This window comes from Rhizorhabdus wittichii, assembly GCF_017607425.1.
Taxonomy (GTDB): domain Bacteria; phylum Pseudomonadota; class Alphaproteobacteria; order Sphingomonadales; family Sphingomonadaceae; genus Rhizorhabdus; species Rhizorhabdus wittichii.
Genome location: NZ_CP059319.1, coordinates 1,740,879 through 2,644,072, shown reverse-complemented (window position 1 = coordinate 2,644,072; position 903,194 = coordinate 1,740,879). Strand labels below are relative to the sequence as shown.

Genomic DNA, 903,194 nt, shown 5'->3' with positions numbered 1-903,194 from the left:
CGTCCCGGCCGAGAAGGCGACCGCCGCCGGCTTGGGATCGAGCAGATAGCCGCGCATGACGTCGGGGACGGGCACCGGCTTCTCGGTGACGCCGTTGATCGAATAGGCGGCGCTGTCGACCAGGATCAGGCGATCGACCCGGCGCGGATGGGCGACAGCGAAGTTCCAGGCGACGAGCCCGCCGAAGCTGTTGCCGGCGATCGTCGCATGGGCGACGCCCAGCCGGTCGAGCAGCTTGCCGAGCTGCCGCACCCGCGCCGCCGTGCCGTACCGGCCGCGTGGGTCGGGGGTGCTCAGTCCATGGCCGGCGAGGTCGAAGCGGATCACGCGATGGTCGCGGGCGAGGTCGGCGGCCCAGCCGTCCCAGCTTTCCAGGCTGAAGGTGAAGCCGTGGATCAGGACGATCGGCGGCGCGCTGCGCGGGCCTTCCTCGCGCACCCGGAAGCGGATGCCCTCGACCATGACGAAACGGTCCGCCGCCGCGGGGGATCGGGACGCGGCGGCGGGGGCCTCGACCGATGCCATCGCGGGGAAGGCGGGCATCGTCGCGGCAAGCAGCAGGGTCGATATCAGGCGATGGCGAACCATCAGGCGTTCCGCTCCCAATCGTGCCGCGCTCCGGCGCGGCTTCCGTCAGTCTCAAGGATAGGGAGGCGGCTTTCGCTGTCGATGACGGTTCGGATCAGATTCGGTGGGACAAATTCGCTCAGTCGGTGCTGCGGCGATAGTCCCCCGGCGCGACGCCGTTCCACTGGCGGAAGGCGCGCGCGAAGCTGCGTCCGTCCGAGAAGCCGAGGGTTTCGGCGATGTCGGCGATGCTGCCGCCGTCCTCCAGCGCCGCCCGCGCGATGCTGTTCAGATAGCGCGCGCGCAGGTCGCGGAAGGCGAGCCCGGCCTCGGCGAGCCGGCGGCGGAGCGAGGCGACGCTCATCCCCAGCGCCGACGCGACTTCGGCCTGGTCGAGCCGCCCGCGCGCCAGCTCGCGCTCGACCCGGCCGATGACGTCGGGCGCGTCCGCCGCGACCGGCCCGATCCGGTCGAGCATGTCGGCGACCCCGCCATAGATGGTGCGCGCCGACAGCACCGGGCTCTGCGCCGGGGCGACGCCGACGCCTTCGAGCGCCGCGTCATAGTCGAGCCCGAACAGGCCGGCCGAGGCCTTCACCGGCACGCCGAGGAAGGCGAGGTGGCTGCGGCCGGCGGCGGGGCCGCGGGTGCGGACCGAACGGAGCGGGATCGGCCCGGCGCCCGGCGCGAGCGACAGCAGCAGGACATGGACGTAGACGAGCAGGCATTCGAGCGAGAGGATGACGAAGGCGTCGTCCGGGTCGAACGCATAGGGGAAGTCGGCGTCGTCGATCGCGTAGCTGATCAACGGCCCGCGCCGCTGGACCTGGTTGTAGCGATGGCCGTGGATGATGTTGTAGCTGTTGGCCAGCACCTCCATCACTTCCGCCATCGTCGTGCAGCCGCGCAGCCGGGCCTGGACCAGCTCGGACGTGCCGACCATCAGCGGCCGCAGCGAGACATGGCAGCTCTCGTCGCCGCCGAGCAGCGCCATCTGTTCGCAGATGCGGAAATAGTCGGACAGGCGCAGCGCGCCGTTTCCCGGCCCCGCGAACAGGTCGGTCGGGAGGCCCGCGCGCCGCAGGACATGTGCCGGGGCGAGTCCGGCCGCTTCCATGACGCCGAGCAGAGGGCGGACCGCGTCGACGGTCAGCGATGGAAAGGGAGCGGGGGGACTCACGGGCGCGACTCTGTCGCCGCGACGGCCGGCAATCAAGGTCGCGTATCTACGGGGGAAGGGGAGGCCGCCGTCAGGCGACCATTGCCGACTGGAGCGCCTGGACCAGCGTGTTGGGCGAGAAGGGCTTGCGCAGCACGATCGCGCGGTCGCCCAGAACCGCGTCGATCGCGTCGGACTGGGCGAAGCCGGTGGCGAAGACGATCCTGAGGTCGGGCCACCGCTGGAGCGCGGCGCGCGCCACCTCCGCCCCGTTCATGCCGGGCATGGCGAAGTCGAGCAGGATCGCCGTCGGTATCTCGCGCTCGATCATCGCCAGCGCGCGTTCGCCATTCTCGGCGGTCCGCACCGTGCAGCCGAGGTCGACGAGCATGTCGGCGACGACCTCGCGCACGATCGGCTCGTCGTCGACGACGAGGACGTTGAGGCCGGCGATCGTCTCGGCGGCGTCGGACGCCGCGCTGCGCGGCGCGGCCTCGTCCTCGGCGACCTCCTCGACGGCGCGCAGGAAGATCGTCACCGTGCTGCCCCGGCCGGGCCGCGAGTCGATCGCGACGGTGCCGCCGCTCTGGCGCGCCATGCCGAACACCATGCTCAGCCCCAGCCCCGATCCGCGGCCGACCGGCTTGGTGGTGAAGAAAGGCTCGAACACGCGGGCCAGCACCTCGGGCGTCATCCCGCTTCCGGTGTCGGCAACGGTGATGCCGACATAGTCGCCGTCGGGCACGTCGTCGCGGCCTTCCAGCCGCTGCCGGTCGAGCGCGATCGTCAGCCGCCCGCCGTCGGGCATCGCGTCGCGCGCGTTGATCGCCAGGTTGAGCAGGGCGAGCTCGAGCTGGACCGGATCGGCCATCACCGCCTCGGGGACGTCTTCGACGTCGAAGTCGAGCAGGATCGCGGGCTCGATCGTCCGCGACAGCAATTCGCGCAACCCGGCCAATATATCGGCGATCCGGGTCGGCCGCAGCTCGATGCGCTGGATGCGCGAGAAGGACAGGAGCTGGCTGGTCAGGCGGCGGCCCCGTTCGATCGCCGAGATCGCCGCGCCGCAGAGATGCTGGATGCGCTCGTCGCCGCCCGCCCGGTTGTTGATCAGGTCGAGGCTGCCCGACACGACCTGCAAAAGATTGTTGAAATCGTGCGCGATGCCGCCGGTGAGCTGGCCCATCGCCTCCATCTTGCGGGCCTGGACCAGCGCGGCCTCGGTCCGCTCGCGTTCGGCGATCTCGGCGCGCAGCGCCTTGTTGGCCTCACGCAGGCGGGCGGGCGAGGGCAGCGCGATCGCCTTGGGCAGCAGCGGCCACAGCACGATCGCGGTCAGCACCGAGGCGGCGGCGGTGATCAGCTTGAGCACCGCCTCCAGCGCATAGGCGCCGTTCCACAGGTTCCACAGCCCCACTAGATGGGTCAGTCCGCAGGCGGTGATGAACAGCGCGAACAGCCAGAAGACGCCGCCGAACGCGACGTCGCGGCGCTTGCGGACGAAGGTGACGAGCACGATCGGAATCGACAGATAGGCGAGCGCGATCAACGCGTCGGCGACCGCCATCGTCCATACCAGCCAGGGATCCCACAGCAGGCAATAGCCATGCGGGGCATAGCTGCCGCTGATGAATTCCCGGACGGTTTCGAACATCGGCGGCGGCCCCCCTCGTCGAGTGCTGTCCGCTAGTAGACGATGCGCCGACCGGTCGGAAGCGGGAACGGGTTCGTTCTGAATTTACACGGATTTCAACGCTGACATATCCGGTCAGAAATACCGGCTATGAGCCAGATCCAACATGATTCGATCAGGGGATTCGTCGGTGCGTGCGAAGGGGTTGTCCGAAACCGGACTGGTTGCGATTCTGGTTGCGCTGTGCCTGGGGACGCCGGTCGCCGCGCAGAGCCGGACGGGCGACGAGCAACTTCAGGACGAAGCCGACTATGAGGATCCGAATTCGATCCTGGTGACCGGGCAGAGCCAGCGGCAGCGCGGCGCCGCGGTCGGCGACATCCCGCCGATCCAGCAATATAATAGCGGCGACATCCGCGCCCTCGGCGTCAACTCGGTCGCCGAGCTGCTCGAGGAGCTGGCGCCGCAGACGCGCAGCGGCCAGGGGCGGGGCGGCGAGCAGCCGGTCACGCTGCTCAACGGCCGGCGCATCTCGGGCTTCCGCGAGATCCGCGACATACCGGCCGAGGCGATCGAGCGGGTCGACATCCTGCCCGAGGAGGTCGCGCTCAAATATGGCTACAGCGCCGACCAGCGGGTCGTGAACATCGTCCTGCGTCGCCGCTTCCACGCGATCACGGGCGAGCTCGAAGGCGGGATGGCGACGCGCGGCGGCGGCGAGAGCGGCCAGGCCGAGCTGAACTTCCTGCGCATCCGGCGCGACCAGCGGGTCAACCTCAACATCGAATATCAGGGCGCCGCCGCGATCACCGAGGCCGAGCGCAACCTGATCTCGCGCGGCGGCGGCCGGGCGTTCGACACTGCCGGCAACATCACCGGCATCCCGACGGGCGCCGAGATCGATCCGGCGCTGAGCGCGCTGGCGGGCGCCCCGGTGACGATCGCCGGCGTCCCCGCATCGGCCGCGAGCGGCACGCCCGCGCTCGCCGATTTCCTCGACACCGCGAACCGCGCCAACAGCACCGATGTCGGCCGCTACCGCACGATCCAGCCGAGGAGCCGGACGCTCGACGTCAACGGCGTCTATGCGCGCAACATCCTGGGCAATGTCGCGGCGACGCTCAACGCGACCCTCAACGCCACCGACAGCGATTCGCTGCGCGGCCTGCCGGGGGCCAGCCTGCGCCTGCCGGCGGGCAATCCCTACTCGCCCTTCGGGGAGGACGCGACGCTGCTGCGCTATCTGGGCACCAGCCCGCTGACCCAGGGCACCAACGGCGTGACCGGCCATCTCGGCTTCACGCTCGACAAGGACCTGGCGAAATGGCGGCTGTCGCTGACCGGCAATTACGACCATTCGCTCACGAAGACGCGGACGGTGCGCGGCTATGACGTCGGCGATCTCCAGGCGGCGCTCGACGCCGGGGACCTGTCGGTCAATCCGTTCGGGACGATCCCGGCGACGCTGCTCGACCAGCGGCTGGTCGATCGCGCGCGGGCGAAGTCGGACAGCGGCGACGTCCAGCTCGTCGCCAACGGCCCGATCGCCGAGCTGCCCGCCGGGCCGCTCAGCGCCAGCTTCAAGGCGGGGTTCAGCGCGCTCGGCCTCGACGCGACCTCGACGCGGTCGGGCGTCGCGACGTCGAGCGACCTGTCGCGCACCGACCTCAACGGCCGGGCCAGCTTCGACCTGCCCCTGACCAGCCGCAAGAACGACATCCTCGCCGCGATCGGCGACCTGTCGCTCAACGTCAATGCGGCGGTCGACCGCTATTCGGACTTCGGCACGCTGGGCAGCTACGGCTATGGCGCCAACTGGAAGCCGCGCGACGGCATCGGCCTGATCGTCTCGATGACCCAGGATCGCAACCCGCCCTCGGTCCAGCAGCTCGGCAATCCCGCCGTGCTGACCCCCGACGTCCGCACCTTCGACTATGTGCGCGGCGTCACCGTCGACATCCCCCAGCTCGGCGGCGGCAATCCCGATCTCGCCGCCGACCGGCGCCGGGTGCTGAAGATCGGCCTCACCCTGAAGCCGTTCAAGGAGGACGTCACCCTCACCGCCAATTATGTGAACAGCCGCATCCGCAACGCGATCGCGACCTTCCCCGAGGCGACGGCGGCGATCGAGGCCGCCTTCCCCGACCGCTTCACCCGCGACGCCGACGGCAACCTGCTGCGGATCGATGCCCGCCCGATCAACTTCGCGCGGCAGGACAGCAGCGAGCTGCGCTGGGGCTTCACCTTCACCAGGCGCCTCAAGACCTCCGAACGGGTGATCGAGGCGATGCGCAACAGCGCCTTCGCCCGGCGCATGGCCGAGCAGCGCGCCGCCGCGACCGCCGCGCGCGCGAGGCGGCGGGCATGCGCGGGCGGAGGCGACGGGGGGCGGGGCGCGGTCCGGGAGGAGCAGGTGGTCTGGTGGCCCCGGTGGCCCAGGCGGTTTCCGGGGCCCCGGCGGCGGCGGGCAGGGCGGGCGGCTCCAGCTTTCGGTCTTCCACACCTGGCATATCAAGGACGAGGTGCTGATCCGCCGCGGCCTGCCGGTGCTCGACCTGCTCAATGGCGATGTGATCGGATCGGGTGGCGGCACCTCGCGCCACGAGCTGGAGGCGCAGCTCACCTATGCGAACAACGGCCTCGGCGCGCGGATCACCGGCACCTGGCAGAGCGGGACGACCGTCGACGGCGGCGCCGGAGCGCCGACCGGGGACCTCCGCTTCTCGCCGGTCGCGAAGGCCAATGCGCGGCTGTTCGTGAACCTGTCGCAGATTCCCGCGCTGGTCGACAGCGGCTGGGCGCGCGGCGCGCGCATCTCGCTGAAGATCGACAATATCTTCGACACGCGGCCGCGGGTGCGCGACGCGACCGGGGCGACGCCGCTGCGCTACCAGGCCGGCTATCTCGATCCGCTCGGCCGGGTGATCAGGATCGAGTTCCGCAAGCTGATCTTCTGATCAGGCCGTTCCGGAATATTAACCATTTAACGCCATGGCTCGTGGACGAATTTCTGCCGTCTCATGAGGTCGGACCGTGCACGAGCCTTCGCCCATCACCCCGCTTGCCTTCGTCGACGAGGGCGACGCCGTCGCCGCCGCGCTGGACCTGATCGGACGGGGCGGGATCGAGGCGATTGGCGTGGCCTTCGCGGCGCTTCGCCGGGCCGGCGTCGACCCGGCCGGCGCGGAAGGCCAGCCCGTCCTGATCGAGGCGGTCTTTCATCTGCTCGAACGGCTCGAACAGGACCCGGCCGCGCCGCTCGTGCCGTCGATCGTCCTCCGGCTCGATCCGGCCGTGGCCGGTGCGGCGGCTGACCTGCTGCTCATCGCCAACTTCCCCGAAGGGTCGGGCGATCTCGCCGATCTGGGCGACGGCACCGTCCTGCTGTTCGCGGCGCTGAGGGCGGCGGCCGGCGCGCGCGGGGCAGGGCGCGAACTGCTGCGCGAGGCACAGGCCGCCCGCCCGACCGCGCGGTTCCAGGCGGCGGCGATCCAGCTCCGCTTCCTGCTCCAGGACGATGTCGACGCGGTCGTGCAGTTGCTGTTCGAGCAGATCCTCGACGGCCTCGACCATCCCGAGATCTGGTCGGCGTTGCCCGTGCTGATCGATCATTTCCCGGCGCTGGCCGACCGGATCGCCGCGCTGACCGGGGACGAGCTGGGCTTCTATACCGCGCTGTGGGGCGTGCTCGACGCGCTCTGCGTCGCGGCGGGCGGCGATATCGAGGGCGGCCTCGCGCTGCTCGAGCCGATCGCGACGGCGCACAGCCAGTCGACGATGGTCCAGGGCGCGATGTTCCACCTCCAGGCGCTGCTCGATCCGGCCAATCCGGCCTATGACCTGAGCACCCGCTTCTGCGAGACGCCGTTCGAGGTGCTCGACGTCCTCGACGGCAAGAGCCATCTCTGCTGCGCGAGCTGGCTGCCCGAATCGGTCGGCGACCTCGCCGGCCAGCCGTGGCAGGAGGTGTGGAACTCCGACAGCGCGCAGAGCATCCGCGCCAGCATCCTCGACGGCAGCTTCCGCTTCTGCAACAAGACGGCCTGCCCGAAGATCGTCGACGACCGCCTGCCGACCAAGGCGCGTCTCGCGTCCGAATCCGATCGCTGGCGCGACGTGATCGACAATTTCCGTACCCGCCTTCCCGAAGGGCCGAAGCGGGTCAACCTCGCCTATGACCAGACCTGCAACCTGTCCTGCCCGAGCTGCCGGACCGGCAAGGTCGCGGCGGATTCGGCGACGCGCGCCCGGTTCGACCGGCTGCAGGAGGAGCAGATCCTCCCGCTGCTGCGTCAGGTGAAGCTGGTCCTGGTCACCGGCTCGGGCGATCCCTTCGCCAGCAAGAATTTCCGCACCCTGCTCGAACGGCTGGGGCCGGACGACTATCCCGAGCTGCGCTTCCTGCTGATGACCAACGGCATGCTGCTGACCCCGCGCGAATGGGAGCGCTTCCCGGCGCTGCACGGGCGGACCACCTATTTGCGGATCAGCCTCGACGCCGCGACCGGGCCGACCCACGAGCTGCTGCGGCGCGGCGCGCGCTGGCCGGTGATGGAGCGCAACCTCGCCTTCGCCGGCGAGCTGCGGGCGCAGGGGATGGTCGAACGGCTCGAATTCTCGTTCACCGTCCAGGTCGACAATTATCGCGAGATGGGCGAGGCGGTCGACCTGGCGCATCGCCATGGCGCCGACAGCGTCGCCTTCACCCGGATGACCAACTGGGGCACGTTCAGCGCCGAGGACTATGCCACCAAGGCGGTGTTCATGCCGTCGCACCCGCTGCACGGCGACTTCATCGAGCGGATGCAGGACCCGCGGCTGCGCGATCCGGTCGCCGCGCTCAACGATATGAGCCCGTTCGTCCGGATCGCCTAGCTTGGCGCCTTAGCGCGCCGGCAGCACCACCGCGCGGCATTCGCCGAAGCCGATCGGCACATGGCCGTCGGCCCGCGCGGTCGCGGAGAGCAGGATCTCGTCGCCGTCCTGGAGGAAGCTGCGCTCCTCGCCGCTCGGCAGCGTCACCGGCCGGGTGCCGCCGCGCGAAATCTCCATCAGGCTGCCGCAACCGTCGTCGGTCGGGGCCGAGATGGTGCCGGTGCCCAGCAGGTCGCCCGGCTGGAGGTTGCAGCCGTTGGAGGCGTGGTGGGCGACGATCTGCGCCACCGTCCAGTACATGTTGGACGCGGGCCCCTTGCTGAGCCGGTGCGGCGGCAGGCCCTGCTCGCGCATCTTCGCGGTCAGCAGCTGGACCTCCAGTTCGATGCCCAGCGCGCCCGCTGCCTGGTCGTCCTCGTCCCACAGATAGGGGAGCGGCTTCGGATCGCCCTCGGGCCGCGCCGGCTGGGCGATGCGGAACGGCGCGAGCGCCTCGGCCGTCACCACCCAGGGGGAGATGGTCGTCTGGAAATTCTTGGCGAGGAACGGCCCGAGCGGCTGATATTCCCAGGCCTGGAAATCGCGCGCCGACCAGTCGTTGAGCAGGCAGAAGCCGGCGATGTGATCGGCCGCCTCGGCGATCGGGATCGGCTCGCCCAGCTCGTTGCCGCGGCCGATCCAGACGCCGAGCTCGAGCTCATAGTCGAGCCGCGCCGACGGGCCGACCACGGGCGCGTCGGCCTCGGGCGGCTTGCGCTGGCCCTTGGGGCGCACCAGCGGCACGCCCGAGGGGCGGATCGACGAGGCACGGCCATGATAGCCGATCGGCACATATTTATAGTTGGGGAGCAGCGGATTGTCGGGCCGGAACTGGCGGCCGATATTGTTGGCATGATGGATGCCGACATAGAAGTCGGTATAGTCGCCGATCGCCGCCGGCAGGTGCATCGTCACCGCCGAACGGTCGTGCAGATGCGGCTCCAGCGCGGGGCGATGATTCCCGTTCGAGAGCAGTTCCGACAGCTTGTGGCGCAGCGCCAGCCGCCGCTCGGCGGGCAGCGCGAACAGCGCGTTCAGCGTCGACCCGCGCAGCTCGACCGGCAGCAGCCCGGAGATCGCCGACAGGTCGAGCAGCTTGTCGCCGATCGCCACCGCCGGCCGCTTCTCGCCGTCCGCGCCGAGCGAGAAGATGCCGTAGGGCAGGTTCTGGATGGGGAAATCGGGATGGCCGTCGGCCCCCGGCACCCAGCTTTTGAGGGCCGGGTCGTGCGTTGCGTCGATCATGATCATCTGGGAAGCTTTGCCTTGGTGAAGCCCGACCAGCAATCGTCATAATCGAGCTGGGCGAGCGGGCTTTCGAGCGCGAACCGGGTCGGGCGGAGCACCGAGCGGCTTTCGAACATGAAGGCCATGGTGGCGTCGATCTTGTGCGGCTTGAGGTCGGCGGCGATCGCCGTCTCGTAGCTCGCGCGGTCGGGGCCGTGGCCCGACATGCGGTTGTGGAGCGATCCGCCGCCGGGCATGAAGCCGCCCGCCTTGGCGTCATAGGCGCCGGTGATCAGGCCCATATATTCGCTCATCACGTTGCGGTGGAACCAGGGCGGCCGGAACGTGTCCTCGGCGACCATCCAGCGCGGGGGGAAGATCACGAAGTCGCAATTGGCGGTGCCCGCCACTTCCGACGGCGAGGTCAGCACCGTGAAGATCGACGGATCGGGATGGTCGTAGCTGACCGTGCCGATCGTGTTGAAGCGGCGCAGGTCGTAGCGATAGGGTGCCAGATTGCCGTGCCAGGCGACCACGTCGAGCGGCGAATGGTCGATCGTCGTCGACCACAGCGCGCCTTCGAACTTCTGGACCAGCTCGGTCGGCTCGTCGATATCCTCGAACCAGGCGGCCGGCGTCTCGAAATCGCGCGGATTGGCGAGGCCGTTCGATCCGATCGGGCCGAGGTCGGGCAGGCGGAAGGGCGCGCCGTAATTCTCGCAGACATAGCCGCGCGCCGCGTCGCCGGTCAGCTCGACCCGGAAGCGGACGCCGCGCGGGATCACCGCGATATGGAGCGGCTCGACCTCGACCAGGCCGAGCTCGGTGGCGATCCGCAGGCCGCCCTGTTCGGGAACGATCAGCAGCTCGCCGTCGGCATTGAAGAAGACGCGGCGCTCCATCGAGCGGTTGGCGGCATAGAGATGGACGCCGATCCCGCCATTGCCGGCGATGCTGACCAGCCCGTCGATGAAGTCGGTCGGCTCGGACGGCAGCGGCAGCGGGTCCCAGCGCAGCCGGTTGGGATCGGCCGGCGCCTCGTCGAACGGACGATGGCGCAGGCCGGTCGGCCGGGTGTAGGCCTTGAACGGCGGATGGTTGGCGGCCGGACGCATCCGGTAGAGCCAGCTCCGCTTGTTCTCGGCGCGGGGCGCGGTGAAGGCGCTGCCCGAGAGCTGCTCGGCATAGAGGCCGTAGGGCACGCGCTGCGGCGAGTTGCGCCCCACCGGCAGCGCGCCGGCAACCGCTTCGGTCGCGACATGGTTGCCGAAGCCGGGAATGTAGGAACCGGTCATCATGTCCTCCGGCCTTGCGGCGGTGGAGCCGCGAGCGGGGTCGACGTCAGCCATCGACCTTCACCACGCCGCGGCGGATCTGGTCGCGCTCGATCGACTCGAACAGCGCCTTGAAATTGCCTTCGCCGAAGCCGTCATTGCCCTTGCGCTGGATGATCTCGAAGAAGATCGGGCCGACCATGTTCTCGGTGAAGATCTGCAGCAGGATGCCGCCGCCGGTCTCGGGCGCGCCGTCGATCAGGATGCCGCGCTTCTGCATCTCGGCGATGTCGTGGCCATGGCCGGGCAGGCGGGCGTCGATCCCCTCATAATAGGTGGCGGGGGTCGACTGGAAACGGATGCCGTTGGCGCGGAGCCGGTCGACCGTCTCGAAGATGTTGTCGGTCGACAGCGCCAGGTGCTGGATGCCCTCGCCCTTATATTCGCGCAGGAATTCCTCGATCTGGCTGTTCTCGTCCTGGCTCTCGTTGAGTGGGATGCGGATCTTGTCGTCGGGCGCGGTCATCGCGCGGCTGAGCAGCGCGGTCGCCTGGCCCTCGATGTCGAAATAGCGGATCTCGCGGAAGTTGAAGACCTTCTCGTAGAAGCCGGCCCAGTGATTCATGCGGCCGCGCATGACGTTGTGGGTCAGGTGGTCGAGCGTGTGCAGGCCGACCGACCGCTGGTCGCGCGCCATGCCCGCCACCGGGCGGAAATCGACGTCGTAGATCTCCTGCGCGCCATAGCGGTCGACCAAATAGAGGTTGGAGCCGCCGATCCCCTCGATCGCGGGGATGTGCAGCTCCATCGGGCCGACCGGTCCTTCGACCGGGGTCGCGCCGCGCGCGACCGCCTTTTCGAGCGCCTTGGCGGCGTCATGGACGCGGAACGCCATGGCGTTGGCGGAGGGGCCGTGCGCGGCGCGGAAGTCGGCGGCCTGGCCGCCCTTGTCCATGTTGAGGATGAAGTTGACGTCGCCCTGCTGGTAGCGGCGGACGTTCTTCGACCGGTGGTCGCCGAGATGGGTGAAGCCCATCGCCTCGAACAGCGCGGCGAGCGCCAGAGGATCGGGGCCGGTGAACTCGACGAACTCGAAACCGTCGAGGCCCAGCGGGTTGTGATGCGGTTCGATGGCGGTGTCGGTCATGGCAGCCTCTTGAGATAGTATCATTGGATACCAATACGGGTTTGAACCGATTCGTGTCAAATGATACCAACGCGCCATGTCGCAAAAGGGCCTCATCCTCGACCGCTTCATTCCCTATCGCCTGTCGGTGACGTCGAACGTCGTCAGCGACGTGATCTCGACCGCCTATGAGGCGCTGTTCGGCCTCTCGATCCCCGAATGGCGGATCGTCGCGGTGGTGGCGGAGCAGGACGGCATCACCCAGCAGGGCGTCTGCATCGCGACCCGGATGGACAAGGTGACGGTGAGCCGCGCGACGATCGCGCTGGTCGATCGCGGGCTGATCACCCGCGCGCCCAACCGGGCCGACCGGCGCTCGCGGCTGCTGGCGCTGTCGGAGGCGGGGCGGCGGCTCTACGCCGACGTCGCCCCCAAGGCGATCGAGTTCGAGGAGCGCATCTTCTCGATCTTCCCGGCCGGGGAGCTCGACCGCTTCATGGCGATGCTGCGCGCGATCGAGGAGCGGGCGCTGGAGGTCGGTACGCTCTGAGAGCGTTGCGCCTTGGATATGACCCGCTCAGCCCTCCTCAGGGTGAGCGGATAAGGTGATCCCGATTTAAGGCGCGATGCTCCAGATGCGAGTAGGGCCCGATGGCGGTGCCACCGGGCCCTTTTCGGCCACTCTCCTGCCGAACCTTCTGTCAGAAGAAGAAGGAGTAGATGATGTCGATGATCTCGCCGGTATCGGTGTCGACCAGCACCGCGTCGTCATAATAGCGGACCCAGCGATAGTCGCCATAGGCCGGCGGCAGGCGATAATACCAGGGATCGGAGATCCAGTAGCTCGAGCCGTAGAACCAGGGATCCCAGCGATAGCCGGGATACCAGCGCTGATAGCTGTAGCCCCAGCGCGGCGCGACATAGCGCGGCAGGCGATAGATGGAGCGGTTATGGTTGCGGTAGTCGCGCCAGTCGTAGCGACGATCGGTGCGCCAGTTGCGGTCCCAGCGATCATTGCCGCGCCGGTCGCGATTGGCCCAGTCGCGACGATCGCGGTCGTTCCGGTTCCAGTTGCGGTCCCGATTGCCGTCGTTGCGATCCCAGGTCCGGCCGTCGCGGTTCGAGCCCTCACGGTTCCAGTCGCGGCGGTCGCTGCTCCAGCGCTGGTCGCGGTTGGTGTCGCGGTCGCGCGTCCAGTTGCGGTCGCCCCGGTCCGGCCGGTTGGTCTGGTCGGCCCGATCGTTCCGGCCGTCGCGGTTCCAGACGCGCCGGCGATCGTCGGTGGTGGCGCCGCCGGCGGTGTCGCGATTGTCGCGGCCCCAGTTGCGCTGGCGATCGACGGATGGGGTGGCGCCCGGGTTCGTGTCGCGCGGGCGGACCGCGTCGCCGCCGCGGTTGTCGCCGCCGCGATTCCATCCGCGGTCGCCCGCCGAAGTTGCGCTGCGGCACCTGGGCGGGGCGACGCGCTGGGGGCGACGGGGGCGGGGCGTTCGACGGGGGCGGGCGCTCGACCGCGCGATTCGCTCGCGCCTGGCGGAGGCTTCGCGGCAGGGCGTCGCCGTTGATCATGGCGCCGCGGTCGCGGCCGCGCTCCTGGGCCTGAGCGACGGTCGGAAGGATGATCGCCGCCCCCAGCGCCAGTCCGATCATGGTCCTCGAAAGGTTACGCATCGGAAATACTCTCCACGCGGGCGGCATGATGCCACCCTTGTCCCCCTAATGCGCCCCGTCGACTGAGCGAAGGCTGAACCCCGCTGTCAGCAAGCAGAAAGAATCGCCCGGCTCAGCCGCCCGGCCTGGCGCCGAGCGCCGGCACCGCGCGGGCGGCGTCGGCCGGGTCGATTCCGGGCGGCGGCGCGGCGGCGATCGTCTCGCTGCCGGCCAGCACCCGGCCGGCGCGCCGGATCGCGCGGCGGACGCGCGGATAGGTGCCGCAGCGGCAGATGTTGGTCATCGCCGCGTCGATCTCCTCGTCGCTGGGATCGCGATTCTTGTCGAGCAGAGCGGCCGCCGCCATGATCATGCCCGACTGGCAATAGCCGCACTGGGGCAGGTTCTCGGCCACCCAGGCCTGCTGGACGGGGTGGCCGCGGTCGCGCGACAGCGCCTCGATCGTGGTGACGAAGCTGCCCTCGATCGATCCGATCGGGACCTGGCAGGATCGCACCGGCTGGCCGTCGATATGGACGGTGCAGGCACCGCACAGCCCGGCGCCGCAGCCATATTTGGTGCCGGTGAGATTGGAAGCGTCGCGCAGCGCCCACAGCAGCGGGGTCGCGGGATCCATCCGGTAATGCACCGGCTGGCCGTTGACGGTGAACCTTGTCATGCCTCGTCATACCGCGAAGGCGGAACGGGTGCAGCGGAAAAAATTCCTCTAATGCTTGAAGAATCGCGGCCGCGTTGGTAGGGGCGGCACTTCACGGCGCGGAAAGGGTTTTCGCGACGACACGCTTTTTTGCGTTGTAGCTGGAGACACCGTCGGATCGGCGGCGTGGATGGCTCGCTCCGCAAATGATTGGAGAATTGGTTTTTTTATGCAGATCATCGTTCGCGACAACAATGTCGATCAGGCCCTCCGCGCGCTCAAGAAGAAGCTGCAGCGCGAAGGCGTGTATCGCGAGATGAAGCTGCGTCGCCACTATGAGAAGCCGTCGGAGAAGCGCGCCCGCGAGCGCGCCGCCGCGATCCGCCGCGCCCGCAAGCTGGAGCGCAAGCGGATGGAGCGTGACGGCGTCCGTTAAGGCGTACCGGCGTATTCGCGGCCCGGTTCCGCCGGGCCACCGCAGTTTCATCATGGCCTGAGAAAGCGACACGCCCATGTCCGAGGTAACCGCCGTCCCCCTTCGTCCGATCACGAAGGGTTCGCTGACCAAGCTCTGGCTGGGCATTGCGGCGGTGGTCGTCATCGGCATCGGCGCCGCCTATGTCGGCACCTCGCGGCAGGTGGCGATGGCTATGACGCCCGACGAGTTCCTCGCCGCGAACAAGGGCGGCGACGTCGTCGAGACGCCCTCGGGCCTGCAATATGAAGTGCTGCGCGAAGGCAGCGGCCCCAAGGCGACGGCGAGCGACATCGTCCTCGTCGAATATGAGGGCCGCCTCGCCAATGGCGAGGTGTTCGATTCGAGCGCGCGCCACGGCGGCCCGCAGCCGATGCCGCTCCAGGGCATGATCCCGGGCTGGACCGAAGGGCTCCAGCTGATGAACGCGGGCTCCAAATATCGTTTCTGGATGAAGCCGGACCTCGGCTTCGGTCCGGTCGGCGTCCCCGGCAAGATTCCGGGCGACGCGCTGGTGATCTTCGATGTCACGGTCAAGGAGGTCCTGCCGCCGCAGGGCTTCGGCATGGGCGGCGGCGGCATGCCCCCCGGCCATGGCGGCATGTAGCCGCGCCGGCATCACCGCATAGGAGAGGAAGGGGTCGCAGCGATGCGGCCCCTTTCTTTTTGGAGGCCATATCCTCCATCGTCATGCTGAACTTGTTTCAGCATCCACCGGGAGGTCGGGTCCTTTCGCTTCGGTTCCTGCATCGGCGGGCCGGGACTGTCTCCCGACCAGCCCAAGCGGCCCGGTGGATGCTGAAACAAGTTCAGCATGACGGCGGGGAGTGGGGAGGGCGCCTTTCTTCCAGGCAACGAAAAACCGCGCGGCGATCGACTCGCCGCGCGGTCTTTCATCGTCCGGGGGTGTGGTTCAGCGGCTTTCCTGCGGGTGGAGGCTGGTGCCCGCCCGGCCGCCGCGCAGCGCGGTGAACCAGGTCAGCGGGTTCCACAGCTTGGTTGTGCCGTCGAGCGAGAAGGTGATGAACTCGGCGCGGCCGCCGATATTCTCGAACGGCACCGGGCCGTCGAGCCCGTTGCGATAGGCGGGAACGCGGCTGTCGGCCGACTGGTCGCGGTTGTCGCCCATCACGAAGATATGATCGGCCGGGATGGTGATCGCCGGATAATCGTCGATCTCGGGCATGTAGCCCAGGTCGATCGTGTCGTAGCTGCGGCCGTTGGGCAGCGTCTCGCGGAAGCGCGGCAGCGCGCAGTAGAGCTTGCCGTCGGGGCCGGTCACGCGGAACTGGGCCACCTCGGGCTGGTTGCACGGCACATTGGCGTCGACCGCGATCATCGCCGGGCTCTCGGGCGTGCGCTTCACCGGCACGCCGTTGATCACCACCACGCCGCCGCGCACCTCGAGCCGGTCGCCCGGCAGGCCGATGACGCGCTTGATGAAGTCGGTGTCGGCCTGCGGCGGCTTGAGGATGACGATGTCGCCCCGCTCGGGCAGGCGCCCGAACAGCCGGCCGTGGATGAACGGCAGGACGTGGAAGCTGGGCGATACATAGGACCAGCCATAGGGATATTTGGTGACCACCAGCCGGTCGCCGGTGATCAGCGTCGGCATCATCGATTCGGACGGGATGTAGAAGGGCTTGGCGATGAAGCTGTGGAAGCCGAGCACCGCCAGGATCAGCCAGAAGATGCCGCGCGCCTCCGCCCACCAGTCGGTGGCCGGCTTGGGGGCCTTCGCCGCCGGTTCGGCCGGCGCGGCAGGCGCGTCACTCGCATTGTCCATATCGTCACTCGGCCGATCGCTCACGCGATCCCCTCCTCACAGCGGGCGCGCATACAGGATCACGAACGCCTGCGCCCAGGGATGATCGTCCGTCATCGTCAAATGTACATCCACCGCGTGGCCCGGCGGCGTGAGCGCGTCAAGCCTTGCCTTGGCCCCGCCGGTCAAAACCAGGGTAGGGGCGCCGCTCGGCAGGTTGGCGACGCCGATGTCCTTCATGAACACGCCGGCCCTGAAGCCGGTGCCCACCGCCTTGGAGAAGGCCTCCTTCGCCGCGAATCGCTTCGCATAGGTGGCGGCGCGGGTCAGCGCCCGGCGCTCCGCCTTGGCGCGCTCGACATCGGTGAACACCCGGACGACGAAGCGCTCGCCGAACCGGTCGAGCGATTTCTGGATCCGCTCGATGTTGCAGAGGTCGGAGCCGATGCCGATGATCACGACGGTTCCCCGCTGCTCACCGCGCCTCGTCCATGAGCTGGCGCATGCGGCGGACCACCGGGGCGAGCCCGTCGAAGATCGCCTCGCCGATCAGGAAATGGCCGATGTTGAGCTCGGCGATCTGCGGGATGGCGGCGATTGGGACGACATTGTCGAAGGTCAGGCCATGGCCGGCATGCGGCTCGATGCCGTTCTTTGCGGCGAGCGCGGCGGCGTCGGCGATGCGGCGAAGCTCGGTCGCGCGCTCCTCGCCCTCGGCATGGGCGTAGCGGCCGGTGTGGAACTCGACCACCGGCGCGCGCAGCGACACCGCCGCCTCGATCTGGCGGGGGGTCGGCTCGATGAACAGGCTGACCCGGATGCCGGCGTCGCTCAGCTTCGCGATCAGCGGCTTGAGGTGGTTGTGCTGGCCGGCGGCGTCGAGGCCGCCCTCGGTCGTCACCTCCTCGCGCCGCTCGGGAACGATGCAGGCGGCGTGCGGGCGGTGGCGCAGCGCGATCGCCAGCATCTCCTCGGTCGCGGCCATCTCCAGGTTGATCGGCAGCGCGATGCCGCCGATCAGCCGGCCGATATCGTCGTCCATGATGTGGCGGCGATCCTCGCGCAGATGCGCGGTGATGCCGTCGGCGCCGGCCTCGCTCGCGATCTCGGCGGCGCGGATCGGATCGGGATGGAGGCCGCCCCGGGCGTTCCGGATGGTGGCGACATGGTCGATGTTGACCCCGAGGCGCAGCCTGCTCACGCCGCGACGGCCGCCCGGCTGCCGGGCTTCACCGCCGGGATCGCCGCCAGCTCGGGGGGCAGGGACTCGGGCTGGTAGGTCGGCACGTCGAGTCGGATCAGCGGATAGAAGGGGACGCCCAGATCGGCGGTGCCGTTCGACCGGTCGACCAGCGCGGCGGCGGCGATCACCTGGCCGCCGGCCTCCTCCACCGCCTTGATCGCCTCGCGCGACGACAGGCCGGTGGTGACGACGTCCTCCATCAGCAGCACCTTCTGCCCCGGCTCGAGCCGGAAGCCGCGGCGCAGGTGGAAGACGCCGTCGGGCCGCTCGACGAACATCGCGTCGAGGCCGAGCGCGCGGCCCATCTCATGTCCCGCGATCACCCCGCCCATCGCCGGGGAGACGACCGCGCCGAGCTGGATCTTCAGCTTGTCGGGGATTTTGAAGGCCAGCGCCTCGGCCAGACGCGCCGCGCGCGCAGGGTTCATCAGGACGCGGGCGCACTGGAGATATCGCGAACTGCGCAGCCCCGAGGAGAGGATGAAATGCCCCTCCAGCAGCGCTTCCGCTGCCCGAAATTCGGCGAGTACCTGTTCGTCCGTCATCATCTGGATCCCGATTCACGCTGCCGCTGCGCAGCATCCGCCCAGATAGAGAGAGTATATATTCGCTTCAACCGCTTGCATTCAGCGCCAAGCGGTGCTTGAGGCACAGGCGAGCCGCGCCTATAAGGCGCTCGAATTCGTAGGGCCCGATAACAGGCAGGCGTGGAATCACCGCGCTTCACGGGGGTAAGATGAAGACGTTGAAGACTATCATGATGGCGCTTTCGCTGGCGGCCATTCCGGTGGCGGTCCAGGCTCAGGAAGCCGCTCCGGCTCCCGCAGCGCCCGCCGCGGCGGCCCCGGCAGCCGAGGCCGCGCCGGCCGCTCCCGCCTTCCAGCATCGCGCTCCCGAAGCCGATATCGGCCAGCCGATCCCCGGCGGCATCAAGCCCCAGCCGCAGGTGACCAAGGTCGGCCAGGACGCCGAGTGGCTGCACAACAGCCTGCTGATGCCGATCATCACGGTCATCTCGATCTTCGTCCTGATCCTCATCGGCTATGTGGTGATTCGGTTCCGCGCCAAGGCCAACCCGGTCCCGTCGAAGACCTCGCACAACACGCTGATCGAGATCGTCTGGACGCTCGTCCCGGTCCTGATCCTGCTGGTGATCGCGGTCCCGTCGATCCGGCTGCTCGCGCATCAATATGCGCAGCCCAAGCCGGACCTGACGATCAAGGTGATCGGCAACCAGTGGTACTGGACCTATCAATATCCGGACAACGGCGATTTCGAGCTGGTCTCGAACATGCTGCCCGACGCCGAAGCCAAGAAGCGCGGCGAGCCCCGCATGCTGGCGGTCGACGAGCGGGTCGTGGTTCCGGTCGACGCCGTGGTCAAGGTCATCGTCACCTCGAACGACGTGATCCATAGCTGGGCGGTTCCCGCCTTCTGGACCAAGATGGACGCCGTCCCCGGCCGCCTGAACGAGACTTGGTTCAAGGCCGAGCGCGAAGGCCTCTATTACGGCCAGTGCTCGGAACTGTGCGGCGCGCGCCACGGCTTCATGCCGATCGCGGTCGAGGTCGTCTCGAAGGACAAGTTCGCCGAGTGGGTGCACTCGAAGGGCGGCAAGATGCCGGGCGAGGAAGCCGCCGCTGCACCGTCCGCCGCGCCCGAGGCTGCGACTCCCGCTCCGGCGGCCGACGCGGCCGCGCCCGGCACCGCCGCGCCCGCCACGTCCCAGCCTGCGACCGCGCAGAACTAAGGCCCGAGATCATGAGTGACATCACCGCAACCGCTTCGCACTTCCAGGCGCATGAGGACCATGGCCATCATGATGCCGACCACAAGCCGGCATTCTTCCAGCGCTGGTTCATGTCGACGAACCACAAGGACATCGGCACCCTCTACCTGATCTTCGCGATCGTCGCCGGCATCATCGGCGGCGCGATCTCGGGCCTGATGCGCGCCGAGCTCGCGGAGCCGGGCATCCAGTATCTGCAGGTCTGGACGAAGCTGATGGGCGGCGCGCCCGATTTCGACTCCGCGCTGCACATGTGGAACGTGCTCATCACCGCGCACGGCCTGATCATGGTGTTCTTCATGGTCATGCCCGCGATCATCGGCGGTTTCGGCAACTGGTTCGTCCCGATCATGATCGGCGCGCCCGACATGGCCTTCCCGCGGATGAACAACATCAGCTTCTGGCTGCTCATCCCGGCCTTCTCGCTGCTGCTCGGCTCGTCCTTCTTCTCGGGCGGCACCGGCCACGGCGCCGGCACCGGCTGGACCGTCTACGCCCCGCTGTCGACCAGCGGCTCGGCGGGCGCGTCGGTCGACATGGCGATCCTGTCGCTCCACCTCGCGGGCGCCTCGTCGATCCTCGGCGCGGTCAACTTCATCACGACCATCTTCAACATGCGCGCGCCGGGCATGACCCTGCACAAGATGCCGCTGTTCGTCTGGTCGGTCCTCGTCACCGCCTTCCTGCTGCTGCTCGCGCTGCCGGTCCTCGCCGCCGCGATCACCATGCTGCTCACCGACCGCAACTTCGGCACGACCTTCTATGATGCGTCGGGCGGCGGCGATCCGGTGCTCTACCAGCACCTCTTCTGGTTCTTCGGCCACCCCGAAGTGTACATCATGATCCTGCCGGGCTTCGGCATCATCAGCCAGATCGTCTCGACCTTCTCGAAGAAGCCGGTGTTCGGCTATCTCGGCATGGCCTACGCCATGGTCGCGATCGGCGTCGTCGGCTTCGTCGTGTGGGCGCACCACATGTTCACCACCGGCATGTCGGTCGACACCAAGATGTACTTCACCGCCGCGACGATGGTGATCGCGGTTCCGACCGGCATCAAGATCTTCTCGTGGATCGCGACGATGTGGGGCGGCTCGATCACCTTCAAGACGCCGATGCTCTGGGCGATCGGCTTCATCTTCCTGTTCACGGTCGGCGGCGTCACCGGCGTCGTGCTCGCCAATGGCGGCGTCGACAACTACATGCACGACACCTACTATGTCGTCGCGCACTTCCACTATGTGCTCTCGCTGGGCGCGGTGTTCTCGCTGTTCGCCGCCTTCTATTACTGGTTCGGCAAGATGACCGGCCGGATGTACAACGAGTTCCTGGGCCAGGTGCACTTCTGGCTGTTCTTCATCGGCGTGAACGTCCTGTTCTTCCCGATGCACTTCCTGGGCCTCGACGGCATGCCCCGCCGTATCCCGGACTATCCGGACGCCTTCCAGCACTGGAACTCGGTTGCCACGCACGGCTACGAGCTCATGGCCTTCTCGATGATCTTCTTCTTCATCAACGTCTTCTGGTCGATGTTCGCGGGCAAGAAGGCGGAGGGCAACTACTGGGGCGAAGGCGCGACGACGCTCGAATGGACCCTGTCGAGCCCGCCGCCGTACCACCAGTTCGAGCAGCTCCCGCATATCGGTGACGACCACAGTCACTGATCCAAGTCAGTAGGATGAAATGAGCCGCCGCTTCGACGACTCGTCAGAGCGGCGGTTTCATTAGGAACGTGAATCGATTGTCATGGCGAGCAAGGCTCATCCCGTCGCAACGACCGCCGCGGCCGACTGGCGCGATTTCCTCGCGCTGACCAAGCCGCGCGTGCTGACCCTGGTGGTGTTCACCGGGTTGTGCGGACTGCTGGCGGCGCCCCAGTCGATCCATCCCGTGCTGGGCTTCACCGCCGTGCTGTGCATCGCGCTCGGCGCGGGGGCGGCCGGCGCGCTCAACCAGTGGTATGAGGCCGATCTCGACGCGATGATGGCGCGGACGGCGAACCGGCCGCTGCCCGCCGGGCGGATGGACCGGCAGTCGGCGCTCCACTTCGGCGTCGGCCTCGGCATCTTCTCGGTGCTGCTGATGGGCCTCGCGCTCAACGTGCTGGCGGCCGCGATCCTCGCCGTCTCGATCCTCTTCTACGTGGTCGTCTACACGATCTGGCTGAAGCGCCGGACGCCGCAGAACATCGTCATCGGCGGCGCCGCCGGCGCCTTCCCGGCGCTGATCGGCTGGGCCGCCGCGACCGGGCGGGTCGAAACCCTGCCGGTGCTGCTGTTCGCGCTCGTCTTCCTGTGGACGCCGCCGCATTTCTGGGCGCTCGCCCTGTTCATCAACTCCGACTATGCCCGCGCGGGCGTGCCGATGCTGCCCGCCGTGGCCGGCCAGCGCGCCACCCGCATCCAGATCATGCTCTACACCGTCCCGATGGTCGTCGCCGCGGTGGCGCCCTGGGCGATGGGGCTGACCGGCGCGATCTACGGCATCGGCGCGAGCCTGCTGTCGGCGCTGTTCCTGCTGCTCGCGGCGCAGGTCGGCTTCAGCCGCGAGGCCGATCCCGCGAGGATGAAGGCCGAACGCCGCCTGTTCGGCTTCTCGATCCTCTATCTGTTCCTCATTTTCGGCCTGGTCGTCGCCGACAAGGTGCTGGCATGAACTATACCCCCGACGAGCAGAACGAGATCCGCCGCCGCCAGAAGTCGCGCGCGCTCGTCACCGCGCTGATCCTCGGCGCCTTCGTCGTCCTGTTCTACGCGATCTCGATCGCGAAGATGCTATGAGCCACGCGCTTCCTCCGCAGCAGGACCGCAACCTGCGGGTCGGGTTGATCGCCGCGGCGGTCGCCCTTGCCATGCTGGGCCTCGGCTATGCCGCCGTGCCGCTCTACCGCATGTTCTGCCAGGTGACCGGCTTCGGCGGCACGACGATGCGCAGCGAGACCGGGATCGCGCCGGGCGCGGTGATCGGCAAGCTGATCAACGTGCGGTTCGACGCCAACGTCGCCCCGTCGCTGCCGTGGAGCTTCGCGCCCGAGAAGCGGGTGGCCCGCATCGCGATCGGCGCGCGCAACATGGCCTTCTTCACCGCGACCAACCTGAGCGACCATCCGATCACCGGCACGGCGAGCTTCAACGTCACGCCCGAGCTGGCCGGCGCCTATTTCACCAAGATCCAGTGCTTCTGCTTCACCAGCCAGACGCTGAAGCCCGGCGAGACGATTCGCATGCCGGTGATCTATTATGTCGACCCCGCGATCCTGAAGGATAAGGAAGCGGGCAAGTTCAACGAAATCACTCTGTCCTACACCTTCTTCCCCGACAAATCCGCTGTGGATTCCGAACGGGCGGGCGGTTAAGGGACTTCCCATCAGATTATCAGGGGCACGGAAAATGGCCGGAGCTAAGAGCCACGATTATCATATCCTACCGCCGAGCATCTGGCCGTTCATCGGCTCGATGTCGGCGCTGGCGATGGCGTCGGGTGGCATCATGTGGATGCACAAGGCCGCTTTCGGCGGCTATGTGTTCTTCGCCGGCCTGCTCGGCGTCCTGTTCACCATGTTCTCCTGGTGGTCGGACGTGATCCGCGAGGCGCATGCCGGCGATCATACCCCGGTCGTGCAGCTCCACCTGCGCTACGGCATGATCCTGTTCATCGCCTCCGAAGTCATGTTCTTCGTCGGCTGGTTCTGGGCGTGGTTCGACTTCTCGCTCTTCCCGGTCGCGCTCGAGCTGAAGGACGGCGCCACCTCGATCATCGAGGGCCCGAACAGCATCAGCCATGCGGCCGGCATCTGGCCGCCCAAGGGGCTGGAGGTGATCGACGCCTTCCACCTGCCGCTGCTCAACACGCTGCTGCTGCTCTGCTCGGGCACCACGGTCACCTGGGCGCACCATGCGCTGCTGCACGGCGACCGCGACGGCCTGAAGAAGGGCCTGTGGCTGACGATCATCCTCGGCATGGTGTTCACCAGCGTCCAGGCCTATGAGTATATGCATGCGCCGTTCCCCTTTAAGGGCATCAACTATGGCGCGGCCTTCTTCATGGCGACCGGCTTCCACGGCTTCCACGTTCTGATCGGCACGATCTTCCTGATCGTCTGCCTGATCCGCGCCTATCGCGGCGACTTCACCCCGCAGCAGCATTTCGGCTTCGAAGCCGCCGCGTGGTACTGGCACTTCGTCGACGTCGTGTGGCTGTTCCTGTTCGTCGTCGTCTACGTCTGGGGTGGCTGGGGCGCTCCCGTCCACGGCGGCTGACGCCGACGGCCATGACCGCATAGGGGCGCGGCGGCGGGGGAGACCTGCCGCCGCGCCTTTTTCTTTTCCAACCGGGAGGATCGTCGATGCCTGAACCGTCCGCGCCGCCCCCGCCGGCCCCCCTCGACGCAGCGCTGCGTGGCCTTTGCCCGCGATGCGGCGCGCCGGGCCTGTTCGCCAGCTTCCTGCGCTTCGCCGACCGCTGCGCCGGCTGCGGCCTCGATTACCGCGCCTTCAACGTCGGCGACGGTGCCGCCGCCTTCCTCATCCTGATCGTCGGCGGGCTCGTCAGCCTGCTTGCGATCATCGTCGAGCTCAAATGGTCGCCGCCGCTGATCGTCCACCTGCTGCTCTGGCTGCCGCTCACCATCGGGTTGACCGTGCTGCTGCTGCGCCTCGCCAAGGGATTGCTCCTCGCGCTCGAATATAAGAATGCCGCGCGCGAAGGCCGGTTCGTGAAGCGCGACTGATGCGGCGGATACCCGTGCTGCCGACGCTGGTCGTTGCGCTCGCCATCGCCGCGATGGTGGCGCTCGGCATCTGGCAGATCCGCCGCGCGCATTGGAAGGAAGGGCTGCTCGCCAGCTATCGCGCGTCGCGCAACGCGGCCGATCTCTACGGCGTGCCGGCCGGCGCCGGTCCCGACGCGATAGCCTTCCGCCACGCCCATATACTGTGCCGGGTGACCACGAAGGAGACGCTGCTCGGCGGAACCGACGCCTCGGGCCGCACCGGTTTCCGCGCCATCGTCGGCTGCGCGCTGATCGACGGCCGGGTGATCATGGCCGATCTCGGTTGGCGGGCGATCGACGCCCGGCCGGCGCTGCCGGTGGTCGGCGCGCGGATCGAGGGCAGGGGGCTGCTCATCCCCGACGAGGTGCTCGCCCGCCGGGTGCTGGGCAAGACGGCCGACGCGGTGCCGTTGCTGCTGGTGCTCGACCGCGGCGTCCAGGGCCTGTCGCCGAGCGTCCCGCCGTCGATCGAGACGATCCCCAACAACCATATCAGCTATGCGGTGCAGTGGTTCCTGTTCGCGGGCGTCGCGCTGATCATCTACGCGCTGGCGCTCTATCGCCGATCGGCGACGACCCGCCCGCGCTGATCGGCGCGGCCGCAGGACAGGACGAAGGGACGGTCGGCCTGCCCGGCCTGGAAGGCGGCCTTCGAGTCCCAGCCGTGCCAGCCGATCGCCAGCAGCGACTGGATCACCGCGCCGCCCAGCGTCTCGCCGGGGCCGAGGACGATCAGGCAGTCGGGCGCGAACTCGCGCATCGCGACCCGGATCGCGCCGGTGAAGTCGTAGCTCCGCGTCACCTGATAGCCGAACGTATAGTCCCACAGCGCGTCGAGGTCGCTGGCATGCGGCCGCCAGACATGGCCGCGCCCGTCGATCAGCGGCACCGCCGGCGACCGGAACCAGTCGACCGGCAGGCTTTGCCGCGCTTCCCGGGCGATCGGTTCGAGCAGCGGCGTGTGGAAGGCGGCGTGGTTCTGCAGCCGCATCGGGAAGCTTCCGGGCCCGGCGGGGAGGCGGTCGCCCAGCGTCCGCAACGCCGCATCGCTGCCGGCGAAGACGATCATCCCGCCCAGCTCGATCGAGACATGGAGGTCGGGGATCGTGTCGACCAGGTCGAGGAACTGCTCGCGCCGGCCCGGGATCGGCCGCCACTCCTCGTCGAGCAGGGTGTGGACGACCTGCCCGCCGATGCCTTCCGCATGCATGCGGGTGCCCATCGCGTTGACGACCTCGAAGCCGTGCGCGGCGTCGAGCGCCCCGCCGCAGGCAAGCGTCGTGTACCAGCCCATCGAATTGCCGGTGACCGCGACGATGTCGAAGCGGTCGCGGTCGATCGCCAGATAATCGGCATAGGAGCAGGCGAAGATCAGCCCCGAGGCATTGTCGCCGCGGCCATGGACGGCCGCCGAATGGCTCGCCGCGCCGTCGAGTTCGGACAGGGTCGGTTGCCCCAGCTCGGCGCGGCGGCGGTCGAACCCTTCGATCAGCGCGTGCTGCCCCGCATGGAAGCGGTGGAGATAGCCGAGCTCGCCCTTGTTGTAGGTGCCCCGGCCGGGGCAGACGACGACCGCCTTCGCTTTCCTTTGATCGGCCGTTATTTCCGAGTCGGCGGATGATTCCATCCGCCTTGAAATCACTCTAGTCACGGACGGCCTCCAGCGCGGCGGCGAGGATCGAATCGCGGCTCGGCAGGGTCAGGGTGGCGGCGCGGGCGAGCGGGATGAAGCTGTCCTCGGCGGCGATCCGGCTGACCGGCAGGCCGGGCGCCTTCTCCATGAACATCGCCATCAGCGCCTCGCTCTGCGATCCGGTGATCCGGCATTCGTCGACGATCAGCACGCGGCGGGCGTCGCCGACCGCGCGCAAGACGGCGTCGGGATCGAGCGGGGCGAGCCAGCGCAGGTCGATCACCCGCGCATCGACGCCATGCTCGTCGGCCAGCAGCTTCTGGGCCTGGCGCGACAGATAATAGCCATTGGCATAGCTGACGATGGCGAGGTCGGTGCCGTCGCCATGGCGGCCGACCTCGCCGATGCGGACCGGCCTATCGCTGCCCGGTGCCTCGTAGACGCTGGTCCACAGGCCGTCGCCCTCGGCATGGAGGTCGCGGGTCATGTAGAGCGCGATCGGCTCGACGAAGACGACGACCCGCCGTTCCTCGATCGCCAGCCGCACGCATTCGCGCAGCATCGCCACCGCGTCGCGCCCGTTGGACGGGCAGGCGAGGACGATGCCGGGAATGTCGCGGAAGACCGCCAGGCTGTTGTCGTTGTGGAAATGGCCGCCGAAGCCCTTCTGGTAGCCGAGCCCGGCGATCCGCACGATCATCGGGTTGGCATATTGGCCGTCCGAGAAGAAGGGCAGCGTCGCCGCCTCGCCGCGCAGCTGGTCCTCGGCATTGTGGACATAGGCGAGGAACTGGATCTCGGTGATCGCCAGCAGGTCGTTGTGGGCGAAACCGATGCCGAGGCCGAGGATGCTCTGCTCGTCGAGCAGCGTGTTGATCACCCGCGCCGGGCCGAAGCGCTGGTGGAGCTTCGCGGTGACGTTGTAGACGCCGCCCTTGGGGCCGACATCCTCGCCCGCGACGACGATCTGCGGCCATTGCAGCATCGCGTCGGCCAGCGCCCAGCTCAGCAGCCGCGCCATGTGCTGCGGCTTGTCCATCTGCGCCGCGTCGCCGCCGAAGGTCTCGGCGCGCTGCTCGGGCGAGGGCAGGTTGGTCGCGGCGACGGCGCGGCGGGGCGGCAGCAGGCTCGCCATCACCTGCGCCGGGGTGGTCAGCTTGGGGCGGCGGATCGCCTCCTCGGCCGCGCGCGCGATCGTCTCCTCGGCCTCCTCGTAGAGATCGAGGATCTGGTCGGGTCGCAGGATGCCGAGGTCGGCGAGCAGCGCCGCGCCGTGGAGCAGCGGATCGCGCGCGTCGCTCTCGGCGATCTCGGTGCGCGACAGATAGGTCGACTGCACGTCCGATCCGGCATGGCCGTAGAGCCGGGTGCAGCCCATGTGGAGGAACACCGGCTTGCGCCGCTCGCGGGCGATCGCCGCCGCCTCGCGCGCCGTGCACAGCGCGTCGAGCAGGTCGAGCCCGTCGCAGGCGAGATAGGCGAGCGCGGGGCGGTTGCGGAACGAGGCGGCGATCCAGCCGGACGGCGTGCGGGTGGAGATGCCGATGCCATTGTCCTCGCAGGCGAAGATGATCGGCATGGGGATGCCCTGATAGGCGGCCCAGCCGGCGGTGTTGATCGCCCCCTGCGCGGTCGAATGGTTCGCCGAGGCGTCGCCGAAGCTGCACAATATGATCGAGTCGGGGGCGAGCGGCCGGTCCGCCAGCCCGATCCGGGCGGCGACGCCGATGCTGAACGCCGCGCCCACCGCCTTGGGCAGGTGCGAGGCGATCGTGCTGGTCTGCGGCGGGATGGCGAGCGCCTTCGATCCGAGCACCTTGTGCCGCCCGCCCGAGATCGGGTCGTCCGCCGATGCGGCGAAGCTCAGCAGCATGTCCCAGACCGGAGTCTGGCCGGGGACCTGCTTCGATCGGTGGATCTGGAAGGCGGCGTCGCGATAGTGGAGGAAGGCCATGTCGCCGGCCCGCAGCGCGGCGGCGAGCGCGGCATTGCCCTCATGACCCGAGCTGCCGATCGTGTAGAAGCCCTCGCCCCGCGCCTGCAGCTTGCGCGAGATGCGGTCGAGCTGGCGACTCACCACCTGCGAGTGGAACAGGTCGACCAGCGCGGGCGCGGCGATGCCGGCGTCGGCGAGCCCCAGCCGGGATCGCCGCGCGGGCAGGGTGCCCGATCGCAGCGCGGCGCGGAAATTCTCGTGGATCGTCTCAGCCGCGTCCATGGCGGCACTCCCGTGCGACCGACGCGAGGTCGGCGTCTTGCTGGCTCATGCGGGTCTTCGCTCTCTTCGTGGCCCGCGACGAGGCGGGGCCTTATCGTTTCACTGGCGCCTTCATGGCACAAATATCGGCGGCTGGCGAAGCCCGTCCGAGGCCCGTCGCTATCGATGCCTCGGCCGCATTCCGCCGCAGCGGGCGCATAGTCGCGGCAGTTGGCGCATATCGCCGCCTTCGCTGCCGGCGATAGCCTCCTTCCCGATATCACGAGGGGAATGGGGTAGGATGATCCGATCGATCGGCATCGTTGGCTGTGGGCTCGCCGGTCTCGTCACGGCCAAGACGCTGAAGCAGTTCGGCTTCGACGTCCTTCTCTTCGAAAAGGAAGCCGATATCGGCGGGGTGTGGTCGGCGTCGCGCCGCTATCCGGGCCTGACGACGCAGAATCCACGCGAAACCTATGCGTTCGCCGACTTCCCGATGCCGGCATCCTATCCGGAATGGCCGACCGGCGCGCAGGTGCAGGCCTATCTCGAAACCTATGTCGATCATTTCGGATTGCGCGACGCGATCCGGCTGAACACCGAAGTGCTGTCCGCCAGGCCCCTCGCGGACGGGTGGACGCTCGCCACCCGCGACGCCGCATCCGGAACGACGGCGGAGCATCGCGTCGATTATCTGATCGTCTGCAACGGCATCTTCTCGATACCCGCCATTCCGCCGTTCGAGGGCGCGGATGCGTTCGTCGAGGCGGGCGGGCATATCCTGCACACCAGCCAGTTCACCGACGTCGGGCTGGCGCGCGGCCGGAACGTGATCGTGGTCGGCTATGGCAAGTCCTCCTGCGATGCCGCCGTCGCCATCTCGGGCGTCGCCGCCTCGACCACGGTCGTCGCGCGCCACCTGATCTGGAAGATCCCGAAGAAGCTGGCGAAGCTGGTCAACTTCAAGCACCTGTTCCTCAACAGGCTGGGCGAGGGGCTGTTCCCCTACATCCGAATCAGGGGGTTCGAGAAATTCCTGCATGGGCCGGGCAGGCCGCTGCGGAACCTGATGATGGGAACGGTGCAGTTCGTCATCAGCCGCCAGCTCGGATTGAAGAAGATCGGCCTCGAGCCGTCCGGCAAGCTCGAGACGATCGCGCGATCGACCGTCAGCCTGGTCACCGACGGCTTCTACGAGAAGATCGCGGCGGGCGAGATCGGCTTCCACAAGGCCGAGATCGCTTCGTTGCGCCCCGGCGAAGCCCGCCTCACCGACGGGACGACCGTTCCCGCGGGCGTCATCGTCTGCGGGACGGGATGGCATCAGCGCTGCGATTTCCTCGCGCCCGACGTGCTGGAGAAGGTCACCGACGGGCGGGGCAATTTCCGCCTCTATCGCTCGATGCTGCCGGTCGGCGTCCCCCGGCTCGCCTTCAACGGCTATAATTCCTCCTTCTTCAGCCAGTTGAACGCGGAGATCGGCGCCTTCTGGATCGCGGACATGCTCCGCGGCGGCGTGACGCTGCCCAGCGATGCGGCGCAGAACGCCTATGTCGACGAGCGGCTGGCGTGGATGGAAGCGCGCACCGACGGCAAGCATTCGAAGGGGACCAACATCATCCCCTTCTCGGTCCACCATATCGACGAGCTGCTGCGGGAAATCGATCTGGAGCTGCCGGTCATGACCCGGATCAAGCATTGGTTCGTCGCGATCGATGCGGCCGACTATGCCGGATTGCTGCCGCGTCTGTTGAAGCGCCATGGCTTTTCCGGCGCATCGTCCACCATGGCCCGAGGGAGGAAATATGGCTCGGCTTGACGGAAAAGTCGCGATCGTCACGGGAGGCGCCGCTTCGATTGGCGCGGCGATCGTGCGCAAGCTGCACGCGGAAGGCGCGCGGGTGGCGATCGCCGCGCGCAGCGCCGGCAAGGGGGACGCGCTGGCCGCGGAACTGGGCGACGGCGCGCTGTTCGTCTCCACCGACATCACCGACGACGCGGCGCTCGCAAGGCTCGTCGCGCGAACGGTCGACGTCTTCGGCCGGCTCGACATCGTCGTCAACAATGCCTGCTCCTATGGCGACGATGGCGCGGCCACGGCGCGCGGCACATGGCTCGACACGCTCAACGTCAATGCCGTGTCGGCCGCCATCCTCGGCGAGATCGCCCGTCCCCATCTGAAGGCGGCGCGCGGCACCATCGTCAACATCGGCTCGATCTCGGGCCGGTTCGCGCATGTCGGCCGCTGGGCCTATCCGGTGTCCAAGGCGGCGCTCGCCCATCTGACGCGCGCGCAGGCGATGGACTATGCGGCGGACGGCATCCGGGTGAACATGGTTACGCTGGGGCATATCTGGTCCGACCCGTTCGACGGCCTGACCGGCGGCGATCGGGCGCATGCCGACGACGTCGCGCGCGACCTCAACCTGATCGGTCGCGTTGCCGATGCGGGCGAAGTGGCGAACGTCGTCGCCTTCGTCGCCTCCGACGCGGCGAGCTACATGACCGGCAGCGAGACGTCGGTCGACGGCGGCTACGGCATGATGGGGCCGGAGCGCCGCGTGCCGTTGATGCCGCTGCTGTCGGGCCAGGCCTGATGTGCGCCGGGAAGGTTGAGCGCGAGTGCGCGATGGCATAGCCTCCCCCGTCTCGCGGGCTGCTCGCGCCGCTCCTCCGGGTGCCGGTCACGGCATCGGAGCCGGGCGGCGCGGCCGAAGCGGGCGCGCGGAGAATGCTATGCAACTGGCAGGGGAACTGAGTCGGCATTCGATCCTGAGCACCACGGATCTCGATCATGCCCGTCACGCCGTCGGCAGGATTTTCTGCCCCCATCGCCTTACGCCGGGCTCCGAGCTGGGAGAGGGCGTGGTCCGCTTCCACCATGCGCCGGTTCGCGCGCTCTCCGTTAACTGGGTCGACTATGGCCGGGACGTCGTGATCGACCCGGTGCCTTTCGAGAAATTCTACCTGTTGCAGATCCTCCGCTCGGGCAGTGCGGAGATCGGCTGCAACGGCCGGCGCTTCGCCCTGGCGGCCGGCGAGGCCAGCCTGCTCAATCCCGACGACGAGGTCAGCATGCGCTGGTCGGGGCATTGCCATAAGCTGATCGTCAGGATCGAGCGCGCCGCGCTCGAGCGTTTTGCCGAGGACTGGTTCGGCTTCTATCTTCCCGGTCCGCTGAATTTCGAGAATCGCCCGGGCTGGGAAATGCCCGAACTCGCGGTCGCGCGCGGCCTGGTCGAGCTGATCGTGCAGGACTTCGAGAGCGGCGTCGCGACGCTCAGCCATGCGAAGGCCCAGCGGCATTTCGAGGAGGCGCTGTTCACCGCCTTGCTGATGAGCCGCCGGCATTCGCTGTCGGGCCACATGCAGGCTGGCGCGTCGGTGGTGCCGCGCGCGGTCAAGCGGGCCGAGGACTATATCGCCGCGCATGCGGGCGAGGACATCGGCATCGCCGACCTCGTCGCCGCGAGCGAAGTGTCGAATCGGACCCTGTTCGAGAGCTTCCGGCGCTTCCGCGGCGTCACGCCGATGCAGTATCTTCGCCGCTACCGGCTCGATCGCGTGCGCGAGGAACTGCTCGATCCCGGTTCCGATGTCTCGGTGACGGACGTGGCGATGCGCTGGAACTTCGATCAGCTCGGACGCTTCTCGTCCTATTATGCCTCGGTCTTCGGGGAAAAGCCGTCGCAGACGTTGAGGCGCGGGCGCTCGTCCTAGAGGATCGTGCTTGTGTGGTGATAGCAAAAATCCTATATTGATATCATCGCTATCGGTTCATGGATTTGCTATCAATGCCTGCCGTCACCATCCGCAATCTCTCCGAAGAGGCGCATCGCGCGCTCAAGATTCGGGCCGCCCACCATGGCCGCAGCACCGAGGCGGAGATGCGCGATATCCTGGAAGGCGCGGTTCGCCCGGCGAATCGCGTTCGTATCGGCAGCGCGCTGTCCCGGTTGAGCCGCGATGCCGGGCTGACCAATGCCGATTTCGAGGCTCTCGATCAGGCTCGCGACCGCAAGCCCGCCGAACCGCTGGGCTTCGAATGATCGTCCTCGACACCAATGTCGTCTCCGAGGCGATGAAGCCTGAACCGAACCCGGACGTGTGCGCCTGGCTCGATGAGCAGGCGGCGGAGACGCTCTATCTTTCGAGCGTGACGATCGCGGAACTGCTGTTCGGTATCGGCGCGCTTCCCGACGGCCGGCGCAAGGACAGGCTGGCCGTGGCCTTGGACGGGCTGCTCGAGCTGTTCGACGGGCGGATCCTGCCCTTCGACATGGCGGCCGCCCGTCATTATGCCGATCGCGCGGTCAGGGCGCGCAGTGCCGGTAAGGGATTTCCAACGCCGGACGGATATATCGCCGCCATCGCGGTCTCCCGCAGCTTCGTCGTGGCGACCCGGGATGCCAGCGCATTCGACGCCGCCGGAATCGCCGTCATCGATCCCTGGAAGGCCGATCGGCGGCAATAGCGCGCAATGGAAAGGAAATGGCGGAGAGGGTGGGATTCGAACCCACGGTACGGTTGCCCGCACAACGGTTTTCGAGACCGCCCCGATCGACCACTCCGGCACCTCTCCGCAGAGGTGGAACGAACGGCCGTGGAGCCATCCGTCAGTCGATAGGGGCGGGGCCTTAGCGGACGGATTCGCGTTTGCCAAGCGTTGGCTTGCATGTGACGGCGACTTCCCTACATTAGTTGCGTGATTGAGAAGAGCGTTTCCATTCCGGCGGCGGCCGGCGCCCTGCATCAGGGAATCATCTCGCCCAGCATTTCCCATGCCCGTTTCTCGATCGGGGATGTCGTGCGCCATCGGATGTTCGAGTTCCGCGGCGTCGTGTTCGACGTCGATCCGGTCTTCGCGAACAGCGAGGAATGGTATCAGGCGATTCCCGAGGACATGCGCCCGGCGAAGGAGCAGCCCTTCTACCACCTGTTCGCCGAGAACAGCGACAGCAGCTATATCGCCTATGTCAGCCAGCAGAATCTGGTGCACGACGAAAGCGATGAGCTGGTCGACCATCCGGCGATCGCGGGCCTGTTCGACAGCTACGCCGACGGGCGCTACCAGCTGCGCCGCGAGCATCGCCAGTAGGCGATGAGGCGATTCGCCGTCCGGCCCGTTTCCGCCGGCGGATGATTCGCTCCGGGGCCGATATTTTCGGGCGCGAGCCCGGTCCATAAAGGTTGACTTTCCGGCGTCGTGCCTTTAGCGAGCCGCTTTCCCGCGTGGGGCTGACGGCCACGAGCCGTCGCGTTTGCGCTAACAGTTTGAAGAAGTGATGAGGGCCATGTTCGCTATCGTGCGCACGGGCGGCAAGCAGTATCGCGTTGCCGCGGGAGACAAGATCGTCGTCGAGAAGCTTCCGGGTGAAGCCGGCTCGACCGTGTCGCTGGGCGACGTCCTGCTGGCCGGCGAAGGCGCCGAGCTGAAGGACGTGAAGGGCCTGACCGTTTCGGCCGAGATCATCGCGCAGGCGAAGGGCGAGAAGGTCATCGTCTTCAAGAAGCGCCGCCGCCACAATTATCGTCGCCGGAACGGCCATCGCCAGCAGCACACGATCCTCAAGATCCTGTCGATCGGCGGCGAAGCCAAGGCGAAGAAGGCCCCGGCAAAGGCCAAGGCGGATGCGCCTGCGGCCGCCGAAGCCTGATCGAAGAGCCAACGGAGTAGTTTGAGATGGCACATAAGAAAGCAGGCGGCTCTTCGCGCAACGGTCGCGATTCGGCCGGCCGCCGCCTCGGTGTGAAGAAGTTCGGTGGCGAGCTCGTCATCGGCGGCAACATCATCATCCGCCAGCGCGGCACCAAGGTCTATCCGGGCCGCAATGTCGGCATCGGCAAGGATCACACGCTGTTCGCGCTGACCGACGGCCGCGTCGCGTTCCACAGCGGCAAGCTCGGCCGCAAATATGTCAGCGTCGACACGCTGGCCGAAGCCGCCGAGTAACATCGGGCGAGCCCATATTCGGGTCGCCCAGAGGGCGACCCGAAGGTCCGGCACGCCGGACCGATGAGGGAGAGGGTCGCAACCTCTCCCTTTTTCGTGTCTCCCTCCGAAAATTGTCGCTGCCCTGTAACCTTATCAGTTCACAGGCGTTTTCGGGGCGGCGGAGAGGAGATATCTGCATGTTCGCGCGTACCCAGCGGCTTTTGTTGCGTCCCGGCTGGAAGGAAGATGCGCCCGCGCTCGCCGCGGCGATCAATGATTTTTCGGTGGTCGGCAAGCTCGCCCGCGCCCCCTGGCCCTATCGCCAGGAGGATGCCGAGGCGTTCCTGGCGGCCGATCGCGGCCCGCTGCCCGATTTCCTGATGTTCGCCCGCACCCATGGCGCGCCGCGCCTGGTCGGCGGCATCGGCCTGTCCGAATGCGACGATGGCGTCGAGCTCGGCTATTGGATCGCCCGGCCCTATTGGGGCCTGGGCTTCGCGACCGAGGCCGGCCGCGCGGTCGTCGACCTGGCCGACCGCGGGCTACGGCTGCCGCGGCTGATCGCGGGGCATTTCGCCGACAATCCCTCCTCGGCGCGGGTGCTCCAGAAGCTCGGCTTCGCCGCCGCCGGCACGGTCAGCAACCGGGCTTGCCGCGCGCGCAACTCGGTCGAGCGCTGCATCGACTATGTCCGGCCGGCCTTCGCCCGGTCCCGTCCGGCCCCGGCGCACGGGATCGGCTATGACCGCGAGGATGCGATCGCCGCATAACGGCGCCCGTCGTCCCCTTTGCGGTCGCGGACAAGTGATGCTATCGCCGCGCCGAACGGGTCGGGGGACGGGTTGCCGTGCGGTTGCGCCGGCCCCCGGTTCGGCCATCGATGGTCAGGACCTCCAGATGCCGCATTCACGTCCGCGCCTGTCGACCGATGAGATGCGCCGGCTCGCGCTCGAAGCGGCGCGCAGCATCCTGATCGAGGAAGGCCCGCAGGCCGTCACGCTGATGGCGGTCGCCAAGCGGATCAACCGCACCCACGCCAATATCCTCCACCATTTCGGTTCCGCTGGCGAACTGCGCCGCGCGATGGCGGAGATGATGGTCGGCCGGGTCGCGGCCGAGATCGGCGCGAAGGTCGTCCGCGTCCGCGAGACCGAAGGCGACCTGCGCGAGATCGTCGACATCACCTTCGACGTCTTCGAGAAGCAGGGCATGGCGGCGCTGATGTCGTGGATGATCCTGTCCGGCGAGCATGACGGGATCGCCCCGATCCTCGACGCGGTCCACAATCTGGTCGAGGAACTGGGCGAGTATCGCGGCGCGCCGCTGCGGCAGATCACTCAGATCCTCGTGCTCACCGCGCTGGGCGAGGGGATGATCGGCGGCCCGATCGCCGAGGCGCTCGAAGTCCCGCGCGAAACCGCTCGCGCGACCCTGGCGGCCCAGCTCCGGATCATGCGCGGCTGGTGATCGCGCAACCTGGGAGGGTTCTTTTCGCCGCCATTTCGTATAAAGGCGCGCGATGCATTTTCTCGATCAGGCCAAGATATTCATACGCTCGGGCGCGGGCGGACCGGGAGCCGTCAGCTTCCGGCGGGAGAAATTCATCGAATATGGCGGCCCCGACGGCGGCCATGGCGGCAAGGGCGGCGACATCATCTTCGAAGCGGTGCCCGGCCTCAACACGCTGATCGACTTCCGCTACACCCAGCATTTCAAGGCGCAGCGCGGCCATGGCGGCGCCGGATCGAACCGCACCGGCGCGGGCGGCGAGGACCTGCTGATCAAGGTGCCGGTCGGAACCCAGATCCTGTCCGAGGACAGAGAGCAGGTGCTCGCCGACTTCACCGTGCCGGGCCAGCGCCAGGTCTTCCTGCGCGGCGGCGACGGCGGGCGCGGCAATGCCAGCTACAAGACCTCGACCAACCGGGCGCCGCGCCAGCACGGCACCGGCTGGCCGGCCGAGGAGATGTGGGTGTGGCTGCGGCTCAAGCTGCTCGCCGATTGCGGGCTGGTGGGGCTGCCCAATGCCGGCAAGTCGACCTTCATCAACGCCGTCTCCAACGCCAAGGCGAAGGTCGGCGCCTATCCCTTCACGACGATCCGGCCGCAGCTCGGCGTGGCGACCCACAAGGGGCGCGAGTTCGTCGTCGCCGACATCCCCGGCCTGATCGAGGGCGCGGCCGAAGGGGCCGGCATCGGCGATCGCTTCCTGGGGCATATCGAACGCTGCCGGGTGCTGCTGCACCTGGTCGACGCGAGCGGCGACGATCCGATCGGCGCCTATGAGATCGTCCGGGGCGAGCTCGATGCCTATGGCGCCGGGCTGGCCGACAAGCCGCAGGTGCTGGCGCTCAACAAGATCGACGCGGTCGACGCCAAGACGCTCGACAAGCTGGCGAAGAAGCTCGCCAAGCTGGGCGGCGGCGAGGTGATGCGCCTGTCGGGGGCGAGCGGCGAGGGGTTGCCCGCGGTGCTCGACAAGATCATCGAGATATTGGGCCCGGCGCCCGAAACGACCGCGGCCAACGAGAATGACGAGCCATGGTCGCCGATCTGACCCCGGCCGCTTCCCGCTTCACCCCCGCCGCCTGTCCCCGCCTGGTCGTCAAGATCGGGTCGGCGCTGCTCGTCGATCCCGACGGCAGGGTCCGGCGCGACTGGCTGCAGGGCGTCGTCGCCGACATCGCCGAGCGGCACCGCGCGGGGCAGCGGATCGCGGTCGTCTCCTCGGGCGCGATCGCGCTCGGCGCGCGGCGGCTGGCGCTGCCCAAGGGCGGACGCGCCAGCCTGGAGGATGCGCAGGCCGCCGCCGCGACCGGGCAGATCGCGCTGTCGCACTGCTGGGCCGAGCTGCTCCATGCCGAAGGGCTCACCGCCGCGCAGATCCTCGTCACGCTCGACGACCTCGAGGATCGCCGCCGCTACCTGAACGCCGCGTCGACGCTCCACCGGCTGCTCGGTCTCGGCGTGGTGCCGGTGATCAACGAGAATGATTCGGTCGCCACGGCGGAGATCCGCTTCGGCGACAACGACCGGCTCGCCGCGCGGATCGGCCAGGCCGCCGACGCGGGCGGGGTGATCCTGCTGTCCGACATCGACGGGCTCTACACCGCCAATCCGCATCGCGACCCGACCGCGCGGCTGGTGCCCGAGGTGGCGCGGATCGACGCGCGCATCCGCGCGATGGCCGATGCCGATTCGGCCTCCGGCATGGGATCGGGCGGGATGATCTCGAAGCTGGAGGCGGCGCGCATCGCGCAACGCTCGGGCGCGCATCTCGCGATCATCACCGGCAAGCGCGATCACCCGCTGGCGGCGTTCGACGCCGACCATCGCGGCACCGTCTTCCTCGGGGAGAAGATCGGCACCGCGCGCAAGGCCTGGCTCGCCGGACGGCTGACCGCCAAAGGGCGGATCGTCGTCGATGCCGGCGCGGTCGGCGCGCTGGCGCAGGGGCGCAGCCTGCTCGCCGCCGGGGCGGTCCGGGTCGAGGGGCGCTTCGCGCGCGGCGACGTGGTCGACATCGTCGCGCCGGACGGCCAGGCGATCGCGCGCGGCCTGATCGAATATGACGCGGTCGACGCCGCCAAGATCGTCGGCCGGCGCAGCAACGCCCACGAACAGATCCTCGGCTATGCGCCGCGCTCGGCGCTGGTCCACCGCGATCATATGGTCCTGCTGTGATCCTGGCCGTCACCGGCGGCACCGGCTTCCTCGGCGGTCATGTCCTGCGCATCGCCGCCGAGCGCGGGCATGTCGTCCGGGCGCTGGCCCGCCGGCCGCAGCTGCCGCGTCCCCATGTCGAATGGGTCGCCGGAACGCTCGACGACCATCGCGGGCTGGCCGACCTGTGCGAGGGAGCGGACGCCGTCATCCATATCGCCGGCGCGATCAACGCGCCGGACCTGGCGGGCTTCGTCGCCGCCAACGTCACCGGCACCGCGTCGCTGCTGACCGCCGCCGAGGCGGCCGGGGTCGCGCGCTTCATCCATGTCTCGTCGCTGTCGGCGCGCGAGCCCGACCTGTCGAACTATGGCTGGTCGAAGGCCGCGGCGGAGGCGCTCGTCGTCCCGTCGCCGCTCGACTGGACGATCGTCCGCCCGCCCGCCATCTACGGTCCCGGCGACCGCGAGATGCTGGAGCTGTTCCGGATCGCCAGGGCGAAGGGCGTGCTGCCGCTGCCGCCGAAGGGGCGGCTCTCGCTGATCGAGGCCGGCGACCTGGCCCGGCTGCTGCTCGACCTGGTCGGGGCGCCCGCGGCGGTCGGACAGACCTATGAGCCGGACGACGGGGTCGAAGGGGGCTATGGCCATCGCGAATTCGGCAAGCTGATCGGCGCCGCGGTCGGGCGGCCCGGCGTGCTGACGCTGCCGGTGCCCGGCTTCGCGCTGCGGCTGGCCGCGACGGCGGAGCGTTTCCGCCTTGGCGACAAGGCCAAGCTGACGCCCGATCGCGTCCGCTATTTCTGCCACCCCGACTGGGTGGTCTCGAAGCGGCCGCCGACGTCGATCTGGCGTCCGCTGGTCGGCGCCGCCGAGGGGCTGAAGGCCACCGCCGACTGGTATCGCGCGCAGGGCTGGCTGTAGGGCGAAAGGCGGCTCAGCCGATTCCCATCGTGAAGTGCAGTATGAAGGCGATGAAGCTGAGCACCAGCCCCGTCACCATCACCCGATAGGCATAGCCGAGCAGCCGATACTTCTTGCGGGCCAGCACCCGGCCATTCTGGTAGATATCGTGGGCGAAGGCCTCGAACACCGCCTCGTGGGTCTGCACCGTCTTCAGCATCATCGCGACGAATTCCTCCTCGGTCAGCTGGCTGAACGAGCCGAAGAAGAGCAGGTTCGCGGGCCCCTCGGGGCGGGGCGCGGCCTTGGTCGACGGCAGCACCGCCATCACCGCGAGCAGCGCCGCGAGGAAGGCCGCGGCCCCCAGGATCAGCAGCGCGACCGCGGGCCCGGTTCCGGCCTTGGCCTGGCCGATCGTCACCGTGAAGATGACGAAGGTCGTGCCCATCAGCAGGTTGGCCTTCTGGTCGGCCATCTGGCTGAGCTGATACTGGATCTGTTGCGTGGTGCGGAGCAGGTGAATGAAATCCGGCGAATAAACGCGCGGACCGTTGGGATTGACGGGATCTGTCGACACAAAGCCCCCTGGAGCGACATCCGATCGTCGCGTTTATGCATCGCGAACCGGCGCCTGCCAAGCACCGCCGTTTGCTTGCCGCGATGCCGCCGCAATCGCTTGTCATGCGCGGCCCAACGACCTTAAGGACATGGCATGAGCAGCAGAGAAGACATCTTCACCCGCGTCGCCGAGCAGATCGAGCCGTTCAACAAGAAGGGCATCGACCTGGCCGAGACGACGAGCTTCGCCGGCGACCTCGAATGGGACAGCCTGACGGTCATGGATTTCGTCGCGGCGGTGGAGGACGAGTTCGACATCATCATCACGATGAACATGCAGGCCGAGATCGAGACCGTCGGCCAGCTCGTCGATGCCGTCGCCAAGCTGCGGGGCTGACCCGGTGGCGGACCTCCTCTCCAAGTTCGACCCGCTGATCGCCGAGCGCGAGGCGCTGCTCGCCACCGGCGTGCGCGATCCCTACGCGATCGTCATGGACAAGGTGCTGTCGCCGACCGAGGCGATGATCAACGGCAGGAAGACGATCCTGCTCGGCACCTATAATTACATGGGCATGACCTTCGACCCGGACGTCATCGCCGCCGGCAAGCAGGCGCTCGACGAATTCGGCTCGGGCACCACCGGCAGCCGGGTGCTCAACGGCACCTATCAGGGTCACAAGGCGTGCGAGGACGCGCTCAAGGAATTCTACGGGACCGAGCATGCCATCGTCTTCTCGACCGGCTACCAGGCCAATCTCGGGATGATCTCCACCCTGGCTGGCAAGGGCGACTACATCATCCTCGACGCCGACAGCCACGCCTCGATCTATGACGGCTGCTGGCTCGGCGACGCGGAGATCGTCCGCTTCCGCCACAATTCGGTCGAGGACCTCGACAAGCGGCTCGGCCGCCTGCCGGCCGAGGCGGGCAAGCTCGTCGTCCTCGAAGGCGTCTATTCGATGATGGGCGACATCGCCCCGCTCCAGGAGATGGTCGCCGTCTCGAAGAAGCACGGCGCGATGATCCTCGTCGACGAGGCGCATGGCATGGGCTTCTTCGGCGAGCACGGCCGCGGCGTGTTCGAGGAGGCCGGGGTCGAGGCCGACGTCGACTTCGTCGTCGGCACCTTCTCCAAGTCGGTCGGCACGGTCGGCGGCTTCTGCGTCTCCAACCATCCGAAGTTCGAGGTGCTGCGCCTCGTCTGCCGGCCCTATGTCTTCACCGCCTCGCTGCCGCCGTCGGTGGTCGCGACCGCCGCGACCTCGATCCGCAAGCTGATGCATGCGGGCGACAAGCGCGCGCACCTCTGGAAGAATTCGCGCCGCCTGCACCAGGGCCTGCGCGACATGGGCTACAAGCTCGGCACCGAGACCGCCCAGTCGGCGATCATCGCGGTGATCCTGACCGACATGGCCCAGGCGGTCGCGCTGTGGCAGGGCCTGCTCGAGGCGGGGCTCTATGTGAACACCGCCCGCCCGCCCGCGACGCCGGCCGGCATGTTCCTGCTGCGCTGCTCGCTGTGCGCCGAACATAGCGACGAACAGGTCGAGCAGATCCTGGGCATGTTCGAGAGCGCGGGGCGCGCCACGGGAGTAATCCCCTGACCTTTCCAACGCTTCGTCGGATTGGCGGCTTTGCCCATCGCTGCGGCTGCGGTACAATGCGATCATGGCGACGTTCTCTCCCGACGCCTTGAAGCGGGGTCTGTCCCCGGCGACGCAGCGTGCGCTCGCGGCAGCGGTCCTCGCCCTCACGGCGCTGGGGCTGCTCGTCGCCGTCGTCATGATGGTCGCGCAATCGAACGCCGCGCGCGACGATGCGCTGCGGCGGGAGCAGCACAGCTACGACATCATGGTGCTGACCCGTTCGCTCGATGCGTCGCTCGCGCGCTCGGAAGCCGCGCTCGGCCGCTATGTGGTGAACGGCGACCGCAAGGTCGGCACCATCTATTATGACGAATGGCGCCGGGCGATGAGCCAGCTCCGCCAGCTCGACAGGCTGGTCGGCGAGCAGCCCGACCAGGTGAAGCTGGTCCGCAAACTCGAAGGGCTGGCGAGCCAACGCGACAAGGAACTGACCGACGCGGCGTCCTTCGCCAATGTCGGCAAGGGCTGGTACGCGATCGGCATGTTCAACAAGGCCGGCGAATCCCCCAATGTCGCCGCCATATCCGCGACCCTCGAACAGATCGCCGCGAACGAGCGGACCCGCCTCGGCGTCCGGTCCGAGGCGACCTTCTTCTCGGCCGAGCGGGCCAACGGCTTCGCGACGCTGCTGTCGGTCCTCGGCCTCGTCCTGATGGGGCTCGCCATCCTGCTCGGCTGGCTGGTCGCGGCCGCCGCCGCGCAGCGCGCCCATGCCGCCGAACAGGCCGAGGCCGAGGCCGACCGCGCCTCGCAGCTCGAGGCCGCCGTCGCCGAACGGACGCGCGAGCTGCGCGAGGCCAACGACCGGCTGCGCGAGGAGAGCGAGACGCGCGTCCGCGCCGAGGCGCAGCTCGCCCAGGCGCAGAAGATGGAGGCTGTCGGGCAGCTCACCGGCGGCATCGCGCACGACTTCAACAATATGCTGGCCGTGGTGGTCGGTGGGCTCGACCTCGCCCGGCGCAAGATCGCCCAGCGCCCGGCCGAGGCGGGAGTCCATCTCGACGGCGCGATGGAAGGGGCCGACCGCGCGGCGGCGCTCACCCGCCGGCTGCTGTCCTTCGCCCGCGCCGAGCCCTTGCTGCCCGATGCGGTGCTGCCGGCCAAGCTGGTCGCAGGCATGAACGTCCTGCTCGACCGGACCCTCGGCGAACGCGTCACCGTCCAGGTCGACACGGCGGGCGCGCATTGGCCGATCTGGGCCGATGCGCACCAGCTCGAAAATGCGATCCTCAACCTCGCGGTCAACGCCCGCGACGCGATGGAGGGGGCGGGGCGGCTCGACATCTCGGTCGCCGACGTCGCGGTCGCCGCGGGCGATTCAGCCGACGTCAAGCCGGGCGACTATGTCCGGATCAGCGTCGCCGACACTGGCTGCGGCATGTCCCCGCAGGTGCTGGCCCGCGCCTTCGAGCCCTTCTTCACGACCAAGCCGGTCGGCAAGGGCACCGGCCTCGGCCTCAGCCAGATCTTCGGCTTCGTGCGGCAGTCGCACGGCGACGTCCGCGTCGATTCGGAAGTGGGCAAGGGCACGACCATCTCGCTCTACCTGCCGCGCTATCATGGCGTGGCGGCGGAACGGAGCGCCGACGCCGCCGACCGGACCGCGCGGCCCAAGGTCGGGTCGCTCTCGATCCTGCTGGTCGAGGACGATCCCCGCGTCCAGGCATCGACCCGCGCCGGGCTGACCGAGCTCGGCCACATCGTCCGCGCCTGCGCCTCGGGCGAGGAGGCGCTGGCGATGCTGGCGGAGGATGGCGGCGTCGACCTCGTCCTGACCGACGTGATGATGCCGGGGATGACCGGGCCCGAGCTGATCGCCGCGATCAGTCGCGACTATCCCGAGATCGCCGCGCTGTTCGTCACCGGCTATGTCGGCGAAGCCGGCCAGAGCGACGATTTCGCGGGCTATGAGGTGCTCCGCAAGCCCTTCACCATCGCCGCGCTCGGCAACGCCGTCGCCCGCGCGATCGATCGCCGCGGCAAGCCGCCGACCTCCCAAGCCGCCTGATCCACGTGACGTCACCCCAGCGAAGGCTGGGGTCCATGTCTGTGTTCTTCTCAGATGCCATCTGGCTGATGAGAGACATGGACCCCAGCCTTCGCTGGGGTGACGCTGAACGGGACGAGCGGGAGACCCTCTACTTCACCGCCCCCTTCGCCAGCAGGCGGGGGAGGAGGGCGATGGCGCCGAGGATCGGCCAGCGGCGCTGCCACGGCTTGATCTCGATCGCGGCGCCGGCGTGGCGGTTGATCTTCCAGGCGAGGTAGTCGATCCCGCCCGCATAGGTGGTGGTCGCCTTGGCCAGCCGGGCGAGGGTCAGCGCCTTGCCCTCGCGCCGCCGCCGTGCCCAGAGCTTCTTTCCCGCACGGCGCTCGGCGGCCGTGAGCGGGCGGGCGAAGACGATCTCGCTCCCTTCGACCGCCGCATCGATCCCGGCGGCGGCAAGCGCGGGGGCGGTGAAGCGGCGATAGCGATCGGGGTCGGCATCGACCACCGAGCCGGCACGGCCCTTGCGCTCGGCGCGCAGCTCGGCGCCATAGGTCAGGGCGAAGGCCTCGCCCCATAGCCGGTCGATGGCGATGCGGTCGGCGATCATCGGGCGGGCGGCGGCGAGCAGGGCGGGGGCGGCGAGGCTCACCGCGGCGATGCCCGCCTCGCGCGCCGCCGCATCGGCGGTCCAGACGAGCCGCGACGGCTGGGCGAAGCGCGCCCAGACCGACACGTTGCGCGTCGCCGAGGAGGCGAGGCGGGCGAAGTCGGCCTCGCTCAGCACCGCATATTTGGCGACCAGCCCGTCATGCTCGAACGGGAAGACGTTGGGCGGCAGCAGGCGGTTGGCGAAGGCGAACCAACCCTTGCCGAAGGCGTCGGCATAGTCCGAGACGATCAGGTAGAAATCGAGCATCAGCCCGTCGAGATTCGCCTCGCGCAGGCACGAGCCGTAGAACAGGACGGCGCGCGCGGCGGCCGGATGGCGCGCGGCGATCGCCCCGGCCATCGCCGCGACGCGCGGGTCCACGGGTTCGGCCAGCTCCGCCGCCACCAGCGCTTCGAGGGTCATGCCGCCGCCCGGTTCAGGCGGCGAGGCGCAGGAAGGGCACCGGCGGCGTGGTCTTCAGGATGATCGGCTTGCCGGCGTCGGCCTGGAAGATCTCGCCGTCGAGGATCACGCTGGAGCGCTCGCCCTCGATCTTGATCTCGTCGCCGCGCTCGAAATGGACGCCGTCCATATTGCCGCGCCCGACCCGGCCGAAGATGCCGGCGAACAGGGCGCGCAGCAGCGGCATCGGACGCTGCTCCACCACCATCATCTGCAACGACCCCGAGGTCGAGCTGTTGCCCGTGCTGCTGCCCAGCAGCAGCTTGTGCAGGGTGGTGACGATCAGCAGCGAGAAGCGGCCCTGCAACTGGCCGTGCCGCATCATCGACACCTTCATCGGGCGGGCGGCGGGCGGCAGGAAGGCGGTGCGGATGCCGAGGATCAGCGTCACCAGCACCGCGATCGCGGTCAGGAAATGGCTGATCCCGTTGGGCAGGCCGAGCGGATAGATCTTGTTGCGGCAATAGAGGATCGTGTCGGCGAGCCCGGCGCCGCCGAGGAACATGCCCAGCACCGGGCGGGTGCCGTCGGCGCCGTCGGACAGGGCGATCAGCTCGCGCACCACGACATGGTCGTCGATGCCGCCGCGGGCGATCTCCATCACCCGCTCGAGCGCGGCGATCGGGTCGCCGACCGCGCCCAGGTCGAGCGCGATCAGGTTGGTCTTGCCGTTGGGCAGCACCGCCACCGGCGGCGGCGACCCGTCGAAATGATCGCCCAGATAGAGTTCGGTCAGCGCCGCCTGCACCGTGCCGTCGCCGCCGTTGACCACCAGCACCTTGGGATTGACCCGGGCGATGGTACGCAGCGCCTCGCCGATCTGCTCGACCGACTCGACCTCATAATGGAAGATGTCGCTGTGCGAGGCGCAGAAGCTCCGCATCCGCGGCAGCATCGACAGATTGCCCGTCGAGCGCGGATTGGACAGGAGCGCGACCGCCGCCATCGTCAGCGCGCCGCCATCGCGAGCGGGCCGAAGGAGCCGCCCTGGACATAGTTGAGGACGACCGGCACCCGGGTGACGCCATGGACGGTCACCTGCACCTTGTCGGGATTCGGCTTGCGCCGGAAGATCACGTCCATCAGCGACAGCTTCGGATTGCCCGACATGCCGCCGCCGTCGTTCATGCCGGTCTTGCCCGATCCGTCGACGTCGTGGCGGACCGAGACGGCATAATTGCCGTTGGCCGGAACGGGGACGCAGATGTCGGCCGCGCCCGAGGCGGGCACCGGCACGTCGACCCGGCGCAGCCAGCTGCCCTTTTCGAAATAGCGGGTCGGATTGCCGCCATAGGATTGGACGCGGAGCATGCCGGTGCGCTTCTTGAAGCCTTCGACATGGACCAGCATCGCGGGGCCGCTGCCCTCGCAGGCGGTCGCGTCGGGGCCGAGCATAGCTGCCCCTGCCGCGGCGGGCAGTGCCGCCACGAGCGAGAGTCCAACCATCCCAGCCACAAGTTTCGACATGACCTCACTACTCCTGGAAGCTATAGCCATCCGCGAACGCATGGCCGGCACCTCGCCCCCATGAGTCGGAAGGTGGGCTGCGATTGCGGCCAGAACATGGTCACGGGGCGTCGAAAAATTGAGATTTGACACGCTGACCGACCGCTATGTCGCCCGACTGATCGCCACGCCGCTGCTCGCGACGCTGGTGATCGCCGCGATGTTGCTGACCCTCGACAAGATGCTGCGGCTGTTCGACTTCGTCGTGTCGGAGGGCGGGCCGGTCAGCGTCGTCTGGCGGATGCTCGCCAATCTGATCCCGGAATATATGTCGCTCGGCATCCCGATCGGGCTGATGCTCGGCTGCCTGCTCGCCTTCCGCAAGCTGGCGCTGTCGTCCGAACTCGACGTGTTCCGGGCGGTGGGGATGAGCTACGGCCGGCTGCTCCGGGTGCCCTATTATTATGCGGTCGCGCTCGCCCTCCTCAATCTCGCCATAGTCGGCTTCATCCAGCCTTATTCGCGCTACGCCTATGAAGGGCTGCGGTTCGAGCTGCGCTCGGGCGCGCTCGGCGCCTCGATCAAGGTCGGCGAGTTCACCAAGCTCGGCAAGCGGATGACGATCCGGGTCGAAAGCAGCCGCGAGGGCGGCCGCGAGCTGTCGGGCATCTTCGTGATGACCGAATCGAAGGACGGCAAGAGCCTGGCGGTGACCGCCGAGCATGGCCAGTTCCTGGCCACCGACGATCCCGACACGATCATCCTGCGGCTCCAGAAGGGCGTGCTCGTCCATGATGCGCCGCAGTTCAAGGAGCCGCGTGTGCTCCAGTTCGTCGGCCACGACCTGCCGATCGACCTGCCGAAGATGGAGGCGTTCCGCCAGCGCGGCGGCCGCGACCTCGAAATGACGATGCCGGAGCTGGTGGTGACGGCGCACCAGGCGACCACGCCCGCCAAGCAGCGCGCCCAGTTCCGATCCGAATTCCACTTCCGGCTGGTCGAGGTGGCGACGATGTTCCTGCTGCCGATGCTGGCGCTGGCGCTGGCGGTGCCGCCCAAGCGATCCTCGTCGGCGCTCGGCGTGTTCCTGTCGATCGTGATGATCGTCACCCAGCACAAGATCAACGAATATGCCGCCTCGGTCGCGGCGCTCGGCCGGATCGATCCGCTGATCGCGCTGTGGGTGCCGTTCCTCGCCTTCGCCGCGCTGGTGTGGTGGATGTACCGCACGATCGCCCATGTGCCGGGCGGCCAGCCGATCGGCGCGCTCGAACGCGGCGCCGACAAGGCGGTCAAGTCGGTGCTGCGCTGGATCCGCCTGGGCCGGAAGGAGGCCGCATGAACATCTCCTTCTTCGCGTCGCGGACCATGACCCTCTACATGGCCCGGATGTTCCTGGTGCGCTTCGCGGCGGTGCTGGCGGCGCTGGTGATCGTGCTGATGGCGCTCGACCTGCTCGGGGAATCGGGCGACATCCTTGCCTATCCGGGCAATGGCGACGCGCAGCTCTGGCTCTACGTCACGCTGCGCACGCCGCAGATCATCGCCCGCTTCCTGCCCTTCGCGGCGCTGCTCGCGACGCTGATCACCTTCGTCACGCTGAACCAGAACAGCGAGATCATCTCGATGAAGGCGGCGGGCATCTCCGCCCACCAGATCCTGGCGCCGCTGGTGGTGGCCAGCCTGGGCGTCGGCATCGTCTCCTTCACCTTCAACGAGCGGGTGGTGGCGCGCGCGACCGCGACGCTGACCGCCTGGCAGGACGCCGATTACGGCCCGATCCCGCGCGACCGCGGCATCGTCCCCAATATCTGGGTGCGCGACGGCGACGACCTGATCCACGCCACCGCGGTGCGCGGGCGAGGCGCGCAGGCGCGGCTCGACAGCGTCACCATCTACGACCGCGACGGCGGCCGGCTGATCTCGATCATCAAGGGCGAGCGCGCCGTCCAGGCCGCCGGCGGCTGGCGGATCACCGGCGCCAGCCGGTTCGACGTGGCCAAGGGCGTGACCCTCCGGCTCGCCGGCTTCGATTTCGCGAAGGGGGTGACGGCGGACCGCTTCACCCTGGCAAATGTCGATCCGGCGTCGAAGTCGATCGTCCAGCTCCGCACCGCGATCGCCGATCTCGACGCAGCCGGCCGGCCGACCGGGCCGCTGCGCGCGGGGCTGTGGCACAAGCTGTCGGGGCCGCTGTCGGCGGTGCTGATGCCGCTGCTGGCTGCGGTCGCCGCCTTCGGCCTCGCCCGGTCGGGCCATCTGTTCATCCGCGCGGTGATCGGCATGGCGCTCGGCTTCGCCTATTTCGTCGCCGATAATTTCGCGCTCGCGATGGGCAATCTCGGCGCCTATCCGCCCTTCCTCGCGGCCTGGGCGCCGTTCCTGCTGTTCCTGCTGATCGGCGAGACGGTGCTGATCCGGACCGAGGAATAGCTTTTTCGACGCCATGCGGTCGCAAAAGCGCCGCATTGCCAATTCAGACCGCGATCCCATATGGGCCCCGGGTCGGGGCGGTTTTCGAATTCGAGGTTTGCGTGAAGCTGTCGGCCATCAAGCCCGCCTTCTGGGCGAAGGATCATCATCTCGACCGCATGACGCTGCGGGAGCTGTGGATCGCCTATTTCCAATATCCGGCGATCATCGGCTATCTGCTGTGCGCCGCGATCGCGATCGGGCTGTTCTTCCGCTATCCGGCGCCGGTGCTGCCGACGGCGGTGGCGATCGCCGTCTCGGTCTTCGTCTATCCGCTGGTCTGGTACTGCCTGCACCGTTGGGTGCTGCACAGCCGCTGGATGTTCAAGGTGCCCTTCCTGGCGGCGACCTGGAAGCGCATCCATTATGATCATCACCAGGACCCGAACCGGCTCGAGATCCTGTTCGGCGCGCTCCACACCACGCTGCCGACGATCGCCCTCGCGACCGCCCCGATCGGCTATCTGATCGGTGGCCCCGGCGCCGCGCTGGCGGCCTTCGCGACGGGCCTGATCACGACCTGCGTCTACGAATTCTTCCACTGCATCCAGCACCTCGCCTACAAGCCGAAGCGCAAGTGGGTGATGGAGATGAAGGCGCGCCACATGGCCCATCATTTCCATGACGAGCGCGGCAATTACGGCATCACCAACTATTTCTGGGACAAGCTCTTCCGCACCTATTACGAGCGGATCGACAAGGACAAGAAGAGCGAGACGGTGTTCAACCTCGGCTATACGCCCGAGGTGGCGGAGCGCTATCCCTGGGTGGCGCGCCTGTCGGGCGGGGTCGCCGTCGGCCATCCGAGCCAGCGCATCCCGCACTGATGTCGCTCGTCATCCGTCCCATTGCCGGAAAGGCGGACCGCAAGCGCTTCGTCGAGCTGGCCTATGCCCTCAACGCGAAGGACCCGAACTGGGTGCCGCCGCTCCGGGTCGAGGCGCTCGAGCTGATCACGCCGGGCAAGAACCCCTTCTACGAACATGCCGAGCAGCAGCTCTTCCTGGCCGAGCGCGGCGGCAAGCCGGTGGGGCGGATCTCGGCGCATTTCGACCGGCTGTGGCATGCGATGCCGGCCGAGCAGGGCGGCGGCCCCGGCATCGGCAATTGGGGCCTGCTCGAGGCGGCCGACCAGGAGGTCGCGACCGCGCTGATCGCCCAGGCGGAGCAATGGCTGCGCGACAAGGGCATGACCAGCGTCATGGCGCCGCTGAGCTGCTCGATCTGGGAGGAGCCGGGCCTGCTCGTCCAGGGGCACGACCATCCGCCGACGGTGATGATGGGGCACGACAACCCCGTCTATCAGGGCTGGATCGAGCCGCTCGGCTACAAGGGGATCAAGGATCTCCTGACCTATGATCTCGACATCATCCAGGATTTCCCGCCGCTCGTTCAGCGGATCGTCAGCTCGGGCGAGCGCAACGCGCGCATCCGCATCCGCAAGGTCGACAAGAGCCGCTTCGACGAGGAAGCCCAGCTGATCCTGTCGATCCTCAACGATGCCTGGTCGGACAATTGGGGCTTCGTGCCGATTACCCCGGCCGAGATTGCCTATACCGGCAAGAAGCTGAAGCCGATCGTGTTCGAGGACCTGATCCGCGTCGCGGAGGTCGACGGCGAGCCGGTCGCCTTCATGATGACCTGGCCCGACCTCAACGAGCTGATGGCCGATCTCGACGGGCGTCTCTTCCCCTTCAACTGGGCCAGGCTGCTGTGGCGGTTGCGCAAGCCGCAGGTGAAGACGATGCGCGTGCCGCTGATGGGCGTCGTCAAGAAGCTGCAGGCGACCCGCCTCGCCAGCCAGCTCGCCTTCATGATGATCGAATATATCCGCCGCGATTCGGTCGCCAACTATGGCGCGACCCGCGGCGAGATCGGCTGGATCCTCGAGGACAACCAGGGGATGCGCTCGATCGCGGAGACGATCGACAGCCGGGTCAACAAGACCTATCGGATCTACTCCAAGGATCTTTGAGGGCCGCCATCCGGGCGCGGCCGTCATCCACGCGAACCGGATCGGAGGGACCGTGCCTCTTCACAGCTGGTGGCTTTTCGTCTGCGCGACCTTCGTGATCTCGGCGATACCGGGTCCGAACATGCTCCATGTGATGACGCAGAGCATGCGCCACGGCTTCCGCCGGGCGTTCTTCACCATGGCGGGCTGCCTGCTCGCGCTGCTCGGCCTGTTCGGCCTGTCGGCGATGGGGATGAGCGCGCTGATCGCGGCGGTGCCGCAGCTCCTGACCGTGATCAAGGTGGTCGGCGCGGCCTATCTGATCTGGATTGGCATCAAGGCCTGGCGCGACGACAGCCCGCCGATCGACATCGATGCCGGCGCCGCGGAGCTGCACGGCCGGACGGCGGGCGAGCTGTTCCGCGCGGGCATGCTGATCAGCCTCAGCAACCCCAAGGCGCTGATCTTCGCCGCCGCCTTCTTCCCCCAGTTCGTCAGCCCGGCGCTGCCGAAGGCGCCGCAGTTCGCGGTCCTGCTCGCCACCTTCGTGGTGATCGAGGGCGGCTGGTATCTGACCTATGCGACCGGCGGCCGGACGCTGGCGCGCTATCTGCGCCGCGCCGAATGGCAGCGCCAGGTCGGCCGGGTAAGCGGCGCGCTGTTCGTCCTGTTCGGTCTGTCGCTGCTGGCGTGGCGCGAGCGATAAGGAGAATGAGATGACCATCGACGACATCGACGACAAACATGCCGCCGCGGCCTTCCGCCGGCTGGTCCGCCATCTCCAGCATCGCGATGACGCGCAGAATGTCGACCTGATGGGGCTGGCCGGCTTCTGCCGCAACTGCCTGTCCGACTGGCTGGCCGAGGCGGCGGGCGGCGCGATCGACAAGGACGCGGCGCGCGAGGCGGTCTACGCCATGCCCTATTCGCAATGGAAGGCGAAGCAGCCGCCCGCCACCGCCGAGCAGCTCGCCCGGATGGACGCGAGCGTGGCGAAGAACAAGGCGGGCTGAGTCAGCGCAGCGTGATCCAGGTCGGCGCGTGGTCGCTGGCCTTCTCCAGCGCGCGGGTGTCCTTGTCGACCCCGGCGCCGGTCAGCCGGTCGGCGGCGGCCGGGCTCAGCATCAGATGGTCGATGCGGAAGCCGGCGTCGCGTTGCCAGGCGCCGGCCTGATAGTCCCAGAAGGTGTAGACCGGCCCGTGCGGATGGATCGTCCGCACCGCGTCGGTCCAGCCCGCGTTGCACAGCCGGCGGAAGGCGGCGCGGCTCTCGGGCTGGGTCAGCGCGTCGCTCGCCATCGCCCGTTCGGAGAAGACGTCGTCGGTCGACGTCGTCGGGATGACGTTATAGTCGCCGGCCAGCACCACCGGCATCTCGCCCGCCCACAACTCCGCGGCATGGTCGATCAGCCGGTCGAACCATGCGAGCTTGTAATCGAACTTCGGGCCCGGCGCCGGATTGCCGTTGGGCAGGTAGATCGAGGCGACGACCACGCCGTTCACCTCCGCCTCGATATAGCGGCTGTGGCTGGGATCGGGATCGTCGGGCAGGCCCTTGCGCCGCTCGACCGGTTGCGCCCCCTTGGCGAGGATCGCGACGCCGTTGAAGCCCTTCTGCCCGTGCCAGATCGCCCCATAGCCGGCGGCCTCGATCTCGGCGATCGGGAAGGTCTCGTCGGAGGTCTTGATCTCCTGCAGGCAGGCGACGTCGGGCGCCTTCTGCTCGAGCCATTCGACGAGGCGGGGGAGACGGGCCTTGATCCCGTTGATGTTGAAGGTCGCGATCTTCATGCGGCGGGGATAGCGTGCCCGGAGGCGTCCGTCATCCATCTTGGGTCATCCCGGCGGAGGCCGGGATCTCGGGAGAGAGGAGAAGAGGTCGAGGCAGGAGCCTCCCGAGATTCCGGCGTCCGCCGGAATGACGGTCGCCGTCAGACCGAGAAGCTCGAACCGCAGCCGCAGCCCGAGGCGGCGTTGGGGTTGGTGACGCGGAACGCCGCGCCGCCCAGCGATTCGACATAGTCGACCGCCCCGCCGCGCACGAGGTCGAGGCTCATCGGGTCGACCACCAGCGTCACGCCGTCGCGGGTCGCGACGGTGTCGTCTTCGGCCGGGGCATCGGCGAGTTCGAATTTGTACTGGAAACCGGCGCAGCCGCCGCCGTCGATCGCGAGCCGCAAGATGGCGGGCTTGCCGGTCTTGCCGGCGATCAGGGCGACCCGCGCCGCGGCGGAGGGGGTCAGGTCGATGTCGGGCGTCGCGTCCATGACATCAAGATAGGGAGGAAAGCGGCCACCGACAATCGCCGGCGGTCGATTCTCTTGTTCCCGAGGGGGAGATCAGTTCTCGGGACCGCCCTGGGCGATGTCCGAATTCTGCTCATTGACGGCCATGATGTAGTTGGCCGACTGCAGGAACGGCACCGGGTTGACGGCGCGGCCGTCGATGCGGACCTCATAATGGAGGTGGTTGCCGGTCGAACGGCCGGTCGAGCCGACATAGCCGATCAGGTCGCCGCGCTTGATCCGCTGGCCCGGATGGGCGGCGATGCGCGACATGTGGCCGTAGCGGGTCGAGATGCCCTTGCCATGCTCGATCTCGACCATGTTGCCATAGCCGCCGAACCATTCGGCGCGATCGACCATGCCGTCGGCGGTCGCGTAGATCGGGGTGCCGCTGGGCGAGGCGAGGTCGATGCCGGCATGCATCGCGGCCGACCCGGCGAACGGATCGGAGCGGACGCCGAAGGCGCTCGAGAAGGTGAACTTGGCGATCGGCAGGATCGACGGGATCGAGATCGCGCCGGTGCTCGCGACGTTGACGGTGTCCAGCTTCTTCCACGACTGGAAGATCGCCTGGAACTGCGCGGCGGCCTGGGCGTTGGGGGTGGGATCGCCGTCCTGGGCCAGGGCGGGCGCGGCCGACGCCGTCAGCAGCAGCGCTGCGGCGAATGCCTTCGCATTGCCCTTTGCGGGCATGCGGGCAAACAGGCGCCGAAGCGTCGGAAGAACAGTGGCAAGGAAGAGCATAATTCCCCCGACATCGGAACATTTGCCCGAACCGGATCGCCCGGTCGGACCCTGTTGCGCCGACGTCAGGAATGGCCCCCCCTCACGCGACTGGGGCGGTTGTGAGAAAGATCACAGGGGGCGGCAACCCCGGCCATCATCTCTTTCGTTAAACCGGCTCTGTCGCGCGCCGAGTCGTTGAACGGAGGCTTAACCGCTCCGCGGAAGTGTAACCTGACCATCGATTGCCAGCTCTGGGCGCAGTCGATTCGCGCTGCGTCGCACAAGAATCGGAACCAGCCGACCCCCGCCGCGACATGGTCGACCTCGTCGTCGGCGATGCGGCGCATGACGCGGGCCGATCGCTCGTCGCCGGCAGCTTCGAAACGGCTTATCAATGAAGGGGTTACGTCCAGCCCTCGGGCTTCGAGCACCATCGGTACCACGGCCAGCCGGGCGAGCGGATCGTGCGCCGTCTCGGCCGCCGCTTCCCACAGCCCGTCATGCGCGGGGAGGTCGCCATAGCGTGCGCCATAGCTGTTCAGCCGCCGTTCGATCAGGGCGAAGTGCATCGCCTCCTCGGCGCCGACCGCGATCCATTCGTCGACGAAGCGTTGCGGGAAATGCCCCCCGAACCGGCCCACCAGATCGAAGGCCAGGTCGATCGCGACATATTCGATATGGGCGAGCGCATGGAGCATCGCGATCCGCGCGCGGGGCGATCCGGCGCGCCCGCGCTTGGGCATGCGCGACGGCGGCAGCAGCGGCGGTCGGTCGGTGCGGGCGGGGCGATCGGGCATCGCCGTGGCGAAGCCCCACGGGGTCCGGCCGAGCCGCCAGTCGCGCGCGGCGCGCCGCGCCGCCTTCACCTTGGCGAGCGGCCGGGGTTCGTCGAGGACGGCCCGGCAGGCGGCCGAAATGTCGGGAAGCATCAGAGCGAATCCAATAGGGCGGCGGTGCCTGTTCCGGCCGGCGCGCCAGCGTCGTGAAAGGCCTCGTACAGCGCGAGGATCGATCCGACGTGCCGCCGCGCCACGGCGAGGCGGTCGTCGCCATAGCCGCCGCCGAGCACGCTGGCCAGCGGGATGCCGCGCCGCCGCGCCTGCCGCATCACGAAGCGGTCGCGGTCGGCCAGCCCCTCGTCGCTGAGCGCGAGCCGGCCGAGCTTGTCCTCCCGATGCGGGTCGACCCCGGCCTGGTAGAGGATCAGGTCTGGCGCGAAGGCGTCGATCGCGGCGGGCAGGTGCCCCGCCAGCGCCGCGAGATAATCGGCGTCGTCGGTGTCGTCGGGCAGCCCCAGGTCGAAAGAGGACCGGGCCTTGCGCGCGGGGAAGTTGCGCTCGCTGTGGATCGAGAAGGTGAAGACGTCGGGCCGGCCGGCGGTCAGCACCGCCGTCCCGTCGCCCTGGTGGACGTCGAGGTCGACGATCATGATCCGCGCGGCGTCGCGCTCGACGATCAGCCGGTTGGCGGCGATGGCGAGGTCGTTGAACACGCAATAGCCGGCGCCGCTGTCGGCCATCGCATGGTGGCTGCCGCCCGCGCCGTTGGCGGCATAGCCGTGCCGCAGCGCCAGCTTCGCCGCCAGCCAGGTGCCGCCGGGGGCGAGGAAGGCGCGCCGCGCCACCCGCTCGGTGACCGGGAAGCCGATTCGCCGCGCCTTGACGGGCGGCACCCGGCAGGCGGCGACCTCGTCCACATAGTCGGGATCGTGGACCGCCTCGATCCATGCGCGCGGCATCGGGTCGGGCTGGTGGAGAAGGGGATCGGCGCCGCTTTCGGCCAGCGCCTGCATCACCAGCCCATATTTGTCGAAGCTGAAGCTGCTTCCCGGCGCGGCCGGCGAGACATAATGAGGATGGTGAACGACATGCAGCATCTTGCCTCATTATCCGATTTTGCCGATGGAAAGCCATGAACGAGGAATTTGTCCGCCCCGACGTCCGCGCCTTTCTGGACGACATCAACAATCGCGCCGGTCCCAAGACCTATGAGGTCGATCCGCCGGCCGCGCGCGAGATGTCGGCCCGATTGCGGGTCTTCGCCGATGTCGAGAGTCCGCCGATCGCGACGCGCGAGGACCTGTTCATCACGACCCATGACGGCCGATCGATCCCCGCGCGCTTCTACGATCCGCGCCCGGAGCGGGGGGAGGGGCCGCTGGTCGTCTTCTTCCACGGCGGCGGCTTCGTGCTCGGCGACCTCGAACTGTACGACGCGGCGGCCGCCGACATCGCGATCGGGCTCGACCTGCCGGTGCTGTCGATCGACTATCGGCTCGCGCCCGAGCATCCCTGGCCCGCCGGCCCCGACGATTGCGAGGACGCGACCCGCTGGGCCGCCGAGCAGGGCCTGTTGTTCGGCCGCCGCTTCAACGCGCTCGCGCTATGCGGCGACAGCGGCGGCGGCACGCTGTCGATCGTCACCGCGATGGCGCTGCGCAACCATCCCGCGGCGCTGCCGGTGATCGCGATCTGGCCGCTCTATCCGGCGGTCGACCTGCGCAAGCGCTATCCGTCGACCGAGCGGCTGGGCGAGGGCTACATGCTCAACCTCGACACGCTGCGCTGGTTCAACGGCCATTATGCGCCCGACTTCAACCATTGGCGCGCCTCGCCCCGGCTGGGCGACCAGCGCGGCATGCCGCCGGCGCTGGTGGTGACGTCGACGCTCGATCCGCTGCTCGACCAGGGGCGGGCCTATGCGGTGGCCTGCATCGAGGCGGGCGTGCCGGTGGCCTATCGCGAGGCGAAGGGCAATATCCACGGCTGGCTGACGCTCCGCCGCGCCATCCCCTCGTCGGAGGACGACCTGCGCGGCTGTCTCGCCGCCTTCCGGACGATGATCGAGGAATATCGGCCGTGAAGAAGACGCTTCCCTATCGCCCGGCGGCGGCGATCATGCTGCTCAATGCCGAGGACAAGGTGTTCGTGGCGCAGCGGATCGACAGCGCGCTCGAGGCCTGGCAGATGCCGCAGGGCGGGCTCGACCCCGACGAGGCGCCCGAGGCCGGCGCGCTGCGCGAGTTGGAGGAGGAGACGGGCATCGGCCCCGGCCTCGTCGAGATCCTGGCCAAGGCGCCCGACATCCTGCTCTACGACCTGCCGCCGGAATTGCAGGGCAAGATCTGGGGCGGCCGCTATCGCGGGCAGGCGCAGCACTGGTTCGTCGCGCGCTTCCTGGGCACCGACGCCGATGTCGACCTCGACACGCCCGAGCCCGAATTCCGTGCCTGGAAATGGGTCGACGCCGGCGAGCTGGTCGACCTGATAGTGCCGTTCAAGCGCGAGCTCTACACGCGGGTGATCGAGGTGTTCCGCGATCATCTGCCGCGCTGATCCACCTCTCACGGCGGTTCGCTACTGATAATCACTTGCAAGAGTGGGCGATAGGGATTAGCGGCTCCCCCAATCAGAAGGGGGAAAGATGATCCGTCCGTTCCGTATCGCCGCATCCGTCTCGGCACTCGCCATCGCCATGCCCGCCCTGGCCCAGGTCTCGCCTGACGCCGCTACCGAAACGGCGAAGGACGACATCGTCGTCACCGCCGCGCGCAGCATCCTGCCGGCCAATGCCCTGCCGCTGACCATCGACATCGTCGGCAAGTCCGAGCTCGACCAGCAGATGTCGATCTCCGGATCGGTGATCGATTCGATCGCGACGCTGACGCCGTCCTTCTCGCCGACCCGGCAGAAGATGTCGGGCGCGGGCGAGACGCTGCGCGGCCGCTCGCCGCTCTATGCGATCAACGGCATCCCGCAGACCACCCCGCTGCGCGACGGCAGCCGCGACGGCTTCACCATCGACGGTTTCTTCATCGACCGGGTCGAGGTGATCTACGGCTCGAACGCGCTGCAGGGCGTCGGCGGCACCGGCGGTATCGTCAACCAGGTCACGGTCGCGCCGCCGACCGCCGAGGGGTTCGGCGGCCGGGTGCTGCTGCAGGGCAATGCCGACAATGATTTCCACAAGGACGGCCTGGGCGGGAAGGCCGCCGGCCTGGTCCAGTATCGCAAGGACCGCTTCGACGCGACGGTCGGCGCGGCCTATGAGAAGCGGGCGGTCTTCTACGACGGCGACGGCCGCCGGGTCGGCGTCAACCTGACCCAGGGCGAGACGCAGGATTCGAAGACCCTCTCGCTGTTCGGCCGGTTCGGCTACCAGCTCGGCGATACCGGCCGGATCGACCTGATCGCCAGCCGCTACGAGATGAAGGTCGACGGCGACTATATCGCCGTGGCGGGCGACAAGACGGCCGGCCTGCCGACCAGCGCCACGCGCGGCAACCCGCCGCTCAAGCCCGCCGAGAGCCGCACCGAAAGCGTCGCGCTTTCGGTCACCGACACCGATCTCGGCGGCGGCAACTTCGTCAGCCAGCTCTTCTTCAACCGGACCCGCGACACCTTCGGCGGCGAGCCGGTCACGCAGGCGACCTTCCAGGACCCGACGATCGCGCCGGTCGGCACGCTGTTCGACCAGTCGCAGAACCGGTCGCGCAAGCTCGGCTTCAAGATCAGCTATGAGCGCGCGGTTCCCGGTTTCGAGGCGTTGACCGGCACGCTCGGCTTCGACGCGCTGTTCGACAAGACCGAGCAGCGGCTGATCGCCACCAACCGCGTCTGGGTGCCGCCGAGCGATTTCCGCAGCCTCGCGCCCTTTGCCCAGCTCAACCTGGCGCTGTTCGACGAGAAGCTCCGCCTGGCGGGCGGCGCGCGCTGGGAGAATGTCCAGATCAGGATCGACGACTTCCAGACGCTCGCCTCGACCACGGTGACGACGGCCAATCCGAACGCTTATGGCGGCGTCATGGTCGGCGGCGGCAAGCCGAAGTTCGACGACGTGCTGCTCAACGGCGGCATCATCTTCGAGCCGTGGAAGGGCATCCGCGCCTATGCCAGCTATGCCGAGGGCTTCACCGTCGCCGACATCGGGCGCATCACCCGGGCGATCGGCAAGCCCGGCATCGACCTCGACAATTATCTCGACATCAGCCCGGTCATCTCGAACAACCGCGAGATCGGCGTCGAGGTGAAGCGCGGGCCGCTCGATACCAGCGTCACCTATTTCTGGTCGTCGAGCAACAAGGGCCAGGTGCTGGTCAATGGCGGCGCCGGCATCTTCAACGTGATCCGCCAGCGGGTCGAGATCGAGGGGCTGGAGGTCAACGCCGGGGTCCGCATGCCGATCGACGGGCTCAGGCTGTCGGTGGGCTATGCCCATATCAAGGGCCGCTACGATGCCAGCGCGACGCCCGACGGCACGGCGGGGACCGACCTCGACGGCGCCAACATCTCGCCCGATCGCCTGAACCTGGCGGCCAGCTTCAACCGGGGCGCGGTCTCGGCGCGGGTGCAGACCAACTTCTATCTGAGTCGGACCTTCCGCAGCAGCGAGATCGTGCTCGATCCACGCAACAGGTTCGGCGGTTATGACCTGACCGATGCGAGCATCCGCTACCAGACCGGCCTGGGCGGGTTCACCTTCTCGGTCCAGAATCTTTTCGACAAGCAATATATCGACTACGCGTCCGCCACGCAGCGCCCGACCGACAATTTCTTCAACTTCGCCGGGCGCGGCCGCAACTTCACGCTTAGCTGGGACTATCGCTTCTGAGCCTGCTCGACACCCTGCACCGCTGGACCGGCGGGCTGATCGGGCTGGTGCTCGCCCTGTTGGGGCTGACCGGCGCGATCCTCGTCCATCGCGACGCCTGGATCGACCTGCCGCACGCATCGGACGCCCGGGTGGCCGACGGGGCGGCGCTCGCCGCCGCGACCGCGCGGCTGATGGCCGATCCGGCGGCGCGGCCGCAGAGCATCCTCTATGCCAGCGACGGCTTCGGCCTGCTGCGCCTCTCCTATGCCAAGGGGGCGGGCGCCTATGCCGATCAGGCGGGCGACATCGTCAGCCGCTGGGACAGCCAGTGGGAACGGCCCGAGCTGTGGCTGTTCGATCTCCACCACCATCTCTTCGCCGGCGACGCGGGCGAGGTGGTGATCGGCATCGCCGCGCTGTGCGGGCTGTTCTTCGTGATCTCGGGCGTGGTCCTGTGGTGGCGGACCCGCAGGACCTTCGAATGGCGGCTATGGCCGCGCCGGATGAGCCGCCCGGCGATCGTCCGCCACCATCGCGACCTCGGCATCGTCATGGCGCCGCTGCTGGCGCTGTCGCTCTACACCGGCGCGGTGATGATCTTCCGGCCGGTCGCCGTCGTGGCGCTCGGCCCCGGCACGTCCGCCGCGGTCGAACGGGCGATGAAGCCGCCGAAGCCGATCGGCGTGCCGCTGTCCGACGCCATCGACTGGGCCGCGATCATCCGCGCCGCGCATGCCCGCTTCCCCGATGCCGAGCTGCGGCTGCTCAGCCTGCCGCGCAAGGACAGCGGGCTGATCGCGGTGCGGATGCGCCAGCCCGAGGAATGGCTGCCCAACGGCCGGACGATGCTGTGGTTCGCGGCCGACAGCGGACGGCTGGTCGCCGCGCGCGATGCCCGCGGCTTCGACCGGCAGGCGCGCGGCTACAACATGATCTATCCGATCCACGCGGCGAAGGTCGGCGGCCTCGGCTGGCGGATCGTCATCACCCTGTCGGGGCTGGCGCTCGCGCTGCTCGGCAGCCTCGCGGTGTGGAGCTTCTGGTTCCGGCGGCCGAAGCGTCGCCTATAGCGTCTTCGCGACCGCCAGCACGTCCTCGGCGTGGCCCTTGACCTTCACCTTGCGCCAGATGCGCGCGATGGTGCCGTCCTTGCCGATCAGGAAGGTCGCCCGGTCGATGCCCATATATTGGCGGCCATAGAGCGACTTCTCGATCCAGGTGCCGAACGCCTCGCAGACGCTGCCGTCGCCATCGGAGGCGAGGCGGATCTTGAGGCCATATTTGTCGATGAACTTCTGGTGTCGCGCGGCGCTGTCCTTCGACACGCCGATGATCGTCGCGCCCGCCTTGGCGAAATCGTCGGCCAGCGCGGTGAACCCCTGCGCCTCGGTCGTGCAGCCCGGCGTATCGTCCTTCGGATAGAAATAAAGGACGAGGATCTTGCCCGCCTGTTCGGCGACGCTCGTCTTGCTGCCGTCGGGCAGGTCGAGCGTCATATCGGGGGCCTTGTCGCCTTCCTTGAGCATCTTGTGTCTCCTGAGTCAGGCGATCCTTAGGACGAGGCGGAGGGGGACTTCAACCGTTCGTCGCCATCGTCCGCGCGACGGCCGCCTGGCGGCTTTCCTGCACGATTACCCGCGCCGCGCCGTAATCGGCCTCCAGCCCGTCCCAATGGTCATGGCCGCACAAGCGGGCGATGGTCGGCCGCTGCTCGGGTGCGGGCTCCCCGCCGTCCGGCGCCAGCAGGTCGAGCGCCACCAGCAGCCGGACCAGCGTCGCATGCGCGCCGGCCGCCGCCGGATCGAGCAGCCCCGCCCGAACCTGCGCGCCGATCGCCGTGCGCAGGTTCGGATCGATGTCGGCAAGGCCGGCGATCTGGTTGAGCCGGACCGCGAGGTCGAGCTCGGCCAGTCCGCCACGCACCCGTTCGACGTCATAGGGACCGGCCGCCGGCCTGCGGCGCGCGATGTCGAGCGGTTCGCCCAGCCCGCGCCGCATGGCCGCCGCCGCCGCCCGGCGGGCCGTGTCCGGACCGTAGACGAACCGTGCGCGCGCCAGCGCGACGGGGTCCAGCGAGCGCGCTTCGAAATGCTCGACCGAGCAGAGCGGTCCCATGGCGGCGCTGATCCGTTCCGCCACCCGGTCATAATAGGCCTCGGCGGCGATCGGCGCGCGGCCGTCGCTCGACGCCTGGCGGTCGCCGGTGAACAGATAGGCGAGGTCCAGCGCGTCCCGGCTGGTCAGCGCGCCGCCACCGAACCGGCCGAGCGCGAGGATGGCGAGGTCCGATCCCGGCACGACGCCATGATCCTCGCGCATCCGCGCGAGCGCGTCGTCGGCGATCGCGCGCAGCGCCGCCTCGGCGAGGCGGGCATGGGCTGCGGCGATGTCGAGCGGATCGGCCGTCCGCTCGATCAGCCGCAGCCCCAGATCGAAGCGATGCGCCTCGATCGCCCGGGCGATCCGCGGGGGTCCCGCCTGCCGGTCGTCGAGACCGATCAAATGGCCGAACTCGGCATCGAGATCGGCAGGCGGGGGCAGCGGCGCGGAGGCGCTGCCGTCGATCAGCCGGCGGATCAGCGCCGGCTGGGCGATCAGGGAAGACGACAGGCCCGGCGCATCGCCGAGCAGCTCGACCAGCGAGCGGAGCGACGCGGAGAGGGCGATGTCGGCGGGTCGCCGGGCGACGATCGTGTCGAGCGTCGCCAGCATCCCATCGGGGTCCCGGGATCGGCCGAGCATCGCGACCAGGCCGGGCAGCAGCACGTCGAGCGCGTCGCGGTCGGCCGGATCGGCGCGCCAGCCGCGCAGACGCCGCGCCGCGCCGGGCGGATCGACGCAGCCCGCATCGGCCAGTTGCGCCTCGATCGGATCGGCTATCCCCGGATGGAGCAGGGCACGGACCTCGCGCGACAGCGTGGCGAGGAGGCGATCGGCATCGGTGCGGAGCGGCGCCAGCAGCGCCATCAGCGCGGTGGCGGCCAGCATCTCGTCGCTGAAGCGGGCGGCCGCGATGCCGAGCCGCGCCGGAAGCGCCAGCAATCTTTCGATCTCGTCGAAGGCCTTGCCCAGGTCGGCATGGGCCTGACGGAAGGCGCGGCGGAGCGGTGGCTGCGGGCCGGCGGGACAAGAGAGGTCGTCGACCAGCGCGGCGGCGCGGATCGCGAAGTCGTCGAACCGCGCGAACAGCGGGTCGATACGGGCTGCGCCGGGCCGGGTCCGCAGGTCGAGGCAATGCCGCTCGAGGTCCGCCAGCAGGCGGGCGGAGCCGGGGCCAGAGCCGGCATCGGGGAGGGCCGGAACCCGGAGGGCGGGCTCGTGCCTCATGGCCGCACCGGGCGGAGGGAAAGGGGGCGCCCCGATACGCTGGGGCGCCCGTCGATGAATACGACCATCGATGATCTCACGCTACGCAACACGCACTTCAATGATGATCGGGATAGCAGCGAGTCTTTAAGCTCGGGTGCGCGAGACTGGTTAAAATCGGGACACCATATTTTCCCGGTCGCTCGAGTCGGCGCCGGAAGAAGCCCATGTTTCGGGGCTTTTCTGTCTCAGCTTGCGGAGGAAACCCGCTTCCATTCGCCGCCGATCAGCGCGCGGGCGGTTTCATAGGCCTTAACCAGCGACGGCCAGTCGGCCTCTCCGCAGGTCCGCGCCACCAGCGTCTGCGACGCTTCGGGCGGCTCGGTCGAGGCGGGGGAGACGAGCCGCAGGGTGACGAGCATCCGGGTCAGCAGCTCATGCGCGGGGATCACCGCCGGATCGAGCAGTCCCTGCTCGGCGAGCAGCCGCATCGCGGTGCGCAGCCGCGGATCGAAGCCGGTGCGATGGCGGAGCTGGAGCAGGTGGACGGTGAACTCGGCATCGACCAGCCCGCCGTCGATCAGCTTGACGTCGAACGGGCTCGACGGCGGCTTGTGGCGGGCGATCTCGCCGCGCATCTTGACGACGTCTGCGAGCAGCACGGCGGGATCGCGCTCGCGGCCCAGCGCCTCGGCGATGATCGCGTCGACCCGCGCGCGCGCCGCCGCCGATCCGAAGATCGTCCGCGCCCGGGTCAGCGCCATATGTTCCCAGGTCCAGGCGCTCTCGCGCTGATACTGCGCGAAGCTGTCGATCGACACGGCCAGCGGCCCCTGCGTGCCCGACGGGCGCAGCCTCGTGTCGACCTCGTAGAGCGGGCCGGCTGCGGTCGGAACCGACATCGCCGCCGAGACGCGCTGCGCCAGCCGGTTGAAATAGGTGGTGGCGCCGAGCGGCTTGGCACCGTCCGATTCGGCCATGAAGTCGCCGCTGAACAGATAGACGATGTCGAGGTCGGAGGCGTTGGTCAGCGCGCCGCCGCCGAGCCGGCCGAGCGCCACGATCAGCAGCTCGCCGCCCGGAATCCGGCCGTGGTTCGCCTCGAACTCGGCGACGGTCGCGCTCGCCAGCACGGTCAGCGCGGCCTCCGCCACCCGGGCATAGCCCTGCGCCACGTCGAGCGGATCGGACACCGCCTCGATCAGCTGGACGCCGAGCGCGAAGCGCCGCTCGCCGACCCGCTGGCGGACGCTGTCGAGCAGCAGCTCATAATTGTCGCTGCCCTCGCTATCGTCGAACTCGGCGACCAGCTCCTCCTGCGGCGGGGGCGGCGCCAGCGCGGTCGCGTCGATCAGCCCGTCGAGCAGCGCGGGGCGGCGGCCCAGCGCCTGCGACAGCGCCGGGGCATGGCTCAGCACGTCGATCAGCGCGCGGGCGAGGGCGGGGCGGGCCTGGAGCAGCCGGAACAGGTTGATCGCGCTCGGCAGCCCGGCGACCAGGTCCTCGAAGCGGTTGAGCGCGTCCTGTGGCGACGGCGCCTTGCCGAGCGCCGCGATCAGCGTCGGCAACATCGCCTCGAGCGCGTCCTGCGCCACCGGCGTCCGCAGCGAGCGGCTCTTGCCGTCGCGCATCCCCTCGATCCGCAGCCGCGCGGCCGGCGGATCGGCGAAGCCGGCCTCCTCCAGCGCCGCTTCGAGCTGGTCGGGCTGCACCGGCAGGCGCGCCTCGCCGTCATTGTCGAGCCCGTCATAGACGGTTCCGACCCGGTCGACATGCGGGCGCAGCAACTCGACCAGCGCCGCCCCGTCGTCGAGCCCGTGGAGCCGCGCGACATTGTCGAGCGCCTCGGCCTGCTTGGGGAGCTGGTGGGTCTGGTGGTCGTCGACCATCTGGAGCCGGTGCTCGATGGTGCGGAACAGGCGATAGGCCTCGGCCAGGTCGGCCGCCGAGTCCGCATCGATCCGCCCCGCCTCGCTCAGCGCGCGCAGCGCGTCGAGCGTCGCGGGCGCGCGGAGCTGCGGCTCGCGCCCGCCATGGATGAGCTGGTGGATCTGCGCGAAGAACTCGACCTCGCGGATGCCGCCGCGCCCGCGCTTCAGGTCGTAGCCGGGGCCGAGCACCTGTCCCCGCGAATAATGGTCGCGGATGCGGCGCGAAATCTGCCGGATCTCGCGCACCGCGCCGAAATCGAGCGAGCGGCGCCAGACGAAGGGGCGGATCGCTTCGAGGAAACCCTGTCCCAGCGCGATGTCGCCGGCGGCGGCGCGGGCGCGGATGAAGGCGGCGCGCTCCCAGGGCAGCGCCGCCGATTCATAATAGCTGAGCGCGGCGTCGACCGGCAGGGCGAGCGGCGACACCTCGGGCGAGGGGCGCAGCCGCAGGTCGACCCGGAAGACATAGCCGTGCTCGTCGCGGCTCTGGAGCAGCTCGACGATCCGCCGCGCGATGCGGACGGCGGCTTCGACCGGCTCCTCGCGCGGCCGGTGCGGCAGCGTCGCGGGATCGAAGATCAGGATCGGATCGATGTCCGAGGAATAGTTGAGCTCGCCGCTGCCATGCTTGCCGAGCGCCAGCACCGCGAAGCCGCCCGGCTCGGCATCGGGGGTGCGCTCGGCGATGGCGGCGCGGATCGCGGTGTCGAGCGCATGATCGGCGAAGGCCGACAGATGGCCGACGACCTGTTCCAGCGTCGCCATGCCGGCAAGATCGGCGAGCGCGACGGCGAGCGACACGACCTGGCGCTGCCGGCGCAGCATCCTGCCGACGTCGTCCGATTCCTCCCTCGCGAGGCCGTCGCGGATCGCCTGGTCGAGCCCCTGGTCGCGCACCGCCGCGACGACCTCGGGATGGCGGCTCGCGAGGCCGGACAGGAAAGGCGAAAAGTCACCTATCCGTGCCAAGGCGTTGGAAAGGATGTGCTTGTCGACGCGCCCGGTCATCCTGTCATCGCATAGGCGATTCGAACGGGAGTGCAACATTGGGAAACAAGGTCGGCTTATTGCGTTATGTTAGTCATGGAAAAGCCGACGCCCTCCCATTTGTCCATGCAGGCCCGAATTTCACCGATGCGGACGATTCAGGCGCCGCAAGGTCATGAAGGCATCGGCAATGCGCTGCGGGCGGCGTTCGATCCGGGCAGCTACGGCCTGCCCGACGATCTGGCGCGGCTGCTGTCGAAGCTCGACCGCAAATAGGGCGGAAGCCCGCCGCGACGGCGGCAGGGCCTCCGCCGGTCGTCCCTATTCCTTGCTGAGGTGATCGACGTCGGCCATGATCTGCTGGAGCGTCGTGGTCGACGGATCGGTCTTGTGCTCGCGGCGCGACGGCAGCTGGCCATGGTCGAGGAGCTGTTCGAGCGCGGCGCGCCCGCGGGCCACCCGGCTCTTAATCGTTCCCACCGCGCAGCCGCAGATTTCGGCGGCTTCCTCATAGGCGAAGCCGCCGGCCCCGACGAGGATCAGCGCCTCGCGCTGCGGCTGCGGCAGGTGCATCAGCGCGCGCTGCATGTCGGCCAGCTCGATGTGGCGGTCCTGCGAAGCAGGCGCGGCCAGCAACTTGTTGGCGGTATGCTCGTCCCATTCGCCGCGGAAGCGGGCGCGCCGCATCTGCGACAGGAACAGGTTGCGCAGGATGATGAAGGTCCAGGCCCGCATGTTGGTGCCCGCCTGGAAGCGCTTGCGCGCCGCCCAGGCTTTCATCAGCGTCTCCTGGACGAGATCGTCGGCGAGGTCGCGATTGCCCGACAGCGAGCGGCCGAAGGCGCGGAGATGGGGGATCACCCGCGCGAGCTCGTCCTTGAACTCGTCGTCGGACAAGGCGACCAGCTCGCCGCGCGGCGTCTCGACGCCGTCGACGTCCTGATCCTCGTCATCCATATGATCTGCTACCCCAGCTGAAGCGTTCGCCGCCATCGCGGTGCGGGCCTGTCCTGCCATCCGATCCCCATTGTCCCGGCGGGACGACTCGTGTCGTCCATTCTACCGGCTCAACGATCGTCCGCAGGGCGGGTTCCAATGCAATCGCGACCGAAACGATATCGCTCAGGCCTCGATCGTGGCCGCGTTGAAGAACAGCGCCTGGCTGATCGCGGCCTTCACCGTCGACCGCTGGAAGGGCTTGGTGATCAGGAAGGTCGGTTCGGGCCGCTCGCCGGTCAGCAGCCGTTCGGGGAAGGCGGTGATGAAGATCACCGGTACGCTGAACTCGGCCAATATGTCCTTGACCGCGTCGATGCCGGAGCTGTCGTCGGCGAGCTGGATGTCGGCGAGGACGAGGCCGGGTCGATGGGCGTGCGCCTGCGCCACCGCCTCGTCGCGGGTCACGGCGACGCCGCTGACGCTGTGGCCGAGATCGCGGACGATGGTCTCGAGGTCCATCGCGATGATCGGCTCGTCCTCGATGATCAGCACGTCGGTCCGGGTCTGGCGATCGATTTCGGCGATCGCGTCGGCGACCAGCGATTCGACCTCCTCGGGGCTGGCCTCGATCAGATAGGCGGTGTCGGCCACGGTGAAGCCCTCCATCGCGGTCAGCAGCAGGGCCTGGCGCGACAGCGGCGTGATCGCGTTGAGCCGCGCCTGGGCGATCGCCTCGCGCTCGGCGTCGGCGGTCGGGGTTTCGATCTCGTCATAATTGGCCGAGCTCCAGATCGCCTGGAAGGTGCGGTAGAGGCCGACCCGGACGTCGACCCCGCCGGGGAAGCCGTCGGGGGAGGCGACGATCGCCTCCAGCGTGGCCCGCACATAATTGTCGCCATGGCTCTGGCTGCCGGTGAGCGCCCGGGCGTAACGACGCAGGAAGGGCAGGTGGGGGGCGAGTTTCTGGCCGAGCGACATGGGTATCAACACTCCCTGGATTCATCGACGCGGGTGTCCGCCGCTACACGGGCAAGAGCGATAACAGCCCAGCCGGTGTCGCGGAAGCCGCCCGGGGCTTCCAATGACGAATGTGCAAAAAGAGACATTCCCGTCATGGAACCAACGGACAAGTTTTTTGTTTCATGCATGATGCGCGTTTTACCATGGCGTGTAAAATGGTACGCATCCGGATCGATCCAAGAGGGGCGGTGTCCAAAAGCCGTTGCATTGGAGAGTGTTGGACAACGAGATGCAGGTCAGGGGCGTGGGCCGGTTGGCTAATCAGGAACAGTCGGACGAGCCGGCAAACGACACCGGCGGAGGCAAGGCGGCCCGGAAGCGGAAGAGCGACCCCGTGCGCGACGCGTCCGTCGGCGCTGCGTTGCGTTCCGTCTATTCCCAGACGGTCGATGAAGCCATTCCCGCGGAATTCCTGGATCTGTTGAACAAGCTGGATTGATCATGTTCCCGGCAGCCGCCCTTCCGATCGGACGGGCCAGCGGGGCGGGTCGCCCCAGCGGATGAAGCAGCCCGCCAAACTGGCCTTCGCCCGCCTGTCCACCGGCACCAAGATGCTGCTGATCCTGTCGGCGGCGATGCTGCCGCTGGGTTTCATCGCGCTGCTGACCTCGCTCGACATGGCCCGCTCGGCCTCGGCCGAGCAGCGCATGGCGGTGCGGACGGCGATGGCCTTCCACGCCACCCGCGTCGAAATGGTCATCGACCGGGGGCTCGATGCGGTGCGATCGCCCCAGGCCAGCCTCGAGCCCGCCTCCGCCCTCTGCGCGGCGATCGCGCGGCAGGCGCGTCGCGACCGCAGCGGGCGGCCGCCGGTCGCGATCTTCGACGGCGGCCGGCGCCGGATCTGCCAGTCGCACGGCGCGCCGATCGAGCGGATCGCACCGGTCGATCAGGGCGTCGACCATGTCTGGCTCGACCTCCAGCGCCACAGCTTCCGCTTCACCGCGGCTCGCCGCGACGGCCTGCTGTTCGAAGCGGACATCCCGCTCGACGATATCCGTCTCGCCGTCTCCTCGGGTGGCGGGCTGCCGCTCAACCGGATGATCCTGCGGCAGGGCTCCGTCGACGTCGTGCTGGTCGATCATGGCGAGACCGCCGAAAACGACCTGTTGCGTCTCTCGCAGCCGCTGGCCGGGGGGCAGCTCGCGCTGATCGCCGAATATCGGCTGGCGCCGTCGCGGGCCCGGACGATGCTCGTCGTCCTGCTGCCGCTGCTGATGTGGGCCGCCGCCGCGTTCACCGGATGGCTGATCGTCAACCGCCTGCTGCTGCGCCCGCTCAGCCAGCTCAAGCAGTCGATCGACAATTGGAAGGGCGGCCACAGCTCGCTGCACCTGCCCCGACTCACCACGCCCAGCCAGGAGATACGCGACCTGGCCGAGAGCTTCGCCGCGGTCGCGGCGCGCATCCACGACCATGAGCTGGAGCTGGAGGAGGGCCTCGCCCGCCAGACCCGCCTGACCCGGGAGGTGCACCACCGGGTGAAGAACAATCTTCAGGTCGTCTCCAGCCTGATCAACCTGCACGCGCGCGGGGCCGAAGGCGCCGTCGCCGACGCCTATGGCGCGATCCAGCGCCGGGTCGACGCGCTCGCCGTCGTCCACCGCAACCATTATGCGGAGCTGGAGGAGAATGAAGGCGTCTCGGTGCGGGCGCTGGCCGGCGAGCTGGCGACGTCGCTCCGGGCGTCGGCCCCCGCGGCCGCCACCGGCATGCCGATCGCGCTCAACCTGATCGACGCGCATGTGACGCAGGACATCGCGGTGCCGACCGCCTTTTTCATCACCGAGGTCGTCGAGCTGCTGATGCATTGCAACCCGCAGGGCTCGGTGCTGATCTCGCTCGAGGCGACCGACCGGCCCGGGCGCGCCAATCTGCGGATCGAGACGGTCGGCATGGCCGAAGGCGCGCTCGACGACTATCCTGGGATCGGCCGTTTCGAACGGGTCGTCACCGGCATCGCGCGCCAGTTCCGCGCGCCGCTTTCGCAGGATCTGCAGACCGGTCGCTTCGAGGTCGAGATCGGCGTCCAGCCCTGAAACGACCCGCGTCGCGGGGACCAAAAAATTTCCATGCGGGCGGGGAACAAGGCCGGGGCCGGCTCGTTCTGCTGTTCGGATAGCGATGCTTTGCCCCCCCGCTCCCGCTATCCGCTCGACAAAGGGCCCGGTCGCATTACCCCCCCGTAAATGCGTCCGGGCCCAACTTTTTTGGGCAAGTTCCTGGAATCGAAGGCGGATTTGCACGGGTCGGGATGGATCGGGAACCAAGCCCGACAGCGAGCATTGATCCGATGCAGCTTCCGTCGCGGAAGCCTCAGAGCATCCAGGAAAGGTTTGCCATGTTCAAACGCACCATCGCCGTCGCCTTCGTCAGCCTTTCGCTGCTCGCGGTCACCGCGTGCAATACGGTCGAAGGCGCGGGCAAGGACGTATCCTCGGCCGGCCGCGCGGTCTCCGACGCCGCCGACGATTCGAAATAAGCCATCGACGAGGGCGCCCGCCTTCATTGCGGGCGTGACACGGGATGAAGCCCGGGACGGTCAGGCCGTCTCGGGCTTTTCCTCATCCCCGGTCTTGCGCCGCCGCTCGGTGAACCAGATGCCGATCAGCGCCAGTTCGTAGAGGATGATGAGCGGGACCGCGAGCAGGAGCTGCGAGCCCACGTCGGGCGGGGTCAGCACCGCCGCGATGGCGAAGGCGCCGACGATCGCGTAGCGCCGCGCGCCGACGAGCTGCTTGCGGGTGACGATCCCGGCGCGTTCGAGCAGCATCAGCAGCACCGGCAGCAGGAAGGACAGGCCGAAGCCGAACAGGAACTGCATCACGAAGGACAGGTAGTTGCCGACCGCCGGCAGGGCTTCCTGCTGGACGCCGCCCAGATTGCCCTGGAAGCCGAGCAGGAAATGGAGCGCGACGGGGATCGCGACATAATAAGCGAGCGCCGCCCCCGACAGGAACAGGATCGGCGTCGCGAAGATGAAGGGCAGGAGGGCGCGCTTCTCGTTCTTGTAGAGTCCCGGCGCGACGAACTGCCAGATCTGGTTGGCGATGACGGGAAAGGCCAGCATCATCGCGGCGAAGAAGGCGACCTTGATCTCGACGAAGAAGGCTTCGAAGATCTGGGTGTAGATTAGCTTGCCCTGGCCCGCGCGCAGCAGCGGCTGGACGAGGAAGGCGAAGATCGGGCGGGCGAAATAGAGGCAGATGCCGAACGCGACCGCGAGCGCCGCGAACGCCATCAGCAGGCGGCGGCGCAGTTCCAGGAGATGGTCGAGCAGCGGCGCGCGGCTGTCGTCGATGTCGTTCATGGCTGTTGCGACGTGGCGGGGCGATCGGGCGGGGTGCCCTCGGCTGCGGCTTGCGTCGTCGATTCCGGCGAAGTCATCTCCGCGCCGCCGCCATCCTGCGGCGCGCCGAGCGGCAGCATCTCGCCATCGGCCGGCTGCGGCTGCGGCGGATGCTCGCGCATGATGCGCTCATTCTCCGCCTTCCACTTCTTTTCCATCTCCTCGAGCTCCGCCTGGCGGATCATCTCGTCGATGCCGGAGCGGAAATGGCGGGCGACACCGCGCGCGCGGGCCACCCACTGGCCGACGAACCGCATCGCGCGCGGCAGGTCCTTCGGCCCGATGACCACGAGCGCGACGAGCGCCACGAGCAGCAGTTCGGTGGGGGCGACGTCCAGCATCGCTTATGGCGCCGAGGGCCTCGAAAGGGTCAGTGCTGCGGCCGATCGTCCTGCATCGGCTGGAGCTTCGGATCGGCGTTCGGCTCGATCGGGGGCTGCTGCTGCAGGCGCGGGGTCGGGCGGGGCTCGGCCGGCTGGGTCGGCTCGTCCTCTTCGGACATGCCCTTCTTGAAGCTTTTGATGCCCTTGGCGACGTCGCCCATCATGTCCGAAAAGCGGCCCTTGCCGAACAACAGCAGCACGAGGACGCCGACGACGAGCCAATGCCAGATGCTCATACTACCCATGGGGAATCTCCTTGATTGGGGTCATTTAGGGCCTGCCCACGGTATCCGCAACGTTCGTTGCGGGCGAAGCGAAGAGGGAGGACGCGGACGGCGTCCCATGGAGCCTGGCCGTGACGGGACGGTGACGGCCGATCGCCGCGCTGCCGGGCCGTCACTCCTCGTCGTCCGGCGCGCCGCCGGTCTCCATCTGGAGCTGTTCGAAGGCGAGGTCGACCGGATCGAGCAGGCCCGCCGCCTTGAGGTCGGCGATCCCGGGCAGGTCCTTGCGGCTCGACAGGCCGAAATGGGTCAGGAAGCTCGGCGTGGTCGCATAGAGCAGCGGCCGGCCGGGCGCCTCGCGCCGTCCGGCGGGGCGGATCCATCCCGCCTCCAGCAGCACGTCGAGCGTGCCCTTCGATATCTGCACGCCGCGGATCGCCTCGATCTCGGCGCGGCTGACCGGCTCGTGATAGGCGATGATCGCCAGCGTCTCGATCCCGGCGCGGCTCAGCTTGCGCGGCTCCTCGCGGGTCCGGCGCAGGATATGGGCCATGTCGGCGGCGGTCTGGAAATGCCAGCGGCCGCCGCGCTCGACCAGCTCGATGCCGCGGCCGGCATAGAGCGCGGCGAGCCGGGGCAGGGCGTCGCCCAGCGCGTCGATGCCGATCACCGTCGACAGCTCGGCCGGGCTCATCGGCTCCTCCGCCGCGAACAGCGCGGCTTCGAGGGCACGGAGCAGATTGTCGGGTTCCTCGATCATGCCGCCGCGCTCCGCAGCATGAGCGGCGCGAAGGCTTCTTCCTGTTGCAGCGCGACCCGGCCCTGCCGGGCGAGCTCGAGCGCGGCGAGGAAGCTCGACGCGAGCGCCGAGCGGCGATAGTCGCCCGACGCGCCGGGGGGCAGGAAGGCCTCCAGGCTGGTCCAGTCGATCACCGCGCCCACCATCATCGACACCCGCTCGATCGCCTGGTCGAGCGTCATCACCGGCCGCCGCTGGACGACATGGACCGCCTCCTCGCCGCGCGCGCGGACCGCGCCATAGGCGGAGATCAGGTCGAACAGGCTGGCGTCCCAGGCCGCCTTGCGGACGACCTTCAGCCCCTCGGGCGTGCCGCGCGCGAACACGTCGCGGCCGAGCCGGTCGCGTCCCATCAGCCGCGCGCCCGCCTCGCGCATCGCCTGCAACCGTTGCAGGCGAAGTTGCAGGCGCAGCGCCAGTTCCTCGGGGCTCGGCTCGACCTCGGGGTCCTTGGGCAGCAGCAGGCAGGATTTGAGATAGGCGAGCCACGCCGCCATCACCAGATAGTCGGCGGCGATCTCCAGCTTGAGCGCCTTGGCGTTGTCGATGAAGGACAGATATTGCTCGGTCAGCGCGAGGATCGATATCCTGGCGAGATCGACCTTCTGGGCGCGGGCGAGGCTCAGCAGCAGGTCGAGCGGTCCCTCCCAGCCGTCGATGTCGAGCGTCAGCACCTCGTCGGAACGAGCCTCCGCCAGCGGCAGGTCGAAATTGTCCTCCTCGTCCCCCATCGGGCGAGTTAATCAGGATTCGGACGCGTTGGAAACCGTGATCCGTCAGGCCGGCAAGATAGCCAGCAGCGCGTCGCGCTTCGCGATCAGCTCCTCGGCCGGGCTGCCGTCGCGGCGGCCGGCGACGGTCGCCATCGCGCGGTCGAGCCGCGCGTGGGCCTGGTCGCCGATCGGCCCCACCGCGCCCGCGATCGCCTCCATCTCGGTCATGTCGCCCGAACAGTGCAGGGCGATGTCGCACCCCGCCGCCAGCACGCCCGCCGCCCGGTCGCCGAAGCCGCCGGTCAGCGCGTGCATGCCCAGGTCGTCGGACATCAGCAGCCCGTCGAAGCCGATCCGCCCGCGGATGATCCCGCCGATCACGCTGGCCGACAGGCTGGCGCATTCGGCCGCGTCCCACGCCGGGTAGACGACATGCGCGGTCATCGCCATCGGCGCGTCGTTGAGGGCGACGAACGGGGCGAGGTCGGTTTCCAGCGCCGCGGCATCGGCATCGACGACGGGCAGCTCGACATGGCTGTCGGCCATCGCCCGGCCATGTCCGGGCACATGCTTGACGACGCCGACCACGCCGCCGGCGCGCAGGCCCTCGATCACCGCGCGGCCCATCGCCGCGACGCGCAGCGGCTCGGCCCCCAGCGCGCGGTCGCCGATGATGTCGTGCGCGCCCGGCTGGCGGACGTCGAGCAGCGGCAGGCAGTCGACGGTGATGCCGACCTCGGCGAGCGTCGCCGCGATCGCCTGGGCGTTGTGGCGGGCTGCCTCGATCGCGGTCATCGGCGCGATGTCGTAGAGCCGGTCGAACAGCTCGGCCTTGGGGAAGGCCGGCCATTCGGGCGGCTGCATCCGCGCCACCCGCCCGCCTTCCTGGTCGATCAGGATCGGCAGGTCGTCGCGGCCGGCAATGGCGCGCAGCGCGTCGGTCAGCGCGCGAAGCTGGGCGCGATCGGCGACGTTGCGCTTGAACAGGATGTAGCCGGCCGGATCGAGATCGCGGAAGAAGCTGCGCTCGGCGTCGGAAAGCTCGGTCCCGGCCATGCCGAGGAACAAGGGCGTCATGGTCGTCATCCCCCAACAACGTCGTCCCGGCGGAGGCCGGGATCTCAGGAGGCTCACGCGCTGCGCTGCTCCCGAGACCCCGGCCTCCGCCGGGGTGACGGATTCATCCTATCCGATCACCGAGCAGCTCTCGCCCGCGGTCTTGAGCCGGCGGCAGATGTCGCCCGCATTGCCGCCATTGGCGCGCAGCCGGTAGAGTGTCTTGTCGCCCGACTGCACCGGCACCACCGACTGGGTGAGGCTCGACAGGAAGGAGAAGCGGCCCGACAGCGTCTTCCACGCCGCATTGGCCTTGGCCTGGCTGGAGAAGGCGCCGAGCTGCACCATCGATCCGCCCGATGCCGGCGCGGGGGCGGGGGCCGCCGCCGCTGCTGCCGGCTTGGGCGCGGGCTTCGCCTCGGCGGGCTTGGCCCCCTGCCGGGCGAGTGCCTGGTCGACGGTCGGGGTCGGCTTGGCGCCGCCGGTTTCGCCGGGGCGGGGCCGGCGAAGCGGCGGGGGCGGAGCTGGACGGCGGGATGGCGGCGGTCCGCACCGGCGCCTCGGGGTGCGGGCGATCGATGTTGACCGGCGTCTCGGCCGCGCCGCTGGTGTCGATCACGCTCTCGACCTCATTGCCCTTGCTGGCGCTGTAGACGATCTCGTCCTCGCCGACCGGGGCGGTGGTCTCGCCGGGGCGCTCCTTGTAATAGGCGTCGGGCGCCTTGATCAGCGCGCCTTCGCCCGAGGTCGCCTTGTCGTTGCCGCGCAGCCAGAAATAGCCGCCGACGACCAGCGCCAGCAGCATCAGCGCCGCGACCAGCCAGACGATCAGCCGGCCGGTGCCGACGCCGCTCTCCTCATATTCCTCCTCGACCGGTTCGAGCCACGGCAGGCGGTCCTCGTCCTGGGGACCGAGCCTGTCGCGCGAATAATCGGTCATTACTGCATCTCCTCCGCAGCGGTGACGCCCATGACGCCGAGACCATTGCGGATAATCTGCCCGATCGCATCGCTGAGCGCCAGACGGGCGCGCGTGATTTCGGGCTTGTCGGAGAGCAGGAAGCGACGGGCCGGGTCGTCGTTGCCCCGGTTCCACAGCGCATGGAACATCGCTGCCAGGTCATAGAGGTAGAAGGCGATGCGATGCGGCTCGTGCGCCTGCGCCGCGCCCTCGACGATCCGGGGGAATTGCGCGGCGAGCTTGACCAGCGCCAGCTCCTCGGCGTCGAGCAGGGAAAGGTCCGCCGCCGGGGCCAGGTCGATCCCCGCCTCGGCCGCGCGCCGGTGCAGCGAGCGGCCCCGCGCATGGGCGTACTGGACGTAGAACACAGGATTGTCCTTCGACGCCTCGACCACCTTGGCGAAGTCGAAGTCCATCTGCGCGTCGGCCTTGCGGGTCAGCATGGTGAAGCGGACGACGTCCTTGCCCACCTCGCGCACCACGTCGGCGAGCGTCACGAAGCTGCCCGAGCGCTTCGACATCTTCACCGGCTCGCCGCCGCGCAGCAGGCGGACCATCTGGACCAGCTTGACGTCGAACGCGACCTTGCCGCCGGTCAGCGCCTGGACGGCGGCCTTGATCCGCTTGACGGTGCCGGCATGGTCGGCGCCCCAGATGTCGATCAGCATGTCGGCCGTCTCGGCCTTCTGCGCATGATAGGCGAGGTCGGTGCCGAAATAGGTCAGCCCGCCGTCCGACTTGCGCACCGGCCGGTCGCTGTCGTCGCCGAAGGCGGTCGCCTTGAACAGCGTCATCTCGGTCGGTTCCCAGTCGTCGGGAAGCTCGCCCTTGGGCGGTTCGAGCGTGCCTTCGTAGACCAGCCCCTCGCCGCGCAGCCGATCGAGCGCGACGTCGACCTTGCCGGCCTTCTGGACGGCGGCCTCGGACGCGAAGACCTCATGCTCGATGCCGAGCAGCGCCAGGTCGGCGCGGATCATGTCCATCATCGCCGCGACCGTCTTCTCGCGGAACAGGTCGAGCCACGCGCTCTCGGGCTTGCCGACATAGGCGTCGCCGAACTCGGCGGCGAGCGCCTGGCCGATCGGGATCAGATAGTCGCCCGGATAGAAGCCCTCGGGAATCTCGATCGTCTCGCCCAGCGCCTCGCGGTAGCGCAGGTGCGCCGAGCGGGCGAGCGTCTGCACCTGCGCGCCGGCGTCGTTGACATAATATTCGCGGGTGACGGCATAGCCGGCGAACTCCAGCAGCGCGGCGAGCGCGTCGCCGACGACGGCGCCGCGGCAATGGCCCATGTGCATCGGTCCGGTCGGGTTGGCCGAGACATATTCGACGTTGACCCGCATGCCCCGGCCGGTGGCGGTGCGGCCATAGTCGCCGCCCGAGGAGAGGATGCCGGCCAGCTCGTCGCGCCAGCTCTGCTCGGTCAGGCGGACGTTGATGAAGCCGGGGCCGGCCACCTCGGCGCTGGCGATCTCGGGCAGCGCGGCGAGCTTCGGCACGATCAGCTCGGCCAGCGCGCGCGGATTGGTGCCGGCGGGCTTGGCCAGCACCATCGCCGCGTTGGTGGCGAGGTCGCCATGCGCGGGATCGCGCGGCGGCTCGACCGCGACATTCCGTCGATCGAGGCCGGCGGGCAGCGCGCCGCTGGCCTGAAGGTCGTCGAGGATGGCGCCGATCCGGTCGGCGAAGCTGGCATAGAGCGTGGTCAAGGCGAAATCCGCTGGAATGGAAGGAATGGTGCGTCGCCATAAAGCGATTTCGATGCGGGTGGAACCCGCAGGCTCGGAAATCGCGTCAAGCGACCATGGATAGGAAGAGAAAGGTCAGCCCTTCGTCTTCTTGCCGCCTTCGGCCTGGCTGTAGACCGCGACCGAGGGGGCGATCGGATCGAGCCGGACCCAGAGCGTGATCGCCAGCGCGGCCGCCAGCGCGGCGGCCGGTATCCAGCGCGGCGTCCGCTCGGGCAGCAGCGGCAGGAGCAAGGGCAGCGCCGCGAACAGCAGGACGATCATCACCGCCGGCAACTCGGCGCCGATGCCGAGGAAGATGAAGTGCGCCTGGGTCAGCAGATGGCCGACGCCTGCCGCCGCGCAGGTCGCGGTCAGCGCCAGCGCCGCGCCCCGTGGCAGCCAGGCCCGGCCGGCCAGCGCGACCGCGCCGAGTAGCAGCGGCCATTGCAGCAGCGGGCCCGCGGTCGGCTGGGTCGCCTGGACGGCCGTCGCCGCAAGCAGCAGCAGCAGGATCGCGGCGGTCGGCGCCTCGCCGTCGTCGGCGGGCAGGAAGAAGGCGGCGGCCATGGCGAGCAGCGCGAGCGGGATCACCGCGACGATCGCGCCGCCGGTCAGCAGCCCGACCCACATCAGCGCCATGGCGGGCCCGATCGCGACCATGCGCGGGTCGGTCCGGCGGAAGAGCGGCAGCAGCAGGAGCAGCGCCGCGACGAGCAGCCCGGCGACCGTCTCCAGCCGGGGCAGGGCGGCGAGCCGGTCGTAATAATTGGCGTCGCCGCTGCCCGACACGGCGTTGTAGACGGTCAGCAGCAGCGCGCCGTGGAGCAGGATCGCGGCGACCAGCACCGCCGCGCCGCCGACCGTTCGAAGCGCCGGCCGCCGGCGCCACCAGGCCGCGCCGACCAGTGCGGCCGAGACGATCAGCAGGCCCCAGCCCGCCGCCGCCGGATAGACGATCGTCACCCGGCCGAGCAGGTCGGCGAAGGCGGCGTTGTCGGACCGGGCGGGCAGTTCCGGCGCGAAGGCCAGCGCGGCGGCGAGCGCCAGCGCCTGGTCGCCCATGTCCTGCACCGATCCGGGATCGACCACCGCCGGGGTCGCCAGCGGCGAATGATAGGCGAAGGCGCAATCGAGCGTCGCGAGGTTGAAGCCGGGGATGCCTTTGCGCTTGGCGACCGTATAATCGGTGTAGTTGGGCATCAGGTCGTAGATCAGCACCGCCAGCGAATTGGTCGCGGGGCGGGTGACCCGTTCGGCATAGAGGCGCATCATCTCGCCATTGCCGGACCCGGTCTCGAACATGTTGGCGCGGCCGGCGGCGCCGCGCGCCTCCATGTTGACGATCGCGCCGACATGGGCGGCCAGGGGATGCGGCGGCGCGCCATCGCCGAAAAAGGCCTTTGCGCCGTTGAGGCCCAGTTCCTCGCTGTCGGTGAACAGCAGGATGACGTCGCGCTCGGTCCGGCCCTGGACGCGCAGGGCGCGGGCGACCTCCAGTGCGGCGGCGACGCCCATCGCATCGTCGGCGGCGCCCGGCGATCCCCAGACGCTGTCGTGATGCGCCATCAGCAGCAGCGCGGGCTTGCTGCCGTCGCGGCCCGGGAACAGGCCGATCAGGTTGCGGCCGGTCACCGCCGTCTCGGTCCGCCCGCTCCATTTGCCGAGCCGGTCGAGCGTCTTGCGGTCGAGCGGGACGGGCTGCTCCGAAACCTCGGCGCCCAATGTCCGCAGCCGCGCCGACAGATAGGCGATGCCGCGCGCATGGCCGTCCGACCCGATCGGGCGCGGCGTCCGGCTCAGCGCCTCGATATCGGCGAAGGCGCGGGCGGCGGAGAAGGCGACGGCCGGCGCATCGGCCCCGCGCGGCGTCGGGGGGACCGCCGCGACGATCGCCCAGATGAGGGCGGCGGCGAGGGCGGCGACGAGCGCGATCGTGCGATGCATCAGAAACCCTCGATCGATATGGGCCCCACCAGCTCCTCGTAGCGGGACAGCGCGTAGCGATCGGTCATCCCGGCGATGAAGTCGCCGATGTGCCGGGTGAGGGCGGGCTCGGCGGCGGGCAGGCTCTCCCGCCATTTGTCCGGCATCAGGGCGGGATCGGCCTTGTAGACCGCCGCCAGCCCCGCGATCACCTCGGCCATGCGCGCGGCGATGTCGATCTGCTGCGGATGGTGGTAGAGATTGGCGTACATGAAGCGGGTCAGCGCCTTCTCGCGCGCCGCCATCACCTCGGAGAAGCCGATCAGCGGCCGGCCCGCCGCGCGGACCGCCTCGACCGACCGGGGCGCGGCCTCGTCGAGCCGGCGGCGGCTCTCGTCGAGCAGGTCGTTGACCATGCAGCCGATCTGCTCGCGCACCAGCTCGCCGACCAGCCGCTCGGTCGGAACGTCGGGATAGCGGGCGCGGACCCTGTCCCAGTTCGACCGGATCAGCGGTTCCTCCAGCACATGCTCCAGCGTCAGTAGTCCGGCGCGGACGCCGTCGTCGATGTCGTGATTGTCATAGGCGATGTCGTCGGCGAGCGCCGCGACCTGCGCCTCGGCCCCCGCCCAGCTGTCGAGGTCGAGCGGCCATTGGTCGTCGATCTCGGCCATCGCCCAGGTCCGCCGCCGCACCGGGCCGTTATGCTTGGCGAGTCCTTCGAGCGTCTCCCAGCTCAGGTTGAGTCCCTCATGGGAAGGGTAGGGGGAATCGAGCCGGGTCAGCATCCGCAGCGTATGGGCGTTGTGATCGAAGCCGCCGGTATCGGCCATCGCCGCCTGCAGCGCTTCCTCGCCGGCATGGCCGAAGGGCGGGTGGCCGATGTCGTGGCCCAGGCACAGCGCCTCGGTCAGGTCCTCGTTGAGGCCGAGCGCGCGGGCGATGGTGCGGCCGATCTGCGCGACCTCCAGGCTGTGGGTCAGCCGGACGCGATAATGGTCGCCGTCGGGGGCGACGAACACCTGCGTCTTGTGGCGCAGGCGGCGGAAGCTGATCGAATGGATGATGCGGTCGCGATCGCGCTGGAAGGCGTCGCGCGGGCCGCGCGTCTCGCCCCCGCCCTGCTGGTGGAAGCGGCCACGGCTGCGGACGGGATCGGAGGCATAGGGAGCGAGCGTCGACATCGGTCCCGTGATGGCCGACCGCGCCGGCCAAGTCGACTATCTTGTCTCGAGCCCCGTCGCGGCGGGCGGCGTATCGGCGGCGCCGGCGGTCCGGGCGCGCGCGGCCTGCTCGACGTTCATCAGCATGATCGGCAGCAGCCCGCGCCAGCCCTCTCCCTCGATCTCCATCTCGGGATAGAGGCGCGCGACCGGCGGCGCCTTTTCCGCCGGCAGCACCGGCCGGCCTCGCACCGCGAACGCGGGTTGGGCGGCGAGCAACAGCAGGGCGGCAACGGGCAGGCGGGTCATGGCGTCTCCGATTCGGTGACGCTGATGCGGCATGGCTGTTACGTGCGTATGACAGTTGGGTTGCGGGGACGGATCAGCCCGCCGGTGTTCGAGCCCCGATCGTCATTCCCGCGAAAGCGGGAATCCACGGTCACGGAGCACGTCGTCTCTTGCGGGCCGCCATCCATGGATTCCCGCTTTCGCGGGAATGACGGAAAGATGGGGAAATCGGCCCGCTTCGATCAATCCCATCCAGCTCTAATCGACCCGTTCCACCTTCTGCCCGGCCGAGGTGGTGACCGGGAAGCTGCTCAGCCCGGCGGCGCGCGCGTCGTTCACATAGTCCTGCGCGGCGCCCTTGCTGGGGAAGGGACCGATCAGCAGCCGGTTGGTCGCCTTGAAGGGCGTGGTCCACGGCGTCTTGCCCGCGAGCAGCTTGCCATGGGCCTTCTTCTGCTTGTCCCATTCCTTGTCGAGATCGGGCTTGTAGGCGCCGCTCGCGATCTGGACCCAATAACGTTCGGGGTTGGACTTGCGCGCCTTGGCCTCCTCCTGCGCCTTCGCCTTCTTCTCGGCGGCGGCTTTCTCGGCGGCGGCCTTGCGCTGGGCGGCGCGGCGATCCTCGGCCAGGCTGCGCTCGTCGGCGGCCTTCTGTTCGGCGGCCTGCCGCGCGGGCGAGGGTTCGGCCGAGGCCGTCGACGTCGTCGGCGCGGCGGCGTCGGGCTTCATCACCAGCCGGCCGCTGCTGTCGAAGCGCGGGCGGGTCGCGGGCGCGGAGGAGTAGGATGGGGACGGCTGGGGCGCCGCCGCGACCGGCATGCCCTTGGACGCCGGAACCGGGCTGACCTGCGCCATCTCCATCGGGACCTTGTCCTCGGGAAAATGGCCGAAATGGACGGCGGCGGCCTTTTCGGCGGCCTTGAGCGTGGGCAGGCGCGACAGGAAAGGCCGGAGCGCGTCGGCCTGGTAGCGCGGCAGCACCGCATAGGCGGCGGATTCCGCGCCCGCCGTGTCGCCGGTCATCGCCAGCACGAAGGCGCGCGCGCGCCAGGCGGCGATGTCGCGCTTCTGCAGCAGCGGATCGAGGGTGGCGAGCGCGCCGACCTTGTCGCCGCTCATCGCCAGCGACAGCGCCAGCCGGCGGGTCGCCTCGGCGTCGGGGCGGGCGCGGAGCAGCAGATTATATTCGGCCTGCGCCTTCCTGGTCTCGCCGCGCAGGTCGTAGGCGAGGCCGCGGTCGAGCGCGACGTCGACCGGCGGCACGCCCAGGTCGGTCGCATTGTCGAACAGGCGCAGGGCGGCGCGGGGCTGCTCCTTCTGGACCAGCGCGGAGCCGAGGCCCGCCTTGACCCGGCCGTCGCGCGGCGAGATCTTCTCGGCCCGGACGAAGAAGTTGATCGCGGCATCGGCGTCGCCGACCGCGAGCGCCGCCGATCCGGCGCCCGACAGGGCGTCGAGGTCGCCGGGGTCGCGCGCCAGCACGCGCAGATAGCGGGACAGTGCCTCGGCGGGATCGCCGCGCGCCATCGCGTCGCGGGCCTGGGCCATCGGATCGGTGATCACCGGCTCATCGCCGGCCGTGGCCGAATCCATCTGCGCGACGGCGGGGGGGATGATCAGGAAGGCGGAAGCCAGCGCGAGAAGGCTGACGAAGCTGTTTCTTTTCATGGGCACATCGCTTTCGGACATCCGCCTTGTCGTCCGCAAGAGGTGAACCCCGGCAGAACGCCGAAACGAGATACGCCCGCGCCGACCGGCGCGGGCGTAATGAACATGGGCGATTACTGGTTGCTCTGGCGGTTCAGGAAACGCGGGATGTCGGCGTCGTCACCGCCGCGATCGTCGTCGACCTGCGCCTTGGCGGCGCCGCGCGCGATGTTCGACATCCGCTCGAACAGGGTCGATCCGGCGCCCGACGGGCGGCGGGCCGGCTCGGCGTCGGTCACCCAGCGGCGATTGCCCTGCGATGCGGCGTCCTCGTCGGCGGGCGCTTCCGGCGCCGGGGTCGGCATCGCCGATTCCGGCTGGAGCAGCAGCTCGTCGTTGAACAGGTTGGTCAGCTCCAGCGGCTCGGCGGCAGCGGCCTGCTCGGGCGCTTCGAGGACGATCTTCTCCTCGGCCGGGGCTTCGGCGGCGGCCGGCGTAGCGGGCGCCTCGGGCTGGGCGGCCTGCGACTGCGCGGCGGGGGCTTCGGCCTGCGGCGCGGGGGCCGGGGTCTGCGGCACCACGACCGGCTTGTCGTCGCGGATCGGGGTGCGCGGCGGGAAGCTGAAGCTCTTCGACGGCTCGGGCATCGTCGCGGCGTCGACCTCTATGCCGGTCGCGACCACCGAGACGCGGATGCGGCCCTCGAGCTCGTTGTTGAACGCCGAGCCCCAGATGATGTTCGCGTCGGGATCGACGAGCTGGCGGATGTGGTTGGCGGCTTCGTCGACCTCCAGCAGGCGCATGTCGTCGCCGCCGGTGATCGACACGATCACGCCCTTGGCGCCGTTCAGGCTGACGCCGTCGAGCAGCGGATTGGCGATCGCCTTCTCGGCGGCCTCGATCGCGCGGTTGTCGCCGCTCGCCTCGCCGGTGCCCATCATCGCCTTGCCCATCTCGCTCATCACCGAGCGGACGTCGGCGAAGTCGAGGTTGATCAGGCCGGGCATGACCATCAGGTCGGTGATGCCGCGCACGCCCTGCTGCAGCACCTGGTCGGCCATCTGGAACGCTTCCTTGAAGGTCGTGTTCGGGTTGGCGATCAGGAACAGGTTCTGGTTCGGGATGACGATCAGCGTGTCGACGTGCTTCTGCAGCTCCTCGATGCCGGCGTCGGCCGAGCGCATGCGGCGATTGCCCTCGAAGCTGAACGGCTTGGTGACGACGCCGACGGTCAGGATGCCGCGGTCGCGCGCCGCCTTGGCGATGACCGGGGCGGCGCCGGTGCCGGTGCCGCCGCCCATGCCGGCGGCGATGAAGCACATGTGCGATCCTTCGAGCGCCTTCTCGACCTGCTCGAGGGTTTCCTCGGCGGCCGCCCGTCCTATTTCGGGACGGCTGCCGGCGCCCAGGCCCTGGGTGATCTTGAGACCAAGCTGGATGCGGCGCTCCGCCGACGAGGCGTTGAGCGCCTGCGCGTCGGTGTTGGCGACGATGAAGTCGACGCCCTGCACGTCCGCGCCGATCATGTTGGCGACCGCGTTTCCGCCCGCCCCGCCAACGCCGATCACGCTGATCCGGGGTTTCAGCTCATCGACCTGCGGGCGCATGAACTCGATCGTCATAGATTTTCTCCCTGGCGGCCATGCCGGCCCAAGCAACACGTGGATCGAATCTTGCCAGACGCGATTCGCCGAATCACGCGAAAAGTTGTCCTATCCACAGTTTTCGAGGTTAACCGATGCGGGACGCGCGCCCACATGATCAATAACCCGACTTCACCGCTGCGATGAGCCGCCCGACCAGGCCCATGGGCTGTGTCCGGTGGACGGTCTGCTCGGCGGCGAAGGGGCGCAGCTCGGCCGGGTTGGTCGCCGCGACCTGGGCGAGGCCGACCAGCGTCGCGAAGCCCGGCCCGCTGTGCGCGTCGGGCAGGCCGGACAGGGTGCGCGGCCGGCCGACCCGGACGCTGCGGCCGAGCACGCCCTGCGCATAGTCGGCGATGCCGCGCAGCTCGGCGCCGCCGCCGGTCAGCACCACCTGCCGCCCGACCGGGCCGACATAGCCGAGGTCGGTCAGCGCCTTGGCGACCGCGTCCATCCAGTGGTCGAGCCGCTGGCGGATCACCTGGATGAGCTGGGCGCGGCTGATGCGCGGCGGCTCGGCGCCGTCGGCGACCTCCTCGGGCGATCCGATCTCCAGCATCTCGTGATTGTCGCGCGGCGAATTCTGCGCCGATCCATGGACGCATTTCAGCCGCTCCGCCTGGGCGCGGCGGATGTTGAACGCGGAGGCGATGTCGTCGGTGATGTCGGCGCAGCCCATCGGCAGCGACGCGAGGCCGACCAGCAGCCCGCCCGCGAACAGCGAGACGTTGGTGACGCCGGCGCCCATCTCGACCAGCGCGATGCCCATCTCGCGGTCCTCCTCGGTCAGGCAGGAGGCGCCGGTCGCGATCGGCGAGGCGACGATCGAGCGGACGCCGAGATGCGCCGAGCGGACGCACAAAGCGAGGTTGCGGACCGGCGAGGGCTCGGCCGCGATGACGTGGATTTCGACGCCGAGCTTGTCGGCGTGGAGGCCGAGCGGGTTCTTCACCCCGTTCAGCCCGTCGAGCGTGTAGAGCGTCGGCTGGGCATGGAGGACCATGCGCCCCTCGGGGTTGAGCGAGCGGCGGCCCTGGTGGAGCAAGTCGTCGATGTCCTGCTGCTCGATCTGCACGCCGCCCAGGTCGACCTCGACCTGCGCCACGTCGCTGACCAGCCCGCCGGCCGAGAAGCTGACCCAGACATGGTCGATATTGGTGCGGGCGATCGTCTCCGCCTGCTCGACCGCCTCGCGGATCGCGCCCTCGGTCGCCTCCATGTCGGCGATATAGCCGCGGCGCACGCCCCGGCTCTCGCGCTGGCCGGTGCCCAGCACCTCCAGCTCGCCCTGGTCGTCGGCGCGCGCGATCAGCGCCGAGATCTTCGACGACCCGATGTCGATCGCGGTGATCAGCCCGTCATTGCGTGCCTGCGACATCGCTATCCCCTTTCCCAAAATCGCCATGCCCGCCTCACGTCACCGACTTCGCGCTGAGCGGCGGGGCCGGGGCCTCGATCCGGCTGCCCGGCTCGCGCGACATGCGCGCCACCATCCGGCTCGGATCGCGCAGATCGATCGACACCAGGCCCTTGCCCAGCATCCCCGCGCGCCGGTCCTCCTGCGCGAAGAAGGCCAGCGCCTTGGCGGCCTCCTGTTCCCCCTCGGGGAGCATCAGCTTCTCGCCCGACTGGAAGATGATGTCCCAGCGGCGGTCGCCCTGCCAGCTCGCCGCCGTGATCAGCGGCTTGAGCGAGGGCGCGGCCGTCATCAGCTGGGCAAGCTGGGTCGCGCGGCGGTTCGCGCCGGGGCCGACGACGACCGGCAGGTCGGGCATCGCCCGGTCGTCGACCGGGCCGATCACCACGCCGTCCTTGTCGATCAGCGCCAGCCGGTGCTGATATTGCCAGATCGCGGCCGGCACCCGCTCGACGATGTCGACGACCAGCGTGTCGGGCAGGCGGCGGGAGACCCGCGCGTCGGCGATCCAGCCCATCTTCATCAGCTCGGCGCGCGTGCCTTCGAGGTCGACGAGCGGCATCGGCCGCGCCTGCTGCCGCATCGCGATGTCGTAGACATAGCCGCTGTCGACCTGCTGCCGGTTGAGGATCTCGACGTTGCGGACCTTGAAGCCGGCGTCGCCGATCCCGTCGGCGATCATCAGCCCGATCATCTGCGGCAGGCCCATCGCCACCAGCCCGGCGACGATCGCGCCGCCGATGCCGATGCCGAGCGTCCAGTTGCCGGCGGTGCGCAGCGTGTCGCGGGAGACGGGAAGCTGCTCGATCGCGCGGGCGACGATCGACGGCTTGCGGCGCGCGGGCGCGCGCTTCGCCGGGGCCGCGGCGCGCGGCCTCCGGTCGACGGGGCGTGCCCGCGCCGCCTTCATCGCGCGGCCTTCCCGGCCAGCGCCTCGTCGACGATCGCCTGGACCAGGTCGGCATAGGTCAGGCCGACATGGCGCGCCTGTTCGGGGACCAGGCTCAGCGGGGTCATGCCCGGCTGGGTGTTGACCTCGAGCAGGTAGAGGCCGGCCTCGCCCCGTTCGTCGTCCCAGCGGAAGTCGGAGCGCGACGTGCCCTTGCAGCCGAGCAGCCGGTGCGCGTCGAGCGCCATCCGCATCGCCGCCTCGGCGATGTCGGCGGGGACGTCGGCGGGGCAGATATGGGTGGTCAGCCCGTCGGTATATTTGGCTTCATAGTCATAGAAGCCGCTGCTGGGGACCAGCTCGGTCACGCCCAGGGCGCGATCGCCGAGCACCGCGACGGTCAGCTCGCGCCCCCGGATGAAGGGCTCTGCCAGCAGGGTCGCGAAGGTCTGCCACGGGCCATGCGAGTCACGATGAATCGGCACGCCGTGATTGTCACGTTCTTTTATGATCGCGACGCCGACCGACGATCCCTCGTTGACGGGCTTGAGCACATAGGGGCGCGGCATCGGATCGCCGGCATGGAGGCTCTCGCTCTCGACGATGATGCCCTCCGGCATGCGGATGCCGTGGGGGACGAGCTGCTGCTTGGTCAGCTCCTTGTCGATGGCGATGACCGAGGTGGTCAGCCCCGAATGGGTGTAGGTCAGCCCCATCAGGTCCATCATGCCCTGGACGGTACCGTCCTCGCCCGGCGTCCCGTGCAGCGCGTTGAACACCACGTCGGGCTTCGCCTCGGCCAGGCGCAGGGCGACGTCGCGGTCCATGTCGATCCGCGTCACCTTGTGGCCCAGGCTCTCGAGCGCGTCGGCGACGCCGTTGCCCGAGGTCAGCGACACCTCGCGCTCCGACGACCAGCCGCCCATCAGCACCGCGATGTGGAGGGGATGGGTCACGCGAAAATCCTCCCTGTCCGAAGGACGGGGAGGGGGACCGCGCGAAGCGTGGTGGAGGGGACGGCGGCGGAGCCGCCGCTGGCGCGGCGCCCCTCCACCAGCCTGCGGCTGGTCCCCCTCCCCATGCTGCACATGGGGAGGATCATGGATTCACCCCCACGCGCTGGATTTCCCATTCCAGGGTCACGCCCGAATTCGCCTTCACGCGTTCACGCACCTCTTCGCCCAGCCCCTCAATATCGGCCGAGCTGGCCGTGCCGAGGTTGAGCAGGAAATTGCAATGCTTCTCGCTGACCTGCGCGTCGCCGCGGGTCAGGCCGCGGCAGCCGGCGGTGTCGACGAGCTGCCAGGCCTTGTGGCCCTGCGGGTTCTTGAAGGTCGACCCGCCGGTGCGGCTGCGCAGCGGCTGGCTCGCCTCGCGCTCGGCGGCGATGCGGTCCATCTCCGCCTGGACGACGGCCGGCGCCTCGGCATGGCCCCGGAAGGTCGCGGCCACGACGATCGCGCCCTCGGGCAGCGCGCTGTGGCGATAGGTGTAGCCCAGCTCGGCCAGGCTCAGCACCCTGCGCTCGCCCGATCGCAGCACGACCTCGGCCTCGACCAGCACGTCCTTGACCTCGCGGCCATAGGCGCCGCCATTCATGCGGACGAAGCCGCCGACCGTGCCGGGGATCGAGCGCAGGAACTCGACCCCGCCGATCCCGGCGTCGCGCGCCGTCGAGGAGACGAGGATGCCGCTCGCCCCGCCGCCGCAGCGCAGCGTCGTCGCGTCGAGGCGCTCGACCCGCGCGAACGGCTTGCCGAGGCGGACCACGACGCCGGGGACGCCGCCGTCGCGGACGATCAGGTTGGAGCCGAGGCCGAGCCCCATCACCGGCACCGCCGGATCGAGCGCGGCCAGGAAATCGCCCAGGTCGTCGACGTCGGCGGGCTCGAACAGCCATTCGGCCGCGCCGCCGCTCTTGAACCAGACCAGCGGCGCCAGCGGCGCACCCGCCGTCAGCCGGCCGCGCACGGGCGGCAGGGTCGACGGACGGGTTGCGCTGCTGGCGGCCGGGCTCACTTCTTGTCGACGCCCCACATCGCCATCCAGCGTTCCCACGCCTGGACCTGCATGTCGGCGAGGTCCTTGGCGGCCTTCGCCGCATTGTCGAACTGCGCGCCGCTGCCCATCGCCTTGAACGCCGCGTCGACCGCGGTCCTGTGCATATGCATCGCCTGGTCCTGGAGCATCTTCCAGGGTCCGAAATAATCGGTCATCGCGCCGTCTCCTTGGCTATCGCCTCCGAAAGCCCCGCCGCCCACTTGGTGATATCACCGGCGCCCAGGCAGATCACCATGTCGTCGGCCGCGATGGTCGCCGCCAGCGTCGCGGCGAGCGCCTCGGGCCCGGCGATGACCTGCGCCGACCGATGGCCGCGCTGCTTGAGCCCGGCGACCAGCGCGGCGGCGTCGACACCCTCGATCGGCGCCTCGCCGGCCGCGTAGACCGGGGCTACATAGACGGTGTCGGCATCGTTGAACGCGGTCTGGAACTCGGTCATCAGGTCGCGCAGCCGGGTGAAGCGGTGCGGCTGGACGACCGCGATCACCTTCGCCCGGGCGCCCTCGCGCGCGGCGGCCAGCACCGCGCGGATCTCGACCGGGTGATGGCCGTAATCGTCGATCACGGTCGCGACGCCGTCGCCGACCGGAACCTCGCCGACCTTGGTGAAGCGCCGCTTCACCCCGCCGAACTTGGCGAAGCCGGTGGCGATGATCTCGTCGGAGATGTTCATCTCCAGCGCGACGCCGATCGCGGCCAGCGCGTTCTGGACGTTGTGGCGGCCCGGCATCGGCAGGGTGACGCCCTCGATCCGGCGGGTGTCGCCGTCGCGGTTGCGGACCACCACGTCGAAGCGGTTGCCGCCGGGGATCGGGGTGACGTTGTCGCCGCGCACGTCGGCCTGGGCGGAGAAGCCGTAGGTCACGACCTTGCGGTCGCGGACGCGCGGGATGATCGCCTGCACCTCGGGGTGGTCGATGCAGAGCAGCGCCGCGCCGTAGAAGGGGACGTTCTCGACGAACTCGACGAAGCAGTCCTTGACCTTGTCGAACGAGCCATAATGGTCGAGATGCTCGGGATCGATGTTGGTGACGACCGCGATCGTCCCGTCGAGGCGCAGGAAGCTGCCGTCGCTCTCGTCGGCCTCGACCACCATCCAGTCGGACGCGCCGAGCCGGGCGTTGGAGCCGTAGCTGTTGATGATGCCGCCGTTGATCACGGTCGGGTCGACCCCGCCCGCGTCGAGCAGCGCCGCGACCATCGAGGTCGTCGTCGTCTTGCCGTGGGTGCCGGCGATCGCGACGGTCGACTTGAGCCGCATCAGCTCGGCCAGCATCTCGGCGCGGCGGACGACGGGGACGCGCTTCTCCAGCGCCAGCTCGACCTCGGGATTGCCGCGCTTGATCGCGGTCGAGGTGACGACGACGGCGGCGTCGCCCAGATTCTCGGCCTTGTGGCCGATCATCACGGCGATGCCGCGCTTGCGCAGGCCCTCGACGACATAGCTCTCGGCGACGTCGCTGCCCTGCACCTTGTAGCCCAGATTGTGCATCACCTCGGCGATGCCGGACATGCCGATGCCGCCGATGCCGATGAAATGGATGGTGCCGATGTCGGTTGCGACACCCTTCATGCGAAAGCGCCTTTCAAGGGACGGAGTTCCAGTTTTTCGACGGGGATGGGTTCGACGATCGGATCGGGGCCGATCCGCTCGACGAGATCGGCCAGCTCGGCGGCGGCGTCGGGGCGGCCGACGCTGCGCGCGCGCCTGGCGGCGTTGATCAGCGCCTGGGGATCGAGCGCCAGCTTCTGCATCTGCTTGGCGAGTTCCTGCGGCGTGAAATTCTCCTGCCGGATCGCGCGCGCGCCGCCGACCTGCGCCAGCTCGCGCGCATTGGCGGTCTGGTGGTCGTCGGCGGCGGAAGGCAGCGGGATCAGGATGGCGGGGCGGCCCGCGACGCTGATGTCGGCGATCGTCGAGGCGCCGGCGCGCGCGATCACCAGATGCGCCCAGGCCAGCCGCTCGGGCAGGTCGGTGAAATAGGTGCCGAGATCGGCGGGGATGCCGAGCACCTTATATTTGCTGCGCACCGTCTCGATGTCCTCGGGGCGGCACTGCTGGGTGACCTGCAGCCGGCGGCGGAAGCCCTGCGGCAGCAGCGCGAGCCCGTCGGGCACCACGTCGGACAGGATCGACGCGCCCTGGCTGCCGCCGGTCACCAGCACCCGGAAGATGCTGTCGGGGCCGAGATCGGGGAAGGGCTGGTCGCGGATGTCGCGGACGATGTCGCGCACCGGATTGCCGACCAGTACGGCCTTGTCCTCGAACTTCGGCTTGAGCCGCTCGACCACCGGATAGGCGGTGGCGATCGCGTCGACCCGGCCGGCGACCAGCCGGTTGACGCGGCCGAGCACGGCGTTCTGCTCGTGGATCACGGTGGGGATGCGCCGCTTGAAGCCGGCCCGCAGCGCCGGCAACGCCGGATAGCCGCCGAAGCCGATCACCGCGGAAGGATCGAAGGTCGAATAGAGCTGGAGCGCCATCGCCGTGCCGGCGCGGATGTCGCGGAACGCCTTCAGCCATTCGCGCGGTCCGCCGCCCAGCCGGCCGGCCGGGATGACGTGGGTCTGGACGCCGTCGAACAGGCCGGGGATGCGCGCGCCCCGCTCATCGGTGACCAGCGCGACGCGGTGGCCGCGCCGCATCAGCTCGGCCGCCAAAGCATGCGCGGGGACCATATGGCCCCCGGTACCGCCCGCCGCCAGGACGAAATGCCGCGTCACCGTCATCTGCCGTTCCACCGCACCGTGTAGGTCGCTTCCTTCAGATGGGGATTCTCGCGGGTGAAGGCCAGCAGCAGGCCCATGCCGATCGACAGCGCGATCATCGACGAGCCGCCATAGCTGATGAACGGCAGGGTCATGCCCTTGGACGGCGCGAGGCCGACATTGACCATCATGTTGATCAGCGCCTGGAGGCCGAACTGGGAGACGAGGCCGGCCGATGCGAGCAGCAGGAAATCATCCTCCTCGCGCAGCAGGCGCAGGCTGACCCGCAGGACGATGGCGAGGTAGAGGCAGGCGATGGCGATGCAGGCGATCAGCCCGAATTCCTCGCCGATCACCGAGAAGATATAGTCCGTGTGCGGCTCGGGCAGGGTGAACTTCTCGGTCCCCGCGCCGGGGCCGGTGCCGAGCAGCCCGCCGTTGGTCAGCGTCGCATGGGCGCGGTCGACCTGATAGGTGTCGCCCTGCTTGAACAGGAACTTGTTGATGCGCTCGGTCGCCACCGAATAGAAGAGATAGGCCGAGACGATCGCGGTGAGGCCGCCCGCGCCGAGCATGCCGAGCAGCTTCAGCGACGCGCCCGACAGCATCAGCAGCACGATCCAGACCGACGCGAAGATCACCGTCTGGCCGAAGTCGGGCTGCTTCATCAGCAGCGCCGCGATCAGCGCCATCGGCACCACCGATATCAGCGCGAAGGGCAGGCCGGGATTGCGCGCCCGCAGCGAGAACAGCCAGGCCATGGCGATCGCGAACATCGGCTTCAGGAATTCGGACGGCTGGAGCTTGGCCGGGCCGATCGAGATCCAGCGGGTGGCGCCGTTGGCGGCGCTGCCGACCACCGGCACCAGCGCGAGCAGCGCGAGGAAGACCAGGCCGCCGATCAGCGCGGCGCGCCGCGCAATCTGCACCGGCAGCGCCGAGACCGCGAGCATGATCGGCACCGCGATCACCGTCCAGCCGAGCTGCATCCAGAAATAATGGCGCGCCGCGACGGTGACGCCCGCGCCCGAATAGCGGACCCCGGCGGCGGGCGAGGCGGCGGCGACGGCGATCAGCCCGACGCCGATCAGGATCGTCACCAGCAGCAGCAGGACCCGGTCGATCTCCCAGAACCAGCGCGCGATAGGGGTGCGCTTGCCGCGTCCGAAACGCGAGCGCTTGAAGGGGGATTGCGGGGTGGGCACCGAGGACTCGAAGGACACTGCGACGTTCATAGCGGAAGCCCCTCCACCGCGCGACGGAAAGCGTCGCCACGTGCCTCATAGTCGCTGAACTGGTCGAACGAGGCGCAGGCCGGCGACAGCATCACCACCTCGCCCGGCCGCGCCGCCGCGGCGGCATCGGTCACCGCCTGGTCGAGCGTGTCGCTCTCGGTCACCGGCTTGCCCGCTTCGCGCAGGATGCGGGCGAACATCGGGCCCGCCTGGCCGATCGTGTAGCCGGCGACGACATGGCCGAAATACGGCGCGCAATCGTCGAGATCGTCGGTCTTGGGCAGCCCGCCGAGGATCCAGTGGATCTTCGGATAGGCGCCGAGCGCCGGCGCGGTCGCGGTCGCGTTGGTCGCCTTGCTGTCGTTGACGAACAGCACGCCGCGCTTCTCGGCGACCCGTTGCATCCGATGCGGCAGGCCGGGATAGCTGCGCAGGCCGTTCTCGATCGCCGGATCGGCGATGCCGAGCGCGCGGGCCACCCGGATGGCGATCACCGCATTCTGGGCGTTGTGCGGACCTTGCAGCGCCGGCCAGGCCTCCTGGCCCTCGACGTCGGAAGAGCGCACGGCGATCGTGCCGGGATGGCGGGCCGCGATCGCGCGGCTCGGCTCGTCCTCGACCGCGATGATCGCGACATGGCCGGCCGACTGCATGTCGAACAGCCGCTCCTTCGACGCGGCATAGCCGGCGAAGCCGTCATAGCGGTCGAGATGGTCGGGGGTGATGTTGGTCAGCACCGCGACGTCGCAGTCGAGGCTCTGGGTGATGTCGATCTGGTAGCTCGACAGCTCGAGCACATAGGCCCCGCCCGCCGGCAGCGGATCGCGGCCAAGGATCGGCAGGCCGATATTGCCGCCCATCAGCGTGGGAACGCCCGCCGTCTCCAGGATATGGGCGATCAGCGCGGTGGTGGTCGACTTGCCGTTGGTGCCGGTGATGCCGACGACCTTGTGCGCGGGCAGCGAAGCGCGCGCCTGGGCGAACAGCTCGATGTCGCTGATCACCGGTACGCCGAAGCTGGCGGCATGGCCGGCGATCGGATGCCGGTTGAGCGGCACGCCGGGCGACACGACGACCCCGGCATAGCCGGTCAGGTCGATCTCGATCGGGTCGGCCAATACCAAATCCTCCCCGCGCGCAGCGGGGGGAGGGGGACCATCCGCAGGATGGTGGAGGGGTAGGCGCGCAGCGCCAGCTTCGCTGTCGCCCCCTCCACCGGCTTCGCCGGTCCCCCTCCCCATGCTGCGCATAGGGAGGATTTTTTGGCGCGCCGCCTCGTTCGAGTCCCACGCCGTCACCTTCGCGCCGCTGGCGAGCAACGCCTCGACCGTCGCCAGCCCCGACCGGGCGAGGCCGAGGACGGCATAGTGCTTTCCGGCGAAGGCGGGGCTCGTGATCACCGCAGCTTCAGCGTGGCGAGGCCGGCGAGGGCGAGGACGAAGGAGATGATCCAGAAGCGGATCACCACGGTCGGCTCGCTCCAGCCGAGCTGTTCGAAATGATGGTGGATCGGCGCCATGCGGAAGATGCGCTTGCCGGTCCGCTTGTAGAAGAAGACCTGCAGGATGACCGAGATCGTCTCCATCACGAACAGGCCGCCGACGATCGCCAGCACGATCTCGTGATGCGCGACGACCGAGATGACGCCGAGCGCGCCGCCGAGGGCGAGGCTGCCGGTGTCGCCCATGAACACGGCGGCGGGCGGCGCGTTGAACCACAGGAAGGCGAGGCCGCCGCCGATGATCGCTGCGGTCAGGATCGTCAGGTCGCCCGCGCCGGGCACGTGCGGAATGCCCAGATACTGGGCGAATTTCGCGTTGCCGACGAGATAGGCGATGACGAAGAAGGCGAGGCTGGCGATCACCACCGGCATGATCGCGAGCCCGTCGAGCCCGTCGGTCAGGTTCACCGCATTGCCGAAGGCGACGATCACGAACGCCGCGAACACGACGTAGAAGGGGCCGAGGTCGATCACCGGGCCGTTGTAGAAGGGCACGTAGAGCTGGGTGCCGTTGCCCGAGACGATCAGCCAGCTCGCGAGGCCGGCGATCAGGAACTCGCCCAGCAGGCGGGCCTTGCCCGAGACGCCCTTGGTGCTGCGCTTCTTGACCTTGTCGTAATCGTCCATGAAGCCGATCAGGCCGAAGCCCAGCGTCACGCCGATGCAGGCCCAGACATAGCGGTTGCCCAGGTCCATCCACAGCAGCAGCGACAGCATCACCGAGATCAGGATCATCAGCCCGCCCATCGTCGGCGTGCCGACCTTGGACAGGTGGGTCTGCGGGCCGTCGGCGCGGATCGGCTGACCCTTGCCCTGGCGGATGCGCAGCCAGCCGATGAAGCGCGGGCCGATGATCAGGCCGATGAACAGCGCGGTCAGCGCCGCCGCCCCCGCGCGGAAGGTGATGTAGCGGATGAGATTGAGCACGCCCGGGAACCCGAGCTGCTCGGCTATCAGGTAGAGCATGTCGTCCTTTCGCCGGCCACCGCCTTCGTGCGCAGATGCGCGACGAGACGCGACAGGCCGATCGCGTTGGATCCCTTGATCAATATGGCGTCGCCGGGCGCGATCTTCGCTTCGATCGACTCGATCGCCGCGTCGGCGTCGGGCACATGCTCGAATTCGATGCGTCCCTCAAGGGCGTTCGCGAGCGCGGCCATCTCGGATCCGACGAGCAGAGCGAAATCGACCCCGGCGTCGCGCAGCGGCCCGGCGAGATCGGCGTGATAGCCGGCCGATCCGGCGCCCAGCTCGCGCATCTCGCCGAGCACGGCGATCCGCCGGTCGGCGCGCTCGCGGCCCAGCATCTTGATCGTCGCGGCCATCGAGGCGGGGTTGGCGTTGTAGCTCTCGTCGATCAGCAGCGCCTCCCCCGATCCCACTGCGCCCGATCCGACCGCAATCGTGCTGCGCTGGCCGCGGCCGGGCAGCCCCTCCATCTCGGCGAAGGCGAGGCCGGCGGCGGCGAGGTCGCCGCCCACCGCCCAGACGGCGGCGATCACCGCCATCGCGTTCGACACCCAATGCTCGCCCGGCGGGGCGATGGTGAAGGTCAGCTCGGCATCGGGCAGGACCAGCGACAGCAGCGTGCCCCGGTCGAGCGGGATCACGTCCTGCGCATGGACGTCGGCGGCGCGGTCCATGCCGAAGGTCAGGATGCGCGCGGCATGGGGTTTCGCCGCGGCGATCAGCCGGTCGCGATGCGGGCTGTCATAGGGGATGATCGCGACGCCGCCGGGCTGCAGTCCCTGGAATATCTCGCCCTTGGCGTCGGCGATGTCCGCCTCGCTGGCGAAGAAGGCGCTGTGCGCGGGGGCGATCGCGGTGACGATGGCGACGTGCGGGCGGACCAGCCGGGTCAGCGCCGCCAGCTCGCCGCTATGGTTCATCCCCATCTCGAACACGCCGATCCGGGTGTCGGCGGGCATGCGGGCGAGGCTCAGCGGGACGCCGGTATGGTTGTTGTAGCTCTTGACCGAGCGATGGACCCGGCCAGGCAGGGCCCGATCGAGGCAGGCGTAGAGCGCTTCCTTGGTGCCGGTCTTGCCGACCGATCCGGTGACGCCGATCACCCGGCCGTGCATCCGATCGCGCGCCGCGGCGCCGAGCGCGTCGAGCGCCGTCATCGTGTCGGCGACGCGGACGTGCGGTCCGTCGCAGGCGTCGGAGACGATCGCGCCCGCCGCGCCGGCCGCGAACGCCCTGTCGAGGAAGCGGTGGCCGTCGGTCGTCTCGCCCTTCAGCGCGATGAACAGGTCGCCGGGGCCGACCTCACGCGAGTCGAAGGTGACGCCGTCGGTGCGGAAATCGCCATAGACCTCGCCGTCCACGGCGGCGGCGATGTCGAAGGCCGTCCAGAGGGGAGCGGTCATGACGGTTCCCCTCTGCCGTCATTCCCGCGAAAGCGGGAATCCACGGACGCGAAGGTCAGGAGAATGGGCGTGCCGCCGTCCATGGATTCCCGCTTTCGCGGGAATGACGAAAGGGATGGGGCGGGACTCATGCCGCGCATTCCCGCGCGACGGTGACGTCGTCGAAGGGCAGGACGCGCATCTGGTCGCCGGCGCCGACGATCTGCCCCTGTTCATGGCCCTTGCCGGCGATCAGGACGATGTCGCCGGCCTGCGCTTCGGCGATGGCGGCAGCGATCGCCTCGCGCCGGCCGCCGATCTCGATCGCGCCGGTTGCCCCGGCCATCACGTCGCGGCGGATCGCGGCGGGGTCTTCGCTGCGCGGATTGTCGTCGGTGACGATGGTGCGGTCGGACAGCCGGGCCGATACCTCGCCCATCAGCGGCCGCTTGCCGGTGTCGCGGTCGCCGCCCGCGCCGAACACGGTGATCAGCCGGCCCTCGGTGTGCGGGCGCAGCGCCTCGATCGCCGCCTCCAGCCCGTCGGGCGTATGCGCATAATCGACATAGATCGGCGCGCCGGTCCGGCTGATCGCGGCGCGTTCGAGCCGGCCGCGCACCGGGGCGACCCGCTGGAGATTGGCGAGGGTCAGGCCGATCTCGCCGCCGGTGGCGACGACCAGCCCGGCCGCGACCAGCGCGTTGGCGGCCTGGTAGGCGCCGATCAGCGGCAGCTTCACCTCGCGCGCCTTGCCCTCGATCTCGAGCTTGAGCGTCTGGCCGAGTGCGGTCGGCGTGCGCTCGACCAGGCGGATCGTCTCCCCGGCCGCGCCGACGCTGAGCAGGCGGACGCCGCGCGCCCGCACCGCCGCGATCACCTCGGCCGATCGCGGATCGTCGGCCCAGACCACGGCCGCGCCGTCCGGGTCCACCACCTCGGTGAACAGGCGCAGCTTGGCCGCGAAATAGGCCTCCATCGTGCCGTGATAGTCGAGATGGTCGCGGCTCAGATTGGTGAAGGCCGCCGCGCGCACCGGCAGCCCCTCCGTCCGATATTGCGACAGGCCGTGGCTCGACGCCTCGAAGGCGGCGTGGGTGACGCCTTCCTTGCGGAGCCCCGCCATGTTCGACAGGAAGGTGACGATGTCGGGGGTGGTCAGCCCGGTCGACACCTGCTCGTCGGCGGTGGTGACGCCGAGCGTGCCGATCGAGGCGGCGTGGAAACCTGCCATCCGCCACAGCTGGCGGGTCAGCTCGACCGTCGAGGTCTTGCCGTTGGTGCCGGTGACGGCGACCGTGGTGTCGGGGAAGGGCGCGAAGAAGCGCGCGGCGAGCCGGGCGAACAGCCGGCGCGGCTCGTCGTCGACGATGTGGACCGCACCCCCGATTGCGCTGCCCACGGCGACGCCGGGCGCGGAGACGATCGCCGCCGCGCCGTCGGCGACGGCCTGGGCGATGAAGTCCTCGCCGTTGAAGCGGCTGCCCCTGAAGGCGCCGAACACCGTGCCCGGCGCGACCTTGCGATGGTCGATCGCGAAGCCGGTGATCCGCGCGTCGCCGGCGTTCGCGCCGGTCGTGGCCGGAAACCCGGCCAGGAGGTCAGTCAATCGCATGGACCCCCGTGTCCTTCTTTTCCGGCTTGTAGACGAAGGGCATCAGGTCGGAGACGTCGATGTCCTTGCTGGGATCGGGAATGACGCCGAGCAGCGGGCCGATCCGGGCGATGACGTTCTTGACCGCCGGCAGCGCGTTCCACGCGGCGGTGCGGAAGCCGTAGGTCTCGGGAATGCCCTTCGGCTCGTCCATCGTCACCACGACGACGTAGCGCGGCGCGTCCATCGGGAAGGCGGCGGCGAAGGTGGTGACGAGGCTGCTGTGGATGTAGCGGCCGTTGAGGTTCTTCTCGGCGGTGCCGGTCTTGCCGCCGACGCGCAGGCCCGGGATATTGGCGCCGCGCCCGGTGCCTTCCTCGACGACGAGGCGCATGAGCTGGCGGATGCGGAAGCTGGTCTGCTCGGAGACGATGCGCTTGCCCTGCGGCGCCTGGCCGGCGGGCAGCTTGAGCATCGTCGCAGGCCGCAGGATGCCGCCGTTGACCAGTGCCGCATAGGCGTTGGCGAGGTGCATCTGGCTGACCGCGATGCCATGGCCATAGGCGACCGTCATCACCGTGGTGCGCGCCCAGTAGCCCGGCCACAGCGGCTTGCCGCGCGCGCCGAGTTCGAGGTCGACCGGCCGGTCGAAGCCGAGCTGGCGGAAGAAGGCCTGGGTGCGTTCCGGGCCGATCTCCTCGGAGATCCGGGCGGTGCCGATGTTGGACGAATGGATCAGGATGTCGGGCACCGACATCCAGCGATTCTCGGGATGGTCGTCCTTGATGCGGAAGGCGCCGACCTGGAGCGGCGCGGTCGCGTCGTAGCGCTTGCCGAAGTCGGTGATCACGCCATGCTCGATGGCGTTGGCCATCGTCACCACCTTGAAGGTCGAGCCCAGCTCATAGACCGAGCTGACCGCGCGGTTGTAGCGGGCGTCGGGGCGCAGCGGATCGTTGCCGACGGGGACGAGGCCCGGCGCGTTCGAGTTGAACACCGGCAGCGACGCCATGGCGAGCACCTCGCCGGTGTGGACGTCGAGGACGACGCCGGCGCCGCCGACCGCGAGATATTTCTCGGCCGACGTCCGGATCGCGCTTTCGAGCGCGGCCTGCACGCGGCTGTCGATCGACAGCGCGACCGGCTGGCCGCCATTGGCGGCACTGGTCAGCCGCTTGTCGAGGAAAGCCTCCATCCCGCTGACCGGCACGCCGCCGATGTCCATATAGCCGATCACCTGCGCGGCCATCGTGCCCTGCGGGTAGAAGCGCTTGGGTTCGGGAACCTCCTCGATCGCCGGCTCGCCGAGCAGGCGGACGGCGTGGATCTTGGCGGGGGTGGCGCCGCGCTCCAGATAGACGAACTTGCGCCGTCCGTGCAGGATGCGGCGATAGTCGTCGACGCTGCGGCCGGGGAAGAGGCGGGCGAGCTCGACCGCCAGCCTGTCCTTGTCGCCGATCACGCGGGGCGGGCGGATCGCCAGGCTGATGCCCTTGATCGTCGCGGCCAGCACCACGCCGTTGCGGTCGGTGATGTCGGCGCGCGGACCGATCGCCGACACGACCGGCGAGCGGTCGGGCGCGTCGAACACCGCCAGGTAGAGCAGCCGCAGCGCGATCACGCCGACCATCAGCGCGAACAGCAGCATCAATATCATCAGCCGGTAATGGGCGACGTGGACGCTGTCGTTGGTCTTGACGAGGGCGCGGTCGCGCGGCGGGGCTAGCCCGGCGGCGGTCGCGTTCATTGCTTCCCCTTGCGCGCGCGGCCCGGCGCCTCCTCGGCGAGACCGTCCAGGAAGTCGTCGTCGAGCCGGACGGCGCGGACCAGCTTGCGTTCGGCCACCTCGCGCACCGGCGAGGCCTGCGGCGCCAGCGCCGACGGCGTCGGCTGCACGTAATTGGCCTGGCGCAGCGCGGGCTGCTGCGGCGGGGCGGGGGCGCCACCGGCGCGGGGTGGTCGTGCGGGCCCGCGGCGCCGCCATGCCGCCGTCCTCGATCCGGTCGTAGCTGACCTTGTCGAGCGCGCCATGGCTGGCGACAATCGCCGGGTCGAGCGGCAGGCGTTGCGGCTGGGTCAGCGCGACCAGCCGGACCGAACTGGTCACGAACTGCTCGGGGCCAGGGGCCTGCAGGCCGTAGACGCTCTGGTTCCACCGCTCGATCTGGGCGAGGCCGCCGCGCGTGTCGATCTCGGTCCGCAGGCGGCGGATCTCCTGGTTGGTCGCGGCGATCTTGCGCTCGACGCCGGTCAGCTCGGCGCGCTTCGCGGCGACGGTCTGCGAGATCATGTAGAAGGAGAGGGCCGCGACACAGATACCGCCCGTCCAGACCACCTCCTTGAAGCGGGTCGTGATCATCCCTGACGTCCTTCCTTTTTGGGCGCCGTGCCCCATGGCGCTGCTGCGGTCCGCCGGGCGACGCGCAGCGTCGCCGAACGGGACCGGGGGTTGCGGGCGAGTTCCGCCTCGCCCGCGCGAACGGGTTTGGCGACGGCCTCGAAGCTGGGACGCGGCCCCCCGGCGCGCGCATCTGGAAGGTGGCGGGAACCGGCCGGCGTGGCGCCGCTGCGATCGCGCAGGAAGCGCTTCACGATCCGGTCCTCGATCGAATGGAAGGAGACGACCGCCAGCCGGCCGCCCGGGCGCAGCACGCGCTCGGCGGCGGCCAGCCCCTGCTCGAGCTCGTCGAGCTCGGCATTGAGGTGGATGCGGATCGCCTGGAAGGTGCGGGTCGCGGGGTCCTTCTTCTCGTGCGGCTTGTGGCCGAGCGCGCGGCGCACGACCTCGGCCAGTTCGGAGGTCCGCGTGATCGGCCGGGCCTGGACGATGGCGCGGGCGACGCGCCGCGCGCGCGGCTCCTCGCCCAGATCGTGCAGGACGTCGGCGATCTCGGCCTCGTCGGCGGTGTTGACGAAGTCGGCGGCGCTCATGCCGCTCTTCTCCATCCGCATGTCGAGCGGGCCGTCCGCCTGGAAGGAGAAGCCGCGGTCGGCGCGGTCGAGCTGCATCGACGACACGCCGATGTCGAGCGTCACGCCGTCGACCTGGTCGATGCCGCGCTCGTTCAGCGCTTCGGCCATGCGGGAGAAGCGTTCGGGGACCAGGATCAGCCGGCCGTCCTGCCCGTCTTCCAGCGCGCGGCCCTCGGCGATCGCGTCGGGATCGCGATCGAACGCATAGACGCGCGCGCCCGCCTGCAGCAGCGCGCGGGTATAGCCGCCGGCGCCGAAGGTGCCGTCGACATGGGTCTCGCCGGTCGCGGGTTCGAGGCCGGCGATCACTTCGTCGATCAGGACGGGGACGTGGGGCGCGGTCGTGGTCATCCGCGCTCCTTCCGCTTGGCGAGGAGGTCTTCCATCTCCTCGAGCACGTCGCCGGATTCGCCGCCGGCGACCGCGCGCAGCACCTCGGGACTCCAGATGCGGAAACGCCGGCCACGGCCGACGAAGAAGGCGTCATTGCCGATCTGCGCCTTGGCGCGCAGCCGGTCGGGCAGGACCATTCGGCCCGCCGTGTCGAAGTTGACGTCCTTCATCAGCGGATAGGTCTCGGCCTCCAGCCGGTCGAGCACGTCGCCCACCAGCTCGCCGGTCTGCTCGGAGACGCGGACGGCGTGGGCGTTCATCTGCTCCTCGGTCTCGGCGATCTGCAGGCCGTCGCTGACCTCGATGCACTTGAGCGCGGCGTTGAAGGTCATGCGCAGGGTGCGGCCGAGGCCCGAGGCGACCTTGGGCGAGCCCGAGCGGATGTCGATCGTCTGACGGAAGGCAGCAGGGAGCGAAACGCGCCCCTTAAGGTCCACGCCGTTCAAATGAACGTCATTGAAGACCGCACCACCCGCCGCCACCGACGCATACCCCAGCCAGATCGAGGGAAGCACCGCCGGGACCGCGCCGCCCTTTCGGGCCGGCGGGAGGCGTCAATGCGCCAAGCGATACTCCCCACCCCATTTCACCATTGTGGTGTACTTGGGTCGGCCCCCCATTTCAAAGGATTTTTATACCATTTTATGGTTTTCCATGGATTCAGCTGTGGATTCCAGGGAAGACATGGGTCGCCATGGACCGACCGGAAACGCACGGAAGCGCAGAAATCCGGGCAGGGAAGCGCGCTCGCTCCCTGTGGATAAGTCTGTCGAAAAGCTATGGGCCGAGTCTGGGCGGAATCGCCGCCGGCCGAACCCGTTGGGCCTGGACGGAGCCGAAACGAGTTGGATTTTAGGGGTTTATCGCGGCCGCCGAGTCGGCGGATCGGCGGATTCGCCCGCCCGCACGGCGAACGCCGTCACTGTTGCGGAGGGGTGCCCTGGGTCGTGCCGCTTTCGCCCGACGTGCCGCCCGGGGCGACGCCCAGTTCGGCGAGCGGATCGGCGGGGGGCTTGGCGCTGTTCTCGCTCTCGGCGGTCATGTTCGCCTCGCCGCTCCGCTCCTTCGAGCGAAAGCCGACGATCGCCGCCGCCAGCAGGACGACGAGGAAAACGACGGCCAGGCCGGTGATACCGATCCGCACGCGCTGCATCAGGCGATGATCCCCATGCCGCCAATGTCCGCCAGCCTCGGGCGGAGGTCAATCGTCAATATCGTCGCCGAGGGGCGACGGCCGTCCGGGATCAGCGGCGCAGCAGCGCCGGGACCGGCAGGCCCTTGGCCTCCAGCCAGGCCGGATTGAACAGCGACGACAGGTAGCGCATCCCGGAATCGCACAGGATCGTGACGATCGTCTTGCCCGGCCCCAACTCCTTCGCCAGCGCGATCGCGCCGGCGACGTTGATGCCCGACGACAGGCCGACGCACAGCCCCTCGCTGCCGAGCAGGGCGATCACCTGTTCGAGGCCCTCCTCGTCGGAGACGCGGAACTGGGTGTCGACCGGCGCGCCGTCGAGATTGGCGGTGATGCGGCTCTGGCCGATGCCCTCGGCGACGCTCGACCCCTCGGCCTTGAGCTCGCCATGCGCGAAATAGTTGAAGAGCGCGGCGCCGTATGGGTCGGTCAGCCCGATCACGACGTCCTCGCTGAACGCCTTCAGGCCCAGGCCGACGCCGGCCAGCGTGCCGCCGGTGCCGACCGCGCAGGTGAAGCCGTCGATCCGGCCGCCGGTCTGCGCCCAGATCTCGGGCGCGGTGGTGCGGATATGGGCGAGGCGGTTGGCGGTGTTGTCGAACTGGTTGGCCCAGAGCGCCCCCGGCGTCTCCTCGGCGATCCGGCGCGAGGTGTGGACGTAATGGGCGGGGTTCGAATAGGCGGTCGGCGGCACCAGCACCAGCTCGGCGCCCAGCGCGCGCAGCGTGTCCTGCTTCTCCTGGCTCTGGGTGTCGGTCATGACGATGATCGTGCGGTAGCCGCGCGCATTGCCGACCAGCGCCAGGCCGATGCCGGTGTTGCCGGCGGTGCCCTCGACGATGATCCCGCCCGGCGCGATCAGGCCGCGTTCCTCGGCATCGGTGATGATCGCCAGCGCGGCGCGGTCCTTCACCGAACCGCCGGGATTCATGAACTCGCATTTGGCGAGGATCTCGCAGCCGGTGGCTTCGCTGGGGCCCTTCAGTCGAACGAGGGGGGTGTTGCCGATCAGGGCGAGCGCATCGGGCGCTATCATGTCATGTGCCATGCCGCCGAGCCTAGCCGAGCGACGCCGGGCTTGCCAACATAGCTTCTCTTGGGTCCGCGTCTTTGCTGCTTGGCAGCGTCGGCAAATCCCACCATCTCCGGGCCATGACCGATCTTCCCCCGCGCAAGGCCAGCTTCCCCCCGGTGGTCTCCGCCGACACCCGCCTGCTGCTGCTCGGCAGCCTGCCGGGCGAGGCGTCGCTGCGCGCCGCGCGCTATTATGCCCATCCGCAGAACCAGTTCTGGCGACTGACCGGCGCGGTGATCGGCGACGAGGGGCTGGCCCTGCTCGACTATCCGGCGCGGCTCGACCGGCTGCGCGCGGCCGGGGTCGGCCTGTGGGACGTCGTCGCCGACGCGCTGCGCGACGGCAGCCTCGACGGGGCGATCCGCGATCATCGGCCGAACGATCTTGCGGCGCTCGTCGCGACGCTGCCGGCGCTCCGCGCGATCGGCTTCAACGGCGGCACGGCGGCGCGACTCGGGCGGCGGATGATCGGGGCGCCGGCGGGACTCGCGCTGGTCGACCTGCCGTCGAGCAGCCCCGCCTTCACCCGGCCGATCGCCGAGAAGCGGGAAAAATGGCTCCATTTGCGCGAATTCCTCGGTCCGATAGCCGGATTCCGCCGCGATTGACCGAAATTCGCATGTTCATGGGCCCTTCATCGGCACGCTGTACTTGACGCACTGCACACAAGGACTCAAAGACACCGCTCGTTATGCAGAACCACCACCGCTTCACCGCCGCCGCCCTTCTCGGCACCGCCCTCCTGCTCACCGCTTGCGGCAAGCCCGAAACCGTCACCGCCGGAAACGACGATCCCGATTCGGCCACGCTGAACGCCGCCGCGCCGGTCGAGCTGCCGCCGATGGTGACCGCCAGCCGCACCTATCGTTGCAAGGATGGCAGCCTGGTCTATGTCGATTTCTTCAGCAACAACACGGCGGCCTACAAGACCAAGAAGGAAGAGGTCGGCGTTCCGCTGACCGCTCCCGAGGCCGGCAAGCCCTATGTCGCCGAAGGCTATTCGATCAGCGGCGACGGCCCGCAGGTCGACATCGCCGCCCCGGGCAAGCCTTCGCAGAGCTGCAAGGCCTGATCCACCCTTCCCTGATCATCGAAAGGCCGGCTGGAGCGATGCTCCTCCGGCCTTTTTTGATGCGCCGCATCAGAGTCGGTCTGGAAATGATCCTGCGGATCATTTCAGGCGGCACCGGCCCGATCCCCCACCCGACCTCCCATCAAGGATACACTGAGTGGGAGGTCGGGTGGGGGATCGGGCCGGTGCCGCAAAATGCGGTGAAACCGCATTTTCCAAACAGACTCAGGCTGGCGGCTGGCAGACGTCGATCCATGTCGCGCCGGTCAGCGCGACGAGCCGGTCGGGGGTGAGCCGCACCGATGCGGTCCGCGAACCGGCGGCCGGATAGACCACATCGAAATCCTTCAGCGAGAGGTCGCAATAGATCGGCAGCGGGCTGGCCAGCCCGAACGGGCAGACGCCGCCCACCGGATGGCCGGTCAGCGCCTCGACCTCTTCCGCGCCCAGCATGCGGGGCCGGCCGCCGAGCGCGTCCTTGGTCTTGCGGTTGTCGAGCCGGGCGTCGCCGCGCGCGACGACCAGCATCACCGTCTCGCCGACGCGGATCGACAGCGTCTTGGCGATCTGTCCCGGCAGCACGCCGAGCGTCTCGGCGGCTTCGAGGACGGTGGCGGTGCTGGCGCCCTGGTCGATGATCGCGATGTCGGGGGCATGCGCCGCCAGGAAGGCGCGGACCGATTCGAGGCTCATCCCGTCAGTCCTTGCGGGCGATCAGGGCGAAGGGGACGCTGGCGCGCGGGCCGATGTCGGCGAAATGGAGCTGCGCGACCGAGAAGCCGCGCGCGATCAGCATGACCGCGAGCCGCTCGACCTCCGGCCGGGGAAGCCCGGCCGCGCCGGCGGCCGTCGCCAGGTCGAACAGGTGGACGGCATAGCCGCCGGGACGCAGCACGCTCATCAGCTCGGCGAGCAGGTTGACGGTGCTGCCGGCGGCATGGCCCTGTTCGGCCATGCCGATCGACCAGAGGAAATCGAAGCCGCGCTGGTCGGCGGACTGCGCGACCAGCGAGACCAGCTGGCCGGGCAGCGCGCCGTCGGGCCCCGGAACGGCGTCGAGCGCCGAGCAGGCGAAGGCGTTCCAGGCGATCGACAGGCTGGCGGGATCGGCGGGCGGGGTGGCCAGCGCCGCATCGCACCCGGCCGCGGCGAAGATCGGCGCCAGCGCCCGGCTCTCCTCGCCCCAGCCGACGCCACGGGCGCCGGGGCGGAGCATGCCGTAGCGGTCGAACGCCTGCGCGATGATCGCGAGCCGCCACTGCGCCTCGGGCGTGGCGGGGCGCGGCGACAGGCGCGACGCCCAATGGTCGAAGGCCGGCTCGCCGAGCTGGGCCTCGGTCAGCGGCTGCGATGCCGGGTCGACGAAGCACGGGGCGTCGTCGCCGACCAGCCGGGGCGGCGTCTGCAGGTCGATCCCGGTGAAATGGGTCGGCAGCAGCGGCTGCTGCCCGGCCTCGTCGTTCGCTTCGAGCTGCTCGGCGTGGATCGAGATGCCGGCGGCCTGCGCGTCGGTGCCCTCCGCGCAAAAGCCGAAGGCGGCATAGGTCGCGCCGGCGACGCTGAGGAAGGGGATGGACAGGCCGCGCGCGACGGCGCTGGCGTCGCCGAGCTGGAGCCGGACCGAGGTGACGAAGATCGCGTCGCGGCCGCTGCCCGGGATGAAGGCGTTGATGTTGACCCGCAGCTCGCCGAAGCTGGCCTTGAGCTTGTCGAAATGGATCGTGAACAGTACGCGGCCGGGCCGGAACTCGACATAGGGCGTGTGGAAGACGTAGCGCGGATCGGGGCTGCGCTCGTCGCCGCCGAGCGGGCGGATCGCGCTGGCATGCCCGATCATGAAGCCGAACGGATCGAGATCGCGGGCGGTGTCCTGGGCGTGCGCTTCCATCGTCGCCCCCTTAGGATCGAACGTGATGGGCCGCAATGGCCGAGCTATTCATCGCCGGGCCGCTTGCGCCCGGCCTTGGCCCAGGGCTGGCCGATCCAGCGGCGATAGATGTCGTGGGTCAGCCACAGCAGCGAGACGCGGCGCTCGGCGATGCCGGGCAGGCTCCACGGGTCGAGCCCCGCCAGCGGCAGGAAGGGGTTGCGGCGGCTATAGGCGAACAGCTCGATCCGGGTGGTCGGCCGGTCGCTGATGGTGCGGGCGTGGAAGCCGTAGGTGTCGGCGACGACCAGCGTGTTGGCGGGGACGGCGAAGGCCTTGGCCGGCGGCAGGCCGAGGCCCGCCAGCTCTGCCTCGTCGACCCGGAAGGAGCCGCGCGCCGACAGATAGTCCTGCTCGCGGCCGACGGTCAGGCTGCGCTTCTCCTCCCAGGCGAGCCGCTCGGGGGTCAGCCGGTGCGATCCGGGGACATAGGAGAACGGGCCGTCGGCGGGGCCGACGTCCTGGAGGAACAGCCAGGCCTTCATCGTCGGGTGGAAGGTGTCGGCGTGGAGCCGGGTCTGCGGGTCGGGCGGCGCGTCGTGGCGCCGGCTGAGGATCGACTGGACGTAGAGCAGCGGCTCGACGTCGAAGCTCGCGACGTAGCGCGCCAGTCCCTGCCAGCGCGGATCGCGCAGCAGGGCCTTCATCGCCGGCACCGCGCGGATCAGCTCGGGGTCGACCGCGTAGCGGCGGGTGATCGTGTCGCCCTGCACCATCTCGCGCGCGGGACCGGACCAGCCGAGCAGCCCGTCGCGCAGCGCGACGAAGCTATCGGGCGGCAGGAAGTCGCGCTTGATGACGAAACCGTCGCGCTCGAACGCCTCGCGGTCCTCGGCGGCGACCTGTCCGGCGAGCGCGGCGCGGCGGCGCTCGGCGAGCCGGCGCGCCGTCGCCACCCGCCAGCGATGGAGCCCGCGCCGGTTGAGCGCCTCCGACCCGATCAGCGGATTGTCGAGGAAGGACTTGGCGCCGGTCAGCAGTTGCGCGGCCCACCAGGGCGCGAGGAGCGAACGCAGAATCGAACCGGCCATGGTTCCTCTTAGGCGATGCCGCGCGCTTTGAGGATGGCTTCGATCGGGGCGACGTCGGTCGGGTTGTTGAGCTCGATCGCGTCCCATTCGATCGGATCGAACGGCACCACCCCGACGGCGATGCCGCCCGCCAGGAAGCGGAGCTGTTCGAGCCCCTCGAGCAGTTCGAGTTCCGATACGCCCATCGCGACGTAGCGGCGCAGCGCGTCGGGCCGATAGGCATAGACGCCGAGGTGGAGGTGGACCGGCGGGAAGGCCATCGTCGCGGCTTCGGGCGGCAGATGCGGGATCACCCGCTTCGAGAAATAGAGCGCGCGGCGGTCGGCGCCGAACACCACCGTGGTGCCGCCGACCCGGCCCTGCGCCTGGTCCTCGACCAGATGGGCATAGGTGCTCCGCGCGCAGCGGATCGCCGGGGTGGTCATCGCGACATCGGGCGTCGCGCGCAGCGCGTCGACCAGCGCGGCGACGACATGACCGGGCGTCAGCGGGGCGTCGCCCTGCAGGTTGACGACGATCTCGGGCGCGATGCCGAGCCGCGCGATCGCGTCGGCGCAACGCTCGGTGCCGTTGGCGCAGCTCTCGGCGGTCATCACCACCTGCCCGCCGAAGCCGCGCACCGCATCGGCGATGCGATCGTCGTCGGTCGCGATCCAGATCGAGGCGGGATCGACGATCGCGGCCGCGCATTCCCAGCTTCGCCGGATCAGCGGCTTGGGCGTGCCGGTCGCGCCGACCAGCGGCGCCAGCGGCTTGGCCGGATAGCGCGACGACTGGTAGCGCGCGGGAATGATGACCGCGACGTCGGCCATGCCGGGCGGCGGGATCAGCTCAGGCCGTAGCGGACGAAATCGTGGATATGGACGATGCCGGCCGGCGTGTCGGGCCGCTCGTCCTCCATCACGAAGACGGTGGTGATCTTGCAGTCGTTCATGATCATCAGCGCGTCCTCGGCGAGGGTGCCGAGCGGCACCGTCTTGGGATTGCGCGTCATCACGGCGGCGGCGACGCCGTCGCCCAGGTCGCCGACATGGCGGCGAAGGTCGCCGTCGGTGATCACCCCGACCAGGCGGCCGTCGTCATCGACCACGCCGGCGGCGCCGAAGCCCATCGACGTCATCGTCATGATCACCTCGCGCATCGGCGTGTCGCGGCGCACCAGCGGCAGGCTGGCGCCGCCGTGCATCATCTCGCTCACCGCCATCAGGCGCAGGCCGATCGCCCCGCCCGGATGCAGCTTCTTGATATTGTCGCGGGCGACGCCGCGCAGGTCCATCAGCGCCATGCCGAGCGCATCGCCGAGCGCGAGCATCATCGTCGTCGAGCTGGTCGGCGCGATGTTGCTGGGGCAGGCTTCGCGCACCTGCGGCAGCAGCAGGCGGACGTCGGAGGCCTGCATCACCGGCGAATCGAGCCGCGAGGCGATGCCGATGATGCGGATGCGCATGCTGCGGCAATGCTGCATGATCGGGGTCAGCTCGGGCGTCGAGCCCGAATTGGACAGGACGATCAGCGTGTCGCCCTGCTGCACCATGCCGAGGTCGCCATGCGCCGCTTCGGCCGGGTGGATGAAGATCGCGGGCGAGCCGGTCGCCGCGAAGGTGGCGGCCATCTTGCGGGCGATATGCCCCGACTTGCCCATGCCGGTGACAACGATGCGGCCCTGGGTCGCGTCGAGCATCCGCACGGCGCCGGCGAAATTGTCGTCGAGATAGGCTTCGAGCTGGAGGAGGGCGTCGATCTCGGCCCTCAGCACCTGGCGGCCGCGTTCCAATAGCTGTTTCGCGGTCGCTTCGGACCGGATGTCGTGTGTTATCACGCTCGTCTCCCTGGCCCCACCGCGCGCCGTGAAAATATACAGGCATGCATTTGTTGCAATAACAAATTGCGGCATTGCACCAAAACGGATCATGGGGCTGCGTAGTAACGACGGAGCCGTTTCGGGGTTGCCTTGATACTCAGCTCTTTTTTCGGACGATCATCCCGAAGGAGGTCGAAACCCAGCGCAGCAACTGCAATTTCAGGTGCGGATCGCTGGAATAGGGCGGGAGGTCTATGAAACGGTCGAGATCGGTGTCGCCGCTGTCGAAGGTGATCGGCATCACCTCATGCCCCTGGGCCAGCAGCCGCTCGGCGAGCGTCTCGAAGTCGCGGCGGCGGAAGATCACGGTGCCGCCCTTGTCGAGGGTCGAGCTGTTCGAGCTGAGGTTGAGCTCGGTCGTGTGCACCGCGATGCCGCCGGGGGCCAGGCACTTCAGCGAATTCTCGAAGAAGGTCAGGCCGGCCTCGATCGAGCCGAGATGCTCATAGGCGCAGGACGACCAGGTGAAGTTGAAGTCGACGAGGTCGGCCGGGATCGCGTTCATGTCGACCGGGCGATAGCTGACGCGCTCGAAGAAGGCGGCCTCGTCGCAGAGCTGCGGATTGTGGATCTGCCGCAGGTTGGAGCCGAGCTGATAGGTGTCGTTCCACACCTGCGCCCGGTCGTCGTCGGCGGCGAGGTCGGTCGCGACCACCTCGCATCCCGCCGCGGCGAAGATCGACGAGAGCGGCTCGATCCCCACCCCGAAGCCCAGGCCGCGCGCTCCCGGTTGCAGCGCGCCGTAATATTCGAGCGCGCGCAGGATGAACACGAACTCCCACTGCTTGCGGTGGCGGGTGGGCGCGTTGTCCATGCGGCGGCACCATTCCGCATAGATGGGCTCGGCCATCTGCGAAGCGGTGCACATCTGCGAGATCGGATGGGCGAGGGTCGCGCGGCGGCGCACGACGGTCTTCCCGAGCGCCCCGGTGCCCGGCGCCGCCAGGAATTCGCGCCGCGCCGCCTCCAGCCGGGCGCGCAGCGCGTCGCTGCTGTCGCCGCCCTTCAGGCTGATCTCGACCCGCTCGGCGCGGGCGTCGGCATCCTCGCTCAGCGTGCCCATGATCGCATAGCTGTGGCCGGGCAATCCGAACTTGGTCACCTCGAAGTCGCCGCCGTCGGCGACCAGCTTGTCGATCGGCAGGGCCAGCACCTTGGGCGGCACCGACTCGCCGGCCTCGGTGAGCCCGTTGATGTTGATGATGAGCTGGCCGCGGGTACCGGTCAGGCCGGGCAGGTGGACCCGGTAGCGCATCCGGCCGCCGGTCGACGGCACATAATCGGTGTGGAAGGCATAGCCCGGCACCAGGCTGGGGTCGGTGCCGCCCTCGCCGGACAGCGCGCTCGTCTGTCCCGCCCAGAAGGAGAAGGGCCGGAGCAGGACCGCCACCTCGTCGCGCCGCCCGCCGGTGCGCAGGTCATGCCACCAGCGAAATGCCCTGGTCGCGATGAGGCGAAGCAGCGACCGATCCGGAAGCGAGGCGGGACGGGACTGAATGGGTGCGTTTACGGTCATGATCGATCGGCTGCTCTATGGCCGCACAAGAACATGGTTTCAACCGTGTAGATGACGAACGGCCTTGTGGGACGGTCAGCATGACGTAGCCGGCTTAACCCAACCTTGCCGTTTCGGCCGCTCGCATTGCCAATCCGGCGGCCCGTCGCCATATTCGCGGTGGTGGAGATGTTGCTTTGAACCAGCCAGGAACCGACCAGGGCGGAGACCGCGGATGGCGGCAGCGGATGAACACGCTGACCGCGCGGCGGGCCGATGCCCATCGTCCGCAGGTGCCGGCGGGGCAGCGCGTCTATGCGGTCGGCGACGTCCATGGCCGGCTCGATCTGCTGCTGCCGCTGCTCGCCCATATCCGCGACGACATCGCCGCCCGGGCGGAGGCCGACAACCATGTCGTGCTGCTCGGAGACCTCGTCGATCGCGGGCCATATTCGGCGGAAACCGTGGAATATGCGATCAGCGGCCTGCCCGCTTTCGCGACCTTCCACATCCTCATGGGCAACCATGAGGAGGCGATGCTGCGCGCGCTCGATCCCATGGACGACCAGAGCCAGAACCTCTGGCTGAAGTTCGGCGGATACGAGACGCTGGCCAGCTACGGGGTCCCGGTCGCGACGCTGGGGGAGGAACTGCCGCCGGCCGAGACGCTGCGCCGCTATATTCCCGAGCGCCATCGCCAGTTCCTCGACGGCCTGCCCGATGCGATCCGCTTCGGCGACTATGTGCTGGTCCATGCCGGGGTCCGCCCCGGCGTCCCGCTCGAGGAGCAGGACCCGAAGGACATGCGCTGGATCCGGCAGGAGTTCCTCGATCACAAGGGCGATCATGGCGCCTTCATCGTCCATGGCCACTCGATCTCGACCGAGCCCGACATCCAGGCGAATCGGATGGGCATCGACACCGGCGCCTATCGCAGCGGCACGCTGACCGCGCTCGGCCTCGAGGGCGACCGCCGCTGGCTGCTCCGCGCCAGCGTGGTCGACGGCGAAGTTCAAACGAAATTAAGCAGCCTGGGATAGACCTCGACTCGACGGGCGCGGGGGTGGGTCTCCGCGGTCCGTGCGGGATCGAGGGAGAAGCGCCGGATGCGGCGGGTACGCGGAAGATCGGCCTTCGCGATCGAAGGGCGCGGTGACGGCGAGGATGGCGCCGATGCGGGGCGCCTGCGCTTCCTGCGCGGCCTTTTCCCGCGCGGCGACGCGCACGACCGGCAATCGGTCGCCAACCGCGTGCGCATGGCGCTCGACGCCCTGCCGCTGCTGCTGCTCGCCGACCTGATCGTCGCCGCCGGCCTCTGGCTGCTGGGCCGCCCTGCTTTGGGCGGCGCCGGCTTCTGGATGATCGCCGCGCCGCTGCTGGCGATGCTCGTGGCGGGCGGGGCGATCCGGCTGGTCGCGCGGCGCGGGAAGGGGGCCACCGCCCCCGAACGGATGCACGGCTTCGTCGCGCTGCTCGGGCTGGTCCAGGGGTTCGGCTGGTCGGTCTGGCTGCTTGCCTCGGCGACCGGCCTCGCGCCGTCGCGCTGGGCGCTCGCGGCGGTCGCGCATGGCGGGCTGCTGGTCGTCACCACGCTGGTCTTCGCGCCGGTGCCGACCGCCGTGCTGGCGCTGTGGCTCTGCCTGGCGATCGCGGCCACCGTCGCGCTCGGCCCCTGGGCGGTGCTGGCCCTGCTGGTCCCGCTGCTCGCCGTCGCGGTCGTCATGCTCGGCGGCATATCGGAGCGCAGCTATGTCGCGTCGCGCCGCTGGCTGGCCCGCGCCGCCGTGGCGCTGAAGGCGTCGCTGCTGCTCGGCGAGTTCGAGGAGAGCGGGCGCGGCTGGTTCTGGGAAACCGACGATCGCGGCCTGATCAGCTATATATCGCCGCAGATCGCGGCGGCGCTCGGCCTCGCCGCCGATCGGCTGCTCGGCACGCCGATGACCGGGCTGGTGCTGCACGAGGCGGGCGACGGCGCCGGTTCGGGCGCGGGCGAGCGGACGCTGGGCTTCCACCTCGCGACCCGGCTCGCCTTCTCCGAGATCGCGGTGCGCGCGGCGGGCGACGACGACGTGCGCTGGTGGTCGCTGTCCGGCCGCCCGGCCTTCGACGAATATGGCAATTTCCTGGGCTTTCGCGGCAGCGGCACCGACCTGACCGAGATGCGCCGGTCCGAGGCGGAGGTGAAGCGCCTCGCCAGCTATGATTCGCTGACCGGCCTGCCCAACCGTATCCTGATGCGCCGCACCCTCGACGAATCGCTGCGCGACATCGCCGGCCGGCCCAAGCGCGCGGCGCTGTTCATGCTCGACCTCGACCGCTTCAAGATGGTCAACGACACGCTCGGCCATCCGGTCGGCGACGCCCTGCTGCGTCAGGTCGCCGTGCGGCTTCAGCGCGTCGTCCAGCAGGACGGGCAGGTCGGGCGGCTCGGCGGCGACGAGTTCAACGTCGTCCTGCCCGGCATCGTCGAACGGAACCGCCTCGCCACGCTCGCCTCGGCGATCATCCAGCAGCTGTCCCAGCCCTATCTGATCGACGGGGCGCACGTCTCGATCGGCGCCTCGGTCGGCATCGCCATCGCGCCCGACGACGGTGCCACCGCCGACGCGCTGGTCCGCAACGCCGATCTCGCCCTCTACGCGGCCAAGGCCGACGGCAAGGGCGTCCACCGCTTCTACGAGCCGGAGATGCACGCCAGCGCCAAGGACCGGCGCCTGCTCGAAATGGACCTGCGCGGGGTGATGAGCGAGAGCGGGCTCCACCTCGTCTACCAGCCGGTCGTCGATGCCGGGAGCGAGGCGATCGTCTGCTTCGAGGCGCTGGTCCGCTGGGACCATCCGACGCGGGGCGCCGTCTCTCCTTCGGATTTCATCCCGGTGGCCGAGGAGATCGGCCTGATCCCGCAGATCGGCGAATGGGTGCTGCGCACCGCCTGCCTGGAGGCGGCGAACTGGCCCGATCCGGTGCGGGTCGCCGTCAACATCTCGCCGATCCAGTTCGCCAATCCGTCGCTGCCCGGGATCGTCCTGTCGGCGCTCGCGGCCGCGCAGCTGCCGCCGCACCGGCTGGAGCTGGAGATCACCGAGGGCGTGTTCCTCAACGACGATGCCGCGACCGATGCGATGTTCGCCCGGCTCAAGGCGATCGGCGTCCGCTTCGCGCTCGACGATTTCGGCACCGGCTATTCGTCGCTCGGCTATCTGAAGAAGGCGCCGTTCAACAAGATCAAGATCGACCAGAGCTTCGTGCGCGGCGCGGCGGTTCCCGGCAACCGCAACGCGGCGATCATCCGTGCGATCGTGGCGCTCGCCGAGAGCCTGGAGATGGAGACGACCGCCGAGGGGGCGGAGACGCCCGACGAACTGGCGCTGATCCGCTCGCTCGGCTGCAGCCACATCCAGGGCTATATCTTCGGCCGGCCGATGCTGTCCGACGAGGCGCGCGCGCGGGTCGCCGGATCGGGCAAGCTCGCCATGCCGGGCCTGCTCGTGACCCGCGATCCCCGGGTCGCGGTGCTGCGCTCGGCGACGGTGCGCAGCGCGCGCGGCGTCGAGCCGGCCCGCATCCGCAACCTGTCGCGATCGGGGGCGATGATCGAATGCGCCATCCCGTTCCGCCCCGGCGAGGCGGTCACCCTCGACCTCGGCAATGGCGGGCCGGTCGACGGCGTGATCCGCTGGGCCGACGAGGACCGCATCGGCGTCGCCTTCGACGAGCCGATCGAGGCCGACCAGATGGCCCCGCAAAGGATGGTCCGTAGCGCGGCGGGCTAAGCAAATCCTCCCCATGCTGTGCATGGGGAGGGGGACCACCCGTAGGGTGGTGGAGGGGTCATCCGCGCTCCAGACAGATGCGACGGATCGCATCCGCCACCGCCGCCACGTCCCGCAACACCTCCGCCGCCGGAACGCTGACGATATCGATCCACTGCTCCGCCAGCCACGCTCGGCGCGCTTTGTCGCGCTCCGGCCGGTCGCCCATGTCATGCCCGATCCCGTCGACCTCGACGGCGAGCCGAAGCTCGGGGCAGTAGAAATCGAGAATATAGGGACCCACAGGATGCTGCCGCCGGAAGCGGAAACCGACGCCCTTGTTTCGCAGCAACCGCCAGAGGAGGACCTCGGGCAGGCTCATCTCGCGGCGAAGCTGGCGGGCTCTGGCGCGGGTCGTCGGGCTTGGCAGCGTCGGATACCCCTCCACCATGCTGCGCATGGTCCCCCTTCCCAAGCTCCGCTTGGGGAGGATTTTTTCGTCAGCCCATCAAGGTCGGGAAGAAGCCTTCATGCGCGTCGCGCAGCTTGTGCAGGGGGACGCCAGCGAGGGTCTCGCCGCCGGTGGTGCCGAGGCGGCGGGCGGTGACGCCGGCGGTCAGCGCGGCGGCCAGGATCGCGTCCGAATTGGCGGTGGTCACGACGTAGCGCGCCTGGTCCTCGCCGAAGGCGCGGCCATGGTCGAGATCGTCGACATGCGCGCCGATGCCGCCGGCCAGCGCCATCTCGGCGAGCGCGACCAGCAGGCCGCCGTCCGAGACGTCGTGGACCGCCGTGACCCGCCCGGCCAGGATCAGCTCGCGGACGAAGTCGCCGTTGCGCTTCTCCAGTTCCAGGTCGACCGGCGGCGGGGGGCCGTCTTCGCGGCCGGCGACGTGGCGCAGCCACAGCGACTGGCCGAGATGCGCGCCGTCCTCGCCGATCAGCAGGATGTGCTCGTCGGCCGCCTTGAAGGCGATCGTCGCCATCGCATCGATGTCGGCGAGCAGGCCGATGCCGCCGATCGCCGGGGTCGGCAGGATCGCGCTGCCCGACCCGTCGTCGTTCTTGGTCTCGTTGTAGAGGCTGACATTGCCCGACACGATCGGGAAGTCGAGCGCCGCGCAGGCCTTGGCCATGCCCTCGATCGCGCCGACGAACTGGCCCATGATCTCGGGCCGCTGCGGGTTGCCGAAGTTCATGCAGTCGGTGGTCGCGAGCGGCTTGGCGCCGACCGCGGTGATGTTGCGCCAGCATTCGGCGATCGCCTGCGCGCCGCCCTCGACCGGATCGGCGAAGACGTAGCGCGGGGTGCAGTCGGTGCTGATCGCGATGCCCTTCTTCGTCCCGTGGACGCGGACCACCGCGGCGTCGCCGCCGGGGCGCTGGACGGTGTCGGCGCCGACCATGTGGTCATATTGCTCCCAGATCCAGCGGCGGCTGGCGAGGTCGGGCGAGGCCATCAGCGCGACCAGGTTGTCGCCGATCGATCCCTTGGCCGCGACCGCGCCGAGCGGCTCGCGCGGGGCGGTCGGCACCCAGGGGCGGTCGTAGAGCGGCGCCTCGTCGGCGAGCGGGCCGAGCGGGATGTCGCACACCGTCTCGCCGTCGAAGCGCAGCACCATGCGGCCGGTGTCGGTGACCCTGCCGATCACGGCGAAGTCGAGTTCCCACTTGCGGAAGATCGCCTCGGCCTCGGCCTCGCGGCCCGGCTTGAGGACCATCAGCATACGCTCCTGCGATTCCGACAGCATCATCTCATAGGGCGTCATGCCGGTCTCGCGGCAGGGGACGGCGTTCATGTCCAGCTCGATGCCGACGCCGCCCTTCGACGCCATCTCGACCGAGGAGGAGGTGAGGCCGGCCGCGCCCATGTCCTGGATCGCGACGATGACATCGGTCGCCATCAGCTCGAGGCAGGCCTCGATCAGCAGCTTCTCGGTGAACGGGTCGCCGACCTGCACGGTCGGGCGCTTCTCCTCCGAATCCTCGGAGAAGTCGGCCGAGGCCATGGTCGCGCCGTGGATGCCGTCGCGGCCGGTCTTCGAGCCTACATAGACGATCGGGTTGCCGACGCCCGAGGCGGCCGAATAGAAGATCTTGTTGGTTTCGGCGACGCCCACCGTCATCGCGTTGACGAGGATGTTGCCGTCATAGGCGGCGTGGAAATTGACCTCGCCGCCGACCGTCGGGACGCCGACGCAATTGCCGTAGCCGCCGATGCCGTGGACGACGCCGGCGATCAGGTGGCGCATCTTGGGATGGTCGGGCCGGCCGAAGCGCAGCGCGTTCATGTTCGCCACCGGCCGCGCGCCCATGGTGAAGACGTCGCGCAGGATGCCGCCGACGCCGGTCGCCGCGCCCTGATAGGGCTCGATATAGGACGGGTGGTTGTGGCTCTCCATCTTGAAGATGGCGGCCTGGCCGTCGCCGATGTCGACGACGCCGGCATTCTCGCCCGGGCCGCAGATCACCTGCGGGCCGGTGGTCGGCAGCTTCTTCAGGTGGATGCGGCTCGACTTGTAGCTGCAATGCTCGGACCACATCACCGAGAAGATGCCGAGCTCGGTCAGGTTCGGCGTCCGGCCGAGCGCACGCAGGATGCGCTCATATTCCTCGGGCGACAGGCCGTGCTCGGCGACGATTTCGGGCGTGATCTCGGTGGGCTGGGTCATGCGCCGCCGATAGCGGGCGAATCGCCGGGCGGCTAGACCCTATCCGGAGCCTTCGGCCTCCGGCCGCGTTGATATGGGGGAGACCGAGGGGAGGATGATGAAGCCTGAAACGATAGGCCGGGCGATCGGCGCGGCGAGCCTGGCGTTCGGCATCGCCGACATCGCGCTGGGGCGGCGCCTCGGCCACGGCATCGGCGCCGGGGCGGAGATGGGCGGGCGGCTGTTCCGGATCGCCGGCGCGCGCGAGGTGGCGACCGGCGTCGCCGGCCTGCTCGCGCCGGGGAGCGCGGCGCCGGTGCGGTGGCGGCTGGCGGGCGACGCCTTCGACCTGGCGGCGCTCGCCTATATCGCCGCGCCCGCCAATCCGCGCCGCAAGATGGCGCTGCTCGCGCTCGGCGTCGTGGCCGGCGTCGCCCTCGCCGATTTCCTCGGCTCCCGCGCGCTCGACAAGGGCCCCGACAAAGGGTTGGAATAATCCCCCCGCCGGCTCGTATCTGGGGCATGAGCGGATGGAGCAGCCATGAGATCGAGCGCGAATTGCCGCGATTGCGCGGCTATGCGCGCGCGTTGACCAGGGACGCGGTCGCGGCCGACGACCTCGTCCAGGAAGCGTTGCTGCGCGCCTATGAACGGGCGTCGACCTATCGGCCCGATCGGGCGCTGCGGTCCTGGCTGCTGTCGATCCTCCACAATCTGTTCATCGACCAGAAGCGGCGCGAGGGCAGCGAGCAGCGGCGCAACGCCAGGCTCAGCCAGCTCAGCGAGGGGCTGGTCGCGCATGGCGGGCAGGAGCAGGCGGTGTTCCTGCGCGAGATCGCGGCGCGCTTCGAGGCGCTGCCCGAGGAGCACCGCGCCGTCATCAGCCTGATCAGCGTCCAGGGGCTGAGCTATCACGAGGCCGCGACGACCCTCGGCGTGCCGGTCGGCACGGTCATGTCGCGGCTGCACCGCGCGCGCGCCGCGTTGCGCGAACCCCAGGCCGCCGAAGCGACCCGCCTGCATATCGTTGGAGGCAAGGATGCATCCTGAACCCGTCACCGAAGCCGAGATCCAGGCCTATCTGGACGGCGAGCTCGATCTTGGCCGCCGGCTCGAGGTGGAGAGCCATCTCGCCGCCGATCCGGAGGCCGCCCATGTCTTCATGGAGGATTTGCGCCTTCGAACCTCGCTGCGCCTGCTGGCGACCGACCTCGGCGACGCGCCGCCGGAGATGCTGTCCGCCGCCGCCCGGCTGTCGGCCCGGCTGGGCGACGGGGCGCCGCGCAGCTTCCGCAACCTGTGGGGCGGCCGGGCGATGCAGGGGCTTGCGGCGGCGGCGCTGATCGCGATCGTGGTGCTGCCTGGGCGCGACGTCCAGGCCGGTCCGCCCGCTTATGTCGGCGACGCCGTCGCGGCCTATCGCACCGGCCTGCTGCGCGAGGCGATGGTCTCGCAGGTCGAGACGCCGCGCTTCGACGCGGGCGAGGTCCAGCGCAACACCCAGATCCGCGTGCCGCGGCTGCCGGCCCAGTGGGTCGTGACCGACGCGCAGATATTCCCGTCGAAGGAGGGGCCGGCGTTGCAGCTCATGGTGCGGACGCCCAATGCCAAGAAGCTGTCGCTGTTCGCCGTCCGGGCCCCGAGCGACGCGCCCATGGCGCCGACCGCCGTGCGGCACGAGGGCGCATCGGTCGCCTATTGGCGCGAGGGCGAGATGTCCTACGCGATCACCGGCCCCGAGGAGCCCGAGACGATCGACACGGTGGCCGAGAATTTCGTCGACGAAGCGGTCTGATCGGAACCCGCCCGCACGATGACCGGATTTCTGATGCCGGGGGACCCGGCGCCCTGGTTCGCTGCGCCGACGCTCGACCGGCCCCGCTTCCAGTTCGACAGCATCGCCGGCCGCCATGTCGTGCTGCTGTTCCTCGGCAGCGCGGGCACGGCGCAGGCCCAGGCGGCGCTTGCCGCGCTGGCGGCGCAGCGTGACCTGTTCGACGACCGGAGCGCCTGCTTCTTCGGGATAAGCGACGATCCCGACGATGCGGCCCAGGGCCGCATCGCCCATCGGATGCCCGGCATCCGCTGGTTCCTCGACCATGACCGGTCGATCGCGCGGCGGTTCCGGGCGGTCGATCCCGACGGGCGGACGCGGCCGCACTGGCTGCTCTGCGATCCGATGCTGCGCGTCCTCGGCCGCGCCGGCATCGGCGCCGGACCGAAGCTGCTCGACAGCTTGCGCGCCCTGCTGGCCGGGCCCGCGCCGGACCTGCCCGCGCCGGTGCTGGTCGCGCCGAACATCTTCGATCCGGCCTTCTGCCGCCGCCTGATCGACCTCTACGAGCGGCACGGCGGCAGTCCCTCGGGCTTCATGCGCGAGGTCGACGGCCGGACGGTGGGGGTGATGGATTCGTCGGTCAAGCGGCGGAGCGACTATTATCTCGACGACGACGACGTCCTGCGCGAGCAGGTCAGGGCCCGGCTCTCCCGCTTCCTGGTGCCGCAGATCGAGCGCGTCTTCCAGTTCCGCGCCAGCCGCATCGAGCGGTACATGATCGCCTGCTACGACAGCGGCGACAGCGGCTTCTTCCAGGCGCATCGCGACAACACCACGGGCGGCACCGCCCATCGCCGCTTCGCCTGCACGATCAACCTCAATGCCGGCGACTATGAGGGCGGCGACCTGATCTTCCCCGAATTCGGCCAGCGCCGCTACCGCGCTCCGACCGGCGGCGCGGTGGTCTTCTCCTGCTCGCTGCTGCACGAGGCGACGCCGGTCACGCGCGGCAAGCGCTACGCCTATCTGCCCTTCCTCTATGACGAGGCCGCCGCCCGCCAGCGCGAGGAGAACGCCCGTTCGGGCAAGGTCGGCGCCGACCTCGCCACCTATCGCGCGGAGGCGTAAATCCATCCGTCATCCTGGCGAAAGCCAGGATGACGGATGGGGGGAGGATGCCTCTCAGCTCGGGCAATAGGTGCCCGAATCCGCCCAGGCCTTGAACAGCGCCCCGAACTCGGCCTGGGTGCCGCCGGGCGCGGGGGTGCGCTTGCCGCCGGGATGCCAGCCCCAGCCGACCAGTTCGTCCTCGGCCATGTGGTGGACGAGTTCGGCCATGCTGCGGCCGCCGTTGCGGTTGCTGTCCTTGATCTGCGCGCAGATCGCCCCGAGCGACTTGCCGGCCCAGGCCATCTCCTCCGGCGCGAGCTGCCATTTCGGGTTGCCGGGCACGCCCGCCGGCTCGAAATTCTCGCCATGATGGCAGGTCATGCAGCGCATGCCGGCCGCGCCCATGCCGCCGTCGCCGCGCACGACCAGCGGCATGTGCGGCCGCATCGCGTCGGTCTGGGTCGGCCGCTGGCCGGCCGGGTGGCAGTTGGTGCAGCGCGGATGCTGGATCACCTTGCCGACCTCGGCGAACAGCGCGAGCGAGCGGGCCTTGCGGTCCTTGATCCCGGCGAAGTCGGACAGCGGGCGCAGGCTGGTCGCCATCGGCGTCGCTGCTTCCTTGCCGGCGGCGATCCCCGCCCCGGCGACGGCCAGCGCGGCGAGGGCCGCGACGATCGACAGCCGGGCGATCATGCCCGCACCATCGGCAGGCGGGCCGGACGCTTGCCGCCGAGCGCGGCGAGCGCGTTGGCGACGGCGGGGGCGAGCGGGGGAACCCCCGGCTCGCCGATCCCGGTGGGGGGCTCGGCCGACGGGACGACGACGACCTCGATTTCGGGCATCTCGTTGATCCTCAGCGATCGATAGTCGTTGAAGTTGGAGACGGCGGGAACGCCCTCGACCAGCGGCACCTCGGCATAGAGGGCGTGGCCCAGCGCATAGCCGATCCCGCCCTCGACCTGGGCGCGGATGATGTCGGGGTTCACCGCGATGCCGCAGTCGACCGCGGCCCACACCTTGTGGACGCGCGGCTCGCCGTCGGCGCCGACCGAGACCTCGGCGATCTGCGCGACGAACGTGTTGAAGCTCTCGACCACCGCGACGCCGCGGGCGCGGCCGTTCGCCGCCTGCGGCCCCTTCCACTGCGCCAGCTCGGCGACCGCCTTGAGCGCGCCCGCGGCGCGCGGCGCCTTGCCCATCATCGCCAGCCGCCCGGCGACCGGGTCCTGCCCCGCCACCTTCAGGAGCTGGTCGACGAAGCATTCGACGGCATAGCCGGTATGGGTGTGGCCGACCGACCGCCACCACAATGTCGGCACCGGCGACTGGGCGACATGGACGTCGCAGCGGAAGTCGGCGATGTCGTAGAGCAGCTCGGCGGCGCCCTCGCTCATGATCGAATCGATGCCGTCCTTGACGGCGAAGGATTCGAACGGCGATCCGATCATGAACGACTGGCCCATCATCGTGTTCGACCAGGCGGTGATCCGGCCGTCCTTCACCGCGCCGCGGAAGCGGTGGACGAACAGCGGGCGGTAATAGCCGCCGTGGATGTCGTCCTCGCGCGTCCACACCAGCTTGACCGGGGTGCCGACCGGCATCGCCTTGGCGACTTCGGCCAGCTCGGCGGCGAGGTGCGCGGTCGCCTGGGCGCGGCGGCCGAAGCTGCCGCCGGCGAGCAGCGTCTCGATCTCGACCTTCTCCATCGGGATGCCGAACACCCTGGCGATCGCGCCCTGGTCGATCGTCTGTCCCTGCGATCCGAAGCGCGCGCGGGCGGTGGTGCCGTCCCAGACCATGAAGCCGTCGAGCGGCTCCATCGGCGCATGGGCGAGATAGGGGAAGGCATAGTCCGCCTCGATCACCTCGCCGCCGGCGGCCAGCGCCTTGTCGACGTCGCCGCTCGCGCGGTGGACGCGGCCGGGTTTCCGCGTCTGCTCGAGATAGGCGGCGATCATCTCGTCGGTGCCGCGCATCTCGGCCTTGCTGTCGTCCCAGGCGACCTTGAGCGCCTTGCGGCCCTTGATCGCGGGCCACATGCCGCGCGCATAGACGGCGACCCCGCTCGATATCTGGCGGACGGCGACGACGCCCTTGACCTTCAGCGTCTCGGCGGCGTCGAAGCTCTTCACCGTCCCGCCGAAGCGCGGGCTGCGCGCGACCAGGACGGTCAGCATGTCCGGCGCGGTCATGTCGATGGTGAACTTGGCGCGGCCGGTCGACTTGTCGGCGCTGTCGACGCGGCGGCCCGACTGGTCCTTGCCGATCAGGGTGAAGGCCGACGGGTCCTTGAGCCTGACCTGCTTCGGGGCCGGCAGCTTGGCCGCCGCCGCGGCGAATTTGCCGAAGCCGGCCGAACGGCCGCTCGCCTTGTGGCTGATGACGCCCTTGTCCACCGCGATGTCGGCGGCCGGCACCTTCCATTCGGCGGCGGCGGCCTGGACCAGCATCGCCCGCGCCATCGCGCCGGCGCGGCGGAGCTGGTCGAAGCTGTTGGCGATCGCGGTCGAGCCGCCGGTGAGCTGCGCGCCGAGCAGGGTGTTGGCGTAGATCGCGACGTTGGCGGGGGCGCTCTGGACCCGCATCTGCGCCCAGTCGGCGTCGAGCTCCTCGGCGGCGATGGTGGCGAGGCCGGTATAGGGGCCCTGGCCCATCTCGGTATGCTTGACGATCACCGTCACGACGTCGTCCGCGCCGATGCGGATGAAGGCGTTGGGATCGACCGGGGCCGGGCCCTTGGCCTGCGCCAGCGCCTTGCCCGCTCCGAACGGCAGGCTCAGGCCGATGACGAGCGCGCCCGCGCCCTTGAGCGCGTCACGGCGGGAGAGGGGCTGGCGGGAGAGGGTGGTGTGCTGCGCGCCCATGGTCATGCCGCCGCCAGGGTCTTGGCCGCGGAATGGATCGCGGTGCGGATGCGGACATAGGTGGCGCAGCGGCAGAGATTGCCGTTCATCGCCAGGTCGATGTCGTTGTCGCTGGGCTTCGGATTCTCGCGGAGCAGGGCGACCGCGCTCATCACCTGGCCCGACTGGCAATAGCCGCACTGGGGCACGTCGTGCGCCACCCAGGCGTCCTGCACCGCCTTGGCCTCGGCTCCCTCGACCGCCTCGATCGTGGTGATCTCGCCGGTCACGCCGGAGACCGGCATCGCGCAGGAGCGCAGCGGCTGGCCGTCCATGTGGACCGTGCAGGCGCCGCACATCGCGACGCCGCAGCCGAACTTGGTTCCGGTGAGGCCGAGATCGTCGCGGATCACCCAGAGCAGCGGGGTGTCCTCGTCGACGTCGACGCTGCGATCGGTGCCGTTGACTTTGATGGAGTAGGCCATGGAGTCGACCTCAGGATGTTACGATGGGTAACATCATAGCGTCTCCGATCGCCATGTCACCAAAAACGGGCTATATACGGGCGTTTACAGCACTTTCGCAGTGGTCGACGGAACTGGCGGCGGCGCCTATCGTCTCTTTCGTCATGGCCGCTCGCTGGATCGAAGCATCGCCCAAGGGCATCTATGTGCGTCCCGCCGATGCGTGGATCGATCCCTCGGTCCCGGTCGAACGCGCGCTGGTCACCCACGGCCATGCCGATCATGCGCGCGGCGGCCACGGCACGAGCTGGGCGACGCCCGAGACGCTGGCGATCATGGCGCTGCGCTATGGCGACATCGCGGGCATCCCCGTCGCCTATGGCGAGACCGTCTCGCTGGGCCCGGTGAACATCAGCTATGTCCCTGCCGGCCATGTGCTGGGATCGGCGCAGATCCTGCTCGAACATGCTGGCGAGCGGGTGGTGGTGACGGGCGACTACAAGCGCCGCGACGATCCGACCTGCGCGCCGTTCGAGCCGGTGCCGTGCGACGTCCTCGTCACCGAGGCGACCTTCGGCCTGCCGGTGTTCCGCCATCCGCCGATCGGGCAGGAGATCGACCGGCTGCTCGGCGCGCTCCATGCCGCGCCGGAGCGCTGCGTGCTGGTCGGCGCCTATGCGCTGGGCAAGGCGCAGCGGGTGATCGCCGAGCTGCGCGCGCACGGCCATGCCGATCCGATCTACATCCACGGCGCGCTCGAACGGATGTGCGACCTCTATCGCGACTTCGGGGTCGAGCTGGGCGAGCTCGTCCCGGCGACGGCGGCCTCGGCCGAGCAGCTGCGCGGCAAGGTGGTGCTGTGCCCGCCGTCGGCGCTCAACGACCGCTGGTCGCGGCGGCTGCCCGATCCGATCACGGCGATGGCCTCGGGCTGGATGCGCGTGCGCCAGCGCGCGCGGCAGAAGAATGTCGAGCTGCCGCTCGTCATCTCCGACCATGCCGACTGGGACGAGCTGACCGCGACGATCCGCGAGGTCGCCCCGTCGGAGATCTGGGTGACGCATGGGCGGGAGGAAGCGCTGGTCCACTGGTGCGGCCTCCACCAGATGCAGGCCCGCGCCCTCGCGCTGGTCGGCTATGAGGATGAGGACGAGGGGTGATGGCGGGGTGTCGTCATCACCCCTTCCTCGAAGGGAGGGAAAAGACCTAGTCGATGCACGCCTTCTCCCAGCTCCTCGACGGCCTCGTCTACACCCGCTCGCGCAATGCGAAGCTGGCGCTGATCGCCGATTATCTGCGCAGGGCGCCCGATCCCGACCGGGGCTGGGCGCTGGCGGCGCTGACCGGCGATCTCGACCTGCCGGCGGTCAAGGCCTCGGCGATCCAGGCGATCGTCGCCGAACGGGTCGATCCGCTGCTGTTCCTGATGAGCCGCGACTATGTCGGGGACCTCGCCGAGACGGTCGCGCTGATCTGGCCCAAGCGGATCGACCAGCCCGCCGAGATCGACGACGGCTCGCTCGGTCTCGCGGCGGTGGTCGATCGGCTGATGCGGCTCGGCCGGGCCGAGGCGCCGGCCGCGCTGGGCGAGATGCTCGACCATCTCGACGCGAGCGGCCGCTTCGCCCTGCTCAAGCTCGCGACCGGGGGCTTGCGGGTCGGCATCTCGGCGCGGCTCGCCAAGACCGGTTTCGCCCAGGCCTTCGGCCTCGACGTCGACGCGGTCGAGGAGGTGTGGCACGCGCTGCGGCCCCCCTATGCCGAGCTGTTCGCCTGGGGGCTGGGCGGCGAACGGCCCGATCCGCGCGGCACGCCCTTCTTCCGGCCGTTCATGCTCGCCCATCCGCTGGAGGCGGAGACGCTCGACCTCGCCGACTATGCCGCCGAATGGAAATGGGACGGCATCCGCGTCCAGATCGTCGGCACCGGCCAGGCGGTGCGGCTGTACAGCCGCGCGGGCGACGACATCACCGCGACCTTTCCCGACATCGCCGCGGCCGCGGACGGGATCGACGCGGTGCTCGACGGCGAGATGCTGGTGCGCGGCGAGGCGCAGGGCGCGGCCGAGCATGGCGGGTCGGCCGCCTCGTTCAACGCCTTGCAGCAGCGGCTCGGGCGCAAGAACGTCTCTTCGAGGATGCTCGCCGACTATCCCGCCTTCGTCCGCCTCTACGATCTGCTGATCGACGGCGACGACGATCTGCGCGCGCTGCCGTGGGAGGCGCGGCGCGCGCGGCTCGAAGCCTTTGCCGCGCGGCTCGATCCGACGCGCTTCGACCTGTCGGCGGTGATCGCCGCGCGCGACTTCGACGAGCTCGCCGAGACGCGCGCCGGCGCCCGCGACGCGGCGATCGAGGGGGTGATGCTCAAGCGCCGCGACAGCCCCTATGTCGCCGGCCGCCGCACCGGCCTCTGGTACAAGTGGAAGCGCGACCCGCTGACCGTCGATTGCGTGATGATGTACGCCCAGCGCGGCCATGGGAAGCGGTCGAGCTTCTATTCGGACTATACCTTCGGCTGCTGGTCGGAGGAGGGCGAGCTGCTGCCCGTCGCCAAGGCTTATTCGGGCTTCACCGACGAGGAGCTGAAATGGCTCGACGGCTTCGTCCGCAACCACACGGTCAACCGTTTCGGCCCGGTGCGCGAGGTGGAGAAGACCTTGGTGGTCGAGCTGGCCTTCGACAGCGTCCACGACAGCCGGCGCCACAAGTCGGGCGTGGCGATGCGCTTCCCGAGGATCGCCCGCATCCGCCGCGACAAGCCCCCCGAGGAGGCCGATACGATCGAAGCGTTGAGGAAGCTGATCGTGTGAGGGGAAGGAGATGAGGTCGAGCCAGAAGCCTCCCGAGACCCCGGCCTCCGCCGGGGTGACGTAAAGAGGAAGAGCAAAAACGGAGCGCTAAAAACGGAGGCCGTCAGGGCTCCGCAAGCGCGAACGCGCGCCCGAGCTTATGCGAGGATAGCCAAGGTCGCGGATGCGACCGCTGGCGCCAGAGGCTAATCCAAATACGCGAATTCCAGATTGCCCCAGCGGCGGCCCTTCACATGGAGGGGCAGGCAGATGCTCTTGACCGGCCGATAGCGTCCGCCGCCCAGGTCCTGGCGATAGGTCTCGACGATGAAGGGCGCGTCGCTCTTCAGGTTGAGCGCGGTCTGCTCGTCCATGAAGAAGCGGCGGTTGCGGCAATGCTCGGCGTTCCACAGCGGATCGGGGCCCTGTGGCAGCGATCGGCTGCCGATATGGGTCGGCAGGAAGCCGTTGGCGTCGACGATCGCGGTGGCGAGGACGCGGCTGTCGCCCTCGACGATGCGGTCGAGCAGCGGCCGGACATGGGCGTCGGCGAAGGCGACGAAGCGGGTCATGAACTGCTCGGGGTCGCTGCCTGCGACGGGCACATAATCGCGGTCGAACACGTCGTCGATCGCCAGTCGGCCCTCGTCGATCGCCGCCTCGGTGATCCGCCTTATGTCGAGCATCAGCCGCCGCGCGGTCTCGATGAACGGCGTGTCGGCGGTGGGGACCCCGGCGTTCGACACCAGGTTGAGCAGGCCGTTGGAGATGCGCTCCAGATTGCCCAGCCGGTCCCGGGCCTCGCTCAGCGCCTGGCTGTTGGCCTGGGCCTCGTTCGACAGGCTGGTCAGCCCCAGTTCGAAATCCTGGACGTTGCGGCGGATCGCGAGCGACCCCTCGGCGATGTTGCCCGACCGGGTGTCGAGCGCGTCGACGAAGGCCAGCGTCTCGCCCAGCACATGGGCGAGCTCGGCGGTCTTCGCGCGCGCCTCGCCGCCGTTCGCGACGCCGGCCTCGATCTCGCCGCCGATGCCGCGCGCTTCCTCGTTGAGCCGCTCGATCGTGCGGGCGATCCGCTCGGTCGCGCTGCGGGTGTCCGAGGCGAGCTTCTTCACCTCGCCCGCGACGACCGCGAAGCCGCGCCCCGCCTCGCCGGCGCGGGCGGCCTCCAGCGTGGCGTTGAGCGCGAGCAGGTTGGTCTGCCGGCCGATGCTGTCGATCGACTGGGCGACGGTCCGCACCTGGCGCAGCGCCTCCTCCAGATTGTCCATCCGCTGGCCGAGGCGCAGCACCAGTTCGGTGAGGCCGGCGAAGGTTTCGATCGCGCCGTCGACGACGGGCTTGGACGCTTCGAGATGGCCGCGCGCCTGGGTGGCGAATTCGCGCGCTTCGGCGGCGGCCTCGGTGACTTGCTCCTGCTCGGCGCGCAGCCCGGTCGCCGCCTCGCGAAGCTGGTCGAGCAGGTCGGCCTGGGCGACGATCTTGTCGCCGACCTCGACGACGTTGCCGCCGACGTCGCTGCATTCGATGGCGAAGCGTCCGCAGCCGCGCGCGATCTCGCCGATCGCGGTTTCGAGCTTGAGCGCGTCCTTGCCTATCGGAGCCATCTCCATTCGGACCGTTATAGGGCGACATGGTAAACAGAATCTTGTCGCCGCCGCCGACAAGGAACGTTCGCCGCGCTGGGGGTTTGAATCGGTCACACCGTTGCGCAGGAGGAATCATCATGGCCGCGCGCGCCTATTGGCAGGGACAGATCCGCCTCGCGCTCGTCTCGATCCCGGTCGAGATCTATCCCGCGACCGGCAGCGGGGCGCAGGTCGCCTTCCACCAGATCCACGAACCGTCGGGCAAGCGGATCAAATATGAGAAGGTGGTGCCCGGTATCGGGCCGGTCGATACCGACGACATCGTCAAGGGCTATGAGGTGTCGAAGGGCAATTACGTCCTGCTCGAACAGGACGAGATCGACGCGGTCAAGCTGGAGAGCAAGCGTACGCTGGAACTGGTCCAGTTCGTCGATTCGCACGAGATCGACGTGCTCTACTTCGACAAGCCCTATTATGTCGTCCCCGCCGACGAGCTGGCCGAGGAGGCGTTCATCGTGCTGCGCGAGGCGCTGCGCCGCACCCGCAAGGTCGGGCTGGGGCAGCTCGCGATGCGCGGGCGCGAATATGTCGTCAGCCTGAAGCCCTGCGGGCGCGGCATGGTTCTGGAGACGCTCCGCTACGCCGACGAGGTGCGCAAGGCGCAGGGCTATTTCCGCGACATCCCCGACAGCAAGCCCGATGCCGACCTGCTCGACCTGGCCGAAACGCTGATCGACAAGAAGAGCGCCAGCTTCGATGCGAGCGAGTTCCACGACCGCTATGTCGATGCCCTCAAGGCGCTGATCGAGAAGAAGCGCAAGGGGAAGGGCAGGAAGGTCATCGAGGAGGTCGAGGAGGCTCCGGCGCGCAAGGGCAACGTCATCGACCTGATGGCCGCGCTCAAGAGGTCGGTCGAGGGCGGGAGCGCCGCGAAGGCGGCGCCCGCGCGGAAGGCGGTCCCGCCGCGCAAGGCGCCCGCCCGCAAGCGGGCCTGATCCATGGCCCGGCTCGACGAATATAACCGCAAGCGCGACTTCGCGAAGACGCGCGAGCCGGCCGGCACCCTGGAGACGCGCGGACGCCACCGCTTCATCGTCCAGAAGCACGACGCGACCCGGCTGCACTATGACTTCCGGCTGGAGATGGACGGCGTGCTAAAGAGCTGGGCGGTGACGCGCGGCCCCAGCCTCGACCCCGACGACAAGCGGCTGGCGGTCCGCACCGAGGACCATCCGGTGTCCTATGGCGGTTTCGAGGGGACCATTCCCGAAGGCGAATATGGCGGCGGCACGGTGATGCTGTGGGACGAGGGCAGCTGGGCGCCGATCGCGGGCAAGAGCGAGCGGGACCTCGACAAGGGCCATCTCCACTTCACCCTCGACGGCCATCGGATGAAGGGCGAATGGCTGCTCGTCCGGATCAAGGGCCGCCCGGGCGAGAAGCGCGAGAACTGGCTGCTCCGCAAGATCGACGACGCCGAGGCGGGCGGCAGCGACGACCTCGTCGCGCATGCGCTGACCAGCGTGAAGACCGGGCGGACCATGGCCCAGATCGCCGCCGACAAGGCAGGCGAATCGAGCCTGAAGGGCAAGCGCGGCAAGGCGTTCGACGCGATCATGGCGAAGTCGGAGGCGCATAATGCCCGGGTGGCGCGGCGCCCGGCCAAGGAGAGGCCCTCGACCACGCGGCCGCCGGCCTTCCGCAAGCCGCAGCTCGCGACGCTGGTCGATCATGTCCCCACCGGCAGCGCCTGGATCCACGAGATCAAGTTCGACGGCTATCGCGCCCTGGTCGCGGTCGCCGGGGGCGCGGTGAAGATCTTCACCCGCACCGGCCTCGACTGGACCGACCGGTTCGCGCCGGTGGCGGAGGCGGTCGCCGCGCTCGGCCTGCCGCCGGCGCTGATCGACGGGGAGATCGTCAGCCTCGACAGCGCCGGCAATCCCAGCTTCTCCGCGCTGCAAAAGGCGATCAAGGGCGAAGATGAGGGCGGGGGCGGGCGGGGGCTTCGAGCTGTTCGCCTCGACCTGCCTCGCTCGACGGCGACGACCTCACCGGGCTCGGCACGGTCGAGCGCAAGGCGCGGCTCGCCGGGCTGCTGCCCCGCAGCCACCCGATGATCCACTATGCCGACCATGTCGTCGGCGCGGGCGAGAAGCTGTTCGACGCGATGTGCCGCGCCGGGCAGGAGGGGATCATCTCGAAGCGCGCCGACGCGCGCTACCGCGCCGGGCGGACGACCAACTGGCTGAAGACCAAATGCACCCGGCGGCAGGAGTTCGTCATCATCGGCTGGAGCCGGAGCGACTCCGCCGCGCGTCCCTTCCGCGCGCTGCTCCTCGCGCAGCAGGGCGAGGACGGGCTGGTCTATGCGGGCAAGGTCGGCACCGGCTTCGATCGCGCGACGATGGAGATGCTGGCGGAGAAATTCGTCGCCCGCGCCCGCAAGACCCCGCCCGCCGACGTCCCCCGCGCCGAGGCGCGCGGCGCGTCGTGGGTCCGGCCCGACCTGGTCGCCGAGATCGGCTTTGCCGAGTTCACGGATGAGGGGATATTGCGGCAGGCGAGCTTCATCGGGCTGCGATCCGACAAGGAGGCCGCCGAGGTGACAGCGGAGAAGCCCATGCCCGTCGAGGAAGCCGCCCGGCCCGAGGAAGCGCCGGTGAAGATCAGCAACCCCGACCGGGTGATCTTCCCCGAGGCGAAGGCGACCAAGGGCGATCTCGCCCGCTATTATCAGGCGGTCGGTCCGATCATCCTGCCCTGGCTGGGCCACCGCCCGGTCAGCCTGGTGCGCTGTCCGCAGGGGCGGGCGAAGCAATGCTTCTTCCAGAAGCATGATTCGGGCAGCTTCGGCGAGCATGTCCACCACGTCCCGATCCGGGAGAAGGACGGCAAGACCGAGGATTATCTCTATGTCGACGACGTCGCCGGCATCCTCGCCTGCGTCCAGATGGGGACGATCGAGTTCCATGGCTGGGGCTCGCGGGTCGAGCGGATCGAGATGCCCGACCGGATGATCTTCGATCTCGATCCCGATGTCGGCCTCGACTTCGCCGACGTTCGCACGGCGGCGAAGGACATTCGCCGGCTGCTGTCCGACATCGGCCTGACCAGCTTCGCGATGCTGTCGGGCGGCAAGGGCGTGCACGTCGTCGTGCCGCTGCGGCCCGAGGCGGAGTGGCCGGCGGTCAAGGACTTCGCCCATCGCTTCGCCGAGGCGATGGCGCAGGCCGAGCCCGACCGCTTCGTCGCGACCATGGCCAAGGCGAAGCGGGTCGGCCGCATCTTCATCGACTATCTGCGCAACCAGCGCGGCGCGACCGCGGTGGTCCCCTATGGCGCGCGGGCGCGCGAGAACGCGCCCGTGGCGGCGCCGGTGGCCTGGAACGAGCTCGACGATTTCGACAAGGCGGGCGCCTTCACGATCAAGGATGCCGACCGGCTGCTCAAGCGGGCGTCGTCGAAGGCGCTCAAGGGCTGGGGCGTGGCGGACCAGGTGCTGCCGGACCTGTGAATAATTTATAGCGGATGCTATAAAATGCGGGCGCGGGAGAGGAGAAGCCGATGTTCGTCGCGGTCTATTGGTGGCGGGTGCATCCGGGCAAGGAGGAGCAGTTCATCCGGGCCTGGACGCGGGGGACCGAGCTGATCCGCGACATCTACGGCAGCTACGGGTCGCGCCTGCACCGTGACGCCGACGGCCGCTTCGTCGGCTATGCCGAATGGCCCGACGAGGCGACCTGGCGCTACGCCTTCGACCGCAAGATGACCTATGAGGACCCCGAGACCCGCGCCGCCTTCGTCGATGCGGTGTGCGAGGTGCCGCCCGACGCCGATCCGATCTTCACGATGACGGTGGTGAGCGATCGGCTGACGACCCGGAAGTCGCTGTAAAACAAGGGCTTGGAATGGCCGATCTGATGCCGTTGGAGCGTGGGCCGGTCCAGGCTGGCGGCGAATGACCGGATGGCTTCCAGGCACAAAAAATGGGCGCCCCGAGGGGCGCCCATCTCGTTCGGTAATCGTGGCCCCTTGCGGAGCCGGCGATTACTTCGAATCCTTGACGGCGTCGGCCGCGTTGGCAGCCGCGTCGGCGGCGTTCTCGAGCGTGCTCTCGGTCGCCTCATTGGTGGCGGCGTCGGCAGCGTTCTCGAGCGCGTCGGCCTGGTTGTCCAGGGCGGCAGCGGCGTTGTCGGCGGCGTTCTCAGCCGGGGTTTGCTTGTTGCAGGCGGCCAGAGCCATCAGGCCGGCAGCAACGAAAACGAGGCTCAGCTTCTTCATTCGAGCAGCTCCCAAAGCATATTATCGGCCCGGCTCGAACGCCGTTCCTTTGGCTGACATAACGTTGATCAGGGGTGGGTCAACGGAAAATCGACATGAATCGAAGGCTTAAGCGCGCATCCGCAACGGCTTGCCGCAACCGTTCAGCGCGGGTTCACGGGCGCGGGAGCGGCGAGAAACCGGGATCGTTGCGGAGTCGGACCCCGGCGGGCGGAGGCTATAGCGGAATCGATTCCGCCAGCGACAACTGGTCGAGAATTTTCGCCGTTTCGTCGCGGACCGAGAGCATCACGCCGCGCAGCCGGCACTCGGTTTCGTCGATGCAATGATCGCACGGCGTATAGGCGAGCCGGGCCGCGCACGGCACCAGCGCCAGCGACCCCCGCGTGGCGCGGACGATGTCGCCATAGGTGATCTCGGTCGGCGCGCGCGACAGCCAGTAGCCGCCTTCCTTGCCGCGCATCGTCTCGACGAAGCCGGCGCGCTTCATCTCCGACAGGATGACGGTCAGGAATTTGGCGGGAATATTCTGCCGCTCCGCGATCTCGGCGAGCTGGATCGGCCCTTCGCCGTGATGATCCGCGAGATGGAGCAGGGCGCGGATCGCATATCGGGTTCGTTGGGACAGCACGGGACGGCCTTTAAGGAGCTTTCACCGATGTAGGCAAACCTTATAAAAATGGAAGAGTAGAGTTAGCCCGATCATGTCCGCTTGCGTCGCAACGGCGCTTTCCCTATGGAGCGCCATCTCGGCGCCCGCTGGCGCCCGTGGCGATCGTAGCTCAATTGGTTAGAGCGCCGGTTTGTGGTACCGGAGGTTGCGGGTTCAATCCCCGTCGATCGCCCCACCTTTTCAATGACCTACCTGGTCATCAGACTGGCGGCGCTCCGTTCGATTGAACAGGTGCGCGGTAGTCGTCCGTCCAGCTCGTACGGCGCCTGCGCCGCGCGCTCACAGCCCAGCCTTCTCGATCAGCTTTTCCACCGTTTCGGGAGCGGCCTGGATCAAGGACAGCAGAACGCGCGCCGGAGCGTCCGGCTGGCGGCGATGCTGCTCCCAATCGCGGACGGTCCCGATCGGAAGGTGGAAGGTGCTCGCGAAAGCCGCCTGCGTCTTGTTGGTCGCTTCGCGGATCGCCTTTACGTCGAGAGGGGCGGCGACGCGGCCCCGGCCGGCGTCGCCTTCGGCGAAGGCAATCGCATCTTCCAGCCCGGCCGCGATTTTATCAAATGCACTCTTGGTCATAAAAGCCTCTACAATGTGTCCCGCAACCTTTTCGTCAGCCCCGCCAGCGCGTTGCGTTCGCCTTTGGTCAGATTCGCCTTTTCGTTCTTGCCGAACACGGTCAGGAGAAAAACCGGTACATCCTCGCCAGCGAAATAGGTGATTACGCGATAGCCGCCCGACTTGCCCTTGCCGGGCTTGGCAACGCGCAGCTTCCGAGCCCCGCCGCAACCCGGCATCACGTCACCCGCTTCCGGGTTGGCCGCGATCAGATCAACAACCGCAGCCTGTTCGGCGGCGTCCATGCCCGCGTCCTTGGCGGCGGCCAGATAGGCGGCGGTTTCGATCACGGTGTGCATGTTTTTTTGTACGGTAATGCCGTACAAGGTGCAAGTAGATAATACGGCATTGCCGTATAAATATTTAGCCGTGCGCGCGGTGATTTGACGGGCGCCGCCGCCGTGTCGGTTGCGGAGATCGGCCATGGTGGCGACCCTGGCTTTGAGGCGCAGATACTCCGCGCCATTTCCGACTCGCCTTGACGGGGGAATAATATTATTACTAGAATAAGTAATTAAATTACGCGCAATTATACGAGGGCCTGATGACCGCTCCCTGGACCTATCCCGATTTCGACGAGCATGAAGGCGTCCACCTGTTCCGCGACGCCGCGTCCGGCCTCACGGCGGTGGTCGCGATCCACTCGACCCATCTCGGGCCGGCGGCGGGCGGCACCCGTTTCTGGCATTATGCCGACCCGGCGGAAGCGATCACCGACGCGCTCCGCCTGTCGCGCGGCATGAGCTTCAAGAACGCGATGGCGGGGCTGCCGATGGGCGGCGGCAAGGCGGTGATCGTCGCCGATTCGCTGCGCACCAAGACGCCGGAGATGCTGGCCGCCTTCGGCCGCGCCGTCGATTCGCTCGGCGGCCGCTACATCACCGCCGAGGATGTCGGGATGAGCGACGCCGACATGGTCGCGATCTCGAAGGAGACGCGGCACGTATCGGGCCTGCCCGTGGCGGCCGGCCATGCCGGCGGCGATCCGGGGCCGACCACCGCGAAGGGCGTCTATCTGGGCGTCCGCGCGGCGATCGCGCGCGGGCTGGGCAAGGCCGACCCGGCCGGCGTCCATGTCGCGGTGCAGGGCGTCGGCAGCGTCGGCGGCGGGCTCGCCCGACTGCTGGCGAAGGACGGCGTCAGGCTGACCCTGGCCGACGTCGACGCCCGCCGCGCCCAGGCGCTGGCCGACGAGCTGGGCGCGACCGCGGTGGCGTCGAACGAGATCATGACGATCGAGGCCGACGTGCTCAGCCCCTGCGCGCTCGGCGCGGTGCTCGACGAGCGCTCGATCGCGGCGCTGCGGGTCGGCGTCGTCGCGGGCGGCGCCAACAACCAGCTCGCCACCCCGGCGGACGCCGACCGCATCCATGCGCGCGGCATCCTCTATGCGCCCGACTATGTGATCAACGCGGGCGGCATCATCAACGTCGCGCTCGAATATCTCGGCCAGGGCGACCGCGCCGAGGTCGAGGCGCGGGTCGCCCTCATCCCCGAGCGGCTCGAGCAGATCTGGGCGGAGAGTGCGTCGACCGGCGTGCCGTCGGCGGTCGTCGCCGATCGCATGGCGATGCGGCTGATCGGCCGGGGCTGACCTTCCCTTCGCGGCGTCGCCCGATCGAACTATTCGATCGGCGGCGTCGCCGCGACGATGTCCTTGTGCAGCCGGTGCTCGCGCCAGGCGGTGGCGAGTCCGCTGGCGATGATCAGCGCCGCGCCGATCGCGGTGTTGAGGCCGGGCAGGGTCGACCAGATCAGCCAGCCGAGCAGCGCCGCCCAGATGATCTGGGTATAGTCGAACGGCGCGACGACCGACACCGGCGCGACCTGCAGCGCGCGGGTCAGCAGCAATTGCGCCGCCGCCCCGGTCACGCCGCCGAACAGCAGCAGCGCCCAGGTGAAGGGCGGATGCGGCGCGCTGTGGAAGAGCATTCCGACGCCGCTGACCAAAGTCGTCGAGAGGAAGAACCAGAAGACGATCGATCCGTGCGTCTCGACCCGGCTCATCTCGCGGATCGTCACCGTCGCGGCGGCCGAGGCGGCGGCGCCCAATAATGTATAGACGATACCGGCGAGCGGCAGCGCGCTGCCCGACGGCCGGGCGACGATGAACACGCCGAGGAAGCCGATCGCGACGGCGGCCCAGCGGTGCGGACCGACCTTCTCGTGCAGGACCAGCACCGACAGCAGCGTCGCGAAGGCGGGCGCCGAGAAGCCGATCGTCACCGCGTCGGCGATCGGCAGCAGCATCAGCCCCTGGTAGAGCATCGTCAGCGAGACCATGCCAATCATCGAGCGGAGCAGGTGGGCGCCAGGGCGCTTCGTCCGCACCGCGCCGATGCCCGGCCCCAATGCGAGCCAGGCGAGCGTCACCGGCAGGCCGACCGCCGAGCGGAAGAAGACCAGCTCGACCAGGCTCGCGCCGCCCTCGCTCGCCCATTTCATCGCCGCGCTCATCAGCGCGAAGAAGACGACCGCGATCGAGCGCAGCAGGATGCCTTGCAGGGCGTGGGAGGAACGGGGCTGGGAACCGGCCATGCGGGTATGGGCCATGGGGCCGATCGGCGGGGCGCGCAAGCCATGTTCCGGGGCTGGCCATCGCGGCCATTGCGAACCGCGCGGGGACCCCTTATTCCCCGTCGCGCCGTGCATATCTTCGCCAACCCCGCCCGCTTCCTCTCGATCGCGCGACCGCTGACCCCCTGGCTGGGCTGGCCGGGACTGCTGCTGATCGCGGCCGGGCTCGTTTCGGGGCTGTTCCTGACGCCGCCCGACTATCTGCAAGGCGAAAGCGTGCGGATCATGTACGCCCATGTCCCCGCCGCCTGGCTCGGCATGGCGGGGTGGAGCGGGATCGCGGTGGCCAGCCTGATGCAGCTCATCTGGCGGCACCCGCTGGCGGCGGTCGCGGCGCGCGCGATCGCGGTGCCGGGCGCGCTGTTCGCGGCGATCTGCCTGCTCACCGGCTCGATCTGGGGGCGCCCGACCTGGGGCACCTGGTGGGAATGGGACGGGCGGCTGACCTCGATGCTCGTCCTCTTCTTCCTCTACATCGCCTATATCGCGCTGTCCTCGGCGGGGGCGGAGCGCGGCAGCAACGACCGCGTCTCGGCGATCTTCGGCGTGGTCGGCGCGGCGAACATCCCGATCATCCATTACTCGGTCGAATGGTGGCGCACGCTCCACCAGGGGCAGAGCATCGGCCTTGCCGGATCGAAGATCGACGGCGCGATCCTGTGGCCGCTGCCGCTCACCACGCTCGGCTTCACCCTGTTGTTCGCGGCGATCGTGCTGATGCGGATGCGGGCGATGCTGGCCGAGGCGAAGGTCGAGGCGCGGCTCAAGCGGATGGCGTCCGAATGAACCACTGGCCCTTCATCATCGCGGCCTATGCGATCACCATCGTCGGCACGCTCGCCGTGCTCGGCGCCAGCTTCGTGCGGATGCGCCGCGCCGAGCGGCGGGCCGACGCCCTGACGAGACGAGGCTGATGGCGTTGAAGGCGAAGAACCAGCGGCTGATCCTGGCCCTGCTCGCGGTCGTGGCGATCGTCGGCGCGGCGCTGCTCGCCATGTCGGCGCTCAAGGACCAGGCGGCCTATTTCTACACGCCCGCCGACGCGAAGAAGGACCATGTCGAGGTCGGCCGCGCGGTCCGGCTCGGCGGCATGGTGCAGAAGGGGTCGATCGAGCGCGAGGCGGACGGCGTGACGATCCGCTTCGTCGTCACCGACAATGTCGAGACCGTGCCGGTGCGCTTCACCGGCATCGTCCCCGACCTGTTCAAGGAAGATTCGGGCGTCGTCGCCGAGGGCAGCTTCCAGCCCGACGGCAGCTTCGTCGCCACCAACATCCTCGCCAAGCATGACGAGCGCTACATGCCGCCGCAGGTCGCCGGCGAGATGCACAAGACGGAGAGTCTGGACGCCGACGGCGCCCAGCAGAAGGGGACGAAGTGATCGCCGAGGCAGGATTGGCCGCCCTCTGGCTGGCGGCGGCGCTCGCCGCGCTCCAGCTCGCCATGGGCTGGATGGGGGTGTCGAGCCAGCGGACCGATCTGCTCGCCGCGGTGCGGCCGATCGCGATCATCCAGGCGGGCCTGACCGGGATCGCCTTCCTGGTGCTGATCTACCTGTTCGTGACGGTCGACCTGTCGGTCGCGCTGGTCGCGGCCAACGACGCCTCGACCAAGCCGCTGCTCTACAAATTCGCCGGCACCTGGGGGAACCACGAAGGCTCGATGCTGATGTGGGTCACCATCCTCGCGGTGGCGGGCGGCGCGGTCGCGATCTTCGAGCGGCGGCTCGACGAGCGCACGCTGATCGCGACGCTGGCGGCGCAGGCGGCGATCGGGCTCGGCTTCTACGCCTTCCTGCTGTTCGCCTCGAACCCCTTCGCCCGGCTCGATCCGGCGCCGGCCGAGGGGCAGGGGCTCAACCCGCTGCTCCAGGACCCCGGCCTCGCCTTCCATCCGCCGACGCTCTATCTCGGCTATGTCGGCCTGTCGGTCGCCTTCTCCTTCGCGGTCGGCGCGCTGGTGACCCGCGACGTCGGCACCGCCTTCGCGCGGGCGATGCGGCCCTGGGTGCTCGGCGCCTGGATATTGCTGACGATCGGCATCACCGCCGGCAGCTACTGGGCCTATTATGAGCTCGGCTGGGGCGGCTGGTGGTTCTGGGACCCGGTCGAGAACGCCTCGCTGATGCCTTGGCTCGCCGCGACCGCGCTGCTCCATTCGGTAACCGTGCTCGCGACCCGCGAGGGGCTGCGCGCCTGGACGGTGATGCTCGCCGTCGTCGCCTTCTCGATGTCGATGGTCGGCACCTTCCTGGTCCGCTCGGGCATCCTGACCTCGGTCCACGCCTTCGCGGTCGATCCCGAGCGCGGCACCTTCATCCTCGCGCTGCTCGCCATCTACATCGGCGGCGCGCTCGCCCTGTTCGGCCTGCGCGTCGGCACGGTGCGCGAGGGATCGCGCTTCGACGCGGTCAGCCGCGAGGGATCGCTGGTCATCAACAACCTGCTGCTGTCGGCGATCCTCGGCATCGTCCTGGTCGGCACGCTCTATCCGCTGATCGCCGAATCGATCACCGGAGAGAAGCTGTCGGTCGGCCCGCCCTATTTCAACAGCGCCGCCGGCCCGCTGGCGCTGATCCTCGTCATGGTGATGGCGGCCGGGCCGATCATGCGCTGGCGCCGCGACGACCTGAAGGCGACGCTGACCCGGCTGGCGATCCCGCTGCTGCTCTCGGCGCTGGTGCTGCTGCTCGTCATCCTGCTGGCGCCCGGCATCCGCATCCTGCCGCTGCTCGGCCTGGTCGCCGCCGCCGGGGTCGGCCTCGCCAGCCTCGCACCGCTCTGGGGCCGCAACCTGCGCCGCACCCCGCTCTACATCTGGGGCATGGTGATCGCGCATCTCGGCATCGCGGTCAGCATGGCCGGCATGGCCTCCGAGAGCGCCTTCACCAAGGAGACGCTGGTCGCCGCGCGGATCGGCGAGCCGCACCGCGTCGGTCCCTACAGCGTGCGGCTCGACGACGTGCAGCCGGTCGCCGGGCCCAACTATACCGCGATCGAGGGCACCGTCATCGCGCAGCGCGGCGACGGCAAGCCGTTCACGCTCCACCCGCAGACGCGCAACTTCCCCTCGCCGCAGACCGAGACCAACGAGGCGGCGATCACCACCGTCCCCGACGGCCAGCTCTACGTCGTCGTCGGCCGCGCCGACGAGCAGGGCCGCTGGCAGCTCCGCCTGTGGTGGAAGCCGTTCGTCACCCTGATCTGGGCCGGCGGCGGGCTGGTCGCGCTCGGCGGCTTCCTGTCGCTGATCGGCCGCGTCCGGCGCGAGATGCGGCATGCGCCGCCGCGGGAGTTCCTATGAGGAAGCTGCTCATCTGGCTGCCGCTGGCGCTGTTCCTGGTCTTCCTCGGCGTGTTCGCCAGCGGGCTGATCAGCCCCGAGAGCAAGACCATCCCGTCCAAGCTGGTCGGCAAGCCGATGCCGGGCTTCGCGCTGGCCCCGGGGGTTCCCGGCAAGCCCGGCCTGACCAGCGCCGAGCTGACCAACGGCCGGCCGCACCTCGTCAACGTCTTCGCGAGCTGGTGCGTCCCCTGCATCGCCGAGGCGCCGCAGCTCCGCCAGCTCGCCGAGGCCGGGGTGCCGGTCTACGGCATCGCCATCCGCGACCGGCCGGAGGACCTCGCCCGCTTCCTCGAACGCAACGGCGACCCGTTCCGCGCGATCGGCGGCGATCCCAACAGCAGCGTCCAGATCGCGCTCGGATCGTCGGGCGTGCCCGAGACCTTCATCGTCGACGGCAAGGGCATCATCCGCCGCCAGCATATCGGCGCGATCAACCCGGAGGACGTCCCCGGCATCATGTCCGCGCTGGGAGACGCGCGATGAAGGGCTTGCCTGAAATCCTCCCCGCGCGCAGCGGGGGGAGGGGGACCATCCGCAGGATGGTGGAGGGGTGGCGCCGCAGGCGCCTTCTTCCGAAGGCGCACCCCTCCCCCCGCTTCGCGCGGGGAGGATTTTTGGCTGCGGCGCTGCTGCTCGCCGTCTCCGCCCCCGTCTTCGCCGACTCGCTGATGCCGGCGGCGAAATATGCCGACGAGCAGCTCGCCGATCCGGGCAAGGAGAAGCAGGCCAAGGCGCTGATGGAGACGATCCGCTGCCTCGTCTGCCAGGGCCAGTCGATCGCCGATTCGAACGCGGAGATGGCCGGCGACATGCGCGCGCTGATCCGCACCCGGATCGAGGCGGGCGAGAAGCCCGAGGCGATCCGCGCCTGGCTGATCGAGCGCTATGGCGACTGGGTGAGCTTCAAGCCGCCGCTCGACGGGCTGACCTGGCCGCTCTACGTGGTGCCGGTCCTGTTCCTCGGCCTCGGCCTCTGGATCGTGAGTGGGCGCCTCAAGCGCCGGAGGAAAGGCTGATGACCGGCTGGTTGATCTTCGTCGGTCTCGCGCTGATCGTCGCGGGCTTGTTGTGGCGCTTCGGCCGGTTGCCGAAGGGCGGGATCGAACTGGTCGCCGCCACGCTGTTCCTGGCCGTCGCCGGCTATGCCTGGCAGGGCAGCCCCGGGCTTTCGGGCAAGCCGACCCCGGCGCCCGAGACCGCCAAGGTGCCCGACAGCGCCTTCGCCATCGAACGCGACAAGCTGCTGGCGCAGGTCGGCAGCGATGCCGACGTGCTGAGCGCGGCCGACGCCTTCCATCGCCAGGGGCTCAACCTCTACGCGGTCGGCATCATCAAGGGCGCGCTCGAGAAGCGGCCGAACAGCGCCGACCTGTGGGTCGGCCTCGGCAATGCGATGGTGGTGCATGGCGGCGGGCTGATGTCGCCGGCGGCCGAGCTCGCCTTCCAGCGCGCCGCCGCGATCGCGCCCGATCATCCGGGCCCGCCCTTCTTCATGGGCCTCGCTTATGCCCAGGCCGGCCAGCTCGACCGCGCCGAGGCGGTGTGGCGCGACCTGCTCGATCGCGCGCCGGCCAACGCCTCCTGGCGGCCCGAGCTCGAACAGCGGCTGATCGAGATCGAGCGGCTCAAGACCCAGATGGCGCAATAGGGACGGGGACCCATGGCCGGGCCCCGCATGACCGCGCACCAGCTCCAGGCGCTGCTGGTCAACCGGCTCCTCCGCGCGCATGGCGGCGACGGCCGCGCCTGGCGCCGCGCGATCGGCCCGGTGCGCGTCTACGACGTCGCGACCCATCCGCATTGCAACTGGGCGGTGATGCCGTCGGGCTCGATCCGCGAGAATGCCGCGATCGAACGGCTGTGCGACGGGGTGCGCGCCGAGCATCCGATCGTCGCCGGTTGAGGCATGAAGCGCGGTGCCAATCACCGCTGGAAATCGGCCGGCGGGGCCCCTATAGCCTCGATCCTCGACGATGGTCCGACACGCGGGTGTGGCGGAATTGGTAGACGCAGCGGATTCAAAATCCGCCTCTGGCAACAGAATGTCGGTTCGAGTCCGACCACCCGTACCATCCCGGATCAAAGCGGAACCCCGGAGCTTCGGCAAGGGCCGGCCTGACGGACCGGCGCTTTCGTCAATAGCCGCCTGGCGCGAGCCGCTGGGAAAGCCACCAGATGTTTCCCGATGGATCGCCGAGGCCCCCCTGGCGTTCGCCATAGGGCCGGAAGGCGACCGGGCTGACCTCCGTCCCGCCGGCGGCGATCGCGCCTGCCATGGCGGCGTCCGCATCGGCGACATAGAGATAGAAGGTCGCTTGCGTTGCGGGCTGCCCGTTGCGGGCCTCGCTCACCATGATCGTCGTATCGCCGAAGCGGACATGGGCGTTCAGGACGATGTCGTCCGGGGCGGTGTGGATGTCGATGAGCTCACCGCCCAGAGCCTCCTCCAGGAAAGCCAGATAATCCCGCGCATTCTCCGCGAAGATATATGGGAACAGGCGTGTGAAGCCGGGCGGGATATGAAGCCCGGGTTCCGATGCCTTTTTGGTCGGGTCGTTCATTGCAGCCTCTCCGGGGCCGGGTTCGCCGGCCGGCATGCCGGGCCAGCCGGCCAGGTCCTGGCGCCGTGCCAAGCCCAGCTTGAGCAGGATGTTCGCGATGTGGAACTTGACCGCCTCGACGCCGATCCCGTGGCGTTCGGCGATCTGGCGGTTGGTCATTCCGTAGCGGGCCGCCTTTGCCACCCGCCATTCGCCCGGCGTCAATATATCGGGATGGGCGGGGCGCCCTCGTTTTCGGCTGCCGGTCATCCCGATTCCCTATCGGATGGCGCCTCGATTTTCACTCCCCGCCGGAAAAGACCGGCAGGACGGGCAGGGGGTAGGGAAAATGGCGCCTTCCCGCGCTATGCCTGATGCATGGCACATTCGGGCGAACCGACAACGGGCAGGCGGACGGGCAAACGGGGGCGTCCGCGTCATCCGGACATATTGACGCCGGCCGAATGGCGGGTCGCCGATGCAATCCGCCATGGCATGAGCGGGCCGGAGATCGCGAGGCGCCGCGGCATCAGCATCAATGCCGTCAAATATCATGTCGCCAACATCCTCGCGAAGGTCGGTCTCCGTCGTCGGGCCGAACTGCGCGCCTGGACGGGCATATCCGGCGACAGCGCCCTCAATGCACGGGAGGTCGGGATGGAAACGCCGTTGCTCGGGCCGATTGGCCAGATATCACGCCAGGTCAAGGACATCGCCGCCGCGCGTTCCTGGTATGGTGAGGTGCTGGGCCTGGAACATCTCTATTCCTTCGGCGACATCGCCTTCTTCGATTGCGGCGGCATCAGGCTGTTCCTGACCGAGGAGAGGGATGGGGCGGAGGGGGAGTCCGTCCTCTATTTCCAGGTGAGCGACATCCGGCTGACCCATCTCGCGCTGGAATCGGCGGGAGTCGAATTCATCGCCGCGCCGCATCTGATCCACCGCCACGAAGATGGCACGGAGGAGTGGATGGCCTTTTTCAAGGACAATGAGGGGCGCACATTGGCGCTCATGACGCGGGTGAAGGCCGATTCGCCCGATATCGCCTGATCCCTCCATGGGGCATGGCGGCGCGCGCGGGTGAAACCGGTCGCTTCCATCGGTGGTCGAGTCGTTTGCCCAATCCGTGCTTCCACCGGAAACGGACTGTCGCCTTCTCGTGGCGTCCTGTATATTTCTATTGCGATTCCATGGGCTTGACGGAAGCCTGCGGATCAGATGAAAGTTTGTTCCCTTCTGCGCTTTCGGCTTGCTTTGTCGGGCCGATGGGCTAAACCAGATACGTCATTAGTCAGAATCCTCCAGCGAATAACCCGGCCCCCAAAGCCGGGTTATTCACTTTCTGGCGCAGGGCATCCTTCCCGCCGACGCCATCGCCCCGGCCGGTCGCGCATCCCGACGATTCCCTCCTGCCGCGATTGTCGTTAAGGCCTGGTTGATGGCCTTGTTCATTTTCTGGCGGAATCGTGCGGCGAAGGGGCGCCCCGCCGAGCAACTCCATCCGCTGTTGCGGGCGGAGGCGCATCTGCTGCCCGACCATGTGGCCACCGGCCACCAGCCCGATGCGGCCGGCGGCTGGCACTTTGCCGCTTATGCGACCCGCACCCATTTCTATGCGCCCGAGGCGCAGCTCTGGCAGCAGGCCGGGCAGGGCGCCTGCGCCATCCACGGCCTGATCTGGCGGAGCGTCGACGGTCGCCCGGTGCTGCTCGACGCGGCGGCGGTCGCGGCGCTGCTCGACCGGCCGGGCGCCGAGCTGCCGGCCGACGTCATGGGCGAATATGCCGTCGCGCGCCTCCATCCGGACGGCACGCTCGACGCCTTCTCCGATCGCGCCGGCCTGCACCAGCTGTTCCACGGCGCGCAGGGGCAGGCGGTGCTCGCCAACCGCGCCGGGCTGGTCGCGACGCTGCTCGACGACTGGACGAGCGATCCGGCCGGGCTGCGCTGGCTGCCGGCGATCGGCTACCGGGTCGGCACCGCGACCGCCTATCGCGCGGTCGCCCAGCTCGGGCAGGAGCGACGGATCGGCATCGGGCCGGCGGGCACGGCGATCACGACCATGGCCGATCCGGTCATCCGCTTCGACGGCCCGCGCGGTTTTTCGGCGGCGCTCGATCCGCTGCTCGACGAGGGGATCGTCCAGGCGCAGGCGGCGATCCGGCTCGGCATCCCGGCCGACGGCGCGATCGACCTGCCGATCACCGGCGGCAAGGACAGCCGCGTCGTCCTCGCGCTCTGTCTCGCCGCCGGGCTGCGCGACCGGCTGCGCCTGTTCACGCGCGGCTATGAAGGCCATCCCGACGTCGTCGCGGGCGCCGGTGTCGCCGCCGCGCTCGGCCTGCCGCACCGGCGCGAGCCGCCGCACGGCAGCGACGAGCCGGCGCATTGGAGCCGCGAGCGCTTCTTCGACAAGCTGATGGCGCAGACCTGGCAGAGCGACGGCATGGTCGGCGGCTGGGACCTGATCCTGGGCGAGCGGCTCGGCACGGGCACGCTGATCACCGGCCATATGGGCGAGGTGCTCAAGGCCTATTCGAAGAAGCCGCTGCCGCCCGGGCCGCTCGATCCGGTCGCGATGGTGCGGCTGCAGGCGCCGTTCGATCCGATGGGGCTGCTGCGGTCCGATGCGCGCGCCGCGATGGAGGCGCAGCTTCGCGCGCAGATGGAGGCGGCGCGCTCGGCGGGCGCGGCCGAGGCCGACCTTCCCGACATCTTCTACTATCGCAACCGCCTGCCCAACTGGCTGGGGGCGATCCGTGCGATCAAGTCGTTCGAACGCCAGCCGGTCGTCCCGCTCGGCGCCCCCGCGCTGCTCCGCCTCGCCTTCCGCCTGACCCCCGAGGAGCGCAAGCGCGAGCTGCTCCACCATGCGATCGTCCGGCGCTGCGCGCCCGAACTGCTCGCGCCGCCCTTCGCGATGCAGGGGTGGGACCCGGCGCTGGGCGAGGAGGTGCCGCGCTCGCCGCCGATCCTGCCAGGCGCGGGGGCGCCGCCGACCTTCGGCAACTGGCAATTCTCGATCAACCACAATCCCGGCATCCGTGCCGCGCTCGCCGCCGAGGCGATGGCGCGCGACGACCTGACCCTGTGGGAGACGATCGATCGCGCCGCCCTGATCGACCGGCTCCGGCATCGGCGGCTGGATTATTTCGACGGCATCGGCATGCTGGGTCTCGTGGTGGCGATGTTCCAGGAGCGCGCGATGATCCGGCCGGTGCGGCTCGGTGCCCCCGAGCCGGCGGTGGTGCCCGGCCGTCCCGCGCCCACCCTGCCGACGCCCGTCGATCCGCCGGCGGTCGAGGGGCATCTCGACGCGGTGCGTCCTGTCGACGGGGCGGTGATGTTCGACGGCTGGGCGCATGCGCGCGACTGGCCGGCGGTGCAGATCGCGATCGAGGCGCGTGCCGGGGAACGGTCGCTGGCGATTGCCGTCGCGGCGAACGAGCGGCCCGACCTCGTCCCGCACGGCTTCGGCGACGGCCGCCACGGCTTCTCGCTCGCGGTGCCGGCCGAGCGGCTGGGGGACGGCGCGATCGAGGTGACGGTCGGCCCGTTCGACGGCGGCGCGGCGATCGCCCGGACCGTGGTGACGCGATGAGCCGCGCGATCCTGGTCATCGGGCAGAGCCATGTCGCGGCGATGCGCGCAGCGGCCAAGGCGCGGCGCGAGGCCGATCCCGATCGTCCGCGCACCCGCGTCATCCACACGATCGAACCGCAATATGCGCCCGAGGTCGAAGGCGAGGGCGACGGTGCGCGCTTCGCCCCCGCGCTGGCCGACGCGATCCGCGAGCAGATCGATCGCCACGCGCCGCTCGTCGCCTCGGCCAGCGGCGGCAATGTCCATAATGGTTTCGCGCTGATCCGCCATCCGCGCCCCTATGACTTCCTGCTGTCGGACGAGGACGGTCCGCCGCTCGACCCGGACGCCGAGCCGGTCACCGAGGCGCTGGTGCGCGCCGCGCTCGAGGCGGGGCTGGAGCGCGACCGCGTCCGGCTGCGCGAGATCCGGCGGATCGCGGGCGAAGGCGTGATCCAGCTCGAATCGCCGCCGCCGCTCGCCGACGGCACGATCATCGCTGCGCAGGCCGACGCCTATTTCCGCAACCGGGGCATCGCCGAGCTGGGCGTGGCGCCGGCCGGGCTGCGCTACAAGATCTGGCGGCTCCATTCGCGCATCGTCGCGGGCTATTGCGCCGATCTCGGCCTCCGCTTCCTGCCGGCGCCGGCCGGGACGCGGGACGCGCGGGGCTTCCTCCGCCCCGAATTCGCCGGGGATGCCACCCATGGCAACCAGGATTATGGTGAGGCGGTGATCCGCGCGTTGGAGGCCCTGTGAGCGACCATCCCTATCGCAGCCTGCCCGACGGCGCCTATTGGCGCCGCGCGGTGGCGGGGCGGGGGCCGGCGATCGATCCGCTCGGCGGCGGCTTCCTCACGCTCGGGCGGGAGGAGAAGGTCGCGACGGCGGGGAGCTGCTTCGCCCAGCACATCGCCCGCTACCTCAAGCGCAGCGGCTTCGCCTTCCTCGTCACCGAGACGGCGCATCCGATCGTCCCGGCCGACGCGGCGGAGCGGCATGGCTACGGCCTGTTCAGCGCCCGCTACGGCAATATCTACACCGCGCGCCAGCTCCTCCAGCTGTTCGACCGGGCCTATGGCGCCTTCGCCCCGGCCGAGGATGTCTGGGACGCGGCCGAGGGGGGCGGGCGCGTGGTCGATCCCTTCCGCCCGACGATCGAGCCGCGGGGCTATGCCAGCGAAGCCGAGCTGCGCGCCGACCGCGCGCATCACTTGGCGAAGGTGCGCGAGATGTTCGAAGCGCTCGACATCTTCGTCTTCACCCTCGGCCTGACAGAGGGGTGGGAATCGACCGGCGACGGCGCGGTCTTCCCGGTCTGCCCCGGCGTGTCGGGCGGGCGCTTCGATCCGGCGCGGCATCGCTTCCGCAACTTCCGCGTGGGGGAGGTGACCGCCGACATGGCCGCCTTCGTCGCGCGGCTGCGCGGGGTCAATCCGCGCGCGCGGATCATCCTGACCGTCTCGCCGGTGCCGCTGGTCGCGACGGCGAGCGGCAACCATGTGCTGGCGGCCACGACCTATTCCAAGTCGGTGCTGCGCGCCGCCGCGCAGGAGATTGCCGAGGATCATGACGGCGTCTTCTACTTCCCCTCCTATGAGATGATCACGGGCGCCCCCGCCGCAGCGCGCTATTTCGCCGAGGACCTGCGTAACGTGACGGAGGAGGGCGTCGCCCATGTCATGTCGGTGTTCCTGCGCCACGCCGCCGGCATCGACCTCCCCGCGCCGCTGGCGGCGCCCGCTTCCGAAACGCCCGACGCGACCCTCGCCGCCGCGCGCGAATGGGTGCAAGTGATGTGCGACGAGGCGCTGCTCGACCCCGAAGGGGAATAGCGCCTACAGCTTGCGCGCGATCAGCGTGTTGCCGGCGGCGAACATGGCGCGGGCCGGTTCGGGCGTCGCCGCCAGCACCCGTTGCCAGAAGGGCCCGCCGGGCGGCTGGGCGATCAGCTCGCCGACGCTCATCGCCTTCAGCTCGTCGCGCAGCGCGTCGTCGGTCAGTGCCTCGGCCAGCCCGCCGAGCTGCCAGTGGAGCGCATGGTCGGGGGTCTGGTTACCCTCGGTCGCCAGCTTGACCCGCTCGAACCCCGCGTCGAACAGCCGCGCCAGCCCCTCGCGGGTCGCGTTGTAATAATGGGAGGGATAGCCGTGGACCGGCACCAGGAAGGGATAGTCGATGAACACCATCCCGCCGGGCTTGAGCATCCGGGCGAATTCGGCGGCGGCGACCCAGGGCTCGGCCATATGCTCCATCACCGCGAAGCAGCCGATCCCGTCGAGCGAGGCGTCGGCGATCGGGTAGCGGCAGGCGGGCGCGATGACCAGGTCGGCGCTGACCGAGGGATAGACCTCCAGATAGAGGCAATTGTCGAAGGTCCGCGAGCGGCGGCCGCAGCCGACGTCGAGATAGAGCTTGTCCGGGTTGGCGCGCACCGTCTCGACGAAGTCGCTCAAGCCGGGATTGGCCGATTCGCCGTCATAGTCGCCCAGGTCGTGCGCGGCCGCGCCATAGCCGACCGGGAAGCTGTCCGCCGCGCCGAGGAAGCGGAAATCGCCGCCCGCGCCGCGTCCTGCGTCGAGCAGAGGCGCGAAGCGAGCATATTTGGCCTCGGCGCGGGTGCCGGGCAGGCCGGCGGCGGCGCGGGTGAGCTGCCGGCGGCCCTCCTTGCGGCCGTGGCGCTCGAAATGCTTCCAGGCGTCGCCGCCCGCCGCGACGTGGCGCGCGACGTCGGGATTGGCGGCAAGGTAGAGCTGCTCGACGAAATTCTCGTCGGTGGCCGGCTCGAAACGCGAGGGGTCCTGCATCGCGCTTGCCTATCGCGAGATGGCGGCGAGGGCCAGCGGACTCCGTGGGCGACGGCCCTCACCGATTCAGCGCGATCAGCCGCCGGAGCGTTTCGCCCAGGAAGATATTGTCCTCCTCGGCCTCGAAATGGATGCCGGCCACCGGCGACGGGGTGTGCAGATAGGCGAGGCGGTGCCGCCCGCGCTGCTCCCAAAGCTCCAGTCCCCGCGGCGCTCGCCGTTCCGGGGAGATGAGGACGAGCAGCTCGATTGCGGGATAGGAATCGAGCGCGGCGCAGAGTCGGTCGAACCCGAACCATCCGCCCTGATACCGCTCGGCGATGGCGAGCAGCAGATGGGGCCGGCCCGATGCCAGGGCGGCCCGGAAACGGGCAACGCACCGTTCGAGATAGGCGTAGCCCTCCGCCGAGACGGGATCATAATGGTTGAACATCGTGTTCAGCCCGTAGCGGCGGCGATAATGGTCGTGATCGGCGAAACAGCTGTCTGCCGTGTGGCGTTGCTCGACGGGCACGGGCTTCAGATGCCGGCGGTCGAGGAAGACGGCGAAATCATCCTCGATGCAGTCGCTCACCATGCGGAGGTTGGAGAATATCCAGTCGAAGGGCGCCGAATAGCGTTTCAGGCCGGCGGCCTTGAGCATCGTGCTGGTCAGGCATTGCGCGCCGATCGACAGCACCGAGTCATAGCTTCGCGGAGCGTCCCAACGGGCTTCGGCTGACATGAATGACAAGAACCCCACCGCGCGGCAAAGCCATATTGTGCGCAGTGGGCGCGTGGCGATCAAGGTCGGATCGGCCTATGGGCTTTTTCCGATCAAGCCGCTAACCGTTCGCGCGACCGTGAAGGAGACGAGATTGGGGCGGCCCGACACCCGACAAGCGCGCATCGCGATCCTCGTGCTGGGCATGCACCGCAGCGGGACGTCGGCGCTCACCCGGCTGATCGGGCATCTCGGCGCGGCGCTGCCTGCCGACGCGATCGAGGCGCATGCCGACAATGCGCGCGGCTATTGGGAATCGGCCGCGATCGTCAAGGCCGGCGACCAGCTCTTGCGCGTCGCGCGGTCGAGCTGGTTCGATCCGCGCCCGCTCGACCTGTCCCGGCTCGACCCCTCGGCGCTGCGGTCGCGCAAGGACCGTCTGTGGGAGGCGGTCGGCGCCGCCTTCGGCGATGCGCCACTGATCGCGATCAAGGACCCGCGCCAGTGCCGCTTCGTACCGACCGTCGTCGAGACGCTGGCCGAGCATGGCGTGGCGAGCCGCGCGGTGCTGATGCTGCGCGATCCCGACGCGATCGCCCGCTCGGTCGCGAAGCGCGACGGCACCACCCCGGCCTATGCCCAGCTCCTGTGGCTGCGGCACATGATCGACGCCGAGCGCGCGACGCGCGGATTGAACCGCGCCGTGGTCGACTATGACGCGATGCTGGCCGACTGGCGCGACGCCGCCGCGCGGCTGCTGCCGCTGACCGGCGGGACGATGCCCGACGGCGAGGCGGCCGAAGCGATCGACGCTTTCCTCGACCCGTCGCTGCGCCACCATGGCGGCGGCGGAGCATCGGCGATCGAGGCGCCGCTCGGACCGATCGTCGCCGCCGTGCGCGACGGGATGGTGGCGCTCGCGGTCCGCGACGACGCTGCCGCGCGGGCGGCGCTCGACGAGGCCTATGCCGGGCTGGAGGCGCTGCCCTGGCTTGCCGACGACATCATCCATGACGAGCTGCGCCATCGCCGTACCGGCGAGAGCGACGCCGCGCCGGCGCCCGCCGCGCCGCTCCCGGCGGTCGAGGTCCCGCGCGCGTCGATGCCGGCGCCGACCCCCGAACGGGCCGAGGCTGTGGCGATGATCCGCGACAGCGGGCTGTTCGACGAGGCCTGGTATCGCGCCACCTATCCCGACGCGGCCGCCAGCGGGCTCGACCCGATCGAGCATTATCTGACGATCGGCGCGCCGAAGGGGCATGATCCCAACCCGCTGTTCGACACCGGCTTCTACGCGCGGCAGATGGCGCGCCGCATCGCGGCGGAGGGCGGCCGGTGAAGGCGGCGCTGGTCCTCCACCTCTTCTACCCCGAGGTCGCGGTCGAGCTGATCGACCAGGTGGCGGCGATCGGCGCATCGGTCGATATCTTCGTGACGCACAGCGTCGCGCTCGACGAGACCGTCCTCGCCGCGCTCGATCGCCTGCCGCGCAAGGCCGAGGTCGTGACCGTCGCCAATCGCGGCTGGGACATCGGCCCGCTGTTCGAACTGCTGCCGCAGCTCGCCGAACGCGGCTACGACCTGATCGGCAAGCTCCACAGCAAGAAGGGCGGATCGGGCTATGCGCCCGAATGGCGCCGGCTCGCCTATGACGGGATGATCGCATCGCCCGCGCTGGTCGCCGACATCGTCGCGGCGTTCGACGCGCACCCCGATCTGTCGCTGCTGGGGGCGAAGCCGCTCTACAAGTCGGTCGCCAGCCATCTGTTCCGCAATGCCGAGCTGCTCTCCGACCTCGCCCCGCGCCTGACCGCGCCGGCTTATCCACCGGCCGACTGGGGTTTCTTCGCCGGCACCTTCTTCTGGGCGCGGCGGACGCTGCTGGAGAAGGTAGCGGCGCTCGCCGACTTCCGCGACGCGGCCCCCAACCAGGATCGCGACGGCGCGCTCGGCCATGCGGTCGAGCGGCTGTTCGGCCTCGCCCCGATCGGGCTGAGCGGCAAGATCGGACTGGTCGAGGATGGCCGGATCGAGCTGATCCGGGCGCCGGGCGCGCCGTCGCACGAGCCGGTGATCCAGACGCTGGTCGACGCGGCGGGGCTCGGCGTCGGGTCGGTCGACGAGCAGTTGGCGGCGCTGATCGCGACGCACAACCCGTTGATCGACTATATCCGCCATGGCCGCGAGGCCGATGCGCTCGATCCCAATCTTTATTTCTCGTCCGCCTGGTATAATTCGATCCACGCCGACGTGCATGCGGCGGGGATGCTGCCGCTTCACCATTATATCCACCATGGCGCGGCCGAGGGACGGTCGACCGGGCCGCTGTTCGACGGCCTCTTCTACCGCAAGAGCCATGACGACGTGACCGGCGATCCGCTGCGCCACTTCCTCGAGGTCGGGGCCGCCGAGGGGCGGGTGGCGATCCCGGTCAGCCGGCCGCGCTACGAAACCGGCGACGAACGGCCGCGCCGCTTCTACCGCCATTTCGACATCGCCCGCGAGGAGGCCTTCCTGCGCGCGATGGCGGAGCTGCCCGACGATGTCCGCCGCCGGGCCGACGAGACGCTGGTCAGCGTCGTCATGCCCGCCTGGAACCGGGCGGACCGGATCGCCGGGGCGATACGATCGGTGCTGGCGCAGAGCCACCGGCGCTTCGAGCTGCTGGTCGTTGACGACGGATCGACCGACGGCACCGCCGAGATCGCCGCGGCCTTCGCCAGCGACCCGCGCGTCCGCCTGATCCGCGGCGGGCATGGCGGGGTCAGCGCCGCGCGCAACCTGGGGCTGGAGGCGGCGACCGGCGAGATCGTCGCCTATCTCGACAGCGACAATGTCTGGAAGAGCTGGTTCCTCGACGTGATGGCGCTGTTCATGACCGCCGAGGGGCTCGACGCCGCCTATTCGGGGATCGCGCTGCGCGACGAGCTCAACCAGCTCACCGGCTATCGCGGCGACGATTTCGACTGGGACGCCTGCCTCGCCGAGAATTATGTCGACCTCAACGCCTTCTGCCACCGCCGCGCGCTGGTCGCCGGGCTTGGCGGGTTCGACACCAACCTCCGCCGGATGGTCGATTGGGACCTGATCCTGCGCTACGCCAAGGGGCGCCCGGTCGGCTATGCGCCCTTCGTCGGCTGCGAATATCATGACGCGAAGGGCGACCAGGGGCGGATCACGGTCACCCAGCCGGCCGCCTTCCAGGCGCTGGTGCGGACCAAGAACCGGCTCGGCCTGCCGACCGGCGCCAGCGCGCATGAGCTGGCGGCGGCGCTCAAGCTCACCATCGCGATCAAGATCGCCGCGCCCGAGGAGGAGAAGGCCGCCTGGGGCGACTATCACTTCGCCGAGAGCCTCGCCGCCGCGATCGGCCGGCTGGGCCATGCCGTCCGGATCGACTTTCGTGGCCAGTGGCACGGCCATGCGATCGCCAGCGAGGATCTGGTGATCGTGCTGCGCGGCCTGATCCCCTATGAGCCGCGTCCCGGCCAGATGGCCTTCCTCTGGAACATCAGCCATCCCGACCAGGTCGGCTTCGACGAATATGACCGCTATACGCGCGTCTATGCCGCCTCGGGATCGCATGCCGCGCTGCTCGGGCATATCGTCCGCCCGCCGGTCGTGCCGATGCTGCAGGCGACCGACCCGGAGCGCTTCCACCCGATCGATCCGCCGCCGTCTGCGCCCGACATCGTCTTCGTCGGCAATTCGCGCGGTGTCGACCGGGAGATCGTCTCCTGGGCGATCGAGGCCGGGCATCCGCCCGCCATCTACGGCGACGGCTGGGACGGTCGCGTGCCGGCCGATCTGGTCAGGGCCCGCAACGTCGACAACCGCGCGGTCGGCGCGCTCTATGCCGGCGCGGGCGTCGTCCTCAACGACCACTGGCCGTCGATGCGCGCCTTCGGCCTGCTGTCGAACCGGCTGTTCGACATCGTCGGCAGCGGGGGGAGGGCGCTGTCCGATCCGGTGCCGTCGATGGCGTCGGTGTTCGGCAATGCGGTGGCGCAGGTCTCGGGCCCGGCCGAGCTGGAGGCGGCGGCGGACGAGCTGCTCGCCCGGCCGCGCAACGATCCGGCGGCGCGGCTGGCCGCCGACTATGTCCATGCCGAGCACAGCTTCGACGCGCGGGCGCGGACCTTCATCGCCGACGCCTTCGCGGTGCTCGGCCTGCCGTCGCCGGTTCCGGCCGAGGCCCCCGATTTCGACGATCGCCTCGCCGTCCACGTCATCGCCAGGCACAGTGCGATCGGCCCGCAAAGCTCGGCCTATATCCGGCTGGTCGCGCCGCTGACCGACGAGAGCGTCGCGGGGCGGCTGCGGCTGACGCTCGGCGCGCCCGACGATGCCGTGCCCGACTGCGACGTCTGCATCGTCCAGCGCACCGCGCTGCCGACCGTCGAGGCGGTCGACGCGTTGGTCCGGCGGCTGGGGGAGATGGGCGCGGCGCTGGTCGTCGACGTCGACGACGCCTTCACCCTGATCGGGCCCGATCATCCCGAACATGATCTCTATCGCCCGCTCAACGCCGCGCTCGACCGGGCGGTGGCGGCGGCGGCCGAGACCTGGTTCTCGACCGCCGAGCTCGCCGATGCCTATGCGCCGATCGGCGCGCGCGGCGTGGTCGCGCCCAACGCGATCGATCCCCGGCTGTGGCGCGACTGGCGCACGGCGCGGCCTACGCCCTTCGCCGGGGACAAGGTGCGGATGCTCTACATGGGCACCCACACCCATGGGCCCGATCTCGCCCTGATCCGCCCGGCGCTCGAGCGGCTCCATGCCGAGCGTGGCGACGCCTTCGACCTGACCGTGATCGGGGTCGACCCCGATCTCGCGCCCGCGCCCTGGCTGCACCGGCTGGCGCCGCCGGCCGAGGCGGTCAGCTATCCGCGCTTCGTCCGCTGGCTGCGCGGGCAGGGGCCGTTCGACCTCGGCCTGGCTCCGCTCGCCGATAATCCGTTCAACCGCTGCAAGTCGGACATTAAGGCTCTCGACTATGCGGCGCTCGGCATCCTCCCGCTGGTCAGCGACGGACCCGCCTATCGGGCCGATCCGGTGCTCGGACGCCACATGCCGTTCGCGGAGGCGGATGGCTGGCTCGACGCGTTGCGGGCGGTGCTCGACGATCGCGGCGATGCGGCGCGGCGGGCGGCGGCGGTCGAGGCGCATGTCTGGGATCGCCGCGTGGTCGCGCGGAGCGGCCCGATGCTCGTCGACCGGCTCGAGGCCTATCGGCGATAGGAGGAACGGATGAGACTGCTCTGGCTGCTTCCGCTGGCGGCGCTGCCGCTCCTGCTGGCGGCGGGCAGCGCGCCGAAGCTGGGCCTGCCGATCGCCTGTGAACTCGGCCGGAACTGCGCGATCCAGAATTATGTCGATCTCGATCCGTCGCCGGCCGCCAGCGACTATCGCTGCGGCAGCCGGACCTACGACAAGCATAGCGGGGTCGATTTTCGGCTGACCAGCATGGCCGAGCAGCGCAAGGGCGTCGCCGTGCTCGCCGCCGCCGCCGGCACGGTGCTGCGGGTCCGCGACGGGGTGGCCGATGTCTCGGTGCGCGAGGCGGGCAAGGCGGCGATCGCCGACAGGGAATGCGGCAACGGGCTGGTGATCGCCCATGCCGGCGGGCTCGAAACCCAATATTGCCACATGGCCAGGGGCAGCATCGCCGTGAAGCCGGGCCAGCAGGTGAGCGCCGGCACGCCGATCGGCAAGGTCGGCCTGTCGGGCAACACCGAATATCCGCATCTGCACTTCACCGTCCGGCTGGACGGCAAGGTGGTCGAGCCCTTCGCCGCCGGCGCCAAGGCGGGCCAGTGCGGCGGCGGGGAGAGCCTCTGGTCGCCGGCGGCGGGGCTGGCCGGGGCTTACAAGGCGGGCGAGGTGCTCAACGCGGGCTTCGCCACCGGCCCGGTGACGATGGCGGCGGTGCAGGAGAACGGCGTGGACCAGCCGCCGCGCCCGAGCCGCGCGTCGCCCGCGCTCGTCGCCTTCGTCCAGGCGATCGGGCTGAAGGGCGGCGACGTCCAGCGCATCACAATCACCGCGCCCGACGGGTCGGTGCTCGTCGACAGCAGCGCCAAGCCGCTCGATCGCGACAAGGCGCAGTGGCTATCGTTCGCGGGCAAGAAGCGGCCGGCGGCGGGATGGCCCGCCGGTCGTTATAGCGCGCGTTATGTAGTGCTGCGCGGGGGCAAGGCCGTGATCGACCGGCGGTTCGAGATGCTGTTGAAGTAGCTGCTCCTGCTCTCTATGCGAAGGGGCTCGTTGCAGAGAGGCGCGCCGTGAAAGACGTTCTCCACGTTGGTTGTGGCAGCGCCACGATTAAGAAGATGACGCCCGGCTTCCAGCAAGGCTGGAGGGAGATTCGTTTCGATATCAATCCCGATGTCCGGCCCGATATCGTCGGCACCACCACGGACATGAAAGCGGTGGCGGACGGCAGCGTCGACGCGGTCTATTCGTCGCATAATATCGAGCATGTCTATGCGCACCAGGTGGAACAGGTCCTTTGCGAGTTCCGGCGCGTGCTCAAGCCGGACGGCTTCCTGGTCGTGACATGCCCGAATATCCAGCCGGTGGCAGAGTTCGTCGCCAAGGGGAGGCTGACCGAACCGCTCTACACGTCGCCGGCGGGGCCGATCAGTGCGCTCGACATCCTCTATGGCCATGGCAAGGCGATCAGGAATGGCGAAGAGTATATGGCGCATCGCACGGCTTTCACGGCAGACACGTTGGGCACGGCGATGCGCGCGGCGGGTTTCGGCACGACCGGCATACGCAAGAGGGGCCTGGACCTGTGGGCGATCGGTGTCGCCGCCGCTTCGGCCAAGGATGTCGTCATCCGGCTGATGGCGGATTATCTCCCGTCGACCCAGCGTGCCAAAGCGCAATGAGGCGCATCTGATGCGCAAGCGCATATTGTTCGTTCATCAGAACTTCCCCGGCCAGTTCCCGCATATAGCCGATGGCTTGATCGCGCGTGGGGACGAGGTGGTGGCGATCGGCGGGCCGACCGCGAAGGAGCGCCCCGGCGTCGCCCTCATCCGCTGGAACAACAAGCGGGGAACGGCGGCCGGCATCCTTCCCGTCGCGATCCGGGCCGAGGCCGACCTGATCCGGGCGGAGGCGGCCGCGATGGCGGCGGTCGAGTTGGCGCGGCGCGGGTTCAAGCCCGACCTGATCATCGCCCATCCGGGTTGGGGCGAGACGGTTCATCTCAAGGACCTGTTCCCCCATGCGAAGCTGATCCTGTTCGGGGAATTCTACTATCGCCACCTCGGCGGCGACATGAATTTCGATCGCGAGTTCGAGACGCCGACCCTGGCCGGCGCGATGCGCACCAATGGCAAGAATGTCGTCCAGACGCAGGCTTTCACGCAGGCCGACCTGATCGTGTCGCCGACCGCGTTCCAGGCATCGACCTTTCCGGAGATATTCCGCCCGCGCATCCGCGTGTTGCACGAGGGCGTCGACCTGTCGCGCGCGCGGTGCAATCCCGATGCGCGCCTGACCCTCGCCGACGGGCGCGTGCTCGACCGCTCGACGCCGGTGATCACCTTCATCAACCGCAACTTCGAACGGCTGCGCGGTTTCCACATCTTCATGCGGGCGCTGCCGCGCTTGATGGAGGCGGTTCCGGAGGCGCAGGTCGTCGCGATCGGCGCGGACGGCGCCGGCTATGGCGGCGATCGCCCCGACAAGAAGCAATGGCGCCACGCCATGCTCGACGAGATGGGCGGGCGGATCGACCGGTCGCGGCTGCACTTCGTCGGCCGGGTCGAGCATGACCGGATGATCGACATCCTGTCGATCGGGGCGGCGCATGTCTATTACACCTACCCCTTCGTCCTCTCCTGGTCGCTGGTGGAGGCGATGGCGTGCGAATGCCTCGTCCTCGGATCGGACACCGCGCCGGTGCGCGATGCGATCACCGACGGGCAGGACGGCGTGCTCAACGATTTCTTCGATGTGGAGGCGCTGTCCGCGGCGATGATCCGCGCGATCCGCGAACCCGGGGCATTCCAGGCGATGCGCGCCCAGGCACGCCGCACCGCGCTCGCCCGCTTCGACCGCGCCACAGTGGGCGTTCCCGGCTGGCTGGCGCTGATCGACGAGGCGATGGGCGGCTGAGGGGGGCTGGCGAAGGACCGGTCGGGAAACCGAAGGACCGGCCAGGCACTTCTTGTCGCTCCCTTTCTCACGCCATCATTCCCGCGAAAGCGGGAATCCATGGACGGCGGTACTCCGCGTCAAAAAATGTCCCGTAGCCGTGGATTTCCGGTTTCGCGGGAAATGACGCTCGATTGGGGCGAGCCAAACAGTGATCGGTTGAAGAAGAGCGCTGTGATCGAGTGAGGGCAAAACAATTCGGCGCACCGCTCGATCATTCACCAAAAGAAAAGGGGCCGGCTTTCGCCGGCCCCTTCGCTTTACCTTGGTCGCGCTGTTAGGCGACAGCGGTGGTGAAGTCGTCGACCGTAAGGTCGGCAGCCGTCACACCCTTGAGCAGGATGAACTGATCGGCATCACCCGCAGCCGCATAGGTGCCATCGGTACCGTTGTAGAACAGGTAGGTGTCGGCACCGACCTGGATCGCCGCGACCGAACCCGCAACAGCGTCATGCGCAAGCAGGTTCTGAGCGTAGGTGTTCGCGTCAGCGAAGGTGGTGAAGGTGGCGCCGCTACCCTGCAGGATAACGCCATCATCCTCATCGAGCGCGAAATCGAGCTGGATCTTGTCGGTACCAGCCGTGAAGTCGGTGATCGTGTCGTAATAGGTCTTCGACGAAATCGTGACCGGGTCGGCATCGCCAGCAGCGAAGACGAACACGTCTTCACCGTCGCCACCGGTCAGCAGGTCGGCACCGACGCCGCCGATGATGGTGTCATCACCGAGGTCACCCGAAATGATGTCGTCGCCATCGCCACCCGAGATGACATCGTCACCAGCACCGCCATTGAGGCTGTCGTTGCCGGCGTCACCAAAGATCGTGTCGTCGCCCTTGTTGCCGTTGATGCTGTCGTTGCCAGCATCGCCGTGGATGGTGTCGTCATCGGCACCACCGCGAATACGGTCCGATCCCTCGCCACCGTTCAGCGTGTCGTCACCGGCATTGCCCTGGATATAGTCGTTGCCCAGGCCGCCCGAGATGGAGTCGGCACCATCATCCGCACCGCCAGCAGCCGAGTGGCCATAGAGGTGATCGGCACCTGCGCCGCCGGTGATCGTGTCAGCGCCGTCGCCACCCAGAATGATCTGGGCCTTGGTAGCGGCCGTAGCGTTGAGCGTATCGTTGCCGCCATCGCCGGCAATGGTGTTGGTGCCGGCACCGGTGATGGTGACGGTGTCGTCGCCGCCGCCGCCGGAGACAATGTTGCTGCCCGAGGCCGAGACGGTGATCGTGTCGACACCGTTGAAGCCATAGGCAGCGCTGCCCGCATTGGTGACGTCGAAAGTATTGGCAGCGGCGCTGCCGAGGAACAGTTCGGCGCTGCCACCGGGAATGAACTCGACGTTCGTACCGGTGAAGGCGCTGGCATCGAAGGTCAGCGTCTGTTCGCCGTAGGTCAGCGTGACAGTCGCAACCTGAAGGCCGGCGGCAGGCGTGTAGACAACGGCGAGGTCGGTCGGCACGGCCTGCTTGAAATACAGGGTATCGCTCGAGGTGAACGCTTCCGCCTGAGCCTGAGTGCCCTCTTCGAAGATGAAATTGTTAATAGTCGTAGCCATTAGAAACCTCCAGTTGAACCTTACCCGGGCAAGCAGTGCGCAACCTCCCGTTTGCACGAGCGGGAGGCACCCCTTGCCGCCCGCGAACCGATCCCCCACGGCATGGTTCGACGGGCAAGCCCAGAACGTTGCTTAGCCAAGCTTTCTCAACCGTGCAACAGACAAAAGCGCACCGCAACATGGGCGATTGCACTATCTTATCTGCGAGTTAGCCCGTTCGAGTCGGCTTGAGCCGTTCACGCGCCAGCAATAATATCGAAAAAAGCGAGGAAACGAAGCCCTTTTTAGTGGCTTCGCAAGCTCCCGTCGAACAGATTCAGTAAATCACGCCGAAGCTAGGGAGACTTCGCAACAAACACGGTGATCTGGCGAGGTGCTGTTCGTCGTTCTATGGTCAGTTTCGGGTCCAGGCGGCGGCGGGCAGGCCGGATAGCGTCTCGAATCGGGCGAGGTCCTTGTGGTAGAGTTCCACGAGTAGCGCTCGATCTTTCGCTTCTAAGAGCCTGATTCAAAATTATCGGGCGTAATTTCCTAGCTTTGCGATTCTTCGTGTGAAGAGCTGGATTGAAGCGATGAAGAGCCATGCGGTTGCGGAAGCGATGGTTTGTTCGAAGTCCTTGGCGAGGCGCCGGTTTCGATTGAGCCAAGCCAGCGTTCGCTCGACGACCCAGCGCCTGGGCAGCACGACGAAGCCTTTTGCCGTATCCGATCGCTTGACGATCTCGACGGTCCATTTGCCGATGCGGCGCAGGGCATCCCTGAGCTTTTCGCCCGCATAGCCACCGTCGGCAAAGACATGGCGCAGCCACGGGAAGCGACGGACGATCTCGGCCAGCACCAACGGCGCGCCATCGCGATCCTGGATATCGGCAGTATGGATCACGGCATGGACCAGATTGCCGTCGGTGTCGGTCAGGATGTGGCGCTTGCGCCCCTTGATCCTCTTCCCCGCGTCATAGCCGCGAGGCCCGCCGCTTTCCGAGGTCTTCACACTCTGGCTGTCGATCACCCCGGCGCTCGGCGAAGCCTCGCGGCCTACAGCTTCCCGCCCGATCAACAGCAGGGCATGATTGAGCGACAGCCACAGGCCGTTGTCGCGCCACAGATAAAACCAGCGCCGCACCGTCGAGACGGGCGGAAAGCACGGCGGCAGCATCCGCCACGGCAGCCCGCCGCGCAGCAAATACAAAATCGCCTCGATAATGCGCCTGAGCGGCCACTTGCGCGGACGTCCCACCGACGAGGGCGGCGGAAAGAAGGGCTCCAGCACCGCCCATTCGGCATCGGTCAAATCGCTTGGCAAAGCCAGTTCTGTACGGGCATATTGCGCCCGAGTGGTATCGGTCCACATCGTCGATCTCCGGAAGTTTGTTGCAAAACCCCTGAATCAACGACTGGCGCTAGCGTCAAGCTAACTTGCTGATACCACTCAACTTAATTTCGGATCAGGCTCTAATTGTGAGGGATAGGCGATCTCGCGCGCCGCATGGACGGTCCGCGGCGTGGTCGATGCGGGAGGCTCCACGCCCAGGAATCGGCAGACCGTGTTGAGGGTGCTCTCCGGGTCGTGCTGCAGGTCCTCGGACCGCAGCAACAGGCATTGCTCACGCGGGAAGAGGGCGAACAGCCGTTCGACCTGCGCCCCATAGAAACCCCGCTCGACATAGCTGAACACGCGATGGTGACCCGGCGCCGTTGGATCGCCCGCCGCCACCCGCGCGCGGCCCTCGCGGATGCACCAGGCGAAGGGCTCGGTCTCCTTCCGCTTGGCATATTCCATCTTCCAGTGGGACCAGGCCCGTTCGACCGGATCGCGGAACAGCAGGATGATCTTGATCGCGGGATGGTAGCGGGCGATGCGTTCGAGCGCGTTGGGCCAATAGAGATAGATCGGGGTCGCCTCGCCGCGCAGCCGGTCGTCCGCCGCGAACAGGGCATGATAGGCAGAATAGTCCGGATTGGACCAATCTACCGCCTGCTCCTCGTCGAAGAAATGCGCCTCCTTGACCGCCGGCATCTGGATGTCGGGCAGCTCGCGGAGATAATCGAACAGGGCGCTGGTGCCCCCTTTCTGCACCCCCGCGACCAGGAAATCGACCTTGCGGTCGCCGCTCATCTCTCCCTCATCGCCGTCCGCATGGAGTCGGTGAACGGCTCGAGCAGATAGTCGAGGATCGAGCGCTCGCCGGTGACGATCGCCACGCTGGCCTGCATGCCGGGGGTCAGGTGAACATTGGGTCCCGCCTTGGCGAGATTGGCAGCCGGCACCGTGATCTCGGCGAGGAAATGGCTGGCGCCGGTCTTCTCGTTGACCCGCGCGTCGGCCGACACCAGCGAGACGGTGCCGTCGACCGGGGAGACGAGCCGCGGGTTGAAGCCCAGCAGCGTCACCCGCGCCGGCATGCCTGGACGGACGTCGGAGATGTCACGCGGGGCAACCTCGGCCGCGATGACCAGCTCGGTGTTGGTCGGGACGATCTGCATCAGCGTCTGCCCGGCCCCGGCGACACCGCCCTCGGTGAACTGGGTCAGGTTGAACACATAGCCGGCGACCGGCGCGCGGACCTCGGACTGGTCGCGCAGCACCTGCGAGGCGCGCAGCTTCGGCACCGCGTCGGCGAGCTTTTCCTGTGCGGCACGGATGCCGTCGGCGACCTCGGTCTGGTGACGGTCCTCGAGCTGGGCGATTTGCAGGCGGATCTGGCCGATCGACTGCCGGACGCGGGCGATGTCGGACATCACCGAGCCCTTCTGGCCGCGGACCTGGACCGCGTTCCGCTCGAGCGCCAGCAGCCGGCTGTTCGGGGCATAGCCCTGGCGCGCCAGTTCGCGGACGCCGTCCAGTTCCTCGCGGATGAGCTTGCTCTGGTCGTCGATCGCCTGGGCCTGGATGTTCAGGCCGTTGATCTGCGTTTCGAGTTGCTGGGCCTGCGAGCCGAGCACGAGCGCCTGGCTGCGGTAGAGCGTCGTCCGGGTCTGGAACAGGGCATCCTGGCCCTGGATCAGTGCGGCGACGCGCGGGTCGTTCATCCGGCTGCGCAGCTCGGGTGGGTAGGTGACGGTGGCGGCATCGGCGGCCTCCGCCTGGAACCGCGCGATCTGGGCGTTCGAGCTGTCGACGATGCTCTGATAGATATCGACCGAGGCGCCCGACTGGCTGTCGTCGAAGCGGATCAGCAACTGCCCCCTGGCGACCTTCTGCCCCTCCCGGACGAAGATCTGGCGGACCACGCCGCTTTCGAGGCGGCTGAGATTCTTGCTGTTGTTCTCGACCTTCACGACGCCGGTGGCCATCGCCGCGCCGGAGATCTTGAAGATCGCAGCCCAGACCAGCAGGGCGAAGACGAGGACGAGGACGACGATTCCGCCGGTCCGCATCGGCCGGCGCAGGTCGCGCTCCAGCTCGGGGTCGCTCTGGGCGGGGGCGAGGCTGAACGCGACGAGGTCGGTCGGGGCGGCGTCCGTTTCCTCGTCTGGTGCAGGCTCGGCGCGGGTCAGCATGCGGCGGAGATCGGGGAGGAATTTCACGACTTGACCTCCTCGAGCGCCGGCGCCGGCTTCTTCTGAGGCGTGAGCGAGCGCATCACCTCCTCGCGCGGGCCGAAGCGTTCGATCCGGCCGCCGCGCACCATCATCAGCTTGTCGGCGTGGGCCAGCACGCTCGGCTTGTGCGACACCATGACCACGGTGGTTCCGCGCTCCTTCAGCCCCCTGATCGCTTCGGCGAGCGCGGCTTCGCCCTCCGCGTCGAGATTGGCGTTGGGCTCGTCGAGCACGGCGACCTTCGGATCACCGTAGAGGGTGCGGGCGAGGCCGACGCGCTGCCGCTGTCCAGCCGAGAGAACGGAGCCGCCTTCGCCGAGTTCGGTCTCATAGCCCTTGGGCAGGCGCAGGATCAACTCGTGCGCACCCGCTGCCTGGGCGGCCCTGATGATGTCGGCATCCTGGGCGTTGGGGAGGAAGCGGCAGATATTGCTGCGCACGGTTCCCGCGAACAATTCGGTGTCCTGTGGCTGATAGGCGACATGCTTGCCGAAATCGCCGCGCTCCCAGCTATAGACGTCCGCGCCGTCGAGGCGGACCGTGCCCGCCGTCGGCTTCCAGATACCGACCATCAGGCGGAGCAGCGTCGACTTGCCCGCGCCTGACGGGCCGATGATGCCGATCATCTCGCCGGGCTGGATCAGGAAGCCGGCACCGCTCAGGATCGGCGTGGGCGAAACGGCGGTCGAGAAGCTGACCCCCTCGAACGTGATCCGTCCCTGCGGAGCGGGCAGCTGGGTCGCGGGCACCGGCGGCTCATACTCGCCGAGCACCTTCTCCAGCCGGCGATAGGATTGTGACGCCTCGAACAGGATCTTCCAGGATCCGACGATCCGGTCGATCGGCGCCAGCGCGCGCGATGCGAGAATCATGTTGGCGAACAGCAGGCCGGACGCGATGTCGCCGTTGATCACCAGATAGGCGCCGACCGCGATGGTCGCGATCTGGATTCCCATGCGGACGAAGCGGATCGCGCTGGAGTAGAAGCTGCCCCGGCTGTTCGCCACGATCGTCATCCGCTGCGCCATCTGGCGATAGCCGGCCCAGGCGCTGCCGAGCGTCGGCAGCATGCCCAGCGCGCGCACGACCTCCGAATTGCGCAGCGCGGCGTCGGTGAACGAATAGCTCTTGATCGACGCGGCGCTCGCCTGCTTGAGCGCCGAATGGGTGGCGCGGTCCTGGAGCATCGCCAGGATCAGCAGGATGATGCCGCCGACCAGCGTGACGACGCCGATCCACGGATCGATGATGAACAGCAGGCCCATGAAGATCGGCATCCAGGGCAGGTCGAACAGGACGCTGACCGCGGCTCCGCTGATCGCGCCGCGGATCGCGTCGAGATCGCGCAGCGCCTGGGCGTGCGACCCGCCCATCCGCCGGACGACGAGGTCGAACAGCGCCGCGAAGGTCGGGCTCGCGAGTTGGCGGTCGAACGCCACCGAGAAATTGGTCAGCACCTGCGTGCGATAATGGTCGAGCACGCCCGAGACCATGAACACCACCAGCGCGCCGCCGGTCAGGACGAGCAGCGTCGAGCCGCTGTGGCTGTTGAGCACCCGCGAATAGATCTGGTTGGTGTAGATCGGCAGCGCCAGGTAGAGCAGGTTGCTCGCGAGGCTGAACAGCGCCGCGCAGATGAAGGAGTTCTTCCCCTTCTTCAGCGCATCGGTGATCATGTTCTTCTCGAACAGGACGGATATCATCGCGCAGTCGTTCCTGGTTGCGGCATCCGCCGGCAAGGCCGCCGGGAGCGGCTCATTACCATCGTGGCCGGTGCTCGGCTAAGGCTTTTCATCGAGGATCGTCGGGGAGCGGCGGCGGGTCGCCATAGTCGCCGACGATCGACGGAATCTCGGCGGCGGTCACGACCCGGCTCTTGCTGATCGGGGTGAGTGGCTCTTCCACCGAATCCTTGGGCGGCGGCGGCGGCATCGTCGTCGCGCCGGTCGGCTTCGGCTGGTTGGCGCCGCGCAGCTCGACCTTGGGCCGCGCATGCGGGCTGGCCGAACCGATCCGGTCGAGCAGCATCGCCGCCGGTTCGGTCGGCGAGATGCCGCGCCAGCGGACGCGCTTGAACTCGGCATCGAGGTCGCGTGCCGGGATCGCCGAATTGACCGTGCGCGCGTCGAGCCGGCCCATCGCCAGCAGCAGCGAGGCGCGCGCGACATATTCGCTGTAGCGGCTCGACAGCAGCGTCAGCTGCGCCGATGCCAGCTCCTGCTCGGCATTGAGCACGTCGGTCGTGCTGCGCAGCCCATATTGCTCCTCGCGCTGCATGCCGGCGAAGGTGATCTGGGCGGCTTCGACTTGGCGGCGGCCGGCCACCACCGCGACACGCGCGGCGGAGAGCTGGCTCCAGGCCAGGACGACGTCCTGGAGCGCCTGCCGCCGTTCGCCGTCGAGCGCGGCCTGCGCGGCGTTGTTCTGGTCCTGCGCCTGGCGGATGCGCGAGCTGATCGTGCCGGCCTGGAAGATCGGCTGGGTGATCGTGATCTGCGCGGTGACTTCGGTGGTCAGATTATGCCGGTCATAGGGCGACAGCGGGCCGAGCTTGCCGGCGCTGGCGCTGATCGACGCCTGCGGACGCTTGTTGCCGCGCTGCTCCGCGATGTTGGCGCGGCTCGCCTCCTCGGAGAAGCGCGCGGCGGTGAGGTTGGCATTCTCCTGGTCGGCGACGGCAAAGGCCTCGTCGATCGTCTCGGGCAGGCCCGGCAGCTCGGGCATCGGCTGCAGCGCGCCCGGCTCATGGCCGACGATCCGCAGATAGTCGCCGCGGCTGATCGCGAGCTGGGCCTCGGCCGAAGCGAGCTGGCTTTCGCCCGCCGCGAGTCGGGCGTCCGACTGGGCGACGTCGGTGATCGTCGCGTCGCGCACCTTGCGTCGCGCCTTGCGCTCGGCAAGCTGTTCACGCAGCGCCGCGACATTCTCGCGCGATACCTCCAGCCGCTGCTGGTCGCGCAGCACCGCGCCATAGGCCTGGATGACGAGGCGGACGACCTCGCCCTCGACGCGGCGGAGCTGTTCCTGGCTGCCGCGGACGTTGGCGCGGGCCTCGGCGAGGGCGCCGCGCAGGCGGCCGCCGCTATAGACCGGCTGGCGTACGCTGACGCTCAGTTCGCCGTCGTAGCTGTCGCCCGATCGCTGGCGGAGCTTCTCATAGGTGTAGGTCGCCTGGCCGGTGACCGAGACGCTTGGGCCATATTGGCCGCGCGTCTGGACGTAGGTCTCGTTGGTGCTCTTCTGGCGATAGCGCTGTTCGACCAGCGTCGGGTTGGTCGCATAGGCCGACTCGACCGCGTCCATCAGCGTTTCGGCATGGGCGGGGAGCGACGGAAGGCAGGCTAGCAGGACCGAACCCAGCATCAGCCGCCGGGCGCGGGCACGAAGATGTGCCGGTCGATGATCGGTACGCTGCTTCTCGAAGATCATCCGAATTCGCCGCCAGTTCGCGGACGGCTCCACCCTCGGCATGCCTGTCATGCCGGGGCGCCCCCATAGCTGCCTGTGCGCGGCTGTCAATTGGCATCGCTCGCTTGCTGCAGCCTTAACGGCTTGCCTTAAAAGCGCTCTTGTTCCTAAGGAGCCCTTTTCCCGGGCCGTCCTTCCCGCCGGTCTTCAAGAGTTTTCCCGGATGGCTCGTGGCTATTTCTCCGTCCTGTTCCGCATGTTAACCGATAACGCATGACGGGGGGATTTCTACGGAGGCGCGCGGCCCGGCGCGCATTTGTGCAAGCTGGCGTCGAGCGCGACGGCGGGCGATGGGCGGGTGCCGCCGTCCATTATCGCCGCTATCTCCGCTACCGTCCCGACGATTTCGCGATCTGGGTGCAGCTTGGCCACATGTTGGGCGAGAGCGGCGATCCGGCGGGGGCCGACCAGGCCTATCGAACCGCGCATGCGCTGAACCCGGACGATGCCGACCTCGCCCTGTGCCGCGGGCACCTCGCCCGGCGCGGCGGCGATGTCGAGGCGGCGATCGTCTTCTACCGCCGCAGCTTCGAGATCGACGGCAATGAGCGCGCGGTGAACATGCTGGCGGAGCTCGATGCCGAGACCGGCGGCGGGTCGGAGACCGAACAGGCGCCGGTCCATGGCGGGCGGCTCGACGGCTGGTTCGAGCGATCGGTCTCCGGCGTCCTGTCGGAAGACGGCGTCGACGATCCCTGGGTCGTGTTCCGCGCCGGCGACCGGCTGGTGGGACAGGCGCGGCCGGGCCGCAACGACGACGGCGCGCTCGAATTCCGCGCCACGCTCGATGTCGAGCTGGGCGAGAATGGCGAGGGGGTCGAGGTGATCGCCCGGCGCATGCCCGACGGCGCCATGCTCGAACCCGGCCCGTTCTTCCTGTTCCCGCCGTCGCGCCACCCGGCCGACCATGCGGCCGCCTGGTCGGTCCCGGCCGAGATCGTCAAGCCCTACGACCTGCCGGCTGGGCGCGAGGTCGCGCTGTTCGTGACCCATTCGCGTTCGGGCAAGATCAAGCCCAACGTCCTGCCCTATGTTCGCGCGCTCAGGCAGGCGGGGCTCGCCGTCTTCCTGGTCGCGACCGTCGACCGGCCCGTCGACCTGCCGGCCGAGCTGCTCGACAGCGTCGACGCGGCGATGGTCCGCCGCAACGCGGGCTACGACTTCGCCGCCTGGGCGCATGCGCTGAAGCTCCATCCCCGGCTGTACGGGGCGGCGACCCTCTATCTCGTCAACGACAGCGTCGTGCCGGCGGCCGACGACGCGCGGATCGCCGCGATCGTCGACCGGGTCCGCCGCAGCGGCGCCGACCTGATCGGGCTGACCGAGAGCCACGAGTGGCGCTGGCACGTCCAGAGCTATTTCCTGGCGATCAAGCCGGGCCTGCTCGCGTCGCGCTCGTTCCACGGCTTCATGGACGACGTCCGGCTGCTGACCCGCAAGGATCACGTCATCCGCGCCTATGAGGTGCGGCTGGCCGAGATCGCCGAGGAGGCCGGGCGCTCGGTCGAGATCCTCTTCCCCAGCGCGACCGCGATCAACCCGACGCTGTTCGGATGGCGCGGGCTGCTCGGGCAGGGCATGCCCTTCGTCAAGGTGCTGCTGCTGCGCGGCAGCTTCGACGCGATCGACACCGACGGCTGGCGCGACGTGCTCGCCGGTGCGGGCTTCGACGTCGCGCTCGCCGAGGCGACGGTCGCGGCGGGGGCGGAGGAGGGGCCGGTCGACGATGGCGGCCGGCTGCTGGCCCGTCGCCTGCCGGCCGGGCTGCGCGCCGACCGGCCGCTCAAGGTCGCCTTCTTCGGGCCCTGGAACTACGACAACGGCCTCGGCCATGCCAGCCGCGGGATCATCGCGGCGATCCGGCGCACCGGCGTCCTGCTCAACCTCCATCCGGTCAAGCGGCCCTTCCATATCCACAAGCCGCTGGTCCCGCCCACCGACATCCTCGACTTCGAAGGTCCGGCCGACGTCGCGATCGTCCATCTCAATCCCGACAGCTGGCACCTGCTGACCGACGACCAGCGCGAGACGATCGCCCGGGCGAAGCGCCGCATCGGCTATTGGGTCTGGGAGATGGGCCATATCCCGCCGGCCTGGCGCCGCAACTTCGGCGCGGTCGACCGGATCTGGGCGCCGAGCCGCTATTGCGCCGAGCTGTTCGCCGCGCAGGGCGGCGTGCCGGTCGACGTGGTCCCGCACGCCGTGCCGGTGGGCGAGCCGGCGACGGTCGACCGGGCCGGCGCGCTCGCCCGGCTCGGCCTGCCCGCCGATCGCCGTGTCATCCTCTATGTGTTCGACGGGTCGAGCTATCTGGTCCGCAAGAACCCGGCCGCGCTGGTCCGCGCCTTCTCGGCATCCGGCCTCGCCGCGCGCGGCTGGTCGCTGCTGCTCAAGACCAAGCATCTCCAGGACCGGCCCGAGGAAGGCGAGGCGTTCCGCGCCCTCGCCGAGGGGACCGAGGGCGTGGTGCTGGTCGACCGGGCGATGGCGGCGGAGGAACTGGCCGAGCTGACGGCGCTCGCCGACCTCTACGCCTCGCCGCATTGCTCCGAGGGGTTCGGCCTGACGATCGCCGAGGCGATGGCGGCGGGCAAGCCGGTGGTCGCGACCGACTTCGGCGGCAGTCGCGACTTCCTCGACGCATCGGTCGGCTGGCCGGTCAAGGCGCATCCCTGGCGGCTCGAGCAGGATTTCGGCCATTATACCGAAGGCGGCGACTGGGCGCGGATCGACGAGCCGGCGCTCGCCGCCACGCTGGCGCGCGCGGCCGACGCGATCGAAGCCGGCGGCGACGGCAAGGGCGCCGCCGCGCGCGCGCGGGTCGCCGCGCAACTCTCTTACGACGCGGTGGGCGAACGGGTCGCGGCCAGCCTCGCGGCGCTGCGCGAGATGCCGGCCGGCGGCGGTGGCGTCCATGTCGAGCCCAATCTCCTGGCCGGCATGCCGGTCGAGCAGGCGATCCTCGGCCCGGGGCTGAGCCTTGTCGCCCTGGCCCCCGATGGCGCGCTCGATACGCCGCTGCCCGAGGACCTGCCGACCGACCGCGCCGCGTGGGTCATCCTCGCCCCGCGCGGCGCCATCCTCGCGCCGATGATCGAGCGCGACTGGCGCCAGGCGGCCGAGGCCCGTCCCGATGTCGGCATCTTCTACGGCGACGATTTCGCGGCAGGGGCCGAGCGCGGGATCGACCAACTCCGGCTGAAGCCGGCCTTCGACCTGACCCTGCTCGCCGCGCAGGACTATATCGGCGCGCCGCTGATCGTCCGCGCCTCGGTGCTTGCCGACCTCGGTCTGCGCGCGGGGATGGGCACGGCGCTGCTCGACGATCTGCTGCTGCGCGCGCACCATGCCGGCGTCTCGATCGAGCGGATCGCCAGGGTGCTGCTGCTCCATCCGGGGCCGCGCCCGCAGGCCGACCCGGTGGTGCGACAGGCGATGCTCGCGGCGCAGCCACGTTTCGCCCACCATCGCTTCCGCCCCGGCCGCGCGCCGGGCACGCTGGTGCAGGAACGGCGGTTCGGTCGCGACCATCCACCGGTGTCGCTGCTCATCCCGACCCGGCGGAGCAAGCTGCCGGGCGGGCGCACCGCCTATGTCGAGCGGCTGCTCAAGGCGCTCGTCGCCACCGACTGGCCGATGGACCGGCTGACCGTGATCGTCGGCGACGACGTCGCGGGCGAGCCGGCCTGGGCGAAGCGCGCCTGGCCCTTCGCGCTGCGCCGGATCGAGACGCCGCGCGGCGACGACGAGCCGTTCAACTATGCCGCGAAGATGAACCGGCTGTGGCGCGCCGCCGGGAGCGAGCAGATCGTGATGATGAACGACGATCTGCTTCCCACCGAACCCGGCTGGCTCGAGGCGCTGGTCGGCTTCGCGATGGACGAGGGCGTCGGCGGCGCCAGCGGGCGCCTGCTCTACGAGGACGGCCGGCTCCAGCATGCCGGCATCGGCCCGCTGTTCGGCGCGATCGCCCATGTCTGGGCGGGCCGGGAGACGGTCGCGGGCAGCTATCAGGACTGGGCGCTGGTCCAGCGCGAATGGTCGGCGGTGACGGGCGCGCTGTTCGCGACGCGGCGCTCGCTGATGGAGGAGGTCGGCGGCTTCGACGAGCAGTTCACGCTCGAATATAACGACATCGACCTCTGCCTGCGGCTGCGGGCGCTGGGCTATCGGATCGTCTGCACGCCGGAGGCGGAGATGGTCCATGCCGAGCGCGCCTCGCGCGGCGACATGCCCGCGGGCGGGGACCAATATGCGGCCTTCCACCAGCGCTGGAGCCGCTGGCTCGACGACGATCCCTCCTGGCATCCCGGCCTCAGCCGCGACAGTTTCGAGCTGATGCCGATCGACGATCCCCGCGCCTGGTATCGGTGAGCGCGGGGCGTCCGTCGACAAAAGCCTAGGCTCGGACGGATCGAGCCGCTAACCGCTTGCCATGGCCACGCAGACGCCCTTCACCGACGATCCGGCCGTAGCCGTAGCCGACCTGCCGCCCGCCTTCGACGCCGACTATTATCTGTCGGCCAATCCCGACTTGGCGATCGCTGCCGATGCCGCAGCCGACCATTATGCCGCGACCGGCCGGGCCGAGGGGCGGATCGCCTCGCCGCTGGCGCTGCGCGAGAATCTGATCGGGCTGATCGCCGACGGGCGCTCGGTGCTGGAGATCGGGCCGTTTTGCCGGCCCCTGCTGCGCGGGCCCAACATCGCCTATCTCGACGTGCTCGATGCCGCGCAGTTGCGCGCGCGGGCGGTGGAGGTCGGCGCCGATCCGGCCGGATGCCCCGCGCATATCGACTATGTCGGCGGGCTCGAGCAGGTACGGCGGCGCTTCGACGCGGTGATCAGCAGCCATGCGATCGAGCATCAGCCCGACCTGATCCACCATCTCCAGCAGATCGAGCGGATATTGCGGGCCGACGGCCTGTTCTGCCTGATCGTGCCCGACAAGCGCTATTGCTTCGACCATCATATCGCCGAAAGCACGATCGCCGACGTGATCGAGGCGCATCGCGAGCAGCGGCGGCGGCATAGCCTGGCGAGCGTGATCGAGCATCACGCGCTGACCACCCATAATGATCCGCGCCTCCACTGGGCCGGGGACCATGGCCCCGCCGTCCGGGCCGACCGCGTGGCGCAGGTGGAAAAGGCGATGCGCAGCCATGACTTCAATCCCGGCCGCTATATCGACGTCCACGCCTGGTATTTCACGCCCGACAGCTTCCGCACGACGATCGAGACGTTGACGGAACTTGGGCTGATCGGCCTTGAGCTGGCCGGGGTCTACGATACCGCGCACGGCCGGAACGAGTTCTGCGCGGTGCTGCGCCTCGGCGCTGCGGCCCGGGCGCGGGTGCGCGAGGCGCGCGACGAGGGCGGGGTGCTGTTCCTCCAGACCGCCGATGCCGAGCATTATGCGCCGATGCTGGCGATCACCGCCGCCGGCGTCCGCGAATATTGCCGTCGGCACGGCTTCGGCTATGAGAGCTTCCTGGGCGTCAAGCGCGGCTTCCACCCCTGGCAGGCGACCTTCAACCGCATCCCGATGCTGGAGGAACTGGTCGCGCGGGGCTTCACCGGCTGGGCGGTCTATCTCGACGCCGACGCCTATATCCAGGATCTCGATTTCGACCTGGCCGCCTATCTGGCCGACAAGGGGGATCGCGCCGCGATCTTCGCGACCTCGGGGGTGACGGGCGAGCATTGGGACGTCAATGCCGGCGTCGCGCTGATCAACCTCGGCCATCCGCTCGGCCGCGAACTGGTCGCGCGATGGAGCGCCGCCTTCGCCGCGCACAGCGACGAAACGCTGCGAGGCGCCGTGGAATGGATGGGCGCCGGCAACGACCAGGATTTGCTGCATAAGATATTGGAGCGGGACGAGGCGATCGCCCGGGCCGTTCTGGTCGAGCCGATGAGCCTGCTCAACGGACCGGACGCCCGCTTCATCCGCCAGCAGTTGCGCACGCTGGGACCGACGCTGGAGGCGCGGACGGACGCCCTGGCAGAGGCGGTGTCGCTCGCCCTGCGTCGCGGCGGAAACATGCGGTCCGCCCTCATGACCGACGCGGATCAGCGCTGGGCGGCGCGCTTCGCGCATCCCGAGGGACGCATTCCGGAACTGGTCGAGGCGCCGGTGCCCGATCCGCTGCCGGCGGTCGCGGCCGGGATCGCCGCGGCGTGGTCGGCCGCGGGGGGAGGCGATGCGGGATGGCCCGCTTATCAGCAGGTCCTGGCCGACGGCCTTCGCGCCAACGACGCCGCGACGGTGGCGGCGGAACTGGCCGGCCTGGGCCGGTCGCAGGCCGCGCAGGGCTTTCTCGGCGGCGCGCGCCAGCATGCGCGCGCGCGCGATCGCGGCTTCGCCAGGCGGCTGGCGGGCTGGACCTATGACAAGCTCGTCTCGCTGGCGGAGGCGGTGGGCGTGCTGCCGCTCGAAAATCCGGAGAATGGCCGCTGGGGCGAGAATGCGCTGACCGACCCGGCCGAGCTGTTCGCCGGGGTCGAGGCGGCGCTGGGAGTCGATCTCGCCCCGCCGGCCTCGGTCGGCGGCCATCTCGGCATCGCCGTGGGGCGGGGCATCGTCCTCCACATGCGGATGCTCGACGCGATCCACGCGGCCTGGCGGCTCCGCCAGCTCGCCGACACGGCCGGCCTGGGCAATGATGCGCGAATCGCCGAGATCGACGGCGGGGCCGGGCTGACGGCCTATTATGCGCTGCGCCTGGGCCTGACCCGATACCGGCTGTTCGACACGCCGACGATGAACGCGATCCAGGCCTATCTGCTCGCCGGGGCAGGGCCGTTGCAGCCGGAGCCGCTCGCCGACTTCGCCGCGCAGCCGCCGGGATCGATCGACATATTGTTCAACGCCGACACGCTGCCGGGAATGAAGCAGGCGGCGGCGGTCGCCCATCTCCGCGACGCGGCGCGGATCGGCATCCGGCACGTCTTCAGCATCAACCACGAGGCGGCCGCGCCCGGCCAGGCCCCCGTATCCGACCTGCTCCGCGAGGCCGGCGGCTATCGCCTCGCCGCCCGCCACCGCCACTGGCTGCGGGCGGGCTATGTCGAGGAGCATTATCTGCTGGTCTGACCGGGAATGTGGAAGCGCGCCGGAATTGGTCCGGTTCGGATAATCCTGCGGCGGCAAAGGCTTGCCATGGGCAGGTTCGTCAATGCACTAGTCGAAGGGGGGACGGGAAGTGTCGTCCCGCTGCCTTTTCCCACCATATACGGACGATCGGACGGAATATGAGCGTTTCCCGCGAGGAAGTCATCTGGGCCTACCGCATGTTGCTGGGCCGCGAGCCCGAGAGCGAGGCTGTCATCGAGCTCCAGATGGGGGCATCCGATCGAAACCATCTGCGCCAGGCCTTTCTCGGCAGCCCCGAGTTCCAGCGCCGTTTCGCCGGTCCATATGCGCCGTTGCCCGTCGGACGCTTCTTCGACGTCGATCGGACCGATATCGACATCGCCTGTTCCGATGAGCAGCTCCAGGCGATGTTCGACCGGATCGGGGAGGCGTGGAAGACGTTCGGGGAAACCGAGCCGCACTGGTCGGTCCTCACCAGCGACTCCTTTCGCCAGGAAAACCTCGCCGCCAACATCGATGCCTTCTACGCCAGCGGGCGCAACGACGTCGATCTGCATCTCCATTTCCTGCGGCGCGCCGGCTTGCCCGTCAGGTTCGGCAAGGCGCTCGATTTCGGTTGCGGCGTCGGGCGGCTGACGCTTGGCCTGGCGGCCCATGCCGATCAGGTCGTGGGGGTCGACATCTCACCGCCGCATCTGCGGCTGGCGACCGAGCGGGCGCGGGAGAGCGCCGTCGCCAACATATCGTTCGAGAGCATCGCGGCGCCCGACGATCTCGATCGCTATCGCGATTTCGATCTGGTGATCAGCCTGATCGTCCTCCAGCACAATCCGCCGCCGGTGATGGCCAGCCTCTATCGCAACCTGCTGCGGGCGCTGGCGCCGGGCGGCGTGGCGATCATCCAGATGCCCACCTTCATGCAGGGACAATCCTTCACGGCGGCGCACTATCTGGCGAACGAGCAGCCGTCGATGGAGATGAACGCGCTTCCCCAGAAGCTGATCTTCGAGATCATCGAGGAGATGGGCTGCCGGGCGCTCGAAATCCGCGAGAATGGCGTCGCCGGCGAAAGCGGGCTGAGCCATGTCGTCGCGGCGCAACGCGTCCGATAACGGTCGCTGGTTCGGGAGAGGGCGGCGGAGCGATCAGCCCCGCTGCCGGAACTCGTAGACCTGCGCCCAATGGGAATTGGGGTCGCGATGCTCTGCACATTCGAACCCCGCCCGCGCGAACTCGCCGATCAGGAAATTCTTCTGGAAGCCGAGTTCGAGCCAGCCGCGAATCCGCATCACGGCGACATTCTCCCAGTCGAGCCGGAATCCCCATAGATAGGGCAGGTCGGAACAGAGCGCGTCGAAGATGGGTTCCCCGGCGAGGATGACCTTGCCGGTCGGGGTCAGGAGATCCCGCAGGCGTGGGAGCAGCGGCGCGAAATCCAGCGCGTGGTGGAAACTCTCGTAGAAGAAGATCAGGTCGTAGGCATTGGGAATGCCGGCCGGGTTGAAGCCGAACTCTCCGACGTGCGGCGTCAGGTCGACCTGGTAGCGATCCGCTGCGGTCTGCACGGCCCGGCAGAAGGCGGGATTGATGTCGACCGTGTCCACCTTCGCGCCGAGCCTGCCGAAGGAGAGGGCGGTCAGGCCGAAACCGGCGCCATATTCGAGCACCCGCTGCCCGGCGGCGATGTCGCTGCGCATCAGGATATGGCCCATCGCCATGAGCTGGCCGCCCGCGAACCTTGTATCGCCCGACGCATAGAAGGCGGGACGGAAGGTCGCGTCCAGATCGGCGATCTCGGGCGTATCCTCGTTGCTGGCCGGCTGGTAGCCCGACCGGTTGGTGATCGCCTCCCACAGCTTCAGCATCTGGTCCCGATAGGCGGCTCCCCAGGGATCGAGGGTCGGGTCGAACCAATCGGGCAGGCTCAGCGAATGGCCTCGCCAGCGGTCGTGATTGCCCTTCTCGAAGTCGAGCGCCACCTCGTCCAGCATGTCGAGGGTGATCGCCTTTTCCGACGTGAAGCGTGTCCGGAACCCGCCCCGGAATTCGTCCGATTGGAGTAGTGCCGCAAAAAGGTCGGTCCGTGTCTCGAAATGCCGGTGATGGTCGATCACCAGGTCGTTTTCCGGTTCCCGGCCCAATATCTCGCGATAGCCGTCGATCACGTCATCCCGACTGATCATCTCAGCCGTCTTGCTTCCCAGGAGCTTCCGTGTCGCGGAGAGCAAGCTCCGCGCCGATTCTCGTCCGATATTCAGGGCTGTCGAGTAACAGGCCGACGACTTCCGGAATGCCATGTTCCAGTCCTTTCGCGGCAATGAGATGGGAATAGCTGGCGCTGCCCGGATCGGGCTCCCGTTTCAGGATGAGGCGGTACAGGGCGGCGGTCACGCTGCTGGCCGGGCTTCCGTCGCCGGCATCGCCGAGGACCCGGGCGACCGCCGTCGCGATCGTGTCCGTCCTTCGCTCGATGTCGGTGTCCAGCGAATGGAGGAACTGCCGGATGAAGTGCGCCTCGTGGTGATTGAAGATCATCGGATCCTCGAACAGCACGGGGTCGCGCAGCGCCACATTCTGGTCGAGCGACTGGTAGAGCATCGTCTGGTCATTGTCATAGTCCCAGACGGAGGTGAGGGTGCGCAGCCTTTCCTCGGGAATGGCCATGAAGCGCCGCTTCCATTCCGCGATCAGGTCGGCGCTCGACGGGTGGGCGAGGTTGAAGAACAGCACCCCCGCGTTGATGTGCCAGGGCACCGTCTCGCCCGGGATGGTCGTCATGATCGCCGAGTGCCGCTGCTTGTCGGCGAGATAGGCGCGGAGATCGAAGGCCAGATCGTAGATATAGGCGTCGGCGTCCATGTAGAGCGCCCAGCCGCGATAGCCGCGCTCGATCAGCTCGGTCAGCATGAACATGCGGTTGAACGTCGCGTGCGCGCCATGGAAGCCGCGCTTGATGCCGACGAAGCTTTCATAGGCGAAGCCGTGCCGCCGGCAATATTCGATCGCGGTGCGCGACGTGGCCCGCAGCATGCGGCTATATTTGAACGCATCCGAAGTCTGGAGGATCGTCAGCTCCAAACCGGTACTCCCCTGCTGTCCCGTGGCCGCTTCATCCCGCGAATATACGCGGGATGGCGGCCATCCATTCCCCAACTTTTCCGAAACGTCCCTACAGCGAATGCTCGCGCACGCCGGCGGCCAGCAGCCAGCCGATGCCATAGGCGATCAGCAGCGACAGGAAGACTGTCAGAAGCATCTTGCCGCGTTCGGGGAATTCGGACTTCACCGGCACGTTCGGGTCGACCACGCGGACGATGTAGAGCTGCTGCTTCGTCGCCGTGTCGCGCGCCTTCTCCAGGTTGGCGGCGGCGACCTCGTAGCGCTTCGCCGCGAATTCCTGGCGGATCTGGAGGTCCTGGTAATTGCCCAGCCGCGCCGCGGTCGATCCGCCGCCGGCGGTGAGCTTGCCGGCCTGGCCGGCGACCTGTGCCTCGAGCGCGCGGACCCGCGCCGCGACGGCGACATATTGCGGGCTGGTCGGGGCGATGATCCCCTGCATCGCGTTGAGCTGCGCGCGGGCGCTGGTGAGCTGTCCCTGCAGCGTCGCGATCAGGCTCAGCTGGGTCTTGCCCGAAACCTCGGGGTCGAGGTCGCCGCGCTGCTGGCGGAAGGCGGTCAGCTGGCGCTGGATGTCGAACAGGCCCTGTTCGGCCTCGCCGAGCTGGCGGTGCGCATTCTTGAGCGCGTCCGCCTGGCTGCGGCGGTTGAGCATGTTGACCCGTTCCTCGCCCATCCCCAGCAACTGGTTGATGATCGCGTAGGAATCGTCGGGCCGGAAGGATCGGACGCGCAGCGTGGTGATCCCCGTCTCCTGGTTGAACCGCACGTCGACCTGCTTGCGATAGTAGCGCATCAGCATTTCGGGGGTCGGCTGCGCGAACCACAGCCGGGTGGCGATGTCGGCCTCCGGGCGGCGGAAGCGCTCGACCAGGTTCGCGCGCTGGTTGAGCAGGACCACGGCCTGCTGCGAATCGAGATAGTCGTTGACGCTCATCGCCTCGCTGCGCGACTGCGACGCGCCGCCGCCCAGGCCGAGGAGCTGGCTGAAGCCCATCGACGGCATCGGCGAGCTGTCCGCGGTGCGGACGATGAAATGCGCCTCCGACTGATATTGGTCGGACGCGAACAGATAATAATAGGCGGCGACGAGCAGGGTCGGCGCCAACACCACCAGCACGAACCATTTGTTGCGATGGGCCCAGCCGCGCAAGGCGTCCGGCCAGCGTTGCTCGGCGGCTTCCTGGCTGGCGTGGGGCTTGATGATTCCGTGCATCGATTATCCGAATGAAACTGGCTGAACGGTGTTTAGTGCAGGTGGATGCGATTGCGAACCCGCCGAATGCCGATCAGTCCGGTATAGGTGTAAATGGCGCAGTTGGCGATGAGGTAGCCGGGGAACAGATGCTTGTCCGACGCGGCCTCGAACATGCCGTAGCGGGTGATCTCGAAGATGTTGACCAGCGGGAACCAGTTGGCCGCGTTCTGGATCGAGACCGGCATCCATTCCACCGCGAAGAAGGCGCCCGACAGCGGCATCATGAAATAGGATATCGGGTGGACCAGCCGCTGCAGCGTCGGCTTCTCGAAGGTGATCGCGGTGACGTTGAGGCCCCAGGCGAAGGATATCCAGATCATCCCGGCGACGCCGCCGATCGCCCAGAGCGGGCGGGCGGGCGGTTCGGCGAAGCCGAGCAGGATGATGATCGTGTAGAGCAGCACGAAGGTGGTGACGCACCCCGCCGCCTCGACCACGACGCGGGCCAGCGACAGGTTCAGCACCGATATCATCCGGTGGTACATCAGCGGCAGGCTGCTCTCCAGGATGCTCTCGGCCCGGTTGAAGATGCCGCGGAAGATGATGAAGACGCAGTAGCCGACCAGCGAGAAGGCGACCGGCGGCATCGTCGATCCGATATGGCCCGGCTGGAAGGCGTGCAGCGCGCCGATCACGGTGGCCAGCATCAGCGGCTCGCCGACCATCCACAGATAGCCGATATTGTTGCGGCCGAAGCGGGTGTGCAGCTCGCGCAGCACCAGCGCCCCGATCACGTCGAGCTGCAGGGTAAGGTCCCGGTAGAAGGAGGAGCGGGTCGCCGTCACGCGCCGCCGCTCCCGCCGGAATCGAGTTCGCGAACCAGGTCAAGCACGGTGGCGATATGCCCGCGCCACCCCGGCGGTGTCCAGCCCCGCAGCCGCTCCATCTGTCGATCGCGCCGTTCCGAGCGGTCGGCGGCATAGTCGAGGATCATGTCGGCCCAGGCGGGGCCGTCGAGTGGATCGAGGAATTCGGGCACCGCGCCGCCGGCCTCGCGCAACGCCGGCAGGTCGCTGCAGATCGCCGGCGTCCCCGCCATCAGCGCCTCCGTGACCGGCATGCCGAATCCTTCGGCGAAGGACGGCAGCAGCAGCGCGCGGGCGTTGCGGAGCAGCGCGGCGACCCCGCGGTCGGACAGGCCCGCCAGCTCGTGGACATGGCCGCGGATCGCCTCGCACCGCTCGAGCATGTCGAGGACGTTCTCATTCTCCCAGCCGCGCCGGCCGACGATCGCCAGGTGCGGCGTCCGCTCGGGGCCCAGCGTCTCCGCCATCCGCCGCCAGACGTGGAGCAGCAGCAGGTGGTTCTTGCGCGGCTCGATCGTGCTCAGCACGACGAAATAGGGGGCGGGGATGGGCAGCGGACCGTCGTCGCCCTCGGGCAGCGGGTCGCAGCCGAGATGGGCGACCCGGATCGGCGGCGGCGTGGTGCCGGTCAGGAAGCGGGCCATCGAATCCGCGGTCGCCTGGCTGTTGGCGATCAGCCCGTCGGCCAGCGCCGCCATGGTGCCGATCCGCAGCCGATGGGTCGCCGCGCCGTTGGGGCGCGCATATTCGGGGAATTCGATCGGGATCAGGTCGTGGACCAGGCAGATGAAGCGGGCCTGCTCGGCGCGCAGCTTGGCGCGGACCCGCTCGGGGCGGTGCAGGTGATGCGGCGACGCCTGGACATAATAGCGGCGGACGCCCGGCGCGGGCCGGGGCACCGGGCGGGGGGCGAGCCGGGCCAGCGTGCGCGCGGCGGCGAGCGTCATCGCGCGCCGGCCCGGCGCCGCGCGCTCCGCCCAGCGAGCCTCGGTCTCGTCGAGGAAGCGCAGCACCGCCGCATGGGGCAGCCGTCCGTAGATACCGAACGGATTGACCGCCGCGAAGCGCAGCCGGTCCGGCACCAGGTCGAGAAGCTGGCGCGCATAGACCAGCTCGACCCGGTCGATGCCGGTCGGCATCGCATGGAGCGTCCGCGACAGCAGGCGCGACAGGTCGAGGATGATCTCGACCCCGGCGGGCAGCAGCGGCGACGAAGCGGCATCCCGCGGAGCGGCCAAGGTCGACATGGCGGCTGCTTTATCGCGTCGGGCGCGCGCCGTCATCCTCCCCGAAGGCATTGAGCGAATCGAGCCGGTTGAGCGTGATCGCCTCCAGGAAATCCTGGCGCGCGCTCACGTCGTCGGTCGCGTGCAGGAAGAAGCCGACCAGGAAGAAGGTGACGACCGTGCCGTCGCCGGCCGCGAGCGGCCTGATCCGGATCGGCACGTCATGGGGCCCGTCCGCCGCCGCGATCTCGACGGCGATCCACTTGCTCTCGTCCGGGTGCAGGTCGCCGGTCAGCGCGGTCGATCCGGATTCGAGCGACCAGAAGGCCTGGACATGATCGTCGCCGGTGAGGTGGAACAGCGCGCGCAGCGGCGGGTGCGGGCCGTCGAGATGGAGCAGCAGCGCGCCGCCTTCGCGCCGGACGCGGCAGCCGCGATTCTCGGGCCAGTGCCAGCCGAGGTCGGCGCGGAAGCCCTCGCCGGTGCGCATCCCCGTCCAGATGCGGATCGATTCGTTGCGGCTCAGCGGATGCCAGCGGCCGACGCGCGCGGTCAGCGGCGGCGGCACGACGATGCCCTTGCCGGCGTCGCGCCCGGCGAAGCGGTCGAGCTCGTCGCCGATCTGGCCGGCGAGGTCGCTCCACGCGCGCGGGCGGAAGCCGGCGGCGATCTTCGCCTCGGCGGCGGCGCGATGGTCGGCGTCGAGGATCAGCGTCTCGGCGGCGTCGGTCAGCGCCGCGACCGATCCCGCCTCGACATAGACGGCGAAGGGGCCGCCCGCCTCGGGCAGCGACGCGGCGTCGGAGACCAGCGGCACCTTGCCGTAGCAGAGCGATTCGGTGACCGGCAGGCCCCAGCCCTCGTAGAGGCTCGGATAGACGGTGAAGAGCGCGCTGCGATAGAGCAGCGCCAGTTCCTCGTCCGACAGGCGCGACAGCATCGACACCTTGCTCGCCAGCACCTCGTCCTCGGCGAGCCGCGCATAGATGCGGTCGTTGAGCCAGCCGCGATTGCCGACGCAGACGAGCTGCGGCACCGCGTCGGCGCCGTGGCGGCGGATCAGCTCGGCCCAGGTCTCGAACGCGACCATGTGGCCCTTGCGCGATTCCACCGTCGACACGAACAGCACGAAGCCGCCCGGCTTGAGCTTCCACGGGTCGAGCGCCTGGGCGGGCAGCTCCGCCAGCGCGGGCTTGCGGAAATCGGTGTCGAGCGGGACTACCGCGACGTCGTCGGGATCGAGCGGGTGGCCGAGCGTCGCGGCGACGCTGAGCAGGTCGCGCCGCGTCGCCTGCGAATTGACCAGGAAATGGTCGGCATGGTCGAACACGCCGATCACCCAGCTTATGAAGTCCTGGGTCAGCCCGCGCGTGCAATGCTCCGGCGCCATGATCGGGATCATGTCGTGGACGAACGGGATGTAGCGGATGCCCCGCGTCGCCTTGGCATGGCGGACGTAGAGGAAATAATTCTGCAGCCACCAGCTCGTGCCGAGGTTGATCAGCGACGCGCCCTGCGGGAACTCGAACGGATCGGTCAGCGACAGGAACAGCTTCAGCCCGGCGACCGCCTCCAGCCAGGCGGGGTCGAAGCGATCGCCGCCCGAGGTGCTGAGCCGCGCGATCGCGCGCATCCGCTCGACCGGCAGCTCGAGCCAGTCGTCGCGCCCGTCGATGAAGCAGCACAGCCTTATGTCGCGATCGCCGCCGCGCGCCAGCGCGCCCTCGATCGTCTCGATCTGGACGCGCTGGATGCCGGTCGGCAGCCGGGCATTGCCGTAATAGCTGATCAGGTCGGAGATATCGAAGACCAGCGCCGGTTGCGGGCCGCTCGGCGCCGGCTGGCTCGCCGGGGCCATGTCCTCGGTGATCACGCCGCGGATCTGCCCGAGCAGCGGCGCCTCGCCGGCGCGCGGCGGGAGCTGCGTGAACATGGCGCGGAGCTGTTCGATCAGCGCGCCGCGATCCTTGTGCGTGCGCGCCGCCAGCAGCCGCAGCAGCTCGTCGCCTTCGTGCGTCGCCGTCTCGCCGGCATGCAGCGCCCGCAGGAAATGCAGGATGGCGAGATCGTCGCGCCCGAGCTGCTTGTAGATATGCGCCATGAAGACGTGGGTGTCGGCGCGGGCGGGGTCGAGCTTCGCCGCCTGGCCATAGGCCTCCGCCGCCGCCGCGAGCGCGCCCTGTTCCTTCTGGGCATGGCCGAGCTGGATCCAGATGGCGACCAGCGACGGCTGGTCGCGGACCGCCGCGCGATAGGCATCGGCCGCCGCCGCCCAGTCCTGGCGCGACCGCGCGGCGTCGCCGCGCGCGACATGCTCGGTGGCGACGGTCGACCCATAAGCGGGGACGATCATGCGGCGGATACGGCGGACGAACGGCAGCCTCATCGCGCCGTCCCCCGCATGCGGCAGGGCGACGATGGCGCGCGCTCACCGATGGCGGTCGTCATCGACCGGAAAATATCCTGTAACATCAATGTCATAAACTGAATGACTTGGTTCCCCAACAGGAAAATCCTCGTAAAGGAGGTCGTGTCGCGCCGCAATATCCCCGCCATGTTTTCTTCATGATGACAATTGACGCTGGACAGCGGCGATTGGGCCTGCAAACCGCGGGGCGGATCCAAACGGGAGCGATTTTCTTGCCGGTCAAGCTCATCCATACCCGTCGTTTCGGCGATGATCGGGGGTGGTTCTCGGAAACCTATCATCGCCCGCGTTGGACCGCCGACGGCGCGGCGGAAGAGTTCGTTCAGGACAACCACAGCTATTCGAAGCATGCCGGCACGCTGCGCGGCATCCATTTTCAAGCGCCGCCGCACGCGCAGGCCAAGCTGGTCCGCTGCATCCGCGGCCGGATTCTCGACTATGCGGTCGATTTGCGCGCCGGGTCGCCGACCTATGGCCGCCACGTCGCCGCCGAACTGTCGGCCGACAATGGCGACCAGCTCTATATCCCGGTCGGCTTCGGCCACGCCTTCGTGACGCTCGAGCCCGACAGCGAGGTGATCTACAAGGTGTCGGACGTCTATGCGCCCGATGTCGACGGCGGCATAAGCTGGGATTGCCCGACGCTCGCGATCGACTGGCCGCTGCCGCCCGGCGGGCCGGTGCTGTCGGACAAGGACAGGACGTTGCCGCATCTCGCCGACTGGGATAGCCCGTTCGCCTATGACGGCGCGCCGCTGCGGCCGCTCTGACGGAGAGACGATGCGTATCCTTGTCACCGGCGGCGCCGGCTTCATCGGCTCGGCGCTGATCCGCCACCTGATCGGCGAGACCGATCATGAGGTGCTCAACCTCGACAAGCTGACCTATGCCGGGGTGCTGAGTTCGCTCGATCCGGTCGGCGACAGCCCGCGCTACCGCTTCGTGCGGGGCGATATCTGCGACGGCGAACTGGTCGGGCGGCTGCTCGGAGAATTCCGGCCCGACGTGATCGCCCATCTCGCCGCCGAGAGCCATGTCGATCGCTCGATCGACGGCCCCGGCGCCTTCATCCAGACCAACCTGGTCGGCACCTACACGCTGCTGGCCGAGGCGCTCGCCTATTGGCGCGGCCTCGACGGCGACCGCCGCGACGCCTTCCGCTTCCACCATATCTCGACCGACGAGGTGTTCGGGTCGCTCGGCGAGGACGGCTATTTCACCGAGGCGACCGCCTATGACCCGCGCTCGCCCTATTCGGCGTCGAAGGCGGGGTCGGACCATCTCGTTCGCGCCTGGGGGCATACCTATGGGCTGCCGGTGCTCGTCACCAACTGCTCGAACAATTACGGGCCCTATCATTTCCCCGAGAAGCTGATCCCGCTGATCATCATCCGCGCGCTCGCGGGCGAGCCGCTGCCCGTCTACGGCGACGGATCGAACGTCCGCGACTGGCTGTTCGTCGAGGATCATGCCCGCGCGCTGCGCGCCGTGTTCGAACGCGGCGTGCCGGGCGAGACCTATAATGTCGGCGGCGATTCGGAGCGCAGGAACCTGGAAGTGGTGCAGGCGATCTGCGCGACGCTCGACCGCCTCGCCCCGCGCGCCGACGGCCGCGCCTATGCCGGGCAGATCGGCTTCGTCGCCGACCGGCCGGGGCACGACCACCGCTATGCGATCGACGCGTCGAAGATAAAGGCCGAGCTCGGCTGGGCGCCGCAGGTCGGCTTCGAGGAGGGGATCGAGCGCACCGTGCGCTGGTATCTCGACCATCGCGGCTGGTGGGGCGACATCCTCGCCGGGCGCTACGACACCGCCCGGCTGGGGCTGGCGAAGGCGTGACCCGCGCGATCCTCGTCACCGGCGGGCAGGGGCAGGTCGGCCTCGAACTGGCGCGGCAGGACTGGCCCGCCGATATGTCTATACAATATCCGACCCGCGACGAGCTCGACATCGCCTCGGCCGACAGCATCGCCGCCTATCTGCGCGGCCGCCGCTTCGACGCGATCGTCAACTGCGCCGCCTACACCGCCGTCGACAGGGCGGAGGAGGAGCGCGACCTCGCCTTCCGCGTCAACGGCGAGGCGCCGGGCCTGCTCGCCGCCACGGGCATCCCGCTGGTCCACGTCTCGACCGACTATGTCTTCGACGGCAGCGGCGACGGCTATTATCGCGAGGACGACCCGGTCGCCCCGCTCGGCGTCTATGGCGCGTCGAAGCTCGCGGGCGAGCGCGCGGTGCTCGGCGGACCCGCGCGCGCAGTGGTGCTGCGCACCGCCTGGGTGCTGTCGGCCCACCGCAGCAATTTCCTCAGGACGATGCTGCGGGTCGCCGCGACCAACCCGACGCTGCGCGTCGTCGACGACCAACGCGGATGCCCGACCGGGGCGGCCGATATCGCCGCGACGCTCCGCACCATCGCGCTGCGGCTGGTCGAGGACCCCGCCGCGCCGACCGGCGTCTATCATTTCGTCAATGCCGGCGAGGCGAGCTGGTGCGAACTGGCGCGCGAGATCTTCGCGCTGAGCGCGGCGGCGGGCGGCCCTTCGGCGGAGGTCGAGGCGATCACCACCGCCGACTATCCGACGCCTGCGAAGCGCCCGGCCAATTCGAGGCTCTCGACGGCGAAGATCATCGCGGACTATGCTGTCCGTCCGCGCGACTGGCGGGAGGCCGTCCGCGACATCGTTGGTGAGCTTGTGGGGCCCGTGCCCCGGACAGGGGCGTAGTGGCGTGAAGGGGATCATCCTGGCGGGCGGCGCGGGGACGCGGCTCCATCCTATGACGGCGGTCACGTCCAAGCAGCTCCTGCCCGTCTATGACAAGCCGATGATCTATTATCCGCTGTCGACGCTGATGCTGGCTGGCATCCGGGAGGTGCTGCTGATCTCGACGCCGCGCGACGTGCCCGCCTTCCAGGCGCTGCTCGGCGATGGCGGCCAGTGGGGGATGGATATAAGCTACGCCGTCCAGCCCAGCCCCGACGGGCTTGCGCAGGCCTATGTCATCGGCGCCGATTTCGTCGGCAACGATCGCTCGGCGCTGATCCTCGGCGACAACATCTATTACGGCCATGGCGCGACCGACCTGTTCCGCTCGGCGATCGATCGCGACGAGGGGGCGACGGTGTTCGCCTATCACGTCACCGACCCGGAACGGTACGGCGTGGTCGAGTTCGACGATGCGATGCGCGCCGTCTCGATCGAGGAGAAGCCGGCGAAGCCGCGCTCCAACTGGGCGGTGACCGGCCTCTATTTCTACGATTCGGACGTGATCGAGATCGCCCGCTCGCTGAAGCCGTCGCCGCGCGGCGAGCTGGAGATCACCGACGTCAACAAGGCCTATCTGGCGGCGGGCAAGCTGTCGGTCGAGCTGATGGGGCGCGGCTATGCCTGGCTCGACACCGGCACCCCCGACAGCCTGATCGAGGCGGCCGAGTTCGTCCGCACGCTGGAGAAGCGGCAGGGGTTCAAGATCGCCTGCGTCGAGGAGATCGCCTATGGGCAGGGCTTCATCGACGCTGCCCAGCTCGAACGGCTTGCCGACGCCCTGGGCAAGAGCAGCTATGGGACCTATCTCAAAACGCAGGTGTTGAGGCGCTGATGCAGAATGCCCGATATATCGCCGCCGGCCTGAGCGATGCCGACATGCTGTGGCTGCTGTCCGTGGGCAAGCTGCGGGTGCTGCGCCCCGGCGAGACGCTGGTCGCGTCGGGCAAGCCGGTCGCCGACCTGTTCTTCGTCACCGACGGCCGGCTCGAGGTCCGGCTCGACGACGGGACCCGCGTCGCCGAGCTGCACCATGGCGACGTGGTCGGCGAGATGTCGTTCGTCGAGCGCCACTCGCCGCTCGTGTCGGTGGTCGCGGCCGGCCCCAAGCCGACCGAGATGCTCGCCATCCCGCGCAAGCTGATCCTCGACCGGTTCGAACAGGAGCCGGTGTTCGCGGCGCGCTTCTACCGCGCGCTCGCGGTGTTCCTGTCCGAACGGCTGCGCGAGACCACCGCCGCCGTCCGCGCCCAGGCGAAGAGCCTCCGCGACGACAAGGCCGACAAGGAAGCGCGGGCGCGCTTCAGCCGGCTGTTCAGCAAGTCGGGGCCGTGATCTCTTCCCGTCATGCCGGCGGAGGCCGGCATCTCAGCGGGCTCTTGCGACGGCCTTGCCTCGACTCTCCCGAGATGCCGGCCTCCGCCGGCATGACGGATTAAGAAATAGCCAGCACCCCGGCATATTTCGGGTCTTCGAGCGCCTGTCCGGCGCCCATCGCGACGCAGATCAGGGCGTCGTCGGCGACCGCGACGGGCAGGCCGGTCGCCTGGGCGATCACCTCGTCGATGCGGGCGAGCAGCGCGCCGCCGCCGGTCAGCACGATCCCGCGATCGACGATGTCGGCGGCGAGCTCGGGGGCGGTGTTCTCCAGCGCCGACATCGTCGCGCGGACGATCTGGCCGACCGGCTCGGCGATCGCCTGGGCGACCTCGGCCTGGGTGATGGTCAGCTCGACCGGCCGGCCCGTCACCAGGTCGCGGCCCTTCACCTTCATCTCCGGCCCCTCGCCGTCGGGCGCGTTCGCCGCGCCGATCTCATGCTTGACCCGCTCGGCGGTGGCCTCGCCGATCATCAGGTTGTGCTTGCGGCGGATGAAGGAGGAGATCGCATCGTCCATCTTGTCGCCGCCGAACCGCACCGAGGTGCTGTAGGCGAGGCCGCGCAGCGACAGGATCGCCACCTCGGTCGTGCCGCCGCCGATGTCGACGACCATCGCGCCGGTCGGCTCGGTGACGGGCAGGCCGGCGCCGATCGCGGCGGCCATCGGCTCCTCGATCAGGAAGACCTTCGAGGCGCCGGCGTTGAACGCCGCGTCGCGAATCGCGCGCCGCTCGACCGACGTCGATCCGGAGGGGACGCAGATCACGATCTTCGGGCGCCGGGGGAAGCGGCTCGGCCCGCCCAGCGCCTTGTCGATGAAATGCTTGATCATCTGCTCGGCCACGCCGAGGTCGGCGATCACGCCGTCGCGCAGCGGCCGGACGGCCTGGATGCCGGCGGGGGTCTTGCCCATCATCAGCTTGGCGTCGTTGCCGACGCTCTTCACGCGGGAGACGCCGTCGCGCGTCTCCAGCGCGACCACCGATGCTTCGTTGAGGACGATCCCCCGGTCGCGGAGGTAGACGACCGTGTTCACGGTCCCCAGGTCGATCGCCATGTCGTGCGAGGAGAAGTTCAATATACGGGAGATCAGCATCAAGAGCGCCATGTTGCCGGATCGGGATACCGGGTCGGCCCGATCGGGGAGCGAAGGCCTGCTGATCGCCCTCGCTTCCGTCAATCAAGCGAGCGTTGAAGCGCCGCCTTTCCGAGCCCAAAGGCTATCCGTCCCGGCTTTGCCGCCCGAATCTCGCCGCCGCCGCCCTGAGTTCCGCCACCGGCGCGCCCGCCAGCCAGTCCCGCGCCTTGGCGAGGAAGGCGTCGGTCGCCGTTTCGGGCACCTTCGCCAGCCAGTGCAGCGCCTCGTCGATCCGTCCGGCATCGGCCAGCATCCGCGCATGGTTGAACTGGCCGCGGAAGTCGCCGCCCTCGGCGGCCAGCGCGTAGCAGCGCGCGGCTTCCGCCATGTCGCGCTCGACCACCCAGCCGTCCTCGTGGAAGCTGCCGACGAAGTTGATCGCCTTGGCGTTGCCCATCGCCGCCGCCCGGCGGAACAGGGCGAGCGCGGCGGGCTTGTCCTCGGCCACGCCGGCGCCGAGCGCCAGCGCCGTGGCATAATTGTACATGCCCCAGTCGAGGCCCCGGTCGGAGGCGATCCGGAACCATTCGGCCGCGCGGACCTTGTCGACGGCGACGCCCCAGCCGAGGTCGTAGCAGCGCCCCATCATGTTGATCGCCATGACATGGCCCTGGCGCGCCGCCCGGTCGAACCAGCGCACCGCCTCGCGCGGGTCGGCGGGGAGGCCGGCGCCGTCGAGCAGCATCTGGCCGTAGATCGCCTGCGCCTCGGCGACGCCGCCTTCCGCCGCGACCCGCACGAACGCCGCGCGCTCCTCGGGCGGGGCCGCCATGCGGCGGCGCATCTCGTCGGCATCCATCGCCAATATGGCGTCGATCGTCAGCGTCTCGGTCATCGCTCCTCCGAACGAGAAAGGCCCGCCCCTAGACCTTGATCGTTTCAGGCTGATTCAGCCTGAAGCGTGAATCAAGGTCTCAACCAATTGAAGAGAGCCTGATTCACGCCATCGGTGGAAGCGCGAAGCGCTTCCACCTCAGACGATCAGGCTCTTGCGGGACGGGCCATCCTCCAGAAAATCGGCCCGAGCTCAATATTTGAAGCTGAGCGTCGCGAAGGCCGAGCGGCCCGGCGCGATCGAGGCGTAATGCGAACTGTAGACCTGGTTGAAATAGGTCTTGTTGGTCAGGTTCTGCACGTTCACCGACAGGTCGATGGCCTCGCTGACCTTGTAGCCGACCCGGGCATCGAAGCGCCAATAGCTCGGCACGGCGCGCGCCAGCGTGGTGGTGGCCGGCACGATCGTCACGACGCCGGCCGCGTCCTGGACCGCCTTGCGGTTGTCGGCATAGCCGCCATAGACCCGGCTCGAATAGAAGGCGCCGCCCCCGATCGAGAGCGCGTCGGTGACCTTGTAGTTGGTCCACAGCGTGAAGGTGTGCTTCGCGGTCTGCGGGAACTGCTTGCCGGTGTTGACCGACTGGACGAGCACGGTCTTGGCCGCCTGGCTTCCGACGGCCGCAGCGGTCAGCGTCGAGAAGCCACCGTCGACGATCTTGGCGTCGAGATAGGTGTAGCCGCCGAACACGCTCCATTCGTCGGTGATGTTGCCGTTGAAGCCCAGTTCGACGCCGCGGATGCGCCGCTCTCCGATGAAGGCGACGGTGTTGGCGTCGCTGGTGACGCGGGCATTCTTGGTCTTGGTCTGGAACACCGCGCCGGTCAGCGACAGGCCGCCGCCGAACAGGTCGGCCTTGGCGCCGATCTCGAACGACTTGGTCTTCTCGACGCGCAGCGCGTCGCTCGCCGCCTGGACGGCGTTGAGCGCGTTCTGCTCCTGGCCTTCGCCCAGCAGGCTGTTCGGCGGGGTCGCGGCGGTCGCGTAGGAGGCATAGAGGCTGGTGTTCGGCGTCGGCTTGAAGATCAGGCCGGCCTGCCAGTTGAAGATGTTGTCGACGCGGCGGACCACCGGACGGGTACCGCCGGCCAGCGGCAGCGTCGAGGTGGTGCGGAAGCGGTCATAGCGCGCGCCGAGGTTGAGGATGAGCTGTTCGGTCAGCGTGATCGAGTCGAACGCGTAGACCGCCTTGGTGTTGGCCTCGTTCTGCGTCCGCGCGCTCGGCGCGGCGCGGGTGATCGGGGTCGGGACGCCGGTGGCGGTGTCGTTCGAATAGTTGATCCACGGATCGTTGGGGTTCGGATTGAACAGGCTGGCGCAGTAATAGCGCGCGATGGCGAGCGCCGAGCAGCGCGGGCTGATCGTCGATCCGGTCGCCAGCACGAAGGCGCCGCGCTCGGCCTTCTCCGACGACAGCTCGGCGCCGATCGCGAAGCTGTGCTTGACCGATCCGGTCTCGAAGGTGCCGTAGAGGTCGGTCTGGTTGATGAAGCTGTCGGTGTAGCCGAAGCGGGTGTTGGCGCGCCGCCAGACCTGGCCGCCGGGCTGCTGTGCCAGGTTGGCGGGATTGCCGAACACGTTGCCGGTCGAATCGTCGGGCAGCAGGAAGCTGTAGGCCTGCGAGCTGTGGCTGAAGCGCGCGGTGTGGCGCAGCGTGACGGAACCGAAGTCGTGCTCGGCGCGGATCGTCGCCTGGTCGGTCTTGCTGTCGCGGAAGTCGCGGCTCTTGAGGCCGTAGAAGGTGTCGCGGCCGACATGGCCGGTGACGCCGCTGGCGGTGGTGATGTCGCCGAGCGCCGGGGCGGTGATCACATTGCCCGCGGGCGCGTTACACAGCGTCGTCGAGCAGGCGTAGAGGAAGGGGATGCCGCTGTCGGGCAGCTCGTCGGTGTCGAGGTGGTAATAGGCCAGCGTCAGCTTGGTCGGCCCGTCCATGCCGATCGTGACCGACGGCGCGACGCCCCAGCGCTTCTGGTAGATCGCGTCGCGGCCGGCGACGTCCTGGTCGTGCCACATCGCGTTGAGGCGGAAGGCCACCTTGTCCGACAGCCGCACGTTCACGTCGCCGGTCACGCGCTTGTAGTCGTCGGTGCCGTAGCTGCCCGAACCGGCGAAGAAGGTCTCCTCCTGCGGCAGCTTCGAGACGATGTTGAGCGAGCCGCCGGCGCTGCCGCGGCCGCCCAGCGTCGAATCCGATCCGCGCACCACCTGGATCTGCTCGATCGCGAACACCTCGCGGGTCTGCGCGCCGATGTCGCGGACGCCGTCGAGATAGGTCGAGCCCTGGCTGTCGAAGCCGCGGATGAACGGACGGTCGCCGATCGGATTGCCGCCCTCGGCCGCGCCGAAGGTGATGCCGGGGACGGTGCGCAGCGCCTCGACCAGCGTCGCCGATCCGGTGTCCTTGATCACCTGCTTGTCGACCACGACGATCGAACGCGGCGTGTCGAGCAGCGGCGCCACCGCCTTGGGGCTCTCGACCCGCTCGGCCTTGTAGCCTTCCTCGTCGATCGCGGTGTCGGTCACGGTCATGCCGCCGAGCCGCTTCTCGCCATTGGCCGGCTGCGCGTCCTGCGCCAGCGCGGGCGCCGAGGCGATGAAGCCGATGCAGCCGAGCGCCAGGAATGCGGGCGCAGGCGAGCCGGCCGTCGGGCGGTTGTCGGAGCGAGCCATGATATTTCCCCTTCTGGAGTTCTTGTCCATGTCGGGATCGGCTACTGATAATCACTCTCAACTATGTCAATTCTTTTTTGATAATCAGTCGCATTTGCTGCGCCGGACGGCGGAAGCCGGGAGATTTCAGCCGCCCATCGCCGTGCGGATGGTGTCGAGCGTCGCCGGCAATTGCTGGCGCAGCTCATGCACCGTCCTGCCGAGCAGCGGATTGGCCTGGAAGGCGGGCGACGACATGGCCGCGGCGAAGGCGACAAGGCAGCTGCCGAACACCAGCTTGTACGGCGCCCGGCCGCTCTCGTCGCGGATCAGCGCCCGGCCGGTCGTCGCGATCATGATGCCCCCTCGATCCCTGTCTTGCCCGGGGCCACCGCATAGCGGCCGAAGCCTAAGGTCCGGTAAAGGCGGCGCGGTTGCCAAGGCGGGGGCGGCATCCCTATCTGGGGAGCAGAGAATCGAAGCCATCACCGGAGCCGACTGCCCTTATGACCGCCAGCCATTCGACCCGCATGCTGATCCTGGGATCCGGTCCCGCCGGCCTGTCCGCCGCCATCTACGGCGCGCGCGCCGGGCTCGCGCCGATCGTGGTGCAGGGGCTCCAGCCGGGCGGGCAGCTCACCATCACCACCGACGTCGAGAATTATCCCGGCTTCCGCGACGTGATCCAGGGCCCCTGGCTGATGCAGGAGATGCAGGCGCAGGCCGAGCATGTCGGCGCGACGATGATGTGGGACACGATCGTCGACGTCGACCTGAGCGAGCGGCCGTTCCGCCTGCGCGGCGACGGCGGCACCCTCTATGTCTGCGACACGCTGGTGATCGCGACCGGCGCGCAGGCCAAGTGGCTGGGCGTCGAGGGCGAAGCGGCGCTGGGCGGCAAGGGCGTGTCGGCCTGCGCGACCTGCGACGGCTTCTTCTATCGCGGCAAGAAGGTCGCGGTGATCGGCGGCGGCAACACCGCGGTCGAGGAGGCGCTCTACCTGACCAACCACAGCCAGGACGTGACGCTGATCCACCGCCGCGATTCGCTGCGCGCCGAGAAGATCCTGCAGGACCGGCTGTTCGCCCATCCCAACGTCAAGGTGCTGTGGAACAAGCAGGTCGACCGCTTCGTCGGCGGCAGCGGCAATGAAGGGCTGGTCGCGATCGCGCTGCGCGACACCGAGACCGGCGAGACGTCCGAACTGGCGGTCGACGGCGGTTTCGTCGCGATCGGCCACAGCCCGGCGACCGAGCTGTTCCGCGGCCATCTGGAGCTCGACGAGGACGGCTATCTGGTCGTCGAGAAGGGCGGCACCCGGACCAGCGTCCCCGGCGTGTTCGGCGCCGGCGACGTCTCCGACAAGGTCTACCGCCAGGCGGTCACCGCCGCCGGCATGGGCTGCATGGCCGCGCTCGACGTCGAACGCTTCCTGGCCGAGGCCGATTTCGAAGCGCGGGCGACCGTGGCGGCGTGACCGGATTTCCCCCTCCCTTTCAAGGGAGGGGGCAGGGGGTGGGTGGCGAGCGGTAGCGAGCCTTCTCGATCGTCTCGCAGAACTCCGCCAAGGGGGATCGACCCCCTTGGCTGCGTACCCTTCAGCGAGGTGAAACATGCCCCCGGCATGTTTCAGGGATTGCTGGGAGCAATCCCGACCTCGCAGAACTTTCATCCCTCCCCTGAAGGGGAGGGAGATTTTTTGGATTATTTCGGGGCCAGCTTCCGCTCGACGAACGCCACCAGCGCGCCGAAGCTTTCGAGCATCTCGCCGTCGACCTCGTCGTCGTCGATGATGATGTCGAGCCGGTCCTCGAGCGCGGTCAGCAGGCCGGCGACGGCCATCGAATCGAGTTCGGGGAGCGACCCGAACAGGCCGGTGTCGGCGGTGAAGCCGGCGGCGCGGTCGGCGTCGAGCGCGAGCACTTCGACCAGCACCGCGCGCACCACATCCTCTGTCTGGTCGAAATCGGCTGCGCCCACGTCATCGTCCCTGCAGGTTTCGAAATCGCGGCTCCCTAGACGGATCGCGGCGCAGGGACAAGATTTCGGATCGTCGCGGGCGCGAACCGTTGCCCCGAAGCCGCACAGGCCCTAGCTGATGCGACGATGGATGTGCCTCCCGATCCGACGCCCCGGCCGCTCGATCATCTCGCGCTGATCGGCGCTCGCGACGCGCCCGCGCTCGCCGACAAGGCGGGGCTGCTTGACCATGGCGGGCTCGACGATGCGGTCGGCGCGCTGGCGGCGGCGCTGCTCGGCCGGGGCTTGCGGCCCGGCGACCGGGTGGCGAGCTGGCTGGCCAAGCAGCGGCTCGCCTGCCTGATGCCGCTCGCCGCCGCGCGGGCGGGGCTGGTCCATGTCCCGATCAACCCGCTGCTCAAGCATGGCCAGGTCGCGCATATCCTGGCCGACAGCGGCGCGCGGCTGCTGATCGCCGGCCGGGGCCGGGCCGACACGCTCGGGCCCGGCGACCGGCCCGACGATTGCGCGCTGCTGGTCGAGGAGGACGAGGGCGCGGCGCTGCTCGGCCATGGCGACCGGCTGCCGCCGTCCTCGGCCGATCCCGACGCGCTGGTCGCGATCCTCTACACCTCGGGGTCGACCGGGCGGCCCAAGGGGGTGATGCTCAGCCATGCCAATCTCTGGCTCGGCGCGATCAGCGTGGCGCATTATCTCGGCCTCGGCGCCGACGACCGGACGCTCGCGGTGCTGCCGCTCAGCTTCGACTATGGGCAGAACCAGCTCCTCTCGACCTGGGCGGCGGGCGGCTGCGTCCACCCGCTTGACTATCTGACGGCGCGCGACGTGGTGCGCGCGGTCGGCCGGCATGGCATCACCACGCTGGCGGGGGTGCCGCCGCTGTGGATCCAGCTCGCCGAGGCCGCATGGCCGGCCGAGAGCGTCGCCCCGCTGCGGCGGCTGACCAATACCGGCGGGCGGATGAGCGTGCCGCTGGTCCGGCGGCTGCGCGCCCTGTTCCCGGCGGCGCGGCTCTTCTCGATGTACGGGCTGACCGAGGCGTTCCGCTCGACCTATCTCGATCCGGCGCTGATCGACGAGCATCCCGATTCGATCGGCCGCGAGATTCCGTTCGCCGAGGTGCTGGTCGTCGGCCCCGACGGCGCGGTCGCGGCCGACGGCGAGCCCGGCGAACTGGTCCATGCCGGCCCGCTGGTGGCGCAGGGCTATTGGCGCGACGCCGATCGGACCGCCCAGCGCTTCCGCCCCGCGCCCGCCGCGTCGCGCCATGGCGGGACGGCGGTGTGGTCGGGCGACACGGTGGTGCGCGACGCGGCCGGGCTGCTGCGCTTCGTCGGCCGCGACGACGAGATGATCAAGAGCGCGGGCAACCGGATCAGCCCGACCGAGATCGAGGAGGCGGCGATCGCCAGCGGCGCGGTGGCCGAGGCGGTCGCGCTGGGCATCCCCGACGATCGGCTGGGCCAGGCGATCCTGCTCTATGCCCGGCCGGCGGGGGAGGGCGCGGACGTCGACGCGCGGCTGACCGACTGGTTCCGCCACAACCTGCCCAATTTCATGCAGCCCGCGCGGGTGATCTGGCGCGACGAACTGCCCAGCAACGCCAATGGCAAGCTCGACCGCACGGCATTGAAGGCCCAGGCGGCGGAGGAGACGCGGTGAAGCCGACCGGACCGATACCCCCCGATTTCCCATGGCGGGACGGCGCGCTGATGATCGGCGGGCGCAGCGCCGACGAATGGATCGCGGTCGCGGGCGACACGCCGCTGTTCGTCTACGACCTCGCCGTCGTCCGCGACCGCATCGCCCGGTTCCGGGCGGCGTTCGCCGGCGTGTCGCTCCATTATGCGGTGAAGGCCAATCCGCATCCGCCGCTGGTCGCCGCGATCGCGCCGCTGGTCGACGGGATCGACGTCGCCTCGGCGGGCGAGGCGCAACTCGCGCTCGACGCGGGGATGGACGCGCGCCGCATCTCCTTCGCGGGTCCCGGCAAGCGCGATCGCGAACTGGCGATGGCGATCGAATCCGGCATCACCCTCAACCTCGAATCGGAAGGCGAGGCGGAGCGCGCGCTGGCGATCGGGCGCGGCATCGGCCGCACCCCGCGCCTCGCGCTGCGGATCAACCCCGATTTCGAGCTGAAGGGATCGGGGATGAAGATGGGCGGCGGCGCCAAGCCCTTCGGCGTCGATGCCGAGCGCGCCGCCCCGATCATCTGCCGGATCGTCGAGGCGGGCGCCGACTATCGCGGCCTCCACATCTTCGCCGGCTCGCAGGCGCTCGACGCGGAGGCGCTGGTCGAGGCGCAGCGCTCGGCGCTGGCGCTCGCCGCGCGGGTGAGCGTCGAGGCCGGAGTCGCCCCGCCGCACGTCAATCTGGGCGGCGGCTTCGGCATCCCCCATTTCGCCAACGACGCCCGATTAGACGAAAGTAGGGTGGGCGGCGCATTATCCTCGGCGCTCTCGCACCGCGACCCGATCCTCGCCGAGGCAGAGTTTACAATCGAACTGGGGCGCTGGCTGGTGGGGGAGGCGGGGGTCTATCTGACCCGCATCGTCGACCGGAAGGCCAGCCATGGCGAGACCTTCCTGGTCGTCGACGGCGGGCTCCACCACCAGCTCGCCGCCAGCGGCAACTTCGGTACGGTGGTGCGCCGTAACTATCCGATTTCTTTGACGAAATATTCGGATTCGGCTAAGGTCGAGGAGGTGACGGTGGTGGGTTGTCTCTGCACCCCGATCGATCGGCTCGGCGACCATGTCGGCTTGCCGGAGGCGAAGGTCGGCGACGTGGTCGCGCTGTATCTGGCGGGCGCCTATGGGGCGAGCGCCAGTCCGCAGGCCTTCCTCGGCCATCCGTCGCCGCTCGAAATAACGATAGACGGGACCCGTATCCTGTGATTCTAAGCTAATGTTCAGGGATGATGGAGCATGAGCGGGTCCGGACTCTTGGAGTAGGCGTTGTGTTTACGGGCTTGGGGAAGGCCCTGGAGGATGTGCATATGGCCTTTGGTGCTGCGCTGAAGCGGCTCGTCGCGATGCTGGCGGCGGCGATGATGCTCGCCGCGATGCCTGCCGGCGCCTATGCCAAGGACAAGGAACTGCCGTCGGCGCCCTTCGTGCCCGACGGCGGCGCGCCGGGCGAGGACTATACGATCGGGCCGCTCGACGCCCTCACCGTGTTCGTGTGGCGCAACCCGGAGCTGGGCGCGCAGGTGCAGGTGCGGCCGGACGGGCGCATCACCCTGCCGCTGATCAACGACATGGTCGCGGTCGGCAAGACGCCCGCGAAGCTGTCGGACGACATCCGCGACGCGCTGTCGACCTATATCACCGACCCGATCGTGTCGGTGATCGTCAACAATTTCTCGGGCACCTTCGCCCAGCAGATTCGCATCGTCGGCGCGGCGGAGAAGCCGGCGACGGTGTCGTACCGGTCGGACATGACGCTGCTCGACGCGATGATCGCGGTCGGCGGGCTGTCGCAATATGCGGCGGGGAACCGGGCGAAGCTGATCCGCTACGATCCGGTGACCAAGCAGCAGCAGGAATATCGCCTGCGCATCGACAGCCTCTTGAAGCGGGGAGACATCAAGGCGAACGTGAAGCTGCAACCGGGCGATGTGATCATCATCCCCGAAAGCGTGTTCTAGGAATCGGCCGTGGGGGCGGCGGACTAATCGATGGAAGCCATCTACACCGAGATCAGGATTGCCCTGTACGCGATCTGGCGGATGCGCTGGCTGGCGCTAGCCGTCGCCTGGGCCTTCTGCCTGGTCGGCTGGGTGATGGTGATGCGGGTCCCCGCCGCCTATGAGAGCAGCGCGCGCATCCAGGTCCAGGTCAAGTCGCTGTTCGCCGACGGGGCCGAGAACGACATGCAGCGCAATGTCGATCGCGTCCGCCAGTCGCTGACCTCGACTGAGATATTGAAGCGGGTCGTCCGCACCGTCTCCAACGGCGAGCGGCCGCTGACCTCCTACGAGTCCCTGTCGCTGATCGGCGCGCTGCGCTCGGGCATCTCCATCACCGCGCAGGGCGATGACCTGCTCGAGATCAAGACGCGGATCAGCCTGAAGGGCATTTCCGAGCAGCAGACCGCCGCGATCGCCCGCAACGTCACCCAGAAGCTGATCGAGATATTCATCCAGGAGAATGTGATCGGCAGCAAGGCGAACAACGCCGAGACGCTGAGCTTCCTCGACCAGGAACTGGCCCGCCGCGCCAAGGAGCTGGCCGAGGTGGACCGCCAGCGCGCGCAGATCACCCAGAACACGCTCGGTTCGTTGCCGGGCACGGGCTCGCTCGACCAGCGGATGGACGCCGCGCGCAACGAGATGGTCAATCTCGATTCGAACCTGATGCAGGCGCGCAGCGCGCTGGCGGCGATGAACGGCCAGCTCGCCGCCACCCCGGCGCAGATACCGGCGGGCAGCGTCAACGGCATCGACACGCTCGACCAGCGCATCGGGACGCTCGAAGGGCAGCTTTCGGAAGCGATCTCGCGCGGCTGGACCGAGAAGCATCCCGACGTCATCGCGATCCGTTCCCAGCTCAAGCAGCTCCGCGCCGAAAAGGCGCGCGGCGGCAGCCGGTCGGTGCCGATGGCGCCCAACCCCGTCTACGTTTCGCTCAAGTCGATGCAGGCCGAGCGCGAGGGCAATGTCGCGGCGCTGCAGGCGCGCAAGTCGCAGCTCGAACAGGCGGTGACGACGATCGCGCAGCGCCAGCTCACCGCGCCCGGCGCCCAGATCGACCAGGCCCGGCTCGACCGCGACTATGACGTGCTCAAGGACCAGTACAACAAGCTGCTCGCCCAGCGCGAGTCCGCGAAGCTGCGGTCCGACGCGACCGGCAAGACCGACGGCGTCCAGTTCCGCGTGATCGACCAGCCGTCGCTGCCGCGCCAGCCGGCGGCGCCCAACCGGGCGATGCTGCTCACCGGCGTGCTGGTCGCCGGCATCGTGATCGGCGCGGGCGTGGCCTTCGCCAAGAGCCAGCTCGCCAATGTCTACACGACCACCCAGCAGCTCGCGAAGGCCAGCGGCCTGCCGGTGCTCGGGTCGATCTCGGAGGTGATCACCGCCGACACGCGGGTGATCCGGCGCAAGCAGATGATGTGGTTCTCCTCGGCCGCCGCGGGGCTGCCGGGGATGTTCATGCTGCTGATGCTGATCGAGTTCGTCAAACGCATCATGGTGTCCTGACGGCATGGACGGACAGGACGATAGCGGCAAGCCGCCGCCCCGGAAGCGGAAGCGCGGCGGCTCGCTGATCGAGCGGGCGGGCTCGGTCTACGACTTCGAAGCGGTGCTGCGCGCCCGCGTCGTCATGCCCGACGGCGGCGGCGAACGGCCGGTGATCGACCTGCCGCCGATCCCGCCGCAGCCCTCCGTGCCGCTGGAGCCCCTCCAGCCGGCGGCGCAGCCGCTGCCCTATCAGGGGCTCGATGCCGGGACGGAGGTCGCCGCGGCCGACCCGACCCTGCCCTTGGCCCCGCCGCCGACCCTCGCCGATGCGGGGGGCGGGGCGCTGGTGCCGCCCGCCCCGCCGCCGGTCGCGGCCGCCGGCGCCGACGCCGCGCTGCCCGCGCCCGAGATCGTCTATCGCACCGCCAAGGTGAATCGCGCCGACCTGATCGACCAGGGCTTCGTGATGCCCGACGCGGCGATCACCGCGCTCGCCGAGGAATTCCGCATCGTCAAGCGGACCCTTCTGCTCAACGCGATCGGGCCGACCGCGCTACCCAACGGGCGCCGCATCCTGATCTGCTCGGCGCAGGCGAACGAGGGCAAGACCTTCTGCGCGGTCAACCTGGCGCTGTCGATGGCGAACGAGCGCGACATCGAGGTGCTGCTGATCGACGGCGACTTCGCCAAGCCGACCGTGCTGTCGACGCTGGGCATCGAGGGACCGGTGGGGCTGATGGACGCGCTCGCCGATCCCGACATCGATGTCGAGACGCTGGTGATCAAGACCGACGTCGGCAACCTGTCGGTGCTGCCGTCGGGCAAATATACCAACGAGGCGACCGAGCTGATCGCCGCCGACCGGACCCGCGCGATCATCGAGCGGCTGTCGGCCAGGTCCAACCGCATCATCCTGTTCGACAGCCCGCCCGCGCTGGCGGCGTCGCCCGCGTCGGTGCTGGCCTATCATGTCGGCCAGGTGCTGCTCGTCGTCCGCGCCGACAAGACCGCGGAGGCCGAGCTGCGCGACGCGGTGCTGCTGCTCGGCGGCTGCGAGGAGATCCAGCTCCTCCTCAACGGCGCGCGCTTCGCACCGAACGCCCGCCGCTTCGGCAGCTATTACGGATATGAAGCGCCGCGATGAGCCGCGCGAGATCGCGAGTCCTGCTGGGCCTATTCGCCGGAGGCGCCGTCTGTGGCACCGCTCATGCCGACCGGCCCGAATTCGGTGCCTTCATCAACCTCGACCAGATCGCCGAATCGCAGCTCCACGGGCCGGGCTCGGACGACGTCACCTATACGGAGGTTTCGGGCACGCTGACCGCCCGGATCTCGAACCGCCGCATCGTCGCGTCGGGCACCTATCACCTGTCCTACCGCATCCCCGAGGCGGGCGGCATCGACAAGAGCTTCAACCAGGACGGGCTGATGCGGTTGCAGGCCAACGTCATCGACGAATGGCTGACCCTGGAGACCGGCGCGCTGATCACCCGCAGCCGCGTCGACGCGAGCGGCGCCGCGCCGCAGTTCAACATCGGCAATCCCCAGAATCTGACGCAGACCTATTCGGCCTTCGTCCAGCCGACGATCATGCATCGGATCGGCGACCTCGGCCTCGGCCTGAGCTATCGCTACGCCTATACCCAGAATGCGACGAGCCAGGACAACGTCCCCGTGAACGGGCCGATCGACGATCGGTTCGACAGCTCGAAGGGACAGCAGGTGACGCTCGACATCGGCATGGACCCGGGCAACCTGCCGTTCGGGTGGAAGGTCTCGTCGGAATATCGCCACGAGAACACCACCAACCTCGCGCAGCATTTCCGGGCGCTCAACGTGATCGGGGAGGTCAGGGTGCCGCTGGCCAGCGTCCCGATCGCGCTGGTCGCCAGCGGCGGCTATGAACGGACCCGGACGTCGGAACGCTCGCCGCTGCTCGATCCGGTCACGGGCTTGCCCGTGCGCGGCAAGGGCGGCCGGTTCGTCGTCGACCCTGCGAGCGCGCGCCAGCTCACCTACGAGGTCGAGGGGCTGATCGCCAATGCCGGGGTGATCTGGCGGCCCAGCCGACGCACCCGGATGGAGGCGCGCGTCGGCCGCCGCTATGGCGACCTTTCGGTCACCGGCCTGATCGAGATGCGGCCGAGCGAGCGTTCGGGCCTGACGCTGATCGTCACCGATCGGGTGGAGAGCTTCGGCCAGGGCGTGTCCAACGGCCTCGCCGGGGCGCCGCCGACGCTCGACGTCAATCAGATCGATCCGTCCAGCTCCTACCAGCAGTGCCTGTTCGGCAAGACCTCGGGTTCGGGGAAGTGCATCGCCAGCTCGCTGGGCCAGGCATCGGCGAACAGCTATCGCGAGCGGGCGGCGAACATCATCTTCACGCGGACGATGCGGACCTGGACGTTCAGCGGTGGGCTCGGCTATGCGCGCCGCACCTATATCGACAATCCCAATTCCCCCTTTTCGCTCGACGGCGTCGTCGACCAGAGTTTCTTCAGCAGCCTCTCGATCGGCCGGCCGCTCAGCCGAACCTCGGGGGTGTCCTTTTCTTTTACGGGCAATTTGTTTAAGAATGGACAGGTCGGAGCATCTGACGTGATGTCTGGGTCGTTCAGCACGAATTACTACCAGAGCTTCGGACGAGGTATCCAGATGCAGGCGAGTGTCTCGGTGGACGGGTCGAAGCAGGATGGGATGACGACCGATGTATCGGGACGGGCGCGGCTTGGCTTGCAGTATCGGTTCTGAGATGCCGCACCGCTGCGTATCCGGGTGGGAGGGTCGATTTGGACCATGATCCCTACGGCCTGACCGACCGGCCGTTCCAGCTCACGCCCGATCCGCGCTTCTATTTCGAGAGCGCGACCCACCGCAAGGCAATGACCTATCTGGGCTACGGACTGGCCCAGGGCGAGGGGTTCATCGTCGTCACCGGCGAGGTCGGCACCGGCAAGACCATGCTGGTCGGCCGCCTGATGGCGACGATCGACCGGTCGCGGCTGACCGCGATCAACCTCGTCTCGACCCAGCTCGAGGGCGAGGACATCCTGCGGATCGTCGCGCTCGCGCTCGGCGTCGCCACCGACGTCGCCGCCAAGGGGCAGCTGCTCGCCCGGATCGAGCGCTTCCTCCACGAACAGGCGCGCAGCGGCAAGCGCACCCTGCTGATCGTCGACGAGGCGCAGAACCTGCCCATCTCGGCGCTCGAAGAGCTGCGCATGCTGTCCAACTTCCAATATGGCGGACAGGCGCTCCTCCAGATATTCCTGCTCGGCCAGCCCGAGTTCCGCGAGGCGCTGGCCCAGCCGCGCTTCGAACAGCTCCGCCAGCGCGTGATCGCCACCCATCACCTGACCGCGATGGGCGCGGACGAGGTCGCCCCCTATATCATGCACCGGCTGGCCTGCGCCGGCTGGAAGGGGACGCCGCGCTTCACCCAGGATGCCTATGAGGCGTTCCACCGGCTGTCGGGCGGCATCCCGCGCCGGCTGAACATGCTCGCCGGCCGGGTGATGCTGCAGGGCGCGATCGAGCGGCTGACCGACATCGACGGCGAGGTGGTCGAGGACGTCGCCGCCGACCTGGCGAGCGAGAGCATCATGCCCGCCGCCGGCCCGCAGCCGCAGGCGCGGGCGATGCCGCCGGCGCCCGAGCCGCAAAGCTACGCCTATCGCCCGCCGGCCGCGCCCGAGCCGGTCATGGAACCCGCGCCGCAATGGACGCCCGCGCCGATGCCCGCCGCCGCTCCGCCGGCCGAGGCCTATGCGGCGCCGACCCGCGCGCCGGGCCTGCCTTCCTATACGAGCTACGCTCCCGACGAGGCGGACGGGCCGCCGGCGCCCGCGGCCCAGCCGGACCCGTTCGTCGGGCTGGCCAGCCACATCCCGCCGCCCGCGATCGAGCAGCCGCCCCGCTATGACGGCTATGTCCCGCCCGAGGCGGTCGTGCCGTCGCCCTCGCCGATCGCGGCGCCGCGTCCGCCGATGTGGAGCGTGGAAGCGGAGCCTGCACCGGCGCCAACGCCTGCGCCCGTTGACGCGCCCGCGCCCATCTGGGCTCCGGCGCCCCAGCCGATCGCCGCGCCGCCGCGGGAAGCTTTCGCGCCTCCGGTCCAGCCCGCCTATCGGCCGCCCGTCGCGGAGCCGTCGGCCGCGCCCCAGCAGCCCGCCTATCAGCCGCCCGTTCCCCCGGCCGATCCGGCGGTGGCGGACTATGCCGCGCGCAATGCCGAGCTCGAAGCGCGGCTGGCCGAGCAGGAGGCGATGCTGCGGCGGACGCTGTCGCTGCTGGTCGAGCTGGTCGAGACCGACCCGCAATTGCCGAAGGACCCGCAAGGCAGCGGCAATGGCGGCAACCAGGACGCGGCCTGATCCCAGCATGGTCACCAACGGCCTGTCGGTCGATATCGAGGACTGGTTCCAGGTCGGCGCCTTCGAACGGACCATCCGCCGCGAGGACTGGGACGCGCTGACCCCGCGGGTCGAGCGCAACAGCGACGCGGTGATCGACCTGTTCGGCCGGATGGGCGCCAGGGCGACCTTCTTCACGCTGGGCTGGGTCGCCGAGCGCTATCCCGCGTTGATCCGCCGCATCGTCGACGCCGGGCACGAGCTGGCCAGCCATGGCTGGGACCATCTCCGCGTCTTCACGATGACGCCCGCGCAGTTCCGCGAGGACCTGCGCCGCACCCGCGCGGTGCTGGAGGACCTGTCGGGGCGGAAGGTGACCGGCTATCGCGCGCCGAGCTTCTCGATCGACGAGCGCACCCCCTGGGCGCACGAGATCCTCGCCGAGGAGGGCTATGCCTATTCGTCGAGCGTCGCGCCGGTCGTCCATGACCATTATGGCTGGCCCGAGGCGCCGCGCTTCGCCTTCCGGCCGGTTGCGGGCAGCGCGCTGGTCGAGCTGCCGGTGACGACCGCCCGGCTCGGTCGCCGCATCGTCGCCGCCGGCGGGGGTGGCTTCTTCCGCCTGTTCCCCTATGCCTTCTCGCGCTGGGCGATCCGCCAGGTCAACGGCGAGCGGCAGCCCGCCATCTTCTATTTCCACCCGTGGGAGATCGACCCCGGCCAGCCGAGGGTCGCCGACGCGCCGTTCAAGTCGAAGCTGCGCCATTATGCGCGGCTCGGCGCGATGGAGGGCAAGCTCGAACGGGTGATCCGCGACTTCCGCTGGGACCGGATCGACCATCTGGTCGCCGCCGAAGCGGCCAAGGGCGGCTGAGCCGTGGCGGGGGTGCGCAGCGCCGATCTGGCCGACCCGTCGACCCGGGCCGCGATCGACGCCTATGTCGAGCGCCATCCCCAGGGCAGCGCCTTCCACCGCGCCGCCTGGAGCCGCGCGGTCGAGCGGGGCTGCGGGCAGGCCGCCCATTATCTGGTCGCCGAGGCGGGCGGGGCGGTCGCCGGGCTGTTGCCGCTGACCGCGGTGCATTCGCCGCTGTTCGGCCGCGCGCTGGTGTCGGCCGGCTTCGCGGTGGGCGGCGGCCCGATCGCCGACGACGCCGCGACCGTCGACCGGCTCGCCGAGGCGGGCTGGACGCTGGCCGGCCGGCTGAGCTGCCCGTCGCTCGAGCTGCGCGGCGGTGCGGTGCCGTCGGGCCCGGGTTGGCATGTCGAGCAGGGGACCTATGCCGGCTTCGCCCGGCCGCTCGCCGCCGATGACGAGGCGGAGTTGCTGGCGATCCCGCGCAAGCAGCGCGCGGAGGTGCGCAAGGCGCAGGGCTTCGACCTGGCGGTGACCACCGGCAGCGGCGAGGCGGAGCGCGCCGCCCACTATGCGGTCTATGCCGAAAGCGTCCGCAACCTCGGCACCCCCGTCTTTCCCCGGTCGCTGTTCGACGCGGTGCTCGACGGTTTCGGCGACGATGCCGACATCCTGACGGTCAGCCGCGAGGGCGCGCCGCTGGCGAGCGTGCTGAGCCTGTACCACAAGGGCGTCGTCATGCCCTATTGGGGCGGCGGCACCCGCGCGGCGCGAAGCTGGCGGGCCAACGACATGATGTATTATGCGCTGATGCTGCACGCGCGGCGGCGCGGCGGCGCGGCGTTCGACTTCGGCCGGTCGAAATTCGGCACCGGCGCCTTCGCCTTCAAGAAGAACTGGGGCTTCGAGCCGGGGCCGCTCGCCTATGCCTCGCGGACGGCGGACGGCCAGCAGCCGCGCGAGATCAACCCGCTCAGCCCGCGATACCGGTTGCAGGTCGCGCTGTGGCAGCGGCTGCCGCTGGTGGTCGCCAACCGGATCGGGCCCTGCATCGCGAAGGGGCTCGGCTGATGGGCGAGCTGATGTTCCTGGCGCATCGCATCCCCTTCCCGCCGGACCGGGGCGATCGCATCCGCAGCTTCCACATGCTCCGCCATCTCGCGCGGAGCCGGCCCGTCCACCTGCTCGGCTTCGTCGACAATGCCGAGGATCGCAAGGCGGCCAAGGAATTGTTGCCGATGCTCGCCTCGCTGCACATCGAAGTGCGGAACAAGTCGCGGCTGCGCGCCGGCATCGAGGCGCTGATGCTCGGCGAGCCGGTGTCGGTCGCGGCGTTCGGATCGCGGCGGATCATGCGCATGGTCGACCAGCTTCTCGCCGAACGGCCGATCGACACGATCCTCGCTTATTCGGGCCAGATGGCGCAGTTCGTCCCCGACGATCGCGAGGGCCGCCGCTTCATCATGGATTTCGTCGACGTCGATTCGGAGAAGTTCGCGGCCTATGGCGCCGAGGAGGGCGGGCTGATGGGCTGGGTCCATCGGCGCGAGGGGCGACTGCTGGCGGCCTATGAGGACGGCATCGGCCGCTGGGCCGACGTCAACCTGTTCGTCAGTGAGGCGGAGGCCGCGCTGTTCCGGCGGCGGGCGGGGCTGTCGAGCAGCCATGTCCGCGCGCTCGACAACGGCATCGACACGGCCTTCTTCGACCCGGCCGGCTTCCCGCGCATCGACGGGGCGGAGCCGATGCTCGTCTTCACCGGGCAGATGGATTATCGCCCCAATGTCGAGGCGGTCGACTATTTCGCCCGGCGGACCTTCCCGGCGATCCGCGCCAAGCATCCCTCGACCCTGTTCGCGATCGTCGGCCGCGATCCGACCCCGGCGGTGCGGGCGCTGGCGGGCCTGCGCAACGTGATCGTCACCGGGTCGGTGCCCGACGTGCGGCCGTGGCTGGCGGCGGCGGCGGTCGTCGTCGCGCCGCTCGACATCGCCCGCGGCGTCCAGAACAAGGTGCTGGAGGCGATGGCGATGGCGCGGCCGGTGGTCGCCTCCCCGGCCGCCTTCGAAGGGATCGACGCGGTGCCCGACGAGCATCTGCGCGTCGCCCAGGGCTATGACATGGCCAATGCCGTCCTCCATTTGCTCACCCATCCCGCCGAGGGCGAGGCGATGGGCCGGGCGGCGCGCGCGCATGTCGTCGCCCGCTACGACTGGGAGACGCAGCTCCGCACCCTCGACGCGCTGGTCGGGCAGCCCTGAGCCATGTGCGGGATCGCCGGCCTCTATCATCTGCAGACCGCCAAGCCGGTCGAGGACGCCCGCGTCCGGGCGATGACCGACATGATCGCGCATCGCGGGCCCGACGGATCGGGGGTGTGGACCGGTCCGGGCGTCGGTCTCGGCCATCGCCGGCTGTCGATCATCGATCTCGCGGGCGGCGCCCAGCCGATGGCCAGCGCCGACGGCCAGGCGATGCTCAGCTATAATGGCGAGGTCTATAATTACCGCGCGGTGCGCGCCGAGCTGGAGGCGCTCGGCCGCGCCTTCCGCACCAGCAGCGACAGCGAGGTGATCGTCGAGGCGTGGCGCCAATGGGGCCCCGACTGCCTGTCGCGGCTCAACGGCATGTTCGCCTTCGCGATCCACGACCGCGAGCGCGGCTGCCTGTTCCTGGCGCGCGACCGGCTCGGCGTGAAGCCGCTCTTCTATGCCGAGCTGTCCGACGGCAGCGTCGCCTTCGGGTCGGAGCTCAAGGCGCTGCTCGCCCATCCGCTGCTGCGTCGTAGTCCCGATTTCAGCGCGGTCGACGATTATCTGGGGCTCGGCTACGTTCCCGACGACACCAGCATCGTCGCGGGCGTGAACAAGCTGCCCGCCGGCCATTACCTGCTGCTCCGGCGTGGCGCGCCGCTGCCCCGGCCGGTGCAATGGTGGGACGTCAGCTTCGCCGACCGCGCGAAGGGCAGCCGCGCCGCGCTGGAGGAGGAACTGGTCGGCATCATGCGCGCCGCCGTCACCGACCGGATGGTGTCGGACGTGCCGCTCGGCGCCTTCCTGTCGGGCGGGGTCGACAGCTCGGCGGTGGTCGCGCTGATGGCGGAGGCGAGCCGGCAGGCGGTCAAGACCTGCTCGATCGGCTTCGACCATCCCGATTTCGACGAGACCCGCTACGCCGCCGCGATCGCGGAGCGCTTCGCCACCGATCATCGCACCCGCATCGTCTCGGCCGACGACCATGGCCTGGTCGACACGCTGGTCGCGGCGTTCGACGAGCCCTTCGCCGACGCCTCCGCGCTGCCGACCTACCGCGTCGCCGAACTGGCGCGCGAGACGGTGACGGTCGCGCTGTCGGGCGACGGCGCCGACGAGGCCTTCGCCGGCTATCGGCGGCTCACCTTCTTCCAGGCCGAGGAGCGGGTGCGCGGGCTGCTCCCGCTCGGCTTCCGGCGCGGCCTGTTCGGGACGCTCGGCCGGGTCTATCCCAAGCTCGACCGGGCGCCGCAGATGCTGCGCGCCAAGAGCACGCTGGAGGGACTCGGCCGGTCGAGCGAGGAGGCCTATGCGCTCGCGGTCGGCGTCACCGGGCCGGCGCTGCGGCGGCGGCTCTACACCGATCGCGCGGTCCGCGAGTTGCAGGGCCATCGCGCCGAGGATCGTTATATCGCCGCGATGCGGGCGGCCCCGGCGCGCGACGCGCTCGACCGCGCCCAATATGCCGACCTCAAGATCTGGCTGCCCGGCGACATCCTGACCAAGGTCGACCGCACCAGCATGGCGGTCGGCCTGGAGGCGCGCGAGCCGCTGCTCGACTATCGGCTGGTCGAGTTCGCGGCGCGGCTGCCGGTGCGGATGCGGGTGCGCGGCACGACCGGCAAATGGCTGCTCAAGCAGGCGATGCGCCGCTATCTGCCCGACGACATATTGTTCCGCCGCAAGATGGGCTTCGTCACCCCGATCAGCGCCTGGTTCCGGGGCCCGCTGGCCGAGGAGGCGCGGCGCATCGCCAGGGCCTCCTCGCTGGTCGAGACCGGCTGGTTCGACCCCGCCGCGCTCGACGCCGTCGTCGCCGAGCACCAGGCCGGCCGCTTCGACCATGGCCGCCTGCTGTGGCAGCTGATGATGCTCGACCGCTCGCTGGGGCGGCTGTTCGGGACGGGGCGATAAGCAGGCTACCGGACCTTGATCAGCTCCACCTCGAACAGCATCCAGCTATTGGGCGGGACCGGCCCCTTGCCCTTCGCGCCATAGCCGGCCTCGGGCGGGATGGTCAGGGTGCGGATGCCGCCTTCCTTCATGCCGACGATGCCCGATTCCCAGCCCTCGATCACGTCGCCGGCGCCGAGCGTGAAGGTCAGCGGCTCGCCGCCGCGCGACGAATCGAAATTCCGGCCGCGCTCCTCCTCGGGCTGGAGCCACAGCCAGCCGGTGTAATGGACGGTGACGGTGCGGCCCTTGCGCGCCTCGGCGCCGCTGCCGACCTCATAATCCTCGACCTGGGTGCCGTCGGGCAAGGTGGTCGCCTGGGCATGGACGACGGCGCTCGCCATCAGGGCGAGCAGCGCGAGCAGCGGCTTGCGGAGCGTCATCGGGCGGTTTCCCCCGTTTCCGCCGGATAGACGGCTTCCATGAAATAGAGCCCGTCGGGCGGCGCGTTGAGGCCGAGCCGGGCGCGGTCCGCCGCCGCCAGCGCGTCGGCCAGGTCGGCGGCGGTCCAGCGGCCCCGGCCGACCAGCGCGAGGCAGCCGACCATCGAGCGGACCTGGTGATGGAGGAAGGAGCGCGCCGCCGCCTCGATCTCGATCAGTTCGCCCGAACGGCGCACGTCGAGCCGGTCGAGCGTCTTGACCGGGCTTTCCGCCTGGCAATGCGCCGAACGGAAGGTGGTGAAGTCGTGCCGCCCGACGAGGCGCTGCGCCGCCGCGTGCATCGCCTGGTCGTCGAGCTCGGCCGCGACCTGCCAGGCGAGGCCGGCGTCGAAGGTCAGCGGCGCGCGGCGGTTGACGATGCGGTAGACGTAGCGCCGGCCGACGCAGGAGAAGCGGGCATGCCAGTCGCCGGCGACCGGCTCGCAGGCGAGGATCGCGACCGGCGCGGGGCGCAGCCGCGCGTTGAGCGCCTCCTTCAGCCGGAACGGCGTGATCGGCTTGGCGATGTCGGCATGCGCGGTCATCGCCCGGCCATGGACCCCGGCATCGGTCCGCCCGGCGGCGTGGATCACCGCCCGCTCGCCGGTGACGGCGGTGATCGCCTCCTCGATCGCCTGCTGGACGCTGGGGCCGTGCGCCTGCCGTTGCCAGCCCATGAACGGGCGCCCGTCGAACTCGACGGTCAGGCGGAAGCGGGTCATGTCCGCGGCGGGCCGGCCAGACGGGTGCCCGCCGGGATGGCGAAGCCGCGCAGCAGCTCCCCGGCGCTCATCGCCGCCTTGCCCGCGCGCTGGACGCGGGTCGGCCGGATCGCGCCGTCGATGCAGGCGATCGTCAGCGCGTCGTCGATCACCGCGCCGGGCGCCTCCGGGCCATGCCGGTCGACCGTCTCGCAGGCGAGGATGCGGATGCGCTCGCCCTGATGCTCGAACCAGGCGCCCGGCGCGGGGTTGAAGGCGCGGACCTGCCGCTCGATCTGCCCGGCCGCCTCGGCGAAGTCGATCCGCGATTCGGCCTTGTCGATCTTGGCGGCATAGGTGACGCCCTCCTCGGGCTGGACGACCGGCGGATGGGCGGGAAGATCGGCGAGCACCTCGACCATCAGCGCCGCGCCGCTGCGCGCCAGCTCGTCGGTCAGCTCGCCCGCCGTCTTGCCGTCGACCGGGGTCTCGACCGTCGCCAGCATCGGCCCGGTGTCGAGCCCGCGCTCCATCTGCATGATCGTCACGCCGGTCGTCGGGTCGCCGGCCAGGATCGCGCGCTGGACCGGCGCCGCCCCGCGCCAGCGCGGCAGCAGCGAGCCGTGGACGTTGAGGCAGCCATGGCGCGGCGCGTCGAGGATCGGCTGCGGCAGGATCAGCCCATAGGCGGCGACCACCGCGACATCGAGGGCGAGCGCGGCGAACTCCGCCTGCGCCTCCGCGTCGCGCAGCGTGACCGGATGGCGGACCGGGATGCCCAGTTCCTCGGCCCGGCGCTGGACGGGGGAGGGCATCAGCGCCTTGCCGCGCCCGGCGGGGCGGGGCGGCTGGCAATAGACGGCGGCCAGTTCGTGGCCGGCGGCGACCAGCGCGTCGAGCGTCGGTACGGCGAAATCGGGGGTTCCCATGAAGGCGATGCGCATGCCCCCTCTGAAACGCTTGCCATCCGATGATGCAAGCCCATATCGATGGGCGATGTCGTCTCCCGAGATCGAAACGTTGACCCAGGCGCTCGCGAAGCTGCCAGGCCTCGGGCCGCGCTCGGCGCGCCGGGCGGTCCTGCACCTGCTCAAGAAGCGCGAGGCGGCGCTCGGCCCGCTGCTGCGCGCGCTGGAGGCGGTCAACGACAAGCTGACGAGTTGCCATGTCTGCGGCAATGTCGACACCGGCGATCCGTGCGGCATCTGCGCCGATCCCCGGCGCGACGCGCGGATGCTGTGCGTGGTCGAGGAGGTCGCCGATCTCTGGGCGCTCGATCGGTCACGCCTGTTCCCCGGCCGCTTCCACGTCCTCGGCGGGCGGCTCTCCGCGCTGGAGGGCATCCGGCCCGAGGATTTGTCGATCGACCTGCTGATCGGCCGGATCGCGGCCGGCGGGATCGACGAGGTGGTGCTGGCGATGAACGCCACGCTCGAAGGGCAGACCACCGCCCATTATATCGCCGACCGGCTGGAGAGCTTCCCGGTCCGGCTGACCCAGCTCGCCCACGGCCTGCCGGTGGGCGGCGAGCTCGACTATCTCGACGAGGGCACCCTGGCGCAGGCGCTGCGCGCGCGCCGTCCGGTGAGTTGAGCCGGACGCTGTTCTGCTGCGGTTAAGATTGACCGGTCCATCTTCGATTCAGCCCGACTCCAGCTCGGACCCAAAAAGGGAAGGAGCTATGCAGATGAGACCGATATTCACCCGGCTGGTTGCGGCGCTCGTCGTCACCGGCACGGTCGCGGCGGCGGCGCCAGCCGAGGCGCGCGATCGCTGGGGCCACCGTTATGAGCATCGCTGGGACGGCGACCGCCACTGGCGCGGAGACCGCTGGCGTGGCGATGGCTGGCGGGGCGACCGCCATTGGCGCGGCGATCGCTGGCGCGGTCGCGGCTACGGCTATTATGCCCCGCGCCGCTATTATTACGAACCGCGCTATTACGGCTATGGCTACGGCTATCCGCGTGGGCATTATTATTATCGCGACCGTGGCGGCGATGCGCTGATCGGCGCGATCGCGGGTATCGCGATCGGCGCGGCGATCGCCGGCGCCGACTGATCGATCCGGCCCCCTTCCGCGCCGCGGGAGGGGCGCCGGTCGTCGCCTTGACGATTCGGCCCGAAATACCTAGCTCATCGTCATGGCCATCCGTCTGATCCTCGAAGCGCCCGATCCGCGGCTGCGCACCATCTCCACGCCGGTGGAGGCGGTCGACGACGAACTGCGCGCGCTGATCGCCGACATGTTCGAAACCATGTACGACGCGCCCGGCATCGGCCTGGCGGCGATCCAGGTCGGCGTGCCGAAGCGCGTGCTGGTGATCGACCTGCAGGAGGAAGAGGACGCCGAGGGCAAGCCGATCCGCCATCCGCGCGTCTTCATCAATCCCGAGCTGTTCGATCCGTCGGAGGAGCAGTCGGTCTACAATGAAGGCTGCTTGTCGGTCCCCGAGCAATATGCCGAGGTCGAGCGTCCGGCGGTGATCCACGCCCGCTGGCTCGACGAGCAGGGCGCGAAGCATGAGGAACGGCTCGAAGGCCTGCTCGCCACCTGCCTCCAGCATGAGATGGACCATCTCGAAGGCATCCTCTTCATCGACCATCTGTCGCGCCTGAAGCGCGAGATGGTGATGAAGAAGCTCGAGAAGGCCCGCCGCGCCCGCAAGGCGGCCTGATTTAGCCGTAATCCGTCATGCCGGCGGAGGCCGGCATCTCAGGAGGATGGGAGAAAAGGTCGAGGCAAGAGCCGCCTGAGATGCCGGCCTCCGCCGGCATGACGGATTGCCTCAGGCCTCTGCCCAGCGCCGCAGCAGGTTGTGATAGACGCCGGTGAGCCTGATGATCGCCGGATCGTCCTGGCCGCGATCGGCGGCGACCGCCTGGATCGCGGTGTCGAGGTCGAACAGCGTGCGGCGGGCGCCGTCGTCGCGGACCATGCTCTGGATCCAGAAGAAGGAGCATAGCCGTTCGCCGCGGGTCACCGGGGTGACGTGGTGCAGGCTCGACGCCGGATAGAGGATCATGTCGCCCGCGCCGAGCTTGACCTTGTGGGTGCCCAGCGTGTCCTCGACCACCAGCTCGCCGCCGTCATAGCTGTCGGGATCGTTGAGGAACAGCGTCGCCGACAGGTCGGAGCGGATGCGGAAGTCGGTGCCGCGCTTCATCCGGATGGCGTTGTCGACATGGGTGTCGAACCGCTCGCCGCCGCCATAGAGGTTGAACAGCGGCGGGAACACCTTGAGCGGCAGGGCCGCCGCGATGAACAAGGGCGTCGCGCCGAGCGCGTCGAGGATGATGCCGCCGGCCTCGCGCGCCGCGTCCCCGTCCTCCGGCAATTGCCGGTTCTTCTTGGCGAGCGCCGACTGATGGCCCGAGGTGGCGTTGCCGTCGACCCATTCCGCCTCGGTCACGAGGGTACGGACATGGTCGAGCGTGCGGCCCGACAGGACGCTCGGTATCGCGATCATCATCGGCGGATCAGCCGTTCAGCGTGAAGGGCATGGTGTAGAGGCCGCGCACCTCGACCGGCTGGCCGTCGCGGATGATCGGTTGCCAGCGCCAGCCCCGGATCGCCTGGAGCGCGGCCTGGTCGAGCCGGGCGAAGCCGCTGCTCTGCGCGATCGAGATATCCGCGACCCGGCCGTCGGTGCCGATCAGCAGGCGGACCACGACCGTGCCCTGTTCATGCTTGCGGCGCGATTCGACCGGATAACGCGGTGGCCTGCCCTCGAGCAGCCGCTCGTCGAGATTGCCGACCGTCACCGGTCCGGCGGGCGAGGCGCCGCGACCGCGACCGGCCGGGGCGGCGGGGGCGTGGTGGTGACCGTGATCGGCGGGGGCGGCGACGCGAGCGTCTGGACGATCGGCGGCGGTGCCACGACGACCGGCTGGACCTTCTCGACCACCACCGGCTCGGGCTTCGGCTTCTCGGCGGGCGGCACCGGCGGTTCGGCGATCAGGTCGACGACCAGCGGCTTCTTCTTCTCGGCGATATGGATCACGTCGAAGGTGACCAGCGCGTAGAAGGCGACGATGTGGAGCGCGACGATCGCGGCGATCATCGGCCAGTTGGGCGCGCGATCGGCGCCATAGGCCGAACGCTCGACGACGAGGGGAGCCGGTCCCTTCGCCGGCGAATCGGGCAGATCGGCGAAGAAGAGCGCATGGCCCTCCGCCCCCGCATCCCTGTCCAGCGTCGCGTGCATCGTCAACAATCGACTCCCTGTCTGCGGATTCGCTACCCCAGTTCTTAGTGCAAATCAATCGCAATAGCGTTTGACGGTCGTCAAAAAGCGCCGATATTCCGGAGCGTGACGAAGCGCCCCGCGATCCCTATGTGATGGACATGCGTCATCCCAAGGCAGCCGGTCTTCCGACCCGCGAACAGATCATCGACTTCATCACCACGTCGGAGGCACCCGCCGGCAAGCGCGAGATCGCGCGCGCCTTCGGCCTGCAGGGCAATGAGAAGATCGCGCTCAAGGCGTTGCTCAAGGACATGGCCGACGAGGGGCTGATCGACAGCGCGCGGGGCCGCGCCTTCCACAGGATGGGCGGCATCCCCAAGGTGACGGTGCTGCGGATCACCGACGTCACCGACGAGGGCGTGCCGCTGGCGGTACCCGAGACGTGGCATGGCGAGAATGGCCCGCCGCCGCAGCTCCGCGTCCGCGAGATGCGGGCGCGCAAGGGCAGCGCGCTCGGCGTCGGCGATCGCATCCTCGCGCGGACCGAGGAAGCCGGCAGCGGCTGGATCGCGCACCCGATGAAGAAGCTGGCGCGCGGCGAGGCGCTGATGCTCGGCATCCTCCATCGCGACGGCGACCGGTTGTGGCTGCGCCCGGTCGACAAGCGCGAGAAGCGCGACACGCTGGTGTCCGATGCGGGCGACGCCGATGCGGGCGACCTCGTCCTCGCGGAGAGGGCGGGCCGGCCGCCGCGCATCACTGCGCGGGTGACCGAGCGGCTGGGCGATCCCTTCGCGCCGCGATCGTTCAGCCTCGTCGCGATCCACAAGCACGGCATCCCCGACGTCTTTCCCGAGACCGTGATCGAGGAGGCCGGGCTCGTCACCCGGCTCGACCTGGGGGAGGGGCGCGAGGACCTGCGCGACCTGCCGATCGTCGCGATCGACCCCGCCGACGCGCGCGACCATGACGACGCGATCTGGGCGATGCCCGACGACGATCCGGGCAATCCGGGCGGTTTCCGGGCGATCGTCGCGATCGCCGACGTGTCCTTCTACGTCCGTCCCGGATCGGCGCTCGACCGCGAGGCGAAGAAGCGCGGCAACAGCGTCTATTTTCCCGACCGGGTCGTGCCGATGCTGCCCGAGGCGCTGTCGGCTGACATCTGCTCGCTCAAGCATGGCGAGGACCGCGCGGCGATGGTCTGCCACCTGACGGTGAAGGCGAACGGGACGCTGGCGAACCGGCGCTTCGCCCGCGCCGTCGTCCGCATCGCGGCGAACATCGCCTATGAGGACGCGCAGGCGGCGATCGACGGCGCGCCGGTCGCGGGGACATGGGACAAGGCGCTGGTCGACAGTGCGCTGAAGCCGCTCTGGGCCTGCTGGAAGGCGCTGGCCAGCGCGCGCGACGCGCGCGAGCCGCTCGACCTCGACCTGCCCGAGCGGCGGGTGGTGCTCGACGAGAAGGGCCGCATCCTGTCGGTCGCGCCGCGCGAGCGGCTCGACGCGCACCGGCTGGTCGAGGATTACATGATCGCGGCCAATGTCGCGGCGGCCAAGGCGCTGGAGGCGAAGAAGGCGCCGGTCATGTACCGCGACCATGAGCCGCCGAGCCGCGAGAAGCTGGTCGCGCTCAAGGACTATCTGGCCACCTTCGACATGGAGTTCGCGCTGGGGCAGGTGGTGCGCCCCGCCACCTTCAACCATATCCTGAAGCGGATCACCGACGACGCGATCCGGCCGCAGATCATGGAACAGGTGCTGCGCAGCCAGACCCAGGCCTATTATGCGCCGCGCAACGCCGGCCATTTCGGCCTGGCGCTGGGCAGCTACGCGCATTTCACCAGCCCGATCCGCCGCTATGCCGACCTGCTGGTCCACCGCTCGCTGGTCGGCGCCTATGGGCTGGAGACGGGCAAGCCCCGGCTGGAGGGGCCGGGCCGCTCGGGCGACATCGTGCCCCGGACCGCGCTGACCCAGGAGGAGGCCGAGCGGATGACCCCGATCGGCGAGCTGATCAGCCAGGCCGAGCGGCGCGCGATGGAGGCTGAGCGCGATACCATCGACCGCTATGTCGCCGCTTTCCTGTCGACCAAGGTCGGCGAGCTGCTCGACACCCGGATCACCGGCGTCCAGCCCTTCGGCTTCTTCGCGACGGTCGAGGGGCTGGGCGGCGACGGGCTGGTGCCGGTGTCGACCCTCGGCGCCGAGCGCTTCCATTATGACGAAGGCGCGCAGGCGCTGGAGGGCGAGGAGAGCGGTGACCGCTACACGCCGGGGATGAAGCTGCGGCTGCGGCTGGTCGAGGCCAACCCGATCAACGGCTCGCTGCGCTTCGAACTGGAGGAAGGGGCCAGCCACCTGCCGATGCGCGGACCGCGCGGCACCCGCGGCCCCAAGCGGCCGATGATGGGCCGCCGCGGCCGGCCCGCCAATATCCGCCACAAGGGCGGGCGGCGGCGCTGAGGCTGCGGCCGCCGTCGATCCATGCTAGTTTCTCTGCCTTGCCGGCGAACCGGGGAGGATGGCATGTTGAGGCGGATAGGGGCGGTCGTGGCGGGAATCCTCGCCTGGACCGTCGTCGTGACGATTCTGAACCTGGGCCTGCGCCATGGCTGGCCGGCTTATGCGGCGGTCGAGAAGGCGATGACCTTCAGCCTGGCGATGATGGCCGCGCGGCTGGCGATCAGCGCGCTGTCGTCTTTGGCGTCGGGCTATGTCGCGGCCTGGATCGGCCGGGATCGCTGGAGCGCGCTCGTCGCCGGCGTGCTGATCATGCTGTTGTTCCTGCCGGTCCACGTCCAGATATGGGACCGCTTCCCGATCTGGTATCATCTGACCTTCCTCGCCTCGCTGCCCTTGCTCGGCTGGCTGGGCGGCAGGCTGCCGAGGGCCGCTACAGCCGCGGCAAGGTGACGCCCTGCTGGCCCATATATTTGCCGGCGCGGTCGGCATAGCTGATCTCGCAGGGCTCGTTGCCCTGGAGGAACAGGAACTGGCAGGCGCCCTCGTTCGCGTAGATCTTGGCGGGGAGCGGGGTGGTGTTCGAGAATTCGAGCGTGACATGGCCTTCCCAGCCCGGTTCGAGCGGGGTCACGTTGACGATGATGCCGCAGCGCGCATAGGTCGACTTGCCGAGGCAGATGACGAGCACGTCGCGCGGCACCCGGAAATATTCGACGGTGCGCGCCAGCGCGAAGCTGTTCGGCGGGATGATGCAGACGTCGGTCTCGCGGTCGACGAAGCTGTTCGACGCGAAGTCCTTCGGGTCGACCGTTGCCGAATCGACATTGGTGAAGATCTTGAACTCGGGCGCCACGCGGGCGTCATAGCCGTAGGAGGAGAGGCCGTAGCTGATGCAGCCGTCGCGCCGCTGCGCCTCGACGAACGGCTCGATCATCCCGTTCTTCGTCGCCTGTTCGCGGATCCACTTGTCCGACATGATCGTCATTCGGCTTTAATCCCCCAATGAAACCGCTCATCCTGAGGAGAGGCTTCGCCTTCGCTCAATGGCTCCTCAGGACGAGCGGGTAAAGATCAATCCCCAAGTCCCAGATCGGCCGGCCCGAAGGCATGCGGCAGCAGCTCCGATGCCCGAAACCAGGCGAAGGCGCCACCGTCGGCCGATCCGCAATAGATGTCGATGTCGTGGCCGCCGAGTTGGGCGGCCTCGTTGATGATCTGGCGGCAGCGGCCGCACGGCGTGACCAGCGCCGATCCGGCGATCGACCCGTCGCTTTCGAGCCGCCCGCCGGTGACGCCGATCGCGACCACGTCGCGCAGATGGCCTCCGCTGTTCGCGGTTGCCAGCGCCACCGTCTCGGCACAGAGCGACAGCCCGTAGCTGGCATTCTCGAAATTGGCGCCGGTGACGATCCGGCCGTCGGCGAGCAGCACCGCCGCGCCGACGCCGAAGCGCGAATAGGGGGCATGGGCGTTGGCCGCCACCCCGCGCGCCGCGTCGATCAGGACGCGGCCGGCCACCTCGCGCATGTCGACCGGTTCAGCCACGGATGTGCAGCACGCAGATCAGCGTGAAGAGCCGGCGGGCGGTGTCGAAGTCGACCTCGATCTTGCCTTCCAGCCGCTCCTTGAGGAGCTGCGCCGCATCGTTGTGGATACCGCGCCGGGCCATGTCGACCGTCTCGATCTGCTGCGCGGTCGAGGTCCGGATCGCCTGGAAATAGCTGTCGCAGATCGCGAAATAATCCTTGATCGGCCGGCGGAAGCTGGCGAGCCCGAGGACCAGCGTTTCGAGCAGGTCGCTGGAGTCGGCGTGGACGTCGATCGCCAGCCGCCCCTCCTCGACCCTGAGCTTGACCCGATAGGGGCCGGCATAGTCCTGGGGATAGGCGCGCAACGGCTTGAAATGATTGCCCTCGAGCAGGTCGAAGATGGCGACGCGCCGCTCCTGCTCGACATCGGCATTGCGCCAGATGATCGTCTTCTCGTCGAGATCGATGGCGATGATGCGCGGATCGGACATTGTCTCGGCCTTAGCCTTGGCGGAGCCGCTTGGCAAAGTGAAGCATGCAGATCCTTGGGGGGTCTGCATGCTTCCAGTTGGCCTCGGGGGAGGAACTCAATCGGCGACGTGTACCGTGACATGGGCGCTCCAGCCGGCGACGAGCGGACGGTCGAGCCGGTCGTCGATCTGGATGCGGACGGGGACGCGCTGGGTGACCTTCACCCAGTTGCCGGTCGCATTCTGCGGCGGCAGCAGGGAGAATTGCGAGCCGGTGCCGGCGTTGATGCCGATCACATGGCCCTTGATGGTCCGGCCGGGAATGGCGTCGAGCTCGATGTCCGCGCGCTGGCCGATGCGGACCTTGTCGAGCTGGGTTTCCTTGAAATTGGCGTCGATCCAATAGCCCTGGTTGCTGACGACGTTGACCATCGGCAGCATCTGGATCGCCATGGTGCCGGGCTGGAGCTTGTCGGCCTGGCTGATCCGGCCCTCGATCGGCGCGCGGATCTCGGTGCGGGCGAGGTCGAGCGCGGCCTTGTCGCGCGCGGCGACCGCGGCCTCGATCTGCGGGTGGCCGCCGTTGCGCGACGTCCCGATCACGGCGCGCGCCGATTCGGCTTCGGACCTGGCCGAGGCCTGCTGCGCCTGCGCGGCGGCGAGCGCGGCCTTGGCGGCGTCGAAGGCGGCGCGGGTGGTGAAGCCGCGCGCGAGCAGTTCCTGCTGCCGGGCGAAGGTGTCGCGGGCGAGGCTGACGTCCGACAGGCTCTTGGCGGTGTCGGCCTGCTTGGCGTGGTAGGTGCTCTCGAGCTGGGCGACGGTCAGCTCGGCATTGCCGACCGCGGCCTCGGCCTGCATCAGCGCGATGCGATAGGGCTGGGGGTCGACCCGGAAGAGCAGGTCGCCCTTCTTCACGAGCTGGTTCTCGCTCACATAGACGTCGGTGATGCGGCCGGCGACCTCGGCGCTGACCTCCACGACATGGGCGTTGACCTGGGCATTGTCGGTCGAGACGGTCCGGCCGCCGGTGAGCCACAGATAGAGGCCGGTCGCGAGCAGCAGCGCCGGCACCGACAGCATCGCCACGAGCCGCCCCAGCCGCCGCTCGCCGTCCAGGGCCGGCGCGGCGACCCCGGCGTCGCCGGTGATCGATCGCATCTCGTTCATTGCCGGCGCTCCGCTGCCAGCAGCGCATCGCTCCGCTCGTCCTGTTCGCGGAAATGATCGCGGACGATGGTGAGCAGGTCGGTGAGCGTCGCCCGCTGCCCGGCGTCGAGCGGGGCGAGCAGATTGTCCTCCATCTCGTTGGCGATGTCGGTCAGCTCGTCGACCAGCGGGGCGGCCTTGTCGGTCAGGTAGAGCCGCCAGACGCGGCGGTCGGCGGGGTCGGCGCGCCGTTCGACCAGTCCGCCCTCGGACAGCCGGTCGACCATGCGGCACAGGGTGATCCGCTCGACGTCGAGCATCTCCGCGACCTCGCTCTGGGTCGGGCCGTCGGAGCGGTCGAGATAGAGGAGCACGCGCCATTGGGCGCGGGTCAGCCCGCGCGACCGGGCGCGCGCGTCGAACCAATAGCGGGACTGGCGCGCGATATCGTGCATCAGAAAGGAAACGCGGCGACTCAATTCTGTATGCATGCTTACATTGTGGATGCTTGCTGTATGTATTGCAAGCGGGATTGTATCCACAGATCGACCCCCCGAACTTTTACGGAGAGGCGCTTGCGGCGGAGCGCCCGGACGGGGATAATCGCGCCATGGTCGAGCCTGTATCCATCCTGCCGCCCGCGCCGGGCGAGCCGCCCGCCTTGCCGCACAACGTCGAGGCGGAAGCCGCGCTGCTCGGCGCGATGATGCTCGACAACCGCATCGTCGAGGACATCCAGATCAGGCTCCGGCCTGAGCATTTCTTCGAGCCGCTGCACGGCCGGGTCTATGAGGCGATCCTGCGGATGCTCGATCGCAACATGCTGGCGACGCCGGTGACGCTGCGCCCGATGTTCGAGGGCGACGCCAGCATGCGCGAGCTGGGCGGCCCGGCCTATCTGGCGCAGCTCACCGGCAGCGGCGCGGCGCTGATCGGCGCGCGCGACTTCGCCAACCAGATCTACGACCTCGCCCTGCTGCGCGCGCTCGTCGCGGTCGGCCGCGGCATGGTCGAGGGCGCGCTCGACACGTCGGAGGAGGTCGATCCCAAATCGCAGATCGAGCAGGCCGAGATCGCGCTCTACAAGGTCGCCGAGGAAGGCGGCGAGGAGGGCAGCGTCAAGAGCTTCGGCCAGGCGACCAAGATCGTCATCGAGACCGCCAGCGCCGCGCTCAACTCGGGCGGCCATGTCGCCGGCCTCACCACCGGGCTCGAACGGCTCAACGCCAAGATCGGCGGCCTGCACCCGTCCGACCTGATCATCCTCGCCGGCCGTCCGGGCATGGGCAAGACCTCGCTCGCCACCAACATCGCGTTCAACGTCGCGCAGCGCTACATCCGCGACCAGCAGGACGGCATCGCCCATACGGTGGGGGCGCCGGTCGCCTTCTTCAGCCTCGAAATGTCGGCGGACCAGCTCGCCGGCCGCGTGTTGTCGGAACAGGCCGAGATCAGCTCCGAGCAGATCCGCATGGGCAAGATGAGCCATGCCGAGTTCGCCACCTTCGCGCGCGCGGCGCAGGACCTCGAGAACCTGCCGCTCTACATCGACGACACCCCCGGCCTGACGATCGCCGCGCTGCGCACCCGCGCGCGGCGGCTGAAGCGGCAGCGGGGGATCGGCTGCATCATGGTCGACTATCTCCAGCTCCTCCAGGGATCGGGGCGCAATTCGGACGGCAACCGCGTGCAGGAGATCTCGGAGATCAGCCGCGGCCTCAAGACGCTGGCCAAGGAGCTGAGCGTGCCCGTCATCGCGCTGTCGCAGCTCAGCCGCGCGGTCGAGCAGCGCGAGAACAAGAAGCCGGTGCTGTCGGACCTGCGCGAATCGGGCTCGATCGAGCAGGACGCCGACATGGTCTGGTTCGTCTATCGCGAGGATTACTACCTCAACCTGATCCGCCCCAAGGAGGCCTCGATCGAGGCCGGCGACAGCGCGGTCGAGGTGACCGCCTTCGAGGAATGGAAGATCAAGATGGAGCGCGCCCACAACCGCGCCGAACTGGTCATCGCCAAGCAGCGCCATGGCTCGACCGGCACGATCCCGCTCAAGTTCGAGGCCCGCTTCACCAAATTCTCCGACCTCGCGGACGATTATTACGGCACCACCGACTTCGACGATTGACGGGTGCTCGACAAGCCTGCCGAATCATGATCTTCTCCCCTCCAGGCATCCGCAAGAAGCGGGCTCAGGTGGGGAGAGGGTGCGATCATGGAGCGCATCGATCATGTCATGGACCGCGTCCTTACGACGGCGGTCCTCTGCGTGCCGTTCTACGTCATCTACAAGCTGGGGCTGTTCCTGATCGAATAGTTTCCCTCCGTCCGGTCAGAAGACGGGTTCCTCGCCCGGGCGGACGATCGGCTCGCCGTGGATGCCGCATTCGACCTTGTCCCAGCCGCGCCAGCGGCCGGCCCGCGGGTCCTCGCCCGGCTTGACCACGCTGGTGCACGGCGCGCAGCCGATCGACAGATAGCCCTGCGCCTCGAGCGGATGGCGCGGCAGGTCGCGCGCCTCGAACCAGCGGTCGAGATCGGCCTTGGCCCAGTCGGCGAGCGGGTTGAACTTGATCCGGTCGCCGTCGAGCTCGAAGCGGGCGATGCCCGATCGGGTGGAGGCCTGGAAGCCCTTGCGGCCGGTGATCGACGCGTCGAAATCCTTCATCGCCGCCGCCAGCGGCAGCACCTTGCGGATCTCGCAGCAGCCGTCGGGATCATAGGACCAGCGCAGCCCGGTGCCGTCCTTCGCCGCGATCGTCGCCGCCTCGGGGGCGACGACGCGGATGCCGGTCAGCCCGAGCCGCGCGACCAGCGTGTCGCGATAGGCGAGCGTCTCCGGGAACATCTTGCCGGTGTCGAGGAAGATCACCGGGATCGCCGGATCGACCGCGGCGACGAGATCGAGCAGCACCGCCGATTCGGCCCCGAAGGAGGAGACCACGGCGACGCGGCCGAGCAGCCCCTCCTCCAGCACCGCCCGGATCACGTCCTGCGTCGCGACGCCCTCGAAGCGCGCGTTGAGGCGCGCGACGTCGGCGGCGGTGAAGCGCGGGGCGGTGTCGATCCGGTCGATGCGGCGGGCCGGTTCAGCCATGCCGTTTCGCCCAGACGGGCGTGAGGCCGTCGGCGGCCTGCTGATAGACGGCGGGGAAGACGGTCATCGCGCGCTCGGCCGCCGCCGGATCGATCGGATGATCGGGGGCGAAGGAGTCGAAGCCGCAGCGGCGCATGAACAGCAGCTGGTCGAGCAGCACGTCGCCGACCGCCTTGATCTCGCCCTTGTAGCCGGCCTCGCGCAGGATTCGCGCGGAGGAATAGCCGCGCCCGTCGCGGAAGCGCGGGAAATCGATCTCGACCAGGCGAAGGCGGTCGAGCACCGGCACCAGCCGGCGCACGTCCTCGCCCGCCTCGATCCGCACCGAGGTCGCGTCGGGCTGGTCGAGGAAGGCGTCGAGGGTCACCGCCGGCTCGTCGGCCGGCTCGTCGTCGCGATAGCGCAGCGGCTCAGCCATAGATCGCCTCCTTGAACGGCTCGAAGCCGACGCGGCGATAGGTGTCGAGGAAGCGCTCGCCGTCCGCGCGCACCTTGCGATATTTGTCGATGGTCCGCTCGATCGCGTTGACCACGCCGTCCTCGTCGAAGCCGGGGCCGGTGATCTTGGCGAGCGCCGCGTCCTCCGCGCCCGATCCGCCGAGCAGGAGCTGGTAGTTCTCCGTGCCCTTGCGGTCGACGCCGAGGATGCCGATGTGGCCGACATGGTGGTGGCCGCAGGCGTTGATGCAGCCCGATATCTTGATCTTCAGCTCGCCCAGGTCGCGCTGCACGTCATAGTCGGCGAAGCGCTCGGCCAGCTTCTGCGCGAGCGGAAGCGAGCGGGCGTTGGCCAGGGTGCAATAGTCGAGCCCCGGGCAGGCGATGATGTCGGTGACGAGGTCGAGGCTTGCCGTCGCCAGGTCGGCATCGCGCAGGGCCTGCCACACCATATGGAGATCGGCCTTGCGGATGTGCGGCAGGACGAGGTTCTGCGCATGGGTGGAGCGCAGGTCGTCGAGGCTGTAGCGCTCGGCGAGGTCGGCGACGACGTCCATCTGGTCGGCGCTGATGTCGCCCGGCGTCTCGCCGACCTTCTTCAGGCTGATCGTGGCGATCGCATAGCCCGGCTGCTTGTGGGCATGGACGTTGTGCTTCACCCAGCGGGCAAAGTCGGGATCGGACAGGTCGAGATCGTCGCTCAGCCCCGTCTCGAACGCCGGCGGCGCGAAATAGGCGGCGATGCGCTCGAATTCCTTCATCGGAATATCGTCCATCTGCGGCTGGATCGCCTGCCACTCCTCCTCGACCTGGCGCGTGAACTCCTCGGCGCCGAGATCGTGGACGAGGATCTTGATCCGCTGCTTGTGGATGTTGTCGCGGCGGCCGTTGCGGTTCCACACGCGCAGGATCGCCTCGAGATAGGAGCAGATCCGGTTGGCCGGCAGGAAGGGGCGGATCAGCGAGGCGACGAAGGGGGTGCGCCCCATGCCGCCGCCGACATGGACCTCGAACCCCATCTCGCCCGCGTCGTTGCGGAGGATGCGCAAGCCCACGTCGTGCAGCTTGATCGCGGCGCGGTCCTGCTCCGACGCGATCAGGCCGATCTTGAACTTGCGCGGCAGATAGCTGAACTCGGGGTGGAAGGTGGTGTACTGGCGCAGCAGCTCCGCCCAGGGGCGCGGATCGCAGATCTCGTCGGCGGCGGCGCCGGCGAACTGGTCGGCCGAGATGTTGCGGATGCTCTCCCCGCTGGTCTGGATCGCGTGCATCTCGACCTTCGCCAGCTCGGCGAGGATGTCGGGGGTCTGGTCGAGCTTGATCCAGTGATATTGGAGGTTCTGGCGCGTGGTGAAGTGGCCGTAGCCGCGGTCATATTCCCGCGCGATCCGCGCCAGCGTGCGCATCTGCAGCGCGTTGAACGTGCCATAGGGGATGGCGACGCGCAGCATATAGGCGTGGAGCTGGAGATAGAGGCCGTTCTTGAGGCGCAGCGGCTTGAACTGGTCGTCGTTCATCTCGCCGGCGATGCGGCGGGCGACCTGGTCGCGGAATTCCTCGACGCGGGCATCGACGATCGCCTGGTCGTAATTGTCGTAACGGTACATCAGATCACCCAATTGCCGGCGTCGTGGTCGACGGGTTTCAGCGACAGGTCGAGGCGGACGGTCGGGCCGAGCGCCCGGATCCGATCCTTGATATGGGCGGGGCGGGGCCCCTCGGGCGTCGGCGTCGCCTCGACGACATAGCCGCCGTTGACGCGCTGCGCGGCGGTCTCGGCCGCGATCAGCGTGTCGCCGGTCTCGCCGACGTCGACCGCGTCCTCGATATGGCGCGACCAGCCGTCGCCGGCCCACCAGATCACCGCCCCGGACTTGAGATCGTTGCCCGTCACCACCTTCAAGAGAATGCCTCCACTTGCTTGGCCAATGCCATCAGCCTGTCCTCCGCGTCGGACAGCAGGACGACCTCGCCGACGACGATGATCGCCGGGCTGATCACCTTCTCGCGATCGACCATGTCGCCGAGGTCGGCGAGCAGCGTCCGCATCGCGCGCGATCCTTCGAGGGTGCCGCGTTCGAGCACCGCGACCGGCATGTCGGGGGCGACGCCGTCGGCCATCAGCTTGTCGGCGATCAGGCCGGCGCAGGTGACGCCCATATAGATGACAAGGGTGCGGCCCTGGCCGGCGAGCCCGGCCCAATTCTGTTCGGTCAGCCCCTTGCAGGTGCCGGCGACGAAGCTGACCGCGCTCGACCAGTCGCGATGGGTGAGCGGCAGCATCGCCTCCGCCGCGCAGCCGAGCGCCGAGGAGACGCCGGGGACGACCTCGACCGGCAGGCCGGCGCCGCGGACCGCCTCGACCTCCTCGCCGCCGCGGCCGAAGACGAAGGGGTCGCCGCCCTTCAGCCGGACGACCACCGACCCCGCCTTGACATGGGCGATGATCAGCGCGTTGATCGCGTCCTGGGGCAGGGTGTGGCGGTCGCGCTTCTTGGCGACCGAGATGCGCTGGGCCGAGGGCGGCGCATGGTCGAGCACGCGCGGGTCGATCAGCCCGTCATGGACGACGACGTCGGCGGCGCGCAGCGCCTCGACGGCGCGCACGGTCAGCAGGCCGGGATCGCCGGGACCGGCGCCGACCAGGATGACGCGCCCACGCGCTTCGGGATCAAGCAAGGATGCCATGGCCGCCACATGGGCCCTGATGCCGCGCTGCGCAAATCAAGGATGCTTGGGGGGCGGCCAAGTTTTCTTTGCTCAAGGACTTAGCCGGTGTCGCCGCGGTGCCTCTCCCGCCCGCGTCCGCCGCCGTCGCACCTCCCCCGCAAACGTCATTCCGGCGGAGGCCGGAATCTCGGGCGCCGGGAGCGCCCGGCGGTCTCCCCGCAACGGCGCAACAGCGGTACCATCCGCCCCGCATTTTCCGGGTGCATGGGGTTGTGTGTTCGTTTTTTCATTTTTCCCGCCCGGCCCCGATGCGGTGAAGGCCGGGCCATCCGCCGCGCCGAAGCCCTCGACCAGCCGATCCGTCGCAGCGGGGCTGGTGGCGCGCAGATAGCGGACGATCGACCGGATCCAGGCGGACCGCATCCCATGCTTCCACGCATTGCGATTGCCGCGCGGCGCACCGCTGCCCTTGCCCCCATGCATCCGGCACCGCCGGCTCCCGTTCACCGCAGGCGAACGGCAGGGATGACCGGAACGCGTGCGGGCGCCGCAACGGGGGGGCGTTGGCGAGTTGGCTGCAGGTGTGGGCTTGGAGGTGCATATCTTCGTTCCGCAGGAGGGTGTTACGCGTGGCCCTGAGTGCTGCCTTGTATAGCGCAAAGGCAGAGATATGAACAAAAAAAGAACATTCAAAAGGAAGGGTGGTGGCGAATGTATAGAAGCCCGAGCCGGTTAATTGAAAAGGCTTGCAATGTAGGATTTCATTTGTTCATGATATGTTCGGAATCGGACGGACTGCTTGGAATGGGGAGGGCTCGAATGTCATGATGTGAAGTCCTCCAAGGAACATTAGCCCTTGAAGGGTGTTAAGGGAGCTATTAACTCCCGTTGGAGCATGAGTGACGATAATGGCGATTCGATCGACGATCTGAACTGTGTTTCGCTGGAAGTTTCCGGTCGATCCCAGGTGCTCCTTTGGCGACCTATCGCCAAGGCTTGGGAGGAGTTGGAAAACAGGCAGCAAGGCAGATTTCGGCGAATTATGCAAATGTGGTGCCAAGGACACAAGCTTACTCAAGAAATGTTCAATGGCAATGAAGGGCGTTCGCCTGTTTGCAACGTAATGCTTCAAGCGTTCAAGGCATTTAAAATTCGAATATACGGTTTTGTTATAAATATAGATAATATTCGTAGTTTCATTGTGATCGATATGGATTTGGCAAAAAAGCAAGATAAGGCGGATCAAGGTATATTGAAACGTGCTTATACTCGTCTTGATGAGATGAGTAAGAAAAGGAAGAAATAATGAATAAGGTCGCGGATTTTGACAAAAATGCCATCTTTGCGGAGGAGGCTCTTGTTGTCGATGTCCAGATCTTTCTGAACACTCTCATGCATGAGAAGGGTGTTTCTCGATCGGATCTGGCGAAGGCGATGGGAGTTTCTCGTGCTCGCATTTCGCAATTGTTTTCCGATGAATGCACGAATTTGACTGTCCGCCTTTTTGCTAGAGCTGCCTATGCACTTGGCGAAAAGGTGGAGCTTGACTGTGATCACTTTCGGTTGGTGCGCGAGCGGTCGCTTTCGAAGGCGATGGGCAAGGCTGAGAACGTTTGGCCGCTTTGGAAGCATGTAGAGGAAGAAGGGGACAAGGAGCTTGATGTCTATCACGACAAGCTCCTTGTCTTTCTGGGGTGCGAAGAAATGGAAGTCGCTGCTTGATGACCAAGAAGGAGATTTCTACGGCAGTAGCCTCTGAGCCGAAGCTTGGTTTTAGGGCCGCGGACTATAATGCTGTAGCTACGGAGGCGATCCTCCTGACTATTCGTTTAATCTCGCAGCGTTTCGACCTGAATATGGAGTGCTCTGGTAATTCCAGTGATTGGAAACTTTCGTACGGACGAAGGGTTATGTCATGTACCTTTGACCGGGATGCGAAGCAAGTTGCTGCAATTATTCAGTTCGAAGTTACTGCCAGAGAAGGCCGAAAGAAGGCTCTGCATTGTACTGCAGATTATGGGATTATGTATGAAGTTCCTGCTGATGCGGAAGAAGAGGCTGTCAAGGGGTTCTGTAAGAATGTAGGTCGGTTTGCGATTTATCCTTACTTTCGCTCGCTCTTTGCGCAACTTGCATGGAATGCAGAGCTTATGTTGCCTCCTCTACCGAGTATCGCCTCGACGGCACATATCCCTCCCAAGAAAGTTACTTAGAAATTTATGAGGGGAATAATGACGGGAATTCCGGAGACACAATACTGAATTGAAACCCGTCTGCCGATGTGGAAGCCAGACGGAGATATGGCCCGCCTTTCCCGCATCGTGGTCCCCGGCGTCGCGCATCATGTGACGCAGCGCGGGAACCGGAAGCAGCCGATCTTCTTCGGTGACGAGGACCGGAGGCTCTATCTTCGGCTCCTGCGCGAGGGTTGCCTTCGGGCGCAGGTGCGTTGCCTCGCCTGGTGCCTGATGGACAATCACGTCCATCTGATCCTCGTTCCGGACGAGGCCGACGGCCTGCGGGCGGCGCTCGGCGAGGCGCATCGCCGGTATACGCGCCACGTCAATTTGCGCGAAGGCTGGCGCGGCTACCTCTTTCAGGGGCGCTTCGCGAGCTATCCGATGGACGCCCGCACCTCGTGGCGGCGGTGCGCTATGTCGAGCGCAACCCGGTTGCGGCAGGGCTCGCCCCGCAGGCGGAAGGCTGGCGCTGGTCCAGCGCGCGCAGCCACATCGCGGGCAAGCGGATGCCGGATGATCCGCTGACGGATGTCGAGGCGCTGGGCGCGCATATTCCCAACTGGCGGGCGATGCTACGGTACGGCGCCGAGGCCGGCGCCGTTGATGTGGAGGGAGAGGCGCTGGCCGAGGCGATCGAGGCGCGGCTGCGCACCGGCCGGCCGCTCGCCGCCGAAGAATGGATCGCGCGTCAGGAGCAGGTCACCGGTCGACAGCTTTCTCCCGCCAAGCGCGGGCCGAAGCCGAAGAACGAAATTACTATAGTGTCCGTGAATTGGTGCATGAAACCTTCAGAGATTTGCCAAAACTCGCCGAACGGCTTCTAGCTCAACCGAGCAAAGCCCCGCCTTCTCCGTCGGAGTCAACTCGTCTAGCTCTGATCCCTGTCGGCCCTCGTCTAGGCTCTCGGATCCGAGTTGTCGTAAAATCTCGCGAAGGTCGGGTGATGCTGAGCCTTTCCCGAATGAGAGTGAATCAAATTTAGTGTACCATGCGGCAAGGTCGCGATCATTCGCTTTGCAGAGGCCAAGGCTATATGCGCTAATTATCCAGCGCGTAGCCAGCCGGACCTGAGTTGCCGTGGCACCGGCGGCTGAAACAGTGTCGCTGTGTTCTGCCCATGTCTTCACAAACGCTTTGTCAGCGGCATCCTCCAAAGATCGAATAGATGATTCAACCTTTGCCGAGAAGGTAGGTGCGGGCGTTTTTGCTTGCGCTGCAGTCATTAGAAGCAGTGCGAAAATCAAGCCTATACCGAAGCGCATTGTGACCTTCACAGCAGTTATATGATTGATATATACCTTGGTTCTCGCTTGATGATCGGGGCCACCTTGTGCGGCAAAAAAGCCGACCCCGGCTCACCTAATAACGAAATCCCCGATCTCGAAATCGGTCGCCAAGGTGTTGAGGGCCATCACGCTGTCCTTCGGGATGTCGCTCGACGGCATGCCGGTGCTGAAGAGGTAGGTGTCGGAACCGACCTGGACCGCCGCGATCTCGTTGTAGCCAGCGTGGGCGGCCATCATCGCCTTCGCCTGCTGGATCGCCGCCTCATAAGAGTCGGCGGTGCCGCTCAGTACCGTCTCGATTTCCGCTCCCATGATCCCGCTGAATTTGATGCGGTCCTCGCCATGGGTGAAGTCGGTGATCACGCTCAGTTCGGACCGGTCGGCGGGTGGGGTGGCAAAGGAGCGCATGATGAAGAGGTCGGCGCCTTCGCCGCCGGTCAGGGTGTCGGTGCCGGTCTGGGCGTCGAGCGTGTCGTCGCCGAGATCGCCCATCACCACATTGTAGCCGGCCCCGCCCTTCAGCATGTCGTTGCCCTGGCCGCCGCGCAGGACGTCATTGCCCGTCCAGCCGTCGATATAATCCTTGCCGGTGTTGCCGTTGACGGTGTCGTTGCCCTCGCTGGCGAAGACATAGTCGTCGCCGGCGCCGCCGTTGATGCGGTCCGAGCCGCGCCCGCCGTCGAGATCGTCGTTCCCCGCATTGCCCTGGATATAATCGGAACCGTCGTCGCCGGTGATATAGTCGCTGCCGTCCGGGCCGCCATTGGGCGACTGCCCGTAGAGATGATCGTTGCCGTCGCCGCCGTAGATCGTGTCGAAGCCTGCCCCGCCCATCACGACGTCATGGCCCGCGAGGACGTTGAAATAATCGTCCTTCGACCCGCCGGTGACGGCGTCGTTGCCGGAGAAGAGCGCGACGCGCGCGGCCGATGCGCGCGCGGTGGGATCGGCCGCGAAGACATTGCCCAGGTCGAGGTGCGCATCGGTCAACGTGAAGGCCGGCGCCCCGTCGGCGGTGGCCTGGATGGCGGTGACCAGGCCGTCGGTCGGATGGCCGCCGCGGTCATAGACGATGGCCGCGCCGGTCAGCCGGAGTTGGGTGGTGGCGTTGAGCGCGAACTGGAGCGCGGTCGGCAGGCGCTCGGTCAGGTCGGCCGTGAAGGCGAGCGACAGATCGAGCTTCGGATGGACGAAGGCGTAGCCGTCCGCGACAGTGATGGTGGTCATGATGCCCGGTTACGAAGCGCGGTCGGATGCCGTCAATCGGGCTCAGGTCCATTTCGGTGGAAGTTCGGGGGCGATGCAAAATTGGGCGCGCGCAACCAAATTAGAGGAGCGCTGGCCGAGAGGTGAGCCAAGCCGAAAGGCGAGAAATTAGTATAGTGTCCCCGAAATAGGGAGTGGTCAGCTTTTTCGGGAGGGGTGTTTCATCCAGCGGCGGCCCGGCGGTTTCAGGATCAGCAGGCCGCACCGGGCGCAGTTGCTGATGAATTCGCCGTCGTCGCTGCGGGTGTAGCGGGGGTCGGGCAGATGGCCGGTCAGCCAACAGGAAAGATCGAAGTTCAGCGTGCCATCCTCAGGCTCGGCAGGGACGCAATGTCATCCGGACGGCCGCGGACGGGAGGCGTTCGGCGACGCCGATAGGCAGCCTCCGCGAAAAACAAGCCAAATGCAGAGTCCCGATTCATCCCACTTCAAAAAATAATGTGCCGGAGGCATCTAGGCAATCATCCCCGATCATGATAGAAAATTCTCATCGCCGATAAGGATTTTCGGGTATCGCCGGCCAAGATGCGACCGCGCTTCCGCTTGCGTGATGGAAGAATATTGCGGATTTGAATTGTCTTTATTCGTGCGGTCGGATTTTCCTGATCAATGCGGGGAGCACGAAATGCTCGGGATCGCGGGTCGTCCATTTGGACCGCGCGAGATCATATGCGGTCGAGATCAATGGCGCTCGCCGCGTCCTCGGCGCCGGATCGGGCCTCGTTCCCCTTCGGCGCGCCTTTCGAAGGATGTCGTCGGATGAACCACAGGCCCGCCGGAGGGATCGAGATATTTCCGGCCACCGCCGGCTGGGCCACGGACGAGGACGGCATTCGCGTCCAGGGCCGCTCGGCCGAAGGTCCTTTCACCGTCCTGATCACGCGGGCCGGCCTGGCCGCGCTGGTGGGCCGGGATCGCTGCGAGCTGTCGGCGCCCATGGCGTGGACGCTGTTCGAGCGCTTTTCGGCGAAGATCGCGGCGTTGATCGAGCGGGAGCATGCGGCGCGGCCGGCATCTTCCATCCGGATCGACTATGCCGATGTCGAGAGGGTCGGATGAGCGCCGCCTTTTGGGAGCAGCCCGCCCGGCTGATGCGCGTGCACTACAGCGGCACGATGTGGAAAGGCGCGCGGCAACCCGAGCAGATCGCCGCCGGCCCGCTCGCCGGGATGGTCCGCCAGATCGCCGCCGAGGATCCCGAGGATATCTGGCGTTTCATCATCGTGACCGATGACGGGCAGCATATCAGGTCGGCCGACCTGCGCGCATTGATCCGGCGTGCGGATTTTCCCAAGGTGGAGGGACCGTGACGCGCCTTCGCGGAGCCCGCCCGTGATGCCCGATCCTGCCCCGCATAGGCGGGGCGGGAGGGCCGTTCAGGCGGCTTCGTCGAAGCGGGCGAGGCGGCGGCCGGTGCGGAGCGTCTGGCCGATGAACAGCAGGATCAGGATTCCGCCCACCGTGCCCACGAAGACGTCGAAGCCGGAGAGCGCGCCGAACAGGCCCGGTCCGCTGCCGAGCAGGATCATCAGCACGGTCAGCACCACCAGCATGATGCGCAGCTCGCTCGGCCCCGCCGAGAGATAGGAGAGCTTCAGCTCGCCCAGCACGCGGGCCGAGAGGAAGGCGTGGATCGACAGCAGCATGTAGCCGGCCAGCGCGATCAGCGCGACGTCCATCGTCACGAACGGGCTCAGGCCGATGCCGGCCAGGATGAGCAAGGTCGCCAGCCCGTCGCAGCTATGGTCGATGAAATAGCCATAAGCGGGCCGCTCGACACGGCGGAACCGGGCCAGGCTGCCGTCCATCGAGTCGCCGAACCACTGGACGGCATAGCCGCCGATCGCGAGCACCAGCCAATAGGGACTGAGGTTGCTGGCGACATAGCCGACGAAGATCATCACCGCGCCGGCCATGCCGAAGGCGGTCAGCCGATCGGGCGTGACCCAGGCCGGCATGCGGGAGCATAGCCAGGTGAGGAGGCGGCGTTCGTTCGCGGCCAGCCAATTCTGCTGGATGCGCGAGAGCTGGGCGGGCTTGGGCGGTGCGATCGTGAAAGCCTTTGTCTGCTGGGAACGGCGCGGATCGGCGTCGATGTCCTCGATATGCGCGCTCGCGACGCGGGAGCCGGAACCCGTCCCCGCATCGTTCCCGACACCTACCGCCTGAACGGCCCCGCGTCCAATCCCTTCGACCGGAATCCCGCGCCATCGGCCCGGGACGGGCCGTTTTCGCGACGGACCCGGCCCCTCAGCCGTCGTTGGAGGTCCGCAGCCGCACCGATCGCCACGGAATCGTGGCCGGATCATGCGCCGGCACGATCGTCATGCCGGTTTCCCGAAGCTCGATGAGCGCCGCGTCGTAGCATTTGGCAAGATCGCGATATTGCTGCGCCGTCAACGGGTCGACGGCCGCGCGCGCGCTGGCCCACGCCTGCTCCCGCATCGCGGCGAGCGTGGTGAATTCGGGGGTGGGGGGCATGGCTTCGCTCCTGTGCGAGCGGGAGCGCGGTCATCTCTCAGCCGCGCTCATGCTCGGGGTGGCGGGCGCGGTGGACGGGATATGGGGGCGCGGCGGGGATTTATAAGGGCCGGCGGAAAATCATCCGGCGCCGGCCATCGCCGTCACCGTCACGTCGACGTCCATGCCCAGCAGGTCGTCGGCCGAACCCGCATATCGCCCCGTCAACGGCATGATCTGGCGGTTCTCGCGCGCAACCGCGACGGGTATCAGATGGGCGTCGCCCACGCGGCCATGGGTCGGGTCGAACGCGATCCATCCGGCGCCGGGCAGGAAGACCTCGGCCCACGCATGGGTCGATCCCTGTCCGCCGGCCGCCTGATCCGGATCGTGGAGATAGCCCGATACCGCGCGCGCGCCGAAGCCGAGGCCGCGGGCGCAGGCGATGAACAAGGCGGCGATGTCCCGGCAGGACCCGCTGCCGAGCGCGAGAGTCTCGGCCGGCGACTGCGTGCCTTCCTCCTCGCGCGGCCGATAGGCGACGCGCGGGAGCATCCCGGCATTGAGATCCTTGAGCAGCGCGAGCGTGTCGGTCGGCTCGGCGGCGACGAACCCGCGCGCGAAGGCGGCGACGCTGTCCGCCTCGCCGGACGCCGGGCCGGCGAGCGCGCCGAGGTCGGCCCGGTCGTCCTCGTCATAGGGGAAGGGATATCGGTGTGCCTCGACGGCGATGGCGAACAACGGCCAGGCCGGAGCATCGAGTTCGACGACCATCGAGGCGTCGATCGCGATCTCGCGCCGGTCGCCGGTGAAATCGATCGTGGCGATGCGGTTGCCGAACACGTCGTCGCTCCAGGCGATGGCGGTGTCCGGCCCGGCGTCGAGGATGAACTCGTCGAGCCGAAGCTCCGCCCCGCAGCGCGGCACCGCGAGCAGGCGATGCGGTTGCACCGTCACCGGACGGCGATAGCGATATCGTGTCCGGTGACGGATGCCGAGCTTCATGCGAGCTGCAACGCTCCGGCGCTGCCCGCGGGAAGGTCGCGGCGCTGGAGGTTGATGCGGGCGGCATAGAGATCCGCGAGACGCTTATGGGCGATCCGCGCCTCGGCCGACGTGGCTGCCGCCGCGTTGATCAGCGAGACCTGGTGCCGGGAATGGAGATAGTTGAGGTCCATGGTTTCTTCCTCGAGGCGGTTATCCACGGCGCAGGCGGAGCGGCTGTCGCACGACGTTGCCCTGGATGACCTTGGCGCCATAGTGGCGGGCGATCGCGGCGCTTTCGACCGAATTGCTGAGCACGACCCGGGAGCCGCCGGACGCGAGCGCCTCGATCGTGGTGGCGCGGGCGCCGATCTTCTCGCAGGTCTGTGCGATATGGTCGGGCGTGGCCTGGATGTTGACGGCTCTGGACATGACGTCTCCGTTACGGCGCGAGGGAAAGGGCGGGCATGCGCCAAAAAACGGCGCACTCCGGCTTCGCGAGGCTAGAAAGGGACAAGGGGGAGCCACGGCGGCCCGATATCCGTCGCATGCGACGTCAGCCCCGCTCATATAGGCGCTCGGCCGGCAAAATGAAAGGGAGGCCTTCGGAATCGCTCGCCTGGAGCCTGTTCGGGGAGCCTGTTTCGGGGACATGATATTAATTGAAATCCGCCGGCCGATGTGGCCCGGCCGTCCCGCATCGTGATCCCCGCCAGGCGCGGGCCAAAGCCGAAGTGCGAGAGATAAGTATAGTGTCCCCGAAACAGGGCGCGATGGGGGCCGCTGCGCCCGTACCCACCCCCCGGCCCCCTCCCTTGGAAGGGAGGGGGGAGGGAGTCAGGCGTCTTCGAGCAGTTCCTCGATCTCGCCGCGGATCGCCTCTGGCTTCGTCGTCGGGGCGTAGCGGCTGAACACCTGGCCGGAGCGGTCGATCAGGAATTTGGTGAAGTTCCACTTGATGCCCTCGGTGCCGAGGATGCCGCGCGCGTTGCTCTTCAGCCAGCCGTAGAGCGGGTGGGCGGCCGGGCCGTTGACCTCGACCTTGGCGAACATCGGGAAGCGGACGTCGTAGCTGGTGCGGCAGAAGGCGTCGATCTCCGCCTCGCTGCCCGGCTCCTGCCCGCCGAACTGGTTGCAGGGGAAGCCGAGCACCACCAGCCCGCGGTCGGACAATTGCTCGTGCAGCATCTCGAGCCCCGCATATTGCGGGGTGAAGCCGCACTGGCTGGCGGTGTTGACGATCAGCAGCACCTTGCCGCGCCAGCGGTCGAGCGGGACCTCGCTGCCGTCGATCGCGCGGGCCGAGAAGTCATAGACGGTCGTCATCGCTCGCTTCTCCTCATCATCCCCGCTTGCCGGCATGCGGCATGCGCGGCTTCTCGTCGGGCGGGACCAGCCCTTCGAGCACCGCCCAGAAGCCGGTCACCGCATTCTGCCCGGCCTGGGCATAGGCGCCCGACAGGCGTTCGCGCAGGGCCTCGAACAGCGACGCCTCCAGCGCCGCGCCCGCCTCGGTGACGCGGAGCAGGCGCTGGCGCCGGTCCTCGCGGCCCATCCGCGTCTCGATCAGCCCGCGCTCGGCCAGCTCGTTGAGGACGCGGCCGAGCGACTGCTTCGTGATGCCGAGCAGGCGCAGCAGCTCGCTGACCGTGATGTCGGGGTTGCGGGCGATGAAGTAGAGCGAGCGGTGATGCGCGCGGCCGAGGCCCTGTTTCGCCAGCCCCTCGTCGATGCCGCGCAGCAGGTGGCTGTAGCCGAAATAGAGCAGCTCGACCCCGCGCCTGATCTCGGGCTCGCGCAGGAAGAGCGGGGAGGCGGCGCGGAAGCCGTCGGGGGGATTTTGGACAGCCATGTTGACGTATTTTGCCACTGCTTCTATCCCGATGCAACGAAAGAATCGTGCGTGGAAGCGGAAAAATGGCTGAGGAAATAACGTTCGACGATCGCGACGGGTTCATCTGGATGGACGGGGCGCTGGTCCCCTGGCGGGCGGCGAACGTCCATGTCCTCACCCATGCGCTCCATTATGCCTCGTCGGTGTTCGAGGGGGTACGCGCCTATGAGGGCACGATCTTCGAGCTGAGCCGGCACAGCCGGCGGCTGCGCGAGAGCGCGCGGCTGCTGGGGTTCGAGCTGCCCTGGTCGGTCGAGGCGATCGACGCGGCCTGCATCGAGACGCTGGCGGCGAACGGGCTGAAGGACGCCTATGTCCGCCCCGTCGCGTGGCGCGGATCGGAGCAGATGGGGGTGTCGGCGATCCGGACGCGGCCGCACCTGGCGATCGCCTGCTGGGCGTGGGGCAGCTATTTCGATCCCGACGCGGCGGGGTTGAGGCTCGACATCGCGCCGTGGCGCCGGCCGCCGCCCTATTGCGCGCCGGTGCAGGCCAAGGCGTCGGGCCATTACATGATCGCGACCATGTCGAAGCACCATGCCGAGGGGCGCGGCTTCCACGACGCGCTGATGTTCGACCATCGCGGCCAGGTGGCGGAGGCGACCGCGGCCAATATCTTCTTCGTCAAGGACGGCGCGCTGCACACGCCGACGGCGGACTGCTTCCTGGACGGCATCACCCGCCAGACGGTGATCGGGCTGGCGCGGCGGCGCGGGATCGCGGTGGTCGAGCGCGCGATCTGGCCCGAGGAGCTGGAGGGGTTCGAGCAGTGCTTCCTGACCGGATCGGCGGCGGAGATCGTCGGCGTCGCCTCGATCGGGCCGTGGAGCTTCGAGCCGGGCGATCTCGGCCGGCAGATGCGCAAGGACTATGCCGATCTGGTGCGCGGGCGGCTGGCGGCGGGCTGACCGCTATTCGGGCAAGGTCGGCGTCACCCGCCCCCGGTGCCAGGTGACGGCGACGTAGACCGCGAGCCCCGCCCAGATCAGCGCGAAGGCGAGCATGTGGATCGGCCGCAGCGGCTCGCCGAACACCGCCACCGCGATCAGCAGTTGCAGGGTCGGGCCGATATATTGGAGCAGGCCGAGCTCCGAATAGCGCATCCGGTGGGCCGCGCCGACGAACAGCAGCATCGGCACGGTGGTGACGAGGCCGCTCGCCAGCACCAGCCAGAGCGCCGGGGCGTCGGGCCGGGCGAGCACGTTCGGCATGGTCAGCAGCCAGGCGAGGGCGATCGGCAGCAGCAGCCCGGTCTCGATCAGCAGGCCCTCGACCGGGCCGAGGCCGACGATCTTGCGGACGAGGCCGTAGAGGCCGAAGGTGGCCGCGAGGCCGAGCGGGATCAGCGGGACGCCGCCCTGGTGGATCGCGAGCGCGGCGACGCCGGCCGCGGCGAGCAGGATCGCGAGCGTCTCCGGCCGGCCCAGCCGCTCGCGCAGGAAGACGACGCCGAGCAGCACGTTGACCAGCGGGTTGATGAAATAGCCGAGGCTCGCCTGCAGCGTCTGGCCGCTGTTGATGCTGTAGACGTAGATCATCCAGTTGCTGCCGATCAGCAGCGTCGAGGCGATCAGGGCCAGCAGGAAGCGCGGCGTGGCGATGGCCGTCCGGATCGCCGTCCAGCGCTTCATCGCGGTGGCGAGGACGAGCAGGACCGCGAGCGACCAGATCACCCGGTGCGCGAGGATGTCCGCCACCGGCATCGCCTGCAACGCGCGGATGAACAGCGGCAGCAGGCCCCAGATCGTGTAGGCGCCGAGGCCCATGGCGATGCCGAGGCGGGTTTGCGAGCGGGACGACATGGGAGGCGCCTATTGCCGCGCGGGGCGAAAGGCAATCGATCTCCGCCCGCGCGCCACCCAAAACGGGCCGCGCCCACCCCGCGCGCGCTTTGGCGTCGGGCCCGCGATCCGCTTATGGTCGGGGCCGGAAAGCGTGGAAGGGAGGAGTCGTGAATCTCATTCTCACGAACGGCAGGGTCTTCGACGGAGCGTCGGAGGAGATCGCCGAGCGGCGGTTCGTGTGGATCGAGGACGGCATCATCCGCGAGGTCGGCGACGTCCCGCCGGCGGCGACGCGCGCCGAGATGCTCGATCTCGGCGGCCGCTTCCTGATGCCGGGGCTGATCGACGCCCATTTCCACGCTTATGGCATCGAGGCGAATCCGGCGCGGATCGACCTGGTCCCGCCGGTGCTGCGGGGCTTGCGCGCCAAGCGGCTGCTGGAGGCGGCGCTGCAGCGTGGCTTCACCACGGTGCGCGACGCGGCGGGCGCCGACGCCGCGCTGGCGACGGCGCTGCGCGACGGACTGATCGAGGGGCCGCGGCTGTTCTATCCGGGGCTCGCGCTCAGCCAGACCGGCGGGCATGGCGACCTGCGGTCGCCCGACCATCACGACCTGTGCGCCTGCGCCTATTGCGGCGCGCTGACGACGGTGGTCGACGGGCCCGACGAGATGCGCAAGGCGGTGCGCGAGCAGCTCCGCCTGGGCGCGCACCAGATCAAGCTGTTCGTGTCGGGCGGGGTGCTGTCGCCGAGCGACCCGATCTGGATGAACCAGTTCTCGATCGAGGAGATCCGCGTCGCGGTCGAGGAGGCGGCGGTGCGGCGCACCTATGTGATGGCGCACGCGCACACCAACGAGGCGGTGCTGCGCTGCGTCGCCAACGGCGTCCGATCGATCGAACATGCGACGATGATCGAGAATGACGGCGCGCGGGCGATCGTCGAGCATGACGCCTTCGCGGTGCCGACGCTGGCGGTGGGCGACGCGATCCGCAAGCTGGGGCCCGAGCTGGGCCTGTCGAGCGTGATGCTCGCCAAGGCCGCGGAGCGGGGCAACCAGGCGGTCGCCTCGATCGACAAGCTGCGCAGCGCCGGGGCGAAGATCGGCTTCGGCACCGACCTGCTCGGCCCGGCGAGCACGCGGCAGTCGCTCGAATTCGGGCTGCGCCGCGAGGTGCTGAGCCCGATCGAGATATTGCGGTCGGCGACGTCGGTGAACGCGGCGCTGATCGGGATGGAGGGGCGGCTCGGCACAGTGGCGCCGGGGGCGTTCGCCGACCTGATCGTCCTCGACGGCGATCCGCTGGCCGACGTCACCCTGTTCGAGCGGCACGAGGCGATCCGGCTGATCGTCAAGGACGGGCGCATCCACAAGAACAGCCTCCCGGCGACGGCGGCGGGCGGCTGAGCGAGGCGCCGACGGTGGCCGACGCTCCCAGGACATGGACCCGGACGGTCGGGCGGCGGCTGGCGCCGCCCGCGCTGCAGCCGGGGCTGTGCGAGCGGACGCTGCTGCTGCGCTCGCTCGACGTCGCGTGCGCCGGGCGGCTGACGCTGGTGATCGGTCCGGCCGGGTTCGGCAAGACCACCGCGCTCGCGCAATGGCATGCGAGCCTGGTCCGGCGCGGCCAGACCGCCTGCTGGTGCACCATGTCGGAGGAGGAGCGCGACCCCTCGCGCTTCCTGTGGATGCTGGCGCTGGCGCTCGAGGCGGCGGGGATCGCGCTCGACGGCGACGTGCTGCGCACCGTGTCGGACGGGTCGGTCGGGCTGGCCTGCGACGCGCTGCTGATGGCGCTCGAACGCGCTGCGCCGAAGGGGGCGATCGTCATCGAGGAGTTCGAGCGGATCGACCATCCGCCGATCGCCGCGCTGGTCGCCGAGCTGGTCGACGGCCTGCCCGAGGACATGCACCTCGTGCTGAGCGCCCGCCGCAAGCCGAAGCTGCCGATCTCGGTGCTGCGCGTGCAGGGCCGGGTGCGGGTGATCGACCCGGCCGAGCTGCGCTTCGGGCGGCGCGAACTGACCGCGCTGCTCGACGACGGCGCCGACGCGGAGGCGCTGGAGACGATCGAGCAGCAGACCGAGGGCTGGCCGGTCGCCGTCCAGCTCTATCGGCTGTGGCGCGAGCGGGCGGGCGCCGACGCGGTGGTGCCGAAGTCGAGCGGGCTGGCGAGCGAGGTCGCCGACTATCTCGCCGAGCAGATCTTCGACGGCCTGGCGGTCGACGCGCAGGACATGCTGATCGACCTGTCGATCGCCGAATATTGCGAGATACCGCTGGCCGACTTCATCCGGCAGAGCCAGGACAGCGCGGCGCTGCTCCGCCAGGTCGCCGACCAGCTTCCCGGGCTCGTCCAGCGCAGCGACGCCGAGGACGACCTGGTCTATCGGCTGCACCCGCTGCTGCTGGGCCATGCGCGGGCGCGGCTCGCCCTCAAGCCGGGGCGGGCCGACCTGATCCATGGGCGCGCGTCCGACTGGTACTGGCGCAACGCCCGCTTCGCCGCCGCGATCCACCATGCGGTGCTGAGCCATGACGAGGCGCTGCTGGCCCGCCGGATCGAGGCGCTGCCGTTCCTCGACATCCTCGGCACGGCCGGGGCGGGCGAGCTGCTCCACATCCTCAACCAGGTGCCGGCGGCGTGCCAGGGGCTGCCGCAGGTCCGCCTGATCACCATCCTGCTGCTGTTCCGCAACGGCCTGTTCCCCGAGGCCGAGCAGATGCGCGCCGAGGAGGAACGGCTGCTGGCCGACCGCGCGGACGCGGCCGACCCGCAGGTCCGCCGGCTGCGGCTGGGGAACCTGGCGCTCAAGCTGCTGTTCGCGGTCCATATCGACGGCTTCGTGGCCGATCACGACCGGCTGGTCGCCGAGATCAGGGCGCTGTCGCTCGACGCGCCGGCGACCTGGGCGTGGGTCGAATGCCTGAGCGCGACGATCCTCCAGATTCGCGGCGACCTCGATGCTGCCGCCGAGGCGCTGCTGCGCGCCGGCAAGCTGTCCGCCGCGATCGGCAAGCCGACCCCGGCGGCGAGCATGGCGACCTGCCAGACGCTGATCCTCGGCCTCGCGCATGGCCGGCTGGGCCATGTCCTGGAGACGGTGACGGCGATCCGGCAGCCGGCGGCGGGGCAGGGGACGGAGCAGGCGGTGGGGGAGCAGGCGCTCCACGCCATGGCCGGGATCGCGGCGGCGGTGGTCGACTATGAGCGCGGCTATCGCGTGCAGGCGGCCGAGGCGCTGCGCATGGCGCTGGCCGAGTTCGGCGAGAGCGAGGCGTGGTTCGACCAATATGCGCTGGCGCTGCCGATCATCGTCGACGTCACCTATCGGCGGCACGGCTTCGACGCCGCGCGGCAGGAGATCGAGCGGCTGCGCGAACGGGCGAAGCGGCTGGGGCTGCGCGGGGTGCTGGGGCTGCTGTCGACGATCGAGCTGTTCCAGGCGGTCCGCGCGGGCGAGCCGGCGGTCGCCGACGCGGCCGAGCCCGCCGACGATGCGACGCTGTCGTGGCGCGAACGCGACACGATGCGGCTCGCGCTCGGCCGGCTGGCGATGGAGCGCGGCGCGTTCGACCGGGCGGCCGGGCTGGCGGCGCGGGCGATCGCGGCCGGGGAAGCCGGCGACCGGCTGGGGACGCGGATCAGGGGATCGATCCTGCTGGGCCTGGCGCGCGATCGCGGCGGCGATGCCGACGGCGCCGACGATGCGCTGCGCGAGGCGGTGCGGCTGTCCTACCCCGAAGGCTATGTCGCGCCCTTCGCGCAGGAGGGGCGATCGATCGTCCCGCTGCTGCAACGCGCGATCGGCAAGGGATCGGTGATCGAGCAGCGCCTGCTGGCGCAGGTCGCGCGGGCGATCGAGCGCGAGCGCGAGTTCGCCGCCCCCGACGCGCTGAGCAACCGCGAGGCCGAGATCGTCGCGCACCTGGCCGACGGCGCATCGAACAAGGTGATCGCCCGGCGGCTGGGCCTGAGCGACAACACGATCAAATTCCACCTCAAGAAAGTCTACGCGAAACTGGGTGTCAGCAGCCGCAAGGCGGCCGCGGCCGCGGCGGCGAAATTCGTGGCGGACGGGCGATGACCAAGGGGCCACCCATCCTGCGCGGCGACCACCCTTATCGACGCTGGAGAAGGCCGTGGCCGCGTGTATCAAACCCCGGTCCGGTTCCGCCCGAGGCGGCCGGTGATGACAAGATGGGACTGAGTGATGGGTGAAAAGCTTCGTTTGGGCATCGACGTGGGGGGGACCAACACCGACGCCGTGCTGATGGCCGGCCAGGAGGTCGTCGCCACCGCTAAGCAGTTCACCACCGCCGACGTCCGCGACGGCGTGATCGCGTCGGTCGCCAGCATCCTCGACCAGTCGGGGGTCGACCGCGCGAGCATCAAGGCGGTGATGATCGGCACGACCCAGTTCGTGAACGCCTTCGTCCAGCGCCGCGACCTCGCGCCGGTCGCCGCGATCCGCGTCGCGCTGCCGATGGGGGACGGCATCCCGCCCTTCTCCGGCTGGCCGGACGACGCGGTGGAGAGCGTCGGCGGGCATCGATACATGATCGGCGGCGGTTCCTATTTCAACGGCACCGAATATCGCCCGCTCGACGAGGACGCGCTGCGCGCCGCGGCGCTCGACGCCCGCGCAAAAGGCATCGACTGCTTCGCCATATCCGCCAATTTCTCGCCGATCCGCCCCGATATCGAGGCGCGCGCCGCCGCGATCGTCGCGGCCTGCGTGCCCGGGGCGATGATCACGCTGTCGTCGGAGATCGGCGGCCCCGGCCTGCTCGACCGCGAGAATGGCGCGATCATCAACGCTTCGCTGGGGCCGCTGGCCAAGCGGGTGGTCGCCTCGCTCCAGCAGGCGATCCACGACCTGCGGATCGACGCGCCGATCTTCCTGAGCCAGAATGACGGCACGTTGATCAGCACCGACGTCGCCGCGCGGCTGCCGATCATGACCTGTTCGGCCGGGCCGACCAACAGCATTCGCGGCGCGGCCTTCCTGACCGGGATCAAGGAAGCGGTGGTGGTCGACATCGGCGGCACCACGGCGGACATCGGCTTCCTGCGCGAGGGCTTCGCGCGCGAGACGACGCTGCCCAACTATCTGGGCGGGGTACGCACCAATTTCCGCATGCCGGACCTGCTGTCGATCGGCGTCGGCGGGGGAAGCCTGGTTCGTCCGGACGGCCGGGTCGGCCCCCGGTCGGTCGGCTTCCGCCTGCAGCAGGAGGGGATGGTGTTCGGCGGCGACACGCTGACCGCGACCGACATCGCGGTGCGCGCGGGCCATGTCCGGCTGGGCGATCCCCAGGCGGTGGCGGGGCTCGACGCCGCGCTGGTCGAGGCGGCGCTCGACGACATGCACCTCCAGATCGAGGACGGGATCGACCAGGTGAAGGTCAGCCCCGAGCCGCTGCCGCTGATCCTGGTCGGCGGCGGCAGCATCCTGCTGTCGAGGCCGCTCAAGGGCACGTCGGAGACGCTGCGCCCCGCGCATGCGGCGGTCGCCAACGCGGTCGGCGCCGCGATCGCGCTGGTCAGCGGGCAGGTCAACAAGCTCTACGACTTCCGCACCCACGGCCGCGACGCCGCGCTGGCGCAGGCCAGGGAGGAGGCGACCAACGCCGCCGTCGCCGCGGGCGCGGCCCGCGACGAGGTGGAAGTGATCGACATCCGCGAGCTGCCCATGTCGCACATGCGATCCGGCATGGTGCAGGTGCGGGTGCGCGCCGTCGGCCCGCTGGTCGGCCACGCCTGACGTTCATCAAGGAAAGCATAATGTTCATCATTCGAGAGCTGCAGGAAGTCCGGGACATGGCGCGCGGCGCCGTGCTGCTGGGAACGGGCGGCGGCGGCGACCCCTATATCGGCGAGCTGTTCGTGGGCGAGCAGATCAAGCGGGGCAATTTCCCGAAGGTCATCGGGGCCGACGAGCTGGAGGACGACGCCTTCGTGCTGTCGATCGCCGGCGTCGGCGCGCCGACCGTCGGCAGCGAGAACCTGATCAGCGAGAAGATGCTGATGCGGCTGCTCGCCTATGCCGAGGCGCATTTCGGCCGGCGGGTCGACGCGCTGATCAGCGCCGAGATCGGCGGCTCGAACTCGATCATGCCGCTGGCCCTGTCGGCGATCAGCGGCGTCCCCGTGCTCGACGCCGACGGCATCGGGCGGGCGATGCCGCAGATCGAGATGACGACGTTCAGCATCTATGGCTGCCCGGCCAGCCCCTGCATCCTGACCGACGCGCTGGGCAATGTCGTGACGGTCGACGCGATCAGCGACCGCAAGGTGGAGGACATCTGCCGGGCCGTCGCCAGCGCGCTGGGCGCGCACGTCACCAGCGCGATCTATCCGATGACCGGCAAGCAGGCGCGCGAGGTGGCGGTGCAACGGTCGCTGAGCCTCGCCTACGGGATCGGCCGGTGCATCCGCACCGCGCGCGAGAGCTCGTCGAACATCTTCGACGCGTTGCTCGCCTATCTGAACGACTGGGACGGCCGCCACGCGCGGATATTGTTCGACGGCAAGATCACCGACGTGATCCACGAGACGCGCGACGGCTGGCATTGGGGACAGGCGACGCTGAGCGGCCTGGGCGACAATCGCGACGAGTGCGTCATCGAGATCCGCAACGAGTTCCTGATCGCCCGGGTGAACGGCGAGCCGGTGGCGATGGTCCCCGACCTGATCACCGTGCTCGACCGCGAGACGGGGGAGCCGCTGACCGGCAGCATGCTCGCCTATGGCCAGCGCGTGAAGGTGCTCGGCTATGCGGCCGATCCGATGCTCTGCCGGCCCGAGGCGCTCGAGGTCGTCGGGCCGCGCATGTTCGGCATCGACCTCGATTTCGTGCCGCTCGCACAGAGCGCCGCCGCCGCGTCGCGCGTCGGCGCCAAGGCGACGGCTTCCGACCCGGTGGCCTGACGACGCCACTACCTGTTTCGCGCGGCGACCACCCTCCGCCGCCGGTTGTCCGGCGACATCAGGGGTCTAGGGTTTGCCTGCGAAAATCGCGCTGCAAGCCCGGCAGGACCGGGCATCCAGGGAAAAATGAGGGGGTGATATGGTCTCTCGATACGCACTTGCGCTTTGTTCCGTTGCTTCCGTCCTGCTGACCGCCTCGCCCGCCTTCGCGCAGAAGAGCGCCGCCGCGGCGACCGAGGCGGACGCCCAGGGCGACATCATCGTCACCGCGCGCCAGCGCGCCGAGCCGCTCCAGAAGGTGCCGGATTCGATCACCCTGCTGTCGGCGGACATGATCGAGAAGGCCGGGATCAACTCGACCGCCGATCTCGGCCGCTTCGTGCCCAACCTCTATTTCCGCGACGGCCACCGGGGCGGCGCCTCGGCGATCACCGTCCGGGGCCTGATCACGCCGCAGGGCGGCGAGATGCCGATCGCGCTGGTCGTCGACGGCGTGCAGCTCTCGGGCAACGACTATTTCCTCCAGGACCTGCTCGACGTCGAGAACATCCAGGTGCTGCAGGGGCCGCAGGGCGCGCTCTACGGCCAGGGCGCGGTCGCCGGCGCGGTGATCATCACCACCCGCCAGCCGACCGACGAGTTCCAGATCTACGCGAAGGCGGGATATGGCAGCGGCGACAACTTCACCGGCGTCGCCCGCATCTCCGGCCCGCTGGTCAACGACCGGCTCTATTTCAAGCTGCTCGGATCGTTCCGCGAGGCCGACGGCGTGATCAAGGACGCGAACGGCGTGCCCCGCGACTATGCGCATCGCTATCTGGTGCGCGGCGAGATCAAATATGATCATGAGGCGACGCGCGCCACGGCGGCGCTGAGCTATGGCCGCGACCGTAACGGCGCGATCTACCAGGATTATGCGCCGGTCGTGAACGGCGTGGTCCAGCCCGACGACCCCGGCCTCGGCATCACCAGCGACATCGTCGGCGTCGACCGGGTCAGGCGCTTCTCCAGCTCGCTCAGGATCGAGCAGGACATCGGCGACGGCGCGCTGGCGCTGACCACCGCCTACAACACGCTCGACCAGGTGACGCGCGGCGACGCCGACTGGACCGCGGCGGACCGCTTCTCGCAATATAATCTGAATGACTACCGGCTGTTCAACGGCGACCTCCGCTACACCTCGAAGAGCGACCAGCGGCTGCGCTACGTGTTCGGCGCCTTCTACCAGAAGCGCCGGATCGAGGAGGCGGTGCAGGTCGCCTTCCTGCCCGGCTCGGGCCGGACGGGCTTCGCGGTCGACACCCGCGACACCCAGCGCAGCGAGGCGTGGGCGCTGTTCGGGCAGCTCAACTATGACGTCACCAGCAAGCTCGAGCTGACCACCGCGCTGCGCTACGACGACAACAACCGCAAATTCTTCAACATCGGCACCAATGTGAAGATGCGGGCCAAGTTCAACAAATTGCAGCCCAAGGTGTCGCTGGCCTACAAGTGGACCGACGGCCTGATGACCTATGCGACCTATGCGCAGGGCTTCAGGAGCGGCGGCTTCAATACGGCGGCGTCGCTGTTCGCCGGGCCGATCATCGCGGCGGAGAAGTCGAACAACTACGAGCTCGGCTTCAAGGCGCGCCTGCCGCTCCATTCGAACCTGACGGCGTCCTTCTACCGCATCGACGTCAAGGACGCGCAATTCTACTTCGCGTCGTCGATCCCGCCGTCGCAGAACACGATCAACATCAAGTCGGTGAAGATCACCGGCGGCGAGGTGCAGCTTTCGTCCAACCCGATCAAGCCGCTGCGCATCGACCTGGGCGTCGGCGTCAGCCATTCCGAGATCCAGGATTTCAACGGCACCGGCTTCAACGACGGCAACATCTTCCCGACGGTGCCGGCCTATTCGATCCGCGGATCGATCAGCTACGCCATCCCGGTGGGCGAGGACCTGACCATCACCCCGCGCGTCGACACCTATGAGCGCGGCCGGCTGTTCTTCGACGCGGCCAACCTGGTGCGGTCGGGGCCGATCAACCTGACCGACCTCAGGCTCAACGTCGAGACCGGGCCGTGGGAGTTCTCCGGCTTCGTGACCAATGTCGGCAACACCCGCTATGGCGAGACGGTGACGCCGACCAGCGGGCTGCGGACGATCAACGCGCCGCGGACCTATGGCTTCTCGGTGAGTTTCCGTCATTAAGCGATGAGGCGATGGGGAGGGTGGCGGCCGCCGGCCGGCCGCCCTTTCCTTAACGGGATGGGATGCCGATGACCGAGCGAACGCAGCATCCACGGGCTTGGCTGTTCGTCGGCATCTTCACCTTCTGCTATCTGGTGTCGTCGCTCGACCGTTATGTCGTCAACCTGACGATCCAGCCGATCGCCACCAGCCTGCACCTGGACGACGTCCAGATCAGCATGCTGGTGGGACTGGCCTTCACGCTGTTCTATTCGACGGCGGGGCTGCTGCTCGGGGCGCTCGTCGACCGCTATGACCGGCGGGTCATCGTCGTCTGCGGGATCGTCATCTGGACGATGGCGACCGCGTTCACCGGCCTCGCCTGGAGCTATGCGTCGCTGCTGCTGGCGCGCATCCTGGTCGGGACGGGGGAGGCGGCGCTGTCGCCCTCGGCCTATTCGATCATCGCCGAGACCTTTCCGCCGGCGAAGCTCAGCCGGCCGACCAGCATCTATTTCCTCGGCGGGGCGATCGGGCCCGGCATATCGCTCGTCCTCGGCGGGCTGATGCTGGGCGTCGCCGAGCATCTCAACCAGGCCCAGGCGCTCGGCTGGCTCGACAATGAGCCGTGGCGCTTCGTGCTGCTGCTCGCGGCGGCTCCGGGCGCGCTGGCGGCGCTGGCGGTGTTCCTGTTCGTCACCGATCCGCGCCGGTCGCGGCCCGCGCCCGAGCGCGCCAGGCCCGCGACCAGCCTGGTCGGGGAACTGCGCACCAAGCCGGCGCTCTATGCGGCGCTGCTGATCGGCGTGAGCGCCGTGTCGGTCCAGATCAACGGGCTCGCCGTGTGGTGGCCGACCCATGCGCTGCGCAGCTTCGGCTGGCCGCTGACGCAGAGCGGCGTCTGGTTCGGCGGGGCGCTGGCCGGCGGCGCGCTGATCGGCATCGCCCTGGGCGGGGCGCTCGGCACGGCGATGAGCCGCCGGCTCGGCGAGCGCGGCGTCAGCCTGGCGATGGCGCTGCTGTCGGCGGGCGCGCTGATCCCGATGGCGGGCGCGACGCTGATCCCCGATCCGATGATGCAGTTCGGCGCGGTCGCGCTGTCGCTCGCGCTCGCCTTCGCGGTCAACTGCCTGGCGCCGACCGCCTTCCAGCTCGCCGCCAGTCCCGACGTGCGCGGGCGGATCGCGGCGCTCTACGTCAGCGTCGGGACCGTGGTCGGCGCCGGCGTGGGGCCGGTGCTGGTCGCCTTCATCGGCCAGATGCGGATCGGCGGCGCTCCGGCGGGGCTGGGCGTCGGGCTCGCCAGCGTCGGTTTCGGCAGCGGCCTGTGCATGATCCTCGCCTTCGCCTGGGCGAGCCGGAGCGGCGCCTCCCGGACGGTTTAGGCCAGTGCCTTCCACAGGCTGAAGACGCTGGTCGCGACGAGGACGATGCCGACCATCGTCAGCAGCCGCTTCGCCGGGATGCGCTTGACCAGCAGCGCGCCGATCGGCGCGGCGAGCAGGCCGCCGATGATCAGGCCGACCGCCGCGATGGTGAAGGCCTGCAGCCCGAGCGTCGCGACGAAGGTCAGCGAGATGGTCGAGGTCAGGAAGAACTCGGCGGTGTTGACCGTGCCGATCGTGCGGCGCGGCTCGGTGCCCTGGACCAGCAGGTTCGAGGTCACGACCGGCCCCCAGCCGCCGCCGCCCGCCGCGTCGAGGAAGCCGCCGACCAGGCCGAGCGGGGCGATGACCTTCGCCGGCTTGTGCTCGGCGCCATGGTCCATCCGCCAGGCGCGCCACAGCAGGTAGACGCCGATCCCGACCAGATAGGCCATCACGAACGGCCGCGCGACCGAGCCGTCGATATTGGCGAGCAGATAGGCGCCGAGGATGCCGCCGAGCATGCCGGGCAGGACGAGCCGCGCGAACAGCCGCCAGTCGACGTTGCGCTGGGCGATGTGGCTGACCGCCGAGGCGGCGGTGGTGAAGGTCTCGACCAGATGGACGCTGGCGGAGGCGCGCGCCGGGGCGATGCCGATGACGCTGACCAGCAGCGTATTGGTGATGACGCCGAACGCCATGCCGAGCGCGCCGTCGACGACCTGCGCCACGAAGCCGACGGCGATGAACGGCGCCAGCGCCTCGATATGGGCGAAGGTCAGTTCGGGAAGCAAGAAGGAGAACATGCGACTGGTCTTCCATCCGGAAAATCCCGGCCGGCGCCTTTCAGGCACCGACCGGGACGGGAAAGCAAGGCAGCTTTTGTCGGCTGCCGGCTATCAGAACTTCGCCTTGACGGTCGCACCCCAGGTGCGCTGGTCGCCGAGGGTGCCGGCGATCAGGCCGACATTGCCGGGGGCGACCTGCAGCAGATCGATATATTTCTTGTCGAAGGCGTTGCGGACCCAGCCGAAGACGTCGAACCGCTCGGTGCGGAAGCCGGCGCGGAAGTTGGTCACGATATAGCCCTTCACCTCGGTATAGACCGACGGCGAGGCGTTCGAGTTCCAGTGCGAGCGGTAGTTGCCGTCGGTGCCGATATAGGCCTGGCCCTCGTTCGCCAGCAGCTCGACCGGGATGTTGGCCTCGGCGCCGAAGGAGGCGGACCAGCGCGAGACGCCGGGGAGGCGCTGGCCGGAGATGTCGCACTGGCGCGGGCTGAGCGCACCAGGGACGCCCGGCTGCGAATAGTCCGGCGTGGCGCCCGCCGGCTGGAGCGTGCCGCCCGACAGTTCGGGCGGGCAGGGCGCGTTGTCGAACTTCTTGTACTTCGCGTCGGTGTAGGCGCCGCTCACATAAGCGAGGAAGCGCTCACTGGGATTGATGCGGAAGTCGGTCTCGACGCCCTGCGACCGGACCTTGCCGGCGTTGGCGAGATAGCCGCGCACCGTGCCGAACTGACCGCCGTTCACGGTCGCCTGGAAATTCTTGATGTCGGTGCGGAAGGCGCTGATGTTGAAGGTGGCCCTGCGATCCCAGAACTGGGTCTTGAGGCCGACTTCGAAGTGATGGACCGATTCCGGCTTCACCGTGCTCGCCGAGAGATCGGGCACGTTGGCCGCGGTGAGCGGCAGGCCGTTCTGGTTGATGCCGACGGTCTTGAAGCTCTTCGCATAGGTGGCGTAGCCGAGGATGCCGGGCGCGAACTTGTAGTTCACGTTCAGATCATAGCTGAAGTTCCACTTGCTCACCGACGGGCTGGTCGACTGCGGCTGATACACGCCGCACTGGGCCGCCAGGGCGGTGCCCGCCGCCGGAGCCGGGGTGCAGCTGATCACCTGGCCCGCGCCGTTGGTGACGACGCGCTCATAGAAGCCGCTCTTCTTGTCGTAGTTCAGGCGGACGCCCGGCTGGATGGTCAGGGCGTCGGTCACCTTCCAGGCGAGCTGGCCGAAGGCCGCCGCGCTGGTGCTCTTGAGATACTGCGTGTTGGTGGCGGTCAGGCCGTCGAGGATGCTCGGATCGTTCGCCTGGGCGCCGGTGAGGCTCCAGCGGCTGGCGTCGATGCCCTGGGATTCGGTGCCCTGGGTGTCGATGCGCTGCTTGAAGCCGAACAGGCCGACGACGAAGTCGATCTTCTCGCCCTCGTAATTATAGCGGAATTCCTGGCTGTACTGATCCTGCTGCGACGGGTTCTGCGACTTGGCGACGACCGACAGGCCGGTGAAGTCGCGGTCGTTCTCCGGCTTCCAGTCCCAGAAGCGCCAGGCGGTGATCGAGGTGAAGGTGCCGATGCCGGCATCCCAGACCGCCTTCAGCGACACGCCGCCGATCTTGTTGCCGGCGTTGAGGCTGGAGTCGAGATCGGTCAGGCGGTCATAGGGATTGCGGCTCGGCACCTGATAATTGCGGCCGGCGGCGTTGGCGGCGGCGACGAGCGCGTCATATTGGCGGGAGAGGGCGCGCTGGGTCCGGCCGACGCGGACGAAGGTGGTGCCGTAGCCCAGGGGGTCCTGCTTGCTGTAGTCGCCCGACAGGGTGATCTTGAGGTCGTCGCTGGGCTTGAACAACAGGGTGCCGCGCACGCCGAGATTGTCCTGCTCGTTGATATATTGCCCGGTGGTGACGTTGTAGAGCGTGCCGCGGCGCGAGGTCACGCCACCGGCGACGCGCACCGCGACCTTGTCGGACAGCGGACCCGACACGGCGGCCTTGGCCTGCTTGAACTCCAGGTTGCCGGCCGTCACCTCGGCGCGGCCCTCGAAATCGAAGGTCGGCTGGTTGGTCGTGATGTTGATGGCGCCGGCGGTGGTGTTCTTGCCGTAGAGCGTGCCCTGCGGACCGCGCAGCACCTCGACCTGGTTCACGTCGAGGAAATCGAACACGGCGGCGGCGACGCGCGAGTTGTAGACGTCGTCGACATAGATGCCGACGCCCTGCTCGAAGCCGTCGCTGGTCAGGCCGAACGGAACGCCGAGGCCGCGGATGTTGACCGAGGTGTTGCGCGGGTTGGACGAATAGACCTGCAGCGTCGGCGCGAGCTGCTGCAGCTTCAGGATGTTGAAGTTGCCGGTGCTCTCGATCTGGTTGGCGCCGACCACCGAGATCGCCAGCGGCACTTCCTGCGCGGTCTCCTGCCGGCGGCGCGCGGTGACGATGATCTCGCTGTTCGCGCGCGGCGATTCGAACTGCGCGGCGTCGTCGGCCGCAGGCGGCGCGTCCTGCGCATGGAGCGGAGTGGTGAGGCCGGCCAGTGCGGCGCTCGCCAGGAGCAGTTTCTTCATGATGTCCCCCTTCTCGAGATATCGGTTTGCCCGGGACGCCGATGGGGAGAGCGGGGTGGGCGCCCGCTCTCCCCGCCCCGGGGTGTGAGGGAGACATTATCTCTACTCTTTTGAGAGAGAAGAAAGAAAATCTATCATTATAGTAGATAAAAGAGTTTAGCTAAACTCAAGATATTGATTTTAAAGGTATATTTTTGGGTTTGTGAGTTTCTTATCTGTCATTCCCGCGAAAGCGGGAATCCACGGTCGCGGCACATTCCGTCTCCTGCGGGCCGCCGTCCATGGATTCCCGCTTTCGCGGGAATTGTCTCTCGGGAAAATGATTTAAGAGTGGGTGGCTGGCGAGACGAGCTGCGGGGTGGCCACCCCGCAGCTCGTGGCGGCAAGGCGCCCGTGCGGGAATAGGTCGAAACGACCGACGTCATCCAGGGCTCTTGTCGCCCCAGCTTCGCATCGCTTGCTGACTTGAATGGGCCGCCTTTCGGCACGCCCGCAGACAATTCGAAGCATGGGACCCCAAGATGATACGATATGCCGACGAAATCCAGACAGCTCTTGGCCTCGACGTATCCCAGGACAGCGTGACCCTGTTCGACAGCGTAACCGGCCAGACCCTCACCATAGCCAACGAGACCCAGGCCCTCACGGCCGCGCTCGATCCGCTGCGCAACCGCGATCTGGCCGTATGCGAAGCGACCGGAGGCCATGAGGACAAGCTCCTCGCCGTCCTCTGCGGCCTCGCCATCCCCGTTCACCGCGGTGATGCCGCCAAGATCAAGGCCTATATCCGCTCCTTCGGCAAACGCGCCAAGACCGACCCCATCGATGCCCGCTGGCTCAGCCGCTACGCCATCGACCGCAGTCCCGGCCTGATGCGCTGGCAACCTCCCGAGCCTTGCCAGGCCCAGATCAGCCTCCTCGTCTCACGACGCCTCGATCTCGTCGCCATGAAGCGCCAGGAAACCAATCGCCTCAAGGCCCCTCGTGGGCATCTCGTCGCCGACGACATCCGCGACCATATCGCCGATCTCGAACACCGTATCCGCACCATCGAGGTTCAGATCGAGGAGCTCATCAACCAACACCGCGACCTCAGCTCCCGCGCTCGCGCCTTGCGATCCATCCCAGGCGTCGCCGCCGTCCTCGCTCCTCTCCTGATCGCAACCATGCCCGAACTCGGCTCTCTCAACCGCCGGCAGGCCGCAAGCCTCGCTGGTTGCGCCCCTCATCCCAGAGACAGCGGAAAACTCCAGGCCCGCCGACACAGCTCAGGCGGACGAAGGCAGATCAGGCCCGCCCTCTTCATCGCCGCCCTCGCCGCCGCTCGCGGCAAAAATCCTCTCGCAGACTTCTACAACGCACTCGTCCGCGCTGGAAAACCCAAACGCCTCGCTCTCGCCGCCCTCATGCGCAAAATCATCTGCATCGCCAATGCTCGCATCCGCGACGCTGCCAATCTCCAGCCTCAACTGACTTGATGACGGAAGCGAGGGCGGGGGGTGACGGGAGAGGGGTGCCCTCAGGCGGGCTGGACGCCGTCGGCGTCGACATGGTCGGGGCCGATCAGGACGCCCCGGACCCTCACCCGTTTCTCGACCAGGTCGACCGGGGTGCGGTGCAGGTCGAGGCGGTAGAGGCCGCCCCGGTCGCGCTGGAGGATGAAGCCGCCGCCGACGCGGCGGAGCAGGCCCGTCTCGTCGACCCCCGTCTCGTCGACCCCCGTCTCGTCGACTGGCGTGCCGGTCAGAGCGTCGCCTCGATCGCGCGGGCGGCGTGGTCGGGGTCCTCGGCCTGGGTGATCGGCCGGCCGATGACGAGGATCGACGCGCCCTGGTCGAGCGCCTGGCGCGGCGTCATGACGCGCTTCTGGTCGGCATGGCCGTTGCCGTCGGCCGGACGGATGCCGGGGACGACGAAGAAGCCCTGCGGCCACAATTTGCGGGCGGCCTTCACCTCGTTGCCCGAGCAGACCACGCCGTCGAGCCCGGCCTGCCTGGCGAGCAGGGTGAGCCGCTCGACCTGGGCATGGGTGTCGGGGGCGACGCCGATCGAATCGAGGTCGTTGCCGTCGAGGCTGGTGAGCACGGTCACCGCGACGACCTTGGTGCCGGCCGGGGCCGCCGCCTTGGCGTCCTCCATCATCGCCAGCCCGCCGGCCGCGTGGACGGTCAGGATCGCGGGCTTCAGGCTCGCGAGCGCCTGCACCGCCTTGGCGACGGTGTTGGGGATGTCGTGGAGCTTGAGGTCGAGGAAGACGGGCAGGTCGAGCGCCGCCATCTCCCGCACCCCGGCCTGGCCATGCGCCGAGAAGAATTCGAGCCCCAGCTTGATCCCGCCGACATGGTTGCGGACGCGCGCGGCGATCTCCCTGGCGCGGGCGATGTCGGGCGTGTCGATCGCCACATAGATGGGGCTGCGGGTCATGCTTCGGTTCCAGGGAGCGGCGGGGTCGCGGTCGGTTCGGATGCCGCGGGCGCGGGCGGGGCCGCCACTAGCGCATTGCGCTCGAGATTGTCGATCCTGCGATGCAGCCGCCACAATTTGGTGCGGTGGACGGCATAGGTCGGCAGGAAGCCGATCAGGACGCCGAGGAGGAGGAGGACCGGCAGCTTCACGTCGGCGGTCATCCCGGCCCACAGGTTGATCGGCACCGGCGCCCAGTTCCGCAGCGAGAAGATCACCGCGATCACCGCCAGGACCACCCAGAACAAGGTCTTGAGGAAATGCATGGCCCCGCTTGTCCCCTACCAGTCCGGCGCGGTCAAGATGCGGGGGATCGTTACGTGCTCGGTCCGATCTCGCTCTCGATCGTCGCGATCTGGTCGGGGATCGTCTTCAGCCGGTCGCGCTCCTCGTCGAGGATCGCGTGGAACAGGCGGCGCTTGACGGCGACGACGTCCTCCTCGGCGAGGGTCTCGCCCGCCGGGATGGTCGAGATCAGCACGTCGATCATCCGCTCGGCGCCATGGAGGCGGCCCCACAGATAGTCGTTCTCGCGATAGGCGCGGCTGAAGAAGGCGCCGAACAGGTTGAACTCGATCCCCCTGAGCGTCGCCGCCGCGCCGCCGGCCCGGATCGACGCGCAATCGTCGGGGGAGATGCGGTCGACCTGGATGGCGTGGAATTCCTGCGCGCCCTGCAGCCGCATCAGCGACAGGGTGGCGAGGTCGAAGAAGCTGAAGCCGAGATAGCCGAGCAGCAGGCTGCGGCGATCGGCCCTGGACAGGCGCGGCAGCACCGCGGCGATCGCCCGGTCGGTCTCGACGTCGAGCGCCTCGAGCGCGCGGGTCGCGGCGATGCTGGCGAGCGCGGTTGCGGGATCGTCGGCGAAATGCTGCGCGGCGGCGGCGACCGGCCGTTCATAATGATCGCGCATCTGGAGGTTGAGGAACGGCGCCAGCGATCCGTAGATCGCGTCGCGCGCGGCCTGGAGCGCCGCCTCGTCGCTGCCGCCGTTGCCGGTCTCGATCTCGGTCAGCCGGTCGGCCAGGAAGCGCAGCCGGCGGATGCGGAAGCCGAGGTCGTGCTGGCGGAAGAATTCGAGCAGCGGCTCGGCGGTGGCGCCGCCGCTGAGCGCGTCGGGCTCCTCGAAGCCCTTGTCGCGCATATGGGCGCCGATCCCCGCCCGCACCGCGTGGCGGAAGCTGTCGTCGTCGCCGCCGCCGATCAGCGCGATCGTCGAGGCGAGCTCGTTGGCGATGATCGACAGCTTGAGCTGCCCGTAGCCGGCATAGGTGAACCCCGCCTGGCGCGCGGCCTGCTCATGCGCGCGCGACCGCCAGCTTCCGAGCCGCTCCGGGCTGGGGCGGTAGAGCAGGATCTGCCGGCCCATCGCGGCCTCGACCGCCGCCTCGACCTCCGGCCGGATCGCGTCGATGATCCGCTTGGTCTGGGCGATGCGGGCCGAGCGCTGCTCGATCAGCTCGAGATTGTCGCGGATCGGCTGCTCGCGCGGGATGGTCGACATCGCGCCGAAGATGGTCGCGAAGAAGCCGGGCAGGCGGACGACGCCGTCGCTGTGCCGCTCGGGCGGGGCCTGCGCGTTGGCGGTCGGGTCGAGATAGAGGAAGCGCCGGTCGACCTCGCGCCGCGCCGGGCGGTTGCGCAGCGCGTCGATCGCCGGGCCGAAGGGCGCGTTGGCGAGCACCGATCCGTCGATCAGCACCAGGTCCTCGGGACTGCCGCTCGCCGCCGCGCTGGGGAAGATGCGGTGGAGGAAGGCCTCGCGGCCGTGCCAGTCGCGCCTGCGAACCTTCAGCACCTTGTCCATCTCGGCGACATTGAAGGGCGGGAAGGCACCGGGGAAGCTGGCGGTGGCGCGGCCCGCGAAGGCCAGCTCGATCGGGTCGGCGAGCCGCCGCTCGCCGATGCCGCGATCGGTGAAGCCGATCGTCAACCGATGCTCGCGCTCCTCCGCCAGCGCCGGGCTGTGCAGCCGCAGCCGCTGGTCGTAGCCGTGGAAGTCGGTGACGGTGACCGAGACGTCGAGCGGCTGGCGATCGGGCAGCAGCGGCGGCCCGACGGGGCCCTTCGCCATCGCGTCGAAGGCGTCGAGGATCAGGTTGGTGAAGGTGACGCCGCCGAACGGCGGGTGGAACCAGCGCGCCCGGACGAAGCCCGACAGCTTGCGGCGGACCTCGGCCCGCGTCTCGGCCGACACGGTGCGCTCGACCGTGCCGCCGCGCTTGCGCGCCAGCATCCAGGCGAAGGGCAGCGCCCACAGCTTGGTGAACCAGCGCAGCGGCCGCGCGTCGGGATCGAGCAGCACCTCCACATCGGCCTTTTCCAGCCACAGGGTGGTGAGCGGTTCGAGCGACTGGCCGGTCGAGACGGCATGGCCGAGGAAGATGCCGTTGAGCCCGCCCGCGCTGGCGCCGGCGATGACGTCGATCAGGGCGCGGACGCGGACGCCCTTCTCCGCCTCGATCTGTTCGAGCAGGCGGCGATAGATCGCCTCGCTGCCGGTCGAGGCGGCGGCCCCGTCGTGGAAGGCGCGGCTGGCGCGGGCGAGCCGCCACAGCTCCTTGGTGATCCCGTGCATGTACACGGCCAGGCTGACCCCGCCATAGCAGACCAGCGCGAGCCGCAGTTCCTTCTCCCGCATGGCCCCTGTCTTCCATAGGTTGGCGGGGCGTGGCCAGCGGAAAGCGACGCCGACCACGGACCGTCATTCCGGCGAAAGCCGGAATCTCCCTTCCTTCTTCAGCCGTACGGTGGGGAAGGCGTCGAAAAGGCAGGGAGATCCCGGCTTTCGCCGGGATGACGGGGATAGGAGGGGGCGAGCGTTGCCGGTTGCCCTTTGGCGCATGGCTCGCTATGTTCTTGGTTCGTTCATATGGGGTTGGAATGGCGAAGCCGCAGAAACGCTATGTCTGTCAGGCCTGCGGCGGCGTCGCGACGCGCTGGCAGGGGCAATGCGCCGATTGCGGCGAATGGAATTCGATGGTCGAGGAGGCGAGCAACGTCACCGTCTTCTCGGCGAAGCACAACCTGCGGACCGGCGGGCGGGCGATCACGCTGGTCGGGCTCGACGCCGACATCCCGCTGCCGAAGCGCTGGACGACCGGCATCGCCGAGTTCGACCGCGCGCTCGGCGGCGGGCTGGTGCCGGGATCGGCGACGCTGATCGGCGGCGATCCGGGGATCGGCAAGTCGACGCTGCTGCTCCAGGCCTCGGCGCGGATGGCGATGGCGGGGCAGCCGGTCGCCTATATCTCGGGCGAGGAGGCGGCCGACCAGGTGCGGCTGCGCGCGCGGCGGCTGGGCCTCGGCCAGGCGCCGGTGCAGCTCGCCTCGGCGACCTCGGTGCGCGACATCCTGACCACGCTGGAGAAGGCGCCGCCGTCGCTGCTGGTGATCGATTCGATCCAGACGATGCACAGCGACCTGATCGAGGGCGCGCCGGGCACGGTCAGCCAGGTGCGCGCCTCCGCCCAGGAACTGATCCGCTTCGCCAAGGAGCGCGGCACCGCGGTGGTGCTGGTCGGCCACGTCACCAAGGACGGGTCGATCGCCGGGCCGCGCGTGCTGGAGCATATGGTCGACACGGTGCTGAGCTTCGAGGGCGAGCGCAGCCACCAGTACCGCATCCTCCGCGCCGCCAAGAACCGCTTCGGCGGCACCGACGAGATCGGCGTCTTCGCGATGGCCGAGGCGGGGCTCGACGAGGTCGCCAATCCGAGCACGCTGTTCCTGACCGATCGCGGCGAGGAGATGAGCGGCGCGACCGTCTTCCCGGCGATCGAGGGCACCCGGCCGGTGCTGGTCGAGATCCAGGCGCTGATCGTGCGGTTGCAGAGCGGGGCGACGCCGCGCCGCGCGGTGGTCGGCTGGGATTCGGGGCGGCTGGCGATGATCCTCGCGGTGCTGGAGGCGCGCTGCGGGCTCAGCTTCTCGACCGCCGAGGTCTATCTCAACATCTCGGGCGGCTACCGGGTGTCCGATCCGGCGGCCGACCTCGCGGTCGCGGCGGCGCTGGTCTCGGCGCTGGCCGAGCGGCCGGTGCCGACCGACTGCATCGCCTTCGGCGAGGTCGCGCTGTCGGGCGAGGTCCGGTCGGTCGCGCATGCCAACCTGCGGTTGAAGGAGGCGGCCAAGCTCGGCTTCGCCAAGGCGTGGGGCCCCAAGGCGAAGGACGGCCCGCCAGCCGGCATGCGGCAGGAAAGCTTCGCCAGCCTCGGCGCGCTCGTTGACCATATCCTCGGCCGCCGGTAGCTAACCGCATCTATGAGTGGATTGACCGGTCTCGACATCATCGTGCTGCTGGCGATCTTCGGCGGCGCGATCTTCGGCGTGATGCGCGGCTTCGTGACCGAGGTGATCTCGCTGTTCGCCTGGGTCGCGGCGATCGTCGCGCTCAAGCTGTTCCACGGCGTCGCGACCAGCCTGCTGATCCATGTCGTCGGCAATCCGAGCGGGGCGAGCGTGCTCGCCTTCGCGCTGGTCTTCCTGATCGTCTACGCCGGGGGCAAGCTGATCGCCGGGACGCTGGGGCAGCGGATGCGCAGTTCGGTGCTGGGGCCGCTCGACCGGGTGCTGGGCTTCGGCTTCGGCGCGCTCAAGGGACTGATCATCGTCACGCTCGGCTATCTGCTGATCAACCTCGGCTACGACACGCTCTATGGCGCGGCGGCCGAGCGGCCCGGCTGGATGCGCCATTCGCGGACCCACCCGCTGCTCAACGCCACCGGCCGCGCGATCGTCGACTGGGTCGGCAACCGGCGCAAGGCGGGCGGGCTGATCGGCGACGGCAATGAGGCGAAGCCGGCGGGGGCCGAGGGCGGCAATTCGAACTAGAGCGGTTCACGATCCGATTGCATCGGATCGGCCGCTCTAGGCTATTGTTTTGTCGCGGTTTCCGAGTCGGCAGATGTTTCCATCTGCCTGGAAATCGCTCTAGGCGCGGTTTTTTCTATCGTCATCCCGGCGAAAGCCGGGATCTCACTTCTCCTCGTCTTCTGCCTGACGAGGGTAAGTAAGGCAGGGAGATCCCGGCTTTCGCCGGGATGACGGAAAGATATTAACCGCGGAAGTTGAGCTCCAGGGTCACGTCGCTGGGGTCGTTCACCAGGATCTGGCGAAGCTGGTAGGCGGGCAGGTCGAAGGTCCGGTAGGGCGCGCCGTGGGCCTCGAGCCGCGCCACCATCGCGTCATAGTCGTCGCAGTGGAAGGCGATATGGTCGACCGCGCCGCCGCCCCGCATCGCGTCGGGATCGAGCGGCCCCGCCAGTTCGCCGAGCCGGTGGCGGATCTCCCCCAGTGACGCGTCGCGATTGTCGGTGTCGAGGTCGATGACGTGGACGACCGCCACGTCGCTGTCGTCGTAGAGCCAGGCGCCCCGGTTCATGCCGGGCACCGGGCCCGCGCGGAGGCCGATCACCTCCTCGTAGAAGCGGATCGTCGCCGCCAGGTCGAAGCTGCGGATGTTGCAATGTTCCAGTCGGGCCATGGTCTTCCTCTCTTGCCGCCATCCTAGAGCAGTCTGCGCGATTTCCATATCGCGCAGATAGGTTTTGGCGTCTTGCGTAAAAGAATGTCGATTTTGTCGCGCGATGCTCAGGCTTGCGCGGCTATTTGTTCATGATATGTTCTGATCATGAGCGACTCGGCACCGATATTGCCGCCGGCCGTCAAGGGCCGGGGGGCGGCCAGCGCGCGGCTGAGCGCGCGCTTCGACGACCGGGCGCGCGAGGAGGACGGCGACTGGCTGGATGCGAGCGCCGCGATCGACGGGGAGGGACCGCCGCTCCGCACCGAAGTGACGATCGAGACGCCGAAGACGATCATCACGCGCAACCGGTCGCCCGACCTGCCGTTCGACCGCTCGATCAACGCCTATCGGGGGTGCGAGCATGGCTGCATCTACTGCTTCGCGCGGCCGACCCATGCCTATCAGAACCTGTCGCCGGGGCTCGACTTCGAGACGAAGCTGTTCGCCAAGCCCGACGCGGCGGCGTTGCTGCGCCGCGAGCTGGCGAAGCGCGGCTATCAATGCACGCCGATGGCGATGGGGACCAATACCGATCCCTACCAGCCGATCGAGCAACGCTACCGGATCACGCGCGGCGTGATCGAGGTGCTGGCCGAGCATGACCATCCGCTGGTGATCACCACCAAGTCGGCGCGGATCGTCCGCGACATCGACCTGCTCGGGCCGATGGCGGCGAAGCGGCTGGCGGCGGTGATGATGTCGGTGACGACGCTCGACCCGGCGCTCGCCCGCCGGATGGAGCCGCGCGCCTCGGTGCCGCGCCAGCGGATCGCGGCGATCGCGGCGCTGGTCCGGGCGGGGGTGCCGACCTCGATCAGCGTCTCGCCGATCGTCCCCGCGATCAACGACCATGAGATCGAGGCGATCGTCGCCGCCGGCGCGGAAGCGGGCGCGCGCAGCGCCTTCTCGATCGTCGTGCGGCTGCCGCACGAGGTGGCGCCGCTGTTCCGCGAATGGCTGGAGATCCACTATCCCGACCGCGCCGCCAAGGTGATGGCGATGATCGCGGCGATGCGCGGCGGCCGCGACAACGAACCCAATTTCTTCGATCGCTTCCGGCCGCAGGGCGCCTATGCCGCCGCGCTCCGGGCGCGGTTCAAGCTCGCCTGCCGCCGGCACGGGATGAACGCGGAGCGGTTCGAGCTGCGCACCGACCTGTTCCGGGTGCCGACCGACCAGTTCAGCTTGTTCTAGGGGGGGCTTTTACTCTGGGCCGATACTCCCCGGAGCAAATCTCTTTCGTCACCCCGGCGGAGGCCGGGGTCCATGTCTCTCATCAGCCAGATGGCATCTGAGAAGACGACAGACATGGATGCCAGCCTTCGCTGGCATGACGGGGAAAGTTGGATGCGCTCCAGCGATCGGAACAGCTCCAACCACTTGTTTCGCCTGCGTTTCCGCAACCCTGGGACGGCTGGATCGTTCTGACCGGCGATTCCCGGAAACGCAGGAGAGATGCCATGTTGGAGGAAAAGACCACGCGGAGCTTCGCGATCGGCGCCGCCGCCGGCCTGACCGCCGGGCTCGCCGCGAACGCGGTGCGCAAGATCTTCGTCCAGGCGCCGACGATGATGGCCGGCGAGTGGGACGACGCGCTGGCGGCCGAGCATCGCGCCGTGCTCGAGCTGTTCGACCAGATCCAGGCGACCGAGGAGGGTCATGCCACGCGCCGCTCGCTGCTCCTCACCCAGATCGGCCATGCGCTCGCCAAGCATGCGATGGAGGAGGAGAATGCGGTCTACGCGACGCTGCGCATTCATGGCCAGGTGGCGGACGCCGACCGGCTCAACGGCGACCATGGCTATGTGAAGCAATATCTGTTCGAGCTGGGCCAGATGGCGCCGGAGCACCCGTTGTTCCTTTCCAAGATCGGCGATTTCCGGTCGATGCTCGAGGAGCATATGCGCAGCGAGGAGGAGACGGTCTTTCCCAAGCTGCGCGGCGTGCTGACCGACGAGGAGAATGAGCGGCTGACCAAGATGATGAACCTGGAGGGATTGAAGATAGCGTAATCCGATTGGCCCTCAGGCGCCGGGCGGCCCGCATCCGCGGGCCTTGGCTTTCGCGGGGATACCGCGACGCGCGTTCGCGCTTGCAGGCCGCTGACGCGGCCTGGTCGTTCATCCTGGCTGCCCGTCACCTTTCGGTCAGGCGGGGCATCAGTTCGACGAAGTTGCAGGGCATGTGGCGGCTGTCGAGCTGGGTGGCGAGGATGTCGTCCCAGCCGTCCTTCACCGCCCCGGTCGATCCCGGCAGCGCGAAGATATAGGTGCCGCGCGCGACGCCGGCGGTGGCACGCGACTGGATCGTCGAGGTGCCGATCTTGGCATAGCTCAGCCAGCGGAACAGTTCGCCGAAGCCGGGAATCTCCTTGTCCCAGACGCGGGCCAGCGCCTCGGGCGTGACGTCGCGGCCGGTGACGCCGGTGCCGCCGGTGGTGATCACGCAGTCGACGTGCGGGTCGTCGATCCAGCCGTGCAGCCGCGCGACGATCCGGTCGACGTCGTCGGTGACGATCGCGCGGTCGGCGAGGATATGGCCGGCGCCCTCGATCCGCCCGACGAGCGTGTCGCCCGATCTGTCGGTGGAGAGGTCGCGGCTGTCGGAGACGGTCAGCACCGCGATGCGGACGGGGTGAAAGGGCAGGTCTTCCTTGATCGGCATTGGAAATCTCTTCCGTCACCCCAGCGAAGGCTGGGGTCCATGTCTCTCATCACACCCGATGGCATCTGAGAAGGCAACAGACATGGATGCCAGCTTTCGCTGGCATGACGGTTCAGAGGGCCAATCACGTGGGGGAATCAGTCCGCCGCCGCCGTCGCGCCCAGCGCGGTCAGGCGGACGGCGTCGCGGCCGGGCATGCCGGGGAAGCGCGGCCACAGGCCCTGCGAGATCGCGGTCAGGCTGGCGGCCTTGGCGCCGCTGTGCCGCTGGTACATCCAGTAGTTGCGCAGCACGACCGCGACATAGGCGCGGGTCTCGGCGAAGGGGATCGATTCGATGAACAGCAGCGGGTCGTCGAGGCTGCGGCCGCGCGCGTTCCAGTTGGCGACCGAGCCGGGCCCGGCGTTGTAGGCGGCGATCACCTTGGGCAGCAGCCCGCCGGTGCCGCTATTGTCGGCCAGTTCGCGCAGATAGGCCTGGCCGAGGTCGATGCTGGTCGCGGGCTGGAACAGCGACGCCGGATCGACGGTGCGGCCGAGGTGGCGCGCGACCATCTGCGCGGTGGCGGGCATGAGCTGCATCACCCCGCGCGCGCCGGCCGAGCTGACCGCATCGGTCTTGAAGCGCGATTCCTGGAGCGCGTGGGCGAAGACCAGCGCCTTGTCGACCTGCCAGCCCGAGGCCGGGGTCCAGGCGGGCATCGGATAGCGCGCCGCCGCCGAGAGCTGCGCCCCCGACGGGCCGTTCTGCGCCAGCCAGATCTGCGCGGCCGGAAGGTCGAGCCGGGCGGCGAGGTGGATCAGCGATTCATGGTCGCGGCTGAGGCCGATCTTCGCCTGGTGGCGGAGCATCTCCTCGGCGAGGCCGGTCTCGCCGATCTCGGCCAGCGCGGTCGCGCGGCGGACATTGGCGATCGCGCCGATCGACGCCCAGTCGTTGGCGGTGAGCTTCATGCTCGCGCCGCTCTCGTCGGCGATGCCCAGCGCGGCCTGCGCGATCAGGCCGTAGAAGCTCTCCTTCATCCGCGCGGCGGAGCGCAGGCGCGGCTCGATCCGCTCGGGATGGCCGCAGGCCATGTCGGCGCGGCTCGCCCAATAGAGGCCGGCGGCCGTCATCTCCGGATCGCGGGCGCGGCCGGCGACCTCCTCGAAGGCGGTGCCGGCGGACTGGCAGTCATGCTGCCGCCAGGCGGCGAGGCCCGAGACCCAGCTCGCCTGCACCGCCCAGTCGCCGGCGCCGGGCCGCGCCTGATCGGCGACGCGGCGCGCGGAGGCGTCGTCGCCCGACAGATAATAGGCCCAGGAGACGTGCTGCAGCCATTCGGTCTGCGCCTCGGCCGAGAGCTGGCCGAGGCGATCGACGACCAGCGCCTCGGCCTCGCTCGGCCGGTCGTCGCGCAGCAGCGGTGTCGCGACCTGCGCGAGCGCGGCGGCGGCCCGGTCGCTGCGCAGCGACCGGGCCGACTGGCGCTTCGAGGGGCCGGCGTAGCGGACGAGATCGCGGGTGACCGGCAGCGCCGCCGTGGTGAGGCCGCGGCGGGAGGCGAGGCCGGCGAGCTGGGCGGCCTGCGGCAGATCGGGCGCGGTGGCGACGAGCTGGATGAGCTGATCGTCCGAGATACGCGGCGATCCTTTGGCGAGGATCAGCTCGGCTTCGGCGACGTTGCTGAGCGGGCCGGTCGGGATCGCATCGATGCCGGCCTGCGCGGCGCTCCAGTCGCCGGACCGGATCGCGGCGAAGATCGTGCGATAGGCGGTGCGCTGGTCGGCGGTGAGGCCCGACACGATCGGCAGCGGTTGGGCGGCGGCGGCGAGGCCGACCGCGGCAGCGGGCACGGCCACCGCATTCTGGGCGGCGGCAGCGGTGAAGGGGGCGAGGGCGATCGCGCCGGCAAGCAGATATCTACGCATCATCCGAGGAGCTTCATCAGGAGTTGCAGGTCTTCCCAGGCACGGCGCTTCTGCTGGGGGTGCTGGAGGAGGGTGCGGGGGTGGAAGGTCGCGACGGCGCTGACCGCTCCGCCCGGAAGCTGGACGTCGTGGACCCGGCCGCGCGCCTCGACGAAGCCGAGGTTCAGGAAGGTGCGCGAGGGCTGCTCGCCCATCAGCAGCAGCGCGCGGGGCTGGGCGAGGAGGACGTGGTGGCGGGCGAGCCGGCCGAACAGCGCGCCCTGGGTGGGATCGACGAAGCCGCCGGAGGGGCGGCCGGGCGCCATGGCGGAGAGATAGAGCGACTGGCGGTCGCGGCCCATCGCGCCAAGCATCTTGTCGAACAGGTCGCCGGCGGGGCCCGACAGCAGCCGGCCGTTTGCCGGGTCCTCGGCCTCGGGAAGGTCGACCAGCACCATCAGGCCGGTCGCCGGATCGCCCGAGGCGGCGATCCGCGCGGACATCGGCATGGTGATCTCGTCGCTGGTGGCGAGCCAGGACTGGAAGCCGTCGAGCGTGTCGGGAAAAGCGGCGGCGCGGGCGGCGGGCTGGACCGGAATCGGGGCCGCGACGGTCGGTTGCGCGGGAACCGGAGCGGGGGCCGCGACGGCCGCAACGGGCCGCGCGACGGGCGGAACGACACGCGCGAGCCAGTCGCGTGGAGCCTCGTCCACCAGCACGTCGAGCCCTGCATCCTCCCACCAACCCATTAGGCTCGTGATTTCTGCGGTCGAACCGAGACTTGCCCCCAAATCCATATCGCTCATCTAAAGGAATGGGTTGACGAAGGCGTCAATCTGCGGGCAGCGGCTTTGGGGCATGACGTTTGAATGATGCGATGACCGGATAGCAGGACAAGGACGAGGAAAATGTCGACGCGCGAATCGATGGCTTACGACGTCGTCATCGTGGGCGCCGGGCCCGCGGGACTGGCGGCGGCGATACGACTCAAACAGCTCGCTGTCGAGACGGGACGCGAGATCGCGGTCTGCGTCCTCGAAAAGGGATCGGAGGTCGGCGCCCACATCCTGTCGGGCGCGGTGGTCGACCCGATCGCGCTGGACGAGCTGCTGCCCGACTGGAAGGACATGGACAGCCCGCTGACCGTGCCGGTGACCGAGAACCACCACTGGATCCTGACCGCGAAGCGCCAGTTCTCGATGCCGCACATCGCGATGCCGGGCTTCATGCACAACAAGGGCACCTACACGCTGTCGCTCGGCAATCTCTGCCGCTGGCTGGCGGGGCAGGCCGAGAATCTCGGCGTCGAGATATTCCCCGGCTTCGCCGCCGCCGAGATCCTCTACAATGAGGACGGGTCGGTGAAGGGCGTCGCCACCGGCGACATGGGCATCGGCCGCGAGGGCGAGCACAAGCCCGACTACCAGCCGGGCATGGAGCTGCACGCGCGCTACACCTTCTTCGCCGAGGGCGTGCGCGGGCACCTGTCGAAGATGCTCAAGGGCCATTTCGACCTGGAGGCCGACTGCCAGCCGCAGACCTATGCGATCGGCATCAAGGAGCTGTGGGACATCGACCCGGACAAGCATGTCCCCGGCCGCGTCATCCACACCCAGGGCTGGCCGCTCACCGACGAGGTCGGCGGCGGCTTCCTCTATCACCAGGCGAACAACCAGGTCGCGCTCGGCTTCGTGGTCGGCCTCGGCTACAAGAATCCGCACCTCTATCCGTTCGAGGAATTCCAGCGCTGGAAGCAGCATCCGAAGATCCGCGAGATCCTCGAGGGCGGCCGCCGCGTCTCCTATGGCGCGCGGGCGATCAACGAGGGCGGCTGGCAGGCGGTGCCGAAGCTGGTCTTCCCCGGCGGCGCGCTGATCGGCTGCTCGGCGGGGTTCGTCAACGTGCCGCGCATCAAGGGCAGCCACACCGCGATGAAGTCGGGCATGCTGGCGGCCGAGGCGGCGTTCGACGCGATCGCCGCCGACCGGACCGGCGACGAGCTGGCCGCCTATCCCGACGCGCTCGAGCATAGCTGGATCGCCAAGGAGCTGAAGGTCGTCCGCAACGCCGAGCCGTTCATCGCCAAGCTCGGCCCGGTCGCGGGAACGCTGCTCGCCGGCGTCGACATGTGGATGCGCAACCTGGGGCTGGGCCTGCCCTTCACCCTCAAGCATCACAAGGACAATGAGGGGATGTGGCGCCAGGACGTCGCGCCGAGGATCGACTATCCCAAGCCCGACGGGGTGATCAGCTTCGACCGGCTGTCGTCGGTGTTCCTGTCGAACACCAACCATGAGGAGGACCAGCCGGTCCACCTGCAGCTCAAGGACCCGAGCGTCCCGATCGACATCAACCTGCCCTGGTACGACGCGCCCGAGCAGCGCTATTGCCCGGCGGGGGTGTACGAGATCGTCGGCCGCGACGAAGGCGATCCGCGCCTCCAGATCAACGCGCAGAACTGCGTCCACTGCAAGACCTGCGACATCAAGGACCCGACCCAGAACATCAACTGGGTGACGCCCGAGGGCGGCGGCGGGCCGAACTATCCGAACATGTGAGATCGATGCGGGCCGGGGGGAACTCCGGCCCGTTTTCGTTGGGGAGGAGGCGCGCGCGGAAAAAAATCGCGAGGCGCGTCACAGGCGGGCAGGGGTGATCGTCATGCCATCGTAGACCAACGATGGAGATTGCCATGAACGCCACGTCCGCCCCCCGCTACGAGCAGGAGACGCCCGACATCATCAAGGCCTTCACCGACGCGCAGGCGGCGGTGGGCGGCCATGGGCTGGAGCCGCTGCTCCGCCACCTCGTCATGCTGCGCGCGTCGCAGATCAACCGCTGCGGCTTCTGCGTGCAGATGCACACGCGCGAGGCGCGCGCCGACGGCGAGAGCAACGAGCGGCTGGATCGCGTGATCGTCTGGGATCAGGTAAGGGACTTCAGCGAGCGCGAGAAGGCGGCGCTCGCCTGGACGGAGGCGCTGACCGTGCTCGACCATCACAGCGATCTCGGCGCGCTGCGCGCCCGGCTGCGCGAGCATTTCTCCGAGGAGGAGATCGCCGCGCTGTCGGGGTTGATCGCGATGATCAACCTGTGGAACCGCATCGGCATTTCGAGGCACTGACGATGGACGGCCGGGACTTCGCCCTGTTCGAACGCGCGCGGCCCCGGCTGCTCGGGCTGGCCTATCGCATCCTCGGCTCGCGGGTCGACGCCGAGGATGCGGTCCAGGACTGCTTCCTCAAGTGGAGCGCCGCCGACCGCGACGCGATCGACAATCCGGACGGCTGGCTGACGACGATCTGCACGCGCCGCTGCCTCGACCTGCTGCGCGCCGCGCACCGATCGCGCGTCGACTATGTCGGCGCCTGGCTGCCCGAGCCGATCCATATGCGCGTCGACCCCGAGGAGGCGCCGGCGGAGCTCGCCTCCTCGCTCGGCGCCGCCTTCCTGCTGATGCTCGAGCGGCTGACCCCGAAGGAGCGCGCCGCCTATCTGCTCCACGAGATCTTCGACCGGCCCTATGACGAGATCGCGGCGACGCTGGAGATGGAGGAGCCGGCCTGCCGCAAGCTGGTCTCCCGCGCCAAGGCGAATATCGACCAGGGCAAGGTGCGCCACCGGACCCCGGTCGAGACGCAGCAGCGGCTGCTCGACGCCTTCCGCCAGGCGGTGACGAGCGACCGGCCCGACCAGCTCGGCGCGCTGCTCGCCACCGACATCCGCGTCACCGCCGACGGCGGCGGCAAGGTCCGCGCCTTCCTCGACGTGCTCGAAGGCCAGCGCCTCGCGCTCGCCTTCATCCACCAGGCGAGCCGGTGGTGGGCGGGCTATGAATGGGAGGAGATCGACATCAACGGCGGACGCGGGCTGATCCTGCGCGACCAGGGGCAGGTGGTGGCGACCGTCTCGTTCGGCTACGACGCCGACGACCGCATCGCCGACATCTTCATCACCCGCAATCCCGACAAGCTCGGCCGGCTCGACCCCGCGCTGATTCAGTAATAGCAAGGTGCGGGGATGCTGACGCATCCGCACCTTGGAACGCTCAAGCGCCGCGCGGGCTTAACCGATGGGCGATGAGTCAGACTCACCGCCCATCGGCATAGGGCGCGCAGGCGTCGTCATCGCCCGCGCGGCAGGCCTCGACCCGCCGGCGCCATTCGGCGCGTTCGCGCTCATAGCGTTCCTGCGCGCGCCGGTTGGTCGCGCGGATGTCGGCGTTGGAGCGGTCGCGCCGGTCGACCGCCGCCTGGGCGCGGCGATTGAGCTCGATCGTGCGGAGCCGGTCGGCGCGATGCTCGGCATCCTCGGGCTGAGCGCGGGCCGCGCCGGGGATCGCGATCATGGCCGCGAGGAGGGCCAAGGACGACAGGACGAGCAGCGGGCGGGTCATGCGGGTCCCTTGCCGCAGGCCGCCTTGCGGCAGGCTGAACCGCGTCGCGCTTGCGTTGTCGGCCGCGCCCCGATATGCGCGCCTGCGATGTCCACTCCGCGCAAGACCCTCTCGCTCAGCCGCGTCGTCGCGCCCGCCGAAGGCCCGGCGCTCACCGGCGATGCGCAGATCATCGCCCAGGCGGTCCGCCGCAAGCTGGCGATCACCGCCGTGTACAACCGCACCAACATGGTGATCGCGCCGCACATCCTCTACACCAAGCATGACGACCTGTTCATCGACGGTGTGGTGACGCTGCGCGACGGCAAGGTGCCGGCGGAGCTCAAGCTCGGCACCTTCAAGCTGGCGGGGCTCAACAGCGTCTCGCTGACCGTCGACACTTTCACGGTCCAGCCCTTCTACGATCCCGCCGACGCCAAATATGAAGGCGTCACGGTCGCCAAGGTCGATTAGGGGCGAAACTCTAGCTTCCGAACATGTCCCGCGACCCGGCCCGGCGGAGATAAGAGGGCAGGTTCCGAAAACGGCGGCGCAAAATCCCGACCAGGCCCCTGCCCGTCATGTCCCGCCAGCGTCTGGGCATGAAAACCGCCCCGAAGACGTTCTTCACGTAACGGATGACCACGGATTGGCGATAGCTGCGTTCCCAGAGGCAGATGAAGCGTTCGTCGCGCGCACCTTCATAGGGCAGGCCGCCCCAGTCGTTGAACGCGGTCAGCGCCAGTCGGTCAGCATCCTCCATCGCGCCGGATAAGCCGAGATCGGCGTGATCGCGCACCGGGCCCAGTCCCATGCGATGGACTCGATCGAGGCAATCGAGCCACTTCATCATCGTGACATAGCCCTTGTCCGTACCGACATCGCGGCGGCACTGGAGATAGGACAGGGCCAGCGCCGACCGGTCATCTGGCAGGCGATAGCCGATCCCGTCGCGATGCTGCGGGCAAGCCGCCGCGGCGATGGCCGGTTGATCGAGCAACCCGGCAAAATCCGAATGCACCATGTCCCGGTGCAACTCGACGCGCGCAATCTCCCCATCATGGAAGAAGGGGGGATAATGTTGGCTGTGGGTCGACGTCGCGGGGTCCTCGCGCATCGCATAGCCCAGATCGTGGAGGCAACGGATCGCCTGCTCCTGCTGGGCAGGGTCGGGCACCCAGATGTCGATGTCCAGCATCATCCGCCGGTAGCGGCTCGCATCGTGGGCCAGCAGGAAAGGGGCGCCCTTCAACAGGATCGGCTCGATCCCCACGGCATTGAACGCGCGGCAGAAGGTCAGCAATTGCCGGCGCAGCCGATCGTTGCGATATCGGCACAGTTCCAGCGCGGCTTCGAGGAAATCGGCGACCGCATCGCCCGTCTCGTCGCGGCGCGGCAATAGGCCGAGCGCGAGGCGCGGGAGGACCAGATGCCGGTCGGCGACCTTGAAGATATCGGCCCAGGCGTCCGGCGCGGGCAATGCCGGCGTCTCCGCAAATGGCGAGCAGAAACGCCATAGCCAATGTACCGCCGCCAGTTCGCTGCGTCCGCTCATGCCAGTTGCGCCAGTTCTCGTACGGCATCGTCCAGCCGGTCATATTCCAGCCGGTAACGCGGCACCGAGCGAATCAGCGCGATCAGCGTCGCAAAGCCGTCCAGATCGGGCGAAGCGCTCGCGCCGCTCCCCGATTCGAGGATCGACCGCAGGGCTTCCCCCTCGGAGATGCCCCGCAGCGAGCAGGCCGAGCCGGCGACATAGCGGGGGAATACCAGCGCTATCGGCCGGCGACCCTGATGCTCCGGGCCGATATGGTGAGAGGCCGGGACGGGCAGATAGCGGACCTGCTTGCCTTCGTAGCGGACCTCCGGAAGATCGCGCAGCGCGGGGAAATGGGGCGCCAGCAACGCCCAGGAGCCCGTCTTGATGCCCAGCGCCGAAGGCAGTGGCAGCAGCAGCAGTCCCGCGTCCGGCGTCTCGGCCCGGGCCAGACCGATGATGTCATCGCCGCCATAGCGCCAGCCCTGTGCGGCCAGATAGGCCGTGAGCGTGGTTTTGCCCGAACCCGATATGGCGGGCATGATGATCGTTCCCCCGGCATTGCCGATGGCTCCGGCATGTAGGGTAATGGGGTTGCGGCACTCGGGATATGCGTGGTTCACCAACGCCTGAAAGAGAAAGCCGGTCGCGTCCGAGAGGCCCTGCGTCGTTCGATGGACGCCGTCGAGCAACAGGTGGCATTGCGGCCCGTCGATCCAGATGGCGAGGCGGGACTGCCCCGGTCCCTCCGCCTGCGGCAACCCGCCGAGGAAACCTTGCAACCGCTCCACCCCCTCGCGCGACGCATGATCGGGGGTCACCCAGATCTCGACCGCGACCGTCTCGACATGGAGGCGGATGCCGCGCGACCAGACCAATTGCGCGCCTCCACCCCGCCAATCGGCAGTGGCCTTGTCGGAGCGAGCATCATCGGCACCGGCGGACGGATCGCCGTTGACCTCCCAGCGCCCGCTCGCGCCCTGCCGGCACAGGCCCTTTGCTTCCCAGTCGCCGAGCAACGCGGTGATCCCCGTCGCCTGTCCGGAAGGAAGGTCGGGGAAATAGCCCGCGAGAATATCGGCCAGCTCCGCTTCGGAGCAAGGCGCTTCGGTCAATGCCAGCCAGAGGATCGATGCGCTCTGATTGAGGAACAGCGCCTCACCGGAGGCGGCATCGACAACGATCAGCGCATCGTCGATTTCGTACCAGCCGAAACGTTGCGAAACCATCCGATCGGTGACCCGGCCTCCTACGAGGCGGCGGCCGCCTTCGAGGACAGGCTCGCCAGGACGATGGGTACGGCGAACGTCCCTATTGCAAATTTGCGCATGAGGGACCGGCGCTCGGCGATCTTGCCGTCGGCCTCACCCTCATCATTGGGGGTGTCTACGCGTTCGCCCTGATCCGGTGATTTATCCATGAGCCGACCCTTTAGTTGACGGAGGCGTGAGCAGGCGTCGACGAAAGCGCCGCCAACACGACCGGCACGGCGAATGCGCCCACCGCCAGCTTGCGCATCAACGCGCGGCGATCGGCCGTCGCGTCGTCGGCCTGCTCGACCGAGCTTTCGGCCGACACGTCTTGCTCGTGCGGATTTTCCATGAAATGCCCCCTTGCGCCCCTGACGGTCAGCGACAAGCCTAGGGAGCAAAGCCGATCACGGCAAGGGCCATCAGATCAGTCCCATCATCGTCCGTTCGACATGCAGCTCCGTCGGCATATGATCGCCTTCGTCTTCATCAGCCGCGACGAACTTGCGGCCACCGCCTAGCGCAGCCGGCTCGTCAGCCGCCACCAGTCGGGGCGGCGGTCGGCGAGGGCGCGGTCGGCGGCGTCGCGGTCCGCTTCCGATCCGAACAGCGCGAAGCAGGTGGCGCCCGATCCCGACATGCGGGCGAGGATCGCGCCCGGCTGGGCCGCGAGCAGCGTAACGACCTCGCCGATCACCGGATGGAGCAGCGTCGCCGGCGCTTCGAGGTCGTTGCGCCCGGCCAGCGCCGCCGCGAGCGGATCGCCCGGCGCGAGCGGGCCGCGGTCGACCCGGTCCCAGGCCGCGAAGACCGGGCCGGTCGGCAGCGCCACGCGCGGATTGACCAGCAGCAGCGGCAGGCCGTGGAGGCCATCGGCCGCGATCGATTCGAGCCTGTCGCCGCGCCCGTCGCCGCGCACCGTGGCCGATCGGACGCAGGCGGGGACGTCGGCGCCGAGCGTTGCGGCGAGCGTCATGACGCGGGGATCGTCGGCGGCGATGCCATATGCACGGCCCAGCAGCCGCAGCACGGCGGCGGCATCGGCCGATCCGCCGCCGATCCCGGCCGCGACCGGCAGCCGCTTGTCGAGCCGGATCGCCGGCCGCGCCCGCTTGTCAGCCAGCGCGCATAAGCCGTCGGCGGCGCGCATCACCAGATTGTCCTCGGGGTCCTCGCCCGCCAGTGCCGGGGCGAACGGCCCGGCCAGCATCAGCCGCGCCGGGCCGGGTTCGGCCGCGACGATGTCGCCATGCTCGGCGAAGGCGAAGATCGTCTCGATGTCGTGATAGCCGTCGGCCCGGCGCCGCCGGACGTGCAGCGCCAGGTTGATCTTGGCGTAAGCGATCTCGGTCGGATGCATGCTCGGCTCAGGCCACCGATGTCCGCTTCCTGCCGTCATTCCCGCGCAAGCGGGAATCCATGGACGGCGGCCCGCAAGAGACGGAATGTTCCGTGACCGTGGATTCCCGCTTCCGCGGGAATGACGTGGTGAGGTGGGAGGCGTTCAAGACGGATCGGAACGGTGTCAGTTCGCGCTGAGCCGGTCGCCGGGGCCGTCGGCCATCTTGCGCTTGATCCGCTCGCTGTCGGTCTTGCCGGCCTGGACCAGCGCCGCGCGCCAGGCGTAGCGCGCCTCGATCCGCCGGCCGACCGCCCAATAGGCGTCGCCGAGATGCTCGTTGATCACCGACTGGCCCGGCTCGCCCGCCACCGCGCGTTCGAGGGCGGCGATCGCGCCCGGATAGTTGCCGCGCTTGTAATAGAGCCAGCCGAGCGAATCGGCGATCGCCGCGTCGTTGGGATCGAGGCTGCTCGCGCGCTCGATATAGGCCTGCGCCTCGGGCAGGTTCTCGCCGCGATCGAGCATGCCATAGCCGAGATAGTTGAGGATCACCGCCTGGCCCGGCGCCAGCTTGCCGGCCTGGCGCAGCCGGTCCTTGGCGCCCTCCCAGTCGCCGGCGCGGTCGAGCGCGCCCGCCTGCAGGAACAGATGCGCCCAGTTCGGGATACCCTGCGCCGTATCGATGTCGATCGCGCGCTGATAGGCCTTCACCGCTTCGGCCGGGCGGTCGAGATCGGAAAGGATGCCGCCCAGCTCGACCAGGGTCGCGGCGCTGGCGTCGGGCTGCGCGGCGGCCTTCTGCGCATCGGCGAGCGCGGCCTGGCGATTGCCCATCGACAGCAGGATGCCGCTGCGTTCCTGCCGCGCGGCTTCGCGGAGCGGATCGTCGGCGGGTACCTTGTCGAGCAGGGCGAGCGCCGCGTCATGATAGCCGTTGGCGGTCAGCAGGTCGGCGGTGGCGATGATCGCCGCGGCGTTGGTCGGCGCCAGATAGCCGGCGATGCGGGCGAGTTGCAGCGAGACGGGGGAGCGGCCGTCGCCCTTCACGTCGATCGCGAGCTGCGCGAACAGGTCGGACAGGCCCAGCTCGGGCGTGTCGATCGCGCCGCCGAGCGGCTTGCCGGCGTCGAGCGTGGCGCGGGCCTGGATCAGCTCAGGCGTCTGGCCGTCGAGGATGGCGCGGGCATCGGCCATGTCGCCGCGCTTGGCGAGCAGCGCCGCGGCGGCGAGCTGAAGGCGCAGCGAGCGCACGTCGTGCGCCGCGATCAGCCGCCGCAGGTCGGCCAGCACCTCATGGCGGCCCATCGCCAGCGCGATCAGCATATAATGGTCGCGCGAATAGGCGTTCGAAAGCTGCGAGCCGCCGGCCGGCGCGGCGAGCCGGGCGGCGTCCGACGACTGGCGGCCATAGGCGACCCAGCCGCGCATCACCGGCGCGAGGAAGCCGAACACCTGTTCGCGCTCGATCCGCCCGATCGTCGCATTGGCGCGCTTCCAGTCGTGCGCGGTGACCGCCTCGGCGAACAGCAGCAGCGTGCCGTCGGGGGGCAGGGCGCCGAGCCGGTCGAGCTGCGCGGTGGCGAGCCCGGCGAGCTTGTAATTGCCCGCGGTCAACGCCTGGCGATAGGTGCGCAGCGCCAGCCGCTTGTCCTGCGGCGACGCCTGGAGCAGGCGCGCATAGCTGGCGGCGGCCGCTTCGGGCATGCCGGCGGCATCGGCGAGCCGGGCGTGGACATATTGCCGCATCTCGGCCGAGGCGTCGTTGACCATGGCGGGGGCCATGGCCGGCCAGGCCAGCAGCAGCCCCGCGGCGATGGCGACCCGTCCGCGCTTCATTCCCATCTTCCGGCTCCGAACCATGTCGTCCCCCGTCTACTCCAGCGGGACGAGGGTCGGCCAGCCCTCAAACGCCGCGCCGTGCCGCAGCACCCGCATTTATCTGCTATTGCGAGTGATTATCAAACTTGCTAGGTCATGGGACCTGACGAGAAAGCGGCCCTGCCCCGGGCCGTCAGGCGCCGGTTCGCTGCCCTAACCTTCGGTTGGCCACGGCCGGAGAGCGGACCGGCGCCACCCTTCTCCGACGATGCCGCCAGGGCTGTGGCGTCGGTGACCGGCTACGCTACAAGGGGGCATGATTCGCCGTTTCCTTCCGATCGCGCTGGCGCTGCTGGTTGCTGCGCCCGCCCAGGCCGTTCCGGCTCCGTCGCTGGTCAAGGTCGCGCTCAAGACCAGCGAGGGGACGATCGTCGTCGCCGTCGACACGAAGCGCGCGCCGATCACGGCGAACAATTTCCTCGCCTATGTCGACCAGAAGAAGCTCGACGGCACGACCTTCTATCGGGCGGCGCGGGCGATCGGCAATCCGAAGCGCGGTTTCATCCAGGGCGGCGTCCATCGCGACGCGCGCCGGTCGTTGCCGCCGATCCGGCACGAACCGACCAGCAAGACCGGCATCCGCCACGTCGACGGCGCCATCTCGATGGCGCGGCGCGAGCCCGGGTCGGCGATGGGCGAGTTCTTCATCCTGGCCGGCGCGGCCCCGGCGATGGACGCGAAGCCCGGCGGCGGCGACGCCAATGCCGGCTATGCCGCCTTCGGCAAGGTGGTGTCCGGCATGCCGGTGGTGAAACGCATCCTGGCCGTGCCGACCTGGCCCGGCGGAGCGGGGGCGATGAAGGGGCAGCTCATCAGGCAGCCGGTCAAGATCATCGAGGCGAAGCGGATCGGCTAGGGCGGGGCGCCTGTTTTCCTATCCTCCGTCATTCCCGCGAAAGCGGGAATGACGGAGGAGGGGCCAGGTCAAACCCTAGAGCGGCCGATCTGATTGCATCAGATCGACCGCTCTAGGTGATTGTTTTATCGCGATTTCCGAGCCGGCAGATGTTTCCATCTGCCTAGAAATCGCTCTAGCGCGCGGCGTTGGCGAAGGTGCCGTCGACCCAGACCAGCGGCGAGATCTCGTCATGGTTCACGACATGTTCGACCTCGCCGAGGAACAGCGTGTGGGTGCCGACGTCGATCCGCTGCGTCGTGCGGCAGACCAGGCTGGCGAGCGCGTCGCCGAGCACCGGGATGCCGTCCGGTCCGGCGATCCAGCCGCCGTCCTCGAACCGCTCGAGGCCCTTCTTCTTGCCGCTGAAGATGCCGACGAGATCGCGGTGCCGGTCGGCCAGCAGGTTCACGCAGAAACGCTCATGGCCCATCAGCACGGGATGGATGCTGGCGGTGCGGTTGACGGCGGTCAGCAGGGTCGGCGGTTCGGCGCAGACCGACATCACCGCGGTCGCGGCCATGCCCGTCCAGTTCTCGCCCTTGCCCGACGTGATCAGCGCGATCGTCGTCGCCAGCCGGCGCATCGCATGGCGGAAGCCTTCCTTGATCTCGTCCTCGCTCACCTTGGTCTCCTCCTCGCTTTCCCAGCGGCGCTAGAGAATTGGCCGGCGCGGCGCAATCGCCTCTATGCCCCATCGATCGTTTTACGCCTGTCCGGCACCGCTTTTCTTTTGCTGGCCAAGCGCGTATGGCGACGCGAAATCCCGAAGACCAGCCTGATGAGGAACGAGTTTGGCCAAGGAAGAATTGCTCGAAATGCGCGGGCAGGTCGTGGAACTGCTGCCCAATGCGATGTTCCGCGTGAAGCTCGAGAATGATCACGAGATTCTCGGCCACACTGCCGGGAAGATGCGCAAGAACCGCATCCGCGTGCTGGTGGGGGACGAGGTTCTGGTCGAACTGACCCCCTATGACCTGACCAAGGGTCGCATCACCTATCGCTTCAAATAAGGGGCGGGGCCCCTTGTCCCCGTCCGACTCCCCGCTCGTTCCCGTATCGCTCGTCCCTGCTTCGCTCGTGCTCGCCTCGGCCAGCCCGCGCCGGGCCGAGCTGATCGGCCGGCTGGGCGTGGCGCCCGCGGCGATCGACCCCGCCGACATCGACGAGACGCCGCGCAAGGGCGAGCTGCCCTCGCCCTATGCCGCGCGCATGGCGGCCGGGAAGGCGGCCCGCGTGGCGGCGCGCCATCCCGGTGTCGCGGTGCTCGGCGCCGACACGGTGGTCGCCGCCGGCCGCCGCATCCTGCCCAAGACCGAGACCGAAGCCGAGGCGCGCGCCTGCCTGCAGCTGCTGTCCGGCCGCCGTCATCGCGTCCATTCGGCGGTCACGCTGATCGACGCGGGCGGCGCGGCGCGGCACCGGCTGTCGACCAGCATCGTCCGTTTCAAGCGGCTGACGACGGCCGAGATCGAAGCCTATCTGGCCGGCGGCGACTGGCGCGGCAAGGCGGGCGGCTATGCGATCCAGGGCTATGCCGAGAGCTGGGTCGCGATGCTGGCGGGTAGCCATTCGGGGGTGATGGGCCTGCCGCTGTTCGAGACGCGCGCGCTGCTCGCCGCGGCGGGCCTGCTGCCGTCCGGTCCCCCGTCGACCGACCCATTGTCGACCGACGATGCGTGAATGGCTCTACGAGGCGGGGATCGGGGAAGCCCGGGCCGCGCTCGTCGAGGATGGCGTCATCATCATGGCCGAGATCGAGCCCGACGATGACGGCGCGCGCGCCGGCACGATCGTCGAGGCGCGGCTCGACCGCGTCGTCATACCCGGCCGCCGCGCGATCGTCCGGCTCGATTCGGGCGAGGAGGCGCTGATCGAGCCGGTGCCGAAAGGCGTGTCCGAGGGCGGGCGGCTGCTGGTCGAGATCCACCGCGCCGCGCTCGCCGAGACCGGGCGGATCAAGCTGGCGCTGGCGCGGCTCGCTACGGAGGGTGCGGTCCCGGCGGCGGGCCCCGGCCTGCTGGCACGGATCCAGGCGGGCGGCGATCCGGTGCGCCAGCTCCATGCGCATCAGGCGGATGCGTTCGAGGCGGCGGGCTGGTCCGAGCTGATCGAGGAGGCGGCGAGCGGGGAGGCGGCGTTCGACGGCGGCGCGCTGCACCTGTCGCTGACCCCGGCGATGAGCCTGATCGACGTCGACGGCTGGCTCGATCCGGCTGCGCTGGCCTTGGCCGGGGCGGCGGCGGCGGCGCGGATGATCGTGCGGCACGGCCTGGGCGGATCGATCGGCATCGACCTGCCGACCGTCGAGGGCAAGGCGGCGCGGCTGGCGGCGGCCGAGGCGATCGACGCGATCCTGCCGCAGCCGTTCGAGCGGACCGCGGTGAACGGCTTCGGCTTCCTCCAGATCGTCCGCAGGCGGGCGCGGCCGTCGCTGCCCGAGCGGCTGCGGCGCGATCCGGTGGGCGCTGCCGCCCGCGCGCTGCTGCGCCGAGCCGAGCGGACGCCGGGAGCGGGCGCGCGGACGCTGACCGCCGCGCCGGCCGTGATCGACCGGATCGCGGGCCGGACGGATTGGGCGGCGGAGCTCGAACGGCGGCTCGGCGCGCGGCTCGTCTTGCGCGCCGACGCCGGGCTCGCCATATCGGCGGGCCATGTCGATGCGCAAACCCCCTAGATGCCCCGGCTGCGGCAAGGCCCCGGTCGAGCAGTTCGAACCCTTCTGCAGCCAGGGATGCCGCGATCGCGACCTGCTCAAATGGCTGGACGAGGGCTATCGCATCCCCGGCCCGCCGGCCGATCCCGAGGGCGAATAAAAAAGCGAAAAGCGGGCTGGACAGAATGCGCGACCCGCCTCTATAGGCACGCCTCCAACGCGCGAGTGCCCAGGTAGCTCAGTTGGTAGAGCATGCGACTGAAAATCGCAGTGTCGGCGGTTCGACCCCGTCCCTGGGCACCATTTTTCCTCCTTTGATAGCGATATGTAGCGGGCTGATTTCGTCGCGTCGCGATTGGCTGCGGGAATGGGGGCTTTTCCGCCTAGTCTGCATCAGGCGCAGTGCTTGGAGACGATTCTAGGCACGCATAACCTGCGCCATTTGAGCGACGTTCTCGATCGCCCTCATTTTGCAGTCGGCAGATGCGATGCAATTCGGCCGATAGGAAGGCATTGCCATTTTCTTGATCGAAATAACTTCCGATAAAATGGGCAGATGCAGAGAGCACGGTATTGCGGCTGCAGCCTGATGCGGATCGCATCCGCCGACCGCTCATTTTACGCAATGAGGCCGATGCTACCCATAAGCCTAAGCGAAAATGGCCGCTTACGCCGACAAGACGGTCGTTCGCGAGCGCGATCCAATCTTCGCTGATCGGTCCTTTCTTGAATCGGGCAATATACCGGCCATTGGATTGCCACGCGCGCAATGTGCTTAAACGATGGTTTGCGGTGCACAGGCGGGCCAAATCTTCAAACGCTCCATATCGGTAAGCGGCCGTGTTTGTCCTTTGTCGAGATCACCGAGCATAACGCTTCCTATCCTCACGCGTACAAGCCGGAGCACGCTGGCACCTTGTCCGGCGACCATCCTGCGCACCTGACTGTCCGCCGTCAGCGCCAATGGCACAGATTTGAGGTTGTGATGTAAGGAGGATTTGGGCTTCGTCGTAGTGACGAAGGAACGAAGATGAAGCCCAAATCCTCAAGCGTAAAATCGGCCCGCAAACCCAAGGCGTCGGCCGAACAGGTGGTGAAGGATATCCGGCGCGCGACACGCCGGCATTTCTCGGCGGAGGACAAGATCCGCGTGGTTCTGGAGGGCTTGCGCGGCGATGACAGCATCGCGGAGCTGTGCCGCAAGGAGGGCATTGCCCAGGGCTTGTATTATACTTGGTCAAAGGAGTTCATGGAGGCCGGGAAGCGTCGGCTGGCGGGCGACACCGCCCGTGCCGCGACGAGCGGCGAGGTACAGGATCTGCGCCGTGAGGCGCGTGCCCTGAAGGAGGCCGTCGCCGACCTCACGCTCGAAAACCGGCTGCTGAAAAAAAGCATGATCGCGGATGGGGGAGACCCCGAATGAGGTATCCGGGATCCGAGAAGCTGGAGATCATCCGCATCGTCGAGCAGTCGCACCTGCCGGCGAAGCGGACCCTCGACCAGTTGGGCGTCGCGCGGCGGACCTTCTACCGATGGTATGATCGCTATCTCGAAGGCGGCCCCGAGGCGCTGGAGGATCGTCCTTCCGCGCCGAGCCGGGTCTGGAACCGCCTCCCCGGCGCCATTCAGGACCAGATCGTCGAGATGGCACTGGAGCAGTCCGATCTGTCGCCCCGCGAACTGGCGGTGCGCTTCACCGATGAGAAGGACTATTTCGTCTCGGAATCAACGGTCTACCGCCTGCTCAAGGCGCATGACCTGATCACCAGCCCGGCCTTCGTCGTGGTCAAGGCGGCCGACGAGTTCCATCGCAAGACCAGCCGCCCGAACGAGATGTGGCAGACCGATTTCACCTACTTCAAGATCATCGGCTGGGGATGGATGTACCTCTCCACCGTGCTCGACGATTTCTCGCGCTACATCATCGCCTGGAAGCTGTGCACCACGATGCGGGCCGAGGACGTGACCGACACGCTGCAACTCGCGCTCGAAGCCTCAGGCTGCGACCACGCCACCGTCAGGCACAAACCAAAGCTGCTCAGCGACAACGGACCGAGCTACATCGCCGGCGAACTCGCCGACTGGATCAAAGCCCATGACATGAGCCATGTTCGCGGCGCTCCGCTACATCCCCAGACCCAGGGCAAGATCGAGCGCTGGCACCAGACCCTGAAAAACCGCATCCTGCTGGAGCACTACTTCCTGCCTGGCGATCTCGAACGGCAGGTCGAGGCCTTCGTCGAGCATTATAACCATCGCCGCTATCACGAGAGCCTCGACAACGTGACACCGGCCGACGCCTATTTCGGCAGGGCCGCCGCCATTATCGAACGGAGGAAACGCATCAAGCGAAAGACCATCGAACAGCGACGCTTGCTTCACCGCAAGCTCGCCGCCTAAACATCAACCCCAGACGAGGCCCGATCTCCTCTTCTCTGCGCAACCATCTGCGCCAAATGTCCCGACGACGGACAGCATATATCCACGCCGAGACACAGACACGTGTGTCGACGATCGATCTACAGACGATCAGTGACAATTCGGTTGACCGGCGCGTCTTTCCGAGCATTGGTCATATCACTTATCGACGACAGAGCATGTGGAGCTCGTCGTCCGAGGGGAGATAGGGGCGACAGGGGCTGACCCGAAGTGTCGCCCACGGACCGGGGGGACGTGATCGAAATGGATAGTTGGCAAGCCGACACCGTCACGATGAAGCGCATGACCTATCAACAGGCGCTCTCCTGGGTCGAGCATCATAGCGGCCTGACCGACGTTCAAACCTGCCTGATGACCCTGCGGCACCTGGAGATCATTCGGGATGAAACACGGATCGAGCGCTTTTCGCGCGAGGCGGGCGTGGAACTGACCGACCAAAACCGGGAAGCCGTCATCGCCGCCCTGACCTGGGTGGAAAAGAACCGCGCCTGACGCCCGCTATGGCATTTCAAGCGCCGTCTCAGGCGTTGGCCTCCTCTCTTCAGCTGTGAGGAGCATGCGGTGCAAGCCGCAGCTCACCGATTATCATCCAAGCCACAGCGGCATGCTCCTTCGCCGGCGGTGATGCCCGTCAAAGATGGGAACGCGACCGAGGGATGAATAGCCGGTGACGCCGTAGCTGGTCATCAGCGCCAGGCTGGCGTCGCGCGCGCTCGCCGTCAGCGGATGGGCGTGCATGTCGAGATAGCCGGGAACGACGAACTTGCCGGTGGCGTCGACCGTCCGGGCCGCGCCCTTGACGCTGCCGCCCCGGGCGACGCGGACGATGTGTTGGCCTTCGATCACCACGGCGCGATCGCGCGCCAGCTTGCCCGAGCGCGTGTCGACCACGGTGACATGGTCGATCACCAGGCTCTGCGCGACGGCGGGAAGCGGCGTCAGGGCAGATGCCGCGAGCGCGGCGGCAAGGGTGGCGAGCCGCCTCCAGGATAGGTGGGCGGCGGCGGGCGTCTCTGGCATGTCCGATTCTCCTAAGGACTTCGTCGGGGATCGGGACAGCGGCTTCCAAGTTGCTGCAACGGCCGAAACAGTGGTCGCCCCGAACCCCAGCCGTCGACATGCTCGGCATCGATCGGAGGAGCTACATGGCATTTTCCGGCAGGCGATGCTGGATGGGTATCGGTCAAGCCAAGTCGTCGGGAGCAAGGGGGACGCCGTGCAAGCTACCGTAGGTGTCCAGTGCCTCAAGGTTCGACGAGCATGGCGTTGGTCCGACCGAGGCCATGCTCGCTTCGATCCTCAGCTGAGAAAGCCCACGATCTCCTTTACCTGGATCATGATCGGGTCGGCGATCTTTGCAGCCTGCTCGGCACCTTGACGCAAAAGCTGGTCGATCTGCTCCGGATTGGCCTCAAATTCGCGTAGCCGCGCGGCGATCGGACCTAGATGATCGTTAAGTGCTGCGGTCAGGGTCGGCTTGAAGGCGCCGAAGCCCTGGCCGGAAAACTCGTTCAGCACGGCCTGGATCGAGCTTCCTGTTATCGAAGCGTAGATGCCAACGAGATTGCGCGCCTCCGGGCGGCCCTCCAGCTCGGCCTCGCTTGCGGGCAGCACCCCCGGATCGGTGCGGGCCTTCTGAATCTTGAGGCTGATCATGTCTTCGGTGTCGGTCAGGTTGATCCGGCTCATGTCGGACGGATCCGACTTGCTCATCTTGGCCGTGCCGTCGCGCAGGCTCATCACCCGGGCGGTCTCGCGCGGGATGATCGGTTCCGGCAGCGGGAACAGTTCGCTGCCGAAATCGAGGTTGAACTTCTGCGCGATGTCGCGCGCCAGCTCCAGATGTTGCTTCTGGTCGTCGCCGACGGGGACATGTGTCGCCTTGTAGAGCAGGATGTCGGCGGCCATCAGCACGGGATAGGTGAACAGCCCGACGCTGACCTGCTCCCGATTCTTCCCGGCCTTGTCCTTGAACTGGGTCATGCGGTTGAGCCAGCCCATCCGGGCGACGCAGCCCAGGGTCCAGGCCAGTTCGGTGTGGGCCCGCACCATCGACTGGTTGAACAGGATCGAGGTGTTGGGATCGATGCCGCAGGCGAGCAGCGCCGCCGCCATGCTGCGCGTATCGGCGCGGAGCTGAGCGGGATCATGCTTCATCGTAATCGCGTGCAGATCGACGATGCAGTAGATCGCCTCCATGTCGCCCTGCATCGCCGCCCAGTTCTTGATGGCGCCGAGATAGTTACCGAGATGAAGCGCTCCGGTCGGTTGGATGCCGGAAAAGATACGTGTCTGCATTTTCACCCTTTTGAACTCGAATGTCGGCTGCCGCTCTGCGCGCGACTCTCAGGGCAGTAGCTTGCCCGGGTTGAGGATATCATGTGGATCCAGTGCGCCCTTGATCGCCCTCATCATGGCGACACCGCCTTCGCCATGCTCCTCGATCAGTTTCAGCCGTTTTGAGGTACCAATCCCATGTTCCCCGCTGCATGTGCCGTCCATCGCGATGGCGCGGCTGACGAGGCGGTCGTAAATGCCCCGCGCCGCCGTCACCTGTCCAGCCTCTTTTGGATCGGGGAGGAACAGGACGTGGAAATTGCCGTCTCCGACATGGCCGGCGATCGTGGCCAGCAGTCCCGAGCGATCGATGTCGCGCCGCGTTTCGGCGACGCATTCGGGAAGGCTGGAGATCGGCACGCATACGTCGCTCGAAAAGGCCGGTGAACCAGGCATCAGGCGAAGGCAGGAATGATAGGCCGCGTGCCGGGCGCGCCATAGCGCCCGGCAGCCATCGGGATCGCTGGCCCAGTGGATTTCCTCGGCTTCGTTGTCCGCCGCCACCCGGGCCACCAGCGTCGTTTCCGCCTGCACCGAATGCGGCGTGCCGGCCAGTTCGATGAACAGGGTGATACGCTCCGGAAGGTCCAGGCCGCTGTCGCGGTTGCAGGCGCCGATGGCGATTTCATCCAGGAATTCGATGCGCGATGCGGATATGCCGAGTTGGACCAGCATCGTGACGCATTCGACGGCCGCCCGCAGGTCCGCAAAGCAGCACCGCGCCACCGAGAGGGCCTCCGGAATGGGGTGCAGCCGGACCGTCAAGTCGACGATGATCCCCAATGTTCCCTCGGAACCGACGATCAAACGGGTCAGGTCATATCCCGCCGATGATTTGCGGGCTCGGCCCGCGGTCCTGACGATCTGCGCGTCGCCGGTGACGATCGTCGTGCTGATCACATTCTCCCGCATCGTGCCGTAGCGCACGGCGTTGGTTCCGGACGCCCGGGTCGCGGCCATTCCGCCGAGGGTGGCGTCGGCGCCCGGATCGACAGGGAAGAAATAGCCGCTGTCGCGCAGATGCGCGTTGAGCTGCAGGCGGGTGACACCGGCTTCGACGGTCGCGTCCTGATCCTCCGGTCGCACCGCCAGGATGCGGTTCATGCGGCTGAGGTCCAGGCAGAGGCCGCCGGCGGGAGCGGTCACGCCGCCCTCGATGGATGTTCCCGCGCCGAACGGGATGATCGGGATTCTGGCGTTCCGGCAAATCTCGGCCGCATGGCGTACCTGCTCGATCGATGTCGGAGAGAGCACGGCATCCGGCAGCGGGCCGTCATAGTCATGTTCCCCGCGCGCATGCCGTGCGCGAATGGCTTCGGCGCAGCTCAGCTCCGCGCCGGTATCGGCGAAAAGAGCGCGCCAATCCCGCGGCATCGCAAAATTGCCTTCACTCACAACAACTCCCATATAAGACTACTTGCAAGAAGGATTATGCCGAGCTAGATTATGTTTTACAACTAAAGGAATTCGGTGTGGTCGCTGCATTGGATGTCAGCCTGAAGGAGCCGGGGTTGGGCCGCGAACGCCGCCTGCTGGCCGTGCTGGCGACCATCTATGTCCTGTCCTTCGCCGATCGCACCGTCCTCAACCTGTTCGTCGATCCCATCCGGGCGGAACTGTCGCTGACCGACGCCCAGATGGGTGTGCTGATCGGCCCGGCTTTCGCGGCGCTCTATCTGGTGCTGAGCCTGCCGCTCGGCATCCTGTCGGATCGACTGCCCCGCGCGGCGTTGATCTGCTGCGGCTGTCTGCTCTGGAGCGGAGCGACGATCTTCTGCGGCCTGGCGAACAGTTTCGAGGCGCTGTTGGTCGGGCGGATGCTGGTCGGCGCAGGGGAGGCGGTCCTCGCCCCCGCCGCTTATGGCCTGATCGCCAGCCATTTTCCGCGACACAAGGTGTCGGGCGCGCTGTCGATATTCTCGGCCGGGGTGTGGGTCGGGGTCGGCGCGGCGCTGATCCTGGGGGCCGGCAGCTTCGTGTCGCTCCAGGCGACCGGCGCGGTATCCCCGCAGTTCAGCAGCTGGCGCGTGGTGATGTGCGCGGTCGGTGCCGCCGGGCTTCCGCTCGCCGCACTGGTGTTCCGGTTCCGCGAGGCGCGTCGGCCGAAGACCGATATAGTCTCTGGGGAACGCGCCACCGGCGCTTTCGCCTATCTGCGCGCCAATCGCCTCTTCTATATCTGCCACCTGTTCGGCTTCGGGTTGTTCGCGCTGGCGGCGCAGGCGGTGATCGCCTGGACGCCGACCGCGCTGGCCCGCGATCACGGCGTCTCGCTCGGCCATGTCGGTCTCGTCCTCGGCGGCCTGCATCTGACGTTCAGCGTCGCCGGTATCGTCGTCGCGGGCGTGCTGGCGGATCGCGGCGTGGCCCGAGGCAGGGCGGCGGCGCCGATGACCTTCGGAGCGCTGGGCACCCTGGGCCTGGCGGTCTCGGTCGCGACCTTCGCGGTCGGACAGGGGGCGATCGTCTATGGCGCGCTCGCTGCGCTCTGCTTCTTCGTCAGCTTCCCGCTGGGGCTGGCCGCCTCCGCGCTGCAACTGTCCGCGCCGCCCGAAATCCGCGGCACCGTCTCGGGTCTCTACGTGCTGATGACCGGCATTCTCGGCTCGGCTGCGGGGCCCGCGCTCGTGCCGCTCGTCGCTGGTCCGGGCCTGCCGCTGGGAAGCGCGCTCGCCGGTGTCGCCGGTGGCGCGGCCGTCGCGGCGACCGGCCTGCTCATCCTCGGCCGGGGACCGCTGCGGACGATTTCGGCACGCCTCCGTCAGTTTTGAATGAAGTGCACAGGGAAATAATGAAAGAAGGGGACTGAAATGAACAAGGAATACCGGTTGTTCTTCGCGACGAGCTGTTTCGCCCTCGCGACCGCGCTGGCCGGCACCGGCTCGGCGCAGGCACAGGCTGTCGCCGGTGCCACGGCGACGTCCCAGACCGCGGAAGCGGACGACTCCGCCGGCCGCATCGGCGACATCGTCGTCACCGCGCGCCGTCGCGAGGAGCGGTTGCAGGACACGCCCGTCGCGGTTACCGCGCTGACCGGCGCTGCGCTCGCCCAGCGCGGCGTCACCGACATCACCCAGGTCGCGCAGTTCGCGCCGTCGGTGAATATCGGTGCGGCCGCCCGCAGCAACGGCAATTCGACCCAGGCCTCGATCTTCATCCGCGGCATCGGCCAGCTCGATTGGACCCTGACGACCGAGCCCGGCGTCGGCCTCTATGTCGACGGCATCTATGTCGCCCGTTCGGTCGGCGCGCTGCTGGACTTCGTCGACATCGACCGGGTCGAGGTGCTGCGCGGCCCGCAGGGGACTCTGTTCGGCAAGAACGCCGTCGGCGGCGCGGTGAACATCGTCACGCGGCGGCCGGGCGATGCGTTCGGGGGTTCGGTCGAGGCGACCTATGGCCGTTTCAATCGGATCGACATGAAGGTGTCGGTCGACCTGCCGATCAGCGAAACCCTGAAGTCGCGCTTCTCGATCGCCTCGCTCAACCGCGACGGGTATCAGGACCTGCCGGTGCTGAACGGCAAGGCCGGCGGCTATAAGCGGCTGGCGGGCAAGGGCGCGATCAGCTGGGAACCGAGCAGCGCCTTCACCCTCGACCTCTCGGCCGACTTTCTGCGCGCCCGCGACGATTCCACCGCGTCGAGCATCGTCGAGATCGGCGATTGCGTGGGGACCAACCCCTGCGGCCCGTTCGTCGCCACCTTCAACGCGCAGCAGCGTGCGGCCGGCCGGCCCGAATATCTGGCGTCGAGCTACATCCCGTCGAGCATCGACACCTCCTTCGCGGGCTTCGGCAATTATTCGAACACCGACGTCGTCGGCACCTCGGCGATCGCAACCCTGAAGCTGTCGCCGACCGTTACGCTAAAGTCGCTGACCGGCTACCGCACCCTCGACGCACATTTCGCGCTCGACGGCGACGGCTCGCCGCTCACCGTCGTCCAGACCGAAGATTTCTATGACCAGAAGCAGTTCAGCCAGGAATTGCAGCTGGCCGGCTCGGCCTTCGACAACCGGCTGAACTTCCTGGTCGGCGGCTATTATTTCCGCGAGACCGGTAACAACATCAACCTGGTCACCTTCAACAGCGGCTTCCGCGACTTTCTGTTCCCGGGCGTCTTCAGCGATCCCACCTTCCCGTTCCAGAGCGGCGGCAAAATCCGCAACACCACCTGGGCGGGCTTCACCCAGAACACGCTGAAGATCGCCGAAGGCCTCAGTGTGACGGCGGGGCTGCGCTACTCGTGGGAGAAGAAGGAATTCGATCCCGACCAATATGCGTTCGAGGCGCGCCGCCGCGGCATCGGTCTGCTTCCACAGTTCAACGGCGCGCTGCGCTGGCTGGATCCGCTGGTCCCCCGGGGATCGGTCGACCAGACCATCACCGATTGGTCGCCGAAGGCCAGCGTCGAATATAAGTGGGCGCCGGATATCCTGACCTACGCCTCCTATTCCGAAGGCTATAAGAGCGGCGGCTTCGCGCAGCGGATCATGCCGGGCCGGAACATCGTCGTGAACGGCGTCAATCAGCCCAACCCCGTCCCGGCCTTCGGACCGGAAAAGGTCGCGGTCTATGAAGCCGGCTTCAAGAGCACCCTGTTCGACAAGCGGCTGCGCCTCAACCTGGCGGCCTTCTACACCGACTATTCGGACATCCAGGTGAACTTCTTCGACGGCGTCGCCACCCGGCCTCAAAACGCCGGCGACGGGCGCATCAAGGGCTTCGAGGTCGAGGCCGAGGCGACACCGTTCGACGGCACCCGCCTCAACCTGGCGGCCAGCTACACCGACGCCAAGCTGACCCGGCTCGATCCGGGGGCGCAGGGCGTCACCCTCGCCACCAAGTTCCCTTATGTGTCGAAGTGGCAGCTGAGCGGTGGCGCGTCGCAGGACGTTCCGCTGGCCGGCTGGGGCCGCATCTCCTTCCGCGGCGACGTCTCCTATCGCTCGGCCTATTCGCCCGACATCGAGAACGCCCCCGTGTTGCGGCAGAAGGGCTATGCCATCGTCAACGTCAGCGCGACGCTGCTGCCGGAAGAGGAGCGTTGGTCGTTGCAGGCGGGCGTCCGCAATCTGACCGACAAGCGCTTCATCCAGGGCGGCCTCGCCGACCCGGAGGGCTTGGGTCAGACCAGCGCCTCCTTCGCGATCGGAGCCGAATGGTATGTGACGGCTCGGTTCCGTTTCAATTGAGACCGACGTGGTCCGGCGCCGGATAGCGCCGGACCACTCCGGCTCAGGGAGGGACGATGTTGTCCTGGGAAGACTATTTCGCCGGCACCTATGGGCAGGCGCGTGGGCGTTTTGCGCGGGCGGCGGAGAAGCGGGGGCATAGGCTGATCAGGCGTCCGCATCCGCTGTCCACGCCCGATCTGCCGCTGTCGATGGACGCGGTCCGGATCGGATCGCCGGATGCACTGCAGTTGCTGGTGCTGACCTCCGGGGTTCACGGTCCCGAGCTGTTATGCGGATCGGGCAGCCAGGTGGCGCTGCTGGAGGAAGCGGATTTCGATGGGCTGCCGGCCGACATGGCGGTCCTGCTGATCCATGCGGTCAACCCGTGGGGGGCGGCCCATATCCGCCGCGTCAACGAAGACAATGTCGATCTCTGTCGCAACGGGGTGATTGCCCTGGCCGACCGGCCGGGAAACGACGCCTATGACGAGATCCACGCCGAGGTAAGTGGTCCGCGGAGCCGCGAATGGATGGCGGAGCAGGGCGGCGCGAAAGCGGTCGCCACGCGCCATCGCTCGGCGCTGCTGCAGGGGCAATATGACCATCCGGACGGATTCGCCTATGGAGGCGATCGGCTCGCCTGGTCGAACGCGACCTTGCTGACGCTGGTGGCGGAGCAGGCGGCGGGGGCGGCCGATGTCGTCTGCATCGACATCCATTCGGGGCTCGGTCCCTATGGCTATGGCTGCCTGGGATCGTTCCAGCTGCCGGCCGACTTCGAACGGTCGCGCCGCTGGTTCGGCCCCTGGACGATCGACGCGACCGCCGGCGCCGAGAACCCCGAACATTATACCGTGCGCGGCCAGACGACCGAAATCTATGCCGAGGCCGTCGGCCCCGCCCGGCTGACCTCGCTGGTGCTCGAGTTCGGCACGGTCGATCCCGTGGCGATGCTGGGCGCCCTGTTCGAGGAGCATTGGCTGCACCTCCATGGCGCGGAGGATCATCCGGACGCCGCGGCGATCCGCGCCCGCCTGCTCGCCGCCTTCTACCCGGACGATCCGGAATGGCGCTGGGCGATCCTTCAGCGCACGCGGCAGGCCGTTCGGCAGGCGCTGGCCGGACTGGCGAGCACTTGACCTGAACGATAATCACGCAGATATACTCTCAAATAAGAATAGTTATGAAAGAGAGTTTATGTCCGTCGAAGCCGTTACCCTGGAGGATCGCTACACCCGGCAGGCCGGACCGGCCATGGTGTCGGGAACCCAGGCCCTGGTCCTCCTGATGATGATGCAGCGCCGGCTGGATCAGGCCGCCGGCCTCGACACCGCCGGCTTCTGCTCGGGCTATCGCGGATCGCCGCTGTCGACCCTCGATCAGGACTTCATCCGGGCGAAGCGCCATCTGGAGCCGCTCGGGATCCGTTTCCAGGGCGGCGTCAACGAGGCGCTCGCGGCGACCGCCGTCTGGGGTACGCAGACGCTTCAGCTCGATCCGAAGGCACGGGTCCAGGGCGTGTTCGGCATGTGGTACGGCAAGGGCGCGGGGCTGGATCAGAGCGTCGATGTCATCCGTCATGCGAGCAGTGGCGGCACTTCGCCGCTCGGCGGCGTGCTGGCGGTGGTGGGCGACGATCATGCGCTCAAATCCTCGGCGCAGCCGCACCATTGCGAACCCACCTTCGCCGATATGCAGATTCCGGTCCTCTATCCGTCGGACATCGGCGAGATCGTCCGCTTCGGCCTGCACGGCTATGCGCTATCGCGTTTTGCTGGATTGTGGGTTGGCCTCAAGACCGTGCCCGAGACCGTCAACAGCACCACGATCATCGACCTGGGGGCGCTGGTGCCGGATCGACGCCTGCCGCAATCCTGCGCGGACCTTCCGCAGCCGCATGTCCGCTGGCCCGACCCCTGGCCTGCGGGCGAGCGCCGCTTCCATGAGCTGAAGCTGCCTCGGCTGCTGGCCTATCTGCGCGAGAACGACATCAACCGCGTGGTCGTCGAGGCGAGCCGGCCGGCGCTGGGCATCGTCACGGCCGGCAAATCCTATCTCGATACGGTGGAGGGGCTCCGCCTGCTCGGCCTGTCGCTGGACGATGCCGCGTCGCTGGGGATATCGATCCTCAAGATCGGCGCGCCCTGGCCGCTCGAACCCGAGATCGTGACCACTTTTGCCGGGCACCATCCCGCCTTGATGGTCGTCGAGGAGAAGCGGCCGATCATGGAGGAGCAGATCAAGGCGCTGCTCTACGCCGCGCCCGCGCGGCCGATCCTCTATGGCCGGCGCGACGCCGACGGCGCGTCGCTGTTCACCGATGTCGGCGAGATATCGCCGGCGCAGATCGCGCTCGCGCTCGCCCGCTTCCTGCCCGATCTGCCCGAAGCGGCGCGCGAGCGGGCGCGACAGCTCGGCGCGCAGGGCGATGTGGCGCGCGCGCTCGTGCCGCCGGTCGCCCGTACGCCCTTCTTCTGTTCGGGCTGTCCACATAACAGTTCGACCAAGGTGCCCCAGGGCAGCCGCGCGATGGCCGGCATCGGCTGCCACGGCATGGCGATGTTCTCGCCCGATCGAAACACCGCGACGCACACCCATATGGGCGGTGAGGGCGCGACCTGGATCGGCCAGGCGCCGTTCACCGACGAACCGCATATCTTCCAGAATCTGGGCGAGGGCACTTATCATCACTCCGGATCGCTCGCGATCCGGGCGGCGGTCTCGGCCGGGGTCGACATCACCTATAAGATACTGTTCAACGATGCCGTCGCCATGACCGGCGGACAGGCGATCGACGGCCAGATCACGGTGCCGCAGATCGCGCGCGAGATGGCGGCCGAGGGCGTGAACCGCATCGTCATCGTCGCCGAACGGCCCGAAGCTTACCGCGGCGTTGCGGACCTGCCTCCGGGCGCGACGGTCGCGCATCGCGACGATCTCGACGCCGTGCAGCGCGAATTGCGCGCGGTGAAGGGCGTCACCCTGCTGATCTACGATCAGGTGTGCGCGACCGAGAAGCGTCGGCGCCGCAAGCGCGGCCTGATGGCCGAGTCCACCACGCGGGTCTTCATCAACGATCTGGTGTGCGAGGGGTGCGGCGATTGCGGGCGCAAGTCCAACTGCCTGTCGGTGGTGCCGATCGAGACCGAGTTCGGCCGCAAGCGGCGCATCGATCAGTCGGCCTGCAACAAGGACATGTCCTGCACCAAGGGCTTCTGCCCCAGCTTCGTGATCGTCGAGGGCGGCAATGTGCGGCAGTCGGGGCGGACGGTCGTCGCTCGGCTCGAAAGCGAATTGGCGTCGCTGCCCGATCCCGTCCGCCGCGAACCGGTCGGTGGCGATCCTTACGGTATCCTGATCGCGGGGATCGGCGGGACCGGTGTCGTCACCGTCGGCGCGATCCTGACGATGGCGGCCCGGCTCGACGGGCTGGAGGCCGTGGTCCACGACCGGATGGGCATGGCGCAGAAGTTCGGTGCGGTGACCAGCCATGTCCGCATCAGTGCCGTCGGCGAAGCGATGGCCGCTCGGATCGGCGACGGTCAGGCCGACCTGATCCTCGGTTGTGATGCCATGGTGACCGCGCAGCCCGATGTGATCACGACGATCCGCCCCGACCGCACCCATATCCTCCTCAACACCGATGAGTCCGCGCCGGGCGCGTTCGCGACCGACCCGGACTTCGATTTTCGGACCGCACTGACGATTGGCAATGTCCGCAAGGCGGCGGCGCGCGACAGGGTCGAGACGATCGACGCCGCCCGGCTGGCCACGGCACTGACGAGCGATGCGATCGCGACCAACCTGTTCATGCTCGGCATGGCCTGTCAGCGCGGATTGGTTCCGCTGTCGATCGACGCGATCCACGGTGCGATCGCGTTGAACGGCGTCGCGGTGGCGGAGACGATCCGGACCTTCGGTCTCGGCCGGCTGGCGGCGCATCGCCCATCGGTGATCCGCGACGCGGTGGCGCCGATCCTGCCCGAGGAGGTGCGCTCGCCACCCGCGACGACCCTGGCCGACGTGGTCGATCGTCGCGCGGCCTTCCTGTGCGACTATCAGGATCAGGCCTATGCTGATCGTTACCGCCGGCTGGTCGAGCGTGTCCGCATGGCGACCACGCATCTCGCCAAGGGCGAGGCGATGGCACTCGCGGTCGCGCGCAACTATTTCAAGCTGCTCGCCTACAAGGACGAATATGAGGTCGCCCGCCTCTATGCGCATCCCGATTTCCGGCGGAAGCTGGCCGAGCAGTTCGAGGGCGATTATCGCCTGAGCTTCCGGCTCGCGCCGCCGATGCTGGCGCGGCGCGATCCGGCGACGGGCGAGCCGCGCAAGATCAGCTTCGGCGGCTGGATGCTGACCGCCTTCGGACTGCTGGCCAGGTTGCGCTTCCTGCGGGGCTCGCGCCTCGATCCGTTCGGCTACAGCCATGATCGGATCGTCGAGCGCCGGCTGATCGTCGACTATGAGCGCGACGTGGAGCGGGTTCTGGACATGGCCGGTAAGGCCTTGCCGGCCGGCCGGCTGGCGGACGCCCTGGCGCTGCTCGTCCTTCCTGAGCGCATCCGGGGATATGGCCCGGTCAAGGACCGCTCGGTCGAAACCGCGGGGAAGGAGGCGGACTTGCTCCGCGCCAGGCTCGGCGCCGCCGATGCGGCGCTCGACGCTGCCCGATTGCCGGAGGCGACGACCGCGTGAAGGACGGGGGCGTCGCCGGCGTCAGGCGCGCGGGCGACGCTTCCGGCCGGCCTGGGTCAGCTCGTCATAGCTCTGCTTCGATCCGCGATAGAGCTTGAGCAGCAGCTTGCTGAGCTGGCGCTTCTCGGTGACGGTGAGATGGCGTTCATAGGAGGCGTCGGCCTCTTCGTCGGCGGGCAGGATCGAGGCGATCTTCCTGGCACCGGCGGGCGTGACCGAGATCAGCGTGTGGCGACGGTCGCTGGGATTGGGGTGCAGTTCGAGGAAGCCGTGCTGGTACAGCGCAGTGATGTTGCGGCTCACGGTGGTCTTGTCCATCGCCAGCGTGTCGATGATGTCGACCGCGACGAGCGGCCCGAAGATCTGCACCAGGCGCAGCGTCCGCCACTCGTGGATGGTCAGTTCGGCGGAGGCGAGCACCCGCGCGGTGGTGTTGCGCGCGATCATGTTCGACAGCACCATGATCGCGAAGGCGAGGTTGTCGCCGAAGAACAGTTCGCGCCGGGTGGCCAGATCGGTGGGCAGGGCGGGTGAAACGGCCTCTCCCGAGGCGGTGGTCTTCTTATCCATGGCCATGATCATAACCATCTGGCAACGGATCGACAACATCTTGCAATTAGTCTCATATAGGAGCAATTGCCCGGCAAAGGGCCACATGTCGCGTGAACAGGAGCGGTCGCATCGGCGATCCCATGTGAAGCCCGTCGAGGAGAATGATCCGCATGGAGAAGGAGTTGGGACCGGAAGGTCTCGATCGAACGCTGGGGCCGATCTCGATCATCGCTCTGGGCGTTGGGGGTATCATCGGGGCGGGGGCGTTCGTGCTTACCGGCGTCGCCGCGGCCTCTTTCGCCGGGCCCAGCATCTCGCTGTCCTTCCTGATCGCGGGTATGGCCTGCCTGCTCGCGGGCCTCTGCTATGCCGAATATGCGGCGATGCTGCCGGTAGCGGGCAGCGCCTATAGCTATGTCACCTTCACCATGGGGCGCTTCGCCGGCTGGCTGGTCGGCTGGATTCTGATCCTGGACTATCTCGTTGTGTGCAGCCTGATCGCGGTGGGGTGGTCCGCCTATACCGGCGCCTTTCTGTCCGACACCGGCCATCCGCTTCCCGCCCGCTGGTCCGCGCCGCCGATCGCCTATGACGCCGCGACGGGATTCGGTCTCAGTGGTGCGGTGATCAACCTGCCGGCGATGCTGCTGATCCTGCTCGTCGCCACGGTGCTGGCGGGCGGGCTGCGCAAGTCGGTCGCGTTCAACTGGGTTGTTGCTGGGCTGAAGGTCGGTGCGATCGCGCTGTTCGTACTGTTCGGCGCGGCGCGGATCGACCTGTCCAACTGGCAGCCCTTCGTCCCGCCCAATGGCGGCAGCTTCGGCAGCTTCGGCTGGAGTGGGGTCGTCCGCGGCGCGGCGGTCGTGTTCGTGGCCTTCCTGGGGTTCGATGCCGTGTCGACTACCGCGCAGGAGGCGAAGAACCCGCAGCGCACCATGCCGATCGCGATCCTGGGCGCGCTCGGCGTCGTGACCCTGATCTATGTCGCGCTGTCGCTGGTGATGACGGGCCTGTCGCCCTATCGCGAACTCGGCGTGGCCAACCCGCTCAATGTCGCGCTGGTCCATGGCGGGCCTACCCTCGCCTGGCTGCGGCCGGTGCTGAGCCTCACCACGATCATCGGGCTCGCGTCGGGGGTGATGGTCGTGCTGCTCGGCCAGTCGCGCATCTTCCTGGCCATGTCGCGCGATCGGCTGCTGCCGGTCCCGTTCGGCGAACTCGACCCCAAGACGCGGACCCCGGTGAAAGGCGTCAAGCTGATCGCGGCGATCGCGATGGCGCTGGCGGGTCTGTTCCCCGTCCATCTGCTGGGCGAGATCATCGCCATAGGCACGCTGCTCGCCTTCGCCATCGTGTGCGTCGGTATCGTCGTTCTGCGCCGGACCCGCCCCGATCTTCCCCGCCCGTTCCGGACGCCGCTCTCGCCACTCGTCCCGCTGGCGGGAGCCGCATGGTGCGTGGTGCTGATGACCTTCCTGCCGGGTGTCACCTGGGTTGCGTTTCTGCTGTGGCTGGGCGGGGGCGTGGCCGTTTATTTCACCTATTCCCGGCCTCGGGCGATGCGCGGCGGCGCTTGACATTCGAGAGTCATTTTGCTTGATACTACTCTCATAAGAGATTATTAAGCGGAGTGACGAATGGGCATCCTGGACGTAATGGCGGCGGGCGCGGACGACGCGCCCCGCGCGCGGCAGGGGGTCGATCGCATTCCCGCCTACATTCCCGGAGAGGCTCCACCGGGCGGCACGGGTCGCTCAGTGAAGCTGTCCTCGAACGAATCCCCTCTGGGATGCAGTCCGCTCGCCGCCGCCGCTTTCCAGGCGCATGCAGGCTCGCTCCAGCTCTATCCCGATGCCGGCGCGCATGCGCTGCGCGATGCGATCGCCGCCAAATTCGGCCTGAACTCCGCGCGGGTCGTCACCTCCTGTGGATCGGAGGAACTGCTCCACTTGGCCGCGCGGGCCTTCGTCGACACGGGCGACGAGGTCGTGGTCAGCCAATATGGCTTCATCGGTCACCACATTGCCGCGCTGGCGGCCGGGGCTGAGCGGATCGTCGTTCCCGAGCGGGATTACAGCGTCGATCTCGACGCAATGGCGGCGGCGGTCGGTCCGCGCACCAAGCTGGTCTTCATCGCCAATCCCGGTAACCCGACCGGCACCGTGCTGCCGGCGCAGGCGATCGCCGATTTCCATGCCTGCCTGCCGCGCCGCGTGGTGCTCGTCCTCGATGCCGCCTATGCCGAGTTCGCAGAACTCGACCAGGCTTATCGCTGCGGCCTCGATCTCGCCGAACGGGCGGACAATGTACTCGTCACGCGCACCTTCTCGAAAATGTTCGGGCTGGCCGGGCTGCGGATCGGCTGGGGCTATGGGCGGACCAGCCTGATCGACAACATCAACCGCGTCCGGCCCGCCTTCAATGCCAATGCCGTCGCCCAGGCGGTCGCCATTGCCGCGTTGCAGGACGATGATTTCGTCCGCCGTTCCTGCGAGCTCAACTCAGCCGGACTGGTCCAGCTGAGCGAAGGGCTCGCGACCCTCGGCATCACCGTCACGCCCAGCGTCTGCAATTTCGTCCTCGCGCATTTCGGGCCCCGGACCCCGGGGGCCGATGCGGTGTTCGAGGCGCTGCGCCTGCGTGGCATCGTCGTCCGTCCGGTCAAGGGCTATGACCTGCCCGACGCGCTCCGCATCTCGGTCGGCGTGCCCGAAGACAATCAGTTCCTGCTCGATGAACTGGCCGTCATCCTGGGGGGTGGGCGATGAGCCCGGATGGATCGCGCGAACTGGTCGAGGGGCTGATCGCGGCCTCGCCCTTCCATGCCGCGTTGGGCATCGATCTCGACGAGGTGTCGGTCGAAAGGCAGCAAGTCCGCATCGGCCTGCGTTACCGCGACATGCACCAACGCGAGCCGGCGTCCGGGCGCCATCATGGCGGCGTCATCGCCGCGCTGGTCGACGTCGCCGGCACTTTCGCGGCGATCGCGGCGATCGGGCGGAATGCGCCGACCACGTCGTTGTCGATCGATTTCCTTCGCCCGCCCACGCCGTCCAGCGACCTGATCGCGGTCGGGCAGGTTCGTCATGCCGGCCGCACCGTGGGCCGCGCGGACGTCGACGTGACCGATAGGACCGGCCGCCTCGTCGCGATCGGCCGGGTGCGCCTCGCCTGGAGCCCGGCCGATGCCTGATCTCCGATCGTTTCTCGGGGGCGACAGCATCTCGGCGGCGTTCCGGTGGACGGTCGCGCGCTTCCCCGACAATGACCTCGTCCACGTCCCTTCGGCGGCTTGCGCGTCCTATTCGGACGAACCGCTGACGATCACCTATGCCGAGGCTGCGCGCGCGGTGGACGCCCTGGTCGAGCGCTATGCGGCGGCAGGGGTCGGCGCCCGTCACCGCGTCGTGCTGATGCTGGAGAACCGGATCGAGTTCTTCGTTCACTTTCTCGCGCTCAACGCGCTCGGCGCCAGCTTGGTGCCGGTCAACAGCGAGGCGGCCTCCGAGGAGATCGCCTATTTCGCGCAACATAGCGGCGCGGCGCTGGCGATCGTGCTGCCCGAGCATCTCGACCGCGTGCGTGCGAGCCTGACCTATCTCGACGCGCCGCAGGTCGGTGTGGCGACGCGCTGCTGGACGGAGTTCCAGTCGCCAGCGTCCCTCGCCCGTGCCGACGCGGGGTCCGGCGAAGCAGCGCTCCTCTACACATCGGGTACCACCGGCCTGCCGAAAGGCTGCATCCTCTCCCAGGAATATTTCCTGCATTGCGGCCGCTGGTATAATGCGATGGGTGAGATCGCGGCGGTGCGCGAGGGGCGCGAACGACTGATCACGCCGCTGCCGCTCAACCATTCGAACGCGCTGGCCTGGTCGTTCATGGCGATGCTGCTGTCGGGCGGCTGCGTGGTCCAGCTCGACCGGTTCCGCCCCTCGACCTGGTGGCCCTCGGTCCGCGAGTCCCGCGCGACCATCATCCATTATCTCGGCGTGATGCCGGCGATGCTGCTGAAGCAGGCGCCCGATGCCGTCGATCCGATCGGCGCGCAGGTTCGCTTCGGGTTTGGCGCAGGCGTCGATCCGCGCCACCATCTCAGCTTCGAGGAACGCTTCGGCTTTCCGCTGATCGAGGCCTGGGCGATGACCGAGACCGGCGCCGGCGGCATCATCGCCGCCGATCATGAACCCCGTCATGTCGGAACCCGCTGTTTTGGGGTTCCCGGAGGCAGCGTCCGCGCGCTGGTGATCGACGATGACGGCCGGCCGGTGGGGGACGGTGTCGCGGGTGAACTGCTGGTCAGACAGGCCGGGCTGCGGCCCGACGTCGGTTTCTTCTCGGGCTATCATGGCGATCCGGCGGCGACCGCCGCGGCCTGGATCGACGGCTGGTTCCGCACCGGCGACGTCGTCGTGCGCAATCCCGACGGCAGCATGCGCTTCGTCGATCGCGCCAGGAACATCGTGCGCCGGAGCGGTGAGAATATCGCCGCAGTCGAGGTGGAGGGCGTGTTGCTGCGCCACCCGGCGGTGCGATCCTGCGCGGTGATGCCAGTGCCCGACGAGATACGCGGCGAAGAGGTCGGCGTCGCCATCGTGCTCTCTCCTGAAAGCGTGGGCGACGAAGAAATGGCGATCGAGCTGTTCGAACTGGTCAACGACAACCTGTCCTATTTCAAGGCGCCGGGTCATCTCGCCTTCGTCGCCGAACTGCCGATGACGGGGTCACAGAAGATCCGCCGGGGCGAACTGCGCGCGCTGATGACGCGTGAACAGGAGGGCCGCCGCACCTTCGATCTCACCGCCCGCAAACGGCGGCTGCGTGGCCAGGGGAGCGTGGATCGTGCGCCGGCCTGATCCCTATCGAGGCATTGCCCTGATCGCGCCGGTCACGGTGCCCTATGAGCGGCACAGCACGCATGGCGCGATATGGTTCCTGGGGCGTTCTCTGGCGCTCGCGCTCGAAGCGGCAGGGCTCGGCAAGGACGAAGTGGACGGCATCACCGTTTCCAGCTTCACCCTCGCACCCGACAGCGTTTCCTCGGTCGCCGAGCATCTCGGCCTCGAACTGTGCTTCGCCGAACAGATCCCGCTGGGCGGCGCCAGCGGCGTCGCCGCGATCCGTCGGGCCGCCCGCGCAGTCCAGGTCGGCGATGCGGAGGTGATCGCCTGTCTCGCGGGCGATACCGCCGACCCCGGCAGCTTCACCGGCCTGATAAAGGATTTCAGCCGCTTCTCGCGTGGGGCCGCCTATCGCTATGGCGCGGCGGGCCCCAACGGCGTCTTCGCGATGATCGCCGCTGACTATATGGCCCGCACCGGCGCGACGCGGGAGGATTTCGCCCGGTTGTGCGTCGCGCAGCGTCACAATGCCGCCGCCAATCCCGACGCGCTGCTGCGCAAGCCGCTCACGATCGACGATTATCTGCAGGCGCGGCCGATCGCCGAACCCTTCCACCTGTTCGATTGCGTGATGCCCTGTGCCGGTGGCGAAGCGCTGATCGTCACGACCGAGGAACGGGCCCGCAGCCTGAGCGTGCCCTACGCCACCATCTGCGCCAGTGGGGAGCGGCACAATGTCTTCCGATCCGATCCGATCGCCCGGCGGGGCGGCTGGCGGCTGTATCGGGACGAACTTTACGAACAGGCGGGTTTCGGACCCGACGCGCTGGACCTCGTCCAGACCTATGACGATTACCCGGTCATCTCCTTCGTGCAGTTCGAGGAACTCGGCCTGTGTGGGGAAGGGGAGGCGTCCGCCTTCGTCCGGCGGACCAACATGCAATGGGACGGCGGCGGCCTGCCGCACAACACATCGGGCGGCCAGTTGTCCTGTGGCCAGGCTGGTGCGGCCGGCGGCTTCCTGGGGCTGGTCGAAGCCGTCCGCCAGGTGACCGGCACGGCGCAAGGCCGTCAGATCCCCGGCGCCGCGCGCGCCCTGGTCAGCGGTTATGGGATGGTGAACTTCGATCGTGGCATCTGCACCGCCGCGGCGATCGTCGCGGGGGCCGGCCGATGAGCGGCGGCGATGCTTTGCTGCAGCACTGCCGGGTCTGCGGAACCGCGCTCTATCCGCGACGGGAGATCTGCAGCCACTGCCTGAGCGGTGACTTGGCCGATGTCGACGTCGCCGGTGCTCCCGCGACGATGATCGCGCTGACCACGCTGCACATCACCCATGAACCGCCGCTGCGTCCACTGTTGCCGCTGCGCATCGGCACGGTGGTGCTGGAGGAGGGCCCCAAGCTGATCGTCTATGCCGCGCCCGCCGTGGCGACAGGGGACGCGGTGGTGCTGTCGGTGGTCGCGGATCCCGACGGCGTGCCGGTGATGGTCGCTGCCGGAAAGGCGATCGCGGCCTCCAAACTCGCGGATGCCTTGAACGAAGGAGAGGAAGGATGAGCGCGACCGCAACCGCCGTCGTGACCGGCGGAAGCGCCGGTATCGGGCTGCAAATCTGCCAGGATTTGCTCGATCGGGGGTATGAGGTGATCTCGCTGGCGCTGGAGGAGTCGCCGTTGCGGCACGGGCGCTTGACCTCGATCGCGGTCGACCTGTCGGATATCGAGGCGACCCGGGAGGCTGCGGCGACGGTGGCCGAACGCGGTCCCACCACGATCATCTGCAATGCCGGGGTCACCCGCTCGGCGCTGCTGGAGGAGGTCACGCTCGACGATCTCGATGATCTGGTGAACCTCTATTTCGCCTCGACGATCCTGCTGGCACAGGCCTGTCTGCCGGCGATGAAGGCGGCACAGTTCGGGCGGATCGTCATGATCTCATCGCGCGCCGCCGTCGGGCTCGCGACACGGACGGTCTACACCGCCACCAAGTCGGGGCTGATCGGCCTGGCCCGTACATGGGCGCTGGAACTCGGGCCGGCCGGGATCACGGTCAACGTGGTAGCTCCGGGACCGGTGCCGACCCAGATGTTCACCGACGTCGTGCCGACCGGCAGCGAGCGTGAGCGGAAGCTGATCGAAAGCCTGCCGGTCCGCCGCCTTGGTACGCCCGCCGACATAGCGCGCGCCGTTCTCTACTTCGCCGACCCGCTCAACGGCTTCGTCACCGGGCAGACGTTGTTCGTCTGTGGCGGCGCGAGCGTCGGCTATCTCCAGATCTGAGGAATGACCATGACCGATGTCGAAGGGCCCGCGATCGCATCCCTGATCCAGCCGGATCGTGTGCACCGGACGATCTACACAGACGCCGCGATCTTCGAGGCGGAAATGGCACGCATCTTCGAACGCACCTGGATCTACATCGGCCATGAAAGCCAGATTCCGGCAGCTGGCGGCTATTATGCGACGACGATCGGCCGGCGGCCGGTAGTGATGGTGCGGCAGCGCGACGGGGCGATTGTGGTCCTCCATAACCGCTGCGCGCACAAGGGCGCCCTGCTGGTGCCGCGCGGCGCCGGCAATGTGAAGGCGTTCCGCTGCGCCTATCATGGCTGGTGCTATCATCTCGACGGGCAGATCATGACCATCCCGCGCGAGTCCGGCTATGCCGCCTCGGGGTTCGGCAAGCATCGCCGGGAGGCGAACATGCCGCCCGTTGCCCGCTACGGCGTCTATCGCGGCTTCGTCTTCGCCAGCCTTGCCGCAGAAGGTCCTGCGCTCGAGGACTGGCTCGTCGGGGTCGGCGGTTCGATCGACAATATGATCGACCGGTCGCCCGAAGGCGCGCTGGAGATCGTCGCGCCGCCGCTGCGCTATCGCATGCGAGTGAACTGGAAGTTCCACGTCGAGAATCTCAACGACCTGCTGCACCCGATGGTCGCGCATCAATCGGCTACTGAAGCGGGCCGCCGCACCGCCAGCCGCCATGTCGAGCCAGGCGAGAAGGCGCCGATGGCGATCGAGATACTGGCCCCCTTCTCGAACAGCTATGATTTCTTCGAAGAGATGGGCCTCCATGCCTTTCCCTATGGCCACAGCTATTCGGGTGGGCGCACCAGCATCCATGCGGCCTATTCCGATATCCCCGGCTACCACGAGGCGCTGGAGCGGACCTATGGCGAGGCCCGGACGCAGGAGATCCTGTCGACGAACCGGCACAACACGGTGGTCTATCCCAGTCTGACCTTGAAGGGCGCCATCCAGACCATCCGCGTGGTCAAGCCGATCGCGGTCGACTGTACCGAGATCGAGAGCTGGACCTTCCGCCTGAAGGGCGCACCCGACGAGTTGCTCAGGCGATCGGTGCTTTACAATAACCTGATCAATTCCTCGGCGGGCCTGGTCCAGCCCGACGATCACGAAGCCTATCTGCGCCTGCAGCACGGCCTGCTGAGCGAGGGGCTCGATTGGGTCAGCATGCATCGGCATCTTGGCGAGGAGCAGCAGGACGGCGACGGCGGCCGATCGGCCACGGGATCGAGCGACATGGTGTTCCGCAACCAATATCGGGAATGGCAACGGCTCATGACGGAGGAAGCGGCATGAGCGGAATGGCTCTGGAGAAGGCCAGCGGGCTCGATCGCGCACGGGCCGAGGAGTTCCTCTATTGGGAGGCCGAACTGCTGGACGGCGGCCGCTATGACGAGTGGCTGGAATTGTTCACGGCGGACGGGGCCTATTGGATCCCGTCCAATCCGGTTCAGACCGACCCTTATCTCGCGCCATCCCACGCCTTCGAAGACGATCTTCTGCGTAGGGTCAGGGTCGAGCGCTTCCGCGGGCAATATTCCTATTCGCTGCAACCCGCGCCACGCAGTTCCCGGATGCTGTCCAATGTTCGGGTAAGGGCCGATGTCGCTGATTTATCGCGCTGGAGCGTCCTATCAACCTTCCTGGTCACGCAGTTTCATGGCGACGAAACCCACCGGTTCGCGGGCGGTTATATCCATGAACTTGTGGCGGACGGCGAACAACTACGGATTGCGTCAAAGAAGATCATGCTTCTCGATGCTGACGGTCCGCTTCCAGATATACTGATCATCTTATAGTAATAGTGTAGTATTAAAGGATTGATGGTAGGCGTATTTGAAAAATCATCGCGATGAGCGTTGGTGTCCGGCCGCTTCGAAGAAGTTGCTCCAGGTCGTTGTTCTGCAGCGATTGTCGAGACGGTAGATGTTTCCATCTGTCTGACCGCTACGTCGTCCCCTCTTCCCACCCCTGCAGCAAGGGGAGGGAAACCCCGACGCCACCGCATATCACGATGACGATCGAGGCATAGGACGCCAGAGCCGAATGCCGGTCATAGACTAGAGACAGCGCCGCCCCGCAGGCCGGTTCGACCAGAGCTTGATGCTCGTCGGCAAATCGCCGGCAGGCGCCGATGGCGCTGCGGTCGGAAACCACCACGGAGACGATCGGGCGCCGGCCGTACCAGTCGAATGCGGCCTGGGCGACCTTGCGGGCACCGAGGCTCTTCGCAAGCGACCGGATCGCCGGCAGTTCGACCATACGACCCGCATGGACGGACTGGTCGAAGGCGTCAGCCCCGGTCGCCCCGACCGCGATGATCGGGATGTCGCCCCAACCGACCCGCTCCATGCCTTCGGCGACCCCGCAGAGCAGCCCGCCCCCGCCGATGGCGAGGACAACGGCATCAGGCCGCTCGCCCTGCATCGCCATTTCATCGATCAGGGTCGAATGGCCTTGCCACAGCAGGGGATGGTCGAAGGGCGGGACATAGCCGGCCGTGTCACGATCGACGAGATCGCGGGCCATCCGATCGGCCGCGTCCCAATCGTCGCCATTGACGATGACGTCGGCGCCCAGCTCCTTCAGGCGGCTCACCGCCGATGCCGATGTCGTGCCTGGCACGACGACGCTGATCGGCATCGCGAGCTGCCGGGCGGCATAGGCCGCCGCGATGCCCGCATTTCCGCCCGACGAGGACACGAGCCTCTTGATCCCGGTGGCATGGAGATGCCGACACAGCAGGCCGATCCCGCGAATCTTGAAGGAACCGGTCGGCTGATAGCATTCCATCTTCAGCCGAACCTTCGGCGCAGCCCCGGGCGACAGCCCGCGACAGTCCAGCAACGGTGTTTTGATATGGAAGATGTCGTCGCGCAATTCAGACATGCCGGGGTCCCGATTGAAAGAAAGGCGAGCCTCGGGCGTCGTCACCCAGGCAGCGCATAGCCCTTGACCGGCTTGATCCTGGGATTGGCCGGATAGCTGATCCGGCTGTGGCTGATGCCGTGCCGCACCAGCGCGGCAGCCATCAGCGTGGCGAAGGGCAGCGGATCGATCACCGGCACCCGGTAATCGAGCGCGCCCAGCCGCTCCCGGATATACGCCGCGCAGCCGAAGAAACCCGTGCAGCCGAGGATGACCGCCTCCGCACCGTGATCACGAACCAGGGTGATCGCGTTTTCGGCCAGCGCTTCCTTCACGTCGTCATTGTGGCTCTTCAAGTCGACGACCGGAATGTCTATCGCCCGGGCACCGACATAGTGGCGCTCCATTCCGTAGATCGCGACGAGGTCGCGGAAGATCGGCCCCGTGCTGGCGGCGACCGAGACGATACCGAAGCTGTGCGCCAGGCTGCTTATCGTCGCCATCGCCGTCTGCGCGACGCCGATCACGGGAAGGCTCACCGCCTCCCGCAGCGCCGCCAACCCAGGATCGCCCATGCAGTCGATGACGACGGCATCGACGCCGTCGGCCTCGGCTTCCAGTGCGAGCGCGACCATGCCGGGCAGTGCGAAAACCTCGTCGAAGCGGGACTCGATCGAGGTCGGGCCGGTGTCGATGAAGGCGATCGAATAGCGGACGCCGGGCTGGTCGAGATGCGCGAGATCGCTCTCCTGCCGGATCGCGTTGGTCGTGACGGGGACGAGGATGCGAATATGGATCATGTCGTCAGCCTTGCTTTCATCGCGACGGGCGATGGCGTTCCAGTCCGGATGAGGATGGCAGGCCGCCGGGCGAGGGGGCAATAGCCGGCGGCCGCCTCGATCAGAACTTCAATTCGAAGGTGGCGCCGGCCTCCAGCGGGCGGCCGAACCAGGCGACCGAGAGGTCAGCCGCGCCCGCCGTCTGCCCGAACACATTGTAGCGCTTGTCGGTCAGGTTCTTGCCCCACAGGGAAAAGCTCCAGGGCTGCCCCGCGGGTTCGAAACCGATCCGCGCGTTGACCAGCGCGTATTTCGGTTGCCACGATCCCTTGGCGGGGTTGAACTGCGGATAGGCGCCCGTCCGAAAATTGGCGTCGGCCCCCAGGGTGATCTTGTCGTCGTTGCGGAGGGCGATCGAATATTTCCAGCCCGCGTTGACGATGAACTTGGGTGCGTTGGGCAGGGTCGTATCGCCGAAGATGAAGCCGGCCACCGGCGAAATCTCCGAATGGAGATAGGAGCCGTTGAGGAATGCCTCCAGCCCGGTGATCGGAGCGACCGTCAACTCGATCTCGCCGCCGTAGATCTTGGCCTTCGCGGCATTGGCGTTGCGATAGACGAAGGCGCCGTTGACCTGGGTGGTCGCACCGATCTGGATGTCGTCATACTGGGTATAGAAGGCCGCGGCGTTGATCCGCAGTCGCCGGTCGAAGGCGTCCGCCTTCACGCCGGCCTCATAGGCCGTCGATTTTTCCGGCCGGGTCGGGATCAGGTCGACCGAGGAGAAGGGAAGCGCGTTGATCGCGCCGCTGCGGAAACCGCGGCTGAACGAAGCATAGGTCATGAAGTGCGGCGACCATTGATATTTGACGTTCGCCATCGGGGTGACCGGCTTGTAGCTGAAGCGGATATGCGACTGCGGGACCAGCGCGGCGCCACCGAAGATGGTGGTGACGTCCTCGCTCTTCTTCTCATAGGTCCAGCGGACACCGCCGGTGACGCTCAGCTTTTCGGTCAGGTTGTAGGTCAGCTGCCCATAGGCGCCGACGCTCTCCGCGGTAACGTCCAGCGGGATCGACAGCTCCGCTCCCTGGACATAGGCGAACTCGCCATTATGGGCCGATTCCTTGAAGTAATAGAGCCCCAGCGTGTATTTCAGCCGATCGTCGAGCAAGGTGCCGGTGGCCTGCAATTCCTGGCTCAACTGCCATTGCCGCTGATCGGTCTGCTGCGCCAGGAACGGCAGGGGGATGCCTCCATAGTCCTGGCCCGCCACCGCGTGCTGCCAGCGATAGGCGGTGATCGACTTGATCGTGAAATCATCGCCCTGGTATCGCATCGTCACGGCGCCGCCCAAGGTGTCGACATCGTCGTCGGGGTCGATGAACAGCCTGGAATTATATCCCTTGGCGAGCCAGTCCGGATCCACATACAGGGCCGGCGTCACCGTATAGCCGATCAGGCCTTGCGGCGGCGAATTGCCGCGCTGGTGCGTCCCGTCGCCCGAGATCAGCACGTCGAAATCCTCGGTCGCCTGCCACAGCAACTGGACGCGACCGCCGACGATGCGCGCCCGGCCCATGGAATGAACCACGCCGTCAGGAGTCGTGCTCTTGCCCCAGCCGTCGCGGACATTGCCCATCAAGGTCGCGCGCATGGCCAGTTTGTCCGCCACGAGAGGCGCGTTGACCGTCACATGGCCCAGCAGCGTGTCGATCGTGCCGACGGTGAGGTCGGCATGCCCCTCGAAGGCGAAGACCGGCCGGTTCGTCGTCACGGCGACGGCGCCGCCGATCGTGTTCCGTCCGAAAAGCGTGCCCTGCGGCCCCTTCAGCACGTCGATCTGCTCGATGTCGCCGAGGTTGAAGTTCGCTCCCATCGACCGGGCCATGTAGACGTCGTCCAGATAGACGCCCACGGCGGGATCCGCGGTGAAGTGCGCGATATGCTGGCCGATGCCGCGGATGTAGAAGCTGGCGGTGGTCGCCGAACCGCTGCCGGCCGAGCTGAAGTTGAGGTTGGGCGTATATTGCGCGATGTCGCCCACGTTGAAGACCTGCCGCTCCTGCAACTTCTCCGCGGGAAAGGCGGTGATCGCGATCGGAACCTGCTGCAGGTTCTCCGAGCGTTTCTGGGCGGTCACGACGATTTCGTCGAGCTGCCCCGACGCCCCGTCTTCGGGACGGCCCGCCGTCTGGCCGAAGGCCTGCGTCGCGCCGAGCAGCGCTAGGCTGGCGGTCAAGGCCGTGTGGATGCGGAGATGTCCGTTCCTTTTCATCACGCGGTTTCCCTTTCTGATTATGTCGCGGCTGCACGCGCCGTTTTTTCCGATCTGCCGTCAGCCTATCGGGAACCGCCCCCCTGCACAGGCGAGTTGAAGAGTAGATGGCGGCGGGTGGCTTACCGCCGTGGGGTGAGCGGCCAGGAAGGTGGGGGTGCGATGAAGGGTGGGGCGGGGCTGAGATGTCACTGGGTCGCTTTAGTGGTATCCCTGATCTTCTCATGCAGCGGAGGTCCCTTGGTCGCGACAGCCGAATGGGCGATTAACGCCAGACACGCCCCGCCGCCATGTCTCCTCGATGCGCTGCACCGCCAACGGCTGTTCGCGATCGTCGAGGAACATCGCCATCGTCGACTGCTGCTGTTGCAGGCGCCCGCCGGCTTCGGCAAGACCGTCTTCCTGTCGCAATGGCACGACAGGGTCCGCGCCTCCGGCGCGATGGCGGCCTGGGTCAGCCTGGAAAGCTCGGACGCATCCGGCGACGCCTTCGTGGCTGCCCTGACCCTGGCGCTGGTCCATGCGGAGCTTGTCGCCGCCGAGGACATCGTCCTGCCCTCCGCCGATCATTCGCCGATGGCCGCGCTCGATGCGCTGTCAGGGCAGATGCAGGGCGTGCGGCGCGAGACATGGCTGATCATCGACAACTGGCACATGGCGCAGTCGGGAGATGCCCTCGCCTTGCTGGAGCCGCTCCTCCGTCGCCTGCCCGCCAACTGGCATGTCGCCCTCGCCAGCCGCACGCCGCCGCAACTCACCCTGGCGGCCTATCGGGCGAGCGGCCAGATCGTGGAGATCGGCGCCGGCCACCTGCGCTTCTCGGATCAGGAAGCCACCGATCTGCTTGCCGAGGCGGGTTGCCCGCCCGGCCTCCTCGCTACGATCCTGGACGCGACCCAGGGCTGGCCGATCGCGGTGAAGCTGGCGAGTCTGGGAACCGAGGCGTTCCAACGGCGGGACGCCTCCAAGCCATCCTCGATCATCGACGCCATCGAAGGCATGGGCGACTATCTCGACAGCGAGATATTCGCTTCGCTCGGCGGCGATGTCCGAAGCTTCCTGCTGGAAATGTCGATCTGTCAGCGTTTCAGTCGCGAGCTGGCCGAACATCTGCGGGATGCAGCCGATGCGGCGCATCTGCTGGACATGTTGAAGGCGCTGCGCGGGCTGGTCGACCCGATTGGCCAGGGCAGCGACTGGCTGTCCATCCATCCCCTGTTCGCCGCCTTTCTCGAAACCCGCCGCTGCACGGTGGATATGGAGCGCCTGCGTGAGCTCCATCGCCGGGCGGCTGACTGGTTCGAGGGACGCGGCCAGCTCAACGACGCTATCGGCCACGCGCTCCAGAGCGGCGATCAGGCGCGTTCGATCCGCCTCGTCGAAAGCGCGAACTGCCTCGACATCTGCATCCGCGCCGGCGCACCGGCGGTTCGGTCGCTGCTCGACAAGCTCCCTCAGGACGTGATCCGTGAACGCCCCCGGCTCCGCGCGGCCCATGCGGCGCTCAATCTCAAGCAGGGGAGCATCGCCGAAGCCCGATCGCTGATGTCCGAATTGCGTCAGGGGCTGGGGCAGGGCGAGAGCGATCGCGCGCTGGAACGCGACGTCCTCATCCTTGAAAATCTCTCGCTTTGCTTCATCGACACCAGCCCGTCGGCCGAGGATATCGCCACCTATCGCCGCGATCTGGAGAGCGCCTATGTCGACGAATGGTGGATCGATGCGCTCCGCTACAATGTCTATGGACGGCTGGAGATGCGCGCGGGCCATCTGAAGGAAGCGCACCAGGCGCTGGAGCGCGCTTTCGAGATTCTCAAGGCCGGTGGGTCGGCGCACGGTTGTTTCTTCATGTCGATCCATATCGCCTTCTGCCACCTGTTCCACGGCAAGCTGTCGGCGGCCGAGGACTCGGTGCGGCTTGCGGAGACCATATTGGACCGCGATCTGGATGGCGAGGTCCTCTATGCCTGTATCGCCTATTCCGCGAAGTCTCTGCTCGCCTATGAGCGCAACGAGCTGTCCGAAGCCGGACGGCTGGCCCAGATGGCGCTGGCCGGCCTCGAACGGGCCGAGGGTTGCTTCGAGCAATATCTCGTGTCGGTCTATGTCGGCGCCAGCAGCGCCTTCGCCCTGTCGGGGCTCGACGCCGCTCTGGAGATCATCAGCCGGGGCCGCAAGCTGGCCCTGTTCCATGGTCTCCACATCATGGACAGGATTCTGGTCGGCATGACGGCGGGTTTCCACGCACGGGCCGGCCAGTGGCGATCCGACGCGATCGCCCGGTTGGATGGCCCCAACATGCAGGACTGCGGCTGGCTGGAAGCCGACCTCTCGGCCCCCGTCCACAGCCTGATCGCCCTTCAGGAAGGACGCCGAGACGACGCGCGTCGGATCGCGACGGCCACCATCCGGCGCAGCCGCGCGGAAGGACGGATCGCGATCGAGATCAGGGCGCATCTTTCGATGGCGCTGATCTGCGCCGAGGAAGGCGATATGCCCGCCGCCCAGGAAGCGCTTTGCCGGGCCGTCGTCCTGGCGTCGCAGGAAGCGTTGTTCCAGCCCTTCTTCGAAGCCGACGATCAATTGCTGCGGATGTTGCGCGAGTTGTCGAAAAGCGCACCGTCCCGGATGAGCCCCTTCGCGGCGAGCTTCCTGTCCAACCTCGTCCTGCGCATGATCGCGACGCGCAAGGCCCGGGACCATGGCGAAACGCTGACGGCGAGGGAGCGGGAGATACTCGCCCACCTGACCGATGGGATGTCACGCAAGGAGATCACGTCGAACAAGGAGATCGCGCGGGCGCTCGACCTGACCGAGAACGCCGTGAAATTCCATCTCAAGAACGTGTTCCGCAAACTCGACGTCAACAATCGCGACATGGCCGCGGCGGTGGCCCGGCTGCTCGGCTCGAATGTGCCCGCCCCGTCGGCAGTGGAAGGGCCGGCCGCCTGGCCGACCCACCATTAGACGGCTCACGATCCGATCGCATCGGATCAGCCGGTCGAGGCCCTTGCTTCAGGCGACGCCCGCCGACAGCGAGGGCCGGACGTCCGTCGCCAGCCCCGCCAACGCCCCGACCGCCTTGATCCGCAGCCGCACGACATTGCCCGGCATATAGCCGATCGGGACCTCCTCGATATCGACGATCCGCACCGTGTCAGGATCGGCGCCCGATCTCACGGCCTCGGCCCGTGCCCGGTCCTTGGCGGTGGCGAGCACGGCCTGCCGTCCCTCCTCCTCATAGGAGAAATAGCCATCGACCTCGCCGCTCACCTCGGCGATCGCCGCGCCGACCGCATTGGCCACGTCGTAATTGTCCGGTCGCCGCACATCGGGGGTCCCATGCAGCGGACGGGATATCAATATGCTGCCGCCGCCCACCAGGATGACGGGCGTGTCGCGGCTGTTCGTCCGCATCCGGTCAATCGCGGTTTCCGCCTGGCGATGGATATCGGCGAGGGCCGCCTCGATGACCGCCGGGGTCAAATGCCCCACCTTCGAGGGATCGCCGATATCGGCGGTTCCCGCCGCCACCGCGATATCCGTGGCGGTCAGCACGTCGCCTCCGAAGACAAGCGCTTTCGTCGCCAGTTCGAAACCGACCGACCTCGGCCCTACCAGGGAAGCCTCTCCTTCCTCGTCCACCCGCTTCCCGCCGATGCCCGACTGCACGATGCTCCCACCGCCGATTCCAACCGAGATCAGGTCCGGCATGCGGAAATTCGTCCGTACCCCGCCGATGTCGACAGCCACCGCGGACTCGCGGGGAAATCCGCCCAGCAGGCAACCGACGTCGGTCGTCGTTCCGCCGATGTCGACGATGATCGCATCCTCGACGCCCGACAGGAAGGCGGCGCCACGCATGCTATTGGTCGGTCCCGACGCGAAGGTCAGCACAGGTCGTGCCTCGACATCGTCGGCATTCATCAGGGTGCCGTCATTCTGGCTGATGTGGAAGGGACAGACGATGCCGATCCGCCGGATCGCGTTGCGGAAGGAGCCGACGACCTTTTCGGCCAGCGTGGCGAGGCTGGCATTCATCGCGGCGGCATTTTCGCGATCGATCAGGCCGATCCGGCCAAAGGCCGAGGAGCAGGATATCCGTGCATCGGGAATCTCGCCCCGAACGATCTCCGCCGCCCGCATTTCCATGGTCGCGTTGACCGGCGCGAAGCAGCAGGAGATCGCAACCGCCGCGATGCCCTTGCGACGGAACGCCCGCGCGGTTTCCGCGATGGCCCGCTCATCGAGCGCGGCGATCTCGTTGCCGTCGAATTCGTAGCCTCCACCGACGATCGCGACGTCCCGTCCGACCGCCGCGATAAGATCCTCCGGCCAATCGTAGAGCGGCGGGACTGCGGTGGTTGCCGGCGCTCCGATCCGGATCACGCCGATCCGTGACAGGTGCCGACGCTCGATGAAGGCATTGGTGAACTGCGTGGTGCCGATCATCAGCCCGGCGACGGCCTCGACCGGAACGGCCGCCCTGGCGAGCACCTCCCCGATCGCGTGGCAGACTCCCTGCTCGACATCCGCCGTGGTCGCGGTCTTGCAACTGGCTATCAGGCGGTCGTGATGCAGCAGCACCGCGTCCGTATTGGTGCCGCCAACGTCGATGCCGATCTTGTACAAGTGATGCCTCCCTGGCGCCCGGGCGCCATGGTTCGTCCCGGGAAATGGATGGCCCCGATCCTAGGCGAAGCGCCGGCGGCGCCAACGAGCGCCGCGTGTATCCGGGGGAGGATTAAGAGTAGGACGAGGGGTAGCCGGTGGACACGCACGGCCCACCCCGGAAATCCGGCCCTTCCCGAGCTTCGCCATCGCCTCGCCCATCGGCAGGCGGCCACCCTACCTCGCATCCTACCCTATTTCCGTAGCGCCACACTCGCCGCCGTCATTGGCAAAGATGGCCGCTCGCTTATCCGATCGATAGGACAAGCTTCAGCAAGGTCGACGGGATGACAGCCAAGATGGCAGACGGCATGATCCAGAAGGAAGCCCCGGCGGGGAGCGGCGACGATCGCGACTTCGCGCTGTCCGCCGTTCCCGCTACAGCGACCACCCCTTCCTACAAGATCGGCATCGTCCTGCTCGGCGCCAACATATCGGTGCCCACATTGGTGATGGGCGGCGAACTGGGCGTGAAGGCCGGGTTCAGCACCACCGTCACCGCCTGCATCTGGGGCGGCCTGATCCTGGGGTTGCTGGCGGGGACCTGCGCCTATGTCGGCGCCCGGTCCCGCGTCACCACCTATGTCATGATCCTGCGCGCCTTCGGACGGCGCGGCGGCGAGATCATCAACCTGCTGCTGTCGGTATCGGCGATCGGATGGACCGGTGTCGTCGTCATGCTGTTCGCCGAGACGATGGTCCATATGGCCCACGACATGCCGCCCGTGGGTAGACTGTCCTTCTGGGCCGTGTCGGGCAGTATCCTGATGGCCTTCACCACCATCGTCGGCTTCCGTGCGCTGGACCTGCTGTCCAACGTGGTGCTGCCGCTCAAGATAGGGCTGCTGGCCTGGGCCGTGACCGTCGCGATCCAGACCTATGGCACGGGCTTCATCGATCCATCCTTCACGCCGGTCGCGATGGACGAGAAGACCGCGGTATCCTTCATCGTCGGTGGATGGGTGGTCGGCGCGATCGTCGCGCCGGATTTCTCGCGTTTCGCCCGAAGCCCGATCGCGGTGGGCGTCGCATGCTTCCTGGCGCTCGGAGTCGGCTATCCGCTCGTCCTGCTCGGATCGTCCGTTCCCGGAATCCTGACCGGACAGAGGGACTTGCTGATGACGATGGGCACGCTCGGCATGGGCATTGCCGCGCTGGGCATCATCCTGCTCGCGTCATGGACCGGCGGTGCGACCAACCTCTACTGCGCGTCGCTGATGCTCTCGACGGTGTTTCGGCGATTGTCGCGCAAGAGGCTGGTCTGGCTGTCCGGCGGTATCGGACTGGCCATCGGGCTCGCCGGCATCACCGACCGGATCGTGCCCTATCTCGTCTTGTTGAGCGCGATCATCCCGCCCATCGCCGGCATCTATCTGCCCCGCTTTTTCCTCGACCAGCGCGCCGGTCTCGTCCCGCTGGTCGAACGCGACTGGCATGCGGGCGCGATCGTCGCGCTGCTGCTGGGCATCGCGGCGGCCGCCATCGGGCAGATCGGCGGCGGGTTCCTTACCGGGCTGGTCGCGCTCGACTCGCTGCTGGTCAGCACGGCGAGCTATCTCATTCTGGAGGCCGCCCGCCAGCACGTCGCACGGCACACCGTCCCTGCGTCATGAGGCCGTCGCGGGCGCATCTCCGATCCGAACACTGCCGTACATTTCCGCCATTTCCCGCGCTTTGGAGCAATATATGAAGATCGACGTCAAGGATCTGGGGCCGCTGAGCCTCGGCGCGGCCATATTGGGGACGGGCGGCGGCGGCGATCCCTATATCGGTCGTCTGGCGCTCCAGCATCTGATCGAGCGGACCGGCATGCCCACCGTGATCGGGCTCGACGATCTGGACGACGATGCCTTCGTGATCACCGTCGGCATGTCCGGCTCACCGTCGGTCATGCTCGAGAAACTCGTCGATCACAGCTTCGGAGACGCGGCGCTACGCCGGTTCGAACGTCTGGTCGGGCGGCGGGCGGACGCGATCATGCCGGTCGAGATCGGCGGACTCAATTCGCTCATCCCGCTGATGACCTCATGCCTGACCCGGCTTCCGGTGATCGATGGCGACGGCATGGGACGTGCCTTCCCGACCCTGGATCGGACCAGCTTCGGCATTGCCGGCATCTCCGCCTTTCCGGTCGTGACGATCAACGAGCGCGCGGAAGTCGCGATCGTCGAGGCGAGCAGCCATGAGCGCGGCGAACGGATCGCCCGCAGCGCCCTCGTCGCCATGGGCGCGTCGGGAAGCTGCGCCTTCTATCCGATGACGGGGCGCGAAGCGAAGCAGACCGCGGTTCGCGGCACCCTGTCGCTCGCCCTGGCGCTGGGCCGCGCCGTCGAGACGGCGCGCGCCGCCAAGGCCGACCCCTTCCAGGCGATCCTCGACGTCGCCGCCGCGGCCAATCCGCCGATCGAAGGACGAATCCTGTTTTCGGGCAAGATCAACGATATCGTCCGCCAGACCGTCGGCGGCTACAATATCGGTTCGGGTACGCTCAGTTCGATCGAGGGGGATGGGGAGGCGAGCTTCTCCTTCCAGAACGAGTTCACCCATATCCGCAGCGGCGAAAGGCTGCTCGCGGTGGTGCCGGATCTGATCTCCTTCCTCGACAGCGAGACTGCTCATCCCGTCACCTGCGAGACGATCCGCTACGGCCAGCGGATCACCGTCATGGGCTTTTCCGCCGCGCCGCATTTCCGTACCCCGGATGGCCTGGCGACGACGGGGCCCGCCTCGTTCGGGCTGGCCGACGACTATGTCCCGATCGAGTTGCTCAACCCCGTCGCGGAAGGGCGTGCTACGCTTTCGGCATGAGCAGCCTTCCCCTGGTCGACCCCGAACTGGTCGGGATGCTGGATCAAGATCCGTGGCTCGATCTGAGCCCCGAGAACCTGCCGACGGCGCGTGCGCTGCTCGGGTCCATGATCGTCGAGGCCCCCACGCCGCCGATCATACCCGAGGTCGTGGAGATCGCCGGCCCGGATGGTGCGCCACCCGTGTCCCTGCGCATCTTCCGTCCGTCAGCCCCGCGTTTCGGTCCATACCCCGCCCTTTATGACGTCCATGGTGGCGGTTTCGTGATGGGCATGGCGTCGATGTCCGACATCGCCAATGCCCGGCGCGCGGCGGTGCTCGGATGCGTGGTGGTGTCGGTCGACTATCGACTGGCGCCGGAAGCCCCTTTCCCGGCATCACTGGACGATTGCGATGCCGGGCTGGCCTGGCTGAGAGAGAATGCCATCGGGCTCGGCGTCGACCCAGCCCGGATCGTCGTCGTCGGGGAAAGCGCCGGCGGCGGGCTGGCTGCCGCGCTGTCTATCCTCCTGCGCGATCGCGGCCAAGCGATGCCGGCGGGATTGTTCCTCGTCTATCCGATGCTCGATTGCCGTACGGGCACGGCCGACGAGGCCCATGCCGATCCGGCGAAGGGCGAGTTCCGCTGGAACCGGGCCTCGAACCGGTTCGGCTGGTCTGCGCTGCGCGGTGCCCAGGCCATCCCGCCCGAACGTCTCGGCCATTTCTCACCGTCGCTCGCAACCGATCTCCACGGTCTACCGCCGACCTTCATCGCCGTGGGGGCGCTCGACCTGTTTCTTGAAGAGAACAAGGCCTTTGCCGGGGTTCTGGCGAAAGCCGGCGTGCCGGTCGACCTGCATGTCTATCCGGGTGCCTTCCACGGTTTCGATCTCGTCGAGAAGGCCGATGTCGCGCGCCGCTTTCGGGCGGATGCCGACGGCGCGCTGACGCGGATGCTGCATCGATCCTCGCCCCAAGAGCTCCCACGAAAGGGAATGGCATGACCGTCCGAGAATCGATCACGATCCTCACCACCGGTGGCACGATCGACAAGACCTATTTCGATGCGCTGAGCGCCTATCAGATCGTCGACACCGCCGTAGGCCGGCTATTGAATGTGGCGCGCGTGACCCACCCGTTCGGCGTCGTCGAATTGTTGCGCAAGGACAGCCTGGAACTGTCCGAGGAAGACCGGTCGAGCCTTGCCGCCGCGGTTCGCGAGGCGCCCACCGATCGGATCATCATCACCCATGGCACCGACACCATGGCTCTGACGGCGGAACGCCTGTCGAATGTCCGGGGCAAGACGATCGTCCTTGTCGGTGCCTGGGCGCCTGCGCGCTTCGCCGAAACCGACGCGCCGTTCAACCTCGGCATGGCCTTCGCCTGCTGCCAGGTCGCCCCGCCCGGTGTCTACATCACGATGAATGGCACGGTCTTTCGTGGAGAGGACGCGATCAAAGATCGCAATGGAGGATCGTTCGTTCGTAAGGCCCAGGATGAGCTTTGCGCCAAAATGGCGTAAACAGGAATCATCGGAATGGGCGCCAGCAAAGCTGGGTGGTCGAGGGCGTGCACCCTCATTCGAGCGCGCCCCGTTCGGTCCAGGCCGCGATCTCGCCGTCGGAGATGGTGAGCGTTACCCGCCAGCGGTCGTCGGAGCGGCGCAGGATATAGATATGGTCCCATGCGGCGACCGTCTCGCCACCTTCGCCCAGCATGCGATAGGCCATGCGGGCCTCGGCGACCTGCGGGTAGAGCAGGGTGGCGGACAGGAGGTCGCCCACCGGGGTCACGACGCCCTGCTGGCGATAGAAATCGAGCAGGGTCACGCAGTGGCTGCGGAAGGCCTCCCGCTCCATCGCGAAATTGCCGTTCGGCGACGGGAACAGACCGATCGGTTCCCACAGTTCGGCGATCGCATCGGCATCGTTCTTCGCGAAGGCGTCCACATAGCTCGCGAAGAAGGCTGCGATTTCTCGTTCGAATGCCATCAATTTCCCTTTCTATCAGGCTTTGCTTGTTTCAGGCGGCGAGGGCGCGCAATGGCTCCGTCAGGACGAGGCGATGAGGATCAGGGGGCGGGCCGGGCCCGCTGGTTGAACAATATCCCGCGCCGGCGTTCCAGTTCCTCGGCCGACAGGCTGGCCGGGTCCTCGGGCGGGCCCGCCGTCACGGCAAGGCCCCGCTGTACGCCAGGGCGGGCCGAAATCTCCTCGAACCAGCGTCGGACATAGCGGAACTCGTCGAGGTCGATACCCTGCTGGCGCCAGGACATGGTGTAGGGATAGGCGGCGATGTCGGCGATCGTATAGGTGTCGCCGGCGACATAGCGGCGGTCGTAGAGCCGGTTGTTCAAGACCCCGTAAAGCCGATGCACCTCATCGTCGAAGCGCCGTCGGGCATAGCTCTGGTCGCCCGCGCTCTCCGGGACCTGCGCGAAATGGCCGCGCTCGCCGAACTTCGGCCCCTGGTTCGCCGCCTGCCAGACCACCCACTGGACGATCTCGTAGCGGGCGTGGACATCGTCCTGCGGCCAGAAGCGGCCTTCCTTTTCGGCGAGATAGAAGAGGATCGCCGCGGATTCGAAGACGCTGAGCGCCGGGCCGCCGCCGCAGGGCTCGGTATCGACGATCGCGGGCATCCGGTTGTTGGGACTGATCGCGAGGAAATCATCGGCGAACTGATCGCCCCGCCCCAGGTTCACGGGCACGATCCGGTAGGGGATGCCGAGCTCCTCGAGCAGGATCGTGACCTTGATGCCGTTGTTGGTCGGCCAGTAGTGGACATCGATCATCGCGGTCTCCCGTTGCGGTCTGCGATTGGCGAGATCAGCCGCGGAAATCATCCTTGGCGGCCCGGCGCGACGCGAACTCGGCCACGGTCGCGGCGCGCAGGAAGGGGTTGGTGTCGCGCTCGGCGGCAATGCTGGTGGGCACGGTCGGCCGCCCCGCCGCCCGCGCCGCGTCGATCGCCAGCATGCGCTCGGCGAGCTTCGCATTGTCGGGCTCGACCGTGATGGCGAAGCGCGCGTTCGCCTGGGTATATTCGTGCGCGCAATAGACCGCCGTCTCCGGCGGCAGGGCCGCCAGCCGGCGCAGGTTCGCGAACATCTGATCAGCGGTCCCTTCGAACAGGCGCCCGCAGCCGAGCGCGAACAGCGTGTCGCCGGTGAAGAGGATCGACGCGTCCGGCAGATGATAGGTCAGATGGACGGCCGTGTGTCCCGGCGTCGACAGGACATGGCCTTCGAAGCCGCCGATGCGCACCCGGTCGCCCTCGCCGACGATGCGATCGACGGCGGGGATGGGGTGCTCAGGATCGTCCGGGGCGGTGATCCGGCAGCCTGTCGCGGCCTTGATTCCAATATTCCCCGCGACATGATCGTCATGCCAGTGGGTGTTCCATATCTGCGTGATACGCCATCCGCGCATGGCCGCCGCCGAGAGGACGGGCGCGTCGACCGTCGGATCGACGACGACGGTCTCGCCGCTCGCCGCATCGTGCATCAGCCAGACATAATTGTCCGCGAGGACGGCGACGCCGACGACCTCCAGCACCTACCAGCTGCCCACATTGGGCATCGACAACCAGGGTTCCTGCGGCGGCAGCGCCTTCTTCTCGGCCTGGACGAGCTCGATCGATATGTCGTCGGGCGTCTTGACGAAAGCCATGACGCCATCGCGCGGCGGCCGGTTGATGATCACGCCGGCGTCGGACAGATAGTGACAGGTATCATATATGTTGTCGACATAGAAGCACAGATGGCCGAAATTGCGACCCTTGCCGTAATCGCCCTCGTCCCAATTGTGGGTCAGCTCGATCTGGGCGGCCTCCTCATTGCCGGGCACGGCCAGGAAATAGAGTGTGAAGCGAGCTTCCTCATTGTCATGCCGGTCGACCTGTTTGAGACCGAGGAGCTCGAAGAATCGAAGCGTCTTCTCCGGATCTGAGATCCGCAGCATCGTGTGCCAGAATTGCGTAGCAGCCATGTCGAACAAGTCCTCCGGCGTCGCGGCAGCCTTTTGCGAAGGCGAACGTGACGGCTTCGCCCGGCCTGGCCAGGCTGTACCGCTCTTCTAGCTGGAGGCGTCAGTTCAGGTCAACATATATGATATCTTTTGGAGTATATGGCGCCACTATCAGCCGTCCATGTTGAGATGGAGCCCGGCGTCGAGCATCAGCACCGCGCCGGTCATCAGCGACGCTCCGGCGACCAGCCAGTGGATGTCGGCGGCGACGTCGGCGGCATGGCCGATCCTCTTCAGCGGAGACCGGTCGCGCTGGGTCGCCGCGCGCCGTTCGAACAGGTCGGGATCGAGCCGCTGGACGAAGCCGTCGGCGACGAGCGCGGGGCAGACGGCGTTGACCCGGATCTCGGGCGCCAGCACGCGCGCGAGCGAAAGGGTCAGCGTGTTGGTCGCGCCCTTGGACGCGGCATAGGCGATCGACGATCCCGTTCCGGTGATTCCGCCATAGGAAGAAACGATCACCACGGCCCCCCTGGCGGCGCGCAGTGCAGGGGCGCAGGCGCGGGCGATCTGGAACGGACCGGCGGTGTTGACGGTCGTGCTGTGGAGGAAATCGTCGAGGGTGAGGGCGTCGAGATCGTGCTGCGGCACCATCCGGGACGCGCCGGCGCTGCTGACCAGTCCGTCGATCCGGCCGAAGCGGGCCATGGCCGCCTCGGCCATGCGCCGACAATCCTCGTCGCGGCCGACGTCGCCGCGCACCGCCAGGCCCCGCAGGCCGGCGGAGACCGCCTCCTCGACCAGCGCTTCGGCTGCTTCCGCCTCGCGTTCCATGAAATAGTTGACGACGACGCTCCAGCCCTGCGCGATGAAATGGCGCACGGTCGCCGCGCCGATCCCGGAGGCGCCGCCCGTCACCAGCACGACTCTGGCATCGGTCATGCGTCGGAGCCTTTCACGATCTGATGCCGCCGGGTCTTCACGGATCCATCTCCCATATGACGTTGCCGCTATGGGTTACGGCGCCCTTGTTGGCCGGTCCAACGATCGCCGCATATTTTTCGAGGACCCCTCCTTTCGGACGAACATGGGCGGGGCGGGGCAGGGCGCGACGCGCCTCCAACTCACCTTTTGGCAGTTCGACCTGCAAACTGACGATGCCGTCGCGCGCGTCGATGGCGATGAGATCACCGTCGCGGACCAGGCCGATCGGTCCATCACTGGCCGCTTCGGGCGAGATATAGCCGATGCACATGCCCCGGGTCGCGCCCGAGAAGCGGCCGTCCGTGATCAGGGCGACTTTCTCCCCCATGCCCTGGCCGTAGAGCAGCGCGGTGATGCCCAGCATCTCGCGCATACCGGGGCCGCCGCGCGGCCCTTCGTTGCGGATCACGATGACGTCGCCGGCCGCATAGGCCATCGCCCGCACGGCGGAGAGGCATTGCTCCTCGGACTCGAAGACGCGGGCGGGGCCGCGATGCTCGAGCTTCTTCAGGCCGGCGGTCTTCAGCAGTGCGCCGTCCGGGGCCAGATTGCCCTTGAGCACGGTCACGCCGCCGGACGGCGCGATCGGTATGCCGCAGTCGCGGACCACCGCCCCGTCCGGCGGGCAGACCTTGGCGAGGTCTTCGGCGAGCGTCCGCCCGGTGACCGTCATGCAGTCGCCATGGAGATGGCCGCCGTCGAGCAGGGCCTTCAGGATCACCGGGGTGCCGCCGATCTCGAACACGTCCTTGGCCAGGAAGCGGCCGCCGGGCTTGAGGTCGGCGATCAGCGGCGTGCGGGCGAGCACTGCGGCGACATCGTCGAGGTCGAAATCGATCCCCGCTTCGTTGGCGATCGCGGGAAGGTGCAGCGGCGCGTTGGTCGAACCGCCGGTGGCGGCGACCACGGCGCAGGCATTTTCCAGCGCCTTGCGGGTGACGATGTCGCGCGGCAGCGGCCCGCCGCCGAGCACCGCTCGCATCAGCACCTTGCCCGCCTTGCGCGCCATCGGCGCCCGGGCGGCATAGACCGCCGGGATCATCGAGGAGCCCAGCAGCGCCAGGCCGAGCGCTTCCGACACCATGCCCATGGTGTTGGCGGTATATTGGCCAGCACAGGCTCCCGCCGTCGGAAGACAGGCGCGAGCCATGTCCTCCAGTTCCTCTTGCGTCGCCTCTCCCGCCAGGACCCGGCCGATCATCTCATAGGTGTCGACGATGTTGACGTCGCGGCCGCCGAGATGGCCGGGCAGGGCTGCCCCACCATAGAGGAAGACCGAGGGGACGTTGCAGCGCACGATGCCCATCATCAGGCCGGGCATGTTCTTGTCGCAGCCGCCGACCGCGAGGACGCCATCCCATTGATGGCCCCGGACGGTCGCCTCCACGCTGTCGGCGATCAACTCGCGCGAGATCAGCGAGAAGCGCATCCCCGAATGCGCCACCGACAGCCCGTCCGACACCGACACCACCGGGCATTCATGCGCCGTGCCGCCACCCGCATAGATGCCTGTCTTGGCGTGGAGCGCCTGATCGCGCAGCGTGGTGTTGCACGGGCTCATCTCGCCGCCGGTGTGGATGACGGCGACATGGGGCTGCCGCAGATCCTCGTCGTCCTCGCCCAGGGCGTAGAGGAAGCTGCGCGTGGTCGTTCGGACCACGCCTTCGCGGATGATCTCGGATCGAAATTTTCGGGCCGTCATGCCGGACATCCCTTCCTGAAAGATATCATATATGTTGCTTCGGGTGCGGCGGGATTCCGCATCCGTGCCGCGTAAGCGGTGGGCCTAGCGATAGGAGACCGAATGCCAGCGGCTTTTCAGCTCGGCGCCCTGGCCGAACAGCCGGCTGGTCGGCCGGCTATCCCGATCGACATAGTCTTGCCGGTGCGGTTCGCCGCGCGCGGTGTCGAAGAACATCGGATAGCCGTAGAGGTCGACGAGGCCGGGGCCGCCGTCGAGCGATCCATCCAGCAGCGTGTACAGGCCGAAGCCGCATTGGAGCTGGTTGAGCCGGACCTCCTGCTCCTCGCCGCCGACGTCGATGATCATGTGGCGGCGATCGAGCCGGCGCCCGACCCGGTCGATTTCGAGGGCGAGCTTCCCGTCGACGAACCAGCGCGCGGTGTTGGAGGCGCGATCATAGGAAATGGCGAGCCGGTGCCAGTCGTCGGGCGCGCGCGCGCCGACCTGCAGGCCGAAGGAGAAGGCGGTATAATGACCGAAGCTCGCGCGGGCGAAGGGCGCGCGTTCATAGGCGGCGAAGATGCCGCGGTTCGTCAGGAAAAAGCCGAAGACGATGTTGGATTCCTGATCGAGGTTGAACATGGCGGGCGCGGCGAGCCGGATGTCGTTGAGCGGATCGCCGACCGCGTCGCCGAACGGATGGCCTTCGGTCCCATAGGTGCGGCCGCTCATCAGCGTCTCGACATGGATCGTCTTGCCGGACGGGGTGTCGAAGCCGGGTAGGCCGCCGGAGGATTGCCGATCGACCGACGCGAACCATTTGACATGATCGAGCACGCCGGGGATCTCGGCATCCGGTGGGGCCGGTGCGCGGGTCTGGGTGAAGGCCGGTTCGCCGGACTGCGGATGGATGCCCTTCGGAATGACGGTGAGGCCGTCGTCGCCGGTGGTGATGATCGCATCGGCGGGACGGAACGCCCCTGCTTCGAGCGGCTTCCATTGCGCTGCGCGCCCATCGGCGCCGATGTGGAAGCCGGTGGCGAAGTCGTCGAACCAGACCGTCTCCGTCCCGGCCTTGCTGTCCTTGTCCATCAGACGGGCACCCGGATCGAAATGCCGCCGTCGACGACGATGGTCTGCCCGGTGATATAGCTGGCCTGATCCGACGCCAGGAAGAGCATGGCGTAGGCGATGTCCTCGGGCTCGCCGAGCCGGCGGGCGGGAATGGCGGCGGCCACGGCAGCCTGCCGCTCGGGGCCGCCCATCGCCCTGGTCGCGTCGGTCAGGATGGCACCGGGCTCGACGCCGTTCACGGTGATGCGATCGGGCCCATATTCGATCGCCGCGCCCTTGATGAAGCCGTTGAGGCCGGCCTTGGACGCGCCGTAATGGACCATGGCCGCGGCGGAGAAGCGCGGGCCGCTGAGCGATGAGGTGAACAGCAGGCGCGGGGAGGGCGAGGCGCGCAGGATCGGCGCGGCCGCCTTGGTCAGCCAGAAGGCGGCCTTCAGGTTGACGTTGAGGGTATTTTCCAGATCCTCGTCGGAAATGTCGTCGACGGTGACGAAGGGGAACACCCCGGCATTGTGCACAACGATGTCGATGCGGCCGAACTGGCGGGCGGTCTCCTCGATCAGCGAGACGGCGTCGGCGCGCTGCCCGAGATCCACGATCATCAGCCGGGCGCTGCCGCCCTCCGCCTCGATCAGCCGGACCGTCTCCTCGCCCGGTCCGGCGGTGCGGGTGGCGACGACGACATGGGCACCGGCGCGCGCGAAGACGCGGGCGATCTCCCGGCCGATGCCGCGCCCGGCGCCGGTGACGATGGCGACCCGATCATCGAGGCCGAACGGCAATCTGACGTCTGTCATTGTGCGGGTTCCTGTGGGAAGGGTTGATCGATGGTCGTTGAGGGCGATGTCATGCCCCGCCATCCGGCCGGAGGATGATCTTGCCGAAGGCCTGGCCGGCGTCCAGCTTGCGATGGGCCGCGACGATGTCGGCCATGGGCATGACGCTGTCGACGACCGATGATATCCGCCCGGCCGCGATATGCTCGAACAGGATGGCCGCTTCGCGTGCGACCTCGTCGAGCGTGGCAGAGTTGAGGCTGAAGGCGTGGACGGTCGGCGATTTGTGGAAATGCTCGATCAGCTTCATGCCGAAGTCGGCGGGGGGTAAGCCGCCGACGCCGCCACAGAAGAGATAATGGGCGTTGTCGCCGAGCCGGTCGAAGAAGGCAGGAAGATCCGGCCCGATGATCGTGTCGATCATGATGTCGAACGCGGCGGGACCGTCCAGATCGCTGTCGAGCCGGTTCCAGATCGACGAGGCGCCGAGCGCGAGGAGCCGTTCGCCGCGCTCCCTCGACGAGCTGGTCGCGACCACCGTGCCGCCGCGCAGCGCCGCATATTGGACGCACATCAGGCCGATTCCGCCGCCGGCGCCGCGCACCAGAACCTGGTCGGTGTCGGTGATCGGCAATCGGGCGACCCCGACCTGCGCGACCAGCGCGTTCAGCCCGGCGGCGACCGCGTTCTCGCAGGATATGTCGTCGGGCAGCGGGATGAGTTCGTTCGCCGGCACCGTCAGGCGCTCGGCGCAGCCGCCGCCCTGCCGCAGGATCGCGAAGACCCGCCGGCCGAGCCATGATGCATCGACGCCGTTGCCGATGGCCGCGACGGTTCCGGCCACCTCATATCCCGGAACAAAGCCCGGCGATGATGCCAGATAACTTTCGCCCCGGCGCGCGGCCGTATCCATATAGCCCAGCCCGATCGTCTCGATCGCGACCAGTGCTTGGCCGGCGGCGGGCACGGGTTCCGGAGCGTCGACGATTCGCAGCGCTTCGGGCGGCCCGAACTCGCTAACGCATACCAGCTTCATATCATTCTCCGCGCGTTAATGCCGGGGCCGAGTCGATGCGCGAAACCGCATGACGGCGCTCCATGCCCGCAGCGAATATGCGCCGAAGAGCGTTTCTTAGACAAGAGATATATGACAACTTGACGATCAAAACATATATGATAACTTTCCGACCGCGCACCTCGTTTCATCGGCTGAAGCGTTCTTCCGAAACGCGCGGTCGCAGCCGGACATCCGGGCTGGGGCGGACATGACAACCGTGCCGTGGAGCGCGTCGAGAAGGGGGATATAAGAATGAAGTCCAAACGTTATCTGGTTGGCTCGTCCATGCTCAGCGTCGCGACGTTGCTCTCCGTTCAGCCGGCACTGGCCCAGACGACCGCCCCGGCGGACTCTGGTCTTAACGAGATCGTGGTGACCGCGCAGAAGCGCGAGGAGAACATCAACAAGGTCCCGATGTCGATCACCGCCGCCACCGGCGAGCAGCTTCGCAGCGTCGGCGTCGTGCAGGTCCGCGACCTGGTGAAGATCACTCCCGGCCTCACCTATGCGGACTCGGGCGTCGGCACGCCGGTCTATACGGTGCGCGGCATCGGTTTCAGCGACATCGCGCTGGCGGGTCGTCCCACGGTGACGGTCTATGCCGATCAGGCGCCCCTGCCGTTCAGCAGCGAAGCGCGCGGCGCCGCCCTCGACCTCGAGCGGGTCGAAATCCTGAAAGGGCCGCAGGGCACCCTGTTCGGCACCAATTCCACCGGCGGCGCGATCAACTTCGTCGCGGCGAAGCCGACCAACGACCTGCAGGCCGGCGCGGACTTCAGCTATGGCCGCTTCAATTCGCACCAGATCGGTGGCTTCGTGAGCGGACCGATCAGTTCCACGCTCAGCGCGCGCCTGGCGGTCCAGCATGACGGCATGGACGCCTGGCAGAAGAGCTACACCACCGACCGCAAGCTGGGCGTCCAGGATTTCTGGAACGGTCGCCTGACGCTCGACTGGGCGCCCAGCGACAGGTTGAAGACCAGCTTCACGCTGAACCGCTGGATCGACCATTCGGATACCCAGGCGCAGCAGTTCATCGCCTACCGGCCGACCACGCCGGCGCCGGTGCCGGAACTGACCGGCTATCCCGTCGCGCCCCACAATGCGCGCGCCGCCGACTTCGATACGGACAAGAGCTATCGCCGGGACAACGACTTCATCCAGGCGAACTTTCGCGTCGACTATGATGTCGCCGACGCACTGACGCTTACCTCGCTGACCTCCTACAGCCGCTACCGTGAAAATCAGCTCGCCGACCTCGACGGCACCACGGTGAACAACAGCTATTTCCAGACCATCGGCAGGCTTCGCTCGATTTCCCAGGAACTCCGCCTCTCCGGATCGATCGCGGATCGCGGGCATTTCACGATCGGCGCCAATTACGCCGACGACGACACCAGCGAGGTCAATCCGACCTTCAGCCCGGTCTCCTCGGTCTCGAACCTGTTCTCCGGCCTGTTCGGGACGCCGCTGCCGGTGACCTTCACCACCGATACGAACCAGGATTCGGTCACCAAGGCGGTCTTCGCCAATTTCGACTACGACCTGACCGATGCGATCAACGTCTATGCCGGCGGGCGCTACACCGATTTCCGTACCAAGTTCACCGGCTGCGCGGGCGACAGCGGCGACGGTGTCGCGGCCACGATCTTCAGCGTCCTCAACGGTTCCCCCGTCCTGCCGGGCCAGTGTTTCACGGTCACCGAGGCCGGGACGGCGGGCGTGGTCCGGTCGACCCTGAAGCAGGACAATTTCTCCTGGCGCGCCGGTGTCCAGTGGACCCTGGCCCCGCGCGTCCTGGTCTACGCCAATGTCAGCAAGGGCTATAAGGCCGGCAGCTTCCCGATCGTCCCGGCGAACAGCTATCTCTCGTTCAATCCGGTCACGCAGGAATCGGTGCTGGCCTATGAGGCCGGCTTCAAGGCCGGCCTGTTCAACCGCGCCCTGCAACTCAACGGTGCCCTCTTCCATTATGACTACAAGAACAAGCAGGTGCTGGGCAGCGTCGTGCTGCCGGGCGTCGGCAACGTCCTGCGGCTGCTGAACATCCCCAAGTCGCGCGTCAACGGCGCGGAGCTGGAGATCACCGCGGCTCCGGTGACGGGGCTCAAGGTCTCGGCGGCGGGCACTTATATCAGTTCGAAGGTGACCAGCTCCTTCGTGAACGTCGATCCGTTCGGCACGCCTGGCGACTTCAAGGGGCAAGCCTTCCCCAACACGCCGAAATGGCAGTTCACCGGCGACAGCGAATATAAGTGGCCGGTGAGCGAGCGGCTCAACGCCTTCCTCGGCGGCAATGTCAGCTATCAGAGCGAGACGTACAGCCAGTTTGGCGAACTGGCCCTGTTCAAGACCAAGGCCTATGCGCGGCTCGACCTGCGCGCCGGCATCGAGGCCGAGGACGGGAAATGGCGCGCCTCGATCTGGGGGCGCAATGTCACCAACACCTATTACTACTCGGCAGCCACTTATGTGCAGGATGCCGTCGTTCGCTACATGGGGCAGCCGGTGACATACGGAGTAACGCTGGCGTTTCGATATCGGTGATCCGCTTCCCGGACCTCGGCGCCTGTCCGCCGCCGCCAGCGCGGCAGTGCACAGGCGCCGATGATGGGGCCGGCGACATCCGGGCTGCGGATTGCACGAAACTCCGATGAGCGCGGCTTGGGACCGCGGATCGCCCGCTGACCAGAGGCTTCCTGCATGACCAGCTTTGTTCAGGGCCGGAAAATGACGGCGGCATTGCTCGCGCTCATAGTCGGTTCATCGTTCTTCTGCCGTATGGCCTTGAACTCCTTGCAGGAGTCCCTGCAGACGGGGATGGGCCTCAACGACAACCAGGTCGCGCTGGTGCAGGGGACGGCGATGGCGATCCCGGCCGTTCTCGGGGGCGTTCCCGTCGGACTGCTCGTCGACCGGTTCGATCGCGCCAGGCTCCTGACCATGTTTTGCCTGGTGAACCTCATCGGTACGATCTCCACGGCGCTGAGCACCGATCTCGTCATGCTCTTCGCCTCACGCGCCATGGTCGGCTTCTCGACCGCGGCGGTGGCCATCACGGCGCCGTCGCTTCTGGCCGACCTGTTCCCGCGTTCGCGGCGCGGGAGGGGGAGCATGATCTACGGCGTTTCCCAGGTCGGCGGGATGGCGGCGGCCTTTGCCGCGGGAGGGGCGCTCGTCGCGATCCTGCACGCGCCCGACATGTGGCGATCGGGCGCGCTGGTGATGAGCTGTCCTCTGCTTGGCGTGCTTTTGCTGTCCTTGCTGCTTCGTGAGCAGGAACGCATGGAGATCGCGGAGCAGCGGCCGACCCTTGCCGGATCCGCTGTCGAGCTCTGGAATTTCCGAAGCGTTTTCGCGCCGTTGTTCTGCGGCGTGGTCGCGATCGGCGTCGCCGATGGAGCCACGCTGGTATGGGTCGTCCCCACCTTGTCCCGCTCCTTCGGCATGGGGGCCGGCTACGCCAGCGGCGTCATGGGTATGGCCCTTGTGATCGGGGGGCTGCTAGGCCCGATACTCGGCGGCTTCGCTGCGGACCGCTGCCTCAATTCGGGTGGGGCGGCACGCGCGATGACGCTGCTTGCCTCGCTGGCCGCCTTGAGCGGAGCCCAGGGGCTGTTCGCTCTCGCACCAGGCGGGCTGTCGGCAAGCATCTGCCTCACCGCATTCCTTCTGGTCGGCAGCATGATCAATTCCGTCTCGCTCACGCTGATCACCGTCCTCCTTCCCAACGAACTGCGTGGCTTCTGCGTGGCGGTTCTGTCCGTCGTGCTGATTTTGTTCAGCTTCGGCTTGGCGCCAAGCCTTGTCAGCATCACCGCCGCGGGCATCGGCGGCCCGGCCGACGTGGGCATCGCCCTCGCGATGGTCTGCGGGACGGCGAGCGTCGTTTCCGGAGCCGCGTTCCTGTTTGGACGTGAGCATCTGAAACGGCGTCCGCGGCGGCACGGGCGGATGCCGGAGCGAACGATGGACCGGGCCGATCGGGCCTCCGTTTTACATCCATAGCCGCAGAGAGCTTTTCATGACCCAGTTGTCTCACTTCGTATCTGGTCGGTTCCTGCCGTCGGCGGGGGCCGTCGTTCCAATCTTCAACCCAGCCACCGAGGCTCAAATCGATTTGGTGCCGTTGGGTCTCAAGGAGGAAGTCGATGTCGCCGTCGCCGCGGCAAAAGCGGCGCTTCCGGCTTGGTCGGCGCTTGGGTTGCAGCAGCGGAGCAATCTGCTCTTTGATCTTCGTCAGGCCTTGGCCGAAAACAGGCAGGAGATCATCGATCTGATTCTGTGCCAGACGGGCAAGACGTTGGCTGATGCCACGGCGGAGATCGCCCGCGCAGCCGAAATCATCGGCCACGCGACCGCAACCCCGACACTTTCGGCGACACCCTATACCCGCAGCGTCGCTGCCAACATCAACACCTATGAGGTGCGCTATCCGGTAGGCATCGTGGCGGCGATCAGTCCGTTCAATTTCCCGGTTATGATTCCCCTGCTCCAAACCATGACGGCGATTGCGTGTGGGAACACGGTCGTTGTCAAGCCGAGTGAGCGAAACCCTTCCGCCTTGCTCCACATAGCCGAACTATTCTCGAAAGCTGGATTGCCGGACGGTGTCTTCAATGTCGTTCTAGGCGATCGCACGATCGTGGATCACATCATCGAGCACCCCGATGTCGCGGCCATCACATTCGTCGGTTCGACCCCTGTTGCCCGTTATGTTCGCACCCAGGGCGTTGCGCACAACAAGCGCGTGCAGGCTTTTGGCGGGGGCAAGAACCATTTGGTCATCATGCCGGACGCCGACCTGGATACCGCGGCGAATGCAGCGGTATCCGCCGCCTTCGGCGCTGCCGGCCAACGCTGCATGGCCGTTTCCGTGGTCGTTATCGTGGGATCGATAGCGGACGACCTCGTGAAGGCGATCATTGACCGCGCATCGGCGATATCGATGGGCGATGTCGCCGATGCATCTTCTGAATTGGGCCCCGTCATAAGCGCGCAGAGCAGGCAACGCATCGTGGATTATATCGATGCTGCCGCGGGCGAGGGAGGGATATTGGCGCTCGACGGACGTCAGCGTATCGTCGAGGAGGCGGGCTGGTATGTGGCGCCGACAGTCATCGACCATGTAAAGCCTGGCATGGCCGTGCATAGCGAAGAAATTTTCGGACCGGTTCTGTCCGTCGTGCGGGTCGAGACCTATCAAGAGGCCATCGACGTCATATCCGCCAGCACGTTCGGAAATGGGGCGGCGATCTTCACGAATGACGGGGCGCTGGCCACCCAGTTCACGGACGATGCACAGGCCGGCCAGATCGGCATCAACGTTCCCATTCCTTCCCCCGTCTATTTTCATGGCTTCGCAGGTTGGAGAAGCAGCGCTTTCACGGAAAGCAAGCTGCATGGTCGGGACGCGATAGATTTTCTGACGCGCACGAAAACCATCACCGCGCGCACCCTCCAGGCCCAAATCGAAGGCGCCATGTAACTGCGTTCTTCGGGGCGTGAACCGCTCAAATCCAATGTTCGCCGATAAATATGAGAGAGGTATCGCCATGAAAGACTCGTTCGTATCGACTTCCCTCGGCCGCGTTCATCTCCGTACTATTGGTGACGGGCCGATTCTTTTCCTCATGCACAGCGTTGGTAATTCGGCTTTCGAGTTCGATGCGCTGGCGCCGCTCTTGGCAGACCGCTGGCAGGTCGTGTCGTGGGACATGCCCGGGCACGGCGATTCCAGTCGCCCGTCGCGCTTTGTGTCCCTGACCGAGTTCGCCGATCTCGCGGTTGAAATCGCCTGCGGCCTCGGGCACGGAAAGCCGGTTCTTGGCGGCAGTTCGGTCGGAGCGGCGATCACCATAAACGCGGTCGAGCGACATGCGGATCGTCTGAGCGCCATCGTGTCGATCGAGCTTCCGATCAGCCGCACCGGCGAGTGGTGGGAACGGAATTGGTTGACGGTCGAAACCATAACGACCCTTGACGATGAAGCCGAGAAATTCGGCAATGGCCGTTACCGCAAATGGTCGCCCGCTCTCGCCACCAGGCAGCGTATCGATCGAGCCAAGGTCGGTCCGCATCAGCTGATGCAGGTTCTGTGGGCCGGGCGCGAAGATACGGACGCGTACCAGCGGCGAATTCGGAGCATTCGGATCCCGAGCCTCTTCATCGTCGGCGACAAAGGCGACGCACCTGAAACCGAGGAAATACTCGCTACGCTCAACCCCAATGCCAAGCTTGCGACGATCGAAGATGCCGGTCATTTCCCGCACAGCGATGATCCCGCCGGCGTAGCGGCGGCTATCCTGTCCGAAATAGCGCTCTCTTGATCGTCAAGCGGTCGATCGGGACGAAACGCCGCCCCGGGGGCGGGTCAACGGGTACTCAGCCGATGGGGCATCCATGATGGTTTTGCGGCGATCCCGGGCGCGGCGCACGTCCATGGGCAGGATGGGAAAGATATGATGGCGGCGAACATTACCCTCTACGAGATTGCCGTATCGGGTGGCGCGTCGGCCAGTCCGTTCGTATGGCGGACCAAATTCTCGCTTGCCCGCAAGGGTATCCCGTATCGATCGAAGATGCTCGGCCTGACCGACATTTCCCGGCAATTCGACGGGCGCTTCCAAACCGTTCCCATCATCGACTTCGGCGACAGGCAGATGAACGAGAGCATCGCCATCGCGGATTGGCTCGACGAGGCTTATCCCGATCTGCCGGCGATCTTCTCGGGACCGGCCGAGCGGGCGATGATCGGCTTCTTCGACCAGTGGCTCCTGCAACTGATCGTGACGGGGATCCTGCCGATCTACGCGCTCGACGCCCATGACGGTGCGGCACCCCATGATCGGGACTATTACCGGCGATCCAGGGAGTCGTTCTTTGGCCAGACGCTCGAGGAGGTCGTGGTGAAGCGCGAGGAGCTGTTGCCGGATGTCCGCCGCTCGTTCGAGCCCGTCCGGCAGACGATCGTGAACCAGCCGTTCCTCGGTGGGACGAGCCCCAATTTCGCGGATATGTGCCTGCTGGGCCTGTTCATTTTCGTGGGTACGATCGGGACCCTGCCGCTTCTCGCGGCCGACGATCCGCTCGTCGCCTATGCGGATCGCGGATTCGCCTGTTTCCCATCGGAGACGGCCTCGCTCAGGCTGAAGCTCGGTGAGCCGACGCGCTAGCGCGGGACGGGTTGGAGTTCGAGAATGGCCGGGAGGCATATTCCGAGCTCCCATCCCGCGCGCCTCTGCGCGCCTGGGTCTCAAGGCCGCTGTCTCACCGACGATCGGCGGATATAGGGGGCGGGAAACCGCACGAGGGTATGAGATGGATCTGTTCAACGAGGCCGGGCCCGACGCCTCTTCCGTGCCATGCGACGTCGAGGCCCGGCCGCTTGCGGAACGGCTCCGTCCGACACGTATCGAGGATGTCGTCGGGCAGGAGCATCTGACTGGCCCCGATGCGCCCCTTGCCCGCATGGTGGCTGCCCGGCGGCTCAGCTCGATCATCTTCTGGGGGCCTCCGGGGATCGGCAAGACGACACTGGCGCGTCTGCTTGCCGATCTTGTCGGCATGCGTTTCGAGGCATTCTCGGCCACCGATGTTACGGTCGCCGGGCTGAAGGCGGCCTATGCAGAGGCGAAACGGCATCTGCGCATGGGCAAACGGACCGTGCTCTTTCTCGACGAAAGTCACAGGGCGGCCCGAAACATCACCGAAACGCTGCTCCCGGTCATGGAGGATGGCACGATCACCGCCATCCTCGCGACGACCGAGGCGCCATCATTCACGCTCCCAAAGGGTATCACGTCGCGCGCTCGCGTCCTCACGCTCAATCCGCTCGATACCGGCGGCCTGACCCAGCTCCTCGATCGTGCCGAGCAGCATTGCGGTGTCCAGCTCAACCTGACCGATGAGGCGAGGATCGCGCTTTTCGAACAGGCCGGCGGCGACGGGCGCTACTTCCTCAACATGGTTGAGGACCTGCTCGATGCGCCGGCCATGGAGCCCCTCGCGCCTGAGGATCTCCGGCGCATCCTGTCGCGCCGCATCGCCAACTATGATCGCCAGGGCGACGGCCATTATGAGCTGGCCAGCGCCTTCCAGAAATCGATCCGTGGCAGCGATCCGGACGCGGCCCTCTATTATGGCGCCCGCCTGGTCCAGGCGGGCGAGGATCCGCGCTTCATCCTGCGCCGGCTGCTGGTAATGGCCTCGGAAGAGGTCGCGATGGCCGATCCCACGATATTGGGTGTCGTTGCCGCAGCGCTCGATACCTTTCAGCATGTCGGCATGCCCGAGGCCAAATATGCGCTGGCCCAGGCGATCGTGGCGGTCGCCACCGCGCCGAAGTCCAACGCCGTCTACCTCGCCTGGAAGCAGGCGATGGCGCTGGCGGAAGCGACGCCGAGCGTCCGGCCGCCACGGCGCATCCTGAACGCGCCGACCGAGCTGCACCGATCGCTCGGCTTCAAGACGGACTATGAATATTCGCATGACTGGCCGAACGCCTTTTCGGCGCAGAATTACTGGCCGGACGAGCTGGGCCGCCACCGCTTCTATGCGCCGAACGAGCGTGGTTTCGAGGCGACGATCAAGCGGCGGGTCGAGCATTGGAACGGCCTGCGCGAGGAGAGGGATCGGCGCGACGCGGACGGATGAGGTTCCCCGGGGTGGGGGCGGTCCCCGTTCCGCATATGATAGGCGAAGGAGAGGATATGAAGCTGGTTCGATATGATGCGGGGGCGGGCGCGCGCATCGGCGTGGTGAAGGCGGATGGGATCGTCGACCTGACCGCGGCCCGCCTGGGCTGGACGACGATGATGGAGATCATCGCGGCCGGCGCCGAGACGCTGGACGCGATCGCCGGCATCGTGGCGCGTGACGATGCGTCGGTCGCGCTCGACGGTGTGCGACTGCTGGCCCCCATCGAGCGGCCCGGCAAATATCTCGCGATCGGCATGAACTATGCCAAGCATCGCGACGAAGCCGACAAGCTGGGAATCGCGAGCCCGCAGCATCAGCTCTGGTTCAACAAGCAGACGAGTTGCCTGTCGGGTCCGTTCGATGCGATCGACCCCGGCGTCTCCGAGAAGCTGGATTATGAAGTGGAGTTGGCCGCCGTCATCGGCCGGGCCGCCAAGCGGGTGTCGGAGGCCGACGCGCCGGGCCATGTGTTCGGCTATATGGTGGCGAACGACGTGTCCGCCCGCGACTGGCAATTCCATTCGCAGACCTTCACCATGGGCAAGTCGTTCGACACCCATGGGCCGATCGGTCCCTGGATCGTCACGGCGGACGAAATCGCGGATCCGCATGCTCTGGGGCTGCGCTGCTTCGTGAACGGCGAGAAGCGGCAGGACAGCAATACCAGCGAGATGGTGGCCAGCCTGTGGGACCAGATCGCCTATTTGTCGACCGCGTTCACGCTGGAGCCCGGCGACCTGATCGCGACCGGAACGCCGCATGGCGTCGGCGCTGCGCTGGAGCCGCCGATCTTCCTCAAGCCCGGCGACGTCGTGCGCTGCGAGATCGACGGGATCGGCGCGATCGAGAATATGGTCGTCGCGCCGCGCTGATCAGGACAGACGAAGCCGCGGAGACATGGTTGGTCTCCGCGGCTTTCTCGTCCCGGCAATGGGTCAGAAACGGGGATCGATCGGCGTCGCGACCCCGGCGGCGGCCTCGACGATTGCGGCCGCATCGAGGCAGATGTCCTCGCGGAAGCGTCGGCCTCCGACGAGCACGCCGATCGGCAGTCCGGTCGCCGGATCGAGCCGGCTCGGCACGCAGACCGACGGCAGGCCGAGCAGATTGGCGGGCGTCACCGGCCGGATGGTCTCCAGCAGGCCCGCCAGGCTCCCTGCCTCCAGATCATAGCCATGACCTGGTGTCACGCGGGTCCAGGTCGGACCCAGGATGATGGGATGGTCTTCCTGGAATGCCGACCATTCCATCGCGATGGCGTGGCGGCGGATGAGAGCCTCCGACATCTCGAAGGAACTGGCGAAGGGCGGAACGCCGTCCAGGTAGAAGTTGAAATAGCGCAGCGTATCGGGACTGAGCAGCGGCAGCATCCCTTCGGCGCCGAAGCGCTGGTCGCCGACGATGATCTGTCCCCAGGTCTCTATCGCTTCCTCATAGCGCGGCGGACAGGCCTCGACGACGTCATAGCCGGCATTGGCCAGCGCGTCGGCCGCGCCGCGCACGGCGTCCGCCACGGCGCTTTCCAGCGGCGCGCCGGGCAGGGTGGTCAGGACCGCCACGCGGATCGGCGACGGGATCGGCTTGCCGACCAGGGGTGCATCGATGGCCCAGGGGTCCTTGGGATGGGCGCCGATGATCGCTTCGAGGACGAGGCGGACATCGGCGACGGTGCGCGCCATCGGGCCCTGGACGTTCATCAACTGGTTGGAGATGTGCTGGTCCGGACCAGGAACCTGCTGCGCGATGGGCACGCGCCCGGCGGACGGCCGGACGCTGACGATGCCGCAGGCATTGGCGGGATTGCGCAGCGAGCCGCCCAGGTCCGATCCCAGTCCGATCGGTGTCATGCCGGATGCCAGCGCCGCCGCGTCGCCGCCGCTCGATCCACCCGCCGTCCGGTCATGATCCCAGGGATTGCGCGTCAGGCCATAGAGCGAACTGTCGGTCGATGGCCGCATGGCGAAGTCGGGAAGGTTGGTGCGCCCGATCGGAATGGCGCCAGCCGCGCGCATCTTCTCCACCACAGGCGCGTCGACCGGGGATATCGCTTCGGCCAGCACAGCGGAGCCCCAGGTCGTCGGCAGGCCGGCGACATCGATACAGTCCTTGATCGTGAAGGGGACGCCATGCAGCGAGCCGAGGCGCGCGCCTTCCCACCGCTTGCGATCGGCGTCACCGGCGGCCTTCAGCGCCTCGTCGCGCAGGACGCGGACCACCGCGTTGACCCGCGGATTGACCGCGTCGATCCGGGCGAGGTGGGCTTCGACAAGCTCGCGCGACGTCACTTCTCCCGCAGCCATCTGCCGGGCCATCTCGCTTGCCGAAAGCCGCCAAAGCTCGCTCATTCTATTTCCCCCTGACACTGGCGCTATAATCCCTCGCGAGATCGACATCGACCGCTTCGAAGCCTGCGGGCGTCGTATCGTCGACGCCTCGATCGAGCCCGAGGCGGTGGAGGCGGCGCAGATAATAGGCCCAGGCGGCCTCGTAATAGATGTTGGATCCCATGACCTGCTTGACGTCGGCCAGCTCGGCCGCAGGCATCGTCTGCACCTCGCCGGCGGCCATGGCTTTGAGTTGCGCGCCGCATACGTTGTCGAGCTCGATCGTCGAGACGACCGCGTCCTCCAGGCAGGTACCGGTGACGAGGACGCCGTGATGCTTGAGCAGCAGGGCCTTCATGGAGCCGAGCGCGTCGGCTATCGAGGCGCTCTGGCCGTGGAGAAGGGGGCTTTCATAGACCTCGGCGAGCGCGATCTCCCCGTGCCAGCGCGCGGCGTGCTGGTCGAAGGGGATGACCGACGCGCCGATCGCGCCCAAGGCGACGCCGTTGGCGCCATGATGATGGATGATCGCCCGCACGTCGGGCCGCGCCGCGTAGATCTTCCCGTGGATGGAGAGGCTCGGGTTGACCCGGCCCGGCCCGGAGACGGGCTTCAGATCGAAATCGACCTCGACGAGGTCCGCCGTTCGTACCTCCTCCACGCTCTGTCCGAGCTGATAGGTCCAGAAGGTCGAGCCGCCGGCACCGCGCATCGTCAGATGTGCGAGGACGCCGACCCCGATCTTGAAGGAGCCCAGGATTCGATAGGCCAGGGCCAGGTCGCGTACGGAATTGGTCATTCGTGCAGCCTTTGCGGATTTCGAAACGCCGGCAGGGCATCTTTCGTCAAACATATCTGATAACTATCGTATAAAGGCAAGCGGCCAGAAGCGGCAAGTCGCGAAAAAATTGTGTGATGATTTTCGGGAATGTCTACTTGTTGCGGTGTTCGGTCGCTTCTAAGGTATCCGACATGTGTGGGATATCGTCGATACAACAATGTTCGTCAGCCGGTCGGGATGGGGCGTCGATGGGAAGGGTGCGCGCGATCGGCCGTGGCGTTGCGGATTCCAGTGCGGAACGGTAGGAGTTGAAGGATGAATAGCCCTATCGCCAACGAGACCGGCCGCCGTGGCGTGCGCAAGCGCACTGACGACAACAGTGTTTCGCGAGGGCGCGGCAAGGCGGCTGCGGCCGCTTCGGTTGAGGTCGATCAGGGCGCCGGCGGTTCGCTGGTCCAGCAGGCGATCCGCGCGGTCGGCAATTACATGCGGGACAACGGCCTTCGCCCCGGCGATACGCTTCCGGGCGAGAAATATTTCGGCGACGAACTCGGGGTGAGCCGCGCCGTCATGCGCGAGGCGTTCGGTGCGCTGGGCGCGTTGCAGATCATCGACATCGCCCGTGGTCGCAAGCCGAAGGTCAGCCACGTCGACGGCTCGCTGTTCGCAACCTCGATCGTTCACGGCTTCAACACGTCGCAGATTTCGATCCTCGACGTCTGGGAGGTGCGCAAGACCGTCGAACTTCGCGCCACCGAAATGGCGGCGACGGCCCGCACTGATCAGGAACTCAAGGAAATCCAGGACATCGTCGAGGCGATCGCGATGCACATGGATGATCCTGATCTGGTTTCCCAGTATAATGCGGAGTTCCATTACGCCATCGCGCGGGCCAGCCATAATGTCCTGTTCGCCCAGATCCTGGCATCGTTCGCGCCGATCACCCGTATCGCCACACGCGCGGCGTGGAAGGCCTGTACGACGAAGGCGATGAAGCAGGCCCAGGTGACCCGGCACAAGGCGATCGTCCGGGCCATCGCCCGCAAGGACGCTGTCGCGGCGACGGATGCGATGCGCCAGTTGTTCGACGATGCGATCCGCGAAAACTGGAGCAGGCTTGCTGCCCATCGTTTCTCGTTCGACCCGTTCTTCGACCAGGGCCAGCGCCCCGCCCTCAAGGCTTGATCGAGGACGGGGCGGGCGCGGCAGCGGGCCTCAGCCCACCATCGCTGTATAATTGGCGATGTCTTCATCGATCACCTGCCGCAGCTTCGGCGTGTTCATCAGGCGATCCTTGACGGCGTCGAGATGCGGGGTGGGCGAAAGGCCCTGGCCCGCGGGCGCCATGATCTTCCAGAGGGCGAGCACGCCGGCATGATAATCGAGGATGCCGAGCGCCTTGCCGGTGTCGCGCAGGGCGATGCGGCGTTCGAGTTCGGCATAGGCGGCATCGAGACGAATGCGCGCCTGTGCGCCGACCTCGGCGGCGGCCGTGTCGCTGGGTGCGTAGCGATTGGGGCGGTTGATCATCTTCCAGGCGGCTTGCACCTCCGCCGCCGCGACGATCATGGTCGACAGTTCCTTCGCCCGTTCGATCGGGGTGGGGTCGGCCCAGCCCTGGCCGCCATGATCGGCGATGAAACTGAGGATCGCGACGGTTTGGGTGACGATCGCACCGTCATGGTCCAGGGCCGGGACCTCGCCCAGCGGATTGATCGACAGAAACGGCTCCTGCTTGGTCTCGCCGGACAGTGAATTGACGATCACCACCTCATGGCCGATGTCGGCCGCTGTCAGGGCAAGGCGACATGCCAGGGCGATGCTCATGGGTGAGTGGTAGAGGCGCATTCGGTTCGATTCCCTTCCTGATTTTCGAAGGGATTGCTCACATATATCTGATATCTTGGCAATGTCGAATATGGGCGCGTCAGCCGGCCTTTGCTGAAGACATCCAAAAATTCCTGGATTTATGTGTGTTTTTCCGAATCGATCTCATCCATGGATGGGCAATAGATATCAGATAAGTACTGGACATGGCCGGCAATGGATAGCATAGTCGCCGGCAACGTGGCGCCGACGTGCCCGCGATCTTGCCAGGAGGAACATGATGTCGACGACCGAAGCCGTTGCGCCCCTGTGGGACTTTGTGGGGCATTATGTCGGACGCTTCTCGGTCGCGCCCGATTTCGGCGCCCTCGGGCAATATGAGTTCATCGGCGAGGCGCTGCTTCCGATCGCGCAGATGATCGTCGACACTGCCGCGATCAAGCCGGGCGAAGCCGTGCTCGACGTCGGCGCGCGGAACAATGCCGCGCTGCTGGCCGCCCAGGCCGGCGCGAAGGTCACCGCGATCGAGGTCTCGCCCCGCCTGCTCGACGTCGCGCGGGAGAGACTGAAGGATTTTCCCGATACCCGCTTCGAGCTTGCCGACGTCGCGAAGCTTCCCTTTCCGGACGCCAGCTTCGATGCGGTGATCGATGCGGTGAGCCTGATGTTCGGGGCGGACCGCGAGGCGGCGGTCGCCGAGATGGCCCGGGTGCTGAAGCCGGGCGGGCGCATCGTGTGGACCGGCTGGTTCGGCGGCGACGCGATCTCGGACGTGGCGAAGATCCAGATCAACGACACCGCGGCCGTCGTCGGCCAGGCGCCGTTCCCCTACAGCTATTGGGGCAATGAGGACGAGATGCGCGCGCTGTTCGGCGCGCGGGGTTTCGATGTCGTCCTGACCAAGCATCCGATGGTCAACACCGGCCCCGCGCCGCGCACCTTCCTCGAGGGGCTCGACCAGGTCCATCCGGTGTCGCGCGGCTGCAGCCTGGCGCTCGAGAAGGCCGGCCTCTTCGAACGGACGATGACCCGGATGGTCGAGGCGATCGAGCGCCGCAACGAGGACAGCGAGGGCACGAAGATCAGCCGGCACTATGTCGTCGGTGTGGCGACGCGGAAGGCCTGATCCCCTTTTGGAAGCTTGCCGTCGGGCGGGTGTGCCGGGTGCACGCTCGCCCGATCTCCCGATGGCGCGGACTGCTTCCGCGCCATCGGCCGAACGGCCTCAGCGATAGGGCGGGCGGTGCAGGCCCTTGGGGCTGGCGGTGAAGATCTCGCAGCCGGTCTCGGTGATGCCGATCGAATGCTCGAACTGCGCCGACAGCGTCCGGTCGCGCGTCACGGCGGTCCAGCCGTCGTCGAGCAGCTTCACGTCGGGGCGTCCGATGTTGATCATCGGCTCGATGGTGAAGATCATGCCGGGCCGCAATTCGGGGCCGGTACCGGACTTTCCATAATGCAGCACGTCCGGAGCGTCGTGATAGACGCGGCCGACGCCATGGCCGACGAAATCGCGGACCACGCCGTAGCGATGCTTTTCGGCATGGGATTGGATCGCGTGGCCGATGTCGCCCAGATGGTTGCCGGGCTTCGCCTGCTCGATGCCGAGCATCAGGCATTCATAGGTCACGTCGACCAGCCGTCGCGCCTTGATCGATACGTCGCCGACGAGGAACATGCGGCTGGTGTCGCCATGCCATCCGTCGACGAGCGAGGTCAGGTCGATGTTGACGATATCGCCGTCCTTCAGCGTCCGTTCGCTCGGGATGCCGTGGCAGACGACATGGTTGATCGAAATGCAACTGGTGTGCGCGTAACCACGATAGCCGATGTTCGCAGGGGTGGCCCCCGCTGCCCGTATCGCCTCGCGTGCGAAGTCGTCCAGGGCCGCCATGCTGACGCCGGGTTCGACCAGCTCGGTCAAGGCATCCAGGACCGTGGCGGTGACTTGGCCCGCCTTGCGCATGGCGGCGAACCCCTCGGGACCGTGCAGTTTGATGGCGCCTGTCCGGCGGTCTTCAGCCGCCGTGGCGGAAACATATTGGGTCATCGCTTTTCCAGAATCGCTTCCATGCGCGTCATTGATGAAAGCATATCTTATATGTTGGGCCCCGATTTGTCACATGGCATGACATCGGAAGCGGGAGGAATTCGCCGCTCCCTGATCGTGTCGATATCCGCGAAGCCGGCGAGCGTCATGGCCGTGCGCAATTCGACCTGGAAGCGTGCGAGCAGAGCGGCGATCGCCGCTTCGCCGCCCGCGGCGGCGGCATAGGCCCAGGCGCGGCCGATGAGAACGCCGTCGGCACCGAGCAGGAGCGCTTTCAGCACATCCTGTCCGCTGCGCACACCGCCATCGACGAGGAGTGGCGCCCGCCCGCCGACCGCCCGAGCGATCGCGGGCAATGCGACGGCTGTCGGAGCAACGCCGTCAAGCTGGCGCCCGCCATGGTTGGAGACGACGAGGGCATCCGCACCGGCATCGAGCGCCATCGTCGCGTCCCGCCTATCGAGGATGCCCTTGATGACGAGCCTGCCCTTCCATTGGTTCCGGAGCCAGGCGATGTCTTTCCAGGTGACGCCTGCGTCGAACTGCCGCATCAGCCAGCCCCCGAAGCCGGCCAGATGGCGCGCCTTCGCGACATAGGGCGCGAGGTTGCCGAATGTGTGCGGACCGCCGCGCAGCCCGACGTCGACCAGCCAGCGGGGATGGCATGCATAGCTGAGCAGCTTGGCCGGCGTGGTGCCGCCGAAGAGATCGTTGCGGATGTCGCGCCGCCGGATACCGGGCACGGCGAGATCGACGGTGAAGACCAGCGTGCGGCAGCCGCCGTCCCAGGCCCGCCGGAGCAGGTCGACGACGACGTCGCGGTCGCGCATCATGTAGAGCTGGAACCAGAAGGGGCGCCGGGCCGCCTGCGCGACCTCCTCGACCGAGCAGATCGCATTGGCCGACAGGCAGAAGGGGACGCCCGCGGCTTCGGCCGCGCGCGCCGCCTGCGTCTCGCCGCGCCGGCACATCAGGCCGGCAAAGCCGATGGGCGCCAGGGCGAGCGGCATCGAGCAGGCTTCGCCGAGCAGGTCGCCCGCCGTCTCGACGGCCGACATGTCGACCATCACCCTTTGGGGCAAGCGCACCGCTGCGAATGCGGTCTCATTCTCATGGATCGTCATCTCGTCGCCCGCACCGCCTTCGAAATAATCGAAGATGAGGGGCGGAATCCGCGACCGCGCGATCCGGCGGAAATCGGCATGGCTGGCGAGGGTGGCGTAGCGATCGGCCAATGCGGGATCCTTGATCGGGATGGAGTCAGGCGATCCGGTTGGCGGGGCGTTCGCCTCGTCGCCACGCCTCGATCGCGTCGCACAGCACCGTCGCCATGCCCCGCCGCGCCTCTTCGGTCGCGCTGCCGATATGCGGCGTCGCCACCACATCGGGCCGGGCCAGGAAGCGCGGATCGATCTGCGGTTCGTTGCGAAAGACGTCGAGGCCCGCCGCCCGAACCTTCCCGCTCTCCAGCGCCTCCAGCAGCGCGTCGTCATCGATCAGATCGCCCCGGCCGATATTGACGACGACCAGTCCATCGCGCGCCAGGGCGAGACGTTCGCGGTTCAGGAAGTTGCGCGTCTCGCCCGTGGAAGGGGCCGCGAGCAGGAGGATATCGGCGCTGGCGAGAAATTCCTCCGCGGTGGCGGCGAAAGTGGCCCCGGCTTCATCCACGGCCCGCCTGCGGTTGTGGTAGACCAGCCTCATCCCGAAGGCCGTGGCCCGGCGTGCCACCCTGCGACCGATGTCGCCCAGGCCGTAGATGCCCAGCGTCCTGCCCGCGAGTTCGACGCCGAGGATGTGGCTCGACCACAGGTCGGTCCATCGGCCTTCGCGCAGCAGGGCGGTCGCCTCGGCCATCCGCCGCGTCGCGGCCAACAGCAGCAACATCGCCTGATCGGCCACCGCATTCGAGAGGATGCCGGGCGTGTTGAACATCGGCAGGCCGCGCGCACGGACCGCGTCGAGATCGATATGGTCGAGGCCGACCGAATAGGTCGCGAGCGCACCCACCGAGGCGGGAAGGCCTGCAAGGAAGGCCGCATCCACCCGCACGGCCGGGCTCAGCAGCAGGACATCCGGGCAAAGCGTGCCGAGCGATGCCGGCTCCGCGTCTTCGATGATGAAGCGCCGTGCGAATTCGGCACGCGCGATCGGCGCCAGCGGGACGAGCGACGCTATCCGCACGGGGGACGACTGGTCGGGAGCGTCATTCAAGGCGCGACCGCCCGCTTGCCCTCGGCTTTCCGCTTGATGTCGAGGGCGACGTCGACGATCATATCCTCCTGGCCGCCGACCATCTTGCGATGGCCAAGCTCGATGAGGATTTCGCGGGCATCGAGGCCATAGTCCGCCGCCGCCTTCTCGGCATGGCGCAGGAAGCTCGAATAGACCCCGGCATAGCCGAGCGCGAGCGTTTCGCGGTCGACGCGGACCGGGCGGTCCTGCAGCGGGCGGACGAGATCCTCGGCTGCGTCCATCAGCGCGTTGACGTCGCAGCCATGATTCCAGCCCTTGCGGTCGACCGCGGCGATGAACACCTCGAGCGGGGCGTTGCCCGCGCCCGCGCCCATGCCGGCGAGGCTGGCGTCGATCCGCACCGCGCCCTGCTGCGCCGCGACGATCGAGTTGGCGACGCCGAGCGAGAGGTTGTGGTGCGCGTGCATGCCGCGCTGCGTCTCGGGCTTGAGCACCCGGTCATAGGCCTGGAAGCGGGCGCGCACCCCGTCCATGTCGAGCGCGCCGCCGCTGTCGGTGACGTAGACGCACTGCGCGCCGTAGCTCTCCATCAGCAGCGCCTGCTGGGCGAGCGCCTCGGGCTCGATCATGTGGCTCATCATCAGGAAGCCCGACACGTCCATGCCGAGGTCGCGGGCGATGCCGATATGCTGCTTCGAGACGTCCGCCTCGGTGCAGTGCGTCGCCACGCGGACCGAGCGCACACCCAGGGCATGGGCGCGGCGAAGTTCCTCGACGGTGCCGATACCGGGCACCAGCAAGGTGGTCAGCACCGAGCGGGTCAGCACGTCGGCGACGGCCTCCAGCCATTCCCAGTCGGTGTGGGCGCCGAAGCCGTAGTTGAAGCTGGCGCCGTTGAGGCCGTCGCCATGCGCGACCTCGATCGCGTCGACCCCGGCCTCGTCGAGCGCCCTGGCGATCGCGCGGACATGGTCGATCCCGTACATGTGGCGGATCGCGTGCATGCCGTCGCGCAGCGTCACGTCCTGGATGTAGAGCTTGTCCTTGCCGACGTCGAAGCTCATGCCGCGGCCCTCCGTTCGATGATGCGCTGCGCGAGCAGCTCGCCGGTCGCCTTGGCGGCGGCGGTCATGATGTCGAGATTGCCCGAATAGCTGGGCAGATAGTCGCCGGCGCCCTCGACCTCGAGGAACACCGAGGTCTTGATGCCGGTGAACTCGCCGCGGCCGGGGATCTTCAGCCTGTTGTTGTCGCCGAACCGCTCGAACTGGACCTCCTGCTTGAGGCGGTAGCCCGGCACATAGGCCTGCACCTTCGCGACCATCGCCGCGACCGAGGCGCGGATCGCCTCCTCGTCGGCGCCCTCGGACAGGGTGAAGACGGTGTCGCGCATGATCATCGGCGGCTCGGCCGGGTTGAGGATGATGATCGCCTTGCCCTGCGCGGCGCCGCCGACCTTCTCGATCGCGCTCGCCGTGGTGCGGGTGAACTCGTCGATGTTGGCGCGGGTGCCGGGGCCGGCCGAGCGCGACGAGACCGAGGCGACGATCTCGGCATAATGGACCGTCGCGACCTGGCTCACGGCGGCGACGATCGGGATCGTCGCCTGGCCGCCGCAGGTGACCATGTTGACGTTGGTCGCGTCGAGATGCTCGTCCATGTTGACGGGCGGGATGGTGAAGGGGCCGATCGCCGCCGGGGTCAGGTCGACCACCAGCTTGCCGTCGGCGCGCAGCGCCTCGTCATGGACCTTGTGGGCATAGGCGGAGGTCGCGTCGAAGACGACGCCGATCTCGGCATAGTCGGGCAGCTTCTTCAGCCCCTCGATCCCCTCATGCGTGGTCGCGATGCCGCGCTCGCGCGCCATGGCGAGGCCCTCGGACGCCGGATCGATGCCGACGACCGCCGCCAGCTCCATGTTCTGGGGATATTTGATCATCTTGATCATCAGGTCGGTGCCGATATTGCCCGATCCGATGATCGCCGCCTTGACCTTCTGGCTCATCGTCACGCTCCGTAAGTGAATGTGCAGGTGCCGAGACCGCCGATCCGCGTGCGGACCTCGTCGCCCGGCGTCAGCGCGACCATCGGGCCGAGCGCGCCGGACAGCAGGATGTCGCCCGCGCGCAGCGGCTCTCCGTTCAAGGCCAGCGTTCGGGCGAGCCAGCGGACCGATTTATAGGGATGGTCGAAGCAGGCGGCGCCGGCGCCGACGGAAACGATCTCCCCGTTGATCTCGGTGACCATGCCGCAACTGTAGAGATCGAGGCCGATCGGGGATCGCACTTCGGTACCGAGTATGAAGAAGGCCGAAGACCCGTTGTCGGCAATGGTATCAGACAAGGTGATCTTCCAATCGGTAATGCGGCTGTCGACGATCTCGATCGCCGCCATGGCGCCGTCGATCGCGGCGGCGACATCGTCCAGCGAAAGGTCGGGATCGGCGAGGTCGCGCCCGAGGAGGAAGGCGATCTCCGCCTCCGCGCGGGGCTGAGTGACCGTCGCCGGGTCGAGCACCCCGCCATCGTCTATCCGCATGTCGGCGAAGAGCGCGCCGAAATCGGGCTGATCGATGCCGAACTGCCGCTGAACCGCCTTTGCGGTCGCACCGATCTTCCGCCCGACCAGACGGCGCCCCTGATCGATCCAGTAGCGGGTGTTGATCGCCTGCACCGCATAGGCGCCGTCGATATCCAGCGGCTCGAGGAAGGCGCGCAGCGGCGCGATGCTCTCGCCCCGATAGGCGTCGCGCAGTAGCCGCGCGGCATGATCAAACTGTCTCTCCATCGCAGAAAGATATATGATATGTTGGCAAGGTCGGACAATCTCGACCTGTCCCAACTTTCCGCAGGATGGAAAAATCGCGATGGCTGGATCGCCAACTTCGCTGGATAAATCGCTTTCGCTGCTGGTCCGGGTGATCGAGGACGGGCGCGATTGCCCTTCGCTGTCGGCGCTGGCCGATGCGGCCGACCTGCCGATTTCGACCGCTCACCGGCTGCTCGGCGGCCTGGAGCGGGCGGGCTTGATCGCCCAGCTCGGCCGCCATCGCTATGTGGGCGGGCCGGTGTTGTTGCGGCTGGCCCAGCTACAGCTTACGCCGAACCAGATCCTCGCCGAGGCCGCCAGGCCGATCCTGTCGGAACTGTCGCGCCGGACGCGCCGGATAACCCATCTCGGCATCCTCGAAGACGGCATGATGACCTATCTCCTCAAGGAGGGAGACGCCGACGGCGCTGCGGTTTCGCAGCCGGATATGCAGCTGGAGGCCTATTGTTCGGGAGTGGGCAAGGCGCTGCTTGCGCATCTCCCTCAGGACGACTTCGACGCCTATCTCGCGACGGCGCCTTTCGTCGCGCTGACGCCCGCTACGATCATCTCGTCCGGGACTCTACGGGCGGAACTCGCTGTCACCCGGGAGCGCGGCTATGCGCTCGATCAGGGAGAGATGTTCGATGGCTTCATCTGCATCGCCGTACCGATCCGCATCGGCGATCGCGTGGTTGCCGCGATCTCGCTCGTTGTGACGCACACGGCGACGCCTTGCCGTCCCGTCAGTTACCTCGCCCGCCTTCACGGTGCCGCTTCTCGGATCGAACAGCGTCTCCTCGGGTTGCGCGACCTATTCACACCGATACGATCAGGCTCTTCGCGTGATCTGGTACACGTACGCTAATCAGATAGGCGCAACCTCGTCTTCAGGCGTTTCGTTTTCCGATCGCCATCACTTCCCTTCCATCCGGGCCTTTCGGCCTCTACAGCGATTTCCAGGTAGATGGGAACATCTGCCGGCTCGGAAATCGTGGTAACACAAGAAGCTAGGGCGACCGATCCGATGCAATCGGATCGTGAACCGCCCTGGCCCGCATTCCGGCAAGACGCTGGGATATGATCGCTTCGGCCTCGGCGACGATGCGGCTGACGAGTTGCTCGCAGCTCGGCACGTCGTGGATCAGGCCTTGCACCATGCCGGCCCAGAACAGCCCGCGCGACAGGTCGCCGCTGTCGAGGACGTCCTTGCCCCGGGCGCCGGACACGAGGTGCCTGATATCCTCGAAGGTCGAGTCCGGTCTGGCGGAGATGGCGACCACCTCGTCCGACACGTCGCTCTTTCCCACCCGGGCCGTGTTCCTGAATTTGCGGAAGATGAGGTTCGTGCCGCGTTCGTCATTCTCCAGGATTCTCGCCTTCACCTTGTCGTGGATGGGCGCCTCTCTCGTGGCCAGGAAGCGGGTTCCCATGTTGATGCCCTCCGCCCCCAGCGCCAGCGCGGCGGCCAGGCCGCGCCCGTCGCCGAAACCGCCCGACGCGAGCAGAGGGATTTCAAGCTTGTCGGCGGCGGCGGGGATCAGGATCAGACCGGGAATATCGTCCTCGCCGGGGTGTCCGGCACATTCGAAGCCGTCGATCGAAACGATGTCGCAGCCGCCCCTTTCGGCGGATAGCGCATGGCGGACGCTGGTGCACTTGTGCAGGATCGTCACGCCGTGGGGCTTCAGCATGTCCCAGATCTCGCGGACGGCCGGAGTGCCCGCCGTCTCGACGATCTTGACGCCGCTGTCGATGACGACCTGCGCATAACCCTTGTAGTCGGGCGCATTGATCGTGGGAAACACGGTGATGTTCACCCCGAACGGCTTGTCGGTCATCGCGCGGCATCGCGCTATCTCCTCGCGCAGCGCCCGCGGATCGGGTTGGGTCAGCGCGGTCAGGATGCCGAGCCCGCCGGCGTTCGAAACCGCGCTCGCCAGGGCGGAGAGCCCGACATGCTGCATCCCGCCCTGGACGATCGGGTGCTTGATGCCGAGCTTTTCGGTAATGCGCGTTCCAATACCCATTTCATCACCTCAAAGCGTGGGGCGCCGCAGCCGAGCGATACGCCGTCTTCAGCACGTCTCGTCCGGAGCATCCGCATGGGGGCGGACCGCCTCTATCCCGGAGGCGCAATCTCTTATTGGGAGCCGCCGGCTTTCACCCATTCGCACGCGGCCTGCGTACAGGCAGGCGATGCCGGGCCGGTCGCGCCTTTTGCGCTGTCAGCTAAGCCGTTGCGACGGCCAGTCAGCGGCTTCCTCTTCCACGCGCGATCCTCGGCAGCGGCAGGATCAACGACGGGAAGAGGCTATGGAGCGGTCACCGGCAAGCAACCAGGATGTGATCGGGGCCGCGATCGGCCGCGCCGCGCGCAAATATCGCGATCGGCCCGCGCTGCTGTTCGGCGACCGGTCGTGGAGCTTCGCCGAGTTGCACAGGGCGGCGGAACGGGTGGCGGCCGGATTGCGCGCCGCGGGGCTGGAACCGGGCGACCGGGTTGCCGCCTATGGCCATAATTCCGACGCCTATCTCCTGTGCTGGTTGGGTGTCGCCATGGCCGGGCTCGTCCATGTTCCGGTCAATGCGGGGCTGGCCGGAGCGGAACTGGGCTTCATCATCCGTCAGTCGGGTGCGCGCGCGATCTTCTGCGATGCGGATAGGCTGGCGGCCGCCAGGCAGGTCGAAGAGGTGGCGGCCTTGTCGATGATCGGCTCGCTCGCGGGGGGAGGCGACCTCGACATTCTCGACATGGCGCTGCGCGGCGACGCCCCGGTCGCGCTTCCCGCCCTTCGCGGCGGCGACCTGGCGCAGATCCAATATACGTCGGGAACCACCTCGGCGCCGAAGGGCGCGATGATGCAGCATCGTGCGATCCTCGCGGAATATGTCTCCTGCATGCACGCGCTGGATTATGGCGAAGGGGATATCTGCCTCGCCGCGCTGCCGCTTTACCACACGGCGCAGATGCATGCGTTCACCATGCCGCAACTGCTGGCCGGGGCGACGACCCACCTCATCGAATCTCCCCGGCCGGAACGGGTGTTCGAGCGTATCGAAAGCGTCGGGATCACATCCTTTTTCGCGCCGCCGACGGTGTGGATCAGCCTGTTGCGCCATCCGGATTTCGACCGGCACGACCTGCGGTCGCTGAGCAAGATCTATTATGGCGCATCGATCATGCCGGTGCCGGTGCTCGAGGAAATCCGGACGAGGCTGCCGGGCGCGCGTCCCTATAATGCCTATGGGCAAAGCGAGATCGGTCCGGTGGCGACCGTCCTCGCGCCGGAAGAGCATGACACGCGGCCGGCATCGGCGGGGCGTCCCGTGCTGAACGTCGAGACGCGCGTCGTCGACGAGGCGATGAACGACGTCGCTCCCGGCGAACTGGGCGAAATCGTCCATCGGTCGTCCCAGTTGCTGGCCGGTTATTGGGAAAGGCCGGACGAAACCGAGGCCGCGTTCCGGGGCGGCTGGTTCCATTCCGGGGACCTCGGCTTCATGGACGCCGAAGGCTATATCTTCGTCGTCGACCGGATACGCGACGTCATCAACACCGGAGGGGTCCTCGTCGCGGGGCGCGAGGTCGAGGACGTCGTCTTCACCCATCCGGCGGTTTCCGAGGTGGCGGTGATCGCGCTGCCCGATCCCAAATGGATCGAAGCGGTGACCGCCGTCGTCGTGCTGCGCGACGGCGCGCGGGCGACGGCGGAAGAACTGATCGCCCATGTCCGCGCCCGCCTCGCCGCGCACAAGACGCCGAAACGGATCATCTTCACCGACAGCCTGCCGCGCAACGGATCGGGCAAGCTGCTGAAGCGCGAACTGCGCAGCCTTTATGCGGAGACGGGTCAGGCGGGGATTGCTGCGGTCAGCACATAGTGGATGCACCCTCCGTACAGCCGGCCGTCCGCCGCCCGATATCTGTGGGCCGGACAAAGCGAACATATGGAGCGGATCGGACGTGCAACTGTCATATGTGGGATTGGGCGTGGCGGACGTGCCCGCCTGGCTATCCTTTGCCACCGACGTCCTTGGCCTGACGGCGGAACGGGAAGCGGACGAGGCGCGTCTGCGGGTGGACGGAAAGGCCTGGCGCATCGCCGTGCGGCCATCCCCGGCGAACGATCTGGTTTATGCCGGGATCGAGGTGGACGGGGATCGGGCGCTGATCGAGGCGAGGCAGCGGCTCGAAGGCGGGGGCGTCGAATGCCTTTCCCTGTCGGTGGACGAGCTGGCGTCGCGCCAGGTGCGGTCCGGGTTCTGGTTTCGCGATCCCGACGGTCTCCGGCTGGAGGTGGTGCACGGCCTCGCCGATGCCGGAACGCCCTTCCGATCGGACATTGGGGCGGGCTTCGTCACCGATGACGAAGGGCTGGGCCATATCGTCCTGGCCGTGAGCGACCTCGATCGCGCCGTCGCCTTCTACGAGCGCGTCGGTTTTGCGATCAGCGATTTCATAACCGCGCCGGTGGGGCCGGAAATGGTGCTGCGGATCGCCTTCCTCCACTGCAACGCGCGCCATCATTCGCTGGCGCTGGCGCCGTTGCCGGGTGGGAAGCGGCTCAACCATCTCATGCTGGAGATGACCGGGCTGGACGACGTGCTGCGCGCGCATCGGCGCAGTGTCGACCGAGGTTTCGTGACCGGCGGGCTGGGACGGCACACCAACGACAGGATGCTGTCCTTCTACGCCACGACGCCGGCCGGCTTCGATGTCGAGTGCGGCTTTGGCGGATGCAAGATCGAAGGGAAGCCGGAAGTGCGCGAATATGACGCGATCAGCTTCTGGGGTCATGAAAGGAGCTGAACAACATGGCAAATGGACCGCAATCGCATTTCGCCGACGTCGACGGCGTCAAATATCATTATCACGACATCGGAACCGGCGAGCCGCTGATCCTGATCCATGGCGGCGGGCCGGGTGCGAGCGGCTGGAGCAACTATAGCCGCAACGTCGAGGCGCTTTCACGGCAGTTCCGGCTGATCATCCCGGATCTCGTCGGCTATGGCCAATCCGACAAGCCGGTGCTCGAAGGTCCGCGTTTCGGCATCTATGCCAAGGGCATGCTGGGCCTGATGAGCAGGATCGGCATCGAAAAGGCGCATGTCGTCGGCAACAGCCTGGGCGGCGGAACCGCGATCAAGATGGCGCTGGAGGCGCCCGACCGGATCGGGCGGCTCATCCTGATGGGGCCGGCCGGACTGCTGGCGCCCTCGACCCCGATGCCCACGCTGGGCGTGCGGCAGATCATGGAATTCTACGGCGGCGAAGGGCCGACCCGTGAAAAGCTGCGCGCCTTCCTGCAGACGATGGTCTACGATTCCTCCTTCCTGACGGAAGAGTTGCTGGACGGCAGGATCGCCGCCGCGACACAGCCGGACCTGCTGGCCAACCCGCCTCTGGGCAGGGGCGGACCGCCGCCGATCGAGGCGCTCTGGAAGGAGAACCTCGCCGGCATCACCCACGATACGCTGATCCTGTGGGGGCGCGAGGACCGGGTCAATCCGATGGACATGCACCTGACGCTGCTGGCGCAGCTCCCCAACGCCCAGTTCACCGTATTCACCCGCTGCGGCCATTGGGTCCAATGGGAAAAGGCGAAGGCATTCAATGTGTTGGTTGCCTCTTTCGTGAGGGGCGAGATGTCCTGAAGCGGGTCGGCGATGCCGCATATTGCAGCGCTGACGGGCAAGTCGTTGCGCAGGCCATGCAGAAGTCCGCGCCGGGCGTCTCCAAAGAACGAGACGAAGTCATTCGGAGAGTGAAGTGTCCCAAGCACCAGCGGTTCTTGAACAGGATCTGTCGTCCCGGGAGAGCCGGCTCGAAGCGGTCCTGGAAAATGTGCGGGGCCGGCGCGGCGAGATCGAGCGGGGGCGGTGCGTTCCGCGCGATATCGTCGACGGCCTGGTGTCCGCCGGCCTCTATCGCGCGACCGTCCCGCAGCGGTTCGGCGGCGACGGGCGGCCGCTCTCGGTCTCGCTGCGGCAGATCGAGCGCATATCGGCGGTCGATCCGTCGGTGGGCTGGGTGGCGAGCTTCGCGCCGCAGGGCGCCAATTATTTCGGCGCCCTGTCGCCGGATCGGCTCGCCGAAATCTATGCCGACGGCCCGGACGTCGTCGGGGCGGGAGGACTTTTCCCGCTACAGCCGGCCGAGCGCGTTCCGGGAGGATTGCGGATCAACGGCCGCTGGAAGTTCGGCAGCGGCTCGCTGGCGGCCGACTGGATATCGGTCGGCATCATCGTCCCGGGAGACGAGGGCGCCACGCCGCCGCCGCGGCTGATCGTCCTGCCCGCGGAGAAGGTCGACATCGTTCCCAACTGGGAGACGGTCGGCCTTTCCGGCACCGGCAGCCACGACCTCGTCGTCAGGGATGTGGTGATGGCCGAGGACTGGTCGTTCGTCCGTGGCGGCGCGCCGCAAAGCGATGACGTGATTTGCCGCTTTCCCGCGATGGCGCTCGCGGCCTGCGCCTTCGCCGTGGTCGGGCTGGGAGCCGCGCGGGGCGCGCTCGATGCGGCGATCGACGTTGCCGCCGGCAAGACGTCGATCACTGGCGGTCCGCGGCTTGCGGACAAGGCCTATGTCCAACATGCGATCGCGAAGGCGGAGGCGGCATTGGGCGCCGCCCGGGCCTTTCTCTACGAGCAGGTCGACGGCGCCTGGGCGGCGGTCGAAGCGGGGAGGGAGGTGCCGCCGCGCGATCGCATGGCGCTGCGGCTCGCGGCGAACCACGCCTCGCGCGCCGGTGTGGAGGTGGCGCAAGCGGCCTTCGCGACGGTCGGAACGACGGCGATCTTCCTCGACAACCCGATCCAGCAGTTCCTGCGCGACGCGCTCGTCGTCAACCAGCACGCCTTTCTGGGCGAGGCGAATTACGAGGTCGGCGGACGCATGCTGCTGGGCCTGCCGCCGTCGCCGGGCTTTCCCTGACACGTCCCCGCTTCCCCCATCCTGGCCCTATTTGGAGATCGCCATGACCACCATCCCGTCGCCCGCGACATTTCCGATCCGGGTGCTGTTCTGCATCGGCATCACCCAGACGTTCTTCGACTTGCCGACGGCCGGGCAGGCCGAGGTGTTCGCCGGCTTCGCCGCCGCGTTCGGCGACCTGGAGGGGCGTTTCGGATTGAAGCTCCTCGGTACGCTCGACGATGACCGCATCCAGGTCGGTCAGTCGGTCGGACATCCCTTCACCTCCTACATCCTGGCGGAAGTGCCGGACCTGGAGACGATCGTGAAGGTGTGCGACCAGCTTCGCCAGACGCCGGTCGGGGACTATCGGCTATGGCGCTATGCCCGGATCGAGACGCGCATCGGCCGTCCGGCGTTCACCGAAAGCCCCCATGGCTGAGCTGTCCGCCCTTGCCGCCCGCATCGCGGTGCTGGAGGATGAGGCGCTCATAAGGCGGGTCGCCGCGCGCTACATGCGCCTGTGTGACGAGCCGCTGGTCGATGACAGCGACGCCGCCTTCGCGGATTTGTTCACGCAGGACGTCGTCTGGGAAGGCGTGGGCGCCCGGGCCTCGCAGGAATTCGGAAGGGTCGAGGGACGGGACGCCCTGCTCGCATGGTTCGGATCGTTGCGTGCACCCGGCACCCGGCATTTCCTGCTGAACGTCCATTTCCTGACCTCGGAATCGATCGAGGTCGACGGGGACCGGGCGACCGGTCGCTGGACGATGTTCCAGACCGCCCTGTTGGGGGACGAGGCGGGCGAATTGCGCATGGCAAGCCTGCGGATCGGCTTTCGTCGGGACGGCTCCGCGTGGCGCATCGCGCATTTCCGGACGCGGAGCCTGTGCAAGGCGCCGATCGGCGTCGACGCGGCGCGCCTGCTGGCCGGAGGGCTGGCATGAACTCCGCCTTCGTCGAGCGCCTTTCGATCGGCGATGTCCGGGGGCCGCGCGTCGCGGTCAAGGATTGCATCGATGTCGCCGGCACGCGGACCGGCTGCGGTTCCCGCGCCCTGGCGGAGACGGAGCCGGCATCCGGCCACGCGCGGGTGGTGCGGCAAGTGCTGGATGCCGGCGGCCATCTGGTCGGCAAGACGGTGATGCACGAACTGGCCTTCGGCGTGACCGGGATCAATCATTGGGCGGGGACGCCGGCCAACCCGGCGATGCCGGGGCATATTCCGGGCGGATCGTCCAGCGGATCGGCGGCGGCCGTCGCGGCGGGGGAGGCCGATGTCGCGCTGGGCACCGATACCGGCGGATCGATCCGCATGCCCGCCGCCTGTTGCGGAATCATCGGATTGAAGCCCAGCTTCGGACTGGTCGGCCGTCAGGGCGTCCACCCTGCGGCAAGCTCGCTCGATTGCGTCGGACCGATGGCGCGAACCATGGACGACATCATCTGGACGATGGAAGCGCTGGTCGACGGCTTTCATGTGCCGCCATCGCCGCATCTGCGCTTCGGCGCGCTCGATGTGGATTGCGATTCCCGGCTCGCCAGCATGGTCGCGGCCGCCGTCCCGGCGGCGATCCCGATGACGTCGCAGCGCATGGCGGAAGCCTATGATGCGGGTCTTTCGATCATCAGCCGCGAAACGTTCGCCGCATTCGGCCATCTGCTCGCTACCGGACGGGTCGGCGCGGATGTCGCCGCGCGCCTGGCCGCCGCCGCCCGCGTCGACGACTGGCAACTGGCCAGGGCGGAAGCGGTGCGCGCGGCGTTCCGAACCGAAATCGACCGATTGTTGCAGCGGGTCGACATCCTGGTCTTGCCGACCTTGCCGGCCTTTCCGCCCCGTCTGGAGCTGGCTGCGCGAGCGAAGGCCCTGGTGACCATGACCAGCCTGGTGCGTCCGTTCAACCTGTCGGGCCATCCGGCCCTGACGCTTCCCGTCGTCGCGGGGCCGGGCCTCGTCGCCGGGCTGCAACTCGTCGGCCGGCACGGCGAGGACGGCCTGCTCTGCGCGGCCGGACGCCGGATCGAACATGCCCTTGCCACCCCCCGATCCAGCTGGAGAGGCGAAAATGCTTGAGACATACGACGGAAAAAATGCACCCGATGCGGTTCCTCTCGAGGAACGGGTGCGCGAGGATCGCCTTCACGCGTCGCTCTACACCGATCCCGACATCTTCCGCCGGGAGATCGAGCGGATTTTCCATGGCGGCTGGGTGTGGGTCGCCCATGAAAGCGAGATCCCCGAGCCCGGTGATTTCAAGACGACCGAAATCGGCCTGTCGCCGATCATCGTCACACGGGCGAAAAGCGGGCGGGTGCATGTCCTTTTGAACCGATGCCGGCACAAGGCGGCGACGGTCTGCGAAAGCCAGCGGGGCAACACGTCGAGCTTCACCTGTCCTTATCACGCCTGGAGCTATGGGCTGGACGGACGCCTGCTCGGAATACCCTATGAGGACGGATATGACGGCCTCGTCGACAAGAAGCAGCTACCGCTCCACGCGCTCGAGGTCGGCATCTACGCGGGTCTGATCTTCGCTTCGATGAATCCCGAGGTGGAGCCGCTGGACAGCTTCCTGGGCCCCGCCCGGCCATGGATCGACCTGTTCATGCACCAAGGGGGCGGCTTTCCCGTCAAGGCATCCGGAGCGCATGCCTTCCGCTTCAACGGCAATTGGAAGATCCAGCTCGAAAATACGACCGATGCCTACCACTTTCCCTTCGTCCATCGTTCCTTCATCCATTCGGTGAGCGCGGAGATGGCGAAGACGTTCACCACCTTCGTGCGGCAGGAGGGGCCGCATGTGCGCGCGCTCGGCAATGGGCATAGCGTCGCGGTCTTCTTCCCCGAAAATGTCGATATCAGGTCGGACGACGGCCGCCCGATCCCGGCGCATTTCGAGCCGCTGGCCGCGGAACTGGCCAGGCAATTCCCGATGGACCGGGTGCGCTGGATCATCCGGGCGATCGGCGGCGTGGGTTTCAACCTCAACCTGTTCCCCAATATCGGCCTTTCGGCGGCCTTCCTGCGCGAGCTGCGGCCGCTTGCGGTCGATCGCACCGAAATCCGGCACATCGCGCTGACGATGGACGGGGCGCCGGCCGAAGTGAACCGCCTGCGCTTGCGCCTTCACGAGAAATTCCAGGGCTCGGGAGGCTTCGGCAGTCCGGACGACATGGAGGCATGGGAACGGGTCCAGCGCGGCGCCGGGGCCGACAGGGACGATATGTGGATACTGCTCAACCGCGGCCTGGGCCGTGAAAAGGCCGATGCGGACGGGCAGCGCCATTCGCACGTCACCGACGAGACCGGCATGCGCGAAGCCTATGCGATGTGGAGAAAGGCGATGATCGGATGAGGCCGGCGAACGACATGGACAAGCTGACGGGCATCGAGGACGTCAGGGCCTTCCTCGACTATGAGGCGGACCTTCTCGACCGGAACGACTATCATCGCTGGCTCGACCTGTGGGAGCCGGAGGGCTTCTACATCCTGCCGATCGAGCGCGAGGGGAAGGATCATGCCGATCGGCTGAACCATGTCTTCGACGATCATGTGATGCGCCGCCAGCGGGTCGAACGGCTGCTGAGCGGCCATGCGCCTTCCGCCGCGCCGATCATGCGGACCGTCCGCTTCATCTCGCGGCTGCGCGTCATGGAGACGGGCGATGCGGAGGTGCTGGTTTCGTCGTCGCTGCTCATCGCCAGCTACAAGCGGCAGGTGCTGAAGCAGCTGCCCGCCGACGTCACGCACCGGCTGACCGTCCGGCCCGGCGAAGGAATCCGCATCCGGGAAAAGATCGTCCGGCTGATCGATTCCGATGAGCCGCTCGGCGAATTGAGTTTCGTCCTGTGATCGGGATCGCGCGGGGGGAAGGCCGCGTCGCGCTGGTCACGGGAGGGGGCAGCGGACTTGGCGCCCATATCGTCCGCGCCCTCCATGCGGATGGCTACCGGGTCCTGATCGGCGATGTCGCGATGGACGGCGCCAAGGCGCTGGCGTGTGACCTGGATGCGGGCGGCGAACGCGTCAGGGCCGTCCCGCTGGACGTCCGCGACAAGCGCGCCTTTGTCGCCGTGGTGGTGGCGGCGGCCGATTGGGGCGGCATCGACGTGCTGGTCAACAACGCCGCGATCACGCCGACCACGCCCGTCATGCTGATCGAGCCCGATGAGTTCGACGCGGTGATGGCCGTCAATCTGCGGGGGCCCTTTTTCGGCTGCCAGGTCGTCGGCGAACATCTGCGGGGACGCCGGGCGGGACGGATCATCAATATCGCCTCGCAGGCGGGACAGATGGGCGGCACCGTGACGGGCGCCCATTATGCGGCGGCGAAGGCGGCATTGATGCTGCTGACCAAATTCTTCGCGCGGGAATTCGGCGGGACGGGGATCACCGTCAATGCCGTGTCGCCGGGGGCGCTCGATCTGCCGGCCGTGCGCGCGGCGCTTCCCGCCGAACGGTTGCAGGCGATCGCCGCCGCCATGCCGTCCGGCCGGCTCGGTCATCCGGAGGAGGTCGCGGCCGCGGTCTGCCTCCTCGCCTCCTCGTCCATGGGCTACGTCACCGGGGCGACCTGGGACATCAACGGCGGGACTTTCATGCGCTGACGCGCAATCGTTGCGCTGTAGGGATAGTCGGCGTTATTCTCGCGGGCCATGCTCCCGAGAGGTTGACGATTCTGCGAGGCGGTCATGTTCACCTTGATCACCAGCGACGATATTTTCCGCTCCAATGTCGGCGCCGCCCTGTATCACACCGGCAGCCTGCTGGAGGGGACGGAGTATTTCCGGACGCATTCGCACGGCTTCGAGTTGCGGCCGTTCAGCGTCGCGCCCGGTTTCAGGCTGGATCACAAGCGCCTGGATGTCGGGCGGATCAAGATCGATTTCGCGCGGATCGACTGCGGCAAGGTGTTCGAGGTCATCCAGGTCTGCGATCCCGGCTATTATAGCTGCCGCATACCGATCACCGGCAGTTGCGAATATCGCCTGCACAACGCCAAATGGACCCTCGGGCCGGGACAGATACTCGCGGGCAATCCCTTCGACTCGATTCCGAAGCGGTTCGTCGCTCCCTATACCCAGGCTATTCTGAGCATCGAGGTGGGCGCGCTCAACGAAGTCCTGGCGGCGGAGCTGGGGCACCCGATCGTCGATCCGCTGCGGTTCGAGCCCATCCCCTCGGCCGGGCCCGCGGCGCGGCTGCTTTCCACCATGGTCGAATTCAACTGGATGACGTTCGACACCGGCACGGCGGCGACCCACTGGCGGGTCGCCCGCCAGCTCGAGCGCGCCCTGCTCGTCGGCCTGCTGAGAGCGGCGCCGCACAATTATTCGGTGGAAATGGAGCTGCAAAGCCGCGAGATCGCGCCCCATTATGTTCGCCGGGCAGAGGCGTATATCCGCGCCAACATGGCCAGGGACCTGAAGATGGAGGATATCGTCGAGGAGTCGGGGGTCAGCAGCCGCACGCTCTTCTACGGCTTCCGTCGCTGGCGCCAGACCACGCCGATGGCCTATCTCAAGGCCGCGAGGCTGGACTGCGCGCGCATGGCGCTGACCGGGGCCTCGGTGGCGGGGGGCAGCGTCACCGATGTCGCGCTGGGCGTCGGCTATCAATATTTGAGCCGCTTTTCGTCCGACTATCGCGCCCGGTTCGGGGAACGGCCGTCCGATACCTTGTTGTCCGTAACCCGGCAATGATCCCCTCCGGGCGGCCCGAAGCCGCCGGAGGGACGGAGATCCGCGATCACGCGGATCTCCCGGTCTTCGTCAGGACGTCGCCGCTTGTCCGTCGCCAAGCGCCGCGATGAAGCGAGCGGCCTCTTCCAGGCTGATCCCGGCAAGATTGATCCGTCCGCTTTCGGCCATGTAGATCGCCTGTTCGGTGCGCAGCGTCTGCACCTGTTCGGGCTGAAGGGCGAGCTGGGCGAACATGCCCTGCTGGCCGGCGAGAACCGCCAGGCCGGGCACCTTACCGAACAGGGCGCGGACGCCCCGGATGCGGGCGCGCATTTCGGCGAGTTCGGCCTGCCATTGTCCGGTCAGTCCAGCATCCGACAGGATCGCCTCGACGATCGCCGCCCCATGATCCGGCGGCATCGACCAGAGCAGGCGGCTGCGCAGCGCGAGGTTCGACATCACGGCCAGGTTGCTGCCGGTCGATCCGGTCCGCACGAAAAGGGCGCCGACACGCTCGCGATAGAGGCCGAAATTCTTGCTGCACGAATAAGCGAGGAAATATTGCGGCAGGTCGGCGATGATCCTGACACCCGCCAGATCCTCTTCGATGCCGGTTCCCAGCCCGTGATAGGCGAAATCGACGAACGGAATCAGCCCGCGCTCGCGCATCGCGGCGGCGGCTTCCGTCCATTGCGCGGGGGTGAGGTCGGCGCCGGTCGGGTTATGGCAGCAACCTTGCAGCAGGATGACGTCGCCGGGCTCGGCGCGGTTGCGCAGCAGATCCATGACCTCGTCAAAGGCCACCAGTCCGGTCGCGGGGTCGAGATAGCGGAACGTCGCCGGTTCGAGCCCCGCAATGCGGGCCAGGGGGATATGGGCGGGCCAACTGGGATCGCTGATCCAGATCCGCGTCCGGGGGCGGGCGGCGTTGGCGATCTCCATGCCCAGCCGGATCGCGCCGGTGCCGCCCGGCGTTTGCAGCCCGACCAGGTCGGAGGGAGCAGGTTGCGCGAACAGGAGGGCGCGCAGGCGATCCAGATAGGCGACGTTGCCGTCGGCCCCCAGATAGGCCTTCGTGGCCTGAGTTTCGACGAGCTTCCGTTCGGCCGCCTTGACCGCCCGGAACACCGGCGTTTCGCCCTTGTCGTTGCGATAGACGCCGACGCCCAGGTCGATCTTTCCCGCGCGCCCGTCTTCCCGGAACAATTTGATGAGCGAAAGCAGCGGGTCGGCGGGCTGTGGCTGAAGCGTGGCGAAGAAGGAAATCGGGGATTGTGTCATGCGCCGGTCCTTTGGGCTGTGATGGGGGATCAGATGGCTTGCGGCCGGTTGCCGCGAACGGGCGCCGCCGGCGATCGCCGCCAGGTCAGCGCCAGCAGGACGAGACCGCAGCCATAGAGGAGGCTCGCGGCCCAGCCGATCGCGAAGGGACCCGCGTGGCGGTCGACCAGCGCCGCCAGCATGGCGCCGGCGATGCTCGCCGACATGGTGGCCAGGGGGGCGATGGCGACGGCTCGCTTGGTCGGGTCGCGCAGGGCGAGAACCGTCATCAGCAGCGGCGACATGATCAGCGAGCCCACCTGCTCGGTGCATATCGCGACCTGAATCGCGGCCTGCCGAAAGCTCGGGGGCAGGAGCGAGGCATGCGTCGATACGAAGGCGGAGGCGACGAGCAGGACGAGGCAGATGACCATCGGCGGGAACAGGCCGATGCGGCGCGCGGCCAGCGTCATCGCCCCCAGCCCCGCCAGCCCGACCAGGGCGCCCTGCGCGAGGCTGGCCGAAAGCCGGTCGACGTCCAGCCCGACATGGGCGCCCAGCCGGCCCCATGAGGCGTAGATGGTGGTGAAGCCGGTCACGAAGCAGAAGACCATGCCGATGCCCAGCCAGGCGTGACGTCCGATGGATTTAGATGCGGTCGGCGCCGCATCGTCCGGGCGATGATCGCCGATATCGGCAAGGCGCGCGAGCGGCAGCCCGCACATGGCCATTCCCGCGAGCAGGGTGAAGATCGCCATCGGCGCGGGGCCGAAATGCGCGGCCACGCCCATCAAGGGCGGCAGAATGGAAAAGGTCAGCATCGCGAACAGGCCGACGACGAACTGGTTCAGCAGGAAGAAGCGGTCGGGATCGGGCGAGCGGCCGATGCGGGCGAGCGCGGCGGACATCGCCACCCCCTCGCCGAGGCCGGCGAGCAACCGGAGCAATCCGGTCAGGGCCAATCCGCCCGCTCCTTTCCAGAGCGCGAGGCTCAGCGCGACGTTCGCGAAACAGATCGTCGCCAGCCCGGCCTTCAGCAGCGTGGATGTGGGCCGGCCGAGACCGAACATGCCCACGCAGAGCGATGCGACGCCTGCCGCCAGGAGTTCGACCGAACCGACCATGAGCAGCATTTGCGGCGACGCGCCGATGCCGGCTGCCATGGCCTCGGTCCACAAGGGCAGGAGGATCAGGTTGGAGAAGCCGAGACAGGCCGCGGGAATGACGGCGACAAGGAACAGCCAGCGATGTCGTTTCGTCCGTTCGACGGCGGGGGCGGCCCCGTTCGTTTCCATGCCGACCGTCCCGTCGGCTTCGGCTAAAGCGCGCATCGGACGACCTTGCCGTCGCGCATGATGAAGCCGATGCGCTCCTGCTGTTCGAACAGGGCGATGTCGTCCAGCGGATTGCCGTCGATGGCGATGATGTCCGCGCAGGCGCCGGGCGCGATCGTCCCCAACTTGCCTTCCATCTGAAGCAGCGCGGCGTTGACCGAGGTCGCCGATCGCAGGATCTCGACCGGACTGCAGACGGGCAGCCGCAAGCGGAACTCGCGGGCCTGGCGGTCCATCAGCGGGCCCAGCAGGTCGGTTCCGAAACCGATCTGGGCCCCGGCCTGTCGCAGATGGTCCAGCGATGCATAGGCCACGTCGCCCATCGCGCGGACCTTGTCGAGGATCGCCGCGGGCAATCCCATCTGCTCGGCGCGTTCCTTCATCGCGTCGCCGATGGCGAAGGTCGGCACGGCGAAAGCGCCGGCGGCGACGATGGCGTCGGCCCCATCCCGCTCGAGGATGGTGACGTGCTCCAGCGAACGGACGCCGTTGGCGACGCAGCGCAGCGCCGCCTCATTGGTATGGACATGCGCCATGACATAGGCGCGGCGCGTCTCGGCCTCTTCGACCGCGACCCGGATCTCGGCGTCGCTGAACTGCCGCATCCAGATCGGGTCGGTGCGCGACAGCACGCCGCCGGACACGAACAGCTTGATGTGGTGCGCGCCTTTGCGGAGCTGATCGCGCACGACCCGGCGCACCTCGTCGGGGCCGTCGGCGACGGTCGCCAGCGCCCCGCAATAAGCGCAGGCGCAGGCGTCATAATGGTCGGGCAGGCGGAAATCGCCATGCCCGCCGGTCTGGCTGATAGCGAGGCCGGGAAAGAAGAAGCGCGGCCCGTCGATCAGGCCCTGTTCGAGGGCGGTCGCCAGCGGCAGATCGCCGCCGGCGGCATCGCGCACGGTGGTGAAGCCGCGGTGCAGGGCGCCTTCCAGGAAACGCCGGGCATGGAGGCTGCGCAGGGCGGGGGAGATGTGATCGACCTTTTCGAGGTCGACCTCGATCCCATAGGCGTGGAAATGGGCGTCGATCAGGCCGGGCATCACGAAATGCCCGTTCAGGTCGATCCGCCGTTCCGCGCCCGGAAGCTTGTCGAGCGGCGCGATTTCGCGGATCAGCCCGTCTTCGACATAGATGGCCTGTCCCTGCAACAGGTCGGCGGAGTGCCCGTCGAAGATCGGGCCGTTGTGCAATATCGCGGACATGTCAGCCAACGGCCTGCTGCGGCTCGCGGAGGCCGAGAAGCTCCTCCATCGGCCGGAAGTCCTCGTCGAAGCCGAAGGCGCGGGGCCCCAGGACATCGAGCGCCTCGGGACGGCGCAGCACGGGGTCGCAACTGTAGGAGAGCACCTTCACGCGCTGGCCGTAGGCGAGCATGTCGGATGTCAGCGGCTCGGCGGATTCGCGGTCGAGCACGGTGATGAGGTCGGGCACGATCGTCGCGGTCTCGCCATTGATGCGGGCGATCGTGAATTCGTTCTGGATCTCGATGACGCAATCGTCCCCGCCGCCGTTCAGCGGTTGCAGCCGGGCCTGCCCCCAATGCCAGCCGTTGCGGATCTCGTGGGTCACGTCGACGATCTTGCCGTCGAAGATGATCTTCGCGGTGCGATCGGGCCAGCTGTTCAGATAGCGCAGCAGATTGTCGAAGGGGTCGCCATGGCTGTTGCGGCCTTCGCGTATGGCGCGTCCGATCTCCAGCGTCTGGCTGATGGTGCCGTGGATGGTCACTTCGCGCGCGCGCTTGCCGGACATCGGATACATCATGCAGAAGGCGCCGGCGCCCATCGCGATCGTCGCGGCGCGCGAGATATCCTCCGCCATCTTGTCGTCGGAGGCCTCGATCGTGACGACGTTGCCGCGTTCCTCCATGAGGATGGACGGCGTGACCGGGCAGCCGTGGATGCTGAAGGTGGTCATGTTCAGCTGCGGCAGCGCCCGGCCGATGCCGTCGGCATCGAGGACGGGAACCCCGCTAATCGCCCCCAGCGCCAACGGCATCATCGAATTGGCGCCGCCGATCTCCATGCAGAGCAAGGCGTCCACGCGCCGGTCGAAATGCGCCTCGGCGCGGGCCAGCACGCGCAGCATCGCCGTCTTGCTCAACAGGTTCTCGACCAGGATGGAAGGCGCGCCGACACCGGCAAAGACCAGCACGAAATCGTCGTCGCCGATCTCGTCGCAGCTTATGATCTTGGGGAAATTCCCGTTGGCGACCTCCGCCGCCACGAGCAGCTCGCCGATATAGGGATCGCCGCCGCCGCCCGTGCCCAGCACGACGGCGCCACGGGCCATGTCCTGGACGTCGCGCGGTGAATTGATGATGTACATGATATCCTCTCGATTGCCGCGGGGTCAGGCGAAGGCGGCGATGGGGCCGACCGCGCGGACCTTCACCTGCACCGCGCCGTCCTGCATGTGCGTCATCGGTAGCTCGACGAGCTCGATGACGTCCACCGCATCGGCCTGGGCGCCGGCTTCCACGGCGGCGGCGATGGCTTCGCCCGTCGCGAGCTTGATGACAGCGTCGCGTCCGAGCGTCTTCACGTCGTACATCTTGTCGATCCGTCCGCTGGCGAGGGCGATCGCGGCGCCGACGGCATTGGCGACCGCGGCGTGATCGGGGCGGACGACCTTCGAAACGCCGTTCAGCGGGCGGTTCACCAGAATATGGCCGCCGCCCACCAGGACCAGCGGCATGGGGGCCGCGTTGGTCTTGATCTGGTCGATCGCCTCCTCGATCCGAAGGTGGATCGTCTCCACCGCCGCATCGACCAGGGATGGGGGCAGATGGGCGACGAGGCCGGGATCGCCGATCTCGGCATGGCCCGCGCGCACGGCGATATCCGTCGCGGTCAGGGTCGCGCCGCCGAAGACCAGCCCCTCGGCCGGAAGACGATGCCCGACCGAAGTGGGGCCTACGACCGTCCCGCCGCCTTCTTCCGATATGATGCTGCCGCCGCCGATGCCGATCGAGAGCAGGTCGGGCATCCGGAAATTGGTGCGGACGCCGCCTATATGGTTGGCGGTTGCGGTTTCGCGGGGGAAGCCCCGGGCGAGGAAGCCGATATCGGTGGTGGTGCCGCCGATGTCGGCGACGATCGCCTCGGTCAGCCCGGTCAGGAAGGCGGCCCCCCGGATGCTGTTCGTCGGGCCGGCGGCGCAGGTCAGGATCGGCAGGGCCATGGCGCGATCGGCCGTGATTAGCGTACCGTCGTTCTGACTGAGGTACATCGGCGCCTTGATGCCCAGCTCGCCGATCGCGCGGTCCAGCGCGGGGACGATCCGAGACGCCAGCGCGGCGAGGCTGGCGTTGATGATCGCGGCATTCTCGCGATCGAGCAGTCCCAGTCCCCCCAGTTCGGTGGACAAGGTCACGAAGGCGTCGGGCACATGGTCGCGCACGATGGCGCGGGCACGCTCCTCGATCTGCGGACAGAGCGGAGAGAAGCCGCCGGATATGGCGAAGCTTCGGATGTTCTTGGCCCGCGCATCGCGCGCCGCCGCGCGGATCGCATCGACGTCGAGGGGGGCATATTCCTGGCCGGTGTAGAGCAGGCCGCCGCCCACCATGTAGATTTCGCCGCGGACCGCCTCGATGGCATCCGCCGGCCAGCCCGAAAATGGCGGAACGCCATCCCCCTTGGGCAAGGCGATGCGAATGGCGGCGACGGGCTCCAGCCCGCGCCTTTCGATGAACGCGTTGACGAACTGGGTGGTGCCGATCATCACCGCCCGCACCGACCCTATGGGAATGCCGGTCGTGTCGAGCACCGTCCGCACCGCATTCACCACGCCGGATTTGACGTCCGGCGTGGTGAAATGCTTGGCGGAACCCAGCACCGTGCGGCCGTCCATCAGGACGACGTCGGTGTTGGTCCCGCCGACGTCGATTCCGATTCGGAAATGAGCGTCCGACATTTCAGAAGCTCATCTTCATTTCGACGCCGAAGCTTCGCGGCGCTCCGGGATAGCCGATGAATATGTCCAGCCCCGAATATTTCGGCTGGAAGAACTCGCCATAATATTTGTCGTTCAACAGGTTGCGGACGAAGCCATAGACACCGAACTGTCCGAAATTGACCCCCAGTCGCGCATTGACGATATCATAGGGATTCTGGACGGCGACGTTGTCCGCGCCCCAATATTTCTTGCCGAAATGCTGCCATTCGACGCGCGCCAGCCCTTCGACGTCGCCGCCCAGGGACGGCTTGTACTGGAGCGAGGAGGTGGTCGAGAAAGGCACGGTCCGGGGCGCGCGGTTGCCGATGTCGGCGGCGAAGACGCTGTTCCGGATGTTGCTGTCGATGACCCCGACCGCGACCGAAGCTTCAAGGCGATCGGCCAGCGAAGCGATCAGCTCCAGCTCCAGTCCCCGGATGCGGACCTTGCCGATCGTGTCGATGATCTGGGCGCCGGAAGCGGTGTCGAGATAGAAGAACTGGTAATTCTTCACATCGGTCTGGAAGGCGGCGCCATTGACGGTCAGGCGCCTGTCGAGGAACTGGGTCTTGAAACCCGCTTCATAATTGCTGAGCGTTTCCGAAGCGAACACCGGCACCGGCGCGTTCGGGGCGTTGAAGCCGCCCGACCGGAAGCCCGTGCCGAAGGTGGCGTAGATCAGCTTGTTGTCCCCCGGCTTCCAGGCCAGGGTGACCTTGGGCTGAAGGCGATCGAAACGCGCCTTGCGGACGGTGTTGCTGTTCAGATTGGTCTGGACGCGCCGGTCGTTGTCGTAGCGCAGCCCGCCCGTCAGCGTAAGGTTGGTCAGGATGTCGTAGTCGACCTGGCCGAAAAAGGCGTAGGCGCGGTTGTCGTTTCCTTCGTTGTTGTCGAGGAAGAGATTGGCCGGACTGTCGATCTGCGACGGCTGGCCGTTGAAATCGAAGAAGAAGCGCGAGCGCAGCGAACGGTCGGTATCCAGATAATATCCGCCGACGAGCCAGCGCAGCGGCTGGTCGCTGCGCGAAACCAGCCGAATTTCCTGGCTGAATATCCGGCGCTTCAGATCCTGTCCCTGGCCGAGCTGGAAGCCGAGGCCGAAGAAGCCGCCCGGCGAGGTGACGGGGTTGCGTATGTCGCCGTCCGAGCGCGCCGACAGCTTGAAGTCCGAATAGTTGGAGATGCTCGTCAGGGTCGCGAAGTCGAGATCATAGTCGATCTTCGCGGTCAGGTCGGTGACGGATCCGCTCGTCAGTCCGGGCAGGTTGGCCTGGGGGTCGACAAAGTCGTTGGGATCGCCCGAAAAGACCGCGGAGTAGTAATTCCCTCCGGCGGCGTATTTGTTATACTCCGCGCGCAGGTCGATCTTCAGCGCGTCCGACGGCTTGGCGATCAACCGTCCGCGGAACGTGTAGTCATGGTCGATATAGTCCGAATGATCGCCGCGGAAGCTGTTCCTGATGAGGCCATCGGAATGCTTGTAGGTGGTGGCGACGCGGAACAGCAGGACGTCGTCGACGATCGCTCCGGACACGCCGGCCGACGCATCGACGGTCTCGCCTTTCGAAACCGCCAGGTTCCAGAAGCCGCTCAGGTCGTTGGTCGGCTCCTTGGTGATGACGTTGATCGCGCCGCCGACCGCATTGCGGCCATAGAGCGATCCTTGCGGACCCTTGAGGATCTCGATCCGCTCGACATCGAACAGCGCGACGCCGATGCTCTCCTGGTTGGTCTGCGGCACGCCGTCGACGACGAACGCGACGGGCGGATCGGCATTGTTCAACTGGGTCAGCCCGCGCATGGTGATGTAGTTGCTGCGGTAGTTATTGCCGCGATCGAAGCTCGCATTGGCGATCTGCGACAGCGCATCGGCGGTCGACTTGATGCCGGCATCGCCGATGGCTTCCGAATTCAGGGCGCTGACCTGGATAGGAACTTCCTGAAGCCGTTCGGTGCGATTCTGCGCCGTTACGACGATTTCATTAGGGTTGTCCGTTCCCGCCGGATCGCTGTTCTGTGCCAGGGCATTGCTTGGAAGCGTTGACATGCTTCCGAGAATTGCGGCGTGGAGCCAATATGCCTTGTTCAAGATACTTCCCCTCTTTTTGATTTTCGTGTTGCGATTGCATGACAACATTTTCGCCGATACTTGGCGAGGAAGCGGGCGAGTGGGAGAGGCCGGTTTTTCGGGTGGGTCCTCGATCCCGACGCCGTTTCCGACAGATCATGGCGGACCGATCGGCCGCACCCGAACCTCGACACCCGACTGCTCGATCATGCCCGACAGCGGGTCGGTGTTGATGCGCGTCGAGGTCAGGTGACCGACATTGGCCCGCTCGAAGCCATGCGGAATGCTGACGCAGCCATCCCCCATGCGCCGGTCGATGTGGACCGTCACCACCAGCTTGCCGGTTGCGCTCGCCACCTCGGCCAGTCCGCCGGGCTCCAGCCCGAAACGCGCGGCGTCCCGCTCGCTGATATAGAGACCGGGCAGGCTGTGGCCGTGCCGGTCCGCAATGCCGTCGTTGAAGGTCGAGTTGATCTTGTGGCGCTGCCGCGATGGAATCAGCAGAAGCGCCTCCGGATCGCAGCCGGGCGGCGTGCTGTGCTTGAGCTGCTCGACCAGTTCTTCGGGGGCGAGGTTCCAGCGATTGTCGGGAAGGAAGCGTGATACCCAGCCGAAGCTGCATTCCTCCTCCAGGAAACTCACGGCGGTGTCGCCGTCGAACGCCGCGATGTCGAAGCGGGGTGCGGCCGCCAGTGGCCTGAACAGCGCCGCTTCGTCGGCATCGGGATCCGGGGGCGCGATCTCGATGCCGAGCCGGCGGCCCAGCGCGCCCAGGATCCACCATGTCGGCCGCCGTTCCGCCCCGGGCGGGACGACGCGCGGCGCATATTGGGCGAACTCGCGCGTATAGGCGATGTCTCCCATGCTGATGTCGGCGCGTTCGAGCTGTCCGGTGCAGGGGAGGACGTGCGTGGCGAGCTCGGTCGTCCCGGTGGGGAGGACGTCGAGCACGACCAGCAGGTCGAGCTTGCCCAGCGCGGCGGTCAATCGCCGGGTGTCGGGCAGGGCGATGACGGGATTCCCGCCGACGACGATCAGGGCTCTGAGATTGCCGGCCTCGATTTCGTCGATCAGCGCGCCGCTCGGCATCTGGCCGGCGCGGCCCGGAAGGTCGGGGCGGCTTTTCGGGCCCGGCCGGGTGGTGTTGGTCGGCTGCCATCCGACCTTTGCCAGATCCTGCAGCATGCCGCGATTGATCCACATGCCGCCCGGCCGATCCAGCGAGCCGGTCACGGCGTTGAGGGCCCATCCCAGCCAGGTCGTGACATTGGCGTTCTTCGACATCGAAGTGCCGGTGCCCAGTTGCAGCGCGATCCTGCCGGCCTGGCGGATTCCCGCGAGCAGGCGGAGGATTTCGGATTGTTCTATGTGCGTGATCGAGGCGGCGGCATCGAGATCGAACGGCGCCACGCTGTCGCGCAAGCTGTCGACGTTCGAGCAAAAGTCCCTCAGGAATTCGACGTCGGCGCCGCCATCGGCGAGGAGGCTGCGGATCAGGAAGCCGAACAGCGCATATTCGGTTCCCGGGAGCGGGCGCAGATGTCCCGTCGCGATCTCCGCCGATTCCGTCAGCCGGGGGTCGATCACCCAGAGGCCACCGCGTGCCGCCCATTTCCGTAGCTGCGCCTTGGGAGCCGCCATGAAGAAATTATGGCCGTGCGAAACGATCGGATTGATCCCGTTCAGGATCACGAAGTTCGCGTCCCGGTCGGGCTTCGGCAGCAGCCAATGATTGCCCGACATGCGCTCGGCGACGAGCTGATAGCCGGGGGAGTCGACCGAAGTCGCCGTATAGAGGCTCGTCGTTCCCAATTGCCCGATGAACGGGAAGCTGAACATCCCTCCCGTGTCGAAAAAGCCGGCGGTTCCGAAATAGACGCCGATCGCATCAGGCCCCGAAGCTTGGCGGATTTCCACCAGTTTTCCGCCGATATCGCCGATCGCGTCATCCCAGCTCGCAGGCGACAATGTGCCGCTGCTCCGCATGAGCGGCCTGTCGAGGCGGTGGGGGCTGTTATGGGCCTTCGCCGAAGCCTGTCCCTTGGGGCAAAGATATCCATATGACAGCGGGTGCGCCTTGTCGCCGCGCACGCCGACGACCTTCCCATCCACGACATCGGCGATCATGCCGCAGCCGGCTGGGCATATCCGGCAATATGTCCTGACGGATTTCGTGCGATCTTCCGATGCGGCCATGGATGTTCCGATATCCTCTCCCGGCGCGCGCGGGCTGTTATGCGCATCGCGTCCGGCCGTCGTTTTCCGGTTCGCATGACACCATCGCCGCCGAGCTTTGGCGACAGGGCAGGCGAGTGGGACAGTCGGGTTTTTCGGGTGGGATTCTGCCGGAGCGGCCTACAGATCGCGGAAGGCGCAGGCCGCCGCCTCTTTCCTGCTGGCGACGCCCAGCTTGGCGAAGATGTTCTTCAGATGAAATTTGACGGTGTTTTCCGTCAGGGCCAGCCGCCGCGCGATCAGCTTGTTCGATACGCCGTCCGCCAGATGAGCCAGTATTTCCGCTTCCCGGTCGGTCAGTTGGCTGGGGTGGCTTGACGCGTTTATGAGCTGGAGGATCCTTTCGAGATGACGGGCCAATTTCGACGTCGGCTCTTCCTTGGCGATGCGTTCGAGAATCGGGTGCAGGGCGGGGCCCTCCTCGGCAAATGGCGCCACCACGGATTCGTCGACGGCGAGGCGCAGGGCCTCGGTCATGCTGCGATCCGCGGCAGGCCGGTCGCCCTCCCGCTCATGCGCCAGGCTGGTGAGGACCAGCGCCTTGATCCGTGTTCCGACGCGGCCTCCGGCCTGGCCGTCGCGCAGCATCGCCTGGGCGACGGAAAGGGCGGTCTCCGGCGAAGCGACGGATATCGCGTGCAGGGCGACCGCGTGCCGGACGCTGTCGCGCTCGCGCCAGGGCGATGCCGATGGCGGCCGCAAAGCGAGATCCAGTTGCCGGGGATCGATGGTCCGCGGCGCCGACCCCGATCGTAGCCGATAGAGGAGCACCAGCGCCTCCATCATGATCGTCATCGATATCAGGCCGCGTTCCGCAAATCGCTTCGTGGCGACCGCGATTTCCTGCAACGCCATGTCCGCCCCGTCGCGTCGCATCGCGGCATCGAGGATGATTGGAAGCACGATCGCATATTGATCGAACGTCGCATCGCCTTCGCCAAGAAGCACCATCGCCATCTTGACCTGATCCGCGGCGCGCAGGCGGTAGGTGCGGCAATATTCGACGGCGGAAAGGGCGGTCCGCGCCATCGCCAGCCATATATGGGCCATGGGCGAATCCTGATGCTCGGCGAGCATCGCGTGGCTCAGCTCCGATGCATCGCCGAGCCGGCCTTCGGCGAGCGCGATCTGCAGCGCGTGGGCGCGCAGATGGGAATGGGAGAAGGGAAAGTCCCCGCTGCTGTCATAGGCGGCCCTGGCTCGCGCCAGCGCCATGCGCGCCGCTTCCAGGTCGCCGCTTTGCTGATAGGTCAGGAGCCGCCCGGTATCGAGGAAGGCGCAGTACAAGGGCGTGGTCGGGGCGATCCGGCTGATCCGATCGAGCGCCATGTCGGCAACCGAGCACGCGGTCATGAAGTGGCTGGCGATGATCGACCGAATCGTCAGGCGTTCCGTTTCCTGGAGCGGGTCGTCATCGCCGCCTGCGCTCTCCGCCGCCACCGCTTCCGCAATCTTCCAGGCATCCTTGAACAGGCCGGCCTTGGACAGGATCAGGGCCTCCGCGAGCCTGATCCGCGGCGACTGGCGGAGCGATCCGGGGGGCAGGACCCGCAGCACGGCGCGCAATTCGTCGGTGCCGTGCGCCAGGAAGATCTCGAGCGTGGGCAAGGTTTCCGTGAAGAGCCTCAGCAAGCCATTGTCATGACCGAGAATCGCCTGGTTCAACGCTTCGCCGTGGCGCCTGTCGTTCCACAGCCACAGCGCCGCGCGGTGGCGCAGCAGGGCTTCGCGCCCGCGACCTGTCTTCAACTGCCGCCCCGCATGGTCGGCGATCAGCGGGTGCAGGCGATAGCTGGTTTCGATCCCGGCGCCGTGCCGCTCGATCAATCCGGGAAGCAGGTCGGATATTTCCTCGAGCAGTAGCGCGCTGTCCTCCGACTGACGGACATGATCGGCCAGGTTGGTCTCGATCTCCGGGAATATCGAGAGATCGGTCAGAAGGTCCCGATGCGCGTCGGTGAGCGTGCGCAACACCTCGTCCGCCATATATTGCGTGAGCTCCGCCATGGGCCGCCGGGAGGACAGCTCGGCCCCTTCCGGCGCGCTCGCGAGCCATAGCTGATGGAGCTGCACCGCGATGGGCCAGCCTCCGGTGCGTTCCGAAAGGGCGGCAAGATCGGACGCCGTCACCGTGGCGCCGAGCATCTGCGCCATTTCATTTTCGTTGAACCGCAGCTCGTCGGGACCGATCAGGCGGACATTGCCGCGCGCCAGATGCGTGGAGAGCGTCAGCCGCGGCCTTTGGCGGGATGCCAGAACCAGATGGACATGATCCGGCAGCATCTCGATCAGATCCGCGAACATCGCGTCCATCGACGGTTCGTTGACCGTTTCGAAGGCATCGACGATGATCACGGCCGGCTTGCCGCTGCGTTCGAGGGCGAGAATGGCGCCTTCCAGCCGGCGGGCGGCCGAGATGTCGCCGGAGGCCCACAAGCCCGCCTCGCCGAGATCGACGCCGGCATCGCGCAGCGCCAGCATGAGGACCTTCAGGAATGCCTGCGGATCCCCATCCTCGCGCGCGGCCGTGATCCAGGCGACGGGCAGCCCCTGGTCGATCAGATCCTGGCGCCACTGCGCCAATATGGTGGTCTTCCCATAACCTGCCGGGCCATAGAGGATAGAGAGCTTCCCCGATCGCGCGACGTTCAGCGACCGCAACGGCAGGTCGCGCCTGCACAGCGCCACGCGCTGGAGGGGAGGGTGCAATCGGCGTCTCAGCGCGCGACCGGCGTCGACGGGCACCGGGGCCGGCGATCCGCCTTGCAAGGTCGCGGTGCGACGATCGGTTGCGAGCTGCTTGATCGGGCCATCCTTCACCATGGGCGGCGGATTATCCCGTGGCGGTCGGGGCGTGCCAACCCCAAAGTCGGGGACGATTGTCGCCGAGGCGCAACCAGGCGATCGTCCCTGCAATTTTCGGCGCGCCGCCTCTCGCGCCGGAGATGGAATGCTTGCGGCAGCGGTTAAGAGTTTGCGGTGCGCCCGGTTCGAGCACCCCTCGACATGGCTATTCTTCGTCCGGTGATTGCCCAGCCAATCGTTGGAGGAGATTGCCGTGAACGACGGGAGCCGGCCGAAGGCTATTTCGCCAAAGCATGTCGCGGACGCCGAATGGAAATGCCGGACCGATCTGGCGGCATTCTATCGGATCGTCGCCATGCTGGGCTGGGACGAATATATCTTCACCCATATCTCGCTCCGGCTGCCGGGGCCGGAACGGCACTTCCTCATCAATCCCTTCGGTCTCCTCTATGAGGAGGTCACGGCGTCGAACCTCGTCCGTATCGACATCAACGGCGACGTCGTGGGGGCGAGCGACTGGCCGGTCAACAAGGCCGGGTTCACGATACACAGCGCCATCCATGAAGCGCGCGACGATGCCCATTGCGTCATTCACACGCACACCACCGCGGGAATGGCGATCGCGCAGCAACCGGCGGGCCTGCTGCCCACCAGCTTCTATTCGGCGATGATCGTCGATCGGCTGAGCTATCATGATTTCGAAGGATCTGTCGTTTCCGATGGCGAGAAGGTCCGGCTGGTCGAGAATCTCGGGACCAACAACCACCTCATCCTGCGCAACCATGGCCTGCTGGCCTGCGGCGCGGACGTCGCGGCCGCGTTCAGCGCGATCCTGACGCTGCAACGCGCCTGCGAAGTGCAGCTCGCGGCGCAGGTCGGCGACGAGCCGCTGCTGACGATCGGTCATGACATCCGCAACGCCCACCGGTCGGCGCTCAACAAGACGGTGAAGGACGCGCCGGCCAACGACCTGTCGGTGATCGAGCGCGCGGTGTTCGATGCCATGGTCCGCAAGCTCGACCGGCTCGATCCGTCCTATCGGCAATAAGGGGAAGAGACTGATGACCGACATCCTGCTGGCCCATCCGAACATGAGCCCGATCCGCGGCGCCCTGGCGCCGCGCCACGAGGTCCACGCATTGTGGGAATATGAGAGCAGCGACACTTTCCTCTCGTCGCATGGCGGGGCGGTCAGCGTGATCGTCACTGCCGGCGAGAACCGGATCGATACCGCGCTGCTGGGCCGGTTGACCAATTTGCGCCTGATCGTCTGTGTCGGCTCGGGATATGACGGGGTCGATGTCGATTGGTGCGCCCGACACGGCATTGCGGTGGTCGCGGCGGTCGGGGCCAATGCGAAGGATGTGGCCGACCACGCCCTGGGCCTTGCCATCGCCGCCTGGCGCGGCATCGTCGCCGATCATGATTTCATCGCGCGCGGCGAATGGCAGGCGGCGAACCGATTGCCGTCGCGCCGGACCATGACCGGCGTTCCCGCCGGCATCGTCGGCCTGGGGTCGATAGGGCGCGCCGTGGCGCATCGCCTGTCGGCGCTGGACATGTCCGTGCAATGGTGGGGCCCGCGCGAACAGTCCGATGCGCCTTTCCCGAAAGCCGCCTCGCTGATCGAGCTCGCGGCCGAGAGCCGCCTGCTGGTGCTTTGCTGCCGTGCGGACGCGTCGTCCCATCATCTCGTCGATGCGGCGGTCCTGGAGGCGCTGGGCCCCGACGGGGTGCTCGTCAACGTCGCCCGCGGCTCCGTCGTCGATGAGGACGCGTTGATCGCGGCCTTGCGGGATGGCCGCCTGGCGGCAGCGGGGCTGGATGTCTTCGCCACCGAGCCGACGCCCGCGGACCGGTGGCGCGATGTGCCGAACGTCGTCCTGACGCCGCATGCCGCCGGCCTGACGACCGACACGCTGCGAGCGATGATCGGCCTTGCCGTCCAACGGGTCGACGCCTTCCTGCTCGGCGATGAGCAGGATCGCGGACGGGTGCTGTCGGCGAGCGTCGCGGCGCGCTGACGGGCGGCGTCGCGCGATGCCCGCATCACATGGCCGGGGGATATGACGGTGGCGCATGCATGGGTCCTGACCTCACGGCCCAAAGCCGTTCCGGTTGCGAGCGACTTCGATCTGGTCCCGATTCCCGATCGCCCCCTGGAGGACGGTGAGATCCGGGTGCGTAACCGCTGGCTCTCGGTCGATCCTTATATGCGCGCCCGGATGAATGCGGGACACGGCTATATGCCGCCATTCATCCTGGGCGAGCCGATGACGGGCCGGGCGCTGGGCGATGTCGTCGAAAGCCGCCATGCGGGGTTCAAGCCCGGCGACGTCGTGTCGCACATGGCCGGATGGCGCGACGAGGCGATCGTGGGATCTTCGCTCGACCCTTGGAGAATCCCGTTCAGCGACGTCCCGGAGACGGCCTGGCTGAACGGTCTTGGTGCGGCAGGGCTGGCGGCCTGGGTCGGGCTGGCCGTCATTGCCGACGCTCGTGCGGGCGAAACGCTTTTCGTGTCCGCCGCCGCCGGCGCGGTGGGATCGGTGGTGGTGCAACTGGCCAAGGCCTGGGGCCTCCGCGTCGTCGCGTCGGCCGGCGGGCCGCGCAAGGCGGCCTGGGCGCTGGAACTGGGCGCCGACCATAGCATCGATTACAAGCGGGACCCGCTACTGGAAACGCTGGGCGCGGCGGCGCCGGACGGCATAGACATCTATTTCGACAATGTGGGCGGGGCCCATCTGGATGCGGCGCTCGCCGTCTCGCGACGAGGCGCACGCGTGGCGATCTGCGGCATGATCGATAGCTATAATGGCGAAAGGCCGTTGGAGCTTCGCCACGCCGGACGGCTGATCGCGGCGCGAATCCGAATGGAAGGCTATCTGGTGTCGGACCATATGGGCGCCCGGGATCGCTTCCTGGCCGAGATGATCCCCCTTGTCCGCGATGGTCGGATCCGAAACCGCGAAACCGTCCGACAGGGTCTTGCGGCGATGCCGGAGGCTTTCCTTGGCCTGTTCGACGGGATGAATATCGGGAAGATGCTCGTTGAGATTCCCTGGCGCGGGGATGGCGGGGCCAAGGCTCTGCCCTGACCCGCCGCTACGCCGTCGTGTCGGCTTTCCGCTCCGTTTTGATCTCGGTTGGGTGGCGGCTCATGCTATCGGGTGCGGACCGGGATGCGCCTGCCCCAATACCGTCCCGACCGGATCGACGATGTCCCGCCGCTCGCCGGTCGATGAAAAGCGGGCGGGTCGGAAAAGGCGATGTCGGGCAGGTCGTCAGCTCCGGAAATTCTTCCGGCGCAGCAGCGAACCGTCCTTCTTGATGGCTTCGGCCAGGGCCCGTGCCGGACCTCGATGTCCCTGTCGGCCCGCCAGCACGACGAACTCGACATCGCCGAGCGGCGGCAGTTCCGGCGAAGAAACCTCATCCAGCCCCGGGGGCACCAGCGATCGTGCATGGGGGGCGACGCCCAGGCCTGCGGCGACCGCGGCGTGAATGCCGCTCTGCGTCCCGCTGGTGCAGACGATGTGCCAATGGCCGCCGATAGTTTCGAGGGCGGTCAGCGCCGCCGTGCGGGTGATCGCCGGGGGCGCCAGGACGATCAGCGGCACCGGCGCCTTCGCATCCAGGATGAAATCGGGCGCGGCGATCCAGACCAGCGGCTCCCGCCACACCCGTTCGCCCTGCTTGTCGCTCGCCCGTCGCTTGATGAAGGCGAGATCGAGCATTCCCAGCTCGAGCTTCTCGCGCACATCTTCGCTCAGCCCGACGACCAGTTCGAGCGCGACGTGCGGATGCTCCGCCGTGAATTGCCGCAACAATTCGGGCAAGCCGGCGAGGACGACGTCCTCGGTCACGCCGAGGCGCACCGACCCCCTCAGGTCCGTGCGCGCGAAATGGCGCAGGGCGCGATCATTGGCTTCGAGGATCGATCGGGCGAAGCCGAGCATGGCCTCGCCATCGACGGTCAGCCTGACCGAATGGGTGTCCCGAACGAAGAGTCGCGTGCCGGCGGCGGCCTCCAGCTTTCGCACATGTTCGCTGACGGTCGATTGCCGCAGATTCAGGCTCGCCCCCGCCAGGGTGAAGTTGAGGGTGCGCGCAACGGCGGCGAAGCTCTTCAGCCAGGACGGGTCAAGCATGGGCTTATCATTCCAATATACGATAACTATAACTATGGTTATCGGTATTTACAATTATGACCGACTGGTCGACCGGAGGCTATGAAAAAGCTCCTCGCCCTCCTCGATCCCTATGTCGGGCTGATGATGCTCGTGATCGCCCTCGCGGCCGTTCTGCCGGTCCACGGTCGCGGCGCCGCCATCGCGGCAACGACGGCGGACGTCGCGATCGCCTTCCTGTTCTTCCTCTACGGGACGCGCCTTTCGCCACGGGCGGCCCTCGCGGGCCTGGTTCACTGGAGGCTGCACTTGGCGATCCTGCTGTGCACCTTCGCCCTCTTCCCCGCCCTCGGGCTGGGCGTCAGCCATCTGGCGTCGGGGGTGCTTCCGCCGGCGCTGCTGGTCGGCGTGGTCCTCCTCTGCCTCATGCCGTCGACGGTGCAGTCCTCGATCGCGTTCACATCGATCGCGCACGGCAATGTCGCGGCCGCGCTCTGCGCCGCATCGCTGTCCAATTTCCTGGGCGTCTTCATCAGCCCGCTGCTCGTGGGGTGGCTCCTCCAGACCAGCGGCGTCGTGCTGTCCTTCGACGTCTTCCGCGATATCCTGCTGCAGTTGCTGGCGCCGTTCCTGGTCGGGCAACTCGTTCGTCCCTGGCTGGGCGCTTGGATTCAACGCCACAAGACGGTGCTGGGATATGCGGATCGCGGCTCGATCCTGCTGATCATCTACGTCGCCTTTTCCAAGGGCATGGTCGAGAATATCTGGCATGAGGTGGCCGTCGCGGATCTGCTGGTCCTGCTCGCCGTGCTGACCCTGCTGCTTGCCGTCGTCCTGCTGCTGACCCGCTTCATCGGCCGGCGGCTGCTATCGCTCCCGATCGAGGATGAGATCGCCTTGCAGTTCTGCGGGTCGAAGAAGTCGCTCGCCAGCGGATTGCCGATCGCGAGCCTGCTGTTCCCCGGGCCGCAACTGGGCATCATCCTCCTGCCGTTGATGCTGTTCCACCAGATCCAGCTCATCGTCTGCGCGGTACTGGCCCGGAGCTATGCCGCCGCGCCGGCCCGGAGCGTTTCCGCCCAAGGCGCCTCGTGAGCCGAAACCCGCCCGATGCCGGGGCAAAGGCCGGCGGGAACAGGGCTCGTCAATTCGCCGGTGGCGCGCCTCGGCGGCGGAGCTTGGAAGGGGTCGTGCCGAAATGGCGGTGCACCGCGACCGCGAAGCTCGATGAACGGTTATAACCGACGGCATAGGCGATCTGCGTGATCGGGTCGTCGCCCTCGCTCAGAAGCGCGAGCGCCCGCTGCATGCGTAGCTCCTGGATATAGTCGAAAACCGATTGGCCCAGAATCTGGCGGAAGCCGGTGCATAGCGCGCTACGGCTCAACCCCACTTCGGCCGCGAGTTCCTCCAGCGACGGAGGCGTGACATAGTTGGCTTCGAGAAACCGCTGCGCTTTCACCACCCCCCTGGCGGTGAGCTTGGTGGCCTCGACCGATCGGAAGCACTCGCTCTGATCGAACGCCTCCAGGGCCTGACAGACGATCTCAAGCGCTTTGGATTGCAGGAAGATGCGGCGGCGACGCCCGTCCAGAGGGCAGGTCTGGACGTCCTCCAGGCAGCGTAGCATGGCCGCGCTGAGCGGCAGGGCCCGCCCGGACGTCCGTTGCAGGTCCCCGTCCAGGAAAGCCTGGAGCAGGGCGGGCAGTTCGTGCGCGCTGCCAGCATAAAGCGTCTTCAGCACCTCGCGATGCACGACGATGTAGATATAGCGCGCGTGCCCCGTGAGCGTGACCTCCGCGGGGGGCTGGTGCGCCGGCTCGACGATGAGGACGGTGCTTGGCGCCTCGAAGCTCAACGGCCCGCCGTCGACGGGTACATATTCGCCGTCGCCACTGCTGGCGAGGTAGATGTGCAAGCTGTCGGGCGAACAGAAATAGGCCGCCTGGGGCGTATGATATTCCGTCTCCGCAAAGGTGACGAAGAACCCGTCGGCGAGGCCGCAGAATTCGTAGCGGCCGCTGCCGAAGGATTGTTTCACCTGCCAGCGATAGTGGCTCTCGCTCAGCGGCACGAACCTGTCGACCAGTTGAGCGGGATATTCGATCCGATCGACGGCGTAATCCGCGACGGCATAGCGCACCGACTGCTGCACGGCGTCCTTCGCCGGAGGCGGAAAGCGCCGCACCGCAACCGCTTGCGAACCCGCCCGGAGGTCATGGCCAGGATTGTCCGCGCCAAGGCGGGCGATCCTTTCTTCCTGCACCGGCCGCTTGATCGTCGCGCCGCCCATTCCCGTCCCGTTCCGCTTTCCCGCCGTTTCCGTGTTGGCAGGAGAAACCGCCTTCCGCAACGACGGCGAGCGATCTGGCGGTGCTCGAAGGTCTTTTGGCGGTTCGGAAAAGCCATGCGGCCGGCCATCGACTAGCGTGTCGATCGACGCATCGTTGCCGGGCCCGGACAAGGCCGGCTGGAGCGGGGCGCGAATGTGGGCACGGGAACAGTGCCGATGGACGAGGGGGATGAAGATCAATGCGCATACGGACCAAATCGATCTGTCTCACGTCGGCGGGCTTCCTGGCCCTGTGCTTCACGGCGATGGGTGCCGCGGCGCAGGCGGCGGCATCGGCGGATGCGACCTCCGTCGAGACGGGTTCGGGCGAAATCGTGGTGACCGCGAGCAAGCGCGAGCAGAAGCTGCGCGACGTGCCGTCGGCGATCACCGTCCTCGGTGGCGACACGCTCGCCCATCTCGGGGTCCGGTCGGTCCGGGACTATGCGACGCTGACGCCCGGGCTGACCATCCAGGACAGCGGCAGCCCCGGCTATGGCAAGATCTTCATCCGTGGCCTCACCACCGGCAGCCTCCAGCAATCCGCGACCACCGTCTATTATATCGATGACGTGCCGTTCACGGCGAGCTCGGCCAATGGCGGCGGAGCCTTCATCGCGCCGGATCCGGAACTGACCGATGTCGAGCGGATCGAGGTGCTCAAGGGTCCGCAGGGAACGCTCTACGGCGCGTCCAGCCTTGGCGGCGTCATCCGGCTCGTATCGAAGACCCCCGATCCCTCGGGCTTTTCGGGCAGCGCCAGGACCGAGATGACCGCGATCGACGGCGGCGGCGTGGGTTATTCGGCCAGCGCCACGCTCAACGTGCCGCTGGTGATCGACCGCCTCGCCCTGCGTGCCACGGGCTTCTATCGCGAGGCGCCGGGCTATGTCGACAATATCGGCACCGGTACCGACAACGTCAATCGAAGCCGTTTCAAGGGCGGGCGCCTGGCTCTCCGCTGGACGCCGACCGAGCGGTTGACCCTCGATGCGGTCGGCCAGCTCCAGAATATCGACACGCGCGGCCCCGCGCTGGAGACCAGCGTCGCCGGCACGCTGACCCCGCTCTATGGCGAGCGCAAATACAGCAATTTCTTCGATGCGCCGACGCGCGTTCGCTACCGGCTGGCTTCGGTCACCGGCAGATATGACACCGACCTTGGCCAGATCATCGCCACCGGCGCCTATCTCAAGAGCACCTTGCGCACCGAGCTCGACCTGACCTCGACCTATGCGCCGCTTTTCCCCGTGTTCGCCTCGGTGGGCTATGTCTATCCGGCGAACACCGGCGTGGCCGTCGTCTCGACGGTCCCGGCGGTCAAGAAGACCGCGGAACTGCGCTTCGCGTCCAGACGGCTGGGCGGCATCGAGTTCGTCGCCGGCGGCTTCTACACGCATGAGCGGATCGCCTCGCCGACCGACATCGTCGCGCGCGCGATGGCGACGAATACCCAGTTACCGGCGCCGCTGGGCTCGATCATCACGACCCCGGTCAACGACGCCTATGAGGAGCTCTCCGCCTTCGGCAATCTCACCGTCTATCTGGCGGACAATCTCGACGTCACCGGCGGATTGCGCTTCGCGCACAGCATCGAGGACTTCGACGCCTCCTATGGCGGCGTCTATTATACGGCGTTCCTGGGCGGCACGGTGCAGCTCCCGCCGGTCCATTCGAGCCACGATCAGCTCACCTATCTCGCGACCCTGCGCTGGCGGCCGACCTCGACGCTCAGCTTCTTCGCGCGCGCGGCGAGCGGCTATCGCCCGGGTGGACCGCAGGTCGCCGCGGTCGTGCCCCCCGGTGCGCAGGCCAAAATCGATCCCGACACGGTGTGGAACTATGAAATCGGCTTCAAGGGCGATTTCCTCGACAGGAAACTCAGCATCGAAGCGTCCGCCTATCGCATCGACTGGAACGACATCCAGCTCTACACGATCTTCAACGGCACCCAGTTGCTGGCCAATGCCGGCAAGGCCAGGGTCGACGGCTTCGAGGTCCAGGCGAGCGCACGGCCGACCGGGCTGCTCACGGCAACCGCCAATCTCGGATACACCCGGTCGCGGCTCACCGAGGTCGATCCCGGCGTGACCGCCTATATCGGCGCGGCGGCGGGCGATCGCATTCCCCAGACGCCCCGCTGGACGGCGTCGGCCACGCTCGACCAGATGATCCCGTTCGGGGGCGATCTTCAAGGCCAGTTCGGCGCGACCTTCCGCTATCAGTCGGACCGGGTCACGTCGTTCCCCGGCAGTCTCTCGGATCCGAACATCCGCCTGCCCGGGCGCACGACCTTCGATCTGCGAGCAGGGGTGAGCTACCGCACCTACCAGTTCCAGCTTCGCGCCGAGAATATCACCGATCGCAAGGGCATCGCGAACTACATGTCCGGCGCCCCCGCATCCTCCTATCTGATGCGGCCGCGCAGCTTCTCGATCTCGATGAGCACCACATTCTAGCGGGCCTGCGTCCGTCCGCGCCGTTTTTCGACCTGCATCACATGGAAGGATTTCCCATGAACACGCCCGAGGACCGCCCATCGCCCTCGTCGATCGGTAGCCTGGTGACGGAAGCCGCGGTCGCGGCCATCACGCCCGCACGTGCCGCCGCAGGAAGAACCGACGGCAACGGCGGAGCCGCGACGCCCCTCTTCGGATTGACCGAGACGACGCCGTCGTTCGACGCGCTCTTCCCATCCACCCGATATTTCGAGATCGACTCGAATATCGCCGGGGAACGCTTCAGCGCCTGGGTCACCCCGCCGGCGCAATATGACGCCGATCCGACACGGGCCTATCCGGTCGTCTATCAGGTCGACGGCAATCTGTTCTTCCCGACCACGACGCCGTTTCACCAGCCGGGACAGAGCGACACCATGTCGCCCCAGCTTCCCTTCATTCTCGTGTCCGTCGGCTATAGCGCACAGGAAAGCCACGCATGGGCGTGGCTGCGCGTCCGCGATCTGCTTCCGCCGGGGGAGAAGGTTCCGGACGTCATGATGCAGGCCGTCGACATGACCGTCCAGGCCGGGCTCATGCCGCGGGAGGAGGGCGATCGCTATCTCGAGATGTTCGCCAACCCGGCGGCCGACAAGTTCCTCGCCTTCCTGGAGCAGGAGCTTCACCCGCAACTGGCGAAGGCCTTTCGGATCGACGCCGACAATGTCGGCCTCTGGGGCGTGTCCTATGGCGGCCTGTTCGCGGCCTATGTCGCGATCAAGCGATCGGACCTGTTCAAGCGGATCGGCGCCAGCAGCCCCGGCATCATCGGGGAAGACAGCCAGATTTTCGAGCTGTACCGCGAGGCGGTCGCCACGCAGCGGGATTATTCGGACCGCCATCTGCACATCACGCTGGGCGCTCGCGAACTGGCGCAACCGAGCATCTATCAGTGGCTCCTGGCCCGCGGCACCACCCGGCTGCTCGCCGAAACCTCGCAGAACCCTTTGCCCGGCCTGCAGGTTTCGACCGAAATCATCCCCCTCGAAAGCCATCTGAGCGGGGGCGTGCCGGCCTGGTTCAGCTTCCTGCGCGCCTGCTATCTGCGCGGCTGACGGGGGCTGCGCGAAGGAACGCGACGGGACATCGGAAATACCATCGGCGAGAAAGACATGACGATCGTCGTCCTTGAAAACGCACGAATATTCGACGGCCATTCGGCGGAGTGTCCGGAAGGCATGTCCGTATCGGTGGAAGACGGCGTCATCCGCGAGGTCTCCGATCGTCCGATCAAGGCGGACGGGGCGCGGCGGATCGACGTCGGCGGCAAGACCCTGATGCCCGGACTGATCGATCTTCACGTCCATGCCTATTTTTCGGATATGAACGCGAAGCTCGTCGACAGCCGCGACGCGCCCTACCGGACGGCGCATGCCGTCAAGAAGCTCGGACATGCGCTCGACTGCGGCTTCACCACCGTGCGCGACATCGGCGGCGGCGACTATTCGCTGGCCTCGGCCATCGAGGACCGGCTGATCCGGGCGCCCCGTTTTTTCTACGCCGGCAAGGTGCTGTCGATGACCGGCGGTCACGTCGACTACAGGACGCCCAACGAGCAGCATCATACCCATGGCTATTGCTCGTGCGGATCGATGAACTGGGGCGGCGTCGTGGTCGACGGCGTCGACGCATGCATCAAGGCGGCGCGGGAGGAACTGCGCCGCGGCGCGCATTGCATCAAGATCGTCGCCTCCGGCGGCGTGATGTCGCCGAGCGATCCGATGTGGATGAACCAGTTCCGCGAGGACGAGACCCGCGCGATCGTCAACGAATGCATCGAGCGGCGGACCTATGTCTCGGCGCATTGCCATCCGGTCAGCGCGATCCGCCGCTCGATCGAGTTCGGCGTCCGGTGCATCGAGCATGCCACGCTGATCGATGCGGAGACGGCCCGGTTCGTCGCCGAGCGCGGCGCCTTCGTCGTGCCGACGATGTCGGTGATCTTCGTCAGCATGGAGGTCGGCGCCGCGCTCGGCATGACCCCGGACAGCATGGCCAAGCTCGAGGTCGCGGCCGACGCGGCGATCGAAGGGCTCCAGCACATGCGCGACGCCGGCGTGAAGATGGGCTTCGGCACCGATCTGCTCGGCTCGACCTATGATCGGCAATGTCGCGAATTCGAGTTCCGCCGTCAGGTGTTCACGCCGCTCGAAATGCTGCGGCAGGCGACATCGACAGGCGCCGAAATCCTGATGCAGGAAGGCAAGCTCGGCTGCGTGAGGCCCGGCGCCCACGCCGATCTCATCGTCGTCGACGGCGATCCCCTGAAGGATATCGCCTTGCTCGCGGCCGACGGTCGCAAGCTCGATCTCATCATGCGCGCCGGCGAGATCGTGAAGAACCGCCTGGACTGATCGTGAGGAACGGGAGGTCTCGACGACGCGATCGATCAACCGGCGCGATTACACCGCGATCCACCGCGCGGAACTGCGGCATCTCCTGGCGAAACCCTGATCTATCTCGTCGGCAGCCGCGCGCCATCGCTGAAGGTGGACCAACGCCTTCGCCGCCGGGGTCCTCGACGACTTCGAAGTACCGGATGCCGAGGCGCGCGAACGCTAGTCGATCCAGAGGCCATGCGCCCGGTGCCAGTCCTCCAGCGCATCCTCCGGATATTCCTCGAAGCATTGGTCGTGCAGACCGATCTCGGGCTCGACCCAGGAGGCCTTGGAGGAGAGCATCATGTGAACGAGCGACGGGGCCTTGGGCAGTTCGCTGTCGATGGCCGATGCGAAGGGATGGAAGAGCGCGGGATATTCAGGGCTGAACACCCATAGCGCGCTGGCGCATGCGGGACAGAAATGCCGCTCGCCCGTGCTGACGCGGCACCCGCCCCGACCGTCGTCGAGTTCGGCATGGAAGATCGCGGTCCGGCCCTCGACCTTCAGCGTCCGCTTGTCGGCGTGGAGGTTGACGGCATAGCCGCCACCGCCCGCGGTCTTCCGGCATATCGAGCAATAGCACCGCATGAACGGTACCGGCGCGTGACTGTCGGCGGCGAAGCGGATCGCGCCGCAGCGGCACGATCCGTCAAGCTTCAGGGGCATGGCCAGATCCTTTTCGGGATGAACCGATCGCCCGCGAGCGGGTTCCGCGCATGCGTCGCGATGACGGGAAGATCGAGGATCGCCCCGCTGTTCATCCGTCGACAGGATGAACGGCCGGCGAGGCGATCGAGAAAGCGTTTCCTCTCTCAGCCATCGGCGCATCGCTTCGAGCCGCGCGGCGACACGGCCGCATCGCCGACTGATGACTTGGCGGCCCGGCTGTGTGACTGTGCCATGGGCTCACATTCTGGGATGTCAGACGGTACATGCGGCGGCGCCTTCCACCATTGACTCCGCTTCGAGCGTTCGAGGCGGTCGCCCGCCATGGCAGCATCCGGGGCGCCGCGGCCGAGTTGTCGATCGACCATTCGGCGGTCAGCCGCCATATCCGCAATCTCGAAGGGGCGCTCGGCACGCGGCTGGTCCAGACCGAGCGGACGGGCGTGCGGCTGACTGATAGCGGCGAGCGTTTCCAGACATATCTGGCGCAGGCCTTCGACCTGCTCGATGCCGCCGTCGAGGAGATTTCCCCCCGCGCCCGGCGCGAGCTGCGGATCTGGTGCGCGCCGGGCCTCGCCACCTGCTGGCTGACCCGGCACCTGCCCGAGCTCGAGCAGACGATGACCGACTGCGACATATTGCTCAACCCGACCCTCGCCGTCGCCAATCTCGAACGCGGCGACGCCGATGTGGAGATACATTATGGCGCGCGCAGCCAGTCGAGGGTGGCGAGCGAGGTGCTCGTCCATCCGCCCTTCTTCCCCGTCGCCGCCCCGGCGTTCCTCGCGAGCCGGGGGCCGTTCGCCTCGGCGGCGGCGCTGGTCGAGGAGCGGCTGCTCCACGAATCCTCGCGCGACCAATGGCGCAACTGGTTCGAGAAGACCGGGCTCGGGATCGTGCCGCCGCTCGGCGGGCCGCGGCTCTCGCACGCCGATGCGGCGATCGAGGCCGCGGTGCAGGGCCATGGCATCGCACTCGCCAACCGGATACTGGTCCGCGAGGAACTCGCGAGCGGACGGCTCGCCATGGCCTTGCCGCTCGAGATCCAGCTCGAGCCCTATGTGCTGACGACGGCGCAATCGCGATGGTCGGATCCCGTCATCGCGCGCTTCCGTCGCTGGCTCGCGAACGCCCTGGCGGAGCATGGCTGACACCCGGTGATGGTGACTCCTAGTCACCACATGGCTTCTCGAATCCCGCTCTCCACGACCCGTCCAGCTCGGGCATATCCCCGGCAAGGCGACACGGGGGGCAGTGCATGACCAGCAACGCGGATCTTCTGGCACGCCGGCGTCAGGCGGTGGCGCGCGGGGTCGCCACGGCCTTTCCGATCTTCGCGGCCCGCGCCGACAATGCCGAGATCTGGGACGTCGACGGCCAGCATTATGTGGATTTTGCCGGCGGCATCGCCGTGCTCAACACCGGGCACCGCCACCCCAAGGTCATCGCCGCCGTGCAGGAGCAGTTGGCGCTCTACACCCATATGGCGTTCCAGGTCGCGGCCTATGAACCCTATGTCGCGCTCGCCGAGCGGTTGAACGCGCTCGCGCCCTTCACCGGCGAGGCGAAGACGATCCTGTTCACCACCGGAGCCGAGGCGACCGAGAATGCGGTCAAGCTGGCGCGGGCGGCGACCGGCCGGTCGGCCGTGATCGCCTTTGGCGGCGGCTTCCATGGCCGCACCCTGCTGGCGATGGCGATGACCGGCAAGGTCGCCCCGTACAAGCAGCAGTTCGGGCCGATGCCCGGCGAGATCTTCCATGTCCCCTTTCCGGTCGCGGCGCATGGCGGCAGCGTCGAGGAGACGCTGCGCGCGATCGAGATGGTCTTCAGGGTCGCCGTCGAGCCGGGCCGGGTCGCCGCCTTGATCATCGAGCCGATCCTGGGGGAGGGCGGCTTCTACGAGGCTCCCGTCGAACTGCTCAGGGCGTTGCGTGCCCTCTGCGACCGGCACGGCATCATCCTGATCGCGGACGAGGTCCAGACCGGCTTCGGGCGGACCGGGCGGATGTTCGCCATCGAGCATTCGGGGGTCGAGCCCGACCTCGTCACCGTCGCCAAGTCGCTGGCCGGGGGTTTCCCGCTCTCGGGCGTGATCGGTCGATCCGCGATCATGGAGGCAAGCGAGCCGGGCGGAATGGGCGGCACCTATGGCGGCAACCCGGTCGCCTGCGCGGCGGCGCTCGCCGTGCTCGACGTGATCGCGGAGGAGCAACTGCTCGACCGCGCGGTCGCGATCGGGGCGCGTATCAAGGAACGGCTGCGGCTGTTGGCGCGGCGCAACGACCTCGTGCCGATCACCGAAATCCGCGGGCCCGGCGCGATGATCGGCTTCGACATCGTCACTTCGCGGACCGGCTATGAGCCCGACCCCGAGACGACGCGCCGGGTCGTCGAGGCGGCGCGCGAGGCGGGATTGATCCTGCTGTCCTGCGGCATCCACGGCAACGTCATCCGGATATTGGTGCCGCTGACCGTTCCGGACGATATCCTCGATGCCGGGCTCGCCAAGCTCGAACAGGCGCTGGCGGCATGACCGAGGGGCTCGTCCTCGACGATCCGTCGCTGCTGGTCGAGCGCTGCCTGATCGGCGGTCGCTTCGTCGGCGATCCCGTGGAGCCGGTGGTCGATCCGGCCACCGGCCGCACGATCGCCCGGGTGCCGCGCCTCGGCGCCGAAGCGGCGACCGCCGCCGTCGAGCAGGCGCAGGCGGCCTTTCCCGCCTGGGCCGCGCGGACCGCGAAGGAGCGCGCGACGGTGCTGCGCGCCTGGTTCGAGCAGATCCGGGCCCATCGCGCCGACCTCGCCCTGATCCTCACCAGCGAGCAGGGCAAGCCGCTCGCCGAGGCGCTGGGCGAGATCGACTATGCCGCGGCCTTCGTCGAATATTATGCCGAGGAGGCCAAGCGGGTCGCTGGCGAGACCCTGGCGAGCCACCGCGCCGATGCGCGCATCCTCGTCACGCGGGAGCCGATAGGGGTGATCGGCGCGATCACGCCCTGGAACTTCCCGGCGGCGATGATCACCCGCAAGGTGGCGCCGGCCCTCGCCGTCGGCTGCACCGCGCTGGTCAAGCCGGCGCCGGAGACGCCGCTGACCGCGTTGGCGCTCGGCGAGCTTGCGGTCCGGGCCGGGCTTCCGCCGGGGGTCCTCAACATCGTCACCGGCGACGCGGCGGCGATCGGCGCGGTGATGACCGGCCACCCCGCCGTGCGGGTGGTCAGCTTCACGGGCTCGACCGAGGTCGGCCGCCGGCTGATGGCGCAGGCCGCGCCGACGGTGAAGCGGGTGGCGCTCGAACTCGGCGGCAACGCGCCCTTCATCGTCTTCGACGACGCCGATCTCGATGCCGCGGTCGAAGGGGCGATCGCCGCCAAGTTCCGCAACATGGGGCAGACCTGCGTCTGCGCCAACCGGCTCTATGTCCAGGACGCGGTCCACGACGCCTTCGCGTCGCGGCTGGCAACGGCGATCGAGAGCCTCCAGGTCGGGCCCGGCACCGAGCCCGGCGTCGCCCAGGGCCCCCTGATCAACGCACGGGCGCTCGCCAAGGTCGAGGCGCATGTCGCCGATGCCGTCGCCGGCGGCGCCACCGTAGCACTGGGCGGCCGGCGCCATCCGCGCGGCGGCACCTTCTATGCGCCGACCCTGCTCATCGGCGCCACGCCGACGATGCGGATCGCCCGCGAAGAGACGTTCGGCCCCGTCGCCGCGCTGTTCCGTTTCACCGACGAGGAGGAGGTGATCGCCCAGGCCAATGCCAGCGAGACGGGCCTCGCCGCCTATGTCTACACCCGCGATCTCGGTCGCGCCTTCCGGGTCAGCGAGGCGCTCGAATATGGCATGGTCGGGTTGAATACGGGGCTGATCTCGACCGAGCTCGCGCCGTTCGGCGGCGTCAAGCAGAGCGGTCATTCCCGCGAGGGCTCGCATCATGGCCTCGAGGATTATTGCACGCTCAAATATGTCCTCGTCGCCGGGCTGCGGCGGGCGGGAGGATGATGGCGCGGGCCCGCCGGCGGCACCGACCGATAGGGTTTTATTATAGGCATCAAATATAGCACGGCATCAAGGAGGGGGCAGATCATGAACAATCCGAGGTTTCTTCGTCCCGATTGGCAATGGGACCGCGACTATCCGCTCTCGCAGATGGTCGCCTGTGGCGACTTCCTCTACCTTTCGGGGCAGGTGCCGCTCGACGCGGACGGCAATCTGGTCGGACCGGGCGACCTCAGGGCCCAGTCGGCCCAGGTGTTCCGCAACATGCGGGAAGTGCTGCAGCTCGCCGGTTGCGATCTCCGCGCGGTGATCCGGCTCACCACCTATTTCACGGTCAGCCTCAGCGATGGCGCGGCGACCAAGGCCTATTGGGAGGTTCGCCGCGAATATTTCGGCGATCACAAGCCGGCGAGCACCGGCATGCGGGTGAGCGAGCTCATCTCGCCCGAGATGATGCTCGAGGTCGACGCCGTGGCCTATCTGCCGGCCGCCAGGAAATAGGGGGAAAAGAGATGATCACCATGGCTTGCTCCTTGCAGCGTTCGGCCCGAACCGGGCTGCTCCTCGCGCTGATCGCCTCGGCGAGCGGCGCCGCGCTGGCCCAGGCGACGCCCGCGGCCCCGGCTCCGGCCGCCGCCGCCGCCGATGACGGCGGGATCGCCGAGATCGTCGTGACGGCGCAGCGCCGCGCGCAGAACCTCCAGAACGTCCCGATCGCGGTGACGGCGCTCGCCGCGAAGACGCTCGAAGCTGCCAACATCCAGGGCACCCCCGATCTCGTCATCCTGACGCCGGGGCTCACCTTCAACAGCGTCGGCGGCTATGGCCAGCCGCGCATCCGCGGCATCGGCACCACCGCCGACACGCCGACCCTGGAGAACCCGATCGCGACCTATGTCGACGGGGTCTATTATGCCCATCAGGGCGGCAGCATCCTGTCGTTCAACAATATCGAGCGGATCGAGGTGCTCAAGGGACCGCAGGGCACCCTGTTCGGTCGTAACGCGACCGGCGGTCTGATCCAGATCATCACCCGCGAGCCGGGCCAGGCCGTCGAGGGGGAGGCGAGCCTCTCCTACGAGAATTACAAGACGCTGACGGCCAACGCCTATCTCGGCGGCGGATTGTCCGAGACGGTCGCCGCCGACCTCGCGCTCTATGTCCGCCGCCAGGGCGACGGCTATGGCGACAATCTGGTCACCGGGCAGGAGATCAACAAGACCGACAGCTTCGCGGCGCGGTCGAAATGGGTGGCGACGCCCGGCGACCACACCAAGCTGACCTTCATCGCCGATTATGCGCGCAACAGCGGCGCCACCGCCCAGGGGCCCGCGCCGGGGACGACCCCGCCGGGGGGAACGCCGCTGCTCGACGGCCAGGACGTGGCGGTGCCCGCGCCCTACCGGAACAGGTTCACCCAGGGCGGCGCGAGCCTCAAGATCGAGCATGAGTTCGACGTGCTCCACTTCGTCAGCACCACCGCCTATCGCAAGAGCCGGGGGACGATCTTCTTCCCGAACGCGGTGACCGATCCCGCCTTCCTGACGCTGGTCAAGCTCTACGACCGGGCGGAGCAGGCGAGCCAGGAATTCCAGCTCCAGTCACCCGCCGGCGCCGGGCTCGACTGGACCGCGGGCCTCTACCTCTTCTACGCCGATGGCGGCTGGCGCCCGGCGGCGCTGTCGGGCGGCGGGCTCGCGCCGCTCACCGGCATCGCCTTCGACAGCGGGCAGAAGACCTATTCGGGCGCGCTCTATGGCCAGTCGACGATCCACCTCGGCGAAGGCACCGGCCTGACGCTCGGCCTGCGCTACACGATCGACCGCCGCAAATGGCATGCCGAGCAGAGCTTCGACGCGCCGTTCCCGCTGGGGCCGTTCGCGGACGAGGGCAAGAAGACCTTCCGCAAGCTGACCTGGCGGGTATCGCTCGACCACAAGTTCGACAGCGGGGTGCTGGTCTACGCCTCGGCCAATCGCGGCTTCAAGTCGGGCGGCTTCAACGACCTCGTCATCCCGGCGACGCCCTATCTGCCCGAGACGCTCGACGCCTATGAGGTCGGCCTGAAGTCGACCCTGTTCGACCGCCGCCTGCGCTTCAACGCGGCGGGTTTCTACTATGACTACAAGAACCTGCAGGTGACCCGCTACTCGAACGGCATCCTGGTGCTCTACAACGGGGCGGGCGCCGAGATATACGGCCTCGACCTCGACGCCGAAGCCTCGGTATCGTCGCGGTTGCGGCTGGGCCTCGGCCTGTCGCTGGTCCATGGCCGCTACACCTCGTTCCCCAATGCCGATATCACCACGCCGGCGCCGGGCGGCGGCACGATCATCGCGACGGGGAGCGCGAAGGGCAACCGGCTGTCCTACACCCCGGACTGGACGCTCAACCTGTCGGCCGACTATTCGGTGCCGTTGCCCAACGGATCGCTCGATCTCAACATGACCTATTATCATAGCGACGGGTTCGTCGGCTCGCCCGACGAACGGCTGCGCCAGGGCCGCTACGATACCCTCAACGCGTCGTTCGGCTGGACGTCGCGGGACAAGAACTGGGCGGTGACGGCGTTCGGCCGCAACCTCACCGACAAGCGCTACGCGGCGGCGATCTATGCCCAGGCCAATGGCGACGGCGTCCAATATGCGGCGCCCCGCACCTATGGCCTGCGCGTCCGGCGGAGCTTCTAGGATGCGGGCGCCGCACGGAGCCATGCCATGACGGTCCGCTCGGCCGTGGTGGCGGGGACGCCGCGGCTTGCCCTCTCCTTCGCGGGGGAGGGCGAGCTGGTGGTGATGCTGCACGGCGTCGGCGGCAACCGGCGCAACTGGCTTTCCCAGATCGAGGCGCTGTCGCCTGCCTGCCTTGCCATCGCCTGGGACGCGCGGGGCTATGGCGACAGCGACGACTATGCGGGCGAGCTGAGCTTCGGCGACGTCGCCGACGACCTGTTGCGCGTGCTCGATCATTTCGATCGGCGGCGCGCGCATCTGGTCGGCCTGTCGATGGGCGGCAACATCGCCATGGAATTCGCGCTGCGCCATCCCGATCGGGTCGCCTCGCTGGTCCTCGCCGATACCGATCGCGGCATGCAGCACATCCCCGCCAGCGAGCGCGAGGCCTTCCTCGCGCTGCGGCGCGAACCGATCCTCGCCGGCGTCGCGCTCGACGAACTGGCGGTGCCGATCGTCGCCTCGCTGCTCGGCGAGGGCGCCGTCCCCACCGCCCGCGCCGAGATGATCGACAGCATCTCCCGGCTGCATCGCGACAGCTATCTCAAGGCGTTGAAGGCGACGGTCGACTTCGACGTCGTCGGCAAGCTCGACCGGATCGGGGTTCCGACCCTGGTCATCGTCGGCGAGGAGGACCGGTTGACGCCGGTCGAGGAGGCGCGCGCGATCTGCGCCGAGATCGCGGGCAGCGAGCTGGCCGTCATTCCGGGCGCCGGGCATGTGAGCAATGTCGAGCAGCCCGAACGTTTCTCGCAAGCGCTGCTGCGCTTCCTTCGTTCCGTCGGTGCCGCGCCGTCCTGAGCCCCGGCAGCCGGCATATGTCGGCCGGATGCGATCGTCGGATCGGTCAACTGCAGGATGGGATCAAGAGCATGTCCAGGAATATCGAAGTCGGAGTTTTCATTCCCGTCGGCAAAAATGGCTGGATCCATTCGGTCAACACGCCATACACGCCCGGCAGCTTCCAGCATGTCCTCGACGTCGTGCAGCGCTCGGAGGCGCTCGGTTTCGATTTCGTGCTCAGCCCCGCCATCTGGCGCGGCCGGAAGGGGCCGTCGCGGCACTGGATGGATTCGCTCGAGTCGCTCACCACGACGGCGGCGCTGCTCCAGGCGACCAGCCGGATCGAGATTTTCGGCACCGTCCACATGACGGTGTTTCCGCCCGCCACCATCGCCAAGATGATCGCCACCCTCGATCAGATCGGCGCGGGGCGGGTCGGCCTCAACCTGGTGACCGGATCCAGCTATCTGGATCTCGCGCATCTCGGGCTCTGGAACGACGAGCTCAACCATGACGAGCGCTACGACATGGCCGACGAATGGGTCCATCTCGTCAAGCGGCTGTGGACCGAGGAGATCGTCGACCATAAGGGCCGCTTCTTCGCGACCGAGGCGGCGACCATGGGGCCCAAGCCGTCGCGCATGCCGAAGCTGGTCAATGCGGGCGCGTCGCCGCGCGGGATCAAGTTCGCGGCCGACAATTGCGACATCGCCTTCATCTCGGCGAGCGACGGGCCCAAATTCATCGCGACCGCGCGGCAGTGCAAGGAGGCGGCGCGCGCCATGGGCAAGCCGAACCTCAAGACGTTCGGGCTGGTCACGGTCATCCCCGGCGAGACGGACGCGGAAGCCCAGGCGCGCCTGGACCATTTCAACGCGGGCGTGGACCGCGAATGCCTCGCCGACATAGCCGCCGGCTATGAGCAGAACCGCAGCGCCAAGGCGCTGAGCGAGGCGTCGCTGTCGCTGACCGGCGGCGAGAAGCAGAGCTGCGTGATGCCGGGCGAGCTGGTCGGTTCCTATGAGACGCTGGCGCGCCGGCTGTCGGTCACCGCGCTCGAAGGCGAACTCGACGGGCTGATGCTGGTCGTCCCCGACTATATCGAGGACCTGGCGGCGATCGCCAACCGAACCCTGCCGCTGATGGAGCGGTACGGCGTGTCGTCGCTGCGGTCGAGATAGCCGTCGCGCCGGAGCGGCCCGGCCTCAGGGCTGGGCAGGCAGCGTGCCCGGTCGCAGATAGGCGAACATGTGCGCGACATAGTCGGCCTTGCCCAGCGCGACGCCCTGCGCGCGCAGGATCGCGTAGGCGGCCATGACGTGGAAGTAGAATTGCGGCAGCGTCCAGTCGCGCACATATTGCTCGGCCGTCAGGTCGAAGATCATGCCCTGCGGCAGGGCGTGCGCGATCGGCATTTCCGGGTCGACGTCCGGCATGTCGGCCGCCGCCGCTTCGACGATCGCCAGCGTCTCGGCGATCCGCGCGCGTGCGTCGGCGAGCGAGCCGGGGCGCTCGGCGGCGTTGCGCCCTTCCTCCAGCAGCACCGTTATCGACGGCGGGAGCGCTTCGCCGCGCAGCCGCGCCATGCCCTCCTGCGCCTGGACGCAGGCGAACCGGATCTGGGTCGATAGCGGGAACATGTCCGGAGCGAGGCGCGCGAGCAGGAGCGCTTCGGCCTCGCCGGACGGCTTCTGCTCCCCGGCCTTGCCGAGCCACGCCGACAGCGCCCCGAGCATCTGCACATAGGTCGGAACGAGCATATCCGTCAGCGTCATGGTCAATCCTCTTCTGCCTGCGCGGCATCTAGCCTTCTCGGGCCCATGACGCCACCCGGGGGCGGACGTTCAGCCGGGGAAGCGCTCGCCGGTCAGCGCCTGGACGTAGAACTTCTTCAGCATGACCAGTATGTTCTTCTTGACGTCGTCGCTGACATCCTCGTGGTCATATCCGAACTCGCCGATCAGGGTTTCGGGATAGGACAGCGACTTGGACAGGATGAGCGAGGAGAAGCGCAACTCCTCGTCGGAGCGGAAGGAGCCGCCCAGTTCGGCGATGAGGTCGTAGACGAACTTGAACCAGTTCGCCCGGTGCACCTTGTACTGGAACGTCCGCTTGGCCGAGAGGTCGGCGATCGGCCCCGCCTGGAGCAGCGAGAGTTCGGGCCGGTCGAACCATATGTTGAAGACGATCTCGATGAACCGTTCGAGCTTGGCCCTGGGGTCGTCGAACTTGTTGACCTCCTTGATGACCCGCTCGTTCAGCTCCTCGACGAGGTTCTCGTAGCAGGACCAGAGGACCTGCTCCTTGTTCTTGAAGTGGTAATATATCGCCGCCGGGGTGATGCTGCATTCGCTGGCGATGTCCGGCATCGACGTGCCGCGATAGCCCTTGTTGTAGAAGAGCTTGATGGACGCTTCGATGATAGCGGCTTTCGTTCCGTCTTCTACGTCCATTGAACGCTCCATAAGGGACATGGATTTCGACAATCCATCTCTTTCTATTCTTCAGGATTCCGCCCGGGCGGACGCCCGTGCCCGAGCGTCCATGCAATATCCCATGGCCCATATGCCAGAGAATAGCGTCGCGTCCATGAGTGATCGTTCATTCAGTAGGTTGCGCGGCCGTCAGGCCCCGATGCGGGACAAGGCGAGGCCGGCCAGCGCGGCGCCGATGACGGGGCCGAGCACCGGGACGGGGGCGTAGCGCCAGTCGGAATCGCCCTTGCCGGGGATGGGCAGCAGCGCATGGGCGATGCGGGGGCCGAGGTCGCGGGCCGGATTGATCGCATAGCCGGTGGTCCCGCCCAGCGACAGGCCGATCGCCCAGACGATCACCGCGACCAGATAGGGGCCGACGCCGTCGGCCAGGCCGTGCGGCGCGACCGCCGGGGACAGCATCGCGCCGATCGCGAAGGTCAGCGCGAAGGTGCCGATGATCTCGCTGACCAGGTTCGCCCTGATGTCGCGCACCGCCGGCGCGGTGCAGAAGGCCGCGCGCTTGATCGCCGGGTCGGCGGTGCCCCGCCAGTGGGGAAGATAGTGGAGGAAGACCAGCGCGGCGCCGAGCATCGCGCCGAGCAGCTCGCCGGCGATCGCCTGCGGGATGCCGGTCCAGTCGCCATGCCGGACCGCCATGCCGATCGCGAAGGCGGGGTTGAGATAGGCGGCCGCGCTGCCGCAAGCCTTGGCGACGACGATGCCGACGAAGACGGCGAAGGCCCAGCCGGCGGTGATCGCCATCCATCCGGCATTCTCCGCCTTCGACGCCTTGAGCAGCGCGCCGGCGACGACCCCGTTGCCGAACAGGATCAGCGCGGCGGTGCCCAGCAATTCGCCGAGGAAGACGTTCACCCGAGGTCGTCCGCCGCGGCCTGCGGCCGATCGATCCAGCCGAGCGACTTGCCGATCGCCTTCTTCCACGAACGCTGGTGGTGGGCGCGAAGCTCGGCCGGCATGGTCGGCCGCCAGGTTGCGTCGACGCCCCAATTGTCGCGCAACTCCTGCGTGCCCGACCAGTAGCCGACCGCCAGCCCCGCCGCATAGGCGGCGCCGAGCGCGGTCGTCTCGGTGATCCGGGGGCGGACCACCGGCGCGCCGAGCATGTCGGCCTGGAACTGCATCAGCAGCTCGTTGGCGACCATGCCGCCGTCGGTCTTGAGCGTGGCGAGCCGGATGCCGCTGTCGGCCTCCATCGCGGCGACGACGTCGCAGAGCTGATAGGCGGTCGCCTCGAGCGCCGCGCGGGCGATATGGCCGCGGTTCGAGAAGCGGGTGAGCCCGGCGATCACGCCGCGCGCGCTGTCGTCCCAATAGGGGGCGTAGAGGCCGGAAAAGGCCGGGACGATATAGACGTCGCCATTGTCGGGCACCGACCGGGCGAGCGCCTCGATCTCCGGCGCGGAGTCGAACAGGCCGAGATTGTCGCGCAGCCACTGGACGAGCGCGCCGGTGATCGCGATCGCCCCCTCCAGCGCATAGCGGGGCGGCTCGTCGCCGAACCGGTAGGCGAGGGTGGTGAGCAGCCCGGCCTTCGACCGGACGGGTTCGGTGCCGGTGTTCATCAGCAGGAAGGAGCCGGTGCCGTAGGTGTTCTTCGCCTCGCCCGGCGCGAAGCAGGCCTGGCCGACCAGCGCGGCCTGCTGGTCGCCGAGGATGCCGGCGAGGCGCGCGCCGTCGAGCGGCGGCGTCCGGATCGTGCCGTGCAGGTCCGACGAGGCGACGATGCGCGGCAGGCAGGCGCGCGGGATGCCGAAGGTCGCGAGCAGCTCGTCGTCCCATCGGCAGGTCGCGAGGTCCATCAGCATGGTGCGGCTGGCGTTGGTGACGTCGGTGAGGTGGACGCCGCCGTCGGGGCCGCCGGTCAGGTTCCAGGCCAGCCAGCTGTCGATCGTCCCGAACAGCGCGCGGCCCGATTCCGCCTGCGCGCGGGCGCCGTCGACATTGTCGAGGATCCAGCGCAGCTTGAGTGCCGAGAAATAGGTCGCCAGCGGCAGGCCGGTCTTGTCGCGGAACCGGTCCTGCCCGCCGTCGCGGCGATAGCGCTGCACCAGCTCGTCGGTGCGCGTGTCCATCCAGACGAGCGCGTTGCACAGCGGTCGCCCGGTCTCGCGGTCCCACAACAGGCTGGTCTCGCGCTGGTTGGTGATGCCGACGGCGGCGAGGTCCGCCGCGGTCAGGTTGGCGCGGGCCAGCGCGGCGCCGATCACCTCCTGGGTGTTCGCCAATATCTCCAGCGGATCATGCTCGACCCAGCCCGGACGGGGATAGATCTGGCGATGCTCCTTCTGCGCGACGGCGAGGATCGCGCCGTGCCGGTCGAAGACGATGAAGCGCGAGCTGGTCGTGCCCTGGTCGATCGCGCCGACGAATTGGGTCATGGGTTCTTCCCTTGTGGCGAAAGCGGCGGCGCGGCGATGCGGTCCAGCCGTTGCGCGACCAGCGCGGCGGTGCCGGGCGGGACGTGCAGGCCGAGCTTCGAGCGCCGCCAGAGGATGTCGTCGGGGCGCCGCGCCCATTCATGGGCGGCGAGATAGTCGACCTCGGCCTCGGTCAGGCCGCCGCCCAGGTCCGCGCCGAGGTCGTCCATCGTCGCGGCGCCGCCGAGCAGCGTCTCGACCCGTGTTCCATAGGCCTTGCCGAGGCGGCGCAGCAGCGCGGGCGACAGGCCGGGGCGACTTGCGACGAGCGCGTCCGACCAGGTATCGAAGCCTTCGCCGCCGATGTCGCCGCCGGGCAGCGGCGCCTGCGCGGTCCAGCCCGGCGCGACGGGGCGGCCGAGCGCGGGCAGCAGCTTCGCCATCGCATGCTCGGCGAGGCGGCGATAGGTGGTGATCTTGCCGCCGAACACCGACAGCAGCGGGGCTTCGTCGCCGCCACCGTCGAGGGCGAGGAGATAGTCGCGGGTGACCGCCGATGCGCTGGCCGCTCCGTCGTCGTGGAGCGCGCGCAGGCCGGAGAAGCTGTGGACGACGTCGGCCGGCGTCACCGGCGTGCGGAAATAGTCCGAGATATTCGCGCAGAGATAGGCGACCTCCTGCTCGGAGATCGCGACGTCGGCCGGATGCCCCTCATAGGGGATGTCGGTCGTGCCGATCAGGGTGAAGCGGTCCTGATAGGGGATGGCGAACAGGACCCGGCCGTCGGGGTTCTGGAGGATGAAGGCATAGTCCCCGTCGAAGCGGCGCGGAACGATGATGTGGCTGCCCTTGACCAGGCGGATGCGGTCGGCGTCGTGCCGGCCGAGGCGGGTCTCGAGCAGCTCCGCGACCCAGGGGCCGGCGGCGTTGACGATCGCGCGGGCGGCGACGGTCGTCCGCGCGCCCGAGGCGCGGTCCTCGATCTCGGCCTGCCAGACGGCGCCCGCCCGGCGGGCCGACAGCAGCCGGGTATAGGGACGGACCAGTGCGCCGCGCTCGGCGGCGTCGAGCGCGTTGAGCACGACCAGCCGGCTGTCGTCGACCCGGCAGTCGGCATAGGTGAAGCCCCGCCGGTAGCCGGGCTTGAGCACGGCGAAGCCGGGATGATGCGGGGCGGAAACGGCGCGCGACGCGGGCAGCCGGCGGCGGCGCGCGAGATGGTCGTAGAGGAACAGCCCGGCGCGGATCATCCAGGCGGGCCGCTGCCCGGCGGCATGGGGAAGGAAGAAGTCGAGCGGCGCGATCAGGTGCGGGGCGATCGCCATCAGCCGCTCGCGCTCCTGCAGCGATTCCCGCACCAGCCGGAACTCGTGATATTCCAGGTAGCGCAGGCCGCCATGGATCAGCTTGGTGCTGGCCGAGGAGGTGTGGGCGGCGAGGTCGTCCTGCTCGACGAGGATCGTCGACAGACCGCGCCCGGCTGCGTCGCGGGCGATGCCCGCGCCGTTGATGCCGCCGCCGACGATCAGCAGGTCGACCGCCGACGTCATATCGTCTCCTGTTTCAGATGCGTCTCGCCGGATGGGATAAACTGAATGGTCATTTAATAGAATATCTCCCCCATTCCCTGTCAAGAGGCCAAGCCATGTGGATGCGGCTTTTATGGCGCCCCTTCTCCCTCGGCCATCGCTATAGACCGACATGGAGGGTCGGATCGCGACCATCGTCAAGCATTATTGACTCCACCGATCGGACGGTTTTATTAAATGATCGTTCAGTCAATGATTGGCGGCCACAAGGGCTCGCGCATCATGCGGCATCGATGGAGAGTTCCTATGACCGACCTGTCCCACGGCTTTGGCGATCATGCGGAGATCGCGCGTCTGATCGGACTCTATGTCGACGGCGCCCGGGCCGGCGACAGCGGCCCGATGCGGCAGGTCTTCTCCGAGGAGGCGACGATCTGCGGCTTCCTGGGGCCGGACAAGTTCGCCGGTCCGATCGAGATGCTGTTCGCCTTCGTCGACGGGGCGGGGCCGTCGCCCGACATCACGGCCTCGATCCGGTCGATCCAGTGTCTCGACGGGATCGCCTCGGCGGTGGTCGAGGCGCATCATTGGGGCGGCCACGACTTCGAGGATATCCTGTCCTTCGTGCGGTTCGGGGCCGAGTGGAAGATCGTCGCCAAGGCGTTCCGGCTGGCGGCCTGAAGCATGGCGCGGCCGGGACGGGGGCGGTTTTCCCCGTCGTCATCCCGGACTTGATCCGGGATCCAGAACCGCAACCTTCGGGCTTCATCTCGACGGAGCGGCAATGGATCCTGACTTCCGTCAGGATGACGGTCTTGGGTAAGGAGAGGATCGATGCAGCGGCGGGACTTTCTCTTGGCATCGATCGCCGGGATGGGATGGATGCAGGGATCGGCATCGGCGGGCCGCCGGGCAGCGAGGGACGCTTCGGCCGCGCCGGTCGTGCGGACCAGCGAGGGGCTGGCGCGCGGTTCGCGAGCCGGCGGCGTCTCGCTGTTCAAGGGGCTGCGCTACGGCGCGCCGGTCGGCGGGCAGGGGCGCTTCAGGCGCGCCGCGCCGCCCCGGCCCTGGACGGGCGTACGCGATTTCCAGACGTTCGGGGATCGCGCCCCGCAGCCCGGCAAGCATTCGCCGCAGATCGGCCTGCCGGCCCCCGATGCGGGGCCCTGGGCCTCCTTCACCGATCCCGCGCCTGTGGGCGAGGATTGCCTGCGGCTCAACATCTGGACGCCCGAGGCCGATCCCGGCGCGGCGCGGCCGGTGCTGGTCTGGCTGCACGGCGGCGGCTTCCGCGAGGGATCGGGCAGCATCAACGCGAGCGACGGGCAGGCGCTGGCCGCCGAGAACGGCGTCGTGGTGGTGACGCTCAACCATCGCCTCGGCGTGTTCGGCTATCTGTCGCTCGACCATCTCGACCCGGCCTTGGCCGATTCGGGCAATGTCGGGATGCTCGACATCGTCGATGCGTTGCGCTGGATTCGCCACAACATCCGCGCGTTCGGCGGCGATCCCGATCGCGTCGCGATCTTCGGCGAATCCGGCGGCGGGGCGAAGGTCTGCGCGCTGATGGCGATGCCCGAGGCGCGCGGCCTGTTCCACGGCGCGATCACCCAGAGCGGGGTGCTGGTCTGGGGCATGGAGCGGGCCCAGGCGGCGGAAGCGGCGAACGCGCTGCTCGACAAGCTCGATATCGGCCGCGACCCACAGCGGCTGCTCGACCTGCCGGCGCAGGCGATCCTCGACGGGGTCAGCGCGCTCGGCGACGGATGGGCGCGCAAATTCCTGCCGGTGATCGGCGGCAGCCTTCCGCGCCATCCCTTTGCCGACGAGGTGCCGGCGGAGAGCCGCGACGTGCCGATGATCATCGGCACCAGCCGCGACGAGGCGACGATCCTGGTGGGGTCGCCGCCGATCTTCGCGCTCGACTGGGACGGCCTGCGGGCCACGCTGGCGAAGATGTTCCCCGGCGACATGGCGGCGCTGGTGGCCGGCTATCGCCAACTCTATCCGGCCAAGAGTCCGGCGGACATCTTCTTCGCGGTGATGAGCGAGTTCCTGATCGTCCGCTCGTCCGCCTATGTCGCCAATCTCCGCGCCGCCGGGGCGAGCGCGCCGACCTGGGTCTACAGCCTCGAATGGCCGACGCCGATCATGGACGGCAAGCTCGGCGTCCCGCACGGGCTGTCGGTGCCGCTGGCGTTCGGGACGATGGCGCAGGTGCCGAGCATGGTCCCGGTCGATGCCGGCTCGACGGCGGTGTCGGCGCTGATCCGGCAGGGCTGGTCGAGCTTCGCGGCCGGCGGAGCTCCCCGGCCTTCGTCGATCGCCTGGCCGCCCTATGGCGCGGCGGGACGCGAGGTGCTGGCGATCGATGCGGCGCCGTCGATCGTGCGCGATCCGCGCGGCGCCGAACGCCGCCTGCTCGCCGACCTGCCCTGGTTCGACACCAATGGCGACCATCGCGCCGCGCCGGCCCTCGCGAAGGGCATGTGGTGAGCGCCGCGGTTCCGATCGTCGAAGCGCCGCTGGTCCACGACTGGAGGGCGGCGATCGCCGAGGCGCCGGTCTGGGACGAGCGCGGCCAGGTCTTCTGGTGCCTCGACAATGTCAGCGGCGAGATCATCGAACTGGGCGATGACTGGAGCGTCCGCCGGACGATCCGGCGCGGCCGGCCGACCGCCGCCACCCTGCCACGCGTGGACGGCGGCCTGCTGCTCGCCGAAGGCTGCGCCTTCACGCTGCTCGACCCGGATGGCGGCGAACGGCTGCTCGCGGCGATCGACGCCGACCCGTCGTCGGTAAGGATCAACGAGGCGGCGTGCGATCCCCAAGGGCGCGTCTGGGCGGGGACGGTCGACGCTGCGCTCTCGATCGGCGGCGGCGCGCTCCATCGCGTCGACGGCGACGGGCGCTGCGTCCGGGTGCTCGAAGGGCTGACGATCGGCAACGGCATGGGCTGGAGCCCCGACGGCGGCACCTTCTACCTGGTCGATTCGCCGACCGGCCGGGTCGACGCGTTCGACTTCGACGGCGCGGCCGGGACATTGGCCAACCGCCGGACCGTGCTCAACTTTGCGGTGGGCGAGGGCTGGGCGGATGGGCTCTGCGTCGATGCAGAGGGCTGCCTCTGGGTCGCGATCCCGCTGACCTCGGAAGTGCGCCGCTATTCGCCCGGCGGGGCGCTGCTGCTGCGCGTCCGGGTGACGGCGCCGTTCGTGACGAGCTGCGCGTTCGGCGGCGCGGATCATGCGACGCTGCTGATCACCACCGGCGCGGTCGCGCTGCCGCGGCAGATGGTGGCGGCGATCGGCTTCGATCCCGACGCGGCGCAGGACGCCGCGACCGCCCCGGGCGCCGGCGGCCTGTTCGCGTTGAAGCCCGGCGCGAAGGGGCTGACGGAGCCGGCCTGCCGCTTCTGACGGCAGGCATCACGATCGGCTGAAAAGCGAATTTGACAGCCCGGCGGAACTGGCATAATTTCCTTACTAAATATTCAGTAAGTTTATGAGGCAGGCGTGGACGAGAGGCGGGAAGTGAGCGGGACTGCGGTGAAGATCGAACCCCACATGTTGGCCATCCTCGCGAGGAAGTTCAACGTGATCGTCAACGAGATGAACCACACGCTGGAGAAGGTGTCGCGGTCGGCGGCGCTCAATCTCGCGAAGGATTTCTCGTCGGCGGTGCTGACCAGCGAGGGCGACCTGTTCTGCCTGACCCAGGCGATCCCGATCATCGTCGCGTCGTGCAGCATGGCGGCGAAGCAGATGACCGGCCTGTTCGGCGATCTCCGCCCCGGCGACTGCTTCCTCAACAATTCGCCCTATTACGGGTCGAGTCACCATGGCGACTTCGCCTATATGGCGCCGGTCTTCTACAAGGGCGAGCATATCCTGACGACGCTGAGCGTCGCCCACCAGGCCGATATCGGCAACAGCCAGCCGACCACCTTCATGCCCTTCGCGAAGGACCTGTACGAGGAAGGCGCGCTCGACTTCCCCTGCGTCCGCGTCCAGCGCGACTATGCCGACGTCGAGGACGTGGTGCGGATGGCGAAGATCCGCATCCGCAACCCCGAGCAATGGTATGGCGACTATCTGGCGGCGGTCGGCGCGGTGCGGATCGGCGAGAAGCGGATCATCGAGCTGTGCGACAAATATGGCGCCGCGACGATCAAGGCGTTCCTCGCCGAATGGCAGGACTATTCGCGCCGCCGCATGGTCGACGAGATCGGCAGGCTGCCGCGCAGGAGCTGGGAAGCCACCAATGCGCACGACCCGATCGAGGGGCTGGCGCCCGACGGCATCCCGCTCAAGGTCAAGCTCTCGATCCTGCCCGAGGAGGGCAGGATCCAGGTCGACCTGCGGGACAATATCGCCTGCCTGGAAGCCGGCTATAATCTGAGCGAGGCGACCACCCGCTCGGCGGTCGTCACCGGCATCCTCAACAACCTGTCGTCCGATCTGCCGCGCAACGACGGCGTCTACAACTGCATCGAGATACTGGCGCGCGAGAATGCGATCGTCGGCGGGGTGCAGCCGCCCTACAGCACGTCGATGGCGACGGTCGGCGTCGCCGCGCGGCTGATCAACCTGATCCAGTCGATGTTCGCGGAACTGGGCCCCGACAAGGGGCTCGCCGAGGGGGCGACCTCGTTCAGCCCGAGCGTCGCCTCGGTCTGTGGCAAGGATTTCCGCTATGACGACCGGCTGTTCGTCAACGCCGTGATCTACGGCTTCGGCGGCGGGCCGGCGCTGCACGGCCATGACGGCTGGCTGACCTATCTCGGCCCGCCCGGCGGCTGCCAGGTCGACTTCATCAGCGCCGAGATCTTCGAGCTCAAGATGCCGATCCTGTTCGGCTGCTGCGAGGTCGAGACGGACAGCGGCGGCGCGGGCGAATGGGACGGCGCGCCCGGCATACGCTGCCTGATGCGGCCGCGCGGCAACCCGGCGCTCTGGTCCTATTTCCTCGATTCCAAGGTCTTCCCGCCCAAGGGACTGCACGGCGGCCATGCCGGCGCGCCGTCGGCCGCGTGGAAGGTCGACGCGGCCGGCAACGAGGTCGCGATCCCCGACATCTCCAGCGAGGAGATCCAGCCGACCGAATGGATCGGCAGCCTGTGGCCGGGCGGCGGCGGCTTCGGCGATCCGCTCGACCGCGATCCCGAACGGGTGCGCCACCGGGTGCGCAACGGCTGGGTCTCGCCCGAAAAGGCGCGGGGGGTCTACGGCGTCGCGCTCGACCTGTCGGGCGAGGACTATCGCGTCGACCAGGAGCGGACCGCGCAGCTCCGCCTGGAACTCCGGAATAGATAAGGGTCAGAAGACATGCGTTTCAGGGTGTGCTCCGACGTGGGCGGCACGTTCAGCGATCTGTTCGTGTTCGACGAGAACAATGGCGAGTGGAACATCTTCAAGGCGTTCACCGTCCCGCGCCGGCCGAGCGACGGCATCATGGCGGGGCTGCGCCAGGCGGCCGATCATTATGGCCTGACGCTCGACGGATTCCTGCGCGACTGCGTGTCGCTGGTGCACGGCTCGACGGTGGCGCTCAACGCGCTGCTCGAGGGCAAGGTGGCGAAGGTCGGGCTGATCTGCACCCGCGGCTTCCGCGACATCCTGACGACGCGGGAGCAGGGGCGCAGCGAACCCTTCTTGTGGAAGACCGACTATCCCGATCCGTTCGTGCCGCGCTACCTGACGCTGCCCGTCACCGAGCGCGTCAATTCCGAGGGCGGCGTCGAGATTCCGCTGAACGAGGACGAGGTCCGCGCGGCGGTGCGGCAGCTCAGGGATTATGGCGTCCAGGCGATCGCCGTCGCGCTGCTCTGGTCGATCACCAATAGCGAGCATGAGCGCCGGATCGAGGCGATCGTCCGCGAGGAATGGCCCGAGGTGCCGGTCGTCCTCAGCTCGCAGCTCAACCCGATCCTGCGCGAATATCGGCGCACCTCGTCGACCGTGGTCAACGCCTCGCTGCTCGAGGTGATCCGCACCTATGTCTCCGACCTGCAGGCGCAGCTCAGCGACAATGGCTATGCCCGCTCGCTGTCGCTCGTCACCTCGGCCGGCGGCATCGCCAGCGTCGACGACATGATGGAACGCCCGATCTACAGCATCAATTCGGGGCCCTCGATGGCGCCGATCGCGGGCCAGACCACGGTCGCGATGGAGCAGGGCATCGACAATGTCCTGGTCGTCGACATGGGCGGCACCAGCTTCGACGTCAGCGTCGTGCAGGACGGCAAGATCAACCTCTCGCGCGAGATCGTGATGGGCGGCTGCTTCCTCGGCGTCGACCTGGTCGACAGCCGCAGCGTCGGATCGGGCGGCGGCAGCATCGCCCGCGTGGATGCGGGCGGGCTGGTCCATGTCGGCCCGGAGAGCGCGGGCGCCAATCCGGGGCCGGCCTTCTACGGACGCGGCGGCACCCGCCCGACCGTCAGCGACGCCGACCTCGTTCTCGGCTATCTCAACACCGAGGCGTTCGCCAGGGGCGGCACCCCGCTCGACCCGGCGCTCTCGGCCGCCGCGATCGAGGAGCATGTCGCCAAGCCGCTCGGCATCGACGTGGCGCAGGCCGCCTTCACCATGTGGAGCACCGTCAACAACGACATGCAGGCGGCGATGCAGGACCTCGCCATCTCGCGCGGGATCGACCTGCGCGACTTCGTGGTCGTCTCGGGCGGCGGCGCGGCGGGCATGCACATCCAGGCGATGGCGATGGAGCTCGGCATCAGGGAGCTGATCATCCCCAAGGCGGCCGGCGTGCTCAGCGCCTATGGCGGCGCCTTCGCCGACCTGGTGAAGGAGTATAGCGCGATCGCCTTCGTCGAAAGCAACCGCTTCGACTTCGCGGGCGTCAACGCCCTGCTGGCGTCGCTGGAGAGGAGCGCGGTCGCCTTCCTCGACGGCCACGGCATCGACCCCGCCGACCGGCGCCTCGAATATTATGCCGAGGCCCGCTATCCCGAGCAGATCTGGGAACTGCCGGTGCCCCTGCGCACCGGCCGGATTGCCGACCAGGCGCAGCTCGACGCGCTGGTCGCCGATTTCCACGACATCCACGAGCGGATGTACGCGGTGAAGGACCCGTCCCAGCCGATCGAATGCCTGCACTGGAAGGTCCGCGCGATCGGCGCGACGCCGAAGCCGGCGATCCGCAAGCTGCCGTTCGGCGGCGAGGGCGCCGATCATGCGCTGAAGGGTACGCGCAAGGCCTTCTTCAAGGATCTCGGCGGCTTCGTCGACGCGGCGGTCTATGACGGCACCCGGCTGACCTGCGGCAACCGGATCGAGGGGCCGGCGGTGATCGAGGAGCCGACGACGACGGTGGTGGTCATGCCGGGCACGGCGATGACCGTCAGCGAATATGGCAGCTATGTCTCGCGCTTCGACTGATCGCGCGATGCGGATCGTCCGCTTCCGCTATCTGGGCCGCCGCCGCTACGGCCTGCTCGACGGCGACGGCGTCCACCCGCTGTCGACCAGCCCGTTCCGCGCGTTCCAGCAGGCGCGCGACCTGGCCGAATGCGTCGAGGACGGAGTCCTGTTCGGCCGCGATGAGGTCGTCCTGCTGCCGCCCTGCGCGCCCGGCAAATATGTCGGGATCGGCATCAACTATCGCGCCACCGCCGAGGCGCTCGGCATGGCCGTGCCCGAGGAACCGGTCGTCTATGTCCGTCCGCCGAACTGCATCATCGGCGACGGCGACCGGATCGTGCTGCCCGCCGACGGCGACGTGGTGTGCGAGGGCGAGCTCGCGGCGGTGATCGGCCGGCGGGGGCGGGACATCGCCGAGGGCGACGTCGCCGCGCACGTCATCGGCTACACGCTGACCAACGACCTGATGGACGTCGCCCGGTTCCACAAGGACAAGGGCAATCCGAGCCTGGCCAAGGGACGCGACGGCTTCGCCCCGCTCGGCCCCTGCATCGCGACCGGGCTCGACCTCGCGACGGCGGAGCTGGCGACCTTCGTCAATGGTGAACGGGTGCAGGCGGGCTTCGCGCGCGACATGCTGTTCGGCGTCGAACGCTGCGTCAGCCACATCTCGCGCTTCATGACGCTCGAGCCGGGCGACGTGGTCGCGCTGGGCTGCCCGCCCACGCCCGCGCGGATCGCGCCGGGCGATCGCATCGAAATAGGCTGCGCGCCGATCGGGACGCTCGCGAACGAGGTCGCGGGCGCGCCGCGGACATAAGGGAGAGACGGGAATGTATTATCCGGGACTCGAGGGAAAGAATGTCCTGCTGATCGGCGGCCATTCGAACCTGGGCCAGCATGTGACCTGGCATTTCGCGGAATCGGGTGCGAACATCGTCATCGGCGCGCGCGACCTCGACCGCGCCGAGAAGGTCGCCGAGCGGGCGCGCGAGCTGGGCGCGGGCAAGGTCTCGGTCGTGTCGGTCGACGCCACCGACTGGTCGTCGGTCGCGAACGCGATCGAGGCGACGCGGGCGATGGGGAGCATCGACATCCTCTATCATGGCGTGGCCTGGGACATCCTCAGCCATTTCCTCGATCTCGACCCGCAGCTCTGGGACAAGATCTACGAGCAGAATTTCAAGAGCGTGCTGACCGCCTACAAGATCGTGCTGCCGATCATGATCGAGCAGAAGGGCGGCTGCGTCATCACGATGAGCAGCGTGATGGGCCGCAAGCCGACCCCGATCGAGCCGGTCTATGGCGCGCTCAAGGCCGGGCTGATCCATCTTGCCCAGACGCTGGCGCTCGACGTCGGCAAGCATGGCGTCCGCATCAACGTCGTCGCCCCCGGCGGCACCCCGCCCGCCGACCTGAGCGAGGTCAGCGCCAATAGCTGCTTCCGGGGATTCATGGGCGACATGGAGCAATTCAAGGCGGTCGAGCAGGAGCTGGCGGCGGAGGTTCCGCTGCGGCGGCTCGGCCGGCCGGAGGATGTTTCGCACGCCGTGCTCTACCTCGCCTCGCCGGTGACGGGCGGCATGCAGACAGGCCAGGTGATCGGAGTCGACGGCGGTGTCTGGATGCCGAAATAGGCGGCGTTTCAACATATTGAATTTCAAAGATATTTCATTGAAGCACTGGCGCGGAACGCTCTTGACAACGAAGCTGTTCGGAATAAACTTACTGAACATTCAGTTAAGAGGCGTGGGCGAGGACGAAGGGAGGTCGGCTATGGCGGGCAAGGATGTTTCCCGGACGGGATGGATGGGCCGGTGCCTCGCCTATGTCGCCGTCCTGCTCGGCCTGGCCGGCGCGTCCCCGCCGGCGCGCGCGGCGGACGCCGTGGCCGCGCCGACCGTCGAGACGATCGATGCCCGCGACATGCATTGGCGGGTGCTGCGCTGGGGGCCGCGCGACGGCGTCGGCGTGCTGCTGCTGCACGGTTTCCCGCAGGATGCCGATAGCTGGCGGCCGGTGGCGTCGACGCTCGCCGCCGCCGGCTACAACGTCGTCGCCTTCGACCAGCGCGGCGCGTCCGCCGCGACGCTGTCGCGGCCGGGCGACTATGTCTTCGACAATTTCATGGCCGACGCGCTGGCGGTCGCCGATGCGACGGGGCTGCGCCGTTTCCACGTCGTCGGCTTCGGCTGGGGCGGGGCGATGGCGTGGATGCTGGCCGCCTATCATCCCGATCGGGTGCGGTCGATGACGACGCTGCGCTATCCGCATCCCGCCGCCTTCGTCGACGGCATCGAGCATGATCCCGAGCAACGGGCGTCGTGGGAGGCGGTGCGCAAGGAGATCGGCCCCGACAATATCGACAAGCGCGCCGCCGCGCTGCTGGCCGACGATGCGATCGGGCTGCGCGCCTTCCTGCGCAAGAGCGGCCTGCCCGAGGATGCGACCGACCGCTATGTCGCGCGCCTTTCGCAGCCGGGCGTGTTGGTCGGCGGGCTGTCCTGGGGAACCGCGCTGGTGCCGGCGCAGTTCGCCGCCGTGCCGCCGGTGCGGGTGCCCGCGCTGTTCGTGTGGAGCAAGGGACCGGCCGTCTCGGAATCCACGGTCCAGGCGTCGGCGCGCTATGCGAAGGGCCGCTATCGCGTCGTCGAGCTGCAGGACGTCGGTCATTTCATGATCGAGACCGCGCCCCAGACCGTCGCCGCACCGATCCTCGACTTTCTCCGCGAGACCGACGCTCCGCCCGCCGCGCGGAAGTGACCGGCCCGGCCGATTTCAGGAATTACCGACATGGCCTTGCTTGATGCCCTGTGCCGCCGGCGCCTGCGCGCGGCCCATTCGATCGACGACCTGCGCGATGCCGCGCGCCGGACGCTGCCGCGGATGGTGTTCGACTATGTCGACGGCGGCGCCCAGTCCGAAAGCACGATGCGGCAGAACCGCGCCGCGTTCGAACGCCATCGCCTGCTGTCAGCCGCGCCGGTCGACGTCAGCCGGCGGAGCACGGCGACCACCCTGTTCGGGCAGTCGCTGGCGATGCCGCTGATCATCGGGCCGACCGGCTATGCGTCCGCCTTCTGGCCGAAGGGCGACCTGGCGCTGGCGCGTGGCGCGGCGGCGGCGGGGGTTCCGTTCGTCGTCAGCAACGGCGCCAATGCGCGGCTCAGGGACATCGCCGAGGCATCGGGCGGCCAGGCCTGGCTCCAGCTCTACATCGCCCATGACAAGCAGGCGACGCTCGGCCTGATCGGCGAAGCCCGGACGCTCGGCTTCGAGACGCTCGAGGTGACGGTCGACACCGCGCTGCCGGGCCGGCGGCTCCGCGACATCCGCAACGGCTTCACCGTGCCCTATAGCTGGACCCCGGCGAAGGTCGTCGACGTGCTCCGCCATCCCGGCTGGATGCTGCGCGCGCTGCCGCACGGCGCGCCCCGGCCCGGCCTGATGCCGATGGAGCAGGGGCGGAGCTGGGCTACGGTCTCCGAATTCGTCCGCTCGCAGATCAATCCCGCGATCGGGTGGGACGACCTGAAATGGCTGCGCGACCAGTGGCCCGGCACGTTGATCGTCAAGGGGCTGCTCGATCCGGCGCAGGTCGAGCCGGCGATCGCCGCCGGCTATGACGGCATCGTCATCTCCAACCATGGCGGGCGGCAGCTCGACGGAGCGGTGTCGACGCTCGACGTCCTCCCCGGTTTCGCCGCCGCCGCGAAAGGACGGATTCCGCTGCTGATCGACAGCGGCGTCCGCACCGGCACCGACATATTGAAGGCCGTCGCGCTGGGGGCGAGCGCCGTCCAGGTCGGGCGCGCCACGCTCTACGGCCTGTCGACCGCCGGCGAGGCCGGGGTCGGCCATGCGCTCGGCATCTTCCGCACCGAGCTCGACATGGCGATGGCGCTGGTCGGCCTCAACCGGGTCGCCGACGCGACCCCGGCGATCGTCCGGGCGATCGCGTGATCCGAAGCACCGCACAGCAATCACCTTATTTGTATAGACATTATGGAAGGGGAGTTTCCAGAATGAAGAAGAAGTCGATCCAGGGAGCGTCATTGGCGGCCGTGCTGGCGGGGGTCCTGCTACAGGCCCCGGCCTGGGCGGCCGACCGCGAGGCCGATGCCGCCGCCGACAGCGGCGAGATCATCGTCACCGCGCAGAAGCGCGCCGAGCCGCTCCAGAAGGTCCCGGTCTCCGCCGCGGTCGTCTCGGGCATCACCCTCCAGAAGCAGGGCGTCGGCTCGATCCAGGACGCGATGCAGCATGTGCCGGCGGTCTATGTGTCGCAGGCCGGCCCCGCCAACCTGCTGTTCATCCGCGGCGTCGGATCGGGCGACAACAACCCGCTGTTCGAGCAGTCGGTCGCGACCTTCGTTGACGGCATCTATCGGGGCCGCTCGCGCTCGACCCAGTCCTCCTTCCTCGACATCGAGCGGGTCGAGGTGCTGAAGGGGCCGCAGAGCGTCTATTTCGGCAACAACTCGATCGCGGGCGTGTTCAACATCGCCACCAGGAATCCCGGCGACCATTGGGAAGGCTATGTCCGCGGCCTGTATAATTTCAACTTCGACAATGCGACGATCGAGGGCGCGGTCGGCGGGCCGGTCACCGACACGCTCGGCATCCGCGTCGCCGGGCTGGTCCAGCGCGGCGACGGCTGGCTGCTCGACAAGAGCAGCGGCATCCACATCCCGCGCGTCCGCAACTATGCGGGCCGGGTCACGCTGCTGTGGAAGCCGACCGACCGGCTGTCGGTCAACCTGAAGGCGCATGCCGAGCGCGGGCGTCAGAAGGGCGGCCTCGCCGCCAAGCTGACGAGCTGCCCGCCGCTGCCGATCTTCACCAACGTCAACTTCGGCTGCACCGCGGCGATCGCCGCCGGCGACGATACCCGCCCCAACTATGTCCGCACCCAGAACCCGGACCAGGGCATCGACTTCGACGCGCAGTCGGCGATCTCGACGATCAGCTATGAGGCCGATCCGTTCACGCTGACCTCGGTCACCGGCTATTACCACCACAAATATAATCTGAAGCTCGACGTCGACGCGGCGAGCCCCGACCTGGCCAACTTCACCGTTCCCGAGCGGTTCAGCCAGTTCAGCCAGGAATTCCGCGTCGCGTCGAACGGCACCGGCCCGTTCGACTATATGTTCGGCGCCTATTATGAGCACGACAAGCTGCGCGGCCAGATCTACGCGAATTACGGCCTGTTCTCGCCGATCCTGCCGGGCCTCGTGCCGCCGCTGGCGCCCTATCTGCCGTTCGGCCAGGCCGACGATTTCCGCCAGACCTCCGACATCTACGGCCTGTTCGCGAGCGTCGTCGTCCGCCCGACCGACAAGCTCGACGTCACGCTGGCGGCGCGCCAGTCCTGGGTCGACAAGCATTTCGGCATCAACCAGTATTTCGGCATGGCGACGCAGCCCTTCGGCCCGATCGTCCCGCTGCCGGCGGCGCTGGCGCCGATCGCGGCCGCCGTCGGAAAGCAGCTCGGCCTCGGCGTCGCCGGCTACCGCGCCGAGAACCGCTCGGACGCGCATTTCAGCCCGTCGATCACCATCGGCTATGATTTCGCGTCCGAGATCCGCGGCTATGCCAAATATGTGAACGGCTTCAAGGCGGGCGGCTATAACGGCCTCGAGCATACCGGCCTGCCGGGCACGCTGTCCTTCGGGCCCGAATATGTCGACTCCTACGAAGTCGGCCTGAAGACCCAGTGGTTCAACCGCCGCCTGACCTTCAACATCGCGGCCTTCCGCAGCGATTTCGAAGGGCTTCAGCAGTCGGCGATCGGCACCAACGGCGTGCAGGGCGGCATCTTCCCGGTCGTCCGCAACGCCAAGGGCGCGCGCTCGCAGGGGATCGAGACCGACATGGCCTGGCGCGTGAACGAGCATTGGAACACCAGCCTCAGCCTCACCTGGCTCGATTCCAAGTTCACCGATTTCAAGAATGCCGGCGGATCGCCGACCGACATCGCGCTCGGCCATCCGACCATCGACCTTTCGGGCAAGCGCGGGCGCTATGCTCCCGAGCTGAGCGGCAACTTCAACGTCGAATATATGTTCGACGTCGGGCCGTCGCTGCAGGTCAGGCTGCGGCCGGAGGCGATGTTCACCACCCGCTACAACATCTCGCCGAACAACGATCCGCTGCTGTGGCAGGAGGGTTTCGTCAAGCTCGGCGCGACCGTCTCGGTGGCCAATCCGTCGCAGGGCTGGGAGTTCTCCGTCATCGGCAAGAACCTGACCGATCGCCGGATCATGAACTTCGAAGCGGGGAGCAACGGTTCCTACATCATCGGCACCGAGGAGCCGTGGAGCATCTCCGCCCAGCTCCGATACAATTTCTGACGTAAGAGCAGGAAGCCGGTCCCTCGGCCTTCCGGTCCGGCGCGAAGAACGCCGGGCCGGGAGGCCGAAGGTTCATTGGGGCCGCTTCGGCGCCGGCCGAGGCGCGGCGAGGGGGGAGCGCGAGAAGCGGATCGGCAGCCGCATGCCCGGCACATGGCCGCCATCCTCGTCGACCATGTCGATGACCATGCCGCGATGGACGACCTGGGGATCGGCGAGGGCCTGGGCGACGTCGTTGATCGGGCCGGCGGGCACGCCGACCCGTTCGAGCGCGGCGAGCAGCTCGGCGCGCGGCCATTGGCGGGTCGCGTCGGCGATCATCGCGCTCAGCTCGTCGCGGCGGGCGAGGCGTTGCGGATTGGTCCTGAAATCATCGCCCGGCGCGATGCCGACCACCTCGCAGAAGCGCTCATATTGCCGGTCGTTGCCGGTCGCGAGGATGAACCAGTCGTCCTGCGTCGGATAGGCCTGATAGGGCACGATATTGGGATGGGCGTTGCCGAGCCGGGTCGGCGCGACGCCGGAGGCGAGATAGTTCATCGCCTGGTTGGCGAGCGTCCCGACCATGACGTCGAGCAGCGCCATGTCGACATGCTGGCCGAGGCCGCTGCGTTCCCGCTCGGCCAGCGCCGCCTGGATGCCGATCACCGCGTAGAGGCCGGTCAATATGTCGGCATAGGCGACGCCGATCTTCTGCGGCGCGCCGTCGGGCTCGCCCGTCAGGTCCATGATCCCGCCCATGCCCTGGATGATGAAGTCATATCCCGCGCGGGCGGCATAGGGGCCGTCCTGGCCGAAGCCGGTGATCGAGCAATAGACGAGGCGCGGATTGACCGCCGCGAGGCTGGCATGGTCCAGCCCATATTTGGCGAGGCCGCCGACCTTGAAATTCTCGATGACGACATCGGCGTCGGCGACGAGCTCGCGCACGCGCCGTTGGCCCTGCTCGGTCGCGAAGTCGACCGCCTCGCTGCGCTTGCCCCGGTTGGCGGCGTGGAAATAGGCGGCGTCGCGGCTGCCGTCGGGGCGATCGATGAAGGGCGGGCCCCAGCCTCGCGTGTCGTCGCCGGACGGGCTTTCGACCTTGATCACCTCGGCGCCGAGGTCCGCCAGCACCTGGCCGGCCCAGGGACCGGCCAGGATGCGCGCAAGCTCGACGACCTTGATGCGGGCCAGCGGCGGCGCGGTCATCAGAAGGCCGCGATGCCGGTGATGGCGCGGCCGAGGATCAGGGCATGGACGTCGTGCGCGCCCTCATAGGTGTTGACGGTCTCGAGGTTCATCATGTGGCGGATCACCTGATATTCCTCGGAGATGCCGTTGCCGCCGTGCATGTCGCGCGCCTGGCGGGCGATATCGAGCGCCTTGCCGACATTGTTGCGCTTGACGATCGAGACCATCTCGGGCGCGAAGCGGCCCTCGTCCATCAGCCGGCCCACGCGCAGCGACGCCTGAAGGCCGAAGCCGATGTCGCACATCATCTCGGCGAGCTTCTTCTGGTAGAGCTGGGTCGCGGCGAGCGGGCGGCCGAACTGCTTGCGGTCGAGGCCATATTGGCGCGCGGCGTGGAAGCAGAACTCGGCGGCGCCGAGCGCCCCCCAGCTGATGCCGTAGCGCGCGCGGTTGAGGCAGCCGAACGGACCCTTCAGTCCCTCGACATTGGGGAGGAGCGCATCGGCCCCGACCTTGACCTCGTCGAGCAGGATCATGCCCGTCGTCGAGGCGCGCAGCGACAGCTTGCCCTCGATCTTCGGCGCCGACAGGCCCTTCATGCCCTTTTCGAGGATGAAGCCGCGAATCTGGCCGCCATGTGCTTCCGACTTCGCCCAGACGACGAAGACATCGGCGAAGGGGGCGTTGGAGATCCAGGTCTTGGAGCCGTGCAGCACATAGCCGTCGCCGTCGCGCCGCGCGACGGTCCGCATCCCGCCGGGGTCGGAGCCGGCATCGGGCTCGGTCAGGCCGAAGCAGCCGATCAGCCGGCCCGCCGCGAGGCCCGGCAGATAGTGGCGCTTTTGCTCCTCCGAGCCATAGGCGTAGATAGGATGCATGACGAGGCTCGACTGCACCGACGCCATCGACCGATAGCCCGAGTCGACGCGCTCGATCTCCCGCGCGATCAGGCCGTAGGCGACATAGCTGGCATTGGCGCCGCCATATTCCTCGGGCAGCGTCGCGCCGAGCAGGCCGGCGGCGCCCATCGCCGGGAAGAGTTCGGGCGCATCGACCTCCTCGCGATAGGCCGCGATCACCCGCGTCTGCAGCTCGGACTGGGCGAAGCCGTGCGCGGCGTCGCGGATCATCCGCTCTTCGTCGGTGAGCTGATCCTCCAATCCGAACGGGTCGGACCAATCGAAACGGGCCATCTGGGACATGCGCGATCTCCTTTGGCGATCGCCTTGGCGCACTTGCAAAATGCTGACGATATCGAAAAAAGGAGTTTTCAATCGCGATATGGAATAACGACATGATCGATGGGGAAGGGCTGGCCGCGTTCGTCGCGATCGCCGAGCAGCGCAGCTTCTCCCGCGCCGCCGACACGCTCGGCATCGCCCAGTCGGTGGCGAGCAAGCGGCTGCGGCGGCTGGAGGACCAGTTGGGCACCCAACTCGTCGACCGGACGGTGCGCACCGCGATCCGCCTGACCCGCGAGGGCGACATCTTCCTGCCGCAGGCGATCGAGGCGCTGGCCCGGCTCGACCGGGTCGAGCGGATGGGGCGCAGCCTGGGGCGCGGGAGCAGCGGGCCGCTGCGGATCGGCTTCGTCTTCTCGGCGGCGATGAACGGCACCCTGGGCCGCATCCTGACGGCGGTGCGGGCGGGGCTCCCGGACATCGAGCTGGCGCCGCGCCTGATGGAGACCCCCGAGCAACTGGCCGCGCTCGATTCCTGCCGGCTCGACATCGGCCTGATGCGGCCGCGACCCTCCTATCCCGAGGATTGCCGGGCGATCGACATCCATTCCGAAGAGCTGATGGTCTGCCTGTCGACCGGCCATGCGCTCGCCGCAGCATCGGCACTGCGGCCGGACCAGCTTGCCGGCCAATGCTTCATCGTGCCGCAGTTCCACGAGCAGGTCGGCCTGATCGACAGCATCCGCCGCCTCGCGGACGCGGGCGGTTTCCCGATGCCGCGCATCGTGCGGACCGACGACTTCGTCACCGCGGCCTGCCTGGCCTCTGCCGGCGAAGGCCTGGTCCTCGCGCCGGCCTCGCTCGCCAAGCTGAACCTCGACGGCGTCCGCTTCCTGGCGGTCGGCGGGTTCGCGGAAAGGCTCAGGATCGTCCTCGTCCACCGCACCGACGCGCCACGCGAGGCGCTGGCGAGGATATTGGGCTCGCTGTGAAGGCCACTATCGGGTCTCGACGGCCTCGGCGAAGGCGGCCGGGTCGTCGATCATCGGGAAATGACCGCAGCCGTCGAGCAGCCGGTAGGTCGCGGCGGGCTGGATCGATCGCCAGCGATCGAGCTCGTGCGCCGTCGGCCCGGTCGCGCCCATCGCGACGGTGAGCGGGACCCTGAGCGCGGCGAGGGCGGCGGCGGCGTCGAAGTCGCGGACCGACCAGGCGATGCTGACCATCGTCCAGCTTCCCGCCTTGTTGCGGTCGATGTTCCACCGCTCGTGCTGCGCCGGTGTCAGCGCGCGGAAGCGCCTGGCGGCGGCCTCGAAGCTGGTGGTGGGGATGGCGCACATCGCCTCGAAGGCGGGCCAGTTCTCGGCATACCATGCCGGCGACCGCAGCGGTGCCTCGGCCAGCACGGCGCGCTCGACCCGGTCGGGCCAGCGGCGCGCGACGTCCATCGCGATATAGCCGCCGATCGACACGCCGACGAGGATCGCCCGGTCGATGGCGAGCGCGTCGAGGAAGGCGCGCAGGTCGTCGGCATAATGTTCGATGCCGCGCTGCCGCCACAGCCGGTCGGAATCGCCGTGGCCCGGCATGTCCCAGGCGATCACGCGGTGGCGCTCGGCCAGCAGGGGGATGACGTCCTCGAACTCCTGCGCGGAGGCGCCGCCGGTGTGGAGCAGCAGCAGCGGCGCGCCCTCGCCGGCTTCCAGATAATGGATGCGCCCGCCGTCGAGCTGGACGAAGCGGTCGGTGGCGGTCATGCGAACATCTCCTCGATCGCCCGGGCCACGGCCTGCGGGTCGTCGCTGTGCGGGAAATGGCCGCTGTCGGCGACGATGCGCAGCATGGCGGCGGGGTGGAGCGACGGCAGCAGCGTCGCCGCCTCGGGCGCGACGCCGCGGTCGCCGTTGACGAACAGCGCGGGCAGGGCGAGCGCGCGGATGCGCGGCTGGACATGGTCGGCATCGTCGCGGCCGGCCCAGAGCAGGTCCATCATCGCATGGCTGCCAGCCTTGTGCCGGTCGATCGCCAGCCGCGCGGCGAACTCGGGGGACCAGTCGCGGAAGCGCGGCCGCGCGCGCGCCTCGGGCTCCTCGGGGCAGCCGAACATGGTCTCGATCATCGGCCAGTTGGCGGCCCACCAGCCGGCGTTGCGCGACAGCGGCATCTCGATCGCGACGATCCCGCCCAGCTCGGCGGCGCGCGGGCCCGCCGTCGCGGCCAGCGCGATCGCCGCCCCCACCGATCCGCCGCCGAGGATCGGCCGTTCGCCGAGCGCGCAGGCGAGCTCGACCGCGAGATCGGCGAAGTCCGGCAGCGTCACATGACCCTGCGGCCGATCGGAGTCGCCATGGCCGGGCATGTCCCAGGCAACGACCCGGAAGCGACCGGCCAGCAAATGCGCCAGCGCGTCGAACTCATGGGCCGACCGCCCGGCGCTGTGCATCAGGAACAGCAACCGGCCGCCGCCGGTCGCGCGGCAATGCACCCGGCCGAACCGGCTCTGCAGGAAAATATCGTCCATCCTCTCCTCCTCGCCCCCGGATATTAGGGTTTCCCCGCGCCGCCGGTTTCACATGGCCATGGGACAGGATGGCCGCGCCGGACCGCCTAGAAGGAAGGCCGCGAGACAGCCGGGAGAGAGTGATGAGCATATTGCACAAGCCCGACGGGCGTGGCGTCTATGTCTATGACATGCTCGACGTCCCCTGGACCGAGACCGGCAAGCCGGGCGTCCGGCAGCGCGCGGTGCGCGCCGACCGCTCGACCGGCCATTTCCTGGGGCTCATCCAGTTCGACCCGATGATCGCGGCGGGCGTCCACCAGCATCTCGGGCCGGCGACGAGCCTGATGCTCGGGGGATCGCTGGCCGATTACCAGGACAATTACGGGCGCGACACGGTGACGATCAATCCGACCGGCACCACCCATGACGCGATCTCCTGGGAGGGCTGCTTCTTCGTCGCCCGGCTCGAAGGCGCGACCGCCTATCTGCCCGAGAGCGGCGGCGGCAAGGGGCATGTCGGCGCGGGCACGGCGACCTTCACCAACCCCGCGCCCGAGGTGCTGCCGGCGCTCGATTTCCCGCTGCGCGAGGCGCGGCAGCTCGCCACCTCGATCCCGCGCCTCTCGCGCCGCATGCTGTTCGACTATCGTATCGAGAAGGACGACCATCGCTTCGTCGAGCTGACCCTCTGGCCGGACATGAGGATACCGACCCACCGGGTGTCGGCGCTGACCGAATGGATGGTGCTGGCCGGCAATGCGAAGGTGAACAACCTCACCGTGCCGATCGGCGCCATCGTCGTCATCGAGCCGGGCACCGAAGTCACCATCGAGAGCGCCTTCGGGTGCCGGCTGCTCGCCTGGGCGGACGGCCCGATCCAGTGGTCGGACGGCGCGGCCCTCCCCGACATCTACGGCTTCTGAGCTCGGCTCAGGCGGCTTCGCCGACCTTGCCGGGGGCGGCGTCGGCGAAGCGCGGCATGATCTCCCGCGCGAAGACCTCCAGCGACCGGGGCGAGCCGGTGACGTCGGCCAGCAGCACATAGTCGACGCCCTGTTGGCGCAGCAGCTCGACCTTGTCGGCGACTTCGTGCGGATAGCCGATCAGCGCGGCCTCATCGACGGTGAAGGCGCTGTCGGAGAAGGTCTGGAGCTTGTCATGCGCGAAGGAGGAGGCGCCCGCGCCCGCCTGCGCCTTCAACTGGTCGACCAGCTTGCGGCGCAGCTCGTGCGCGGCGCGCCAGTCCGCGTCGTTGTCGACCAGGTGGAGCGCGCGGGTCACGCCGACGCTGGCCGGGTCGAACCGCCGGCCGCAGCCCTCGACCGCCGCGCGATAGGTGGCGATGCGCCGGCCGACGATCTCGGGCGTGCCGATCTGGTCGAGCAGCAGGTTGAAGCCGTCGGCGCCCGCGCGGCGGATCGAATCGTCGCTCGCGGCGCCCACCCACATCGGCGGATGCGGCTGCTGGCGGGCAGGGGGGTCGATGACGACGTCGTCGAACTGCCAGAACTCGCCGCGATGCTCGAAGCGCCCGCCGCCGCTCCAGCAGCGGCGCAGGAAGGCCAGCGTCTCGGCATAGCGCCGGGTCGCTTCCTCGGGGCTCATGCGGAAGCCGGCGAACTCGTTCGGGCGATAGCCGCGCCCGACCCCCAGGTCGAAGCGGCCGCCGGAGAGCTGGTCGATCGTCGCGACCTGCTCGGCCAGCAGCACCGGATTGTGCCAGGGCAGCACGACGACGCCGGTGCCGAGCCGGATGCGCCGCGTCCGCGCGGCGAGATAGGCCAGCAGCGAGAGCGCGGAGGATATCTGCCCCGTGCCCATGAAATGATGCTCGACCAGGAAGAGGCCGTGATAGCCGAGGCGATCGGCGAGGCAGACATAGTCGATATAGGCCTCAAGGCTCTGCATGCTGTCGCTGACAGTGCCCGAGGTGGCGACGGACGCGCCGCCGAACAATCCGAATTTCATAACCGTCTCCTCGCGGTGGCGCGGGCCCGTTGCCCGCCTCCATCGTCCGCTTAGGAGGTCGGCCGGCGGTCAGTTATCCCAATGGCTTGCGACAGGCTGGGTCTTGGACCGATCGAAGAAGGCCTGCGCGAAGGCCAGGTCCGCCGCCAGCGGACGGCCGCGCAGCCGCGCCCGCGATGCGTTGACCTCCATCCGGCCGGCGGGCGTCGGCACCTCCCGCCCGTCCCAGTTGAGCCGCATCAGCGCGTCGATGATGCGGACGAAGAGCTCGTTCTGCGAACTGATCTCCAGCTTCTCGTAGAGGCGCTTGCGATAGGTCAGCACGCTGTTGACCGAGATCGACAGGTTCCGCGCGATGCTTTCGGAGGTATGCCCGGTGAGGATGCCGATGCAGACCAGCCGCTCGCGCGGGGTGATCGACTGGAACAACGCGGCTTCGGTGAGCACCCGGCCGATCAGGAACTGGTTGGGCCCGCGCAGCGTGTGCATGTAGGAGAAATGCTTGCGGATGTTGGCCGCGATCAGTTCGCCGATCTGGGTCAGCAGCCAGCGTTGCGCGCGGGCGAAATGATGGCCGTAGAGCCGGTGCATCTGGACGAGATAGACGACCTTCTCCTGCATCACCGCGAACAGGATCATGTCGCTGACCCCGGTCGGCACCAGGAAGCCGCGGTGCAGCCGCTCGTCCCAGCCGCGCCCGCCGTCGAACTCGAACCAGCCGGCTCGCCCCTCGGGCTGGGCGCGGACCTGCGGCAGGTTGGGGTCGAGCGCGTAGAGCTCCTCGACATAGGCGGCCGCGGCGTCGGCCGCCGTCGCCGCCGGGATCAGGCCCGTGTTGATCACGACGCGAGGGCGATCCTCCTCCTCCGCGAAGGCGAACACCATGACATGGTCGACGTCGCCGACCATCTGCGTGGTGTGGAACAGCGCCTCGCCGAAATCATCCTCTCCGATCGAGAGGATCAGCCGGTCGATCTGCGCCATGGTGGCAAGGTTGTCCAAAGCCATCGCACTCTCCTCTCCGGTCGTTGTCGGTCGCCGGCTCCATGTGACAGATCATCGATCTTTTGCCCTTCGAGGACAATCGAAGATGTGGGTTCGCGGCCCATTTGTAACAATGTCATGTGACATGGCTGTCACCAGCGCCCTCCTGCGGATGATCGGCGCGCCGCCGCCTGACCGTCCGTCCGGGACGTTGTCGCATAGCCATGTGATAAAGGGCGCGCGGGCCGGCCGATAAGACGTCCTCGACCAAGAGAAGACGCCCGAGAGGATCTATCGTGCAGCGACCGTCCCTGTGCATATTCGACCATCTGGACGCCAGCGGCGCGCCCATGGCGGCGCTTTATGCGGACCGGCTCGATTTCGCGCGGGCGGCCGAGCGGTTCGGCTTCGCGGCCTATTATGTCGCCGAGCATCATTCGACGCCGCTGGGCCACGCCTCCTCGCCCAGCGTCTTCCTGGCGGCGCTGTCGCAGCACACCGCGACCATGCGGATCGGATCGATGGTGCATGTCCTGCCGGCCTATCAGCCGCTCCGCCTCGCGGAGGAGATCTGCATGCTCGATCATCTGAGCAACGGCCGGCTCGACATCGGCGTCGGCCGGGGGGCTTCCCCCTATGAGGTCGGACTGTTCGGCATCGGCACGCAGGACGCCCGCGCGGTGTTCGAGGAGGCGCTGACGGTGATCCGCGCCTTCCTCCGGGAGGACGTGCTGTCGCATCGCGGCGAGTTCTTCACCTATCGCGACATCCCGCTGACGATGCGGCCGTTGCAGCCGGGCGGGCCGCCCATGTGGTATGGCGCCTTTTCCGAGCGCAACCTCCGTTTCGCGGCGGCGCATGGCCTCAATGTCACGTTGAGCGGCCCGCCGCAGCGGCTGCGCGAGCTGTCGTCGCGTTATCGGGCCATCTGGCGGGAATTGCACGAAGGCGCGCCGCCGCCCGGCATGGCGAGCATGTACCAGATGTTCGTCGCGCGGAGCGACGAGGAGGCCGCCCGGATCGTCGCGCCGGCCTATGCGAAATGGTATGAGAGCATGACGCATCTGTGGCGCCACAACAATGCGATGCCGCGCGAGACGCTACCGCCGACCTTCGAGCAGGCGATGCGGCAAGGGTCGATCATCGCGGGCAGCGCCGAGACGGTGCGGCAGCGGATGCAGCAGTTGCTCGACGCGAGTGGGCTCGACCGGTTGCTGCTCCAGTGCAATCTGGGGACGATGCCGCATCAGGCGGCGTTGGAATCGCTGCAATGCTTTCACGAGGAGGTCGCCCCGCATCTGCACGTCGCCCCCCGCACCGACGGCTTCGAGGCGGATGCGGCCTGATCCGGTGCTGCCGAGCCGTACAGATTATGTCATCGTCGGCGGGGGCACGGCCGGCTGCATCCTGGCGAGCCGGCTGTCGGAGGACCCGCGCGTCACCGTGCTGCTGATCGAGGCGGGAGAGGACCATGCCCCCGGCGAGGAGCCCGAGGAGATTCGCGACAGCTTCCCGCGCGCGGCGACCCCGGCGCATCTCTGGCCCGGCCTCGTGGTGGAGCGGCGCGCGGGCCAGCCGCCCCGGCCGTTCGAGCAGGCGCGGGTGATCGGCGGCGGGTCGAGCGTGATGGGCATGCTGGCGATGCGCGGCCTGCCCGACGACTATGACCAATGGGCCGCAGAAGGCGCGCAAGGCTGGGACTGGGCCGAGGTGCTGCCCTATTTCCGGAAGCTCGAACGCGACGAGGATTGCGATGGGCCGCTGCACGGGCGCGACGGCCCCTTGTCCGTCCGCCGCCAGTCCCCCGAAAGCTGGCCGCCCTTCTGCCGGGCGATCTCGGACGCGGCGCAGGGGCGGGGCCTGCCGGTCGCGGAGGACCTCAACGGACCGCCGGCGGACGGCGTCTATCCGGTGCCGATGAACAATACGCCGCGCCATCGCGTCTCCGCCGCCTCGGCCTATCTGACCGCCGAGGTGCGGGCGCGCCGCAACCTGGTCGTGGCCGCGCGGATCAGCGTGTCGTCGATCCTGATCCGCGACGGACGCGCGGCCGGCGTCGAGCTGGTCCGCGACGGCGCCGCGCAGATCGTCGAAGCCGGGGAGGTCATCCTGTCGGCGGGCGCGCTGCATTCGCCCTCGCTGCTGCTCCGCTCGGGGATCGGGCCGGGGCTGCGGATCGCGGCGGCCGGCGTCGGCGCCGGGTTGCAGAACCATCCGCTGCTGCCGCTGTCGGTCGTGCTGCGGCGCCACGCGCTTCAATCCGATGCGATCCGGCCGGCCTTCCAGAATTGCCTGCGCTATTCGTCGGGGCATCCGGATGCGCCCGGCGGCGACATGTTCATGACCGTGCTCAACAAGACCGGGCTGCACCCGCTGGGCCGGCGGATCGGCGGGCTGATGCTGGCGGTCTACAAGAGCTTCAGCCGGGGTGAGGTGACGCTCGATCCGGCATCGGGCGCGCCGCGTGTCCGCTTCAACCTGCTCGCCGACGAGCGCGACGAGGCGCGGCTTGCCGGCGCGGTCCGTTTCGCCGCCGCGCTGCTGGCGGACCCGGCGGTCCGGCGCACGGCGGACACGGCCTTCTTCCCGGTGAACGGCCCGCTGATCCAGCGCCTCGGGCGGCCCGATCCGGCGAGCCGCGTCGCCAACCGGATCGCGGCGGCGGCGCTCGACGCGCCCGCCATGCTGCGCCGGATCGCCGTGCGCCACGCCGGTCCGGCGCTCGATCGGCTGCTCCGCGACGAGGAGGCCCTGCGTGCTTTCGTGCGCGATCAGGCGGTGCCGACGGGGCATGTCTGCGGCACCTGCCGGATGGGATCGGACGATGCGTCGGTGGTCGATCCGCGCCTGCGCGTCCGCGGGCTCGGCGGCCTGCGCGTCGTCGACGCATCGGTGATGCCGTCGATGGTGCGGGCCAACACCAATATTCCGGTTGCGATGATCGCGGAAAAGGCCGCCGACATCATCAAGGGGGAGCGGAGATGAAGCAGGCGATCGCCAGGGATGGCGCCCCCACCGTCGAAGCGCTGATCGACGCCGCGCCGATCAGTCGCCTCCAGATCGCCGCGATCGTGCTGTGCGTGCTCGCCTCGGTGCTCGACGGCTTCGACACCCAGTCGATCGCCTTCGTCGCGCCCGCGATCTCGGCGCAATGGTCGGTCTCTCAGCTCGAATTCGGCTTCGTCTTCTCGGCGACGCTGCTGGGATCGGTGATCGGCAGCGCGGTGTTCGGCATCATGGCCGACCGGATCGGCCGCCGCCGGCTGATCATCGTCACCACCGCGATGTTCGGCCTGTTCAGCGCCGCCTGCGCGCTGGCCGCCAATTTCGAGCAATTGCTCGCCTTCCGCTTCCTCGGCGGGCTGGGGATGGGCGGGCTGATCCCGAACATGCTCGCGCTGGCCGCCGAATATGCGCCGCGCCGCGTCCGCGCGACCATCGTCACCTGCGTGCTGTGGGGCTTCCCGTTCGGGGCGGTGCTCGGCGGGATCGTCTCGGCGCCGCTGCTGGAGCAGGCGGGTTGGCGCGCGATCTTCTGGCTGGGCGCGGCGGCCCCCGCGCTGCTCGCGCTGGCGATGATCCCGCTGATGCCGGAGTCGCTGCGCTATCTCAGCCTCGATCCGCGCAAGCGCGCGCAGGTCGTCGGCCTGCTGCGCCGGATCGCGCCGGAGCGGGCGGACGCGGTCGTCATCGAAGCGCAACTGGCCGAACGGGCCAGGCCGGGCGTCGCACAGCTCTTCACCGCCGATCTCGCCGTTCCGACGGTGATCCTGTCGATCAGCCTCTTCCTCTCGCTGTTCCTGACCTATGCCCTGATCAACTGGGTGCCGACGCTGCTGACCAGGAGCGGCCTGTCGATGTCCAGCGCGATCCTCGGGGCGGTGGCGCTCAACTTCGGCGGCATCGTCGGCAGCGCCTTCTTCTCCTGGGGGCTGGACCGGGTCGCGCGGCCGGCGCTGCTGCTCGCGGCGGGCTATGGCGCGGCGGCGGGCATGATCGCGCTGACCTCGCTGGGCGGCGGCAGCCCGGTGGTCGCGCTGACCCTGCTGCTGCTGTGCGGCGTGTTCCAGATCGGGGCGCAGCTCTCGCTGACCGCCTACACCACCGCGATCTTCCCGGTGCGGCTGCGCGGCACCGGCATCGGCTTCGTCCAGGCGGTGGGCCGCACCGGATCGCTGATCGGGCCGGTGGTCGGCGGGCTGCTGCTGTCGCTCGGCGTGCGGCCGAACGAGATGCTGCTCCTTTCGGTGATTCCCGCCGGGCTCTGCGGCCTCGCGCTGCTCCTGCTGGGGGCGATGCGCCGATCGGAGCGGGGATCGCAAGCATCCACCATGGAGGAACGGCAATGACGAGGATCGGCGCGGGGGGCATCGCCCTGACCGGCGAGGACATCCGCATCGCGGCGGGCGACGGCGTGGAACTCGACCTGATGCTCTATCGCCCGGCGATCGCGGCGGCGGCGTTGCCCGCCGTCATCCTCTGCCCCGGCGGGGTCGGCACCGGCATGTTCGAGATCGTCGAGTGGCTGGCCGGGCCGCTGCGCGACGCCGGCTTCGTGGCGGTGACGATGAACTGGCGGTCGGGTCTGCCCGATCATGATCCGGACGACGTGTCGGCGGCGATCGACTGGCTGAGCGCCCAGCCCGGTGTCGATCCCTCGCGGATCGGGGTGATGGGCATGTCGCGCGGCGGCAACGCGGCGCTGCGCGCGACCGCGCTCGACAAGCGGATCAGGGCCTGCGCGACCTTCGGCGCGGTGACTGACCTGTTGCAGCAGGCGGTGAGCGTGAAGGACTATGCGCCCGGACGCTACCGGATGTTCCTCGACTGGCTGGGATCGCCCGACGAGCATGCCGACCGCTACCGGGCGGTGTCGGCGATCACCCATGCCGCGAAGATCGGCCAGCCGCTGCTGATGGTCCATGGCCAGCACGACATGCATTCGCCGCCCGAACAGTCGCTGTGGATGGACGAGGCGGTGCGGCGCGGCGGCAATGCCGACAGCCGGGTCGAGATCGTCCCGATGATGTGCCATTATGGCGACGTCATCCCCAACCATTTCGGCTTCGACCGGCTCCGCGCGCTGATCCTGCCCTTCCTGATCGAATGGTTGTGAGCGGCCCGGCGGGCCTGCTCGACGGCCGGGTCGCGGTGGTGACCGGCGCGGCGCGCGGCATCGGCCGGGCGATCGCCGCGCTGTTCCTGGAGCAAGGCGCGACGGTGGTCGCGGGGGACGTGGCGCCGATCGGGATCGACCATCCCGGCTGCACCACGCTCGCCTGCGACGTGCGCCGCGAGGAGGAGATGGCGGCGCTGTTCGACCGGGCGATCAGCGACCATGGCCGGATCGACTGCCTGGTCAACAATGCTGCGAGCCCCGGCGCGATCGACGGCATCGCGACGCTGGCCGCCCGGCAGTTCGACGAGACCGTCGCCACCGTCCTGCGCAGCACCTTCCTGGGCATGCACCTCGCGCTGCCGGGCCTGCGCCGGTCGGATGCCGGCTCGATCGTCAACATCGGATCGACCTCGGCGCTGGTCGCGGCGCCGGTGCTGCAAGCCTATGGGGCGGCCAAGGCAGGGGTGGCGATGCTGACCCGCAACGCGGCGCTCGAACTCGGCCCGCTGGGCATCCGGGTCAACTGCCTGTGCCCCGGCGGCATCGCGACCGCGATGTACGGCATCGCGGCGGGGCTCGATCCCGACGCGGCGGAGGCCGCGCGCGACCGCGTCGCCGCCAATCTGGGGCCGTTGCAGCCGCTCGGCCGCGCCGGCCGGCCCGAGGAGGTCGCGCAGGCGGTGCTGTTCCTCGCCGGGCCCTGGTCGAGCTACGTCACCGGGCAGGTGATCGCGGTCGACGGCGGGATGAGCGTTGGGCGCGCCATGCCGGCGGACACCGCGCCGACGGACTTCTTCCGCCGCGTGGCGGGCATTTCCTGAACCACAGAAAGGCAGACGCGATGACGGCCCTTCCGGACCTCGCCGACGAAGCCGGCGCGCGCTTCCACCTCGCCGCGCTGCACCGGCTGATCGACCATCATTTCCCGTCGACCGACGGCATCTACAACCATATCAGCCTGCGCGTGCCGGGCCGGCCCGACCATATGCTGATCAAGCGGCACCATCTTCTCTACGAGGAGGTGACGGCGTCCAACCTGGTCGTCGCGGACATGACCGGTGACCTCGACGAGGGCAGCGAGGTCAACCGGCCCGGCTTCGTCCTGCACGGCGCGATCCTGCGGGCGCGGGCGGACCTGAACTGCGTCGTCCACATCCATTCCAACGCCGGCCTGGCGATGAGCGCGCATGGCGGCGGGCTGCGGATGCTGTCGCAGAACGCGCTGCGCTTCTACAGGCGGATCGGTTCGCATCCCTATGAGGGGATCACCGACGGCCCGGCCGAGGGACCGCGCATCGCGGCGGCGCTGGGGACGGACAATATCGCGGTGATCCTGCAGAACCACGGGCTCGCCGTCGCGGGACGGACGCCGCGCGAGGCCTTCGAGCGGACCCGCGACCTGATCATCGCCTGCGAGACGCAGCTGATGCTCGAAGCGACCGGCGCCGCGATGATCGAGATTCCAGAGCCGGTGTGCGAACGGGTCGCGCGCCAATATGTCGCCCATGACGCGGGCCGGGGCTCGGCCGACTGGCCGGCCTGGATAAGGCGGCTCGATCGGCTCGATCCCGGCTATCGTGCCTAGCGGCGAAGCCGGCCCGGGGCCGGCGCTCCTGTCATGATTTTGGGTGACGGGCGGCCGATCGGACAAGGTGTATGCCCCGGACCAGGGCGCGGATCGTGCCCGCGACCAACCACAAAGCGACAGGCAGGGGATCGATGCGGCTCGTCACATTCCACCATCAGGGCCGGACCGGCTTCGGCTGCGTCGAAGGCGATCGGGTGCTCGACTTCGCCCCGCACGGCGAGGCGCGGAGCCTGCGCGACTGCCTGCCGCTGGGGCCGGCGGAATGGCAGAGGCTGGCCGATGCCGCGCGCGGATCGGGAAGCCTCGCGCTCGCCGACGTCCGGCTGACGGCGCCGATCCCCGATGCGCGGAAATTCCTGGCGCTCGGCGGCAATTACGCCTCGCACGCCGCCGAGGCGGAGAAGGCTGGCTTCCGTCGCGGCACGGCGCAGATCTGGTTCAACAAGCAGGTGTCGTGCATCAACGGCCCCTATGATCCGGTGGTGCGGCCGAAGGTGTCGCACCAGCTCGATTATGAAGGCGAGCTGGGCGTCATCATCGGCAAGGATTGCCGGTACAAGGCCGGCGACGCGGTGTGGGAGCATATCGCCGGCTATGTCGTCTGCTGCGACTATTCGGTGCGCGACTGGCAGCTGCGCGCGCCGACGCACACGCTGGGCAAGTCGTTCGACACCCATGGCCCGCTGGGTCCCTGGATCGTCACCCGCGACGAGATAGCCGACGTCCACGCGCTCGACCTCAGGCTGACCGTCAACGGCGAGCTGCGGCAGAGCGCCAGCACCGCCGACATGATCCACAAGATCCCGGCGCTGATCGAGGAGCTGTCGACCGCCTTCACCCTGCAAGCCGGCGACATCCTGTCGACCGGGACGCCGGCCGGGGTCGGCGGGCTGTTCGATCCGCCCCGCTACCTGGTGCCCGGCGACGTGGTGCGCGTCGAGATCGGCTCGATCGGGCATATCGAGAATATCGTCGTCGACGAAGCGGGCGCCTGACCGCCGATGGCCGACGTTCGTCATTGCGTCACCATCGCCGACCTGCGCGCGATCGCGCGGCGGCGCCTGCCCGAATTCGCCTTCGTGCCGATGGAGACCGGCAGCGGCGACGGATCGGGCCCCGGCCGCAACGTCGCGGCCTTCGATCGTTTCCCGCTGACCGCGCGGGCGCTGGTCGACGTGCGCGAGGTGCGCCAGCAGGTCGAGATATTCGGGCGGCCTTATGCCAGCCCGTTCGGCCTTTCGGCGGTCGGCTATGCCAACAACCTGCGGCCCTTCGCCGACCAGATGCTGGCCGAGGCGGCAATGGAGGCGAAGCTGCCCTTCATGCTGTCGGGCGGCAGCACCGCCGCGATCGAGGAGATCGCCCGGATCGCGCCCGGTCATGTCTGGCAGCAGCTCTACAGCGCGAAGGACCCGGCGATCACCGACCGGGCGATCGGCCGCGCCGCCGACGCCGGCGTCGAGGTGCTCGTCCATACCGTCGACAGCCCGGTTCCGCCGCGCAATGACTGGCTCGCCCGATCGGGCATCGCGCTGCCGGCGAAGGTGCGATGGAGCGCCTGGCCCTATGTGCTGTGGCAGGCGGCCACCCATCCGCGCTGGTCGCTGGGCCATCTGGCGCGGGGCGGGCTGCCGCGGCTGGAGAGCTGGACGGAATATGCGCCGGCCGGCGCCCGCGCGGCGGCGATCGCGCGGCTGTTCCAGAACCAGGTGCCGAGCGTCCAGACCTGGGACGAGGTGGAACGCATCCGCCGCCTCTGGCCGGGCCGGCTGGTCATCAAGGGGCTGGTCCATGCCGGGGACGTGCGCCGGGCGCGGGATTGCGGCGCCGATGCCGTCGCCGTCTCCAACCATGGCGGCAACAAGCTCGATGTCATGCCGGCCGCGATCGACTCGCTGTGCGCGCTGGTCGGCACGGGCGCGCCGGCCTTGCCGCTGTTCTTCGACGGCGGCGTCCGCAAGGGCGCGCACATCCTGATCGCGCTCGCGCTCGGCGCCCGCTTCGCCTTCGCCGGGCGGGCGCCGCTGTACGGCGTCATTGCCGGGGGCACCGCCGGCGCGCTACGCGCGATCGACATCCTCAAGGACGAGATCGCCCGCACGCTGGCGCTGATCGGTTGTCCCGACGCCGCGGGGCTGGACGGCGGATATCTGCATTGCGGAGCACCCACGCTCCCCGAAGAGGAGAAGCCATGATGATGGGCGTCATTGCGCGCGTGCGCATCCACGGCGATCGCCAGGCCGACTGGGAACGCATCTTCGCGGAGCGGCGCGAACGGGTGCTGGCCACCGAACCGGGCACGCTGGCCTATGACCTGCTTCGCTCGCAGGACGATCCGCTCGTCTACATGGCGGTGGAACGCTTCACCGATCGCGACGCCTATCTCGCCCACCGCGCCGGCAGCGTCGGGCATGAGGCGATGCTGGCCTGCATGGATGGCGATCCCGACATCACCTATCTCGATCCTGTCCCGGGCTGCTGGTGAAGGGGGCGGACATGCTGCTCTACCAGGCCGCCCGCGGCGCCAATGTCCGGCGTCTGATCATCTACATGGCGGAGAAGGGCATCGACATCCCGCGCCATGACGTCGACGTCGAGGGCGGCGAGCATAAGCGGCCCGAATTCCTGGCGATGAACCCGAGCGGCCGGGTGCCGGTGCTGCGGACCGACGACGGGCGCTTCCTGTTCGAATCCGCGGCGATCATGGAATATCTGGAGGAGCTCCATCCCGACCCGCCGATGATCGGCACCACGCCCGAGGAGCGCGCGCGGGTCCGGGCGGTCGAGCGGATCGCCAACGACCTGATCGTGCGGTGCAACCTGTGGTTCCTGCACAGCCACCCGCGCTTCGCGGGACGGGGCGAGCAGAATCCGGTGGTGGCCGAGGCGGCCCGGCTGTGGGCCGGGGAACTGCTCGTCGCGCTCGATCGCTGCGCCCGCGCCGACGCCTTCCTCGCCGGCGGCCGGCCGAGCATCGCCGATTGTTCGCTGTTCGCCCTGCTCCAGAATTGCCGGCAGCTTTTCGGCATCGCCATCGCCGACGATCTCGACGGCATCAACGCCTGGTATGCGCGGTTCGGCGAACGTCCGAGCGCGGCTTATTAGGGAGGCCCGGCCATGGACGCGCTGCACCATGTCGACGACTTCGAACGCGTCGCCATCGACCGGATGACCCCCGAGGCCCGCGACCTCGCCAATCTCGGCGCGGGCGAGGGCAAAGCGGTGGCGCGCAACCGTGCCGCCTGGGGGCGATGGGCGCTGCGGCAGCGGGTGCTGCGCGACGTCGGCACATGCGACACCGCCGTCGACCTGTTCGGCGTGCCGGTGTCGATGCCGCTGCTGATCGCCCCGTCGGGCCTGCACGGCCTGGTCCACCCCGACGCGGAAAGCGCGACGGCGCGGGCGGCGCAAGCGGCCGACACGCTGATGGTGCTGAGCATGAACAGCACGCTTCCGGTCGAGGAGGTGGCGCCGCACTGCGACAAATTCTGGTTCCAGCTCTACTGGGGCGCCGATCGCGGATTCCTCCGCGAGCTGATGGCGCGCGCCGCCGGGGCGGGGGCCAAGGCCTTCTGCCTGACGCTCGACATGCCGGTCCGGCCCTGGCTGCTGGGGCCGATGCGGCGCGCACTGGCGGCGGTCGGCGACGTCCGGCCCGCCCACGGCTTTCCGCGCAGCGGGCACCTCCAGGACGAGGCGCGCTGGGACCATGACGCGCGGCTGACCTGGGCCGACCTGTCATGGCTGCGCGCCAACAGTCCGCTGCCGATCGTCCTCAAGGGGATCATGACGGCGGAGGACGCCGCGCTCGCCGTCGAGCATGGCGCCGATGCGATCATCGTCTCGAACCATGGCGGACGGGTGCTCGACGAGGGCCTGGCCACCGCCGAGGCGCTGCCCGCGATCGTCGCCGCCGTCGCGGGACGCATCGACGTCCATGTCGACGGCGGCATCCGCAGCGGGGCGGACATCGCCAAGGCGCTGGCGCTGGGGGCCAGGACCGCGCTGATCGGCCGTCCCGCGCTCTGGGGCATCGCGGCCGGCGGCGACGAGGGGCTGGCGGCGATGCTCGACCTGCTGCGCGGCGAGCTGCGCTCGGTGATGGGGATGATCGGGGCCGGGTCGGTCGCCGCTATCGACCGCTCGTCGATCGTGGAGCGGTAACGGAGATCGTCCCGATCTTCTCACGTCATTCCCGCGAAAGCGGGAATCCACGGATACGGAATGCTGTTTGACGCGAGGTGCCGCCGTCCATGGATTCCCGCTTTCGCGGGAATGACGAAAGAGGAAGAGAGGTTTGGCCTGCTCCGGCTCAGCCCGGCTTGCGCCGGTGGGCGTACACCCGCGCCAGATAGTCGATGATATATTGCTCGTAGGTCGTCGGCTCGTACATCGCCGGGCGATCGGCCGAGACGCAGCTCGGCACCGGCTGCACCACCGCGTCGAAATTGGGATTGTAGAAGAGCGGGATCGAATAGCGGGGGCGCGGCCGGCCGGCGAGGACGCGGTGGGGCGTCGACAGGAAGCGCCCGTTGCTGAAGCGGACCAGGCAGTTGCCGCCGTTGACGAGGATGTCGCCGCGCCGCACCGGCGCCGGAATCCACTTCTTCGACTGGGTCAGCACTTCGAGGCCGTCTTCCTCGGGCTGCGGCAGCAGGGTCAGGAAACCCGCGTCGTTATGCGGCGCGGCGCCGAACTGGTTTGCGTCGCCGACCAGGTCGGCCGGATAATGGCCCAGCCGCACCGGGATGTCGGCCCGGTCGAACAGCGGGTCGAAATAGTCGTCGGGGAGGTCGAGCGCCCGCGCGTAGAGCGGCAGCATCCGCCGGCCTAGCGCCTCCATCGCCTGCTGATAGGCGCGGATCGTCTCGCGGAAGCCAGGCAGCCCCTCGGGCCATTTGTTGCGCCGGAACGGGCGGCCCGCCACCAGCTCGGGATCGTCGTCGGGACGATCGCGCCGGATCCAGATCGCCTCGCTGAGGTCGGGCTTGTGCGGCGATTTCTCGACCGCGACGTCGCCGTCCTCGATCTGGCTCGATTTCATCGGGGCGTAGCCGGTCTGCTGGTCGTCGATCAGCAGCTTCAGCCGCTCCTCGGTCGGCAGGGCGTGGAAGCGCGCCGTCTCGGCGAAGACCCGGTCGACCAACTCCTGCGCGATGCCGTGGTTGGTGATGTAGAAGAAGCCGATATGCTGCTGGGCATGGCCGAGCTCGGCGGCGAGCCGTTCGATCTCGCCGTCGTCGCCCGCCATGTAGCGGCCCAGGTCGAGCACCGGTATCTCCTCGATCGCCGAGCGCTCCCAGCGCCGGGGCCTCGACGGGGATACCGGCGTCGCCTGGTCGTTCATCTCAGCGGCCTCCGAAGCGATAGGTGAAGTCGACGCCCGCATTGAACGGCACATTGGCCAGCCGCGCGCTCGCGACGCGATAGGCCAGCGCCGAGAAGAAGGTCGGCGCCCGCTCGTTGGTCAGGTTGTTGCCGAACACCGACAGCGACCAGGCGTCGGTCTCGATGCCGATGCGGGCGTTGACGAAGGTCACCGGCTTGTAGGTGAAATTCTCCGACAGGTCGTAGGAGATCCGCCCGCGCCGCGACGCATCGATGCGGAACAGGCCGCGATAGGTGTCGTTGAAAGCGGGACGATATTCGAGCGAGACCTGCTCATTGTCCTTGTAGACGTTGGGCGCCTGGTTGCCGTCATAGGCCGGCATCGGGCTGAACTCGCGGATCTTGGAGTCGGTGATCGACAGCGATCCGGTCAGCACCAGGTCGCGGGTGATCGACAGGCTCAGGTCCGCCTCGGCCCCCTTCACCCGCGTCTTGTCGATCGAGGTGATGAAGCGCGCCGGGACCGGGACGACGATGGTCTGCTGGAACTGCGCATTGTCGAAGTCGGTCCGGAACAGCGCGGCGTTGAAGGTCAGCCGGCGATCGAGGAACTGGCTCTTGAAGCCGACTTCGTAATTGGTCGACATCTCCTTCGGATAGATGCGCTGCGCGCCGATCGAGGGGACCGTCAGGTTGGCGGCGTTGAAGCCGCCCGATCGGAAGCCCCGGCCGAAGGTCGCATAGGTCATCAGCTGGCGATTGACCTGATATTTGACCGTCGCCGACGGTTGCCACGCCTTGAACTTGTGCTTCACGAAGCTCGTCGGGTCCTGCTCGAGCGAGTCCTCGCGCTTGTCGATGTCGTAGCGCAGCGCGCCGAGGAAGCTGAGGCCGTTGTCGAAGTCGAGGCTGACCTGGCCGTAGGCGGCATAGGCCTCGCTCTTATAGTCCTGATAGGAGATCAGGCGCGGCGGCAGCGCCGGAACGGCGGCGGGATCGGTCAGGACGTTGACGTCGTTGTCGCCGGTACGCTTCTGGTAGAAGGCGCCGACGATGAAGTTGAACGCGCCGTCGAGGTTCGAGGTGAAGCGCAGGTCCTGGTTGAACGCCTTGTCGACGATCGGGTTGTAGTTCACATATTGCGCGGCCGGCGTGTAATCGAAGTCGTTGATGTTGTTGCTCTTGCCATAGGCATATTGCGACACCGACGTGATCGTCCCGATGCCGAGCTTCTGGTCGATCTTGAGCGCGGTGTTCCACAGCTTGCGCTTGGTGACGCCGAGAAAGTTCAGGTTCGCCTCGTAAGTGTGGAAATCCTCGATCGCGCCGGGGACGCCGACCGGGATCTGGGCGAGCATGCCCCAGCCCGAATTGCCCTTTATGTAGGTGCCGAACAGGTCGATCGTCGTGTTCGGGCCCGGGGTGAAGCGGAGCTGCCCCTTGAAGGTGCCCTGGTCGACATAGTCGCCCGGCCGGTCGAGCGTGCGGATGTGGATGAGGCCGCGGCGGTTCTGGTAGGCGGCGGTGACCTTGGCGGCCAGCACGTCCTCGACGATCGGGCCCGAGACGGTGGCCGAGGCGCGATAGTCGCGGCCCTCCGCCGCCGAGAGGTGGAGCGATCCGCGGAACTCGTTGTCGGGCGCGCGGGTGTTGATCAGCAGCGCGCCGGCGATGGCGCCGCGGCCGTAGAGCGCGCCCTGCGGCCCCTTGAGCAGCTCGATCGTCGAGATGTCGAGAAGGTCCTGGTTGAACAGTTCGAGGAACGGCACCTGGACGCCGTCGACCAGCAGCGAGAAGGGCGCGTCGCCGCCTTGGACCGCCGAGATGCCGCGCAGCGAGATGCTGGGAACGCCGGCGCGCAGGCCGGCCTCGAAGCGCAGGCTCGGCACCAGCTTGCTGACGTCGTCGAGATTCTTGACCCCGGCCGCCTCGATCGTCGCGGAGGTCAGGACCGACATGGCGGCGGGGGCCTCCTGCAGGCGCTGGTCTCGACGCAGGGCGGTGACGACGATGTCGCCGGGCGAGGTCGCCTCGTCGGCGCCGGCGCCGTCGCTCGCGGCAAGCGCGCCGACGGTCGCGGGCGCCTCGGCGAGCGCCTGGCCGGACGCGCCGAGCGCGATGGCGAGAGCTGCCCAGCAGCAGGATTGGCTGATCTTCTTCATTGGTCCCCTCCCAGCATTCACGCCTTTGCCGGCGTATTATCCGAATATCGTCGCTGTCCGGCCCGGCGCAGGATGCGGGGGTGAAGCGGCGATCATCTGGGTAACAGGGACGATCGATCCACGCTGACGCCTGATCCTGTGACATTTCGCGAGAGGACGCCAGAGCCGGAAACGTCGGCTCGGCGAAGGCGACCGACATCTTCCGGCCGTCTCCCGGGCCGCTGTCACACAAATATGTTAGCCGGGCGGAGCGGCGGGGCGGCGATCGGATGAAAGCCTCGCATTTCGGATTTTGCCCACCCTTCGCGCATAGCAGGGCCGGTCCGCCCATGATCAGACTCGCAGATGCTGGCTGAGCGGCGTGCCGCGCGCTATCGTGGTCTGATGGCCGGGCATGGTGGCCGGATGGCAGGGGGCATCCATGATATCCTATCGAGAAAACCCCGCGAACGAGCCATCGAGCATAGCCTCCTATTGCCTGATGCTCGCCGACCTGTTCGAGGCCCAGGGGCTCGACGCCGGCCGGATATTCCTCAACGCGGGCCTCAGCCTGTCGGCGCTGCGCGGATCGACGGGGCGCGTTCCCATCTTCCAGATCAGGCTGTTGTGGCAGCAGGCGGTCGCGCTCAGCGGCAATCCCTCGATCGCGCTGGGCACGAGCCGGGTCCTGTCGCCGATGAGCTACAGCTCGATGTCGATCGCCGCGCTGAGCAGCGGATCGCTGCGTGGCGCCATCGACAAATATGTCCGCTATTCGCGCATCGTCACCGACGCGATCGACATCAGGGTCGAGGACAGCGGCGATTTCACCTCGGTGATCGTCAAGAACTATAACGAGTTCAGGGCTCCGGAGGCGATGGAATGCTGCCTGACGAGCATCCTGACCCACTGCCGGCAACTGCTTCCGAACGACGGGATCGCACCGGCCGTCATCGAACTGGAGCGGGACAAGCCCTCCAACGAGAATCTCTTCTCCTCGCAGATGCAGTCGAAGATCCGCTTCTCGGCGCCCGGCAACCGGCTGATCTTCCGGAACCGCGATATCGCCAAACCCATTCCGGGCTATTGCCGCGAGCTCGAGACGCAGATCGTCCAGCATTGCGACATCATGCTGGGCCAGCGCGCGAGCGTGAACTGGTCGACGAGGGCCCGGCAGCAGATATTGCGGCACCTGCACGTCGGCACGGTCAGCGAACGATCGGTGGCCGGCGGCCTGCACACCAGCGTCGACACGCTGCGCAGGCGGCTGAACGGCGAGGGGACCTCCTATCGGGCGCTGCTCGATGACGTCCGGCGGACGCTGGCCGAGCGATATCTCGAAAATCGGGATCTCTCGATCAAGCAGATTTCCGGGACGCTGGGCTTCGCCAACAGCAGTGCCTTCGTGCGGGCGTTCCGGCGGTGGACGGGGTACGCGCCCGGCTTCCATCGCCAGGAAGGCGCGCTCGGCTGACGGGCCATAGCCCGAAACCGGCAATCCCTTACCCGAAAACGGCAGGGCCGCCCGGCGTCCTTCCGCCCCTGTTCGCGCTGACCTAACCCGCCCCCGGGTCACGCACCGGCACCGTCACGGACCGTCGGCTCGACCAAGGGGGGGCAATGATCGAAACCGCGAACAATTCTCCAGCCAGCAGGCGCGGGCGCCCATCCATCGTGGGCGTCGCGGTCGCCGCGCTGTTCCCATGCCTCGGTCCCGCTGCCGCTTCCGCGCCGGCGCTGAACCCGATGCTGTTGCCCGCTCAATATGAGGCGGCACCATGGGTGTCGGTCCATCGGGACTCGTCGAATTCGGATCGTGCCCCCTTCGCGACGACCGGCAAGGTGAAGGTGTTGTGGTCGGCGCTCGATGGCGCCGCCCTGATCAATCCCGGTTCGATCAATGACCGGGGCGTGCTGTTCGTCACCTCCGCGCGGGGGCGGACGTTCAGCAACCTCCATGCGATCGGCCCTGATGGCAAGATATTGTGGGAAGCGCCGCCGCAGCGCGATCGCGACGGGCTCGACGCCTTCGCGGGCTTCAACGCGCCCGTGCTCGATCGCGACGGCGACGTCTATATCGGCGATTCCAACCAGCTATGGGCCTTCCACCCGGACGGCAGGCGGAAATGGGTGGCGCGGCTGCCCGAGGGATCCGGCTCGTTCGTCTATCAGGTCATTTCCCGGCAGGGCTATGTCGGCGGCATCACCACCGAGGGCTGGGTGCTGTTCTTCGATCGGACCAGCGGTTCGCCGGCGGTCAAGCCGTTCCGCCTGCCGCAGGGCGAGGCGCCGGCGACGGGCCCGCACCTGCCGGGGCTCTGGCAGGGCGGGCTGGTCGACCACGACGCCGGCAAGCTGTTCGAGAAGATCGCCTTCGGCTTCGGCGTCCAGGTGGCGAACGCGCCCGCGGTGCATCCTACGACCGGGCGGATCTTCATCACCGCGGCCGGGCCGAAGGAGGGTGATCGCTATTCGGGCCGGCTCTACGGGCTCGACATCGTCGACGGCGAGGTGAAGATCGGCTTCTCGACCCGGATGGACGGCGGCAGCGGGACGAGCCCGTCGATCTCGCCCGACGGCCGATATGTATATTGCGCCGGCGAGGACGGCGTGATCCTGGCGATCGACGCGGATAGCGGCGCGGTCCGCTGGTCGGCACAGGGGGAAGGGCTGCTCTCCCCCTCGCTCGCCGCCGACGGCACCATCCTGACCGGCAACATCTTCGGCGATCCTACCGTCATCGCCCTGAACCCCAGGGACGGCTCGCAGCTCTGGGCGCGCGACTATTCGGACTATGCCCGGACGCGGCTCCCGGAGCTCGCTCCCGAGCCGTCGCTGGCCGCGAGCGGCAAGCCGGTGATGCGGCTGATGAGCGTGATCTCGCTGTCGTCGAACCTCGTCTGGGCCGGCTTTTCGCTGGGCTATGAGTTCCGGCCCGCCGGTTCGGCGAAGCCGCTGATATCGCCCCACAAATCGGTGGTGTGCGCGCTGAGCATCGCGACCGGCGAATTGCAGCATTGCACCGATGTGCGCGACACGCTCGAAGGTATCATCAGCATCGGCGCGGGCGGGCGGCTCTACGCCAGCCACACCTCGATCTTCAGCTCGACCGCCTATTTCGGCTATCGCTCCCTGCTCCCCGCGCGCTTTCGCGTGCCGAGCCGCCCGGTGGGCGGGCTGACGGCATTGGGCCCGGTCGCGCCGTGCGACCAACTCGGCATCGAGGCCGACGCGATCCGGCGCGGCCATGCGCGCGCGATCGATGCCCTGAAGGCGGGCGACGATCGCGGCGCCCGGGTCGCGATCGATCAGGTCCGCGCGCAGTTGCTGATCGCGCGCCAGTCGGTGGAGCGGCTGCCGGGTGCGGCGGACGGCGCCTACACGGCAGCGCTCGACACATCGCTCGCCGCGCTGGGCGACGGCGGCCCGCTCTCCGTCGAGGCCATTCGGTCGCTCGACGCCGATCTTCCCGATCCGTCGTGCCGCCCCGTGGCGGAGCGGCCCTGATCGCGGCGGGTCGGCCGCTTCCCGCGCATTTTCCAACATCTGGGTTTCATCGGCATATGGTCAAAACTTCCTGGCAGCGTGGCAATGGTCTCTTCGGCAAGCGGAGGGTGCTGGGCGGCACGGCGCTGGCGGCGTCCCTGCTGGTCGGCTGGCACGGTCCCGTTCACGCCGGGTCGGCGTTCGATCGCCTGCCCAAGCCTCCCTCGGCGGCGACGGTCGAGCGCCTGGCCGAGGTCGAGCGATCGCTTCCGCTCGACGATCGGGAGGATTTCGACTTCGCTGCCCGCGGCTTCATCGCGCCGCCGCTCGATCCGCAGATCCGCAACGCGTCGGGCGAGGTGGTCCGCGACCTGACCGGCTACGGCCTCTATGCCGGGTCGCGACCGGCGTCGGTCAACCCCAGCCTGTGGCGGCAGGCCCAGGTGATGGGCAGGCCCGGCCTCTATCAGGTCACGCCCAGCGTCTTCCAGGTCCGCGGCATGGACCTCGCGAACATGACGGTCATCCTCGGCAAGACCGGCTACATCCTCGTCGATCCGCTGATGGCGACCGAAGCCGCCGCCGCCGCGCTGAAGCTGGTCAGGGCGAGGCTCGGCGACCGGCCGGTGACGGGGATCATCCTCACCCACAGCCACCCGGACCATTATGGCGGCACCGCCGGCGTCCTGACCGAGGCGCAGTTGCGCGACCACAGCGTGCCGGTGCTGGCGCCGGGCGGCTTCTCGGCGGCGGCGCTGAGCGAGAATGTGGTGGCCGGCCCAGCGATGAGCCGCCGGAACAACTTCATGTTCGGCATGTACCTGCCGTTCGGCGCGCAGGGCGCGGTCAGCTACGGGCTCGGCCCGGCCTTCAAGGGCGGGCTCGCCAAGGGGACGATCTCGTTCGTGCCGCCGACCGAGGAGATTTCCGAGGACGGCGCCCGGCGCACGATCGACGGGGTCGATATCGAATTCATGATCACCCCCGACGCCGAAGCACCGTCCGAGCTGATGTTCCACCTGCCCGGCATGCGGGTGCTGTGCGGCGCCGAGATCCTGACGGCGACGATCCACAATGTGCAGACGCTGCGCGGCGCGCCGGCCCGCGACGCCAGGAAATGGGCCGAGTATATCGACGTCGCGATGAAGCGCTTCGGCGACCGTACCGATGCGCTGGTCACGTCGCATTTCTGGCCGCGCTTCGGGCAGGCGAAGATCGGCGACTATCTTCGCCACTATCGCAACGCCTACGCCTTCATGCACGACCAGACCGCGCGGCTGATGAACGACGGCTACACGCCGACCGAGATCGCCGAGCGGATGGCGTTGCCCGCCGACCAGAGCCGGCATTGGTATAATCGCGAGAATTACGGGACCCTGCGGCACAACAGCAAGGGCATCTACGACCGCTATCTGGGGTGGTTCGACGCCAACCCCTCCAATCTCGATCCCCTGCCGCCCGAACAGTCCGCGCCGCGCTATGTCGAGGCGATGGGAGGCCATGACCGGGCGATGAAGATCGCCGCGGCGGCGGTGGATGGGGGCGAGTATCGCTGGGCGGCGGAGCTGCTGAAGCAGATCGTCTTCGCCGATCCGGCCAGGCAGGACGGCCGCTACCTGCTCGCCGATGCCTATGAGCAGCTCGGCTATCAGGCCGAGAGCGCGACCTGGCGGAATTTCTACCTGACGGGCGCGCAGGAATTGCGCTCCGGAGCCCCGACCACGGCCTATGACGTCAGTGGCGATTTCCTGCAGAGCCTGCCGCTCACCGCCGTGCTGGACGTGCTGGCGACGCGGATCGATCCGGCGCGGATCGTGGGCCAGTCCGTCGAGATCGGCCTGCGCGACGGCCGGCAGGCCGAGCTGGTCACCATCGAGGACGGCGTCCTCACCCACCGGGCGATCACGCCGAAGGACGCGCCCCGGGCACGGGTCTCGGGCGACACGCGGGCCATCGTCGCGATGCTGCTCGGCAAGCCGGTCGCGGCGTCCACCGTCGCGCAGGTCGAGGGCGATCGCGCGGCCGTCGAACTGCTGCGCGGGGCACTCGCCAGCCCGATCCCCAATTTCAACATCGTCACACCATAAGCGTCGAAAAAGGGAGCTTCCGATTATGAACAGGGAACGATCGATCATGACCGTGCGGCTCGCCGCGTTGGCGGCGGGTGCCAGCCTGCTGGCGTTCGGCAATCCGTCCTACGCCCAGACCGGGGCGTCGGAGGATGTCGAAGGCGTCGAGGCGATCACCGTCACCGCGCGGAAGCGCGAGGAGCGGTTGCAGGAGGCGCCGATCTCGATAACCGCGCTGTCGTCCGCGACGCTCGAACGCGCCCAGGTCGGCACGATCGCCGGCATCTCGAACTTCACGCCCAACCTGATCCTCAATGAATCGGCGGCGATCTCGGGCAACAACGCTGCCACCACGACCTTCATCCGCGGCATCGGGCAATATGACTTCACCCCGACGACCGAGCCGGCGGTCGGCCTCTATGTCGACGGCGTCTATGTCGCGCGGTCGGTCGGCGCGCTTCTCGACGTCGCAGACGTCGAGCGTGTCGAGGTGCTGCGCGGGCCGCAGGGCACATTGTTCGGCCGCAACACCATCGGCGGCGCGGTCAGCATCACCTCGCTGCGGCCGAGCGACGACGCGTTCGAAGGCTATGTCGACGTGCGGACCGGAAGCTTCGAGCGCTTCGACGCCAAGGCCGCCGTCAACATCCCGATCGCCGAGGGACTGGCCGTCCGCGCCTCGGGCTCGCGGCGCAGCCGGGAAGGCTATGTCCGCCGCGTTTCCGACGGCGTCCGCAACGGCAACCAGGATAGCTGGTCCGGCCGCATCGACATGCTGGCGGAAACCGAGGGCGGCTTCCGCGCCCGCCTGATCGTCGACGGAACGCGCCGCCGCGAGAACATGGCGGCCAATCAGCTCGTCGCCGTCTATCCCAATGCGGGTTTCGTGCAGGTCTACAATACGCAGGTCGCCGGCGCGGCCTGCACGCCCAACCCCGGGCCGGTCGGCAACAGCCTCTGCTACAATTCGCAATGGATTCCGCAGAAGGGCGAGCGGATCACCTACGGCACCTTTCCCTCCCAGTCGGACCTCGACCTGTGGGGCGTCTCGCTCAACCTCGAGCAGGAGATCGGCAAGGTCACGATCAAGTCGATCTCGGCCTATCGCGACATGAAGTCGATCTCCTCCCGCGACGGCGATCATTCGCCGCTGCGCATCTTCGAGACCGTCGACGATTACGACCAGTGGCAGTTCAGCCAGGAATTCCAGGTGCTGGGAACGTCGTTCGACGATCGCCTGAAATGGATCGCCGGCGCCTATTATTTCAAGGAGAAGGGCGGCGACGCCAACATGGTCTATACCTCGCGGATCGACTTCATGTCCGGCGGCCGGATCGACAATGACTCGGCGGCGCTGTTCGGCCAGGCCACGTTCGACGTCACCGACAAGCTGTCGGTCACCGGCGGCCTGCGCTACACGAAGGACTGGAAGCGCTTCCTGCCCGATCAATATGTGACCAATTCCGGCCTGACCCCGTTCCCGGTCGGATCGCGGCTGGCGCCGTACGTCAAGTACAGGTCGACCTATCACGACCTCAACCCGACGGCGGACGTCAGCTACAAATTCTCGCGCGACATCATGACCTATTTCCGTTTCTCGGAGGGGTTCAAGAGCGGCGGCTACGCATTCCGCTTCTTCCCGCCCACCACCACCGTACCCGACTATCAGCCCGAATATGCCAAGGTCTACGAACTCGGCTTCAAGTCGACGATGTTCGACCGCCGGCTGCAGTTCAATGCCGCCGTCTTCCGCACCGACTATACCAATATCCAGGTCAGCGGCATTCCGACCGGGCGGGTCGGCGCGATCACCTTCAACGCCGGCGATGCGCGCATCCATGGCGGCGAGGTCGAAATCTCGGCGCGGCCGATCCCGCCGCTGCGGTTGCAGTTCGGCGCGGGCTATCTCGATGCGGGATATCGCAACGTTCCAACCAACCTCGGCGCGATCGACGTGAACAACGACTCCCGCTTCGCCTATGCGCCGACCTGGTCGCTGACCGGCAACGCTTCCTACGAGATCGAGACGGGCATCGGAACGATCACGCCGCAGCTCGACTGGAGCTATCGGACCAAGGTCTACGGCAACCCCGCCAATACGCCGGCGGCGATCCAGCCGGGCTATCATCTCGTCAACGGCAGCATCGCCTGGCGCGACCCGTCGGGCGTCTGGCAGGTCACTGCGGGCGTGACCAACCTGTTCGACAAGCGCTACTTCACGACCGCCTATGCCAGCCCGAGCGTCGGCTACTCCGAAGTCCTGTTCGGTCGTCCGCGCGAATGGTTCCTGGGCGTCCGGCGCAGCTTCTGACCTTCCCCGTCTTCGGAATGGCCCGGCTGGTCGGCGGCCGGGCCGCTTTCGGGCGGCTGCGCTTCGAACTGGAAAATATCTCTTTCGGAATTTTCGCTAACCCCCTGGTCGATCCCCCGATAGGTCCGAAGCACAGGCAGTTGTGCGACAAGACAATCGGATGCGGGAGAGTGATATGGTGGATGCGGAGGCAGCGGCCGGGCGTCCTTTCGTGGATGCTTCCGGCGAGCAGGAACGGATGCCGCGCTTCTGGAGGGCGTTCAAGGTCTCCCGGGAGGAGATCGACGGCGAGATCGATCGGCTGAAGGCCATCGCCCGGCCGGCCGATGGCCGGCGGCTGTCCCATATCGTCCACCCCCAGTCGACCACCAACAGCATCACCCCCGGCATCCGCGCGTCGATCGAGGTGATCATGCCCGGCGAGGTCGTCGAGCTGCCGGCGACCAATGCGTCGAGCGTCCGGATCTGCATCGAGGGGCGCGGCGAGGCCCGGATCGACAACAAGGCGTTCGAGGTCGGGCGGCTCGACACCTGGTCGACGCCGAACATGGCCATCCAGACCTATGCCAATCGCGGCGATGCGCCGCACGTCCGGCTGATGTTCAGCGACGCGCCGCTGCTCGAACATCTTCATGCGCTCTACGTGTCGGACGGGACGGCGGCCGAAGCGCCGGCGGCGGAGGGGGAAGGCGAGGCGGCCAGGCATCAGCGCCATCCGATGGCGGACTTCGTCCACAGCCTGCCGACCGGCGGCGGCGCGCTCAAGACCTATCATGCCTTCATCGACCCGGAGGTGGTCGAGCAGACCGCGCTGCTGTGGCGGTGGGAGGAGGTGAAGGCCTTCCTCAACGACATGGACAAGGACACGCCCGACCTGCGCGCGGCGATCATCGCCATGTACTGGAACCCGTCGACCGGCCGCACCCATGGATCGACCAACACGATCACCGCCTGGATGAGCGGCGGCGTCGATCCCAACTGGACCGGCAGGAAATGGGACATGGCCCGGTCGCACCGGCACAACGTCACCGCGCTCAACTATGCGGTCGCCGGCAACTGGAAGACGATCGTCGAGCGCGAGGAGATATTGTGGGGACCGGGCGACCTGGTCCTGACCGCCCCGGCCTGGGCCGCGCATTCCAACGGCCGCTTCGATCGCGAGGCCTATACCTTCGCGATCCAGGACAACGCCCTGCTCGGCGCGCTGAACGGCACGATCATGCAGGAATATGTGAACCGCCCGCCGCTGCACCTGGGTGCGCGTCCGGGTTTCGAGGCGTGACGCGGTCCGCGCCGGGGGGAGGGCGCTGATGGCGGGCGCGACGCATTTCCTGACGCCGACGGGGCGGGCCAGCCTGGTCGACGACGCCCTCTATGGCTGGGGCGCCGACATGTTGACCGTCTATCTGCGCTGCGATCCCGCGCGGTTGCAGGCGCTGCTGCCCGCCGGGCTCAAGGTCGCGGACGGGCTGTGCATGGCCTATGTCGGTGCCTTCCAGTCGACCAGCGAGGACCAGCCGGCGGCGATGCTGCGCAATCCGGCGGGCGCGGTCTACAACGAAGCCGCGCTCAGCATCGCCTGCACCCATGGCGACCGGCAGGGCTATTTCCCGGCCTTCGTCTGGGTCGACAAGGAATGGTCGCTGATCCGCGGCTGGCTCAACGGCTATCCCAAGAAGATCGGCGCGATCACGCTGGCGCGGCCGCATCCCTACAACCCGGTGACGGGCGGCCTGCGCGAAGGTGCGGTGGTCGGCGGGATATGCGCGCGGCACGGCTTCACCCTGTTCCGGCTGGGGCTGACGGTGACGCGGGCCGGCGATGCCGGCGACCTCCGGTCGCGCCCCGCCACCTTCGGCCATCGCCACTGGCCGGCGCTGCACCCGACCCAGACGCCGGTGTCCGAACTGGTCGAGGTCAACCGCAGCGACCTGAGGGTCGGCGATGTCTGGGCCGGGGAGCCCTTCATCGAGCTCGGCAGCGCGCCCGACGAGGCGCTCGAATGTTTCGCCGATCATGAGGTGCTGGCGGGCGTCACCTATTCCTACGGCTTCCGCATCGGCGGGGCTACCCGGCTAGAGTCTCTACGGATGTGATCGAAGTACGCCGATTTCCTCTTCTTTCCGTCATTCCCGCGAAAGCGGGAATCCATGGACGGCGGCCCGCAGGAGACGGAATGTGCCGTGACCGTGGATTCCCGCTTTCGCGGGAATGACGACAGGAGCGAATGACCGTCAGGCCGGTGAGGGCCTGACGGTCGTCGTCGGTGCGTCCCCGTCTCAGGTGCGACGGAGTCCCGCCTGCCGGAGCCGGGGCATCACGTCCCTGACCCAGCGGCCGACGCCGTCCTCGTAACCGACCCAGTTGAGCAGCGCGCCGTCGATGCCGGCCTTGGCCAGCAGTTCGAGCCGCGAGGTGATCTTGTCGGCGGTGCCGACCAGCTCGAAGCCGCCATGGCCGGCCTTGAGGCGGAACTTCATCGTCTCCATCACGTCCTTGGGCAGCAGTTGCGAGTGCATGTTGTGCATCGCCATGAAGCCTTCGAGCGAGCGGTCGTCGCCATGCTCGACCGCATAATAGTTCAGATAGTCGCGGGCTTCCTGCTCGGTATCGCGCTGGACGACATAGGCGAGCGTCCACACCTGCAGGTCGCGGCCATGCTCGTTGCGGGCGAGGTCGCGATAATGATCGGCCTCGCGGCGGATCTCGTCGGGATCGTCCGAGCGGATGATGACGAACGCCATGTCCGAATATTTGGCGGCGAAGGCGCGGCCGCGATCCGATCCGCCCGCGTTCATGATCGGCGGCATCGGCTTCTGGATCGGCTTGGGCAGGCTGATGCCCTTCTTGATCGTGTAATAGCGGCCCTCATAGTCGAACGCCTCGTCGCGGGTCCAAAGCTCGCGCAGGATCTCGATCCATTCGGCCGCCTGGCCGTAGCGGTCCTCATGATCGAGCATCGAGGCGCCGAACATGTCGAGCTCGGGCTTGTTCCAGCCGGCGACGACGTTGAGGCCGAAGCGGCCGCCCGACATCTGGTCGATCGTCGCGCATTGCTTGGCCGCCGCGATCGGGTGGATCGTCGGCACGTGCGAGGTGGAGAAGATGCTGGGGCGCGGCGCGATCTGGCTGGTCGCGGCGGCCCAGGTATAGCTGTCGAGCGCGAGGCCGCTGCGGTGGGCAGGCTCCTCCTCGATATAGCCGCGCCAGCGCGAATAGGGGACGATCGCCTCGAACCCGCCTTCGTCGGCCATCTTCGCGACCGTGGCGGACTCGCCCCAGTCCGCCTTGGCGCCTTCGGGAGCGTCGGTCATGCTGATGCCGATGCCGTTGAGGCCGAACACGCCCAGCTTGATCGCATTGTCGTTGAACAGGGGATTGGTGTCCGCCCGCGGATCGTCCTTCCAGCTCTTCATCCTCATCTCGCTCCCTAGATTTTCGCGGGACGCTGATCCCCGGCCGGGGCTTTGACAATCGCGCGGCGGAAGCAGTCGATTTCCGAAATGGAAAAAGAGGCCGCCCCGCGAGCGGCGCGACGCCGGCGAGAGGCTGCGATCCTCTTCATATGGGCCCGAAAAAATGCCGATCGGCCGGCGCGGCATCGTTAGGCGGACGGAAGTGCCAAATTGGAAATTATGTCTTTCGGCGACGTGCCTACACCGCGGGGCGGCAACCGCCTTACCTACGGGAAAGCGCAACAGCGAACGAAAGAGCCGATGAGGATAGGAACCTGCCTGCATGAGGGGCGTGCCCGGATCGTCCGGGACGATGGCGACCGACTGGTCCTGCTGCCCGAGGGATTTGCGAGCGGCGTCAGGGCGCTGATCGCCGACGGACGGCTGGACGAGGCGGCGGCCGTCGCCGGCACTCCGGTCGAGCCGTCGAGCCTGATCTTCCTCCCGCCCGTGACCGATCCCGACAAGATCATCGCGGTCGGCTTCAACTATCGCGGACACCTGATCGAGACGGGCACGCCGTTGCCCGACTATCCGTCGCTGTTCGTCCGCTTCCCGTCGAGCCAGGTCGGCCACGGGCAGCCGGTGGTGGCGCCGTCGCTGTCCGGCGAGTTCGACTTCGAGGGCGAGCTTGCGGTGATCATCGGCCGCCCGGCGTGGCGCGTCGCCGAGGCCGACGCGATGGACCATGTCGCCGGCTATAGTTGCTTCGCCGAGAATTCGGTGCGCGACTATCAGGCCCATGCGCGGCAGGTGACGGCGGGCAAGAATTTCCTCGCGAGCGGTGCGATCGGCCCCTGGCTGACGACGGCGGACGAGGTGGGCGATCCGTCGACCCTGGAGTTGACGACCCGGCTGAACGGCGCGGTGGTCCAGCAGGACAGGTTGACCTCGCTGATCTTCACCATCCCGCAGCTGATCGCCTACATCACCCGCTTCACGCGGCTGCTGCCGGGCGACATCATCTCGACCGGCACGCCCGACGGTGTCGGCTTCCTGCGCGATCCCAAGATATGGCTGGCCCCCGGCGATGTGCTGGAGATCGACATTCCGCGCGTCGGCCTGCTGCGCAACGCGGTGGTCGCCGAAGGCACCGGAGCCTCCGGAGCGGGGGCATGAGCAAGAAGCGGCTGATCTGGCTGACCGAGGCCGAGGTCGCGTCGCTGGTCGACATCAACGACGCGATGGCGGCGTTGCGCGTCGGCCTGGCCGAGGAGGCGCAGGGGCGGGCGAAGACGGTCGACAAGGCGCTGGGCGTCTGGCCCGGCGGCGCGATGCACGCGCTGGGATCGCTGTCGCCGGGGCTGAACTATGCCGGCTTCAAGACCTGGGTCCATACCGACCGGGGCGCGACCGCGATCTTCTCGCTGTTCGACACGCGCGACGGCCAGTTGCTCGCGGTGCTGGAGGCCGCGACGCTCGGCCAGATCCGCACCTCGGCGATATCGGGGCTGGCGGCCGACATGCTGGCCGCGCCCGATGCCGCCGAGATGGCGCTGGTGGGAACCGGCGCGCAGGCGCTGACCCAGGCGGCGGCGGTGGCGGCGGTCCGGCCGCTGCGCCGGCTGAGGATCCACAGCCCGACCGCCGAGAAGCGCGCGGCCTTCGTCGAGCGCGCGCGCGGGGCCTTCCCGTTCGAGGTGGTCGATTGCGGATCGCTGGCCGAGGCGGTCGACGGCGCGCCGATCGTCACGCTGATCACCCGCGCATCGGCGCCGTTCCTCGACGCCGACCTGCTGGCGCCGGGCACGCTGCTGATCGCGGCGGGGGCGATCCTGCCCGCCAATGCCGAATGCCTGCCCAACGTGCTGGCGCGCAGCACGCGCGTGGTCGTCGACAGCCTGGGCAACGCCCGGCGCAACTCGCGCGAGCTGCGCGAGCATTTCGGCGAGGGGCCGGAGGGCTGGGAGGCGGTCCGCACGCTCGGCTCGCTGCTCGGCGGCGATGCGCCGCCGCCGGCCGGCGGGGACATCACCCTGTTCAAGCCGATGGGCACCGGCCTGTCGGACCTGTCGGTGGCGATCATGGCCTATGAGCGCGCCACGGAGCAGGGCATCGGGATGACGATCGACCAGCCGACGCGGGTGCCGCCGCGCTGGCGCAGCATGATGGCAACGGCATGACAGGTCTCGGGAGAGTGGACATGGGGCATAAGGCGAAGCTCGTCGACGAGAGCGGTCAGTTCGCCACTTCGGTGGAAAGCTGGCCGTCGATCGTCATCACCAGGGAGGAGATCGAGCGGGAGGTCGAGCGGCTCGCCGACGAGCCGCGGCCCGCCAACGGCCGGCGCGCGACCAGCATGGTCCATCCGATGGCGCAGGCGCCCGGACTCGGCCTTGCGCCCGGCATCGACGCGCATATCGAGGTGCTGAAGCCGGGCGAGAGCGTCCGCGTCAGCCGGTCGAACGGATCGGCGGTCGGCACCTGCATCCGCGGCCAGGGCGCCGCGCGGATCGGCACCTCCTGCTTCGGGGTCGAGAAGCACGACGTCTGGAACGTGCCGTCGATGCACCCGGTCTTCTACGAGAACAACGGGTCGGACCTGCTGGTGCGGCTGACCTTCTCCAACCGGCCGATGCTCGAGAAGCTGATGGTCTTCTACGGCGAGGAGGCCGAGGACTCGAAGATATCCGAGGCCTGGTTCGAGACGGTGGCGCAGGATGCCCCCGCCGGCCCGCGCGCCAAGGACAGCGCGCCGATCGTGCCGATCGAGGGCGGCGGCTTCCTGATGCCCTATGAGCATCTGGTCGATCCCGACACGGTCGAGAACCGCGCGCTCCACTGGCCCTGGTCGATCGTCGAGCCGCGGCTGAACGCGGTGCGCGGCATCGGCGAGGGCTATACCGGGCGCCGCCTCTACATCCTCTATAACCCGGCGACCGAGCGGCGGAACGGCACGACGCACAGCTTCTTCGCGTCGATCGCCGCCTATCCCGGCGACGTGGTCGATCGTCCGCACCGGCACAGCTCGGCGGCGATCAACTATTGGTTCGCGGGCTCGGGCCGCAGCACCGTCAACGGCGAGAAGCTGTTCTGGAAGGCCGGCGACCTGATGCTGTCGGCGCCGGGATGGTCGATCCACAACCATGCGTCGGGGCCGGACGGCTTCTACTCGCTGACCATCCAGGATCACCCGCTGATGATCGCGACGGAATCGCTGATCTGGCAGGAGACGATGAAGGACCCGATCAAGAATCTCGGCACCCAGATCGGCTTCCAGACCAACATCTCCGAACTGGTCTGAACTTTTTCCCGGCAGGCGACGACGATGACCGACATACACCCGCTCGAATTCGCCGAGATCGGCGAGAACCTCCAGAAGCTCCTCCAGCCCACGGTCGACCGGCTGGGCTATTTCGGCGATTTCTTCCGCTATGGGAGCCATGCGCCGGACGTCCTGTCGGCCTTCATGGGGCTCAGCGTGGCGCTGAAGGGGGCGATCCCCGACGACCTCAACGAGACCGTCGCGCTGACCGTCTGCCAGGCGATGGACTTCCCCTATGAGCGCATCCAGCACGAGCGGCTGTCGGTGAAGCTGGGGCTCGACCGCGACTGGATCGCGGCGATGGTCGGGCGTCCCTCGACGGCGGAGATCACGCCGTTGCAGCAGGCCGCGCGCGCGCTGTCGATCGCGATCGTCGAGGGGCAGCACGAGGCGGCGCGCGATGCGGCCGAGCAGGTGGCGTCGCTCGCTTCGCCCGGACTGGCGGTCGCGCTGCTGTTCCAGGCGACCCGCTTCATGCAGGTCTGCGCGATCGGTCGCACGCTTGGCATGCAGCTTGCCCTCCCGTCGATATTTGACTCTAATGCGGGGCAATGATCGTCGGCGGTCGCCGATCCCGCTGCGCGCCGCCTGACGACAGTGGGCGCGCGCGCCACGGCAAGGGGCAGGTGACCGGATGAAGGGCGACGTCAAGAACATCTACCGCTCGATGCTCGACAATCTGAGCGCGCTGCGCGCCTTCGTGGCGGTGGTGGAAGCGGGCAGCTTCTCCGAGGCCGGCTATCGGCTGAACGTCATGCCCTCGACGATCAGCAAGCATGTCTCCTTCCTGGAGGAGAAGATCCACGGGCAGCTCATCGTCCGCTCCACCAAGCATCTCTCGGTCTCCGAGCTCGGACGCCGCTTCTACGACCGGTGCCTGATCATCCTGAAGGAGGTCGAGGAAACCGAAGCGGAGATGCTCGAATATCAGATGGAGCCGCAGGGCAAGCTGCGCATCACCATGGGGCCGTCCTTCGCCGGCTACCACCTGCCGCGGCTGATCCCGAGCTTCCTGGAACGCTATCCCAAGATCAGCCTCGACTTCCGGGTCACGCCCGAACTGGTCGACCTGATCGACCACAGCATCGACGTCGCGGTCCGCATCAGCAGCAATCTGGAGCCCGGGCTGATCGCGGTGAAGCTGGCGCCCAACATCCGCAGCGTGTGCGTGTCGCCGGCCTATGTCGAGAAGTTCGGCATGCCGGCCGAGCCCAGGGACCTCGAAAGCCACAATTGCCTACTGACCAACGAGGCGTCCAGCACCGCGAAATGGCGGCTGCTGCAGGACGGCGTCGAGAATGTCGTCCATGTGTCGGGCAACCTGGTGGTCAACCATGGCGACATCTACAAGCAGGCGATCCTCGACGGCGTCGGCATCGGCCATCTGTCGCGCTACCTAGTCTATCAGGAGATCAACGACGGCCGGCTGATCGAACTGTTCCCCGATCGCGGCGTGATCAACAGCTTCATCTACGTCGTCTATCCGCAGCGCCGCAACCTGCCGCTCAAGACGCGGGTGTTCATCGATCACCTGCGCGACGCCTTTCGCGGCACGCCCGAATGGATGGCGTGACTGGAAAATAGTCAGGGCGTCGCGCGGTCCGCATAATAGGCGTCGAGCACCGCGAAGCGCTCGCCGCGCCCCGGGCGGCCCATCGCCGGCTCGGCGCCGATCCGCATCGCCGGTCCGTCGCTTCCCTCGAGCCGCGACCAGGGCGGCAGGTCGCCGCCGTTCGGATCGCCCGACCGCGCGAAATTGACCCAATAGGCGGAGATGCGATCGGACAGCCGCTCGTCCGCCGCCGTCCAGGACCAGTCATAGGCGTCGAGGTTGCGGAAGACATAGGGCATCTCGGCCGCATGGACCGCGCCGAAGCCGCTCTCGATATAGCGGCCCTCGGGGATCGGCGGGGCATGGAGCCAGTCATAATAATAGACCGGCTGCCGGCCATGCCGCGCGGCGAGCCTGGCCCAGGTCCAGTTCTGCCAGCCGAACACCCGGTCGGCGAGCAGGTCGCCGCTGGCGCGCGTGGCCTCCCGGTCGTCTGCGGCGGGATAGGCGCGCAGCGCCGCGTCGGCCAGCTCGCCCATGTCCTGCCGGACATAGGCCCGATAGTCGGCGAGGTCGCGGATCGCGGGCAGGCCCGAGCAGTCGTCGACGGTCGAGCCGGTCAGCAGCGGCACGTCGTTGTGCCGGCCGGCGCGGATGATCGCGGCCGGGCTGTCGGGCAGGGCGTATCCGTCGACGATCGGATAGTTGGTGTCGGCGGCCCCCTCGCCGAGATGGCCGCCGAGCGCCTCCATATACCAGGCGCCGGGCTCCATCGGGATCGGCGCCGCCATGATCGCGTCGGCGGGCAGGGCGCGGAGCGCGGCGACGTCGCCGGCCCCCAGCGCCTCCGACATCTGGAGGCCGCGCGCCTCGGCCGAGGGCAGGTCGAGCAGCTTGTCGAACAGCCCGCTGCTGCCGCTCGGCGGGCCCATGAACGCGCCGCTGCCGGCGATCGCGCGATGGAACAGGCCCTTCGACAAGGGCGAGGCCATGTGCATCGAGCAGCTCGCCGACCCGGCCGACACGCCGAAGATGGTGACGTTGTCCGGATCGCCGCCGAAGCCGGCGATGTTGTCGCGCACCCAGCGCAGCGCCGCGACCTGGTCCATGAAGCCGTAATTGCCCGAGGCGCGATGGTCGCTCTCGGCGGTGAGGCCGGGATGGGCGAGGAAGCCGAAGCGGCCCAGCCGATAGTTCACCGTCACCACCACCACGCCCAGTTCGGCGAGCGCGGCGCCGTCGAACAGCGGCTTGTCGTCGGGCGCGGTGGTGCAGGCCGAGGAGCCGAACATGAAGGCGCCGAGGTGGAACCAGACCATCACCGGCCGTCGATCCGATCCGCTTCCGGCGCCGGTCCAGACGTTGAGCGTCAGGCAGTCCTCGCTCAGCGGCGGCGAACCGGGATGATAGAGCGAGGCGGGCGAGGGCAGATATTGCATCGCGACCGGCGAATGGCGGTCGGCCGCGCGCGTCCCCTGCCAGGGCAACGGCTCGTGCGGCGGGCGCCAGCGCAGCTCGCCGACCGGCGGCGCGGCATAGGGGATGCCCAGGAAGGCGCTCCCGCTCCGCGTCGCGATGCCGCTGAGCCGGCCTTGCCGTGTCGTCACGCCGTCGATCATAGCCTTGCCTCTCCTCGGTTCAGTCCGGTCGTTCCATTCGGAAATGGCCGTCGGTCGTCAGATGGAAATAGTCCGCGGTGCCGCCGCCGCGAAGAATGGGATCGCTCGCCAGCGTGTCGTAGACCCCGTCAGCGATCAGGGTGCGGGCGATGCGGACATGGACCGCCTCGCCGATGACGAGGTGCGATCCCGAGGGCTGGCCGTGGCGATCCCGCAGGTCGACGATCTGGGTCAGCACGCAATCGAACGAGACCGGGGATTCGGCGACGCAGGGCGGGCTGCCGAAGCTCGACGGCATCGGCGTCAGCCCGGCGAGCGCGAACTCGTCCACCTCGTGCGGGACGACGGCGGAGGAGCGGTTCATCGCCGTGGCGAGCGAGCGGGTCGCCAGGTTCCAGACGAAGCGCCCGGTCTCCTCGGCGTTGCGCAGGCTGTCCTTCCGCCCGCCGCTGGAGAAGCCGATCAGCGGCGGCGTCGCGCGGAACATGTTGAAGAAGCTGTAGGGCGCGAGGTTGTTGACGCCCGCCGCGCTGGCCGACGATATCCAGCCGATCGGTCGCGGCGCGATGATCGCCTGCATCGGATTGTGCCGCAGGCCATGGCCGGCGGTGGGATCGTAGCAATGGAAATCATGTCCTTGCCCGGCCGGACGCGCGACCGATGCGGCCCCGTCCGCAGGCGGCATGGAAAGATCCTCTCCCCTGTTCATGGCATCGGTCTACCGCCGCGGCTCGCGCGCGGGCCAATCAAAAGCGCTTTCCAAAACGACAAGAGTAACATTCCGGATTCCGGCTTGCCGTCGGGCCGCATCGGAGGATGCTGTAGGCAGATAGCATGGCGAGGAGTGGATATGGGGCGGACCAAGCAGATCGCGGTCAACGCTTTTTCGATGGCGTCGCCGACGCAATCCTGGGCGGGGCTCTGGGCGCATCCGCAGTCGAACGGCCTGGGCTATACCGATCTCGAATTCTGGACCGATCTCGCCAGGCTGTGCGAGCGCGGGCTGATCGACGCGGTGTTCCTGGCCGACGTGCTGGGCGCGAACGACGTCTATGGCGGGACGCCCGACGCGGTGCTCCGCGCGGGCACCATGCTGCCGAACAACGATCCGATGATGCTGATCTCGGCGATGGCGGCGGTCAGCCGCGACCTGTGCTTCGGGATCACCGGCAACACCACCTATGAGCAGCCCTATCTGCTCGCGCGGCGGTTCAGCACGCTCGATCACCTGACCAAGGGGCGGGTGGCCTGGAACGTGGTGACCGGCATCCTCGCCAGCACCGCCCGCGCGGTCGGCGCGACCCAGCAGGTGGCGCACGACGCGCGCTACGACATCGCCGACGAATATATGGAGCTGATGTACAAGCTGTGGGAAGGCTGCTGGGAGGATGGCGCGGCGGTGCGCGACAAGGCGTCGCGGATCTTCGCCGACCCGTCGCGGATCCATGCCGTCCACCATCATGGCGAGCATTATCGCTGCGATGGCATCCACCTGTCGGAACCGTCGCCGCAGCGCACGCCGCTGATCTACGCCGCCGGCGCCTCGTCGCGCGGGCGGGTCTTCGCGGGGCGGCACGCCGAATGCACCTTCATGTCGACCAGCGACATCGGCTTCGCCCGCAAGACGGTGCGCGCCTATCGCGACGAGGCAGTGCGCGCGGGGCGGGCGCCCGACAGCATCAAGGTGTTCAACGCCGCCACCGTCATCGTCGCCCCGACCAGCGCCGAGGCGCGCGACATCCAGCGCGACATCGCGGCCTATAGCGACGAGACGGGCAATCTGGCGATGTTCTCGCAATGGCTGGGCATCGACCTGTCCAAATATGCGCCCGACGATCCGATCACCTATGTCGAGAGCAACGCGATCCAGTCGATCATGGAGGCGATGACCACCCATAATCCGGGCCGGCCGCTACAGGTCCGCGACCTCGGCCGGTTCGGCAAGGTCGGCGGTCGCGAGGCCTTCTTCGTCGGCTCGGCCGACGAGGTGTGCGACGAGATGGCGCAATGGGTCGAGGAGGCCGACATCGACGGCTTCAACCTGGTCCGGACGGTCGAGCCCGGCGGGCTGGGCGCCTTCGTCGATCTGGTCGTGCCCGAATTGCAGGATCGGGGGCTCTACAAGACCGCCTATGCGCCGGGGACCATGCGGGAGAAATTCTTCCCCGAGACCGGCGGCCGCCTGCCGTCCGATCATGTCGGCAGCGGCTATCGCCGCCGCGTGCCCGAACCGGCCTGAAAAGGATCGCGACGTGGGTGGAGAGACGAGCGGCAATTTCCTGCGCAACGCTTGGTACATGTTCGCCTGGGGCGAGGAGGTCGCGGACGCCCCGCTCGGCCGGACGATCGTCGGCGAGGAGCTGGTCTGCTTTCGCGGCAAGGACGGCCTCGTCGTGCTCGCCGATCGCTGCCCGCACCGCTTCGTGCCGCTGAGCCTGGGCAGCGTCGCCGACGGCGTGCTCGAATGCGCCTATCATGGGCTGCGCTTCGGGAGCGACGGCCGCTGCATGTTCAACCCGCTCGGCGACCCGCCCGAACGCGCGGTGGTGCGGTCCTATCCGGTCGTCGAGCGCGATCGGGTGATCTGGGTGTGGGCCGGCGATCCGGCGCTCGCCGATCCGGACGGCATCGCCGACTTCTCCTTCCTCGCCGATCCCGCGCGGGCGACGGTCACCGGCTATGCCCATGTCCGCGCCGACTATCAGCTCGCGATCGACAATCTGTCGGACCTGACCCACGTCCAGTTCGTCCATCGCGACTATCAGGCGTCCGAGGCCTATCATCGGCTGGTCGACGACACCTGGCAGGACGGCGACGTCGTCCATCGCTCGATCACCTTCCCCAACGGCCGGCCCGCGCCGTTCCTGCAAAGCTTCCTCGGCCCCGACAAGCTGATCGACTTCACCATGGAGACGCGCTGGACGCTGCCCTCCAACATCAAGCTGTCGGCGACGGTGACCGAGCCGGGCGCGCCCGACCAATATCTGATCGGCAACCACAGCGCCCATCTCGTCACGCCCGAGGCGGACGGGAGCTGCCATTATTTCTACGCGCACAGCCGCGACTATGGGGTCGGCGATCCCGAGGCGGACGAGAAGATCCGCGAATGGCAGCGGGTCGGCTTCGGCGAGCAGGACAAGCCGGTGCTCGAGGCGCAGCAGCGGCGCGTCGGCCATCGCGACATCATGGAGCTGCGGCCGGTGATCCTGCCGACCGACGCCGGCGGCGTCCGCGCGCGCCGCATCCTCGCGCAACGCATCGCGCGCGAACGCAAGGGCGCCATGCTCGAAGCGGTCGGCGATCAGTAGGTCGGGTCGGGGACCGTCCCGGTCGTGGGCGCGCCCTCATCCTCGCGGAAGCGGGCGGCCAGCGCCTCGGCGCCGCGCGCCAGGACGGTGACGTCGGTGCCGACCGCGACGAAGCTCGCCCCCGCCGCCAGATAGCGCCGCGCCAGCCGCTCGTCGGCCGCGAGCAGGCCCGCCGCCTTGCCGGCCGACAGGACGCGATCGATCGCGCCGGCGATCGCCGCCTGGACGTCGGGATGGCCGGGATCGCCGAGATGGCCGAGCGCGGCGGCGAGGTCGGACGGGCCGATGAAGACGCCGTCGACGCCGTCGGTGGCGGCGATGGCGTGGCAGGCCTCCAGCCCGGCGACGCTCTCCACCTGCAACAGCAGGCAGATGTCCCGTTCGGCGTCGTGGAGATAGCCGGGCGTCCTGTTCCAGCGGCTGGCCCGGCCGATCGCCGACCCGACGCCGCGGACGCCGCGCGGCGGATAGCGGCAGGCGGCGACCATCGCCGCGGCCTGCGCCGCGCTCTCGATCATCGGGACGAGCAGGGTGCGCGCGCCGATGTCGAGATATTGCTTCACCAGCACCGTGTCGGCGCAGGGCAGGCGGACGACCGGCTCGGCCGGGGAGCCCTCGATCGCCTGTAGCTGCTGGAGGACCAGCGGCAGATCATTGGGGCCGTGCTCGCCGTCGATCAGCAGCCAGTCGAAGCCGGCGCCCGCGCAGATCTCCGCCGTATAGGGAGTAGCGAGCGCCTGCCAGAAGCCGATCTGCCGCCGGCCGGTGGCGATCGCGGCCTTGAACATGTTCACGCGAAATGCATCCCGATCGATCCGAGCGGCCCGAAATCGACGTGGAAGCTGTCGCCGCGCCGCACGAACACCTGCCCGGTGAACGAGCCGCCCAGGATGATCTCGCCCGCCTGGAGCGACACGCCGAAGCGCGACAGCCGGTTGGCGAGCCAGGCCGGCCCGTTGGCCGGGTGGTTGAGCACGGCGGCGCCGACCCCGGTCTCCTCGATCTCGCCGTTGCGATAGAGGATCGCGGGCGCCCAGCGCAGGTCGATCGCGTCGGGCCGCATCGGCCGGCCGCCGATCACGATGCCGGCATTGGCGGCATTGTCGGCGATCGTGTCGAGCACGGTCCGGGTGCCGCCGCCGTTCCGGTCGTGGCGTTCGATCCGGGCGTCGATGATCTCGACGGCGGGGACGACATGATCGGTCGCGTTGAGCACGTCGAAGATCGTGCAGTCCGGTCCTTCGAGCGGCTTCTTCAGGACGAAGGCGATCTCGACCTCGACGCGCGGCTCGATGAAGCGGTCGATCGGGATGGTCTGCCCGTCGTGGAACCGCATCGGCGACAGCAGCACGCCATAGTCGGGCTCGGTGATGTTCACCGCGCGCTGCATGGCGCGGCTCGTCAGCCCGATCTTGTGGCCGATCACCGTCTGGCCCGCCGCCACCTTGCGGTCGATCCAGGCGGCCTGCACGGCATAGGCGTCGTCCATCGTCATGCCGTCATGGGCGCGCGAGAATTGGGCGATCTGCTCGCGGTCCTGCTCGGCACGATCGAGCCGGGCCGCCAGTTCGGCGACGAGTGCGGTGTCGAAGGCCATGCGGTCAGCCCAGCCGCAGCCCGGCCTGGGTCATGCGGGGCATCACGTCCTTGACCCAGCGCTGGATGCCGTCCTCGAAGCCGACCCAGCCGAGCAGCACGCCGTCGATCCCGCCCTGCTTGAGCAGTTCGAGGCGCGAGGTGATCTGGTCGGCGGTGCCGACCAGTTCGAAGCCACCATTGCCGGCCTTGAAGCGGAAGCGCATCGCCTCCATCACGTCCTTGGGCATGAGCTGCGTGTGCATGCCCTGGAGGCGCATCCAGCCGTCGAGCGCGCGGTCGTCGCCATGCTCGACCGCATAATAGTTCAGATAGTCGCGGGCTTCCTGCTCGGTCTCGCGCTGGACGACATAGGCATAGGTCCAGATCTGGATGTCGCGGCCATGCTCCTCGCGCGCGGTGCGGCGGTAGAGGTCGGCTTCCCTGCGGATCTCGTCGGGATCGTCCGACTTGACGATGACGAAGGCCATGTCGGCATATTTGGCGGCGAAGGCGCGGCCGCGGTCCGATCCGCCCGCGTTCATGATCGGCGGGAAGGGCTTCTGCATCGGCTTGGGCAGGCTGATGCCCTTCTTGATCGCATAATATTGCCCCTCGAAATCGAAGGCTTCCTCGCGGGTCCAGAGCTGGCGGATGACCTCGATCCATTCGGCGGCCTGCGCGTAGCGGTCGTCATGCTCCTTCATCGGCGCGCCGAACATGTCGAGCTCGGGCTTGTTCCAGCCGGCGACGACGTTGAGGCCGAAGCGGCCGCCCGAGATCAGGTCGATCGTCGCGCACTGCTTGGCCGCCGCGATCGGATGGATGGTGGGAACGTGCGAGGTGGAGAAGACGCCGCCCCGGCTGGTCAGCTGGCTGGTCGCCGCCGCCCAGGTGTAGCAATCCATGGCGAGGCCGCTGCGGTGCGAGGGCTCCTCCTCGATGAAGCCGCGCCAGCGCGCATAGGGGACGTTCGCCTCGAACCCGGCCTCGTCGGCGATCTTCGAGACGGCGACGGATTCGCTCCAGCGGGCGTTGGGCGCCTCTGGCACGTTGGTCATGCTGATGCCGATGCCGTTCAGGCCGAACAGGCCGAGCTTGAGCGGATTGTCGTTGAACAGGGGGTTGGTGTCCGCTCGCGGATCGTCTTTCCAGCTCTTCATCCTCGTGTCGCTCCCTAAAACTTTTGACGCGAGCCTGCGGGGCCGGGCAGGCTTTGGCAATCGCCTCCCGGAAGCACTGGATTTCCGAAATGGAAAAAACGCGGCCATTGCCTCGGGGAAAAGCTGATGGCCGTCGGATGGCGCGGCCGATCGCCGGATATCCGTGATCGCGCGGACCCCGGCATCGCGGCCTCCGTCCCGTGGACGCGGACGTGCCAAATTGGAAATTATGTCTTTCGGCTAGATGCCTACACGGCGGGCCGGCATCCGACTTAACTGAGCCCACACACAAGCTGTCGCGAAGAGCAGCAGGTCAGGGCTCGAGGATGTCGGATCGCAGCTTTCCCCTCAACTGCTGGTACATGGCGGCCTGGGCGGACGAGGTTCGTGACACGTTGCTGGCGCGCCGCCTGTTCGGCAGGCCGATCGTCATGGCCCGCTTCGACGATGGCGCCGCCGTCGCGTTCGACGATCGCTGCCCCCATCGCTTCGCGCCGCTCAGCCTGGGCCGGCTGAAGGGGGACCGGATCGAATGCGGCTATCACGGCCTGCAATTCGGGCGGAGCGGGGCCTGCATCGCCAATCCGGGCGGCGGCGGGCATTTCCCGCCGGGCACGCGGACGCGCGCCTATCCGCTGGTCGAGCGCCACCGCATCCTGTGGATATGGCCGGGCGATCCGGCGCTGGCCGATCCGGCGTCCATTCCCGATCTCGCGCTGATCCCGCCGGCGGGCGGGCACGACAATATCGGCAATTACCTGCACGTGAAGGCCAACTGGCTGCTCGAAACCGACAACATCATGGACCTGACCCATGTCGGCTTCCTGCATGACGGGTCGCTCGGCAACGCGACGATGCGCGCGGCCGAGGTCAAGGTCAGCGAGCGGGACGGGACGATCCGGGCTGTGCTCTGGATGCCCGACACGCTGTGCGGCTTCGGGCCGATGCAGGGGCAGCCCTGCGACCAGTGGAACAACGTCGTCTGGATGGCGCCCTCGATCATGATGATGGACTTCGGCGCGGTGCCGCCGGGGGCCGAGCCGATCCAGGACAAGGGCGCCTACGCCTTCCACATCTTCACCCCCGAGACCGAGCAGAGCACCCATTATTTCTTCGGCAGCTCGGGCAGCTATGGCGACGACGAGGCGTGGATTCCGGCGATGGTGCGCGAGGCGCAGAGCCGCGTCTTCCTGGCCGAGGACAATCCGATGGTCGAAGGCGTCGCCGACCGGATGGGCGGCGAGGATTTCTGGTCGCTGAAACCGGCGATCCTGCCGAGCGACGCCGCGGCGATCCGGGTGCGGCGAAGGATCGCGCAGATGTGCCGCGAGGAGCGGAGCGCGGTCGTCGCGGACAAGGTCAATCTCGTGACGGCGTGAATGTCGACAGTATATATTTGATAAGATGAATGATTATTTTTCGGGGATTTTGAAAAATAATCTGCGTGATTTGGAAAAACCATTTTTCTCGATTTGGAATGTTACCGTCTTAGTGAACATGTAATTCTTTTTGGCAAGCGAGATGCTCGGAGGAGATCGTCAAAAAGACGGTCCGGGCAGTGGCGAGCTTTTGCCTTATTTAGGGGAGGATCCAAGATCATGACTAGCATAAGAGCGCTTCTTCACGCGTCGGCCCTGTCGGCGAGCCTGCTCGTCGCGGCCGGCGCCGTCCAGGCGCAGCAGGCCGCGCCGGCCGCGACGGCGGACGATGCCGGCACCACCGGCCTTCAGGACATCATCGTCACCGCCGAGCGGCGCAGCAGCAGCGCGCAGCGGACGCCGGTCGCCGTCACGGCGCTGAGCGCCGACACGCTGGTGGCAGCGCAAGTGCGCACGCTGACCGACATGCAGCAGCTCGTCCCGGCCTTCAAGATGGGCGAGAATGACGGCTATGCCCAGCTCACCATCCGCGGCATCGGCAGCTCGGGCTTCGTGCCGACCGCCGAGGGCGCGGTCGCGGTCAACCTGAACGACGTCTATGTCTCGCGCCCGATCGCGCAGCTCGCCGGCATGTACGACATCGCCTCGGTCGAGGTGCTGAAGGGGCCGCAGGGCACCCTCTACGGCCGCAACGCCACCGCCGGTTCGGTCAATATGTCGACCGCGCGGCCGACCAACGAATGGTCGGGTTTCGGCCGCGTGCTGGTCGGCAACTATCGCGCGCTCAACGTCGAGGGCGCGGTCGGCGGCGCGCTGGTCGAGGATCGCCTGCTCGTCCGCGTCGCCGGCTTCATGGACAAGCATGACGGCTACGGCAAGAACCTGGTCACCGGCAACGACGTCAGCGACAAGGACGCCTGGGGCGTCCGCGCCACGGTGGTGGTCAAGCCGACCGACACCCTGACCGGCACCCTGATCTACGAGCATTACAAGCAGAGCGACAATGGCGCGGCGCTCCACTATTTCGGCGCCGCCGGCCTGACCGGATTGCCGGGCGCGCTCGGCACGCCGCCGGTCTTCCAGCAGCTCGGCGGCTATGCGGCCTCCGACGTCCAGGACATCGCCTCGCCGCGCGATTCCAAGTTCCGTCTGCGCATCGACGCGGTCACCGGCATCCTCGAATGGTCGCTGGGCGATTTCCAGCTCAAGTCGATCACCGGCTATCGCGACCAGAACTCGCTGACCATCACCCCACTGGGCGGCGGCAGCTCCGTCGACGCCTTCTTCATCGCCGGCGAGCCTGCGCACCAGTTCAGCCAGGAGGTGCAGCTCAACTACACCTCGGACCGGCTGAAGGCGACCGCCGGCCTGTTCTACTTCCGCGAGAAGGACTCGTCGGTCCCGGGCTCGTCGCCGTTCCCGCGCTCGGTGCTCAATGCCTTCTTCGGCGTCCCCGACGACGGCACCCCCGACTATCTGGTCGACTTCGTCGAGATCGGCGGCACGATCAAGACGCGCGCCAAGGCGGCCTTCGCGCAGGCGACCTATGAAGTGGTCGACAACCTCTCGCTCACCGCCGGCATCCGTGTCAGCAACGAGCGCAAGCAGGCCTTCCTGGTCAACGGCTTCAGCCTGACGCAGCCCTATATCGCCAATTCGCCCACCACCAACGACACGCCGCTGCCACCGGTGACGGTGCAGCCGCGCGTCTCGTTCAACTCGACGACGCCGCGTCTCGGCATCCAGTACCAGGTCGATCCGCGGACCATGGTCTATGCGTCCTATTCGAAGGGCTTCAAGTCGGGCGGCTACGACGTCACCACGGTGGCGCCGGCGTTCGAGCCGGAGAAGCTGACCGCCTATGAGGTCGGCATCAAGACGACCATGGCGAACAACCGGCTGCGCTTCAACGCCGCGGGCTTCTATTACGACTATACCAACCTGCAGGTGCTGCAGGTCGTCGGCCCGGCGGTCGTCACCACCAACGCCGCGACGGCGCGGGTCTATGGCGTGGAGGCGCAGATCGACGCGATCGTCAGCGACCAGTTCAAGCTGGAGGCCTCGGGTTCCTACCTCAACACCAAATATAAGAACTATGCCGGTCCCGACGGCGCCCGCCCGCTGCTGGCCACGGTCGATTTCAGCGGCAACCACCTGAACAACGCGCCGGAGTTCCAGGCCTATCTGGCCGGCACCTATACCTGGGCGCTGGGCGACGGCGAGATTGCGGCCCGCGTCGACGGCGAATATTCGACCCGCTATTATTTCACCCCGGCCAACCTGAAGCTGCTGAGCCAGAAGCCGTTCGCCAAGGTCAACGCCTCGCTGACCTACAAGGCGGCGAGCAACTGGCAGGTCACCGCCTTCGTGAAGAACATCACCGATATCGACACCAAGACGAGCGGCGTGGTGAACACCCCGATCCTGGGCACGCCCGCCCAGGGCGCGGTCGCGCCGCCCCGGACCTTCGGCCTGGAAGCCCGCTACAGCTTCTGAGCGGGCTTCGTCCCGGCGCCGCCCGCGCAGGCGGGCGGCGCGCAATAGGTCCTGGCTATGGTGCCCATCCAAGCCGGCGATTTGATCGCGATCCGGGCCCACCCTATGGCCGGTACGGCCGCAACAGGGAGGGACGGGGCATGCACGCGATCGACATCGATCAGGATATCCGGGCCCGGCTGATCGCGATGCGGGGCAGCCATCGGGGCCTGCTGGACTCGATCGATCCGAAGCGGACCGCGCATCTGATCATCGACATGCAGAACGGCTTCACCCTGCCGGGTGCGATCGTCGAGATTCCGGTGGCGCGCGAGATCATCCCCGCGATCAACGCCATCTCGCGGGCGGTGCGCGCGGCGGGCGGGCTGAACGTCTTCGTCCAGTTCCTCGCGACCGAGGAGGGCAGCAAGGGCTGGTCGACCTGGTTCGACCGGTTCATCCCGGCCGACCGGCGCGATGCGATGCTGGAGACGTTCGGGCCCGACAGCCACGGCTTCGCGCTCCACGCGGATCTCGACGTCGCGCCGTCCGACATCAGGGTCGACAAGACCCGCTTCGGCGCCTTCGTGCAGGGGACGAGCGAACTGCACGATCGGCTCCGGGAGCGCGGGATCGATACGCTGATCATCACCGGGACGGCGACCAACGTCTGTTGCGAGTCCACCGCGCGCGACGCGATGCAGCTCGACTACAAGGTGATCGTCGTCGCCGACGCGACCGCGGCGCTGACCGATGCCGAGCACAACCACGCGCTCGACGGCCTCGCCTGCTATTTCTCGGACATCGTTTCGACCGAGGAGGTGGTCGACACGCTGTCGGCCTGAGCATCCCCTTTCTCAGCGGCGATATCCGGCGCGCCGCCCGGACCGATTTTGGTTGCCCATCCACCGGGCCAAGGGCCAATGTGCGGAAAAATGGTCGGCCCGGCGGAAAGGATTATCGGGGATGCATCTGAGGGGACTCGATCTCAACCTGCTGATCGCGCTCGATGCCCTTTTCACGGAGAAGAACGTCACCCGCGCCGCCGAGCGGATCAACATCTCCCAGCCGGGGATGAGCGCCGCGCTCCAGAAGCTGCGCTGGCATTTCTCCGATCCGCTGCTCGAACGGGTCGGGCGCCGGATGGAGCTGACGGTGCGGGGGCGGGCGCTCGCCGATCCGGTCAGGGAGATATTGATCAAGGTCCGCGACCTGACCGACAAGCCCGAGGAGTTCGACCCGGCGACCGCGCGGCGGGTGTTCCGGATCGGCGCGACCACTTTCTGCAGCGACATCCTTGCTGCGCCGCTGCTGTGCCGGATCGAGAGGATCGCGCCCAACATCAGCGTCCAGTTCGAGGATCTCGCGACGGATACGGTCCATCGCCTGGTCGACGGCCAGCTCGATTTCGCGATCACCATCTCCGCCCGGATCCTGTCGGACGAGGTCAATCTCGACAGCTCGCTGTCCTCGCTCGACCTGTTCACCGACGCGTTCGTGCTGGTGACGTCGCGGCAGAACAGCCGCGTCGGCGACGCCGTGACCTTCGACCAGCTCTGCGAGCTGCCCTATATCGAGACCCGGTTCGGCAACGTCATCGCCGGCATCAGCGAGCAGATGTGGCGGCAGCAGCCGAAGCAGCCCCAGATCCGCGCCTGGCTCCCCAATTTCCAGCTCACCCTGGACACGGTGAGCCACACCGACATGGTGGCGATCGTCCCCCTCCACCTCGCCCAGCTCCACGGCGACCGCTACAATGTGCGGACGCTGCCGGTGCCGGTGGAGATGCCGACGATCGAGGAGCGGCTGTTCTGGCACCAGCGCAACGACCAGGACGCCGGCCATAGCTGGTTCAAGGGCCTGCTCCAGGAGACGGTGCAGGGCTTCCTCTCCTGAACTGACCCGCGCGACCCATCATCAGGTCGACGCCGCGATCGGCGGCCGCCATGACGACCGCGTTGGTGTTGGCCGAGACGATATTGGGCATCATCGACGCGTCGAACACCCGCAGGCCATCGACGCCGCGAACCCGCAGGTCGGGGGTCAGCACCGCCATCGGATCGCCGTCCTTTCCCGCGCGGCAGGTGCCGACCGGATGATAGGCGCTCTCGGCCGTCTCGCGGACATAGCGTTCGAGGTCGTCGTCCGACTGGAGGAGTGGGCCGGGCGCGCGCTCCTCGGCGATGATCGAGGCGAGCGGCTCGCTGCCCGCGATCTGCCGCAGGTAGCGCAGGCCCTTGACCAGCAGGTCGGCGTCGGCCTGCTCGCTCAGCCAGTTGAGGTCGACGATCGGATCGTCGAACGGATCGGACGAGCGGAGCCGCACGCTGCCGCGCGAGCGCGGCTGGGTCAGGCTGGCCATCAGCGTCACGCCGTGCGTCACCGGCCCGGAATAAGCGGACGGCCACATGATCCCCAGGCAGTAGAGCTGGGTGTCGGCGGCGCCGTCGGGCGCGTCGAGACTGGCGAAGCCGATGCACTCCGCGCCGTTCGACGACACCGGCCCGTCCTTGAACAGCAGGTAGCGCAGGCCGTTGACGATCATCCGGAAGCCGCGATCCTGGCCGAAATAGCCGAACGCGCCGTTGGTGGCCGTGGTGAGGCGCACGACCACATGGTCCTGCAGATTCTGCCCGACGCCGGGCAGGTCGACGATGGGATCGATGCCGTGCGCGCGGAGATGGTCGGCATCGCCGATCCCGGACAGCATCAGCAGCTTGGGCGTGGCGAGCGCCCCGGCGGTCAGGATCACCTGCCGGGTCGCGGCGGCGAAGCAGGGCCGGCCCTTGTGCCGATATTCGACGCCGACCGCCCTGCCGTCCTCCACCCTGACGCGGGTCGCGACGGCGTTGGTCGCGATCGTCAGGCGGGGATCGTCGCGGCAGGGGGCGAGGAAGGCGTCGGCCGCGCTGCACCGCCTCGGCCCGTCCATCGTCGTCTGGAGATAGCCGACGCCGACCAGCTTGCCGGCGTTGAAGTCGTGGCGGAAGGGGAGGCCGCGCTTCTGCATCGTCCGCAGGAAATAGCTCGTCGCGCTGACCTTGTAGGGCGGATCGGAGACCTTGAGCGGGCCGTCGCTGCCATGGCTTTCGTCGTCGAGGCGGACATTGCCCTCCTGCCGCCGGAAATGGGGCAGCATGTCCGCCCAGGACCAGCCGCCGCCGATCGCCTGGTCCCAGCGCGCATAATCCTCCTCGCAGCCCCGCATATAGGCCATGACGTTCACCGAGCTGCCGCCGCCGATGACGTTGCCCTGCGGGATCGGGACGACGCGCCCGGCGAGATGCGGCTGGGGGCTGGACTGGTAGGATTTGATGTGCGGGCTTCCGCCCAGCATCATCTTGAACGTGCCCGCCGGCATCCGGATCAGCGGATCGTCGTCGTCGCCGCCGGCTTCGAGCAGCAGGACGCGGGCGCCCTGTTCCCGGACGAGCCGGCCGGCGGTCACGCAGCCCGAACTCCCGCCGCCGACGACGATATAGTCGTAGCTGCCCTCGCTGCCCCCCTTGTCCATCGGCTCAGGCTTCGGACGCGCGCAGCGTCGCTCCGGCCGTCGCGGCCGGCCCGGCCTGCGCCATGCCGCGGACCATCCGGCGCCAGCGGAGCGCGGCCTCGTCGGCGCGGACGCTGATCTCGATCGCGGCCGGGTCGCCCTCGGCGATGCGGTCCTCGATCAGTTCGAGCGCGACGATGTCCTGGTTCATCGCATGGCGGAAGATCGTCGTCATCCCGTCGGTGTCGCGCAGCGGATAGGAGGAGATCGAGGCCCACCACTGGTAGCAGAGCTTGCCGTTGGCCGGCGTCACCGGAAGCTCCGAGATCAGCTCGTGCGGTGGCGCGTCGGGCCGGTCGGGGAAGGTGAAGCGGGTGATCACGACGTTCCTCGACGGGGCATGGCCCTCGCAGATCACGGCGCGGACCGCGCGCTGGTCGCGCGGCAGGCTGAAGCTCTGCGCCGTCATCTCGTTGGGCAGCTGCGGCTGCGTCTCGCGCGTCAGCCGGATGAACCGCTCGTCCGCCTCCACCTTCTGCGGGGAGTTGGCGAGCTCGCCGTCGTCGAACATCCCCTCGTGCAGGAAGGTCGGATGGGTGCTGTCGAGCAGATTCTCCTGCAGCTTGAGGAAGTGGCATTTCACCGACGCCTGGAAATGCACGAAGCTGTCATAGCCCGGCCGGGAATAATTGGGCGGCAGGAGCGCGGGGTCGGCCAGCTCGGGATCGCCCGGCCAGATCCACACCCACAGGCCATGCTCGACGACCGGATAGGGCCTGATCCGCATCGTACCGGGCACGACGCCCTGCGACGGGATGTGCGCGCAGCGGCCGTCGGGGCCGAACTCGAAGCCGTGATAGGCGCAGCGCAGCCGGTCGCCGATCAGCCAGCCCTGCGACAGCGGCATGAAGCGGTGCGGGCAGCGATCGGGCAGGGCGGTGACCTCGCCGGCCTCGGTGCGGTACAGGACGACCGAGCGGCCGAGGATCTGGCGCGACAGCGGCGCGCGGCCGACCTCCTCGCGCGATGCCGCAACCCACCATTGGTTGAGCGGCGCATCCTCCAGCCCCGGCGCGACGAAAAGCGCGGTCGCGTCCTTTGCGGGTGCATTCATCTTCGACCCCTCCCTCTCTTCTGTTTGGCGGGATCGTCCATGCCGCGGGCGCCGGATCGTCCCCATTTTGAACAAGCATATGGGGTGGCAAAGTTGAAATCGATGGTGGTGATACCCTGCATCCCAACAATCTATTTCTCGCCGCCCGCTTCCGGGGCGAGGAAAGATGCAAGAAATCGAGACGAGGGGATGCATCTTGTTGATGAGCGATGAAGACATCCCCGAAAGCCGGGGCGGTCTTTTCATCGATGACGAGATCCGACTTGGACATGCCGTGCGGTGACTCCGTCGCCGCAGCTTCCGAACCAACAATAACCGAGTAGCTATCATGACCATCAAGGGCATTGCCGCTCTTCGCCCCGGTGCGGAGAGCGTGGCCGAAGACGCGCGCTTCCTGCCGGGTTCCGGGCTTCGCCTGCAAAAGGCGGGGCGCTGACATGCGGATCGGCTTCATCGGCCTGGGCGTGCAGGGACTGCCGCTGGCGCTCAACCTTCTGGACGGCGGGCACGAGCTGCACGGTTTCGACGTCCGGCCCGAGCCGCTCGACGAGCTGCGCGATCGGGGCGGCACGGTCGCGGCCTCCCCGGCCGAGCTGGGCGCGGCGTGCGAGGTCGTCATGATCTGCGTCGTCTCCGACCAGCAGGTCCGCGACGTGCTCACCGGCGAGGATGGCGTGCTGGCATCGGCGCGGCCCGGCCTGATCGTCGTGCTCCACAGCTCGGTGAGCACCGATACGATCGCGGAGGCCGCCAAGGCGACGCGCGACCGGGGCGTCGTGCTGGTCGACGCGCCGGTCAGCGGCGGGGCGCAGGGCGCGCGGGCGCGCACCATGTCGTTCATGGTGGGCGGCGAGGAGGCGGCGCTCGATCGTTGCCAGCCGCTGTTCGAGCTGTCCGGCCCCAATATCCTGCGGACCGGACCGGCCGGGACGGCGACCCTCGCCAAGCTCGCGCATCAGGTCGCGATCATCGGCAACATCATGGCGATGGCCGAAGCGGTCCGGCTGGGAACCGCCGGCGGGCTGAGCGCCGAGATGGTGAAGCGGGCGGTCGCGGGCGGACTGGCGCGGAGCTGGATCGCCGAGACCTGGGGGGAGATCAAAATGGCTCCCCATGCTCTCCCGCTCTACTCCAAGGATCTGGAGAACAGCCTGCGGTTCGCGAAGCAGATCGGCATTTCGTTGCCGGGCGCGGAGCTCATGAAGCTCGAGCTGCCCAATATTGTGCCCTAGATCGGGAAAAGACGATGAGAAGCATGACGGATTTCGTGGATGCCACCAACAACAGGGTGAGCCGCTCCATCTTCCACGACGAGGAGATTTACCGCCAGGAACTGGAAAGACTGTTCCGCAAATGCTGGCTGCTGATCGGACATGAGAGCCAGATTCCAGAGATCGGCGACTTCTTCCTGACGCGGATGGGGGAGGATCAGGTGATCCTGTCCCGGGGCCGCGACGGCAAGCCCCACGCCTTCCTCAACACCTGCCGGCACAAGGGCATGCGCGTCTGCCGCTATGACGAGGGCAACACCAAGCGCTTCTACTGCCCCTATCATGGCTGGTCCTACGACCTGAACGGCGACCTCCAGGGCGTTCCCGAGCGCCAGGGCAGCTATCCCGCCAGCTTCGATCGCAAGGAGTGGGGGCTGATCCAGGTGGCGAGGATCGCCAGCTTCCGGGGGACGATCTGGGCGACCTGGAATCCGGAGGCCCCCGATTTCGAGGACTATCTGGGCGATATCAAGGAATCGCTCTGGTACGGCCTCGGCGCCTGGGACGGCGGCGACGGCGAGATCGAGGTGCTGGGCGGCGTCCAGAAATGGAACGTGCCGTGCAACTGGAAATTCGTCTCGGAGAATTCCGGCGGCGATCCGCTGCACAACATCAGCCACCAGTCGACCGACCTCGCCCGCATCGGTCCGCGCAGCGGCGTCGGCCGGCGCGACCCGCTCGGCGAGCTGTTCCTGACCTATACGCCGAACGGCCATGGCCTGATCTACGAGAGGATCGACGTCACCCAGCCGCGCGGCCATTATTCGATGTCGAAGATCACCTCCGAATATTTCGAGGATTGCTGGCGTCGGCGGCTCGACCGGCTGGGCGAGAAGGCGGGATCGCCGCTGGTGCTCGGCAACATCTTCCCGAACGCCGGTTTCCACGTCCAGCAGCCGCGGGTGCTGCTGATGGCCCATCCCAACGGTCCGCGCACGTCGCAGGCCTGGCGGATGTACTTCGTCGACAAGGACGCGCCCGAGGAGGCCAAGGATTTCCTGCGCCGCTACTATGTTTCCTACAGCGGCCCCGGCGGAATGACCGAGCAGGACGACATGGAGAATTGGGGCTACGCCTCCGAAGGGGCGGCGGTCCACGCCGCCCAGGATGCGCCGTTCAGCTATGTCGCTGACACCGGCAATTTCGCGGACCCCTACATCCCGGGACCGGTCAGCAAGTATTGGCTGACCGAGCACAACAATATGGGCTTCTACCGGCGCTGGGCCGAACTGATGGCGGCGGAATGATGGACGTCGATATACCGGAGGCAGGCGTGGGCGAATATAACGTCGACAGGATCGTTCGCATCAAGGCGATAGAGGATTTCCTCTACGCGGAAGCGGACGCGATAGATGCGCGGCAGTTCGAGGACTGGCTCGGCTTCTTCTCCGAAGACATTCGCTATTGGGTGCCCATTCGGAAGAACCTGCCCTTCTCCGAGCGCTTCAACGACATGACCGGGTCGCGGGAGATCGCCTGGATCGACGACAACCGCGCGACCCTCGAAGCGCGGGTGGGGCAGGTGCTGACCAAGATCCACTGGGCCGAGGAGCCGCTGTCGCGGGTCACCCATATGGTGACGAACATCCGGGTCGAGGAACTGGGCAAGGACGAGGTCGGCGCGACATCCACGGTGCGGAGCAAGATATTGGTCCACCGTTCCCGCATGGACGACGCCGGGGAAATAATCATCGGCCGGAGAGAGGACAAGATCCGCCGGACCGAGCGCGGGTTCGAGATTTTCTGGCGCAAGATCATCATCGATCAGGCGACGTTGAACGCGAAGAATCTTTCGTTTTTCTTGTAATTTTCTGCGTGTCGGCAAGAAAAATATCTGGGGAGGGTATCATGAGAAAATCTGTTGTGACCAAGTGGATGCTGCTGGCGGGCGTCGCCCTGAGCGCGGGAAGCGCCCAGGCCGAGCAGGCGGCTTCCGAAGCGGGCCGGGCGGTGGACGACGCCGCGTCGAGCGGCGCGACCGGCGATATCGTGGTGACGGCGCTGCGCCGCGAGACCACCTTGCAGAAGACGCCGGCGGCGGTGGCCGCCATTTCGGGCGAGGAACTGCAGGCGCGCGGCATCTCCGACATCCAGGATCTCGCCGCCGCGGTGCCCAGCGTGTCGTTCGGGCAGACGATCGGGCAGGCGCACATCGCCGTCCGCGGCATCGGTTCGGACGTCGTCACCGCCGGCCAGGACCCGCGCGTCGCCTTCTACCAGGACGGGGTCTATATCGCCCGGCCGGGCGCGCAGCTCGGCGGGATGTTCGACGTCGATCGCGTCGAGGTCCTGAAGGGGCCGCAGGGCACGCTCTACGGCCGCAACGCCACCGGCGGCGCGGTCAGCGTGGTCAGCCGCAAGCCGACCGACAGGCTGGAGGGCTATGTCCGGGCGGGCTATGGCAATTACAATGCCGTCACCCTCGACGGCGCGATCTCCGGGCCGATCGCGGAGACGCTCACCGCGCGGATCGCCGGGCATTTCGAGCATCGCGACGGCTATGGCAAGAACCTGGTCACCGGCAAGGACATCGACGACAAGCGCGAGGTGGCGTTGCGCGGCGCGATCGCCTGGCGGCCGAGCGACAGGCTCGAGCTGCTGACCACGGTCGATTATTTCCGCGAGTCCGACAATGCGTTCGGCCTCCATTATTTCAACCAGGGCAACCCCAATGTGCCGGTGCTGGGCCTGAAGCTGGGCGGCCTTGCCGCTCGGAACAGCCGCGACATCTACAGCGACGTCGACCCGAAGGCGCGGACCCGGTCCTGGGGGATCACCGAGGAGATCAGCTTCGACGCCGACTGGGCGAAGCTCCGGTCGATCACCTCCTACCGCAAGTTCAAGGGCTTCTACCTGACCGACATCGACGGGACGAGCGTTCAGCTCGCCTATGACAAGCTGTTCGAGAATGCGAAGCAGTTCAGCCAGGAAGTGCAGCTCGACGGCGAGGTCGATCGCTTCGCCTGGCTGGTCGGCGCGCTCTACTTCCATGAGAAGAACGACGGGGCCGGCTCGGAGATTCCGATCAATTCGGTGGTGGCCGGCGGCCCGTTCAGCCTGCGCCAGGCCTTCCTGTCGATCGGCGACCTCAAGACCGAGTCCTTCTCGGCCTATGCGCGGGTCACCTTCGATGCGACCGACTGGCTCAAGCTGACCGCGGGCGGCCGCTACAACTGGGAGAAGAAGAGCATCTCCGACGTCTTCCAGTTCGATTTCTCGCGGCCCTATGTGCCGGGCGCGCCGATCATCCCGATCCCGCCCTTTCCGCGATCGACCAGCGACAGCTTCTCCGGCTTCACGCCCAGCGCGACCGCCGAGCTGCGCCTGAACCCGTCGGTCTTCGCCTATTTCACCTATAGCCAGGGCTTCAAGAGCGGCGGCTACAATATAGGCGTCGCCCAGGCGGCTTTCCGGCCCGAGAAGATCAAGAGCTACGAAGCCGGCGTGAAGACCACGACCTTCGACGGGCGGCTCAAGGCCAACCTGATCGGCTTCCACTACGACTATAGCAATCTCCAGGTGTCGCAGGTCCGTGGGCAGAGCACGCTCGTCGAGAATGCGGCGGCGGCCAAGGTCGACGGGATCGAGGCGGAGCTGATCGCCGAACCCGTCCGCGGCTTCAGCTTCGGCGGCAACCTCTCCTATCTCGATGCCAAATATAAGGACTTCCTCAGCATCGATCCGATCAACGTCGCGGCTGGGCCCCAGGACCTGTCGGGCAACCGGCTGACCCAGGCGCCGAAGATCTCCTACGCCCTGTTCGCGCAGGGGAAGTGGGACGTCGGGGACTACACGCTGACGCTGCGCGGCGATTACAACCGCATCGGGCTGCAATATTTCACGCCCTTCAACAATCCGATCGTCGCGCAGGACGGCTATGGCGTGGGCTCGGCGCTGGCGCGGATCGAGAGCGAAGCGGGCTGGTCGGTCGAGGCCTATGTCCGCAACATCGGGAACACCAAGGCGATCGCCCAGACCTATGTCTCGTCGGGGATGTTCGGCTTCCCCGTGCTGGGAGCGCTGATCCCGCCGCGCACTTACGGCCTGACGCTAGGCTACAAGCTTTAGGCCGGCGTGTGGCCGGGCCTCTGCTGCCGCCGTCGCGACAGGGGCCCGGCATCAGCCGTTCGCATGATCGGCGATATAGCGTTCCAAGGCGCTGGCGGCGTTGAGCATATGGGCGCGCATGCGGCGGGCGGCGGTGTCGCCGTCGCCTTCGGCGATCGCGGCCATGACGCCGTCATGCTCCTCGCGCGATCGAATGATCCGGTTGCCCTGGCGAAGCTGGGTGCGGCGGAAGGCGGTGAGGCGGGTGCGGATCGCGATCGCCTGCTCGACCAGCACCTCGTTGTGCGTCGCGCGGTAGAGCAGCTCATGGAACTCGCGGTTGAACGCGTCATAGGCGTCGACGTCGCCCGCCGCGACGAAGCCCGCCGAGTTGTCGTGGAGCTGGATGAGCCGGCTGCGTTCGAGCGGCGACATGCGGTTGGTCGCCATCCGCACGCACATCGCCTCGATCTCGGCCATCGCCTCGAACATGTCCATGATCCGTCCGGGCGTCAGCCGGGTCACGACCACGCCGCGCCGGGGGCGGAGCTCGACCAGCCCGCTGACCGCAAGCTGGCGGAGCGCCTCGCGGACCGGGGTGCGCGACGCGCCGAAGCGGTCGCCGAGCTGCTGTTCGTCGAGCTGGGTTCCCGCCGCCAGCTCGCCGCGCGCGATCTCGTCGGTCAGGGCGTTGCGGATGCGGTCGGACAGCAGGGCGGGGGCGGTGTCGTCGACGGTCATGGTCATCAGCCTCCCACGATCGCCCGCACCGCGAGGTACAGCAGCGACGGCGCCACCAGGCAGCCGAGGCCGGTGTGGAAGGTCGCGGTCAGCGCGCCATAGGGGACGAGGCGGCGGTCGGTCGCGGCGAGGCCGCCCGAAACGCCGCTGACCGTTCCCATCAGCCCGCCGAACACCATCGCCGAGCGCGGATTGTCGAGCCCGATCATGTGCGCGACCATCGGCGTGCCGATCATCACCAGCACCGCCTTGAACACGCCGGTCGCGATCGACAGGGCGATGACCGGCGAACTGGCGCCGAGCGCCGCGCCGGTGACCGGGCCGACGATATAGGTGACCGCGCCGGCGCCGATCGTCGTCAGCGACACCGCGTCCCGATAACCGAACGCCGCCGCGACCAGCACGCCGACGATGAACGGCAATATGGTGCCGAGGCCGAGCGCCGCGGCGCCGACCAGCCCGGCCTTCTTCGCATGGGCGACGTCGACCTCGAAGGCGGTGGCGGTGATCGCGAAGTCGCGGAGCATCGCCCCGCCCATCAGGCCGATGCCGGCCAGCACCGGCAGGTCGGCGACGCCCTTCTGGCCATGGGTCCAGAGACCGGCCACGAAGGCGGCGGCGAGGCCGAGGATGATCGCGATCGCCGATCCGTGGATGCGGCCGAAGGTGAGGCGCTTCGACAGGCTGTTGGACAGCCACATGACGATGCCGACCACCGCGAAGGCAGTCAGCAGCCCGTTGTCGATCAGGGCGTGGGAGAGCGCGTTCATGCCTGGCTCTCCAGCGCGGCGGACGCCGCGCGCTCGCGGGCCTCGATCTCGTCCATCGTCTCGGTGCGGCCGCCCAGCCGGCTGATCAATGCGACGCTGGCGAAGCAGATCGCGACCGCGCCGGTGCCGGCGATGATCACCATCGGGCCGCTTTCGACCGCCGCGAGGACGTTCTGCTGGGCGGCCATCGCGACGACGATCGGAATGTAGAGCGATCCCCAGAACTCGACCCCGCGCTTCACCCCGGTCGTGAGCAGGCCGTGCCGCTGCAGCCAGAGGCGCGCGGCGATCAGCAGGATCATCGCGATGCCCACCCCGCCGACATTGGCCTTCACGCCGAGCAGCGCGCCCAGCACGTCGCCGAGCACCATGCCCAGCAGCGTGCTGATCGCCAGCAGGGCAACCCCCGATATCGTCATCGCCACCTCTCCTGTCGCGGGATCGTTCCTGCATGCATGACGCGGATAAATCCTGTGATCATTCTCTATAAAACCCAATATATCGCTTTTGTGTATGCGCAAACTTGAATTTTAGCGATTGTGGAATACAAGCTGCTCTCATCGATTCCCTGGACGGATGCCATGCGGGACTGGAAGAGCGGACGCCGTGAGCTTGAAGCGCGCCTGGAGGCGGGAGGGCGTTTCGCGCGCGGCAAGCTGGTGGCCGCCGCCGACCTCGTGCCGTTCCTGGAAGCGGTGCTGCGACCGGGCGACCGGGTCTGCCTCGAAGGCGACAACCAGAAGCAGGCGGACGTGATCGCGAAGGCGCTGGCGTCGGTCGACCCCGTCCGGGTGAACGGCCTGCACATGGTCCAGTCGGGGGTGGTGCTGCCCGAGCATCTCGACCTGTTCGAGAGTGGCGTCGCCCGCCGGCTCGACTTCTCCTATGCCGGGCCGCAATCGGCCCGCATCGCGCGGATGCTGTTCGGCGGGCAGATCGAGCTGGGCGCGATCCACACCTATCTCGAACTGTTCGCCCGCTATTTCATCGATCTCACGCCGCAGGTCGCCTGCATCGCGGCGGTGAGCGCGGACCGCGACGGCAATCTCTACACCGGCCCCAATACCGAGGACACGCCGACGATCGTCGAGGCGACCAGCTTCGGCAACGGCCTCGTCATCGTCCAGGTCGGCGAGATCGTCGACCGGGTGCCCCGCGTCGACATCCCCGCCGATCAGGTCCATTTCGTCGTCGACGCCGGCAAGCCCTTCTTCGTCGAGCCGCTGTTCACCCGCGATCCGGCGGCGATCACCGAGACCCAGATCCTGACCGCGATGCTGGCGATCAAGGGGCTCTACCAGCCCTATGGCATCCGGCGGCTCAACCACGGCATCGGCTTCAACACCGCCGCGATCGAGCTGCTGCTGCCGACCTATGGCGAGAAGCTGGGGCTGAGGGGGAAGGTCTGCACCCATTGGGCGCTCAACCCGCACCCGACGCTGATCCCCGCGATCGAGAGCGGCTGGGTCGAGCGCATCCACTGCTTCGGGTCGGAAGTCGGCATGGAGGACTATGTCCGCGCGCGGCCCGACATCTTCTTCACCGGCGCGGACGGGTCGCTGCGGTCGAACCGCGCCTTCTGCCAGACGGCGGGGCTCTATGCCTGCGACGCCTTCATCGGCTCGACGCTCCAGATCGACCTGGCCGGGCACAGCTCGACGGTGACGCCGAGCCGGATCGCCGGCTTCGGCGGTGCGCCGAACATGGGATCGGACGCGCGCGGGCGGCGGCACCCGAGCGAGCCCTGGCTGCGCGCGGGCCGCGAGGCCGATCCCGACGGCCCGCCGGCGCTGCGGCGGGGACGCAAGCTGATCATCCAGATCGGCGAGAGCTTCGGCGACGGCAATGTGCCGATGTTCGTCGAGCGGCTGTCCGCGCTCGACCTCGCCGAGCGGCTCGACCTCGATCTCGCGCCGGTGATGGTTTACGGCGACGACGTCACCCATATCGTGACCGAGGAGGGCATCGCCAACCTGCTGCTGTGCCGGGACGCGGACGAGCGCGAGCACGCCATCCGCGGCGTCGCCGGCTATACCGAGGTCGGCCGCGGCCGCGATCGCGCCCTGGTCGAGCGGCTGCGCGAGCGCAAGGTCATCCAGCGACCCGAGGACCTCGGCATCGACCCGCTCGATGCCGACCGCGCGATGCTCGCGGCCCATTCGATCAAGGACCTGATGCGCGCCTCGGACGGCCTCTACCGGCCCCCCAGCCGCTTCCGGAATTGGTGAGGAACGCGATGCAGAGGCTTCACTATGATCTCGCCGCGCCGCGCGCGGCATCGGGCACGCGGCCGATGGCGCTGGTCGGCGTCGTCGCGTCGGGCAATCTGGAGGTGCTGGCCGAACGGAAGGGACCGGCGGATCGCTGCACCGTCGAGATATTCACCCCGGTTCGCGGCTTCGACGCGCTGTGGAGCGCCGTCATCGCCGACTTCGTCGAGCGGCGCGACGCGGGCGGGCTCCATCTGTCGATCAACGACGGCGGCGCGCGGCCGGATACGGTGACGCTGCGGCTGGCGCAGGCCGTCCGCGTCATCGAGGCGGAGGAGGCATGATGGCGGGGCAGGACCGGCTGAGCTGGTATGAGGCCGGCGCGCGGGCGCGGATCGGCGCGCTGCTCGACCAGGGCAGCTTCACGGAATATCTGGGACCCGAGCGGCGCGAATGGAGTCCCCACCTGCCGTTGTTCGATCTGCCGCGCCAGTTCGACGACGGCATCGTCGTCGGCGCCGGTCGCATCGACGGCGCGCCGGTCCTCGTCGCCGCGCAGGAGGGGCGGTTCATGGGCGGGGCGTTCGGCGAGGTCCATGGCGCCAAGCTGACCGGCCTGTTGCGCGCCGCCGCCACGCTGCGCCGCGACGTGGTGATCGTGCTCGATACCGGCGGCGTCCGCCTTCAGGAGGCGAATGCCGGCGAGATCGCGATCGCCGAGGTGATGCGCGCGATCGTCGAGGCGCGGCTGGCCGGCGCGCGCGTCGTCGGCCTGATCGGCGGCCGCGCCGGATGCTATGGCGGCGGAGGGCTGATCGCCGGATGCTGCTCGACGCTCGTCATCTCCGAACAGGGCAGGATCGGCGTCTCGGGACCCGAGGTGATCGAGACCAATCGCGGCGTCGAGGAGTTCGATTCGCGCGACCGCGCGCTGGTCTGGCGGGTGATGGGCGGCAAGCATCGCTACCTGATCGGCGGCGCCGACATCTTCGTCGACGACGATGCGCGGGCGTTCCGCGACGGCGCGTTGCAGGCGCTGGCGCGGCCGGCCGATCTCGACCTCGCCGTGATGCGGGCGGAGCAGGAGCGGCTCGAACGGCGCATCGCCCGCCTGTCGGGCCTGCGCGACGGCCATGACGTGTGGGAGAGGCTCGGCATCGCGGACCCCCGGGCCATTCCCGACCTGGACGATGCGGCCTTTCTGGCGGCGGCGCGGCAGCATCGGGAGGCGGCCGATGGCGCTCGCTGACATCCTCGCCGCATTGTTCCCCGCCGGCCACGCCGTCGCCGAGCGGGACGGGCTGATCCGGGGGGCGGCGCGGATCGAGGGCGACCGGTCGATCCACGTCATCGGCATCGCGGACAAGACCTCCCCCGGCGTCGACGAGGCGCTGGCCCTTGCGGCGGATGTCCTCTCGATCATCGACGGCGGCGGCGACGTCCCGATCCTCCTCCTGCTCGATTCGGGCAGCCAGCGGATGAGCCGCCGCGACGAGCTTCTGGGCCTGAACGAGACGCTCGCCCATCTCGCCAAGCTGCTCCGGCTGGCGCAGGTCCGTGGCCATCGCACCGTCGGCCTGCTCTACGGCGGCAGCGCGGCGGGGGCCTTCATCGCGACGGCGCTCGCCTGCGACGTGCTGGTGGCGTTGCCGCAGGCCTATCCCGAGGTGATGGACCTGCCGTCGATCGCGCGGGTGACCAAGCTGCCGCTCGACCTGTTGGAGGAAAAGGCGAAGACGACCGCCGTCTTCGCGCCGGGGCTGGCCAATCTCCACGCGACCGGCGCTATCGCCGAGATATGGGAGGACGGGCCTTCGCTCGCGGGTCGGTTGGCCGCGCTGCTGGCCGGCGCGGCGACCGACGATCGCCGTGCGCTGTGGGGCAAGGAGCGCGGCGGGCGGCCGAAGGCAGCCGATATCGCGCGCGAGGTGCAGCGCCTGGCCGAGACGCATGGCTGAGATGCCCGTCCTGCGCCGCCACGACCTCGTCCATCTCCGGTCGGGCGCGCGGATCGAGGGTGTCGCCGCCGCTCCCGAAGTGTCGCTGGCGGATTGGGTGGCGCAGGGGCGGCCCTTCATCGCGCGGCGGCCGGCCTGCGCGGACCGGGGCGATCGGGTCCCGATCGGCCTGCCGCTTCCTCCCGCCTTGGGCAAGGCGCGGCTGGCGCTGGCCGTGGCCCCCGAGGCGATGGCCGCGATCGTGCCGCCGCCCTTGCTGGCCGATGCCGCCGCCGTCGCGCCACCGGGCTGGGCGCAGCGGATCGGCGCGCTGCTCGCGGCCTTTCCCGAGGCGCGCTGCTTCGGCAGCCTCGCCTGGCAGCATCTGACCGGGCTCGCCTATCTCTCCCCTGGCTCCGACCTCGACCTGCTGCTGCCCTGCGCGTCGGTCCGCGAGGCCGATGCCGCTGCCGCGCGCCTTGCCGCGATCGGCGCGGAGGAGGGCCCGGCGATCGACGGCGAGCTGGTCGCGCCGTCGGGCGAGGCGGTCCAGTGGCGCGAATGGGCCTCCGCCGCCGCGCAGGTCGCGGTGAAGGCGATCGACGGCGTTCGTCTCGCACGGCGGGAAGAAGTCTTTCCATGACAGGGCTGGCGTTACGCGGGCGGGTGGACGAGCTGTTCGATGCGATCGGCCGGCAGGCGCGCGAGGCGCTGGTCCTCGAAGTCGAGACATGGCCGAAGCCCGGCCTGGTCAGCCATGTCGACACTGGCGCGCATCGCGACATGGACGCGGCGCTTCTCCACCGCAGCGCCGCCTGCCTCGAACCCTTTTTCGCGCGGCTGGCGGCGGCGGGCGCGGCCGGCGCGGCGATGGGGCCGCTGCGCTCGATCGGCATCGCCGCCGAAGCCGCGATGCGCGTCGCGACGGGGGGCGTCAACACGCATCGCGGCGCGATCTTCGGCATGGGCCTACTCGCGGCGGCGGCCGGCTTTCGCACGCGCTACGGGGCGCCGCAGTCGTTGGGCGCGATCGTCGCGGCGCGCTGGGGGGCGGAGATATGGGCCGGGCCGGTCGAGCTGCACAGCCATGGCGTGCAGGTCGCCCGCCGCTTCGGTGCCGGCGGCGCCCGCGCGGAGGCGGCGGCGGGGATGCCTTCGGTCTATGGGATCGCGCTGCCGGCCCTCGCGCAGGCCCGCGCCCGGGGCACCGATGAGGAGGCCGCGCGGGTGCAGGCCTGCATGGCGCTGATCGCGGCGGTCGAGGACAGCAACCTCCTCTATCGCGGCGGCCGCGAGGGGCTGGCCTTCGCGCAGGCCGAGGCGGCGGGCTTCCTCGCCGGGGGCGGGGTGGAGCATCCCGACTGGCGCGACCGCGCGGCGGCGATCCATCGGCGCTTCACCGGACGGCGGCTCAGCCCCGGCGGATGCGCCGACCTGCTGGCGATGGCCCTGTTCGTCGAGCGACACGGCGGATGAGCCTGGCCGTTCTGTGCTCGGGGCAGGGGCGGCAGGAGCGAGGGATGTTCGCGATGTTTGCCGGTGAGCCGGCGGCGCGGCCGGTGCTCGCGGCCGCCGCTGCCCGGCTCGGCTGGGATTCGCTGTCCCACCTCGATCGCCTGTCCGATGCCGAGCTGTTCGCGAACCGGACCGGGCAGTTGCTGTGCGTCGCCCGCGCGCTCGCGGCGGTGGCGGTGCTGGACGAGGTGTTGCCGCCGGACGCGATCGTCGCCGGATACAGCGTCGGCGAACTCGCGGCGTGGGGTGTCGCGGGCCTCTGGTCGCCGTCCGAGACGCTCGACCTCGCCGATGGACGTGCCCGGGCGATGGACGCCGCCAGCGGGGCCGACGACGGCCTCGCTTATGTGCGGGGGCTGCCGCTGGACCGGATCGAGGCGCTCGCCGCCCGCTTCGGCTGCGAGATCGCGATCGTCAACCCGGACCGCCTCACCATCCTCGGCGGCGCCACCGCCGATCTCACGGCCTTGTGCGAAGCGGCGCTGGCCGGCGGGGCGTTGCGGGCCGCGCCGATGCCCGTCCATGTCGCGTCGCACACCTCGCGGCTTGCCGCCGCCGCCGATGATTTCCTCGATCGGGCCCGTGCGATCCCGGTTCGTCGCCCGCGTCGGGCGCTGATGTCGGCGACGGGACCGCGTCTCCACCGGGCGGTCGCGCCCGATGTGGCAAGCCTCGCCGGGCAGATCGCGACGACGATCGACTGGAACGCCGTGCTCGACGCGCTGTACGAGCGCGGCGTGCGGAGGCTTATCGAGTTGGGACCCGGACAAAGCCTCGCGGCGATGGCGCGCGGCCAGTCGCGCTTCGATGCCCGTGCGCTCGACGAGTTCGACGGCCTGGCCGGCGTCGCGGCGTGGATAGGGAAGGTGTGAGCTAGGCCCCTTCCGGCCACCCTCGTCATTCCCGCTTTCGCGGGAATGACGGAAAGATGAAGAAACCGGCGTGATTTGATCACATCAGTAAAGACACTAGGCTTTCTCGCGTAGCGCTCGTTTGAGGGCGGCTTCGGCGGCGGTCAGATGGCGCTCCATCGCCTGCGCGGCCCCCGCCGCCTCCCCCTCGTCGAGCCGGTCGAGGATCTGGCCGAGCCCGGCGATGACGATATCCTGGGTGTCCGGGTCCGACAGCGTCAGCTCGCGCAGCGCGACGATGTGGTCGTCATAATGGTCAATCAGGTCCCGAATGCGCTCATTGGCGATCCGCGACGTCCAGGCGACGCGGAAGGCCGAGTTGGCGGCGATGAAGCCTTCGGTGTCGCCGTCGCGCCGCGCCTCGACCTGCTCGTCGAGCGCCCGGCGCAGCGCCTTGCGGTCGGCGGGCGAGAGATGGTCGATGCTGGTCCGCAGCGCATGGGGCTCCAACAGCCGCCGCAGCTCGTAGATGTCGGCGACATCCTCGCCGGTGATGCTGGGCAGGGTGAAGCCCTTGGTCGTCGGGACGACCAGCCCGTCATGGACGAGGAGGGCGAGAGCCTCCCGGATCGGCGTCCGCGACACCCCCAGTTCGGCGGCCAGGTCGCGTTCGGTCGCGACCTGCTGCGTGCCCAGCCCGCCCCGACGCAGGCCCGACCGGAGCTTGCCGTAGACCTGCGCGCGCAGCGATTCGGATCGGGCGTGGCCCTTCTTCACCATGGAACGTCTCCCGCCCCACCGAATGATAGCAATCGGACGCTCGCGCAACCGCCCTTGTTGACGATTTGGCATATTTGGCATACCAGAATTGCAGCTACCGCGAGAGGCCGTTCCGCCATGACCGTGAAATTGAAGTTCATCCTGCCCGTCCCGCTGTCGTCGGACGCGGCGCAGCGCTTCGCCGCGCAGATTCCCGAGACGGTGCGCAAGCCCGGCCTGACGATCGATTTCGTCGGCTGCCGGGCCGGCGGGCCGCTGATGGACAGCGACCATGACGCGACGCTCGCCGCCGCCTTCGTCCTCGCGGCGGGGGCGCGGGCCGAGGAGGAGGGCTATGCGGCGGTGTGCAGCTTCTCGATGAGCGACAGCGGCCTGGCGGCGCTCCGGTCGCGCCTGACGATCCCGGTGGTCGGCGCGGCGCAGGCGTCGTTCGCGCTCGCCCAGCAGCTCGGGCGGAAATTCTCCGTCGTCACCATGTGGGCGCCCTGGGCGCGGCGCCTCGAGGAGAATGTCGCGCGCTACGGCCTGAACGGCCGCCTCGCCTCGATCCGCCATATCGACATGTCGCCCGACACCCAGGCGCTGCTGTCGGGCAAGGAGGAGGTCGTGTTCGGCCGCCTCAGGGAACAGGCGCTCGCCGCGATCGAGCGGGACGGCGCCGACGTCGTCATCCTCGGGTCGACGACCATGTACCAGGTCCATGCCCGGCTCGCGGCGGCGCTGCCCTGTCCGGTCGTCAATCCGGGCCTCGCCGCCTACAAGGCCTGCGAGACCATGCTCGACCTCGGGCTGAGCCACAGCAAGATCGGCTATCCCGCGCCCGCGACCTTCGCCGACGACATCTTCGACCAGATAACCCCCGTGGCGGGAGCCTGACATGACCGATATGCGCCTGCCGCTGTCCGAACTGCTCGACCGGATCGCCGCCCGCCGCGACGAGATCGACGCGGGGCGCCATGTGCCGCGCGACCTGGTCGCCGACATGAAGCGCGCGGGCATCTTCCGCGCCAGCACGCCGAAGCTGTTCGGCGGCGACGCGCTGCCGCCCGCCGACTTCCTGCGGATGGTCGAGGCGATCGCGACGGTCGACGGCTCGGCGGCGTGGGTGGCGGCGTTCGGCTCGGCCAACACCTATCTGGCGGCGCTGCCGGTCGAGACGCAGCGCATCATCTATCGCGACGGCCCCGATCAGGTGTTCGCCGGCGGTCTCTATCCGTTGCAGCCGGCGCTGCCGGCCGAGGGCGGCTGGATCGTCTCCGGGCGCTGGCGCTTCGCGAGCGGCTGCATGGGAGCGGACTGGATCGGCGTCGGCATCGCGACCGGCACGGCCGACGGCGGCGTCCCCGTGACGCGGATGGCGGTCGCTCCCGCCGCCGAGGTCGAGATCGTCGAGAATTGGGACGTCGTCGGCATGCAGGGGACCGGCAGCCACGACACCCGCGTCACCGACAAATTCTACGCCGAGCCATGGACCTGCGAGCGTGGCGCGGCGAGCGGCATCGACGAGCCGCTGTTCCGCTATCCGGCGCTGAGCTACCAGGCGCAGGTCCATGCCGTGTGCAACATCGGCCTGGCCCGCGCCGCGCTCGACCTGCTCGCCGGTATGGCGGGCGGGGCGAAGATCATGCCGGGCGCCGCGCAGCTCGGCGATCGCGGCTATTTCCGCACCGCGCTGGCGCGGGGCGAGGCCGAATGGCGCGCCGCGCGGTCCTTCTTCTACGAGATGGCGGAACAGGCGTGGGACCGGCTGGTCGCCGGCGACGCGCCGACGGTCGCGGAGAAGACCCTGCTGCGGCTCAGCGCGACCCATGCCGCCCATGCTTGCGCGCAGGTGGCGCAGGCGGCCTATCGCGTCGCCGGCATCGCCGCGATCCACAAGAGCCATCGCCTCCAGCATATCGTCCGCGACACGATGGTCGTCACCCAGCATGCCTCGCTGAGCGAGGCGACCTTCGAGGATGCGGGCGCGATCCTCGCGGATCGCGAGGGCAAGCCCGGCTTCCCCTGAGCGCCGGCGTCAGTCCCCGGCGGCCGAGACGATCGCGGCGACCTTGTCGAGCAGGCCGTTGAGGGTCGCGATCTCGTCCTCGCCCATCTGCTCCGCGATGCGCTCGTAGAGGGGCGTGAAGCGGGGCGTGATCTTGTCGATCAGCGATCGCCCCTCGGCGGTGATCGCGTGGAAGAAACGCCGCGCATCGTCCTCGCTGGTCCGGCGGCTGATCAGCGAGCGTTCGTGCAGGTCGCGCAGGATGCGCGACAGGCTCGGCCCGAGCAGCAGCGATCGCTTCGCCAGCGCCGCCGTGTCGATCTCCTCCACCGCGCCGAGGATGCGCAGCACCCGCCATTGCGGGTCGGTCAGGTCATATTGGAGGAAGATCGGGCGGAAGGCGTTGGCGAACGCCTCCCGCGTCTGGTGCAGCTTGACCGGCAGGGCGCGATAGACGTCCGACGCGCGCTGGTCCGGACCATCCTGCCCGTAGAGCAGCTCCGCCGAATTCCTCATATCCATCACCCCGCTACCCTGACCGTCATCCTGATGCCGACCCGCCCCAAGTCAAGCGCCGGAAGGTCTCCGGACGCCGAATCTCGACGGGTCTTGCAAGTGGCGTCGGAAAGATACATAACACGTTAAATTATTTTCTGGGCCTATGATCGCCCGCCTACGGGAAACAGGATGTAATGCGAAGCGCTTATGATCTGACCTCGCCGTCCTATGACGAGTCGCTGACCCTCGTCACCCGCGGAACGCCGATGGGCGAATTGCTGCGCCGCTACTGGCACCCGGTCGGCCTGGTCGAGGACGCGACCCAGACCCCGCGCCAGATCCGCGTGCTGGGCGAGGACCTGATCCTGTTCCGCGACCATGCCGGGCGCCCCGGCCTGCTCCATCCGCGCTGCGCGCATCGGGGCGCCTCGCTGCTCTACGGGCGGACCGAGGAGCGGGGGATACGCTGCTGCTATCATGGCTGGCTGTTCGACGTCGACGGCAACTGCCTGGAGCAGCCGTGCGAGCCCAATGGCGGCGGGCGGGCCTGCGCGAAGGTGCAGCAGCCGGCCTATCCGGTCGAGGAACTGTACGGGCTGATCTTCGCCTATCTCGGCCCGCTCGATCGCAAGCCGGTGCTGCCGCGCTACAATGTGCTGGAGGAACTGGGGCCGGGCGAGTTCATCGAGGCCGACGACACCAGCATCGGCAGCGGCGGCCCGGTGATCGTGCCGTGCAACTGGCTGCAGCATTATGAGAATGTCATGGACCCGTTCCACGTGCCGATCCTGCACGGCTCGTTCAGCGGCGTGCAGTTCAACGAGCGCATGGGCCTGATGCCCAAGGTCCGCTTCGAGGAGAGCCCGCGCGGCATCCAGAGCACCCAGATCCGCGACCTGGGCGAGGGCAAGGTCCATCGCCGGATCACCGAGGCGGTGCTGCCGACGATCCGCGCGGTCGCCAGCCCGCGCGCGACGGTCGACGGGCCCTGCTCGCTGCTCGGCTGGGTGCTGCCGATCGACGACACCAGCTTCCGCATCTATTCGGCCGGCCGCGTCACCCAGGCGGGCACGCTCAGGACGATCCGCTCGCACTTCAACGGCAAGCTCTGGCAGGAGCTGACCGAGGCGGAGCATCGCGATTTCCCGGGCGACTATGAGGCGCAGGTCAGCCAGGGCCCGATCACCCTCCATTCGGAGGAGCATCTCGTCAGCTCCGATCGCGGCATCGGCATGCTGCGCCGCCTCTATCGCGAGCAGGTCAAGCGGGTGGCGGAGGGTGGCGATCCGATCGGCACCACCTTCGCCGACGCGGCCGGCCTCGTCGCCCTCGCGGCGGGAACCGAGGTCGTCGCGGACGCCGCCCATGGCTGACGCCCGCACCTATCTGGCGGGCGGCGCCTGGATCGAGGCGACGGCCAATCCGCCGATTCCGGTGGTCAATCCGGCCAATGGCGCGGTGATCGGCGAAGCGCCCTGCTGCACCGCCGACGACGTCGACCGGGCGGTGGCGGCGGCGCGGGCGGCGTTGCCCGGCTGGGCGGCGACCCCGGTGGCCGACCGGCTGGCGCGGCTCTCCGCGCTGCGCGAGGCGCTGGCGGCGCGCGGCGACGAACTGGCGCTGCTGATCACCCGGCAGATGGGAACCCCGATCGGCTTCTCGCGCGCCGCGCAGATCGGCCTGCCGCTGCGGACCTTCGACGTCACCATCGCGGCGATGGCGGCGCTGGAGGAGGAGCGCACCGCGCGGTCGCGCATCCTGCGCGATCCGGCCGGGGTGGTCGCGGCGATCACGCCGTGGAACTTCCCGCTGCACCAGATCGCCGCGAAGGTCGTCCCCGCGCTGGCCGCCGGCTGCACCGTCGTCCTCAAGCCGAGCGAGATCACCCCGCTCGACGCGCGCATCTTCGCCGAGCTGGTCGAGGGCTGCGGCTTTCCTGCCGGCGTCTTCAACATGCTGTTCGGCGCGGCCGAGACCGGCGCGGCGCTGGTCGCGCACCCGCAGGTCGACATGGTCAGCTTCACCGGATCGACCGCCGCCGGCCGCCATATCGGCGCGCAGGCGGGCCGCGACCTCAAGAAGGTCGCGCTCGAACTGGGCGGCAAATCGGCCAACATCCTGCTCGACGACGCGGACCTGTCGGTCGCGGTGCCGCAGGCGATCGGCCAGTGCTTCGTCAACGGCGGGCAGACCTGCGCCGCGCTGACCCGGCTGATTGTGCCGCGCGCGAAGCGGGCCGCGGTCGAGGCGCTGGCGGTGGAGGCCGCCGCGCGATGGCGGCCCGGCGATCCCGAGCAGCCCGCGACGCGGCTCGGCCCGCTCTCCTCGCTGCGCCAGCGCGAGCGGGTCGCGGCGATGGTCGCCCGCGCGCTGGAGGGCGGGGCGACCGCGCTGATCGGCGGGACCGCCGCGCCCGAGGGTTTCGAAAAGGGCGCCTGGTTCGCCGCGACCGTCCTGTCGGGCGTCACGCCCGCCATGGAGATCGCGCGCGAGGAGGTGTTCGGCCCGGTCCTCGTCATCCTCGACCATGACGGCGAGGAGGACGCGATCGCGATCGCCAACGACAGCGCCTATGGCCTGTCGGGCGGCGTCTGGTCGGCCGATCCGGCGCGCGCTGAGCGGGTCGCGGCGCGGCTGCGCACCGGGCAGGTGATGATCAACGGCGCGATGCTCGACATGGAGGCGCCGTTCGGCGGGGTCGGCCAGTCGGGCATCGGCCGCGAATATGGCCGCTACGGCCTCGAGGAATATTTCAACCTGAAGGCGATCACCGGCGCCGCAGCGGCGGACCAGGATCGCGGGAGCAATGGATGAGCGATTTCGGTTTCCCCCTGGCGCATGTCGCGTCGATCCCCCCTTATCCGCCGGGTCGCCCGATCGACGCGGTGGCGCGCGAGTTCGGGCTCGATCCCGCTGCGATCGTCAAGCTCGCCTCGAACGAGAACCCGCTCGGCTGCTCGCCCCGGGCGACCGAGGCGCTCGCCACGGCGGCGGCCGAGACGCATCTCTACCCCGATTTCGACTGCTATGCGCTCAAGCAGGCGCTCGCCGCGCATCTCGGCGTCCCCGCCACCCATGTCCTGCCCGCCGCCGGATCGAGCGAGCTGATCTCGCTGGTGGCGCGTGCCTTCCTCGACGGCGACCGCAAGGCCGTCATCCCGCAATATGCCTTCCAGGCCTATGAGGGCGCGATCGGATCGGTCGGCGCGGAGGCGGTCGTCGTGCCGGTCCGCGGCTGGCAGGCCGATCTCGACGCGATGCTCGCGGCGGTCGACGATCGGGTCCACCTGATCTACCTCGCGACGCCGAACAACCCGACCGGCACGGTCGTCCCGACCGCCGATCTCGAACGCTTCGTCGAGGCGCTGCCGCCGCATGTGCTGCTGGTCCTCGACGAGGCCTATCGCGAATTCCTGCCGCCCGAGCAGCAGCCCGACATCGCCCGCCTGTTCGCGCGCCGCCGCAACCTGCTGGTGATGCGGACCTTCTCCAAGGTCCACGGCCTCGCCGCGCTGCGCGTCGGCTACGGCATCGGCGATCCCGAGCTGCTCGGCCTGCTGCGCCGGCTCCAGCTTCCCTTCTCGGTCGGCGCGCCGGCCCAGGCGGCGGCGATCGCCGCGCTCGGCGACGCAGAGTTCGTCGAGCGCGGCCGCCGCGAGAACGCGGCCGAGCGGCAGCGGATGGAGGAGCGCTTCGCGGCGCTCGGCATCGAGCATGTCCCCTCGTTCGGCAATTTCGTCCTTGCGCGCACCGGCGCCGGCCCGGCGACGGCGCAGGCGCTGATGCGGCGCGGGGTGATCGTGCGCCCGGTCGCGGGCAGCGGCCTGGTCGACTGGATCCGCGTCTCGGTCGGCACCGCGCGCGAGAACGACATATTTTTCGAAAAGCTGGACGACGTCCGCGCCGACGCGAAGAAAGCGGCGGTCGCCTGATGTCGGACGGTGCAGCATGGAGTCCCGTGGTGGGTGAATATTCTCCGAAGGAAATGACGGGGGGCGAGGCGTTCGTCGCCCAGCTGATCGAGGAAGGCGTCGTCGACGTCTTCGGCATTCCCGGCGTCCAGCTCGACTGGGCAGTCGAGCCGCTGCGCGTCGCGGCGAACCGGATCAACTTCGTCGTCACCCGCCACGAGCAGGCGGCCTCCTACATGGCCGACGGCTATGCCCGCACCACCGGCCGCGAGGGCGTCTGCATGGTGGTGCCGGGCCCCGGCATGCTCAACGCGCTGGCGGGCCTGTCGACCGCTTACGCTTGCAGCTCGCGGGTGCTGTTCGTCGCCGGGCAGATTCCGTCGCCGACGATCGGCAAGGGCTTCGGCATGCTCCACGAGATCCCCGACCAGAGCGGCATCCTCAAGTCGCTGACCAAGTGGCACGGCATCGCGCGGCGCGTCGAGGACGTGCCCGCGATCGTCCACCAGGCGTTCGTCGAGCTGCGCTCGGGCCATCCGCGCCCGGTCGCGATCGAGCTGCCGCCCGACATTTTGCAGGGCCGCGCCGAGGTCGCGATCCTGCCGCGCGCCGAGGCCGCGCCGCTGGCGCCGCCGCAGGACGCGGTGACGGAGGCGGCGATGTTGCTGGCCGAGGCGCGCTTCCCGGTGATCTATGCCGGCGGCGGCGCGGCGGCGGCGGGCGCGGGCGACGCGGTCCAGGCGCTGGCCGAGGCGCTCCAGGCGCCGGTGGTGATGACCGAGGGCGGGCGCGGTACGCTGTCGGACGCGCATCCGCTCGCGCTGGTCTCGCTCGGCGGCCGGTCGGTGCTGCCCCATGCCGACGTCGTGCTGGTCGCGGGCAGCCGCTTCGTCGATGCGGTGGCGAAGCCGACGCACAGCGCCGAGGGCACCCGCTTCATCTATCTCAACGTCGCGGCCGACCATATGGCCGCGCCGCGCCAGCCGGGCCTCGCCATCCAGGGCGACGTCCGCCTCGGCGTCGAGGGCATCCTCGCCGCGCTGCCGGCGCAGGAGCGCCCCTCGCGTGCCGAGCAGGTCGCGTTGGTCAAGCAATGGTGCGACGGGCAGATTTCGGCGATCCAGCCGCAGCACGGCTTCATGCGCGCGCTGCGGGCGTCGATGGCCGACGACGACATCCTCGTCAGTGAGCTCACCCAGCTCGGCTATTATTCGAACATCGCCTTCCCGATCCTCGCGCCGCGCAGCTTCGTGACGCCGGGCTATCAGGGGAGCCTGGGCTACGGCTTCAACACCGCGCTCGGCGCCGCGCACGGCAATCGCGGGCGGCGCACCGTCTCGATCAGCGGCGATGGCGGCTTCGGCTGGGGCATCCAGGAACTGTCGACCGTCGCGCGCGACCAGCTCGACATCAGCATCGTCGTGTTCGTCGACGGCAAGTTCGGCAACGTCCAGCGCATCCAGAAGCGCACCTTCGGCGTCGAGTTCGCGACCGACCTGATCAATCCCGACTATGCGACGCTCGCCGCCGCTTATGGCATCCCCTCGGCCGAGGTGGACACGCCGGAGGCGCTGGAGGAGCGTCTGGTCGCGGCGAAGGCGAAGGGCGGCCCGATGCTGATCGCGGTGCGGGTGGGCGAGATGCCCAGCCCCTGGGCGCTGATCCATCCGTTCGTGCCGCCGGCCTCGCCGCCGCCGCCGAATCCGCTGGGCGAGCCGGCCGCGATCTGATCGAAGGACAAGCATCTTGCGCGACAATGAGGTGACGATGGGCGGCAACGGAGAGGAGAAGGCGGTCTCGCAGGGGACGCAGCCCGGCTATGCCTATGGCTGGTACACGACCGCCATCCTGATGCTGGCCTATACCTTCTCCTTCCTCGACCGTCAGATCCTCAACCTGATGGTCGGGCCGATCAAGGCGGACCTCGGCATCACCGACGTGCAGTTCGCGCTGCTGACCGGCGGCGCGTTCGGCATCTTCTACACGGTGATGGGCCTGCCGATCGGCTGGATGGCCGATCGCTACCCGCGCAAGTGGATCATCAGCGGCGGCATCGCGCTGTGGAGCCTGATGACCGCGATGTCGGGCCTCGCGCGGACCTTCCCGCAACTGCTGCTCGCCCGGATCGGCGTCGGGGTGGGGGAGGCGACGCTGTCGCCGTCGGCCTATTCGATGCTGTCGGACCTGTTCGACAAGACGCGCCTGCCCAAGGCGATGAGCATCTACACGGTCGGCATCTATATCGGCGCGGGCACGGCGATGATCATCGGCGGGACCGTGGTCGGCGCGATCGAGCATCATCCCGACATCGTCCTGCCGCTGCTCGGCGCGATGCGGTCGTGGCACGTCGTCTTCCTGGTGGTCGGCCTGCCCGGCCTGCTGGTGGCGCTGTGGGTCGCGACGCTGACCGAGCCGAAGCGCAGCGTGCGCGCCGCCGAGCAGGCGGATGCCGATCAGACCGGCTTCTCCCCCGCGCGCATCTGGCGCTTCCTCGCCTCCTATCCGCTGATGTCGGTGTCGCTGTTCCTCGGCTCGGCGATGTTCTCGGTGATGAGCTATGCCGACGCCTGGTTCCCCGAGCTGTTCATCCGCACCTGGGGCTGGGGCCCGCAGCAGACCGGCCTGGTCAACGGCGCGGCGTCGCTGATCGCCGGGCCGGCCGGCATGCTCGCGGCGGGCTGGTGGTCGAGCCGGATGATCCGCGAGGGCCGCGCCGACGCCTGCCTGCGGCTGACCGCCTATGCGGCGGCGGGGATCGCGCTGCCGGCGGTGCTGATGCCGCTCGCGCCCAACGGTTTCCTGATGGGGGTGCTGCTGCTGCCGCTCAAATTCTTCGGCGGCTTCACGCCGGTGCTGATCCCGACCGCGATCCAGATGGTCGCGCCGGCGGCGCTGCGCGCGCAGCTCGGTGCGGTGTTCATGTTCACGGTCGGCATCATCGGCGTCTCGCTCGGCCCGATCCTGCCGGCATTGTTCAGCGACTATCTGTTCCAGGACGAACATGCGCTGCGCTACTCGCTGTCGCTGGCGTCGGGCATCACCGCGCCGATCGCCTTCCTGCTGCTGCTCATCGGATTGCGCCAGTTCGGCCGGCGCCTGGCCGAGCTGGAAGAGACGCCGCCGCGCGGCTGAGGTGCCGTAGCGGTACGAGGTGTGACAAAAATACAACCATAACGGTTTCTTCACATCGGCGTCACGATCCGCTTGCGACTAACATATAACATGTTAAATTATTTCCAGCGGCGACTCGCGAAAGGTCGTTCGGCGGCGCCGCAGGGCAGAAATTCCAAGCCGTCCATCGTGTCGAGCGATGGGACAGGTCACCAAGGAAGGGGTTAATCGATATGCAAACGGGCCCGTACAGGATCACCAAGGGTGTCGCGCTTCTCCTCGCCGGCACGATGCTCGCATCGCCGCTGCTCGCCGAGGAAGCCGCGCCGGCCGAAGAGATCGTCGTCACCGCGCTGAAGCGCGGCAATGTGCAGCTCCAGGACGTCCCGACCTCGATCGCGGTGGTCGGCCAGCAGCAGCTCGAAGCGCGCGGCGTCGCCGAGTTCGCCGATTTCGCGCGCAGCGTCGCCGGCCTGAACTTCGTCGACAGCGGCGCGGGCGACAAGCGCTACATCATCCGCGGCATCAACGCGGCGGGCGAGGCGCAGACCGCGCTCTATTACGACAATATCCCGATGACCGGCATCGGCGGCGCGGCGACCAGCTTCGGCGACCGCCAGCCCGACCTGCAGCTCTACGACGTCCAGCAGATCGAGGTGCTGCGCGGCCCGCAGGGCACGCTCTACGGCTCCAATTCGCAGGCCGGCGTGATCCGCTTCGTCACCAACAAGGCGCGCGTCGACCGGTTCGAGGGTTCGGCCCAGGGCGAGCTGTCGACCACCAGGGACGGCGGCACCAACTACGGCATCCGCGGCATGGTCAACGTGCCGATCGTGCAGGACGTGCTCGCGATCCGCGCCGTCGGCTATTCGGAGGATTATTCGGGCTGGGTCGACAACGTCTATCGCAACGAGAAGGACTTCAACGACACCAAGCGCGACGGCGCGCGCGTCAGCGTGACCTTCAAGCCCGACGAGCAGACCAACATCGTCGGCCAATATTTCTACCAGAACCTGCGCACCGGCGGCCGCGCCTATACGCGTCCCTATGACGTGACGATCGGCGACAATTTCTTCCCGGCGATCGGCCGTCGCGCCACCTCGCAGATCGGCCGCGAGACCCGCAGCGACAAGATCAACATCTTCGCGCTGACCGCCGACCGCGACCTCGACTGGTCGACCGTCACGATCGCGGGCTCCTATTTCAAGCGCGACGTTCTCGACTATGTCGATAACGGCCCGTCCTTCCGCTACTTCGAATATCTGCAGCGGATCGGCGAATTCCCGCCGGTGACGGTGCCGATCGGCAGCCTGTCCTATTCGCCGCAGAAGTCGAAGATGTGGACGATCGAGGCCCGCATGGCGACCAAGTTCGACGGTCCGCTGAACGGCGTCGGCGGCATCTTCTACTCGAACCGCGACAACGACTTCGAGACCAACACCACCGTCGTCGATCCGATCTCGGGCCGTCCGGACTTCTCGCAGCCGCTGATCTCGCGCCGCAACTTCTTCGACAAGACGAAGGACTTCGCGGTGTTCGGCGAGCTGACCTACGACATCACCGAGCAGCTTTCGGTCACCGGCGGCGCCCGCTGGTTCCGCACCAAGCGCGACCTGGTCGCCAACACGATCGTGCCCTTCTTCGGGCTCGGCGCGCCGGGCACCACCTCCGCCAAGGCGAAGAACGAGGACGTGATCTTCAAGGGCCTCGTCTCGTACAAGGTCACGTCGGACGTGTTGCTCTACGCACAATATGCCGAGGGCTATCGCTCGGGCGGCACCAACGCCTCGTCCTTCTCGGGCGTGCCGCCGCAGTACGACCCCGACACCACGGCGAACTATGAGATCGGCGCCAAGACGAGCTGGGCCGGCGGCGACGTCGTGTTCAACGTCGCGGCCTATCGCATCGACCTGAAGGGGCTCCAGAGCGAGCAGCGCTTCGGTCCGGGCGGCGCCTTCTCGGGCGTCGGCAACATCCCCGGCACCGCCGCCCGCTCGAAGGGCGTCGAGGCCGACCTGCTCGTCAAGCCCGCGCCGGGCCTGACCGTGCAGTTCGCCGGCAACTACACCGACGCCAAGCTGGCGAAGGACGTGCCGTCGCTGGGCGCCGCCGCGCTCAAGGGCAGCAACCTCGCCTATGTGCCGAAGTATAATCTCAGCCTCTCGGCGGATCAGGCCTTCGCGATCAGCGACAAGGTGGACGCGAGCGTCGGCTTCTCGGCCAGCCGCACCGGCAAGATCGAGACGACCTATTACACCGAGTTCAACCAGCCCTCGCGCGGCTACACGCTGGTCGATACCCGCGCGCGGATCAGCTGGGACCAGTTCAAGCTGGACCTGTTCATCAACAACCTGTTCGACAAGGCGGCCGAGCTGACCGTGTTCAACACGATCAACGATCCGCACGTCGTGCTGGCCAACCGTCCGCGCACGGTGGGCGCCCGCCTGGGCATCGACTTCTAAGGCCCCCCCCTGAAGGCCCGCCTCCCCAGGCGGGCCTTCTCCCTTTTCAGAGCTTGTGGAGACCGTGGTGCGTTCGATTTCCCTGCTGGCGGTGGCGCTTTCCCTGTTCGCGGCGGCGCCGTCCGTCGCGGCCGACACGCCCGATACCGATCTCGACGCGCGCGTCGCCGCGGTCGAGAAGAGGGTCGTCGCCTGGCGGCGCGACATCCACCAGCATCCCGAACTGGGCAATCGCGAGGTCCGCACCTCGGCGCTGGTCGCGGCGCACCTCAGGAAGCTCAAATTCGACGAGGTGCGGACCGGCGTCGCCCATACCGGCGTGATCGGCGTGCTCAGGGGCAGCCGGCCGGGGCCGGTGATCGCGCTGCGCGCCGACATGGACGCGCTGCCCGTGACCGAGCGGACCGGGCTTCCCTTCGCGTCGACCGTCAAGGCGAAGCGCGGCGACGAGACGGTCGGCGTCATGCACGCCTGCGGCCATGACGCGCACACCGCGATGATGATGGGCGTGGCCGAGGTGCTGTCGGGGATGCGCGACCGCATCGCCGGCACCATAATATTCGTCTTCCAGCCGGCCGAGGAAGGCGCACCTCCGGGCGAGGAGGGCGGCGCCGCGCTGATCCTGAAGGAAGGCGCGCTGTCCGGCGCCTACACGCCCGAGGCGATCTTCGGCCAGCATGTCTGGCCGGGCGAGGCGGGCACCATCTCCTATCGCGCGCGCGGCACCATGGCGAGCGCCGACCGGCTGACCATCAAGGTCACCGGCAAGCAGGCGCATGGCGCGCAGCCCTGGCATGGCATCGACCCGGTCGTCACCTCCGCGCAGATCATCACCGCGTTGCAGATGATCCCGGCGCGCCAGATCAACGTCACCACCGCGCCCGCGGTGATCACGATCGGCCGCATCCAGGGCGGCACCGCCAGCAACATCGTCCCCGAGACGGTCGAGATGGAAGGCACGATCCGCACCTTCGACGCGGCGATGCGCACCGACATCATCGAACGGGTCAGGCGCACCGCGACCGACGTCGCGGCAGCGGCGGGGGCCAGGGCCGATGTCGACGTGCAAAGCTATGCGCCGCCGGTCTATAACGACGTCGCGCTGACGGAGCGCATGGAGCCGACCCTGCGCCGCGCCGCCGGCGACGGGTTGAGGACTATGGAGCTCGTCATGGGCTCGGAGGACTTCGCCCATTACCAGAGCAGGATACCGGGGCTGTTCTTCTTCCTGGGCGTCAACGCGCCCGGTGTCGGCAACGTCGCCGCGGGCGATCTCCATTCGCCCGACTTCATGCTCAACGAGGACGCGATGAAGGTCGGCGTCCGCACCATGGCCATGCTGGCGCTCGACTATCTCGCGCCCAGGGCCGCCAACTGACGGAGACCGATCGATGAAGACCTGCCGCCACCTGCTCAGCGCGACGATCCTGGCCGCCGCCGTCCTCGTCGGCGGCGCCGCGCCCGCCGTCGCCCAACAGGCCGAGGCGAGCGCCGAGCAGGCGCTGCCGACCGTCGTCATCCATGCCGGCAAGCTGCTGGCGACGCCGGGCAAGCCGCCGCTGGAGAAGCAGACGATCCTGGTGCGCGGCAACCGCATCGTCGAGATCCGCCCCGGCTTCGTCGACCCCGCGACGATCGGCGGCGACGCGCGGCTGGTCGATCTCTCCGACAAATTCGTCCTGCCGGGCATGATGGACGTCCACATGCACCTGAGCGGGTTGCAGGACATGGACCTGACGATGCAGTCGGTCACCATTCCCGATACCGAGGTGGTGCTCCATTCGGCGCGGCAGATGCGCCGCATGCTCGAACGCGGCTTCACCACCGTCCGCGACGTCGGCAACAACGGCAACGGCTTCTCGCTGCGCCGCGCGATCGACAAGGGGCAGATCCCCGGCCCGCGCCTCTATCTGTCCGGCGACATCATCGCGCGCACCTCGGGCCATGGCGCCGATCCGGTCGTGCTTCCGGAGGTCGCCCATGCGATCCACCAGGGCGAGAATGGCTGCGACGGCGTGGAGAGCTGCCGCCGCCGCGTCCGGCTCGAGGTCGGCTACGGCGCCGACCTGATCAAGATCGTGACCTCGGGCGGCGCGCGCGACGACACCGGCGAGGCGGACTCGCCGGTCCAGTTCACCGCCGAGGAACTCGACGCGATCTTCGAGGCGGCCCGCCAGCTCAAGCGCCCCGTCGCCGCCCATGCCCACAGCATCGCCGGCATCAACGAGGCGCTGAAGCGCGGCGCCCACACGATCGAGCACGGCGCCTATTACGACAGGGAATCGGTCCGCCTGTTCAAGGAGAAGGGCGCGATCCTGGTGCCGACCGCGTCGGTCGCCGACTATGGCATGCGGATGATGCAGAGCTTCCGCAACCGGATGACGCCGGAGGACTGGAAGCGGGCGATGCAGACCTCCGAATGGATGCGCGGCACGCCGGGCCGGGCCTGGCGCGACGGCATCAAGCTGGCGACCGGCACCGACATGGGCGTCAGCGCGCGCGAGACCAGCCTGCTCGAACTCAAGCTGTTCGTCGCGAGCGGGGTGCCCACCAACGAGACGATCAAGGCGGCGACGATGAACGGCGCGGAGGCGATCGGCGTGCAGGACAAGCTGGGGCAGATCCGCCCCGACTTCCTGGCCGACATCATCGCCGTGTCGGGCGATCCGATCGCCGACATCAACGCGCTGGAGAAGGTCCGCTTCGTGATGAAGGACGGCGTCGTCTACCGCGCCGAGCCCTCGCAGATCGCGAGCCTGAAGGACCTGTTCTTTCCCGCGAAGGACGGCGAACTCGCCGAATGACGGGCGAATGACGCCGCCTGTCGGGGGCGTCATCGCGCTTGCATGAACTTAACATGATAAGTATCTAGCTCGGGTTCGAATCGGAGATATTCATGACCCAGGATCGCCGCAGCGGCGCCATCGACCGCATCACCGCCATCGACGACGGATGCATCGGCCACTTCATCGCGGGGCAGGCGGTGCCCGGCGCCGGCACCACTTTCGACGTGACCGAGCCCGCGACGGGCCAATCGCTCGGCACCGCGCGCGACGCGACCGCCGGGGAGCTCGACGCCGCCGTCAAGGCTGCGAAGGATGCCTTCCCCGCCTGGGCGGCGGTGCCGGGCGACAAGCGCCGCGCCGTCCTCCACCGCATCGCCGACCTGATCGTCGAGCGGGCCGAGGAGATCGCGGCGGTCGAGTGCGTCGATGCCGGCCAGTGCTGGCGCTTCATGTCGAAGGCGGCGATCCGCGGCGCGGAGAATTTCCGCTTCTTCGCCGATCGCGCGCCGGGCGCCCGCGACGGCCAGGCGCTGCCGGCGGGCGGGCAGCTCAACGTCACCACCCGCACCCCGATCGGCCCGGTCGGCGTGATCACGCCGTGGAACACGCCGTTCATGCTGTCGACCTGGAAGATCGCCCCCGCGCTGGCGGCGGGCTGCACGGTCGTCCACAAGCCGGCCGAATGGTCGCCTTATTCGGCGCGCCTGCTGGTCGAGATCGCGCATGAGGCGGGGCTGCCCGCCGGCGTGTTCAACGCGGTCAACGGCCTGGGCGAGACGACCGGCCGGCGGCTGACCGAGCATCCCGACATCAAGGCGGTGGCCTTCGTCGGGGAATCGCGCACCGGATCGGCGATCATGAAGCAGGGCGCCGACACGCTGAAGCGCGTCCATTTCGAGCTGGGCGGCAAGAACCCGGTCATCGTCTTCGACGACGCCGATCTCGATCGCGCGCTCGATGCCGTAGTGTTCATGATCTACTCGCTCAACGGGCAGCGCTGCACCTCCTCGTCGCGGCTGCTGGTCCAGTCGTCGATCCGCGAGGCGTTCGAGGCGAAGCTCGCCGCGCGCGTCGCCAACCTCAAGGTCGGCGATCCGCTCGATCCGGCGACCGAAGTCGGTCCGCTGATCCACCAGCGTCATCTCGACAAGGTCGCCAGCTACATGGACATCGCCCGCGCCGACGGCGCGAAGATCGCGGTCGGCGGCGAGCGGATCGAGGGGGCCGGCTATTTCTTCCAGCCGACCCTGTTCACCGGCGCCGCCCAGTCGATGCGGATCGCGCAGGAGGAGATCTTCGGCCCGGTCCTGACCGTCATCCCGTTCGAGGACGAGGCCGACGCGATCGCCAAGGCGAACGACGTCGAATATGGCCTGGCCGGCTATGTCTGGACCCGCGACATGGGCCGCGGCCTACGCGTCTCGCAGGCGCTGGAGGCCGGCATGGTCTGGGTCAACAGCGAGAATGTCCGCCACCTGCCGTCGCCGTTCGGCGGCGTGAAGGCGAGCGGCATCGGCCGCGACGGCGGCGACTGGAGCTTCGACTTCTACATGGAGACGAAGAACATCGCGCTCGCCTATCAGGACCATGCGATCCAGAAGCTGGGCGCCTGATCCCATGGCGATGGACCTCGTCCGCGAGGCGTGCCTGATCGACGGCGCCTGGGTCGCGGGCAAGGACTGGATCGAGGTCGACGACCCCGCGACCGGCGCGGTCGTCGGCCGCGTGCCCGCGCTCGGCCGCGACGCCGCCGAGCGCGCGATCAGCGCGGCGGCGGCGGCCATGCCCGGCTGGGCGGCGCGCACCGCGCAGGAGCGGGGGGCGGTGCTCAGGCGCTTCGCCGCGCTGATGATCGATCGGCAGGACGACCTCGCCGCGCTGCTGACCCGCGAGCAGGGCAAGCCGCTCGCCGAGGCGCGCGGCGAGATCGCCTATGCGGCCTCCTATCTCGACTGGTTCGCGGAGGAGGGGCGGCGCGCCTATGGCGAGGTTATCCCGACCCATGCCGCCGACAAGCGGCTGTTCGTGCTCCGGCAGCCAGTCGGCGTGGTCGGCGCGATCACGCCGTGGAACTTCCCGGCGGCGATGGTCACGCGCAAGATCGCGCCCGCGCTCGCGGCGGGCTGCGCGGTGGTGCTCAAGCCTTCGGAGAAGACGCCTTTCTCGGCGCTCGCGCTCGGCGTGCTGGCGCAGGAGGCGGGGCTTCCCGACGGGCTGCTCAACATCGTCACCGGCGACGCCGCGGCGATCGGCGGCGCGCTGACCCGAAGCCCGGTCGTCCGCAAGATCAGCTTCACCGGATCGACCCGGATCGGCGCGCTGCTGATGGAGCAGTCGGCCGCGACCATCAAGAAGCTCGGCCTCGAACTGGGCGGCAACGCGCCCTTCATCGTCTTCGACGACGCCGATGTCGACGCGGCGGTCGAGGGCTGCATCGCGTCCAAGTTCCGCAATGCGGGCCAGACCTGCGTGTCGGTCAACCGCATCTATGCTCAGGCGGGCATCCATGACGCCTTCACCGCGAAGCTGGCGGCGGCGGTCGCGGCGCTCCGGGTCGGCCCCGGCACCGATCCGGCCAACGACGTCGGCCCGCTGATCGACGCCGGCGCGGTCGCCAAGGTCGAGGCGCATGTCGCCGACGCGGTCGGGCAGGGGGCGACCGTCCTGACCGGCGGCGCGCGGCTGTCGGGCAATTTCTTCGTGCCGACCGTGCTGCGCGACGTCACCGCCGCCATGGCGGTGACGCGCGAGGAGACCTTCGGCCCGCTCGCCGCGGTGATCCGCTTCGACGGCGACGCCGAGGCGATCGCGCAGGCCAATGCCTCGCCCTACGGCCTCGCCGCCTATGTCTATGCGCGCGATATCGGCCGGGTGTGGAAGGTCGCGGAGGCGATCGAGAGCGGGATGATCGGGATCAACACCGGGCTGATCTCGACCGAGGTCGCGCCGTTCGGCGGGGTCAAGGCGTCGGGGCTCGGCCGCGAGGGATCGCGCCACGGCCTGGAGGATTATCTCGAGACCAAATATCTGTGCGTGGCGCTGTGACGGCGGCGGGATCAGTCCTCGCCGAGCGGCCCGATCGCGTCGATCAGCGCGCGCAGCTCGTTCTTGAGCGCTTCGAGCCGCTCGGGGCCGAAGCGCTCGGCATAGCGGTCGAGCACCTGCACGGTCTGGCTGGCGGTATGCTCGATCAGCGCGCGGCCCGCCGGGGTGAGGGTGACGATCGAGCGGCGCCGGTCGCGCGGATCGGTCTCGCGGACGATCAGGCGGCGGTCGAGCAGCTCCTTCAGGATGCGGGTGACGCTGGGGCCGAACAGCAAAGCGGCGTCGGCCAGTGCGGTCGCGTCGATCGGCTGGGAGTCGCGGATGACGCGCAGCACGCGCCATTGCTGCTCGGTGACGCCGGCGTCGCGCAGCATCGGCCGCAGCGGCGCCATGACCGCCTCGCGCGCGGCGAGAAGGGTTCCCGCCAGCGACTGGCGATAGGGCTGAAGTTTCCGACGGGGTTCTTGCATGATGTTCCGACTGCCAGCGCTTTTTGCGGTTTACAAGTTAGCATGTTAAATAATTCGATCATGGGTGGATGGATGGCATGGTGACCGGCACGGTTTACGGGGTTGTGCTCAACGATCGCGAGGAGCGCAACAGGCTCGGCGGGCAGTTCGCGGAAGCGCCGTACAAGGCGCCGCCCGTCGCGCCCGTCGTCTACATCAAGCCGCGCGGCTGCGTGACGGGATCGGGGAGCGAGGTGTTCATCGGCGACGAGCCCGAGGTCGAGGCGGCGCCGACGCTGGCGCTGCTGATCGGCCGCGACGCGGCGAAGGTCGCGGCGGCGCAGGCGCTCGACCATGTCGCCGGCATCTGCGCGGCGATCGACGTCACCGTGCCGCACGACAGCTATTACCGGCCGGTGGTGCCGCTGCGCTGCCGCGACGCCTTCCTGCCGCTGGGCGCCGTCGCCGCCTTCACGCCCGCTTTTGCTTCGGCCGAGATCGTCACCACGGTCGACGGTGCGGTCGCGCACCGCTGGTCGCCCGACCGGCTGGTCCGCGACATGGCGACGCTGATCGCCGACCTGTCGAGCTTCATGACCCTGTCGGCGGGCGATCTGCTGCTCGTCGGCCTGCCGCACGATGCGCCGCGCATCCGCCCCGGCCAGACCGTCACCGTCGAGGTCGCGGGGCTCGCCCCCGTCACCGCCCATGTCCGCCAGGGAGACGCCCGATGAAGCGCGCCCGCATCCTCCACGGCGGCACCGCCGTCTGGGCCGAGATCGTCGGTGACGGCGGCAAGCTGCGCCTGCCCGGCGGCGCGACGGTCGACGCCGCGACGGCGCAATGGCTACCGCCGGTGACGCCGGGCGCGACGATCTTCGCGCTCGGCCTCAACTATGCCGATCACAACAAGGAACTGGGCTTCCAGTCGAAGGAGCCGCCGCTGATCTTCCTCAAGGGGCCGAACACGCTGACCGGTCATGAGGGGACGACGCCGCGCCCCGTCGACGGCAACCAGATGCACCCCGAATGCGAGCTGGTCGCGGTGATCGGCACGCCGGCCCGCAAGGTGTCGGCCGAGCGGGCGCTCGACCATGTCGCCGGCTATACGATCGCCTGCGACTATGCGATCCGCGAATATCTGGAGAATTACTACCGGCCCAATGCGCGGGTGAAGAACCGCGACCGGACGACCCCGCTCGGCCCCTGGATCGTCGACGCGGCCGACATCCCCGATCCGCAGGCACTGGCGCTCCGGACGACCGTCAACGGGCAGGTCGTCCAGGACGGATCGACCGCCGACATGGTGATGAGCGTCGCCGAGCTGATCGCCTATCTCTCCTCGACGATGACGCTGATGGCGGGCGACCTGATCCTGACCGGCACGCCGCAGGGCGTCCATTTCTGCGCGGCCGGCGATAGGGTAGTGTGCGAGATCGAGGGCATCGGCGCGCTCGCCAACCATCTGGTCGCGGAGGCGACGGCATGAGCCTCTACCAGCTCAGCAAGCTGCTCTACGAGCTCAACCGCGACGACGCGCTCAAGGCGCGCTTCCGCGAGGCGCCCGAGAGCGTCGCCGACGGCTATGCGCTGACCGGCGAGGAGCGGACCGCGCTGCTGCAGCCCGATATCGGCCTGCTCTACGTGCTCGGCGTCAACGGCCAGATATTGATGCATTATGCGGCCTTTTGCGGGATCGAATGGTCCGACTATCTCCAGCGGATGCGCGACGGGGTGAAGGCGCACGGCCCGGTCCGCGCGGGAATCTATGCGATGACGACCTCGGTCGACGAAAAGATAGCGGGAGCCTGAGATGAGCCTGGTCTTCACCGGCGTGTGCAGCCACGCGCCCGGCATCACCGGCCGTGCCGACCGCGCGCCCGTCGAACAGAAGGAGGCGCTCTACGCCGCCTTCGACGACATGCGCGCGCGGCTGCACGCCACCCGGCCCGACGCGATCATCGTCATCGCGGCCGAGCATTTCGCCAATTTCTTCATGAACAACATGCCGGCCTATGCGATGGGCATGGCCGACGGCTATGACGGGCCGATCGAGGACCCGGCCTGGCTGGCGATCCCGAAGCGGCGCGCGAAGGGCGACCCGGACCTGTCGCAGCGGCTGATCGCCGAGGTGCAGCAGAGCGTCGACGTCGCCTTCGCCGAGGAATGGCGCTTCGATCATGGCATCATGGTGCCGCTCCACTTCCTCGACCCGCACAACGAGCTGACCGTCATCCCGGCCAACATCAACTGCCAGGGGCCGCCGCTCACCCCGCTGCACCGCGCCTGGGCGTTCGGCGAGGCGCTGCGCCGCGCGGCGGATTCGGTGCCGGAACGGATCGCGCTGGTCGGCACCGGCGGCATCTCGCACTGGCCGGCGACCCCCGACAGCGGGCGGATCAACGAGGCGTGGGACCGCGACTTCCTCGACCGCTGGTCGCGGGGCGACAAGGCGGCGATGCTCGATTACACCGACGCCCAGACCTATGCCGAGGCGGGGCAAGGCGGTTTCGAGATCCGCACCTTCATCGCCGCCGCCGCCGCCGCGCGCGGCCGGGGCACCGTCCATTATTTCGAGCCGATTCCGATCTTCGCGGTCGGCTGCACCGTCGCGACGATGGAGATCGCCTGATGGCCCACGCGATCGTGGAATGGACCGCCAACCTGGCGGACGAGGCCGACATTCGCGGCCTGCTCGAACTGATCGCCGCGACGATGCGCGATTCCGGCGGCGTCTTCCCCTGGGGCGGCATCCGCGTGCGCGGCATCCGCCTCGACGATTATGTCGTCGCCGACGGCAAAGCGGACGACGCTTTCGTCAACATCACCGTGAAGATGGGGGCGGGGCGCAGCGCCGAGTTCAAGCGCGAATTCTTCGGCCGGCTGTTCGAGGCGGTGAAGGCGCATTTCGCCGAGCTGTTCGAGCGCCGCTATCTCGCCCTCTCGCTCTATGTCGAGGAGGCCGATGAGGCCGGCAGCTTCAAGCACAACAACATCCACCAGCGTTTCAGAAAGGCGGATTGATGCCGCTCGATCCCTCCATCGTCGAAGCCTGCGCCGAACGGCTTGACGCCGCCGAGCGCGGCCGCAGCCAGATCGGGCAATTCTCGCTCGCCTACCCCGAGATGACGATCGAGGACGGCTATGCGATCCAGCGCGCCTGGGTCCGCCGCAAGCTCGCCGCCGGCCGCACGCTGATCGGCCACAAGATCGGCCTGACGAGCCGGGCGATGCAGCGTTCGTCGAACATCACCGAGCCCGACTATGGCGCGCTGCTCGACGACATGCTGTTCGAGGATGGCGGCGACATCCCGGCCGATCGCTTCATCGAGCCGCGGGTCGAGGTCGAGCTCGCCTTCATCCTTGGCAAGCGGCTCGAAGGGCCGGGCTGCACGATCTTCGACGTGCTCGACGCGACCGACTATGTCGTCCCCGCGATCGAGATCATCGACGCGCGGATCGAGCGGATCGATCCGGCGACCGGCGTCACCCGCAAGGTGTTCGACACCATTTCCGACAACGCCGCCAATGCCGGCCTCGTCCTCGGCAGCCGGCCGGTCCGGCCCGAGGCGGTCGACCTGCGCTGGATCGCCGCGCTGATCCACCGCAACGGCGTGATCGAGGATTCGGGCGTCGCCGCCGCCGTGCTCGGCCATCCCGCCAAGGGGCCGGCCTGGCTCGCCAACAAGCTCGCGCCCCATGGCGAGGCGCTGGAGGCGGGGGAGATCATCCTCGGCGGCAGCTTCACCGCGCCGGTCTTCGCCCGGCCGGGCGACGGCTTCCATGTCGATTTCGGCGGCATGGGCTCGATCTCGGTGCGGTTCGCATGAACGCGCTCAAGACGGCGCTCGCCGAACGGCGCCCGCAGATCGGCCTGTGGCAGGCGCTGGCCAATCCCTATACGGCGGAGATCTGCGCCGGGGCGGGCTATGACTGGCTGCTGTTCGACGGCGAGCATGCGCCCAACACGGTCCAGACGCTGCTCGCGCAGCTCCAGGCGGTGGCGCGCCATCCGGTCGAGCCGGTGGTGCGCCCGGCGGTCGGCGATCCGGCGGTGATCAAGCAATATCTCGACATCGGCTTCCGCTCGCTGCTGGTGCCGATGGTCGAGAGCGCGGCGCAGGCCGAGATGCTGGTCGCCGCGACCCGCTTCCCGCCGCGCGGCATCCGCGGTGTCGCCAGCGCGACCAGCCGGGCGTCGGGCTTCGGCGCCGATGGCGGCTATCTCGCCCGCGCGCATGAGGACATCTGCCTGATCGTCCAGATCGAAAGCCGCGCCGGCCTCGACGCGATCGAGGAGATCGCCGCCGTCGACGGGGTCGACGCGCTGTTCATCGGCCCGGGCGACCTGGCCGGCGCGCTCGGCCATCTCGGCAACCCCGGCCATGCCGAGGTGCAGGACGCGATCGCGGGCGCGCTCGACCGGGTCCAGCGCGCGGGCAAGGCGGCCGGCATCTTCGCCCTGTCGCCCGAGGACGCCCGCGCCCGCATGGCGGCCGGCGCCTGCTTCGTGTCGATCGGCACCGACATCGGCGTGCTGATGAAGGGAAGCCGGGGCCTGCTCGACGCGCTGAAGGGCTGAGCCCGCTCCCGTCCCCGTCGTCATTCCCGCGAAAGCGGGAATCCACGGTCACGGCACATTCCGTCTCTTGCGGGCCGCCGTCCATGGATTCCCGCTTTCGCGGGAATGACGAGAAGATGGGGATGTGAATCCAACAAGATGGTTTGAAATCCAACTATTTCTTGCGGCCGCTCTTCATTGTGATATGAAGCGGACGACATCGACGTGGATCGATCGCGGGAGAAGACGTGTTGGACGACGCCGGGCGGAGAAGGATCGGGAGCAGGCGGCCGGTCGCGAAGGGCGCCGCGCGCCGCGCCGGGGCCGCGGGCGAACCCGCGCCCGTCCTCGCCAAGACCGGCGAGCTCGCGGCGACGCTGCGGCGGCAGGTCGGCTTCCAGCTCGGCCGGGCGATGGGCGCGTCCTTCCAGGCCTTCTCCGTGCTGGTCGACGACAAGGGGCTGCGCGCCGGCCATTATGCGGTGCTGCAGGTGATCTCCGACCATCCCGGCATCTCGCAGACCCAGCTCAGCCTCGCGGTCGGGCGCGACAAGACGACGCTGACGCCGCTGCTCAAGGAGATGGAGCGGGGCGGGCTGATCGCGCGCCACGACCATCCGACCGATCGCCGCAGCCGGCTGCTCGACCTGACCGCGCTCGGCCGCAAGAAGCTCTCGATCCTCGCCGCCTGCGCCGCGCGGCATGAGCGGCAGCTCGACGCGATCCTCGGCGACGGGGAGCGGGCGGCGCTGCTCGCACTGCTCAACAAGGTGGCGGACGGCCTGACGCTGGCCGGCGACGACGGGGACGAGGCTACGGACGAGGCGTGACGCGCGCTCCGCGCGGCAAGGGAAGGATGGGCCATGGTGTCGACCAACATGCCTCCATACCGCGTCTCGCTGGCGGGACTGCTGCTGGCGGCGCGCGAGGCGGTGATGGCGCCGATCCGGCCCTGCCTGCGCGACGCCGGCGTCACCGACCAGCAATGGCGCGTCCTGCGCGCGCTGTCGGACGAGGGCGCGCTCGATCTCGGTTCGCTCGCCGCGCATGCGCTGCTGCACCCGCCGAGCGCGACGCGCATCATCAAGGACATGGCCGATCGCGGGCTGATCCAGCGCGCCGTCGATCCGGCCAACAAGCGCCGCATCATCCTGCAACTGACCGAGGCGGGCGAGGATCTCGTCCATGACGCCAGCCCGCAGATTATCGACGTGCTCGACTCCTACGCCGCCGACCTGGGCACGGCGCGGCTCGCGGCGCTGCGGCGCGAGTTGCAGGCGCTGATCGACATCATCGGCAAGGAGGAGGCGCGGAGGAACTAGGCCGCCCGCGCCGGACGGCCGTCCTCCGCTCAATAGATTAACATGTTAATAGTTGGAGTTCCCATGATCCTGTTTCCCGTCCGTCCTTGCCGGCATCGCCTCCATGGGTGACTGGCTGCCGATCCTGCGGACGCTGGTGGGCTTCCCCACGGTCAGCGCGGACAGCAACATGGCGCTGATCGAATGGGTCCGCGACTATCTCGCCGGCCATGGCGTCGAAGCGCACCTGACCTTCGACGCCGCCGGGCGGAAGGCCAATCTGTTCGCGACGGTGGTTCCGGGCGACGGCGGCCTGATCCTGTCCGGCCACACCGACGTGGTGCCGGTGACGGGGCAGCAATGGTCGAGCGATCCCTTCGCCGCCGAGCTGCGCGACGGCCGCGTCTATGGGCGCGGGACCTGCGACATGAAGGGGTTCATCGCGGTGGCGCTGGCGCTGGTGCCCGAGATGCGCGCGCTCGACGGCGCGCGTCCGCTGCACCTGGCGCTGTCCTATGACGAGGAACTCGGCTGCCGGGGCGCGCCGCGGATGATCGACGACCTGGTGCGGCGCGGGGTGCGCGCGGGCGGCTGCATCGTCGGCGAGCCGACCGGCATGAAGGCGATCATCGGCCACAAGGGCGCGGGCATGTACCGCTGCACCGTGACCGGGCGCGCGGCCCATTCGTCGCTGGCGCCGACCGGCGTCAACGCGATCGAATATGCCGCCTGCATCGTCATGAAGCTGCGCGAGATCGGCCGCCGGCTCGAAGCGATCGAGCCGCGCCATGCGGGCTTCGACGTGCCCTATTCGACGATCCAGGTGAACCGCATCGACGGCGGCACCGCCGGCAACATCGTCGCCGACCGCTGCGAATTTCGGATCGATATCCGCCATCTGCCCGCGACCGACCGCGCCGCGCTGATCGCCGAGGTCGCGGCCCATGTGGCGGACGAACTGCTGCCCGAGATGCGGCTGCGCGCGCCGGAGGCGGCGATCAGCATCGAGGAGGTCGCCGACATCCCGCCGTTCGAGATCGCGGCGGACGCATCGCTGGTGCGCGAGGTCGTTCGCTCGAACAGCGTCGAGGGGGCGTGCGGCCATGTCGCCTTCGGGTCGGAGGCAGGGCTGTTCCAGCGCGCGGGCATCCCGACGGTGATCTGCGGACCGGGTTCGATCGAGCAGGCCCATCGCCCCGACGAGTTCGTCGCGATCGAGCAGCTCGAGCGGTGCGATGGGATGCTCCGGACGATGCTCGGCACGGTCATGGCGGAGGCGGATATTTATTAACATGTTAATATAAGAAGTTTGAACTAAAACGATATGATAATTTTTATCACGTATTTTCAATATCTTAATCAATTCATCATGGGATTGATAAAAAAGACTAACGTGTTAATCTTTTGCTCGACTCGGTTGGCTTGAAAAACATCGCCGCCGACCGGGGAAAAGGCCAACGATAGGCAAGGGGGTTTGGATTATGCTGACGGTTCGTGGAACATCCTCCGCTCGGCTCCGCTGCTGGCTGCTGCTCGGCAGCGCGATGCTCGGTTCGCCCGCTCTCGCGCAGGGCGTCTCGCCCGTGCCCGACGCTGCGTCGGCGCCGGCCGAGGACATCGTCGTCACCGGCTCGCGCATCGCCCGCAAGGACCTGACGTCGAGCAGCCCGCTGGTCGCGATCGCGCCGAGCGCGCTCAAGACCAACGCGTCGGTCACGCTCGACGACACGCTCACCCGCCTGCCGCAGGTGACGCCCTCCTATGGCTCCGGATCGAACGACACCTCGACCGGCGGCACGACCACGGTCGCGCTGCGCGGCCTGGGGGCGCAGCGCACCCTGGTCCTGCTCAACGGCCGGCGGCTGACGGCGGGCACCTATACCGGCGCGGTCGACCTCAACATGATCCCGACCGCGCTGATCGAGTCGATCGAGGTGATCACCGGCGGCGCTTCGGCGGCCTATGGATCGGACGCGATCGCGGGCGTCATCAACTTCCGCCTCAAGAAGAATTTCGAGGGCGTCCAGCTCGACGGCCAGACCGGCATCACCAGCCGCGGCGACGGCTTCACCTCCAGCCTGTCGCTGACGGCGGGCGGCAACTTCGCCGAGGATCGCGGCAATGCGGTGCTCTCGGTCGACTATGCCAAGCGCCGCGGCGTCAGCAACCGTTCGCGGGCCTTCTCGCGCATCAGCCGCCCGTCGGGCGCGCTGCCGTTCGGCGTCTATGTGCCGAGCGCGCTCAACCTGCCGGCCGCCGGCGCGGTCGACGGCGTGTTCGCGGGCTATGGCGTCGCGCCGGGCAGCGTCGGCCCCAACAGCAACCTGTCGTTCAACGCCAACGGATCGCTATTCGCGCCGACCAGCGGCATCAACTATGACGGCAGCGGCCAGGACATCGTCCGCCTCGGCAACGGTGTCTTCTACAATTCGACCGGGGTCAGCGGCCTCACCATCCCGCTCGAGCGCTTCGGCCTGTTCGGCCGCGCCGAATATGAGGTGGCCGACGACATCAACGTCTATGCCGAAGGCGGCTACCAGCATTTCACCTCCAGCCTGGTGTTCGGGCCCGGCTTCAACACGCTGACGGTGCCGACCACCAATCCCTTCATCCCCGACGATCTGCGCACCGTGCTGGCGTCGCGGCCGAACCCGAACGCGTCCTTCTCCGTGCTGCGCCGCTATGCCGATGTCGGGCAGCGGACGGCCGACTTCACCACCAACAGCTATCGCCTGCTCGCCGGCGTCACCGGCCGGATCGAGGCGATCGACGGCACGTTCGACGTGTTCGCCAGCCGTGGCGAGCAGACCGTCGACCGCCGCGACCACAACGGCGTCAACCTGACCACGCTGAACGCGCTGATCAACGCGGCCGACGGCGGCGCCAGCCAGTGCGCGGGCGGCTATGATCCCTTCGCGCTCAACGGCGGCGCGGCCTGTGCGACGCTGCTGCGGTCGACCACGATCCGCAACACCAAGTTCAAGCAGAATTATGTCGAGGCGAACGTCCAGGGCCGCCTCTTCTCCTGGTGGGCGGGCGACGTTCGCTTTGCGCTCGGCGCCGACCGCCGCAGCGACAGCTACGACTTCCAGCCCGACACCGGCGTCCGCACCGGTCAGATATTGGGGATCGAGGGCGTCGGCGTCCCGGCGGTCAACGGCAGCGTCACCGTCAAGGAGGTGTTCGGCGAGCTGCTGGTGCCGATCCTGCGCGATCTGCCGCTGGTCAAGGCGTTCGACGTCACCCTGGGCTACCGCTATTCGGACTATGACCTTTCGGGCGGCGTCGACGCCTACCGGATCGAGGGCGACTGGCGGGTGATCGACGCGCTGCGCATCCGCGGCGGCTTCTCCCGCGCGGTGCGCGCGCCCAACGTCTCCGAACTGTTCACCCCGCAGAGCCCGCTGACCCCGATCATCGGCGCGCCGGGCGCGCCGGGGCAGGGCGACCCCTGCGACGTGCGCAGCGCCTATCGCACCGGCGCGAACGCGGCGCAGGTCCGCGCCCTCTGTCTGGCGCAGGGCGTGCCGGGCCAGATCATCGACAGCTACACCTTCAACAACACCCAGCTCGTCGACGGCGGCATCACCGGCGGCAATCCCAAGCTGAAGCCGGAAAGCGCCAACACCTACACGATCGGCGCGGTGCTGACGCCGCGCCTGCCGTCCTCGATCCTGTCCAACCTGTCGCTGTCGGTCGATTATTACAGCATCGACCTGAAGAAGGCGATCGGTGCGATCCCGGGCGCCGCGATCGTCCAGCAATGCTATAATCTGGGTGGCGCCAATAGCGGCTATGCGACCGACAACGTCTATTGCTCGGCGATCGGCCGTAGCGACCAGACCGGCCAAATCAACCGGCTGGAATCGTTCAACGTCAATCTCGGCCGGATCAAGACGTCGGGCATCGACGTGTCGCTGGGCGGCACGATCAGGCTGGGCGACGACGCCGGCGCGATCGACCTGTCGGGCACGGTCAACTGGACCGAGAAATATGCCGTCACCAACTTCCCAGGGGCGAGGCCCATGGATCTCGCCGGTTCGATCGGCAGCTCGGCGGGCAGCAATGCGGGCACGCCGGCGGCCTTCCCCGAATGGCGCGCGCAGGCCAACCTGACCTATCGCAACGGCCCGTTCCAGGTCGGCGTCCAATATCGCTACATCGACAAGATGATCGACGTGTCGGCGATCGGCATTCCCAATTCGACCGCGATCGGCACGCCGGCCTATCATTATGTCGATCTCAACACGCAGCTCAAGATCGACGAGCGCCTCACCTTCCGGCTGGGCGTGACCAACCTGACCGACAAGCAGCCGCCGGTCTATACCAGCTTCTATCAGTCCAACACCTATCCGGGCGTCTACGACGTGCTGGGCCGCAGCTTCTACGCCGGGGCGACGGTCAAGTTCTGATGGAGGCGGGGGCCGGGACGTTCCCTTGCGTCCCGGCCCTCCACCCCGGCGACGGGAAATGATAAGCAACGGAGTGGTTATGATCGGACTGGGTCGGCGGATATCGATAGGCCTCGCAGCGGGGACGTTCGCCATGGCGGGTGCCCTGCACGCGGCCGACAAGCCGGAGGTCGCCGCGCCGAAGCCGGCGGCGGCGCAGCCGGCGAACGGCGAGGACGGCGACGTCGGCAGCGGCGCCGACGTCGTCACCCGGCACAGCGGCACCTTCCACGGCCGCGCGATCAAGTATAGCGCGACGGCGGGCCGCCTGCCGATCATGGGCCCCGACGGCAGCGTCGACGCGCAGATGTTCTTCGTCGCCTATACGCAGGACGGCGCGGCGCCCGGCACGCGGCCGATCACCTTCCTGGTCAATGGTGGCCCCGGTGCGGCGACCGCCTGGCTGCACCTGGGTGGAATCGGGCCGCGCAAGGTCCGGCTCAATCCCGACGGCTCGGTGCCCGCGCCGCCGGTGCGGTTGACCGACAATCCCGACAGCATCCTCGACCGCACCGACCTTGTGTTCATAGACGCGCCGGGCACGGGCTTCAGTCGCCTGTCGGGCGACGCCGCCAAGGGCCGCCTGCTGGAGAAGCGCGGCGACCTCGACGCCTTCGCGAGCTTCGTCCAGACCTATTTGCGCAAGAACGGCCGCTTCGGCTCGCCGCTCTATCTTTATGGCGAAAGCTACGGCTCGTTCCGCATGGCCGGGCTTTCGGACGTGCTGATCCGCCGGGGCGTGCCGATCAACGGCGTCGTGCTGCTGTCCTCGGCGCTCGACTTCGCGACCTTGCAGCCGACCAACATCAACGACCTGCCCTATCAGCTGACGCTGCCCTCCTATGCCAGCATCGCCGCCTTCCATAACCGGCTGACCCCGCCGCGCACCGACATCGACGCGCTGCGCCGCGAGGCGGAGGAGTGGACGACCAACGTCTATGGGCCCGCGCTCGCCAAGGGCAACAAGCTGCTGGGCGCGGAGCGGCAGCGGATCGTCGACGGGCTCGTCCGCTTCACGGGCCTGTCGCCGAGCGTGATCGAGACCGAGAATCTGCGCATCGACGTGCCGCAGTTCATGAAATATCTTCAGGCCGATCGCGGCCTCGTCACCGGGCGGACCGACGGCCGGCTGGTCGGCCCGCCGCCCGCCAGCGCGGTCGAGGAGCCCTTCTACGATCCGGCGATGGGCGACCTGACCCCGGCCTTCACCGCGGCGGCCAGCCAATATCTGTTCGGCGAGCTGCGCTACGATATCAGCCTGCCCTACCGCATGTATTCGCGCGACGTCGCGACCCGCTTCCGCTTCGGTCGCGGCGATGCCGACGCGGTCGTCGCGGACAGCGACCGGCAGACGCTGACCGCGTTGCAATCGACGATCGTCAAGAACCGCAACCTGAAGGTGCTGGCGATCCAGGGCCTCTACGACCTGGCGACGCCCTATATGTCGGTCAAATTCACGCTCGACCACATGCCGCTGCCGCCCGACTATGCGGCCAATGTCGAGCTGCTGGTCGTCCCGGCCGGGCACATGGCCTATGACGACGCCCGGGCGCTGCGCGAGATGAACGACGCCACCGTCCGCTTCATCGACGCGAGCGCCTTGGGCACCCGTTAGGCGACGCCCGAGGCGGGAATCCTCTTGCGCTGGGCCGCGCATTCGCCGGCGATGAAGTCGAGCAGCGCGCGGACCGACGGCAGCAGGCCGCGCCGCGAGGGGAAGACGGCGTGGACGATCTCGTTCGCCGGCCGCCATTCGGGCAGGAGCGTCACCAGCTTGCCGCTCTGAAGATCGTCCCAGACGGCGAGCGTCGGCAGCCGGACGGCGCCGGCGCCGGTCAGCGCCGCCTCGCGCAGCACCGCCATGTCGTCGGTGACGAGCCGGGGCTTGTGCCGCACCTCCGCCACGCGGCCGTCGGCATGCGCCAGGCGCCAGCGATGATCGCCGCGGGCGGGGCCGAAATCGAGGGTCGGAAGCTCGGATAGGTCGGCGGGGGCGGCGACGAGGCGGGCCGTCAGCAGGGCAGGGGCGGCGACGATGCGGATCGTGCGCTCGTCGAAGCGGCGCATCACCAGCTCGCTCTCCGCCAGCGGCGGCGGGCGGACGCGGATGGCGAGGTCGAAGCCCTCGCCGATCACGTCGACGCGCCGGTTGGTGCTTTCGACATGCAGCTCGACATCGGGGTAGAGCGCCATGAAGCGCCCCAGCAGCTCGCCGAACTGGAAGGCGAGAAGTCCGGTCGGGCAGCTCAGCCGGACGACGCCGCGCGGTTCGGAGCGCGACTGGTCGATCACGGCCTGCGCGGCCTCCGCCTCGACCAGCATCGCGACGCAGCGGCGATAATATTCCTGGCCGATCTCGGTGATCGAGAAACGGCGCGTCGAGCGCTGGATCAGCCGGACGCCCAGTCGCTCCTCGAGCAGGGCGATCCGCCGGCTGAGCTTCGATTTCTGTAGGCCGAGCGCGCGGGCCGCCGCAGCGAAGCCGCCATGGTCGACCGCCTGCACGAACAGCCTGAGGTCGTTGAGGTCCTCCATAGTCCTATGATTAGGACGCTGAGTCCCTTCTTGCAATCTTCTGTCGGGATTGGTGCGCGATTATACATGGTTTCGACAAGCGGCCTTCCCGGAAGGCACAGGAGATATGCGATGAAGACCATATTCGGCATCCACGGCAATTCCGCCCGGCATTGGGTCGGCGACGGTTTCCCGGTTCGCTCGCTCTTTTCCTACAACAGCCTCGGCGGGCAGGTGAGCCCGTTCCTGCTGCTCGACTATGCCGGCCCCCATGTCTTTGGGCCGACGACCGGCCGGCGCGGCGTGGGGCAGCATCCCCATCGCGGGTTCGAGACGGTCACGATCGTCTATGACGGCGAGGTCGAGCACAAGGATTCGGCCGGCAATGGCGGCATCATCGGCCCCGGCGACGTCCAGTGGATGACCGCGGCCGGCGGCATCCTGCACGAGGAATATCATTCCGAGGCGTTCGCCAGGACCGGCGGGCCGTTCCGCATGGTCCAGCTCTGGGTCAACCTGCCGGCGAAGGACAAGATGGCGCCCGGCGGCTATCAGGGCATCGTCGCGGCCGACATCCCGACCGTCGACCTGCCCGGCGGCGCCGGCACCGGCCGGGTGATCGCGGGCGAGCTGCTCGGCGCGAAGGGGCCGGCGCGGACCTTCACCCCGATCAACGTCTGGGACGTGCGACTGAACCGCGACGCCGACCTGACCCTCGACCTGCCCGAAGGCCATGTCGCGCTGCTCGTCGTGCTCGGCGGCCATATCACGGTGAACGGCGGGGCGGGCGCGGGCGAGGCGGAGGTGGTGCAGCTCAGCCGCGAGGGCGGCGCGGTGCGCATCCAGGCCGATGGCGACGCGGTGCTGCTGGTCCTGACCGGCGAGCCGATCGACGAGCCGATCGTCGGCTACGGCCCGTTCGTGATGAACAGCGAGACGGAGATCCGCCAGGCGATCGACGACTTCAACAAGGGCAGGTTCGCGCAAGCTGCGGCCTGACCGGAAGGGTCAGGCGGCCGGCGGCTCCGCCACAGCGTCGCCGTCGGCTGCCACGGCCGGGTCCGGATAGGCCCGGCCGAAATTCCGCCGCATCGTCTCGCGGCTCTCGAGGATATGGCCGCGCATCAGCCGCTCGGCCTCGCCCGCATCGCGCGCCCGGATCGCCGAGACGATCGCCTTGTGGTCGCGGTAGGAGCGCTGGGTGTCCTCCTCGCCGAACATCCGGCTGACCTGCACCGCGCTCCGCAGGCGCTGGTTCGAATCGAAGATCAGCGGCAGGCGCTGCGTCTGGATGATGACGCTGGCGAGCATCGGATTGTCGGCTTCCTCGATCAGCAGCTTGTGGAAATAGCCGTTGAGATCGAACCAGCGGAAGCTCGCGCGCTCGCCCCAGGTCGTCCCGAACGCCACCTGCCGCATCTCCTCGTCGACCTCGGACAGCCTGGCGTCGGCCTCGGCGCTCAGCCCCTTGGTGGCGACCAGCCGGCAGACCATGCCCTCCAGCGTGGCGCGGACGTCGAACGCGTCCAATATGTCCTTGAGGCTGAAGCGGCGGACGACATAGCCGCGATTGGGCGAATAGAGGACGAGCTGCTCGCGCTGGAGCAGCTTCAGCGCCTCGCGCACCGGCGTCCGCGAGGTGCCGGTGAGGTTGCCGATCGCCTGTTCCTGGAGATGCGTTCCCGGGGTCAGCTCGCCATTGACGATCCGCTCGCGAATCCAGGCCGCGACGGCTTCTCCTCTGGTGCCCGTGTCGGGTTCGATCATTCAGTCCTCGTCCGGGCGCGGGTCGGCGGCGGTGGTGGTTGCTCGGAAATCCCGTTTAAGCATCATCGCAGGCCTATCTCAATCGGCCTGTCCCGATCCGGGGACGGGGGCGGCGTCAGACCAGGCCGATCAGCGGCCTCCCTTCGAGGAAAGCGCGGATGTTGGTCACGACATGATCGGCCATGGCGAGGCGCACGTCGTGGGTGGCCGAGCCGACATGCGGGGTGAGCAGGAGGTTGGGCGCCTCCAGCAGCGCCGGCGCGATCGTGGGCTCGTTGCGGAACACGTCGAGCGCGGCGCCACCCACCCGTCCGTCGCGCAGCGCCGCCACCAGTGCCTCCTCGTCGACCACGCTGCCGCGCGCGATGTTGACGAGCAGGCCGTCGGGGCCGAGCGCGTCGAGGAAGGCGCGATCGACCAGCGACTGGGTCGCGCCGCCGCCGGGCAGGGCGATCACGACGATGTCCGCCCAGCGGGCGAGGGCGAGCGGGTCGCTTTCGTAGCGGTCGGCCACTTCGGCGACCGGACGGCGGCTGTGATAGGCGATCTCCATCCCGACCGCCTCGCCGCGCCGGGCGATCGCTTGTCCGATCCGGCCGAAGCCGAGGACGCCGAGCTTGCGGCCGCGCGCCGAGCGGCCGAGCGGCGGGGGGCCCTTCGACCATTGGCCGGCGCGGACGAAGCCGTCCGCCCCGCCGAGGCCGCGCAGCAGGGTCAGCATCTGCCACAGCGCGAGATCGGCCACGTCGTGGGTCAGCAGGTCGCCCGAAGCGGTGACCGCGATGCCACGCGCCCGCGCCGTGTCGAGGTCGATCAGGTCGATCCCCGCGCCGAAATTGGCGATCAGCTTCAGCGCGGGCAGCCGCGCCAGCAGCCCGGCCGGCGGGCCGCGCATCGCGTGGGTGATAAGGCATTGGACCGAGCCGCCATGCTCGGCCAGCCAGCCCTCGGGATCGTCGAGCCGGTCGAAGATCGGCACCGGCCGGTCGAGCAGCTCGCTCGGCTGGCGCGGTGCGGGGAGCGGGGTGACCTGCAGGATCGTCATTCGAAACCTCCGTCGACGCCGATGAACTGGCCGGTGATCGACCGGCCGGCGGGCCCGGCGAGGAACAGGATCGTGTCGGCGATGTCCTCCGGCTCCACCATCCGTCCCGTCGCGTGGCGGGTCAGGAAGGCGGCCTCGGCGGCGTCGAGCGGCAGGTCGTTGGCCTCGGCATAGTCGTGGAACACGCGCTCGATCCGGTCGCCGCGCGTGGTGGCGGGCAGGACGGCGTTGACCCTGATGCCCTGCGGCCCGACCTCGCGGGCGAGCGCCGCCGTCAGGCCCAGCACCCCGGCCTTGGAGGCGGCATAGGCGGCACGGTTGGGATAGCCGATCCGCGCCGCCACCGACGACATGTTGACGATGCAGCCGCCCTTGCCGGCGGCCAGCATCAGCGGGACCATCGCGTGGCAGGTCAGGAACTGCGCGGTCAGGTTGATGTCGAGGACCTGGCGCCACGCCGTCGGGTCGAGCGTCGTGACCGGCTCGGTCGGCCCGGAAATGCCGCCATTGTTGACCAGCAGGTCGACCGCGCCGACCGTTTCGACGACCTCGGATATCCGCGCCTCGTCGCCGAGGTCGCAGGGCAGGAAGCGGCAGCCGGTTCGGGCGGCGAGCGCGTCGCCCGCCTCATGGTCGCGATCGGACACCGTCACCGCATAGCCGGCGGCAACCGCGCGTGCGGCGAGGATCGCGCCGATGCCCGATGCGCCGGCCATGATCAGGGCGCGGCGCGGTTCCGTTTCAGCCATGACGACGATCGATCTCCATCCATTCGTCCATGCCCATGATGCCGGTCAGGACATTGAAGGCGGGAAGCGCGCCCTCATCGGCGAATTCCCCGGTCCGAAGCGCCGCGAGCGTGCGTTCGAACATGCCGACCATACGCAGCAGCAGGGTCGCGGGATAGAGGATGATCGAGAAGCCGAGCTCGCGATATTGCGCGGGGGTGAGGACCGGCGTCCGGCCGCCTTCGGCCGCGTTGACGATCAGCGGCACGTCGAAGGCGGCGCCGATCCTTTCCAGTTCCTCGACCGAGGTCGGCGCCTCGACGAACAGCGCGTCGGCGCCCTTGGCGACATAGCGCCGGCCGCGCTCGATCGCGGCGTCGAGGCCCTCGACCAGGCGCGCGTCGGTGCGCGCGACGATCGCGAAGCCGGGGTTGCGCCGCGCCTCGATCGCCGCGGCGAGCTTCGCCTCCATGACGGTGGTCGGCACCACCTCGCGCGTCACCGCCGCATGGCCGCATTTCTTGGGGCTGACCTGATCCTCCAGCACGATCGCGCTGATCCCCATCTCCTCATAGACGCGGGTGGTGCGGACGACGTTCTTGACGTCGCCATAGCCGTCGTCGGCGTCGACGATCAGCGGCAGGGCGGTGGCGCCGGCGATGTCGCGCACCGCCGCGCCGATCTCGCCGAAGCTGGCGAGGCCGAGGTCGGGCAGGCCGGTGCGGCAGCCGATCACGCCGAAGCCGCCGATCGCCCCGGCGGCGAAGCCGGCGCGCTCGATCATCCGCGCCGACAGTGCGTCGTGCGCGACCGGCAGCAGCAGCGGATTCTCACGCGCGAGCAGGTCGGCGAGGCTGGCGAAGCTGGTCATGCGGCGGCTCCTTCCACGGCATAGACCCAGGGGCGGCGCAGCCTGTCGGCCGCCTGGAAGGCCGCGATCTGGTCGTCGCGCTTGCGGGTCGCGTCGATCGCGTCGAGTCCCTCGACCAGCCGCTCGCGCTGGAGGTCGGGAATGTGGAAGCGATGCTCGCGGCCGCCCGGCGACAGGATGACCTGCCGGACGAGGTCGACCGTCATCGTGCAATGGTCAGGCGCGATCTCCCCGGCGATCGCGCTGACCGCTGCCTCGTCGAGGATGATCGGGGCGACGCCGTTCATGTAGCAGTTGCTGGTGAAGATCGCGCCGAAGCTGGGCGCGATCACCGCGCGGATGCCGAAGTCGCGCAGCGCCCAGACCGCGAACTCGCGCGAGCTGCCGCAGCCGAAATTGGCGCCGGCGAGCAGGAACTTCGCGTCGCGGAACGGTCCCTGGTTGAGGACGAAATCGGGATTGTCGCCGCCGTCGGGCAGGTAGCGCCAGTTGAAGAACAGCCCCTCGCCGAAGCCGGTCTTCTGCACCTTCATGCCGGTATGGCCGGGGGTGATCTGGTCGGTGTCGATATTGTTGCGCATCAGCGCGGCGCAGACGCCGGTTTCCGTGACGAACGGTTGCATGCTCATTGCTCGTCTTCCTTGCTGGCGAACGCGCGGGCGTCGGCGATGCGGCCGGCGATCGCCGAGGCGGCCACGGTGACGGGGCTGGCGAGATGGGACCGGACGTGCGGCCCCTGCCGGTCCTCGAAATTGCGGTTGGTGGAGGCGATGACGCGGGCGTCGCGCGGGAAGCTCTCGCCCCCGGTCGCGCCGCTCATGCACAGCGAGCAGCCGGACTCGCGCCATTCGAAGCCCGCCTCGATGAAGATCCGGTCGATCCCTTCCGCCTCGGCGAGCAGTTTGGTCGCGGTCGATCCCGGGCTGCAGATCGCGGTGACGCCCTCGGCGACCTTGCGGCCCTTCAGGATCGCGGCGGCGGCGCGCAGATCGTCGATCCGGCTGTTGGTGCAGGAGCCGATGAAGGCGCCAGTGATCGGCAGGCCCATCACCGACGCGCCCGGCTCGATCTCCGCATAGTCGGCGGCGCGCTGGCGCGAGGTGCGGGCGATCGGATCGGCGGACGCGGCGGGATCGGGCATGACACCGCCGATCGCGACGCTGTGCTCGGGGCTGGTACCCCAGGTGACCTGCGGCTCCAGCGCCGAGCAGTCGAGCTCATATTCCATGTCATAGGCCGCGTCGGCGTCGCTCGGGAGCGTCCGCCAATAGGCGACGGCGCGGTCCCAGTCTGCGCCCCTGGGCGAGAATTCGCGATCCCGGAGATAGGCGAAGGTGATCTCGTCGGGCGCGACGGTGCCGGTCCGGCCGCCGAACTCGACGGCCATGTTGCAGAGCGTCAGGCGGCCGTCCATCGGCAGTGAACGGACCGCCTCGCCGGCGAACTCGATCGCATAGCCGGTGCCGCCGTCGGCGGTATATTTGGCGATCAGCGCCAAGATCATGTCCTTGGCGTGGACCCCCGGGCGCAACTGCCCGGTGAAGTTGACGCGCAGCGTCTTCGGCCTGGTCATGATGACGGTCTGGGTCGCCAGCGCATGCTCGCTGTCGCTCGATCCCACGCCCCAGGCAAAGGCGCCGACGCCGCCGACCGTGCAGGTGTGGCTGTCGCCGCAGATGAAGGTCATGCCCGGCAGCGCGACGCCCAGTTCGGGCGCGATGACATGGACGATGCCCTGGCGAGGATCGTGGAGGTCGAAGAAGCGGATGCCGTGCGGCCCGATCCGCTCGGTGAACTCGCGCAGGAAATCGTCGCCGCCCGGCATGCGGGTGGTCATGCCGCGCCCGGGCACCGTTTCCAGCACATGGTCGACCGTGCCGAAGGTCAGCTCCGGATTGCGGACGGTGCGGTGGCGGGCGTCTATCTCCTTCAGCGACACCGCGCCGCTCACCTCGTGCAGGAAGTGACGGTCGATGTGGATCAGGAAGGCGCCGTCGCCGAGATCGGCGACGACATGGTCGTCCCAGACCTTCTCGAAGAATGTTCTACCCATGGAAATCCCCAACAAGAACGGTGGATCGGTGCGCCATCAGAGGCGGCGCATCAGGCTGAAGCTCTGCGCGGTCGGGCCGACGTCGGGCTGGCAGGCCATGAACAGCGCCAGCGGGACGACGTCCTCGGGCGCCTTCAGCCATTCGTGCGACCGCTTGGCCGAGATCGGCTCGCCGCCGTCGGGCGTCATCGCGACGGTCTGGGCGAAGGTCTCGTCGTAGAGCTGGGTCCGGACGTTGCCGGGCAGCAGCTCATTGACGCTGATGTTGAAGCCGATCAGCTCGGCCGCCACCGATCGGGTCAGCGCCCAGGTCCCCGCCTTCGAGCTGGCATAGGCGGAGGTCGCGGCGGTTCCGTTATGGCCCTGGCCCGAGCCGACGACGATGATCTTGCCGGCGCCGCGCGCCTTCATCGGCGGGACGGCGGCGCGGATGCAGTGATAGGAGCCGATCAGGTTGACCTCGATCGTCCGCCGCCAGTCGGCCGGATCGCCGCTCTCGATCGGGGCGACCGCCAGCGCCACGCCATGGCTGAGCACCAACAGGTCGAGCCCGCCGAACGCCGTCGTTGCGGTCTCGGTCATCGCCTCGACCGCTACGAGATCGGTGACGTCGATGGCGAAGGCCATCGCGGCGCCGCCGTCCGCCTCGATCAGCGCGACGGTCTCGGCCAACTCCCTTTCGGACCGGGCGGCGCAGCAGACCTGTGCGCCGGCAGCGGCGAGCCCGCGAGCGATGGCCCGGCCGCAGCCGCGCCCCGCGCCGGTGACGATCGCGCCCTTGCCGTTCAGCGGACGCGCCGTGCGCGCCCAGTCGTCCCACATATGCATTCAGTTCTGGTTCCCGGTTGTGGCGGCCGCAGCGGCGACGCTTTCGGCGTCGGCCAGCGCCGCGCGCATCGGCCGGCGGCTACGAAGGAGGAGGAGCGCGGTGACGGGGCCGACGATCGCGCAGGTCAGCGCGATGGCGGGGCCGATCATCCGGTCGCTGCCGAACAGCAGGTCGGTCGAGGTGGCGACCGCGATCGGGCCGAGCGCCTGGCCCATCACATTGTAGAAGACGAAGAAGATGGCGGTGGCCTGCCCGCGAAACTGGCTGGGCGTGGTGAGCTGAAGCACCGCGCCCGCGACCGGCAGGAAGCCGCCGTGCAGCGAGTCGAACAGGACCACGCCGACATAGGCGGCGATCGCGTTGGGGGCGAGGCCGACCAGCATGCCCGCGGCGGCGAGGACGAGCACGCCCCAGACGTAGAAGGTCATGTGGATGTCCAGCCGCCCCGCCTTGAACATCCGGTCGACGGTGCGCGCGACCAGCAGCATGCCGAGCGGCCCGACGGTGAGCTGGAAGATGGCGAGCAGCATGCCGACCCGCGCGACCGGCTCGCCGAAGCTGCGCATCATGTGGGTCGGCAGCCAGGAGGAGAAGCCGGCGGTCATGATCGCGAGCGTGCTGAAGCCGATGAAGTGCAGCGCGTAGAAGCTCCTGTGGCGGCCGAACCAGGCCCGTCCGCTGCCCGACCCGATCCTGGGCGCATGGCCGTGGCTGCGGGCGGGCTCGCGGACGAGGAAGATCAGCAGCGCGAGCGGGATGCCGGGCAGGCTGGCGAGCAGCAGCACCGCCTGCCAGGGGAACAGCGCGCCGACCAGCGGAAGGTCGACGGTCGCGCCGCGCTTGAAATGGCTGAGCATCGCCCCGCCGATCGCGAAGGACAGCGCCGATCCGATGAACGCGCCGAGGGTGAAGATGCCCAGCGCGCGCGACAGCTTCTCGCGCGGGAACAGGTCGGCGATCATCGAATGGGCGGCGGGCATCAGCGCCGCCTCGCCCGCGCCGACGCCGAAGCGCGATCCGAGCAGCTGCCAGAAGCTGCGCGCGAAGCCGCCGAGCGCGGCGAAGGTCGACCAGCTCGCCACGCCCCAGAAGATGATGCCGCGCCGCGACAGGCGGTCGACCGCCCAGCCGATCGGGAAGGAGAAGATCACGTAGAAGGAGACGAAGGCCGCCCCCGACAACAGGCTCATCTGCAGGTCGGTGGCGCCGATCGTCGCGCGGATCGGATCGATCAGCAGGGTGATCAGCCGCTTGTCGAAATAGGCGACCGCGTAGAGCAGGGTGAGGATCCAGACGGTGGTCCACGGACGCACGCCGCGCCGCGCCGCCGACCCGTCCGGCTCGGTTTCCGCGGTCGTCGCGGCATGATCCATGGATGTCGCCACCGGTCCGGTTCCCTTCGTCAGAAGCGCAGGTTCGCCTGGATGGCGATGCTGCGCGGTTCGTCGGTGCCGATCAGATAGGAGCCGCGCGACTGGGCGAGGTTGGTGCCGAAGATCCGGACCAGCTTGTCGGTCAGGTTCTTGCCGACCAGCGACACCTCCCAGCGATCGTCGGCATCGGCGAGACCGATGATCGCCCCCAGCCGGACATAGGCGTCCTGGGCGAGGAACGGATCGTTGTTGTTCGAGAAATTATATTTGCCGGTGAAGAAGGCGTTGCCGTTCAGGTGCAGCTTGAGCCCGCTGGTGATCGGCGCCAGATAATCGAGCGTGTAGTTGCCGCTATATTTGGGCGCATAGCGCGTCCGCGTGCCGGTCAGGTCGACGAAGGGGCGGCCCTGCTGCACGTCGAGCGCGTTGCCCGCGGCGTTGCGATAGTCGGTATATTTGGAGTCGAGCAGCGTCAGGCTGAGGCCGGTCGTCAGTTCGCTGGTGATCCGCCAGCGGCCCTCGACCTCGATGCCCTGGGCGCGGGCGCCGCCGGCATTGCCGATGACGTTGACCACGCCGACCCCGAAATTCTGCGAGGCGGAGACCTGGAGGTCGCTGAAGTCGTTGCGGAACACCGCGACGTTCAGGGTCAGGCGGCGGTTGAACCACTGGCTCTTGATGCCCGCTTCATAGCCGTCGACATATTCGGGGCCGAAGGACAGGGCCGCCGCGGCGCCGGTATGCTCCAGCCCGTTGAAGCCGCCCGCTTTGAAGCCGTTGGTATATTTGGCGTAGAGGTTGAGCGCCGGGGTCGGCTGGTAGGACAGCACCGCCGACGGGCTGAAATGCGCGTCCAGCCGGCGGGCGCTGCGCACGGCGGCGACGCCGAGCCCCGCCGCGGTGCCGAAGCGGTCGCCGAGCGCCTGGAGCGTCGCGTCGGGATAGGGGGTGATGTCGCCGAAGCTGTTCGCGGCGATGCCGAAGCCCTGGTTGAGCACGATCGACTTGTCGACCCAGCTCTGGCGGCCGCCGACGCTGAGGGTCAGTTCCTCGGTCGGGCGGAAGGTCAGATGCGCATAGGTCGCGTAGGTCTTCGACCGCTGGCGGTAATCGTCATACTGGCCGAACGAGCCGAGCGGCGCGAGCGCGGCGAAGGCGCCGGTCAGGCGGCTGTTGAGCGACGTGAAATTATAGTTCACGCCGCCATGGATATACTCCCGGTTGAAATAGGCGCCGGCATCGAGCGCGACCCAGCTGTCGCGCGGCGTCGCGATCCGGAACTCCTGGCTGAACTGCGAGAAGCGCTCGGGTGTGGTGAAGTGGGTCAGCGTCGCGCTGGTGCCGTCGGTGTCGAGCCGCTGGTTGTACTTGGTGTGGCTGTAGGCGGTGATCGCCGACAGTTCGAGCGGACCGGCGTCATAGGCGAGGGTCGACACATAGCTCTGCGTGTCGAGGTCGATGCCCTGGCCCGGGCTGTGCGAGCGGACCTGGTTGAGCTTGACGTCCTCGCCGCGGTTGAGCGCGACCAGGCAGCTTCCGGTCGCGCCGGCGGTGAACAGGGGATCGGGCGGGCAATAGGCGATCTCGTCGGCGATCGCGCCGGTCTGGCGGCTATGCTCGGCGCTGGCCTTCACCGTCCAGGTCAGTTCCTCGATCGGCTGCCAGCGCAGCGTGGCGCGGCCGGCATAGGAGCGGACGCGCGGGATGCGCAGGCCGCCCAGCCCCTCGTCGCGGATATAGCCGTTGCCGCGCGTGGCGACGCCGGCCACCCGGATGCCGAGCGTGTCGCTGATCGGTCCGCCGACCGCGCCCTCGATCGTCGCGGCGTTGAAGTCGAAATTATAGGAGCCTCGGGCATAGCCTTCGAGGCGGTCGCCCGGATCGCGGGTGACGATGTTGAGCACGCCCGCGATCGAGTTGTTGCCGAAATAGACGCTCTGCGGCCCCTTCAATATCTCGACCCGGGCGATGTCCAGGAAGGAGGCGCCGTTCGAGCGCGAGCGGCCCTGGTAGACATTGTCGATGAAGGTCGCGACCGACTGCTCGAACAGCGGGTTGTTGTCGCCCGATCCGACGCCGCGGATCGACAGGCGGTTGGCGGCGCCGCCCTTGGTCACGACCACGGCCGGCGTCTCGGCGGTGAGCTGCTCGAGCGAGGTCATGTTCTTCTTCTGGAGATCGGCGCCGCTGATCACGCTCGCGGAGATCGGCACGTCCTGCAGCCGCTCCACGCGCCGCTGCGCGGTGACGATGATCTCGTCCGATGCAGGCTCCGGCTGGGGCGGGGTCTGCGCCTGCGCCTGCGCGGCGAGCGCGACCATCCCGACCGACACCAAATATCTCCCGAATGCCCTAGCGCTGAAGCCCGACACGCGTTCCTCCCTCATGATTCTCGTGAAAGTTGCCGTATGTATGCGTGTATACAATCTTCTGTCAAGCGTATCGGACGCGGCCTGCGCCGATGCGTGACGGCGGCGCGCCGGGCGGTCGCGATCGAAGCCGGGCGTTGACCGGAAGGCGGCGGGGCGCATAGGCCTTGGCTGCGAGGAACGGGCGGCGGTTGCGCCCGAACGGATGGAGGCGCTGGTCTTGGCGAAGGCGGTGGAACGGGCGGGCGGCCGCGACGAGGAGGTTGCGAAGCCCAAGGCGCCGCAGCGGAGTCGCGGGGTCAAGCGGGTCGAGGCGCTGCTCGCCGCCGCCGAACAGGTCTTTGCCGAGGTCGGCTACGGCGCCGCGTCGATGAACGCGATCGCGCAGCGCGCGGGGGCGCCGATCGGATCGCTCTACCAGTTCTTCCCCAACAAGGCGGTGCTCGGCGGCGCGCTGGTCGAACGCTATGCGACCGACCTGATCGAGACCTGGCAGGCGGCTTGCGCGCCGGTCCGGCCGGGCGACTGGGCCGGCTTCGCCAACGTGCTGCTCGACGCGACGCTCGACTGCATCATTCGGCATGCGGCCTTCGGGACGCTCGACGAGGCGCAGGTCCAGTTCCAGCTCCACCCCGGCTCGCATCAGGAGTTCGAGGTCGCGCTGGCGGCGCTGCTCGCCGCGAAGGCGGGCGACGCTCCGGAAGCCGACGTGAAGGTGGTGGCGATCGTCGCGCTGCAGATACTCAAGTCCGCCTATGCGCTCGAACGCGGCGGGGGCGGGAGTGAGATCAAGCGGGAAATGGCGCTGATCATGCGCTCCTACTTCGAAGCGAAGCTGGGCAGCGGCGGGGGGATGCCGCCAAAATAGAAAGATGAGAAATTTCTCATATTGAAGTTATATGAGGGATCATTCATAAAACTCTCCGACGAGATTCGGCGGCCAGCCGGACGTGAAGGAGGGGATCATGAAGCAGTTCAGCATCATCGCGCGGGCCCTGGCGGTCGCCGCGCTCGCATCATCGAGCGCCGTCGCCCTGGCGCAGGCGGCCGGGCCGCAGGCCGCCGACGATAGCGGCGACATCATCGTCACCGCGCAGAAACGCGCCGAGCGGCTCCGCGACGTGCCGATGTCGATCAACGCGGCGACCGGCGATCACCTCAAGGCGCTCGGCGTCACCAGCAGCGAGCAGCTCGAAAAGCTGGTGCCGGGCTTCACCTTCCAGCGCACCGTCTACGGCCTGCCGGTCTTCTTCCTGCGCGGCATCGGCTTCAACGACACGACGCTGGGCGTCAGTCCGGGCGTCTCGGTCTATGTCGACCAGCAGCCGCTGCCCTTCTCGGCGATGACGCGCGGCGCGATGCTCGATCTCGAACGGGTCGAGGTGCTGAAGGGACCGCAGGGCACGTTGTTCGGGCAGAACTCGACCGGCGGCGCGATCAACTATATCGCCGCCAAGCCGACCGACAGCTTCAAGGCCGGAATCGAGGCGTCCTATGGCCGCTTCAACGAGGTCACCGGCGAAGCCTTCGTCAGCGGCCCGCTGACCGACAGCCTGTCCGCCCGCGTCGCTGTGCGCGGCGAGCGCCAGGACGACTGGCAGCGCGGCTATACCAATGGCGACGAGATCGGGCGGCGGCGCTTCGTCAACGGTCGCGCGATCGTCGACTGGCATCCGGACTCGGCGGTCCGCGCCCAGCTGATGGCGACGGCCTGGCACGACGGCTCCGATACGCAGCAGCCGCAGACCGTCGCCTATACGCCGCTGGTGACGGGGCCGATGGCGCGGCCCATTCCCTTTCCGCTGGCAAGCTTCCCGGTGTCGCCGCGCTCGCCGCGCGCCGCCGCCTGGGACCCCGGCGTCGATTTCGCGCGCGACGATCGTCTCTATCATGTCGCCGGCCGGGTCGAGGTCGATCTGGGCGGCGACATGACGCTGACCTCGCTGACCTCCTATGCCGATTATCGGCAGAGCATCCCGCTCGATCTCGACGGCACCACCTTCGCTTCCGGCCGGTCCGACGACACCGGGCGGATCAAGACCTTCGCGCAGGAGATCCGCCTGACCGGCGACAGGCCGTCGGGCCTCAAATGGATGGTCGGCGGCAATTACCAGCACGACAAGGTGTTCGAGCGGCTGGTGTTCGATCCGCTGATCACCTCGGGCACGGCGGTCGGCCCGGTGCCGTTCAACGCCTTCTTCGTCGACAACGACCAGCGGATCGCCTCGAAGGCGGTCTTCGCCAGCGTCGACCTGCCGCTCGCCGATCGCCTCGTCCTGCAGGGATCGGTCCGCTACACCGACCAGGATCGCGACTTCGCCGGCTGCGTGCGCGACACCGGCAATGGCGAGATCGCGGCCGCGCTGGGCCTGCTCGGCACCATCATCACCGGCGCGCCGCAGTCGATCCCGCCGGGCGGCTGCGGAACGCTCGGCGCCAATGGTGCGCCCGTGCCGATCGTCACCGGCAAGCTCGACCAGGACAATCTGTCCTGGCGGGCCAGCCTGAACTGGACGCTGGGCGGGCAGGGGCTGCTCTACGCCAACATCACCAAGGGCTATAAGTCGGGCAGCTTCCCGACGCTGCCGGCCTCGTCCGCCGTCCAGCTTCGGCCGGTGCCGCAGGAATCGGTCCTCGCCTTCGAAGCCGGCGCCAAGCTGGGCTTCGGCCGAAGCCTCCAGATCGAGGCGGCCGCCTTCTATTATCGCTATCGCGACAAGCAGCTCGTCGGCTTCCTCGTCGATCCGGTGTTCGGTCCGCTGCCGAGCCTCGTCTCGATCCCGAAGAACCATGTCCAGGGCGGCGAGATCACCGCCACCCTGCGACCCACCGCCGGCCTGGTGGTGACGGCGAGCGGCACCTATGTCGACACCCGGATCGACCGCAATCCGATCAACCCTACCGGGCCCTATGGCACGCCCTCCGACTTCGTCGGCCAGCGCTTCCCCTATACGCCGCGCTGGCAGGGGAGCCTCGACGTCCAATATCGCTTTCCGGCCTTCGCCGGTCTCGACGCCTTCCTCGGCGGAACGGTCAGCGCGCGGAGCGGAACGACCGGCGCGCTGCTGAGCGGCGATCCGGCGGTCGCGGCGCTCGAGGACGGGCTGCGGATCGACGGCTATGCGCTGATCGACCTGCGCGCCGGGATCGAGGCGGCCGACGAGCGCTGGCGGCTCGAACTGTGGGGCCGCAACGTCACCAACAGATTCTACGTGAACGGCGTCACCCGCAATTCCGACTTCACGACCCGCTTCGCCGGCATGCCCGCCACCTACGGCCTGACCGTCCGCTACCGGTTCGACTGACCATGGCCCGCCCGCGCAAGGCGCCAGCCGCCACCCCCAAGATCAACGCCCCCAGGGAGAAGAAGATGTCGCTGAGTTTCGCAACCGCCCAGAAGATCGTCACCGATGCCGTCGAGACGGCGGGCAGCCAGGGCGTCGGCGTCGCGGTCGTGGTCGTCGATCGCGGCGGCCGGGTCGTCGCCTCGGCCCGCGCGGACGGCGTCGGCTACATCAACCTCGACGTCGCCGAGCGCAAGGCGGTGGCATCGGCCAATTTCGGCGCGCCGACGCTGGGCGTGCTGGAAATGGCCAAGGGCGATGCGGCACTCTACGCCTCGGTGATCGGCGACGCTTCGCTGTCGATCCTGCCCGGCGGGATGCCGATCATGATCGAGGGGCAGCCGGCGGGCGCGGTCGGCATCGCCGGCGGCCATTATTCGCAGGACCATGCGATCGCCGAGACGGTGGTCGGCCGGCTCGCGCACGACTGAGCGGCGTGATGACCGAGCCGAAACCCCGCCTGGACTGCTCGGCCACCGGGCCGCTGTTCGGCGCCAACGCCATGAAGCTCGGCGTGTTCGGGCTGAACGTCGCGAGCGCCGGGGCACTCACCACCTCGCCGGACCGGCATCGGATCAGCTGGGACCAGAATGTGCGGCTGGCGCGCATGGCCGAGGATGCCGGCTTCGAGGCGGTGGTGCCCTTCGCCCGCTGGCGCGGCTTCGGGGGCGAGACCAACCCCTGGGGCGAGAGCTTCGAGACCTTCACCTGGGCGGCCGGGCTCGCCGCCGCGACGCGCCGCATCGCGCTGGTCGCGACGGTCAACATGATGACGATGTCGCCGGTCGCCGCCGCCAAGCAGCTGTCGACGATCGATCACATCTCCCACGGCCGCGCGGTGCTCAACGTCGTCGCCGGCTGGATGGAGATCGAGATGCGGATGTTCGGCGTCGGCGCGCTCGGCCATGACGATCGCTATGCGCAGGGCGCCGAATGGATGGAGGCGCTCTACCGCTTGTGGACGGCGGAGGAGCCGTTCGACCTGCGCGGTCGCTACATCACCGTCGAGGGCGGGTTGCAGCAGCCCGGCAACGTGCAGCTTCCGCGCCCGCCGGTGATGAACGCGGCCTTCTCGCCGACCGGGCACGCCTTCGCCGCGCGCTGGGCCGACATCGCCTTCATCTCCCCCAATCCCGACAGGCCCGAAAGCGCTGTCGAGCAGGTGCGGGCGCTGCGCGCCATGGCCGACGAGCGGGGCCGCGACATGCAGATATGGGTCGCGACCAGCGTCGCCGGCGCGCCGACGGCCGAGGCCGCGCGCGCCTATGTCGCGCAGTATAGCGGCCCCGAGATGGATGTCGGCGCGGTCGAGAATTTCACCCGGCTGATGATGGGCGGCACCGCCATGCCCGAGGACCAGCGCGCGGCGATGCTGCGCCATGTCGCCGCGCATATCGGCGGATTTCCGCTGGTCGGCTCCTATCGGGACATCGCCGACAGGATCGGCCTGCTGGCCGGGGCGGGCGTCGACGGCCTGTGCCTGACCTGGATGGACTATGAGCGCGGCCTGCCCGACTTCATCGCCAATATCCTGCCGCTGATCGAGAAGGCCGGGCTGCGCCGGCCCTTCGTGGACGGGGCCGGGCCGGCGGCATGACGCGGTTCGAGGACAAGGTCGTCGTCATCACCGGCGGGCTGGGCGGCATCGGGCTGGAGGCGTGCGAGCGCTTCGCGGCGGGCGGCGCCCGGGTCGTCGCGGTCGACCGCCGCAGGGATGTGGGCGGCCGGATCGCGCAGGGCTTCCGCGAACGCGGGCTCGACGTGCGCTGCCGCGTCGCCGACGTCACCAGCGCGGTGCAGGTCGCGACCCTCGGCCAGCATGTCCGGTCGGCCTATGGCCGCGCGGACATCCTGGTCAACAATGCCGGGATGCTGAGCTTCGCCCCAATCGTCGGCGCCGATGCCAATGAATGGGATCGTGTCCAGAAGGTGAATTGCAAGTCCGCCTTCCTGATGATCCGGACCTTCGCGCCGCTGATGGCGGGGAAGGGGGCGATCATCAACATCTCCTCCTCGGCCGGGCTGAAGCCGACCGCGAACACCGCCGCCTATTCGATCGCCAAGGCGGGGCTGCTGATGCTGACCCAGATCGCGGCGATGGAACTGGGGCCGGGCATCCGGGTCAACGCGATCGCCCCCGGCCCGCTCGATACCGACATGCCCCACAGCTATCTGAAGGGGCATCCGCACAAGGACCAGATCATGGAGCACATGATCGAGCGGACGATCGTCAAGCGGCTCGGCCAGCCGGGCGAGATCGCCGAGGTCGTCGCCTTCCTGGCGAGCGACGCGGCCTCCTACATCAACGGCGCGACCATCACGGCGGACGGCGGCTTCATGAGCTGACCGGCGCAGGCCGGGCCGGACGCTGGGCTCAAACCCGCTCGACCGCGAGGGCGAGGCCCATGCCGACCCCGACGCACAGCGTCGCGAGGCCCAGCCTGCCGCCGGTCCGTTCGAGCTGGTGGACCAGCGTCGCCGCCAGCCGCGCGCCCGACATGCCGAGCGGATGGCCGAGCGCGATCGCGCCGCCGTTCGGATTCACCTGCGGCGCGTCGTCGGGCAGGCCCAGCCCGCGCAGCACGGCGAGCGACTGGCTGGCGAAGGCCTCGTTGAGCTCGATCGCGTCGAACGCCTCGATCGACAGGCCGAGCCGGGCGAGCAGCTTTTGCGTCGCCGGCACCGGGCCGATCCCCATCACGCGCGGGTCGACGCCGGCCGACGCCATGCCCAATATCCGGGCGCGCGGGGTGAGGCCCGCCGCGCGGGCGGCGGCCTCGCCGGCGACGATCATCGCCGCCGCGCCGTCGTTGATCCCCGAGGCGTTGCCCGCCGTCACCGTGCCGGCCGGGCCGAACAGCGGCTTGAGCTTGGCGAGCGTGTCCAGCGTGGTGTCGGCGCGGGGGTGCTCGTCGGTGTCGACCTGCGACGTCTCGCCGCGGCGCCTGCCGGGCACGGTGACGGCAATGATCTCCTCGGCGAGGAAGCCGTTGGCCTGCGCCGCCACGGCGCGCTGCTGGCTGCGCAGCGCGAAGGCGTCCTGGTCGGCGCGGCTGATGCCGTGATCCTCGGCCAGGTTCTCGGCGGTGCGCGGCATCGTCTCGGTGCCGTGCAGCGCATCGAGCGCGGGGTTGACGAAGCGCCAGCCCATCGTCGTGTCCTCGAGCTTCTGGTCGCGCCCGAACGCGCCGCCGGCCTTGCCGATGACGAGCGGCGCGCGGGTCATGCTCTCGACCCCGCCGGCGACGGCGAGGTCCATCTCGCCGGTGCGGATCGCCCGCGCCGCGGCGCCCACCGCCTCGAGCCCCGACGCGCACAGCCGGTTGAGGGTGACGCCCGGCACCGCCGTCGGCAGGCCGGCGAGCAGCAGGCTCATCCGCGCGACGTTGCGGTTGTCCTCGCCCGACTGGTTGGCGCAGCCGTAGAACACCTCCTCGATCGAAGCGGGGTCGAGGCCGGGATTGCGCTCGATCAGCGCGCGGATCGGCAGCGCGCCGAGATCGTCGGCGCGGATGCCGGAGAGGATGCCGCCATAGCGGCCGATCGGCGTGCGCACCGCGTCGCAGATGAAGGCTTCGGTCATCGGGGATGCTCCTGGCGGGACGGGGTCAGGCGAGCGCCAGCGGCAGGCCGGTCAGCTCGCGCAGCTTCTCGATCGTCAGGCTGTCGACCATCTCGATCACGGTCGCGCCGTCGGGGCCGAGGTCGAACACCGCGAGATCGGTGTAGACGCGCGACACGCAGGCGAGGCCGGTGAGCGGATAGGTGCAGCGCTCGACCAGCTTGCTCGCGCCCTGCTTGGTCAGCAGCTCCATCATCACGAAGGTCTGCTTGGCGCCGATCGCCAGGTCCATCGCGCCGCCGACCGCGGGGATCGCCCCCGGCTCGCCGGTGTGCCAGTTGGCGAGATCGCCGCGGGTCGAGACCTGGAAGGCGCCGAGCACGCAGATGTCGATATGCCCGCCGCGCATCATCGCGAAGCTGTCGGCATGGTGGAAGAAGGCGCCGCCGGCCAGCAGTGTCACCGGCTGCTTGCCGGCGTTGATCAGCTCGGGGTCCTCCTGGCCGGGCTCGGGCGCGGGCCCCATGCCGAGCAGGCCGTTCTCCGACTGGAGGAAGATCTCGCGGTCGACCGGCAGGAAGTTGGCGACCATCGTCGGCAGGCCGATGCCGAGGTTGACATAGGCGCCCTCGGGAATGTCGCGGGCGACGCGGGCGGCGAGTTGTTCGCGGTTGAGGCGGTTCATGCTTGCTCTCCGATCAATGGGCGGCGCCGGGCGCGACCTGGACGACGCGCTGCACGAAGATGCCGGGGGTCACGATCGCTTCGGGATCGAGCGAACCGAGCGGCACGATCTCGGCCACCTGCGCGATCGCGGTTTTCGCCGCCATCGCCATGATCGGGCCGAAGTTGCGGGCGGTCTTGCGGTACACCAGATTGCCCCAGCGGTCCGCCCGCTGCGCCTTGATCAGCGCGAAATCGGCGTGGATCGGATATTCGAGCACATAGTCCTTGCCGTCGATCCGCCGCGTCTCCTTGCCCTCGGCGAGCAGGGTGCCGAAGCCGGTCGGGGTGAAGATCGCGCCGAGGCCGGCGCCCGCCGCCTGGATGCGCGCGGCGAGGTTGCCCTGCGGCACCAGCTCCAGCTCGATCTCCCCGGCGCGGTAGCGCGCGTCGAAATGGTGCGAGTCCGCCTGGCGGGGGAAGGAGCAGATCACCTTGCGCACCCGCCCGGCCTTGATCAGCGCCGCGAGGCCCGTCTCGCCATTGCCGGCATTGTTGCTGATGATCGTCAGCCCGCCGACGTTGCGGGCGATCAGCGCGTCGATCAGCTCGTCGGGCATGCCGGCGGTGCCGAAGCCGCCGACCATCACCGACGCCCCGTCGAAGATGTCCGCGACCGCCTGGTCGATACTGGCAAATCCCTTGTCGATCATCGCACCCTTCCCGCCAATCTCCGGTCCTCTTGGTCTCGGCCCGCCATGGCGCTTGAGTCAACCGATAAAAGGATTATAGTCCGATAATCGGTTATTTTTAGGGGCGGGCATGGCGGACGAAGAGGTGAGCGCGGACAAGGACCCCGAATTCATGACCTCGCTGGCGCGCGGGCTGGCGGTGATTCGCTGCTTCGCCGAGCGGCGCGAGCCGCTGACCATCGCCCAGGCCGCGCAGGAGACCGGCTTCAGCCGGCCGGCGGTGCGACGATGCCTGCACACCTTGGTCTGCCTGGGCTATGCGGCGCGGATCGGGCACCGCTATGCGCTCCAGCCCAAGGCGCTCGCGCTCGGCTATGCCTATCTGTCGTCGAGCCCGCTGGCGTCGCGGGCGCAGCCGATGCTCGACGCGCTGCGCGACGAGATCGGCGAATCCTGCTCGCTCGGCGTCTGCGAGGAGGAGCAGGTCTATTATATCGCGCGGGCGGAAAGCTCGCGGATCATGTCGATCGCGTTGCGGGCGGGGAGCCGGCTTCCGCTCTATCCGACGTCGATGGGCCGCATCCTCCTCGCCGCCCGGACCCGCGGCGAGCAGGAGGCGTATCTGCGCGGCACCCCGCTGGTCGCGCTGACCGACAGGACCGAAACCGACGTCGGCGCGCTGCTGGCGATCCTCGCCGAGACGGCCGAGCGCGGCCATGCGATCGTCGACCAGGAACTGGAGGTCGGGCTGCGCTCGGTCGCGGTGCCGGTCCACCAGGGCGGCCGGGTCGTCGCTGCGCTCAACATCGGGACGCAGGCGAGCCGCGTGTCGATGGCCGAGCTGCGGTCGCGCCTTCTGCCCGCGCTCCGGCGGGTCGCCACCGACCTCAGCCGGGCGGGGTTGTTCGGATAGGGTTCAGCAGCAGCGGCCGCCGCCCTTTCCGCCGTAGCGCGCCTGCTGCCGGTCGCGGAAGAAGCTGCGATAGTCCATCGGCTCGCGGTCGGGGTGCTCGGCGGCCATGTGCGCCAGATAGGCGTCGTAGCTCGGCAGGCCGACCATCGCCTGCATCATCCGGCGCGCGGCGCGGAAGGGGCGGAGCCAGTGGCTCATGCCGCCACCGCCGTCTCGTGCGCGCTCGGCGCGTCGCGGCGCAGCGCGTCGAGGCAGGCGCGGATCGCCAGCAGCAGGATGCTGACGACGACCAGCAGGAACAGCAGGCACAGCGCCGCGTCGACCATGTCGTTGAAGATGATCCGCTGCATGTCGGCCATCGACTTGGCCGGGGCGAGCACCGTGCCATCGGCGGCGGCGGCGCGGAACTTCGCGGCATGGGCGAGGAAGCCGACGCGCGGATCGGCCGAGAAGATCTTGAGCAGCCCGGCGGTGCCGGTGCAGAGCACCAGCCAGGCGGCGGGCGCCATCGCCACCCAGGCCATCCTCTGGCGCTTCATCCGGAACAGCACGACCGTGCCGAGCATCAGCGCGACCGCGGCGAGCATCTGGTTCGAGATGCCGAACAGCGGCCACAGCGTGTTCACGCCGCCGAGCGGATCGGTGACGCCCTGGTAGAGGAAGAAGCCCCAGGCCGCGACGCAGAGGGCCGTCGCGAGCGCATTGGCGGCGAGCGACTGGGTGTCCTTGAGGCGCGGCGAGACGAGGCCGAGCAGGTCCTGCAGCATGAAGCGGCCGGCACGGGTGCCGGCGTCGACGGCGGTCAGGATGAACAGCGCTTCGAACAGGATCGCGAAATGATACCAGAAGGCCATCATCGCCTTGCCGCCGACGACATGGCTGAAGATCTGCGCCATCGCGACGGCGAGGGTCGGCGCGCCGCCCGCGCGGGAGATGATGCTATGCTCGCCGACGTCGCGCGCGGTCTGGGCGATGGTCGCGGCGTCGATCGGGAAGCCCATGGCCGTCACCGCCGCCGCGGCGCTGTCGGGCGTCGTGCCGAGCAGGGCGGTGGGCGCGTTCATCGTGAAATAGACGCCGGGATCGAGGATCGAGGCGGCGACCAGCGCCATGATCGCGACGAAGCTCTCGGCCAGCATCGCGCCATAGCCGATGATGCGCGCGTCGCCCTCCGACGCGATCAGCTTCGGCGTCGTGCCGCTGGCGATCAGCGCATGGAAGCCGGAGACGGCGCCGCAGGCGATGGTGATGAACAGGAAGGGGAAGAGCGCGCCCGACCAGACCGGACCCGATCCGTCGACGAAGCGGGTGAGCGCGGGCATGCGCAACTCGGGCTGCATGATCGCGATGCCGATCGCGAGGGCGACGATCGCGCCGATCTTGAGGAAGGTCGACAGATAGTCGCGCGGCGCGAGCAGCAGCCACACTGGCAGCATCGCGGCGACCGCGCCATAGCCGATCAGGATCCAGCAGAGCTGCACCGCCGAGAAGGTGAACAGCGCGGCGGTCGCGGGGTTCTCCGCGATCGTCTGGCCGTAGACGATGGCGAGGATCAGCCCGACCAGGCCCAGCACCGACACCTCGCCGATCCGCCCCGGCCGAAGCCAGCGGGTATAGACGCCCATCAGGATCGCGAGCGGCACCGTCGCGGCGACGGTGAACATGCCCCAGGGACTGTCGGCGAGCGCGCGTACGACGATCAGCGCCAGCACCGCGAGGATGATGACCATGATCATGAAGGCGCCGACCAGCGCGATCGTGCCCGCGAGCGGCCCCATCTCCAGCCGGATCAGCTCGCCGAACGAGCGGCCGTCGCGGCGCATCGATATGAACAGCACGAGGAAATCCTGCACCGCGCCCGCGAGGACGACGCCCGCCAGCAGCCACAGCATCCCCGGCAGATAGCCCATCTGCGCGGCGAGGACGGGACCGACCAGCGGGCCCGCCCCGGCGATCGCGGCGAAGTGGTGGCCGAACAGCACGGTCCGGTCGGTCGGCACGAAATCGAGCCCGTCGGCATGGCGGACGGCCGGCGTCGCCCGCGCCGGATCGAGCCCGACGACGCTGCGCGCCAGATAGAGGCTGTAGTAGCGATAGGCGATCAGATAGACCGACAGCGCCGCGACGACGAGCCACAGCGCGTTGACCTGCTCGCCGCGCTGGATCGCCATGCCGCCGGCGGCGAGCGCCCCGAGGCCGGCCACTCCGATCCAGGGGAGGTGGCGGGCGATGCTGCGCGACGACGTCATGATCTGGTGGCCCCTCCGAAAAGCTGTCGCGCCTGCCTATCGCCCCTGCTTCGGTCCTGTCCACCATTTGCGGGCGAGGCGGGGAGCGTTTCGGCGACTCCCGGATTTTACGGAGGATCGCCGGCCGTTCGAATGCGTTTACAGTGCCGGCGGGGCTGGAGGCCGGATGGCCGTCGGTCGCACCGTCCAGTGGGGGAACGGTGCGAGGCGTAGACGACGGCGTCGTCATCTGGATCGATCAGGACGGCCGGTCGCGCCGTGGGGAGCGTCGCGCCGCATCGTCCGCCGTCGGCCATGGGCCGTCGATCGTCGATAGCCGGTCCCGCGCTCCCGGAGAGCCGGGAGCCCGTGGCAATGGATGGATCGGGGCTGATATGTCTGTCATCACGAGTTTCGACCTGCCTTCGGCGGGCAACAGGAAAAGCGGTCACCCCCTGCTGGTCGTCGATGACGAGCCGGCGTTCGGCGGGATCGTGAAGGCGCTGCTTGCGGGCAGCGGCCATGCGGTCGACGTTGCGCCCGATGCGCCCGCCGCCTTCCAGGCGGTGCGTCTCCGGCAATATTCGCTGATCCTGATGGATATCGAGATGGCCGGGATCACCGGCCTGCGCGGGATCGTGCCGATCCGGCAGACCGCCGACTGGACCAAGCAGGTGCCGATCATCGCCTTCACCGCGCATCGGCCGCCGCGCGGCGAGCGCTATTTCCTCGAACATGATTTCGATGGCTGGCTGCCCAAGCCGTTCACCGCGACCGACCTGCACGGCCTGCTGCGGCGCTGGCTGCCGCTCGACGCGATCGACGAAGGTGCGGCGACGCGCGAGGGGCTTGAGCAGATCATGGGCCGGGAGCCGATGGAGGCGATGATCGCCCGGTTGCGCTACAGCTTCGCCCAGGCGATCGCGGCGATCGACGCGGGGGCCGATCCGGCGCCCTATGGTCACAGGCTGGGCGGGTTGAGCGGCACCTTGGGGCTGCCGGTGCTCGGCGCGGCCTGGCTGGCGCTGGCGGGCGGGCATGCCAAGGTCTGGGACACGGTGCGGCGGCTCACCCTCGAATGGATGGGCGTGTCGGAATGACCTCCGTGACAGCTTGTCCTTGAAAATCGTCGCGATCGGGATCAGCCAGCCCTGATGAGTTCCGGGTTGGGTGAAGCGATGCGTGACGAAGCAACGGGGGCCGGCTGGCATTTCTGGATCGATCGGGGCGGCACTTTCACCGATATCGTGGCGCTGTCGCCCGATCGCCGGACCGTGACGCGCAAGCTGCTGTCGTCGCACCCCGAGCGCTATGCCGACGCGGCGATCCAGGGCATTCGCGACCTGCTCGGCCTCGCCGCCGCCGATCCGATCCCGGCGGACCGGATCGCCAGCGTGAAGATGGGCACCACCGTCGCCACCAACGCCCTGCTCGAACGGCAGGGCGAGGCGGTCGCGCTGGTCACCACGCTCGGCTTCCGCGACATGCTGCGCATCGGCTATCAGAACCGGCCCCGGCTGTTCGACCGCCATATCGTCCTGCCCGACCGGCTCGAACGGCGCGTGATCGAGGCGCGCGAGCGGATCGATGCCGAGGGGCGCGTGCTGCTGCCGCTCGACGTCGACCATGTCGAGGCGGAACTGCGCGGCGCCTTCGCGGCGGGCTGCACCGCCGTCGCGATCGTGCTGATGCACGGCTATCGCTTTCCCGCGCATGAGGACCGGATCGCCGGGATCGCGCGCGGCATCGGCTTCACCCAGATATCGGTGAGCAGCCGGGTCAGCCCGCTGATGAAGATCGTCAGCCGTGGGGACACCACGCTGGTCGACGCCTATCTGTCGCCGGTGCTCGGTCGCTATGTGGCCCAGGTGGCGGAGGCGCTGGGCGACGGCGTCCCGCTCGCCTTCATGCAGTCCAATGGCGGGCTGATCGGGGCGGAGCGCTTCCGAGGGCGCGACGCGATCCTGTCGGGGCCGGCGGGCGGCATCGTCGGCATGGTCCGCACCGCCGAGGCCGCCGGCTTCGGTAAGGTGATCGGCTTCGACATGGGCGGCACCTCGACCGACGTGTCGCACTATGCCGGGAATTACGAACGGACGCTGGAGACCGTCGTCGCCGGTGTCCGGCTGCGCGTGCCGATGATGAGCATCGACACGATCGCGGCGGGCGGCGGATCGATCTGCCGCTTCGACGGGACCCGGCTGCGCGTCGGCCCCGAATCCGCCGGGGCCGATCCGGGGCCGGCCTGCTATCGCCGGGGCGGGCCGCTGACGATCACCGACTGCAACGTGCTGCTCGGCAAGCTCCAGCCCGACGTCTTTCCGAAGCTGTTCGGGCCGGACGGGAACCAGCCGATCGACGCCGCGATCGTCCGTCGGACGTTCGAGGCGCTGGCCGACGAGGTCGCTGCCGCCGGCCTGCCGCCGACCACGCCCGAGGCGCTGGCCGAGGGGTTCCTGGCGATCGCGGTCGAGGGCATGGCCAATGCGATCAAGAAGATATCGGTCGCGCGCGGGCATGACGTCGGCGACTATGTCCTCGCCTGTTTCGGTGGAGCGGCGGGCCAGCATGCCTGTCTCGTCGCCGATGCGCTGGGCATGGGCCATGTCATGATCCACCCGCTCGCCGGGGTGCTGTCGGCCTATGGCATCGGCCTCGCCGACCAGCGCATCCTGCGCCATCGCGCGGTCGAGGCGGCGCTGGGGGCAGCGGCGCTGGCGGAGGCCGCGGTGCTGATGGACGCGCTGGAGGGCGAATGCCGCGCGCAGGTCGTGACCGACGGCTTCGATCCCGGCGGCGCGCGCTTCCGCCGCAGCCTGCTGGTCCGCTACCAGGGGACCGATACCGGCATCGAGATCGACGAGGCCGACGAGGCGACGATCCGCCGCCTGTTCGAGGAACGCTATCGGCAGCGCTTCAGCTTCGCGATGCCGGACGTGCCGCTGATCGTCGAATCGGTCGCGGTCGAGCTGGTCGTGCCCGCGATCCGGCCCGAACCTGCCGCGGGTAGCGCCGCGCCGCCGCCCGAGACGGAGCGGCGGCAGGCTCGCCTGTTCGCGAACGGCATCGGGCACGACGCGCCGGTGCTGGCGCGCGAGACGCTGGCGCCGGGCCGGTCGATCGCCGGGCCGGCGATCATCCACGACAGCACCGCGACGGTGGTGGTCGAGCCGGGCTGGTCGGCGCGGACGACCGAGGCGGGCGATCTGATCCTCAGCCGCGTCGCGCCGCGCGAGCAGAGGGCAGGTGCCGACGGCACGATGCTCGATCCGGTCCGGCTGGAGATCTTCAACAACCTGTTCATGGCGATCGCCGAGCAGATGGGGCAGGCGCTCCAGAACAGTGCCCTGTCGGTCAACATCAAGGAAAGGCTCGACTTCTCCTGCGCGCTGTTCGACGGCGGCGGCGCGCTGGTCGCCAATGCGCCGCACATGCCGGTGCATCTCGGATCGATGGGGGACAGCGTGCGCGCGGTGCGCGACGCGGCGCGCGGTTCGCCGCGCGGGCTGCGCCCCGGCGACGCCTATCTGATCAACAATCCCTATAATGGCGGCACCCATCTGCCCGACCTGACGGTCGTGATGCCGGTGTTCGACGATGACGGCCGCTGCTCCTTCTACGTCGCTGCGCGGGGCCATCATGCCGACATCGGCGGGCGCACGCCGGGATCGATGCCGCCCGACAGCCGCACGCTCGACGAGGAGGGGGTGCTGTTCGACGCCTTCCCGCTGGTCGAGGACGGGCGTCTGCGCGAGGCCGAGTTTCGCGCGAAGCTCGCCGCCGGGCCCTGGCCGGCGCGCGATCCCGACCGCAACGTCGGTGACATCCGCGCCCAGATCGCCGCCTGCGCGCGCGGCGCCGACGAGATCCGCAAGATGGTCGCCCATTATGGGCGCGACACCGTCACCGCCTATATGCGCCATGTGCAGGACAATGCGGCCGAGGCGGTGCGCCGCGTGCTCGACCGGATCGGCGACGGCGCCTTCGCCTATGAACTGGACGACGGATCGCGCATCGCGGTGGCGATCCGGGTCGATCGCGCGGCGCGGCGGGCGGTGATCGACTTCACCGGCACCAGCGCGCAGCAGGCGAGCAACTTCAACGCGCCGCCGTCGATCTGCCGCGCGGCGGTGCTCTACGTGATGCGCACGCTGGTCGACGAGGACATGCCGATGAACGACGGCTGCCTCGAGCCGATCGACATCGTCATCCCCGAGGGATCGATGCTGCGCCCGGCTTGGCCGGCGGCGGTGGTCGCGGGCAATGTCGAGACCAGCCAGGTGATCACCGACGCGCTCTACGGCGCGACCGGCACGATGGCGGCCGCGCAGGGGACGATGAACAACTTCACCTTCGGCGACGCGGTCTACCAATATTATGAGACGATCGGCGGCGGCAGCGGGGCGGGGCCGGATTTCGACGGAACCGCGGCGGTGCAGACGCACATGACCAACAGCCGGCTGACCGATCCGGAAGTGCTCGAATGGCGCTTCCCGGTGCTGCTGGAGGCGTTCGAGGTCCGCCGGGGATCGGGCGGGGCCGGCCGCCATCGCGGCGGCGACGGCATCCACCGCCGCATCCGCTTCCGCCAGCCGATGACCGCGACGATCCTGTCCAACCGCCGCCGGGTCGCGCCCTTCGGCCTCGACGGCGGGGAAGCCGGCGAGGCCGGACGCAACCATGTGCGGCGCGCGGACGGCACGGTCGAGGCGGTCGGGTCGACCGAGAGCGTCGAGATGCGGGAGGGCGACGTGTTCGTGATCGACACGCCGGGCGGCGGGGGCTTCGGCCGGCCATGACGATGCAGGTATAGGGTCGCCCGGGTCCGTCAGATCGGTCGTCGATCGGCGACCAGCGACCTCAGCTTCCCCACATTGTCCTCCAGCATGTGGGGCATGCAGTTCGTCACGCAGAGCAGCAAGCCGCGACGGGCGCCGGCCCGATCCCCATACCATGCCGATAAGGGGGCCGGGGCGAGCCGATGACGATAGGCGCTTCCGCATATTTCGACGTCGTCGGCGTTTCGATCCAGATCGAGCAAGATCGAAAGACAGCCCCCGGATACCGGATGGAGATCGGCCATCGCGGCAACGAGCATGTCCCGCCGCGATCGATAGAGCTGTTTCATCTTTCTCAGATGCCGCATGAAATGGCCCTCCGTCATGAAGCTCGCGACCAGGTGCTGAAGCAACATGCCGGGTGCGGGGTAGTGGAAGGCGGCGACATTTCCGAAGTGCTCGGCAAGCGCCGGGGGAACCACCACGAAGCCGAGGGCAAGCGACGGGCTGATCGATTTGCTGAACGTGCCGATATGGATCACCCGCCCGCTCCTGTCCGCTGCCGCGAGCGCGGGGGAGGCGCGGCCGTCGAGTTGGAGCTCGCCGAGATAGTCGTCCTCCACGATCCAGGCATCGGCCGATTTCGCCCAGGCCAGGAGCTTCTCCCGGCGTTCGGCGGAAAGCGGCATGCCGAGCGGCGCCTGCTGGCTGGGGGTGACGATGGCGAGCGCGGCATCGGGAGCGAGCGCGATGCCCCTGTCCACATCCAGTCCTTCGGCATCGACGCGAACCGGGACATTGCGAATATTCGCGAGGCCGAGTGCGATGCGGGCGAGGGGGAAGCCCGGCTCCTCCATCCAGGCGACCGTTCCTTCGAGGCCGAGGCCGCGTATGATGAGGCTCAGCCCCGTCCGATAGCCGTTGGTGACGATGATCTGATCGGCATGGGCGTGGATGCCGCGCGCGACCGCCAGATAGGCCGCGACGGCTTCCCGCAGCGCCGGTTCCCCGCGAGGATCGGGGTAGCTCGTCGGGGCGGTGGCATGGCGCCGGGCGCCGCGCGTGCCAAGCCGCGCCCACAGCGTCGTCGGAAAGGCATCCTGCGCCGGCACGCCGATCTGGAAAGGCATGACGGCCTCGGAAAATGTCGGAAAATAATCCCGCATGGGCGGCGCGACGGTCGCGGCCGGGACCGGTGCCTGGGGACTTGGCGCTTTCGCCACGAAGGTGCCGGCCGGGCCGGCCGAAACGATCAACTGATCATCGACAAGTCGTTCCAGAGCGGCACGGACGGTTCCGCGCGATACCCCGAGCTGGGTCGCCAGATCGCGCCATGACGGCAGGCGGGTCCCCGGGGCGATCTGGCCCGATTGCACGGCATCCCGCAGCGTCGCGCTGATCTGTTCCATGAGGAACGAGGGGCTGGACCGGTCGAGCGGGATGTCGAGCCGCACGGTCGATGGTCCAGTCCTTTTTGCCAATTCCGGTCCTGTCCGAGGTCCCCTTCGCGCGACAATAATAGTGGGCGGAAGCGGAAGAAACCAGTCCGTCCGGACCTGATGTGCCCGGTCCGGACGGAAATGCGCGCGGGAGGCGGAGGATGACACGGGAAAATGAAGCTGGGCCGGCTGATCCCGCGATCGGTCGGCAGCCGACGGTCGTCGTCGTCCGGCATTCGCTGGTCGCGAGGCTATGGCATTGGACGACCGCCGGAACGGTCGTCCTGCTGCTCTGGAGCGGCGTCATGATCTTCAACGTCCACCCCCGCCTCTACTGGGGCGATAGCGGCCACAAGGGCGAAGCCGCGATCATGGAGGTCGCGGCCCGCGATCTTTCCCGCACCCCGCTCGAAGTAATCGGAAGGGCGGGAGGATATGAGGTCGATCTGACCGGTTGGCTCGGCTCGGTGTTGGACCTCGGCAGCGCCGGCAAATTTTTCGTCCTCATCGCCCCGTCCGCGGATTTCCAGTTCGGCGCCACGCGCGCGCTGCATTTCCTGGCGGCCGAGGTCCTGATCGCGACCTGGATTTTCTATGTCGTCTATCTCGTGGCGAGCCGTCGTCTCGGACGATGGGTGATATATTCGAAAGACATGTCCCCGTGCATAATATTCGGACAGATAAAATCCTACTTTACCTTCTGGAGGAAGGGCCGGGATACGGAGATGGACTATAATCCGATCCAGAAGATGATCTATATTGCTTTATTTTTTATATTGATACCTGTTGCCATTCTCTCGGGGATGACGATGTCGAACGCCATGACGGCGCGCTTCCCCCTCCTCCTGGATATGTTCGGCGGCCGCCAGTCCGCCCGTACGATCCACTTCATCGCGGCGGGATCATTTGCGCTGTTCGTCGTGGTCCATATCGCGGCGCTGCTCATGGCGGGACCGGTCAATCACATGCGCGCCATCGTCACCGGCCGTTTCCGGATCACTCAGAAGAAAGTCGTCGGACGATGAAACGGATTCTCTCTCGCCGTGTCGTTCTGGGATCGATGGCCGCAGCCGGCGGGTTCTCGTTGCTCGGGCTGGGCGTTCGTGGCTTTCCATTCCCCATTCGCAATCCGCGCGATGCCGGGGAGGCGTTGGCATGGCGCGGCCAGGAAATGCTCCTCGCATCACAACCGCTGGTGCGCGAATATGCATCCGATCAGATTTCACGGGAATTTCCGGTCAACGGCACCATGCCGTCGCATGAGCGCTATCGCCGCCTGCTCGAGACGGGCTTTCGCGACTGGGCGCTGCGGGTGGACGGATTGGTCGCGCGGCCGCTCAGCCTCAGCTTGCCGCAGCTTCGCGCATTGCCCCTCCGTAGCCAGATCACCCAGCATAATTGCGATGAGGGATGGAGCGCGATCGGGCAATGGACCGGAGTGCCGTTGCGCCATATCCTGGCCATGGCGGGACTGAGACCGCAGGCACGCTATGTCGTGTTCCACTGCATGGACGTGATGGATGTGGACAAGCGGCCCTATTATGAGAGCCTCGATCTGCTCAATGCGACGCATCCGCAGACGATCCTTGCCCATGCGATGAACGGACAGGCCCTTGCGCCCGAACATGGCGCCCCCTTGCGTCTGCGGGTGGAGCTTCAGATCGGCTACAAAAATGCCAAATGGCTCGACCGCATCGAAGTGACCGACAGCCTGAACCGCTATGGGAAAGGGCGCGGCGGATGGTGGGAGGATTTCGACAACGCCCCATGGTTTGCCGGGCAATGATGGTTCGGCGACGCCATGGCCAAGCAATGCGGTGATCGCCGGACAGGCCTTTCTCCCGGTCGTGGAGCAGGGCTCTATCGCGCCAGCGATCCGGGGAGGACGCCGAAGCGGCGCTTGAACAGGCGGGTGAAGTGGCTGCTGTCGTTGAAGCCGGCGGCGAAGGCGACCTGGCTGACCGTGCGGAAGCGGGGATCGCCGGCGACCAGCCATTTGCGCGCCTCGTCGAGCCGCACGTCGGCGAGCCACTGGCGCGGGGTCGCGCCGACCTCCCCGAACAGGCGGTAGAGGCTGCGGCGCGACAGGGCGAAGCGGCGCGCCAGCGTCTCGATGCTCATGTCGGGATCGGCCGCATTCTCGACCACCCAGGAGCGCATCTTGCCGATCTCCGCCTCGGCGCGGGAGCGGCGATGCGAGTCGCTGTCCGGGCGGTTCTCGATCAGCCGGTCGAGCAGCGACATCGTCACCGACAGCGTCAGCATCGAATCGCGCGCGTCCATCTCCTCCTCCGCGTCGGCGTCGACGATGCTGGCGAGCATCGCGGAGAGCATGTTGCCGATGCCCTTGCGGCCCTGGAGGCGTCGGCCGAACAGCCGGTCGCTGTCGGGGCGGAGCTGCGACACGGTCGAGCGCGGCATGGCGAGCACGACCGAGCGGTTGCGGCCGAAGGCGTCGATCGTCGACGGCGCGTGCGAATCCATCAGCACCATGTCGCCCGCGCTCAGCACGTTCTGCCGGTCATAATGGTCGACATGGATGTCGCCGGCGAGCGGCATCAGGATGAAGGCGCAGTCCTCCCACCGGTCGCGCAGGGCGGGGCGCTTGCTGCGGACGGCGTTCGCGTGGACCAGATAGCCCTCGAACGGCCCGCGCGACACCGGCGTCAGCATGCCCGCCGAACGGATCGCGGACGAGGTCGGCTCGGTATCGTAGACGCCATAGGCCGCGCGCAGCGAACTGGCGAAGTGGTTCGCGTCCGACGATGCTGGCATTGACCCCATCCTCGCTCCCTTTCCTTGACGGGCGAAGGCTCCGGCGCTGGCCGCCATGATGAAGGGATTCATGGAAGTTTCAAGTAACTTCGACGGTCCGGACCCACCGCCGGAGCAGGTTGGCACGGCCAGACGATCAAATGGCACGGGCAGGCGGGACGGCTTTCGGCCCCGATGTTATCCGCCGAGGATCGAACGAAAAGCCGACCGGCCCGAGAGCCGACGGCAGCGCGATCCGGAGGAACGCGCCGGCGAGCCGGCGTCCTGTCGAAACAGCAAAGGGGCAATCGATGAAAAAGCTTCACAGGGTCATATTGTGCGCCGGCGCGGCGGGCTGGGCCTCGATCGCGGCCACCCAGGGCGCCTTTGCCCAGGCCGCACCGGTCGACGACAGCGGCGAGATCGTCGTCACCGCGCAGAAGCGCGCCCAGTCGGTCCAGGACGTCGGCATCTCGCTGACCGCGATCGGCGCCGACGAGCTGCGCCGCAACCAGATGACCGACGTCAACCAGCTCGCCAACCAGATCCCCAACGTGCTCGCGACGACCAGCTCGAACCTGCCCGCCTTCACGGTGCGCGGCATCGGCCTGAACGAGTTCGCGTCGAACTTCGACTCGCCGGTCGCGGTCCATATCGACGAGGTCTACAAGTCGAAGCCCTACATGCTGTCGATGCCCTTCTACGACATCCAGCGGGTCGAGGCGCTGAAGGGGCCGCAGGGCACGCTGTTCGGCCGCAACACCACCGGCGGATCGGTCAACTATTACACGCAGGAGCCGCAGTTCACCCCGAGCGGCGGCTTCAACGCCAGCGTCGACAATTACGGCCGGGTGCGCGCCGACGGCTTCTTCAACCAGCCGCTCAGCGACACGGTCGCCGCCCGCGCCTCCTATTATGTCGCGCAAGGCTGGGGCGGCCCCTATCGCAACCTGCTGACCGGCAAGGACTTCGGCAAGCCGAACCAGCTCGCCGGCCGCCTCCAGCTCAAATGGGCGGGCGAGGGCACGACCGCGCGGCTGATGGTCTACGGCTTCAAGGACAAGAGCCAGCTCACCCCCTATAAGAGCCCGGGCCTGTTCAACCCGGACGGCAGCTATTGCGCCGCCGTCTTCACCGGCGCGATCCAGAAGGACCGGGGCGCCTGCCTGAAGTTCGGCCCGTTCGTGCCGGGGCCCGACCCGCGCGGCCTGCGCGAGACGCAGAGCATCCGCAACATGAACGCCGACGCGCCGTGGAAGGCCGACAATTCGGCATTCGGCGGCTATCTGCGGCTGGAGCAGGAGGCGGGCGCCTTCCAGCTCACCTCGATCACCGCGTTCGACTATTTCGAGCGCGACCAGGTCGATGACGGCGACAACACGCCCTATGTCGCGGTCAACCAGAACCTCTACAGCCGGATCAAGCAATTCTCGCAGGAGCTGCGCGCGACGGCGAAGTTCGACCGGCTCAACGTCCTGATCGGCGGCTTCTTCGAGCATGACTCGATCGACGAGGCGACCAACGCCAATACGAGCGAGAATCCGTTGACCGGCCTGCCGCCCTTCGCGCCGCGCCTCGCCGACGACTACAAGCAGAAGGTCCGCTCGCTCGCGATCTTCACCAACAACGAATATGCGGTGACCGACCAGCTCTCGCTGATCGTCGGCCTGCGCTACACCAACGACCGCACCTCGCTCGACGGCAGCACCTATCTGGGCGCGAACGACCCGAGCGGCCGGCGCCACCTGATCACCCCGGTGATCCCGGTCGATGCGCTCGTCGCGCACCGCACCGACGGCACCACCTCCTTCCGGGGCGGCGTCAACTGGAAGGCGTCGCGCGACCAGCTCTTCTACGCCTCGATCTCGCGCGGCTTCCGCAGCGGCGGCTACAGCGTGCCGTTCGGCGGCGTGATCACGACCTTCGACCCGGAACGGCTGACCGCCTATGAGATCGGGTCGAAGTCGCGGCTGCTCGATCGCACGCTCGACCTGAACCTCGCGGCCTTCTTCTACGATTACAAGGACATCCAGACCAACGTCGACGATCCGCTGTCGCCGCTGGTGCCGATCACCCGCAACATCGGCGGCTCGCGCACCTATGGCGCCGAGGCGGAGCTGACCTGGCGGCCCGATCCGAGCTGGACGGTGCGGCTGGGCGGCAGCTATCTCGACGCCAAGTTCCGCAACACCACGGCGGTCATCACCACCTATGCGGGGCCGGTGCCGCTCGACGGCAAGCGTCCGGTCAACACGCCGAAATGGACCGCGCAGGGCCTGATCCAGAAGAGCGTGCCGCTGAGCGACGACCTCGACCTGATAGGCAGCACCGACTTCAAATATACCGCCAAGCGCTATCTGGAGGCGACCAACCAGCTGTTCGACAGGGCGCCCGCCTATTGGGTGCAGAACGCGCGGCTGGCCGTCGCCAGCAAGTCGGGCGGCTGGGAGATCGCGGCCTGGGGCAAGAACATCTTCAACAAGGATTACCTGACCTACCTGAACAACATCAGCTTCTTCCGCATCGAGATCTATGGCGAGCCGGTTTCCTACGGCCTTTCCGCCTCGATCAAGTTCTGACAACAAGGGGCCGGGGCGCGGCGACGTGGTCCGGCCCGGACATGGCGGTATTCACATGACGACCGGTTTCTACACCGACGAACGCTGCTTCTGGCATTCGGTCGGGATGCAGGCGCTGTTCCTGCCCGTGGGCGGCTGGGTCCAGCCTCCTTCGGGCGCGGCCGGCGCGGACACGCCCGATTCCAAGCGACGGCTGCTCTCGCTGGTGCAGGCGAGCGGGCTGATCGATCATCTGGCGGTGGCGAGCGCCGATCCCGTCAGCCGGGAGGACATGCTCCGCGTCCACACGGTCGACTATATCGACCGCTTCAAGGCGACCAGCGACGCGGGCGGCGGCGATCTCGGCGGCTTCGCGCCGTTCAGCCAGGGCGGCTACGAGATCGCGGCGCTGTCGGCGGGGCTGGCGAAGCGGGCGGTCGACGACGTGCTGTCGGGCCGGCATCGCAACGCCTATGCGCTGTGCCGCCCGGCCGGCCATCACTGCCTGCCCGACGGGTCGATGGGCTTCTGCCTGCTGTGCAACATCCCGATCGCGATCGAGGCGGCGCGCGCCCGCCACGGCGCGCTGCGCGTCGCGGTGGTCGACTGGGACGTCCATCACGGCAACGGCACCCAGGCGGTCTATTACGGCCGCGACGACACGCTCACCATCTCGCTCCACCAGGAGAATTGCTTCCCGCCCGGCTATAGTGGCGAGGAGGATCGCGGCGAGGGCAGGGGCGCCGGCTGCAACCTCAACATCCCCTTGCCGCCGGGCGCGGGCGACGAGGCCTATCGCCACGCGCTGCGGGCGCTGGTGATCCCGGCGATCGAGCGCTTCCGTCCCGACCTGATCGTCGTCGCCAGCGGCCTCGACGCCGGCGCCGCCGATCCGCTCGCCCGGATGCTCGTGCACAGCGAGACCTTCCGCGCGATGACCGGCGAGCTGATGGCGCTCGCCGACCGGCTGTGCGGCGGCAAGCTGGTCGTCGTCCATGAGGGGGGCTATTCGGAGGCGGTGGTGCCGTTCCTCGGCCTCGCCATCATCGAGACGCTCAGCGGCCATCGCACCGACGTGGTCGACCCCACGCTCGACATCTTCGTGCCGCAGCAGCCGGGGGCGAAGTCGCTCGCCTTCCAGCGGCAGGTGATCGACGAGATGGTCGAGGCCTGGACAGCGTCGCAGGCCGGGATCTGAGGGCAGGCGGTCAAGCCATTGAACTCAAAGAAGTTCGAATTCGGTTGTTGGAATGTATAGACATTAGGAGTGTGGCCGAAAGGTCGCAGCCCGATAGGAACTGCCTATTTGATTGAATATTCAATTGACTTGTCCAACGCCCCTGCGGACAAGACCGGATATAGTTCGACATATGTCTGGGAGAAAAAGGGTATGATGCAATCGCAGCTTCGCAGCCTGTCGCAGGCCAGCGGGAAGGCCCTGGCCGCCGCGCTGATGCTGACGGGCGTCCATGGCGCGGCGCTGGCGCAGGACGGCGGCGCGACCGCCGAGGCGGAGGCCCCGGCCTATGGCGACATCGTCGTCACCGCGCAGAAGCGCGAGCAGAATATCCAGAAGGTCGGCGTCGCGATCAGCGCGCTCGGCAAGCAGGGCCTGGCCGATCTCGGCCGGCAGGACATCTCCGCGCTGGCGACCAAGCTGCCGAGCGTGCAGGTGCTGGCCTACAGCCCGACCCTGACCGTCTTCAACATCCGCGGCGTGTCGCAGAACGACTTCGCCGACTCGCAGGAGGCGCCGATCGCCTTCTATAACGACGAGGTCTATGTCAGCGCGCTCGGCGCGATCAGCGGCCAGATGTTCGACCTCGAGCGCGTCGAGATGCTGCGCGGGCCGCAGGGCACGCTGTTCGGGCGCAACGCCACCGGCGGCCTGATCCAGGTCGTGTCGGCCAAGCCGACCCGCGACCTGACCGGCTTCGGCACCGTCACCGTCGGCAGCTACGGCCAGGTCGCGACCGAAGGCGCGATCAGCGGCCCGCTGAGCGACACGCTGCGCGCCCGCCTGTCCTTCTCCACCAACCATCATGGCGGCTACATCGACAACAGCATCGGCAAGGACCTCGGCAATTCGAAGTTCTACGGCGGCCGCTTCCAGCTTGCCGGCGACGTCGGCGAGGGCGGCGAGTTTACGCTGAAGCTGCAGGGCCTGCGCAACGACAAGGAGCGGACCGGCGGCCTCTATTCGCACCGCACCGCGATCGCCAATGCCGACGGCCTGGGCGAATATGTCGGCCGGAACGACAATCCGTTCGGCACCTGCGCCGGCTGCGACATGTTCGGCTATGTCCAGGCGGGCAACGACCCGTTCAAGGTCGCTTTCAACGGCCCGAACAATTTCAGCCGCAGCTACTGGAGCGCGTCGCTGCGCTATGTGCAGGACCTGGGCGGCGTCACGCTGACCTCGATCAGCGACTATCAGTATCTCCGGAAGCGCTACGGCGAGGACGCGGACATGTCGCCCGCCAGCACCTTCGCCTATTCGACCAGCCAGAACCTCGACCAATATTCGCAGGAACTGCGGCTGTCGAACAGCAGCGACCGCGCCACCTGGGTGGTCGGCGGTTATGCGATCAAGATCGTCAGCAAGAACGGCTACAACACCGATCTGACCGGCAGCCTGGGCCTCAGCGAGATCTATGGCGGCACGCTCAAGACGACCTCGTTCGCCGGCTTCGGCCAGCTCGAATACAACCTGACCGACCAGGTCGCCCTGATCGGCGGCCTGCGCTATTCGGCCGACCGCAAGACGATCGACTTCACCCATGCCGAGAACGGCGTGACCGACTTCACCTTCGACCGGGCCAGCGTCGGCAAGCTCGCGCGGCAGAAGTTCAACGACTGGTCGGGCAAGGCCGGCATCAACTTCAAGCCGAACGAGGACACGCTGATCTATGCCAGCGTCAATCGCGGCATCAAGGGCGGCGGCTTCGGCACCCCGGCGTTCAACCCCGGCGACCTGACCACCATCCCGTTCAAGGAAGAGGTGCTGACCGACTATGAGGGCGGCGTGAAGCTGACCCTGTTCGATCGCACGACCCACCTGAACCTGTCGGCCTTCTATTACGACTATAAGGACTATCAGGCGTTCGAGCTGGTCGACCTGGCGCTCGCGGTCCGCAACAAGGACGCGACGATCAAGGGCGTCGAGGCCGAGTTCAACACCCGTCCGGTCGACGGCCTCTACCTCCAGACCTTCGCCACCTATCTCGACAGCAAGGTGAAGGGCGTGATCCTGCCGGGCGGCCGCGTCGCCAATACCCGCATGCCGCAGGCGCCGAAGTGGAGCATCGGCTGGCTGGTCCGCTACGAGCTCGATGCGGGCCCCGGCCGGCTCGCGCTCCAGACCGACTGGAAATATGACAGCGCGCAATATCTCTCGACCTTCAACGCGCCGGTCGATCGCCAGCCGGGCCGGGTCGTCGGCAATGCCCGCGTCACCTATGGCTTCGGCGACGGCAAGTGGGAGGTTGCGGGCTTCGTCAACAACCTGACCGACAAGAAGTACCGGCTCTACAATCTCGACCTGTCGGGCCCGTTCGGCTTCACCCAGCAGGCCTATGCCCGGCCGCGCTGGTTCGGCGCGAGCGTCACCCGCAGCCTGTAAGGAAAAGGCTCGGCCGCGTGGTTGATGCGGCCGGGCCATTCATTTTACGCCACCCCCGTGTAGGTTGGGGTAACGAAGGTTTTTGGGCGGGGCGGCCGCTTACGCCGCCCCCTCGGTGATCTTGTCGAAGAAGGTCATCCCGACATTGGCGACCAGCGAGCCGCCGTCGACCGCGAGCACCGCGCCGTTGACGAAGGAGGCGGCAGGGGAGAGCAGCCAGGCGATCGCCTCGGCGGCCTCGTCCGAGCTGCCGGCGCGGCGCTGCGGCACGAACTCGCTGACCTTGGCATAGGCGCCCTCGAGGTCGTCGGCGATCTGCATCGTCTCCATCTCCTCGTCGCCCATCTCGGTGCGGATCCAGCCCGGCGCGACGATATTGGCGCGCAGCCCGTCGCGGGCATGCTCATAGGCCAGCGCCTGCGTCATCAGCTGGAGGCCGGCCTTGGACGCCGAATAGGCGGCGAGGCCCGGGCCGGTCTGCACCCCGCCGACCGAGGTGATCGAGACGACCGCGCCCTTGCGCGCCAGCAGGTGCGGAAGCGCCGCCTGGGTCAGCACGAAGGGGCCGGTCAGGTTGATGCCGATCTGCTGGTTCCAGGCGTCGAGGCTCATTTCCCCGAACGGCGCGTTGATCAGGATGCCGGCGTTGAGCACCAGGCCGTCGAGCCGGCCGAAATGCGCGACCACGTCGGCGACCAGCTTGCGCGCGGCCTCCGGATCGCCGACGTCGCTGACGAAGGGGACCGCGCCCGTCTCCGCCGCGACCGCGTCGAGCGGTGCCTTGCGGCGGCCGCATATCGCCACCCGCCACTCGCGCGACAGCCGCCGGGCCGCCGCGGCGCCGATACCGCTGCCGCCGCCCGTGACGATGACGACCGGCTTTTCCCCATTCTGATCCTGACTCATTCGAACACCCTTTGCCGTGGTTGAATTGAAACGCAGTCCATTTTTGGAGCAGTAGATTCGCGGTTAAGCCTGTCTTATACGCTCTTCCTAGATAAATTATTGGACTGTGGTCCAGATAGAAAATAGAAATCCACGCGAATCGATAAGGGGGACGGAATGAAGTGGGCTTTTGTCGGTCCGCTGATCGGCGGCACCTTTCTGGCCATGTATCCGATGATGACGACGCCGATCCTGATCGGCGGCGCCGTCGACAGCGCGCATCTGTCGGCCGAGCAGGCGGGATGGATCGGAACGCTGTCGATCGGCGCGGTCGCGGCGGCGTCGATGCTGATGCCGTCGCTGCTGCGGCGCTTCCCCGGCCGCCTGCCGCTCTTCCTGTTCGCGGCGATGCTGGCGGCGGGCTATCTGGGCTTCTCCGTCTCGCGCAGCTTCGCCATGTTCGGCCTGTTCGCGCTGCTCGGCGGCACCGGATCGGGCGGGTTGCTGGCGGGCATGGCGATGCGGATCGCCAAGGCGCCGAGCCCCGATCAGGTCTATGGCGTCATCTACGCGGTCGCGACCGGCATCTATGCGGTGCTGCTGTCGCTGCTGCCGGTGGTCGGCGGCGCGTTCGGGGCATCGGCGATGTTCGTCGTGCTGGGGCTGGTGGCGCTGGCGACGATGCCGGCGCTGGCGCTGCTCGGCGACGACGTCGCGCCGGGCGACGAGCATCATGACGCGACCGCGCCCAAGCCGTGGGCGATGATTGCGATCGTCGTCCTGGTCATGACGGTGGCCTTCCCGCTCTATGGCGGCGTCTACGCCTTCTCCGAGCGGCGCGCGGTGGCGATCGGGCTCGAGCCGGCGGCGATCGGCGCGACGCTGGGCGCGACCACGCTGATGACGGTGATCGGCGCGCTGCTGGTCGCCTGGGTCGGCACCCGGCCGGGGCGCACCATCCCGACGCTGGCGACGATGGCGGTCGCGACCCTGGCCTATGGCCTCGTCCTCGGCGCGGCGGGCACGGTGCCGTTCATCGCCGGGATGCTCGCCTTCGGGTTGATGCAGATGGCGCTCAACTCCTATTTCTTCGGCCTCGCCTCGGTGCTCGACCGCGAGGGGCGGGTGGCGGCGGCGTTGCAGGGCTATTCGCTGGTGCCCTATGCGCTGGGCGCGGCGCTGTTCGGCACGCTCGGCAATGACGGCAATCTCGCGCGGCTCGCCTTGCCGTCGGTCGCGATCAACATCGTCGCGGCGCTGATCCTGGTGCCGATGCTGATCCGCCTCGACCGCACCGCCCAACGGAGGACCGCATGACCCTCGCCCGTTCCGCGATCGACTGGCGCCACGTCGCCGGCCTCGGCGTCGCGCTGGTGATCGCCGGCCAGTTCTCCGGCTGGAACTACGGCCTCGCCTCGGCCGGCTGGGCGAACATGATCGTCGCCACGCTGCTGATGGCGTCGCTCAGCTTCGGCCTCGCCCAATGCCTGGCCGAGCTGTCGGCGGCCCGGCCGCATGCCGGCGGGCTCTACATCTATTGCGAGGACGCCTTCGGGCCGTTCGCCGGCTATCTGGTCGGCTGCGCGGTGGTGGTGGCGCTGACGATCGGCACCGGCGCCGCGGCCGAGTTCATCTCGGCCTATGCGACCCATGTCTTCGGCTTCGGCGGCTGGCCGCTCAAGATCGGCATCTTCGTCATCATCCTGCTCCTGCACCTGCGCGGGGTGGGGGAGGCGATGCGGCTGATGGTCGGCGCCGGCCTGCTGGCGCTGGCGGCGATCCTGCTGTTCGGGGTGACGATGCTGCCGCATTTCGACCCGGCCAACCTGACCCTGCCGGGCCAGCGGCTGCACGTCGATCCGCGCGGCGTCTTCTCCTGCATCCCCTTTGCGATCTGGCTGTTCATCGCGGTCGAGCAGACCGCCGCCGCCGCCGAGGAGGTCGCGGAACCCGCGCGCAACATGCCGCGCGGCATCATCGCGGCGGTGCTGACCCTGCTCGTCACGGCGATGGTCGTCCTCGTCCTGGGCGTCGGCGGGGGCGGCATCCAGCATATCGGCGGGGCGGACGATCCGCTCTATGCCGCGATGGCGAGCCCCGAGGTCGGCGGCACCGCCGGCTGGGCGACGGCGTTCGTCGGGCTGGGCGGTATCGTCGGCCTGCTCGGCACGCTGTTCTCGCTGATCTACTCGACCTCGCGGCAGATCTTCGCGCTGGCGCGCGACGGGCGGCTGCCGGCGATCCTCGGCCGCACCAACAAGCGCGGCGCGCCCGACCTGGCGCTGCTCCTCGTCGTCGCGGTCGGCGTCGGCATGTCGGCGATCTCGCCCGACAAGGTGCTGCTGATCGTCGTGCTGTCGCTGAGCCTGTCTTACGTCGTGCTGCTCGCCAGCTTCATCCGCCTGCGCCTCGTCCGGCCCGATCTGCCGCGCCCGTTCCGCGCCGCGGGCGGGATCGGCACGGCGCTGGTCTGCATGATCCTGTCGGGCGCGCTGTTCGCCGCCTGCTTCCAGGTCGACGCGACCGTGCTGGCCGCGCTCGGCCTGCTCTTCGCGGTGATCGTCCTCAGCTATCTGCGCCTGCCGGTCCGCCGCGCGCAGCCCTCCTCCCTCCTTCCCGAAGAAAGGTCCGTCGATGCTTCCTGACGAAGAACTGCTGGAACGGCGCCAGCGCGTGCTGGGGCGCAACGCGCCGCTGTTCTACGAGCGGCCGGTCCACCTGGTCAAAGGCAAGGGCGTCTGGGTGACCGACGCCGACGGACGCGACTATCTGGACGTCTACAACAACGTCCCCTGCGTCGGTCATTGCCACCCGCATGTCGTCGAGGCGATCGCCACCCAGGCGGGCATCCTCAACATCCACACGCGCTACCTCCACGAGACGGTGGTCCGCTATGCCGAGCGGCTGACGGCGACCTTCGACGCGTCGCTGAACAGCGCGGTGTTCACCTGCTCGGGCACCGAATCCAACGAGCTGGCGCTGCGCATGGCGCGCTTCCGCACCGGCGGCGAGGGCGTGATTGTCAGCGACTTCTGCTACCACGGCAATTCGAAGATGGTCGCCGAGCTGACGACCTGCTTCCCGGTGCCCGAACCCTTCCCGGCCTATGCCCGCAAGGTGCCGGTGCCCGATCCCTATCGCGACCGGCAGGGGATGAGCGACGAGCAACTCGCCGATCATTTCGCGGCCAAGGTGGCGGAGGCGGTCGCCTCGTTGCAGGCGGCGGGGATCAAGGTCGCGGCGCTGCTGATCGACACGCTGTTCGCCAATGAGGGCCTGCCCGAACTGGTGCCCGGCTACGCCGCCAAGGCGGTGGAGATCGTCCGCAAGGCGGGCGGGCTGTTCATCTGCGACGAGGTCCAGGCGGGCTTCGGCCGCACCGGCGACGCGATGTGGGGCCACCAGCTCAACGGCGTCATCCCCGACATCGTCACGCTGGGCAAGCCGATGGGCAACGGCCATCCGCTCGCCGGGGTAATCACCTCGTCCGACCTGGTCGACGAATTCGGCAAGGTGGCCAACTACTTCAACACCTTCGGCGGCAATCCGGTGTCGGCGGCCGCGGGCATGGCGGTGCTCGACGTGCTCGAAGGCGAGAAGCTGCTCGAAAATGCCCGGACGACGGGCGCCTATGTCCGCGCCGGGCTCGAACGGCTGAAGGACAAGCATGCGATCGTCGGCAATGTCCGCGGCAGCGGCCTCTTCTTCGGGCTCGACCTCGTCCATGACGATGCCGACCGCTCGCCCGCCACGGCGGAATGCAAGCGGCTGATCAACCTGATGCGCGATCGCGGCGTGCTGATCAGCCGGATCGGCCGCTACGACAACATCCTGAAGATGCGGCCGCCGATGGTGTTCGCGAAGGAGCATGCCGACATCCTGCTGTCGACGCTCGACGATGCGCTGCAGGCGCTGTGAGGGGAGTGACCGTGTCCGATTTCTACCGTTTGAGCGATGAGGAACAGGCCGTCCGCCTGACCGAGCTGGCGCGCGTCGCGTTGCAGCGTTGGCCGGGCGACTATAGCGCGGTCACGCTGATCAAATATCGCGAGAACGCGGTCTTCTCGGCGCTGGGCTCGGACGGCCGCAAGGTCGCGGTGCGCGTCCACCGTCATGCCTATCATAGCGACGATGCGCTGCGGTCCGAACTGCAATGGATGCAGGCGCTGGGCCGCGACGGGATCGAGGTGCCGCCGATCATCCCGACCAGCGACGGAGACATCTTCGCCATCGTCGCCGTGCCGGGGGTTCCCGAGCCGCGCCAGGTCGATGTGCTCGGCTGGATGGCGGGCGTGCCGGCGGGATCGTCCGAGGAGGGGCTGGAGGCCGATGAGGACGGCGCGGAGCGGCTGTTCTTCGGCGCGGGCGCGCTGGCCGCGCGGATGCACGACCAGGTCAAGGCGATGGCCCTTCCCGAGGGATTCACCCGCCATGCCTGGGACGATGACGGGCTGATCGGCGCGGACCCCTTCTGGGGGCGCTTCTGGGAACTGGAGCAGCTCACCGCCGAGCAGCACGACCTGCTCCAGCAGGCTCGCGCGAGCGCGCGCGACGACCTCGCCGCGTTCGGCAAGCATGCCGACAATTACGGCCTGATCCACGCCGATTTCGTGCCCGAGAACCTGCTGGTCGAGGACGGACGGCTGAAGCTGATCGACTTCGACGACGGCGGCTATGGCTGGCACATGTTCGACCTCGCGACCGCGCTCTACTTCAACCTCGACCACCCGGCCTACGATCGGATGGAGCGGGCACTGTTCGAGGGCTATCGCTCGGTCCGCGCGCTGCCCGACGCCGACGGCGCGCTGCTGCCGCTGTTCATGTTCCTGCGCAGCACCACCTATCTCGGCTGGGTGCAGACCCGGCCCGAGACGCAGACGGCGAAGGAGCTCGGGCCGATGCTGATCGAGCGCGCCTGCCTCGTCGCCCGGCGCTATCTCGACGATCGGGCGCAGGCCGGCGTGGCGGCATGACGGCGGAGGCGGGCCGGCCGGTCGCGATGCAGGCGCGCGGGCGCAAGCGGCGCGAGGCGCTGCTCGCCGCCGCCCGCGAACTGCTGGCGGAGCGCGAGAGCAGCCAGATCACGCTGGCCGACATCGCCGCGCGGGCCGAGGTCTCGAAGAGCTCCGCCTATCATTTCTACACCGACGCGATCGAGCTGTTCGTCGAACTGGTCTCGCTGCTCGACGGCGAGTTCCAGCAGGCGATCGCGCGCCCGGTGGCGCAGGTCGCCGACTGGGAAGAGCTGATGGGTATCGTGATCGATCGCGCCGCCGGCTATTTCGAGGACAATCCCGCCGCGCAGCAGCTCATGCTCTCGTCGCAGACCCCGCCCGCGATCAAGCGCTACAGCCGCCGGGCCGACGTCGACACCAGCCGGCTGATCGAAAGCCTGATCGATGCGCATTTCGTGCTGCCCGACCTTCCCGACCGCAGCCGCATCTTCTTCTACGCGATCGAGGCGGCCGACCTGATGTTCGGCCTGTCGCTGTTCGAGCGCGGCGCGCTGCTGCGCGAGATGGTCGACGAGGCGAAGCGGATGAGCTGCGCCTATCTGGGGCTCTACATCCCCCGTCACCTGCCGCGGCGGGAAAGCGCATAGAAGGGCCGCGGCCGATCGCGCCATCGAAACGCCGATGACCCGGCCCGCGTTCGCGGCTAAAGGCTTGGCCGATAATATGAACGGTCGAGGGTTTGATGGTCGTGGTGCTTTTCCGGGTGGGCGCGTGATGGCGGCGAAAAGCGAGCGCATCGCGCCGGTCGCGGACCAGGCGATCAGCGTCACCGACCTGTTCACGATCGGCGTCGGGCCCTCGAGTTCGCACACCGTCGGGCCGATGCGGGCGGCGAAGGATTTCGCCGAGCGCGCGGTCGCGATGGGGCCGGTGATCCGGGTCCGGTGCGAGTTGTTCGGATCGCTGGCGCTGACCGGCCTCGGCCATGCGACCGACGTCGCGATCCTGCTGGGGCTGGCCGGCGAGACGCCGGAAATGGTGGATCCCGACCAGATCCAGGCCAAGGCGGCAGCGATCCGCACGGGCAAGGCGCTGCCGCTCGACGGCGGGGCGGCGATCCCGTTCGACGAGGCGACCGACCTGCTGTTCCTGCGCGGCAAGTTCCTGGCCGGACACGCCAATGCGATGCGCTTCACCGCCTTCCGCGCCGACGGCGGCGAGGAGCAGGCGACCTATTTCTCGATCGGCGGCGGCGCGATCCTGCGCGAGGGCGATCCGGTGCGCAGCGCCAATGTCGCGCTGCGCCATCCCTTCTCCTCGGCGGCCGAGCTGCTCGCGGTCGGCGAGGCGGAGGGCCTGTCGATCGGCGAGATCGTCGCGGCGAACGAGGAGGCGTGGCGATCGCCGGGTGAGACCGACGCCTTCCTGGCCAAGGTGCGCGCCGCGATGCTCGCCTGCATCGCGCGCGGGCTGAAGGGGGAGGGCGTGCTGCCCGGCGGTCTCAACGTCCGCCGCCGCGCCAAGGCGGTCCACGACGCGCTGGTCCAGCGCGGCCCGCGCGTCGACCCGTCGACGGTGTTCGAATGGGTCAGCCTGTGGGCGCTCGCGGTCAACGAGGAGAACGCGGCCGGCGGCCGGGTGGTGACCGCGCCGACCAATGGCGCGGCGGGCGTGCTGCCGGCGGTGCTCAACTATTATGAGGTGTTCGTCCCCGGCGCGACGGCGGCGGGCAGCCGGCTGTTCCTGCTGACGGCCTCGGCGATCGGCTTCCTCTACAAGAAGCGCGCCTCGATATCGGCGGCGGAGATGGGGTGCCAGGGCGAGGTCGGCGTTGCCTGCTCGATGGCCGCCGCCGCCCTCGCGGCGGCGCTGGGCGCGAGCAACGCCCAGATCGAGAATGCCGCCGAGATCGGCATGGAGCATAATCTGGGCCTGACCTGCGATCCGATCGGCGGGCTCGTCCAGGTGCCGTGCATCGAGCGCAACACGATGGGCGCGATCAAGGCGATCAACGCCGCCTATCTGGCGCTGCACGGCGACGGCCGCCATGTCGTCAGCCTCGACGCGGTGATCGAGACGATGCGCCAGACCGGCGTCGACATGCGATCCAAATATAAGGAAACCAGCCTCGGCGGCCTGGCGGTGAACGTCGTCGAATGCTGAGCCCCGCCGACCGGCGCGGCTGACCAATCCCCCCTTGCGATCGACGCTGCCGACCGGCCGGAAATGTAACCGGTTCGGGTGAATTGTGACGCGCGGCGCAACCAGTCACCAATATCGGCGCGACGACATTCGGGTTCGGCGGGGTCAGGGAGGCCCGCCGTCCGGATGCCGGTTCCAACGACAAAGGGGAGGAAACCATGAACGGCACATCGCAGCTCCGGCTGGCCGCCAGCATCAGCATCGCCGCGCTCGCGCTGGCCACCGCGTCGGCCGCCGCCGCCCAGCAGGCCGCCGACGACGGCGCCGGCATCCGGGAGATCGTCGTCACCGCGCAGAAGCGCCAGCAGTCGGGGCAGGATGTCGGCATCGCGTTGTCGGTGGTCTCCGCCGACGCGCTCGCCCAGCGCAACGTCACTTCGGTCACCGACCTGACCGGGCTGGTGCCGAACGTGCAGGCCAATTTCGGCGCGGGGCAGGTGGCGTTCAACGTGCGCGGCATCGGCACCAACGAGTTCTCCGCCAATTTCGACTCGCCGGTCGCGCTCAACGTCGACGAGGTCTATCTGTCGAAGAACTTCATGAGCGGCCTGCTGCTGTTCGACATCGACCGGGTCGAGGCGCTGAAGGGGCCGCAGGGCACGCTGTTCGGGCGCAACGCCACCGGCGGCACCGTCAACTTCTTCACGCGCGGGCCGACCGACGACCTCGCGGCCGGCGGCACGATCAGCTACGACAATTATCAGACGATCCGGGCCGAGGCCTATGTGTCGGGCCCGCTCGGCGCCGGCCTGTCGGCGCGGCTGTCGGGCATGGTGGTCGACCAGAACAAGGGCACCTACCGCAACCTGACGCTCGGCCGGCGCGAGGGGTTCGAGAAGAAATGGGCGCTGCGCGGCCAGCTCAAATGGACCGACGGCGTCACCACCGCGCTGCTCTCGATCACCGGCGGACGCCAGCGCGGCGAGCTGTCGCCCTATGAGGGCGTCGGCGTCTTCACCCCCGCCTCGGTCGCGGCGGGCGCGCCGGCGTTCTGCGCACCCTATCTGAACGGCACGGTGCGCGGCGATACCGCCGGATGCGTGCGCGGCACCGATGGCGGCTATCCGGGCGATCGCGATCCCTATACCTCGACCAACGACCTGACCCACAAGGTCCGCAACGAGAGCCTGGGTGCGACCCTGCGCATCGAGCACGACTTCGGCGCGAGCATGCTGACCTCGCTCACCAGCTACCAGTTCGCGCGGCGCCGGCAGCTCGAGGATTCGGACGGCAGCCCGGTCCGCACGATCGACGTGCAATATGACAACCGCATCCGCCAGATCAGCCAGGAGATCCGCCTGTCGTCGACCGGATCGGGGCCGTGGAGCTATGTCGTCGGCGGCTATTACGAGCATGACGGCTATCGCAACGGCGATTACCTGTTCATCGGCGCGGGGGCAGCGCCCGGCTATTACAGCCCCTTCACCCAGAAGGTCGACGCGCTCGCCGCCTTCTTCCACAACAATGTCGCGCTGACCGACACGCTCGGGCTGGTCGCCGGAGTCCGCTACTCGCGCGAGCGGGTGTCGTTCGACGGCGGCACCTTCGCCGCGACCGGGCTGGCCGGCACGCCCTTCCGCCCGACCGCGCTGGTCGCGCCGCTGTCGGCGGCCGACACCAGCCGCAAGGACGACGACGCGACCTTCAAGGCAGGCGTCGAATGGAAGCCGCGCCTGTCGTCGGAGCTGATCGACAAGCTGCTGATCTGTCCGCCGTCAGCGCCAATGGCACAGATTTGAGGTTGTGATGTAAGGAGGATTTGGGCTTCGTCGTAGTGACGAAGGAACGAAGATGAAGCCCAAATCCTCAAGCGTAAAATCGGCCCGCAAACCCAAGGCGTCGGCCGAACAGGTGGTGAAGGATATCCGGCGCGCGACACGCCGGCATTTCTCGGCGGAGGACAAGATCCGCGTGGTTCTGGAGGGCTTGCGCGGCGATGACAGCATCGCGGAGCTGTGCCGCAAGGAGGGCATTGCCCAGGGCTTGTATTATACTTGGTCAAAGGAGTTCATGGAGGCCGGGAAGCGTCGGCTGGCGGGCGACACCGCCCGTGCCGCGACGAGCGGCGAGGTACAGGATCTGCGCCGTGAGGCGCGTGCCCTGAAGGAGGCCGTCGCCGACCTCACGCTCGAAAACCGGCTGCTGAAAAAAAGCATGATCGCGGATGGGGGAGACCCCGAATGAGGTATCCGGGATCCGAGAAGCTGGAGATCATCCGCATCGTCGAGCAGTCGCACCTGCCGGCGAAGCGGACCCTCGACCAGTTGGGCGTCGCGCGGCGGACCTTCTACCGATGGTATGATCGCTATCTCGAAGGCGGCCCCGAGGCGCTGGAGGATCGTCCTTCCGCGCCGAGCCGGGTCTGGAACCGCCTCCCCGGCGCCATTCAGGACCAGATCGTCGAGATGGCACTGGAGCAGTCCGATCTGTCGCCCCGCGAACTGGCGGTGCGCTTCACCGATGAGAAGGACTATTTCGTCTCGGAATCAACGGTCTACCGCCTGCTCAAGGCGCATGACCTGATCACCAGCCCGGCCTTCGTCGTGGTCAAGGCGGCCGACGAGTTCCATCGCAAGACCAGCCGCCCGAACGAGATGTGGCAGACCGATTTCACCTACTTCAAGATCATCGGCTGGGGATGGATGTACCTCTCCACCGTGCTCGACGATTTCTCGCGCTACATCATCGCCTGGAAGCTGTGCACCACGATGCGGGCCGAGGACGTGACCGACACGCTGCAACTCGCGCTCGAAGCCTCAGGCTGCGACCACGCCACCGTCAGGCACAAACCAAAGCTGCTCAGCGACAACGGACCGAGCTACATCGCCGGCGAACTCGCCGACTGGATCAAAGCCCATGACATGAGCCATGTTCGCGGCGCTCCGCTACATCCCCAGACCCAGGGCAAGATCGAGCGCTGGCACCAGACCCTGAAAAACCGCATCCTGCTGGAGCACTACTTCCTGCCTGGCGATCTCGAACGGCAGGTCGAGGCCTTCGTCGAGCATTATAACCATCGCCGCTATCACGAGAGCCTCGACAACGTGACACCGGCCGACGCCTATTTCGGCAGGGCCGCCGCCATTATCGAACGGAGGAAACGCATCAAGCGAAAGACCATCGAACAGCGACGCTTGCTTCACCGCAAGCTCGCCGCCTAAACATCAACCCCAGACGAGGCCCGATCTCCTCTTCTCTGCGCAACCATCTGCGCCAAATGTCCCGACGACGGACACGACGGCGAGGACGAGGCCGAGCATCGCCGGCTGGTGATGAAGCAGGAGCTGGCCGGCATTCCCTATGTCCTGTCGGAGACGCTGGGCCGGTCGCTGGGCGTGTCGAAGCTGCCTTATGCGGTGCTGCTCGACGAGCAAGGCAAGATCGCCTCGCTCGGCCTGATCAACAACCGCGAGCATCTGGAGAGCCTGTTCGAGGCGAAGGAGCGCGGCGTCGCTTCGATCCAGCAATTCCTGGCCGGCGCCTGAGCGCAATAGAGAAAGGGGCCGCTGATATGTCGGACATGGACAGTTTCGCCGAACGCGCGGTGCGCAGGGTCGCCCGCCGCACCTCCCGCCGCAGCCTGCTCACCCTGATCGGGGGAGCGATCACGGGGGCGGCGGTCATCCCGGTGCTGCCGGTGTCGCGCGCCGTCGCCTCCACCCATGGCGGCGGCAAGAGCGGCCTGCCGCCGCAGACGACCGGCAATCCGCAGGACCCGGGCGACCAGACCCAGTGCGATTACTGGCGCTATTGCGCGATCGACGGTTTCCTCTGCTCCTGCTGCGGCGGCACCGCGAGCGCCTGCCCGCCGGGGACCGAGATGTCGCCGATCACCTGGATCGGCACCTGCCTGAACCCGGCCGACGGGCGGTCCTACATCATCAGCTACAACGACTGCTGCGGCAAATCCTCGTGCGGGCGCTGCCTGTGCAACCGCAACGAGAGCGACCGGCCGATGGTCCGCCCGCAGTCGAACAACGACATCAACTGGTGCCTCGGGACCGAGAGCGGGTCGGTCTACAACTGCTCGACCGCCGTCATCCTCGGCACCGCGCTGGACAGCAAATGAGCATGTGCCGCGCGATGATCCTGCCGGTCGCGCTGGCCGCCCTCGCGCTGCCGGCGGGCATGGCCTCGGCCGCCGCCGATGGCGCCAAGGTCTACCAGCGTTGCGCCGCCTGCCACCTGCCGACCGGCAAGGGCGTGCCCGGCGCCTTCCCGCCGCTCCAGTCCGATGTCCGCGCGCTGGCCGGGAGCCCGGCGGGGCGCCACTATCTGGCACTGGCGGTGACGCGGGGCCTGTCCGGGCCGCTCACCGTCGAGGGCAAGACCTATCGCGGGATGATGCCGGCGCAGAGCGGCCTCGACGACGAGGCGGTGGCGGCGGTGCTCAGCCACGTCACCGCGACGATCGCGGGCGGCGGCGATGCCGTGAAGCCCTTCACCGCCGCCGAGGTGAAGGCGGCGCGCGACAGCGGGGCGGGGCTCGATGCCGCCGCGGTGGCCCGCCTCCAGCCGAAGCTGACCGGCAAATGAGGGCGTCGGTGGTCGTTGCGGTCCTGGGGATCGGAATGGCCGCCGGGGCCGCGGCGGCGATCGGCACGGCGATGCCCGGCGTGCCCAATCCGCAGCGCGCGCACATCAACTGGATGGTGAAATGCCAGGGTTGCCACCGGCCGGACGGCGGGGGCAGCCCGACCAGCGCGCCGGCGATGGCGGGCCAGGTGGCGCGCCTGCTGGCGGTGCCGGGCGGGCGCGAATTCCTGGGCCAGGTGCCGGGCGTCTCCACGGCGGCGCTGCCCGACGATCAATTGGCGGAACTGCTCAACTGGACGCTGCAGCGCTTCGACGCCCAGCATGTGCCGGCGGGGTTCCAGCCCTACACGACGGACGAAATTCGGAAGCTGCGGGAAAAGCCGCTCCGGATCGAGGCGGCCGCGACGCGCGCGCGGCTGATGGCCGACCTCGAACGACGCGAACGCGTCGATCCAGCAAGACATGAAAAAGGGGATGTCCAATGAGGAAGATCGTTTCGACACGGGGGGCGCGCATGCTGGCCGCGCTGCTGGCGGGGCTGTCGGGTCAGGCGCTGATGGCGCAGACCGCGGCCGAGACGGTGGCCGCCGACCCGCAGGAGATCGTCGTCACCGCGCAGAAGCGCAGCGAGCGCCTGCAGGACGTGCCGATCTCGATCTCGGCGATCGGCGGCGACGCGGTCCGCAAGCAGCGGCTCAGCTCGGCCGACGACCTGGTCAGCAAGGTCGCCAACCTCCAGCTCACCTCGACCGTCGGCGACGGCACCCCGATCTTCGCGCTGCGCGGCGTTTCGATGTCGGACTACAGCCTCAACCAGTCGGGCCCGGTCGCGACCTATTATGACGAGGTCTACAAGGGCAATTTCGCCTTCCTCGGCGTCGCGCTCTACGACCTCGAACGGGTCGAGGTGCTGCGCGGGCCGCAGGGCACCCTCTATGGCAAGAACACCACGGGCGGCGCGGTCAACCTGATCAGCCGCAAGCCCGAGATCGGCAAGACCGAGGGCTATGTCAACCTCGGCTACGGCAACTACAACCGGCGCGAGGCGAACGGCGCGATCAACGTGCCGCTCGGCGACACGCTGGCGGCGCGCCTCGCCTTCACCGTCGCGCGCGCCGACGGCTGGTTCCGCAACCAGCTTCCCGGCAAGCCCGACCTCAACGGCACCCGCGAATATGCGCTGCGCGGGTCGCTGCTGTGGGAGCCGCAGGACGGCGTCTCCTTCCTGCTGCGCGCTTCGACCAGCTTCCAGAACCCCTACAACTACGGCATCTTCGCGGCGCCGGGCCCCGACGGCGTGGGCGCCGGCCTCTATGAATCGCTCGGCCAGGGGAGCAGCTATTTCCGCACCGGGCTCGGCCGGCGCCAGATCGAGTCCGAATATACGCCGCGCCGCCGCGCGCGGACCTATGCGGTCTCGCTGACCTCGACCTTCGACATCGGCCACGACCTGGCGATCGTGTCGGTGTCGTCGTGGGACAAGGGCCGGCTCAACTTCGGCGAGGACACCGACGGCGCGCCGAACAAGACGCTGGAGATCTTCTACGGCGACCGGGCGACCCAGATCTCGCAGGACCTGCGCCTGGCCAGCAGCTTCGGCGGGCCGTTCGAGTTCATCCTGGGCGCCTATTACAACCGCGAGAAGGTGTTCAACACGACCGACTTCGGCATCTTCAAGGACGCCGACATCGACGGCAACGGCACGGTCGACGCGGCCGATTGCGCGGCCGGGCTGCCGGCGGCGTGCAGCGTGGTCAACCGCTTCGACCAGCTCAAGCACAGCTATGCGCTCTACACCGACATGCACTACGACTTCGGCGCCGGCTTCACCCTGCGCGGCGGCCTGCGCTTCACCCGCGACGACGGCAGCCAGAAGGGGCTGGTCTCGAACGCCTACGGAGCGGACGGCGTGCTGGTGACGCCGCTGATCCCGTCGACCAACCTGAGCTTCAAGACCAACAACCTCTCGGGTAAGATCGGCCTCGACTACAAGATCGACCGCGACACGCTGCTCTACGTCAATTACAGCCGCGGCTATCGCGCCCGCAGCTTCAACGCGCAGGCCTTCTTCGACCCGTCCGAAGCCTCGGTCGCCAAGCCCGAGACGATCGACGCGTTCGAGGGCGGCGCCAAGATGCAGCTCGCCGATCGCCGCGTGACGCTGAACCTCGCCGGCTTCTACTATTCCTACAAGAACCAGCAGTTCATCAACGTCAGCCCGGCCACCGCCGCGCAGACGCTGGTCAATGTCGACAAGTCGCGCATCTATGGCGGCGAGCTGGAGCTCAACGTCCGCGCCAATGAATGGGTGAGCGCGCGGGCCGGGCTCGGCCTGCTCAACGCGAAGATCAAGAAGGGCACCCTGAGCGGCAACAGCCTGGGCGGCAACAAGCTGTCCAACGCGCCGTCGCTGAGCGCGAACGGCGGGCTGGACATCACCGTGATGGACAGCGATGCCGGCAAGATCAGCCTGCACCCCGACATCAGCTATGTGTCGAGCCAATATTTCGAGGTGTTCAACATCCCCCGGCTGAAGCAGCGCGCCTATACGCTGCTGGGCGGGCATATCGACTTCGAACGCGGGCCGTTCACCGCCTCGATCTGGGGCAAGAACCTGACCAACCGCTTCTACTTCACCTCGCGGGTCGATCTCGTCGGCGGCTTTGGCTACGACTATAACCATGTCGGCGCCCCGCGGACCTATGGCGTGACCGTCGGGTATAAATTCTAGGAGAGGACCGGGCCGTCCGGCATCCGGGCGGCCCGGCCGAGGAGAGCATGATGTCGGACTACAAGCTCCTGATCGGCGGCCGTCTGGTCGACGGCGCGACGACGATGGACGTGATCAACCCCGCGACCGAGGAGGTGCTGGCCACCTGCCCGCGCGCATCCGAGGCGCAGCTCGACGAGGCGGTCGCGACGGCGAAGAAGGCCTTCCCGGCCTGGGCCGCCAGGCCGATCGAGGAGCGCCGCGCGCTGATCCTGAAGCTGGCCGACGCGATCGAGGCCGAGGCCGAGGATTTCGCCCGGCTGCTGACCCAGGAACAGGGCAAGCCGCTGGCCGAGGCGACCGCCGAGATCGCCTATACCCAAGCCTTCATCCGCCAGCTCGCGACCCACGACCTGCCGGTCAAGGTGCTCGAGGACAATGACCGCCGCCGGGTCGAGCAGCGCCGCCGTCCGCTCGGCGTCGTCGGGGCGATCATCCCGTGGAACTTCCCGGTGCTGATCGTGGCGTTCAAGCTGCCGCTGGCGCTGCTGGCGGGCAACACGATGGTGGTGAAGCCGGCGCCGACCACGCCGCTGACCACGCTCAAGCTGGGCGCGCTGATGGCCGAGATATTCCCGGCCGGCGTCGTCAATGTCATCACCGACCAGAACGACCTGGGCGGCCGGCTGTCGACCCATCCCGACGTGGCGAAGATCAGCTTCACCGGATCGACCGAGACCGGCCGCAAGGTGATGGCGAGCGCCGCCTCCTCGATCAAGCGGCTGACCCTCGAACTGGGCGGCAACGACGCGGCGATCGTGCTGGGCGACGTCGACCCCGCCAAGGTCGCGCCGGGCATCTTCGGCGGCGCCTTCCTGAACGCCGGGCAGGTGTGCCTCGCGATCAAGCGCGTCTATGCCCATGCCGACATCTACGACGCGCTGTGCGCCGAGCTCGGCCGCCTCGCCGAGGAGGCGATCGTCGACGACGGGCTGAAGCAGGGCGTCCAGATCGGCCCGCTCCAGAACGCCGCGCAATATGAGAAGGTGAAGGGCTTCCTCGCCGATGCGCGCGCCAACGGCACGATCGTCGCGGGCGGCGTGGTCGAGGACCGGCCCGGCTATTTCATCCGCCCGACCATCGTCCGCGACATCAGCGACGGCGCGAAGCTGGTCGACGAGGAGCAGTTCGGCCCGATCCTGCCGGTGATCCGCTATGAGGACGCCGAGGATGCGCTGGCGCGCGCCAATGCGTCCGACATGGGTCTCGGCGGCTCGATCTGGTCGACCGACCGCGAGACGGCGCGCGACCTGGCCGGGCGGATGGAGAGCGGCACCGTCTGGATCAACAAGCATCTCGACTTCGGCCCGACCATGCCGTTCGGCGGCGCCAAGCAGTCGGGCCTGGGCGTCGAATTCGCCGAGGAGGGGCTGCACGAGTTCACCCAGATCCATGTGATCAACGAGGCGAAATGAGGATGCTGGATCTGGGGGACCGGCCCGCCTCGTTCAACTTCACCCGCGACGTCATGGGGCGCTGGGCCGAGCTGCGGCCCGACGACCCCGCCATGATCTGGACCGATCCCGCCGGGACGGTGATCGAGCGCAGCTTCGCCGAGATGGCGGTCGCCGCGTCCCGCGCGGCGGCGGTGCTGACGGAAGCCGGGGTGGGGCGGGGCGACACCGTGCTGATCCTGCTTAACCGCGAGATCGAATGGTGGGAGCTGATGCTCGGCTGCATCGCGATCGGCGCGATCGCCTCGCCGGGCACGACCCAGCTCATGGCCAAGGACATCGCCTATCGCCACCAGGCCGCCGCCGCGCGCTGCGTGGTGGCGAGCGGCGAGATGGCGGAGCGGGTCGACGCGGCGCTGGCCGGGGAGGACGTCGCCCGCCTGCACGTCGGCGGACCACGCCCGGGCTGGATCGACCATGCCGAGCGGCGGGCGGCGGCGACGCCGATCGCGGCGGCGGCCGACACCGGCTTCGACGAGGATGCGCTGTGCTATTTCACCAGCGGCACCACCGGCCAGCCGAAGATGACGATCCACACGCACGGCTATATGCTCGCGCATCGCATCACCGGCTCCTACTGGCTCGACCTCAAGCCCGGCGACCTGCACTGGAACCTGTCCGACACCGGCTGGGCCAAGGCGGCGTGGAGCAGCCTGTTCGCGCCCTGGCTGATGGGGGCGACGATCTTCGTCCACCACTCGTCCGGCTTCGATCCGGTCGCGACGCTCGACCTGCTCGAACGCATGCCGGTGACGACGCTGTGCGCGCCGCCGACCGCCTATCGCATGTTCGTCCGCAGCGACCTGACCGGCCGCCGCTTCGACACGCTGCGCCATTGCGTGAGCGCGGGCGAGCCGCTCAACCCCGAGGTGATCGACCTGTGGAAGGCGGCGACCGGCCGCGACATCCATGACGGCTACGGCCAGACCGAGACGGTGCTGCTCTGCGCCAACCGGACGGGCGCTGCACGGCAGGGATCGATGGGGCGGCCCGCGCCCGATTTCGACCTGGCGGTGATCGACGGGGAGGGGAAGCGGCTTCCCGCCGATGCCGAGGGCGACGTCGCGCTCCGTATCGCGGAGGGGCATCCGCCCGGCCTGTTCGCCCGCTACCGCGACGATCCGCAACGGACCGCCGATACGAAGCGCCACGGCTGGTACCTGACCGGCGACCGGGCGATCGTCGATGCCGACGGCTATTTCTGGTTCGTCGGCCGGTCGGACGACGTGATCCTGTCGTCGGGCTATCGCATCGGTCCGTTCGAGGTGGAGAGCGCGCTGTTCGAACATCCCGCCGTCGCCGAGAGCGCGGTGGTGTCGAGCCCCGATCCGACCCGCGGCGAGGTGGTGAAGGCGTTCGTCGTCCTCGCCGCCGGGTTCGAGCCGTCCGACGCGCTGGTCGGGATGCTCCAGGACCATGTGAAATCAACTACCGCTCCCTATAAATATCCCCGTAAGATCGAATTCGTCGCGAGCTTGCCGAAAACGGTGAGCGGCAAGATCCGCCGCAAGGAGCTGCGCGATCGCGAATGGGAGAGGGGAGCTGCATGACCGATTCGCATGTCAGGGGAGCCGATTTTCCGCCCCTGCTGGACATGACCATCGGCGAACTGCTCGAAGCCACCGCAACCAGGCTGCCCGAGGCGACGGCGCTGATCGTCCGCCACCAGGGCATCCGATGGAGCTATGCCGAACTGCTCGCGCGGGTCGATGATCTCGCGCGCGGTTTCCTTGGCGCGGGGCTGAAGCCCGGCGACCGGATCGGCATCTGGGCGCCCAATTGCGTCGAATGGGTGCTGGTCCAGTTCGCGGCCGCGCGCGCCGGACTGGTGCTGGTCAACATCAACCCGGCCTATCGCGCCGGCGAGATGGCGCGCGCTCTGCAGATGGTCGGCTGCGCGGCGCTGGTGCTCGCCCGGTCGTTCAAGTCGAGCGACTATGTCGCGATGCTCGCCGAGGTCCGTGGCGAACTGCCTGAGCTGCGGCTCGCCTTCTCGATCGGGGAAGGCGAGCATCCGGGATGCTGGCCGCTCGCCTCGGTGATGGGCGGCGACGCGCCGCTGCCGCGCGACGTCCGGCCCGACGACCCCACCAACATCCAGTTCACCAGCGGCACCACCGGCCTGCCCAAGGGCGCCACGCTCTCCCACCGCAACATCGTCAACAACGGCTATATGGTGGGCCATCGCATCGGCCTGTCGTCGGCCGACACGCTCTGCATTCCGGTGCCGCTCTACCATTGCTTCGGCATGGTGATGGGCAACCTCGCCTGCGTCGCGCACGGCGCCACCATGTGCTTCCCCGGCGAGGGCTTCGATCCGGGGAGCACGCTTGAAGCGGTGGCGGCCGAGGGGTGCACCGCGCTCTACGGGGTGCCGACGATGTTCGTCGCGATGCTCGAGCATCCCGATTTCGACCGCCACGACCTCGGCACGCTGCGCACCGGCATCATGGCCGGGTCGCTCTGCCCGATCTCGGTGATGCGCGCGGTGCTCGACCGGATGAACATGCGCGAGGTGACGATCGCCTATGGCATGACCGAGACGAGCCCGGTCAGCTTCCAGTCGGCGATGGACGACGCCATCGAGCTGCGCGTCTCGACGGTCGGGCAGGTGCAGCCGCACCTCGAGGCGAAGGTGGTCGATGCCGACGGGAAGGTCGTCCCGCTGGGCGAGCCGGGCGAGCTGTGCACGCGCGGCTATTCGGTGATGCTCGGCTATTGGGGCGACCCGGAGAAGACCGCCGACGTGATCGACGCCGAGGGCTGGATGCACACCGGCGACCTGGCGACGCTGGACGAGCAGGGCTATGGCCGGATCGTCGGCCGCATCAAGGACATGATCATCCGCGGCGGCGAGAATATCTACCCGCGCGAGATCGAGGAGCATCTGCTCACCCATCCCGACATCGTCGACGCGCAGATCTTCGGCGTGCCCGACGCGAAGTTCGGCGAGGAGGTCTGCGCCTGGGTGATCTCGCGCAGCGGCGCGCTGTCGGTGGAGGCCGTGATCGCGCACTGCCGCGACCGGATCGCGCACTACAAGGTGCCGCGCCATGTCCGGCTGGTCGAGCAGTTCCCGCTGACCGTCACCGGCAAGGTACAGAAATTCGCGATGCGCGAGATCATGGTGGCCGAACTGTCGGTCGATGCCGATGCGCCGGCCTGAGCGCCCGTTGCGACCTCTGGCGCTGCTTGCCGTCGCGGCGGCGCTGTCGCTGGGCGCGTTGCACGGCGCATCGGCGCACAAGCCGAAGCAGCCGGTGCTGACCCGCGAGACCTATCGCCAGCGCTGCCTGCTCTGCCACAAGGTCCCGCCCGACGGGATCGCACCCGAGATCGTCGCCGGGCTCGCCTTGCATCCGGGAGGGCCCCGCGCGCGCGACCTGATGCCGAACACGACCTGCTGGCGCCGCTGCGAGAAATGCTGGTCCGAACCGCAGGCGGCCTATTCGAAGCAAATCGGAAACTAGTCCGAAATGTAAACAACGCCCCGAGGCAAGGGCCGATCCGGCGTAAAGCGTTGGTGATCGTTTCGTGACTGTGCTATATATGCCCGATTGCCGCACGGGTAGGGCCGGACGGTATCGGGGGTGTGTTTATGCTGCGTATGATTCGAAAGGCGGCTGTGGCGGCCGCTGCTATCCTGTCCTCGGCCATGCCGCTGTCGGCGGCCGTGATCATCAATTCGGCCAATAGCGGCTATAATTTCTCCATAGATTATACGGGTTACGTCAACAACGCGTCGACGAACCAGGTGAGCGCGTTCGCCGACTTCACCTTCAACGGCGTGACCAACAACGGGCTGACCTATAATTTCAGCTACACGATGACGAACGATTCGATCGTCGATTCGCGCATCCGTTCGTTCGGCTTCGACACCAGCGGCACGGTGACCAGCCTGACGGCGACCGGCGTCTATCCGTACACCGACCAGGACGGCCAGTTCCCGAGCTACGGGACGCTCGACCTCTGCTTCATCGCGACGAGCAACGGCCAGTGCAACGGCGGCCCCGGAGGCCTGACGTCCAATCCCGACCAATCGGGAACCGGGACCTTCGCGATCACCTTCGCCAATGTCATGGAAGCCGTGACGTTCGACAATTTCGCGGTCCGCTTCCAGTCGATCAACCCGACGGTCAACGGATCGAGCTCGGGCCTCGGCCTCGGATCGCTGGTCAGCGGCGGTGGCGGCAATCCGATCACCGCGCCGGAACCCGGCACCTGGCTGATGCTGCTGGTCGGTTTCGGGCTGGTCGGCCACATGCTGCGCCAGCAGCGTCGCTCGACCCTGTTCCCGCAGGCCGCCTGACCCCTTTTCAACGGCAGCGTTCGGCGTCATGGCATCGGTCATGACGCTGACGCCGCTGTTGCTCCTGATCTGCTCCAACATCTTCATGACGGTCGCCTGGTACGGCCATCTGAAGTTCACCGACGCGCGGCTGTGGATCGTGATCCTCGCCTCCTGGGGCATCGCGCTGATCGAATATTGCTTCGCGGTGCCGGCCAACCGGATCGGCTATCTGCACGGCTGGACCGCGGGCCAGCTCAAGATCACCCAGGAGATCGTGACGCTGCTGGTGTTCGCGCTGTTCGCCGTGGTCGTGCTGGGCGAGCAGCTCGGCTGGCGCCACCTGGGCGCCTTCGCCTGCATGATCGGCGCCGCCTGCTTCATGTTTCTGGGGCGAAACTGATCGCGATTGCACTCGCCGGACAGCCACCCCATATCCGCCCCTGCAAAGCATGGAGTAGGGCGCGATTTCCACGCCGGCTGGTTGCTTCAGCCTCGAAATCGCTAATAGGACGGATATGAGCGAACTCCCCAAATGGCACGGCACCACGATCCTGTCGGTGCGCAAGGGCGGCAAGGTGGTCGTCATCGGCGACGGCCAGGTATCGATGGGCAATACGGTGATGAAGCCCAACGCCCGCAAGGTCCGCAAGCTGGGCGACGGATCGGTGATCGGCGGCTTCGCGGGCGCGACGGCCGACGCCTTCACCCTGTTCGACCGGCTCGAACGCAAGCTGGAGCAGCATGGCGGGCAACTGCTGCGCGCCGCGGTCGAGCTGGCCAAGGACTGGCGGACCGACAAATATCTCCGCAACCTGGAGGCGATGATGATCGTCGCCGACAGGGAGGTCACCCTGATCCTGACCGGCAATGGCGACGTGCTCGAGCCGGTGGGCGGGGTCGCGGCGATCGGGTCGGGCGGCAATTTCGCCCTGTCGGCGGCGCGCGCGCTGGTCGATTATGAGGCCGATGCCGAGACGATCTGCCGCAAGGCGATGGCGATCGCCGCCGACCTGTGCGTCTTCACCAACGACAGCCTGACGATCGAGACGCTCGACAGCGCCGCCTGACGGCCCGGCGTCCCCGACGAACGAAAGCACCCCGAAGAATGAACGACAATCTCACCCCCAAGGCGATCGTCGCCGCGCTCGACGCGCATATCGTCGGCCAGGCCGACGCGAAGAAGGCCGTCGCGGTCGCGCTGCGCAACCGCTGGCGCCGGCAGCGGCTGCCCGAGACCCTCCGCGACGAGGTGACGCCCAAGAACATCCTGATGATCGGGCCGACCGGCTGCGGCAAGACCGAGATCAGCCGCAGGCTCGCCAAGCTGGCCGATGCGCCCTTCGTCAAGGTCGAGGCGACCAAGTTCACCGAGGTCGGCTATGTCGGCCGCGACGTCGAGCAGATCGCCCGCGACCTGGTCGAGGAGGCGGTGCGGCTGGAGAAGGAGCGTCGCCGCGCGGCGGTGAAGGACAAGGCCGAGGAGGCGGCGATGGCGCGCCTGCTCGACGCGCTGGTCGGCAAGGATGCGAGCGAGGCGACCCGGATGGCGTTCCGCCAGCGCTTCGAGGATCACCAGCTCGACGACAAGGAGATCGAGATCGAGGTCGAGGATAGCGGCGGCATGCCGCTGGAGATCCCCGGCATGGGCGGACAGGTCGGCATGATCAACCTGGGCGACATGATGGGCAAGGCGTTCGGCCAGGGCCGCACCAAGCGCCGCAAGATGACGGTCCGCGCCGCCTGGTCCAAGCTGGTCGACGAGGAGGCCGACAAGCGGCTCGACCAGGACGAGGTGAGCCGGGTGGCGTTGCAGGATGCCGAGCAGAACGGCATCGTCTTCCTCGACGAGATCGACAAGATCGCGGTCAGCGACGTGCGCGGCGGATCGGTGAGCCGCGAGGGCGTGCAGCGCGACCTGCTGCCGCTGATCGAGGGAACGACGGTCGCGACCAAATATGGGCCGCTCAAGACCGACCATATCCTGTTCATCGCGTCGGGCGCCTTCCATGTCGCCAAGCCGTCGGACCTGCTGCCCGAACTGCAGGGGCGCCTGCCGATCCGGGTCGAGCTCAAGGCGCTGACCGAGGCGGATTTCGTCCGCATCCTGTCCGACACGCGGGCGAGCCTGACCGAGCAATATCGCGCGCTGATCGGCACCGAGGGCGTCGAGATCGGCTTCACCGACGACGGCATCGCCGCGATCGCGAAGATCGCCGCCGAGGTGAACGGCCAGATCGAGAATATCGGCGCGCGCCGGCTGTCGACGGTGATGGAGAAGCTGCTCGAGGAGGTGAGCTTCGACGCCGAGGACCGCAAGGGCACGGCGCTGACGATCGACGCGGCCTATGTCGACGCGCAGCTTCGCGAGGTGGCGCGGAACACCGACCTGTCGAAATATGTGCTGTAGGATTTCGCTCGTCATTCCAGCGAACGCTGGAATCTCGCTGCCTTTTGAGCAGAAAGGGAGATCCCAGCTTTCGCTGGGATGACATGTGGAAAACACCGCGAGGGGAATGCTGACCGATGACGATCACCATGTACGGCATCAAGAATTGCGACACGATCAAGAAGGCGCGGACCTGGCTCGAAGGGCGCTGCGTCGGCTATGATTTCCACGACTACAAGGCGTCGGGGATCGATCGGGCGACGCTGAAGAAATGGGCCGGCGTGGTCGGTTGGGAGGTGCTGCTCAACCGTGCCGGCACCACCTTCCGCAAGCTGCCCGACGCCGACCGCGCTGATATCGACGAGGCCAAGGCGATCGCGCTGATGGAAGCGCAGCCGTCGATGATCAAGCGGCCGGTGCTCGACGCCGGCGGCGAGCTGCTCGTCGGCTTCAAGCCCGACGCCTATGAGAAGACGCTCGGCTGATCAGAAGGCGGGCTGGGCCTGGCGATCGACGGTCGTCCGGTTCCGCCCGTTCTCCTTCGACGCGTAGAGCGCCCGGTCGGCGCGCTTGAGGATGTCGGCGAGGATATGGTCGTCGGCCCCCATCGCCGCGACGCCGAAGCTGGCGGTCAGCCGCAGCGGCAGGTCGCCGATCTGCACCGCCATGATCCGCGTGCGAAGCGCCTCGACCAGGATGCGGGCCGTCTCGGCGTCGCTGCCGGGAAAGAGCAGGACGAATTCCTCGCCGCCGAAGCGACCATAATGGTCGGCGGCGCCGAGCTGGTCGCGGAACAGGTCGGTGAGGCGGCACAGCACCTCGTCGCCATGGCCATGGCCGTGGAGGTCGTTGATCTCCTTGAAATGGTCGACGTCGCAGATCGCGATCGACAGTGGCCGGCCGGTGGCGCGGGCCTCTTCCATCATGCGGATGCCCGCGGCCTCGACCGCCCGCCGGTTCGGCGCGCCGGTCAGCGAGTCGGTCTCGGCGGTCAGGCGCAGCTTTTCGGCAAGGTCGCCGCCCATCAGGTAGAGCGAGAAGATGCCGGCCCCGACCGTCATCGCCGGCAGGCCGAGGAAGACGATGTAGGTATAGGCGCGGTCGAGGACGGCCGACTCGCCATTGCCCATCGCCGCCAGCACGATGCCGCCGGCCAGCTCGACCGCGGCGAGACCGAAGCAGGTGAAGATGATCGGCCGTTCCCCCAGCCGCAGCTTGCGGCCGGGATGCGCGAGCGCGGTCGTCACGCCGAACAGCAGCACCGCCGAAGCGTAGAGCGGGACGATGGCGCTGCGCATCCCCCGATCGGGATCGCCGATGCTGTACCAGAGGATCAGCAGCAGAGCGGCGACATGGGTCGCGATCAGCGGGACCACGCGGGAAGGGAGGCCCGATCGCATCCGATAGGCCATGGCGGCGAGGATGGGCGGGGTCATCGCGATCGAGCTGACCGCCAGGTTGACCCAGCTATTGCCCTTGAAGAGGAAGAAGTAGGTGGCGTCGCTCGCATAGAGCAGCACGTTGCCGCCAAAGGCGCCGGCGAGCAGCATCGCCATCTTCGGCTGGCCCAATGTCCGCGCCGCGAGCAGCATTGCCACCGCGAGCAGGCCGTTGACGAGCAGCAGCACCGCGAAGATGAAGAAATCCACCGACACCGAGCCGGAAACTCCCCCCGAAAACCCCAGGACGTCATAGCCCTTCCGGAATGTGGCGTAAAATGAAGTTGCACCGTGGCGATAGGCCATTGGTCGAAGCGCGGCCGCTTCACCTGCGGCCTTTTCCTGTCTATGCGCCGTCCGCGAGGAGATTCCCCCTATGAGGCCTGTCGCCAGGATATTGCTGCTCGGTTCGGGTGAGCTCGGCCGCGAGTTCGCCATCGCCGCCAAACGGCTGGGCGCCTATGTCATCGCCTGCGATTCCTATGAGAGGGCGCCGGCGATGCAGGTCGCCGACGACTATGAGGTCCTGTCGATGCTCGACGGCGAGGCGCTCGCGGCGGTGATCGAGAAGCACCGGCCCGACCATATCGTCCCAGAGGTCGAGGCGATCCGCACCGAGGTGCTCCAGGATTTCGAGGACAAGGGCTATTCGGTGGTGCCGTCGGCGCGCGCGACGATGCTGACGATGAACCGCGACCGCATCCGCGACGTCGCCGCGAACGAGCTGGGCCTCGCCACCTCGCGCTTCCTCTATGCCGAGACGCTCGACGAGATGCGCGCGGCGGTGAAGGCGGTCGGCATACCCTGCGTGGTGAAGCCGGTGATGTCCTCGTCGGGCAAGGGGCAGAGCATCGTCACCGCCGAGGAGGCCGTCGACGCCGCCTGGGACTATGCGGTCGAAGGGATGCGGGGCGACCGGCAGCGGGTGATCGTCGAGGCGTTCATCGCCTTCGACTATGAGATCACGCTGCTGACGATCCGGACGCGGCAGGGCGTGCTGTTCTGCGAGCCGATCGGGCATCGCCAGGAACTGGGCGACTATCGCGAGAGCTGGCAGCCGACGCCGATGTCGAAGACCGCGCTCGCCGCCGCGCAGGACATGGCGCGCAAGGTGGTCGACGATCTCGGCGGCTATGGCCTGTTCGGGGTCGAGTTCTTCGTCGCCGGAGAGCAGGTGATCTTCTCCGAGCTGTCGCCGCGACCGCACGACACCGGCATGGTGACGCTGATCTCGCAGAACCTGACCGAGTTCGACCTGCACGCCCGCGCGGTCCTCGGCCTGCCGATTCCGCATATCCACCTCAACGGCGCGGCGGCCTCGGCGGTCCTGCTCGCCGATCGCCATGCCGAGGACTTCCGGATCGAGGGGCTGGCGGAGGCCCTCGCGCCGGCGGCCGGCGTCGAGACCGACGTGCGGCTGTTCAGCAAGCCCGTCACCCGGCCGAACCGCCGCATGGGCGTGGCGCTGGCGCTGGCCCGCGACGGGACGGCCGACGACGCCCGCGCCGCGGCCTGCGCCGCCGTGGCGAAGCTCAGGATCGTCTATGCGGGAGAAGAACGGTGACGCGCCACCTGATCTCCTCGGGATCGCCGTTCGAGAAACAGGTTGGCTACAGCCGGGCGCTGGTCGACGGCGACTGGGCGTTCGTGGCCGGAACCACGGGCTATGATCCCGAGACGCGGGTCATGCCCGACAGCGCCGCCGACCAGGCGCGCAATGCGCTGGCGCTGATCGCCCGGACGCTGGACGGTGCCGGTTTCGCGATGGCCGACGTGGTCCGCGCTACCTATTATTTCACGCGGGCCGATTATTGGGACGAGGTCGGGCCGGTGCTGGGCGAGGTGTTCGGCGAAATCCGCCCGGCGGCGACCGCCCTCATCGTCGGGCTGATCAAGCCCGAGATGAAGGTGGAGATCGAGGTGACGGCGCTGCGGCGCCGCTGAACCGGCGGTGCGGGCTCTCCCCCGGCCGCCAAGCTGAGGAGACGACGCGATGCGCTACAAACCCCTGGGCCGGACCGGCCTCCACGTCTCCGAGCTCTGCCTCGGCACGATGACCTTCGGCGGCGGTTCCGAGGGGATGTGGGCACCGATCGGCAATCTCCAGCAGGGCGACGTCGACCAGCTGCTGCGCCAGTCGCTCGACGCGGGGATCAACTTCGTCGACACCGCCAACGTCTATGGCGAAGGCCGGTCCGAGCGGATCACCGGGCAGGCGATCCGCAACCTCGGCATCGCGCGCGACGAGATCGTCGTCGCGACCAAGGTGATGGGGCGGATGGGGAAGGGACCCAACCAGGTCGGTCTGTCGCGCTATCACATCATGGAGGCGGTCAAGGCCAGCCTGACCCGGCTCGGCCTCGATCATATCGACCTCTACCAGGTCCACGGCTTCGACGCGACGACGCCGATCGAGGAGACGATCGAGGCGCTCGATACGCTCGTGCGCCACGGCCATGTCCGTTATGTCGGCGTGTCCAACTGGGCGGCGTGGCAGATCGTCAAGGCGCTGGGCATCAGCGAGCGGCGCGGGCTCGCGGGCTTCGCCTCGCTCCAGGCCTATTATTCGATCGCGGGCCGCGACCTCGAGCGCGAACTGGTGCCGATGATGCGATCGGAGGGGCTGGGCCTGATGGTGTGGAGCCCGCTCGCGGGCGGCCTGTTGTCCGGCAAGTTCGACATCGGCAACGAGACGAGCGGCGAGGGGCGTCGCGCCGACTTCGATTTCCCGCCGGTCGATCGCGGGCGCGCGCGAGGCGTGATCGACGCGATGCGTCCGATCGCCGCCGCGAAGGGCGTCTCGGTGGCGCAGATCGCGCTGGCCTGGCTGCTGCACCAGCCCGCCGTCACCAGCGTGATCATCGGCGCCAGGCGCGCCGACCAACTCGCCGACAATATCGCATCGACCAAGGTGGTGCTGAGCGCGGACGAGCTGGCGGCGCTCGACGCTGCCGGCGCGCTGCCGGCGGAATATCCCGGCTGGATGTTCGATCGTCAATCGATCCGGTCGCGCTGAGTGGGGTGTGATGCGCCAGAAATTGGATAATTATGACAATATTTGGCGATAAATTCGGTGGCTGTTTTTAAAAAATCACAGTTTTTTCAGGGGAAATGCATTTGGCACGGTTCCTGCTGAGAGATGTGCATCCACAACGCACATCGAAAGGGACGTTACAATGCAGACCTTCAAGAACACCGTCGCCGGCACCTTCGCCCTGGTCGCCACCTTCGTCACCGTCGCCGCGGCGACCCCGCTGCGGGCCGAGCCGGTCAGCGTTCCGGTCGCCTATGGCGATCTCGACATCCAGAGCGAGGCCGGTGCCGCCCGCCTCGACGCCCGCATCCGCCGCGCGGCTTATGAGGTTTGCGGCCAGGCCGACGTCGCCACCAGCATCAAGGTCGCCAATTGCCGCCAGGATGCGATCGGCGCCGCCAAGGCCAAGCTGGCCATGACCGGCCAGGGTTCGGAGCTGAAGCTCGCCGCCCGCTGATCCGGGCGCCATCGATGGCCTCCAGCAAGGCCGCCAGACGAAGGTCCTCCAGCCTTCCCTGGCGGCCTTTGCCGTTGGGGGGCGGCAAGCCGCACATTTCCTAGGCGCGGGGCAATTTTTCCTTTGGCGCGCGGCGGTGGCGCTGTGGGTAGAGGCAGGTCCGTGAAGGGGCACATGGACCAACTCGAGCGGCTGGCCGGCACAGGCCCGATCGCGATCGCCGCCCGCCTGGGGTCGCGCGCCGCCATCGTTCACGGATTGACGGATCGTCTTCCAGCTACAACGATGCGGATCATGGCTGACCGATTTGCTGATCTGCCCCGTCGACCTCGTCCCGGAGGTGCGGCACCTCGCCGGAGATCACTCCGCCGATGATTCCCGTGGATTGGCTCAATGCGCTCGCCGGCCTGCTGGTCGGGACCATCGTCGGCATGACGGGCGTCGGCGGCGGATCGCTGATGTCGCCCATCCTGATCCTGCTGTTCGGTGTCGCCCCGGCGACGGCGGTCGGCACCGACCTGTGGTTCGCCGCGGCGACCAAGACGGTCGGGTCGATCGTCCACCACCGGCAGAACAGTGCCGACCATCGCATCGTCGGCTGGCTGTGCCTGGGCAGCATCCCCGCAGCGGTGCTGACGCTGGTGCTGCTCTTCGAGTTCGGCGGGCATCAGGAGAAGAGCGGGTTCATCGTCACCCTGCTCGGCGGCATGCTGATCATAACCTCGTTCGCGACGCTGTTCCGCCGCCGGCTCGTCCACGCGATGATCGACACCGACGACGAGGTGAAGGCGCGCCGTTTCATCCGGTTCCAGCCGGTCTGACCGTCGCGGCGGGGCGGTGCTCAGGACGCTCGTCACGCTGACGTCGGTCGGGGCGGGGGCGTTGGGGCGACGCTGCTGCTGATGCTCTATCCGCTACGGCTGACCGCGCGGAAACTGGTCGGCACCGACATCATGCACGCGGTGCCGCTCACCCTGGTCGGAGGGATCGGCTATCTGATCGCCGGAAGCGTCGACCTGCGGCTGCTCGGCATGCTGCTGATCGGATCGATCCCCGGCATCGTCATCGGATCGCGGTTGACCCTGTGGCTGGACGAGCGGATCATCCAGCGCTGCCTGGCGGTGGTGCTGTTCATCACCGGCATCAAGCTGGTGACCGTTTAGGGCGATTTGCGATCCGATCGAAGCAGGTCGGTCGCTCCGGATATTTGTCCTGCAGCGGTTTCTGGATCGCCGGATGTTTCCATTCCCCTGGAAATCGCTTCAAGGACGAGCGGCCTTGTTCGCCGTCCCATGGTCCTGTCGACCTCGGTCCGTCGGTCGTTCCGCCTGAAATGGAATGGGATGCTTCGCGGGAGCAGCCGCACGACGGAAGCGGTGCAGATATCGGGAAAGCGAGTTGAATGTAACTTTGCGCGGCGTCAATTTTCCACACGCGATATCCGCAAAAAGAACATCGATACCGCTGAGATCCGGATAATGGAGAGGAACGAATCCGCATGTCCATGGCGTTGCGCCCCTTTGGGATCATGAGGATATTTCCCGATTTTTCGATCCGCCATGACGGCCCCATCGCGATGAGACTGGCAGCGCGTCTCGGCCGGCTCGAATGGCGCAACGAACTATTGGGCGATGTCAGCATGCATGTGGGCATGGGCAGCTATCTTCAAGGCGCCCACGCCGCTCATGTAACCGTGCGAATGTCGTTGCAGGCCGGTGACGGCACGCCATTCTACTTCCAGTATATTTCTGTCGGCGAAATGGAGGCGCATCTCCGCGGCGAAGCGCCGGTCATGCTTTCCGGACAAATCGAGATCGACCCGCGCCATGAAGACTTTTCCTGGCTCAATCGCGTGCAGCTGGTCGGTCGAGGCATGCTGTCGGAAATGCCCCTCTGTCAAAGTTATGAGATGGCCATTTTGGAGGGCTAGGCCTTCGCGGCAGGCCGCTCCCATGACATCCCTATTCGATCGGATCATCGCGTTGTTTTATAATAGATAATAAATATTTCAGGAGAAAATGATGCGTATATCGATACCGGATGACAATCCTGATCCTTTCTCCAGCCTGGGAGATTATTTTTCGCCGGAGATGGTCAGGGCATCCAATGGTTTTTCGCAAACTGTCTACAAGAAAACAAAATTGCCGTTGCGCATATTCGAAGGCGCCAGGGCGCGTACGGCTGAAATCAACGGATGCATGGTTTGTCGAGCGTTTCGCGCCAAAAGGGATTTGCAGGATTTCTATAAATCATCGGGCGTTGATTCATCCAATACGGTAATCGAAAATGGCGCCGCTCCAGACGAAGAATTCTACCAGAATATAACGAACTGGAAATCATATCCGGCCTATAGCGAACGTGAGAGGCTGGCCATCGAATATGCGGAACGCTTCTGCATCGAGCCGCAAGCCCTGGCGAAGGACGATATCTTCTGGGAAAGGACCAAACGCGCATTCTCGGATGAGGAAATCGTCGACCTCAGCCAATGCGTGGCGTCTTTCATCGCGACCGGCCGGGTCGCTCACGTCCTCGGCCTGGACAAGGTCTGTTCCATCATCGAACTGGGCGCCGCAGAATAGACCCGCGCCCGCCTGCGGGCCGCCGCTTCCTGAAGGCAACGGCTATTCCGTTCACCCGACCGGGCGACCCGTTGCCTTCGATATCCTGTGGAAAGGGACGCGATCATGAGCGGTGATATTCGCGCGGCCATCACGGACCAGTTGGGCAATTTCGCCCGACTTTTGGACAGGAAGAGCTGGGGAGCGCTCGACCGGGTGTTTTCCGCCGAGGTCGCTTTCGATTATGGGGAAGGGCGTAAGGGGGCAGGGCTGCCCGCATTGCGCGATCTCTTTCGCCGTCATCTCGATCTGTGCGGCCCATCCCAGCACTTGCTTGGCAGCATCGTGATCGATCTGACCGATCCCTCCGCGCCGATCAGCTTCAGCTATGTCCAGGCGAGACATTGCGGGAAGGGCGAAACCGCTGGTGAATGGTTCGACACGAGTGGCGAGTATAGCGATACCTGGCGACGCGCGCAGGGCGAATGGAAGATCGTCCAACGGGTCGCGGACTTCCCCTTGATAGCAGGCAATCCCGAAGTGATCGCGTTCGATCAGGTGGAGCCATAGGCTACGGACTTCGACCGGAACGCCATCTGCAAATGTTCGCCGCCACCATCCTATGGTGGTGCTGATCGAGTCTCGAGCCTAGAGCGGTTCACGATCCGATTGCATCGGATCGGCCGCTCTAGGCTGTTGTTTTACCGCGATTTCCGAGTCGGCAGATGTTTCCATCTGCCTAGAAATCGCTCTAAAGGGCGGCGCGTTCGATCATCGCCCAACTCACTCCCGGAAAGGCGTCCTCGATCAACCGGCGGGCGAGCAAGCGGCTCGTCTCCGCGCAGTGGTCCGCCCGCTGCGCGGCCTCGGCATGCCGGTCGCGGTTGCCCGGCGACAGGTCGTGATGGCGGGCATCCTCCTCCGCCTGCGCGATGGCGGACAGGACCGAGGCGAGCCGGAGGCCGCGATGTGCCGTGCCGTCGCTCATGCCTCGCGCCCGCCCGCATCGATCCAGGCGCCGTGGATCGCGTCGATCTCGAACAGATCATAGGCGGCGTGAAGACAGTCGGCCCAGGCCGCGTCGCGCAATCCGGCGGCGGTGGCGAACAGGCGCCGGTCGCGATCGTCGGCATAGCCGCGACGGGCCGCCGCCGTCGCCGACCAATGGCGGAGATTACGCAGCGCGCGCTGGAGCGCGTCGATCTCGATCACCTCGCGGCAACCGGTGTCGATGATTGGTTGGAAGGTCATCACGGCTCCGGAAAGAGTCATGCTGTATATACAATATTCTTGTACAAAGTCAATCTAGATTCTGGGACCCGAGGTCCGCTGCCCGGTCCATTTGTTAAAAGCTGTTAAGCAATCAAATGAAGGGTTTGGCTGTCATGGTGTGAACAATTGTAACTTCGACGGAAGTCCTATTTTCTTGTTTACCATTGAGGCGCACAGCGGAGAGGCGGACGCTATGGGCAAAGGTGAGTCGCGATGAACATGATGACGACGGACTGGGTAGAGCAGGCGGAGGACCTTCCCTTCGACGCCCTCGCCCGGATGGGGCTTCCCCTCATCGAACAGCAGCGGCCTCGGCCGCCGGCCTGGATGATCGCCCCGTCCTTCCGGGCGGAGCCGGCCGCCATCATGTCCGGCGGCACCGATCCCCAGGCGGGTTCCGCCTCGGCCGCCATGCAACCCTATCGTTCGATTCGCGACGTTCCCCGCCGGGTCCGATAGGCTCGGCCTGCCCGCGGTTTCCCCGCCGCGGGCATTTTTTTTGCGCCATCGATAGGAAAAATCCTAGACATGTAGGATCGGATGGATAGGATCGAACATAACAAGAACAAGCGCGAGTCGATCCATGGGCGAACCGGTCTATCGGGCGTCGCCGGGCTGCCATCTCAACTGCCCGGCCTGCGACATCAGATGTGCGATCCTGGCCGGCGAGGCCCACGACGCCTGGCAGGCGATGCAGCGTCTTCGCCGGGAGCAGGCCAATGCGCCCGAACCGGCACGGGCGGCGATGTTGTCGCGCGCTGAAGCGCGGATGGCAGACGCCGCGCAAGCGTTTGCGCGAGCGCGTCGCGACGGCCGGCGGGGACCTCGTCCTCCAGCATGGTCTCGAACATGCGGGTCAGGGCTTCTTCACTAGGAAAGGCGACGTCGAGGCGGAGATATTGGACGGTGGGCGCCTGGGCGGCGACGTCGGCTGCGGCCTCGTCGTCGGACAGGCCGGCGAGCGCCAGCACCTCGCGAGGTTCGACGCCATGGGGGTGAAGCGCGGCGGCGATCCGGCGGGCGGCGTCGATCGGGAGGAGGCCGGTGAAACGGCGTTCCTCATAATAGGCATAGCGGGTGTCGAGCGGGCTTCCCAGCAGCGCCGCGAAGGCGCGCATCGAGAGCCCGGATCGGGCGCGCAGCAGGCGCATGCGTTCGAAAGGCAGGGACATCGACTCACTCCTCGGCCATCGGTCGAGGATATCCGTAAATCTTGTGCAAGATTGTTCAACCAATTTGTCGGCGGGACGACCGGCGACCAGCGACGAGGAGCGAGATCGGGCATGGCCAGAGCGGGACGCAAGCGCAAGGCGGGGGCACGGAACAAGGCGGGGCGGCTGATCGCCATCGGCGGGCCGCGTCTCGATCGTGGGACGGCGGAGTTGCGGCTGCACCGCGCGCTGCGCGCCGGGCCGCTCGACCCAGCCACGCAGCGGCTGTGGCAGCGCGGCAAGGCTGAGGAGGCCGCCGCGGCGATCGGGACCGGCGACCATGGCCAGGCGGTCGACGCGGTCGGCCGCGCCTGGCTGGCGGACCTGCTCGCCCATCCGGTGCGCGACGGCGCGGCGATGCGCGACGCGGGGCGGGTGCTCTTCAAGCTCTACTGGGCGCATTATGCCGAGCTGGCGCCGAGCGGCGGCCTTTATCGCGAGCTCGCCGGACGCGGCGTGGTACGGTTTGGCGCGACGGGCGACATCGAGCGCGCCGCGCAGCTCGAGGCGGCGCTCAACCGGCGGCTGGCGATCCTCGACGATTGCGGGCGCGACGTGCGCCGGGCGGTCGAAAGCCTGTGCGTCGACCATCATTTCGAGTTCGGCCCCGCCTGGCTCGACCGGCTGATCGCCGCGCGGCGGGAGGGGCGGCCGGCCGGCGAGGAGGACCGGCGGCGGATCGAGGCCGCGGTGCTGGGGCTGGCCGCGCTGACCTGATTCGGGGCGTCCAGGGATGGATGTGGAACTTTCCCGCTCCATCGGGGTCATTCGCTCGGCTGGCCATGCTTCGCGCCGGCAGGGAGCACGGCCATGCGTTTGCGGATCGATGCGGATCTTCGCTATGCGATGAGCGAGCCGGTCGATGTTCTGCTGATGATCGAAGCCGCAGAGCTGCCCGACCAGACGCCGATCGACGACCGGCTGGCGATCGACGGTATCGGTCCGCTGCGCGCCATCGCCGGGGAGGATGGCGTCGGCCGGCGCCGGTGGATGCGCGCGGACGGCGATTTCCATGCGCATTACCAGGCCGTGGTGGAGGTCGACCGGCGCCCGGTGACGATCGACGAATTGCCGATCACTCCGCGCCGAGAATTGCCGCCGGAGGTCATCCCCTATCTGTGGCCCAGCCGCTATTGCGAGGCGGACCGGTTCGAGGCCTTCGTCGCGCGTGAGTTTCCGGGCGACAATCACGGCCGGAAGATCCTCGCCATGGCTCGCTGGATTCGCGAGCATCTCGATTATCGTCCGGGTTCCACCGACGTGCGGACCACGGCGGTCGACGTGTTCGTCTCCAGACAGGGCGTCTGTCGGGACTTCGCCCACCTGCTCGCCAGCCTGGCACGGGCGGCGGGCGTGCCCGCACGGCTGGCGTCGGCCTATGCCTGGCGGCTCGACCCACCGGACTTTCATGCCGTGGTCGAAATCTGGCTGGCGGGCGACTGGTATCTGGTCGACCCGACCGAACTGGCCCCGCTCGATGGGCTGGTGCGGATCGCGATCGGCAGGGACGCGACGGACATCGCCTTCATGACGATCTTCGGGGCCGCAGAGCTGATCGGGCAGACCATCCGCGTGGAACGGATCGACGGGGATTGAGCCGCGCGGGGGCTCTGGCGCCGGTGGGAATGTTTCGCTTAATGTCGACCCATATCAAAAACTTGACCGAAGAGGGATCGCCATGGATCGCCGTACCTTCATCGCCTCGGCCGGCACCGCCGCCCTGATCGCCGGATTGCGACCCGCGCTGGCCCAGGCGCCGGCCACCGGCGGGGCCGACGCGAGGCTCAATGCCCTGTTCGACCGGATCTTCAACGATACGCTCGACACTTCGCCCCAATTCTGCACCGCGCTTGGCTATGACAAGGGCGACCGGGCCGCCGCCAAGAGCAAGCTCGACGACAATAGCGACGCGGGCATGCGCGACGATCTCGCCCACACCAGGAAATGGCTGGCCGAAGTCGAGGCCTTCCCGACCGCGGGGCTGTCGGAGGCCGGCGCGCTCAATCGCGAGATCGTCGGCTATTCGCTGCGCAACCAGACCGTCGCGCCGGAGCGGTTCGGGATCGACAGCGTGATCCGGCCTTATCGCATCTTCCAGCAGGGCGGCGCCTATTTCCAGCTTCCCGATTTCCTGAACGACGCGCATGTGATCGCCGACAAGGCGGATTGCGACGCCTATCTGGCGCGGCTCGACGCGCTGGGCGGGGTGCTCGACACCGACACCACCGTGCAGAAGGAACGGTCGTCGCGCGGCATCACCGCGCCGGACTTCGCGATCGACCTGACGATCGGCCAGCTCGAGAAGCTGCGCGGGGCGCCCGCCGCCGACAGCACGCTGGTCCGATCGCTGGCGCGGCGCGCGAAGGAGAAGGGCATCGCGGGCGACTTCGCCGGCCCGGCCGAGAAGATCGTCAGCGACAAGGTCTATCCTGCGCTCGACCGGCAGATCGCGCTGATGAAGCAGCTCCGCGCCACCACCGCGCCGGGCTCGGGCGTCTGGCGGCTGCGCGACGGCGAGGCGATCTACGCGGCGGCGCTGGCCCAGGCGACCACCACCAATTTCTCGCCCGAGGAGGTCCACAAGATGGGCCTGGAGCAGGTCGCCGAGATCAGCGCCGAACTCGATGCGATCCTGAAGGGCCAGGGGCTGACCAAGGGCGGGATCGGCGAGCGGCTGACCGCGCTCAACAAGGACCCCCGGCAGCTCTATCCCGACAGCGCCGAAGGGCGCGCCGCGCTGATCGCCTCGCTCAACGAAGGGGTGAAGGCGATGCACGCGAAGCTGCCGCGCTATTTCTCGCACGTGCCGGCCGCGCCGCTGGAGATCCGGGCGGTGCCGGTGGAGATCCAGGACGGGGCGTCGAACGGCTATTACAAGCGCGCGACGCTCGACGGGTCGCGGCCGGCCATCTACTTCATCAACCTGAAGGACGTCGGCGACTGGCCCAAATATACGCTGCCGGCGCTGACCTTCCACGAAGGCGTGCCGGGCCATCACCTCCAGATCAGCCTCGCGCAGGAGTCGAAGGACATCCCGACGCTGCGCAAGATCGGCTTCTTCGGCGCCTATAGCGAGGGCTGGGCGCTCTACGCGGAACAACTCGCTGACGAACTCGGGAGCTATGCCGATCCGCTCGAACGTGCCGGCTATCTCCAGTCCTTCCTGTTCCGCGCGGCGCGGCTGGTGGTCGACACCGGCATCCACACCCAGCGCTGGGAGCGCGACAAGGCGACCGCCTATATGGTCGGCACTACCGGCTTCGCGCAGCCGCGATCGCAGCGCGAGGTGGAGCGCTATTGCACCCAGCCGGGGCAGGCCTGTTCGTACAAGGTCGGTCACATGGCCTGGGTGCGCGCCCGCGCCAATGCGGAGAAGGCGCTCGGCGGCCGCTTCGACATCCGCCGGTTCCATGACGTGCTCAAGAGCGGGGCGATGCCGCTGACCGTGATGGAGCGGCTGGTCGAGGCGCGGACCAAGGCGCTGCTCGCCTGACGACGTCGGCCGGGGCGACATCGTCCAGTTGGACGATGCCGGACCCGGCCTGGCGGCCGACGGTTTCTTCTCCCGCAGGGAGGGCAGGCCGATGGACGAAGCGTTCGATCTCGACGTCACCGAATTGGGCAGTCGCTATCGTGACCGGACGTTGTCGCCGGTCGAGGTCGAACAGGGGCTGTCGGCGCGGATCGCCCGGCTCGATCCGGAGCTGGGCGCCTTCACCGCGCTGGCGGGAGAGGAAGCACGGACGGCGGCGCGGCAGGCGGAGGCCGAGCTCGCGGCCGGGATCGATCGCGGCCCGCTGCACGGCGTCCCGGTGACGGTCAAGGACCTCTGCCTCACCCGCGACATGCCGACCGCGGCGGGGCTGCGCGGCTTCGCGGAGCGGCTGCCCCGGCGCGACGCCGCCGTGGTGGCGCGGTTGCGCGAAGCGGGGGCGGTGCTGGTCGGCAAGACCTATACGACGGCGGGCGCCTTCGTCGATCCGGCGGCAGACCGGCCCTTTCCGCGCCATCCGGGACGCGCGGATATCTTTCCCGGGATGTCGTCGACCGGCGCTGGCGTGGCGGTGGCGGCGGGGCTCTGCTCGGTCGCGATCGGGACCGACACCGGCGGGTCGATCCGGCTGCCGTCGATGTGCTGCGGGGTGAGCGGGTTCAAGCCGGCCTATCGGCGGGTCGACGCCGAAGGCGTGTTCGAGTCCGCGCCATCGCTCGATCATGTCGGGCCGATCGCCCGCAGCGTCGCCGATCTGGCGGCGGCGATGACGGCGATCGGGGAGGGTGAGAGCCCGCGCGCCCTCGTCACCGATCTCGCGGCTGTGCGGATCGGCGTCGATCGCCGCGCCCTGGAACTGACCGGACCGAAAAGCCGGGGCGCAATCGAGCGGGCGATCGGGCTGTTCGGCGAGCTCGGCGTGACGGCGGTCGAGGTGACGCTGCCGCCGGTCGCGGAGCTGCTGGCGGCGACCGGCCGGTTGCAGGCGTGGGAGACGGCGGCGGTCCATGCCGCCTGGTATCCGGCCCATCGCGGGGACTATGGGCCGGGCCTCGCCGCGACGATCGACCGGGGCCGGGCGATGCAGGCCGGCGATCTCGACGATTTCGAAGCGGTTCGGGCCGCCTATCGCCAGCAGCTCGACGCGCTGTTCGCCACGGTCGACCTGATCATCCTGCCGGTGCTGACGATCGACACGCCGACGCTGGACGAATGGGAGGGGGCGATGCGGCAGGCGGACCCGCTGGGCGCGCGCTTCACCAAGCCGTTCAACGTGACCGGCCACCCCGCGCTCGCGCTGCCCGGCGGCTTCGATGCGGACGGCCTGCCGCTGGGCTTCCAGCTCGTCGCGCGGACGGCGGACGAAGCCTTGCTGCTCGGCGCCGGAGTCGCCTTCCAGAAGATCAGCGACTGGCATCGGGGCCTGTCGCGCGCCCTGCCGTAGCGCCGGGCCGGTCTTTCCCCTCGCCGGCGGGCGCCGCCAGACTGTGGCATAAGGGCGAAGTCCTGCTATATCGCGCGCATGAGCATGGTCGATATCGATGTGTGGGTCGGCAAGACGCTGTTCGTGCCGCCGATCGTCAAGCTGTGTCAGCTGACCCGGCAAAGCCAATATGCGATATCGCGCCTGTTCTGGTTCATCACCGCGCTCGACCAGCTCCGCATCGCCACCTCGCTGACGTCGCAGATCATCGCCGGGCTGTTCAGCCTGTTCATGATGGTGACGGCGTCGCTGCGCGCCGACATACCGGCGTTCAGCATGCGCTGGTTCCGGCTCGTCGCGCTGGTCTTCCTGCTGCTCGACGTCTTTTCCGGCGTGGTCAGCGGCGAGTGGAAGGGCGTCGAGATCTGGGTGCTGGTGCTGTTCGCCGAATATGCGGCGACGATCACCCACATCCCGCCCAGCGAGCGGAAGCGCGAGAGCCGCGCGACACGGACGAGCGAAGCGCGGCGCTGACGGCTGTTCAGGAGCAAGATCGATGCCGCGTCCCCGTCCCGCCCTGTCCTTCGCCATCCTCCTCGCCGCAGCGACGGCCGCGCCGGCGATCGCCGCGCAGGCGCCGATCACGGGGGGCCGGCCCTTCGCCGACAAGCCGTTCAAGGTGGCGGAGGTCGCGCGCTTCGACAGTCCCTGGGCAATGACCTTCCTGCCGGGCGGCCATATGCTGGTCACCGAGAAGGCGGGCCGGCTGCTGCTGCTGTCGCCCGACGGCGCGCGGCGCACTGCGGTCGAGGGCGTGCCCGCCGTCGATTCGAGCGGGCAGGGCGCGCTGGGCGAGGTCGTCGCGCATCCCGACTTCGCGACCAACGGCCTGGTCTATTTCAGCTATTCGGCGCCGGGATCGCCGAACGGCATCGTGCTGGCGCGCGGCAAGCTGGTCGGCGACCTTGCCGGCGCGCGGCTGGAGGGCGTGACGACGCTCTATCGCGCCCATCCGCTCAAGAGCGGCGGCCATTATGCGGGGCGGATCGCCTTCTCGCCCGACGGCCATCTCTTCTTCTCGATGGGCGAGCGGCAGAAATTCACGCCGGCGCAGGAGCCCGACGGCGTCCTCGGCAAGGTCGTCCGCCTGACGATGGACGGCCAGCCGGCGCCAGGCAATCCGCTGGCGGCGAAAGGGTTCGACTCGGCGGTCTGGAGCTATGGGCACCGCAATCCGTTGGGCCTGACCTTCGACCTCGAAGGGCGGCTGTGGGACGCGGAGATGGGACCCAAGGGCGGCGACGAGGTCAACCTGATCCTGCCGGGCCGCAACTATGGCTGGCCGATCGTCTCCAACGGCGACCATTATGACGGCAAGCCGATCCCCGACCATGTGACCCGGCCCGAGTTCGAGGCGCCGAAGGTGAGCTGGAACCCGTCGATCTCGCCGTCGAGCCTGCTGGTCTATTCGGGCAAGCTCTTCCCCCAATGGCGCGGCAAGGCGCTGGTCGGCGCGCTGTCGGGCGAGATGCTGATCCTCGTCGACCTGGGCGAGGAGGGCGCGAAGGAAGAGGCGCGCTATGCGATGGGCCAGCGCATCCGCGCGGTGGACCAGGGGCCCGATGGCGCGGTCTATGTGCTGGAGGACAAGGCGGGCGGGCGATTGCTGCGGCTGATGCCGGCGGGCTGACGCCCGCTAGACTCGCTCCGGTTCAGGTTGAACCGGATCGAGTCCGCCTTCCCCTGGTTTGCCATGATTTCCGAGCCGGCAGATGTACCATCTGCCTCGAAATCACTCTAGGGCCGCCGCAGGACGAGGACCGAAACCTCGCAGCGGATGCGGAAGCCGAGCGACTCGTAGAGCCGGATCGCGCCGGTGTTGCTGGCATAGGCATGGAGGAAGGGGACCTCGCCCCGCACCGCGATCCGGTTGGCGACGATCGCGGAGAGGAGGCCGGCGAGGCCCTGTCCGCGGAAATCGGGATGGGTGCAGACGCCGCTGACCTCGCAATGGCCCGGCGGCTTCAGCCGCTCGCCCGCCATCGCGGCGAGCCGTCCGTCGATCCGGATGCCGATGAAGCCGCCGAAAAGATGGGTGTTCGGCAGGAAGGGGCCGGGCTCGGTGAGCGTCGCCAGCGCGAGCATCTCGGGCGCGTCGGCATCGCCGAGCGGCACGACCCGGCCATCGGGCCGCGCGGGTTGGAGTGCTTCGGCGACCATCTGGACCCCCACCGCCTCCTTGTCGACGATCGCGCCGGGCGGAACGGCGATCGGGCCGGCTTCGAGCAGGACGAGGGCGCCATCCGAGGGGAGCAGCCCGGTCAATGCCGATTGCGCCTCGATCGAGCTGTCGCGGGCGGCGGCGAAAGGGCTGATGTCGGGCCGGTAGCGCCGAGCCCCCGGATCGCCCAGCGCGAAGGCCGCATGCCGGTCCGCCAGCGCCTCCCAGATCGGACGATCGAGCGGATGCGCGCTCGTGGACGCGCTGGACGGCGAAGATGGCAAGCGATGGCCCCCGGACGACTGGCTTTGGGGCGTGACGCCCCGCCCTGGAGGACGGCGGGGCGGGGCACGCTCAAGCACAAACCGCCCCCGAATATGCGCGGCATTGTGCCCTGTCGAAGGCTATAGCGCATTTTCAGGCCGTCCGCGAGAGGCACGGAGCAAAGTCGCGATACTCAAAGGGAAAAACCCGCCGGGCCGTGGTCCCGGCGGGTTCGTTCTCCTAAAAAGCCGGGGGTAGAGGGGGCTTTCCGGCCTGTCGGTAAAACCGTCGGCCCATTGCCCGGGTTCCGCCGCATAGCCCCGCTTTTCGGTCATCGACGCCGGATCGTCCGGGTCGGGGCGTGGAAGTCGGGGGGCTTGTCGGCGATCCATGCCAGGAAGCGGGCGACGTCCGGATGCCGGCGCACCGGGTCGGGATCGGCGGGAAGGCGCGCCAGTTCGGCATTGCTGAAATGGGCATGGATGGTGCGGTGGCAGATCGGGTGGAGCGGCACCGTCTCGCGCCCGCCCCGGCTTTTCGGATGCGGGTGATGCCATTCGATCCGCCGGCCGAGCGAACGACCGCACAGCCAGCAGCGAGGATCGGTCGTCGACATCCAGATCCTAGTCGAGCAGCCGGGCCAGTTCGGCGAGCAGCGCGGCGGCGCGATAGGGCTTCTGGAGGAAGGGAACCGGGGCCGGCACCGTCGCATCCTCGCGCTGGAGATGGCCCGAGGTCAGGATCAGCGGCAGGCCGGGCCAGCGTTCGCGCACCCGATGGGCCAGTCCGAGCCCGTCGATCGTCCCCGGCATCTTGATGTCGGTGAAGACGAGGTCGATCTCATCATGCACTTCGAGCAGGATCAGCGCCTGATCGGCATCCTGCGCCTCGATCGTCGCATAGCCGGCATCCTCGATCGCATCGACCGCGATCATGCGCACGAACAACTCGTCCTCGACGACGAGGACGGTCGCCTTGCCACGGGTCGAATTCTTCCTTCCCTGCAACTCCGCTCGTCCCACCGGCGTGTCGTTGCATCTTCCGGTGCCCGATTTTCGTTACGGAATCCAGAGCAGGCCCCTCTATAATGGCGGGCGGCTCGTCGCGATGCGCGGAAGAGTCCCGATGGTGCGATGCTGGTGAAATAATCATCGGGCAGTGGAACCCGGTCTCGGGCCGCGCCGTATCTGCCCGCGCCACCCAAGGCATGAACCAGGGGAGAATGTAGGATGTCCACCGTCAAGACCGGCGTCAGTGCCGCCGCTTCCGCCGCCCTCATCGCCTTTGCCGCGATGCAGGCCGCGCCCGCGCTGGCGGATGCCGCCACCGAAGCCAAGACCGTCCACTGCTATGGCGTCAACAGCTGCAAGGGCGCGTCCGACTGCGCCACGGCCGAGCATTCGTGCAAGGGCCAGAACGCCTGCAAGGGCCAGGGCTACAAGGAGATGACCGCCGACGCCTGCAAGGCGGCCGGCGGCACCACCACCGAGCCCAAGAAGAAATAAGGTCCGGAACGGCCGGGCGGCTCGTTCGCCCGGCCGGTCTCCCGCGATGTCCGGCATGTCCCGCTCCCTCTTCGGCCTCGGCCTGCGCAAGCCGCATTATGGCGACTTCCTCGACGGTGATGCGCCCGTCGCGGTCGACTTCGTCGAGGTGATCTCCGAGAATTTCATGGTGCCCGGCGGACGGCCGCGCGACGTGCTGCGCCGGGTGCGCGAACGCCACCCGGTCGCGCTGCACGGCGTGTCGATGTCGGTGGGGTCGGCGGACGGGATCGACCGCGACTATCTGGCGCGGCTCCGCCTGCTGGCGGACGAGGTCGATCCGCTGTTCGTTTCCGACCATCTGTGCTGGACGCGGATCGAGGGGTTCAATGCGCACGACCTGTTGCCGCTGCCCTATACCGAGGAAGCGCTCGATGTGGTCTGCGCCAATATCGCGATCGCGCAGGACGTGCTCGGCCGGGCGATGCTGATCGAGAATCCGTCGAGCTATGTCGCCTTCGACGCACCGATGACCGAATGGGAATTCCTCGACGCGATGTGCGCCCGCACCGGCTGCGGGCTGCTGCTCGACGTCAACAACATCTATGTCAGCGCGACCAATCACGGCTTCGACGCGCAGGCCTATCTGGCCGGCATCCCTGCCGACCGGGTCGCGCAGATCCATCTCGCGGGGCATAGCCAGGGACGCACGCTGCTGATCGACACGCACGACCGGCCGGTGCCGCCGCCGGTATGGGCGCTCTACGAGGCGGCAATCGCGAAGCTGGGTCCGGTCGCGACGATGATCGAGCGCGACGACGACATCCCGCCGCTGGCCGAACTGATCGACGAGCTGCAGGTCGCGCGCGACATGGCGAACGCGCACATGCGGAGGGCGGCGTGAGCCTGCTGGCGATGCAGCGCGATTTCCGCGCATGGCTGTCCGAATCCTCGGACGATGCCGCGCTGCGGATCGGCGAGGTGGCTCGGCCCGGGCTCGACGTCTATCACGACAATTATCGCTCGGCGCTGGCCAACTGCCTGGCCGAGGTGTTCGAGCGGGTACATCTGTGGATCGGCGAGGAGCGCTTCCGGTCGACGGCGGCGGCGCATATCGACGTCACCCCGCCGCACGCCTGGACGCTCGACGCCTATGCCGGCGACTTTCCGGAGACGCTCGACCTGCTGTTCCGCGACGATCCCGAGATCGCCGAACTGGGTTGGCTCGACCTCGCTTTGTCGGAAGCCTTCGTCGGCCCCGACGCCGTGCCGGTCGATCCGGGCCGGCTGGGCGAGGTCGACTGGGACCGCGCGGTGCTGCGCCTGTCGCCGACGCTGGCGACCTATGTCTTCCGCAGCAATGCGGCGGCGATCTGGTCGGCGCTGTCGGCGGGCGAGGTTCCCCCGGCCGCTGCGCTGCTGCCCGAACCGGTGACGATCCTGCTGTGGCGCAAGGGCCTGACGCCCTGTTTCCGGACGGCCGAGCCGGGCGAAGGGCAGGCAATCGCGCTCGCCCGGTCCGGCGCCGATTTCAACGCGATCTGTGCCGCGATGATCGAGCGGCTGGGCGAGCAGGAAGGCATCGCCGCAGCGGGTGGGTTCCTCGGGCGCTGGATCGGCGACGGTCTGGTCGTCGGGATCGATTGAGCCGAAGCGGCGTCAGTGCCCCTTGCCGCGCAGCTTGCCGGCGAGATGGACGATGGGGACGATCGCCCCGCCGACCGCGAGACCGGCGATGCCCGATCCGAATGCGGTAACCAGCCAGCCGACGATGCCGCCGATCGCCGGGGCGGCATGGGCGGCGGCTTCGCTGAGATGGTGGAGGAAATGGGCGGGAGCGGGGAAGCCGAGCACCTCGAGGCCGTGGACCAGGATGCCGCCGCCGACCCAGATCATCGCGGCGGTGCCGATGATCGACAGCCAGCGCATCACCACCGGCATGCCCTTGACGAGCGCGCAGCCCAGCGTGCGCGTCGCCGGCTTGCGGGCGAGGTGCAGGCCGATATCGTCCATCTTCACGATCAGTCCCACGACGCCGTAGACGCCGGCGGTGATCGCGACGCCGACCGCGGCGAGGACGATCGCCTGCATCGGGATCGTCTGGCTCGACACCTCGGCCAGCGCGATCGCCATGATCTCGGCCGACAGGATCAGGTCGGTGCGGATCGCCCCGGATATCTGTTCCTTCTCCAGCGTGGCCGGGTCGGTGGCGGCGACATGCTCCTCGACCGGATGATGGCCGCCCAGCGCCTCGATCACCTTCTCCGCCCCTTCGAAGCAGAGGAAGGCGCCGCCGAGCATCAGCAGCGGCGTCACCGCCCAGGGCGCGAAGGCGCTGAGCAACAGGGCGGCGGGCAGCAGGATGAGCAGCTTGTTGCGGAGCGATCCGACCGCGATCCGCGCGATGATCGGAAGCTCGCGATCGGGCGTCAGGCCGGTGACGTAGCGCGGCGTGACCGCGGCATCGTCGACCACGACGCCCACCGCCTTGGTGCCGGCCTTACCCGCCGCCGCGCCGACATCGTCGAGCGAGGCCGCGGCGAGCTTGGTCAGCCCCGCGATATCGTCCAGCAATGCGACCAGTCCCGACGCCATCGATCTTCCTTCCTGACCCTGCTTGGTGCATCCCTGTAGAGGGAGCGGCGAACGGGTCAAAGGCGAACTGCCTCCGTCGTGGCCGCCGGAACGAAAGGAACCCCGTGCTCCGCCCAAGACCGCGTCGTGACCAGAGGCTGCTTCTCCACCGCAAGAGCGGGACGCCGGTCTGGCTGTCGCTGCTGTGGCGGGTGGCGCTGGCCTTCGCGCTGATCGCGGTCGCGCTGGCCGGGCACTGGATCGACCGGGGCGGGTTGCGCGACAATATCGACGGCGCGATCAGCTTCGTCGACGTGCTCTATTTCACGATGATCACGGTCACCACGGTCGGCTATGGCGATATCGTGCCGGTGACCGAGCGGGCCCGCCTGTTCGACACCTTCGTCGTCACGCCGGTCCGGCTGTTCGTCTGGCTGATCTTCCTGGGGACCGCCTATGAATTCCTGCTCAAGCATGTCTGGGAGAAGTGGCGCATGAGCGTGATCCAGCGGAAGCTGCGCGGCCATGTCGTGATCGCCGGCTATGGCACGACCGGATCGGAGGCGGCGAGCGAGCTGGTCCGGCGCGGCCTCACGCCCGCCGAGATCGTCGTCATCGATCCGCGCCAGGACAATCTGCGCGCGGCCGAGGCGAGCGGCGCCAATGTGATCGACGGCGACGCGACCCGCAATTCGACCCTGGAGGCGGTGCGGGTCGCCGAAGCCAAGGCGATCATCGTCGCCGCCGGGCGTGACGATACGTCGATCCTGATCGTGCTCACCGCGCGGCGGCTGGCGCCCGGCGTGCCGATCAGCGTGATCATCCGGTCCGAGGACAATGAGGCGCTGGCGCGACAGGCGGGCGCCGACACGGTGATCAACCCGGCCAGCTTCGCCGGGCTGCTGCTGGCCGGATCGACCCATGGGCCGCACATCGCCGACTATATGGCCGACCTCGCCAATGCTGACGGGCGGGTGACGCTGCGCGAACGGGCCGTGTCGGCGGAGGAAGTGGGCAAGCCGCTGGCGGCGATCGTCACCGGCCTCGGCCTGCGGATCTACCGCGACGGGGCGCCTCACGGTTTCTGGGAGGAGGCCGCCGGCCGGCTGGAATCCGGCGACCAGATCGTCGAGGTGGTGCCGAGGAGTTGAGGCGGGGTTCCGTAGCGCGGGCCTGTCCTGTAGGATGGCGGGATGCTGTTCTCCGGTAAGCTCGCGATCCTGCGCTACGACACGCCCCAATTCTCCATCGTCCAGCGGGGCGACCATGTGCTGTGCGCGGTGACGGGGGAGCGGATTCCGCTCAACGAGCTGCGCTATTGGAGCGTCGATCATCAGGAGGCCTATCGCGGGCCGGCCGAGGCCCATGCCGCCTATGCGGCGGGCGGCGCCGCGCGGCTCAGCCGGCGAGGCTGAGCGCCACCGCTTCCGCCACCCTGATCCCGTCGACCGCGGCCGACAGGATTCCTCCCGCATAGCCCGCGCCCTCGCCCGCCGGGAACAGGCCGGCGACGTTGAGGCTCTGGAAATCCTTGCCGCGGGTGATGCGGATCGGTGACGAGGTGCGCGTCTCGACACCGGTCATGATCGCGTCGGGATCGTCATAGCGGGCGATCTGGCGACCGAAGACGGGCAGCGCCTCGCGCAGCGCGTCGATCGCGAAGTCGGGCAGGCAGAGCGACAGGTCGGTCGGGTGGACGCCCGGCTTGTAGGACGGCGTCACCGCGCCGAGCACGGTCGAGGGGCGGCGGGCGAGGAAGTCGCCGACCAGCTGGCCGGGCGCCGCGTAGCTCGATCCGCCGGCGACGAAGGCGCGCTCCTCCCAATGGCGTTGCAGGGCGATGCCGGCGAGTGGATGGCCGGGATAGTCGCGCTCGGGATCGATGCCGACGACGAGGCCCGAATTGGCGTTGAACTCCTTGCGCGAATATTGGCTCATGCCGTTGGTGACGACGCGGCCTTCCTCCGAGGTGGCGGCGACGACGCGGCCGCCGGGGCACATGCAGAAGCTGTAGACGGAGCGCCCGTTCGCGCAGTGGTGCGAGAGGGCATAGGCCGCCGCGCCGAGATCGGGGTGGCCGGCGCATTGGCCGAAGCGGGCCCGGTCGATCCAGCTCTGCGGATGCTCGATGCGGACGCCGATCGAGAAGGGCTTGGCCTCGATATGGACGCCGCGATCGTGGAGCGCGTGGAAGGTGGCGCGCGAGCTGTGGCCGACGGCGAGCACGACATGGTCGGTCTCGAGATAGTCGCCATTGTGGAGATGGAGCCCGCGCAGCCGGCCGTCGCGGATGTCGAAGTCGACGACGCGCTGCCCGAAGCGATATTCGCCGCCCAGTTCCTCGATCGTCGCGCGCATGGCCTCGACCATCGAGACCAGCCGAAAGGTGCCGATGTGCGGGTGCGCCTCGGTCAAGATCTCCTCGGGCGCGCCGGCCTTGACGAACTCGGTCAGCACCTTGCGGCCGAGGAAGCGCGGGTCCTTGATCTGGCTGTAGAGCTTGCCGTCGGAGAAGGTGCCCGCGCCGCCCTCGCCGAACTGGACGTTCGATTCCGGGTCGAGGACGCCCCGCCGCCACAAGCCCCAGGTGTCCTTGGTCCGCTCGCGCACCACCTTGCCGCGTTCGAGGATGATCGGGCGGAAACCCATCTGCGCCAGGATCAGCCCGGCGAACAGGCCGCAGGGGCCGGCGCCGATCACCACCGGGCGGGGTGCCCCGGCCGGCGCCGTGGCGACGAAGCGATAGCCGGTGTCGGGGGTCGGGCGGACATGGTTGTCGCTCGCGAAGCGCGCGAGGACGGCGGCCTCGTCGGCCAGGGTCACGTCGACCGAATAGACCATCAGGATCGCCGATTTGCGGCGCGCGTCGTTGGCGCGGCGGGCGACCTCCCAGCTCAGCAGATCGGCGGGGGCGATCCCCAGCCGAGCGACGATCGCGGCGGGCAGCGCCTCGGCCGGATGGTCGAGCGGCAGCTTGATTTCGGAAATGCGGAGCATGGCGCGGCTTTACGAGCCCGACGCCGGCACCGCAACGTTAGAGCACGTCCCAGAACATGAAGTAGAGCATCGCGAACCAGGCGAGCAGCCCTAGCACGCCCCGAATCCAGCCCAGGTTGCGGCGAAACCAATCAGCCATCGATCCTCCCGGCGTAGAGCAGGCGTCCCTTGCCGAGACGGGCAAGGACGGTCGCGATATCCGCTTCTCCCACCGCGAAGCAACCGTCGCTGCGGCCGAGCTTGCCCTGTTTCGCGACCATGTCGGGATTGGCGTACCAGGCGGAATGGATCACGATCGCGCGCTCCTCGGCATGGGCGTTGCCGGGATCGAGGCCGATCAGGCGGCGCGACGGACCGTGGACCCCCTCATAGGCGTCGCCGGTGAGATAGGCGCCCTCGGAAGTGGCGGCGGAGCCGACGACGTCGGAGAAGCTTTGGAGCATGCCGCTATGATCGGGATCGGACCCCTTGCCATGGGCGACGAGCAGCGCGGTCGTCGTGCCGCGCAGGATATCGACGAGGAACAAGCGCGGAACCGAAGAGGGGAGACCGAAATCGGCGATGGCGATCATATCGCGCGACCAGATCGAACGATGATGGTGGAACAGCGCGGCGAGGGCGCGCCCGACAAGGCGCGGATCGATCATCGGCGCGGCGGCGGCCAGGCCCAGGGGGCGAGCGAAAGCGGAGGCGGCCGGCAGGGCGAGGGCCGCCGCGACCAGCGTCCGGCGCGTCAGCACGAAGACGGGATCAATCGCGCCAGAAGCGCTTGGTGTCGATGAGGGTTTCGAAACAATCCTCGGCATCGTCGAGCAGGCGCTTGCGTTCCTTCTTGCCCGGCATGGGCAGGGCCGCCTCCACGCCCAGCCGGGCGAACAGCTCGGGGGCGGCGGCGATGTCGTTGAGTTGCCCCAGCTTGTCCTGCAACGCTTCCAGTCGGTCAAGGAAACGCTCCATCCGGCGGCGCGCCTTGCGTCCAGGATAGAGCGACACGAAGAATTCGCTCGCGTAGCGGAGCTTCTTGGCGGTCTTGCGGACGGCGTGGCGATGCTCGTCGTCGGTATCGGCGAGGTCCTTGCCCGCGCGCTTGATCCGCTTGCGTAGCCGTTCGAGCCGGTCGCTGGCGAAGGCGCGGACGTAGCGGTCGCGCAGATAGGGATCGGCCGGGTCGGTCCGCCACCGGCCGAGCGCCAGCCATTCGGCCAGCTCGATCGGCAGCAGCCGGACCCGGCCGCTGTCGAGCAGGGTGCGGAGATGGCCGAAGCGGTTCTCGCGGATCGCGAACAGGGCCGCGCGCGAAGGCTCCTCGAGGCGCGGCACCAGCACGTCGATGTCGCGGATCCCGCCGAGTTCCGCGGCGAGCCAGCGCAGCTCCGACGCGAACGCCGCGGCGCGCTCGTCGCCTTCGAACAAGGGGCCGAACAGCCAGAAGGCGGTCCGCAGGCGGCGCAGCGCGACCCGGGCCTGGTGCAATTGCTCGACCCCGCCCGACAGCAGCAGCAGGTCCTCGTTGCGGCGATATTGGCGCAGGCAGGAAGCAGCGATCGCGGCGAAGGCGTCGCCGGCGGCCATCGCCCGGTCGAGCTTCAGCGGCTCGGCCTTGACGGCGGCGGTGAACGCCTTGTCGGCCAGCGCATAGCCGCGCTCGGACTTGGTCGACACGCCGAGCCGCAGCGGGACCAGTTCGTTGAGGGTGCGGGCGAGATCGAACAGCGCCTGCGGCGTGCCGCGCTTCAGCTCCAGCTCCAGCTCGCACACCGCGCTGCCGCGCGTTCCCGCGCGCACCTCGCCGAGGTCGATCGCATAGTCGATGCGGCTGCCGTCCGGGCGATCGATCGGTCCCTCGGCGCGGTCGATCGCGGTGGTGAAGACCGGTTCGATCCGCGCGAGCAACTCCGCATCGAAGAGCTGCAGGAGCGGGCCCGACGCCTCGTCGAGCACGGGCCTGTCGCCGGTCACGCGGCGTTCCCATTCGCCGCGCACGAACAGGCCCGCCGTCTCGCCCGACGCTGCCTTCACCGTCTGGATGCGCTTGCCGCCGTCCCTGCGGATGCGGAGCGCATAGCCCGCCTTGTCGAGATGGAAGCCGGGCGTGTCGAAATAGGTGGCCGCGAGCCGCCGCGTCGCCGCGGGTTCGGGGCCGAACAGGGGGCAGGCCGCGAGGCGATCCCGGTCGGCGGGATCAAAGTCGAGCTTCAGCTCAATTTCGACGGGCTCGTCCATATCCCTCCGGATCGGTCATGCCATCCTATGACGACGGCAAGTCAAAGTCATGACGTGCTTTTCGGTTCAATCGAACGGCCGGTCGATCGACGCGGGCGGGCGGGTGAACCAGCGCGGGCCATCGGCCGTCATGTGGAAGCAATCCTCGATCCGGACCCCGAAGGCGCCGGGGATGTAGATGCCGGGCTCGTTCGAGAAGCACATGCCCGGCGCGAGCGGCGTCGTCTCGCCATGGACGAGGTTGACCGGCTCGTGCCCGTCCATGCCGATGCCGTGACCGGTCCGGTGGGGCGTGCCGGGCAGCTTGTAGCCGGGGCCGTAGCCGAGCGAGGCGTAATAGGCGCGGACCGCGTCGTCGACCTTGCCGGCGGGCGTGCCGACCCGCGCGGTTTCCATCGCGATGTCCTGACCGCGCCGGACCTGGTCGAACAGCAGGCGCTGCTTCGCGTCGGCGGCGCGGCCGAATATCATCGTCCGCGAGATGTCCGACTGATAGCCGAGCACCGTGACACCGGCGTCGAACAGGATCACCTCGCCGTCGGCGACCCGGCGCGGGATGTGCGAGCCGTGCGGATAGGCGCTGGATTCGCCGATCAGGATCAGGCCGCCGTCGGTTTCTCCGCCCAGCGCGCGGCTGGCGGCGATCAGCATCGCCTGGATGTCCTGCTGGCTCATGCCGCGTTCGATGCGCGGCGCGACATGGCGGAAGGCGGCGATCTGGATGTCGGCGGCGAGTTGCATCAGCGCCAGCTCGGCAGGCGACTTGATCATCCGGCAGCCGCGCACCACCGATGCGCCCGAGACGATCCGCGCGTCGGGCAGCGCCTGTTGCAGGCCATCGACCGCGAAGAAGCGGACCGTCTCCTCGATCGCGATCGCGCCCTTGTCGAGCTTGCGACGCTGGAGGAAGTCGCTGATCAGCGCGATCGGGCTCTCGTCCTCTTGCCAGACATGGACGTCGCCGGGCACGGCGAGGCTCTCGCGGATCGAGGGCTCCTCGAAGCCGGGCGTGACGATCAGCACATCGCCGTCCGCCGGGATGATCGCGGCGGTCAGCCGCTCGCTGCGCCACCAGTCGATGCCGGTGAAATAGAGCAGCGACGATCCGGCCTCGACGAGCAGCGCGCCGATATCCTGCGCGCGCATCAGTTCCTGGGCCCGGGCGATGCGGCCGAGCCGTTCCTGGGTGGAGATCGGCTTGGCCCCGCCGGTCATCGGCGCGAGCCCGGCTGCGGCGTCGGCCGCCCAGGCGGGCGGGGCGGCCATCAGGGCGAGGCCGGCAAGGCCGCCTCCGATCAGCAATTCTCGTCGGCTGGCGCGCATCATGCGACTCCGCTAGTTTGCAATCATGTCAGCACTGTCGACCCAGCTATATCCGCCGATCGAGCCCTATGCGAGCGGGATGCTCGACGTCGGCGACGGCCACGGCATCTATTATGAGCGGGTGGGGACGCCCGGCGCGAAGCCGGCGGTGTTCCTGCACGGCGGGCCGGGGGCGGGCTGCTCGCCCGATCACCGGCGGCTGTTCGATCCGGCGCGCTACGATCTGCTGCTGTTCGACCAGCGCGGCTGCGGGCGATCGGCGCCGCATGCCGAGCTGACCGCCAACACGACCTGGCACCTCGTCGCCGATATCGAGCGGCTGCGGGCGATGGCGGGCGTCGAGGCATGGCTGGTGTTCGGGGGAAGCTGGGGATCGACGCTGGCGCTCGCTTATGCGGAGACGCACCCCGAGCGGGTCAGCGAACTGGTCCTGCGCGGCGTCTACACGGCGACGCGGGCCGAGATCCAATGGTATTACCAATGGGGCGTCTCGCAGATGTTCCCCGACAAGTGGGAGCGCTTCGTCGCGCCGATCCCCGAGGCCGAGCGCGGCGACATGGTCGCGGCCTATAATCGCCGGCTGACCGGCACCGACCCCGCCGCGCAGATCGAGGCGGCGAAGGCCTGGAGCCTGTGGGAGGGCGAGACGATCACGCTGCTGCCGAGCGCGGCGCTGACCGACCAGCATGGCGACGACCATTTCGCGATCGCCTTCGCGCGGATCGAGAATCATTATTTCTTCCATGACTGCTGGCTGGAGCCGGACCAGTTGCTGCGCGACGCCGGGCGGCTGCGCGGCATCCCCGGCGTGATCGTCCACGGCCGCTATGACATGCCCTGTCCGCTCCATCATGCCTGGGCCCTGCACAAGGCCTGGCCCGAGGCCGATTTCCACCTGATCGAGGGGGCCGGCCATGCCTATTCGGAGCCGGGCATATTGGAACAATTGATAAAGGCGACCGATCGCTTCGCGGGGAGAGGGCAGGAATGACAGGGTTCATGCGGCGCAAGCCGATCAACGGGGCGGAACGGCACGGCGACCGGCTGCCGCCGACATTGTCCTGGCCGCACCTGATGGCGCTCGGCGTCGGGGCGATCGTCGGGACGGGCATCCTGACGCTGATCGGCGTCGGCGCCGATCGCGCCGGCCCCTCGGTGCTGCTCTCCTTCGCGATCGCCGGGGCGGTGTGCGCCTGCGCGGCGCTGGCCTATGCCGAGCTGGCGGCGATGATGCCGGCGGCCGGCAGCGCCTATAGCTACAGCTATGCGGCGCTGGGCGAGATCATCGCCTGGGTGGTCGGGTGGAGCCTGATCCTCGAATATTCGCTGGTCGTGTCGACGGTCGCGGTCGGCTGGTCGGGCTATGCATCGCCCCTGCTGGCCGGATTCGGCTTTCCCGTCGAGCTGACGCAAGGGCCGGAACTGGGCGGGCTGGTCAACCTTCCCGCCATCTTCATCATCGCGGTGGTGACCGGCCTGCTGCTGCTCGGCACGCGGGAGAGCGCGCGGGTCAACACCGTGCTGGTGATCGTGAAGATCGCCACGCTGTCGCTGTTCGTCGCGGTCGCGCTGCCGCATTTCGAGGCCGCGCATCTCAATCCGTTCATGCCTTATGGCTTCGGTTCGACCCCCGGGCCGGACGGTGTCCAGCGCGGCGTGATGGCGGCGGCCGCGATCATCTTCTTCGCCTTCTACGGCTTCGACGCGATCTCGACCGCGGCCGAGGAGACCAAGCGGCCCGAACGCGACCTGGCGATCGGCATCGTCGGATCGATGCTGGTCTGCACACTGATCTACGTCCTGGTCGCCGCCGCGGCGATCGGCGCCGTTCCCTTCGCGGGCTTCGCCGACAGCCCCGAGCCGCTGGCGCTGATCCTGCGCGAGTTGGGGCGTCCCGGGGTCGCGCATGTCGTCGCGACCGCCGCGGTGATCGCGCTGCCGACGGTGCTGCTCGCCTTCCTCTACGGACAGAGCCGGATCTTCCTGGCGATGGCGCGCGACGGCTTCCTGCCCGGTTCGCTGGCGGCGATATCGAAGCGGGGAACGCCTGCGCGGATCACGACGGCGACCGCGATCCTGGTCGCGATCCTGGCCGGGCTGCTGCCGATCGGCGAGATCGCCGCGCTCGCCAACGCCGGCACCCTGATCGCCTTCATGGCGGTGGGGGCCTGCCTGATCGTGCTGCGGCGCAGCCGGCCGGACCTGCCGCGCCCGTTTCGCGCCCCGGCCGCGCTGGCGGTAGGCCTCGGCGCGGTGCTCGGCTGCCTCTATCTGTTCACCAGCCTGCCGGCCAAGACGCTGCTCTGGTGCCTGGGGTGGAACCTCGTCGGGCTGCTCATCTATCTCGGCTATGCGCGCCACCACAGCCGGCTGGCGAAGGCGGCGCAGGAGGCCGGCTGAGGTCCGGGCTCCGCGCCGTCACACGGCGGCGGCGGGGTTTAATGCGGCGATCGGGGTCTGCGAGGACAGCGCGCGGCGGCCTTCCTTCAGCAATATCTCATATTTCGCGGACGGCAGGCCCGAATCGAAGGCGAGGCCGAAGCGGTTGCCCCTGATCCAGGCGGTGCGCGCCAGCAGTTCGACCCCGCGACAGACGACCCAGACGATCTCGCCGTCGCGCGGCGGATCGGCGGCGTGGGCCAGCGCGCCATGGCGGGACAGATCGAGCAGGTGGATCGGGCAGGGCTGGCCCGACACGAGCATCTTCGCCGTCAGGAAGACGCGGCTACGCTCGCTCCGGCGCAGGTCGGGCCGGCGTTTCAGGCCCAGGGCAGACGCTATCGACATGGGTACGCAATCCTCACACGCCGGCCTGAACGTCGGGCTGGCGTGGAAAGGATTAGATGCGGACGGCATATGAAGGCTTAGGGGAATTGGTGAATGAGGCGCTAAGCCTGATTGCATGGCGGCCGGAGATTAGACGATGGTCGAAGGCGGCGGCCGCCGATCAATAGGCGATCATGAATCCGATCGCCGCGATCAGCGCCAGCACCAGCAGCCCGACCGGCAACAGCCATGGCTGCGAGCCGGGCGCATCGTCGATATCCGCGTCGTCCTCGTCATCTTCGGCCGAGCGGGAGAGCTCGGGAAGCTGAGCGATGTCGGCGCCCAGCGACGGGAATTCGAGGGCGAGCCGTTCGTTGCTCGCGGCGGCGAGACGCAGCTCGTCGAAGCTCAGCGGCTCGGTGAAGCGGCAGCCCGCGCGGTTCTCCGCGATCCAGACGACCTCGACCTCGCGCCAGCCGACCAGCGGGATTTCGAGCAGGATCTGCGCGCCGGGCACGAGATGGCCGGCGCCCGCCGCCATCAGGCCCTGCTGCGAGATGTCGGTCAGCATCACGCTGTCGATATCCTCGCCGCCAGCCGCGCCCTCGAGGGTCAGCCGCAGGCGCGACTGGTGGCTGATGGCGAAGCGAAACGCGCGGCGGCGTTCGGAGGATTCGACGGCAAAACTGGTCATCTACGGTCCGCTACTCGGTCAACACACGCGATTCCCCCGGACCGCTCTCGCTACGGAAGATGCTTATCCCGCCAGTGTGGAACATCCCGGGGGTTATCCTATACGTAAAACCACGTAGGATGCGGAATTTTATAGGGTTTTTAACGATAGCGCAGTGCCGCCCGTCACAGGCGGGGCCGGGACGGATCGATCGGCGGGTTGCCTGATCGCGAAACAGTGTTGGCACAAGCGAGCCGCTCCTGCATTGGAACGTCATGGCATCCGACCTGCAATCGGCCCCGCGATCGCGGCCGGCGTCACCGTTCGGCGTTCCCGTTTTCCGGTCGATCTGGATCGCGTCGCTGGTGTCGAATTTCGGGGCGATGATCCAGTCGGTCGGCGCCGCCTGGATGATGACGTCGCTGACCTCGTCCCCGAAGATGGTCGCGCTGGTCCAGGCCTCGACGGTGCTGCCGTTCATGCTGCTGGCGCTGTGGGCCGGGGCGGTCGCCGACAATCTCGACCGGCGCAAGGTGATGCTGGCGGCGCAGAGCTTCATGCTGTGCGTCTCGGCCGCGTTGGCGCTGTTCGCCTGGCAGGGCTGGCTGACGCCCTGGCTGCTGCTGAGCTTCACCTTCCTGATCGGTTGCGGGACGACGATAGGCGGGCCGGCCTGGCAGGCCTCGGTCGGCGACATCGTATCGCGCGAGCAGCTGCCGTCCGCGGTCGCGCTGAACTCGATGGGGTTCAACACCGCGCGGACCGCCGGGCCGGCGGTCGGCGGCGCGGTCGTGGCGGCGGCGGGGGCTGCGGCGGCGTTCCTGGCCAATACCCTGTCCTATATCGGGCTGATCGTGGTGCTGCTGCGCTGGCGGCGGCCGCAGGCGCCCCGGCTGCTGCCGCGCGAAGGCCTGTTCATGGCAATGGGGGCGGGCCTGCGTTATGTATCGATGTCGCCCAACCTGCGGATGGCCGTCAGCCGCGCGATGGCGTTCGGCCTTGCGGCCAATGCGGTTTCGGCGCTGATGCCGCTGGTCGCCCGCGACCTGGTGAAGGGCGGGGCGCTGACCTACGGCCTGCTGCTGGGCGCGTTCGGCGTCGGCGCGGTGCTCGGCGGCCTCTCGTCGGGGCCGGCGCGGGACCGGCTGTCGACCGAGCAGATCGTCCGGATGGCCACGCTCATGCTGGCGGTCGGCACCGCGATCACCGCGATCAGCCCCTTCTTCCTGCTGACGATCGCCGCGCTGATGCTGGCGGGCTTCAGCTGGGTGCTGGCCCTGTCGACCTTCAACATCAGCGTCCAGCTCGCTTCGCCGCGCTGGGTCGTCGCGCGCGCCCTGTCGGTCTACCAGATGGCGGCGTTCGGCGGCATGGCGATCGGCGCCTGGGTGCTGGGCATGATCGCCGACAGCCATGGCGTCGCCGCCGGCCTGCTGGTCAGTGCGGCCTTCCTGGCGAGCACCGTCCTGATCGGCCTGGTCATGCCGCTGCCGCAGGTCGACGACCTCAATCTGACGCCGCTCAAACAATGGCAGGAGCCGGAGGTGGCGGTCCCGCTCGAACCGCGCAGCGGCCCGGTGGTGGTGACGATCGAATATCGGATCGAGCCGCACAACATCGTCGCCTTCCTCACCGCGATGACCGAGCGGCGCCGGATCCGGCGGCGGGACGGCGCCCATGGCTGGACCCTGCTGCGCGACCTCAACGAGCCCGAGCTGTGGATCGAGCGCTACCATGTCGCGACCTGGCACGACTATATCCGGCATAATCAGCGTCGCACACATGCCGATGCCGAGAACAGCGCCGAGGTGCACCAGCTCCAGAAGGAAGGCGTGCCGCTGCGCGTCCACCGGATGATCGAGCGGCAGACCGGCTCGCTGCCGAGCGCCCGCCGCCATGAACCGGTGACCGTCGACGCACAGATGAACGATCCGACACGCTCGGCGTAGCGGAGAACTGCAAAATATTGTAAAATCGACGAGCGCGTAACGATCTGTTCATGTCGAACGGCTCAAGGCGCCTTTATTGTGAGTAACTTAGCGTCGAGAGAAGCATCGTGTCCAATTCGGGAAGCGCAGACCAGTTGCGGCGGGAAGCCGCCAAGGCGCGAAAGCTTGCAGACAATGCTTTCGGCGAGGCGGACAAGCAGCGCCTGCTCGAGGTCGCGGCCAGCCTCGATCGCGAGGCGGCGGCGATGGAAGCCGCGCTGACGGTGCGAGCCGCCAAGGCATCGGCCAGCCTTTCCGCCCGCAGCACCCGATCGATCACGGCCAGCCGGTTGGATTGAGCGTAGCCCTTGACGGGCAACCTATCGGCAGAAGCTCAGCTTTCGATCACCCGGCCATCCCGCAGCCTGATCGTGCGGGCGGCGAGGCGGGCGGCTTCGGCGTGGTCGTGGGTGACGTGGAAGACGGGGATGGCGATCTCCGCCAGCAAGTCGTCCAGCCAGTCGAGCAGGTCGGCGCGCGCGTCGGTGTCGAGCGCGGACAGCGGCTCGTCGAGCAGCAGCAGGCGCGGCTGGCCGAGCAGGGCGCGGGCGATGCCGGCGCGCTGGGCCTCGCCGCCCGAGAGCGAGGCGGGGCGGCGATCGAGCAGCGGCGCGATGCCGGTGCGGGCGACGATCGCGTCGCGGGCGAAGCGGCCGGGGCCGGCGCGGCGCTCGGCATAAGCGAGGTTGGCGGCGACCGAGAGATGGGGGAGCAGCCCGGCGCCCTGGAAGACATAGCCGACCCGGCGCCGCTCGGGCGGCAGGAAGGTGGCGCCGTCCTGCCAGACCTCGCCGTCGACGATGATCGTGCCGGCGATCCGCTCCAGCCCGGCGAGCGCGCGCAGGATGCTGGTCTTGCCCGAGCCCGATGGGCCCAGCAGGGCGGTGACGCCCGAGGACGGGACCTCGAACGCCGCCCGCAGCGCGAAGACGCCGCCGAGCTTTCCGTCGAGCGCGACCGCGATCGTCACGGCCGGGGCGTCCCGATGCGGCGCTCGACGAGCAGCAGGGCGAGCAGCGCGGCAAAGGAGAAGAGGACGAGGACGGCGGCGATGCGATGCGCCTCCCCGAACTGGAGGCTTTCGACGAGCTGGTAGATGCGCGTCGACAGCACCTCGGTCTTTCCGGGGATGTTGCCGCCGATCATCAGCACCACGCCGAATTCGCCGACCGTATGCGCGAAGACGAGGATCGCGGCCGAGAGGAAGCCGCGACGGGCGAGCGGCAGGGCGACGGTGAGGAAGCGGTCGAGCGGTCCGGCGCCCATCGTCGCGGCAATCTCCAGCGGGCGATCGCCGATCGCCTCGAAGGCGGTGCGCAGCGGCTGGATCGCGAAGGGCAGCGAATAGAAGAGCGAGCCGATGACGAGGCCGGTGAAGGTGAAGGCGAGGGTGCGGATGCCGAACGGTTCGAGCAGCCCCATCAGCGGGCTGGCCGGGCCCAGCGCGATCAGCACGTAGAAGCCGATCACCGTCGGCGGCAGGACGAGCGGCAGGGCGGTGACGGCGCCGATCACCTCCTTCCACCAGCGGCGCGAGCGGGCCAGCCACCAGGCGAGCGGGGTGGCGATGATCAGCAACAATATGGTGGTGACGAGCGCGAGTTCGGCGGTCGTCGCGAGGACGAGGCCCATCAGCTATCGGACCGCATAGCCGTAGCGCCGGATGATCGCGAGCGCGGTCCGGCCCTTGAGGAAGGCGAGGAAGGCGCGGGCGGCGGGGTTCTTCTCGCCGGTTCGGAGCAGCACGGCCTGCTGCTCGATCGGGGCGTGGAAGCCGGTTGGGACGATCCAGCGCGAGCCGCCGCGCACCGCGACGACCTGGCTGAGCGCGACGAAGCCGAGCTGCGCGGCGCCGGTCGAGGCGAACTGATAGGCCTGCGCGATCGAGCTGCCGGTAACGATCTTCGGCTTGAGCGCGGCCTCGACGCCGAGCCGGCGCATCGTCTCGACCGCCGCGAGCCCATAGGGCGCAGTGGCCGGATCGGCGATCGCGATCCTGTCGAACCCGCCTCGCTTCAGCACCGCGCCGCGCGCGTCGACGAGGCCCGGCGTCGCCGAGTAGAGCACCAGCCGCCCCACCGCATAGGTGAAACGGGTGCCGGGCACGGCGAGCCCCTCCTGCTCGGCCCGGGCGGGACGATCGGCGTCGGCGGAAAGGAAGACCTCGAACGGGGCGCCGTGGCTGATCTGGGTGTAGAAGCCGCCCGACGCGCCGAAAGCGAGCAGCGCCTTGTGCCCGGTCGCCTTCTCGAAGGCGGCGGCGATCGCCTTGGCCGGCTCGGTGAAATTGGCGGCGACGGCGACCTGCGTCTCGGCGGCGAGCAGCGGCGCGGAAAGCGCCGCCCCCAAGAGGGTCAGCCAGCGAAGAGCCAGGACGATGACGGACATAGGATCAACTCCGCGCGCGATCGTCGCGACATGCTATATCCCATAATATATGGCAAGCGGCGTCAGGCCGGCGGCAGGGGGTGCTCGCGCAGCAGGGCGGTCAGGGCCTTGAATTCCGTGCCGTCGGCCGCCGCCAGCAGGGTGGTTTCGAGCGCGCGATAGGCGGCGAGCACCTGCCGGCCGAACGGCGTGACCCGCGCGCCGCTGCCCTGGCCACCGCCCGGCGTCGTCTCGACCAGCCGTTCCGCCCAGCAGCGGTTCATGCTGTCGACGAGCAGCCAGGTGCGCCGGTAGCTCATGCCCAGCGCGCGGCCGGCGGCCGAGATCGACCCCTCACGGTCGATCGCATCGAGCAGGTCGGCCTTGCCCGGGCCGATGGCGGGTTCGTCTCCGCAGAAAATCTGCGGCTTGAGCTTGAGGGGGCCGAGCCGGGGAACCATGGCCCTGCTTAGCAGGCCGCTTTGGCTTCCTGAAGTTCCGATATATTTTCTATCAATTTGATAGAGAAAAATTGCTTTTGTTTGACCGGGCGATGGCTAAGCCCTCGTCATGCTTTCGAACGAGGGGACAATGACCGACGCCCATGACGAGCCGATCGAGGCCCCCGCGGGTCACTATTGGGACATCGACCGGATCGCGGCCGAGCTTCGCGACGCGCGCGAGGACTGGCGCAACGCGCACAAGCGCCATGCCGAGCATGGCGCCGCCGGCTTCCCGTCGCGCCATGTGATCGACAAGATCATGATCGCGCTGTGCGGCGCGCTGTTCCCGCTGCGGCTGGGGCCGAGCTTCGTCCGCCAGCACAATGAGGAGGCGTTCGTCGCCGAGACGCTGCAGACCGCGCTGAGCCGGCTCTACGGCCAGATCCGGCTCGAGCTCGGCTATTCGGTAGGGGCCGCCGATCCGCATCTCGTCGATGGCGAGGCGGGTCGGATCATCGGCCATTTCGCGCGCGAGCTGCCGCGCCTGCGGCGGTTGATCGACACAGATGTCGAGGCCGCCTATGCCGGCGACCCGGCGGCGCGCAGCGTCGACGAGGTGCTGATCTGCTACCCCTGCGTGCTGGCGATCGTCCATCATCGGCTGGCGCATCTGCTGCACGGGCTGGGCGCGCCGCTGGTGGCGCGGATCATCTCCGAGATCGCCAATTCGCGCACCGGGATCGACATCCATCCGGGCGCGTCGATCGGCGAATCCTTCTTCATCGACCATGGCACCGGCGTGGTGATCGGCGAGACCGCGATCATCGGCCGGCGGGTGCGGCTCTACCAGGCGGTGACGCTGGGCGCGCGGAGCTTCCCGGCCGATGCCGACGGGGCGTTGCGCCGCGGCCTCGCGCGGCATCCGATCGTCGAGGACGACGTGGTGATCTATGCCGGGGCGACGATCCTCGGCCGGGTGACGATCGGCGCGGGATCGACGATCGGCGGCAATGTCTGGCTGACGACCAGCGTGCCGCCGGGCAGCGTGATCAGCCAGGCGCGCGCGCATCGCGACGGGATCGCGGAACTGCTCCGGCTCACGGGAGACGAGGATGGCCTGTGAAGGGCCGCTCTGCCTGATCGTTCCCGGCCTCGACAATTCGGGGCCCGACCATTGGCAGACGCTGTGGGAGGGGAAGCGCGACGATTGCCGCCGCGTCGATCTCGGCTGCTGGTCGGAGCCCGACCGGCGCATCTGGACCGAGCGGCTCGACGCCGCGCTGGCGATGACCGACGGGCCGCTGGTGCTGGTGGCGCACAGCCTGGGATGCCTGACGATCGCCTGGTGGGCGCTCGGCGCCCCGCACGAGCGGCTGGCGCGGGTCCGCGGCGCGCTGCTGGTGGCGCCGCCCGACGTCGACGCGGCCGACGCGCACCCCTTGGTTCGCCGCTTCGCGCCGGCGCCGGCCGCGGCCCTGCCTTTCCCGTCGATCCTCGTCGCCAGCCGCGACGATCGCTATGCGGCGTTCGACCGGCTGGAGACGCTGGCGCGGACCTGGGGGAGCCGCTTCGTCGATGCCGGCCATGCCGGGCACATCAACGCCCGGTCAGGGCTCGGCGACTGGCCGGACGGCGAGGTGCTGCTGGAGGAACTGATCGAGGGGAATGCGCCGTTTCGGACCAGTCCCCCGGCGCACCGGCCGAAAGGGCTTGCAAAGTAGGGTTTCATTTGTTCCCTCTATGTTCTATTGTGGAACATGGAGAGTCGAATGGCCAAAGATCCGAACTATGACCGCTACAAGGGCATTGTCACCCTGCCCAACCCATGGGGACCTCCGCCCCGGCCGTACCGGGTCGATGAGGACGGGAGGATCATCTATCGGGACGAGGACTTCGACGCCGTGCGGTCCCTGGGCGAGGAGAAGCCTGTACGGTTTGCCCAGGCAGGTGTCATGGATTGGGACGAACTTGCTCGAAAGGCTGCCAAAGAGAGAGCGAAAGTCCCGACCAAGGTTATCGTCGATCCGAGTTGTGAGACAATCCCGGCGGCATATGATCCGTTCGTGCAGAAGACTGCGCTCGAAGCCTTTGAGCGGTCGGTCAACGATGAAGCTGCCGGTAAGGTAGAGAACGGCTTTTTCGCTTCTCCGAAGATTTTCGATGATGGATATTCAGTCGGGCCGATCTTCAAGTCGGGTTTCCAGCGGCGGATATTGAGGGATTCGGTGAAGCGAATGAAGCATGGATGGGTCGGATCCTTCATTGACGGCACTTTCCCTCCGGAATTGTTCGTTCACGCACATCCCAACAACAGGCCGCCGTCGCCCCCCGGAAAAGGAGATAAGGAGGTATCGAATGAGATCGATGTTCCGATTGCGTCGATCGACAGCGCCGGTAATCTTTTCTGTGTCCTGCCAGGCCGAAAGAGGGGTGATCGATGACGCGCACAATATTCAAATGGTGTGTTGGTAATCACCACTGGCTTCTGTCGGGGGCGGCAATCATCATGATTCTGCTCAATTTACAAATATATATTAAAAATAAAGATGATTATGAAAATGCTTATTATTGTGATCGTATAAAAAAATACTATTTCGAAAATGACGAATACGTAAAAAAATCTGCAAAAATTTGGTCAGAATATGCGAAAGAGCCTATCGCTCTCGTAGAGAGAGAATCATATCCAAGCGTAGTATATAAGAATAACGAAGTATGTGTTTCATTTTTTCCATTTGGATTGGGAGGTGTGCCAAATTATTGTTTCGATAAAACTTCGAAAATGCCAACATTTATTGATCAAGAAGTTGAATAATGTAGAGTGTTGAGGCGACGCTGGCGCGGGCCTTGGGGCGCTTCGTCGATGCCGGCCATGCCGGGCACATCAACGCCCGCTCGGGGGCTCGGCGACTGGCCGGACGGCGAGGTGCTGCTGGAGGAACTGATCGAGGGGAATGCGCCGTTTCGGACCAGTCCTCCGGCGCACCGGCCGAAAGGGCTTGCAAAGTAGGGTTTCATTTGTTCCCTCTATGTTCTATTGTGGAACATGGAGAGTCGAATGGCCAAAGATCCGAACTATGACCGCTACAAGGGCATCGTCACCCTGCCCAACCCATGGGGACCTCCGCCCCGGCCGTACCGGGTCGATGAGGACGGGAGGATCATCTATCGGGACGAGGAACTCGACGCCGTGCGGTCATTGGGCGAGGAGAAGCCCGTACGGCTTGCCGAACTCGGCCAGACGGATTGGAATGGATATGAGGCGATGCGTGCTCAGGGGCAGCGGCACGGCAAAGTCCTGAAGGACACCTATGATGACGCCTTTCCGCCGCAGGATCCGAACGCTCCGCCTCCTCCGGCAAGCCGCCAATATTCGCTACCGCCGGGAGCGAAGCCGGTGGCCTGGGATCATCAGCACCGTTTCCTATTGGGTAAGGATGGGCGGCCGATCGAGAATCCTGCCTTCAGACAGGCCTTTGATGCTACCGAAACCAACACGGCAGGTGTGGTGTGGGATTTGGGCAAGATAGCGGTGCCAGGCTTGGGAGCCCTGCGAGGGCTCGGGATGGGTTTGCGCGGTGCGCAGGCCATGGTGGGCGTCAGTACAGCCAAGGAAGGCTATGATCTGGCCAAGGGGCGTGGGTCGCGAAAGGGGGCCAGATGAAGAAGCTGCTTGCTTTCGATCACGTGACGTTTGCATTTATTTGCGCCAGCACCATATTTTCTATGATGGTGCGCGCTGGAATTTCTGATGCTCTGAAATGGTTTGCAGCGGGAACATTTTATTCGTTTTATAACGGTTACATATTATCAGCAGATAGAGAATATGTGATAAGTTTATTGGGAAAAAGATTTGGGATAATTCTCTATATTTTTGCGATTTTTGGGGCGTTGGTCATTATTATTTTACCAAAATATTTTTTATGATTCTCCTGTTGGGATTAGAGGGCGGCCTTTTGTCTTTGAGACGGCTGGAAAAATCAAAAGGCGATACCGTTCTTATCGCGATCCTATGCGCCGTCCTTTTCGGAGCGATGGTGCATGATGTCCCGGTGGTGGATGCCTGCCTCGACGGCGGCGGCCGGCAGCATGCGTCGTCGGGAAAGTGCAGGGGTTGATGGTGCCAACGGAGCGTCGCGGGACGCGGGGCGGATGACATCGGTTCCGCACTCGTCCATCCTCCCCTGATGGAGAGCTTCAACCATATCGTCGACGCGCTGACCGGCGCGGTGTTCTTCAAGGTGCCGCTGTTCGGCGTCGAGATCGAGCTGATCGTGCTCTACCTCGCCGTGCCGATGCTGTTCTTCACGATCTGGCTCGGCTTCCCCAACATAGGCTGCGTCGGCCATGCCCTCCGCGTCCTCCGCAACCAGCCGCGCGAGGGCGAGGCGAAGGGTGACGTCAGCCAGTTCGCGGCGCTGACCACGGCGCTGGCGGGGACGATCGGGCTCGGCAACATCGCCGGGGTCGCGGTCGCGCTGACGATGGGCGGCCCCGGCGCGATCCTGTGGATGTTCGTGATCGGCTGGTTCGCGATGACGGTGAAGATGGCCGAGGTGACGCTGGGCCTGAAATATCGCGTCACCGACGCGCGCGGCCATGTCCATGGCGGGCCGATGTACGTGCTGAAGGCGGTGCTGGCGCGGAAGGGGCTGCCGAGGCTGGGGATCGCGCTCGGCGGCTTCTACGCCTTCTTCGCGCTGTTCGGGGCGATCCCGATGGTGCAGGTCAACCAGAGCTTCGCGCAGGTCAGCGTGGTGACGGGGATCGACAACGGCTGGGCCTATGGCATCGGCCTCGCCTTCGCGGTGGCGCTGGTGACGCTGGGCGGGGCGCACTGGCTGGGCGAGGTGTCCAAGCGGCTGACCCCGCTCAAGGTCGCGGTCTATCTGGCCGGGGTCGCGGCGATCCTGATCCTGCACGCGGGCGAGGTGCCGGCGGCGCTGGCGCGGATCTGGCACGGCGCCTGGGGCTTCGACGCGGCGGCGGGCGGGGCGGTCGGCGCCTTCGTGGCGGGGATGCGGCGCGCGGTGTTCGCGAGCGAGGCCGGCGTCGGATCGGCGGTGATGGCGCACAGCCTCGCCCGCACCGAGGAGCCGGTGTCCGAGGGCATGGTCGCGTTGCTCGAACCGCTGCTGGGGACGATGATCGTCTGCGCGGTGGGCGGGCTGGCGCTGGTCGTCGCGGGCACCTGGGACGATCCGGGTTTGCAGGGGATCGAGATCACGAGCGCGGCCTTCGCACATGTATCGGGCTGGTTCCCCTGGCTGCTGGCGATCGTCGTCGTGCTGTTCGCCTATTCGACGCTGGTCGCCTGGGGCTTCTACGGCCTGCAGGCCTGGGGCTATCTGTTCGGGCACGGGCCGAGGGCGCAGTGGAGCTACAAGATCCTCTACGTCGTCGCGCTGCCGCCGGCCGCGGTGATCGACCTGGGGCGGGTGATCGACATCATCGACAGCAGCTTCTTCCTGATGGCGGTGCCCAACGTCATCGCGCTCTACCTGTGCGCGGGCGAGTTGCGACGCGACGTCCGGGACTATCGGGCGCGGGCGCGGCGCGGGGATGCCGCGCCCGGGAGCGGGGCTCAGTAGGCGAGGGCGCAGCCGTCGGCGCGCATCTCCGACGCGGCGGCATAGACGCGGTCCGGGCCGTCCATCCGCTTCTCGATGCACTCGTAGCGGCCGAAGCCGCCGTCGGAGGCGCCGATCGTCCAACCCATCGCGGCGAGCGCGGCGCGGGTCTTTTCGGGGATGCCGCTTTCGAGGCGGAGCAGGCCGGTGGCGGGGAGGCCGGGGCTGTCCTCGCCCATCGCCTGCGACGAGCCCTCATGGTGCCAGCGCGGGCTGTCGCCGGCGGCCTGGATTTCCAGGCCATGGTCGCGGCGGTTGACGATGATCTGGACCTGCCCCTGCGGCTGCATGTCGCCGCCCATCACGCCGAAGCTCATCCAGGGCTGGTCGCCGATCGTCGCGAAGCCGGGGATGATCGTCTGGAAGGGGCGCTTGCCCGGCGCGTAGAGGTTCGGGTGGCCGTCCCGCAGCGCGAAGAGCTGGCCGCGATCCTGGAACATGAAGCCGAGGCCGTCGGCGACGAGGCCCGATCCCATGCCGCGGAAGTTGGACTGGATCATCGACACCATCATCCCGTCCTTGTCGGCGCAGGTGAAATAGGTGGTGTCGCCCTGCGACGGCGCCTGGCCCGGGCGGACGCCGCGCATGATGCCGCTGGGGTTGATCAGCCGGGCGCGCTGCGCGGCGTACTCCTTCGAGATCAGCCAGTCGACCGGCACCTTCGCGACGTGCGGATCGGCGTAGTAGCGGGCGCGATCCTCATAGGCGAGACGCTTGGCCTCGACCTGGAGATGGATCGAGAGGGGAGACTGGAAGCCGGCGGCTTCGAGGTCGAAATGCTCGAGGATGTTGAGCATCTGCAATGTGGCGATGCCCTGGGTGTTGGCGCCGAGCGCATGGACGCCGACGCCGCGATAGTCGGTCTTGTAGGGCGTGATCCACTCGCCCCTGTGCGCGGCGAGGTCCTCGCGCCGCAGCCAGCCGCCGATGCGGCGGAAATAGGCGTCGATCGTCTTCGCGATCCCCCCTTCGTAGAAGGCGTCGCGGCCGCCCTGCGCGATCATCCGATAGGTGCGGGCGAGATCGGGGTTGCGGAAGACGCCGCCGGCCTTCGGGCCTTCGCCGCCGATCGCATAGGTGCGCAACGCGTTGTCGATCTCCTCGATCCCCGCGCCGGGCTTCCTGAAGTTCACGAGGGCGCGGCGGATATAATAGGCGATGATGTCGGGCACCGGCGCGCCGCGCTCGGCGAGGTCGATCGCGGGTTCGAACAGCTCGGCCCATTTGAGCTTGCCGTAGCGCGCATGGAGCATGCCCCAGGCGTCGACGGTGCCGGGGACCGACACGGTGATCGCGCCGAGCGGCGGCAGGGCGCCATCCTTCGCGCGCGAGCGGACCGTCGCGAGATCGAGGCCGCGCGGCGAGGCGCCCGATCCGGCGAGGCCCATGACTGCCCCGGCCTTCGGGTCCCAGAGCATCGCATAGCAATCGCCGCCGATGCCGCAGGAGGTGGGTTCGAGGAAGCCGAGACAGGCGTTGATCGCGATGGCGGCGTCGACCGCCGAGCCGCCTTTCCGGAGAATCTCGATGCCGGCGAGCGTGGCGAGCGGGTGCGCGGTGCCGGCGGCGCCCGACAGGCCGTAGGCGGCCGTCCGCGAGGCGAAGCTCGCCCCGACCGGACGGTCGCCGCCGTGCAGGTCGGGCCGTTCGAAGCGATCGGCGCCGGCGGTCCAGCGGGCGGAGGGACGGTGGCCTCGGCGAAGGCGGGGGCGGCGATCGCCGCGGCAGGGGAGGGTGGCGAAAAGGTCCGGCGGTTCATGGTCGCTGTCCTGTATGGAGGCGGTCGACGGGATGAACCGGGTTGTATCGGGGGCCTAACCGATTGGAAAGCGGGCGAGGCGGCGCTTGATGAAAGGCCCCGCTTTCCCTTACGATCGAGCCGAGGAGAGACGGCCATGCAGAATATGGGTGACGGGAGCTGCCCGTTCGAGTTCAATTTCGATCCCGCGACCTTCAAGGCGGGCGATGTGGTGAGCTATCGCGTCACCGGAAGCCTCGAAGGATTTCCGTTCGTCGGGACGCTGGTCGAGGTGCATGACGACCATGTGGTCCTGCTGTCGGAGCCGGACAAGCCCGAAAGCCGGGTGCGCGGCACCCGCGAAAGCCGCCCGGTCGTAGCCGAAGCGGACGTGATCTAGGAGTTTTGCCCGTCAGTGGAGGGCGCGGTCGGCGAGCCAGGCGCGGGCCCGGCGCTGCGCCTCGGCGACCTCGCGCGTCGACATCTGGACGGCGATGTCGGCCCGGCAGTGCTGCGCCTCCGACGATCCCGCCAGCGCGGCGAGATTGAACCATTTATGGGCGGCGACGAGATCGACCGGACGGCCGTTCGATCCCGTCGAACAGGCGAAACCGAGATCGAGCAGTGCGTCGCCGTCATTGGCGCTCAGGATCGCGGCATCGGCGAGAGAATGTCCCATGGGCTTCATCTCCTTTCATTGAGGAGAGTGAAGGTCCGGTCCCAAAGAAATGGTTAACGGCGAATAAGACCTTGGTCGAACAGGCCGGATGGCAAGATCCGCGCAAATGATCGCGCAATCACTTTCCAACCTCTTCGCGTTGGAGCAGATTGCGTCGCGGGGGCAGGAGAGAATCCTATGCGACGTTCATATTGCATCGCCTTTGCCTGTGCCGCCGCGCTGTCCGTCGCGGCGCATGCGCAGGTCCAGCCGGGCCAGTGGGAGTCCACCGTCACCGTCCAGTCGATCGACATGCCCGGCGCGCCGCCGCAGGTGGCCGCGATGATGAAGGGCAAGACGACGCGGCAGACCTATTGCATCACGCCCGAACAGGCGGCGAAGGGGCCGCAGGAGATGCTCAAGCAGAACCCGTCCTGCCACTTCACCAAATATTCGATGACGGGCGGCGTCATCTCGACCGCGATGACCTGTTCGCAGAATGGCGGGACGATGACCGCCCAGGCGAACGGCAGATATGGCCCGACATCGTTCAACGTCACCTCGACCGCCGTGATGAGCGGCAGGATGAGCATGCGGATGACGTCGGCGAGCAGCGGGCGGCGGCTCGGCCCCTGCGCGGGCAAATAGACGTCAGGCCGCCGCCAGCTCCCGCGCCGCGGCGATCCCGGCGCTGAGATATTTGCGGCGGAAGGGCTTGGCGAGCCGGGGGATGTCGGGGGCGAGGAGATCGACCCCCTGATAGCCCGACATGATCAGTACGGCGAGCGTCGGCCGGGTGGCGCGGAGGTGCAGCGCCAGCTCCGCGCCCGTCATGCCCGGCATGATATGGTCGGTGATGACGACGACCGGATCGAGGCCGTGGTCGAGCAGGTCGAGCCCTTCGCGCGCGTCCGACGCCTGGACCACGTCATAGCCGAGCGAGCCGAGCATCTCGGCCGTGGCCGAGCGGACGCGCGGTTCGTCGTCGATGACCAGGATCAGGCCGCCCTTTTCGTCGGTGATCGACGGGGCATCGCCGACCGGGGCCGCCCTTGCCGCTTCCGGCGCCACGGGGAGCCAGACGCCGACCGTGGTGCCGAGGCCGGGCGTGCTGTCGATCCGCAAAGTACCGCCGAGCTGGCCGGCTAGGCCGTGCGCCATCGACAGGCCGAGGCCGGTGCCGTGGCCGGCGTCCTTGGTGCTGAAGAAGGGTTCGGTCGCCCGGGTACGGACGGCTTCGTCCATGCCCCGGCCATTGTCGGTGACCGTGATGCGCACATAGTCGCCCTCGGCGAGGTTCGACGGGAGGCCCGCGGCCGGCGCGCGGCGCGCCGATATCGACAGGATGCCGCCATCCGGCATCGCGTCGCGCGCGTTCACCGTGAGGTTGAGGAGCGCCATTTCGAGCTGGTGGCGATCGCCACGGACGGCGGGCAGGTCCGCCTCGACGTCGATCGCCAGGGCTATCCGGACCCCGAGCGAGGTGACGAGCAGATCACGCATGCTCTCGATCAGGCCGCGCAGGTCGACCGGGCTGGGCGCAAGCGGCTGGCGGCGGGCAAAGGCGAGCAGGCGATCGACCAGCAGGCGCGCGCGATCTGCGGCGTCCATCGCCACCTTGACCGTGCGCAATACGCGTTCGTCGAGCGGCATGCCTGAAAGGATGAGGTCGAGGCTGCCGACGATCGGCGTCAGCAGATTGTTGAAATCATGGGCGACGTTGCCAGTGAGCTGACCTATCGTCTCCATCTTCTGCGACTGGCGGATCATGTCGCGCGCCTGTTCCAGCTCGGCGGTGCGATCGGCGACCCGCGCGTCGAGCACGCGGTTCAGCGCGCCGAGCGCATCGAGGAGGCGGGCGTTTTCCAGCGCGGTCGTCGCGGCCCGGCCGAGCGTGCAGAGCAGGGTCACCGCTGTCTCGTCGGGGTCGCGGGCCTCGGCCCAATAGGCGCCCATCGCGGCGACGGGATCGGGCATGCCGATCGGCATCATCGCCATGCTGCGCACGAAGGTCGCCGCATAGGCGGCGTGCGGGACGCGCGGATCGGCCATCACGTCTGGAATGACGATCGGTTGCCGGTCGCGCATGGCGATGCCGGAAATGCAGGTTTCGGCCGGAAAACGCTGGCCGGCCCAGAGCGGCGCCATCGCGTCCTCCGCGACATAATGGCACAGGTCGCCGTCGCGCAGGACGATGGCTATGCCGTCGGCGCCGGCAATGCCGCGCGCCGATCCGCGAAGGATGTCGGTGATCCCCTCCAGGGTTCGCGCGTTGCCGAGCCGTTCGATCGCCGAGGCAAGGAGGGACCAGCGCCCGGCGAGACGATCGCCTGCACCGCCATCGTCATCGACCCCGGACGACCGCATCACTGAACCCCCAACGCAACACGCCGTGCGGCTCTTAGCATATTTCCCGCAATGCTGGGAATTGGATCCGATACCCTGGCGTAACGATTTTTGCGCCGTCGGATCGGCGTTCCCGCCCATTGACGTGGCGTCGGATGGGCGGGATGATCGCGGCCCGTTGCCGGGGACATGAGATGGCGCAGAGGAGTGCCGGCCTGCTGATCTTCCGCAGACGCGGCGGAGCGATCGAGGTGCTGCTCGTCCGTCCCGGCGGACCCTATTGGCGCAACAAGGACGCCAGCGCCTGGCAGATTTCCAAGGGCCTGATCGAGCCGGGCGAGGATGCCGTCTCGGCGGCGCGACGCGAGGCGGGGGAGGAACTGGGCGTGGCGATCGCGGGCGATGCGGCGCCACTCGGCGAGATACGGCAGGCGGGCGGCAAGATCGTCGAGGCCTTCGCGATCGAGGCCGATATCGACCCGGCGGCGGTGCACAGCAACAGCTTCGAGATGGAATGGCCGCCGCGAAGCGGACGGATGCAGAGCTTTCCGGAGGTCGACGCGGCGCGCTGGTTCGGGATCGACGATGCGCGCGGCATGATGCTCGCCAGCCAACGGGAGTTGCTCGACCGCCTGTCGGACGTCGTCGCGACGCTCAGTTCGCCAGCGCGAGCGAGATCGCCGCGGTGAGCGATTCCGCGCCATAGGGTTTCTGGACGATGTGGAAGCCGGCCGCCTCGCCGCCGGCGACCTCGCGGCTGTAGCCGGTGGCGAGCAGGACGCGCTGGTCGGGCGCGGTGCTGCGCAGGCGGCGGGCGAGGTCGAGGCCGCTCATGCCCGGCATGACGATGTCGGAGAAGACCAGGTCGAAATGATGCCGCCCGAGAAGGTCGAGCGCGGCCTCGGCGCTTTCGACGTCGGTGACGTCCGCGCGCAATTCGTGCAGCATCGAGCGGGCGAACTGGCGGACATTGTCGTTGTCCTCGACAAGGAGGACGTCGAGCCTTTCCCAATTGGCGATCGCCGAGCGTACCGCAGCGCGATTGTCCGGTTGCCGATCGGTGCGCGGGAGGATGAGGCTGACGGTGGTTCCGAGGCCGAGCCGGGACGCGATCTCGGCCCGGCCGCCCGTCTGGGCGGCGAAGCCGTGAATCTGGCTGAGGCCGAGTCCGGTCCCCTTGCCGACCGGCTTCGTCGTGAAGAAGGGATCGAACACCCGTTCGAGCATCTCCGCCGGAATCCCCTGGCCGCTGTCGGTGATGGCGATGCGCACGGCATGCTCGTCCACGACATTGCGGGCGGAGATGGTGAGCCTACCGCCGCCCGGCATGGCATCGCGGGCGTTGAACGCGGCGTTGAGGAGCGCGGTTTCGAGTTCGGCGGCGTCGGCCTCGATCGGCCATAGATCAGGCGCGAGATCGAGCCGCACCTCGATCGGACTGCCGAGGGTGCGGGCGAGGACCTCGCCGAACGCGTCGAGGCGGCTGCCGGGATCGAGCACCTCGGGCTTGAGCGACTGGCGCCGGCCGAAGGCGAGCAGCTTGGTGGTGAGCGCGGTCGCCTTGTCGGCGGTCTCGGTGATCGCGCGAACGTAGCGGCGGCGCTTCTCGGGGGCGAGATCCTCTTTCTGGAGCAGTTCGGCCGAGCCGCGGATCACCGTCATCAGATTGTTGAAGTCGTGCGCGATGCCGCCGGTCAGTTCGCCGAGGGCCTGCATCTTCTGCGACTGGAAGACGGCCGCGCGCGCCTGTTCCAGTTCCTCCTGCGCGCGGCGCTTCTCGGAAATGTCGCGGGTGATCTTGGCGAAGCCGATCAGCGTCCCGCTTTCGTCGCGGATCGGATCGATCACGACATGCGCCCAGAAGCGCGAGCCGTCCTTGCGGACACGCTCGGCCTCGCGTTCGTAGCGGCCTTCGCGAAGCGCGGTTTCGAGCGCCAGGGCCGGCTCGCCGCGGATGCGATCCTCCTCGGTATGGAAGCGCGAGAAATGCGCACCCACGATCTCGTCGGCACGGTAGCCCTTGATCGCCTGCGCGCCGGCGTTCCAGTTGGTGACCCGTCCCTCGAGGTCGAGCATGTAGATCGCATAGTCCTGCACGCTCTGGACCAGCAGGCTGAAGCGCTGTTCGGCGACGAAGAGCGCGCGATCGGCCGCGCGCCGCTCGGTGATGTCGCGGATGATCTTGGCGAAGCCGAGCAACTCGCCATCCTCGGCCAGGATCGGATCGATGACGACATGGACCCAGATCAGGCTGCCGTCCTTGCGGATGCGTTCGCCCTCGCCTTCGAAGCGTCCTTCCTCGAACGCGGTGCGGAGCATGGTCTGGGGGACGCCGGCGGCACGGTCCTCGGGCGTGAAGAAACGGGAGAAATGCTCGCCGATGACTTCCTCGGCCACATAGCCCTTGAAGCGCCGGGCGCCGGCGTTCCACGTCAGGATATGGCCCGTCGGGTCGAGCATGTAGATGGCATAATCGCTGACCGCGTTGACGAGGAGCTGATAGCGCTGCTCGGTCGCCTGCGCGTCGAAATTCGATTGGTCGTCCATCTGGCTCCGCAGGCCCCCTCCAGGGCGCTGGGGCCCTGGGGACGATCAACCCGCATGGATCGAATGTTGTTCCACCGCCGATGCATTTTCCCTGGGCGGATGTCGCCGGGGGCCCCCCGCATTTCATGGTTAACGCGATGTTAGGACCGGTCGGCGATAGGAGGAGGCCTACCGCCGGATGGAAGAATGATGAAGATCAGCGTCACCGCGCAGCAAATCCCGAGCCTGCTGGACGAGGCGTCCGCAGGCGTGAGCGTCCTGTCGCTCGACTGTTTCGATACCTTGCTCTGGCGCAACGTCCAGGCGCCGTCCGACGTCTTCGTAGAACTGGGCCTGGAGGGCGGGGCGATCGATCCGCGCGTGCTGGCGGAACGCCAGGCGCGCAAGGGGCAGGCGCTGCTCACCGGGCGCAACGAGGTCTCGATCGAGGCGATCCACGCGCGGCTGGTGCCGGGCGGCGATCCGGTGGCGATCGCCGCATCGGTCCAGGCCGAGATCGACGCCGAGGCGCGGCATTGCTTCGGCTTCGCGCCGGTGGTCGCGCTGATCCGCGCGGCCAAGGCCCGAGGGCTGACGGTTGTCGTCGTCAGCGACACCTATTTCAGCGCCGCGCAGCTTCGGATGCTGATCGAACGCGCGGCGGGGGCCGAGGTCGCGGCAGCGATCGACCGGGTCTTCACCTCCTCCGACCATGGCATGAGCAAGCCCGAAGGGCTGTTCGCGCCGGTGATCGCCGCGCTGGGCGTCGCGCCCGGGGCGGTGTTGCACCTCGGCGACAATATCCATGCAGACCAGGAGGCCCCGGCCGCCCTCGGCATCGCCACCGCGCATTTCGTCCAGTTCGACGCCCGCACAGAGACGCGGCTGCGCCATGAGGCGCTGGCGGCGGTGATGCTCGATCCGGCGACGCGGCAGACTGTCCCGGCGTTGCAGCCGCACCGTCCGTTGCTGTCGCTGCGCGTCGGACAGGAACCCGATTTCGTACTGGGCCACGACGTGATCGGGCCGCTGCTGCACGGCTTCGCGCAATGGGTGCGCGACGAGACCGAGGTGCTCGCCCGTAGCCAGGAGCGCCCGGTCCGGACGCTGTTCCTGATGCGCGACGGCTATCTGCCGATGAAGATGTTCGAGACGCTCGACGCCGACATGCCGGTCGCCGACATCTCGATCAGCCGGCTGGCGGCGGGCCGCGCCGGACTGGTCGACGAGGCGGCGGTGCGGGCGATGATCGAGCGCGATTCCGGCAAGCATCGCTTCGACGTGCTGGCGGGCCTGCTGCTGCTGGAGCCGCAGGAGGCGCGCGCGCTGGTGGGGCCGAAGGGCGACGTGGGCGACCTGGAGCGGGCGGCCTGCACGAGCGAGGTCGCGGCGAAGATCGTCCGCCGATCGGCGCGCAACGCCGAGCGGCTGATCGCGCATGTCCGCCGCGCCGGCGTGCAGGACGGCGACCTGCTGATGATCGTCGACCTGGGCTATCATGGCAGCGTGCAGGACCGGATCGCGCCGGTGCTGAAGGCACGGATGAACGTCGAGACCGCCGGGCGCTACATGCTGCTGCGCGAGAACAGGGTGAGCGGGCTCGACAAGAAGGGCTGGTTCGACAAGCGCCATCATGGGCGCGAGACGCTGGCGGCACTGGGATCGTCGATCGCGGTGATCGAGCAGATCTGCACCCAGCCCAAGGGATCGGTGGTCGACTATCATCCCAACGGCAAGCCCATCCACGAGAAGCCGGGCGAGAAAGGCGCGCAGAGCGCCACGCGCGACCGCATCCAGGCCGGGGCGATCGCCTATGGCCGGGCGGCGACGGCGGCGGGCCGGACGGCCGCGTCCGACGATGGCGAGTGCCGGCGGCGGATGGCGGCGGCGGTGCTGGCACGGCTGATGTACCTGCCGTCGGCCGAGGAAGTGGCCGTGATCGGCGACTTCACCCATGACGCCAATATGGGATCGTCGAGCCATATGCGGATGCTCGACGGATCGCGGGCGACACGCGGGCTGCGGCGGCGCGGGCTCCATTATGTGCAGAGCACGGCGCGGATGTTCCTGCCCGGCGAGTTGCAGGACCAGGGGCTGGCGCTCAACCTGGCGCTGTTCGGGATCGTGCGCAGCGGGCTCGACGTGCGCGAAAGCGATTTCCAGGCGGGCGGGATGCCGGTGCCGGTCATCCTGGCCAATGCCCGCGAGGATTGCCTGGTCGAGATCGACGCCTATCCGACCCATGACGGCTATTGCCGCCTGACCGTGCCGGCGCGCGGCGACCTGACCGTCGCGGTGCTGCTCGGCGGCCTGTACGAGGCGGTGCAGATCGAGGACGTCAGCTTCCAGCCGATCGACCCGATCGGCGCCGAACCCGGCCCCAGCGACCGGCCCGACATCGATGCGCCCCATGTCCGCGAAGGGCTGGAGCCGATCGCGGGCGATCTGTTTCGCTGCACGCCGAACGCGGCGCTATTGATCCCGCCGCTGCCGGCGGCCGGGGAGGGCGACTACAAGCTGTGTGTCGCCTTCCGGCCGGTGGTGCGCCGCGATGCCGCCAGCGAGGCGCGCCAGGCGGCGTGATGGTCTGTTTGGAAAATGCGGTTCCACCGCATTTTGCGGCACCGGCCCGCTCCCCCACCCGACCTCCCACTCAGTGTATTCTTGATGGGAGGTCGGGTGGGGGAGCGGGCCGGTGCCGCTTCGAAATGCGCCCTTCCGCGCATTTTCAAATGCATATGTTCCATTTTTGTTCTTGACATTCCCGTAGGGGTTTATCCCCTTGACGCAGGTAATCGTTTCGTTCTAATAAGGGCTCATGAGCAAGAGCCCTTCATCCTCTCCTGAGTTCTCGGTCCGCGAGTTCTTCGCGCGCTTCCCCAACGAGGAAGCCTGCCTTGAGCACATTATGGCGGTTCGGTTCGGCGGGACGCGCTTCGATTGCCCCAAGTGCGGCGTGGTCGGCGCGACCTTCCACAAGCTCAGCAACCGCCGCGCCTATAGCTGTTCACATTGCGGCCATCACGTCCTGCCGACTGCCGGGACGATCCTTCATGACACGCGCACGCCGCTGGTTAGCTGGTTCTATGCCATGTATCTGTTCTGCACGACGCGCCACGGCGTCAGCGGCAAGGAGCTGCAACGTCAACTCGGCGTGACGTACAAGACCGCCTACCGCATGGGCCAGCAAATCCGCGACCTGATGGGCAAGGGCGACTTTGACGGGCTGCTGCGCGGCCATATCGAAGCTGACGAGGCTTATGTCGGCGGTCGTCAGGCCGGCGGCAAGCGTGGTCGCGGCTCCTCGAACAAGACTGTCGTTTTCGGCATCAAGGAGCGCGGTGGCCCGATGGTGACGGAAGTCGTTCCCAACGTCCGCGAAATCACGCTGGCAGAGCGTTTACTGCCCCGCGTGGAGCGCGGCGCGACCGTCTCAACCGATGAACTGCGTTCCTATCGCTTACTGACGGAAGAGGGCTACAGCCACGGCACCGTCAAGCACGGTCGCAAGCAGTATGCGATGACCGACGAGGCGGGCACCCGCCATCACGTGAACCACGTTGAGAGCTTCTGGAAGCTGTTCAAGAACAGCGTGCGCTCGACCCATGTCCATATCAGCGCCAAACATATGCAGCGCTATCTGGACGAGTTCACTTTCCGGCAGAACCACCGCGAGCGCGTGAACGCGATGTTTGATCTTCTTGTTGGGGCGCTGTGACGCGTCCTAACATCGCTTCAAATTGAGCGCGATCGGCAGGGCCGTAACCGTCTGCCTCGGCTTGAGCGGCAAACTCATCTAGCCGATCCTCGGCAAGAGCCTGAGACAACGTCAATCTAGTCAAAGCGCAGCCCTCCGATAAACATCATCAGGTTGCGATTGCTCGATAACGCGGGCCGCTTGGGAAAGGATCGAAAGCTTCGGGCCCAATTGAGCTTTGTCCTTAACCACGGCCACAAGCGCGGGCGGGTCGGGGAGCGAGGCTAGATCATGAAAAGCAGCACTGGCACGATAAACAGAGTTTGCGTGGTCAGTTACGGCCTGAAAGACGGCTAGTTTATGATCTACATGGAGGATCGCCGACACGCTCCAAAGCGTTGTAGACAGGCCACCTATCGTTTGTTTGTCTTCAAGGCTTGATCCAAAGATATTAGCTAGGCGCACGCGCAAATCTTGAGCGATTTCATCTTCGCTGGCGTCATCAAGTCGATCATAAATGCGATCCATAATAGACCAAGCAGTTAGACCAACCTCCATGATCGCCTGTCCCAGGTCGTCAGGACCCGTCGCGAACGTGACCAGCGCAGAATCGTTGATCGAGACTTCGTTCTCTCCGATCACAGAAGCTGCCGTACGGGTGAAAGAGCGTTCAAGGCCGAGACGCTGGAGATCGCGGTGGGTTGCCCCAGCGTCGTCTATCTTAAACCCCAGCATATCCTGAGTGACGCGGATAATGATGGAAGATCCGTCCGGCCCGACGAGAGGGAGCGTTACATAGCTAGAGCCGCCCCAATGGCGACAAGATACAAGCTCTCTAGCGGCGCGCTCGGTAGCCGTCGCAAGGGCTTGATCAATGATCGGACTCGTAGCCATCTTATTGATCTTTATATACCCTGTCCGCCGTCAGCGCCAATGGCACAGATTTGAGGTTGTGATGTAAGGAGGATTTGGGCTTCGTCGTAGTGACGAAGGAACGAAGATGAAGCCCAAATCCTCAAGCGTAAAATCGGCCCGCAAACCCAAGGCGTCGGCCGAACAGGTGGTGAAGGATATCCGGCGCGCGACACGCCGGCATTTCTCGGCGGAGGACAAGATCCGCGTGGTTCTGGAGGGCTTGCGCGGCGATGACAGCATCGCGGAGCTGTGCCGCAAGGAGGGCATTGCCCAGGGCTTGTATTATACTTGGTCAAAGGAGTTCATGGAGGCCGGGAAGCGTCGGCTGGCGGGCGACACCGCCCGTGCCGCGACGAGCGGCGAGGTACAGGATCTGCGCCGTGAGGCGCGTGCCCTGAAGGAGGCCGTCGCCGACCTCACGCTCGAAAACCGGCTGCTGAAAAAAAGCATGATCGCGGATGGGGGAGACCCCGAATGAGGTATCCGGGATCCGAGAAGCTGGAGATCATCCGCATCGTCGAGCAGTCGCACCTGCCGGCGAAGCGGACCCTCGACCAGTTGGGCGTCGCGCGGCGGACCTTCTACCGATGGTATGATCGCTATCTCGAAGGCGGCCCCGAGGCGCTGGAGGATCGTCCTTCCGCGCCGAGCCGGGTCTGGAACCGCCTCCCCGGCGCCATTCAGGACCAGATCGTCGAGATGGCACTGGAGCAGTCCGATCTGTCGCCCCGCGAACTGGCGGTGCGCTTCACCGATGAGAAGGACTATTTCGTCTCGGAATCAACGGTCTACCGCCTGCTCAAGGCGCATGACCTGATCACCAGCCCGGCCTTCGTCGTGGTCAAGGCGGCCGACGAGTTCCATCGCAAGACCAGCCGCCCGAACGAGATGTGGCAGACCGATTTCACCTACTTCAAGATCATCGGCTGGGGATGGATGTACCTCTCCACCGTGCTCGACGATTTCTCGCGCTACATCATCGCCTGGAAGCTGTGCACCACGATGCGGGCCGAGGACGTGACCGACACGCTGCAACTCGCGCTCGAAGCCTCAGGCTGCGACCACGCCACCGTCAGGCACAAACCAAAGCTGCTCAGCGACAACGGACCGAGCTACATCGCCGGCGAACTCGCCGACTGGATCAAAGCCCATGACATGAGCCATGTTCGCGGCGCTCCGCTACATCCCCAGACCCAGGGCAAGATCGAGCGCTGGCACCAGACCCTGAAAAACCGCATCCTGCTGGAGCACTACTTCCTGCCTGGCGATCTCGAACGGCAGGTCGAGGCCTTCGTCGAGCATTATAACCATCGCCGCTATCACGAGAGCCTCGACAACGTGACACCGGCCGACGCCTATTTCGGCAGGGCCGCCGCCATTATCGAACGGAGGAAACGCATCAAGCGAAAGACCATCGAACAGCGACGCTTGCTTCACCGCAAGCTCGCCGCCTAAACATCAACCCCAGACGAGGCCCGATCTCCTCTTCTCTGCGCAACCATCTGCGCCAAATGTCCCGACGACGGACACTGATGTCGGGCATCCTGCAGGTGGCATCCGCGACCGTGGCAGTCCCGACCAGCCCGCCTCCTCCACCGCCGCCTCCCTCGTTCGATTCCAATGTAAGTTGGCCCGGCCAAATTTCGACCGTGAGCAGCGCCTCCGGCACGGCGAGCGGGCCGGGAAGCAACCCGATCGGCGGCAGGCCGCCCTACATCTATTCGTGGACCAAGACCGGATCGAGCAAGATCAGCCTGTCAAGCCTGACAGCCCAGAATCCCATGCTCATCTGGTCGGGCTTGATCGTCGGCGATTACGTCACTGGCTCCTTTGACCTCGTCGTGCGGGATGCCGACGGCCTGAAGACCAGCTTGGGCAGTGCCACCTACGACATCACGAGAACGAGCTGATGAGCTGGGGCACTGTGGAGGCCGGCGGATGGGTCGGCGGCGCGCTGGCGTTGCTGACGCTTCTGGGCGGTGGCGTGAAATGGCTGTTCGGACGGAGCGATCATGCCCGGCAGACCCGGGAGGATAAGCTCCGAACCTGGCGGGATGAGCTCGAAGCGAAGGAAAAGCGCATCGATGAAGGCCGCACGGCTTATGTCGAGCGGCTCGAAATGAGGCTCGGACTGCTCGAGGCGAAGGACGAGGCTCGCGATACTCAGATGGCGGCGTTGCGGATTTCGTTCGAGTTGGTGTCGAGCGCGCTCAGGCATATCGATCCGACGAACAGCGCGCTCGGACTGGCGGACGACCTGCTCCGCACCGCGTTCCCGAATCCGACGACACCGCCTTCCGACATGGTCGAACAGTTCGTCGAGATCGCGAAAGCGGGAGGGGAAATGTCATGACGACACCGGCATATATGGACCCGGCGAAGATCGAGTATCTTACGATCCACTGCGCCGCGACACCGCGTGGGCGTGACGTGAAGGCTGCAACGATCAGTCAATGGGATGTCCGGAAGTTCGGACAGATATCCTACCACCACGTGGTCGATATCGACGGAAACAGGGTGCGGACCTTGCGGGACGATCAGCGCGGCGCGCATGTCGGGGGCGCCAACACCGGCAATATCGGCATCTGCTATGTCGGCGGGGTCGAGACGAACAACAGGCCGGCTGACACGCGGACGGATGCTCAGAAGATGGCGTTGCTGACGCTGATCCGAACTTATAGGGCGCGCTATCCCGGCATCATCATTCGCGGGCATCGTGACTGGCCGGGCGTGGCGAAAGCTTGTCCGAGTTTCGATGTCGCCGCCTGGTTGAAGGAGGTCGGCGAATGAGCGCCTATCTCAAGCAGCGACTTGTCGAGCGAACCACATGGGCTGCGATCGGCCTCGCCGTCACGGGGGCCGCGGCGCTGCCTTCCCCATATAGCTGGATCGTCATCGCGGTCGGCGTGATCGGCGTTCTGGTGCCGTCGCCGGGCGGCAAGGATGCCGACGCATGATCCCGTTGGGGCCGATCCTCAAGATCGGCGTACCGATCGCCCTGCTGATCGGTCTTTGGTTGGGCGCGCGCCATGTCATCGCGAATATCCGGGCCGACGAGCGCGAGACGGTCACGGCGGAATTCGCTGACGCCCAGCAGAGGCGGGAAATCGCCGATCTCCGGCAGGCGCTCGCTACGGAGCGCCGGCAGAACGACATCACCGAGGAAGCCAATGCGAAACAATCCGCAGATCTGGCGAGTGCCAATAGTCGTCTCGCTGCTTATGTTGCCCGCCTGCGCGCATCAGGTGGCGGTGTCGGGCAAGGAGCGGATTTGCCCCGCGTTCCCGACGCTGCCGGCGTCGCTGGCGGCGCCGATCGACTATCCCTCCTGGATGCAGACCTCCGAAAATGCACCGCGATAGCCGTGCGCCTGGGGAACGCCAAGGATTGGGCCGAGAAACAGAAAGAGGTTGAAAGATGATCCCTGATTTCCATTCCCGTCCGTTCGCGCGGTTGCGCAAGCCGGAGCTTCGCCTTGGGCTGGGGCTTGGAGTATTGGCTGGTGGTTCGAATAGTGGGCCTGCAGTGACGTTTGATTTCCTAGCCGAAAGCACCTTTGATAGCCGCATAGCCTTCACGCGAGGTTCGGCGGCGACGCGTGTCAATGCTGCGGGAATAATCGAGACAGTCGGTAATAATGTACCGCGCTTCGATTATGATCCGGTCACGCTCGAGATGCGAGGTTTGCTGATCGAGGAGCCGCGGACGAACTATCTCATCCAAAGCGAGTTCGCCGACGGGCTCCCGGCTAGCCGTGGACCTCTCGTTACGGCGACGACGTTCGCCGGGCTGATCTCGGGGACTGGACTTGCCTTTGGATATGATGGGACATCTAGCCCCTATTTTTATGTGACCAATTATGCGGTTCCGGCGTCCTCACCGCGCGTGATCAGCATATTCGCTCGAATGGATGATGGTGGTGCTCCGGCGTTCGGAAATAATGCCACCCAGCATCCAGCCAACGACTTTGTATTCAACCTCGGGGGAACCGTGCTCGCCCCGACGGCTGCGAATGGTGGGAAGGTAGAGAGCTATGGGGGAGGGCTTTATCGCATCAGCCTCGCGCTTACGACGAGTGTAGCCCCTGGTTCAAGTTGTGGAGTGATCAAATATGCAGCCAACAGTGCTCGGACCTTCAAAGTTAGCGGGATTATGGTCGAGGCCGGCAGCTTTGCTACATCTTACATTCCGACCGGTGCCAGCACTGTAACGCGTGCGCCTGACTTTCCGATTGTCTCCGGGGCGAATTTCTCTGGTTGGTTCAACCCTAATGAGGGCGCGTTCGTTGCTGAGTTTGAGAGCTTGGGTTACTCCGTGCAAAACATGCTACTCACCGCTTCAGATGGGAGTAATAGCAACCTGATCGAGCTGCGGTTGCCGGACGCTGCCAACACGCGCGTACAATACACCTCGGGCGGGATGCTTGTTGCCAGCATGACGCACTCCACGCCTGTCATGGGAATAGTCCACGGGTTGGGGACGACCTACAAGGTCGACGATTTCGTCTCTGTGCTCGATGGGGCGGCGCCGCTTACCGACACGGCTGGCACCGTTCCCGTCGGTTTGGACCGGTTGGGCATCGGCCATCGGAATGGCACTTTCTTCTTCAACGGCCATATCCGTTCCATCACCTATTATAATCGTCGCCTTCCCAACGCTGATCTTCAGAGGCTTACCGCATGATCGATCTCTATCTGCGCGCTGGCGACCAGGCCACGATGGATGCGGCTCTGCTCGCCGCCGGCCTGATCGCCGAGGATGGTGAACCGGTCCTCGACGTCTGCCTCGACCGTATCGGTTCCTATACGATCGTTACCGGCTATGATGGCGGAATCCCGATTGTCGAAGAGCACTCGGAATATCACGCCAATGTGCGTGTTCTGAGCGATTTCGATCAGTTGGATGCCGTCGCCGATATCATGATCCCGCCGCCGGAGACACCGTTTCGGGTTTGGATGGCTCCCTCTCTCACCACATAGCCCATAAGTCTCCTGGTTGCCGCACGGGCTGCAGGTGCACATCGATCCAGATCACCGGGTGATCGACAGGAACGGCTGGTGTTTGCCGAGCGGCCAATATGGCCGGATGCTTTGCCCTTGCGATCTGATCAGAAGCCTGTAAGCCGGCGCTCCCGGAACTTGGGCGGTTAGCTCAGTTGGTAGAGCATCTCGTTTACACCGAGAGGGTCGGCGGTTCGAGCCCGTCACCGCCCACCATTCCTTAGAGAGAACTCATGGCGTCGGGCGTGCGGGCCGATCAGTTGCTGGTGGATCGCGGGCTGGTGGAAAGCCGGTCGCGGGCGCAGGCGTTGATCCTGGCGGGGCTCGTCTTTTCCGGTGAGCGCAAGATCGAGAAGGCCGGTCAGCCAATCAAGCCCGATGCAGCGATCGAGGTGCGCGGGCGCGACCATCCGTGGGTTTCGCGGGGCGGGATCAAGCTGGCGCATGGACTTGAGCATTTCGGCTGGAGTGTCGAAGGGTCCGTCGCGATCGACGTCGGAAGTTCGACCGGCGGCTTCACCGACGTGCTGCTGAATGGCGGTGCCCGGCGGGTCTATGCGGTGGATTCGGGCACCAACCAGCTTGCCTGGAAGCTGCGCAACGATCCGCGTGTAGTCGTCCACGAACAGACCAACGCGCGTTTCCTGACGAGCGAGCATGTTCCCGAACCGATCGACGTCGTCGTATGCGATGCGAGTTTCATCTCGCTGGCCAAGGTGCTGGCGGCGCCTCTGGGTTTTGCACGGCCGGGCGCGCATCTGATCGCGCTGATCAAGCCGCAGTTCGAAGCGGGACGGGAGGAGGTCGGCAAGGGCGGGGTGGTGCGGGATCCGGTCGTGCATGAACGCGTCTGCGCCGAAGTCGCCGCCTGGATCGAGGGGCAGGGTTGGCAGGTTGCCGGCGTGACCGCCAGTCCGATCACGGGACCGGAAGGCAATGTCGAATTCCTGATCGGAGCGGTCCGGCAGGACGGCGGGCAGGGGGAGCGCTGATGGCCGAACTGGCCTCGCCCCGTCAACTGCGGGTTGCGTTCATGCGCTGGGCGCTGATCTGCGTTCCCGCAATCCTGTTGCTGGGCACGATTTCTGGCCGGATAGCCAATTCGGACGAAGGCAATCCGTGGTTCGATGCGCTTTCGAAGCCGGCGCTGATGCCGCCCGCCTGGGTATTTGGCGCCGTCTGGTCGATCCTCTACGTCCTGATGGCCCTCGCGCTTGCGATGATCCTCAATGCGCGCGGAGCCAAGGGGCGTGGGGTCGCGGTCGCGCTCTTCCTGATCCAGCTCGGTCTGAACCTGGCATGGTCCCCGGTGTTCTTCGCGATGCACCGGATCATGCTGGCCTTTGGGCTGATCGCCGCCATCCTGCTATGGGCGGGCGCGACGACGCTGGTTTTCTGGAGAATTCGGCCGGCGGCGGGGATGCTGATGCTGCCCTATCTGGCGTGGCTGCTGTTCGCGGGAATGCTGAACTGGCAGATCCATGAGCGCAACCCCAATGGGGTTACCCTTGTGCCGGTCCGCGGAGATACCCAGATAATCATTCAATGACCGCCGCAAGGCGGCGAAGGAAGGAATTGACCATGCAGTCCGAAAATCGCCTGTTCGACGATTTCGTGAAGTTCATGAACGGTGCGGCCGGAACGCTGGCCGGCATGGGGCGTGAAGCCGAATCTGCGTTCAAGGAGCGCAGCAAGGAGTGGATCGGCGGCCTCGATTTCGTCAGCCGGGAGGAGTTCGACGCGGTGAAGGCGATGGCCGCCGCGGCGCGCGACGAGGTCGAGGAACTCAAGGCGCGGTTGGACGCGTTGGCGCCGGCCGCAGGCAAGAAGAAGGACGGTTGAGGCGCAGCTATCCACAGAATTGTGGCCCGAGCGGGTTGAACCGAGCCGCTTTCCGCGCCACGGAAAGAATGCTCTGGGCAGCGGAGTAGAGCCCGAATGGACGTGGACGACTTTGAATCCGCGCGCGACGCCAGCGCGCCCATCGACATGCTCGAGCATTATTTCGCGGCTCGCGGCTGGGACTATCAGCGTGCCGGAGACGAGGAGATCGTTGCCCAGTTCCAGGGCAGCTGGGCGCAGTATGAGCTGAGGGCGGTGTGGCGCGAGGAGGATCGCGTCCTACAGTTTCTCGCCCTTCCGGACATCCGGGTCACCGCCGACAAGCGGACCGCGATGTACGAGACGATTGGCCTGATCAACGAGCAGCTCTGGCTTGGCCATTTCGAGATGTGGACCAGTTCCTCGATGGTGCTGTTCCGCCATGCCGCGCTGCTGGAGAACCAGGCCGGCGATGCGATCCTGACGCTCGAGCAGGCGGAAACGCTGATCGAGACGGGGATCGATGAATGCGAGCGCTTCTATCCGGTTTTCCAGTTTGTCCTATGGAGCGACAAATCTCCGCAGGAAGCGATCGCTGCTGCGATGATCGACACCCAAGGCGAGGCCTGATCGGATGACGACGGGCGCGCTCTGGCTGATCGGCGCCGGCAATATGGGCGGTGCGATGCTGCGTGGCTGGCTGGGCTCACCCGGCTGGACGCGGCCGATCACGGTTATCGACCCCTATGTGGCCGAGGTGCCGGACGGGGTGGCGCTGCTGCGCGAAATTCCCTCGGGCGATGAGCAGTCCGACATTCTGGTTCTCGCGATCAAGCCCCAGCAGCTGGGCGAGATCGCGCCGCTCTTCGCTGCCAAAGCCAGGGCGCCGCGCCTGCTGTTGTCGGTGCTGGCGGGTGTCGAAACCACGACGCTGAAGGATGTGTTCGGCGCTGATGTGATCGTTCGGGCGATGCCCAATCTGCCGGTATCGATTGGCGAGGGCGTGACCGCCCTTTATTCGTCGGATGCCGACGAAGGAGCGCGGAACGAGGCGGCCGGACTGGTCGCGTCGCTCGGGCTGGTCGAATGGGTCGACGAAGAAAAATTGTTCGATGCGGTGACGGCCCTGTCGGGCTGTGGCCCAGGCTTCCTGTTCCGCTTCATCGAGGCGATGGCGCAAGCCGGCGAGGCGCTCGGTCTTCCGGCGGGCCAGGCGTTGCGTCTTGCGACGGCGACGGTGAAGGGATCCGCCCTGCTCGCGGCTGGCTCCAATGAGGGGCCGGCGGTTCTGGCAGACCGGGTCGCCAGCCCGGGAGGCTCGACGCGCGAAGGGTTGAACGTCCTTGATCGCGACGAAGCTTTGAAGGCGCTGATGCGCGCGACATTGTCGGCAGCGGCGCAACGCAACGCCGAATTGGCAGTGGCCGCGCGCGCTGGTTAGGAAGCGGTCGACCGGACGACGGTCGGGGTGCGTTGGTACATCACTCCCCCGACGCCATAATTATGGCAGATAAAGTCGCGCCATAAGTGGGGCGGGTTCGGGCGAGGGCGTTGCCTGAGTTGCGCAAGGCCCGTCCCGATCGGCCAACTACATATCCAGAGCAGATTGGCGAGATGGGTCATGGCCCGCCCATGGCGGCGGATCATGAAACGCGCCCGCGACGCGAACCAGTAGCGGGGACGGCGCTCCGGCGGCCTCTGCTCCGTCAAGCCGGTCGACTCGCCGCCGAGATGGACGATTCGGCTGGCGGGGACATGCCAGGCCTCGAAACCCGCATCGGCAGCCCGCGCGCAAAAATCCGTCTCTTCGAAATACAGGAAATAGCCTGCATCGAACTGGCCGATCCGATCGAACACCGCGCCGCGGATCATCATATGCGATCCCGACAGCCATTCCGAGCGGCACGGATGATCAACGACCGGCATGACCACGTCATGGCGGCGCAGCAGCCTGCGGAGCGGACCGAGATCGAGCGCGGCGATGAAGTCGTTCAGCGGCGAGTGGAAACGGAACGCGCTGTGACGAACCGATCCGTCGGGTCGCAGACATCTCCCGCCCGCCAGACCTGCCCGCTCATGACTGGCCAGGAAGTCGACGAGCATGCCGAGCGCGCCGGGTTCCGCGACCGTGTCGGGATTGAGCAGCCAGACATAGTCGGGCCAGGTGGCATCGCCATGGGCGGCTGCCGCCTGCCGATAATGGTTCAGGCCAGCATTGTTCCCGGCCGAGAAGCCGCGATTGTCGTCCAGTGCCAGCAAGGAGCAGCAATCGTCCGCATTGAGACGGGCGATGGCTTCCGCCAACAGGGTTGCCGAGCCGTCGGCCGAACCATTGTCGACGACCAGGACATGGGCGTCGCCACGTAATCGCACCTCCGGCAGCACCGACTCGATCGCCTGAATGGTCAGCGCCGCCGTGCGGTAGTTGACGATCAGCACCAGGATCGGCGCGGGGGTCATGCGTCGCGTGTCGCTCCGTTCCCGTCCGATCCGCCATGGAGGACGGCTCGGCGAACCATGCCTCTCATGACGTCCGCTGACAATCGACGCGGTTGCGGTTCAGCCGAACACTCGCGCGAAGATCGTGTCGACATGCTTGAGATGGTAATCGAGGTCGAACTTCTCCTCGAGTTCCTTCTCGCTGATCGCGGCGGTCACCTGCGGATCGGCCTTGAGCAGATCGAGCAGCGACAGCGCGCCGTCCGATTCCCACACCTTCATCGCGTTGCGCTGAACGATCCGATAGGCATCCTCGCGGCTGATTCCGGCCTGGGTCAGCGCGAGCAGCACCCGCTGCGAATGGACGAGGCCGCCCATCCGGTCGAGATTCTTCTGCATCCGTGCCGGATAGACGAGCAGCTTGTCGATCACGCCGGTGAGGCGCGCGAGCGCGAAGTCGAGCGTGACGGTGGCGTCGGGACCGATCATCCGCTCGACCGACGAGTGGCTGATGTCGCGCTCGTGCCACAGGGCGACATTTTCGAGCGCCGGGGTCACATAGCCGCGGACGAGGCGGGCGAGGCCGGTCAGGTTCTCGGTCAGCACCGGGTTGCGCTTGTGCGGCATCGCCGACGAACCCTTCTGGCCGGGCGAGAAATATTCCTCGGCTTCCAGCACCTCGGTCCGCTGCAGGTGGCGGACCTCGGTCGCGAGCCGCTCGACCGACGAGGCGATCACGCCGAGCGTCGCGAAGAACATCGCGTGGCGGTCGCGCGGGATGACCTGCGTCGACACCGGCTCGACGGTCAGGCCCATCTTCTCCGCCACATGGGCTTCGACCCGAGGGTCGATATTGGCGAAGGTCCCGACCGCGCCCGAAATCGCGCAGGTCGCGACATCCTTGCGCGCGGCGATCAGCCGCTCGCGGTTGCGGGCGAACTCGGCATAGGCCTGGGCGAGCTTCAGGCCGAAGGTCACCGGCTCGGCATGGATGCCGTGGCTGCGGCCGATCGTCGGCGTCATCTTATGCTCGAAGGCGCGGCGCTTGATGACGTCGAGCAGCTTGTCGAGATCGGCGATCAGGATGTCCGAGGCGCGGGCGAGCTGGACCGCCAGGCAGGTGTCGAGCACGTCCGACGAGGTCATGCCCTGGTGCATGAACCGCGCGGGTTCGCCGACATGCTCGGCGACATTGGTGAGGAAGGCGATGACGTCGTGCTTCACCTCGGCCTCGATCGCGTCGATGCGATCGACCTCGAACGCGCCCTTTTCCCAGATCGCCTTGGCGGCTTCCTTCGGTACGACCCCCAGCTCGGCGAGCGCGTCGGTCGCATGCGCCTCGATCTCGAACCAGATGCGGAAGCGCGTTTCCGGTTCCCAGATCTTGACCATCTCCGGCCGGGAATAGCGGGGGATCATAGCTCGTCCTCATGCTTGGCGTGTCGATATGCGAGGCGCGCCTAGCAGAGGGGGGTGTTGGGGGCAATTGCGCTGCGGACGTCATGTCCCGACTCGGCCCATCGCGCGCGCCCGGCCGGTGAGAATGTCAGCTTCGCCCCGGATTGGGACACGGCGCGCCGTTGCAGCGCCGAATCGAGCAACCGGGCGTCGGATCGCGGGTTTGATCGGAATGTCGGGACACACCCGAAGCCGAACGAATTTCGATCCGATGCCAGGAGAGACGATATGAACAAGCTGATGCTGATGGGCGGAGCCGCGATGCTCGCCCTGTCGGGCGCCGCTTTCGCGCAGAGCACGGGTGCGGAGCCAGCGCCCGATACCGCGGCTGCTCCGCCTCCCGCCGAGACCGCCCCGCCTCCGGCCGACACCACGGCTCCCGCCGATATGACGGCGGCCGCTCCGGCGGCCCCGGATGCGGCGGCTCCCGCACCGCCCGTCGCCCAGTCGACGATGCCCGCGGCGGATGCAGCGAGCACCTCACCCGCACCGGCAACTGCGGATGCAGCGTCTCCGGCGCCTCCCGCTCAACAGACGGCAACGGCCGATGCCGCCGCCAGGGTCAACGCCGAATGGGCCAAATATGACGAAGGCAACAAGGGCAAGCTGACGCCGCTCGAATTCGGCAACTGGATCATGGCGGCCAAGGGCCAGGACATGACCGCCCAGGTCGAGAAGACGAAGGCTGGCAAGAAGGCGGACCTGCCGGCGGTCAAGGTCCTCAACGAAACCGCGAGCGACTTCGCCAAGGCCGATACCGACAAGGATCGGATGATATCGCCCAACGAACTGGCGATCTTCCTGTCGGCCTGAAGCGTTCGCGAACCTGGAGGAGGAGAGGGGCGGCCGATGAGCCGTCCCTTTTCATATCAGCCCGAGCGCGCGCAGGCTGGCCTGGCCTCTGGTCCCCACCACGACATGATCATGGATGGCGATGCCGAGCGGCTTGGCCGCGGCGATGAGCTCCCGGGTCAGTTCGACATCCTGGCGGCTCGGTTGGGGATCGCCCGATGGATGATTGTGGACGATGATCAGTGCGGCCGAACCGAGCTCCAGGGCACGCCTGATGATCTCGCGGACATAGACGGCGGCCTGGTCGACCGAGCCTTCCGAGACGAGCTCGTCGCGCACCAGGACGTTCTTGCTGTTCAGATGCAGGACGCGGACCCGTTCGACGGCGCGGTGCGCCATGTCGGCGCGCAGATAATCGGCCAGCGCTTGCCAGTCGGAGAGGATCGGCCGGTCCTGCACCTTGCTGCGGAGCAGGCGCAACGCCGACGCCTCGGCGATCTTGAGGGCCGCGACCACGCCTTCGCTCAGTCCCGCCCGCGCAAGCGACTCCGGGTCTGCGGACAATAGCGGGCCGAGCCCTCCGAACTCCGCAAGCAGTGCGCGGGCCATCGGCTTGGTGTCGCGCCGGGGAATGGCGAGGGCGAGGAGATATTCGATCAGCTCATGATCGAGCAGCGCGTCGGGGCCGCCTTCGGCCAGCCGCCGCCGCAACCGCGCGCGATGGCCGCTGGCGTCGGTGGCGGGATCGGTGGAAGTGGTCGTCATCGTTGCGCAGGCTAACCGATTTTCGCGGCCGTGCCATCGTCGTCGACGGTCGATCCTCAGTTCATGCCGATCCGGTTGAAATCGTGGATGTGGATCAGGCCGATCGGCGTGTCGGGCCGATCATGATCCATCACGAACAGGGCGGTGATCTTGTTCGCGGCCAGGATCGCCTTGGCGTCCTCGGCATAGGTGCCGTCGGGTACTGTCTTCGGATGGCGGGTCATCACGTCGCCCGCCACGCTGTTCAGCAGCCGGTCGATGTTGCGTCGCAGGTCGCCGTCGGTGACGGTGCCTACCAGCCGGCCGTCGCCGTCGAGCACCCCCGCAATCCCCAGGCTCTTCTCGGTCATGATGAGCAGTACCTCGCGCATCGGCGTGGTCGCCACGACGAGCGGCAGCCGATCGCCGACATGCATGATGTCGTTGACCGGCAGCAGGCGCAGGCCGATATGGCCGCCCGGATGCAGCCGCTCGAGCTCCGCCCGCGTGATCCCTCGCATCGACATGGTCGCCACCGCCAATGCATCGCCGAGCGCGAGCATCAGCGTCGTCGACGTGGTGGGCGAGATGTTGACCGGGCAGGTCTCGCGCACCTTGGGCAGGATGATCGCCGCGCTGGCGAGCCGCGCCATCGGCGAATGGCGCTGGGCGCTGATCGCGACGATCGGGCAGCCGAGGTCGCGCGCATAGGTCATGATCGGGCCGAGCTCGGGCGTCGCCCCCGAACTGGAGAGTACGACCAGCAGATCTCCGGCCAGCAACATCCCCAGATCGCCATGCGCGGCCTCGCCCGGATGGACGAAGATCGCCGGCGTTCCGGTCGACGCGAAGGTCGCCGCCATCTTGCGGGCGATATGGCCAGACTTTCCCATGCCGCTGACCACCACGCGTCCCTGCGTGGCCAGGATCAGCTCGACGGCCCGCGCGAAATCCTCATCGAGCGCATCACGCTGCAGCGTTAGCGCCTGGGCCTCGACTCCCAGCACCTCGCGTCCCTGGTCGAGAATGCGCTGGCGGCTGGCGGCGGGAACCTTCGCGCGGATATCCCTAGCCTGGTACATGACGATCCCTCCTAGGCCGCCCGCAGCCGTTCATTCTCGCGTTCGAGATCGCGCGCCCAGGAGGCGAGGCCGAAGCGGCGGATGTCGACCTGGCGCCAGAACAGGCCCGGATCGCGCTGCCAGAGCGGGAAATGGGCCAGCGCATTGGCGCATTGCGATCCCATGTCGATCACCTCCGCCAGTTCCTGCAGATAGAAGGGCAGCGGCTGCCCATCGGGTCCCATCTGCCGATCGTGCGGGAAGGCCGCCGCCTTGAGCGCGGTATCGGCGCCCTGGCGGAAACAGGCGAGCGCGGTTTGTGGATCACCGTCGGCGAGATGGATGCGCGCCTCGAAGAAGGCGGCCGCGATGCTCTTGGTCGCCAGCAGCGGCGAGAAGCCCGACCAGTCGGCTTCGGCCGCTGCACGATACCAGCGCTTCGCGGATGCGCGGTCGTCCGCCAGCTCGTTGAGCCGTCCGGCGAGGAAGGCGAGCGAGATCCGCCAGCGGCGGACATGGACCGGCATGTCGTCGGTCAGCGGGAGGCCGACATAGGCCTCGATCAGCGGCAGCATCGACAGCGCCAGATCGCCGCGCCGCATCTCCAGCACCCGATAGCCGAGCACCGCGATCGCCGCGCCGCGATCCGCCGAATCCTCGCGCGAATCCTCGATCACGCATTCGGCGAGGCGGGCGAGCTTGACGTCGGGGCCAAGCCGCTCGCCCATCTGCACCATCGACCGGTAGAGCCAGGGATTGTCATAGGCGCTGCCGAAGTCGACCAGCGCCGGCAGCGGCCCCCGGGCTCGCGGAAAGCCGGGGTGATCGTAGCCCTGCGCATGGGCGGCGCCCAGCAGCGGGTTGACCGACGCGACGAGCATCAACCAGTCGGTGGCGGCGACCTGGTCGGCCTCGATCGGGAAGATCGCACGGGCACCTTGCGGGTCCGGGCCGAGCGCGGTCTCGACATAGCGCTTCTCCGGCAGGAAGCGATCCGACACGGCGTCGCTGAAATCCTCCCAGCTTGCGGGTCGCTTCGCGTCGCCGTTCCCCTGTCGCCAGCCGATCACGATACGGCCGTCATATTTGAGCAGCCGTGCATAATCGTCGAGCCGGGCCAGCCAATCGGTCGGCACGGCGGGTTCGATCGCGACGATCAGGTCGATCGATTCGTCGGCCAGCCGGTCGAATTGCTCGTTGACGGTTTCGCCACCGGCACTGGTCTGTCCATCATCGACCCGGACGACCGATCCGGCGCGCGACGAGGCCATCAGGATCGAGGCACCGTCGGCCGCGCCGATACCGTCGACCAGCACCCGGTCGCCGGGGCGGACATGGGTGGCGGCGGTCGCGTAGCGCGCGATCAGGGCATCGGCCTCGACGCCCTTGCCCAGCCACTCGCCGCGCGAGCCGCGCACCCGCTGCCAGATGCTGACGCCCGGCAGGGTGGCCGCGGTCCAGCCGGGATATTCGCCCGGCATCATGCCCCCGGGGTGCCGCTGCCAGCCTGCCGCGAAGAGATCGCCTTCCAGCGATCGGCGCTCCTGTCCGTCGCTCTGCAGGACGAGGACATCCATCCCGTCGAACGGGCGAAGCGCGGCGGCGAAGGCCCGGTTCGCGCAAGGCTGGGTCCAGGACAGGAAGCCGGCGGTCAGGCCGTGCGGCCGGGGCGGGAAGCCGGTTGCGATATCGGCCGTCTCGCAGCCCATCAGGGCCAATTCGCGGCTCAGTTCGGGAAAGGCGGCCTGATCGAGGGCGATCCGGCAGGGGCCGATCCGCTGGACGATCGCATTGGCATTCTGGATGGTCACTCGAATCTCCACGGCCGCCGATCGCAGGAACCGGCCGCCTCCGCCGCATGTTTCGCTAGGGTCGAGGGAATAGGCCCAAAGCGTTGAGGGTTGGTTAACCATGTTTTCCGGGCAGGGACCGATATGTCGGCTGCGTCGGCGCGATTGCTTCCTCTGGGGTGACGCGCGCCCGTCGAGCGGTTAAGCGTGCGCCCATGGAGGATGCTTCCCGTCGCCTGTCCCGCCCGCTGATCCTGGCCGGTGCAGGGGCCGTGTTGCTCGCGGGCGGGGCTGGCTGGCTCTGGATCGAGCGGGTGCCGATCGCGGCTTCCTATATCGACGATGCGCTGCGGACGCGGAACGTGCCGGCCAGTTATCGGCTCGCGCATATCGGTATCCGGACACATCGGATCGAGGCGATCCGCATCGGCGATCCGCGCGCGCCCGACCTGACCGCCGACTGGGCGGAGATCGAGCTGGCGATCGGCCTTTCGGGAGTCCGCGTCCATGCTGTCGATGCCGGCGGGGTGCGGCTGCACGGGCGGCTGGTCGACGGCAAATTGTCGCTCGGTGCGATCGACCGGCTGCTGCCGGCAACCAAGAGCGACCAGCCCTTCTCATTGCCCGACATGATCCTGACCGCACGAACGATCCGGGCCGACATTGCGACGCCGCAGGGCGGGGTGAACGCCACGCTCGACGGCGGCGGCAATCTCAAGGATGGTTTTCGCGGGACGCTGGTGCTCGGATCGGACCGGCTGGCGAGCGGCGGCTGCGCGGCCAACGGGATCGCTGCGCGGCTGGGGCTGCAGGTCGACGGCGGGCGTCCCTCGGTTAGGGGGATCGCGACGGCCGGTGAACTCCGTTGCCCCGGTGCGGTCGTCCGCGCGCCGCGCCTGGCGATCGACACCAAGGGGAAGAGCGACCTGACCCGCTGGACCGGCCGGCTGTCGTTCGTCGAGGGCGGAATAGAAGCGGGAACGACCCATATCGGTCGACTGGCCGGGCCGATTGACTTTGACGCCTCCGCCGATCGCATCACCGGCAAGGCGCGGTTGGCCGCCGAACAGGTTCTGTCGGGCGGATCCGGCCTCGATCGACTGGCGCTCGACGCCGGCTACCGGATCGATCCGCGCGCTGGCGGCGCTTCGGTCGCCGGCGATCTGCGCCTAGCCGGCGGCCGGGTCGATCCGGCCATGGTCGATGGTCTCGTCCGCAGCCTGGCGGCGGCGGAGGCGACGCCGGTCGGGCCGATCCTCAGCGCCTGGGGCAAGGCGCTCCGCCAGGCCGGCCGCCGCGTCGACGGAACGGCCGGCTTCACCTTCAGCCGGGCCGGGCAGGGCAACAGCCTGCGCGTCGACCGCCTGGCGCTCGCCTCGCCGGGCGGCGCCCGTCTGCTGGTCCGTTCGGAACAGGCGGAAGGTCTGGGCTGGCGCTGGCCTGATGGCGGGCCGATCGCCAATGCCAGCGTCGAGCTGTCGGGCGGGGGACTCCCCAGGGCGCTGGTCAGCCTGCGGCAGGCGATGCCGGGCGCGCCGCTGACCGGATCGGCGACGGTCGAGCCCTATGCGGTCGATGGCGCGCGGCTGGTTTTCGCGCCGATCCGCTTCGGGCCGGGGACCGGCGGCCGGACGCTGGTGTCGACGCGGGTGACGATGGACGGGCCGCTCGCCGATGGCCGCGTCGAAGGGCTCGACCTGCCGATCCAACTCGCCGCCGGCGGAAAGGGGGGCTTCGTCCTCAACCCCGCCTGCGCGCCGCTCGGTTTCCGCCGGCTGGCCATCGCCGGGACGGTGATCGGCCGTTCGAGCCTGCCGCTCTGCCCGGTCGGCGGGGCGCTGGTCGGGCGGACCCCGGCCGGCGGGATGTTCGGCGGCGCCCGGATCGCGACGCCGCGCCTGCGGGGCAGGCTGGGCGACCAGCCGTTGACGATGGCCGCCCGTTCGATCGACGTGGCGGTGGCCCGGCCGGGCTTCCGCCTCGACGGCCTCGCCGTCCGGCTTGGCGATCCCGCCGATCCGACGCGGCTGGACGTGACGACGCTGGACGGTCGCGTCAGCCCGCAGGGGCTTGGCGGCCGCTTCGAGGGAACGGCCGGAAAGCTCGCCGCGGTGCCGCTGCTTCTGTCCGAGGGCGGGGGGCAATGGGCGCTCGCCGGCAGCCGCCTGTCGCTCGACGGCACCGTCCGCGTCGCCGATGCCGAGACCGCGTCGCCGCGATTCCATCCCCTGGTCGCGAACGATGTCCGGCTCACGCTCGAAGGCGGTCGGATCGCCGCGACCGCGACCCTGCGCGAGCCGCGCTCGAACCAGCCCGTCTCCCGCGTCGCCGTTCGGCACGATCTGTCGCGCGGCACCGGGGATGCGGTGCTCGACGTCGACCAGCTTCGCTTCGGCAAGGCGCTCCAGCCCGAGGCGGTCACGCCGCTGACGCTGGGCATGATCGCCAACGTCGTCGGCACGATCGAGGGGCAGGGGCGGATACGCTGGGCCGGCGGCGATGTGGCGAGCGACGGGGAGTTCCGCACCGACGGCCTCAGCCTCGCCGCCGCCTTCGGCCCCGTCACGGGACTCAAGGGCACGATCCGCTTCACCGACCTGCTCGGCCTGGTCACCGCGCCCGATCAGACGGTGACGATCGCCGAGGCGAATCCCGGCGTCGCCGTCACCGACGGCGTCATCCATTACCGCATCCTGCCCGATCGCATGTTGGCGGTCAGCGACGGCGTCTGGCCGTTCGCGGGCGGCACCCTCGCGCTCGAGCCGACCGTGCTCGACATGGCCCAGCCGGTCGCCCGCCACCTCACCTTCCGCATCACCGGCCTCGACGCCGCCACCTTCGTCCAGCAGCTCGAATTCAAGAACATCGCCGTCACCGGCACGTTCGACGGCCTGCTGCCGATCGTCTTCGACGCGAAGGGCGGCCGGATCGAGAATGGCGTGCTGAAGGTGCGGCCGGGCGGCGGGACGCTGTCCTATGTCGGCGACGTCACCAACGCCGATCTCGGCCGGATGGCGCGGATCGCCTTCGACGCGCTCAAGTCGATGCGCTACGACCGGCTGACCATCGACCTCAACGGCAGCCTCGACGGCGAGATCGTCAGCCAGGTCCGTTTCGACGGCACCAACGACAAGCCGCAGGAAACCGCGCGCAACGGTGGGATCGTCGGCCGGCTGCTCGCACCGATCACGCGGCTGCCCTTCCGGTTCAAGATCACCATCTCGGCGCCCTTCCGGGGGCTGGTCAACTCGGCGCAGACCTTCGTCGATCCCTCGATCGTGCTGCGCAACACCGCGGCCGGGGCGATCGCGGTCTGAGCACTCCGGCCGGAACCGTGCCGCCCTGTCCCCGTTCAGTCCCCATTCAGCCCCCATTCAGCCAAGGTAAAGCGAGGCCATGCGATGAACATCCCGAGATTGACGATGAAGCGTTGCGGTGCGAGCGTCAGGCCATGAAGAGGACGACGTTCGCCCCTATCGGTGCCCTGGCGCCCGCGATGGTGATCGCTCCCGGCCTGTTGCTGGCCGGCTGCATCCAGGTCGCGGCGCCGGACAAGCCGATCGAGATCAACCTCAACGTCAATGTGAAGCAGGAGGTGGTCGTTCGGCTCCAGAAGGATGCCGAGGATTTCATCGCCAACAACCCGGAGCTGTTTCCGCAATGATGAACCTGTTCAAGACCAGCCTGATCGCCGCCGCCGCGCTGGCCGTGGCCGCCCCCGCGCTCGCCGCCGACCCGGTCGTCGAGCAGGCGCTCTCGGCCGGCAAGGTCGGCGAGCAGTGGGACGGCTATCTCGGCTTCGTTTCGCCGCCCTCGGGCGACCTCAAGGCGGCGGTCGACGCGATCAACATCAAGCGCCGCGCCGGCTACACCCAGGTCGCCGCCGCGCGCAACGTGACGGTCGACCAGTTCGCCCAGACCACGGCCTGCCAGACGCTCCGCGCGGTCAAGCCCGGCCAGGTCTATAAGCTGAAGGACGGCGGCTGGCAGACCCGCAAGGGATCGGAATCGATCACCCCCGACTATTGCGGCTGAATGGAGTGACGCCCGCTTGACGGCGGGCTGTTCTGCACCTTTTGTTCTCGTTTTGTTCTTGACTTTTTCTGGCGATTACGTATTTGACAAACCCAACGGAACGGAGTAGAAACAACGGCAAGGAGCTAAGCCGTCATGTCCGTTCTATCCCAGCCCCGTTTCCACGATGAAGCCGCCGCCTTCGAATATCTCGAAAGCGTGATCTGGGCTGACGGTGTCGTGTGCCCACATTGCGGCGTTGTCGGTGGCCGGGTGTACAAGCTGGAGGGCGTCCGCTCGAAACCCAGCAAGAAGAACCCCGAGGGCATCGTCCGCCACGGCCTCAAGAAGTGTGGCGAGTGCCGCAAGCAGTTCACCGCCAAGGTCGGCACCGTGTTTGAGGACGCCAAGCTCCCCCTGCACAAGATGCTCCAGGCCGTTCACCTCATGATGTCGAGCAAGAAGGGCATCAGCGCCCATCAGCTTAGCCGCATCCTCGAAGTGCAGTACAATTCGGCATGGTTCCTGTCGCACCGCATCCGCGAAGCCCTGCGCTCCGGTGAACTGGCCGTGCCGTTCGGTTCGGGCGGTGGCTCGGTCGAGGTGGACGAAACCTATATCGGCGTTCTCAAGGGTCAGCCCATCCGCCAGAGCGGTGCGCACAAGATGAAGGTCATCAGCCTCGTCGATCGCGACAGCGGCCAGATACGCTCGTTCAACTTCGACCAAATGATCTCCTGCTATGTGGAGCCGATCGTGAAGGCCAACATCGCCAAGGAGGCGCGCCTCATCACCGATCAGGCCCGTCTCTACAAGATGCTCGGCAAGGACTTCGCCAGCCACGAAACCGTCAATCACTCGATCGGCGAATATGGCCGGGGCGACGTTTATACGAACACCGTTGAAGGCTCGTTCTCGATCTTCAAGCGCGGCATGAAGGGTGTCTATCAACACTGCGGCGAGCAGCATCTGCACCGCTATCTTGCCGAGTTCGACTTCCGGTACTGCAACCGCGCCAAGCTCGGCATCGATGACAAGGCCCGCACCGACAACGCGGTGAAGGGCATCGTTGGCAAGCGGCTGACCTATCGCGGGCCTGACCTCCAGCCCTAAACGGCGTGCCGGTCCAAAACCTCGAAATCAGCGCTGGCGGGCACGGCCTCACCGGGGCCGGAGAACTATCGCGTTCCGACGCGCATAGCGGCATGGTAGCGCAAAGTTATCCGCAGAGTTGGTGCAATGTTGTGGAAAAATCAGAGTTGAGCGCAGCGGAAGCGGAATCTGCGTTGACAATCCGTAAGAAATTCTGATTAAACGAAAATTAGCCCGAATCCCCTGTGGGGACCGAGCTAATTTCGGGGCCATCGGCTAGGTCGGCAAACTGCGCCTAAGCCCCTTCGGTAAGGACCTTTTTATGTCGGATCACGTTGATTCGGTCAAGTCTTTCGTGCGGCTTATAGCGACTTGGCGCAAGGCCGCTGACGACAAGGGCGATCGGAAAATGGTCGACCTTTACGACAAGCGTATCGGGTTCCTGAACGCGATTGTTGAGGAAGTCGAAGACCTCCGGCAAAAGACAAAGCCGATTCCCGCCTCTTATGGCGATCTCAGCGACCTCCCCCCGGAATTGATGAAGGAACTCGCCGGCATCAAGGTCGACGAGTTGGAGGAGCAGATATTCACCGTCGTAAAGGCTGGCGGCGATGAGGTTGACCTCGATAAGGTGCTGATCGAACTCTACCGCCGCTTTGGTTCTGTCCAGACGCGCCGGTATCTCCAGAACAAGTTGTGGCGCATGGCGCAGAAGGGCCTCGTCTATTCGGTGCCTAACCGGAAGGGCGTCTATTCGGCACAACCGCAGCCCGAAGTTGTTGCGGGTATCGGCGGAATCAGCGGCAGTTGGGACGAGATCCCCAGAAAATCCGATCCCTTTGATGCTGCGGGATTAGATGATGACGTGCCCTTTTGATGTGCGAACGCCCCGCCGTTTCCAGCGGGGCGTCCAGAGCGTGGGCCTAGCATAGTGCGGGGTGTCGGCTACCCACCTGTCGCCCCGAGGGTGCAAGTCCCTCTAGGTCCACCGTCTCTCCAATGCGGATATAGCGCCTGAGGGTTCATACGGCAACGAGGTTAAGGAGAAGCTATTCACGGTTGATAGTCCCGAGAAATGAAGAAAGCCCGACGCGCCAACGCCGGGCTCTCCGATCTCGGGGCAAGTTGCACGTCATCGCAGACCAAGCGTGCAACCGGGTAAATCCCCAACTGAGGGGCCTAGTTCCACAGTTGGGGACACCCGTCAAGACTGGTCGTACATACGAAAGGTAAATGTATGACTACCCGACCAGCGGAACGTTTCCGCGCAAAACTGACTGATGAGACTGTTCGTGAAATCGAGCGCCGCCTGGCCCTTGGGCACATGCAGCACGATATCGCGGCCGATCTCGGCATCAATCAGGGACGTGTTTCCGAGGTGAATACCGGGAAGCGCAGTTCCGCGAACGATAATCAGTTGGGATTGATCTAGGATCGTCCGGGCCGCCAGCCTCCCAAGGGAGGCTGGCGGTTTCACCTCTCGCTCACGTCGTGCTATCTTGGCACCATGACCGATCAACCCAAATCCCAACTCGACAAGTTCAAGGAAGCCGCGCGCGAGCTGGAATGCGACGATGACGAGGCGCGCTTTGACGAGAGGGTCAAGAAGCTGGTGGAGAAGCGGTCGGTTGAACCAAAGCCTAAATAATGGTATCTAAGTACCATTATGCGGATTAGAATCCTTGCGGCCGTTGCTCGCCTTATGGGCATCCAGTTCAAGATCGATGGATTGCCCTATGGGGCGGTCAAGGGCGCTTCGCCTGAACCCACTCAATTGATGGCTTCCCGATCCCCTGCAACGCCCAATCAGCCGGCGGCGTGAACTCGATTACGGCTAGGCCATCGTTCTTATCCATATGAGCTGCGAGTGCGTCCACCACGCGAGTTGCGGGGCCATCGGTTTCGATGAGCCAGTAAAGACTCCAAGGCGTGCGCGTAGGGGACGGATTTCAGCTCCTTGTACAAGCTTTCATAATTTCGCCCAGGCGCGCGCAGATCGTAACTCACAATGAAGACAGCCATGCTTCCCTCCCGACTCGTTACGGGAGCGTTTTACCACATGGTTTGTGAAATACGTAATCGCCCTTTTTCTCCGTTGCTCGGTATGAAAATCGGGTCAGCATAAAGCTGGACGATGAGAGGAGATAAAGTCGCATGCTTCGAGGGCTTCCGGCGGATACAAGGCCATCGCGCGATGAGCAGGTCCAGAAAATGCTCGATGTGCTGGGTATCCAATATCCCGGTGGATATTATGGTTCGCGTCGTGATCTGTCTGGGGTCAAACTCGCCGACACTACTGTAAATGTCTTTTCAGATATGGCGGGTGGTTTCGGGCATGCAGGTATCGCTGTCGGCGATAATCCATCTACGGGTTTTTATCCTGTTGAGCCGGGTGTAGGTTCTGCCACTGGGTTCGTTCCCGGCGAAATTCGGCGAGATGATATGAGTAGGCCACATCGCTCCTACCGGCTGCCAACCACGCCCGCTCAGGAAGCAGCGATCCGCCAATCTATGGCCGAACATGCTGCCGATGAATATAATCTGTTCCTGAATAACTGTCTGAGTTGGGTGCGGGCCAGAATGAAGGATGGGGGTGTGGATACGGCGCCGGCCTTTTGGCCAAACGGCTTTATCGAAACACAGAGGCCTTGGATCAAATAGCAATATGTCCTATCTACGATATTCTTCAATTGGCGGGGTGTTGGGAGTCATCGTGGCGGCGGTATGCGCGCTACTTGTTTTGATTTTGAAGGTATATTTTCTAGCGATACCAGTTTTGACTGTTTATCCTTTTTATTTTCTGTTTTCTGGTAATGTGGATGGCTCTGTACCCATTCATGAATTATTGAAAATATTCTATATTTCAGCAGCTTGTAATTTTATATTATATTATATCATTGCGAGTTTGCTTTGGCTGGGTTTGCGAAACAGTCGTAACATGTGGATGGCTCCGGCGGCTTATATAGGGTTTCAATTGCTGTTTTTTTCTGGTCTGTGGGTGCGCTTTTTGAATTGATCGACCCGTCGGATGGAGCTGCGCGCGACCTCTGGCGCCTCTTCTTTTCAGGCGCGTGGATCGGTTTGGTGAACTGATTGGGTGACTTGTCGCCGATGTGGCGTTCGCGCCGCCAATGGCGCGTGGCGGCGATCTCCTTTCATCTCCTCCTCCCTCACCGTTGTTGACTCGGGGGACCCCCCTTCCTAAAGGGGCCTCGCCTTGGCGGGGTCGCTCGTCGGCATGACGCAGCCTTTCCGCGACGAGGAAGGGATTCGGCATGGCGGCAAATGATCCCGGGCAGGACCCGGAAAGCGTGGGGGATCAGCGTCTTACATCGCTCGATGAGCGGTTGCAGGCGGCCCAGCATGCCGAAAAGGTCAGAACGGCGAGCGTGCACAAGAAGCCCGAGAAGGGATATTCCCAGGGCAACCGCGTGCTGGCCGAACTGATCGCGGGTATTGTCGGCGGAAGTCTGCTGGGCTGGTGCTTCGATCGCTGGCTCGGGACCAAGCCCTGGCTCCTTTTGGTGATGCTGTTCCTCGGAATCGCGGTCGCCTTCAGGAACATCATACGGATTTCTCAGGAGCGCCCGGAATAGCTTCCGGACGCTTTTGGCATAAGCAGGGGTAAGGCAAGCGTGGCAGCCGAATCGGGCAAGATCGATCCGATGCACCAGTTCATGATCGAACCGCTGTTCGGTCAGGGCTGGTCGATTGCAGGCCATAACATCGCTTTCACCAACTCGGCGATGTGGATGGTGGTGACGCTCGCGGCGCTGCTGATCTTCATGATCGGCGGCATGAAGCGCGATCTGGTCCCCGGCCGCTGGCAGGCCGCGGTGGAGAGCTTCACCGGCTTCGTCGCCGGCATGATGGCGACGAACATCGGACCCGAGGGCAAGAAGTTCACCCCCTATGTCTTCTCGCTGTTCATGTTCATCCTGATCGCGAACATCATGGGCATGATGCCCACCGGCGTCGTCGGCGTTCACCCCTTCACCGTGACCAGCCACCTGACGGTCACCGGCGTGCTCGCCGTGATCAGCTTCTCGATCGTGCTGGTCGTCGGCTTCTGGCGCCACGGCTTCCATTTCTTCTCGCTGTTCGTGCCGCACGGCACGCCCGGCTACATGATCCCGATGATCTTCGTCATCGAGCTGTTCTCCTTCCTCATCCGTCCCTTTTCGCTGGGCCTGCGACTGTTCGTCGCGATGACCGCGGGGCACATCCTGATGAAGGTGCTCGCCGGCTTCGTGATCAACGGCATCAACGCCGGCGCGCTGACCGTCGCGATCGTCTCGATCCCCAGCTTCATCCTGATGATCGGCATCACCCTGCTCGAACTGCTGGTGTGCGCCATCCAGGCCTATGTGTTCGCGCTGCTGACGTCGCTGTACCTCAACGACGCGATCAACCTGCACTGAGTTTCACTGCAACACTATCAACCTGTTCAACGCTAAGGAGTTTATCATGGACGCAGAAGCCGCAAAGCTGATCGGTGCCGGTCTGGCCGCCATCGGCGTGGGCATGGCCGCGCTGGGCGTGGGCAACGTGTTCGGCTCGTTCCTCGAGTCCGCGCTGCGCAACCCGGCCGCTGCCGACGGCCAGCAGGGCCGCCTCTTCATCGGCTTCGCCGCTGCCGAGCTTCTCGGCCTGCTGGCGTTCGTCGTCGCGATGATCCTGCTGTTCGTCGCCTAACAGTTGGTTGCGGGGCCGGTTCGCGCCGGCCCCCCGGACTGCAACGACAACAGGAAGTATCGATGCCTCAGATCGCCCAGATCGCCGCGACCTACGCTTCGCAGATCTTCTGGCTGCTGGTTGTCTTCGGCCTGATCTATTTCGTGATCGGGAAGGGGATGCTGCCGAAGATCGAAGCCACCGTCGACGCGCGCGACCAGAAGATCGCCTCCGATCTCGCCGCCGCCGAGGCCGCTCGCGGCGCGGCCGACGAGACCGAAGCGGCCTATCGGGCCCGGATCGAGGAAGCCCGCGCCGCCGCGCTGAAGGCGACGCAGGACGCCAAGTCGGCGGCGACCGCCGAGGCGGAGAAGCGCGTCAAGACGGCCGACGAGGCGCTTGCCGCCAAGGCGGCCGAGGCCGATGCCGCGTTGAAGGCGGCGCAGGCCAAGGCGCTGGCCGAGATCGAGACCGTGGCTGCCGAGGCCGCGCAGGAGATCGTCGCCAAGGTTTCGGGCATCGAGGTCGACAAGGCCGCCGCCGCAGGCGCGGTCAAGTCCGCGCTGGCCGCCTGAACGGAGACGTCGAATGTCTGTAAACGCCTCCACCCTGGTCGCCGACAACCTCGCCGACGCCGCCTCGCTCGAAGGTTTGCCCGAGAATGTCAGCGCCGGCCACGCCGCCGCGGGCACCGAGGAGCATCATGTCGATCCGACCGCGCTCGGCATGACCGCCACGGCCTGGGTGTCGCTGGCGATGGTCATCGTCATCCTCCTCCTGCTCTGGAAGAAGGTGCCGTCGGTCATCGGCGCGTCGCTCGACAAGAAGATCGCCTCGATCCGCGCCAATCTCGACGAGGCCGCGGCGCTCCGCGCCGATGCCGAGAAGCTCAAGGCCGAATATGAGGCGAAGGCGAAGGCCGCCGCCAAGGAAGCCGAAGAGATGCTGGCGCATGCCCGGTCCGAGGCCGAGGCGATCGTCAGCCAGGCGCGCGTCGACGCGACCGCGTTGATCGAGCGTCGCGGCAAGATGGCCGAGGACAAGATCGCCGCCGCCGAGCGTGGCGCGGTCGCCGAGGTTCGCGCCAAGGCGGCGAGCGCCGCCGCCGCCGCGGCCGGTGCCCTGATCGCCGAGCGCAACAATGCCAAGGCGGACAAGGCCCTGATCGACGGCGCCATCGACGCCTTGGGGAACGCCCGCTTCTAAGCGGTCCGACCGGAAAGACGAAAAGGCCCGCCGAGCGATCGGCGGGCCTTTTCTGTTTCGGCCGGGTTCGAAGCACCCCCCTTTCGTCATTCCCGCTTTCGCGGGAATGACGGGGGGATGGGAAAGCGATGGGCTTCGATCGCGGCCGAATACCCCGGCTCTCAATGGGCGCAGCAAGTTGCCTTGGGCACGTCCTCATAATCGTCGTGGCGCCGCACGAAGCTCATCGTGCCGTCCTCGTTGCGCCCCTTGGGAGCGCGGTCGAGGATCATCAGCGTTCCGATCAACTCCTCGAAGCCGCGGGCATAGCTCGAATAGCTATGGTAGACGGCGCCGTCCGCGTCCTTGAAGAAGGCGCTGAGCCCCGGCGATTCCTCATGGTCGCCGCCGCGCTCGCCGACCTCCATCGCCTCGTAATTATAGTCGACCTGCCCGCTCGCGAGCTGCTCGTCCGGGAAGGATACCCCATAGTCGAAGTTGAAGTCGCTGCCCGCCGACGACACCCAGGGAAAGCGCCACCCCATCCGCTGCCGATAGGCCTCGATCGCTGCCAGCGGCCCGCGCGACACCGCGACCAGCGTCACGTCGTGATGATTGAGGTGGGGCAGGGCCCCATCGAAATGATCGGCCAGGAATGAACAGCCGGGGCAGCCTGCCGTCCAGTCGGGGCCCAGCATGAAATGATAGACGACGAGTTGCGACCGGCCGTCGAACAACTCGGCCAGGCTGCGCTCGCCGTCCGGCGTGTCGAAGCTGTAGCTCTCGTCGACCCGGACCCAGGGCAGGGCCAGCCGCGCCGCGTTCACCGCGTCGCGCAGATGGGTCGCCTCCCGCTCCTTGGCCAGCAGGACGCGGCGGGCGCGCAGCCATTCCTCGCGCGATACGACGGCATGATCGACCATGGCACGGTCTCCTCGCTTCCTACGGATTGTCTTGATTTATAATGTTGATATCAACATAGTGCTTTCATGTCAAAGCCGGTCCCGTTCGACACCACGCTGCACGTCCGCGATCATTGCCTGTGTCTCCATGCCCAGCGCGCGGCGCGGGTGCTGGCGCGGCGGTTCGACGAGGCGCTGCGCCCGGTCGGACTGACCAACCAGCAATTCTCTCTGCTGATGTCGCTCAACCGGCCGCAGGCGCCGACGATCGGCGTCGTTGCCGAGCTGCTCGGCATGGACCGGACCACCCTGACCGCGGCGCTCAAGCCGCTCGAACGGCGCGGGCTGGCGACGATCGTCGTCGACCCGGCCGATCGCCGCGGCCGCAACATCCTGCTGACCCCGGACGGGGAGGCGCTGCTGGCCGAGGCGATGCCGATCTGGCGCGATACCCATGCGGCGGTCGAACGGTCGATGGTCGGCGTCGACGTCGATCGGCTGCGGCGCGATCTCGGCACGATCGTCTGATCGCCAAGGCGGCGCATTTACGATTTCGACACCCGCGCCGGCTAAAGCGCCGATCATGGGTGCTATCGGCTGGATCTGGGCATGGCTGATGCTGCTGGGCGGGGTGCGCGCGCACCTGACCGACGCCCTGCCGGATATGCTCGTCTGGGCCATGCTGCTGTCGGGCCTGCTGGCGTTGCCGCTGCTGTGGAGCCGTCCCGACGGGCCGCTCGCGGCGATCGCGCCCTCGGGCGTGGTGCGGGGCGCGATCGCGGTGCTGCTGCTGCTCGCGGCGGGGATCAGCCGGCCGGATGCGGTGATGGGCCTGCTGCCCGCCTGATCGGCATCGTTGATGGGGATAAGCGTTCGCGCGGCGTTGCGACGGCCCTTCTCCCATCCTAGATCATGCCGGTGAGCGATACGATCCAGAACGACCGGTTCAACGAGGAGAAGAGCGTCTATACGGTGCGCGGCACCGACGCGCCCGATCTGGAGGCTGGCGTCGCCGCGATCCGCAACGTGCTGAAGACGCTGCCGGCGCGGCCCGGCGTCTACCGGATGCAGGATGCGCGCGGCGACGTGCTCTATGTCGGCAAGGCGCGCGCGCTCAAGAACCGCGTCGCCAACTATACGCAGGTGGCGCGCCTGCCCAAGCGGCTCAGCCGCATGGTCGCGCAGACCCGGTCGATGACGATCGTCACCACCAACAGCGAAGCCGAGGCGCTACTGCTCGAGGCGCAGCTCATCAAGCGCTATCGGCCGCCCTACAACGTCCTGCTGCGCGACGACAAAAGCTTCCCCTTCATCCTGCTGCGCGAGGACCACGCCTTTCCGCGCATCCAGAAGCATCGCGGCGCGCGGCGCGCCAAGGGGCAGTATTTCGGTCCCTTCGCCAGCGCCGGATCGGTGACGCGGACGCTCAACGCGCTGCAGAAGCTGTTCCTGCTGCGCTCCTGCACCGACAGCTTCTTCGCCAATCGCGACCGGCCCTGCCTGCTCTACCAGATCAAGCGCTGCTCGGCGCCCTGCGTCGGCCGGATCGACGAGGCCGACTATGCCGAGCTGGTCGACGACTCCAAGGCTTTCCTCACCGGCAAGTCGACCCAGGTGCAGAAGAAGCTGGGCGAGGCGATGAGCGCCGCCGCCGAGGCGATGGATTATGAGCTCGCCGCCGTCTATCGCGACCGGCTGCGCGCGCTGACCTTCATCCAGGGCAGCCAGGCGATCAACGCGGAAGGCGTCGCCGATGCCGACGTCTTCGCGCTCGATTGCAAGGCGGGCACGGTCTGCATCCAGGCCTTCTTCATCCGTGGCGGGCAGAATTGGGGCCACCGCGCCTTCTTCCCCGCGCACACCGCCGACGTGCCCGAGCCGGAGGTGCTCGCCAGCTTCCTGATGCAGTTCTACGAGGAGGTGCCGCCGCCGCGCCTCGTCCTCGTCGGCGGCGAGCCGGCCGAGGCCGAGCTGCTCGCCCAGGCGCTCGGCGAACGCGCCGGCCGCAAGGTGCAGATCAAGGTCCCCCAGCGCGGCGAGCAGCGCAAGCTGATGGAGCAGGCGCGCCGCAACGCCCGCGAGGCGCTCGACCGCCGGCTCGCCGAATCCACCACCCAGGGCCGCATCTTCCAGGAGATGGCCGACCTGTTCGAGCTGGAAGGGCCGCCCGACCGGATCGAGGTGTACGACAACAGCCACATCATGGGCACCAACATGGTCGGCGCGATGATCGTCGCCGGGCCCGAGGGGTTCCGGAAGGGCAGCTATCGCAAGTTCAACATCAAGCGGCCCGAAACCGCCCCCGGCGACGACTTCGCGATGATGCGCGAGGTGCTCGAACGCCGCTTCGCGCGGCTCGAGAAGGAGGACCCCGAACGGCGCAGCGGCGAATGGCCGGACCTGCTGCTGATCGACGGCGGCAAGGGACAGCTCGGCGCGGTGTGCGAAGTGCTGGAGGAGATGGGCGTGCAGGACGTTCCCGTCGTCGGCATCTCGAAGGGGCCCGACCGCAATGCGGGGCGCGAGCATTTCCACCTGCCCGGCGGACGCGAGGCGATGCTGCCGCCCAATTCGCCGTTGCTGTTCCATCTCCAGCGGCTGCGCGACGAGGCGCATCGTTTCGCGATCGGCGCGCACCGCACCAAGCGGGCGGCCAGTTTCACCAAGAGCCCGCTCGACGACGTTCCCGGCATCGGCCCCGCGCGCAAGAAGGCGCTGCTGATGCATTTCGGCACGGCGCGCGCGGTCCGCGCGGCCTCGCTCGAGGATCTCGAACGCGCGCCCGGCGTTTCGAGCGCCATGGCGCGGGCGATCCACGACCATTTCCACGCGGGCGGCTGATGGTGGCGCCCCCGATCTCCCCGGCATCGACGGAGCCGGAGACGCGCGTCCTGCTGACCGTCGACACCGCGCTGGCCTGGCCCCCGGGCCCCGAAGGCGCGCGCTGGGAGGAGGCCTATCGGCGCTCCTACGAGGCGGCGGGCGTCGGCGTCCGCCATCAGCTCCGCATCCTCGCCCAATATGCGCTCAAGGCCTGCTTCTTCGTCGATCCGATGCCCGCCTGCGCCTTCGGGATCGAGCCGGTCCGGAGCATGGTCGAGCCGATCCTCGAAGCGGGGCAGGAGGTGCAGCTCCTTCTCCAGCCGTGCTGGGCCGGGGAGAGCGGCGAACCCTATCTGGCCGGTCATGATCGCGGCGCCCAGCACGAGCTGATCCGGCGCGCCCGCGATTTGCTGATGGAGGCCGGGGCGCCCGATCCGATCGCCTTCCGCGCCGGCGACCATGCCGCCGATGACGACAGCCTGCGCGTGCTGGCCGATCTCGGCTTCCGCTTCGACAGCAGCCATGACGGCCAGCATCATCCCTGGCCGAGCGCGATCAGCCTCCCGCGCGAACAGATCGCGCCGGTTCTGCATCAGGGCGTGGTCGAGGTGCCGGTGACGGTGATCGGCGGCAGCGGCGGCCCGCTCGCGCTGCGCATCTGCGCGCTGTCGCTCGGCGAGATCAAGGCGGCGATCCTCCATGCCGCCGATCAGCGACAGCCCATCGTCACCATCGTCACCGGCAGCGGCGAACTGGCCAACCGCGCCGGCACCGCGCCGAACAAGGTCCATGCGAAGCGCTTCGAGGACCTCTGCGCCTTCCTGTCGAAGGAGCGGAAACGCTTTCCCACCGCCTTCTTCACCGAGCTGGACGATCTGCCCCTCGACCGGTCCTCGGCGCCGCTGCCTCCCGCCGGGCTGCGCCGCATGGGCCGGCTGATCGAGCGGCTCTGGTCCGATCAGGTCGAGGAGCGCGGCGCCTGACCGGCTGCCCGAGCTTGCGCCCGGCGCCGATCCACGGTTGAACCCCGCCATGCAGGTCCGCACCCCCGCCATCATCTGCGCGATGCGCGCGCATGGGGAGCATGGCGCCATCGTCCGCGCGCTGACCCCGGACCACGGCCTGCTCGCCGGCTATGTCCGCGGCGGCCGGTCGCGCCGGCTGCGGCCGGTGCTCGTTGCCGGCAATCTCGTCGAGGCCGAGTTCCGCGCGCGTACCGCCGAGCAGCTTCCCGGCCTGACGGTCGAACTGTCGCACAGCCGCGCCGGCCTGCTCGCCGAGCCGCTGGCGGCGGCGGCGATCGACTGGCTGTCGAGCCTCACCGCCGCGTCGCTGGCCGAGGGGCAGCCGCATGCCCGGCTCTACGAGGCGCTCGATGCGGTGCTGGCCGCGATCGAATATGCCCCCTCGGCGCGCGGCTGGGCGGCGGCTGCCGTCCGCTACGAGCTGATGCTGATGGCCGACCTCGGCTATGCGCTCGACCTGTCGGCCTGCGCCGCGACCGGCGCGCGCGACGACCTTGCCTATGTCAGCCCGAAGAGCGGCGGGGCGGTGTCGCGGGCGGCGGGCGAGCCCTATGCCGCCCGGCTGCTGCCGCTGCCGGCCTTCCTGGTCGATCCCTCGGCCGACAGCGACTGGTCCGACATCGTCGACGGGATGCGGCTGACCGGCCATTTCCTGGCGCGCGACATCCTCGTCGACCAGCGGGCCGATGCGCTCGACGCGCGCCAGCGGCTGGTCGACAGGATCGGAAGGCTGGCTTGACGACAAACGCATTGCACGGGCGCGCGGGGCAGGGCAGGGGGCGGGCGACGATTGCTTGAGAAAGGTTCGCCATGTTGATTGCCTTGCTGCCGGGGGACGGCATCGGTCCCGAAGTCATCGCCGAGACGGTCCGCGTCCTCGATCGCGTCACCGACCAGCTCCGCTTCGAGACCGCGCCGGTCGGCGGGGCCGCCTACAAGGCCGAGGGCCACCCGCTGCCGCCCGCCACGCTCGACCTGGCGAAGCGCGCCAAGGCGATCCTGTTCGGCGCGGTGGGCGATCCCGATTGCGACCGGCTCGAACGCCATTTGCGTCCCGAGCAGGCGATCCTCGGGCTTCGCAAGGAACTGGGCCTGTTCGCCAATCTCCGCCCGGCGACGCTGTTCAAGGAACTGGCCGACGCTTCCGCGCTGCGCCCCGAGGTCGCCGGCGCGATCGACATGGTGATCATCCGCGAGCTCAACGGCGACGTCTATTTCGGCGAGAAGGGCATGCGCAAGACCGCCTCGGGCCGCCGCGAGGGCTATGACGTCATGTCCTATGACGAGGACGAGGTCGCCCGCATCGCCCGCGTCGGCTTCGAGACGGCGCGCGCCCGGCGCGGCAAGCTCTGCTCGGTCGACAAGGCCAATGTGCTGGAGACCTCGCAGCTCTGGCGCGACGTGGTGATCGAGGTGTCGGCCGAGTTCCCCGACATCGAGCTCAGCCACATGTATGTCGACAACGCCGCGATGCAGCTCGTGCGCAATCCCGGCCAGTTCGACGTCATCGTCACCGGCAACCTGTTCGGCGACATCCTGTCGGACCAGGCGTCGATGTGCGCCGGGTCGATCGGCATGCTGCCCTCGGCCTCGCTCGACGCCAGCCAGAAGGGGCTCTACGAGCCGATCCACGGTTCGGCCCCCGACATCGCCGGGCAGGGCAAGGCCAATCCGCTCGCGACGATCCTGTCGGCGGCGATGATGCTGCGCTATTCGCTCGGCCTGTCGGCCGAGGCCGACCGGATCGAGGCCGCCGTCGCCACCGCGCTCGAAAAGGGTGCGCGCACGCCCGATCTCGGCGGCAAGCTCACCACCACTCAGATGGGCGACGCGGTCCTCGCGGCGCTCTGATCCATTCGCCGCTCAGCGCCCCATCAGGGCGCGGGCGGCGGGCAGGTAGGTCCGGCCGATGCGGATGCGTTCCTCGTCGGTCAGGACCGCATGCCAGACGCCCATGCCGTCATGGCTCAGCCGGGCGATGCGGTCGCGCCGGACGATCGTCGATCGGTGCAGGCGGATGAAGTTGGCCGGGTCGAGCCGCCGTTCGAGCTCGGTGATCGTCTGGTGCAGCAGGAAGCTGCGCTGGCCCAGGTGCAGGCGCATATAGTCGCGCTCCGCCTCGATCCGGTCGATGTCCTGCGCCGCCACCCGGATCATCTCCGATCGGTGTGGCACCCAGAATTCCTGCGCATATTCGGATGCCGGCCGCTCGTCGGCCGGCTCGCGCCGCCGCTCGACCACGCGCGAGACCGCGCGCGCCAGCCGGTCCTGCGCGACCGGCTTCAGCAGATAGTCGGTCGCCGACAGGTCGAACGCCGTCACCGCATATTGGTCGAAGGCGGTGCAGAAGATGATCGCCGGGCGCTGCTCGGCCTTCTCGATCGCCTTGGCGACGCCGATCCCGTCCAGTCCCGGCATGGCGATGTCGAGCAGCAGCATCTCGGGCTGGAGCGCCTCGATCAGCCGCAGCGCCGCCTCGCCGTCGGAAGCGGTGCCGACCAGGTCGATCATCGGCTCGCGCGCGCACAGGATCTGGAGACGTTCGATAGCGAGCGGCTCATCGTCGACGACGAGGGTTCTTATCGGTGAATCAGACGTCATCCCTGATCAATGGCATGAAAAGCGTCACGCCAAAACCACCATTGGGAAGCGGCCCGTAGCGACAGGCGGCATCGCCGCCGAAGCGCGCCTTCAGCCGGTCGGCGACGTTCTTCAGTCCGACGCCGGTGCCGCGCAGCTGCTGGTCCTCGCCCAGCGGCTCGCCGTCGTCCTCGACGCTCAGCACCAGCCCTTCCGAATCCTGGCGGGCGGTGATCAGCAGCGTGACCGGCCGCTTCGCGCGCGAGACGCCATATTTGATCGCATTCTCGACCAGCGGCTGGAGGATCAGGCAGGGCACGCGCGCGTCGGTCAGCTCCTGCGGCACCCTGATGTCGACGATCAGCCGGTCGGGGAAGCGGATCGCCTCGATGTCGAGGTAGAGGCGCTGCAACCTGATCTCCTCGGCCAGCACCACGTCCTCGGTCGGATCGGCGGTCAGGCTGGTGCGGAAGAAGGTCGACAGGTTGAGGATCATCTTCTCCGCCTCGTCGCGATGGTCCTTCAGGATCAGCGTCGACAGCGAGTTGAGCGTGTTGAACAGGAAGTGCGGATTGACCTGGTAGCGCAGCGCCCGCAGCTCGGCGTCGCGGGCGGCGGCGCGATAGCCGGCGGCCTCCCGCTCGGCCGATCGCACCGCGGCGGCATAGCTGAGCGCGAGGAACAGCGCGCCCCACGCCGCGAAGAAGAAATAGCCGTTGAGCGCCTGGTCGGCGATCTGGCTGACGACGCCGACCTCCTTCTTCTTGTCATAGGGCTCGGTCGGTGGGCCGACCTGGATCATCACCGTGCCGGGGGTCGGCTCGCTGATCACCGGGGTCGGGATGGTGATCGGCTTGGGGATCTCGATCCTGACCGGCGCGCGGGGCGGGGCCGGCGGCGATGGCGGCGCCTTCAGCCGCGCTGGCAGACGGCGTGGCGGCGCAGGGGCGTCGGCGGCGTCGGCAGGCGCGGGACGTCGCCAGGATGCTGTCGATGTCGATGTTCACGCCGTGGCGGCGGGCTTCCTCGACGGCCTGCCTGGCCTCGCGCAGCCCCTCCTTATAGTCGGCCATCGCCTCGACATAGGCTTCGCGCTGGCTGCGATAGGCGTCGCGCCGGGCCCTGTCGGCCTCGCGCTGCGCCTCGCGGCGCGCCTGCTCCGCTTCCTGCGTGGCGTCGCGGACGTTCTGGCTGGCCTCGCGCTGCGCCCTTTCGATCTCGCTTCGAACCTCGGCCTCGCGCTCGGCCGCCTCGCGCTGCGCCGCCGCCTTGGCTTCGGCGGCGGCCTTGGCCTGTTCGGTCGCCTCGCGGATCGCGTCGCGCGCGGCGGCGATGGCGACCTGCGCCTGCTCGCGCGCCGCGGCGACGCTGCGGTCGTCGATCACGATCTTGCGCGACGCCGTCTCGCGCGCCTTCTCGGCCTCGACCTGCTTGTCGAACTGGCGGAAGGCGATCCAGTTCATCGAGCTGTAGGCGATCGCCGCCGGCGCCGCGAGCAGCGCCACCGCGGTCACGTTGACCGCCAGCGACTTGCCGGTCAGCGGCCGCATCGCCAGGTAGACGATGTAGGTCGCGATCATCGATCCGATCGTGACGAAGGCGCGCGCCGCCATCATCTCGGTCTGGTGACCGAAATCGATCATGTAGGACCGGATCGTCGCGATGGCGAAATAGACCAGCCAGAAGGCGACGATCGAGAGCAGGGCCACGCGGGGACTTACCCCGGTTCCGCGATGGCCATCATGGTTCAAAGTCATTCCGCCTATATATGATCAAGGGTGTAAATATGCTCCTCCGCGGTCGTGACGTTGGTCGAGCGCCCCATGCCGTTCATCGAAAGTTCAGCTTCCGGCCGCTGGCGGCGGCTCGGAACAGCCGCATCCACCGGGCGTTGAATCACCCCGACACTGGCAGAGGATCAAGGCCATGACCACGGATGTTTTCGACAACGAGAAACGTGGCACGCCGCATATTCGGACGGCGCACGATGCCACCGACGACCGCAAGCTCGCGCGCAACCCGAGCGACGAGGACGCCAAGCTCGACGTCGCCCTCGACGAGAGCTTTCCCACCTCGGACGCGCCGTCGAACACCCAGCCCGGCAAGGGCAAGGACCCGCCTCCGTCGTCCGGCTATGACGAGGAAGCGGAGAAGCGGAAGGCCCGGATGGCCGGCAAGGAATAAGCGACGGCCGGGCGATCGTTCGGGCGCGCGGCGAGGTTTCGCCGCGCGTCTTTCTATTGTGACGCCACAAGGGCCCGTCGGAAAATTATCCACAGAATATTGAGGCTTGGCGGACTCCCGCCGCGATTGCGCGTTGCGTTGCAGCAGCGAACGTGATTCGATCCTGAACAGAAGCCTTACAAGGGCTTAAGCGTCCGTAAACCCTGTTGGACGCATGATCCCTGTCAGGCTTCCAGTTAGGGGGTTTGATATGGGCACGCATATGAGACCTGCGGACGGCGCGATGACCCTGGCGGAGATGAAGGAGTTCGCCAGCTTCCCCGCCTCGACACAGCGTTACATCCGTCGATCGCTCGACGTCGGTCTGGGGCGGGAGGATGCGCTCGCGCGCTGGTCGCGCGACGTGGTCGAATCCGCCAGCATCATGGCGCAGGCGCGCGTCTACAGCCGCCTCGACCATATCCGCGAGCTCGTTCCCGACGACAGCGGCCTCGACGCGATCGAGCCCTTCCTCGCCCCGCTCATCACCGTCACCGCCTTCGACCTGGGGCAGGACCGCCTCACCGGCTTCGGCGCCTACCGCTTCCTCTACGAGCGGCTGATCGGCGCCCATGTCCGGCCGTGGCTGCCCGGTGCCTTCTGCGCGGCGGCGGCGCTGCCCCATCTCCATCCGGAGAAGCGGCGCATCCTCCTCCAGTCGATCAGCGAGGCGGCCGCGACCGCCCCCGGCTGGTCGAACCGCGAGCCGGTCTTCTACCCGGAATGGGTCGACAAGGTCGAAGCCCGCCTGCCGAACTGACCGATCCGTCGTTCCGGCGGGCGGCTTCGGGGCTGCCCCGCCGGAATGATTTTACATCCTCGCGGAACCCTTCTCCCGTTTATCGGATATAGAGCCTGATTCTCGCCGTCGGTGGAGGCGCTTCGCGCTTCCTCCCCCGGCGATCGGGTTCTAGCTTATCCCCAGGTATCGGGAGACGTGATTTGCCGGCCACCATCCTCGCCAACCATCGGGTCGAAAAGCCGTGGGGCCGGCATGATCTCGCGCCGCTGTTCCCGGATCAGCCGGCCGACCGGCCGGCGGTGGGGGAAATCTGGTACGACGATCCGTCGGCCCGCCCGCGCGAGCTGCTCGTCAAATATCTGTTCACCAGCGAGCGGCTGTCGGTGCAGGTCCATCCCGACGATGCGGCGGCGCAGGCGCGCGGCTTCGCGCGCGGCAAGGACGAGGCCTGGATCATCCTGTCGGCCGAGCCCGATTCGACGATCGCCCTCGGCCTGCGCGAGCCGATGGAGCCCGGCGCTGTCCGCGCCGCGGCGCTCGACGGTTCGATCGAGGACATGCTCGACTGGAAGCCGGTCCGCGCCGGGGAGGTGATCTACTCGCCGGCCGGCACGATCCACGCGATCGGCAAGGGACTCCGCCTCGTCGAGGTGCAGCAGAATCTCGACCTCACCTACCGCTTCTACGACTATGGCTCGGCGCGCGAGCTGCATCTCGACGAGGCGATGGCGGTGGCCGATTTCGGCCCTTTCGCCGATCCCGCCGAACCGCGCGAGCTCGGTCCCGGCCGCACGGTCCTCGCCGACCGGCGCAAGTTCGTGCTCGAGCGCTGGACCATGGCGGGCGGCTTCGTCATCGCTCCGGGCAGCGCGACGATCTGGGTGATGCCGGTCGCGGGCAGCGCCTCGATCGACGGCAAGGCGATCGAACTGGGCGACACGGTGATCGTCGAGGGCGCCGCGGCGATCGACATCGCGCCCGGCAGCACCCTTTACGCCGCTTATCCGGGGTTGAGGGTGATCAATGGGTTGTTGGGATCGGAATCGCGGTCGACCTCGGCCAGCGGGGCCGCCGTCACCGGATAGCCGAGCGTGTCGGGGATGCAGAGGAAATGCTCCCCCGCGCGGGTCTCGATCCACGGCGTGACCATGTCGATCGGATAGCGGCCGGCCAGCGCCACCGCGCCGTCGAAATCCTCGGCCTGTCCGATCCGTTCGAGATTGCGGATCGTCGGGAAGATCAGCGCCCTGTTCGCCAGATGCTGCTCGGCGGTCGCCCAGACCAGGTGGCTGCTCTCGCTGCCGTCGGCGCGGGCCTCGCCCAGGTCGGGCGCGCGCGCGATGTAGAAGCGCGTGTCGAAGCGGCGCGACAGCTCATGGTCGGGCCGCCAGCGGGCGAAGGGGTGGATGCCGTGCGGATCGATCCGCAGCCCGTGCCGCTCCACGATCGCGCTCAGCGGGTCGCCGCCGTGCAGCGCCGCGCGGATCGCCGCCAGCCGGTCGGCGTCGTCGAGGCCGACGAGGCCGGGCGCCAGCCCGATCTCCTCGATCGTCTCGCGGATCGCGGTGATGCGGTGGGCGAGGTCGTCGGGATCGATCGCCGGGCCTTCGACCAGCAGCTCGGGCCGGCCGGCGAAACTGTGGTCGTCGGGATCGACCCTGCCGCCCGGGAAGACCATCCGGCTGGCGGCGAAGCTGAGATGCGCGCCGCGCCCGATCATCGGGATCTCGGGCAGCGCGCCGGGCCGGTCGCGCAGCAGGATGATGGTGGCGGCCGGGATGGCCGGCGGAAGCTTACGGGTCATGAATTTCGTCCAGCAAGGATGGTCAGGGGCCAGCGGATCGTGCGGATATCCGCCGGATCGCCCCAGGCCCTGGTGAGATCGGCCACGACCGCGTCGAACGGCGCGCGGCCGGTGCCGCGTTCGAGCGCGCGCACCGCCGACCAGGTGTCGAGATAGCCGATCAGCGCGGCGAGCGGCCAGCGCACCTCGATCGAGAAGGCGGGTGCCTCGATCGGATCGAAGGGGAGGTGGATGTCGCGATAGCCGTTCTCGACCAGCGCGCGCTCTGGCGGCCAATGCTCGGCCAGCGTCTCGACCCGGAAGCGCTCGACGATCGCCTCGACCTCTCCCTGCGGTGCCATGCCGGCATAGCTGATCAGCGCGACGACGCCGCCGGGACGCAGCAGCCGCGCGGTCTCGGCGAAGAAGGCGGGCAGGTCGAACCAGTGCGCGGCCTGGGCGGCGGTGATCAGGTCGACCGATCCGTCCGGCAGGCCGCTCGCCTCGGCCGAGGCGACGCGATAGTCGATCCCGGGATGCGGGGTGGCGCTGGCGATCTGCTGCGCGCTCGGGTCGGTCGCGATCACCCTGTCGAAATGCCCGGCGAGTTGGAGCGAGAGCTGTCCCGACCCGCAGCCGACGTCGAGCGCTGTTTTTGTAGCGGGTGCTACAATGCCCAGCCATGCCGCCAACTCCGGCGGATAGGCCGGACGATAGGCGGCATAGGCCGCGGCGTGCGACGAGAAATGATCCTTGAACGCGCTCACCGGATCGCGGTCAGGAAATAGTCGAGCGCCAGATTGTCGCTGAGGTGGAAGCCGGCGGCCGGCGAGAAGCCGAGGCCCTTGCGATCGATCACGCGCAGGCCGGCCGCCTCGACATGCGCGGCCAGTTCCTCGGGCGTCACGAATTTGCGCCAGTCGTGCGTGCCCTTCGGCACCATCCCCAGTCCCTCGGCGACGGTGATCATCGCCAGCTTCGACAGCGGCGTCCGGTTGGGCGTCGACAGGATCATGATCCCGTCCGGGGCGAGCAACCCGGCGAGCCGGGCGACGAAGGCGGCGGGATCGGCGACATGCTCGATCACCTCCATCGAGGTGACGAGGTCGAAGCTCTCGCCCGCCAGCGCCTCGACCCCGCCGGCGCGATAGTCGATCGTCAGCCCCTGCTTCTCCGCATGGTGGCGGGCGACCGCGACATTCTCCGGCGCGGCGTCGATTCCCGTCACCGCCGCGCCCATCCGCGCCAGCGGCTCGGCGAGCAGGCCCGCGCCGCAGCCGACGTCGGCCGCGCGCCGGCCCGTCAGCGGGCGCAGCATCTCGGGCCCGATTCCCCACTGCGCCTCGATCGTCGCGCGGATGTGGCGCAGGCGCGGCGGATTGAGCTTGTGCAGCATCGCCGAGGACCCCTTGGGGTCCCACCATTCCGCGGCGAGCTTTCCGAAATGGGCGGCTTCCTCGGCGACCACCGAGCCATGCTGTTGTGCGCTTGCGTTCATTGCGCCCCCTCTCTATCAGGGCCGCGCCCTTGAGCCCAGAGCCTGATCGTTCGAGGTGGAAGCGCTTGGCGCTTCCACCGAAAGCGTGAATCAGGCTCTGTTCAAATGGTGCGACATTGATCCTTGGATCAATGTCGGATGGCTTTTCCGGCTTTCTCGGCCTCTTTGGGACAGACGACAGGCAATGGCGCGCATCGTTATGAAATTCGGCGGAACCTCGATGGCGGGGATCGAGCGAATTCGCAACGTGGCGAACCGCGTCAAACATGAGGTCGAGCTGGGCAACGAGGTCGCGGTCGTCGTCTCGGCGATGTCGGGCGAGACCGACCGGCTCGTCAATTTCTGTCGCGAGGCGTCGCCGCTCTACGATCCGCGCGAATATGACGTGGTCGTCGCCTCGGGCGAGCAGGTGACCAGCGGCCTGCTGGCGATCGTCCTCCAGTCGCTGGGCGTGAAGGCGCGCAGCTGGCTCGGCTGGCAGCTTCCGATCCGCACCAGCGACGCCCATGCCTCGGCCCGGATCGAGACGATCAATTCGGAAGCGATCGGCAAGGCGATGGCCGCCGGCGAGGTTGCCGTCATCCCCGGCTTCCAGGGCATGACCGGCGACGATCGCGTGACGACGCTGGGCCGTGGCGGCTCGGACACTTCGGCCGTCGCGGTCGCCGCCGCGATGAAGGCGGACCGCTGCGACATCTACACCGACGTCGACGGCGTCTACACCACCGATCCGCGCATCGTGCCCAAGGCCCGCAAGCTGGCCAAGGTCACCTATGAGGAGATGCTGGAGCTCGCTTCGGTCGGCGCCAAGGTGCTGCAGACCCGCTCGGTGGGCCTCGCGATGAAGGAGAAGGTGCGCCTTCAGGTGCTCTCCTCGTTCGACCAGCCGACCGACAATCCCACGCCCGGCACCATGATCGTCGGCGAGGAAGAAATCGAAGGAACCACCATGGAACGCCAGCTCATCACCGGCATCGCCTATGACAAGAACGAGACGAAGGTCACGCTGACCGCCGTTCCCGACCGTCCGGGCGCCGTCGCCTCGATCTTCGCGCCGCTCGCCGATGCCAACATCAATGTCGACATGATCGTCCAGAACGTCGCGCACGACACCGGCTCGACCGACGTGACCTTCACCGTGCCGACCGCCGAGCTGGCCCGTTCGCTCGACGTGCTGGAGCGCGAGCGCGGCACGATCGGCTATGAGAAGCTGATCCACGACACCAACGTCGCCAAGATCTCGGTCGTCGGCGTCGGCATGCGCAGCCATGCGGGCGTCGCGTCGAAGATGTTCGACGCGCTCGCCGCGCGCGGCATCAACGTGCTCGCGATCACCACGTCGGAGATCAAGGTCTCGGTCCTGATCAACGAGGACTATACCGAGCTCGCCGTCCGCGTCCTCCACACCGCCTATGGCCTCGACGCGGAGGATGCCGCTTGATGAGCGGCGGTGCCCGACTCGCCGCCCTGATGGAGCGCGGCGCGGCCCTGCTGGGCAGCGACTATGCGATCCTCGGCGGGGCGATGAGCTGGGTTTCCGAACGGAACCTCGTCGCCGCCATGTCGAATGCCGGCTGCTTCGGCGTGATCGCGTGCGGCGCGATGACGCCCGAGCTGCTCGATGCCGAGATCGCGGGCACCAGGGCGCTGACCGCGAAGCCGTTCGGCGTCAACCTGATCACCATGCACCCGCAGCTCACCGACCTGATCGAGGTCTGCGCGAAGCATGGCGTCGGTCATGTCGTGCTGGCCGGCGGCCTGCCGCCGGGCGGCGCGATCGAGCGGATCAAGGCCGCGGGCGCGAAGGTCATCTGCTTCGCCCCGGCGCTCGCACTGGCGAAGAAGCTGATCCGTTCGGGCATCGACGCGCTGGTGATCGAGGGCATGGAGGCTGGCGGCCATATCGGCCCGGTCTCGACCTCGGTGCTGGCGCAGGAGATATTGCCGGTCGTTGCCGGCGAGCTGCCGGTGTTCGTCGCCGGCGGGATCGGCCGGGGCGAGGCGATCGCCGGCTATCTGGAGATGGGCGCCGCGGGCGTCCAGCTCGGTACCCGCTTCGTTTGTGCCGCCGAATCGATCGCGCATCCGAACTTCAAGAGGGCGTTCATCCGCGCCTCGGCGCGTGATGCGATCACCAGCGTCCAGATCGACCCGCGCCTGCCGGTCATCCCGGTCCGCGCGCTGCGCAACGCCTCGTCCGAGCTGTTCACCGCCAAGCAGCGCGAAGTCGCCCAGCTCCTCGACGAGGGCAAGGTCGAGATGGCCGAGGCCCAGCTCCAGATCGAGCATTACTGGGCCGGCGCGCTCCGCCGCGCGGTGATCGACGGCGATGTCGAGCATGGCTCGGTGATGGCGGGCCAGTCGGTCGGCATGGTCACGAAGGAAGAGCCGCTCGCCGACATCGTCGCGACCCTGATCGGCGAGGCGTCGGCGGCGCTGGAGCAGCGCGCGGCCTGATCTTCCGGCTCGGTTGACGACCGGATTGGAGCAGCTTCTTCGCCATTAAGGATTCCATCGTTGGAATCCCGCCCCTCTTTCTGATAGCGGGCGAAGCAATGGCACCGCTGACAGCAACCTCCGCCGCGCGTGAGATATTGACGCGCCTGCATGACGTCATGGCGTCACGCTCGGCTGCGCAGACCAAGCTCAACCAGGTCGTCCAGATCATCGGCGAGGCGCTCGATACCGAGGTCTGCTCGGTCTACCTGCTGCGCGACGGCGCGCTGGAGCTGTTCGCCACCCGCGGCCTGAAGCAGGGCGCCGTCCACGTCACCAAGCTGGCGCTCGGCGAGGGCCTGGTCGGGACGATCGCGCAGAATGTCGAGACGCTCAACCTCGACGAGGCGACCAGCCACCCCGATTTCGCCTACAAGCCCGAGACGGGCGAGGAGCTGTTCCACAGCTTCGCGGGCGTGCCGATCGTCCGGCGAGAGCGTGCGGTCGGCGTGCTCGCCGTCCAGCATCGCGACCAGCGCCGGTTCGACGATGTCGAGATCGAGGCGCTGCAGACCGTCGCGATGGTGCTGGCCGAGCTGATCGCCGGCGCCGGCCTGATCGACGAGGGCGTCCCCGGTTCGAAGGGCACGCGCGACAATGGGGCGGTGCGCCTCGCCGGCCTCAAGCTGGTCGAGGGGATGGCGCGGGGCAGGGCGGTCTATCACCAGCCGCGCATCGAGATCGAGCATACCGTCGCCGAGGATATCGAGGTCGAGCGCCACCGCGTCATCTCCGCCTTCTCGAAGATGCGCGACCAGATCGAGCGGATGACCCGCGAGGCCGATTTCGGCGCGGGCGGCGAGCATCAGGACGTCCTCGCGATGTACAAGATGTTCGCCTATGACGAGGGCTGGATCCGGCGGATCAACGAGGCGATCGACAGCGGCCTGACCGCCGAGGCGGCGATCGAGCGCGTCCAGCAGCGCACCCGCATGCGGATGCGCGAGATCGGCGATCCGCTGCTCGCCGACCGGATGCACGACCTGGAGGACCTCTCCAACCGCCTGCTCCGCATCGTCTCCGGCCAGCTCGGCACGGCGGCGCAGCTCGGCCTGCGCCATGATTCGATCCTGATCGCGCGCAACCTCGGTCCCGCCGAGCTGCTCGAATATGATCGTCGCCGGCTCAAGGGCGTGGTGCTCGAGGAAGGCTCGCTCACCGCTCATGTCACGATCGTCGCGCGGGCGATGGGCGTGCCGGTGCTGGGCCGGGTCAAGGATGTCCGCCGGATGATCGGCGAAGGCGACACGCTGCTGCTCGACGGCACCGCCGGCTCGGTCGTCGTCCGCGCCAATGCGACCATGGAGGAGGCCTTCGAGGCCAAGATGATGGTCGGGCAGAAGCGCCGCGCCGAATTCGCGGCGATGCGCGACCTGCCCGCCCGGACCCGCGACGACCTGCGCATCGAGCTGATGGTCAATGCCGGCCTGCGCGACGACATGGCCGCGCTCGACGTCACCGGCGCCGACGGCATCGGCCTGTTCCGCACCGAATTCCAGTTCCTGGTCTCCGCCACCCTGCCGCAGCGCGAGCGCCAGCTCCGCCTCTATCGCGACGTTCTGGATGCCGCGGGCGACCGGCCGGTGATCTTCCGCACGGTCGACATCGGCGGCGACAAGGCCCTGCCCTATCTCAAGGCGGGCGACGATGCGGACGAGGAGAATCCCGCCCTTGGCTGGCGCGCCATCCGCCTCGGCCTCGAACGCGACGCGCTGATGAAGGTCCAGGCGCGCGCGCTGATCGAGGCGGCGGCGGGCCGGACCCTCAACGTCATGTTCCCGATGGTGTCGGAACCGTGGGAGTTCGAGGAGGCCGTCGCGCTGTTCGATGCGCAGCGCAAATGGATCCACGATCATGGCCGGGGCGTCCCCAATGCGATCCGCTACGGCACGATGCTCGAGGTGCCGGCGCTCGCCGAGAGCCTCGACATGCTGCTGCCCAGGCTCGATTTCCTGTCGATCGGCACCAACGACCTGACCCAGTTCCTGTTCGCCGCCGACCGCGCCAATCCCAAGCTGGCCGAGCGGTACGACTGGCTGAGCCCCGCGATCCTGCGCTTCATCGGCCGGGTGACGCGGCAGACGCGCGCGGCGGGCGTGCCGATCGGCGTGTGCGGTGAGATGGGTGGTCGTCCGTTGGAAGCGATGGCGCTGATCGGCCTCGGGATCGATCGCCTCTCGATCACGCCGGCGGCGGTCGGGCCGGTCAAGGCGATGATCCGTTCGCTCGACGCGAAGGCGCTGCGCGAAGCGATGGACGGCTTCCTCGGCCGGCCGCTCCGCACCCTGCGCGGCGATCTGGCCGCCTGGGCGGAGAGCAATGGGGTTGCGGTCGCCTGAAATGCGCGGCAGACCGTTGACGTGACGGGGAAACGTTACGTCTGAGGCGCGAATGCTGTTGGGTTCGACGATTGCTTGCTTGCCTGATCGCTCCGGAGCGTGGAGAAGGGCGCGATGAGTGAAGGCGCGGATTCCCGCAATGTCGGCGAGCAGCTCGCCGCTGAACGCGCTCGGCAGAAGCTGGACCTGAGCGACGTCGCCGCGCGTACCCGCATCCCGCTCCGCCATCTCGACGCGATCGAGAAGGGCGAGCATGGCAACCTGCCGGCGCTGCCCTATTCGACCGGCTTCGTGAAGAGCTACGCCAACATGCTGGGCCTCGACGGCCAGGCCTTGTCGCGCGCCTTCCGCGACCAGATCGGGGGCGAGCAGCGGGCCCATTTCGAGCCCGAGGCCTATGAGCCGGTCGATCCGACCCGGGTGCCGTCGCGGCTGCTGGCGATGATCGCGCTCGGCGTCGCGCTGCTGCTCGGCATGGGGTATCTGCTGCTCCGCTTCGAAGGCGACAGCAGCGATCTCGCCAAGCTCGCCGCCGACACGGTGCAGGACATCCGTCCGGTCCCGGCCCGCCGCCCGCCGCCGCCGGCCGCCGTTCCGGCGCAGCCCGCCGTCCCGACCGGCCCGATCAGCGTCGCCGCCAGCGAGGACGTCTGGATCAAGCTGTCCGAACGCGAAGGCGCCAGGACCTATTTCATGAACGTGCTGGCGGCCGGGCAGAGCTTCACCCTGCCCGACGACGCGGTCGATCCGATCCTGCGCACCGGCCGGCCGCAGTCGCTCAAGGTGCTGATCGGCACGACCGAGCTGCCGCCGGTGGGCGAGCCGGACCGCCTCGTCCGCGCCTACAGCCTCAAGCGCGACGCGCTCGTCGCGATCGCCACCGCGAAGCCCGACGCCGCCATGCCGGCGGACGGCGCGGCCAACGCCAGCGATGCGGGCGCCGTCCCGGATGCTTTCCGCAGCGTTCCGCCGATCTACGACCCGGCGGCGGGCCGCGCGGACACGGCTGGACCGGCCAGTGACTCGGATCGCCGCCCGCGGCCTTGATCCGGGCCGCCTTCGCGCGGCATTATCGAAGCGTAACGATCACGGGGAATTACCGATCATGAAGAAGGCGATCTTCGCCATCCTGCTCCTCTCCGCCGCCGCTCCGGCGATCGCCCAGCAATCGCTGCCGGTCGACAAGCGGGTCGACAAGCTGGAGAAGGAAATGAAGGCCGTGCAGCGCAAGGTCTTCCCCGGCGGGGCCCAGCAATATTTCGAGCCCGAGATCAAGCCGCAGGTCGTGCCGGCGACGCCGGCCGGCTCCCCGGCCGATTCCGTCGTGACCGACCTGACCCGGCGGGTCGACGCGCTGGAGAAGGCGCTGGCCCAGCTCACCGGCCAAGTCGAGCAGAACAGCTATAATCTGCGCAAGCTGGAGGATCAGTTCGCCAAGATGAAGGGCGACGCCGACTATCGGCTGAACGTGCTCGAAGGCAAGACGCCGCCGGCACCGGCCGGCGCGGCGGCCGGCGGCAACCTCCCCTATGTCGTCCCGCCTCCCCCGAAGGGCGCGGCCAGCGGCGCGGCGGCGGCTCCCGCTCCGGCGGCGCCCGCGCCCGCGGCCACGTTGAGCGGCGATCCGGGCAAGGATGCCTATATGGCGGGCTACGACCTCTGGATGCAGAAGAAATATCCCGACGCGGTCGCCGCGCTGAAGGCGATGTACGCCAAATATCCCAAGAACAAATATGCCAGCTACGCCCGCAACCTCGCCGGGCGCGCCTATCTGGACAACGGCCAGTATAACGACGCGATCCGCGAGTTTTTCGAGAACACCAAGATCGAGGACGGCGAGCGGGCGCCCCACAGCTACGTCTTCATGGCCGAGGCGCTGATGAAGCGGAAGCCGCCGTTGTTCGACAAGGCCTGCCAGGCCTATGACGTGCTGCAGGCGAAATATCCCGACAAGGTGTCCGGCCCGCTCGCCGAGATGGTCGCCAAGGGAAGGGCCGATGCCAAGTGCAAGTAAGGCTTGGCTGAACCACCTTCTATCGTCACCCCAGCGAAGGCTGGGGTCCATGTCTCTCGTCAGCCAGATGGCATCTGAGAAGACAACAGACATGGATGCCTGCCTTCAGCCTTTGGCTGAAGTTTATCCCGAGCGCCTGCCTTGCAGGCAGTCGAGGGGCAGGCATGACGGTTGAGATGGCGGTTCCCCCCTTCGATCACCTCGTCTCCCGCTTCCTCGCCGATCTCCTGTCTCTATTGCCCGACGACGGCGCCCGGCTGGGGCTCGCCGTCTCGGGCGGTCCCGACAGCATGGCGATGCTCCACCTCGCGGCGGCGGCCTGTCCCGGCCGGGTGGAGGCGGCGACGGTCGACCATGGCCTGCGCGCCGAAGCCGCCGCCGAGGCCGCGCTCGTCGCCCGTGCCTGCGCCGCGCTCGGCGTGCCGCACATGACGCTGCGGGTGACGGTCGAGCCGGCTGCCAGTATCCAGGCCGCCGCGCGGCGCGCGCGCTACGCGGCGCTCGCGGCATGGGCGGCGGGGCAGGGGCTCGCCGCCATTGCCACCGCGCACCACGCCGATGACCAGGCCGAGACGCTGCTGATGCGCCTCGCGCGCGGCGCGGGACTGTCGGGGCTTGCCGGCATCCGGGAGCGGCGCGATCTCGGCGGGGTGCTGCTCGTCCGCCCGCTGCTCGGCTGGCGCCGCGCCGAGCTGGCGGCGATCGTCGCGGCGGTCGAGACCGTCGACGATCCCAGCAATGCCGATCCGCGCCACGACCGAACCCACGCCCGCGCGCTGCTGGCGGGGGCCGGCGACCGGCTCGATCCGCTCCGCCTCGCCGCCTCGGCGGCGCACCTCGCCGAGGCCGACGCGGCGCTCGACTGGCTGGTGGGGGAGGCGATCCGCTCGCGCGTCGACCGCTTCGACGACGGTCGCATCGCCGCCGATATCGAGGGGTTGCCGCGCGAGGTCCGCAGGCGGATACTCGCCCGGCTGGTCGGCGAAGCCGATTCGGCGGTGGACGGCCCGGCGCTCGAGACCGCGATGGCGCGGCTCGATGCGGGGCAGGTTGCGAGCCTGGGTGCCCTCAAACTGTCGCCCGGACGCCGCATCTCGATCGAAAAAGCGCCGCCGCGACGCTGATCGCGGGGAGCCTTCCGATCTGTTCCATTGTTATTAATGCGGTGATGCCTATCTGGGTCTGGACCCTAATCCCGCGAAAGGCGGAATTGATCGATGAACGACGAAAAAGAGCCGAAACAACCCAACCCCTGGATGAAGAGCCTCGCCATCTGGATGGGTATCCTGCTGGCGCTCGTCGTCTTCGTGTCGATGTTCGAAAGCTCGTCGCGCACCGCGGCGGGCGATCAGATCGCCTATTCGGAATTCCTCGCCCGCGTCGACGACGGCCAGGTGCGCGAGGCCGACATCGGCGACGGCATGATCAGCGGCAAGTTCAACAACGGCGCGGCGTTCAGCACCAACGCGCCCAATGATCCGATGCTGATCCAGCGGCTCGCCGAGAAGAACGTCACCTTCCGCGCCAAGCCGGCCGAGCAGACCAGCTTCTGGATGATCATGCTCTACCAGTCGCTGCCCTTCCTGCTGATCCTCGGCATCGCCTTCTTCGTGATGCGCCAGATGCAGAAGAACGCAGGCTCGGGCGCGATGGGCTTCGGCAAGTCGCGCGCGCGGATGCTGACCGAGAAGCACGGCCGCGTCACCTTCGACGACGTCGCCGGCATCGACGAGGCGCGCGAGGAGCTTCAGGAGATCGTCGACTTCCTGAAGGACCCGACCAAATTCGCCCGTCTCGGCGGCAAGATCCCGAAGGGCGCGCTGCTGGTCGGCTCGCCCGGCACCGGCAAGACGCTGCTCGCCCGCGCCATCGCGGGCGAGGCGAACGTGCCCTTCTTCACCATCTCGGGCTCCGACTTCGTCGAGATGTTCGTCGGCGTCGGCGCCAGCCGCGTCCGCGACATGTTCGAGCAGGCGAAGAAGAACGCGCCGTGCATCGTCTTCATCGACGAGATCGACGCGGTCGGCCGCCATCGCGGCGCCGGCCTCGGCAACGGCAATGACGAGCGCGAGCAGACGCTGAACCAGCTGCTCGTCGAGATGGACGGCTTCGAGGCGAACGAGGGCATCATCATCGTCGCGGCGACCAACCGCCCCGACGTGCTCGATCCCGCGCTGCTGCGGCCGGGTCGCTTCGACCGCCAGGTCGTCGTGCCGCGCCCCGACATCGAGGGCCGCGAGAAGATCCTCGCCGTCCACATGAAGAAGGTGCCGCTGGCGCCCGACGTCAACGCGCGCACCATCGCGCGCGGTACGCCCGGCTTCTCGGGCGCCGATCTCGCCAACCTCGTCAACGAGGCCGCGCTCCTCGCCGCGCGGAAGGGCAAGCGCCTCGTCGCGATGAAGGAGTTCGAGGAGGCCAAGGACAAGGTCATGATGGGCGCCGAGCGCAAGTCCATGGTCATGACCGAGGACGAGAAGAAGGCGACCGCCTATCATGAGGCCGGCCATGCCCTCGTCTCGCTCCATGTGCCCGGTTGCGATCCGCTCCACAAGGTGACGATCATCCCGCGCGGCCGCGCGCTCGGCGTGACCTGGAACCTGCCCGAGCGCGACCGCTACTCGATGACGATGAAGCAGATGAAGGCGCGCCTCGCGCTCTGCTTCGGCGGCCGCATCGCCGAGCAGCTCATCTATGGCGCGGACGAGCTCAACACCGGCGCCTCCAACGACATCCAGCAGGCCACCGACATGGCCCGCTCGATGGTGATGGAATATGGCATGTCGGAGAAGCTCGGCTGGCTGCGCTACCGCGACAATCAGGACGAGATTTTCCTCGGCCATTCGGTCGCGCGCAACCAGAGCGTGTCGGAAGCGACCGCCCAGCTGATCGACCAGGAGGTCCGCCGCCTGATCGAGGAGGCTGAAGGGGCCGCGCGCAAGGTGCTCACCGACCATCTCGACGAGCTCCACCGCCTCGCCACCGCGCTGCTCGAATATGAGACGCTGTCGGGCGAGGAGGCCAAGCGGGTCATCGTCGGCGACGATATCGGCCGCGACCAGGGCAATTCCCGCGCGCCGGCCGCGCTCAGCACCGGCGGCTCGTCGATCCCGAAGAGCCGGCGTCCCGGTAGCGGATCGAGCGGCGGCGGCTGGGGCGAGCCCAAGCCCGCCTGACCGCTACGTCCATGGCATAGGAAAGGCCGTGTCCCGCAAGGGCGCGGCCTTTTTCTTATCCATCGGAAGCTTTTTGCCGCACGATCCGAACCAGCGCCTCTGTCGTCATTCCCGCGAAAGCGGGAAGCCACGGTCACGGAGCATTCGATCTCTTGCGGGCTGCCATCCATGGATTCCCGCTTTCGCGGGAATGACGGAAAGGAGGAGAGGTCGGCGGGACCTAGAGCATTTCCCATCTCGCATATGCAGCATGCGAGGGGTGGAAACGCAGGAAAACTCGCCGCTAAAACCGGATTGTCGTGAACGATCGGTGAGGGGCCGCGGCCTCAGCCCAGGGCGAGATAAGCCAGTGCGGTCACGCTGAGCGCGGCGGCGCTGCACAGCGCCAGCAGGCGACAACTGCATTCGCAGAAACCAGGACTGACCCGTTCCATACGACTCTCCCGATGTCCGCCGTCGCGCTGTTTTCACGCGATCGGCCGAATGGGGAGCGTATCACATCAGTCGCAATTCACAACATCGTCGGCATCGGAAAGCGACGCGACGAAGCGGCTCAATATGTCATGGAACTGGACCCGATCGTCCTCCGACAGGACGGCGCAGATTTCCGCCATCAATTCCTTGCGAAGCGGTTCGGTGGCGGCGATCGCGCTTTCGCCCAGCGGGGTGATCGCCAGCCGCTTGACCCGCCGGTCCTGCGGATCGGAGGTGCGGACGATCAGCTGGTCGCGCTCGAGCGAATCGAGCGACTCGGTCACCGTGCGCGGCGCCAGGTCGAACAGGTCGGCGATGTCGGCGGCGCGCGCCGACCCGCCCGCCTTGCGCACATAGGCGAGCATCTTCGTGCGCGCGAGCGAGGCGCCCTGCTTCGTCATCGCCCGATTCACCCGCCGATGCATCAGCATATAGGCCTTGGCGAGCGCCGTGATCAGTTCTTCCTCGTCCACTTTCATGAGGAACCTCATAACATGGTATTGCATTATGTTGCAAGTGCGAGCATATGGCCCGCCACAGAATCGAAGATACGGATATCCAGATGAGCAACGACAGCGTGCAGCTCGCCTCTTCCGGAAATGAGGAAGGCAAGGCATCGCCTCTCCAGAACCCGCGCGTGCGGCGGATATTGCTCGTTGCGGTCGCGGTGCTGCTGGTCGGCGCCGTGCTGGGCTTCCTGCGCTACCATCTCTACGGCCGCTACCAGCAGTCGACCAACGACGCCTATGTGCAGGCCGATGCCGTCACCGCCGCGCCGAAGGTGTCGGGCTATGTCGACCAGGTGTTCGTGATCGACAATCAGGACGTGAAGGCGGGGCAGCCGCTGGTCCGCATCGATCCGCGCGACTATCGCGCGCAGGCCGCGCAGTTCCAGGCGCAGATCGACGTCGCCCGCGCCAATGCCGCCGGCGTCGACGCGCAGATGGACGAGCAGCAGGCCGCGATCGCGCGGGCCGAGGCCGACGTCGCCGCCGCCGCCGCCGATGCCGGCTTCGCCCAGGCCGAATATGTCCGCTACCGGCCGCTCGGCGAAAGCGGCGCGGAGACGCGCGAGAAGGTTTCCCAGCTCCGCAACCAGGCCGCGCTCGCCAACGCCAAGCTCGCCGCCGCCAAGGCGTCGCTCGCCAGCGCGCAGCGCCGCGTCGGCACCCTGCGGGCGCAGGTCAGCCAGGCGCAGGCGCAGGGCGAGGCCGCCCGTGCCCAGCTCGCCGCCGCCAACACCAATGTCGAGGCGACGATCGTCCGCGCCTCGGTCGACGGCCGGATCGGCGACAAGACGGTGCGGCAGGGGCAGTTCGTCCAGGCCGGCACCCGGATGATGAGCGTCGTGCCGACCCACGACGTCTATATCGAGGCGAACTTCAAGGAGACGCAACTCGGCCTGATGCGGGTCGGCCAGCCGGTGAAGGTCGAGGTCGATGCGCTGCCCGGCGTCGACATCCCCGGCCGGATCGCCAGCATCTCGCCCGGCACCGGCGCGCAATTCTCGGTGCTGCCGCCGCAGAACGCGACGGGCAACTTCACCAAGATCGTCCAGCGCGTGCCCGTCCGGATCGCGATCAGCCCCGGCCCGGAGACCCGCGCCCTGCTCGTGCCGGGCATGTCGGTCGAGGTGACGGTCGACACGCGCTCGGCCAAGGGCGCCGCCGACCGGGTCCGCGAGGAGCAGGAACGGCACAATGCCCGGGCCGCGCGATGAGCGCGACCGCCGCTGACGGCCATATGGCGCCGGCGGTGGAGACGCCGGTCGGCCGCGCGGACGCCAGCGCCTGGCTGGCGGTGATCGCCGGCAGCCTCGGCGCGATGATGGCGACGCTCGACGTCTCGATCGTCAACTCGTCGCTGCCCACCATCCAGGGCGAGATCGGCGCCAGCGGCACCGAAGGCACCTGGATCGCGACCGCCTATCTGGTCGCGGAGATCGTCATCATCCCGCTGTCGGCCTGGCTCGAGCGCGTGCTCGGCCTGCGGACGCTGCTGATCGTCGCGGCGGCGCTGTTCACCGGCTTCTCGATGATGTGCGGCTTCTCGACCAACCTGACCATGATGATCATCGGCCGGGTGGGGCAGGGCTTCACCGGCGGCGCGCTGATCCCGACCGCGATGACGATCATCGCCACCCGCCTGCCGCGCGAGCAGCAGCCGGTCGGCAACGCCTTGTTCGGGGTGACCGCGATCCTCGGGCCGGTGCTGGGGCCGCTGATCGGCGGCTGGCTGACCGAGAACATCAGCTGGCACTATGCCTTCTTCCTCAACCTGCCGATCGGCATCCTGCTGATCTCTCTGCTGCTGCTGACCATGCCGCACCACAAGGCGCGGCTGGGCGAGCTGCTCCAGGCCGACTGGCTCGGCATCGCCGGGCTGATGTTCGGACTCGGCGGCCTGACCGTGGTGCTCGAGGAAGGCCAGCGCGAGCAATGGTTCCAGAGCGACGTGATCGTGAAGGTCTCGATCGTCGCCGCCCTCGGCTTCATCTCGCTGTTCGCGGGGCAGTTCCTCGCGCGCCGTCCGGTGATCAAGCTCAAGCTGCTGCTCGACCGGCAGTTCGGGGCGGTCGCGGTGATGGCGATCGTGATCGGCATGATGCTCTACGGCACCTCCTATGTGATCCCGCAGTTCCTGGCCGCGATCGCCGGCTACAACGCGCTGCAATCGGGCAAGATCGTGCTGATCTCGGGGATTCCCAGCCTGTTGCTGATGCCCTTCACGCCGCTGCTGATCCGCTATGTCGACATCCGCATCGCGGTCGGCATCGGCCTGGCGATCATGGCGACGAGCTGCGGCATCGATACCGCGCTCAGCGCCCAGTCGGACGGTGGCTCCTTCGTCGACAGCCAGCTCCTGCGCGGCGTCGGCACGATCATGGCCTTCCTGTTCCTCAACCAGGCGGCGATCGCTTCGGTGAGCGCCCGGGACGTGGGCGATGCCGCCGGCCTGTTCAGCGCGATGCGCAACCTCGGCGGATCGTTCGCGCTCGCCGGCATCGCCATCGTCCAGGACCAGCGCCAATGGCTCCACAACCGCCGGATCGAGGAATCGCTCAACGCCAATTCGGTCGGCCTGCAGGATTATCTGGCGGGCCTGACCCATGCGCTCGGCAATGCCGATGCGGCGCTGCGCACCCTGGCGGGCACGATCCAGCGCGATGCGCTGGTGATGACCTTCAACGATATCTTCTGGCTGATGACGGTCGGCATCCTCTGCGTGATGCCGCTCGTCCTGCTCCTCCGCCCGCTGCCCAAGGGGCAGGCGATCGCGATGCATTGAGGTTGATGATGCGCTCTCCCTTCTGGCTCGTGCCGATGACCCTGCTGGCCGGCTGCACCGTCGGGCCCGATTATCGCGGCCCCGTCTCGGCGGGCGCCGCCCCGCCGCCTGCCGCCTTCGCGCGCGCCGATCGCGACGCCGCCCCGCAGGCGCCCGCCGCTGCGGCCTGGTGGACCGCGCTCGGCGATCCGGTGCTCGACGAGCTCGAGCAGCGCGCGCTGGCGGGCAGCCCCAGCGTCGCGATCGCCCAGGCGCGGCTCAACCAGGCGCGGTCGGCGCTCGGCCTCGAACGCGCCAATTCGCTGCCCAAGGCGAACGCCTCGGCGGTCTATGTCCACGCCCGCGTGCCCGGCGTCGATCTCGGCTCCTCGAACCAGAATGGCGGGACCGGCGGCGGTGGCGGCACGGGCGAGGACCAGGAATCGCTCAACTTCTACAATGTCGGCTTCGACGCGAGCTGGGAGATCGACCTGTTCGGCGGCCAGCGCCGCAACCTGGAGGCGGCGCGCGCCTCGCTCGGCGCGGCGGAGGCCAATCTGGCCGACGCGCGGGTGAGCCTCGCCGCCGAGGTCGCCCAGGCCTATGTCGCGCTGCGCGACCGCCAGCACCGGCTGGCGCTGGCGCGCGAGTCGGCGGAGAAGCAGCGCGCCATCTACGACCTGACCGCTGAGCGGCGCGACCGGGGCGCGGCCTCCACCCTCGACGTCGAGCGCCAGCGGGGCCAGGTCGAGCAGTCCAACGCGGCGGTGCTGCCGCTCGGTGCCGACTATGACGCCTATCGCAACGCGCTCGCGACGCTGACCGGCGAGGTCCCCGGCGCGCTCGACGATCTGCTCGCCGCTCCGGCGGCAGTGCCGCTGCCCCCGGCCGAGGTGGCGGTTGGCGATCCGGCGGCGCTGCTCCAGCGCCGGCCGGACGTGCGCGCGGCCGAGCGCAAGCTCGCGGCCTCGACCGCGAAGATCGGCGTGGCGAAGGCCGCCGCCTTTCCGCGCCTCAGCTTCCTGGGGCTGATCGGCCTCGGCGGCACCAGCATCGGCGACGTCGTCGATCCTGACAAGCTGGCGGCGGTCGCGGTGCCGCAGTTGAGCTGGAACTTCCTCGACTTCGGCCGCAACGCGGCGCGGGTCGGGCAGGCGGAGGGCGCGCGCGACGAGGCTGCCGCCCAATATCGATCGGCCGTGCTCGTGGCGCTCCGCGATGCCGAGGACGCATTGTCGCGCTACGGCGCCCGCCGCCAGGCGGTCGTCACCGCCGCGCGCAGCAAGGCGTCGGCCGATACCAGCGCGACGCTGGTGCGCCAGCGCTTCGACGCCGGGACCGCGACGCGGATCGAGCTGCTCGACGCCGAACGGCAGCGCATCGCGGCCGACCAGGCGCTGATCCAGGCCAAGGCGCAGATGACCACCGACTTCATCGCCCTCGAAAAGGCGCTCGGCCTCGGCTGGGAGTGATCGCGCCGGTACATTGCGAAAATCAAATGCTGGCGCCATCCGGTTCATAGACAGGCCCGCTACCTGCCTCGCATCGAACGAGGAGATCGGGTTTGGCGGGGCAGCTGATCGTTGCGCGGTCCGGGATCGGAAGCGCGCCGGGCCATCAGGCGTGTGATGGCGAGGCGGTGCCGGCACGGCCGGCGGACGCCGTCGCGCGGCTGCCGCGCGTCGCCTTCCTGTTCAACGCCCAGGCGCACCAGATCCTGCACGGCATCACCACCGCCGAGGCGCTCGCGCTGGGCTGGCAGGTCGACGTCGACATATTGTCGGCCTCGGCGACGCATCTCGACCTCGCCCGCACGCTGACGCAGGGGGAGAGCCACGGCCTGCTCCGGTTCGAACGGATCGGCCCGCGCCTGCTCCACCGCACCGCCGATCTGCTGCGCAGCGCCGTCCCGCCCAAGCTGCTGACCCTTGCCAGCGTGCGCCGGCAGCTCGACCGCTATGACGCGATCGCCCTGCCCGAACGGACCTCGACGATCATGCGCCGCCTCGGCGTCGTCCGGCCGCGCCTGATCCATGTCGACCATGGCGCCGGGGATCGCGCCGCCGGCTTCGACCGGCGCATCGCCCGCTTCGATTTCGCTCTGGTCGCGGGGGAGAAGCAGCGCCGCCGCATGCTGGCGGAGGGGCTGATCCGGCCCGGCGCGCATGCCGTGGTCGGCTATCCCAAATTCGAGGCGATCGACCGGCTGCGCGATCCGCACTGGACGCCCTTCGCCGACGATCGCCCGATCATCCTCTACAACCCGCATTTCTCGGCGAAGCTCGGCTCCTGGCCGCGCCACGGCGTCGCGATCGTCGACGCGATCGTACGCGACGGCCGCTTCAACCTGATCGTCGCGCCGCATATCCGGCTGTGCGACAATGCCCGCGCCCGCGCGGCGGCGACGGCGGCGCTCGCGCCCTATGCCGGGCGCCCCGGCGTCCATGTCGACCTCGGCAGCCACCGTTCGATCGACATGAGCTACACGACGCTGGCCGATATCTATGTCGGCGACGTCAGCAGCCAGGTCTACGAATTCCTGCGCACGCCGCGCCCCGCATTGTTCGTCAACAGCCATGGCCGCGCCTGGCAGGACGATCCCGATTATGCGCACTGGCGCTTCGGTCCGGTGGTCGACGGGCCGGAGGCGCTGGTCGCCGGCCTCGACCGGGCGATCGCCGGCCATGGCGACTATGCGCCCGAGCAGCGCCGCGCCTTCGCCGACACCTTCGACCTTCGCGAGGGCGAGAGCCATTCGCGGCGCGCGGCGGCGGCGATCGCCGGCTTCCTCGGCGCGCGGCCGCGCTGACGCCCTTCGTTCAAGGAGAATGACGATGTTTCGACGGTTGCTTGGCTTTGCGGCGCTGGCGGGGGCGATGGCGGCGCCCGCTGCGGCACAGGACCTGATCGGCCTGACCCGCGCGATCGGCGTCGCCGAACGCAGCCTCTCGGCGCGCGCGATCGAGGGCGAGCTGGAAACCAGCGGCGGCCGGCTGGTCTATGAGATCGACCTGGTGCGCGGACAGGTGTTGCACCGCGCGCTGATCGATGCGCGGACCGGCAAGCTCGTCTCGGCGGTCAAGCCCCGCGCGGAGAACTGGCTGCGCGGCTGGTTCGACAAGGACCGGTTGCGCAGCGGCGGCAAGGCCACCCCGCTGAGCGAGCATCTCGTCGCGCTCGAACGGCACAGCCGCGGCGAGGTCAAGGAGGTCGAGTTCGAGATCCACAAGGGACGCGGCGTCTACGAGATCGAGCTGGCGACCGCCGCCGGCATCGGCAAGGTCCGGCTCGACGCCTCGACCGGGCAGCGGATCGCGCTGGCCCATGACGATTGAGATGCGCGGAGGAGGCGATATAGCGGGACGATGCACGTCCTTCTGATCGAAGACGACCTCCGCGTCGCCGACCATGTCGGCAAGGGGCTGCGCGAGGCGGGGCATATCGTCGAGACGGCGGCGGACGGGCGCGCTGGGCTGCTCCGCGCCGCCGCCGAGGGCTTCGACGTGATCGTCCTCGATCGCATGCTCCCGCAGGTCGACGGGCTCAAGATCCTCCAGACGATCCGCGCCACCGGCGATGCGACCCCGGTGCTGATCCTCAGCGCGCTCGGCGACGTCGACGAGCGGATCCGGGGCCTGCGCGCGGGCGGCGACGATTATCTGCCCAAGCCCTTCGCGCTGTCGGAACTGGTCGCGCGGGTCGAGGCGCTCGGCCGGCGCGGGCCCGCCATCGCCGAGGCGACCGAACTGCGCAGCGGCGACCTGGCGATCGACCTGCTCGGCCGCACCGTCACCCGCGCGGGCCGGCGCATCGACCTCACCCAGCGCGAATTCCGCATCCTCGAATATCTGGTGCGCAGCGCCGGCCGGGTGGTCACCCGCTCGATGCTGCTCGAACATGTCTGGGACTATAATTTCGATCCGCAGACCAACATCATCGACCAGCATGTCAGCCGCCTGCGGCAGAAGCTCGACCGTGGCTTCGACACGCCGCTGATCGAGACGGTGCGCGGCACCGGCTATGTCGTGCGCCCCTCGACGTGAGGCAGCTTTTCGCCAGCCTCTCCTTCCGCCTGGCGCTCGCCTATGCGGGGCTGTTCGTCGGATCGCTGCTGCTGCTGGTCGGCGCTTATTACGCGATGGTCGTGCGCGTGCCGCTCCGCCAGGCCGAGCAGGTCGTCCGGCGCGAGGCCGATCTGCTCGCCAACGTCTATATCGTCGACGGGGAGGGGGCGCTGGTCCGCCGCCTGCGCGCGCGGGACGCCGCCCCCGATCGCTACAAGGCCTTCCACGCCTTCGTCGACCGGGAGGGGCGGGTGGTCACCGCCAACCTGCCGAGCTGGCCGCGCGCGGTCTTCCACGGCTGGGGCAGGATCGAGGCCGACATCCCCGTCGACGGCGACGAGCATGATTTCGAGGCGCTGGCGCTCGACCGGCGCTTCGACGACGGCGCCCGGCTGATCGTCGGCCGCGACATCGACAACATCACCGAGCGGGAGAGGGCGCTCGCCTCGGGCGCCTCGGTCGTCGCGGCGGCGGCGGTGGTGCTGGCGCTGCTCGGCGGCCTGCTGATGAGCCGCGCGATCGGCCGCCGGGTCGACCGCGTCGCCGCCACCGCGCGCAGCGTCATGGCCGGCGACATGTCGAAGCGCGTCTCGGTGGACGGCAGCGGCGACGAGTTCGACCGGCTCGCCGAGACGCTCAACGCCATGCTCCACCGGATCGAGCATTCGATGGAATCGGTGCGCCGGGTCTCCGACAGCGTCGCGCATGAGATGCGCACCCCGCTCGCCCGCCTGCGCGCCAGCCTCGAGGATGCGCTCGTCTCGGGCGAGGGCGATGCGCCGAAGGTCGCCGAAGCGCTGGCCGAGGCGGAGCGGCTGGGCGCGATCTTCGACGCGGTGCTGCGCATCGCCCGGCTGGAGACGGGCAGCCGCGAGATCGAGCTGTCGCCCGCCGACCTGACCATGCTGCTCGAGGACGTCGCCGATTTCTATCGGCCGGAAACCGAGGCGCGCGGCATCATGCTGTCGACCTTCGTCCAGGCCGGGCTGATCCTGCGCTGCGACCGCGACCTGATCTTCCAGGCGGTCGCCAATCTGCTCGACAATGCGATCAGATATACGCCGCCGGGCGGGGAGATCGTCCTGTCGGGACAGGCGGAGAAGGGCGCGCTGCTGATCGCCGTCCGCGACACCGGGCCGGGCATCGCGGAGAGCGACCTGCCGCACGTCACCGAACGCTTCTACCGTGCCAAGGACGGGACGGGGGCGGGGATCGGCCTCGGGCTCAGCCTCGTCGACACGATCGCGCGGTTGCACCGGTCGACCCTCGCCTTCGTCAATCTCGACAGGGGGCTTCGCATCGACTGGCGCTTTCCCGCCTGACGATGATCATCGGCGATCGCCGATGATCATCGCAGCGCCCTTTTCCGCGATCATCAAGGTCGGCGAACTGGTATTGCCCGACGGGATGCGCGGCATGGCCGAGGCATCGACCACCCGGAGCCCATCCAGCCCCCGGACCCGCAGCCGCTCGTCGAGCACCGCGCCGCGATCGTGATCGGCCCCCATCGCGGCGGTGCCGACCGGGTGGAAGATCGTCGTCCCCAGCTCCTCCGCCGCGATGAGCAGCGCCTCGTCGCTGTCGGCGGCGGGCCCCGGACGGAACTCCTCCGGCCGGTAACGGGCGAGCGGCGCCTGCGCGACGATCCGGCGCGTCAGCCGCAGCGATTCGATCGCGACCCGCCGGTCCTCCTCGGTCGACAGATAGCCGGGGGCGATGCGCGGCGGCGCGGCGGGATCGGCGCTGGCCAGGTCGATCCGCCCCCGGCTGGTCGGCCGCAGGTTGCAGACGCTGGCCGTGAAGGCCCCGAAACGGTGCAGGCCGCTGCCCCAGCTGTCGAGCGACAGCGGCTGGAAATGGAATTGCAGGTTGGGCGTCGCATGGATGTCGGACGATCGGGCGAACATGCCGAGCTGCGACGGCGCCATCGTCAGCGGCCCGGCGCGGAACAAAGCATATTCGATCCCCATCGCCGCCCGGCGGAGGAGATTGGCATAGTCGGTGTTGAGCGTGCGCACGCCCTCCACCTTGAAGATCGGGCGGATCTGGAGATGGTCCTGCAGGTTGGCGCCGACGCCGGGCAGGTGGTGGACCGGTTCGATGCCCAGCGCCTTGAGCCGCTCGGCGTCGCCGATCCCCGAAAGCTGGAGCAGCTTGGGCGTGCCGACCGCGCCGGTGGCGAGGATCACCTCGCCCTCCGCCCGCGCCGTCCATCGCTCGCCGCCGCGCCGGAAGGAGAGGCCGGCGGCGCGGCGGCCGTCGAACAGGATGCGGTCGATCTCGACCCCGGTCTCCAGCCGCAGGTTCGGACGCCGCAGCACCGGCTTCAGGAAGGCGCCCGCCGCGCTGACCCGGCGGCCGCCGCGCTGGTTGACGTGGAAATAGCTCGATCCCGCATTGTCGCCGCGGTTGAAATCCTCGATCGGGGCGATGCCGACGGCGGCCCCGGCCTCGCGGATCGCGTCGAGGATGTCCCAGCGGATTCGGGGATGCTCGACCCGCCATTCGCCGCCCCGGCCATGATGCTCGCCGGTCGCCACGGCATGGTCCTCGTGCCGCAGGAAATAGGGGAGGACGTCGTCCCATCCCCAGCCGGCGAGGCCGAGCTGGCGCCAGCCGTCATAGTCGGCCGCCTGGCCGCGCATATAGACCATCGCGTTGATCGACGAGCAGCCGCCGATCACCTTGCCGCGCGGATAGGCGAGCCTGCGTCCGCCGAGCCCCGCCTCCTCGACCGTCTCGAACATCCAGTCGGCGCGCGGATTGCCGATCGCGAAGAGATAGCCGACCGGGATGTGGAACCAGATCCAGCTGTCCTTGCCGCCGGCTTCGAGCAGGAGGACGCGCTTGGCGGGGTCGGCGGACAGACGGTTGGCGAGCAGGCAGCCGGCGGTGCCCGCGCCGGCGATCACATAGTCGAAGCTCCCCAGGTCCTTCACCCGGCCTTCATCGGGGGGAAGCGCCGCCCGATCAAGCGGCATATGTTTCGATCAACGCCTTGCCCGCTCGACGATCGACATGGACTCCGCTTGAGCGGCGGCGCCGGCAGGTCCAGTTTCCGCCGATACAAGGGAGAGAATGCCATGCATCGTCGATCGATCTTTCCGTTCCTGGCGGGCACCGCGCTGCTGCTCGCGGCGGCGGCCCCGGCCGTCGTCCCGGCCAAGCCGCCGGCCTATCTGGAAAGCGCCATATCGGCGCCCGGCCGCCCCGCCGACGCGGTCGCCCTCGACGCCGGCCGCAAGCCCGCCGAGGTGCTCGCCTTCCTCGGTCTGAAGCCCGGCATGGCCGCCGCCGACGTCATGACCGGATCGGGTTATTGGGCGGAGATCATGGCCAATGCGGTCGGCCCGCGCGGCAAGGTGACCGCGTTCGAGCCGGCCCAGTTCTACAACGACCCGGAAGAGCAGAAGGTGTGGAAGGCGCTGACCGCCCGGCGCTCCGACATCGACTTCGTCCGCTATCCGTTCGAGGCGTTCACGGCCGGCGACCGCCGCTTCGACGCGGTGATGATCAACCTCAACTATCACGATCTCTATTGGGAATCGGCGAAGTACGGCATCCCGCGCACCGATCCGCATGCCTTCCTCAGGCAGCTCTACGCGGCGGTGAAGCCCGGCGGCGTGGTCGGCGTGATCGATCATGCCGGGCCGGCGGGCGACACCCGCGCCATCGTCGACAAGCTCCACCGCATCGACCCGGCGGTGGTGAAGGCCGATTTCGCGGCGGCCGGCTTCACGCTGGAGGCGGAAAGCCCGCTGCTCGCCAATCCTGCCGACGATCATGAGAAGCTGGTGTTCGACCCCGCCGTGCGCGGCAAGACCGACCGCTTCCTCTATCGCTTCCGCAAGCCGCGATAGAAGGGAACGCAACCCCGGTCGCGCAGCCGGCGTATCTGTGGCATCAACGGCGCCTGCGCGGTTCGGGGAGGTTCATATGGGGCTCTGGATTTCGGTCGGCGTCGCGGCGCTGCTGCTCGTCTGGCTCGTCGCCATCTACAACCGGCTGGTCCGGCTGCGCGCGCTGGTGCGCGAGGGGTGGAGCGGCATCACCGTCCAGCTTCGCCGCCGGGCGGACCTGATCCCCAACCTCGTCTCCACCGTCGAAGGCTATGCCGCGCATGAACGCGGCCTGTTCGAGGCCGTCACCGCCCAGCGGGGCGAGGCGGCGACGGCGAAGGGCGTCGACGCCACCGCCCGCGCCGACGCGCGGATGAGCGGCATGATCGGACAGCTCTTCGCGGTGGCGGAGGCCTATCCCGACCTCAAGGCCGACGCCAATTTCCGCCAGCTCCAGGACGAGCTGTCGCAGATCGAGGAGGAACTGGCCGGCGCGCGCCGCTATTACAACGCGACGGTGCGGGACCTGAACAGCTCGATCCAATCCTTCCCCAACGTCCTCGTCGCCGGCCCGTTCGGCTTCCGCGAGGAGGAGAGCTATGCCGACGACGTCGCGGCGCTCCAGGCCGCGCCGCGGGTGACGTTCGGCGCCGGCGGGCGCTGACCATGCGCGTCCTGTTCGCGGTCTGGCTGGCGATCGCCGGCTGGATGCTGCCGGCCGCGGCGCAGGCGATCGACGATCCGGCCGCCCTGGTCGCGGCCTATGAGAAGACGCAGGGGCAGGAACGCATCCTCGCCTTCACCAGCGACGTGACGGTCGCGCCGAGCGGCGACTATGACGTGACCGAGACGATCCGCGTCGTCTCGCTCGCCGACCGGATCAAGCACGGCCTCGAACGCGACTTTCCGACCAGCTACCGCAACCGGCTGGGCCAGAAGACCCGCGTCTCGTTCGACGTGCTCGCGGTCAGCCGCGACGGCCGGCCCGAGCATTATGAGCTGATCGACCTCGACAACGGCGTGCGGGTGCGGATCGGCGAGGCGGAGACGCTGCTGTCGCCCGGCGAGCATGTCTATGTCCTCCATTACCGGACGAGCCGGCAGATCGGCTATCGTGACGGCTATGACGAGATCTATTGGAACGTCACCGGCAATGGCTGGGTCTTTCCGATCGACATGGCGGAGGCGCGGATCACCCTGCCGTCGCCAGCGCGCTTCGGCGAGCGCGCCGTCTATACCGGCCCCGACGGATCGACCGCGCACGACGCTGCGGTGTTCGAGGAGCGGCCGGGCTTCATCCATTTCCGCACCACCGCGCCGCTCGATTCCTATAGCGGCCTGACCGTCGCCGCCGCCTTTCCCAAGGGCGTGCTGGAGACGCCGAGCCGGGCGCGCCGCTTCGGCTGGTGGCTGTCCGACTGGGGGCCGCTCGTGGCGGGGCTGGCGGCGCTTGCGGCGCTGCTCGGCTATTATTTCTACGCCTGGCTGCGCGCGGGGCGGGGGCCGCGCCGGGGCACCATCGTCCCGATCTTCGCGCCGCCCGACGATCTCAGCGCCGCCGCCTGCCGCTATATCCGCCGCATGGGCGACGACAATCGCGGCTTCACCGCCGCGATCATCGACCTGGCGGTGCGCGGCCATATCGGCATCACGCGCGAGGATGGCGGCTGGCTGTCGCGCGACCGCACCACGCTCGAACGGCGGCAGGGCGGCAGGCCCGCGCCGGCGCCCGAGATCGCGATGCGCGACACGCTGCTGCCCTCGGCCAGCAGCCGGATCGAGCTGAAGCAGGACAATCACGGCACTCTCCAGGCCGCCCGCGCGAAGCTCGCCAAGGGGCTGGAGGATGCCTATTCGGGGCGGCTGTTCGTCAGGAACGGCGTCTGGGCCGTGGTCGGCCTGCTCGCCATTCCGGCGGCGATCCTGCTGGTCACGACCTTCGCGCTGCTCGTCCACCAGGGCGACGTCGCGACCGGCGTCCTCACCATGCCGTTGCTGGGCGGGCTTTCGTTGCTCGCCGTCTGGGGCTGCCACAAGCTGACCCAGGGCAAGGGCTGCGTCGTCATCCTCGCCTGGCTCGGGCTGATCGCGGCGGTGATGATCGCCTTCATGTGCACCTTTGGCTCGGTCGGCCTCGCGCTCAGCGACGGCGCCTGGCCGGTGCTGCTGCCGCTCGCCGCGCTGCCGCTGGCGATCACCGCCTTCCGCTGGATGTACGCGCCGACCGTCGAGGGCCGGGCGGTGACGGACCGGATCGAGGGCTTCCGCCACTATCTGGGCATCACCGAGGAGGAGCGGCTCGACGCGCTGCACCCGCCGGAAAAGACCCCCGAGCTGTTCGAGCGCTATCTGCCCTATGCGATCGCGCTCGACGTCGAGAATCGCTGGGCCGACAAATTCGCGGCGGTGCTGGCGGCGGCCGCCGCCGCCGGGACGGTGGCGCACACCGCGAGCTGGTATTCGGGCGGCGGCAATGTCTTTGGGACGATCTGGGCGGTTTCGCTGGCAGCGTCGGCTCTCGCCGGCCAGCACCATCTCCGCTCTCGACCTCGCCGGAGCAGCAGCAGCAGCGGCGGTCCTCCGGCGGCGGGATCGTCGGGCGGCGGCGGGAGGCGGGCGGCGGGGCTGGTAGGGGTTTACGACTTGTTAAGCCTGATCCCCTAGCTGTTGGAGCCAGGGAGATCGTCGATGGTCCGCAAAGCCTTCACTGCCGAACCGAGCGTCTTCGTGGCCCGTCACGACCAGCGCTGGCATCCCGGCGCCTGCGCGATGACCGCGATTGTTCTGGCCGCGATCTCCTGGACCCCGATCCTCGCCGCCTGGGCCCTGCTCCACGGCTAGAGCGATTTCTAGGCAGATGGAAACATCTGCCGACTCGGAAATCGCGGTAAGACAAAAGCTTAGAGCGGCCGAGCTGATGCAATTAGATCGTGAACCGCTCTAATCAGCGCAGGCCGAGGAACAGGCGGCGCGTCGTCTTCCCCTTCGCCAGCAGCTTCTCCAGCAGCATCGGCCCGGCGATCGCCGCGGCGAGGCCGGCGAGCAGGTGGATCGCGAAATCCTCGATCCCGATCGCCCGCAGCAGCATCCGCATCGCGACGATGAAGAAGATGTGGAACAGGAAGATCGCGAAGGACGCATGGCCGATCCGCGCCAGCAGCGCGATGCGGGGCACATGCGCGACCAGCAGCAGCGGCGTGATCCCGCCGATCAGCAGCGACAGCCAGGTGCCCCGCCGCGCGCCCATGTGCGGCGGCAGCGTCGCTACATTGTGGATGTGCAGTGCGAAGGCGACGACCAGGATCGCCAGCAGCGCCAGCGTCCAGCCGGAGCTCAGCGGCCCGATGAAGCGGCGCGCGGCGATGCCGATGAAGAAGAAGGGCGCGAGGAAGGCCGCGCCGTTGATCGACAGCAGGTCGATGGGCTCGGCGGGCACGGTCAGCAGGAACCCCGCCAGCACCGCCGCCGCGCAGCCGACCGGGGAATGGAGCAGGAAGCGTTCGAGCAGCGGCAGCAGCAGGAAGATCAGCAGCATCGCCTGCAGGAACCAGTATATCCCGTAGGAGAAGACATAGGCGTGGAGCAGCCCCAGCGCCGCCTCGGCCGGGGGCTGCGGCGCGCGGGCCAGCGCGGCCAGGTAGAAGATCGTCGTCGCGGTCAGCAGCGGCAGCGCCAGCCGCCGCAGCTTGCCCTGCAGGAAGGGGCCGGGCCGCGCCGGATCGAGCTGCTTCAATGTATAGACATAACCGGAGATGAAGGCGAACAGCGGCATCCGGACGTAGAGCAGCACGTCGAGGATCTGGCGCCCGATGCTGGCGTCGGCGATGCGCAGCCCGTCGTCGGCCTTGCCGCCGACGACGTGGAACAGAACCAGCAGCAGGCAGGCGAGCCCGCGCGTCACCTGGACCCGGTCGACCGCCTTCGGCATCCGCGCGGCGGCGGGCAGGGGGACGCCGGGAGCGGGGGCCTGGCTGCTCATCGCAAGGTCAGCGCCGGCAGGTATCGGTCGCGCGGGCGCGGCTGGAGGAACTGGCGCAGATAGCCGCTGCCCCAGCCGAGATGCATGATCATCGCCGCGACCCCGCTCGCCGCTATGCAGGCCGATCGCGCCCGCACCCCCAGCAGCAGGCCGTAGAGCAGGCAGATCGCGGCCCAGGCGGCGGCGGGCAGCGCGAAGATCGGGTGCAGCAGTGCGAACGGCAGCAGCGCGACCGCGAAGGGGACCAGCAGCGGCGCGGCCTGGCGCGGCTTCAGCCGGCTGCCGTGCAGCCGCATCGTCCGCGCGCGGCCCTCGCCATATTTGAAATATTGGCGCAGCAGCGCGCCCGCCGTCTTGCGCGGGTGATAGACGATCGCCTGGCGCGGTTCGAGCCAGATGCGCCCGCCCGCCGCGCGCAGGCGGATGTCGAGCTCGGCGTCCTCATTATGGCTCTGCGTCTCGCGATAGCCGCCGACCCGCAGGAACAGGTCGATCCGCATCAGCGCATGATGGCCATGGTCGACATAGCGGCCCGCGCCGACATGGCGGTGCGGCGACCCGCCGGTGCCGATCAATGAGTTCTGCGCCTCGGCGCAGGCGCGCTGGAAACAGCCGTGCCCGCGCGTGATCATCGGCACCACCACCGACGCCGCGCCGTGGCGCACGGCGCTGTCGAGCAGCCCGGCCATATAGCCCGGCGGATAGTCGCAATGCGCGTCGATCCGCAGCAGCCAGCGCTTGTCCCGCCCCATCGCCGTCACCGCCAGGTTGATCCCGGCGCTCTGGACGCGGCGCAGATTGGCGAGCAGGTGGATGTTGCGGAAGCGGCGGCGATAGTCGGCGACGATCTCCTGGCTGCCGTCGGTGCTGCCGCCATCGGCGACGACGATGTCGGCGCCGCCGGTGTCGGCGATCAGCCGGTCGAGCAGGCGCGGCAGATTGGCCCTCTCGTTGAGGCAGGGGATGACGACCAGCACGTCGCCGGCGAGCAAGCCCGGTCCGGTCATGCCGCGCCTCCCGCCAGCGCCGCGGCGAGCGTGGCGCAATCCTCCTGCCCCGTCACCAGGTCGGGGAGGGGAATGGCGTCGACCCGTGCCCGCTCGGCCGCGTAGCGGGCTTCGTCGAACCCGGCGAGCAGCGCCGCCAGCTCGGGCACCGGATCGCGGACGAGGATGCCGGCGTCGCGCCGCCGCAGCCAGGCGCCGGTCTCGACATGGCCGAGCGCGATCGGCACCGATCCGTGGAAGCTGCCCTCATAGAGCCGGTTGGGCAGCAGCCAGGACGAGTTCAGCCCCTCCTCGAAATAGTCGATCGCCCAGGTGAAATGGGTGCGGCGGTAGAGGGCGGGCAACTCCTCGGGACGATAGGGCCCGGCATAGTCGAGATGGTCGGCCTCGCGCACCGCCCGGTCGAAATCGGGCATCTCCGACAGCGCCGGCCTGCCCGCGATCAGCACCCTGATCCGGCCCTCGCCGCGCCGCGCCAGTTCGGTCAGCATCGCGAGCGATCTTCGGCACCGCAGCATGCCGAACCAGCCGATCGTCCAGGGCGGGCCGGGGTCGCGGCGCAGCGCCGGCCGCGCCGCCGGGCCGGCGATCCCCAGCACCTTGTTCTCGACCAGCAGTGCGGGCTCGTCGGGCGCGAGGCGCGGCGTGAAATAGTTGGAGAGGAAGGCCGGCGAGCTGGTGACGAGCAGGTCGATCCGGTCGAGATGCGAGCGCTCGATCCGCTGGATCAGCCGGTCGACCGTCCCGTTGCCGAGCAGGGTGCGGTGGATGTCGAGGCATTCGTAGACGAGGCGGACGCCGCGCTGCCGGCCGGCGACGCGCGCCGCCAGAATCAGCGATTCCAGGTTGCGCGCCATGTAGATCGCGCAGCCTTCGACGGCGCGGGCGATGCGGTCGGCGAACAGCCAGTTGCGCAGCACCGCCGCCGCGCGCTGCCCGAGCCGCGCATCGGCGGTGCGGCCGAGGTCGACCACCGGAGCGCCGCCGATGTCGGCCGGGGGAAGGGGGGATCGGCGGAAGCCGAGGACGACGGGATCGAGCCCGCCGGCCCGCATCATCGCTATCCGCCGCGCGACGGCGGCGTCGTTCAGATCATGGACGAAATACGCAACTTTCAACCTGGTACCTTTCGTGGCCCCCGCCGCGAATCCCCGTGTCGAACGCTCTCCTTATTGCGCTGCACCCAGCGGATTTCGCTATCGATCGGCTTTTCTTCGATGGCCCGTGCAGTTTCGCGGGCCGGGCGAACGCCCCGGCCCCTGTCAGCGACCGGGAGATGTATATTCTTTGGCGAATGGCTGATTTCCGCTCCCCGCAGCCCGGCGTCTGCGTCGTCATCGCCGCCTATGATGGCGAGCGGACGGTCGCCCGCGCCGTCGCCTCGGCGCTGCGCGAGGCCGAGGTGCGCGAGGTCGTCGTGGTCGACGACGCCTCGACCGACGCGACCGCCGCCCGCGCGGCGCAGGCCGACGACGGCAGCGGCCGCCTCGCCATCCTGCGGCACGATCGCAACCGCGGGCCCTCGGCGGCGCGCAACCATGCGCTGCGTTCCAGTTCGGCCGAGCTGGTCGCCGTGCTCGACGCCGACGACTTCATCGTGCCCGGCCGCTTCGCCCGGCTGCTGGCCATGCCCGACTGGGACATGATCGCCGACAACATCGCCTTCCTGCCCGAACGCCGCGCGGTGGAGTTCGCCTTCGCCGAACTGCGCGACTTTCCCGCCGACGCCCGGCTGATGGCGCTCGACGCCTTCGTCGCCGGCAATATCCCCCAGCCCGGCGTCCGGCGCGGCGAATTGGGCTTCCTCAAGCCGGTGATGCGGCGCGACTTCCTCGAACGGAACCGGCTCGCCTATGACGAAGGGCTGCGGCTGGGCGAGGATTTCATCCTCTACTGCCGGGCGCTGGCGGCGGGGGCGCGGTTCCGGCTGACCGACCAGTGCGGCTATGTCGCGGTCGAGCGCGCCCATTCGCTGAGCGGCCGGCACCGCACCGCCGATCTCGCCGCGCTGGCGCAGGCGCATGAGCATCTGCTCGGCCTGTCGGGGCTTCCGGCCGCCGATCGGGCGCTGGTCGAACGGCATCTCGATCATGTCCGCCGCAAGCTCCATCACCGCGATTTCCTCGATCGCAAGCACAGCGACGGACTGCTCCGCGCGGTCGGCGGCTATGCTGCGCGGCCGGCGACGCTGTGGCGGATCGCCCAGGACGTGGCGCGCGACAAGCTGGGCCGCCGGGCCGGCGATGCGGTCCGGGAGCCGGAGCCGGCCTTGCGCTATCTGTTCGGGTGATGGCCTTTTCCAAATCCTCCCTGCGCGAAGCGCGGGGAGGGGGACCACCCGCAGGGTGGTGGAGGGGGCGGCGCGATCAGCGCCGTTGCACGGCGCACCCCTCCACCGCCTTCGGCGGTCCCCCTCCCCGAGCAAGCTCGGGGAGGATTTCAGTGATCAAGCCGCGAGCAGGGGTTCCACCCCATACATGCCGCGATCGGTGCGGCGCGCGTCGAAATAGGAGCGGATCGACGAACCCTTCAGCAGGTGGCGGGCCATGATGCGGAGCTGGCCGATCTCGAACCGGCGGTCGGTGACGCCCGACAGCCGGCGCAGCCGATAGGTGACGGGCAGCAGCAGATTGCCCTCGATCCGACCGCGCAGCGCCCGGGGGAAGCCGGCGATCGCGCCGAAGAAGCGTTCTGCCTCGGCGCCGTCCTGGAAGATCGATCGCGCGCCGCGCTGGAAGATGCGGCGCAGCGCGGCCTTCTCCTGCTCGCACAGTTCGGTGACGCCCTGCGCCGATGCCTCGCGCGCGGCGGTCCCGAAATCGGCGGCGGCGAGGTCCCACAGTCCCTTGCGCGCCATGATGCTGCCCCGCTGGATGCGCGCAGTCAGCGTCTGGCGCGGCGACGGCGCCGCCCGCTCCTCGGGCGAGCCGATGAAGAATTCGGGCAGGGCATGGCTGCCGTGCAGCTCGCGGAAGATCAGGTGGTTGTATTTGCGCCAGGCCTGCTCGACCTCATGCGCCTTGACGCTCGCGCCCTTGGGGCCGCGCAGGCCGGCATGGTGGCGCTGGTGGAAGGCGACGATCGGCAGGCCGACCCCCTTGAACCGCCGGCCGAGCCGCAGCGCCATCTCATAGTCCTGCGAGCGGGCGAGGCGGGTGTCGAACGGGCCGACCGCGTCATAGCAGCTGCGCCGCGCCAGCATCGCCCCCTGCCAGATGAAGAAGTCCTCCATCAGCCGGACATAGAGCGCGGCGGGCTCGTCCGAGGCGTAGGCGGTGTTCCGCTCGCGCGCGTCGTTGGGCCATTCGCCGAAGAATTTGTCGCACAGCCCATAGGCGTAGCCGGCGTCGGGATGGTCGACCAGCGCCTGGTGGAGAGCGGCGAGCGTTCCCGGCGCGGCGATGTCGTCGTCGTCGAAGATCCAGACGAAGGGCTGGGCGACGCGGCCGAGGCCGTTGTTGAGCGCGGCGGCCTTGCCCGCATTGTCCTGCCGGACATAGGCGACCCCGCGCGCGGCATAGGCGGCGGCGACCTCGCCGGTCGCGTCGTCCGAGCCGTCGTCGATGATGATCACCTCGGCCGGCGGCGGTTCCTGCCCCAGCACGCTGTCCAGCGCCTCGGCCAGGTAATGGGCGCGGTTGAAGGTGGGCATCAGCACCGTGACGGGCAGGGGCGCCCGGGCGGCAACGGTCGTGGGGGCGGTCATAAGGGCCGTATCTCCATTGATCGCGCCTCCCCCCGAAGGCGATTCGGCTGGAATCACTGGTCGGCAGCCTTCGCCGCGACCCGCCTTGCCCGCCCCGACGGGGCCCTCCCGGCGCGCAAAGCCTTGTGAGTCCGTGACGAAACCTATTCCGAAGCGTCGATGAAAAAAAGATGGTTTTATGCTGCGGTGCGAATATAACGATCGCGTTGGGGGGCAGTAAACACTAACCGCAGGGTGGTGAACTGCCATGAAAGCCGCGTCGGAAGCGGTGTCTTCCGCAGATAATGAAGATCTCAAGCGCCGGGCTGTTCATGGAACGGTTGCGATAGGGCTCGCGCAAGTTGTAAAATTTGCAACACAATTACTGTCCGTCGTGATTTTGGCACGGCTCCTCGCACCTACGGACTTTGGTTTGTTCGCGATGGTCATGCCGTTGGCCGCTTTCGTCATGATGGTGCAGGACATCGGCCTGTCGCAGGCGGTCGTCGCCTCGCCGCATCTCACCCCGGCGCAGACCAGCGCGATGTTCTGGATCAACGCGGCGCTGTCGCTGTCGCTGGCGCTGCTGTTCGCGATAGCGGCGCCACTGATCGCCGCCTTCTTCGGCGAGCCGCGGCTGGTGGCGCCCGCGCTCGCGCTGGCCGGATCGGTGCTGGTGTCGGGGCTCGCCACCCAGCATTTCGCCCATCTCACCAAGACGCTGCGATTCGGGACGATCGCCGTCATCGACATCGCCTCGACCCTGCTCGGCTTCGCCGCGGCGGTCGCGATCGCCTGGTTCGCGCCCGGCATCTGGGCGCTCGTCGCCTCGGTGCTGGTCGGCATGGGCGTCGGGCTGGTCGGCGCGTGGGCCACCGCCTGCTGGCTGCCGGGGCGGCCGGCGCGGTTCGCCGAGGTGCGCGAACTGCTGCGCCTCGGCGCGGGCCTGTCGACCTTCACCCTGTCCAATTTCTTCGCCCGCAATCTCGACAATGTGATGATCGGGCGCTGGGCGGGGGCGGTGCAGCTCGGCTTCTACGACCGCGCCTACAAGCTGCTGCTGTTCCCTCTGCAACAGATCAACAACCCGATCGGCCGGGTGATGGTGCCGGTGCTGTCGCGGCTCGTCGACGAGCCGCACCGCTACCGCCACGCCTATCGGCGGACGATCCGGCTGATGCTGATGGTCACGCTGCCGGGCGTCGCGTTCATGCTGGTCTTCGCCGCGCCGCTGATCGACGCGCTGATGGGGCCGCGCTGGCGGCCGGCGGCGGCGATCTTCACCTGGCTCGCGGTCGCTGCGCTGCACCAGCCGATGAGCGCCACCTTCGGCTGGCTGTTCATCAGCCAGCGGCGCGGCGGCGAGTTCGGGCGCTGGGGCCTGTTCAACATGGTCACCAGCGTTCTGGCCTTCGCGATCGGCCTGCCCTGGGGCGCGATCGGCGTCGCCGCCGCCTATGCGCTCAGCGACGTGCTGATCCGCATGCCGGTGCTGTGGTGGTGGGTCGGCCGGTCGGGCCCGGTCCGCCATCGCGACCTGCTGTCGATCGTCTGGCCGTTCGCGATCGCGCTGGCCGGAACGCTGGCGGGGCTGGCCGGGCTGCGCCTGTGGGGTGGCGCGACCGGGCTGGCCGGGCTGGTCCTCGCCGCCGGCTTCGCCTTCGGAAGCTTCGCCGTCCTGCTCGCCTTCACCGCGCCCGGCCGGGAAACGCTGGCCGAGGCGGCGGCGCTGGTCGGGAGCCGGCTGGGCCGGTTCGGATCGCCGGGGCAGCGGGACAGGGGAAGCGGGCGACCGGCAATCGAATCACGTTGAGGCTGAAAGGGGGCTTTTGGCAGGTCAAATCGGAGGTTGATAATCGATCATGGACCATGTGCAGGAATTCCCCACCGCGGACGCCCGGTCCGACGGCGGGCGCCTGAAGGGGCTGCTGCCGGATCCCGGCTATCTCTGGATGATCTTCAGGCGCCATCTCTGGCTGTTCCTGGGCGTCGCCTTCCTGATCCTCGCGGCGGTGGTGCTGCGGACCGTGCTGATGGTGCCGATCTACACCAGCACCGCCAGCGTCGTGATCGAGCCGCGCGCCAACGACGTCATCGAGATGCAGTCGGTGGTGCCGAACCTGCCCAAGGACAGCGACGTCGTCGACACCGAGGTGCGGATGATCACCTCGCCGACCCTGGCGATGCGGGTCGTCACCGATCTCCGCCGGCAGGGCTATGACGTCGGCCCGATCCGTACCCAGGCCGAACTGGAGCATGCGGCGACGCTGCTGCTCCGCAAGGTGGCGGTGGCCCGGTCGGGCCTGACCTACGTCATCGACATCACCGCCAGCTCGGACCGCTCCGACATGGCCGCCGCGATCGCCAACACCTTCGCGCGCCAATATGTCGCCGCGCAGACCGACGCCAAGGTCGGCGCCACCCGCTCGGCAAACGTCTGGCTCAACCGCCGCATGACCGAGCTGCGCGCCGCCGCCGGTTCGGCCGACGCCGCGCTCCAGGACTACAAGATCCGCAACGGGCTGATGAGCGCGCAGGGCGCGACCATGGCCGAGCAGGAGGTCTCCTCGCTCAACCAGCAGATCTCGCTCGCCCGCGCCGACCTCGCCGAGAAGCAGGGCCGCCTCAACGCCGCCCGCGCCCAGCTCCAGCGCGGCGGCAAGGGCGCCGACGTCGGCGCGGCGCTCGGATCGGGCACCGTCGCCAGCCTGCGCGCCCGCGAGGCGGAGGCGAGCCAGCAGCTCGCCCAGCTCGAGACCCGCTATGGCGATCTCTATCCCGAGGTGAAGACCGCCAGGAGCCAGCTCGCCGACATCCGCGCCCAGATCCAGCAGGAGATCGACCGCATCCTCTCCAGCCTGGAGGCCGATGTCCGCGTCGCCTCGTCGCGGCTCAGTTCGCTCCAGGGCAGCCAGTCGCAGGCCAAGGGCGCGCTCGCCTCGAACAGCTCCGCGCAGGTCGGCTATCTCGAGCTCGAACGCCGCGCCGACGCGAGCAAGCAGATCTACGAGGCGTTCCTCAACCGGTCGAAGGAGACCGCCGCGCAGGAGGGGCTGCAGCAGCCCGACGCGCGCATCTCGGCGCTGGGCGCGGTGCCGCTGCTTCCGGATTCTCCGAACATCAAGCTCGCGGCGCTGTTCGGCATCGTCGGTTCGCTGCTCGGCGGGCTGGTCGCGGTCGCGCTCGCCGAATATCTCCAGCGCGGCGTCCGCACCAAGGCCGACGTCGAGCGGCGGCTGCGCGTCCGCTATGCCGGCGCGGTGCCGAGCCTGGGATCGACGCTCGGAGGCCTGCGCGAGACCGAGACGCCGCAGGACTATATCATCTCGCACCCCTTCTCCTCCTTCGCGGAATCGCTGCGCGGCCTGCGTGCCTTCGTGGCGCTGCGCAGCCGGGCGCGGACGCTGGCGATCACCTCGCCGCTGCCGCAGGAGGGCAAGACCACGACCTCGGTCTGCCTTGCCCGCACCGCCGCGCTGGCCGGGACCAGCACCGTTCTGGTCGATTGCGACCTCCGCCGGCGCGGGTCGAGCGAGATGCTGGGCATCCGCCCCCGGGTCGGCCTGATCGAGGTGCTGTCGGGCACGGCGCGGCTCGACGACGCGCTGGTGGTCGACGAGGCGACCGGGCTGCATGTCCTCGGCACGCCAGAGGCCCAGCCGAGCGCCTATGACCCGCTGACCCCGGCCAATCTCGACAAGCTGCTCCGCCAGCTCCGCGAGCGGTTCGAGTTCGTCGTCGTCGACACCGCCCCGATCCTGGGCGTCGCCGACGCCCGCGCGGTAGCGTCGTCGGTCGACAGCGTCCTCGTCATCACCCGCTGGCGCAAGACGTCGATCAACGCGGCGGAGACGGCGATCGAGCTGCTCGTCGACGCCAACGCCAATATCGCCGGACTGGCGCTGACCCAGGTCGACATCCGCCGCTACGCCAGCACCGGGGAGAGCGACGTCTACGGCTACCACAAGAAATTCAAGGGATATTACCAGAACTGACGGGCTCTTGGGGGCTGGCAACCAGAGGAGGAAACATGCGAATCCCCCAATTGCTCACCGTGCTTTCGGGCACGGCGCTGTGTTCGGCCGTGCAGGCGCAGGAGATACCGCCCAATGTCGGCGTGGCCGACCGCGAGCGGCCCGCCTTCGATGCGCTGGGCCTGCGCGCCGGATCGCTGCTGATCTATCCGAGTGTCGCCGGGCGGACCGAATATGACGACAATGTCCTCGCCACCGGCGCCGGCAAGCGCGGCGACACGATCTTCACGATCGAGCCCGAGGTCCGCGTACGCAGCGATCTCGCCCGCCACGCCTTCGACGTGAAGGCCTATTACCACCGCAGCTTCCACGCCAAGCTCGATACCGAGGATGCGAGCGAATATGGCGTCAACGGCCGCGGCGTCGTCGACGTCACCCGGCGCACGCGGATTCGCCTGACCGGCAGCGCCGAGCGCAACGCGGAGAACCGGTCGAGCCTCGCCAGCTTCTCGGGATCGCGCACCCGCGTGAAATATGATCGCTTTTCGGGATCGGCCGGGCTGGAGCAGGAGGTCGGCGACTTCGTCCTGCTCGGCAAGGGCGAATATCGCCGGATCCGCTACATGGACACGACCGATCCGCTCGGGAACCCGATTGACCTGAGCTTCCGCAACCTCAAGGTCCGCACCGGCACCGGCCAGATCGCCTATCGGCTGCGATCGGGCACCAGCGCCTTCATCCGGGTCCAGAGCGAGAAGCGCACCTATGACCTGCGGCCCGGCGATCCGGGATTCGATCCGATCACCCAGACCGACCGCAGTTCGAAGGGGCTGAAGGCCGAAGCCGGCCTCGGGCTCGAGCTGACCAGCCTGATCTACGGCAATATCCGGCTCGGCTACATGAAGCAGAATTATGCCGATCCGAAGCTGCGCGACGTCAGCGGCCTGTCCTACGGCGCCGACATCCTATGGAACGTCACGCCGCTGACCAGCCTCAAATTCACCGCCGAGCGCGCGGTCGACGAGACCAGCTCGCAGACCACGGCGGGCAACCTGCGCAGCGAGTTCACGGCCGATGTCGACCATGAACTGCTGCGCAACCTGATCCTGTCGGCCGGGGTGCGCTACGCCCGGATCAACCCGGCTGGGCTGTCGCCCAAGAGCCGCGAATATGAGGCGCGGCTCGGCGCTCGCTACCTGTTGCCGAACCGCTTCATGGAGCTGCGCGCCGGCTATGCGTTCGAGAAGCGCAGCTCGGCGAACCCGAGCATCCGCTTCAACTCGAACAACATCTTCGTCACGCTGACGATCAAGCGCTGACCGGCACCTCGCGCTCGCCGCGGAAGCGGCGGGGCCGGTCGGGGAGGCGATCGGGGCGATGGCCGCGCGCCAGCCAGCCGGCGCTGACGACCAGCCCGGCGGCGAGCAGCGCGGTCGTATAGTGGAATGGGCCGGTGCCGATCGATTCGAACGGCATGCGCACCACCTCATAGGTCAGCAGCGTGCACCAGCCGATCATGATCGCGTCGGGGCGGATCATCGTCCGGACCAGCAGCAGGATCGACAGCGCGACGAACACCAGGACGAACAGCGCCAGCCCGGCATAGCCGAGATGGACGAGCAGCTCGGTCGGCGTGCTGTGGAAGTTGAAGCCCGAGCGCGAGGTGATGCCCGCATAGCGCCACAGCCCCTCGGCATCGAGATTGCCCTTGCGCCAGAAGGCGTTGTAGCCGACCCCGAGCAGCGGCTTCTCCTCGATCAGCGCGGCCGCCCGGCCCCAGAGATAGGTTCGCCCGGTCAGGGTGCTGTCCTTGCCCAGCGCGCGCGACATCTGCGCCACCAGCGGCGGCAGCCAGATATGCTGGGTCAGAACGGCGGTCGCGATGCCGAGGATCGCGGTGACGCCGGTGACCACCCGGGCGGGCCTGGAGAAGAGCCGCGATAGGTTCCACAACAGGAACAGCGGCACCGCGATGCCGACCGCGAGGACCGCGCCCGACGAGCGCGAGGCGATCAGCATGTCGGCCTGCACCGCCATCGCGACCAGCGCGAGCAGCGCCAGCCAGGGTTTCCGCTCCTCGATCGCATCGAACAGCACGGCGAGTGAGAGGATGATGCCGACGGCGCCGCAATCGCCTGCGGTGTTCTTGGCCTGGGCGAGCCCCGCAAAGGCCGAGCTGCCGATCGCGCCGCCGCCCCAGGCGACGCTGCGGCCGAAGATCAGCGAGGAGAAGCCGTAGACGGCGAAGGCGAGGAACACGCCGCGCATCGCCGCCTTGCGGTCGAGCCCGGCGCCGACGATGCAGCCGATCAGCGCGGTGATCAGGAACTGGATGCCGTAATAGCGGCTGGCGTACGGATCGACCGACCAGAGCCAGGAGGCCGCCGCGAACAGCGGCAGCAGCAGATAGAGGCTCGATGCGCGCAGCAGGCGGGGAAGGTCCTCGCGCCGCCAGACGCAGTGGACGGCGAGCAGGACGAGCAGCAGCAGCGGGGTCAGCGACTTGAGCTGCGGCACGAACAGCATCAGGCTGACCGACGCGAAGCCGAAGAACAGGTCGTAGCCCCTGGCGGCGCGCAGGTCGCGCGGCCGTTCGACCGCCGCGAGCCGGGCGATCACCAGATGGGCGGGGGCGCCGTTCACGCGGACCCTAGAAGAAGCGTTCGCCGACCCGGATCGTGTCGCCGGGCATCAGCAGCACCGCCTTGCCCTTGATCTGGACCGGCCGCTCGGCGGTTTCGAGCGCGCGCTTGATGAACACGCGCTTCGTGTTCGCGCGGTAGCTGAAGCCGCCCGCCATCGCCACCGCCTGCTGCACGGTGATGCCGTTGACGAAGGGATATTCACCCGGCTTGTTGATCTCGCCGAGGATGTAGAAGGGGCGATAGTTGAGCACCTCGGCGCTCACCCGCGGGTCCTTCAGATAGCCGGCGGCGAGCTTCGAGCGGATGCTTTCCTGCAATGCCTCGACCGTCTGGCCGCTGGCGGGGACGTTGCCGATCAGCGGGAAGGAGACGATGCCCGTGCTGCTGACGACATATTCGCCGTCGAGCTTGGGCTCGCCGAACACGCTGATCCGCAGCTTGTCGCCGGTGCCCAGCACATAGCCGGGCGCGAGGGTGGTTCCCAGCGGCACCGATGCCGCCGAGCCCTGCGGCGTGGGCGCCTGGGCCTCCTGCGCGATGGCGGGATGCGCCAGTCCGAGCCCAAGGACGAGGAGCAGCGCGAGCGCCAGGGACGCGGCGCGGCGGAAGGAAAATGTCACGAAAGCCGTCATGTCGAAATCCTCTTCCCCGCCGGATCGAAGCCTGGCCGGGTCAATAGGCCTCCCGGTGGAAGAACAGGGTGATCGCGGTGCGGACGATGATCACCAGGTCGAGCGAGATCGACCAGCGCTCGATATATTCGAGGTCGCTGTCGAAGCGCCGGATGATGTCCTCCTCGCGCAGCGTGTTGCCGCGGAAGCCGCGCACCTGCGCGAGGCCGGTCAGGCCGGGAAGGACGCGGTGACGGGCCGGATAGCGCGCCACCACCTCCTCGTAGAGCCGGTCCGCCGCCTTGGCGCCATAGGCGTGGGGGCGGGGGCCGACCAGCGACATGTCGCCGCGCAGGATGTTGATGAGCTGCGGCAGCTCGTCGAGGCTGGTCTTGCGGATGAAGGCGCCGACCCTGGTGACCCGCGCATCCCCGCGGGTGACGAGCTTGTCGGCGTTCTGGTCGGTCGCCGCGATGTGCATGCTGCGGAATTTGAGCATCGTGAACGGCTCGTTGTTCATGCCCCGGCGCTTCTGCCGGAACAGCACGGGGCCGGGCGATTCGATCCAGATCGCCGCCGCGACGAACAGCATCAGCGGGCCGAAGAAGAGCAGCGCCAGCGCGGCGACGCTGCGGTCGAGCGCGATCTTCATCAGCGCGCCGATGCCCTGCATCGGGCGCTGGTAGAGCGCGATCGTCGCGAACGGGCCGCAGCGCTGGATGCTCATCGTCCGGCGCGCGAGCTGCAGCTCCGACGGCACGATCATGACGTCGACATTGACCTCCTCCAGCCGGCGCATGACATGCTCGACCACGCCCTGCTCGTGCCAGGGCAGGTTGAGCAGGATCGCGTCGATATGGCCGGCGCGGGCCCGCGCGATCAGGTCGTCGAGGCCCCAGCGCAGCTTGATCCGGTCGGGCGCGGCGACGGCGACGTCGCGCGTCTCCCCATAGATGCTGTCGATCTGGAAGCGGCGGTCGTTGTTCTGGAGGATGTTGAGCAGATGCTCGACCCGGCCGTCGGTGCCGTAGATGGCGAGCCGGTCGCCCAGCGTCCCGCTGCGGTGGAGCGATTCCGAGAGCTGGTCGGACACCACCATCACCCCGTAGATCACCACGCCGCCGAGCATCACGCCGGTCGCGATCCACAGCCGCGACAGTTCGAGATGATCCTTCGACAGGAAGGCGAGCACGATGATCGCGCCGGTCGCCTTCAGCCAATAGCCGATCTTCTGCGCGAGCCGGTCGGTGCGGCAGTCGAAGGCCGAATCCGGGCCGATGGCGCACAGGCCGGCATAGGTGGTCAGCCAGATCAGCGTGCCCCAGAACACGCTGACGGGTTCGTTGATGATCCATTTGGGAAACAGCGATGCGCTGAGCATCAGGGCGGCGGCGAGCGCCACGAATTCGCAGGCACGTCGCGTGTCGCGGGCGATATGGAACGACAATCCCTTCCGCCGGACGGGCGGCACGCTGACCGAGGCCTTGCTGGGATCGTCGATGATCTCGTCCGGACGAAGCGGCGCGCTGTCCACGTCATTCCCAGGCTTGAGCCTGAGGTGCATCGTTGAACGAAGCATATGTAGCTCCCTAAACCCACAAGTGCGAGTTTCGATGAGCCCCCCAATAAGATTACTTTGCAATGCACCATGAGATGGGTCAACGTCGGAACGCGACAGAAGAACAATTTCCCAAATATTCGCCCCGCATTAGGCACATTTCACCGCAGTGGGAATTTGTTCCCGGAATCGTGAAGTTTTTTTGGGATAACTTCAGCAACCATAGTCATTTTGTCGCTGAAATGGCTCCGTCTGTCGATTGCTTCGAAATCAGCGCTCAAGTAGCGGGATTCGTTCAGCTTGGCGTAATCGACGCGGTAGGCCGAAATATATCATCCCATTTGTGTTGCGATGCGAAAAAGGAGATGGCGATGCGAATCCATATCATAGGCGGTATTGCGCTATTCGCCGGTTCGGTTGCGGCTTTTGCAATCGGTGCCGCGCCCGACTCGTCGCCGCGCTCCGGGCCGCCGCCCGGCCTCGCCATGCGGATGAGCTTCGAGGAGAATTTCGACGGCCGCGCCCTGCGCGACGACGTCTGGCGCACCGCCTACAAGACATGCGGCAAGGCCGGCACGATCGCCAATCGCAGCCTCTACGGCAATCGCGAGCGGCAGATCTATTTCGACCGCGACTTCCTGGGCGCCGGCGTCCAGCCCTTCGAGGTGCGCGACGGCAAGCTGACGATCACCGCGCGGCCGCTGCCGCCGGCGGTGAAGGCGAAGCTCGACGGCGCACTGGGGAAGCAGCCCGCGAACATCCGCGGCAGCGCGCTGGCCCAGGCGCGCTACAGCTCGGGACTGATCACCACCAAGTGCAGTTTCGAGCAGGCCTATGGCTATTTCGAGATCCGCGCCCGCTGGACCGGGGGCAAGGGGATCTGGCCCGCCTTCTGGCTGTTGCCGGCCAAGGGCGGCTGGCCGCCCGAGATCGATATCCTCGAGGCGCATGGCGACAAGCCGGGCACCGTCTTCCAGAGCCTGCATTCGAAGCGGCAGAAATCGATCACCCGCAAGGCGACGGTGCCGGGGAGGGCGGACGCCTTCCATCTGTACGCGGTGCTGTGGACGCCCGAGACGCTCGATTATTATGTCGACGGCGTCCGCACCGCGTCGATCCCGACCACCGCCGACGCGAGCCAGCCCATGTACCTGATCGCCAACCTCGCGATCGGCGGAAGCTGGCCGGGCGATCCCGACGCGCGGACGGTGATGCCCGCGCGCATGGAGATCGACCATATCCGCGTCTGGCGGTTCGCCGACCGCCCCGGCGGGGCGGTCAGGCGGCGGTGACGGCGGCGGGCCGCGTCGCGGCCTCGGCCGGCCCGGTCGGGCTGCGGCCGATCGAGATATAGTGGAAGCCGGCGCGCGCCATGTCCTCGGGCTCGTAGACGTTGCGCAGGTCGATGAAGAGCGGGTTGCGGAGCAGGCCGCGCACCCGATCGAGGTTGAGCGCGCGGAACTCGTTCCACTCGGTCAGCAACACCACCGCGGCGGCGTCCTCGACCGCCTGATAGGCGTTGCTGACGAACTCGACCCCCGGCAGCATCTTCTCGGCGGAGGGGCGGCCTTCCGGATCATAGGCGCGGACCTTGGCGCCCGCCTTCTGCAACTCGGGGATGACGACCAGGCTGGGCGCGTCGCGCATGTCGTCGGTGTTCGGCTTGAAGGTCAGGCCGAGGATGCCGATCGTCTTGCCCTCGACGCTGCCGCCGCAGGCGGCGATGACGCGGCGGGCCATCTCCTTCTTGCGCTCGTCATTGGCGTCGACGGTCGCCTGGACGATGCGCAGCGTGGCGTTGGCCTGCTCGGCGGTGCGCAGCAGCGCCAGCGTGTCCTTCGGGAAGCAGGAGCCGCCATAGCCGGGGCCGGGGTTCAGGAATTTGTTGCCGATGCGGCGATCCATGCCGATCCCCTTGGCGACGCCCTTCACGTCGGCGCCGACCGTCTCGCACAGGTCGGCGATCTCGTTGATGAAGGCGATCTTCACCGACAGGAAGGCGTTGGCGGCATATTTGATCACCTCCGCGGTGCGGCAGTCGGTGAACAGGATCGGCGTCTCGCGCAGGAACAGCGGGCGGTAGATCTCGGCCATCAGCTTGCGCGCGGCCTCGCTCGACACGCCGACGACGACGCGGTCGGGGCGCAGGAAATCCTCGATCGCCGATCCCTCGCGCAGGAATTCGGGGTTGGAGACGACATGCACCGTCTTGCCCGGCACGACCTCGGCGAGGATCGCCTCCACCTCGCTCGCGGTGCCGACCGGCACGGTCGACTTGTTGACGATGACGCAGCCTTCGGGGACCAGCTTGGCGAGGTCGCGGACGGCGGCGAAGACATAGCTGAGGTCGGCATGGCCGTCGCCGCGCCGCGACGGGGTGCCGACCGCGATGAACACCGCTTCCGCATCCTTGACGCCTTCGGCCAGGTCGGTGGTGAAGGACAGGCGGTCGCCCTTCACGTTGCGGTTGATCAGGTCGCCCAGCCCCGGCTCGAAGATCGGGACGTGGCCGGCATTATATTCGGCGATCCGGTTGGCATCGATGTCGACGCAGGTCACGACATGGCCGAATTCGGAGAAGCACGCTGCCGAGACGATTCCAACATAGCCCGTACCAATGATCGTCAGGCGCATATTCTTGCCTCCTCGTTGCTGACTTGGGAGAGTCCGGTGGTGATTTTCGCAAGCCAGTTCCGGTAGGCGCGATAGCATGCGTCGCCGGAAAAATGGACTCGCGCGGTGTCCAGGGCCTTGGCCGCGAGCGTCGCGCGCTCGGCTTCGGCCTGCATCAGGCCGATGACGGCATCGGCGAACGGGATCGGGTCGTCGGCCTTCGCGACGGCTTGGCTGGCAATCTCCTCGACGCCTTGCAGCGTGACACCGGTCGCGACCGTCGCCTTGCCCTGGGCCAGCGCCTCGATCAGCTTGATCTTGAGGCCCGACCCCTGGATCAGGGGCGAGATCACGACACCGGCGCCCGCATAAAGGGGCGCGAGGTCGTCGACAAGGCCGAGAAAGCGGACTCCGGCGGGACCGCCCTGTGGGAAGGACGAAGCGACCGAGCCCGCGACGTCGAGCACCGCCGCCGGCCGCGCCGCGCGGATCGCGGGCCATACCCGCTCGAAGAACCAGCGCAGGCCGTGGACGTTGGGCGCGGTGTTGCTGCCGACGAACAGCAGCCGGTCGGTCTCGCCGGGCTGGGGCGCGGCGACCGGCTCGGCCGCCATCGGCGCCAGGATCACCTCGCTGTCGGGCAGTTCCCGCCGCACGAAGGCGGCCTCCGCCTGCTGGATCGCGATCACCGCGTCGCCCCGGCCGAGCAGCGCCAGTTCGGCATCGCGGCCGATCGCGGCGACGCTGTCGCCGCCGCCGGTCGCGGCGAAGCCCTCCGAGCGGGCGTGGAACAGGTCGTGCATCACGATCGCGGTCGGCGTGCCGGGCCGGGCGACGAAGGGGAAGGCGCGCGACTGGAACATATAGTCGGCGACGACGATGTCGGCGCGGGGCCGGGCGTGGCCGGTGACGAAGAGCTGGTCGGCCTTGGTCCAGGGCGCGGCCACCGCATAGGGGGCGGGCCGGTCGAGCGTCCAGCGCGCCGCGATTCCCACCCGCCGGGCGACCCGGCGCGCGATCCCGATCGCGGCGCCCAGGTGGACGTACGGATCGCGGGCGACGAGCCAGCCGCCGATCCGCCAGGCGCCGCGGACATGGTGGCTGGCGAACACCGCCATTTCCGGCCGCAGCCGGAAGAAGGGCAGGCGGCCGAAGATCGCGGGGGAGGGCTGGACGAGGTGCGGCTCGCGGCCCGCCGCGCGCGTCGCACGGGCGAGGTCGATCGATAGGCCGAGCTGCCGCTGGTGGCGCCGATCAGCCGCTGGTTGCCGATGGAAGCACCCTCGGCGCGGCTGCGGCGGGGGCGGGCGGGGCGGGGCTTGCTGCGGCCGGTGTCTTGCCAGACGGCCGATCTGGCCGCGATCGGCATGCGGAACAAGCGGGATGGACTGGGGCGGCCGAGCATCAGCGCCCGGCCGCCGCACAGGCCGGCGCGCCTGGATCGCCTCGATCGCCAGGGTGAAGTCGCGGGCGGCGCGGATCGAGCGGTTGCGCCGGGCGAGCGCGCGCCGGACGTCGGCGGGGGCGTCGCGCAGGTCGGCCGCCAGCCGATCGCCGGCCATCACCATCGCCTCGACATCGGCGCGCGACAGCCGGTGCGAGATCGAGCTGCCATGCTTGCGGTAGAAATAGCCCGCGTCGGGGATCGTCCGGTAGCGGGCGCCGGCGCGCAGCAACTGGACGATCAGCGCGTCGTCCTCGGCGATGCGCAGCCCTTCGTCATAGCGGATGCCGCTGCCTTCGATCAGCTCGCGGCGGATCAGCGGCTTGAGGAAGCCGAGATTGGGCATCCGGCCGTAGAGCAGCGTCTCGCGGAAATAGTCGGCCAGGGTGATCCATTCGCCGCGCTGCGCCCTGGCGCCCCGAAAGAACCCCTCCGGCGGCGACCGGTCGGCGTCGTCGAAGACGACCAGGTCGTCGGCGACGATGTCGGCCTCGATCGCGTCGGCGACCGCGACGAGGCGCTTCAGCCGGTCGGGGTGCATCAGGTCGTCGCTGTCGAGGATCGCGACGAAGCGGCCGGACGCCATGTCGAGCGCGTGGTTGCGCGCCGCCGCCGGGCCGCCGTTGCGCGCCATGCGGTGGAACTGGACCCGCCGGTCGCCCGCCGCGAGCTCGCGGCCGATCGCGACCGATCCGTCCTGCGATCCGTCGTCGACGACGATCAGCTCGATGTCGCGCAGCGACTGGTCGAGCGCCGAGCGCACCGAAGCGCGCAGCCAGGGCGCCGCGTTGAAGCAGGCCATGATGATGCTGACGGTCGGCGGCGGTTCGGCGAGACGGTTCGTCATCGGGCACCCGGTGATCCAGTCCCGGCCGCACGATGCGGCCGGCTATCGTCCCCCGGCGGAAATGATGCAGTGCAAAATGACGCTTTTCCAAGACTTTCCGGCTCGGTCCGTCGCGAACAAGGAAGCAATCGTCTCAATGTCCGGGCATCGCGATGGAGTCGATCCGCCCGTCTCCTAAGTAATAATCCAAGGGTAAAGGCGGCTTGCCCGCGGCTGGAGATGCATTTACACCAAATGCTGTGAAACGCGCGCCGGATAAGATCGGAACGGGTGGCGGAGAGGGTGACCGGGACCGGGCTCTCGGCGCCACGTTCCTTTCGGTCGGTTCGTCCAACTCCCCAGCCCGCAGCTTGCGCGCCTATCTGCGTCGGCGGATGGAACAGCCAGTCACAGCCAGCGAAACGGAACCGCGCTTTTCCGGCGCGGTCCGCGTGCTGCTCGGCATCGTGCTCGCGGTGGGAAGCTGGGCGGTGGTGCTCGGCGGCGCCTGGCTCGCGATCCGCGCCCTGCGCGGCTGAGCTACGCGGCGGCACGCAGCGCCTCCTCCTTTCCCGTCTGGATCAGCCGCAGCCAGTCGTCCTCGATCCTGAGCGCGGTCAATATCCCGCTGCGATAGGCGCCGGTGTCGATCCCGATCCGGTTGCCGGGCCATTGCACCTCCTCGGTGATGCTGTGGCCATGGACGACGATCTTCTCGAACCGCTCGGTCGACGCGGTGAATTTGGCGCCGATCCACAGCACGTCCTCCTCCTCCTGCTCGGTGATCGGCCGGCCGGGCCGGATGCCGGCATGGACGAAGGCATAGTCGCCCAGCGTCAGCATCGGCAGCGCCTGCTGGAGGCAGAGCAGGTGCGCGGCGGGCATCCGCTGGAGCAGCGCGTCGCGCGCGGCGATCAGGGCGCGGACCGGCGCGCCCAGCGCCGGCGGTTCGACGCCGTAGCAGCGCAGTGTCGCGTCCCCGCCGAACAACAGCCATTCGCCGGCCTCCGCCGGATGATCGATGAACGCGATCATCGCCCGTTCGTGATTGCCCATCAGCAGCCGCGTCTCGAAGCCGTGGTGGCGTTGCAGCCAGGTCGCCGCCTCGACCACCTGGGCGGAATGCGGGCCGCGATCGATCAGGTCGCCGAGCAGGATGATGATCGGCCGGCGGCCGCGCGCGGTCGCCGCGGCGTCGGCGGCGATCCGGGCGAGCAGGTCGCGCAGCAACAGGTAGCTGCCATGGATGTCGCCGATCGCATAGACGAGTTGCCCGTCGATCTTCGCCGTGGCGGCGTTGCGCAGCGCGGGCGGGCGGTAGGATGCCCCCGTCATCGGATGCGGTTCGCGGCGCGGCCGTGGATCGACAGGCGTTCGAGGTCGCCGGCCAGCTCGGCATAGCCTTCGAGGACGCCCTGCGGATCGCGCGCGGCGCGGTTGCGCAGCCGGGTCCAGTGGCGTTGATGCTCGACGAGGAAGCGGCGTTCGACCCCCTGGTGGATCGCTTCGGCATAGGCGCGGCGCAGCCGGCGGTCGGCCGCCAATATGTCGGGGCGCATGCACCAGGCCCGTTCGAGCCGGTCGCCTTCGCAGCCGCCGGGCGCGCTGGCGGCCTTCCCGTCCTTTTTTTCGGCGGCGGGGCGGGGCGCGGCGTCCGTCGATCGTTCCTCGCGCGCCACCTTGCGATCGTCGCTGGAAGAAGGGGAGGGCGTCGTCGCCACGGTCGGCTTGACCAGCTGCGGCGCCGGAGTTGCCGGGATCGGCCGTTCGAAGGGGTTTGCGGCGACGCCCGTGGCCGGCGCGAGCGGCGCGCGATCGCGAAGGTCGGCGAAGCGGAGGCCACCCACCCCCGCGACGCCGATCAGCAGGCCGGCGGTCGCGGCGGCGAGCAGCGGTCCCGCGGTTACCCGTCGTCGCCCGGTGGCGGGGAGCGGCGTGGCCGACCCCTTGACCGCTATTTCGATCGTGCGCGGGAGCATGGCGTCGGCAGCCTCGGCCGTGCCGAAGATCGCGGCCATGTCGTTGCGGACATCGGCCAGCAGCAGGCGGGACGGCGGCTGGCGCACCGGATCGGGCGGTGGGGCGCTGTCGACGATCATGGGACGCAACCTCCTTGGCACGCGCGCCGAATGGCGCGGCGACGCCTTTCCTCGCGCGGTGGATCGCAAGGCCGGCGAAGCTGGTCGCGTCCGACCGGAAAAGCGAGACGGGATGCGACCAGTGGCCCCGCCGTCATGGCAGGCGGACGAACCCCATCCGCCTGCTTCGCGACTGGCCGAGCCATCGGGGCGATGAAATGGTCGAAATGCGTGTCGAGTCGAAAGTAGTCGACAAGCTTATGTCTCCCGAATCCACGATGATGGTCGTCATTATCTCGATCCGTTGGATGGAGGGTGAAGATCATGCTTATAGGACCGAATATGATCCGAAACGATAAGATGATGGATTCGATCGCTGAACTGATGATTTCGACAACGAAATCTACAAATTTGAAATGGAAATGTGAGAAGTTATTTGCTGTAACTGGCATCAGGGTGGCGGAATGATCGCAGGGTCGAATCGGGCTCGCGCGCTCATGATGATGAGGGATTCTGCTGCGCAGCAACATTCCATCGTCCGATGCGGCGATGTCGATAGGGTCGGTCCTGGCTCCATTCTCCGATGTCGATCGAACGGCCCGTGTCATCGCCACGAGGAAATTCGATTTATGGCGTGTGGATGATAGACCGGAAAATCGCTGGGAAGTGCTGATATAATAAAGAACATAAGGCGATACTCCGGTAAATCCGGTGCCACCCCTGATCATGATGAAATGTTAAGGGCGAATCCGTTTCGATCGTGTCACGAAACGGTTCGATAGTGGAGGATGTTATAAGATCGTGGGGATGTCAACTGGTTGCACTGCACAAATTCCAGTTGACGGGTTGGTCGGTTCATGATCCTATTTGGACGTTATCAGACCGATCCAAGGTTTGTCCTGACCTGAAGTTACTCGGGGACGTTCCGGCGCCCTTTTCGGATGGGGTTCGAAAAGGCGCCGGTCGATCGACTGTGCCGGGGGGCACCGGAGGCTCGCGCCTCTGGCAGTGGCTTATCTGGAAAGGGAAGTGTCCATGCGTATCCTCGTCACCGGCAATATGGGCTATGTCGGTCCGGTCGTCGTCCGGCATTTCCGGGAGGTCTTTCCCGCCGCGACGATCGATGGCTTCGACAACGGCTATTTCGCCCATTGCCTGACCGGCGCGACCGAGCTGCCCGAGCGCAGGCTCGACCATCAATATTTCGGCGACGCGCGCGACCTCGATGAAGGCGCGCTCGCGGGCTATGACGCGGTCGTCCACCTCGCCGCCGTCTCGAACGACCCGATGGGCAGCCGCTTCGCGGCGGTCACCCGCGCGATCAACCAGGACGCGTCGGCGCGGATCGGCCGGCTCGCCGCTGCGGCGGGCGTCCGCGCCTTCGTCTTCGCGTCGAGTTGCAGCGTCTATGGCGTGGCCGAGGGCGGTCCGCGCCGCGAGGGCGATCCGCTCAATCCCGTCACCGACTATGCGGCGTCGAAGATCGGCACCGAGCGCGAGCTGGAGGCGATCGGCGGCGACATGGTCGTCACCTGCCTGCGCTTCGCCACCGCCTGCGGCATGTCCGACCGGCTGCGGCTCGACCTGGTCCTCAACGATTTCGTCGCCGGTGCGCTGACCAGCGGGCAGATCACGGTGCTGAGCGACGGCACGCCGTGGCGTCCGCTGATCGACACCGCCGACATGGCGCGCGCGATCGAATGGGCGGCGACCCGCCCCGCCGACAATGGCGGCCGCTTCCTGGTGGTCAATGCCGGCATCGACAGCGCCAATTACCAGGTGCGCGACCTGGCCGGCGCGGTCGCCGCCGCGCTGCCGGGGACGAGCGTCAGCATCAACACCGATGCGCCGGCCGACAGCCGCTCCTACCAGGTCGATTTCGGCGCCTTCGCCGCGCTCGCGCCGCAGCACCTGCCGCAGGTCACGCTGTCCCGGTCGATCGAGCAGCTGATCGACGGCCTGCGCCGCATGGGCTTCGCCGATCCCGATTTCCGCGCCTCGCCGCTGATCCGGCTGCGGGTGCTGCAGGACCATATCGCGAGCGGCCGCCTGTCCGAGGGGTTGAGCTGGCTGTCGCCGTCCGCTTCCGCCGCCATCGCGGCCTGACCGGGGAGGATGGCGGAATGAGGAAGATCGCCCTGCTGGCGGGTGGCTTCGGCACGCGCCTGAGCGAGGAGACGGCGATCCGGCCGAAGCCGATGGTCGAGATCGGCGGTCGCCCGATCATGTGGCACATCATGAAGATCTACGCCCATTACGGCTATAAGGACTTCGTCGTGATCGGCGGCTACAAGGTCGAATATATCCGAGATTATTTCCTCAACTATCGCAGCCGGGCGAGCGACTTCACGATCGACCTGAAATCGGGCGACGTCGACTGGCTGGAGGCGATCGGGGAGGACTGGCGCGTCACCATCGTCGACACCGGCCACGACACGCTGACCGGCGGGCGGCTGCTGCGGGCGCGGCACCTGCTCGACGGCGGGCGCTTCGGCCTGACCTATGGCGACGGCGTCAGCGACGTCGACATCCCGGCGGTGATCGCGGCGCACGAGGCGGCGGGCGCCTGGTGCACCCTGACCGCGGTGACGCAGCCCGGCCGCTATGGCTCGCTCCGGATCGACGAGGACGGCCACCGGGTCCAGGGCTTCCGCGAGAAGGGGGCGGCCGACGGCGGCCTGATCAATGGCGGCTTCTTCGTCTGCGAGCCCGAACTGCTCGACCTGATCGACGGCGACCAGACCACCTTCGAGGCCGAGCCGATGGACCGGCTGATCGAGCGCGGCAAGCTCGCCAGCTACCATCATGACGGCTTCTGGCAGAGCATGGATTCACTGCGCGACAAGCATCTGCTCGAGGAATTGTGGGCCAACGGCGCCCCCTGGAAGGTCTGGTAGGCCGGCTATGGGAGACTATCGATGATCCTGGTCGACACGGCGCTGCGCCGCCGCGAGGAGGAAGGGCGGCCGATCCGCGTCGGCATCGTCGGCGCCGGTTTCCAGGGCGCCGCGATCGTGCGGCAGATCATGACGGTGACGCCGGGCATGACGGTGGCGGCGCTCGCCAACCGGAACATCGCGCCGGCCGTCGCGGCGTTCGAGGCGCTCGGGATCGCGCCGCGCCGCTGCGACTCCCGCCGCGCCGTCGAGGCCGCGATCGCCGCCGGCGAACCGGCCGTCACCGAGGATGCGATCGGCCTGGCCGAGGCCGACGGCATCGACGTCGTCGTCGAGGTGACCGGATCGATCGAGCATGCCGCCGCGGTGATCGTCGCCGCGATCCGCGCGGGCAAGCACGTCGTCCAGATGAACGCCGAGGTCGACGGCACGGTCGGCCCGATCCTGAAGCGCAAGGCCGACGCGGCGGGGCTGGTCTACAGCTTCTCCGACGGCGACCAGCCGGGCGTGCAGATGAACCTGTTCCGCTTCGTCGCCGGGCTCGGGGTGAAGCCGGTGCTGTGCGGCAACATCAAGGGGCTGCACGACCCGAAGCGCAACCCGACCACACAGCAGGCCTTTGCCGAGAAATGGGGGCAGAAACCGGCGATGGTCGCGTCCTTCGCGGACGGCACCAAGATTTCCTACGAACAAGCGATCGTCGCCAACGGCACGGGTTTCTCCGTCGCCCGTCGGGGGATGATCGGGCCAGACTTCTCCGGCGGGGATCCTACAGCCCCCCTGGTCCCGCTGGAGGAGACCGTTTCGGCCTTCGCGGACGCGCTCGACGGCGCGTCCGCGGGCCTGGTCGATTATGTGGTCGGCGCCCGGCCGGGGCCCGGCGTGTTCGTGCTGGGAACGCAGGACGATCCCCGGCAGCGGCATTTCCTGAACCTCTACAAGCTGGGGACGGGCCCCTATTATTGCTTCTCCACGCCCTATCATCTCTGCCATTTCGAGGTGCCGACCTCGATCGCGCGGGCGGCGCTGTTCGGCGACGCGGTGCTCGCGCCGCTGGGCGCGCCGCGCGTCGGCGTGATCGCGGTCGCCAAGAAGGCGCTCCGGCCGGGTGACGTGATCGGGGAGTTCGGCGGCTACGAGGCCTATGGCGTCGCCGAGAATGCCGACGTCATCGACCGTGAGCGACTGCTGCCGCTCGGCCTCGCGCTCGGTTGCACGCTGGTGCGGCCGGTGGCCGAGGACCAGCCGATCGGCCGCGACGACGTCTTCGTGCCGGCCGGGCGGCTGATCGACCGGCTATATGCCGAGCAGCAGGAGCATTTCGCCGGCAAGCGGCAGGCGGCCTGAAGGAGCTTCCATGATCTTCCACGAGACCACGCTGAAGGACGCGCGGCTGATCGAGGTCGAGCCGCGCGGCGACGAGCGCGGCATGTTCGCGCGGACCTTCTGCCGCCAGGAGTTCGAGGCGCACGGCCTGCTCACCGACTTCGTCCAGCAGAACATGTCGGTGTCGGCGCAGGCCGGCACGATCCGCGGCATGCATTATCAGCGGCCGCCCTTTACCGAGGCGAAGCTGGTCCGCTGCGTGCGTGGCCGGATCCTCGACGTGATCGTCGACATGCGCAGCGGATCGCCGACCTATCTGCGACATGAAGGGTTCGAACTGTCCGCCGACAACCGCCGCCAGCTCTACGTGCCGCCCGGCTTCGCGCACAGCTTCCAGACGCTCGTCGACGATATCGAGGTCAGCTATCTGGTCACCGCGCCCTACACGCCCGATGCGGAGGGCGGGGTGCGCTACAGCGATCCGCTGCTCGCGATAAGCTGGCCGCTGCCGGTCGCGACGATATCCGACAAGGACGCCAACTGGCCGCTGATCGACCGGTCGGCGGAACCGATATTCTGATCCGCGCGCCTCGCCGCCGGGCGTCCGGCTCAGGCCGCCGTCTGCTGGAGCAGCTTGTCGGCGACGATCATGAAGGATTGCCAGCCCGACATGTCGACCGGCGCGTCGGCCGCCTCGATCGCCGGGTGGAACAGCATGCCCGACAGCGTGCCCGCCGCGACGATCCGCGCCTTGCCGAACCGGCCCGAGAGGAGGAGCTGGAGCGCCAGCTTGCCCTGCCGCGCGACATGGCGGATGAAGGCGCCCTTCGACTGGTAGCGACGGACATTATAGGCCTGGTTGCGCAGGAAATAATAATGATAGCCGATCCGCGTCGGGTTGACCTCGGTGCGGATGTCGAGCTTGCCGTCGAGCTGGCGGACATGGACGGCCTTGCTGTCGCCGACCAGATAGCCGGGCCGCTCGCGGGTGATCCGCGTCGTATATTCGGTGTCCTCGCCCCAGATGAACATCGACGCGATCGGCAGGCCGAACTGGTCGAGCGTCGCGCGCGGCATCAGGATCGACACGAAGGTCGCGCGTCGCACCGGCACCAGGCAATGTTCGAGCAGCTCGGGCCAGTTCTGGTAGGACAGGCTGTTGCGGCTGAGGTCGATGTCGGGGACGTTGGTGACGATCCCGCCCGGCGTCCGCGCCGTCGACACCACGAAGGGCGGGTCGATCTCCCGCGCGCGGAGCAGCCGGTCGGCGTCGAGCAGCTTCTCCAGCGCGTCGGGATCGGGGATGACGTCGTCGTCCATCACCCAGATGCCGTCGGCCTGGGCGCGATAGGCCATGCGGATGCCGGTGTTGAAGCCACCGGCCGCGCCGACATTCTTCGGCAGGATGTGGAGCTCGATCCGGTCGGCCCAGTTGCGGGCCAGCATCTCGGCGGTGCCGTCGCTGCTGCCATTGTCGATGACGATGATCCGTTCGACCGGGACGGTCTGGGCCTGGATCGCCTTCAGGCATTCCTCGACCAGGTCTTTCCGGTTGTAGGTCAGAACCACAGCGGAAACGGTGCGCATAGCGCCTCCTGTGTTACGCATACAATCCCCGTAGAATCCCTTAGCACAGGGTGGCCGGGGAGGCAAAGCATCTTAACAAAGTGTTTCAGTAATGTAGCAGTATATGAATAGATTGTGATGGACGTCACATATGAGGATTATTGACACGCTTGTCGTTGGTGCTGGCGTTATAGGGCTTTCTGTTGCCAGGAGGTTTTCTATTTACGGCCATGAAACGATCGTTATTGATGGAGAGGAGGCGTTCGGTACGTGGACAAGCGCACGGAATAGCGAGGTCATCCATGCCGGACTCTATTATCCGCCCGGTTCGCTGAAGGCCGCGCTGTGCATGCAAGGGCGCGAGCTGCTCTATCGTTATTGCTCGGATCGAGGGGTTCCGCACCGGCGGACGGGGAAGGTCATCTTCGCCGCCGATGCCGCCCAGGCGGCGGGACTGGACGCGATCCTGGCGACCGCGGCGGCCGCCGGGGTCGACGATCTGCGCCGCCTCGACGCGCGCGAGGCCGCCGCGCTCGAGCCCGAGCTGCGCTGCCATGCGGCGCTGTTGTCGCCGTCGACCGGGATCGTCGACTCGCACGGGCTGATGACCGCGCTGCTCGGCGAGGCGACGGCGCATGGCGCGATCTTCGCGGCGCGATCGAGGGCGACCCGGCTGACCCGGCATCGCGACGGCTGGGGCGTCCATATCGACGGCGAGGCGGAGCCGACGCTGGTCGCGCGGCGCGTCGTCAACGCCGGCGGGCTCGCCGCGCACCGGCTCGCCCGCGCGACCGAAGGGCTGGCGGCCGAGCATGTTCCCGACATCCGCTATGCGCGCGGCGTCTACTTCACCTATGCCGGGAAGGTGCCGTTCCGCCATCTCGTCTATCCGGTGCCGGTGCCGGGCGGGCTCGGCACCCATCTGACGCTCGACATGGCGGGGATGGCGCGCTTCGGCCCCGACGTCGAATGGATCGACGCGGTCGACTACAGCGTCGATCCGGCGCGCGGCGCGCGGTTCCTGGCGGCGGCGCGGCTGATCTGGCCGGGGATCGATCCCGACCGGCTCCAGCCGGGCTATGCCGGCATCCGGCCCAAGATCGGCGGGCCCGACGCCCCGGTCGCGGATTTCCGGATCGACGGGCCCGAGCGGCACGGCCTGCCGGGGCTGGTCAACCTGTTCGGGATCGAGTCCCCTGGCCTCACCGCCTCGCTCGCCATCGCCGATCTGGTCGCGGCGCGGCTGGAGGCCGGCGCTTCGGGCGGTTGACCTTCCGCGCCGCACAAGCCGATGCCGCGCCGGGCGGGGCAACGCTTCGCCCTGCGGCGATACCGCTTTGCAGCATGACCAATTACAGTCCGGGAATAATCCAATAGCTTCAGCATATTGGGGTACGGTGCAGGGGTGCGCCGTGAGGTCATGGACAGGGGATATGGAGTCTCCCGGCGATGGAATATCGCTCTTTTGCCGACCTTGCGGCGACGATCGCGCGGAACAGCTACCGGTTGCCGGCGGATATCGACCTGATCGTCGGGATACCGCGCAGCGGCATGCTCGCGGCCAACATGCTCGCCACCCATCTCAACCTGCCGTTCCTTGATCTGGAGAGCTTCGTCGCCGGGCTCGATCCCTATGTCGGGCGGACCGTCCGGCCGACGATGCGGGTCGACGGATCGACGGCGCCGGCGCGGGTGCTCGTCGTCGACGACAGCATCCTGTCGGGGGAATCGATGGTCGAGGTGCGGACCCGGCTGGCGGCGGCCGGCTTGGGCGCAGACATCACCTATTGCGCGGTCTATGCCGCGCGCGAGGACCATCCCGAGATCGACGTCTGGCTGGAGATCGTCGGCCATCCGCGCATCTTCCAGTGGAACCTGATGCGCCACCGGCGGCTGGGCGATGCCTGTTTCGACATCGACGGAGTGCTGTGCCACGATCCCGCCGAGGACGAGAATGACGATGGCGAACGCTATGGCCAGTTCCTCGTCAACGCGAAGCCGCTCCACCTGCCGGGTGTCCCGATCAAGCATCTGGTGACGAGCCGGCTGGAGAAATATCGCGCCCAGACCGAGCAATGGCTGCGCGCGCACGGCGTCGACTATGAGCGGCTGTGGATGCTCGACCTGCCCTCGGCCGAGGAACGGCGGCGGCTGAAGATGCACGCCGTCCACAAGGCGCGGGTCTACCGCAAGACCAATGCCTGCCTGTTCGTCGAGAGCGAGGACCGCCAGGCGATCGAGATCGCCGACCTGAGCGGCCGCCCGGTGCTGAGCATCGAGGCGCAGCGCATCGTCTGGCCGGAGCATCAGGCCGAAGCCGCGCGCCAGCGTTTCCAGCGGCGGAAATCGCCGCCCGACACGATGGGGCAGGGGATGCGGCAGGCGCTGCTGCGGGCGCTCCGCAGCACGCCGATCGGCACCGCCTTCGTCCGCAAGCTGCGGTCGCTGATGGTCTGAGGTCGGGCTTCCCGGTCTTCGATTCGCGCGACGCCGTCCCGCCGCGAAGCTGCGGCGCAGCATTCCCGGCAAGGCCAGGGGCCGCCCGCCCCGGTTTCGACGATCGGCGGGTGCGGAACAGCCTCGCTTACCCCACCGTCCGTCGTACCGCCTGCGCAATGGGCGCTGGCCCGGCTTGTCGCTCGGCGAAACGCCGCTGTTCAGTAATGGCGGCTAAGGGGTTTTACGGAGGAAGACGATCTCCGGGCGGCGATGACCAAATGATCGACCGGGCGGCCAGGGAAAGTCCATCCTTCCAGGAAGTCCGGTTAACTAAAGTTAAAATCCATGTATTTTTCAAATCAAATCTGGATATTTTGCGATATGATATCAAAATACTCAACATTGTATTGAGTAGTATCTCGAAAATATTTTCAGAATCTCGATAGGTTTATCTAGATAAAGAAATGAAAATGCTTGCATCGGATTGTCATGAATGATCGATGAACCGCGAAAGTGCTTAAGGTGACTTTGCGGCATTATTGACAGATTCGGGTAGTCGGAACAGTCTTCCGGTCGACCGGTCATGGGGGCGGCTGGCCTGCATGGCCGGTCTTTTGCGTTCATGGGAGGTTGTAATGCCCAAAACTGAATATGAGACGCCCGAACTGATCGATGCGGGCCTGTTCGAGGAGATCACCGAGGGCGGAGCCAACGGCTCGGTCCTCGACGCCAGCTTCTCCGCAGGGACCCCGGTCTCCGACCTGACCTTTTCCTGATCGGAGACGTGACGAACTGGCCAACTGCGGGACACCGCAGTTGGCCCTCTTCGTCCGTTTCCCGTCCTTGAAGATCCTGTCGGGGAGCAGATGTCGATCAACCCGTCCTCGCTCGTCATTCCCGGTGGCGACGTCGTCCATTGCGATCTCGACGGCGGCGCCGTCCTGCTCGATCTGCGGACGCGGCGCTACTTCAAGCTCAACCGCGTGAGCGCGCATGTCTGGAGCCGGCTCGGCGACCATGCCGAGGTCGGCGCGCTGCGGCGATCGGTGCTCGAGACCTTCGATGTCGATCCCGATCGCTGCACCCGCGATCTCGACGCCCTCCTGGGGGCGATGAGCGCGGCCGGCCTCGTCGAGATCAGGCATGTTTCGGTGGCGTAGGCGCGCCGCGCTGGCGTGGCGGCACGGGCGCCTGCTCGTGCAATGCCTCGCGGTCGTGGCGGCCGTCCGCATCGGCCTCGCCCTGTTCGGCTACCGCGTCGTGCTCGACCATATCGCGAAGGCGGCGCCCGCGCGCCCGTCCGGCGCGCATGCGCATCTCCACATATGGTGCGTCAAGCATGGCGCGCGGATCGTGCCGGGGGCGACCTGCCTCACCCAGGCGCTCGCCCTCCATTATCTCCGCGCCCGCGCCGGCCATCCGACCCGCATCCGCATCGGCGTCCGCCGGCGCGACGACGGGCGGATCGCCGCGCATGCCTGGCTGGTCGACGGCGACGCCGTGCTGATCGGCGGGCAGGACGAGCAGCTTTCCCGCTTCACGCCGCTCGTCGATCTCCAGGCCGGCCTGCGATGAGCGGCTTCGCGGCCCTGTTCCGCCGCGACGGCGCGCCCATGGCCGAAGCCCTTCCCGATCGTGCCGAGGCGGCGCTGCGCGCGCGCGGACCCTGCCACTGGCGGCGGGGGCGGTCCTGGGCGATGGCCGCGTCCGCGCCGCTCGCCGGCTCGGCCGATGCGATGGCGCTCGTCGCGGCCGACGCGCGGCTCGACAATCGCCGCGAGCTGATCGCGGCGTTGCGGCTCCATCCCGGCTCGTCCGACGCCGAGGTCATCCTTGCCGCCTATCGGCGCTGGGAGGGCGATTGCGTCCGCAGGCTGGCCGGCGATTTCGCCTTCGTCATCCGCGACGACCGGCGCGGAGCGATCTTCTGCGCGCGCGACCATTTCGGCGTCCGGCCCTTCTATTATGCGCTCGACGACAAGTTGTTCGCCGCCGCCGGCCTCACCCGTTTCCTGACCGCGCTTCCCGCGATCGGCGACGCGATCGACGAGCAGGGCCTCGCCGATCTGCTGGCGGGCGGCTATGCCGACGGGGCGATCACGCTGCATCGCGGCGTCCGCCGCCTGCCGCCCGGCCACAGCCTGACGCTGACCGAGGCAGGGGTGTGGATCGCGCGCTACTGGCATCCGCGGGACGTGCCGGTCGAGGAGCGCGCCGACGCGGCCGAGGGATTTCGCGCGCTGTTCGCCGAGGCGGTCGTCCGCCGCCGCGCGCGCGGCGACGGCGTCGGGGTGATGCTGAGCGGCGGGCTCGATTCCTCGGCGATCGCGGTGCAGGCGACGCAGGGCTTCGCCGCCACCGGCCGGCGGATGCCGAGCCTGTCGATGATGCTCGACGACACGCCCGGCTGGAACGAGCGGCCGTTCATCGAGGCGGTGCTCGACCGGGGCGGCTTCGACCCGCGCTTCATCGACGCCGCCGACCATGACCCGGTCGCCGAGCTGCCCGCGCTGCTCGACGAGCAGGAGGGGCCCTTCGTCGCCTATAATGCCAGCCTGTCGCGCCGCCTCTACCGCCGGGCGCGGGCGGCGGGCCTCACTCGCCTGCTCGACGGCCATGGCGGCGACGAGGTGGTGTCGCACGGGCTGGGCCGCCTCAACGAGCTGGCCGCCCGAGGCGAGTGGCGTCGACTCTGGGAGGAGAGCGCCGGCATCGCCGGCATCTATGGCGTCGGCCGTTGGTCGATCCTGTCGCCCTATCTGAGCCATAACCGCTATGTCCGCCTCGCGCGCGGGCGCTGGGATCGAATCCGGGCGCGGCTGGGTCGGGCCGATCAGGGCGAGATCGCCGGAGCGTCGCTGGTCGAACCCGGTCTCGCCGCGCGCGTCGGCCTCGCCGAACGCCATGCCGATCGCTCGATCAAGCGATCGGCGCGCCATAGCGAGCGCGACGTCCATATCGAGCTGCTGACCGCGCCGCAGCAGGGCTATGGCTTCGAGGTGCTCGACCGGATGGGCGCGGCGGCCGGGGTCGCCGGCCTCTACCCCTTCTACGACCTGCGACTGGTCGAATATTGCCTGTCGCTGCCGTCGCATCACAAGCTGAACCACGGCCTGCCCCGCCATGTGCTGCGGCAGGCGATGGCCGGGCTGCTGCCCGATCCGGTGCGGCTGCGACCCGACAAATATGATTTCGCACCTGCGCTCGCCGATGCGCTGCCGCGCCGGCGGCAGGCGCTGGCCGATCTGGTCGGCCGCGACCGGGCGGGGATCGGCCGCTTCGTCGACATGGACGCGGCGCGGGTCGCGCTCGGCCGGCTGCTCGACCGGGGCCGCGCGGTCGATGGCGCGTCGCTGTTCGCGGCCTGGCGGGTGCTGATGCTGGCGGTCTGGCTCGACCGCCGCGAACGGGTTTCGGGGGGCTGGTCCGAGATCATCGAAAGGGAGGCCGCCGCATGAGGAAGCTCAGCCGCGAGGAATTCAGCGAAGCGGCGACCCTTCAGGGGCCGCCCGCGACCGAATATTTCGCGTTCGGCCTGTCGATCCGGTCCGACATCCCGCTGCCCGAGCTGTCGCCCTCCGCCCTCGTCGGCCGCGACGCCGACCTGTCGATCCGGCTCGCGCCCTGCGGTCGTCCGCTGCCGCCTGAAGGGAGCGGGCTGGTGATCGACCTCGATCCGGACGGCGGCCATTATCTCGCCTGGCCCGGCGTCGCCGCCTTCCGCTTCCACGGCCCCGCGCGGATCGACGTCGAGCCCTATCCCGGCGTCTCGACGGCGCTGCTCGCCTTTCCGCTGCTGGGGCCGGTGTTCGGACTGATGCTCCATATGCGCGGCGCGCTGGTGCTCCATGCAAGCGCGGTCGCGGTCGGCGGCAGGAGCGCGGTGTTCGTCGGCGACAAGCTGGCCGGCAAATCGACCACTGCGGGGGCATTCGTCGAGGCCGGCCACCGCCTGCTGACCGACGACCTGCTGGCGATCGACCTGGTCGATCCGCTCGTCCCGCGCATCCTGCCCGCCTTCGCCCAGCTCAAGCTGTCCGAGGAGAGTTCGGCCGCGATCGACCTTGGCGATGCGGAGGCGCTGCCGCTCGCCCATGCCAGCCTGCCCAAGCGCCAGTTCCGGCTCGGCGGCGGCTTCTCCCACCGGCAGATGCGGCCCGACCATGTCTTCGTCCTCGCGCGCGGCGGCGAGACGCCGATGGCCGAGCCGCTCGAAGGCTTCGACGCCCTGGGCGCGATCATGCGCTTCTCCTACATCGCGCGCTTCGGCGGCGCGGTGCTGGCGGGGGAGGCGGAGGCCCGGCATCTGCAACGCTGCGCCCGGCTCGCCCGCACCGCGCGGGTGTCGCGGCTCCATGTGCCGGCGGGGCTCGATCGGCTCGGCGAGACCGTGGCTTTCGTCCAGGCCCTGCTCGGGGAGCGCTGAGATGCGGGGCGCGATCCGGATCGGGGGCGGGCGATGAGGATCGGGCCGATCGCCGATTTCGCCGGCTTCGTCCTGCGGCGCAGCGGCGGCCGGGGGATGACGGCGCTCGTCCTGCTGCTGCTCGGCAGCCTGTCCGAAGGCGTCTCGATCCTGCTGCTGATCCCCTTGCTCCAGTTCGCGGGCGGGGCGGGCGGCGGCGTGCCGATGGCGAGCCTGCCGCTGGTCGGGCATCTGTTCGATCCGGCTACCCGGATCACCCTCGTGCCGCTGCTCGGCTGCTTCCTGGCCTTCGTCACGGCGCAGGCGGTCCTCACCCGCTTCAAGGCGGTCCATGTCGCGCGGATGATGCAGCTCTGCGTCGACGCGATCCGGCTGCGGCTGTTCCGCGCGATCGGCGCGGCGCGCTGGACCCGCGTCGCGGCGACCCGCGCCGCCGATCTCCAGCAGGCGCTGACCGGCGATGTCGAGCGGGTCCGCGCCGCCGTCTACAACCTGCTGCTGCTGTTGCAGGCGCTGGTCATGGTGGCGATCTATGCGGTGCTCGCCGCGGCGATCTCGCCGGTGATGACCTTGTTCGCGGTCGGCGTCGGCGGCGTGGTGCTGCTCGCGCTCTATCCGGTCCGTCGCCGGGCGACCCGCTTCGGCGAGACGCTCGGCGCCTCGCTGGCCGACCAGCAGCACATGATCTCCGAATTCCTCGCCGGCATGAAGGTCGCCAAGGCGTTCAACGCCGAGGCGGGCTATGCCGCGCGGCTGGAGGCGATGCTGCGCGAGGTACGCGACGAGATGCTCCGCTTCGCCCGCGCGACCGCCAATGGCACGCTGCTGTTCCAGCTCGTCGGCGCGGTCGCGGCGGTCGGCTTCATCCATGTCTCGGTTGCGGTGCTCCACCTGCCGCTGGCGCGGATCGCGGTGCTGCTGTTCCTGTTCGTCCGGATCGGACCGCGCTTCAACATGATCCAGGATTCGCTCCAGCAATTGCTGTCGCACCTGCCCGCCTGGCAGGATTCGCGGCGGCTGATCGCGCGGTTCGAGGCCGATCGCGAGAAGGACGAGGGCGCGGATCTCGCCGCCGTCCCGCCGTTGCGGCACGAGATAAGGTTCGACCGGGTCGGCATGGATTACGGCGCGGGCGGCCTGCCGGTGCTCCGCGACGTCAGCTTCGCCATTCCCGCCGGCCGGATCACCGCGATCGCGGGACCATCCGGCAGCGGCAAGACGACCTTGGCCGACATGGTGATGGGACTGGTCGAGCCGAGCGCGGGCAGGGTGCTGCTCGACGGCCGGCCGCTCGACGGCTGCGGCCTGCGCGCCTGGCGCGATCGGGTCGCCTATGTCCCGCAGGACGGCTTCCTGCTCAACGACAGCATCGCCGCCAACCTCGCCGTCGCCGCGCCGGGCGCCGATGCGGCGCGCATGTGGGCGGCGCTGGAGGCGAGCGGCGCGGCCGGCTTCGTCGCGCGCATGCCCGCCGGGCTCGACACCGTCGTCGCCGATCGCGGCATCCGCCTGTCGGGCGGCGAGCGCCAGCGCATCGCGCTCGCCCGCGCGCTGCTGCGCCGTCCCGACCTGCTGATCCTCGACGAGGCGACCAGCGCGCTCGACGAGGATAATGAGACGCTGATCATCCGCTCGCTCGAACGGCTGCGCGGGACGATGGCGATCCTCGTCATCGCCCACCGCGCCCGGATCACCGCGATCGCCGACCAGGTCGTCCAGATCGAGCAGGGGCGCGTGCGCGTCTGCGGCCCCGTAAGCCTCGACGGCGTCGTCCCTTTCCCCCCGCAGCGGACCGGCCCTGCGCCGGCCGCCGTCGTCACCCGGTCCGCGTCGCATGGCGAGTGAACCGCTCCCCGCCGGCGGCCTCGCATCGGCGCTCGACGGCGCGTTCGATCGTCCGGCGACGACGGAGGCCGTCGCGACCGGGATCGATCGCCGCGCCGAGCACGCCCTGTTGCTGTCGCTGCTGGCGAGCGCGCTCGACGGCGTCCCCCGGCCGCTGCCGCCGCGCGGCGACCGGTTCGACTGGGACGAACTGATCGGCATGGCGGCGCGCGGGCGGCTGCTCGTTCAGGTCCAGCACGGCCTGCTCGTCAGCGGGATCGCGGCGCCGCCCAGGGTCGGCGCGGCGGTCAAGGCGTTCCGCCAGCGGGCGCTGATGATCAACAGCGTCAACCTGTCGACCGTGCAGCGGGTGAGCGGCGCGCTCGATGCGGCCTCGGTCGGCTTCGTCGTGCTCAAGGGGCCGTTGCTGCTGCGCGCGCTCTATGGCGATTATTTCGCCCGGCCCTCTTCGGACCTCGACCTGCTGGTCGATCGCCACGATTATGACCGCGCGGCGGAGGTGCTGCGCGCGCTCGGCTATGCGCCGGCGGAGCGTTGCGAGAGCCGCTGGTGGCTCCATTATCTGGGCGAGCAGCATTTCGTGCCGCCCGGCCGTTCGCTCGCCACCGTCGATCTCCACCACCGCGTCCAGCAGCCGGGCTGCCCGGCCCCGCGCGAGACCGCTTCCTATATCGGCAACGGCCGTCGCATGGCGCTCGGCAGCGCGGACATCCCGGTGCTGTCGACGATCCACGCCTGCCTTCTCGCCGCGATCGGCTTCGTCAAGGCGGCCTTCCATCGCGAACATTCGCTGCGCTACCTCGCCGACCTCGCGGCGCAGCTCCTCGCCATGTCCGAGCAGGAACGCCATGTGCTCGACGTCGTCGCGCGGGCGCAGGGCATCCGCCACCTCCTCGCCTTCGCCTGGGATTGCGCGGGGGTGCTGCTGCCCGTCGCGCTGCCGCCGGCGCCGGTCCGGCGGCCGATGCGGTCGCTCGACCCGGCGACGCTCGCCGCGATGAGCCTGTCGCCCGAGGACCCGGCGATCGCCTGGCCGAAGCGGCGCCACCTGCTCTGGCACCTGTGCGATCCGATCGGCCCGTTCGGGCGGATCGGTGCCTATGCGGGCGAAGCCGGCTTCGCCGCCGCCGCCGAGATCAGCCGCCTGATCTCACGCTAAGACGAACAGTGACCATATCATTTCGGCTCGAATAAGTAGATCACCGAAAGTCATTTCACGCCTGATCGGCTTTTAGGATTCGTAAACTGTCCGCCTTCATGGCATTGCGCATGCGAGCAGGCGGGCAATCATGAATTATAGCGGCGAGATCGTCGGGGATGCGTCCTCGAATACATATTCTATTGGTACGGTTCCGAAATATATTGTCGAACTGACGGGTGGCGGCACCGACAAGGTGATCGCGCAGACCAACTATGTCCTGCCCGACAATGTCGAGAACCTGGAGATCTGGGGCAGCTATGCCGGGGTCGGCAATGCGCTCGCCAACCGGATCGTCGGCAATGGCGAATCCAACCAGCTCGAGGGGCGCGGCGGCAGCGACACGCTGACCGGTGGCGGCGGATCGGACGTCTTCATCTTCGGCGCGGGATCGGGCAACGACGTCGTCAACGACTTCAAGCCGGGCAATGCCGCCGACGCCGACGTCATCCGCCTTGCCGGCCTCACCGATTTCAAGAGCTTCGAGACCGTCCTCGGCGCGATGACGCAGCAGGGCAGCGATGTCGTCCTGCGCCTGTCAGGCCAGGATGCGGTGACGATCAGGAACGCTACGATCGGCGACTTCACCGCTGACAATTTCCAGCTTCCGCTCGACCGGTCGGGCCTGACGCCCAGCTTCGCCGACGAGTTCGACCGCTTCGACCTGTGGAGCAAGGACGGCGGCGGAACATGGAAGACCTGGTATGGCGGGGGCGCCTACAAGAGCGGCCTCGACAACCGGACGCTGCGCGGCAATGGCGAGGAGGAGATCTACGTCGATCCGCAGTTCAAGGGGACCGGGGCCACGGAGCTTGGCCTCAATCCCTTCCGGATCGCCGACGGCGTGCTCACCATCACCGCCAGCGACATGCCCGCCGATGCAAAGGGCGCGCTGTGGAACTATGACTATATGTCGGGCGCGATCACGACGCGCGACGTCTGGTCGCAGACCTACGGCTATTTCGAGGCGCGGCTGGAGCTGCCCGACGAGAAGGGGGCGTGGCCGGCCTTCTGGCTGATGCCCACGGACGGCTCCTGGCCGCCCGAGATCGACATCATGGAAGCCTATGGCACCGAGCAGACGGTCCAGACGCTCCACACCAAGGAGACCGGCGCGCATACCCAGTCCTACACCAAGACCTTCGTCGACGGCGCGACCTCGGGCATGCACAGCTACGGCCTGTTGTGGACCGAGGATTCACTGACCTGGTATATCGACGGGACCGCCGTGAAGACGGCGCCGACCCCGGACGACATGCACAAGCCCTTCTACATGATCCTCAACCTGGCGGTGACGTCGGGGACGACGGGATCGCTGCTGGCCGACTACAAGATCGACTATGTCCGCGCCTATGCGCTGTCGGAGCTGCCCTCCGCGCCGGGGCAGGCGCGGGCCGGCGACGACATGCTGACCGGCACCGCCGGGCATGACGACATCCAGGGTGGGGCCGGTGCCGACACCATCCATGGCGGCGCGGGCAACGACCATCTCTACGGCCAGTCGCCCTATGGCGGGCCGGACGGCGCCGATCTCATCGATGGCGGCGACGGCAGCGACTATCTCCAGGGCAATGCCGGCAACGACACGCTCGACGGCGGCAACGGATCGGACCGGATCAACGGCGGCGCCGACGACGACTCGATCAGGGGCGGCGAAGGCAATGACAGCATCAACGGCAATCTCGGCAACGACCATGTCGATGGCGGGATCGGCAATGACTATCTGCGCGGCGGGCAGGGCAACGACACGCTGATCGGCGGCGACGGCAACGATATCCTGTCGGGCGATCTCGGCGCCGACCTGCTGACCGGCGGGGCGGGGATCGACCGCTTCGTCTTCGCGGGCAGCGGCTCGACCCTGGCCGCGCCCGATCGCATCGCCGATTTCCAGGATGGGGTCGACCTGCTGTCGATCGGTTTCAGGCCCGCCGCGGTCATGACCGGCGCGGCGCAGGCCAGCCTGTCGGCGGCGGCGGCCGAGGCGCAGCATCTGTTCGACGCCCATCCCGGCCTGGGCGAGGTGGCGGCGATGCGGGTCGGCGCCGATACCTATATCTTCTATTCGGGCAGCGGCGGGGCCACCGTGGATTCGGCGATCAACCTCGGCGCGGTCGATCCGGCCTGGATCGGCACCGCCGATTTCGTGGTCTAAAGTCTCGTGAGGCTCATTTGATACACCACCTCCGCACATCCTGAGGAGCGGAAGTGGTGGAACACACGGTACTCTGGAGGCCTATTCCACCGTCACCGACTTGGCGAGGTTGCGGGGCTGGTCGACGTCGGTCCCCTTCGCCACGGCGACATGATAGGCGAGCAGCTGGACCGGGATCGCGTAGACGATCGGGGCGATCAGCGGGTGGACCTTCGGCATGGTGATCGTCGCCATGCAATTCTCGCCCGCCGCCTGGATGCCGTCATAGTCGGAGATCAGCACCACCTTGCCGCCGCGCGCCTGCACCTCCTGCATGTTCGACACGGTCTTGTCGAACAGCGGGCCGCTGGGCGCGATAACGATGACGGGGACATTCTCGTCGATCAGGGCGATCGGCCCATGCTTCATCTCGCCGGCGGCATAGCCCTCGGCATGGATATAGCTGATCTCCTTGAGCTTCAGCGCCCCTTCGAGTGCCAGCGGATAGTCCGGCCCCCGGCCCAGATAGAGCACGTCGCGGGCGCCGGCGATCACGCTCGCCATCGCCTCGATCGATTCGTCATAGGCGAGCGCGCCGTTGATCGCGGCCGGCGCCTCCGACAGGTGGCGGACGATCTCCTTCTCCGCCTTGGCGTCGAGCCGGCCCTTGGCCCGCGCCAGATTGGCGGCGAGCGCGGCGAGCACCGCGAGCTGGCAGGTGAAGGCCTTGGTCGACGCGACGCCGATCTCGGGCCCGGCATGGGTCGGCAGCAGCAGGTCCGCCTCGCGCGCCATGGTCGAAGTGGGGACGTTGACCACCACCGCGATCTTCTGCCCTTCCGATCGGGCGTGGCGCAGCGCCGCCAGCGTGTCGGCGGTCTCGCCCGACTGGCTGATGAACAGGGCGAGGCCGCCGTCCTCCATCACCGGCTCGCGGTAGCGGAACTCCGATGCGACATCGAGGTCGACCGGCACGCGGGCGAACTGCTCGAACCAATATTTGGCGACCATGCCGGCATAGAAGCTCGTCCCGCAGGCGACGATCGACACGCGGCGGATCGCGCCCAGGTCGAAGTCGGGGATCGGCAGCGACACCTGCTCCTCCAGGCGGCGGACGTAGGATTTCAGCGTCTGCGCCACCACGATCGGCTGCTCGTAGATCTCCTTGAGCATGAAATGGCGGTGGTTGCCCTTGTCGATCGACAGGCTCGACACGCCCGAATGGACGACGGCGCGCTCGACCGGCTGGTCGTCGCGGTCGTAGATCTGGGTCTTCTCGCGGGTGATGACGACCCAGTCGCCCTCCTCGAGATAGGCGATCTTCTGGGTGAGCGGGGCGAGCGCCAGCGCGTCGGAGCCGAGATAGGTCTCGCCATTCTCGCCATAGCCGACGACCAGCGGCGAGCCGAGCCGCGCGCCGATCAGCATGTCCGGGTTCTGGCGGAACAGGATCGCCAGCGCGAAGGCGCCATGCAGCCGCTTGAGGTTGGTCCGCACCGCCTCGACCGGGTCCATCCCCGCCTCGACGTCGGCGGAGATCAGGTGGGCCACGACCTCGGTGTCGGTCTGGCTCTCGAAGGTGCGGCCCTTGGCGATCAGCTCGTCGCGGAGCGGCTTGAAATTCTCGATGATGCCGTTGTGGACCAGCGCCACCTCGCCGGTCGCATGGGGGTGGGCATTGTCCTGGGTCGGCGCGCCATGGGTCGCCCAGCGGGTGTGGGCGATGCCGATCACCCCGGGCAGCGGCTCCGCCGCCAGCTTCTTCGCGAGATTGTCGAGCTTGCCCTCGGCGCGGCGGCGATCGAGCGCGCCGTCGTGGATCGTGCAGATGCCCGCCGAATCATAGCCGCGATATTCGAGCCGCCGCAGCCCTTCGAGCAGCCGCCCCGCAACGTCTTCCTTGCCCAATATGCCGATAATGCCACACATCGACCACGCCCCGCATCCGTCACGACCATCCGGCCGCTTCGTGCTCAAAGCACTATTAATCGCGGCTGACAATCGGGAGGATGGATTGGGTCTGGGAAGCGCCAGATGCTCCGTCATCCTGGCGGAAGCCAGGATCTCCCTGCCTTTCTCCGTTCCGGGGCGAGAAACGAAGAGAAGTGAGATCCCGGCTTTCGCCGGGATGACGCTGTCGTAGCGGGAAACGATCCCTATTTGCGCGCGGCCTTCTTGATCTTCATCGCCTCGCGGAAGCGGGCGGCCCATCCGGCGCGGCTCTCCTGCTGGCCGCGCGCGACGGCCAGCGCATCGGCCTCGACGTCGCGGGTGACGGTCGATCCCGCGCCGACGATCGCGCCGTCGCCGATCGTCACCGGCGCGACCAGCGCGCTGTTCGATCCGATGAACGCGCCCTCGCCGATGACGGTGCGATATTTGAGGAAGCCGTCATAGTTGCAGGTGATCGTGCCCGCGCCGATGTTCGCCTTCGCGCCGACGTCGGCGTCGCCGATATAGGAGAGGTGGTTGGCCTTGGCGCCCTTGCCGAAACGGCCGTTCTTGACCTCGACGAAATTGCCGATCTTCGCGCCCTCGCCGATGTCCGCTCCCGGCCGCAGCCGCGCATAGGGGCCGATCTCCGCGCCGGTCCGCACGGTCGCGCCCTCGACATGGCTGAAGCCGTGGATGGCGACGCCGTCCTCGATCGTCACCCCGGGGCCGAACACGACATGCGGCTCGATCACCACGTCGCGGCCGACCATGGTGTCGTGGCTGAACCATACCGTCTCGGGCGCGATCAGCGTCGCGCCGTCGGCCATCGCGGCGAGGCGGCGGCGGCGCTGCCATTCGGCCTCGACCGCGGCCAGCTCGGCGCGGCTGTTGACCCCGGCGACCTCCCAGGCCTCGGCCTCGACGACGACCGACCGGCCGCCCTCGGCGCGCGCGATCCGGACGATGTCGGGCAGATAATATTCGCCGGCGGCATTGTCGTTGCCGACCTGGGCCAGCAGCCGCCACAGGTCGCGGCCGCGCACCGCCATCAGCCCCGAATTGCACAGGTCGATCGCGCGCTGCTCGGTGGTCGCGTCCTTATATTCGACCATGTCGTCGATCGTGCCGTCGCCGCGCGCGAGGATGCGGCCATAGGCGAGCGCGTCGTCGGGCCGGAAGCCGAGCACCACCGCGACCGGCGCGTCCTCGCCCTGCAACCGGTCGAGCATCCGCCGGATCGTCTCGGCCGGCACCAGCGGCACGTCGCCGTAGAGGATCAGGACGTCGCCGTCGAAATCGGCGAGCGCGGCCTCGCCCTGCTGGACGGCATGGGCGGTGCCGAGCTGCGGCTCCTGCGTCGCCACCTCGACGCCGAGCGGCGCGACGAACGCCTCGACCTGCTCGCGCCCCGCGCCGGTCACCACCAGCTTGCGGGCGGCGCCCAGCCGGTCGACCGCGGCGATCAGATGGCCCAGCATCGGCTTGCCCGCGATCGGGTGCAGCACTTTGTGGAGATCGGATTTCATGCGGGTGCCCTTGCCGGCGGCAAGGATCAGGGCGGCGAAGGGGCGGTCGGTCATGATGCGCTGCTCTGCCACGAAGCGCTTGCCTTTTCCATATCGCCCGGGCGATGGAGCGCGCCATGCCAGCCGATTTTCCCTTCGACGTCGTCGCCTTCGATCTCGACGGCACCCTTGCCGACACCGCGCCCGACCTCACCGCCGCGCTCAACCACGCGCTGGGCGTGCTGGGACGGCCGCCGGTGCCGGCCGAGGACGTCCGCCACATGGTCGGCCATGGCGCCCGCGCGCTGCTCCAGAAGGGGCTCTCCGCGACCGGCGAGATGACCGACGAACTGGTCGAGCGGGGCTTCCCTATCTTCATCGACTATTATCTCGACCATATCGCCGACGGGACGCGGATCTTCCCGGGCCTGAACGCGGCGCTCGACCGGCTCGCGGCGCGCGGGGTCAAGCTCGCGGTCTGCACCAACAAGGCCGAGCATCTGGCGCGGCGCTGCATCGACGAGCTCGGCTGGAGCGACCGCTTCGATGCGCTGGTGGGCGGCGACACGCTGCCCGTCCGCAAACCCGACCCCGCGCCGCTGTTCGAGGCGATCGCGCGGTGCGGCGGGGGCAGGGCGGCCTATGTCGGCGACTCGATCACCGATACCGATACGGGCATCGCCGCCAATATCCCGACGATCGCGGTGACCTTCGGCTTTTCCGATCGCCCGGTCGATCAGCTCGGCGCCGCCGCGCTGATCGACCATTTCGACGACCTCATTCCGACCCTCGAACGGCTGGCGCGCGCGGCGGCCTGATCGCCGCGCGGCCTCTCAGCGCCGCCAGGCGACGATCGAGATCGGGAAGAGGAAGCGGACGCCGTCCGCCGCGCGCCAGGCCTGCACGCCGATACGATCCTCGCCGCTGGCGATGTCGGCGTCGAACATCGCGTCGAGCGCGGCCATGTCGTCGGCGTCGGCGAGCGTGGCGAGCAGCGCCTCCAGACGATAACCGTCGACGATCGCCTCCTCCAGTCCGGCGATCCGGCCCAGCCCGCGCAACTGGTCGAGCGTCAGGGCGCTGGTGTGCGACGGATCGCGCAGCGTCTCCATCCGGTCATAGGCGGCCTGGCATTCGGGCGCGGGGGTCGCGTCGATCACGACGATCCGGCCGCCGGGGCGGCAGACGCGCCGCATCTCGGCCAGCGCCCGGCCCGGCTCGCGCAGATGGTGGAAGCTGTAGCGGGTGACGACCCGGTCGAAGCTGGCGTCGGCGAAGGGCAGGTCGGTCGCGTCGCCGGTCCGCCAGTCGAGATTGGCGAGGCCCGCCGCCGCCTGGCGCACCCGCGCCTGCTCGATCATCGCCGGGGTCAGGTCGATCCCGGTGACGTGCGCGGCGTGGGCGGCGGCGGCGCAGGCGACGATGCCGGGGCCGCAGGCGACGTCGAGCACCGTATCGGTCGGCGCGATCACGGCGGCGGCGAGGGTGCGCGCCATGCCGTCCTCGGCGGAATGGATCGGCAGATCGGCGAAGGGCTGCGCCCATCGCGTGAACTGGCTGATGATCCGGTCATTATGCTGGCTGTCGTCGTTCATCTCGTCCTCCCGAAATCGAGGAGGGGCTATAGCCTTGGCGTGGATGGCCGGCTAACGTCGATCGGTCATTGATCAGCGCGAATCGGCCAATGCGTACCCTCGACCAGCCCGCCACCCGCACCGCGCTCGAAGATTATGGGCTGGCCCGTCCCAGCGGGCAGGGCTTCTCCTTCCGCGATCCCGAGCGCGCCATTTCCTATGACTGGCACGATCATCCCTATCACCAGCTCATCTATGCGGTGGTGGGCACGATCCAGATCGAGACCGATGCCGCCCGCCATCTCCTGCCGACCGGCCGCGCCGCCTGGATTCCGGCGGGGCAGAGGCATCGCACGCTGGTCCACGACGTCGACACCGCCTCGCTCTATTTCGCGCCCGAGGCGGTTGCGGACGGCGGCGGGCGGGTGCGCATCCTCGTCGCCAGTCCGGTGATGCGGGAGATGATCCTCCACGCGCTGCGCTGGCCGCAGGCGGTGGCCGAGCGCGATCCGGTGGCGCGCAGCTTCTTCGGGACGCTGGCGCTGATGTGCGACGAGTGGCTGGAGAGCGAGCTGCCGCTCAGCCTGCCGGGCGCGCGGCATCCGGGGATCGTCCGGGCGATGGACCTGGCGGCGGTCGACCCGGCGGGGATCGACCTGCCGGCGGCGCTCGCCGCCGCCGCCATGTCGGAACGCAGTTTCCGCCGTGCCTTCTCCCGCGAGACGGGGATGGGCTGGCAGGCCTGGGTGGCGCAGCTCCGCATCCTGCGGGCGATGGGGATGCTCGCCGATGGCGGCCGCGTCACCGACGTCGCGGCCGAGGTCGGCTATGCCTCGCTCAGCGCCTTCGCCAAGGCCTTCGCCCAACTGGCCGGCGAAGGGCCGGCCGACTATCGGTCGCGGGTGAGGGGCCGGACAGGGGGCGATCGAGGCTGACGTTCAGATATTCTCGGGGAAGGCGAGGGTGCAGGCGATCCCCTCGCAGCACAGGTCCATCGGCTTCAGGCCCGGCGAGATGAGCGGGCGCAGTTCGGCAAAACGGTCGAGCGCCCGATCGGCGACGATGCCGAGGTCGAGCAGGATCATCCCGCTGTCGCGCACCGCGCCGAGGAAATCGGTGATCGTCATGCCGTTGAGCTGGGTGCGATAGGCCTCCCACTGGCGCGGCGGCACCGTCGGTTCGAGCTCCGCCGCCGATCGGGTGAGATGATCCCACGGCCCTGCGCGAAGATGGTGTCCGGCGGAGGAGTAGAACAGCGGATCGGCGAAGATGACGACCCGGTTGCCCCGGGCCGGGACGAAACGGCGCAACGACATCAAGGTGTGGGCGAGGTCGTGGATATGCTCGAACACATTGTTCGACATGACATAGTCGAAGCCGCCCATCTCGCCGAGCGTGTGGGTGGTGCCGCTGATCATCTCGAACGCGTCGAGCCGGTCGCCCAGGCCAGCCTCGACCAGCGCGGCCTCCAGCGCGTCGGTGCGCGCGGGGGCCGGATCGACGCCCACGACATGCGCCGCGCCGCGCTTGAGCGCCCATAATATCTCGGGGCCGAACTGCGATCCGATGACGAGGATGCGCTTCCCCGCCGGGTCCATCCGCGGACCGAAATAGCGGGAGAGGTGGCCGTCCCACTTGCGCACATAGGCGGCAAGCTCGGCGGTCGGGAGGTCTTCCAGCATCAGTGACGGTCCTCGAACCAGAGCTGGACCGCGCTCTTGGGACGCAGCGTCAGCCGGCTGACCGGTTCGGGCCGGGGAATGTCGGGATAGCGCAGGCGGAAGGCGCGGACGATGCTGGCGAGGATCAGCATGCCCTCCTGCTGCGCGAAGCCCGCGCCGATGCAGATGCGCGGCCCCTTGCCGAACGGCATATAGGCGCGGCGGCAGGCCTCGGCCTCCTCGGGATCGTCGAACCGCTCGGGCGCGAAGGCGTGCGGGCATTTCCAGTTGTTGCGGTTGCGCTGGATCAGCCAGGGCGAGATCACGATCATCGCGCCCTTGTGGAGCAATTTGTCGCGCATCGTCGTCGGTGCCGTCACCTCGCGCACCAGGAAGCTGACCGGCGGATAGAGGCGCAGCGTCTCCCGGAACAGGTTGCGGACGCCGCCCAGCGCGCGCAGATGCTCGAAGGCGATCGGCTCGGCCTTTGTCTCGCGATCGATCTCGGCGAGCAGCGCCTCCTGCCAGTGCGGACATTCGGCGAGCAGGTAGAGCGCCCAGGTCATCGCCGATGCGGCGGTCTCGTGCCCGGCCAGGAAGATGGTCGACACCTGCTCCATGATCGCCTGGTAGCTGAACGGCTCGCCGCTTGCCGGATGGCGCGCCTCGAGCAGCGACTGGAGGATGTCGTTCCCGGCCTCGCCCCCGCCGCTATGCCATGCGTCGTAGCGCGCCTTCACGATCGGGCCGAACACGGCGTGGATCTCCGCCGCCGCGCGCGCCGCGCGCCGCCGATAGCCGAACAGCGGCAGGCCGTAGAGCTTGAGCATCGCGCCCGGCTGGATGTTCTTCTGATAGCGGTGGAAGGCGTGGTAGATGCGGTCGGCGCTGGCCTGGTCGAGCTTCACCGAGAAGATGGTGCGGTAGATGATGTCGGCCGCGACATGGGTCATCAGCGGGTCGACCGCGATCGGCTTCGACCGGTCCATCGTCGCGATGGTGGCCAGCAGGTCGTCGACCGCGCCCTGCATCGCGGGGAAGACGCGCTTGAGGTTGGTGTGCGCGAAGGCCGGGTTGACCATCTCGCGCTGATCTTCCCAGTCCTTGCCGTTGGCGGAGAAGACGCTGTTGCCGATCAGCGGGTCGAGCAGCTCGTGCTGGAAGCGGTGCTTGGGGAACACCTTCTCCCGGTCGTCCATCACCCGCTCGACCACCGACAGGTCGTTGGCGATGAAGAAATCGAGCCGGGGCAGGCGGATCTCGCCCATCTGCATCGTGTAGCTGCGCTCGAACAGCGTGTGGATCCAGCTGTTCCAGCCGGTCAGGAAGCGCTTGAACAGCGACGCCTTGCTCCGGTGCGGGACGGGGTAGGGGGGCGTGAACGGCCCTTCGCCCTCGGGCGCGTCAGCCATGGTTCTCGGCCTTGAAGGCTTCGATCGACGCGGCCAGCGGGCGCGGGCCGGAGCTGATCGCGAGATAGTCGAGCGGCGAGATGCGGTCGAAGGTCCTGAGATAGTCGAAATGGGTCTCGTATTTGTTGCGGCGGCGCGCCTGATAGGTCGCCGGATCGCAATATTTGAACCAGCGCGGGCTGGTCTGGAACAGCCGGGCGCGGCGCGGTCGGGCGCAGCTCACGCAGGGGTCGATCCCGGCGATGCAGGCGCCGTCGGTGATCGATCCGATGTCGAGCCAGCGGAAATCGCCCTGGCCGACCCGTTCGAGCAGCGCATGGAAGCGGCGGCTGTCCTTGCGGTTGCCGATCAGGGCGATGCACGACCCCAGCGTCACCAGGCTGAACCGGTCTGGCAGGGCGCCGCCACAGGCGTCGAGCAGCCGGGCCATGATCGGCACCGCGAGGATCGATCCGTTGCTGTGGGTGACGAACAATATCTCGTCCCAGTCCTCGTCGAGGCTGGCGCGGATCTGGCCGGCGAACTCGGCCATCCGCTCGTCGACGTCGGCGGGCAGGCGGTCGCTCGCCAGCGTGTCGTTGAAGATGATGAAGCGCAGCAGCCAGAAACCCTGGATCTTCTTCACCACGAACAGGGCCACCGCGAGGCCTACGAGGGCCGCCGCCGCGACGCCCCAGGTCGACCCCAGCAGCAGGATCAGCGGCAGCGCGAGCAGCAGGCCGAACAGGACCGGCAGCAGGATCGTCGAGACGCCGGGATAATAGAAGGCGAAGCGGACCCCGAAGGGGAAGGTCCGGACGATCGGCCAGTCGAGCAGCCGGGTGAAATTCCAATAGGCGACGACCGACCGGCGGAGCAGCGCGAGCGGATTCTTGACCCAATGGCTGCGCACCACGTCGTCCCAGCCGAGGAAGACATGGTCGGTGACGGTGTCGCCGCCCTCCTTCTCCCCGCCTTTGTCCTCGACCGTCCAGGCGACCGAATGGGGCGGCTCGCGCCGGCGCTTGCCGACCGCGATCTCGCGGCCGGCCTTCGCCCCGAACAGCGCCGCCTGCTCGGCATAGAGCTGGTGGTAGAAGCGAGCGCCCCGGGGATCGAAACCGCTGAGATAGAAGATTTTGCGCTTGAACGCCGGCATCGCCGCTGCTTACTCGACCCATGGCTGACAGGGAACGTGACTATTGTCTCTTCATGGACGGCTCCAGGCATAATCGCAATGCCGGCTGCCGCGCCCATGACAATGCCTATGGGATCTATGGCGGCGGCACCGAGCGCGACCGCCGCGCCGCCGACCTCGCCCTGTTCCGCCACATGCGCGCCAACCGCGATCCGCTGGCCTTCGTCGTGCTCTATTTCACGACGGTCTACGGCTGGTTCTTCTTCAACTATCACGGCCGCCCCTGGCGTGGTCAGCTCGTGCGGAAGCTGTTCCGGCGCTATTGAGTTTCTCAACCATCGTCATGCCAGCGGAGGCTGGCATCCATGTCTGTATTCCTCTCAGATGCCATCTGGCTGATGAGAAACATGGACCCCAGCCTTCGCTGGGGTGACGGGTGGCGAAGGGCAACCCCCGCCTGCCTGACGCCTTATCTTCGCAGATGATCGAGAGGAGAACAGAAAACGCCGCCCCGCATGCTAGAGCGGTTCACGATCTGATTGCATCAGATCGGCCGCTCTAGGTGATTGTTTTACCGCGATTTCCGAGCCGGCAGATGTTTCCATCTGCCTAGAAATCGCTCTAGGCGAGTTGCGTCGGCATTATGACAAGGTGGTCGAGGGGCGAAGCGTGGCGGAGGTCGACAAGGACCTCGTCAACCATCCGGTCGACAAGCTCGAAGGGGTGCTGAAGGGGCTGTGATCCGTCCCGGCCTGCGCCGGGGCCCCCTCATTCGTCGCCCGATGCCTCGCCGCCGTCGGCCAGGTCCTCGCCCACCACCGCGTCGTCGGCGGGGGCGATCTCGCCGGTGCCGTCGCCCAGGTCGGCCTCGGCCTCGTCGTCGCTCTCCTCGATCCGCGCCGCGCCGACGACATGCTCGTTGTCGGAGACGTTGAACAGGCGGACGCCGGCCGAGTTGCGGCCGATGACGCGAGTGTCGCCGACCGAGAGGCGGATCAGCTTGGCCTGGTCGGTGACGAGCATGAGCTGCTCGCCATTATGCGCCGGGAAGCTGGCGACGACCGGGCCGTTGCGCTCGAGATTGTCGATATTGCCGATGCCCTGGCCGCCACGGCCGGTCCGGCGATATTCATAGGCCGAGCTGCGCTTGCCATAGCCGTTGGCGCAGACCGTCAGGATGAACTCCTCGGCGGCCTCGAACTCGGCCATGCGTTCGGGCGACAGCGTCGGGTCGGCCTCGTTGTCCTTCCATGGCGCGGCGCGCAGATAGGCGTCGCGCTCCTCGGTGGAGGCGTCGAAGCCCTTGAGGATCGACAGCGAGATCACCTCGTCGTCGCCCTTGAGCAGGATGCCGCGTACGCCGGTCGAGGTGCGGCTCTGGAACTCGCGCACGTCGGTGGAGGCGAAGCGGATCGCCTTGCCGCCGCGGGTCGCGAGCAGGACGTCGTCCTGCTCGGTCAGCAGCGCGACGCCGATCAGCCGGTCGGTGGCGTCCTCGTCGAAGCGCATCGCGAATTTGCCGTTGGTCGGCACATTGGCGAAGGCGTCCATCGAGTTGCGGCGGACATTGCCGTGCGCGGTCGCGAAGACGACGTGGAGCGTGCTCCAGCTCTCCTCGTCCTCGGGCAACGGCAGGACGGTGGTGATCTTCTCCCCGTCGGCCAGCGGCAGCAGGTTGATCATCGGCCGGCCGCGCGCCTGCGGCGCGCCCTCCGGCAGGCGCCACACCTTCTTGCGATAGACCTTGCCGTGGTTCGAGAAGAACAGCACCGGCGTGTGGGTGCTCGTCACGAACAGCTCGGTGACGGCGTCCTCGTCCTTGGTCGCCATGCCCGAGCGGCCCTTGCCGCCGCGGCGCTGCGCGCGGAAGGCTTCGAGCGGGGTGCGCTTGATGTAGCCGCCGTGGGTCACGGTGACGACCATGTCCTCGCGCTCGATCAGGTCCTCGTCGTCGATGTCGTCGCCGGCGGGCGCGATCTCGGTGCGGCGGGGCGTCGCGAACTCGACCAGGATCGCGTCGAATTCCTCGACCATCACCTGGTAGAGGCGGACCCGGTTGCCGAGGATCTCGAGCAGCTCGGCGATCGATTCGGCGAGCTTGGCAAGTTCGTCGCCGATCTCGTCGCGGCCGAGCGCGGTCAGGCGGTGCAGGCGCAGGTCGAGGATCGCGCGGACCTGGACCTCGCTGAGCTGGTAGGTCGGCGCGTCGCCGATCGTGTCGACCGCCTCGACCAGCTTGATGTAGGATTCGATCTCGCCGCGCGGCCATTCGCGCGAGATCAGCGCGGCGCGCGCCTCGGCGGGGCTCGCCGACCGGCGGATGATCCGCACCACCTCGTCGAGGTTGGTGACCGCGATGACGAGGCCGAGCAAGATATGCGCCCGCTCGCGCGCCTTGTTCAGCTCGAACTTCGAGCGGCGGGTGATGACCTCCTCGCGGAACTTGACGAAGGATTCGACGATGTCGCGCAGGTTCAGCGTCTCGGGCCGGCCGCCGCGGATCGCGAGCATGTTGGCCGGGAAGCTGGTCTGCGCCGGGGTGTGGCGCCAGAGCTGGTTGAGCACCACGTCCGGGGTCGCGTCGCGCTTCAGGTCCATGACGATGCGGACGCCCTGGCGGTTCGACTCGTCGCGGATGTCGGAGATGCCCTCGATCCGCTTGTCCTTCGCCGCCTCGGCGATCTTCTCGACCAGGCCCGACTTGCCGACCTGGTAGGGGATTTCGGTCAGGACGATCGAGCGGCGATCGCCGCGGCTTTCCTCGACCTCGTGGCGCGAGCGCATGATGATCGAGCCGCGCCCGGTATGATAGGCCTGCCGCGCGCCCGACTGGCCGAGGATCAGCGCGCCGGTCGGGAAGTCCGGGCCGGGCACGATCGCCATCAGCTCGTCGATCGAGATCGCGGGATTGTCGACATAGGCCTTGCAGGCCGCGATCACCTCGCCGAGATTGTGGGGCGGGATGTTGGTCGCCATGCCGACCGCGATGCCGCCGGCGCCGTTGACCAGGATGTTCGGGAAGCGCGCCGGCAGCACCTGCGGCTCGTCGCGCGAGCCGTCATAGTTCGGCGTGAAGTTGACGGTGTCCTTGTCGAGGTCGTCGAGCAGGGTCATCGCCACCTTGGCGAGCCGCGCCTCGGTATAGCGCATCGACGCCGGCGGATCGGGGTCCATCGAGCCGAAATTGCCCTGGCCGTCGATCAGCGGCACCCGCATCGCCCAATCCTGGGCGAGGCGCGCGAGCGCGTCGTAGATCGAGCTGTCGCCGTGCGGGTGATAGTTGCCCATCACGTCGCCGACGATCTTCGCCGACTTGCGATAGGGCCGGCCCGGGACGAAGCCGCCCTCCTGGCACGCATAGAGGATGCGGCGGTGCACCGGCTTCAACCCGTCGCGCACGTCGGGAAGGGCGCGCGACACGATCACCGACATGGCATAGTCGAGATAGCTCGACTTCATCTCGTCGATGATCGAGATCGGGGAAATGTCGCTGTTTTCGATGGGCGGCGGTACGCTGGCCAAAGTCTTTGGGTCCGTGTTCGTTGAAGCGGTGTTCTGGCCCCGGAACGGGGCGGTCACATGCTCCTAACGAAGGACGGTCGCAAAGGCCAGAGCCGATCCTGCCTCCAGCGCGTAGCGTGGTGCTGTTACGATCCCGCGACGGGGTGCCTGTTTGGAAAATGCGGTTTCACCGCATTTTGCGGCACCGGCCCGCTCCCCCACCCGACCTCCCATCAAGGGATACACTGAGTGGGAGGTCGGGTGGGGGAGCGGGCCGGTGCCGCTCGAAATGATCCACAGGATCATTTCCCACCAAGATTCAACCCCAGTTGTTCGCCGCCAGCACGATCAGGAAGGCGATGATGACGAGCGCCAGGCCCCAGCCGAGGATGTAGCGCGTCATGTGCGGGGTCGCGCCGGCGCGGGCTTGCTCGGTGGTGAGCTCCACGCCATTGCCCTTGTCCCGATCGGTCGGGTGCGTCCGGCTGTCCATGATCCTCTCTCCCGTCGGCCCCTCCCGGACATCAACGGGCCGGGTCGCGGGATGTTCCTGTCGCGGATCAGCGGGTCTTGACGAAGCGCCAGGTCGAATCGTCCGATCCCTCGGCAGAATAGGCATAGCCGTCGCTGTCGAAGCCCTTCAGCCCCTCGGGGTCGGTGATCCGATGCTCGCACATCCAGCGCGCCATCATGCCGCGCGCGCGCTTCGCGCCGAAGCTGTTGAAGATCAGGCCCTGCGGCGCCAGCTCGCGGAAATCCATGGTGATGATGCGGATGCCCTTGGGCGGGGCCTGGTCGACCGCGTGCCAATATTCCTTGCTGGCGCAGTTGACGATCACGTCCGATCCCTCGCCGAGCAGGTCGGCCGCCAGCGCGTCGGAGATCTTGCTGCCCCAGAGCTGGTAGAGGTTCTTCTTGCGGCCCGGCGCCCAGCGCGTTCCCATCTCCAGCCGATAGGGGCGAATCAGGTCGAGCGGGCGGAGCAGGCCGTAAAGGCCCGAGAGGATGCGGACATGGTCCTGCGCGAAGCCGATCGCGGGCTCGTCGAGCGTCTTCGCCTCGAAGCCGACATAGACGTCGCCCGAGAAGGCGTAGAGCGCGGGCCGCTCCTCCTGGCCGGCGAAATCGGCGTAGCGGCCGGCGTTGAGCTTCGCCAGCTTGTCCGAGATGCCCATCAGCCCGGCGAGCTTCCTGGCGCTCAGCTTCGCGGCGGCCTGCGCGGTCGCCAGCGCCTCCTCCGCGAAGCGCGGCGCGGTGGCTTCGAGCGGGGGCAGCGGGCTCGTATAATCGAGCGATTTGGCGGGCGAGAGGAGCAGCAGCATGGCCCCGCCCTAGCTGTGCGGACGGAAGCGATCAACCGCCGGCGGTTCAATCCCCATTCAGCGAGTGGTGCCTAGAGCGCGACGAGTGAAGCCGGATCATTTCGCCCGCGCTTGTGCGGAACCGTGGGAGCGATTAGTCAACCGGCGTGTTTTACCGGCGGCCGTTCCCCTTGCGGTCGCCGTCTAGGAGGCCTGAAGCATGAAATTCACGTCCCGTTTTGCGCTCGTCGCGGCGCTTGGCGTTGCCGTCGCCGCGGTGGCGCCGGGTACCCCCGCCTTTGCCAAGAAGAAGGATGAGGCCGCCGCGCCCGCGCTCAAGATCGGCGAGGCGATCCGCAAGCCGCTCGCCGAGGCCGACACCGCGATCAAGGCCAAGAACCTCCCGGCCGCCGACGCCGCGCTGGCGCAGGCCAAGCAGCTCGCCAAGACTCCCGAGGAGCAATATGTCGTCGCCCAGTACGGCCTCAACGCCGCCCAGGCGAGCGGCGACCAGGCCCGGCTTTCGACCGCGCTCGACGAGCTGATCGCCACCGGCGAGGCCGCCAACCAGCTCAATGACGAGGCCCGTTCCAAATATTACTGGTTCCAGGGCCAGTTCGCCTATCAGGCGAAGAACTATGCCAAGGCCGAGGCTTCGCTGTCGCGCGCCATCGCCGCCGGCAGCACCGAGGCGGACGCCTATGCGATCTTGGCCGACGCCCAGTCGCGCAACGGCAAGACCACCGAGGCGCTGGCGACGCTCCAGAAGGTGATCGACGCCAAGGCCGCCGCCGGCCAGGCCGCGCCCAGCGAATGGTATGGCCGCGGCGCCGACATGGCCTCGCGTGGCAAGCTGCCGAACCAGTTCGTCAAGATCACCACCGCCTGGCTCACCGCCTATCCGGTCAAGCAGAACTGGCATGACTCGCTGTTCATCTATCGCCAGATGGCCGGCCTGTCGGGTGACGTCGATCTCGACCTGCTGCGCCTGTCGCGCGCGGCCGGCGTGCTGCCGCTGTCGGCGCAGTCCAACTATATCGACTATGCGCTGGCGGTGTATCTGCGCTTCCCGAACGAGGCGGTCGACGTCCTCAACGAGGGTATCGCGGCGGGCAAGCTGAATCCTTCGACCAGCCAGAACACGCGTGAGATCATCGCCCTGTCGCAGCCGAAGCTGGCGCCGGACAAGGCCTCGATCCCGGCGGCGGTCACCGCCGCCAACGGCCCGAAGGCGACCTACAAGTCGGTGATGACGACCGCCGATCTCGTCTATGGCTACAAGGACTATGCGAAGGCGGCCGAGCTGTACAAGGTCGCGCTGACCAAGCCCGGCGCCGACGCCGCCCAGGCCAATTTCCGCCTCGGCCTCGCGCTCGCCCAGGCCGGCGACAAGGCCGGCGCCAAGGCGGCCCTCGACCAGGTGACGACCGGCAACTACGCCGTGCTCGCCAGCTATGCGAAGGTCTGGGCGCAGACCCCGCCGACCTCCTGAGCCCGTTCGGCATCACGGAAAGGGCCCGGACGCCATCGGCGCCCGGGCCCTTTCCGTTGGTATCGCGATGGGAGACGGTCAGATTCCGTCGACGGGAATGCCGGCGATGTCCTTGGAGGTCCTGATCGTCAGCGAGGTCTTGACGCTCGCGACGTTGGGGGCGGTGGTGAGCTGCGAGGTCAGGAACTGCTGGAAGGCCTGCAGGTCGTGCGCGACGATCTTCAGGATGAAGTCGATCTCGCCGTTGAGCATGTGGCATTCGCGCACCTCGGGCAGCGCGGCGACATGGCTCTCGAACTGGCGAAGGTCTTCCTCGGCCTGGCTGCGCAGCGACACCAGCGCGAACACGGTGATGCCATAGCCGAGCGCGGCGGCGTTGAGGCGGGCATGGTAGCTCTCGATCACCCCCGCTTCCTCCAGCGCGCGCACGCGGCGGAGGCAGGGCGGGGCGGTGAGGCCGGCCTTCCGGGCCAGGTCGACGTTGGTCATCCGCCCGTCCTCCTGCAGCTCATGCAGGATGGTGCGATCGATTTGATCGAGCGAGGGGGCGGACATGGAGCAACCTTTCAAAAACTGGCACTATCCGTAGAATAAAGTTTCCGGCAAGTGCAATAAAAATAGCGGCGAGCGCTTCCGTTCAAACGCTCTTTCCGCTCGCGCCGTTGCCATCTAATATCCGCGGCAGGGGGAACGGTGGCTGAAACCCGTTCAAGACCGAGTGGAGGCGGGTCTTTGCGTTTCGATGACATGCTGGCCACGTTGCTTGCGCAACCGGCGCCGACGCCCGAAGCCAGGGCGATCCTCTGGCGCCAGGTGGTCGACGTGCTGGCGCAGGGGCGTGGGCATCGCGTCGACGATCCGCTGGTCGACGCGCCGCGCGCCGTCGATGCCTATAATTTCCTGCGCTCGGTGCGGCCGGAGATTCCGGTCGAGCTGCGGCTGGCCGCCGGGCGCGGCCTCGCCGGGCGGCGGGTGCCCCCCGAACTAGTCCTGCTGTTCGCCGAGGACCTGCCCCATATCGCCGCGCCGATGCTCGGCCATGTCATCCTCGGCGGGCGGCAATGGCTCGACCTGCTTCCCCGGCTCACCCCCAGCGCGCGCAACCTGCTGCGCAACCGGCGCGATCTGGGCGGCGAGGTCGAGAAGGCGCTCGAAGGCTTCGGCTCCAGCGATTTCCTGATCCAGGGGCCGGTGGAGACGCCCGAGGCGAGCCTCGCGCCGCTGGCGGCGCCGATCGAGGCGCTGGTCGCCGAGGCGCAGGAGCCGGAGCCGCCGGTCGCCGTGGCCGTCGAGGAACTCCCTCCGGCAGTCGAGACGGCCGGATCGCAGGACGTGCCGGAGCCGGTGGAGCCTGCCGCGCTCTCGGCCTGGCTCGACGAGGCGGCGGAGCCGCTGCCGCCGTCGGGCGAGAGCCAGATCCGCGATCTCCTGTCCCGTATCGAGACGTTCCGCAGCCGCTATCCGCAGGCGGCGCTCGAGGGCGAGGCGGCCGGCGACGGCGGCGCATCGGGCCGGGTCGAGAATTTCCGGTTCGAGACCGGCGTCGACGGGGTCATCTGCTGGGTGCAGGGCGTGCCGCGCGGGCCGATCATCGGCGAGACCATCGCCGTCGCCGCGCACCAGACCGACCATGGCGTCGACGGCCATGCCGCGGGCGCCTATCGCAGCCGCACCCCGTTCCGCGACGCCCGGCTGACGATCGCCGGGCAGGGGCCCGCATCGGGCGACTGGCGGATTTCGGCGGTGCCCTTCTTCGATCCCAAGGACGGCCGGTTCAGCGGCTATCGCGGCACCGCCCGCCGCCCGCGCGCCGACGAGAGCGCCGCCGTCATGGCGGGCGGATCGGGGCCGCCGGCCGAGCCGGGACTCAATGATTCGCTGCGCCACCTGGTCCATGAGCTGCGCACCCCGCTCAACGCGATCATCGGCTTTTCGGAGATGATCGAGGGGCAGATGCGCGGCCCCGCTGCGGCGGCCTATCGCGGCCGCGCGCAGGAGATACTGGACCAGAGCAAGAAGCTGCTCGGCGCGGTCGAGGATCTCGACATGGTGGCCGCGGCGCGGACCGCCGAGACGCCGGCGCACGGTTTGGCGGCGGTCGATGCCGGCGCGATCCTGACCCGGCTCCATGCCAATTTCGAGGCGGTCGCCAAGGAGCGGGCGAGCGGCCTCGCCTTCCGGATCGATTCCACCCTGCCGCCGGTCGCGGTCGACGCGCCCACCGTCGAGCGGATGCTGTCGCGCCTGCTCGCCGCGACGATCGCGATGGCGGGGGAGGGCGAGCGGATCAGTGTCGACCTGCAGCGCGACCCGCGCCGTTCGACCCATATGCTGCTGACGATCCTGCGCCCGCGCTCGCTCGACGGCCGCGACGAGAAGATGCTGCTCGATCCCGGCTATAATCCGGGCGGCAACTGGCCCGATGCGCCGGTGCTCGGCCTCGGCTTCGCGCTCCGCCTCGTCCGCAACCTCGCCATCGCCAGCGGCGGCATGCTGGAGATCGATGCGACCCGCTTCTATCTGAGCCTGCCCCTCGGCGACCAGTCGGCGGAGCAGGATGCGGTGTAACTTGCCGCGCGGCGGAGCCTCGGCTATCGCCTGCGCGGCGCTGGGCGGGGCCTGTAGCTCAATGGTTAGAGCTGGCCGCTCATAACGGCTAGGTTGCGGGTTCGAGTCCTGCCGGGCCCACCAGCGTCCCTTACCCCGATCCTGGCCCCTGTCCGCCCACGCGGTCGGTCACCGCTTCGCTTCGTCGATGAAGCCGACGAAGCCGGCCATGAAGGCGCCGAGGCGGTCGCGCGTCGCCGCATCGGTCAACTGCCCTTCGCCGTCGAACAGCGATTGCGCGCGCGACGCCATCAGGCGGCCGCCGAACCAGGGCCGCGCGCCCAGCGTACGGAGCACTGGAAGCCAGTCGTTCTGCGCGAGCAGCGTTCCGAAATTGCCTGGCGACGCGCCGATCACCGCCATCGGCCGGTTGCCGAAGATGCGGCCGATGTCGGTCGCCGGGCGCGAGAGCCAGTCGATCGCGTTTTTGAACACGCCGGGGATGCCGTTATTATATTCGGGGGTGACCAGCAGCACCCCGTCGGCCGTCGCGACCGCTTCCTTCAGCGCCGTGACCGCGTCGGGCAGGCCCGCTTCCTCCTCCTCGTCGGCATTGTAGAGCGGGATGCCGTGGAGCGTCCGTGCGTCGAGCGTCGCGCCCGGCGGCATCAGCGCCTCCGCCGCGCGTAGCAGGCCGAGGTTGAACGACTGTCGCCGCAGGCTGCCGGCGATGCCGATGATATGGGTCATGGCGGCTCCTCTCAGGCCTTCGCCGGCGTGGGCAGGGGGGCATCGGGGAGCGGAATGAACTCCTGATCGTCGGCGTCGGGAAGCTTCATGCGGCCCGCCTTCCAGTCTTCGGCCGCTTGCGCCAGCCTGTCGTGCGACGAGGAGACGAAGTTCCAGTAGAGATAGCGCTCGCCGACCGGCTCGCCGCCGAGCAGCATCACCGCGGAACGCTCGACGGCGCGCAACGCCGACACGTCGGCGCCGAGGACGAGCATCTTGCCGGCATCGTAGCGCGCGCCGTCGACCTCGACAGCGCCGGTGGCGACGTAGAGCGCGCGTTCGGGATGGCCGGCCGGGACCTCGGCGGTCGCGCCCGGCTCCATGTCGAGATGCGCGTAGAAGAGCGGCGAATGGGTCCGCGCCGCTGCCGTCAGCCCATAGGCGCTCCCGGCGATCAGGTGCCCCGCCACCCCGCCGTCGTTCCAGTGCGGCAGGTCCGCGCCGGCATGGTGGGAGAAGCTCGGCGCGGTCTCCTCGTCCGCCGTCGGCAGCGCCACCCAGGCCTGGATGCCGTGGAGATGATCGCCCGAGGCGCGCGCCTTCTCGAACCGCTCGCTATGCGTGATGCCGCTGCCCGCGGTCATCCAGTTGACTTCCCGAGGCCGGATCGCCTGCTCGGACCCGACGCTGTCGCGGTGCATGATCTCGCCCGAGAACAGATAGGTCACGGTCGAGAGGCCGATATGCGGGTGCGGCCGCACGTCGAGGCTGCGATCGGCCCCGGCCGCCACGTCGAGCGGCCCCATATGGTCGAAGAATATGAAGGGGCCGACCATCCGCCGCTTCGCGAAGGGCAGCACCCGGCCGACCTCGAGCCCGCCGCCCAGGCTGCGACGGCGCTGCTCGATCACCATTTCGATCATTGTCTCATCTCCCAACGCCTCGGTTCAGCCGTCGACGATATCCGAATATTCGGGGTGCAGGGCATAATATCGGACCATGAAGCTGCATTTGAGCACCGCCTTGCGCCCGCTCGCCCGGATGGCGTCGAACACGCCCTGCGCGAGCCGGGAGCCGATCCCCTGTCCCGAATATTCATAGGGCACCTCGGTATGCGCCAGCACGACCCGGCCGGCGTCGTCGATCCGGTAATAGGCCGCGGCGACGTCGTCGCCGTCCAGCGCGATCTCGAAGCGATGCTGGGCCGGGTTGTCCTTCACCGTGCGGTCCATCGCATCAGGCCTTGTCATAGCCGAACTGGATGCCGGCGGTGCCGCCGGTTTCGATGAACAGGTTCATGAAGGCGGGGACGGTCTCGCTGCGCTTCCAGTCGCGCTGGAGTTCGCAGAAGAGCTGCGCCACCGAGATCATCTTGCCGCCGGCCTGCTCGATACGGCGCAGCGCCGCTTCATGGGCCGCGATCGACGTGCCGCCGACCGCGTCGACCGGGACATAAACCTCATAGCCCTCGGCGAGCGCGTCGAGCGCCGGGAAGGTCAGGCAGGCCTCGGTCCACAGCGCGGTCATGATCAGCTTCCGGCGGCCGGTCGCCTCGACCGCCTGGCGGAATTCGACGTCCTCCCAGCTGTTGATGGTGGTGCGGTCATAGGTCGGATAGTCGCCGAGCACCTTGCGGACCTGCGGGACCGGCGGCTTGTTGAGGCCCGTCTCGACGTTCACCGTCGAGTGGATGACCGGAAGATCGTAGACGACCGCCGCCTTGGCGCAGCCGGCGATATTGTTGAGCAGCAACTGGCGGTCCATCGAGGCGATCGAGTTCACCTGCACCGGCTGATAGTCGATGATGATGAAGGCGGCATTCTGCGGCGTGAGCAGGTGATCGGTCTTCGGATCGCGGATGGCTTCGCTTGTCATGTCTTCCTCCTGCAAGGGGCCGGGATGTGGGCCCGGAAGTGGCGCTGGCGGCCGGTCTTCCGGCTTGAAACAAGCATGAAACCTGCACCCGCTGATGACGAAAAGATCGCATTTTGACGGCGTCCCACCAATGGAACGATGGCGCTTTTGCCGGTGCTTCCGGGCGGGCTGGGTGCTTGCGCTCTTCGCGAATCGGCGCGGCTTCCGTAGCGTTAAATTGTTGGGAACCATTACGGATCAGGAACTTTTTACGCATCGCGGCGACTATCGCTTCCCTTGCGGGGCAGGCCCTGGCGCCGCGCCGGACACAGGACTTGCCGGCTCCGGAGACCGCGTTTGACCGATCATTCCCCGGATGGTGCCCCGAAGCCGGGAGACATCGTCGCGCTGCACGAACATGGTCCGCCGCCGGCGGACTTCGCGGCGCTGTTCCTTGCCGGAATGGAGCGGCGGCCGAAGAGCCTGGTCGGGTCGATGCTGCTCGATCGCCGGTCGCCGGCCTTCCACCGGCTCTGCGCGCTGCCCGAATATTATGTCCAGCGCGCCGAGCTGGAGATATTGCGCGACCAGGCCGTGGCGATCGCCCGGCTGGTCGGCCCGGCGGCGCAACTGGTCGATTTCGGCCGCGGATCGAGCGCGCAGACCTCGTTGCTGCTGTCGGTCCTCGATCGGCCCTGGGGCTATGTCATGGTCGATCGCGACCGCGACAGGCTGCTCGACGATGCCCGGCGCGTCCAGCAGCTTCATCCGCGCCTGTGGGTCGAGGCGGTCCGCGCCGATCCGCGCATCGGCTTCGACCTGCCGCCCAATGCCGGCGGCGGGCGGCGGCTCGGCTATCTGCCCGGCAACGCGATCGGCACCTTCGACCCGCCCGAGGCGCTCGCCATGCTGTCGCTGTGGGAACGCGAGCTCGGCCGGCGCGGGCTGCTGCTGGTCGGCGTCGACCTGCGCAAGAGCGTGCTGATCCTCGAAGCGGCCTATGACGATCCGCACGGGCTCAACCGCTCGCTGATCCTCGACGTGCTGCGCCGCGCGAACCGCGAGCTCGGCGCCGATTTCGACGAGCGGATGTTCGAATATCGCGTCCGCTTCGACAAGGACAGCGGACGGGTGAACAACGACCTCGTCAGCCTCGGCCTGCATGAGGTCCAGGTTGGCGGCCGTCGCCTCCGGTTCGACCAGGGTGAGGCGATCCACGTCGAGGAGAGCTGGAAATATTCGGTCGAGGATTTCCAGGCGCTGGTGCGCGGGGCGGGGTTCCGGCCGCTCCAGGTCTGGTTCGACGCGAAGCGGCTGTTCAGCCTGCACCTGCTGGAGGCCGGAGCCTGACCGGGCCCTAGCCAGCGGCCGCCCGAGCCGATAGATCGGCCGCATGGCCGGTCCCAGCTTCGATCTCGAAATCGCCCATCCATTGCCGCTCGCCGGGGTCGACGAGGCGGGCAGGGGGCCGCTGGCCGGGCCGGTCGTCGCGGCCGCGGTGATCCTCGATCGCGAGCGCGTGCCGGCGGGGATCGACGATTCGAAGAAGCTCGGCGCGGAGGCGCGCGCCGATCTGTGCGGCAAGATCCGCGAGGTGGCGCATGTCGGCGTCGGCATCGCCACGGTCGAGGAGATCGACGAGATCAACATATTGTGGGCGTCGATGCTGGCGATGGAGCGCGCCGTCGCGGCGCTGGGCGTCGAGCCGGCGATGGTGCTGGTCGACGGCAATCGCTGCCCGCGCTGGACCCGGCCGTCGCAATGGGTGATCGGCGGCGACGCGCTGTGCCTGTCGATCGCGGCCGCTTCGATCGTCGCCAAGGAGGAGCGCGACCGGATGATGGCCGACTATGACGCGCATCATCCGGGCTATGGCTGGGCGAAGAACAAGGGCTATGGCACCCCCGCCCATCTCGATGCGCTGGCGCGGCTGGGCCCGTCGCCGCTCCACCGCCGCAGCTTCGCGCCGGTCGCCCAATTCTCGCTGTTCCCGGCGGCCTAGCTAGATACCGCCGACATAGTCGAGGCAGCCGCGCCGGAAGGCCCAGCTGTCGTTCGGGCATTGTCCCGGTTCGTGGACGGCGGCGAGGGCCGCCCAGCGATAGCCCAGGTCGCGTTCGCTGCACTGGTCGCAGCGCGCCGCCGAGAGCAGGCCGTCGGGCGCATCGGCGGCGGCATCGGACGGCGCGCCGGCCTGCGCGGGGGCGAACAGCGAGGGCGGTTCGATCGGGCCATAGCGGTTGGGACGGAGGCCGTGGACGGCGACGGCCCCGGCCGTGATCCCGCCCGTCATGGCGGCGAACACCCAGAGCAGCAGTGGCGACATCCGGCGGGGCGAAGGCGGCCTCATGGCGGCAAGAACGGCGGGACGGTCGGCCCGTTCCAATTTTTTTCGCGAAAGCCACGGGGGTGAGTCCTCGGGGCCACACCACAAGGGATTGAGTCTCCCCCGACTGTTGAGACTCAATATGAGGTAACGGACTCCTTTCGTTCATCCGGCTTCACTGGAATCTCAGATTCGAGAGCCAAAACATTGATCTTGACCGAAGAGTCCTGATGAATCACCCTTAAGGCAATTCGAAGGGGGATGGTTTTTCCATGGGTGTTCTCGAAAAGATTCCGGCAACCCGCCGGGCACGGCGGGCGAATGTCGAGGCCGTGCCGGCGGCGCGCCTGCCGCTCAACGAGATCCTCCGTGGCGACTGCATCGAGACGATGCGCGCGCTGCCCGATCGCTGCGTCGACATGATCTTCGCCGACCCGCCCTATAATCTCCAGCTCGGCGGCGACCTGCATCGCCCCGATGGCAGCCAGGTCGACGCGGTCGACGACGACTGGGACAAGTTCGACACCTTCGCCGCCTATGACCGCTTCACCCGCGACTGGCTGCGCGAGGCGCACCGCATCCTGAAGGACGACGGCACGATCTGGGTGATCGGCAGCTATCACAACATCTTCCGCGTCGGCACCGCGCTGCAGGACCAGGGTTTCTGGGTCCTCAACGATATCGTCTGGCGCAAGGCCAATCCGATGCCGAATTTCAAGGGCACCCGCTTCACCAACGCGCATGAGACGCTGATCTGGTGCTCGAAGGCGGAGAAGGCGAAATACACCTTCAACTACCGCACGATGAAGGCGCTCAACGACGATGTGCAGATGCGGTCCGACTGGACCCTGCCGATCTGCTCGGGCGGCGAGCGGCTGAAGGACGATGACGGCCACAAGGCGCATCCGACCCAGAAGCCGGAAAGCCTGCTCTACCGCGTGATGCTGGCCTGCACCGAGCCGGGCGACCTCGTCCTCGATCCCTTCTTCGGTACCGGCACCACCGGCGCCGTCGCCCGCCGCCTCGGCCGCCGCTGGATCGGGATCGAGCGCGAGGACAAATATATCAAGGTCGCGACCCAGCGCATCGCCGCGACCCTGCCGCTCGACGAGAGCGCGATGATGTCGATCCCCGAGAAGAAGGCCATGCCGCGCATCGCCTTCGGCCTGCTCGTCGAGGGTGGCCTGATCCCGCCGGGCTCGGTCGTCACCGATGCCAGGCGCCGCTGGTCGGCCACGGTCCGCGCGGACGGGATGCTGGCGAGCGGTTGCGGCGCGATCGGCTCGATCCACCGGCTCGGCGCGCAGCTCCAGAAGGCGCCGTCGTGCAACGGCTGGAGCTTCTGGCACATCGAGACCGCCCAGGGGCTCGAGCCGATCGACGCGGTCCGCCAGCGCCACCTCGCCGAACTCGGAAGCTGACGGGCTTTCCTCCGGCCGTTCGAGCGAATAGGTCGGCGGCATGAGCATCTCCCGCTACGCCCGGCTCTATTTCCGGCCGACCGCCTTCGTCGCCTCGCCCTTCGGCCATGCCGAGGGCACGGTGGCGCGGCTGGCGGGCGGACTGGTCTGGTTCTCCGCCTATGAGGTGATCGCCGTCGATGGGGGGCAGCGGGTCGCGACCCGCCATGTGCCCGTCGCGGCGATCGATGCTTTCGTCGACAGCCTGTCCGGCGAGCAGGTGGAGGACGCGCGGCGGACGATCGCGCGGATCGTGGCGCCGCGCCCACCGGTCGAACTGGGCGCGCGCGTCCTGCGCTTCGATCAGCCGCAGGTCATGCTGATCCTCAACATCACGCCCGACAGCTTCTCGGACGGCGGCAACCATCTCGACGACCCCGCCGCCGCGACCGATGGCGCCTTCGCGGCGGTCGAGGCGGGGGCGGCGATCGTCGATGTCGGCGGGGAATCGACCCGGCCGGGCGCCAGACCCGTCTGGGAGGGCGACGAGATCGCCCGGATCGAGCCGGTGGTGCGGCGGCTGGCGGCGGGCGGGGCGATCGTCTCGATCGACACGCGCAAGGCGGCGGTGATGGCGGCGGCGCTGGCGGCGGGGGCCGCGATCGTCAACGACGTCTCCGCGCTCGCTTATGACCCGAAGGCGGCGGCGCTGCTGGCGCGGCACGATTGCCCGGTCGTGCTGATGCACCATCAGGGCGATCCCGAGACGATGCAGCGCGAGCCGCGCTACGGCGACGCGCTGATCGAGGTCTATGACTGGCTGGCGGAGCGGATCGCCTTCGCCGAGGCGGCGGGCATCGCGCGCGGCCGGATCATCGTCGATCCCGGCATCGGCTTCGGCAAGAACCTCCGCCACAATCTCCAGATATTGAACGGGCTGGCGCTGTTCCACGGCCTCGGCTGTCCGCTGCTGCTGGGCGCCAGCCGCAAGCGGATCATCGGCGCGCTGTCGAACGAGGCGCCGGTCGACCAGCGCCTCGGCGGCTCGGTCGCGCTGGCGCTTCACGGCGCCCAGATGGGCGCGCAGATATTGCGGGTCCACGACGTGCCCGAGACGGTGCAGGCGATCCGGGTGTGGCGCGGGATGCGCGACGAGGCGCTGACGCCTTCCTTTTGACGTCGCCCCTGCGTAGGCAGGGGCCATGTCTGTCCTCTCCCCGATGGTCAACTGGCTGAGAAGAGACATGGGCCCCTGCCTGCGCAGGGGCGACGCCACCTACACATCAATCTCTTCGTCATCGACGCTGGCCGCATTGGCCTGGATGAAGGCGAAGCGGTGCTCGGGGTTCTTGCCCATCAGCCGGTCGACGAGGTCGCGGACGCTGGCGCGCTCCTCATATTCCTGGGGCAGGGTGACGCGCAGCAGGGTGCGGGTCGCCGGGTCCATGGTCGTCTCGCGAAGCTGCTGCGGGTTCATCTCGCCCAGGCCCTTGAAGCGCGCGACCTCGACCTTCTTGCCCTTGAACTCGTTCGCCTCGATCTCGGCGCGATGCTCGTCGTCGCGGGCGTAGAGGCTCTTGGTGCCCGCGGTCAGGCGATAGAGCGGCGGCTGTGCGAGATAGAGATGCCCTTCGCGGACGAGGTCGGGCATCTCCTGGAAGAAGAAGGTCATCAGCAGGGTCGCGATATGGGCGCCGTCGACGTCGGCGTCGGTCATGATCACGATCCGCTCGTAGCGCAGCAGATCGACATTGCACTTGTCGCGGCTGCCGCAGCCGAGCGCCTGGATGATATCGGCGATTTCCTGGTTGGCGCCGATCTTCGCGCTGTTGGCGGAGGCGACGTTCAGGATCTTGCCGCGGATCGGGAGGATCGCCTGGGTCTTGCGGTCGCGCGCCTGCTTGGCCGATCCGCCGGCCGAGTCGCCCTCGACGATGAACATCTCGGTCCCTTCGGGCGAGTCGTTCGCGCAGTCGGTGAGCTTGCCGGGCAGGCGCAGCTTGCGCGACGAGGTCGCGGTCTTGCGCTTGATGTCGCGTTCGGCCTTGCGGCGCAGGCGATCGTCCATCCGGTCGAGGACGAAGGCGAGCAGCGCCTTGCCGCGCTCCATATTGTCGGCGAGGAAATGGTCGAAATGGTCGCGCACCGCATTCTCGACGAGCCGCGCGGCGTCGGGCGAGGTCAGCCGGTCCTTGGTCTGGCTCTGGAATTGCGGATCGCGGATGAACACCGACAGCATCTGTTCGGAGCCGGTGACGACGTCGTCGGCGGTGACGTCCTTGGCGCGCTTGTTGCCGACCAGTTCGGCGAAGCCGCGGATGCCCTTGACCAGCGCGGCGCGCAGGCCGGTCTCATGGGTGCCGCCGTCGGGGGTCGGGATGGTGTTGCAATAATAGCTGTACGAGCCCTCGGACCAGAGCGGCCAGGCGACCGCCCATTCGACCGATCCCTGGCCGTCGGCGAAATCCTGCTTGCCCGAGAAGAACTGGCTGGTCGCGCATTCGCGGTCGCCGATCTGCTCGCGCAGATGATCGGACAGGCCGCCGGGGAACTGGAACACCGCGTCGGACGGGGTGTCGTCGCCGATCAGCGAGGGATCGCATTTCCAGCGGATCTCGACCCCCGCGAACAGATAGGCCTTCGACCGGGCGAGCCGCATCAGCCGGCCCGGCCGGAAATGCGCGCTCGGGCCGAAGATCTCGGGATCGGGGGTGAAGGAGACGCTGGTGCCGCGCCGGTTGGGCGCCGCGCCCAGCTTCTCGATCGGGCCCAGCGTGGTCCCGCGCGAGAAGCGCTGGCGGAACAGCTCCTTGTTGCGGGCGACCTCGATCACCGTCTCGGTCGACAGCGCGTTCACCACCGACACGCCGACGCCGTGCAGGCCGCCCGAGGTGGCATAGGCCTTGTCGCTGAACTTGCCGCCCGAATGGAGCGTGCTCAGGATCACCTCGAGCGCCGACTTGCCGGGGAATTTCGGGTGCGGATCGACCGGGATGCCGCGGCCGTTGTCGATCACGGTCAGCCGGTTGCCGACCTGCAGCGACACCTCGATCCGGTTCGCATGGCCCGCCACCGCCTCGTCCATCGCATTGTCGAGCACCTCGGCGGCGAGGTGGTGATAGGCGCGCTCGTCGGTGCCGCCGATATACATGCCGGGCCGGCGCCGGACGGGTTCGAGCCCTTCCAGCACCTCGATGGCCGAGGCGTCATAATTTCCGGAACTGGTGGACGGCGCGGAGGCGAAGAGATCGTCGGACATTGCCGGCGACTATAGGACCGCTCGACGCCAAAAGGAAAGTGGCGCCGACACCGATGCGACGATGGCGGCGCGACCTCCGGTCAGCCGCAATAGACCTTCACGACATTGCCCGCCGCGTCGGTCTCGACGTTCAGCCGGTCGGTGCGATAGTCCATCGTCACCGCCTGGCCGGGCGCGATCACGCGCACCGTCTTGGCGCCGGCTGCGGTGCGGGCCTGTTCGGCGACGGCCTGGCCGTTCTGGCCGACGAAGGCCTCGGCCCGGGCGGGTGCGCAGGCGACCGGCGGCACGGCGTTCGATTCAGGCACCGACTGGCCCGGTTCCGATACCGTCGCCGTGCATCCGCCCAGCGCCAGCGCCGACAGCCCGATCACCCATGTCCGCATCGATCTTCCCCTCGCGATGTTGCGAAAGGGATTATCTGACGCGCGGACCGCCAAAGGGCAAGGGCGGCGGCGGCCGGCGGTCGCGGCGCGGCAGCTGCGCCTGATAGGCGACCGAGCAATGCTCGAGGCAATAGGGGAAGCCGGGGTTGATCGGATCGCCGCAGAAATGGAAGTCCGGCTCGCCCGGATGGCCGAGCGGCCATTTGCAGACCTTGTCGTTGAGTTCGAGCAGGCTGGTCTTGTCCGCCATCTCCGCCGAAGGCTTGGCGGGGACCAGGCGGCGCGGCGGCGCCGGCGGGATCGGGCTGCTCTGCTCGCCGGGCGACTGGCGCTGGAAACCGCCGGGCCGATCGGAGCGGACGATCGGCTGCGGCGTCGTCGGCGCAGGGGCGGAGCGGCGGCGGCCGGGCGGCGACACCGGGGCCGGGGCGGGCGTCGGCCGGCGCGGCGGCGGCGCGGCCGCCTCTTTCGGGGGGGCGTCGCGGCGGCGGCGCTGGCGCGCCGACGGGGGCATCGCCCCTTCACCGGGGAGGGACGCGCCTCGAGGTCGAGGCGATGGGCCTTGCCGATCACCGCGTTACGGCTGACGCCGCCCAGCTCGTCGGCGATCTGGCTCGCCGTCATCCCCTGCCCCCACAGGCGCTTGAGCTGGTCTATCCGTTCTTCCGTCCAGGACATGCTTTCACCTCGTCTGCGCCCGCGCCTGGGCGTCCCCAGGCTCTTGCAGGCGGGGCGGGGAGCCGATAGGCGAAATGCCCATGAGCGACCAGCCCAAAAAATTCGTGATTCCCACGCCCGGCGAGCCGGTGATCCCGTTCTTCAACTGGGGGGGAATGCGCGCCCTCTATGTGAAGGAGGTGAAGCGTTTCTTCAAGGTCCAGCTTCAGACAATCTGGGCCCCGGCCTTCACCACCCTGCTGTACCTGATCATTTTCACCGTCGCGCTCGGCCGCGGCGGGCGGGAAGTGATGGGGCATCCCTTCGCGACCTTCGTCGCGCCGGGCCTGATCGTGATGGGCATGATGAACGCCGCCTTCGCCAATTCCAGCTTCTCGCTGCTGGTCGGCAAGATGCAGGGGACGATCATCGATTATCTGATGCCGCCCCTGTCGACCGGCGAGATGCTGGCCGCGCTGGTCGGCGCGGCGGTGACCCGCGCGATCCTGGTCGGACTGGCGCTGTGGGTGGCGATGCTGTTCTGGCCGGGGGTCGACGTGATCCCGGTCCATCCGGCCGCCGTGCTGTGGTTCGGGCTGATGGGATCGATGCTGCTCAGCCTGATCGGGGTGCTCACCTCGATCTGGGCGGACAAGTTCGACCATAGCGCCGCGATCCAGAATTTCGTGGTCGGGCCGCTGTCGCTGCTGTCCGGCACCTTCTATTCTATCGAGAACCTGCACGGCGTGTTCCAGGCGCTGAGCCACGCCAACCCGTTCTTCTACGTGATCTCGGGCTTCCGCTACGGCTTCATCGGCACCGCCGACTCGCCGGTGCTGATCGGCGCGATCAGCCTGCTGGTGATCAACCTGCTGCTGGTCTGGGCCAATTATGTGGCGCTCGACCGCGGCTGGAAGATCAAGAGTTGATTTTGTTTGAGCCTCAGGCGCCGGGCGCCTGAGGCCCAATCAAAAAAAAGCCCCGGCAAGAACCGGGGCTTTTCGGCTCACTTGTAGCGGCGGCGGCCGTGCTTATCGATGTAGTATTTCCGGCCGTGGCTATCGCGATAATAGCGGCGTTCCTTGTTGAGGGTGTTGACCAGCGCGCCGCCCGCGCCGCCGATCAGGGCGCCTTCGCCCACCGACAGGCCCGGGATCACCGCACCGGCGACCACGCCGCCCGCGGCGCCGATGCCGGCGCCACGCAGAATATGTTCGGCGCTCTGCGCAAAGGCGGGAGCGCCCGCACCGGCGACCGACAGGGCGGATACCGCCGCAATGATCTTGATCGTCTTCATGACTACTTCCCTTCCTGCAAACGCGTGCCTGACAAACGTGGTCGCCCGACATGGGTTCCGCCGTTCACCCGGCGTTGTTTCGTATAGGAAAGGCCAACTGAACGCCCGCTGAAAGCGTCGTTCATCCTGGGGCTTCAAACCCAGCCTTCGAACACCTGGTCGCGCGGGCGGTGGCCGTCGGCCCATTGGCGGATATTGGCGATCACCCGCTCGCCGGTCTCGGCGCGCCCTTCGAAGGTGGCCGATCCCATGTGCGGCAGCAGCACGACATTGTCGAGCGCGAGCAGCCGGGGATCGATCGCCGGCTCGTGCGCGAAGACGTCGAGGCCGGCGCCGGCGATCGCGCCGCGTTCGAGCCGGTCGAGCAGCGCTTCCTCGTCGATGATCGGGCCGCGCGCGGTGTTGATCAGGTAGAGATGCTCGGGCAGCAGCGCGAGCCGCCGCGCGTCGATGAGGTTCTCGGTCTCGGGCGTGTGCGGGCAGTGGATCGTGACGATGTCGCTGTCGACCAGCAGCCGGTCGAGATCGGGCTCGTAGCGCGCGGCAAGCTCCTGCTCGACCGCCTCGGGCAGGCGATGGCGGTTGTGATAGCTCACCGTCAGGTGGAACGCGGCGGCGCGGCGGGCGACGGCGCGGCCGATCCGGCCCATGCCGACGATGCCGAGCCGCTTGCCCGAGACACGGTGGCCGAGCATCGACGCCGGGCTCCAGCCGGTCCAGCTTCCCGACCGCACCAGCTTCTCGCCCTCGGCCAGCCGCCGGGGCACCGACAGGATCAGCGCCATCGTCATGTCGGCGGTGTCCTCGGTCAGGACGCCGGGGGTGTTGGTGACGATGACGCCGGCGGCGCGCGCGGCTTTCAGGTCGATATGGTCGACGCCGTTGCCGAAATTGGCGATCAGTTGCAGCCGGCCCCGGCCCGCCGCGATGACGGCGGCGTCGACATGATCGGTGATCGTCGGGACCAGCACGTCGCAGCGCGCGGCGGCGGCGGCGAGCGCCTGGGGGTTCAGCGCAAGGTCGCCCTCGCTCAGCTCGACGTCGAACAGCTCGCTCATCCGCGCCTCGATCTGCGGGGGGAGGCGCCGGGTGACGACCAGCCTGGGACGGCGGGGGCGATCTTGCTTGGCCATGGGCTGTCGCTAATCCCGCCCGGCCCCGAGCGCAAGCAGAGCGTCTCGACTCTCGGGCCCGAGGCCCTTGAACCGCGATGGCCGCCCTCTACTATGGCGACAGGAGCCGATTGGGGAATGATGGTGAAGAAGCTGGGTTGGACGTTGCTGGGGGCTCTGCTGATCGCGGGGGCGGGGGAGGCGCAGGAGCGCCGCGTACCCTATTGGGCGTCGATCGCGACCGGCGACGCGCTGCTCCGCACCGGGCCCGAGCGCACCTATCCCGCCACCTGGCGCTATCGCCGCCGCGACCTGCCGGTGCAGGTGGTGCAGGTCTACGGCAACTGGCGCCGCATCCGCGAGCAGGACGGGACCGAGGGCTGGATGCTCGCGACGCTGCTGAGCGCGACCCGCACCGCCGTCGTCACCGGCGACGCGCCGGCGGAGATGCATGCCGATCCCAGCACCGGTTCCGGCCTCAACTGGCGCGCCGAGCCCGGCGTCGTCGGCCGCATCAGCAAGTGCGAGAGCGACTGGTGCCTGTTCGACGTCGGCGGCAAGCGCGGCTACATCCAGATCGAGCATATCTATGGCGTCGATCCGGGAGAGGTGGTCGAGTGAGCCTGGGCCCGACCATCGAAACGGCGCGGCTCGTCCTGCGCCCGCACCGGATCAGCGACTATGAGGATTGCTGCGCGCTGACCAGCGATCCCGAGGCGGTGCGGATGATCTACCAGAACCCGATGAGCCGCGAGGATACGTGGCACCGGCTGCTGCGTTTCGCGGGCCATTGGTCGCTGCTCGGCTACGGCCTGCTGATCGTCGAGGAGAAGCTGAGCGGCCGGGTGGTCGGGGAGGTCGGCCTCGCCGATTTCCATCGGGGCCTGGGCGATGATTTCGATCCCTTCCCCGAAATGGCCTGGATGATGTCGACCGAGGTCCATGGCCGCGGCTATGCGACCGAGGCGGCGCAGGCGGCGCTGCGCTGGATGGAGGTCGCCTTCTCGCCCGATCGCACCGTCTGCATCATCGATCCGGCCAACGGGCCGTCGCTGCGCGTGGCCGAGAAGCTGGGCTATCATCCGATCGGCAATGCCGAGTATAAGGGCAAGCCGATCCTCAAGCTGCGGCGCTTTGCTTCGGCGCACGGGTGATCCGACCGGCGGCGGCCCCGGGCCGTCGCAAAAATTTCGCAGGGCTGTCGGATAAGGGTCGACGGGTTCGTCGTAGCGGCGTTGGGGCAGGCGGCCCCATCGATCGCATCGTGACGAAGGAGGATGCCATGTCCCGGATTACCCCCTGCCTGTGGTTCAAGGACCAGGCCGAGGAGGCCGCGCGCTTCTACTGCTCGATCCTGCCCGATTCCCATGTCGACGCCGTCCACCACGCCACCGTCGATTCGCCCGGCCCCAAGGTCGGCGACGTGCTGCTGGTCGAGTTCACCCTGGCCGGCCAGAAGTTGCAGGCGCTCAACGGCGGCATGGACGCCGAATATGGCCTTGCGGTATCGATGTCGTTCGCCGCGCGCGACCAGGCGGAGCTCGACCGGGTGTGGGACGGGCTGCTGGCCGGCGGCGCTGCGCAGCAGTGCGGCTGGCTCGCCGACCGCTACGGCCTGCACTGGCAGATCGTGCCCGAGAACATGGGAGCGATCCTCGCGGACCCGGCCAAGTCGAAGGCCGCCACGACCGAAGTGTTCAAGATGGTGAAGATCGACATCGCGACGCTCGAAAAGGCCGTCGCCAACGCCTGAACGGGAGAGACGACATGGCCAGCAAATTCTTTTGGTACGAACTGATGACCGATGACCGCGCCGCGGCCGAAGCCTTCTACAAGGAGGTGATCGGCTGGACGCTGTCGCCCTACGGCCCGGCCGAGGACCCCTATGTGATCGTCGAGGCTGGCGGCCGCGGCGTCGGCGGGATCATGGCGATCCCCAAGGAAGCCTGCGACCAGGGCATGAAGCCCTGCTGGGCCGGCTATGTCCATGTCGGCGACATCGACGCGGCGGTGGCGAAGGTCCGCGCGGGCGGCGGCAAGGTCTATCGCGAGCCGCAGATGATCCCGAACATCGGCCGCTTCGCGGTCTGCGCCGATCCCCAGGGCGCGATGTTCAACCTGATGCAGCCCGAGGGCGAGGACATGCCGCCGGTGCCGATGGGCACGGTCGGCGCGATCGACTGGCACGAGCTGCACAGCAGCGACGGCAAGGCCGGGTTCGGTTTCTACGCCGGCCAGTTTGGCTGGTCGGCCACCGACGCGCTCGATATGGGGCCGATGGGCACCTATCAGATGTTCGCGATGGAGCCGGTGTCGGGGCCGACCGAATGCGGCGTCACCGTCGGCGGGATGATGACCGACGCGCAGGCGCCCAATCCCTATTGGACCTTCTATTTCCATGTCGACGACATCGACGCGGCGCAGGGCCGGATCGCGGCGAACGGCGGCAGCGTGCTGTTCGGCCCGCAGGAGGTTCCGGGCGGCGCCTGGATCATCAACGCGCTCGACCCGCAGGGCGCGATGTTCTCGATCGCCGGTCCGAAGGCAGGGTGAGGGCTGCCTTTGTCCGTCATTCCCGCGGAAGCGGGAATCCACGGTCACGGGACGCTATTTGACGCGAGGTGCCGCCGTCCATGGATTCCCGCTTTCGCGGGAATGACGATGGTTGTTGGTGGCTGTCTGGCCCGATTAGGGCGGGTCGATCAGCTATAGTTGAAACTGATGCTGATCCGGTCGCCCTTGGCTGTGCTGGGCGGCACCTCGTGGCGCAGCCAGCTTTCCCAGAGCAGGACCATGCCGGGCTTCGGCTCGGCATAGACGAAGCTGCGGCTGTCCTCGGGCGCGTCGGGGGTGCGCGGCGGGGCGGCCATCATCAGCGGCAGGCGCGGGTCCTCCAGCTTCAGCCCGCCCGATCCCGGCGGCACGCAGACGTAGAAGGTGCCGGAAACCACGCTGTGCGGGTGGATATGGCCCGAATGGGTCGCGCCCGGCTTCATCAGGTTGACCCACAGGCTGTCGAGCCGGAGCCGGCGGCCGAGGTCGAGATGGGACTCCTCGGCGAAGCGGTGGACATGGCCGTTGAGCAGCTTCACGAGATCGGCGATCACCGGATCGCGCGCGGGCAGGTCGTTGAGCGACGCATAGGAGGTGTAGCCGCGATAGCCGTGCGCCTTCGACCAGCCCTGGCCCGCCCGGTCCTCCGCGGCGAGCATGCGGACCGAGTCCTCCAGTTCCTCGATCAGCGCGGGATTGTCGATCATCGCCTCGTAGAGGCGGGTGACGAAGAGGGTGCGGATGGCCATGCGTCGCCCCAAGCATGGGCACGGGCGCAGTTCAAGGGCGAGCTTCGCGAGGGCCGGCGCCCTTGAGCAGCGCCACCGCCCTGGCCAACGCCAGATCGTTGGGCTTCTTCGCCGCCGACACGCGGTAGCGCGGGGTGAAGCCGTCGCCTTCGAGCCGCTTGCCGCTGGCGGTGCGGACGTCATATTCGGCTATGGTGATGCGCCCGCCGCCGGGCAGGCCGTGGTCGACGCCGCCGGTCACCGCCCCCGCGCTGCGCTGGCCGACGGTGAAGGCGCCGTTCTCGTCGAGGAAATAGGCCAGTATCTCCGCCGCGCTCGCCGTGTCGGGGCCGACGATCACCGCGAGCGGGCCGAGATAGGCGCTGGCGCCCGATCCGCGCGTCTTCTCCTCGATGTCGCGCTTCCCGCTCAACCGGACCAGCACCCGCCGCTCGCGGGTGAAGGTGCCGGCGATCCTGTCGAGCACGTCGTCGCGCCCGCCGCTGTTGTTGCGCAGGTCGAGGATCACGCCGCGCAGGCCGGGCGTCTCCGCGATCGCCTGCCGGACCCAGCGGTCGTCGCCCGGATCGAACTGGTCGAAGGCGAGCAGCAGCAGCCCGCCGTCGAGCCGCGCCATGCGCCGCGCGGAGGGTTCGTCGCCGTCCTCCGGCGGCTCCTTCGACCGCGCGAGCTCGCTCGGGCTGATCGCATAGACATGGCTGTCGTCGAGCTGGTCGAGCATCCGGTTGATCACCGCGTAGAGCTGCTTCTCGCCGCGCGCGGCGATCGCCTGCGGGTAGAAGCGGTCGCGGATCAGGCCCCAGTCGTTGCCGCCCATCTTCGGGTCCCAATAGCGGTCGGCGACCAGTTCCCAGGCGCGGTCGAACACGCGTTCGTTGAGCGAGTCCTCCCGCGCGAGGGCGGGGCCGTTCGCCGCGACGAGCAGGCTCGCCAGCAGGGCGAGGCGGGGCAGGGCGCGCATCAATCCTCTCCTTCGGCGGCGCAGCGCAGCGTCAATATGTGGCGGTTCCCGTCATAGGCGGCCTCGCCGCAGCGATCGAGCCGGTCGCGCGCGACCAGCACGACCGGCCACGCCTCCTGCAGCGGGACCTTCTTCGCGACGACGATGTCCTGCGGTTCGGACGGATCGACAGGGAAGGCGTGGCGCCCGCCGAAATCGGCGGTGCGCACCGCGATCCGCGGATAGGGGAAACCGGCGATCGCGGCGGGCCGGTCGAAGTCCAGGGTCGAGATCGGGCGTTCGATGCCGAACGCCGCGACCACCGATCCGCCGTCCGTCAGCCGGCCACCCTGCGCCCGCGCGAGGATCGCGCCGGCCGAGGCGGTGGCGACGCTTTCGGGGCGTTGCAACGAGAATTGGACGAAGATGGTGTCGCGACCCATCGCGATGGCGGCCTGGGGGCCGTGCTCGTCATTGTCGTCGATCAGGAAATCGGCGGTCCGTTCGGGCGGGGGCGCACCCGGCCGCTCGAAGCGGATCGTCGCATAGGGGAGCAGGCCGATCCCGATCTCCCCGTCGACCCCGGCGCAACAGTCGCGGCCGTGCGACGCGACCGTCACCAGCATGCGCCGGCCGTTGAGGGTGACCGGCGCGGCCGCCTGGATGCCCTTCAGCGTCTCGCGCCCGACCAGCGCGTCGAAGCCCGATTCGAAGCGGAAGCGGCGATCGGGCGGATCGGCGGCGAGCCGGTCGGCGGCATCGGGATTGAGTTCGATCAGCCGCTTCTGGTCGAGCGCGACGCGCAACCGCAGCGGCACGTCGCCGATCCGGACCTCCCGATCACCGGATCGTTCTGGTCGAGCCGGAGCTCGCCGGTGAGGTGGAGGTTGCCGGGCGGCGGCGGGGATGTCGTCGCCAGGAGCGGACGGCGCAGCAGTGACCGGCGCCAGGCAGCTGCCGCGCCGGGCATCTATCGGCCGCCGTCAGTTGGCGCGATAGCTGCGATATTGTGGGGTCGCCGCGACCGTGCGGGCGCTGCGGCTGCTGCTGTAGCGGGTGGTGCCGCGATAGCTGCGACCGCGATAGGTGCGGTGTTCCTTGTTGATCAGCGTGTTGTACAGTACGCCGCCCGCGCCGCCGACCAGCGCGCCTTCGCCGATCGAGAGGCCGGGGATGACCGCGCCGGCGATCACGCCGCCGGCGGCGCCGATGCCCGCGCCGCGCAGGATGTGCGAGGCGCTCTGCGCCGAGGCGGGCGCAGCGACGGCGCCCATCGAGAGCAGGGCGGCGCTGCCAAGGACGAACAGTTTCTTCATGGCAGGTACTCCTTCAAAATCCGATACCGGTAACGGGCGAGAAACGACCCGGTTCCGGCGTTCATTCCGGAGCAAGGAAATAGTTGCCTGGCTCCGTCCTGCTCATTGAAGGTTCAGTAGCTGAACCGCATATTGCTCGCGGAAGTGGAGACCATGTCATGCGCGCTACTCTGTGCTTAATCGGCGCTATGTTGATGACGACGACCTTGCCGGCCCAGGCGGCCCGGCCGGATCCCGAAGCCCGGATCGCCAAGGCGCTCGAGGGGCGGGTGGCCGGCAAGCCGGTCGATTGCATCCCGCTGCGCCAGATCCAGTCGACCGAGATCTTCGACCGGACCGCGATCCTCTACAAGGTCGGCAGCACCTGGTACCTCAACCGGCCGGCGTCGGGGGCGAACTTCCTCGACCGCAACGATATCTTGCTGACCGACACGCACAGCTCCAACCTGTGCAGCATCGATATCGTCCGGCTGATCGACCAGACGAGCCGCTTCCCGAGCGGTTCGCTCGGTCTCGGCAAGTTCGTGCCCTATACGAAGAAGAAGGGCTGACGCCTCTCGACTCCGGCCGAGGCTATTCGGCGGACAGGTCCTCGCCGGTGTCGTGATAGGCCAGCTCGCGCTGGACCGCGATATTGTCTCGATAGGCCGCGATCAGGGCGGCGTCGCGCGGCGCGCGGACGCGGACTTGGACGGGACCGGACATCGCATAGGGGATGATCGGGGCGTCGGCCTGCTGCGGCGCGACCGGCGTCCGCGGGTGGAGGTCGATCGACGGCTGCGCCATGGCGCCGGTGCCGCTGATGATCGCCAGGGTGACGGCCAACGTCCTGAACATCGTTCGATCCTCGAGCTTACAGATACGCAACCAACTTTCGTCCGCTGATTACACCCGCCCGGCTCCCAGAAAAAGTAAACTATCCGCATCCGTGGCGATCGGCGCCGTCGGGCGCGCAAAGAAAAACGCCGGGGGAGGACCCCCGGCGTTTCTCGTTTCTTCGCGGTATCGAAGGGCTGGGATCAGCGCTTCGAGAACTGGAAGCTGCGGCGGGCCTTCGCCTTGCCGTACTTCTTGCGCTCGACCGCGCGGCTGTCGCGGGTCAGGAAGCCGGCGGCCTTCACCGGCGCGCGCAGGATCGGCTCATACTTGGTCAGCGCCTGGCTGATGCCATGCTTGACCGCGCCGGCCTGGCCCGAAAGGCCGCCGCCCTTGACGGTGGCGACGACGTCATACTGGCCCTCGCGCTCGGCGACGCCGAACGGCTGGTTGATGACGAGGCGCAGCGTCGGACGCGCGAAATAGACTTCCTGGTCACGGCCGTTGACCGTGATCTTGCCGGTGCCGGGCTTCAGCCACACGCGGGCGACGGCGTCCTTGCGGCGGCCGGTCGCATAGGCACGGCCCTGCGCGTCGATCTCCTGCTCGCGGAGCGGAGTGGTCGGCAGGATGGGAGCGGCGACGACCGGAGCCGCGGCTTCGTCAGCCGGCGCGGCGGCAGCGGGCGCCGCATCGACGGGAGCGGCCGGGGCGGGCGCCGCGCTGGTCAGCGCGGCGAGATCGGAAAGGGACTGGCGGTTGTCGGACATTATGCGCCCACCTTGTTCTTGCGGTTCATCGACGCGATGTCGAGGACTTCAGGGTTCTGGGCGGCGTGCGGATGCTCCGCGCCCTTGAAGATGCGCAGGTTGCGCATCTGCTGGCGGCCGAGCGGGCCGCGCGGGATCATGCGCTCGATCGCCTTTTCCAGCACGCGCTCGGGGAAGCGGCCGTCGAGGACCTTGTCCGCGCGGGCTTCCTTGATGCCGCCGGCATAGCCGGTGTGGCGATAATAGACCTTCTGGGTCAGCTTCTTGCCGGTGAAGCGCACCTTCTCCGCATTGATGACGATGACGTTGTCGCCGCAATCGATGAACGGGGTGTAGCTCGGCTTGTGCTTGCCGCGCAGGATATTGGCGATGATCGAGGCGGCGCGGCCGACGATCAGCCCTTCCGCGTCGACGATGTGCCACTTCTTTTCCACCGTGGCGGGGGTCGCCACCTTGGTGGTCTTCATGAGCGCCTTCATGGGCCTGGACCTTCTTGTTTCGATCGTTCCAAATGAACGACGCCGCCCCCCGACATTGGTCGCACGGCGACCAATGTCTAGCCTTTTGGATAGAGCCTGATTCACGTCATCGGCGGAAGCGCGGAGCGCTTCCTCCTCAAAAACGATCAGGCTCTGGGAGCGGCGTTGACGGAGCGCTAATGCGCGCGGGCCCCGAAAGAGTCAAGGAAAATGGGCTTATTTTAATGAGGTATTATGATACCTTTGGCTTGTCCAGACCGTGCCCGGCCCACAGCAGCGCGGCCAGCAGCAGCACCGCCACCGCCTGGTGCGCGACCGCGACGGCGATGTCGACGCCGGTGAGCAGCGTCGCGATGCCGAGGGCGATCTGGACGACGATCAGGGTGGCGACCGCGTGGACCGGGCCGACCGCGCCCCGCTTGCGCGCCGCGCGGGCGACGGCGAGCGCGGCGATCGCCGCGGCCCAGGCCCACCAGCGATGGACGAACTGCACGACGATCGGGTTTTCGTGGAGATTGGCGAGGCCCTGCGCCACGTTCCATCCGCCGGCGGGGAACCATTCGTCGCCCATCTTCGGCCAGGTCGCGAAGGCATAGCCCGCGCGCAGGCCCGCGACGAAGGCGCCGAGCATGATCTGCACCGCCAGGGTCAGCACGGCGGCGACGGCGAGGGCGGTCGGCCGCGCCGGGCGGGCATCGGGATCGCGCGCCAGCCGGCGCAGGTCGAGCACCGTCCAGACCAATGCCGAGAAGATCAGCAGCGCGGCGATCAGGTGGGTGGCGAGGCGGATATGGCTGACCTCGGTCCGCACCGACAGGCCCGAATAGACCATCCACCAGCCGATCGCGCCCTGCAGCCCGCCGAGCGCGAAGATGCCGATCATCCGCCAGCCATAGCCGGCCGGGATCGCGCGCTTCCACCAGGCGACGATCATGACGCCGGCCAGCACCGCGCCGATGCCGCGCGCGAGCAGCCGGTGCATATATTCCCAGAAATAGATCGCCTTGAATCCCTCCAGCGTCATGTGGAGGTTGAAGGCGGCATATTGCGGGATGCGCTTGTAATTCTCGAACTCGGCCAGCCATTCGGCTTGGTTGAGCGGCGGGACGATGCCGCGCACCGGCTTCCACTCGGTGATCGACAGGCCCGACTCGGTCAGCCGGGTGATGCCGCCGACGACGACGATCGCGAACACCAGCACCGCCACCAGCAGCAGCCAGTTGGCCAGGGCGTTGGGGCGGGGCGAGGGAGCGGCGGGACGGGCGAGGATCGACATGGCCGCGCTCATGCGCCAGCGGACCGCGGGGATCAAGTATGGCGGACGATGACCCTTTCCACTCTCTTCCACGCCACCCCAGCGGAGGCTGGGGTCCATGTCTCTTTTCACCCGAAATGACATCTGAGAAGACGACAGACATGGATGCCAGCCTCCGCTGGCATGGCGGATGACGATTGCAGTGGTCTCGCACATTCGGCCCGCCTATCATGGTCGCATGCATGCACGGATCGAGCGGGAGGATGGGGTGAACAAGCCCCGGCGCGGCGTCACCCGGCGCAGTCTGCTGGTCGGCGGCGGCGCGGCGGCGGGGCTGGTGCTGGGCTGGGCGGTCTGGCCGCGCCGCTATGGGCCCAATCTCGCGCTCGGGCCGGGCGAGCAGCTATTCAACGCCTTCCTCAAGATCGCGACCGACGGCCGGGTGATCGTCGCGGTGCCGCAGGCGGAGATGGGGCAGGGCGTCTACACTTCCATGCCGCAGATCCTGGCCGACGAACTGGGCGCCGACTGGCGCACGGTCGGCGTCGAGCCGGCGCCGATCAACCCGGTCTACGCCAACACCCTGCTGGCCGAGGAGCAGGCGCGCGAGCAGCTTCCCGCCTGGCTGCACGGGCCGGGCGAATGGGTCGCGCGCGAGGTCGCGATCCGCATGAACCTCACCATCACCGGAGGCTCCTCCTCGATCCGTTCGTTCGAGACGCGCCTGCGCGAGGCGGGCGCGGCGGCGCGCAGCCTGTTGTGCATGGCGGCGGCGGACCGCTGGGGGATCGACTGGAAGGCGTGCGACACCGAGGCCGGCTTCGTCGTGCGCGGCGACGACCGGCTGGCGTTCGGCACATTGGCCGAGGCCGCCGCGCGGCTGACCCCGCCCGACGATCTGCGGCTGCGGGACCGGGACGAACGGACGCTGGTCGGCCGGCCGGTGCCGCGCCTCGACCTGCCGGCCAAGGTCGACGGCAGCGCGCAGATGGGCGCCGACATCCGGCTGCCGGGCATGGTCTACGCCTCGATCGCGCACGGCCCCTATGGCGACGCGCATCCCGTGAAGATGGCGACCGCCGCGGCCGACGAGACGCCCGGCGTGATGGCGGTGCTCACCAATCCCGGCTGGGTCGCCGTGGTCGGCACCAATTGGTGGGCGGCCGATCGCGGGCTGGAAGCGCTGGCGGTCGAGTTCGAGACGCGTTCGCCTCGCCCCGACGACGGCACCGTGCGCCGCGCGCTGGCCGCCGCGCTCGACAAGGGCGAGGCGAAGCGCTTCGTCGAGCATGGCGATCCCGATGCGGCGCTGGCCGGGCAGGGCGTGGTCACCGCCGCCTATTCGGTGCCGATGATCGCCCATGCGGCGCTGGAGACGCTGACCGCGACCGCGCGCTTCGGCGATGGCGGGGTCGAGGTCTGGGTGCCGACCCAGGCCGCGCCGATGGCCCGCGCCGCCGTGGCGCGAGCGGTCGGCCTCGACGAGGGGCGGGTGACGATCTACCCGACGCTGGTCGGCGGCGGCTTCGGCCGCAAGACCGAGGTGCAGGCGGCGGTCGAGGCGGCGATCATCGCGTCCAAGGTCCGCAAGCCGGTCCAGCTCGTCTGGCCGCGCCGCGAGGATATCCAGCACGGCCGCTTCCGCCCGCCCGCGACCGCGCGGCTGAAGGCGAAGCTCGGCCCGGCCGGTTCGATCGCCGGCTGGTCGGCGCGGATCGCCGCGCCCTCGACCAATGCCGAGATGATGGCGCGGCTGACCGGCGGCGCGCAGAAGTCCAGCTACGGCCCCGACCGCGGCGTGGTCGAGGGCGCCGCGCCGCCCTATGCGATCGCGGCGCTGGCGGTCGAGCATGTCGAGGCGGTGACCGGCGTGCCGACCGGTGCCTGGCGGTCGGTCGCCAACAGCTACACCGCCTTCTTCACCGAGAGCTTCGTCGACGAGCTGGCGCTGGTCGCCGGGCTCGATCCGCTGTCCTTCCGCATGCAGGCCCTGAGCGGCCAGCCCCGCCTCGCCCGCTGCCTGCAGATGGCGGCGTCGATCGGCGCGTGGCAGGGCGGGGAGCCCGGCACCGGCCAGGGGCTGGCGGCCCATAGCTGCTTCGGCAGCCATGTCGCGATGCTGGTCGAGGCGCGGATCGAGGGCGACCAGGTCAAGGTGCCCAACGTCACCGCCGTCGTCGACATCGGCCGCACGATCCACCCCGACATCGTCCGCCAGCAGGTCGAGGGCGGCATCTTGTGGGGGCTGGCCAACGCGTTCGGCAACGGCATCTCGATCCGCGAGGGGATGGTGACCGCGCAGAATTTCGACGGGCTGGGCCTGCCCGACCTCATGTCGACACCGGAGATACGGGTCGAGATCATCCCCTCCGAGCTGCCGCCCGGCGGCGCGGGCGAGATCGCGGTGCCGCCGGTCGCCCCGGCCGTCGCCAACGCGATCTTCGCCGCGACCGGCAAGCGCCTCCGCCACCTGCCGCTGAGGCTGTCCGACGCATGAGCCTTTTGCCGGAGGGGCATGCGCCCGTCGCCGCGCCGAAGATCGGCGTGCTGATCGTCAATCTCGGCACGCCCGACGCCCCGACGCCGGGCGCGGTCAGGCGCTATCTGGGCGAGTTCCTGTCGGACCGGCGGGTGGTGGAGATTCCGCCGATCGCCTGGCAGCCGATCCTGCGCGGCATCATCCTCAACGTCCGGCCGCGCAAGTCTGCCCATGCCTATGCGCAGGTGTGGAGCGAGGAGGGGTCGCCGCTCGCCGCGATCACGGCGCGCCAGGCGGCGGCGTTGCAGGCCCGTTTCGGCGATCGGGCGATCGTCGATCATGCGATGCGCTACGGCAAGCCGGCGATCGGCGAGCGGATCGCCGCGCTGCAGGCGGCGGGCTGCGACCGCATCCTGATCGCGCCGCTCTACCCGCAATATTGCGCGGCGACGACCGCGACCGCCAACGACGCGGCCTTCGCGGCGCTGGCGAAGATGCGCTGGCAGCCGGCGATCCGCACGCTGCCGCCCTATTTCGACCGTCCCGCCTATATCGACGCGCTCGCCGCCTCGGTGCGCGAGGGGCTGGCGGCGCTGCACGGCGAGCCCGACGCGATCCTCGCCAGCTTCCACGGCATGCCGGCGCGGACGCTCGACCTCGGCGATCCCTATCATTGCCATTGCCGCAAGACCGCGCGGCTGCTGGGCGAGGCGCTGGGCCGCGAGCTGCACGTCTCCTTCCAGTCGCGCTTCGGCCGCGCCCGCTGGCTCGAACCCTCGACCGAGGCGATGCTCGATCGGCTCGCCGGCGAGGGTGTCCGACGGCTGGCGGTGATCGCGCCGGGCTTCTCGGCCGACTGCCTGGAGACGCTCGAGGAACTGGCGATCCGCGGGCGCGACCGCTTCCTCGCGGCGGGGGGCGAGAGCTTCGCCTATCTGCCCTGCCTCAACGACGGCGCGCCCGGCATGGCGATGCTCGAAACGCTGATCGGCGACGAAATGAAGGGTTGGATCGACCGCCCCTGATCATTGCGTGGCGACGACCTTTGAACTGTCATGAATTTCTGTTCGGGGAGCTTCCGTCACGCACGCAGAGGCTCTAGCATCGAGCCGATTCTATGGGAGATCAGTTATGGCGCGGGTTGCGATCGTTACCGGTGGAACCAGGGGTATCGGCGAGGCGATCAGCCTGGCGCTCAGGGACGCGGGCGTCGCCGTCGCGGCCAACTATGCGGGCAATGAGGAACGGGCCAGGGCCTTCACCGAGAAGACCGGCATCCGCAGCTACAAATGGGACGTCGCCGACTATGACGCCTGCCACAAGGGCGTCGAGCAGGTCGAGGCCGAGCTGGGCCCGGTCGACATCGTCGTCAACAATGCCGGCATCACCCGCGACGGCACGCTGCTCAAGATGACCTACCAGGATTGGAAGGACGTCATGGACACCAATCTGGGCGGCTGCTTCAACATGGCGAAGTCGACCTTCCCCGGCATGCGCGCGCGCGGTTGGGGCCGGATCGTCAACATCGGTTCGATCAACGGCCAGGCCGGCCAGTACGGCCAGGTCAACTATGCCGCCGCCAAGTCGGGCATCCACGGCTTCACCAAGGCGCTGGCGCAGGAAGGCGCCAAGTCGGGGGTGACCGTCAACGCGATCGCGCCGGGCTATATCGACACCGACATGGTCGCCGCGGTGCCGCAGGACGTGCTCGCCAAGATCGTCGCCAAGATCCCGGTCGGCCGTCTCGGCCATGCCGAGGAGATCGCGCGGGGCGTGGTGTTCCTGTGCGGCGAGGAAGCGGGCTTCGTCACCGGGTCGACGCTGTCGATCAACGGTGGCCAGCACATGTACTGAGCCCCCCGGGAAAGGAGGCGCGCGGACGGATGGCGGGGCCGGTCAAGCGGTCGGTGAACATCGCCGGCCATGCCACGTCGATCACCCTCGAACCGCCATTCTGGGACGCGCTGGTCCGCGCGGCCGGGGAGGAGGGGGTGCCCCTCAACGCCCTCGTCGCGCGGATCGACGTCGAGCGGATCGCCGACGACGACCTGCCCAACCTCGCCAGCGCGATCCGTGTCTGGCTGTTCCGCCGGGCGCTCGCCGCCTCCGAAGGAACCGGATGATCGCATTGCAGGTGTATTGAAATAGTAATACACTCCGTCCCGCTCGGATCGTGGAAGGGGGATCGGCGGATGGTCGTGATCGGATCGGCGGGGGTGCTGGCGGACGGAAAATGGCGTCCGTTGCGGGCGCTGGGCTGGCTCCTGCTGTTGTGCGTCCTCATCGTCGTCACCTTCAACGGCGTCGCCAAGGCGGCGTTGGCTCTCATGGTCGCGGCCGGCGCCCTTCCGTCCGCGCCGGCCAGCTACAGGCTCGTGGCGGCGGTCCTCGGCGCGATGGCCTTTATCGCCGCCTATTGGGGAGCGGTCCGGTTCGGCGAGCGCAGGACGGTCCCGGAGCTGGACCTGCGCCGGGCGCCGTCCGATCTGCTGCTGGGGCTGGCCGTGGGCGCCGCGCTGATGACCGCGATCATCGGCGCGCTGTGGCTGTTCGGCTGGGCGAGCATCGAGCGGAGCGTCGTCGATCGGGTCGCCCTGGCGCTGCGCGACTCGATCCGGTCGGGCGTGCTCGAGGAACTGGTGCTGCGGCTGGTGATCTTCCGGCTGCTGTGGCGGGCGGTCGGCATATGGCCCGCGCTTGCCGGCGCGGCGTTGCTGTTCGGCCTGCTGCACCTGATCAACCCCGACTCCAGCCCGTTCGCGGCGGCCTGCCTGATCGCCGGGGAGGGCGTCGGCATCGGGCTCTACCTCATCACCGGGCGGATCTGGGCCTCGATCGGGATGCACGCCGGCTGGAACTTCACGCAGGGCTGGATTTTCGGCGCGGCGGTCTCGGGCACCACCGATATCGCCGGCGGGCCGCTGGTCCTCAAGCCGATCCCGGGCGTGCCGGATATCCTCAGCGGCGGCGGCTTCGGCCCGGAGGCATCGCTGGCGGCGCTCGCCATCTCCCTTCTCGCGAGCGCGGCCTTCCTGTGGCGGGCCTGGAAGCTGGGCAGCTTCGTCGCAAAGGATGGGTGAGGTCGCAGAGCCGATCAGGCGTGGGACAGGATGTTGAGCAGCTTGCCGAAGGGATCGCGGACGAAGACGCGCCGCACGCCCCAGGATTCGGTCGCCGGACCATATTCGATCGCATGCCCCGCCTCGACAATCCGCCTATAGCTTTCGTCGAGATCGTCGACCTCGATCGACAGGTCGGGAACCGGCATCCCCGAACCGCCCTCGCTCGCGAAGCTGATCTGCGGGACGGCATCGCCCGATCCGACGAAGGTGACGATCCAGCCATGGTCCATCGCCAGGCTCATCCCTAGCAGATCGCCATAGAAGGCCCTGGCCGCCTCCATCCGATCGGTCGCGATATTCGCCACGACGCGTCTGACCGTCATCCGTCCGGCTCCTCGGTTGGCGAATTCGTTCCGGGTTTGGTCGAGGCGGGTCTTCTGCCCCTTATCGTCATCAAGTCAGTTGAGGCTGGAGATTGGCAGCGTCGCGGATGCGAGCATTGGCGATGCAGATGATTTTGCGCATGAGGGCGGCGAGAGCGAGGCGTTTGGGTTTTCCAGCGCGGACGAGTGCGTTGTAGAAGTCTGCGAGAGGATTTTTGCCGCGAGCGGCGGCGAGGGCGGCGATGAAGAGGGCGGGCCTGATCTGCCTTCGTCCGCCTGAGCTGTGTCGGCGGGCCTGGAGTTTTCCGCTGTCTCTGGGATGAGGGGCGCAACCAGCGAGGCTTGCGGCCTGCCGGCGGTTGAGAGAGCCGAGTTCGGGCATGGTTGCGATCAGGAGAGGAGCGAGGACGGCGGCGACGCCTGGGATGGATCGCAAGGCGCGAGCGCGGGAGCTGAGGTCGCGGTGTTGGTTGATGAGCTCCTCGATCTGAACCTCGATGGTGCGGATACGGTGTTCGAGATCGGCGATATGGTCGCGGATGTCGTCGGCGACGAGATGCCCACGAGGGGCCTTGAGGCGATTGGTTTCCTGGCGCTTCATGGCGACGAGATCGAGGCGTCGTGAGACGAGGAGGCTGATCTGGGCCTGGCAAGGCTCGGGAGGTTGCCAGCGCATCAGGCCGGGACTGCGGTCGATGGCGTAGCGGCTGAGCCAGCGGGCATCGATGGGGTCGGTCTTGGCGCGTTTGCCGAAGGAGCGGATATAGGCCTTGATCTTGGCGGCATCACCGCGGTGAACGGGGATGGCGAGGCCGCAGAGGACGGCGAGGAGCTTGTCCTCATGGCCTCCGGTCGCTTCGCATACGGCCAGATCGCGGTTGCGCAGCGGATCGAGCGCGGCCGTGAGGGCCTGGGTCTCGTTGGCTATGGTGAGGGTCTGGCCGGTTACGCTGTCGAACAGGGTCACGCTGTCCTGGGATACGTCGAGGCCAAGAGCTGTCTGGATTTCGTCGGCATATCGTATCATCTTGGGGTCCCATGCTTCGAATTGTCTGCGGGCGTGCCGAAAGGCGGCCCATTCAAGTCAGCAAGCGATGCGAAGCTGGGGCGACAAGAGCCCTGGATGACGTCGGTCGTTTCGACCTATTCCCGCACGGGCGCCTTGCCGCCACGAGCTGCGGGGTGGCCACCCCGCAGCTCGTCTCGCCAGCCACCCACTCTTAAATCATTTTCCCGAGAGACAATTCCCGCGAAAGCGGGAATGACGATAAGGGGCAGGGTCGCTAATAGACCGACCGCCGGTAGAGCCCCGCCTCGGTCATCGCCTCGAGCACCCCGGTGCCGAGCAGGTCGCCCAGCGTCGCGTGGACATCGTCGTCCATCCGCTTGCTGCCGCAGACATAGATGGCGCCGCCGGCCAGCACCCAGTCGAGGATCGGCGCCTTGGCGTCCTTGATCTGGTCGGTGACGAGGCGCTGCTCGCCGGTTTCGCCCGGGAAGACGAGGTCGCAGCGTTCGAGGTGGCCGGTCGACACCCATTCGGCGATCTCGGCGGCGAGCACCTCGTCGTCGGTGCTGTTGCGGTCGCCGAAGATCAGCCAGTTGCGGGTGCCCGCCGGCCGCGCCTTGATATGGGCGTGCAGCCCGGCCAGCCCGGTCGCGTTGCCGATCAGGATCAGCGGCACCGTATCGGGCGGCGGCACGAAGGCCGGGTCGTCGCGGACCAGCAGGGCGATGCGCTGGCCGGTGTCGACCTCCTCGCACAGCCAGCGCGAGCGGCGCCCTTCGGCCGGGGCGCTGGTCGGGACCTTGCGGACGACCAGGTGGATGGCACCCTCGGCCGGCAGCGACCCGATCATATAGTCGCCGGCCGCGAGCTGCGCCGGACGACCGCCGGGATCGAGCACGTCCTGCGCGGGGCCGCAATAGACATGGGCGACGGCGCCGGCCCGCCATTCGGGCAGGCCGTCCTCCGGTTCGAGCCGCAGCCGGTAGAGCGGCCCGCCGGCCGAATCGGGATTGGCCACGGCCCGCGATATCAGGCGCCAGGCCGTATAGGGCGGCCGTTCGGTCTCGACCGGGTCGGCGATCGGCGGCGCGCGCGGCCGTGCCGGCCGCGGGGCGGGGGCGGGTTGGGGATCGGGCGGCTCCAGCCCTTCGCCGCGCGTCCGCCTCGCCAACAGGAAGACGAGCAGCACGAACGCCAGCGCGGCGAACGCCGCGAGGATCAGCAGCAGATGGTTGAAGCCGTTCACCGACGCGCTCGTCCGGATGGAGGCAGGGCGACCCGGTCCTGCGGGATGGTCGGTCGCATCGGTCGCTGCCTCCCGTCAGTCGCTGGCGGAGGAAGGCAACGGATAGAGATCAACCGGTTCGGCTGCCGCACACTGTCGTTCCCCTACGGGCATGATGATAGGCGGGGTCCGCCCCCGCTGACAACATCATAGCGCGGCCTGGATCGAATTCTCCATTCGTTTCTGTGCCGTAGCGATCTTTCCTGCCGGGCGGCGGCGGCGGTGGCCGTCCCGCCCGCTCACCGCATCAGCAGCGAGCGGGCCTGCGCGGCGATCTGCGCCAGCATCGCCGCGGTCGGGGCCGCCGCCGATCGGGCGCGGCCGACCGTCTGGCGGAACTGCTCTGCCCGGTCGCGATGGGCCTCCAGCCAGGCGGTGACCGCCTCGCCGGGGCCCTTGCCGCCGTGCCGCGCCAGGAAGTCGAGGCGGATCTGGCCGAACTCGCGGGTCAGCCCCGCGATCAGCAGCCGTTCCCAGGCATCCGCGCTGCGGAAGCGCGCCGCCGCCGCCTTGGCCCAGTCGAGCCCCAGCGCCTCGCCCAGCACCACATAGGCGCGGGTGACGTCGACCTCGTCGGCCGAAAGCTCGCTGGCGAGCGCGGCCGTGCCGATCGCGCCGTCGATCTCGGCGATCTCGACGACCGCGTCGATCAGTGCGGGATCGACCTCCTCGGCGGTGATGCGCTGGCGGAGCTGGTCCGACTGCTGGCGCGCCTCGCTGCGGATCAGGTCGGCGCGGGCGTCGTCGAGCCGGGCGAGGCCGGGCTTCAGCATCGCCACCATCGTGCCGATGTCGGTCTCCGCCGCGATGCTGCGGAGCAGGTCGGCGACATGGCCGCGCGCGATCTCGGCCAGCGCGGCGAGCAGCGTCAGCCGCGCCTGCTCGCCGATCGCGGCCTGCTCGATCCGCATGAACAGCGCTTCGAGCCCGAACAGCGCGTCGACCGTGAAATAGGCGGTCGCCACCTGCGCCAGCGAGCAGCCTTCCTCCTCGGCCATCTCGAACGGCGCGACCAGGCCCAGCCGGTTGATCACCCGGTTCGACATCTTGGTCGCCAGGATCTGCGGACGCAGGCGATGCGCCTCGATCGCGTCGGCGAAGCCCTTCTGCATCGCCGGCGGGAAGGCCGCCAGCAGCAGCGGGGCGAGCATCGGATCGCCGGTGCGGTCGCTGTTCTCGATCGCGTCCTGCAGCGCCAGCTTGCCGTGCGACAGCACCACCGCCAGCTCGGGCCGGGTCAGGCCGAGATGCTCTTGCGCGCGGCGCAGCAGCATGTCGTTGCTGTCGAAGCCGTCGACCGCGCGGTTGATGCGGCCATTCTCCTCCAGGATCTCGATGACGCGAAGCTGCGCGGGCATCGCCTCCGCCCCGCCGCGTTCGGCCAGCGACAGCGCCAGCGTCTGCAGGCGGTTGTCCTCCAGCACGATATGCGCGACGTCGTCGGTCATCTTGACGAGCAGCGCGTTGCGCTTGTCGAACTCCAGCCGGCCTTCGAGCATCTCGCGGTTGAGCGCGATCTTGATGTTGACCTCGTTGTCCGAGCAGTCGACGCCCGCCGAATTGTCGATGAAGTCGGCGTTGATCCGGCCGCCCTTCATCGCGAAGGCGATGCGGCCCGCCTGGGTCACGCCCAGATTGGCGCCTTCGCCGACCACCCGGGCGCGGACGTCCTCGCCGTTCACGCGGTGCGCCTCGTTCGAACGGTCGCCGACCTCGGCGTTGGTCTCCGACTTCGCCTTCACATAGGTGCCGATGCCGCCGAACCACAGCAGGTCGACCGGGCTCCTGAGGATCGCCGCGATCAGCGCGGAGGGATCGAGCACCTCGTCGGCGATGTCGAGCGCCTCGCGGATCTGCGGGGAGATCGGAATCTCCTTCTGGTCGCGCGGGAAGATGCCGCCGCCCTTCGAGATCAGCTTGGCGTCATAATCGGCCCAGCTCGACCGGGGCAGGGCGAACAGGCGGTTGCGCTCCTCCCAGCCGGTCGCCGCATCGGGATCGGGGTCGAGGAAGATGTGGCGATGGTCGAACGCCGCGACCAGGCGGATCGACTTCGACAGCAGCATGCCGTTGCCGAACACGTCGCCCGACATGTCGCCGCAGCCGACGACGCGGACCGGATCATTCTGCACGTCGACGCCCATCTCGGCGAAATGGCGCTGGACCGAGACCCAGGCGCCGCGCGCGGTGATGCCCATCGCCTTGTGGTCATAGCCATGGCTGCCGCCGCTGGCGAAGGCGTCGCCCAGCCAGAAGCCGCGCTCCACCGCGATCGCGTTGGCGACGTCGGAGAAGGTCGCCGTGCCCTTGTCGGCGGCGACGACGAAATAGGGATCGTCGCCGTCGCGGATCGCCACCTTGGGCGGATGGACGACCTTGCCCTCGACGATATTGTCGGTGACCGACAGCAGTGAGCGGATGAACACGCGATAGCTTTCGGTGCCTTCCGCCAGCCAGGCGTCGCGATCGGACGGGGAGGGCAGCTGCTTCGGGTAGAAGCCGCCCTTCGCGCCGGTCGGCACGATCACCGCGTTCTTGACGACCTGCGCCTTCATCAGGCCGAGGATCTCGGTGCGGAAGTCGTCGCGCCGGTCGGACCAGCGCAGGCCGCCGCGCGCGATCGGCCCGCCGCGCAGGTGGATGCCCTCGACGCGCGGGCTGTAGACCCAGATCTCGCGCCACGGCACCGGCGCGGGGAGGCCGGGGACGCCGCTCGAATCGATCTTGAAGGCGAGCGCTTCCTTGGCGGCGGGGGAGAAGGCGTTGGTGCGCAGCGTCGCGCGGACGACGGCGCGGAAGCGGCGCAGCATGCGATCGTCGTCGATCGCCGTCACCTTCTTCAGGCCGGTCTCGATCTCGGCATGGAGACGCTCCGCCTCGGCCGCGTCGTTGCGGGTCGGGTGATGCAGCGCGCGGAAATAGGCGATGATGCCGCGCGCGACGTCCGGCGCCTTCTTGAGCGCCTCGACCGCAGTGGCGAGGCCATAGGCGAAGCCGGTCTGGCGCAGGTAGCGGAACCAGGCGCGGAACAGCAGCGCCTCGTCCGGCGACAGGCCGACCGAGACGATCAACTCGTTGAACAGGTCGTTCTCGGCGCGCCCTTCGAGGGTCGCGGCGATCGACTCCTCGGCGACCGCGCTATGCTCGATCAGCCGGCTGGCGGTATCGGCGTCGGGCAGGTCGAGCTTGAACTCGTGGATATAGCCGATCGCGCCGCCGTCGAGCGGGGTCGGGATCTCCTCGATCACGCGGAAGCCGAAATTCTCCAGAACCGGCACCGCCTCGGACAGCGGGATCAGCGCGCCGCGCCGATAGATTTTCAGCCGCAGGCGATGGTCGGGATCATGCTCGCCGCGATAGAGGCGGCAGCCGCGCGCCGCGCCGTCGCCCAGCGCGTTGAGCCGCAGGATATCGGTCGCGGCCTCGGCCGGGGTCGAATGGGTGCGGTAGGCGATCGGGAAGGCGGCGGCATAGTCGAGCGTCAGCCGCACCGCGCGGTTGCCCGCTTCCATCTCGGCGAGCTGCGCCTCGACCGCAGGCTCCCAGCCGCGCAGCATCTCGGACAGCCGCCGGTCGAGCGGCTCGTTGTCGGGCACCGTGCCGCCGGCCGGCAGGTCGAGCATGTAGCGGATCTGGGCGATGTCGCCCTCGCCGAGCTGGAGCGACCAGTTGGACAGGGTCGCGCCCGACGCCTGGGCCAGCATCTCGCCGATCGCGACGCGGCGGCCGGTGGTCAGCAGCTCGCGCGGCAGCCAGACGATCGCGACCAGATGCTCGCCCAGCGTGCTGCGGACCAGTTCGAGCCGCGGGCGCGGGCGATCGACCAGCGACATCGCGGTCAGCACCACCTTCTCCAGCGAGTCGATCGGCAGCGCCAGGACGAGATCGGGCGGCAGTTCCGACAGCGCATGGTGCAGCGCCTTGCCGGCATGGCCCTTCGGGTCGAAGCCGAGCCGCTCCTCGATCGCGGTGAGGCGGCTGCGCAGCACCGGGATGTCCTCGGCCGGGGTGCGCAGCGCGGCGCTGGTCCACAGGCCGGCATGGATCGACAGGCCGGTGACGTCCTTGCCTTGCCGCACCGGGGTGACGATCAGGTCGAGCGGCGCGCGGCGGTGGACGGTCGATCGGCAATCGGACTTGAGCAGCAGCGGCGCCGCGCCGCCCTTCTCGAACCAGGCGATCGCCGCCTTCGCGGTGGAATCGCGCCACAGCTTGCGGCTGCCGACGCGCAGGATGCCGAGCCGGTCGCGCGGCTCGCCCTTCGCCATGGCGACGTGATGGCCGAGCAGGGTGAGGTTCTGGTCGAGCAGCCAGCGCAGCAGCGCCGCTCCCTCGCCGTCGGGCAGTCCCTCGGCGTCGTCGCGCATCGCGATCTGCATCGCCTGCCAGTCGCGCACCGCGGCGCGGACGTCTTCGAGCACCGCCTCGATCGCCTGGGCGAGCGCCTGCCGTTCGCGGGCGTCGACCCGCTCGGCTTCGAGATAGATGAAGGATTCGCGCCGCTCGCCGGTCGATCCCTGCGGCAGCACGGCGGTGAGCGCGCCGTCCTCGTCGCGGCGGACCGCGATGACGGGGTGGAGCAGGCGACGGACCTCGACGCCCTGCGTGGCGAGCGCGGCGGAGACCGAGTCGACCAGGAAGGGCATGTCGTCGTTGACGACGGCGATCCGCATCAGCCGGCTGCCGCCGACATTGCCCGCGATCGTCTGTACCGCGATCGCCGCATGGCCGGGCTGTCGCCGCCGCGCGGTGTGGGCCAGGAAGGCCGCTGCCTTTTCGAGGGGTTCGCCGTCGAGGCCGGCAAGTTCGCCCGGAAGGGCGCCGCTGGTCAGGGCCTTGGCGAAGATGTCGGTGAATTCGTGCTTGTCCGAAGCCGTGCGCCTGGCCGTCTCGGTATCCATGAAAATCCGCTCCTCCTCCCCCGCTTCCGGGCTGTCCGGATCGCGGCTGGGACATTGCCGAGCCGATATGGACCCGTCCGCGGAGCGTCACAAGGGTCGTGCCGTCGGCCGCGAACTTTGCAACGAACGTGCGGGAACGCATCCGTCACGACCATATTGTCGCGTGGGCGTGTATGGGCGCGGGAAAATCTCCCGCCCGAAAATCTCGCCTGCCCGGCGACGGCTCAGGCGCTGAAGCGTTGCAGTGCCCGGTCGACCAGCGCGCGTTCGCCGATCGGCCGCGAAACGATCGCCAGCCGGCCGTCGTCCTGGCGCCGCGCGATCAGCAGCACGATCTCGTCCTCGACCGCGCCGAGGTCGACCGTCGCGCGCGGTGGGGCGCTGCCCAGCATCATCCGCGCCGAGCGTGCCTTGTCGACCTTCAGCGCGGGCCGGCGCTCGCCGCGTTCGGCGGCGACCACCGCCTTGATTCCGCCGGCGAGGCCGGGCAGCCAGCCCTCGACCATCCCGGCCGCCAGGCAGAGGCGGCGCGCATGGGTGAGGACGGCGGCGAATTCGGTGATCCGCTTGCGGTCATAGTCGCGGCCGAACACCAGCTTGACGACCGGCGTCATCGGCGCGCGCGCCTGCGGCACGATGCCGGCCTCGGCGAGCAGCGCGGCGAAGCCGGCCGGATCGCCCTCGGCGGCGAGCGCGACGTCATAGGCGAGCGAGATGGCGCGATAGAGCGCGGCGCGGGTGCGGCCTTCGCAATCGCGGGCCTCGCTGGCGAGCTCGCGGGCGTCCTCGACCAGCTCGGCGAGGTCGGGCTGCTCCTGGTCCGGCGCCGCGACCGGCGTCTCCTCCACGGCCGCCGGCTGGGCCGGGCCGGCGAAGGCGGTGGTCACGGCCTGGACGATGTCGGGGGCGAGCGCCTGCTCGGCGGTTTCCTTCCAGTTGATGACGCCGTGGACCAGGTCGATCGCGCGGCCGTCCGACGAATAGGGCATCAGGATGCCGCGATAGAGCATCGGCTGGCCGCGATGGCTGACGAACTCGGCCTCGAAGCCGACCGGCGCGCGGTTGTCGAGGATCTCGGCATAATGGGCGGTCAGGCGCGACAGCAGCGCGCGCGCGGGCACGTCGGCGACGGTCGCGACCTCGGCGCCCAACTCGCCTTCCTCGCGCAGCGCGCGGCCGAGATAGGCGATCGACGGATTGGCGCGGTCGGCGGCGAAGTCGAGCAGCACCGAATAGGGGCCGAACTCGCCCAGCGCCTCCGAATCGAGATCGGCGATCGACGGATAGTCGCGACCATCGAGCAGCGACAGCCAGGTCTCATAGGCGCGCACATGCATGCGCCGCTCGTCCGCGCCGATCAGCGGCGGCAGGTCCATGCAGGGCTCGTCGGCGACGGGGAAGTCCCAGTCGGCGAGATCCTCGGCGATGAACGAGCGATAATCTTCCATGGTCGATCCCCGATAGGGCGGCCGATTCCGGAATCGCCGCCTCATCGACCATCATGCGCGCGGCCGGGTTGAGGATTGGTAAAGGCGCGGGCGCCGGGCCGGCGTGAAAGATAGCGGCGAGGGCGCTTGAAACTGCCGGTCACCACTGTTAGAGGCGCGCTTCGGTTCGCCGCTTTAGCTCAGTTGGTAGAGCATCGCATTCGTAATGCGGGGGTCACAGGTTCGAGTCCTGTAAGCGGCACCATTTCCCTGTTCGCCAAGATGCGCGAAAGGTTGAAAAATTCAAGGAAATATGGGACTTTCTAGCATGGCTTGAACGCCAATGCTCGTCAGCGTTCGTCTGCAATCAGGCGATTCTGGGGGCCACGGTGGGGGCCATCTGAAATCGGCTGGAAAGGCGTGGCCCCCAAATGGCGCTGACGATCACGACGCTTCGCAACGCGAAACCCAAGGCGAAACCCTATAAATTGGCGGATGAGAAGGGGCTGTTCCTGCTGGTCCAGCCGTCGGGCGGGATGTTGTGGCGAATGAAGTACCGCATCGACGGGCGTGACGACTCCGGCCAGCCGAAGCGCATCGAGAAGAAACTGGCGCTAGGGGCATTTCCGGCGATCGGGTTGAAAGATGCCCGCGATGCGCGCGACGCGGCGCGGCGGCTTCTCGCCAAGGGCATCGATCCGGCTGAGCAGAAGCGGCGCGATACATATGCGGCGAAAGTCAATGCCGCGAACAGCTTCAGCGCGCTCGCCAAGCTCTACATCGCCAAGAACCGACGTGACGGGCTGGCGGAAGCAACCGTAACCAAGCGCGAATGGTTTCTCCGGCTGGTCGAGAAGTCGCTGGGCAGCCGGCCGATCGCGGATATCCAGCCGTTTGAGATCTTGGAGGCCGTCCGCCCATACGAAGCAGCGAAGAATGACGAGAAGGCGCATCGCACGCTGCAATTTGTCGGGCAGGTGTTCCGTTATGCCGTCGCCTGCCAGATGGCTCCGTCCGATCCGACGCGCGATCTGCGCGGGGCGCTGGTAAGCCGGAAGCCCAAGCATCTCGCTGCCATTTTGGATGCGAAGAAGGCGGGCGAACTGTTGCGGGCGATCGATGGCTATGAGGGACATCCGCTGACGTTGATTGCGCTGAAGCTGTCGGCGCTGCTGTTCGTGCGCCCCGGCGAACTACGCCGCGCCGAATGGAGCGAATTCGATCTGGACGCCGCCCTGTGGACTATCCCGGCCACAAAGATGAAAGCTCGGCGCGAGCATGCCGTCCCGCTGTCGGAACAGGCCATCGCGCTGATCCGCGAAGCGGCGGTGATGACGGCCGGCGGGCGATATGTGTTTCCGTCGGTCCGGACACCCGCCCGGCCTATGTCTGAGAACACCGTCAACGCCGCCCTGCGCCGGCTGGGGTTTACCGGGGACGAAATGACGGCGCACGGCTTCAGGGCGATGGCCAGTACCTTGCTGAACGAATCGGGCAAATGGTCGCCCGACGCGATCGAACGGGCGCTGGCGCACAAGGACAAGGATGGCATCCGCGCGGCCTATCATCGCGGCGCGCATTGGGCTGAGCGGGTCGAGATGGCGCAATGGTGGGCTGATCATCTGGACCTATTGCGCAAGGGCGCTGAGATCGTGCCGTTCAGACCATCGTCGTCCGGGTGATCGCTATCGGAGTGCACATCCTCTTGATTGGCGGTTGCATCTGCTGTGAATGTTCGTGTGATGGCGAACTACAGCTTGAAATATCGGACGGGACGAGTTGAGGGATTGATTCCAACGCGTCGGGCGTTGCGAGTGACAAAGCGATTGCTGTTGCGGGGACCAGATCACGACGATCCCTATCCGGGATGGTCTCCAGATCAAGCTGACATTGAAGCGTTCTGCCGGAGCGACGAAACTGGCTTCATTCGGAGCCGCAAGGCTATCCGGCGGGCTCAACGCCACCTTCAACATGCGCTTGCGGCTGGAGCGCTTCAAGCCGCCTTTCTCGACGGTGGGGATAAATGCGACATTCCTACATGGGCGTGGTCAAACGATCAGAGCGTATCCTACGCGTGGAGTGAAAGCCGTCTGCCGCTCGACATGCTCTTGCCCGATCCCTGGCCCCGATGGAGTGCCGAACCCTGCTACTTGAAGCGCGAGCCCTTTGCGCGCTGGCTCCGCAGTGATCTGCTGAATCTTCCGCCCCCGATTGATCAGCCTATCGAGGGGATGGAGAAACCTCCTGCATCCGTGAAGCATCGTCCGTTGCCGGACCGTCCTTATGTCGATCTGGCTGAGGCTCTTTCATGGCTCGCCTTTGGAATCTCGCTCAACGCCTATGGCCTTTGGGAGGCGTTAGTTGCGGGAAATTTGTTGGACAGCACGGCCGTTGCCGAAGCGAAATTGGCGGATGCCGTCGAAAGTTTCGCGGATGCCGTTGCAGCCGAAAAAGTACGCTGCATAGGGAAGCACGTCCAAAATATCGTTTGCGGCGATGATGTTCTTACCGAGCCGATCCCGCCAATCCGGGCGATCGACTACCGTCAGTTTGACGTCCCCACGAATTCCCTTCGCTATGGCAGGGGCCTGACTACCAAAGTCAGTCCGACGAAGATCGAGATCCTAGATCGGTCGGCGCGCCGCGACATGTACCGGGATGTATTGGTAAACCGCAGTGACCTGATCGCGCGCTTTCCAAAGCTCGCCGCGAAAGCCGAGAGAAAATCGGCACCGGTTCTGAAACGATTACCGGACGCCAAGCTAACACAATGGTTGGCAACTCTCGGCACTGCCGCGGATCGTCTGAGCCAAACCGCGTTGTTGGCAGCGGCGCGCGCCGCCTATCCCCGGAACTCGATATCGAGAGATGCTGTCCGCAAAGCTACCGCCGGACGCAAGTCTGGCCCGAAGCCATCGGCCCCGACGAGTTGAACCGCTGAGCACCGCGCAATTTGTATCGCCATAATGCCCCGTTTTCTGCCGATCAGGCGGAATTCGTCCGCGTAATTCACGCCGAAATCGACCGCGCAATTCCTTGCCGCGACAATCCGCCTGCATTCGCCGGGACACTGGCGAACAACGGCAGGAGATTTCGACATGGAAGCAATTCTCACGTCCATCAACGGGGCCGCCAAGGCGTTGAACCTGGGTCGCACGTCCATTTACGCGTTGATTCGTGAAAACCGGCTGGAGGCGATCAAGCTAGGCCGGCGCACGCTGATCAAGACGGATTCGATCCGCCGGCTGGTGGCGGAGCAGGAATAGGGGCGATGGCCGTCCGTCGGCCCAACCCCTATCGTGTGAAGCTGCACCATAGTTACAGCGTGCCGGAACTGGCCGCCTGTTGCGATGTGCACAAGAACACCGTGCGGCACTGGCAACGGCAGGGGCTTCAGCCGATCGACAAGGGCCGGCCGCTGCTGTTCCACGGCGGTACGGTGCGGGCCTTCCTGATCGAGCGCAACGCCGGCCGCAAGCGGCCCTGCCTGCCTGGCACACTCTATTGCCTCCGCTGTCGCGAGGCGCGCCGGCCCGCTTTGGATATGGTCGATTATGTCCCGCTCAAAGCAGATAGCGGCGATCTGCGAGCGCTGTGCGAAAACTGCGAAGCCCCGATGCATCGCCGGGCGCGCAAGGCCGATCTGGCGAAGATCATGCCCGGACTGGCCGTCCGGTTCACGAATGCCCTGCCGCGATTAAGTGGGCGGCCCGATGCCTCCCTGAATTGTGATGAAGAAGGAAAGGGCTGATCATGGCGAAACCCAATGCTTCGAACGCACGGATCAAGCGCGACTATTTCCGGTATCTGCGCGACGCGCGCGGGCGCGACGAAGCGACGATTGACGCGGTGGCGAAGGCGTTGGCGCGGTTCGAGGAAACCGCCGGCGCGAAGGATTTCCGCCGTTTCCATCGCGAACAGGCCATGGCGTTCAAGCGGAGGCTAGCGAATGCGCATGGCCAGCGATCGGGCGAAAAGCTGAGCAAGGCAACGGTCCATTCGACGTTGCGTCATCTGAAAGCCTTTTTCGAATGGCTGTCACGCGAGCCCGGCTTCCGTCGTCATATTGCATGGGCTGATGCCGACTATTTCAATCTGAGCGAAAAGGACGCCGCCATTGCTCGCGCGAGACGCGAAAAGAAGGTGCCGACGCTGGAGCAGGTGCGGCACGTTCTGGTGAGCATGCCAGCCGCGACCGTGCTGGACCGGCGGGACAGAGCGCTAATCGCCTTTGCCGCGATCACGGCGGCGCGTGTCGGGGCGCTGGCAAGCCTGCAGTTGCGCCATGTCGATCTGGCGGGTGGCTTTGTCGATCAGGATGCCCGCGTTGTGCAGACCAAATTCGGCAAGACCTTCCGCACCTATTTCATGCCGACGATCACGGAAGCTCTGCCGATCGTCACCGGCTGGATCGAGGAACTGGCCCGCGATCATTTTTGGGGGGCAGCCGATCCGTTGTTCCCTGCGACGCGCATGGCGATCGGAGAGAATGGCGGATTCGTGCCGGCTGGGCTGGAGCGGCGCGGCTGGGCCACCAGTGAACCGATCCGGGCAATATTCCGCCGGGCGTTCGCGGCGGCGGGTCTGCCCTATTATAATCCGCACAGTTTCCGTGACATGCTGGTGCACCATGCGATGAAGCAACCCCTGACGCCCGAACAGATGAAGGCGTGGTCGCAGAATCTGGGCCATGCCGACGTGCTGACGACCTTCACCAGTTACGGCACCGTGCCGCCGCATCGACAGGGGGAACTGATCAGTGGCGGGGCCGATGTTAGGCTGACGGGTGGAGCGCCGGCTCTTGATCAGGCCGCCTTGATGGAGGCTATCGCCAAGTTGGTCGAAAATGCATCAATCCCCGCCTTGTCGGCTGGGGGCTGATGCCGCTACCTCTCTCCTGTCGAGGGGGAAAGCTGGCGCGATGGATATTCAGGGTTACATAAGTGAAATTCGCGCGCTCTATGCCAGTGGGCAGTCAACCGAACACAGTTTCCGCCCCGCCTTGGCCAAATTGTTTGGTTCCATCGACCCTGCGCTGACCGTCATCAATGAGCCCAAGCACCTTACCGACGTGGGCGCGCCGGATTTCGTATTTAACCGTGGCGATGTTGCCATCGGCTGGTGCGAGGCGAAGGATATCGGCAAGGATGTGCGGAAATTCGTCGCCACCGACTACAGCAAAGCCCAGAAGGAACGCTACAAGAAGGGCCTACCCAACCTGATCTACACCAACGGGCTGGACTTTGAATTCATCCGCGATGGCGAATCGGTGGATTTCATCACCATTGCCGACCTGATCCCGACGTTGCCTGCGCGGGCCGAAAGCTTCCCGCTTCTGGAAAACCGGCTGCGCGACTTCGCGCAAGTTACTCCGCTGAGCGTCACTTCGTCGGCCAAGCTGGCTGCGATGATGGCGGGCAAGGCGGCGATCATAAAGGACATCATGGGCCGCGCCCTTGTGGCAGACATGAAGGCGCGCGATGCCACCGGCACGGCAACTGACCTGATCGGTCAGTACGAGGCGTTCAAAGCCAGCCTGATCCACGACATCACCGTGGAGGAATTTGCCGACATATACGCCGAAACCATCGCCTATGGCCTGTTCGCCGCGCGCCTGCATGACGAAACGCCCGACACGTTCACCCGTGCCGAGGCACTGGACCTGTTGCCCAAGACCAACCCTTTCCTGCGCGAACTGTTCATCTACATCGCCGGTCCAAACTTGGACGACCGCCTGCGCCGCGTGATCGATGAACTGTGCCATGTGTTCTGCTCCACCGACATGGACCGGGTGCTTCGCAATTTCGGCAAGATCACCGCGCGACAAGACCCGTTCCTGCATTTCTATGAGGACTTTCTGGCCGAATATAACCCGGCCAAGCGCAAGGCGCGGGGGGTGTGGTATACGCCCGAACCCGTAGTGAATTTCATCGTGCGCGCGGTGGACGAGGTGCTGAAAACGGAATTCGGGCTGGCCGATGGCTTGGCCGATACCAGCAAGATCACCATTGATTGGGACACCGGCCAGAACGACCCCAAGACCGGCAAGCCCGCGCATATCAAGAAGGAAGTCCACCGCGTCCAGATTCTGGACCCGGCAACCGGCACCGGCACCTTTCTGGCCGAAGTGGTGAAGCTGGTTTCCGAACGGATCAAGGGCGTCGCCCCCGGCCAGCTATCGGCCTATATCGAGCGCGACCTGATCCCTCGCCTGCACGGGTTCGAGTTGCTGATGGCCAGCTATGCCATGTGCCACATGAAGCTGGACATGATCCTGACCCGGCTGGGCTACAAGCCATCGGCCACGCCGCCGCGCCTTGGCGTTTACCTGACCAACAGCCTTGAGGAAGGCGAACGGGTGGAACAGACCCTTTTTGGCCTGTCCCGCGCCATTGCGAACGAGGCCAAGGCCGCCAGTGACATCAAGCGGCAGACGCCCATCATGTGCGTAATCGGCAATCCGCCCTATTCGGGCCATTCATCCAACAAGGGCGCTTGGATCGAAGGGCTGATGGCCGATTACAAGGTCAGCCCGGAATTGAAGCGTCCGGCGCAGGCTAAATGGCTATCGGACGACTACGTGAAGTTCGTTCGCTTCGCCGAACACATGATCGAAAAGAACGGCGAAGGCGTGCTGGGGTTCATCACCAACCACGGCTATCTCGACAATCCGACATTTCTCGATATGCGCCAGCACCTGCGCCAGACGTTCGACCGCATCTATGTGCTGGACTTGCACGGCAACGCCAAAAAGAAAGATGTTAGCCCGGACGGTTCGCCTGATCGCAATGTGTTCGATATTATGCAGGGCGTGGCCATCATTGTCGCGGTGAAGCATCGATCTGACCGGAGAGATGATAAACCGTTAGCGACGGTCTACCACGGCGATCTATGGGGCAGTCGCGACAGCAAATATCAGAACCTGTGGGAGGGTTCGCCCGCAACACTGATCGCGAATGATGTTTCGCCCGAACTGCCGCCGTGGCGCTTCAAGCCGACCGACAAGGCTTTAGAAGCGGTCTATCAGGCGGGTTTTTCGGTGGCCGACCTGTTTTCCCTTAACGGACGTCCCGCGCCCGGTATCGTCACCACGCACGATGAGTTTGCCATTTCGTGGACGGCGTCCGAAGCTGCCGAGAAAGTGGAACGGCTGCTTGCGACCGCAAGCGAAACCGATGCACGTCGGCAATTTCGACTGTGTACGCAGAGCCAATGGAATTACGACGCTGCTAAGTCAGCACTGGCCAATGGCGCGTGGCGAAATGCCGCCGTGCCGATCACCTACAGACCATTCGATATCCGCCAGACGATATACGAACCTAATGTTGCTGTTCATCGGCGCGAACGCTTTAGCCATCATATGCGCGACGTCGGAAACTTGGCACTGGTGACTTGCCGCCAAAGCGCCGTCAATACTTGGGAACATGTTTTCATATCCGCAGGCCTTGTGGACGATTCGTTTGTTTCCAACCGGACAAAGGAACGCGGTTACGGGTTGCCCCTCTACCTCTATCCTGAGGAAGGCACGCTGGATCAGACCATCCGCGTCAATTTCGATCCCAAGCTATTCGCCCAAATCCGCAAGGCGGCTGGCCTCACCGGCCCACTGGCCACGCCCGATGGCACCGACGCTTTTCGCCTTGCCACTGGCGATGCCCGCCCCGATGAGGTCAAGGTTTTCGATTACATCTATGGCGTGCTGCACAGCCCCGCCTACCGTACGCGCTATGCCGAATTCCTGAAAATCGACTTCCCCCGCATTCCCTTCCCCGCCAGCCCGGAAAGTTTCCGCGCGATCAGCGAGACAGGTGAAGCCTTGCGCCGCCTGCACCTAATGGAAGATGCCGTCATAGGTGCGACACCGTACCCCTTCCATGGAGACGGCGACAGCACGGTGGGCAAGCCGCGATATGAGAACGGCCAAGTCTGGATCAACGCCGACCAGTATTTCGACGGCGTGCCCGCGATTGCGTGGGACTTCCACATCGGCGGCTATCAGCCCGCGCAAAAGTGGCTGAAAGACCGCAAGGGCCGCGCCCTGACCTATGACGACATCCGCCACTACCAGCGCATCATCAAAACTCTCGTCGAAACCGACCGTATCATGCGCGAAATCGAACTGCCAGCGGTCTAGATATTCTATGCCGCCTATGCTCGAAAATAACAAAAAACTCATGCCAGTGTGATATGGGTGGGGGCCATATTGGGGGCCGTTTTCCATAACGTCGTTAAATTAATAAGCTAGATCAGATATTTATAGGACAGATGTGAGTCCTGTAAGCGCACCACCTCAATCCGAAATTGCTTACTTTCCGTCGCGATCACCGAGAGAGCGCGCGTTCCACAGACCGGCGTCGTTCGTCTCGACGGCGACGCGCTCACCAGGGGCGAGGCCGTCGGCGACGAAGCAGATCAGGTGGGGGGCGGCGTCGAGCAGGACCGTTCCGATCCGCAGCGGCAGCCGCGCGGCGAGGTCGGGGTCGAGCGAGCGGTGGAGCGCGCTGGTCGCGAGCAGCCGGCCGGTGCCGGGATGGTCGGCCTGCGCCAGCGCGTCGGACAGGCAGGATCGGCAGACGTCGCGGCGCGGATATTGCCAGGTCCCGCAGTCGGCGCAGCGCTGCAACGATATGGTCATGGCCGCCCCTCCAGGATCGCCGCGGCGGTGGCGAGGCAGCGGTCGAAGGTGACCATGCCGTAACCGCTCGCCAGCGCGATCCGCGCATCGGGCAGCTGCGCTCCGATCGGCCGGCGGACCACCTGGCGCAGCGCCTCGACCACCGGCAGGAAGCCGCCCGCCGCCCCGGCCTGGCCGCAGCCGAGCTGGCCGCCGCAACTGTTGACCGGAAAGTCGCCGCCGACGCCGAGGTCGTGGCGGCGGACGAAGGCCGCGCCCTCGCCCTTGGCGCAGAAGCCGAGGTCCTCGATCTGCTGGAGGACGATCACCGGATAATCGTCATAGACCTGGAGGCAGTCGATATCCTCGGGCCCAAGGCCGGCCTGGGCGTAGAGCGTGTCGCGGTCCATCGCCCAGCCGCCGCGCTCGGCGATCGGGTCGTCGGCATAGGCGTCGTGCCGCTCGATCGCCCCGCGGATCACCGCATAAGGCAGCCCCAGCCGGCGAGCGCGCTCGACCGTCATCACCAGGAAGCCCTCGGCCCCGGCGCACGGCATCACGCAGTCGAACAGATGGAGCGGCGTCGCGACCGGCGGCGCGGCGAGATAGTCGTCGATCGTCAGCGGCTTGGCGCCGAGCAAAGCGTTGGGGTTGGCGCGGGCGTTGCCGCGCTGGGCGACGACGACCCGGCCGAAATCGGCGCGTTCGGCGCCATGGGTCTGCATATAATGGTCGGTGATCAGCGCGAAGACGCCGTTCGGGCCGGTCGCGCCATAGGGATAGACCGCCTCGCGCGAGAAGCGGCTGAAATTGCGCACCAGATCGCCGAACGCGCCGGCATCGGCCGTGTCGCCGCCGATGCAGGCGACCACCGAGGCGTCGCCGGCCTGCACCGCCCGTGCCGCACGGCGCAGCGCCATCACCCCGCTCGCGCCGCCGGTCGGAATCCAGTCGAGCCAGCGCGGCGACAGGCCGAAATGCTCGGTCAGCGCGATGCTGGTGTCGGGGCCGAGGGTGAAGGAGGAAGCGGCGAGGCCGTCGACCTCCGCCTTGGCGATCCCCGCCTGCGCGATCAGCTCGCGCAGCGCCGTGCCGATGTGCCAATGGGCCGAGCGGTCGCTGTGCCGCGCATAACGGACCGTGACCGGACAGGCGATCGCGACCCCGTCATAGCCGCGCGGCAGGGTCACGCGCGCCGCGCCCCGCCGCCGCGACCGACGGTGTAGCCGGCCGCCTCCCGGTCCCATGTCTCGGGCGTCACCCCGATCTCGCGCAGCCGGTATTTCTGCACCTTGCCATTCTCCGTCATCGGCAGCCGGTCCGCGAACAGCACATAGCGCGGCACCGAGAAATAGCTCATCCGCGGCTTGCAATAATCGAGCAGCGCGACCGGATCGAGGGCCATCCCTTCTTTCAGCACCACCGCCGCCATCACCTCGTCCTCGGTCAGCTCGGAACGGACCGGGAAGACCGCGGCCTGGGCGACCGCCGGATGGCTCGCCAGCACCTGCTCGACCTCATAGGCGGAGATGTTCTCGCCGCGCCGCCGGATCGCGTCCTTGATCCGGTCCATGAAGGTGAAGCGGCCGTCGGCGTTGCGGACGACGCGGTCGCCGGTGTGGAGCCACAGGTTGCGCCAGGCGGCGACGGTCGCCGACGCCATCTCGAAATAGCCGGTCGCCATCGCGAAGGGCTCATCGGCGCGCACGACCAGTTCGCCCGGCACGCCCGGCGGCAGCTCATTGTCCTCCTCGTCGACCACGCGCGCCGTGAAGCCGGGACGGACGCGACCCATGCTGCCCGGCTTCTGGTCGGCCAGCCGGTCGCCGATGACGAAATTGGTCTCGGTCGATCCATAGCCGTCGACAGCGCCGATGCCGAAGCGCGCGCGGAAGTCGGCGGCGAGCGCGGCCGAGACGCCGGGGGCCAGCGCGCGCGTCGTCGGATGGTCGTTGTCGCGGTCGGACGGCGGGGTCGACTGCAGGATCGAGACCATCGCGCCGAGCAGATAGGTGACGGTCGCCCGGTGCTTGCGCAGCGCGTCGGTGAAGCCGCTCGCCGAGAAGCGGTCGAGGACGACGAGCGTCGCGCCGCTGAGCAGCGCCGAGAAGAAGGTGGCGAGCGCGTTGACGTGGAACAGGGGCAGGGTGGTCAGCAGCACGTCGCGCGCCTCGATCTCCAGCAGGTCGACCGAATGGGCGCCCCACCAGTAGAATTGCGCATGCGGGCAGCAGACCCCCTTGGAGGGGCCGGTGGTGCCCGATGTGTAGATGATCGCGGCCATGTCGCCGGGGCGCGGCGCGGCGCTGTCGATACCGGCACCGAGCGGCGGCATCGGGCCGACCTTCCAGGATGCGGGCCAATGGCCGGCGGCGGGGGGCGGGCTATCCTCGCCGTCGAGCAGCCAGACCTCGGTCAGCGCCAGCGCGGAGGGATCGACATGGTCGAGCGCGGCGGCGCCGTCGGCATCGGCGGCGATCAGGCGCGCGCCGCTGTTGCCCAATATGTGCTGGAGTTGCGGCCCGCGCGCGAAATGGTTGATCGGCACCGCCACCGCGCCGATCCAGGCGCAGCCGAGGAACAGGTCGAGAAAGGCGATCCGGTTGCCGCAGAAGATCGCGACCCGGTCGCCCCGCGCCACGCCGGCATCGCGCAGCAGCGCGCCCGCCGCCGCCGCGCGCGCCGCCATCTCGGCATAGCCGAAGCGCGTGTCGCCGAAGATGACCAGAGGCTTGTCGCCCAGCGCCGCCCGCCGCGTTAGCAGGGCGGGGATCGATCGATCGGCAAGAACCTCGCTACCCGCCATGACAGGCTGCGCGGCGTCTTCATGAACAGGCATTTGGGCATCCCGGAAAGGCAAGGCATAGGGCGATCGTGGGGCAGGCTTGCATGGCGCCGTGAATGGTTCAAGCTTAAAATGAATTCGATCTGCCAATCATCGCTGACTTTCCCGATTATGCCCCATGGCGGGGGGGCGTTCGGAGCCCTCCCGGAGCCTGATCATTTGAGGCGGAAGCGCCCCGCGCTTCCGCCGATGACGTGAATCAGGCTCTCTTCAAGGTCTAGAGGCCGCCCCAGAAACCCTGCGGAACGCGGCAGGTTCCGGCGTCGTACATCGCGGCGGCCACGGTGTCTTCCGACAGGAACCATGCGCCGTCCAGATCGACGATCTCGCAATACTGCCCGACCACGAAGGCGGGCGCCATGGCGAGGCTGGATCCGGCCATGTTGCCGACCATCAGCCTGACCCCGATCCGTCGGGCGAGGTCGACCATCCGCAGCGCCTCGGTCAGTCCGCCGCACTTGTCGAGCTTGATGTTGACGACGTCGAAGCGATGGCGATGCCGGTCGAGCTCGACGCAGTCGAGGATGCTCTCGTCGGCGGCGACGGGGATCGGGCAGCGCCAGCCGTCGAGCTGCGCCTCCTCGCCGCGGCGGACCGGCTGTTCGAGCAGCGCGACTCCCGCCTCCACCAGGGCGGCTGCCAACGCCTCGAACGATTCGGCCGAATAGCCCTGATTGGCGTCGACCCCCAGCCACACGTCGGGGCGGGCTCGCCGCACCGCCCGCATCCGCGCGATGTCGGCCGGCAGGTCGCCGTCCAGCTTCAGTTTGATCGCCTCGACCGGCGGAAAGCCGGCGAGCCGGTCGAGGATCTCCTCGGGCGTATCCGCGGGAAGGGTGAATGTCGTGACGAGCGGACGCGCGGCGTCGAGCCCGGCGATCCGCCAGACCGGCTGGCCGGTCAACCGCGCCTCCAGGTCCCAGAGCGCGCAGTCGAGGGCATTGCGGGCGCCGCCCGGGGGGAGGAGTTCCTGCAGTTCGGCGCGGCCGGCCCCGGCCTCGATCGCATCGCGGACCCGCTCGATCTCGGCGGCCATATGGGCCGGATCGTCGTGGAGATAATAGACGCCCGCCGCCTCGCCGCGCCCTGCCACACCGTCCTGCTCGATCGAGGCGACGACCGAAGGCATCGAATCGAACTGATAGCCGGCGATCCGGAAGGGCTCGCGCATCCGGTTCTCGATCCGCTTATGGGTCAGGACCCGCCGGCTCATCGGGGCGTTCCCGGGATCGGGCGGCGGGAAAGGGCGGAGGCCGCCGGCGGCGGGCTGTGCATGGTCGTGGACATGACCGCGACATCGCACAGCCATGACGATGTTTCAATATTAGAAACAATATGCCATATCAGAAATGATCATCCGTCCGGGCCGTCGCCCGCATCCGCCTCGCCGGGCGGGGCCTTGTCCCAGCGATGATTGGCGGTTTCGACGAAGCGCTGTATCCCGGCGCCGGCGCAGATCGACAGCAGCCGGCAGGGGCCGTCGCTGACGCGGACATAGGCATGCGCCATGCCGCTGTCGAAATAGATCGAGTCGCCCTGTTCGAGGCGCAGCGGCGCGTAAAGGTCGGAGTGCAGCTCCATCGCGCCGCACAGGACGTACAGATATTCCTCGCCCTCGTGCCGGGCGATCCCGCGATATTCCTCCAGGGTGCGGGCCTCCACCTCGATGATCATCGGGACCATCATCTTGTCGAGCAGATCGGCCGCCAGATAATGGTGACGATAGCGCTCCGAACTCGATTCGGGCCATTCCCCCGCCCGGATGATGCTTCGCCGGCCGACCGCGCCGCGGGCGGGCTCGTCGGGCGCGGCGGTGGAGAAGAGCTTGCCGATCTCGACGCCCAGCGCCTGGGCCAGCAGCACGAGCCTGTCATAGGTCATCCCCATCTTGCCGTTTTCGAGCTTGGACAGGGTCGAGAAGGGCAGGCCGGTCCGGGCGGCGAGCTCGCGCAGGCTCAGCCCCTTGTCGAGGCGCGCGGCGCGGAGCGCGGGGCCGGGTTGGGAAGTGTTGCGGGGTATTTTTGCCATGGTTTCCGGGGAAATCCCTAGAGCCTGATCGTCTGAGGTGGAAGCGCTCCGCGCTTCCGCGATGATGTGCACCGGGCTTTTTCAAGGGTTTATCCTGGAGCCCGGGGCGGCCGAGATTTAGCGCAACCAATTCCTCTTGTGAACCGACGCGATCCTGTGCAAGAAACGTGTTGCTAAAAATGAAACATGCGTCATCCTCGGGCGGCGCAGATGCAAGGGAGCATGAAATGGCGATAAGGCTGAAGGCATTCTGCCTGGCGGGCGCTGCGCTGGTCGCGGTCGCGCCGGCGGCGGCCCAGCGGTCGGGGGCGGCCGATGCGGCGGCGCCGGGGGCGGACGATCGGGTCGACGAGATCGTCGTGACCGCGCAGAAGCGCGAGGAGCGGCTGCTCGACGTTCCCCAGTCGATCTCGGTGGTGTCCAGCGCGACGCTCGAGCGGCAGCAGATCAGGAGCATCGCCGATTATGCTTCGCTGGTTCCCGGCCTCACCATCCAGCAGCAAACGCCGGGGCAGGCCCGCGTCGTCCTGCGCGGCATCAACACCGGCGGGGCGAGCCCGACCGTCGCCATCTATGTCGACGACACGCCGTTCGGGTCGAGCACCGGCCAGAGCAACGCGGCCTATCTGGCGGGCGACATCGATACGTTCGACGTCGAGCGGATCGAGGTGCTGCGCGGGCCGCAGGGTACGCTCTACGGCGCCAATTCGCTGGGCGGCGTCGTCAAATATGTCACCGCCGGCCCCAAGCTCGACCGGCTCGAAGGGAAGGCCCAGGCCGGTCTCGAAACGGTCAAGGGCGGGAATCTGGGCTGGTCGGCCAACGCCGCGGTCAACGTGCCGCTGTCCGGCAAGATCGCCGTGCGGGCGAGCGGCTTCTATCGCCGGACCGGCGGCTTCATCGACACGCTGGGCCTGGCGCGCCGCGACGCCAACGACGTCGACAGCTATGGCGGCCGCGGCTCGATCCTGCTGCAGCCGACCGAGACGCTGACGGTCCGCCTGTCGGCGCTTGCCCAGAATCTGCGCAGCGATTCGCGCGCCATGTACGATGCCGATCCGGTCACGCTGGCGCCCCAGGCGACCGATCCCAGCACCGGCGCGCCGGTGTCGGGCCTGACCCGCACCGAATTCTATGCCGAGAAGACCGGCGTCGACTATCGCCTCTACAACGGCACGCTCGACTGGGACGCGGGGTTCGCCACCCTGACCTCGGTGACGAGCTACGGCCGGCTCTTCTCGAACGACGTCGGCGACGTCAGCTATCAGCTTCCCGGCATCGGCGACGCGGTCTTCGGCACCGGGCCCAACACGCGCGGCCTGTTCTTCCCGACGCAGATCACCCAGAAGAAGTTCACCCAGGAACTGCGCCTGGCATCGCCGGACAATGATCGGCTCGAATGGCTGGTCGGCGGCTATTACACGCATGAGAAGGGCCGGATATTCCAACGATATCTGCCCTTCGACCTCGCCACCGGCAAAGCCGTCGACCAGACGCTCGTCCTGCCGGTGGGGCCGGGCGGCGCGGACGTCGCCTTTCCCGACTTCCTGGTCGCGAACCTTGCCTCGGTCTACAAGGAATATGCCGGCTTCGGCAGCGCCACCTGGCATGTCGGCCCGCGCTTCGACCTGACCGGCGGCGTCCGCTACAGCCATAACCGGCAGAGCACGGTCCAGAGCCTCGACGGGTCCTTCCTGCCGCTTTCGGGCGCTCCGATCGGGCCCGACACGAGCCGCGGGCGATCGTCGGAGAATGTCTTCACCTGGTCGGTCTCGCCGCGTTTCGAACTGGGCGACCATGCATCGATCTATGCGCGGGCGGCGAAGGGCTATCGGCCGGGCGGCCCGAACGTCGTGCCGCCGGGGGCTGGACCGGACTTCCCGCGCCGGTTCGAGGCCGATACGCTGATCAGCTATGAACTGGGCCTGCGCGCCGAAACCCCCGGTCACGGCTTCTCGGTCGACGCGTCGGTCTACTATCTCGACTGGCGCAACATCCAGACCACGGTCACCTATCAGACCAGCCTCGGCCCGGTGACCGGCGACGGCAATGGCGACAAGGCGCGCAGCAAGGGGGCGGAGATCACCGTCACCGCGCGGCCCGCGCGCGGCTTCGACCTGACGGCGAGCATCGCCTATAGCGACGCCAAGCTGAAGGACGACCTGCCCGGCATCGACATCGGCGCCCCGGCGCTCATATCCCCGGGGCTGAAGGGCGACCGGCTTCCTTATGCGCCGGAATGGACGGTCGACCTGTCGGGCGACTATCGCTGGTCGATCGGCGGCGACGCCGAGGCCTTCGTCGGCGGCAATATCCGCCTGATCAGCGACCAGGCGACCGATTTCGACCTGGCCTATCGGCTGACCTATGGGCGCCGCCTGACGATCGACGGCTATGCCACCGCCGATCTGCGCGCCGGTATCGAGACCGGACGGTTCAACGTCCAGTTCCAGGTCCGCAACCTCACCAATTCGCGCGGCCTGATCAACGCGGGCCGGTTCCAGACACGGCCGGGCACGCTGGTCAATGCCTCTCCGATCCGGCCACGCAGCTTCGGCGTCACCTTGGGAGCCTCCTTCTGATGTCCAGACTATCTTCGCAGCGCCCGGACGTGCCGGGCCGCCTCGGCCGCCTGTTCCGGCGGGCCGCGATCCTGCTGGCCGCGCTGGCGCTGCCGGCGGCGGCGCAGTCGCCGACCGATCCCAACCCGGCGCACGCGATGGTTCCCGCCGCCACAGGCCGGACCGGGGACACGCCGGTCCTCGCCGGACAGGCGCAGCGGGCGCTGACGGCGGCCGACGTCGATGCCTGGCTCGACGGTTTCGTACCCTATTCGATCGAGGCCGGCGGGGTCGCGGGCGCGGTCGTCGTGGTCGTCATGGACGGGAAGCTGCTCACCGCGCGGAGCTACGGATATTCGGACGTCCGCGCGCGCAAGCCGGTCGATCCGGCCAGGACGCTGTTCCGCCCGGGCTCGATTTCCAAGCTGTTCACCTGGACGGCGGTGATGCAGCAGGTCCAGGCCGGGAAGATCGACCTCGACAAGGACGTCAACGCCTATCTCGATTTCCGGATTCCCGATGCCTTCGGCAAGCCGATCACGATGCGCCACCTGATGACGCACACCGCGGGCTTCGAGGAAACCGCCAAATATCTGATCGTCGAGAAGGCGGAGCAGAAGCATTCGCTGGGCCATGTGCTCAAGCGCTGGGTGCCGACCCGCATCTACGCGCCGGGGACGATGCCGGCCTATTCCAACTATGGCGCGTCGCTGGCGGCCTATATCGTCGAGCGCGTCTCCGGCGAGCGGTTCGAGGACTATGTGCAGCGGCACATCTTCACGCCGCTGGGCATGCGCCATTCGAGCTTCGAGCAGCCTTTGCCGGCCCACCTCGCACCGCTTCTCTCCAAGGGCTACAACCTCGCTTCGGAGGACCCCAAGCCCTTCGAGATCGTCGAGATGGCGCCCGCCGGGGCCTTGTCGTCGACAGGCACCGACATGGCCCGCTTCATGCTGGCCTTCCTCGACAATCGCGGCGCGCTAATCAGCCCGGAGACCCGCGCCCGGATGTTCGCCGACGTCAACCGGCCGCTCCCGGGCCTGCCTGCGATGGGGCTCGGCTTCTATCATGAGGATCGCAACGGCGAGGTGATCGTCGGCCATGGCGGCGACACGAACTGGTTCCATTCGGACCTGCACCTGATCGTCGACAAGGGTGTCGGCGTCTACATGTCGTTCAACAGTTCGGGCAAGGACACCGCCGCGCACGTCATCCGCCAGCGGCTGTTCGAACAGTTCATGGATCGCTATTTCCCCGATCCGAACCCCGAGCCGCGCACGACGGCGACGGCGCGCGAGCATGGCCGCCTGATGGCCGGCCATTATCTTCTCAGCCGCGGCTCCGCCACCAACTGGCTCCGCTTCGTCGGCTTGCTGAGCGAGGCCGAGGTGATCCCGAACGACGACGGCACCATTTCGGTGTCGATGCTCGTCGATCCGGCAGGGGCGCCCAAGCGCTGGCGGGAGGTCGCCCCCTTCCAGTGGCGTGAGGTCGGCGGCAGCGGCCGGCTGGCCGCCAGGGTCGAGAACGGCCGGGTGACCGCCTTCTCGATCGCGGACTTCGCGCCGATCTTCCTGTTCCTCGCGGCGCCCGGCGATCTCGACGCGGGGTGGATCGTCCCGGCTCTCGTCGCCGCGCTCGGCGTGATGCTGCTGACCGTGCTCGCCTGGCCGGTGGTCGCGGGAATGCGCAAGGTCTATGGCTATCGTTCGTCGCTGGCGGGCCGGCCGCTCATGCTCGACCGCGCGATGCGGGCGACCGCGGTGGTCTCGGTCCTGGCGGCGGCAGGCTGGATCGGTATGGTGGGGGCGATCGAATCCGACGTCGGGCTGCTCGACGGGCGGCTCGACATCTGGATGCGCGTGATCCAGTTGCTCGAGATCATCGCCATCGTCGGGACGCTGGCTTCGATCTACAACGCCTATGTGACCATCGGCGCCTCCGGCCGATCGCTGGTCGCGAAGATCTGGTCCGTCGCGGTTCCGCTGGCCGGGCTGTTCCTCGGCTGGATCGTGCTCAGCATGGGCCTGCTGACCTTCGGACTCGATTATTGACGTGACGGTCGTTTCCCCCCTTTCGTCACCGGACGCGCCGGCGCTCTCCCCTGGAGGCGCCGGCCGTACGCTGTTCGGTCATCCGCCCGGTCTCACCAGCCTGTTCCTGACGCAGATGTGGGCCGAATTCTCCTATTTCGGCCTGCAGGCGCTGCTCGTCTACTACATGACCCGGCACCTGCACTTCTCGCAGGGCCAATCCTCGCTGATCTATGGCCTCTACGGCGCCGCGGCCTTCTTCAGCCCCTTCGTCGGCGGGATCGTTGCTGACCGCTGGCTGGGGCGCACGCGCAGCGTGGTGCTGGGCGGCGGGCTGATGATGATCGGCCATTTCCTGATGGCGTTCGAAGGCCTGCTCTTCCCGGCGCTCGCCCTGGTCGCGGTCGGCAACGGCCTGTTCATCCCGCCGCTCGCCGTCCAGGTGGGCGGCCTCTATGCGGAGGACGATCCCCGCCGGCCGCAGGCGTTCAGCGCCTATTATATGGGGATCAACCTCGGCGGGCTGCTGGCGCCGCTCGTCTGCGGGACGCTGGGCGAGCTCTATGGCTGGCACTGGGGCTTCTCCGCCGCCGGGGTCGGCATGGCGGTGGGGCTGGCGATCTATCTCGGCACGCTCCGCCTGCTGCCGCCCGACCCCGCGGCCGGCCGGATCGGCGGCGCTCGCCGGACGCCCCTCGACGCGGAGGACTGGCGCAAGCTCCGGCTGCTGCTCGGCATCGTCCTGGTCATCGTCCTCTTCCGCATCGGCTATGAGCAGAGCGGCAATGTGATCGCGCTGTGGGTCGACGAGCAGACCGACCGGCACGTCGCGCTGATGGGCCTGGATTTCGAGATACCGGCGACCTGGTTCCAGGCCGTCAACCCGCTGCTGATCATCCTGTTGACGCCGCCGCTGATCCGCTTCTGGCGGCGGCACGATCGCGACGGCTCGCCCGCGGCGCTCCTGCGCCGGATGAGCCTCGGCTGCGCGATCGCGGCGGTGGCGATGCTGGTGATGGTCGGGGCGGCGGCGCTGTTCGGCGCGACCGGCCGGCCGGTGGGGGCGGGCTGGGTGCTCGCCTATTTCCTGTTCCTGACCCTCGGGGAACTGCTGACCCTGCCGGTCGGCCTCAGCCTGATCGGGTTGCTGTCCCCGGTGCAGATCGCGGCGATGCTGATGGGGGCCTGGTATATCGCGAAGTTCCTCGGCAGCCTGCTGGCCGGGGTGATGGGTGCCTATTGGGGCGCGATCCCGGCCACCGCCTTCTTCGGGATCGGCGCGATCTCGGTGCTCGCCGCGTCGGCGATCCTGCTGGCGATGAGCCGGCGCGAGCGAGCGCACCCGGCGGGACGGAGCTGAACCGGCAGTCCGCCGCTCGTCACTCGGCGGCGGGGAGGGGCGGTGTGCGCCGGCCGCCGTTCCAGAGACCCAGGACCACGACCTGCCACGCCAGCGCGACCGCGCCCACGATGAACACCACGTCGCCGAAGGTGCGGACCCAGCGGAGCGTCTGGAACAGCGGCTGCTGGAGGAAGTCGGCGCTGCGCGCATACCACATGCCGGTCGTCACGCTCGCCTGGAACTGGAACAGGCCGATGGGCAGGAGGCTGGTGAAGATCATCAGCACCAGCCCGGCGTTGAGCGACCAGAAGCCCACCCGCATCAGCCGCTCGTTGAGGATCAGGTCCGGCCGGATGTAGCGCAGCACCAGCAGGGTGAAGCCCAGCGCCAGGAAGCCGTAGACCCCGAACAGCGCGGCATGGGCATGGACGGCGGTGGTGTTGAGCCCCTGCAGGTAGAACAGCGCGACCGGCGTGTTGATCATGAAGCCGAAGACGCCGGCGCCGAGCATGTTCCAGAAGGCGACCGCGACGAAGCAGGCCAGCGGCCAGCGCAGCGCCGTCATCCACGGCGCCTTGTGCCGCTGGTCCCACCGCTCCCAGGCCTCATGGCCGAGGATGACGAGCGGGACGACCTCGAGCGCGCTGAACGCGGCGCCGATCGCCATGACCGGGGTGGTGGTGCCCGAGAAATAGAGATGGTGGAAGGTGCCGGGCACGCCGCCGACCATGAACAGCGAGGCGGACACCAGGCTGGCGGCTGTGGCGATGCGCTTCGACACCAGGCCGAGGGTCGCGAAGATGAAGGCGATCGCGGCGGTGGCGAACACCTCGAAAATGCCCTCGACCCACAGATGGACCACCCACCAGCGCCAATATTCCATGACGGTGATGGAACTGCGTTCGCCGTAGAACAGGCCGCTGCCGTAGAACAGGCCGATCGCGACGGTGGACAGGCAGAGCAGGGCGAGCAGGTTCCGGTCGCCGTCGGCCCGGAGCGCGGGGATCATCGCGCGCAGCATCAGCGCGAGCCACAGGCACAGGCCCGCGAACAGGGCGATCTGCCAGACGCGGCCGAGGTCGAGGAACTCATAGCCCTGATGGCCGATCCAGAAGCTCCAGTCGCGCGGGAGCAGATGGGCGATGGCGAGGTAATTGCCGAGGAAGGAGCCGGCCACGACCAGGACCAGCGCCCAGAACAATATGTCGACGCCGAGCTTCTGATGGCGGGGATCGGCGCCGCCGTTGATCACGGGGGCAAGGAACAGGCCGGCGGCGAGGAAGGCCGTCGCGATCCACAGCACCGCGCTCTGCAGGTGCCAGGTGCGCGCGAGCGAATAGGGCAGCCATTGCGACAGGTCGATGCCGTAGAAGCTCTGGCCCTCGACCGTGTAGTGCGCGGTCAGGCCGCCGATGAATATCTGGAAGATGAAGAGCGCGATCACGACGAAGAGATATTTGCCGAGCGCCTTTTGCGACGCGGTGAGCGCGATGCCCCGCAGCGGATCGGCCGTGGCGACCGGCGCCGCCGTCTCGTCATGGTCGCGCAGGAACGCCCAGCCCCAGATCAGCGCGCCGATGCCCGCGATCAGCAGGACGACGCAGGCGAGCGACCACAGCACGTTCTCGGTCGTCGGCCGGTTGCCGATCAGCGGTTCGGGCGGCCAGTTGTTGGTGTAGGTGGCGACGGTCCCGGGGCGCTCGGTCGCGGCGGCCCAGGCGGTCCAGAACAGGAAGTCGGCCAGCGCCGCCCGCCGGTCGGGGTCGGGCAGCGTATCCTCCTTCATCGCATAATCTTCGCGCAGCGGGCGCAGCGCCGGGTCGTCGCCGAACAATTGCTGGTAATGGAGCGCGGTCCGCCGGATCGCCTCGGCGCGGCGGTCGGACACGGTCAGCGTGCCGCTCGCGCGATCGAGCATGTTGCGGCGATACTCGTCCTGTAGCCGATAGGTGAGCGCCGCCTTCTGCGCCCCGTCGAGCCGGTCGAACGGCTTGCCATGCTCCTGCGCCGCGGCCAGGTCGAGCCAGGCGACGAGCTCGCGGTGGAGCCAGTCGGCCGACCAGTCGGGCGCCTGGTAGGCGCCATGGCCCCAGATCGAGCCCAGCTGCATGCCGCCGACGCTCTGCCAGGCAGCCTGGCCCTCCATGATGTCCTCGCGGGTCATCAGCTCGGTGCCGGACGTGGTCACGATCTTGGCGGGGATGGGCGGCGCCTGCCGGTACACCTCGACGCCCGACAGGCCGAGGATGGCGAAGGTGATCGTCAGGATCGCGATCAGCGTCCACCAAAGGCGTCGATATTCGCCCATAACATCTCCCAACCGCTTCCGGCGTCCGCGACCGTGCCGCCTGTCTATCGTGAGCCGGCCCGGCTTCGTCACTTCGGTTCTTTACGGACCCGATCGGCGCAGTGCTCATGGCCCGTGTCGGAATCTTCCTCTATTTCCCTATAGACCGTCGAACGTCATCGAAGCATGACTTCGAAGAAACAGGGAGTTCATGTGGGCAAGGGGGCGGGCTATCGCGCGGACATCGACGGCTTGCGGTCGGTCGCCGTCTTGCCCGTGCTGCTGTTTCACGCGGGGATTTCCGGTTTCTCCGGCGGCTATGTCGGCGTCGACATATTCTTCGTCATCTCGGGTTTCCTGATCACGGGCATCATCGCGCGCGAGATCGATGGAGGCCGTTTTTCGATCGTCCATTTCTACGAGCGGCGCGCGCGGCGGATATTGCCCGCGCTGACGGTCGTGATCGTCGCCATATTGGCGGCGGCGGCATGGCTCTATCTGCCCGGCGATTTCGAGTCCGTGCCGCAATCGGCGCTCGCCGCCCTGCTGTTCGTCTCGAACGTCGGCTTCTTCCTGGAGACCGGCTATTTCCAGGGCGGCGCCGAGACCAAGCCGCTGCTCCACACCTGGTCGCTCGCGATCGAGGAGCAATTCTATCTGACCTTTCCGCTGCTCCTGATCCTGCTGGGGCGCCACGCCATGCGATGGCGCACGGCCGTCATCGCGGGGATCGCGCTCTTGTCCTTCGCGCTGGCCGTCGCGACGCAGAACAATGGCGACGGCTTCGCCTTCTACCTCCTGCCGCCGCGGGCGTGGGAACTGGCGGTCGGCGCGCTGCTCGCCCTGGGGGCGGTGCCGCCGGTGACCGCGCGGCCGCTGCGCGAGGCGCTGGCGATGGCGGGGTTGCTGGCCATCGGCGTGGCGGTTTTCACCTATGACAAGCACACCATCTTTCCCGGCATGACCGCCACCCTGCCGGTGCTCGGCGCGGCGGCGCTGATCCACTGCGCGCCGGGGACCTTGATGGGCAGGCTGCTCTCGCTCAGGCCGCTCGTGGCCGTCGGGCTGATCTCCTATTCGCTCTACCTGTGGCATTGGCCGCTGATCGTCTTCACCGAATATGCGACCGACCAGCGGCTCGCGGGCTGGCCGCGCGCGATCGTGGTCGCCGCCGCCTTCGCGCTGGCGTTGCTGTCGTGGCGATATGTGGAAAGGCCGTTCCGCGATGCGTCGCGGGTGCCGCGCGCCCGGCTGTTCCGGATGGCGGCGGGCGCGATGGCGGCGCTGTGCGCGGTCTCGCTCGCCATGATCGCGGCCGGGCCGTGGCCGGGGCGCTTCGATCCCCGCGTCATCGCCATGGCGGAGGCGAAGAACGACGTCAGCCCCTATCGCGGACGCTGTCACGACAGCAGCTCGGCCGGACTGCCCGCCTGCGTGCTCGGGGCCAAGGCGCCGCCCGGCGCGCTGGTGTGGGGCGACAGCCATGCGGTCGAACTCGCTTATGTCCTCTCGCGGATCGAGGCGGAGCAGGGGCGCTCGCTCGTCCAGCGCACCCAGTCGAGCTGTCCCCCCATCGCCGGCTATGATCCGCCCGGCGATCCTCGCTGCGGGAAGGCCAACCGCGAGGCCATCGCGGCGATCCGGTCGGACCCGCGGTTGCGGACGGTCTATCTCGCGGCCTTCTGGGCCAGCCCGCTCAACGCCAGCGACGCGGTGCTCGCGGGGCTGGACCGTACGGTCGGGCTGCTGGCCGGGGAGGGGCGCCGGGTCGTCATCGTCGGCCCGGTCCCGCCCGCGCCCTTCGAGGTACCGCGCCGGCTGGCGCATCTCGCCGCGTTCGGCCGGATGGACGAGGCCTTCAACCCGCTCGGCGCCGACACGAGGGCGGCCGCGCGCATCGAGGCGATCGCCCGCCGCTGGCGGAGCGCCGGCGTGACCTATATCGATCCGGTCGCGGCCCTGTGCGACGGCGGGCGCTGCCTGCTCCTCCATGACGGACGGCCGCTCTATTTCGACAGCCATCATCCGAGCCTCGCCGGAATTCGGTTCATCCTCGCCCGGCAGGGCGGAAATCCGTGGACCTCGCCGCCGGTCCGCCGCTAGGGTCGGGGCATGAGGGACGCGACCACGACGACGACCGCGACCGCGACCGGCCGGCGCTACACGCAGGCGCGCGGCCGCGCGCGGCGGGAGGCGCTGATCCAGGCCGCCCGCGATCTGCTGCAGGAGCGCGAGATCGACGACATCACCCTGCCGATGGTGTCGGAGGCGGCGAACATCCCGTCCAGCTCGACCTATCATTTCTTTCCCGACCTGCGGGAACTCTACAAGGAACTGGCGCGGACGATCTCTGACGAGATGGCGAGCGTCGAGCCCGCGATCGGCGCCGACGCGTCGTGGCAGGCGATCATCGGCACCTTCCTCGCCGCCTCGGCCGACTATTTCAACGCCGACGCGGCGGCGCGGCAGCTCATCCTCGGGCCGCGGACGACGCCCGACATCCGCCAGGCCGGCTGCCATGACGATTATCGTTTCGGCGTGCAGCTCCACGCGGCGCTGGCCGCGCATTTCCACCTGCCCGAACTGGCCGAGCCGATCGCGATCTTCTTCCGCGCGATCGTCATCGCCGACGCCTTCTTCGCGCTGTCGGTGCTCGAGGACGGGGTCATCACCCGCCACATGGTCGGCGAAGCGAGCCGCGCCGCCACCGCCTATCTGGGCAACTACCTGCCGCCGATCCTGCAGCGCAAGCGCAGCCACTGATCAGCCCGGACGAGAACGGCCCGATCCCCCGCCAGGGAGTCGGGCCGTCGATCGGTGACAAGGACCGGGAAGGGGTTCACCGGTCCTTGTTCCCGAACCGGATCACAGCATCGGCAGGACCTGTTTCGCTGCGCGCTCGCCCTCCAGCACCGCGGTCTCCCACATCTGCGCGCCCGCCAGTTCCGAATGACCGAAGGCGATGCGGTGCCACGGTTCGCGCAGCACGTCCTTCGCCGCCTTCTTGCCGTTGCGGCCGAAATGGAAGCCGGGTGGCGCGACCATATAGGCATGGCCCTGCCGGTTGGTGATGATCCCGGCGATGTCGCGCTCGGCGTCGAAGCCATAGCGCCCGAACATCTTGGTGAACTGATCGCGCACCTGCGCCTCGATGTCGGCGTAGGACATCGAGAAGAGCATCATCCGCGCCTGGGTGCACTGGTCGGGCCATTCGACGCCTGGGATCAGGAAGGGGATGTACTGCGTCAGCACCACCGGCTTGTCCGGATCGAGCGGCTGCGGCTCATGCCCGTCGATGACGAGGTTCCGGCGCAGGCTGGTCCACCAGCCTAGCCCCTCGAACCAGCGGATGCCGGCGACGCCGAGCTTGTCGAGGAACTTCCAGTTCCTGAGCGCGACGTTGATCACCAGCATCGGCGCATGGTGGAATTCCTGCATCGCCGTGCGATACTGGGCGTCGATGTCGTGGCAGATGCGGCGGTTCGCGTGCTGCTGTCCCGCGCAGATCACCGCCTTGCCGCGCGCGCTGACCAGCTTGCCGTCCTTGTCATAGGTGACGCGCACCGTCTTCGCCCTGGCCGGCTTGCCCTCATGGACGACCGAGAAGACCGTGCTCGACAGGCGCAGCCGCACCCGCTGTCCGGGCAGGTCGAGCTGGTCCCAGCGGACCTGGCTTTCCATCAGGCCGTGGAGGCTGTCGCCGCCGCTCAGCGCCTCGGGCTTGGCGAGCTTCAGGAAGCGTTTCGCGGCGATGGTGTTGCCGCCGGGGAAGGTCGCCAGGTAGATGGTGTCGGTCGGATCGGCGCCGCCATGCTGGTAGCGATAATAGCCGATCACCCCCGGCATCAGGTAATTATAGGCCGAATAGGCGGAGATGACGTCGCCGCCCTGGCCGCAGCCCATGCTGGCCATCACCGGGCTCAGCACGTCGAGCACGCCGTCGATGCAGTCGGCCGGCACCTCGGCGACGTTGAGCAGGAATTCCTTGTAGGTCATCGTGTCGAGCCACTGCGCCCAGTCGTCGCGGACCGGCGGGGTGCGGTAGAGTTCGAGGTCGACCAGCGCCTTCTTGACCTTCTCGGGGATCGGCGCGTCGCGGAAGCCGTTGCGCCAGGGATTCTTCACCATCCCCTTGCCTTCATAATAGAAGGCGGTGTCGGCCATCTCCCAGGAGATGTGCATCGGCCCCCAGGCGTCGCGCGGCACCAGGATCGGCTGCGACAGGTTCTTCGGCTCCTGGTAGACGAACTCCTCGGGATAGCCGAGCTCCTTGAGGAACGGGCTGCCGAAGCCGAACTTCTCGGCCGGCGCGAAGGGGACGACGATGCCGGTCGATCCTTGCGGCGCGGTCAGGCGATAGCCGTCGACGTCGAACTCGTTCTGCTTGGCCTCGCCGCCGAAGATGGCGTGCTGGTCGAGGATCAGGATCTTGGCGGACGGATTGTCCCGCGCGGCGACGAAGGCGGAGGTGAGGCCGGAGATGCCGGCGCCGACGATGATCAGGTCGTAGAGGTCGTCGACCAGCGGGGCGTTGGCGATCCGCTTGTCGAGGTCGCCGTTGCGGATATGGCCGTGGGCGGCGTTGACGACGACATGGGTGTTGCCGTTCTTGTCGGCATAGTCGCCGACGCCGCCGGGGCCGGTCCAGTCGGGGCCCAGCCCGGTGAGCGGGCTCGGCACGGTCTGCGCCTGCGCGCTCGTCGTCATCGCCGGCGCGCCCATCGTCAGCAGCGCCGCGCCCGACCCGATCATGGTGCCGCCGACGAAGTCCCGCCGCGTCACCGACGGCCTGGTCTTTTCTTCCCCTTGTCCGTTCATCGTTGATCGTCCCTCCCGTCCGGCCGTTCGCCGGTCACTGTCTCCATAGTGCCAAAGCTCGATGTCGCTGGCAATCGAGATTCTCGATTCAAATTGACTTTCTTGTCGCCAGGGAATTTTTCCTTCCGCGGCCGGCCGCGGAAACGGGATTTGCGGCGGATATGGTGTAAAAATCCAGATTTATCATGATGTTCATCTGGTATTCCAGAAGCTGGTCCAGCCCGATTGACATCGGCAGGATAGCGCGAGATACTCGATTCCATTCCAAAACTAGCTCGAATGAAATCGAGTCGCGGCAGGGACGGTCAGCGAAAAGGGGAATGGGAATATGGCGAGTCGACTTTCAAAACTGATGGCTTCCGCCGCGATCGTCATGGGTTCCGCCGGCGGCGCGATGGCGCAGGTCTCCACCACCGAAGCCGGTTTCGAGCCGGGCGAGATCGTCGTCACCGCGCAGAAGCGGACGCAGAGCGCGCAGGCGATCGGCGTCGCCGTCTCGGCGCTGGGGGCGGACAATCTGGCCGCGCTGGGGCGGCAGGACATATCGGCGCTGGCGGCGCAGGTGCCCGGCCTGCAGGTCAACCAGTACAGCCCGACGGTGACCGTCTTCAACATCCGCGGCGTGTCGCAGAACGACTTCGCGGACAGCCAGGAGGCGCCGATCGCCTTCTACAATGACGAGGTCTATATCAGCGCGCTCGGCGCGATCGCCGGCATGACCTACGACCTCGAACGGGTCGAGGTGCTGCGCGGGCCGCAGGGCACGCTGTTCGGCCGCAACGCCACCGGCGGCCTGATCCAGATCGTGTCGGCCAAGCCGACCGACCATCTCGACGGCTTCGTCACCGCCACGGTCGGCAGCTATGGCCAGGTCGCGACCGAAGGCGCGGTCGGCGGCCCGCTGAGCGACCGGCTGCGCGCGCGCCTGTCCTTCACCACCAACCATGGCGGCGCCTATTTCAAGAACCGGATCGGCCGGGACCTGGGCGCCGCGAAATTCTATGCCGGTCGCATCCAGCTTGCCGGGGATGTCGGCGAGGGCGGCAAGTTCAACATCAAGGTGCAGGCCCTGCGCAACGACCGCGATCGTCAGGCGGGCATATATTCCCATCGCTCCGCCTTCCCGAACGCGCTGGGCCTGGGCGTCTATTTCGACCCGTCCGAAAACGCCTGGGGCAATTGCAACGGCTGCGATGCCCTGGGCTATGCGGAGCCCGATCGCGATCCCTTCACCGGAGCGCTCAACGGGCCGAACTATTTCAGCCGCACCTTCTGGGCCGTCACCGCGCGCTACGAACAGGATCTGGGCGGCGCGACGCTGACCTCGATCACCGACTATCAGGACCTGCGCAAGCGCTATGGCGAGGACAGCGACATGTCCCCCGCCACCAACTTCGTCTACACGACGGCGCAGGACCTCTATCAGCTTTCCCAGGAATTGCGGCTGTCGGGGGAGGGCGACCGGCTCACCTGGCTTGCCGGCCTCTACGGCATCAAGATCCACACGAAGAACGGCTATGTCACCGACACGACCGGCGCCTTCGGCCTGCTCGAGCGATATGACAGCGTCCTGAACACCGAGTCCGTCGCCGCCTTCGGCCAGCTCGAATATAAGCTGGACGACCGGTTCACCCTGATCGGCGGCCTGCGCTATTCGCGCGACTGGAAACGGTTCGATTATGTGCATTCCGAGAATGGCGTGCAGGACTTCGCGTTCGACAGAAGGCTGTTTCCCGATCTCGCGAAGCGGCGCTTCAGTGATTATTCGGGCAAGATCGAACTCGATTTCAAGCCGAGCCGGAACGCCTTCCTTTATGCCAGCGTCAATCGCGGCACCAAGAGCGGCGGCTTCGGCACCCAGGCCTTCGGACCCTTCGATCCGGCGACGATCGCCTTCGATGGAGAGGTTTTGACCAATATCGAAGGCGGCGTGAAGCTCACGCTGCTGAACCGGACGACGAACTTCAACGTCGCCGGCTTCCACTACAAATATAGCGGCTACCAATCGTTCGAACTGGTCGGCGTCACCCAGATCATCCGCAACAAGCCCGCTCGCATAAAGGGGCTCGAATTCGAGTTCACGACCCGTCCGGTTGCCGGCCTCTATCTCCAGGCGTTCCTGACCCTGCTCGACGGCGAGGTCCGCAATGTCACCGTTCCCTCGGGCGATGTCCTCGATCGGGACATGCCGCAGGCGCCCTCGCTCAGCGCGGGCGGCCTGATCCGCTACGAATTCGCGGCGGGACCGGGGCGGCTGGCGCTCCAGACCAACTGGAAGCATGACAGCCGGCAATATTTCTCGACCTTCAACGCCCCGGTCGATCGCGAGCCGGCCCGCTGGGTCGGCGACGCGCGCGTCTCCTATGCCTTCGACGACCTGCCGATCGAGGCCGCCTTCTTCGTCAACAACCTGACCGACCGGAAATACCGGCTCTACACGCTCGATCTGTCGGGGCCCTTCGGCTTCACCCAGCAGAACTACGCCCGCCCGCGCTGGTTCGGCGGCAGCCTCACCTACCGCATCCAATGATCCCCCTGAAAGGAAAGAGGAAAAGAATGTCCAAGTCCATTGCTATGCTGGCGTCCGTCCTGCTGGGCCTGTCGGCCATGGCGGCGCCCGCCGCCGCGGCCGCTCCGGCTCCGGCGATCGGCGATCTGCCCAAGGCCGATGCCGCCGACGTCACCGAGTTCCGCCGCCAGGTCGACGCGCTCTACCGGATGAAGGAGGCGGCCTTCGCCAGGGACGATGCCGACACGATCGTCGACCGCTTCTACACGCGCGATTCGATCACCTTCGGTCCCGACGGCAAGCCGGTGATCGGCCGGGACGCCTTCCGGAAGGAATATCAGGGCATCGTCAGGATCGCCAATGTGAAGGTCGAGCCCATCGCCACCCATGTCGGCAAGGACGCCGCCTGGGAATGGGCCAATTTCCGGGCCTTCCCGAAGGACAAGACGCAGAAGCCCTTCACCTTCATCATGCTGTTCGTCTTCGCGAAGAAGGACGGCCAGTGGGTGTCCGGCGGCGATGCCTATACCGTCGGGGAGTTTCCCGGAAGCCATTGAGGCCGTTCCTCGCCGGAGGGAGCCGACGGCTCTCCCCGGCGGCTTTCCGCCGGTCCGAAGCCGGGCCGGGCGGGAAGCCCGCGCAATGGAGCCGCGGCCGGGGGAGGGGGCGATGGACAAGGGCATGATCCGGCGGATTTTTCCGATCGTCGCCGGAACCTATATCGCGATGATCCCCATGGAGGTCGCGCCCTTCGTGATCGGGGCGGCCGTCGAGCGCGGCCTCTCGGCCGGGCAGGCGGGATGGGTGGGCACGGCCACCATCGCCTTCGTCGCGATCGCGTCGATATGCGCTCCACCCCTGATCGCGCGCCTGCGCTTCCGCCAGGCCATGATCGGCTTCGCCTGTATCGAGGCCGCCGGCTATTGCGGCTTCGCGGCGGCACAGGGCTTCGCCCTGCTGCTGGCGATGGGCAGTCTTGCCGGCTGCGGGGCCGGCGGGTTGCTCGCCGGCATGGCGATCCGCATCGCGCGCACCGACGATCCGGACAGGACCTATGGCTATGTCTACGCGGCCACCGGCCTGGGGTTCGCGCTCCTGCTGTTCCTGTTCCCGATCATCGGCGCGAAGTTCGGGACGGCGGCGATGTTCCTGTTCGCCGGCTTCATCGCGCTGGCGCTGAGCTGTCTTCTCCGATCCCTGCCGGCGGGCTTCCTGCATGAGGAGGTCGAGGCGGGCCCTGCGCAGCCGGTCGACCGGTGGGGCGTGGCCCTGCTGGTCGCCGCGATGATCGTCGCTATGCCCGTCTATGGCGGAACCTATGGCTTTTCCGAAAGGAAGGCCGTGGAAATCGGCCTGTCCTCGCGCGATGCCGGGCTCGCGCTTTCCTGCGCCATGCTGATGTCGATCATCGGCTCCTCGATCGTCGCCCTGGTCGGCACGCAAAGGGGGCGGCTGCTTCCCATGGCCACCGTCCTCCTGCTCGCCAGCCTCGCCTATCTCACCGTGCTCGGGGCCCGGTCGGCGCCCGTCTATGTCGCGGGCACCTTGATCTTCGGGCTGATGCAGTTGGCCCTGACCTCCTATTTCTTCGGATTGGCCTCGGCCCTGGACAGGAACGGGGGCGTCGCCGCGCGACTGCAGGGCTTCTCGCTCATTCCCTATGGGCTCGGCACCGGGCTGTTCGGCAGCCTGGCCGACGGCGGCAGCCTGGCGCGCCTCGCCGTGCCGGCCGCCGCCGCCAATCTCGTCGCCCTGGCCATCGTCCTGCCGGTCCTCGTCAGGCAGGACCGTGGCCGCCGCGCCTGACGGCCGGCGCGGAAATGCTCTTGCCAAATAGCGGCGGTGGCTATAGCCGTTATCGGTATATATACCGATAACGGAAGAGGGCTTCGATGCGTGACGACATCCGTGCTTGGCTGGACGCGGAAAGCGGCCTGCCGGATCAGCCGCTGCGAGGGGAATTCTATGTCGATGCCGGGATCTTCGCGGCGGAGATGCGGGATGTTCTCGGCCGGCAATGGCTCTATGCGGACCATGTCTCCCGCATTCCCCGGCCGGGGGATTATTTCCTGTTCGAGGTCGGCGGTGAATCGATCATCGTCGTGCGCCGCAAGGACGGGACGATCGGCGCCTATTTCAACGTCTGCCGGCATCGCGGCTCGCGCATCTGCCTCGACCGGCAGGGATCGCTATCGTCCTTCGTCTGCCCCTATCATGCGTGGACCTATGATCTCGACGGGGCGCTGCGCGGCGCGGCGCATATGCCGGATGACTTCGAAAGGCGCGACGCCGGGCTGATGCCCTGCCACGTCCGCGAGCTGGAGGGGCTGATCTTCCTCTGCCTGGCGGAAGGGGAGGCTCCCGATTTCGACGCCCTGGCCGAGATCGCGCGTCCCTATCTGGCGCTGAACGGCCTGGCGACCGCCCGGCTGGCGGCCCGGCGATCCTATCCGACCTCGGCCAACTGGAAGCTCGTCGTCGACAATTTCCAGGAATGCTATCACTGCGCGCCCGCCCACAAGCTCTATTCGAGCGCGCATTCGAAGGACAAGCTGCTGGCCTTCGGGGCCGGTCCCGGCTCCGGTCCGGTCGATGCGGCCGAACGCTTCTCCGGCGAACTGGCGACATGGCGGGAAAGGGCGTCGGCGGCCGGCACCTGGCTCGATGCGCGTGCGGAGGAAGAGGACGACATCCGTTCCATCTGGAGCGTCGGGCGGCTGCCGATCAAGGCCGGGGCGCTCACCGAAAGCGTCGATGGGGCTCCCGTGTCGCGATTGATGGGCCGCTTCGCCGAATTCGACGGAGGTCACAGCGCCGTGGCCTTCAACGTCTTCTCCTATTTTCTCGCCAGCAACGACCATGTGGTCATGATCCGGTTCACGCCGCGCGGCGTCCTGGAGACCGATGTGGAGTTCCAGTGGTTCGTCCACCCCGAGGCGGAGGAGGGCGTGGACTATGAGGTCGAGCGCCTCGTGCGGGTCTGGGACGTGACCACCACCGAGGACAAGCGGATCACCGAGGACAACCAAGCCGGCGTGGCGTCGAGCCGCTACCGCCCCGGGCGCTTCTCCGCGCTCGAAGGGCGGCTGTCCACGATCAAGCGATGGTATCTCCACGAAATGGCGACCGCGTCGGTCCCATCCCATGAGGAGTTGGGTGCATGAGTGACGACGAGAAGAAACAGGCTGTCGTGAGGCGTTTTTTCCAGGCCGCCGGCAGCGGCGATTTCGCGACGGCGATGGGATTGATCGCTCCCGGATGCCTGTGGACATATCATGCGCCGGTCGATCTCATTCCCTTCGGCGGCCGTCATGAGGGGCCGGCGGGCGTGGCGCGCTTCTTCGAGATCACGGCGGGCCTGCTGTCGATCGACGCGATGGAGATCGACCGGATGGCGGCCTTCGACGATCATGTGATCGTCGCGGGGCGCGAGCGTTGCACCGTGCACCGGACGGGCGCGAGCTACGAGGCGGAATGGCTCCACCTCGTCAGGACCGATGGCGAGACGATCCTCGCCTATGACGAATATGTCGATGGCGCCACGATCGCCCGGGCGATCGGGGCATTGTGAGCCCGACGGCTTTCTGGCACCTGCTCATCCGTTGCGTCCGTCCGGACCGCAACGGATGAGGTTCCCTTGGCGACAGTGAAGACGCCGCGCCAGCGGCTCGATCCCGACACGCGGCGGGCCCAGATCGTCCGCACGGCGCTCGATGTCCTCCTGGAGAGCGGCTATGCGGCCGTCTCGATCAAGAACGTCGCCGAGCGGTGCGGCATCCGGCTCTCGACGGTGCAGCATCATTATCCGGGCAAGCCGCGGCTGATGGCGGCGGTGATCGAGGAGGTCGCCGATCGCTGCATCCGCAAATATGGGCATCTGGCCGAAGCCTCCGGCGCGGATGCCCGGGAAAGGTTGCGAGCGACCATCGGCGCGCTGTGCGGCGTCGAGCCCGATGCCGAGATCGACACGCTGTTCGTGGAGCTGTGGGCCTATGCCCGCCGCGATGCGAACGGCGCCGCCATCCTGCGGGCCTTGTACGATCAGGGCCGCGTGATGCTCAGCCGGCTGATCGAGGAACTGGTTCCCGGCCTAGCCCCCGATGAGGTGCGGCAGCGCGCCGTCACCATCATGGCGGCGGCGGACGGCCTCGCCGCGATCAGCAGCGCGCCGACGGCGGTCGGCGCCGCCGATCGGCGGGCGACGGTTTCCCATCTGATGGACCTCGCGAAGGCGCCGCCCGCCGCCGGTGACGATCCCGATGGAGAATATCGGGCCTAGTCCAGATATCGGGCCCGCAGCGCTTCCCTGGCCCGGGCGTCGATGCCGATGCGTTTCTCCAGATAATTATCGAGCGAGCCATAGCGCCGCTCGATCTCGTCGATCGCATGGGAGAGGAACGGGGTGCCGTCCGGCTCCAGCAGGGGATGGGGCTTCTCTTCCTCGTCGGCGGGGCTGAACAGTCGCGCGGCCGCATTGTCGGGGAAGGCCGCCGGATCGAATTTCGGCATTTCAAAGGCCGGGCGGCGATAGCGGGTGGAAAGATGATAGTCGGCCAGGATGGCGTCGCGCGGCACGCCGAGCGCGGTGAGGATCAGCGCCGTCGCGAAACCGGTCCTGTCCTGTCCCGCCGAGCAATTATAGGCGAGCGGGCCCTGATGGGCGAGGAGCAGGCGGAACAGCAGGCGCATCTGTGGGGCGAGCTGCTCCGGCATGCGCCGATAGATGTCGGCCCAGCTGATGTCGTCGGCCTCGTCGGTCGACAGGATATCCCTGATCGAATAGCCGACCGCATGATAGGCGACGCCGCCGATCCTGGTGGGCGCCAGCTGGCGCTCCTCGCTGCTGCGCAGGTCCACCATGTCGGTGAGCCCGAGACGGCCGATCGTCTCGAGATCGCCGCCGCCGAGAAGGGGCGTGGCGGCCGAGCGATAGATCATGCCCCAGCGGACATGCTTGCCCCCGGCCGCCGGATAGCCGCCGACGTCGCGGAAGTTCGAGCCCCGCTCCAGCGGGATGAGGCGCTCCGCCGCCCACAGGCCGGCGCCGTCCCGATGATCGCGCACGAAGAAATAGGGATGTCCCCGTGGCGGAACCGTCGTCTCGTAGACGCCGTCGCGATCGTCGGCGGAGACGAGGCGCGCCGCCTCGATGGCGGCGTCGGGCCGGTCGGCCATATAGACGTCGACCGGATGGGGACTGGTCCAGCGGACCCTCAGGCGGTCGGGCTGGGACCGTTCGACGGTCAGCCCCCCCGGCGGTCCGGCGATCAGCGGAGCCGGCGTCGCGGCCAGCAGCAGCGCGGCGATGGAGACTGTCCTGGACATGGCGGAGACCCTTTCGACCGGCCCGTCGGTCCCGGATGTCTCCGCCGGGGCCGGCGCCTGCATGGGGAGGGGATCGAAGCGCCTTCGATGCCCCTCCCGGTTCACGATCAGAAATGCTTGCGAAGCGACAGGAAGACCTGCCGGGGCGTCCCCACGAGCATCGATTGGACGTTCCCGCCCGGATCGGAGAATTTCAGCGCGATCTGCCCCACCGTGCTGATATATTTCTTGTCGAACAGGTTGGTCACATTGGCCTGGAGCTCGAGGCCGTCGAGCAGGCCGCCCCCCTCCGGGAAGCGATAGCCGGCCGACAGATCGACCAGCGCGCGGCCCTTGACGCTGTTGTCGTTGATGTAGGTGTAATAGCGCTTGCTCTGGTAATTGGCGGAGATCCGGCCGAACAGGGCCCCGTCGTCATAGGCGATCTCGCCGTTGATCAGGTGCTTCGGCGTGTTGACCACCGTCTTGTTCTTCGTGGCGTAGAGCACGCCGCTCAGGATGTCGTCGTCATATTGCGCATCCGTATAGGCATAGGCGCCGTACAGCGACAGGGCGCGGGTCAGCCGATAGGTGCCGGCCATCTCGATCCCGTTGGTGGTGACCGAGCCGACATTGGACAGGATCGACGGACAGCCGATGATGATCGCGCAAGGCTGCACCGAAAGCAGCCTGTCGTCGAACTTGACGTGATAGCCGGCGATCGAGCCCTCGAAGTCCCGGAGGTGGAAGCGCAGGCCGCCCTCCAGCGTCCAGGAGGTCTCGGGCTTGATCACGTCCTTGACCGCGAGGAAGCCCGCCCGGCTCGTCAGGAAGGGCTCCGTGGTGAAGGCGCGCATGTTCTCGGTGTAGCTGGCGAACAGCTCGAACGCGCGCGAGACGGCGTAGTTGACGCCGATCTGCGGGATGAACATGTCCTTGGCCCTCAGCAGGCCGGACGTGTCCCGGTTCGGGCTGTTCGCCGGATTATACTCGTTGATGACGGTGTTCCTGATCCCCTTGAACCCGTAGTTCATCTTGAGTTCGGGGGTCAGGTTCCAGGTGTCCTGGATGAAATATTGGTAGGTCTTGATCTTGAAATTGTACGAATAGTCGCTGGCGAAGGGGTTCTTCGGCCACTCGCGCTTGCCGATGCTCGCGACGTTGGACGCGGCAAGGGGGAAATAGGGGCGGCCGGCGCGGTAGCGATTATATTCGTACCAGCCGCCGATCTCCAGCTGATGGTCGCCGAAGGTGAACGACAGGGAGCCGGTCGCGCCGCCGCGATTGATCGCATAGGTCGCCCCGCGCACCGACATGGGGGAGCCGCCCGGGGTCGGCGTGTACGGCGTGAACCAGGTGCTGATGCCGCGATGCCGATGGTAATAGGGGGTCAGCTTGAGGGTGACCGCATCGGCCAGTTCATAGTCGATATTGGCGCCGGCCAGGAAATCCTTGCGGAGGCCATAAGCGTCATAATAGGTGTCGTCGCCGCAGATCTGCTGCGAATATCCCGCATAATTGGCGCAATAGACGCCGTTCTGGAGATTGGTCGCGATCGCCATCGCCGTCGGATAGTCGTTCCGGATATAATCCCAGTTCCATCCATATTTCCGGATCAGGGACAACGACATGTCCATATAGTCGTCGTCCTTGAAGTCCGAATAGTTGACGAAGGCGGCGACCTGTCCCCGCTCGCCGAGCGGCACGACCAGCTTGCTGTTGATCGACCAGGCCTCCTGCTTGCCCTGGCCCTTCCATTTCGGCGCGTCCAGCCAGGAGCCGCTGACATAGCCCATGACGCCGTTGCCGAGGTCGCCGGTTTCGAGCCGGCCGAACAGGCGGTAGGCGTTCTCGCTGCCGTAGCTCACCTCTCCATCGAGGCCGAAGTCGGGTGACGGCGCCTTGCTGAAGAACTGCACGGTGCCGCCGAGGTTCGAGCTGGAGGCGGTGCTGAGCGCGCCGGACCCCTGCGCGAGCGTGGTCCTGCCGATATTCTCGGAGGCGATCGCGCGGCTGATGTGGAGCCCGTTGAAATTATGATAGCTCATGTCGCCCAGCGGTACGCCGTCGAGCGTGAAGCCGAGCTGGTTCTGGTTGAAGCCACGGATCGAAATGCGGCTCGACCATTCGTTGCTGCCGAGGGCATTCGCGGACTGAAACGAGACGCCCGGTAGTTTTTCCAGCACTTTGAGCGGGCTCGTGCCGGGCGTGGCGACGGCGATATCCACCGCGGTCACCGTCTGTACCTGGCGGGTCTCACCCTTTCCGAACACCACGATCTCGGCATCGTCGGTTTCCGACGATGCCGGCGTCTGGGCGGCGGCGGGCATCGCCCATATGCCGAGGAAGGCGAAAGCCGCGACGCTCGTGAGAAGCTGACCTTTGTTCATGGAACCCCCTTTTCTTTGGATGTCGGATGGCGGGCCGGATCGGAGCGCCCCGACAAAAGCTATTCATTTTAGTTTTCGATTCGAATCGACTTCTAGCTTTCATGTCCTATGGCGCCTGTCAAGGCGATCTGTGGTCGAAAGCTCTCTGCCTAAGCAGGAAATATCCTTATATGTATGAGTTTATTGGCTTGAAAAGTGAATGGGGCTGCGGCGAGGCGGAATCCGTGTACCGAAACGACCCTTGAAAGATACTCGATTGTATTTGATAATCTCGGTGAGAGATGGCCATGGGGAGCGTCCTTCCGTTGCGGAGGGGCCTTTGCCCATCGGAACGGATGGCGTGCGGGGGCGTGTGGACCTGTGCGGCGGGGAACGGGTAGATTCGATCTGATGCCAAACGACCTGACGGATTCGGTGAATGCGCGTCGCTACATGCAGGCGCGCGGCCGGGCGCGGCGCGAGGCATTGCTCGACGCCGCGCGGCTGTTGCTGCAGCAGCGCGATGCGGACGAGATCAGCTTCTCGATGGTGTCCGAAGTCGCGGGAATCCCGTCGAGTTCGGCCTATCACTTCTTCCCGGACATGCGGGAGCTGTACAAGGCGCTCGCCCGCGCCATCGCCGATGAGATGATCGAGCTCGAACCGGCGATCGATGCGGAGAGTTCATGGGACGCCATCCTGGCGGATTTCCTCAAGTCCTCCGCCGATTTCTTCAACGCCAACGCCGCCGCCCGGCAACTGATGCTCGGCCCGAGGGTCTCTCCGGAAATCCGCCAGGCCGCCTGTCATGACGACCACCGCTTCGGCGTCCTTCTCCATCGGCTGTTTGACGAGCGGTTCCTCCTGCCGGAGATGAGCGAGCCGGTGTCGGTATTCTTCCGGGTCGTCCACATCGCGGACGCGTTCTTCGCATTGTCGGTTCTGGAGGATGGTTGCGTCTCGCCGCATATGGTCGTGGAGGCGACGCGCGCCGCGACGGGCTATCTGGCGAACTACCTCCCTCCCATCCTGCAAGCTCGGGCCTCCTTTCCCGATCATTTGCCGGGTTAGGCTGCCGATGGCTTTATCCGATCCGGTCGGCTTCCCCGTCCGAACCGCCGGCCGGCGGCAGGTTGTGGCTGGCGACGGCGGTGGCGAGGTCGAGCCAGCGGATCGGCTTGACTAGCATGTGGGTCATGTCGTCGGGGGCGTCGCAGCCGCGCGGATCGCCGGTGATGAACACCACCGGGATGCTGCCGAGCGACCGGCGGATCGACGCCACCGCGTCGACGCCCGATCCTTCGCGCAGCCGGCAGTCCGCCGTGATCAGGTCGGGCGCGTGATCGAGCGCGGCGGCGACCGCCGCCCGTTCGGTCTCGACAAGATCGCAGCTATCCGCGCCAAGTTCGCTCAGGAAGCATTCAAGATCCGAAGCGACCAGCGGCTCGTCTTCGATGATCAGGACGTGCATGATCCTCTCCACCGATTCAGGGCCTTCAAGCCCTCGACTTGAACAAGGTTCCCCATTCATCGACCAATTGGCCGAACCTCCAGTTTAACCGATGTCGATTTCTCGGCCAACCTGGAAAATTCGGGAGACTCGTCGTCGGTTTTTCGGTGGTCGTCGCGCCCCGCGCGACCGTCACTCCGCGAACAGCGCGGCGAAGTCGTGCGCGGTCTTCTCCAGCCGCGCCAGCGCGTCGTCGACCTCGCCGAAGCCGTCGGCGAGATGGTCGATCTCGCCTGCGACATTCTCGGTGTCGGCGCGGATCGCGGCGATCGTCGAGGACATGGAATCGGCGGCGAGCGCGGTCTCGTCGACCGCCGCGGTGATCGTCGTCACCGTGCGCGCCTGGACGTCCATCGCGTCGCGGATGCGCGCGGCGCAGGCCTCGACCTCGCCCACCGTGTCGCGGATCGATCCGTTGGCGTCGACGGCCTGGGCGGTCGCGGTCTGGATCGCGGTGATCTTCCGGGCGATGTCGTCGGTCGCGCGCGCGGTCTGGTTGGCGAGGTTCTTGACCTCCTGCGCGACCACCGCGAAGCCGCGCCCGGCCTCGCCCGCGCGGGCGGCCTCGATCGTGGCGTTGAGCGCGAGCAGGTTGGTCTGCCCGGCGATGTCGCGGATCAGGCCCAGGATCGATTCGATCGCGCGGGCATGGTCGGACAGCGCCTCGGACACCGACAGCGCCTCGGCCGACTGGCCGGCGGCGCGGGTCGCGACCGACGCGGCGACGTCGACCTCGCGGCGCGCCTCCTCGATCGCGCGGATCAGGCCGGCGGCGGTCTGCGCGGCGTCGCGCATCGCGGTGGCCGACTGTTCGGCGGCGGCGGCGACCTCGGACGTCTTGCCGAGCATGCCGCGCGCCGATTGCGAGGCGAGGCTGGTCTGGTCGCGCAGCGTGGTCGACCGGCGCGACGTGCCGGCCAGGATGTCGCCGATGTCGGTGCGGAACATCTGGCTCGCCGATTCCCGCAGGGTGAGCGAACGCTGGCGCCGGATGCCGTTGAAATAGGACAGGTTGAGCTCGAGCTGGATCGCGCCGAGCATGTCGATCGTGCGCTGCGCGGACAGGACGAACGCCATGTCGTCGGGGAAGCGCTCGGCGATCCGGTCGACGATCATCCCGTTCTCGCGCGCGGTGTCGAGCAGGACGGTCGGCAGGGGGATCTTCAGGCTGTAGACCAGCCGGCTGTTGAAGCCGAGGATGCGGATCCAGTCGGCGTCGATCGGCTGCGAATAGACGTGGCGGCGGCGCTCGATCAGGTCGTCGACCGACATCGCCAGGAAGGCGCCGACATCACCCTCGGCGCTGTTCGCCAGCCGCCGCAGCTTCGGCGTCCAATTCTCGCGGAGCACCTCGACGATCGTGTCGGAGGCGCGCTCCCACAAGGCGGCGAGGCGCTGGTGCAGGCCGGCCTCCCGGTAATGCGCCACCCGCTCCGCGATCTCGGCCTCGGTCAGCACCGCTTCGATGGGCGCCAGCGGCGCCGATGCCATATCCATGGACCCCTCTCCCTTCGGGCGCGGACCCTAGCCGGATATGGTTAACGGCGCGTTGAGCCCTCCACGGTGAAGCGGACCAGCAGCGCCGCGCCGCCGGCCGTCACGGGGTCGGCGACGCTGAGCACGTCGAGCCGGCCGAGCTCGTCCGTCCCTATCCGCTGTGGTTCGAGGGCGAGGAGGAAGACCGCATCGCCGCCCGCGACCTCGGCGCCCGCCGCGAGGCGCTCCATCGCGACGCCGCACCGCCCACGCCGCGCCATGGCGTTGAGGTCGAGCACCGGGCCGGCCAGCGGCTCGCCGGCGATCGGTGCCCCGCCGTCGAAAGCGAAGGGCGCGCTGTCCCCGTCGAGCGCGACGTCCAGGCCCGCGCCGGACAGAAGCAGCCTGCCTTCCAGCACGGCGAGCACGCGATCGACCCCGTCGAAGGCCGAGAAGGCGCCCGCCTGCTCGACCCGCGCCATGCTCAGCCGCCAGACGAAATCGTCCATGCCGGCGTCCGGCGGGAAGACGGCGATCTCGCGCGTCGTCCCGCCGCCATTCTTCCACGGGACCGCCGGGCGATCCGCGATCCGGATGACCCGGTTCACGGCCGGCCGAGGATGCCGGGCAGGTCGAGCCCCTTGTCGCGCGCGCAGTCGAGCGCGATGTCGTAGCCGGCGTCGGCATGGCGCATCACGCCGGTGGCGGGATCGTTCCACAGCACCCGTTCGAGCCGCTTCGCCGCCGCCTCGGTGCCGTCGGCGACGATCACCATCCCCGAATGCTGCGAATAGCCCATGCCGACCCCGCCGCCATGGTGCAGCGACACCCAGGTCGCGCCCGAGGCGGTGTTGAGCAGCGCGTTGAGCAGTGGCCAGTCGGAGACGGCGTCCGATCCGTCCCGCATCGCCTCGGTCTCGCGATTGGGGCTGGCGACCGATCCGCTGTCGAGATGGTCGCGGCCGATCACCACCGGCGCCTTGAGCTCGCCCTTCGCCACCATCTCGTTGAAGGCGAGGCCGAGCCGGTGGCGGTCGCCGAGGCCGACCCAGCAGATGCGCGCCGGCAGGCCCTGGAAATGGATGCGGTCGCGCGCCATGTCGAGCCAGCGGTGGAGGTGGTGGTTGTCGGGCAGCAGCTCCTTCACCTTGGCGTCGGTCCTGAAGATGTCCTCGGGATCGCCCGACAGCGCCGCCCAGCGGAACGGGCCGATGCCGCGGCAGAACAGCGGGCGGATATAGGCGGGGACGAAGCCGGGGAAATCGAAGGCGTTGGCGACGCCCTCGTCCTTCGCCACCTGGCGGATGTTGTTGCCATAGTCGACGGTCGGCACGCCCGCCGCCTGGAAGTCGAGCATCGCGCGGACATGGACCGCCATCGACGCCTTGGCGGCCTTGGCGACCGCCTCGGGCTCGCGCTCGCGCCGCTCGATCCATTCGGCGACCGTCCAGCCGGCGGGGAGGTAGCCGTTGACCGGATCATGGGCGGAGGTCTGGTCGGTCAGCAGGTCGGGGCGGATGCCGCGGCGGAACATCTCGGGCAATATCTCGGCGGCGTTGCCGAGCAGGCCGACCGAGAGCGGCTTCCTCGCGGCGCAGCTCTCCTCGATGATCGCCATCGCCTCGTCGATCGTCTCGGCGGCGCGGTCGAGATAGCCGGTGCGCAGGCGCATGTCGATCCGGCTCGGCTGGCATTCGATCGCGAGGCAGGAGGCGCCCGCCATCACCGCCGCCAGCGGCTGCGCGCCGCCCATGCCGCCGAGGCCGGCGGTCAGCAGCCAGCGGCCCGACAGGTCGTCGTCATAATGCTGGCGGCCCATCTCGACGAAGGTCTCGTAGGTGCCCTGCACGATCCCCTGGGTGCCGATGTAGATCCAGCTTCCCGCGGTCATCTGGCCGTACATCGCCAGGCCCTTGCGATCGAGCTCGTTGAAATGCTCCCAGGTCGCCCATTTGGGGACGAGGTTCGAATTGGCGATCAGCACGCGCGGCGCGTCTTCATGGGTGCGGAACACGCCGACCGGCTTGCCCGACTGGACCAGCAGCGTCTGGTCGGCTTCGAGCCGCTTCAGCGTCTCGACGATCCGGTCGTAGCTTTCCCAGTCGCGCGCGGCGCGGCCGATGCCGCCATAGACGACCAGTTCCTCGGGCCGCTCGGCGACGTCGGGGTGGAGGTTGTTCATCAGCATCCGCAGCGGCGCTTCGGTCAGCCAGCTTTTCGCCGACAATTCGGTGCCGGTCGCCGGCCTGATCACGCGGCTGTTGTCGAGACGGGTCATGGAAAGTCCTTTCAGGTTCGGGCGAAGGCGAGGCACGCCGTCAGGATCGCGCGCAGATCGGCGATGACGGGGCTCGTCGGGTCGAAGGGGGCGGGCCAGTTGTCGGGCCCGGGGGCGTCGGGTTCGTCGAGATAGGCGCGCATCGCCAGCTCCATCTGGATCGCATGGATGCCGTCTGCGGGGCGGCCGTAATGGCGCGTCGTCCAGCCGCCCCGGAACCGCCCGTTGAGGACGTGGCTCCATCCGGTCGCGGCGGCGATTTCGGTGACGGCGGCGGCGAGCGCGGGATCGCAGGTCGCGCCATTGTTGGTGCCGATGTTGAACAGCGGCAGCTCACCGTCGAACAGGCGCGGCACCCGGCTCAGGATCGAATGGGCGTCGTAGAGCACGACCTTGCCGTGGCGCGCGCGGAGCCGGTCGAGCTCGGCCGCCAGCGCGTCATGATAGGGATCGAACCAGGTCGACCGCCGCCAGCCGATCTCGCCGGCGTCGGGCGGGCCGTCGCGATAGAGCGGCTCGCCCGCGAAGGTGGTCGTCGGGCACAGCTCGGTCGTCGCCTGTCCCGGATAGAGCGAGGCGCCCGACGGATCGCGGTTGAGGTCGATCACGCTGCGCGAGATGCGGCTGCGGATCGTGGTGGCACCGAGCGTGTCGGCGAAGCCGTAGACCTGGTCGATCCACCAGTCGGCATCCTTGCGCGCCAGCCAGGGCGAGACGAAGCTGCCCTCCAGCTCCTCCGGAATCTCGGTGCCGCTGTGCGGGAAGGCGACGACCAGCGGCGCCTCGCCCCGCGAGATTTCGAGCCAGGGGATCATTGGTATTCCTCCCCATCAAGGATGGGGAGGGGGACCGCCGAAGGCGGTGGAGGGGTCTGCGACCTCGTGTGCAGTGCCCGGCCGGAGGTCGCGCGGAACCCCTCCACCATCCTGCGGATGGTCCCCCTCCCCATGCTGCGCATGGGGAGGAATGGGCGGGCGGACATCACGCCAGTCCCGGCAGCGCGATCGCCGCCGCCGTCACCAGCGCGCCCGAGCGGACCAGCGCGTTGGCCGCCTCCATGTCGGGGTGGAAATGCCGGTCATGGTCGAGCATCGGCACCTGCGCGCGCAGCACGGCGCGAGCGGCTTCGAGCGGGCCGCTCGACCGGAGCGGCGCGTGGAAGTCGCAGCCTTGCACGGCGGCCAGCAGCTCGATGCCGACGATCGCATTGGCGTTGGCGGCCATGTCGAGCAGCCGCCGCGCGCCGTGCGCCGCCATCGAGACATGGTCTTCCTGATTGGCCGAGGTCGGCAGCGAGTCGACGCTCGCCGGGGTGGCGCGCTGCTTGTTCTCGGAGACCAGCGCGGCCGCCGTCACCTGCGGGATCATGAAGCCCGAATTGAGGCCCGGCTGCGGGGTCAGGAAGGCCGGCAGCCCCGACAGCGCGGGATCGACCAGCATCGCGATCCGCCGTTCGGTGATCGATCCGATCTCGCAGATCGCCAGCGCGATCATGTCGGCGGCGAAGGCGACCGGCTCGGCGTGGAAATTGCCGCCCGACAACGCCTCGTCGGTGTCCGGGAAGATCAGCGGATTGTCGGAGACGCCGTTCGCCTCGACCTCCAGCGTCGTCGCGGCCTGGCGCAGCAGGTCGAGCACCGCGCCCATCACCTGCGGCTGGCAGCGCAGGCAATAGGGGTCCTGCACCCGCGCGTCGTCGACCAGATGGCTCGCGCGGATCGCCGAGCCTTCCATCAGCCGGCGCAGTGCGTCGGCCGTCTCGATCTGGCCGGGCTGGCGGCGCAGCGCGTGGATGCGCGGATCGAACGGAGTGTCGGAACCCTTGGCCGCCTCGGTCGCGAGCGCGCCGGTGACGAGCGCCGAGCGGAAGATCGTCTCGGTCTCGAACAGCCCGGCCAGCGCGTTGGCGGTCGAGAATTGCGTGCCGTTGAGCAGCGCCAATCCTTCCTTCGGGCCCAGCGACAGCGGCGCCAGCCCGGCGCGGGCGAGCGCGCCCTCGGCGCTCAGCACCTGGCCGGCCACCTCGATCTGGCCGACGCCGATCATCGCCGCCGCCATGTGCGCGAGTGGGGCGAGGTCGCCCGAGGCGCCGACCGATCCCTGCGACGGCACCACCGGGGTCAACCCGGCGAGCAGCATCGCCTCCAGCATCTCGACCGTCTCCGGCCGCACGCCCGAGGCGCCCTGGGCGAGGCTGGCGAGCTTGAGCGCCATCATCAGCCGGACGACCGGGACGGGGGAAGGCGCGCCGGTCCCCGCCGCATGGCTCAGCACGATGTTGCGCTGGAGCGTGGCGAGGTCCTCGTCGCCGATCTTGACGCTGGCGAGCTTCCCGAAGCCGGTGTTGAGGCCGTAGACCGGCTTGTGCTGGGCGATGATCCGCTCGACCGCCGCCGCGCTCGCGGCGATGACGGGAGCCGATGCGGGGTCGAGGCTCGGCGCCGCGCCCTGATAGATGGCGCGCCAGTCGGCGAGCGGCACGGCGCCCGGCTTGAGGAGGATGTCGCTCATAGACCTTTCCAGATACGGGTGTGGAGGGGATTGAAGCCGATGCGGTAGACGAGCTCGGCCGGGCGCTCGATGTCCCAGATGGCGAGGTCGCAGCTCTTGTCCGGTTCGAGCGTGCCGATCTCCGCCTGGAGGCCCAGCGCGCGCGCCGCGTTGCGGGTGACGCCGGCCAGGCATTCGTCGACGGTCAGGCGGAACAGCGTCGCGCCCATGTTCATCGTCAGCAGCAGCGAGCTGAGCGGCGAGGTGCCGGGGTTGCAATCGGTGGCGATCGCGATCGGCACCCCCGCCGCGCGCAGCCCGTCGACCGGCGGCAGCTTCGTCTCGCGCACGAAATAATAGGCGCCGGGCAGCAGCGTCGCGACGGTGCCGGCGCGCGCCATCGCGGCGATGCCGTCCGCGTCGAGATGTTCGAGATGGTCGGCCGACAGCGCCCCCGCCTCGGCTGCGAGCCGCGCGCCGTGCAGGTTGGAGAGCTGCTCGGCATGGAGCTTGACCGGCAGGCCCGCCGCCCGCGCCGCGTCGAACACGCGCTGGGTCTGCGCGGGCGTGAAGCCGATCCCCTCGCAGAAGGCGTCGACCGCGTCGGCCAGCCCTTCGCGCGCGGCGGCGGGGATCATCTCGCGGCAGACCAGATCGACATAGCCGTCGGCGTCGCCGGCATATTCGGGCGGCAGCGCGTGGGCGCCGAGCAGGGTGGTGCGGATGCCGACCGGCCGGGCCTCGCCCAGCCGCCGGGCGGCGCGCAGCATCTTCAGCTCGTCGGCGACGGTCAGGCCGTAGCCCGACTTGACCTCGACCGTCGTCGCGCCCTCGGCGATCAGCGCGTCGAGCCGGGGCAGGGCGAGCTCGACCAGCCGGGCCTCGTCGGCCTCGCGGGTCGCGCGCATCGTCGAGACGATGCCGCCGCCGGCGCGCGCGATCTCCTCATAGGAGGCGCCCGCCAGCCGCAGCTCGAACTCGCGCGCGCGGTCGCCAGCATGGACCAGGTGGGTGTGGCAGTCGATCAGCCCCGGCGTGATCCAGCGGCCGTCGAGAGTCTCGGCCCGTTCGGGATCGAAGGCGGGCGCGTCGGCCGCCGGGCCGGCATAGAGGATGCGCCCCTCGCTCGCCGCGACGACGCCGTCCTCGACGATGCCGAGGCTGTTCCCCGCCATCGTCGCCAGCCGCGCGTCCCGCCAGAGCCTGTCGCATCGCATCCCGTCGAATCTCCCTTGCCCACCATCATTGCACCGACTCTCAATAATGTATAGACATTATCGCGAGAGGTGATGATGAGCGGCCAACAGTCTTTCCATTTCGACCGGATTTTGCTGCCCGAGGGCTGGACGAGGGACGTCGCGATCACCGTGCGCGACGGGCTGGTCGCGGCTGTCGAGCCGGGTGTTGCGCCAGCCGCGGGCGTCGAGCGCCACGCGATCGCGTTGCCCGGCCTGCCCAACCTCCACAGCCACGCCTTCCAGCGCGGCATGGCGGGGCTGGCCGAGGTCAATCTGGGCGGCGACGACAGTTTCTGGAGCTGGCGCGAGACGATGTACCGCTTCGTCGCGCGGCTGACCCCCGACCATCTGCGCGCGATCGCGGCGCAGGCCTATGTCGAGATGCTCGAGACCGGCTTCACCCGCGTCGGCGAGTTCCATTATCTCCACCACGATATCGGCGGCGGCGTCTTCGCCGATCCGGCGGCGATGAGCCTCGCGATCGTCGAGGCGGCGGCCGAGACCGGGATCGCGCTCACCCATCTGCCCGTCTTCTACGCCCATGCCGGCTTCGGCGGGCTCGCGCCGGGCGAGGGGCAGCGCCGCTTCGTCCACGACGTCGACGGCTATGCCCGCCTGATCGACCGGCTGCGCGCGCCGCTCGCGACGCTGCCCGACGCGGTGCTCGGCGTCGCGCCGCACAGCCTGCGCGCGGTGACTCCCGACGAGCTGGCGGCGGTCGCGACGCTCGGCGACGGCCCGGTCCACATCCACATCGCCGAACAGGTCAAGGAGGTCGAGGACTGCCTCGCCTGGAGCGAGGCGCGGCCGGTCGAATGGCTGCTCGGCCATGTCCCGGTCGACGCGCGCTGGTGCCTCGTCCACGCGACCCACATGACCGACGAGGAGGCCCGCCGATCGGCGGAGAGCGGCGCGGTCGCCGGGCTCTGCCCGATCACCGAGGCCAATCTGGGCGACGGCATCTTCCCCGCCGATCGCTTCCTCGCGGCGGGCGGCGCCTGGGGCGTCGGATCGGATTCGAACGTGCTGATCGACGCGAGCGAGGAACTGCGGCTGCTCGAATATGGCCAGCGGCTCGCCCATCGGCGGCGCAACCGGCTCGCCCCGGCGGGCGCCTCGGTCGGCGACACGCTGTATCGCGCGGCGGTCGCGGGCGGCGCGCGGGCGCTCGGCGCGCCGGCGGGGCTGGCGGTCGGCCATCCGGCCGATTTCGTGACGCTCGACGCCGATCATCCGGCGCTGGCCGAGCGTGACGCCGGGCTGCTGACCGACGGCTGGCTGTTCGCCGCCGGGCGGCAGGCGGTCGATGGGGTCTGGCGGCGCGGGCGTCGGCTCGTTACGGCAGGTCGCCATGCCGATCGCGCGCGGATCGCCGCGCGCTATCGCCGGATATTGGGGGAAGTGCTGGCATGACGCGCGTCGCAATCCACGATCGTATCCGCCAAGAGATCGAGGAGCGGATCATGTCGGGCGCCTGGGAGGCGGGGCACCGGCTGCCGCCCGAACATGCGCTGATGGCCGAATATGGCTGCTCGCGGATGACCGTCCACAAGGCGATCGACGGGCTGGTCGATCGCGGGCTGATCGAGCGGCGCAAGCGCGCCGGCAGCTTCGTCGCCGCGCCCAAGGTCCACCGCGCTGCGCTGGAGATTCCCGACGTGGCGAGCGAGGTCGCCGCGCAGGGCAAGGACTATCGGCTCGGCCTGATCTCCCGCGTCGAGCGCGAGGCCGACCCGCGCGACCGCGAGCTGCTGGAGATAGCGGGCGGCCCGGTCCTCGCGCTCCACTGCCTCCACCGCGCCGACGGCAAGCCCTTCGCGCTGGAGGAGCGGCTGATCAGCCTCGCCGCCGTCCCCGCCGCCCGCGACGCCGATTTCGCGCAGCAGAGCCCCGGCGCCTGGCTGCTCGCCCATGTCCCCTGGACCGACGCCCGCCACCGCATCAGCGCGATCGCCGCGACCCGCACGATCGCCGACCGACTGACCGTGCCGCAGGGCAGCCCCTGCCTCTCGGTCGAGCGCTGGACCTGGCGCAACGACGCGCGGATCACCTATGCCCGCCAGGTCTATCCCGGCGATCGCCATGCGCTGGTGGCGAGCTTCCTGGCCTGAGCGTCCGCTGAATTCCATTCTCTGTTTGTTCTTGGCTTTGGCGGCCTGTTGCGTCATCCTTTCCATGTTTGGACAGCGATGGAGCGGACGGGGATGGGAGATATCCGCCCAAATAAAATGGCGGCTGTGCTGCTTGCGTTCGGCCTGCTGGTTGCCTGCAAGGGCAAATATGCCGACATGTCGTTCGAGGAAATCCAGGCGATGGCCCGCAAGCTGCCGCTGGCCGAGCGGTATGATTTTTACCTTGAGGTTCGCGGCAATTCGCGCCTGCCGCCGAATGATCAGGTGAAATATGACATCGTTGCCCTGGGCGATCCGGCGTGGCGATATACGATCGGGCGGGCGATGCGCAACTCAGGCGAACTGAGCAGGGCCTTGCCAGTGCTCAGCGCTTTCGGGCGGTCCTGCACAAAGGCCGAATATCGGCGTTTGCGCGATGCCGTGAAGCGGCTGACCTATGACGGCACCGACGATCAGCGATATATGTTCTCCTCCGTGGACACGGCCTGCGGACTGACATCGCCGCAGCGTGGTCCCCAAAAATACGAGCCGCTCAACGCGGCGCTCGACTTGCAACCTTGAGGGGGCCGACGCATTCTTTCCTTCTCAGGGAGGCAGGCATGCGGCTCGACGACGAAGCGGAAAGCACCAATTACGAGATACGGTCGGGACGCGGCGGCGGCGGGTTCGGCCTGCCGGTCGGCATCCCCCTCGGCCGGGGCGGGCTCGGCTGTGGGTCGCTGATCCTGATCGGCATCATCTCGCTGGTGCTCGGCGTCAATCCGCTGACGCTGCTCGGCGACGGCGGCGGACAGGGGCCGGTCGTGCAGCAGCAGTCGCAACCGGGCGAAGCGCCGGGATCGTCGGGCGAGAAGACCCCGGTGATGAGCCGCTCGCTCAAGGTGCTCGGCTCGACCGAGCGGGTCTGGGGCCGACTGTTCCAGGAACAGGGCGGCACCTATCAGCCGACCACCTTGGTCTTCTATTCGGGCGGCACCCAGGCGGGCTGCGGCTTCGCCAACGCCTCGGCGGGGCCTTTCTACTGTCCGGCCGACAAGCGCATCTTCCTCGACACCAGCTTCTTCGACGAGCTGAGCGGCCGCTTCGGCGCGCCGGGCGACTTCGCCCAGGCCTATGTCATCGCGCATGAGGTCGGCCACCATGTCCAGGACCTCGAAGGCACGCTCGACAAGGTCCATGCCGCGCAGAACCGGCTGAGCGAGCGCGAGGCCAATGCCTTGCAGGTCAAGGTCGAGCTGCAGGCCGATTGCTATGCCGGCGTCTGGGCGGCGCAGGACCGCGACCTGCTCGAACCCGGCGACGCCGAGGCGGGGCTGCGCGCGGCGGCCGCGGTCGGCGACGACACGCTCCAGAAGGCGAGCCAGGGCTATGTCGTGCCTGAGGGCTTCACCCATGGCAGCGCAGCCGACCGCCAGAAATGGCTGCGCATCGGGCTCGACAGCGGCGATCCGGCGCGCTGCGACACCTTCGGATCGCGCGGGCCGTAAAGCGATTTCTAGGCAGATGGAAACATCTGCCGACTCGGAAATCGCGGTAAAACAAGAACTTGGAGCGGCCGATCTGATGCAATCAGATCGTGAACCGCTCTAAGCCGGCTTTTATTACCGGACGGGTAGCTCGGCGAGGCTGTCGCGATCGATCGCGGCGATCGAGGTGGCGCCGGTCAGCGCCATCGCCACCCGCATCTCGGCCTCGATCAGCTCGAGCAGATGGGCGACGCCGCGCTGTCCGCCGCCGGCCAGCGCATAGGCCCAGGCGCGCCCGAGCATCACCGTGTCGGCGCCGAGCGCCAGCAGCCGGACGACGTCGAGCCCCGATCGCACCCCGCCGTCGACGAGGATCGGCAGCGATCCGCCCACCGCGTCGGCGATCGGCGGCAGCGCCCGCGCCGTCGACAGCACCCCGTCGAGCTGCCGCCCGCCATGGTTGGACACGACGATGCCGTCGGCGCCGCTGGCCACCGCCTCGCGCGCGTCCTCGGGATCGAGGATGCCCTTCAGGATCAACGGACCCTTCCATTCGCTGCGGATGAAATCGAGGTCGCGCCAATGGATGCCGGGATCGAAATTGCCGCCGACCCAGGCGAAGAAATCCTCCATGCCCTTGCGCCCGCCCAGCACCGGCGCGACGTTGCCGAGGTGGTGCGGCCGGCCCAGCAGGCCGACGTCCCATGCCCAGCCGGGCCGCATCATCGCCTGGCCGATCCGGCAGAGCTGGCCGCCGAGGCCGGGCGCGCCCGACAGGCCGCTGCGGCGGTCGCGATAGCGGGTGCCGGGCACCGGCATGTCGATGGTGAAGACCAGCGCCGAGCAGTTCGCCTCGACCGCCTGCGCCAGCAGGTCGCGCATGAAGGCGCGGTCGCGGATCATGTAGAGCTGGAACCAGAAGGGCTTGCTCGCCCCGCGCGCCACCTCGGCCAGCGGGCAGGCCGAGACGGTCGAGAGGGTGAAGGGGATGCCCGCCGCCTCGGCCGCGCGTACCGCCTGCACCTCGCCGCGCCGCGCGGTGAGCCCGGCGAGGCCGACCGGGGCGAGCGCCACCGGCATTGCCAGCTTCTGGCCGAACAGCTCGGTCGACAGGTCGATCGCGGACACGTCGCGCAGCACCCGCTGGCGCAGCGCGATCGCCTCCAGATCGGCGATGTTGCGGCGAAGCGTCACCTCGGCATAGGCGCCGCCGTCGATATATTCGAACAGGAAATGCGGCAGCCGCCGCCGTGCCGCTTCGCGATAGTCGATCGCCGATGCTGCGATCATGTCCCGTGCCTCCCCTTTCTGATTGTCGTCCCGGCCGGTGCGGTCAGCCCGCGAAATTGCCGGCGAAGGCGATCTGGTCGAGCGCCTTGCGGTCGCTCGGCTTCTCGCGCTCGCGATATTTCTCGGGCAGCACCGACGGATCGGCCTGCCGGCCGACCGCCGCCGCGGCGTCGATGCGGAAGCCGTCGGGCACGCCGAGCTCGCGCCGCGCCGCGTCGAAGTCGACGCCGGCCATGCCGTGCGCGCGCAGGCCCAGCTTCTCCGCCTGCAGCGCCAGCGACATCCAGGCGGCGCCGGTGTCGAAGCTGTGGCTGTGCGACGGGCTGTCCTTGAAGGTCGTTTCCGACACGAAGACGATCAGCAGCGAGCTGTTCCCCGCCCAGGCCTGGTTGGCGGGAAGGAGCAGGCCGACGAAGCGATCCCAGTCGGCATCGCCCTGCTCCGCATAGAGCAGGCGCCACGGCTGGGCGTTGAACGCCGACGGCGCCCAGCGCGCGGCCTCGAACAGCGCGTCGCGGTCCTCCGCCGACAGCCGCGACCCGTCGAAGGCGCGGGGCGACCAGCGGTCGAGGAACAGGCGGTCGACGTTGGTATCGCTGCTACGGCCGGTCATTGCGTCATCCTTGTACCAGGCGGTGTCGGCCGCATGATTAGACGGCGAAGGGGCTCGCCGCCAATGGCCGGATCGGAAAAGTTGTGTTCGCGAATCCGCTCCGGCCTACCGCTTGCCGACCGGCGGCAGCACCACCGTTTCGAGCAGGTCGAGCGGCATCGCGCCGTTGCCGAGGACGAGCGCGTGGAACTGGCGCAGGTCGAAGCGCCTTCCCATCCGCGCCTTGAGCCTGTCGCGCATCGCCAGCAGGCGGAGCTGGCCGAGCTTGTAGCCGAGCGCCTGGCCCGGCCACGCCATGTAGCGCTCGATCTCGGCGACGATCTCGCTCATCGGCGATCCGCTGTTCGCCTCCATATAGGCGATCGCCTGCTCGCGGCTCCATTTGAGCTGGTGCATGCCGGTGTCGACGACGAGGCGGACGCAGCGGAACAGGTCGTCGGCGAGCCGTCCGACGTCGCCCGCCGGATCATGCGCATAGAGGCCCATCTCGGCCGCCAGCCGCTCGGCATAGAGGCCCCAGCCTTCCTGATAGGCGTTGAAGCTGGCGATGCGCAGCATCAGCGGCGCCTGCGGCAGGGCGAGCAGGGTGGCGCCCTGGGTATGGTGGCCGGGCACGCCCTCATGATAGCTGAGCGTCGGCAGGCCGTAGCGGTGGACGCCGGCCATGTCGCGCAGGTTGATCCAGTAGATGCCGGGACGCGAGCCGTCGAGCGACGGGCCGTCATAATAGCCGCCCGGCGCCGAATCCTGGGTCGCCGGCGGCACCGCCCGGATTTCCAGCCGCTGGGCGGGGATCATCGCGCGGGGCAGGAATTCGTGCTGGCGCGCCTCCATGCCCGCGACCAGCTTGCGCAGATGGTCGAGCACCTCCTCGCGTCCGGCGGGCATGTCGGGGAAACGCTGCTTCGGATCGTCGGCGAGCGCGTCGAGCCGGTCGCGCAGCGATCCCCTGGAGAAGCCGAGCTGGCGGAGCCGCGCCTCGATCCGCGCGGTGACGAGCCTGACCTGTTCGAGGCCGATGCGGTGGATCTCCTCGGGCGTATCGTCGCTGTCGCCGACCGAGCGGACGTTTGCGGCGTAGAGCGCCTCGCCGTCGGGCTGGGCCCAGACCCCGGCCTCCTCGCGGCCCTCGGGCAGCAGGTCGCGCACCCGCTCGCGCAGCCGGCCGAAGGCGGGACGGGCGCGTTTCTCCAGCGCGGCGATCGCCCGCTGCTCGGCGGCGTCGCGGGTGCGCGCGTCGAGCCCGGCGGTCGCCATCCGGTCGCGCAGCGCGACGATCATCGGATGCCGGTCGGCCGGCCCGGCCAGGAAGCTCTCGACCACCGGCAGCGTCTTTTCGAGCAGCGCGCGGGGCGGGATGCAGCCGATCGCCTCGTCCGCCCGCGACTTCTCGACCACCCCGGCGAAGCCCGTCGCGAAGCCGTCGAGCTTCTCGATCCAGGCGTCGACCTCGATCGGCGAGGACAGCGGCTGCTGCGCGATCATCACGTTCGGGGTGTTCACCACCGGCCCGGAGATCTGGTTGACGACATAGGGCTCGTGCCCCGAGAACCAGAAGGGGTTGGGCCGGCCATAGCCGATCGCGGCGCTGCGCGTGCCGTTCTCGATCACCGCCGCGGCGATCTTCAGCCGGAGCTGGCCGAGCCGGTCGTTCTCGCAATCGATCTGCTCGATGGCGATGCCCGCCTCGCCCAGCGCGGTGCGCCAGGCCTCCTCCCCTCGGGCGAATAATCGTCCATCGAGCGCGCATAGGGGCCGCCCGCCGCCGACCCCCGGACCCCCCATAGGTGGCGATCTGGCGGTGGCGCAGCAGCTTGAGCGTGATCGCGTCGACCGGCGTGGTGATCGGGCAGGGACCCGGTCGCTTGGGCGGCGGGGCGGGCTGGCCGCGAGCGCGGCGGGCAGCGCCGGGGCGATGGCGGTGGCGCCCGGCAACTGCGCGAAGCGGCGGCGGGAGAGGGCGGGCAGGGGGCGGGAAGCGAGATGATCCGCAGATGCTGCGGCATGTGGTGACATTTTCGGGGCGGGACGGCAACAGTCGGCCGATGTTCATTCTCGATTCGATCGAAGCCACGGGCCGCCGCATCGCGCGGATCAGCCTCGACCGGCCCGCCGCGCGCAACGCCATCGCGATCGGCCAGTGGCCGGCGCTCGCCGACGCGGCCGGGGAAGCCGCCGCCTCGGGCGCCCGCGCGCTGATCGTCCGGTCGGGCGCCCCGGGCATCTTCTCCGCCGGAGCGGACCTCGGCGACCTTGCCGGGCTGGCAGCCGATCCGGCGCTGCGCCATCGCTTCCGCATCGACATGGCGCGCGCCTTCGATGCGATAGCGGGCCTGCCGATCGCGACGATCGCGGCGGTCGACGGCGGCTGTTACGGGGCCGGCGTCGCGCTGGCCATGGCCTGCGACATGCGGGTCGCGGGCGACGGGGCGCGGTTCGCGATCACCCCGGCCAGGGTCGGCATCGTCTATCCGGCCTGCGACGTCGAGCGGCTGAAGGCGCTGGTCGGGCCGGGGCAGGCGGCGCGGCTGCTCGCCACCGGCATGACGATCGGCGCCGACGAGGCGCTGGCGATCGGCCTGGTCGAGGAGCGGGCCGGCTCGGCCGACGCGGCGGCGCTGGCGCTGGCCGAAGCGATCGCCGCCAATGCGCGGTCGAGCGTCGCCGGGCTGAAGCGCATCCTGGCCGGCGACGAGGCCGCCGACCGGCTGTTCGAGGAGGCGTTCGGCGGCGCCGACTTCGGCGAGGGGGTGGCCGCGTTCCGGGAGCGGCGCAAGCCGGCGTTCGGGGCATGAGCGACGTGCTGCTGATCGCCGACCATGCGTCGAACCATGTGCCGGCCGATATCGACCTCGACATCGATCCGGTGCTGCTGAACCAGCATATGGCGATCGACATCGGCGTCGATCCGCTCGGCCGGCTGCTCTGCGCCCGGCTCGGCATGGACAGAATCTTCGGCCCGGTCTCGCGCCTCGTCATCGACCTCAACCGCGAGGAGGACGCCGCCGGCCTGATCCCGTCCGAAAGCGACGGCTTCGCGATCCCGGGCAACAAGCTGCTCGACGCGGACGGGCGGCGGGCGCGGGTCGAGCACTTCTGGCGGCCCTATCATCAGGGGATCGCCGCGCGGATCGCGGCGGAGCGCCCCTGCCTGATCGTGTCGCTGCACAGCTTCACGCCGCGCCTGTCGGCCCGGCCCGAGGAGGCGCGGCCCTGGCAGGTCGGCGTCCTCTACAACCGCGACGACCGCGCCGCCCGGCCCGGCATCGCCGCGCTGCGCGCCGCCGGCATCGTCACCGGCGACAACGAGCCCTATTCGGGCAAGGTGCTCAACGCGACGATGAACATGCATGCCGAGGCGAACGCCGTCCCCTATCTGGGGCTGGAGGTGCGCCAGGACCTGATCGGCGACGAGGCGGGCGTGGCGGCCTGGGCCGACCGGCTGGGACCGGTGATCGCCGAGGTGGCGGACGGCCTGCGCAAGGCCGCCGCCGATCGCTGAGTGGTCGCGCCGCATGGACGCTCGGCCGGTTCCTTGTTAGGCAGGGCCATCGCCGGCATCGCCCCGTAAGCGCCGGCGACTGAGAGACCGGCGTGCTCCCGCTTACGATGGAGTGCTGCCGTGAACCCCGATATCGACCGGACGGCATTGCTCCGCGCGCACGCGACGCTTTCCGCCGGCTGCGCGTTCGTCGCGACCTATGCCGAGCGGGAGGGGACGGCGCGGACGGCCCATCCGGCCCATGCGCGGATGACCGGCAATCGCCTTCACGAGCTCGATCGCTTCCTGTCGGTGCTGATCGACGAGGCGGCATCGCTGCTGAACGGACCGCGCCGGGACGCGCGGCTTTTCGCCCGGATGCGCAACACCCCGGAAAAGCTGCGACGGCTCGGGACCGTGGCCGCGCTCCACGGCGCGGTCGGCCAGCGCCTGGGCGCGATCGGGCGAATCTGCGCCTATCTGCGCCATTGCGGCGACGGCGTCCATCGCTCCGGGCTGGCCCGGGATATCCAGCTCGCCGGCGGGCGGACGGACGGCGGGCGAACGATCGCCGAAACCCCCATGGGGCTGTACCTCGAACCGCCGACGATCGTCGCGATTGCCGGCCTCTACCGGCTCGTCGGGGATGCGCTGCTGCTGTCCGTCGATGGGACCGCACCTTGACTTTTGGCGGTGCAGGGCCCATTTGCGTTCCGCTAACGTCGCCTGCGACGGAATTTGATGCCTAGACCTCGATAGGGGTCTGATCCACGTTATCGGCGGAAGCGCAGGCGCCTTCGTCCCGAACGTTTCGGCTCCAGGCTGATCCTTCCTTTCTCTCGCTTCAAGCTCTGTCCGTGCTTTTGCGGACGGATTCCCTGATGTTTTGAAAGGACATCATCATGCCGATCGGCACCGTCAAATTTTTCAACGCCGACAAGGGCTATGGCTTCATCGCGCCCGAGGAGGGCGGCGATGACAGCTTCGTGCATATCAGCGCCGTCGAGCGCGCCGGCATGGCCACGCTGAACAAGGATCAGCGGATCAGCTACGAGGTCGAGACCGATCGTCGCGGCAAGTCGTCGGCCGTCAACCTCCAGGCCGTTTGAAGCCTTGGCCAAGGAGGAACTGCTCGTTCTCAATGGGTTGATCCAGGAGATCCTTCCCGATGGACGCTTTCGCGTCTCGCTGGAGAACGATCATTCCATCATCGCCTACACGGCCGGCCGGATGCGGCGTTTCCGCATCCGATCGGTCGTCGGCGACGCCGTTCAGGTGGAGATGAGCCCCTATGATCTCGGCAAGGGCCGGATCATCTATCGCGAGCGGACACCCGGCCCTGCGGGCGCGGGTGGCCGCAGGCCGCGACGCTAGAGCCTGATCGCTCGAGGTGGAAAAACGCTCTGCGTTTCCACCGATGACGTGAAGCAGGCCCTATTCGAGGTCCAGGGCATCGCGAACAGGAACCTGGAACGAGCCGCGCGATATCCGATCGCGCGGTTCGCTCCGGTTCTCATGACAACCCGCGTCCGATCGGACGCGACAAGGACATCAATGTTTTTCAAGAAGACCATAGGTAACAGCAAGAATCTTTACCCCAACGCCGCCTTTCCCAAGAAGGCACGAGGCACGACGAGCGGCACATTGTCCCGCCAGGAACTCCAGCGCATCGTCGCCGACATCATCGGCTGACGGGCCTTCAACCAAAGGACCGCGCATGTCGGCTACCAGCGATTTCTATCTCGCCCGCGCGGCGGAAAGCGCCCTTCAGGCGGAATCCACCGATCTGGCGAACGTGCGGGATCGCTGGCTTCGCGCCGAAAGCGCCTGGCGCGCCATGGCCGACAAGCTGGTGAGCAGCGAACGCAAGCGCGCCGATGCGGCAACCGAGAAAGCCGAACGCGCCAGCTTCTGATGCGACAGGTCGTTCGGCGGGATTCGTCATCGCCTTTCGACCGTCACCAGATCGGCGGCGTCGCGCGCCGCGATCGCCGCGCTCTGGGCCAGCAGGTCGAGCATCCGATCGCTGACCCGCTGGTCGAGCAACATCTGGATGCCGAGCTCGACCTTGGTCGCCCGGGCCATGTTCCCGGCCCGCGCGAAGATCGTCCGGCTATCCTTCAGGCTCTTGAGCAATCCCCGGCGCCGCAGCGAGCGGCCATCGTCGTCCGGGTTCATCGGAACCTCCTTCAGCAACCACGATACGGATCGACAACGCATCGGCGCGCCGGTTGGTTCAGCCCGCGGCGCGGCCGAGGCGCGAGCGCAGGTAGAGGTGGGTCGTCATCGTCGCGCCCAATATCGGCGCGATCAGGTTGACGAAGGGGATCAGGAACAGGCCGGTCACGGTCGATCCGATCAGCATCCGCTCGATCCGCGTCCTTCCCAGCCAGCCATGCCGTTCGGCCCGATCGGCGTGGCGCGCGGCGACCATCTCGCCCAGGTCGCGGCCGAAGGCGATGCCGTTGACGACCACGAACAGGATCAGCGGCCCGATGCCGGTGAAAAGCAGGATGACGTAGAAGGGCAGGGCGACGAGATTGTAGATCAGCACGCGCGCGGCCGATCGCAGGCCGAGCAGGACGGCGGCGCCCGGCCCGATCGATCGCGCCGCGACCGCGGCCTGCGGATAATGGCGTTGCTCGACGATCGCCGCGATCCGCTCGACATAGGCGCAGACCACCCCCAGCGCGACGGCGGGGAACAGGAACCACAGCGCGAGCAGGGTCAGCACCACGGCGCCGACGCCGCCCTCGGCCGGGCTGAGCGTGCATTCCATGTCGCCGAACGCGGCGCAGGGATCGCTGCCCGCCAGGGCCCAGCCGAGCGTGACGCCCAGCGCCGCGAAGATCAGCAGGGTGATCAGCAGCGACCGGAGCAGGACGCCGAGAATCCGGGAGTCGGCCAGGTCGCCGACAGCGAGGGGAAGGATGCCGATCATGGCGGCACTACGGTCGACGGCGGCCGGGGTTCCGGGAGGCGTCGCCGCGCCTCATGCGGCACCGGCCTCGGCCTCGCCGTCGCGCTCCTCCAGGATGGTCCGGCGGAACGCCGCGCCGGTCGGCGACAGCTCCTCGCCATGGACGAGCCATAGCGAACTGGGGCTGGGCGCGGCGAAGGAGCGGTTGACGACATTGTCGACGTGCAGCCGCGCCATCGACTGGGCGATGATGGTCGGCCCGAAGCCGGCCGAGACGAGGCCGAGCAGCGTCGCCAGGCTGCGCGCCTCATGCGCGATCTTCGGCACGAATCCGGCCTCCTCGCACAGCGCGAAGAAATGCTCGGTGAAGCCGGTGCCGTTGGGCGGGCCGTAGAGGACCAGCGGCTCGTCGCGCAGGTCGGCGATCCGGGGCGGCTGCGGGCGGCGGGCGAGCCAATGGTCGTCGCGCACCGCCAGGATCATCTCCTCCTGCTGGAGGCATTGCGCCACCACGCCGTCGGGCAGGACCGGGGTCCGGTAGTCGCGGACGATGCCGATATCGAGCTGGCGGCTGAGCACGCCCTCGATCTGCTCGTCGCGCCCCTGCTCGCGCAGGATCAGCTCGACATCGGGATAGGTCCGGCGAAAGCGGTGCAGCGCGCGCGCGACGAACGGGATGAACGGCCCGGAAGTGGTGAAGCCCAGGCCGAGCCGGCCGATCTCCGCGCTATGGGCGAGCCGCGCGATCCGGGCCGCGCGATCGGCCTGTTCGAGCGCGCGGCGCGCCTCCGGCTCGAACAGCCGCCCGGCCTCGGTCAGGCGGACGCGCCGACTGGTGCGGTCGAACAGCTTTACGCCCAGCTCGTCCTCCAGCGCCCTGATCTGCTTGCTGAGCGGCGGTTGCGAGATGCCCAGCCGCTGGGCCGCGCGGCCGAAATGCATCTCGTCGGCCACACGAAGGAAATAGCGCAAATGCCGCAGGTCCATCGATCCATTCCGTTGGGATATCGATCGAGGCATATTATGTATTAGACGCGAAATGTCCAACGCGGCATGGGCGTGATCAAATGGGACGGCGCCCCGCGCCGGTCGCCGCGGATTCCGTGGAGTCCACGACCAGTGCTCCCCGCGCCGACATCGTCAGGAGAGGCGAATGCTATTGCGTCGCGGCACCGGTTCCGCCGACGATGCATCCGGGAGTCGTGAATGATCGGTATCGTCAAGGTCGCCCTGCATCGTCCGCTGACCTTCATCGTCATGGCGATCCTGATCGCGATCGGGGGCACGCTGGCGGCGCTGCGCACGCCGGTCGACATCTTCCCCAACATCCGCATCCCGGTGATCGCCGTGGCCTGGCAATATGCCGGCCTGCCGCCCCAGGACATGGCGGACCGGGTCATCGGCCCCTATGAGCGGGTGCTGACCACCACGGTCAACGACATCGACCATATCGAGAGCCAGTCGCTGCTCGGCGTCGGCATCGTCAAGATCTACTTCCAGCCGGGCGCCGACATCCGCACCGCGACGGCGCAGGTCACCTCGATCTCGCAGACCGTGCTGCGGCAGATGCCGCCGGGCACCACGCCGCCGCTGATCCTCAACTACAACGCGTCGACCGTGCCGATCCTCCAGCTCGCCCTGTCGGGCAAGGGACTGTCGGAGCAGCAGTTGTTCGACATCGGCCAGAACCAGATCCGGCCGCAGCTCGTCACCGTGCCCGGCCTCGCCATGCCCTTCCCGTCGGGCGGCAAGCAGCGGCAGGTGCAGATCGATCTCAACCCGCTCGCGCTCCAGTCGAAGGGCCTGTCGGCGCAGGACGTCGGCGCCGCGATCGCCGCGCAGAACCAGATCAACCCCGCCGGCTTCATCAAGATCGGCGAGACCCAGTACAGCGTCCGCCTGAACAACGCGCCCGCGTCGATCGAGGCGCTCAACAACCTGCCGGTGAAGGTGGTCAACGGCGCGACCATCTACATGCGCGACGTCGCCTATGTCCGCGACGGCAGCGCGCCGCAGCAGAACATCGTCCATGTCGAGGGAAGCCGGTCGGCGCTGCTGACCATCCTCAAGAACGGGGCGACGTCGACCCTGGCGATCGTCGAGGGGGTCAAGGACAAGCTGCCGAGCATCGCCGCGACGCTGCCCGACAGCCTTCGCATCCTGCCGATCGGGGATCAGTCGCTGTTCGTGAAGGCGGCGGTGCAGGGCGTCATCCACGAGGGCGCCATCGCCGCCGCGCTGACCTCGCTGATGATCCTGCTGTTCCTCGGCTCGTGGCGCTCGACGGTGATCATCGCGCTGTCGATCCCGCTCGCCATCCTCGGCGCGATCGCGGCGCTCGCCGCCTTCGGCCAGACGCTCAACGTCATGACGCTGGGCGGCCTCGCGCTCGCGGTCGGCATCCTCGTCGACGACGCGACGGTGACGATCGAGAACATCAACTGGCACCTCGAGCAGGGCAAGACCGTGATCGAGGCGATCCTCGCCGGCGCGGCGCAGATCGTCACGCCGGCCTTCGTCTCGCTGCTCTGCATCTGCATCGTGTTCGTGCCGATGTTCTTCCTGCCCGGCGTCGCCGGCTTCCTGTTCGTGCCGATGGCGCTGGCGGTCGTCTTCGCGATGATCGCCTCCTTCGTGCTGTCGCGCACGCTGGTGCCGACGATGGCGATGTACCTGCTCAAGGCGCACCGGCCCGGCGACGAGGACGAGCATCTCGCCGGCACGGCCGGCTCGCGCAATCCGCTGGTCCGGTTCCAGCGCGGCTTCGAGCATCGCTTCGAGAAGGTCCGGGCCGGCTATGTCGGCCTGCTCCGCCGCGCGCTCCAGGCGCGCAAGCCCTTCCTGCTCGGCTTCATGGCGGTGGTGCTGCTGTCGTTCGCGCTGGTGCCGTTCCTCGGCAGCAACTTCTTCCCGTCGGTCGATTCCGGCCAGATCGCGATGCACGTCCGCGTCCCCGCCGGCACCCGCATCGAACAGACCGCCGCGACCTTCGACCGCATCGCCCGCGAGGTCCGCACGATCATTCCGGCGACCGAGCTGACGTCGATCACGGACAATATCGGCCTGCCGGTCAGCTCGATCAACACCGTCTACAACAACAGCGGCACGATCGGTCCGCAGGACGGCGACATGCTGATCGCGCTCGCCGAGGGCCATCGTCCGACCGAACAGGTCGTCGCCGAGCTGCGGCGCGAGCTGCCGCGCCGCTTCCCCGGCTCGACCTTCTCCTTCCTGCCGGCCGACATCACCAGCCAGATCCTGAACTTCGGCGCGCCGGCCCCGATCGACGTCCAGATCGCCGGCAAGAAGGCGGCCGACAACCGCGCCTATGCGCAGAAGCTGCTGGCCAGGATCGCGACCGTCCCCGGCCTGGCCGATGCCCGCATCCAGCAGCCGGCCTACGCGCCGCAGCTCAACGTCGACGTCGATCGCTCGCGCGTCGGCCAATATGGGCTGACCGAGCGCGACGTCACCACCAGCCTCGCCAGCCAGCTCGCCGGCACCTCGCAGACCGCGCCGGTCTTCTTCGTCAATCCGGAGAACGGCGTGCAATATCCGGTGGTCGCGCAGGCGCCCGAATATCTGGTCGGATCGATGGGCGATCTGTCCAACCTGCCGGTATCGGGCGCCGCCAACGTGCCGGTGCAGCCGCTCGGCGGCCTCGCCGCGATCGAGCGGTCCAGCACGGTGCCGGTCGTCTCGCACTATAATATCGAGCCGGTGCTCGACATCTTCGCGACCACGCAGGGCCGCGACCTGGGCGCGGTGGCGGGCGACGTCCGGCGCGCGATCAGGCAATTGGAGGCGGAGCAGCCCAAGGGCGTGACCGTCACCATCCGCGGCCAATATGCGACGATGAACACCGCCTTCTCGGGGCTCGGCTTCGGCCTGCTCGGCGCGATCGTGCTGATCTACCTGCTGATCGTCGTGAACTTCCAGAGCTGGGTCGATCCGTTCGTGATCATCACCGCGCTGCCCGCGGCGCTGGCCGGCATCGTCTGGATGCTGTTCACCACCGGCACGACGCTGTCGGTGCCGGCGCTGACCGGCGCGATCATGTGCATGGGGGTTGCGACCGCCAACTCGATCCTCGTCGTCAGCTTCGCGCGCGAACGGCTCGCCGAACTGGGCGACGCGACCATGGCCGCGATCGAGGCGGGCATGGTCCGCTTCCGCCCGGTGCTGATGACCGCGCTCGCGATGATCATCGGCATGGCGCCGATGGCGTTCGGGCTGGGCGAGGGCGGCGAGCAGAACGCCCCGCTCGGCCGCGCCGTGATCGGCGGCCTGATCTGCGCCACCGTCGCCACCCTGTTCTTCGTCCCCACCGTCTTCGCCCTCGCGCATCGCAAGCGGGATGCGGAGGCCGTCTCCCTGGAAATGCAGTCAAGCCATGCCTGATCCCGTCAGCACCCCCGAAAGCCAGATCGATCGCGGCCCCGACGGCCGCACCCTGAAGCGGGTGGGCATCGGCGCCGGCGCGGTCGCGCTGATCGTCGTCGGCCTCGGCGTCGCCTCGCGCATCAGCGCCACCAACGAGCTGCGCCGGACCGCCGCCGACGCGGCGGTGCCGACCGTGTCGGTGGTGCTGCCCGGCGTCGACGGGGAAGGGGCGAAGCTGCTGCTGCCCGGCACCGTCCAGGCGTTCAACAGCGCCGCCATCTATGCACGGACCAACGGCTATGTCCGCCGCTGGCTCGCCGACATCGGCGATCGGGTGCATGCGGGCCAGCCGCTCGCGGTGCTCGACGCGCCCGAGCTCGACCAGCAGCTCGCGGCCGCCCGCGCCGATTACCAGACCGCGCTCGCCAACCAGCGCCTCGCCGACACCACGGCGAAGCGGTGGAGCGCGATGCTGGCGCAGGACGCGGTGTCGCGGCAGGAGGCGGACGAGAAGGCCGGTGATCTCGCCGCGCGCACCGCGCTGTCCAACGCCGCGCTCGCCAATGTGAAGCGGCTCCAGGCGCTGCAGGGCTTCACCCGCCTGACCGCGCCCTTCGACGGCGTGGTGACGAGCCGGTCGGCGCAGATCGGCGCGCTGGTCGTCGCGGGCAATGCGGCGGCGCAACCGCTGTTCACCGTGTCCGACACCCACCGCATGCGCGTCTATGTCCGCGTGCCGCAGGGCTATTCGGCCTCGATCCGTCCCGGCATGGAAGCGACGCTGTCGCTGCCCGAATATCCGGGCCGCGCCTTCACCGCGACGCTGACCCGCAGCGCGGGCGCGGTCGACGCGCAGTCGGGCGCGGTGCTGGTCGAGCTCCAGGCCGACAATCGCGACGGCGCGCTCAAGCCGGGGGCGTTCGCGCAGGTCGACTTCCGGGTTGGCGCGGGCCAGGGCAAGGGCGTCAGCCTGCCCGGCAGCGCGATCCTCTACGGCAATGACGGGCCGAGCGTCGCGGTGGTCGGCCGCGACGGCCATGTCGTCGTCAAGTCCGTCGCGATCGCCCGCGACGAAGGCGCGACGGTGCTGCTGTCGGGCGGCGTCGCGCCCGGCGAGCGGGTGATCGACACGCCCCCTGACGCGATCCGCAGCGGCGATCGGGTGCGGGTGCAGGCGAGCGCCGCCGCCGGCGGGAAGGGCGCGGCGCATGCGGGTTGAGCGCGGCGTCGCGGCGCTGGCGCTGGCGATGCTCGCGGGCTGCTCGATGGCGCCCGCCTATCGCCCGCCGCAGACGGCCGTGCCGCAGGGCTTCAAGGAGGTCGAGGGTTGGGCTGCCGCGACGCCGATGGACGGCGCGCCGCGCGGCGACTGGTGGACGGCGTTCGACGATCCCGTGCTCGACGACCTGATCGCACGCGCCGCGCAGGCGAGCCCGACGCTGGACGCGGCGCTCGCCCGCTACAACCAGGCGCGCGCGGCGGCGCGGATCGAATCCGCCGACCTGTTCCCGCAGATCGCGGCCGGCGCCGATGCGGGCCGCCAGCGCGTGTCGGGCAACCGCTTCAACGGCAACGGCACCGCCCAGACCTACGACCAGTACACGGTCGGCGCGACGCTCGATTATGAGGTCGACCTGTGGGGCCGTATCCGCAACGGCGCCAGGGCGGCGCGCGCCGATGCCGAGGCGAGCGGTGACGACCTCGCCTCGGCCCGGCTCAGCCTCCAGACTGCTGTCGCCGACGCCTATGCGCGGCTGCGCGGGCTCGACGCCGAGGCGGCGTTGTTGCGCCAGACTGTCGACGCCTTCGGCAAGGCCTATGACCTGACCGCGAAGCGCCACAATGGCGGCATCGCCTCGGGCATCGACGTCAATCGCGCGCGGACCGTGCTCGACAATGCCCGCGCGCAGATTTCGGCGATCGCCAACCAGCGCGCGGCGACCGAGCATGAGATCGCCGCGCTGGTCGGCGCGGTGGCGTCGGACTTCGCGATCCCGGTGCGGGACCAGCCGCTGCTGTCGCCGGCGATGCCGGCCGGCGCGCCCTCCGCCCTGCTCCAGCGGCGGCCCGACATCGCCGCGGCCGAGCGGCGGATGTTCGCCGCCAATGCCCGGATCGGGGTCGCGCGGGCCGCTTTCTTCCCGACGCTGACGCTCGGCCTCGCCGGCGGCTGGCAGACGACGCATGGCGAGCTGTTCGCGGCGCCCAACGGCTTCTGGGGGCTCGGGCCCGCCTCGGCGCTGCTGTCGCTGTTCGACGGCGGCCGGCGCAAGGCGGGGGTGCGGCTGTCGCGCGCCGAATATGACGAGCTGGCGGCCGACTATCGCGGCACCGTGCTGACCGCCTTCCGCGAGGTCGAGGACGCGTTGGCGGCGAGCCGCCACCTCGCCGACCAGATCGCCCAGCAGCGCAGCGCCGCGACGGCGGCCGAGCGGACCAGCCAGCTTGCGCTGACCCGCTATCGCGACGGCGCGGCGGACTATCTGGAGGTGGTGACGGCGCAGACCGACGCGCTCGATGCGCGGCGCGCCCTGTTGTCGGCGGAGACCCAGCGCATGCGCGCCAGCGTCGCGCTGGTCCGGGCGCTGGGCGGCGCGGCCTGAAACACCTCTTTCGTCATGCCGGCGGAGACCGGCATCCCAGGCGGCTCCTGCGACGACCTTGCCGCGCCTCTCCCGAGATGCCGGCCTCCGCCGGCATGACGGTTATGGGACAGCCTCAACCTCGCCTCAGAGCGCCAATGTCGCCGCCAGCTTGCGGTATTTCTCCACGTCCTTGTCGAAGAAATAGAGCGCCGGGGCCTCATAGGTGACGAGGTAGAGTTGGCCGTCGACGAATGCGCCGATGGCCTCGCCCCTGCGCCGCACGCCGTCGTCCTCGCGCGCGAAGCGATAGGTGAAGCGGATCGCCTTGTGCCCGCTCAGCGTCGCCGGCTCCTGGCTCTCGACCTCCATCTGCGTCACCGCATATTGGATGCGATAGGTCGATTCCAGCAGCACGGGGATGTCGGTGATCAGCATGTCGGCTGCCACCTTGGGCAGCGGCTGGTGCTTCTTGTCGATCTCGCGCACCAGCGGTTTCCCGCTGGGGATGCCGCCGAAGAAGGTGACCTTGTTGAGCTGGTCGCCGTCGCGGGTCCATATCTCGACATTCTTGCCGTCCTTGCGGCTCAGCCGGTTCCATTCGTCGGTCGGCGAAGCCGAGAAGCGCGACTCCGCGATGTGCGGACGGGGGCCGGCCGTGACCAGCGAATTGGCCGAGGCGGGGGCGACGGCGGCGAGGCCCAGCGACAGGCCGATCAGAAGGCGCTTCATCATCAATCCTCAGTTTGCGACCAGCGCGCGGATCATCTTGGCGTCGCCGGCCTCCGGCGCGGCGGCCAGATAGGCGTTCAGCGATTGGCGTCCCTCCTCCGCCTGTCCGTTGCGGAGCAGCGCCAGCCCCAGGTTGCGATCCAGTTCGGGGCCCGCATATCCGGCGGCGCGGGCCTCGCGATAATATTGGGCGGCGACCTGCAGGTCGCGCGGATTGCCGCGCGTGCGATAGAGCTCGGCACGGGCGAAGAGCAGATCGGGGCTCCACCCCGAAGCCGCCGCGATCGACTGGAGGATATGCTCGGTGCCGCCGAAGTCGTTGCGCTTGATCTGCGCGGCCAGGAAGCGCGGCAGATAGGGCGCCATGGCCGCGCGATATTCCCTGGCGCGCGCATCGCCGCCGGCCGGCATCTTCGCCGCGGCTTCGGCCAGATAGATCGATCGGTTGAGCGCCGTGGGATGCGAGTCGAAATAGCCGGCCGTGTATCTCTGCTTGGATTTCTGGTTGCGACCGGCCGCGCTCGCATCCTCCTCGGCCATCAGGTTCTTCCACACCTCGGCGGGCGTCGACGCGGGATAGCCCGACGACGCGGCATATCGCAGGCCGAGCAGGTCGGCGTCGGTCTCCTGTTCCCGGCCATAGCGGTAGATGCCCCTCGCTATGATGTTCTGCGTGAAGCTGGTGTCGCTGTTGGCCAGCGCCCCCCACAGGCCGATCCAGGCGATCGCATCGGTCGCCCGGCGCCTTTGCTGGAAGCCGGTGAGGCTGTGCCGCAGCTCGAAATGCGCGAACTCGTGACCGAGCACCGCCGCCAGTTCCGCCTCGCTGCGCGACCGCAGCAGCAGGCCCGACCAGACCTGCATCGTGCCATTGGCCATCATCGACGCATTGAAGCCGGGAATCTCCATCGCATAGATGCGGACCCCCGCGCAGCGGTCCGCGCCCACTTCGCGGCACAGTACCTCACGCAGATAGGCCTCCAGCCCGGCTTCGCGGATTCGCAGCGGGCTGTCGCGCAGGCCGCGCTCGGCTTCGTCCGCCTCCATCCACACCCCGCGTTCGTCGACGGTCCGGGGTTCGTAGGCGTGGCTGTAGGCCGGCAGCTCCAGCCCCGGCTCGGCCGCGCGCGTCGGCGGAGTCGTGCCGAGCATCGCCAGGCTCGCGGCCGCGCCGCACAGGGCGAGGCGGGAAAGGGCGCGCATGCTATTCGCCCGTCGTCGGCGAGGCTGTCGCCGTCGCCGTCGCCGCCGTTGCAGGCGCCTCGGCCGGCCGGCCGGGAAAGCCCTCGAGCAACTGCCTGACCCGCTTGGCCGCGCCTTCGGCGGTGCGCACGTCGCCGCCCATCTGCTGGTCGGCGTTCAGCCAGACCAGTTCGCCGGTCTTGAGGTCGACGAGGCCGGCATGACCCTTGTGCACGCCCGACGTCACGGCCGCGCCGGGCGCGAACAAGGAGACGACCTGCAATATCTTGCGGCCGGTCGAGCCATATTCGTCGTGGACGTTGATGAAGAGCGCGTAATCGCCGCCTTCCAGCGACTTCAACCGGGCGATGTCGCCGCCGACGCCCCAGTCGAAGCTGTCCTTGCGCTTCTTGGTCGGCAGCCGGTTGCCTGAAAAGAACTGATATTCGATCACGGACTCGGCGACGGCGCCGAAGAGCTGCGAATATTCGCTCACCAGCGCGCCTTCGCCGGACGACCCCTCGTCATAGCTGATCACCACATTGCCCAGCCCCGCCTGGGCATCGGCCAGGGCCCGCGCGATGGTCTCGCGCGCCTGCATCGTCCAGTCGGCATTGGGCTCGGCCATGCCGCCGGTCGACTGCTCCCCCACCCAGATGGTGGGCCGCATCAGCACGATACGGGCGGTGCCGGGCGCCAGGGCGAAGCCCGGCTTGTTCCCCGTCTTCTCCTGCGCCGCGGCGGACATGCCCGTCGCCGCGATCGCCACGGCACAGGCCGCGCGCAAAAGCCATGTGATCTTCATGAGGCCCCCCTCCGAAGGCCATCATCCGATCAAAGCGCGACGTTGGAAAGCCGACCGCACCGTATTGGTTCATTCTCCCGCCCCGTCCCGTGCGGGCCGGGCGGGAGAAAGGGGAGGCCTACTCCCCCTCGACCTGGCTCACGTCGCGGACCGCGCCGCGCGCGGCGTTGGTGGTGAGGGCGGCGTAGGCGCGCAGGGCCGGGGAGACGTTGCGCTTGCGGCCGAACGGCTTCCATGCCTTCTTGCCGCGCGCGACCATCTCCTCCTGCCGGGCGGCCAGCGTCGCGTCGTCGACGTCGAGGCGGATGCCGCGATTGGGGATGTCGATCAGGATCGGGTCGCCGGTCTGGACCAGCGCGATCAGGCCGCCTTCGGCCGCCTCGGGCGAGACATGGCCGATCGACAGGCCCGACGTGCCGCCCGAGAAGCGGCCGTCGGTGATCAGCGCGCAGGCCTTGCCCAGTCCCTTCGACTTCAGATAGCTGGTCGGGTAGAGCATCTCCTGCATGCCCGGTCCGCCCTTCGGCCCCTCATAGCGGATCACCACCACGTCGCCCGCCTTCACCTCGTTGCCGAGGATGCCGGCCACCGCCGCGTCCTGGCTCTCATAGACGCGCGCGGTGCCGTGGAAGGTCAGCACGCTCTCGTCGACGCCCGCCGTCTTGACGATGCAGCCCTCGGGGGCGAGGTTGCCGAACAGCACGGCGAGGCCGCCATCCCTGGAGAAGGGATGCTCCGCGCTGCGGATCACGCCCGCCTCGCGGTCGAGGTCGAGCTCCTTCCAGCGGTTGTTCTGGCTGAACGCCACCGTGGTGCGCACGCCGCCTGGGGCGGCCTTGTAGAAGTCGCGCACGCTCTCGCTCTCGGTGCGGCTGACGTCCCAGCGGTCGAGCGCCGCGCCCAGCGACGGCGCGTGGACGGTCGGCAGGCTGGCGTCGATCAGCCCGGCCCGGTCGAGCTGGCCGAGGATCGCCATGATGCCGCCGGCGCGGTGGACGTCCTCCATGTGGACGTCCTGCTTGGCGGGCGCGACCTTGCACAGGCAGGGGACGCGGCGCGACAGGCGGTCGATGTCGGCCATGGTGAAGGGCACTTCGCCCTCATGCGCGGCGGCGAGCAGGTGGAGCACCGTGTTGGTCGATCCGCCCATCGCGATGTCGAGGCTCATCGCATTCTCGAAGGCGGCGAAGCTGGCGATGCTGCGCGGCAGGGCGGTGGCGTCCTCCTGCTCGTACCAGCGGCGGGCGAGGTCGACGATCGTGTGCCCGACCTCGCGGAACAGCTTCTCGCGGTCGGCATGGGTGGCGAGGACCGATCCGTTGCCGGGCAGCGACAGGCCCAGCGCCTCGGTCAGGCAGTTCATGCTGTTGGCGGTGAACATGCCCGAGCAGGAGCCGCAGGTCGGGCAGGCCGACCGCTCGATCACCTTCACCTCCTCGTCGGTGTAGCTCTCGTCGGCCGCGACGATCATCGCGTCGATCAGGTCGACCGCGAGGGTCTGGCCGCGAATGTCGACCTTGCCGGCCTCCATCGGCCCGCCCGACACGAAGATGACGGGGATGTTGAGGCGCATCGCCGCCATCAGCATGCCGGGCGTGATCTTGTCGCAGTTGGAGATGCACAGCAGCGCGTCGGCGCAATGCGCGTTGACCATATATTCGACGCTGTCGGCGATCAGGTCGCGGCTCGGCAGCGAATAGAGCATGCCATCATGGCCCATGGCGATGCCGTCGTCGACCGCGATGGTGTTGAACTCCTTGGCGACGCCGCCCGCCGCCTCGATCTCCCGCGCGACGAGCTGGCCGAGGTCCTTGAGGTGGACATGGCCCGGCACGAACTGGGTGAAGCTGTTGGCGATCGCGATGATCGGCTTGCCGAAATCCTCGTCGGTCATGCCGGTGGCGCGCCACAGGCCGCGCGCGCCCGCCATGTTGCGGCCATGGGTGCTGGTGCGGGAACGATAAGCGGGCATGTCCACGGTCCTCGAATTCTTGTCCACGTCGCGGCCATGATAGGCGCTTTCGCAAGGGTTGAGAAATATACTATTCAGTCGCTATAAGGTCGCTGGGAGACTTAATAGATGGACCTGCGCCAGCTCCGCCATTTCCTCGCGGTCGCCGACACGCTGCATTTCGGCCGCGCGGCGGAGCGGCTCGGCATGACCCAGCCGCCGCTCAGCCAGTCGATCCTCGCGCTCGAACGCCGGCTCGGCGCGGACCTGTTCGTCCGTTCGAAGCGCAGTGTCGCGCTGACCGCCTTCGGGCGGCAATGGCTCGACCATGTCCGGCCGGCGGTCGCGGCGGTCGCCGCGCTCCCCGCCGTCGCCGAGCGGCTGCGGTCGGGGGCGTCGGGGCGGCTGTCGCTCGCCTTCGTCAGCACCGCCGACTATAATGTGCTGCCGACGCTGGTCGCGCGCTATTCCTCGGCCTTTCCCGACGTCGAGCTGGAGCTGGTCGAGGCGACCAGCGACGTCCAGGTCGAGGACCTGCTGAGCGGACGGATCAACGCCGGCATCCTGATCTCGACGCGATCGGCGCTGCCGCCGGCGCTGGCCTATCGCCCGCTGCTCAACGAGCCGCTGGTCGCGGCGGTGCCCGAAAGCTGGATCGACGAGGGGCGCCTCGCGACCGGCGACGGAACGCTGCGCGACGACCGATGGATGGCGCAGCCGCTGATCATCTTCCCGGCGCGGGTCGCGCCCGATTTCCACGATCTGGTGATGCGCTTCTACCGGTCGCGCGGGCACCAGCCCTTCATCCGGCAGGAGGCGATCCAGATGCAGACGATCATCAGCCTGGTTTCGGCCGGGCTCGGCATGGCGCTGGTGCCGGCGTCGCTGCGGCATCTGGCGCGGACCGGGGTGCGCTACCTGCCGCTCGCGGGCGCGCCGGAGCTGGAAACCGGGCTGGCGTGGCGCGAGCGGGACGACAGCCCGACGCTGGCGGCGTTCCTCGGTATCGCTTTCGAGGCCTTGCCTCACCATTCCCCCGCGCCTAGGACGCCTCCTCATGCGGCCAGCACGTCATCCTGAACTTGTTTCAGGATCCACCGCGCCACAAGGCATGGCTATGAGGATGATGGGTGGATGCTGAAACAAGTTCAGCATGACGGTTATGGGGTGATGATGCGGCCGCTCGCTTCGGGCGTTGGCCTTGCGGCCGCTCTCCTCCTCACCGCCTGCGGCGGCGCCGACGACGCGGTCGCCGGGGCCCGGCCGATCGACTGCCGCCTCGCCGAGGCCAAGGGCTTCGAGCAAATCTGCTCGGTGGAGCGGATGGAGAGCCCCGACGGGCCGGTCCTCGTCGCGCGCGGGCCCGACGGCGGGTTCCGCCGGCTGCTGATCGTCAAGGACGGGCGCGGCGTGATCGCCGCCGATGGCGCCGAGCCGGTCGAGGTGCGGCCGGCGGGCACGGGCCATGTCGACGTGACGGCGGGTGGCATGGTCTATCGCCTGCCCGCGAAGGTGGCGGCATGAACGGCCGGCCGATCCTCACCGCCGCCGAGACGCGTGCCGCCGAGGCGGCGGTGTTCGCGACCGGCGTCACCGTCGAGCAGGCGATGGAGGCCGCCGGCGGCGTCGTCGCCGAGGCGGCGTGGCGCCATGCCGGCCGGGTGCCGACGCTGGTGCTGTGCGGGCCCGGCAACAATGGCGGCGACGGCTATGTCATCGCCCGGCTGCTCAAGGCGCGGGGGCTCAAGGTCCGGGTCGCCGCGAGCGGGGAGCCGAAGACCGAGGCCGCCCGCGCGATGCGCGCGCGCTGGGACGGGCCGGTCGAGCCGCTGGCCGACGCCGCGCCCGCGCCGCTGCTGATCGACGCGCTGTTCGGCACCGGGCTCGCGCGGCCGCTCGACCCGGCGATCGCGGCGCCGCTCGAACGGCTGGCCAAGGCGGCGCGGCTGCGCATCGCGGTCGACCTGCCGAGCGGGGTGGGGACCGACGACGGCGCGCTGCTCGGCCCCGGCATCGCCTATGAGATGACGGTCGCGCTGGCGGTGCTCAAGCCCGCCCACCGGCTCCAGCCGGCGGCGGCGCTGATGGGCCGGCTGGTGCTCGGCGACATCGATATTCCCGGCGCGTCGAAGCTGGTCGAGATCGCCCGCCCGCATTTGCCGGCGCCGGGCCCTGCCGACCATAAATATACGCGCGGCCATGTCGTCGTGGCCGAGGGCGCGATGCCGGGCGCGGCGCTGCTCTCCGCGATGGCGGCGCAGCGCGGCGGCGCGGGCTATGTCACGCTGGCGGGCAAGGCGACGGGGCAGGGCGGCCCCGCCGCGATCGTGCGCCGCGACGCGCCGCTCGACGACATCCTCGCCGATGATCGGGTCGGCGTGGCGCTGGTCGGGCCGGGGCTCGGCCGCGACGCGGCGGCGCGGGCGCTGCTCGACGTCGCGCTGGCGGCGGGCAGGCCGCTGGTGCTCGACGCCGATGCGTTGGTGCTGCTGGCGGGCAGCGGCGCGTTGTCCGGCATTCCGATCCTGACCCCGCATGAGGGTGAGTTCACGAAGCTGTTCGGCGCGCTGTCCGGCAGTCGGATCGACCGCGCCCGCGCGGCGGCGGAGCGGTCGCGGGCCGTGGTCGTGCTCAAGGGCCCCGACACGGTGGTGGCCGCCCCTGACGGCCGCGCGGCGATCGCGGCGCCCGCGCCGGGCTGGCTCGCCACCGCCGGGACCGGCGACGTCCTCGCCGGGCTGATCGCGGCGAACCGGGCGCGCGGGCTCGATCCCTTCGACGCCGCCTGCGCGGGCGTGTGGCTGCACGGCTATGCCGCCAGGTTGGCGGGGGCGGGGTTGATCGCCGACGACCTGATCGCGCATCTGCCGCGAGCGCTGGAGGCCTGCCTGTGAGCGACGAGGCGGTGAAGGACTGGGAGCCGATCGTCCGCATCGCCGCCCGCGGCGAGGGGATCACCGCCGATGGCCGCCATTCGCCGCTGTCGGCGCCGGGTGACCTGCTCGGGCTCGACGGCAGCCTGCAATGGGGGCCGCACCATGTCGAGCCGCCGTGCCGCCATTTTCCCAAATGCGGCGGCTGCCAGCTCCAGCAGGTCGACGACCAATCCTATGCCGATTTCCTCGGCCAGCGGATCACCGGCGCGCTGGCCCAGCAGAAGATCGACGCGCCGCCGCTGGCGCCCGCCGCGCTGTCCGCGTCCGGGACGCGCCGCCGCGCCTCGCTCCACGCCGAACGGCAGGGCAAGCGGATGCTGCTCGGCTTCAACGAGGCGCAGAGCCACCATATCGTCGACCTGCGCATGTGCGCGGTCCTCGATCCGAAGCTGTTCGCGCTGGTCGATCCGCTGCGCCGGCTGCTTCATCCGATGCTGCGCGACCGGCGCGCGGCGGGGGTGCAGATGACGCTGGTCGACCAGGGCGTCGACCTGCTGATCGAAAAGGTCGAGGTCGACGGGCTCGCCGCGATCGAGGGGCTCAATGATTTCGCGCAGGCGCATGGCCTCGCGCGGCTGTCGGTCGACGATGGCTACGGCCCGCAGCCGCGCTGGGAGCCCGAGCCGGCGACGGTGACGCTGGGCGGCGTCGCGGTGCCTTTCCCGGCGGGCGGCTTCCTCCAGGCGACCGCCGAGGGCGAGGCGGCGCTGCTCGCCGAGGTCGAGGCGATCGTCGGCGACGCCCGGCTGGTCGCCGATCTCTTCGCCGGGCTCGGCACCTTCGCGCTGCCGCTGGCGCGGACGCGGCGCGTCTATGCGGCCGAGGGCGCGCGTGACGCGGTGCTGGGGCTGAAGGCGGCGGCCGACCGCAGCCAGCGGATGATCGGCATCGACCATCGCGACCTGTTCCGCCGGCCGCTCGACGCCGCCGAACTCGACCGCTTCGACGTGGTCGTGCTCGATCCGCCCCGTGCGGGCGCCAGGGAGCAGATGCCCGCGCTCGCCGCGACGACGAAGGTGCGGCGGATCGCCTATGTCTCGTGCAACCCCTCCACCTTCGGCCGCGACGCGCGGACGCTGGTCGAGGGCGGCTGGCGGCTGGAGCGGATCACGCCGGTCGGCCAGTTCCGCTGGTCGACCCACACGGAACTGGTGGCGGCGTTCGCACGGTAGGCGCTGTCAGGCGGCCGGGCCGCCGAACAGCAGCAGCGCGGCGCGCAGGCTCAGCACGAACAGGACCAGCGACGCCGCGACGAAGATCGCGAAGCGCAGCATCACCAGGTTGACCGTCGCCTGGACGAGGCTGTGGACGATCCGCAGCGCGACATAGGCCCAGGCCAGCGTCGCGTTGAGCCCGCCGCCCGCCGCGAGCAGGGAGAGGGTGATCGCCACCGCGTAGAAGATGGTCGGCTGCTCGTGGAGATGGTTGTAATTGTCGGCCTTCCAGCGGACCCGCGCCGGGATCTTGTCCATGAATTCGCTGGCCGGCCGGCCGGGATCGTAGACGATGCCGCCCTTGACCATCGCCGGGATGCGCGTGGCGTAGAGCCATGTCCACATCACGAACGTCCACAGCACCAGCGCGATCACCGCGCACAATATCGGCGTATGCATGCGATCCTCCCTCTCCCGGCTGTCCGCATCGCAGCCGAAACCTTGCATCAACTACCATATTGCTTCGACCAAAGGCGAAACGATCGCGAATTTAGCCGGGTGAATGCGTATCATTGCTGAGTGCGTGGCTCAGGGGGCCATGCGATAAGCAACGCATGTACCAGTCGCTTATCTATGTCAGCCGCAGCAGGCTCGAATTGCCGTCCCAGGCGGCGGAGATCGACCGGATCGTGGCGGGTTCGATCATACGCAACGGCCGTCTCGGCGTGCGCGGCGCGCTGATCTTCACCGAGCGTCATTTCGCCCAGATATTGGAAGGCCCGTCAGGCGCGATCGCGGAGTTGATGGACAGCATCCGCCGCGATCCGCGGCACGAGGCGGTGACGGTGATCGAGGACAAGCCGATCGACGGCTATCGCTTCCCGGACTGGAGCCTCGCCTATTGGGGCGACGCCAGCTACATGGACCAGCATGTCGCGCGGGTGCTCGACAAGGCCGACGCGCTCAGCCGGACCCAGCAGACCGCCAATCTCTACGAATTGCTGCGGAAGCTGTCGCAGGCGAGCCACGATCAGGACGGCCCGATCGGGCGGCCCTCCTCGCACTGAAGGCACTTCTCCATCTCTCCGTCATTCCCGCGAAAGCGGGAATGACGGAGGAGGATAGGTCGATCGCCCGAAAGGGCGCTGTTCAAATCAGTCGAACAGCTTGCCCCAGGCGCGCTTGGCGCGGGTCTTCCAGTGGCCGCGATGATAGGCATCGGACGCCAGCAGCGGGATCACCGAGCCGGCTTCCGCGAACACCATCTGCTCGATGCCGGTGTTGACCTTGCCCCAGCTCGCCGCTTCCTGGAGGGTCGAGGAGGAGCAGGCGCCGTCGCGCACGTCGGCGACGGTGATCTGCACCGCATATTTGTGCACCTCGACATCGTCATGGCCGAGGATCTCGGCGCAGACGACGGTGTCCTGGATGAAGTTCTTCGGCACGCCGCCGCCGATCATCAGCAGGCCGCTGGTGCCCGCCTTGATCTTGATGTCGGTCAGTTCGCGGAAGTCGGCGATCGCGTCGAGCACCATATAGGGGCGACCCGCCTTCATGCAGTCGACCTGGTGCTTGACCAGGCCGAAGCCGGCCGAGCTGTCGACGAAGGCCGGGCAGAAGATCGGCACGTCATGCTCATAGGCGAGCTTGACGAGGCTGTTCTCCTTCTTGCCGTGCTCGACGAGATATTTGCCCATCTCGCGGATGAAGGCGCGGCTCGAATAGGGGCGGGGCTCCAGCGCGTTGGCGATCTTGTAGATCGTGTGGTCGCAGTCCTGGAGCTGCTCCTCGTCGATATAGGTGTCGTAGATGCGGTCGATCAGCAGCGAGCGCAGCGTGTCGTCGTCGGGCACTTCGAGCGCCTGATAGTGCTTGTGGCCGAGGCCCTCGAAGAAATCCATGTCGACGATCGAGGCGCCGGTCGCGACGACCGCGTCGACCATGCCCGAGCGGACCAGCTCGGCATAGGCGTCCATGCAGCCGCCCGCCGAGGTCGAGCCCGCGATCACCAGGAAGATGGTGCAGTCCGGGTCCTCGAGCATCTGGTTGTAGATGCCGGTCGCGCGGGCGAGGTCGCGGCTGGTGAAGCTCATCTTGCCCATCGCGTCGATGATCGGGCGCGCGTCGAAGCTCTTGATGTCGATATGCTCGACGGTGGTCGAGAGCAGCTCGGCCTTGCGCGTGTCGTTGATGGCGGCGTCGTTCATGGGACTTTCCTCGTAAAATTCCTTCGTCATGCCAGCGAAGGCTGGCATCCATGTCTCTCTCAACGGGAGATGCCGTCGATCGTGACAACAGACATGGACCCCAGCCTGCGCTGGGGTGACGAGTCTATTGTGGTTGGGCTCTTACAGCTTGATGACGTTCGACGAAACCGCCTCGCGCACGTCGTCGTCCTGGACGTAGAGCGTCGCCATCGGCTCGTCCTCGACGATCACGCGGTCGCCCGCGGTGAAGCCGTTGAAGCCGGTGCGCATCGCGCAGCCATAGGCGCCGAGCATGCCGATCTCGATATAGTCGCCAGGGCCGACGTCGGCGGGCAGCATGAACGGGCCGGCCATGCGATCCATGTCGTCGCAGGTCGGGCCGTAGAAGCTGAAGCCGATGTCGCGGGCCGGCGACTCCGGCTCGCGCAGCAGCTTGACCGGGAAGCGCCAGCCGATGTGCGCCGCGTCGAACAGCGCGCCATAGGCGCCGTCGTTGATGTACAGCTCGTCGCCGCGGCGGCGCTCGACGCGCACCAGCAGGCTCGCATATTCGGCGCACAGCGCGCGGCCGGGCTCGCACCACAGCTCGGACGAATAGCTGACCGGCAGGCTTTCGAACGCCTGGTGGATCGCGCCGAAATAGGCTTCGAGCGCGGGCGGCTCCATGTCCGGATAGACCGAGGGGAAGCCGCCGCCCACGTCGATCACGTCGACGGTGACCGCCGCCGCGACGATCGCCGCGCGGACGCGCTCCATCGCCTGGACATAGGCCGACGGGCTCATCGCCTGACTGCCGACGTGGAAGCAGATGCCGAGCGCGTCGGCGACCTGGCGGGTGCGCTGCAGCAGCTCCTTGGCCTCGGCCTGCTCGACCCCGAATTTGGAGGCGAGGCTGAGCTTCGACAGTTCCGACGAGACGCGCATGCGGACGCACAGGGTCAGGTCGGTCGCGCCGTTGGTGGCGCGGACGATCTTCTCCAGCTCCTCGATCGAGTCGAGCGAGAAGGTGCGGACGCCATAGTCGGAATAGGCCTCGGCGATCGCTTCCTCGGCCTTGACCGGGTGCATGAAGCACAGGGTCGCCTCCGGCGCGATGCCGGCGACGAGGCGGACCTCGGCGATCGACGCGACGTCGAAATGGGTGATCCCGTTCTCCCAGAGGATCTGGATGAGCTCGGGCGACGGATTCGCCTTCACCGCATACATCGAACGACCCTGGAACTTCTCGACGAAGAACCGGGCGGCCCGCGCGGCGGCATGGGGACGAAGGAGCGTTACCGGCTGAACCGGTCGAAGGGCGGTAGCTAGCCCCAGCGCGCTATGGTGCTTGTGCAACTCAAGGGACCTCCGGGTGTAACGTTGGCAAGAAAGCTGCCTTGCGGTGGAAGTCCCATGGGGCAGCGGAGGCGCGGATATATGGTGCGCTGACCTTGATGTAAAGTTTCCATCTTCGCCCTGTCGTCGCGGGAGGTCCCATGGTCCGGAAAACGGGCGGATTCCGGGGCAAGGCGTTGATCCGGATAGGGAGAATTCCGGGTGCCGGAGGCCGCGAATCGGCGCGACGGCTTGCCTTTGGCGCGCGGCTATGGCTTGCCTGCGCCATGCACGGAACGAGGCGGTAGGCGATGGCGGGGCATCATCATCATGCGGGCCATGGCCACGACCATGGTTCCGGTCACGCCCACGCCCACGGGCCGCGCGAATATGGCCGCGCCTTCGCGATCGGCATCGTCCTCAACCTGGCCTTCGTCGTGGTCGAGGGCGCGGCGGGCCTGTGGGCGGGATCGCTCGCGCTGGTTGCCGACGCCGGCCACAACCTGTCCGACGTGCTCGGCCTGCTGATGGCCTGGGCCGCCTATGCGCTGTCGAAGCGGCCGGCGAGCGCGCGCTACACCTACGGCCTGCGCGGATCGTCGATCCTCGCGGCGCTGTTCAACGCGATCCTGCTGCTGTTCGCCTGCGGGGCGATCGCGCTGGGGGCGATCCAGCGCTTCTTCGAGCCGGCGCCGGTGCAGAGCGGGACGATGATGGCGGTCGCCGCGGTCGGCATCGTCATCAACCTGGGCACCGCCCTGCTGTTCCTGCGCGGCAGCCAGGACGACCTCAACATTCGCGGCGCCTTCCTCCATATGGCGGCCGACGCCGGGGTATCCGCCGGCGTGGTCGCGGCCGGCTTCCTGGTGCTCGAGACCGGCCTGCTGTGGATCGATCCGGCGATCAGCCTGGTGATCGTCGTGGTGATCGTGGCGGGCACCTGGGGCCTGTTCCGCGACTCGCTGGTGATGTCGCTGCAAGGGGTGCCCGGCGGGATCGACAGCGCTGCCGTCACCGCGCGGCTCGGCGGCCTGGCGGGGGTGGAGGCGGTCCATCACGTCCATATCTGGCCGACCAGCACGACCGAGGTGGCGCTGACCGCGCATCTCGTCATGCCCGACGGGAGCGGGGACGACGCCTTCCTCGCCGCCACCGCGAAGCTGATGAAGGCCGAATTCGGCATCGGCCACGCGACCTTCCAGATCGAGCGCGGCGAATGCGCCGACGGCCAGCCCGACTGCTCGCCCGGCCAGGAACAGGCGCGCGACCACGATCATGTTCACGACCACGACCACGACCACGACCATGGCCCCGGTCACGGCCACCAGCATCGTCATTGAGGACCCGCATGACCCGTCCCGCGCTCGTCCACCTGATCGCCGCCGTCCGGCCCAATTTCATGAAGATCGCGCCGCTGTGGCATGCGCTGAAGGCGGCCGGGGATTTCCGCCCGCTGATCGTCCACACCGGCCAGCATTACGACGCGGCGATGTCCGACGACATCTTCGCCGACCTGGGCCTGCCGGCGCCCGACCATCATCTCGGCATCGGATCGGGCACCCATGCCGAGCAGACCGGCCGGGTGATGATCGCCTATGAGAAGCTGGCGATGGAGGAGCGGCCCGACTGGCTGATCGTCGCCGGCGACGTCAACTCGACCGCGGCGACCTCGATGGCGGCCGGCAAGCTGCGCATCCCGATCGTCCATCTCGAAGCCGGCCTGCGCAGCCGCGACCGCGACATGCCGGAGGAGCTCAACCGGCTCGTCACCGACGTGCTCGCCGACGTGTTGTGGACCCCGTCGCCCGACGCCGACGCCAATCTCCGCGCTGAGGGCATCCCGGAGGCGCGGATCACCCGGGTCGGCAACATCATGATGGACAGCTACGAGCTGGTCCGCCCCGCGATCATGGCCGACGGCTATCCGGCCGAGCTCGGCCTCGTGGCCGGCGGCTATGGGGTGGTGACGCTGCACCGGCCGTCCAATGTCGACGTGCCCGAGCAGCTCGACCGGCTGGTCGAGGCGCTGGTCGCGGTGCAGGCGCATCTGCCGCTGGTCTTCCCGGTCCACCCGCGCACCCGCCAGCGGCTCGGCGACGCGGGTGCCGCCCGGCTGGCGGCGGCGGGCATAAGGCTGGTCGGCCCGGCCGCCTATGTCCGCTTCATGAGCCTCGTCGCCGGGGCGGCGGCGGTGATCACCGATTCCGGCGGCATCCAGGAGGAGACGACCTATCTCGGCATCCCCTGCCTGACGCTGCGCGAGAATACCGAGCGGCCGATCACGATCACCGAGGGGACGGCCCAGCTCGTCAACGCGGGCAACCTGCTCGAACGGCTGCTGTCGGCGCTCGCCCAGCCCCGCCAGGACCGCAAGCGCCCCGACCTGTGGGACGGCCGCGCCGCCGAACGCTGCGTCGAGGACCTGCGGCGGCGGACGGCGTCTCGTTGAAATGGACCATTGAATAGTCTAAATAATGGTTGCGGAGAACGTGACAGAAGGCGGACATGGCATGCGGGTTTCGGTGACGGAGGCCAAAGGGCAACTGACCGAACTGGTTCGGCGTGCCGAAGCGGGTGATGAGGTCATCCTGACCCGCCACGGCCATGCCGCCGTTCGGCTGGTCCCGGTGAAACCCTTGCCCGATTCCCGGTCGCGCAAGGCCTTGCTCGACGCGGTCCGCGCATCGGCCGCCGAGAAGGCGACGGCAGGGCCGAATGCCGCGCGCAGCCAGGATTTCCTCTATGGCGAGGACGGTCTGCCCGAATGATCGCCGTCGATACGTCGGCGCTGATGGCGATCGTGCTCGACGAGGCGGAGGCAGACGCCTGCGCCGCAGCGCTCGAAGCCGAGGATGAACTGCTGATTTCGGCCGGTACGGTGGCCGAGGCGTTGATCGTCGCCGGGCGCCGCAACGTCCTTCCGGAAGTGGAAAAGCTGATCGAAGGGCTCGGTTTCCGGATCGTCGAAGTGACGCCGGCCAGAGCGCGTCACGTCGCCGAGGCCTATGGGCGGTGGGGGAAGGGCATCCATCGGGCCGGGCTCAACTTCGGCGATTGCTTCTCCTACGGTCTGGCCAGGGAATATGGCTGCCGGCTGCTTTATGTCGGCGCCGATTTCGCTCGGACCGATATCGAGGGCGTCCACCAGCGCGATTGAAGATATGCCCGTCATCCCGGCGAAAGCCGGGACTCCCTGCCTTTCCGTTGCAAAGCGCGAGACGAAGAAAAGTGAGATCCCGGCTTTCGTCGGGATGACGGGGTGTTGATTGCCGATGATGTGGTGGATTTCGCCAACATGTGGTGGATGGATTGCTATTTGGGATGCTATCCAATTTTCTAAATCACTGAAAAATCAGAATAATCAAAACTGGCACGGCTCGTGCTGAAGGAGGGGCATGGATACGGGCGACGGGCCCGGCAGGGATTTGGGACGAAACGACATGCAGCACGATCAGACCGCGGTCTTCTGGCGCCACGACACCTTCCTCGGCGTGTGCGAGGCGCTCGGCCAGGATTTCGGTTTCCACCCGAACTGGCTGCGGGTCGCGTTCGCGCTCGGGCTGCTGCCCAGCCCGATGATCACGCTCAGCCTCTATCTGGGCCTCGGCGTGCTCGTCGCGGTGTCGCGCTTCGCCTTTCCGGCGCGTCGCAAGGCTGTCGTCGAAGCGGCGTCCGCGCCGGCCGCCGACAATGACGCGGCGTCGGTCGAGCTGGCCGCCGCCGCCTGACCGGCCGGCCGCGGCCGTGGCGCGAAGAGGCGGTTGAGCCGGGCGACCCACAGCTCGTCGATCCGCGCCACCCCGGCCGCCACCATGAAGATCACCGTCATCGACAGGAAGAAGGCCGCGATCACCGGCACCGGGCGATGGCCGAGCGCCAGCATCATCTGGCTGCCGATCGCCGATTGCAGCGGCACGTGGATCACGTAGATGGCGAAGGACAGCCGGCCGAGCTGCCGGCCGATCCACCAGTCGGCCTCGCGCAGCCGGGCCAGCCCGCGTATTCCCAGCAGCAGCGCGGTCGCGCCGATGCCGTGGACGATCCAGTCGAGCCGCTGCACCTGCGTCCACATCCAGTCGTCGGTGATCATCGACGGCGGGATCGACTTGAAGTTCGAGCCGAGCAGCAGCCCGGCCGCGATCAGCGCGGCGGCGGGCGCGGGGCCGATGTCGGCGGGCCGGTCGAGCAGATATTTGGCGACGTAGACCGTCGTCACGCAGATCGCGCAGAGCGCGTGGATCTCGAGCGCCGCGATCGCGAGGATGGTGATCAGCACCGCGTCGAGCACCGGCCGCCGCCGTGCCCCGATGGTCATCGCGCCGAGCAGCGCGAGCAGGCTGCCGAACAGCTCATACTTCATCGTCCACAGCGCCGAGTTGTACTGGCTGACGCCGCTCGCGAAGAGGTGCAACGCGTCCTTCGCCGCGCCCGTCAGGCCGGGTTCGGGCCAGGGCGCCCAATATTTGATGCCGCCGCTGCGATCGAGCCATTCCGATCCGCTGACATGCGCGGCCTCCTGCGTCGGCAGCAGCCCGGCGGCCAACAGCAGGAAGGGCAGCAGCGTGCCGATCAGGGTGAGCGGCAGCAGGCGGGGCAGGCGCTTCGCCATCGCCGCCAGCGCGCGGCTGCGCGGCGTGCCGGAGACGAGGCCCTTGGTCAGCACGAAGCTCGACAGCACGAAGAAGATCGCGACCATGAAATGGCCGTTGACGATCGCCAGCAGGAACGGGCGTTCGGCGATCAGCCCGGCCTGGTCCATCGCGACGGGGGCCCGGCCCGGCGGGACATAGGCGAGCAGGAAATGATAGAGCGCGACCGCCAGCGCGGCATAGCCGCGGAGCATGTCGACATCACGATATTTCGCGGGCGCACCTCGGGTCACTACCGGCTCCATGGGCGGTTCGCGACGGGGGCCGCCCCGATAGCGCGAAGCCGTGGCGAAGGCGCGGGCATCGGGACGGGACGGGCGGAAAACGCCGTGAACGCGGTCGCGGCGCCGGCCTGATCGGCTAAGATGTGCGCGGGCGGCGACGACGGGGGACAACGGCATGGAGACCGTCCGACCCGATGCGCCCGATCGATCCCGCCACGCTCGCCGGCGAGCATTTCGACACCGTCGTCGTCGGATCGGGCTTCGGCGCGGCCTTCTTCGTCCGCAAGCTGCTCGAACGGCGGCCCGGCAGGATATTGATCGTCGAATGGGGCCGGCACCATCCGCACGACTGGCAGGTGGCGCACGGCACGAACAGCGCGCTGCCCGCCGACCGGACCTACCGATCCGACAATCCCAAGCCCTGGCATTACACGGTGGCGCTGGGCGGCGGCACCAATTGCTGGTTCGGCCAGGCGCCGCGCTTCCACCCGTCCGACTTCAAGCTGCGCAGCCGCTACGGCGTCGGCAACGACTGGCCGATCGACTATGCCGACCTCGAACCCTATTATGGCGAGGCCGAGGCGATCATGGCGATCTCGGGCGATCCCGACATGACCGCGATCTTCCCGCGCTCGATCCCCTATCCGCAGCCGCCGCACCACCTGACCACGCCCGACCGGATCATGAAGAAGGCGCAGCCCGAGGCGCATTTCGCGATGCCGACCGCGCGGGCGCGGGTGGCGACCGAACAGCGTCCGGCCTGCTGCGCCTCCTTCACCTGCCAGCGCTGCCCGGCCGACGCCAAGTTCACCGCGAACAACGGGCTGATGCCGATGTTCGGCGACGAACGCGTCACCGTCGCGCTGCGATCGAAGGCGCTCCGCTACGAAGGCGCCGGCAACAGCGTAAGCGCGCTGGTCTTCGAACATGCCGGCAAGCCCTGTCGCGTGACGGGCGATCTGTTCGTGCTCGGCGCCAACGCGATCCAGAGCCCGGCGATCCTCCAGCGCTCGTCGATGGGCGGCGGACTGACGGGCAAGGGGCTGCACGAAAGCCTCGGCACCCATGTCGAGGTGCTGCTCGACGGCATGAACGGCTTCGACGGCAGCACCATCACCACCGGGATCAACTTCGGCCTCTACGACGGCGACCACCGCGGCGAACATGGCGCCGCGCTGGTCTATTTCGACAATCGCTGGACCCACGGCCTGCGCGCCGAGAAGGGGCGCTGGCGGCAGAGCCTGCCGCTGATGATCGTGACCGAGGACCTGCTCGAGGACCGCAACCACGTCACCGTCGACGGCAGGGGCGAGGCGGTGGTCAGCTTCGTCGCGCCGTCCGACTATGCCGAGCGCGGGCAGGCCGAGGCCTTCGCCAAACTGCCCCGGCTGCTCGAACCGCTGCCGGTCGAGGACATCGTCTTCCGATCGCGGCGGCCGACCGAGTCGCATCTGCAGGGCACGCTGCGAATGGGCGAGGACCCGGCGACGTCGGTGATCGACGCGAAGATGATCCACCATCGCTGGCGCAACCTGGTCGTGGTCGGCAGCTCGGCCTTCGCGACCTGCTCCTGCGCCAATCCCAGCCTCACGGTCGCCGCGCTGTCGCTGCGCGCGGCGGCGATGGTCTGAGGAGAAACCGATGACCGTCATCGCAACCCGCCGCACCGTCCTGGCCGCCGGCGCCGTCGGCGCGCTGGCCGTCGCGGGGGGCGGGGCGATCGCGATCGGGGCTTCGGGCCGCGAGCAACTGGTGCGATCGGTGCTCCGCCGGCTGGTCGGGCCGTTCGTGATGGCCGATGCCGATTTCGGCCGCATGGTCGCCGCGATCGATCGGGGCACCGGCTTTCCACAGGGCTACAAGCTGCGCCTCGTCTCCGCGCTCGAACGGTCGGGCTGGGCGGACGCGGCGATGGCCGGGGCGCCCGCCGGCATCCGCGACGATTTCGAGAGGCTCGAACGGTCGATCCTGACCGAGTTCGTGACCAGGACCACTTTCCTCCAGGGCGAGACGCCCGGCAAGGCGCCTGTCACCTATCTCGGCCCACAGCCCTGTTCGAGCCCGTTCGCCGATTTCAGCATGAGCTGATGATGGCCTCCAATCCTATTTTATGGCTGACCGGCGTGTCCTTTCGGGTCTATGGGGCTCGCATTAGGGCAGACCAGCGGAGCCGGGGCAATGACCGTCATCATCAAGGAAGCCGACCTGATCGAGAGCATCGCCGATGCCCTCCAGTACATCAGCTATTATCACCCGATGGATTACATCAAGGCGCTCGGCGCGGCCTATGAGGCCGAGCAGGGGCCGGCCGCCAAGGACGCGATCGCGCAGATCCTGACCAACAGCCGGATGTGCGCCGAGGGGCATCGGCCGATCTGCCAGGATACCGGCATCGTCACCGTCTTCATCAAATGGGGCCAGCAGTGCATGCTGGACTCGGAGAAGAGCCTGCAGGAGGTCGTCGACGAGGGCGTCCGCCGTGCCTATCTCCACCCCGAGAACCGGCTGCGCGCCTCGATCCTCCGCGATCCCGCCTTCAGCCGGGTCAACACCAAGGACAATACCCCGTCGGTGATGAACGTCGAGATGGTGCCCGGCCACCATGTCGAGGTCGCGGTCGCGGCCAAGGGCGGCGGCTCCGAGAACAAGTCGAAATTCGCGATGCTCAACCCGTCGGAGTCGATCGTCGACTGGGTGCTCGAGATGATCCCGAAGATGGGCGCCGGCTGGTGCCCGCCCGGAATGCTCGGCATCGGCATCGGCGGCACCGCCGAGAAGGCGATGACGATGGCCAAGGAGTCGCTGATGGGCGACATCGACATGGCCCAGCTCAAGGCGCGAGGGGCCCAGAACGACATCGAGAAGCTGCGCATCGAGATCTTCGACAAGGTCAACGCGCTCGGCATCGGCGCGCAGGGCCTGGGCGGCCTGTCGACCATCCTCGACGTCAAGATCATGGACTATCCGACCCATGCGGCATCGAAGCCGGTGGCGATGATCCCGAACTGCGCGGCGACCCGCCATGCGCATTTCCACCTCGACGGATCGGGGCCGGCCTATCTCGACCCGCCGAGCCTCGACGAATGGCCCAAGGTCGAATGGGCGCCGTCGAAGGAGTCGATCCGCGTCGACCTCGACACGCTGACGCCCGAGGTGGTGGCGAGCTGGAAGCCGGGCGACCGCCTGCTGCTCAACGGCAAGATGCTCACCGGCCGCGACGCCGCGCACAAGCGCATCCAGGACATGCTGGCCAAGGGCGAGGAGCTGCCGGTCGATTTCAAGGGCCGGGTGATCTATTATGTCGGCCCGGTCGATCCGGTGCGCGACGAGGTCGTCGGCCCGGCGGGCCCGACCACCGCGACGCGGATGGACAAGTTCACCGAGATGATGCTCGACCAGACCGGCCTGATCGCGATGGTCGGCAAGGCCGAGCGCGGCCCGACGGCGATCGAGGCGATCCGCAAGCACAAGGCCGCCTATCTGATGGCGGTCGGCGGCGCCGCCTATCTGGTCGCCCGCGCGATCAAGGGCGCCAAGGTCGTCGGCTTCGCCGACCTCGGCATGGAGGCGATCTACGAGTTCGACGTCAAGGACATGCCGGTCACCGTCGCGGTCGACGCGACCGGCGAGAGCGTCCACCACACCGCCCCGCTCGTCTGGCGCGAGAAGATCGCGCGGGAGAAACTGCTCGAGAATGCGTGATCCTTCGGGCCGGGATGGAGGGTAGGTCGTGAGACTTTCCCGAGATCCCGGCCTCCGCCGGGATGACGAGGGGTAATGGGAGGCTGGACCTACATCCTCGCCAGTAAGCCGTTCGGCGTACTCTACGTCGGGGTCACCGCCGATCTTGCCGCGCGTCTGACCGTCCATCGCGAAGGGCGCGGTTCCGATTTCGTGAAGCGCTTCAACTGCAATCGCCTCGTCCTCGTCGAGCCGCATGCGACGATCGAAGAGGCGATTGCCCGGGAAAAGGCGCTCAAGAACTGGCGGCGCGACTGGAAGCTGCGGCTGATCGCCGAAGCCAATCCCGGCTGGGACGATCTTTTCGACCGCTTCAACCAATGATCGTCGCCCCGGCGGAGGCCGGGGCCTCAGGAGACTGGGACGGAGTGGAGGTGGTGCGACTCTCCTGAGGCCCCGGCCTCCGCCGGGGCGACGGCTTTTCAGGGCCAGGTGAAGGTGAGGCGGGTCTCCCCCGTCGTCGTCCCATCGGCCGCGAAGCGCCGTTCGAGGAACAGGCCCTGGCCCTCGCGGTCGATCGCGACGACCGAGCTGCAGCGCGTGCCGTAGACCGGGTCGAGGATGAAGATCGGGCTGTGGTTCGGTTCGCGCGGCACGTCCGATGGCGTCGCGGGGTTGAGGCCGATGGCGGGCAGGCGTTCCTCGCGCAGCGGGTCGAACAGCTGCTCGGGCGTGTCGGCCGGGCCGGTCAGCCAGTCGAGCAGTGCCGACTTGAGCCGCATCGTCTTGGGCCAGGGCTCGTCGAGCCGGCCGTTGGACAGGCCGTAGAGGCCGGGGGCGAGCGCGGTGCGCTGCGGTTCGGGCCGGTTGCTCAGGAAATGCGCTCGCTCGCGGTCGAGCGCGATCAGGTTGACCGGATTATAGGCGTCGATCGCGACGCTCTCCGGATCGTCGCCGTCGAGCAGGCCGGTGACCAGCGCCCCGCGCGAGGGGCGGCCGGGCTCGGGCAGGCCGAAGCCGCGCAGATTGGTGACGACGACGCAGCGGCCCGCTTCTGAGACGCCGAGCCAGGTGCCGCCCGATTGCAGGTCCCGCCCGGCGATCAGCGCGGGCCGATCCTCCCAGCGGGCGAGCGGGGCGGCGGGGCGGCCATGATATTCGTCGCGATTGCCCGCCAGCACCAGCCGCCAGCGCGGATGGGCGTTCCAGGCGAGGGCGACGACGCACATCGTCAGGCGCCGCGCGTCGGCCGCCGGCCGCCGGGCCAGCGCGTCTCCGGCACGAAGAAGGTCGTCACCAGCGCCACCGCCATGCAGCCGGTGACGTACCAGAAGAAGGCGGATTCGACGCCCGCGGCCTTGAAGCCGAGCGCGACCGATTCCGCGGTGCCGCCGAAGATCGCCTGGCTGACCGCATAGGGCAGGCCGACGCCGAGCGCGCGGACGTGCGGCGGGAACAGCTCGGCCTTCACCACCGCGCTGGTCGCGCTCGACCCGGAGATGATCAGATAGGCGACGCAGAGCAGCAGGAACGCCTCCAGCCCGCTGGTGGCGGCGCCCAGCGCGGTGAACAGCGGCACGGTCGCGACGATCCCGCCGATCCAGCACCAGTAGAGCAGCGGCTTGCGCCCGATCCGGTCGGACAGCGCGCCGAGCATCGGCTGGATGACGATGTAGAAGATCAGCGCGCCCGAGCAGATCAGCGAGGTCAGATCCTTGGCGAAGCCCGCGCTCGCGACCAGATATTTCTGCATATAGGTGGTGAAGGCGTAGAAGCTGACATTGCTGCCGATCGACAGGCCGAACACCAGCGCCACCTGCTTGGGCCGCTCGCGCAGCAGGGCGACGAGGCCGCCCTTGCGCCGTTCGCCCGCCGTCTCCTCGATGAAGTCGGGGGTCTCGTCGATCCCGCGCCGCAGCCAGAAGACGCTGATCGCCAGCACCGCGCCGGTCGCGAAGGCGAGCCGCCAGCCCCAGGCTTCGAGCTGCGCCTCGTCGAGGAACAGGAATTGCAGCACGACCAGCAGGCCGAGCGCGAGGAGCTGGCCCGCGATCAGCGTGACATATTGGAAGCTCGACCAGAAGCCGCGCCGGTCGGGCGGGGCGATCTCGGTCAGGTAGGTCGCCGCGGTGCCGAACTCGCCGCCCAGGCTCAGCCCCTGCGCCATGCGCGCGAAGGTGAGCAGCAGCGGCGCCCAGATGCCGATCGAGGCATAGGTCGGCGCGCAGGTGATGATCAGCGACCCCGCGCACATCAGCGTGATCGACCAGGTCAGCGCGGTCTTGCGCCCGTAGCGGTCGGCCAGGATACCGAGCAGCCAGCCGCCGAGCGGGCGCATCAGGAAGCCGATCGCGAAGACGATGCTGGTCGACAGCAGCTGCGCGGTGGGATCGGCCTCCGGGAAGAAGCTCTTCGCGAAATAGAGCGAGAAGGCCGAATAGATGTACCAGTCGTACCACTCGACGAGGTTGCCGAGCGATCCGCCGACCACCGAGCGGATCGGGTTGCGGGGGCGGGCGGCGGCGCTCAATACAGCCCCAGGCCGTTCACCTCGACCTCGTCGAGGGCGATGCCGAAGACGAAGTTGAGGCGCAGGCGGTAGGCCTTGGCGCTTTCGATATCGGCCTCGACCGCCTGCTCGCCGGCGCGGCGGCTATAGTGGCGGTCGGTGAGCGCGGCGAAGCCGGTCGGCAGGCACAGGCTGACGATCGTCAGGGTGGTGAAGCGCGTGTCGGGCCGGGTCGCGGTCCAGTGGTTCGCCATCTCCAGGTCGGACGGCGCGACCTCGTCGAGCGTGAAGCTGTATTGCGGATGCCAGTCGGCCCCTGGCTCGCCCTGGCGTTCGAGCATCCAGCCGTGACGCTCGTCGCGGGAGAGGCGGAAGGTCGCGCCGTCGGGCGCGGTCGCGGCCGAACCGTCGGCGAGCGGCATCGGCGGAGTATAGCTGCCGCCGAAGCCGGCATCGGCGATCCAGTCCCGGCCGTCGATCCGGACGAGGTTGAGCGTGTGGGTGCGCGGTGGCGTCTCCTCGGTCGTCAGCAGCCGGACGCGCGCGAGCAGCGGCCGCGCCTCGAAGCCGAGCGCGTGGAGCGCGCGCAGGAACAGGCTGTTCTGTTCGAAGCAATAGCCGCCGCGCCGGCGGTGGACGAGCTTGTCGAAGACATGGGCGGGATCGAGGCTGATCCCCCGGCCCAGCGTCACGTCGAGATTCTCGAACGGGATGGTCAGGCGCTGGCCGCGCTGGATGGCGGCGAGGCCGTCGGCATCGGCGGCGGGCGGCGCCTTGGTCGCGATGCGGGCGAGATAGGCGTCGAGGTCGAAGGGGATGGTCATTTCTTGCAGCTTCCGATGCGTCGTCCGGTGCCGGTCGTCTCGATCCTGACCGGTTCGCCTTCCTTGGTGCCGGTCGACAGCGTCGAGATCGCATAGCCGTCGGCGGTATAGCTGCCCTTCGACGCGACCAGCAGCCCCTCGGGGAAGCGCTTGTTGGTGCAGAAGGTGTCGTAGACGAGCTTGCCGCCCGCCATCGAGAAGCGCCGTACCTTGCAGACGGCGGCGTCGTCCTGGGTCAGCAGCGCCTCGGGCCGGGCGGCGAGCTCGGCCGCGCTGTGGCAGCTCCGGCGGGTGCGGTTGCCGGCGAACATCTTGATCACCCATTGCGGGACGCCGGGCACTTCGGCGCTGACCGTCACCGTCCGATGTTCCCACTGGCCGGCGGAGAAGGTGTCGGCGAGGGCCGGAGCCGCGCCGGTCAGCAGCAGGAGGGCGAGGATGGCCGGTGTCCGGCCGATGATGCTGGCGCCCCTGCGAAACCGATCGATCATTTGCGGCATTTCTCCCTGTCGCGGGCGATCCTTAACGCCTGGCGACCAGGGTTCAAGCGCCAGCCCGCCGGGCGCGCGCGATTTCGGTCGAAGATAAAAGGTGAACATCCGCCCTCCCTGTCCTACATAGGCAGGGCCATGACGATCCAGATCCGCACCAGCCTCGACGATGTCGACCTCGGCCAGTCCTTCGTTCCGCACCGGCCCGAGCGGCCGGAGAAGACCGAAGGCGGCAAGCCGTTCAAGCTGGTGTCCGATTACGAACCCTCGGGGGACCAGCCGACCGCGATCGCCGAGCTGGCGGCGCAGGCCGCGGCGGGCGAACGCGACCAGGTGCTGCTGGGCGTCACCGGATCGGGCAAGACCTTCACCATGGCCAAGGTGGTCGAGCAGCTCCAGCGCCCGGCGCTGGTGTTGGCGCCGAACAAGATCCTCGCGGCGCAGCTCTATGGCGAGTTCAAGCAGTTCTTCCCGGGGAACGCGGTCGAGTTCTTCGTCAGCTATTACGACTATTACCAGCCCGAGGCCTATGTCCCCCGGTCGGACACCTATATCGAGAAGGAAAGCTCGGTGAACGAGGCGATCGACCGGATGCGCCATTCGGCCACCCGGTCGCTGCTCGAACGCGATGACGTGCTGATCGTCGCGTCGGTCTCCTGCCTCTACGGCATCGGTTCGGTCGAGACCTATTCGGCGATGATCTTCGACCTGAAGAAGGGCCAGACCGTCGACCAGCGCGAGATCATCCGCAAGCTCGTCGCGCTCCAGTACAAGCGCAACGACGCCGCCTTCTCGCGCGGCAATTTCCGGGTGCGCGGCGACAATCTGGAGATATTCCCGTCGCATTATGAGGACAGCGCCTGGCGGATCGCCTTCTTCGGCGACGAGATCGAGGAGATCGTCGAGTTCGACCCGCTGACCGGCAAGAAGGCGGCCAGCCTCGACCATGTCCGCGTCTTCGCCAATTCGCACTATGTGACCCCCGGGCCGACGATGAAGCAGGCGATGGAGGCGATCCGCTTCGAACTGACCGAGCGGCTCAAGGAGCTGCACGCCGAGGGCCGGCTGCTGGAGGCGCAGCGGCTGGAGCAGCGCACCAATTTCGACCTGGAGATGATCGCCGCGACCGGAAGCTGCGCCGGCATCGAGAATTATTCGCGCTTCCTGACCGGCCGCCTGCCGGGCGAGCCGCCGCCCACCCTGTTCGAATATCTGCCCGAGAACGCGCTGCTGTTCGTCGACGAGAGCCACCAGACGATCGGCCAGATCAACGGCATGTCGCGCGGCGACCACCGGCGCAAGATCACGCTGGCCGAATATGGCTTCCGCCTGCCGTCGTGCATCGACAACCGCCCGCTGCGCTTCAGCGAGTGGGAGGTGATGCGGCCGCAGACCGTCTATGTCTCGGCGACGCCGGGCGGGTGGGAGATGGAGCAGACCGGCGGCGTCTTCACCGAGCAGGTGATCCGCCCGACCGGGCTGATCGATCCGCCGGTCGACATACGGCCGATCGAAAGCCAGGTCGACGACCTGGTCCACGAGGCGCGCGAGACGGCGAAGCAGGGCTATCGCACCCTCGTCACCACGCTGACCAAGCGGATGGCGGAGGACCTGACCGAATATCTGCACGAGGCGGGGCTCAAGGTCCGCTACATGCATTCGGACGTCGAGACGCTGGAGCGCATCGAGCTGATCCGCGACCTGCGGCTCGGCGTCTACGACGTGCTGGTCGGCATCAACCTGCTGCGCGAGGGGCTCGACATCCCCGAATGCGGGCTGGTCGCGATCCTCGACGCCGACAAGGAGGGCTTCCTCCGCTCGGAGACCTCGCTGATCCAGACGATCGGCCGCGCCGCGCGCAACGTCGACGGGCGGGTGATCCTCTATGCCGACAGCATCACCGGATCGATGGAGCGCGCGATGGCCGAGACCTCCCGCCGCCGGGAGAAGCAGCAGGCCTATAATGAGGAGCACGGTATCACGCCCGAGACGATCCGGCGCTCGATCACCGATATCGTCGGCCATCTCGCCTCGAAGGACCAGGTCACGGTCGACACCGGGATCGAGGACCGGCCGCACATGGTCGGCCACAATCTGCGCGCCTATATCGAGGAACTGGAGGGCAAGATGCGGGCGGCGGCGGCCGATCTCGAGTTCGAGGAGGCGGGCCGCCTGCGCGACGAGATCCGCAAGCTCGAGCAGGAGGAACTGGGCCTGCCGGTCGAGCAGCATCACGCCCCGGCCAAGAGTCACAGTATCAGCGGCAAGCCCGGCACCCGCACCACCAAATATGGCAAGATGCGCGCGGCCCGTGGCAAATAATCGGTTGGCCGCGCAAAGCCATTCGAAACAGGCGAGATTTCTGGTGCAATATCCGCCTTGACGCGATATGGTGCGTTACGCGCCTAAGACGCGTAACAGGAGGGAAGCAATATGCACGACATGACTCGTGCGCCGCGGCAATTGCGAGCCCGTACAGCGCAACTGACATCCGAAGCCTGGCATGACCTCAGCCGTTATGTCACCGCCTGCAAGGCGTCCGAACGACGGGCTGCTCCGTCCGGCGGCGGGCCCGACGACCGGAACGGGTAGCGATCGCCCGTCGCCTTTCGTCATCCTGACGAAAGTCAGGATCTGTTGCCGTTCCGCAGAGATGAAAGCGCAACCTTGCGTTTCTGGATCCCGGATCAAGTCCGGGATGACGATCCCGATCTTCATTCGGCGGGCTTGAGATTGTTCCCATTTTGTTCTATGACGCTTCTGTCACGAACAAGGGATATGATCGCGGATGCTGGGGGGCGGCCAAAGGGCGGAGAAGATCATGGAGCAACGCTTCGATCTGGACCGATTCGTGTCGGCGCAGGAGGCGAGCTATGAATCGGCGCTCGCGGAAATCCGGCGCGGTCGCAAGCGCAGCCATTGGATGTGGTTCGTCTTTCCCCAGCTCGTCGGGCTCGGCCGCAGCGAGACCGCCCGGCATTATGCGATCGCCTCGCTCGACGAGGCGCGCGCCTATCTCGCCCATCCGTTGCTGGGGACGCGGCTGCGCGCCTGTGTCGAGGCGCTGCAGGACCTCGACCATGGCAGCGCCGAGGCGGTGTTCGGCGACATCGACGCGCTCAAGCTGCGCTCCTCGCTGACCCTGTTCGAGCAGGCGAGCGGCGAGCGGCTGTTCGCCGCCGCGATCGAGCGCTGGTTCGACGGACGCCGCGACGAGGCGACGTTGCGCCTGTTGGGCCGGTCGGCGGCATGAGCGGGCGGACGCGCTGCCGCTGGGCCGATCGCGATCCGCTCGAGGCGGTCTATCACGACACCGAATGGGGCGTGCCCGAGCGCGATCCCCGCATGCTCTGGGAAACGCTGATGCTGGAGGGGTTCCAGGCGGGCCTGTCCTGGACGATCATCCTGCGCAAGCGCGAGGGCTTCCGCGCCGCCTTCGCCGGTTTCGATCCCGAAGCGGTGGCGCGCTTCGGCGAGGCGGACGTCGCGCGGCTGATGGCCGACCCTGGCATCGTCCGCGCCCGCGCCAAGATCGAGGCGACGATCGCGGGCGCGCGCCTCTACCTGGCGATGCGCGACGCGGGCGAGGATTTCGCCGACTATGTCTGGTCGTTCACCGGCGGCAAGCCGCTGCGCGGCGACGGCGTCCATGTGCCGGCGAAGACGGAGCTGTCCGAACGCATCTCGAAGGATCTCAAGAAGCGCGGCTTCAAATTCGTCGGGCCGACGATCGTCTATGCCTGGATGCAGGCGATCGGGATGGTCAACGACCATGCCGACACCTGTTTCCGGCGCGACGCGGTGTAGGGCGGAACGCGTCATGCCGGCGGAGGCCGGCATCTCGGGAGAGAGGAGATAAGGTCGAGGCAGGAGCCTCCCGAGATCCCGGCCTCCGCCGGGATGACGGCGGGAGGGATGACAATCCGCCAAGACAATGTTCCGCTTGCGTTCGCCCCGTGCGGATGTTCTGTGCCCGTCATGCAGATCGCGGTCCTCACCTTCGACGGCTTCAACGAGCTCGATTCCTTCATCGCCTCGTCCATCCTCAACCGGATGCGGGCCAGGGGATGGATGGCGCATATCGCGTCGCCGTCGGAGACGGTCACGTCGATGAACGGGGTGACGATCACCCGCCAGAAGCCGCTCGAATTCGCGGCCGAGGCGGACGCCGTGGTGATCGGCAGCGGGATCAGGACCCGCGAGATCGCCGCCGATCCGGCGATGCTCGCCCGCATCCGGCTCGATCCCGCGCGCCAGCTCATCGCCGCGCAATGCTCGGGGACGCTGCTGCTGGCGAAGCTAGGCCTGGTCGGCGCGCTGCCGGCCTGCACCGACCTTACCACCAAGCCCTGGGTGGTCGAGGCCGGGGTCGAGGTGATCGACGCGCCGTTCGTCGCGCACGGCAATGTCGCGACGGCGGGCGGCTGCATGGCGTCGCACTATCTCGCCGCCTGGATGATCGCGCGCGGCGGCTCGATCGAGGATGCCGCGGACGCGCTCCATTATGTCGCGCCGGTCGGCGAGAAGCAGGCCTGGATCGATCGCGCGCTGGGCGTGATCGCGCCGTTTCTGCCGGCGGCAGAGGCGAGCGCGGCCTGAAATCTCCTCGTCACCCCGGCGGAGGCAGGGGCCCATGTCTCTCATCACCCGAGATGGCATCTGAGAAGAATATAGACATGGATGCCAGCCTTCGCTGGCATGACGGCTATTGGTGCGTGTGGTGCGTGCGGCGGGCGATCAATCCGCGAAGGGATCGCGGACCAGGATCGTGTCCTCGCGCTCGGGGCTGGTCGAGACCAGCGCGACCGGGCACTGGATCAGCTCCTCGACGCGGCGGATATATTTGATCGCCTGGGCCGGCAGCTCGGCCCAGCTCCGCGCGCCGGCGGTCGACTGGCTCCAGCCCTCGATCGTCTCGTAGATCGGGGTGACGCGCGCCTGGTCCTGCGGGTGCGGCGGCAGATAGTCGTAGGTCCTGCCGTCCAGCTCATAGCCGGTGCAGATCTTGATCTCGTCGAAGCCGTCGAGCACGTCGAGCTTGGTCAGCGCCACGCCGGTGATGCCCGAGACCGCGGCCGACTGGCGCACCAGCACCGCGTCGAACCAGCCGCAGCGGCGCTTGCGGCCGGTGACGGTGCCGAACTCGTGGCCGCGCTCGCCGAGCCGCTGGCCCATCTCGTCCTCCAGCTCGGACGGGAAGGGGCCCGATCCGACGCGGGTGGTGTAGGCCTTGACGATGCCGAGCACGAAGCCCGCCGCCGACGGGCCGAGGCCCGATCCGCCCGAGGCGGTGCCGGCGATCGTGTTCGACGAGGTGACGAACGGATAGGTGCCGTGGTCGATGTCGAGCAGCACGCCCTGCGCGCCTTCGAACAGGATGCGGCGGCCCGCCTTGCGCGCCTCGTTGAGGGTCAGCCAGACCGGCTTGGCGAAGGGCAGGATGAAGTCGGCGATCTCGGCGAGCTGCGCCTTGAGCGCTTCGCGGTCGATCGGCGGCTCGTTGAAGCCGGCGCGCAGCGCGTCGTGGTGCGCGCAGATGCGGTCGAGCTGCAGTTCGAGATCGTCGAGATGGGCGAGGTCGCAGACCCGGATCGCGCGGCGGCCGACCTTGTCCTCATAGGCCGGGCCGATGCCGCGCCGGGTGGTGCCGATCTTGCCCGATCCGCTGGCGTCCTCGCGCAGCCCGTCGAGGTCGCGGTGGAAGGGCAGGATCAGCGGCGCCGTCTCGGCGATCTGGAGGTTGTCGGGGGTGATGGTGACGCCCTGGCCCTGGAGCTTGGCGACCTCGTCGCGGAAATGCCAGGGGTCGAACACCACGCCGTTGCCGATCACCGACAGCGTGCCGCGGACGATGCCCGAGGGCAGCAGGCTGAGCTTGTAGGTCTGGTTGCCGACGACCAGCGTGTGGCCGGCATTGTGGCCGCCCTGAAAGCGGACGACGACATGGGCGCGCTCGGCGAGCCAGTCGACGATCTTGCCCTTGCCCTCATCGCCCCATTGGGCGCCGATCACCGTGACGTTGGCCATCAATCTGTCCTGTTCAGTTTAACCTCCGTTCGTCCCGAGCGATGTCGAGGGACGGGCGGAGGAGGGGATTCAAATGGCTTCGGGAGTGGTTCCCCGAAGGATATGCGTGCAGCCGAGCGCCGCCGCGTCGTCGCTTTCCGACAGCGCCGCGATGGTGATCCAGTCGTCGGCGCGCAATGCCGCGCCGGTCGCCGCGTCGGTGCCGAGCGGCAGGAACACCCGGCGATGCTCGACCGCGCCGAGGCCGACGTCGACCAGCGGATCGATGAACAGCGAGAAGCCGATCGCCTTCTCCTCGGTCCCGTCGGGATGGACGATCGTGTAGCTGCCGCCGCGGCCGATCTCGCCCGACAGGCCGTCGCCGAACAGCGAGAAGCCGATCCAGGTCTGATATTCGAAACCGTGCCGCTCGGTCGGGTCGAGCGTCAGCGCGACGCGGTCGCCGATCGCGGCGACGATCGCCTCGATCGCTGCGAGCCGCTTGTCGAGCGTCTGCGCGCCGGCGATCGCGCGCAGCTTGGCGAGCGCCGGGCCGACCGGGCCGGCCGCCTCGATGAAGGGAAGGTAGGCGTCGGCGCCGAGCGTGGCGAGCCCGCCCGCATCCTTGGCATCGAGCATCGCGCGGGCCGCGTCGACCTTGTCGGCGGGCAGCGGCATCGCCCCGGCCGCGAGCGTCTCGACCAGGTCGGGCAAGGTGAGGTCGACGGTGATGCCGGTGACGCCCGCCACTTCGAGCGCTTCGACCGCGACGCGCAATATCTCGATCACCGCGGCGAGGCTGTCGGTGCCGATCAGCTCGGCGCCCGCCTGGGTCAGCTCGCGCTCGGGGCGGAGCTGGGTGGCGCGCAGCTTGAGCACCGGGCCGCCATAAGCGAGGCGGAGCGGACGCGGGCGGTGGCCCATCCGGGTCGCGGCGATGCGGCCGACCTGGGCGGTGATGTCGGGACGCAGCGCCAGGGTGCGCTGCGAGACCGGATCGACGAAGCGGAGCAGGTCGCGCGCGCCGGCCGACTTGAGCTGGCCGACCAGTCCCTCCTCGAACTCGGCGAGCGGCGGCGACACCCGCGCATAGCCGTGCTGGCCGATCGCGACGATCACCCGATGGAGCAGCCGCGACCCGGCCTCCGCCTGCGGGGGCAGGCGATCGCGAAGTCCTTCGGGCAGCAATCCGGGGGCGATGGTCATTCTTACTCCCTCTCCCCTCTGGGGAGAGGGCCGGGGAGAGGGGCCGACGTGGAGATGGCACGCGACTCCCCGTCGAGCGCGGCGCCGATCATCGCGGCGACGCCCTCGATATTCCCCATTATGTCCGCATTGGTGAAGCGGATCACGCGATAGCCCCTCGATTCCAGATAGGCGGTTCGGGCGGCGTCATACTGCAATCTGTGCGCATGTGTATCCCCGTCGAGCTCAATCGCGATTTTTCTTGAGCGTGCGGCGAAGTCGAGGATGTACGGAGCGACGACGACCTGTCGGGCGAATTTCACATGAGCGAAGCGGTGAGCCCGCAGCAGCGACCAGAGTTTCGCTTCGGCCGGCGTCTGTTGCGAGCGCATCGCCCGGGCGCGGGCCTTGAGGGTTTCGTCGATCCGCGGCATCGCGCGAGCCTCCACCACTGCCCCTCTCCCAACCCTCTCCCCAGAGGGGAGAGGGCTTTTCGGGATGTCAGAAGCTCAGCGCCTTGGCGGTCTTCACGCCGGGGAGCTGGGCGATCTTCGCCTTGAGCGCGTCGTCGACGGGGGTGTCGACCGACAGCAGCAGCACCGCCTCGCCGCCGGCCGAGCGGCGGCCGAGGTGGAAGGTGCCGATGTTGACGTTCGCCTCGCCCAGCGTCGAGCCGAGGCGGCCGATGAAGCCCGGCGCGTCGACGTTGACGATGTAGAGCATCGTGCCGCCCAGGTCGGCCTCGACCTTGACGCCGTAGATCTCGACGAGGCGCGGCTCGGCGTTGGCGAACAGCGTGCCGGCGACCGACTTGGCGCCCTCCGCCGTGGTGACGGTGACGCGGACCAGGGTCGAATAGTCGCCCTCGCGATCATGGCGCACCTCGCGCAGGTCGAGGCCGCGTTCCTTCGCCAGGAAGGGCGCGTTGACCATGTTCACCGTGTCCGAATAGACGCCCATCAGCCCGGCGAGCACCGCGCCGGTGATCGGCTTCTGGTTGAGCTCGGCGGCGGCGCCCTCGACCTCGATCGCGACCGCCTTGATCGCGTCGCCCTCGAGCTGGCCGACCAGCGCGCCGAGATGCTCGGCCAGCGCCATGTAGGGCTTCAGCTTCGGCGCTTCCTCGGCCGACAGCGACGGCATGTTGAGCGCGTTGGTGACGCCGCCCGACAGCAGGAAGTCGGCCATCTGCTCGGCGACCTGGATCGCGACGTTGACCTGCGCCTCGTTGGTCGACGCGCCGAGGTGCGGGGTCGAGATGAAGCCGGGGGTGCCGAACAGCGGCGATTCGGTCGCCGGCTCGGTGACGAACACGTCGAGCGCGGCGCCCGCGACATGGCCGCTGTCGAGCGCTTCCTTGAGCGCCGCCTCGTCGATCAGGCCGCCGCGCGCGCAGTTGACGATGCGCACGCCCTTCTTGGTCTTCGCCAGATTCTCCTTCGACAGGATGTTCTTGGTCGAATCGGTCAGCGGCGTGTGCAGCGTGATGAAGTCGGCGCGGGCGAGCAGGTCATCGAGATTGACCTTCTCGACGCCCATCTCGACGGCACGCTCGGGGGTCAGGAAGGGATCATAGGCGACCACCTTCATCTTCAGGCCGATCGCGCGGTCGGCGACGATCGAGCCGATATTGCCGGCGCCGATCAGGCCGAGGACCTTGTTGGTCACCTCGACGCCCATGAAGCGGTTCTTCTCCCACTTGCCGGCCTGGGTCGACTTGTCGGCCTCGGGCAGGTCGCGGGCGAGGGCGAACATCAGCGCGATCGCATGCTCGGCGGTGGTGATCGAGTTGCCGAACGGGGTGTTCATCACCACCACGCCCTTGGCCGAGGCGGCGGGGATGTCGACATTGTCGACGCCGATGCCGGCGCGGCCGACGACCTTGAGGTTGGTCGCGGCGGCGAGGACGTCCTTGGTGACCTTGGTCGCCGAACGGATGGCGAGGCCGTCATACTGGCCGATCATCGCGATCAGCTCGTCCTTGGTCTTGCCGGTGATCTCGTCGACCTCGATCCCGCGGTTGCGGAAGATCTGCGCGGCGAGCGGGTCCATCTTGTCGGAAATCAGTACCTTGGGCATGATTCTTGATCCTTGGATTTAACCCGTCATCCCGGCGAAAGCCGGGATCTCCCTTTTCTGAAAAGGTGGAAGGCAGGGAGATTCCAGCTTTCGCTGGAATGACGGTGAGAGAGGGGAAGCCCGGCTTACGCCGCGCGGGCCTGGGCCCAGGCCCAGTCGAGCCAGGGGCCGAGCGCCTCGACGTCGGCGGTCTCGACGGTGCCGCCGCACCAGACCCGCAGGCCCGGAGGCGCGTCGCGATAGCCGGCGACGTCATAGGCCGCGTCCTCGAGCTCGAGCGCGCCGGCGATCTTCTTGACGAGGGCGAGCTTCGCCTCGTCGTCGAGACCCTCGACCGCGCCGTCCGCGAACTTCAGGCAGACCGAGGTGTTCGAGCGCGAGGCCGGGTCGGCCGCGAGATGGTCGATCCAGTCGGTCCGCTGCACCCAGGCGTCGAGCGCCGCGGCGTTGGCGTCGGCGCGGGCGATCAGCGCGTCCAGGCCGCCGATCGACTTCGCCCATTCGAGGCTGTGGATATAATCCTCGATCGCCAGCATCGACGGCGTGTTGATCGTCTCGCCCTTGAAGATGCCCTCGATCAGCTTGCCGCCCTTGGTCATGCGGAAGATCTTCGGCAGCGGCCAGGCCGGGGTGTAGCTCTCCAGCCGCTCGACCGCGCGGGGGCCGAGCACCAGGATGCCGTGCGCGCCTTCGCCGCCCAGCACCTTCTGCCAGGAGAAGGTGACGACATCGAGCTTGTCCCAGGGCAGGTCCATCGCGAAGCAGGCCGAGGTCGCGTCGGCGATGGTCAGGCCCTCGCGATCGTCCCTGATCCAGTCGCCATTCGGAACGCGCACGCCCGAGGTGGTGCCGTTCCAGGTGAAGACGATGTCGGTCGACTGGTCGAGCGCGGCGAGGTCGGGGAGGCTGCCATAGGGCGCCTTGACCACGTCGGCCTCGATCTTGAGCTGCTTGACGACATCGGTGACCCAACCCTCACCGAAGCTCTCCCAAGCGACCATCGTGGCCTTGCGCGCGCCGAGCAGGCTCCACAGCGCCATCTCGACCGCGCCGGTGTCCGATCCGGGGACGATGCCGATGCGATGGGTGGCGGGGACGCCCAGGATCTCGCGGGTCAGGTCGACGGCATGGTTGATGCGCGCCTTGCCGAGCTTCGACCGATGCGAACGGCCGAGCGATCCGGTAGCGAGTTTTTCGGGGGACCAGCCGGGCGGCTTAGCGCAGGGGCCGGAAGAGAAATGGGGACGTGCCGGCTTGGAAGCCGGGCGAGCAATATCAGTCATATAGACTCTCCTCACAGAGAGCACGCGCTGCGTTGGGACAGCGTGGCCCGCCGCCGCTTCTAGAGATGGAATGGGGCAAGTCAATGACTGAAAAGGGTCGGGGGCGAAAATATCGTTCGCTGTTGCAGCGAAATATAAAAACTGAAATCTCAATAGGTTGTTCGAGAACAATTGTCACCCCTGCGAAGGCAGGGGTCCATGTCTCTCATCGGCCAGATGACCATCGGGGAGAAAACAGACATGGATGCCAACCTTCGCTGGCATGACGCGAGGAGAAGGGGGGGGCGCCCAGCAAAGAAAAAGCCCCGGAGCGGAACCCCGGGGCTTCTATCCTGTCGCGATGCGGACCGCTTACTTGGCGGGCGCCGCCTCGTTGCCGCCCTCGGCCGGGGCCGCGGCATTGTCGGCCGCGCCGCCTTCGGCCGCCGGGGCCGCTGCCTCGGCGGGCACCGCCGGCATCGGCCGCGGCGAATTGCTCTGCTGGTTGAGATAGGCGATGACGTTGGCGCGATCCTCGGGCTTGGAGAGGCCCGCGAAGGTCATCTTGGTGCCCGGCGCGAACGCCTTCGGGCTCTTCAGCCAGTCGCTGAGATTCTGCCAGTCCCAGGTGCCGCCCTTCGACTTGAGCGCATCGGAGAAGGCGAAGCCGTGCGCGCCCTGGCCGACGCCCTCGCCGAGGACGCCCCACAGATTCGGGCCGAGCGCATTCGGGCCGCCGTTCGCGGCATTGTGGCAGGCGGCGCACTTCTTGAAGACGTCGGCGCCCTTCGCCGGATCGGCGCTGGCGAGGTAGAAGGCGATCGGCTTGTCGGCCGCGGCAGCAGCGCCGGCGTCGCCTTCTTCCTCGACGCCCTCGACCACATAGCCCATCTTTTCCGGACGCTCGGCCTTGAAATATTCGCCGCTGAGGATCGAAAGGCCCAATGCGGCAATGCCGCCAGCCAGCGCCCAGCCGGCAATAGTGTTCGCGCGATCGTCCATGTGCCCCTACAGCTCCCATTGGCAGCGTGGGGGGGAAGTGCCCACGCCGAATTCGCGCCCCCTTTAGAATCGCTTCCGGTGCTCCGCAAGCGTTGGAACGCGCTAATATGTCGCCGGGCGGCTTGCGGCCGACGCGGCAGCCGCCTAATCCGCGCCCGTGATGCAGAACTATCCAGCCCCCGCCCAGGCGCTCGTCGCCGAAATGACCGCCGCCGCAGAGGCCGAACCGGCGCGGGCCGTGGCGTTTCAGGGCGCGCCCGGCGCCAACTCGCACATCGCCGTGCTGGAGGCGGTGCCCAACGCTCTGCCCGTTCCCTGTTTCAGTTTCGAGGACGCGCTCGACGCGGTGCGCGATTTCCGCGCCGACTGCGCGGTGATCCCGATCGAGAATTCGCTGCACGGCCGCGTCGCCGACATGCATTTCCTGCTGCCCGAGTCGGGCCTCGTCATCACCGGCGAGCATTTCCTCCACATCAACTACACGCTGATGGCGCTGCCCGGGCACGGCAAGATCACCAGGGTGATGAGCCATCCGCAGGCGCTGGGCCAATGCCGCCACTGGCTGCGCGCCAATGGCATCGCGCCGGTCGCCTATCCCGACACGGCCGGCGCCGCCGCTGCGGTGGCCGAGGCCGGCGATCCGCATCTCGGCGCGCTGGCGCCGTCGATCTCGGCCGGCATCTACGGGTTGAAGGCGGTCGAGAAGAACATCGTGGACTCGGCCGACAACACGACCCGCTTCGTGGTCCTCGCCCGCGAGGCGCGCGACGTCGCCCCCGACGACGGCCCGGTGATGACCACCTTCATCTTCGAGGTGAAGAACATCCCGGCGGCGCTCTACAAGGCGCTGGGCGGCTTCGCGACCAACGGGGTCCAGATGACCAAGCTGGAGAGCTACCAGCGCGGCGCGACCTTCTCCGCGACCGAATTCTACGCCGACATCGAGGGGCATCCCGACGAGCCGCACATCCGCCGCGCGCTCGAGGAACTGGCCTTCCACACCAAATGGGTGCGTCTGCTCGGCACCTATCCCCGGGCCCGCGAGCGCGGCTTCGGTTGATCAGGCCGTTCTCGTCATTCCAGCGAAAGCTGGAATCTCCCTGCCTGCTCGCCGAAAGAAGAAATGAGATCCCGGCTTTCGCCGGGATGACGGTTCATGAGGGCGAGGTCTGACTACGCCCCGTTCACCCAGGCGGTGAGCAGCGTGTGGGCGATCGCGATCGGGAAGGGGACGCGGAAGGCGGTGCCGGGATCGCCGGCCAGCGCCGCGCGGACCTCGTCCTTCGTCGCCCAGAGCGCGTCGCCCAGTTCGTTGGTGTCGAGGGTCAGCGCGTCGCTCTCGACCGTGGCGATGCAGGCGATCATCAGTTGCGAGGGGAAGGGCCAGGGCTGGCTGGTGACGTAGCGGACCCCGGTGACGACGACGCCCGCTTCCTCGTTCAGCTCGCGCGCGACGGCCTCCTCGATCGACTCGCCCACCTCCAGGAAGCCGGCCAGCGCCGAATAGAAGCCATTGGGCGCGCGGATGTTGCGGCCGAGCAGGACGCGGCCCTCATGCTCGGCCAGCATGATCACCACCGGGTCGGTGCGCGGGAAATGCTCGGCGCCGCAGCCGCCCTCGACCGCCAGGCAGAAGCGCGCCCAGCCCGACCGCGCGACGCCGGTCGGCCGGCCGCAATTGGCGCAGAAGCGGTGGCGCGCATGCCAGTCGACCAGCGAGCGGGCCGCGGCATAGGTCGCGCTGGCGCCGGGCTCGGTCATCGTCCGCGCGATCGCGATCGACTCGCCGCGCTGGTCGCCCTCGGCCGGGCTTGCGGTCAGCGCGACGAAGCGCGGCGCGCCGTCGATCAGGCCGAGCAGGGCGAGCCCGACGCCGGCCGGCGCCTCCGACAGCGGACCCCAGCTCAGCCGCCCGTCCTCGTCGAGCACCGGCTTCAGCCCGTCGAGCCGCAGCAGCCGGGCGGCGGGGTCGGCGCGCTGATCCTCGAACCAGGCGGGCCGGTCGCGTTCGATGTCGACCCGGGCGAGCGGTGATCCGGTGAAGCCCGGGACGGGGAAGCTGGCCATGATCTGCTCCTATGCGCGGCTGGCGATGGCGCGCGCGGCGGCGCGGGCGAAGAGGGTGGGGAGGCCGGCCTGCTCGATCTCGTCGATCGGCCACCATTCGCCGTCATTGGCGCGGAGCGGTTGCACGGCGGTGACGACGCGCAGCCGGAGCGCGAAATGGGTGAAGACATGGTCGACCGACCCCGCCTCGCGCCACGGCGCGTCGACCGGCGCGTCGGCGAGGCCCGGGTCCTCGTCGGTCCAGGGGCCGGAGGGCAGCGCGCGCATGCCGCCGAGCATCCCTCTGTCGGGCCGCCGCACTAGCCAGACGCGCGCGCCGTCCTCGATCCAGAAGGCGGTGCCGAGCCGCTGCGGCTTGGCCTTCTTCGCGGCCTTCACCGGATAGTCCTCGGGATTGCCGGCGATCCGCGCGGCGCAGCCGGGGCTCAGCGGGCAGAGCAGGCATTGCGGCGCGCGGACCGTGCAGATCGAGGAGCCGAGGTCCATCATCGCCTGGGCGAAGTCGCCGGCGCGCGCGTCGGGAGTGATCCGGTCGACCAGCGCGCGCAGCGCCGGGCGGGCCCTGGGGAGGGCCTCGTCGAACGCGAACAGGCGGCTCGCCACCCGCTCGACATTGGCGTCGACGACGACCGCGCGGCGGCCGAAGGCGATCGCGGCGATCGCGGCGGCGCTGTAGTCGCCGATGCCGGGCAGCGCGCGCAGCCCCGCCTCGCTGTCGGGAAAGCGTCCGCCATGATCGTCGGCGACGGCGCGGGCGCAGGCGATCAGGTTGCGGGCGCGGGCATAATAGCCGAGCCCCGCCCAGGCGGCCATCACCTCGCCCTCGTCGGCGCGGGCGAGGTCGGTGACGGTCGGCCAGCGCGTCGTGAAGCGATCGAAATAGGGCTTCACCGCCGCGACGGTGGTCTGTTGCAGCATGATCTCCGACAGCCAGACGCGATAGGGATCGGTCGGCGCCTCGCCGGGGGCGGCGCGCCAGGGCAGGCGGCGATGATGGGCATCGTACCAGGCCAGCAAATTTTCGGGGACGGCATCGACGGACATGGGGCGCCTATGGCATGAAGCACGCGATGAGCGAAACCGGCAAGACACGATCCCCGACGAAGGCCCCGGCGAAGAAGCCTGCCGCCATGGCGCGCGAACCCCGTCCGCGCGGCGGCGCGGCGCGCGCGGTGGCGGACATGGTGCCCGATATCGGCCGCGCCGCCTTCCGCCGCTTCGGCTTCGTCCAGAGCTCGGTGGTCAGCCGCTGGGCGGAGATCGTCGGCGAGCGCTACGCCCGCGTCTCGATCCCCGAATCGATCCGCTTCCCGCAGGGGCGCCGCGCCGACGGGGTGCTGACCCTGACGGTCGAGGGATCGCACGGCACCATGCTCCAGCATGTCGTGCCGACGATCATCGAGCGGGTGAACCGCTTCTTCGGCTATTCGGCGGTCGCCCGGATCGCGATCAAGCCCGGCGCCTGCGCCGCGCCTCAGCCGCCGCGCGGCCGGGTGGCGCCGCCGTCGCTCCGTCCGGTGCCGGTCGAGCTGGGCGAAAGCCTGCGCACGGTCGGCGATCCCGAGCTGCGCGCCTGCCTCGAATCGCTGGCCGGCGCGCTCGCCGCGACCAGTGGACCTCCCGTCATCGCATCCGGAGACAGCAACCGGTGATATCGATCCTCGTCCGAGCGGCCCTGTCGCTCGCCCTGCTTTCGTCCGCCGCGCTGGTTGCGGCCACCCCCGCCAAGCCCGCCGTTGCCGCCAAATCGGGTGTCGCCGCCAAGAAGAACTGGCTGCCGACGACGAGCCGCACCGCCGAGGGCGCGATCGTCGTCGGCAATCCGGCGGCGAAGGTGAAGCTGGTCGAATATCTCTCGCTGACCTGCCCGCACTGCGCCGACCTGTCGACCCAGTCGATGCCCGCGCTCCAGCGCGACTATATCGCCAAGGGGCTGGTCAGCTTCGAGGTCCGCCACGCCGTCCGCGACGGCTATGACTTCGCCGCCTCGCTGTTGCTGCGCTGCGAGCCGCCGACCCGCTATCTCGAATCGCTGGAGGCGCTGTTCGCGACCCAGGGCGACTGGATGGAGAAGGCGCTGACCGCCAAGGACATCCCCGGCTTCGACGGCAAGTCGGGCGACGAGAAGATGGCGGCGGTCGCCAAGGCGGCCGGCTTCGACGCTTTCTTCGCGAAGCGCGGCGTGACGCCGAAAGCCTATGCGGCCTGCATGGCCGACACCAAGGCGAAGGAACAGCTCGGCCAGATGGCCGGCTATGCCTGGCAGCGCGACCAGATTCCCGGCACCCCGCTGGTGCTGATCAACGGCCAGCGCCAGGAGGCCGTCCATAGCTGGGCGGACCTCGAACCGCTGATCAAGGGCGCGCTGAAGTAGGGCCGCAGGTCGAGCGCCGCGCCCGGCGCCTCTTGCGCCGACCGCCGTCGAGGCTATCACTGTCGGCAACGGCCGGGTTCGGCTGCTTGGAGACTAGGATCTGATGAAGAAGCTGCTTCCCGTCGCTGCGATCGGCCTGGCGCTGGCGCTCACCGCCTGCGGCAAGAAGGACGCGGACAACGCCGCGACCAACACCGTCGCCCCGGCGGCGCCGAGCGCGCCCTATACCGGCAAGGACTGGACCGCGACGCTGGTCAAGACGCCCGAGGGCGGCTTCCGCATGGGCAATCCGGACGCGCCGGTGAAGCTGGTCGAATATGCCTCGATCACTTGCCCGCACTGTCGCGACTTCAGCAAGGTCGGCGGCGATCCGCTGCGCCAGACCTATGTCCGCACCGGCAAGGTCAGCTGGGAATATCGCAACTTCGTGCTCAACCCGCTCGACGTCGCCGCGACGCTGGTCGCGCGCTGCCAGGGCGCCGAGACCTTCTTCCCGTTCATCGACCAGCTCTATGCCACCCAGACCGAATGGGTCGGCAAGTTCAACTCGGTCGACGAAGCGACGCTGCGTTCGGTCGGCGGGCTGCCGCAGCAGGAGCAGTTCACCAAGCTGATCGAGCTGTCGGGGCTGGGCGACTTCTTCAAGGAGCGCGGTGTTCCGGCCGATCGCATCCAGGCCTGCCTGTCCGACAAGGCCGCGCTCGCCGAACTGCTCAAGATCCGCGACCATGGCGCCAACGAGGACAAGGTCGACGGCACCCCCAATTTCCTGATCAACGGCGAGCGCCAGGAAGGCGTCTACGACTGGCCGGGCCTCGAGGCCAAGCTGCGCGAGCGCGTTCGCTGACATGACGCGCGGAAGCGCATCGGTGGAGACGGATTGAACCGCCGATGCGCTTCCGCAAGCTCCGCCTGTCCGGTTTCAAGAGCTTCGTCGAGCCGGCCGAGCTGATCATCGAACGCGGGCTGACCGGCATCGTCGGCCCCAATGGCTGCGGCAAGTCCAACCTGCTCGAGGCGATTCGCTGGGTGATGGGCGAATCGAGCGCCAAGTCGATGCGCGGCGGCGGCATGGAGGACGTGATCTTCGCCGGCACCACGACCCGGCCGGCGCGCGACTTCGCCGAGGTCACCCTGTTCACCGAGCGGCCCGAGGCGGAGGCCGACGAGGACCGCGAGGTCGAGGTCACCCGCCGGATCGAGCGCGGCGCCGGTTCGGCCTATCGCATGAACGGGCGCGACGTGCGCCAGAAGGACGTCGGCCTGCTGTTCGCCGACGCCGCGACCGGCGCGCATTCGCCGGCGCTGGTCAGCCAGGGGCGGATCGCGGCGGTGATCGCCGCCAAGCCGGCCGAGCGGCGCCAGATGCTGGAGGAGGCGGCGGGCATCGCCGGCCTCCACGTCCGCCGCAAGGATGCCGAGCAGAAGCTGCGCGCGACCGAGACCAACCTGGCGCGGCTCGACGACCTGATCGCCGACATGGAGAACCGTACCGCCTCGCTCAGGCGGCAGGCGCGCGCGGCCGAGCGCTACAAGGCGCTGAGCGAGCAGATCAGGCTCGCCGAGGCACGGCTGATCTATTCGCGCTGGCGCGACGCGGCCGCGGCGGCCGAGGCGGCGCGCAAGGAGGCGACCTCCGCTGAGGCGGCCGTCGCCCAGGCGACCGAGGCGCAGCGGACGATCGCCGAGAAGCAGGCCGAGGCGGCGCGCAAGGTCGGCGACGCGCGGCAGGCGGCGCAGACGGCGCGGGAGCGATCGACCGGGCTCGCCCATCGCCTAGCGACCTTGACCGGCGAGCTGGAGAGCGTCCGCCGCCGGATATCCGACATCGCCCAGTCGCGCGACACGCTGAGCCGCGACCGGGCGCGCGAGGACCGGCTGGCGATCGACGCGGCGGCGGCGCTGTCGGCGCTGGCCGAGGAGGAGAAGGAGCTCGCCCGCCGGATCGAGGAGGCGACGGTCCGCCAGTCGGCGATCGACGGGCAGGTCCGCGACGCCGAGGCCGAGGCGCGCGAGGCCGAACTGGCGGTCGCCAAGGCGCAGGCCGCCCATGCCGCCGAGCAGGCCGACATGCGCGTCGCCCAGGCCAATGTCGCCGCCGCCCGCCAGCGGCTCGACCGTGCCCAGGCCGAGATGCAGCGTATCGTCCGCGAACTGGCGGCGCTGGGCGACGAGGCGCCGCTCATCGCCCGCCGCACCGCCGCCGTCGCGGCGCGCGAACTGGCCGAGCGCGCCATCGCCGACGCGATGGCCGCGATCGGCGCGGGCGAGGAGGCGCGCGCCGCCGCCGCCCAGCGCCGCGACGAGGCTGAGGCGGCGAGCGGCGCGGCGCGCGCGGCGCTGGCCGCGCTCGAATCGGAGGCGCGGTCGCTGGAGAAGGCGGCGAGCGCGGCGGGGAAGGGCGATCGCGCGATCGACCAGGTCCGCGCCGCGTCGGGTTATGAACGCGCGCTGGCGGCGGCGCTCGGCGACGATCTCGACGCCGCGGTGGGCGGCGAGGGGCCGCTGCGCTGGTCGGGCACCGCGCCCGGCGACGATCCCGCGCTGCCCAAGGGGACCGAGCGGCTGGCCGACCATGTCCATGCGCCGGCCGAATTGGCGCGGCGGCTGGCGCAGGTCGCGGTGGTCGACGACGACGACGGATCGATCGCGCTCGCGGCCGGGCAGCGGCTCGTCACCCGCGACGGGCGGATGCGGCGCTGGGACGGCTTCTTCGCGGCCGAAGTCGGCGCGGCGGCGGCCGAGCGGCTGGTCCGGGCCAACCGGCTCGCCGAGCTTCAGGCGGCGCTGCCAGGCGCGCGGGCCGAGCTGGAGGCGGCGCAGGCGGCGCTCGCCGAGGCCAATGGCGCGACCCAGGCCGCCAAGGTCGCGATCGACGCGGCGCGCGCCGAGCTGGGGCGTGCCGAGGGAACGCAGCGCAACGCGATCCGCGACGAGGACCAGGCCACCACCGCGATCGAGCGGCTCGCCGCCCAGCAGGCGGCGATGGCCGAGCGGCAGGCGCGCGCCAAGGCCGAGTCCGACGAGGCGGGGGCGCTGGTCGAGACGCAGATGGCGGCGATGCTCGCCTTGCCCGACGGCGAGGCGACCCGCGCCGAGGTCGAGCGGCTGCGGCAGCTGAGCGAGACGGTGCGCGCGCGGCTGTTCGAGGCGCGCGGCATGGCGATGACGCTGGCGCAGGCGGCCTCGGCCGACGCGCAGCGCCAGCAGGCGGCGCGGGGCGAGGCGAAGAGCTGGAAGACGCGCGCCGGCGACGCCGCCAACCGCATCGCCGAGATGGACGCGCGTGCTGCCGCGATCGAGACCGAGAGCAAGGCGCTCGAAGGGCGGCCCGAGGAACTGGAGGCGCTGATCGCCTCGGTCGGCGCCGACAGCCGCGCGGCCGAGCAGCAGGCCGAGACCGCGCGCGAGGCCGAGCGCGTGGCGGAGAACGAGCTGCGCGCGATCGAGGCCGGCGCCGCCCAGGCGGGCGAGGCGCTGGCGGCGGCGCGCGAGGCGCGGGCGGGCGCGCAGGCGCGGCTGGAGAATCAGGAGCAGCGCCGGGTCGAGATGGGCCGTATCTCGGGCGAGCGCTTCGAATGCCCCGCGCCGGTGCTGCCGCAGAAGGTCGGCTTCGTCTCCGATGAGGTCGGCGAGGCGGGCGCGGAATCGGCGCGGCTCGAACGGCTGACCGCCGATCGCGAGCGGCTCGGACCGGTCAACCTCGTCGCCGAGATCGAACTGGCCGAGATCGAGGGCCAGCATGCGACCAGCATCACCGAGCGCGACGAGCTGTACGAGGCGATCAACCGGCTGCGCGGCTCGATCGGCAGCCTGAACCGCGAGGGGCGGGCGCGGCTGCTGGCGGCGTTCGAGGCGGTCAACGGCCATTTCCGGCGGCTGTTCACGACATTGTTCGGCGGCGGCGAGGCGCATCTGGCGCTGATCGACAGCGACGATCCGCTGGAGGCGGGGCTGGAGATCATGGCCCAGCCGCCCGGCAAGAACCTCAGCTCGCTCACCCTGCTGTCGGGCGGGGAGCAGGCGCTGACCGCGGTCGCGCTGATCTTCGGCCTGTTCCTCACCAACCCGGCGCCGATCTGCGTGCTCGACGAGGTCGACGCGCCGCTCGACGACGCCAATATCGAGCGCTTCTGCGACCTGCTCGTGGCGATGACGCGGGAGACCGAGACCCGCTACCTGATCGTCACCCACAATGCGGTGACGATGAGCCGTATGCACCGGCTGTTCGGCGTGACGATGGTCGAACGCGGGGTCAGCCGGCTGGTGTCGGTCGACTTGAGCGGCGCGGAGCAACTGCTCGCCGCCGAGTGAGACCTGTGGTGGAAAGGGCCTTGTCGTCATTCCGGACTTGATCCGGGATCCGGAAACGCAACGTTCCGGTTCCATCCCGACGGAGCGGCAATGGATCCTGACTTTCGTCAGGATGACGGACTCTTCGCCGCGCCTGCGCAGGAATGACGGTGAAGGCCGATAGTTTCGCCTCCGCGGCTTTTTCCGCGACCGCTGCGCTGGTAGAAATAGCTGAGCGGGCGGGTTTCGGTGCAAATGAAACGGGTCTTGTCGGCGATCCTGTTGATGGCGGCTGCGGTGGCAGCGGCGGAGCCCCCCAAGGGCCCGGCCAAGGTCACGCCGCGCTTCGATGCCGAGGTGGCGGCGCTGGCCGCCCGGCCCTTGCCGGTCGACGGCGTCTCGACCCTGTTCCTCGGCAGCTCCAGCATCCGGCTGTGGGACGTGGGGATGAGCTTCCCGACGCTGCACGCGCTCAATCGCGGCTTCGGCGGCGCCACCACGGCCGACGTCCTCCACCATTACAACCGCGTGGTCGCCGGGCTGCAGCCGGCGACGGTAGTCGTCTATGTCGGGGAGAACGACATCGCCGCCGGCGCGACCGCCGAGGCGGCGACGACCGACGTGCTGACCCTGCTCGCGCGGCTGCGCACCGACATGCCGCGCGCGCGGATCGCCTATCTGTCGATGAAGCCGACCCCGCTGCGCTGGGACCTCTATGCGCGGATGATGGCGGCCAACGCCGCGATCAAGGCGCAGGCGGCGACGATCGGCTTCGACTTCATCGATGTCGGCGGCGCGCTGCTCGACGAGGCGGGCAAGCCCGACGCCCGATATTTCGGGGTCGACGGCCTGCACCTCAACGAGCGGGGCTATGAGCGCTGGACGTCGATTGTCGAGCGTTACCTGAAGCCCAGGGCGCCGATCGGCGCGGCGCTGCCGGCCAAGGCTTCGTGACCGGATAGGGGAAACCCGGCGGCGGGGTGACCGCCACCGGGTTGCTCGCAACGAACTGACCTGTGTCTTAGTTCAGCTTGCCGCTGAACGAGACGCCGATGATGCGCGGCTCGTTGTAGACGGCGGCCATGTAGTTCTCGATCACGCCCTTGAGGTTCTTCTCATTGGTGATGTTGCGCGCGAACAGCGCGATCTCATACTGGCCGTCATTGCCGGTGTAGCCGAGCTTCAGCCCGCCTTCGAAGTTGCCCTTCGAGGTGAACTCCTTCGTCTTGTAGAGGACGAAGTTGGTGTAGCCCTGCAGGTTCCAGTCGGTCGAGACGAACAGCTTGCCGCTGTCGGTCACCGGGATGTCGTAGCGGGCGGCGAGGTTCAGGTTGTACTTCGGCGCGTTCGGCAGCGGCTGGCCGTCGATCTGCGCGAAGGTGTTGGCGCCGACCTTGATCGTCGGATTCTCGACCGTGCAGACCACGACGCCGTTGAGCGCGCAGACCTGCGCATAGACGCGCTTGTCCTTGATCTCGCTGTGCAGCAGGCTGACGCCGGCCGAGATGGCGAGGTTGCGGACCGGACGGAACTCGGCGTCGGCCTCGAAGCCATAGGCCTCCGCCTTGTCGGCGTTGAACAGCACGCCGTTGCCGTTCGAGTCGTTGCCGTTGAGCTGGATGTCCTTGACCGTATAGTAGAAGGCGGTCGCGTTCAGGCGCAGCTTGTTGTCGAACAGGCTGCTCTTGAAGCCGGCTTCCCAGGACAGGATCTTCTCCGAATCCGCGGTGGTGAAGTCGGCGTTGAACACCGCCGAGCGGCCCTGGATGGTCGGGCCGCGGAAGCCGCGGGCGACGCGGGCATAGACGCTCAGGTCGGGATTGACCTGGTAGAGCGCGCTCAGGTCCCAGCTCGGCGTCGAGTCCGACAGGCGGACGTAGCGGCGGCCGGTATAGGTGACCGCGCCGGCCGCGGTGTCGGCGGTCTTCACCAGCCGGGTCTTCTTGGTGTCCTTGGTCTGGCGCGCGCCGGCGGTCAGGGTCAGCTCGGGCGTGACCTGATAGCTGGCCTGGCCGAACAGCGCCCAGGAGGTGTTGACGTTGTGCAGCCGCACCCAGTTGTTCGGGTTGCGGGCGGCGCCCTGGAGGAAATAGGCGCGCTGGTAGAAGTCGGTGTTGTCGCGGCTGTCGAAGTAGAAGCCGCCGACCTGCCACTTGAACGCGCCGTTGCCGGTGCTGGCGAGGCGAAGCTCCTGGGTATATTGGTCGAGGTCGCGGACCTGGCCCATCGACTGGCCGAAGCCGACGCCGCCATAATTGGCCGCCGCGCCGCCGTCGGTGTCGCCGCGGCTGTAGCCCGAGGTGGTCTCATAGCCGGTGATCGAGGTCAGCGACACGCCGCCCAGGTCGAGCGTCGCCTTCACCGACGCGCCATAGGTCTTGTAGGCCTGCGGATTGTCCTGCGCCTCGTCATAGGCGACCTGGTCGCGCGGCACGTCGACCTTGTTCGAACCCTTGGTGATCGCGTTGCGCAGGAAGAGCGTCGAGGTGCCGTCATAGTCGCGCAGATGGCCCGAGGCGAGGATCGAGAAGGTCTCGGTCGGGGTCAGCAGCACCTGGGCGCGGAAGTTGCGGTCGTTGAAGCCGCCCATCGCGTTCTTCTTCGGGGTGACGGTGCCGTCGGCGCTCGGGCCGGCATAGACATTGTCGACCCAGTCGTCGCGGTGCTGGTACAGGCCCGACAGGCGGACGGCGACCTTGTCCTCGACGATCGGGCCGCCGACGCCGGCGTCGACCGTGATCGTGTTGTAGCTGCCATAGCTGGCCGAGGCGCGCGCCTCGAACGTGTCGGACGGCTTGATGCTGTCGAACTTGATGATGCCGGCGGTGGTGTTGCGGCCGAACAGCGAACCTTGCGGGCCGCGCAGCACCTCGACCTGCTGGGTGTCGTAGACCGGGTTCGACTTGAGCACGACATGCTCGAGGACGATGTCGTCCTGGATGATCGAGACCGGCTGCGACGCGCCGAGGTAGAAGTCGATATTGCCGAGGCCGCGGATGTAGAAGCGCGGGAAGATGCGGCCCGTGGTGGTCTCCGCATAGAGGCTGGGCACGCGGCCGGAGAGGGCGAGCAGCGTGTCGTCGCCGCCGCTGGTATAGGCGCGGATATTGTCGCCGTTGACGACGCCGACCGAGACGGGGACGCGCTGCAGATTCTCCTCGCGGCGCTCCGCGGTGACGATGATCTCGTCGAGGCCTTCGCCCGACGAGGCTTCGTCGGCGGGCGCGGCCTGGGCGAAGGACGGCGCGGCGGCCAGGGCGGCGAAGGCGACGCCGAACATCAGCGCGGCGCGCCGGACAGTGGAGACGGTCATGGATTTCCCTTGCGAGACGGGCGAGCGAAACCGCCGCCTGCACGCGAGCGCAGGCGCCGCCATCGCTGGCCGCTTGTGGTTATTTGGCAGTCTTTATGGAGTTTTCTGAGACCACGGCCCGGTTAGGCGGCGAATATGTCGCAATCGTGACAATGTTGTCAGTAACGCCGCCGATCTGTTGCGGTGCGGCATTTCTGCAACAGGTCAGAGGATCTCGCGAACCTTCTCCGGCGGGCGGCCGAGGCGCACGCCCTTCGGCGTCTCGACCAGCGGGCGTTCGATCAGGATCGGGTCGGCGGCCATCGCGTCGAGGATCGCGTCCTCGCTCGCGCCCTTCAGCAGCTTGGCGCCGTCCTCGGCCTTGCGGAGGCCCTCGGCGGCGGTCATGCCCGCCTTGCGGTACATCTCGGCGATCCGCGCGCGGCTCGGCGGGGTCTTGAGATAGTCGACCACCTCGACCTCGATGCCCGGCGCGGCTTCGAGGATCGCCAGCGTCTCGCGCGACTTGGAGCAGCGCGGATTGTGCCAGATGACTGCCTTCATGCTTGTTCTCCGGGTGACGTGTGGCTGGGCGATCAGGCCTGGTCCAGCCCCGCCAGCCATTGCTCAAGCCACTTGATCGTATAGTCGCCCTTCTGGAAATCGGGGGAGTCGAGCAGCGCCTGGTGGAGCGGTATCGTCGTCTTGACGCCCTCGACCACGAACTCCTCCAGCGCGCGGCGGAGGCGGCGGAGGCAGCCTTCGCGGTCGCGCCCGTAGACGATCAGCTTGGCGATCATCGAATCATAATAAGGCGGGATGCGATAGCCGGCGTAGATGCCGCTATCGACGCGGACGTGCATGCCGCCCGGCGCATGGAACGCCTTCACCGTGCCGGGGCTCGGCATGAAGGTCTTCCAGTCCTCGGCGTTGATCCGGCATTCGATCGCGTGGCCGCGGAATTCGAGGTCCTCCTGCGCGACCGACAGCGGCTTGCCCTCGGCGACGCGGATCTGCTCGCGGACGAGGTCGAGGCCGGTGATCGCCTCGGTCACCGGATGCTCCACCTGCAGGCGGGTGTTCATCTCGATGAAGTAGAACTCGCCATTCTCGTAGAGGAACTCGATCGTGCCGGCGCCGCGATAGCCCATGTCGGCCATGGCGCGGGCGACGATCGTGCCCATCTCGGCGCGCTGGGCATGGCTGATGACGGGGGAGGGAGCCTCCTCCAGCACCTTCTGGTGGCGGCGCTGCAGCGAGCAGTCGCGCTCGCCGACATGGATGGCGTTGCCGTTGCCGTCGCCGAACACCTGGAACTCGATGTGGCGCGGATCGGCGAGATATTTCTCCATATAGACGGTGCCGTCGCCGAACGCGGCCTTCGCCTCCGAGCTCGCCTGCGCCATCAGCGTCTCGAGCTGGGTCTCCTCGGGCACGACCTTCATGCCGCGCCCGCCGCCGCCCGACGCGGCCTTGATCAGCACCGGATAGCCGATCTGCGCGGCGACCGCCTTCGCTTCCTCGATCGAGGTGAGCGGGCCGGGCGAGCCGGGGACGAGCGGCAGGCCGAGCTTGGCGGCGGTCGCCTTCGCTTCGATCTTGTCGCCCATCGTGCGGATATGCTCGGGCTTCGGGCCGATCCAGATCAGGTTGTGCGATTCGACGATCTCGGCGAACAGCGCGTTTTCCGAGAGGAAGCCGTAGCCGGGATGGATCGCGTCCGCGCCCGAGATCTCGGCCGCGGCGATGATGCTGGGGATGTTCAGGTAGCTCTCGGCCGCCGGCGGCGGGCCGATGCACACCGACTGATCGGCCAGGCGGACGTGCATCGCGTCGGCGTCGGCGGTCGAATGGACCGCGACGGTCTGGATGCCCATCTCATGGCAGGCGCGGTGGATGCGGAGCGCGATCTCACCGCGATTGGCGATCAGGACCTTGCTTATCGCCACGCCGGCTTACTCGACGACCGCGAGCGGCTGGTCATATTCCACCGGCTGGCCGTTCTCGACCAGCAGCGCCTTGACCGTGCCTGCGCGCGGGGCGGCGATGGCGTTCATCACCTTCATCGCCTCGACGATCAGCAGCGTCTGGCCGGCGGCGACCTTGTCGCCCGGCGCGACGAACGACTTGCCGCCCGGCTCGGGCGACAGATAGGCGGTGCCCACCATCGGCGACTTGACCGCGCCGGGATGGTCGGCCGGCGCTTCGGCGGCGGGCGCCGCGGCCGGAGCGGCGGCGGCCGGGGCGGCGACGGGCGCGGGCATCGCGATCGGCGCGGCGCCGACCGTCACGTTGCGCGCGACCTTGATCCGGCGCTCGCCGTCCTGGACCTCGATCTCGGTAAGGTTGGTGTCGTCCAGCAGCTGGGCAAGCTGGCGCACCAGTTCTGGGTCGACCTGCATTGCTTTCCCCTGCGTTTGATCGGCCATCGGTTGCTCTTCTATGGTTTCAAAGAATGTCGTGTGGCGCCCGCCATTGTCAGATGCGGGCGGCGGCGTCCAGCGCAAGCATGTAGGATTGCGCGCCGAACCCCATGATCGAACCCTTCGCCGCCTGCCCGACATAGCTGACGTGGCGGAAGGCCTCGCGGGCATGCGGATTGGACAGATGCACCTCGATCACCGGGATCGAGACCCCCTTGATCGCGTCGTGGAGCGCGATCGAGGTGTGGGTATAGGCGCCGGGATTGATGATGACCGCCTTGGCGCCGGAGGCATTCGCCTCCTGGACCCAGTCGACGAGGTGCCCTTCGTGGTTCGACTGGCGCATGTCGATCTCGAACCCCAGTTCGAGCGCGCGATCCTCCAGCATGCCGGCGATGTCGTCGAGCGTCGTCGTCCCGTATATCTCCGGCTCGCGGGTGCCGAGCATGTTGAGGTTCGGGCCGTTGAGGACGAAGATGACCGGGCGATCCGCCACGCGGCAAGCCTTTCCGTTGCGATGGTGCGACCCGCACCCCTATATGGCCCCCCGACGCAAAGCGAAAGCGCATACGGCGCCACCCATTGGAGATCCCATGACCAATCCCGACGGCACGATCCAGGTCCGCATCAACGGCGAGCACCGCCGGGTCAGGGCAGGGCTGACGATCGCCGACCTCGCGCTGGAACTGGGGCTGGAGCCGACCAAGGTCGCGGTCGAGCGCAATCTGGAGGTTGTGCCCCGCTCGACCTTGGGGCAGGTGCTGCTCGACGATGGCGACGAGCTGGAAATCGTCCATTTTGTTGGTGGTGGAGATCATGGCGTGACGCTTGACGACGATAGCTGGACGGTGGCGGGGCGGACCTTCCGGTCGCGGCTGATCGTCGGCACCGGCAAGTACAAGGACTTCGCCCAGAACGCCGCCGCGGTCGAGGCGTCGGGGGCGGAGATCGTCACCGTCGCGGTCCGTCGCGTCAACGTCGCCGATCCCAAGGCGCCGATGCTGACCGACTATATCGACCCGAAGAAGATCACCTATTTGCCCAACACCGCCGGCTGCTACACCGGCGAGGAGGCGATCCGCACGCTGCGCCTGGCGCGCGAGGCGGGCGGCTGGGACCTCGTCAAGCTCGAGGTGCTGGGCGAGGCGAAGACGCTCTATCCCGACATGGTCGAGACGCTGCGGGCGACCGAGGTGCTGGCCAAGGAAGGCTTCAAGCCGATGGTCTATTGCGTCGACGATCCGATCGCCGCCAAGCGGCTGGAGGATGCCGGCGCGGTCGCGATCATGCCGCTCGGCGCGCCGATCGGCTCGGGCCTCGGCATCCAGAACCGGGTGACGATCCGCCTGATCGTCGAGGGCACCAGCCTGCCGGTGCTGGTCGACGCCGGGGTCGGCACCGCGTCGGAGGCCTCGTCGGCGATGGAGCTGGGCTGCGCGGGCGTGCTGATGAACACCGCCATCGCCGAGGCGAAGAACCCGGTGATGATGGCGCGCGCGATGAAGCTGGCGGTCGAGAGCGGCCGCCTCGCCTATCGCGCCGGCCGCATGGGCCGCCGCATGTACGCCGATCCGTCGAGCCCGCTGGCCGGGCTGATCTGATCACGCCGCCAGCACGTCGCGGATGTTGCAGATGATCGGGGCGATGCCGGGTTCCTTCTTGGCCCGGTACATCAGCCGGTCGGCCGCTTCGAGGACGTCGTCGAGGCTGGCGAACTGCTGCGCGTCGATCATCACCGCGCCGGTGCTGATGCCGATCTTCCACGGCCGCTCCCGGCACAGCTTGCGCACCGCGCTGCGGAACTCGCCGATCAGGCCCAGCGCCGTCGCATGGTCGGTGTCGGGCATCAGGATCACGAACTCGTCGCCGGCGATGCGGCAGATCGAATCGCGGTCGCGCAGCACCCGTTCGAGGCTGCTCGCGACGTCGCTCAGGCAACGGTCGCCCTCGGCATGGCCGAAGCGGTCGTTGACCGCCTTGAACCCGTCGAGGTCGAGATAGGCGATCACGCTCTCGCGTGGCATCCCGCCGAAGAAGCTGCCGAAATGCTCGGCCAGCCAGCGCCGGTTGGGCAGGCCGGTCAGCGGATCGTGCAGCGCGCGTTCCTCGGCCATCTTGCGGCGGGTGATGTCCTCGACCACCGCGACGAAGAAGTCGGGATGGCCGACGCCGTTGCGGACCAGCGAGACGGTCAGGTTGACCCAGACGATCTGCCGGTCGGCGCGGACATAGCGTTTCTCCATGACGTAGGAGACGATGTCCCCCGCCACGAGCTGGTGGACATTGTCGAGATCGCTGTCGAGGTCGGCGCTGTGGGTGATCTGCTGGAAGCCGCCCTGCATCAGCGCCTCGCGCGAATGGCCCGCGATCGTGCAGAAGCGGTCGTTGACCAGCAGGAAGCGGCCGTCCGGCGCGACATGGGCGATGCCGACTGCGGCCTGGTCGAACGTCGCCTTGAAGCGCGTCGCCATCCGGTCGAGCTCGCTGTGCGCGTCGCGGCGGTCCATCCGGGCGAGGCCGGTGGTGATCAGCCCGGCGAGAAGCTGGGCGATCAGCATGTCCTGTTCGTCGAAGATTCTTGCGCGCGGCCCGTAGAGCTTGAGCACGCCGACCACCGCGCCTTCATGGACGACCGGCGCCAGCAGGATCGAGCCGATGCCGAGCGCGCGGCAGCTTTCGGCGTCGACCAGCGGATCGTCCTGCGTATCGGGGCAATGATGGACCCGGCGCGACAGCACGCATTGCTCGAACAGGGTGCCGCTGAAACGCTCGCGCGCGCCGACGAACGGGGCGGCCATGCCGCTGGCGGCGCGGAATTCGCCTTCGTTCCGGTCGCGCATCTCGACGAGCGCGCCGGCGGCGTGGGGGATGGTCCGCAGGGCGCCCACGACGATCAGGTCCATCACCTGGTCGATGTCGCCCGGCGTGGCGGCGATCGCCGATTGCACGGCGAGCAGTTCCTTGGACCAGTCCCTATGGGAAGAAAGTTGCGCCATGCGACGAGCAACTCCAACTAGCTGATCTTCCCCCCTCGCATCGATTATTGGCACAAATGCGCCGGATGAAAAGAGATTTTCCTGTCACCGAACGCGTCGTTCGCTTAATGTTCCGTCTCGCCATGGTGGCGTGTCCAAGGAGATAGGCCGTGCCCAGGATCGACATCGACGCCGTGCCCGTCAGCAGCGGCTGCAGCTATCCGCATCCCTTCAAGGACATCTGCCTGGGCGCCACCTGGCGCAAGCTGGGCGATGCGGCGGGGCTCGGCGATTTCGGAGTCAACCTCGTCCGCCTGCCGCCGGGCCGATGGTCGAGCCAGCGCCACTGGCACAGCGTCGAGGACGAGTTCGTCATGATGCTGGAGGGCGAGGTCGTGGCGGTCGAGGACGATGGCGACCATGTCCTGCGCGCCGGCGACTGCATCGGCTGGAAGGCGGGCATGGCCAATGGCCATTGCCTGCAGAACCGGAGCGATCGCGACGCCGTCTATCTGGAGATCGGATCGCGGCGGCCGTTGACCGACGCCTGCCACTATCCCGACATCGACATGGACGCACGGCCGGGCGAGTCCTTCTACCGCCATCTCGACGGGACGCCCTATCCGAAGGAATGAGGTGAAGACTGCCCCCGGCAGTCTTCAGTCATGTCCGGGGGACATGACGGCCTGATCACTTTCGAGACGGGCCTTCGCCAAGGCTCAGTCCCTCCTCAGGATGTGCGGTAGGAAGTGTCTATTCGGCGGCGACGGCCAGGTCCTCGCTGCGGCCCTCGACGATCACCGCCAGATGCTCGACCCGCGGCGGGTTCTGGAAATAGGACCCGCACAGCCGGCGCCATTCGAGGAAGGCGTCCGAATTGCGGAATTCGATCATGTGATCCTCGATCGTCTCCCACTCGACGAACATCCGGTAGCGGCTCGGCTGTTCCATCGACCGGTGGAGGCGGAAGGCGATGCAGCCCTTCGAGCCGAGGAACAGGTCCCTGGCGAGCACCGCCGCCTGCTCGAACGCCTGTTCGCAGCCCGGCTTGATGTCGATTTCCGCCAATTCCTTGATCATCGCGGCCTCCTGTCCCTTCGTGATTGGGCAAAGTTCGCCGCAGGTCAACGCCCCGCCGCCGCCGATCGCGCCGCGCGGGCGATTATTGGCGCCGGGCTGTGGCAATAATGGCGCGATTCCGGGCCATATCGCTGCAATGCAACATGAAATTCCCGTCTTGGCGGTTGACGCGGGCGGGATGGCGGACCTAGCTGCCCGCGATCTTCGGGGAGGTGCGGATGTTCGGGATGGTCGGCCGGGGGAGGGCGCGGCCCGCGCGGCGCTTCGCGACGGCGGCGATGCTCGCGACGCTGGCCGGATGCGCCGGCCGCGGTCCGCCGGCCTCGATCCCGGCTCCGCCCGCAAGTCCTCCGCCGGGCATGCAATATCTCTACGGATCGGCCGAGGCGGCGGCGCTCGACGTCCAGGCGTTCGGCGCGCTGACCGTCTTCGTCGAGCGGCAGGCGGAGCGGCGCGCCTCGGTGGTGCTGGCGGCCGATGCTTCGCCCGACCGTCCCGCCTTCACCGCCTGCGGCGACCGGCCGCCGGCGGTGGTGTTCGACATGGACGAGACGCTGGTCCTCAACCTCGGTTACGAGATGCTCGAAGCGCGTGGCGGCAAGGGTTTCGACGCCGATCGCTGGTCGCGCTGGGAGCAAGCCGACGGCGCCGCGCTGGCGCCGCTGCCGGGCGCGGTCGAGGCGGTCGCGGCGCTGCGCCGGCGCGGGGTGACGCCGATCGTCAACACCAACCGCGCCGCGGCCAGCGCCGCCGCCGCCGAGGCCGCGCTCGCCAGGGTCGGGCTGGGCGCGTTCCGCCATGGCGAGACGCTGTTCCTGGCGGGCGACGTCGATGGGCAGCGCGGCAAGGACGGCCGACGGCAGGAGATCGCCCGCCGCTTCTGCGTGATCGCGATGGTCGGCGATCAGCTCGGCGACTTCAGCGACGGCTTCCGCGGCGATCCCGCTGCGCGCCGGGCGCTGGCGACCGCGCCGGCGATCGCGCGGCTGTGGGGACAGGGCTGGTTCATGCTGCCCAACCCGGTCTACGGATCGGGGCTGGCGGGGGACTGGGACGCGGTCTTCCCGGCCGACAAGCGCTGGACCGATCCCGTTGAAGGGCAAGGGAAATGATGCCGGAAGGGAGCGGCGGCGGCGGTCCTTCGCCGCATCGCGCATTTTCGCCGCGCCGGGCTCTTCCGGTGTCGCGCCGGATGGTGCATGGCGCGGGGCGAGCGGCGGTCGGCGGCTCGGGCGATCCTCGTCCGAACTGCTATGGCTGCCGTCCCTCCTGTCTGCTGGTCCGATCCCTGCCGTGAATCCTGATCCCGCTCCGAAGCCGGCCCCGAAACCTGCCGCGACGCCCGATCGCGGCCCCCCGCGCGAGCCCCATGTCCCCACCGTCGTCCAGATCGAGCATGGCCTCGTCATCGCCGGGGTGGTGCTGGTCGCGGTCCTGATCGCCTTCATCGCGGCGGGAGGCTTCTACCTGCGCCGCGTCGCGCAGGACGTGCCGAAACCGGGGGCGGAGCGCCTGTCGGTCGACCTCAGCCGGATCGGCATCAGCAAGGCGGGGCCGCGCCGGATCGACTATGCGCGGCTCGATCGGCGGATGCGGCTGCTCGCCGAGAAGAAGTCGGTGGTCGGCGTCGCGATCGTCACCATCGAGAATGGCGAGATCAGCTTCGCCAAGGGCTATGGCGTGACCACCGACGGGGCCGAGGGCAAGCCGGTCGACGCGCATACCGTGTTCCGCTGGGCGTCGGTGTCGAAGGGCGTCGCCGCGACCCTGCTCGCCAAGATGGCCGAGGAGAAGAAGCTGTCGCTGCGCGATCCGGTGTCGCGCTGGGCGCCGTCGCTCAAGCTGCCCGAGAATGCGCAGGACGTCGCGACGATCGACAACCTCCTGTCGCAGAGCCTGGGCATCTGGAAGAACGCCTATGACCGCGACCTGGAGGACGGCCACGATCCCAAGGAGATCCGCAGCCGGCTCAACCAGATCCCGCTGCTCTGCCCGCCGGGCAAATGCTACAGCTACCAGAACATCGCCTATGACGCGGCGAGCGAGGCGGCCGAGCATGCCGGCCACAAGAGCTATGCCGCGCTGGTCCAGCAGGAGCTGTTCGGGCCGCTCGGCATGCAGTCGGCGACGACCACCCGCGAAGGCCTCGAATCCTCGCCGAGCTGGGCGCGTCCGCACACCGGCCGCCGTGAGCTCAAGGTCGCCGATGCCTATTACCGGACGCCGGCGGCGGGCGGGGTCAATTCGTCGATCATCGACCTCGGCATCTGGATGCGCGCGCAGATGGGTGGCGCCCCGCGCGTCCTGTCGAAGCGCGTCCTGCGCGAGATCCACAGCCCGCGCATCCGCACCTTCTCGATCCACCGCCAGCGCGAGCTGGACCAGTCGCTCAAGGAAGCGTCCTACGGGCTCGGCTGGCGGATATGGCATTATCAGGGGCGCCAGGTGATCGGCCATCGCGGCGCGGTCGACGGCTATCGCTCGCTGATCCTGTTCGATCCGCTGCTCAAGGCCGGGGTGGGCATGCTCTGGAACTCGACCGCGGTCGAGCCGACCGGCATGCAGCTCGAAGTGATGGACATGCTCTACAACCTGCCGTTCAAGGACTGGATGGAACTGGACAAATAGGGACTTCATCGTCGTCATTCCGGCGAAAGCCGGAATCCCGGTGCCTTCGGGCCGGTGGCGGCAGGAAGAGAAGGGAGATCCCGGCTTTCGCCGGGATGACGCGGGAAGGGGATAGCCCAGCTTCTACCCTTCCTTTTCACTCTGCTTTGACTTTGGCCGTACGTTGGGTAGAGCGACGGCCATGTCCAGCAAGCCCCGCACCCTCTACGAGAAGATCTGGGACGCGCATGTCGTCGAGCGTCGCGACGACGGCACCTGCCTGATCTACATCGACCGCCACCTCGTCCACGAGGTCACCAGCCCGCAGGCCTTCGAGGCGCTGCGCGTCGCCGGCCGCAAGCTGCGGCGGCCCGATCTCACCCTCGCGGTGCCGGACCATAATCTTCCCACCACCGCGCGGCTCGACGCGGAGGGCAGGCGCGTGCCCATCGCCGATGTGGAATCGGCGAGCCAGCTCTCCACGCTCGAGCGCAACGCGCCCGAGTTCGGCGTCCGCTACATCGATGCGGTCGCGCCCGAGCAGGGCATCGTCCATGTCGTCGGGCCCGAGCAGGGCTTCTCGCAGCCGGGCACGACGATCGTCTGCGGCGACAGCCACACCGCCGCGCATGGCGGCCTCGGCGCGCTCGCTTTCGGCATCGGCACGTCGGAGATCGAGCATGTCATGGCGACGCAGACGCTGCTGCTCGCCCCGTCGAAGACGATGGAGGTGCGCGTCGAAGGCGCGCTCGGCGCCGGCGTCAGCCCGAAGGACGTGATTCTCCACGTCATCGGCGTGATCGGCGCGGCCGGCGGCACCGGCTACGTCATCGAATATACCGGCAACGTCTTCCGCGAGATGTCGATCGAGGGGCGGCTGACCGTCTGCAACATGTCGATCGAGGGCGGCGCCCGCGCCGGCCTGATCGCGCCCGACGAGACGACCTTCGCCTATATGCGCGGCCGGCCCATGGCGCCCGCGGGCGCCGACTGGGACAAGGCGGTCGCCTGGTGGCGGACGCTGCCGACCGATCCGGGCGCGGCCTATGACAAGGTCGTGGTCATCGACGCGGCCGACATCGCGCCCTGCCTGACCTGGGGCACCAGCCCCGAGGACGTCGTGCCGATCACCGGCGTCGTCCCCGATCCGATGAGCTTCGCCGATCCGTCGAAGCAGGTCGCCGCGCAGAAGTCGCTCGACTATATGGGCCTGACGCCGGGCACCCGGATGCGGGACGTGCCGGTCGAGAACATCTTCATCGGCAGCTGCACCAACAGCCGCATCGAGGACCTGCGCGCCGCCGCCGCCGTGGTGAAGGGGCGCAAGGTCGCCGCCAATGTCCGCCAGGCGCTGATCGTGCCGGGTTCGGGCCTGGTCAAGCGGCAGGCGGAAGAGGAAGGGCTCGACCGCATCTTCGTCGAGGCGGGTTTCGAATGGCGCGAGCCGGGCTGCTCGATGTGCCTGGCGATGAACCCGGACAAGGTGCCGGCGGGCGAGCGCTGCGCCTCCACCTCGAACCGCAACTTCGTCGGCCGGCAGGGGCCGGGCGCGCGGACCCACCTCGTCTCGCCCGCCATGGCGGCGGCGGCGGCGGTGACCGGGCACCTGACCGACGTCCGCGAGCTGGAGCCGGCGGCATGAGGCGGCTGATCGCCATCGCGGCGGCGCTGCTGGCGTCGGCGGCGGCGCAGGCCGCGCCGGTGCCGGGCACGGTCGACAAGCTGTGGCGGCTCGACTGCGGCCGCTTCCACCTCAACCAGCCCAACCTCTTCTCGGACACCCAGGCCTATACCGGCCAGACCCGCGACCTGGTCGGCAGCTGCTACCTGATCAAGGACGGCGACGCCTATATGCTGTGGGACACCGGCGTGCCGGCGGCCCTGCTCGGCGCCAAGCCCGATCCGACCCAGCCGATCGACGCCCGGCTCGACCGGACGATCGTCGACCAGCTCGCCCAGATCGGCGTCAAGCCAGAGCAGATCGGCCTGATCGGCATCAGCCATTATCATTTCGACCACACCGGACAGGCGGCGGACTTCCCCAAGGCGAAGCTCGTCATCGGCGCCGGCGACCTGAAGGCCGCGCGCGCCGACAAGGACGGCATCGGCAAGCCGATCGCGCCCTGGCTCGCCGACGGCGCCAAGGTCGAGGCGGTCGAGGGCGACAAGGACCTGTTCGGCGACGGCAGCGTGGTGATGATCAACTTCACCGGCCACACGCCGGGCCATCACGGCCTGCTGGTGCGGCTGCCCCGCACGGGCGTCGTGCTGCTGTCGGGCGACGTCGCCCATTTCCACGAGAATCTCGACAGCGACGGGGTGCCGACCTTCAACACCGACCGCGCCGATTCGCTGGCGTCGATGGACCGTTTCCGCAAGCTGGGCGCCTCGCTCAAGGCGGTGTCGATCATCCAGCATGATCCGCGCGACGTCGCCAAGCTGCCCGCTTTCCCGCAAGGAGCCGATTGATGAAGCCGATCCGCGAGGTCGAGGGCCGCGCCCTTCCGCTGGGCCTGAAG

General features: G+C 68.2%; 839 protein-coding genes, 7 tRNA genes and 5 pseudogenes (2 of these 851 cut by a window edge). 494 read left to right on the top strand and 357 right to left on the bottom strand.

The genetic code is table 11. The annotated features are described in order from the left end of the window. From HRJ34_RS12450 to HRJ34_RS12440, 3 genes are all read right to left on the bottom strand, one after another. A protein-coding gene (locus HRJ34_RS12450) for an alpha/beta fold hydrolase (RefSeq protein ID WP_208634238.1) crosses the window boundary here: on the bottom strand, positions 1-588 show its 5' portion. 327 nt of this gene lie to the left of the window's left edge; only the first 588 of its 915 coding nucleotides appear in the window; it begins with the start codon at positions 586-588; its stop codon lies beyond the left edge, outside the window. A gap of 118 nt (positions 589-706) precedes the next feature. Beyond that, entirely contained in the window at positions 707-1,747 is a 1,041-nt protein-coding gene (locus tag HRJ34_RS12445) for a helix-turn-helix transcriptional regulator (protein WP_012050043.1), read from the bottom strand. A gap of 70 nt (positions 1,748-1,817) precedes the next feature. Next, positions 1,818-3,380, bottom strand: a complete 1,563-nt coding sequence (locus HRJ34_RS12440) for an ATP-binding protein (protein ID WP_208634237.1) — start codon at positions 3,378-3,380, stop codon at positions 1,818-1,820. Between the two features lie 169 nt (positions 3,381-3,549). Here HRJ34_RS12440 and HRJ34_RS12435 point away from each other — a divergent pair, with 169 nt between their 5' ends. Next, the gene (locus HRJ34_RS12435) at positions 3,550-6,468 is read left to right on the top strand and encodes a porin family protein (protein WP_226949173.1); all 2,919 of its coding nucleotides are present in this window, start codon (positions 3,550-3,552) and stop codon (positions 6,466-6,468) included. Beyond that, the gene (locus tag HRJ34_RS12430) at positions 6,393-8,234 is read left to right on the top strand and encodes a radical SAM protein (protein WP_208634236.1); all 1,842 of its coding nucleotides are present in this window, start codon (positions 6,393-6,395) and stop codon (positions 8,232-8,234) included. The genes HRJ34_RS12435 and HRJ34_RS12430 overlap by 76 nt, the downstream gene beginning before the upstream one ends. Before the next feature lie 9 nt (positions 8,235-8,243). On the opposite strand, the gene fahA is transcribed toward HRJ34_RS12430, so the two are convergent. Genes fahA through hppD form a run of 3 tightly spaced genes read right to left on the bottom strand, consistent with a single transcriptional unit; the run spans position 8,244 to position 11,921 of the window. Then, positions 8,244-9,524 carry a fumarylacetoacetase gene (gene fahA, locus HRJ34_RS12425; protein WP_208634235.1) on the bottom strand — a complete coding sequence of 427 codons (1,281 nt, stop codon included), beginning with the start codon at positions 9,522-9,524 and terminating at the stop codon, positions 8,244-8,246. Beyond that, complete coding sequence (hmgA, locus tag HRJ34_RS12420) at positions 9,521-10,798, bottom strand: homogentisate 1,2-dioxygenase (RefSeq protein ID WP_041379793.1); 1,278 nt, start codon at positions 10,796-10,798, stop codon at positions 9,521-9,523. Before hmgA ends, fahA begins: the two co-directional genes overlap by 4 nt. 43 nt (positions 10,799-10,841) lie before the next feature. Beyond that, on the bottom strand, positions 10,842-11,921 hold the full coding sequence (gene hppD, locus HRJ34_RS12415; RefSeq protein WP_029548910.1) for a 4-hydroxyphenylpyruvate dioxygenase: 1,080 nt from the start codon (positions 11,919-11,921) through the stop codon (positions 10,842-10,844). 76 nt (positions 11,922-11,997) lie between these two features. On the opposite strand from hppD, the gene HRJ34_RS12410 reads away from it, so the two are divergent. After that, complete coding sequence (locus tag HRJ34_RS12410) at positions 11,998-12,450, top strand: MarR family winged helix-turn-helix transcriptional regulator (RefSeq protein WP_016746603.1); 453 nt, start codon at positions 11,998-12,000, stop codon at positions 12,448-12,450. 151 nt (positions 12,451-12,601) lie between these two features. On the opposite strand, the gene HRJ34_RS29460 is transcribed toward HRJ34_RS12410, so the two are convergent. Together HRJ34_RS29460 and HRJ34_RS12400 are read right to left on the bottom strand one after the other, a co-directional pair. Then, positions 12,602-12,736, bottom strand: coding sequence for an RcnB family protein (locus HRJ34_RS29460; RefSeq protein ID WP_264319430.1), 135 nt, complete (start codon positions 12,734-12,736; stop codon positions 12,602-12,604). A 947-nt stretch (positions 12,737-13,683) separates the two neighbouring features. After that, positions 13,684-14,229 (bottom strand): (2Fe-2S)-binding protein, encoded by a 546-nt coding sequence (locus tag HRJ34_RS12400; RefSeq protein WP_012050052.1) that lies wholly within the window; start codon positions 14,227-14,229, stop codon positions 13,684-13,686. 208 nt (positions 14,230-14,437) lie between these two features. Between HRJ34_RS12400 and rpsU the strand changes: the two genes are divergently transcribed. Together rpsU and HRJ34_RS12390 are read left to right on the top strand one after the other, a co-directional pair. After that, positions 14,438-14,644 (top strand): 30S ribosomal protein S21, encoded by a 207-nt coding sequence (rpsU, locus tag HRJ34_RS12395; protein WP_029548939.1) that lies wholly within the window; start codon positions 14,438-14,440, stop codon positions 14,642-14,644. Between the two features lie 76 nt (positions 14,645-14,720). Beyond that, a complete protein-coding gene (locus HRJ34_RS12390) occupies positions 14,721-15,290 on the top strand; it encodes an FKBP-type peptidyl-prolyl cis-trans isomerase (protein WP_012050054.1) in 570 nt (189 codons plus the stop codon). Positions 15,291-15,596: 306 nt separating this feature from the next. Here the strand turns inward: HRJ34_RS12390 and lepB are convergent, their stop codons facing one another. Genes lepB through pyrE form a run of 4 tightly spaced genes read right to left on the bottom strand, consistent with a single transcriptional unit; the run spans position 15,597 to position 18,236 of the window. Continuing rightward, positions 15,597-16,469 carry a signal peptidase I gene (gene lepB / locus HRJ34_RS12385; RefSeq protein ID WP_012050055.1) on the bottom strand — a complete coding sequence of 291 codons (873 nt, stop codon included), beginning with the start codon at positions 16,467-16,469 and terminating at the stop codon, positions 15,597-15,599. A gap of 36 nt (positions 16,470-16,505) precedes the next feature. Next, positions 16,506-16,907 carry a holo-ACP synthase gene (gene acpS, locus HRJ34_RS12380; protein WP_208634234.1) on the bottom strand — a complete coding sequence of 134 codons (402 nt, stop codon included), beginning with the start codon at positions 16,905-16,907 and terminating at the stop codon, positions 16,506-16,508. A gap of 16 nt (positions 16,908-16,923) precedes the next feature. Further along, positions 16,924-17,649 carry a pyridoxine 5'-phosphate synthase gene (locus HRJ34_RS12375; RefSeq protein WP_012050057.1) on the bottom strand — a complete coding sequence of 242 codons (726 nt, stop codon included), beginning with the start codon at positions 17,647-17,649 and terminating at the stop codon, positions 16,924-16,926. Continuing rightward, positions 17,646-18,236 carry an orotate phosphoribosyltransferase gene (gene pyrE / locus HRJ34_RS12370; protein ID WP_029548940.1) on the bottom strand — a complete coding sequence of 197 codons (591 nt, stop codon included), beginning with the start codon at positions 18,234-18,236 and terminating at the stop codon, positions 17,646-17,648. The genes HRJ34_RS12375 and pyrE overlap by 4 nt, the downstream gene beginning before the upstream one ends. 191 nt (positions 18,237-18,427) lie before the next feature. Between pyrE and coxB the strand changes: the two genes are divergently transcribed. From coxB to HRJ34_RS12335, 8 genes are all read left to right on the top strand, one after another. Next, positions 18,428-19,441 carry a cytochrome c oxidase subunit II gene (gene coxB / locus HRJ34_RS12365; RefSeq protein ID WP_208634233.1) on the top strand — a complete coding sequence of 338 codons (1,014 nt, stop codon included), beginning with the start codon at positions 18,428-18,430 and terminating at the stop codon, positions 19,439-19,441. Between the two features lie 11 nt (positions 19,442-19,452). Continuing rightward, positions 19,453-21,141, top strand: coding sequence for a cytochrome c oxidase subunit I (gene ctaD / locus HRJ34_RS12360; RefSeq protein ID WP_012050060.1), 1,689 nt, complete (start codon positions 19,453-19,455; stop codon positions 21,139-21,141). An 82-nt stretch (positions 21,142-21,223) separates the two neighbouring features. After that, a complete protein-coding gene (locus HRJ34_RS12355; RefSeq protein WP_016746762.1) occupies positions 21,224-22,132 on the top strand; it encodes a heme o synthase in 909 nt (302 codons plus the stop codon). Then, positions 22,129-22,257, top strand: a complete 129-nt coding sequence (locus tag HRJ34_RS29455) for a hypothetical protein (RefSeq protein ID WP_012050062.1) — start codon at positions 22,129-22,131, stop codon at positions 22,255-22,257. Before HRJ34_RS12355 ends, HRJ34_RS29455 begins: the two co-directional genes overlap by 4 nt. Next, the gene (locus HRJ34_RS12350) at positions 22,254-22,832 is read left to right on the top strand and encodes a cytochrome c oxidase assembly protein (protein ID WP_012050063.1); all 579 of its coding nucleotides are present in this window, start codon (positions 22,254-22,256) and stop codon (positions 22,830-22,832) included. Before HRJ34_RS29455 ends, HRJ34_RS12350 begins: the two co-directional genes overlap by 4 nt. 34 nt (positions 22,833-22,866) lie before the next feature. Further along, entirely contained in the window at positions 22,867-23,736 is an 870-nt protein-coding gene (locus HRJ34_RS12345) for a cytochrome c oxidase subunit 3 (RefSeq protein ID WP_208634232.1), read from the top strand. Positions 23,737-23,822: 86 nt separating this feature from the next. Further along, on the top strand, positions 23,823-24,206 hold the full coding sequence (locus HRJ34_RS12340) for a DUF983 domain-containing protein (RefSeq protein ID WP_012050065.1): 384 nt from the start codon (positions 23,823-23,825) through the stop codon (positions 24,204-24,206). Then, positions 24,206-24,838, top strand: a complete 633-nt coding sequence (locus HRJ34_RS12335) for an SURF1 family protein (protein WP_208634231.1) — start codon at positions 24,206-24,208, stop codon at positions 24,836-24,838. The genes HRJ34_RS12340 and HRJ34_RS12335 overlap by 1 nt, the downstream gene beginning before the upstream one ends. Here the strand turns inward: HRJ34_RS12335 and HRJ34_RS12330 are convergent. Then, positions 24,805-25,875, bottom strand: coding sequence for an ACP S-malonyltransferase (locus HRJ34_RS12330; protein WP_208634230.1), 1,071 nt, complete (start codon positions 25,873-25,875; stop codon positions 24,805-24,807). The genes HRJ34_RS12335 and HRJ34_RS12330 overlap by 34 nt on opposite strands. Before the next feature lie 16 nt (positions 25,876-25,891). Then, on the bottom strand, positions 25,892-28,099 hold the full coding sequence (locus HRJ34_RS12325; protein WP_208634229.1) for a thiamine pyrophosphate-dependent enzyme: 2,208 nt from the start codon (positions 28,097-28,099) through the stop codon (positions 25,892-25,894). A gap of 280 nt (positions 28,100-28,379) precedes the next feature. On the opposite strand from HRJ34_RS12325, the gene HRJ34_RS12320 reads away from it, so the two are divergent. The 5 genes from HRJ34_RS12320 (at position 28,380) to HRJ34_RS12300 (ending at position 32,552) form a co-directional block, all read left to right on the top strand. After that, positions 28,380-29,897 carry a flavin-containing monooxygenase gene (locus HRJ34_RS12320; RefSeq protein ID WP_208634228.1) on the top strand — a complete coding sequence of 506 codons (1,518 nt, stop codon included), beginning with the start codon at positions 28,380-28,382 and terminating at the stop codon, positions 29,895-29,897. Then, on the top strand, positions 29,839-30,675 hold the full coding sequence (locus tag HRJ34_RS12315; protein WP_319025639.1) for an SDR family oxidoreductase: 837 nt from the start codon (positions 29,839-29,841) through the stop codon (positions 30,673-30,675). Before HRJ34_RS12320 ends, HRJ34_RS12315 begins: the two co-directional genes overlap by 59 nt. Before the next feature lie 139 nt (positions 30,676-30,814). Further along, positions 30,815-31,798, top strand: coding sequence for an AraC family transcriptional regulator (locus HRJ34_RS12310; protein WP_029548941.1), 984 nt, complete (start codon positions 30,815-30,817; stop codon positions 31,796-31,798). Positions 31,799-31,872: 74 nt separating this feature from the next. Continuing rightward, positions 31,873-32,127: a FitA-like ribbon-helix-helix domain-containing protein gene (locus HRJ34_RS12305; protein ID WP_016746771.1), complete on the top strand. Its 255-nt coding sequence runs from the start codon at positions 31,873-31,875 to the stop codon at positions 32,125-32,127. Next, a complete protein-coding gene (locus HRJ34_RS12300) occupies positions 32,124-32,552 on the top strand; it encodes a type II toxin-antitoxin system VapC family toxin (protein WP_208634226.1) in 429 nt (142 codons plus the stop codon). The genes HRJ34_RS12305 and HRJ34_RS12300 overlap by 4 nt, the downstream gene beginning before the upstream one ends. An 18-nt stretch (positions 32,553-32,570) precedes the next feature. On the opposite strand, the gene HRJ34_RS12295 is transcribed toward HRJ34_RS12300, so the two are convergent. Further along, positions 32,571-32,660, bottom strand: a tRNA-Ser gene (locus HRJ34_RS12295). Positions 32,661-32,804: 144 nt separating this feature from the next. Here HRJ34_RS12295 and hspQ point away from each other — a divergent pair. From hspQ to HRJ34_RS12255, 8 genes are all read left to right on the top strand, one after another. After that, positions 32,805-33,176, top strand: coding sequence for a heat shock protein HspQ (hspQ, locus tag HRJ34_RS12290; RefSeq protein ID WP_029548942.1), 372 nt, complete (start codon positions 32,805-32,807; stop codon positions 33,174-33,176). 196 nt (positions 33,177-33,372) lie between these two features. Further along, a complete protein-coding gene (gene rplU, locus HRJ34_RS12285) occupies positions 33,373-33,735 on the top strand; it encodes a 50S ribosomal protein L21 (protein ID WP_012050075.1) in 363 nt (120 codons plus the stop codon). A gap of 26 nt (positions 33,736-33,761) precedes the next feature. Next, a complete protein-coding gene (gene rpmA / locus HRJ34_RS12280; RefSeq protein WP_012050076.1) occupies positions 33,762-34,031 on the top strand; it encodes a 50S ribosomal protein L27 in 270 nt (89 codons plus the stop codon). 179 nt (positions 34,032-34,210) lie between these two features. Then, positions 34,211-34,783, top strand: coding sequence for a GNAT family N-acetyltransferase (locus HRJ34_RS12275; protein ID WP_012050077.1), 573 nt, complete (start codon positions 34,211-34,213; stop codon positions 34,781-34,783). A gap of 127 nt (positions 34,784-34,910) precedes the next feature. Then, complete coding sequence (locus HRJ34_RS12270) at positions 34,911-35,480, top strand: TetR/AcrR family transcriptional regulator (RefSeq protein ID WP_037519979.1); 570 nt, start codon at positions 34,911-34,913, stop codon at positions 35,478-35,480. 52 nt (positions 35,481-35,532) lie between these two features. Beyond that, entirely contained in the window at positions 35,533-36,570 is a 1,038-nt protein-coding gene (gene obgE / locus HRJ34_RS12265; protein ID WP_208634225.1) for a GTPase ObgE, read from the top strand. Beyond that, positions 36,555-37,697 (top strand): glutamate 5-kinase, encoded by a 1,143-nt coding sequence (gene proB / locus HRJ34_RS12260; protein ID WP_012050080.1) that lies wholly within the window; start codon positions 36,555-36,557, stop codon positions 37,695-37,697. The genes obgE and proB overlap by 16 nt, the downstream gene beginning before the upstream one ends. After that, positions 37,694-38,599: an NAD-dependent epimerase/dehydratase family protein gene (locus HRJ34_RS12255; protein WP_012050081.1), complete on the top strand. Its 906-nt coding sequence runs from the start codon at positions 37,694-37,696 to the stop codon at positions 38,597-38,599. Before proB ends, HRJ34_RS12255 begins: the two co-directional genes overlap by 4 nt. 13 nt (positions 38,600-38,612) lie before the next feature. Here the strand turns inward: HRJ34_RS12255 and HRJ34_RS12250 are convergent, their stop codons facing one another. Then, positions 38,613-39,155 (bottom strand): Pycsar system effector family protein, encoded by a 543-nt coding sequence (locus tag HRJ34_RS12250; RefSeq protein WP_012050082.1) that lies wholly within the window; start codon positions 39,153-39,155, stop codon positions 38,613-38,615. Positions 39,156-39,290: 135 nt separating this feature from the next. Here HRJ34_RS12250 and HRJ34_RS12245 point away from each other — a divergent pair, with 135 nt between their 5' ends. From HRJ34_RS12245 to HRJ34_RS12235, 3 genes are all read left to right on the top strand, one after another. Next, positions 39,291-39,533, top strand: a complete 243-nt coding sequence (locus tag HRJ34_RS12245) for an acyl carrier protein (protein ID WP_012050083.1) — start codon at positions 39,291-39,293, stop codon at positions 39,531-39,533. Next, positions 39,508-40,740, top strand: a complete 1,233-nt coding sequence (gene spt, locus HRJ34_RS12240) for a serine palmitoyltransferase (RefSeq protein ID WP_049771266.1) — start codon at positions 39,508-39,510, stop codon at positions 40,738-40,740. Before HRJ34_RS12245 ends, spt begins: the two co-directional genes overlap by 26 nt. Before the next feature lie 64 nt (positions 40,741-40,804). Beyond that, complete coding sequence (locus HRJ34_RS12235; RefSeq protein WP_208634224.1) at positions 40,805-42,790, top strand: ATP-binding protein; 1,986 nt, start codon at positions 40,805-40,807, stop codon at positions 42,788-42,790. A 130-nt stretch (positions 42,791-42,920) separates the two neighbouring features. Here HRJ34_RS12235 and HRJ34_RS12230 read toward each other — a convergent pair whose 3' ends face one another. From HRJ34_RS12230 to HRJ34_RS12220, 3 genes are read right to left on the bottom strand one after another with little or no spacing between them, the layout of a single operon-like run. Continuing rightward, a complete protein-coding gene (locus HRJ34_RS12230) occupies positions 42,921-43,844 on the bottom strand; it encodes a hypothetical protein (protein WP_208634223.1) in 924 nt (307 codons plus the stop codon). A gap of 13 nt (positions 43,845-43,857) precedes the next feature. Beyond that, entirely contained in the window at positions 43,858-44,829 is a 972-nt protein-coding gene (locus HRJ34_RS12225) for a diacylglycerol/lipid kinase family protein (protein WP_012050087.1), read from the bottom strand. A 2-nt stretch (positions 44,830-44,831) separates the two neighbouring features. After that, positions 44,832-45,350 carry a DUF2141 domain-containing protein gene (locus HRJ34_RS12220; protein ID WP_029548943.1) on the bottom strand — a complete coding sequence of 173 codons (519 nt, stop codon included), beginning with the start codon at positions 45,348-45,350 and terminating at the stop codon, positions 44,832-44,834. Positions 45,351-45,468: 118 nt separating this feature from the next. On the opposite strand from HRJ34_RS12220, the gene lptF reads away from it, so the two are divergent. The 6 genes from lptF to HRJ34_RS12190 are packed head-to-tail and all read left to right on the top strand — an operon-like array spanning position 45,469 to position 50,768. Continuing rightward, a complete protein-coding gene (gene lptF, locus HRJ34_RS12215; protein WP_012050089.1) occupies positions 45,469-46,671 on the top strand; it encodes an LPS export ABC transporter permease LptF in 1,203 nt (400 codons plus the stop codon). Then, entirely contained in the window at positions 46,668-47,762 is a 1,095-nt protein-coding gene (gene lptG, locus HRJ34_RS12210; RefSeq protein WP_012050090.1) for an LPS export ABC transporter permease LptG, read from the top strand. The genes lptF and lptG overlap by 4 nt, the downstream gene beginning before the upstream one ends. Before the next feature lie 35 nt (positions 47,763-47,797). Continuing rightward, the gene (locus HRJ34_RS12205) at positions 47,798-48,628 is read left to right on the top strand and encodes a sterol desaturase family protein (RefSeq protein ID WP_012050091.1); all 831 of its coding nucleotides are present in this window, start codon (positions 47,798-47,800) and stop codon (positions 48,626-48,628) included. Beyond that, entirely contained in the window at positions 48,628-49,776 is a 1,149-nt protein-coding gene (locus HRJ34_RS12200) for an N-acetyltransferase (RefSeq protein WP_208634222.1), read from the top strand. The genes HRJ34_RS12205 and HRJ34_RS12200 overlap by 1 nt, the downstream gene beginning before the upstream one ends. 52 nt (positions 49,777-49,828) lie before the next feature. After that, a complete protein-coding gene (locus tag HRJ34_RS12195) occupies positions 49,829-50,461 on the top strand; it encodes a LysE family translocator (protein WP_012050093.1) in 633 nt (210 codons plus the stop codon). A gap of 10 nt (positions 50,462-50,471) precedes the next feature. After that, positions 50,472-50,768 (top strand): DUF1244 domain-containing protein, encoded by a 297-nt coding sequence (locus HRJ34_RS12190; protein WP_012050094.1) that lies wholly within the window; start codon positions 50,472-50,474, stop codon positions 50,766-50,768. 1 nt (position 50,769) lies between these two features. Here HRJ34_RS12190 and xth read toward each other — a convergent pair whose 3' ends face one another. From xth to HRJ34_RS12165, 5 genes are all read right to left on the bottom strand, one after another. Beyond that, the gene (gene xth / locus HRJ34_RS12185) at positions 50,770-51,546 is read right to left on the bottom strand and encodes an exodeoxyribonuclease III (RefSeq protein WP_208634221.1); all 777 of its coding nucleotides are present in this window, start codon (positions 51,544-51,546) and stop codon (positions 50,770-50,772) included. A gap of 140 nt (positions 51,547-51,686) precedes the next feature. Next, positions 51,687-52,022, bottom strand: a complete 336-nt coding sequence (gene erpA / locus HRJ34_RS12180; protein WP_012050096.1) for an iron-sulfur cluster insertion protein ErpA — start codon at positions 52,020-52,022, stop codon at positions 51,687-51,689. Between the two features lie 72 nt (positions 52,023-52,094). After that, positions 52,095-52,733 (bottom strand): M23 family metallopeptidase, encoded by a 639-nt coding sequence (locus HRJ34_RS12175; RefSeq protein ID WP_016746782.1) that lies wholly within the window; start codon positions 52,731-52,733, stop codon positions 52,095-52,097. Between the two features lie 116 nt (positions 52,734-52,849). Beyond that, a complete protein-coding gene (locus tag HRJ34_RS12170; protein WP_208634220.1) occupies positions 52,850-53,695 on the bottom strand; it encodes a ferritin-like domain-containing protein in 846 nt (281 codons plus the stop codon). Further along, positions 53,695-54,642, bottom strand: coding sequence for a histone deacetylase family protein (locus HRJ34_RS12165; protein ID WP_208634219.1), 948 nt, complete (start codon positions 54,640-54,642; stop codon positions 53,695-53,697). The genes HRJ34_RS12170 and HRJ34_RS12165 overlap by 1 nt, the downstream gene beginning before the upstream one ends. Before the next feature lie 35 nt (positions 54,643-54,677). Here HRJ34_RS12165 and HRJ34_RS12160 point away from each other — a divergent pair, with 35 nt between their 5' ends. The 4 genes from HRJ34_RS12160 to HRJ34_RS12145 all read left to right on the top strand — a co-directional run bounded on the left by HRJ34_RS12160 (position 54,678) and on the right by HRJ34_RS12145 (position 59,428). Then, positions 54,678-55,628, top strand: a complete 951-nt coding sequence (locus tag HRJ34_RS12160; RefSeq protein ID WP_208634218.1) for an alpha/beta hydrolase — start codon at positions 54,678-54,680, stop codon at positions 55,626-55,628. After that, positions 55,625-56,101 (top strand): RNA pyrophosphohydrolase, encoded by a 477-nt coding sequence (locus tag HRJ34_RS12155; RefSeq protein ID WP_012050101.1) that lies wholly within the window; start codon positions 55,625-55,627, stop codon positions 56,099-56,101. Before HRJ34_RS12160 ends, HRJ34_RS12155 begins: the two co-directional genes overlap by 4 nt. A gap of 88 nt (positions 56,102-56,189) precedes the next feature. Next, the gene (locus HRJ34_RS12150) at positions 56,190-58,376 is read left to right on the top strand and encodes a TonB-dependent receptor (RefSeq protein ID WP_208634217.1); all 2,187 of its coding nucleotides are present in this window, start codon (positions 56,190-56,192) and stop codon (positions 58,374-58,376) included. After that, on the top strand, positions 58,373-59,428 hold the full coding sequence (locus HRJ34_RS12145) for a PepSY-associated TM helix domain-containing protein (protein ID WP_208634356.1): 1,056 nt from the start codon (positions 58,373-58,375) through the stop codon (positions 59,426-59,428). The genes HRJ34_RS12150 and HRJ34_RS12145 overlap by 4 nt, the downstream gene beginning before the upstream one ends. Here HRJ34_RS12145 and HRJ34_RS12140 read toward each other — a convergent pair. The 3 genes from HRJ34_RS12140 to HRJ34_RS12130 all read right to left on the bottom strand — a co-directional run bounded on the left by HRJ34_RS12140 (position 59,423) and on the right by HRJ34_RS12130 (position 64,603). Beyond that, on the bottom strand, positions 59,423-59,884 hold the full coding sequence (locus HRJ34_RS12140; RefSeq protein WP_208634216.1) for a peroxiredoxin: 462 nt from the start codon (positions 59,882-59,884) through the stop codon (positions 59,423-59,425). The two genes, HRJ34_RS12145 and HRJ34_RS12140, sit on opposite strands and share 6 nt — an antisense overlap. Positions 59,885-59,933: 49 nt before the next feature. Continuing rightward, positions 59,934-61,685: a glutamate-ammonia-ligase adenylyltransferase gene (locus HRJ34_RS12135; protein ID WP_208634215.1), complete on the bottom strand. Its 1,752-nt coding sequence runs from the start codon at positions 61,683-61,685 to the stop codon at positions 59,934-59,936. Between the two features lie 227 nt (positions 61,686-61,912). After that, the gene (locus HRJ34_RS12130; RefSeq protein ID WP_208634214.1) at positions 61,913-64,603 is read right to left on the bottom strand and encodes a bifunctional [glutamine synthetase] adenylyltransferase/[glutamine synthetase]-adenylyl-L-tyrosine phosphorylase; all 2,691 of its coding nucleotides are present in this window, start codon (positions 64,601-64,603) and stop codon (positions 61,913-61,915) included. 126 nt (positions 64,604-64,729) lie between these two features. Between HRJ34_RS12130 and HRJ34_RS29450 the strand changes: the two genes are divergently transcribed. Then, entirely contained in the window at positions 64,730-64,858 is a 129-nt protein-coding gene (locus tag HRJ34_RS29450; protein ID WP_016746789.1) for a hypothetical protein, read from the top strand. Between the two features lie 45 nt (positions 64,859-64,903). Here the strand turns inward: HRJ34_RS29450 and HRJ34_RS12125 are convergent, their stop codons facing one another. Together HRJ34_RS12125 and HRJ34_RS12120 are read right to left on the bottom strand one after the other, a co-directional pair. Next, a complete protein-coding gene (locus HRJ34_RS12125; RefSeq protein ID WP_029548947.1) occupies positions 64,904-65,539 on the bottom strand; it encodes a sigma-70 family RNA polymerase sigma factor in 636 nt (211 codons plus the stop codon). 165 nt (positions 65,540-65,704) lie between these two features. Continuing rightward, positions 65,705-66,499, bottom strand: a complete 795-nt coding sequence (locus HRJ34_RS12120) for a response regulator (protein WP_012050109.1) — start codon at positions 66,497-66,499, stop codon at positions 65,705-65,707. Positions 66,500-66,755: 256 nt separating this feature from the next. Here HRJ34_RS12120 and HRJ34_RS12115 point away from each other — a divergent pair, with 256 nt between their 5' ends. The 3 genes from HRJ34_RS12115 to HRJ34_RS12105 all read left to right on the top strand — a co-directional run bounded on the left by HRJ34_RS12115 (position 66,756) and on the right by HRJ34_RS12105 (position 69,023). Beyond that, positions 66,756-66,980 carry a NepR family anti-sigma factor gene (locus HRJ34_RS12115; protein WP_086400466.1) on the top strand — a complete coding sequence of 75 codons (225 nt, stop codon included), beginning with the start codon at positions 66,756-66,758 and terminating at the stop codon, positions 66,978-66,980. Between the two features lie 61 nt (positions 66,981-67,041). Next, positions 67,042-68,580, top strand: a complete 1,539-nt coding sequence (locus HRJ34_RS12110) for a sensor histidine kinase (RefSeq protein ID WP_030090108.1) — start codon at positions 67,042-67,044, stop codon at positions 68,578-68,580. Positions 68,581-68,882: 302 nt separating this feature from the next. Further along, positions 68,883-69,023: an entericidin A/B family lipoprotein gene (locus HRJ34_RS12105; protein WP_016746793.1), complete on the top strand. Its 141-nt coding sequence runs from the start codon at positions 68,883-68,885 to the stop codon at positions 69,021-69,023. 60 nt (positions 69,024-69,083) lie between these two features. Here HRJ34_RS12105 and tatC read toward each other — a convergent pair whose 3' ends face one another. From tatC to HRJ34_RS11955, 30 genes are all read right to left on the bottom strand, one after another. Beyond that, entirely contained in the window at positions 69,084-69,851 is a 768-nt protein-coding gene (gene tatC, locus HRJ34_RS12100) for a twin-arginine translocase subunit TatC (RefSeq protein WP_012050112.1), read from the bottom strand. Then, the gene (gene tatB / locus HRJ34_RS12095) at positions 69,848-70,231 is read right to left on the bottom strand and encodes a Sec-independent protein translocase protein TatB (RefSeq protein WP_030090109.1); all 384 of its coding nucleotides are present in this window, start codon (positions 70,229-70,231) and stop codon (positions 69,848-69,850) included. Before tatB ends, tatC begins: the two co-directional genes overlap by 4 nt. A gap of 29 nt (positions 70,232-70,260) precedes the next feature. Further along, entirely contained in the window at positions 70,261-70,518 is a 258-nt protein-coding gene (locus tag HRJ34_RS12090) for a twin-arginine translocase TatA/TatE family subunit (RefSeq protein WP_012050114.1), read from the bottom strand. 151 nt (positions 70,519-70,669) lie between these two features. Continuing rightward, positions 70,670-71,257 carry an SMC-Scp complex subunit ScpB gene (gene scpB / locus HRJ34_RS12085; protein ID WP_012050115.1) on the bottom strand — a complete coding sequence of 196 codons (588 nt, stop codon included), beginning with the start codon at positions 71,255-71,257 and terminating at the stop codon, positions 70,670-70,672. Beyond that, positions 71,254-72,027 carry a segregation and condensation protein A gene (locus HRJ34_RS12080; protein ID WP_016746795.1) on the bottom strand — a complete coding sequence of 258 codons (774 nt, stop codon included), beginning with the start codon at positions 72,025-72,027 and terminating at the stop codon, positions 71,254-71,256. The genes scpB and HRJ34_RS12080 overlap by 4 nt, the downstream gene beginning before the upstream one ends. Before the next feature lie 45 nt (positions 72,028-72,072). After that, positions 72,073-73,086, bottom strand: coding sequence for a beta-N-acetylhexosaminidase (gene nagZ / locus HRJ34_RS12075; RefSeq protein ID WP_208634213.1), 1,014 nt, complete (start codon positions 73,084-73,086; stop codon positions 72,073-72,075). A 108-nt stretch (positions 73,087-73,194) separates the two neighbouring features. Next, the gene (locus tag HRJ34_RS29620) at positions 73,195-73,413 is read right to left on the bottom strand and encodes an SPOR domain-containing protein (protein ID WP_016746797.1); all 219 of its coding nucleotides are present in this window, start codon (positions 73,411-73,413) and stop codon (positions 73,195-73,197) included. Positions 73,414-74,004: 591 nt separating this feature from the next. Then, on the bottom strand, positions 74,005-75,735 hold the full coding sequence (gene argS, locus HRJ34_RS12065) for an arginine--tRNA ligase (protein WP_208634212.1): 1,731 nt from the start codon (positions 75,733-75,735) through the stop codon (positions 74,005-74,007). A gap of 114 nt (positions 75,736-75,849) precedes the next feature. Next, positions 75,850-77,700: a M20/M25/M40 family metallo-hydrolase gene (locus HRJ34_RS12060; RefSeq protein ID WP_208634211.1), complete on the bottom strand. Its 1,851-nt coding sequence runs from the start codon at positions 77,698-77,700 to the stop codon at positions 75,850-75,852. Next, a complete protein-coding gene (locus tag HRJ34_RS12055) occupies positions 77,700-78,863 on the bottom strand; it encodes a deoxyguanosinetriphosphate triphosphohydrolase (protein ID WP_208634210.1) in 1,164 nt (387 codons plus the stop codon). The genes HRJ34_RS12060 and HRJ34_RS12055 overlap by 1 nt, the downstream gene beginning before the upstream one ends. Positions 78,864-78,899: 36 nt before the next feature. Further along, the gene (locus HRJ34_RS12050; protein ID WP_208634209.1) at positions 78,900-79,151 is read right to left on the bottom strand and encodes a hypothetical protein; all 252 of its coding nucleotides are present in this window, start codon (positions 79,149-79,151) and stop codon (positions 78,900-78,902) included. Positions 79,152-79,388: 237 nt separating this feature from the next. Further along, entirely contained in the window at positions 79,389-80,798 is a 1,410-nt protein-coding gene (locus tag HRJ34_RS12045) for an SPOR domain-containing protein (RefSeq protein ID WP_226949172.1), read from the bottom strand. Positions 80,799-80,911: 113 nt separating this feature from the next. Further along, on the bottom strand, positions 80,912-82,399 hold the full coding sequence (ftsZ, locus tag HRJ34_RS12040) for a cell division protein FtsZ (RefSeq protein ID WP_012050124.1): 1,488 nt from the start codon (positions 82,397-82,399) through the stop codon (positions 80,912-80,914). A 139-nt stretch (positions 82,400-82,538) separates the two neighbouring features. Beyond that, positions 82,539-83,798 (bottom strand): cell division protein FtsA, encoded by a 1,260-nt coding sequence (ftsA, locus tag HRJ34_RS12035; protein ID WP_012050125.1) that lies wholly within the window; start codon positions 83,796-83,798, stop codon positions 82,539-82,541. Between the two features lie 34 nt (positions 83,799-83,832). Then, positions 83,833-84,747: a cell division protein FtsQ/DivIB gene (locus tag HRJ34_RS12030; protein ID WP_016747718.1), complete on the bottom strand. Its 915-nt coding sequence runs from the start codon at positions 84,745-84,747 to the stop codon at positions 83,833-83,835. Continuing rightward, positions 84,744-85,682, bottom strand: coding sequence for a D-alanine--D-alanine ligase (locus HRJ34_RS12025; protein WP_208634207.1), 939 nt, complete (start codon positions 85,680-85,682; stop codon positions 84,744-84,746). Before HRJ34_RS12025 ends, HRJ34_RS12030 begins: the two co-directional genes overlap by 4 nt. Before the next feature lie 142 nt (positions 85,683-85,824). Continuing rightward, a complete protein-coding gene (murB, locus tag HRJ34_RS12020) occupies positions 85,825-86,745 on the bottom strand; it encodes a UDP-N-acetylmuramate dehydrogenase (protein WP_208634206.1) in 921 nt (306 codons plus the stop codon). After that, a complete protein-coding gene (locus HRJ34_RS12015; RefSeq protein WP_012050129.1) occupies positions 86,742-86,942 on the bottom strand; it encodes a hypothetical protein in 201 nt (66 codons plus the stop codon). Before HRJ34_RS12015 ends, murB begins: the two co-directional genes overlap by 4 nt. Further along, a complete protein-coding gene (gene murC, locus HRJ34_RS12010) occupies positions 86,939-88,360 on the bottom strand; it encodes a UDP-N-acetylmuramate--L-alanine ligase (RefSeq protein ID WP_208634205.1) in 1,422 nt (473 codons plus the stop codon). Before murC ends, HRJ34_RS12015 begins: the two co-directional genes overlap by 4 nt. Continuing rightward, positions 88,357-89,517: an undecaprenyldiphospho-muramoylpentapeptide beta-N-acetylglucosaminyltransferase gene (murG, locus tag HRJ34_RS12005; protein WP_012050131.1), complete on the bottom strand. Its 1,161-nt coding sequence runs from the start codon at positions 89,515-89,517 to the stop codon at positions 88,357-88,359. The genes murC and murG overlap by 4 nt, the downstream gene beginning before the upstream one ends. Next, positions 89,514-90,731: an FtsW/RodA/SpoVE family cell cycle protein gene (locus tag HRJ34_RS12000; protein ID WP_012050132.1), complete on the bottom strand. Its 1,218-nt coding sequence runs from the start codon at positions 90,729-90,731 to the stop codon at positions 89,514-89,516. The genes murG and HRJ34_RS12000 overlap by 4 nt, the downstream gene beginning before the upstream one ends. Next, on the bottom strand, positions 90,728-92,131 hold the full coding sequence (gene murD, locus HRJ34_RS11995) for a UDP-N-acetylmuramoyl-L-alanine--D-glutamate ligase (protein WP_208634204.1): 1,404 nt from the start codon (positions 92,129-92,131) through the stop codon (positions 90,728-90,730). Before murD ends, HRJ34_RS12000 begins: the two co-directional genes overlap by 4 nt. Further along, on the bottom strand, positions 92,128-93,198 hold the full coding sequence (gene mraY, locus HRJ34_RS11990) for a phospho-N-acetylmuramoyl-pentapeptide-transferase (RefSeq protein WP_012050134.1): 1,071 nt from the start codon (positions 93,196-93,198) through the stop codon (positions 92,128-92,130). The genes murD and mraY overlap by 4 nt, the downstream gene beginning before the upstream one ends. Then, the gene (locus HRJ34_RS11985) at positions 93,186-94,604 is read right to left on the bottom strand and encodes a UDP-N-acetylmuramoyl-tripeptide--D-alanyl-D-alanine ligase (protein WP_208634203.1); all 1,419 of its coding nucleotides are present in this window, start codon (positions 94,602-94,604) and stop codon (positions 93,186-93,188) included. Before HRJ34_RS11985 ends, mraY begins: the two co-directional genes overlap by 13 nt. 127 nt (positions 94,605-94,731) lie before the next feature. Beyond that, positions 94,732-96,195, bottom strand: coding sequence for a UDP-N-acetylmuramoyl-L-alanyl-D-glutamate--2,6-diaminopimelate ligase (locus HRJ34_RS11980; protein ID WP_208634202.1), 1,464 nt, complete (start codon positions 96,193-96,195; stop codon positions 94,732-94,734). Beyond that, positions 96,182-97,921: a peptidoglycan D,D-transpeptidase FtsI family protein gene (locus HRJ34_RS11975; protein ID WP_012050137.1), complete on the bottom strand. Its 1,740-nt coding sequence runs from the start codon at positions 97,919-97,921 to the stop codon at positions 96,182-96,184. Before HRJ34_RS11975 ends, HRJ34_RS11980 begins: the two co-directional genes overlap by 14 nt. A gap of 608 nt (positions 97,922-98,529) precedes the next feature. Continuing rightward, positions 98,530-99,498: a 16S rRNA (cytosine(1402)-N(4))-methyltransferase RsmH gene (gene rsmH, locus HRJ34_RS11970; protein WP_012050139.1), complete on the bottom strand. Its 969-nt coding sequence runs from the start codon at positions 99,496-99,498 to the stop codon at positions 98,530-98,532. Further along, the gene (locus tag HRJ34_RS11965) at positions 99,495-99,977 is read right to left on the bottom strand and encodes a division/cell wall cluster transcriptional repressor MraZ (RefSeq protein WP_226949170.1); all 483 of its coding nucleotides are present in this window, start codon (positions 99,975-99,977) and stop codon (positions 99,495-99,497) included. The genes rsmH and HRJ34_RS11965 overlap by 4 nt, the downstream gene beginning before the upstream one ends. A gap of 482 nt (positions 99,978-100,459) precedes the next feature. Then, positions 100,460-100,693, bottom strand: coding sequence for a hypothetical protein (locus tag HRJ34_RS11960; RefSeq protein ID WP_016747707.1), 234 nt, complete (start codon positions 100,691-100,693; stop codon positions 100,460-100,462). Positions 100,694-100,784: 91 nt separating this feature from the next. Next, positions 100,785-101,783: a cysteine synthase A gene (locus HRJ34_RS11955; RefSeq protein ID WP_012050142.1), complete on the bottom strand. Its 999-nt coding sequence runs from the start codon at positions 101,781-101,783 to the stop codon at positions 100,785-100,787. Positions 101,784-101,887: 104 nt separating this feature from the next. Here HRJ34_RS11955 and HRJ34_RS11950 point away from each other — a divergent pair, with 104 nt between their 5' ends. Next, positions 101,888-102,418 carry a DNA-deoxyinosine glycosylase gene (locus HRJ34_RS11950; protein WP_226949169.1) on the top strand — a complete coding sequence of 177 codons (531 nt, stop codon included), beginning with the start codon at positions 101,888-101,890 and terminating at the stop codon, positions 102,416-102,418. Positions 102,419-102,501: 83 nt separating this feature from the next. Continuing rightward, a complete protein-coding gene (locus HRJ34_RS11945; protein WP_012050144.1) occupies positions 102,502-102,882 on the top strand; it encodes a hypothetical protein in 381 nt (126 codons plus the stop codon). Positions 102,883-103,107: 225 nt separating this feature from the next. Here HRJ34_RS11945 and HRJ34_RS11940 read toward each other — a convergent pair whose 3' ends face one another. From HRJ34_RS11940 to HRJ34_RS11915, 6 genes are all read right to left on the bottom strand, one after another. Then, a complete protein-coding gene (locus HRJ34_RS11940; RefSeq protein ID WP_012050145.1) occupies positions 103,108-103,575 on the bottom strand; it encodes a YbaK/EbsC family protein in 468 nt (155 codons plus the stop codon). A 4-nt stretch (positions 103,576-103,579) separates the two neighbouring features. Beyond that, the gene (locus HRJ34_RS11935) at positions 103,580-104,770 is read right to left on the bottom strand and encodes a hypothetical protein (protein WP_208634200.1); all 1,191 of its coding nucleotides are present in this window, start codon (positions 104,768-104,770) and stop codon (positions 103,580-103,582) included. 44 nt (positions 104,771-104,814) lie between these two features. Further along, a complete protein-coding gene (locus HRJ34_RS11930; RefSeq protein ID WP_208634199.1) occupies positions 104,815-105,840 on the bottom strand; it encodes a phytanoyl-CoA dioxygenase family protein in 1,026 nt (341 codons plus the stop codon). Positions 105,841-105,848: 8 nt separating this feature from the next. Then, positions 105,849-106,652: a 3-deoxy-manno-octulosonate cytidylyltransferase family protein gene (locus tag HRJ34_RS11925; RefSeq protein WP_208634198.1), complete on the bottom strand. Its 804-nt coding sequence runs from the start codon at positions 106,650-106,652 to the stop codon at positions 105,849-105,851. Between the two features lie 14 nt (positions 106,653-106,666). Next, positions 106,667-107,659, bottom strand: a complete 993-nt coding sequence (locus HRJ34_RS11920; RefSeq protein WP_012050149.1) for a KpsF/GutQ family sugar-phosphate isomerase — start codon at positions 107,657-107,659, stop codon at positions 106,667-106,669. A gap of 139 nt (positions 107,660-107,798) precedes the next feature. Next, positions 107,799-109,217, bottom strand: coding sequence for a hypothetical protein (locus tag HRJ34_RS11915; RefSeq protein ID WP_012050150.1), 1,419 nt, complete (start codon positions 109,215-109,217; stop codon positions 107,799-107,801). A 227-nt stretch (positions 109,218-109,444) separates the two neighbouring features. Here HRJ34_RS11915 and HRJ34_RS11910 point away from each other — a divergent pair, with 227 nt between their 5' ends. Together HRJ34_RS11910 and HRJ34_RS11905 are read left to right on the top strand one after the other, a co-directional pair. Beyond that, positions 109,445-110,236 carry a metallophosphoesterase family protein gene (locus tag HRJ34_RS11910; RefSeq protein ID WP_037506411.1) on the top strand — a complete coding sequence of 264 codons (792 nt, stop codon included), beginning with the start codon at positions 109,445-109,447 and terminating at the stop codon, positions 110,234-110,236. 66 nt (positions 110,237-110,302) lie between these two features. Further along, on the top strand, positions 110,303-112,969 hold the full coding sequence (locus HRJ34_RS11905) for an EAL domain-containing protein (protein WP_208634197.1): 2,667 nt from the start codon (positions 110,303-110,305) through the stop codon (positions 112,967-112,969). Between the two features lie 58 nt (positions 112,970-113,027). Here the strand turns inward: HRJ34_RS11905 and HRJ34_RS11900 are convergent, their stop codons facing one another. Both HRJ34_RS11900 and purL read right to left on the bottom strand, forming a co-directional pair. Then, positions 113,028-113,408, bottom strand: a complete 381-nt coding sequence (locus tag HRJ34_RS11900; protein ID WP_208634196.1) for an endonuclease domain-containing protein — start codon at positions 113,406-113,408, stop codon at positions 113,028-113,030. A gap of 40 nt (positions 113,409-113,448) precedes the next feature. Beyond that, complete coding sequence (gene purL / locus HRJ34_RS11895) at positions 113,449-115,620, bottom strand: phosphoribosylformylglycinamidine synthase subunit PurL (RefSeq protein ID WP_030092682.1); 2,172 nt, start codon at positions 115,618-115,620, stop codon at positions 113,449-113,451. A gap of 97 nt (positions 115,621-115,717) precedes the next feature. Here purL and HRJ34_RS11890 point away from each other — a divergent pair, with 97 nt between their 5' ends. Genes HRJ34_RS11890 through HRJ34_RS11875 form a run of 4 tightly spaced genes read left to right on the top strand, consistent with a single transcriptional unit; the run spans position 115,718 to position 118,504 of the window. Next, entirely contained in the window at positions 115,718-116,095 is a 378-nt protein-coding gene (locus HRJ34_RS11890; RefSeq protein WP_152523561.1) for a hypothetical protein, read from the top strand. Positions 116,096-116,121: 26 nt separating this feature from the next. Next, positions 116,122-116,649: a sigma-70 family RNA polymerase sigma factor gene (locus tag HRJ34_RS11885; RefSeq protein WP_012050156.1), complete on the top strand. Its 528-nt coding sequence runs from the start codon at positions 116,122-116,124 to the stop codon at positions 116,647-116,649. Continuing rightward, positions 116,639-117,394 carry an anti-sigma factor family protein gene (locus HRJ34_RS11880; protein WP_012050157.1) on the top strand — a complete coding sequence of 252 codons (756 nt, stop codon included), beginning with the start codon at positions 116,639-116,641 and terminating at the stop codon, positions 117,392-117,394. Before HRJ34_RS11885 ends, HRJ34_RS11880 begins: the two co-directional genes overlap by 11 nt. Before the next feature lie 18 nt (positions 117,395-117,412). Then, positions 117,413-118,504 carry a 2OG-Fe(II) oxygenase family protein gene (locus tag HRJ34_RS11875; RefSeq protein ID WP_012050158.1) on the top strand — a complete coding sequence of 364 codons (1,092 nt, stop codon included), beginning with the start codon at positions 117,413-117,415 and terminating at the stop codon, positions 118,502-118,504. Positions 118,505-118,558: 54 nt separating this feature from the next. Here HRJ34_RS11875 and HRJ34_RS11870 read toward each other — a convergent pair whose 3' ends face one another. Genes HRJ34_RS11870 through HRJ34_RS11860 form a run of 3 tightly spaced genes read right to left on the bottom strand, consistent with a single transcriptional unit; the run spans position 118,559 to position 121,814 of the window. Beyond that, on the bottom strand, positions 118,559-119,179 hold the full coding sequence (locus HRJ34_RS11870) for an Isoquinoline 1-oxidoreductase subunit (RefSeq protein ID WP_208634195.1): 621 nt from the start codon (positions 119,177-119,179) through the stop codon (positions 118,559-118,561). Next, positions 119,176-121,356: a xanthine dehydrogenase family protein molybdopterin-binding subunit gene (locus HRJ34_RS11865; protein ID WP_208634194.1), complete on the bottom strand. Its 2,181-nt coding sequence runs from the start codon at positions 121,354-121,356 to the stop codon at positions 119,176-119,178. Before HRJ34_RS11865 ends, HRJ34_RS11870 begins: the two co-directional genes overlap by 4 nt. Further along, positions 121,353-121,814, bottom strand: a complete 462-nt coding sequence (locus HRJ34_RS11860; RefSeq protein WP_208634193.1) for a (2Fe-2S)-binding protein — start codon at positions 121,812-121,814, stop codon at positions 121,353-121,355. Before HRJ34_RS11860 ends, HRJ34_RS11865 begins: the two co-directional genes overlap by 4 nt. A gap of 143 nt (positions 121,815-121,957) precedes the next feature. Between HRJ34_RS11860 and HRJ34_RS11855 the strand changes: the two genes are divergently transcribed. Further along, positions 121,958-122,953 (top strand): ligase-associated DNA damage response exonuclease, encoded by a 996-nt coding sequence (locus HRJ34_RS11855; RefSeq protein ID WP_037507217.1) that lies wholly within the window; start codon positions 121,958-121,960, stop codon positions 122,951-122,953. Between the two features lie 53 nt (positions 122,954-123,006). Then, the gene (locus tag HRJ34_RS11850; RefSeq protein ID WP_208634192.1) at positions 123,007-124,605 is read left to right on the top strand and encodes a cisplatin damage response ATP-dependent DNA ligase; all 1,599 of its coding nucleotides are present in this window, start codon (positions 123,007-123,009) and stop codon (positions 124,603-124,605) included. Between the two features lie 185 nt (positions 124,606-124,790). Here the strand turns inward: HRJ34_RS11850 and HRJ34_RS11845 are convergent, their stop codons facing one another. Then, on the bottom strand, positions 124,791-126,191 hold the full coding sequence (locus tag HRJ34_RS11845; RefSeq protein WP_226949168.1) for a methyl-accepting chemotaxis protein: 1,401 nt from the start codon (positions 126,189-126,191) through the stop codon (positions 124,791-124,793). Between the two features lie 119 nt (positions 126,192-126,310). Here HRJ34_RS11845 and ku point away from each other — a divergent pair, with 119 nt between their 5' ends. From ku to HRJ34_RS11830, 3 genes and pseudogenes are all read left to right on the top strand, one after another. Beyond that, positions 126,311-127,168, top strand: coding sequence for a non-homologous end joining protein Ku (ku, locus tag HRJ34_RS11840; RefSeq protein ID WP_208634191.1), 858 nt, complete (start codon positions 126,311-126,313; stop codon positions 127,166-127,168). A 3-nt stretch (positions 127,169-127,171) separates the two neighbouring features. Then, positions 127,172-129,690: pseudogene (gene ligD / locus HRJ34_RS11835) on the top strand (DNA ligase D). Between the two features lie 50 nt (positions 129,691-129,740). Further along, positions 129,741-130,070: an antibiotic biosynthesis monooxygenase family protein gene (locus HRJ34_RS11830; protein WP_012050167.1), complete on the top strand. Its 330-nt coding sequence runs from the start codon at positions 129,741-129,743 to the stop codon at positions 130,068-130,070. Positions 130,071-130,223: 153 nt separating this feature from the next. On the opposite strand, the gene HRJ34_RS11825 is transcribed toward HRJ34_RS11830, so the two are convergent. Both HRJ34_RS11825 and HRJ34_RS11820 read right to left on the bottom strand, forming a co-directional pair. Next, positions 130,224-130,457 (bottom strand): hypothetical protein, encoded by a 234-nt coding sequence (locus HRJ34_RS11825; RefSeq protein WP_012050168.1) that lies wholly within the window; start codon positions 130,455-130,457, stop codon positions 130,224-130,226. A gap of 217 nt (positions 130,458-130,674) precedes the next feature. Continuing rightward, positions 130,675-131,088 carry an RrF2 family transcriptional regulator gene (locus HRJ34_RS11820; protein ID WP_012050169.1) on the bottom strand — a complete coding sequence of 138 codons (414 nt, stop codon included), beginning with the start codon at positions 131,086-131,088 and terminating at the stop codon, positions 130,675-130,677. 140 nt (positions 131,089-131,228) lie between these two features. On the opposite strand from HRJ34_RS11820, the gene HRJ34_RS11815 reads away from it, so the two are divergent. Next, positions 131,229-131,305, top strand: a tRNA-His gene (locus tag HRJ34_RS11815). A 104-nt stretch (positions 131,306-131,409) separates the two neighbouring features. Here the strand turns inward: HRJ34_RS11815 and HRJ34_RS11810 are convergent. Together HRJ34_RS11810 and HRJ34_RS11805 are read right to left on the bottom strand one after the other, a co-directional pair. Continuing rightward, positions 131,410-131,703: a helix-turn-helix domain-containing protein gene (locus HRJ34_RS11810; RefSeq protein WP_208634190.1), complete on the bottom strand. Its 294-nt coding sequence runs from the start codon at positions 131,701-131,703 to the stop codon at positions 131,410-131,412. Positions 131,704-131,711: 8 nt separating this feature from the next. After that, positions 131,712-132,167: a type II toxin-antitoxin system RelE/ParE family toxin gene (locus HRJ34_RS11805; protein ID WP_226949167.1), complete on the bottom strand. Its 456-nt coding sequence runs from the start codon at positions 132,165-132,167 to the stop codon at positions 131,712-131,714. Positions 132,168-132,286: 119 nt separating this feature from the next. Here HRJ34_RS11805 and HRJ34_RS11800 point away from each other — a divergent pair, with 119 nt between their 5' ends. Continuing rightward, positions 132,287-133,336, top strand: a complete 1,050-nt coding sequence (locus tag HRJ34_RS11800) for a Glu/Leu/Phe/Val family dehydrogenase (protein ID WP_029992901.1) — start codon at positions 132,287-132,289, stop codon at positions 133,334-133,336. 29 nt (positions 133,337-133,365) lie between these two features. Here the strand turns inward: HRJ34_RS11800 and HRJ34_RS11795 are convergent, their stop codons facing one another. After that, positions 133,366-134,280: a DMT family transporter gene (locus tag HRJ34_RS11795; protein ID WP_226949166.1), complete on the bottom strand. Its 915-nt coding sequence runs from the start codon at positions 134,278-134,280 to the stop codon at positions 133,366-133,368. Positions 134,281-134,388: 108 nt separating this feature from the next. On the opposite strand from HRJ34_RS11795, the gene ccmC reads away from it, so the two are divergent. The 9 genes from ccmC to HRJ34_RS11750 all read left to right on the top strand — a co-directional run bounded on the left by ccmC (position 134,389) and on the right by HRJ34_RS11750 (position 139,735). Further along, complete coding sequence (ccmC, locus tag HRJ34_RS11790) at positions 134,389-135,105, top strand: heme ABC transporter permease CcmC (RefSeq protein ID WP_012050172.1); 717 nt, start codon at positions 134,389-134,391, stop codon at positions 135,103-135,105. Continuing rightward, complete coding sequence (locus HRJ34_RS11785) at positions 135,102-135,233, top strand: heme exporter protein CcmD (RefSeq protein ID WP_208634188.1); 132 nt, start codon at positions 135,102-135,104, stop codon at positions 135,231-135,233. The genes ccmC and HRJ34_RS11785 overlap by 4 nt, the downstream gene beginning before the upstream one ends. Before the next feature lie 5 nt (positions 135,234-135,238). Next, positions 135,239-135,700: a cytochrome c maturation protein CcmE gene (gene ccmE, locus HRJ34_RS11780; RefSeq protein ID WP_029549021.1), complete on the top strand. Its 462-nt coding sequence runs from the start codon at positions 135,239-135,241 to the stop codon at positions 135,698-135,700. Next, positions 135,697-137,622: a heme lyase CcmF/NrfE family subunit gene (locus HRJ34_RS11775; protein ID WP_208634187.1), complete on the top strand. Its 1,926-nt coding sequence runs from the start codon at positions 135,697-135,699 to the stop codon at positions 137,620-137,622. The genes ccmE and HRJ34_RS11775 overlap by 4 nt, the downstream gene beginning before the upstream one ends. After that, entirely contained in the window at positions 137,619-138,146 is a 528-nt protein-coding gene (locus HRJ34_RS11770; RefSeq protein WP_012050175.1) for a DsbE family thiol:disulfide interchange protein, read from the top strand. The genes HRJ34_RS11775 and HRJ34_RS11770 overlap by 4 nt, the downstream gene beginning before the upstream one ends. Before the next feature lie 131 nt (positions 138,147-138,277). Then, on the top strand, positions 138,278-138,679 hold the full coding sequence (locus tag HRJ34_RS11765) for a cytochrome c-type biogenesis protein (RefSeq protein WP_029992902.1): 402 nt from the start codon (positions 138,278-138,280) through the stop codon (positions 138,677-138,679). After that, positions 138,679-139,311: a tetratricopeptide repeat protein gene (locus tag HRJ34_RS11760; protein WP_012050177.1), complete on the top strand. Its 633-nt coding sequence runs from the start codon at positions 138,679-138,681 to the stop codon at positions 139,309-139,311. Before HRJ34_RS11765 ends, HRJ34_RS11760 begins: the two co-directional genes overlap by 1 nt. Before the next feature lie 12 nt (positions 139,312-139,323). Beyond that, the gene (locus HRJ34_RS11755) at positions 139,324-139,566 is read left to right on the top strand and encodes a hypothetical protein (protein WP_016747163.1); all 243 of its coding nucleotides are present in this window, start codon (positions 139,324-139,326) and stop codon (positions 139,564-139,566) included. Between the two features lie 82 nt (positions 139,567-139,648). Then, positions 139,649-139,735 (top strand) — tRNA-Leu (locus tag HRJ34_RS11750). 63 nt (positions 139,736-139,798) lie between these two features. Here the strand turns inward: HRJ34_RS11750 and HRJ34_RS11745 are convergent. Continuing rightward, entirely contained in the window at positions 139,799-140,473 is a 675-nt protein-coding gene (locus HRJ34_RS11745; protein WP_081876194.1) for a LuxR C-terminal-related transcriptional regulator, read from the bottom strand. Between the two features lie 108 nt (positions 140,474-140,581). On the opposite strand from HRJ34_RS11745, the gene HRJ34_RS11740 reads away from it, so the two are divergent. The 4 genes from HRJ34_RS11740 to HRJ34_RS11725 all read left to right on the top strand — a co-directional run bounded on the left by HRJ34_RS11740 (position 140,582) and on the right by HRJ34_RS11725 (position 145,620). Then, on the top strand, positions 140,582-141,253 hold the full coding sequence (locus tag HRJ34_RS11740; protein WP_081876193.1) for a VOC family protein: 672 nt from the start codon (positions 140,582-140,584) through the stop codon (positions 141,251-141,253). A gap of 388 nt (positions 141,254-141,641) precedes the next feature. Then, positions 141,642-143,804: a hypothetical protein gene (locus HRJ34_RS11735; RefSeq protein WP_208634186.1), complete on the top strand. Its 2,163-nt coding sequence runs from the start codon at positions 141,642-141,644 to the stop codon at positions 143,802-143,804. Continuing rightward, positions 143,801-144,544 (top strand): hypothetical protein, encoded by a 744-nt coding sequence (locus HRJ34_RS11730; protein WP_208634185.1) that lies wholly within the window; start codon positions 143,801-143,803, stop codon positions 144,542-144,544. The genes HRJ34_RS11735 and HRJ34_RS11730 overlap by 4 nt, the downstream gene beginning before the upstream one ends. Further along, entirely contained in the window at positions 144,541-145,620 is a 1,080-nt protein-coding gene (locus tag HRJ34_RS11725; protein ID WP_208634184.1) for a GSCFA domain-containing protein, read from the top strand. Before HRJ34_RS11730 ends, HRJ34_RS11725 begins: the two co-directional genes overlap by 4 nt. Positions 145,621-145,623: 3 nt before the next feature. On the opposite strand, the gene HRJ34_RS11720 is transcribed toward HRJ34_RS11725, so the two are convergent. Continuing rightward, the gene (locus tag HRJ34_RS11720) at positions 145,624-146,592 is read right to left on the bottom strand and encodes a methyltransferase domain-containing protein (protein ID WP_208634183.1); all 969 of its coding nucleotides are present in this window, start codon (positions 146,590-146,592) and stop codon (positions 145,624-145,626) included. Positions 146,593-146,650: 58 nt separating this feature from the next. Beyond that, entirely contained in the window at positions 146,651-147,316 is a 666-nt protein-coding gene (locus HRJ34_RS11715; RefSeq protein ID WP_208634182.1) for a DUF1796 family putative cysteine peptidase, read from the bottom strand. Here HRJ34_RS11715 and HRJ34_RS11710 point away from each other — a divergent pair. The 5 genes and pseudogenes from HRJ34_RS11710 to HRJ34_RS11690 all read left to right on the top strand — a co-directional run bounded on the left by HRJ34_RS11710 (position 147,315) and on the right by HRJ34_RS11690 (position 155,428). Continuing rightward, positions 147,315-148,634, top strand: coding sequence for a sulfotransferase family protein (locus HRJ34_RS11710; protein ID WP_226949165.1), 1,320 nt, complete (start codon positions 147,315-147,317; stop codon positions 148,632-148,634). The genes HRJ34_RS11715 and HRJ34_RS11710 overlap by 2 nt on opposite strands. Beyond that, the gene (locus HRJ34_RS11705; protein WP_208634181.1) at positions 148,631-152,536 is read left to right on the top strand and encodes a glycosyltransferase; all 3,906 of its coding nucleotides are present in this window, start codon (positions 148,631-148,633) and stop codon (positions 152,534-152,536) included. Before HRJ34_RS11710 ends, HRJ34_RS11705 begins: the two co-directional genes overlap by 4 nt. Positions 152,537-152,545: 9 nt before the next feature. Then, the gene (locus HRJ34_RS11700; RefSeq protein WP_208634180.1) at positions 152,546-153,532 is read left to right on the top strand and encodes a M23 family metallopeptidase; all 987 of its coding nucleotides are present in this window, start codon (positions 152,546-152,548) and stop codon (positions 153,530-153,532) included. A 38-nt stretch (positions 153,533-153,570) separates the two neighbouring features. Continuing rightward, positions 153,571-154,191 (top strand): annotated as a pseudogene (locus tag HRJ34_RS11695) (class I SAM-dependent methyltransferase); the annotation flags it as partial. Positions 154,192-154,267: 76 nt separating this feature from the next. Continuing rightward, the gene (locus tag HRJ34_RS11690) at positions 154,268-155,428 is read left to right on the top strand and encodes a glycosyltransferase (protein ID WP_226949164.1); all 1,161 of its coding nucleotides are present in this window, start codon (positions 154,268-154,270) and stop codon (positions 155,426-155,428) included. 316 nt (positions 155,429-155,744) lie between these two features. Here the strand turns inward: HRJ34_RS11690 and HRJ34_RS11685 are convergent, their stop codons facing one another. The 6 genes from HRJ34_RS11685 to HRJ34_RS11660 form a co-directional block, all read right to left on the bottom strand. After that, positions 155,745-157,028: a calcium-binding protein gene (locus HRJ34_RS11685; protein ID WP_226949163.1), complete on the bottom strand. Its 1,284-nt coding sequence runs from the start codon at positions 157,026-157,028 to the stop codon at positions 155,745-155,747. Positions 157,029-157,542: 514 nt separating this feature from the next. Further along, positions 157,543-158,379, bottom strand: a complete 837-nt coding sequence (locus HRJ34_RS11680) for an IS5 family transposase (protein ID WP_208631555.1) — start codon at positions 158,377-158,379, stop codon at positions 157,543-157,545. A gap of 78 nt (positions 158,380-158,457) precedes the next feature. Then, entirely contained in the window at positions 158,458-159,144 is a 687-nt protein-coding gene (locus tag HRJ34_RS11675) for a sulfotransferase domain-containing protein (RefSeq protein WP_226949162.1), read from the bottom strand. Continuing rightward, positions 159,141-160,556 carry an HlyD family type I secretion periplasmic adaptor subunit gene (locus HRJ34_RS11670; RefSeq protein WP_226949161.1) on the bottom strand — a complete coding sequence of 472 codons (1,416 nt, stop codon included), beginning with the start codon at positions 160,554-160,556 and terminating at the stop codon, positions 159,141-159,143. The genes HRJ34_RS11675 and HRJ34_RS11670 overlap by 4 nt, the downstream gene beginning before the upstream one ends. Further along, positions 160,553-162,274 (bottom strand): type I secretion system permease/ATPase, encoded by a 1,722-nt coding sequence (locus HRJ34_RS11665; RefSeq protein ID WP_208634177.1) that lies wholly within the window; start codon positions 162,272-162,274, stop codon positions 160,553-160,555. The genes HRJ34_RS11670 and HRJ34_RS11665 overlap by 4 nt, the downstream gene beginning before the upstream one ends. A gap of 88 nt (positions 162,275-162,362) precedes the next feature. Continuing rightward, the gene (locus HRJ34_RS11660) at positions 162,363-163,934 is read right to left on the bottom strand and encodes a TolC family outer membrane protein (protein ID WP_208634176.1); all 1,572 of its coding nucleotides are present in this window, start codon (positions 163,932-163,934) and stop codon (positions 162,363-162,365) included. A gap of 363 nt (positions 163,935-164,297) precedes the next feature. On the opposite strand from HRJ34_RS11660, the gene HRJ34_RS11655 reads away from it, so the two are divergent. From HRJ34_RS11655 to HRJ34_RS11645, 3 genes are all read left to right on the top strand, one after another. After that, positions 164,298-168,413: a glycosyltransferase gene (locus HRJ34_RS11655; protein WP_208634175.1), complete on the top strand. Its 4,116-nt coding sequence runs from the start codon at positions 164,298-164,300 to the stop codon at positions 168,411-168,413. A gap of 61 nt (positions 168,414-168,474) precedes the next feature. Then, positions 168,475-171,135 (top strand): class I SAM-dependent methyltransferase, encoded by a 2,661-nt coding sequence (locus HRJ34_RS11650; protein ID WP_208634174.1) that lies wholly within the window; start codon positions 168,475-168,477, stop codon positions 171,133-171,135. Between the two features lie 158 nt (positions 171,136-171,293). After that, positions 171,294-172,247: a class I SAM-dependent methyltransferase gene (locus HRJ34_RS11645; protein ID WP_012050195.1), complete on the top strand. Its 954-nt coding sequence runs from the start codon at positions 171,294-171,296 to the stop codon at positions 172,245-172,247. Positions 172,248-172,280: 33 nt separating this feature from the next. Here HRJ34_RS11645 and HRJ34_RS11640 read toward each other — a convergent pair whose 3' ends face one another. The 7 genes from HRJ34_RS11640 to HRJ34_RS11610 form a co-directional block, all read right to left on the bottom strand. Further along, a complete protein-coding gene (locus tag HRJ34_RS11640; RefSeq protein ID WP_029992925.1) occupies positions 172,281-173,318 on the bottom strand; it encodes a class I SAM-dependent methyltransferase in 1,038 nt (345 codons plus the stop codon). 1 nt (position 173,319) lies between these two features. Beyond that, the gene (locus tag HRJ34_RS11635) at positions 173,320-174,213 is read right to left on the bottom strand and encodes a hypothetical protein (RefSeq protein ID WP_208634173.1); all 894 of its coding nucleotides are present in this window, start codon (positions 174,211-174,213) and stop codon (positions 173,320-173,322) included. 91 nt (positions 174,214-174,304) lie between these two features. Then, on the bottom strand, positions 174,305-175,468 hold the full coding sequence (locus HRJ34_RS11630; protein ID WP_012050198.1) for a capsule polysaccharide transporter: 1,164 nt from the start codon (positions 175,466-175,468) through the stop codon (positions 174,305-174,307). 32 nt (positions 175,469-175,500) lie between these two features. Then, positions 175,501-176,295, bottom strand: a complete 795-nt coding sequence (locus tag HRJ34_RS11625; protein ID WP_012050199.1) for an ABC transporter permease — start codon at positions 176,293-176,295, stop codon at positions 175,501-175,503. Further along, complete coding sequence (locus HRJ34_RS11620) at positions 176,292-177,563, bottom strand: glycosyltransferase family 4 protein (RefSeq protein WP_208634172.1); 1,272 nt, start codon at positions 177,561-177,563, stop codon at positions 176,292-176,294. Before HRJ34_RS11620 ends, HRJ34_RS11625 begins: the two co-directional genes overlap by 4 nt. A 10-nt stretch (positions 177,564-177,573) precedes the next feature. Next, complete coding sequence (locus tag HRJ34_RS11615; protein ID WP_208634171.1) at positions 177,574-179,928, bottom strand: glycosyltransferase; 2,355 nt, start codon at positions 179,926-179,928, stop codon at positions 177,574-177,576. Then, complete coding sequence (locus HRJ34_RS11610; RefSeq protein WP_208634170.1) at positions 179,925-180,203, bottom strand: hypothetical protein; 279 nt, start codon at positions 180,201-180,203, stop codon at positions 179,925-179,927. The genes HRJ34_RS11615 and HRJ34_RS11610 overlap by 4 nt, the downstream gene beginning before the upstream one ends. Between HRJ34_RS11610 and rfbC (HRJ34_RS11605) the strand changes: the two genes are divergently transcribed. Genes rfbC (HRJ34_RS11605) through HRJ34_RS11585 form a run of 5 tightly spaced genes read left to right on the top strand, consistent with a single transcriptional unit; the run spans position 180,183 to position 184,070 of the window. Then, a complete protein-coding gene (rfbC, locus tag HRJ34_RS11605) occupies positions 180,183-180,740 on the top strand; it encodes a dTDP-4-dehydrorhamnose 3,5-epimerase (protein WP_012050202.1) in 558 nt (185 codons plus the stop codon). The genes HRJ34_RS11610 and rfbC (HRJ34_RS11605) overlap by 21 nt on opposite strands. A gap of 10 nt (positions 180,741-180,750) precedes the next feature. Next, positions 180,751-181,809 carry a dTDP-glucose 4,6-dehydratase gene (rfbB, locus tag HRJ34_RS11600; protein ID WP_208634169.1) on the top strand — a complete coding sequence of 353 codons (1,059 nt, stop codon included), beginning with the start codon at positions 180,751-180,753 and terminating at the stop codon, positions 181,807-181,809. Further along, positions 181,806-182,696: a dTDP-4-dehydrorhamnose reductase gene (gene rfbD, locus HRJ34_RS11595; protein ID WP_208634168.1), complete on the top strand. Its 891-nt coding sequence runs from the start codon at positions 181,806-181,808 to the stop codon at positions 182,694-182,696. Before rfbB ends, rfbD begins: the two co-directional genes overlap by 4 nt. Positions 182,697-182,700: 4 nt before the next feature. Further along, positions 182,701-183,570, top strand: coding sequence for a glucose-1-phosphate thymidylyltransferase RfbA (gene rfbA, locus HRJ34_RS11590; protein ID WP_016747182.1), 870 nt, complete (start codon positions 182,701-182,703; stop codon positions 183,568-183,570). Beyond that, positions 183,570-184,070, top strand: coding sequence for a Crp/Fnr family transcriptional regulator (locus HRJ34_RS11585; RefSeq protein ID WP_012050206.1), 501 nt, complete (start codon positions 183,570-183,572; stop codon positions 184,068-184,070). The genes rfbA and HRJ34_RS11585 overlap by 1 nt, the downstream gene beginning before the upstream one ends. A gap of 100 nt (positions 184,071-184,170) precedes the next feature. On the opposite strand, the gene HRJ34_RS11580 is transcribed toward HRJ34_RS11585, so the two are convergent. From HRJ34_RS11580 to HRJ34_RS11565, 4 genes are all read right to left on the bottom strand, one after another. Next, the gene (locus HRJ34_RS11580; protein WP_012050207.1) at positions 184,171-185,223 is read right to left on the bottom strand and encodes a rod shape-determining protein; all 1,053 of its coding nucleotides are present in this window, start codon (positions 185,221-185,223) and stop codon (positions 184,171-184,173) included. A gap of 112 nt (positions 185,224-185,335) precedes the next feature. Further along, positions 185,336-186,088: a tetratricopeptide repeat protein gene (locus HRJ34_RS11575; protein ID WP_208634167.1), complete on the bottom strand. Its 753-nt coding sequence runs from the start codon at positions 186,086-186,088 to the stop codon at positions 185,336-185,338. A gap of 192 nt (positions 186,089-186,280) precedes the next feature. Further along, complete coding sequence (locus HRJ34_RS11570) at positions 186,281-188,761, bottom strand: TonB-dependent receptor (protein WP_208634166.1); 2,481 nt, start codon at positions 188,759-188,761, stop codon at positions 186,281-186,283. A gap of 126 nt (positions 188,762-188,887) precedes the next feature. After that, positions 188,888-189,097 carry a hypothetical protein gene (locus HRJ34_RS11565; protein ID WP_016744119.1) on the bottom strand — a complete coding sequence of 70 codons (210 nt, stop codon included), beginning with the start codon at positions 189,095-189,097 and terminating at the stop codon, positions 188,888-188,890. Positions 189,098-189,246: 149 nt separating this feature from the next. On the opposite strand from HRJ34_RS11565, the gene trxB reads away from it, so the two are divergent. Then, positions 189,247-190,218, top strand: a complete 972-nt coding sequence (gene trxB, locus HRJ34_RS11560) for a thioredoxin-disulfide reductase (RefSeq protein ID WP_012050210.1) — start codon at positions 189,247-189,249, stop codon at positions 190,216-190,218. Between the two features lie 227 nt (positions 190,219-190,445). On the opposite strand, the gene HRJ34_RS11555 is transcribed toward trxB, so the two are convergent. Continuing rightward, positions 190,446-190,721 carry an acyl carrier protein gene (locus HRJ34_RS11555; protein WP_029995499.1) on the bottom strand — a complete coding sequence of 92 codons (276 nt, stop codon included), beginning with the start codon at positions 190,719-190,721 and terminating at the stop codon, positions 190,446-190,448. Between the two features lie 126 nt (positions 190,722-190,847). On the opposite strand from HRJ34_RS11555, the gene HRJ34_RS11550 reads away from it, so the two are divergent. The 11 genes from HRJ34_RS11550 to HRJ34_RS11500 all read left to right on the top strand — a co-directional run bounded on the left by HRJ34_RS11550 (position 190,848) and on the right by HRJ34_RS11500 (position 205,283). Then, positions 190,848-192,383 (top strand): acyl-CoA ligase (AMP-forming), exosortase A system-associated, encoded by a 1,536-nt coding sequence (locus HRJ34_RS11550; protein WP_208634165.1) that lies wholly within the window; start codon positions 190,848-190,850, stop codon positions 192,381-192,383. Further along, on the top strand, positions 192,380-193,621 hold the full coding sequence (locus HRJ34_RS11545; RefSeq protein WP_208634164.1) for a pyridoxal-dependent decarboxylase, exosortase A system-associated: 1,242 nt from the start codon (positions 192,380-192,382) through the stop codon (positions 193,619-193,621). Before HRJ34_RS11550 ends, HRJ34_RS11545 begins: the two co-directional genes overlap by 4 nt. 101 nt (positions 193,622-193,722) lie before the next feature. Then, positions 193,723-194,373: an XrtA/PEP-CTERM system exopolysaccharide export protein gene (locus HRJ34_RS11540; RefSeq protein WP_012050214.1), complete on the top strand. Its 651-nt coding sequence runs from the start codon at positions 193,723-193,725 to the stop codon at positions 194,371-194,373. Positions 194,374-194,403: 30 nt separating this feature from the next. Next, positions 194,404-195,927, top strand: a complete 1,524-nt coding sequence (locus tag HRJ34_RS11535) for an XrtA system polysaccharide chain length determinant (RefSeq protein WP_012050215.1) — start codon at positions 194,404-194,406, stop codon at positions 195,925-195,927. Between the two features lie 4 nt (positions 195,928-195,931). Beyond that, entirely contained in the window at positions 195,932-197,053 is a 1,122-nt protein-coding gene (locus tag HRJ34_RS11530; protein ID WP_012050216.1) for an AAA family ATPase, read from the top strand. Next, positions 197,050-198,660 (top strand): porin family protein, encoded by a 1,611-nt coding sequence (locus tag HRJ34_RS11525; protein ID WP_029995585.1) that lies wholly within the window; start codon positions 197,050-197,052, stop codon positions 198,658-198,660. The genes HRJ34_RS11530 and HRJ34_RS11525 overlap by 4 nt, the downstream gene beginning before the upstream one ends. Before the next feature lie 38 nt (positions 198,661-198,698). Further along, positions 198,699-200,282, top strand: coding sequence for an XrtA/PEP-CTERM system-associated ATPase (locus tag HRJ34_RS11520; RefSeq protein WP_208634163.1), 1,584 nt, complete (start codon positions 198,699-198,701; stop codon positions 200,280-200,282). Positions 200,283-200,289: 7 nt separating this feature from the next. Then, entirely contained in the window at positions 200,290-201,135 is an 846-nt protein-coding gene (locus tag HRJ34_RS11515) for an XrtA system polysaccharide deacetylase (protein ID WP_029549075.1), read from the top strand. 3 nt (positions 201,136-201,138) lie between these two features. Beyond that, positions 201,139-202,188 (top strand): FemAB family XrtA/PEP-CTERM system-associated protein, encoded by a 1,050-nt coding sequence (locus tag HRJ34_RS11510; protein ID WP_208634162.1) that lies wholly within the window; start codon positions 201,139-201,141, stop codon positions 202,186-202,188. Next, positions 202,188-203,378, top strand: coding sequence for a TIGR03087 family PEP-CTERM/XrtA system glycosyltransferase (locus tag HRJ34_RS11505; RefSeq protein ID WP_016747444.1), 1,191 nt, complete (start codon positions 202,188-202,190; stop codon positions 203,376-203,378). Before HRJ34_RS11510 ends, HRJ34_RS11505 begins: the two co-directional genes overlap by 1 nt. Before the next feature lie 3 nt (positions 203,379-203,381). Continuing rightward, positions 203,382-205,283, top strand: a complete 1,902-nt coding sequence (locus HRJ34_RS11500) for an XrtA/PEP-CTERM system amidotransferase (RefSeq protein ID WP_208634161.1) — start codon at positions 203,382-203,384, stop codon at positions 205,281-205,283. 5 nt (positions 205,284-205,288) lie between these two features. Here the strand turns inward: HRJ34_RS11500 and HRJ34_RS11495 are convergent, their stop codons facing one another. Genes HRJ34_RS11495 through fmt form a run of 3 tightly spaced genes read right to left on the bottom strand, consistent with a single transcriptional unit; the run spans position 205,289 to position 207,389 of the window. After that, entirely contained in the window at positions 205,289-205,705 is a 417-nt protein-coding gene (locus HRJ34_RS11495; RefSeq protein WP_208634160.1) for an FKBP-type peptidyl-prolyl cis-trans isomerase, read from the bottom strand. After that, positions 205,702-206,466, bottom strand: coding sequence for a tRNA pseudouridine(38-40) synthase TruA (truA, locus tag HRJ34_RS11490; RefSeq protein WP_016747294.1), 765 nt, complete (start codon positions 206,464-206,466; stop codon positions 205,702-205,704). Before truA ends, HRJ34_RS11495 begins: the two co-directional genes overlap by 4 nt. Next, positions 206,463-207,389 carry a methionyl-tRNA formyltransferase gene (fmt, locus tag HRJ34_RS11485; protein WP_208634159.1) on the bottom strand — a complete coding sequence of 309 codons (927 nt, stop codon included), beginning with the start codon at positions 207,387-207,389 and terminating at the stop codon, positions 206,463-206,465. Before fmt ends, truA begins: the two co-directional genes overlap by 4 nt. Positions 207,390-207,441: 52 nt before the next feature. Here fmt and recR point away from each other — a divergent pair, with 52 nt between their 5' ends. The 3 genes from recR (at position 207,442) to def (ending at position 209,120) form a co-directional block, all read left to right on the top strand. Further along, positions 207,442-208,038, top strand: coding sequence for a recombination mediator RecR (gene recR, locus HRJ34_RS11480; protein ID WP_012050226.1), 597 nt, complete (start codon positions 207,442-207,444; stop codon positions 208,036-208,038). Positions 208,039-208,132: 94 nt separating this feature from the next. Then, positions 208,133-208,504 (top strand): hypothetical protein, encoded by a 372-nt coding sequence (locus tag HRJ34_RS11475; protein WP_016747291.1) that lies wholly within the window; start codon positions 208,133-208,135, stop codon positions 208,502-208,504. A gap of 82 nt (positions 208,505-208,586) precedes the next feature. Beyond that, positions 208,587-209,120: a peptide deformylase gene (gene def / locus HRJ34_RS11470; protein WP_012050228.1), complete on the top strand. Its 534-nt coding sequence runs from the start codon at positions 208,587-208,589 to the stop codon at positions 209,118-209,120. A 111-nt stretch (positions 209,121-209,231) separates the two neighbouring features. Here the strand turns inward: def and HRJ34_RS11465 are convergent, their stop codons facing one another. From HRJ34_RS11465 to HRJ34_RS29190, 3 genes are read right to left on the bottom strand one after another with little or no spacing between them, the layout of a single operon-like run. Next, positions 209,232-209,915 carry a Fe2+-dependent dioxygenase gene (locus HRJ34_RS11465; protein WP_208634157.1) on the bottom strand — a complete coding sequence of 228 codons (684 nt, stop codon included), beginning with the start codon at positions 209,913-209,915 and terminating at the stop codon, positions 209,232-209,234. A gap of 7 nt (positions 209,916-209,922) precedes the next feature. Beyond that, complete coding sequence (locus HRJ34_RS29195) at positions 209,923-210,207, bottom strand: energy transducer TonB (RefSeq protein WP_226949160.1); 285 nt, start codon at positions 210,205-210,207, stop codon at positions 209,923-209,925. Continuing rightward, positions 210,204-210,656: a hypothetical protein gene (locus HRJ34_RS29190; RefSeq protein ID WP_226949159.1), complete on the bottom strand. Its 453-nt coding sequence runs from the start codon at positions 210,654-210,656 to the stop codon at positions 210,204-210,206. Before HRJ34_RS29190 ends, HRJ34_RS29195 begins: the two co-directional genes overlap by 4 nt. 134 nt (positions 210,657-210,790) lie before the next feature. On the opposite strand from HRJ34_RS29190, the gene HRJ34_RS11455 reads away from it, so the two are divergent. Further along, positions 210,791-213,100 (top strand): ribonuclease R family protein, encoded by a 2,310-nt coding sequence (locus HRJ34_RS11455; protein WP_208634156.1) that lies wholly within the window; start codon positions 210,791-210,793, stop codon positions 213,098-213,100. Positions 213,101-213,163: 63 nt separating this feature from the next. After that, positions 213,164-213,550: a hypothetical protein gene (locus tag HRJ34_RS11450; protein ID WP_030089987.1), complete on the top strand. Its 387-nt coding sequence runs from the start codon at positions 213,164-213,166 to the stop codon at positions 213,548-213,550. On the opposite strand, the gene dcd is transcribed toward HRJ34_RS11450, so the two are convergent. From dcd to HRJ34_RS11425, 5 genes are all read right to left on the bottom strand, one after another. Then, a complete protein-coding gene (gene dcd, locus HRJ34_RS11445) occupies positions 213,531-214,085 on the bottom strand; it encodes a dCTP deaminase (protein ID WP_012050233.1) in 555 nt (184 codons plus the stop codon). The genes HRJ34_RS11450 and dcd overlap by 20 nt on opposite strands. 86 nt (positions 214,086-214,171) lie before the next feature. After that, positions 214,172-214,627, bottom strand: a complete 456-nt coding sequence (locus HRJ34_RS11440) for a cytidine deaminase (protein WP_016747286.1) — start codon at positions 214,625-214,627, stop codon at positions 214,172-214,174. Between the two features lie 10 nt (positions 214,628-214,637). Then, entirely contained in the window at positions 214,638-215,120 is a 483-nt protein-coding gene (locus HRJ34_RS11435) for a UPF0262 family protein (protein ID WP_029549045.1), read from the bottom strand. A gap of 96 nt (positions 215,121-215,216) precedes the next feature. Next, positions 215,217-216,266 carry an HlyD family secretion protein gene (locus tag HRJ34_RS11430; protein WP_029992301.1) on the bottom strand — a complete coding sequence of 350 codons (1,050 nt, stop codon included), beginning with the start codon at positions 216,264-216,266 and terminating at the stop codon, positions 215,217-215,219. After that, entirely contained in the window at positions 216,263-216,700 is a 438-nt protein-coding gene (locus tag HRJ34_RS11425) for a MarR family winged helix-turn-helix transcriptional regulator (RefSeq protein ID WP_016747284.1), read from the bottom strand. The genes HRJ34_RS11430 and HRJ34_RS11425 overlap by 4 nt, the downstream gene beginning before the upstream one ends. A 155-nt stretch (positions 216,701-216,855) precedes the next feature. Between HRJ34_RS11425 and HRJ34_RS11420 the strand changes: the two genes are divergently transcribed. Then, positions 216,856-218,370, top strand: a complete 1,515-nt coding sequence (locus tag HRJ34_RS11420; protein WP_012050238.1) for a replicative DNA helicase — start codon at positions 216,856-216,858, stop codon at positions 218,368-218,370. 204 nt (positions 218,371-218,574) lie between these two features. On the opposite strand, the gene HRJ34_RS11415 is transcribed toward HRJ34_RS11420, so the two are convergent. From HRJ34_RS11415 to HRJ34_RS29615, 6 genes are all read right to left on the bottom strand, one after another. After that, positions 218,575-219,339, bottom strand: a complete 765-nt coding sequence (locus HRJ34_RS11415; RefSeq protein ID WP_012050239.1) for a phosphoadenylyl-sulfate reductase — start codon at positions 219,337-219,339, stop codon at positions 218,575-218,577. Further along, positions 219,332-219,757: a DUF934 domain-containing protein gene (locus HRJ34_RS11410; protein WP_012050240.1), complete on the bottom strand. Its 426-nt coding sequence runs from the start codon at positions 219,755-219,757 to the stop codon at positions 219,332-219,334. Before HRJ34_RS11410 ends, HRJ34_RS11415 begins: the two co-directional genes overlap by 8 nt. After that, positions 219,750-221,384: a nitrite/sulfite reductase gene (locus HRJ34_RS11405; RefSeq protein ID WP_208634154.1), complete on the bottom strand. Its 1,635-nt coding sequence runs from the start codon at positions 221,382-221,384 to the stop codon at positions 219,750-219,752. Before HRJ34_RS11405 ends, HRJ34_RS11410 begins: the two co-directional genes overlap by 8 nt. Continuing rightward, positions 221,384-221,680 carry a DUF2849 domain-containing protein gene (locus HRJ34_RS11400; protein WP_012050242.1) on the bottom strand — a complete coding sequence of 99 codons (297 nt, stop codon included), beginning with the start codon at positions 221,678-221,680 and terminating at the stop codon, positions 221,384-221,386. Before HRJ34_RS11400 ends, HRJ34_RS11405 begins: the two co-directional genes overlap by 1 nt. Then, positions 221,677-222,465 carry a uroporphyrinogen-III C-methyltransferase gene (gene cobA / locus HRJ34_RS11395; RefSeq protein WP_208634153.1) on the bottom strand — a complete coding sequence of 263 codons (789 nt, stop codon included), beginning with the start codon at positions 222,463-222,465 and terminating at the stop codon, positions 221,677-221,679. The genes HRJ34_RS11400 and cobA overlap by 4 nt, the downstream gene beginning before the upstream one ends. A gap of 72 nt (positions 222,466-222,537) precedes the next feature. After that, a complete protein-coding gene (locus tag HRJ34_RS29615) occupies positions 222,538-223,107 on the bottom strand; it encodes an HGGxSTG domain-containing protein (protein ID WP_404947166.1) in 570 nt (189 codons plus the stop codon). A gap of 235 nt (positions 223,108-223,342) precedes the next feature. Between HRJ34_RS29615 and HRJ34_RS11390 the strand changes: the two genes are divergently transcribed. The 5 genes from HRJ34_RS11390 to HRJ34_RS11370 all read left to right on the top strand — a co-directional run bounded on the left by HRJ34_RS11390 (position 223,343) and on the right by HRJ34_RS11370 (position 225,511). Continuing rightward, positions 223,343-223,753 carry a hypothetical protein gene (locus HRJ34_RS11390; RefSeq protein WP_208634152.1) on the top strand — a complete coding sequence of 137 codons (411 nt, stop codon included), beginning with the start codon at positions 223,343-223,345 and terminating at the stop codon, positions 223,751-223,753. Then, positions 223,753-224,169: a helix-turn-helix domain-containing protein gene (locus HRJ34_RS11385; RefSeq protein WP_208634151.1), complete on the top strand. Its 417-nt coding sequence runs from the start codon at positions 223,753-223,755 to the stop codon at positions 224,167-224,169. The genes HRJ34_RS11390 and HRJ34_RS11385 overlap by 1 nt, the downstream gene beginning before the upstream one ends. Next, the gene (locus HRJ34_RS11380; protein ID WP_208634150.1) at positions 224,169-224,660 is read left to right on the top strand and encodes a hypothetical protein; all 492 of its coding nucleotides are present in this window, start codon (positions 224,169-224,171) and stop codon (positions 224,658-224,660) included. Before HRJ34_RS11385 ends, HRJ34_RS11380 begins: the two co-directional genes overlap by 1 nt. A gap of 66 nt (positions 224,661-224,726) precedes the next feature. Next, entirely contained in the window at positions 224,727-225,212 is a 486-nt protein-coding gene (locus tag HRJ34_RS29610; protein WP_208634149.1) for a transposase, read from the top strand. Next, positions 225,194-225,511 carry a hypothetical protein gene (locus HRJ34_RS11370; RefSeq protein ID WP_208634148.1) on the top strand — a complete coding sequence of 106 codons (318 nt, stop codon included), beginning with the start codon at positions 225,194-225,196 and terminating at the stop codon, positions 225,509-225,511. The genes HRJ34_RS29610 and HRJ34_RS11370 overlap by 19 nt, the downstream gene beginning before the upstream one ends. Positions 225,512-226,042: 531 nt before the next feature. Here the strand turns inward: HRJ34_RS11370 and HRJ34_RS11365 are convergent. Continuing rightward, positions 226,043-227,200: a calcium-binding protein gene (locus HRJ34_RS11365; RefSeq protein WP_208634147.1), complete on the bottom strand. Its 1,158-nt coding sequence runs from the start codon at positions 227,198-227,200 to the stop codon at positions 226,043-226,045. A gap of 723 nt (positions 227,201-227,923) precedes the next feature. Here HRJ34_RS11365 and HRJ34_RS11360 point away from each other — a divergent pair. Continuing rightward, positions 227,924-228,298: a hypothetical protein gene (locus HRJ34_RS11360; protein WP_226949158.1), complete on the top strand. Its 375-nt coding sequence runs from the start codon at positions 227,924-227,926 to the stop codon at positions 228,296-228,298. Beyond that, positions 228,295-228,549, top strand: coding sequence for a hypothetical protein (locus tag HRJ34_RS11355; RefSeq protein ID WP_012050255.1), 255 nt, complete (start codon positions 228,295-228,297; stop codon positions 228,547-228,549). The genes HRJ34_RS11360 and HRJ34_RS11355 overlap by 4 nt, the downstream gene beginning before the upstream one ends. Before the next feature lie 66 nt (positions 228,550-228,615). On the opposite strand, the gene HRJ34_RS11350 is transcribed toward HRJ34_RS11355, so the two are convergent. From HRJ34_RS11350 to HRJ34_RS11320, 7 genes are all read right to left on the bottom strand, one after another. Then, complete coding sequence (locus HRJ34_RS11350) at positions 228,616-229,197, bottom strand: CDP-alcohol phosphatidyltransferase family protein (RefSeq protein ID WP_016747275.1); 582 nt, start codon at positions 229,195-229,197, stop codon at positions 228,616-228,618. A gap of 292 nt (positions 229,198-229,489) precedes the next feature. Next, positions 229,490-229,720, bottom strand: a complete 231-nt coding sequence (locus HRJ34_RS11345) for a hypothetical protein (RefSeq protein WP_016747274.1) — start codon at positions 229,718-229,720, stop codon at positions 229,490-229,492. Positions 229,721-229,840: 120 nt separating this feature from the next. Further along, positions 229,841-230,704 (bottom strand): transglutaminase family protein, encoded by an 864-nt coding sequence (locus HRJ34_RS11340; RefSeq protein ID WP_030089975.1) that lies wholly within the window; start codon positions 230,702-230,704, stop codon positions 229,841-229,843. After that, positions 230,701-230,877: a hypothetical protein gene (locus tag HRJ34_RS11335; RefSeq protein WP_208634146.1), complete on the bottom strand. Its 177-nt coding sequence runs from the start codon at positions 230,875-230,877 to the stop codon at positions 230,701-230,703. The genes HRJ34_RS11340 and HRJ34_RS11335 overlap by 4 nt, the downstream gene beginning before the upstream one ends. 19 nt (positions 230,878-230,896) lie before the next feature. After that, on the bottom strand, positions 230,897-231,115 hold the full coding sequence (locus tag HRJ34_RS11330; protein WP_012050258.1) for a hypothetical protein: 219 nt from the start codon (positions 231,113-231,115) through the stop codon (positions 230,897-230,899). Between the two features lie 405 nt (positions 231,116-231,520). Beyond that, the gene (locus tag HRJ34_RS11325; protein WP_012050259.1) at positions 231,521-232,009 is read right to left on the bottom strand and encodes a glutathione peroxidase; all 489 of its coding nucleotides are present in this window, start codon (positions 232,007-232,009) and stop codon (positions 231,521-231,523) included. A gap of 16 nt (positions 232,010-232,025) precedes the next feature. Further along, positions 232,026-232,535, bottom strand: a complete 510-nt coding sequence (locus HRJ34_RS11320; RefSeq protein ID WP_037505186.1) for a MarR family winged helix-turn-helix transcriptional regulator — start codon at positions 232,533-232,535, stop codon at positions 232,026-232,028. A 65-nt stretch (positions 232,536-232,600) separates the two neighbouring features. On the opposite strand from HRJ34_RS11320, the gene HRJ34_RS11315 reads away from it, so the two are divergent. Continuing rightward, positions 232,601-233,485 (top strand): branched-chain amino acid aminotransferase, encoded by an 885-nt coding sequence (locus HRJ34_RS11315; protein WP_208634145.1) that lies wholly within the window; start codon positions 232,601-232,603, stop codon positions 233,483-233,485. 3 nt (positions 233,486-233,488) lie between these two features. Here the strand turns inward: HRJ34_RS11315 and rarD are convergent, their stop codons facing one another. Next, positions 233,489-234,379 (bottom strand): EamA family transporter RarD, encoded by an 891-nt coding sequence (gene rarD / locus HRJ34_RS11310; RefSeq protein WP_016747268.1) that lies wholly within the window; start codon positions 234,377-234,379, stop codon positions 233,489-233,491. Between the two features lie 149 nt (positions 234,380-234,528). Between rarD and HRJ34_RS11305 the strand changes: the two genes are divergently transcribed. The 6 genes from HRJ34_RS11305 to HRJ34_RS11280 all read left to right on the top strand — a co-directional run bounded on the left by HRJ34_RS11305 (position 234,529) and on the right by HRJ34_RS11280 (position 244,858). Further along, positions 234,529-235,770, top strand: coding sequence for a metal-dependent hydrolase family protein (locus HRJ34_RS11305; protein WP_208634144.1), 1,242 nt, complete (start codon positions 234,529-234,531; stop codon positions 235,768-235,770). A gap of 14 nt (positions 235,771-235,784) precedes the next feature. Continuing rightward, positions 235,785-238,451 (top strand): LuxR C-terminal-related transcriptional regulator, encoded by a 2,667-nt coding sequence (locus tag HRJ34_RS11300; protein ID WP_208634143.1) that lies wholly within the window; start codon positions 235,785-235,787, stop codon positions 238,449-238,451. 126 nt (positions 238,452-238,577) lie between these two features. After that, positions 238,578-240,131, top strand: coding sequence for a hydantoinase/oxoprolinase N-terminal domain-containing protein (locus tag HRJ34_RS11295; RefSeq protein WP_012050265.1), 1,554 nt, complete (start codon positions 238,578-238,580; stop codon positions 240,129-240,131). A 20-nt stretch (positions 240,132-240,151) separates the two neighbouring features. Further along, a complete protein-coding gene (locus HRJ34_RS11290; RefSeq protein WP_012050266.1) occupies positions 240,152-241,297 on the top strand; it encodes a DUF917 domain-containing protein in 1,146 nt (381 codons plus the stop codon). A gap of 139 nt (positions 241,298-241,436) precedes the next feature. Continuing rightward, positions 241,437-243,494: a TonB-dependent receptor gene (locus HRJ34_RS11285; protein ID WP_012050267.1), complete on the top strand. Its 2,058-nt coding sequence runs from the start codon at positions 241,437-241,439 to the stop codon at positions 243,492-243,494. Positions 243,495-243,562: 68 nt separating this feature from the next. Then, complete coding sequence (locus HRJ34_RS11280; RefSeq protein ID WP_208634142.1) at positions 243,563-244,858, top strand: MFS transporter; 1,296 nt, start codon at positions 243,563-243,565, stop codon at positions 244,856-244,858. Here HRJ34_RS11280 and HRJ34_RS11275 read toward each other — a convergent pair. Both HRJ34_RS11275 and HRJ34_RS11270 read right to left on the bottom strand, forming a co-directional pair. After that, positions 244,855-245,643 carry a sulfite exporter TauE/SafE family protein gene (locus tag HRJ34_RS11275; protein ID WP_012050269.1) on the bottom strand — a complete coding sequence of 263 codons (789 nt, stop codon included), beginning with the start codon at positions 245,641-245,643 and terminating at the stop codon, positions 244,855-244,857. The two genes, HRJ34_RS11280 and HRJ34_RS11275, sit on opposite strands and share 4 nt — an antisense overlap. Before the next feature lie 93 nt (positions 245,644-245,736). Further along, entirely contained in the window at positions 245,737-248,181 is a 2,445-nt protein-coding gene (locus HRJ34_RS11270) for a TonB-dependent receptor (protein ID WP_016747260.1), read from the bottom strand. 521 nt (positions 248,182-248,702) lie between these two features. On the opposite strand from HRJ34_RS11270, the gene HRJ34_RS11265 reads away from it, so the two are divergent. After that, complete coding sequence (locus HRJ34_RS11265; protein WP_030093295.1) at positions 248,703-249,659, top strand: IS110 family transposase; 957 nt, start codon at positions 248,703-248,705, stop codon at positions 249,657-249,659. A 41-nt stretch (positions 249,660-249,700) separates the two neighbouring features. Here HRJ34_RS11265 and HRJ34_RS29185 read toward each other — a convergent pair whose 3' ends face one another. The 4 genes from HRJ34_RS29185 to HRJ34_RS11250 are packed head-to-tail and all read right to left on the bottom strand — an operon-like array spanning position 249,701 to position 253,285. Continuing rightward, positions 249,701-249,928 carry a DUF5818 domain-containing protein gene (locus HRJ34_RS29185; RefSeq protein ID WP_226949199.1) on the bottom strand — a complete coding sequence of 76 codons (228 nt, stop codon included), beginning with the start codon at positions 249,926-249,928 and terminating at the stop codon, positions 249,701-249,703. Continuing rightward, positions 249,925-250,605 carry an orotidine-5'-phosphate decarboxylase gene (gene pyrF / locus HRJ34_RS11260; RefSeq protein ID WP_012050271.1) on the bottom strand — a complete coding sequence of 227 codons (681 nt, stop codon included), beginning with the start codon at positions 250,603-250,605 and terminating at the stop codon, positions 249,925-249,927. The genes HRJ34_RS29185 and pyrF overlap by 4 nt, the downstream gene beginning before the upstream one ends. Further along, positions 250,602-250,910, bottom strand: coding sequence for a hypothetical protein (locus HRJ34_RS11255; RefSeq protein ID WP_016747258.1), 309 nt, complete (start codon positions 250,908-250,910; stop codon positions 250,602-250,604). Before HRJ34_RS11255 ends, pyrF begins: the two co-directional genes overlap by 4 nt. Before the next feature lie 50 nt (positions 250,911-250,960). Then, a complete protein-coding gene (locus HRJ34_RS11250; RefSeq protein WP_029992317.1) occupies positions 250,961-253,285 on the bottom strand; it encodes a patatin-like protein in 2,325 nt (774 codons plus the stop codon). A 242-nt stretch (positions 253,286-253,527) separates the two neighbouring features. Between HRJ34_RS11250 and radA the strand changes: the two genes are divergently transcribed. Beyond that, complete coding sequence (radA, locus tag HRJ34_RS11245; protein ID WP_208634141.1) at positions 253,528-254,895, top strand: DNA repair protein RadA; 1,368 nt, start codon at positions 253,528-253,530, stop codon at positions 254,893-254,895. 12 nt (positions 254,896-254,907) lie between these two features. Continuing rightward, on the top strand, positions 254,908-255,477 hold the full coding sequence (locus tag HRJ34_RS11240) for a CvpA family protein (RefSeq protein ID WP_208634140.1): 570 nt from the start codon (positions 254,908-254,910) through the stop codon (positions 255,475-255,477). 223 nt (positions 255,478-255,700) lie between these two features. Here the strand turns inward: HRJ34_RS11240 and HRJ34_RS11235 are convergent, their stop codons facing one another. Beyond that, positions 255,701-256,129: a VOC family protein gene (locus HRJ34_RS11235; RefSeq protein ID WP_208634139.1), complete on the bottom strand. Its 429-nt coding sequence runs from the start codon at positions 256,127-256,129 to the stop codon at positions 255,701-255,703. Between the two features lie 147 nt (positions 256,130-256,276). Between HRJ34_RS11235 and HRJ34_RS11230 the strand changes: the two genes are divergently transcribed. Both HRJ34_RS11230 and HRJ34_RS11225 read left to right on the top strand, forming a co-directional pair. After that, positions 256,277-257,365, top strand: a complete 1,089-nt coding sequence (locus HRJ34_RS11230; RefSeq protein WP_208634138.1) for a PA0069 family radical SAM protein — start codon at positions 256,277-256,279, stop codon at positions 257,363-257,365. A gap of 266 nt (positions 257,366-257,631) precedes the next feature. Then, positions 257,632-258,183, top strand: coding sequence for a hemerythrin domain-containing protein (locus HRJ34_RS11225; protein WP_016747254.1), 552 nt, complete (start codon positions 257,632-257,634; stop codon positions 258,181-258,183). A 124-nt stretch (positions 258,184-258,307) separates the two neighbouring features. Here HRJ34_RS11225 and moaB read toward each other — a convergent pair whose 3' ends face one another. The 3 genes from moaB to HRJ34_RS11210 all read right to left on the bottom strand — a co-directional run bounded on the left by moaB (position 258,308) and on the right by HRJ34_RS11210 (position 261,473). Then, the gene (gene moaB, locus HRJ34_RS11220) at positions 258,308-258,835 is read right to left on the bottom strand and encodes a molybdenum cofactor biosynthesis protein B (RefSeq protein WP_012050279.1); all 528 of its coding nucleotides are present in this window, start codon (positions 258,833-258,835) and stop codon (positions 258,308-258,310) included. Positions 258,836-258,972: 137 nt separating this feature from the next. After that, positions 258,973-260,745 carry a lytic transglycosylase domain-containing protein gene (locus HRJ34_RS11215; RefSeq protein WP_226949157.1) on the bottom strand — a complete coding sequence of 591 codons (1,773 nt, stop codon included), beginning with the start codon at positions 260,743-260,745 and terminating at the stop codon, positions 258,973-258,975. After that, on the bottom strand, positions 260,745-261,473 hold the full coding sequence (locus tag HRJ34_RS11210; RefSeq protein ID WP_226949156.1) for a uracil-DNA glycosylase: 729 nt from the start codon (positions 261,471-261,473) through the stop codon (positions 260,745-260,747). The genes HRJ34_RS11215 and HRJ34_RS11210 overlap by 1 nt, the downstream gene beginning before the upstream one ends. A gap of 159 nt (positions 261,474-261,632) precedes the next feature. Here HRJ34_RS11210 and HRJ34_RS11205 point away from each other — a divergent pair, with 159 nt between their 5' ends. The 3 genes from HRJ34_RS11205 to HRJ34_RS11195 all read left to right on the top strand — a co-directional run bounded on the left by HRJ34_RS11205 (position 261,633) and on the right by HRJ34_RS11195 (position 264,729). Continuing rightward, positions 261,633-263,282, top strand: a complete 1,650-nt coding sequence (locus HRJ34_RS11205; RefSeq protein WP_012050282.1) for an electron transfer flavoprotein-ubiquinone oxidoreductase — start codon at positions 261,633-261,635, stop codon at positions 263,280-263,282. Positions 263,283-263,416: 134 nt separating this feature from the next. Further along, positions 263,417-263,848, top strand: coding sequence for a carboxymuconolactone decarboxylase family protein (locus tag HRJ34_RS11200; protein WP_029549041.1), 432 nt, complete (start codon positions 263,417-263,419; stop codon positions 263,846-263,848). Positions 263,849-263,850: 2 nt separating this feature from the next. Then, a complete protein-coding gene (locus HRJ34_RS11195) occupies positions 263,851-264,729 on the top strand; it encodes a sigma-70 family RNA polymerase sigma factor (RefSeq protein ID WP_012050284.1) in 879 nt (292 codons plus the stop codon). Positions 264,730-264,814: 85 nt separating this feature from the next. Here HRJ34_RS11195 and HRJ34_RS11190 read toward each other — a convergent pair whose 3' ends face one another. Beyond that, on the bottom strand, positions 264,815-265,120 hold the full coding sequence (locus HRJ34_RS11190) for a hypothetical protein (RefSeq protein WP_208634135.1): 306 nt from the start codon (positions 265,118-265,120) through the stop codon (positions 264,815-264,817). An 87-nt stretch (positions 265,121-265,207) separates the two neighbouring features. Here HRJ34_RS11190 and HRJ34_RS29545 point away from each other — a divergent pair, with 87 nt between their 5' ends. Beyond that, on the top strand, positions 265,208-265,573 hold the full coding sequence (locus tag HRJ34_RS29545) for a hypothetical protein (protein ID WP_016747247.1): 366 nt from the start codon (positions 265,208-265,210) through the stop codon (positions 265,571-265,573). A 10-nt stretch (positions 265,574-265,583) separates the two neighbouring features. Here the strand turns inward: HRJ34_RS29545 and HRJ34_RS11180 are convergent, their stop codons facing one another. From HRJ34_RS11180 to HRJ34_RS11155, 6 genes are all read right to left on the bottom strand, one after another. After that, entirely contained in the window at positions 265,584-266,654 is a 1,071-nt protein-coding gene (locus tag HRJ34_RS11180) for a nucleotidyltransferase family protein (protein ID WP_226949155.1), read from the bottom strand. Beyond that, positions 266,651-267,865, bottom strand: a complete 1,215-nt coding sequence (locus HRJ34_RS11175) for a hypothetical protein (RefSeq protein WP_208634134.1) — start codon at positions 267,863-267,865, stop codon at positions 266,651-266,653. The genes HRJ34_RS11180 and HRJ34_RS11175 overlap by 4 nt, the downstream gene beginning before the upstream one ends. Before the next feature lie 20 nt (positions 267,866-267,885). Next, on the bottom strand, positions 267,886-268,056 hold the full coding sequence (locus HRJ34_RS11170) for a hypothetical protein (protein ID WP_157783602.1): 171 nt from the start codon (positions 268,054-268,056) through the stop codon (positions 267,886-267,888). 11 nt (positions 268,057-268,067) lie between these two features. Next, entirely contained in the window at positions 268,068-268,238 is a 171-nt protein-coding gene (locus HRJ34_RS11165; protein ID WP_016747244.1) for a hypothetical protein, read from the bottom strand. 165 nt (positions 268,239-268,403) lie between these two features. Next, entirely contained in the window at positions 268,404-269,285 is an 882-nt protein-coding gene (locus HRJ34_RS11160) for a 4-(cytidine 5'-diphospho)-2-C-methyl-D-erythritol kinase (protein WP_208634133.1), read from the bottom strand. 126 nt (positions 269,286-269,411) lie between these two features. Beyond that, a complete protein-coding gene (locus HRJ34_RS11155; protein ID WP_012050289.1) occupies positions 269,412-271,070 on the bottom strand; it encodes a tetratricopeptide repeat protein in 1,659 nt (552 codons plus the stop codon). 292 nt (positions 271,071-271,362) lie between these two features. On the opposite strand from HRJ34_RS11155, the gene HRJ34_RS11150 reads away from it, so the two are divergent. Continuing rightward, positions 271,363-271,962, top strand: coding sequence for a peptidylprolyl isomerase (locus tag HRJ34_RS11150; RefSeq protein WP_208634132.1), 600 nt, complete (start codon positions 271,363-271,365; stop codon positions 271,960-271,962). 175 nt (positions 271,963-272,137) lie between these two features. Here HRJ34_RS11150 and HRJ34_RS11145 read toward each other — a convergent pair whose 3' ends face one another. Beyond that, positions 272,138-272,626: a flavin reductase family protein gene (locus tag HRJ34_RS11145; RefSeq protein WP_012050291.1), complete on the bottom strand. Its 489-nt coding sequence runs from the start codon at positions 272,624-272,626 to the stop codon at positions 272,138-272,140. A gap of 169 nt (positions 272,627-272,795) precedes the next feature. Between HRJ34_RS11145 and infA (HRJ34_RS11140) the strand changes: the two genes are divergently transcribed. The 7 genes from infA (HRJ34_RS11140) (at position 272,796) to HRJ34_RS11110 (ending at position 277,588) form a co-directional block, all read left to right on the top strand. After that, positions 272,796-273,014 (top strand): translation initiation factor IF-1, encoded by a 219-nt coding sequence (infA, locus tag HRJ34_RS11140; RefSeq protein ID WP_010162480.1) that lies wholly within the window; start codon positions 272,796-272,798, stop codon positions 273,012-273,014. Positions 273,015-273,027: 13 nt separating this feature from the next. Beyond that, a complete protein-coding gene (locus tag HRJ34_RS11135; protein WP_208634131.1) occupies positions 273,028-273,684 on the top strand; it encodes a Maf family protein in 657 nt (218 codons plus the stop codon). Continuing rightward, positions 273,677-274,678, top strand: a complete 1,002-nt coding sequence (locus HRJ34_RS11130; protein WP_208634130.1) for a ribonuclease — start codon at positions 273,677-273,679, stop codon at positions 274,676-274,678. Before HRJ34_RS11135 ends, HRJ34_RS11130 begins: the two co-directional genes overlap by 8 nt. Next, complete coding sequence (locus HRJ34_RS11125; protein ID WP_012050294.1) at positions 274,662-274,817, top strand: DNA gyrase inhibitor YacG; 156 nt, start codon at positions 274,662-274,664, stop codon at positions 274,815-274,817. Before HRJ34_RS11130 ends, HRJ34_RS11125 begins: the two co-directional genes overlap by 17 nt. Positions 274,818-274,884: 67 nt before the next feature. Continuing rightward, positions 274,885-274,960 (top strand) — tRNA-Phe (locus tag HRJ34_RS11120). 727 nt (positions 274,961-275,687) lie between these two features. Then, a protein-coding gene (locus HRJ34_RS11115) for an IS3 family transposase (protein ID WP_150289884.1) occupies positions 275,688-277,057 on the top strand; the annotation gives its coding sequence in 2 pieces (ribosomal slippage) (positions 275,688-276,042 and positions 276,042-277,057; 1,371 coding nt in all). A 312-nt stretch (positions 277,058-277,369) separates the two neighbouring features. Beyond that, entirely contained in the window at positions 277,370-277,588 is a 219-nt protein-coding gene (locus HRJ34_RS11110) for a hypothetical protein (RefSeq protein WP_208634129.1), read from the top strand. Positions 277,589-277,681: 93 nt separating this feature from the next. On the opposite strand, the gene HRJ34_RS11105 is transcribed toward HRJ34_RS11110, so the two are convergent. From HRJ34_RS11105 to HRJ34_RS11095, 3 genes are all read right to left on the bottom strand, one after another. Beyond that, entirely contained in the window at positions 277,682-278,116 is a 435-nt protein-coding gene (locus HRJ34_RS11105; RefSeq protein WP_208634128.1) for a hypothetical protein, read from the bottom strand. Between the two features lie 279 nt (positions 278,117-278,395). After that, positions 278,396-279,394, bottom strand: coding sequence for a tryptophan--tRNA ligase (gene trpS, locus HRJ34_RS11100; RefSeq protein ID WP_208634127.1), 999 nt, complete (start codon positions 279,392-279,394; stop codon positions 278,396-278,398). Between the two features lie 48 nt (positions 279,395-279,442). Continuing rightward, the gene (locus HRJ34_RS11095) at positions 279,443-280,828 is read right to left on the bottom strand and encodes an FAD-binding oxidoreductase (protein WP_208634126.1); all 1,386 of its coding nucleotides are present in this window, start codon (positions 280,826-280,828) and stop codon (positions 279,443-279,445) included. Between the two features lie 77 nt (positions 280,829-280,905). Between HRJ34_RS11095 and HRJ34_RS11090 the strand changes: the two genes are divergently transcribed. The 4 genes from HRJ34_RS11090 to HRJ34_RS11075 are packed head-to-tail and all read left to right on the top strand — an operon-like array spanning position 280,906 to position 289,311. After that, positions 280,906-282,204 carry an MFS transporter gene (locus HRJ34_RS11090; protein WP_208634125.1) on the top strand — a complete coding sequence of 433 codons (1,299 nt, stop codon included), beginning with the start codon at positions 280,906-280,908 and terminating at the stop codon, positions 282,202-282,204. 39 nt (positions 282,205-282,243) lie between these two features. Next, a complete protein-coding gene (locus HRJ34_RS11085; RefSeq protein WP_208634124.1) occupies positions 282,244-284,628 on the top strand; it encodes a TonB-dependent receptor in 2,385 nt (794 codons plus the stop codon). A 56-nt stretch (positions 284,629-284,684) separates the two neighbouring features. Beyond that, entirely contained in the window at positions 284,685-285,749 is a 1,065-nt protein-coding gene (locus tag HRJ34_RS11080) for a DUF2817 domain-containing protein (protein WP_208634123.1), read from the top strand. Between the two features lie 58 nt (positions 285,750-285,807). Continuing rightward, complete coding sequence (locus HRJ34_RS11075) at positions 285,808-289,311, top strand: indolepyruvate ferredoxin oxidoreductase family protein (protein ID WP_208634122.1); 3,504 nt, start codon at positions 285,808-285,810, stop codon at positions 289,309-289,311. Between the two features lie 21 nt (positions 289,312-289,332). Here the strand turns inward: HRJ34_RS11075 and HRJ34_RS11070 are convergent, their stop codons facing one another. Then, positions 289,333-289,887, bottom strand: a complete 555-nt coding sequence (locus HRJ34_RS11070; RefSeq protein ID WP_208634121.1) for a MarR family winged helix-turn-helix transcriptional regulator — start codon at positions 289,885-289,887, stop codon at positions 289,333-289,335. Positions 289,888-290,033: 146 nt separating this feature from the next. Between HRJ34_RS11070 and HRJ34_RS11065 the strand changes: the two genes are divergently transcribed. The 9 genes from HRJ34_RS11065 to HRJ34_RS11025 are packed head-to-tail and all read left to right on the top strand — an operon-like array spanning position 290,034 to position 298,809. After that, positions 290,034-291,440 (top strand): amino acid permease, encoded by a 1,407-nt coding sequence (locus tag HRJ34_RS11065; RefSeq protein ID WP_208634120.1) that lies wholly within the window; start codon positions 290,034-290,036, stop codon positions 291,438-291,440. Positions 291,441-291,500: 60 nt separating this feature from the next. Continuing rightward, positions 291,501-292,631, top strand: coding sequence for a histidinol-phosphate transaminase (hisC, locus tag HRJ34_RS11060; protein WP_208634119.1), 1,131 nt, complete (start codon positions 291,501-291,503; stop codon positions 292,629-292,631). Then, positions 292,628-293,056, top strand: a complete 429-nt coding sequence (locus HRJ34_RS11055) for a PaaI family thioesterase (protein WP_208634118.1) — start codon at positions 292,628-292,630, stop codon at positions 293,054-293,056. The genes hisC (HRJ34_RS11060) and HRJ34_RS11055 overlap by 4 nt, the downstream gene beginning before the upstream one ends. Beyond that, positions 293,049-294,716 carry an AMP-binding protein gene (locus tag HRJ34_RS11050; RefSeq protein ID WP_208634117.1) on the top strand — a complete coding sequence of 556 codons (1,668 nt, stop codon included), beginning with the start codon at positions 293,049-293,051 and terminating at the stop codon, positions 294,714-294,716. Before HRJ34_RS11055 ends, HRJ34_RS11050 begins: the two co-directional genes overlap by 8 nt. Beyond that, positions 294,703-295,878, top strand: coding sequence for a thiolase family protein (locus tag HRJ34_RS11045; protein ID WP_208634116.1), 1,176 nt, complete (start codon positions 294,703-294,705; stop codon positions 295,876-295,878). The genes HRJ34_RS11050 and HRJ34_RS11045 overlap by 14 nt, the downstream gene beginning before the upstream one ends. Beyond that, on the top strand, positions 295,875-296,261 hold the full coding sequence (locus tag HRJ34_RS11040) for a Zn-ribbon domain-containing OB-fold protein (RefSeq protein ID WP_208634115.1): 387 nt from the start codon (positions 295,875-295,877) through the stop codon (positions 296,259-296,261). The genes HRJ34_RS11045 and HRJ34_RS11040 overlap by 4 nt, the downstream gene beginning before the upstream one ends. Continuing rightward, positions 296,258-296,983 carry an SDR family NAD(P)-dependent oxidoreductase gene (locus HRJ34_RS11035; protein WP_208634114.1) on the top strand — a complete coding sequence of 242 codons (726 nt, stop codon included), beginning with the start codon at positions 296,258-296,260 and terminating at the stop codon, positions 296,981-296,983. Before HRJ34_RS11040 ends, HRJ34_RS11035 begins: the two co-directional genes overlap by 4 nt. Before the next feature lie 9 nt (positions 296,984-296,992). Then, positions 296,993-298,306 (top strand): aromatic ring-hydroxylating oxygenase subunit alpha, encoded by a 1,314-nt coding sequence (locus tag HRJ34_RS11030; protein ID WP_208634113.1) that lies wholly within the window; start codon positions 296,993-296,995, stop codon positions 298,304-298,306. Then, positions 298,303-298,809 (top strand): aromatic-ring-hydroxylating dioxygenase subunit beta, encoded by a 507-nt coding sequence (locus tag HRJ34_RS11025; RefSeq protein ID WP_208634112.1) that lies wholly within the window; start codon positions 298,303-298,305, stop codon positions 298,807-298,809. The genes HRJ34_RS11030 and HRJ34_RS11025 overlap by 4 nt, the downstream gene beginning before the upstream one ends. 148 nt (positions 298,810-298,957) lie before the next feature. On the opposite strand, the gene HRJ34_RS11020 is transcribed toward HRJ34_RS11025, so the two are convergent. The 3 genes from HRJ34_RS11020 to HRJ34_RS11010 form a co-directional block, all read right to left on the bottom strand. After that, the gene (locus HRJ34_RS11020) at positions 298,958-299,944 is read right to left on the bottom strand and encodes a pyridoxal-phosphate dependent enzyme (RefSeq protein ID WP_208634111.1); all 987 of its coding nucleotides are present in this window, start codon (positions 299,942-299,944) and stop codon (positions 298,958-298,960) included. Continuing rightward, positions 299,941-300,678 carry an aspartate/glutamate racemase family protein gene (locus HRJ34_RS11015; protein WP_208634110.1) on the bottom strand — a complete coding sequence of 246 codons (738 nt, stop codon included), beginning with the start codon at positions 300,676-300,678 and terminating at the stop codon, positions 299,941-299,943. Before HRJ34_RS11015 ends, HRJ34_RS11020 begins: the two co-directional genes overlap by 4 nt. Positions 300,679-300,778: 100 nt before the next feature. Further along, positions 300,779-302,899, bottom strand: a complete 2,121-nt coding sequence (locus HRJ34_RS11010) for a TonB-dependent receptor (RefSeq protein ID WP_208634109.1) — start codon at positions 302,897-302,899, stop codon at positions 300,779-300,781. Between the two features lie 198 nt (positions 302,900-303,097). Here HRJ34_RS11010 and HRJ34_RS11005 point away from each other — a divergent pair, with 198 nt between their 5' ends. Beyond that, positions 303,098-305,902, top strand: a complete 2,805-nt coding sequence (locus HRJ34_RS11005; RefSeq protein ID WP_208634108.1) for a LuxR C-terminal-related transcriptional regulator — start codon at positions 303,098-303,100, stop codon at positions 305,900-305,902. A 48-nt stretch (positions 305,903-305,950) separates the two neighbouring features. Here HRJ34_RS11005 and HRJ34_RS11000 read toward each other — a convergent pair whose 3' ends face one another. Beyond that, the gene (locus tag HRJ34_RS11000; protein ID WP_208634107.1) at positions 305,951-307,567 is read right to left on the bottom strand and encodes a hydantoinase/oxoprolinase family protein; all 1,617 of its coding nucleotides are present in this window, start codon (positions 307,565-307,567) and stop codon (positions 305,951-305,953) included. 338 nt (positions 307,568-307,905) lie between these two features. Between HRJ34_RS11000 and HRJ34_RS10995 the strand changes: the two genes are divergently transcribed. From HRJ34_RS10995 to HRJ34_RS10980, 4 genes are all read left to right on the top strand, one after another. Beyond that, positions 307,906-309,219: a cytosine permease gene (locus HRJ34_RS10995; RefSeq protein ID WP_208634106.1), complete on the top strand. Its 1,314-nt coding sequence runs from the start codon at positions 307,906-307,908 to the stop codon at positions 309,217-309,219. A gap of 73 nt (positions 309,220-309,292) precedes the next feature. Then, a complete protein-coding gene (locus tag HRJ34_RS10990) occupies positions 309,293-310,414 on the top strand; it encodes a DUF917 domain-containing protein (protein ID WP_208634105.1) in 1,122 nt (373 codons plus the stop codon). Beyond that, positions 310,411-311,400 carry an alpha/beta hydrolase gene (locus HRJ34_RS10985; protein ID WP_208634104.1) on the top strand — a complete coding sequence of 330 codons (990 nt, stop codon included), beginning with the start codon at positions 310,411-310,413 and terminating at the stop codon, positions 311,398-311,400. Before HRJ34_RS10990 ends, HRJ34_RS10985 begins: the two co-directional genes overlap by 4 nt. Further along, complete coding sequence (locus tag HRJ34_RS10980) at positions 311,397-311,921, top strand: asparaginase domain-containing protein (RefSeq protein ID WP_208634103.1); 525 nt, start codon at positions 311,397-311,399, stop codon at positions 311,919-311,921. Before HRJ34_RS10985 ends, HRJ34_RS10980 begins: the two co-directional genes overlap by 4 nt. A gap of 55 nt (positions 311,922-311,976) precedes the next feature. Here HRJ34_RS10980 and HRJ34_RS10975 read toward each other — a convergent pair whose 3' ends face one another. The 9 genes from HRJ34_RS10975 to HRJ34_RS10935 all read right to left on the bottom strand — a co-directional run bounded on the left by HRJ34_RS10975 (position 311,977) and on the right by HRJ34_RS10935 (position 319,921). After that, entirely contained in the window at positions 311,977-312,390 is a 414-nt protein-coding gene (locus tag HRJ34_RS10975) for an SgcJ/EcaC family oxidoreductase (RefSeq protein WP_011952506.1), read from the bottom strand. A gap of 80 nt (positions 312,391-312,470) precedes the next feature. Next, positions 312,471-313,193, bottom strand: a complete 723-nt coding sequence (locus HRJ34_RS10970) for a glutathione binding-like protein (protein ID WP_208634102.1) — start codon at positions 313,191-313,193, stop codon at positions 312,471-312,473. A 34-nt stretch (positions 313,194-313,227) separates the two neighbouring features. Continuing rightward, a complete protein-coding gene (gene gloB / locus HRJ34_RS10965) occupies positions 313,228-313,956 on the bottom strand; it encodes a hydroxyacylglutathione hydrolase (RefSeq protein ID WP_011952504.1) in 729 nt (242 codons plus the stop codon). Next, positions 313,957-314,388 carry a VOC family protein gene (locus tag HRJ34_RS10960; RefSeq protein ID WP_208634101.1) on the bottom strand — a complete coding sequence of 144 codons (432 nt, stop codon included), beginning with the start codon at positions 314,386-314,388 and terminating at the stop codon, positions 313,957-313,959. 150 nt (positions 314,389-314,538) lie between these two features. Then, complete coding sequence (locus tag HRJ34_RS10955) at positions 314,539-315,309, bottom strand: SDR family NAD(P)-dependent oxidoreductase (protein ID WP_208634100.1); 771 nt, start codon at positions 315,307-315,309, stop codon at positions 314,539-314,541. A gap of 37 nt (positions 315,310-315,346) precedes the next feature. Continuing rightward, the gene (gene ilvD, locus HRJ34_RS10950; RefSeq protein WP_208634099.1) at positions 315,347-317,062 is read right to left on the bottom strand and encodes a dihydroxy-acid dehydratase; all 1,716 of its coding nucleotides are present in this window, start codon (positions 317,060-317,062) and stop codon (positions 315,347-315,349) included. Positions 317,063-317,137: 75 nt separating this feature from the next. Then, a complete protein-coding gene (locus tag HRJ34_RS10945) occupies positions 317,138-318,127 on the bottom strand; it encodes a DUF6081 family protein (RefSeq protein ID WP_208634098.1) in 990 nt (329 codons plus the stop codon). After that, complete coding sequence (locus HRJ34_RS10940; RefSeq protein WP_208634097.1) at positions 318,127-318,906, bottom strand: SDR family NAD(P)-dependent oxidoreductase; 780 nt, start codon at positions 318,904-318,906, stop codon at positions 318,127-318,129. The genes HRJ34_RS10945 and HRJ34_RS10940 overlap by 1 nt, the downstream gene beginning before the upstream one ends. Positions 318,907-318,955: 49 nt before the next feature. Then, positions 318,956-319,921 carry a zinc-dependent alcohol dehydrogenase family protein gene (locus tag HRJ34_RS10935; RefSeq protein WP_208634096.1) on the bottom strand — a complete coding sequence of 322 codons (966 nt, stop codon included), beginning with the start codon at positions 319,919-319,921 and terminating at the stop codon, positions 318,956-318,958. 273 nt (positions 319,922-320,194) lie between these two features. On the opposite strand from HRJ34_RS10935, the gene HRJ34_RS10930 reads away from it, so the two are divergent. The 7 genes from HRJ34_RS10930 to HRJ34_RS10900 all read left to right on the top strand — a co-directional run bounded on the left by HRJ34_RS10930 (position 320,195) and on the right by HRJ34_RS10900 (position 329,514). After that, positions 320,195-322,489, top strand: coding sequence for a TonB-dependent receptor (locus tag HRJ34_RS10930; RefSeq protein WP_208634095.1), 2,295 nt, complete (start codon positions 320,195-320,197; stop codon positions 322,487-322,489). 156 nt (positions 322,490-322,645) lie between these two features. Then, positions 322,646-323,950, top strand: coding sequence for an MFS transporter (locus HRJ34_RS10925; RefSeq protein WP_208634094.1), 1,305 nt, complete (start codon positions 322,646-322,648; stop codon positions 323,948-323,950). Between the two features lie 16 nt (positions 323,951-323,966). After that, positions 323,967-325,430: a CoA-acylating methylmalonate-semialdehyde dehydrogenase gene (gene mmsA, locus HRJ34_RS10920; protein WP_208634093.1), complete on the top strand. Its 1,464-nt coding sequence runs from the start codon at positions 323,967-323,969 to the stop codon at positions 325,428-325,430. Positions 325,431-325,464: 34 nt separating this feature from the next. Then, a complete protein-coding gene (locus HRJ34_RS10915; RefSeq protein WP_226949153.1) occupies positions 325,465-326,271 on the top strand; it encodes an alpha/beta fold hydrolase in 807 nt (268 codons plus the stop codon). Between the two features lie 135 nt (positions 326,272-326,406). Next, on the top strand, positions 326,407-327,117 hold the full coding sequence (locus HRJ34_RS10910; protein WP_226949152.1) for a glutathione S-transferase family protein: 711 nt from the start codon (positions 326,407-326,409) through the stop codon (positions 327,115-327,117). A 145-nt stretch (positions 327,118-327,262) separates the two neighbouring features. Next, complete coding sequence (locus HRJ34_RS10905; protein WP_208634091.1) at positions 327,263-328,597, top strand: replication-associated recombination protein A; 1,335 nt, start codon at positions 327,263-327,265, stop codon at positions 328,595-328,597. Positions 328,598-328,653: 56 nt separating this feature from the next. Continuing rightward, positions 328,654-329,514 (top strand): fumarylacetoacetate hydrolase family protein, encoded by an 861-nt coding sequence (locus HRJ34_RS10900; RefSeq protein ID WP_016746832.1) that lies wholly within the window; start codon positions 328,654-328,656, stop codon positions 329,512-329,514. 63 nt (positions 329,515-329,577) lie between these two features. Here HRJ34_RS10900 and HRJ34_RS10895 read toward each other — a convergent pair whose 3' ends face one another. Both HRJ34_RS10895 and HRJ34_RS10890 read right to left on the bottom strand, forming a co-directional pair. Further along, positions 329,578-330,987: an amidase gene (locus HRJ34_RS10895; protein WP_208634090.1), complete on the bottom strand. Its 1,410-nt coding sequence runs from the start codon at positions 330,985-330,987 to the stop codon at positions 329,578-329,580. 1 nt (position 330,988) lies between these two features. Continuing rightward, complete coding sequence (locus HRJ34_RS10890; RefSeq protein WP_016746834.1) at positions 330,989-331,765, bottom strand: class II aldolase/adducin family protein; 777 nt, start codon at positions 331,763-331,765, stop codon at positions 330,989-330,991. Between the two features lie 297 nt (positions 331,766-332,062). On the opposite strand from HRJ34_RS10890, the gene HRJ34_RS10885 reads away from it, so the two are divergent. Then, positions 332,063-332,932, top strand: a complete 870-nt coding sequence (locus HRJ34_RS10885) for a FadR/GntR family transcriptional regulator (protein WP_016746835.1) — start codon at positions 332,063-332,065, stop codon at positions 332,930-332,932. Between the two features lie 30 nt (positions 332,933-332,962). On the opposite strand, the gene HRJ34_RS10880 is transcribed toward HRJ34_RS10885, so the two are convergent. Next, positions 332,963-333,595 (bottom strand): glutathione S-transferase family protein, encoded by a 633-nt coding sequence (locus HRJ34_RS10880; RefSeq protein ID WP_011952487.1) that lies wholly within the window; start codon positions 333,593-333,595, stop codon positions 332,963-332,965. Positions 333,596-333,854: 259 nt separating this feature from the next. Between HRJ34_RS10880 and HRJ34_RS10875 the strand changes: the two genes are divergently transcribed. Beyond that, positions 333,855-334,700, top strand: coding sequence for a class I SAM-dependent methyltransferase (locus tag HRJ34_RS10875; protein ID WP_319025638.1), 846 nt, complete (start codon positions 333,855-333,857; stop codon positions 334,698-334,700). 99 nt (positions 334,701-334,799) lie between these two features. Here the strand turns inward: HRJ34_RS10875 and map are convergent, their stop codons facing one another. The 6 genes from map to HRJ34_RS10845 are packed head-to-tail and all read right to left on the bottom strand — an operon-like array spanning position 334,800 to position 340,607. Beyond that, complete coding sequence (map, locus tag HRJ34_RS10870; protein ID WP_011952485.1) at positions 334,800-335,624, bottom strand: type I methionyl aminopeptidase; 825 nt, start codon at positions 335,622-335,624, stop codon at positions 334,800-334,802. A gap of 47 nt (positions 335,625-335,671) precedes the next feature. Then, positions 335,672-336,859, bottom strand: a complete 1,188-nt coding sequence (locus HRJ34_RS10865) for an L-lactate dehydrogenase (protein ID WP_030090484.1) — start codon at positions 336,857-336,859, stop codon at positions 335,672-335,674. 25 nt (positions 336,860-336,884) lie between these two features. Continuing rightward, a complete protein-coding gene (locus HRJ34_RS10860; protein ID WP_226949151.1) occupies positions 336,885-337,808 on the bottom strand; it encodes an NAD(P)-dependent oxidoreductase in 924 nt (307 codons plus the stop codon). Positions 337,809-337,834: 26 nt separating this feature from the next. Continuing rightward, positions 337,835-338,884, bottom strand: a complete 1,050-nt coding sequence (dmpG, locus tag HRJ34_RS10855; RefSeq protein WP_208634087.1) for a 4-hydroxy-2-oxovalerate aldolase — start codon at positions 338,882-338,884, stop codon at positions 337,835-337,837. Continuing rightward, positions 338,881-339,825, bottom strand: coding sequence for an acetaldehyde dehydrogenase (acetylating) (locus tag HRJ34_RS10850; RefSeq protein WP_086400607.1), 945 nt, complete (start codon positions 339,823-339,825; stop codon positions 338,881-338,883). Before HRJ34_RS10850 ends, dmpG begins: the two co-directional genes overlap by 4 nt. Before the next feature lie 2 nt (positions 339,826-339,827). Further along, complete coding sequence (locus HRJ34_RS10845) at positions 339,828-340,607, bottom strand: 2-keto-4-pentenoate hydratase (RefSeq protein ID WP_016747000.1); 780 nt, start codon at positions 340,605-340,607, stop codon at positions 339,828-339,830. A 79-nt stretch (positions 340,608-340,686) separates the two neighbouring features. On the opposite strand from HRJ34_RS10845, the gene HRJ34_RS10840 reads away from it, so the two are divergent. Further along, a complete protein-coding gene (locus HRJ34_RS10840) occupies positions 340,687-341,496 on the top strand; it encodes an IclR family transcriptional regulator (protein WP_208634086.1) in 810 nt (269 codons plus the stop codon). A gap of 142 nt (positions 341,497-341,638) precedes the next feature. Here the strand turns inward: HRJ34_RS10840 and HRJ34_RS10835 are convergent, their stop codons facing one another. Beyond that, a complete protein-coding gene (locus HRJ34_RS10835; RefSeq protein WP_208634085.1) occupies positions 341,639-342,658 on the bottom strand; it encodes an NAD(P)H-dependent flavin oxidoreductase in 1,020 nt (339 codons plus the stop codon). Between the two features lie 286 nt (positions 342,659-342,944). Here HRJ34_RS10835 and HRJ34_RS10830 point away from each other — a divergent pair, with 286 nt between their 5' ends. The 11 genes from HRJ34_RS10830 (at position 342,945) to HRJ34_RS10780 (ending at position 353,253) form a co-directional block, all read left to right on the top strand. Next, a complete protein-coding gene (locus HRJ34_RS10830; protein ID WP_208634084.1) occupies positions 342,945-344,513 on the top strand; it encodes an acyl-CoA synthetase in 1,569 nt (522 codons plus the stop codon). 82 nt (positions 344,514-344,595) lie between these two features. Continuing rightward, positions 344,596-345,441 carry a VOC family protein gene (locus HRJ34_RS10825; RefSeq protein ID WP_226949150.1) on the top strand — a complete coding sequence of 282 codons (846 nt, stop codon included), beginning with the start codon at positions 344,596-344,598 and terminating at the stop codon, positions 345,439-345,441. 5 nt (positions 345,442-345,446) lie between these two features. Next, positions 345,447-346,286 (top strand): alpha/beta fold hydrolase, encoded by an 840-nt coding sequence (locus HRJ34_RS10820; protein WP_208634083.1) that lies wholly within the window; start codon positions 345,447-345,449, stop codon positions 346,284-346,286. A gap of 115 nt (positions 346,287-346,401) precedes the next feature. Then, positions 346,402-347,568, top strand: a complete 1,167-nt coding sequence (locus HRJ34_RS10815; protein WP_208634082.1) for an acyl-CoA dehydrogenase family protein — start codon at positions 346,402-346,404, stop codon at positions 347,566-347,568. A 43-nt stretch (positions 347,569-347,611) separates the two neighbouring features. After that, positions 347,612-347,989 (top strand): hypothetical protein, encoded by a 378-nt coding sequence (locus HRJ34_RS10810; protein WP_012050363.1) that lies wholly within the window; start codon positions 347,612-347,614, stop codon positions 347,987-347,989. After that, positions 347,982-348,494, top strand: coding sequence for a nuclear transport factor 2 family protein (locus HRJ34_RS10805; protein WP_029992410.1), 513 nt, complete (start codon positions 347,982-347,984; stop codon positions 348,492-348,494). Before HRJ34_RS10810 ends, HRJ34_RS10805 begins: the two co-directional genes overlap by 8 nt. Beyond that, entirely contained in the window at positions 348,491-349,624 is a 1,134-nt protein-coding gene (locus tag HRJ34_RS10800; RefSeq protein ID WP_208634081.1) for an amidase, read from the top strand. Before HRJ34_RS10805 ends, HRJ34_RS10800 begins: the two co-directional genes overlap by 4 nt. After that, complete coding sequence (locus tag HRJ34_RS10795) at positions 349,617-350,906, top strand: aromatic ring-hydroxylating oxygenase subunit alpha (protein ID WP_016743932.1); 1,290 nt, start codon at positions 349,617-349,619, stop codon at positions 350,904-350,906. The genes HRJ34_RS10800 and HRJ34_RS10795 overlap by 8 nt, the downstream gene beginning before the upstream one ends. 14 nt (positions 350,907-350,920) lie before the next feature. Further along, positions 350,921-351,403 carry an aromatic-ring-hydroxylating dioxygenase subunit beta gene (locus HRJ34_RS10790; RefSeq protein ID WP_012050367.1) on the top strand — a complete coding sequence of 161 codons (483 nt, stop codon included), beginning with the start codon at positions 350,921-350,923 and terminating at the stop codon, positions 351,401-351,403. After that, complete coding sequence (locus tag HRJ34_RS10785) at positions 351,400-352,158, top strand: SDR family NAD(P)-dependent oxidoreductase (RefSeq protein WP_208634080.1); 759 nt, start codon at positions 351,400-351,402, stop codon at positions 352,156-352,158. The genes HRJ34_RS10790 and HRJ34_RS10785 overlap by 4 nt, the downstream gene beginning before the upstream one ends. Before the next feature lie 84 nt (positions 352,159-352,242). After that, complete coding sequence (locus HRJ34_RS10780; protein ID WP_012050369.1) at positions 352,243-353,253, top strand: AraC family transcriptional regulator; 1,011 nt, start codon at positions 352,243-352,245, stop codon at positions 353,251-353,253. A gap of 69 nt (positions 353,254-353,322) precedes the next feature. Here HRJ34_RS10780 and HRJ34_RS10775 read toward each other — a convergent pair whose 3' ends face one another. The 8 genes from HRJ34_RS10775 to HRJ34_RS10740 all read right to left on the bottom strand — a co-directional run bounded on the left by HRJ34_RS10775 (position 353,323) and on the right by HRJ34_RS10740 (position 366,894). Further along, positions 353,323-354,513 carry an amino acid aminotransferase gene (locus HRJ34_RS10775; protein WP_208634079.1) on the bottom strand — a complete coding sequence of 397 codons (1,191 nt, stop codon included), beginning with the start codon at positions 354,511-354,513 and terminating at the stop codon, positions 353,323-353,325. A 29-nt stretch (positions 354,514-354,542) separates the two neighbouring features. Further along, positions 354,543-355,787, bottom strand: a complete 1,245-nt coding sequence (locus HRJ34_RS10770) for a hypothetical protein (RefSeq protein WP_208634078.1) — start codon at positions 355,785-355,787, stop codon at positions 354,543-354,545. Positions 355,788-355,810: 23 nt separating this feature from the next. Further along, positions 355,811-357,031 (bottom strand): metal-dependent hydrolase family protein, encoded by a 1,221-nt coding sequence (locus HRJ34_RS10765; RefSeq protein WP_208634077.1) that lies wholly within the window; start codon positions 357,029-357,031, stop codon positions 355,811-355,813. 1 nt (position 357,032) lies between these two features. Continuing rightward, positions 357,033-358,157 carry a DUF917 domain-containing protein gene (locus tag HRJ34_RS10760; protein ID WP_012050373.1) on the bottom strand — a complete coding sequence of 375 codons (1,125 nt, stop codon included), beginning with the start codon at positions 358,155-358,157 and terminating at the stop codon, positions 357,033-357,035. Between the two features lie 24 nt (positions 358,158-358,181). After that, on the bottom strand, positions 358,182-359,747 hold the full coding sequence (locus HRJ34_RS10755; RefSeq protein ID WP_208634076.1) for a hydantoinase/oxoprolinase N-terminal domain-containing protein: 1,566 nt from the start codon (positions 359,745-359,747) through the stop codon (positions 358,182-358,184). Position 359,748: 1 nt separating this feature from the next. Further along, a complete protein-coding gene (locus tag HRJ34_RS10750; RefSeq protein WP_226949149.1) occupies positions 359,749-361,905 on the bottom strand; it encodes a TonB-dependent receptor in 2,157 nt (718 codons plus the stop codon). Between the two features lie 87 nt (positions 361,906-361,992). Beyond that, positions 361,993-364,032, bottom strand: coding sequence for a molybdopterin-containing oxidoreductase family protein (locus tag HRJ34_RS10745; protein WP_208634075.1), 2,040 nt, complete (start codon positions 364,030-364,032; stop codon positions 361,993-361,995). A 159-nt stretch (positions 364,033-364,191) separates the two neighbouring features. After that, complete coding sequence (locus tag HRJ34_RS10740) at positions 364,192-366,894, bottom strand: LuxR C-terminal-related transcriptional regulator (protein WP_226949148.1); 2,703 nt, start codon at positions 366,892-366,894, stop codon at positions 364,192-364,194. A gap of 235 nt (positions 366,895-367,129) precedes the next feature. On the opposite strand from HRJ34_RS10740, the gene HRJ34_RS10735 reads away from it, so the two are divergent. From HRJ34_RS10735 to HRJ34_RS10725, 3 genes are read left to right on the top strand one after another with little or no spacing between them, the layout of a single operon-like run. Continuing rightward, the gene (locus HRJ34_RS10735) at positions 367,130-367,924 is read left to right on the top strand and encodes a class II aldolase/adducin family protein (protein WP_012050378.1); all 795 of its coding nucleotides are present in this window, start codon (positions 367,130-367,132) and stop codon (positions 367,922-367,924) included. A gap of 13 nt (positions 367,925-367,937) precedes the next feature. Then, the gene (locus tag HRJ34_RS10730) at positions 367,938-368,900 is read left to right on the top strand and encodes a 2-hydroxyacid dehydrogenase (protein ID WP_208634074.1); all 963 of its coding nucleotides are present in this window, start codon (positions 367,938-367,940) and stop codon (positions 368,898-368,900) included. A 42-nt stretch (positions 368,901-368,942) separates the two neighbouring features. Continuing rightward, a complete protein-coding gene (locus HRJ34_RS10725; protein ID WP_016743920.1) occupies positions 368,943-369,974 on the top strand; it encodes an NADP-dependent oxidoreductase in 1,032 nt (343 codons plus the stop codon). A gap of 186 nt (positions 369,975-370,160) precedes the next feature. Here HRJ34_RS10725 and HRJ34_RS10720 read toward each other — a convergent pair whose 3' ends face one another. Beyond that, positions 370,161-371,027, bottom strand: coding sequence for a LysR family transcriptional regulator (locus tag HRJ34_RS10720; protein ID WP_012050381.1), 867 nt, complete (start codon positions 371,025-371,027; stop codon positions 370,161-370,163). 81 nt (positions 371,028-371,108) lie between these two features. Between HRJ34_RS10720 and HRJ34_RS10715 the strand changes: the two genes are divergently transcribed. Then, entirely contained in the window at positions 371,109-372,101 is a 993-nt protein-coding gene (locus HRJ34_RS10715; protein ID WP_012050382.1) for a bile acid:sodium symporter family protein, read from the top strand. A gap of 49 nt (positions 372,102-372,150) precedes the next feature. Here the strand turns inward: HRJ34_RS10715 and HRJ34_RS10710 are convergent, their stop codons facing one another. Beyond that, on the bottom strand, positions 372,151-373,539 hold the full coding sequence (locus HRJ34_RS10710) for a helix-turn-helix transcriptional regulator (protein ID WP_226949147.1): 1,389 nt from the start codon (positions 373,537-373,539) through the stop codon (positions 372,151-372,153). On the opposite strand from HRJ34_RS10710, the gene HRJ34_RS10705 reads away from it, so the two are divergent. The 3 genes from HRJ34_RS10705 to HRJ34_RS10695 all read left to right on the top strand — a co-directional run bounded on the left by HRJ34_RS10705 (position 373,539) and on the right by HRJ34_RS10695 (position 378,190). Then, on the top strand, positions 373,539-375,797 hold the full coding sequence (locus HRJ34_RS10705) for a TonB-dependent receptor (RefSeq protein ID WP_208634073.1): 2,259 nt from the start codon (positions 373,539-373,541) through the stop codon (positions 375,795-375,797). The two genes, HRJ34_RS10710 and HRJ34_RS10705, sit on opposite strands and share 1 nt — an antisense overlap. Before the next feature lie 56 nt (positions 375,798-375,853). Then, positions 375,854-376,891, top strand: coding sequence for an alpha/beta hydrolase (locus HRJ34_RS10700; protein ID WP_012050385.1), 1,038 nt, complete (start codon positions 375,854-375,856; stop codon positions 376,889-376,891). A 123-nt stretch (positions 376,892-377,014) separates the two neighbouring features. Beyond that, complete coding sequence (locus HRJ34_RS10695) at positions 377,015-378,190, top strand: metal-dependent hydrolase family protein (protein ID WP_226949146.1); 1,176 nt, start codon at positions 377,015-377,017, stop codon at positions 378,188-378,190. 204 nt (positions 378,191-378,394) lie between these two features. Here HRJ34_RS10695 and HRJ34_RS10690 read toward each other — a convergent pair whose 3' ends face one another. Next, a complete protein-coding gene (locus HRJ34_RS10690; RefSeq protein ID WP_208634071.1) occupies positions 378,395-378,883 on the bottom strand; it encodes a GFA family protein in 489 nt (162 codons plus the stop codon). A gap of 287 nt (positions 378,884-379,170) precedes the next feature. On the opposite strand from HRJ34_RS10690, the gene HRJ34_RS10685 reads away from it, so the two are divergent. The 7 genes from HRJ34_RS10685 to HRJ34_RS10655 all read left to right on the top strand — a co-directional run bounded on the left by HRJ34_RS10685 (position 379,171) and on the right by HRJ34_RS10655 (position 387,578). Then, positions 379,171-380,034: a LysR substrate-binding domain-containing protein gene (locus tag HRJ34_RS10685; protein WP_016743912.1), complete on the top strand. Its 864-nt coding sequence runs from the start codon at positions 379,171-379,173 to the stop codon at positions 380,032-380,034. Positions 380,035-380,141: 107 nt separating this feature from the next. Beyond that, complete coding sequence (gene gabT / locus HRJ34_RS10680) at positions 380,142-381,419, top strand: 4-aminobutyrate--2-oxoglutarate transaminase (RefSeq protein WP_012050389.1); 1,278 nt, start codon at positions 380,142-380,144, stop codon at positions 381,417-381,419. Then, positions 381,416-382,885 (top strand): NAD-dependent succinate-semialdehyde dehydrogenase, encoded by a 1,470-nt coding sequence (locus HRJ34_RS10675; protein ID WP_012050390.1) that lies wholly within the window; start codon positions 381,416-381,418, stop codon positions 382,883-382,885. Before gabT ends, HRJ34_RS10675 begins: the two co-directional genes overlap by 4 nt. An 84-nt stretch (positions 382,886-382,969) precedes the next feature. After that, a complete protein-coding gene (locus HRJ34_RS10670) occupies positions 382,970-383,383 on the top strand; it encodes a RidA family protein (RefSeq protein ID WP_208634070.1) in 414 nt (137 codons plus the stop codon). 11 nt (positions 383,384-383,394) lie between these two features. After that, positions 383,395-385,572 carry a TonB-dependent receptor gene (locus tag HRJ34_RS10665; RefSeq protein ID WP_208634069.1) on the top strand — a complete coding sequence of 726 codons (2,178 nt, stop codon included), beginning with the start codon at positions 383,395-383,397 and terminating at the stop codon, positions 385,570-385,572. 27 nt (positions 385,573-385,599) lie between these two features. Beyond that, positions 385,600-386,415 carry an alpha/beta fold hydrolase gene (locus tag HRJ34_RS10660; protein WP_208634068.1) on the top strand — a complete coding sequence of 272 codons (816 nt, stop codon included), beginning with the start codon at positions 385,600-385,602 and terminating at the stop codon, positions 386,413-386,415. 71 nt (positions 386,416-386,486) lie between these two features. Continuing rightward, positions 386,487-387,578 carry an LLM class flavin-dependent oxidoreductase gene (locus HRJ34_RS10655; RefSeq protein ID WP_012050394.1) on the top strand — a complete coding sequence of 364 codons (1,092 nt, stop codon included), beginning with the start codon at positions 386,487-386,489 and terminating at the stop codon, positions 387,576-387,578. A gap of 24 nt (positions 387,579-387,602) precedes the next feature. Here HRJ34_RS10655 and HRJ34_RS10650 read toward each other — a convergent pair whose 3' ends face one another. The 5 genes from HRJ34_RS10650 to glpD form a co-directional block, all read right to left on the bottom strand. Continuing rightward, positions 387,603-388,172 carry a DUF1993 domain-containing protein gene (locus HRJ34_RS10650; protein WP_012050395.1) on the bottom strand — a complete coding sequence of 190 codons (570 nt, stop codon included), beginning with the start codon at positions 388,170-388,172 and terminating at the stop codon, positions 387,603-387,605. Between the two features lie 69 nt (positions 388,173-388,241). Beyond that, complete coding sequence (locus tag HRJ34_RS10645) at positions 388,242-388,850, bottom strand: TetR/AcrR family transcriptional regulator (protein WP_012050396.1); 609 nt, start codon at positions 388,848-388,850, stop codon at positions 388,242-388,244. Between the two features lie 171 nt (positions 388,851-389,021). After that, entirely contained in the window at positions 389,022-389,747 is a 726-nt protein-coding gene (locus tag HRJ34_RS10640) for an MIP/aquaporin family protein (RefSeq protein WP_208634067.1), read from the bottom strand. Continuing rightward, positions 389,744-391,273: a glycerol kinase GlpK gene (gene glpK / locus HRJ34_RS10635; RefSeq protein WP_208634066.1), complete on the bottom strand. Its 1,530-nt coding sequence runs from the start codon at positions 391,271-391,273 to the stop codon at positions 389,744-389,746. Before glpK ends, HRJ34_RS10640 begins: the two co-directional genes overlap by 4 nt. After that, on the bottom strand, positions 391,270-392,802 hold the full coding sequence (gene glpD, locus HRJ34_RS10630; RefSeq protein WP_208634065.1) for a glycerol-3-phosphate dehydrogenase: 1,533 nt from the start codon (positions 392,800-392,802) through the stop codon (positions 391,270-391,272). The genes glpK and glpD overlap by 4 nt, the downstream gene beginning before the upstream one ends. Before the next feature lie 285 nt (positions 392,803-393,087). On the opposite strand from glpD, the gene HRJ34_RS10625 reads away from it, so the two are divergent. The 10 genes from HRJ34_RS10625 (at position 393,088) to HRJ34_RS10580 (ending at position 406,519) form a co-directional block, all read left to right on the top strand. Then, a complete protein-coding gene (locus HRJ34_RS10625) occupies positions 393,088-393,462 on the top strand; it encodes a nuclear transport factor 2 family protein (protein WP_226949145.1) in 375 nt (124 codons plus the stop codon). A gap of 153 nt (positions 393,463-393,615) precedes the next feature. Further along, positions 393,616-395,277, top strand: a complete 1,662-nt coding sequence (locus HRJ34_RS10620; protein WP_208634063.1) for a carboxylesterase/lipase family protein — start codon at positions 393,616-393,618, stop codon at positions 395,275-395,277. Next, the gene (locus HRJ34_RS10615; RefSeq protein WP_226949144.1) at positions 395,274-396,200 is read left to right on the top strand and encodes an SMP-30/gluconolactonase/LRE family protein; all 927 of its coding nucleotides are present in this window, start codon (positions 395,274-395,276) and stop codon (positions 396,198-396,200) included. Before HRJ34_RS10620 ends, HRJ34_RS10615 begins: the two co-directional genes overlap by 4 nt. A gap of 147 nt (positions 396,201-396,347) precedes the next feature. Further along, positions 396,348-398,096: a hydantoinase B/oxoprolinase family protein gene (locus tag HRJ34_RS10610; RefSeq protein ID WP_208634061.1), complete on the top strand. Its 1,749-nt coding sequence runs from the start codon at positions 396,348-396,350 to the stop codon at positions 398,094-398,096. 12 nt (positions 398,097-398,108) lie between these two features. Next, complete coding sequence (locus tag HRJ34_RS10605; RefSeq protein WP_208634060.1) at positions 398,109-400,181, top strand: hydantoinase/oxoprolinase family protein; 2,073 nt, start codon at positions 398,109-398,111, stop codon at positions 400,179-400,181. A gap of 7 nt (positions 400,182-400,188) precedes the next feature. Beyond that, complete coding sequence (locus tag HRJ34_RS10600; RefSeq protein ID WP_226949143.1) at positions 400,189-400,983, top strand: fumarylacetoacetate hydrolase family protein; 795 nt, start codon at positions 400,189-400,191, stop codon at positions 400,981-400,983. Between the two features lie 13 nt (positions 400,984-400,996). After that, the gene (locus tag HRJ34_RS10595) at positions 400,997-401,800 is read left to right on the top strand and encodes an SDR family NAD(P)-dependent oxidoreductase (protein WP_208634058.1); all 804 of its coding nucleotides are present in this window, start codon (positions 400,997-400,999) and stop codon (positions 401,798-401,800) included. A 139-nt stretch (positions 401,801-401,939) separates the two neighbouring features. Further along, on the top strand, positions 401,940-402,926 hold the full coding sequence (locus tag HRJ34_RS10590; RefSeq protein ID WP_208634057.1) for an alpha/beta fold hydrolase: 987 nt from the start codon (positions 401,940-401,942) through the stop codon (positions 402,924-402,926). A 30-nt stretch (positions 402,927-402,956) separates the two neighbouring features. Then, entirely contained in the window at positions 402,957-404,126 is a 1,170-nt protein-coding gene (locus HRJ34_RS10585) for an alpha-hydroxy acid oxidase (protein ID WP_208634056.1), read from the top strand. 62 nt (positions 404,127-404,188) lie between these two features. Then, positions 404,189-406,519 (top strand): TonB-dependent receptor, encoded by a 2,331-nt coding sequence (locus HRJ34_RS10580; RefSeq protein WP_208634055.1) that lies wholly within the window; start codon positions 404,189-404,191, stop codon positions 406,517-406,519. 72 nt (positions 406,520-406,591) lie between these two features. Here HRJ34_RS10580 and HRJ34_RS10575 read toward each other — a convergent pair whose 3' ends face one another. Then, positions 406,592-407,710 (bottom strand): CaiB/BaiF CoA transferase family protein, encoded by a 1,119-nt coding sequence (locus tag HRJ34_RS10575; RefSeq protein WP_208634054.1) that lies wholly within the window; start codon positions 407,708-407,710, stop codon positions 406,592-406,594. Further along, positions 407,710-408,885, bottom strand: coding sequence for an acyl-CoA dehydrogenase (locus HRJ34_RS10570; protein WP_208634350.1), 1,176 nt, complete (start codon positions 408,883-408,885; stop codon positions 407,710-407,712). The genes HRJ34_RS10575 and HRJ34_RS10570 overlap by 1 nt, the downstream gene beginning before the upstream one ends. Before the next feature lie 101 nt (positions 408,886-408,986). Between HRJ34_RS10570 and HRJ34_RS10565 the strand changes: the two genes are divergently transcribed. Next, positions 408,987-409,865: a LysR family transcriptional regulator gene (locus HRJ34_RS10565; protein WP_012050412.1), complete on the top strand. Its 879-nt coding sequence runs from the start codon at positions 408,987-408,989 to the stop codon at positions 409,863-409,865. A 6-nt stretch (positions 409,866-409,871) separates the two neighbouring features. On the opposite strand, the gene HRJ34_RS10560 is transcribed toward HRJ34_RS10565, so the two are convergent. Continuing rightward, complete coding sequence (locus tag HRJ34_RS10560) at positions 409,872-410,630, bottom strand: alpha/beta fold hydrolase (protein WP_208634053.1); 759 nt, start codon at positions 410,628-410,630, stop codon at positions 409,872-409,874. Next, positions 410,627-411,394, bottom strand: a complete 768-nt coding sequence (locus HRJ34_RS10555) for an alpha/beta fold hydrolase (RefSeq protein WP_208634052.1) — start codon at positions 411,392-411,394, stop codon at positions 410,627-410,629. The genes HRJ34_RS10560 and HRJ34_RS10555 overlap by 4 nt, the downstream gene beginning before the upstream one ends. 122 nt (positions 411,395-411,516) lie before the next feature. Between HRJ34_RS10555 and HRJ34_RS10550 the strand changes: the two genes are divergently transcribed. Continuing rightward, positions 411,517-412,299: a cupin domain-containing protein gene (locus HRJ34_RS10550; RefSeq protein ID WP_226949142.1), complete on the top strand. Its 783-nt coding sequence runs from the start codon at positions 411,517-411,519 to the stop codon at positions 412,297-412,299. Positions 412,300-412,306: 7 nt separating this feature from the next. Here HRJ34_RS10550 and HRJ34_RS10545 read toward each other — a convergent pair whose 3' ends face one another. Together HRJ34_RS10545 and HRJ34_RS10540 are read right to left on the bottom strand one after the other, a co-directional pair. Continuing rightward, complete coding sequence (locus HRJ34_RS10545; protein ID WP_208634050.1) at positions 412,307-413,344, bottom strand: LLM class flavin-dependent oxidoreductase; 1,038 nt, start codon at positions 413,342-413,344, stop codon at positions 412,307-412,309. Between the two features lie 69 nt (positions 413,345-413,413). Further along, positions 413,414-414,352, bottom strand: a complete 939-nt coding sequence (locus tag HRJ34_RS10540; RefSeq protein ID WP_012050417.1) for a helix-turn-helix transcriptional regulator — start codon at positions 414,350-414,352, stop codon at positions 413,414-413,416. Positions 414,353-414,624: 272 nt separating this feature from the next. Between HRJ34_RS10540 and HRJ34_RS10535 the strand changes: the two genes are divergently transcribed. From HRJ34_RS10535 to HRJ34_RS10485, 11 genes are all read left to right on the top strand, one after another. Then, positions 414,625-415,674 (top strand): LLM class flavin-dependent oxidoreductase, encoded by a 1,050-nt coding sequence (locus tag HRJ34_RS10535; protein WP_226949141.1) that lies wholly within the window; start codon positions 414,625-414,627, stop codon positions 415,672-415,674. Then, positions 415,664-417,313, top strand: coding sequence for a GMC family oxidoreductase (locus tag HRJ34_RS10530; RefSeq protein WP_208634049.1), 1,650 nt, complete (start codon positions 415,664-415,666; stop codon positions 417,311-417,313). Before HRJ34_RS10535 ends, HRJ34_RS10530 begins: the two co-directional genes overlap by 11 nt. After that, positions 417,310-418,677 carry an MFS transporter gene (locus HRJ34_RS10525; protein WP_208634048.1) on the top strand — a complete coding sequence of 456 codons (1,368 nt, stop codon included), beginning with the start codon at positions 417,310-417,312 and terminating at the stop codon, positions 418,675-418,677. Before HRJ34_RS10530 ends, HRJ34_RS10525 begins: the two co-directional genes overlap by 4 nt. Further along, a complete protein-coding gene (locus tag HRJ34_RS10520; protein WP_208634047.1) occupies positions 418,674-419,444 on the top strand; it encodes an alpha/beta hydrolase family protein in 771 nt (256 codons plus the stop codon). Before HRJ34_RS10525 ends, HRJ34_RS10520 begins: the two co-directional genes overlap by 4 nt. Further along, a complete protein-coding gene (locus tag HRJ34_RS10515) occupies positions 419,441-420,268 on the top strand; it encodes an SDR family NAD(P)-dependent oxidoreductase (protein ID WP_208634046.1) in 828 nt (275 codons plus the stop codon). Before HRJ34_RS10520 ends, HRJ34_RS10515 begins: the two co-directional genes overlap by 4 nt. A 20-nt stretch (positions 420,269-420,288) precedes the next feature. Then, positions 420,289-421,032 (top strand): class II aldolase/adducin family protein, encoded by a 744-nt coding sequence (locus HRJ34_RS10510; protein ID WP_208634045.1) that lies wholly within the window; start codon positions 420,289-420,291, stop codon positions 421,030-421,032. Between the two features lie 71 nt (positions 421,033-421,103). Beyond that, positions 421,104-422,030 carry a fumarylacetoacetate hydrolase family protein gene (locus HRJ34_RS10505; protein ID WP_226949140.1) on the top strand — a complete coding sequence of 309 codons (927 nt, stop codon included), beginning with the start codon at positions 421,104-421,106 and terminating at the stop codon, positions 422,028-422,030. 6 nt (positions 422,031-422,036) lie between these two features. Continuing rightward, positions 422,037-423,230, top strand: coding sequence for an alpha-hydroxy acid oxidase (locus tag HRJ34_RS10500; RefSeq protein ID WP_208634044.1), 1,194 nt, complete (start codon positions 422,037-422,039; stop codon positions 423,228-423,230). After that, positions 423,230-423,520, top strand: coding sequence for a putative quinol monooxygenase (locus HRJ34_RS10495; protein WP_226949139.1), 291 nt, complete (start codon positions 423,230-423,232; stop codon positions 423,518-423,520). Before HRJ34_RS10500 ends, HRJ34_RS10495 begins: the two co-directional genes overlap by 1 nt. Before the next feature lie 11 nt (positions 423,521-423,531). After that, positions 423,532-424,140: a glutathione S-transferase family protein gene (locus HRJ34_RS10490; protein WP_208634043.1), complete on the top strand. Its 609-nt coding sequence runs from the start codon at positions 423,532-423,534 to the stop codon at positions 424,138-424,140. A gap of 12 nt (positions 424,141-424,152) precedes the next feature. Next, the gene (locus tag HRJ34_RS10485; protein ID WP_208634042.1) at positions 424,153-425,199 is read left to right on the top strand and encodes an alpha-hydroxy acid oxidase; all 1,047 of its coding nucleotides are present in this window, start codon (positions 424,153-424,155) and stop codon (positions 425,197-425,199) included. A gap of 148 nt (positions 425,200-425,347) precedes the next feature. On the opposite strand, the gene HRJ34_RS10480 is transcribed toward HRJ34_RS10485, so the two are convergent. Together HRJ34_RS10480 and HRJ34_RS10475 are read right to left on the bottom strand one after the other, a co-directional pair. After that, on the bottom strand, positions 425,348-426,382 hold the full coding sequence (locus HRJ34_RS10480) for an isopenicillin N synthase family dioxygenase (RefSeq protein ID WP_208634041.1): 1,035 nt from the start codon (positions 426,380-426,382) through the stop codon (positions 425,348-425,350). Between the two features lies 1 nt (position 426,383). Beyond that, on the bottom strand, positions 426,384-428,525 hold the full coding sequence (locus HRJ34_RS10475) for a TonB-dependent receptor (protein ID WP_208634040.1): 2,142 nt from the start codon (positions 428,523-428,525) through the stop codon (positions 426,384-426,386). Between the two features lie 421 nt (positions 428,526-428,946). Between HRJ34_RS10475 and HRJ34_RS10470 the strand changes: the two genes are divergently transcribed. From HRJ34_RS10470 to HRJ34_RS10445, 6 genes are all read left to right on the top strand, one after another. Beyond that, entirely contained in the window at positions 428,947-429,978 is a 1,032-nt protein-coding gene (locus tag HRJ34_RS10470; protein ID WP_037504970.1) for an AraC family transcriptional regulator, read from the top strand. Positions 429,979-430,250: 272 nt separating this feature from the next. Further along, the gene (locus HRJ34_RS10465) at positions 430,251-432,011 is read left to right on the top strand and encodes an outer membrane protein assembly factor BamB family protein (RefSeq protein ID WP_208634039.1); all 1,761 of its coding nucleotides are present in this window, start codon (positions 430,251-430,253) and stop codon (positions 432,009-432,011) included. A gap of 56 nt (positions 432,012-432,067) precedes the next feature. Continuing rightward, positions 432,068-434,077, top strand: a complete 2,010-nt coding sequence (locus tag HRJ34_RS10460) for an alkyl/aryl-sulfatase (protein WP_208634038.1) — start codon at positions 432,068-432,070, stop codon at positions 434,075-434,077. A gap of 25 nt (positions 434,078-434,102) precedes the next feature. Next, positions 434,103-436,370: a TonB-dependent receptor gene (locus tag HRJ34_RS10455; protein WP_016743871.1), complete on the top strand. Its 2,268-nt coding sequence runs from the start codon at positions 434,103-434,105 to the stop codon at positions 436,368-436,370. A gap of 175 nt (positions 436,371-436,545) precedes the next feature. After that, positions 436,546-437,652, top strand: a complete 1,107-nt coding sequence (locus HRJ34_RS10450; RefSeq protein WP_208634037.1) for a cupin domain-containing protein — start codon at positions 436,546-436,548, stop codon at positions 437,650-437,652. Positions 437,653-437,680: 28 nt separating this feature from the next. Beyond that, positions 437,681-438,466, top strand: a complete 786-nt coding sequence (locus HRJ34_RS10445; RefSeq protein ID WP_208634036.1) for an acetoacetate decarboxylase family protein — start codon at positions 437,681-437,683, stop codon at positions 438,464-438,466. 183 nt (positions 438,467-438,649) lie between these two features. On the opposite strand, the gene HRJ34_RS10440 is transcribed toward HRJ34_RS10445, so the two are convergent. Continuing rightward, on the bottom strand, positions 438,650-439,786 hold the full coding sequence (locus HRJ34_RS10440) for an LLM class flavin-dependent oxidoreductase (RefSeq protein WP_208634035.1): 1,137 nt from the start codon (positions 439,784-439,786) through the stop codon (positions 438,650-438,652). Positions 439,787-440,086: 300 nt separating this feature from the next. Between HRJ34_RS10440 and HRJ34_RS10435 the strand changes: the two genes are divergently transcribed. The 5 genes from HRJ34_RS10435 to HRJ34_RS10415 all read left to right on the top strand — a co-directional run bounded on the left by HRJ34_RS10435 (position 440,087) and on the right by HRJ34_RS10415 (position 444,663). Beyond that, on the top strand, positions 440,087-440,944 hold the full coding sequence (locus HRJ34_RS10435; protein WP_208634034.1) for a fumarylacetoacetate hydrolase family protein: 858 nt from the start codon (positions 440,087-440,089) through the stop codon (positions 440,942-440,944). Further along, positions 440,941-441,948 carry an ornithine cyclodeaminase family protein gene (locus HRJ34_RS10430; RefSeq protein WP_208634033.1) on the top strand — a complete coding sequence of 336 codons (1,008 nt, stop codon included), beginning with the start codon at positions 440,941-440,943 and terminating at the stop codon, positions 441,946-441,948. Before HRJ34_RS10435 ends, HRJ34_RS10430 begins: the two co-directional genes overlap by 4 nt. 20 nt (positions 441,949-441,968) lie before the next feature. Beyond that, positions 441,969-443,069: a cupin domain-containing protein gene (locus HRJ34_RS10425; RefSeq protein WP_208634032.1), complete on the top strand. Its 1,101-nt coding sequence runs from the start codon at positions 441,969-441,971 to the stop codon at positions 443,067-443,069. Positions 443,070-443,093: 24 nt separating this feature from the next. Then, positions 443,094-443,645: a carboxymuconolactone decarboxylase family protein gene (locus tag HRJ34_RS10420; protein WP_208634031.1), complete on the top strand. Its 552-nt coding sequence runs from the start codon at positions 443,094-443,096 to the stop codon at positions 443,643-443,645. A 79-nt stretch (positions 443,646-443,724) separates the two neighbouring features. Further along, positions 443,725-444,663: a LysR family transcriptional regulator gene (locus HRJ34_RS10415; protein ID WP_012050443.1), complete on the top strand. Its 939-nt coding sequence runs from the start codon at positions 443,725-443,727 to the stop codon at positions 444,661-444,663. Positions 444,664-444,674: 11 nt separating this feature from the next. Here the strand turns inward: HRJ34_RS10415 and HRJ34_RS10410 are convergent, their stop codons facing one another. Further along, complete coding sequence (locus HRJ34_RS10410; protein ID WP_208634030.1) at positions 444,675-446,261, bottom strand: carboxylesterase/lipase family protein; 1,587 nt, start codon at positions 446,259-446,261, stop codon at positions 444,675-444,677. 19 nt (positions 446,262-446,280) lie between these two features. After that, positions 446,281-446,946, bottom strand: a complete 666-nt coding sequence (locus tag HRJ34_RS10405) for a flavin reductase family protein (protein WP_208634029.1) — start codon at positions 446,944-446,946, stop codon at positions 446,281-446,283. Positions 446,947-447,111: 165 nt separating this feature from the next. Here HRJ34_RS10405 and HRJ34_RS10400 point away from each other — a divergent pair, with 165 nt between their 5' ends. Both HRJ34_RS10400 and HRJ34_RS10395 read left to right on the top strand, forming a co-directional pair. Then, on the top strand, positions 447,112-448,500 hold the full coding sequence (locus HRJ34_RS10400; protein ID WP_208634028.1) for an LLM class flavin-dependent oxidoreductase: 1,389 nt from the start codon (positions 447,112-447,114) through the stop codon (positions 448,498-448,500). 13 nt (positions 448,501-448,513) lie between these two features. Continuing rightward, complete coding sequence (locus HRJ34_RS10395; RefSeq protein WP_226949138.1) at positions 448,514-449,569, top strand: aromatic ring-hydroxylating dioxygenase subunit alpha; 1,056 nt, start codon at positions 448,514-448,516, stop codon at positions 449,567-449,569. Here HRJ34_RS10395 and hpaI read toward each other — a convergent pair. From hpaI to HRJ34_RS10380, 3 genes are read right to left on the bottom strand one after another with little or no spacing between them, the layout of a single operon-like run. Continuing rightward, positions 449,563-450,357 (bottom strand): 4-hydroxy-2-oxoheptanedioate aldolase, encoded by a 795-nt coding sequence (hpaI, locus tag HRJ34_RS10390; protein WP_208634346.1) that lies wholly within the window; start codon positions 450,355-450,357, stop codon positions 449,563-449,565. The two genes, HRJ34_RS10395 and hpaI, sit on opposite strands and share 7 nt — an antisense overlap. A gap of 2 nt (positions 450,358-450,359) precedes the next feature. After that, the gene (gene hpaH, locus HRJ34_RS10385; RefSeq protein ID WP_012050449.1) at positions 450,360-451,166 is read right to left on the bottom strand and encodes a 2-oxo-hept-4-ene-1,7-dioate hydratase; all 807 of its coding nucleotides are present in this window, start codon (positions 451,164-451,166) and stop codon (positions 450,360-450,362) included. 4 nt (positions 451,167-451,170) lie between these two features. Beyond that, entirely contained in the window at positions 451,171-452,307 is a 1,137-nt protein-coding gene (locus tag HRJ34_RS10380; protein WP_012050450.1) for an LLM class flavin-dependent oxidoreductase, read from the bottom strand. A 326-nt stretch (positions 452,308-452,633) separates the two neighbouring features. Between HRJ34_RS10380 and HRJ34_RS10375 the strand changes: the two genes are divergently transcribed. The 4 genes from HRJ34_RS10375 to HRJ34_RS10360 all read left to right on the top strand — a co-directional run bounded on the left by HRJ34_RS10375 (position 452,634) and on the right by HRJ34_RS10360 (position 458,057). Further along, positions 452,634-453,686: an aromatic ring-hydroxylating dioxygenase subunit alpha gene (locus HRJ34_RS10375; protein ID WP_208634027.1), complete on the top strand. Its 1,053-nt coding sequence runs from the start codon at positions 452,634-452,636 to the stop codon at positions 453,684-453,686. 219 nt (positions 453,687-453,905) lie between these two features. Continuing rightward, positions 453,906-456,182, top strand: a complete 2,277-nt coding sequence (locus HRJ34_RS10370) for a TonB-dependent receptor (RefSeq protein WP_208634026.1) — start codon at positions 453,906-453,908, stop codon at positions 456,180-456,182. A 140-nt stretch (positions 456,183-456,322) separates the two neighbouring features. Then, positions 456,323-457,006, top strand: a complete 684-nt coding sequence (locus HRJ34_RS10365) for a cysteine hydrolase family protein (RefSeq protein ID WP_208634025.1) — start codon at positions 456,323-456,325, stop codon at positions 457,004-457,006. Between the two features lie 121 nt (positions 457,007-457,127). Continuing rightward, positions 457,128-458,057 carry a LysR substrate-binding domain-containing protein gene (locus HRJ34_RS10360; protein WP_012050454.1) on the top strand — a complete coding sequence of 310 codons (930 nt, stop codon included), beginning with the start codon at positions 457,128-457,130 and terminating at the stop codon, positions 458,055-458,057. On the opposite strand, the gene HRJ34_RS10355 is transcribed toward HRJ34_RS10360, so the two are convergent. Together HRJ34_RS10355 and HRJ34_RS10350 are read right to left on the bottom strand one after the other, a co-directional pair. Then, a complete protein-coding gene (locus HRJ34_RS10355) occupies positions 458,014-459,675 on the bottom strand; it encodes a GMC family oxidoreductase (protein WP_208634024.1) in 1,662 nt (553 codons plus the stop codon). The genes HRJ34_RS10360 and HRJ34_RS10355 overlap by 44 nt on opposite strands. A 4-nt stretch (positions 459,676-459,679) precedes the next feature. Continuing rightward, the gene (locus tag HRJ34_RS10350) at positions 459,680-460,768 is read right to left on the bottom strand and encodes an aromatic ring-hydroxylating dioxygenase subunit alpha (RefSeq protein WP_208634023.1); all 1,089 of its coding nucleotides are present in this window, start codon (positions 460,766-460,768) and stop codon (positions 459,680-459,682) included. 437 nt (positions 460,769-461,205) lie between these two features. Between HRJ34_RS10350 and HRJ34_RS10345 the strand changes: the two genes are divergently transcribed. From HRJ34_RS10345 to HRJ34_RS10330, 4 genes are read left to right on the top strand one after another with little or no spacing between them, the layout of a single operon-like run. Then, positions 461,206-462,000: an NAD(P)-dependent oxidoreductase gene (locus HRJ34_RS10345; protein ID WP_208634022.1), complete on the top strand. Its 795-nt coding sequence runs from the start codon at positions 461,206-461,208 to the stop codon at positions 461,998-462,000. A 14-nt stretch (positions 462,001-462,014) separates the two neighbouring features. Then, complete coding sequence (locus HRJ34_RS10340; protein WP_012050458.1) at positions 462,015-463,286, top strand: aromatic ring-hydroxylating oxygenase subunit alpha; 1,272 nt, start codon at positions 462,015-462,017, stop codon at positions 463,284-463,286. 26 nt (positions 463,287-463,312) lie between these two features. After that, on the top strand, positions 463,313-463,846 hold the full coding sequence (locus tag HRJ34_RS10335; protein ID WP_226949137.1) for an aromatic-ring-hydroxylating dioxygenase subunit beta: 534 nt from the start codon (positions 463,313-463,315) through the stop codon (positions 463,844-463,846). 41 nt (positions 463,847-463,887) lie between these two features. Next, positions 463,888-466,107, top strand: coding sequence for a TonB-dependent receptor (locus tag HRJ34_RS10330; RefSeq protein WP_208634021.1), 2,220 nt, complete (start codon positions 463,888-463,890; stop codon positions 466,105-466,107). Positions 466,108-466,158: 51 nt separating this feature from the next. On the opposite strand, the gene HRJ34_RS10325 is transcribed toward HRJ34_RS10330, so the two are convergent. Genes HRJ34_RS10325 through madL form a run of 3 tightly spaced genes read right to left on the bottom strand, consistent with a single transcriptional unit; the run spans position 466,159 to position 468,016 of the window. Then, positions 466,159-466,833: a GntR family transcriptional regulator gene (locus HRJ34_RS10325; RefSeq protein ID WP_226949136.1), complete on the bottom strand. Its 675-nt coding sequence runs from the start codon at positions 466,831-466,833 to the stop codon at positions 466,159-466,161. Further along, the gene (gene madM / locus HRJ34_RS10320; RefSeq protein ID WP_012050462.1) at positions 466,833-467,597 is read right to left on the bottom strand and encodes a malonate transporter subunit MadM; all 765 of its coding nucleotides are present in this window, start codon (positions 467,595-467,597) and stop codon (positions 466,833-466,835) included. Before madM ends, HRJ34_RS10325 begins: the two co-directional genes overlap by 1 nt. Continuing rightward, complete coding sequence (gene madL, locus HRJ34_RS10315; protein WP_208634020.1) at positions 467,594-468,016, bottom strand: malonate transporter subunit MadL; 423 nt, start codon at positions 468,014-468,016, stop codon at positions 467,594-467,596. The genes madM and madL overlap by 4 nt, the downstream gene beginning before the upstream one ends. A 162-nt stretch (positions 468,017-468,178) precedes the next feature. Here madL and mdcA point away from each other — a divergent pair, with 162 nt between their 5' ends. From mdcA to HRJ34_RS10280, 7 genes are read left to right on the top strand one after another with little or no spacing between them, the layout of a single operon-like run. After that, the gene (mdcA, locus tag HRJ34_RS10310) at positions 468,179-469,825 is read left to right on the top strand and encodes a malonate decarboxylase subunit alpha (protein WP_208634019.1); all 1,647 of its coding nucleotides are present in this window, start codon (positions 468,179-468,181) and stop codon (positions 469,823-469,825) included. Positions 469,826-469,833: 8 nt separating this feature from the next. Then, complete coding sequence (gene mdcC / locus HRJ34_RS10305) at positions 469,834-470,151, top strand: malonate decarboxylase acyl carrier protein (RefSeq protein WP_029992481.1); 318 nt, start codon at positions 469,834-469,836, stop codon at positions 470,149-470,151. Further along, positions 470,151-471,056: a biotin-independent malonate decarboxylase subunit beta gene (locus HRJ34_RS10300; RefSeq protein WP_226949135.1), complete on the top strand. Its 906-nt coding sequence runs from the start codon at positions 470,151-470,153 to the stop codon at positions 471,054-471,056. Before mdcC ends, HRJ34_RS10300 begins: the two co-directional genes overlap by 1 nt. Then, a complete protein-coding gene (locus HRJ34_RS10295) occupies positions 471,043-471,765 on the top strand; it encodes a biotin-independent malonate decarboxylase subunit gamma (protein WP_208634017.1) in 723 nt (240 codons plus the stop codon). Before HRJ34_RS10300 ends, HRJ34_RS10295 begins: the two co-directional genes overlap by 14 nt. Then, positions 471,758-472,387, top strand: coding sequence for a malonate decarboxylase holo-[acyl-carrier-protein] synthase (gene mdcG / locus HRJ34_RS10290; RefSeq protein WP_208634016.1), 630 nt, complete (start codon positions 471,758-471,760; stop codon positions 472,385-472,387). Before HRJ34_RS10295 ends, mdcG begins: the two co-directional genes overlap by 8 nt. Continuing rightward, positions 472,384-473,220: a triphosphoribosyl-dephospho-CoA synthase MdcB gene (gene mdcB, locus HRJ34_RS10285; protein WP_208634015.1), complete on the top strand. Its 837-nt coding sequence runs from the start codon at positions 472,384-472,386 to the stop codon at positions 473,218-473,220. Before mdcG ends, mdcB begins: the two co-directional genes overlap by 4 nt. Continuing rightward, the gene (locus HRJ34_RS10280) at positions 473,169-474,131 is read left to right on the top strand and encodes an acyltransferase domain-containing protein (protein ID WP_319025637.1); all 963 of its coding nucleotides are present in this window, start codon (positions 473,169-473,171) and stop codon (positions 474,129-474,131) included. The genes mdcB and HRJ34_RS10280 overlap by 52 nt, the downstream gene beginning before the upstream one ends. A 96-nt stretch (positions 474,132-474,227) precedes the next feature. Here HRJ34_RS10280 and HRJ34_RS10275 read toward each other — a convergent pair whose 3' ends face one another. Continuing rightward, positions 474,228-474,890: a GntR family transcriptional regulator gene (locus HRJ34_RS10275; RefSeq protein WP_012050471.1), complete on the bottom strand. Its 663-nt coding sequence runs from the start codon at positions 474,888-474,890 to the stop codon at positions 474,228-474,230. A 117-nt stretch (positions 474,891-475,007) separates the two neighbouring features. Between HRJ34_RS10275 and HRJ34_RS10270 the strand changes: the two genes are divergently transcribed. Next, complete coding sequence (locus HRJ34_RS10270; protein WP_012050472.1) at positions 475,008-475,766, top strand: aspartate/glutamate racemase family protein; 759 nt, start codon at positions 475,008-475,010, stop codon at positions 475,764-475,766. Position 475,767: 1 nt separating this feature from the next. Next, positions 475,768-476,898 (top strand): acyl-CoA dehydrogenase family protein, encoded by a 1,131-nt coding sequence (locus HRJ34_RS10265; RefSeq protein ID WP_208634013.1) that lies wholly within the window; start codon positions 475,768-475,770, stop codon positions 476,896-476,898. A 9-nt stretch (positions 476,899-476,907) separates the two neighbouring features. Here HRJ34_RS10265 and HRJ34_RS10260 read toward each other — a convergent pair whose 3' ends face one another. After that, positions 476,908-477,393 carry a MarR family transcriptional regulator gene (locus tag HRJ34_RS10260; protein WP_012050474.1) on the bottom strand — a complete coding sequence of 162 codons (486 nt, stop codon included), beginning with the start codon at positions 477,391-477,393 and terminating at the stop codon, positions 476,908-476,910. A 176-nt stretch (positions 477,394-477,569) separates the two neighbouring features. On the opposite strand from HRJ34_RS10260, the gene HRJ34_RS10255 reads away from it, so the two are divergent. The 10 genes from HRJ34_RS10255 to HRJ34_RS10210 all read left to right on the top strand — a co-directional run bounded on the left by HRJ34_RS10255 (position 477,570) and on the right by HRJ34_RS10210 (position 492,690). Beyond that, positions 477,570-478,748, top strand: a complete 1,179-nt coding sequence (locus HRJ34_RS10255) for an aromatic ring-hydroxylating dioxygenase subunit alpha (protein WP_208634012.1) — start codon at positions 477,570-477,572, stop codon at positions 478,746-478,748. Further along, positions 478,741-480,189, top strand: a complete 1,449-nt coding sequence (locus tag HRJ34_RS10250; RefSeq protein ID WP_208634011.1) for an aldehyde dehydrogenase family protein — start codon at positions 478,741-478,743, stop codon at positions 480,187-480,189. The genes HRJ34_RS10255 and HRJ34_RS10250 overlap by 8 nt, the downstream gene beginning before the upstream one ends. Next, entirely contained in the window at positions 480,186-481,307 is a 1,122-nt protein-coding gene (gene hisC / locus HRJ34_RS10245) for a histidinol-phosphate transaminase (protein ID WP_208634010.1), read from the top strand. The genes HRJ34_RS10250 and hisC (HRJ34_RS10245) overlap by 4 nt, the downstream gene beginning before the upstream one ends. Positions 481,308-481,336: 29 nt before the next feature. Continuing rightward, a complete protein-coding gene (locus tag HRJ34_RS10240; protein ID WP_226949134.1) occupies positions 481,337-483,016 on the top strand; it encodes a thiamine pyrophosphate-binding protein in 1,680 nt (559 codons plus the stop codon). 16 nt (positions 483,017-483,032) lie between these two features. After that, positions 483,033-484,418 carry a spinster family MFS transporter gene (locus HRJ34_RS10235; protein WP_226949133.1) on the top strand — a complete coding sequence of 462 codons (1,386 nt, stop codon included), beginning with the start codon at positions 483,033-483,035 and terminating at the stop codon, positions 484,416-484,418. Between the two features lie 212 nt (positions 484,419-484,630). After that, positions 484,631-486,859 carry a TonB-dependent receptor gene (locus HRJ34_RS10230; protein WP_012050480.1) on the top strand — a complete coding sequence of 743 codons (2,229 nt, stop codon included), beginning with the start codon at positions 484,631-484,633 and terminating at the stop codon, positions 486,857-486,859. Positions 486,860-486,926: 67 nt separating this feature from the next. Then, complete coding sequence (locus HRJ34_RS10225; RefSeq protein WP_226949132.1) at positions 486,927-488,237, top strand: amidohydrolase; 1,311 nt, start codon at positions 486,927-486,929, stop codon at positions 488,235-488,237. A 13-nt stretch (positions 488,238-488,250) separates the two neighbouring features. Further along, the gene (locus tag HRJ34_RS10220) at positions 488,251-489,663 is read left to right on the top strand and encodes an amidohydrolase family protein (RefSeq protein ID WP_208634007.1); all 1,413 of its coding nucleotides are present in this window, start codon (positions 488,251-488,253) and stop codon (positions 489,661-489,663) included. Positions 489,664-489,755: 92 nt separating this feature from the next. Then, complete coding sequence (gene hpaE / locus HRJ34_RS10215; protein WP_012050483.1) at positions 489,756-491,258, top strand: 5-carboxymethyl-2-hydroxymuconate semialdehyde dehydrogenase; 1,503 nt, start codon at positions 489,756-489,758, stop codon at positions 491,256-491,258. A gap of 4 nt (positions 491,259-491,262) precedes the next feature. Continuing rightward, positions 491,263-492,690: an NAD-dependent succinate-semialdehyde dehydrogenase gene (locus HRJ34_RS10210; protein WP_208634006.1), complete on the top strand. Its 1,428-nt coding sequence runs from the start codon at positions 491,263-491,265 to the stop codon at positions 492,688-492,690. An 11-nt stretch (positions 492,691-492,701) separates the two neighbouring features. Here HRJ34_RS10210 and hpaR read toward each other — a convergent pair whose 3' ends face one another. Then, positions 492,702-493,160 carry a homoprotocatechuate degradation operon regulator HpaR gene (hpaR, locus tag HRJ34_RS10205; RefSeq protein ID WP_029992503.1) on the bottom strand — a complete coding sequence of 153 codons (459 nt, stop codon included), beginning with the start codon at positions 493,158-493,160 and terminating at the stop codon, positions 492,702-492,704. A gap of 77 nt (positions 493,161-493,237) precedes the next feature. Between hpaR and HRJ34_RS10200 the strand changes: the two genes are divergently transcribed. From HRJ34_RS10200 to HRJ34_RS10145, 12 genes are all read left to right on the top strand, one after another. Further along, a complete protein-coding gene (locus HRJ34_RS10200) occupies positions 493,238-493,873 on the top strand; it encodes a fumarylacetoacetate hydrolase family protein (protein WP_226949131.1) in 636 nt (211 codons plus the stop codon). After that, complete coding sequence (locus HRJ34_RS10195) at positions 493,870-494,628, top strand: fumarylacetoacetate hydrolase family protein (protein ID WP_208634004.1); 759 nt, start codon at positions 493,870-493,872, stop codon at positions 494,626-494,628. The genes HRJ34_RS10200 and HRJ34_RS10195 overlap by 4 nt, the downstream gene beginning before the upstream one ends. Further along, entirely contained in the window at positions 494,625-494,951 is a 327-nt protein-coding gene (locus tag HRJ34_RS10190) for an aromatic ring-opening dioxygenase subunit LigA (protein WP_012050488.1), read from the top strand. Before HRJ34_RS10195 ends, HRJ34_RS10190 begins: the two co-directional genes overlap by 4 nt. Position 494,952: 1 nt before the next feature. Next, positions 494,953-495,771 carry a DODA-type extradiol aromatic ring-opening family dioxygenase gene (locus tag HRJ34_RS10185; protein ID WP_208634003.1) on the top strand — a complete coding sequence of 273 codons (819 nt, stop codon included), beginning with the start codon at positions 494,953-494,955 and terminating at the stop codon, positions 495,769-495,771. After that, on the top strand, positions 495,771-496,163 hold the full coding sequence (locus tag HRJ34_RS10180; RefSeq protein ID WP_012050490.1) for a 5-carboxymethyl-2-hydroxymuconate Delta-isomerase: 393 nt from the start codon (positions 495,771-495,773) through the stop codon (positions 496,161-496,163). Before HRJ34_RS10185 ends, HRJ34_RS10180 begins: the two co-directional genes overlap by 1 nt. Continuing rightward, positions 496,163-496,969 (top strand): 2-oxo-hept-4-ene-1,7-dioate hydratase, encoded by an 807-nt coding sequence (gene hpaH, locus HRJ34_RS10175; protein WP_208634002.1) that lies wholly within the window; start codon positions 496,163-496,165, stop codon positions 496,967-496,969. Before HRJ34_RS10180 ends, hpaH (HRJ34_RS10175) begins: the two co-directional genes overlap by 1 nt. Further along, the gene (locus HRJ34_RS10170; protein WP_016745326.1) at positions 496,966-497,721 is read left to right on the top strand and encodes an HpcH/HpaI aldolase family protein; all 756 of its coding nucleotides are present in this window, start codon (positions 496,966-496,968) and stop codon (positions 497,719-497,721) included. The genes hpaH (HRJ34_RS10175) and HRJ34_RS10170 overlap by 4 nt, the downstream gene beginning before the upstream one ends. A 227-nt stretch (positions 497,722-497,948) precedes the next feature. Beyond that, positions 497,949-498,530, top strand: coding sequence for a MarR family winged helix-turn-helix transcriptional regulator (locus HRJ34_RS10165; protein ID WP_208634001.1), 582 nt, complete (start codon positions 497,949-497,951; stop codon positions 498,528-498,530). Between the two features lie 33 nt (positions 498,531-498,563). Then, complete coding sequence (locus tag HRJ34_RS10160; RefSeq protein ID WP_012050494.1) at positions 498,564-499,022, top strand: MarR family transcriptional regulator; 459 nt, start codon at positions 498,564-498,566, stop codon at positions 499,020-499,022. 103 nt (positions 499,023-499,125) lie between these two features. Further along, positions 499,126-500,292, top strand: a complete 1,167-nt coding sequence (gene argE, locus HRJ34_RS10155) for an acetylornithine deacetylase (RefSeq protein WP_208634000.1) — start codon at positions 499,126-499,128, stop codon at positions 500,290-500,292. A 190-nt stretch (positions 500,293-500,482) separates the two neighbouring features. Continuing rightward, entirely contained in the window at positions 500,483-503,413 is a 2,931-nt protein-coding gene (locus HRJ34_RS10150) for a TonB-dependent receptor domain-containing protein (protein WP_208633999.1), read from the top strand. Positions 503,414-503,546: 133 nt separating this feature from the next. Continuing rightward, entirely contained in the window at positions 503,547-505,067 is a 1,521-nt protein-coding gene (locus HRJ34_RS10145; protein WP_226949130.1) for a S10 family peptidase, read from the top strand. Here the strand turns inward: HRJ34_RS10145 and HRJ34_RS10140 are convergent. Continuing rightward, positions 505,064-505,987, bottom strand: coding sequence for a LysR substrate-binding domain-containing protein (locus tag HRJ34_RS10140; RefSeq protein ID WP_012050498.1), 924 nt, complete (start codon positions 505,985-505,987; stop codon positions 505,064-505,066). The two genes, HRJ34_RS10145 and HRJ34_RS10140, sit on opposite strands and share 4 nt — an antisense overlap. A 111-nt stretch (positions 505,988-506,098) precedes the next feature. Between HRJ34_RS10140 and HRJ34_RS10135 the strand changes: the two genes are divergently transcribed. Beyond that, on the top strand, positions 506,099-506,965 hold the full coding sequence (locus tag HRJ34_RS10135) for a pirin family protein (protein WP_208633997.1): 867 nt from the start codon (positions 506,099-506,101) through the stop codon (positions 506,963-506,965). A gap of 9 nt (positions 506,966-506,974) precedes the next feature. Here HRJ34_RS10135 and HRJ34_RS10130 read toward each other — a convergent pair whose 3' ends face one another. From HRJ34_RS10130 to HRJ34_RS10090, 9 genes are all read right to left on the bottom strand, one after another. Beyond that, the gene (locus HRJ34_RS10130) at positions 506,975-507,733 is read right to left on the bottom strand and encodes a GntR family transcriptional regulator (protein WP_012050500.1); all 759 of its coding nucleotides are present in this window, start codon (positions 507,731-507,733) and stop codon (positions 506,975-506,977) included. Positions 507,734-507,848: 115 nt separating this feature from the next. Then, complete coding sequence (locus tag HRJ34_RS10125; protein WP_012050501.1) at positions 507,849-508,778, bottom strand: 2-hydroxyacid dehydrogenase; 930 nt, start codon at positions 508,776-508,778, stop codon at positions 507,849-507,851. Further along, positions 508,775-509,527: an SDR family oxidoreductase gene (locus tag HRJ34_RS10120; protein ID WP_208633996.1), complete on the bottom strand. Its 753-nt coding sequence runs from the start codon at positions 509,525-509,527 to the stop codon at positions 508,775-508,777. Before HRJ34_RS10120 ends, HRJ34_RS10125 begins: the two co-directional genes overlap by 4 nt. Then, positions 509,520-510,377, bottom strand: a complete 858-nt coding sequence (locus HRJ34_RS10115) for an isocitrate lyase/PEP mutase family protein (RefSeq protein WP_208633995.1) — start codon at positions 510,375-510,377, stop codon at positions 509,520-509,522. Before HRJ34_RS10115 ends, HRJ34_RS10120 begins: the two co-directional genes overlap by 8 nt. Next, entirely contained in the window at positions 510,374-511,006 is a 633-nt protein-coding gene (leuD, locus tag HRJ34_RS10110) for a 3-isopropylmalate dehydratase small subunit (RefSeq protein WP_012050504.1), read from the bottom strand. Before leuD (HRJ34_RS10110) ends, HRJ34_RS10115 begins: the two co-directional genes overlap by 4 nt. Continuing rightward, the gene (locus HRJ34_RS10105) at positions 511,003-512,430 is read right to left on the bottom strand and encodes a 3-isopropylmalate dehydratase large subunit (protein WP_029992521.1); all 1,428 of its coding nucleotides are present in this window, start codon (positions 512,428-512,430) and stop codon (positions 511,003-511,005) included. The genes leuD (HRJ34_RS10110) and HRJ34_RS10105 overlap by 4 nt, the downstream gene beginning before the upstream one ends. A 36-nt stretch (positions 512,431-512,466) precedes the next feature. Further along, positions 512,467-513,258, bottom strand: coding sequence for an SDR family NAD(P)-dependent oxidoreductase (locus tag HRJ34_RS10100; RefSeq protein WP_208633994.1), 792 nt, complete (start codon positions 513,256-513,258; stop codon positions 512,467-512,469). Next, positions 513,259-514,644 carry an MFS transporter gene (locus HRJ34_RS10095; RefSeq protein ID WP_208633993.1) on the bottom strand — a complete coding sequence of 462 codons (1,386 nt, stop codon included), beginning with the start codon at positions 514,642-514,644 and terminating at the stop codon, positions 513,259-513,261. Positions 514,645-514,661: 17 nt separating this feature from the next. Continuing rightward, positions 514,662-516,965 carry a TonB-dependent receptor gene (locus HRJ34_RS10090; protein ID WP_226949129.1) on the bottom strand — a complete coding sequence of 768 codons (2,304 nt, stop codon included), beginning with the start codon at positions 516,963-516,965 and terminating at the stop codon, positions 514,662-514,664. A gap of 256 nt (positions 516,966-517,221) precedes the next feature. Between HRJ34_RS10090 and HRJ34_RS10085 the strand changes: the two genes are divergently transcribed. From HRJ34_RS10085 to HRJ34_RS10065, 5 genes are all read left to right on the top strand, one after another. Next, on the top strand, positions 517,222-517,869 hold the full coding sequence (locus HRJ34_RS10085; protein WP_226949128.1) for a TetR/AcrR family transcriptional regulator: 648 nt from the start codon (positions 517,222-517,224) through the stop codon (positions 517,867-517,869). Positions 517,870-517,966: 97 nt separating this feature from the next. After that, positions 517,967-520,306, top strand: coding sequence for a TonB-dependent receptor (locus HRJ34_RS10080; RefSeq protein WP_208633991.1), 2,340 nt, complete (start codon positions 517,967-517,969; stop codon positions 520,304-520,306). Between the two features lie 65 nt (positions 520,307-520,371). Then, positions 520,372-520,776, top strand: coding sequence for a GlcG/HbpS family heme-binding protein (locus tag HRJ34_RS10075; RefSeq protein WP_226948550.1), 405 nt, complete (start codon positions 520,372-520,374; stop codon positions 520,774-520,776). Positions 520,777-520,784: 8 nt separating this feature from the next. Beyond that, positions 520,785-521,942: an LLM class flavin-dependent oxidoreductase gene (locus tag HRJ34_RS10070; RefSeq protein ID WP_208633990.1), complete on the top strand. Its 1,158-nt coding sequence runs from the start codon at positions 520,785-520,787 to the stop codon at positions 521,940-521,942. Continuing rightward, positions 521,939-522,691 carry an SDR family NAD(P)-dependent oxidoreductase gene (locus tag HRJ34_RS10065; protein ID WP_208633989.1) on the top strand — a complete coding sequence of 251 codons (753 nt, stop codon included), beginning with the start codon at positions 521,939-521,941 and terminating at the stop codon, positions 522,689-522,691. The genes HRJ34_RS10070 and HRJ34_RS10065 overlap by 4 nt, the downstream gene beginning before the upstream one ends. 28 nt (positions 522,692-522,719) lie before the next feature. Here HRJ34_RS10065 and pcaF read toward each other — a convergent pair whose 3' ends face one another. The 3 genes from pcaF to HRJ34_RS10050 are packed head-to-tail and all read right to left on the bottom strand — an operon-like array spanning position 522,720 to position 525,283. Continuing rightward, positions 522,720-523,928 (bottom strand): 3-oxoadipyl-CoA thiolase, encoded by a 1,209-nt coding sequence (gene pcaF / locus HRJ34_RS10060; protein ID WP_208633988.1) that lies wholly within the window; start codon positions 523,926-523,928, stop codon positions 522,720-522,722. A 25-nt stretch (positions 523,929-523,953) separates the two neighbouring features. After that, positions 523,954-524,592, bottom strand: a complete 639-nt coding sequence (locus HRJ34_RS10055) for a 3-oxoacid CoA-transferase subunit B (RefSeq protein ID WP_208633987.1) — start codon at positions 524,590-524,592, stop codon at positions 523,954-523,956. Between the two features lie 13 nt (positions 524,593-524,605). Beyond that, a complete protein-coding gene (locus tag HRJ34_RS10050; protein WP_012050516.1) occupies positions 524,606-525,283 on the bottom strand; it encodes a 3-oxoacid CoA-transferase subunit A in 678 nt (225 codons plus the stop codon). Positions 525,284-525,392: 109 nt separating this feature from the next. On the opposite strand from HRJ34_RS10050, the gene HRJ34_RS10045 reads away from it, so the two are divergent. Then, the gene (locus HRJ34_RS10045) at positions 525,393-526,175 is read left to right on the top strand and encodes an IclR family transcriptional regulator domain-containing protein (protein ID WP_208633986.1); all 783 of its coding nucleotides are present in this window, start codon (positions 525,393-525,395) and stop codon (positions 526,173-526,175) included. Positions 526,176-526,178: 3 nt separating this feature from the next. On the opposite strand, the gene HRJ34_RS10040 is transcribed toward HRJ34_RS10045, so the two are convergent. Together HRJ34_RS10040 and HRJ34_RS10035 are read right to left on the bottom strand one after the other, a co-directional pair. Further along, on the bottom strand, positions 526,179-526,373 hold the full coding sequence (locus HRJ34_RS10040; protein WP_029992532.1) for a YbdD/YjiX family protein: 195 nt from the start codon (positions 526,371-526,373) through the stop codon (positions 526,179-526,181). Next, positions 526,370-528,424, bottom strand: a complete 2,055-nt coding sequence (locus HRJ34_RS10035; RefSeq protein WP_016744303.1) for a carbon starvation CstA family protein — start codon at positions 528,422-528,424, stop codon at positions 526,370-526,372. The genes HRJ34_RS10040 and HRJ34_RS10035 overlap by 4 nt, the downstream gene beginning before the upstream one ends. Before the next feature lie 374 nt (positions 528,425-528,798). Here HRJ34_RS10035 and HRJ34_RS10030 point away from each other — a divergent pair, with 374 nt between their 5' ends. Next, entirely contained in the window at positions 528,799-529,503 is a 705-nt protein-coding gene (locus tag HRJ34_RS10030; RefSeq protein ID WP_016744304.1) for a response regulator, read from the top strand. A gap of 54 nt (positions 529,504-529,557) precedes the next feature. Beyond that, complete coding sequence (locus HRJ34_RS10025) at positions 529,558-533,202, top strand: hydantoinase B/oxoprolinase family protein (RefSeq protein ID WP_226949127.1); 3,645 nt, start codon at positions 529,558-529,560, stop codon at positions 533,200-533,202. A gap of 29 nt (positions 533,203-533,231) precedes the next feature. Here HRJ34_RS10025 and pdxR read toward each other — a convergent pair whose 3' ends face one another. Further along, positions 533,232-534,635: a MocR-like pyridoxine biosynthesis transcription factor PdxR gene (pdxR, locus tag HRJ34_RS10020; RefSeq protein WP_208633985.1), complete on the bottom strand. Its 1,404-nt coding sequence runs from the start codon at positions 534,633-534,635 to the stop codon at positions 533,232-533,234. 146 nt (positions 534,636-534,781) lie between these two features. Between pdxR and HRJ34_RS10015 the strand changes: the two genes are divergently transcribed. Both HRJ34_RS10015 and HRJ34_RS10010 read left to right on the top strand, forming a co-directional pair. Next, complete coding sequence (locus HRJ34_RS10015) at positions 534,782-535,645, top strand: cytochrome b/b6 domain-containing protein (protein WP_208633984.1); 864 nt, start codon at positions 534,782-534,784, stop codon at positions 535,643-535,645. Beyond that, the gene (locus HRJ34_RS10010) at positions 535,642-536,406 is read left to right on the top strand and encodes a molybdopterin-dependent oxidoreductase (RefSeq protein ID WP_202944606.1); all 765 of its coding nucleotides are present in this window, start codon (positions 535,642-535,644) and stop codon (positions 536,404-536,406) included. The genes HRJ34_RS10015 and HRJ34_RS10010 overlap by 4 nt, the downstream gene beginning before the upstream one ends. A 74-nt stretch (positions 536,407-536,480) precedes the next feature. Here the strand turns inward: HRJ34_RS10010 and HRJ34_RS10005 are convergent, their stop codons facing one another. Continuing rightward, the gene (locus HRJ34_RS10005; protein ID WP_148218826.1) at positions 536,481-537,395 is read right to left on the bottom strand and encodes a helix-turn-helix domain-containing protein; all 915 of its coding nucleotides are present in this window, start codon (positions 537,393-537,395) and stop codon (positions 536,481-536,483) included. A gap of 290 nt (positions 537,396-537,685) precedes the next feature. Here HRJ34_RS10005 and HRJ34_RS10000 point away from each other — a divergent pair, with 290 nt between their 5' ends. The 3 genes from HRJ34_RS10000 (at position 537,686) to HRJ34_RS09990 (ending at position 543,554) form a co-directional block, all read left to right on the top strand. Then, positions 537,686-539,953, top strand: a complete 2,268-nt coding sequence (locus tag HRJ34_RS10000) for a TonB-dependent receptor (protein ID WP_208633983.1) — start codon at positions 537,686-537,688, stop codon at positions 539,951-539,953. Between the two features lie 55 nt (positions 539,954-540,008). After that, positions 540,009-541,130: a class II histone deacetylase gene (locus HRJ34_RS09995; RefSeq protein ID WP_012050527.1), complete on the top strand. Its 1,122-nt coding sequence runs from the start codon at positions 540,009-540,011 to the stop codon at positions 541,128-541,130. A 195-nt stretch (positions 541,131-541,325) separates the two neighbouring features. Then, the gene (locus tag HRJ34_RS09990; protein ID WP_226949126.1) at positions 541,326-543,554 is read left to right on the top strand and encodes a TonB-dependent receptor; all 2,229 of its coding nucleotides are present in this window, start codon (positions 541,326-541,328) and stop codon (positions 543,552-543,554) included. Between the two features lie 99 nt (positions 543,555-543,653). Here HRJ34_RS09990 and HRJ34_RS09985 read toward each other — a convergent pair whose 3' ends face one another. After that, the gene (locus tag HRJ34_RS09985; protein WP_012050529.1) at positions 543,654-544,460 is read right to left on the bottom strand and encodes an SDR family NAD(P)-dependent oxidoreductase; all 807 of its coding nucleotides are present in this window, start codon (positions 544,458-544,460) and stop codon (positions 543,654-543,656) included. A 156-nt stretch (positions 544,461-544,616) separates the two neighbouring features. Here HRJ34_RS09985 and HRJ34_RS09980 point away from each other — a divergent pair, with 156 nt between their 5' ends. The 22 genes from HRJ34_RS09980 (at position 544,617) to HRJ34_RS09875 (ending at position 567,518) form a co-directional block, all read left to right on the top strand. Beyond that, positions 544,617-545,756, top strand: coding sequence for an MFS transporter (locus HRJ34_RS09980; protein WP_208633982.1), 1,140 nt, complete (start codon positions 544,617-544,619; stop codon positions 545,754-545,756). Then, the gene (locus HRJ34_RS09975; protein ID WP_012050531.1) at positions 545,753-547,084 is read left to right on the top strand and encodes an amino acid permease; all 1,332 of its coding nucleotides are present in this window, start codon (positions 545,753-545,755) and stop codon (positions 547,082-547,084) included. The genes HRJ34_RS09980 and HRJ34_RS09975 overlap by 4 nt, the downstream gene beginning before the upstream one ends. Beyond that, positions 547,074-548,357 (top strand): aspartate aminotransferase family protein, encoded by a 1,284-nt coding sequence (locus HRJ34_RS09970; RefSeq protein WP_012050532.1) that lies wholly within the window; start codon positions 547,074-547,076, stop codon positions 548,355-548,357. The genes HRJ34_RS09975 and HRJ34_RS09970 overlap by 11 nt, the downstream gene beginning before the upstream one ends. A gap of 11 nt (positions 548,358-548,368) precedes the next feature. Continuing rightward, the gene (locus HRJ34_RS09965; protein ID WP_012050533.1) at positions 548,369-549,412 is read left to right on the top strand and encodes a phosphotransferase enzyme family protein; all 1,044 of its coding nucleotides are present in this window, start codon (positions 548,369-548,371) and stop codon (positions 549,410-549,412) included. Next, a complete protein-coding gene (locus HRJ34_RS09960; protein ID WP_012050534.1) occupies positions 549,409-550,041 on the top strand; it encodes a TetR family transcriptional regulator in 633 nt (210 codons plus the stop codon). Before HRJ34_RS09965 ends, HRJ34_RS09960 begins: the two co-directional genes overlap by 4 nt. Positions 550,042-550,168: 127 nt before the next feature. Further along, entirely contained in the window at positions 550,169-551,557 is a 1,389-nt protein-coding gene (locus HRJ34_RS09955) for an L-serine ammonia-lyase (RefSeq protein ID WP_208633981.1), read from the top strand. 197 nt (positions 551,558-551,754) lie between these two features. After that, positions 551,755-553,335, top strand: coding sequence for a TonB-dependent receptor (locus HRJ34_RS09950; RefSeq protein ID WP_208633980.1), 1,581 nt, complete (start codon positions 551,755-551,757; stop codon positions 553,333-553,335). Positions 553,336-553,387: 52 nt separating this feature from the next. Beyond that, positions 553,388-554,757, top strand: a protein-coding gene (locus HRJ34_RS09945) for an IS3 family transposase (protein ID WP_150289884.1) whose coding sequence is annotated in 2 segments (ribosomal slippage) — positions 553,388-553,742 and positions 553,742-554,757 — 1,371 coding nt in all. Because the reading frame shifts where the segments join, the coding sequence is not laid out codon by codon here. 108 nt (positions 554,758-554,865) lie between these two features. Then, positions 554,866-555,081 (top strand): thioredoxin domain-containing protein, encoded by a 216-nt coding sequence (locus tag HRJ34_RS09940; protein WP_226949125.1) that lies wholly within the window; start codon positions 554,866-554,868, stop codon positions 555,079-555,081. A 26-nt stretch (positions 555,082-555,107) separates the two neighbouring features. Beyond that, positions 555,108-555,665 carry a methylamine dehydrogenase light chain gene (locus HRJ34_RS09935; RefSeq protein WP_012050543.1) on the top strand — a complete coding sequence of 186 codons (558 nt, stop codon included), beginning with the start codon at positions 555,108-555,110 and terminating at the stop codon, positions 555,663-555,665. Further along, entirely contained in the window at positions 555,662-556,132 is a 471-nt protein-coding gene (locus tag HRJ34_RS09930) for a c-type cytochrome (protein ID WP_208633979.1), read from the top strand. The genes HRJ34_RS09935 and HRJ34_RS09930 overlap by 4 nt, the downstream gene beginning before the upstream one ends. 8 nt (positions 556,133-556,140) lie before the next feature. Beyond that, positions 556,141-556,617 (top strand): cytochrome c family protein, encoded by a 477-nt coding sequence (locus HRJ34_RS09925; RefSeq protein ID WP_226949124.1) that lies wholly within the window; start codon positions 556,141-556,143, stop codon positions 556,615-556,617. After that, the gene (locus HRJ34_RS09920) at positions 556,614-558,863 is read left to right on the top strand and encodes a TonB-dependent receptor (protein ID WP_226949123.1); all 2,250 of its coding nucleotides are present in this window, start codon (positions 556,614-556,616) and stop codon (positions 558,861-558,863) included. The genes HRJ34_RS09925 and HRJ34_RS09920 overlap by 4 nt, the downstream gene beginning before the upstream one ends. 50 nt (positions 558,864-558,913) lie before the next feature. After that, a complete protein-coding gene (locus HRJ34_RS09915) occupies positions 558,914-560,317 on the top strand; it encodes an aldehyde dehydrogenase family protein (protein WP_208633978.1) in 1,404 nt (467 codons plus the stop codon). Positions 560,318-560,319: 2 nt separating this feature from the next. After that, a complete protein-coding gene (locus HRJ34_RS09910) occupies positions 560,320-561,906 on the top strand; it encodes an AMP-binding protein (protein WP_012050547.1) in 1,587 nt (528 codons plus the stop codon). Beyond that, positions 561,903-563,522 (top strand): AMP-binding protein, encoded by a 1,620-nt coding sequence (locus HRJ34_RS09905; RefSeq protein ID WP_208633977.1) that lies wholly within the window; start codon positions 561,903-561,905, stop codon positions 563,520-563,522. Before HRJ34_RS09910 ends, HRJ34_RS09905 begins: the two co-directional genes overlap by 4 nt. After that, the gene (locus tag HRJ34_RS09900) at positions 563,509-563,826 is read left to right on the top strand and encodes a hypothetical protein (protein ID WP_226949122.1); all 318 of its coding nucleotides are present in this window, start codon (positions 563,509-563,511) and stop codon (positions 563,824-563,826) included. The genes HRJ34_RS09905 and HRJ34_RS09900 overlap by 14 nt, the downstream gene beginning before the upstream one ends. A gap of 155 nt (positions 563,827-563,981) precedes the next feature. Beyond that, a complete protein-coding gene (locus tag HRJ34_RS09895) occupies positions 563,982-564,665 on the top strand; it encodes a cistern family PEP-CTERM protein (RefSeq protein WP_226949121.1) in 684 nt (227 codons plus the stop codon). 28 nt (positions 564,666-564,693) lie between these two features. Then, positions 564,694-565,047, top strand: a complete 354-nt coding sequence (locus tag HRJ34_RS09890) for a DMT family protein (RefSeq protein WP_012050551.1) — start codon at positions 564,694-564,696, stop codon at positions 565,045-565,047. A gap of 115 nt (positions 565,048-565,162) precedes the next feature. Further along, a complete protein-coding gene (gene hslV / locus HRJ34_RS09885; protein ID WP_012050552.1) occupies positions 565,163-565,714 on the top strand; it encodes an ATP-dependent protease subunit HslV in 552 nt (183 codons plus the stop codon). A gap of 38 nt (positions 565,715-565,752) precedes the next feature. Continuing rightward, entirely contained in the window at positions 565,753-567,054 is a 1,302-nt protein-coding gene (hslU, locus tag HRJ34_RS09880; protein WP_012050553.1) for an ATP-dependent protease ATPase subunit HslU, read from the top strand. A gap of 116 nt (positions 567,055-567,170) precedes the next feature. Beyond that, entirely contained in the window at positions 567,171-567,518 is a 348-nt protein-coding gene (locus tag HRJ34_RS09875) for an ArsC family reductase (RefSeq protein WP_208633976.1), read from the top strand. On the opposite strand, the gene HRJ34_RS09870 is transcribed toward HRJ34_RS09875, so the two are convergent. Further along, the gene (locus HRJ34_RS09870) at positions 567,519-568,688 is read right to left on the bottom strand and encodes a GGDEF domain-containing protein (protein ID WP_226949120.1); all 1,170 of its coding nucleotides are present in this window, start codon (positions 568,686-568,688) and stop codon (positions 567,519-567,521) included. A gap of 160 nt (positions 568,689-568,848) precedes the next feature. Between HRJ34_RS09870 and purT the strand changes: the two genes are divergently transcribed. The 8 genes and pseudogenes from purT to HRJ34_RS09830 all read left to right on the top strand — a co-directional run bounded on the left by purT (position 568,849) and on the right by HRJ34_RS09830 (position 575,091). After that, the gene (gene purT, locus HRJ34_RS09865; protein WP_030090427.1) at positions 568,849-570,036 is read left to right on the top strand and encodes a formate-dependent phosphoribosylglycinamide formyltransferase; all 1,188 of its coding nucleotides are present in this window, start codon (positions 568,849-568,851) and stop codon (positions 570,034-570,036) included. Continuing rightward, positions 570,033-570,416: a RidA family protein gene (locus tag HRJ34_RS09860; protein WP_012050557.1), complete on the top strand. Its 384-nt coding sequence runs from the start codon at positions 570,033-570,035 to the stop codon at positions 570,414-570,416. Before purT ends, HRJ34_RS09860 begins: the two co-directional genes overlap by 4 nt. A 49-nt stretch (positions 570,417-570,465) precedes the next feature. After that, a complete protein-coding gene (locus HRJ34_RS09855) occupies positions 570,466-571,488 on the top strand; it encodes an aldo/keto reductase (protein ID WP_029994883.1) in 1,023 nt (340 codons plus the stop codon). 160 nt (positions 571,489-571,648) lie between these two features. Then, on the top strand, positions 571,649-571,963 hold the full coding sequence (locus HRJ34_RS09850) for a UrcA family protein (protein WP_029994884.1): 315 nt from the start codon (positions 571,649-571,651) through the stop codon (positions 571,961-571,963). A 371-nt stretch (positions 571,964-572,334) separates the two neighbouring features. Continuing rightward, positions 572,335-573,126, top strand: a pseudogene (locus tag HRJ34_RS09845) (sulfite exporter TauE/SafE family protein). 335 nt (positions 573,127-573,461) lie between these two features. Beyond that, complete coding sequence (locus HRJ34_RS09840; protein ID WP_041379383.1) at positions 573,462-573,893, top strand: DUF3237 domain-containing protein; 432 nt, start codon at positions 573,462-573,464, stop codon at positions 573,891-573,893. 91 nt (positions 573,894-573,984) lie between these two features. Next, positions 573,985-574,542: a carboxymuconolactone decarboxylase family protein gene (locus tag HRJ34_RS09835; RefSeq protein ID WP_029994886.1), complete on the top strand. Its 558-nt coding sequence runs from the start codon at positions 573,985-573,987 to the stop codon at positions 574,540-574,542. Between the two features lie 105 nt (positions 574,543-574,647). After that, positions 574,648-575,091, top strand: a complete 444-nt coding sequence (locus tag HRJ34_RS09830) for a nuclear transport factor 2 family protein (RefSeq protein ID WP_041379820.1) — start codon at positions 574,648-574,650, stop codon at positions 575,089-575,091. Positions 575,092-575,272: 181 nt separating this feature from the next. On the opposite strand, the gene HRJ34_RS09825 is transcribed toward HRJ34_RS09830, so the two are convergent. Further along, the gene (locus tag HRJ34_RS09825) at positions 575,273-575,509 is read right to left on the bottom strand and encodes a hypothetical protein (RefSeq protein ID WP_016745960.1); all 237 of its coding nucleotides are present in this window, start codon (positions 575,507-575,509) and stop codon (positions 575,273-575,275) included. Next, positions 575,506-575,772 carry a hypothetical protein gene (locus tag HRJ34_RS09820; protein WP_012050564.1) on the bottom strand — a complete coding sequence of 89 codons (267 nt, stop codon included), beginning with the start codon at positions 575,770-575,772 and terminating at the stop codon, positions 575,506-575,508. Before HRJ34_RS09820 ends, HRJ34_RS09825 begins: the two co-directional genes overlap by 4 nt. A gap of 234 nt (positions 575,773-576,006) precedes the next feature. On the opposite strand from HRJ34_RS09820, the gene HRJ34_RS09815 reads away from it, so the two are divergent. Continuing rightward, positions 576,007-576,252, top strand: a complete 246-nt coding sequence (locus HRJ34_RS09815) for a hypothetical protein (protein WP_012050565.1) — start codon at positions 576,007-576,009, stop codon at positions 576,250-576,252. A 185-nt stretch (positions 576,253-576,437) separates the two neighbouring features. On the opposite strand, the gene HRJ34_RS09810 is transcribed toward HRJ34_RS09815, so the two are convergent. Then, on the bottom strand, positions 576,438-576,965 hold the full coding sequence (locus HRJ34_RS09810) for a hypothetical protein (protein WP_016745958.1): 528 nt from the start codon (positions 576,963-576,965) through the stop codon (positions 576,438-576,440). 111 nt (positions 576,966-577,076) lie between these two features. Between HRJ34_RS09810 and HRJ34_RS09805 the strand changes: the two genes are divergently transcribed. The 6 genes from HRJ34_RS09805 to HRJ34_RS09780 all read left to right on the top strand — a co-directional run bounded on the left by HRJ34_RS09805 (position 577,077) and on the right by HRJ34_RS09780 (position 583,610). Then, complete coding sequence (locus tag HRJ34_RS09805; protein WP_029994890.1) at positions 577,077-577,721, top strand: hypothetical protein; 645 nt, start codon at positions 577,077-577,079, stop codon at positions 577,719-577,721. Positions 577,722-577,814: 93 nt separating this feature from the next. Further along, positions 577,815-578,600, top strand: a complete 786-nt coding sequence (locus tag HRJ34_RS09800) for a transglutaminase-like domain-containing protein (RefSeq protein WP_208633975.1) — start codon at positions 577,815-577,817, stop codon at positions 578,598-578,600. An 82-nt stretch (positions 578,601-578,682) separates the two neighbouring features. Then, the gene (locus tag HRJ34_RS09795) at positions 578,683-580,497 is read left to right on the top strand and encodes a DUF885 domain-containing protein (protein ID WP_016745956.1); all 1,815 of its coding nucleotides are present in this window, start codon (positions 578,683-578,685) and stop codon (positions 580,495-580,497) included. A 91-nt stretch (positions 580,498-580,588) separates the two neighbouring features. Next, positions 580,589-581,941 (top strand): amidase, encoded by a 1,353-nt coding sequence (locus HRJ34_RS09790; RefSeq protein WP_208633974.1) that lies wholly within the window; start codon positions 580,589-580,591, stop codon positions 581,939-581,941. A 78-nt stretch (positions 581,942-582,019) separates the two neighbouring features. Next, positions 582,020-582,454 carry a hypothetical protein gene (locus HRJ34_RS09785; protein WP_012050570.1) on the top strand — a complete coding sequence of 145 codons (435 nt, stop codon included), beginning with the start codon at positions 582,020-582,022 and terminating at the stop codon, positions 582,452-582,454. Positions 582,455-582,476: 22 nt separating this feature from the next. Then, entirely contained in the window at positions 582,477-583,610 is a 1,134-nt protein-coding gene (locus tag HRJ34_RS09780) for a PQQ-dependent sugar dehydrogenase (RefSeq protein WP_208633973.1), read from the top strand. 107 nt (positions 583,611-583,717) lie between these two features. Here HRJ34_RS09780 and HRJ34_RS09775 read toward each other — a convergent pair whose 3' ends face one another. From HRJ34_RS09775 to HRJ34_RS09765, 3 genes are all read right to left on the bottom strand, one after another. Next, a complete protein-coding gene (locus HRJ34_RS09775; RefSeq protein WP_208633972.1) occupies positions 583,718-584,503 on the bottom strand; it encodes a GNAT family N-acetyltransferase in 786 nt (261 codons plus the stop codon). A gap of 233 nt (positions 584,504-584,736) precedes the next feature. Then, the gene (locus tag HRJ34_RS09770; RefSeq protein ID WP_016745952.1) at positions 584,737-585,021 is read right to left on the bottom strand and encodes an HNH endonuclease; all 285 of its coding nucleotides are present in this window, start codon (positions 585,019-585,021) and stop codon (positions 584,737-584,739) included. A gap of 7 nt (positions 585,022-585,028) precedes the next feature. Continuing rightward, a complete protein-coding gene (locus tag HRJ34_RS09765) occupies positions 585,029-585,412 on the bottom strand; it encodes a response regulator (protein ID WP_016745951.1) in 384 nt (127 codons plus the stop codon). 222 nt (positions 585,413-585,634) lie between these two features. Here HRJ34_RS09765 and bufA2 point away from each other — a divergent pair, with 222 nt between their 5' ends. The 3 genes from bufA2 to HRJ34_RS09750 are packed head-to-tail and all read left to right on the top strand — an operon-like array spanning position 585,635 to position 587,536. Further along, on the top strand, positions 585,635-585,910 hold the full coding sequence (gene bufA2 / locus HRJ34_RS09760) for a BufA2 family periplasmic bufferin-type metallophore (protein WP_012050575.1): 276 nt from the start codon (positions 585,635-585,637) through the stop codon (positions 585,908-585,910). A 46-nt stretch (positions 585,911-585,956) separates the two neighbouring features. Next, positions 585,957-586,793 carry an MNIO family bufferin maturase gene (gene bufB, locus HRJ34_RS09755; RefSeq protein ID WP_029994896.1) on the top strand — a complete coding sequence of 279 codons (837 nt, stop codon included), beginning with the start codon at positions 585,957-585,959 and terminating at the stop codon, positions 586,791-586,793. Beyond that, the gene (locus tag HRJ34_RS09750) at positions 586,790-587,536 is read left to right on the top strand and encodes an HvfC/BufC N-terminal domain-containing protein (protein WP_208633971.1); all 747 of its coding nucleotides are present in this window, start codon (positions 586,790-586,792) and stop codon (positions 587,534-587,536) included. Before bufB ends, HRJ34_RS09750 begins: the two co-directional genes overlap by 4 nt. Positions 587,537-587,548: 12 nt before the next feature. Here the strand turns inward: HRJ34_RS09750 and HRJ34_RS09745 are convergent, their stop codons facing one another. Then, positions 587,549-588,484 carry a DUF808 domain-containing protein gene (locus tag HRJ34_RS09745; RefSeq protein WP_012050578.1) on the bottom strand — a complete coding sequence of 312 codons (936 nt, stop codon included), beginning with the start codon at positions 588,482-588,484 and terminating at the stop codon, positions 587,549-587,551. A gap of 104 nt (positions 588,485-588,588) precedes the next feature. Between HRJ34_RS09745 and HRJ34_RS09740 the strand changes: the two genes are divergently transcribed. Both HRJ34_RS09740 and HRJ34_RS09735 read left to right on the top strand, forming a co-directional pair. Then, the gene (locus HRJ34_RS09740) at positions 588,589-589,614 is read left to right on the top strand and encodes a potassium channel family protein (RefSeq protein ID WP_012050579.1); all 1,026 of its coding nucleotides are present in this window, start codon (positions 588,589-588,591) and stop codon (positions 589,612-589,614) included. Positions 589,615-589,656: 42 nt separating this feature from the next. Beyond that, on the top strand, positions 589,657-589,878 hold the full coding sequence (locus tag HRJ34_RS09735) for a DUF2093 domain-containing protein (protein WP_012050580.1): 222 nt from the start codon (positions 589,657-589,659) through the stop codon (positions 589,876-589,878). Here the strand turns inward: HRJ34_RS09735 and HRJ34_RS09730 are convergent. From HRJ34_RS09730 to HRJ34_RS09715, 4 genes are all read right to left on the bottom strand, one after another. Continuing rightward, complete coding sequence (locus tag HRJ34_RS09730; RefSeq protein WP_208633970.1) at positions 589,862-591,460, bottom strand: NAD(P)/FAD-dependent oxidoreductase; 1,599 nt, start codon at positions 591,458-591,460, stop codon at positions 589,862-589,864. The genes HRJ34_RS09735 and HRJ34_RS09730 overlap by 17 nt on opposite strands. A gap of 131 nt (positions 591,461-591,591) precedes the next feature. Beyond that, complete coding sequence (locus HRJ34_RS09725) at positions 591,592-592,200, bottom strand: murein L,D-transpeptidase catalytic domain family protein (protein WP_208633969.1); 609 nt, start codon at positions 592,198-592,200, stop codon at positions 591,592-591,594. 10 nt (positions 592,201-592,210) lie between these two features. Then, a complete protein-coding gene (locus HRJ34_RS09720) occupies positions 592,211-593,683 on the bottom strand; it encodes a CYTH and CHAD domain-containing protein (RefSeq protein WP_029994900.1) in 1,473 nt (490 codons plus the stop codon). A 66-nt stretch (positions 593,684-593,749) separates the two neighbouring features. Further along, the gene (locus HRJ34_RS09715; protein ID WP_208633968.1) at positions 593,750-595,009 is read right to left on the bottom strand and encodes a M24 family metallopeptidase; all 1,260 of its coding nucleotides are present in this window, start codon (positions 595,007-595,009) and stop codon (positions 593,750-593,752) included. Positions 595,010-595,031: 22 nt separating this feature from the next. Between HRJ34_RS09715 and pip the strand changes: the two genes are divergently transcribed. After that, complete coding sequence (gene pip, locus HRJ34_RS09710) at positions 595,032-595,997, top strand: prolyl aminopeptidase (protein WP_012050586.1); 966 nt, start codon at positions 595,032-595,034, stop codon at positions 595,995-595,997. Next, positions 595,994-597,406 carry an amino acid permease gene (locus HRJ34_RS09705; RefSeq protein WP_012050587.1) on the top strand — a complete coding sequence of 471 codons (1,413 nt, stop codon included), beginning with the start codon at positions 595,994-595,996 and terminating at the stop codon, positions 597,404-597,406. The genes pip and HRJ34_RS09705 overlap by 4 nt, the downstream gene beginning before the upstream one ends. An 18-nt stretch (positions 597,407-597,424) precedes the next feature. Here HRJ34_RS09705 and HRJ34_RS09700 read toward each other — a convergent pair whose 3' ends face one another. Together HRJ34_RS09700 and HRJ34_RS09695 are read right to left on the bottom strand one after the other, a co-directional pair. Further along, positions 597,425-597,793: a PilZ domain-containing protein gene (locus tag HRJ34_RS09700; protein ID WP_012050588.1), complete on the bottom strand. Its 369-nt coding sequence runs from the start codon at positions 597,791-597,793 to the stop codon at positions 597,425-597,427. A 160-nt stretch (positions 597,794-597,953) separates the two neighbouring features. Then, entirely contained in the window at positions 597,954-598,466 is a 513-nt protein-coding gene (locus HRJ34_RS09695) for a PilZ domain-containing protein (RefSeq protein WP_016745939.1), read from the bottom strand. Between the two features lie 254 nt (positions 598,467-598,720). Between HRJ34_RS09695 and HRJ34_RS09690 the strand changes: the two genes are divergently transcribed. After that, positions 598,721-600,394 (top strand): MFS transporter, encoded by a 1,674-nt coding sequence (locus HRJ34_RS09690; protein WP_029994903.1) that lies wholly within the window; start codon positions 598,721-598,723, stop codon positions 600,392-600,394. Positions 600,395-600,501: 107 nt separating this feature from the next. Further along, complete coding sequence (locus HRJ34_RS09685) at positions 600,502-600,732, top strand: hypothetical protein (protein ID WP_152523645.1); 231 nt, start codon at positions 600,502-600,504, stop codon at positions 600,730-600,732. 35 nt (positions 600,733-600,767) lie between these two features. Here HRJ34_RS09685 and HRJ34_RS09680 read toward each other — a convergent pair whose 3' ends face one another. The 4 genes from HRJ34_RS09680 to HRJ34_RS09665 all read right to left on the bottom strand — a co-directional run bounded on the left by HRJ34_RS09680 (position 600,768) and on the right by HRJ34_RS09665 (position 603,261). Then, positions 600,768-601,403: an ATP-binding cassette domain-containing protein gene (locus HRJ34_RS09680; protein ID WP_012050591.1), complete on the bottom strand. Its 636-nt coding sequence runs from the start codon at positions 601,401-601,403 to the stop codon at positions 600,768-600,770. Further along, on the bottom strand, positions 601,400-602,065 hold the full coding sequence (modB, locus tag HRJ34_RS09675) for a molybdate ABC transporter permease subunit (RefSeq protein WP_029994905.1): 666 nt from the start codon (positions 602,063-602,065) through the stop codon (positions 601,400-601,402). The genes HRJ34_RS09680 and modB overlap by 4 nt, the downstream gene beginning before the upstream one ends. 3 nt (positions 602,066-602,068) lie before the next feature. Next, the gene (gene modA / locus HRJ34_RS09670; RefSeq protein WP_016745935.1) at positions 602,069-602,821 is read right to left on the bottom strand and encodes a molybdate ABC transporter substrate-binding protein; all 753 of its coding nucleotides are present in this window, start codon (positions 602,819-602,821) and stop codon (positions 602,069-602,071) included. A 62-nt stretch (positions 602,822-602,883) separates the two neighbouring features. Then, positions 602,884-603,261, bottom strand: coding sequence for a winged helix-turn-helix domain-containing protein (locus tag HRJ34_RS09665; RefSeq protein ID WP_012050594.1), 378 nt, complete (start codon positions 603,259-603,261; stop codon positions 602,884-602,886). A gap of 130 nt (positions 603,262-603,391) precedes the next feature. Here HRJ34_RS09665 and epsC point away from each other — a divergent pair, with 130 nt between their 5' ends. From epsC to HRJ34_RS09630, 7 genes are all read left to right on the top strand, one after another. Further along, positions 603,392-604,366, top strand: coding sequence for a serine O-acetyltransferase EpsC (gene epsC / locus HRJ34_RS09660; RefSeq protein ID WP_208633967.1), 975 nt, complete (start codon positions 603,392-603,394; stop codon positions 604,364-604,366). Further along, the gene (locus HRJ34_RS09655) at positions 604,356-604,964 is read left to right on the top strand and encodes an RBBP9/YdeN family alpha/beta hydrolase (RefSeq protein WP_208633966.1); all 609 of its coding nucleotides are present in this window, start codon (positions 604,356-604,358) and stop codon (positions 604,962-604,964) included. Before epsC ends, HRJ34_RS09655 begins: the two co-directional genes overlap by 11 nt. Before the next feature lie 48 nt (positions 604,965-605,012). Then, positions 605,013-605,684, top strand: a complete 672-nt coding sequence (locus tag HRJ34_RS09650; protein WP_208633965.1) for a hypothetical protein — start codon at positions 605,013-605,015, stop codon at positions 605,682-605,684. After that, complete coding sequence (locus HRJ34_RS09645; protein WP_012050598.1) at positions 605,681-606,055, top strand: hypothetical protein; 375 nt, start codon at positions 605,681-605,683, stop codon at positions 606,053-606,055. Before HRJ34_RS09650 ends, HRJ34_RS09645 begins: the two co-directional genes overlap by 4 nt. A 243-nt stretch (positions 606,056-606,298) precedes the next feature. After that, entirely contained in the window at positions 606,299-606,904 is a 606-nt protein-coding gene (locus tag HRJ34_RS09640; protein WP_012050599.1) for a hypothetical protein, read from the top strand. Continuing rightward, on the top strand, positions 606,901-607,167 hold the full coding sequence (locus HRJ34_RS09635; protein WP_148218828.1) for a hypothetical protein: 267 nt from the start codon (positions 606,901-606,903) through the stop codon (positions 607,165-607,167). Before HRJ34_RS09640 ends, HRJ34_RS09635 begins: the two co-directional genes overlap by 4 nt. 260 nt (positions 607,168-607,427) lie before the next feature. After that, on the top strand, positions 607,428-608,831 hold the full coding sequence (locus tag HRJ34_RS09630) for an alanine/glycine:cation symporter family protein (protein WP_037520306.1): 1,404 nt from the start codon (positions 607,428-607,430) through the stop codon (positions 608,829-608,831). Here the strand turns inward: HRJ34_RS09630 and HRJ34_RS09625 are convergent. Next, the gene (locus tag HRJ34_RS09625) at positions 608,825-610,393 is read right to left on the bottom strand and encodes a gamma-glutamyltransferase family protein (protein ID WP_404947170.1); all 1,569 of its coding nucleotides are present in this window, start codon (positions 610,391-610,393) and stop codon (positions 608,825-608,827) included. The two genes, HRJ34_RS09630 and HRJ34_RS09625, sit on opposite strands and share 7 nt — an antisense overlap. A 372-nt stretch (positions 610,394-610,765) precedes the next feature. Here HRJ34_RS09625 and HRJ34_RS09620 point away from each other — a divergent pair, with 372 nt between their 5' ends. After that, positions 610,766-611,008: a hypothetical protein gene (locus HRJ34_RS09620; RefSeq protein WP_012050602.1), complete on the top strand. Its 243-nt coding sequence runs from the start codon at positions 610,766-610,768 to the stop codon at positions 611,006-611,008. Positions 611,009-611,020: 12 nt separating this feature from the next. Here the strand turns inward: HRJ34_RS09620 and HRJ34_RS09615 are convergent, their stop codons facing one another. Next, positions 611,021-611,287: a hypothetical protein gene (locus HRJ34_RS09615; protein ID WP_012050603.1), complete on the bottom strand. Its 267-nt coding sequence runs from the start codon at positions 611,285-611,287 to the stop codon at positions 611,021-611,023. Positions 611,288-611,464: 177 nt separating this feature from the next. Here HRJ34_RS09615 and HRJ34_RS09610 point away from each other — a divergent pair, with 177 nt between their 5' ends. Further along, positions 611,465-611,914 (top strand): DUF3617 domain-containing protein, encoded by a 450-nt coding sequence (locus HRJ34_RS09610; RefSeq protein WP_012050604.1) that lies wholly within the window; start codon positions 611,465-611,467, stop codon positions 611,912-611,914. Positions 611,915-611,917: 3 nt separating this feature from the next. Here the strand turns inward: HRJ34_RS09610 and HRJ34_RS09605 are convergent, their stop codons facing one another. Further along, on the bottom strand, positions 611,918-613,633 hold the full coding sequence (locus HRJ34_RS09605; protein ID WP_208633964.1) for an ATP-binding protein: 1,716 nt from the start codon (positions 613,631-613,633) through the stop codon (positions 611,918-611,920). A 173-nt stretch (positions 613,634-613,806) separates the two neighbouring features. On the opposite strand from HRJ34_RS09605, the gene HRJ34_RS09600 reads away from it, so the two are divergent. Then, a complete protein-coding gene (locus HRJ34_RS09600) occupies positions 613,807-614,301 on the top strand; it encodes an NUDIX domain-containing protein (protein WP_208633963.1) in 495 nt (164 codons plus the stop codon). On the opposite strand, the gene HRJ34_RS09595 is transcribed toward HRJ34_RS09600, so the two are convergent. Next, positions 614,267-616,159 carry a hybrid sensor histidine kinase/response regulator gene (locus tag HRJ34_RS09595; protein ID WP_030090454.1) on the bottom strand — a complete coding sequence of 631 codons (1,893 nt, stop codon included), beginning with the start codon at positions 616,157-616,159 and terminating at the stop codon, positions 614,267-614,269. The genes HRJ34_RS09600 and HRJ34_RS09595 overlap by 35 nt on opposite strands. 186 nt (positions 616,160-616,345) lie before the next feature. Between HRJ34_RS09595 and HRJ34_RS09590 the strand changes: the two genes are divergently transcribed. Further along, positions 616,346-618,721: an HAD family hydrolase gene (locus tag HRJ34_RS09590; protein WP_208633962.1), complete on the top strand. Its 2,376-nt coding sequence runs from the start codon at positions 616,346-616,348 to the stop codon at positions 618,719-618,721. 235 nt (positions 618,722-618,956) lie between these two features. Further along, complete coding sequence (locus tag HRJ34_RS09585; protein WP_208633961.1) at positions 618,957-619,856, top strand: IS1595 family transposase; 900 nt, start codon at positions 618,957-618,959, stop codon at positions 619,854-619,856. Between the two features lie 120 nt (positions 619,857-619,976). Here the strand turns inward: HRJ34_RS09585 and HRJ34_RS09580 are convergent, their stop codons facing one another. Then, on the bottom strand, positions 619,977-620,729 hold the full coding sequence (locus HRJ34_RS09580) for a hypothetical protein (protein ID WP_208633960.1): 753 nt from the start codon (positions 620,727-620,729) through the stop codon (positions 619,977-619,979). Between the two features lie 106 nt (positions 620,730-620,835). Here HRJ34_RS09580 and HRJ34_RS09575 point away from each other — a divergent pair. The 14 genes from HRJ34_RS09575 to proC all read left to right on the top strand — a co-directional run bounded on the left by HRJ34_RS09575 (position 620,836) and on the right by proC (position 629,012). Further along, positions 620,836-622,205 (top strand): IS3 family transposase gene (locus HRJ34_RS09575; RefSeq protein ID WP_150289884.1). Its coding sequence is split into 2 segments (ribosomal slippage): positions 620,836-621,190 and positions 621,190-622,205, totalling 1,371 coding nucleotides; the frame shifts between segments, so codons are not numbered across the junction. A gap of 194 nt (positions 622,206-622,399) precedes the next feature. Then, a complete protein-coding gene (locus HRJ34_RS09570; RefSeq protein WP_208633959.1) occupies positions 622,400-622,660 on the top strand; it encodes a hypothetical protein in 261 nt (86 codons plus the stop codon). Further along, positions 622,660-623,103, top strand: coding sequence for a hypothetical protein (locus tag HRJ34_RS09565; RefSeq protein WP_208633958.1), 444 nt, complete (start codon positions 622,660-622,662; stop codon positions 623,101-623,103). The genes HRJ34_RS09570 and HRJ34_RS09565 overlap by 1 nt, the downstream gene beginning before the upstream one ends. After that, a complete protein-coding gene (locus HRJ34_RS09560) occupies positions 623,100-623,540 on the top strand; it encodes an N-acetylmuramoyl-L-alanine amidase (protein WP_208633957.1) in 441 nt (146 codons plus the stop codon). Before HRJ34_RS09565 ends, HRJ34_RS09560 begins: the two co-directional genes overlap by 4 nt. Continuing rightward, a complete protein-coding gene (locus tag HRJ34_RS09555; protein WP_208633956.1) occupies positions 623,537-623,707 on the top strand; it encodes a hypothetical protein in 171 nt (56 codons plus the stop codon). The genes HRJ34_RS09560 and HRJ34_RS09555 overlap by 4 nt, the downstream gene beginning before the upstream one ends. Further along, positions 623,704-624,171: a hypothetical protein gene (locus HRJ34_RS09550; RefSeq protein WP_208633955.1), complete on the top strand. Its 468-nt coding sequence runs from the start codon at positions 623,704-623,706 to the stop codon at positions 624,169-624,171. Before HRJ34_RS09555 ends, HRJ34_RS09550 begins: the two co-directional genes overlap by 4 nt. Continuing rightward, positions 624,168-625,433, top strand: coding sequence for a phage head spike fiber domain-containing protein (locus tag HRJ34_RS09545; protein WP_208633954.1), 1,266 nt, complete (start codon positions 624,168-624,170; stop codon positions 625,431-625,433). The genes HRJ34_RS09550 and HRJ34_RS09545 overlap by 4 nt, the downstream gene beginning before the upstream one ends. Further along, a complete protein-coding gene (locus HRJ34_RS09540) occupies positions 625,430-625,729 on the top strand; it encodes a hypothetical protein (RefSeq protein WP_208633953.1) in 300 nt (99 codons plus the stop codon). The genes HRJ34_RS09545 and HRJ34_RS09540 overlap by 4 nt, the downstream gene beginning before the upstream one ends. A gap of 161 nt (positions 625,730-625,890) precedes the next feature. Beyond that, positions 625,891-625,966, top strand: a tRNA-Val gene (locus HRJ34_RS09535). A gap of 17 nt (positions 625,967-625,983) precedes the next feature. Next, positions 625,984-626,742, top strand: a complete 759-nt coding sequence (locus HRJ34_RS09530) for a TlyA family RNA methyltransferase (protein ID WP_208633952.1) — start codon at positions 625,984-625,986, stop codon at positions 626,740-626,742. Continuing rightward, the gene (locus HRJ34_RS09525) at positions 626,742-627,299 is read left to right on the top strand and encodes a TspO/MBR family protein (protein ID WP_030092332.1); all 558 of its coding nucleotides are present in this window, start codon (positions 626,742-626,744) and stop codon (positions 627,297-627,299) included. Before HRJ34_RS09530 ends, HRJ34_RS09525 begins: the two co-directional genes overlap by 1 nt. A 32-nt stretch (positions 627,300-627,331) precedes the next feature. Beyond that, complete coding sequence (locus HRJ34_RS09520; RefSeq protein WP_012050644.1) at positions 627,332-627,592, top strand: accessory factor UbiK family protein; 261 nt, start codon at positions 627,332-627,334, stop codon at positions 627,590-627,592. Between the two features lie 96 nt (positions 627,593-627,688). Beyond that, a complete protein-coding gene (locus HRJ34_RS09515; RefSeq protein ID WP_012050645.1) occupies positions 627,689-628,201 on the top strand; it encodes a type III secretion system chaperone family protein in 513 nt (170 codons plus the stop codon). A gap of 4 nt (positions 628,202-628,205) precedes the next feature. Continuing rightward, a complete protein-coding gene (proC, locus tag HRJ34_RS09510) occupies positions 628,206-629,012 on the top strand; it encodes a pyrroline-5-carboxylate reductase (protein WP_029993396.1) in 807 nt (268 codons plus the stop codon). Here proC and HRJ34_RS09505 read toward each other — a convergent pair. Together HRJ34_RS09505 and purB are read right to left on the bottom strand one after the other, a co-directional pair. Then, entirely contained in the window at positions 629,009-630,031 is a 1,023-nt protein-coding gene (locus HRJ34_RS09505) for a glycosyltransferase family 2 protein (RefSeq protein WP_208633951.1), read from the bottom strand. The two genes, proC and HRJ34_RS09505, sit on opposite strands and share 4 nt — an antisense overlap. A 99-nt stretch (positions 630,032-630,130) precedes the next feature. Continuing rightward, on the bottom strand, positions 630,131-631,429 hold the full coding sequence (gene purB / locus HRJ34_RS09500) for an adenylosuccinate lyase (protein WP_012050648.1): 1,299 nt from the start codon (positions 631,427-631,429) through the stop codon (positions 630,131-630,133). A 267-nt stretch (positions 631,430-631,696) separates the two neighbouring features. Here purB and HRJ34_RS09495 point away from each other — a divergent pair, with 267 nt between their 5' ends. Then, a complete protein-coding gene (locus HRJ34_RS09495) occupies positions 631,697-632,281 on the top strand; it encodes a hypothetical protein (protein WP_208633950.1) in 585 nt (194 codons plus the stop codon). 51 nt (positions 632,282-632,332) lie between these two features. Here HRJ34_RS09495 and radC read toward each other — a convergent pair whose 3' ends face one another. From radC to HRJ34_RS09480, 3 genes are read right to left on the bottom strand one after another with little or no spacing between them, the layout of a single operon-like run. After that, positions 632,333-633,025 carry a RadC family protein gene (radC, locus tag HRJ34_RS09490; protein ID WP_012050650.1) on the bottom strand — a complete coding sequence of 231 codons (693 nt, stop codon included), beginning with the start codon at positions 633,023-633,025 and terminating at the stop codon, positions 632,333-632,335. A gap of 56 nt (positions 633,026-633,081) precedes the next feature. After that, a complete protein-coding gene (locus HRJ34_RS09485) occupies positions 633,082-634,086 on the bottom strand; it encodes a KpsF/GutQ family sugar-phosphate isomerase (RefSeq protein ID WP_208633949.1) in 1,005 nt (334 codons plus the stop codon). A gap of 11 nt (positions 634,087-634,097) precedes the next feature. Further along, complete coding sequence (locus tag HRJ34_RS09480; protein WP_208633948.1) at positions 634,098-635,876, bottom strand: hypothetical protein; 1,779 nt, start codon at positions 635,874-635,876, stop codon at positions 634,098-634,100. 194 nt (positions 635,877-636,070) lie between these two features. Between HRJ34_RS09480 and HRJ34_RS09475 the strand changes: the two genes are divergently transcribed. From HRJ34_RS09475 to HRJ34_RS09455, 5 genes are all read left to right on the top strand, one after another. Further along, entirely contained in the window at positions 636,071-639,172 is a 3,102-nt protein-coding gene (locus HRJ34_RS09475; protein WP_208633947.1) for an intermembrane phospholipid transport protein YdbH family protein, read from the top strand. Positions 639,173-639,351: 179 nt separating this feature from the next. Then, on the top strand, positions 639,352-639,519 hold the full coding sequence (locus tag HRJ34_RS09470) for a YnbE family lipoprotein (RefSeq protein WP_086013179.1): 168 nt from the start codon (positions 639,352-639,354) through the stop codon (positions 639,517-639,519). After that, positions 639,519-639,890, top strand: coding sequence for a YdbL family protein (locus HRJ34_RS09465; RefSeq protein WP_016745679.1), 372 nt, complete (start codon positions 639,519-639,521; stop codon positions 639,888-639,890). Before HRJ34_RS09470 ends, HRJ34_RS09465 begins: the two co-directional genes overlap by 1 nt. A gap of 135 nt (positions 639,891-640,025) precedes the next feature. Continuing rightward, positions 640,026-640,982: an IS1595 family transposase gene (locus tag HRJ34_RS09460; RefSeq protein ID WP_208633946.1), complete on the top strand. Its 957-nt coding sequence runs from the start codon at positions 640,026-640,028 to the stop codon at positions 640,980-640,982. A 301-nt stretch (positions 640,983-641,283) separates the two neighbouring features. Further along, on the top strand, positions 641,284-641,838 hold the full coding sequence (locus tag HRJ34_RS09455) for a hypothetical protein (RefSeq protein ID WP_208633945.1): 555 nt from the start codon (positions 641,284-641,286) through the stop codon (positions 641,836-641,838). A 327-nt stretch (positions 641,839-642,165) separates the two neighbouring features. Here HRJ34_RS09455 and HRJ34_RS09450 read toward each other — a convergent pair whose 3' ends face one another. Further along, positions 642,166-642,438, bottom strand: a complete 273-nt coding sequence (locus HRJ34_RS09450) for a hypothetical protein (RefSeq protein WP_208633944.1) — start codon at positions 642,436-642,438, stop codon at positions 642,166-642,168. A gap of 30 nt (positions 642,439-642,468) precedes the next feature. Here HRJ34_RS09450 and HRJ34_RS09445 point away from each other — a divergent pair, with 30 nt between their 5' ends. From HRJ34_RS09445 to HRJ34_RS09410, 8 genes are all read left to right on the top strand, one after another. After that, positions 642,469-642,609: a hypothetical protein gene (locus tag HRJ34_RS09445; protein ID WP_208633943.1), complete on the top strand. Its 141-nt coding sequence runs from the start codon at positions 642,469-642,471 to the stop codon at positions 642,607-642,609. A 563-nt stretch (positions 642,610-643,172) separates the two neighbouring features. Continuing rightward, positions 643,173-643,622, top strand: a complete 450-nt coding sequence (locus HRJ34_RS09440; RefSeq protein ID WP_148218835.1) for a hypothetical protein — start codon at positions 643,173-643,175, stop codon at positions 643,620-643,622. Between the two features lie 4 nt (positions 643,623-643,626). Beyond that, entirely contained in the window at positions 643,627-643,977 is a 351-nt protein-coding gene (locus tag HRJ34_RS09435; protein WP_148218836.1) for a hypothetical protein, read from the top strand. Between the two features lie 259 nt (positions 643,978-644,236). After that, the gene (locus HRJ34_RS09430) at positions 644,237-644,557 is read left to right on the top strand and encodes an AtpZ/AtpI family protein (RefSeq protein WP_012050656.1); all 321 of its coding nucleotides are present in this window, start codon (positions 644,237-644,239) and stop codon (positions 644,555-644,557) included. Between the two features lie 39 nt (positions 644,558-644,596). Continuing rightward, a complete protein-coding gene (locus HRJ34_RS09425; protein ID WP_012050657.1) occupies positions 644,597-645,382 on the top strand; it encodes a F0F1 ATP synthase subunit A in 786 nt (261 codons plus the stop codon). Between the two features lie 46 nt (positions 645,383-645,428). Next, on the top strand, positions 645,429-645,656 hold the full coding sequence (locus HRJ34_RS09420; protein WP_012050658.1) for a F0F1 ATP synthase subunit C: 228 nt from the start codon (positions 645,429-645,431) through the stop codon (positions 645,654-645,656). A gap of 62 nt (positions 645,657-645,718) precedes the next feature. Continuing rightward, positions 645,719-646,210 (top strand): F0F1 ATP synthase subunit B family protein, encoded by a 492-nt coding sequence (locus HRJ34_RS09415; RefSeq protein ID WP_029993403.1) that lies wholly within the window; start codon positions 645,719-645,721, stop codon positions 646,208-646,210. Between the two features lie 13 nt (positions 646,211-646,223). Then, positions 646,224-646,841, top strand: a complete 618-nt coding sequence (locus tag HRJ34_RS09410; protein WP_012050660.1) for an ATP synthase subunit B — start codon at positions 646,224-646,226, stop codon at positions 646,839-646,841. 161 nt (positions 646,842-647,002) lie between these two features. Here HRJ34_RS09410 and HRJ34_RS09405 read toward each other — a convergent pair whose 3' ends face one another. Next, complete coding sequence (locus HRJ34_RS09405) at positions 647,003-647,743, bottom strand: DUF899 domain-containing protein (protein ID WP_208633942.1); 741 nt, start codon at positions 647,741-647,743, stop codon at positions 647,003-647,005. A 66-nt stretch (positions 647,744-647,809) separates the two neighbouring features. Here HRJ34_RS09405 and HRJ34_RS09400 point away from each other — a divergent pair, with 66 nt between their 5' ends. From HRJ34_RS09400 to leuB, 6 genes are all read left to right on the top strand, one after another. Continuing rightward, positions 647,810-648,250 carry a MarR family winged helix-turn-helix transcriptional regulator gene (locus HRJ34_RS09400; RefSeq protein ID WP_012050663.1) on the top strand — a complete coding sequence of 147 codons (441 nt, stop codon included), beginning with the start codon at positions 647,810-647,812 and terminating at the stop codon, positions 648,248-648,250. 55 nt (positions 648,251-648,305) lie between these two features. Then, complete coding sequence (locus tag HRJ34_RS09395; RefSeq protein ID WP_016747314.1) at positions 648,306-648,569, top strand: hypothetical protein; 264 nt, start codon at positions 648,306-648,308, stop codon at positions 648,567-648,569. A gap of 65 nt (positions 648,570-648,634) precedes the next feature. Continuing rightward, complete coding sequence (uvrC, locus tag HRJ34_RS09390) at positions 648,635-650,563, top strand: excinuclease ABC subunit UvrC (protein WP_030091593.1); 1,929 nt, start codon at positions 648,635-648,637, stop codon at positions 650,561-650,563. Next, positions 650,563-651,528, top strand: a complete 966-nt coding sequence (locus HRJ34_RS09385; RefSeq protein ID WP_208633941.1) for a polysaccharide deacetylase family protein — start codon at positions 650,563-650,565, stop codon at positions 651,526-651,528. Before uvrC ends, HRJ34_RS09385 begins: the two co-directional genes overlap by 1 nt. Before the next feature lie 49 nt (positions 651,529-651,577). After that, on the top strand, positions 651,578-652,309 hold the full coding sequence (recO, locus tag HRJ34_RS09380) for a DNA repair protein RecO (RefSeq protein ID WP_208633940.1): 732 nt from the start codon (positions 651,578-651,580) through the stop codon (positions 652,307-652,309). A gap of 71 nt (positions 652,310-652,380) precedes the next feature. Beyond that, positions 652,381-653,421 carry a 3-isopropylmalate dehydrogenase gene (leuB, locus tag HRJ34_RS09375; protein WP_012050668.1) on the top strand — a complete coding sequence of 347 codons (1,041 nt, stop codon included), beginning with the start codon at positions 652,381-652,383 and terminating at the stop codon, positions 653,419-653,421. A 12-nt stretch (positions 653,422-653,433) separates the two neighbouring features. Here leuB and HRJ34_RS09370 read toward each other — a convergent pair whose 3' ends face one another. Genes HRJ34_RS09370 through HRJ34_RS09360 form a run of 3 tightly spaced genes read right to left on the bottom strand, consistent with a single transcriptional unit; the run spans position 653,434 to position 655,859 of the window. Continuing rightward, positions 653,434-654,171, bottom strand: a complete 738-nt coding sequence (locus tag HRJ34_RS09370; protein ID WP_012050669.1) for a LytR/AlgR family response regulator transcription factor — start codon at positions 654,169-654,171, stop codon at positions 653,434-653,436. Continuing rightward, positions 654,161-654,982, bottom strand: coding sequence for a sensor histidine kinase (locus tag HRJ34_RS09365; RefSeq protein ID WP_016747304.1), 822 nt, complete (start codon positions 654,980-654,982; stop codon positions 654,161-654,163). The genes HRJ34_RS09370 and HRJ34_RS09365 overlap by 11 nt, the downstream gene beginning before the upstream one ends. Then, entirely contained in the window at positions 654,918-655,859 is a 942-nt protein-coding gene (locus tag HRJ34_RS09360) for a FliH/SctL family protein (protein ID WP_208633939.1), read from the bottom strand. Before HRJ34_RS09360 ends, HRJ34_RS09365 begins: the two co-directional genes overlap by 65 nt. A gap of 217 nt (positions 655,860-656,076) precedes the next feature. Between HRJ34_RS09360 and HRJ34_RS09355 the strand changes: the two genes are divergently transcribed. From HRJ34_RS09355 to HRJ34_RS09345, 3 genes are all read left to right on the top strand, one after another. Continuing rightward, positions 656,077-656,334, top strand: coding sequence for a hypothetical protein (locus HRJ34_RS09355; RefSeq protein ID WP_012050671.1), 258 nt, complete (start codon positions 656,077-656,079; stop codon positions 656,332-656,334). 250 nt (positions 656,335-656,584) lie between these two features. After that, the gene (locus tag HRJ34_RS09350) at positions 656,585-657,133 is read left to right on the top strand and encodes a hypothetical protein (protein WP_012050672.1); all 549 of its coding nucleotides are present in this window, start codon (positions 656,585-656,587) and stop codon (positions 657,131-657,133) included. A gap of 182 nt (positions 657,134-657,315) precedes the next feature. Continuing rightward, positions 657,316-658,200: a class I mannose-6-phosphate isomerase gene (locus tag HRJ34_RS09345; protein ID WP_029993408.1), complete on the top strand. Its 885-nt coding sequence runs from the start codon at positions 657,316-657,318 to the stop codon at positions 658,198-658,200. Here HRJ34_RS09345 and HRJ34_RS09340 read toward each other — a convergent pair. Genes HRJ34_RS09340 through ubiG form a run of 3 tightly spaced genes read right to left on the bottom strand, consistent with a single transcriptional unit; the run spans position 658,116 to position 660,396 of the window. Then, entirely contained in the window at positions 658,116-658,919 is an 804-nt protein-coding gene (locus HRJ34_RS09340; RefSeq protein WP_208633938.1) for an NUDIX hydrolase, read from the bottom strand. The two genes, HRJ34_RS09345 and HRJ34_RS09340, sit on opposite strands and share 85 nt — an antisense overlap. Continuing rightward, the gene (locus HRJ34_RS09335) at positions 658,916-659,665 is read right to left on the bottom strand and encodes a class I SAM-dependent methyltransferase (protein ID WP_030091587.1); all 750 of its coding nucleotides are present in this window, start codon (positions 659,663-659,665) and stop codon (positions 658,916-658,918) included. The genes HRJ34_RS09340 and HRJ34_RS09335 overlap by 4 nt, the downstream gene beginning before the upstream one ends. Next, positions 659,662-660,396 carry a bifunctional 2-polyprenyl-6-hydroxyphenol methylase/3-demethylubiquinol 3-O-methyltransferase UbiG gene (gene ubiG, locus HRJ34_RS09330; RefSeq protein WP_030091586.1) on the bottom strand — a complete coding sequence of 245 codons (735 nt, stop codon included), beginning with the start codon at positions 660,394-660,396 and terminating at the stop codon, positions 659,662-659,664. The genes HRJ34_RS09335 and ubiG overlap by 4 nt, the downstream gene beginning before the upstream one ends. A 184-nt stretch (positions 660,397-660,580) precedes the next feature. Here ubiG and HRJ34_RS09325 point away from each other — a divergent pair, with 184 nt between their 5' ends. The 7 genes from HRJ34_RS09325 to ftsH all read left to right on the top strand — a co-directional run bounded on the left by HRJ34_RS09325 (position 660,581) and on the right by ftsH (position 670,421). After that, the gene (locus HRJ34_RS09325; protein ID WP_012050677.1) at positions 660,581-661,837 is read left to right on the top strand and encodes an aspartate kinase; all 1,257 of its coding nucleotides are present in this window, start codon (positions 660,581-660,583) and stop codon (positions 661,835-661,837) included. Next, positions 661,837-662,853: an NAD(P)H-dependent flavin oxidoreductase gene (locus tag HRJ34_RS09320; RefSeq protein WP_208633937.1), complete on the top strand. Its 1,017-nt coding sequence runs from the start codon at positions 661,837-661,839 to the stop codon at positions 662,851-662,853. Before HRJ34_RS09325 ends, HRJ34_RS09320 begins: the two co-directional genes overlap by 1 nt. Before the next feature lie 98 nt (positions 662,854-662,951). Continuing rightward, entirely contained in the window at positions 662,952-665,231 is a 2,280-nt protein-coding gene (gene ptsP / locus HRJ34_RS09315; RefSeq protein ID WP_012050679.1) for a phosphoenolpyruvate--protein phosphotransferase, read from the top strand. A 114-nt stretch (positions 665,232-665,345) separates the two neighbouring features. Next, positions 665,346-666,278 carry a helix-turn-helix domain-containing protein gene (locus HRJ34_RS09310; protein ID WP_012050680.1) on the top strand — a complete coding sequence of 311 codons (933 nt, stop codon included), beginning with the start codon at positions 665,346-665,348 and terminating at the stop codon, positions 666,276-666,278. Positions 666,279-666,336: 58 nt separating this feature from the next. Next, positions 666,337-667,245, top strand: a complete 909-nt coding sequence (locus HRJ34_RS09305) for a YbgF trimerization domain-containing protein (protein WP_208633935.1) — start codon at positions 666,337-666,339, stop codon at positions 667,243-667,245. A gap of 176 nt (positions 667,246-667,421) precedes the next feature. After that, the gene (gene tilS / locus HRJ34_RS09300) at positions 667,422-668,369 is read left to right on the top strand and encodes a tRNA lysidine(34) synthetase TilS (RefSeq protein WP_208633934.1); all 948 of its coding nucleotides are present in this window, start codon (positions 667,422-667,424) and stop codon (positions 668,367-668,369) included. A gap of 93 nt (positions 668,370-668,462) precedes the next feature. Next, positions 668,463-670,421: an ATP-dependent zinc metalloprotease FtsH gene (ftsH, locus tag HRJ34_RS09295; RefSeq protein WP_012050683.1), complete on the top strand. Its 1,959-nt coding sequence runs from the start codon at positions 668,463-668,465 to the stop codon at positions 670,419-670,421. A gap of 500 nt (positions 670,422-670,921) precedes the next feature. On the opposite strand, the gene HRJ34_RS09290 is transcribed toward ftsH, so the two are convergent. Beyond that, positions 670,922-671,374, bottom strand: a complete 453-nt coding sequence (locus HRJ34_RS09290; protein ID WP_208633933.1) for a MarR family winged helix-turn-helix transcriptional regulator — start codon at positions 671,372-671,374, stop codon at positions 670,922-670,924. Positions 671,375-671,457: 83 nt separating this feature from the next. On the opposite strand from HRJ34_RS09290, the gene HRJ34_RS09285 reads away from it, so the two are divergent. The 7 genes from HRJ34_RS09285 (at position 671,458) to HRJ34_RS09255 (ending at position 679,548) form a co-directional block, all read left to right on the top strand. After that, positions 671,458-672,615, top strand: a complete 1,158-nt coding sequence (locus HRJ34_RS09285) for an HlyD family secretion protein (RefSeq protein ID WP_226949119.1) — start codon at positions 671,458-671,460, stop codon at positions 672,613-672,615. Next, positions 672,612-674,183, top strand: coding sequence for a DHA2 family efflux MFS transporter permease subunit (locus HRJ34_RS09280; protein WP_208633931.1), 1,572 nt, complete (start codon positions 672,612-672,614; stop codon positions 674,181-674,183). Before HRJ34_RS09285 ends, HRJ34_RS09280 begins: the two co-directional genes overlap by 4 nt. Positions 674,184-674,191: 8 nt before the next feature. After that, positions 674,192-675,634 carry an efflux transporter outer membrane subunit gene (locus HRJ34_RS09275; RefSeq protein WP_208634341.1) on the top strand — a complete coding sequence of 481 codons (1,443 nt, stop codon included), beginning with the start codon at positions 674,192-674,194 and terminating at the stop codon, positions 675,632-675,634. 92 nt (positions 675,635-675,726) lie between these two features. After that, positions 675,727-676,971, top strand: coding sequence for a CDP-glycerol glycerophosphotransferase family protein (locus HRJ34_RS09270; RefSeq protein WP_208633930.1), 1,245 nt, complete (start codon positions 675,727-675,729; stop codon positions 676,969-676,971). Positions 676,972-676,996: 25 nt separating this feature from the next. After that, positions 676,997-677,497: a PepSY domain-containing protein gene (locus HRJ34_RS09265; RefSeq protein ID WP_208633929.1), complete on the top strand. Its 501-nt coding sequence runs from the start codon at positions 676,997-676,999 to the stop codon at positions 677,495-677,497. Between the two features lie 30 nt (positions 677,498-677,527). Continuing rightward, positions 677,528-678,205, top strand: coding sequence for a response regulator transcription factor (locus HRJ34_RS09260; RefSeq protein WP_208633928.1), 678 nt, complete (start codon positions 677,528-677,530; stop codon positions 678,203-678,205). Further along, positions 678,202-679,548, top strand: coding sequence for a sensor histidine kinase (locus tag HRJ34_RS09255; protein ID WP_051170374.1), 1,347 nt, complete (start codon positions 678,202-678,204; stop codon positions 679,546-679,548). The genes HRJ34_RS09260 and HRJ34_RS09255 overlap by 4 nt, the downstream gene beginning before the upstream one ends. A gap of 6 nt (positions 679,549-679,554) precedes the next feature. On the opposite strand, the gene HRJ34_RS09250 is transcribed toward HRJ34_RS09255, so the two are convergent. Then, positions 679,555-681,207, bottom strand: coding sequence for a GMC family oxidoreductase (locus HRJ34_RS09250; RefSeq protein WP_012050692.1), 1,653 nt, complete (start codon positions 681,205-681,207; stop codon positions 679,555-679,557). Positions 681,208-681,309: 102 nt separating this feature from the next. Between HRJ34_RS09250 and HRJ34_RS09245 the strand changes: the two genes are divergently transcribed. The 4 genes from HRJ34_RS09245 (at position 681,310) to HRJ34_RS09230 (ending at position 684,906) form a co-directional block, all read left to right on the top strand. Beyond that, the gene (locus HRJ34_RS09245) at positions 681,310-682,086 is read left to right on the top strand and encodes a class I SAM-dependent methyltransferase (protein ID WP_012050693.1); all 777 of its coding nucleotides are present in this window, start codon (positions 681,310-681,312) and stop codon (positions 682,084-682,086) included. Between the two features lie 76 nt (positions 682,087-682,162). Further along, the gene (locus HRJ34_RS09240) at positions 682,163-682,729 is read left to right on the top strand and encodes a LemA family protein (protein WP_012050694.1); all 567 of its coding nucleotides are present in this window, start codon (positions 682,163-682,165) and stop codon (positions 682,727-682,729) included. Between the two features lie 2 nt (positions 682,730-682,731). Next, entirely contained in the window at positions 682,732-684,729 is a 1,998-nt protein-coding gene (locus tag HRJ34_RS09235) for a DUF2207 domain-containing protein (protein ID WP_208633927.1), read from the top strand. 24 nt (positions 684,730-684,753) lie between these two features. Further along, positions 684,754-684,906: a hypothetical protein gene (locus HRJ34_RS09230; protein ID WP_158305173.1), complete on the top strand. Its 153-nt coding sequence runs from the start codon at positions 684,754-684,756 to the stop codon at positions 684,904-684,906. Positions 684,907-685,009: 103 nt separating this feature from the next. Here the strand turns inward: HRJ34_RS09230 and HRJ34_RS09225 are convergent, their stop codons facing one another. The 3 genes from HRJ34_RS09225 to HRJ34_RS09215 are packed head-to-tail and all read right to left on the bottom strand — an operon-like array spanning position 685,010 to position 688,169. Beyond that, a complete protein-coding gene (locus HRJ34_RS09225) occupies positions 685,010-686,044 on the bottom strand; it encodes an acyltransferase family protein (protein ID WP_208633926.1) in 1,035 nt (344 codons plus the stop codon). Further along, positions 686,041-687,051, bottom strand: a complete 1,011-nt coding sequence (locus HRJ34_RS09220; RefSeq protein ID WP_208633925.1) for a glycosyltransferase family 2 protein — start codon at positions 687,049-687,051, stop codon at positions 686,041-686,043. The genes HRJ34_RS09225 and HRJ34_RS09220 overlap by 4 nt, the downstream gene beginning before the upstream one ends. Next, complete coding sequence (locus HRJ34_RS09215) at positions 687,048-688,169, bottom strand: glycosyltransferase (protein WP_208633924.1); 1,122 nt, start codon at positions 688,167-688,169, stop codon at positions 687,048-687,050. The genes HRJ34_RS09220 and HRJ34_RS09215 overlap by 4 nt, the downstream gene beginning before the upstream one ends. Positions 688,170-688,345: 176 nt before the next feature. Between HRJ34_RS09215 and HRJ34_RS09210 the strand changes: the two genes are divergently transcribed. Beyond that, positions 688,346-689,341 (top strand): glycosyltransferase, encoded by a 996-nt coding sequence (locus tag HRJ34_RS09210; RefSeq protein ID WP_226949118.1) that lies wholly within the window; start codon positions 688,346-688,348, stop codon positions 689,339-689,341. A gap of 156 nt (positions 689,342-689,497) precedes the next feature. On the opposite strand, the gene HRJ34_RS09205 is transcribed toward HRJ34_RS09210, so the two are convergent. After that, positions 689,498-690,757, bottom strand: a complete 1,260-nt coding sequence (locus HRJ34_RS09205) for a glycosyltransferase family 2 protein (RefSeq protein ID WP_208633922.1) — start codon at positions 690,755-690,757, stop codon at positions 689,498-689,500. 247 nt (positions 690,758-691,004) lie between these two features. On the opposite strand from HRJ34_RS09205, the gene HRJ34_RS09200 reads away from it, so the two are divergent. Genes HRJ34_RS09200 through HRJ34_RS09190 form a run of 3 tightly spaced genes read left to right on the top strand, consistent with a single transcriptional unit; the run spans position 691,005 to position 696,029 of the window. Further along, entirely contained in the window at positions 691,005-692,549 is a 1,545-nt protein-coding gene (locus HRJ34_RS09200) for a lipopolysaccharide biosynthesis protein (protein ID WP_226949117.1), read from the top strand. 49 nt (positions 692,550-692,598) lie between these two features. Continuing rightward, positions 692,599-694,731: a GumC family protein gene (locus tag HRJ34_RS09195; RefSeq protein ID WP_016745170.1), complete on the top strand. Its 2,133-nt coding sequence runs from the start codon at positions 692,599-692,601 to the stop codon at positions 694,729-694,731. 35 nt (positions 694,732-694,766) lie between these two features. Next, positions 694,767-696,029, top strand: a complete 1,263-nt coding sequence (locus HRJ34_RS09190) for an outer membrane beta-barrel protein (protein ID WP_012050703.1) — start codon at positions 694,767-694,769, stop codon at positions 696,027-696,029. Here the strand turns inward: HRJ34_RS09190 and HRJ34_RS09185 are convergent. The 3 genes from HRJ34_RS09185 to HRJ34_RS09175 are packed head-to-tail and all read right to left on the bottom strand — an operon-like array spanning position 696,019 to position 699,545. Next, positions 696,019-697,353, bottom strand: a complete 1,335-nt coding sequence (locus HRJ34_RS09185) for an O-antigen ligase family protein (protein ID WP_208633920.1) — start codon at positions 697,351-697,353, stop codon at positions 696,019-696,021. The two genes, HRJ34_RS09190 and HRJ34_RS09185, sit on opposite strands and share 11 nt — an antisense overlap. Positions 697,354-697,360: 7 nt before the next feature. Then, positions 697,361-697,987: a polysaccharide biosynthesis/export family protein gene (locus HRJ34_RS09180; RefSeq protein ID WP_208633919.1), complete on the bottom strand. Its 627-nt coding sequence runs from the start codon at positions 697,985-697,987 to the stop codon at positions 697,361-697,363. Positions 697,988-698,027: 40 nt separating this feature from the next. After that, the gene (locus tag HRJ34_RS09175) at positions 698,028-699,545 is read right to left on the bottom strand and encodes an exopolysaccharide biosynthesis polyprenyl glycosylphosphotransferase (RefSeq protein WP_029993437.1); all 1,518 of its coding nucleotides are present in this window, start codon (positions 699,543-699,545) and stop codon (positions 698,028-698,030) included. A 350-nt stretch (positions 699,546-699,895) separates the two neighbouring features. On the opposite strand from HRJ34_RS09175, the gene HRJ34_RS09170 reads away from it, so the two are divergent. Continuing rightward, positions 699,896-700,816, top strand: a complete 921-nt coding sequence (locus HRJ34_RS09170; RefSeq protein WP_226949116.1) for a glycoside hydrolase family 16 protein — start codon at positions 699,896-699,898, stop codon at positions 700,814-700,816. Here HRJ34_RS09170 and HRJ34_RS09165 read toward each other — a convergent pair. Both HRJ34_RS09165 and HRJ34_RS09160 read right to left on the bottom strand, forming a co-directional pair. After that, positions 700,803-702,158: a UDP-glucose dehydrogenase family protein gene (locus tag HRJ34_RS09165; protein ID WP_012050708.1), complete on the bottom strand. Its 1,356-nt coding sequence runs from the start codon at positions 702,156-702,158 to the stop codon at positions 700,803-700,805. The genes HRJ34_RS09170 and HRJ34_RS09165 overlap by 14 nt on opposite strands. Then, the gene (locus tag HRJ34_RS09160; RefSeq protein WP_208633918.1) at positions 702,149-704,428 is read right to left on the bottom strand and encodes a glycosyltransferase; all 2,280 of its coding nucleotides are present in this window, start codon (positions 704,426-704,428) and stop codon (positions 702,149-702,151) included. The genes HRJ34_RS09165 and HRJ34_RS09160 overlap by 10 nt, the downstream gene beginning before the upstream one ends. A 374-nt stretch (positions 704,429-704,802) precedes the next feature. Here HRJ34_RS09160 and HRJ34_RS09155 point away from each other — a divergent pair, with 374 nt between their 5' ends. Next, positions 704,803-704,946 carry a hypothetical protein gene (locus tag HRJ34_RS09155; protein WP_016746534.1) on the top strand — a complete coding sequence of 48 codons (144 nt, stop codon included), beginning with the start codon at positions 704,803-704,805 and terminating at the stop codon, positions 704,944-704,946. A gap of 1 nt (position 704,947) precedes the next feature. On the opposite strand, the gene HRJ34_RS09150 is transcribed toward HRJ34_RS09155, so the two are convergent. Genes HRJ34_RS09150 through HRJ34_RS09140 form a run of 3 tightly spaced genes read right to left on the bottom strand, consistent with a single transcriptional unit; the run spans position 704,948 to position 707,213 of the window. Next, positions 704,948-705,742, bottom strand: coding sequence for a metallophosphoesterase (locus HRJ34_RS09150; RefSeq protein ID WP_208633917.1), 795 nt, complete (start codon positions 705,740-705,742; stop codon positions 704,948-704,950). Further along, complete coding sequence (locus HRJ34_RS09145) at positions 705,739-706,506, bottom strand: lysozyme inhibitor LprI family protein (protein ID WP_208633916.1); 768 nt, start codon at positions 706,504-706,506, stop codon at positions 705,739-705,741. Before HRJ34_RS09145 ends, HRJ34_RS09150 begins: the two co-directional genes overlap by 4 nt. Next, positions 706,503-707,213: a hypothetical protein gene (locus HRJ34_RS09140; RefSeq protein WP_208633915.1), complete on the bottom strand. Its 711-nt coding sequence runs from the start codon at positions 707,211-707,213 to the stop codon at positions 706,503-706,505. The genes HRJ34_RS09145 and HRJ34_RS09140 overlap by 4 nt, the downstream gene beginning before the upstream one ends. A gap of 307 nt (positions 707,214-707,520) precedes the next feature. Here HRJ34_RS09140 and HRJ34_RS09135 point away from each other — a divergent pair, with 307 nt between their 5' ends. From HRJ34_RS09135 to rfbC (HRJ34_RS09120), 4 genes are read left to right on the top strand one after another with little or no spacing between them, the layout of a single operon-like run. Then, positions 707,521-708,591: an NAD-dependent epimerase/dehydratase family protein gene (locus tag HRJ34_RS09135; protein ID WP_208633914.1), complete on the top strand. Its 1,071-nt coding sequence runs from the start codon at positions 707,521-707,523 to the stop codon at positions 708,589-708,591. A gap of 17 nt (positions 708,592-708,608) precedes the next feature. After that, entirely contained in the window at positions 708,609-709,382 is a 774-nt protein-coding gene (rfbF, locus tag HRJ34_RS09130) for a glucose-1-phosphate cytidylyltransferase (protein ID WP_012050714.1), read from the top strand. Positions 709,383-709,403: 21 nt separating this feature from the next. Further along, positions 709,404-710,729 carry an NAD(P)H-dependent oxidoreductase gene (locus tag HRJ34_RS09125; RefSeq protein ID WP_208633913.1) on the top strand — a complete coding sequence of 442 codons (1,326 nt, stop codon included), beginning with the start codon at positions 709,404-709,406 and terminating at the stop codon, positions 710,727-710,729. Between the two features lie 10 nt (positions 710,730-710,739). Continuing rightward, a complete protein-coding gene (gene rfbC / locus HRJ34_RS09120; protein ID WP_208633912.1) occupies positions 710,740-711,288 on the top strand; it encodes a dTDP-4-dehydrorhamnose 3,5-epimerase in 549 nt (182 codons plus the stop codon). Positions 711,289-711,317: 29 nt separating this feature from the next. Here rfbC (HRJ34_RS09120) and HRJ34_RS09115 read toward each other — a convergent pair whose 3' ends face one another. Further along, on the bottom strand, positions 711,318-712,295 hold the full coding sequence (locus HRJ34_RS09115; RefSeq protein ID WP_016747338.1) for a glycosyltransferase family 2 protein: 978 nt from the start codon (positions 712,293-712,295) through the stop codon (positions 711,318-711,320). Between the two features lie 130 nt (positions 712,296-712,425). Between HRJ34_RS09115 and HRJ34_RS09110 the strand changes: the two genes are divergently transcribed. The 10 genes from HRJ34_RS09110 to HRJ34_RS09065 all read left to right on the top strand — a co-directional run bounded on the left by HRJ34_RS09110 (position 712,426) and on the right by HRJ34_RS09065 (position 724,334). After that, positions 712,426-713,544: an NAD(P)/FAD-dependent oxidoreductase gene (locus HRJ34_RS09110; protein ID WP_208633911.1), complete on the top strand. Its 1,119-nt coding sequence runs from the start codon at positions 712,426-712,428 to the stop codon at positions 713,542-713,544. Between the two features lie 179 nt (positions 713,545-713,723). After that, positions 713,724-714,731 carry a phosphoribosyltransferase family protein gene (locus HRJ34_RS09105; protein WP_030091657.1) on the top strand — a complete coding sequence of 336 codons (1,008 nt, stop codon included), beginning with the start codon at positions 713,724-713,726 and terminating at the stop codon, positions 714,729-714,731. 617 nt (positions 714,732-715,348) lie between these two features. After that, positions 715,349-715,489: a lasso RiPP family leader peptide-containing protein gene (locus HRJ34_RS09100; RefSeq protein WP_012050720.1), complete on the top strand. Its 141-nt coding sequence runs from the start codon at positions 715,349-715,351 to the stop codon at positions 715,487-715,489. Positions 715,490-715,579: 90 nt separating this feature from the next. Further along, a complete protein-coding gene (locus HRJ34_RS09095; protein ID WP_029993449.1) occupies positions 715,580-715,873 on the top strand; it encodes a PqqD family protein in 294 nt (97 codons plus the stop codon). Next, positions 715,857-716,288: a lasso peptide biosynthesis B2 protein gene (locus HRJ34_RS09090; RefSeq protein WP_049771283.1), complete on the top strand. Its 432-nt coding sequence runs from the start codon at positions 715,857-715,859 to the stop codon at positions 716,286-716,288. Before HRJ34_RS09095 ends, HRJ34_RS09090 begins: the two co-directional genes overlap by 17 nt. Further along, positions 716,285-718,171 carry an asparagine synthase-related protein gene (locus HRJ34_RS09085; protein WP_208633910.1) on the top strand — a complete coding sequence of 629 codons (1,887 nt, stop codon included), beginning with the start codon at positions 716,285-716,287 and terminating at the stop codon, positions 718,169-718,171. The genes HRJ34_RS09090 and HRJ34_RS09085 overlap by 4 nt, the downstream gene beginning before the upstream one ends. Beyond that, the gene (locus tag HRJ34_RS09080) at positions 718,168-719,139 is read left to right on the top strand and encodes a serine kinase (RefSeq protein WP_208633909.1); all 972 of its coding nucleotides are present in this window, start codon (positions 718,168-718,170) and stop codon (positions 719,137-719,139) included. The genes HRJ34_RS09085 and HRJ34_RS09080 overlap by 4 nt, the downstream gene beginning before the upstream one ends. Positions 719,140-719,172: 33 nt before the next feature. Continuing rightward, the gene (locus HRJ34_RS09075; RefSeq protein WP_208633908.1) at positions 719,173-720,984 is read left to right on the top strand and encodes an ABC transporter ATP-binding protein; all 1,812 of its coding nucleotides are present in this window, start codon (positions 719,173-719,175) and stop codon (positions 720,982-720,984) included. Further along, positions 720,974-722,143, top strand: a complete 1,170-nt coding sequence (locus tag HRJ34_RS09070; RefSeq protein ID WP_208633907.1) for a nucleotidyltransferase domain-containing protein — start codon at positions 720,974-720,976, stop codon at positions 722,141-722,143. The genes HRJ34_RS09075 and HRJ34_RS09070 overlap by 11 nt, the downstream gene beginning before the upstream one ends. Before the next feature lie 130 nt (positions 722,144-722,273). Next, the gene (locus tag HRJ34_RS09065; protein WP_208633906.1) at positions 722,274-724,334 is read left to right on the top strand and encodes a family 16 glycosylhydrolase; all 2,061 of its coding nucleotides are present in this window, start codon (positions 722,274-722,276) and stop codon (positions 724,332-724,334) included. Positions 724,335-724,415: 81 nt separating this feature from the next. Here the strand turns inward: HRJ34_RS09065 and glmS are convergent, their stop codons facing one another. Together glmS and glmU are read right to left on the bottom strand one after the other, a co-directional pair. After that, positions 724,416-726,242 carry a glutamine--fructose-6-phosphate transaminase (isomerizing) gene (gene glmS / locus HRJ34_RS09060; RefSeq protein WP_016747349.1) on the bottom strand — a complete coding sequence of 609 codons (1,827 nt, stop codon included), beginning with the start codon at positions 726,240-726,242 and terminating at the stop codon, positions 724,416-724,418. A 227-nt stretch (positions 726,243-726,469) separates the two neighbouring features. Beyond that, positions 726,470-727,828: a bifunctional UDP-N-acetylglucosamine diphosphorylase/glucosamine-1-phosphate N-acetyltransferase GlmU gene (glmU, locus tag HRJ34_RS09055; protein WP_030091649.1), complete on the bottom strand. Its 1,359-nt coding sequence runs from the start codon at positions 727,826-727,828 to the stop codon at positions 726,470-726,472. 62 nt (positions 727,829-727,890) lie between these two features. Between glmU and HRJ34_RS09050 the strand changes: the two genes are divergently transcribed. After that, complete coding sequence (locus tag HRJ34_RS09050; RefSeq protein WP_100213059.1) at positions 727,891-728,571, top strand: HAD family hydrolase; 681 nt, start codon at positions 727,891-727,893, stop codon at positions 728,569-728,571. A 15-nt stretch (positions 728,572-728,586) separates the two neighbouring features. On the opposite strand, the gene HRJ34_RS09045 is transcribed toward HRJ34_RS09050, so the two are convergent. Continuing rightward, complete coding sequence (locus tag HRJ34_RS09045; protein WP_029993459.1) at positions 728,587-729,348, bottom strand: class I SAM-dependent methyltransferase; 762 nt, start codon at positions 729,346-729,348, stop codon at positions 728,587-728,589. An 89-nt stretch (positions 729,349-729,437) separates the two neighbouring features. Between HRJ34_RS09045 and HRJ34_RS09040 the strand changes: the two genes are divergently transcribed. Then, positions 729,438-730,262, top strand: a complete 825-nt coding sequence (locus HRJ34_RS09040; RefSeq protein ID WP_208633905.1) for an AraC family transcriptional regulator — start codon at positions 729,438-729,440, stop codon at positions 730,260-730,262. Between the two features lie 3 nt (positions 730,263-730,265). On the opposite strand, the gene HRJ34_RS09035 is transcribed toward HRJ34_RS09040, so the two are convergent. The 3 genes from HRJ34_RS09035 to HRJ34_RS09025 are packed head-to-tail and all read right to left on the bottom strand — an operon-like array spanning position 730,266 to position 733,538. Further along, positions 730,266-731,009, bottom strand: a complete 744-nt coding sequence (locus HRJ34_RS09035; RefSeq protein WP_208633904.1) for a class I SAM-dependent methyltransferase — start codon at positions 731,007-731,009, stop codon at positions 730,266-730,268. Beyond that, on the bottom strand, positions 731,009-732,400 hold the full coding sequence (locus HRJ34_RS09030; protein WP_208633903.1) for a cytochrome P450: 1,392 nt from the start codon (positions 732,398-732,400) through the stop codon (positions 731,009-731,011). The genes HRJ34_RS09035 and HRJ34_RS09030 overlap by 1 nt, the downstream gene beginning before the upstream one ends. Further along, entirely contained in the window at positions 732,393-733,538 is a 1,146-nt protein-coding gene (locus HRJ34_RS09025; RefSeq protein WP_208633902.1) for a hypothetical protein, read from the bottom strand. Before HRJ34_RS09025 ends, HRJ34_RS09030 begins: the two co-directional genes overlap by 8 nt. A 20-nt stretch (positions 733,539-733,558) precedes the next feature. Here HRJ34_RS09025 and HRJ34_RS09020 point away from each other — a divergent pair, with 20 nt between their 5' ends. Next, complete coding sequence (locus tag HRJ34_RS09020; RefSeq protein ID WP_012050735.1) at positions 733,559-733,843, top strand: hypothetical protein; 285 nt, start codon at positions 733,559-733,561, stop codon at positions 733,841-733,843. A gap of 304 nt (positions 733,844-734,147) precedes the next feature. Next, positions 734,148-734,258: a hypothetical protein gene (locus HRJ34_RS09015; protein ID WP_012050736.1), complete on the top strand. Its 111-nt coding sequence runs from the start codon at positions 734,148-734,150 to the stop codon at positions 734,256-734,258. 27 nt (positions 734,259-734,285) lie between these two features. On the opposite strand, the gene gyrA is transcribed toward HRJ34_RS09015, so the two are convergent. The 3 genes from gyrA to yaaA all read right to left on the bottom strand — a co-directional run bounded on the left by gyrA (position 734,286) and on the right by yaaA (position 738,340). Further along, positions 734,286-737,039 (bottom strand): DNA gyrase subunit A, encoded by a 2,754-nt coding sequence (gene gyrA, locus HRJ34_RS09010; protein WP_208633901.1) that lies wholly within the window; start codon positions 737,037-737,039, stop codon positions 734,286-734,288. Between the two features lie 298 nt (positions 737,040-737,337). Next, positions 737,338-737,511, bottom strand: coding sequence for a hypothetical protein (locus tag HRJ34_RS09005; RefSeq protein WP_012050738.1), 174 nt, complete (start codon positions 737,509-737,511; stop codon positions 737,338-737,340). 67 nt (positions 737,512-737,578) lie between these two features. Further along, on the bottom strand, positions 737,579-738,340 hold the full coding sequence (yaaA, locus tag HRJ34_RS09000; RefSeq protein WP_012050739.1) for a peroxide stress protein YaaA: 762 nt from the start codon (positions 738,338-738,340) through the stop codon (positions 737,579-737,581). A gap of 199 nt (positions 738,341-738,539) precedes the next feature. Here yaaA and HRJ34_RS08995 point away from each other — a divergent pair, with 199 nt between their 5' ends. Further along, positions 738,540-739,811 (top strand): hypothetical protein, encoded by a 1,272-nt coding sequence (locus HRJ34_RS08995; protein ID WP_030091256.1) that lies wholly within the window; start codon positions 738,540-738,542, stop codon positions 739,809-739,811. Between the two features lie 78 nt (positions 739,812-739,889). Here HRJ34_RS08995 and HRJ34_RS08990 read toward each other — a convergent pair whose 3' ends face one another. Next, positions 739,890-740,366 (bottom strand): Lrp/AsnC family transcriptional regulator, encoded by a 477-nt coding sequence (locus HRJ34_RS08990; RefSeq protein ID WP_012050741.1) that lies wholly within the window; start codon positions 740,364-740,366, stop codon positions 739,890-739,892. A gap of 177 nt (positions 740,367-740,543) precedes the next feature. Between HRJ34_RS08990 and HRJ34_RS08985 the strand changes: the two genes are divergently transcribed. Then, positions 740,544-742,379: a sensor histidine kinase gene (locus tag HRJ34_RS08985; protein ID WP_030091257.1), complete on the top strand. Its 1,836-nt coding sequence runs from the start codon at positions 740,544-740,546 to the stop codon at positions 742,377-742,379. Between the two features lie 47 nt (positions 742,380-742,426). Beyond that, positions 742,427-742,502 (top strand) — tRNA-Ile (locus tag HRJ34_RS08980). 45 nt (positions 742,503-742,547) lie between these two features. Here HRJ34_RS08980 and HRJ34_RS08975 read toward each other — a convergent pair. From HRJ34_RS08975 to HRJ34_RS08960, 4 genes are read right to left on the bottom strand one after another with little or no spacing between them, the layout of a single operon-like run. Further along, positions 742,548-743,108: an NADPH-dependent FMN reductase gene (locus tag HRJ34_RS08975; RefSeq protein WP_208633900.1), complete on the bottom strand. Its 561-nt coding sequence runs from the start codon at positions 743,106-743,108 to the stop codon at positions 742,548-742,550. Between the two features lie 11 nt (positions 743,109-743,119). Further along, positions 743,120-744,010 (bottom strand): pirin family protein, encoded by an 891-nt coding sequence (locus HRJ34_RS08970; RefSeq protein WP_012050744.1) that lies wholly within the window; start codon positions 744,008-744,010, stop codon positions 743,120-743,122. Positions 744,011-744,034: 24 nt separating this feature from the next. Next, positions 744,035-744,337: a GNAT family N-acetyltransferase gene (locus tag HRJ34_RS08965; RefSeq protein ID WP_208633899.1), complete on the bottom strand. Its 303-nt coding sequence runs from the start codon at positions 744,335-744,337 to the stop codon at positions 744,035-744,037. Beyond that, positions 744,324-744,962 (bottom strand): hydrolase, encoded by a 639-nt coding sequence (locus HRJ34_RS08960; protein ID WP_208633898.1) that lies wholly within the window; start codon positions 744,960-744,962, stop codon positions 744,324-744,326. The genes HRJ34_RS08965 and HRJ34_RS08960 overlap by 14 nt, the downstream gene beginning before the upstream one ends. Before the next feature lie 336 nt (positions 744,963-745,298). On the opposite strand from HRJ34_RS08960, the gene HRJ34_RS08955 reads away from it, so the two are divergent. After that, positions 745,299-746,291 carry an L-histidine N(alpha)-methyltransferase gene (locus HRJ34_RS08955; protein WP_012050747.1) on the top strand — a complete coding sequence of 331 codons (993 nt, stop codon included), beginning with the start codon at positions 745,299-745,301 and terminating at the stop codon, positions 746,289-746,291. A gap of 43 nt (positions 746,292-746,334) precedes the next feature. Further along, positions 746,335-746,943 carry a ribonuclease HII gene (locus HRJ34_RS08950; RefSeq protein ID WP_208633897.1) on the top strand — a complete coding sequence of 203 codons (609 nt, stop codon included), beginning with the start codon at positions 746,335-746,337 and terminating at the stop codon, positions 746,941-746,943. On the opposite strand, the gene HRJ34_RS08945 is transcribed toward HRJ34_RS08950, so the two are convergent. Further along, positions 746,944-747,291, bottom strand: a complete 348-nt coding sequence (locus HRJ34_RS08945) for a hypothetical protein (RefSeq protein WP_226949115.1) — start codon at positions 747,289-747,291, stop codon at positions 746,944-746,946. A 248-nt stretch (positions 747,292-747,539) separates the two neighbouring features. On the opposite strand from HRJ34_RS08945, the gene HRJ34_RS08940 reads away from it, so the two are divergent. Together HRJ34_RS08940 and folP are read left to right on the top strand one after the other, a co-directional pair. Then, complete coding sequence (locus HRJ34_RS08940) at positions 747,540-748,688, top strand: site-specific DNA-methyltransferase (RefSeq protein WP_012050750.1); 1,149 nt, start codon at positions 747,540-747,542, stop codon at positions 748,686-748,688. Between the two features lie 40 nt (positions 748,689-748,728). Then, a complete protein-coding gene (gene folP, locus HRJ34_RS08935) occupies positions 748,729-749,844 on the top strand; it encodes a dihydropteroate synthase (RefSeq protein ID WP_208633895.1) in 1,116 nt (371 codons plus the stop codon). Between the two features lie 99 nt (positions 749,845-749,943). Here folP and parE read toward each other — a convergent pair whose 3' ends face one another. The 3 genes and pseudogenes from parE to HRJ34_RS08920 all read right to left on the bottom strand — a co-directional run bounded on the left by parE (position 749,944) and on the right by HRJ34_RS08920 (position 752,990). Further along, complete coding sequence (gene parE / locus HRJ34_RS08930; protein ID WP_012050752.1) at positions 749,944-751,926, bottom strand: DNA topoisomerase IV subunit B; 1,983 nt, start codon at positions 751,924-751,926, stop codon at positions 749,944-749,946. Between the two features lie 80 nt (positions 751,927-752,006). Then, complete coding sequence (locus HRJ34_RS08925; protein WP_012050753.1) at positions 752,007-752,312, bottom strand: I78 family peptidase inhibitor; 306 nt, start codon at positions 752,310-752,312, stop codon at positions 752,007-752,009. A 31-nt stretch (positions 752,313-752,343) separates the two neighbouring features. Next, positions 752,344-752,990 (bottom strand): annotated as a pseudogene (locus HRJ34_RS08920) (GcrA family cell cycle regulator). An 80-nt stretch (positions 752,991-753,070) separates the two neighbouring features. On the opposite strand from HRJ34_RS08920, the gene HRJ34_RS08915 reads away from it, so the two are divergent. Continuing rightward, on the top strand, positions 753,071-753,898 hold the full coding sequence (locus tag HRJ34_RS08915) for an ABC transporter permease (RefSeq protein WP_029548874.1): 828 nt from the start codon (positions 753,071-753,073) through the stop codon (positions 753,896-753,898). A gap of 77 nt (positions 753,899-753,975) precedes the next feature. On the opposite strand, the gene HRJ34_RS08910 is transcribed toward HRJ34_RS08915, so the two are convergent. Together HRJ34_RS08910 and HRJ34_RS08905 are read right to left on the bottom strand one after the other, a co-directional pair. Beyond that, a complete protein-coding gene (locus tag HRJ34_RS08910; RefSeq protein WP_012050756.1) occupies positions 753,976-754,266 on the bottom strand; it encodes a hypothetical protein in 291 nt (96 codons plus the stop codon). Between the two features lie 134 nt (positions 754,267-754,400). Beyond that, complete coding sequence (locus tag HRJ34_RS08905) at positions 754,401-755,399, bottom strand: 2-hydroxyacid dehydrogenase (RefSeq protein ID WP_012050757.1); 999 nt, start codon at positions 755,397-755,399, stop codon at positions 754,401-754,403. A 120-nt stretch (positions 755,400-755,519) separates the two neighbouring features. Between HRJ34_RS08905 and HRJ34_RS08900 the strand changes: the two genes are divergently transcribed. The 4 genes from HRJ34_RS08900 to HRJ34_RS08885 all read left to right on the top strand — a co-directional run bounded on the left by HRJ34_RS08900 (position 755,520) and on the right by HRJ34_RS08885 (position 757,931). Continuing rightward, positions 755,520-755,999, top strand: coding sequence for an SH3 domain-containing protein (locus HRJ34_RS08900; protein ID WP_226949196.1), 480 nt, complete (start codon positions 755,520-755,522; stop codon positions 755,997-755,999). After that, on the top strand, positions 755,996-756,532 hold the full coding sequence (locus tag HRJ34_RS08895; protein WP_012050759.1) for a GNAT family N-acetyltransferase: 537 nt from the start codon (positions 755,996-755,998) through the stop codon (positions 756,530-756,532). Before HRJ34_RS08900 ends, HRJ34_RS08895 begins: the two co-directional genes overlap by 4 nt. Before the next feature lie 128 nt (positions 756,533-756,660). Then, positions 756,661-757,131: a VOC family protein gene (locus tag HRJ34_RS08890; RefSeq protein ID WP_208633894.1), complete on the top strand. Its 471-nt coding sequence runs from the start codon at positions 756,661-756,663 to the stop codon at positions 757,129-757,131. A gap of 14 nt (positions 757,132-757,145) precedes the next feature. Beyond that, positions 757,146-757,931 carry a VOC family protein gene (locus HRJ34_RS08885; protein ID WP_016746439.1) on the top strand — a complete coding sequence of 262 codons (786 nt, stop codon included), beginning with the start codon at positions 757,146-757,148 and terminating at the stop codon, positions 757,929-757,931. A 149-nt stretch (positions 757,932-758,080) separates the two neighbouring features. Here the strand turns inward: HRJ34_RS08885 and HRJ34_RS08880 are convergent, their stop codons facing one another. The 4 genes from HRJ34_RS08880 to HRJ34_RS08865 form a co-directional block, all read right to left on the bottom strand. Continuing rightward, positions 758,081-758,680 carry a TIGR02466 family protein gene (locus tag HRJ34_RS08880; RefSeq protein WP_208633893.1) on the bottom strand — a complete coding sequence of 200 codons (600 nt, stop codon included), beginning with the start codon at positions 758,678-758,680 and terminating at the stop codon, positions 758,081-758,083. Between the two features lie 31 nt (positions 758,681-758,711). After that, entirely contained in the window at positions 758,712-759,641 is a 930-nt protein-coding gene (locus tag HRJ34_RS08875) for a S41 family peptidase (RefSeq protein ID WP_208633892.1), read from the bottom strand. Then, a complete protein-coding gene (locus HRJ34_RS08870; RefSeq protein ID WP_208633891.1) occupies positions 759,641-760,438 on the bottom strand; it encodes a hypothetical protein in 798 nt (265 codons plus the stop codon). The genes HRJ34_RS08875 and HRJ34_RS08870 overlap by 1 nt, the downstream gene beginning before the upstream one ends. A gap of 165 nt (positions 760,439-760,603) precedes the next feature. Then, positions 760,604-760,936, bottom strand: coding sequence for a hypothetical protein (locus HRJ34_RS08865; protein WP_012050765.1), 333 nt, complete (start codon positions 760,934-760,936; stop codon positions 760,604-760,606). 158 nt (positions 760,937-761,094) lie between these two features. On the opposite strand from HRJ34_RS08865, the gene HRJ34_RS08860 reads away from it, so the two are divergent. After that, positions 761,095-761,487, top strand: a complete 393-nt coding sequence (locus HRJ34_RS08860; protein WP_012050766.1) for a hypothetical protein — start codon at positions 761,095-761,097, stop codon at positions 761,485-761,487. Between the two features lie 22 nt (positions 761,488-761,509). Here HRJ34_RS08860 and HRJ34_RS08855 read toward each other — a convergent pair whose 3' ends face one another. From HRJ34_RS08855 to HRJ34_RS08840, 4 genes are all read right to left on the bottom strand, one after another. Further along, positions 761,510-761,773, bottom strand: a complete 264-nt coding sequence (locus HRJ34_RS08855; RefSeq protein WP_012050767.1) for a hypothetical protein — start codon at positions 761,771-761,773, stop codon at positions 761,510-761,512. A 182-nt stretch (positions 761,774-761,955) separates the two neighbouring features. Further along, complete coding sequence (rpsI, locus tag HRJ34_RS08850) at positions 761,956-762,522, bottom strand: 30S ribosomal protein S9 (RefSeq protein ID WP_012050768.1); 567 nt, start codon at positions 762,520-762,522, stop codon at positions 761,956-761,958. Beyond that, positions 762,522-763,001, bottom strand: coding sequence for a 50S ribosomal protein L13 (gene rplM / locus HRJ34_RS08845; RefSeq protein ID WP_012050769.1), 480 nt, complete (start codon positions 762,999-763,001; stop codon positions 762,522-762,524). The genes rpsI and rplM overlap by 1 nt, the downstream gene beginning before the upstream one ends. Positions 763,002-763,233: 232 nt before the next feature. Continuing rightward, a complete protein-coding gene (locus HRJ34_RS08840) occupies positions 763,234-764,376 on the bottom strand; it encodes a COX15/CtaA family protein (RefSeq protein ID WP_208633890.1) in 1,143 nt (380 codons plus the stop codon). Between the two features lie 70 nt (positions 764,377-764,446). On the opposite strand from HRJ34_RS08840, the gene HRJ34_RS08835 reads away from it, so the two are divergent. From HRJ34_RS08835 to HRJ34_RS08815, 5 genes are all read left to right on the top strand, one after another. Further along, entirely contained in the window at positions 764,447-766,753 is a 2,307-nt protein-coding gene (locus tag HRJ34_RS08835) for a xanthine dehydrogenase family protein molybdopterin-binding subunit (RefSeq protein ID WP_208633889.1), read from the top strand. Then, positions 766,750-767,760: a ferrochelatase gene (hemH, locus tag HRJ34_RS08830; RefSeq protein WP_208633888.1), complete on the top strand. Its 1,011-nt coding sequence runs from the start codon at positions 766,750-766,752 to the stop codon at positions 767,758-767,760. Before HRJ34_RS08835 ends, hemH begins: the two co-directional genes overlap by 4 nt. Before the next feature lie 106 nt (positions 767,761-767,866). Next, positions 767,867-768,589 carry an acetoacetyl-CoA reductase gene (gene phbB, locus HRJ34_RS08825; protein WP_012050773.1) on the top strand — a complete coding sequence of 241 codons (723 nt, stop codon included), beginning with the start codon at positions 767,867-767,869 and terminating at the stop codon, positions 768,587-768,589. A 29-nt stretch (positions 768,590-768,618) separates the two neighbouring features. Then, positions 768,619-768,858, top strand: a complete 240-nt coding sequence (locus HRJ34_RS08820) for a ribbon-helix-helix domain-containing protein (protein WP_029994149.1) — start codon at positions 768,619-768,621, stop codon at positions 768,856-768,858. Positions 768,859-768,927: 69 nt separating this feature from the next. Next, positions 768,928-769,815 (top strand): CPBP family intramembrane glutamic endopeptidase, encoded by an 888-nt coding sequence (locus HRJ34_RS08815; RefSeq protein ID WP_208633887.1) that lies wholly within the window; start codon positions 768,928-768,930, stop codon positions 769,813-769,815. 14 nt (positions 769,816-769,829) lie between these two features. Here HRJ34_RS08815 and HRJ34_RS08810 read toward each other — a convergent pair whose 3' ends face one another. From HRJ34_RS08810 to HRJ34_RS08790, 5 genes are all read right to left on the bottom strand, one after another. Further along, entirely contained in the window at positions 769,830-770,180 is a 351-nt protein-coding gene (locus HRJ34_RS08810; RefSeq protein WP_208633886.1) for a VOC family protein, read from the bottom strand. Between the two features lie 70 nt (positions 770,181-770,250). Further along, on the bottom strand, positions 770,251-771,207 hold the full coding sequence (locus HRJ34_RS08805) for an IS110 family transposase (RefSeq protein ID WP_030093295.1): 957 nt from the start codon (positions 771,205-771,207) through the stop codon (positions 770,251-770,253). A gap of 256 nt (positions 771,208-771,463) precedes the next feature. Further along, positions 771,464-772,435: a ferredoxin reductase domain-containing protein gene (locus tag HRJ34_RS08800; protein WP_208633885.1), complete on the bottom strand. Its 972-nt coding sequence runs from the start codon at positions 772,433-772,435 to the stop codon at positions 771,464-771,466. 278 nt (positions 772,436-772,713) lie between these two features. Next, positions 772,714-777,375: an NAD-glutamate dehydrogenase gene (locus tag HRJ34_RS08795; RefSeq protein ID WP_208633884.1), complete on the bottom strand. Its 4,662-nt coding sequence runs from the start codon at positions 777,373-777,375 to the stop codon at positions 772,714-772,716. A 224-nt stretch (positions 777,376-777,599) separates the two neighbouring features. Then, on the bottom strand, positions 777,600-778,823 hold the full coding sequence (locus HRJ34_RS08790) for a PAS domain-containing protein (protein WP_208633883.1): 1,224 nt from the start codon (positions 778,821-778,823) through the stop codon (positions 777,600-777,602). A 168-nt stretch (positions 778,824-778,991) separates the two neighbouring features. Here HRJ34_RS08790 and HRJ34_RS08785 point away from each other — a divergent pair. The 7 genes from HRJ34_RS08785 (at position 778,992) to HRJ34_RS08755 (ending at position 786,936) form a co-directional block, all read left to right on the top strand. Then, positions 778,992-779,067, top strand: a tRNA-Thr gene (locus HRJ34_RS08785). 166 nt (positions 779,068-779,233) lie between these two features. Next, positions 779,234-780,484 carry a tyrosine-type recombinase/integrase gene (locus HRJ34_RS08780; protein WP_047165398.1) on the top strand — a complete coding sequence of 417 codons (1,251 nt, stop codon included), beginning with the start codon at positions 779,234-779,236 and terminating at the stop codon, positions 780,482-780,484. Between the two features lie 60 nt (positions 780,485-780,544). Continuing rightward, positions 780,545-781,735, top strand: coding sequence for a hypothetical protein (locus HRJ34_RS08775; RefSeq protein WP_208633882.1), 1,191 nt, complete (start codon positions 780,545-780,547; stop codon positions 781,733-781,735). Positions 781,736-781,900: 165 nt separating this feature from the next. Beyond that, the gene (locus HRJ34_RS08770) at positions 781,901-782,068 is read left to right on the top strand and encodes a helix-turn-helix domain-containing protein (RefSeq protein WP_047165396.1); all 168 of its coding nucleotides are present in this window, start codon (positions 781,901-781,903) and stop codon (positions 782,066-782,068) included. A 5-nt stretch (positions 782,069-782,073) separates the two neighbouring features. Further along, on the top strand, positions 782,074-782,553 hold the full coding sequence (locus tag HRJ34_RS08765) for a helix-turn-helix domain-containing protein (protein ID WP_053000035.1): 480 nt from the start codon (positions 782,074-782,076) through the stop codon (positions 782,551-782,553). A 2-nt stretch (positions 782,554-782,555) separates the two neighbouring features. Further along, positions 782,556-783,683 (top strand): tyrosine-type recombinase/integrase, encoded by a 1,128-nt coding sequence (locus tag HRJ34_RS08760; RefSeq protein WP_047165395.1) that lies wholly within the window; start codon positions 782,556-782,558, stop codon positions 783,681-783,683. A gap of 40 nt (positions 783,684-783,723) precedes the next feature. Next, positions 783,724-786,936, top strand: coding sequence for a type ISP restriction/modification enzyme (locus HRJ34_RS08755; RefSeq protein ID WP_208633881.1), 3,213 nt, complete (start codon positions 783,724-783,726; stop codon positions 786,934-786,936). 171 nt (positions 786,937-787,107) lie between these two features. Here the strand turns inward: HRJ34_RS08755 and HRJ34_RS08750 are convergent, their stop codons facing one another. The 5 genes from HRJ34_RS08750 to HRJ34_RS08730 all read right to left on the bottom strand — a co-directional run bounded on the left by HRJ34_RS08750 (position 787,108) and on the right by HRJ34_RS08730 (position 792,289). Further along, positions 787,108-787,437, bottom strand: a complete 330-nt coding sequence (locus HRJ34_RS08750) for a Zn-ribbon domain-containing OB-fold protein (RefSeq protein ID WP_208633880.1) — start codon at positions 787,435-787,437, stop codon at positions 787,108-787,110. Then, the gene (locus HRJ34_RS08745) at positions 787,434-788,606 is read right to left on the bottom strand and encodes a thiolase family protein (RefSeq protein ID WP_226949114.1); all 1,173 of its coding nucleotides are present in this window, start codon (positions 788,604-788,606) and stop codon (positions 787,434-787,436) included. Before HRJ34_RS08745 ends, HRJ34_RS08750 begins: the two co-directional genes overlap by 4 nt. Then, positions 788,603-790,255 carry an ATP-dependent acyl-CoA ligase gene (locus tag HRJ34_RS08740; RefSeq protein ID WP_208633878.1) on the bottom strand — a complete coding sequence of 551 codons (1,653 nt, stop codon included), beginning with the start codon at positions 790,253-790,255 and terminating at the stop codon, positions 788,603-788,605. Before HRJ34_RS08740 ends, HRJ34_RS08745 begins: the two co-directional genes overlap by 4 nt. Positions 790,256-790,478: 223 nt before the next feature. Beyond that, positions 790,479-791,474 carry a dipeptide epimerase gene (locus HRJ34_RS08735; protein WP_012050783.1) on the bottom strand — a complete coding sequence of 332 codons (996 nt, stop codon included), beginning with the start codon at positions 791,472-791,474 and terminating at the stop codon, positions 790,479-790,481. A 140-nt stretch (positions 791,475-791,614) separates the two neighbouring features. Next, on the bottom strand, positions 791,615-792,289 hold the full coding sequence (locus HRJ34_RS08730; RefSeq protein ID WP_016746421.1) for a helix-turn-helix domain-containing protein: 675 nt from the start codon (positions 792,287-792,289) through the stop codon (positions 791,615-791,617). Between the two features lie 227 nt (positions 792,290-792,516). Here HRJ34_RS08730 and HRJ34_RS08725 point away from each other — a divergent pair, with 227 nt between their 5' ends. The 3 genes from HRJ34_RS08725 to HRJ34_RS08715 are packed head-to-tail and all read left to right on the top strand — an operon-like array spanning position 792,517 to position 798,243. Continuing rightward, complete coding sequence (locus HRJ34_RS08725; protein WP_208633877.1) at positions 792,517-794,871, top strand: TonB-dependent receptor; 2,355 nt, start codon at positions 792,517-792,519, stop codon at positions 794,869-794,871. Next, positions 794,871-796,904 (top strand): serine hydrolase domain-containing protein, encoded by a 2,034-nt coding sequence (locus tag HRJ34_RS08720; protein ID WP_208633876.1) that lies wholly within the window; start codon positions 794,871-794,873, stop codon positions 796,902-796,904. Before HRJ34_RS08725 ends, HRJ34_RS08720 begins: the two co-directional genes overlap by 1 nt. A gap of 1 nt (position 796,905) precedes the next feature. Next, on the top strand, positions 796,906-798,243 hold the full coding sequence (locus HRJ34_RS08715) for a peptide MFS transporter (RefSeq protein ID WP_016746418.1): 1,338 nt from the start codon (positions 796,906-796,908) through the stop codon (positions 798,241-798,243). 19 nt (positions 798,244-798,262) lie between these two features. On the opposite strand, the gene HRJ34_RS08710 is transcribed toward HRJ34_RS08715, so the two are convergent. Further along, positions 798,263-800,533 (bottom strand): nitric-oxide reductase large subunit, encoded by a 2,271-nt coding sequence (locus HRJ34_RS08710; RefSeq protein WP_208633875.1) that lies wholly within the window; start codon positions 800,531-800,533, stop codon positions 798,263-798,265. Between the two features lie 192 nt (positions 800,534-800,725). On the opposite strand from HRJ34_RS08710, the gene HRJ34_RS08705 reads away from it, so the two are divergent. Both HRJ34_RS08705 and HRJ34_RS08700 read left to right on the top strand, forming a co-directional pair. Next, positions 800,726-802,615, top strand: coding sequence for an acyltransferase family protein (locus HRJ34_RS08705; RefSeq protein WP_226949113.1), 1,890 nt, complete (start codon positions 800,726-800,728; stop codon positions 802,613-802,615). A gap of 9 nt (positions 802,616-802,624) precedes the next feature. Beyond that, positions 802,625-803,275, top strand: a complete 651-nt coding sequence (locus tag HRJ34_RS08700; protein WP_012050790.1) for a TetR/AcrR family transcriptional regulator — start codon at positions 802,625-802,627, stop codon at positions 803,273-803,275. A 102-nt stretch (positions 803,276-803,377) separates the two neighbouring features. Here the strand turns inward: HRJ34_RS08700 and HRJ34_RS08695 are convergent, their stop codons facing one another. Further along, positions 803,378-805,294, bottom strand: a complete 1,917-nt coding sequence (locus tag HRJ34_RS08695) for an NAD(P)-binding protein (protein ID WP_226949112.1) — start codon at positions 805,292-805,294, stop codon at positions 803,378-803,380. Between the two features lie 388 nt (positions 805,295-805,682). Between HRJ34_RS08695 and HRJ34_RS08690 the strand changes: the two genes are divergently transcribed. The 6 genes from HRJ34_RS08690 (at position 805,683) to HRJ34_RS08665 (ending at position 812,118) form a co-directional block, all read left to right on the top strand. Continuing rightward, on the top strand, positions 805,683-807,860 hold the full coding sequence (locus HRJ34_RS08690) for a TonB-dependent receptor (RefSeq protein ID WP_226949111.1): 2,178 nt from the start codon (positions 805,683-805,685) through the stop codon (positions 807,858-807,860). 44 nt (positions 807,861-807,904) lie between these two features. Further along, entirely contained in the window at positions 807,905-808,396 is a 492-nt protein-coding gene (locus tag HRJ34_RS08685) for a YybH family protein (protein WP_226949110.1), read from the top strand. Between the two features lie 112 nt (positions 808,397-808,508). After that, positions 808,509-809,645 (top strand): MFS transporter, encoded by a 1,137-nt coding sequence (locus tag HRJ34_RS08680; RefSeq protein ID WP_049771287.1) that lies wholly within the window; start codon positions 808,509-808,511, stop codon positions 809,643-809,645. Between the two features lie 86 nt (positions 809,646-809,731). Beyond that, on the top strand, positions 809,732-811,003 hold the full coding sequence (locus HRJ34_RS08675; RefSeq protein WP_208633871.1) for an aromatic ring-hydroxylating dioxygenase subunit alpha: 1,272 nt from the start codon (positions 809,732-809,734) through the stop codon (positions 811,001-811,003). After that, on the top strand, positions 811,000-811,410 hold the full coding sequence (locus tag HRJ34_RS08670) for a nuclear transport factor 2 family protein (protein WP_012050796.1): 411 nt from the start codon (positions 811,000-811,002) through the stop codon (positions 811,408-811,410). Before HRJ34_RS08675 ends, HRJ34_RS08670 begins: the two co-directional genes overlap by 4 nt. A gap of 75 nt (positions 811,411-811,485) precedes the next feature. After that, on the top strand, positions 811,486-812,118 hold the full coding sequence (locus HRJ34_RS08665; protein ID WP_226949195.1) for a TetR/AcrR family transcriptional regulator: 633 nt from the start codon (positions 811,486-811,488) through the stop codon (positions 812,116-812,118). Here the strand turns inward: HRJ34_RS08665 and HRJ34_RS08660 are convergent. Together HRJ34_RS08660 and HRJ34_RS08655 are read right to left on the bottom strand one after the other, a co-directional pair. Then, positions 812,115-813,164: a tyrosine-protein phosphatase gene (locus tag HRJ34_RS08660; RefSeq protein WP_030090295.1), complete on the bottom strand. Its 1,050-nt coding sequence runs from the start codon at positions 813,162-813,164 to the stop codon at positions 812,115-812,117. The two genes, HRJ34_RS08665 and HRJ34_RS08660, sit on opposite strands and share 4 nt — an antisense overlap. 107 nt (positions 813,165-813,271) lie before the next feature. Beyond that, complete coding sequence (locus HRJ34_RS08655) at positions 813,272-815,533, bottom strand: TonB-dependent receptor (RefSeq protein WP_208633869.1); 2,262 nt, start codon at positions 815,531-815,533, stop codon at positions 813,272-813,274. Between the two features lie 390 nt (positions 815,534-815,923). Here HRJ34_RS08655 and HRJ34_RS08650 point away from each other — a divergent pair, with 390 nt between their 5' ends. After that, positions 815,924-816,583 carry a TetR/AcrR family transcriptional regulator gene (locus HRJ34_RS08650; protein ID WP_030090293.1) on the top strand — a complete coding sequence of 220 codons (660 nt, stop codon included), beginning with the start codon at positions 815,924-815,926 and terminating at the stop codon, positions 816,581-816,583. A 13-nt stretch (positions 816,584-816,596) separates the two neighbouring features. Here HRJ34_RS08650 and HRJ34_RS08645 read toward each other — a convergent pair whose 3' ends face one another. From HRJ34_RS08645 to hutI, 7 genes are all read right to left on the bottom strand, one after another. Beyond that, complete coding sequence (locus HRJ34_RS08645) at positions 816,597-816,983, bottom strand: response regulator (RefSeq protein WP_037505303.1); 387 nt, start codon at positions 816,981-816,983, stop codon at positions 816,597-816,599. 171 nt (positions 816,984-817,154) lie between these two features. Continuing rightward, positions 817,155-818,519, bottom strand: coding sequence for a methyl-accepting chemotaxis protein (locus HRJ34_RS08640; RefSeq protein ID WP_029994131.1), 1,365 nt, complete (start codon positions 818,517-818,519; stop codon positions 817,155-817,157). Between the two features lie 41 nt (positions 818,520-818,560). Then, entirely contained in the window at positions 818,561-819,106 is a 546-nt protein-coding gene (locus HRJ34_RS08635; protein ID WP_208633868.1) for a HutD/Ves family protein, read from the bottom strand. After that, a complete protein-coding gene (hutU, locus tag HRJ34_RS08630) occupies positions 819,103-820,776 on the bottom strand; it encodes a urocanate hydratase (protein WP_208633867.1) in 1,674 nt (557 codons plus the stop codon). Before hutU ends, HRJ34_RS08635 begins: the two co-directional genes overlap by 4 nt. 11 nt (positions 820,777-820,787) lie before the next feature. Next, complete coding sequence (gene hutG, locus HRJ34_RS08625) at positions 820,788-821,591, bottom strand: N-formylglutamate deformylase (protein ID WP_208633866.1); 804 nt, start codon at positions 821,589-821,591, stop codon at positions 820,788-820,790. 166 nt (positions 821,592-821,757) lie between these two features. After that, positions 821,758-823,287: a histidine ammonia-lyase gene (gene hutH, locus HRJ34_RS08620; RefSeq protein WP_012050806.1), complete on the bottom strand. Its 1,530-nt coding sequence runs from the start codon at positions 823,285-823,287 to the stop codon at positions 821,758-821,760. Then, the gene (hutI, locus tag HRJ34_RS08615; protein WP_208633865.1) at positions 823,284-824,483 is read right to left on the bottom strand and encodes an imidazolonepropionase; all 1,200 of its coding nucleotides are present in this window, start codon (positions 824,481-824,483) and stop codon (positions 823,284-823,286) included. Before hutI ends, hutH begins: the two co-directional genes overlap by 4 nt. A gap of 75 nt (positions 824,484-824,558) precedes the next feature. On the opposite strand from hutI, the gene HRJ34_RS08610 reads away from it, so the two are divergent. From HRJ34_RS08610 to ypfJ, 4 genes are all read left to right on the top strand, one after another. Beyond that, positions 824,559-825,917, top strand: coding sequence for a formimidoylglutamate deiminase (locus tag HRJ34_RS08610; RefSeq protein WP_208633864.1), 1,359 nt, complete (start codon positions 824,559-824,561; stop codon positions 825,915-825,917). Next, positions 825,914-826,615, top strand: a complete 702-nt coding sequence (gene hutC, locus HRJ34_RS08605; protein WP_016746615.1) for a histidine utilization repressor — start codon at positions 825,914-825,916, stop codon at positions 826,613-826,615. The genes HRJ34_RS08610 and hutC overlap by 4 nt, the downstream gene beginning before the upstream one ends. 93 nt (positions 826,616-826,708) lie before the next feature. Beyond that, the gene (locus HRJ34_RS08600; protein ID WP_208633863.1) at positions 826,709-827,197 is read left to right on the top strand and encodes a hypothetical protein; all 489 of its coding nucleotides are present in this window, start codon (positions 826,709-826,711) and stop codon (positions 827,195-827,197) included. Between the two features lie 38 nt (positions 827,198-827,235). After that, positions 827,236-828,123 (top strand): KPN_02809 family neutral zinc metallopeptidase, encoded by an 888-nt coding sequence (gene ypfJ, locus HRJ34_RS08595; RefSeq protein WP_208633862.1) that lies wholly within the window; start codon positions 827,236-827,238, stop codon positions 828,121-828,123. 114 nt (positions 828,124-828,237) lie between these two features. On the opposite strand, the gene lldD is transcribed toward ypfJ, so the two are convergent. The 3 genes from lldD to HRJ34_RS08580 all read right to left on the bottom strand — a co-directional run bounded on the left by lldD (position 828,238) and on the right by HRJ34_RS08580 (position 831,790). Further along, positions 828,238-829,392 (bottom strand): FMN-dependent L-lactate dehydrogenase LldD, encoded by a 1,155-nt coding sequence (gene lldD / locus HRJ34_RS08590; protein WP_208633861.1) that lies wholly within the window; start codon positions 829,390-829,392, stop codon positions 828,238-828,240. 43 nt (positions 829,393-829,435) lie between these two features. Continuing rightward, positions 829,436-830,005 carry a nitroreductase family protein gene (locus HRJ34_RS08585; RefSeq protein WP_016746618.1) on the bottom strand — a complete coding sequence of 190 codons (570 nt, stop codon included), beginning with the start codon at positions 830,003-830,005 and terminating at the stop codon, positions 829,436-829,438. A 105-nt stretch (positions 830,006-830,110) separates the two neighbouring features. After that, positions 830,111-831,790: a DUF885 domain-containing protein gene (locus HRJ34_RS08580; protein WP_226949109.1), complete on the bottom strand. Its 1,680-nt coding sequence runs from the start codon at positions 831,788-831,790 to the stop codon at positions 830,111-830,113. A gap of 260 nt (positions 831,791-832,050) precedes the next feature. On the opposite strand from HRJ34_RS08580, the gene HRJ34_RS08575 reads away from it, so the two are divergent. The 7 genes from HRJ34_RS08575 to HRJ34_RS08545 all read left to right on the top strand — a co-directional run bounded on the left by HRJ34_RS08575 (position 832,051) and on the right by HRJ34_RS08545 (position 835,401). Continuing rightward, a complete protein-coding gene (locus HRJ34_RS08575; RefSeq protein WP_208633860.1) occupies positions 832,051-832,800 on the top strand; it encodes an enoyl-CoA hydratase/isomerase family protein in 750 nt (249 codons plus the stop codon). Next, positions 832,797-833,507 carry an N-formylglutamate amidohydrolase gene (locus tag HRJ34_RS08570; protein ID WP_208633859.1) on the top strand — a complete coding sequence of 237 codons (711 nt, stop codon included), beginning with the start codon at positions 832,797-832,799 and terminating at the stop codon, positions 833,505-833,507. Before HRJ34_RS08575 ends, HRJ34_RS08570 begins: the two co-directional genes overlap by 4 nt. 120 nt (positions 833,508-833,627) lie before the next feature. After that, on the top strand, positions 833,628-834,170 hold the full coding sequence (locus HRJ34_RS08565; RefSeq protein ID WP_208633858.1) for a hypothetical protein: 543 nt from the start codon (positions 833,628-833,630) through the stop codon (positions 834,168-834,170). 218 nt (positions 834,171-834,388) lie between these two features. Next, on the top strand, positions 834,389-834,595 hold the full coding sequence (locus HRJ34_RS08560; RefSeq protein WP_012050817.1) for a cold-shock protein: 207 nt from the start codon (positions 834,389-834,391) through the stop codon (positions 834,593-834,595). Positions 834,596-834,599: 4 nt separating this feature from the next. Beyond that, positions 834,600-834,860 carry a translation initiation factor IF-1 gene (gene infA / locus HRJ34_RS08555; protein ID WP_012050818.1) on the top strand — a complete coding sequence of 87 codons (261 nt, stop codon included), beginning with the start codon at positions 834,600-834,602 and terminating at the stop codon, positions 834,858-834,860. Positions 834,861-834,908: 48 nt separating this feature from the next. Continuing rightward, positions 834,909-835,178: a hypothetical protein gene (locus HRJ34_RS08550; RefSeq protein ID WP_208633857.1), complete on the top strand. Its 270-nt coding sequence runs from the start codon at positions 834,909-834,911 to the stop codon at positions 835,176-835,178. 25 nt (positions 835,179-835,203) lie between these two features. Beyond that, positions 835,204-835,401 (top strand): hypothetical protein, encoded by a 198-nt coding sequence (locus HRJ34_RS08545; protein ID WP_208633856.1) that lies wholly within the window; start codon positions 835,204-835,206, stop codon positions 835,399-835,401. Between the two features lie 26 nt (positions 835,402-835,427). Here the strand turns inward: HRJ34_RS08545 and HRJ34_RS08540 are convergent, their stop codons facing one another. From HRJ34_RS08540 to HRJ34_RS08530, 3 genes are read right to left on the bottom strand one after another with little or no spacing between them, the layout of a single operon-like run. Continuing rightward, a complete protein-coding gene (locus tag HRJ34_RS08540; RefSeq protein ID WP_029994114.1) occupies positions 835,428-835,664 on the bottom strand; it encodes a hypothetical protein in 237 nt (78 codons plus the stop codon). 58 nt (positions 835,665-835,722) lie between these two features. Beyond that, entirely contained in the window at positions 835,723-836,427 is a 705-nt protein-coding gene (locus HRJ34_RS08535) for an EI24 domain-containing protein (RefSeq protein ID WP_208633855.1), read from the bottom strand. 51 nt (positions 836,428-836,478) lie between these two features. Continuing rightward, positions 836,479-837,393: a LysR substrate-binding domain-containing protein gene (locus HRJ34_RS08530; RefSeq protein WP_029548914.1), complete on the bottom strand. Its 915-nt coding sequence runs from the start codon at positions 837,391-837,393 to the stop codon at positions 836,479-836,481. A 219-nt stretch (positions 837,394-837,612) separates the two neighbouring features. Here HRJ34_RS08530 and HRJ34_RS08525 point away from each other — a divergent pair, with 219 nt between their 5' ends. From HRJ34_RS08525 to HRJ34_RS08515, 3 genes are read left to right on the top strand one after another with little or no spacing between them, the layout of a single operon-like run. Then, a complete protein-coding gene (locus tag HRJ34_RS08525; RefSeq protein ID WP_012050823.1) occupies positions 837,613-840,807 on the top strand; it encodes an efflux RND transporter permease subunit in 3,195 nt (1,064 codons plus the stop codon). Continuing rightward, a complete protein-coding gene (locus HRJ34_RS08520) occupies positions 840,800-842,008 on the top strand; it encodes an efflux RND transporter periplasmic adaptor subunit (RefSeq protein WP_208633854.1) in 1,209 nt (402 codons plus the stop codon). Before HRJ34_RS08525 ends, HRJ34_RS08520 begins: the two co-directional genes overlap by 8 nt. Further along, the gene (locus HRJ34_RS08515) at positions 841,998-843,392 is read left to right on the top strand and encodes an efflux transporter outer membrane subunit (RefSeq protein ID WP_208633853.1); all 1,395 of its coding nucleotides are present in this window, start codon (positions 841,998-842,000) and stop codon (positions 843,390-843,392) included. The genes HRJ34_RS08520 and HRJ34_RS08515 overlap by 11 nt, the downstream gene beginning before the upstream one ends. A 126-nt stretch (positions 843,393-843,518) precedes the next feature. Here the strand turns inward: HRJ34_RS08515 and HRJ34_RS08510 are convergent, their stop codons facing one another. From HRJ34_RS08510 to ilvD (HRJ34_RS08495), 4 genes are all read right to left on the bottom strand, one after another. Beyond that, on the bottom strand, positions 843,519-844,106 hold the full coding sequence (locus HRJ34_RS08510; RefSeq protein ID WP_226949108.1) for a hypothetical protein: 588 nt from the start codon (positions 844,104-844,106) through the stop codon (positions 843,519-843,521). A 6-nt stretch (positions 844,107-844,112) separates the two neighbouring features. Beyond that, positions 844,113-845,306, bottom strand: a complete 1,194-nt coding sequence (locus HRJ34_RS08505) for a M48 family metallopeptidase (RefSeq protein ID WP_208633852.1) — start codon at positions 845,304-845,306, stop codon at positions 844,113-844,115. A gap of 1 nt (position 845,307) precedes the next feature. Beyond that, positions 845,308-846,090, bottom strand: a complete 783-nt coding sequence (locus HRJ34_RS08500; protein WP_208633851.1) for a hypothetical protein — start codon at positions 846,088-846,090, stop codon at positions 845,308-845,310. A gap of 118 nt (positions 846,091-846,208) precedes the next feature. Then, entirely contained in the window at positions 846,209-848,062 is a 1,854-nt protein-coding gene (gene ilvD / locus HRJ34_RS08495; protein WP_208633850.1) for a dihydroxy-acid dehydratase, read from the bottom strand. A gap of 108 nt (positions 848,063-848,170) precedes the next feature. On the opposite strand from ilvD (HRJ34_RS08495), the gene HRJ34_RS08490 reads away from it, so the two are divergent. Genes HRJ34_RS08490 through HRJ34_RS08475 form a run of 4 tightly spaced genes read left to right on the top strand, consistent with a single transcriptional unit; the run spans position 848,171 to position 852,149 of the window. Then, positions 848,171-849,121 (top strand): LysR substrate-binding domain-containing protein, encoded by a 951-nt coding sequence (locus HRJ34_RS08490; protein WP_208633849.1) that lies wholly within the window; start codon positions 848,171-848,173, stop codon positions 849,119-849,121. Between the two features lie 54 nt (positions 849,122-849,175). Next, positions 849,176-849,565, top strand: coding sequence for a hypothetical protein (locus HRJ34_RS08485; protein WP_208633848.1), 390 nt, complete (start codon positions 849,176-849,178; stop codon positions 849,563-849,565). After that, positions 849,562-850,935: an NAD(P)H-hydrate dehydratase gene (locus HRJ34_RS08480; RefSeq protein WP_208633847.1), complete on the top strand. Its 1,374-nt coding sequence runs from the start codon at positions 849,562-849,564 to the stop codon at positions 850,933-850,935. The genes HRJ34_RS08485 and HRJ34_RS08480 overlap by 4 nt, the downstream gene beginning before the upstream one ends. Then, the gene (locus tag HRJ34_RS08475) at positions 850,932-852,149 is read left to right on the top strand and encodes a class I SAM-dependent RNA methyltransferase (RefSeq protein WP_208633846.1); all 1,218 of its coding nucleotides are present in this window, start codon (positions 850,932-850,934) and stop codon (positions 852,147-852,149) included. The genes HRJ34_RS08480 and HRJ34_RS08475 overlap by 4 nt, the downstream gene beginning before the upstream one ends. 6 nt (positions 852,150-852,155) lie before the next feature. On the opposite strand, the gene HRJ34_RS08470 is transcribed toward HRJ34_RS08475, so the two are convergent. Beyond that, complete coding sequence (locus HRJ34_RS08470; RefSeq protein WP_012050834.1) at positions 852,156-852,590, bottom strand: MAPEG family protein; 435 nt, start codon at positions 852,588-852,590, stop codon at positions 852,156-852,158. A 155-nt stretch (positions 852,591-852,745) separates the two neighbouring features. Between HRJ34_RS08470 and HRJ34_RS08465 the strand changes: the two genes are divergently transcribed. Beyond that, complete coding sequence (locus tag HRJ34_RS08465; protein WP_037505549.1) at positions 852,746-853,198, top strand: BLUF domain-containing protein; 453 nt, start codon at positions 852,746-852,748, stop codon at positions 853,196-853,198. A gap of 87 nt (positions 853,199-853,285) precedes the next feature. On the opposite strand, the gene HRJ34_RS08460 is transcribed toward HRJ34_RS08465, so the two are convergent. Next, entirely contained in the window at positions 853,286-854,338 is a 1,053-nt protein-coding gene (locus tag HRJ34_RS08460) for a 1,9-bis(guanidino)-5-aza-nonane synthase (RefSeq protein ID WP_012050836.1), read from the bottom strand. Between the two features lie 141 nt (positions 854,339-854,479). After that, the gene (locus HRJ34_RS08455) at positions 854,480-855,673 is read right to left on the bottom strand and encodes a type III PLP-dependent enzyme domain-containing protein (RefSeq protein WP_012050837.1); all 1,194 of its coding nucleotides are present in this window, start codon (positions 855,671-855,673) and stop codon (positions 854,480-854,482) included. Between the two features lie 290 nt (positions 855,674-855,963). On the opposite strand from HRJ34_RS08455, the gene HRJ34_RS08450 reads away from it, so the two are divergent. From HRJ34_RS08450 to HRJ34_RS29180, 5 genes and pseudogenes are all read left to right on the top strand, one after another. Next, positions 855,964-856,992 carry a cation diffusion facilitator family transporter gene (locus HRJ34_RS08450; protein ID WP_030090967.1) on the top strand — a complete coding sequence of 343 codons (1,029 nt, stop codon included), beginning with the start codon at positions 855,964-855,966 and terminating at the stop codon, positions 856,990-856,992. Between the two features lie 8 nt (positions 856,993-857,000). After that, a complete protein-coding gene (gene wecB, locus HRJ34_RS08445) occupies positions 857,001-858,101 on the top strand; it encodes a non-hydrolyzing UDP-N-acetylglucosamine 2-epimerase (protein WP_029995200.1) in 1,101 nt (366 codons plus the stop codon). Between the two features lie 25 nt (positions 858,102-858,126). Then, entirely contained in the window at positions 858,127-858,420 is a 294-nt protein-coding gene (locus HRJ34_RS08440) for a type II toxin-antitoxin system Phd/YefM family antitoxin (protein WP_012050840.1), read from the top strand. Beyond that, positions 858,417-858,809: a type II toxin-antitoxin system VapC family toxin gene (locus tag HRJ34_RS08435; protein ID WP_208633845.1), complete on the top strand. Its 393-nt coding sequence runs from the start codon at positions 858,417-858,419 to the stop codon at positions 858,807-858,809. The genes HRJ34_RS08440 and HRJ34_RS08435 overlap by 4 nt, the downstream gene beginning before the upstream one ends. A gap of 238 nt (positions 858,810-859,047) precedes the next feature. Next, a pseudogene (locus HRJ34_RS29180) lies at positions 859,048-859,209 on the top strand (PspC domain-containing protein); the annotation flags it as partial. A gap of 35 nt (positions 859,210-859,244) precedes the next feature. On the opposite strand, the gene HRJ34_RS08430 reads toward HRJ34_RS29180, so the two are convergent. Further along, complete coding sequence (locus HRJ34_RS08430; protein ID WP_226949107.1) at positions 859,245-860,534, bottom strand: acyltransferase family protein; 1,290 nt, start codon at positions 860,532-860,534, stop codon at positions 859,245-859,247. A 185-nt stretch (positions 860,535-860,719) separates the two neighbouring features. Between HRJ34_RS08430 and HRJ34_RS08425 the strand changes: the two genes are divergently transcribed. The 4 genes from HRJ34_RS08425 (at position 860,720) to HRJ34_RS08410 (ending at position 864,590) form a co-directional block, all read left to right on the top strand. Next, complete coding sequence (locus HRJ34_RS08425) at positions 860,720-862,156, top strand: GMC oxidoreductase (protein WP_208633844.1); 1,437 nt, start codon at positions 860,720-860,722, stop codon at positions 862,154-862,156. A gap of 10 nt (positions 862,157-862,166) precedes the next feature. Next, positions 862,167-862,613: a hypothetical protein gene (locus HRJ34_RS08420; protein WP_012050844.1), complete on the top strand. Its 447-nt coding sequence runs from the start codon at positions 862,167-862,169 to the stop codon at positions 862,611-862,613. A 90-nt stretch (positions 862,614-862,703) separates the two neighbouring features. Next, positions 862,704-864,227 carry a fumarate hydratase gene (locus tag HRJ34_RS08415; protein ID WP_012050845.1) on the top strand — a complete coding sequence of 508 codons (1,524 nt, stop codon included), beginning with the start codon at positions 862,704-862,706 and terminating at the stop codon, positions 864,225-864,227. A gap of 75 nt (positions 864,228-864,302) precedes the next feature. Beyond that, positions 864,303-864,590, top strand: coding sequence for a GIY-YIG nuclease family protein (locus HRJ34_RS08410; protein ID WP_012050846.1), 288 nt, complete (start codon positions 864,303-864,305; stop codon positions 864,588-864,590). 98 nt (positions 864,591-864,688) lie between these two features. Here HRJ34_RS08410 and HRJ34_RS08405 read toward each other — a convergent pair whose 3' ends face one another. From HRJ34_RS08405 to HRJ34_RS08390, 4 genes are read right to left on the bottom strand one after another with little or no spacing between them, the layout of a single operon-like run. After that, a complete protein-coding gene (locus tag HRJ34_RS08405; protein ID WP_208633843.1) occupies positions 864,689-865,435 on the bottom strand; it encodes an NRDE family protein in 747 nt (248 codons plus the stop codon). Positions 865,436-865,437: 2 nt separating this feature from the next. Further along, entirely contained in the window at positions 865,438-866,736 is a 1,299-nt protein-coding gene (locus HRJ34_RS08400; RefSeq protein WP_029995194.1) for an MFS transporter, read from the bottom strand. Continuing rightward, on the bottom strand, positions 866,733-867,539 hold the full coding sequence (locus HRJ34_RS08395) for an arylamine N-acetyltransferase family protein (protein ID WP_041379412.1): 807 nt from the start codon (positions 867,537-867,539) through the stop codon (positions 866,733-866,735). Before HRJ34_RS08395 ends, HRJ34_RS08400 begins: the two co-directional genes overlap by 4 nt. Next, on the bottom strand, positions 867,536-868,030 hold the full coding sequence (locus HRJ34_RS08390) for a DUF3617 domain-containing protein (protein WP_029548892.1): 495 nt from the start codon (positions 868,028-868,030) through the stop codon (positions 867,536-867,538). Before HRJ34_RS08390 ends, HRJ34_RS08395 begins: the two co-directional genes overlap by 4 nt. A gap of 138 nt (positions 868,031-868,168) precedes the next feature. Here HRJ34_RS08390 and uvrB point away from each other — a divergent pair, with 138 nt between their 5' ends. From uvrB to HRJ34_RS08370, 4 genes are all read left to right on the top strand, one after another. Further along, a complete protein-coding gene (uvrB, locus tag HRJ34_RS08385; protein ID WP_208633842.1) occupies positions 868,169-870,352 on the top strand; it encodes an excinuclease ABC subunit UvrB in 2,184 nt (727 codons plus the stop codon). A 499-nt stretch (positions 870,353-870,851) separates the two neighbouring features. Then, a complete protein-coding gene (locus HRJ34_RS08380; RefSeq protein WP_029548890.1) occupies positions 870,852-871,283 on the top strand; it encodes a DUF1810 domain-containing protein in 432 nt (143 codons plus the stop codon). Then, positions 871,280-871,837 (top strand): DNA-3-methyladenine glycosylase I, encoded by a 558-nt coding sequence (locus HRJ34_RS08375; RefSeq protein WP_208633841.1) that lies wholly within the window; start codon positions 871,280-871,282, stop codon positions 871,835-871,837. The genes HRJ34_RS08380 and HRJ34_RS08375 overlap by 4 nt, the downstream gene beginning before the upstream one ends. 171 nt (positions 871,838-872,008) lie before the next feature. Continuing rightward, complete coding sequence (locus HRJ34_RS08370; RefSeq protein ID WP_208633840.1) at positions 872,009-872,629, top strand: DJ-1/PfpI family protein; 621 nt, start codon at positions 872,009-872,011, stop codon at positions 872,627-872,629. Positions 872,630-872,767: 138 nt separating this feature from the next. On the opposite strand, the gene HRJ34_RS08365 is transcribed toward HRJ34_RS08370, so the two are convergent. From HRJ34_RS08365 to HRJ34_RS08340, 6 genes are all read right to left on the bottom strand, one after another. Then, positions 872,768-874,057, bottom strand: coding sequence for an adenylosuccinate synthase (locus tag HRJ34_RS08365; protein ID WP_016746512.1), 1,290 nt, complete (start codon positions 874,055-874,057; stop codon positions 872,768-872,770). Positions 874,058-874,126: 69 nt separating this feature from the next. Continuing rightward, positions 874,127-875,242 (bottom strand): ATP phosphoribosyltransferase regulatory subunit, encoded by a 1,116-nt coding sequence (locus HRJ34_RS08360; protein ID WP_208633839.1) that lies wholly within the window; start codon positions 875,240-875,242, stop codon positions 874,127-874,129. A gap of 2 nt (positions 875,243-875,244) precedes the next feature. Continuing rightward, positions 875,245-875,655 (bottom strand): endonuclease domain-containing protein, encoded by a 411-nt coding sequence (locus HRJ34_RS08355; RefSeq protein WP_029548889.1) that lies wholly within the window; start codon positions 875,653-875,655, stop codon positions 875,245-875,247. 67 nt (positions 875,656-875,722) lie between these two features. Beyond that, positions 875,723-877,300 (bottom strand): phosphoglycerate dehydrogenase, encoded by a 1,578-nt coding sequence (serA, locus tag HRJ34_RS08350; protein ID WP_012050858.1) that lies wholly within the window; start codon positions 877,298-877,300, stop codon positions 875,723-875,725. Positions 877,301-877,425: 125 nt separating this feature from the next. Beyond that, positions 877,426-878,583 (bottom strand): phosphoserine transaminase, encoded by a 1,158-nt coding sequence (locus HRJ34_RS08345; RefSeq protein WP_016746508.1) that lies wholly within the window; start codon positions 878,581-878,583, stop codon positions 877,426-877,428. Between the two features lie 351 nt (positions 878,584-878,934). Further along, positions 878,935-879,564, bottom strand: coding sequence for a c-type cytochrome (locus HRJ34_RS08340; protein WP_012050860.1), 630 nt, complete (start codon positions 879,562-879,564; stop codon positions 878,935-878,937). A 160-nt stretch (positions 879,565-879,724) separates the two neighbouring features. Between HRJ34_RS08340 and HRJ34_RS08335 the strand changes: the two genes are divergently transcribed. Further along, complete coding sequence (locus tag HRJ34_RS08335) at positions 879,725-880,624, top strand: prephenate dehydratase (protein ID WP_208633838.1); 900 nt, start codon at positions 879,725-879,727, stop codon at positions 880,622-880,624. 113 nt (positions 880,625-880,737) lie between these two features. Here the strand turns inward: HRJ34_RS08335 and nudC are convergent, their stop codons facing one another. Beyond that, positions 880,738-881,631: an NAD(+) diphosphatase gene (gene nudC / locus HRJ34_RS08330; RefSeq protein ID WP_208633837.1), complete on the bottom strand. Its 894-nt coding sequence runs from the start codon at positions 881,629-881,631 to the stop codon at positions 880,738-880,740. Between the two features lie 9 nt (positions 881,632-881,640). Continuing rightward, entirely contained in the window at positions 881,641-882,675 is a 1,035-nt protein-coding gene (locus tag HRJ34_RS08325; protein WP_208633836.1) for an A/G-specific adenine glycosylase, read from the bottom strand. Positions 882,676-882,689: 14 nt separating this feature from the next. On the opposite strand from HRJ34_RS08325, the gene HRJ34_RS08320 reads away from it, so the two are divergent. The 5 genes from HRJ34_RS08320 (at position 882,690) to HRJ34_RS08300 (ending at position 889,252) form a co-directional block, all read left to right on the top strand. Continuing rightward, a complete protein-coding gene (locus HRJ34_RS08320) occupies positions 882,690-883,283 on the top strand; it encodes a DUF721 domain-containing protein (protein WP_016746505.1) in 594 nt (197 codons plus the stop codon). Beyond that, complete coding sequence (locus tag HRJ34_RS08315; RefSeq protein ID WP_208633835.1) at positions 883,280-884,005, top strand: DsbA family protein; 726 nt, start codon at positions 883,280-883,282, stop codon at positions 884,003-884,005. The genes HRJ34_RS08320 and HRJ34_RS08315 overlap by 4 nt, the downstream gene beginning before the upstream one ends. A 103-nt stretch (positions 884,006-884,108) precedes the next feature. Continuing rightward, entirely contained in the window at positions 884,109-884,852 is a 744-nt protein-coding gene (locus tag HRJ34_RS08310) for a thioredoxin domain-containing protein (protein WP_012050866.1), read from the top strand. A gap of 44 nt (positions 884,853-884,896) precedes the next feature. Next, the gene (locus tag HRJ34_RS08305) at positions 884,897-888,319 is read left to right on the top strand and encodes a chromosome segregation SMC family protein (RefSeq protein WP_208633834.1); all 3,423 of its coding nucleotides are present in this window, start codon (positions 884,897-884,899) and stop codon (positions 888,317-888,319) included. 234 nt (positions 888,320-888,553) lie between these two features. Beyond that, a complete protein-coding gene (locus HRJ34_RS08300; RefSeq protein ID WP_012050868.1) occupies positions 888,554-889,252 on the top strand; it encodes a GDSL-type esterase/lipase family protein in 699 nt (232 codons plus the stop codon). Between the two features lie 67 nt (positions 889,253-889,319). Here HRJ34_RS08300 and HRJ34_RS08295 read toward each other — a convergent pair whose 3' ends face one another. The 5 genes from HRJ34_RS08295 to aroQ all read right to left on the bottom strand — a co-directional run bounded on the left by HRJ34_RS08295 (position 889,320) and on the right by aroQ (position 894,509). Next, positions 889,320-891,611 (bottom strand): TonB-dependent receptor, encoded by a 2,292-nt coding sequence (locus HRJ34_RS08295; protein WP_208633833.1) that lies wholly within the window; start codon positions 891,609-891,611, stop codon positions 889,320-889,322. 204 nt (positions 891,612-891,815) lie between these two features. Then, entirely contained in the window at positions 891,816-892,154 is a 339-nt protein-coding gene (gene arsC / locus HRJ34_RS08290) for an arsenate reductase (glutaredoxin) (protein ID WP_208633832.1), read from the bottom strand. Between the two features lie 32 nt (positions 892,155-892,186). Then, positions 892,187-893,539: an acetyl-CoA carboxylase biotin carboxylase subunit gene (gene accC / locus HRJ34_RS08285; RefSeq protein WP_012050871.1), complete on the bottom strand. Its 1,353-nt coding sequence runs from the start codon at positions 893,537-893,539 to the stop codon at positions 892,187-892,189. 6 nt (positions 893,540-893,545) lie between these two features. Then, on the bottom strand, positions 893,546-893,992 hold the full coding sequence (accB, locus tag HRJ34_RS08280) for an acetyl-CoA carboxylase biotin carboxyl carrier protein (RefSeq protein WP_012050872.1): 447 nt from the start codon (positions 893,990-893,992) through the stop codon (positions 893,546-893,548). A 76-nt stretch (positions 893,993-894,068) separates the two neighbouring features. Beyond that, the gene (gene aroQ, locus HRJ34_RS08275) at positions 894,069-894,509 is read right to left on the bottom strand and encodes a type II 3-dehydroquinate dehydratase (RefSeq protein WP_208633831.1); all 441 of its coding nucleotides are present in this window, start codon (positions 894,507-894,509) and stop codon (positions 894,069-894,071) included. A gap of 97 nt (positions 894,510-894,606) precedes the next feature. Between aroQ and thiS the strand changes: the two genes are divergently transcribed. Then, complete coding sequence (thiS, locus tag HRJ34_RS08270; protein WP_081876384.1) at positions 894,607-895,614, top strand: sulfur carrier protein ThiS; 1,008 nt, start codon at positions 894,607-894,609, stop codon at positions 895,612-895,614. Here the strand turns inward: thiS and HRJ34_RS08265 are convergent, their stop codons facing one another. After that, a complete protein-coding gene (locus tag HRJ34_RS08265; protein WP_012050875.1) occupies positions 895,615-897,009 on the bottom strand; it encodes a sensor domain-containing diguanylate cyclase in 1,395 nt (464 codons plus the stop codon). A gap of 149 nt (positions 897,010-897,158) precedes the next feature. Here HRJ34_RS08265 and HRJ34_RS08260 point away from each other — a divergent pair, with 149 nt between their 5' ends. Beyond that, complete coding sequence (locus tag HRJ34_RS08260) at positions 897,159-897,623, top strand: cupin domain-containing protein (RefSeq protein ID WP_208633830.1); 465 nt, start codon at positions 897,159-897,161, stop codon at positions 897,621-897,623. Positions 897,624-897,741: 118 nt separating this feature from the next. Here the strand turns inward: HRJ34_RS08260 and HRJ34_RS08255 are convergent, their stop codons facing one another. After that, on the bottom strand, positions 897,742-898,068 hold the full coding sequence (locus tag HRJ34_RS08255; RefSeq protein WP_012050877.1) for an antibiotic biosynthesis monooxygenase family protein: 327 nt from the start codon (positions 898,066-898,068) through the stop codon (positions 897,742-897,744). A gap of 218 nt (positions 898,069-898,286) precedes the next feature. Between HRJ34_RS08255 and HRJ34_RS08250 the strand changes: the two genes are divergently transcribed. From HRJ34_RS08250 to leuD (HRJ34_RS08230), 5 genes are all read left to right on the top strand, one after another. Beyond that, complete coding sequence (locus HRJ34_RS08250) at positions 898,287-899,180, top strand: 5'-nucleotidase, lipoprotein e(P4) family (RefSeq protein ID WP_208633829.1); 894 nt, start codon at positions 898,287-898,289, stop codon at positions 899,178-899,180. Between the two features lie 181 nt (positions 899,181-899,361). After that, positions 899,362-900,696, top strand: a complete 1,335-nt coding sequence (locus HRJ34_RS08245) for a serine hydrolase domain-containing protein (RefSeq protein WP_012050879.1) — start codon at positions 899,362-899,364, stop codon at positions 900,694-900,696. A gap of 181 nt (positions 900,697-900,877) precedes the next feature. Continuing rightward, positions 900,878-902,317: a 3-isopropylmalate dehydratase large subunit gene (gene leuC, locus HRJ34_RS08240; protein WP_208633828.1), complete on the top strand. Its 1,440-nt coding sequence runs from the start codon at positions 900,878-900,880 to the stop codon at positions 902,315-902,317. Then, entirely contained in the window at positions 902,314-903,144 is an 831-nt protein-coding gene (locus HRJ34_RS08235; protein WP_208633827.1) for an N-acyl homoserine lactonase family protein, read from the top strand. Before leuC ends, HRJ34_RS08235 begins: the two co-directional genes overlap by 4 nt. Further along, on the top strand, positions 903,144-903,194 hold the start of the coding sequence (leuD, locus tag HRJ34_RS08230) for a 3-isopropylmalate dehydratase small subunit (RefSeq protein WP_012050882.1). 528 nt of this gene lie beyond the right edge of the window; the window shows 51 of its 579 coding nt (coding positions 1-51); the start codon lies at positions 903,144-903,146; its stop codon lies off the right edge, out of view. The genes HRJ34_RS08235 and leuD (HRJ34_RS08230) overlap by 1 nt, the downstream gene beginning before the upstream one ends.

Excerpts from the sequence above, each read along its gene's own strand:
- HRJ34_RS11280 (WP_208634142.1), top strand. The coding sequence starts at position 243,563 with ATGACCGAGCGAACGCAGCATCCACGGGCTTGGCTGTTCGTCGGCATC.
- HRJ34_RS09975 (WP_012050531.1), top strand. The coding sequence starts at position 545,753 with ATGACCCTCGCCCGTTCCGCGATCGACTGGCGCCACGTCGCCGGCCTC.
- HRJ34_RS11940 (WP_012050145.1), bottom strand. The coding sequence starts at position 103,575 with ATGAGCCTCGAATCGGTCCGCGCCTTCCTGGCGGCGCATGCCCCCGAC.
- modA (WP_016745935.1), bottom strand. The coding sequence starts at position 602,821 with ATGTCCGTCATCGTCCTGGCTCTTCGCTGGCTGACCCTCTTGGGGGCG.
- HRJ34_RS11455 (WP_208634156.1), top strand. The coding sequence starts at position 210,791 with ATGCGTCATCCCAAGGCAGCCGGTCTTCCGACCCGCGAACAGATCATC.
- HRJ34_RS09250 (WP_012050692.1), bottom strand. The coding sequence starts at position 681,207 with ATGCCGCTTGATCGGGCGGCGCTTCCCCCCGATGAAGGCCGGGTGAAG.
- HRJ34_RS12310 (WP_029548941.1), top strand. The coding sequence starts at position 30,815 with ATGCAACTGGCAGGGGAACTGAGTCGGCATTCGATCCTGAGCACCACG.
- HRJ34_RS08910 (WP_012050756.1), bottom strand. The coding sequence starts at position 754,266 with ATGAAGACGATCAAGATCATTGCGGCGGTATCCGCCCTGTCGGTCGCC.
- HRJ34_RS09225 (WP_208633926.1), bottom strand. The coding sequence starts at position 686,044 with ATGAGCAGCCAGGCCCCCGCTCCCGGCGTCCCCCTGCCCGCCGCCGCG.
- HRJ34_RS08405 (WP_208633843.1), bottom strand. The coding sequence starts at position 865,435 with ATGTGCGTCGTCGCCCTCGCCTGGAACGCCCATCCGCGCTGGCGGCTG.
- HRJ34_RS08790 (WP_208633883.1), bottom strand. The coding sequence starts at position 778,823 with ATGGAAGATTATCGCTCGTTCATCGCCGAGGATCTCGCCGACTGGGAC.
- HRJ34_RS11585 (WP_012050206.1), top strand. The coding sequence starts at position 183,570 with ATGCAGAATGCCCGATATATCGCCGCCGGCCTGAGCGATGCCGACATG.
- HRJ34_RS11650 (WP_208634174.1), top strand. The coding sequence starts at position 168,475 with ATGGCCACGCAGACGCCCTTCACCGACGATCCGGCCGTAGCCGTAGCC.
- lldD (WP_208633861.1), bottom strand. The coding sequence starts at position 829,392 with ATGATCGCAGCATCGGCGATCGACTATCGCGAAGCGGCACGGCGGCGG.
- HRJ34_RS29610 (WP_208634149.1), top strand. The coding sequence starts at position 224,727 with ATGTGGAAGCCAGACGGAGATATGGCCCGCCTTTCCCGCATCGTGGTC.
- pyrF (WP_012050271.1), bottom strand. The coding sequence starts at position 250,605 with ATGACCCGCAGCCCCATCTATGTGGCGATCGACACGCCCGACATCGCC.
- HRJ34_RS10405 (WP_208634029.1), bottom strand. The coding sequence starts at position 446,946 with ATGCCGCCTGCGGACGGGGCCGCATCGGTCGCGCGTCCGGCCGGGCAA.
- HRJ34_RS09565 (WP_208633958.1), top strand. The coding sequence starts at position 622,660 with ATGAGCTGGGGCACTGTGGAGGCCGGCGGATGGGTCGGCGGCGCGCTG.
- HRJ34_RS10830 (WP_208634084.1), top strand. The coding sequence starts at position 342,945 with ATGGAGCGGTCACCGGCAAGCAACCAGGATGTGATCGGGGCCGCGATC.
- HRJ34_RS10875 (WP_319025638.1), top strand. The coding sequence starts at position 333,855 with ATGTCGACGACCGAAGCCGTTGCGCCCCTGTGGGACTTTGTGGGGCAT.
- HRJ34_RS11755 (WP_016747163.1), top strand. The coding sequence starts at position 139,324 with ATGGCCGGGCCCCGCATGACCGCGCACCAGCTCCAGGCGCTGCTGGTC.
- purB (WP_012050648.1), bottom strand. The coding sequence starts at position 631,429 with ATGATCCCCCGCTATTCCCGGCCGGAGATGGTCAAGATCTGGGAACCG.
- HRJ34_RS10600 (WP_226949143.1), top strand. The coding sequence starts at position 400,189 with ATGCGGATCGTCCGCTTCCGCTATCTGGGCCGCCGCCGCTACGGCCTG.
- HRJ34_RS08365 (WP_016746512.1), bottom strand. The coding sequence starts at position 874,057 with ATGGCCAACGTCACGGTGATCGGCGCCCAATGGGGCGATGAGGGCAAG.
- HRJ34_RS08900 (WP_226949196.1), top strand. The coding sequence starts at position 755,520 with ATGGTGAAGAAGCTGGGTTGGACGTTGCTGGGGGCTCTGCTGATCGCG.
- HRJ34_RS10125 (WP_012050501.1), bottom strand. The coding sequence starts at position 508,778 with ATGACGATCCTGCAGGTCACCCCGCTCCCCGCACCGCGCCAGCCGAGC.
- HRJ34_RS09610 (WP_012050604.1), top strand. The coding sequence starts at position 611,465 with ATGCGACGTTCATATTGCATCGCCTTTGCCTGTGCCGCCGCGCTGTCC.
- HRJ34_RS10750 (WP_226949149.1), bottom strand. The coding sequence starts at position 361,905 with ATGTTGTCATGCAATCGCAACACGAAAATCAAAAAGAGGGGAAGTATC.
- HRJ34_RS12275 (WP_012050077.1), top strand. The coding sequence starts at position 34,211 with ATGTTCGCGCGTACCCAGCGGCTTTTGTTGCGTCCCGGCTGGAAGGAA.
- radA (WP_208634141.1), top strand. The coding sequence starts at position 253,528 with ATGGCGAAGCCGCAGAAACGCTATGTCTGTCAGGCCTGCGGCGGCGTC.
- HRJ34_RS10185 (WP_208634003.1), top strand. The coding sequence starts at position 494,953 with ATGAGCCTGGTCTTCACCGGCGTGTGCAGCCACGCGCCCGGCATCACC.
- HRJ34_RS09035 (WP_208633904.1), bottom strand. The coding sequence starts at position 731,009 with ATGCTGGAAGACCTCCCGACCGCCGAGCTTGCCGCCTATGTGCGCAAG.
- HRJ34_RS10180 (WP_012050490.1), top strand. The coding sequence starts at position 495,771 with ATGGCCCACGCGATCGTGGAATGGACCGCCAACCTGGCGGACGAGGCC.
- HRJ34_RS10975 (WP_011952506.1), bottom strand. The coding sequence starts at position 312,390 with ATGGCATTCGAACGAGAAATCGCAGCCTTCTTCGCGAGCTATGTGGAC.
- HRJ34_RS09905 (WP_208633977.1), top strand. The coding sequence starts at position 561,903 with ATGACCGATTCGCATGTCAGGGGAGCCGATTTTCCGCCCCTGCTGGAC.
- HRJ34_RS10105 (WP_029992521.1), bottom strand. The coding sequence starts at position 512,430 with ATGGGTAGAACATTCTTCGAGAAGGTCTGGGACGACCATGTCGTCGCC.
- HRJ34_RS08855 (WP_012050767.1), bottom strand. The coding sequence starts at position 761,773 with ATGTTCAGGACGTTGGCCGTCACCCTGGCGATCATCAGCGGCACCGGC.
- HRJ34_RS11005 (WP_208634108.1), top strand. The coding sequence starts at position 303,098 with ATGAAGGGTGGGGCGGGGCTGAGATGTCACTGGGTCGCTTTAGTGGTA.
- rfbB (WP_208634169.1), top strand. The coding sequence starts at position 180,751 with ATGCGTATCCTTGTCACCGGCGGCGCCGGCTTCATCGGCTCGGCGCTG.
- HRJ34_RS10495 (WP_226949139.1), top strand. The coding sequence starts at position 423,230 with ATGATGGGCGTCATTGCGCGCGTGCGCATCCACGGCGATCGCCAGGCC.
- HRJ34_RS10145 (WP_226949130.1), top strand. The coding sequence starts at position 503,547 with ATGGCGGGTGCCCTGCACGCGGCCGACAAGCCGGAGGTCGCCGCGCCG.
- HRJ34_RS09265 (WP_208633929.1), top strand. The coding sequence starts at position 676,997 with ATGTTTCGACGGTTGCTTGGCTTTGCGGCGCTGGCGGGGGCGATGGCG.
- HRJ34_RS10525 (WP_208634048.1), top strand. The coding sequence starts at position 417,310 with ATGAAGCAGGCGATCGCCAGGGATGGCGCCCCCACCGTCGAAGCGCTG.
- HRJ34_RS10655 (WP_012050394.1), top strand. The coding sequence starts at position 386,487 with ATGTCCAGGAATATCGAAGTCGGAGTTTTCATTCCCGTCGGCAAAAAT.
- HRJ34_RS12230 (WP_208634223.1), bottom strand. The coding sequence starts at position 43,844 with ATGACCCTCGAAGCGCTGGTGGCGGCGGAGCTGGCCGAACCCGTGGAC.
- HRJ34_RS10970 (WP_208634102.1), bottom strand. The coding sequence starts at position 313,193 with ATGATCGATGTCCACTACTGGCCGACCAACAACGGCATCAAGGTCACG.
- HRJ34_RS10745 (WP_208634075.1), bottom strand. The coding sequence starts at position 364,032 with ATGGCCGCATCGGAAGATCGCACGAAATCCGTCAGGACATATTGCCGG.
- HRJ34_RS10945 (WP_208634098.1), bottom strand. The coding sequence starts at position 318,127 with ATGGACAAGGACAGCAAGGCCGGGACGGAGACGGTCTGGTTCGACGAC.
- HRJ34_RS08805 (WP_030093295.1), bottom strand. The coding sequence starts at position 771,207 with ATGATACGATATGCCGACGAAATCCAGACAGCTCTTGGCCTCGACGTA.
- HRJ34_RS10480 (WP_208634041.1), bottom strand. The coding sequence starts at position 426,382 with ATGAACGACCAGGCGACGCCGGTATCCCCGTCGAGGCCCCGGCGCTGG.
- HRJ34_RS08860 (WP_012050766.1), top strand. The coding sequence starts at position 761,095 with ATGCGCGCTACTCTGTGCTTAATCGGCGCTATGTTGATGACGACGACC.
- HRJ34_RS09560 (WP_208633957.1), top strand. The coding sequence starts at position 623,100 with ATGACGACACCGGCATATATGGACCCGGCGAAGATCGAGTATCTTACG.
- HRJ34_RS09190 (WP_012050703.1), top strand. The coding sequence starts at position 694,767 with ATGCGAATCCCCCAATTGCTCACCGTGCTTTCGGGCACGGCGCTGTGT.
- HRJ34_RS09700 (WP_012050588.1), bottom strand. The coding sequence starts at position 597,793 with ATGTCGATAGCGTCTGCCCTGGGCCTGAAACGCCGGCCCGACCTGCGC.
- HRJ34_RS09415 (WP_029993403.1), top strand. The coding sequence starts at position 645,719 with ATGCCTCAGATCGCCCAGATCGCCGCGACCTACGCTTCGCAGATCTTC.
- HRJ34_RS09555 (WP_208633956.1), top strand. The coding sequence starts at position 623,537 with ATGAGCGCCTATCTCAAGCAGCGACTTGTCGAGCGAACCACATGGGCT.
- HRJ34_RS08300 (WP_012050868.1), top strand. The coding sequence starts at position 888,554 with ATGAAACGGGTCTTGTCGGCGATCCTGTTGATGGCGGCTGCGGTGGCA.
- HRJ34_RS09590 (WP_208633962.1), top strand. The coding sequence starts at position 616,346 with ATGATGAAGATCAGCGTCACCGCGCAGCAAATCCCGAGCCTGCTGGAC.
- HRJ34_RS10995 (WP_208634106.1), top strand. The coding sequence starts at position 307,906 with ATGGCAGACGGCATGATCCAGAAGGAAGCCCCGGCGGGGAGCGGCGAC.
- HRJ34_RS11015 (WP_208634110.1), bottom strand. The coding sequence starts at position 300,678 with ATGATCCATATTCGCATCCTCGTCCCCGTCACGACCAACGCGATCCGG.
- HRJ34_RS11630 (WP_012050198.1), bottom strand. The coding sequence starts at position 175,468 with ATGCACGGAATCATCAAGCCCCACGCCAGCCAGGAAGCCGCCGAGCAA.
- HRJ34_RS10375 (WP_208634027.1), top strand. The coding sequence starts at position 452,634 with ATGTCGGATCGCAGCTTTCCCCTCAACTGCTGGTACATGGCGGCCTGG.
- HRJ34_RS12305 (WP_016746771.1), top strand. The coding sequence starts at position 31,873 with ATGCCTGCCGTCACCATCCGCAATCTCTCCGAAGAGGCGCATCGCGCG.
- HRJ34_RS10220 (WP_208634007.1), top strand. The coding sequence starts at position 488,251 with ATGAAGACCTGCCGCCACCTGCTCAGCGCGACGATCCTGGCCGCCGCC.
- HRJ34_RS10160 (WP_012050494.1), top strand. The coding sequence starts at position 498,564 with ATGGTGTCGACCAACATGCCTCCATACCGCGTCTCGCTGGCGGGACTG.
- HRJ34_RS08360 (WP_208633839.1), bottom strand. The coding sequence starts at position 875,242 with ATGACCATCGCCCCCGGATTGCTGCCCGAAGGACTTCGCGATCGCCTG.
- HRJ34_RS09140 (WP_208633915.1), bottom strand. The coding sequence starts at position 707,213 with ATGATCAGGGGTGGCACCGGATTTACCGGAGTATCGCCTTATGTTCTT.
- HRJ34_RS11440 (WP_016747286.1), bottom strand. The coding sequence starts at position 214,627 with ATGCGCGAGGTGGCCGGCCGCGTCCTGATCGACGCGGCGCGCGGGGTG.
- HRJ34_RS11340 (WP_030089975.1), bottom strand. The coding sequence starts at position 230,704 with ATGAAGCTCGGCATCCGTCACCGGACACGATATCGCTATCGCCGTCCG.
- HRJ34_RS11215 (WP_226949157.1), bottom strand. The coding sequence starts at position 260,745 with ATGCGTAGATATCTGCTTGCCGGCGCGATCGCCCTCGCCCCCTTCACC.
- HRJ34_RS11130 (WP_208634130.1), top strand. The coding sequence starts at position 273,677 with ATGCGTGAATGGCTCTACGAGGCGGGGATCGGGGAAGCCCGGGCCGCG.
- HRJ34_RS10065 (WP_208633989.1), top strand. The coding sequence starts at position 521,939 with ATGACGCGGTTCGAGGACAAGGTCGTCGTCATCACCGGCGGGCTGGGC.
- HRJ34_RS10485 (WP_208634042.1), top strand. The coding sequence starts at position 424,153 with ATGGACGCGCTGCACCATGTCGACGACTTCGAACGCGTCGCCATCGAC.
- HRJ34_RS09325 (WP_012050677.1), top strand. The coding sequence starts at position 660,581 with ATGGCGCGCATCGTTATGAAATTCGGCGGAACCTCGATGGCGGGGATC.
- HRJ34_RS09525 (WP_030092332.1), top strand. The coding sequence starts at position 626,742 with ATGGCCGAACTGGCCTCGCCCCGTCAACTGCGGGTTGCGTTCATGCGC.
- HRJ34_RS08420 (WP_012050844.1), top strand. The coding sequence starts at position 862,167 with ATGACCGTCATCGCAACCCGCCGCACCGTCCTGGCCGCCGGCGCCGTC.
- HRJ34_RS29545 (WP_016747247.1), top strand. The coding sequence starts at position 265,208 with ATGTCCACTCCGCGCAAGACCCTCTCGCTCAGCCGCGTCGTCGCGCCC.
- HRJ34_RS09210 (WP_226949118.1), top strand. The coding sequence starts at position 688,346 with ATGGCTGATTTCCGCTCCCCGCAGCCCGGCGTCTGCGTCGTCATCGCC.
- HRJ34_RS10420 (WP_208634031.1), top strand. The coding sequence starts at position 443,094 with ATGACCGACATACACCCGCTCGAATTCGCCGAGATCGGCGAGAACCTC.
- HRJ34_RS10645 (WP_012050396.1), bottom strand. The coding sequence starts at position 388,850 with ATGGACGTAGAAGACGGAACGAAAGCCGCTATCATCGAAGCGTCCATC.
- HRJ34_RS12080 (WP_016746795.1), bottom strand. The coding sequence starts at position 72,027 with ATGGGGGACGAGGAGGACAATTTCGACCTGCCGCTGGCGGAGGCTCGT.
- HRJ34_RS10560 (WP_208634053.1), bottom strand. The coding sequence starts at position 410,630 with ATGACCGCCACCGACCGCTTCGTCCAGCTCGACGGCGGGCGCATCCAT.
- radC (WP_012050650.1), bottom strand. The coding sequence starts at position 633,025 with ATGACGACCACTTCCACCGATCCCGCCACCGACGCCAGCGGCCATCGC.
- HRJ34_RS11825 (WP_012050168.1), bottom strand. The coding sequence starts at position 130,457 with ATGAAGAAGCTGAGCCTCGTTTTCGTTGCTGCCGGCCTGATGGCTCTG.
- HRJ34_RS11290 (WP_012050266.1), top strand. The coding sequence starts at position 240,152 with ATGTTCATCATTCGAGAGCTGCAGGAAGTCCGGGACATGGCGCGCGGC.
- HRJ34_RS10665 (WP_208634069.1), top strand. The coding sequence starts at position 383,395 with ATGATCACCATGGCTTGCTCCTTGCAGCGTTCGGCCCGAACCGGGCTG.
- HRJ34_RS10300 (WP_226949135.1), top strand. The coding sequence starts at position 470,151 with ATGGCGGGGCAGGACCGGCTGAGCTGGTATGAGGCCGGCGCGCGGGCG.
- HRJ34_RS11235 (WP_208634139.1), bottom strand. The coding sequence starts at position 256,129 with ATGGCCCGACTGGAACATTGCAACATCCGCAGCTTCGACCTGGCGGCG.
- HRJ34_RS11845 (WP_226949168.1), bottom strand. The coding sequence starts at position 126,191 with ATGGCTCCGATAGGCAAGGACGCGCTCAAGCTCGAAACCGCGATCGGC.
- HRJ34_RS08485 (WP_208633848.1), top strand. The coding sequence starts at position 849,176 with ATGCTGAAACAAGTTCAGCATGACGGTTATGGGGTGATGATGCGGCCG.
- rplU (WP_012050075.1), top strand. The coding sequence starts at position 33,373 with ATGTTCGCTATCGTGCGCACGGGCGGCAAGCAGTATCGCGTTGCCGCG.
- HRJ34_RS11810 (WP_208634190.1), bottom strand. The coding sequence starts at position 131,703 with ATGACCAAGAGTGCATTTGATAAAATCGCGGCCGGGCTGGAAGATGCG.
- rpmA (WP_012050076.1), top strand. The coding sequence starts at position 33,762 with ATGGCACATAAGAAAGCAGGCGGCTCTTCGCGCAACGGTCGCGATTCG.
- ftsH (WP_012050683.1), top strand. The coding sequence starts at position 668,463 with ATGAACGACGAAAAAGAGCCGAAACAACCCAACCCCTGGATGAAGAGC.
- lepB (WP_012050055.1), bottom strand. The coding sequence starts at position 16,469 with ATGGACAATGCGAGTGACGCGCCTGCCGCGCCGGCCGAACCGGCGGCG.
- HRJ34_RS10460 (WP_208634038.1), top strand. The coding sequence starts at position 432,068 with ATGGTCAAAACTTCCTGGCAGCGTGGCAATGGTCTCTTCGGCAAGCGG.
- HRJ34_RS11935 (WP_208634200.1), bottom strand. The coding sequence starts at position 104,770 with ATGGAAGCGCACGCCCAGGACACCGCCCGCGATCTCGATCCGTTCGGC.
- HRJ34_RS09665 (WP_012050594.1), bottom strand. The coding sequence starts at position 603,261 with ATGGTTCCCCGGCTCGGCCCCCTCAAGCTCAAGCCGCAGATTTTCTGC.
- HRJ34_RS08340 (WP_012050860.1), bottom strand. The coding sequence starts at position 879,564 with ATGGACGATCGCGCGAACACTATTGCCGGCTGGGCGCTGGCTGGCGGC.
- HRJ34_RS11165 (WP_016747244.1), bottom strand. The coding sequence starts at position 268,238 with ATGGAAAATCCGCACGAGCAAGACGTGTCGGCCGAAAGCTCGGTCGAG.
- HRJ34_RS11200 (WP_029549041.1), top strand. The coding sequence starts at position 263,417 with ATGAACGCCACGTCCGCCCCCCGCTACGAGCAGGAGACGCCCGACATC.
- hpaH (WP_012050449.1), bottom strand. The coding sequence starts at position 451,166 with ATGGCCTTCGACACCGCACTCGTCGCCGAACTGGCGGCCCGGCTCGAT.
- HRJ34_RS12340 (WP_012050065.1), top strand. The coding sequence starts at position 23,823 with ATGCCTGAACCGTCCGCGCCGCCCCCGCCGGCCCCCCTCGACGCAGCG.
- hutG (WP_208633866.1), bottom strand. The coding sequence starts at position 821,591 with ATGATCCCCTGGCTCGAAATCTCGCGGGGCGAGGCGCCGCTGGTCGTC.
- rpsI (WP_012050768.1), bottom strand. The coding sequence starts at position 762,522 with ATGTCCGACAACCGCCAGTCCCTTTCCGATCTCGCCGCGCTGACCAGC.
- HRJ34_RS11365 (WP_208634147.1), bottom strand. The coding sequence starts at position 227,200 with ATGACCACCATCACTGTCGCGGACGGCTACGCCTTCGTCCATCCGAAG.
- HRJ34_RS10030 (WP_016744304.1), top strand. The coding sequence starts at position 528,799 with ATGTCTGTCATCACGAGTTTCGACCTGCCTTCGGCGGGCAACAGGAAA.
- tatC (WP_012050112.1), bottom strand. The coding sequence starts at position 69,851 with ATGAACGACATCGACGACAGCCGCGCGCCGCTGCTCGACCATCTCCTG.
- HRJ34_RS11575 (WP_208634167.1), bottom strand. The coding sequence starts at position 186,088 with ATGACCGAGACGCTGACGATCGACGCCATATTGGCGATGGATGCCGAC.
- HRJ34_RS11715 (WP_208634182.1), bottom strand. The coding sequence starts at position 147,316 with ATGTCAGCCGAAGCCCGTTGGGACGCTCCGCGAAGCTATGACTCGGTG.
- HRJ34_RS09285 (WP_226949119.1), top strand. The coding sequence starts at position 671,458 with ATGAGCAACGACAGCGTGCAGCTCGCCTCTTCCGGAAATGAGGAAGGC.
- HRJ34_RS11475 (WP_016747291.1), top strand. The coding sequence starts at position 208,133 with ATGAGACCGATATTCACCCGGCTGGTTGCGGCGCTCGTCGTCACCGGC.
- HRJ34_RS11065 (WP_208634120.1), top strand. The coding sequence starts at position 290,034 with ATGGAGAAGGAGTTGGGACCGGAAGGTCTCGATCGAACGCTGGGGCCG.
- HRJ34_RS09400 (WP_012050663.1), top strand. The coding sequence starts at position 647,810 with ATGTCAAAGCCGGTCCCGTTCGACACCACGCTGCACGTCCGCGATCAT.
- HRJ34_RS08255 (WP_012050877.1), bottom strand. The coding sequence starts at position 898,068 with ATGATCAAGGAATTGGCGGAAATCGACATCAAGCCGGGCTGCGAACAG.
- HRJ34_RS09280 (WP_208633931.1), top strand. The coding sequence starts at position 672,612 with ATGAGCGCGACCGCCGCTGACGGCCATATGGCGCCGGCGGTGGAGACG.
- HRJ34_RS10540 (WP_012050417.1), bottom strand. The coding sequence starts at position 414,352 with ATGGCTTTGGACAACCTTGCCACCATGGCGCAGATCGACCGGCTGATC.
- HRJ34_RS09355 (WP_012050671.1), top strand. The coding sequence starts at position 656,077 with ATGACCACGGATGTTTTCGACAACGAGAAACGTGGCACGCCGCATATT.
- HRJ34_RS11785 (WP_208634188.1), top strand. The coding sequence starts at position 135,102 with ATGAACCACTGGCCCTTCATCATCGCGGCCTATGCGATCACCATCGTC.
- HRJ34_RS09155 (WP_016746534.1), top strand. The coding sequence starts at position 704,803 with ATGGAACAGCCAGTCACAGCCAGCGAAACGGAACCGCGCTTTTCCGGC.
- HRJ34_RS10100 (WP_208633994.1), bottom strand. The coding sequence starts at position 513,258 with ATGCATATGTGGGACGACTGGGCGCGCACGGCGCGTCCGCTGAACGGC.
- hutC (WP_016746615.1), top strand. The coding sequence starts at position 825,914 with ATGACGCGCGTCGCAATCCACGATCGTATCCGCCAAGAGATCGAGGAG.
- HRJ34_RS11195 (WP_012050284.1), top strand. The coding sequence starts at position 263,851 with ATGGACGGCCGGGACTTCGCCCTGTTCGAACGCGCGCGGCCCCGGCTG.
- HRJ34_RS11025 (WP_208634112.1), top strand. The coding sequence starts at position 298,303 with ATGAGCGGAATGGCTCTGGAGAAGGCCAGCGGGCTCGATCGCGCACGG.
- HRJ34_RS11505 (WP_016747444.1), top strand. The coding sequence starts at position 202,188 with ATGGGCGAGCTGATGTTCCTGGCGCATCGCATCCCCTTCCCGCCGGAC.
- murC (WP_208634205.1), bottom strand. The coding sequence starts at position 88,360 with ATGAAGGGTGTCGCAACCGACATCGGCACCATCCATTTCATCGGCATC.
- HRJ34_RS08660 (WP_030090295.1), bottom strand. The coding sequence starts at position 813,164 with ATGTCCAGGACAGTCTCCATCGCCGCGCTGCTGCTGGCCGCGACGCCG.
- HRJ34_RS12000 (WP_012050132.1), bottom strand. The coding sequence starts at position 90,731 with ATGAACGTCGCAGTGTCCTTCGAGTCCTCGGTGCCCACCCCGCAATCC.
- pcaF (WP_208633988.1), bottom strand. The coding sequence starts at position 523,928 with ATGACCGAAGCCTTCATCTGCGACGCGGTGCGCACGCCGATCGGCCGC.
- HRJ34_RS09690 (WP_029994903.1), top strand. The coding sequence starts at position 598,721 with ATGGCATCCGACCTGCAATCGGCCCCGCGATCGCGGCCGGCGTCACCG.
- HRJ34_RS11315 (WP_208634145.1), top strand. The coding sequence starts at position 232,601 with ATGGCTGAGGAAATAACGTTCGACGATCGCGACGGGTTCATCTGGATG.
- HRJ34_RS09545 (WP_208633954.1), top strand. The coding sequence starts at position 624,168 with ATGATCCCTGATTTCCATTCCCGTCCGTTCGCGCGGTTGCGCAAGCCG.
- HRJ34_RS08580 (WP_226949109.1), bottom strand. The coding sequence starts at position 831,790 with ATGGGGGGTCCGGGGGTCGGCGGCGGGCGGCCCCTATGCGCGCTCGAT.
- HRJ34_RS12390 (WP_012050054.1), top strand. The coding sequence starts at position 14,721 with ATGTCCGAGGTAACCGCCGTCCCCCTTCGTCCGATCACGAAGGGTTCG.
- HRJ34_RS11330 (WP_012050258.1), bottom strand. The coding sequence starts at position 231,115 with ATGTCCAGAGCCGTCAACATCCAGGCCACGCCCGACCATATCGCACAG.
- HRJ34_RS09350 (WP_012050672.1), top strand. The coding sequence starts at position 656,585 with ATGGGCACGCATATGAGACCTGCGGACGGCGCGATGACCCTGGCGGAG.
- HRJ34_RS10880 (WP_011952487.1), bottom strand. The coding sequence starts at position 333,595 with ATGCGCCTCTACCACTCACCCATGAGCATCGCCCTGGCATGTCGCCTT.
- HRJ34_RS09985 (WP_012050529.1), bottom strand. The coding sequence starts at position 544,460 with ATGAGTCAGGATCAGAATGGGGAAAAGCCGGTCGTCATCGTCACGGGC.
- HRJ34_RS11985 (WP_208634203.1), bottom strand. The coding sequence starts at position 94,604 with ATGACCGCTCCCCTCTGGACGGCCTTCGACATCGCCGCCGCCGTGGAC.
- HRJ34_RS10810 (WP_012050363.1), top strand. The coding sequence starts at position 347,612 with ATGACCACCATCCCGTCGCCCGCGACATTTCCGATCCGGGTGCTGTTC.
- HRJ34_RS11615 (WP_208634171.1), bottom strand. The coding sequence starts at position 179,928 with ATGAGGCTGCCGTTCGTCCGCCGTATCCGCCGCATGATCGTCCCCGCT.
- ftsA (WP_012050125.1), bottom strand. The coding sequence starts at position 83,798 with ATGTCGCAGGCACGCAATGACGGGCTGATCACCGCGATCGACATCGGG.
- hutI (WP_208633865.1), bottom strand. The coding sequence starts at position 824,483 with ATGCGATGCGACAGGCTCTGGCGGGACGCGCGGCTGGCGACGATGGCG.
- HRJ34_RS09820 (WP_012050564.1), bottom strand. The coding sequence starts at position 575,772 with ATGACCTTCCAACCAATCATCGACACCGGTTGCCGCGAGGTGATCGAG.
- glpD (WP_208634065.1), bottom strand. The coding sequence starts at position 392,802 with ATGACGTCGGCGGTCGACCTGCTGATCGTCGGCGGCGGCATCAACGGC.
- HRJ34_RS08915 (WP_029548874.1), top strand. The coding sequence starts at position 753,071 with ATGAGCGACCAGCCCAAAAAATTCGTGATTCCCACGCCCGGCGAGCCG.
- def (WP_012050228.1), top strand. The coding sequence starts at position 208,587 with ATGGCCATCCGTCTGATCCTCGAAGCGCCCGATCCGCGGCTGCGCACC.
- HRJ34_RS08500 (WP_208633851.1), bottom strand. The coding sequence starts at position 846,090 with ATGAAGATCACATGGCTTTTGCGCGCGGCCTGTGCCGTGGCGATCGCG.
- HRJ34_RS09770 (WP_016745952.1), bottom strand. The coding sequence starts at position 585,021 with ATGTCGACGACCGATCCTCGCTGCTGGCTGTGCGGTCGTTCGCTCGGC.
- HRJ34_RS10505 (WP_226949140.1), top strand. The coding sequence starts at position 421,104 with ATGCCCCGGACCAGGGCGCGGATCGTGCCCGCGACCAACCACAAAGCG.
- HRJ34_RS11125 (WP_012050294.1), top strand. The coding sequence starts at position 274,662 with ATGCGCAAACCCCCTAGATGCCCCGGCTGCGGCAAGGCCCCGGTCGAG.
- HRJ34_RS09045 (WP_029993459.1), bottom strand. The coding sequence starts at position 729,348 with ATGAACGACGACAGCCAGCATAATGACCGGATCATCAGCCAGTTCACG.
- HRJ34_RS09715 (WP_208633968.1), bottom strand. The coding sequence starts at position 595,009 with ATGATGCGCGCCAGCCGACGAGAATTGCTGATCGGAGGCGGCCTTGCC.
- HRJ34_RS11430 (WP_029992301.1), bottom strand. The coding sequence starts at position 216,266 with ATGAACGAGATGCGATCGATCACCGGCGACGCCGGGGTCGCCGCGCCG.
- HRJ34_RS12030 (WP_016747718.1), bottom strand. The coding sequence starts at position 84,747 with ATGAAGGCGGCGCGGGCACGCCCCGTCGACCGGAGGCCGCGCGCCGCG.
- HRJ34_RS09320 (WP_208633937.1), top strand. The coding sequence starts at position 661,837 with ATGAGCGGCGGTGCCCGACTCGCCGCCCTGATGGAGCGCGGCGCGGCC.
- HRJ34_RS11030 (WP_208634113.1), top strand. The coding sequence starts at position 296,993 with ATGACCGATGTCGAAGGGCCCGCGATCGCATCCCTGATCCAGCCGGAT.
- HRJ34_RS12160 (WP_208634218.1), top strand. The coding sequence starts at position 54,678 with ATGAACGAGGAATTTGTCCGCCCCGACGTCCGCGCCTTTCTGGACGAC.
- HRJ34_RS11975 (WP_012050137.1), bottom strand. The coding sequence starts at position 97,921 with ATGAACGCGACCGCCGCCGGGCTAGCCCCGCCGCGCGACCGCGCCCTC.
- HRJ34_RS09205 (WP_208633922.1), bottom strand. The coding sequence starts at position 690,757 with ATGACCGCCCCCACGACCGTTGCCGCCCGGGCGCCCCTGCCCGTCACG.
- HRJ34_RS11435 (WP_029549045.1), bottom strand. The coding sequence starts at position 215,120 with ATGTCCGATCCGCGCATCATCGCCATCGATCTCGACGAGAAGACGATC.
- HRJ34_RS11275 (WP_012050269.1), bottom strand. The coding sequence starts at position 245,643 with ATGTTCTCCTTCTTGCTTCCCGAACTGACCTTCGCCCATATCGAGGCG.
- HRJ34_RS10130 (WP_012050500.1), bottom strand. The coding sequence starts at position 507,733 with ATGATCGAACCCGACACGGGCACCAGAGGAGAAGCCGTCGCGGCCTGG.
- HRJ34_RS11745 (WP_081876194.1), bottom strand. The coding sequence starts at position 140,473 with ATGACCGGCAGCCGAAAACGAGGGCGCCCCGCCCATCCCGATATATTG.
- HRJ34_RS09695 (WP_016745939.1), bottom strand. The coding sequence starts at position 598,466 with ATGACCAGTTTTGCCGTCGAATCCTCCGAACGCCGCCGCGCGTTTCGC.
- HRJ34_RS09175 (WP_029993437.1), bottom strand. The coding sequence starts at position 699,545 with ATGCTTCGTTCAACGATGCACCTCAGGCTCAAGCCTGGGAATGACGTG.
- HRJ34_RS08965 (WP_208633899.1), bottom strand. The coding sequence starts at position 744,337 with ATGACAAGGCCTGATGCGATGGACCGCACGGTGAAGGACAACCCGGCC.
- HRJ34_RS12060 (WP_208634211.1), bottom strand. The coding sequence starts at position 77,700 with ATGCATCGCACGATCGCGCTCGTCGCCGCCCTCGCCGCCGCCCTCATC.
- HRJ34_RS29455 (WP_012050062.1), top strand. The coding sequence starts at position 22,129 with ATGAACTATACCCCCGACGAGCAGAACGAGATCCGCCGCCGCCAGAAG.
- ubiG (WP_030091586.1), bottom strand. The coding sequence starts at position 660,396 with ATGAACGCAAGCGCACAACAGCATGGCTCGGTGGTCGCCGAGGAAGCC.
- HRJ34_RS09240 (WP_012050694.1), top strand. The coding sequence starts at position 682,163 with ATGGGGCTCTGGATTTCGGTCGGCGTCGCGGCGCTGCTGCTCGTCTGG.
- HRJ34_RS08560 (WP_012050817.1), top strand. The coding sequence starts at position 834,389 with ATGCCGATCGGCACCGTCAAATTTTTCAACGCCGACAAGGGCTATGGC.
- HRJ34_RS11535 (WP_012050215.1), top strand. The coding sequence starts at position 194,404 with ATGGAAGCCATCTACACCGAGATCAGGATTGCCCTGTACGCGATCTGG.
- HRJ34_RS11680 (WP_208631555.1), bottom strand. The coding sequence starts at position 158,379 with ATGTGGACCGATACCACTCGGGCGCAATATGCCCGTACAGAACTGGCT.
- HRJ34_RS11390 (WP_208634152.1), top strand. The coding sequence starts at position 223,343 with ATGAGTGACGATAATGGCGATTCGATCGACGATCTGAACTGTGTTTCG.
- HRJ34_RS12170 (WP_208634220.1), bottom strand. The coding sequence starts at position 53,695 with ATGCTTCCCGACATTTCGGCCGCCTGCCGGGCCGTCCTCGACGAACCC.
- hmgA (WP_041379793.1), bottom strand. The coding sequence starts at position 10,798 with ATGATGACCGGTTCCTACATTCCCGGCTTCGGCAACCATGTCGCGACC.
- HRJ34_RS12140 (WP_208634216.1), bottom strand. The coding sequence starts at position 59,884 with ATGCTCAAGGAAGGCGACAAGGCCCCCGATATGACGCTCGACCTGCCC.
- HRJ34_RS10625 (WP_226949145.1), top strand. The coding sequence starts at position 393,088 with ATGACCGACCTGTCCCACGGCTTTGGCGATCATGCGGAGATCGCGCGT.
- HRJ34_RS09650 (WP_208633965.1), top strand. The coding sequence starts at position 605,013 with ATGGCCAAAGATCCGAACTATGACCGCTACAAGGGCATTGTCACCCTG.
- HRJ34_RS11740 (WP_081876193.1), top strand. The coding sequence starts at position 140,582 with ATGGCACATTCGGGCGAACCGACAACGGGCAGGCGGACGGGCAAACGG.
- HRJ34_RS10740 (WP_226949148.1), bottom strand. The coding sequence starts at position 366,894 with ATGGTGAAGGATGGCCCGATCAAGCAGCTCGCAACCGATCGTCGCACC.
- HRJ34_RS10780 (WP_012050369.1), top strand. The coding sequence starts at position 352,243 with ATGTTCACCTTGATCACCAGCGACGATATTTTCCGCTCCAATGTCGGC.
- HRJ34_RS09955 (WP_208633981.1), top strand. The coding sequence starts at position 550,169 with ATGGCGGCGAAAAGCGAGCGCATCGCGCCGGTCGCGGACCAGGCGATC.
- xth (WP_208634221.1), bottom strand. The coding sequence starts at position 51,546 with ATGAAGATCGCGACCTTCAACATCAACGGGATCAAGGCCCGTCTCCCC.
- HRJ34_RS09875 (WP_208633976.1), top strand. The coding sequence starts at position 567,171 with ATGACGATCACCATGTACGGCATCAAGAATTGCGACACGATCAAGAAG.
- uvrC (WP_030091593.1), top strand. The coding sequence starts at position 648,635 with ATGCCGGTGAGCGATACGATCCAGAACGACCGGTTCAACGAGGAGAAG.
- HRJ34_RS10000 (WP_208633983.1), top strand. The coding sequence starts at position 537,686 with ATGAAAAAGCTTCACAGGGTCATATTGTGCGCCGGCGCGGCGGGCTGG.
- hpaE (WP_012050483.1), top strand. The coding sequence starts at position 489,756 with ATGACCCAGGATCGCCGCAGCGGCGCCATCGACCGCATCACCGCCATC.
- HRJ34_RS10040 (WP_029992532.1), bottom strand. The coding sequence starts at position 526,373 with ATGAGCCACTGGCTCCGCCCCTTCCGCGCCGCGCGCCGGATGATGCAG.
- HRJ34_RS11105 (WP_208634128.1), bottom strand. The coding sequence starts at position 278,116 with ATGCCAGAGACGCCCGCCGCCGCCCACCTATCCTGGAGGCGGCTCGCC.
- HRJ34_RS12090 (WP_012050114.1), bottom strand. The coding sequence starts at position 70,518 with ATGGGTAGTATGAGCATCTGGCATTGGCTCGTCGTCGGCGTCCTCGTG.
- HRJ34_RS08575 (WP_208633860.1), top strand. The coding sequence starts at position 832,051 with ATGTTCATTCTCGATTCGATCGAAGCCACGGGCCGCCGCATCGCGCGG.
- HRJ34_RS08960 (WP_208633898.1), bottom strand. The coding sequence starts at position 744,962 with ATGACAAGCGAAGCCATCCGCGATCCGAAGACCGATCACCTGCTCACG.
- HRJ34_RS08425 (WP_208633844.1), top strand. The coding sequence starts at position 860,720 with ATGCGCCCGATCGATCCCGCCACGCTCGCCGGCGAGCATTTCGACACC.
- HRJ34_RS11415 (WP_012050239.1), bottom strand. The coding sequence starts at position 219,339 with ATGGCTGAACCGGCCCGCCGCATCGACCGGATCGACACCGCCCCGCGC.
- HRJ34_RS10725 (WP_016743920.1), top strand. The coding sequence starts at position 368,943 with ATGACGGTGGCGCATGCATGGGTCCTGACCTCACGGCCCAAAGCCGTT.
- HRJ34_RS10200 (WP_226949131.1), top strand. The coding sequence starts at position 493,238 with ATGGTGACCGGCACGGTTTACGGGGTTGTGCTCAACGATCGCGAGGAG.
- HRJ34_RS10590 (WP_208634057.1), top strand. The coding sequence starts at position 401,940 with ATGGCGGGCAAGGATGTTTCCCGGACGGGATGGATGGGCCGGTGCCTC.
- HRJ34_RS09600 (WP_208633963.1), top strand. The coding sequence starts at position 613,807 with ATGGCGCAGAGGAGTGCCGGCCTGCTGATCTTCCGCAGACGCGGCGGA.
- HRJ34_RS10010 (WP_202944606.1), top strand. The coding sequence starts at position 535,642 with ATGAAACGGATTCTCTCTCGCCGTGTCGTTCTGGGATCGATGGCCGCA.
- HRJ34_RS11465 (WP_208634157.1), bottom strand. The coding sequence starts at position 209,915 with ATGATGATCGCGATACCGAGCGTCCTGTCGGGCCGCACGCTCGACCAT.
- HRJ34_RS11170 (WP_157783602.1), bottom strand. The coding sequence starts at position 268,056 with ATGGATAAATCACCGGATCAGGGCGAACGCGTAGACACCCCCAATGAT.
- HRJ34_RS08940 (WP_012050750.1), top strand. The coding sequence starts at position 747,540 with ATGGGTGTTCTCGAAAAGATTCCGGCAACCCGCCGGGCACGGCGGGCG.
- HRJ34_RS11770 (WP_012050175.1), top strand. The coding sequence starts at position 137,619 with ATGAGGAAGCTGCTCATCTGGCTGCCGCTGGCGCTGTTCCTGGTCTTC.
- HRJ34_RS12320 (WP_208634228.1), top strand. The coding sequence starts at position 28,380 with ATGATCCGATCGATCGGCATCGTTGGCTGTGGGCTCGCCGGTCTCGTC.
- HRJ34_RS10170 (WP_016745326.1), top strand. The coding sequence starts at position 496,966 with ATGAACGCGCTCAAGACGGCGCTCGCCGAACGGCGCCCGCAGATCGGC.
- HRJ34_RS09780 (WP_208633973.1), top strand. The coding sequence starts at position 582,477 with ATGCCGCGTCCCCGTCCCGCCCTGTCCTTCGCCATCCTCCTCGCCGCA.
- HRJ34_RS10140 (WP_012050498.1), bottom strand. The coding sequence starts at position 505,987 with ATGGAGGACCTCAACGACCTCAGGCTGTTCGTGCAGGCGGTCGACCAT.
- HRJ34_RS11620 (WP_208634172.1), bottom strand. The coding sequence starts at position 177,563 with ATGTCGACCTTGGCCGCTCCGCGGGATGCCGCTTCGTCGCCGCTGCTG.
- HRJ34_RS09830 (WP_041379820.1), top strand. The coding sequence starts at position 574,648 with ATGAGCGGTGATATTCGCGCGGCCATCACGGACCAGTTGGGCAATTTC.
- HRJ34_RS09840 (WP_041379383.1), top strand. The coding sequence starts at position 573,462 with ATGTCCATGGCGTTGCGCCCCTTTGGGATCATGAGGATATTTCCCGAT.
- HRJ34_RS09850 (WP_029994884.1), top strand. The coding sequence starts at position 571,649 with ATGCAGACCTTCAAGAACACCGTCGCCGGCACCTTCGCCCTGGTCGCC.
- HRJ34_RS08810 (WP_208633886.1), bottom strand. The coding sequence starts at position 770,180 with ATGACGGTCAGACGCGTCGTGGCGAATATCGCGACCGATCGGATGGAG.
- HRJ34_RS10135 (WP_208633997.1), top strand. The coding sequence starts at position 506,099 with ATGAAGACCATATTCGGCATCCACGGCAATTCCGCCCGGCATTGGGTC.
- HRJ34_RS09025 (WP_208633902.1), bottom strand. The coding sequence starts at position 733,538 with ATGCCGGCGTTCAAGCGCAAAATCTTCTATCTCAGCGGTTTCGATCCC.
- HRJ34_RS12125 (WP_029548947.1), bottom strand. The coding sequence starts at position 65,539 with ATGGATGACGAGGATCAGGACGTCGACGGCGTCGAGACGCCGCGCGGC.
- HRJ34_RS08975 (WP_208633900.1), bottom strand. The coding sequence starts at position 743,108 with ATGACCCATATCATCGGCATCGCCGGCAGCCTGCGGCGACAGTCGTTC.
- HRJ34_RS08865 (WP_012050765.1), bottom strand. The coding sequence starts at position 760,936 with ATGAAGAAACTGTTCGTCCTTGGCAGCGCCGCCCTGCTCTCGATGGGC.
- HRJ34_RS11570 (WP_208634166.1), bottom strand. The coding sequence starts at position 188,761 with ATGGCTCGCTCCGACAACCGCCCGACGGCCGGCTCGCCTGCGCCCGCA.
- HRJ34_RS10900 (WP_016746832.1), top strand. The coding sequence starts at position 328,654 with ATGAAGCTGGTTCGATATGATGCGGGGGCGGGCGCGCGCATCGGCGTG.
- HRJ34_RS08380 (WP_029548890.1), top strand. The coding sequence starts at position 870,852 with ATGGAGCAACGCTTCGATCTGGACCGATTCGTGTCGGCGCAGGAGGCG.
- hpaI (WP_208634346.1), bottom strand. The coding sequence starts at position 450,357 with ATGTTCAAGGCCGCGATCGCCACCGGCCGGCGGCAGATCGGCTTCTGG.
- HRJ34_RS09020 (WP_012050735.1), top strand. The coding sequence starts at position 733,559 with ATGGCTGACAGGGAACGTGACTATTGTCTCTTCATGGACGGCTCCAGG.
- HRJ34_RS10925 (WP_208634094.1), top strand. The coding sequence starts at position 322,646 with ATGACCAGCTTTGTTCAGGGCCGGAAAATGACGGCGGCATTGCTCGCG.
- rplM (WP_012050769.1), bottom strand. The coding sequence starts at position 763,001 with ATGAAGGCGCTCATGAAGACCACCAAGGTGGCGACCCCCGCCACGGTG.
- HRJ34_RS10510 (WP_208634045.1), top strand. The coding sequence starts at position 420,289 with ATGACGGCCCTTCCGGACCTCGCCGACGAAGCCGGCGCGCGCTTCCAC.
- mdcA (WP_208634019.1), top strand. The coding sequence starts at position 468,179 with ATGCGGGACTGGAAGAGCGGACGCCGTGAGCTTGAAGCGCGCCTGGAG.
- bufB (WP_029994896.1), top strand. The coding sequence starts at position 585,957 with ATGTCCGGCATGTCCCGCTCCCTCTTCGGCCTCGGCCTGCGCAAGCCG.
- scpB (WP_012050115.1), bottom strand. The coding sequence starts at position 71,257 with ATGATCGAGGAACCCGACAATCTGCTCCGTGCCCTCGAAGCCGCGCTG.
- HRJ34_RS12220 (WP_029548943.1), bottom strand. The coding sequence starts at position 45,350 with ATGTCGAAACTTGTGGCTGGGATGGTTGGACTCTCGCTCGTGGCGGCA.
- HRJ34_RS08950 (WP_208633897.1), top strand. The coding sequence starts at position 746,335 with ATGGCCGGTCCCAGCTTCGATCTCGAAATCGCCCATCCATTGCCGCTC.
- HRJ34_RS09050 (WP_100213059.1), top strand. The coding sequence starts at position 727,891 with ATGCCAGCCGATTTTCCCTTCGACGTCGTCGCCTTCGATCTCGACGGC.
- HRJ34_RS08995 (WP_030091256.1), top strand. The coding sequence starts at position 738,540 with ATGAAATTCACGTCCCGTTTTGCGCTCGTCGCGGCGCTTGGCGTTGCC.
- HRJ34_RS10905 (WP_208634091.1), top strand. The coding sequence starts at position 327,263 with ATGGATCTGTTCAACGAGGCCGGGCCCGACGCCTCTTCCGTGCCATGC.
- trpS (WP_208634127.1), bottom strand. The coding sequence starts at position 279,394 with ATGCAGACACGTATCTTTTCCGGCATCCAACCGACCGGAGCGCTTCAT.
- modB (WP_029994905.1), bottom strand. The coding sequence starts at position 602,065 with ATGGGCCTCGTCCTCGCGACGACCGCCGAACTCGCGCTCGTCACCACC.
- HRJ34_RS09800 (WP_208633975.1), top strand. The coding sequence starts at position 577,815 with ATGCGTTTGCGGATCGATGCGGATCTTCGCTATGCGATGAGCGAGCCG.
- tatB (WP_030090109.1), bottom strand. The coding sequence starts at position 70,231 with ATGCTGGACGTCGCCCCCACCGAACTGCTGCTCGTGGCGCTCGTCGCG.
- HRJ34_RS10265 (WP_208634013.1), top strand. The coding sequence starts at position 475,768 with ATGACCGATATGCGCCTGCCGCTGTCCGAACTGCTCGACCGGATCGCC.
- HRJ34_RS08750 (WP_208633880.1), bottom strand. The coding sequence starts at position 787,437 with ATGACCATATCGTTGCAGCGCTGCGCCGACTGCGGGACCTGGCAATAT.
- HRJ34_RS09340 (WP_208633938.1), bottom strand. The coding sequence starts at position 658,919 with ATGACCCGTAAGCTTCCGCCGGCCATCCCGGCCGCCACCATCATCCTG.
- HRJ34_RS11530 (WP_012050216.1), top strand. The coding sequence starts at position 195,932 with ATGGACGGACAGGACGATAGCGGCAAGCCGCCGCCCCGGAAGCGGAAG.
- rfbF (WP_012050714.1), top strand. The coding sequence starts at position 708,609 with ATGAGGAAGATCGCCCTGCTGGCGGGTGGCTTCGGCACGCGCCTGAGC.
- HRJ34_RS10075 (WP_226948550.1), top strand. The coding sequence starts at position 520,372 with ATGTCGCTGAGTTTCGCAACCGCCCAGAAGATCGTCACCGATGCCGTC.
- HRJ34_RS08440 (WP_012050840.1), top strand. The coding sequence starts at position 858,127 with ATGGTTGCGGAGAACGTGACAGAAGGCGGACATGGCATGCGGGTTTCG.
- HRJ34_RS09395 (WP_016747314.1), top strand. The coding sequence starts at position 648,306 with ATGGGTGCTATCGGCTGGATCTGGGCATGGCTGATGCTGCTGGGCGGG.
- HRJ34_RS11900 (WP_208634196.1), bottom strand. The coding sequence starts at position 113,408 with ATGCGCAGCATGGTGGAGGGGTATCCGACGCTGCCAAGCCCGACGACC.
- HRJ34_RS08530 (WP_029548914.1), bottom strand. The coding sequence starts at position 837,393 with ATGGACCTGCGGCATTTGCGCTATTTCCTTCGTGTGGCCGACGAGATG.
- arsC (WP_208633832.1), bottom strand. The coding sequence starts at position 892,154 with ATGAAGGCAGTCATCTGGCACAATCCGCGCTGCTCCAAGTCGCGCGAG.
- HRJ34_RS09930 (WP_208633979.1), top strand. The coding sequence starts at position 555,662 with ATGAGCATGTGCCGCGCGATGATCCTGCCGGTCGCGCTGGCCGCCCTC.
- HRJ34_RS11925 (WP_208634198.1), bottom strand. The coding sequence starts at position 106,652 with ATGGCCGACGTCGCGGTCATCATTCCCGCGCGCTACCAGTCGTCGCGC.
- HRJ34_RS11225 (WP_016747254.1), top strand. The coding sequence starts at position 257,632 with ATGTTGGAGGAAAAGACCACGCGGAGCTTCGCGATCGGCGCCGCCGCC.
- HRJ34_RS08435 (WP_208633845.1), top strand. The coding sequence starts at position 858,417 with ATGATCGCCGTCGATACGTCGGCGCTGATGGCGATCGTGCTCGACGAG.
- HRJ34_RS11830 (WP_012050167.1), top strand. The coding sequence starts at position 129,741 with ATGTTCGTCGCGGTCTATTGGTGGCGGGTGCATCCGGGCAAGGAGGAG.
- yaaA (WP_012050739.1), bottom strand. The coding sequence starts at position 738,340 with ATGCTGCTGCTCCTCTCGCCCGCCAAATCGCTCGATTATACGAGCCCG.
- HRJ34_RS09795 (WP_016745956.1), top strand. The coding sequence starts at position 578,683 with ATGGATCGCCGTACCTTCATCGCCTCGGCCGGCACCGCCGCCCTGATC.
- HRJ34_RS10230 (WP_012050480.1), top strand. The coding sequence starts at position 484,631 with ATGCAAACGGGCCCGTACAGGATCACCAAGGGTGTCGCGCTTCTCCTC.
- HRJ34_RS11515 (WP_029549075.1), top strand. The coding sequence starts at position 200,290 with ATGGTCACCAACGGCCTGTCGGTCGATATCGAGGACTGGTTCCAGGTC.
- HRJ34_RS10080 (WP_208633991.1), top strand. The coding sequence starts at position 517,967 with ATGAAGCAGTTCAGCATCATCGCGCGGGCCCTGGCGGTCGCCGCGCTC.
- HRJ34_RS08730 (WP_016746421.1), bottom strand. The coding sequence starts at position 792,289 with ATGGCAAAAATACCCCGCAACACTTCCCAACCCGGCCCCGCGCTCCGC.
- HRJ34_RS08265 (WP_012050875.1), bottom strand. The coding sequence starts at position 897,009 with ATGGCGCAACTTTCTTCCCATAGGGACTGGTCCAAGGAACTGCTCGCC.
- HRJ34_RS09465 (WP_016745679.1), top strand. The coding sequence starts at position 639,519 with ATGAACCTGTTCAAGACCAGCCTGATCGCCGCCGCCGCGCTGGCCGTG.
- wecB (WP_029995200.1), top strand. The coding sequence starts at position 857,001 with ATGACCCGTCCCGCGCTCGTCCACCTGATCGCCGCCGTCCGGCCCAAT.
- HRJ34_RS11270 (WP_016747260.1), bottom strand. The coding sequence starts at position 248,181 with ATGAAGAAACTGCTCCTGGCGAGCGCCGCACTGGCCGGCCTCACCACT.
- pip (WP_012050586.1), top strand. The coding sequence starts at position 595,032 with ATGTCAGCACTGTCGACCCAGCTATATCCGCCGATCGAGCCCTATGCG.
- HRJ34_RS09440 (WP_148218835.1), top strand. The coding sequence starts at position 643,173 with ATGCTCGATGTGCTGGGTATCCAATATCCCGGTGGATATTATGGTTCG.
- rfbC (WP_208633912.1), top strand. The coding sequence starts at position 710,740 with ATGATCTTCCACGAGACCACGCTGAAGGACGCGCGGCTGATCGAGGTC.
- HRJ34_RS11980 (WP_208634202.1), bottom strand. The coding sequence starts at position 96,195 with ATGCGATTGACTGACCTCCTGGCCGGGTTTCCGGCCACGACCGGCGCG.
- HRJ34_RS10675 (WP_012050390.1), top strand. The coding sequence starts at position 381,416 with ATGACCGAGGGGCTCGTCCTCGACGATCCGTCGCTGCTGGTCGAGCGC.
- HRJ34_RS10980 (WP_208634103.1), top strand. The coding sequence starts at position 311,397 with ATGACCGTCCGAGAATCGATCACGATCCTCACCACCGGTGGCACGATC.
- mraY (WP_012050134.1), bottom strand. The coding sequence starts at position 93,198 with ATGCTCTACCTGATAGCCGAGCAGCTCGGGTTCCCGGGCGTGCTCAAT.
- HRJ34_RS08710 (WP_208633875.1), bottom strand. The coding sequence starts at position 800,533 with ATGGGCGAATATCGACGCCTTTGGTGGACGCTGATCGCGATCCTGACG.
- HRJ34_RS09220 (WP_208633925.1), bottom strand. The coding sequence starts at position 687,051 with ATGACCGGACCGGGCTTGCTCGCCGGCGACGTGCTGGTCGTCATCCCC.
- HRJ34_RS08570 (WP_208633859.1), top strand. The coding sequence starts at position 832,797 with ATGAGCGACGTGCTGCTGATCGCCGACCATGCGTCGAACCATGTGCCG.
- HRJ34_RS09080 (WP_208633909.1), top strand. The coding sequence starts at position 718,168 with ATGAGGAAGCTCAGCCGCGAGGAATTCAGCGAAGCGGCGACCCTTCAG.
- HRJ34_RS11210 (WP_226949156.1), bottom strand. The coding sequence starts at position 261,473 with ATGGGTTGGTGGGAGGATGCAGGGCTCGACGTGCTGGTGGACGAGGCT.
- HRJ34_RS10910 (WP_226949152.1), top strand. The coding sequence starts at position 326,407 with ATGGCGGCGAACATTACCCTCTACGAGATTGCCGTATCGGGTGGCGCG.
- HRJ34_RS09370 (WP_012050669.1), bottom strand. The coding sequence starts at position 654,171 with ATGACGTCTGATTCACCGATAAGAACCCTCGTCGTCGACGATGAGCCG.
- HRJ34_RS10795 (WP_016743932.1), top strand. The coding sequence starts at position 349,617 with ATGCTTGAGACATACGACGGAAAAAATGCACCCGATGCGGTTCCTCTC.
- HRJ34_RS12225 (WP_012050087.1), bottom strand. The coding sequence starts at position 44,829 with ATGGCGGCGGTCGCGCTCCTGTCCAATCCGCGCTCGACGGGCAATCTG.
- rarD (WP_016747268.1), bottom strand. The coding sequence starts at position 234,379 with ATGTCGTCCCGCTCGCAAACCCGCCTCGGCATCGCCATGGGCCTCGGC.
- HRJ34_RS08655 (WP_208633869.1), bottom strand. The coding sequence starts at position 815,533 with ATGAACAAAGGTCAGCTTCTCACGAGCGTCGCGGCTTTCGCCTTCCTC.
- HRJ34_RS09540 (WP_208633953.1), top strand. The coding sequence starts at position 625,430 with ATGATCGATCTCTATCTGCGCGCTGGCGACCAGGCCACGATGGATGCG.
- HRJ34_RS10770 (WP_208634078.1), bottom strand. The coding sequence starts at position 355,787 with ATGGAAACGAACGGGGCCGCCCCCGCCGTCGAACGGACGAAACGACAT.
- HRJ34_RS12105 (WP_016746793.1), top strand. The coding sequence starts at position 68,883 with ATGTTCAAACGCACCATCGCCGTCGCCTTCGTCAGCCTTTCGCTGCTC.
- HRJ34_RS09980 (WP_208633982.1), top strand. The coding sequence starts at position 544,617 with ATGAAGTGGGCTTTTGTCGGTCCGCTGATCGGCGGCACCTTTCTGGCC.
- HRJ34_RS10355 (WP_208634024.1), bottom strand. The coding sequence starts at position 459,675 with ATGGACAAGGGGGGCAGCGAGGGCAGCTACGACTATATCGTCGTCGGC.
- HRJ34_RS10070 (WP_208633990.1), top strand. The coding sequence starts at position 520,785 with ATGACCGAGCCGAAACCCCGCCTGGACTGCTCGGCCACCGGGCCGCTG.
- HRJ34_RS10490 (WP_208634043.1), top strand. The coding sequence starts at position 423,532 with ATGCTGCTCTACCAGGCCGCCCGCGGCGCCAATGTCCGGCGTCTGATC.
- HRJ34_RS11525 (WP_029995585.1), top strand. The coding sequence starts at position 197,050 with ATGAGCCGCGCGAGATCGCGAGTCCTGCTGGGCCTATTCGCCGGAGGC.
- HRJ34_RS11325 (WP_012050259.1), bottom strand. The coding sequence starts at position 232,009 with ATGACGACCGTCTATGACTTCTCGGCCCGCGCGATCGACGGCAGCGAG.
- HRJ34_RS08725 (WP_208633877.1), top strand. The coding sequence starts at position 792,517 with ATGGCGATAAGGCTGAAGGCATTCTGCCTGGCGGGCGCTGCGCTGGTC.
- HRJ34_RS11355 (WP_012050255.1), top strand. The coding sequence starts at position 228,295 with ATGAGCGCCGCCTTTTGGGAGCAGCCCGCCCGGCTGATGCGCGTGCAC.
- HRJ34_RS10330 (WP_208634021.1), top strand. The coding sequence starts at position 463,888 with ATGAGAAAATCTGTTGTGACCAAGTGGATGCTGCTGGCGGGCGTCGCC.
- HRJ34_RS09460 (WP_208633946.1), top strand. The coding sequence starts at position 640,026 with ATGTCCGTTCTATCCCAGCCCCGTTTCCACGATGAAGCCGCCGCCTTC.
- HRJ34_RS10845 (WP_016747000.1), bottom strand. The coding sequence starts at position 340,607 with ATGGAGAGACAGTTTGATCATGCCGCGCGGCTACTGCGCGACGCCTAT.
- HRJ34_RS11540 (WP_012050214.1), top strand. The coding sequence starts at position 193,723 with ATGGCCTTTGGTGCTGCGCTGAAGCGGCTCGTCGCGATGCTGGCGGCG.
- HRJ34_RS11190 (WP_208634135.1), bottom strand. The coding sequence starts at position 265,120 with ATGACCCGCCCGCTGCTCGTCCTGTCGTCCTTGGCCCTCCTCGCGGCC.
- HRJ34_RS10005 (WP_148218826.1), bottom strand. The coding sequence starts at position 537,395 with ATGCCAGCATCGTCGGACGCGAACCACTTCGCCAGTTCGCTGCGCGCG.
- HRJ34_RS11710 (WP_226949165.1), top strand. The coding sequence starts at position 147,315 with ATGAATGACAAGAACCCCACCGCGCGGCAAAGCCATATTGTGCGCAGT.
- HRJ34_RS12335 (WP_208634231.1), top strand. The coding sequence starts at position 24,206 with ATGCGGCGGATACCCGTGCTGCCGACGCTGGTCGTTGCGCTCGCCATC.
- HRJ34_RS10835 (WP_208634085.1), bottom strand. The coding sequence starts at position 342,658 with ATGGGTATTGGAACGCGCATTACCGAAAAGCTCGGCATCAAGCACCCG.
- HRJ34_RS11875 (WP_012050158.1), top strand. The coding sequence starts at position 117,413 with ATGACCGGATTTCTGATGCCGGGGGACCCGGCGCCCTGGTTCGCTGCG.
- HRJ34_RS10270 (WP_012050472.1), top strand. The coding sequence starts at position 475,008 with ATGACCGTGAAATTGAAGTTCATCCTGCCCGTCCCGCTGTCGTCGGAC.
- HRJ34_RS09445 (WP_208633943.1), top strand. The coding sequence starts at position 642,469 with ATGACCGATCAACCCAAATCCCAACTCGACAAGTTCAAGGAAGCCGCG.
- HRJ34_RS09145 (WP_208633916.1), bottom strand. The coding sequence starts at position 706,506 with ATGATCGTCGACAGCGCCCCACCGCCCGATCCGGTGCGCCAGCCGCCG.
- HRJ34_RS11155 (WP_012050289.1), bottom strand. The coding sequence starts at position 271,070 with ATGGGAATGAAGCGCGGACGGGTCGCCATCGCCGCGGGGCTGCTGCTG.
- HRJ34_RS11685 (WP_226949163.1), bottom strand. The coding sequence starts at position 157,028 with ATGGCTACGACTATTAACAATTTCATCTTCGAAGAGGGCACTCAGGCT.
- HRJ34_RS12015 (WP_012050129.1), bottom strand. The coding sequence starts at position 86,942 with ATGACCGATTATTTCGGACCCTGGAAGATGCTCCAGGACCAGGCGATG.
- HRJ34_RS10255 (WP_208634012.1), top strand. The coding sequence starts at position 477,570 with ATGCGAAGCGCTTATGATCTGACCTCGCCGTCCTATGACGAGTCGCTG.
- HRJ34_RS12150 (WP_208634217.1), top strand. The coding sequence starts at position 56,190 with ATGATCCGTCCGTTCCGTATCGCCGCATCCGTCTCGGCACTCGCCATC.
- HRJ34_RS09115 (WP_016747338.1), bottom strand. The coding sequence starts at position 712,295 with ATGCGCACCGTTTCCGCTGTGGTTCTGACCTACAACCGGAAAGACCTG.
- HRJ34_RS11420 (WP_012050238.1), top strand. The coding sequence starts at position 216,856 with ATGGTCGAGCCTGTATCCATCCTGCCGCCCGCGCCGGGCGAGCCGCCC.
- HRJ34_RS11500 (WP_208634161.1), top strand. The coding sequence starts at position 203,382 with ATGTGCGGGATCGCCGGCCTCTATCATCTGCAGACCGCCAAGCCGGTC.
- HRJ34_RS12050 (WP_208634209.1), bottom strand. The coding sequence starts at position 79,151 with ATGACCCGCCTGCCCGTTGCCGCCCTGCTGTTGCTCGCCGCCCAACCC.
- HRJ34_RS08465 (WP_037505549.1), top strand. The coding sequence starts at position 852,746 with ATGTACCAGTCGCTTATCTATGTCAGCCGCAGCAGGCTCGAATTGCCG.
- trxB (WP_012050210.1), top strand. The coding sequence starts at position 189,247 with ATGACCGCCAGCCATTCGACCCGCATGCTGATCCTGGGATCCGGTCCC.
- HRJ34_RS08310 (WP_012050866.1), top strand. The coding sequence starts at position 884,109 with ATGAAGAAGCTGCTTCCCGTCGCTGCGATCGGCCTGGCGCTGGCGCTC.
- HRJ34_RS09890 (WP_012050551.1), top strand. The coding sequence starts at position 564,694 with ATGGCATCGGTCATGACGCTGACGCCGCTGTTGCTCCTGATCTGCTCC.
- HRJ34_RS08905 (WP_012050757.1), bottom strand. The coding sequence starts at position 755,399 with ATGGCCAAGCAAGATCGCCCCCGCCGTCCCAGGCTGGTCGTCACCCGG.
- HRJ34_RS11885 (WP_012050156.1), top strand. The coding sequence starts at position 116,122 with ATGAGCGGATGGAGCAGCCATGAGATCGAGCGCGAATTGCCGCGATTG.
- cobA (WP_208634153.1), bottom strand. The coding sequence starts at position 222,465 with ATGGCATCCTTGCTTGATCCCGAAGCGCGTGGGCGCGTCATCCTGGTC.
- HRJ34_RS10530 (WP_208634049.1), top strand. The coding sequence starts at position 415,664 with ATGCGGCCTGATCCGGTGCTGCCGAGCCGTACAGATTATGTCATCGTC.
- HRJ34_RS11150 (WP_208634132.1), top strand. The coding sequence starts at position 271,363 with ATGATTCGCCGTTTCCTTCCGATCGCGCTGGCGCTGCTGGTTGCTGCG.
- HRJ34_RS08640 (WP_029994131.1), bottom strand. The coding sequence starts at position 818,519 with ATGGATATGGCATCGGCGCCGCTGGCGCCCATCGAAGCGGTGCTGACC.
- HRJ34_RS10790 (WP_012050367.1), top strand. The coding sequence starts at position 350,921 with ATGGACAAGCTGACGGGCATCGAGGACGTCAGGGCCTTCCTCGACTAT.
- HRJ34_RS10570 (WP_208634350.1), bottom strand. The coding sequence starts at position 408,885 with ATGGCCCGTTTCGATTGGTCCGACCCGTTCGGATTGGAGGATCAGCTC.
- uvrB (WP_208633842.1), top strand. The coding sequence starts at position 868,169 with ATGACGATCCAGATCCGCACCAGCCTCGACGATGTCGACCTCGGCCAG.
- HRJ34_RS09180 (WP_208633919.1), bottom strand. The coding sequence starts at position 697,987 with ATGACGGCTTTCGTGACATTTTCCTTCCGCCGCGCCGCGTCCCTGGCG.
- HRJ34_RS11610 (WP_208634170.1), bottom strand. The coding sequence starts at position 180,203 with ATGGATGAGCTTGACCGGCAAGAAAATCGCTCCCGTTTGGATCCGCCC.
- HRJ34_RS11205 (WP_012050282.1), top strand. The coding sequence starts at position 261,633 with ATGTCGACGCGCGAATCGATGGCTTACGACGTCGTCATCGTGGGCGCC.
- HRJ34_RS12350 (WP_012050063.1), top strand. The coding sequence starts at position 22,254 with ATGAGCCACGCGCTTCCTCCGCAGCAGGACCGCAACCTGCGGGTCGGG.
- HRJ34_RS11870 (WP_208634195.1), bottom strand. The coding sequence starts at position 119,179 with ATGATCGCCCGGCTGTCGATCGTCGCGGCCCTCGCCGCGCTGGCCGTC.
- HRJ34_RS08600 (WP_208633863.1), top strand. The coding sequence starts at position 826,709 with ATGGGAGATATCCGCCCAAATAAAATGGCGGCTGTGCTGCTTGCGTTC.
- HRJ34_RS10035 (WP_016744303.1), bottom strand. The coding sequence starts at position 528,424 with ATGACGTCGTCGCGCAGCATCGCCCGCCACCTCCCCTGGATCGGAGTG.
- HRJ34_RS12120 (WP_012050109.1), bottom strand. The coding sequence starts at position 66,499 with ATGTCGCTCGGCCAGAAACTCGCCCCCCACCTGCCCTTCCTGCGTCGT.
- HRJ34_RS08525 (WP_012050823.1), top strand. The coding sequence starts at position 837,613 with ATGATCGGTATCGTCAAGGTCGCCCTGCATCGTCCGCTGACCTTCATC.
- HRJ34_RS10895 (WP_208634090.1), bottom strand. The coding sequence starts at position 330,987 with ATGAGCGAGCTTTGGCGGCTTTCGGCAAGCGAGATGGCCCGGCAGATG.
- HRJ34_RS09165 (WP_012050708.1), bottom strand. The coding sequence starts at position 702,158 with ATGCGCCTGACGATCATTGGTACGGGCTATGTTGGAATCGTCTCGGCA.
- HRJ34_RS10690 (WP_208634071.1), bottom strand. The coding sequence starts at position 378,883 with ATGCCCCTGAAGCTTGACGGATCGTGCCGCTGCGGCGCGATCCGCTTC.
- HRJ34_RS09125 (WP_208633913.1), top strand. The coding sequence starts at position 709,404 with ATGATCCTGGTCGACACGGCGCTGCGCCGCCGCGAGGAGGAAGGGCGG.
- HRJ34_RS10730 (WP_208634074.1), top strand. The coding sequence starts at position 367,938 with ATGACCGACATCCTGCTGGCCCATCCGAACATGAGCCCGATCCGCGGC.
- HRJ34_RS10210 (WP_208634006.1), top strand. The coding sequence starts at position 491,263 with ATGGCGATGGACCTCGTCCGCGAGGCGTGCCTGATCGACGGCGCCTGG.
- HRJ34_RS11425 (WP_016747284.1), bottom strand. The coding sequence starts at position 216,700 with ATGCACGATATCGCGCGCCAGTCCCGCTATTGGTTCGACGCGCGCGCC.
- HRJ34_RS10120 (WP_208633996.1), bottom strand. The coding sequence starts at position 509,527 with ATGGCTGAAACGGAACCGCGCCGCGCCCTGATCATGGCCGGCGCATCG.
- HRJ34_RS10595 (WP_208634058.1), top strand. The coding sequence starts at position 400,997 with ATGTATTATCCGGGACTCGAGGGAAAGAATGTCCTGCTGATCGGCGGC.
- HRJ34_RS11850 (WP_208634192.1), top strand. The coding sequence starts at position 123,007 with ATGCACGCCTTCTCCCAGCTCCTCGACGGCCTCGTCTACACCCGCTCG.
- HRJ34_RS08840 (WP_208633890.1), bottom strand. The coding sequence starts at position 764,376 with ATGGACCCCAGCCTCCGCTGGGGTGGCGTGGAAGAGAGTGGAAAGGGT.
- HRJ34_RS11265 (WP_030093295.1), top strand. The coding sequence starts at position 248,703 with ATGATACGATATGCCGACGAAATCCAGACAGCTCTTGGCCTCGACGTA.
- HRJ34_RS09620 (WP_012050602.1), top strand. The coding sequence starts at position 610,766 with ATGCAGAATATGGGTGACGGGAGCTGCCCGTTCGAGTTCAATTTCGAT.
- hslU (WP_012050553.1), top strand. The coding sequence starts at position 565,753 with ATGAACGACAATCTCACCCCCAAGGCGATCGTCGCCGCGCTCGACGCG.
- HRJ34_RS11230 (WP_208634138.1), top strand. The coding sequence starts at position 256,277 with ATGAGCGACTCGGCACCGATATTGCCGCCGGCCGTCAAGGGCCGGGGG.
- HRJ34_RS11640 (WP_029992925.1), bottom strand. The coding sequence starts at position 173,318 with ATGATCAGTCGGGATGACGTGATCGACGGCTATCGCGAGATATTGGGC.
- HRJ34_RS11580 (WP_012050207.1), bottom strand. The coding sequence starts at position 185,223 with ATGGCGCTCTTGATGCTGATCTCCCGTATATTGAACTTCTCCTCGCAC.
- obgE (WP_208634225.1), top strand. The coding sequence starts at position 35,533 with ATGCATTTTCTCGATCAGGCCAAGATATTCATACGCTCGGGCGCGGGC.
- HRJ34_RS11040 (WP_208634115.1), top strand. The coding sequence starts at position 295,875 with ATGAGCGGCGGCGATGCTTTGCTGCAGCACTGCCGGGTCTGCGGAACC.
- proB (WP_012050080.1), top strand. The coding sequence starts at position 36,555 with ATGGTCGCCGATCTGACCCCGGCCGCTTCCCGCTTCACCCCCGCCGCC.
- rpsU (WP_029548939.1), top strand. The coding sequence starts at position 14,438 with ATGCAGATCATCGTTCGCGACAACAATGTCGATCAGGCCCTCCGCGCG.
- HRJ34_RS09100 (WP_012050720.1), top strand. The coding sequence starts at position 715,349 with ATGCCCAAAACTGAATATGAGACGCCCGAACTGATCGATGCGGGCCTG.
- accB (WP_012050872.1), bottom strand. The coding sequence starts at position 893,992 with ATGCAGGTCGACCCAGAACTGGTGCGCCAGCTTGCCCAGCTGCTGGAC.
- HRJ34_RS10400 (WP_208634028.1), top strand. The coding sequence starts at position 447,112 with ATGGGGCGGACCAAGCAGATCGCGGTCAACGCTTTTTCGATGGCGTCG.
- HRJ34_RS10695 (WP_226949146.1), top strand. The coding sequence starts at position 377,015 with ATGTCCGTATCGGTGGAAGACGGCGTCATCCGCGAGGTCTCCGATCGT.
- HRJ34_RS11320 (WP_037505186.1), bottom strand. The coding sequence starts at position 232,535 with ATGGCTGTCCAAAATCCCCCCGACGGCTTCCGCGCCGCCTCCCCGCTC.
- recR (WP_012050226.1), top strand. The coding sequence starts at position 207,442 with ATGTCGTCTCCCGAGATCGAAACGTTGACCCAGGCGCTCGCGAAGCTG.
- HRJ34_RS11495 (WP_208634160.1), bottom strand. The coding sequence starts at position 205,705 with ATGACGCTCCGCAAGCCGCTGCTCGCGCTGCTCGCCCTGATGGCGAGC.
- HRJ34_RS11410 (WP_012050240.1), bottom strand. The coding sequence starts at position 219,757 with ATGGCTGAGCCGCTGCGCTATCGCGACGACGAGCCGGCCGACGAGCCG.
- HRJ34_RS09900 (WP_226949122.1), top strand. The coding sequence starts at position 563,509 with ATGCGCCGGCCTGAGCGCCCGTTGCGACCTCTGGCGCTGCTTGCCGTC.
- HRJ34_RS10765 (WP_208634077.1), bottom strand. The coding sequence starts at position 357,031 with ATGTCCGCGATATTGCACAACGGCCCGATCTTCGACGGGCACTCCGCC.
- HRJ34_RS10700 (WP_012050385.1), top strand. The coding sequence starts at position 375,854 with ATGAACACGCCCGAGGACCGCCCATCGCCCTCGTCGATCGGTAGCCTG.
- HRJ34_RS10415 (WP_012050443.1), top strand. The coding sequence starts at position 443,725 with ATGAAGGGCGACGTCAAGAACATCTACCGCTCGATGCTCGACAATCTG.
- HRJ34_RS29620 (WP_016746797.1), bottom strand. The coding sequence starts at position 73,413 with ATGGTGCAGCTCGGCGCCTTCTCCAGCCAGGCCAAGGCCAATGCGGCG.
- HRJ34_RS08395 (WP_041379412.1), bottom strand. The coding sequence starts at position 867,539 with ATGACCATCCCCTTCGACCTCGACGCCTATCTCGCCCGCATCGCGACC.
- HRJ34_RS10990 (WP_208634105.1), top strand. The coding sequence starts at position 309,293 with ATGAAGATCGACGTCAAGGATCTGGGGCCGCTGAGCCTCGGCGCGGCC.
- HRJ34_RS08535 (WP_208633855.1), bottom strand. The coding sequence starts at position 836,427 with ATGATCGGCATCCTTCCCCTCGCTGTCGGCGACCTGGCCGACTCCCGG.
- HRJ34_RS10915 (WP_226949153.1), top strand. The coding sequence starts at position 325,465 with ATGTTCGCCGATAAATATGAGAGAGGTATCGCCATGAAAGACTCGTTC.
- HRJ34_RS10325 (WP_226949136.1), bottom strand. The coding sequence starts at position 466,833 with ATGACCATGACCGTCGACGACACCGCCCCCGCCCTGCTGTCCGACCGC.
- HRJ34_RS08875 (WP_208633892.1), bottom strand. The coding sequence starts at position 759,641 with ATGCGCGCCCTGCCCCGCCTCGCCCTGCTGGCGAGCCTGCTCGTCGCG.
- HRJ34_RS08690 (WP_226949111.1), top strand. The coding sequence starts at position 805,683 with ATGGCTTCCGCCGCGATCGTCATGGGTTCCGCCGGCGGCGCGATGGCG.
- HRJ34_RS09105 (WP_030091657.1), top strand. The coding sequence starts at position 713,724 with ATGGAATATCGCTCTTTTGCCGACCTTGCGGCGACGATCGCGCGGAAC.
- HRJ34_RS10520 (WP_208634047.1), top strand. The coding sequence starts at position 418,674 with ATGACGAGGATCGGCGCGGGGGGCATCGCCCTGACCGGCGAGGACATC.
- HRJ34_RS10015 (WP_208633984.1), top strand. The coding sequence starts at position 534,782 with ATGACACGGGAAAATGAAGCTGGGCCGGCTGATCCCGCGATCGGTCGG.
- purL (WP_030092682.1), bottom strand. The coding sequence starts at position 115,620 with ATGACCCAGCCCACCGAGATCACGCCCGAAATCGTCGCCGAGCACGGC.
- HRJ34_RS09305 (WP_208633935.1), top strand. The coding sequence starts at position 666,337 with ATGAAGAAGGCGATCTTCGCCATCCTGCTCCTCTCCGCCGCCGCTCCG.
- HRJ34_RS08795 (WP_208633884.1), bottom strand. The coding sequence starts at position 777,375 with ATGGATACCGAGACGGCCAGGCGCACGGCTTCGGACAAGCACGAATTC.
- HRJ34_RS08890 (WP_208633894.1), top strand. The coding sequence starts at position 756,661 with ATGTCCCGGATTACCCCCTGCCTGTGGTTCAAGGACCAGGCCGAGGAG.
- HRJ34_RS09085 (WP_208633910.1), top strand. The coding sequence starts at position 716,285 with ATGAGCGGCTTCGCGGCCCTGTTCCGCCGCGACGGCGCGCCCATGGCC.
- HRJ34_RS12235 (WP_208634224.1), top strand. The coding sequence starts at position 40,805 with ATGGCGACGTTCTCTCCCGACGCCTTGAAGCGGGGTCTGTCCCCGGCG.
- HRJ34_RS09825 (WP_016745960.1), bottom strand. The coding sequence starts at position 575,509 with ATGAGCGACGGCACGGCACATCGCGGCCTCCGGCTCGCCTCGGTCCTG.
- HRJ34_RS09595 (WP_030090454.1), bottom strand. The coding sequence starts at position 616,159 with ATGGACGACCAATCGAATTTCGACGCGCAGGCGACCGAGCAGCGCTAT.
- HRJ34_RS09835 (WP_029994886.1), top strand. The coding sequence starts at position 573,985 with ATGCGTATATCGATACCGGATGACAATCCTGATCCTTTCTCCAGCCTG.
- HRJ34_RS08520 (WP_208633854.1), top strand. The coding sequence starts at position 840,800 with ATGCCTGATCCCGTCAGCACCCCCGAAAGCCAGATCGATCGCGGCCCC.
- HRJ34_RS09645 (WP_012050598.1), top strand. The coding sequence starts at position 605,681 with ATGACGCGCACAATATTCAAATGGTGTGTTGGTAATCACCACTGGCTT.
- HRJ34_RS09200 (WP_226949117.1), top strand. The coding sequence starts at position 691,005 with ATGAAAGCCGCGTCGGAAGCGGTGTCTTCCGCAGATAATGAAGATCTC.
- HRJ34_RS11380 (WP_208634150.1), top strand. The coding sequence starts at position 224,169 with ATGACCAAGAAGGAGATTTCTACGGCAGTAGCCTCTGAGCCGAAGCTT.
- coxB (WP_208634233.1), top strand. The coding sequence starts at position 18,428 with ATGAAGACGTTGAAGACTATCATGATGGCGCTTTCGCTGGCGGCCATT.
- argE (WP_208634000.1), top strand. The coding sequence starts at position 499,126 with ATGGGTGACTGGCTGCCGATCCTGCGGACGCTGGTGGGCTTCCCCACG.
- HRJ34_RS10350 (WP_208634023.1), bottom strand. The coding sequence starts at position 460,768 with ATGAATGCACCCGCAAAGGACGCGACCGCGCTTTTCGTCGCGCCGGGG.
- HRJ34_RS09290 (WP_208633933.1), bottom strand. The coding sequence starts at position 671,374 with ATGAAAGTGGACGAGGAAGAACTGATCACGGCGCTCGCCAAGGCCTAT.
- mmsA (WP_208634093.1), top strand. The coding sequence starts at position 323,967 with ATGACCCAGTTGTCTCACTTCGTATCTGGTCGGTTCCTGCCGTCGGCG.
- HRJ34_RS09095 (WP_029993449.1), top strand. The coding sequence starts at position 715,580 with ATGTCGATCAACCCGTCCTCGCTCGTCATTCCCGGTGGCGACGTCGTC.
- ilvD (WP_208633850.1), bottom strand. The coding sequence starts at position 848,062 with ATGCCCGCTTATCGTTCCCGCACCAGCACCCATGGCCGCAACATGGCG.
- HRJ34_RS10050 (WP_012050516.1), bottom strand. The coding sequence starts at position 525,283 with ATGATCGACAAGGGATTTGCCAGTATCGACCAGGCGGTCGCGGACATC.
- dmpG (WP_208634087.1), bottom strand. The coding sequence starts at position 338,884 with ATGAGCTTCGACGTCGGCAAGGACAAGCTCTACATCCAGGACGTGACG.
- HRJ34_RS11360 (WP_226949158.1), top strand. The coding sequence starts at position 227,924 with ATGGCGCTCGCCGCGTCCTCGGCGCCGGATCGGGCCTCGTTCCCCTTC.
- HRJ34_RS10550 (WP_226949142.1), top strand. The coding sequence starts at position 411,517 with ATGAGCATATTGCACAAGCCCGACGGGCGTGGCGTCTATGTCTATGAC.
- HRJ34_RS11915 (WP_012050150.1), bottom strand. The coding sequence starts at position 109,217 with ATGACCGTAAACGCACCCATTCAGTCCCGTCCCGCCTCGCTTCCGGAT.
- HRJ34_RS10545 (WP_208634050.1), bottom strand. The coding sequence starts at position 413,344 with ATGAAATTCGGATTGTTCGGCGGCGCGTCCGTCGCCACCTCGGGCACT.
- HRJ34_RS11070 (WP_208634121.1), bottom strand. The coding sequence starts at position 289,887 with ATGGCCATGGATAAGAAGACCACCGCCTCGGGAGAGGCCGTTTCACCC.
- HRJ34_RS08760 (WP_047165395.1), top strand. The coding sequence starts at position 782,556 with ATGGCGAAACCCAATGCTTCGAACGCACGGATCAAGCGCGACTATTTC.
- HRJ34_RS11110 (WP_208634129.1), top strand. The coding sequence starts at position 277,370 with ATGAAGCGCATGACCTATCAACAGGCGCTCTCCTGGGTCGAGCATCAT.
- HRJ34_RS12165 (WP_208634219.1), bottom strand. The coding sequence starts at position 54,642 with ATGCTGCATGTCGTTCACCATCCTCATTATGTCTCGCCGGCCGCGCCG.
- HRJ34_RS11350 (WP_016747275.1), bottom strand. The coding sequence starts at position 229,197 with ATGCCGGCCTGGGTCACGCCCGATCGGCTGACCGCCTTCGGCATGGCC.
- HRJ34_RS09420 (WP_012050658.1), top strand. The coding sequence starts at position 645,429 with ATGGACGCAGAAGCCGCAAAGCTGATCGGTGCCGGTCTGGCCGCCATC.
- HRJ34_RS10885 (WP_016746835.1), top strand. The coding sequence starts at position 332,063 with ATGAATAGCCCTATCGCCAACGAGACCGGCCGCCGTGGCGTGCGCAAG.
- HRJ34_RS08390 (WP_029548892.1), bottom strand. The coding sequence starts at position 868,030 with ATGATCGATCGGTTTCGCAGGGGCGCCAGCATCATCGGCCGGACACCG.
- HRJ34_RS09995 (WP_012050527.1), top strand. The coding sequence starts at position 540,009 with ATGACGACCGGTTTCTACACCGACGAACGCTGCTTCTGGCATTCGGTC.
- mdcB (WP_208634015.1), top strand. The coding sequence starts at position 472,384 with ATGACAGGGCTGGCGTTACGCGGGCGGGTGGACGAGCTGTTCGATGCG.
- HRJ34_RS10930 (WP_208634095.1), top strand. The coding sequence starts at position 320,195 with ATGAAGTCCAAACGTTATCTGGTTGGCTCGTCCATGCTCAGCGTCGCG.
- HRJ34_RS11730 (WP_208634185.1), top strand. The coding sequence starts at position 143,801 with ATGAGCCGCGCGATCCTGGTCATCGGGCAGAGCCATGTCGCGGCGATG.
- HRJ34_RS08335 (WP_208633838.1), top strand. The coding sequence starts at position 879,725 with ATGCAGAACTATCCAGCCCCCGCCCAGGCGCTCGTCGCCGAAATGACC.
- HRJ34_RS11370 (WP_208634148.1), top strand. The coding sequence starts at position 225,194 with ATGCCGGATGATCCGCTGACGGATGTCGAGGCGCTGGGCGCGCATATT.
- HRJ34_RS09530 (WP_208633952.1), top strand. The coding sequence starts at position 625,984 with ATGGCGTCGGGCGTGCGGGCCGATCAGTTGCTGGTGGATCGCGGGCTG.
- HRJ34_RS12055 (WP_208634210.1), bottom strand. The coding sequence starts at position 78,863 with ATGTCGACGCTCGCTCCCTATGCCTCCGATCCCGTCCGCAGCCGTGGC.
- HRJ34_RS10440 (WP_208634035.1), bottom strand. The coding sequence starts at position 439,786 with ATGAAGAGCTGGAAGGACGATCCGCGGGCGGACACCAATCCCCTGTTC.
- HRJ34_RS08355 (WP_029548889.1), bottom strand. The coding sequence starts at position 875,655 with ATGCCGCGGATCGACGAAACCCTCAAGGCCCGCGCCCGGGCGATGCGC.
- HRJ34_RS09855 (WP_029994883.1), top strand. The coding sequence starts at position 570,466 with ATGCGCTACAAACCCCTGGGCCGGACCGGCCTCCACGTCTCCGAGCTC.
- HRJ34_RS09230 (WP_158305173.1), top strand. The coding sequence starts at position 684,754 with ATGGTCCGCAAAGCCTTCACTGCCGAACCGAGCGTCTTCGTGGCCCGT.
- HRJ34_RS09815 (WP_012050565.1), top strand. The coding sequence starts at position 576,007 with ATGAACATGATGACGACGGACTGGGTAGAGCAGGCGGAGGACCTTCCC.
- HRJ34_RS09030 (WP_208633903.1), bottom strand. The coding sequence starts at position 732,400 with ATGGCTGACGCGCCCGAGGGCGAAGGGCCGTTCACGCCCCCCTACCCC.
- ftsZ (WP_012050124.1), bottom strand. The coding sequence starts at position 82,399 with ATGACGATCGAGTTCATGCGCCCGCAGGTCGATGAGCTGAAACCCCGG.
- HRJ34_RS08235 (WP_208633827.1), top strand. The coding sequence starts at position 902,314 with ATGAGGCGGCTGATCGCCATCGCGGCGGCGCTGCTGGCGTCGGCGGCG.
- HRJ34_RS09515 (WP_012050645.1), top strand. The coding sequence starts at position 627,689 with ATGGACGTGGACGACTTTGAATCCGCGCGCGACGCCAGCGCGCCCATC.
- HRJ34_RS09260 (WP_208633928.1), top strand. The coding sequence starts at position 677,528 with ATGCACGTCCTTCTGATCGAAGACGACCTCCGCGTCGCCGACCATGTC.
- HRJ34_RS09160 (WP_208633918.1), bottom strand. The coding sequence starts at position 704,428 with ATGACGAACCGTCTCGCCGAACCGCCGCCGACCGTCAGCATCATCATG.
- HRJ34_RS10455 (WP_016743871.1), top strand. The coding sequence starts at position 434,103 with ATGAACAGGGAACGATCGATCATGACCGTGCGGCTCGCCGCGTTGGCG.
- madL (WP_208634020.1), bottom strand. The coding sequence starts at position 468,016 with ATGACGATATCGGGGGTTGCCCTGCTGGCGATCAGCACGCTGCTGGGC.
- HRJ34_RS09430 (WP_012050656.1), top strand. The coding sequence starts at position 644,237 with ATGGCGGCAAATGATCCCGGGCAGGACCCGGAAAGCGTGGGGGATCAG.
- HRJ34_RS12330 (WP_208634230.1), bottom strand. The coding sequence starts at position 25,875 with ATGGAATCATCCGCCGACTCGGAAATAACGGCCGATCAAAGGAAAGCG.
- HRJ34_RS09790 (WP_208633974.1), top strand. The coding sequence starts at position 580,589 with ATGGACGAAGCGTTCGATCTCGACGTCACCGAATTGGGCAGTCGCTAT.
- gabT (WP_012050389.1), top strand. The coding sequence starts at position 380,142 with ATGACCAGCAACGCGGATCTTCTGGCACGCCGGCGTCAGGCGGTGGCG.
- HRJ34_RS08490 (WP_208633849.1), top strand. The coding sequence starts at position 848,171 with ATGGACCTGCGCCAGCTCCGCCATTTCCTCGCGGTCGCCGACACGCTG.
- HRJ34_RS09935 (WP_012050543.1), top strand. The coding sequence starts at position 555,108 with ATGTCGGACATGGACAGTTTCGCCGAACGCGCGGTGCGCAGGGTCGCC.
- HRJ34_RS09730 (WP_208633970.1), bottom strand. The coding sequence starts at position 591,460 with ATGCTCCGCATTTCCGAAATCAAGCTGCCGCTCGACCATCCGGCCGAG.
- HRJ34_RS08460 (WP_012050836.1), bottom strand. The coding sequence starts at position 854,338 with ATGAACGACGCCGCCATCAACGACACGCGCAAGGCCGAGCTGCTCTCG.
- HRJ34_RS12315 (WP_319025639.1), top strand. The coding sequence starts at position 29,839 with ATGGCTTTTCCGGCGCATCGTCCACCATGGCCCGAGGGAGGAAATATG.
- HRJ34_RS08880 (WP_208633893.1), bottom strand. The coding sequence starts at position 758,680 with ATGGCCATCCGCACCCTCTTCGTCACCCGCCTCTACGAGGCGATGATC.
- HRJ34_RS08775 (WP_208633882.1), top strand. The coding sequence starts at position 780,545 with ATGGCGAACTACAGCTTGAAATATCGGACGGGACGAGTTGAGGGATTG.
- HRJ34_RS08515 (WP_208633853.1), top strand. The coding sequence starts at position 841,998 with ATGCGGGTTGAGCGCGGCGTCGCGGCGCTGGCGCTGGCGATGCTCGCG.
- HRJ34_RS12325 (WP_208634229.1), bottom strand. The coding sequence starts at position 28,099 with ATGGACGCGGCTGAGACGATCCACGAGAATTTCCGCGCCGCGCTGCGA.
- HRJ34_RS12400 (WP_012050052.1), bottom strand. The coding sequence starts at position 14,229 with ATGACAAGGTTCACCGTCAACGGCCAGCCGGTGCATTACCGGATGGAT.
- HRJ34_RS10620 (WP_208634063.1), top strand. The coding sequence starts at position 393,616 with ATGCAGCGGCGGGACTTTCTCTTGGCATCGATCGCCGGGATGGGATGG.
- HRJ34_RS08410 (WP_012050846.1), top strand. The coding sequence starts at position 864,303 with ATGGGAGGCTGGACCTACATCCTCGCCAGTAAGCCGTTCGGCGTACTC.
- leuB (WP_012050668.1), top strand. The coding sequence starts at position 652,381 with ATGTTGATTGCCTTGCTGCCGGGGGACGGCATCGGTCCCGAAGTCATC.
- HRJ34_RS12190 (WP_012050094.1), top strand. The coding sequence starts at position 50,472 with ATGACCATCGACGACATCGACGACAAACATGCCGCCGCGGCCTTCCGC.
- HRJ34_RS09585 (WP_208633961.1), top strand. The coding sequence starts at position 618,957 with ATGAGCAAGAGCCCTTCATCCTCTCCTGAGTTCTCGGTCCGCGAGTTC.
- thiS (WP_081876384.1), top strand. The coding sequence starts at position 894,607 with ATGACCAATCCCGACGGCACGATCCAGGTCCGCATCAACGGCGAGCAC.
- fmt (WP_208634159.1), bottom strand. The coding sequence starts at position 207,389 with ATGCGCATCGCCTTCATGGGAACCCCCGATTTCGCCGTACCGACGCTC.
- HRJ34_RS10260 (WP_012050474.1), bottom strand. The coding sequence starts at position 477,393 with ATGAGGAATTCGGCGGAGCTGCTCTACGGGCAGGATGGTCCGGACCAG.
- hisC (WP_208634119.1), top strand. The coding sequence starts at position 291,501 with ATGGGCATCCTGGACGTAATGGCGGCGGGCGCGGACGACGCGCCCCGC.
- HRJ34_RS08545 (WP_208633856.1), top strand. The coding sequence starts at position 835,204 with ATGTCGGCTACCAGCGATTTCTATCTCGCCCGCGCGGCGGAAAGCGCC.
- HRJ34_RS08450 (WP_030090967.1), top strand. The coding sequence starts at position 855,964 with ATGGCGGGGCATCATCATCATGCGGGCCATGGCCACGACCATGGTTCC.
- HRJ34_RS09495 (WP_208633950.1), top strand. The coding sequence starts at position 631,697 with ATGAACAAGCTGATGCTGATGGGCGGAGCCGCGATGCTCGCCCTGTCG.
- HRJ34_RS10450 (WP_208634037.1), top strand. The coding sequence starts at position 436,546 with ATGGTGGATGCGGAGGCAGCGGCCGGGCGTCCTTTCGTGGATGCTTCC.
- HRJ34_RS08505 (WP_208633852.1), bottom strand. The coding sequence starts at position 845,306 with ATGCGCGCCCTTTCCCGCCTCGCCCTGTGCGGCGCGGCCGCGAGCCTG.
- HRJ34_RS11295 (WP_012050265.1), top strand. The coding sequence starts at position 238,578 with ATGGGTGAAAAGCTTCGTTTGGGCATCGACGTGGGGGGGACCAACACC.
- HRJ34_RS12270 (WP_037519979.1), top strand. The coding sequence starts at position 34,911 with ATGCCGCATTCACGTCCGCGCCTGTCGACCGATGAGATGCGCCGGCTC.
- HRJ34_RS10055 (WP_208633987.1), bottom strand. The coding sequence starts at position 524,592 with ATGAACCGCCTCAACCGCGAACAACTCGCCGCCCGCGTCGCCCGCGAC.
- HRJ34_RS11795 (WP_226949166.1), bottom strand. The coding sequence starts at position 134,280 with ATGGCCGGTTCCCAGCCCCGTTCCTCCCACGCCCTGCAAGGCATCCTG.
- HRJ34_RS11675 (WP_226949162.1), bottom strand. The coding sequence starts at position 159,144 with ATGAGCGGCGACCGCAAGGTCGATTTCCTGGTCGCGGGGGTGCAGAAA.
- HRJ34_RS09705 (WP_012050587.1), top strand. The coding sequence starts at position 595,994 with ATGACAGGGTTCATGCGGCGCAAGCCGATCAACGGGGCGGAACGGCAC.
- HRJ34_RS10250 (WP_208634011.1), top strand. The coding sequence starts at position 478,741 with ATGGCTGACGCCCGCACCTATCTGGCGGGCGGCGCCTGGATCGAGGCG.
- pyrE (WP_029548940.1), bottom strand. The coding sequence starts at position 18,236 with ATGACGGACGAACAGGTACTCGCCGAATTTCGGGCAGCGGAAGCGCTG.
- HRJ34_RS11905 (WP_208634197.1), top strand. The coding sequence starts at position 110,303 with ATGCGGCGGGTACGCGGAAGATCGGCCTTCGCGATCGAAGGGCGCGGT.
- HRJ34_RS10045 (WP_208633986.1), top strand. The coding sequence starts at position 525,393 with ATGGCGGACGAAGAGGTGAGCGCGGACAAGGACCCCGAATTCATGACC.
- HRJ34_RS12355 (WP_016746762.1), top strand. The coding sequence starts at position 21,224 with ATGGCGAGCAAGGCTCATCCCGTCGCAACGACCGCCGCGGCCGACTGG.
- HRJ34_RS10575 (WP_208634054.1), bottom strand. The coding sequence starts at position 407,710 with ATGACCGCGCCGCCGCTGGCCCGCATCAAGGTCGTCGAGCTTGCGCGC.
- HRJ34_RS11700 (WP_208634180.1), top strand. The coding sequence starts at position 152,546 with ATGAGACTGCTCTGGCTGCTTCCGCTGGCGGCGCTGCCGCTCCTGCTG.
- HRJ34_RS09635 (WP_148218828.1), top strand. The coding sequence starts at position 606,901 with ATGAAGAAGCTGCTTGCTTTCGATCACGTGACGTTTGCATTTATTTGC.
- HRJ34_RS09915 (WP_208633978.1), top strand. The coding sequence starts at position 558,914 with ATGTCGGACTACAAGCTCCTGATCGGCGGCCGTCTGGTCGACGGCGCG.
- HRJ34_RS10955 (WP_208634100.1), bottom strand. The coding sequence starts at position 315,309 with ATGACCGATGCCAGAGTCGTGCTGGTGACGGGCGGCGCCTCCGGGATC.
- HRJ34_RS09410 (WP_012050660.1), top strand. The coding sequence starts at position 646,224 with ATGTCTGTAAACGCCTCCACCCTGGTCGCCGACAACCTCGCCGACGCC.
- hemH (WP_208633888.1), top strand. The coding sequence starts at position 766,750 with ATGAGCCTTTTGCCGGAGGGGCATGCGCCCGTCGCCGCGCCGAAGATC.
- HRJ34_RS09470 (WP_086013179.1), top strand. The coding sequence starts at position 639,352 with ATGGTGATCGCTCCCGGCCTGTTGCTGGCCGGCTGCATCCAGGTCGCG.
- HRJ34_RS12175 (WP_016746782.1), bottom strand. The coding sequence starts at position 52,733 with ATGCCCGCAAAGGGCAATGCGAAGGCATTCGCCGCAGCGCTGCTGCTG.
- HRJ34_RS08415 (WP_012050845.1), top strand. The coding sequence starts at position 862,704 with ATGACCGTCATCATCAAGGAAGCCGACCTGATCGAGAGCATCGCCGAT.
- HRJ34_RS10800 (WP_208634081.1), top strand. The coding sequence starts at position 348,491 with ATGAACTCCGCCTTCGTCGAGCGCCTTTCGATCGGCGATGTCCGGGGG.
- HRJ34_RS09245 (WP_012050693.1), top strand. The coding sequence starts at position 681,310 with ATGCATCGTCGATCGATCTTTCCGTTCCTGGCGGGCACCGCGCTGCTG.
- HRJ34_RS08990 (WP_012050741.1), bottom strand. The coding sequence starts at position 740,366 with ATGTCCGCCCCCTCGCTCGATCAAATCGATCGCACCATCCTGCATGAG.
- HRJ34_RS09505 (WP_208633951.1), bottom strand. The coding sequence starts at position 630,031 with ATGACCCCCGCGCCGATCCTGGTGCTGATCGTCAACTACCGCACGGCG.
- HRJ34_RS11665 (WP_208634177.1), bottom strand. The coding sequence starts at position 162,274 with ATGATATCCGTCCTGTTCGAGAAGAACATGATCACCGATGCGCTGAAG.
- HRJ34_RS09910 (WP_012050547.1), top strand. The coding sequence starts at position 560,320 with ATGCTGGATCTGGGGGACCGGCCCGCCTCGTTCAACTTCACCCGCGAC.
- HRJ34_RS08295 (WP_208633833.1), bottom strand. The coding sequence starts at position 891,611 with ATGACCGTCTCCACTGTCCGGCGCGCCGCGCTGATGTTCGGCGTCGCC.
- HRJ34_RS08740 (WP_208633878.1), bottom strand. The coding sequence starts at position 790,255 with ATGCCTGTTCATGAAGACGCCGCGCAGCCTGTCATGGCGGGTAGCGAG.
- HRJ34_RS09475 (WP_208633947.1), top strand. The coding sequence starts at position 636,071 with ATGGAGGATGCTTCCCGTCGCCTGTCCCGCCCGCTGATCCTGGCCGGT.
- hslV (WP_012050552.1), top strand. The coding sequence starts at position 565,163 with ATGAGCGAACTCCCCAAATGGCACGGCACCACGATCCTGTCGGTGCGC.
- parE (WP_012050752.1), bottom strand. The coding sequence starts at position 751,926 with ATGTCCGACGATCTCTTCGCCTCCGCGCCGTCCACCAGTTCCGGAAAT.
- mdcG (WP_208634016.1), top strand. The coding sequence starts at position 471,758 with ATGGCTGAGATGCCCGTCCTGCGCCGCCACGACCTCGTCCATCTCCGG.
- HRJ34_RS11450 (WP_030089987.1), top strand. The coding sequence starts at position 213,164 with ATGTTGAGGCGGATAGGGGCGGTCGTGGCGGGAATCCTCGCCTGGACC.
- HRJ34_RS11720 (WP_208634183.1), bottom strand. The coding sequence starts at position 146,592 with ATGCAGGACCCCTCGCGTTTCGAGCCGGCCACCGACGAGAATTTCGTC.
- HRJ34_RS10465 (WP_208634039.1), top strand. The coding sequence starts at position 430,251 with ATGCTGTTGCCCGCTCAATATGAGGCGGCACCATGGGTGTCGGTCCAT.
- erpA (WP_012050096.1), bottom strand. The coding sequence starts at position 52,022 with ATGGACGCGACGCCCGACATCGACCTGACCCCCTCCGCCGCGGCGCGG.
- HRJ34_RS08815 (WP_208633887.1), top strand. The coding sequence starts at position 768,928 with ATGGTCGTGATCGGATCGGCGGGGGTGCTGGCGGACGGAAAATGGCGT.
- madM (WP_012050462.1), bottom strand. The coding sequence starts at position 467,597 with ATGAACGCGCTCTCCCACGCCCTGATCGACAACGGGCTGCTGACTGCC.
- HRJ34_RS09785 (WP_012050570.1), top strand. The coding sequence starts at position 582,020 with ATGAGCATGGTCGATATCGATGTGTGGGTCGGCAAGACGCTGTTCGTG.
- ptsP (WP_012050679.1), top strand. The coding sequence starts at position 662,952 with ATGGCACCGCTGACAGCAACCTCCGCCGCGCGTGAGATATTGACGCGC.
- HRJ34_RS11550 (WP_208634165.1), top strand. The coding sequence starts at position 190,848 with ATGGATGTGCCTCCCGATCCGACGCCCCGGCCGCTCGATCATCTCGCG.
- HRJ34_RS10935 (WP_208634096.1), bottom strand. The coding sequence starts at position 319,921 with ATGAAGCTGGTATGCGTTAGCGAGTTCGGGCCGCCCGAAGCGCTGCGA.
- epsC (WP_208633967.1), top strand. The coding sequence starts at position 603,392 with ATGACCGACGCCCATGACGAGCCGATCGAGGCCCCCGCGGGTCACTAT.
- HRJ34_RS09580 (WP_208633960.1), bottom strand. The coding sequence starts at position 620,729 with ATGGCTACGAGTCCGATCATTGATCAAGCCCTTGCGACGGCTACCGAG.
- HRJ34_RS10470 (WP_037504970.1), top strand. The coding sequence starts at position 428,947 with ATGATATCCTATCGAGAAAACCCCGCGAACGAGCCATCGAGCATAGCC.
- HRJ34_RS11805 (WP_226949167.1), bottom strand. The coding sequence starts at position 132,167 with ATGGCCGATCTCCGCAACCGACACGGCGGCGGCGCCCGTCAAATCACC.
- HRJ34_RS10565 (WP_012050412.1), top strand. The coding sequence starts at position 408,987 with ATGATCGATGGGGAAGGGCTGGCCGCGTTCGTCGCGATCGCCGAGCAG.
- HRJ34_RS11285 (WP_012050267.1), top strand. The coding sequence starts at position 241,437 with ATGGTCTCTCGATACGCACTTGCGCTTTGTTCCGTTGCTTCCGTCCTG.
- HRJ34_RS11335 (WP_208634146.1), bottom strand. The coding sequence starts at position 230,877 with ATGGACCTCAACTATCTCCATTCCCGGCACCAGGTCTCGCTGATCAAC.
- glmS (WP_016747349.1), bottom strand. The coding sequence starts at position 726,242 with ATGTGTGGCATTATCGGCATATTGGGCAAGGAAGACGTTGCGGGGCGG.
- HRJ34_RS10380 (WP_012050450.1), bottom strand. The coding sequence starts at position 452,307 with ATGAAGAGCTGGAAAGACGATCCGCGAGCGGACACCAACCCCCTGTTC.
- HRJ34_RS12410 (WP_016746603.1), top strand. The coding sequence starts at position 11,998 with ATGTCGCAAAAGGGCCTCATCCTCGACCGCTTCATTCCCTATCGCCTG.
- dcd (WP_012050233.1), bottom strand. The coding sequence starts at position 214,085 with ATGACGATCATGTCGGACAAGTGGATCCGCGAACAGGCGACGAAGAAC.
- HRJ34_RS11950 (WP_226949169.1), top strand. The coding sequence starts at position 101,888 with ATGACCGATCTTCCCCCGCGCAAGGCCAGCTTCCCCCCGGTGGTCTCC.
- HRJ34_RS08250 (WP_208633829.1), top strand. The coding sequence starts at position 898,287 with ATGTTCGGGATGGTCGGCCGGGGGAGGGCGCGGCCCGCGCGGCGCTTC.
- HRJ34_RS10435 (WP_208634034.1), top strand. The coding sequence starts at position 440,087 with ATGAGGATAGGAACCTGCCTGCATGAGGGGCGTGCCCGGATCGTCCGG.
- leuC (WP_208633828.1), top strand. The coding sequence starts at position 900,878 with ATGTCCAGCAAGCCCCGCACCCTCTACGAGAAGATCTGGGACGCGCAT.
- HRJ34_RS11050 (WP_208634117.1), top strand. The coding sequence starts at position 293,049 with ATGCCTGATCTCCGATCGTTTCTCGGGGGCGACAGCATCTCGGCGGCG.
- HRJ34_RS09090 (WP_049771283.1), top strand. The coding sequence starts at position 715,857 with ATGTTTCGGTGGCGTAGGCGCGCCGCGCTGGCGTGGCGGCACGGGCGC.
- hutU (WP_208633867.1), bottom strand. The coding sequence starts at position 820,776 with ATGACCCGTCTCGACAACAGCCGCGTGATCAGGCCGGCGACCGGCACC.
- HRJ34_RS10190 (WP_012050488.1), top strand. The coding sequence starts at position 494,625 with ATGAGCCTCTACCAGCTCAGCAAGCTGCTCTACGAGCTCAACCGCGAC.
- lptG (WP_012050090.1), top strand. The coding sequence starts at position 46,668 with ATGAACATCTCCTTCTTCGCGTCGCGGACCATGACCCTCTACATGGCC.
- HRJ34_RS11930 (WP_208634199.1), bottom strand. The coding sequence starts at position 105,840 with ATGGCCGGTTCGATTCTGCGTTCGCTCCTCGCGCCCTGGTGGGCCGCG.
- HRJ34_RS08885 (WP_016746439.1), top strand. The coding sequence starts at position 757,146 with ATGGCCAGCAAATTCTTTTGGTACGAACTGATGACCGATGACCGCGCC.
- HRJ34_RS12200 (WP_208634222.1), top strand. The coding sequence starts at position 48,628 with ATGTCGCTCGTCATCCGTCCCATTGCCGGAAAGGCGGACCGCAAGCGC.
- HRJ34_RS09005 (WP_012050738.1), bottom strand. The coding sequence starts at position 737,511 with ATGGACAGCCGGACGCACCCGACCGATCGGGACAAGGGCAATGGCGTG.
- HRJ34_RS11075 (WP_208634122.1), top strand. The coding sequence starts at position 285,808 with ATGTCCGTCGAAGCCGTTACCCTGGAGGATCGCTACACCCGGCAGGCC.
- bufA2 (WP_012050575.1), top strand. The coding sequence starts at position 585,635 with ATGTCCACCGTCAAGACCGGCGTCAGTGCCGCCGCTTCCGCCGCCCTC.
- HRJ34_RS10275 (WP_012050471.1), bottom strand. The coding sequence starts at position 474,890 with ATGGTGAAGAAGGGCCACGCCCGATCCGAATCGCTGCGCGCGCAGGTC.
- spt (WP_049771266.1), top strand. The coding sequence starts at position 39,508 with ATGCCGTCGCCAAGCTGCGGGGCTGACCCGGTGGCGGACCTCCTCTCC.
- HRJ34_RS09310 (WP_012050680.1), top strand. The coding sequence starts at position 665,346 with ATGAGTGAAGGCGCGGATTCCCGCAATGTCGGCGAGCAGCTCGCCGCT.
- HRJ34_RS12135 (WP_208634215.1), bottom strand. The coding sequence starts at position 61,685 with ATGAGGCACGAGCCCGCCCTCCGGGTTCCGGCCCTCCCCGATGCCGGC.
- HRJ34_RS10195 (WP_208634004.1), top strand. The coding sequence starts at position 493,870 with ATGAAGCGCGCCCGCATCCTCCACGGCGGCACCGCCGTCTGGGCCGAG.
- HRJ34_RS10960 (WP_208634101.1), bottom strand. The coding sequence starts at position 314,388 with ATGGCTGCTACGCAATTCTGGCACACGATGCTGCGGATCTCAGATCCG.
- HRJ34_RS09065 (WP_208633906.1), top strand. The coding sequence starts at position 722,274 with ATGAATTATAGCGGCGAGATCGTCGGGGATGCGTCCTCGAATACATAT.
- hutH (WP_012050806.1), bottom strand. The coding sequence starts at position 823,287 with ATGAGCGACATCCTCCTCAAGCCGGGCGCCGTGCCGCTCGCCGACTGG.
- HRJ34_RS11565 (WP_016744119.1), bottom strand. The coding sequence starts at position 189,097 with ATGATCGCGACGACCGGCCGGGCGCTGATCCGCGACGAGAGCGGCCGG.
- HRJ34_RS09920 (WP_226949123.1), top strand. The coding sequence starts at position 556,614 with ATGAGGAAGATCGTTTCGACACGGGGGGCGCGCATGCTGGCCGCGCTG.
- hppD (WP_029548910.1), bottom strand. The coding sequence starts at position 11,921 with ATGACCGACACCGCCATCGAACCGCATCACAACCCGCTGGGCCTCGAC.
- HRJ34_RS09170 (WP_226949116.1), top strand. The coding sequence starts at position 699,896 with ATGCGAATCCATATCATAGGCGGTATTGCGCTATTCGCCGGTTCGGTT.
- HRJ34_RS10715 (WP_012050382.1), top strand. The coding sequence starts at position 371,109 with ATGAAAAAGCTCCTCGCCCTCCTCGATCCCTATGTCGGGCTGATGATG.
- HRJ34_RS08675 (WP_208633871.1), top strand. The coding sequence starts at position 809,732 with ATGCGTGACGACATCCGTGCTTGGCTGGACGCGGAAAGCGGCCTGCCG.
- HRJ34_RS08470 (WP_012050834.1), bottom strand. The coding sequence starts at position 852,590 with ATGCATACGCCGATATTGTGCGCGGTGATCGCGCTGGTGCTGTGGACG.
- HRJ34_RS10720 (WP_012050381.1), bottom strand. The coding sequence starts at position 371,027 with ATGCTTGACCCGTCCTGGCTGAAGAGCTTCGCCGCCGTTGCGCGCACC.
- phbB (WP_012050773.1), top strand. The coding sequence starts at position 767,867 with ATGGCGCGGGTTGCGATCGTTACCGGTGGAACCAGGGGTATCGGCGAG.
- HRJ34_RS12130 (WP_208634214.1), bottom strand. The coding sequence starts at position 64,603 with ATGACCGGGCGCGTCGACAAGCACATCCTTTCCAACGCCTTGGCACGG.
- HRJ34_RS10985 (WP_208634104.1), top strand. The coding sequence starts at position 310,411 with ATGAGCAGCCTTCCCCTGGTCGACCCCGAACTGGTCGGGATGCTGGAT.
- HRJ34_RS09605 (WP_208633964.1), bottom strand. The coding sequence starts at position 613,633 with ATGCGGTCGTCCGGGGTCGATGACGATGGCGGTGCAGGCGATCGTCTC.
- HRJ34_RS11035 (WP_208634114.1), top strand. The coding sequence starts at position 296,258 with ATGAGCGCGACCGCAACCGCCGTCGTGACCGGCGGAAGCGCCGGTATC.
- HRJ34_RS10610 (WP_208634061.1), top strand. The coding sequence starts at position 396,348 with ATGTTGGCCATCCTCGCGAGGAAGTTCAACGTGATCGTCAACGAGATG.
- HRJ34_RS09110 (WP_208633911.1), top strand. The coding sequence starts at position 712,426 with ATGAGGATTATTGACACGCTTGTCGTTGGTGCTGGCGTTATAGGGCTT.
- HRJ34_RS08700 (WP_012050790.1), top strand. The coding sequence starts at position 802,625 with ATGAGGGACGCGACCACGACGACGACCGCGACCGCGACCGGCCGGCGC.
- HRJ34_RS09630 (WP_037520306.1), top strand. The coding sequence starts at position 607,428 with ATGGAGAGCTTCAACCATATCGTCGACGCGCTGACCGGCGCGGTGTTC.
- HRJ34_RS08685 (WP_226949110.1), top strand. The coding sequence starts at position 807,905 with ATGCTGGCGTCCGTCCTGCTGGGCCTGTCGGCCATGGCGGCGCCCGCC.
- HRJ34_RS11180 (WP_226949155.1), bottom strand. The coding sequence starts at position 266,654 with ATGAGCGGACGCAGCGAACTGGCGGCGGTACATTGGCTATGGCGTTTC.
- HRJ34_RS08375 (WP_208633841.1), top strand. The coding sequence starts at position 871,280 with ATGAGCGGGCGGACGCGCTGCCGCTGGGCCGATCGCGATCCGCTCGAG.
- hpaH (WP_208634002.1), top strand. The coding sequence starts at position 496,163 with ATGCCGCTCGATCCCTCCATCGTCGAAGCCTGCGCCGAACGGCTTGAC.
- HRJ34_RS11880 (WP_012050157.1), top strand. The coding sequence starts at position 116,639 with ATGCATCCTGAACCCGTCACCGAAGCCGAGATCCAGGCCTATCTGGAC.
- nudC (WP_208633837.1), bottom strand. The coding sequence starts at position 881,631 with ATGGCCAGCTTCCCCGTCCCGGGCTTCACCGGATCACCGCTCGCCCGG.
- HRJ34_RS11405 (WP_208634154.1), bottom strand. The coding sequence starts at position 221,384 with ATGTACCGTTACGACAATTACGACCAGGCGATCGTCGATGCCCGCGTC.
- glmU (WP_030091649.1), bottom strand. The coding sequence starts at position 727,828 with ATGACCGACCGCCCCTTCGCCGCCCTGATCCTTGCCGCCGGCAAGGGC.
- HRJ34_RS11910 (WP_037506411.1), top strand. The coding sequence starts at position 109,445 with ATGAACACGCTGACCGCGCGGCGGGCCGATGCCCATCGTCCGCAGGTG.
- purT (WP_030090427.1), top strand. The coding sequence starts at position 568,849 with ATGAGGCCTGTCGCCAGGATATTGCTGCTCGGTTCGGGTGAGCTCGGC.
- HRJ34_RS11645 (WP_012050195.1), top strand. The coding sequence starts at position 171,294 with ATGAGCGTTTCCCGCGAGGAAGTCATCTGGGCCTACCGCATGTTGCTG.
- HRJ34_RS08585 (WP_016746618.1), bottom strand. The coding sequence starts at position 830,005 with ATGACCGGCCGTAGCAGCGATACCAACGTCGACCGCCTGTTCCTCGAC.
- HRJ34_RS08765 (WP_053000035.1), top strand. The coding sequence starts at position 782,074 with ATGGCCGTCCGTCGGCCCAACCCCTATCGTGTGAAGCTGCACCATAGT.
- HRJ34_RS10365 (WP_208634025.1), top strand. The coding sequence starts at position 456,323 with ATGCACGCGATCGACATCGATCAGGATATCCGGGCCCGGCTGATCGCG.
- folP (WP_208633895.1), top strand. The coding sequence starts at position 748,729 with ATGAGCATCTCCCGCTACGCCCGGCTCTATTTCCGGCCGACCGCCTTC.
- HRJ34_RS08610 (WP_208633864.1), top strand. The coding sequence starts at position 824,559 with ATGAGCGGCCAACAGTCTTTCCATTTCGACCGGATTTTGCTGCCCGAG.
- HRJ34_RS11955 (WP_012050142.1), bottom strand. The coding sequence starts at position 101,783 with ATGGCACATGACATGATAGCGCCCGATGCGCTCGCCCTGATCGGCAAC.
- HRJ34_RS08510 (WP_226949108.1), bottom strand. The coding sequence starts at position 844,106 with ATGATGAAGCGCCTTCTGATCGGCCTGTCGCTGGGCCTCGCCGCCGTC.
- HRJ34_RS08670 (WP_012050796.1), top strand. The coding sequence starts at position 811,000 with ATGAGTGACGACGAGAAGAAACAGGCTGTCGTGAGGCGTTTTTTCCAG.
- HRJ34_RS11890 (WP_152523561.1), top strand. The coding sequence starts at position 115,718 with ATGAAGCCTGAAACGATAGGCCGGGCGATCGGCGCGGCGAGCCTGGCG.
- HRJ34_RS09150 (WP_208633917.1), bottom strand. The coding sequence starts at position 705,742 with ATGACGGGGGCATCCTACCGCCCGCCCGCGCTGCGCAACGCCGCCACG.
- HRJ34_RS10670 (WP_208634070.1), top strand. The coding sequence starts at position 382,970 with ATGAACAATCCGAGGTTTCTTCGTCCCGATTGGCAATGGGACCGCGAC.
- HRJ34_RS10115 (WP_208633995.1), bottom strand. The coding sequence starts at position 510,377 with ATGACCAGCTTCGCCAGCCTCGCCGACCTGCTCGCGCGTGAGAATCCG.
- HRJ34_RS09735 (WP_012050580.1), top strand. The coding sequence starts at position 589,657 with ATGCTGTTCTCCGGTAAGCTCGCGATCCTGCGCTACGACACGCCCCAA.
- tilS (WP_208633934.1), top strand. The coding sequence starts at position 667,422 with ATGGCGGTTCCCCCCTTCGATCACCTCGTCTCCCGCTTCCTCGCCGAT.
- proC (WP_029993396.1), top strand. The coding sequence starts at position 628,206 with ATGACGACGGGCGCGCTCTGGCTGATCGGCGCCGGCAATATGGGCGGT.
- HRJ34_RS12045 (WP_226949172.1), bottom strand. The coding sequence starts at position 80,798 with ATGAAAAGAAACAGCTTCGTCAGCCTTCTCGCGCTGGCTTCCGCCTTC.
- HRJ34_RS10850 (WP_086400607.1), bottom strand. The coding sequence starts at position 339,825 with ATGAGCCAGAAGGTCAAGGCGGCGATCATCGGATCGGGCAATATCGGC.
- HRJ34_RS10760 (WP_012050373.1), bottom strand. The coding sequence starts at position 358,157 with ATGTACATCATCAATTCACCGCGCGACGTCCAGGACATGGCCCGTGGC.
- HRJ34_RS09195 (WP_016745170.1), top strand. The coding sequence starts at position 692,599 with ATGGACCATGTGCAGGAATTCCCCACCGCGGACGCCCGGTCCGACGGC.
- HRJ34_RS09275 (WP_208634341.1), top strand. The coding sequence starts at position 674,192 with ATGCGCTCTCCCTTCTGGCTCGTGCCGATGACCCTGCTGGCCGGCTGC.
- HRJ34_RS10025 (WP_226949127.1), top strand. The coding sequence starts at position 529,558 with ATGAGTTCCGGGTTGGGTGAAGCGATGCGTGACGAAGCAACGGGGGCC.
- HRJ34_RS10345 (WP_208634022.1), top strand. The coding sequence starts at position 461,206 with ATGCGGATCGGCTTCATCGGCCTGGGCGTGCAGGGACTGCCGCTGGCG.
- HRJ34_RS10660 (WP_208634068.1), top strand. The coding sequence starts at position 385,600 with ATGACGGTCCGCTCGGCCGTGGTGGCGGGGACGCCGCGGCTTGCCCTC.
- HRJ34_RS11385 (WP_208634151.1), top strand. The coding sequence starts at position 223,753 with ATGAATAAGGTCGCGGATTTTGACAAAAATGCCATCTTTGCGGAGGAG.
- moaB (WP_012050279.1), bottom strand. The coding sequence starts at position 258,835 with ATGCCGATCAAGGAAGACCTGCCCTTTCACCCCGTCCGCATCGCGGTG.
- map (WP_011952485.1), bottom strand. The coding sequence starts at position 335,624 with ATGACCCAATATGTTTCCGCCACGGCGGCTGAAGACCGCCGGACAGGC.
- HRJ34_RS10360 (WP_012050454.1), top strand. The coding sequence starts at position 457,128 with ATGCATCTGAGGGGACTCGATCTCAACCTGCTGATCGCGCTCGATGCC.
- HRJ34_RS10775 (WP_208634079.1), bottom strand. The coding sequence starts at position 354,513 with ATGACACAATCCCCGATTTCCTTCTTCGCCACGCTTCAGCCACAGCCC.
- HRJ34_RS11055 (WP_208634118.1), top strand. The coding sequence starts at position 292,628 with ATGAGCCCGGATGGATCGCGCGAACTGGTCGAGGGGCTGATCGCGGCC.
- rsmH (WP_012050139.1), bottom strand. The coding sequence starts at position 99,498 with ATGACCACGACCGCGCCCCACGTCCCCGTCCTGATCGACGAAGTGATC.
- HRJ34_RS12110 (WP_030090108.1), top strand. The coding sequence starts at position 67,042 with ATGAAGCAGCCCGCCAAACTGGCCTTCGCCCGCCTGTCCACCGGCACC.
- HRJ34_RS10280 (WP_319025637.1), top strand. The coding sequence starts at position 473,169 with ATGCGCCGACCTGCTGGCGATGGCCCTGTTCGTCGAGCGACACGGCGG.
- HRJ34_RS08320 (WP_016746505.1), top strand. The coding sequence starts at position 882,690 with ATGAAGCACGCGATGAGCGAAACCGGCAAGACACGATCCCCGACGAAG.
- HRJ34_RS09385 (WP_208633941.1), top strand. The coding sequence starts at position 650,563 with ATGGTGGCGCCCCCGATCTCCCCGGCATCGACGGAGCCGGAGACGCGC.
- HRJ34_RS11085 (WP_208634124.1), top strand. The coding sequence starts at position 282,244 with ATGAACAAGGAATACCGGTTGTTCTTCGCGACGAGCTGTTTCGCCCTC.
- murG (WP_012050131.1), bottom strand. The coding sequence starts at position 89,517 with ATGACGGTGACGCGGCATTTCGTCCTGGCGGCGGGCGGTACCGGGGGC.
- HRJ34_RS08645 (WP_037505303.1), bottom strand. The coding sequence starts at position 816,983 with ATGCACGTCCTGATCATCGAAGACGAGCCGCTGGTCGCTTCGGATCTT.
- HRJ34_RS08735 (WP_012050783.1), bottom strand. The coding sequence starts at position 791,474 with ATGAGCCGGCGGGTCCTGACCCATAAGCGGATCGAGAACCGGATGCGC.
- HRJ34_RS08835 (WP_208633889.1), top strand. The coding sequence starts at position 764,447 with ATGACGATTGCAGTGGTCTCGCACATTCGGCCCGCCTATCATGGTCGC.
- HRJ34_RS10445 (WP_208634036.1), top strand. The coding sequence starts at position 437,681 with ATGGCGGGCGCGACGCATTTCCTGACGCCGACGGGGCGGGCCAGCCTG.
- HRJ34_RS09810 (WP_016745958.1), bottom strand. The coding sequence starts at position 576,965 with ATGTCCCTGCCTTTCGAACGCATGCGCCTGCTGCGCGCCCGATCCGGG.
- glpK (WP_208634066.1), bottom strand. The coding sequence starts at position 391,273 with ATGACCCAATTCGTCGGCGCGATCGACCAGGGCACGACCAGCTCGCGC.
- HRJ34_RS10410 (WP_208634030.1), bottom strand. The coding sequence starts at position 446,261 with ATGATCGACGGCGTGACGACACGGCAAGGCCGGCTCAGCGGCATCGCG.
- hisC (WP_208634010.1), top strand. The coding sequence starts at position 480,186 with ATGAGCGATTTCGGTTTCCCCCTGGCGCATGTCGCGTCGATCCCCCCT.
- HRJ34_RS10555 (WP_208634052.1), bottom strand. The coding sequence starts at position 411,394 with ATGGACGATATTTTCCTGCAGAGCCGGTTCGGCCGGGTGCATTGCCGC.
- HRJ34_RS11660 (WP_208634176.1), bottom strand. The coding sequence starts at position 163,934 with ATGCTGGGTTCGGTCCTGCTAGCCTGCCTTCCGTCGCTCCCCGCCCAT.
- HRJ34_RS08370 (WP_208633840.1), top strand. The coding sequence starts at position 872,009 with ATGCAGATCGCGGTCCTCACCTTCGACGGCTTCAACGAGCTCGATTCC.
- mdcC (WP_029992481.1), top strand. The coding sequence starts at position 469,834 with ATGCAGAGGCTTCACTATGATCTCGCCGCGCCGCGCGCGGCATCGGGC.
- ypfJ (WP_208633862.1), top strand. The coding sequence starts at position 827,236 with ATGCGGCTCGACGACGAAGCGGAAAGCACCAATTACGAGATACGGTCG.
- HRJ34_RS12300 (WP_208634226.1), top strand. The coding sequence starts at position 32,124 with ATGATCGTCCTCGACACCAATGTCGTCTCCGAGGCGATGAAGCCTGAA.
- HRJ34_RS10150 (WP_208633999.1), top strand. The coding sequence starts at position 500,483 with ATGCTGACGGTTCGTGGAACATCCTCCGCTCGGCTCCGCTGCTGGCTG.
- HRJ34_RS09655 (WP_208633966.1), top strand. The coding sequence starts at position 604,356 with ATGGCCTGTGAAGGGCCGCTCTGCCTGATCGTTCCCGGCCTCGACAAT.
- HRJ34_RS11760 (WP_012050177.1), top strand. The coding sequence starts at position 138,679 with ATGACCGGCTGGTTGATCTTCGTCGGTCTCGCGCTGATCGTCGCGGGC.
- HRJ34_RS10475 (WP_208634040.1), bottom strand. The coding sequence starts at position 428,525 with ATGAAGAAGATCAGCCAATCCTGCTGCTGGGCAGCTCTCGCCATCGCG.
- HRJ34_RS10500 (WP_208634044.1), top strand. The coding sequence starts at position 422,037 with ATGGCCGACGTTCGTCATTGCGTCACCATCGCCGACCTGCGCGCGATC.
- truA (WP_016747294.1), bottom strand. The coding sequence starts at position 206,466 with ATGACCCGCTTCCGCCTGACCGTCGAGTTCGACGGGCGCCCGTTCATG.
- HRJ34_RS12440 (WP_208634237.1), bottom strand. The coding sequence starts at position 3,380 with ATGTTCGAAACCGTCCGGGAATTCATCAGCGGCAGCTATGCCCCGCAT.
- HRJ34_RS08780 (WP_047165398.1), top strand. The coding sequence starts at position 779,234 with ATGGCGCTGACGATCACGACGCTTCGCAACGCGAAACCCAAGGCGAAA.
- HRJ34_RS11345 (WP_016747274.1), bottom strand. The coding sequence starts at position 229,720 with ATGCCCCCCACCCCCGAATTCACCACGCTCGCCGCGATGCGGGAGCAG.
- ku (WP_208634191.1), top strand. The coding sequence starts at position 126,311 with ATGGCCGCGCGCGCCTATTGGCAGGGACAGATCCGCCTCGCGCTCGTC.
- HRJ34_RS09405 (WP_208633942.1), bottom strand. The coding sequence starts at position 647,743 with ATGGTCGATCATGCCGTCGTATCGCGCGAGGAATGGCTGCGCGCCCGC.
- HRJ34_RS09135 (WP_208633914.1), top strand. The coding sequence starts at position 707,521 with ATGCGTATCCTCGTCACCGGCAATATGGGCTATGTCGGTCCGGTCGTC.
- ctaD (WP_012050060.1), top strand. The coding sequence starts at position 19,453 with ATGAGTGACATCACCGCAACCGCTTCGCACTTCCAGGCGCATGAGGAC.
- HRJ34_RS09720 (WP_029994900.1), bottom strand. The coding sequence starts at position 593,683 with ATGGACGAGCCCGTCGAAATTGAGCTGAAGCTCGACTTTGATCCCGCC.
- HRJ34_RS10755 (WP_208634076.1), bottom strand. The coding sequence starts at position 359,747 with ATGTCGGACGCTCATTTCCGAATCGGAATCGACGTCGGCGGGACCAAC.
- HRJ34_RS10425 (WP_208634032.1), top strand. The coding sequence starts at position 441,969 with ATGGGGCATAAGGCGAAGCTCGTCGACGAGAGCGGTCAGTTCGCCACT.
- HRJ34_RS12345 (WP_208634232.1), top strand. The coding sequence starts at position 22,867 with ATGGCCGGAGCTAAGAGCCACGATTATCATATCCTACCGCCGAGCATC.
- HRJ34_RS11800 (WP_029992901.1), top strand. The coding sequence starts at position 132,287 with ATGACCGCTCCCTGGACCTATCCCGATTTCGACGAGCATGAAGGCGTC.
- HRJ34_RS09960 (WP_012050534.1), top strand. The coding sequence starts at position 549,409 with ATGACGGCGGAGGCGGGCCGGCCGGTCGCGATGCAGGCGCGCGGGCGC.
- HRJ34_RS09235 (WP_208633927.1), top strand. The coding sequence starts at position 682,732 with ATGCGCGTCCTGTTCGCGGTCTGGCTGGCGATCGCCGGCTGGATGCTG.
- HRJ34_RS10585 (WP_208634056.1), top strand. The coding sequence starts at position 402,957 with ATGGCCTTGCTTGATGCCCTGTGCCGCCGGCGCCTGCGCGCGGCCCAT.
- HRJ34_RS10295 (WP_208634017.1), top strand. The coding sequence starts at position 471,043 with ATGGCGCTCGCTGACATCCTCGCCGCATTGTTCCCCGCCGGCCACGCC.
- nagZ (WP_208634213.1), bottom strand. The coding sequence starts at position 73,086 with ATGACGCCCTTGTTCCTCGGCATGGCCGGGACCGAGCTTTCCGACGCC.
- HRJ34_RS09550 (WP_208633955.1), top strand. The coding sequence starts at position 623,704 with ATGATCCCGTTGGGGCCGATCCTCAAGATCGGCGTACCGATCGCCCTG.
- HRJ34_RS09640 (WP_012050599.1), top strand. The coding sequence starts at position 606,299 with ATGGCCAAAGATCCGAACTATGACCGCTACAAGGGCATCGTCACCCTG.
- HRJ34_RS10705 (WP_208634073.1), top strand. The coding sequence starts at position 373,539 with ATGCGCATACGGACCAAATCGATCTGTCTCACGTCGGCGGGCTTCCTG.
- HRJ34_RS08755 (WP_208633881.1), top strand. The coding sequence starts at position 783,724 with ATGGATATTCAGGGTTACATAAGTGAAATTCGCGCGCTCTATGCCAGT.
- HRJ34_RS10820 (WP_208634083.1), top strand. The coding sequence starts at position 345,447 with ATGGCAAATGGACCGCAATCGCATTTCGCCGACGTCGACGGCGTCAAA.
- HRJ34_RS11960 (WP_016747707.1), bottom strand. The coding sequence starts at position 100,693 with ATGCAGCGCGTGCGGATCGGTATCACCGGCCTGGCCGTCGTTTTCCTC.
- HRJ34_RS10650 (WP_012050395.1), bottom strand. The coding sequence starts at position 388,172 with ATGACGCTGACGGATATGCTCGTTCCGACCTATGTGCAGATGCTCGGG.
- HRJ34_RS10605 (WP_208634060.1), top strand. The coding sequence starts at position 398,109 with ATGCGTTTCAGGGTGTGCTCCGACGTGGGCGGCACGTTCAGCGATCTG.
- HRJ34_RS09990 (WP_226949126.1), top strand. The coding sequence starts at position 541,326 with ATGCAATCGCAGCTTCGCAGCCTGTCGCAGGCCAGCGGGAAGGCCCTG.
- HRJ34_RS09805 (WP_029994890.1), top strand. The coding sequence starts at position 577,077 with ATGGCCAGAGCGGGACGCAAGCGCAAGGCGGGGGCACGGAACAAGGCG.
- HRJ34_RS08325 (WP_208633836.1), bottom strand. The coding sequence starts at position 882,675 with ATGTCCGTCGATGCCGTCCCCGAAAATTTGCTGGCCTGGTACGATGCC.
- HRJ34_RS09970 (WP_012050532.1), top strand. The coding sequence starts at position 547,074 with ATGCTTCCTGACGAAGAACTGCTGGAACGGCGCCAGCGCGTGCTGGGG.
- HRJ34_RS08650 (WP_030090293.1), top strand. The coding sequence starts at position 815,924 with ATGCCAAACGACCTGACGGATTCGGTGAATGCGCGTCGCTACATGCAG.
- HRJ34_RS11240 (WP_208634140.1), top strand. The coding sequence starts at position 254,908 with ATGAGTGGATTGACCGGTCTCGACATCATCGTGCTGCTGGCGATCTTC.
- HRJ34_RS09520 (WP_012050644.1), top strand. The coding sequence starts at position 627,332 with ATGCAGTCCGAAAATCGCCTGTTCGACGATTTCGTGAAGTTCATGAAC.
- HRJ34_RS11945 (WP_012050144.1), top strand. The coding sequence starts at position 102,502 with ATGCAGAACCACCACCGCTTCACCGCCGCCGCCCTTCTCGGCACCGCC.
- HRJ34_RS09950 (WP_208633980.1), top strand. The coding sequence starts at position 551,755 with ATGAACGGCACATCGCAGCTCCGGCTGGCCGCCAGCATCAGCATCGCC.
- HRJ34_RS09485 (WP_208633949.1), bottom strand. The coding sequence starts at position 634,086 with ATGTACCAGGCTAGGGATATCCGCGCGAAGGTTCCCGCCGCCAGCCGC.
- HRJ34_RS08345 (WP_016746508.1), bottom strand. The coding sequence starts at position 878,583 with ATGACTGATATTGCTCGCCCGGCTTCCAAGCCGGCACGTCCCCATTTC.
- HRJ34_RS09070 (WP_208633907.1), top strand. The coding sequence starts at position 720,974 with ATGGCGAGTGAACCGCTCCCCGCCGGCGGCCTCGCATCGGCGCTCGAC.
- HRJ34_RS11250 (WP_029992317.1), bottom strand. The coding sequence starts at position 253,285 with ATGCGGGAGAAGGAACTGCGGCTCGCGCTGGTCTGCTATGGCGGGGTC.
- HRJ34_RS29450 (WP_016746789.1), top strand. The coding sequence starts at position 64,730 with ATGCGGACGATTCAGGCGCCGCAAGGTCATGAAGGCATCGGCAATGCG.
- fahA (WP_208634235.1), bottom strand. The coding sequence starts at position 9,524 with ATGATCATGATCGACGCAACGCACGACCCGGCCCTCAAAAGCTGGGTG.
- HRJ34_RS08720 (WP_208633876.1), top strand. The coding sequence starts at position 794,871 with ATGTCCAGACTATCTTCGCAGCGCCCGGACGTGCCGGGCCGCCTCGGC.
- HRJ34_RS08305 (WP_208633834.1), top strand. The coding sequence starts at position 884,897 with ATGCGCTTCCGCAAGCTCCGCCTGTCCGGTTTCAAGAGCTTCGTCGAG.
- HRJ34_RS10940 (WP_208634097.1), bottom strand. The coding sequence starts at position 318,906 with ATGACAGACGTCAGATTGCCGTTCGGCCTCGATGATCGGGTCGCCATC.
- HRJ34_RS09455 (WP_208633945.1), top strand. The coding sequence starts at position 641,284 with ATGTCGGATCACGTTGATTCGGTCAAGTCTTTCGTGCGGCTTATAGCG.
- HRJ34_RS09040 (WP_208633905.1), top strand. The coding sequence starts at position 729,438 with ATGCGTACCCTCGACCAGCCCGCCACCCGCACCGCGCTCGAAGATTAT.
- HRJ34_RS11080 (WP_208634123.1), top strand. The coding sequence starts at position 284,685 with ATGTTGTCCTGGGAAGACTATTTCGCCGGCACCTATGGGCAGGCGCGT.
- HRJ34_RS12245 (WP_012050083.1), top strand. The coding sequence starts at position 39,291 with ATGAGCAGCAGAGAAGACATCTTCACCCGCGTCGCCGAGCAGATCGAG.
- HRJ34_RS11865 (WP_208634194.1), bottom strand. The coding sequence starts at position 121,356 with ATGACCATGGGCGCGCAGCACACCACCCTCTCCCGCCAGCCCCTCTCC.
- HRJ34_RS10370 (WP_208634026.1), top strand. The coding sequence starts at position 453,906 with ATGACTAGCATAAGAGCGCTTCTTCACGCGTCGGCCCTGTCGGCGAGC.
- HRJ34_RS10840 (WP_208634086.1), top strand. The coding sequence starts at position 340,687 with ATGGCTGGATCGCCAACTTCGCTGGATAAATCGCTTTCGCTGCTGGTC.
- HRJ34_RS08945 (WP_226949115.1), bottom strand. The coding sequence starts at position 747,291 with ATGAGGCCGCCTTCGCCCCGCCGGATGTCGCCACTGCTGCTCTGGGTG.
- HRJ34_RS09745 (WP_012050578.1), bottom strand. The coding sequence starts at position 588,484 with ATGGCGTCGGGACTGGTCGCATTGCTGGACGATATCGCGGGGCTGACC.
- HRJ34_RS10805 (WP_029992410.1), top strand. The coding sequence starts at position 347,982 with ATGGCTGAGCTGTCCGCCCTTGCCGCCCGCATCGCGGTGCTGGAGGAT.
- leuD (WP_012050504.1), bottom strand. The coding sequence starts at position 511,006 with ATGAGCATGCAACCGTTCGTCACGGAAACCGGCGTCTGCGCCGCGCTG.
- HRJ34_RS11175 (WP_208634134.1), bottom strand. The coding sequence starts at position 267,865 with ATGGTTTCGCAACGTTTCGGCTGGTACGAAATCGACGATGCGCTGATC.
- serA (WP_012050858.1), bottom strand. The coding sequence starts at position 877,300 with ATGCCCAAGGTACTGATTTCCGACAAGATGGACCCGCTCGCCGCGCAG.
- hpaR (WP_029992503.1), bottom strand. The coding sequence starts at position 493,160 with ATGCAAGAACCCCGTCGGAAACTTCAGCCCTATCGCCAGTCGCTGGCG.
- HRJ34_RS08820 (WP_029994149.1), top strand. The coding sequence starts at position 768,619 with ATGGCGGGGCCGGTCAAGCGGTCGGTGAACATCGCCGGCCATGCCACG.
- HRJ34_RS08480 (WP_208633847.1), top strand. The coding sequence starts at position 849,562 with ATGAACGGCCGGCCGATCCTCACCGCCGCCGAGACGCGTGCCGCCGAG.
- HRJ34_RS09075 (WP_208633908.1), top strand. The coding sequence starts at position 719,173 with ATGAGGATCGGGCCGATCGCCGATTTCGCCGGCTTCGTCCTGCGGCGC.
- HRJ34_RS10430 (WP_208634033.1), top strand. The coding sequence starts at position 440,941 with ATGAGCAAGAAGCGGCTGATCTGGCTGACCGAGGCCGAGGTCGCGTCG.
- HRJ34_RS08925 (WP_012050753.1), bottom strand. The coding sequence starts at position 752,312 with ATGCGGACATGGGTGATCGGGCTGTCGGCGCTGGCGCTGGGCGGATGC.
- HRJ34_RS09435 (WP_148218836.1), top strand. The coding sequence starts at position 643,627 with ATGTCCTATCTACGATATTCTTCAATTGGCGGGGTGTTGGGAGTCATC.
- ilvD (WP_208634099.1), bottom strand. The coding sequence starts at position 317,062 with ATGTCCGGCATGACGGCCCGAAAATTTCGATCCGAGATCATCCGCGAA.
- HRJ34_RS10580 (WP_208634055.1), top strand. The coding sequence starts at position 404,189 with ATGAAGAAGAAGTCGATCCAGGGAGCGTCATTGGCGGCCGTGCTGGCG.
- HRJ34_RS11855 (WP_037507217.1), top strand. The coding sequence starts at position 121,958 with ATGGCCGCTCGCTGGATCGAAGCATCGCCCAAGGGCATCTATGTGCGT.
- HRJ34_RS10890 (WP_016746834.1), bottom strand. The coding sequence starts at position 331,765 with ATGACCAATTCCGTACGCGACCTGGCCCTGGCCTATCGAATCCTGGGC.
- HRJ34_RS11860 (WP_208634193.1), bottom strand. The coding sequence starts at position 121,814 with ATGGCCTACTCCATCAAAGTCAACGGCACCGATCGCAGCGTCGACGTC.
- HRJ34_RS11255 (WP_016747258.1), bottom strand. The coding sequence starts at position 250,910 with ATGCATTTCCTCAAGACCTTGTTCTGGGTGGTCCTGGCGGTGATCGCG.
- HRJ34_RS08680 (WP_049771287.1), top strand. The coding sequence starts at position 808,509 with ATGGACAAGGGCATGATCCGGCGGATTTTTCCGATCGTCGCCGGAACC.
- HRJ34_RS11160 (WP_208634133.1), bottom strand. The coding sequence starts at position 269,285 with ATGACGGCAGGAAGCGGACATCGGTGGCCTGAGCCGAGCATGCATCCG.
- HRJ34_RS08970 (WP_012050744.1), bottom strand. The coding sequence starts at position 744,010 with ATGATCGAAATGGTGATCGAGCAGCGCCGTCGCAGCCTGGGCGGCGGG.
- HRJ34_RS11735 (WP_208634186.1), top strand. The coding sequence starts at position 141,642 with ATGGCCTTGTTCATTTTCTGGCGGAATCGTGCGGCGAAGGGGCGCCCC.
- HRJ34_RS08770 (WP_047165396.1), top strand. The coding sequence starts at position 781,901 with ATGGAAGCAATTCTCACGTCCATCAACGGGGCCGCCAAGGCGTTGAAC.
- HRJ34_RS09615 (WP_012050603.1), bottom strand. The coding sequence starts at position 611,287 with ATGGGACATTCTCTCGCCGATGCCGCGATCCTGAGCGCCAATGACGGC.
- HRJ34_RS10340 (WP_012050458.1), top strand. The coding sequence starts at position 462,015 with ATGAGAAGCATGACGGATTTCGTGGATGCCACCAACAACAGGGTGAGC.
- recO (WP_208633940.1), top strand. The coding sequence starts at position 651,578 with ATGCAGGTCCGCACCCCCGCCATCATCTGCGCGATGCGCGCGCATGGG.
- HRJ34_RS08540 (WP_029994114.1), bottom strand. The coding sequence starts at position 835,664 with ATGAACCCGGACGACGATGGCCGCTCGCTGCGGCGCCGGGGATTGCTC.